Genomic DNA, 922,746 nt, shown 5'->3' with positions numbered 1-922,746 from the left:
TCTCGCCTATGCGGTAACGAAAGTCCTCGACCTGCCGCAGGGCTATTGGGCGGTGATCACGGCCGTCGTCGTGGTTCAGGCGAGCGTCGGCGGCTCGCTCAAGGCCGCCGTCGAGCGCTTCAGCGGAACGCTCGCGGGCGCCATCTATGGCGGGGTGATTGCGGCCTTCGTTCCCCACGGCTCGCCGTTGACCTTGGGACTCTCCATCGTCGTCGCGCTGTTTCCGCTGGCGATTCTCGCCGCGATCAAGCCGGCCTTCCGGGTGGCGCCGATCACCTCGCTCATCATGATGCTGCCGCCAACCGGACAGGCCATCGGCCCCCTCGCCTCCGCCATCGACCGCGTGCTCGAAATCACCCTCGGCAACATCGTCGGCCTGGTGGTTTCCCTGTTCGTCCTGCCCGCGCGCGCCCACACGCTGATGACGGAGGCTGCGGCGAAGGTCGTCTCCCTCAATGCGGATCTGTTCTCGGTGTTCATCGGCGAGCTGACCGCAGATCCGAAAGGGCGCTTGGCCCTGCAGAAGCTCCATCCGCAGATCCGCTCCGCCCTGAAGAAGGCGGAGGCCGCATCCGAGGAAGCCATGCGGGAGCGCCAGAGCCACCTCACCGAAGCGCCCGATCCGGAGCCCCTCATCCGCACCCTCTACCGCGTGCGCCACGATCTGGTGATGATCGGCCGCGCCGCCTCGAGTCCCCTGCCCGCGCCCGTTCTGGAACGCCTCGGCCCATCGCTCACTGCTCTCCATCGGACCACCGATGCGCTGCTCCGCGATCTGGCGCGGGCTCTCCAGCATCGCAAGGCGCCTCCGGAGGCCGACGCCTTCGAGGACGCGTTGAACGAATTCGGCAGCGAGGCGGAGGCCCTTCGATCCAACGCTCTCGTGCACGCATTGCCGGCAAGGGCGTTCGGACAGATCTTCGCCCTGAGCTTCGCCCTCGAGCAGTTCCGGCAGGATCTGGGCGATCTCCTGGCGCGGACGCGGGAGCTGGCGGGAAAGACGGCTATCGAGGAGCCGTGAACAGGCACACTCGACATCCCACCCTCAGAGTCTTGCTTAAACAAAGCGGAGCGCCTCAGAGCCCTCCTCCCCCTTGTGGGGAGGAGTTGGAGGCGGGGGTGTAAGCGATAGCCTATCAGGCTCGGGCGCCGGCACCCCCACCCTTGATCCCTCCCCACAAGGGGGAGGGAGACCGCACCTGCACCTTGTGGGGAGCGGCCGGTGATTTTATGGGCCAGACTTTTAGAACCTCATTCGTAAAGCGGCACCAGCTCCATCTCCGGCACGAGAACGAGGCCTTTGTCGGTGATGCGGATTTCCGGGATCACCGAGAGCGGAATGAGGTTGAAGCCCATATAGGCGATCTTGCAGCCCGCCTTCTCCCAGGCCGCCTTCAGCGCGCGGGTTTCCTCCGCCACTTCGGTCACGCGCTTGTCGGAAAGAAGCCCGGCGATGGGCAGCGGCACCATCGCGACGACCTTGCCCTGATCCACCACACAGACGCCGCCCTGCGCCTCGATGATGGTGTCGAGCGCGACCTGCATGTCGCCTTCGTTGGTTCCCGCGACGATCAGGTTGTGGGAATCGTGCCCGACGCTGCTCGCGACCGCGCCGCTCTTCAGGCCGAAATCCTTCAGCAGGCCATGGGCGATGCCATCCCCCTGCGTGCGGCCGTGACGCTCGATGACGGAGACGAAGGTGAAACCGTGCTTGGCGAGCAGCGTGTCCCAATCCTTCTCAGGCTGGAGTTGCACCTTGTCGTGGAACAGCACGATGCCCGGCAGCGCGACGCGAATGACATTGGCCTCGCAAGCGGATTTGGGCAGTTCCGGGATCAGCTTCGGCCGCTTCGAGACATGGACCGTGCGATAGGCTTCCGCAGGATAGCGGTAGCGGTTGGAAAGCGCCTGATCGAGCGCGGGCGTGATCGTCTTGTTCTCGACGACAAGCTCGCCGCCGTACCAGGTGTTCCGCACTTCGAGATCGTCGTTGAGCAGCACCAGATCGGCGCGGCGTCCGCCGCCGAGGCCGCCGATGTCGCCTTCCATGTTGAAGCGCGTGGCGGGATGGAGCGAGCCCATGCTCCAGGCCTGCTCGCGGCTCATGCCCGCGCGGCGCGCCTCGCGCGTCACCCAATCCATGCCGAACAGCATGAGATCGTCCGCATCGCGGTCGTCGGTGCAGACGCAGATGCGCTTGTGCGACGACCCGAGTTCCGTGATCGTCTTGATCGCTTCCGGCAGCGAATGCCACGGGGTCGTGGGCGGGCCGCCGCGCAGGAAGATCCAGATACCTGCGTCAAGCAGATCGTCGGCGATGTCGCGATCGATCGCCTCGTGCGTGTCGGTCACGCCGCTCGCCGCATAGGCCGCCACGAATTCGCGGCCGTAGATGTGGCCGGAGACCGGCTTGCCGCGCTCCAAAGCCGCCGCGAGGATCGCATGGCTGCGTTCGTCGCCCATGGTCACGGGCACGAAATCCATCTTCTCGCCGAGCGCGGCGGCCTCGGGCCAGCGGTCGAACAGCGCCGCGATCTTGTCGGGCGTCAGGTCGCCGCCGGCGGTCTCGAGATCGGGCGTGGTGGCCGGCACCGTGCTCGGCACGGTGAGGAAGATCGAGAGCGGCGCGTGGCGCGCATCCTCCAGCATCATCTCGATGCCGGCTGAATCCATCACGTTGCCGATCTCGTGGCTGTCGCAGAAGATCGTCGTGGTACCGTTGAGCAGAGCCGCCTCCGCATAGGCGCAGGCCGTGACCATGCTGCTTTCGATATGGATATGCGGATCGACCAACCCCGGCGCGACGATGCCGCCCCTCGCGTCATAGATCCGGCCCGGCTGGCCTTTGACCTGCCTGTATGCACCTGCCGGCTTCACGGCGGCGATGCGCCCGCCGGCGATCCAAACTTCCCGCTCCGGAGCGATGCGCTCGCTGTAGGTGGAGAGCACCCGCGCGCCCGTGACCACGAGATCGGCCGGAGCGCGGCCCGAGGCGACATCCGCAAGCCTGCGGGTCATGGTGGACAGAGGCGCGACGGAGAAGCGGGTCAAGGCCGTCTTGGGAGGCAGCGAAGGCGTGCGGTGGTTCATGATCCCTCTTCCACTTGGATGATGCCGGGCAAGGGTAGCAGGGCCGCCCCGGCACCGCATCCCGGTTCACGACCCTCGGAGAATTTTCCGTAACGGAATAGTCATCTTAAGGCCAAGCTTGGCCTACACTTAGATATGGATCGATTCGCGTGGGATTATCGGCTCTTAGCCTGGCAGGCGACGCATTCGCGCAAAACAAAAGGCGCCTTGCGGCGCCTTTACGCTAGTCGCTGAAGTTGGTGGCCAGCTGGGGGCAGCGTTGAGGAGGCAACGATCTGCCCCCAGGCTGGCCGAGCCCACGAACTCCCAGGAGATGCGGCGGACCTGAGCATCCGTAGGGCATTTCTTCCGCTTCAAGCGGAAAGTTAGGCTGAACGTATAGAAAACAGAGGGCGATGCAAGCGCCCATGTGGCCAAAAAGCGGCATTTTCCCAAAAAATTTAAAGCCAAGTCATCTCAAAGAGATGAGCCGGCTTTCCACCGCCCCGGCCGTACTCCTGCCATGGATTTGGCCAAGTCACGACTGCTTTCCGTCGGCCTCGAGATAAGTCTTCACGGTGGCGATGAACTTGGCGACCGAGATCGGCTTCGACATGTAGGCTTCGCAGCCTCCCTCCCGAATACGCTCCTCGTCCCCCTTCATGGCGAAGGCGGTGATGGCGATCACGGGAATCGATTTCAGCTCTTCGTCGGCCTTCAGCCAGCGGGTCACCTCGAGACCGGAGACCTCGGGCAGCTGGATGTCCATGAGGATCAGGTCCGGCTTGTGGGCCCGGGCAAGCTCCATGGCCTCGATTCCATGGCTGGTCTTGAGGGTCGCGTAGCCGTGGGCCTCGAGCAGGTCGTTGAAGAGCTTCATGTTGAGTTCGTTATCCTCAACAATGAGCACTGTCTTCTTCATGGGCACGATCCCCGGGGCCAAAACCGACTTCACCGGCCCTCAATTTCGTCTGATGGTATAGTTAGGTCCAAACCTATTGATGAAATGCAAATTGTCAGCATGAACACTCCCTTAAAAAGAGTTACCCGTGAGGAGGCCGAAAATGTCGCAGTGGGGGCATTTTCCTTCATCACGAGCGACGAAGAGCGCCTCGGCCGCTTTCTCGCGGTCTCCGGTCTCCGCCCGGACACGATTCGCTCCGCCGCGACCTCGCCCGGCTTCCTCGCTGGAATTCTCGACTACGTGGTTTCCGACGAGCCGCTCCTGATTGCCCTGGCGAAGGACTTGAACACCAAGCCGGAGCACATCATGCAGGCCCATTGGACCCTTTCGCCGTCCGAGTTCGAATAGCCCCGGCCTCCCATGAGCGAAGCGCCCTTCTGCCGCGACTGCCTGACCCCCGCCGCCAGCCCCCTGGCGGAACGGTGCCCGACCTGCGGCTCCCCTCGCCTGCTCAGGCACAAGGAGCGCGACAGCCTCGCCATCGCCCATGTGGATTGCGATGCGTTCTTCGCGGCGGTGGAGAAGCGGGACGACCCGAGCCTCGCCGACAAGCCGGTGATCATCGGCGGCCGCAAGCGCGGGGTCGTATCGACCGCCTGCTACGTGGCGCGCACCTACGGCGTGCGCTCCGCCATGCCGATGTTCCAGGCGCTGAAGCTCTGCCCCCACGCCACGGTAATCAAGCCGAACGGGGAGAAATATAGCAAGGCGGGCCGCGAGGTGCGCCAGCTCATGCGGGAGCTGACGCCCCTGGTTGAGCCGGTCTCCATCGACGAGGCCTTCCTCGACCTCACCGGCACGGAACGGCTGCATCACGGCAGCCCGGCCCTCACCCTTGCCCGCTTCGCCCACAAGGTGGAGAAAGAGATCGGCATCAGCATCTCGGTCGGGCTGTCCTACAACAAGTTCTTAGGCCCACCTCCCCCATTTTTGTAAATGTGTAGCAGCATGTCTTTGTGCGGACATGGCTTTTCCGTTGTTTACAGCGCCGACAAAGAACCCATATCGGGTTCTGGCTCACAGTCCCGCTTCAAACAGCACCTGCGAACACACCATTTTAACATGAGAATGAAATCGGGTTTCATTCGTGTGGAGCCGCCAGGCCGAAAGATACTACATTGCAATAGGAACGAAATAACCTCGGTCATGATGCGTTAAAGGGCCAATCCACTGTCCGATTGGCTGGTGGGTCCCAAAGGGCAATCCAAAATACGCCAACAAGTGATTCGCATCACCTTTAGGTTGATATAGCGACGTCGAAAACCAGTCGTTGAGTAAAATGAAACTCTATGTGGCCAACCGTTAAGGTAGGAAGGGTCAGCCCTCGGCACAATAAGCCCGAGCTGCAAAACTCGTTAAACTCCCCAACTTAAGGCGGTTGCAAATCAGTAGTATTGACCTCCGCTGCACTAGAGTTGCAGCTTCGGAGACATGGTTAAGGCCAAGCAAGCATCCATCGCCATTTCAGGCCTGAGAGTGAGGACTACCATTCTCTCGGATGGCGAACGGTGTCCAATTTTGCGAGATGGAACCGGGCTCCCACTGTTCGATCCAACGGTCTGGTCCGCCACCAAGTATCGTCAAGCGAGCGCCGGAACGATGGAGCAAGCGCTTCGCGGCGCGATGTTCATTCACCTATTCTGTTGGCGACATGGCATCGACCTTACCCAACGGATCAACGACGGTGCTTTCTTCGACTTGGGCGAGCTCGACGCTCTTATAGCCGATGCTTTCAAACCCCTAGAATCCCTACGCGACCGAGCAGTTTCACCATCCCACGCAGCACCCAAAGCGCCGCGGGAGAGGAGAGTAAACCACTACTTGGTAAGCATTAAGCGTAAGCTACCCCGCGCCACCAAAGTGCGGGTCTTGAATCCAATCACGGTTGTAATACGAATTTATTACGGGACCGAGTATATGAGATGGCTTGGCGCTCGGCAAAAGTCGCGCCTCATGAGCAATGCGAGGGGAGTCGATGATACTTTCCTCCGAGCACATGAATACGGATTGGCCCTTGTCGAAACAATCGAATACATCAGAGAACGAGCACCAACTCCTGTTGAAGACGACCGCACGAGCTTGAACACGGAGCAACTTGCCTGGCTACTGGTTGTAACCGACCCCCAAGCTCTGGAAAATCCCTGGCAGGTTCTTTTCGTGCGCTTGCGAAATTGGGTAATCGTGCGTTGGCTCCATGGAACCGGTATGCGCATAGGAGAACTTCTCGGTCTACGCGTGCGTGATTTCAATCAACAGAAAGCTTACCTTGAGATCAAACGACGACACGATGATCGGTCAGATCCCCGGCTGCGAGAACCCAACGCAAAGACGCTGGAGCGCCTTGCACCTCTTGACGAGGTCCTAGCTGATCTCGGTGAACAATACCTAAAGGCCCGTAACAAGATCGAGGCGGCCAGGAAACACGACTTTCTTTTCGTTTCTCAGGACGGCAAGCCACTTTCGGACAGTGCGATCACGGAAATGTTCGCAACCTTGCGGCTCAAGCACCCCAGCGTCGGTCCCGTCACTGCACATGTACTGAGACATCAATGGAATGAGGACTTCTCGTCCTATGCCGATGCGATCGGGCTTAACCGCGAAGAAGAAGCTCGAGAGAGATGCTGGTTGATGGGCTGGGTCCCAGGCTCAAGAATGGCAGCAAGCTATCTTAGGCGCAAGACGAAAGCCAAAGCTGATGAGCACGTCAGAAATATGCAGCATCGTCTCATGATGCATGGCTCGAGGATCCATAAGCTAATGCAAGATATCGAGCTGTCCACCCGCGACCTCGCCCAAGAGCGCTCATACCTGTCGGAGATGAACAGTGCGAGCTAGAATCCCAAGCGCGAACCCTCGCAACGCAGATTACGAACTTCCCGAACATGCTGAAACGCGCGATGGATACACGTTCAATCCTCGCGAAGACGACTGGGAAGTCGTTACTGACACGGGACGGCTGCACTTTCATTACGGTGACCTGCCGATAGACGAGGGTCTCAAGCGCTCCTTCAAGAGATTCATCATGTCAAGGCTTCGCAGCGCAAGTCCCGGTACTGCTGCTGCCTCTTATCGGTACCTTCGACATATTTTGAAGATCCTCGTTGACACAGATAAGGATGCTAAGTCGATTAGAGGCATCCATCTAGTCAATTATCGAGCATCACTAGAACAGACACATCTTCACTGTTCGACCGACGCAAACGATGCCGTGCGAGCATGGGCAAGGCTTGGAATTCCAGGAATCTCGCGGGATGCTCTGATCACAGCGAATGAAATGCCGAGACACGTCAAGCCGAGAAGGCGGGCGCTTCGATTGAAGTGTCCGGTCAACGGAGCGTATTCAAACCTTGAGTATGATGGCTTGTACAAGGCTCTACATCAGGGCTTTGCTGAAGGCACAATCTCCTTAGATAATTACAGCCTATGTCTCCTTTCCGGCGCCATTGGAGCCCGTCCGATCCAGCTTGCGAGTTTGCGGATCTGCGACCTGAAAATAAGCAGCACGGCTTCCGGGAAGAGCTATGTCATTGCCATACCTCGCGCAAAGCAACGCGGTGCTGGATATCGCAAATTGTTTACCGAGCGCCCACTGATTGAAGACGTAGGCATCATACTCGAAGCCCAAGTGCGGCTCGTGCGTGTGAAAGCTTATGCTTGCGGAATGAGTGACCCGGAGCAGGCGCCTATGTTCCCCGCATCCCATGCTGCAAGCACGTTCATCGGCGATGGTACTGTGCTGGCACAACCGACTAGCGCTACCATCAGTCAGCGGATCGTATACGTAATGGAAGGGCTAGGAGTGAAGTCCGAGAGAACAGGCGAGCCCATCAACGTTCATGCAACGCGAGCCCGTAGGACCACAGGTACGAGAGCCGCACAAGCAGGTCGTTCCTTTGAGGAGATCGCTGCCATTCTCGACCACTCGTCCTTAAACGCAGCCAAGAGCTACATCGAGTATTGCGTCGACTTACTTCAAAGCATCGACAGGAAATTGGCCATGTTGCTCGCGCCGATGGCTCAACGCTTCGCCGGGAAATTGGCAACCCGCGGCAACGATTCGAATCAAGAAATCCAACACCACGTGTTCGGCGCCTCACATGAAGGCGAAGGACCAGTAGACATAGGCGGATGCGGAAAGCACGGCTTCTGCGGCCTCGGTAAACCAGTTGCCTGTTATACTTGCCGACTATTCCATCCCTGGCTCGACGGTCCCCACGAGGCCATCCTTGAGGGCCTGCTCGCTCGACGACGGAGGATGGCTGAGGATGGCTCTCCGATCGTCGCTGCAACTCTCGATGATACGATCGTGGCCTGTGCAGAGGTCGTACGACAATGTCTCGCCAAAGGCTTACCATTCCAGGAGCAATCCGTTGGCTGAATTAATCCCGTTCATACCAAAAGCAACTCTAACCGCCGCGGCGAATATGGAAGCGTTTGTTCGCATGTGCCGCCATGACCTCGATGTATACGGCTCTGATCTTGACTTCGACGCGCCGACTTGGGATGTAACCAAGTTTTATTTCAAGAGAGGCTTCAAAGGACGGATGCTTCTCAATTTTGTCGAGGAAGCGCGGAAGCAAAAAACGCTTCCTGGCTCTCCTGTGAAGGAACCGTTCGCATCGCAGGTCAAGGCTTACATCCGTTACTACGTGGGCATAAAGGCACCAACGTCTCCGCCGTTAATGGAGATTAGAGCAATGCGGGAATTGTATTGGGCCTTCCTAAAGAGCGGATTGAAACCAGATCTCGGCGCCATCAATGCTCAATTGCTCGACCAAGCTGTCGATCTTGCCGATACTCGGGTTCCCGGGGATTATGGACCGCGTGTCGGGCTGCATCTCAGATACCTTTCGACCTTTCTTCACGAGAAGCATCTTGCCGCCAATGCACCAGTTGATTGGAAACATGGCCTTAAATGGCAGGTTGCGAAGAAGCGGAGACTTGGCGAGGCGGCAAAGGCTATACGCGAAAAGAAACTCCCCTCCGATCGGGCCCTCCGCGCACTACCGACGGCCTTCCAACTCGCCAAATCCCCTCAAGATATCATTTCCACGTCCGTGATGGCGCTGCTCTCCTGTGCGCCCAGTCGTGTAAACGAAATTTTCGCGCTTGCAGCGGATTGCGAGGTACAGCCGCTTTCAGAAGGTGAGCAGGGATATATGCTACGTTGGGCGGGATCAAAAGGCTATCCAGACTTCATCAAGGGCATTCCCGCCGTTATGGCGGATGTAGCAAAGGAGGCTATATGCCGTTTGAGAGATCAGACGGACGAGGCCCGACGAATCGCCGGTTGGTACGAGAGGTATCCTGATCAACTTTATCTGCCTGAAGACTGTGCCGGACTGCGCGGGAAAATACTTACCGGAGCCGACATTGAGCAGATCATTGGCTTCACCAGACCGAAAGAGGGCCAGTTGTGGGCCCAGCGGCAGGGCATTCGCGCAACGGCACTCGTCCGAGGTGCTAACGGACGAACTTCCCGCGGATTTAAGTTCGCTGACATCGAGACGGCTATTCTTTCTCTGCTGCCGCGGGGATTTCCACTGATGGATAAAGCGACTGGGCTCCGTTACAGCGAAGCGTTGATGATTGTGAGGCGTCGTGAGTTCGGGTCTCGGAGACAGGCTCGATGGCGCTGTATGTTCGATGCTGTGTCCTATGACAATATCATGAAGCAATTTCATACGGCTGACGGGATCTTCGCGCGTCTCGGCCTGTCAAATCCCGATGATCCAATCACGTTGAAAACCCACCAACTGCGGCATTATCTCAACACGCTTGCTCAACGAGGTGGCCTATCGGAGGCGGAAATAGCAGCATGGAGCGGGCGCGCCGATGTTCGACAGAACACCGTCTACGATCACCGGACGCCGGAAGAAAGATTAGAGCAAGGGCGGCGGCGGGAAAAGGAACTAGCTAATGTCCGAGGCCAGAGGATCAGAGTTAACCCGCCCGTATCTAGGGAGGATGGACAGAAGCGCGCAACTCATGGACATGCGACCGAAATCGGCTTCTGTGAGCATGATTTCGCATCCTCACCCTGTAGCATGTTTATGGAGTGCTTACACTGCACCAAACATGTGTGTGTAAAAGGACATGACCCTCAGCATACAAAGAGGGTGAGCCTCGCTCTGGAAAGTGCCCGTCGAAGCCTTGCTGAAGCTGAGGCTGCTATGGCGAAGGAGTATTTTGGTGCTGAAGAGTGGGTACGAGCTCACCGTGGGACCATTGACCGTTTGGAGCAATTGCTTGCGATTCTGCTGAATCCCTCAGTGCCCGATGGGACACTGATCCGATTGTCCCGGTCCGGTCAGTACTCGTTGATTGAGCAAGCTATGCGTGATCATGAAGCGGTGACAGGTGCAGTGCTACTACATAATCACCGCAGCGAGGCACCTGATGGATTGCCTGGATCCGATGCCTAAGAAAGTTCGTACCAAGCAACGGAATCGGCGGCCCCGCGCACCACGCATGACGCAGGACCGCATTGTGGGCATTGTCGCCATAATTGATGGCTGGAAGGGACGACTGACATGGGAAGCCCTATGCGATGTCGTCGACCGTGAGATCGGTGGGCGATATACGCGGCAGGCGTTGGACAATTATACCGAGATCAAGGCAGCTTATGAGAATTACAATAAGGCACCGATCCTGTCCGGAGACGACAAGCCTCTGAGTCGGACGCAAACGAAGATCCGAAGGCTTGAGCGGAAAGTTGCGGAGTTGGAAGCTATCCGCGATTTATTATTGGAGAAGTTCGTCCGCTGGGCAGTCAACGCCAGTTCGCGGAACCTCGACGAGAAGTTTCTCGATACCCCCCTTCGACCTATCGATCGTTCAGATAACCGCTGATGACGCAGAAGTCATTCCTTGAAGTGAGTGAAGACAATCATGCCAAGTTGGTTGAGTTCATTGATCCTCTGCGAACGGCGAGGCTCCCGCTTTTGGTACGACGTGGCAATGTAAACAAGACAGCCATCGCCAGAGCCTGTGGATTCGATTGGGAAGTCTTCCAACCGAACCCGCGCTTGACTCGGACACTTGCTGCTGCCGTACAAGAAATTGGAATCGATATCCCGAGGTTGAGGCACCTGCGCCCCGTGATAGCGGCGACAACTCTACGATTATGCGCCTTGAGCAGCGCTTGGCTGCCGCCCGAAGCGAGAACCAAGAATTGAGGCGACGCATATGCGGTACGAGTCGGTCGTAGATCATATGACAGGATCAGGTCGGAGGGTCATCCCATGAGCGTCGACTTCGATCGCCTGCCTGGCCTAGGACATTCAAACGGCCGCCACATCGTTCGGGTTCTCGCAGGGCGTCCTGAATTTGCAGGTAGCGGACCAGTAACGGCACGGAGAATGTGGGAGACGTTCGGCGAAGATATCTATGGAATTCTCGACGAGGGCCGAGTCGACCGTCTTTCGGAAGTATTGCCTCAATCACAGGCTGAGATCGTCCACGATGCATGGGGAAACCAGAAGGCGATCACCGAAGCAATCGCATTCTTAAATCGGAATGGTTTGGGAACCGATTTGGCTCGCAAGGCGGTGGAGCTTTGGGGTGAGCAAGCTATCGCCAAACTCCGGCAAGGCATAGTCGAGGACCACGACGTCGGGCGGGGTGGCCAGGGCCCGGTCGATGGCTTCCTTGCCGTCCCGGGCCTCGCCGACCACCTCCCAGCCCTCATGTCCCTCCAGGATGGCCCGGACGCCGGAGCGGACCACGTCGTGATCGTCGGCGATCAGGATGCGCGTCATGGCGAGACTTCCTCCGGCGACCCGGTGCCTGCGGCGGTTCCGGTGAGCCCGAGTCCCGAGGCAGGATACACCTCCGGGCAGTCGGACCCACCTGTGCAAAACCCTGTACAAAATCCAGATCTTCCCGTGATGGATCATCTACCACGGGACCAAGGAAGCGGCACGGTCCTAAGGCGCCATCATTCCGCACCATGGCTCCTCGCGAGATCAAGAACAGCCTCCCGCCACCCCGCACGCAGGGCTTGCCAAGGGGTGTCTCCGCCCAGCACGCTGGCTGGTGTCAGGAACCATTCCAGTCGCATCCAGGAAGACCTGATCGGCATGACGGAGAGGATCTTGCGCACGTCCAAGACTGTCGTCGGGTTCTTCAACTGAAACGCCGGGTAGACCGCACGGCCGTCCATGTCGACGGCGATCAGGTCGCCCCCTTCCGTATACCGCCGCAACTCTGGAAGGCTCATGCCGAGCCAGTCAGCCACGAAATCCTCTTCCAACACGCCGCCAGCCTGTCGGATCAGCCACTGCTTGCGCTCGGCGGCATCACAATGCTGAGTTGCATTATCGCGGTACCTCTGCCGCAGCAGCACCTTCGGTGGCGCTTCTCCGCTCAGGAACCTTACGATCGCCCGGCCGTGCCACAGGGCAGTGTCGACGGATGACTCAAAACGCTCCGGCCGAGGATGGTCTGACAGCGGCACGAATGCGTCATCGGTGGCTAGCGCGGCGAGCCAGCCGAGCGCTGCCCAAGCGAGCGTGAGATCCACCAGTGTCGGCTCTGGTGACGTCTCGGCGGACGCTGCGAGGGCTGTTGCCGCATTGCATGCGAGCGTGATCATACTCGCACGCTGCCCGAGGGCTGCCTGGTAGACCGTGCACCGCAGCCGCCCCTCACGATCTTCTTCGGCCAGTGCGAGCATCAGCATGTCAATGCGCTGGGCCAGCTTTGCACCGACAACATCGGAGTCTTCCAAGTTGTTGAGCAGCCCCTGAAATGGGAGGAGCGCCCGGCGCTCAGGTGGGTTGAGCCGCTCAAGGCGGGCGATCTCGCCCTTGACCCACTCAAGGACGTCCTCACGGATGCTGTCCTCAAAGAAGGGCATGAGGCGCAGCAGTTCGTCGGCAGACGGGATCGCCCGTCCGGCTAGAATGTGGCCCTGGCGGGTGTTGTAGGCACGGATTTCAGCCATTCGGTCTGTCATGGACCACTCCTCGTCGGAGGCATACGCATGAAATCGACAAGCATCTGCCCGTAGTGTCTTGCGGTATCTTCCGGCGCGTCGCAACAGATGGGTTTCGGTTGCTCCACCAGCGCGAGCTCATCTACCGCCAGCTCGGCGAGCCAGCCCAGCGCCGTGGCGATCAGTTGATAGTCGGATTCCGATGGAGATCCGGCCTTGGCTGAAACCAGGGCCAGTGAGACTGCCGTGCTCGCCATGTCGACCTGCGCCCATCTCACCCCGAGAGCCGCCCGGTAGTAGCTGCACCGAAGCCACCCCTCGCGATAGTCCCTGGGGAACGTGAACAGCAGACGTTCAATAATTGGACGGAAATCCCACTGGGTTGACGCTTCGTTGCTTGCTGCCTTCCGCAAGCGCCGAGCCTGATGGATGATAGACGCTTCGTAGTCGTCCCAATCATCGCGTCTGTACACGTCGCGTTCGATGCCGCCTAACAAGCGTCCGGCGTAGTGGCGCATGTCCTCGTGGAGGCTACCCTTGAAGAACGGCATTCCACGCAAAAGTTCGATGGCTTCGGGCCATGCCTTCCCGGCGAGAATGTCCTTCATGCGCCCCGGATGATCATTCGCTTGTGGCATGATGGAAATCGGGTGTCGGTCGAGGCTATCGGCTCCCACGCGTGCGGCTTGACCACCAGGAAGCTTGCCAGCATTCACATCAGCCGATGCTCCGAGAGTCCGCCGGTGTTCCTCACCCATCGGCGGCTGTGCCGTGAGTTGACTCCAATACGCCCAGCAACGGAGGTGATCGGCCGGCGCCCAAGGCGGCAGGGTTTCGATCACCTGGAGGACAAGTTCGGCCAAGTCCTCGTCGGTCTTGAGGCTGTCCCTCGCGCTGTCCCGCAACCATCGGAGAGCGACCAGGTATCTTGAGCGGTCCCAGCCTGAGTCCTGCTCCTCCGGCTTTTGCCGCACCTTGGATTCCACCCAGATGCTCATGTCCTCGCGGATGCTGTCCTTGTGGAAAGGAAACCCGGCTTCCAGTTCGGCAGCGCTCGGGAACCCCCGTCCCGCCCGAATATCCTTGTGGCGTTTGCCGCTCATGGAGCCTTCCTTCACGACACCGAGGTCTGATCTTCGTCGATCGCCTCGTAAGGTCGGCCGAGGCGATACCAACGCGATAGCGTGCGAGCACATGAAAACTCCTCAGACATGATCCAGAGGTCGGACGTGCGGATCACGCGCCCAGTTCCTGGGAGCAGGGGATGCCCCGAGGCTGCGCCGATCAGGCAGGTCATCGGGATTTCCACCGTGCTCCAGAAACCTGTGACTGGGCCATACATCTCGTCCTCCCAATGCGCGTCATAACTGAGGTCAGTGCCTCACGCCCCTACTCGCCAGAATGACCTCGATTACCCTTCGCAATTTGCGCAGTGAACCACCCGGCCATACTTTGGTGACGGCTTCCAGTTCGATCTCGTCGAGCGGGCTGATCCAGCGATGATCCAATCCTTGATCAGCAAGGAGTTCCGCGAGGATCTGACGGCTGAGGACTGCGAGATGATCCTGTCCGGCCTCTGGAAACGGAATGACCCGGCAGCGGTCCCGAAGCGGGGCCGAAAGTCCCTCGAGAGAGTTGGCTGTCATCAGCCATGTGACATGGGAAAGGTCACACGGCGCCTGTACATAAGGATCGTGAAAGCGGGACGCCGTCTCCCGCTCCAGGAATGCGAGAAGTGCGTCATGAGCCTGACCGTTGTGGCGGGAGGTCCCGACCTTCTCGATCTCGTCCAAGATCGCACCGGGTCCTGCCGCCTTGTAGCGGGTGATGAGGGCAACCGGGAGGGACGGTTCGCCGGTCGACCATCGACGGGGAGTGCCAGCGAAGGCGCCATCCGAAACCCCACCGCATGGAATCATGTCGTGAGGCAGATTGAGAACCTTCAGGAGGCGGGTCGCGAACCGGGACTTGCCGCATCCCGGAGTGCCCACAAGGATGGTCGGGCGGATCTGGACATGGGATCGGAGCGCGACGTCCCAGAGGACGGTATCGATTACTTCCGTCGCATACGGGAACTCCGCTTTCAACATTGCGCGTGCCGCCTTGAGGTCAGGTACTGGAACCAGGGGCAAGGCCTTGCCGGCGAGCCCGTCGAGTTCCTTCGCGACCTTCTTCCCTTCCCCCGTATTCGCGTTGCCGACTTGGCTGAAAATGACCACTGAGGACACTACGGCAGATCCCGGGTACCCCGTCGGGGTTGAGACGCTCGGGGTGTTCGCGGTTTCGCTCGCCGGCAGCCTTCCGTTTGCGGTCTCCTCGTCAGCGATTGCGGCGAGCAGTGCCTCCTGAGTCTGGTGTTCCACAAACTCGACGAGCAATCCCCCATAGTGGTCAACCATGATCGCTGGCTCGGCCCGGCATGCTGTCCGGATCTCCCGCCCGAGATAGGCGTACTCAGGATCAGATGTTGCGAAGAAGAGCCAGCCTAGTGCGGCCTTCATCATTGCAAGGGCCGTCACCGGCTCCTTTGAGTACGACTGCATCGCAATGGCCATCAGGATGGCATCGCGGGCGAGTGCGAACGCGGCGCGATGATCACCAAGGTATGCGAGATAGATCCGGCACCGCAGTCGCCAGGACCGGACACTGTCTGGAAGACTGGCTGTAGCCTCCTCAAGGACGCCCTTGAGCGCTCTGAGCTCTTCGACGCCGGGACTGACGGTGAGTTGCTCCAAGCAGTTGACGACCGCGGCGAAGTGGATGCGCTCCGCCTTCTTTCGGAGCCTGGGCATCAACCGCTCGGCAAAAGCCTGCATGTCCTGCCGGATGTCGCCAGCAAGGAACGGCATTCCCTCGAGGAGTTCTTGTTCCGTCGGCAGGTGAAGGCCTGCCAAGGCGGCTTTCCGCCTCCGCTCAAAATGCTTTCGATCGCGATCTTGACTGCGGCCAGGATCTTGGGGTGGCATGTCTGCTGGCATAGGAAATCCTGCTGATCACGACGTGCTGATAAGGCCCAGCGGACTTCCGAGGCGGTACCAGCCCGCGAGGCCCCTTACCCAACCTTGCTGTTCAGCGAAGATCCGGCATCTCCCTGAGGGTTTCGTCCTTTGGAAGGAACAGATCGTCAGTCAAGTCGGCCGTGATGCTCAGGCATGGCGTGGATTTGATCTCGATGCTCCAATTGTTGAGGATAGGAGCCTCAGCCAACTCCTGGGCAGTGGGTCCACGCCCATCCTGAATTGCTCGGAGAACCGCGCTAAGGTGTTCGAGGCCGTCGATCAGTCGGGCAACGTTGTCTCGGCCCAGGATCCGATCCTTGAGGATTACGAACATCAAGTCCCTCCTATGCTCTGAAGCGGCGTCTGCCGACAAAGATGTGCGGGTCGGCTGACGGCGCAGCCGTGCAGTGGGTTGACTCATCGAGAAGATAGAACAGGGCCTCGTACGCGGAGATGAGTGGCTCCCTGCGAAGCGGGCGCATCCGTCCTACCTTTCGCGTGTTAATCTTGGCGCCTCTCCGGTGACCCGAGGCGGTACCAGCGCTCAAGCGTCAGTGCCCAGCCACGTGGCTCGGCTAGGACCCAAAGATCCGTTGAACAGAAGCCGAGATACTTCCCTGGCAGGTTGCTCGCCACACGCCCGAACAAGACTTTTGCGGGTAAGTATTCCGTAGCCCAGTTTTCAATGACTGGGGCGTTGGCGAGATCGTCCTCGGTCGGACCGGCGCCTGCGTGGATCGCCCTCAGGTTCGTGGCGAGACGCTCGAGACGATCGGCTGTCAGTAGCATTTGATCAGTGTCAGTGAATTCATTGCCCTCGATTTCGAACATTCGAAGTCTCCTATTCGACAGGGTTGTTCTGGACGCGGAGCGATCTTCATCCGTCACACGTGGGATGTGCGCTCGTCAGACCTGCTCGAGGGCGATTTGCAAACTTGCCGCCTCTGTCCCGGATCGGCAGCAGGATTCGAGCCTTGGTGCCGGCCAGCATGAGCATGGTCGTGCGAATCCTTTTGCAGAGCATGTCGACGATGACGGGGAAGCATTCGGGGCTTCTCAGGACGAGGAGCCGGGTTTGAGCGGGGACGAGTTCTGCGTCATCCGCCAAGATCGAAGCCGTGTTGAACGGCACTTTCCGGACGTTCCTCAGGGCTGGCGCCCGCCCAGGAGGGAGAACCCGTATACGGAGAGGGTGAAGTTCCATCTCGCGTGCCCCAGCCTCGAGCAGGACGCTTGAGGTGTTTCGCGATCCACCTCCTTTTGAACCTCCAAGTGCCAGCACGTCCATCTTGTCCTCCCGCTCCGACGTGGAAAGACCTCCTGATTCGCTGAAGGTTAACCCGACCCAAGGCTCGGATCCATCGCAATGAACGGTAAAGTGACAAAAAAATGCACATCGAATGATAATATTGTCATGTAGCTACGCAATTGTTGACAAGCTGGTATTCCTAGCGCGTGCGTGCAAATTCGCGCCATGGAACTTTTTCCCGACCTTCTGAGAGCCGCTCGCCTGACGCTTGGGCTGACGCAGGACGAGTTGGCCGAAGCCGCAGGAATCAGCACTCGCTCCCTGATGAGGTTTGAACTCGGTCGGGAGGACATGACGATACGTACCCACAAGGCCATTAGGCAGGCGCTTGAAGCGCGGGGCGTCGTCTTCCTAAAGGAGGAAGGCGGGCTCGGTCCTGGTTTCCGAATTCCGCCCAATCATCCGCGCGTGCCTCGGCGCTCGCGGAGCAAGAGGAGGCCATAGAATACCACTGGCGCGCATAATCTCGAGCGCTACCATCCTCACGATGCAGGATTCGATGCCAATCCAAGCGCTGTAGCAAAGCCGCACGCTTGGCACGATTCCTCGCGATCTCATCGAAGGAATCGACCTTCTCCGGCAGACCTCCCGCGATGCTGCCGTGTGCCAAACCAATCCGGCAACTCCAGTCAGGTGACGGGACTAAATAAAATCACGAGGTCTGATCAACGGGCTCGTAACGCCGCCGCAGGGGTGCAGGCAGTGTCCGGAGGCTCTTCCACTCCACCGCTCGACCGGAATTGTCTGGTCGGCGATGACGATATTGCTTGGCAGGCCCATTGTGCTCATCCGGTCCACACCGAGAGGAGAGGTGTTCAGTTTCTTCAGAAGACTGAGGAGTGTGGCGAGGGCCTACGCCTTCCTAAGCACCCAAACTGACCTTTTCCGCGCCTTAATGTATCTTCCGCAGCCACGGGCTGGAGACGCCACGCTCAACGCCGGCGTCTTCCCGTCAGAAGCGTAAGCTCCACGCACTTCAGGAAGGAAGCGTCATCGACGCAGTAGGCGAGCGGGGATTTGCCGCCGAGCACGTGCTGCGGGTTCCTCAGGTACACGGTGAGGCGATCTTCCTGAAACACCCGCGCGGCCGCTGCCTCAAGCTTGTCCCGGGCGACCGGGACCTGCCGCCGATCCCGGCATTGGCAGTGGTCGCCCACCCATCGCTTCCGGCGCCGAGATAGCTGCGGGCACCGCTCGACGCGTCCGTCCTCCTCGCGTTGGTCTTGCGCCCTCCTGGCGCATTCCCGCTCCTCGTTCTCGCGCCGCCTGTGGTCAAGCGCCATAGGATTTATCCCCGCTATCCACTGCCCGTTCCCCTTGCAGGTCGACAGCAACGGGGCGCTAATCGCAACCTTAGCTGTTTTTCCCCTGGGGATTGCGATGCACATCGTCTTCGGCATGGTGGCGGATGGATTCGCCTACCCTGACTTCCCGGGGGACGGTCCCGGGTGCCTCAACGGCTGCATCGTCGGCCCGCTCGGCTTCCTGGAAATCCTCGAGACCAAGCTGGGTCTGGGCGGTCCTCCCGTGACCCCCGTGGTGCGAATCACTGCGTGGCAGAAGAAGCTGCAAGAAGCGGGCAAGACCGGGAAGCGGTTCTGGGCCGCGTCGCTGGCCGCCGACCCCTTCTCCACGGCCCGTCTCATCCTGTCCTGGCGCGATGCTCTCGTCGAAGGCGGATGGAGGCCGGGAGTCCTCGCCAACGCCCCTGCCCGGCTTTCCGACCTTGCCGCCGCCGAGGCTGCCGGCAGTCCGATGCCGTCCGGTCGTGCGGACCGCCTCCGGGCGGTGATCGCCCGGCTCGAGGCCGGGGACAAGGCGGGGATCGACAGGCTGGAGACGGTGGAGGCTTCCGACGAGCTGCCGCCGGGATGGCTCAGGCTGACCGAACTTTTGTCGGCTGGCGGAACCGACGTGCGCCAGAAGGTGGTCCAGGCTCCGGTGGAGGCATCGTCGGACCTCGGTCGTCTCCACGTCTTCCTCAAGCAGGGAACGCGGGCAGAGCTCGACGGAGACGACACCGTCGTCGAGATGGAGGCATCGACCGAGCTATCGGCGGCCGAGTCCGTCGCGGAATGGATCGCGTCCGATACCGAAGCCGGGGTCGGCAAGACGCTCGTCATTGCCCAGACGGGCAGCACGGCGCTGCTCGACCTCGCCCTTGCAAGGCTAGGTCAACCCGTCCTCGGGGTCTCGGCCGCATCTCCCTTCCGCGGCGCCTTGCAGGTCCTGACGCTTGCGTTCGCGACCGTCTGGAAGCCGTTCGATGCGGAGCGGTTTCTCGACCTTCTCACCCTTCCTAACCCGCCCGTGAGATGGGCGCCCGGACAATTCCTGGCACGGGCCGTCTCGAGACAGCCAGGAATCGACGGGCCGGAATGGAAGCGTGCGTGGGAGAACATCGAGAAGTGGGTTCTAGCCGAGACCGAGGATGACAAGCGGAAGGCGACGAAGCTCCTCGGGGAGCTTCGGGCTTGGTCCGACGTGGCCCGGTTCGAGCACACGATGCCTGCGATCGATGCCAAGGGCATCACGGACCGCGTTCGGACGTGGGCGAACACGATGGCAGGTGCCGAGCGGGATCCGCTCCTGATGTGCGTCGTCGGCGCGGCGAAGGCGCTGTCAGAGGCCCTGACCAAGCTCGACGAGACTCCGGTTTCCCGTCGCCAGATCGAGCAGATGATCGACTCGGCCATCGCCGAAGGGCTGGGCAACCCGGCCCACAAGCCGGAGGCATCACACCTCCGTGCCGTCAGCCACCCGGGAGCGATCTGCGGCCCGGTCCGGCGGGTCGTCTGGTGGAACTTCGCGGGCCATGAACCCGCCTCCCCTCCGTTCCCATGGTACCGGGTCGAACTCGAAGCCTTGGAGTCCGCAGGCTGCTGCCCGGAGAAGCCGTCGAATGCGGCCCGGCGCATGACCGCCTACTGGAGCAACGCCGCACTGGCGGCGAGCCACGGCATCCTGTTGGTGCGGCCAGCCGTGATCGCAGGCACCGAAGCCGGGAGCCATCCCTTCTCGCATCTGTTGGCACCCCTTTTCGAGGAAGGCGGAAAGAGGGAGCGGATCACGATCAGGGCGGAGGATGTCCATGAGCGGGAGACGATCCCCGTTGCGGCCAGGACCATCACCCGTCGCCAGGACGTTGCGAAAAGCCTTCCCGAGGCGCGCGAGTCGTGGCCACTCCCCGCCATTGCCGACATCCTTGCGGAGAAGGTCGAAAGCCCGACCTCGCTGGAGACGCTTGCGACCTGCCACCTCAAGTGGCTTCTCTCGCACGTGGCAGACTTGGGCGCGGGGCGGATCCGCAGCATACCGGATGCGAACCGCCTGTTCGGCAACATCGCCCACGCGATCGCCCAAGAGGTGTTCGTGCCGGGCCCGGTTGCGTCTGGATCGCAGGCGAAGAAACTTGCGGAGCAGATTTTCGATCGGGTGGTCCAGCAGATCGCCGCGCCTCTCCTCAAGCCTGGCGGCGCTGGCGACCTCGCATTCGCAAGGGAGCGCATACCACGTGCCCTGGGTACACTCGCGGAACTCCTGACGACGGACGGATGGGAGATCGTCGGGACCGAGATGGAAGTCACGCACGACTTCGGCAACGGACTGAAGGTGAAGGGCTACACCGATCTTCGCGTCCGCCATCCCGTGCACGAGACGGGAGTCATCGACCTCAAGTGGTCGAGACGGGACAAGCGGCGCCGGGACGAGGTCAAGAAAGGCCGTGCCGTGCAGATCTCCACTTACGGACACGCCGTGGAGCCGGGCAAGTCCCTGCCGGCCGCGTACTTCATGCTCGCTCAGGGATCGATGCTGGCCGAGCAGGCGTCGCCTCTCGCGAAGGATCCCGTGAAGGCGGACAGGAACCTCAAGGATACTTGGGATGCCGTCGTCGGCATGCATCGGTCCTGGAGCGACTTGGCGGCGTCGGGAACGGCAGCGGCCTCTGGGATCAAGGGCGCCCCATTGCCTCCCGGTCTCGTCATGGTCCCGCCGAAGACCCCCTGCGAGTACTGCGAGTACGGCAGTCTCTGCCGAATCCAACAAGCCAATTGAGGAACCGTTTCATGACAGGGCGCGTCGACACGACCATCGCATCGGCAGGAACGGGCAAGACCACGGAACTGGTGAGCCTCATCGGTGAGGACATCAAGACCGTCGAGCCTGAGCGGATTCTCGCGACCACTTTCACGGTCAAGGCAGCCGACGAGCTGATCGAGCGGGCCCGTGCGCGCCTCGTGGATGAAGGCCGCGGCCCGGAAGCCGTAAGGCTCCTGAGCGCGATGATCGGCACCATCAACGGCGTCTGCGGCAGGATCGTGAGCGAGTTCGCGATCGATCTGGGTCGGTCGCCCACGAACCAGGTCATCCCGGCCGAGGAGAGGGACGAACTGCTCCAGCTCGCGGCCGACCCGGTGTTTGCGAGGCATGCGCCGAAGATCCTCGGACTGTGGGAGGCGCTCGCACTCGGAGAACTCAAGGAGAAGGGCGACTGGCGCAAGCACGTGGCTTGCATCGTCGAGAAGGCGGACGAGAACGGCATCGCCGCGGCCGACCTGAAGGTGTCCGCCCGGAAGTCGATCGAGGGGCTGGCCGAGTTCATGCCCGTACCGTCAGACGCCGAGAACCCGTCGACGTGGGACGGCGACCTTCGCGATGCCATCGGCGAGGCGATCAGGCGGGCCGATGGGGTGGCGCTGACCGCGAGCATGGGCGCGAAGTCCTTGGAGGAAATTGAAAGGCTGAACGGTAAGCTGTCGCGGGGAGAATCCCTGAGCTGGCCGGACTGGGGAAGGGCCATGAAGCTGAAGGTCGGCAAGAAGGCCGATGAGGTCATGGTCTTCGCCGACGTGCTGAGGGCCGCTTCAGTCGCCGCGCGCCATCCTCGCCTCAGGGCGGACATGGAGGCCTACATCGAGGCCGTATTCGCATGCGCGGCCGACGTGATGACGGCCTACGAGGCCTACAAGCGCGAGCACGGACTCATCGACTTCTCAGACCAACTCTGCCTGGCCCTCGAGATTCTCCGCCGTCAGGAGTTCGAGGACAGGCTGCGCGAGCGCATCGGAAGCGTCTACATCGACGAGGTGCAGGACTCGAGCCCGATCCAGGTGGCGCTGTTCCTCGAGCTGGCCCGCATCGCACCGAAGAGCCGTTGGGTCGGCGATCCGAAGCAGGCCATCTACGGCTTCCGCGCGACGGACACCACCCTCACCCTCAACGCCTCCCTCGGGATCGCGGCTGAGACCGGCGGCAAGCCCGGCGTCCTGGCGGAGTCGTTCCGCAGCCGGCCGGGCATCGTCAGCCTCGTCAACGACATGTTCGTTCCCGCCTTCGTGCGAATGGGACTCCCCGAAAAGGAAAGCAGCTACGAGAAGGTGCGGCGGAAGGCGGACCCGGCGGTCGATACTCCTCTCTCGGTCTGGCATTTCGAGGGGCGCTATCCCAAGAACCAGGCGGGGGCGCTGGCTGTTGCGGTTGCCGACATGCTGGCGAACCGGGCACCCTGGCCAGTAGGTGCCGGCCCGAACCTGTCCAGGCCTCTCGTGCCCGGCGACATCGCCGTCCTGTGCCGTGACAACGCTGACGTATACCGCGTGGCTTCGGCCCTGGCCGATGCCGGAATCCGCGTCGCGGCGGAGCAGAGGGGATTGTTCCAGGCGGAGGAGGTCGAGCTTGCCCTTGCCGCGCTCCGGTGGACTGCCGATCACACCAACCAGCTCGCGCTCGCCGGGATCGCCCGCCTTCTGGGCGGAACGGAGGAGCCGACCGCGTGGCTCTATTCCGTTCTCGCGGAAGGAGACGACGAACTTGAGAAGCTCGTTCCGTTCGCTTCCGATCTGAGGCAGATCAGGAAGCGCCAGTTGCAGCTCACGCCGAGCGAGATCCTCGACGAGGTGCTCGTCGCCGCCGGGGTGGCAGGGCATTCCTGCCGTTGGGGGAACACCACCGACAGGCTCGACTGCCTCGAGAAGATGAGGGGTCTGGCCCGCAAGTACGAGGAAACGTGCCGCAACACGGGGGCGCCCGCGACCCTGTCCGGACTGGCGACGGCCATCGAGGACGACATGGCGACCCGTCCCCGGTCGCGCGACCGGAACTCGGTGAACGTGCTCACCTACCACAAGTCAAAGGGTCTCGAGTGGTCGATCGTGATCTGTACGGACCTCGATTCGGAGCCGAAGACGTGGCCCGTCCTCATGCCGACCACGGCCGTCGACGGCGAGGTGGACTGGCAGAAGCCGATGGAGAACCGTTGGATCCGGTTCTGGCCCTACCCGTTCGGACTGAACAAGGACGGTGTGGACATCGACGTCCGTTGGCGCAACTCGGAGACGGGACGCAAGGCAATCAAGGAGGCCGATGAGGAAGCCGTCCGGCTGCTCTACGTCGGCGTGACCCGCGCGCGGGACCACGTGGTGCTCTGCACCGCAGGCAAGGGCAACGTGGACTGGCTCGACCGCCTCGCGGCTGACCCCGTGACGCCTCACGTGATCCTGCCGACCGCTTCCGGCCGCCCTCTCGTGGCGAACGGGAAGTACCATGCCGTCAGGTTCGTGTCGTGGGTTGAGGGCGAGCCGGTCGACGTATCGCCGGAGGCACCGTTCATCGCCCTTCCGCGAACGATGGCCGTGCACGATCCGCTGAGGATCCGTCCCAGCGATGTGGCCTCCGATGAAGGCACGTATACCTTCACGCATGCGAATCTGTACGGCGAGATCCCGATCTCCGGCAATCCGGAAATGGATGATCTCGGGTCGGCCATGCACGCCATCTTCGCCGTGGACGACCGCGGACGGGATATGAAGGCGCGGATCGAGACCGCGAAGACCATCCTCGCCCGATGGGGTGTCACGGGTGTCCTCCCGGAGGAGGTGATCGCTGCGGCAGACCGCTTCTGGAAGCATCTCGACGAGCGGTTCCCGACGGGCAAGGTGATGCGTGAGGTTCCCGTCCATGCCTACGACGGGCTTCAGGTGATCTCTGGCCGGATCGACCTCCTCGTCGAGGGTCCCGACGACGAGGATTGGTTCGTCGTCTTCGACCACAAGAGCTTTCCGGGAAGACCCGACAAGTGGGATGGCCACGCCCGGAAGCATGCGCCGCAGCTCGGGAAGTACGCCAAGGCCGTGGAGACCGCGATCGGTGGCAGGAAGCGCTGCATCGGATGCTTCGTCCACATGCCCGTCCGTGGTGTGGTTATCGGCGTTCAAGCGATGAATGCGGAGACCGGGGAGCAGGTGGCGACTATCGCGTGAGGAGGGGCGGCGCTTGACGGGCCGCCCTCAAGAGGTGTGTCCCGACGATTGAGGCGGTCATCGGTATCCCTGACGAAGCCAGCGCTGTCTTGGGCAGTACATCGTTGATCAGGGGGTGCCCGTGCATGGGCATGATCACCCGGCCGCAAGATGGTGGCTCTTCTGGGATTGCAATTGAAATCGTGACCAATGGACATTCCTCGAAGGGCGATTCAGGTGATCCCCGGAGCGTCTAATAAGGGCTATCGCCAAAACCGGAGGCAGCTAAACGATCCTGCCGCACTATAACAGTAATCGCACCACATATCAGGATGCGAGACCAATGAGCAATACAAGCACGCGTGCGCCAACGCGCTAAGCTCTTATAAATGGTGAACGCATTCCGGCGAAAATCATACTGCAAAGTGAGACTTATACTGGTCATGTGATCTATCATGACTGGCGCCCTCTCGGTCATGACTTGCCATATTCTGACTCTAGGTCGATGTGGTATTGGTTAAAACTTAGCTGCGCTTATTGCGGTACTAAATGGCAGTCGGATTTCGGGCTTGAATCGGATCACATCGTCCCAAGAGCGAGAGGTGGTGCTAACGGACCTTGGAACCGAGCGCCTATCTGCACCCCATGTAACCGATCGAAAGGAGCTCAGCTTGGATGTGTGACCCTTGATGGACGGACAGGCTACTATTGGGATGGCACGCCGGGGCACAACAGCACAGACCCTCGCCCACGGCCAAGCGGCGCCCGAGACATCAAACCCAATGAGAAATTTCTGCCGCGGAAGAAGCTCAAAGGGAAAGCCACGAGCAAGGGTCCATTCGCTGGAATCCTCATGCGCCGGGAAGAGCAGCCAAATCTCGAGTTTCACATCGAATAGGCGAGCGGGCATTCCGTTTGGGAACTTCATGACATACGCCCGCCGAAGCCATCGGGGATTAGACCTCCTTTTCCGCCGGGATCTCCATGATCGCCACTCTTCCCGTCCACCGGGAGGATCGCCCGCAAGGCGGGCCGGTGGCATACCTGCGGCTGAAATGTACGCAGGGAGGATGCGTTGAAGGTCGAAGCCGGGGAATCGCTGATCTTTTCGTGGTTGCGGCATGTCGTGGGGTGCCAGATCGTGCAGCTCAATTGGAAGCCGTCCGTGAATAGCTGGTCACTGCATAACGGGGACAAGCTCGCGGAGTTCGTATCCGAAATCGAGACCCATTTCGCCGAGGAGCGAAGCCGCCAGATCCTCAATCAGGGGAATTCGTCGCAACTCATCCGTCAGGGCGAGATCGACGTGCTCGGACTGCAACGGGATGACGATGGGAACCAGCGGCTATTCGCAATCGATATCGCGACCCATCTTGCCGGACTGAACCTCGGGAAGAGGGACAGGACCATCGCCCGCGTGATCAAGAAGCTCGTCAGATCATGCGCCTCGGTCCAGGGCTATCTCCCCGGAATCCCGGCGGAGGTGATCTTCGCGTCCCCGAAGGTCGACCAGCAGACACGGGAACTGCTGACGGACTGCATAGCGGACATCAACAAGGCCCTCGTGCATCGTGCCATGTCCGTCGAAGTCAGGTTGATCTGCAATGAGGAGTTCGGAACCGAGATCGTACAGAAGGTGATCGATTGCGCCCCCTCAGTGGCAGATACCTCGGAACTGTTTCTCAGAACCATTCAGCTCTGCCAGATCGCAGGCGTCGATCCCTCTCAGCGGAGGCGCGTCAGGCCTGTAGCGTCTCAAACAGGCTCGGCCGCTTACGACGGTGCGGAAGAAGAACTGGTTCCGATCGGCATCCATGTGCAGAACGTGTTCCAGAAATTGATCGAGATGGACCGCATTCCGCCGGAAGAGATCGGAAGGCTGATTGACCAACGCTATTCAAACTCGACTTTTAGCCAGTCATACCCTGTCCTGAAATGGCACGATCCGACCCTGCCCCGTCATGAGAGACAACATCGCGTCAACGGGCACGGCAGGTACTATTCGAACCCGCTCAAGATCGGGGACCAGCTTTACTACCTGTGCAGCCAGTGGATCGACAGGCATCGAGGAGCATTCGACAGATGGGTCAATGGGCGCATGGGTGGCGCATAGTATCCCCATCGCGACTGGACTGATTGGCCATCTCAGTTTTCTCGAATGTGAACCCGGTCATGGACCGGGTTCCACGTGTCGTGCGCCGCGATCTCAAATCACGAAGATATCCGCGTTTGTCAGATGGGGCTTTTTATCCAAGGTCGCGATCTGAATTTGCTGAGCCTTCCCTGTGCCGTCGGCATCGTAGTAGAGCTTGCCATTCTTGTCGTTGTAGATGACCCGGTCATTGGCATCCTGGGCCTTCGAGCCGATCCAGAACTTTTCCTTGGATAGCTTCAGGGGTTTTTTCTCGGAGCCGGCACTCCCGAGCTTCGTAAATATCTTGTTTTCGAGCCAGATGTCGTCTTGGAAGCTAAAGTCCTTGATCTTGTCGATGTTCTTGTTTTTTGTCTTGGCCACTTTGGTGTCAAAGACAAAGATGTTCTTGCCGAAGCCACCTTCGAGCGTGTCGGCGCCCAAATCGCCATAGAGCTTGTTGTTGCCGCTGTTGCCCTTGATGGAGTTGTTGGCGGCGTTGCCCTTCAGGACGATGTTCGAGCTGTCATGGAAGGATGCCACGAGGTTCTCGATACCGTCGCTGAGAGTGAAGCTCACGCTGGTGTTCACGACATCGAAGCCTGATGCGTCCTGGATAACGGTGAGCGGGCCGCTTACGTTGTAGGTGTCATTGCCTGCTCCGCCCACTAGGGTGTCCTGACCGCCCCCGTCGGTGAGCGTATCATTTCCCGCCGTCGCCTCGATCCAGTTGTTGCCGGAGTCCCCCGTCAGACTAACGTTGAGAAACCCCGATGCTACCTTCAGCACCTCGACGCTGGAGTTGCTCTCAAGCCTGAAGCTTCCTGATGCGATGACCGTGTCGTATCCGGTGCCGCCGTAAACAACGTCGTGCTCGAAGCCGAACGCCGGGTCTCCATCGACGTAGAACACGTCATTCCCGTCGTCCCCGTACAGGGTGTCGCTGCCACCCAAGCCTTCGAGATGGTCATTCCCACCCCGCCCGCGAAGGACGTCTACCTTGTTCGAGCCGACGAGGTGATCGCCTCCCTCCGTAGGATTGTAGGTACCAGTAATGAACTCGAGGGAAGTCGGCGCTCCCAAGGCCGCCAACTCATGGGCCCAGTAAGTGCGGGTGTTGCCGGTAAGGTCGCTAACGGTGACCTTCGTGACGTTGTACACGCCCGGTCCGTTGAATTGCGAGATCGTCGTGGTATCGGTCCAGACACCCGGAGAAGGGTTGTCGAACAGGATGTTGAGATCGAACGTGCCGAGGTCGTAGGTGTAGGCGTGGTCAAACCAAACAGTGACCTGATCGACCCCGGAAAGGTCGTCCGTTACATAAGCCGTGTAAGTGATTTGCTTGCTGCCGTCTCTCAGGTCGAACGTGGTCTGGAAGGTCAGGCTTGTCAGAATAGGTGCTGTAGTGTCGGCCATGTCGGTACTCCGAGTGATCGGGCATATCACCGACAGCTAGGACAGAAATCAATCGGGCGGACGCGTGGTGCATGCACTCTTAAGGTGTAGATTGGCTCCGACTTTCAGTGGGCATCGCTCAGCACTCCCCGGTTAACCGCTAACCGGATTCCGGCGGGAGCATTTTGGCTGAAAACGTGAAGGTTTGACCCCAAGCCGACCTTGAGAGCGCGTCCTTCCCAAGAACTTCTAGGGGCGACGCGAGGAGTTTCGCGAACCTGGTCTGCCGCTGGGTCTGCCGACTCGGGCTGGGGCAAGGTGCCGGACCGCCCCACCTTCTCCAAGAAACGCCAGGGGCGCTTCCCTGAGAGCCATCTGTTCCGTCACCTATTCGAGGCGGTGGTGTCGCGCTGCATGAAGTGCTGGTAGGTGATAGAGGCGTTACCGTGTTGGATTCCTCTTACCCTACCGCGTCTTGGCTCAATCCATCAGTTATTCCAATGACAACGCCCGACGTTAAACCGCTTTCGTGAAGATCATTAAGGACCATTGCGAAGGCTCTGAATGAGCGCACAAAGGCTGGTGAAAGCTTCTACGTCACCAGACGGACGTGTTCAGGGAGGTTGAGCGGTGGGTCATCCGTCGTCTCGCGGAAGGCGAAACCGTCCTGGTGGATGTCACGAACCTGAAACGCAACGGCCGTCTGGCGATCGTCGACAAGATCGCGGCCGACATCCAAATCATCTACGAGGTCGTGGATCGTCCGCTGGCGGAGAAGGTCGCGACCGGTGACTGGCGCCTGAAAAAGCAAGGCCTGATCGAGGGGCACGGCGAGTTGTTCATCCAGGAGCTGCCGAACATCCCGGCGGGGGAACAACCGCCCGAACGTGGACGTGGTCGATCACCGGGCGGCGGGATGGCGACGGACCATGAGGTGGCGGCCGCCATAGACTTACTGAGTAGGTCGCCTGCCCTGTTCTTGAAGGGGCCTCAGCAAGGCGCATCACCGGATCACTCATAAGGATGAGACCTCCCTTTTTCGGGGAGACGGTCGCAACGGACGCCCAGTCAGGGACTTCGGTTAACTAAATCTGCGGAAGGGCTCGGCCGTGTCCTCGTTTTGGACGTCCCCCGGCCGCCCGGCAGACAGAAAACCTATCCAGAATGTCTCTGGACGTGGCTTTGGATGGGTTGGTACTGCTGTCGGGCGGCAGCGGGATGGCCACATGGAACCGTCAAAATTCTTCGATTACAGCGAGGGCATGGTTACCGACGTGTTCGCCGAAAAGGGCGGATGGAGGGACATGGCCGTCGTCATGACACAGGACGGCAAGCTCGACTCCGTTCCGATCGGGGATTCCACCTCGGATACCGATGCGGTCGCGCGACTGGCCGACCTGTTGGAGCAGCGGCGATTGGCGGCCTACGCAGTGGCGTTCGAGGCAATGCTTGTAGGGTCCGAAGCCGAGATCGAGGCCATGGAGTCCGGAAGGGTGCAACTCGATCTTCTGGGCAAACAGGCAGAGAGGCTCGAGGACATCCCGACCGAGCACGACCCCGATCTCCCGGAACGGGTCCTGTTCATTTTCATGGCTGCCCGGTCGGGTGAGCGCCGAGCTGTCGCTTTCCCGATCCTGACGCGGGATGGTCGCAAGGCGCTCGGGTTTCGCGATGACGAGGTGCCCGACGAGATGGAAACCCCGTACAGGAACCTGTTCGAGAGACGATGAGATCATTTGTTCGATGCCGAGTTTAGCGGCTCTGGGGACTGATGTGTGCCGGTCACGTTCCGATCATACAGCTATGCTTCGCTATGTTTGAGCAAGGGGAAGCGACATGGCGCACGGTCTGAGGAAGATCGTCGAGGTTCTGGACGAGCACGCACAGGCTGGGGATGGCCTTTCCATTACGTTGCTGACCATCAGCGGGCAGGTGATGAATTTCTCCGACGACAACTGGCGCTCTCTGACGCAATCGGTTGATGAACTCATCAGTTCAGAGGCGGATGAAGACACTTACGTTGTCATCGTGCGTCGGCCCGACGAGAAGCCTGCTCCCGGCAAGATCCCCCTGAAGACGATCGCTGGCTTCGTTGTCAGCAAGGCGGGAATTCTGACGCTGTCGGCGGAGGAAATCCGAGAGGCAATCCAAACCGGCAACCAGACGGGAAAGAGGATTCCGCCGGAACCATCGGCTCGGTTCACTGACGGTTTGAGCCTCCTGCCGGAGTTGCGGGGTTTCGCATTGGACGCCGATGCGCCGGGTGGCGGAAATGGGTCGAGCCTGCACTGATCGTATCCAGGAGGTTGGGCTATGGGCATCGACAAGCGGGACAAGCTCAAGACCCCTGTTTTCCTCGAGGGACTGCCCGTCTATTTCGTCAGTGATCGGGAAAGTGCGCCGTCGCCCAGTCTTCCGCCATCAATGGAGATCGTGGGGCGGTCTATGTCCGCGGCGTTCTCCTGGAGCCGTGATGCTGAGATTTACAAAAGGTGCGTGGGTGTGAAGCATTTCACAGCATCCATAATCAGATTGCGTCACCTTGTGCCCTGTCTGATCCGTGGAGAAGTTTATGAAACACGTCAAACAGGTGTGTGCTGCTATCGGCTTCATCAGCATCAGTGCTGGCGCACTGGCGCAAGGTCGCCCACTCACCGCTACGATGTCTTGCAATCAGGCACAAAGCCTTGTCGCTACCCAAGGCTCTGTTGTTCTCAGCACGAGCGCGACCGCCTACGACCGATACGTGGCCTCAAGCAACTATTGCGGGATGGGTGAAGTGCCGGCCCCCGGATGGGCTCCAACAAAGGATATTCCTCGGTGTCAGGTCGGCTCTCGCTGCGTTGGCGTCGCTCGCGGTAGGTGAGTTGACCTAAGCGGTTCCCTCACCATCGCCTATGTCCACCATACGGGTTCCCCAGATACCAATGACATCCAGGTTGTCATGGGGCCTTTATAGGTGCCGCAGATTATTGGCGGTGCTGTGACGCAATTCACAGAACTCTGGGCCAGCATACGCCATCTTGCAGCCCTCTCAGACGCGAGGAGGATGTCATGAGGACACCTGATCACCACCTTCAGAACGATCGCGGGCTTGAGGCGCAGCCCTTGTCTCTGCCTATCGCGCTCCTTCTGGTCGTTGGATCCATTAATGTTGCAGCTACTGTTTTCTCGCTGCTTGCGGCTTGAGGATGATCTTTGCTCTACAACAGGTGTAAGAAGGATCATCACCGGGCGCGACCGCCTGCCCCCATCGCCGCCCATCCCCAGGGCTACGCCTGCCTCAGGATGCGGAACTCGCCTGGATCCAAGGCGGCTCGGATGGAATTCACCGCACCCGGCGGGAAGGGACTTCCCTCGACGATGGCGTCAAACCGTTCGACGGGATGCGTCAATGCCTGACCCGTGCTGGAGAAGGCGACACCGAATGTGGCATTGGCATCATGCAGGACAGAATCGACGAGAACCGACAAGTCGACCTGCTGATCGATGTCGGTGTTGAGCACGCATACCACCTCGGTTTCGTTCAGGATACGGGACCAGGCCAGGACACCTGGGCTGAGTGTCGAGAACCCGAACGTCTTGCGGTCGCCGGAAACCGGACGGAAATACTGGCGGCCGTAGCGGAGTGCCGGCGTTTGCCCTCGCACGGTGGCAAGGCCTTGCAGGGCGACGTACATCGCGGAGGGCTCGTCGAAGCCACCCGGCCGCCCCCACATGGCTTCGCGCACGGCCTTGTCCGATCCGGAGCCGGAAAGCCCCTGCTCCGTCCCGTAGTAGACACAGGGGATGCCTTGTAGCCCGAACATGCAGCCGAGGGCCGCGATGACCTGCCCTTGATACCGACCCGGCTGGCTTGGGTCTTCCGCAAGGATACGGGACGTCATGTCGTGGTTGTCGAGGAACGACACGAAGAAGCGGCTGGCCTCGCCATGGGAACTGATGATGTCCCGCTGGACGCGTTTCCGCCTTTCGAAAACCTCCATGATCTCGGTCGGCGGCGAGAACCCCTTCACGACCCAGGGCAGCTTGTAGAAGAGCGGGAAGTCGAGGGCGGCATCGACCCCCATCATGTCGCCGCCCAGGCTCGTGGGGCGACCGATGAAACGCGCGATCTGTTCCTCGCTGTCGTAGACCTCCCCGAAGGTGAAGAAGTTGCGCTTGCCGATCTCCAAGGCGAATTCGCGCATGGCGTTGCCGAACACCAGTGCGAAGCCCGGCTCGACGTACTTTAGCGTGTCGATGCGAAAGCCATCGACATCCCATTTGGCGACGGCATGCTGATAGGACCGGATGAGGGCTGACCGGATGTCGCCTCTGCTGGTGTCGAATTCCTTCAACGACTCGAAGTCGCCGCCGAGCTCTCCGCCCTTGCCTTGACGGCGGAAGGCCTCGTTGTACCTCAATTCCTTGGGCCAGACCGCGGCGGCTTCAGTGAGTTGGGCATCGTTTTCGCCCGGGGCCTTGTCCCATCCCTGGACCGCCGCGTTGTCGGCGGCGCGCCATCGGATCGGGTAGACCGTGTCGCTCCAAGGCATCGAAGAGGCCCCGCCGGCTGACCCATCGTCGTAGGCGAACACGTCCCCGGCATGGTTCAGGATGACGTCCAGGATCACGTACATGCCCCGCGCATGCGCCTCGTCGACCAGGCGGCGCAGTTCCGCGTCGGGGTCGGAATGATCGGACATAAAGCGCGGGTCTACCTTCAGGAAATGCTGGATCCCGTACCCATGATAGGTCCCTTCCTGTCCCTGGCAGTTCTGTAGCACCGGGGTGATCCAGATCACGCCGACACCGAGACGTTGCAAATAGCCGAGCTGGAGCCTTAGGCCTTCAAGCGTACCGCCCTGAAACCGATCAAACGGATCATTCCACGCCGTGGCCGGGCCGCCATTCGGATTGTTGAACTGATCGACCAGGGCAAAGTAGATCCATCGATCCCGCCAATCGGCGGGAGACGGGAATGGAACCGTGATGGAGACCTGCGCCCCATCGACGTCCACGGTCCGCTCCTGCGGGGCACGGGCACCCGCCAGCACAGCCTCGACGTCGGGGGAGTAGACGGACGTCGGCATCGGCAAGCCCCCCACCCGTGGTTCGGAGAATATCTCCGATCGCCCGCACTCAGTCCAGCGTCCGTTCCTTCTCCGACGGCTTCCGATTGCAGAGCCTACCGGGAACGCAGGGTTTCCCTGACTTCGACCTGGTTCGTGCAGACAATGCGTGCTGCGGGGTTCTCGGCCCCGTCCTGCACGGCGCTCCGGATTCCGAGATGCTCAAGGAGGTATAGGGCTTCGGCACGACGGACAGAGATCCTACCGCCCTTGGGAGGCAGCCCGATCTCCCTCATGACCACGTCCGCCTGGCCGGGCGACAGGGAGGGGTTCGGTTCAAGGTCGATGTCAATGCGCTCGTTCCAGTCCCGGTCGGCGGCACCGTCTATCCAAGGGAGTGTCTGGTCGGGTTCTGGATCCGACATGCGTGTCAGGACGAGGTCGATGAAGGCGTTGCGTTCGTAGTCCCAGGTCCGTGCGTGGAGGCGGTTGCCGTCCTCGACGAGGCGGTGAGGGCATATCGTCCGCCGCCGTGCGTCACGGCTCGTGAGAGACTGGTACAGTACGGAGAGAGGTGTCTTCTGGCTGTAGGACTGGATGATCGCAGCGATGATGCCGTCGTCAGCACGTTGCCAAGGGGTGGAAATCCGTTCGATGGGGATCGTGGGCGGATCCAGTGACGTGGAGCTTTCCTGGACCCAGCGGGCGGCATCCTTCTCGAAAATGGGCCGATATCCCTCGTCCTGCCTGTAGACCTTGTCCTCGGAACTGAGCCGTATGTTGCCGGGAACGAGGTTCAGGTACTCCCCGATGTCGGACGACGCCTGCTGCGGGGATATGTTGAAATGGGCGCAAAGATCCCTGCGGCGCAACTGCCCCGTCCAGTGGATCGTGTCCTCGATCCAGCGCAGGCGCCTCAGGATGGCCTCGCCGCCCCGTTTCACCCGGATCTCGTCTAGTGAGTTTATCGATGTCATCTATTGAATAGATCGAAATCGTCTACTGAGTGGATTGACTTCATCTAGTGAATTGATTACCCCTCTTCTCCCACCTTGGCAATATGATATTCGGTGCATGGGCGAAGATTCGTTAATCACTGCCGGAATGCTAGCTCGTGGCCTTGCCGACGTTCATGAGAGGCTCCTCTTCCACGGGGATCTCGTCCGGCAGGACGGGCGCATGCCTCCAAGGATGCGGCGGGCCTTGGCACGGTTGTCAGCCCAGAGTCTCCGTGATGGCGCCGATGACCTGGGGGCAAGCATCCATAATGTCATGGCGATGGCCGCCCGTCCCATGTGCGAATGGGGGATGCCTTCCTTCCAAGGCGACTTCCCATGGGCGAACATCGTCCTGGTGGACGGCGATCTCGGGCAGCCGACGGCAGAATGCTTCGAGCTGGCCGCCGGGGGCGGAAGCGAGACGGAGCTTCTCCAGGAGATCCACCACGAGCGTCTCAGGGCCGCCGCAGAACGCTGCGGACCCAAGATGAGGGACCGTGCCTACAGGGAGATACGCGGCCTGGTTGTCCGTCGACCGTGCCTCCCGACCGCGGACCTGTTCGAATTCATCGAGGACTGGCTGACGGCCGCTCCGGACGTCCAGTCGTTCTATCGTCCCCTGCCCTCCACGGCCCTTCACGGCAAGACGCTCCGGCTGTGCGCCGGCTGCGGCTCCCCGTTGTGGCCCGACAACGACGTGGTCTCATTTCCCAACGGGCGCTGCCGGATCCGCGACTGCCGCATGAGGCATCCGACCTGCGAGGTGGCCGAGGAATTCGAGGTAACTGATGTCGGAGAGTGGCGCCTCGCCACCAATGCCGTCCTCGCCTACTGGACCGGCCCCGGCCTTGCCGAGATCGAGGTCCACGACCGCCTCAAGGCTGCCGGGCGGACGGTCGACCTCTATCCCTACAGCGATGCCGCGGATGTCTCGGTCGACGGCAGGGATGTCGGGATCGACGTGAAGTCGTACGCCAGCGCGTCGCTCCTCGGGGCCCGGCTGGCGCGGAGCGTCGGCCAGATCACCATGTTCCGCCGCCGCATCCTCTGCGTTCCCGATGCGCGGGTCCGGCAGGACAACGGTTACCTCAAGACCCTGAAGGCCATCGCCTTGCAGGGCGAAGGGAAGTGCCTCGAATTCATGACGGTAAGCGACGTGATCAGGGAGCTGGCGGCATGAGGGTGAGGCCTGCGGATTACAGGAAGGCAGTCGGCGTCCAGTGGCTCTGTGCCGCCGTCGACCGGTTGCTCGGTGCGGGCAACCTCGCCGACGTCCCTGCCCTCATGACCGGGTACGGGTCCATCCTCGACCATCCCAATGCGTCGGCCTTCGCGCGGGCTGCCTTCTCGCTGCGCCAGATGGGGGTGGTCGTCTCGTCGGACGCCAGCCTCCGTCAGGCCGTGTATGACATGCAGCAGTGGGAGGCTGAGAACGCCGAAGAGGACGGCTTCATCGAGCCGCCCTACGAAGTCGATCCGGAATCGCCGGGCATCCCCTTCTGGCGCCGCGTTCCCGAGAACGACCCTTCCATCGATGCGATGGTCGATGCCCTCGTGGACGGACTGCCGCTGGCCGAGCACGGACGGGGCATCGCCGATCCCGGCCGCGCCATGCACATCCTGAGCGAGCGCGGATCCCATGCCCGCGCCGTCAAGGTCGACCTGAAGGGCGTGGCCGACCTGTTGCCGGAGCCGCCGCAGCACGACGTGACCCGTCGGCCGCGGGGTCCGATCGACATCCCCTTGGCCGATCTCAGGGCCATCGCCATCGAGTTCGACAGGATCGACGCTGCGAATCCCGGAAGGACCGGAGGCGAGTGGCTGAAGCGCCTCGAGGATGAGCTGGGCAACCAGAAGGTCCATCTGCTGGCGCCCAAGGCCGATGGTTCGGGACTCGAATCCGTTCAGTCCCTCAGGCTCGACGGCTTGAAGCACATGATCGGACTGCCCGGGACAGGCAAGACGACGCTGATCAAGCTGGTCCTCGCCTGGCTCGACAGCCGTGAGTATCACGTGGTCGTACTGGTGCCCTCCATCGAGAACGCCTTCAACACGCTGGCCGACCTCGACCACTACGGCGTGAAGGCCGGACTGCTGATGGGGCAGTCGCCAGACACCCGCCGTCGCCATGCCGCGAAGCTCGCCGAGAGGATCGCATCCCTCGACGAGGCGCGCGGCTTCGGGCGGAGCATCTTCGGCGCGGACCTCATGGGATTGAACTGCGCCCTCGGAGGCTTCGAGGAGGAAAGCGACGAGGACGTATTCCCCCATCTCGAGCCGCCCTGCAACGGGGTCTGGCAGAAGAGGGAGCTGAAGAAGGGCGGCGAATCCGAGAAGGCGACCCAGCAGCTCTGCCCGGTCGGCGGGTGGTGCGGACGGCTCAAGGCAACCCGGGAGCTGACCCGCCGCAGGATCTGGCTCGGCCACGTGCTCTCGCTCGACACCCGCCTGCCCCTCCATTTCGTCGAGGAGCACATCCGGTATCTCGAGTCCGTCGCCATGACGGCCGACGTCGTGATCGTCGACGAGGTCGACGGCGTGCAGGCCGTGCTCGACCGGAAGGCGGTCTCGGTCGTCGACATCACGGGCAGCGGAAGCTCCTACGAGCTGAAGCTCATCGAGGACCTGATGATGCCCCATGCCCAGGGGCGCAACGACGCGGTTGCCGCGAACATCACGGACTACTCGAACAGGGCAAACAACTTCGTCGCTCTCAACCGCGCACTCGTCGTGCAGCTCCAGGCCGACAGGCGACGGGGCAAGGGCAACACCCACCTCGACGCCTACGACGACGCGTTCATCACGGGCAATCGGGTGGCCAGCGATCTCTTCGGCCATCCCGACCCCTCGAAGCTGACGCCGCAAGAGCGGGCGGACGAGGAGCAGAGGTTCTCGGCGATCACGACCTTCTGGGACTCGTGCATCCGCGAATCCCTCTTCCGCAGGACCGTGATCGATGACGACACAGTCCGAGAGTACGATCCGGTCAAGATCGGCGAGGCGATCGGACGCCCGCCCGAACAGGTGGGCGAGGCGTTCCGTGCCATCGTCGAGCCGCTCCGGGACTGGCTGGCCGAGCCCTCGCCCATCGTCAAGGAGACCCACATCGCCTCCGTTCGCGAGGCGGTGTTCGCGCTGATCGAGCCTCGCGACCTCGGGCCCGAGAAGACGAACGAGATCTTCCGGTTCCTGGTCAACGTCACGACCGTGGTGATGCAGTTCCTGGCCATCGTGCCGGCCCAGCACGCCATGGTCGCCGAGGGCATCCACACCTCACCTCTGTTCCAGCAGGGCATCAGCGAGGACTTCGCCCGGCTCGTGCCCGAGGCCCTGATCGGACGCCTCTCCGGCATCCGCTTCCGCTTCCAGACCGATGCCGGGCGGACGAGCCTCGCCGTCAGCTACCTCACGTTCCGGGGCGCTCCGCGCACCCTGCTGTACCGCATGCACGAGCTGCTGAGGCACGACGGTTTCGAGCGCGGTCCGAACGTCCTCCTGACGAGCGCCACGTCGTTCCTCGCCGAGAGCCCGTCCTTCCACATCCCGGTCGGTCCGCACTACGTCCTGCGCCGTGCAGGCGCCGAAGCCGCGTGGCGAGACAGCGTGTTCCTCTTCCAGCCGATCCCCGATCCCGAGGATCCCCGCCGTATGCTCCGGTTCTCGGGCGCGCCCCTTTCGCAGAGGGGCAGGATCCTCGAGAAGATGGTCGAGCACTTCTTCATGGGCGACGATCCGCGGGTGCTGGCGCTGACCCGCGACTTCGACCCGGGCCGCAAGGTCGCATTCGTCGTGAACGGTTACGAGCAGGTCAAGCTGGTCAAGCGGCACATCGCCCGCGTCCGCGACGGGATCGCACGCCGCGTGATCGGGGTGGTGGACGAGATTCCGGCCGACCATGACGGCGACTACGTCACCACGGCGCAGGTCGAGTCCATCGGCGCCCGTGACGACTGGGATGCGATCGTCTTCCCGATGAAGGCGATCGCCCGCGGCGTGAACATCGTCTTCGGGGGCGAGGCGCATGCCGGCACGCCTCTGTTCAACAAGGCCGCCATCTCGACCGTCGTCTTCCTGACCCGGCCTCATCCGGCCGCCGAGAGCTACGATTTCGTGGCAGGGCTCGCCGGACGCGACAGCATGGACTTCGACCTCCGGGAGTTCCCCGCCGACATGGGCATCCGCGACATCTCGCTGGCATGGCGGCGGGAGCGTCAGGCATCCCTCGAGCGGGTGCGCAGGCTGATGCGCCATTCGGTGAAGGCCAGCCTGCTCGGCGACCTCCTCGAGCCGTTCGTCGCCGACATCATGATCGACATCCTGCAAACCATCGGCCGCGCGATGCGCAACGGCTGCAAGGCCAGGGCGATTTTCGTCGACGGCGCATGGGCCAACGTCGCGGCCGCGACGGGCGGGAACGAGCCTGACAAGCCCCAGACGAGCTTCATCGTGATGATGAGGGACATCCTGCGCAAGAGGGTCACCGACCCCGACCCGGTCGTCCGCGAGGTCTACGGCGCACTCTATTCACCCTTCTACGGCCCCTTGAGCCGCGTGGAAGGCATCAGGTTCTACGACGCGAGGCAAGATGACTGACGGACCATCCTATCTTCTGCCCCTCTCTGGCAAGGCTCAGCCGAAGACGGCCAACGTGGCAATGGCGTTACGGCCGATCCCGGGAGCGTCTGAGGAGGTTCACGGCATCAGGATGGGATGGAGCGGACAGGCCGAGGACCTGTTCAGGGCCATCGCCTCGTCCGCCAAGGCATCGAGGAAGCCCGAGGCAGGAGCCCTTCCCTACGCGGCGCTGCGTGCGGCCATCGCCGCGGCCGTGACCGATGCAGTTCTCGTCTCCTCCGATCTCGGACGGATCGGGCGCAATCGCGACGCCGAAGGGCCAGCGTACTTCCTGGACGTCATCGACGACGGGACGGACAAGGCGGTCAAGGCGGCGACCCGCGCGACGAAGCTCTGGGTCGACAACGTCCTGGCACCTTGGAGCGAGAACGTCGGGGTCAGCGAGGCCCTGCTCGACGACATCCGCGACCTGGCCAACGACGGAGGCCTTCTCGTCCAGGAGAAGCGTGCCATCGACATCGCCGCATCGATCGGTTCCGACGCCGGAGCCTTCGTCCGCGCCCACGACGCCATCCATGCGCTGCTCGCCCGCAGGCTCACGGGCATCGAGCTTTTCGAGGGTCTAGGCCCCGTGAAGCGCATCGTCCGCTCCGCGACCCGGTCGAACGAGATCTCCTTCGAGACCTGGCCTCACGCCATGGGCGAGGATCAATGGTCGATGGTGGCGACGTTTGCCGTCGAGACGGTACCGGGTTCCGACAATCCCATCGTCAGGGTCGAGGCGACCCGCAGGCGGTGGTGCCGCCGCGTGCCCGATGCGTCCGACCTGCGCCGCCAGACGCGCCTCGGCGGCATCATCATGGCGAAGGACAGGGACGTCTCCGTCCGCTTCGATTGCGGGTTGCGCAAGGGCGAGATCGTCGAGCCCGTCGACCCGGCCTTCGTGATGCAGGCCTTCGGGGCGAGGCTCGACCTCAGCTCGGGCTTTGCCGAGCTCGTGGAGAAGGGAGCGCAGAAGACCGCCTTCGTGGGAATTCCCTATCACAATGGATACTCGCTCGAGACCTCGGTCGGCTCCGGCGTCACGGAGCGCGACCTGCTCGACCTGTTCGATGCCGTCTCCGAGCGGGTGTCCGATGTCTTCCAGCCCGTCCCGGTGACGCAGAACGACACCACCATCAAGCGGATCGAAGACCAGCACGTCGCCCTGAAGCTCCAGTCCGTCCTCGGATGGGTCGCGGCATCCCACGGCCTGAACGAGCTGGACGACAAGTCGCTGGCGGAAGCATGGGCGCTGCTCGTGGATGGCGAGCCGCCCGCCAACCTCGATGCGACCGGAGTGAACAAGGCGCTCACCACTCTCCAGGAATTGCAGGCGACCAACCGGGATCGCATCCGCAGGACGTTCGGCAACGACAAGCCCACCGTGGTGGTCATCGCTCCGTCCCAGAGCGAGCGCACCGTGCTCGAGCGCATCATCGGGGCCCTGTTCGGGAAGTCCGTGGACGTGATCTCGCATCGCTTGCCTAATGTGCATGGTGCGCAGAAACGGCTTCCCGCGGGCGACGGCAGCAACGCAGAGCGGTATGCCGCCAGGATCGAGGCATGGAAGCCACTCGCCGACGTGCTCTCGGAAAAGGACGGTTGTCACGTCCTCGTCCAGGCCACCGATTGGTACACCGTGCCGGCCACGGAAGGCGATCCCGGCGGGAAGCGACCCGACGACCGCGTGAACAAGCCTGCCGGGCGCATTGCCCTCGCCCGCGGCGCGAACGCGAACGTCCAGTACCTCCGCCCGCCCGAGCCGTCGGCCAAGCGCTTCCAGGACTATCTCTTCCGCGTCCAGGCGGCCCTGCTCGACCTGCTGTTCGGGCATGCAGGGCTCGTGTCCGAGATCCAGACCCCGGTCGCATCCGCCTTTCCGAAGGCCGATACCCGTCCGAAGTCGATTATCGGCATCTCCGTGATCAGCAAGTCCCGGAGCAGGGCGGGAACGAAGTCGAGCCAGCTTCTGATGGCGACCAGCGTCGACGTCGCGACGGGCCGCACGACCGCGATCCTCGGACGGCGGCTGAACGGCGTTGCCCAATGGACGGAGGAGAGGCCGCTGTTCGAGTCCCTCCGTGAGGCCGCTGCTTGGGTCACGCCCAATCTCGGGGACAATGAGGATGCCCGCAGGGACACATACCAGAGGTTCGTGAACCACGTAATCGGCGGGGCATGCGAGCGCGGCCAGCGTCCGCTCGTCCTGTTCGACGCGACCTCGGCGAGCGGGCTGTGGCCTGCCCTGAGGGACAAGGACATCGGCCGCAGCTTCGACCTCCTCGGCCGTTCCCTGGATCCCGCCTCCGACTGGATGGGCGCCCGCCTCGTCAGGATCCGCACCGACGTGGCTCCGCGGGTGATCGTCAGGAAGGTGCGCAAGCTCGCACGTCTCGATGCCGACAGTGGACGGACGCTCGAGGAGGTCGTGCGGTATGCGCCGACCACCATCGTGTCGACGTTCCGGATGGGCGGGGTGCCCCACCCCTTCTATCTCTCGATGGGGACAAACGACGGCAAGCAGAAGATCGCCAAGGGACTGAGCGTCTACCGGGATCTCGCCTATCCCTACAAGCTTCCCGCGAAGGCCGAGATGCCTGCCGCACTCAAGGGAAAGGAAGGCCTCCATATCGAGCAGGTCCGCTCGCTCAAGGAGGAATTCTACAAGATCGCCGGACCCATCGACATTGCCGTCATGCACTGCCACGGCACCGACGATCCCGATGCCATCGCCTCGCTCGTGACCAAGCTGCGGAGCGGATACGGCCATACAGCATCGTCGACATCCCTCCCCGCCCCGCTGTTCTTCGAGACGAAGCTCAGGGACTACGTCCCGTCGTTCGTCCTCGACGAGGACGATCCCGAGCCAGACGATGCCGAGTCCGTGCCGTCGCTGTCCGATCAGTCCGAAGGGGAAGCCGAGAAGGCCCTCCCGGCGCCGTCGACCGAGGATGGCTCCGCTGTCCTTCCCCCAGTCATCTTCCAACACGCCAACCGAGCCATGACTGCATCCATCGTGCTCCCGCCCACGCCACCGACCTCGATCAACACCAAGGGCTTGTCGAACCGCGCGGAGGGCCCGCTGAGTGACAGGCTCCAGCGCTTCGTCGAGCGCTATCCCGAACGGGAAGAGATGGTCCGTCGATTCTATGTCGACGTCGTGCCCGATTTCGTCACGCCGGAATGGGTGAAGCAGCACGTCACCGTGAGCCCGGCCTTCCTGCGCAAACTGGATCCCCTGTGGCGGGAGGTGATCATCACCGCCCCGTTCTATCTCTGGCCCAAGGATCGGCCGCCGACCGAGGAGGAATTCTACGAGGTCGTCTCTGATCTCTTCCGGATCGTGCCCGGCATCGGTGCCCTGTACGGGAAGTCCCGCAAGGCCAAGCCCAAGCTGGGAGTCCGAGGGATCTTCCACCGCTGGTACGATGCAGTCCATGCGATGATCCGCCAGAAGAAGGGCCCCTACAGGACGATGCAGGCACCCGTCGGCCCCCTCGAGACCATCAAGGCACTGGCCAAGATGGAGAAGTGGGACGAACTGCGGTCCTTCATCCTGATCGAGTCCATCCATGGCGGGCATGCCAACCGGGAATTCATCGAAGCCGTGGTGAAAATCGGGCAACCCGTCGCCGACCTGCTTCCATACATCTTGAGGCTGATCGCATTTGAACAGGACACCGGTGCCGCCGAGTATAGCGGGCAATTCACCCGGGTCGGGCCCGATGGCGAGGTCTTGGAAGGCGAGCCATCCAGTGGCGAACTGTCGGCGGAGAAAGGGAATCTCGAAAGGGGAGAGCCGGCCAACTGGTTCGAAGGCATCGATGACGAGTCCCTTGAAGGCGATGCCGCGCCCACCATCGTCATCCCCGCTTTCCTCGACCGCATCTGGCTCAAGGACAAGATCAGCCTCTCGGGAGCGGTCAAGAGCCAGCTCCACCTAGGGCGGGAAACGCTCCGGAAGCACGCCCGGAACGCCAAGTTCTGGCCCCAGGCAAGGCCAGAGGGAGACGCTATCATCGACCTCCTTCTCAAGGGGTTCGAGTATCCCTTCCTCCACACGGCGGTGGCCAGCATCGTAGTGTCGAAGGACGGAACCAGTCCCCGCGACCGGAGCATCTTCCGTCCCTTCTACCGGAAGGTCGACGGCGTTCTCAGGGGGATGCTCGACACGGTCAAGGAACGGACGGGAACCGACGATGTCGGCACCCTCACTGACCTGCACGTGCTCGAGTGCCTGTTGATCGACAAGCAGACCGATCTCGCCCGCGACTTCTGCGTCCTGCGAGGCTCCGAGCTGCTCGACGAGAACCTGCTTCCGGCCATTGCGGACGAGCCAGGCTTCGGGGACGTGGCCGACTTCCTGAGGAGCCGCCGCGCCCAAAAGGCCTGGCTGACGCAGCAGGACGACCCGCTGATCAAGGAACTCGCCGAGGCTGCGTCCGAGGAACTGGCGCAGACCGCACGCCGGGACTCGATCCGGACGACCGATGCCGATGGGGACGCAGGCTTCCCGGAAGTGTCCGACCTGTCCGAGGGGATCCCTTCGACCGAGACCCATTCAACAGACGAGGTGCTTTCCATGGAGACCGAAGACCGTTCCTCGACGTCCAACGGAAAGCTGGATGAAGGACGTCAGGGCGTGGTCTCGATCTCAGGAGGAATGGAGGAGGCGCGTGCATCCTTCAGGAAGGCATTCGGCGACCTCGATGCTCTCGTCAGGCAGCACGGCAACGACGACCCGTCGCCGGACATCGTGGACAGGCTCAGACACATCCTCACGGTCGTTTCGGCCTCCGTCGTAGCATACGAGGCAGCGCGTCCCCGGCGGGTCGATGCCGAGCCGTACCGCGAGCGTGCCATCGAGGCTCGCCGCAGCCTCGTCGGGCTCGTCGAGTACATCGGACTCGAACGCACCCTTCCCGACGTTCCGTCACCGACGGACCTCTCCATGGAGAGCGCCGACCAGATCGAGGTAAGTCTCGGCAGGACGGAGTCCGCCCTGTGCGATACGGACGCCGATCGTGAGAGGGTCAACGGGATCCAGGAAAAGCTGGCCAGCGCGAAGCTCCTCCAGAGGGCTCAGCTCAACCAGGAAATGGAGCGGGAATCCGAGATGTTGCTCGGGCATTTCGAGACCGCATACGAAGGCTTCGACGAGGTCACGACCCTGCTGGCCGCCGAAGTGCTGCCTGTGCCTGAGGAGACGCCTAAGGTTGCGCACAATGAAACCTCCGACGTGGCCGAAGAGGTCGAGGAGGATCGTGAGGAGGCTTTCTGGGCGGCCCGCAACAACACCGAGGTGTCTCCTCAGGTCGAACTTCCGTCGGTGGGCGAGGCCGAGAAGTCCGACATCGAGGGAGAGGCTAACCCAGTCGCCGAGGAGGTCACGGTCCCGCCACGGCAGGAACCCGTCACCGAGGCAGAGGTCCCCGTAGCGGCAACGTTCGAGGCGGAAGCGGCGGAGGCCCCAGCCGTGCTCGTCACCGACGAGGACGAAATCACGATCGACGAGGATGACCTACGCGTCCTTTCGGATGCCTCGGACGGCGGGGAGCCGGAGGCGGAAGTCGAGCCCGAGATCGTCGAGGAAGACCCTGAGGTCGCCAGGGTCAACGAAAAGATCTGGGAGTTCGTGGCATCGCACGAGCTGGGGCTTGCCTATCATCTCGTGGAAGCGGCCGGCAGCCTGCATGCGGGATCCTCCCTCGACATGACGCCGGAGGAACTCCGCTTCGCCGCCATGGCCGGGAACGTCAACCATGCGAGCCTCCATGCGACCCCGATGGTGGTCCAGGATGCCGTGGTGAAGGCGCTCGCCTCCATCGAGGAGATGCCGCCGTCCGACGAGATTGCGGGCTCCATCCGCCGCATGCTCATGTATCCGTCCGCGTTGGAGCTGACGCTTTTCCACTCGGATGCGGGCGCCGGAGAGGTCCTGAGGTCGTTGAACGGGCTCGTCGAACCCGTTCGGGAGGAGACCCGTGCACTCTCCGAGAGCGTCCAGCGCTTCGCCCGCTCGCGCTTGCCGTTCTCTCCCGCCGTCCTCCATCACATCTCGAACACCATGGAGGCCGAGAGCGATGCCGAGACATGCCGCAAGGAGATCATCTCGAGGGTCGACCTTCTGTCACGGACCCAGTTCAGCTACCAGCTCGGCGCCAAGATCCGGACTGCCCTCCTCCAGCCCGGCAAGGAAGTGGGCGACCTTCGCGATGCCATGAAGGCGGACGATGCCGCTGCCCTGGCGGCGGCGAGGCGCTACGTCAACGAGTGCTCGACTCGATCCCAGATCCTGGACATGCTCTACAGGGCGGAGCTGGCGGTCAATTCGAAGTACAAGGGATTGGATGGAGCGGCTCGCGACAAGCTCGTCGGCTCGCTGCTCGACCTCGGCGCACGGTGCGCGGAGTACATCGACCGGAGGAACGCCGTCACGTTGGTGAGCGCCAGCGAGCAGCCGAAGCTGAAGGAGGCGGTCGCCGACCTGCGCCGTCACCTGGCAGCCGCGTGCGAGGCGTTCGACCGTCTCGCAGAGGATGAGGCCTACACTTCCGTGGCCCGCTACGTGGTGGATCGCTACCGCCGCCTGGACAAGGTTCTGGCGGGGGATGCTGCAACCCCTCCCGCATACGGTCACATGCTTGAGCTGCACGGATCGCTGCCCCTCCTGCCCGATTTCCACTTCGGGCGCTCGTGGTATCCCGCGCCTTACGACGCGGGGGAGGTCTGCCTCATCCTCCAGCAGGTCCGCGTTCCGCTCCTGCCCGAGAAGGGGGAAGCGCGCGACCGGGCCTACGAGGGGCTGTTCCGGCAACGCATCGACGAGACCTCCTTCGTGGGCGCTCGCCTTCTCGTGGAGCTTGCGGAGCACCACGGCATCTCGGAGGCCATGCGGGACAACCTCTCCGACAGCCTTTCGGCGGACCTCGATGCGGCCCGCGTGGAGCTCGCCCAGGAGATCGACAGGGCCCGCTCCCTCGTGGAGCGCGTCATCCGCTACGGATCGATCCTGAAACCCGACGAGGCCCTGTCCGCACTTTCGAAGATCGACCGGATCGGCTCCGCCGAGGTTCCGGTGGTGGCATCGCTGGAGGAGCGTGACGAGGCCATCGACGGCGAACGCATCGACGACATCCGCCTCGCCTCGATCCTTCTCGCCGAGACCGAGGACGAGGTCCGGGCGCTGATGGACGAACCCCGCAACCGCCTCCTCGCACGGGTCGATGCGCTTGAGGGGCGGATCTCGTCCCACAATGCACAGCGGTTGCGCACCCTTTGCGCCGGCGATGACCTGCTCACAGCAGAGGAGTTCGTCGTCCTTGCCGAGAAGACAGGGGAGATCCCCACTCCTCCTTCCCGGCTCCGGCGCTTCGAGGAGTTCTCGACCACCGTCCTGCCTGCCATGACCAAGCTCGGGAAGGCCTACTACGACAGGGCTTCCTCAGCGATCAACGACGGCATCGAGTTCTGCGGACTCCGCTTCGACGAACTGTCCCCTGCCCGCCGCGACGAGGCCGCGGTGATCTTCGGACGGTGGTGGGATACCGTCCGGCGGATCGAGACCGTGAAGACCGATCAGGGCTATGCGGCCAAGGTCACCGACTTCCTTGAAGGGTTGGGCATTAGGGCCAACCTGAGGGATCCCAGCAACCTCACCAACGCGCAGCAGAAGCGCTTCGTTGGCGACTTCGACTTCTCACTGCTGCGCGATACCGAGTCGCTCCTCCTCCCGGACTTCGGCTCCCTCACCGATCAGTACTGGCGGGTTGCCATCATGGCGACCATGCCCGGTGACGCGCAGCTCACGGAGATCTGCCATACGGGCCAGAAGGGCGTGATCGTGTTCGTCGGGGACGTCGTCTCGAAGGAGCGCAGGCAGCAGTTCATGCTCCAGAACCTCCAAGCCCGGCGCCGGGTCATCCTCGTCGACTCCGCGAGCATCCTGTATGCGCTCGGGGAACCCGAGATGCGCCCCCTCACCCTGCTTGAGCTCGGGCAGCCCTTCAGCTATGCCGAACCCTATCGCGACTGGGGCCGTGAAAGCGTGCCCGTCGAGATGTTCCGCGGGCGGAGCAAGGAGTTGGCGACCCTGTTCGATACGCACGGAAGCTGCATCGTCTACGGCGGGCGCCGCCTGGGCAAGACCGCGCTTCTCAAGCACCTCCAGGCGACCAAGCACGACCCCAAGGGCGAGATCCTGGTTGCCTTCGTCGATGCCCAGTCCCTAACGCAGGGGCCCGAGCAGCACCTGACGCGGCGCATCTGGGAGGAGATCGCGAGGAACCTGCCGACGATCTTCACCAAGCAGGGTGTGACCGAGCCCGCGCGTGTGATCGAGACCATCCAGCGATGGCTCGAGGTCGCTCCCCGCCGACGCGTTATCCTCCTCATCGACGAGGCGGACGATTTCGTGACAGCCGACGCGGCGCAGGGTTACACGGAGTTCTTCGCCCTCCAGAAGCTGATGACGGACACGGGGCGGCGCTTCAAGTTCATCCTCTCTGGTCTGCACAACGTCACCCGCTTCGTCCAGACGGGCAACGATCCGCTCAAGCAGATCTCGTCCGATCCCCAGCGCATCGGTCCGCTGATGGGAGACGAGATGGGCGATGCCGAGGATCTCGTGGTGCGTCCGTTCGCGGCGTTGGGCATGGAGTTCGAGCGCCGTGAGGACATCTGGCGCATCCTGAGCCATTCCAACTACTACCCGGTTCTGGTGCAGACCTACGCCAAGCACCTCCTCGAGATCGTCAACGAGGAGATCAAGCGCACGAACCATCAGGTCAGGACGATCAGCCGGAGCCTGGTGTCCGAGGTGCTGGAGCGCCGCCAGGCCAGCGATGAGGTCCGCGAGAAGTTTAGGATGACGCTGCGCATCGACCAGCGGTACGAGCTGCTTGCTTACGTGGTTGCCCATCTGGTCCTCGGCAACGAGGCGGAAGGCAAGATCGACGAGGGCGTGACGGTCCGCGAGATCAGGGATGCCGCGGTCGCGTTCTGGCCGAGGGGATTCGTGGATCCGAACAGGTTCTCCCTGTTCGAGGACCTCGTCGACGAGATGGAGGGGCTCGGCATCCTCCGGAGGACGCCGACGAACCGCTGGACCCTCCGGTCCACGGCCGTAACGCGCCTGCTCGGCAACCGGGACGAGATCGACGACAAGCTCCTCGAGTTCGGGGATCGCAAGCCACTGGACGAATTCGATCCGAAATCGGCGCGGCGCCCTCTGGAGCCGACCATCGGCTACAACATCGAGCACAGGCAGTCGTCGCCCCTCACCCTTGGTCAGGAGCGGGACATCCTCACCGACCTGACACCGGTGAAGCTCGTCTTCGGGACGAATGTGGCCGACATCGACCTCGTGTCGCTGTCGTTGCGCAACGCGGCGAACTCCTTCTCGGAAGCCGACAAGTGCGAGGTCAGCGCCCAGACGTTCCCGGGCAAGCAGGATCTCTCGGAACGCCTCACCCGGATCAGGGGGACGAGCGCGCAGCGCCAGAACCCGGTCGTGGTGGTCGTGGACTCCCGCTCGGATTGGGGGCCGGACTGGGTCGCCGAGACGATGCGGGCCAGGGCGGTCATCGACTCCCTCGCCAAGGTCGTGTTCGTCGGCCGCCCCAAGCACCTGGAACGGTTCGTCAACGACCCGCGCTTTACGCGACCCACGGGCATCAAGGTCATCCCGCTCGAGCCATGGAGCGCGGCCTTCCTCGAGAGTGAGATCGTCCAGAACCATCCGACCCTTGACCAGACGGCTCGTGAGCGCATGATCGAGGCCTGCGGCGGCTGGAATGCCCCGATGTCCTGGCTGTTCCATGCCGACCGGGGCGACAAGCATCAGGGACGGAGCGACAAGGGTAGCGCAAGGGGCAACAAGCTCCAGGGACGGATCGACCGTCTCGTCGTGGATGTGATGGGCGCGCAGGACATCCTGGCGCGCCTCGGGCTCGATGGCTCCTTCGGGGACATCTGCCGCTCGATCGCGAGCTACACCGGATCCTCGTTCACGCTGAAGGACGTTGCGGACACGCTGACCTTCTCGGAGATCAGGTCCGGCGCTGGCGGTTGGGCCTCGGCGGAGGCCATCGTCAACTACGGGATCAACATCGGCGCATTCCAGCCCGTTGCGGGTCATCAGCCCGATGACGAGTCCAAGGCGTCTTACACCCTTGCCCCGTTGGCCCGTCGCCTCCTCGAGGTCGAGATCCAGGAGGCAGCGTGATGGTCGCCGATTTCTGGAACCTGTCCGGACCTGCCAACTTCGTCGAGAGGGTCGCCTCGCGCATGCTGTCGTCTCCAAAGGGCATCCTTGGAGTGACCGTGCCCAGCGCCCGGCCGCGAGGGTTCAAGGAAGCCATCATGGAGGCGGCTCGTGAGCGCGGCGGCGGACGGGTAGTGCACGTCAACGCGCAGGACCGATCCTTCGACCGCTCCATCCCGCACGGGCTCGCCCGCGCGGGTGGCATCAGGGACACGAGCATCCACTCCGTTCCCGCGTTCGCGGACCTGCCCGGCCTGTCGGCCGCCTCGTTTCTCATCGACGGGGTTGATCGGGACGCATGGGGCCGATGGTCTGCCTTCCTTCGGAGTTTCGCGGCCGCATCGCAGCGTGCGGATGCATCGATGGATGCAGCCCAGCGCCTCTCCCCGCGGCTCATCGTGCTGCTCCCTGTGGATCTTCCACGATCGGACGTGTCCTTTCTGTTCGGGAAGGACGAGATGCAGTGGAGGGCGTACGTCACTCCGGTCGACACGAGGACGTACGTCACGAGGCTAATGCGCCAAGATGGGGGCGAAAGTCTGCTGGACCGCGTGGCTGCCGAGACGGTCATCCGCCTGGCGGGATGGGATGGTGAGATGATCCGCCTTCTTGCCCATAGGGATCCCGAGGAGTTGGCGGATCCCATCGCCCTCCTGTCGGACCTTCCGGGACTGGACATGCATCCGACGTGGGGCAACGGACTGATCGACGAATGGGACGGGTCTCCGTTCATCCACTCCCTGGCATGTCGACCTGCCATCGAGCACCCAACCCTCAAGCGGCGCATCTGGCTCGCCCAGTCGCATGCCCTGACACCGTTCGTCGGCGAGGTGATCGACTTCTTCGCGGATCGGTATGGTGCCATCCTCGCACCCGACCTGCCCTATGCCGTGGAGACCAGGAAGGGCATTAAGCACATCCATGCCTTGCGTGACCTTGAGGCGAGCCACCTCTACCACCTGCTGAACGAGCGCATCCCGAAACTCGAGGCCACCTTCCTGAAGAGCGTGGCGGCCGTCCGCAACACGGTGGCCCACCACAACGTCGTGCCGGCAGATCATCTCATCAAGCTCTCGGAAAAGTGGGATGAGATCCGCTCGAACAGGAGCGAGGCCCGTGGATGGGACTGGCCGCGTTGCGGGCAGAAACTCGTCCTGATGGTCGGTCCAAGCGGTGCCGGCAAATCCACTCTGGCGAAGCGCAGGTACTCCCAGGACAGCATTGTCTCGAGCGATGACATCCGAATCGAGAAGTACGGCTCTCTCGAGACCAGTGACCAGACGGACGTGTTCAAGGAGGTCGAGCGCAGGGTCATCCGTCGCCTTGCGGATGGCGAGACCGTCGTGCTCGATGCTACCAACCTGAAGCGCAACGACCGCTTGGCCATCGTCGACAAGATCCCGGCCGACATCCAGATCGTCTACGAGGTCGTTGACCGTCCGTTGCCGGAGAAGCTTGCCACCGGGGATTGGCGTCTGAAGAAGGAAGGCCTGATCGAGGGGCACAGCGAGATCTTCATCCAGGAGCTGCCGAACATCCTGGCCGGGGATAACCGTCCGAACGTGGATGTGATCGATCACCGGGCAGCTTGATAGCAAAGGTATCTGTCTTCATCATTTGGGATCACGTTCAATGCCGGCCGTGGAGTTCGCAACCATCCAATGATCCAGTTTGAGGGGGCTGACGCCATGTTCCGCTCGATACTAACCGAGCTCGTTAAGGCAACACTTGGTGAAGTAGCTTGGAATGCTAGCATCCGCTCGCGTATGAGATCGGGAAAAAGTGAGCGCTGAACCTGAATGGACCGAACGCGCCGATAAGCGTGGGTTGGACCCGCTCGGCATGCAGAACGCTGGTGTTGCCCTGTACCAGTCGTTGCTGCCAGGCATCAGCAATGTCACGCTGCGCATGCGGTATTACGGTTACTACTGCTGGGTGAGCGATGCCTACGCGCTATTAGGCGCAACGGACGAGTTTGCTGCCTGGCGCTCTTGGGTCCGCCGTGCCGAAGCACTCTATGCGCTCGTGTCTTCACACGCCAAGGGTCAAGGTGGGGTTGGCGGTGTGGAATGGGCGGATCGTCGATTGGACCAGCACGAGGACGTCATTGACTTCGCCGAGGCCGCCTCGAATGATCGGAATGCCGTGAGATACCTGCGCCAGTCACTCGGCGTCTTCGGCGGCGCATACTATTCGCAGATGGTCGAAATGGGCCTATTCCGTCAGGGCGACCATGGCATTCCGCGTGCGACGAATTTGGCGGGCAAAGCCGCGGCCGATGCGTTCCGCGCGTCCATCGGTCCAGAAGTCGAGGAGCTTCTCAGCAATTCGATCGCGTTGGCGCGGATCGCTCGCGATAATCTGGCGCGCCTCGCGCCGATCGTGCCGTCCGGTATTCCCGACGTCTCGTCCGAACGGGAAATCTATGAAAGATTGCTCTTTCCCTCGGACGGGTCGACGAACAGCGATATCAGCAGGGCCGCCTCGCTGCGGCTCATCCTGAAGACGGCGCAGACATTTGGCCAACGGCCGGACCCAGACGGAATTCGCTGGCATCTTTTCGAATCGCAGGCGCTCGACGACGAGGTTCCGGACGGCCAGCGCGTGCGCTGGGAGGCCTACCACTGCCAGGATCTTCTTCAGGTGGCGGCGGCGGCACTCCTTGAGTGGGCAACTGACCTCATGGCCGAATTTGATGCTGGCCGGACCTTGGCAGAGATTGTGGAGGAGGTCCGGGTCCGACTAGGTGCCGTTGAGCCAGGGAACGCAGATCTGCGGTGGTCAGAACTTCGTGAGGGCATTGACCCGAACATCTTCGACTACCGCAGCGTCTGGTCCAGGCTCACGAGCCGGCGTGGCACAGCGGAGCAGAAGGCCTGGGATGCGGTGCGCCTCATGGCCGCGCTGGACCAGCGGATAATCCAACGGGCGGAACTGCGAGAGGTCGCTCGGCGAGAGTTACGCGTCCGTGGCGGCGGCAGGTCGATCGTGTCCGAACTCGCTTGGATCGAACGCCGGTCGGACACCCGCGTCGGCGATCTGGTCGCCACTTACGTCATCGAACGCGTCGTCCGCAGGCACAGTTGGGTCGCGATGCAGAAGCTTCGGCGACAGCGTGACTACACGTTCCTATTCGAAGTGCGCGACGGACGCTTGGTCCGCCGCAACGGATACGCACCCGTACCCACGACGCCGCGGCTCAACCCAGCGGTGCAGTTTCTGGTCGACGTCGGTCTCGTCGACGAAAACGGAACGACCGCGCGCGGCCTCGCCATTCTTGGAGCCAACGCGTGAAATATCCCGAGCGCATGGCGCGCCGCGGCACTGGATCGCGCCCTTTCCATAGCGCCGTCACAACTACATTCTCAATCGAGTTCGCCGCGTACGAGGAGGTAATGCTGCCACAGCTTATGGCGAGCGGAGCAACGAATTTCCTCATAGTAGCCGACGAGCGCATGGCCTCGATGTCGTTGTCGGACGGATCTCAGCTTCCCGCACAGCTCGGTCGCGACTACGAACTTTTCTCGCCCCCCGTCGCCGATGGCCTGTTCCATCCCAAGATCGTCCTCCAGATCGGTCGACGGTTGGGAAGGCTCTTCGTCGGCTCCGCCAACATCACTGCGGCGGGACTCGCCGGCAACGCCGAGGCGGTCGTCGAACTCGAGTGCAATGACGAGCCGAGCCCCGAGCGGGAGATCGTGCGGTCGGCATGGAAGTACGTCTCCAACCTCGTGGCCAGGGAGCCGGGCACCGCACGCGAGGCTCTGAACTGGGCGGCCGATCGGGCTCCATGGCTTGTAGGCCAGGAGGTCGCACCTCTCCAGTACCTCGACGATGGGACTGCGATCGCGTTCCTGGCGCGCGACGGTAGCGCAGGCATAGGAAGCCGATTCATCGGGCTCATCGGCGACGAGGTCGTCGAACGGCTGGTCGTCGCGAGCCCATACTGGGATGGACAACTCGAGGCTCTCGGAACCCTGATGAAGAGGATGCAGCCAGCCAGCACGACCGTGCTGCTGGATGCCGAAGGGCACGAGTTTCCGTTGGAGACGCCGCGACCGGCAGCCATAGAGTTCCGGGCATTCCCGTCCAGCCTCAAGGGTCGCTTCAAACATGCGAAGTTCGTGATTGCCTCCACGGCGACCCACGATCACGTGCTTGTGGGAAGCGCCAACTGCACGACCGCGGCTCTGGGCCGGGACGCTTCCGGTGGCGCAAATGCCGAGGCGTGCATCTACCGAATGCTCCCCCGCGATCGGGCAATCGAGGCGCTCGGGCTTTCCGAGTGCCTCGAGGCCATGCCCATCGATCCCGCCGAGATCGACCGGAGGGAACCGTCGCCGCCCATTCCTTTGGACGAGATTGCGGCGCGCAAGGCCGGCTCCTTCGAACTCGACGGAGACATGATCACGTGGTCTCTGCCTGACGGGACTAGCGGAAGCGGGTCGTTGCGGCTCCTTGATGCCAGCGGATCGGAGATCGAGACGGTCGCATTCCAGATCACCGGTGAATCCGTGCCGCGCCGATCCTTCCGCCTGACCTTTGAGAAACCGGAACACATCAGCTTTGCAGTAGTAGAACAGGATGGATTCGTGTCGAATCCTGCTCACGTCGCGCACCGGTCGCTGCTTCGAAGGCGGCGGCGAGAGGTCGCTACGGGATCCGTTGCGAAGGCCATTGCGGCGTTCGACGCTGGCGAAGACTTAGATCTCTGGATGCATGACGCCTTCGACAAGCTTGCACGTGCCGACCTCAACGATCGCCCTCCTCCATCCATAGCTCTAGTCCGTACACGGCACTCCGATCCAGATGGGGAGGATGAGCCGCCGCAGCAGCTCACTTACGATGAGTTCATGGAGACTCGTTCGCCCGACTCGCGGGATGAAATCCGCCGCGACTCGACGCTGGCCGGGACGCATTCGGACAGCATCCGCAGCTTCCTGAACATGCTCGTGGGCAGGTCGGTAAACCCTTGTGATCCAGATGATGTTGATAACGACGATTGGATGAACCTGGCGGACGAGGATGAAGAGCGCGAGCTCGACGCCGAAGCGCAGCGGACGGAGACCGAGCAGGTCCCGGCACCTGAGCAACGGCCGAATGACACGCCCGTGGACGCGAAGCAGTTCGTGCGAATGGTCCAGCAGTATGCAACCATTATCGCCAAGGGTACGGAACCGCTTGGGCCGAGCGACGTACTACGCGTCAGGTTCTGGCTGACGATGTTGCTCTACAAGGCACGGCACCCAGGCCTGCCGCGCGGCCTCGAGGCGACCACAGACGAGCATGGCTGGCCAAGGATGGCACTTCGCGTGATCGCGGCGTTCTTCTGTGGGAAGAAGAAGCCGCCGATCACGCGGCTTATGATCGCGAAGGAATACACTGAAATGCCGGTGGACTTCCTCGAGTGCTGGGTGACGGTCCTTTGGACCCTCGACGCAATTGAGACCGTCCTCGCGGGATCCGCCCGCCACCGCGAGTTCCTCGGGTTCGTTCACATGGCGCGTGTCGACGTAGTGAAGATACTCGGGCTGACTCCGGCCGAACTAGCGACCGAGACGGTATTGGAGCTGAGGGCGGCGTTGGACCGCACGCTCGGGGTCCGATTGGGTCTGAATGGCAGGGCAGCAGCCTAAGCGACCGCCGCTTGCACGTGCACCCAAGGCACCCAAGATCCTCGCGCCGCTGGGGCAACGCGATCGCGGGATCAAAGCCTCACACAGCCCCTGGTTCTGGGCTTTCCGTGCCCCCGAAGTCCGGTCATCCACGCATTACGGACGTTCGCTGTATTTCGGCTTAGTGCCAGGAACTGACCTTCACACCCCTCAGGTGGGCCGATGTTTACCGCGCCTTTTGTGAGATTTTGAGGTAGGCTGAAGCACCTGGTGCTCTGCGGAGAAACCGGACCGGGAGGCGCCCATGGACATTGTGGCCTGGCTGAACGGTCTGGGGCTGGGGCGATACGAGCAGGCGTTCCGCGAGAATGACATTGACGCCGAGGTCCTTGCCGATCTGACGGCCGATGACCTGATTAGGGTGGGCGTCACCTCGGTCGGCCACCGCCGTAAGCTGCTTGCCGCGATCGCGGCGTTGCGCCATGGAATGGCGCCAGCCTCCCCTCCTGTGCCAAGCGCGTTGGTCGCGATCCCGCAGGTCAGTGCGCCCCTGCCGGAGGCAGAGCGGCGGCAGGTGACGGTGCTGTTCGCCGACCTTGCTGGCTACACGAAGCTCGCCGGCGAACTCGATGCTGAGGAGGTCCACGCCCTCCTCGGGAGCTTCTTTGACCTTGCCGACGCCAGCGTTGCCAATCATGGCGGGACGGTCGACAAGCACATCGGCGACTGCGTGATGGCGGTCTTCGGGGCCCCAGTGGCCTACGGCAACGACGCCGAGCGATGCATCCGGGCTGCCCTCGAGATCGGGCGCCGCATGCCCGAGCTTGCAGCTAAGCTCGGCCGCCCTGTGGATGTGCATATCGGCATTGCCAGCGGCGAGGTGGTAGCGAGCGGGACCGGCAGCGCTCGCCACCTCGAATACACGGTCACTGGCGAATCCGTGAACCTGGCTTCTCGCCTGACGGATGAGGCCGCGGCCGGTGAGATCCTCATCTCGGATGCAGTCCACCGGGCGCTCGCCGAGCGGGTCGACTGCTCCGAGATCGGCGTCCTGGCCATCAAGGGGCTGGCCAAGCCGGTCAAGGCGTGGCGACTACGCGCGCTCCGCGAGCCGGTCCGGTCAGGTCGCCAAACGTTTGTCGGGAGGCGCCACGAACTGCGGCAGCTCGAAGCGGCGCTGGCGCAGTGCAGCGACACCGGTCGCGGCGGGGTCATCGAGATCCGCGGGGAAGCCGGGATCGGCAAGACCCGCTTGCTCGAGCAGTTTCGGATGAAGGCTCAGGGGAAGAGCTTCACCTGTCACAGTGGCCTGGTGCTCGACTTCGGAATGGGCTCTGGCCAGGACGCCATCCGTTCGCTCGTCCGCAGCCTGCTCGGCCTGTCGGGCGAGAGCAGCCTGGACGAGATCGCCGCAGCGGCTGAGAAGGCCCTCGACGATGGCATGCTGCCTCATGAGCAGCGGGTGTACCTGAACGACCTCCTGGACCTGCCGCAGCCGACCGAGTTGCGGACGCTTTATGACGCGATGGACAACGCAGCCCGCAACCGCGGCAAGCGCGCGACCCTCGCCGGGCTCGTCACGCAGGCAAGCCGTGGTCGTCCCCGGCTGCTGGCGATCGAGGACCTGCACTGGGCCGACCAGGTCACTCTCGATCATCTCGCGAACCTCGTCGACACCGTTGCTCAATGCCCGGCGTTGCTGGTCACGACCTCGCGGATCGAGCGCGATCCGCTCCGTGAGGAGTGGCGCATGACAGCAGGCGATCAGCCGATCATCACGATGGACCTCGGCCCGCTTGCGCCGAGCGAGGCCAACCAGCTTGCCAAAGCCTATTTCGACGCGCTCGGCGAGCTCGCCCAGCGTTGCATCGAACGCGCTGCCGGCAATCCGCTGTTTCTCGAGCAACTGTTGCGGCATGCCGAGGAGAGCGCCGAGAGCGGCGTCCCGGGGTCGATCCGGAGTTTGGTGCTGGCACGTTTGGATCGGCTCGCGTTGCCCGACAGGCAGGCGCTGCAAGCAGCCTCGGTCATCGGCCAGCGCTTTACCGCCGAGCTCCTGATGGCTCTGCTCGAGCGGCCCGAGTGGAACTGCGACGACCTGGTGCGGCATCGCCTGATACACCCGCAAGGCGATCACTTCCTCTTCGCCCATGCCCTGATCCAGGAGGGCGTCTACGACACACTGCTCAGGAGCCGGCGCCGCGCGCTGCACCGGCGGGCGGCCGATTGGTTCAGGAGCCGGGATCTGATGCTGTGCGCACAGCATCTCGACCGAGCCGACGATAATGGCGCCCCCCGGGCCTACCTCGAAGCGGCACGGGCGCAGGCCGCGGAGTATCGGAGTGAACGAGCATTGCGTCTCGTCGAGCGCGGGCTCGCCCTGGCCGGGGAGCGCACCGATGTGAGTGCGCTGTCCCTGTTCCGCGGCGAGATCCTGCACGACCTCGGCTCCATCCCGGAATCCATGGCTGCCTTCGAGCAGGCCCTGGTGGTCGCCGATACCGACATCGAGCGGTGTCGCGCCTGGCTCGGGCTTGCCGCCGGCCTGCGCATGACGGATCGCTTCGACGAAGCCTTTGCCATGCTCGACAAGGCTGCGGCCGCGGCCGCCACGGAGGATCTTGTGGCGGAGCGCGCACGTATCCACCACCTTCGCGGCAATCTCTGCTTCCCGCTTGGCCGGCTCGACGAGTGCCTGGAGGAGCATCAGCGGGCGCTTGATTGTGCCCGCCGGGCCGGTGCGCCGGAGATGCAGGCGCGGGCGCTCGGCGGGCTAGGCGATGCCGAGTACGCTCGGGGGCGGATGGCCAGCGCGCACCGGCACTTCAGGCGCTGCGTGGAGCTGTCACGCGCCCGCGGCCTCGGGCGGATCGAAGTGGCCAATCTCAGCATGGTCGCGGTTGCCGAGGCCTTCCTCAACGATTTCTCCGGCGCACTTGCTACGGTTCAAGCGGCGGTCACGTTGGCGCAGCAGGTCGGGCATCACCGGGCGGAAATCATTGCCCACGGCGCGGCATGCAACGTGTTTCGCACCATGGGCGGGTTCGGACGTGCAAGGCCGCATGCCGAGCGCGCGCTGGCTCTGGCCCGGCAGCTCGGCGCCAAACGGTTCGAGGCGGACAGCCTCCACAATCTCGCCATGGTCGCCCGCGCGGAGGCGAGTCAGGCCGAGGGACTCGACCTGCTGCACCGTGCCTTGGCGATCTGCCGCGAGACCGGGCTCAGTTTTGTGGGTCCGTGGATCCTCGGCTACCTCGCGGTCACAACCGAGGATCCGCTCGAGCGGCGTGCGGCCCTGGCGGAAGGCGAGGAGATCCTCCGCAAAGGCGCGGTGGGCCACAACCATCTTTGGTTCTTCCGGTACGCAATTGACGCATCGCTGGACTCCCAGGACTGGGACAACGCGGATCGCTACAGCGCCGCGCTTGAGGATTATACCCGGCCGGAACCGTTACCCTGGGCGGACTTCTTCATGCGATATGGACGTGCTCTCGCCACCCATGGCCGGGGCAGTCGTGGACAGGAGCTGACATACAGGCTTGAAGATCTGGTGGGCGAGGCCGAGCGCCTCGGTATCGGATCATCGCTTGGGCCCCTCCGGCAGGCCCTCGTCTCAAGCAGTTGACGCCCCGGTCGGCGCCAGCAACCCGCGGAGGCGGATCATGGCATCGATGGTGATGGTAGAAGTGTCTGAATAGGCTCAGCGGTGTTCGATGCGCCACGCGGCCCGTTCGCGGCCCCGTCCCCAGCCATTCAGTGCCAGCAAACCACCCAAAGCATTCCGCTGGAGTGGCGGGAGTGAACGGCCGCTTCGGGTCAACCTGAGCCGCTGGGCATGGCCTTGTGAAGGTCGGCTTACCCTATGACTACGGAAGTTCGGCTTCCGTCTGCCGCGTGCCATTTCCAGGCCTTTGAGAGTTGACGGCGTCCAAGCCGAAGATGCCGTTCGTTTAAGATGCAAGAGGCTGACTTTGTGTGCCTGGGTGTTGCATCGGCGGATGGGCGCACCATCCTTCACCGAAGGAGGGTTCCCAATGACCGTCACGTCCCTGAGCCGCCGCGCCGTGCTGACCGCACTCGCCGCTTCCACCATCCTGTCCGGCCATCGCAACGCGTGGGCACAGGACCTGCCGAGGATCGTCGTGACCACGGATCCGACCTGCGGCTGCTGCACCGGCTGGGTCGACCACCTGCGCCAGGCCGGATTCACCGCGGAGGTGATCGAGACCTCCGAGATCAACCGCGTGAAGGTCCGCCTTGGCGTGCCGCAGGACCTTGCCTCCTGCCACTCTGCCGAAATCGACGGCTACGTCATCGAGGGCCATGTGCCCGCGGACGCGATCAAGCGACTGCTGGTCGAGAAACCCCAGGCGAAGGGTCTCGCCGTTCCCGGCATGCCCGCCGGCTCGCCCGGGATGGAGGTCGAGGGCGTCGAGGACGACACCTACGCCGTCGTCCTGTTCGGTCCGGCGGGCCAGAGCACCTTCGCCCGATACAGGGGTCCCCAGGTCCTTTGACGGCAGGCGCGGCACCAGGCGCGGCCATTGATCCGGCCACGCTCAGGCCACCCTTTCCTCCAGCTCCTTCGTCCACTGCCCCATCGAGGCCAGGCCGTTCATCCTGGCGCGGTGAGAGAAGGCGCGCCGGGCCACGGCGACATTGTCCGGCTTGCCGGACCATGCCTTCTGGGGCGCCGCCTGAAGGGCGCGGCCATAGGAAAAGGTCAGCCGCCAGGGCGCCCCGCCGATCCGGTTCATGGCATCGAGATGGGCGGTCGCCTCCTCGTCCGACTGGCCGCCTGAGAGGAACGCGATGCCGGGCACGGCGGATGGCACGCAGCGCTTCAGCACCATGAGGGTCTTCTCGGCGACCTCGTCCACGGAGGCCTGCCGGGACGATGTCTTGCCGGCAATCACCATGTTGGGCTTCAGCACCATGCCCTCGAGCACGACCCGCTGCTCGTACAATTCCCGGAAGACGGTCTTGAGCACGAACTCCGTCACAGTGGCGCAGCGATCGAGGTCGTGCGCGCCGTCCATCAGGACCTCGGGCTCGACGATCGGCACCACGTCCTGCTCCTGGCAGAGCGCCGCGTAGCGCGCGAGCGCATGGGCATTGGCTGTCACCGCCGTCCAGCTCGGGATGCCCTCGCCGACATCGATGACCGCGCGCCATTTCGCAAAGCGGGCGCCGAGGCCGGAATACTCCGTCAGGCGCTCACGCAAACCGTCGAGGCCTTCCGTGACCGTCTCGCCGGGGCAGAATGGCAAGGGCTTGGCCCCCAGGTCCACCTTGATGCCGGGGATGGCACCCGCCTGCTCGACGAGCTTGACCAGCGGCGTCCCGTCGCTGGCGGTCTGCCGGATCGTCTCGTCATAGAGGATGGTGCCGGAGATGTAGTTCTTCATCGCGTCCGTCGCGCGGAAGAGAAGCTCGCGGTAGTCGCGTCGGTTGTCGGGGGTGGCCTCGACGCCGATGGCATCGAAGCGCTTCTTGATCGTCCCCGAGCTTTCATCGGCAGCCAGAATGCCCTTGCCGGGCTGCACCATGGCTGCGGCGGTCCGTGCCAGTTGATCCAGGTCCATCATCCTCCACCGTGCGATTTCGAACCCAGCCCAGGTCCCATAGTTGGAGCGGAATGGTCTTCACGGTCAAACCGGTGGCCGCCCTTCGAACTCGAACGATGAGGGAAGCGCGAACCGGCCGAATGCCGCTTCTCGTCAGCGCGAGCTTCCCTTGTCGCCACCGGTCGGCCCAGGCCGCCCGGGACAAGCGAAATCATGATCGCAACGGACCTCATGGCATCCGATGCCACGGGCGATGTGCATGACCGCGTCACCGAGGCCACCGCAACATTGGGGGCAACGATGGAAATCTTCGATGCCGGGCTTGTAACCCGACCGGAGATCCTGGTTGCTTTCGGACTTGCCCGGGATGGCCCTCCGCGATGGGCAGAGCGAGGGCGACGGCATCAAGGCCTGCTACTCGCTGGCGTTCGATCAAGGGGCCGATGGCCTGCTCACGATCACGGTCGTGCCCAAACGATGAGGCACCACGAGCCTCGATGCCGCTGAAGGATCCCGTTTCAATCCACGGGCTACGGCTTGAGCGAGCGATAAATGACGCGCACGAAGTTCGCATTCTGCTCCTCGTTCGCTCCGATCCCGGCGCCGATGTCCGCCAAGGGCTTGGCCGCAACCGCCTCATCGACACTTTTGCCGTCCGCTTCCAGCTTTGCGACGCGGTCCCGCGCCGTCATGAGCATGTCCCGGTAGGTCGCGAGCCCCGCCTTGTTGATCAGTGGTCCATGACCCGGGACGATCTTCGTCCCATCATTAGCGAGATTGAGGTAGATGTCCGTTGCCGCGATCATGCCGTCGATGGTGCCGCCGTTGGCGAAGTCGATGTTGGGATAGCGCGTGCCCAACGACACGATGTCGCCCGTCGCCAGGACATTCGCATCGGCAAAATACACATAGGTGTCGCCATCGGTGTGGGCGTTGACGGGGTGTTTCAGATCCGCCTTGCGCCCCTGGATGCTCAGTGTCAGATCCGTCGTGTAGGTTCGGGTCGGGATCGCCGCCTGCGGCGCGGGCGGAGTCTTGGCGCCGGTCAATCCGTTGGTGGTTCCGGCGCTCAGCCGCTTGGCGACATTCTCATGCGCCGTCACGACAGCGCCGTCCTTGGCGAAGCCCTCGTTGCCGCCGGTATGATCGCCATGGTAGTGCGTGTTGACGAGATAGCGGATTGGCTCCTTCGAGACGGCCGCGACCGCCGCCTGGATCTTGTCATGCAGCGGTGCGAACTGGCCGTCGACCAGGATGACACCATCATCGCCCACCGCGGCGGTGATGTTGCCGCCCATTCCTTCGATCATGTAGGTCCGGTGCCCAAGGTCGGTGGTCTTCATCTCGACCTTGGAATAGTCGGTTTGGGCCTCCGTCTGCCCTGACGCGAGCAGCAGCAAACCCAGAATCGATCCCAATGTTGCGATCTTGCTCATGACCCTCTCCTGACTGCCTGAACGGTCCCTCTCACATCGGCGGCTTGACCCCATCCTTCTCCAAGGTGGCGCGGGTCGCCGACACCGAGCCATCGTGGCTCCGGCGGCCAAAGAGGAAGATCGCCGCGCCGGGCTTCACCAAGCTCATGTCCCCGGGCACGAAGGCGACCACCGGGACGTCGGGCGGAACGGTGATCTCTGCCTCCTGGCCCTTGTAGGTCACCTTCAGCACCTGTCCTTGCGGGGCAGTCGCCACTCCCGCTACCGTGGCATTGGTCATCAGGCTGCCGGGTGCCAGATCCCAGGCGAATTGCCCCTCCCCGGCTCCTGGCGGCAGGAAGTGGACCTCGAGCGCCCGCAGCTTTCCGTCGGGCCCGCTCACGGAGGTCGAGGCGATGTAGTCGCCGGCCTTGATGTCGGACAGGCTGCGCTGCACCACACCGCTGACGGCAAAATCCGGCCCCATGGTGACCGGGACGCCTTGACCCGAGAGTGTCCTGACGAGCAGGGTCTGCCCCTCAATCCGGTCGACCGTCCCGCGGATGCGGGTGGGCGTTCCCTCCGGGGTCTGGGCAAGTGCCGGGAAAATGGCGAGAGCGCCGAACGCCCCCATCAAGGATGAACGCATGGATGCCCTCCACATGCTGTGAGGCATGGCCCGTTGCCGGGTTCCTACACGAACGCAGCCCGGGCGTGCGCGTCAACGCCCAAAGAGGATTGCACGCATTCGTGATCATGCGGCGGAGGTCCCAAGGGTTCGGCTTCTGCCTCCCGGGTTGCCGCGTCCGGAACCGCCTGGTGCCCACCGCGAGACACATCACCGCCGCGACATTGCGCGCAGGATCCGGCTGACGGAAGTTTCGGAACCAACCCGGGTGCGACCTGTTAACTTTTGTTTAACTTTTGCCTTGAGCGCCGCCGATCCGCCGTGTCAGGCTTTATGAACAGATCCTTAACGGCACATCGGTGGGGGCAATGCGGCAACCTCTTTTCGGGCTTCTGGGCGTTCGGTCCTTTTCCAGGAGCGCGTTCCGTTTCGCCGCCGCCCTCGTCCTGACCGTCACCGCCGCGGCAGCGCAGGCGCAGACCCGAAGCATCCTGCCAAGCATCACGCAGCCGGTGGCAAGGGTCGGCACCGCCAAGCCGATCCTGGGCTGGATCCGCTTCTGCGAGCAGAATCCGTCAGAGTGCGCCGTTGACCCAGATGAGCCGGCCACCATCGAGCTGACGGCGAAGGACTGGCAGACCCTGAATCGGGTCAACCAGCAGGTGAACGGCGCGATCAAGGCGAAGACCGACAAGGATCACCGGGGCATCGAGGACATCTGGGACTTCGCCGAGGACGGCTACGGCGACTGCGAGGACTACCAGCTCGTCAAACGCAAGAAGCTGGTCGAGGCCGGCTTCCCGCGCCGCGCCATGCGCATGACCGTCGTCTTCGACGAGGAAGGTGCCGGACACGCTGTGATGATGGTGCGCACCAACCGCGGCGACTTCATCCTCGACAACAAGCGCAATGCCATCCTGCCGTGGCACAAGACCGGCTACATCTACATCAAGCGTGAGGGCGATTCCGGCTCGACCTGGGCCTCGCTCGGCGGCCGGACGTCGCCGACCATGACCGCCAACCAATAACGCTCGGATCGGGTGAATTCCCGTATCCTCCCCGCGCAACGAGGCCGATCGGACAATGCCGGCAACGAGTGGCCTCAAGGGTTCCCTTCACCTCCCCACGCTGCCTCGTCCTTGCGGCGCTACTCGCCTGAGAGGCAATCGGCCTGTGCTCCGGCATGAAGGACGAGCGGCGATGGGCCAGGTTCGGCGATTTCGCGCAGGACCTTGGTCTTGATGACGGACGGGAACTGGTCGGCCTGGCGGAGCGGGATCATGAACGCGCCGACTCCTCCGATGACGCAGTCCGCGTAGTATCGGTCCAGGTCACCGAACTCCCAGCCGCTCACCATCTCCGGGATCCGGATTGTCAGCCCATTGATCGTGATGCCCTCGGCCACGGCATGATCGCGCACGGGCCTGACCTTGGGGCCATCGTTGTTCGGGCCGTCACCCGAGACATCGATCACCCGCCGCGCTGGCCTGTCCATGAGATCGGCGAAAAGCTTCATGCTGAAGCCGATCACACCAGAAATCGAGGTCATGCTGCCTTGGCGGATTGGCTGGCGCTTGAGCTCGGACGCAAAGGTCCGCGCCGCGTCCGGTCCGTCGATCACGGTCCACGGCACGAGGACGGTCTGCTCATCGGCTCCCGACCATTCGACATAGGCGACGGCAATGCGGCCGAGGGATCCCCTGGCGATGGCCTTGTGGACCGCCGATGAGCGAAATGCCTCGATAAAGCCCGAGCGCTGAAGCGCCTGCTCGGCCGGCGCCATCGAGGACGACACGTCCACGGCGAGTACGAGGGCAAGGTCGAGTGTCGTCTCGGATGCGGCGACGGCGCCACCCCAGAGGCAGGCCAAGGATAGACTCAGGCACGCGCCGTGATGTCGCCGCGGCATGACGGCCTCCCCGTGGAGCGCCCAGCTCGTACAGCCTGACGATAGCACGTTTTGGGAAGTGGCAGCCGCACCATCCGACGGGATCGATGAGCAACTCCCGCTGCTACGGCACCTCTAGCCGCCGAACAGCCCCGGAAGCGCTCGAGGACGCCCCCTGCCGCCTCCTGTCTGGGCAGCCGTCACAGGCGCTGCGACCGGAGCAACCTGCCTGCTCAATTCATCGGAGGGAATCCGGCCTCCCTGGGGATCGCTTGGCGTTCGGTAGATCCCACTCGCACGATCCCAGGCCCCTTGACCCAGCGCCTATATTTCCATAAGTCTCGACGCATGGAATCAGAGAACGTCATCCTGGCCCTCGCGGCCCTTGCCCAGCCGACCCGCCTCGACGTGTTCCGGCTCTTGGTGAAGCACGAGCCCGACGGACTGCCCGCCGGCGACATCGCCCGTGAGCTCGCCGTCCCGCACAACACCATGTCCTCGCACCTGGGTATCCTGTCGCGCGCAGGGCTCGTCCGCTCCGAGCGCCGGAGCCGCTCGATCATCTACCGGGCCGACCTTGATGGGCTCCGCGAGGCGGTGACCTTCCTGCTCCGGGATTGCTGCGGCGGACACCCGGATGTGTGCGCACCCTTGATCGATGCCCTCACCCCCTGCTGCCCTCCGAAGGAGAAAGCCGATGGCTGACCGCCCCTACAACGTGCTGTTCCTGTGCACGGGCAACTCCGCCCGCTCGATCATGGCCGAGGGCATCCTGCGCAAGGACGGCGCCGGCCGCTTCAACGCCTTCTCGGCCGGCAGCCAACCCAAGGGTCGGGTCAACCCGTTCGCCCTGAAGGTGCTCGACAGCTTCGACTATCCCTCCGACGGCTATCGGTCGAAGAACTGGGACGAGTTCGCGAAGCCGGACGCGCCCGCGATGGATTTCGTGTTCACCGTCTGCGACAACGCCGCGGGCGAGGCCTGCCCGGTCTGGCCCGGCCAGCCGATGACGGCCCACTGGGGCATCGAGGATCCCGCAGCGATCCAGGGTCCGGACATCGAGAAGGAACGGGCCTTCGTCCAGGCCTTCAAGTTCCTCAAGAACCGGATTTCCGTCTTCATGGCCCTGCCGATGACGAGCCTCGACGAGATCGCCCTCACCCATCACCTGAAGGAGATCGGCCGCCTGGAGGGCGCGACCTCCGGCACGGTGCCTCCCTTCGACCGCCGCTCCACCTGAGGTGCCCCATGGACGTCATCATCTACCACAACCCGGATTGCGGCACGTCGCGCAACACGCTGGCCATGATCCGCAACGCCGGCATCGAGCCGCACGTCATCGAGTACCTGAAGACGCCGCCGACCCGGCTCCTGCTGCGGCAGCTCATCGACCGCATGGGCATCCCGGTCCGCGATGTCATCCGCGAGAAGGGCACGCCCTACAAGGAGCTCGGTCTCGACAACCCTGATCTGACCGACGACCAACTCCTCGACGCCATGATGGCGCACCCGATCCTGATCAACCGCCCGATCGTGATGAGCCCCAAGGGCGTGCGTCTGTGCCGGCCGTCCGAAGCCGTGCTCGATCTCCTGCCGCCGCAGCAGGGTGAATTCGTCAAAGAGGACGGCGAGCGCGTGGTCGACGAGCACGGACGGCGCGTGGCCAGCGCATGACGGACACATTCCCGCCTGCGCAGCGCCTCGCCGCCGAGGCGCTCGGGACCGGATTGCTCGTCGCCACCGTGGTCGGCTCGGGGATCATGGCCGACAAGCTCGCCGGTGGGAACGTGGCGCTGGCGCTGCTCGGCAACACGATCCCGACCGGTGCGATCCTGGCCGTGCTGATCCTGGGCCTCGGGCCGATCTCCGGTGCCCACTTCAACCCGGCGGTCTCGCTCGTCATGGGACTCAATCGCGCCTTGCCCTGGCCCGAGGTCGGCTCCTATACGGTGGCCCAGATCGTCGGCGGCTGCCTCGGCACGCTGGTCGCCCATGGCATGTTCGACCTACCATTGCTCCAGTTCGCCGCGACTGCCCGGACCGGGCCGGCGCAATGGTTTGCCGAGTTTGTCGCCACCTTCGGGCTGCTCGTCACGATCCTGACGGTCGTGCGCTTCCGGATCGAGGCGATTCCCTATGCGGTCGGACTGTACATCACGGCGGCCTATTGGTTCACCGCCTCGACCTCGTTCGCCAACCCGGCCGTGACGATTGCCCGGGCATTGACGAACACATTCGCGGGGATCGCGCCGGGCAACGTGCCGATGTTCATCGTCGCGCAGGTCCTGGGCGCCCTTGGAGCAATGGCACTGATGCAGTGGCTGCTGAGTTCCGTACGGACCCCGTCGAAATCCGGAGCCATGGCTGGTGAGTGATCTTCCCAACGTCGACTTTTCGGTCCTCGACATTCCGGACCTCGGCAAGCTGGAGCAATCGCGGGTGTCCACGCACCCGCCCCGCATCCTGCTGCTCTACGGATCCTTGCGGGAGCGCTCCTACAGTCGCTTCCTCACGCTGGAGGCGGAGCGCCTGCTCCGGCACTTCGGCGCCGAGACGCGCGTGTTCGATCCGCATGGGCTGCCGCTGCCCGACGCCACCGCCAGCGACCATCCCAAGGTGCAGGAGCTGCGCGAGCTATCGCTCTGGTCCGAGGGCCAAGTCTGGTGCAGCCCGGAACGGCACGGCGCCATGAGCGCGGTGATGAAGGCGCAGATCGACTGGATCCCGCTCGCAACGGGTTCGGTGCGGCCAACACAAGGGCGTACGCTGGCCGTCATGCAGGTCTGCGGCGGCTCGCAGTCGTTCAATGCCGTGAACCAATTGAGGGTGCTCGGGCGCTGGTTGCGGATGGTGACGATCCCGAACCAGTCCTCGGTCGCCAAGGCGTTCCAGGAGTTCGACGAGGCCGGACTCATGAAGCCGTCCTCCTACTATGACCGCGTCGTGGACGTGATGGAGGAGCTGGTGAAGTTCACGCTGCTGACCTGCGACCACTCCGATTACCTCACCGACCGCTACAGCGAGCGCCGGGACGCGGCGGAGAAAGAGGCCAAGCGTCTCGCCGCGGAAGCCATGAGGCACGAGGTTAAAGCGGCCGAGTAAGCGTACCAGCCGCCTGTCTGGACTCAGCTCAACGATCCGAGCTCGCCCAGACGGGCATCCTCGCCTGCGAGCTGCCGCCTGCGGGTCCACGTGTCTTCCAGGCCCCAGAGCCGCACGATGCGGCCGTTCTCGATCCTGAAGAAGTAGACCTCGTCGATCCTCATCCGACGTCCCGTTGCCGGAAGCCCCAGCCAGTCCCCGGTCTGGGTGCCCTCACAGCGGAACCTTGCCACGACAGTGTCCGCTTCCGCGACCAGCTCGACCACCGTCTGCCTCCAGTCGCCGAACGCCTCGAGGAATTGCATGAAGGCCAGCCTGAGCTTCGGGGCAAGCGCAGGCGTGCAGAGTTCGTCGAGGACGTCGAGTTGCCGTCCATTGATGACCTCGTCCACCAGCCGTTGGACGATCATCTTGTTGTCCATGAGCGTCACGCCACCGCTAGCTCAGCCGCAGCACGCCTGCCGGGTCGGCTCCGCCAGGTCGTCGAGGATCACGCAGTCCGAGGCCGGACCGCCGGCACAGGCCGCCGTGCAGGTCTCGACGAAGCCCACGAGGGTGCGTTCGAGTGCCTGGAGCTCGGCGAGCTTCCGGCGCACGTCCTCAAGGTGGGCTTGGGCAAGGTCGCGCGCCTCGTTGCAGTCCTTGTCCGAGGACTCTGTCAGTTCCACCAGCGCACGGACCTGCTCGATCGGAAATCCGAAGTCGCGGCAACGACGGATGAAGGTGAGCCGCCGCAGGTCGGCCTCCGAATAGAAGCGGTGTCCCCCGGGGCGCCGGCGGGCCGGCGGCGGCAGCCCGATCTCCTCGTAGTACCTGATCGTCGGGACGTTGCACCCGGTCTGGTCGGCCAGGGCGCCGATGGTCAGGGCCTGTGAACACATATTCGTGTTTCCGGAAAATGTGGCTTGAACCTCAAGTTACTTGAGGTCGCATCCTCCAGCAAGTTCGTCATCCCGACTGCCGCGAGGACCACATGAAACCTGCTGTCAAACTCCTTGGACTGGGCGCCGCCTGCGTCGCCTGTTGCTCATTCCCTGCCTTGGGATCCCTGCTCGTCGGGCTGGGACTCGGCGGTCTCGGCGCCGCGACGCTGGGATGGGGGATTGGGCTGGCGGTCCTCGCCGGCGCGGGTGTTGCCCTGCTGATGACCCTCCGCAAGCGCCAAGCGGTGACATGCTCCACCACGAACTCCGGGTGCGGCTGCGGCGGCCCGAAGCTGGCCGCACCGACATCCTCCGCTGAATGAAGGGAGACCATCCATGACCATCATCGAAGCCGAACCCATCGCCTGCACCCTGACGCCCGGGGAGTACAAGGGGCGCGTGGACTGGATCGAGGCGCTGGCGAGGCAGTCGCTCCGGTCCGCCCGACGAGAGGGACTGTCGCTCCACCTGACCTACGGGCCGGAGGCTGCCGACGCGGTGCGTGAGCTCGTCCGCAAGGAACAGACCTGCTGCGCATTCCTGCGCTTCGAGATGCGCGAGGATGCGACGGGCGTCCACCTATCGGTCACCGCGCCGGAGCGGGCACGTGAGGCGGCCGACCTTCTGTTCGCCCATTTCGTGCCTGAGTTGGCAACGCCTTCCACATCGTCACCATCCCTTTGAAAGGAACTTCCATGACCATCAGTCGCCGTATTGCCCTGTCCGGCATCGCCCTGTCGGTCCTTGCAATGGCCGGCCCCGCCCATGCCGCGGAGCGGAAGCCGTACGATCCCCAAGCGTTCGAGGCGGCCCGGGAGGCCGGCAAGTCCATCGTCGTTCACGTGACTGCGCCCTGGTGCGGAACGTGCAAGGCGCAGAAGCCCTCGGTGGCTCAACTGGCCGGCCGTCCGGAGTTCAGGGACGTCATCCTCTTTGACGTCGACTTCGACACGCAGAAGGAGGCCCTGCGCAGCCTGAACGTCCGGAGCCAAAGCACCTTCGTGGTGTTCAAGGGCAGGACCGAGACGGCGCGCTCGGTGGGCGAGACGCGCTTCGAGGCGATCGAGTCCCTCATGAGGAAGGCCCTCTGAGATGGAACCCGTCGGCATCGGGCTGGCGCTTGCTGCCGGCATCCTTTCGACCCTGTCGCCCTGCGTCCTGCCGCTCCTCCCGATCGTGCTCGGGGCGGCGGTCTCCGAGCACAGGCTCGGTCCGGCTGCCCTTGCCGCCGGACTGGCTCTATCCTTCGTCGCCATCGGCCTGTTCGTCGCCACCATCGGGTTCTCGCTCGGCCTGGACGGCGGCGTCTTCCGAAGCACCGCCGCCGTCCTGCTGGTGGCGTTCGGCGTCGTTCTCCTGGTCCCGCAGCTTCAGGCCCGGGTTGCCGTCGCGGCGGGTCCGGTGAGCAACTGGGCCGAGCAGCGCTTCGGCGGTTTCTCTCCGGGCGGCCTCGGCGGCCAGTTCGGGGTCGGGCTGTTGCTGGGTGCCGTATGGAGTCCCTGCGTCGGGCCGACGCTCGGCGCGGCCTCGGTGCTCGCTGCGCAGGGCCGTGACCTGGGTCAGGTCGCCCTCACCATGACCGTCTTCGGTCTCGGCGCGGCCTTGCCTCTCCTCCTGCTCGGCCTGCTGTCCCGCGAGGCACTGATGCGGTGGCGCGGTCGGCTGATGTCGGCCGGCAGCGGTGCCAAGATGGCGCTTGGCGGCGTCCTGATCACCAGTGGTGTTCTCATCCTCTCCGGGGCGGACAAGTCCCTCGAGGCCAGTCTCGTCTCCGCCATGCCCGCCTGGCTGACTGACCTCACGACCCGCTTCTGACAGGCCTGGCCATTTGCAACGGCACCGTTTCGTAACAGGTATGGTGAATGACAATCCTTGCTTATGCCGGCGCTGCGGTCGCCGAGATCGCGGGCTGCTTCGCCTTCTGGGCGTGGCTGCGCCTGGACAAATCCATCTGGTGGCTCGTTCCGGGCAGCGTCTCGCTGGCTCTGTTCGCCTACCTGTTGACGCTCGTCGACAGTGATGCGGCCGGACGGGCCTACGCGGCCTACGGCGGCGTCTACATCGTCGCCTCCCTGCTCTGGCTCTGGGCCGTCGAAGGAGTCCGTCCGGACCGCTGGGACGTCACGGGCGCGATGGTCTGCCTCGTCGGGGCCGCGATCATCCTGCTGGGACCTCGGGCAGCCTAACGTTCTTTCTGTATTTCTGGAAATATCGCTTGACGCAGCACGCACACACGCCCAAGGTATTTCGATGAACGTCGAACAAGCAGCCAAGCAGCTCGAGGCACTCGGGAACGCCACCCGGCTCCAGGTCTACCGCACCCTCGTTCGGGCCGGAGAGGCGGGCCTGCCCGTCGGGCAGATCCAGGAGCGCCTCAAGATTCCGGGGTCGACGCTCTCGCATCACCTCCAGCGGCTCCTGCTGACCGGACTGGTGACGCAGGAGCGGCAGGCCACAACCCTGATCTGCCGGGCCAACTACCCGGCGATGAACGGCCTGATCGGCTTCCTCGCCGACGAGTGCTGCGCCGATGCCGGATGCGGAGCCCAGGCGGAGAACGCCGCTTGATTTATTTTTGCTCGCTATTTCCATCCTACCGGAAATAGCGATACAGGAGATACCGATGCTAACTCTTCTCTCTTCGCTCCTGGATCGAGAACGCTCGGTCGCCACCCACAGCGAGATGCTGTCCCTGTCCGACCTCGACGATCATCTCCTGCGCGATATCGGCCTGCGACGGATCGAACTCCATGCCGTTCCCGTGCAGCGGCTCCTCCCTGCGTGCTGCTCCAAGGCGGCACGACGCTGGGCCGAATTTGTTACCCGCCTTCGCAATGTGCTTTCTCCCGAACCTGTCCCTTGCTGCCGATCCTGACCAAGGAGCCTTCCCATGACCTCGCTCGACAACCTTCCCATTGCCGTCATTGGCGCAGGCCCGGTCGGCTTGGCCGCCGCCGCCCACCTGATCCGGCGCGGCCTTCCCGTGAAGGTCTACGAATCCGCCGAGACCGTCGGCGCCAACGTCAGGGACTGGGGGCACGTCCGCCTGTTCTCTCCGTGGGAGTACAACACCGACACGGCAGCCCGCTCTCTACTCCAGGCCCACGGCTGGCAGGAGCCGCCCGGCAAGGCGATGCCGACCGGATCGGACCTGTACGAGGCCTACCTCAAGCCGCTGTCCGAAGTCCCCGAGATGGCAGCGGTGATCGAGACGGGCGCGAAAGTCACCGCGATCACCCGGCAGGGCGCTGACAAGGTGCTCAGCCGTGGGCGCGGGACCAAGCCCTTCGTGCTGGCCATCTCCAACGGCAACGGCGCCATCCGGCGCGATCTGGCCCGGGCGGTGATCGATGCCTCCGGGACGTGGACGGCCCCGAATCCTCTCGGCGCAGGGGGCATCCTGGCCGAGGGTGAGGCCGAGAACGCTGGGCGCATCGCCTACGGCATTCCGGACGTGCTCGGGCGCGACCGCGCTGCCTACGAAGGCAAGACGACCCTCGTCGTCGGCGCCGGGCATTCGGCCGCCAACGTGCTTCTCGAGCTGGCCCGACTGGCCGAACGGGATCCTCGGACGTCCATCATCTGGGCCACCCGCGGCGAGAACCTGATGCGGGTCTATGGCGGCGGACGGGCCGATCAGCTTCCGGCCCGCGGCGAGCTCGGCTCCAGGCTCAAAGCGCTCGTCGACAGCGGACGGGTCTCCCTGGTGGCCGGGTTCTCCATCACCCGCGTCCGATCCGTCGGCGATCAGGTGGTCGTCGAGGGCGAAACCGCGGGCCGCGTCCGCGAGCTTGGTCCCGTCGACCGGATCGTCGTTGCGACCGGACAGCGTCCGGACCTGAACCTGACCCGCGAATTGCGGCTCGACCTCGATTCCTGGCTCGAAAGCTCCAAGGCACTCGGGCCACTGATCGATCCGAACCTGCACTCGTGCGGATCCGTGCCACCCCACGGCCACCGCGAACTCGCCCATCCGGAGCCGGGCTTCTACACCGTCGGGATCAAGAGCTACGGCCGTGCCCCGACCTTCCTGATGCTGACGGGCTACGAGCAGGTGCGCTCCGTCGTGGCAGCCATCGCCGGAGACCTCACGGCAGCCGACGATGTCCACCTCGTCCTGCCGGAGACGGGCGTGTGCTTGACCAACGTCCCCGCCGATGGTGCGCCTGCATCCTCTGGGTGCTGCGGCGGTCCTGCCCCAGTCGAGGTCGACGCTTGCTGCGTCGCGGATGTCGAGGCCAAGGCCGAGGGCCAGTCGGGCTGCGGATGCGGCCCCGCGAAGGCACCGGAGAAGGTTGCGGAACCCGCGGGCTGCTGCTGAGATCCGCCCGTGTCGAATCCCGTGAGTGAGTCCCTGGCGAGCGAGCACGCCATGCCGAAGCCAAGCCCGAGGGTGGTCATCAGCGCCCTCGGGATCACGCAGATCCTCGCCTGGGGATCGTCCTTCTACCTGCCCGCCGTACTCGCGCAGCCGATCGCCGCCGACACCGGATGGTCGCTCGGCTGGGTTGTCGGTGGGCTGTCCGTCGGCTTGCTCGCGGCCGGCCTGGTCGCGCCCAAGGTTGGACGCACCATCGATGCCAAGGGCGGCCGTCCGGTCCTGATGGCGAGTTCGATCCTTCTTGCTGCCGGACTCGCGACCATCGCGCTCGCCCATAGCCTCCCCGTTTACATGTTCGCCTGGCTCCTCGTGGGCGTCGGCATGGGGTCGGGTCTCTATGATGCCGGGTTTGCCACGCTCGGCCGCCTGTACGGGAAGGATGCCCGGCGCGCGATCACCACCCTGACCCTGTGGGGCGGCTTCGCAAGCACGGTCTGCTGGCCGCTCAGCGCTTGGTTGGTCGAGCACTTCGGCTGGCGCGGAGCCTGCGCGGCCTATGCCGCCATCCACGTTCTCGTGTCCCTCCCCTTACACGCTTTCGTCTTGCCCAACATCGGGTCGCTTGCGGCAGACGGTCGGTCATCCGGCGCGAAACCCGGGATTCCATCACCGCCCCCTCTGACTGGAACCAGACGGATCCGTGCGTTCGCGCTGCTCGCCACGATCCTCACCCTCGGTGCGGTGACCGCCTCCATGATCGGGGTGCACCTGCTCACCTTCCTCCAGGCCCGGGGCCTCGGTCTCGCGGCGGCCGTTGCGCTCGGCGCTCTCGTCGGCCCCTCGCAGGTCGGCGCCCGCATCGTCGAGATGGCCTTCGGCCGCCACTACCACCCGATCTGGACCATGGCGGCCTCCGTCACCCTGGTCGCGGGCGGCATCCTGCTGCTGCTCGTCGGGGTCCCGATCCCGGCGTTTGCCCTCGCGCTGTACGGTGCGGGAAACGGGATCGGCTCGATCGCCAAGGGCACCCTGCCCCTGAGCCTGTTCGGCCCCGACGGATACGCATCGCTGATGGGCAAGCTGGCGATGCCGAGCCTGCTCGCCCAGGCATTGTCCCCATCACTCGGGGCGATCCTGATCGAAGGGAGCGGTCCCGGTGCGGCGCTCGGCCTCCTCGCGGCGTTGACCTGCCTGAACATCACCCTCGTGGGGCTGCTGTGGGTGACCGCCCGAAGGAGCTGACCTCTCCGTGAGGCCGGCGACGTACCGTCGTGGCGTTCGGGACCATGGAGAGCCAAGCGCCAGGAGGATGCAGCGTCACTGTCCTTGCAGGAGAAGCCGGACGCCAGCAAAAGCGAGAATGCCGGCAAGCATCCATCGTGTTGTCTTCTCCGACATGTAGCGCAGCCCGATCCAGGTGCCCACCGCCGCTCCGAGCAGTGCTGCCGGAACCAGGACGGCGGCTTCCGGTGGCACCCGCTGTCCCGAAGCGAGAACGCCGACGAGACCGACGACCGAATTCGCGAGGATGAACGGGGCGGAGATTGCGGCCGCACGCTTCGGCGACGCCCAGCCAAGGGTGATCAGCACAGGAGCGAGGAAGACGCCCCCACCCACACCCGTGAGCCCTGACAGGAAGCCGGCGGCACCCCCGGCGATCCCGCCCGGGAGCAGCCCGACGGCGCCGCGCCCGCTCGTGGCATCCGGATCGCCCCGGTCTATCCCCCGCCTGAACCCGATCAGTCCCGCAGCGGCAATCAGGACGATGCCCGTCAGGCTCAGGTAGAGCCGGTCGCCGAGGATGAGGAGCCCGCCGAGGAAAGCGGCCGGGAGCGCGGGCAGGCCCACCCGCCGCAGCAGGGTCCAATCGACGGCGCCACGCCGGTGCAGCCGCCAGGTCGCGTAAGTGGCCGCGGCAATGTTGAGGACGAGGGACGTTGGCCGCATTTCCTCGACCGGAAAGGCGAGAAACGCCATGACCGCCAGGAAGGCGGTGCCGCCCGACTGTCCAGCCGTTGCATAGAGAAGCGAGGCTCCGGCGATGAGCGCGGAGGAAAGGACTACGTGGATCATCCCTTCCTTATGCGGACATCCGGTGCCGTGTGCTACCGAATGCCAGCAGGTCAGCGCCCAGGGCTACGTGGGCAAAGGGCATCGGTCACGGCCAACCAATCGTTCAGGCCGGCATCTCCCCCATGGCGGCGCGCAGACGCTGGTCATAGGCACCGGCTAGATCACGGAGGGCCGCGGCCGTGTCACCCACGAACGATGAGCCATGCATCAGGGCCAAAGTGCGTGGGGCCAAGTCGGCCAGCCGGCGAACCGTCGGCGCGATGCTCGGGCCAAGGCTCGTGTCGTAGAAGATGTCCTCGGCCGCAAGCGCGGGACCCACGATGTCGCTCTCGGTGAGCGCGGGGCCGTTGCCCAGATGCGTGAAGAGATCGCCGCAGAACAGCGTCCGGCTGGTCTCCTCGTAGATCACCCCGGCATCCCAGCCGTGCGGTACATGGGGAGTGTCGATGTAGCGGATCCGCTTGCCCCCGATGTCGATCACCTCGCCGTTCGACAGCACGCGTGGCGGACGGTCTGCCATGTCGTTCAGCGATACCAAGCACCCCGTCATGCCGTGCGCAACCTGCGCATTCGGGGCCACGGCCAGCCACTCGTTCATGGCGCCGCACTCGTCGGCCTCGTAATGGCCGAAGGTGATCCACCGAAGGGTCTCGATCGGCATGATCCGTGACACGGCTTCTGACACCAGCGGGAACATTTTCCGCAGTCCGGCATGGAACATGAGCGGCTCGTCGCCGAGGACGAGGAACTGGTTGAACGTGAAGCCAGCCGGCGGCACGATGTCGGGCACGTGGGTCGAGAGGCGGTAGATGCGGTCGCCGATCTCATCGATGCGGGTTTCCATCGGAGTGCTCCCTGGTTTGCCCCCGCCCAAGGATTAGAACCGACTTTCCGTTCGGAAGTACGGCAAGAACGACCCACACGCTCGTGGCTCCGAAGGTCGCATGGCAAGGCTCGCCTTCATGGGATCAAGGGCCGACGCCGTCCATCTCGACGGCGGAAACCTGGAGGATGGTGGCGTGCAGTGGCCTCAGACGGGAGGCCAAGTGCAGAGGAGATCCGAGTCAGGCTCCGGTGGTGCCCCCTTCGCCTTCGCGCGCGTCCCAATCCCGATGAAGCAAAGAAGCTCCTCGTTGCCAGCAAGTTCGAAGGCACGCCGCATCGCCTGCGTCGCCACCTTGCGGCCGCTGACCGCCATCGCGCCGTAGCCCAGGAGATCCGCTGCAAGAACCACGTAGCCGAGGGCGGCTCCGGCCGACGCACGCTGCTCGATCTCGGGGACATCGTCGTTGTCCTGCACGCGGGAGATCACGGCCAGGAGTGTCGGCGCGTGAAGGGCCTTCTCCCTGGCGCGTTCGAGCCGCTCGCCCATGATGCCGGGATCGAGTTCGCGCTCCGCCGCCTCGAAGACGTCGGCCAGGGGGTCCCGTGCGTCGGGGGCGATGACGAGGAAGCGAAACGGCTTCAAGCGCATGTGATCCGGTGCCCGGGACGCGGCCCGCACCAACATGCGGATCTCGTCGTCGGTCGGGCCGGGTGGCACCAGATGCCTGGGCGCCGTGGAACGGCGAGACCACATGCGCCGAAGGAGAGCCAATCCCTCCGCCTTCCCATCGGGCGTGTCGATATTGGACGCAATCTCGGTGCTGGACATCGTACATGACCTCTCGCGTGCCCACGGCTGACATTCAGTGAACTTAAGCAACTGGAAACCGCTTCGTGAAGAACCCGAGGATCGAGAGAGCGTCGATGGGGCACACCCCCCGAGATCGACCTAGGCAAGTTGTCTGGCAGAGGCTAAGTACACCCTTCCCGAGGCTAAGACTTTAGGCGAACGGATTATTGCCCATGGGCCCCTTCACGATCGATCACACCCTCATTGCCACCCTCGAGCGTCTTGCACAGTCCGGATCGTCGGACGAGGTGCTTGTGACTCGTGTCCAGTCGGAGGTTCCCCAAGCCTCCCGTCTGGAAGTCGCAAGGGCCGCTTTGTACATTGCCACCGACCCGACCCCGACCAGCTCGGAAAGGACTGAGCGGATGTACAGCCTTTCGCGCAAGCTGCGGCGGGCAGCCTAAGACAGGGCAAGGCATAGAAAGGGAAATCGACGATGGCCAAGGACAAGACCAAGAAGGCGAAGCCCGATAGCGAGTTGCCGGGACTGATGGAAAAGGCCGTCGCGCGGGGCGAGAAGCTGCGGAAGACCCTGACCAAGATCGCTGGCCAGGCCAAGCTCGACGCCGGCCATCCGGCCCAGACCCTGCTCAAGGCCCTGGACAAGACCCTCGGCAAGCTGCGCTCCGATGGCGAGCCGGAAGTGGAAGCTGGCGCGCCCGTGAAGATTACGAAGGTCAGCAAGAAGGCTGCCGACAAGGCGGACGAGCCGCCGACGACCCCGCGCACCTCCCGCACCCGGAAGGCCGCACCGGAAGTTGCCGCAAAGGCCGAGAAGGCTCCTGCGGCTCAGGCTGAGTGACACGGACACCGGATTGGCGATAGCCCTTGGGACGGCCGTCGCCGAGGGGATCGGCGAGACTGCATCCCTTGCGGATTGTGTTTCGATCACCATATCAGGGATACCCCAGCGGACATCACAGGGACTTCGAGGGCAGCGGGCGTCACCGCCAGCTTCGATGTGACCGTGCCAGGACGGATGTACTCCGGTCCGGTCAATCCCGCGATCGCCTGACGATGCGAGCGCCCGTCTGGTACCCGTTCAGCCCAGGCCCGTAGTGCGCGAGGCAGAGACACGAAGGTGTCCTGTCCGTTCGCCCCGGAGCCTGGGCTTTTCCGTTCTGGGCGCTGACTTGAGAGCCGGCCGAGTGAGCCGGGCTGTCAGCGCACGATGAAGACAGACCGCGCTAGGGCATTGATCCCCTCCGGTCCTTTCCGTGATCTCCCAGATAAGCTTGCAGGGCACGCCTGCGTCTGTAACCAGAGTTTCCCTTCAACCGCCGGTCATACTCATGTGACGCCCGACCACCGGGCGGGCGTGGCGACGGTCAATGATGAAGTCATGCCCCTTGGGCTTGCGGCTGATCGCTTCCGCAATCGCCTGATCCAGCAATCCATCGTCCTTCGACGCCCGCACGGGTGCCCGTAGGTCGGCCGCGTCCTCCTGGCCCAGGCACATGAAGAGCTGCCCGGTACAGGTGAGGCGGACCCGGTTGCAGCTTTCGCAGAAATTGTGGGTCAGCGGCGTGATGAAGCCGAGCCGTCCGCCGGTCTCCTTCACCCGCACGTAGCGCGCGGGTCCGCCCGTGCGATCGTCGAGGTCAACGAGCGTGTACCGTCCGGACAGGCGCGCCCGCACGACTGACAACGGCAGGTACTGATCAAGGCGGCTCGGCTCGATGTCGCCCAGCGGCATGACCTCGATCACGGTCAGGTCCATGCCGCGCCCGTGTGCCCATTCCATCAGGGTTTCGATCTCGTCCTCGTTGACGCCCTTGAGGGCGACCGTGTTGATCTTCACGCGCAGGCCCGCTTCCTGCGCGGCATCGATCCCGGCCAGTACCTGCGCGAGGTCGCCCCAGCGCGTGATGCTCCTGAACTTCCCGGGGTCGAGCGTGTCAACCGAGACGTTCACCCGCCGCACGCCGCAATCGGCGAGTTCGACGGCGAAGCGACCGAGCTGCGAGCCGTTGGTCGTCAACGTGAGCTCGTCGAGGGCGCCCGATGCCAAGTGGCGCGACAGCGAACGGAACAGCCCCATCACGTCGCGCCTGACCAGCGGTTCCCCGCCCGTGATCCGGAGCTTGCGCACGCCCTGCGCGATGAACGCCGAGCACACGCGGTCGAGCTCATGCAGGGTCAGCAGGTCCCGCTTCGGCAGGAACGTCATGTGCTCCGACATGCAGTAGACGCAGCGGAAGTCACAGCGGTCCGTCACCGAGACGCGCAGGTACGTGATCGCGCGTCCGAACGGATCGACCAACCCGGGATGGCGGGTCGCTTCCCGCTGCGCGGATCCGAGTTCCTGGGTGAGCAGCAGCATCAAGGATTCCCTCGCCACCTGTTCAGTTTTCGACATCGCCATTCCGGCGAAGGGACCGGGCGGCCCGTCCGCCCGGCCGTTCGCAAGGAAGCCTACGAGGCCGAGTACTCCTTCGACTTGAACGACAGGCCCCTCACCGCCTCCGGTGCGTCCGCGATCTTGCGGATGTTGCCCCAGGTCTGCTTGTAGTTCGGGATGATGAACTCGTTCACCCCGGCCGAGACCACGTTGCCCTGGACACCCATCGGGTAGGCGAAGAGCATGAAGGTCTGCTTCGGCCTGGCCCGTTCCGTCGGGTACGCCATCGCCTGCGTCGAGCCGTTGTCGTTGTAGACCTCGACGAGGTCGCCCGGCTTGAGATTGAGCTCCGTCATGTCCTGCGGGTTCATCTCGATGAACGGGAACGGCCAGCGATCCATGACGAGATCGTTCTCCTGGTCGAGATAGGCGCTCTGCCAGACGTGGTTGGTGCGCCCGTTGTTGATCAGGAAGGCGAACTTGTCCTTCTCCGCCTGCTTGCCCGCGGCCTGCAAGCCGCGCCATTGCGTCTCCATGAACACGGCCTTGCCGTCCTTGGTGTTGAACTTCCCGTCCGCGTAGAGCCGCTTCGTGCCGATGATGCGCTCGCTGCCGCCCGTCGGCGTGGGGGCCGCCGCCGACCCCGCCGTGGCCTGCTGCACGGGCTCCTTGCCGCGCGCGCCCTCGATGGCCGGACCCTGCACCACCATGCCGGGCTGCTGCCCCGTGGTCGTCCCGCCCGTCGAGCTGCCGGTGCCGACCGGGCCGCCCTCGAGGCCGACCGCCGGCTCCTGGAAGCCGTTCGTGCCCATGGCGCGCAGCCGCGCGTAGGTGACGAACTCGCCGCCTTTCTCGTGCTGGTGGTAGCCGTCCATGAAGGCGTCTTCCTCGGTCGTCCAGTCGAAGCCCTTGAAGCGGTCGGCGACATCGGCCTTGCCCGACTCGCGGAAGACCCGCTCCAGGTTGTTGGCGATCCGCGCCGCGATCAGGCAGTCCGGCATGGCCCGCCCGGGCGGGTCCATGTAGCGCTCGGTCAGCCGCATGCGGCGCTCGCCGTTCATCGACGTCAGGTTCATCTCGCCCGACGTCGCGGCCGGCAGCCAGATGTGGCTCGCCTGCCCGATCTGGGTCGGGATGATGTCCACGTCGACGGAGAACAGCCCGCCCTTGCGGACCGCGTCCATGATCGCCGCGACCATGCGGGGACGGTCACCCCACGGCACGGCGGACATGGCGTCCTTCACCAGGTCGGTCCGCTTCTTGTAGACCTGCTTGAACTGGAGGGCGTTCAGCGTCGTCTTGTAGTGGTCGCAGCCCCAGATGTGATGCACGCCGCCCTTTCCGTTGATCAGGAGCTGGTCGACGTAGGCCGCGGGACGGCCGACATGGGCGTCGGACGGCCGGGCATAGCCCTCCTGGTGCCCGCCGAGGCGGACGCAGCCACCCCCGGGGCGCCCGATGTTGCCCGTGGCGAGCGCCACGTTCACCAGCGCACCGTTCGTGCGGTAGTTGTCGTTGCCCCAGATCAGGCCCTTCTCGTACGCGAACATGGTGCGACGCCGCGCGTTGCCTGATTTCGGCTGCGCGATCCATTCCGCCGACTGCCGGATCTGATCGACGGTGAGGCCGGTGATCCGTGCTGCTTCCTCCAGGCTCGTCCTGTTGCCGGCGACCGCCTTGTCGAAGTCCTTCGTCGCGGCGTCGATGAACGCCTTGTCGACCCAGCCCTTCTCCGCGATGTAGGTCAGCCACGCGTTGAACAACGCTAGGTCCGTGCCCGAGTTGATGGCGAGGTGCATCACCCGGTCCTTGCCGGCCTCGACCTCGCAGGCGTTGATCGTCACCGTCCGCCGCGGATCGACGACGATGACGCGGACGGGCTCGTGCGGCTCGTTCGGCATCTGCGCCTGCTTCTTGTCGATGGACGTCCCGCGCAGGTTCGGAATCCAGTGGTTCAGGAAGTAGTTGGTCTGGGTCTCGAGCGAGTTCGCGCCGACCATGACGATGGTGTCGGCGAGTTCCGCGTCCTCGTAGCAATTGTTGAGCTCGCCTACGCCCATGTCGCGCGTGGCATGGACCTCGGAGTTGTAGGCGGGCCTGTTGTGGATGCGGATGTTCTTCACCTTCATGGCGCCGAAGTAGAGCTTGCCGGTGCCCCAGGTGTTCTCGTAGCCGCCGCCCGCGCCGCCATGGTCGTAGGCGGACACGAAGAGCCCGTCCTCGCCCTGCTCGGCGATCACCGCGGCGGTGACGCGGGCCACGAGATCGAGGGCATCCTCCCAGCCCGTCGGCTGCATCTGGCCGTAGCGCCAGACCATCGGGTCCGTCAGGCGCTGCTGCTCGGTGTTGCGCACGGGCGAGTAGGACATCTCGGCCATGCGGGCGCCGCGGATCGAGCCGAGGCCCGAGTTCACGATGCACTCCTTGTCGGGCTTGATGACGATGTGGACGTCCTTGCCGTCCTGCCGGACGATGTTGTACATCGACGGCGCGTACCAGGCCTCGGTCTCAGCGCCCTGCTGTTCAGCGAGGTCGACCCCGAACTTGTTGCCGGCCGGATCGGTCGTGCCCTGCCTGTCGATGTCCCAGGTGTAGGCCTTGTAACCGCACCCGACGATGCAGTAGTGGCACACCACGTTGTGTTCCCTGGCGTCCGCCGGGATGATCGGAAGGCGGTCGATCTGTCGCTTGTAGGCCATCTCACCCTCCCTCAGAGCACATTGGACAGGCGGCCGTAGAGGAGCTCGTCGAGTCCCTCGGCGTAGATGTCGCCCTTGTCGTCGACCCGCAGCGAGTACTGCGGCAGGTTCTGGGTGGCATGGCCCCAGGTCTCCTGGCCGCCGGCCTCGCAGTCGAAGACCGAGTAGTGGCCCGAGCAGTTCAGGGTCCGGGTCCGGGCGTTGTAGGCGAGCGGATAGCCCTTGTGCGGGCACATCGTGGTGAAGCCGACGATGTCGCCGTCGGGGCCGATGCCACCTTCCACGCGCTTGCCGAGCTTGAGCAGGACGCCGGGCGCATCGGAATCGGGATAGGCGACGTCCATCGGCTCGTTGGGCTTGAGGTCCTTCACGTTTGCGAGCCTGTTGGACGGATAGGTCACCCTCGCCGTCGGCACTGCGGCCTTGGCTTCCGCCGTGGGCAGGACGGCATTGGCGGCCGCGCCGGCGGCAACCATGCCCGCACCGGACAGGAACCGACGGCGGCCGACGTCGACGAGCAGATCGCAGCGTTTCATGAGATTCCTCCCGAAAATCCTTATGGCGGGAGGAGATGAAGCAATGGCCGTGCCAGCCTTACAGCCCGCGGGAAACGCTTGGAGAACAGCGAACGCATCGCCGCTGGAATGTCGCTCGCGTCCGGACTTTCGGACTTCAGTCGAACCGATGTCCGAAAGTCCGGACGTTGGTGCGTCGGATGGAAGCTGACGGAGGATGGTTGTCGATCGCGCCCGTTCACGCCACGGCTCGCCTGGGGATGACGCGCTTGCCGCTCCCGGCGTTCGTTCAACCCGGCGCCATGCCCTTGTCCGTCAGTTCCTGGACCGCCTTCCCGTTCTTCGCCAGATGGGCCAGCCCCATCCCCCGCAGCACGTAGGGCGCCTTCGTGAACTGGATGCCCTCGTATGCGACGATCTCGATGCGATTGCCCCACGGGTCGAGGAAATCGAGGAACGGGCCGGGCAGCAGTTCGATGCCTGCCGCGACCAGGGCGTCACGGACGGCATCCCTGTCATCGACGACCAGACCGAAATGGCGGCCGTCGTCGGCGGGCTGCCTTCGACCCTTCTGGAGTGCCAGGAACTGATCGCCCAGATCGATGAAGGCCGCGGTGTCCGTCCTGCCGCGGAGTTCGAAGTCGAACAGCCGACCATAGAAGGCCAAGGCCTCGTCGAGATCGGCGACCTCGAGCGCGAGGTGGTTCAAGCCGACGGCACGTGCCTTCCTGGTTTCGGGCATCGGTCTCTCTCCCTCCGACCAGCCCACGGAACCGGAGCCTGTCGGGATCACCGTCCATCACGGGGTCTTCCCGCATCCCGCGTCTCCGGTTCCAGCCATCGGTCCGGCGGCATGCGGGGAATTTGAGGGAGTTTATCCAAGTTTATGGAAAAACGATAAACTCACGTCGGCGGCCGCGATCCGTCCGCCCTCTCCCTGAACCCTCGCGCACGGCGCAGGCCACGCCTAGTTCGGCGACGCTTCGATGCCATGGCGGCGCATCTTCTCCCACATCGTGCTCCGGGAGATTCCTAGTGCTGCGGCCGCCTCGTTGATGACACCGCCGCTGCGGCGGAGCGCCCGGACGATCGCGCACCTCTCAGCCTCGTGCCGGGCAGCCTCCAACCCCTCCGCCTTTCCCTGAGCGTCCTGCCTGCCCCGTTCCGGAAAGAGATCACCCGGCATGATCCAAGGCCCAGGCGACAGTGCGACGGCCCGTTCGATCCGGTTGCGCAGCTCACGCACGTTACCAGGCCAGGCATGCGACTTGAGTTCCTCCAGGGCGAGGCCGCTGAAGCCCGCAAGCTCGGTGCCGGCATCGGCCGAGAAAGCGTCCGCGAAGCGAACCGCCAGCCACTCGACATCGTCCGGACGGTCCCGCAGCGGTGGGACCGGGACGGTCAGGACGTTGATCCGGTAGTACAGGTCCTCACGGAACCCGCCCGCCCTGATCCGGGCTGCCAGGTCGGCATTGGTGGCGCAGACGAGCCGGGCCTTGAACGGGACCTCGCTCTCGCCCCCGAGCCGATGGAAGGTGCGGTCCTCCAGCAGCCGGAGGAGCTTGGTCTGCAACTTCAGGTCCAGCTCGCCGATCTCGTCCAGGAACAGGATGCCGTCGCGGGCGCGTTCGGCGTACCCGAGATGGCGGGACGACGCTCCCGTGAAGGCTCCCTTCTCATGGCCGAACAGCTCGCTCTCCATCAGGTCCTTCGGGATCGCCGCGCAGTTCACCGCCACGAAGGGACCGGGTACGGGAGCGCGCTGGCCATGGAGGTAGCGGGCGCACACCTCCTTGCCGACGCCCGTCTCCCCGGTCAGCAGGACGGGCGCGGACAGATGCCCGATGCGCTGGAGCAGCCGCTGGGTGTCGAGCATGGGCCGGCTGACCCCGAGGACGGCGGCGCCGGATTGTACGGTCGGACGAAGCAATTGCCCGAGCCGGCTCAGGAACGCGCTCATCTCGAACGGTTTCGTGAGGTAGTCGCCGGCCCCGTTGCGCATGAGCCTGACGGCCTGGTCGATGTCCGCGTGTCCCGTGACGAACAGGAACGGCGGTCCCTCCGGCATCGCGGAGGCGATGCGGAATACGTCCTCGCCGGTGCCGTCCGGCAGGCGGATGTCACAGACGACAAGGTCAGGCGATGAGGTCCCGAGGTTGTCGACGGCGGCCCGGCAGTCCTGCCACCAGATGACGTTGGCCCCCTCCAGGGAGAGGCGGTCGGCCAGCGACTCGCCCATGATCGGATCGTCCTCGACCAGCGCTATGGTCCGACCCTCAAGCGACATTGGCGGTTCCCTCCTCATCCTTGAGCGGGATCGTGACTCGGACGATGGTTCCGGCCGGGATTCGCGGCAGCGCCGCGACCGTCCCGCCGACCTCCTTGATCAGGCGATGCACCATCCACAGGCCAAGCCCGCCGCCGGAGCCCGGGAGAGGTCTGTTCCCCGGATCCGTCAGTGCGTTCCGTGCGGCGCTGGGGAGGCCAGGCCCCATGTCCTCGATGGTGGCGACGAAGCACTGGCCTTCGACATGGGCCTTGAACGCTACCTGGCTTCCCTCCGGCGACGCCCGGCAGGCGTTGAGAAGGAGATTGAGCAGCACCTGCCGGACGACCGAGGGCGGCATGGCGAGCTCGTCGTAACCCTCGTTGACCCATCGCAGCGTCAGCCGCTTGCGTCGGGCCTCCGGCTCGACCAGCAGCCTGAGGTCGTCGATGTCGGCCCGCTTGAGCGAATGGACGTCGCGATCGGCCCGATAGGTCACGAGCGTGGTGCGGACCACGTCCCGGATGCCCTTCAGCCCGCGCTCGATCAGGTCGATCGTGCGGCGGCGGACATCGCCGCGTTCCCCATGCGCCTTCAGGGTGTCGATGGCGTTGAAGAGGCCGCCGAGCGGGTTGTTGATCTCGTGCGCCATGCCCGAGGCCAGGCGGCCCAGGCTGGCCAGGCGCTCCTCCTCGACGAGCTGGCGCGAGAGCGCCTCCCGCTCCCTCGCGGCCTCGGCCATGCGGTTGAACGCCTCGAACAGGCGGCGGAACTCGACCGGGGCCTTGGCGAGGAAGGCATCCGGAATGGGTTCGACCTGCCCCTGCATGCTTGTCTCGAGGTGGGACGCCAGAACCTGGGTCGGTCGCATCATGCGCCGGACGACCAGCCAGGCCGCCAGCGCGAGGACGAACGTCAGCGCCGCGTTGGTGACGATGAGGGACAGCAGGACGGTGCGGCGCTCCGCCATGAGCGGGGCGATGTCGAAGGAGGCATGCACCGAGCCGACGACGGTGCCGCCGGAGGACAGGTCCCGACGTGCGACGGCACGGGCATCGTCGTCGCGCACGACGATCGTCGGCGCCATGGCCCGCTGGGTCAGGAACGATGGCGGCAGGGGCGACAGGGACGGATGGACCCGCGGGTCGGACGACGCGAGCACGCGCCCGTCTGCGAGCGCGACGACCGTCTCGGTCAGCTTGAGCCCGGCATGGGTCTGGCGGGCCCGGTCGACGATGTCGAACGCCTCCCAGACGTCCTCGCGGACCACCGGATCGACGAGCGACGAGGCGAGGCCGTCGAGGTAGATCGCGGCCAGGTCGCCGAGATGCTTGGTTTGGGCCTCCTGGAACCGGGTGAGCACCCGCTCGGACACGAATACCGCGACCGCCGCCATGAACACCGTCACCACCAGCGGGATCTTGACGGCCATGGGGAGGCGCAGCGGGATCATCCGGCCCCTCCCCGCACGACCGCCACCTCGGCGGCGATCGTGTCGTACAGGCTGGGTTCCTCGACCCGGAACCCGTCCAGCCGCAGCAGGCCGAGTACGGCCCGGCCGTCGGGGTGGTCCGCCATGGCGACGAGCGCCGCTTGCAGGTTCCTGATCCTCCGGTCTTCAGCCGCGCCGACCGCGCTGGCGACCGGAGGGAAGCCGAGGAGTTCCGATCGATGGATGACCTTGGTCGGGGCGACGAGATCGGGCTCGGTCTCGCGCAGGACCTCGTAGACGTACCCGTCGACGCTGCCGCTCATCGCGAGCCCGGAGGCCACGGCCCTGACGACGTTGCGGTGCCCGTAGGTGAAGATCGTGCGTCCGAAGAACCGTTCCGGGGACTGCCCCTTCCCGGCGAGGGCTGTCGCGGTGACGAGCCAGCCGGAGTTGCTGTCCGGATCCGAGAAGGCGTGGACGTCGCCCCGTAGGTCGTCGAGGGAGGCCGCTTCCCGATCCCGTCCGGTGATGAGATAGGACCGGTAGAGGGGCTTGCCCTGCCAGACCGGAACCGCGACGAGCGCCAGCCGCGACCGGTTCGCCACGAAGGGGAAGCCACAGATCCAGGCGGCATCGAGCTGCCCGGAGAGAAGAAGCGAGGTGATCTCCTGGTAGGTGCGTCGCGTGACCAGCCGGACCGGGAAGCCCGTCGCATGCTCCAGGTAGGAGCGCAGGCGGTCGAGAAGCTCGAGGTCGGAGGTGAGGAAGACGGGTGTCAGCCCGAACCGCAATTCGTCGCCTGCGGCAACGGCCGGGGGGACGCCGGCAACCGTGCAGAGTGCCAGGACGCCTGAAACCACCTCCCGGCGTGACGGCCCGGGGCGCTCCATTGTTTCCTCCCGTGTCCGGTGGCCCGGACCGTGTTTTGCCGGCCATGCTATGCCCTAAGCGCTCCGGAGGGCAAGGCCGGGGCCTGTCATGCGGCGGGAGCCTGCCGGCCGGGGACCGGACGCGCCCAGGCTTGGCTCGTCGCTTGCCGATCGAGGGACGCACGTTCGGGCTTGCGCCAGGGTGTCGCGTTCCATCATGGGCATGGCGACATCAACTTCGTCCTCGTCGTCAATCGTTGCCGGATCCCGAGATGGCAGTTCGCATCCCCCAGAGCCTATCGACGGGCCTCAGCCGGGAAACCGGATGGGACGTGCTCGACTACGAGTTGCGCGAGCAGAAGGCGCAAACGCTTGGGAACCTGGGTGGCCAGGTCGAACGGGCCCTTGCGGCGTTGCGTGCCTTCGACGCGGCGCATGAAACGGATGGGAAGGACCGGCGTCGTGCAATGCTGGATGAGGCCGCCGACCGGGTCTGGGCGTTCATGATCCAACGGGAGCTGTGCGGGTTCCGGAACTGGGAAGCCGTGGTGAAGGATTACGGAATCCCGCGCGATGTGTTGAATCGGGTCGGGCAAGTCAGGCGCAAGGCGGACCGGGTGTCCCCGACGTTGGTCTCGGCGACGAGACGCGACCAAATTACCCTAGACTGAGGAATACTTGTCCTTCCCGTAGGCACGATCCCATTGCTATCTTTCTCGAATCAAACTTAGGGGCAGGCAATCAGAATGGCTGACGGGGAAGTTTCTCTATCTATTGTGGTGTCGAACCACATCTCTGCGGCGTTCCACCAAAACTCAGTCCCCACCATCCGCGAGATTACCGTCGAGAACGGGACCGACCGCGATTTGGTCGATCTGGAGATCGAGGTCGCGTCGGAGCCCGAATTCGCGGCACCTCTAAAGGTCCGCATTGATCGCATCCCTCCGAAATCCACCCAACACGTCCGCAGCCCGAACCTTCCCCTGAGCATCGCCTTCCTGCGCAAGCTTACAGAGGCCGTTCAAGGCGAACTCCGGTTCACTCTCAAGGAAAAGGGAGCCGAGCTCGCAGCGGATGTGAAGTCCATCTACCTCCTCCCCCCGTCCCATTGGGGTGGCACAGGATCGGCTCCCGAGCTGCTGGCAGCCTTCGTCCGCCCGAACGACCCAGCCGTCGACGCGGTTCTGCGGGAGGCCGGGTTGAAGCTGGCGGCGGCGGGCAAGCCAAACGCCATCGACGGCTACACCTCCGGACGCCGTGACAGAGCCTGGGAGTTGGCGGCCGCGATCTGGTCCGTGCTGGCTGCCAAGCGGCTTACCTACGTCCTCCCTCCCAAGAGCTTCGAGAGGCAGGGACAGAAGGTTCGTTCGCCATCCGAAATCCTTGAGAAGCGGGTCGGCACTTGCCTCGACATTACCCTGCTCTACGCGGCTGCGCTCGAGCAGGCTGGCCTCAACCCGATGATCGTCCTCACCGAGGGGCACGCTTTTGTTGGAGTGTTCCTACGGCGGGAGGAGCTGCCGATGGCAGTCGTCGACGACGTTCAGACGCTTCGCAAGCGCCGGGACGCGGACGAATCCATCTTCATCGAGACAACCTACCTGACCCACACCCCTCCGGGACGCTTCGGCGACGCGGTTCGTAAGGGGGCTGCCCACATCGAGGAGGGTGCGGAGGCTCCACTCGAGGTTGCCGTCGACGTCTCCCGGGCGAGAACCGCGCAGATCCGCCCACTCGACCTCGGCGACGGCGCGGCCTCGGTCCCCGTTCCCGGGGCAGACGGCCCCGAACTCGACCTCGGCATCGAGGATGCCCCGACTTTCCCTGAGGATATCGTCGTCAGGGAGATCGAGGACCAGAACGTTGATCGGCTGGAGCGTTGGAAACGCAAGCTCCTCGACCTCACCCTTCGCAACAAGATGCTCAACTTCAAGGACGGCGCGAAGTCGGTCCGGATAGAATGCCCTGAGCCCCACACGCTGGAGGACGCCCTGTCCTCGGGCCGTCGCTTCAAGGTCCTGCCGAAATCGGACGTGCTCGGCGACGGCGATCTTCGCGATGCCAAGCTCCATGAAGAGCGGACGAACGCGGATGCCCGCCGCCAAGTGGCGATGGACGCAATCGCCCGTAATGAGCTCCATTCGACGCTTGAAGAGAAGGATCTTAACGCTCGGCTGACCGACCTCTACCGCGTGACCCGCACCGCCTTCGAGGAAGGCGGCTCGAACATCCTGTTCCTCGCGATGGGCTTCCTGCGCTGGCGGCAGGACGAGAAAGGCAAGGGGCAGGAACTCAAGGCTCCCCTCCTCCTCATACCTGTCTCCCTCGAGCGGTCGAGCGTGAGGGCCGGCTTCCGGCTCACCCTGCACGAGGATGAAATCCGCTTCAATCCGACGCTGCTGGAAATGCTCCGGCAGGACTTCAACCTGCGCATGGTTGAACTCGAGGGCGAGCTGCCGACTGACGGCTCGGGTGTCGACGTCGCCAAGGTTTGGAGCATCGTGCGCGCTCACGTCCGTGACGTGCGCGGCTGGGAGGTGACCCCTGAGGTCGTGCTGTCGACCTTCTCCTTCACCAAGTTCCTGATGTGGCGCGATCTCGTCGAGCGAATGCACCTGCTCAAGCAGAACTCCGTCGTCCGCCACCTCGTTGACACGCCGAAGCACTCGTACGGTGACGACCGCCCCTTCCCCTCCCCATATAGGCTCGACTACGAGCGTCATCCCTCGGAGGTGTTCGCGCCCCTATCGGCGGACTCGTCCCAGCTCGCGGCGGTGTTCGCAGCGGCGGGCGGCAAGGACTTTGTCCTGCACGGCCCACCGGGTACGGGTAAGAGCCAGACGATCACGAATATGATCTCCCAGTTGCTCGCGATGGGCCGAAAGGTGCTGTTCGTCTCTCAGAAGACGGCTGCGCTCGAGGTGGTCCGCCGCCGCTTGGTGGACATTGAACTGGGGGACTACTGCCTTGAGGTGCATTCCTCAAAGGCACAGAAGTCAGCAATTCTCGAGCAACTCAAGACGTCGTGGCATTCACGCTCGGCGCCGGATGCGCACGAGTGGAAGGAAGCAACCGAGGAACTGAGCGAACTGAGGGGCGAGTTGAATGCCCTCGTCGCGGCCCTTCACACGCGCCGCTCCAACGGCTTGTCCGCGTACCAGACGTTCGGGGTCGTGGTAGCTCATCGCGGCCGCTTCGAGGACGTGGTTTTCGACTGGCCGGACGCAGCGCACGACGAGCCGTTTCTCGTCAACCTTCGTAAAACATGTCGCGACCTGTCCACCGCACTCCGCGCGGCTGGCGATCCCTCTGAACATCCGCTGCGCGGAATTCGGGCACTGGAGTGGAGCCCTGGATGGCGCACCGAACTGACCGCCGCCCTCGATGCGCTTACGCGGGCTTTAGCCCCCCTCAGGGATGCGACCCATAGGATTGGTGACGCCATCGCCCTTCCCAGAGCAGGCTCCTATACGGCGATGCGGGCCGTCGCCTTGCTGACTGCCCTTCTCACCCGCCCAGAGGCGCGAAAGGCGGCCCGCTGCATTGCCGCCGACCAAGCGGCGGTTCGCTCCGCCATCGAGGATCTGCAATCCCTGAAGACGAAGGCTGCCGAGATCCAAGGCGCCCTGTCCGGCGCGTACAGCGCAACCGTGTTCAAGGAGGATCTCCGCGCGTTCCTCGCGGACTGGCGTACCGCATCGGAATCGAATTTCCTGTTTCGGGGCAGTCGTCAGAACAAGGTGCGGCAGGCCTTACAGCCCTTTGCCACCTCCCAGGTCCCGACGGACCTCGGCGTGGAGCTTGTGAAGATGCTCGACCTGAAGGAGGTGCGCGCTTCGGCGGAGCGGCTCAGGGATACCTTCGTGGCGGTTGGTGCGTCGTGGGAGGGCATCGATACCGACTCAGCCGAGGTCGAAGGCTGGCTCGAGTGGGCAGTGCATGCACGGAAGGTATCCTCGCTGGCGGCCGACGCGTTGGGCCTTGACCGCTCTCAAACGCTAGAACACGTGCGTGGGCTGCTTGCTGACCACACCCTGTGGGAACCAGGTGGCGCAGGCGCCGAGGCGGCTGGATCCTTCCTGTCTGCTTGGGAGGCGGCTACGTCCGCACTCACTGCCATTGCCCGGCTTGCGAGCCTCGGCGAAGGTCCGGTTCCCTTTGCGGAAGGGCCGGACTGGATCGAAGAGACGGTCGCCATTGCGGCGCGCTGGAAAGCGAACCTCGCCCGAGCGCAGGAATGGTGCTTTTGGAACAAGTCCGGCAGCCAGGCTACTGAGCTCGGGCTCGGTCCGTTGGTCGTCGCCATCGGCAGGGGCACCGTCGGTCCCGAGGAGGTAGCCACCGCGTTCGAGGCAGCCTATGCCCGGTGGTGGGCGGACCGCATTGTGGATGGCGACGCAGTTCTGCGCTCGTTCGTCCCTGCCAGGCACGAGGACGCGATCACGCGCTTCCAGGCGGCAGACGAACGGGTCGTCGAGCTGTCGAAGCGCATCATCAAGGCACATCTTTCCGGCGACATCCCACTCCCGAACGCCTTTGGGGCGGATGCCGAGTGGGGGACCCTGGCCCGCGAGATCTCGAAGCGCGCAAGGCACATGCCCGTGCGCCGCCTATTCTCCGAGATACCGAGCGTGCTCACGAAACTGACGCCTTGCGTGATGATGAGCCCGCTCTCCATCGCCCAATACCTGCCGCCCGACGCATCCCCCTTTGACGTGGTCATCTTCGACGAGGCATCGCAGATCCCCGTCTGGGACGCCATCGGGGCCATCGCCCGCGGCAAGCAGGTGATCATCGTAGGCGATCCCGAGCAGTTGCCGCCGACGAGCGTCGGCGAGCGCGGCGTCGATGAGATCGAGGATGGTACGGATGTCGAGGACCAAGAGAGTATCCTCGATGAGTGTCTCGCTGCGAACATCCCGCAGATCCGGCTCGACTGGCACTACCGAAGCAAGCACGAGAGCCTGATCGCGTTCTCGAACAAGCACTATTACCGCGGCGAGCTGGTGACCTTTCCGTCCCCGCTCACGGCGGACCAAGCCGTCCGTTACGTCCACGTGCCGGGGGGCGTGTACGAGCGCGGCAAGGGCCGTGTGAACCAGGAAGAGGCAAAGGCCGTTGTTGCCGATGTGGTCCGGCGACTGAAGGCACCCTCCTTCCGAGAGTGGAAGCAGTCGCTTGGCGTGGTCACCTTCAACGCCGAGCAACAGCGCCTCGTGGAAAATCTCCTCGACCAGGAGCGTCGCGCGTATCCTGAGCTGGAGGACTTTTTCGACCGGACTCGCTGGCACGAACCCGTGTTCATCAAGAACCTGGAGAACGTGCAGGGCGACGAACGTGACGTCATCCTATTCACCGTTGCGGTGGCGCCTGACCAAGCCGGTCGGGGCGTGGCCACCATCAGCTCCCTCAACAAGGAGGGCGGCTACAGGCGCCTGAACGTGGCGATCACCCGCGCCCGACAAGAGATGGTGGTCTTCGCCACGCTCAGGCCCGACCAGATCGACCTCAGCCGCACGAACGCCCGCGCCATCAGGGACTTCAAGCACTTCCTGGAATTTGCGGAGCGTGGTCCCAGAGCGATGGCCGAGGCCTTCGCCCCGACCGGACGCGACACCGAATCCCCGTTCGAGGATGCCGTGAAGAAGGCCCTTGAGAACCGGGGGTGGGAGGTTCACACACAAATCGGCGTCTCCAGGTTCCGCGTGGATCTCGCAGTCGTGCACCCGGACGCGCCGGGCCGCTATCTCGCAGGGATCGAATGCGACGGAGCGACCTACCATCGGTCAGCCACAGCCCGCGACCGGGACAGGCTGCGGGAGCACATCCTCAACAAGCTTGGATGGCGCATCCGCCGGGTCTGGAGCACGGAATGGTGGATGGATGCCGAGCGGGCCTTCGACACGCTCCACATGAAGCTCGTGGCCGATCTCGAGAATGACCGTAGCGCACCTGCGGCGGAAGAGCCGATCCTGGCCAGCCAGTCGTCATCCGAAGGCGATGCCGCGCCTGCACCTGACGTCGAGTCCATCGACGCCGAGCCAGCAGCAAGGGACTCTGGGCTCGATGCGGCTCCTCCGGCGGCCGACCAAGCGAAGCCGCCCACCCCGGATCAGGACAACGAGGCTCCAGAGGAACAGCGCATATACGCCCGCCGCGCAGCAGAGCCCAGCGGCACCATCGTCATCCCGGCCCAGCAGGGCATCTACATTCCAGCGCAGGTGGCCGACAGCGGTCAGACTCCTGACGCAGGCCGTTTCTACGATCCTGCCTACCGCCCGAAGCTCAGGGAGATGGTGCAGCACGTGATCCGCACCGAGGGGCCGATCTTCGATGACGTACTGGTCCAGCGGTTGGCCCGCGCGCACGGCTTCCAGCGCGCGGCGGGAAAGATCCGCGAAATCGTGCTAGGGGTGATTCCCCATGATATCGGCCGCACCGACGAGGACGGACGCATCGTGTTCTGGCCCGAAGAGGCCGATCCCGGGCGCCCCTTCCCCCTTCGACAGTCGGATCCGAATGTTCGGACGCATGGCGACATCCCCATTCATGAGTTGGCCAGCCTCGCTGCGAGCCTCGCGGCCAATGGGGATGATGAAGAAACCGTCGTTCGCCTCATGGCGGAGAAGTTCGGGCTGTCACGGATCAAGCACGGAACGCGCGGTCGGTTCGAGGCAGCTCTGACGCTTGCGAAGAGGCAAGGTGAACTCACTGCCACCGCTGAAGGGTGAGACGGTAGGAGTTCGTTGCGACTTCATCCAAGAACGCACGGTCCGAGCAGGGAGTGCAGCAACGCTTTCTCGGCCGTTTGTCCCCGGGTCTTGAAGTCTGACCCAAACCCGGGGGTATCCTGACTCGAATCGGCGAAAAGCCTGACTCTTCAATCCTTGCAGCCTTGGGTTGTGTGCGGACTGACGGGCCAGGGCGCACCCGCCAAGGATCGGAAAAAGGCCCGCTTCCCTGACGGAGGCGGGCCTTCTCTCGTTCGGACGTCCTCCGAGTCCCGGATCTCGAGTCCTTTGGGCAGGTCCGGGCCGCTCTTTCTCATCGAAGAAACGCGGAAATCACGAGGATTCCGAGGGCCAATCCTGCAAAGAATTCGATGCGTTTCACCGATGCCGCAATCCTGTCTGCGTGCTTCCTGATGACGTCCAGGCGCGCCAGGGACGGGTCGGGTGGGGCGTCCGCGGGGGTGTCGTCGGTCATATCGCTTGCAGCAGGTGCCGAGAGCCTCTTCTCGACGGCGACATCGTCGATCTGCGCGGTCGTCACACCGCCCGGGAATACTACGTCCTCGGGGTATCCGGGCGCCATTCCGGCCATCGCATACTGGAAGCAGGTCGGCGAGATCGCCACGCGGAGGATCGCCGGTGTCGGGCTGATCCAGAGGTGCCGGAACAGCGCGTCGAACTGATCCCGGGCGAGGATGACATCGACCTGCGCCAGCGGCGATTCGTCGTCGATCAGGCAATGCACGACGGCCCTCGCGGGCGTGCCGGACTGGACGCGTAGGCGGATTCTCTCGATGCGCCGGAGGTTCTCGCCCTCGAAGGCGTAGAGACGGTCCTCGCATGTGGCGGTGCCGTGGCCGCGGCGCCGGTGCTCGCGGAGAGCACGTCGAAGAAGGGCGCGGAGCCATCGCTACGAAGATACTCGGTGGCACCTATGATGCCGTGCAGATCCGCGCCCTCGTGCGTACGGACCTTACTGTCGAATGATGCCGTCGACCTCAGGGCGAGATCCGTCACCGTCAGGTGCAGCGTGGTGATCGTGCGGACGAGGTCTTCGGTCTTGCCCTTGTCCTTGTGCAGCAGGATTCGGCTCGCGCCGGACTTCTCGACCCTCTGGATGTCCCTCAGCATGTGTTTAGCCCCCCGGCCGATTCATAGCGGCTCTACGGTGATCTCGCCATACACCTGACGTCGATGACAGCGGCACAATGACGCCGCTCGAAAAGGCCGTCCAAGGCAGCAATACAAGGGTCCGCTCACGGCTCCTTTCCTGAAGTTTCTTCTATTTCCGAGAAGTGCCAGGAGGAGACGTTCCAAGTTCCTGACTGGGGCCACGACGGCACTCTTACGCTTAAACGGGAAGATCCGCTTGCTCGGCCGCTGGAAGAATGACCTCTCTGTACAGTTTTCGGTAGAGATCCGGTGACTGTGCCAGGGGTGCGTAAGCACTGTGAGACATGCGAAACCTCGGCGCCACATCAAGAGCCTGCCTCGCAGCCGCGCGGGCGGCCTCCAGGTCACCCAGAAGCGCGTAGGCCATGGCCGTTCCGGCATGGACGTTCGGTAGACTTGAAGGAAGCAGTTGAGCCTTGGCAAAACAATCGGCTGCTACCTCAATGTTCCCAAGAAGTAGCTGAGCTCGCCCGAGGACTGATAGGAAGACGCCAAATTGCGGACTGCGGGGATCTAGGCGCATGGCTTGCTCCACAGCCAACAAGCCTTCGTGTGGCCGCCCAAGCCAGATTAGAGCCATGGCCAAGCTCGTGTGCGCATTGGCAAGATTGTGGTCGAGTGCAACTGCTGCCTCACTCTCAAGAGCCATCCCCTTTGGGTCGCCATGCAAGCGATGGACAAGGGCTAATGCCAAGTGAGCGCGGGCACTGTCCGGGTCATGCATCAGACCGGCCCGGGCCACCTCAGCGGCCTCTTTCACCCGGTTCTGGCTGATTTCGGTTGAGGTCGAATGCTGCAATGGCAGTTCTTGCAGCAGAATGGACCAGGCCAGCCGTGCCAGCGCCTCGCTGTTGCCGGGATCGAAGGTAACCGCCTGCCGGAAAAACGCCTCCTGCCGCTGAACACTCTCCAGGGATTGGGGCCCGTATGAGGCTGCGATGCCGCGCATCAGGAAGTCAACGGCATCAGGGGCCATCCTGCGGACTTCGGCGTCCCGCAAGGCAGCGACTGTGATCTCGCGATCAAGCGAATTGGCAATCCGGCCGGTGATCTGGTCCTGAAGACCAAACAGGTCAGTACTGTCTCCGTCGAAGCGCTCGGACCAGATATGGGCGCCGGTTTGGCTGTCGAGCAGTTGCGCGTTCACTCGCAACCGTGACCCGCTCTTTTGGATGCTGCCCCTCAGTACGTAGCGCACCCCGAGATCGCGACTGACCTGCTGGAGATCAGTCTGTTGGTCCTGATACAGTCTGGCAGTTGATGGCGCGATCACGAAGGAGCGTCGGATACGGGAGAGATCCGTAGTGAGGGTCTCAGTCATGCCTTCAGCAAAGTGAGACTGATCCGCTGCGTCGGAGGCCGACATGAAGGGTAGCACTACGAGGGACAATCGGGGCGACAGTGCGCTGAATCCTCTGGCGTTTGAGCTGATCTGGGCCTCCACAGTCCCGATCTCACCAGCAGCCTCTTTCGGTAAGCCTGCGATTACGTCGGGAGAGATGCCAAAGACATGCACTGGGCGGGCGATGTTCTTAAGGTTCTGCTCGCCGAGATCGGCCCAGGATAAGTTGAACCTGTCCTGAAGTTGATCGCGCACCTCGCGGGTCAGACAGATCCCCCCGGGCTCGCTCAGGCGCTCCAGTCGGGCTGCCACATTAACGCCTTCACCAAACAGGTCGCCGTCCTGGACGATCACGTCCCCCAGGTTGATCCCGATCCGCAACAAGAGTGACGGTTGATCCGGACGCTCCGTATAGCGCGTGGCCACGCCCTGCTGGATGGCGATGGCGCAGGCCACCGTATCGACGACACTGGCAAACTCCACCAGCAAACCATCCCCGATAGTCTTGATGATCCGGCCATGGTGGCGGAGCACGGCGGGGTCAATGACAGACCTTCTAAGGTCGTCGATAGCCTGCAAGGTCGCTACATCATCCAAGCCGATCAGGCGGCTGTAGCCGACGATGTCTGTCATCATGATGGCTGCGAGCCGACGCTCGACGGGCCTCTGAGGCACGGCCATGCTCCCCGTCGTATGAGGATCTTATTGGCAAAGTGTATCATGGGGTACTTGCGGCTTATAAGGGAAAGGCTCGTCCTTAAATCTATCGTCGGAAGTGGCTCCAGAGCTTGGGTTTTTGTGTCGACCGCCACGGGATGCTGACAAAGACCACGTACATGCGCAGGGCCGCTTTGGGTCAAAGAGTCACGAACAGTAAATGAAATGAAGATCCGCTCATCGCCTCAGAAGCAGACCAAGGCGTCTCTTCCGATAAGTGCCAGTTTTGGACCTTCTGGGATTTTGGTTCGTGAATTGTGGAAGCGCCTTTATGCAAGGACTGTGTTGCACTTTGCTCATGCAGTGAGTTCGGTCGCAAAGATAATCGTGCCGTAGTCACCAATCCGCTGAAATCCAAGAGCCTCGTAGCAGCGTCGCGCGGCAGGGCTCTAGGTGAACAACACTGCCCGCGATACCCCCTCTTGCTCTGCTGCGTGGAGGGCACCTGCCACGACCCTTCGGGCATACCCGCGCCCGCGCCACCTCAATGCGGTCCAGACGCATCCAATCTGAACGATGTCAGAGACCCGTGCAGTGTGGGTACAGAGCGAGATAGGCATGCCATCGACCTCCAAGAGGAAGGCTTCCCTGGGCTCAACGTGCCCCCTCGATCGACCGGGGCATACCCCTCAGGCATGATGCTGGGAATCGTGGGTGAGGATCAAGTCCGCGGCCTTCTCGGCGATCATCATGGTTGCAGCATTCGTGTTGCCGCTCACGAGGGTCGGCATCACTGATGCGTCGACGACCCGAAGCGCCTCCAGACCATGGAGACGCAGCGCTGGATCCACAACGGCCATCTCGTCCGTGCCCATCCTGCACGTGCCGGATTGATGAAACGATGTCGAGGCTGTCCGGCGGATGTAGGCCGTGAGCCCTTCACGGTCGGCGACCGTGTCCCCCGGATGGACCTCCCGTGCCCCGACGCCGGAGAACGCAGGGGCAGCGGCGATCCTCCTCATCATCCGGAAGCTCTCGAGGGCCAAGTCCAGGTCATGCGGAGCACTCAGGTAGCGCGGATCGATCAGCGGCCGGTCCAGCGGGTTGGACGTCACTGCCCGCACCTCGCCGCGGCTGTCCGGGCGCGTCGGATAGGCGCTCAGCACGAACCCATGGCGGTCCGTGGCACACCCGTCCGGCATCTCGCTGCCGAACCCGATCGTGAAGATGAGCTGCGTGTCCGGGTAGTCCGTGAATGGGTCGCTGGAAAAGAACGCACCCGCCTCGAAGTAATTCGTGGCAAACGGTCCTGTCCCGTTCTCGAGGTACTCCTGCTGCGCGGCTGTCCGGGCATCCTGGGACAGGCCGAAGAGCGTCAGCGGCTCACTGATCTCGACCCGGATCTTGGAACTGAGGTGGTCCTGGAGGTTCTTGCCAACGCCAGGCAGGTGGTGCCTCAGTTCGATGCCGACCGCGCGAAGCTCATCCGCCGCACCCACTCCCGACAGCATGAGCAGATGCGGGGAGTTGACGGCGCCGCCGCAGAGGATCGTTTCGCACGCGGCATGGACCGTGTGGAGGCCCTCCGGGGTCAGATAGCTGACCCCTACGGCGCGCTCCTGCTCGATGAGGACCCGGGTGGCACGGGCGTGTGTGACGACGCACAGGTTCCGGTGCCCTTGCACGGGGCGGAGGTAGGCTGTTGCCGCACTACAGCGACCATCTGCGCCCAGGGTGACCGGATAGCGTCCATAGCCCTCCTGGCGGGCGCCGTTGAAGTCCTCGTTGAAGGGCAGGCCCGCTTCCGCGGCGGCCTGAAGGAATAGGCTCGTGAGCGGGTGCTCGACCGGAATGTCGGTGACCTGGATCGGGCCGTCCGTTCCGTGATGGCCGTCCCGGTGGCAGGCGTTGCGCTCGGACCGACGGAAATAGGGCAGGACATCGTCATACGACCAGCCGAAATTGCCAAGCTGGGCCCACTGATCGAAGTCGCCTTTGTTGCCGCGGACGTACACCAGGTAGTTCAGGGTGGAGGATCCCCCTAGCACCCTTCCGCGCGGGCAGAAGATCCGCCTGCCGTTGAGATGGGCCTGTGGAGCCGTGCGATAGGCCCAGTCGAGCGGCGTGTCCTGAAGCATGGCCGGGAGAGCGGGTATACGGATCAGCGGATCCTCATCGGGACCTCCGGCTTCCAAGAGGAGAACCGAGGCTCCTCCTGTCACCAGGCGATGAGCCAGCACGCATCCGGCGGAACCGGCTCCGACGATGACGTAGTCGTACATCGCGCACCCTCCGATCATGCTCCATGATATCGGATTTCCAATCCGCCTTCGCGCAATTGTCGAAGGGATGGTCATGCGTCATTCGGGAACGCCTGCGAGCCTGAGTCCGGCCATGAAAGTGTCCCGTCCTGCGGCGGGCATGTAAACCTGGCGGATGAAGTCGAGACTGAAGGCCGGATCGATCCCCAGGAGCCGCGCCATCGTGGCCCTCGCCTCCTCGATCCGGCCCAGGTGAGCGAGGCTGGACGCCAGAGGGCGGTAGCTGCCGGTCCATCGCGGCTGCTCCTGGACGGCCCTCTGTCCCCACTCCACGGCCTTCTCATGCTGCCCGGTCATGCAATAGGCAACCGCCAGGGCCGACTGGAACATGAAAATGTTCCGGTCGATGGGGCTGAGTCGCAGGGCCGCCTGGACCTGCGGGATCGCGATCTCCGGAAAGCCCGCGCAGCAGCGGCTCCAGGCACTGAAGCAATAGGCCGAGGCCGAGTTCGGGTTGAGGGCCAGGGAACGGTCGAGGAGCGCCAGCGCCGTGTCGTAGTCACGGGTCAGGAACCCGAGCGCGTGGCCCGCCATCCAGAGCACCGTGGGATCGTCGCGGTCGCATTCCAGGGCCGCGTGGGCCAGGCGCTCGCCTTCGGCGCGGTTGCGCTCCCGGTCGTCGGTCCAGCCCTGGGTGATGTAGTAGACGTGGCATTGGGCGCCGAGGGCGTAGGGCGGCCCGTAGTCGGGATCGAGCCTGATCGTCTCCTCGATCAGGCGCAACGTCGCCGCCGTGCCGTCCCGGCTGGCGAGATAGAACTGCGACAGGGCCCGCAGGAAGCGGTCATAGGCAGTGAGGCTATCCGGACGCTTCCGCCGCGCCCGCTCCATCTCGGCCACCCGCAGGCGCGGCTCGATGGCCCCGACCACGCTCTCGGTAATCCGGTCTTGGAACTCGAACACGTCCTCCATGGAACCCTCGTAGCGATCGGCCCAGAGATGGCTGCCCGTCTCGGCCTCGAGGAGCTGACCCGTGATCCGCAGGCGCTGACCCGCTCTCCGCACGCTGCCTTCCAGGACGTAGCGCACCCCGAGTTCACGCCCGACCTGCTTCACGTCGATGGCACGGCCCTTGAAGGTGAAGCTGGAGCTTCCGGCGATGACGAAGAACCAGCGCACCCTGGCGAGCGCCGTGATGATCTCGTCGGTGATGCCGTCCACCAGATACTCCTGCTCGGGATCGCCGCCGAGGTTCGCGAACGGCAGCACCGCCAGGGAGGGCTTGTCCGGCAGCGGCAGGAGCCGGAACGCGTGCGACGACGGCAGCGGGGGTGGCTGCTCCGGGGCTGCGGGTCCGACGAGATAGGCCCGGATCGGCTCCTCGATGCTCTTGACCGCCTGCGGCCCGAGATCGGCATAGGTCAGCGGCAGCGCCTTGTGCACATAGTCGTAGGCCGTGCCCGAGATGCACACCCCGCCGGGCTCGGCGAGCGACTGGAGCCGGGCGCCGATGTTGACCGCATCGCCGAGGACGTCGCCGTTCCGGACCACCACGTCACCGAGGTGCACGCCGATGCGGAACCGCAGGCGGCGGGACTCGGGCGTGTCCCCGTCCGTCGCGTTCAACCGATCCTGGACGGCCACGGCGCATTGCACCGCATCGACGACGCTGGGGAACTCGGCCACGACGCTGTCGCCTGCGGTGTTGGCGATGCGGCCGCCGTACTCGCCGATCGTCCGGTCCATGATCTCGCGATGCGCGGCGAGCATCCGGAGCGTGCCGCTCTCGTCGGCACCCGTCAGGCGGGCATAACCTGCCACGTCCGCCGTGAGGATCGCGGCCAGCCGCCGTGCGAGGCGCGGCTCCTGCGGAGGCATGTGTTCCTCCAAGCTGTCATCGCGACTAGGATGGTACGCGCGACGGGGATTCGCGTCGAGCGTCTCAGCAGCCGGGGAGGTTCCGATGGGCTGGGCTGGATCAGGGGCTCTGGTCGCATGGCACGACGTCGATGAGGGGCGCGAGGCCGAGTACCTCGACTGGCACTCCCATGAGCACATGCAGGAGCGGCTTGCGATCCCCGGCTTCGTGGAAGCGCGGCGGTACTCCGTCGCGGGATCCGGGCCGGCCTTCCTGATCCTGTACGCGGTCGTCGACCCCGATGTCTTCAAATCGGAGGCGTACCTGGAGCGCCTGAACAATCCCTCTGAATGGACCGGCGGATGATGCCCGCGCTGCGGAACATGAACCGGAGCCTCTGCCGGGTGGAAGCATCGTGGGGCTTCGGCATCGGCCGCTGGCTCCAGAGCCTCCGGTTCTCGCCGGACCCCGGACGCGAGGCGGGCCTACGGGATTTCCTGACAGGCGAGGTGCGGTCGCACGCGATGCAACCAGGTCTGTGCGCCGCCCATCTGCTGATCGCGGACCGGGACAGGGGCAAGACGCCGACCCAGGAGGCGGTCCTGCGCGGGGGGCAGGACACGGTCGCTGACTGGGTGCTCCTGATCGAAGGCTATGACCAAGCGGCGGTGTTCCAGGACCGAACGGCCCTGCTGCGGCAGAACGGGGCCGGTCCGGACATCGCTGCCGATCTTTACGCGCTGGACCACGCCAGACTGGCTCAATGAGCGCCTGGCGGTGTTGACAGCCCCGCGTGCGAACCCCGTCACGTGAACAGGCGGCCGGGCGACAATCAAGCAGGCAAGTCGGCCTTGCGGTAGCCATCAACGAAGTGCTCGCGGATCGCGTCGTCCCGGAACGGCTGCGTCGCCGCCCAGTAGCCGATCGTGAAATGCGGATTGCTCACCATGAACAGTTCCGCCTCCTGGCGTGCCTCCTCGATCTTCCCGAGTTGCGCCAGGCTTGCCGCCAGGATGCGGCGCGAGCCGGTCCGGTACGTCGACGGCTGGCGCAGGGTCTCGACCGCCGCTTCATGCTGGCGCGCGGCATACTGCGCATAGCCAAGCTCCCAGTAATACCAGCCCGGCGGATGCGGGTTCAGGCGCAGTGCCCTCTTCACCCTCTCGATTCCCTCCGTCGGGCGGCCATGGAATGTTCCCATCTCGCCCTGCATCGCCCAGGCATCCGCTTGGTTGGCATCGAGGGCGAACGCCGCCTCATAGGCCGCGTCCGATTCCGGCCAGCGCCGCTCGAAGGCGAGCACATGCCCGAGAACCCAGCGGTTGCCGGCATCGTTCGGATCAAGCGCCACCGCCCGCTCTGCCAATTCCACCGACTTGGGGCGATTCGGTTCCATCGGCTCGCCCCAATGCGCCCAGCCCGTCCAGAGGTTGAACGCCAGCCAGCGATGCGCCTCCGCGTAGTCGGGATCAAGGGCAATGGCGCGCTGGAGCAGGAGACTGGCCTCACGGGCGACCTCAGGGGTCTTGCCGATCAGCGCCCGCCCGCGCACGCACAGATCGTAGGCGTCCAGGCTGGCCGGCCGGTTTCGGGCCGGGGCCGGCACCAGGCGACCGACCAGGGCCTCGACGATCCGGCCGGTGACCTCGTCCTGGACCTTGAAGATGTCTTCAAGGCCGCGATCAAACCGCTCGGCCCACAGGTGCTCGCCGTTCAGTGCGTCGACCAACTGGACATTGATCCGCACCCGTCCGGCAGCCCGGCGCGTGCTTCCCTCGAGAAGATAGCGGACCCCAAGGTCCCTGGCGACTTGGCGCCCATCGACCGGGCAGCCCTTGTAGGCAAAGGCCGAGTGGCGCGCGATGACGAACAGCCCGGCCCGCCGCGAGAGATCTGTGATGAGATCCTCGGTCAGCCCGTCGGCAAAGCTCTCCTGCTCCGGCTCCTGGCCGATGTTGGCAAAGGGCAAGACAGCAATCGAGGGCTTCTCGGGGAGCGGCTGTGCATGGGCCCTCGCCGTTGGATCGGAAACCATGCGGTAGACCCGGACCAGCCGCGCGATGTTCTTGAGACGCTGCTCGCCCACGAACTCGAAGCCGCAATCCAGCTTGCCTTGCAGGTGGTCGTAAGCGGTTCCGGAGATCATCACTCCGCCAGGGGCGCAAAGCTGCTCGAGGCGCGCCGCGATGTTAACCCCGTCGCCGAGCAGATCGTCGCCCTCGACCACCACGTCGCCGAGGTTGACTCCGACCCGGAACACGATGCGGCGGTCCGGGTGCGTCCCGGCCTGGTCGGCAGCCAGCTTCCGCTGCAAGGCCGCCGCACAGGCGATGGCATCGACCACCGAGCCGAACTCGGCCAGGATGCCGTCGCCCATCAGCTTGACGGTCCGTCCGCGATGCTCGACGAGAAGCGGGTTCCAGACCGTATCCCGCAAATCCCTCATGGCCGTGAGCGTGCCAAGCTCGTCCGCCTCGATCAGTCCAGAGTAGCCGACCACGTCGGCAGCCATGATGGCCGACAGTCGCCGCTCAACCTGGGACGGGCTCATCTTATCCCCTGCTGTTGCGTGCCCTGATGATCGGGTGGCCCCATGCCGGAGCGGCAAGGGCTGATTGCCGAGCATGCTGTCCAAGAGCCCTCGGCGCGCTGTGTCTCAGCACGGCAGGTCCGGAAGTGGGAATCCGGCAACAGGGCATCGCTATCGCATGACCCATCGATGTCATCCTCGCATCGCCCATGGGACGCCTCCGGGCTCACCGTAATGCAACCCCGAACCTAGGTCCTGTCACAATGCCTGATCGGTCCCGTCACAGGGGCTGATAGGACGGCCGTACTTCGCAGATGCCGCAAACCACCATTCACGCATCTGCTGTCCATGCCCTCCGCCACGAACCGAGCGCTCCCTTGAGTTAGGGCCTGGGGTCAGGAGAGCCTCACATCCGTCACCAGCATGCGCCCCGGCTTATGGACGACGTGAGGAATGCCCGCCCGGCGCAGGGCGGCATTGGCCGTGACCCCGCAGGCCCAAAACACCGGGACTTCGTCATCACGGATCGTCACGGGATCGCCGTAGTCGGGCTGGGACAGGTCGGTGATCCCGATCGCATCGCAGTCGCGCCCGACATGGACCGGGGCTCCATGCGCTCCCGGCAGGGATCCGGTGACCTTCCGGGCGATCTCGACCTGGTCGGCCCGAAGGGGTCGCATCGTCACCACCATCGGCGCGTTGAAAAGGGTGGTGTGCGCGGTCGGGATGTTGGTGTCGTACATGGACACGGTCCGGCCCTGCTCGATGTTGCGGATCGGGACGCCCGCATCCATCAGCACCCCCTCGAAGCCGAAGGAACAGCCGAGAGCGAAGGTGACGGAATCATAGCGCCAGAAATCGATGACGTCCCCGACCTGGTGCCAGCGCTCGCCGTCGAAGACCTCGTAGGCCGGCACGTCGGTGCGGATGTCGATGTCATCGCCAAGATCCGGCAGCATCGGGGAGTCGTAGACCCCGAGCAGCGGCAACGGTTGGGGGTTCAACAGGCAGAAGGTTCTGAACTCGGCCTGGTACTGCCTCGGGAGGATGGCGATGTTGGCTTGCGCGAACCCGGCACAATGGCCGGATGTCGTCCGGGTGAAGTCGCCAGTCCGAGCCGCGCGCCGGAGTTCGGCCGGATCCGTGAAACGCTGTGACAGGGTAGCGGCCTCGATCATGGTAAAAGCCTCCGTCGCTGCGTTGCCGGAGACGACACCGAACGGTCTTGAGCCTGGCTCCTAGACGAGCCAATCGAACCGAGACGCCACGAAGATGTCCTCGAAGCCATTGCCGTCGCCCGGCACGAGGTCAGATGCCGCGCTGGAAAAGGCCACATGCCTGCCATTGGCCGAGATCGCGGAGACGCCGCTTTCGCCGTCTCCGACGTCGCCGTCGAGGTTTCGGGAAAGAAGCGTGGTCGTATCCTTCTTCCGGTCATGAACGAAGATGTCCAGGGCGTTGTTGCCGTCGCCCGGCGCGAAGTTCGTGGCCGCGCTGGAAAAGGTCACGTAGCGGCCATCGTCCGATATCGAGCCAAATAGGCTGTCGAGCTCTCCCTCCTCGCCATTGCTGGCAACGGAGACCCGTTCGGTGGTCCCCAGCTTCCGGTCATGGACGAAAACGTCGAAGACATCGTTGCCGTCGTCCGGGACAAGATCAGAGGCAAGGCTGTAAAAGGCCACGTAACGGCCGTTGGCCGAAATCCCGGAGGCAACGCTGTCAAGATTGCCCACTCTGCCTTCGGGGGTTGTCGAAACGAGCTCGGTGGTCCCATTTTTCCGGTCGAAGACGAAGACGTCGAAGCCGTTGTTGTTGTCGTCGATCCCGTCGACGAGGTCCGTGGCGAGGCTGCTATAGGTCACGAAGCGGCCATCGGAGGAGATGAAGGCCTGGGAGCTGTCGCCGTTTCCCGCGCCGCCGGCCGCTGACGCCGAGACGAGCTCCGTGGTTCCGGTATGCCGATCGTGCAGGAAGACATCGGTTGCGCCATTGCCGTCGCCTGGCACGAGGTTGGAGGCATTGCTCTCGTAGACCACGTAACGGCCATTGGCGGAAATCTTGGGGAGGAAGCTTTCGTCATTTGCCGCGCTGCCGTCGCTGGCCACGGAAATGATCTCGGTGGTATCGGTCTTGCGGTCATAGACAAAGACGTCCGCATCGGTGCCGTTCCCATCGTCCGGGACGAGGTTCGAGGACCGGCTGTAGTACGCCACGAAGCGGCCATTGTCCGAAATGGAAGGTACGCTGCCGCCGAGGTTGCCCTCGTCCCCAGCGTTGTTCACGGAGACGATCTCGGTGGTGTTCGTCCGCCTGTCATGGACGAAGACGTCGTCCGTATTGTTGTCGTCATCCGGCACGAGGTCGGGGGCGTTGCTTGTAAAGGCGACATAGCGGCCATCGCCCGAAATATCGGGCGAGGAGCTGCCGCCGATTCCTTCGCTGCCGTCGGTGGACACGGAGACGCGCTCGATTGCGAAATGCTTTCTCGGCATGGCACCGATCCTTTCGGATTGAGTTCACGAACGTTGTTACGCGTGGGAACGCGACGAAAGCCTTGTCGTGACCGTCATCTGTTGCCGCCGTCCGGCCGGACCGTCACCCTGGGGAACTAAACCGCGTCTATTTTGGGAACCGTAGTTCTTCCTCCTTGGGGTCGAGCTGATCCTTGACCCAGAGGCGATCGGCCAGGGCGCATGGATCCGTGTTGATGCGGGTTTCGAAAGCGGCGACGCGTCGGGTGAGATCTTCAGGGCTGCTGTGGCAGTGGTGATAGGTGACGTCCTCGCGCAGCCAGCGCCAGAGCGCCTCCACCGGCATCAGGTCAGGGCTGTAGCCGGGTAAGGGCACAAGCGCGATGTTCAGATCGGAGGCCTCCACCCGGACCGCCTGGGCGCGATGGTAGGGCGCTCCATCCCACAGCAGAATGATCTTGCGGTCGGACACCTCGGCCCGCAGCCGACGCAGCACCTCGATCGTGTGCTCTCCGTTGGCGCGGGCATAGGGCCACAGCCGGACCTCGCCCTCGTTGTAGAGATAGAGACCATAGAACGACACCTTGGCCGAGAGCCCGGGCGAGCAGGAGGCCACCCACAGCCGCTCGCCGCGGGCGCACCAGCCATAACCAAGATCGGTGTCTTGGTGAAGGTGAGCCTCATCAAGATAGACTAAAGCGCTTTTGGGATCAGTGTAGGGCATAGCCGGCATGCCTGATCCAGCCTCGGGCATCCTTTGCGGTGATGGTGTCGAGGGCGGGTTTGAGTTCCGCTTCCAAAGCTTCAAGAGTGCGAGGCGCTTTCGCCTTGAGCCGCTCTTTCATCTTGGCCCAGGCGGGCTCGATCGGGTTGAACTCCGGGGAATAGCGCGGCAGGTACAAAAGCCCGATCCCGGCCTGCGCGAGCAGGTCTCGCACTTCTGTGGCCCGATGCGGGCGCAGGTTGTCCAACACCAGAATGGCATCCGGCTTGGTGCGTTTGAGGGCCGGTACCAGGATTTGCTCGAGATAGGCCAAAAGCACGGAGGTCGAGGTCGAGGCCTCGATGCTCATCGTAGCGACCAGGCCCTCACAGGCGAGTGCGCCCAAGACCGTCAGCCGCTGCCACGAGCCGAGCGGGATGGAGCCATAGGCGCGTTGCCCACGTGGCGCTCGCGCATGAGTGCGGGCCATCTTGGTCGTCACTCCGCTCTCATCGAGGAACACCAGGCGTTCCACGGGAAGCTCGCTCATCTGCTGGCGATAGGCCTCGCGCTCGGCGGCAATCTCGGGCCGCTCCTGCTCGGCCGCCCGAAGGGTCTTTTTTTCGGACGCAGCTTGAGCCGCTTGAGCGCCTCGCAGATCACCGCCAGACACACCGTCACGCCCGTTCGCTCGGCCAGGCGCTCGCGGTACTCGCGCAGCAGCGCGTCATTGTCTTCGGCCACGAGCTGACGCAGCACCTCCAGAGCTGCTGCATCCAGGCGCGAGGGCACGCCGCCGCTGTGCGGCTTGGGACAGCGTCGGCCCTCCTCGCGCTCTTGGCGGCGCCAGTTCGAGACGGTGGCGGGGCAGACCTGGAAGCGGCGGGCAATCTCAACCTGAGGAAGGTCGCCACGCGCACAGGCGACAAGAACACGCTCACGCAGATCAGGAGAATAGGGCTGGGGCATGGTTTGCCTCCCGGGCCATATCCCAGTCAACGCACAGACCACCCGAAGCGATTCAAGTCCAGATCAAAAGCGCTTTAGGAGGTGGCGGTCGCGTTGGGCGCCGGCCAGCAGGTCCGGGAGGCGATCGATGAAAGCCCGTCGTTGCTCCGGATCCGCGCGGCCGAGCAGCTTTTTGGCCTTCTTCCACGACAGCGCGAGGCGGTGCAGGGCCGCCCGGATGGTCTCGCGACAGACGCTGAGACCAAAGCGCTCGCGCACGAACGCCACCAGGCGCTTGAGGGTGAAGCGAGGCGGCGGATCGGCGCCGTCTACGGGCGGCGCGGCCGCCGCACCCTGGGCCGCGCGCACGACCTCGCCGAGACTGGCGGCGGTTCGGGCACAAAGGGGGGACGGCCGCCGGTGCGGCCATAGGCCAGGGCCGCGGGGCCCTGTGTGTGGTAGGCATGCAGCCAACCCATCACGGTCTGCGGGTGGCGCCCGGTGCGTGCCGCCACCTGGGTGGCGCAGCTTCCTTGAGCCATGTCGTAGAGGGCGAGCGCGCGCTCGCGGGTGCGCGCATGAGGTGCGTTCAGCGCCAGCCGCCGCAGGTCATCCGGTGTTTGACCCCAGCGTGCACAATCAACCCGTAGCATGACGCCACCCATATCTGAGGAAAGTGCCTCAGATGGGAACGCCCGCCGCTAATCCAAGCCCAAAACCATGGTTCTCAAACTGGATGCGGTTTAGATGCGGTTTAGGATGGCCAAGCCCGTCAGCAAGATCATGGGAGAGGACAGCCTTCCCCGATCTGCCCGATCCTTCTTTCAGCGCGGTCTTGCGAGGTATCGCGCATGCTATGGAGTTAGCGGATTGCAGGGTCTGTCTTGGCGGCTACTGAACCGCCGGATGCCACCGCCCGATCTCGAAAGAGGTAAGGGACCTCGGGTTGACAAGCTTGGTCATGTTTCTAATTTGTTCTGATCATGACCCAGTTATCCGCACATGCCGCCAATACCGGACAGCGCCTCCCGCGCACCGTGGTCGTGCGTCCCGCCTGCATATACTCCATACGCTGATCCTCACTGAACACGCCCTGGTCGGTTCACGCGACGGCCGCCGCCGTTCGCCCTGGGACGAGCGTATCCATGCACATCATTTCCGCTTCCGCCATCGTCGCCGACGATGCTGACCTGCTGACCCGCATCCGGGAAAGCGCGTCATTCCTCACCTTCGGCCCGCGCGGCACCGTCTGCTGTCAGGGATTGCCACTGTTCCGGACGCAGGCGGCGCGTGATCTCGCCTGCCTGCTCGACGTCGACCCCGCTTCCCTAACGGAGGCGGGCCTTCTCTCGTTCGGACGTCCTCCGAGTCCCGGATCTCGAGTCCTTTGGGCAGGTCCGGGCCGCTCTTTCTCATCGAAGAAACGCGGAAATCACGAGGATTCCGAGGGCCAATCCTGCAAAGAATTCGATGCGTTTCACCGATGCCGCAATCTTGTCTGCGTGCTTCCTGATGACGTCGAGGCGCGCCAGGGACGGGTCGGGTGGGGCGTCCGCGGGGGTGTCGTCGGTCATATCGCTTGCAGCAGGTGCCGAGAGCCTCTTCTCGACGGTGACATCGTCGATCTGCGCGGTCGTCACACCGCCCGGGAATACTACGTCCTCGGGGTATCCGGGCGCCATTCCGGCCATCGCATACTGGAAGCAGGTCGGCGAGATCGCCACGCGGAGGATCGCCGGTGTCGGGCTGATCCAGAGGTGCCGGAACAGCGCGTCGAACTGATCCTGGGCGAGGATGATATCGACCTGCGCCAGCGGCGATTCGTCGTCGATCAGGCAATGCACGACGGCCCTCGCGGGCGTGCCGGACTGGACGCGCAGGCGGATTCTCTCGGCATTCGGCAGCAAAGACCACCAAGCAGCAGATAAGCGCCTAGACGGACAGGATATTTCCCGTTTGCGAGTGCAGAGATTTTCACCGAATGCAAACGGGACTTTGACCGCGGATGGCGGTAGGATGGCTTACTCGCACGTCAGCGCAGGGGGAACGCCGTGTCCCATGTCGGTGCTTCCAGGTCGATGCCACGGCAGGCGGCCGTTCTCGCAATCCTTGTCCAGTCGGTGGTGTGCTGCGGTGCCCGCGCCCAGGAGATGGTGGTGCGGCAGGAATCGATCCCTGACAGCGTATGGGCCGAGATGCAGGGAAAGTCCTGGCACGAGGGAATTGGATGCCCATCACGGGCCGAACTCGTGCTGCTTACGGTGCCGTATCACGACTTCCAGGGACAATCCCAGCTCGGGCATCTGATCGTGGCCGAGAAAGCCGCCGCGGACGTGGCCGCTGCCTTCAAGGAGATATACGACAGCAACTCGTTCCGCATCGAGCGCATGGAGCTCATCGACACGTACGGGGCGACGACGATCAGTCGATGGCGGCCAACAACACCAATGCGTTCAACTGCCGCCCCGTGAGTGCCGGGTTGAAGCCGATCGCTCACATGCAGGGGATCGCGGTCGACATCAACCCCGTGCAGAACCCGTATGCCCCTGGGGATCCGAGGAGCCCGATGAGCGTGACCAAACCGGAGGCGGGCAGACCGTACAATCACCCAGCGAACCGTTCGGGCAACGTGACCGGGATCATCGTTCCAAGGAGCGTGGTGACCGAGGCCTTCAAGAAACGCCAATGGCGCTGGGGCGGCGATAGGTCTGAGATCGCGGACTACAAGCACTTCTCGCAGAATGGGAAATGACCGGCATTCGGCAGAATTCCCTACAATAACGACTTGAATTAGCGGAGCATGGGTCGCATCGAGTGTCTTGGACCGACTGCTCAGGCCTATGAAAACGGCTTCTGGAAGAAGAGCCTCCTTCCAGGAACGCACCCCAAGCTCCTAAGGACGTCCTGGAGGCTGCTCCGGCGGGAACTTGTCTTCGTGGATGACAGCCACCGCCTGATCGAGCCCATCCTTCACCTCAAGGCCGATCCAATGCCCCAACATGAGATGGTTCTGCCGCGAGCAGGCGAGGAAGTAGCTTCCGGATTGCCGCGCGGTGAAATCGAGCTGCGCCGTCTCCTGGGGAAAGATGCCCTCCAGAGGGCGGACGTAGGCCCCCCAGATCGCGTCCTCCTCCCGCAACTGCACGGGCATTTCGGACTCCGCATAGGTCCTGGTCACCATCAGGCCGTGCCGGACGGCCCCGGCGCGATTGATGAACTCAATGTTCACCGACCAGCCCGTCGGCACGATGATCGTGAGATTGCCGCCCCAGTAGCCATTGAACTCCAGGATGTCGGTGCGGATGTTGTCCTTGGCGTACCGGGCGACCGCGTTCCAAGCCGCCACGATCTCCATTGCCACCGTCTTGGCGGCGGGATCGTTCTTGATCCAACTCGGGACGAAAGGCTCCCCAGCCGATGCCATTTCAGGAAGCAGTCCCAAAGTTGAGGCAACAAGGGCAAGTCGAGCAAAGCGCGCGATCATATGCTCCTCCCATGCAAGATAGCCGGAGCGTGAGCGGCCGCAATGGAGGTTGAGTAGGCCTCGCCGTGGAGGACAGAATATCCTCAATTCCCGATCGACTCCAGCCCAGCCTTCTGGCATAAGCGTGGCCATGCAAAGGCTCATATAACAGCACCTACCCGTAACGCCGCGACCCTAAGCTGGGTCGCCAAGCGTTGCCGCTGTCCTAATTATGGCCACTCCCGGCCGCCGGAGCCAAAGCATGCACCTCGCCATCGTTTCCATGGAGTTCACGATCCCGACCATCGCCGGGGGCTGGGAAATACCGCGCTCGCACTTCCTCGTCCCGAGGGAGGCGCTGAGCCATGGCACAGCACTTCCTCCTGTCGCCCCGGGCGCGCGACCTGACCATCACCGAACTCGCCAGCATGCAGGAACGAACCGCCAAGAAGCTGTTCCGGCAAGCCCGTTGGCCCGAGACGGACGGCGAACCGTACTGCCCGCATTGCGGGAACCTGCGCTGCTATGAGATGTCCCGGGAGCGATTCAAGTGCTCCGCCAAGGAGTGCAAGCACGTCTTCACCGTCACGTCCGGAACGGCCTTCGCCTGGCGCAAGCTGCCGTTCAAGAAGATGCTCCTCGCGATCTGGTTTGCGGCCAACTCGGTCAAAGGCAAGGCCGCCCTCCAGCTCTCACGCGAGCTCGGGGTGCAGCACAAGACCGCCTGGGTTCTCCTGATGAAGCTGAGGGAGGTCGTGGCCTCACGCCGGGAGGGCATGGTCCTTGATGGCGAGGTCGAAATCGACGGCAAGTACGCGGGCGGGCACGTCCGTCCCGAGAACAAGGCGGAGAACCGTGTGGACCGCCGTCTCAGGGGAAACCGCAGCCCGGACCGCCTCTGCGCCCTGGCGATCCGTCAGCGGGGCTTCCTCGGCCAAACCTTCACTCGCGTCATCCGGGAAGAGGACGGCGATGCTGCCTGGTCCGCTGTCAGGGACCATGTGTCCCGCGATGCGAAAGTCTTCGCCGACGAGCACGGCAGCTACAACGACCTCATCGGTCTCAACCGCCTGGGGCGGGTGAACCACTCGAAGGCGTATTCCTCCGAGGACGGCACCAACACCAACTTCGTCGAGAGCTTCTTCAGTCGTGTGCAACGGGCCTATGTCGGCATCCATCACCGCTTCTCGACACGCTATCTCGACTGGTACGTGGCGGACCTTGCCTGGCGCGAGGACCTGCGCCAGTTGAGCAACGGCGGGCTCACCCGTTCGCTGCTGCGGCAGGCCTTGGCACGCAAGACCTCACGCTACCTGTGTGGCTACTGGCAGGGCAACAAGCCGCCGGACCTTGTCTGGGAGGGAGATCAAGCGCCAGTCCTTTGCTAGGTCGCAATCTCCCAGAGATGCTTGTGGCCATCGATGGTTCCTGCTTGCCGGACACGGTTCCGCTTCAAGAGTGCGCTAAGGGCGGCCGATACGTGCGTCACGAACCGCGGCATCCCGGGATCATCGGCGCTGACGCCGTGTCTTTCCGCAATGTGCTTTGTGCAGTCCGCCGTCGAGAGTGGTCCGCCAGCCTCGCGCAGTACCTCGAGGATCGCCTCGGTCTTGTTGATCCGGTTCAATTCCACCGGAACGGAGGCGCTGTTCCTGATCCGCTTCGGCTTTACGGGAGCGGCGTCCTTCGGCGCGTGCGCCGGATCGTAGATCGCGATCACCTGATCGATTGCTGAGACCTGTTCTTTGATCGTCTCGATCCGGAGCGCGAGTGTCTGCATCTCACTCACAAGCTCTGCGCGTTTCCGCTCCAATTCCTCTTCAACTCTCACGTCGCCAGCCCCCCAAAATGGAGCCGAAAAGTATCAAGCGACGCGGATTAAAACTGGTGGTTTTTGCTACCTAATGCCGATTAATTGCACGGCTCGGGCGTGTTCTGCTCCGGCCCCTCCTCGCCTGGGTTGTCCGGCCGTCCTTGCGGTTACATCGGCGATGGGAGAGCGCCATGCTTCAACAGCGTTCGCGGCGCGAAGCGCAATGGATTTCGCGTTCAGCCGCTTCTTGTCCCACCACACCTGGAAGGCACGGATCTGGCAGACGAGCCTTGGTGGCCCTCACCGCTCTCACCGGCCTGCTTGCATCTACAGCATCCGTCAGTGGCCAACCGGCGAACGCGTCATCTGACCCGGCAGCGAGCGGATGGCAGCCTTGGGTCCTGAGCTCCCCTAAGGAGTTGCAGATTGCACCGCCGGCCGAGCAAGCACCTGACCTCCAACAGCTTCATAGCTTGGCCAACCAGCGCGACCCAGCCACGTTGGAGCGCATTCGCTACTGGGACTTTTGGTCTCCTTCATACCGCTGGAACGAGATGCTGACCGACATCTCGGTAGCCAACCCGCTCGGCACGGGCCAAGCCTCTCGCGCCTATGCCATGATGCATGTGGCCATTGACGATGCCCTGACAGCGGCATGGGACGCCAAGTACACGGTTAACCGAAAGCGCCCCAGCGAGATCGACAATACCCTCGCCGCTGCCGTTGCTGTCCCGGCCAGCCCCTCCTATCCATGCGAGGACTCGGTGGCGGCTGGGGCCGCGGCGGCCATTATCACTCACATCTACCCGAAAGAGGCGCAGCGCGTCATGGCCGCGGCCGAGGAAGCGTCCCGCAGTCGCGTCCTTGCTGGGGTGGCGTTTCCCAGCGATGCGCAGGCGGGCCTTGACCTCGGGCGGAAAGTGGCTGAGCGCGTGATCGCCTATGCCAAGATCAGTGACACGAAGTGGTCCGGGAGCATGCCCTTCGGCCCTGGCTATTGGAAGGGCGAGAACCCCGGTGGGGTAAATGATGTGGAGTGGAAAACCTTTGCTCTCACGTCACCAAGCCAGTTCCGCCCTGGACCACCGCCTGCACCGGACTCGCCGAAGCGCCTGGCTGAGCTTGAGGAGGTGAAGACCCTGAAGCGCACCCCTCTTATGATCTCCAAGGCAAACTACTGGCAGTACGGACAACAGGGTCAGCCGGGGCTGATCTTCCGCTTGGGCGAGGAGGTTGGCCTGCGGTTGTCCGAGGCAGGGGTCGAGAACAATGCCCGACGCGCAGCACGGGCTTATGCTCTTGTCTATGTGGCTCATTATGACGGCTGGGTCGCGTCGCAGGATGCGAAGTTCCATTACTGGGCGGCGCGCCCCAATCAGTTCGACCCGACGGTCACAACAGTCTTTCCAACCCCCAACTTCCCGACCTACCCTTCGAACGCCGCCACGCTCGGGATGGGACCCGTAGTGGTCCTGAGCTATCTCTTTCCACGCGAAGCAGCGCGTTACGCCGGATGGGCGCGGGAATGGGGCGAGTCACGGTTCTGGGCTGGCATTCACTTTAGAAGTGACATCGATGCCGGATGGGAGATTGGCCAGCACGTGGGTGAAGCTGTGGTAGCGCGCGCCCGGCGTGATCCTGACCTGTAAGGTCTCGTGCCGCGGACCGTTGGTCGCCTCAACTGACTTGGCCGATGGCGCCGTAGCATGCAGTTCTGATCTCATGCACCCGTTTCCATGATCCTTCAGGAACAGGTCGCCTGGAGACGGGTGCAAAGGTCCGGTGCGGGTCAGGCGCTGCCGATCCTTTGCCCGTCACGAGTATCTGCTGAGGCCGGACGAGCAGACCCAAGCTGACTTGCGAACTCGATTGCTACCTCCCAAGACGAGTTGCAAGGGCGCTCTCAGCCTCGTCATAGTGGCCTGATTATGTTCCAGCACTTGCGCAATGTGCGCTCAGGGGGTGCAGCCAGGAGACGATGATGGAGATAGATGGCCTTCACCATGTGGCTCTCCCGTGTGCTGACCTGGAGCGCTCCCGTCGCTTCTACGTGGAGGTCCTCGGATTAACGGAGATCCCGCGGCCTGCCTTGCCTGTGGCTGGGGCGTGGTTCCAAGTGGGTACTCGCCAGGAACTACACCTTGTTGTTGGTGATGCTCAGGCAACATTCCGGAGCACGAAAGGGATGGATACCAACGACATCCACTTTGCCATTCGGGTCACCAGCTATACACAGGCTCTGGAAGCGCTCAAAGCCAAGGGGTATCGCGAGGACGCGAGCCCTGATGATCTGATGGGCATCAGGACCTCTATGCGTGTTGGATACCCGCAGATCTATATTCTCGATCCTGACCGCAACATCATCGAGATCAATGCCGCAAGCTCAGACTGACAGGACCCGAATTGCGCCCACACCTGCGAGACTTGCACGGTCATGAGCTTCACGAGCCCAATCGGCGAAGGTCCGCACCGGGTCACGCATTGACGATCCCCGCCCTCTAGGAACGTCTGCTGTTCCTTGCGAGTGCAGACCATCGGTCTACTTCCGAGAAGTGCCAGGAACTGACCTTTCGACTGCTAGATTGTCGGCGGAAACTTCAGATCGGCTTATCCATCTTGCACATGCCACACCTCGTGAGGGCGAGCAGTGTCCATCCGGTGACTCACAGGGATAAACGCGGGAGCGGTGACACTCCCGCGCGCTCCTTTAATCCGGTACGGTCACCCGGCCACGCTCAGCCCGGATCTGATCGGCCTTGGACGGCCGCTCGACGATGGGAGCGATGTTCCTCGCTTCCAGAGCTGGTGCCTGCCCGCGTTCCCCACCCCGAGGAGTGGGACGCACAACCTGGTGATCTGGCAGGGATGCCCTTTGCGTCAGGTGAGCGTACATCTGCTCCAACGCACGCAGGTGGTAGATCGTCAACCGGACAAACCGATTGTCATAGCCCGGCTCAGACGCGCCGAAATGCTGCGCGTTGGCCACCTCGACGTAGTGCAAGCGGCTCTGGTCACCCTCGACGAGGCTGTTGAGAGCAAGATACGGCCGGGACGTAAAGCCGACCGGAACGCGCGCGTCGGCACGGCCATGAACGATGATGGTCGGCTTGCCGTGCAGATCTCCGGACGCGAGGAACTCGCGATTGCCCGCCTGGACCCGTTGGGCATCGGCTGACTGGCCGGTCGCGAGTTCCCGAAGGCAGAGCGCTCCATCCAGGTTGTAGTCCTGACGTCCGGTCGAGGCAGACACCGAGACGGCACTGCGCCGTGGCCCGGCGGGATCCAGATCGTTGATAATGTCGACCGGTCCCACAGGAGCTCCGCCAGGCGCCGTTGCGAAGATGGTCGCCAGCACGTCTGCCGGTATCGGCATCGGACGGCCGTCCTCGTCCGCGGCGGCATAGCTGAGGCCACAGATCCGATCCTCGACACCGAAGCGGCCGTGATCACTGGCGTACTTCGCGGCCGTGGCATCCGGCGCGATGTCGTAGTGGGAGGCGTGCAAGACGTCAGCCTCGGGTTCCCAGCCATAGTCCCGCAGCTTTGCGAGTGCCTCCTTGGCTTGGGCCTCCATCGTATCCGCCGAGAGCAATCCTTTCTCCTTCAAGGACCGACACCGGTTCTCTGCGAAGGCGAGTTTCTCACGCCGGGGCGCATCCGGCGGCGCCACGGCGGCGCAGGGCTGATACAGGATCGCCGTGGTGAAGTAGTCGAGAAGTGTCCGGCCCGTACCTGGCCGTATGGTGCTCCCACGCTCGACCATCACCGCATCGTTAGGCTGCACCTGCACCTGAGGTTCTGCGGCCACGACGCCGTCGATCCAGCTCTCCCTGTCGTATTCACCGCCGTACAGGGCAGCGCCTCCTCCATTGGAACTGCCAGTGGCAATCACCAGCGTGTTGTCACGGGTCAGGTAAGGACCGTCCCCTGAGCCACGGGCATCCTGGTTGAGTTGGTAAAATGCAAACTGGATCGCCCGTACCACATCACGGCCCCAACCAGCCTCCGGGTTCTGCCTTGAGTGGGCGTGCTTGAAGGCGATGCGGTGCGGGAACGACTTCAGGAACTCCTGGCGTTTGCTCTCGTCCAAGCTGGCCTTGAAATGTGCCTCCCGGCCAACCTCTCTCGCATTGGTTCGGGTGCCATCAAGACGATTGACCGTGTCGGTTTCCAGGTCGTGCACGCCATTGCCAAGTCCCTTGTCGGTGTACACGACGGCACAGTCGCGCCGCAGGCCCCAATACCCGAAATCAACAATGTCGCGATACAGGCTTGAGGATCCGTTGACAGGGACGGCAAGGATGCACGGCCGCTCAGCCCGGAACGACGCCGGGACCTGCAAGAGCATGGCCACGTTCTGGCGGCCCTCGCCGTCATCAGCGTAGGCAAGATATTCGGTCCCGGCCATCTTGCCATCGTCGGGGAGAGCCGCACCGCTGCGCGGATCCACATTGGGCCCATAGAGCCGCCCGAAGCCTTCCCCCGACGAGCCGCGGAGAAACAGGGCAGCACGCCGCAGTTCTGCCGCCTTAGGGCGAAGTGTGTCAGCGTATGTCGGCGCCGGCGCCTTCTCGGTCAGACCGGCGGTACCAAGCCCTGCCGTGGCAAGATCATCAGACTGTCCATCGAAGACAGTTCTCTGCACGGCTTGCAGCCAGTCCGGTTTCCTGGTCTCGCCTGGCGTATCGGCGTGTGCACCCAATGAGGCTGCCCCGAGCCACGCAACCGTCGTCAGGAAACGAAAGATCGTGCGCTTCATCTCATCCTCCCTGTAATTTGGCGTTGTTGGTCAGGCCGATTATTCAGGCTGGATGCCGGCGGCCTTGACGATGTCAGCCCACTTCTTGATCTCGGCACCGACGAACGCCTTCAGCTCCTCAGGCGTGCTGGCCTCCGGCTCGATGCCGGCGGTGAGCAACTTCTCCTGGGTGGCCTTGTCGTTGACGGCTGCCACGAGCGCCTCACGCAACTTGTCGACCACGGGCTTCGGCGTCTTGGCTGGCACGAACGCCGCAAACCAGGCGGCGAGATCGTAGCCCTGCACCCCAGCCTCGGCCATGGTCGGCAGATCGGGGGCCAGCGGGCTGCGCTTGGCCGTCGAGACGGCAAGCCCGTTGGCCTTGCCGCCCTTCACCTGCGGCAGCGTCGTTGAGATGTCGGCGAAGATGATGTTGATCTGGCCGCCGAGCAGGTCGGTGATGGCTTGCGGGTTGCTGCGGTACGGCACGCCCCGGATGTCGACGCCGGCCAGGGATTTCAGCATCTCGCCGGCGATGCGGGACGAGCTCGAGCCGAAGCCGAAGGTCAGGTCGCCGGGTTTGGCCTTGGCATGAGCAATGAGCTCCTGCACGTTCTTGGCCGGAACGGATGGGTTCGTGATCAGCGCCAGCGTGATGGTGCCGAGCTTCGTCACCGGTTCGAAGCTGTTGATCGCATCGTACGGCACGTTCTTCATCAGGCTCTGGTTGGCCCCATGCGTCGTGTTGGTGGTGATCAGCACCGTGTGCCCGTCCGGCTCGGCCCGCGCCACGTTCTGGGCGGCCACGACGCCGTTCGCGCCGGCCATGTTCTCGATGATGATCGACTGCCCCAGCGTCTTCGAGGCATGCTCACCCACGATGCGGGCCAGCGCGTCCGTGGCGCTGCCGGCGGCGAATGGCACGATGAACTTGATGGTGCGGCTCGGATAGGTCTGCGCCGCGGCAGGCAAGGCTGCCAGAAGGGTTCCGGCAAGGGTCAGGGTAGCAGCAGTCCAGGTCTTCACTCTCATGGTCGTCTCCTCCAGGGGATGGCTGTCAGGCGTCGCCTTGGGCTGGCGCTTCGTGGGTTTGGGGTTCGTCGGGAATCTCGAGATCGAGCAGGGCGGAGCTCAGGCTCTTGCCGTGGGTGTCGAGGACCAGCGAGCGGGTCACGCCGCCGCCCAGCGCCTGGCGCAGGACTAAGTTCAAGGCCCCAAGGCTTGGGATCTCGTAGCGGATCACGTCACCGGCCACGACGTTGCCGAAATGGGCCTTGACGCGCTCGGGCGTCACGTGCCGCAGCAGGCGCGGGTAGTCCCGTTCATTGTAGGCGATCACCGAGATGCTGGACGTGTTGCCCTTGTCACCGGCGCGGGAATGGGCGATCTGACGGAGCTTCATCTCAAGCCTCCACGTAGTGAACGGCAGGGCGAACGATCTCGCGCGGGATGTAGGCAGAGAGGATGCCAACCACCTCACGGGCGGATTTCGTCACGCCTCCCCCGCCGGCCGGGCCGTTGGTGTAGAGGGTTTCGACCTCGTTGCCGATCCGCACGGCCTCCTCCAGGCTGTCGGTGCGGCCGGCAACCCGGACGCGAACCTCGTACGGCTCATGGTGGCCGCCGTTTCCCGAGAGCCTGTCGCCGTGCAGGGAATTGACGCCGATGAGGTCGAAGCGCAGCTCGGAGGCGCGCACCCCCGTGAGTGTCAGACGTTCCCTGACGATGTCGAGCGCCAGTTCGCCGCGGGCGCGGGCGCCCGGTCCGGCATAGGAAATCTGCCCCTCGCCGACGAAGCCCTCGACGGCTCCGACCGAGACCTTCAGCGTCTCCGGCCTTGGGCTGCCGGAGGCACCCTGGATGCGAACCCGGTCAGGCCCGATCTCCTCGACCGTGACGTTCGAGAAGTCGGCGGTCACGTCCGGGGTCAGGTACCGGGCCGGATCGTGGATCTCATACAGGATCTGCTCCTTGCATGTCGCCGCGATGACCCGACCGCCGGAGCCGGGAACCTTGGTCACGACGACCGACCCGTCTTCGCTGACCTCGCCGATGGGAAAGCCCAGGCGGGCCAGGTCGGGCACGTCCTTGTAGTCCGGATCGGCAAAGTATCCGCCCGTGACCTGCCCGGCACATTCGAGCAGATGCCCGATGAGCGTGGCTTGGCCGAGCCGGTGCCAGTCATCCAACCCCCAGCCAAACTCATGAACGAGCGGTCCGACGAAGAGTGAGGGATCGGCAGCCCGGCCCGTGATGACGATGTCGGCGCCGTTGGCGAGCGCTTCGGCGATGGGCCGTGCTCCGATGTAGGCATTGGCCGATACGATCCGGTTGCCGAGCTCGGCAGCGGTGGCTCCTGTTTCCTCCACGCGATAGGTCCCGCCGGACAGATGGTGGAGGACGTCGTCGCCGGTGACGGCGGCGACCTTCAGGTTCGACAGGCCCAGCTCCTGGGCGACTGTCCGGGTGCGTTCGGCCGCGGCGATGGGGTTGGCCGCGCCCATGTTGGTGATGATCCGGACGCCCTTGGCGTGGCAGAGCGGAAGGACCGCGCGCAAACGCTCCGGCAGGAGCGGGTCGTAGCCGCTCGCCGGATCCCTGAGCTTGGCTTGCTGGGCCAGGGCGATGGTCCGCTCGGCCAAGCACTCGAAGACGAGGTATTGGAGATCACCCTTCTCGGCGAGCTCGATGGCCGGCTCGATCCTGTCGCCGGAATAGCCTGCGCCGGCGCCGATCCTGATCTGTCTCATGGATGCCTCCAGATCTCCCGCGCATTAGAGGCGGGACCCAGCGATCACACAATTGAAATGATTAGATCACCGTAATAGGCTAGGATTATGAATCCTGACCTCCGCCAGATGCGCGCCTTTCTCACCGTGGCCCAGCTTGGCAGCTTCACGCGGGCCGCCAGCTTCCTGAACCTGTCGCAACCGGCGCTTACGGTGCAGATCCGCAATCTCGAAGAAGCCTTGGGCGTGCGCCTGTTCGACCGCAACACCCGCAGCGTCTCCCTTACCCGGATGGGGCGAGAGCTGGTTCCGGCACTAGAGCGCATCCTGCGGGATATCGATGCAGTAGTCGCCGAGGCTCGGGACGTGGCCGCCCAGCGCCACGGGATCGTTCGGCTCGCGGTCCTGCCCTCGTTTGCGTCCGGTGTTTTGCCGGAGATCATCGCGCAGTTTCGGGAGACGAACCCGAAGATCTCGTTCGTGATACACGATGTGATTGCGAGCGGGGTCATTGCCCAGGTCCGTGAGGAGCAGGTCGACCTGGGGCTGACGGGCGGCCGCATCGTCGATCCCGATTTTGAAGTGCTGCACACGACACAGGACCACATGCACGTCGTCTATCCGGTCGGCCATTCGTTTGGAGACATGGAACGGGTTGATGTGGAGGCTCTGACCCGACATCCACTTATTCTGATGCATCCGGCCACGAGCGTGCGTGCGGTGGTTGACGCAGCGTTCCTAGCCGCCGGCCGGCTGCCCATCGTTGCCGCCGAAGCGACCTACATGTCGACGGCGGTGGGCATGGTGCGGGCGGGATTGGGGGCCGCCATCCTGCCTGGATCGGCCATGGAAGTCCGCGCTGAGCAGACCCTGCGCTCGCGCCCTGTGGATGACCGACGATTTACCCGGGAGATCTCGATGATCAGGAAAGCGGAACGGACACTTCCGCCCGCCAGCGAGAGCTTTGCCCGCAACTTGATCCAGGCGCTACAAACCACCTGAGCGGAACATCACCGAGTCCGCGGAAAGTCCGCTTGGGATCAGGTACTGATATTCCCGGACTCTTTGGAACGTCTGGTTTCCTGAGGATTGCTGCCCATGGGCTTACGTCTCAGGTGTGCCAGAAGCGGCCATTCCTTCATCACTCTCGACTTGGAATTCCCGCATAATGTGCAGAAGTGTTGTGCTGCCAGCTCGGATTAAATGCAGCCAGGCATGAATGTATATCTCCTCCTCATTCAGCAGGGCGCCGCCTCAGCGCGATGGAAGAAGACCTTCATGACACAGACCATTGGGTTTATCGGCAGCGGGATGATCAGTGGCCAGGTGGCGCGCCTGGCCATCGCGGCTGGCCTCAACGTCATTCTCAGCAACTCCCGGGGGCCTGAGACCCTGGCCGATCTCTCGGCGGAACTGGGCGAGCACGCACGGGCCGCCACGCCGGCCGAAGCCGCGCGGGAGGGCGACCTCGTCGCCAGCATCCTAACAGAATCGCCCGCGGCCGCGGGCTGATGCAGGGTCTCGGATAGGCAGCCCTCTGGAAGAGGCAGCCTATTCAGGACCGCCAATGTCACCGGGGAGATCCGGCGACGCGACCATCGATCCTCGCGGGATCGGGCTCTGGGTGAGCTCGGTCTCGACATAATTTGGCGGTTGGCCACCTGAAGGGCCCGACACGCAACCGGAGACCAGGGCCGACAGGATCAGGAACAATGGCAATCTCACGGGCATCGACTTCTCCTTTGCAGATTCAGAAACACAACGAGTGATAGCGGACCAAAGCGAACGGTGTTGAGGAAGTGTGGGCCGGATGAAGTCCGCCATTGGCGCCGCCGCTGTCCGTCCTGGACCTTTGCTCATGCAAGCTGGCTGGTCGGCTGGCGAGGATCAGGTCGGAGGGAACAAGCATGCGCACCGCTCCTGATCGCCCCCTCGGAGCCTCACGACCGACCTCCTGCCATTCGCCGGCCCCGCCGGCCCGGACGACCGTGGCCTCGGTGGCCATCACGGACGTGCCGAACCGCTTCGTCATCTGCTCCATGCGAGCGGCCACGTTCACCACGTCGCCCAGCACCGTGAACTCCAGCCGCTCCCGGGCGCCGAGCACGCCGCGGAACGCCTCGCCAGTGTGAAGGCCGATGCCGACCCGCACGTGCGGGCCGAAGCGGCGCCTGGCATTCCAGCACGCGACGAGCCTGATGATCTCCCGGGCGCACAGGATGGCGCGCCGGGCATCGTCCGGCTCCGGCTGCGGATGCCGAAGACGACTCCGCCAGCGGCGGACCGCGATGCCGCGCGGCGCTCCGAAGCCGCCGAAAGCGCCGGGAACTCTCGCTGCATTGGCCACGCCGTCCCGCTCACTTCATGTCGATTCCCTGCTTGGCGCGTTCGTCGTTGAAGACGACCGCAAGCGCTTCGGTGATTTTCTTCTCAGGATTGGCCTTGCAGTACACGATGACTTCGTGCTCCACGACCTTACCTCGCTTCAGGTCGAGGTAATGCTTCTTGGCCAGGCCGTTGTACCAGCCGCTGTACCAGGCGGAGAGGAGATCGGCGTCTTCCTGAAAGGTGCCGGCCAACTGTGCGCAGGTCAGGGTTTGAACGTCGATGAAGCCTTTGGCGTCGGCATAGCTTGTGAGCGGTACCTGCGCCGTCGCAATGCTTGGGGCGGTGAAGACAATCGACGCAACAATTGCAGCGAGAATTCTGGTCATGACAGCTTTCCTCTTGATTCCGGTGAATGATGACGATCGAACGCGTTTTGCCATGTCATGCGTCACACGAGGGACATCCGGGACGGACGTTGATCGCGTCCGAACCAAAAGTCAGGCTCGTTCTCGTTCGGCTCCGGGCAGGGTCAGAACTTGTAAAGCAGGCGCCCGACAACCTGATTGGTGCTCAGTTGCTGTTTGAATCCGACGATCCCCAGCCCGCCGACGCCAACCGGATAGGTGTAGGTATCTTCCTGGTATTGTGAGTACCGATACTCCAGACCCGTGATCCAGTTGTTCGTGATGGCATATTCGGCCCCCGCGCCGAGCGTCCAGCCAACGCGGGTGCTGTCGCCTGCGCCATAGGAATAGCCCGTGCCCGTCACCGTCGACTTGGGAGCCGCCAACGCGAGGCCGCCGGTCGCGTAGACCATGAACCGCTCGAAGGCATAGCCGACGCGGAGCCGAGCCGAGCCAACCCAATTGGTATGAGCGGTGATGAAGTCACCGGTCAGGGCGGTGTAGCGCTGCTTCCCGGTGATGAGGGCCGAACCGTCGATCTCGGCACCGAGGACAAGTTGGCCGATCTGATGGTTGTAGCCGGCAAGCAGGCCGGCCGCGGCGCCGTTTTTGTCCAGGCTGGGCAAGGAACCAACGGCTTCCCGGCCGGCGATGGCGGCCCCGGCCGTCAACTCGGTTCTGGTCTGCGCCGATCCAGCTTGGGCACCGACGTAAAAACCGGTCCACGTGAACGCAGGCGGCAACGGAACTGAAGGTTCGATCGTCCGGGACGGCAGATCGGCGGCCTGGGCGGCAAGCGAGCATGCAGCAACGACAAATCCGGCGCAGAATCCGGCAGTGAAGCGAAACATTTCTTAACGAACTCCTCGTTGACAAGGGATCGATCCCGCGCGTCCGGCTACGACATGGTTGGTCATGGCTTTCTCCCCCGACTGCGGCCAGTGCGCGCCAACTCAACGAGGACGGCTGCATCCAGTCACCCGATCGCATGGACAAGTCCTGAATTGTTTTCGGTCAAGCCGCCATTGGGGTTTTCCCGGAATCTGGCGGCGGCAGACCCTGATTTTGGGTCGCGCCGAAAGCTTTTTGCTTGACCGCAACGATCAGAACCCTGGCTTTGTCCTGGCTTGGAAGGCGGGGGTACCAGAGGTGTCACTGGAACGATCTCACGAGATCCAGGCTTGGTTTGTCCTGCTATTGTCGCGAGAAGGTCTTCGAGACCGGGTCGTCGAGGGAGAGGGTCTCTTATGATCCGTCCCGTCTCATCGGTGATCTCAAGCCTCCAACCAAACCACTCTGCCACTGCCGATGGATCTTCGGCGCGAAGCTGCTCGATGGCTTCGAGCGCATAGTTCACGGCAGCATGAATGTCGAAGGCCAGAGCGCCGACTTCGTCTCCGATCACGTCCTCACCATTGGTGAGATGGAAATAGAAGCGGGAATGCATCGGGTCGAAACCGCTCGATGGAGGATTCGCTCTCTTGGACGAATAGTGATCGTTTCGGGTCGAGCCGATAGTGGGGTTTTCCCGGAATCTGGCGGCGGAAGACCATGGTTTTGGTGCTGACCCGACGGGCGCGCGCTTGATCCAATGCGGTCTGAATAGCGGGCGCAGGGACAGAACCCAGGGTAACCGAGCATGGAAACAGGACGATTCTCCCGAGATGTGAGCGGAACCTCGGCGTGAGGTCGCACCTGGGCATCCCGCGCGGTCTCAACCAGCTCTGGAACATGGGAGCCGTGCTCTATGCCCCTCCGCTGCGATGAGCCGGGATGAGCGGAGGAGATGGCAGCCCGCCGATCCCGGTTTCCGTTGGGCAAGGCCAAACCCTGCGCCGTTGGTTGGCGGAGATCATCAACGCGCGAGTTCGAGAGTAATCCTTGCGAACCATCTTTTCGAAGCCGCACGAGCCGCGTCAACTGGCCTTGACCACGAGGCTCGCCAACGTCACCCGTCCGTCGGTCGTGTAGTGGTTGACACGTTCCGTGGCGAGGCATTGGCCGGCCTGATACACCTTCACCGCCTCGATGGACCCGATGTTCTCCAGTTCGGCGATGATAAAGTCGCGTTCGACATTTGTATCCGAGTCCGTGGCGTGGGTGACCTGGAAGGTGAGGTGGGTCAGGGACAGGCCCGTGTCTCTCGTGCCCGCCCCGACCCAGAGAACGCGTTCGTCGTCCGGCGGTCGGTCGGTGTTCAGCCAGAAGTTCGCGGATCCCCCTGCCCAGGTTTCCTCGGCCCGCACGAGGCTCAACGACCAGAACCGGATGTGATGGCGCTTGCGAGGGCTGTTGTCGATTGCCTTCTGAAACCCGACGTCCTGACCGCGGCCGAACAGGTAGAGGGTGCTGAACGGAGCCGTCGGATAGGGTGAGTTGAACACGAAGGCACGGATCATGCCCCAGGAACTGGCCAGGCCGAGCCGGTCGGCCTCTGACCAGCCGAGGGCTGCGAAGGCGGCGCGGAGCTGTGCGAGCGTTCCGACGAGCGCCACGTTGACGGGATCGCCCGGCAATCCATCACCTGTCGTCGTGAAGCTGGGCACCCGCTTCCGGTGGAGAAGCTTGAGGCCCATGCGAATGACCCGTGGAAGGATGAGATAGGCGGCGATTCCGTAAGTGAGGCCCACGGCCAGAATCCACGGCAGCCTCTGGTCCGCGGTGTCGAAGACCACGAAGACGATCAGCCAGACAGAAAGAACGCCCAATCCAAGAATCACGAGGCGTTGCAGGAGGCGGTTCAGCACTCTCATGATCCAGGCTCCGCCGTGATCAACGCGGCAGTGATCAACATCCCGTGCAGATGCCCTTCATGACCTCCCGATCGATGCGCTTGGCCCTTTGGTCCATCTGTTGGATGGCCTTCGCATCATTGGGCGAGAACTCCTTGTTCGGAGGTGGCACGGTATTGCTGTCGAGCATCCGGTCAATCTCTGCGCCGGACGGGATCTGGATCTCTCCCGAGGGCGTAAATGGTCGATTGCTGTCCTGCGCCAGGCCGGGACCTGCGGCGATCAACGAACCGAGGATGATGAGCTGGAGATAACGGTGCATCGTGATGACTCCCGAATGAGGATTCCGGCCCTGTCCTGGACCGCGGCCGTCCTGCCCCGACGGGTTTGTGCCGCACGGCGGGAGATGACATCCGGGCGGAAGTATCTCCCGTTCCGGCGGCACCTGCTTGACCGAATGGGACGGGACTGGACGACCCAAGATCTCGGCTCGTCGTAAAAGCCTTTCAGACACTGAAACGATGGCGGAAAGGAGCTGTGCCGTTTACGAATTGGCCGCCACGAGCGTCACGGTCGTCACACCGCCCGCGATGTTGAGACCAACTTGCCCCTCGACCGAAATGGGCTGTAGCGAGAACGCACGCCCCGTGCCGCCGATAAGCACGTTTGCTCCCAGTCCGACGCCAAGCGTGGCCTCGGCGCCGGCCCCGGCATAGGTTCCCGCCAGCGCACCCCTCGGCAACCCTGGCGCCGCGGCGATGACACCCCAGATCAGATGTCCCGCCGCGACTTCGCCAAGGGCAACACCGAACTCGTCGATCTTGCCGGTATAAGCATCGACGGGTCCGCCTCCGTTCGGCGTGAAGGTGCAGCGAAGGGTCTGTTTCTGGACGACGAACAGGCCAATGCCGGCCGAGACATCGCAGGCGAGCGTCCCGACCCTGACGGAGGATTGCGCAAGAGCGGGTGCCGCCGACGCGAGGACCGCGGCACTCAGGGCAAGCGCGGCAATGTTCAGTTTATTGGCAATGATCATAACGGGAGTTCCATGTTCACGCGGTTGGTCGTCAATGATGAGGGGTCGGCTCTTGCGGGTTTCGTTGTCGTCACTGGCTGTTCTATTCGACGCGGCCCAATAGACGATCAACGTGCCGACGATGTGTGCGCATGAGGTTGAGACTACACCAGCCTGCACCATCCGCTTGACCTTCCGAGCCATCGGCTTGACATTTCGAGACATGCATCGCCCAACGACGCAAGCTCGGGGACCTTCGTGCTCGACGAGCCTACGCGCAGGCCGCCAGCAAGCGTCGACATTGCCCTGACCACTGCGTCGCAAAAGCCTCGCCCGAGATCGCATCCGCCATGCATGATCACCGGACAAGATTCGCGAGCGGCACCGTCAGCCGGATGACCAGTCCCTCAGGCGCCCATTCGTGTTCGATCCCGCCGCCGAGCTGCTCGGTCGAGCTCCGCATTGCCATCACGCTGCCGAATCCCAGCCGCTGCGGCGGACCGGGAACCGTTGGTCCGCCACTCTCGCTCCAAATGATCCTGTAGCTGCCTTCCGACCGGCGGCCCTGGATGCGGATGCGGCCGATGTCGGTCGAGAGAGCGCCATACTTCATGGCATTGGTGGCCTGCTCGTGGATGATGAGGGCAAGAGCCGTGGCAGCATTGCCTCCGACCAGCGCGTCGTCTCCCGAGATGTCAAACCGGTCATGGAGATGCCCGGCATAGGGCGTCAGCAGTTTGGCCACGAGATCCTGGAACGTATGCCGGCCCGATCCGGCGAGGCCTTGAGGGCTGGCATGCTCATGCGCACTCGCAAGAGCGCCGATGCGCTGTTGGAACTCCCTGGCGAATGGCATGGCGGCCGGATATCGGCGGGCCGTCAACGTTGCCAAGCCGCCGACGACCGTGAAGACGTTCTTGATGCGGTGCGACAGCTCCCGTGTCAGCAGCTCGCGTGCTTCCTCGGCCTGCTTTCGCTCGTGAATGTCGAGGGCGATGCCGATCCACTGGACGACCTCGCCGTTCGCGTCATGGACGGGGCTCGCGCGGACGACGAACCAGCGATATTCCCCGTCGCCGGACCGCCGGAAGGGGATCTCGACCTCGAAGGCCGTGAATGAGCCGAGCGCATGCTGCCATCGGCGGACGATGGCGTCCTGGTGATCCGGATGAATGAGGTTGGCCCAGCCGCCGTTGCGCGTCTGCTCGAGCGTGAGGCCCGAGAACGCGTGCCAGAATGGGTTGCAGTATGTCACTTGGCCGTCGGCCGCGCAGAACCAGACCACCTGCGGGCTGAGCTCGACGAGCGTGCGGAAGCGCCCTTCGCTCTCGCGCAGTGCCTGATCGGACAGATGGCGTTCGATGACGAGCGCGGCCATCTGGGTGACGTGCGCGATCACCTCGAGATCGCCGACCGTGGGGCTGCGCGGCTAGCGGTAGTAGTTGCCGAAGGTCCCGAGCAGCCGTCTGTCCGCTCCCCTGATCGGGATCGACCAGCATGCGAGCAAGCCGTGCGCCAGCGGCAGCTCCGCAAATGCACCCCACAGCGGGTCGGTCGCGATGTCCGTCACGAAGACGGCCTCTCCACGGTGCGCGGCGGTCCCGCACGACCCGACGGCCTCGCCGATCTCGACCCCGTGGATCGCCTGTGGCCTGGAGCGAACCATGAGGTTTCACCGCATGTGGCCGAGGACGCACTTCAATGACGCGCACTGATCCACCCCGGCCGTGCCAAGGCGCAGCCAGACTACAGAGATTCGCCTCCTCCCGCTTGACCGTTCGCGACGTGTGCTTGGCAATTGGCGACACCGGATGCACCCGTGGAGCCATCCGATGGCTGGCAATCAGGGTGAGACGGGATAGGAAACCTCCCCACCCATCGGTAGATCGATGTTGAGGAGTGCCCCTTGGCAAGCCTCGCTTGTCAGGATCCTGGACCCGTCAAGCCCGTGCTCGCGAAGTGTGGCGGTCGTAGCCAGATGTCCAGATCTGTCAACGGAACGTCCTGATCGATCAAGCACACGGGCTTTGCGCGGCTATGATAGGAATTCTGTGTCGGCTCCTGCCGGGTCGGTCGGCACGGGGAACTAGACGGGGCTCACCATGAGGGATGCCTTGGCTGCCGTCGGCCTCGGTCGACGGCGATGACCTCAAGACGCGATATCGACATCGAGCCACGGACGGGCAACCCTTCAGGCGGCTTCAGCGATGATCTGCGCCGGGTGCTCGAGAAAGAGCTGCTGAAGGGACCGTGCACCTCGATCGAGATCGCGCGCCGGTTCTCGATGCACCACCGCACCTTGAGCCGGCACCTGGCCCGCGAGGGCGTCACGTTCCAGCAGATTGTCGACAAGATCCGGTTTGGGCTCGCCCGTGACCTGATGGCCAACACCGACATCGCCCTGGACCAGATCTCGGTCATGCTGAAGTATTCCGAGCCGAGCGCCTTCACGCGGGCCTTCCGGCGCTGGTCGGGGCAGTCTCCCTCGGCCTGGCGGGCGAGCCATGCCCGGAGGCGGAAGCTCCCCAGGAGGCGAGCGATACTCCGTCAAACGGTACCTGGGGCATCGTCATGATGAGGCACGCCCATGGCCCAACCATCCTTGCCGAGCTGGCCCATGCTCCGAGCGCCAGGCCGCTGGGGATTGCCCCGACCAGCGGCGGAAGGCCCGCGTGAAGGCGCTCGCCTCGGAATAGCCGAGCGCCACGGCAACCTCGCTGAGTGGGATCCTGGTCTGGGTCAGCAACTGGCGTGCGATCTCGAACCGCGTCTCGTCAACCAGGCTCTGGAAACCCGCACCCTCGGCTTGCAGGTGTCGGCTCATGGTGCGGCGATGCAGGGCGAAGCGTTCCGCGACCGTCGTGGCCGAGCAGCGGTTCGTCAGGATCTCGGTTCGCAGCACGCGGCGCAGGGTCTCCTTCCAATCGCCCGCTCCGGCAGCCTCGAGCTCCCGGACATGGGCCTCGAACACCTGGCGGAAGATCGGATTCGCGTCCGCGATGCGGTGGTCGAGCCAACGCGTCGGAAAGACCAGGGCGGCGGTCTCCTGGTCGAAGCGCACCGGCGTCCGGAAGACGCGCCAATAGGCTCCCAGGTCCACCGGCCGGTGACGGGGCAGCAGCACCTCGTCCGGCACCCAACCGGATCCGCACAGCGTTCGCATGACATTCGTCACCACCGCCATGGCGCCGTCGGCGATCTGCTCGGGGCTCTCGACGCCCGGCTCGTAGATCGCGTAGCCCAGGGTCACCACATCCCCGTCGATCAACAGCGTGGGAGCGCCGCCGCTGTCATGCAGATGCAGATGCCTGACAAGGGCCGACAGGGCCTCGCCGACGGTCGGCGCGTGTTGCAGGAGGCCTCCAATCGGGCCGAGCGACGAGAGCGTTCCCCTCTGTCCGACGAGAAGGCCGAAGTGCGGACAGTGCGTGTGCGCGACACAGACGGTGAGCACCCGGCCCAGGGCGGCATAGGGAATGACGTTGTTCTCGTCGCCAAAGAGCTCTGGATCGAGACCGGCCTCGCGGATCACCGCGCCAGGATCCACTTCGAACTCGCGCAGGAGAGGACAGACCTCACAGGCAACGCCGACGCGGATCACGCCTTTTGCCACCGCCTTCTGGGAGGGTCCGGTCGCGGGTCCCCCCGCGGCCAGGCCGTCGAGGCCTGCCCGATCCGGCAGTTGGATCAACGCAGGTGTGGACGGTCGTCTCATGGCAGCCTCCTGCCGAGAAGGGTCATCCCTGCCCGGACCTGGATCAGGTACCGACAGGGTCGGCCGCAGGCCCGGCACCTCGGAATGCCGACGGCGGCATGAACGAGGATCGCGATCAGGCTTCCACCAGCTTGTTGCGGATCGCGTAGCGGATCAGGGCCGCGGTGGTGTCGAGGTTGAGCTTGCGCAGGGCCAGGGCGCGGTGGGTCTCGACCGTCTTGGTGCTGATGCTGAGGAGGTCGGCGATCTGCTTGTTGGTCCGGCCCTCGGCGATCAGTTGCACGACGGCCTTCTCGCGGGCGGTCAGTCCGGCCTCGTGCGTGCATCCCTTCGCCAGGTAGGTCTCGAGCAGGGTCTCGGAGACCTTGCCGGTGAAGAACGGCTTGTGGGCGGCCAGGCTCTCCACCGCCGAGATCAGGAACTGCCTGGCATCGGACTTGAGCAGGAAACCGCGGGCGCCGGCCTCGAGGACGTCCCGCACCAGGCCGTCCGTGTCGTGCATGGTGAAGATGAGGACTTCGGCGCCGGCCACGCGGGCCCGGATCTGGCGGGTCGCCTCGACTCCGTTCACCAGCGGCAGCGAGTAGTCGAGGATCACGACATCCGGCCGGGTCGCCAGGGCCTTGTCGATGGCCTCCTTGCCGTCCCGGGCCTCGCCGACCACCTCCCAGCCCTCATGTCCCTCCAGGATGGTCCGGACACCGGAGCGGACCACGTCATGATCGTCAGCAATCAGGATGCGTGTCATGGCGAGACGTCCTCCCGCGCCCCAGGCCTGCGGCCGATCCGGTGCGCCCGAGTGCCATGGCAGCATACACTGCCAAGCAATGTGCCTCACTGGTGCGAAACCCTGAAACTGCCGGAGGCAGACCCTGAATCTTCAGGAGGGAGCGCCGCCGTCCGCCCTGGGCCGGCCCGACAGCCACGGCAGCCGCAGGCGTCCGGCCTGCGGCGACGCCCGGCCGAATCCAGGGATTGGGATCATCGCGACGACGCTCGTTCCACCCCGGCCCGACCGGATCCTCAGGTCGCCGCCGAACTGCTCGAGGCGGGCCCGCATGCCTGTCACGCCGACGCCGAGCCGGATCGATCCGTTCGGCCGGGTCGGGCCGATGATCCCATGTCCGTTGTCGCGGATGCGGACCACCAGCCGCCCGGACATGATCCGGGCCTTGACCGACACGTGCGAGGCATCGGCGTGCCGATGCACGTTGGTGAGGGCCTCCTGCACCACGCGCAGGATCGCCCGCTGGAGCTCCGGCGGCAGGTCGTCGACCTCTTCGGGAATGCGGATGCGGGCGACGAGCCCCGTCCGCCCCGCGAAGCCCTCGGCAAAATCCCGCAGCGTGGCCTGGAGGCCGTCGTGCGCCAGGTTCGGCGGATGCAGCAGATAGGTGAAGATGCGCAACTCCCTGAGCGCCTCGGCGAGCAGGCTTTCCACATCCGCAAGAGTCTTGCGGCCTGACGGACTCTGCCGGACCTGGGCCTCAAGGCCCGACAGCCCGAGGTTCGCGGCGACGAGGTGCTGCGCCGTCGAGTCATGCAACTCGCGGGCGATGCGCTGCCGCTCCTCCTCCTGAAGGGCGAGCAATTGTCCGGACAACTCGTTGACCTGGTTCTTCGCACCGGCGACCTGATCGGACAATGTCCGGAGCGGCTGCTCGACCTGGCGGGCCGTGAACCAGGCGGCAATCCCCCCGGCAAGCAGGAGCAGAGATGCGGGCCCAGCCATCCGCCACAAAGCGGCAATCATTGGTGCATTGAGATCGGCCAGCGGCACCACCACCACGCTCGTCCAGTTCGTCGCCCCCGAACGGCGGAAGGCGACCAGGACCGGGGATCCGTGGTCATCCACGGCCTCGACCGTCCCCGTGATCGTGCTGTCCGGTCCGGCATCGGCGAGGCGGGCGGCGAGTGCTTCCGGTGCCGGCAGGTCGGACCCTTGGTAGCCGTCCCGGTCGGCGACGATCGGCTGGAGCTTGCGGTCGTAGAGTCCCTTCACCCAACCGGCCGGCAGCATCTGGTCATCGAGGATCGCTCCCAGCCGCGCCTCCGTCAGGACGATCGACAGATGGCCGCTCATCCGTCCGTCCGGACCGTCGAGCCGAAGGCTGAGGGCCACGACGATGCTGCCCTTCATGGGGGCCAGCATCCGGCCGGAGACGGACCACCTTCGATCCCGAATCCGGTCAAGCTGCTCTTGGTAGTTCGGGAAGTCGACATGCCGTGGCAGCGGCGATCCGAACGGACGCAAGGTGTTGGCGAGCTGCCGCTCGAGGTCGTTGAGGACCAGCCAGGAGCCTTCCGGGACCGGGGTGGCCTCGAGCTGGTCGTAGAAGGCCTTGACGTCGCCAGAGAGCAGCGCCGGGGATTTGGACAGACCCTTGAGCAGGTAATTGACTGCGGCGACCTCCTGATCGAAGCCGAAGGAGAGCGCCTTGGCCGCCTCCAGGGCGCGGCTTTCCATCGCGCGCCGCTCCTCGGCCGCGCGGGAGAGCAACAGGGCCGCGGCGCCGACGCACGCAGCGATAGTGATGGCCATGAAGGTCAGGGCAATCCGCTGCCGCAGACGAAGCGGCATGGCCGAGAGGGATCGCGCAACCACCGGGACGGTGCGATTGCTCATGACGGCGGTCTCCGGCCGCAAGAGCAACGCAACAGGACCGGGTCGCGACGAGCCCTCGTCCAATACCGTAGGTTAAACCCTGAACCGGCTCGCTGTCGACCGGGATCGATCCGGAGCCCGAACAACGGCCGCCATACCGACCCGGCTGGCCCCGTCACCGATCAGCGATGCGATCCCAGGGCACAAATCAGGGTCTGCCTCCATCGATTTCAGGATTGACCCCAATAGACCCCGGCCGCGAACGGGATGACACTGCCCACATGCCGGGACGGGAGCAACGATTCTTGCGGTTGTCGTCATCGGTCAAGCGGATGTCTCGTTTGGTCAAGCAGGCTCCGCCGACTCGTCTACGATGCGGGCACTCAGGTAAGGCCTTAGCCACGTCCGCCAGCACGTCACGCTGACAGCGCACACCTTCTCGAGGACGGATGTCATGACTGACGCGGACTTCGTCGATTCGATGGACGATATCATTGACAGGCAGCCGGAACACGGCGGCATGATCCGGATTCCCGGCGGCACGTTCCGCATGGGGTCGGACAAGCATTATCCCGAAGAGTCCCCTGTCCATCGCGTCAGCGTCGATGCGTTCTGGATCGACCGCACACCTGTCACCAACCGCCAGTTCCGGCACTTCGTCGAAGCCACCGGTCATATCACCGTCGCGGAAATCGCGCCCGACCCGAAGGATTATCCCGGCGCCCTGCCTCACCTGCTCCATGCGGGCTCGCTCGTGTTCAGCCCGCCGGACTATCCGGCCGATCTGCATCACTTCAGCCAGTGGTGGGCATTCAAGCCCAGGGTGACCTGGCGACGTCCCTACGGCCCGGGCTCGTCGATCAAGGGTCTCGACGACCATCCGGTCGTGCATGTCGCCTATGACGATGCGGCGGCCTATGCCCGATGGGCCGGCAAGGATCTGCCGACCGAGGCCGAATGGGAGTTCGCCGCCCGTGGCGGACTGGACCAGGCGGAGTTCGCCTGGGGCGATGACTTCGCGCCGGACGGCCACCAGATGGCCAACACCTGGCAGGGCGCCTTTCCATTCCAGAACACGCGTCTCGACGGTTACGAGCGCACCTCCCCGGTCACCGCCTTCCCACCGAACGGCTACGGCCTCTACGACATGATCGGCAATGTCTGGGAATGGACCAGCGACTACTACACGCCGAGGCATCCGGCCGATGCAGCCAAGGCGTGCTGCATTCCCGAGAACCCGCGCGGCGGGCGCGAGGACCAGAGCTACGCGCCCTGCGAGCCCGATACCCGGATTCCGCGCCGGGTGCTGAAGGGCGGCTCACACTTGTGTGCGCCCAATTACTGCCGCCGCTACCGTCCGGCGGCGCGTCACCCGCAGCCGGTCGACACCTCGACGAGCCATGTCGGCTTCCGCTGCATTATCAGAGAGAGAGGAAGAGCCCATGACCAGTGATCGTGCGTCCTCACGAACCAATGCCGATAGATCGCGCTTCCGACACATGCGGGCCAAGGCTGCCCTGATCGGGGCCACGGCCCTGATGTCCGCCGCGATGGCCGCGCCTGCCGTCGCGCAGGCCCCGCAGCGGAAGCCCAACATCCTGTTCATCATGGGCGACGACATCGGCTGGATGCAGCCGAGCATCTACCACCAGGGCCTGGCGGTCGGCGAAACGCCGAACATCGACCGCATCGGCCGGGAGGGTGCGAAGTTCATGACCTATTACGCCGAGCAGAGCTGCACGGCGGGTCGCAACGCTTTCTTCACCGGCATGCATCCGCTCAGGACCGGCATGATCCCGCCGCAACTGCCGGGCAGCCCGTCCTATCTGCGGCCCGGCACGCCGGCCATCGCCAAGTTCCTGCACGACCTCGGCTACAACACCGGCGAGTTCGGCAAGAACCACCTCGGCGACCACACCGATGCGCTGCCGACCGCGCACGGGTTCCAGGAGTTCTGGGGCTACCTCTACCACCTCGATGCCATGCAGGGGGTGAGCTTCCCCGACATCAACAAGACGCCGACCGAGCAGGCGGTCGCGCCGCCCTGCCGGAACACGCCGATCCCGGGGCTGGCCCAGGATCCTGCGGCGGTCGATCCTGCGACCACCGTGTGCCTGACGCCACCGCGTCCGGTGCTCTCGTGCCGGTCGTCGGATGGAACTGCGGCGAACCAGACCTGCAAGGATGAAGGGCCGCTGACGCTCGAGCGCTCGAAGGGCGTGGACGAGGAGATCTCGGCCAAGCTCATCGACTTCCTCGACCGCAACGACCCCGAAAAGACCCAGAAGCCGTTCTTCGCCTGGTACAATCCCGCGCGCATGCACGTCACGACCGTGCTGAACGACAAGTACATGGGGATGGTGGGCGAGCCCGGCGGCAAGGACTGGGGCGTCAACGAAGCCGGCATGAAACAGATGGACGACAACATCGGCTACGTGCTGAAGAAGCTCGAGGAGATGGGCGAGCTCGACAACACGATCATCGCGTTCACCACCGACAACGGCGCCGAGACGATCACCTTCCCCGACGGCGGCACTACGCCCTTCAAGGGCGGCAAGCTGTCCACCTGGGAGGGCGGCATGCGCGCCCCGCTCGTCGTGCGCTGGCCCGGACACATCGAGCCGGGAACGATCAAGAACGACATCTTCGCGTCCCTCGACTGGCTGCCGACGCTCGTCGATATCGCCGGCGGCGCCAAGGGCAACGACCTGAAGGCCCAGATCGAGCGGGGCGAGTATCCCGGGATCGTCAAGACGACGCTCGACGGCGTCAATCAGCGCGCCTACCTGGAGGGCAGATCGGCAAAGTCGGCGCGCGACACCTTCTTCTATTACTCGGGCAAGGACCCGTCCGCGGTGCGCTACAAGAACTGGAAGATCTACTTCGCGATGGTGTCCGATGCGCCGGCCGGGTTCCTCGCCGGCGTCATTCCCTACCACTGGAGCCAGGTCGTCAACATCAAGCGCGATCCGTTCGAGACGTCGATCGGGGAGCAGATCAAGACGCTCTTTGGGATGGGCGGCGCCCTCGCGGGACCGGCCACGGCCTACGTCTATGACTGGAACATGCTGCCGATCGGCCAGGCGCTCTGGCTGAGGGAACTCGAGACCTACAGGAAGTTCCCGCCGATGCAGGATCCGGCGAGCTACAACCTCGAGCAGGTGATGGAGCAGCTCAAAAAGCCGCAATCCCATCCGGGTCAGTGACCTGAGCGGAAGCAAGAATCGGCGGACGCCGCTCAGACCAGGTGCCCGCCGATCGCAAGCCAACAAGAAAACCCTGTGTGGGGGCGGACCTCGATCGCTTTCAGAGGAATAGAGAGGAGACTGTCATGAAGAAGTCATTGTCATTCACAGCACTCCCGTTGGCGTTCCTGTTCCTCGGCCCGGCCTTTGCCCAGGCTCCAAGCATGTGCATCATCGAGGCCCATCGGGCCATCATGGGAGCCAACATGGAGGGCGCCTTCGAAGTCCAGGCCCAGGGCTGCATGTCCGACATCAGCCCTCAAGGCACGCTCGCCAGTTCGGAGCTCAGCCAGCGGCCCCAGCACGGGACCGTAAAGATGGTCGATAAGGATACGTGGACCTATGAGCCCACTGCGGGCTACCGCGGCCCGGATAGCTTCGCGATCACGGCGAAGGGACAGAGCATCGACCAGAAGCCCGGCACGTCCGTGCTCAGCTACAAAGTGACCGTGAAGTAGCAGCGGGCAACCGATGGGAGGCGCCGGGATCGCTGGGTCTCGGCGTCCACCGTCCTCACGCGCTCGCATCGATGACGACGGTTTGGTGCAGGGATGCCGAAGAAAGCCGACTGGACGAGAGGAGTTTCCGCCATGCTCAGCAAGTCATTCGCATGCTTTATCCTGATAACCAGTGGCCTCTGCGCGACAGGAGGTGCGGTGCTCGCGCAGGATGCGACGATCAAACCCCATGTGCCGCTCGAGAAAGCCATTGGCCAGACCTCGCCTACGGGTCCGGTCCCGTCGCTCGCCGTGCTCAACGCGGCCGGCGCGAAACTGGAAGGCAACAAGCTGACCTTGACCGGCGTGTCACCGAATTCGATCGTGTTCGCCGATCGTCCGGTGCGCGCGGCCGGTCATGTGGCCACGCAGCAGTTCATCATGCAATGGGACGAGGGCAACGACAGCTTCGCCAAGGATCCGCCCAACGCCACGGTGTCCGTCCTGGGCGGCGATGGCTCGAAGGTCAGCGACGCCGTGGTGACGCTGAAATCACCCAAGCTCGAAGGCGGCAACCTGACCTTCGACGTTGCGGTGCTGGAAGGCAACCTGGCCGGGGCGAGCGGCCCCGCGGCCCTGTTCATCGATGACTTTGGCCGCTACTGGCACGCTCCCGTCTATCATGGCGCTTGGTACAGGGGAGGGAGTGTCTCCAATGCAAGTGCGGCCTATGCGGCCGAGAATTCGGCCGTCATCCCGAATGTGTGCGGCTATTACCCGTATTCGCCCTGCGGCAACGAATAAGGGTCTTTGCGCTGACGCGGGATCCGGCAAGCCACACGCCCAGCCAGGTTCTCGTTCAGATCGATAAAGCGCGATCGGCCAGGCGCGCGGAGTGAACTGCCGCAAGTATGCGGGATCCCGTTTGCCTACCTAAACCCTTGAGATGCGAGGCCTGAAAAAATGAAAGCCAGTGGAAAGATCCGGGTCGGCCTGGTCACGATGTTCGCCTCCGTGATGGCGCTCAGCACGCCGGCGAACGCGCAGCCGCAGAGGCCCAACATTGTCATGATCATGGCCGACGACATCGGCTTCTGGAACATCAGCGCCTACAACCGCGGCATGATGGGCTATCGCACACCCAACATCGACCGCATCGCCAACGAGGGCGCCGTCTTCACCGATTATTACGGCCAGCAATCCTGCACCGCCGGCCGCGCCGCGTTCATCACCGGACAGAGCCCGTTGCGGACGGGGCTGCTGAAGGTGGGGCTGCCGGGAGCAAAGGAGGGCCTGTCGGACAAGGATCCAACGATTGCCGACCTGCTCAAGCCTCAGGGCTATGCGACGGGCCAGTTCGGCAAGAACCATCTTGGCGATCGCAACGAATTCCTGCCGACGGTGCACGGCTTCGACGAGTTCTTCGGCAACCTCTATCATCTGAACGCCGAGGATGAGCCCGAGCATCCGGACTATCCGAAGAACCCCGCCTTCCGGGCGCAGTTCGGACCGCGCGGCGTCCTGAAGTGCACTGCCACGGCCACCGACACCCCTGGCGACGATCCGCGCTTCGGCCCCTGGGGCAAGCAGAAATGCGACGACACCGGGCCGCTCACCAAGAAGCGCATGGAAACGATCGACGAGGAATTCCTCGCGGCCTCGCTCGACTTCGTCGACCGTGCCAACAGGGATCAAAAACCGTTCTTCCTGTGGTTCAATCCGAGCCGCATGCACATCTGGACGCGCCTCAAGCCGGAGTCGCAGGGCGTGACCGGGCTCGGGATCTATCCGGACGGCATGGTGGAACACGACGGCCAGGTTGGCCAGCTTCTGAAAAAGCTCGACGATCTCGGCATCGCCAACAACACCATCGTGATCTACACCACCGACAACGGCGCCGAGACGTTCTCGTGGCCCGACGGCGGCACGACACCGTTCCGCGGCGAGAAGAACACCAATTGGGAAGGCGGCTACCGTGTGCCGGCGATGATCCGGTGGCCGGGCCAGGTGCCGGCGCGAACCGAGATCAACGACATCGTCTCCGCCGAGGACTGGGCGACGACGCTGGTGTCAGCGGCCGGCGAGCCGGATATCAACGCCAAGCTCCTGCAAGGCTATGAGGCCGCCGGCAAGACCTTCAAGGTTCATTTGGACGGCTATGACCAGCGCGACCTGCTCGGACGCAAGGGCCCCGACAAGCGCCGTGAATTCTTCTACTGGACCGATGACGGCAACCTCGCCGGCCTGCGCTACGACCAGTGGAAGGCGGCCTTCCTGGAACAGAAGGCGGAGGGATTTGATGTATGGGCGCAGCCGATGGTGGAGCTGCGCCTGCCGATGCTGTTCAACCTGCGCTCCGATCCGTTCGAGCGGGCGCAGCATGAGGCCGGAGACTACGTGAGGTGGTTCATCGAACACGCCTTCGTGCTCGTGCCGGCCCAGGCACTCGTCGCGCAACATCTGATGAGCTTCCAGCAGTTCCCGCCGCGCCAGCGGCCCGGCTCCTTCTCCGTCGAACAGGCGATGGAAAAGCTCAGGAATCCGCCGTCCAGCAACTAGCTCCGATGAACCGCCCTTTCGGGCTTGGAGGAGGAAACTGTGATGAGACGCGTACTGACAGTCCTTGCTCTCGCCCTGACTGCAACGGCAGCAACGGCACAGGTCGGGCCGCCGACATCCCAGCGGACATGCGGCGCCAACCGCCAACTCGTCATGCGGGAAGGTGCGGTCGTCCTCGACACCAGCCCGCAGACCTATGCCCGCTTCGTCAGGAGCGGCGCGGAATGCCTGGTCGGCCAGTTCCCCGAGCCGGCATGGGTGCCGAGCTCGAACAACCCGCAATGCTTCATCGGCTACCGCTGCAAGGACAGCTCCGACGACTTCTGACGCCGGGTTGGCGGAGACTGACAATCTCCCGTCGTGCTCCTCAACCAGGTCATTCCGCATCTGAAAGGGCTTGAACATGGATCCGATCACACCGTCCGGCATCAACCGCCGCGTCATGCTCTCGACCTTGGCCGTGCTCCCTGTCCTGCCCGGGCTGCTTCGTCCCGTCCCCGCGGCGGCGCAGGCGCAGGCGCCGGCCGCGGGCGGCCCATTGCCGTCGTGGAACGATGGGGCAGCCAAGCAGGCCATCCTCGACTTCGTGCGGGTCACCACCGACCAGGCCAGCCCGAGCTACGTCCATCCGGAGGAACGCATCGCAACCTTCGACCAGGACGGGACGCTGTGGGTCGAGCATCCGATGTACTCGCAGGTGGTCTACTGCCTGGATCGCGTCCCGGCGGTGGTGGCGAAGCGGCCAGAACTCAGGAATGCGGAGCCTTTCAAGACCGTCCTCTCCGGCAATCGGGAGGCGATGGCGAAGCTGTCGATGCATGACCTCGAGATCATTCTCGCCGCGACGCTGACCGGCATGTCGGTCGACGAGTTCAACGCCGAGGCCCTGCGCTGGCTCGAAACGGCCCGGCATCCGCGCTGGCAGCGTCCCTACACCGAGCTGGTCTATCAGCCGATGCTCGAAGTTCTGCGCCATCTGCGCGACAACGGCTACAAGACCTACATCGTGACCGGCGGCGGCCAGGACTTCGTGCGCATCTATTCGGAACGGGTCTACGGCATCCCGCCCGAGCAGGTGGTCGGCACCGCCGGCGCGACGAAGTACGGCTATGGCCAGGACGGCAAGCCGTTCCTGACCAAGGAGCCGAAGCTGCTGCTCAACGACAACAACGCTGGCAAGCCCGAAGGCATTCACCTGATGATCGGCCGCCGTCCCCAGGCGGCCTTCGGCAACTCGAACGGCGACCGCGAGATGCTGGAATGGACTGGTGCGGGTGCCGGCGCCCGGCTCAAGATGCTGGTTCTGCACGATGACGCCACCCGCGAATACGCCTACGGCCCGGCCGCGGGCCTGCCCGACACCAAGGTCGGCGCCCTCACCGCCGCTCTCTATGGCGAGGCCAGGAAGGACGGATGGTCGGTGATCAGCATGAGGAACGATTGGAAGCGCATCTTCCCGTTCGAATAGGATCCCGCTGGCAGGGTGCGGGCAATCAATGAGGTCGACTGATGGCGTGGCATGGACTTCTCATCGGAGCATTGACCGTTGCGCTCCTCGTCTCCGGCGGTCGCGATGCGGCGGCCCAGGCGACGCCGCCGGAAACCCTGGCGGCGCAACTGCGATTGCAGGGTCATCGCTGCGATGAACCTGCGACGGCGCAACGGGACGCCCAGCTTTCGAAGCCGGATGAGACCGTGTGGAATCTGCGGTGCGGCAACGCCTCCTACCGGATGCGCCTCACGCCCGACATGGCGGCCCGGGTCGAGAAGCTCGATTGATCGGAGGCCAACGGGATTGTCCCGATCGGTCAAGTCGATGGCCTATCCGGTCAAGCAGGACTGGTTCGTCCGTGGCAGGCTCTGTCCGATCACCTTTGCGTACGACTTCGGTCCCCATCAGGGAGATGAACCATGCCCGTGAAACGCTGCGCGTCTAACCTTGTCCTTGTCGTCGGCCTGTTGCTCGTGCCAGCCATCGCGCTGTCTCAGGACGCGACGATGAAACCCCATGTGCCGCTCGAGAAGAGCATCGGCCAGACCACGCCGACGGGTCCGGTCCCCTCGCTCGCCGTGCTCAACGCGGCGGGCGCGAAGCTGGAGGGCGGCAAGCTGACCTTGACCGGCGTGGCGCCGAACTCGATCGTGTTCGCCGATCGGCCGGTGCGGGCGGCCGGTCACGTGATGACCGAGCAGTTCATCATGCAGTGGGATGAAGGCAAGGACAGCTTCGCCAAGGATCCGCCCAACGCCACCGTGTCCGTTCTGGGCGGCGACGGCTCGAAGGTCAGCGATGCCGTGGTGACGCTGAAGACGCCGAAGCTCGAAGGCGGGAACCTGACCTTCGACGTCGTGGTGCTGGAGGGAGGTCTGGCCGGATCGAGCGGACCGGCTGCACTGTTCATCGACCGCTTCGCCGCCTTCGGCGGCGGCGGCTTCCATGCGGGCGGGTTCGGCGGCTTTCACGCCGGCGGCTTTGGGGGCTTCCACGCGGGCGGGTTCCACGCCGGTGGGTTCGACGCCGTGCACGTCGGCGGCTACCGTGGCGGCGCCTGGGCTGGCGGCAACTATTGGCACGCCCCCGTCTATCGCGGTGCCTGGTATGGGGCGGGTGCCGGGGCAGCGGCTGGCCTTGCCGCCGGAGCTGCGTTGGGAGCAGCCGCGGCGTCCCCCTATTACTACGGATATGGCCGGTGCGGCTATTACCCCTATCCGCCGTGCTACTAGAGCATGGGTCCCGGAAGAGGAGGCCACTTCCGGGACCCATTCGATGCTCCATGTCCTGGCTCACGCCTCAGGTCCGCTTGGATGGCGTCGGCCCGAGGTCGAAATCGAAGCTGCGGCGTCACGGCAGCGTCAACTGTTGCTTGATCGCCCGCTCGATCCATGCATCCCGGGACAACCCAGCCTTGGCCGCCGCCTGGTCCACCTGGCCAAGCAGCGTCGGTATCAGGGGCACATCGACGAGGACATCCAGCTCATCCTGGCCTGACGGCCCGTAGGCCAATCCCGTCACCTGCCGCGCGAACCGCCGAACCCGGTCGGCCTTTTGCTTGTCCGAGATGCTGCCGTCGTTTGCGACCAGCGGGCAATAGGCACCCACCAGGTGGTCAACGATGAGAGCAGGTTTCATGCCACCTTTGCGGAGGTCAGCCATGAGCTCACTGAGACGATTGCCGGCAGTGGCATCATTTGCCCCCGAGTAAAGATCGCTCAGGGGAGAAGCATTCCTTGGCGCATCCGACGTCACGGTGTCCGGGCAGGTGAAGGCTGCGGCATCGGCCGGTCGAATGATCAAGCCCGCGAGTCCGGCTCCGCAGGACAGGACCAGAAGCAAGACAAATCTGACGGTCATCACCTCCTCCTCTAGCACATCATCGTCGATGGTCCGCCCCATGTCGTCCCCACACCAGGTGGGAGATCAAGCATTCGAGCGCGGAGGAACGACCTACCAGAAGCCGGGGCCCCACGGCCCGAAATCGAAGGCGTCCTGGTTCATCATCGCGGTCATCTGCTGCTCATTGGCCAGTTGCTTGGCGAAGACAGCGCTCCGATAGTTCGACCACGCCGTCTGGTTGCCGAAATAGACACACTGGCACCCCGCAGGATCGGCATAGACATAGACCACGGTCCCGCCTGAGGTCTGACGGACGAACTTGTTCGGCGGGAGCTTGTTCATGGCGGCAATGCGCGCGGGCGAATTGGCCGGCTGAAGCGTGAATCCTGCTGCCGCCAGCAGATCTTCCTTCTGCTGCACGGCCTGTTGCGGGGTTTGGCACGCGGCCAGGACGAGGCTAATCGCGCCGAGCGTCAGAATCGATTGGAATTGCATTGCTTCTCTCCAGGCGGCCGGGGATCGTGGCAGGAATGACTCCGACGCCAGCAGCTTCGCACGGAAGAAAGTGCTCGGCTTGACAGAACGAGACACCAGCTTGACCGGCCGGGACAGGGGGCTGGCAAGATCCAGGCTCCGGAGGATTCCTAACCTCATGCGGACATCCGCACCCGTGCTCGTCACCTCGAGTCGATCACCGGCCCCAACCAAATTGAGGCGGCGCCCAGCCATTCCGGGCCAGGCGCCTTCGCGCGGGCGTTCCAAAGCTGGACGCGGCACACCCCGACGGTGTGGCGCGTTGCGCACCGCAAATCCTGAACGCGGCCCTATCGCATTGAAGGGGCGTCCCTACCGTTGACAGCACCTATTTCGGGAACAGGAGCTGCACCTGGGCCCTGAGCTGCCAGTCGGCGCCCCCGGTGGGCCTTGCGACGTTGTAGTAGGCTGCAAGCTGCGCATTGATCGCCTGCTTGTCGATCTTGAACACGCGCCCGAAGCCGCCGCCGACCGGCACGGTCCAGCGGTCGCCGTCGCCGGCTTCCCAGTCGGCGGTGATGATCGGCGACGACGTCAGGTACCAGCCGCCGGGCAGGTTGTAGTTCACGAAGGGCTGCAACAACATCTGGTTGACGGGGCCGCGGTTGCTCTTGCCCGCGAAGGACCAGACGTTGTTGACGAGCACGCCGACCACCCAGGGGCCTTGGATCGTCAGGGCGACGAAGGCCGGGCCGATTGAGTACTTGCCCTGGGTGAGCGTCTTGTCGGTGCCGGTCGGGAACACGAAGGTCGGGCCGATGCCCCAGATGATGCCGTGCGTCGGCTGCTTGGGCGAGAAGAAGAAGCTCGGGTTGATGTCCCCGAGGCCGAACTCGCGCTCGCCCGTCACCGTCAGCGGCGGTTGCGAGATCACCGGCGTGATCAAGCGCGTGATCAGGTTCCAGTCCCGGTCGAGGGTGATCGGAATGACGGGCTGGATGTTGAGGACGTCCTGGAGCTGCTCGTGCGGGCCGACATGGAAGTTGAAGTTGTTCTGGAACGGCACGCTGATCATGTCGGCGATGGGGTTCTGCGCCGCCTTGGCGAGATCGCTCGTGCTTGCCTCGTGCTGCTCCTGAGCGAAGGCGAGAGAGCTTCCGAAGCCCGGGGACATGGCGAGCGCCAGCCACAGCGCCAACAGGCCGCAGGTCGTGCGTCGTTCCGTCATGAGGTGCTCCGTCCGAACTCTCCAGCCCGCCCGCAGCCAGTCAAGCAGAGTTCCGCTTGGAGGCATAGGCGCAGGCCGCCGGGCCTGCGCAAAGTTGGAGCCTGTTGTTCACGGGTCACAGGACGGCAAGACGGGTTGTTCGGGTACACGCGAGCCGCAGGCGGCAGGTTGAGGCCCTTATCAGATAAGCCTTTGAGAGTGTCCGGCCGGAAGCCGAAGCATTGCGTAATGCGGTACAGTCTTCAGGCTGATCAAGCTTTTCACAAATGGTGACCCGGAGCAGTGGAAGGTCTGCTTGGGGTCAGGTAGTGAAATTCGTTCACTGACAGGAACGTCCGATGTTCCTGTCCAAAGCGGAAGTTCGCCCCCCGTCCGGAACGTGCCAAATCCGGTCATTCGCGCCAAGGCCACGGCCGCCTTCATCAGGCTGAAAGTCAGGTGTGAATCGCGCCGCCCGACAGCGATGTCCACGGGCACGCTGGCCGGTGCTTGATCGATACTCCACCGCGGGTCGGCAAGGCTCCAGCCTGCTGTCGCGGTATCCTTTGGATCAGCCAGACGGAAAAAGACGCACGGCCTAAGGATCACCGGCGTTGCGGGAGGCGGTTCAGCGCTCTCACGATCCAGGCTCCGTCACGCTCGACGCATCGGGGATCAGCACCCCGTGCAGATGCCCTTCATGACCTTCTGATCGATCCGCTTGGCGCGTTGGTCCATCTGTTGGATGGCCTTCGCATCATTGGGCGAGAACTGCTTGTCCGGCGGTGGCACGGTATTGCTGTCCAGCATTCGATCAATCGCCGCCCCGGACGGGATCTGGATTTCCCCCGAGGGCGTGAACGGCCGATTGCTGTCCTGCGCCAGGGCGGGACCTGCGGTGATCAGGGAAGCGAGGGTGACGAGCCACAGATAACGCTGCATCGAGATAACTCCCGAATGAGGATGCCGACCCCGTCCTGGACTGCGGCCGACCCGGTAGGTCCAGGTCCCGGGGCAGTATACACCTTCCGGCCGAGAGGCCCACCTGCGGCGGGACGCACCTTTGATGAGCGTGCCGCTCGCTATCGCCGTCGGCCTCTCCGCGGCGGCACCCGTCCGGGCCGAGCCCGGCGGTTCGCGTTGACCATGCGACGGATCAGCCCCATTTGGAGGCGGTCCAGCGTCCCGAGCAGGCCATGCTCCCCGCAAGGGTCCATGTGCCGGAACCCGAACGCCCCGCGAGCTTCCCTGTGATCGCGACCCGGGCCCTGTCGCGTTGGAGGCTGACCCGAACATGCCCGTCCGGTTCCAGCCCGCCGGTCGCCCTGTCCGTCGTGCGCCGCGAAACGGCATTGCGAGGAACCCCGTTCTCGACCACGACCGTGTAATCATGGGCCCTCCGGCAGGCACCCTTCTCGGGGATGGCACGGACACTCCAGCGCCCATCGAACTGCGACTGCGCCATACACGTGGTGCTGACCGGGATCAATGGCGCGGCAAGGAAAAGGCTGACCAGCAGGCGGTTCATGACACGGTCTCCCTTTGGCGTTCCGACATGGCCGGTGCGGCGATGCGGCCGTCGACCCACACTTCGCTGACCCTTGGGCCGCTCCAGTAGAGGAGAACTGTTGCGGAAGGCTGTTTTAGACCGCGTCCCAGCGGAGTCGCGTCTGAACAGCAGGAGCCCGCTGCGTCCGTCATCCCGCTGCAATTCGCATTCCTCGCCTCGCGGCAGCCAACCGCCGCGGGATAGTCCGACCTCGTCAGACTCTCATGAGGGCCAACCTCCCATGAGTGCCAACGCTCTGGAACAGATGAAAGCCGTTGAAACGCATACCAGGCTCGGCTGTCGTCGGATTCAACCCGGGTGGAGAGATCGGGCCTTCCCAGGTGCCCTCGAAGTCCCACTGCTCGCCAGTGACAAAGTTCGGGACCGGATGATGCTCAGGCACCGCACAACACAGATCCGGTTGCCACTTGTGCCGGAATAGGTTGGACCGCAATTCGATGGCCTCGTTTGCTCGATTGGCCGCGATCGGATGGCTCTTCATCGACTGCTCTCCCCTGGTCGTTGCGCTTTGGGACGGGCCGCCTTGCGGCTCGTGTGAGCTCCGCTGCCCGTCGCGGCGGTGCTTCGCCCGCCAGGCGGTCGGGGTCTCGCCGGACCAGCGCCGGAAGGCCCGCGTAAAGGCGCTCGCCTCCGAGTAGCCCAGCGCCGCCGCAATCTCGCCCAGCGACACCGTCGTGTCCTCCAGCAACTGACGCGCGATCTCGAACCGGATCTCGTTCGAGATGTCCCTGTACCCTGAGCCCCCGTCTTTCAGGCGGCGGGTTAGGGTGCGGCGGTGGATTGTCAGCAGATCGGCGACGGCATCGGCCGAACAACGGTCGCTCGTCAGCCGCACGCGCAGCAACCGGCGGATGTCGTCCGGGAATTCGGGGCCCTGAGCGCCCTTGAGTTGCTGGATCCGCTCCTCCAGCATGGTCCGCAACAGGGGATCAGCGCCGGCAATGCGACGCTCCAGGCAGCGGCTCGGAAACACCAGCGCGGCCATCTCCTGATCGAACCTGACCGGTGCCCGGAAATGCCGCCGATAGGGATCCGTATCCGCCGGCTGGCCGCGGGCCAGCAGCACCTCCGACGGCGCCCAGTCCGCCCCGAGCAGGGCCCGGATGGCGTTGACCGCACAGGCGATGGCGCCGTCGGTGATCTGATCCGCACTTTCCATCCCGGGCTGATAGACGGCGTGGCTGAAAACGGCCGTGTCTCCGGCCACGTCGAGCGACGGGACGATGACCCGGTCCTGCACGCTGAGATGGGCCACCAGACCGCGCAACGCATCCCCGAAGGTCTCCGAGTGCAGCATCAGGCGGCCGACCAGCCCCAGCGACAAGATCGTCGCCCGACGGCCGACCAGGAGACCGAAATGCCGGCACTGGGTATGCGACACGCTCAACGCGCACAGCCGGCCCAGAGCCCGGTGCGGGATCAGGTTGGCGCCATCCTCGAACAGACGCGGGTCGAGCCCCGCCGCCTGGATGATCGGATCGGGATCGAGGCCGAACGCGCGCAGGGTCGGGGCGATTTCCTTGGCCATGCCGAGTTGGACGTACCCGGCCGGCAGCGCGCGCGCCGGTGCTGCCACGGGAGAGGCCTGTGCCGCTCGAGAAGGCGGTCGGCCGCGCCTCAGGCCCAATGGAATGTCAGCAACTTCTGGCATGGGGAACTCCTGAATCGGTATTGAGGTCGGCTACCAGCCGGTTGTCGGCGGTGGCTTCGCCGGGGTTCTCCGGCCAAGGCAGGACGTCATTCGCTGAGGCTCAAGGCCGGCAGAGCGGGCCAGGCCTTGGCGTGTGCTCGCACAGGCGCTTGGGCCACGGCAGGAGGCGAGACCGGCGCAGCACCAGGTGGCGGCTGGGGCCTCTCGCTCATCACGATTGCCGAGCCGCAGAGCAGTCCGAGCAAGGCGAGGACGACCGATGCGCGCATGATGCTCGCGCGCCGTTGCCGCCTGCGATCCTGACGCGGTAACGGCCGGACGGATGGGGATCTGGGACTTGCCAGGCCAGCAACGCTTCCCAGGAGGCCGGCCTCGGCGCAGCCGGGTCTCGATGCAGAACGGTCGACGATTGGCATGGGGTGCCTCTGTCCGCTGTTCGTCCCTGATGGCTTAGCGAGTACCGTCCGGTCGGCGATGCCTGTTCTCAACAAGAGCGGCGACTGTCACAATTGCATCGTCCGTAGCAGGTTACCCAAAACCAGTAAGGATGCTTTGACAGTACGACGCTACAATGCTCTGGATTGCCTGCGCTATTGTCCTGAGGCACATTGACCTTGAGGACACTGTCCTCAGGGACAATAGAGTTCCTTCCGCGTAGCGGGTCGGAATGGGAGTGACGCCCGTGTCAGCCGTCGTGCACATCGTTGATGACGATGAGTCGTTCCGCACCGCAACCCAGCGTCTTTTGCGGGTCGCTGGCTATGCTGTCGAGACCTATGACTCGGCGGAGCGGTTGTTGCAGCGACTGCCGGAGGATGCCGGTCCGAGCTGCATCCTTCTCGACATCAGGATCCCCGGCCTGAGCGGGCCGGACTTGCAGGATCGGCTGTCCGCCTTGGGCTCGCACCTGCCCATCATCTTCCTGACAGGGCATGCAGACATCCCCACCACCGTCAAGGTCATGAAGGCGGGCGCGGCCGATCTGCTGACCAAGCCTGTGGCGAAAGACGAGTTGATCGCTGCCCTCGAGCGGGCGATGGCCCGCAGCCGCGCTGGGCGGGAGAAAAACGAACAGCTCCGTTCACTGCAAAAGCGTGTCGACGGCCTGACGCCTCGCGAACGACAGGTTTTCGAACGCGTCGCTCGGGGAAAGATGAACAAGGAGATCGGGCGCGAGCTTGGGGCGACCGAGCGGACGATCAAGGCCCATCGCAGCAACATCATGGACAAGCTGCAAATTGCGTCTGTCGCCGAGCTCGTGCTGATTGCGGAGCGCCTTGGCATTCTGGCCGAGCAGCCAGCCGGGATCGGACGATAACGCCACGCCAGCAAAGCCAACCCTGTCCTGGCCAAGCGATACTGTCCTCAGGGACAATAGGATTGGCCACCGGAACCTGCACAATGGGCGCGAGAAACACTGGCGGCTGAAAATCTTGAATGCGCTCTCCTCTGAGGTCACCCATGCTGTAACGGGCCCGGCCATGCGATCTTCAACCGTGGGCACGTCCCATCGGGTCATCGTCGTCGACGATGACCCAGGTATGCTGCGGGCGGTGCAGCGGGTGTTGCAGCTCCATGGCTTCGAGACCGAGGTCTTCAGCAGCGCCGAAGGCTTTCTCGAGGACGCGCACTTGGCCGATGCCACCTGCCTTGTGCTGGATGTCCATTTGCAGCACATGTCCGGAATCGAGCTGCGGCGTCAGTTGACGCGTTCGGGCCATTCGCTTCCCGTCATCTTCATCACGGCGGTGGAGAGCGAGGCCACGCACAAGGCGGCTTTGGAAGCGGGTTGTGTCGCGTATCTGCACAAGCCATTCCCGTCTGACCGCCTGATCGAAGCTGTCAATACAATCATCGGGAAAGGCAGCGAGCGCTGAGCCGCCCGGTGCGAGGGTGCGGTCTAAGCGAGGGGCAGGCGCACGCGAAACACGGCGCCGCTGGCATGGCTTTCCGCCGAGATCCTGCCGCTGTGCGACTCGATGATGGTCTGGGCAATGCACAGCCCCATCCCCATCCCCTCCTGCTTCGTGGTGAAGAACGGCTCGAAGATCTCCTTCAACTTGTCTTCGGCAATGCCTGGACCGCGATCCGACACGGAGAGCTCGGCAAACCCGTCGACGCGCGAAGTCTGAATCCTGATGATGCGATCTTCGGTCGGGTTACCCTTCATCGCGTCGATCCCGTTCACGACAAGGTTGAGAATGACCTGCTGGAGTTGAATGCGGTCGGCGCGGACCGGCAGCGCATTCTGTGTCAGCAGACTGGTCAATTCGAACTTCTGTCCAACGGCAAGAGAGGAAAGGAATGCAAGCGTTTCGCGAACGACGTCATTCAAGTCGACGTTTTTCAGTTCAAAGGGTGCTTTCTTCAGCAGGCTGCGCATCCTCCGGACCACCTCGCTGGCGCGCCGGTCATCCCGCACAATATCGTTCACGATAGTCTTGAGTTCAACGATATCGGGGAGGACGGCGACGTCGGGACTCTGAGACTCCAGGATCGCGGCTGCGGTCTCGGCGTTCGCCAGAATAGCGCCGAGCGGCTGGTTGATTTCATGGGAAATGGAGGCCGTCAGTTCGCCAGCCGTCGAGAAGCGGTTGACATGGGCAAGCTCGACCATGCGCTGCCGCGACTGCACTTCGGCCAACCGGCGCCGACGATGCTCGAGCAACAGGACCGAGATCAGCCCGGCTTGTACGAGAAGAACTGCGAGCGTGAGCGCGATTTGCCAGGAATAGCGCTCCCACGCCGTTGGCTCCCGAAACAGGATTTCGCTGCCCGGCGGCAGGCGGCTCTCGCTGATGTTCCAGCGCTGAAGTTGTCGCCAATCGTATTTCGGTGCCGAGAATTCGATTGGAGGAACCTTGATGCCACTGGCCTTCTCTCCTTCCAATATTCGGACGGCAACGGCAGCGGTCGGTCGGGCAGCCTCGGCCGGTGAGAACATCGGGCCGCCAACGACCTGAACACCATCATCGACGCGAGACCAGTCGTACGTAAAAATGGGAGCGTTGGCGACCTCAAAGATGCGCTTCATTGGCTCCTTGTCGCCATAGACGGCCCCTGCGCCGTCCACCATCATCTGCTGAAAAAAGATTGCACTGTGGGGCGGCAAATTCGCGACCGCCTTCAAGACCTCCTCGAATGGTCGCTCGTTGTAAAAGATCAATTCAGCCTTGTTCTCCAGCAACGGGCCCAGTGTCCGCTGCATCTCGCCGATCCAAGATCGTTCAGCGGGAGAGTTTCCAATGATCAACACAATGGTCTTGGTCTCCGGCAATAGCCGCAATACGTTTTCGGTAAGAGCGTTTTGATCGTAGCGCACCCCAACCACGGCGTCCTGATCGGATAACATGGACGGGTCAACCCGGCGCACTTCGACCGCCGCGAGCAGCATCGGCGTTGTCGGATACAGGTCCGCCCTGTGTTGCTGAACGAAGCGAGCTGCGGGCCCACCAAAAGCGACGATCAAATCCGGCGGCCGTTGAGCGTAGAGCGCGTCGAGATATTCAACAAATTTTGCTTCAGCCGTGCTGTCGTCATTCCGGGCGGTGACGACGGAGTGTTCTTGAATGTCCAGCGGCCAAGGCGACTGTCTGATCAGTTCGTTGCGTGTCTCCCTGCTCCAGACAACCCACGGTTCGAAATTCTGGCCGTACGAGTGAAGGAACAGCACTTGTTTCGGTTGGACGGCAACCTCGCCAGACCGAGGCTGAGCGGCAGTCCCGCCAATTGAAATCAAGAGAAAGGCGGCGATGGCGATCCAGAGATTGATCAGCCGTTTCATCCTCAATGTGTACGATGCGGCCATGCGGCCTCCATGATGCCCATCGGTCCGCCTGGGATTTCCCGCCACCCGGTCAGGGCATCCAAGGAAGCGGCCCCATCGGCTCCCCTAGGGGCAGCCCTGCCCCTCAGCCGCCGGACCGCTGTCAGTCGCCGTTCCCCTCGCTCGGCGGTCATCGCAATGCCCCCATACGACCCGTGGTCACGACCCAGAATAATGCACGGCGGGCTGCCTTGGGCTAGGGGTTTCAACGTCCCGAATGGGTCATGGAGTAACGAACAGCAGATGGAATGAAGGTCTACTCGCCGCCTCATGAGCAGACCAAAGCGTTTCTTCCGCCTCGGTAGAGTCGAGGATGGGCGCGGTAGCTTGGGCCATGCGGCAACGCCCCGTTTCCCATCCCCGCTCATCGAACCGGACGTGCGGCGCTACCGCATCCGGCTCTCCGACCGGCTTCATTGCCAGGCCCACGGCGAGGCAGGTCGGGGCAAGCGTTCCAGAGCCAGCACACCGCGTTCACCGTGGATCACGTCGTAGGTGAACCGTCGGTTGCCGCGCCCATGCACCTTATGCCGTCGGGCGAGGAAGGCACGCACGCGCTCGGTGACGTATTGGTCCATCCCGCGGAATGCCGGCCGACATGTCCCATAGGCGAAGTAGTTCGACCAGCCGCGCAGAGACCTGTTCAGCGTATCGCGCACTTCTTCCCATGGTTCAGTGTGGCCGGGCGTCAGCAGGTTGGCGACCTTCGCCTTGAGCCGTTGCACGCTCTTCTTGGACGGGCTCGCGCCCAAATACCGTCGGCCGTTCGCCTTGTAATAGTGAGGCCCGAACGAGTAGCCGAGGAAGTCGAAGCGCTCCTGGCGGGCGTCCTTCAGCGAGGTCTTGGCCTCGTTGATGCTCAGCCCAAGCCTTGTCATCACGGCCCTTGTCCACGTCAACGCCTCAGCCGCACGACCGCGGCTGAGAATGACGAAGTCGTCGGCGTACGAGACCACGTGGGCTTGGAACGCTTCGCCGCGTCCGGTCAGCCGCCAATGCTTCAGGAACCGGTTCATGTAGATGTTGGCCAGCAGCGGGCTCGCGACGCCGCCCTGGGGCGTGCCTCGCGAACTGCTCTTACCACCACTCATGCGTCGGGTTCCGTCAGCATCCCGCTCTTCGATCGGGGCCTTCAGCCACAGCCTGATCAGCCGCAGCACGGAACCATCTGCGATCCGCCGCGCCACCGATTGCAGGAGTTCGCGGTGAGGGATCGTATCGAAGTAGCGGGACAGGTCAGCATCAACCACATCGGTGTAGCCCCGGCAGATCAGCCGGTGCACTTCCTTGACCGCATCCACCGCCCCGCGCGCGGGGCGATAGCCGTAGGCATTGTCCTCGAAGTCGGCCTCGAAGATTGGCTCCAGCACGAGTTTGACGGCGGTTTGCACAACCCGATCCCGGATGGTCGGAATGCCGAGCGCGCGCTCGCCGCCATCCAGCTTCGGGATCGTCACCCGCCGCACTGGATCGGGCCGGTACATCTTCGAGATCAGTTCCTCGCGCAAGCCCGCCAGCCAGACTTCCAGGTCCCGCGCCTCGATCTGCTCGAAGCTCATCCCATCCACCCCTGGAGCACCCGCATTGGCGCGGGCCAGCCCATAGGCGTGACGCAGGATGTCGTCGCGGCAGATCTTGTCGTAGAGCCCATAGAAGCGGAAAGCGGGCTGCGCCTTCGCCTTGCAATAGAGCTTTCTCTGAAGGATCCGGGTCTTCTCAGGTGTTGCTAGACTCATCGTCAATCACCCTCCCCTCACCATCGTCGAAAGCGCACCAGAAGTCAGGGTCCTTTGCTCCGCCGGCGTTACCCGGCCTCAGCGCTCGTATGACCCTGTCCGACTCCCGCCCTGGCCGGCGTCTTACAACACCGTTGAGGCCGCTACCCTCGCACAGAACGGGTCTCCCCCGATGACCCGCATCACCCTTCCGACGTGCCGTGCCCACGACCCCGGCGGATCGAGCGGGTGCATGTGTCGATTGCTTCCCCGCTCGCGCGGCCTTCCCCAAATGGCAGGAGGGTCGGCATCCGCATTGTCACTTCCGAGGCCTGCTCAGGCTTCACTCACGTTACAACCCATCGGATTGCTCAGCCGCCTTACAGCGACCTTTGTCACGAGGCTCCGGCCCGTCCGGTTGCCCGGCCAGACCGCTCGTCAGCTACCAGATCAATCGACAACTCTCTGGGTGGAATCCTCCTCCACTGGTGATCCGCGCCTTCGGGGCGCACTGCCATTTGAAGACGTTCCTGGTACGTGAGCGCAATTTCGGATAAGGCCGTTGATGGAATGCGGAAGAAGACCTCGCCGCAAAAAGAGCGACCGTCTAAACAAAGGCGCTATAGGAACGATTCCGTAGGGGCAAATATGGAACCGAGAAGATATATTACTGAGCTAAAGCTCAAATATCCTTAACATATGTAATTACTAATCTGCGGTTTTTGACGCGTATCGGATGATATTATTTTGAGCAGCCACAAAAATATTTGCACTAAGTGGAACGTAAACTTTACAGGAACGTTCTGGTACTGGTTCAGGACAAGAGTGCCTCGATGGCTGATTCAAGCAACACTATGGTCCTGGTCAAAGAGGCTCAAGCCGCTCGGGTGAGGGCTCATATCCGCGCTATGGTCTCTCGGCTGCTGGCTCGCACGCGAAAGGGCGAGAACAAACCCGCGAAGTTCGCAGAGTTGCCCTTTCTGGAAGGGATCACTCTGCGCGGGCAGAGCTGAACAAAACAGTCTTAAAGCGGTTGGGGCTTATCGCCGGCATGGATGATCCAGGCGTCGGTGACTGAGAGATCCGCGTGCTCCCGCCTGTTGGCCGAGGAGCACCCTGATGCCCAACCACTACCTCGAGCGCTGGGAGGGTCCCAATAGAGGCTTTCGGTTGCCGCTTGCTGCCTGGAACAGCCTGCATGAAGAAGGCATCACCACCCTCGACCAGCTCAAGGCTGGTGCCGATCAGCTTGAACGGCTTGTCGGGATCGGCGCGAAGATGGCCACCTGATCCGGGAAGAACTCGCCCGCGTGGCGGCTGCCGAAAGGCAACCAGCCGACAACGTATAGGACCGAGACTGCGGATTCCGAGAAGATACTTGATGGGGCAGGCGCCCTACGTCGCGAGGGCATCCTTGTTCATCCTCAGCGTGATGACCACGCCCTCCTCAGACCAGTCGCAGGCGATCGAGCCGCCGAGCTGAGCGGACATGCTCCGGTTGACCAGCTTGCTCCCAAAGCCTCCAGGTCCTGTGGGAGCCACAACGGGCGGGCCGCCCCGTTCGGTCCAAACAACGACCGCTTCGCTACTATCGGCTGTGCACGATATATCGAGCGTGCCGCTGGCCACCGAGAGCGCGCCATACTTGAGCGAGTTGGTCGCCAACTCGTGGGTGACCAGGGCCAGCGTCGTCGCCGCTGCCTCTCCGACCCCCATCCTCGGCACCGAGACGCGAATGCGTCCGCTGAAGGCTCCCATGTCATCGTAGGGTGCGAGCAGGACAGCAAACAGGTCGCCGAGAAGCGCCGCCGTTCCCTCCTGGCCCGGAAGCGGACGGACGAGGTCGTGGGCGCGCCCCAGAGCCGTGAGCCGGTGCGTGAGGTCCCGTGCCATGTCGGCCGTCGTCGCCGCCGAGCGGGATGTCATCGCGGTGAGGCCCGCTGCAATGGCCAACAGGTTCTTGACCCGGTGGCTCATTTCACCCGCCAGCAACTCGTGGCCTTCCTCGGCCTGCTTGCGACCGGTCACGTCGATGAAGATGCCGAACATGATCCGGTCGACCATGCCGACATCGTCTCCTTGACCCCGAGCGGAGATCCACCGGACTTCGTCCCCGACCATGATCCGAAAGTCGATCTCATACGCGCCCAAAACCCCGCGCGTCGCCGCGAAAGCGGCCCTCACCCTGTCACGATCGGCTGGATGGATATGCGATGACAGGTCCTCGAAGGTCACACCTTCTTCGCTTCTGAGCACGCCCCACAGGTCATACGCGCGCTGGTCCATGGTGAGCCTGTCGCTGTCGACGTTCCACGACCACAGGGCGACCCCGGCCGCGTCAATGGCGCGGCGTAAGTTTTTTGCCTCCCACACTGGAGGAGTCGATTGTTCAGACGACACTGTGCTTTGTCCTCCTGCTCGGCCAAGGCCAGCACGACCACTAGCATGCTTCCCCTGAGGCCTTGAAGCCCGCACCACGAGGCTAGGTTCGGAGGGCAATATTCCTGTTCGGCGCTGCTCGACGATGTGCCTTTAACTGTGGTTCTTCCCAAGAAGCTCCAGCAGCGGTTTTCGGCGTAGGTCTGGCACGGCACCGCTTATACGCGGGCTCACGCACGCTAGCCACAAATTCCGCCGAGTGTTTTCAGGGAACCAGATAGGGTTTATGAGGTGACCTGGCTGTCCATGTATGCAGGCCATCGGGCGGGAGCAGCATGAAAATTCTGGCATGAAAATTCTCGTAGTCGAAGACGATCCGTTTGTCCGCGAGATGGCTGTGGCGGGGTTGGAAGATGCCGGGTTCGAGGTCATCGAGGCGGGCAGCGGCAGCCAAGCCTTGGAGTTCCTGCACGCCGGGATTGCGTTCGATGCCCTACTGACCGACATTCGCCTGCCGGGAGCCAACGGCTGGGAGGTCGCCAGGGCCTACCGCGAGCGTTTCCCCGATCTGCCTGTCCTGTATGTCACGGGTTACGCCGAGCAGATGCAGCCTGTACCCGGAGGGATCATCATCTCGAAGCCCTACAGGATGGCGCAGGTGGTCGGTGTCTTGGGAACATGGGCAGCAGCGGAGCTCGCGCGTGGGATCGACAGCCCGGACGAAGAGCACGACCGCCTTATGCGCAGTCATCATGTCCCGCCGGATGACCTGCGAGCTCGCCGGACGTGTACGGGACGCCAGGAGGTGGAATTGCAGCCCCTGACGCGCTGTGGCGGAATGGAAGCCGAGCACGATGTGGATTCCGCAGTGATGTCCCCGATGGAGCGCATTCCGAGGCAGCAGGGTTGGGCACCCCCCGGGCATCCTGACAGGCTTGCCGTGGGGGAAGCGGCCGCTACGCCGGCCGGACCATTAAGGGTCCCGGAGGAAGATCTCGGAGAACGGCATGTCTAACACGACCTCGCCTGCTTCATTCTCAATCTCGACGGCATGGTCGCATGGATCCTGGCCGCGGGCGGCGAACACATCGATGAGATCGTGGGCCGCGCGCAAGGTTTGGCGGCGGGCCGTCTCCTCATCGGGGAAGTCTAGCCCGTGCTCGTCATAGCTCCAACAATGGCAGTTGCTGCGAACGTGAACGAAGAAGCGAGGCATGGCGGCTGCAAGGACTGAGTAGACGGCTGAAGAATGTTCCTGTGGTGGGAGAGTTCCGGCTCTCCCAGTTCCGAGAATGCCATTCTATGGAACGGCTTAAGCCGAGCATTCACATGGGTTAAGGCATGGCCGCGCGATCCATTGCGATCCTGTTCAACCATGAGCAGCCCCGATCGGTCTGATCCTCAGCTCGAGTTTGGCCATTTTTGAGGGCGCTGTAGGCTATCTGCGGGTCAGTCCGGATCGGCAAATCTCACCAGGCTCATGAGCGCGTCCATCACGGCGATCCGATAGATTGCGGTAGCAAACCGGCGATCATTGGCAATCGCGTCGGCATCGCCATGCACGCGCTCCAGCATGGTGTCGAACACCTCCTCCATCATCTCCACATCCACCGGCACGACAACCCCACACGTCATCGCAAAAGCTTCCGGTGTGCTCAGTCGCATCGCCAGCGAGGTGCCAGGATGAGCCGTCTGCTCCAGATGCTCATCGACGAGCCAAACCTCGTCCTGGCGCATGAGATCCAGCACCACCAAGCCGGCCGTCTCATGCCGGCGCTCAACCCGCCAGACTGAGAAGCGGGCCCGCAGCAGGGCCTGCAACATCATGTCCTCATCCGAGCCGGGCGTCGCGGCAGCGTGGCGGACATAGCGCTCCATCCCGCGCGAGCGGCCCGGCGGCGCGGTGTAGAGGGCCAGGTCGTACGCCAACGTCACCTCGTCCAGGCTCTCGGCCACCAGCATCTTGCCGACCGTGAGGCCTAAGCGACGCGCCTGCTCCATCAGAGCCGAATCCGGCACGAAGCGGAGGGCCTCGTTGTGATGGTGGGTGCTGATCGCGCGCAGATGACGATAGCGCGTCAGGATCTCGGTCCGACCCATTTCGGCCATGGCGACCTCCCAGGCTCTTGAGCCTGATTGTGGGAGATCGTGGCCATGCCCGTCCAGCCCCATGTTCCTGACCTCCTGTCCACCTGGCTGGTTCCGTTCCGGTCCGGCCTGACCGGACCAACCTTCCGCCATGCCCTCGTGCTCGTCATGGGGGCTCTTCTCACACCAGGGCGTCGGACCGTCACCGCCATGCTCACCGTTGTCGGCCTCGCCCGCACCCGCAGCTTCACGAACTATCACCGCGTGCTCAACCGCAACCAGTGGTCCAGCCGCGAGATCGCGCGATGCCTGCTCGGCCTGCTGGTGGCGAGCTTCGTGCCGGCCGGGCCCGTCATTATCGCGCTGGATGACACTCTCGAACGCCGCTGGGGTGCCCGGATCAGGGCCCGTGGCATTTACCGGGATCCGGTCCGCTCCTCCCATGGCCATTTCGTCAAGGCCTCGGGATTGCGCTGGCTGTCCACCATGCTGCTCGTCCCGATCCCGTGGGCCGGTCGCGTGTGGGCCTTGCCCTTCCTGACCGTGTTGGCGCCCTCCGAGCGCTTCTCGCGCGAGCATCGCCAGCGCCACAAGGCGCTCACCGACTGGGCCCGGCAAGCTCTTCTCCAGGTCGCCCGCTGGCTGCCGGACCGGCGCATTGTGGCGGTGGCCGATCAGAGTTTCGCGGCGATTGACCTGTTGAACGCGGTTCGGCATCGCCTGTGCATGATCACACGTCTGCGTCTGGATGCGCGCCTGTTCACGCCGGCTCCGCGCCGTCGGCCCGGGACGCGAGGGCGCCCCCGCATTGTCGGGCAACGCCTTCCGAGCCTGGCCGAACGCCTGGCCCATCCCAAAACGGCGTGGCGGCGTGTCTGGGTCGACGGTTGGTACGGCGGTGGCGGACGCCTGATCGAGTTCGTCTCCGGCACGGCGATCTGGCACCATCCCGGCAAGCACGTGCCGATCCGCTATGTTCTGGTGCGGGACGTGGCCGGCCTGCTCAAGCCTCAGGCGTTTCTGTGCACGGACCTCGAGGCCGATCCTCTTGAGATCGTGCGCTGGTTTGTGCGGCGCTGGAGCACCGAGGTGACCTTTGCCGAGGCTCGCAGACACCTGGGGATGGAGACGCAGCGCCAATGGTCGGACAAGGCGATCGCCCGCACGACACCAGCCCTGCTGGGGCTGTTCTCGCTGGTCAGCCTCTGGACCGATGATCCCGCCATTCGGCGCTTGGCTCGCCCGCGGTGTGCCGCTTGGTACGACAAGCGCACGATCACCTTCAGCGATGCTCTGGCGGCCGTCCGACGCTCGCTCTGGGCCGCCGCAGTTTCCAATGCGTCACGCCGGCCCGCCAACATGACAAAATCCCAAATCGATGTTCTGAAACGAATGACAGCGGCGCTCTGCTATCCAGCATAAATGGCCAAAGTCGAGCTCAGAGTCTGACTCAAAATGCAGCTATCCGCTGCATCCGAAGTGTCGTCCTGGCGCTTCCCACACGTGAAACGGTGAAAATCAGTCCCGTTTGCACCTGATTGTGCTTCCTATTCCTGCCAGAATGCAGCCGCGGGATGCATTCTAAGAGTTTTCAGTCAGCCTCTCAGGGTGGCACGCCCAAGCAGAGCCAAAGGTTCGCTGGCTGAAACACTCGACTGCGCCAATCTGGGGATTGCAGGGTCGCGTGCCGAAATCGCTTGCTTCCGAGCCTTCAGCCGGTCCGAGGCAGATCTGGCGCGACAATTCGATCGTATCGACAAGGGAGAAACCCGCCGGTTCTCGGAATGACCGCTTCGGGTCAGGCCCTGACGATCGCTTGCCCTTCACGAACGTCCGCTGAGGCCAGACGAGCAGACCCAAGCCAACTTGCGAGCTGGATTGCTACCTCCCAAGACGAGTTGCCAGGGCGCTCTCAGCCTCGTCATAGTGGCCCGATCACGTTCCAGCACGTGCTCGATGTGCGCTCAGGGCGTGCAGCTAGGAGAGGATTATGGAGATCGATGGCCTTCACCATGTGGCCCTCCCGTGTGCTGATTTGGAGCGCTCCCGTCGCTTCTACGTGGAGGTCCTCGGATTAACGGAGATCCGGCGGCCCACCTTGCCTGTGGCCGGGGCGTGGTTCCAAGTGGGTACTCGCCAGGAACTACACCTTGTTGTTGGTGATGCTCAGGCAACATTTCGGAGCACGAAAGGGATGGATACCAACGACATCCACTTTGCCGTTCGGGTCACCAGCCATACACAGGCTCTGGAAGCGCTTAGAGCCAAGGGGTATCGCGAGGACGCGAGCCCTGATGATCCAATGGGCATCAGGACCTCTATGCGTGTTGGATACCCGCAGATCTATATTCTCGATCCTGACCGCAACATCATCGAAATCAACGCCGCAAACCCAGGCTGAGAGCCCTTAACTGCCCCTGCACCTGCGAGACCTGTACGGTCATGAAGCTTCACTAGCTCAAGCGACGAAGGTCAGCTCAGGGTCAAAAGGTAGTGAACAGCAAATGAAATGAAGGTCCGTTTACCGCGTCATGAGCTGACCAAAGCGATTCTTCCGGGAAGTGCCATTTCAAGACCGTCGGGAGTTCACGGTGTCCGGGCCAAAGATGCTCGTTGAGATTTGATGGGCAACTGGGTTGACGATCGTCGCGCCTGGATTGTGGAGCCTTGGGCCGGCAGAATGGTTGCGGCCAGCAGCCACCCCGCGAACAGGCTCTGGTATGTGGGTGCCGCGCTGGCTGAGATCGCCGGCTGTTTTGCCTTTCGGTCCTATTTCCGTCTCGGACAATCGGTGTGGTGGCTGCTCCCCGGCATGGCATCGCTCATCGTGTTTGCTTGATGTCTGATCCTGGTTGACGCTGATGCTGCGGGGGGCGCCTATGCAGCCTATGGTGGGATCTACATCGCCGCGTCGCTTGGTTGGCTATGGCTTGTAGAGAACCGTCAGCCCGACCGCTGGGATCACCGGCGCCGTGTTTGCCTGGCCGGTGCGGTCATCATTCTGCTCGGCCCGAGGGACTGACAGCCGGAACTGGATCAGGACTCGTCCTCGTTCGAGCGAGGGTCGACCGGGATCGGCACGGCGTAGAGTTCCAGGCGATGGCTGACCAGCCGGTAACCGAGTTGCCGCGCGATCTCGTGTTGCAACCGCTCGATCTCGGCATTCCGGAACTCGATGACGCTGCCGGTTTCGAGATCGATCAGGTGATCATGATGCGTCTTCGACGCCGGCTCGTACCGGGCATGGCCGTCGCGGAATTCACGCCGCTCGAGGATGCCCTCCGCCTCCAGGCGCCTGACCGTCCGGTAGATGGTGGCGAGTGAAATATGCGGGCACTGCGTCACCACGCGGCGGTGCAGTTCGAACACATCGGGATGATCCTGGGCCTCCGAGAGAACCCGGGCGATCAGGCGGCGCTGATCCGTCAGTCTCATCCCCTTCGCCCGACACTGGGACTCGATGCGGTTTGCCCCCGATAATGCAGCGGGTCCCCGCGAGCCTCCGGCCCTTGCCCGTGTCCGGCGGTTGGCCCCGATCCTGTCGCCCGGGGTTCCCGGGCGACAATGCTTCGTCCCGCGAGCCGTCATCGAACCAGTCCCTTGCTTGCAAGACCTTCACCAGGACGGCGGTGGCATACATCAGCGAAAGGCCTGCCACGAGCCCGCCGAACACGCTGACAGGAACCGCCCCGGTCTTCCATCGGTCGTCCAGACGCCAGAGATAGACCGCAACCTCGACGATGACTTGAAGAATGGCCCCGGCTCCGATGGCCAGCGCGAGGGCCGCCCAGTGCGGGCTGTACGCGAGGCTACCGAACCACATGCCCAGAATGGCCGGAGCGCCTGCCAGCAGGGCCAGCCAGACGAAGGCGGAGAGCCGCGGCGGCTCCCCCTCACCAGAGGCGCGGCGATCCCGATGCCTTCGGTGATGTTGTGAAGCGTAAAGCCGAGCACGAGGAAGGTGCCGAGCCCTGCGGCTCCGGCCGTGAAGGCGGCACCGATCGCGAGGCCCTCACCGAGGTTGTGCAGGCCGATCCCAAGCGCGATGGCTGTCGCCAGCCCCAGCCCGGTCGGGGCACCGCGGCGGCGGCCGATGAGCCACAGCAGGAGAAAGCTGACCATGGCCGCAAGCACCACCATCACGTGGCCCTGAAAGGCGACGGCCGCCTCCCCGGCCAGCTCGAGCGCGTCCTCGAGCGAGTCGACGAACAGGAAGGCGAGCAGGCCGATGGTGAGGGCGAGCAGGAAGCTCATGCCCTGTGCCCCGACCCCGCGCAGCATCGGGTAGAACATCAGGCCGATGGCAACCGGCACGATGCCGACAAAGGCTCCCAGCACGGCCTGCGGCACGAGTTGGCTCGAGTGAGCCTCCGGAGTGCGCACGGCCACCGGGATCTCGTGGTCGAAGGTCGTCCCGGTTTTCGTCACGACCCGGACCGCGTGCGCCTCGCCGAGGGTCCAGGGGAAAGGGATGTGGATCCAGGCAGTCGCGAGCCGGGCAAGGTCGCCTGGCGGATCTTGGACGAAGGTCCAGTAGGCGTCATCCACCTGCACCTGCGCGATGGTGATCGGCTCGGAGCCGCCGGCCCGCACGCGGAGGTGAATGCCGGTGCTGTCGAGGATGCGGCGCTCGAACGTCAGCCGCTCGACGGGCGGCGCGCCGTTGTTGAAGGCCCGCAACGGATCGGACACCGCGAGCCACGTGGCTACCAGTCCAAGCAGGAACAAGGGCAATGCGATCCACAGCACGAATGCGTATCCCGGCCGTACCGTGGGCGGACGTGGCGAAGCAACAACCGTTTCAGGACCCGCGCGATCGTTCATGCGGCCGCCTCCACCACATCGAACATGCCCATCCAGCCGAGCTCGGTGAACTCGGCCTGGTGGGCGTGGAACATGTACAGGCCCGTCTCATGCGCGCGATAGGAGAACTCCAGGATGCCGCGCTGGGCCTGGCACTGCATGACCGTATCGATGGTGCGCAGCGTCGGCGTCAGGGTCGTGCCGTGGTCGTAGTAGTCGAAGAAGTTGCCGTGCAGGTGCAGCGAGTTGATCGGGTCGAACTCAACCACATTGATGAGGTAAAGCCGCACCGGCTTGCTGCGGATGACGGTAATCGGGTGCTTGGCGTAGTGATGCGCGACCGTGTTGACGGCGTAGACCTCGTTCTCCCCATCGAAGTTGGTGTCGAAACCGTTCATCACCATGACGAATTCCTGCCACTCCCGGTTCTCGGGCGTACCGAGGAGGCGGGAGCGGGCTACGTCGGCCTGCTCGGGATGACCCGCTGGATCGGGATCGATGACGAAGGCGCCGTACATGCCCTTGTGGATGTGCCGCTTCAGCGGCAGGGCGTGACAGTGATAGAGATGGCAGCCGAAGGGAAGCGCATCGAACTCGTAGATGAATTCCTCGCCAGGACCGATTTCGCCCGCTCCGGGAATGCCGTCCATTCGTGCCGAGTGGATGCCGTGGAAGTGCATCGAGTGCCGATGTGAGGCGAAGTTCCGGAAGATGATCTGCACCCGGTCTCCCTCGGTCACGCGCAGGCTGGGGCCGGGCACGCGGCCATTGTAGGTCCAGGCCGGAAAGAGGATGCCCGGCGCGATCTCGATCTCCTTGTCCTCGCCGATGATCTCGAAGGTTCGCAGCGTACGCCCGTCCGGCAGTGACGACACGATCCCAGTCTCCCAGTCCGTCAGGAGCGATGTCGGGTCGAAGCCGTTGCGGGCGCTGCCGACATCGCCGACTGTGATCATATGGCCGTGCGAGCTGTGATGACCGGCCCCATTCGCGTCGTAGGGTGGTGCCGAACCATGCCCCGCATGCGAACTCTGACCGGTCGCCGCTGCTCCCCCGATTAGGGAGCCGCTTGCCGTGGCGAGGCTGCCCCAGAGAAGGTGACGTCGGTTGACGGTCTCTCGCAGCCAATTGCGCATGCCGCACGACCTTGTCGCTCTTGCAAATCATTTGCAACATACCGCGTTTTGGGGGGTGCCTCAAGAACTTGCCTTCGGCTGTTCGGGGTCGACATCGAATTTGTCGCGGCTTCCTGGGCTCAAAGGCGGCTCCACATGGGTTACCCTGAAGTCACCCGGCGGCCATCGCCAGGAAGAGGAAAGGCGACATGGGCCAGACGTTCTGCCCACAGTGTTCCTGCGACGCAGCATCCGTCCTGAGCTTCGCCACCATTGATGGTGGCTTCGCCGCCACCGTTCAGTGCCACGTCTGCGGCTTCGAGACGATCACTGACAATGGTTTCCAGGACGAGCGGACCGCCCGCGAGGCCGCAACCCATGCCTGGCTGGAGGGAACGGAACTCCTCCCCTTGGCACCTCGCACTTGATTTCGGCATACTTCCGGGATGTGCCGAGAGCGGGAAGTTCGTCACGGTGGGTACTCTCAGGGTGCTCATCGGCGCGCTGATACACGCAGATGCGGGATCATCGTTTCCTGTCGGCCGTCCTTGGATGTCACCGCCGACAGCTTCGGCGCCCTCTTGCCTAATCCTTGAAAGGGGTTTCGGTTGAGGGGGCCGCTCGTTCACCCTGGTGTAGCGCCCTGGCCGATCTCCGGAGGACAATCGCCAGCGGCTCAGGCCGTGGTGCTGTCGGAAGGTGTCAGCCAAGGCACTGGCCGACCGGCTACGGTAGAATGCATCCATGACGCCACGACCCATCGCCACCGCTCCGCACGAGGACGATCAGCCTCTCCTCCTCTATTGCCCCCATCAGGGCGGCTGGCACACGGGCGTCTGGTTTCGAGGGAAATGGCTGGCCTATCTGGATACGAGTGTCGTGCTGGAGCCCTCGCATTGGCTGCCGGTCCCCCCTGACCCACCGGATGTCGAGTGACCGATGTTTGCCGTCGCGACCACATCCGAGCCATCTGCACGCACAGCACCGACCGCCTATGCCGACCTTGGCCATTTTGGGCGCGTGCCCATCCGCGCCGCGTGGCTCAGCCTCGTCCGGCGAGCGATGTCTCGGACCAGTTCTGCATCCCGGAGCACCAGGCCGTCGAAGTGGGCGCAGAGAGGCTCGTCTGGTAGCTTCCGGCTCCCCTTGCTGGAGTGGGAGCGCCGTAAGCGTTGAAGGGAAACTGAGGCGGAAGCGCGCCGAACCGCTCGGCGACGCCGGGAAAATGGGAGCCAGAATCGCTGCGATCGACCAGGTGATCGCAGTTTCGATCTCGTTGACGCACCGGACAGGTCAGCAGCCGCGAAGGATATAAGGCAGCTCCCGCTCGAGCTCGGGCGAATGCGTTCGCCACTGTCGCAGAGATCGTTGCCCTCTCAGTCTCGGTTCAGGACGGCAACCCGGCAAGGCGCAGCCCCACTCGCAGCCGCTCCATGTCAGCCGCATGCTGAAGGAGCGAAGACCACACGATCCAGTCAACGTAGTCAGACGGACCCGCCCCCGGATCGCCGCACCAGTGGCATGCGATCTCGCGGACGAGTTCCTCTCCGCGGCGAGCAGCCTCGTCGAGGCGGGCCTGGTGGGCCAAGGCTGCCACGAGCCATCCGGTGTCCCGCAGGCGCCGTGCCGGTATACCGAGGATCGACCTCTCCAGAAGGGCAGTCGCTTCCCCGTAGCGACCAAGCTGGAAGTGCAGGCGGGCAACGAACCTGTCATACCAGAGCGGGTGCCGCGGATTGAGCCGGTAGGCCGTCTCGGCGGCCGCCATCCCGCGTTCGGGCTTGCCGATTACCGCTTGCATCCAAGCCCAGAGGATCTGGATCGATGCGTCGTTCGGGTTCATGGTCCGCGCGAGATCGAAGTGCCGTTCTCCGCGGTCGAAGTCGCGCACAAATGCGCACATCATCCCGAGCGTGCAATGCACCTGGGGATCGTTCGGGTCGAGCGCCAGCGCTCGCTCCGCGAGGTCCAGGGCCGAGAACCGATGCTCATCCGGCTGAGGCCCCACTCCCGCGACGACGTTAATGGAGCGGTTCAGATGGATATAAGCGAGGCCCGTATAGGTGCGTGCGAAGGTTGGGTCGATGGCACGCGCCTGCTCGTAGAGCGCCTCCACCTGCGCCTGTACCTCGGGGGTGAAGGTGTCCGAGAGCCGCAGACCCTTGAGGAACAGATCGTACGCCCGGATGTCCTCCGGCGGACGCCGCCGGGCCGCAACCTCGCCCTCATCGCGGACCCGCTGTGCCACCGTTGCCACGATGCTCTGGGCGATCTCCTCCTGCACCGCGAACACGTCCTCGATGGCCCGGTCGTATCGCTCGGCCCAGAGATGGGTTCCGCTCGCTGCATCAACGAGCTGGGCATTGATGCGCACGCGGTTGCCCGCGCGGCGCACGTTGCCCTCGATTACGTAGGTCGCCCCGAGGGCATGGCCGATCTCGCGCACGTCCATGCTCTTGCCGCGGAATGCGAATGAGGAATTGCGCGCGATCACCATGAGTTCGCGAAAGCGCGACAACTCGGTCAGCACCTCCTCCGTCATGCCGTCGCTGAAGTAAACCTGCTCTGGGTCGCCGCTCAGATTGTGAAAGGGAAGCACCGCAATGACAGGCTTTTCACCGGCCCGTGGCGCTGGGTCCAATTGGGCCAGCCTGCCCTCCGGCATCAGCCGGTAGGCTCTGACGGGCCGCGCGATGTTCTTGAGTCGCGGCTCACCCGCGTACGCAAAGCGGACATCGAGTTTGCCAGGAAGCTGGTCGTAGGCGGCGCCCGAGATCATGACGCCGCCCGGCTCGCAGATCTGTTCAAGCCGGGCTGCAATGTTGACCCCGTCCCCAAGGAGATCGTCACCCTCGATGACGACGTCGCCGAGGTTGACACCGATACGCAGGACGATCCGGCGCTCTGGAGGCACCTGCTCCTGTCGGCCGGCCACCTGCGCCTGGATAGCTGCTGCGCAAGCCACCGCGCCAACCACAGACCCGAACTCCGCAATGAGTCCGTCGCCCAACAGCTTGACCAGACGACCGCCGCGTTCGGCCAGGAGAGGTTCGAGCACTGTCTGCCGCAAGTCCTTCAAGGCGGCCAGCGTCCGGGTCTCGTCAGCCTCGACCTGGCGCGAATAGCCGACGACATCGGCCACCAGGATCGCGGCCAGTCGTCGTTCCACCTGTGACGGCGTCATCCTGCTCCCCGCGGCTCGGTGCCCATGGGCAGTCATTCCGAAAGTCCGAGAACACGGAACATTAGCGTGGGATGGCCTTAGCGGCGACTGCCAACTCGAGTCGATACGCGTCTCGATGACGAGCATCCGCGAATGGAATGGACCGGCTCCTTCCCGTGCCGATCAGGGCTGCGGCGATAGTAATGAAGGACTGGCCCTCGAGGAACGCCTGGAAGGATGATAACAGGTGGCGGAGAGGAACCCCGCCATCGATCAGGGGCAGGGATCCTCTCCTGAGGCAGTGGCTCCAAGGTGTCAGGCGGGCATCAGGTCGATCACACGCATGACCGCTGTCGCGTTGCTCTGGTTCTTGTCCTCCTCGAACGTGTCCTTGGCACAGGCGAAGACGTGGCCGGCCTTGGCCGTGTACGCCTTGTCCCCTTGCTTGACCCAGATCTCGCCCTCCATGATCTGGCAGATCATGTCGTTCTTCATGGCCTCGTCCGGAAACCCCGAGCCCGGCGCGAAGACGTAGTCAGTGGCCACTGCGGTCTTGTACGTCGCGATGTTGATCGGCCATTTGCCGAGATCGACCTGCCGGATGCCGGGTAGGATTTCCTTGCCGGCGTCGGGGCCGTACATCGAGGCGGCCGCTGCCGGCTGCGGCAGGCCAATGGCCGGGGCAAGGGCAACACCGAGAACAAGAGCCGACCTGCGATTGAGGCTTTCCATGGCAACCTCCGTCCCTGAGCCATGTGCGGGACGCACATGCGTCGGTCAGTTCACGCCCGGTCCGCCGCGCTGTCAAAACGATTTTCGGAGCCGGGCTACCGCGCGCGTGATAGCCTTATTGACCGCAGCCCCTCTCCATGCCCAGACCATCAAGACGGCCAAGCACCCGAAGCCCTGGGCTTTCGGTCATGGGGATGCAGGCTCATATGGATTAGTGAAGAGCTTCTCCGGTCGACAGGGGCCGCTAAAGAGAGCAGCATCGATTCTGGTCTTGGCACCATTCGGGAGCGCCCAATGGACCTGCCCTGCCATGCCGCCTGGCAACCAATGCTCTCTCGTGGCGCCGCAGCCCTGGGGATCTCTGGGGACGAGCGGCTCGACCGATGACCGCTTCGCCCGCGACCGCAGCTTGTGCGAGTACAGTGAGTATGGCGAACCCACCCTGTGCCGAGCCTTGATGCCCACACGGCTTCGTCGGCTCCCGGTGCAAGGAAGGTCTGCGCGACCTGTTCTGGGGTGAGTGAGCTCAGGCAACGACATGGAGCAGCAAGACGTCTTCGCGTCACTGGATCGATGGAGGCAGGCAATGCAATCCAATCATCTTCCCCGCCGCGACTTCCTCGCCTACGGCAGTGCGTCTCTCGCCGGACTGACGGTTCTCCGCTCCTCCCTGGCCCGGGCGTTCCCGAACCGCCCTGGCGAGGAGGTTGTTCCTTGGGCCGACCAGCCGCCGTCGGTCCCCACTGCGGCAGCCGGCGATGTCCAGAACCTGCAAAAGTGGGAGGATCTGAACACCTGGCTGACGCCCAATGAGCGGTTCTTCAGCATCTCGCATTATGACCGCCCCGCGATCGACGAGAAGACTTGGTCGCTGGAAATCGGCGGGTCCATTGGGCACCCGCTCCGACTGACGCTCGACGACCTCAAGGCCCGCCCCCGGCGCGAGGTCACATTCACCCTCGAATGCTCCGGCAATCACGGCTTCCCCTGGTTCACCGCGGCTGTCGGCAATGCCCAGTGGGCAGGCACGCCCCTGGCGCCGCTCCTGGAGGAGGCCCAGGTGCGCAGCAGCGCCAAAGAGGTGGTCTTCTTTGGCACCGATGCGGGCGAGGAGCAGGTGCGGAGTGTCAAGGTCCGGCAAAACTTCGCCCGCAGCATGTCGCTCGCTGATGCCATGAGCCGCGACACCATCCTGGCGTACGAGATGAACGGTGCCCCGCTACCGCAGCCCAATGGCTTCCCCCTGCGCCTGATTGCTCCCGGCTGGTATGGGATTGCCAACGTCAAATGGCTCGACCGCATCGAGGTGCGGGACACGCCCTTCATGGGGCGCTTCCAGGCGCGGGATTATGTGACCCTGCGGGAGGAGCAGCACGAGGGCAAGGTGGTGGGCATCGAGACGTCGGTCGGGCGGACCTTGCTCAAGTCGGTGCCGGCCAAGGTGACCCGTCAGGGCGATCAGTACCGCATCATCGGCGCGGCTTGGGGGGCGCCCATCGCCAAGGTAGAGGTCCAGATCGATGGCGGTCCGTGGACTCCCGCCACCATCGACCGCAGCGAGGAGGCTGACCATGCCTGGCGGATCTGGTCCCTCGACTGGGAGCGTCCGTCACCAGGCGAGCACCGGATTACCTCCCGCGCGGTGGGTTTCGGGGGGCAGGTTCAACCCGCAATGGACGATCCCGTGATTGCGAACAAGCGGACCTACTGGGAGAGCAACGGGCAGGTAACGCGCCGGGTTCGGGTAAGCTGAATTACCGACCTGCCGACAGCGCCGGGACCATTGCGGATCAGCCGTTTACTGAGCGTTTGGTGGTCTTTGCTGCCGAATGCTGGATCGAAACGCCCGCCATCATGGAAGGTCGACGAGTTCAAAGCTGAGAATTTTCTGATCCTCTGAGACTGGCCAGGCGCTCTTGCCTTGCGCTGAGCGCCTGACCGAAAGAATCGATAGGGCCAGGCAAATCGGGCCTGCTCTTTCTAATTCGATACAATCACGTTCCAGCTCGACGACAGTCACATCAATGCCTTCGCCTCGCGTTCACGAGCGCACCAACTTTCGTGAACCCAATCTAGAAGGATCAGTGCCATGCGGAACAAGCACTTTGCCATCGAACGCATCTCCGTGTCCTCCGACGGCACCGCTGGAAACGGCGACAGCTTTTTCCCCGACATTTCGTGGAATGGCCGCTACGTGGCCTATCACAGCGTCGCCTCGAACCTCGTGCCGGGCGATGGCAACAACGCGGAAGATGTCTTTGTCTATGACCGGAAGGCGGACACCACCGAGATCATCTCCGTGGCCAGCAACGGCGATGGGGGAAACGGCTTCAGCTCTTTCCCCGCGATTTCGGCCAATGGCCGCTTCGTGACTTACCAAAGCGATGCGCCGAACCTCGTGCCGGGCGACGACAACAACGCTTCAGACATCTTCGTCCGTGACCGGAAGACGGACACGACCGAGATCGTCTCCGTCACCAGCAACGGCGACGCGGCAAACGGCTTCAGCTTCCAGCCCTCGATTTCGGCCAATGGCCGCTATGTGGTCTTCGACAGTGAAGCGTCGAACCTCGTCCCGGGCGACAACAATATCGATTCGGATGTTTTCCTCCATGACCGGAGGACGGGCACCACCGAGCGCGTCTCCGTATCCTCCGGTGGCGCCGAGGCACTCGGCCCGAGCAGCCAAGGCGAAATATCGGCCAATGGCCGCTTCATAAGCTTTACCAGTCTGGCCTCGAACCTCGTGCCAGGTGACTTCGACAACACCTCGGATGTCTTCGTCTATGACCGGGAAAAAGGCACCACCGAGCTCGTCTCCTTTCCCCCGGACCAGTCGGGGAGAGCCATGGAAAGCTCCGGCTCTGCGATTTCGGCCAACGGCCGCTTCGTGGCCTTCACCAGTATTGGCTCGGGCCGCGTGCCGGGCGGCGGCGACAATACCCCGGACGTCTTCGTCTACGACCGGGAAAAAGGGACCACCGAGCTCGTCTCGGTGTCCAGCAACGGCACCGAAGGGAACCTCGGCAGCTTCGAACCCTCGATCTCTGCCGATGGCCGCTACGTGACCTTTTACAGTTTGGCCACGAACCTCGCCCCAGGCGACGACAACAACGCCACGGACGTATTCGTCCGTGACCGGAAGGCGGATACCACCACGCTCCTCTCCGTGGCCCGCGACGGCACCGTGGGAAACGGCGGCAGCTTTGACCCCGCGATCTCGGGCAATGGCCATTATGTCGCCTACTCCAGCTCAGCCCCGGACCTTGTCCGTGACGACGACAATGGCGTTTCCGACATCTTCGTGGCCGCGAGGTTTAGCTGGCTACTATAGGAGCCAGGCCTGAGGCTGCCCGATAAGCCGGGTGCCCGATGGAGCGGATCCCGCGGGCGGATGCTCATGCGTGCCCACGAGGCCATGCAACCCGGCATTCGGCGGATCATCGAATGCCGTCCAGTTGTTGGATCGGTCATACAGAGACTGGAATGCCTTTGAATCAGTGACTTGCCGAGAATTTGGTGGTTCTTGCTACCAAATGCCGCAAAGATGCGCATTCCGGCTGGGGCGCGGTCGAGCGGCCGCTGAATGGTGCGGAACCGAGCCTCGCCCGTCCTGTCTTTTGACACGATCCAGGGGCTGGTTGGGTTTGGGATCCACGACCATCATCTCGACCGGATCGCCTATCTGGTTCGGGAGCACCAGAGACTAGAGCGTGATCAATCGGCTCATGCCTGAACTGCCGGCCGAGCAGCCCTGCATGCACTCGTCAGCCACCTGACGCGGGGGCGCAGCTTCTCTTTCATTACAAGGAACGGGACGATCGTCATGGACGTGCAAGCTCTTTACCAACCCTTGTATGGGGCGATGCTTGTCAAGCCTCCTTGTTCGACCAAGCTGGCGACCATCTCCTCGTTCGCTGCCGCGACCCTTTTTGGCCGTCCCTGGGCGCACCGGCAGGCTCTGTTGGTGGTCGAATTGTCCTGCCCTGGGCGCAGCCGACGACAAGTCCGAGGGGAGCTCGCCATCGGGCGCGGAGATCGCGCCACGACCTTGTATTCGGTTGATCCGCGGGGATCGGAACCATGATGCAGTCATGCGCATCGGCGGCGAAGCTCCAGGGCGGCGGGCCCATTCTTCACAGCGGCTTGGAAGCCATGGGTTATCATCGGGTCACTACCACCTCGGATCGTCATCGGCAGCCCCTCGCATGGGCCGCCAAGGCGGTTATCCGTCCTCTTTCGTGCATTCGCTCATGGCACCGGGCGCAAGACGACGCCCTGCGGCACCTCGCCGGTCGCAACAAGACGCCAGAAGGCGATGAGAAGCTTACGCGCCAGCGCCACGATCATCGTCTTACGTGTGCCGCCGCGTCCATCGGCCGTTCGGGCATGGAACCATTGGGTCAGGGCGCTGGCCTTCTGGAATCGCAGGAAACGCCATGCCAACTGGATCATGCCGTGGCGTACCCGCGCGTTGCCGGCTCGGGCAAGGCCTTTCTCACGCCGACGCTTGCCACTCTCGTCGGGCGCGCCGGTGAGGCCCGCGTAGCGCGCCACCGCCCTGCGATCGCGTAAGTGCCGCGACAAGATCTCATGCACGAGCATGTCGGCAGTCTCAATTCCAACGCCGATGACACGCGCCAACATCCGGCTCATCGCCTGTGGCCGGTCAGCGGACGCTTGGCCCAGGCGCCGCACACGATCCGCCGCGATCGCCTTGATCTGGTCCTTGATGAGGTGCAGGCGTGCCATATCGCGGCGCATCTCGGCCAGGGTGTTGGGCGGTAAAGGCATGCCCTCGGGCGTGCGTAGCGCTTCGAGACGCTCTGGTGCCTGGCGCAACGTCGGCTTGAAATTGCGGATGCCCCAGCGAACCAGACACGCCTTCATCCGATTGATGATGCGCGTGTGCTCACGGATCAGGGTCTCGCGCTCACGGCTCGGGCGCTTGTCGTCTTCCTGCTCGGGAGTGGGAATCGCTGTCATGTGGCAATGATCTGGTTCGCCACGCAGCCAGCCGAGGAAGGCACGCTTCAGCAGGGCCGTGTCGATCCGGTCGGTCTTGGCCCGCCGGTGTTCGCGCGACACCGCCACACCCGTGGGATGGATCACGTAAGTCTCGACGTCGTGTGCCCGAAGCCAGCGCGCGAGCCAAAAGCCATCACGGCCGGCCTCAAAGGCGACCGCAATGCGGGTGATCGTGCACCCGGCCGTGACCGCCTTGTCGCGCCAGCGCTGGAGCAATCGCAGCAGGGCGTCCTCGTCGGCGCCAAGCTTCTTCAAGGGATGGCGATCAAGTCCCGGCACAATCCCGGCGACGAGCCAGCTTGACAGGCTCATCTCGATAACGGCGACGAGCGTGCTGCTCTGCTCGAAGGGGGTGAGGGATCGGCTGAGATCGTCTGGCTTTGCCATGGGGCGCTCCATCGGTTCGTGACCGGCGCCAAGGATGCCATCGTTCTCGCCGGACGCCCCATAGCATCTTCACCCTCAAGTCGCTCACGCTGAAGAACCGGATCGTCATGGCTCCTATGACCCGATCCTTCTCACCGAACGGGATCCCGACGCCTGACGTTGCGGCCTACTACGCCCGGCGCGCTGGTGAGGTCGGCCTGATCATCTCGGAGGGCACTGTGATCGACAGGCCAGCCTCATCGAATGATCCCGACGTGCCGCATTTCCACGGCGGGCCAGCGCTTGAGGGCTGGCAGCGTGTCATCGATCAGGTGCACGCCGCCGGTGGCGCCATGGCACCGCAGATCTGGCACGTGGGCGTCATGCGCCCGCATGCCTCCGGTTGGATGCCCCCTGTACCGTTCGAGGGTCCCTCCGGGCTCGTTGTCCCCGGTGAGAAAACCGGACCCGAGATGACCGACCGGGACATCGCCGACACCATTGCCGCCTTCGGCCGCGCGGCGGGCGAAGCGAAGCGGCTTGGCTTCGATGCAATCGAGATCCACGGCGCTCACGGCTACCTGATCGACCAGTTCCTCTGGGCCGGCATGAACAAGCGCACCGATCCCTGGGGCGGGGCGACCTTGCCCGAGCGCAGCCGCTTCGCGGTCGAGGTGGTGAAGGCGGTTCGCGCTGCTGTCGGCGAGGAGACTGTCGTGATCCTGCGGCTGTCGCAGTGGAAGCAGCAAGACTTTGCCGTCAAGCTCGCCAAGATGCCGGAGGAGATGGAGGCTTGGCTCACACCACTCGCAGAGGCTGGAGTTGACATCTTCCATTGCTCGCAGCGGCGGTTCTGGCAACCGGAGTTCGAAGGCTCGGATCTCAACTTCGCCGGGTGGGCCAAGAAGCTGACCGGCAAGGCTACGATCACGGTCGGCTCCGTGGGTCTGTCGGGCGAGTTCATCGCGGCCTTCCAGGGCGAAAGCTCGCACCCAAGCTCCCTAGACGAGTTGCTGCGCCGGTTCGAGCGCGGTGACTTCGATCTGGTCGCTGTGGGACGGGCCATCCTGTCCGACCCGCAATGGCCGACGAAAATCCGCGAAGGCCGCTCCGAGCAGTTGCGTGATTTTACGCGCGAGGCTCTTGCAACCCTCTACTAGGCACGAGTGCAAGACCAAGAGGAGGTCCAACACGGGCCGGATGACTGGGGCAGGCCCAGCCGATCAGCGTCCTAGTCATCCCGCCCGTCATTGGTGCCTGTCTATCATCGGCTGGACGCGTTCCGGACCGAAAGGCTCGCCTTTGCGGGACAACTCCTGCCCAGGCGGTAATCTCGCAGGGTTCAAGGATATTGGGTCTGAGCCAGGAAGGTCCGCAGTGGGTCAAACATACTCCTTCTAGCGGCCCAACGAACGTCGCCTCCTAACGTCGAAGCGGACCAAGCTCGTTGGGCCGAGGAGTATCGGGGAGCTTTCGGCTTATGCTACCTGGTCCGTGATTGCCGGCACCGCCTCTGGGACGCCGCCTTGCGCAGCACGCGCGAAAGTGCCTCGACCGAATACGGCTTCTGCAACAGCTCGAAGCCGTGCCCGCCCTCCTGGGCGAGCACGTGGCTGTAGCCGCTCGTCAACACAAGTGGCAGGTCCGGGTAGAGCCGCTGCACCTCGCGGGCCAGCTCGACCCCGTTCATGCCTGGCATCACCACGTCCGAGAACACGATCTCATGCGCGCCCGGTGACGCCGCCAACTCGTCGAGCGCCGCTTCGGCGTTCTCGACCCAGTGCGTGCGGTAGCCCAGCTCGGCCAGCGTCTGGGTCACGAAGGCGCCGACGTCGCGGTTGTCCTCGACCACCAGAACGCAGGTGCCGCCCCCATCCTCGGTCGACTACGTCTCCGCCGCAGCCGCCGTTGCCCCAACCGGGGCCGGGGCACGGGGCAGGTGCAGCGTCAAGGTAGTGCCTTGGCCGACCCGTATTCTCGACCACCACCTCGCCGTCCGACTGCTTGGCGAAGCCGAACACCTGCGGCAGGCCGAGGCCGGTTCCCTGGCCGACGCCCTTGGTGGTGAAGAACGGCTCGAAGATCCGGTCGAGCTGACCAACGGGGATGCCGAATCCGGTGTCGCTGATCGATACCGCCACGTAAGGCGCAGGCACCGCCCCATGCGTGCGAACGGCGGGCATTTCCTCGGACTGGCCGCACCGAGATCGTGATCCGGCCCTCGCCGTCTATGGCGTCGCGCGCCTGCTGCCGCGCGCCGTCGAAGCCTGCACCTTGGTCGTTGGCAACGGGCGAAAAACGCTCAGGGTTCCGCCGTTGGTTCGAACAGCGGAACATCCTTCTCTCGCAAGCCGCTCAGGATGTCAGCCCCAAGGTCAACTCACTCCGTGATCGGCTCGCCCGAGCCGTCGAGACGCTCGACGGCCGCGTGCTCCTTGCGCAGCGTTATGGGCACCTCGACGTTCTCGACCGATGCGGTGCGGCGGATTCGGACCTCCTCCACCAGCACGAGTTGCTTCTCGACGACGAGGCGCTCCTCGAACACGGGAACGATCGTGACGTCACCGTCCGTGCGGATCTGCGGAATGGTATCGACGACGCGGTTGACGGGAATGCGTTCGACCTCGACCGTTTCCAGCGACAGCATCTCCTTGAGGATGCGCTCCTCGGTGTCGACGGTGGTCTTCACGATGACCCTGCCGCTCGCCACCTGCCGCTTGGCGATCCTGGCCTCCTCCTCGACGATCGGGATCACGAGCGTGTCGGACTTGTCGGTCTCACTCATCTCGATACTCCCGGAGGTGGGCTCGCGCATGGTTTAATACCTTTTACTCGCTCAAGAAGAGCAGGCGCTTGCGTCGCTGCGAAGCGAGGAAGCGCCTGCTTTCAATAACGTTGGATCAAGCGGATGGGGAGGCGGCAACGGCCGTCTTGTTGATCTCGGTCTCTGCGAGCCGTGTCAGCTTCTCGTCGGTCGCCTTCTCCTCCTCCAGGGTCTGTCCAAGCAGCACCGCCACCTCGCTCTCTCCGCAATCCTGCGCGATGGTCTTCAATGAGCCGTAGCTGGCGATCTCGTAATGCTCGACCTTCTGCGCTGCCATGACGAGCGCCACGTCGAGCAGCTCGCTCGGAAGCCCCTCCTCCATCACCTCTTCCGCCTCTGCGATCAGACCTTGCGTGGCTTCGCAGGTGTTGCCATCGGGATCGGCTCCCAGGTGCTCGAAAGCCTGCTTGAGGCGCTCGACCTGATTCGCTGTCTCCTGGCGATGCGTTTGGAACGCCTGCTTGAGGTTCGGGGACGTGGCGGCCTCGGCCATGGCGCCGAGACCTTCCAGAATCTGGGTCTCGGAGCTGTAGGTGTCTCTCATCTCTTCGATGAGCAGGTCCTTGATCGTTTGCATGATGTCCTCATGGTTCTGGTGGTTGATGCGTCTTGTGTGCGTCCGGCACCTGACCCAACGGCGTCAGCTTATCGACGATACCGGGCAGGTGCCGGGAGAGTTCCGTGAGCAGCTCCTGGCTTGGAAGGCCGGACTGGCGCGCAAGGGCGTAGATCGTTGCCGGACCGAGGGCCTCCTCGAGATGGTTCGGCGTGACCGGCTGGTTGTCGCCCAGGCCGACCCAGGATTGAGCGATCGCGCCGTGGCCGCAGTGGATAAAGCGATCGAGGAGCTGGCGGAGTCCTTCGCCATGCTCCTTGCCGCCTCGTGATGTCAGGAGGGCACCGACAGCGACCGCGATCGGCGAGGAGGGATCGATGCTGCTCGCCGATGGTCCGTAAATGCCGCGGGCGGCCTCATCGAGGAACTGCACCTGTTGTTCTCCGTATCGGGTGAGTGGGGGCGGACCCGGTCGGGTCCGCCCCGCAAGGCTCAGACCGAGCGCTTCAACGTGGCCTTGTCCGTCGCGACCCGATCGTCCTCGACATCGACCTTGGTCGAGCGGACCTTGTCCGACACGGTCTCGGTGCGCTGTTCGACGCCCTTCTTGACCACCACCTCGCCGGTGACGCGAGCTTCCTTCGAGACCACGGCCTCTTCCGAAGTTGCTCGAGCTTCGATTGTGCGCTCGCGGAACGCATCGTCCCCGACCGCCGCGGCGCGATCAACAGGGCGACGCTCGACGTGGACGCTCTCGGTCCGCAGGCTGACCTGCTCGCTCACCGGTGTCTCGACTACGTAGCTGCGTACCTTGACACGGCCCCGGCTGACATCCCGCTTGCCGACGCGGAGCTGCTCCTCGACCACCGGGATGACCTCCTCGCCAGCACCCGCCACTCGGCCTGTGGTGGGTACGTTCGCCTCCCTGGTTGTCGCAACATTCATGGCAGTGGTTCCTGGCGTATAGCCCTGCCAGCCTTCGGCGCGCCATGCGCTCTCGCGCTCCTCCAGGTCGACGGTGCCGTATTCCTCGAGAATGTCCTCGGCGCGCTCGGCCTGGGCCGGATCAACCATGACGGTCACCATAGAGCTGCCGCGGTGCATGGCTTCGGCATAGGTGGAGCGATCCTCGTCGGGCAGCAAGAAGTCGCCCAGCGAGGCGAAGAAGCCCTTCTCATCACGGTCGGTGTCGTAGGACGAGCCCGTCACAGGGGATGAGGCGCTCTCGTTCTCCGGCATCAGCGTGATGCTGGTGCGCGACACGCCGGCGCGGACAAGTTCGTCGATCGCCTTCATGGCATCGCTGCGATCGTCGAAGAGGGCCGTCATGGTTTGTTGGGTCATCGTGATATCTCCGTGATTTGGAAGGGCCCGATCAGTCGACACATCGGTGTCGGCCGATCGGGCGGTGTGGATTGGATCAGCCGACGTAACGGTGTCGGCTGATCGAAATGTTGGCTGTCAGCTCATGCCGTCCTGTTGGTGGAGCTGCTGCCCCGCGTGGTCAGGAACCGCGCTGTGATGGTCGGATCGACCGCACCGAGGCGTCCGCCGAACCAGGCTGCCAGGGCGCCGAGAAGAAGGGCGAGGCTGGCGAGAAGGGCTCCGCGAGAGACGGCCTTGGCGGCCGTGTCGGCAGCCTGCGTCGCCTGCTGCTTGGCCCGGTCCGCCGTCTCGCGATACTGCTTTTCGTAACCTGCAACGCGGGTGCGTGCCTCCTCGATCGGAATGTTCTGCGAACGGGCGAGTGCCTGGGCGGCCTGCTCGCGGGCATCGTTGGCTTGGGCCTGGTTGCCGGTCACCAATGCACGCATGCTGGCGATGGCCGTATCCCGCAAGGCGGCCGGATCGTTGCCGGTCGAGCCGCGCAGCGACTGCTCGATCGAGGCGAACGGGTCGGTGCTATTAGCCAGCGCCGGTGCGGCCGTCTGGGCCACTGATGTCGCCGTGCGACCAAGACCGCCCAGGGCACCGCTGACCGTGTTGAACGCGCCGCCGACGAGACCGCCGACTGCCGTGCTCAGCAGATAGAAGATCACCAGCGTGGTCATCGCCCAGGTGGTCAGGCCATGCCAGCCACCGGTCGATGCCTTTGGCTGCCCCGACAGGCGGCTCGCGACGTAGCCACCGATGAAGGCAGCGACGATGCCTGACAACGCCCACCAGATCCCGGCTCCGATCGAGAAGCTGCTGACGGCCGGGTTGTCGCCGGTCATGGGATCGAGCGTCGAAGCGCCGATGCCGATCCCGATCATGTTGAGGACGAGCTGTGCGACGAGGCCCGTGACGACGCCGGCCAGAACGGCGCCCCACGAGACCTTGTTGATCAGGATCGTGCGGGCATCCTCGGCGGGTGTGACCCCACTGATGTGAGGGGCGTCGGTGTTGCCCCGCGAGCGTGGAGTGTCAGGGTATGCGGTAGACGTCATCGTGATCTCCTGTGGGGACGGGGGATGGCCGACCTTGAGAGCACAAGGACACCGACGGTCACCGGGGTTAGGGCAGACGGGTAGAACGTGTTTGACGGCACGCCATGCGCCTTGTCTGCACATCAAACACAACGCGGTTCCCGCTCGTTCGGTACGGTGCAAATTCGGTGACCCGCTATGCGAAGAGATACTGTCGGCGAATTCAGAGGGCTGGCGCCAACGCAGCAAAGCGGGTCACGCGCGTCTTGGTGCGCGGCCATCCGTCCAACCAGTGTACGACCCGCAAGACGTTCATCGCAGCCGCCGAACACACCTCCTGGAGGCCGGTCTTCAGGAGCCCGATATACCAGCTCCGGCGCATTCCGAATCCCCGCACACCCTGTGAGAGCGTGCCCTCGACGCCAGCCCGGATATGATACCGCTCCTTCCATGTTGGATCGTGCATCCGGGATCGGGCTGCATTCAATGCCTCGTACTCTTGGCGCGTGTGGAAGTAGACGGCGCGGCGGGCTTCCTTCGCGGGCGTGCACAGCGCTCTGACGGCGCAGGCTCCACAATCAGAGCGGCTGAACACGGCATTGATGCGCGGGCTCCCATCCTCTCTGCGCGCGACGCGCCAAGTCGCGGAGACCTTACCCTGTGGGCAGGTCACTTGTTCGCGCTCCCAGTCGATCACGAAGTTGGGCAGATCATATCCCTGTCCCGTGCGGGCCTGCCAGGACGATACGCCCCGCACCGGCCCCTCGAGCGAGATCCCGTGGTCTTGCCGGCTGCTGACCAACAGGGCCGCATCAATGTAGGCCGAGTCCACGTAATGCTCAGAAGGCAGGAGGCCTTTGGCGGCCAGGCACGCATGGATCTCGGCCGTGCTCGTCATGTCTTGCTCCATCGCCGGGCAGGTCTTGACGTGCGTGATCAGGTGCGCGGCATCGTCATCGCAGGTCTCGGTGACATGGACCTTGTAGCCGGACCACTCCATCTGACGCTTTGTGCAGTAATGCATCTCGGGATCATAGGGCGACTGCAGCCGTTCGCCGACCGGTGGCAGTTCCGCTCCAGCCCGCCAGCGCGGCCGCCCATCGTCCCGTGCGTAATGCACCCGCCACACGTCGCGCAGCGTCTGCACCATCGGCACCGCTCGCGCCGCAGCCGGTGCGCTCGCATCGTCCAAGGCGTCGAGCAGGAAGAACCCGTCCGTGCCAATCTCCAGCGAGAGAGCTTCACGCTTCTCCCGGCTCTTGGGCAGACGATAGTCCTCAATGCGATGTGCATAGCGCTCGAACCAAGCCGGCTGAGCGATCACGCGAACCCAGTCCGGAACAACGGCGGCCAGATCATCGAGAGTGGCGCGCAGCGTCTCAGCGACGAGTTCCAGAAGATGGAGGTCATGCACGGCCCCCAACACATGCGTGCTGTCGGTGCGTTGCTTGCCGCGCGCTTTGATCAGACCGCGGGCCTTGAACCGCTCGAGCATGGTGTCCAACAGCAGATGCTCGGCCTGGCCGGCGACAAGGCGGGCCCGAAATTCGGTGAGCACGCTGAAGTGGAACCCGGGATCAGTCAGCTCGAGCCCCAGGGCGTACTTCCAGTCGATCCGGGCCCGGACAGCGTCAGCGGCTTGTCGATCGCTGAGGTGCTCGAGGAACTGGAAGATCGTGATCAAAGCCAGCCGCCACGGCGCAAGGGCGGGTTGCCCCCGGCTCGGGTAGAACCGTCGGAAGTCCTCATCCTGGTAGAGGATGCTAAATTCATCCCGGAGCCGGGTCACAATGTTGCCCTTAGGGAAAGCTGCCCGGGCGACTCGCACGGTCTCGGCCGGGATCTCACCAATCGGCTCGGGATGAAGGCTCATGGATTCCTCCTCTTGCTGAATAGCCAACAGGGAATTCGCCGACAGTATCTGCGAAGATGCATGGACCCCACCCCAAGGGGAGCCGGCCGCAGTCAAGTGGCCGTGCGGGGCGAAGCCAGGAAAGAACGGACCTCGTCCTGCTCCAGCCTGCGGGGCTCCATGCGTTTTCGCTTACCCGGAAACCGATCTTGCTTGGCTCGGAACGCGGGCGCAGGCGTTACTCTCGGTATTCACCGACCCAAGGAGCTGCCCAGTGATCGACCGCAGGACGCCGACGTCCGGCCAGCCGCTCGGGCTTCTCGGACAGGGTGGAGAGGATTTGCCGGTGATGTCAGGCAAGACCCTGTCGCCGTCGACCCGGACGCTGCGGTGCCGGACCGAGGCCACGGGACGGTTCAGCTAAAGGCATCACGTCCGCGACCTGGCGCCGTTCGGCGGCGGGAGCGACGTGGAAGCACTCACTCTACTCAATGACGATACGATGCCGAGTCCCTCGGAGGCGCTCCTCGCGGCCCTGGGCTCCTGCCTGTCGGTCAGCATCCAGGCCAACGCCGCCGCCCGGGCGATCCCGATCCGTCGGCTCGCGATCGAGCTCGAGGGCGACATCGACTTCGCGGCCCTTTGGGGAACGGGCGATCTGGACTTCAAGGGTCTCGGATTCGAGACGGTCAGCATCAGCGTGCGGATCGATGCCGACACGCCCCGCGACGTTCTCAAGGCGCTCCTCGATCATGCGGTGCGATGGTCCCCTGTTGCCAACACCCTGTACAACCCGATCAACCTCGACATCGCACTGGCATGATGCCAGGCCTGATGCCTTCACCCTTCCACCCTGGAGATACCGATGCTCGTGCTTTGGATGAAACTGGCCACCGACACCACGATGCTGGCAGTTGAGGCACGGTCCGTGATTTGGGCGCGGATGTCTCAAGTGGCGATAGGCCAGGGAACTCCGGACGAGACCCTGCTGATGGTGACGGAAAAGGTCAACGCGTTCGCGGAGGCAGCCGCCATGATTGCAGCAGGCGGCTCGGCTCAGCAGGTGGTCAGCGGGTATCGCCAGAAGGTCCAGGCCAATGTCGAGCGCCTGCGATAATCCTCCGGCAAGGGCTTCTTAGACGCGAGTGACGTCGTGCTGCATCCGGCGCGCTGGCGTGCCTATGAAAAGCCGAAGGCCAGCTTCCTTGGAAGCCGGCCTTTCACGTATCCAAACGACGTTTCTGTCGCGGCGGGCCCCTTGGCCGACATTTCCAAAATGACGCTTCTTCGGCACCAGGCACCCCAGAATCGTTAGTTTACAGCAAGGGTGCAGGCAGGCTTACATCCTGTCGACGCGCAAGAGCATTCGGACATGTTCGGTCTCGGTTTCGGGGCTGCCCCCAATGGGACAGCATCTCGCGAGTTCCCGGATCGCAGTGTGAGGGAACGACGGTGACTGCTGCCCAGATCCTTATTTCGTCCTTGCCGAGCTCATTTGGGATGCAAGCATGTCCTGCCATTGTTCGAAGCCCTTGACGGCAGTCGGTAACCAGGCCCTGATCATCGCATCCGGCTCCATCGACTTCAGGTTGGCAGACAGGCGCTCCTGCATCTCGTTCATCAAGTGCTGTTGCATGGGCTGCACATCCGGCAAGCCGAAGAAAGCGCGTGCTTCCTCCGGTGTGCAATCAACGTTCATCGTGACTTTCATCTCGAATGATCCTTTCCCAGGTTAACGGCTCGGCGGACGTGGGGTCCCATGGCAGCAGCGATTAGGGGCTGCTTCGGAGTTGCAGCCGATGATCCGGTTCATGCCTCGGTCCGCGACCCTGGAGCTGTGATCCGCAGGTGGCTAACACGGTCGCTTCGTGGCACCATCAGCAGCGATGCATGGTATAGACCGCGTGATCGAGCCAAGGGACGTTTTTCCAACCTCCCCGATGGGAGGCATGGTGACTGTCACGGAAGCTGATCTGATGATCCGGTGCAGTCCCTGTCGTGGTCGGCATCTCCGTTCCGGTTATGGGCACACAGGTCGGGGTTGAGTACCGCGACCTGTGTGCATGCTGAGGTGTTGCTGTCGTGAACTTACTTGCGGCTAGCGGCGATTGCCGGTCGCGTCCTGCCGGAAGGTTGGTTCTCGTCGGAGTACGTGACCTCGATCTCGTCCCGACGGATGGTGTCCCGGACGGTCTCGCTCCGTTGGGTGCGCTCCCGGCGCACGACAACCTCTTCGCGCACCTTCACGCTCTTGCCAACCACGGGCCTCTCTGTGGTCTCGATCATTTCGATCGTGACCTCGGTCAAGGTCTCGCCCGTCACGGCATCGGTGACCGGCTTGCGCCGTTCCACGATGACCTTCTCATCATACAACGTCACCTGCTGCTGAACCGGGGTTTCCACGACAACGCGGCGCACGGTGGTGGTGCCGCTGGTGACCTTCTGCTTGCCCACGACCAGGGTCTCTTCGGCGAGCGGTATGACCTCCTCGACCTGAGAGGACGGCAGGCCATTGGTGGGACGCGCCACGGCGCGGCCCAGCGGAGCCGTCCATAGGTTGAACATCGAATCCCAGAGAACCGAGCCGGTGCTCATAGGCGCCGTCGCGACCCGCTGCGCGACCTCAGCCGTGCTGCGGACCATCTGCTTGGCACTCTCGGCTGCGACCTCACCCGTCCGCGCAACGGCGTCCACGGTCTGCCGGACGGCCGTGCGGGCCTCCTCCACGCGCTCGGCCTCGTCCTGCTGCTCGGCAACGAGCCTCGCTTCCTGCTCGCGCTCGAACCTCGCCTCGATGCGGCGCTGTTCGGCCTCCACCTGCCGGGCCTCCTCGATCTCCGCCTTCTCGGCCTCGATGCTGTCGACGATGGCCTGGGCTTCCTCGTCGCTCAGCGCCTTCAGGACAGCCGGCAGCAGCTCGTTCTTCCCATCGCGCACGCTCTGCTGATGGATCTTGCGCAACTCGGCCACCTTGGTGGCGAACTCCTCGTCATCCTTTGGCGTGGTCTCAAGTTCGTCCAGAAGCACTCTTGTCTGCTTGTTGTCAGCAAGCGCTGCGGACACCAGTCCCTTGGTGGCCTTGTGTTTCCTCAGCACCGGGAACAGGTGCTCCTCCTCGAGCCGGGCGAGCAGATCCAGCTCCGCCTTGAGATCCGCGAACAGCCTCTCGCGTGTCTTGACCGCGCCGTCGGAGGTATCCACGAGTTTCGCGAAGAGTTCGTTGGCCTTGGCCGGACCGGTCTGGAGCAGTTGTCTGATGGTCGTCATGTCGTCCTCATGAAAAATTGGAGCCAAACGCAATACTGGGTGGTGACGTCGATACCCGAGCCGATCTTCGAGAAGCGCAGCGACAGGGCGCAGCAATGGCTCTCCGAGGCGAGCGGACTTCGGCATCGATTGAACTTTGGAGAGCGGCGACGCAGATACTAGGAAGACAATCTCGCAACAGCGAAGGGATTTGCTGCGTCGCAACATGGCAACGACCTTGAACCTGACCGGTTCCCTGCCACACGGCAGTTTCCTGAGGAACGGCCGCCGGTGACGACCCGAGGCAAGGGAGCGAATTGGTCCCCCCGACGTTATCGCACCGGGCCGGGCCGGCGCTTACGACCTACGGCGGCCTGGGACCCCTGATCGATGCCAGACCTGAAGCCAAAATCTGCCGAGCGGGCCATCCTCCCGTCGGGCTCCTCTTCCGCCGGCCTTGGCGTCGTCGGCATGATCGCCCTCGTCATCGCGGCTCTGTACGTCGGGCGCGAGGTCTTCGTTCCGGTGGCACTCGCCATCCTCCTGAGCTTCGTGCTGGCACCCCTCATCCGGCTGTTGCAGAAGGCGCATATGCCCCGGGCGCTGGCCGTGATCGGCGTCGTCCTGGTCGCCTTTGCCGGTATCACGGCACTTGCGACGGTCATGGCGACGCAGGTCACCCAGCTCGCCGGGGACCTGCCGCGCTACCAGGTCACGATGCGCGAGAAGGTGCAGGCCCTGCGTGGGTCCGCCGCCAGCAGCAGCGCCCTCGAGCGCGCCGCGGACGTGTTGCAGGACCTGGGCAAGGAACTCGACAAGCCCCACGTCGGGGCCACCCCGCCGACCAATCCGCTGACGCCAAGCACCGTGCCGGCCACGGAAACGAAGCCCATCCCGGTGGAGGTGCGCCAGCCCGACCCAGGCGCCCTGCAAACGCTCGGCGCCTTCATCACGCCGCTCATCCATCCGGCCGCGACCACCGGGATCGTGATCATCTTCGTGATCTTCATTCTGCTGCAACGGGAGGACCTGCGGAACCGCCTGATCCGCCTCGCCGGCTCGCATGATCTTCAGAAGACCACCGCAGCGCTCGACGATGCTGCCGGCCGTCTGAGCAAGCTGTTCCTGACCCAGTTGGCTCTGAACGCGGCCTTCGGCGTGGTGATCGGCATCGGCCTGTATTTCATCGGAGTGCCGAGCCCAGTGCTGTGGGGCATCCTTGCAGCGATCCTGCGCTTCGTGCCCTACATCGGTGCGTTCATCTCCGCTGCCTTTCCGCTGGCCCTGGCCGCGGCCGTCGATCCCGGCTGGTCGATGCTGCTGATGACCGCGGCCCTGTTCATCGTCATGGAGCCGCTGGCCGGTCACGTGGTCGAGCCCCTCGTCTACGGCCACAGCACGGGATTGTCTCCGGTGGCGGTCGTCGTCGCCGCGACGTTCTGGACCTGGCTCTGGGGGCCGATCGGACTGGTGCTGGCAACCCCGCTGACCGTGTGCCTGGTCGTGCTCGGCCGGCACGTGGAGCAGCTCGAATTTCTCGATGTCATGCTCGGCGACCGCCCCGCTCTGTCGCCGCCGGAGATCTTCTACCAACGCATGCTGGCCGGTGATCCCGCGGAGGCAGCCGACGTGGCGGAGGAGTTCCTGAAGGAGCGCTCGCTCTCCGTCTACTACGACGAGGTGGCGTTGGCCGGCCTGCGGCTCGCTCGCGCCGACGCACTGCGTGGTGTCCTCAACGAGGACCGCCTGGAGCGCATGAGGGCGACGGTCGAGGAATTGGTGGACGATCTCTCCGATCATCCCGACCAGGAGCCGCAATCCGGTCGCACCGACGATCCCGAGGCGGCCGCGGCCGTCGAGGCCAGCGAGGGCGAGAGCGGCAGGGCCGACCTTCCGAGCCTGGCGCTGGAGGATCTCAATCCACGCTTCCGGGGCGAGACGCCGATCCTGTGCATTGCCGGCCAGAGCCCGGTCGACGAGGCCGCCGCCATGATGCTGGCGCAGCTCCTGACGAAGCATGGGCTCAAGGCCAGGGTGGAAAGCGCAGCCTCCCTGTCGGTCCAAGCCGTTGCGAGGATCGACGATGCCGGCGTCGCCATGGTGTGCCTGTCCTATCTCGACGCCGGCAGCCCGGCGCACATGCGCTATGCGGTGCGTCGCCTGCGCCGCAAGATGCCGCAGGCGCGAATCCTGCTGGGATGTTGGGTCGAGGAAATGGACGCCACGGCTGCCACGGCCCTCCAGGAGGCGGCTCGGGCGGATGTCGTGGCCACCGGCCTGCGCGAGGCCATGGCCCTGTGCCTGGACATGGCCCAGACGGAGGCGACTGGGATCCTGAAGGGGCCGATTGCGATCAGCGCGGCTTGATTAGGTCCGAGAGGGAATACCCGGCCCGCCCACCGAGGCGTGCCAAGACGGCAATTGGCCACCGCGTGATGCGCCTGAACGCGCGCAAGGTATTCCGTCCCGGCAACCACACCATGCGGCTGCTGCTGGCCTTCGAGGACATCACGGACCGGGTGCAACGCGAGCGTGACCAGGATCAGGCCAAGCAGGAGATCTACCACCGGGTCAAGAACAGCCTCACGGTGATCATGAGCTTCGTGGCGCATGAGGCCCGCCAGCCCGGCAGTGATGCCCGCACCTTGCAGGCGCTCCAGGGTCGGATCGCTGCCGTGGCGCAGCTCTACGACCTGATCGCCCGTTCGGAGACGGCCGAGGCCATCCGCGGCGACGCCTACCTCGCGGAGATCGCCGCCAACCTCAGCGCAAGCCTGCTCGGCGAGTGCTCCGAGATCGCCATTGCGGTCGACACCGAGCCGCTGGCACTGCACAAGGATGCCTCGGTGCCGATCGGCCTCATGGTCAACGAACTCGCCACCAACGCGATCAAGGCATGCCTTTCCGTCCGGCGATGGCGCGATCCGCATCGGCCTGAAACGGCAGTCAGACGATCTCATCCGGCTGTCCATCACGGACGACGGGATCGGTCCGGACGCGGCGGCGGGCACGAAGGGGACGGAATTCGGCACGCGCTACATCGGCGTGTTCGTGCGGCAGTTGGACGGCACGCTGTCCCAGTCCTCGAGCGCGGCCGGCAGCTCATTCGACATCCGCCTGCCGGTCGCCGTCCTCGCCACCTGAGGCCGCCCTCCGCGGGAATTTACGGATGCCCATGCGTGGAGCGGACATCCTTGATCAATCAGTGCGGCCCTAATACTACAGCCGGGCATTGTGCGTTGTCTTAGACACGGAGGTGTCGCGCCATGACGCACATGACCGAGGCTCACTGCTGGGCTGATCAACTGGATGATCTCTGCACCCGGATTGCTCCCCGTTTCGCCCGTATCGAACCGCGCCGACGCGCCCGAGCCTATCTGCAAGGGCTGCTCGCGCCGCTCAAGCGCAAGAACGGCTGGCACCTGGCCGAAGCGGCCGGTGATGCCAGCCCCGATGGCGTGCAGGACTTTCTTGCCCGCATGCACTGGGATGCCGATGCGGTGCGCGATGACCTGTGTGCCTATGTGGTCGAGCACCTCGGCGATCCCGAGGCCGTGCTGGTGCTCGACGAGACCGGCTTCTTGAAGAAGGGCGACAAGTCGGCCGGCGTCAAACGCCAATACTCCGGCACCGCAGGCCGCATCGAGAATTGCCAGATCGGGGTGTTTCTCGCCTATGCCAGCCGGCACGGGCATGCGCTGATCGACCGGGCGCTGTACCTGCCCGAGACCTGGGCCTTCGATGCGGCACGGCGGACGGAAGCGGGCATTCCGGAGGAGGTTGACTTCACCACCAAGCCGAAGCTCGGGCAGGCGATGCTCAAACGGGCGTTTGCGGCCGGGGTGCCGTGCACGTGGGTGGTGGGCGACTGCGTGTATGGCGCCGATTCCCAGACGCGACGCCTGGTCGAAGCGCATGGGCGCGGCTACGTGCTGGCGGTGACCTCGGCCCAGCGGCTCGGGTTCAAGCCCGTCGAGGATTGGCTCGAGGACGTGCCGGCCAGAGGTTGGACGCGGCTCAGCGCCGGCGATGGCGCCAAGGGGCCACGGCTGTACGATTGGGCCTATCTGCCGTATCGCACGCCGCCGGTGCCGGGTTGGAAAACCGGGCTGCTGATCCGGCGCAAGAAGGGCCGCCCGCATCAGTTCACGTTCTATCTCACCCGTTCGCCGGAGGAGACGCCGCTCTCTGAGCTGGTGCGGATTGCGGGTCAGCGCTGGCGGATCGAGAGCTGCTTCGAGGAGGCCAAGGGCGAGACCGGCTTGGACGAATACGAGGTGCGCTCGTGGACGGGCTGGTATCGCCACATCACGTTGGCCATGCTGGCGCATGCGTATCTCACCGTCGTGCGCCAGCACGCCATCGGGGGGAGAAGCCTCCGTCGTGCGCGCCGCGGGGTTGCTGCCGCTCACCGTGCCGGAGGTGCGGCGGCTGCTCTGGCATCTGGTGTGGGAGCGGCCGCCTTCGGTTGAGGCGGTGGAGCATTGGTCGACGTGGCGTCGGCGGCATCAGCAGCGTGCTCGCGAATGTCACTGGCGCAAGCGCACCCGCCGCCGTAAATCCCGGCTGTAGTATTAGTGCGCATCATCGATTTCAGCCAGCCGGATCTGCGCCAGGGCCTTGAAGACGCCGTCCGGGAACCGCTCGAGATAGGCCCGGAACATCGCCGGGTTGTCGCTGTCCTTGACGGTGTCCCAGAACGCCAGTTCGACGGCCGAGCCGTCCGACGGAACGGGTGGCCGCTCGAGGGTCTCGGGCTTGGCCAGCCGATCCCGCGCCAGGGGCGCAAAGATTCCGTCGGGATAGCGCTCGAGATAGGCCCCGTACTCGTCCGCCTCCCCGCTGGCCTGGACCGACTGCCAGAACTCGAGCTCGATCGCATCTTGCGGGACATCCGAGACACCACTGCCTGAGAGCGCCGGTTCCGGCGCTGCCGGCGCTTCCCGCAGCTCGGTCGTGCCGTCAGGATCGAACAGGATCCGGAACGCCCGCACCGGGCGGGCGATGTTCTTGACGCTGTGTTCGCCGAGATCCTCGAATTCATAATCGCCCCGGTCGCGGATGTGATCGCGCACGCCGCGCGTGATGCACACGCTGCCCGGCTCCGCCAGGGACTCCAGGCGCGCGGCGACGTTGACGCCGTCACCGAAGATGGTGCCGTCCTTGACCAGCACGTCGCCGATGTTGATGCCGATGCGCAATCGCATCCGGCGTTCGGCGGGCAGGTCGGCATTGGCCTTGTGCAGGGCCTGCTGGATCGCCACCGCGCAGTGCACGGCATCGACGACGCTGGCGAACTCGGCCAGGACGCTGTCGCCGGCAGTGCCCGAAACCTGCCCCCGTCCGGTGGCGATGAGGTCGTCGATGATCGTGCGATGGGTGGTGAGGGTCGCAAGCGTCGCATCCTCATCCCGGTGCATCATGCGGCTGTAGCCGGCCACATCGGCGGCCAGGATGGCGACGAGCTTACGCTCGAGGGGAGGCGCTTCCACGATGACAGGCTCCGGCAGCAGGTTGGAAAGGATGCCTCTGAAGACGCCTCGAAGGGAGCGCCGTTCCCAAGGGTCCTGCTTCAATGGCGTCGCACCCTCGGACAGCCCGGGGCGTCGCGACATCGCACCGGGCCGGGATCGCCAGATGCCGGATGATCGGTCACAGCGGGCATGATTCAGGCAGCCCCTGCCGAATTTCCATGCCCGATGCAGTGATCGGGAAGGAAAGTGCGACGTTGACTGGCCAGGCCGTACCCCGATGCGAGGAATGCCCCGATGAAGCTCTTCAAGTGCCAGGCCTGCGGTCATCTCCTCTATTTCGAGAACCGCGCCTGCGAGCGCTGCGTCCATCGCCTCGGCTACTTGCCCGATGCCAGCACGCTCTCGGCGCTGGAGCCCGATGGCGGCACGACGTGGCGTGCGCTGGCCCAGTCGGAGGGGGCCGACCGCTTCTGCTCCAATGCCGAGTTCGACGCCTGCAACTGGCTTGTCCCGGCCACCTCGGGCGAGGCGTATTGCACCGCCTGCCGGCACAACGGCGTCATCCCGGACCCGTCGGTCCCGGCTAACCTGGCTGCCTGGCGTGTGATGGAGCTGGCGAAGCACCGGCTGTTCTACACTTTGCTCCAGCTTCGGCTGCCCTTGGTCACACGGGCCGAGGATCCAGAGCATGGGCTGGTCTTCGAGTTCCTGGCGGAGCCGCCCGCGAACGATGGCCCCAAGGTGATGACCGGGCATGACGAGGGCCTCATCACCATCGCGCTCAGCGAGGCCAACGATCTCGAGCGCGAGCGGCGGCGCACGGCCATGGGCGAGCCGTACCGCACCCTGCTCGGCCATTTCCGACATGAGGTCGGCCACCACTACTGGGACCTGCTCGTGCGCGATGGCGGCCGGCTCGCGGCCTGCCGGGCCGTCTTCGGGAATGAGCGGGAGGATTACGGCGAGGCCTTGCAGCGCCACTACCGCACAGGCGCGCCGGCCGACTGGCAGGAGCGCTTCGTCTCGGCCTACGCGACGACGCATCCGTGGGAGGATTTCGCCGAGACCTGGGCACACTACCTGCACATCATCGACACGATCGAGATGGCGGAGGCCTTCGGCATCCGGGTCGGCCCGCCGCTGGACGACAGCGGCACGCTGTCGGCCGACTTCGGCGTCGATGCGGACAGCGGGGCTGACATCGGACAGGTTGTCGAGGACTGGCTGCCCCTCACGTTCGCGCTCAACAGCCTCAACCGCTGCATGGGCCAGCCCGACCTCTATCCCTTCATCATCAATCCGCCGGTCGTCGAGAAGCTGGGCTTCATCCATGGCCTCGTGCGGGATGCGGGGCGGTGAGGGTCGCAATGGATCCATCCCGCGGAATCGTCGCGGGTTCTTCTGGGGGTGACGCGGGAAGTGTCCGAAGCAGGGATCGCGATGGCCCTGGCGGCTGATGCCGTCGTTTCGAACGGCTGGTCGAGGACGACAACGAGCCGGTCAGGATACCTTGCGTCCCAGGTCGCGCTCGACGCGCCGCAACGCGAGCAACAGGTCGATCTGGTCGTCGGGGATGGGTTCTCCCTCGATGTCGGCAAAGACGGCCTAGAGATGGGCCCCAAGATGCTTTCGCGTATCAGGGGCAAGGGGCGGAGCTGCTGGCTTCTGGTCCGGACGTCCCTCGTTACTCATGAGCTTACCTATCGCACTCCGGCACCAGCGGCTGGACGATCCTTCCTGCCGTTGTAGGGAAGGATCGCTGCGCATGGTTAACAGACCGTAAACGAACTCTCATCGGACATCGGAAGCACGGGGACCGACACGGGATCGCCATCAGCAACCCGCAAGGCTTCCTGCTCCCTTCCAATGGTCACCGCATGGCCATGCGGCTGGCTTCAGGTGGCTTTCGTCATCGGTCGCCTTGACGTCGAGGCCAGCCCGCACCCGCGTCCTTCCTCCACGGTTGAAACCAGCCTGACCTGATGCATTTGGTTGGCGATGACACAATCCATCGCGAACGAACGCTCCCACTCCGCTGAATACCCTTCCCTCACCGATGCCATCCAGACCCATCTCGGGCGCGAGCTGCGCGCCCATTACGGTGATCCTGACGCGGAGAAGATACCGCGCAGCCTGGCCCGGCTGCTCGATCGCGTGGCGCAGGTCATCCGGGCCCACACCGAACCGGTGGACCAGGCCTTCATCGACGAGCTCATGGGCAGCCTGAAGTCGCTGCGGGCCTACGCAATCTCGCTGACCAAGGATGTTCATCGGGCCGAGGATCTCGTGCAGGAGACCGTGCTCAAGGCGATCGGCAGGCAGGAGACGTTCGAGCCCGGCACCAACCTCCAGGCCTGGCTCTTCACCATCCTGCGCAACCTGTTCTTCTCCACCCGCCGCACGAAGCAACGCGAGGTCGAGGACGCGGACGGGGTCTTTGCTGCCACGATGATCACGATCCCGGACCACGAGGACAGGCTTGCGGTCCAGGATCTCCACACCGCCCTCGCCAAGCTGCCCAACGAGCAGCGCGAGGCGCTGCTGCTCATCGGCGCGGAGGGGCTGTCGTACGAGGAAGCCGCCGAGGCGCTGGCGACAAGGATCGGGACGATCAAGAGCCGGGTCAATCGGGCGAGGACGCGACTGGCCGAGCTGATGGGGATCGTCCGCGAGGATGGCATCGCAGGCTCGCGGGGTGCGCAGGCGTAGCCAGGGGAAAGGGAGGAGGTCCTCAGTCCTCGGGGACCTGGTCGGTGCGGACATGATGAAAGTTCTCGTCGTCGAGGATGATCCCTTCGTCCGTGAGATGGCTGTAACAGGACTGGAGGATGTCGGGTTCGAGGTCACGCAAGCGGCCAGCGGCGGAGAGGCCATGAGGCTCCTGCAAGCCGGGATCGCCGTTGATGCGCTGCTGACCGACATCCGCCTGCCGGTAGCCGATGGCTGGACGGTGGCCAAGGCCTACCGCGAGCGCTTCCCCCATCTGCCCGTCCTGTACGTGACGGGCTATGCGGAGCGGACGCAGCCCGTCCCCGGCGGGATCATCCTCTCGAAGCCCTATCGGATGGCGCAGGTGATCGGCATCCTCGGAACATGGGTCGCTTGAGACGGGCTGCATTGGCCTGGAGAGCCGCCTCCACCGAGGGGCCTCGCCAAGTTAACTTGGCCTATGCCAATCCAACTTGCCTTCCTCCCTTGTCGTGGCAGGAGAGTGCCGCAGGCAGGAGGTCTGCCCATGTGGAGCAACACACCCCGTTCCAGCCCTGAGGTCATTGGGCACCTTGCCGCCGCTCGCGCGTCCGGTTCGTCCCGTCAGACCTTCGCCGCTCCGACGGTGTCGGCCATCGTCGCACCGCGGCTGCCCATCGGCCGATCCGGGCCCACCGTCGTGTCCCTGGCGGTCTGGTGCTCCATCTCGGCGTTGATCTCGGCGCCCACCAGGACCACGATGCCGGAGATCCAGATCCAGGTCATGAAGCCGATCACGGCGCCGAGCGAGCCGTAGGTCTCGTTGTAGCTGCCGAAATTGGCCACGTACCAGGAGAACAGCATCGACACGACGAGCCACAGCACGGCGGCCACGAGGCCGCCCGGCGTCACCCACTTCCATTCGGCCTTGTCGCGGCTCGGGCCATAGCGGTAGAGGACCGACAGGCCCAGCACCACGCAGGCGAGCAGGATCGGCCAGCGCGCCAGCGCGAGCAGCCACTCCAAGCCGCTGCCCAGGCCGACAAGGCTGAGGATGATTGGCAGCACGACGATCCCAGCAAGAGCCAGGAGGAGGAAAGCGATGGCGCCGAGGGTGAACGCCAGCGACTCGAGGTTCAGCTTGAGGAAGCTGCGCTTCTCCTCCTCGTCATAGACGATGTTGAGTGCATCGATCATCGCCTTCATGCCGGCATTGGCGCTCCACAGCGAAAGGACCAGGCCGATGAGGAAGCTGAGTCCCAGCTTCCCCCCGCCCGCCGTGGCGATGCGGGTGACTTGCTCCCGGACGATGTCCATCGCCCCGCTTGGCAGCACGCCCGAGAGGGCATCGAGGTGGCCCTGGATCGTCGCGGGATCGGCGAACAGGCCGTAGATCGACACGAGGGCCGCGATCGCCGGGAACATGGCGAGCAGGGCATAGTAGGTGACGCCCGCCGCAACGGCCATGATCCGGTCCTGCCCGAACTCCTCGTAGGTCCGCCACAGGATGTCCTTCCAGCCGAGCGCCGGGATTTCCGTCGGCGTGCCGGCTTCGCGCCCCCGCCCCTTCTCATCGGCTGCTTGGGGTGGTGGATGCCGGCCATCGCCACGATCCTGACCCGTTGAACCCGCGCCGCCCTGACCGCTCCCGCGTCCGGGGCCGGCCATGACGTGACGCGCCAGCGCCCATCCGGCCACGATGGCCAGCATGGTGACCGTCGCGGGGAGGGTTTGGCGCCCCTTCGGATCCTGAGGCGGGGGAGCGGCAGCGGTCATGACGGAAGCGCGAACTCCGGAACGCGGGAAATGGGCCCAGGCTTGGCCATTGATGGTACAACCGGGACCGCAGACCCAGGGTTCCCCCGATCGGACCGGCTGCCCAGGACCTTGAGCCGGACCGGAACCAATCCGCACCGAACAACCTGATCGACCAATCCAATCGAGGGGTCGCGGGCCGAAATCGCCCGCTCGCGTGCATTGAGCCGATCCGAAGCTGATCTCGCAAATCGGCGAAGGGAGCGAGGCCTCGCGGGCGCAAAAGCACATCGCGTAAAGGACGCTTCCTGCGAAGCCAGGGAAAAGCCCAGGGGCACTCGGCTGCCCTACGGGTTCACGGGGCGGAACCAACCACCCATGGGCGCCACGACCGCCAGGTCGGGCTTCAGGCCGCGGCGGTCTGGAGCGTGCACACCACCCCGGTCGCGGCGAACTCGAGCGTCACGGCGCCGTCGAGGTCATGGGCCAGGGCGCGCTCGAGGAGCCGCGATCCGAAGCCCCTGCGCTTGGGCGGCCGTACGGACGGGCCACCGATCTCCTCCCACCGCACATGCAGCCTCGGGTGGCCGTCCGGGCCGTCCGCAAGGCCCCACCTGATCCGGACCGATCCCGTTCCGTTGGAAAGGGAGCCGTACTTCACCGCGTTCGTCGCCAGCTCCTGGAACGCCATGGACAGGGCCAGCGCGGCCCTCGGGGACAGCCGGACCGACGGCCCCTCGAACCGGAGACGCTTCCCGCCCGAATCGCCGAACGGTTCGAGGGCACGGGCGACGATCTCGCCCATGTCGGCGCCGTCCCAGCTCTCGCGGGTGAGCACGTCGTGGACGCGGGACAGGGCCAGCAGCCGGCTCTCCAGCGCCTCGTGGGCCTGACCGACCGTGGCCGAGTTGCGCAAGGTCTGCGAGGCGATGGACTGCACGGTGGCGAGCGTGTTCTTCACGCGGTGGTTCAACTCGTTGAGGAGAAGCCGACGGTGCTCCTCGGCGGCGTCCCGCGCGGCCTGACCCCGGTCGAGCTCGTCCATCAGGCCGTCGATCGCGGCGCCGACCGCCTCCAGCTCTCCGGCGCCGCCGGCCATCCCCGTGCGGGCCGTCCGCTCCCCGCCGCGCCATGCCTGGATCGTCCGCATCAGCCGCGCCACGGGTGCGCGGACGAACCTGCGGCCGAGGCCCCAGGCGGCCAGGAGGGCCACCATGCTGCCGACCAGGGCCAGCGCCGCGCCCCGGCGCATGGCCTGGTCGATCGGAGCGAAGGCCTCGTCCCGCGAGAGGCCGGCGCTGATGTACAGGCCCGTCGGGTTCGCGGTGGCCGGGATGTAGCCGATGACGCGTCGCGTCCCATCCTGGCTCGTGACCTCCCGCGTTCCCGGCGTCGGCCCGCTGACGAGGGACTGAAACGGCTCGGGGATGCGGGTGCCGATGAACCGCTCCGGGAACGGCTCGCGCGCGATGATCATGCCGGTCCGGTCGGCGATCGTGAGGGCATTACCGCCGGCAAGGTCGCGCTCGCGCAGCCGAGCCCCGAGCCAGGCAAGATCAAGGCTCGCGGACAGGACACCGACGGTCGAGCCGTCATCTCCCTTGATGGCCATCGCAAGGGTCAGGCCGCGTCGGCCCGAGATCCGGCTGGTGGTGTACTCCCCGACGACGAACCCTCCCGACTCGAGCGCCTGCCTGAAGTAGGAACGGTCATCGAGGCGCTGGCCGATGCCTCCCGGTTCGCTGCGGCACTGCACGCTGCCGGTGCGATCGAGCACCGTAATAGCACCGAGCTGCGGCGATTGATGCCGGATATCGGCCAGGTAGAGGCCGCAGGGCTCGGCGTCGAACGAGCGCACGGCCGGAACGCGAGCGACGGCGCGCAGCAGCCCCTCCGCGCCGCTGACGATACCCTGCATCTCGAGCGAGGCCAGGTGCCCGAACCGGAGGGCGAGTGCATGGATCTCGGCCTCGCGGCTGCGGCGCAGGGAGACCTCGTTGTAGCCGAGGATCGCCAGCGCCGGGGCGAGCGCCACCGCGGTCAGGATGAAGATGCGCAGCCGCAACGACAGCCTCGGATGCGTGATCGTCACCGTCGGTCCTCTCCCTTGTCCCGATCATCCCCATGGCTCGTGTACCCTGCGGCAAGCCGTGCGTACAGGGCCGGCGGGGGTGCGGGCGGGAAACTGGATCGGCCGTGCGGATGCAACCGAAGGTCAGCGGCGGTTCCGTCGGATCAGGATGACGGCGGCACCGACCAGAAGCGCTGCGAAGATGGCGATCCCGACTGTCTCGAGCATGGTCTCGACCCTTGCCGTACCGGGAGGCCTTGCCTCCAGGGCAGCCTCCCCGGTTTCGGGGATGGCGGCAGGTGGACCAAAGGCCGGCGCTTCCATGGCGGCGTCCCTCCCTTCCCGCTTCACCTGCGTGATGTCGGACCCTGTCCCGGGCGGGCGTGGACCTTGCCAACGCCAGGGCACGGCCATTGTTCGGGCGGCGTGGACCGGACTTGACCTTGTCCGGGAAACGAGGCATTCCCGAGGGGCCGATCCCGCCTCGGCGGGCACGCGATCCACAGGAACCCTGAACGAAATGCCAAGCGACAGTCCCAGTCGATTGACCACGCCGTTGCCGGCCCGCGCGGACGCCTGATCGCTTGATCGGCTCACCCGCGACCGGCCCGCGACGGCTGGTCGGAACCGAGGTGAGCCATGACCCTCCTGAACCTGTTCTCCTCCCGTGCCCGTGTGGGCAACGGGGACGCCCGATCCGAGGACCGCAGCATCATGCTGATGGTGGTCCTGCTGCTCGGGCTCGTCTTCGCGCCCGTCATCGGCCTGCACGTCGCGGCCGTTGCCTTCGGCCCGCCCGCCGCGGCATCCTCGCCTGACCACCTCGCGCACCAGACCCCGCCGCCGGTGAAGCCCACGCGCGGCTGATCCTTCACGCTGGAACTGACCGATGATGAACTTCCATGGCCTGCGCCAGGGCCGTCTCGTGCGCCTGGCGCAGGACAGCACGACGCTTCCTGCCCCATCCGACGTGCTCTGGATCGACCTCTTGGATCCCACGCACGAGGAGGAGAAGGCCGTCGAGGCGTTGCTCGGGCTTCAGGTGCCGACCCGGCAGGAGATGGCGGAGATCGAGGAGTCGGCCCGCCTGTACGAAGAGCACGGCGCCCTCGTCATGACGGCCGTGATCATCAACGGCGTGGCCGAGGGCCGGCCCGCCCGCACCCAGGTCACCTTCGTGCTGACCCGAACTCACCTGGTGTCGGTGCGCTACGCCGACCCGGTACCCTTCCGCACATTCCTGGCCAAGGGCCAGCGGCAGCCGGAAGCCCACAGCACCAGCGACAGCCTGCTGGCCTCGCTCCTGGAGAGCATCGTCGAGCGCGCCGCCGACGTGCTGGAGATGGTGGCCGCTGACCTGAACGAGGTCTCGACCCGGCTCTTCGTCGAGGACCGCGATCCGAAGCGCCGCAAGGCCAGACGCGTCGAGGACGAACTCCAGGTGCTGATCAAGCGGCTCGGGCGCAAGAACATGACGATCGCGATCCTGCGTGAGAGCCTGCTGTCGCTGTCGCGGCTCATCCCTTATGTCCGGCAGGGGGCCGAGGAGTGGCTGACCAACGGCAGCCCGGCCCGCCTGAAGCAGGTCGAGCGCGACCTGCGCTCGCTCTCCGCTTACGAGGGACAACTGTCGTCCGAGATCGTGTACCTGCACGAGGCGACGCTGGGGCTGATCAACCTCGATCAGAACCGCATCATCAAGGTGTTCTCGATCGCCGCCATGCTGTTCCTGCCGCCCACCCTGGTGGGCACGATCTACGGCATGAACTTCCAGGACATGCCGGAGCTGCGGTGGGATTACGGCTATGCCGTCGCCCTGGTGCTCATGGTGATCTCGGCCGTATTGCCCTATCATTGGTTCAAGTGGAGGGGCTGGCTCTAGCCCTCGTCCCTCCGGCCGGTCGCCAGCAGGGTTGCCACAGGGCCGCTCCGTCACGCACGTCCGCGACGAGGCCGTTGCCAAGGGCATCACGATCAACGGCCTGCCCATCTTGCTGAAGAAGTCGGGTTCCCTCGACGATCCGGATCGCGACCTGTCTCGTGATCCCGACCATCGGCGTCGGCTTCCCTCCGGGGCAGGATGGCTTGTGACGGAGGGGCCCGCGCGTCAGTTGACGGCCTCGGCTTGGGCGATCAGGCAGATCGCTTTCACCCCGAAGCGCAGGACGATCCTGACGAGACGCTGCGCAGGCTCGGGCCGGCCCACGGCTACCAAGGTGTCCGCCAAGCCGATCAGATGCCCGGCTGCACGCTCCTGCGCCAGAGCCTGCCGTCTGAGGGAGCGGTGGTGTCGCCACAGGGCGAAGCGAAGCCGCCGTGTGATCATACCCACCTCCCGCTCTGGCTCGGGACCGGGAATCGTTCCGCCCGTGTTTCGCCCTAGCTTCCCTGCTAACAGGTGGTCCCTGAACGGGAGCTTAGGATGCTCAGTCCATGGCGCGGCCTTGCTTTCCTGCTGCTGACGGCCGGGCTGATGGTCCTGGAACCGTGGAGTGCTCACGCCGAGGCTGAGGTCGACCTCGCGCTGGTGCTGGCCGTCGACGTCTCCCTGTCGATGGAGCCGGACGAGCAGGACCTCCAGCGCCAGGGCTTCGTCGAGGCCTTCCGCTCCTCGGAGGTGCACGAGGCCATCGGCAAGGGCATGCTGGGGCGCATCGCGGTGGTGTACGTCGAATGGGCCGGGGCCGGATACCAGCAGGTGGTCGTGCCCTGGACCGTGATCGAGCAGCCGGGCGACAGCCGTGCCTTTGCGGCCCGCCTGGCCGCGAGCTCCATCCAGCGCTTCGGCTACACCTCCATCTCGGGTGCCATCGACTTCAGCCTCTGGAAGCTGCGGACAAGCGGCGTTCAAGCCGTCCGGCAGGTGATCGACATCTCCGGTGATGGCGCCAACAACCAGGGCCGCATCGTGACCGCGGCGCGGGACGAGGCGCTGGCGCAGGGGATCACCATCAACGGGCTGCCGCTCATGCTGAAGCGGCCGGACGGCCTGTGGGACATCGACAACCTCGATCTCTACTTCCGTGACTGCGTGATCGGCGGACCGGGGGCCTTCATGATCCCGGTGCGGGAGAAGGCCCAATTTGCCGAAGCCATTCGGACCAAGGTTGTCCGTGAGATCGCCGACAGGCCCCGGATTCGGTCGCTTGTCCAGCCGACCCAGGCAGAGGGCCGGGCCAACTGCCTGGCCGGGGAACTCCGGCGGCAGCGGAGCGGAAACTGACCGATCCGAGAGCCGCCAGAGCCAGCCGTTCCGGTGGAAGCGCCAGTAGAGCCAGCCGCACACCGCGGCGATGATCGCCAACATGAGGGCATAGCCGTATTGCCAGTGCAGCTCGGGCATGTGCTCGAAATTCATGCCGTAGATCCCTGCCACCGCGGTGGGCACCGCCAGGATGGCGGCCCAGGCGGCGAGCTTGCGGGTGATCCCGGTCTGCTGCGCCTGTCCTGTCATCAGGCTCGTCTCGAAGGCGAAGGCCAGCACCTCGCGCAAGGACTCGATCTCCTCCTGCACCCGCCGGATGTGGTCCGACACGTCGCGGAACAGCGGCTGCATCGCGGCATCGATCCCGGGCAGGCCCGGCTGCTCGAGCCGTCGGCAGACCTCCACGAGCGGGATGGCCGCATTGCGCAGGCGCAGGAGATCGCGGCGGAGCTCGTAGAGCCGCCGCACATGAACCTGGCCGCCGCTTCGACCAGGATGCCGTCCTCGATCTCCTCCACCTCTGCCTGGATGGTCTCGATCACCGGCAGGTAGTTGTCGACGATGAAATCGAGGATGGCATAGAGGATGAAGTCTTCGCCATCCGACAGGGCCTTGGGTGAAGCCTCGCAGCGCTCGCGCACCGGCGTGTAGGAGGTCGAGGCGCCGTGACGGACCGAGACCACGTAGCCCCTGCCGACGAACAGGTGCGTCTCGCCGAAGGCGATGCGCATGGTGTTCCGTTCGGATTGCAGCCCTGAGAGATCGAAATCAGGGAGGACGAACCTGGCGGAAGTACGGCGCACGCCCTGCGAAGCCTGTGCCCTCGATCGCGAAGGAGTGGCCTCCAGCCGCGGATCCGCCTGTCGGGCACAAGCGGGCGGATCTCCAAAAAGCAGCCAATGGCCGATTTCCGCCCCAGGATTCAGCATCCAGTTTCCGACACCGTGCGGGACCTCGGGTGGTGTCCCGTCCTCGGTCATCCAGAGGATCACGGGCGTGCCGGCACGCGGCGCTGCGCCGATCGGGGACCAGCCCAACGCCGCTCCCCCTCCCGATCCTGAAGGGCAATGGGCGACCCCGAAGGGCCGCCCATGCTCATCCCGGAAACGGGCTCTCCTTAGCGGATGATCTGCACGATCTTGCGGCTGCCAGGCTCGACGAGCACAGGGGTGTCGTTCACCACCGTGTAGCGGTAGCCCTTCACCTTGTACTCGGCCGGCACCTCGTAATAGGTCACGCCGGACTCGGGCAGGACCGCACCGACACGGACCTCTTCCCTGTAGCTGTAGGAGGGCACCTTCTGGGTGGTCACATACTGGCGGAACTGCGGCTGCTGCTGATCGGCGAGGCCGCCCACAATGGCACCCGTTACGCCACCCACCACAGCGCCCACGGGCCCACCGACGACCGCACCGCCGACCGCACCCGTGGCGGCACCGGCCGCGGCACCCCCGGATTGGGCGAAGGCAGCCGCAGGGGCGAGCGAGGCAAGGACGGCGCCGGCGAGAAGGATCTTCCTGGACATCGATTGGCTCCTGAACTGTATCGGCGGGCTTCCTGCCCAGCGATGATCAAACGCGATGCCCTCGATGTAGTTTCAAATATATTTTATCTAATTCTGAAAGGTAAATCAGTATTCATCAACCTGAACGCTAGATTAACGAGATGATTATTGGATTGTTGGAGTTGAATGTGACTGTTCTTCCAGGACGTTCGTTTCCGCCATCCTGCGCCGAGGTCTGACGCCGTTCCGGCGATGCGGTGGCGGAGGCCCTTGATCTGCCACGCTTGGGCTGGGCACAAGTCGGCCGGCCCGGCGCAACGCGAATCGCGTGTCCGGGTTGTACAAGCGCAGCAATGGAAAGCCGAGGATCGTGACGACACCCACCCCAACTTCGGATGAGCCTTCCGGACCCAAGCCGCAGAGGGACATCCTGTCGTTGGCGGACCCCGCGCAGACCCTGGCTCCCTCCCGCTTCGGGCGGCTGGCCGCGCGGGTGCCACCGGCGGGCCGGGGGACCATGGAGGAAGGCAGGCGGCTAGCCAAAAGGGCGATGGCACGGACCCGCCTTATGTACGCTGGCGCCCTGCGCCGGGCGCGTGCTGCGGCGACCCGCGCCGCGACAGTCCTCGGCCCATGGCGCGAGCCGATCATCAGAGGTGCAGCATGTGTTGGCACGGGAGTGCAGCGCCTCCTGGGGCGCATCCGGCGCCGCCACGCCCTCATCGTCGCCGGCAGCTTCGCCGTCCTGCTGGCCCTGATCGTCGGCTACAGCATCGCGACCCTGCCGCTCGACGGCGGCTTGCAGGTCGACCCGACCCCGAGCGCCCTGGTCGTCGAGGCGGATGGCGGCGAGACCTTCGCGACCCGCGGCGTCTTCAAGGGCACCAAGGTCACGGCAGCCGACGTGCCCGCCCACCTTGCCCAAGCCGTCGTGTCCATCGAGGACCGACGGTTCTACAGCCACCACGGCGTCGATCCATGGGGCATCCTGCGGGCCGCCTGGCGCAACTGGCAGGCCAGCGGCACGCGCGAGGGCGGCAGCACCATCACCCAGCAATTGGCGCGGCTGATGTTCTTGTCGCCCGACCAGAACCTGCGCCGCAAGATCCAGGAGGCCGTCATTTCCCTCTGGCTGGAGCGCCAGCTCAGCAAGGAGGAGATCCTCCTGCGCTACCTGAACACGGCCTACTTTGGCTCCGGCGCCTATGGCGTCGATGCCGCCGCACGGCGCTACTTCGCCAAGGCGACGAAGGAGCTCTCGCTCGCCGAGGCAGCCATGCTCGCCGGCCTGGTGCGGGCGCCGTCCCAGCTCGCCCCGACGCGCAACCTCGGGGGCGCCAAGGAGCGCGCCGACACCGTGCTCCAAGCCATGGTCGACACCGGCGCGATCACTTCGGAGCAGGCCGAGGCGGCGCGAGCCGAGCCCGTGAACCTGCGCGTGCCACCCGAGACGCCGCCCGGCACCAACTACTTCGTCGACACGGCGGCCGCCGACGTGCGCCGACTGCTCGGCGGTGCCTCCGGCGACCTGACCCTGCGCAGCACCCTCGACTTGGAGCTCCAGCGCCTTGCCGAGGGCGTCATCGAGCGCCGGCTCGATGCCGAGGGTCGGCAGAAGAACGTCTCGCAGGCGGCCCTGGTGGCGCTCTCACCAGACGGCGCCATCCGGGCGCTCGTCGGCGGCCGCGACTACGAGGCGAGCCAGTTCAACCGCGCCACGCAGGCGCGGCGGCAGGCCGGCTCGCTGTTCAAGCTGTTCGTCTATCTCGCCGCGATGCAGAAAGGCTACGAACCGCAGTCCACGGTCGTCGACCGCCCGACCCAGATCGGCGACTGGGAGCCGCAGAATGCGAATGGTCGCTTCCGCGGCTCCGTCAGCCTGCGCAACGCCTTCGCGCAGTCGATCAACACGGTTGCGGCGCAACTGGCCGACGAGGTCGGCATCCCGGCGGTGATCGAGACGGCCAAGCGCCTGGGCGTCCAGTCCGAGCTGCCTGCGGTGCCGAGCCTGGCGCTCGGGTCCGCCGAGGTGACCCTAGTGGAGATGACCCGCGCCTACGCGGCGGTGGCGACCGGCAACCTGGCGCTTGAGCCCTACACGGTCCGCTCGATCCAGGGCACGACGCAGCAGGCCCTGTTCACCCGCCCGGGCGCTGCGCCCCGCACGGAGGGTCTGGGCGGGAGCCGTATGGCGATGCTCGACCTGCTGCAAGCGGTGGTGCGCGAGGGAACCGGCAAGGCGGCACGTCTCCCGAACGTGCCGGCGGGCGGCAAGACGGGCACCACGCAGGAGTATCGCGACGCCTGGTTCATCGGCTTCACACCAGATCTCATCGTCGGCGTCTGGGTCGGCAACGATGACAATGCGCCGATGAACAAGGTGGTCGGCGGCGACCTGCCGGCGGAGATCTGGCGCGACTTCCTGAGCCGGGCGACCCCGCTGCTGGCCAAGGACAAGCGCCAGGCTCCGGCCGACAAGGTGGCCAACGCCGATCCCGAATCCTCCGCCGCATCCGCCGCAGGAGCCAACGTCGTGCGCGGGGTGCCGGAGGTGATGGACACCGGGACCCTGGCGATCCGCGGCACAATCGTCCGGCTCGAGGGCATCCAGGGCGAGCGCGGCACCCTGGCCCGCCAGCTCGCCCGCTTCCTGCGCCGCCGCGAAGTGACCTGCGCCCCGAGCGACGCTCCCGGCGTCCAGCGCTGCCGGATCGGGAACTACAACCTCTCGGCCATCATCCTGGCGGCGGGCGGCGGCCGGGCAACCCCGGACGCGTCGGAGGAGCTTCAGGCGGCCGAGGATCAGGCCCGCTCCGCCCGGCTCGGGGTGTGGCGGCGCGGGCGATGAGGGCCATGGCCAGGGAAGTGATCCTTGCCTGTTCGTGAGTGCACTGCTCCCTGACCGAACCGTAGGCAGGCTCAGGAGTTGGCTCGCGACCGCCTTTGCAAGGACGGATCGCATCTCCTGGCCTCCTTGCCGCGAGGACAGGCATCGCGCCGCTGTTGCCGTGTGCTACCGAATGCCGGCAAAAGCCCAGGGCCACATGGACAAAGGGCATCGGTCGTGGCCAGCCGATCGTTCAAGCCGGCATCTCGGCCATGGCAGCACGCAGGCGGCGATCCCAGGCGCCAGCCAGGTCGCGGAGGGCTGCGGCCGTGTCGCCGAGGAACGACGAGCCATGCATCAAGGTTCCTCGTCGATCGGCCTGGGTGCCAGCAAATGAATGTCGGCTCTTGAGCGCCAGAGCGGGCCACGCGCTTACGTCTAAGGAGATACTGCTGGCGAATAGGCTGGAGCCGTTGAGCCAGGGATTGGCGTTCTGGGTTTAAGGGCAGCAGCACCAGCCCGGAGGTCCTCATGTCGCTCCGCCCGACCCTGTGCCGTGATGTCCCGGCCGCAACGGCAGCCGTCGCTCATGCCGCGTTCCCACATGGCAATCCCTATCTGCGCCTGCGCGACCACCTTGGGACGATCTTCTCCGAAGCCCAGTTTGCGTCCCTCTTCGCCCCTTGCGGACAGCCAGCCGAATGCCCGTGGCGGCTGGCGCTGGTGAGTTTGCTACAGTTTGCCGAGAACCTCTCCGACCGGCGAGCGGCCGATGCGGTCCGCAGCCGCATCGATTGGAAGTACTTGCTTGGTCTGGAATTGACCGACCCTGGCTTCGATGCTTCCGTCTTGAGCGAGTTCCGCAGTCGTGTGGTGGCGGGAGGCTTAGAAGAGCGTCTACTCGACACGCTCCTAGCCCTATGCCGGGAGAACAAGCTGCTGAGGGCCCGAGGCCGGCAGCGGACCGGCTCGGAACGAATACTTAGGTCGGATTTCCCCGAAGGCGAGAGGACAATTACCTTGAGGAAGCTCCGAACGGGGTGGAGGGTGAAACCTGTTGGGGATGGTCTCCTTCGGGTCAAACTTTCACCGTCCGACCTCTCAATGAACGTCAGCTTTCCCCGGCTCTGGCAGACTCACCCAAACGAGCGCCTAGCCGCGAAGATCTGTATCCTAGGAAATTTCCAGGCGAGGGAACGGCCACGAGCTTCCGTTGGAACCCGGGCTCATGATTGTCGGGCGAGGTCGTTTTGTCTAACTTGTGTGTCTCTGAGAATGCTCTGAGGCACGCCATGCAGGAGCTTGGAATCCTCGACCGCGAGCTGTCCGAGTTGGCGGAGGCCGTTCTCGACCTCGCCAGGGACTATTGGTCTGGCCTCGATCAGCGTCCGACCTATCCCGACACGAACGGGGAGGAGACGGAGAGACTCTTCTCGCGGGCATGGGTTGAGGATGGGCGCGGCCGGGAAATCCTCGACGACTTCAAGACCATCGCCGACCGCTCGCGTCCGACCGGACCTCGCTTCTTCGGGTACGTGGTCGGTTCCGGGGAGCCGGTCAGCACCTTGTCCGAGCTGTTGGCGGCCACCCTCAATCAGAACGTGACATCTTGGAGATCGGCACCGGCAGCAACGACGATCGAGCGCACCGTCATTGGATGGCTGGCTGAATCGGTCGGGTGCGCGGGCTTCTCCGGCAGTCTCTGCGGCGGCGGATCAGCGGCCAACCTCATGGCCCTGGCAATGGCGAGGGAAGCGAAGCTCCCGGCCAATGAGGCGGGCGCGCGGCCATGCGTCGTGTACGCTTCGGAACAGGCGCACATGTCCATTCCGAAGGCCGTCGCCCTTCTCGGCATTGGTCGGCGCAACCTCCGATACGTGCCAGTGGACGATGGCTTCCAAATGCAGACGGACGCACTCAGGAATGGCATAGCCCAGGACAAGCAAAACGGTCTGACCCCGATTGCCGTCGTCGCCACGGCAGGCACGGTTGCGACGGGAGCCATCGATCCTCTTCGCGAGATCGCGGACGTCGCCCGGGCCGAAGGGCTGTGGTTGCATGTTGATGGCGCGTACGGGGGATTGGCGGCGATGGCCGTTCCGGAGCGCTTCCAGGGATTGGCCATGGCCGATTCCATCTCGCTCGATGCGCACAAGTGGCTGTACCAGCCCATCGACTGTGGTTGCCTGCTCCATCGTGACACGTCCGTCGCCCACGAGGCATTCTCCTCGTCCGGGGATTACGTCAGGATCTTCAACCAGGAAACTGCGGAGCGGTTTGCCTTCTTCGATGAGTCGATGGAGCTGTCACGGCGCTTCCGTGCGCTGAAGCTATGGATGTCGCTCCAGTATCATGGAAGGCGGGCGTACCGTGCAGCCATCGCGCGCGATCTTCGCCATGCGCTGTTGCTTGCGGAAGCTGTGATGGCGCATCCCGACCTCGAGCTGCTCGCGCCTGTGACCTTGAGTGCGGTCTGCTTTCGCCATCGCACGACGGATAACGAGGCGATCCTGCGGCGCGTGATTGCGCGGGGGCGGGTTTATCTTTCGAATGCCACGATCAATGGCCAGTTCGCGCTGCGGGCGTGCTTCGTGAACCATCGGACGACCTCCGACGACGTCTGCGCTATCGTGGATGAGGTCACGACGGCCGCCGATAGACTGGATTCTTGATCAGCCGTTGGCCATGAGCCACCGCCCGCCACGACACCGAAGCCGGGGGATCGCCATGCGCCCTCTGGATGGGGCATCGTCACAAGAAACCATCTATTCCTGCCTTAGTCCTTAAGGTCGTCGGGCACCCTGCCGCCGCTCGCCGCAAGCTTGGTCATGACCTGCTTGTGCAGCCAGATGTTCATGGACGCGGAGTCGGAGGGGTCGCCGGTGTAGTTGAGCTCCTTCGCGAGCTCCTTGCGCGCGTCGAGGCTGCTGTCGAGATCGAGCAGCTTCATCAGGTCGACGATCGACTTGCGCCAATCGAGCTTCTGTCCCTTCTTCGTCGCGAGATCTGTCAGCACCGCCTCAACGTCGACCTGGGACATCGGCGCTGCGCTCGTGGCCGCTTGGGCGGACGGTGCGGCTGTCGCCCCAGTGGCCGCAGGGGCTTTGGCAGCCCCTTGCGCGGGCGGTGCGGCCGTGGATGCCGGAGAGGCCTCCTGCGCCTTAGCGGATCCGAAGATGGCGTCCTTGATCCTGCTGAAGATGCTCATGGTGTCCTTCCGTTGAACCTGTCCGCCAGCGTCCCCCGCCATCGGCAAATAGAGTCGGCATCGGCCGGGGCAATGATGCCCGTACGATCAGCGCGTTCCTTTGGCCTCGGCAGGAATGGAACCTGTTCCACGCTGTGTCTTGACCTCTAAAGGTCCGCTTGGGGTGTGCGCCGTGACAAGGCGGCGCTTTCCAGTGGGTGCAAGTCCCACCCGGCCACCGCTCCAGCCGGAAGCAACCGGAGCAGTCATGGAGGTAACGAAATGGCTGAAGCCTTCGGATAGCGGGTCACGAATTGGTGACCGCGCGAGTGTGCAGGCCGCAACGTGAGTGAACGCTGAGCAAGCCTCGAAAAGGACGATGTGCAGGCCGACCCGACAACCCTTTCGGGGAAGGCTGATACGGCTGGGTGAATGAGCAAAGAGTACGCCCAGGCGCTGCACCGGGGTAGTGGCGGCAGCATGGACACAAGGAAAGCGCACGCAACACGGGAAGCCCCAGGACGTGGTCAGGGATGACCAACCGGAGGCCCGCGAGGGACAGGCCGGGCGCCCTGGGGTGGCGGAGAGGTCCGTAGTACCGCTGAAGCCAGTCAACGCTGGTCGAGGAAAGGGACCTCAGTTCAAGACAGACGCACGACGTGGTGAGGGATCTGGAGATTGGGCAACCTATCAACTCCGAAGAGTGTTCAGAAACTGCAGACGGCGTTGCACGCGAAAGCGAAGGCAGAAGCCGGTTATCGCTTCTACGCCCTGTACGACAAGATCAGCCGCGAGGACATTCTGGCGCATGCCTATGCCCAGTGCCGCTCCAATAAGGGCGCACCGGGTGGCGACGGTCAGGACTTTGCGGACATCGAGGCGTATGGGGTCGAGCGGTGGCTGGGTGAACTGGCGCTTGCGCTCAGGCAGGAGACTTACCGACCGGACCCGATCAGACGCGTGTTCATCCCGAAGGCCAACGGCAAACTCAGGCCGCTGGGCATCTCGACCGTGCGGGATCGGGTCTGCATGACAGCAGCGATGCTGGTGCTGGACCCGATCTTCGAGGCCGACCTTCCACCAGAACTCTACGCCTACCGGACTGGGCGCAATGCCCAGCAGGCGGTGATCGAGGTGGAAGAGCTGCTGTTCCGAGGCCATCCGGACGTCGTGGACGCCGACCTCGCGGACTACTTCGGGAGCATTCCCCATGCCGAGCTGATGACGTCAGTGGCGCGCCGCATCGTTGATCGGCGCGTGCTGCACCTGATCAGAGGGTGGCTGGACTGCCCCGTGGAAGAAACCGACACACGAGGACAGACGACACGGACAACGGAGGCGCGCGATCAACGGCGCGGCATCCCGCAGGGTTCACCCCTCTCACCCTTGCTGGCCAATCTGTACATGCGCCGGTTTGTGCTGGGATGGAAGAAGCTCGGGCTGGAGCACAGCCTCGGCAGTCGCATCGTGACCTATGCGGATGACCTCGTGATCCTGTGCAGGAAGGGCAAAGCCGAAGAGGCCTTGCACCGGCTGCGCGAGATCATGGGCAAGCTGAAGCTGACGGTGAACGAGGAGAAGACACGCATCTGCAAGGTTCCGGAAGGTGAGTTCGACTTCCTGGGATACACGTTCGGACGGATGTATTCGGCGAGAACCGGCCAGGCCCGCCTGGCGCAACGGCCCTCGAAGAAGAGCATCCGGCGCATGGTCGAGAAGATCCACGCGCTGACCGCCCGAGCGGGAACATGGCAAGAGACCACAGTGCTGGTGGGCAAGTTGAACCGCACGCTGCGCGGGTGGGCGAACTACTTCTCAGTAGGCACCGTCAACCCGGCGTATCGGGCGCTCGACACCTACACAGCGGTGCGGTTGCGCCGGTGGTTGCGCTCCAAGCATAAGCTCAGGCGACGCAAGGGCGGGGCTTATCCCCTCTCGCATCTTTACGGGCACTTCGGGCTCGTCCGCCTGAGCCGGCTTGGGCACGACGTGCCGTGGGTGAAGGCGTGAGGTCTTGTCCGAGAGCCGGATGCGGGAGATCTGCATGTCCGGTTCGATGAGCGGGGTGTGGAAACGGAGCAACGGCTCGGCTAGTGAGGCACCGCTCGGCGAAAGCGGCGGAAACAGATAGGCTGATCCTACCGCCACCGCGCCACACCTCGACTCTACCAATCTGTAGCGTTGAGCGGACCCAATGAAGGTCCGCTTGTCGAGTCCTTGCAGAAATTCGGTATATCTCCGGAACGCGCCGTTCCCGGACCTTCAGGTCGTAGGCTGCCTTCGGGGCACCTGCGGGTCCGAGCGGCCAACCGGACGGCAATCCGGGTTATCTGCGGCTGCGTCTTAGCACTGGATTCAGTCCCGCTCCTCGGGATTTCTCCAGCGCGTCAGCCGCCTGGTCCGTCCGACCCGACGGATGGTGATCTGCCTGGGCGGGTCGAGTGGACGGAAGCCCATCTTGTCGAGCGCCTCCCCGAACGTCTCGGCCTTCGCGACCGGAGCGGGTTCGGGCGGTTCGGGCCTTTCCGGATTCTCCTGCTTCTCTGCCATGCTCACTCTCCCGGGATCGAGCGATCTTGCCCGTGCGATGACGGACCCGCAAGCGAGTTGCCAGATGACATGGCCCAATCTCGAAAGGGGTAAAGGATATTGGGTTGACAAGCGTGGCCATGTTTCTAATTTGTTCCGATCATGACCCAGGCTGCCGCACAGATTGCCGACTTCGGACCGCGCCTTGCGCGCCCCGCCGCCGTGCGCCCGGCCCGAATAGCCCGCATACGCTGATCTCCCGCATCCGCCCCTGACCGGTTCACGCAACGGCCTCGTGCCGTCGCCTTGGGACGAGCGTATCCATGACCCTCACCTCCCCTTCCGCCATCGTCCTTGACGATGAACCCGACGTGCTGGCCCGCATCCGCGAGGACGCGTCATCCCTTGCGTTCGGTCCGCGCGGGTCCGTCCGCTGCCAGGGCGCGCCCCTGTTCCGGACGCAAGCGGCGCGCGACCTCGCCTCCCTGCTCGACGTCGACCCTGCCGTAGAGTCCTGGACGTGCCTGCCCACCGTCCTTGCCCACGACGGTGCCGTGCACGTGCCCGACTTCGCCGTGATCCGGTCGACGGGCGCCGTCGTCGTCGACGCCGTCCCGACGGACACGAAATCGCCTCCCCGCCCTGGGTGTCCGAAGCGGCCCGCGACGCCGGCCTCCGGTACGAAGCCGTCCCCGAGGCCGACCTGCATGACGGCTTCCGCCTCGATAATGCCCGCGACCTCCTGCGCTACGCCGCGTACCGTATCACCCTCGGTGACCGAGTCCGGCTGCTCTCGCTCCTCGAGGAGCAGGGGCCGATGCCGCTCGCCGTCTGCATGCAGGCGATCCGCAACGGGCGCGACGCGATAGGCGTGATCGCCGCCATGGCCCTGCGCCGCTTCGTGGAGATCGACCTCGACGAGGCCCGCATCGGCCCGGAGACCCGCGTCTCCCGCTGCCACGACTGACGCCGACCGAACCCTATCCCCCAACCATCCAAGGTCGCCGGCCGCCACGCGGGGCCGCAGCGACGGAGCATGTATATGACCTATCTCGTCACCAGCGATGCCCCGGTTCCCGAACTCGGGCCCGAAGTCCAGCGGCTGCGCGGCCTCGTGCAGGCCCTCGACGACATCCGGCGGGGATGCCATCCCGACAAGGCCGCACTGGCCTCCTGCCCGAGGATCCATGACTGGCGCGTCTTCCATCGGCCCGACCCGAGCCTGACGGGGATCATGTTCAACCATCCGGCCATCACCGTTGTCCCCGAGTCCAGAAGTGTGACTCAAACCCAGGGCTATCCTGACTCGAATCGGCGAAAGCCTGACTCTCCGGTTCGTAAACCCTTTGATAGCGCTGCCGGTCGAGCCAATCAGGTGCATCTCGACCAAGGATTCATTCATTGCCCGCGCCCTCCCGATAGAGTGCGCGGGCTTTTCACATGCGGACGCAAAGGCCGCACACGAGTCCTCGGAGCGCTGCGGGCGAGAACTGACATTCGGACCCACCGGGAATCCTTCAACGGCGTCCGCGAAAACCATGGTGCCACGCTTGGTGAGCGTTGCGCTGGCGAATGCGTCGTCACAGGGGACGGACCCGCGATGCCCCCATTCGCACGGAATCCTGGCGGGGCGATCCACTCAACAACCGACCGCGATCAGCTCAAGTTTGCTCAATAACCGTTTAGCCGTCTACATCGAGTCACGATGGGATTAGGCTTAGGCCCAAAGGGCTCCCGCGCTCGGGCAGGCGTCCCTGGGCGACTGGACGCCGCACGACGGATGGTCGACCCCGTATCCCGCACCTGCCCCGTGAGCAAAGAGCGGCCAGGTTGGAGGTTGACGCGTTGTTGCCGCGGGTTCGAGGGACGTGTCCGATCACGCCAGCCCGGCCCGGCGGAAGTGGGATCTCCACCTTTTGCCCCATGGATGATCGACTTTCGGGGTGGAGGTCCCGTGATCCGATCCCGCTAAACTTCCCCTGAAACTGGGAAAGACCGAAGCTGATTGCAGCTTGGAAAGTTCCTTCCGCTCAACCGTCCGGGGGCGCGGCCACTGCCATGAGGCGGAGGCGGATTCACGGACGGTTGAGCGGGCCAGCCGCCTCCCGCCATGTCGTGCCCGTTCCGGAGCCTGGATGGATTCACTGTCGATGCCGATGGATCGATGCCCGGGGACGGTGCCGTCACGATCTCCGCTATCTGAAGGGTTCATGCGATGTCGAAATTCAACTGGGAGGGACGCGAGCCTGTTCGGAGAGATGGCAGGCTCTCCAATAATCAATCCCTCGGCCCGGCGCATCCCGGTCGGTCGTATGGCGGGTATCACCGAAGGGATCCCGACGCGAGCCAGGGAGGACAGGCTCACTTCGCAAACCCCAACGCCAAGTGTCCCGTTTGCAGATCATCGGTGTTTTGCTATCGGAGCCCATCCGGCAGCCGTGTCTACCTGAACGATCTCGGCCCGCAGTGGCGCGAGCATGTCTGTACCGCGAACGCGCGGCGGCTGGGCGGGTGGCGGGAACGGAATTTGATCCACGATCCGTGGGAGCCCATCACCCCCCGCACGCAAGACGAAATCCTGCGGATCATCGAGGCGATCAATAGGATGGGGCCACGGTCCAAAATGAGTTTCGGACGGCGCTCCGCCGAGGAATGGTTGCTGTTCCTGGTTACGGACATCGAGCGATCCGGCGACAGGACCGTCGCGAAGGGACGCTACGTCGCCTCCGACGAAGGTAAGTATCAGTTTTCCTTCTGCTCGGAGCGCCCGTTCCTGGAGCCAGGAGACCTCGTCTCCGTAAAAGGACTGGAAATCTCGTTCTTCGATGCGGGAACGATGTCTGCCGTAACCTTCACGCACGGCGACCGAATTCCCCCCCGGCGCCATCGTTGCCGGAAGGGCGATCCGGCAACGCACCGTGACCGCCTGCCCACCGGGCGGGAGGTTGGGAGGAATCGTCTCAGCCGATGGGCCCGTCGCCGCGACCGCAGTTGTCGCGGAAGTACGGGCTGTCATCGTTCGCCATAACGACGAGGTGGATCTCGCCTTCGGGGTCGTCCTTGTGGTTCACGAGGCGCACCTCGAACTGGATGAAGTCCTCCGTGTTGGACTCGTCTACCGAACCTCCGACTATCGGGGATTGCTACGTTGGGCTTAAGTCTCAGGTGTGCCAGATGCGGGGGGCCGTCTCATTGCCGAGATGCAGGCAACGAATGGCTCACGGGATTGAACGGCTGCACTTCAGTCACTTCTGACACAGAAAGATCGTCTTCCAATCCCGTCCAGGTTTGCCTTGGCGCATGGTGGCCCGCGAAGGGCCTCGGTCTTCAATTGAATCAAAATTAAAGGCTCTTTAACTAATTGATGCAGTGATAAAACTTTTGTGCAAACGTAGTCTTTTATGCCCTTTGTTCATTCACTAAATAGGCTCCATTCAGACATTCGCCCGCTATCGTGGCCGGCGATTGCGCTGAGGACTTCAGGAAGTTACATTGGTAAACGTCCACCTCACGGACGGTGCGATCGCCCGAATGGAACAAGCCGCCAGCGAACGCGCGATCGATGCCATCCGCATCCTTCGGGTAGCCCATAATCTTCATTGCCGTGGCTGCCGGTGCGAATCTAATGCTGGCTCGGACTGGACAACGCCGAGTCGGGTGCCTGCCATCTCGCCGTGCACGGGTCTCCACGGCATTGTAGCGCCAAGGGAGTATCGTCGCCTGTGCTACGGCATGGGGACGGGCTGCTCGCCGTCCGGCCGGCTACGGCGCTATGAAAGGCGCGCCGGCCGGACGGCGAGCAGCCCTCTCAGTCTCTGAATTCCCGTCGTGAGTTGCAAAAGCATCAGAGTCTGCTTGCCACGGTACACACCCCTCGCCGTTCAGACGCCAGAACCCTAGACAGGACCAGGGCAAGGTATGACAGACGCGATGGATTCCTCACCCCTATATTGTCTGGATAGTTAGATCCTATCGCGGGAACGGCAAGGGGGCCGCTTACAGCCCAAGCGATAGCTGCGGGTCGCCATCCTTGTTAGTATCGTCCGTCTCAGTGTTGAGCCCCGACAAGGACACACCGATGAGACGCACGGCCTTCGGCAATGGGAACAATCCTTCGAGCAAATCCTCACCGATGCGGGCGATACCGCACCTGTCGACGATATCCTCCTGAAAGGAACGGCTTCGGGTGATCTGCTGAAAATCCTGGTACTTGACTTTGAGGGTGATAGTGCGGCCACGGATCCCGGTTCTCTCGCAGTAACTCCACACCTTTTCGACTATGGGGACCAAAGCCAGTTTTATCTCCTCCAATCCGGAGAGGTCACGCGAGAAGGTGTTCTCCGCACCGATCGATTTCCTGATGCGGTCCGGCTGGACGGGACGCTCGTCCACGCCGCGGGAAATCCAGTAATAGTGGGTGCCTGCCTTGCCGAAGTGATATTGAAGGAACTTAATCGACCTTTCCTTGAGGTCCAGGCCTGTGAAGATGCCGAGGCGATTCATCTTCTCCTCAGTCTTGGTCCCGATACCATGAAACTTGCCGACCCGTAGGCCCTCAACAAAGACCGGTGCCATCTCCGGCGTAATCACGAACTGACCATTTGGCTTTTTCTGATCCGACGCCATTTTACTTAGGAATTTATTTACACTGATTCCAGCAGATGCCGTTAGGTGCGTCTCCTGCCAGATTCGAGACCTAATCTCCTTCGCGACCTGAGTAGCGTACTCAATCCCCTTCAGATTTTCAGTAACGTCGAGGTAAGCCTCGTCGAGGGACAATGGCTCGATCAACGGCGTATATTCGGCGAAGATTGCCCTGATCTGCAAAGACACCTCTTTGTAAACGTCAAAGCGGGGCTTCACGAAGATCAGGTCAGGGCATTGGCGCTTGGCAGTTACTGAGGGCATCGCAGAATGTACGCCGAAGCGACGGGCTTCGTAGCTTGCTGCGGCGACCACCCCGCGCTCGCGCGAGCCACCGACAGCGAGTGGCCTGCCGCGCAGTTCCGGATTGTCTCTCTGCTCTACGCTCGCATAGAAAGCATCCATGTCGACATGGATCACCTTGCGCTGACATCCCTGACTGGATGGCACATGGTTCGCGGCGGTTAATCCCTCATGATCCTCGGTGTTGTCGGACATGGCTTGACCTCGGATCCATCATGAGTCGTTGTCATCTCATAACAGTCCATGTTCCCGAAATGTACTCCGTGGATAGGTACGTCTCAATCCGACCAACGATTTGATCCACAGATGGTGCTGCGAGTGAGCAGAGGGCTAGAATTAACCTGTTGAATTTAATGGGACCCGCCCCGTATCAGGTGATTGTCCGTTGGCATGTAAACCCTCGACTAGATGGACAATCCCGATAGGTAGTTAGTGAGTGCTCCAATTCTCGCCTAGCCCGGCAGCGCAAACCCAACTCCTAACCTTATCGATCAGCGGGCACACTGTTTGAGTGCCATACATTTAATTTATTTACACTTTGGACGAGTGGAACAGAAATTGACGATGTAGATCAATGTTCTCTCTCTTAGTTGACACCCTCACCTGTGCATAAGACTTCCTCGCCAAGATCGCCTCCGACCTCCAGAAGCCGCGTGGCTTCTCGATCATCGGCCGCGAGGACGCCTTGGACTTCCTCGCCGACAAGCCGGTCGGCATCATCCCCGGCATCGGCGCCTCCGCCCAGAGCCGGCTCGCCAAGGTCGGCGTGACCCAGATCGTCCATCTGCGCGAGGTATCGCTCAAGACCCTGTTCGAGGCGCTCGGCCGGGACGCCCAGCGCCTGTCCCGATTGGCCTGGGGCGAGGACCGCCGCTCGGTCACCCCCGAACGGGAAACGAAGAGCGTCTCGGCGGAAACGACCTTCGAGAGCGATCTGCGCTCCTTCGAGGATCTCGAGCCGATCCTGTGGCGGCTCTCGGAGAAAGTCTCACGCCGGCTCAAGGCCTCGGGGCTTGCCGGCCGCAGCGTGACGCTGAAGCTCAAGGACAAGGATTTCCGGCTGCTGACCCGCACCCGCTCGGGCCTCGCGCCAACGCAGCTTGCCGCCCGGCTGTTCGATCCGGCGCGTCAGCTCCTGAAGGCTTCCTGCGACGGCACCGCCTTCCGCCTCATCGGGATCGGGGCTGCGGACCTCTGCGATGCGGCGGATGCCGACAAGGGCGACCTCGCCGATCAGAGCGTGGTGCGCCAGGCCCATATGGAAGCCGCCATCGACAAGATCCGCGACAAGTTCGGCGCCGGCGCCGTGCTGAAGGGAATCGTGCTGCGCAAGAACTAGGTATGCGACCCGAAAGTGGATTCCACTTTCGGGTCCAATCCGATGCTCGTTCTTAAACAGTGCGTCCTCGGGACGAACAGGAGGTGTGCTAGCGCTGGCAGGCGCTCGGCGTCTGGACGTCCAGGGTCTTCAGCTCGCCGCGCAGGGCGAAATCGCCGTAATCGAGCTTCAGGTCGCGACTGACGCCATTCTCATAGAGCTCGAAAGAGATCCTGTAGACAGGCATGCGGTCGGCCTGCCCGCCCTCGAAGTAACTGATGGTGATGGGCCAGCGGGCCTGGGCCGAAAGCTGCTGCCTCGCCGGTTCCTCGACCGATGTCAGCGCCGCTCCGGGTTCGATCCGGCGTCCGATGAGGCCCAGCGTGTCGTAGACCTTGTCGCCCTTGTTCGAGCCGTCATAGACCCGGATGGACAGGGTCGTGTCGCCCCGGCGGCCCGCCTCGATCAGGCGCTTGAGGTGCTCGGTCGGGAATACCGTCTCGCCGGTCGACCCGAACACCGTCTTCTTCGGCTGCTTCAGGTCGACATTCAGGTCGCCCTGGGCCGTGAGCTTCGCGTCGCCGTCAACCTCGCCGTCCTTGAGCATCCCCTGGCGGAACGAGGTGGACTTGAAGTGCATCGAGCGGCCGTCGCCGGTTTCGTAGGTCGCAGTCTGGATATCGAGGGTGTTGGAGCCCGACTCGCTGCTGTTGAGAATCGTGACCTGGCGATACTTGAGGGTATAGCCATCGCAGGCATCGCCGCCGAATTCCATGGCGATGCGGCCCCGCGCGTTCTCGACGCCGTTGGAGCTGCCCGCACGCATGAGGGAAAGATCGTAGACGGCTCGATGGGGAGCCAGTTGAACCGGAGACTTTGCCGCCTCCGCGAAGGCAGGCGACAAAAGGGCGATGGACAGGCCAGTGGCCGCAACAAGCAAACGCATATCTTCTCCCGATCCCACCCATCACAGGATAGGATCCTCTTGCGGACAGGGCAATGTTCCCGCTTGCGTCCTTCCGGCTCATCCGCCACTACTCCGTCCGGATGATGTCACGCATCGAGGCTTCCATGAGCGCAGTCGACACGAAACTCAAGACGCTGGGAATCACCCTGCCGACCCCGGCCGCACCGGTCGCGAACTATGTTCCCTTCGTCCGGACCGGCAATCTCGTCATTATCTCCGGCCAGCTCTGCCTTGGTCTCGACGGTAAGATGGCCGATGCCCACAAGGGCAAGCTCGGTGCGGAGATCTCGCCCGAGACGGGCCAGGAAGCCGCGCGGCTTTGCGCCATCAACCTCCTCGCGCAGCTGAAAGCTGCCGTCGGCGATCTCGACCGGGTCACGCGCTGCGTCCGCCTCGGCGGCTTCATCAACGCGATGCCGACCTTCGCCGCCCTTGCGCCCGTGATGAATGGCGCCTCGGATCTGATGGTCGAGGTTCTCGGAGAAGCGGGCCGCCATGCCCGTTCCACCGTCGGCGTCGCGGAGCTGCCGCTCGATGCCTGCGTCGAGGTCGAAGGAATGTTTGAAGTCAAATGAGCACCCCGAGCTGGCTCGTCGCGAAGCCCATCGCCCATCGCGGCCTCCATAACAAAGCCGAAGGCATCATCGAGAACACGATCTCGGCCGCGGAAGCCGCCATCGCGCGCGGCTTCCCGATTGAGCTCGACGTGCAGCTGACGGGCGACAACGAAGCCATCGTGTTCCACGATTTCGAGCTCGACCGGCTCACCGGCCAGACCGGCCTCGTGGGCGAGCGCAAGCTCTCGGAGTTGAGCGGGATCGGCATCGCCGGCGCCAAGGGCGGAGACAGGATCCCGTCGTTCAAGGATTATCTCGCCGCCATCGCCGGGCGCACGCCGCTCGTCATCGAGGTCAAGAGCAAGTTCAACGGCGACATGCGGCTGACGAAGCGCGTGATCGAGGTCCTGAAGGACTATCAGGGTCCGTTCGTCGTAAAATCCTTCGATCCGGACATCGTGGCCCATCTGCGCGAGAACGCGCCCGACATCACGCGCGGCTTCATCGGCGAATTGGAATACGCCTCCAAGTCGGACGGCTTCCTGCCGCCCGAGCAGAAGCACCGGATGGCGAACCTGCTGCACTTCTCGGAGACGCAGCCGCACTTCCTCTCCTGGCGCGTGAAGGACATCCCCTGCGCCTCGACCTATCTCAGCAGGCTCATGGGCCACGTTCCGGTGATGACCTGGACCGTGCGCAATCCCGAGGATCGAGCCCGCGCCGAGAAGCACGCGGACCAGATGGTCTTCGAGGGCTTCCTGCCCTGAATCGCCTAAAGCCCTCCCCCCTTGTGGGGAGGGAAAATGCGCCCCGGCCTCAGAGCAAATCGTCGGCAGTTGTGCGAGCCAGCTTTTCACGACGGTGTTTGTCGCATCCTCCCGATATTGCATGGATCCCGCCGAGCGCTTAGCTCTAGAACCGTACGGCGGGGTCCTTCCACTCGGTGACGTTCCAAGTCAAAATTGCCCAAGGCCTGAAGGCGGTCCCCGCTGCGGATTGGGACGCCTGCACGCTCGGCCCAGGCTACGGCGACGACGATCCGTTCAACCCCTTCGTCTCGCACGCCTTCCTCTCGTCTCTCGAAGATTCGGGCTGCGTCGGTGCAAAGACCGGCTGGACGCCCGTGCATGTGCTGGTCGAGGACGACGCGGAAAAGCTCCTCGGCGCCGTACCGTGCTATCTCAAGTCCCATTCCATGGGCGAGTATGTCTTCGACCATTCCTGGGCCGATGCCTATACCCGCGCCGGCGGCCATTACTACCCGAAGCTCCAGGTCTCGGTGCCGTTCACGCCGGTCACGGGCCCGCGCCTCCTGGTTTCGAACGGCGCGCGCGCTTCCGAAATCCGCTCCTATGCGATCGCCGGCCTGCGGGCGCTGCGGGACCAGACGGGAGCCTCCTCGATCCACGCCACGTTCCTGCAGCAGGACGATCTCGACGCCTTCGCCGCTCAAGGGTTTCTTCGTCGTGACGACCGGCAGTTCCACTGGCTCAACGACGGCTACCGCAGCTTCGAGGATTTTCTCGCGGCGCTTTCCTCGCGCAAGCGCAAGGCGATCCGGCGCGAGCGCCGCGATGCGCTGGCGAACGACGTCTCCATCGAATGGATCACGGGACGCGACATCACCGAGGCCCATTGGGACGCGTTCTTCGCCTTCTACATGGATACGGGCTCGCGCAAATGGGGCCGGCCCTATCTCAACCGCAGCTTCTTCTCGCTCATCGGCGAGCGCATGGCGGAGCGCGTGCTTCTCGTGATGGCTAAGCGCGGCGGCCGCTACATCGCAGGCGCCATCAATCTCATCGGCGACAAGCGGCTCTACGGGCGCAACTGGGGCTGCATCGAGGATCACCCCTTCCTGCATTTCGAAGTCTGCTATTACCAGGCCATCGACTTCGCCATCGCCCGCGGACTCGACCGGGTCGAAGCCGGGGCGCAGGGCGAGCACAAGCTGGCGCGCGGCTACCGGCCCGTGATCACATCGTCGGCGCACGACATCGCCGATCCGTCCCTGCGCCGGGCCGTGCAGGCCTATCTCGATCAGGAGCGCCTCTATGTGTCGGAGGCTGCCGAGGAGCTCGCCGAGGCCACTCCGTTCAAGCAGCGCGAAGAGGATTGAGATCAGCGTGTCGGCACGTTCCGCCGACGAACATAGGCGACGAAGCCTTCGAGGTACTTTCGAAGCTGCTCCTCGATCTTCAGTTCCGCGATCGTCCCGTCCTCGTTGAAGACGGTTGGAGCGCGCGACACCATCAGCCGTCCCTCGGCCCAGAAGTCGGTTCTGAGCGTGCGCAGGACCGGCAGCCACGCATTCTGGGACAGGATGGTGCCGAAATTGCCCGGCGAGGCGCCGATCACGGCAACGGGCCTGCCGCCGAACACCCGCTTGATGTCCGAATCCGGTCGGGAGAGCCAGTCGATGGCATTCTTGAACACGCCGGGAATCGAGTTGTTGTATTCCGGCGTCACGAGAAGAAGGCCGTCCGCCGCGACGATGGCCTCCTTCAGCTCCGCGACCCGCTCCGGAATCCCCTCTTCGACCTCGACGTCGGCGTCGTAGAGGGGAATGCCGCGAATGGTGTCGACGACGAGTTCGGAATCCTCGGGCATCAGGCCGGCCGCGCTGCGAAGCAGGGCCGAGTTGAATGAGCCCTTGCGCAGACTTCCCGAGATACCGACCAGCTTCGTCACCATGTCCTCGCGATCCACCAAGTTATCTCAGAACTAGCGCACAGGGCGAGGTCGAAAAGAAGAAAGCCGCACCAGACGAGAGATCCGATGCGGCTTTTTCGAAATCACGATGCGACGAAGGGCGCTCTCAGAGACTGGCGAGAACCGCCTCGATGCCTTCCATGATCGCAGCGGGCGAGGTGCCCATGGCGTTCAGGCCGACATCCAGCAGCCAGTAGCAGCCGAGCAGGATGACGGGCACGAGGACCCAGCCCATAAGCTCCTCGAACCGGACGCGCCGGCGACGACGCAGGTAGCGCTTCTCGCGCCACGATAGCTTCGCCGGAGCCTCACTGGGGTGGGCCTGGAGCGGCCCCTCGTGGATCTCAGTCGTCATGCTCTAACCAGTGGAACCTTCGGAACGGTGCGGACGCCTCCACCCCCATTACCATCGGATCCCTTCGGTTTCACCGCTTTTTTCGTCTTCGACGAGGCGGACTTGGCCTTGGGCTTCCTCTTGGCCGCGTTCGTGACGACCTTCTCCGCCTTCGGCTTCACCGGGCCCTCGACATATTCGAAGCCCAGGCTCTGGAGGCCGATCTCGTCCGTCTTGACGATGACCTTGACCGCTCCGCCATCCTTGAGGCGCCCGAAGAGAACCTCGTCCGCCAGCGGAGTCTTGATGGTCGACTGGATCAGGCGACCCATCGGGCGGGCGCCCATGGCCTCGTCATAGCCGTGCTCGACCAGCCAGTCGCGTGCCTCGTCGGTGAGCTCGATCGAGACATTGCGGTCAGCCAGCTGGACGTCGAGCTGCATGACAAACTTGTCGACGACCTTCTGAACAACCTCTTTCGGCAGGTGGCCGAAGGAGATGATCGCGTCGAGACGGTTGCGGAACTCGGGCGTGAACAGCTTGTTGACCGCCTCCGTATCGTCCCCCTCCCGCTTGGTGCGGGTGAAGCCGTAGGCCGGGCGGGCCATGTCGGCGGCGCCCGCATTCGTGGTCATGATGATGATGACGTTGCGGAAGTCGACCTGCTTGCCGTTGTGATCCGTCAGCTTTCCGTGGTCCATGACCTGGAGCAGGATGTTGAACAGATCCGGATGCGCCTTCTCGATCTCGTCGAGCAGGAGCACACAATGCGGATGCTGGTCGATGCCGTCGGTCAGGAGACCGCCCTGGTCGAAGCCCACATAGCCGGGAGGCGCGCCGATCAGGCGGCTGACCGTGTGCCGCTCCATATACTCCGACATGTCGAAGCGCAGGAGCTCGACGCCGAGCGAAACAGCCAGTTGCTTGGCCACTTCCGTCTTGCCGACGCCCGTGGGTCCGGCAAAGAGGTAGGAGCCGATGGGCTTTTCCGCATCGCGCAGGCCGGCACGGGCGAGCTTGATCGCGGAGGACAGCGCCTCGATGGCCTTATCCTGCCCGTAGACGACCCGCTTGAGGGTGTCCTGCAGGTGCGCCAGCACCTCCGCGTCGTCCTTGGACACGGTCTTGGGCGGAATGCGCGCCATGGTGGCGATGGTCGCCTCGATCTCCTTGATGCCGATGGTCTTCTTGCGACGGCCTTCGGGAAGGAGCATCTGCGACGCGCCGGTCTCGTCGATCACGTCGATCGCCTTGTCCGGAAGCTTGCGGTCGTTGATGTAGCGGGCGGAGAGCTCCACCGCCGCCTTTACGGCGTCGTTGGTGTACTTGAGCTTGTGGAACTCCTCGAAATAGGGCTTCAGGCCCTTCACGATCTCGATCGCATCCGGCACCGACGGCTCGTTGACGTCGATCTTCTGGAAGCGGCGCACGAGGGCCCGGTCCTTCTCGAAATACTGGCGGTATTCCTTGTAGGTGGTCGAGCCGATGCAGCGCAGGGTGCCCTGGGCGAGGGCGGGCTTGAGCAGATTCGAGGCATCCATCGCGCCGCCGGAGGTGGCGCCGGCGCCGATCACCGTATGGATCTCGTCGATGAACATGATCGCGTTCGGATGCTGCTCGATCTCCTTCATCACCTGCTTCAGGCGCTCTTCGAAATCGCCGCGATAGCGCGTGCCGGCAAGAAGCGTGCCCATGTCGAGGGCGAAGACGGTGGCGCCTTTCAGCACCTCCGGCACCTCGCCCTGCACGATCTTGCGGGCAAGTCCCTCCGCGATGGCGGTCTTGCCGACGCCGGGATCGCCGACGAGGAGCGGGTTGTTCTTCTGGCGGCGGCACAGGACCTGGATGGTGCGCTGGACCTCCGACTCGCGACCGATCAGCGGATCGATGCGGCCATCCTTCGCCTTCTTGTTGAGGTTGACGCAATAGGCATCGAGGGCATCGCCCTTCTTCTTCTGGCGCGTGTCGTTTTCTTCCTGCGTCGGACGCTCGTTGGAGGCTTCCTCCTCGGCGCCGCGCGGAGAACGGCTCTCGGTGAGGCCGGGGCGCTTGGCGATGCCGTGGCTGATATAGTTGACCGCGTCGTAGCGGGTCATGTCCTGCTCCTGCAGGAAGTATGCGGCGTGGCTTTCCCGCTCGGCGAAGATGGCAACCAGCACGTTGGCGCCCGTCACTTCGTCGCGGCCTGAGGATTGAACATGAATCACCGCCCGCTGGATCACGCGCTGGAAACCGGCTGTCGGCTTCGAATCCTGGCGTCCATCGGCGACAAGGTTGGCGAGTTCGCTGTCGACGTAATCGACTAGGTTACGGCGGAGAACGTCGAGATCGACATTGCAGGCTCGCATGACGGCCGCAGCATCCTGGTCGTCGATCAGGGCCAGGAGGAGGTGTTCGAGGGTTGCGTATTCATGGCGACGTTCGCCTGCGAGAGCGAGCGCTCGGTGAAGGGCTTGTTCAAGACTGCGAGAAAAGCTCGGCAACGGCTTGTCCTTTATGACACAGGGCTCGGCTAATTCTTTTCCATTACACATTGCAGAGGATGCTGGTGCTTCCGGGCGTAGTCCATGACTTGCGTCACTTTCGTCTCAGCAACCTCGTAAGTAAAAACGCCACATTCCCCGACGCCATTCTGGTGGACGTGCAACATGATCCGGGTCGCATCCTCACGGTTCTTGTTGAAGAACCGCTCCAGCACATGCACCACGAACTCCATCGGGGTGTAATCATCGTTCAAGAGAAGAACGCGGTAAAGGTTCGGCCGTTTCGTGCGCGGCTTGGTTTTCGTGATGATCGCCGTGTTCGAGCGACCGCCATCGTCGCCTCCAGGAGGCTGTGACCCGCCGGCAGCGGAGATCGGAAAAGGCTCCGACCGGGTCAAAGTACCTTGAGTGAACCGCAGCATCTTCGGACGACCGCCCCTTCTTCTGTTCTTGGCCTCAAGCTTCTCTTGGCCTCAAGCTTCCGGCCCTAACCCGTTCCGGGCCATCGGCTACAGCCAAATGTATAGTCGCTCCATTCGGTTCGCCAGATCAACCAGATGGGTGGTCGCAGCCTCCGGGAAAAGAGGGACATGTTGGTCACGCCTTCGCGATGACGACAAGCGAGCCAGCCCAGCCCTCCGTGCATGCCTGCCCCAACGCAAAACGCCCGGGACGAAGCCGGGCGTTTCGTGAAAGGAGGCTTGGAATGAGCCCGGCTTTAGGCGGCCTTGGAGAGGAGCCCTTCGAAGGGCTTCATCGTCTCCGAGGCGAGGTTCGAGTAGAGCGAGCCCATCTTGGTCGTCTGGCTGACGAAGCTGTCATAGGCGCCCTTCACGAAAGCCGTCTGGATCTCGACCGCCTTGTCGAGGGTCTGAACGCCCATCAGCTTCTCGACCGTTGCGGAGGTCTGCTCGAAGGACTTGCGGGCGAAGTCGGCGGTCTCGCTGGCGATCACCTGGCTGTTGCTCGAGAAAGCGCCGAGCGCCTTCATCGTGGCGTCCAGGTTGTCCTGGCCGAACTTCTGAATGTGGGAAAACGACTGGAGCATTGTGAACCTCGACAATTAGGCGTTAAATAGGTTTTGGCGCCGCTGGATAGCTGACGGGGCCAATATGTGCAGTGCACAAAAATTTGTCAAGATATTTTGTGCAGTGCACAATAACCGCATCGTTCGCTTCGCTTCCGTTAACCCGACCGTAACCGCAACCTCTTACCGTCAAGACATGTGTCGCGCTGGCAACGGTTCCCTTTAGAGAGCCGGGCGCAAGAGCCGAAAACCAAACGAAACGGGGAATTTAGCAGCATGAATTCGGTTTGGATGGGACACCGAAAGACATGGGCCCTTATCGGTATCGCTGCGTCAGTTGCCGTCGCCGTCGCCTCCCCGGCTGACGCGGCCCGACGCAAGGCTAAACCCAGCGGCGGCGGATACAGCCCCCTCGCCGCTTCCATCGTGGTCGATTCCAAGACCGGCAAGGTCCTGCAGGGCGAGAACATCGACGAGCCGCGGATTCCCGCCTCCATCACCAAGGTGATGAGCCTCTATCTGCTGTTCGAGCAGCTCGAGCGCGGCCGTATGCGCCTCGATACCCCTCTCACGGTGTCCTCCTACGCGGCGAGCCAGCCGCCGACCAAGCTCGGTGTACGCCCCGGCTCGACCATCGACGTTGACGACGCCATCAAGGCCATGGTGACACTCTCCGCCAACGACGTCTCCGTCGTGGTCGCCGAGAACATCGCCGGCTCGGAAGATGCCTTCGCGACGATGATGACCCGCAAGGCCCGCGAGCTCGGCATGAGCTCGACGGCATTCTACAACCCGCACGGCCTGCCGAACGAGCCGCCGAACATCACGACCGCTCGCGATCTTGCCGTCCTAGGGCGCGCCATCCAGGACCGCTTCCCGAAATATTTCGCCTACTTCCAGACCCGCTCCTTCCAGTACGGCAGCCGCACCATCCGCGGCCATAACCGTCTCCTCGGCAAGGTCGAGGGCGTCGACGGCATCAAGACCGGCTACACCCGCCTCTCCGGCTTCAATCTTCTGACCTCGGTCAATACCGACACCCGCAGCATCGTCGCCGTGGTGCTCGGCGGGCGCTCGGGCGCCTCGCGCGACCAGAAGATGGCATCGTTGATCGACAGCAATCTGCCGCGCGCCTATGCCGGCAACCGCAGCACGCCGATCGTCGAGGCTGCGCCGGCCCTCGTGGCGGAAGCTCCCGCTCCGCGTCCGGTGGAGCCGGCTCCGGTGACGGTCCCCGTGAGGGTGGCCTCCGCCGTGCCGCAGGCTCCGGTCGCCCAGGCCGCGACGCCGCAGGCGGCGCCTGAGCGCAGGGCTCTCGATCTCAACGCCCTGCGGCCAGTCGTGGCCTCCGCGGCAGGCGCCAGCTCGACGACGACCCCGTCTTCCACGTCCACCGTGCGCTGGCAGAAGGGGCCTGAGGGGCTGCCTGCGAATGCGCAGGCCTATGCCGCCCTGCCGGCCCAGATTCCGGCCTCCCAGAAGGCAGCCCTCCAGGCCAAGATCGAGCCCAAGGCCGTCGAGCCGGCTCCGGCCGCTCCTGCGACCAAGACGGCGGCGCTCAAGACGGAGACACCCAAGACGGATGCTGTCGAGGCCAAGAAGATCGTGAACGGCTGGGTGATCCAGCTCGGCGCGACGGATGACGAGGACAAGGCGAAGGCGATGCTCGACTCGGCCCGTGGCCGCTTCGGCAATGTCCTCGGCAAAGCCTCGCCGTTCACGGAGAAGGTGACCGTCGACGGCACCACCCTCTACCGCGCCCGCTTCTCCGGCTTCTCCGAATCCAACGATGCCGCCAATGCCTGCAAGCTGCTCAAGAAGGGCGGCATGAACTGCTTCGCCTCTCGAGGCTGACCTTCGGCCGAGGCCTTTGCGACGGCGCGTGTGTTTGTGCCGTCGCAGCGTAAAAAGACAAACCGGATCGCGCGTGGAGTATCAGCGATGTCGGCCCAGCAAGACTTCTCTCGCCTCGTTCACGCGAGCCGCGAGATACGCCGTCCCTCCCTGGTCGGGATGGAGTTTCTTCATCAGCGTCCGGTGCGCTTTGCGGACCTCGTCGAGGCTCGCGCCCGGCTGAAGCCCCAGGATCTGATAGGCTTCCTCTTTCGTCATTACGCCCGAATGCGCTTGGGTGCGCGTCCGCGTGTCGCGATCTCCCTGAGCGTTTTCACGCCAGCCGGAAAACCGGCGATCAAGATAAGCCTCTAGGAGCGGCACGCCCTGGGGATCGTGGGCGCAGCATTCCTCATAGAGCTGGCGCAGCCCCTGAGGATCGAGGCTCGACAAGCGGCGTCCTGCAAGGGATCCGACCAGGACGCTGCCCTCGACGGCCCCGGTCGAATGGTCGATTTCCATCTCGATCATGGCCGAGCGGATGCGCGAGAACCGGCCCGTCGCCTGCTGAAACTTGCGCCAGGGCCCCGGAATGTTGAGCGAATTCCATCCCAGCGCCCAGGCTCCGAAACCGCCGAGCAGCAGCGCCATGTCGAGCCGCCCCCGGATACCGAGGAGCACGGCCGCTCCCAGCGCAGCGACGCCGGCCACCACCTTGAGGCTCTTGGCCAGAGCCTTCGTGTCGGTGCGCGTATAAGTTTTGGCGAGCCACCATAGAAGGGCGACCGCCGCAATTCCAAGAAGCAGCATCATCGTTTTCTTCCCCACCCCAACATGTGGGCCGGGATGGGGCCGATGTAAATCACCGGATCGACGATCTCGGTCTCAGCTTCCGTTTACTCCGGACGCTTCGGGATCTCGAGACCGCGCTGGACGGCCGGGCGGGCAAGCCCGCGCTCCAGCCAAGCCGGCACGCGCTTGAAGCTGTCGAACTCCACCAGCTCGCCGGCGCCGTAGAAACCGACCAGGTTGCGGACCCAGCCGAGCAGGGAAATGTCGGCGATGGTGAAATCCTCGCCCATGATCCAGTCACGTCCCTCGAGCCGCGTCTCGAGCACGCCGAGCAGGCGCTTCGATTCGTTCCGGTAGCGCTCGAGCGGGCGCTTGTCCTCGATCTCCCGGCCGGCGAATTTGTGGAAGAAGCCGAGCTGACCGAACATCGGTCCCACCGCCGCCATCTGGAAGAACACCCACTGGATCGTTTCGTAACGGCGCGCCGGATCGGACGGCAGGAACTTTCCGGTCTTTTCGGCCAGGTAAAGCAGGATCGCGCCGGATTCGAACAGGGCAAGCGGCTTGCCGCCCGGCCCGGCGGGGTCGATGATCGAGGGGATTTTCCCGTTCGGGTTCAAAGCCAGATATTCCGGCGTCCAGGTCTCGTTCTGGCCGATATTGATGAAATGCGGCTCGTAAGGAAGCCCGGTCTCCTCCAGCATGATGGAGACTTTGACCCCGTTCGGCGTCGGTGTGGAATAAAGCTGGATCCGATCGGGACGCTGGGCCGGCCAGCGGGTCGCGATCGGGAAGGCGGAAAGATCGGCCATGGAAACTCCATCATGAGCATGAGTCGTGATGGAGGAATGCTAGTGGGACAGCCAAGGCTTTCAATCGCGAAGCAGCCGGCTGCCTTCAATTAAGCGTCAGTGCAGCATCCGGACCGAGCTGCGCTGGCTTTCCCGCTCCCAGGCCTGGACGACGATGCCGTTCATGCCCGAATCGTGCAGCCGGTCGCTGAGGTCGATGAAATGCCGCTCGGTCAGCTCCACATCGATCTCGATCTGCTCGTCAGGCACATGTTCGAGTTCCGAGGCTGCGTAGCGCTCGTAAGCGGCGGACATCTCGGCATAGGCGAATGCGACGGGAAGGGTGCGGAAGATGGTGGAGAATTCGTCGTCCAGGTCACCGGTCATCAAATCCCGCATCTGGACGAGATAGCCGTCCTCATGCTCGCAGACCTCGTAGCGCCAGTGCCGGCCTTCGGATGCACAGAGTAGCATCGGAACCTCCACTCAACTGAACTGCTGAGCCAATGCGTATCGAGGCAGCGCGGTTCCCGGAGCATCCACAGCCAAAAAGTCTAACGGACGGCCCCGGCTTCGACGCGCACCCGTCCGCCAATCCGCACCCGGGTACCATTGCCGATATCGATGAAGCCCTGATTTGCCTGAAGAGCTTCCTGCCGCCCGGCCCCGGTCCGACCGGCCTGAACCGAGCTCTTGCATTCAGGCGGCAGCTGCGCGCGAACGCCGGGCGCCGGGTCGGGAATGCGGCAATCTTTCGCAAAGGCCGGACCGCCGGAGGCCACCAGAAGGAAGCAGAGGGAGATCGCTAGCCTCATCATAGCCTCGTTGAGAATTGCATAGGTCACAGGAGGCCCAGCTCGGCCAGTTCGCGCCGCATGTCGTCCGGCATCAGGGCAAGATCGCCCGATTTCAGGTCGATGTCACGCGGCGCGTCCTTGGCGACGAGATAGCGCCAGCCCTGGAACGGCCGGTAGGGGCGCGGCTCGACCGTGACGACCTTCGAGTCCAGCACCAGCCGGCAGCGGCCGATGCCGTCGGCATCCGTGAATGGCCGGACGTCGAGGAGCGTCTGGCGCGCGGCGACATGGCCCTTGATGACCCAGAAGAGCGAGCCGCCGTCGAGCAACTCGTCGACGCGCTTCGGCACCATCCGGGTGGTATGCGTCTGCTCGTAGTCGCGGCCGAGGCGGCGGTGCAGCGCGCGATTCTCCTCGATCCATTCCTCGAGATCCGTGATCGAGTCGCAGCCGACGCAGAGTTTGATCAGGTGAAGGGCCATGTGCATTTCAACCATGTCCGGGCTGCCGGGAACATCCGGCAATGCACCGCAGGCTATTCCTCCGTCTTGAGCACGATCAGGCGCGCGCCTTCGGCCACCTGCGCACCGGGTTCGGCGGCGATCTCCGCTATCTCGGCATCGGCGGGCGCGACCAGCACATGCTCCATCTTCATCGCCTCGACGATCGCAAGGCGCTGGCCTTTCTCGACCCGCTCGCCCGGCTGCACGAACACGGCGATGAGCTTGCCGTGCATCGGCGCTTTCACCGCGCCGCCCTCGTCCATGTGCTCGAGATCGACGTCGAAGGGATCGAAAGGCTGCACGAGGGTCTGGCGCCCGTTGCGGATGATGTAGACCCCGTGCGGCGCGTCGACCTCCCGGTCGACCACGTCCTCGGCCCAGGGATCGCTCTCTCCGTAAGCGACGGTGCTGGCGCCATGGTGCTCGCGGCTGAACACCTCGCGCGCTTCGGCACGTTCGCCGTCCACGAGAAGCGGCACGCCGACGCTGCGGGTCCCGAGCAGCTGGAAGCCATCCGGCGTCGACCAGGGCGAGGACGGCTCGTCGCTCTTCTGCAGCTCCGCCATGCGCAACCGCTCGATCTGCCGCGAGATGAGCGCGGAGGCGCCAAAGGAGACCGCGACCTCGTCGACGGGCTGCGGCCCGACGCCAAGGCTCTCGAGGTTGCGGTCGATGAACCCGGTATCGAACTGCCCTGCCCTGAAACCTTGCGCCTCGCAGAGTTTCTTCAGGAAGGCCGCGTTGGTCTTCGGTCCGGCGACGATGGTTTCCCCGAGCGCCGCGGCGAGCCTGTCCAACGCTTCCTCGCGCGTCTCGCCGTGGGCGATGACCTTCGCGATCATGGGATCGTAATAGGGCGTCACGTCGGCCCCGGCCTCGACGCCGGTATCGATGCGGATGCCCTCGCCCTCCGGGAATTCGAGGGCCCAGAGCTTGCCGGTCGACGGCAGGAATTCCTTTTCCGGATCCTCCGCATAAAGGCGTGCCTCGACCGCGTGGCCGTCGATGGCGAGATCCTCCTGCGAGAAGGGCAAAACCTCGCCCGCGGCGGCACGGAACTGCAACTCGACGAGATCGAGCCCGGTGATCGCCTCGGTCACCGGATGCTCCACCTGCAGGCGGGTGTTCATTTCCATGAAGTAGAAGCGGTCGGGGCGCAGGCCCTCGCGACCGTCGGCGATGAACTCGACGGTGCCGGCGCCCACATAACCGACGGCGCGGGCGGCTTCGACCGCCGCATTCCCCATCGTTGCGCGCATCTCCGGCGTCATGCCGGGAGCGGGCGCCTCCTCGATCACCTTCTGATGGCGGCGCTGCAGCGAGCAGTCGCGCTCGAACAGATGCACCACGTTGCCGTGGCTATCGGCAAACACCTGGATCTCGATATGGCGCGGCGAGAGGATGTATTTCTCCACCAGGACGCGCGGATCACCGAAGGAGTTCTGCGCCTCGCGCTGGGCGCTCTCCAACGCCGCATCGAAATCGGCCGCCTTCTCGACGCGCCGCATTCCCTTGCCGCCACCGCCGGCAACCGCCTTGATCAGCACCGGATAGCCGATCTCGTAGGCCTTCTGGCGCAGGAAGTCCGGATCCTGCTTCGAGCCGTGATAGCCCGGCACCACCGGCACGCCTGCCTGCTGCACCAGGGATTTTGCCGCGTCCTTCAGCCCCATCGCCTTGATGGCGGAGCTGGGCGGGCCGACGAAGACGATGCCGTTCTTGGCGCAGGCCTCGGCGAATTCCGCCCGCTCGGACAGGAAGCCGTAGCCGGGATGGATGGAGGCTGCCCCTGTCCGCTTAGCGACCTCGATGATCCTGTCGATCTGGAGATAGCTCTCGCGAGCCGGCGGCGGACCGATGAGATGGGCTTCGTCCGCCATCTGCACGAAGAGCGCCCCGGCATCCGCCTCCGAATAGACCGCGATGGTGCGCATCCCGAGCCGCCGGGCGGTGCGGATGATGCGGCATGCGATCTCGCCGCGGTTCGCAATCAGGACACTCTCGAGCATGACCATCCCTTGTTCGGTGCCGTCCGGCTTTCGAAAACCTAGAGCAAACCTCAGGCCTCTTGTCACGCCCGAACTCCCGCCTCCCGCTTCGCTCCGACAGGGAGCTTTGACCCTTTTGAGGGGGGAATGCCCTTCGATGCAACTTTGTGCGTCTTCCCCTCTTGCTCAAGTGTTCGTTCCACGCTAGCCTCTTATTGCAAATCATTTGCAACTGCAGAAAGATACCATGGACCAACCGGCCCCCATTTCCCTTGTGCAAAAAGCTGCGTGGCGCAGCTCGCGGGATTTGCCCTCCCTGCCGGAGGTCAACCGGACCATTGCGGTGCGGCCGGGATCGACTTGGCGGCGGGCCGCTGCCTTTATGGGCCCCGGCTATCTGGTGGCCGTGGGCTACATGGACCCCGGCAACTGGGCGACCTCCCTCGCCGGCGGCTCGAAATACGGCTACGCCCTGCTCTCCGTGGCGCTGATCTCCAACATCATGGCGATTGTCCTGCAGTCGCTCTGCGCCCGCCTTGCGGTCGCCACGGGGCGCGACCTCGCGCAGGCCTGCCGGGACGCCTATCCGAGGCCGGTCGCCTGGGGCCTATGGGTCCTGGCGGAGCTTGCCATCTGCGCCACCGACCTCGCGGAGGTCATCGGCACGGCCATCGGCCTGAACCTGCTCTTCGGCGTGCCGCTCGAAATCGGCGTCGTCATCACGGCGCTCGACGTGTTCCTGATCCTCTATCTGCAGAATCTAGGCTTCCGCTGGGTCGAGGCCTTCATCATCACCCTGCTCGGCGTGATCGCCCTGTGCTTCGGCATCCAGATCGCGATGGCCGATCCCGACTGGTCGGGCGTGATCGTGGGCTTTGCGCCGACCACAGAGATCGTCACCAATCCGGACATGCTCTACCTCGCCCTCGGCATCCTCGGCGCGACGGTGATGCCGCATAACCTCTACCTGCATTCCGGCATCGTGCAGACCCGCGCCTATGGCGAGACGCTGCCGGAGCGGCGCGAGGCGCTTCGCTTTGCGACCCTCGACTCGACCATCGCCCTGATGTTCGCGCTCACCATCAACGCGTCCCTGCTCATCCTCGCAGCAGCTGCCTTCCATCACACGGGCCGGTCCGAAATCGCGGAACTCGGTGAGGCGCATACGCTTCTCCAGCCGATCCTCGGCAGCGCCATCGCACCGATGCTGTTCGGCCTGTCGCTTCTGTGCTGCGGCCTCAACTCCACGGTGACGGCGACCATGGCCGGCCAGATCGTCATGGAGGGCTTCATCAACTTCCGGATGGCGCCCTGGCTGCGCCGCCTCGTCACCCGCGGCATCGCCATCATCCCTGCGGCGGGCGTCACCATCGCGTATGGCGAGAGCGGCACGGCGAAACTTCTGATCCTGAGCCAGGTGATCCTGAGTCTTCAGCTTCCCTTCGCCGTGATCCCGCTCGTGACGATGACCGCCTCGAAGAAAAAGATGGGCGACCTCGTCACCCCGCGCTGGCTCACCGCCTTCGCCGGCGTCATCGCCGCGGTGATCGTGGTGCTGAACGTGAAGCTGCTGGTGGATTTCGTGCTGGGGTGAGGCGCAATTGGCGCGCCTTGTCATTCCCGGCCGGAGCGCAGCGGAGGGGAAGGGAATCCATAGCGCCGAGCGTATGAGTGGATCCCCTTCCCGGCCTGCGGCCGCCGGGGATGACACCTCCGACGTCATGGCCGGTCGTGTGCCGGCCATACCGCTTCTGAAAAGCGCTGCGCCTGCCTGATCGAGATCACCGGCACGAGGCCGGTGATGACGTGCATGGGAACGAACTGTCTTACGCGTCCTTCAACCGGCTCAGCGCCTCTTCCATCTTCGCCTTGCGAGTCACGGCCTCCTCGCGGCGCTCGCGCTGCTCGTCGACCACTTCTTCCGGCGCCCGCTTGAGGAAGTCGGCGTTGCCGAGCTTCGCGTCGATCTTAGCCACTTCCGCATCGAGCTTCTGGATCTCCTTGGCGAGGCGGGCGCGCTCGGCGTCGAGGTCGATCACGCCCTCCAGCGGCAGGGCTGCCGCCTCGCCGCGGATGATGAGCTGGATCGAGCTCTTCGGCGCCGCGTCGACGAAGGAGATCTCCGAGATGCGCGCAAGCCGCTTCACGATATCGCCCCATCGGCCGGCGCGGGTCCGGACGTCGTCGGAGGACGCGACCAGCGCGAGCGGGATCTGGGCGCCTGCCGGCACATTGGTCTCGGACCGGGCGGAACGGATCTCGTTGACGAGGTCCACCACCCAGCCGATCTCGGCCTCGGCCTCGACGTCGATGAGATGAGCGAGAGCGGGCCACGGCGTGAGCGCGAGGATCGTCTCGCGCTTCGGGCCTTCCGCGCCCTTGATCGCCCACAGCTCCTCCGTGAGGAAGGGCATGAAGGGATGCAGCAGCTTGCAGATCTCGTCGAAGATAAAGGCGATGGTGGCGCGGGTCTCGTCCTTGGCGGGCGAATCCGCGCCCTGCAGCACGGGCTTGGCGAGTTCGAGCGTCCAGTCGCAGAACACGTTCCAGACGAAGCGGTAGGCGGCGAGCGCCGCCTCGTTGAACTTGTAGCCCTGAATGCCGGCCGACACTTCGTCGATCGCCTTGGCGCATTCGCTGAGCGCCCATTTGTTGAGCGTCTCCTTCACCGATTTCGGATCGAAGCCGGCAACGCGCCGGCACTCGTTCATCTCGGCAAAGCGCGCCGCGTTCCAGATCTTGGTCGCGAAGTTGCGGTAGCTCTCCACACGCTGGACGGACAGCTTGATGTCGCGCCCCTGCGCGGCCATGGCGGCGAGCGTCATGCGCAGGGCATCGGCGCCGTACTGCTCGACCACGTCGAGCGGATCGATGACGTTGCCTTTCGACTTCGACATCTTGGCACCCTTCTCGTCGCGGACGAGGGCGTGGATGTAGACCGTGTCGAAGGGAACCTCGTCCATGAAGTGGAGGCCCATCATCATCATGCGGGCGACCCAGAAGAAGATGATGTCGAAGCCCGTGACGAGCGTGTTGGTCGGGTAGTAGCGATCGAGCTCCGGCGTGTCGTCCGGCCAGCCGAGCGTCGAGAACGGCCACAGCGCCGAGGAGAACCAGGTGTCGAGCACGTCCTCGTCGCGCTTGAGCGGAACGTCGCGACCGTTCTTCTCGCGCGCCTGAGCCTTGGCGTCTTCCTCGCTGAGAGCGACGAAGACATTGCCCTGATCGTCATACCAGGCGGGAATCTGGTGGCCCCACCAGAGCTGGCGCGAGACGCACCAGGGCTCGATGTTCTCGAGCCACTGGAAATAGGTCTTCTCCCAGTTTTCCGGCACGAACTTGGTCTTGCCCTGGCGCACCGCGCCGAGCGCACGCTCGGCGAGCGGCTTCACGTTCAGGTACCATTGGTCCGTGAGGTAGGGCTCGATCACCACGTTCGAGCGGTCGCCGTGTGGGACCGTGTGAACATGCGGCTCGATCTGCACGAGCAGCTCGCGCTCCTCCAGCATGGCGACGATGCGCTTGCGGGCTTCGAAGCGATCGAGGCCGTCGAGGGCGAGAACGGCCTTGAGGTCGTCGTTCTGACTCACGCCTTCCAGGAAGGCCTCGTTGCCGGCGAGCGCAAGTTGAGCCTCGGTGCCGAAGATGTTGACGAGCGGCAGCTTGTGGCGGCGGCCGACCTCGAAATCGTTGAAGTCGTGCGCCGGGGTGATCTTCACCGCGCCCGTGCCCTTCTCCGGGTCGGAATATTCGTCGGCGACGATCGGGATGCGGCGGCCGACGAGCGGCAAGATCGCGAATTGGCCGACAAGGTCCTTGTAGCGCTCGTCGTCGGGGTGAACGGCAACGGCCACGTCGCCGAGCATGGTCTCGGGGCGCGTGGTCGCCACGGTGATCGACCGGTCGGGCATGCCCTCGATGGCGTAGCGGATATGCCAGAGGTTGCCCTTCACCTCGACCTGCTGCACCTCGAGGTCGGAGATCGCAGTCTGGAACTTCGGGTCCCAGTTCACAAGGCGCTTGTCCTTGTACATCAGGCCCTGCTTGTAGAGGTCGACGAAGACCTTCAGCACGGCCTGCGACAGGCCCTCGTCCATGGTGAAGCGCTCGCGCGACCAGTCGCAGGAGGCGCCGAGGCGCTTGAGCTGGCGCACGATGGTGCCGCCGGACTCCTCCTTCCACTCCCAGACCCGCCGGACGAATTCGTCACGGCCAAGGTCGCGGCGCTGGATTTGGCGCTCGGCGAGCCGGCGCTCAACGACCATCTGCGTGGCGATGCCGGCATGGTCCATGCCCGGCTGCCACAGCACGTCCTTGCCGCGCATGCGCTCGAAGCGGCAGAGGATGTCCTGGATCGTGTTGTTGAGGGCGTGCCCCATGTGGAGCGAGCCGGTCACGTTCGGCGGCGGGATGACGATCGTGTACGGTTCCGCGCCCTTGCGATCCTCGCGGCCAGCCTTGAAGGCCTCGGCATCCTCCCAGCGGGTGGAGATGTGTGCTTCGACAGCGGAGGGATCGAACGTCTTGTCCATCATGATGAATACCGGCCAGTTGGCGCGACGAACGCGCAAGCAAGACGGCTACAAACCGGACGGATCGGTCGAAGTCAACAGAGGCGCGACAATCTTCGAGCTGTTTCCATTTGCATGGAATCATCTCTTCTTCTTCGGTTTGCCGCATTTTTTGACGGCGAACCGGATCCACTTCGCCGAAAAATGCTCTAGGCCCGGCGGCGGACGACGCGCTCGATCTCCTCGCGGACGAGGCGCTCGACCAGGGGAGGAAGATTGTCGTCGAGCCACGCCTTCAGCATGGGCCGCAGCATCTCCTTCATGAGATCCTCGACCGTCTGGGGCTGGGCGGGGCGGACGGATTCGCTCAGGCGGGAGAAGGCGCCGGTCACCGAGGCGACAGCCTCGCTCGACAGGAGAGCCTCGGCCGTCTGCGCCGGCGCAGCGTTCTTCAGGACGGGCGCGGGAACGATGATCGGCGCCGGTCCGAAATCCTCAGGCTCGCGAAGAGCGGGAGCAGGCTCTACGGAGCCGTGCTCTGAAAGGGCGTCCAGGAATGCCGCATCCCCGCGGCTCCAGGGGCCGAGCACCGGCTCGTTAGGCGTCGATCCGAGGAGCGGAGACACGTGAAGCTCGGCGATGTCGAGGACGTTTTTCAGAGGCGAGGAATTCGGCGCTTCGGCTTCGGAGAACTGCTGAGGCTCCTCATCGTCGGCGATGATACGCCGGATGGAAGCCAAAATCTCTTCCATCGATGGCTCATTAACCTTTAGGCTCGCCGACCCCATAGCCGCATCCAAATCATCAACGCAAGAATCACATTCTTATGAATGTACTTAAAGTATTTTACGCAAACCTAAAGAAAACAAGGAGGGCCAGAACTAAAAAGTTCTGGCCCGAAAACTTATCAACGACCGTCCGGCGTCGACGTCCCGACCCAGAGATCCTTAACCTGATCGTAATGAATCTTCGGGCTGTAGTGATTCACCCTCAAGCCGAGAGCCCGCGAATTGAGCCGTCCCATCGCATTGACGAGGCTGTAGGAGGCGACCACGCGGTCGCGCTGAGCCGTGATGAGGTTGACGCGGGCGTTGAGCAGTTCCTGCTGCGCGTTCAACACGTCGAGGGTGGTGCGCTGGCCGACGCGGGCCTCTTCGCGCACACCGTTGAGCGCCGTCTCGGCCGCATCGATCTGCGCCTGCGCCGCCTGGATCTGGGCCCGGGCCGCTTCCAGCCGGCCCCAGGAGGATTGCACGGCGGCGCGGACCTGGTCGCGCACGGAATCGGCCTCGAGCCGACGCTGGCCGGCCGTCTCCTTGGCCTGGCGGGTGGCCGCATAGGCCTGGCCGCCTTCGTAGATCGGCACGGTCAGCCGCGCGACGACTGAGGCAGAAAGCGCGGCATCGCCTTCCTGCTGATTGTCGTAGCGCTGATCGATGGCACCGACGACTCCCAATTGCGGAGCAAGGGCACCCTGCTCGATCTTCACCTGCAGCTCGGCCACGTCGACCGCATGCTGGCGCGCCTTGATGGCCGGATGCTCGTTGAGGGCGACCTTCAGGGCGGAGTCGACGTTGCGGGGCGTCAGGCGGTCGAGCGGCCGGCCGGGAGCCAGCTGTGCGGGCTCTACGCCGATGACCTGACGATAGATCGCTATGCTGTTGCGCAGGGTGGCTTCGGCGAGGCTGGCCTCGGACCGGGCAGCGGCAAGGCGCGCCTCGGCCTGAGCGACGTCCGTCCGGGTCACTTCGCCGACATTGAAGCGGTCGCGGGTCTGCCGGAGCTGTTCGTCGATTACCTCGACGTTATTGCGCTGCAGGTCGAGAATAGCGGTGTCGCGCAGGACGTCCATATAGGCCGTCGCGCCGTCGAGCAGCACGCTCTGCTCGGTGGTGTTCAGGGTTTCCCGCGAACCGAGGACGGAGGATTCGGCCGCCCGGACCCTGTTCGTGGTCCGATACCCATCGAAGAGCGACTGATTGATCTCAACCCCAAACCCACGGGGGATCAGCGTATTTCTGCTTGTCGTATTCGGCGAGAAACGCGATGCGGGCGACTCGGCCTCTACCCAGCTCCGGCCGACATCGGCTACGCCACTGATCTGCGGACGATAGCCGGACTTGGCCTGGGGAACGGTCTCGTCGGTTGCGCGGACACTCGCGCGCTGAGCGTTGATGTCGGGATTGTTGCCATAGGCGCGCGCCAAAGCGCTCTCCAAGGTCTCGGCCGACACCCCGGTCGCGCCCGCCAGCACGAACACCGAGGTCATTGCCCCAAAGAGCAAGCGATACGTTTTCTTGGAGTACTTTTCGTTCACGCGCACCTGCCTAGCGATCCAACGACGGTCCAGTCGTAATCGACGCCACTTCAGAAACCACTTCCATTCAAAGCGCAACAATACCCAAGGGAAACGAGTCGGCAACAACAGGCTGCGGCCAAATCGATTTTAGCGTGAGAGTGGCGCAAAAAAGCGACACCTCCTGCACGACAAATTGAGGAATTGGAAAGGATTAGAACGTGAAGCCGGGGGTCTGGAGGAAGGGCGTCAGCAGCGGCGCGGCAGCCTCGAACAGGCTCCGCTCGCCGATCGCATCGCCCGACCGCACATAAAGCGTCGCCTGCGCCGCACGCCCGCGCCCCTTCACGCAGACGAGACGCCCGCCTTCCGCCAACTGCCCGAGGAGCGCTTCCGGACGAACCTCGACCGAGCCGTTGATGAGAATTGCGTCATAGGGCGCATTGCCGGCATAGCCCTCGTCGAGCGGACCCGCGACGACCGTCACCCCGGCGGCACCGGCAGCGCTCAGGCTCGCACGGGCGACCGAGGCCAGGGCCTCGTCGGATTCGAGCGCGGTCACCTGGGCACCGAGCTCGTGGAAGACGGCGGAGGCATAGCCGCGGCCGCAGGCCACGTCGAGAACCCGCTCGCCGGCCTCGATCGAGAGGGCCTGGATCATGCGGCCGAGGATCATCGGGGAGAGCATGTAGCGCCGCTCGGCGCCGTCGCTGACGAGGATGTCCTGGTCGATATAGGCAAGGTCCTGGCGACCGGGGAGCGCGAAGAGCTCGCGCGGGACGGTATCCATGGCATCCAGGAGCGGCATGTCGTTCACATCGAAAGTGCGCAGCTGGCCATCGACCATTGTCCGGCGCGCTTGAGCGAAATCGACCATGGATAGTGCCTTCAGAAACTTATTGGAGGCCTCGCCCGGAATCGAACCGGGGTGCAAGGATTTGCAGTCCTCTGCGTAACCACTCCGCCACGAGGCCGTCCTGGGAGTGCCGCGAACGCGACGGCTGCTCAATAGCAACCATCCCCCCAAAGAGCAACAGCCCCTTTTCGCTCGCCCGCGCCAATAAGGCACTTGCAACCGTCGAAACCCGTGCTATATGCCTCCCACCTCGCCGACGGACGGCCTTTCGAAGGCTCCGCGGCGTTCAGGGAAGCTCAAAGCAAAGCTTCTTCGAATGGTATGGCATATTCCGGCGTGGCGCAGCGGTAGCGCAGCGGACTGTTAATCCGTTGGTCGTAGGTTCGAATCCTACCGCCGGAGCCAACCTTCCTACCCTCCCGATCAGATCCTGACCGAACCCGGCACGCCTCACGTTCGAGGCTTGGCATTCGGCTGCGGCGCACGCCTCGCAGGTTCGCCGTGACAACCGTCGCAGGTTCGACGATCGCGGGTTCGAATGCTGCTCCTCCCCGGTTCATTCCGCACACGTCGGTTATGGCTTGACCGCCGCGCGTCCTTGCCGTCAGCATCGCCCCTCTTTTTCGAACGGGACAATCATGGCCGCCACGACGCTTCTTTTCCGCGACGATGCTTATGCCACCTCCTGCGAGGCAAAAATCCTCGGGATCACGCCGGAGGGCGGAATCGTTCTCGACCGCACGATCTTCTATGCCCAGGGCGGCGGACAGCCGGGCGACACCGGCGCGCTGGTCACGTCGAAGGGAGAGAGAATCGAGATCGCGAACACAGTCTACGGCGCCGATCGTTCGCAGGTCGCACATCTCGTCGGCGCGGAGGCCGCCTCGCGCCTGACGGAGGGCGAGACCGTCACGCTCGAGCTCGATTGGCCGCGGCGGCTCAAGCGCATGCGCGTCCACACGGCGCTTCATCTCTTGAGCGTCGTCCTGCCCTACCCGGTCACCGGCGGCTCCATCGGCGACGGCGATGGGCGGCTCGATTTCGACATTCCGGATGCGGGCCTCGACAAGGCGGAAGTCACGGAAAAGCTGAATGCGCTGATCGCGCGCGACGCACCCGTGACCGAGCGCTGGATCACCGACGAGGAGCTCGATGCCAATCCGGGGCTGGTGAAGACCATGTCGGTGAAGCCGCCGCGCGGATCGGGCCGCGTGCGCCTCGTCGAGATCGACGGCATCGATCTCCAGCCCTGCGGCGGCACGCATGTGCGGCGCACCGGCGAGATCGGCTCCGTCGTGATCACCGACATCGAGAAGAAGGGCAAGCAGAACCGCCGCGTCCGCCTGTCCCTTGTCGACTGAGGGATTCATCCGCTCGAATCGAAAGGAATTGCCCATGTCCCAACCCTTCGTATCGACCGCATGGCTGCAGGAGCACCTGAACGACCCGGATCTCGTGGTCGTGGACGGCTCCTGGTACCTGCCTACGCAGAATCGCGATCCGCAGGCCGAGTATCTTGCCGGCCATATTCCCGGCGCGGTGCGGTTCGACATCGACAGCGTAAAGGACACCTCCTCCGCCCTGCCCCACATGCTGCCTTCGCCGGACAACTTCGCGCAGGCTGCCGGCGCGATGGGAATCGGCGAGGACACGACCATCGTGGTCTATGACGGCGCCGGCCTCTTCGCGGCGCCGCGCGTGCGCTGGACCTTCCAGGTCTTCGGCGCGCGCAACGTGTCGATTCTCGAAGGCGGCTTTCCGGCCTGGAAGGCGGAAGGACGGCCCGTCGAGACCGGGCCCGAGACACCGCGCGCTCCTCGAACCTTCAAGCCTTCCTTCGACCCGGCCGTGGTCGCGGATGCCTCGACGATCCAGGCGGCGCTGCGATCCGGTGCGGCGCAGGTCGTCGATGCCCGGCCCGGAGATCGTTTCCGCGGCGAAGCCCCCGAGCCGCGCCCGGGCCTGCGCTCCGGCCATATTCCGGGAAGCCTCAACCTGCCCTTCGGCGAGATCGTCGAGAACGGACGGCTGAAGGACAAGGCCGGGCTCGAGAAGGCCATCGCGGATGCAGGCATCGATCCGGGCCAGCCGGTGATCACCACCTGCGGCTCCGGCGTCTCGGCGGCGATCCTCGGCGTCGCCTTCGAAGTGGCCGGGCGCCCGATCCAGGCGATCTACGACGGCTCGTGGTCCGAATGGGGCGCGCGGGAGGACCTGCCGGTGGAAACGGGATCGGCGAAGAAGACTGATTGACGGCATCCCCCGCTTCCCTCCCCTTGCGGGGAGGGATCGAGGGTGGGGGTCGCAAAGTCGAAGCGATGCGCTTCATTCAGAGAGATCAGCGGTCGCTACAGCATCCGACTCGATCAATCTCTCACCCCGTCGAACGACCCCCACCCCTACCCCTACCCGCAAGGGGGAGGGAAACATGTGCAGGGCGTGCTCCTTTATCGAATGCAAAAGGCCCCGGATCACGCCGGGGCCTTTTGCAATCCGCTCGGTTCCGCTCAGTGCAGGATCTGGGACAGGAAGAGCTTGGTGCGCTCGTGCTGCGGATTCTTGAAGAACTCCTCCGGGGTGTTCATCTCCACGATCTGCCCGTAATCCATGAAGATCACCCGGTCGGCGACCTGACGGGCGAAGCCCATCTCGTGCGTCACGCAGAGCATGGTCATGCCCTCCTCTGCGAGACCCACCATGGTGTCGAGCACCTCCTTCACCATCTCGGGGTCGAGGGCCGAGGTCGGCTCGTCGAACAGCATGATCTTCGGGCTCATGCACAGCGAGCGGGCGATCGCCACGCGCTGCTGCTGACCGCCGGAGAGCTGGCCCGGATACTTGTTCGCCTGCTCCGGGATCTTGACCCGCTTCAGGTAGTGCATCGCGACCTCTTCCGCCTCCTTCTTGGGCATCTTCTTCACCCAGATCGGGGCGAGCGTGCAGTTCTCGAGAATGGTCAGGTGCGGGAAGAGGTTGAAGTGCTGGAACACCATGCCGACTTCGCGGCGCACCTCGTCGATGCGCTTCAGGTCGTTGGTGAGCTCCGTGCCGTCGACGATGATGCGGCCCTTCTGGTGCTCCTCGAGCCGGTTGATGCAGCGGATCATCGTGGACTTGCCGGAGCCGGATGGGCCGCAGATCACGATGCGCTCGCGGCGGCGAACGTTCAGGTTGATGTCCCGCAGAACATGGAACTCGCCATACCACTTGTGCACATCGAGCATCTGCACGGCGGCTTCGGCGTTCGCGTCGGTGTCGACGGAGCGGATCTGTTGGGGAGAAAGTGTCGTTGCCATGGATGATTACCGTTTCTGACCAGCTGCAAGACGCCGCTCGACGCCGAGCGAATAGCGCGACATGCCAAAGCAGAAGATGAAGTAGAACAGGGCTGCGAAGGCATAGCCCGTGAGTCCGATGGTGGGCGCCGCCCAGGCCGGGTCAATGCGCGAGGCCTCGATGGTCTTCACGAGATCGAAGATGCCGACGATCGCCACCAGCGACGTATCCTTGAACAGGCCGATGAAGGTGTTCACGATACCCGGAATCACGATCCGCAGGGCCTGCGGCAGGATGATCAGGGTCATCATCTGCGGATAGTTGAGACCGAGCGACATCGCGCCTTCATATTGTCCCTTCGGCATGGCCTGGAGGCCGCCGCGCACCACCTCGGCCATGTAGGCGGAGGCGAAGAGCGCGGTGCCGATCAGTGGCCGCAGAAGACGGTCCACGGTCATGTCGCCGGGCAGGAAGAGCGGCAGCATGGTGTTCGCCATGATCAGCACCGTGATGAGCGGCACGCCGCGCACGAACTCGATGAAGATCACCGAGGCCATCCGCACGATCGGCAGTTTCGAGCGCCGCCCGAGCGCCAGAACGATGCCGAAGGGCAGCGAGACCACGATGCCCACCGTCGCCACCAGCAGGGTGACGAGGATGCCGCCCCACAGGGAGGTCGGCACATGGGCGAGGCCGAAATCGATGTCGATCAGCGCCAGGGTGACGCCGACCACTGCGACGATGCCTCCGCCCATGATGAGCGCCGGGCGCATGGCAGTCTTCAGCAATGCGGCGAAGAACGCGAAGAGCGCGATCACGAGCGCTGCGAAGATGGCGAAGCCGAGCCAGAAGCGGACGCCGAGATCCGCATTGCCGCCGGTCAGGAGAACGTAGGAGAGGACCGGGAAGATCCAGAAGAAGTACACCGCTCCGAGATCGCGGCGCGGCGCCTTCAGCCAGAGCAGCCAGACCACGCCGAGGGCGAGCAGAGCGAAGAAGATATTGACCCGCCAGCGCTCCGAGATCGTGTAGGAGCCGTAGATGAAGTAGTTCAGCTTGTCCCAGATGAAGGCCCAGCAGGCGCCGCTCTCGCTGCCGCCGGAATCGGCGCGGCAGGCCGCCCGGTCGGTGCCGGTCCAGACCGCATCGATGACGAGAAACTTCAGGAGCGGCGGAACGATGATGTAGAGGAGGTAGAACACCACCAGCGTCAGGATCGTGTTGAAGGTGCCGGAAAAGAGGTTTTCCCGAACCCAGGCGATGGGGCCGCGGGCCAGATTGGGCGGAGGCAGCGCATCCACCTCCTTGGCGCGGACGAAACGGGGCATATCGACGGCGGTGCTCATAGGATCTCCTACCGTTCGATGATCGCCACGCGGCGATTGTAGATGTTCATGACGAAGGAGGTCACGAGACTGATCGTCAGATAGACGCCCATGGTGATGACGACGACCTCGATGGCCTGGCCCGTCTGGTTCAGCACCGTTCCCATGAACACCTGCACGAGGTCGGGATAGCCGATGGCGACGGCGAGGGACGAGTTCTTCGTCAGGTTCAGGTATTGGCTCGTCAGCGGCGGAATGATGACGCGCATGGCCTGCGGGATCACCACGAGGCGCAGGGTCTGGCCCGGGGTGAGGCCGAGGGAGCCTGCGGCCTCCGTCTGCCCTTTCGAGACCGCGAGGATGCCCGCGCGGACGACCTCGGCGATGAAGGCTGCGGTATAGGTGACGAGGCCGAGAAGCAGCGCCACGAATTCCGGCAGGATCTGCATGCCCCCGGTCAGGTTGAACGTGCCCTTGCGCGGCATTTCGAAGGTGATGGGGTTGGCGCCGATGAGCGCCAGTACGATCCAGGTCAGGATCGGAAGGCCGAAAACCAAGGCAAGGGTGACCTTGCCGACCGGAGATTGCCGGCCGGTCTGCTCCTGCTGCTTCCTGGCCCAGCGGCGATACAGGAACGTGCCGACGAGTCCGATCACGAGAACGGTGACGAGGATCGAGATATTGGGGCCCCAGAGGGGCTTCGCCATGAAGAGGCCGCGGGAATTCAGGTAGAAGCCGGCACCCATCTCGAGCGAGTTGCGCGGCTGCGGCAGCGTGCCGAGAACGGCGATGTACCAGAACAGCAACTGCACCAGCAGCGGAATGTTGCGCAGCACCTCGACATAGACCATCGCCACCTTCGCCACCATCCAGTTCTTGGACAGGCGCGCGATGCCGATGACGAAGCCGAGGATCGTCGTGAAGAAGATGCCGATCGCCGAGACGAGCAGGGTGTTGAGCAAGCCGACGATGAAGGCATCGCCATAGGTTCCGCCGGCTGCGCTGAACTGGATCAGCGTCTGGCTGATATCGAAGCCGGCCGTGTTGTTCAGGAAGCCGAAGCCTGAGGCGATCTTGGCGCGCTGCAGGTTTTCGATGGCATTCGTCGCGGCCACATAGAAGAGGAAGACGATCGCGGCGACGAGGACGACCTGGTAGAAGATTCCACGAACCTTCGGATCGTACAGAAACGATTTTTTGGGGGGCGATGTCTGACTGACAACGGTCTGCACTGAGTTCACCTCTGACGGCTATTCTTATTTTATACCGGGCCGTCCTCCCCTGCTCATGCTCCTGTGGAGTTTCATGAACGGGCGGCATTTCTTGTTATTGTCGAAGGGCGCCCGGAATATCCGGACGCCCTGTTTTCAGTGGTCGCTTAGCGAACCGGGATGCCGTATTGCAGGCCGCCCTTGGTCCACTGGGCGTTCTGACCGCGCTTGATCTTCAGACGCGAGCCTTCGCCGACGTTCCGCTCGAAGGACTCGCCGTAGTTGCCCACATGCTTGATGATGCGCACAGCCCAGTCGTTGGTCAGGCCGGTGGCCTCACCGAACTTGCCTTCCGTGCCGAGAAGACGCTTGATCTCCGGGTTGTCGGAGGTCTTCATCTGATCGACATTGGCCTTGGTCACACCGAGCTCTTCGGCATTCAGCATGGCCATGTGAGTCCAGCGGACGATATCGCCCCACTGGTTGTCGCCATGGCGGACTGCCGGGCCAAGCGGCTCCTTGGAGATGATCTCGGGCAGGACGATATGATCGTCCGGGGCCGAGGCGCGCAGGCGCTCGGCGTAGAGACCCGAGGCGTCCGTGGTGAAGGCGTCGCAGCGGCCGGCGTCATAGGCCTTGAACGTCTCGTCCGAGGTCGCGAAAGCCACCACTTCGTACTTCATGTTGTTGGCACGGAAGTAGTCGGCAAGGTTGAGCTCGGTCGTGGTGCCCTGCTGGGTGCAGATCGATGCGCCGTTCAGCTCCTTGGCGGAGGCAACGCCGAGCTTCTTGCGGACCATGAAGCCCTGGCCGTCGTAATAGTTGATGGCCGGGAAGTCGAGGCCGAGCTGCGTCTCGCGCGACATCGTCGCGGTCGAGTTGCGGGCCAGGACGTCCACTTCGCCCGACTGGAGCGCGGTGAAGCGGTCCTTGGCGGCGAGCGGAATGAAGCGAACCTTGGTCGGGTCGTCGAAGATGGCCGCAGCGATGGCGCGGCAGAAATCGACGTCGAGGCCGGTCCAGTTACCCTGCGCGTCAGGCTGGCCGAAGCCGGCAAGACCCGTGTTCGAGCCGCAGGTCAGGAAGCCTTTCTGCTTCACGCTGTTGAGCGTGGCCTGGGCCGAGGCACCCGTTGCGAACAGGCTGGCCGTCAGGCCGAAGGCAATCGATACGAGAGCCTTTTTCATGTTGGTATCTTCTCCCAATAGTTCGACATGGCTCGACCGTTTATGGTTATTACCCCCCAGCCGAGCCCCGAATAGACCGTTCCGCGCCACCTCGGTTGAGGCGGCATCGAGATCCATCACATTCCATGATTAATCACTGGTCAAGTCTTGATGGAAGGCATTTCTTGCCTGACTTGACGGCAGGGCCTGCCCGGTTTCAGATCGTGACCTCCTCAGCAAGCCCTTGAAGCAATGTCAAAACTCCCCCCAAAGCCCCAAAATATATCCGAACGCACCCGTCTCGTTCATGCCGGACGGGAGCCGTTCGACCAGTACGGCTTCATCAACACGCCGATCTATCGCGGCTCCACGGTCCTGTACCCGACGACCGACGATCTCCTGCACCGGCGCGGCCGCTATTCCTATGGAACGAAAGGGACTCCGACCACGAATTCCCTTGAAACGGCCTGGACCGAGCTGACCGGCGCGGCAGGCACCGTCCTTGCCCCGTCGGGTCTGGCCGCGGTGACGCTCGGACTGATGTCCTGCCTCAAGTCCGGCGATCACCTGCTGGTGACGGATTCGGTCTACCTGCCGACACGTCACTTCTGTAACGGCGTGCTGAAGAAATTTGGTGTGGAAACCACCTATTACGATCCGCAGATCGGCGCCGGGATCGAAGCTCTGATCCGGCCGAACACCGCCGCGGTGTTGACGGAAGCCCCCGGATCACAATCGCTTGAGATGCAGGACATTCCCGCCATTGCCGAGGTGGCACACCGGCACGGGGCCGTGGTCCTGATGGACAATACCTGGGCCACCCCCCTGCTCTTCCCGCCGCACGAACGCGGCGTGGACATCGCCATCGAGGCCGGCACGAAGTATCTCAGCGGCGGGTCCGACCTCCTGCTCGGCATGGTCTCGGCCAACGAGCGCTGCTTCAAGGCGCTGCGCGACACCTACGATTCCTTTGCCATGTGTCCGGGTCCGGAAGACGTCTTCCTGGGATTGAGGGGCCTGCGCACCATGGCGCTGCGCCTGCGGGAGCACGAGAAGCAGGCGCTCGAGATGGCGCGCTGGCTCGAAGCGCGACCGGAAGTGGCCAGGGTGCTGCATCCGGCCCTCGAGAGCTATCCCGGCCACGCCATCTGGAAGCGCGACTTCAAGGGCTCGTCGGGCCTGTTCTCGATCATCCTCAAGCCCTGCTCCGACCAGGCGCTCGCGGCCATGCTCGACGGTCTGGCTCTGTTCGGGATGGGTTATTCCTGGGGTGGGTTCGAGAGCCTCGTGATCCCGTTCAACTGCGCAACCTACCGCACGGCGACCCGATGGGAGCCCGGCGGACATGCGCTGCGCTTCCATATCGGGCTGGAAGAACTGGATGATCTCAAGCGCGATCTCGACGCCGGTTTCGCACGGCTGCGGGAGACGGATACTCGGGCAGCTTGAGGAATTTGACGCTTCGGCCGTCCTTATCCCGCCGAAGCTTCGACCTCCGAGCCGGAGACGACGGCGCCTTCCGCCTTCTTCTTCTCCTTGGCGATCAGCATCAGGTTGCGGATATAGATGAAGATCGAGAAGGCCTGGCCGAGAATGATCACGATGTCGCTGCGGGCAAAGCCGTAGATCAGGGTCATCAGGCCGCCGGAGATCGACAGAATCCAGAACCCGACCGGGATGACGCTCTTTTCCGCCTTCTCGCTCGCGATCCACTGCACGAGGAAGCGGGCGCCGAACACGAACTGGGCGATCACGCCGAAGGCCGCCCAGAGATCGAACCGGGCAACGACCAGATCGTAGAAATAAAGTCCCAGATCGTGGGAAAGGCGCATCAACATCAGACGATTTCCTGAGCTGCGGGAACGCGGCGGCGGCGGCGGATCAACCACCAGACTCCGGCTAAATCAAGGATGCCGACCCAAAGCCGGTCGAACATACCATAATTGGAGCGCCCGGCATGCCGCGGCCGATCGACCACGTCCACATGAGCGATCCGGTGCCCCTCGCGCTTGACCAGGGCGGGCATGAAGCGGTGCAGGGCGTCGAAATAGGGCAGCCGGAGATAGACGTCGCGGCGGAACGCCTTCAGGCCACAGCCCGTATCCCGCGTCCCGTCCTTCAAAATCCGCCCCCTCACCCCGTTGGCGATGCGGGACTGCCACTTCTTGTAGGCGCCGTCCTTGCGGCCGACCCGCTGTCCGGCCACCAAAGCGACCGACGGGTCGTCGAGGGCCGCCACCAGTTGCGGGATGAAGGCCGGATCGTTCTGCCCGTCGCCGTCCAGAGTCACGACGATGGGGCCGTGCGCGGCATGGACGCCGGTGCGTACCGCCGCGCTCTGGCCGCAGCTCGCCTCATGCCGGACGAGGCGCAGCCACGGCCGCGTTGCCCGGGCGCTCAGGACCTGCTCGACGGTCGCATCGGTCGAGCCGTCGTCCACATAGACCACTTCGAAGGGCCCCAGCGGCGCGCAGGCGCGTTCGATCTCCTCCACCAGGGGGAGGATGTTGAGCGCTTCGTTCTTGACAGGGACCACGACGCTGACGCGAGGCCCCGGGGAAAATTCAGTCATCGGCTACGGCCATCGCTGGCCACCCCTTCGAAAGGCGAGCCGGGCCTTAGAAGCCCGTTGCATAGGCCGCGATATCGACCCGCCGCCCACTGTTGATATTGAATCCCTGAACCCGGGTCGAGAGCACGGGCTGCTGCTTCAGGCGCTCGTTCTCCGCCCGGAACTCGCCCTCGAAGCGCTTTTCCACGAAGACGACCCGGCAGCCGCCAGAGCGCAGGAATGCGGCGGCCTCGGCCCCGGTTTCGACCATGTCGAGATTCGTACCGGTCAGGAAGACCAGGCTGGGCTCGCGATAGCCGAGGGTCGCGACCTGCGGGCTCTCGCAGGGCACGTTGCGGGCGACCTCGGCAAGACGATCCGACACCTTGAGCGAGCGCAGGTCGAGCTGGGCGAAACCGAAGACGCCGATGGAGAGGAAGGCCGCCGAGGCGAAGCTCACCCAGAGGGTCGGGACCATCCGGTTCTTCACGAAAAGCCACCAGGCCCAAAGCGCGAGGAGCGAGGAGATCACGAGCGCCGGCAGGGCGCGGAAAGGCACCATCCCATCGAAGGTCCAGCCGACCGCCGACAGGCCGATGGTGAGGCCGACCGGGATGAACGGGATCAGGATCGTAGCGAGCTTGGCCGCCGGCCGATGGGGACCGACGAAGTGCCGCGCGATGGCCATGACGGTAAGGATCGCAACCGCCGGAAGCAGGGGCAGCGTGTAATGGGGCAGCTTGGTCGGCACCGCCTCGAAGACGATCCAGGACGGCACGATCCAGGCCAGCGCAAAGGCCACCGTCTCCTCGCGGCGGTGGATCCAGGCGAACGGCACCGCAATGGCCGCCAGGATGGCGCCGGGCCAGAAGGTGGCGAAGAACGAGATCAGATAGAAGCCTGGCGGGGCCCAGTGGTATTTCTGGGCAGTGCCGACCTTGCCGAGCATATCGTGGCCGACGGCCTCGGAATAGAAGGCGCCACCGGTCTTGAGCGCGATGGCGACGAACCAGGGCAGCACGACCGCCAGGGTGAAGAGGGCGCCGAGCCCCGGCCGCAGGGTGAGGAGCCAGCGTGCTGAGCGCTCCCTATAGCAGAGAACCGCGGCCGTTAGGCCCGCGAACATCAGGATCAGCGGTCCTTTGATGAGGACTCCAAGAGCAAAGCCCGTCCAGAAGATCAGCAGCGCCCGCCGCGGAAGCACGCCCGCACCTCGGCTCAGATAGGCCCGGGCCAGCCCGCCCATCACCGCCACTGAACAGGCCGTCAGCATGGCATCGGTCTTCGCGAGCCGCGCCTCGACCATCAGGATGACGCAGGTCGCCATGAGCGCCGCGGTCAGGAAGGCCCCTCGCCTCCCGAAGAAGGCCAAAGCCGCCCAATAGGTCAGCAGAACCGTTGCGATGGCGCCGAACAGGGATGGAAGCCGATAGAGGAAGATGGTGGTGTGCGCCTCGGGAACGCCGAGCGCCTGGCCGATGGCGACGCTGGCGCTCTGCATCCAGTAGATGCCGACAGGCTTCTTGTGCCGCGCCTCGTCCTGGAAGCGGATATCGACGAAATCCCCTGTCTCCAGCATTTGCTTGGATGCCTGCGCATAGCGCGGCTCGTCCCGGTCCATGGGCTGGAGGGAAGTGAAGCCCGGCAGGAAGCAGACGAGCGACAGCAGCACGAGAACCGCGCACAGGCGGGCATGGCTCCGCTCGACGACGTTCGTCAGCTGGGCCACGGATAGGTGGCGCAGAGACATCCGCTGCTGGGGGACAGAACCGTCCATCAATCACTCCGGAGGCGGCAACAAGCCTTCGTCCCGACAGGATTCCCCACGGGCACAGGTCCATCAAGCCGCGTCATGTCCTCCAAACCCGGCATGAAGTCAAATTGACGGAAGGTAGCGGGTAGGATCTCAAGGCCCAGCGCATTGCTTGGCTTTCTCCAAACCCTCATCCTGAGGAGCAGACGTAGTCTGCGTCTCGAAGGAGGATCCAGAGACCACTGAAATCTCCTTCGAGACGGCGCTTACGCGCCTCCTCAGGATGAGGTGAGAGTTTCTCCCAGGAACATGGTCGCTCGGGCGGGCATTGCCTGGACGACAGGGTTCGAAGCTGGAGGTTGAGACATGAAGACGACCGTCCGATGGTGCGGCCTTGCCCTTGCGGTGTTGTCGGCCTGTCCGGCCGCAGCGCTCGAACAGCCCGTCGTCTGGCGGGACGAGGATACGGGCTGCGCCTATCTGCTGACCCCGCAGGGCGGCATCGCGCCCCGGCACCGCCGGGATGGAACGCTCGATTGCCCGGATGTGGCCGCCAATGCGGGTATCGTCGAGGGCATGGGGAAAGACATCGCCCGCGGGCTCGACGCGTTGCAGCGCGAGGTGGAGCGGCTGCGCGAGCGGTACAATCGCCCTTGAGTGCGAGGGAGCGCCTGCACCACCCCTATGCCCGGCCCTGGCATCTCGGTGGAGCCAGGGCCGGGCCGATCTTATCGAAACCAGCCGAAATAGAGCGACCAGAGGCTGGGCGAACGGATCCCGCGGACCCGGCGAGCCGCTTCCTCGGCACGCATCGACTCCCCGCCATGGCACGAGCATAGGACGATATGGGCGTCGTGCTCGGAGATCTGGAAGAAATCGACCGCATCCCCGAACCTGTCGCTGAGAAGCCCGGCCGTCCGCAGCACCGGGTCGGCATAGGCGATCGTCAGGGCCGACCCGTCGGCGCGGAGCGCCCGCCGCTCGGCCTCGGGCTTCCACTCGATCTCGTCGAGGGTCTTCAGCTCCCGGTCGGGACTTTTGTCGAGAAGCTCGATCCAGCGGTCCAGGCGTTCCCGCTTCGACAGGACGACCGGGGCCTTCGCCTCCTCGTGGATCTTCAGGTCGGCGACGGTACTGAGTTCGGACAGAGGCCTGTGTTCCATGCTCCCCTCCTTGGCAGAAGAGCGATTGCGAGCCCACCCAGCTACAAGCTCAACCTTGAAGCTGGTGCAAAAGTTCGAGGAACATGCTGTCCGGAAGCGCTGATATTTTGTGCATATGGGCCGGCCAGAAGGCCCTGCGGAAGCAGGCGAACGAACACACGGCGTCCGCTCACATGATGGTGAGGCGTACGCCGTGCATTCATTAAAGGGATCTTGGAAAGGATCTTGTCAGGCGCTCGCCGCGTGGTCGTGGTCGAACCGTGTCGTACCCATCAGTTCGGCAAGCCGGTTGCGGGCGCGGTTGACGCGACTCTTGATGGTGCCGACCTTCACGCCGAGGGCCTCTGCCGCATCCTCGTAAGACATGCCTTCGGCACCGATGAGGATGATGGCCTCGCGCTGTTCCTGGGGCAGCTTATCGAGCGCGGTCGAGAGATCCTGCAGCGCGAGCTTGTCCTCCTGATCGGGGATCGCGATCATGCTTGCGGCATGCGTCCCGTCTCCGTCCTCGACCTCGCGGCTCGTCTTGCGGTGCGTCGAATAGAAGCCGTTGCGCAGGATCGTGAAGAGCCAGGCCTGGAGGTTCGTGCCGGATTCGAAGGTGTCCTGCTTGGTCAGCGCCTTGAGCACCGTATCCTGCACCAGATCCTCCGCCTGATCGACCTTGCCCGTCAGCGAGAGAGCGAAGGCGCGCAGGTTCGGCAGCGCATCCATCACGCCGTTGATGAAGACCTGATCGACCGGCTCCGTATGGGCGCGGATGACCTGCGCGACGCGATCGGCGAGCCGCGCGAGATCGCGCGGCAGCTTGTCCTCAGCGGGATCGCCGTAGAGGGCACGTAATTGCTTTCCCAGATGCAGTCGTACGGCAGCGCTCAGCGCGGCCGCCGAAGACGGTACATCGGGACGGGTGAACTCGGACTGGTTTTTGGCATTCTGAGACATGCCGAACTATTTGGGGCGTGCCGATCCCGTTTAAATATCCGGGCGACAATTCGACCACGAGATTTTTTCATGGCCGGCCCTCTGGATTTTATCACCTGTATGCCTAGACGGCCGGACTGGGCTATATGCTCCCTTTCCGCGTGGTCCTTGGCCGGCAGCAAACAGGGAGCTTGGGCGTGCCTCATTATCTCGGCATCGATGTCGGCACTTCCGCCGTGAAGGCGGTTCTCGTGGATGACGGGCAGAATGCGGTTGCCGAGGCGGATGTCCCGCTAAAAGTCTCCCGCCCGCACGATCTCTGGTCGGAGCAGGACCCCGAGGCCTGGTGGCAGGCGGTGCAGAGAGCCGTCGAGCAACTGCGCGTAACGAATGCGTCCGCATTCGCGGATATCCGCGGGATCGGCCTGTCGGGGCAGATGCACGGCGCGGTTCTGCTCGACGAGAACGAACAGCCTCTTCGCCCGGCGATTCTCTGGAACGACGGCCGCTCCTTCCGGGAGGCTCAGGAGCTCGGCGCCAAGCACCCGGATCTCTCGCATGCCATGGGCGTGATCCCCATGCCGGGCTTCACGGCGCCGAAACTGCTGTGGGTCGCGCGGCATGAACCGGAGATCTTCCGCGCAATCCGCAAGGTGATGCTGCCGAAGGACTACATCCGTCTCAAACTGACCGGCGCGGTCGTGACGGAGATGTCCGATGCCGCCGGCACCTGGTGGCTCGACGAGGCGAGGCGCGACTGGTCGGATGCGGCACTGGCCGCAACGGGCCTGAGCCGCGCTCATATGCCAGATCTCGTCGAGGGCTCGCAGCCCTCGGGCACCGTGCGTGGCGAGATCGCGCAGCAGTGGGGTCTGCAAGGCAATGTCGTCGTCGCGGGCGGTGGCGGCGATGCGGCTGCCGGCGCGGTTGGCCTGGGCGCCATCGAGGACGGATCGGCCTTCATCTCGCTCGGCACGTCCGGCCAGCTCTTCGTCACCACACGGGAGTTCAGCCCGGCGCCCGAAGCGGTGGTGCATTCCTTCTGCCACGCGGTGCCCGGGCGCTGGTTTCAGATGGCAGCCATGCTGAACGCGGCGAGCTGCCTCGCCTGGGCCGCGAACCTTCTGAAACGAGACATCGGCGAGCTTCTGCGCGAGACGGAGGCCGCCTATCGCACCCCGTCCAGCCTCCTCTTCCTGCCCTTTCTTGCGGGAGAGCGAACCCCGCACAACGATCCTTACGCGCGCGGCGTCTTCTTCGGGCTCTCGCCGGAGACGCAGCAGACGGATCTCGTGCAGGCGGTCCTGGAGGGCGTCGCCTTCAGTTTCGCCGATGCGAAGCAATGCCTCGAGCAGGCCGGCACGCCGCTGGCCTATGCGGGCATGATCGGCGGAGGATCGCGCAGCGTCTTCTGGGCCAAGATCTTCGCCAGCGTCCTGAACGTCCCGATGGTGCGCTACAAGGGCAGCGACAAGGGACCGGCCTTCGGCGCAGCGCGCCTCGCACGCCTCGCCGCGACCGGCGAGGCGGCGGAAGCCGTATGCACCCCGCCGAGCATCCTCGAGACCGTCGATCCGCAGCCGGATCTCGTCGAACTCTACCGCCCCCGGATCGACGCATTCCGCAGCCTGTACCGCGCCCTCAAGCCGGAATTCGTGCGCACGTAAAGGAAGTGCGGCGGAGATATTTGATCCGCAAATAGATACTTTGTATCGTCTAAAAATAGCGGTGACGGCACGAGCATCATTGTGCCGGAATGGAAAATCTGTGGACGCTTATCAACACTCATTAGGGAGGGATTGAAACCCGATTGTATTGAAACATTTACGGCAATCACGATCCCGTCTGGCCATCCGGTCTTTTGGCATGATGTGTTCTACAAGCGTCAGAGTCGACAACGTCCGCTTCAATAAGCCGTCTTTAGGGAAACGCCCATGACAGGATCCGCCCCGATCCTCGAAATGAAAGACATCTCGAAGACGTTTCCGGGCGTGAAGGCGCTCACGAACGTCTCGCTGACGGTCTATCCCGGTGAAATTCATGCGCTGATGGGCGAAAACGGCGCCGGGAAATCGACGCTGATGAAGATCCTGTCCGGCGCCTATCAGGCCGATCCGGGCGGCGAGATCCGCATCAACGGCCAGCATGTCACCATCGACGGTCCTCTGACCGCACGGCATCACGGCATCTCGATCATCTATCAGGAGCTTTCGCTCGCGCCGAACCTTTCGGTGGCGGAGAACATGCTGCTCGGGCGGGAGCACAAGTCCGGCCCGATGGTCGACCGCCGTTCGATGGAGAAGGCCAGTCAGGCCATCCTCGAGCGCCTCGGGGTGCACTTCAAGGCGACGACGAAGGTCAGCGAATTGTCGATGGCCGAGCGGCAGCTCGTCGAGATCGCCCGCGCGCTCATCGCGGATTCGCGCATCCTGGTGATGGACGAGCCCACCACCTCCCTCTCCTCCCGCGAGACGGAGGCGCTGTTCAGGCTGATCCGGCAGCTGCGGGCGGAAGGGCTCGCCATCATCTATATCAGCCACCGCATGGCCGAGATCTACGAGCTTGCCGAGCGGGTCTCGGTGCTGCGCGACGGCTCCTATGTCGGCACCCTCGTCGGCGACGAGATCTCGGCGGAGCGTCTCGTGCAGATGATGGTCGGCCGCGATCTGTCTTCGTTCTACAAGAAGGAGCACGACGCCCACCAGAGCCGTGGACACGTCATGTTCGCGGTCCGCAACATGGGCGACGGCGTTCGGGTGCACGATTGCTCGTTCGAGCTGCACGAGGGCGAGGTTCTCGGGATCGCCGGCCTCGTGGGCGCCGGGCGCACGGAGCTCGCCCGCCTCATCTACGGCGCCGATTCCCGCACGAGCGGCGAGGTATTCCTCCAGGGCAAGCGACTGTCGATCCATCGGCCGGAGGATTCGATCAATTCCGGTGTCGTCTACCTGACGGAAGACCGCAAGCATCTCGGCCTGTTCCTCGATCTCACCGTCCGCGAGAACGTGAATGTCAGCGTGCTCTGGCGGGACGCGCGCATGGGCGGCATCCTCAACCTGAAGTCCGGCAAGCGTAGAGCCGCGGAAGCGATCCGGGCGCTCGGCATCCGCGTCGCGGCGGACGTGGTGCCCGTCGGCAGCCTGTCCGGGGGCAATCAGCAGAAGGTCCTGCTCTCGCGCCTGCTCGAGACCAAGCCCAAGGTGCTCATCCTCGACGAGCCGACCCGCGGCGTCGATATCGGCGCCAAGTCCGAAATCTACCGCCTGATCGACAGCCTCGCCCGCAACGGCGTCGGCGTGATCGTCATATCGAGCGAATTGCCGGAAGTCGTCGGCATCTGCGACCGCGTGCTGGTGATGCGCGAGGGCCGGCTTGCCGGCGAGGTCGGAGGCGCCGGTCATCCGCCGGTGACCCAGGAAAACATCATCACCATTGCGACAGGCGTAAGGGAAGCGGCCGAATGACATCCCCGAATGAGACCAGCGCAGGCCTGCAAACGACCGGAGCCAAGGGCGCCGATGCGGCGTCTCAAAGCCTCAAGCGCCGTCTTGCATGGCGTTCCACCCTGCAGGCGGTCGGCATGCTGCCGGTGCTTATCATCCTCGGCGTCGTGTTCGAACTCATGTCCGGCCGGTTCCTGAGTTTCCAGAACCTGTCGATCGTGATGCAGCAGGCCTCGATCAACACGGTGCTCGCGGCCGGCATGACCTTCGTCATCCTGACCGGCGGCATCGATCTTTCGGTGGGCTCGATCCTGGCAGCCGCCGCGATGGTGGCGATCCTGGGCTCCCTGATCCCCGAATGGGGCATGCTCGGCATTCCGGCCGCCCTGCTCGCGGGCCTCGGCCTCGGCCTCGTCAACGGGGTGCTCATCGCCTTCGCGAAGCTGCCGCCCTTCATCGTCACCCTGGGATCGTTGACCGCCGTGCGCGGCTTCGCGCGCCTGCTCGGCGGCGACACCACCCAGTTCAATCCGCAATTGCCCTTTGCCTTCATCGGCAACGGCACCCTGTTCGGCCTGCCCTGGCTGGTCTGGATCGCCTTCGCGGTCGTGCTGATTTCCTGGTTCATTCTCAGGCGGACGGTGCTGGGCGTTCACATCTACGCGGTCGGCGGCAACCCCGATGCGGCGCGGCTCACCGGCATCAAGGTCTGGGCGGTCCTGCTCTTCGTCTACGCCTTCTCGGGGCTGGCGGCGGGCCTCGGCGGCGTCATGTCGGCCGCCCGCCTCTTCGCCGCGAACGGCCTGCAGCTCGGACAATCCTACGAGCTCGACGCCATCGCCGCCGTCATCCTCGGCGGCACCAGCTTCGTGGGCGGCATCGGCTCGATCTGGGGCACGCTGATCGGCGCGCTCATCATCGCCATCCTGACGAACGGCCTCATTCTCGTGGGCGTGTCCGACATCTGGCAGTTCATCATCAAGGGTCTCGTGATCATCGGAGCCGTGGCACTCGACCGCTATCGCCTGAAAGGATCGGCGCGCACCTGATCAAGAAATACCGGCGCCCTTTCCGGGCGCTCGTATATGCGATCGCCCGGAAGCATGCGCAAGGTCCGGGGATCGCGGGGCAACAAGCCGCCTGCAAAAGACACCTGCAAAGGATATCTGGAGGAACCTATGGCACTTTCCCGTCTCACGCTCAGCCTTGCCGCCGCTGCCATTCTCGCAGCCCCGGCCTACGCCAAGGACGTCAAGAACGTCGGCATCTCCGTCGGCCTGCTCGGCAACCCGTTCTTCGTCGCCACCATCAAGGGCATCGAGGCCAAGGCGAAGGAGATCACGCCCGGCGCGAAGATCACCTCCGTGTCGGCGGATTACGATCTGAACAAGCAGTTCACGCAGATGGACAACTTCTCGGCCGCCGGCACCGACATCGTCATGATCAATGCGGTCGACCCGAAGGCCATCGAGCCCAGTGTGAAGCGCGCCCAGGCCGCCGGCATGGTCGTGGCGGCTTTCGACGTGGCAGCGGCCGGCGCAGACGTGACGGTGATGACCGACAACGTCAAGGCCGGCGAGCTCGCCTGCCAGTACATCGCCGATCATCTCAAGGGAAAGGGCGATGTGCTCATCATCAATGGCCCGCAGGTCTCGTCGATCACGGACCGCGTGAAAGGATGCAAAAACGTCTTCTCCAAGCACCCGGACATCAAGATTCTTTCGGATGACCAAAATGCTCAGGGCTCGCGTGAAGGCGGCTTCGCCGTCGGCCAGAGCCTGCTGACCCGCTTCCCGAAGATCGATGCCGTGTTCGCGATCAACGATCCGACCGCCATCGGCATCAACCTGGCGGCGAAGCAGCTCAACCGCAACGAGTTCATCATCACCGCGGTCGACGGGGCGCCGGACATCGAGACCGAGCTGAAGTCGGGCAACTCCCTGATCAAGGCCTCGGCCTCGCAGGATCCTTACGTCATGGCCGGTCAGTCCTACGAGCTCGCCGCCGGCATCGTGAACGGCAAGAAGCCCGAGAAGAACGTGATCCTGCTCGATCCGAAGCTGATCACCGCCGACAACATCAAGGATTACAAGGGCTGGACAGCCGCCCGCTAAGCCGGTCTCAATTGCGGCGGTCATGGCGCGAGCCGTGGCCGCCGTTTTTCCATTCAGGAGGCGCCCCGATGTTGAAGCAGCTGCGCGAGCAGGTTCTGGAAGCCAATCTGGAAGTGGTGCGCCGCGGGCTCGTGCTTTACACCTTCGGCAATGTCAGCGGCATCAGCCGGGGGGACAACCTCGTCGTCATCAAGCCGAGCGGCGTCCCCTACGAGCGCATGAAGGCCGACGACCTCGTGGTCACCGATCTCGACGGAAAGGTCGTCTGGGGCGAGCTGCGTCCCTCCTCGGATCTCGACACCCACGTCCATCTCTACAAGTCGTTCCCGACCATCGGCGGCGTGGTGCATACGCATTCGGAGCATGCCACCGCCTGGGCGCAGGCCTGCCGCGCGATTCCGGCGCTTGGCACTACCCATGCCGATTATTTCTACGGCCCGGTGCCGATCACCCGCCAGCTGACCACCGAGGAGATCAGGGACGATTACGTGCGCGCCACGGGCGTCGCCATCACGGAAGCCTTCGGCAACCGCGATCCGATGGAGGTCCCCGCAGCCCTCGTCGCCGGGCACGGCCCGTTCGCCTGGGGCAAGACGCCCGATGACGCCGTGCATAACGCGGTCGTGCTGGAGGCGGTGGCCCGCATGGCGATGTATACGTTCTCGCTGCAGCCGGAACCGCCGGGCGTGTCGCAGGCTCTGCTCGACCGGCACTATTTTCGCAAGCATGGGGCGACGGCGACCTATGGCCAGGACAAGAAATAGCCGCGCGCATCATCGTCAGCGGCATACGCCCCGTTTTGGGAGATACAGATGGCGGTTGTAGCAGGTGTCGATTTCGGCACTCTGAGCGTCAGGGTCACCCTCGTCGACGACCGCAAGGGCCCGCTCGGCCTTGCGACGGCGGAGTACCCGCTTCACCGCAGGCGCGAGAACCCGGATTACGCGACCCAGGCCCATGCCGATCATATGGACGCTCTTGCCCGCGCCATGCGCGGCGCCCTGGCTTCTGCCAGGGTGACGGGAGACGACGTCGCGGCGCTCGCCATCGACACCACCGGCTCGAGCGTGGTGATGGTCGGCGAAGGCCTGGAGCCGCTCGACGAATATTACCTGTGGTGCGATCACCGTGCGAAATCCGAGGCCGAGGAGATCACCCGGCTCGCCCACGAGGAAGGGCTTGAGGCCATCCAATGGTGCGGCGGCGTCTATTCGCACGAGTGGGGCTTCTCCAAGCTGCTGCACTGGCTGCGTCACAACCCGGAAAAACGCCACCGGCTGGTGACGGCGCTGGAGCATTGCGACATGGTGGCAGCGACGCTCACCGGCGTCACCGATCCGCGCCGTCTCAAGCGCAGCATCTGCGCCATGGGCCATAAATGGATGTGGAACCCGCGCTGGGGCGGCCTGCCCCCGCAGGACTTCCTTTCCAAGGTCGATCCGCTCTTCGACGGCATCCGCGACAAGCTCGCCGGCGAATACGTCACCTCCGACGTCGTTGCCGGCCACCTCACCCCCTATTGGGCCGAGCGGCTCGGCCTGAAGGCCGGCATCCCGATCCCGGTCGGCGCCTTCGACGCCCATTGGGACGCGATCGGCGCCGGCTGCCGCGTCGGCGATGTGGTCAACGTGGTCGGCACCTCGACCTGCATCATCGCCATGGCCGAGGAGACCAGCCTCATCCAGGGCGTGTGCGGCGTCGTGCCGGGCAGCGTCGATCCCAAGCTCGTGGGAATCGAGGCCGGCCTCTCGGCCACGGGCGACATCTTCGAGGCGATCGCCCGGCGCGCCAGCACCAACGTCAAGGAACTCTCGAAAGGTCTCGAGCAATACCGCGCCGGCCAGACCGGCCTGCTGCGGCTGACCTGGGACAACGGCGACCGCACGGTGCTCGTGAAGGCCGATCTCGGCGGCATCACGCTTGGCTGGAACCTGCTGCACACGGCCCAGGACGAGCTGTTTGCCGCCATCGAGGGCACCGCCTTCCACACCCGCATCATCCTCGAGCGCATGGCCGAGGGCGGCGTGCCGGTGGAGCGGGTGATCAATGCGGGCGGCATTCCGCAGCACAATGCGGTGCTGAACCAGGTCTACGCCAATGTGCTCGGCCGGCCGGTTCTGGTGCCGAACGGCATCCCGACCGGCCTCGGCTCCAGCATCTTCGCGAGCCTTGCCGCCGGATCGCATCCGGACCTCGACGCGGCTCAAGCCGCGATCTGCCTGCCCTTCCGCACCTTCGAGCCGGATCCCGCCGCCCACGCGGTCTACGAGAAGCTCTTCGCCCATTACAGGACGCTCTATTTCGGCTTCGGCGGCGTCAGTGGACCCGTGTCGCTGGATCATGTACTGCGCGATCTGAAACGGATCGCGGCGCTTCCCTCCGAGCCCGTTCCGCCCGATGTTGCCGAGCGCGTTCCGGTCTGACGCCGGGAGAGCGCATCTTAGTCTGGACGCCGCAATGCTTCTTCTCTGCCTGTCAGGAGTTCTCCGATGATCCTGGTTTCCGGCGAAGCCCTGATCGATCTGTTTATCGGTACCCCCGCCCCGGCGGGCTTCCCGGCCGAGGCGATCGCAGGCGGCTCCCCGTTCAACGTCGCCATCGGCATCGGCCGCCTCGGCCGCCCGGCCGCCTTCCTGTCGACCCTGTCGGATGACGTCTTCGGCACCTTCCTCGCGGAAAAGCTCGCGGAATCCGGCGTGAGCCCGGCCTATCTCCAACGCTGCCCGAACTACACCACGCTGAGCGTGGTGGCGACGAGCGCATCGGGCCAGCCGCAATATTCCTTCTATGCGCCGAACAGCGCCGACCGCGCCCTCACGCCCGAGGCGCTTCCCGCCCAATTGCCCCCCGAGGTGAACGCCATCGCTGCCGGCTCCTACGCGCTCGGCGTCGAGCCCATCGCCAGTGCGATCGAGACGCTGCTGCGCCGGGAAGCCGGAGCGCGCGTGATCTCCCTCGACCCGAATGTGAGGCCGCGCGTGGTCGGCGATCTCAAGGCCTACCGCGAGCGGTTCGAGCGCCTGCTCGCCCATGCCGATATCGTGAAGGCAAGCGACGAGGACATCGAGATTCTCTATTCCACCCACGACCTCGCATCCGCAGCCCGCGCCTGGCTCCAGCGCGGCCCCAAGCTCGTCATCGTCACGCGCGGCGAGAAGGGCCCTCTGGCGGCGTTCGGCGACAGGATCGTGGAGCGCCCTGCCCCCAGGATCGAGGTCGTCGACACGGTCGGCGCCGGCGACACGTTCCATGCCGGCCTCCTGTCCTGGCTCGATGCCAACAACCTGCTCACGCCGCAAGGCGTTGCGGCGCTCACCGACGAGCAGGTCACCGCTGCCCTTGATTTCGCGGCGGCGGCGGCCGCCATCGTCTGTACGCGGAGGGGGGCAAATCCGCCGTCCTGGGCCGAGGCCGAACATTTCATGGCCGCCCGCGCCCGATCGTAATGGATGCCACGATGACGAACTTCCAACCCGTTCTCCCACCGCTTGGCCCAAGCTGGCGCTCCAATCGCTTTCACAGGAAATGGCTGCTGGCGCAGGCCAACAACCTCTTCGACTTTTTCCAGGCCGGCATCATCAACCCGGCTGGCGGCTTCTTCGATCTCGACGATGCGGGACAGCCCATCGAGACCGCCAATCCGGTCCGGCAGATCCACAACACCACCCGCATGGTGCATTGCTTTGCCATCGGCACCCTGCTCGGGCGCCCCGGCAGCGATCGGATCGTCGATCATGGCATGAGATATCTCTGGAATGCCCATCGGGATGCCAAGAACGGCGGCTATGTCTGGTCGCTCGACGATGACGGGCCGAAGGACGACACCAAGCAGGCCTATGGGCACGCCTTCGTCCTGCTGGCGGCTTCGAGCGCGAAGGTGGTCGGGCATCTCCTGGCAGATCGCCTGATCGAGGATGTCACCCAGATTCTCGAAGAGCGTTTCTGGGAAGAGCAGCACGGGGCCGTGACCGAGGAATTCTCCCGCGACTGGCAGCCCTTGAGCCAGTATCGCGGCCAAAACTCCAACATGCACCTGACCGAATCCCTGATGGCCGCCTTCGAGGCCACCGGCGACAGGGCCTATCTCGACAAGGCCGAGCGGATCGCGAGCCTGATCATCGGCCGCCATGCCGCCTCCCTCGGTTATCGGGTCGCCGAGCACTTCCATGCCGATTGGACCGTCGACAAGGAATATCGCGGCTACGACGTGTTCAGGCCCTACGGCACCACGCCGGGCCACTGGCTCGAATGGGCCCGCCTCGTCCTCCAACTTTGGACGCTTGGCGGAAAGCGTCATGCCTGGATGCCGGAGGCGGCGCGCGAGTTGTTCCGGCAATCCATCGAACTGGGCTGGGACAAGGATAAGGGCGGCTTCTTCTACGCCCTCGACTGGGACGACAAGCCGAGGCTGCCGCAGAAGCTCTGGTGGCCCTGCGCCGAGGCCATCGGCGCCGCCGCCTTCCTGAACGAGCATAGCCCGAACGATTTCCACGAGCAGTGGTACCGCACCCTCTGGGGCTTTGCGGACAGCAAGCTGATCGACCATCGCCACGGCGGATGGCGGCCCGAGCTGACGGAAGACCTCGAGCCGGGCACCACCCTGTTCACCGGCAAGCCCGATCTCTATCACGCCCTGCAGGCCTGCCTGATCCCGCTCTTCCCGGCAACCGGCAGCCTGACGAAGGTAATCCCGGAGACGGCCACTCAGGCCTGAGCGAGGTGGCGCTCAAGCGCCTCCCTGCCAGGCATTCCCGCTTGGGCGCCGGCAGTGAGGCATGACAGGGATGCGGCGGCGCAGGCCCGCTCCATGGCCTGCCCGATCTCCAGCCCCTCGGCGACGCCGTTCGCCAGCACTCCGACGAAGGTATCGCCCGCGCCGGTGGTGTCGACCGGCACGATCGGACGGGCCGCCGCCTGGATCCGGGACCCATCCGGTGCAATGGCGAAGGCACCCCGCGATCCCGCCGTCACGATGCAGGTCGCCGCGAAGGAGCAGGCGATGGCGGTCCCGGCCTTCAGATAATCGTCTCCTGCAGGCTCGCCGACGATCTCGGCGATGGCGAGCGCCTCATGCTCGTTGACCACGAGCACGTCGGTGACCTCCAGGAGTTCGGCCATGGCCGAGCGCTCCCTGACAGGCGGCACCGGGGCGAAGTTCCAGACGACCTTCACCCCCGCCCGTCGCGCCCGGGCGGCGACCTCCAGGTTCTCCGCGATGGAGACTTCCATCTGCAGCACGAGCACGGAGGTCTTGGACAGGAGGTCGTCTGGCAGATCGGCGGAGCGCAGGGCCATGTTGGCGCCGCTCGCCACGGTGATCGCGTTCTCGCCGCTGCCGTCGACGGTGATGAAGGCGCAGCCGGTCGGCTCGTCCGTCACCCGGATGGCGCGGACATCCATGCCGTTCTCTTCGAGATTCTGACGGCAGGCCTCACCGAACGGATCCTTGCCGATGGCGCCCGCCATGGCCACCCGGATCGGGCCGCCGCTGCTTGCCCGCGCCGCCGCGACGGCCTGATTGGCGCCCTTGCCGCCGAAGAAACTGTCGGCCCGGCGCGACAGGACGGTTTCGCCCGGACGGGCGATCCGCTCCACCCTGGCGACAAGATCCATATTGATGGAGCCGAAGACGACGATCATGGCACTGCCCTTTTTTGAGGCGGTTTCCTTACCATCCGGCAGGCGGCATTGACGAGGATTTCCTGGATCGACCTCCCCTTGCAGATCCGTCTTCCGAGCCATCCACAGCTATTTCTCCCTTCGGTACTGCAGAGGGATTATGCCCTGGAACCATGCAGGCTGCCTCAACATTTGACTCGCAGGTAGGCGTAGCAGCGGCAATACTGTCATCAGAATCAAAGATAGTTTGCCACTGGCAGATTGAAGAACAGGCTTTGATGGGCAGGCAGGTTGATCCTCACACTCTGGATCGCGGAAATCCACCGCCCGCCTCCACTCGCTCTGGCATCATCCCTTCTCTTGCGAATTTTGCCTCCAGACGCCTCTGCGCGGCGCCTGGATAGTTTCTCTATGCGCAGTTTCAACCCCGGAGTTGGTCATTGAGCAAGCATCACGAGAAGCAGAGACGCAAGACCCGCCGCTCCACTGAAACAGCGCAGGTCTTCGACCTCACCGGATCCAAGTTCCAGGCCGAACGCAGCCTTCCCCCCATCAAGCCGCTCAATGCAACGCAGGACGATTATCTCGACGCTCTGAAACGCAATGCCCAGGTCGTGGTGCTGGGACCCGCCGGTACCGGCAAGACCTGGATCGCTGCCACCTACGCGGCGGACCTGTTCCGCCAACGGCGGATTCGGAAGATCATTCTTACCAGGCCCAACGTGCCGAGCGGTCGCTCCCTCGGCTTCTTTCCGGGAACGCTCGAGGAGAAGTTCGGCCCCTGGGCGGCACCCGTCATCGAGGCCATCAAGGAGCGCATCGGTGCGGCGGCCTACGAGATCGCGGTCAAGAACGGCGATATCGAGATGGTGCCCTTCGAAGTGATGCGCGGGCGGTCCTGGCGCGATGCCTTCATTCTTCTCGACGAGGCTCAGAACGCCACTCCGGCCGAAATGAAGACCTTCCTGACCCGGATCGGCGAGGACTGCACGGTGGTGATTAACGGGGACGTGAGTCAGTGCGACCTGCGCGAGACGTCAGGCCTGCGCACGGTCATCCACCTGATCAAGTCGCAGATGCTGCCGGTGCCGATCGTCGAGTTCACCCTCAACGATATCGTGCGGTCCGGGGTCTGCGAGATGTGGGTACGCGCATTCGAAGAGGTCCACTGCTGACGCAGTGGACCCCGAATTTTTCAAAAGCGGAGCGGCCGGAAGGCCTCAGGCGATCTCGATCGCGCCGACTTCGGGGCCCTTGCGACCTTCGACGATGGCGACGCGAACGGCTTGGCCCTGTGCGAGCTGGCTGAGACCGGCACGCTCCACGACGGAGATATGCAGGAACAGGTCCTTGCTCTCACCCTCGACGGAGACGAAGCCATAGCCCTTCACCGAGTCGAACCACTTGACGGTGGCCGGCACATCCGGAGGACCGCTGGCAGGCCGCGGGCCGCCGCTCGGACGGGGCGAGAACCCACCGGACTGGCCGCCGGGACCACCCGGACGCGCAGGACGCGGCGGACGGGCACCGCGCGGCGGCTCGGGTTCGGCCGTGCTGGTATCGACGCTGACGATTTCCTGGACCTGCGGTCCCTTCTGGCCGGCGCCGACCTTGATCATCAGGGTCGTGCCCGACTCGAGAGCCGTATGGCCCGCAGCTTCGACCTGCCGGATATGCAGGAAGGCCTCGCCGGAGCCGTCGGTCATCTCGACGAAGCCGAAGCCCTTGTCAGGATTGAACCATTTCACCTTGGCCTCGGTCTCGGGTCCCGATGCCGATGGATAGGATGGCTGCCGCGTGGGCCGTTCATAAGATAGTGGTGGTGGGGCGAAATCGCCCCAGTGATCTTCGGGTTGACCGCCGAACTGACGTCGGCGATCACGGTGATCGTTACCCCGGCCCATAAGGACTGCCTTCTAAGTCGCAAGTTTCGTAAACGCTCTAGGCGTAGCGCCCCCAACCATTGAGGGCAAGACGATAACTACTCATACCTAAACATTTCATGCAAGATCTCAAATGGAGCTTATGAAGATTGTGGGGCTCCAATACGGGAATTCAGCCCTCCGATCACTGCCTTTAGGACATGATGACTATCCCTCTCCCCGGCCAGCCGCCCGCTCCATGCATGGATACGGTCGTGGACGAAAGACAATTTGGCGATCACCGCCGGCGGCAGGACGAAAGGATACAGATCGGGCTGCCCCATGCTGCGGTTCAAGGAGTTTACCGCGAATGTCAGCGGGAGCCAGGCGGTGACCAGCCGGTTCAGGTCCGTCTCGCGATGGGGGTCGAAATCGATCTCCGACGTGAGCTCGGGCCCGCGGCGAATCCTGGGGCGCACCTTCATGCCGAAGGCGCCGGCCGTTTCCAAGGTGTCGACGATGTGCAGATAATGCGCCCAGGTCTCGGCGAAATCCTCCCACGGATGCGAGGCGGCATAGGCGCTGACGAACTCCTCCTGCCAGTCGTCCTTCGGGCCTTTGGCATAATGGACCTTCAGGGCCTCGCCGTAATCCTGCCGCTCGTCGCCGAAGATCTGGCGGAAACGTTCGAGGGTCGGATCGTTTCGGACGAGAACATTCCAGTAATAATGGCCGATCTCGTGCCGTAAATGGCCGAGGAGCGTCCGATACGGCTCTCCCATGCTGTGGCGCCGCCGCTCCCTTTCCGCATCGTCCGCCTCGGCGATGTTGATTGTGATCAGTCCGTTGTCGTGCCCGGTCAGGATCGAGGGAGTGTCGGGTGAGTTCTCCACCGGATCGGCCAGGAAATCGAAGGCGAGCCCCTGCGGATCCTCGGCGCGGGTGACAAGCGGCAGATCCAGTTTCAGAAGCGTATAGAACAGACGCCGCTTGGCGGTTTCGAGACTGCGCCAGCGCCGGAGATTCCGCTCGACGAAAAGATCCGGCACCGTGCGGTTATGTCTGCACGCCGTGCAATAGGGATGGTCATCCTCCATCGGGATCAGCCAGTTGCAGGCGTCGTGGTCCGCATTTCTGCAGAAGCGGACGCGCGATCCAGGCGCGGCCAGTGGCTTCCATTGACCCTCCTTCGGCTCGAGGGCGCTGATCTCCTGGATCGCCGGAAGGCAGCCGAGCCGCCGCCCGCAACTCTCGCAGCGGCTGTTTTCGAAATAGAGCGGCTGCCCGCATGCCTGACACTCGAAGAGCTTCATGAACCGATCCCGCCTCGCCGTGACAGCAACGGCGCTCGGATCCGTTAGTTCACAAGGATTCGCTCCATCGTCGGGAAGCCGCTGCCCATAATTTAATCTTCCAGCGGAGACGCCTTCCATTTCATCATGGACGACAACGGATTCGAGATCCGGATTCCACCACATGAGGAGGGCAGCTCATGGCATCCATTGCCAAACAGGCGACGCAGGACGGCACGTTCACCGTCTATCTCGGCGACAGGCCTGTCGCATGGGGTCTCACCAGTCAGGCCGCGGACGCCCTGATCCAGCGGCTGCGTGGCCGCTGATCCCCTTGGGCCCGATCCTCGGTGCATTCCGCCCGTGTGGCTGATATAGCCGTGCCCATTCGCCGGATTCGAATGGAAGATCGATGGAACTTGGTGTCTATACGTTTGGTGAACTGACCCAGGATCCTGCCACAGGGCATCTGCTCTCCTCCGCTCAGCGTCTGCGCGATCTCATCGAGGAGATCGAACTGGCCGATCAGGTCGGCCTGGATGTGTTCGGCCTCGGCGAGCACCATCGTTCCGACTACATCGTCTCCGCACCCGCGGTGGTCCTGGCGGCTGCGGCGGAGCGCACGAAGCGGATCCGCCTGACCAGCGCCGTGACGGTGCTCAGTTCGGACGACCCGGTGCGGGTCTTCCAGAATTTCGCGACCCTGGACCTTCTGTCGGGCGGGCGGGCCGAGATCATGGCCGGCCGCGGCTCGTTCATCGAGTCCTTCCCGCTCTTCGGCTACGATCTCGACGACTACGACACGCTCTTCGCCGAAAAGCTCGATCTGCTTTTGAAGATCCGAAGCGACGAGCGCGTGACCTGGTCCGGCCGACACCGGGCGCCCCTTGCGGACCAGCCGGTCTATCCCCGCCCGGTCCAGGAGCCGCTTCCGGTCTGGATCGCCGTCGGCGGGACGCCGCAATCGGTGGTGCGCGCCGGCGCCCTCGGTTTGCCCCTGGCGCTTGGAATCATCGGCGGGCAGCCGGAGCGCTTCGCGCCGCTGGCGTCACTTTACCGTGAGGCCGGGAGCCGGGCCGGCCACGATCCGGCGAGCCTCAAGGTGGGCATCAACACGCACGCTTATATCGCGGATACATCGCAGCAGGCTGCGGACGAGTTCTTTCCGGCCTATGCCCAGGTGATGACCAAGCTCGGCCGTGAACGCGGGTGGCCGCCCACGACCCGCCCGCACTTTGAGGCCATGCGGGAGCCGCGCGGCGCGCTGGCTGTCGGCAGCCCGCAGGAAGTGATCGACAAGATCCTCTTCCAATACGAGCTTTTCCGGCATGATCGCTATCTGGCCCAATTCAGCGTCGGGACCCTGCCGCACGGGCAGATCATGCGCTCCATTGAACTTCTAGGTACGAAGGTGGCGCCGATCGTTCGCGCAGAAATTGCACGCCGCAACACCGTATAACCTGTCCCGTTCTGACTATTTACTTCGACCGGCACGGGGGGTTACCATGCTATCTCAAGTCTTACTAACGTAAGATAGTGAAGGCACGCCAGTGCCTAGACTATAGTGATTGTAACTGATTCTTATAACAGCGTTCAGAAGGCGCATCGTCAGCTGCAATTCGAACCGGAGGGGCTATGCTCGAAGGCCGCAGAAAGCGTGTCCTGATCGTCGAGGACGAAGCCATGATCTCGATGCTGATCGAGGACATGGTGCTCGATTTCGGCTGTGAGATCGTGGGCCCGGCGGCACGGCTGGACCATGCGCTGACCCTGGCGCTCCAGGCGGAGATCGATATCGGGCTTCTCGACATCAACGTCGACGGATCGGTCGTCTTCCCGGTTGCCGACGTCCTGCGCTTCCGCGGCATTCCGTTCATCTTCTCGACCGGCTACGACTTCCGCTCGCTTCCCGAGCGCTTTCGCTCGTGCTCGACGCTGTCGAAGCCATTCTCCTACGACAACTTCGCGACAACGCTGCGCAGCACCCTCGCCGGAACGTCGGACACGCCAGAGGTCGTCTAGACCGGTCCTGCGATGGCAGGCCGGGCGACGGCCTCGACGCCCCAACATCTCCCCTGCAAAAAACTTAGGCTGGATCTGGAGATGATTCAGCCATGTCCCAATTACATCGCCCCGCCCCAACCGCTATTGGATGCGTCCAAGACTGCTCGTACGTTCGGAGTTCCGGCCTGCTATGAAAGCCAAACCGTCAGAAGGGCCGTTTCGGATTGGAAAATCCGCAACCGGTCTCGGTCTCTTTGCCACCGATGTCATCGAAAAGGGAAAATTCATCATCGAGTATGTCGGGCCGAAGATCACAAGCGAGGAAGTCGAACGCCGACGCAACACCCGCTATCTCTTCGAGATCAACAGCCGCTGGACCGTCGACGGCTCGCCCCGCTGGAACACAGCACGCTACATCAATCACGGCTGCCGCCCCAACGCCCAGGCCACCGTGTCGAAGGGCAAGATCCGCATCAAGGCAATCAAGCGCATCAAGCCCGGCGACGAGATCACCTACAACTACGGCAAGAACTACTTCGAGACCTTCATCAAGCCGTATGGCTGCAAGTGCCGCTCCTGCGAGAGCAAGAGGGCGAAGGCGGCGGGCGCCTGAAAGGCAAGATCCGCCTGCCGGGGCGGCCTAAGGCCGGGCCGGGGATCAATAAACGTGACGCTCTCAATAGAGGGCGATCGGCGCCGCGTCCCTTTCTGCGACGTGAGAGCATCGGGCCTGAAAGTGGACTCCGACAGTGGAGTCCACTCGACGCTTTTCTCAAGCCGGTGCATCGTCCGCGACTTGACGCTAAATGGACTTATTTCCGCGTTATGTTTTCGCACAGTATCGGTGCGTACACCTTATGTAATCTTGAGAGAATTTCGCTCGCTTATGACCTGAAGAGTTATAATTCTTGAGGGTGAAGCAGGAATTATTTACCAGGAAGGCGCCCGCAAAGACTCGATTCATTCAATATATCCTCATTGAGAGGAATGACTGCCGTCTATACAAGGCCGCATCCCGCGAGAATTATACCTCAAAAGGTGTAGTGAAAGCCTCAAGTCCCATAGACAAACGTTCCCTGTGACTGGGAAGATCGAATGGCACTCATATTTGGCAGCGGACGTCGCGAGACCCTGAACGGCACCATCGGCGCTGATCGCATTTTCGGAAGAGGCGGCAACGACCGTCTGTTCGGCCTGAGCGGCAATGATTCTCTAGAGCATCGGCTGTTCTGATTGAATCGGAGGCTATGCGGCGTGACGGCTTTGTGATTCCCTTATCTCGGCCCTCTTTAGAGGAGATGAGCGATGACCAAGTCCTACTCGCTGGATCTGCGGCAACGGGTGGTGCGCTTTGTTGAGGCGGGGCATTCCTGCCATGAGGCCGCGCGCCATTTTGAGGTGTCGGTCGCGTTTGTGGTGCGGCTCATGGCGGCGTATCGGGCCACCGGCAGCCTGGCGCCCAAACCAGAGGGCGGCTGGCGCTACTCCAAGCTCGACCCGCATCGCGACTTCCTGATCCGTCGCGTCGCCGAGAGGAACGACATCACCATGCCCCAGCTCGCGGCCGAACTGCTGGCCTTGGGCACCAAGATCACGCCGGCGTCCATCGCGCGCTGGTTCATCCGCCACGGCTATAGCGTCAAAAAAAACTTTGCGGGCCAGCGAACAAGAACGCTCCGACGTGCGCCAGGCCCGCGAGCATTGGCACACAAAACGCCAGCCGCGCATGCGCCAGGAGCCGCACCGGCTCGTGTTTCTCGATGAGACCGGCACATCCACCAAGATGACGCGCCTGCGCGGCCGCTGCCTCAAAGGGCAGCGTCTGTATGCAAGGGCACCATTCGGCCACTGGCTGACCCAGACCTTTGTCGCCGGGCTGCGCTACTGTGGTCTGACGGCGCCTTGGGTGATCGATGGGCCGATGACCCGTCAGATCTTTGAGACTTATGTGGAGACCCAGCTTGCTCCGACCTTGTCCAAGGGCGACGTGGTGATCCTCGACAACCTGCCGGCGCACAAGAGCGAGACGGCGGCGCAGTGTCTGAAGCAACGCGGCGCCTGGTTCCTGTTCCTGCCTGCTTATTCGCCCGATTTGAACCCAATTGAGCAACTCTTCGCCAAGATCAAAGCACATCTGCGCAAAGCCGAAGCCCGCACCTTTGACGCGCTCTGGCGGGCCATCGGGGACATCTGTGATGGGGTCGAAGCTGAGGAATGCCGCAACTACTTCACTGCCGCAGGTTATGGATTCGTCTGAACAGCCGATGCTCTAGATGGTGGCAACGGACACGATCGGCTGTTCGGTGGCAACGGCCATGACCGCCTGTTAGGCCGGAGCGGAAACGACACCCTGGATGGTGGCAACGGCAACGATCGGCTGTTCGGCAACGACGGTCACGACCGTCTGCTCGGTGGAAGCGGCAACGACACTTTGGATGGCGGCAACGGCAATGACCGTCTGTTTGGAAACAATGGTCACGACCGGCTTCTCGGCCGCAGGGGCAACGATTCTCTCGATGGCGGCGCCGGGAATGACCGGCTGTTCGGCGGGGAAGGCGACGATCGCCTGCTCGGCGGCAGCGGAAGAGACACCCTCGATGGCGGAAACGGTAACGATTTCCTCCAGGGCGGCGTCGGCAACGACGTCGCGTTTGGTGGAGAAGGCGACGACCGCTTCACCTGGAACCCGGGTGACGGAGACGACACCTTCGATGGCGGCGGCGGCACGGACACCCTGATCTTCAACGGCGCGAACGGCGCCGAGCGGATGACGATCACCACCCTCGCCGGGGGCGGCTTCGTGTTCTTCCGCGATCTCGGCGACATCACCGTCAACACCACCAATGTCGAGCGCGTCGACGTCGATGGTCTCGGCGGGAACGACACCATCGACGGCTCGGGCCAGACCGATGCCAATGTCGTGCTCGACATCAGCGGCGGCGCCGGTGACGACAGCCTGGAAGGCGGCGCCGGCAACGACATTCTGGACGGCGGCGACGGCAACGACATTATGATCGGCAATAGGGGCGACGACGACGCATCCGGCGGTCTCGGCAACGACAGTTTCCAATGGGATCCCGGCGATGGCGACGACGTTTTCGATGGCGGCGGCGGTACCGACACCTTGATCTTCAACGGTGCGGGCGCCGACGAGATCATGACGGTCACGACGCAAGCCAACGGCGGGTTCCAGTTCTTCCGCGACGTCGCCAGCATCACGATCGACACAACCAATGTGGAGCGGGTCGAGGTCGATGGGTTGGGTGGCAACGACTCCATTGACGGCTCGGGCCAGACGAACATCGCCGTCGCGCTGGAAATCACCGGCGGAGACGGCAACGACACGCTGACCGGCGGTGCCGGCAATGACACCCTGATCGGTGGCGCCGGGAACGACAGCCTGACGGGCGGCGCCGGGAACGACAGCCTGACGGGCAGTGCCGGTGCCGATGCATTCGTCTTCAGCGCGGAAACCGCCAACGCCGTGACTGAAACCGATCTCATCGTCGGCTACAGCGAGGCCGAGGGAGACGTGATCGACCTGCGCACGGTCGGAGCCGTGATCGACGACAATGTCGTCGGAACCGATCTCCAACTCACCCTTGCCGGCGGCGACAATGACATTGTGGTGGTCCAGGGTGTCGCTAGCATCGACGACGTGACGTTCCTTCTCATCTGAGACCGTGCGCGACCACGCTTCTCATGGAACAGAGCCGCCGCCAGGATGCCTGGCGGCGGTGATGACGTGGAGGGTGTGGAAGGCTAATCGGCCTTGAACTCCGCGACGGTGCGCTTGGCGCCTTGCCCATACAGACGTGCAAGGTTCTCTATGACCGCCTTCGTAAACCGCGGATCCTTCGGCAGATCGTCGCCGAAGATTTCGCGCACCGAGAAAAGGTCGGCAGCGAGTTTCTCGGGCGAGCCCCCTGCCCGGTCGGCGATCTCGCGCAGACGCGCCGCCATGGGGTCGCGCACGTCGATGGGCGCGCCCTTCTCGTCGACGCCCGTGATATAACGCATCCAGGCCGCCACGCCGAGAGTCAGCCGACCGATGCCTGCATTCTCGCGCAGGCGGTCGCGTACGGTGCCGAGCAGGCGCTGCGGCAGCTTCTGCGAGCCGTCCATGGCGATCTGCCAGGTGCGGTGCTTCAGGGCCGGGTTCCGGAAGCGCTCGACCAGCGCGCGCTTGTAGGCGGTGAGATCCGCCCCCGCCGGCATATGCAGCGTCGGCGTGACCTCCTCGTCCATCAGCCCCTGGATCAGCCGCACGAAGGCGGGATCGGCCATGGTGTCGGCAACGGTCTCGTAGCCCGCGAGATAGCCCAGATAGGCGAGCGTCGAGTGGCTGCCGTTGAGCAGCCTGAGCTTCATATGCTCGTAGGGCTCCACATCCGCCACGAACTCGGCGCCGAACGCCTCCCAGGCCGGACGGCCCTGCGGGAAGCTGTCCTCGATCACCCACTGGGTGAAAGGCTCGGTCACGACCGGCCAGGCGTCGGTAGCGCCGAGCGCCTGAGCGATCCGCGCCCGATCCTGGTCGCTGGTCGCCGGAACGATGCGGTCGACCATGGTCGAGGGGCAGAAGACCTCGTCCGCGACGAAGCGCCCGAGCGCCGGATCGACCAGCTCGGCAAAGCGCGTGAGAACGCGCTTCACCGTACGCCCGTTGGAGGGCAGGTTATCGCAGGTGAGCACCGTGAAAGGCGGCACGCCCGCCGCGCGCCGGCGGCGCAGTGCCTCGACGATGAAGCCGGGCGCCGACCTGGGTGTTCTGTGAAACTCGAGGTCGTGCACGATGTCCGGATGGGACTCGTTCAAGGCACCAGTCGCCGGGTCATGGCAATAGCCCTTCTCGGTCACGGTCAGGGTGACGATCCGCGTCTGCGGCGCGCTCATCGCCTCGAGGAGTTGCTCGACCTCCCGCGGCGCGACGATCACCTGCCGGATCGAGCCGATGACCCGGAGCGCCTCGCCGGACTGTGAGCGCACCGCGAGGGTATAGAGCCCGTCCTGCGGATCGAGGGCATCGTAGGTGTCGGGACTGCGCAGGCTTGCCGCGACGATTCCCCAGCGCGGATCCTGGCTGAGGACATCGTCCGTATAGACGGCCTGATGCGCCCGGTGGAAGGCTCCGACGCCGAGATGCACGATCCCGGTCTTTATCGCCTTTCGATCATAGGCTGGACGGCGAACGCCTTCCGGCAGATCGGCAAGCGAGTCTTCGTTCAAGCGATCCGACATTCTGTCCTCGGTCGATAAAATCATTGCGCCTTTTCCCGACTCTTGTGGGACGGCCAGGACGGGAGTGCAAGCGATAGCCTATCAAGGTGTGGCGCCACTTCACCTCTCCTTGAGGGAGAGGTCGCGCCGGAGGCGCGGGTGAGGGGTTACGCCTTATTCGGATAGACCTGTGCCCCCTCACCCTCGCTGCGCTCGACCTCTCCCCATGCCAGTCGGGTGTTCCCGACTGGCACAGCAGAAACGGATCTCGGGAACACCCGAGATCCGGGGAGAGGTGATGCCTGCGGCAGCTCAGCGCTGGACTGACCAGTGTCACGCGGCCCCTCTCAATGGGCCGGCTGCTGCTTCGCCCGGGTCACGATCTGCGTCGGGTTGACGAAGCGCAGGGCGATGATGAGCCATATCAGTGTCGTCACCATATAGACCACCGCCATGGCGTCGATGGACTGCACGGCGCGCACACCCGCCGCGAAGACGGCGTAATAGAGCGCCACCACGAGAGTCTGGCTCGTCGGCCCGGCCACCAGGAACGTCAGCTCGAACATGGCGATGGTGCGCACCAGCACCAGCAGCAGCGCCGCGAGGATGCCGGGCAGGAGAAGCGGCAACAGCACATAGACGAACAGCTTGAAGGTGTTCGCTCCGAACACGCGCGCCGCCGCCTCGATCTTGGGATCGATCTGCTCGATGAACGGGATCATGACCAGGATCACGAAGGGCACGGTCGGCACGAGATTGGCCGCCACCACGCCCCAGAACGTTCCCGCCAGACCGGTCCGGTAGAGCACGGTCGCCAGCGGGATGCCGAAGGTCATCGACGGGATCAGGAGCGGCAGCAGGAAGAGCAGCACGAGAAGGCGCTTTCCCGGAAAATCACGGCGCGCCAGCGCATAGGCCGCCGTCACTCCGAGGGCGCCGGAGATGAAGACCACGGCCCCGATCACCTGGAAGGTGACGATCAGGACGTCCCAGAGCTGGAACTCGGCCCAGGCGGAGGAATACCAACGCGTGGTCCAGCCTGCCGGGAGCCATGTGCCGAGCCAGCGGGTGGCAAACGAGCTCGTCACCACGGTGGCGATCATGGCGAACAGGTTGACGACGAAGAAGCCCACGGTCGCCCAGATGGCCGCAGCCCAGAGCTTGGAGCCGAGTGTGGTATCGCGGATCATCGGCTTACCCTTTCGCGCCGGAGGCCGGGCCGCGGTAGAACAACCCGCGGGAGGCGAGCACCGCCACCACGATGCCGAGCTGGACGAAGCCCATGATCATCGCGATCGCCGAGGCCATGGAGTAGTCGTATTCCTCGAAAGCCGCCGTTGCCGCCGCAATCGAGATGACGCGGGTGACGCCTGCGGGCTCGCCGAGCAGCACCGCCGACGGGAAGACCGAGAAGGCCTGCACGAACGACAGGCAGAAGGTGATGGCAAAGCCCGGCATCAGCAGCGGCAGATACACATGGCGGAAGCGCTGCCACGCACTGGCGCCGAGCGTCGCCGCCGCCTGCTCGAGCGCCGGATCGATGCCCGTCACATAGGAGAGGGTCAGCAGGAATGTGAACGGGAAGCCCGTGATCACCAGAGAGGCGAAAACACCCCAGTAATTGTGAACGAGCTTCAAGGGCTGCGAAATCAGGCCGAAGGTGAGCAAGGTGCGGTTGAACCAGCCCTGCGGACCGAGATAATTCAACAGGCCCTCGGCCACGAGGACCGTGCCGAGCGTGATCGGCAGAACGAGGATCGTGGTCAGAAGGCGCTGGCGCCGCATGAGGCGCACGCGGAACGCGATCGGCACCGCCAGCAGCAGGTTGACGAGCGTGACCGGGATCGCGAGCCAGAGCGTGTTGGCGATCGTCTTGTAGAGAAACGGGTCCGAGAAGAAGCGCCGGTAATTGGCGAGCCAGTCGCCTCCGGCTTTCGGTTCGAAGGACAGGACGAAGCCGAAGGCGAAGGGATAGACGAAGAGCAGAAGCGTGAAAATCGCTGCGGGAACGACGAGCAGGGTGACGGCATCGAAGCCCCGGGCCGCCAGGCGCTGGCGAAGGTTGGGTCCTTGCTCAATGGCCGGGGCCGGCGCGACAGCGTCCATCACTGCCTCCCCTGGATCGGCTCCCCGAAGACGAGAACGCGCTCGTCCTCCGACCGCAGATGAATCTTCGAGCCGGGCTCGACCGAATGATGGGAGCGGAACACGAAGTCGAGCCCGCCGGGAGAATGCGCCGTCCCGACGAATTCGCGGCCGCGATACTCGATGGTGTCGACGCTCGCGGCGATGGCATTGGAGCCGGCCTCCCCGACCACGAGATCGTCCGGACGGATGGCGGCATAGGCCGTCGATCCCACGGCGACGCGCTCCCGGGCGATGCCGCTGATCCGCGCGCCCTCCACGTCGAGGACGGCGCGGCCGCCCTCGAGGGCGACGACCTGCCCTTTCAGCTTGTTGCGGAAGCCCATGAAGTCGGCGACGTCGAAATGCGCCGGGGCTTCATAGAGCTCCTTCGGCGTGCCGACCTGCCGGATGACGCCGTCGCGCAGGACGACGATCCGGTCGGCGAGCGACAGGGCCTCGTCCTGGTCGTGAGTCACGTAGATGGTCGTCGCACCGAGCTCGTTGTGGATGCGGCGGATCTCCGCGCGCATCTCGAGGCGCAGCTTCGCGTCGAGATTCGAGAGCGGCTCGTCCATCAGCACGAGCGGCGGTTCGATGACGATGGCGCGGGCGATCGCCACGCGCTGCTGCTGGCCGCCGGAAAGCTGGCCCGGCAGCTTGTTCTCCTGTCCGCGCAGGCGGACGAGGTTCAGGGCCTCGTCGACCTTGCGGTCGATCTCGGCCTTGGGCTTGCCTCGCATCTTGAGGCCGAAGCCGATGTTCTGGCGGACATTGAGATGGGGAAAGAGCGCGTAGTTCTGAAACACCATGCCGAACCCGCGCTCCTCCGGCCGCAGGGTATCGACCCGGCTCTTGTCGAGCCAGATCGCCCCGCCGGTGACGGGAAGAAGACCCGCGATGCAGTTCAATGTCGTCGACTTTCCGCAGCCCGACGGTCCGAGCAGGGCGATGAACTCGCCGCGCCGGATGGACAGGGAAACGTCGCGCAGGGCATTGAGCGCCCCGAAATCGCGGCTCACACGATCGAGCCGGACTTCGTCGAATTGGGAAAGGGCAATGGTCATCGCGGGTCCTTGAGTTCCTACTTGCGCCGTCTTATTTTCTCTTCGCGCCGCCGACCTGCTCGTCCCAGAGGCGGAAGGCGACGACCATCTGGTCGGGCTGGAGCGGCAATTCGATCGGATTGTCGGCGATCAATTTCTCGTATTCGGGACGGCCGAATTCCTTGATGGCGGCCTGGCTCTCCGGCGGTGCCATGTCGAGCGTCACGCCCTTCACGGCCGGACCCGGATAGAAGTAGCCTTCACCATAGGTGTACGCCTGCTGCTCCTTGCTGAGCAGGAAGGTCATGAGGTCGAGGAGAACCGCGAGCTTGTCGTTCGGCAGGCCCTTGGGCACGCACATGTAATGAGCGTCCGCCACCCAGTGGAAGCCCTTCAGCGCCGCCACCTTCGCCTCCTTCGGCACGACGCCGAGGACGCGCGGGTTGATGTCCCAGCCCGTCGTCGACACGGTCATGTCGCGGGAGCCTTCGCCGAGCTCCTTCATCACCGCGCCGGTGCCGGACGGGTAGTATTCGATGTTCTGCCCCAGCTCCTTCAGGTAGGCCCAGGTCTTGTCCCAGCCCTTGGCGGGATCCTGCGGATTGCTGTCGCCGAGGATGTAGGGCAGGCCCATGATGAAGGTGCGGCCCGGACCGGAATTGGCGGGACGCGCATAGAGGAAGCGGCCCGGATTGGCCTTGGTGTAGGCGAGCAGCTCCTCGGCCGTGGTCGGCACGGTCTTGACCTTGTCGGGCATGTATTCGAGCAGCGGGCCCGATGGGTAATAGGTGACGACGACGCCCTGCCCTTTGGCGAGACCCTGCATCTTGGCAGCGGCCGGCTGATAGATGTCGTCGAGCTTCGGCAGGGAATTCGCGTGGCCCGGGATCAGGTCGACCCAGAGCTTCTGCTCGATGCCGGCGGAGAGCGCATCGGTGCCGGTGAGCACGAGGTCGATGTCGACCCGGCCCGCATCCTGCTGCGCCTTGATCTTGCCTGCGAGTTCCGGAGCCGTCGCCTTGGTGAAGGTGATGCGCGAAACCAGGTTCGGCTTCGCCTTGCGGTAGTTCTCGATGGCCTTCTGCGTCAGCGCCAGGTTGCCGGCGACATCGATAACGTTGAGCGCGACGGGGCTCGTCGGCAGGGTCGCCTGCGCAAAGCTCGTCCCGCCGAGGGCCGCAACGCCGGCAGCGCCCGCGGCGCCACCGACGAAGGTCCGTCTGGTGATCAGGTTCGTCATGTCTTCCTCCCGTTCTGTGCGACATGGCTCATGAGCGGCCACGTCCCGTCTCACAGCTTGTAGGCCTCTTTCGCGAGGCGATAGGCAAGATCGTGGGCGACCTCGTGCGCCTCGTCCTCGTCGAGGCGATGGGTGACCACGAGATTGGCGAGATAGGCGCAATCCACCCGGCGGGCCATGTCATGCCGCGCCGGAATGGACAGATAGGCCCGCGTGTCGTCGTTGAAGCCGACGGTGTTGTAGAACCCGGCCGTCTCCGTCGTCAGTTCGCGGAAGCGGCGCATGCCCTCCGGCGCATCGAAGAACCACCAGGCCGGCCCGAGCTTCAGCGCCGGATAATGCCCGGCGAGCGGCGCAAGCTCGCGCGAATAGCTCGTCTCGTCGAGGGTGAAGAGGATGAACGTGAAGTTCGGCTCGTTGCCGAAGCGGTCGAGCAAGGGTTTCAGGCCGCGCACGTAATCCGTCCGCAGCGGAATATCCGCGCCCATGTCGCGGCCGAAGCGGCGGAAGAGCGAAAGGTTGTGGTTGCGGAACGAACCGGGATGGAGCTGCATGACCATGCCGTCCTCGACGCTCATGGAGGCCATCTCGGTCAGCATCTGGGCGCGGAACATCTCCGCATCCTCCGGACCCGCATCGCCCGTGGACACGCGGCGGAACAGAGCCTCGGCGGCGGCCGGCGAAAGATCGGCGGTTCTGGCCGTCGGGTGGCCGTGATCGGTGGAGGTCGCGCCATAATCCCGGAAGAAGGCGCGCCGCTTTCGATGCGCGTCGAGATAGCCGCTCCAGGTAGCGGTGTCGCATCCCGTGATCTCGCCAAAGCGTACGAGATTGTCCCGAAAACCTTCGAATTCCGGATCGACGACGGGATCGGGGCGATAGGCCGTGACCACGCGGCCGTTCCAGCCCGAGTGTCGAATGGTTTCGTGGTGCTTCAGCGGATCGAGCGGACTCTCCGTCGTGGCGATGGCCTCGATGCGGAAGCGCTCGAACAGCGCGCGCGGGCGGAACTCCGGCGTGCTCAAGGCGGCATCGATTTTGTCGTAATACTCGTCGGCATTGGCCGCCGTGAGCCGCTCGGTGAAGCCGAAAAGGGTCGCGAAGGTGTGGTCGAGCCACATCCGTGTCGGTGTGCCGCGAAAGAGATGGTAATGCGCCGCGAAACGGCGCCAGATCGCGCGCGGGTCGCGCTCGACGATGCCGCCCTCCTTCGTGGCGATGCCGAGATCCTCGAGCCGCACGCCCTGGCTGTAGAGCATGCGGAAAATGTAGTGGTCGGGAATGACGAACAGCGTCGCCGGATCCGAGAACGGCGCGTTGTCGGCGAACCAGCGCGGATCCGTATGGCCATGCGGCGACACGATCGGCAGATCGCGGACGTCCGCATAGAGCCTGTGCGCCACCTCGCGGGCAGCGGGCTCTGCAGGAAACAGCCGGTCCGGATGGATCAGCATGGCGTACTCCCTCGGCGCTCCGCCGAACCCCTTTTCGGGTCCGGTACCGAGCACGTGACGAGGCGAACCTTAAGCCGATCCACGCTCCTTTGCAATGGTCTACTAGTATGGTAGTGTGCCACTTATGACGGATAGACCATCCCTCGCGAAGCTCGATGTCAGCCGGGAGCCCATGGCGCGGCAGGTCACGCGCGCCCTTCGCCAAGCCATTGTCAGCATGAGAATTTCGCCAGGCGAAATGCTCTCGGAACAGGATCTCGCGCAGCGATTCGGCGTCAGCCGTTCGCCGGTGCGCGAGGCGCTGATCAAGTTGAGCGAAGCGGGGCTCGTGCGGGTCCTGCCGCAGCGCGGCACCCAGGTCGTCAAGATCTCGCGCGCCGCCGTGGAGGATGCGCGCTTCATCCGCGAGGCGGTCGAATGCGCCGTCGTCCGGGAAGCGGCCCTGAAGGCCACACCCGTCATGTTGGCCGAACTCAATGCCAGCCTGACCCGGCAGCGCCGCTCCCAGCGCGCGACGTCCACCGACGATTTCATGGCCCTCGACGAGGAGTTCCATCGTCTCCTGGCCGAAGCGGCCGGTCGCCCCTCCACATGGAGCATGATCGAGGACGTGAAGCCCCAGATGGACCGCGTGCGCTATCTCGACGTGAAGCAGGCCACACCTCGCCATCTCATCGTCGCGCAGCACGCCACGATCGTCGATGCCATCAAGAGATCGGATCCGGTTGCGGCGGAAAAGGCCATGCATCAGCACCTCAGCGAGATCCTGCGCTCTCTGCCGGAGCTTGCGGCACAATATCCGGATCTTTTCGAGCCCGAGGCCGAGGCCCTGCCCGAGGTACTCAGCGCGTGATGCCAGCAGAATTCGACGCCCCGCCGACGACCGCGTTCGGCCTCCAACGATAAGGCAATTCCATGGAACAGACTTGGCGCTGGTTCGGTCCGGACGATGTCGTCCAGCTCTCTCATATCTGCCAGACCGGCGCGACGGGAATCGTGACGGCCCTGCATCAGATCCCCTATGGGGTGATCTGGAGCGTGGAGGAGATCGAGAAGCGTAAAGCGCTCATCGCCGCCGACGCTTCGCTGGGCTTGCGCTGGAGCGTCGTCGAGAGCCTGCCGATCCATGAAAGCATCAAGATCGGCGAAGGCGACCTCAAGCCCCTGTTCGACAATTACCGCCAGTCCATGCGCAATCTCGCACAATGCGGGGTCACGACGATCTGCTACAACTTCATGCCCGTGGTCGACTGGACCCGCACCGAACTCGCCTATCCCCTGCCGGGCGGAGCGACGGCCCTGCGCTTCAACCTGCACGAATTCGCGGCCTTCGACTGCCACATGCTACAGCGCCCAGGCGCGGAGGCCGAGTACTCGGCCGATGTCCTTGCACGGGCGAAGGACTGGTACACCCGCTCCTCGGAAGGCGGCAGACGCAAGCTTCTTGCCAACATCATGGCGGGGCTGCCGGGCGCCTATGATCGTTACGACGTTCCAGGCCTTCGCGCGATGCTCGACCGCTACAGCGGCATCGACGCGGCGGCTTTGCGCGAAAACCTCGCACGCTTCCTGCAGGAGGTGATCCCGACGGCGGAAGAGGTCGGGATCCGCATGTGCATCCATCCCGACGATCCGCCGCGCCCGCTCATGGGCCTGCCGCGCATCGTGTCAAACGCCGACGATCTCGCCTTCATCCTCGATGCGGTCCCCTCGCCGGCGAACGGCTTAACCTTGTGCAGCGGCTCGCTCGGGGCCAATCCCGTCAACGACGTGCCGGCCATCGCCGGGCGCTTCGCCGACCGGATCTGGTTCGCCCATCTGCGCAACGTGGCGAAGGATCCGGATGGCTCCTTCATGGAGGCCGACCATCTCGGCGGCGACACGGACATGGTGGCGCTCGTCACCGCCCTTCTGGAGGAGCAGAAGCGCCGGAAGGATGCGGGCGAGACGCACTGGCGCATCCCCATGCGTCCCGACCACGGCCACGAACTGCTCGACGACGTCGGCAAGCCGACGCATCCGGGCTACCCGGCCATCGGGCGCCTGCGCGGGCTCGCGGAGCTGAGGGGTGTGATGCAGGCGGTTTCAGCGCTGCGCGGTCTGCCGCTTTAGTCTATCTGCCCGGTTACAACACTCGACGTCATGGCCGGCCTCGTGCGGCCATGATGTAAGAGGATGCGTTAACTGTCATTCCGGGGCGGCCAAAGGCCGAGCCCGGAATCCATAACCACTGACGATGCAGAAAGACGCGCAACGCTACTCGCTGTTTTTCTGAGACGTTGTGTTTATGGATTCCGGGCTCCGCTGCGCGGCCCCGGAATGACAGCGGACGCGCGCTCTATCCCAGCAAATTCTTGATCGCGCGCATGAAGACCCGCGTGCCGATGCCGATGAGGTCGTCCGGGAAATCGTAATCCGGGTTGTGCAGGCTCGGATGGTTTTCACCGGCCCCGAGAAAAAACATGGCGGCCGGCGCCCTCTGGCCGAAGCGGCCGAAATCCTCCGACGCGCGCATGGGCAGATCGCCGCGGTCGTGCACTATTCCCTCTTCATCGAGCGCGCGTCGCAGATGCGCAACGGCTTCCGGCGCGTTCTCGCAGTGCTGGAAGATGTCGTCGTGAGATATCTCGACGCTCAAGCCTTTCTGCGTTGCAGCGCTCAGAACGAGATGCTCGGCGCTGACGCACAGCTCTTCCATGCTCTCATCGGTCAGCGTGCGCAGGGTCGCCCAGATTTCCGCACGCGCGGGAGCGACGCCGAAGGCGGGTTCGCCGATCTTCGCATGGGTGATCGTCACCATGGCGAAATCCTCGTCGAGAGGACCGCCTCGTCCGAGCGCGGTGAGCGCCGGCATCAGTTCGGCCACCACGCTCACGGGCGAGATCCCGGTTTCCGGCATCGAAGCGTGAGCGGTCTTGCCGTTCAGGACGATGCGCATGCCGCGGGATGCGCAATTCACAGGTCCTTCCGTCAGCGCCACCTTGCCGAGCGCGAGGCCTGGAAGGTTATGGAGGGCGAAGGCAAAATCCGGCGTCAGCTCGCGAAACCGCGGATCGGCGACGACGGCGGCCGCGCCCGACCCATCCTCCTCCGCCGGCTGGAACAGCAGGACGACGCGGCCGCTTTGCGGACGCCGACGGCCGAGAAGCCGCGCCAAGCCGGTGAGGATGGTCATGTGCCCGTCATGTCCACAGAGATGCCCCTTGCCCGGCACGGTGGAGCGATAGGGAATCTCGGAGATCTCCTCGATCGGCAGCCCGTCGAGCTCGGCGCGGATCATCACGGTCGGTCCAGGCTGAGCGCCCTCATAGACGGCGGCGATCCCATGACCGCCCAGGCCCGTGATGAGCCGGTCCGGATTGGTGGCCACCAGCACCGCGCGGATCTCTTGCGCAGTCTGCGCCTCCTCGCGGGACAGTTCAGGCATGCGGTGGAGCTTGTGCCGGAAAGCCACCAGCTCGACCATGTCCTGGTTGGTCAGCACCATGGATCGCCTCCGTACCGGGATCCTGCGGGAGCACATGTCGCTCGACCGATTGCAGTCCGGCCTTTTCGGACACAGGTTATGGACCAACTCCCCTCGCGGGATCAACCCGACATCATGCAAGCAACGTTTGCAGCGTCGAGCGCCCACAATCCTGTCCGAGTGCCGGACCGCTCTCACCCGCACTGTTGCTGCCCGCAGGCGATGTCGCTAGGGTCCCTCCGACATTCCTTTCGGCTCAGTGTTACTCAATCTCATGAATCTCTTCGTCTTCGGCCTCGGCTACTCGGCCCGACAGTTCATCGGCCGTTACCGCGACAGGTTCGCCGAGATCGCCGGAACGGTTCGCTCGCCGGAGAAGGCTCAGGAGATCGCGGCGGAGGGCGTCGAGGCGTATCGATTCGACGCGACGGACCACGATCCACGCATCCTCTCCAGCCTCGCGTGTGCAGATGCACTTCTGATCTCGATCCCGCCGGTCGGTGAGACCGATCCGGTCCTGGACCGGTTTTCCGAAGCCATCGCCGCGGCACCGAGCCTGCGCTGGGTCGGATACCTGTCGACGGTCGGCGTCTATGGCAATGCCGATGGCGGATGGGTCGACGAGGACACGCCGCCGAACCCGGCGACGCTCCGCTCCCGCCACCGCACCGCAGCCGAGCGGCAATGGCTGGATCTGGGAACGGGCGGCGCGTTTGCCGTGCAGGTCTTTCGCCTCGCAGGGATCTACGGCCCCGGCCGCAACGCGCTCGTGAAGATCGCGGACGGCACGGCCAAGCGCATCGTCAAGCCGGGCCAGGTGTTCAACCGGATCCATACGGAGGACATCGCCCAGGTTCTGATGGCGTCGATCGATCGCCCGAGCCGCAACGCGATCTACAACGTCGCCGACGACGAGCCGGGTCCGCCGCAGGATGTCATCGCCTATGCCGCCGAACTGCTCGGCCGCGAGCCGCCGCCGGAAATCCCCTTCGACGAGGCCGACCAGACGCCCATGGCGCGGTCCTTCTACGCGGACAACAAGCGCGTGCGGAATACGCGCCTCAAGACCGAGCTCGGTGTAAAACTCCGCTATCCGACCTATCGCGAGGGACTCAGGGCGCTGCTCGAGGCAGGCGAAGGCGTCAGACGGGAGGGGTGACGTCCGAGGATTGCGACAGCTTCCGGCCCGATGCGGTCACCAGCGGCTTCAGGTGAAAGCTGTCCTCCGGCATGGCGCCGACCGGCCAGCCGGCCTTCTCGACAGCTTCGGCCGTGACGGGACCGATGGCGGCGATCAGGATCCGCTGCATGGCGGCATCGAGCTCCGCTTCCCTGCCGAACCGCCGCGCGACCTCCTGCAGCCGCCGCACCTGCGCCGTGCTGGTGAAGGCGATGAGATCGACCGCGCCTGAGACGAGAGCCTCGATGAAATGCAGAACCCGCTCGTCCTCCTCGTCCGAGGCATAGCGGTAGCAGAGAATCGAGTCCTCGATGGCTCCGGCCCGTTGCAGGAATTCGGACAATGCCCGTTCGCCGCCGGGATAGAGCTGCACGCCGACGCGCTTCCCGTTGAGATCTATGGCCGACAGAGTCTGCACCAACCCGGCCGTGGTGGGCTCCTGCGCCATCAGATTCGGAACCAATCCGATGCCGCGCAGCACCTTTGCCGGCTTCGGGCCGCGGGCGACGACGAAGGTCTTGCCCAAAGCGGCAACGACATCCGCCTCGATGCCTTTGCGACCCGCGAAACCGAGCAGCCGGGACAACCCCTCGCCGGTATAGAGAACGAGGAGGTCATGCTCACCGGCGACGAGCCGGCCAAGCCATTCCTCGACGGGTGTCGCATCCTCGACGTCGTGGATCGACACCAATGGACAGCGGATCGCGATGGCGCCGTTGCGTTCGAGCATCCGCGTGAACAGATCGAGTTCCCGGCTCTCGGGGACGGCGACGCGACGACCTTCCAGCATGTTCGTTTCCTCGTGGATGCCGTCAGGCTTCCGCACTCAGCCGCGCAACCGGCTCGATGGCACGGCCAGCCGCATGTGCGGCACGTTCGAAAACCCGCCCCACACCGATGATGACCGGCTTCGACGGATCGCGCCGCTCGCTCGCCCATCCGAGATCGGCGATGGAACCGGCCCAACGCTCGTCGCCGCGGGAAACATCCGACACCATCACGGCAGGCAGGGTCGGAGGACTTCCGGCTGCGATGAGACGCTCGGCGATGGCGCCCGCCGTGCCGCCGGCCATGTAGAAGATCGTCGTGGTGTTCGGATCGGTAAGCCCCTGCCAGTCGAGACCGCTCGGAAGCTGCCCGGTCTTGGCGCATCCCGTCACGAACCGGACGGATTGCGCCATATCGCGATGGGTGAGCGACGTGCCGAGAACCGACGCGAGGGCAATGCCGGCGGTGATGCCGGGCACCACATCGACGGGGATGCCGGCCTTCTCCAGATGCTCGATCTCCTCGCCCGCCCGTCCGAAGATCATCGGATCACCGGATTTGAGCCGCACCACCTGCTTGCCCTGAAGAGCAAGGCGCGTCATCAGGTCGTTGATGTCGTCTTGAGCGCAGGAGGCGCGCCCTCCCCGCTTGCCGACCATCATGCGCTTTGCCTCGCGGCGGGCGAGTTCGAGCACATCGTCCGAGACCAGATCGTCGAAGAGGATCACGTCCGCGGATTGCAGGGCCCGCATCGCCTTCAGCGTCAGCAGTTCGGCATCCCCGGGACCCGCTCCGACGAGGGTCACACGCCCGACCTTTTCGCCCGTCTGCGCGGCGATGCGCTCCAGCACCGTATCGACGGTGTCGGAGTAGGCGTCCGGCGCCTTGCCTCGAAACGCCAGATCGGAGAAGCGCTCCCAGAACGCACGTCGCGCCATGCCCTGCGGCAGGTGCTGCGTCACCCGTTCGCGCATGTGTTTGGCGAAACCGGCCCAGGAGGCGACGGTGGGGTGCAGCAGCGTCTCGATCTTGCGCCGGATCGCCTGGCCCAGGATGGGAGCGGCGCCGTCCGTCGAGATGCCGATCACCACCGGCGAACGGTTGACAACCGAGCCGAACTGGAAATCGCAGAAGGCCGGCTTGTCGACCACGTTCACCGGCACGCCTGCATCGCTCGCGGCTGCCGCAAACGCCTCGGCCTCTTCCTCGTCTTCGAGGTCGGCGACTGCGAGCGCGGCATCCTTGAAGATATCGGCCGACCACGCCGAGCGGTGCAGCGTGAGCGAACCGTCCGCACCGCCGCGCGCCAGCAAGGCTTCCATCTCGGATGAGGGGTCGGCGGCATAGATGTCGACATCGGCGCCGGCGGCGGCGAGAAGCTCCGCTTTCCAGGCCGCACCCGCCGATCCGCCGACGAGCACCGCGCGGCGGCTCTTGAGGTCGAAGAAGACCGGCAGCTTGGCGAGGCGGCCGAGCCGTGCCGGTTCGGCCTCAGACGGCTTTCTTAAGGGCTGCAGCATCGATCAACCTCCTGATTTCAACGCGGCACGAGCCGCAATTCGTGCCGGCGCGCAATGCAGCGCCAACGGCTTCCACGCTCGAGGCCCCATGCTCGACGGCCGCCGCGATCTGGTTCGCGCCGACGGAAAAGCAGGCGCAGACGATGGGACCGGGATCGGGCTGATCGAGACCGGGCCGCCCGCTCAACAGGCGCAGGCGCTCGGCACCGGCGATGGAAGAAGCCTTCAGGCGCTCGACGGCCCAGGTCCGCGACACCGCTACCGGCTGCGGAGCGGCGAACAGCGCGCCCAGCAATGCGTCACCCGAGAAGGTCGCGAGCCGGAAGCTGGCCTGGTCCTGATCGCTGTACGACAGCGTCTCCAGGTTCTCGCCGCTGCCGATCAGATCGGCGGCGAAATCTGCCCAATCCTCCACCGGTTCGGCACCGGCGAGCTCGATGCGCCAGCCTCCCTCGGCCTGCGCGATCGCCCAGTAATCCGCCGGAATTGTCTCGGGCCTGTTGCGCAGCACCGCGAACCCGTACCAGGCGACATCGAACGGCTCGATGCGGGCGCCGGAGAACTTGAGGCCGGGCTGGCCGGAGACCGGATCGACAGCCGCCAGAGTTGCCGCGCCGATGCGTCCCTGCGCCGTCTGCTGGTCCGTCCAGTGCATGGGGACGAAGATGCTGCCCTTCTGTTGGCGCTCGGTCACGAGGGCGCGGACGATGACTGTCCCCTGCGGCGTGACGATGCGCACCAGCGTGGCGGGCGCAACTCCGGCGTCCTCCGCATCATCCGGATGGATCTCGCAGAAGCTTTCCGCATAATGGCTCATCAGGCGCGGCGTCTTCGCCGTCCGTGTCATCGTGTGCCACTGGTCGCGGATGCGGCCGGTGTTGAGGATCAGCGGAAAATCAAGGGAGACCGCTTGCTGCGAAACCGGCGTCGCGACGAACCGCCCTCGCCTGTTGGGCGTATAGAACCCGCCCCCTGCGAAGAAGCGCGTCGTGCCGGCATCGAGCGCCTCGCCCTGCCGGCGCGGCCATTGGAACGGCTCCAGAGCATCGTAGGCAGCCTCGCTCAGTTCGGCACAGGCGCCGATGTCGAAATCGCGTCTTCCGTCATTGGCGAGACCGGAGAGAGCGGCGTGCTCACGGAAGATCTCGGCCGGTGACTGATAATCGAATGCTTCGGCAAAGCCCATGCGGGCAGCGACATCGCAGATGATGCGCCAATCGGGCCGTGCCTCGCCGGGAGGCTTCAGGAAAGAGCGCTGGCGCGAGATGCGGCGCTCGGAATTCGTCACCGTGCCGCTCTTCTCCGCCCAGGCAGCGGCGGGCAGGAGCACGTGCGCATGGCGCGTCGTGTCGGTGCGCACCACATCGCTCACCACCACGAACGGGCAGCGGCGCAGGGCGTCCTGAACGGCATCCGCATCGGGGAGGGAATCGGCAGGATTCGTGCCCATGATCCAGACCGCCTTGACCTGCCCTTGCCCGACGGCGCGAAAGAGATCGACGGCCTTCAGGCCCGGCCTTCCGGCCATGCGCGGGCCGTTCCAGAACGCCTGCACCATCCCGCGATGATTGGGGTTGGCGATGTCCAGGTGCGCCGCGAGCATGTTCGCCAATCCGCCGACCTCGCGCCCGCCCATGGCGTTGGGCTGGCCGGTGAGCGAGAACGGCCCCATGCCGGGCCGACCGATGCGGCTGGTGAACAGGTGGCAATTGATGATGGCGGTCACCTTGTCGGTGCCGACGACGGATTGGTTGACGCCCTGCGAATAGGCGGTCACCACGCGCTCGGAGCAGCTCCACAGCGTATAGAACTCGCGCAGTTGCTCGGCCGGGAGACGGGTCGCGGTCAAGGCTCCGGGAAAGCCGCATTCCCGAGCGGCTTGCAGAGCCTCGTCGAGGCCGGACGTGTGGCTGCCGACATAATCGCCGTCGCAGAGGCCCATCCTGTCGAGATGATCGAGAAGACCGGCGAAGAGCGCCACATCCGAGTTGGGAGCCACCGCCAGATGGAGATCGGCAGCCTCAGCGGTGACCGTGCGGCGGGGATCGATGACCACGATCTTCGTGCCGCGCCGCTCCCGGGCCGCGAGAAGCCGCTGGAACAGGACGGGATGGCACCAGGTCATGTTGGAGCCGACGAGCACGACGAGATCGGCCTCCTCCAGATCCTCATAGGTGCCGGGCACGGTGTCGGAGCCGAAGGCGCGGATATGTCCGGCCACGGACGAGGCCATGCAGAGGCGGGAGTTGGTGTCGATGTTCGCCGCGCCGATGAAGCCCTTCATCAGCTTGTTGGCGACGTAGTAATCCTCGGTGAGGAGCTGGCCCGAACCGTAGAAGGCGACCGATTCCGGCCCGTGTTCGGCAATGGTTTCGGAAAAGCGCGCGGCGACGAGATCGAGCGCCTCGTTCCAGCCGGCGCGGCGCCCGTCGATTTCGGGATGAAGCAGCCGGTCGTCGAGGCTCAGCGTCTCGCCCAGCGCCGAACCCTTCGAGCAGAGGCGGCCGTAATTGGCCGGATGCCGCTCGTCCCCCTTGATCGCGACGGAGCCGTCCTCCTGCGGCGTCGCCACCACACCGCAGCCAACGCCGCAATAGGGGCAGGTGGTCCGGGTTGGGGTGCCGCTCGCCATTCCTCTTCCTTCAGGCAGCGCGGGCCATGAGAGCCGAGGCTGCAAGCAGGATGCGCGCGCCCTCGATCCGCAGCGGGATCTTGTTGGTGCAGCCGTGATCCGCGCCCTGGGCTTCCCCCGTTTCCAGGCTGATCACCCAGTTGTGCAGCGGGCATGTCACGGAATGGCCGTGCACGATGCCTTGCGACAAGGGCCCTCCCTTATGCGGGCAACGGTCGCGCAGGGCGAACAGCGTTCCGTCCGCCGCCTTGAAGACCGCGATGTCGCCGCCGGGCGCCTGCACGACGCGGGACCCGAGAACAGGCACATCCTCGACCGCGCCGATATCGATCCACTCGCTCATTCCGCAGCCTCCGCCAGGGTGAAGTTCGCCATGGGCCTGAACTCGTGCGCGTCGCGTCCGGCGACCCGCTCGGCCCAGGGATCGACCTGCGCATTGCGCTGCGAGACCACGAAGCGCTCGTAGAGGGTCCGGCGCTTTTCCAGGTCGTCGACCACGGTCGCACGGATGGAATCCACACCGATCCGGTCGGCCCATTTGTACATGCGCTCGAGGTAGTGCCCCTGCTCGCGGTAGAGCTGCGTCAGGGCCGCGATGACCTCGATGCACTCGTCCTCCTCGGGGACCTTGCACAGCAGCTGCGTGCCCTTGATGTGGAGGCCGGCGGCACCGGCGAAATGGATCTCGTAGCCGGAATCGACGCAGATCACGCCCACATCCTTGCACGTCGATTCCGCGCAGTTCCGCGGACAGCCGGAGACGCCCATCTTGACCTTCGCCGGCGTCCAGGACCCCCACATGAACTTCTCGATCTTGACGCCGAGGCCGGTGGAATCCTGCGTGCCGAAGCGGCACCAATCCGTGCCGACGCAGGTCTTCACCGTACGCAGGCCCTTGGCATAGGCATGGCCCGAGACCATGCCCGCATCGTTGAGATCGGCCCAGACCGCCGGCAGATCCTCCTTGCGCACGCCCAACAGGTCGATACGCTGCCCACCCGTGACCTTCACCGTCGGGATGTTGTAGCGCTCGGCCACATCCGCGATGGCGCGCAGCTCCCGCGGGTTCGTGAGCCCGCCCCACATGCGCGGCACGACCGAATAGGTGCCGTCCTTCTGGATGTTGGCGTGGACACGCTCGTTGACGAAGCGCGAGCGCCCGTCGTCCTCGTATTCCTCGGGCCAGTCGCAGAGGAGATAATAGTTCAGTGCCGGGCGGCACTTGGCGCAGCCGCAGGAGCTCTTCCAGCCGAGTTCCTGCATGACCGCCGGGATCGACTTCAGCTCCGCCGCGCGGATGAGCCGGCGCACGTCGTCATGTCCGAGATCGGTGCAGCCGCACATAGGCTCGACCGCCGATTTTGCGAACTTGTCGCCGAGCGTCAGGGTCATCACCTGCTCGACCAAGCCGGTGCAGGTGCCGCAGGAGGCGGAGGCCTTGGTATGCGCTCTCACCTCGGTGAGAGAGCTCAGTCCCTTGTCCGTGATCGCCTGAACGATCTTGCCCTTGCACACGCCGTTGCAGCCGCAGATTTCCGCATCATCCGGCAAGGCTGCAACGGCCGCCGTAGGGTCCAGGGGAGCGCCTCCGACGTAGGACTGACCGAAGATCAGGGTATCGCGCAATTCCGAGACATCCGCCTCCTTGCGCAGCAGATCGAAGAACCAGGACCCATCGCCCGTCTCCCCATAGAGAACGGCGCCGACGATCCGGTTTTCCTTGAGCACGAGGCGCTTGTAGACGCCCCGGGCGGCATCGCGCAGGACGATGTCCTGCCGATCCTTGGCCTCGCCGAAATCGCCGGCCGAGAACAGATCGATGCCCGTGACCTTCAGCTTGGTCGCCGTGACCGAGCCGGTATAGGCGGCCGTCTCGTCACCGGCGAGCTGGGCTGCCACCACCTTCGCCATCTCATAGAGCGGCGCCACGAGGCCGTAGCAGAGGCCACGATGCTCGACGCATTCGCCGACCGAGAACACATCAGGGTCGCTGGTGCGCATGTCGTCGCCGACGAGCACGCCCCGGTTGGTCTCGAGCCCCGCCTCCTTGGCTAGAACCGCATTCGGACGGATGCCGACAGCCATGACGACGATGTCTGCGGCAAGCTCCGTGCCGTCGTCGAGCCGGACGCCGGTGACATGGGTCTCGCCCAGGATCGCATGGGTGTTCGCCTTGCAGCGCACCGCGATTCCGCGATCCTCGAACGCCTTCTGCAGCAGGTAGCCGGACGAGGGATCGAGCTGGCGCTCCATCAGCGTGGGCATGAGGTGAAGAACCGTGACCTCCATGCCCTGGGCCTTGAGGCCGGCCGCCGCCTCGAGCCCGAGCAGGCCGCCGCCGATGACGACGGCATGCCCGCCCTTCCCGGCCGCTTCGAGCATCTTGTTCACGTCGTCGAGGTCGCGGTAGGTGACAACGCCCGGCAGGGTCGCGCCGGGGATCGGCACCACGAAGGGCATCGAGCCTGTGGCGACGAGGAGCCGGTCGTAATCCGCCGTCGCTCCGTCCGCTGCGGTCACACGCTTGCACGCGCGGTCGATCTCGACGACCTGCTTGCCGCGATGAAGCGTGATGCCGTGCGTCTCGTACCAGGCATCGTCGTGGATCAGGATGTCCTCATAGGCCTTTTCGCCGGAGAGGACGGGCGAGAGCATGATGCGGTTGTAATTCACCCGCGGCTCGGCGCCGAAGATGGTCACGTCGTATGCACCGGGAGCGCGCTCGAACAGCTCCTCCAGGGCACGGCCTGCGGCCATGCCGTTGCCGATGACGACAAGCTTCTTGGGCATCGTCACTCTCCTCACGCTGCGAGTGTCGGAGCCCGGTGGCGTGCATAGAGGAACTCCAGCACGGCGGCACGGGCGTCGTTGTAGGTGGAATTGCCGACCAGTTCGAGGCGCTTGCGCGGGCGATCCAGGTCGACGCTCATGTCCTCGCCGATCGTGGCGGCGGGCCCGTTCGTCATCATGACGATCCGGTCGGAGAGGAGAACCGCCTCGTCCACGTCGTGGGTGATCATGATGATCGTGTTGCCGAGCCGGCTGTGGATCTCCATGACCTGATCCTGCAGATGGGCGCGGGTCAGCGCGTCGAGCGCTCCGAACGGCTCGTCGAGCAGCAGGATCTTCGGCTCCATCGCCAGCGCGCGGGCGATGCCGACGCGCTGCTTCATGCCGCCGGAAATCTCGTGCGGGCGCTTGTTCTCGGCATGGGCCATATGCACCAGCTCGAGATTGTGCCGGGTCCAGTCGCGGCGCTCCGCCTTCGACTTCCTGCCGCGAAAAACCTTGTTGACCGCGAGATCGACATTCTCGCGCACGGTCAGCCATGGCAGCAGCGAGTGGTTCTGGAACACCACGGCACGGTCCGGGCCCGGGCCGCTGACGGCCTTGCCTTCCAGGAGCACGCCGCCCTGGGAGGGCTCCAGGAGCCCTGCCACGATGTTGAGCACCGTGGACTTGCCGCAGCCCGAGTGGCCGATGATCGAGACGTATTCGCCCTTCTCGATGGAGAGGTTCACGTCCCGCAGCACTTCGGTCGTGGCGCCGGCGCGCTGGAAGGAGATGCTGACATGATCGATCTTGAGATAGGCCATGATGCTTTCCCCTTACTGCGCAGCGGTGCCGCGGGTGAGCAGATGGCCGATGGCCGCGATGGAGCGGTCGAGCAGGAAGCCGACGACGCCCACATAGACCAGGGCCACGATGATGTCGGAGATGAGCGAGGAGTTCCACGCGTCCCAGATGAAGAAGCCGATGCCGACGCCGCCGATCAGCATCTCGGCCGCGACGATGGCGAGCCATGACAGGCCGATGCCGATGCGAAGGCCGGTGAACATGTGCGGCACAGTGGCGGGCACCATGACGCGCGCGAAGAACTCGATCGGCGACAGGCGCAGGACCTTGGCGACGTTGCGATAATCTTGCGGGATGTTGCGGATGCCCACCGAGGTGTTGATCAGGATCGGCCAGACGCTGGTGATGAAGATCACGAAGATGGCGGAGGGCTGCCCGTCGCGGAAGGCCGCCAGCGACAGCGGCAGCCAGGCCAGAGGAGGAATGGTGCGCAGAACCTGGAACACCGGATCGAGGCCGCGCATGGCGAGCGTCGACTGGCCGAGCAGGACGCCCACTCCGATGCCGACGATCGCAGCGAGGATATAGCCGTAGCCGACGCGGACGAGGGAGGCCGACACGTGCCAGAACAGGCCCTGGTCAATGCCGTTCCCGACCTTGAACGGGTTGACGATGATGTCCCAGCTCTCGTCGATCACCTTGAGAGGGCTTGGAAGCGCCGAAGTGGGACCCGATGCCAGCATCTGCCAGAGAAGCAGCAGGAGGGCGATGGTCAGAACCGGCGGTGCCACCTGTGTGACGATTCCGGCGCCGAGCCGGGCGGCACGGGAGAGAACGCTGACGGGCTTCGGTGCCAGCGGATGCAGTGCGGCCTGCTGGGCTGGCGCTGGAATCTTCGGATTCGGGAGGGCGAGGACGCGTGCGGAATGAACCATGAGCCTGTTCTCCGACGGTTACGCGATGCGCTTGATGGGCAGGCTCGCCAGATAAGCCTGCGGATTGTCCGGATCGAACACCTTGCCGTCGAAGAAGGTCTCCTTGCCGCGGCTGTCGCTGGCCGGGATGTCGCTTGCCGCGACGCCGAGCGTCGTGGCGGCGTCGCGCCAGAGATCGGCGCGGTTGACCTTGTCGACGAGCGCCTTGGCGTCGGTGTTCGTCTCGAACTTGCCCCAGCGCATGTTCTCGGCGATGAACCACAGGTCGTGCGACTTGAACGGGAACGAGGCGTGGTCGCGCCAGAACTTCATGATCCCTGGCGAGTCCTTCACCACCTTGCCGTCGATGCCGTAATCGTAATCGCCCTTCTGGCGCGGCAGGATGTCGGCGACGGGCACGTTGAACCAGGCGCGGGTGCCGACGATCTTGCACATCTCCTCGCGGTTCTCGAGCTTGTCGCACCAGGCCTGAGCCTCCATCACAGCCATGAGCAGGGCGCGGGCCGCCTTCGGGTGCTTGTCGACCCAGGCGGCGCGAAGACCCAGCGCCTTTTCCGGATGCTTGTTCCAGATCTCGTAGGTGTTGGCGGCGGTGTATCCGAGCTTCTGGTTGATGAGCTGCGCGTTCCAGGGCTCGCCGACGCAGAACGCATCCATGGTGCCGACCTTCATGTTGGCGACCATCTGGGGCGGCGGCACGACGATGGTGGACACGTCCTTGTCGGGATCGATGCCGCCGGACGCGAGCCAGTAGCGGATCCAGAGATCGTGCGTGCCGCCCGGGAACGTCATGGCGACCTTCGGATCGCCGCCCGCCGCGCGCTTCTTCGCGAAGGCCTCCTTCAGCGGCGACGCATCGAGACCGAGCTTCAAGCCATTGTATTCGGCCGCGACGGAGATCGCCTGCGCATCGAGATTGAGGCGGGCAAGGATATACATCGGCGTCGGCACGCCGCCCTGAGTCACCTTGCCGGTCGAGATCAGATACGGCATCGGCGTGAGGATATGTGCGCCGTCGATGCCGTTTGCTTCCGAGCCCAGAACGAGATTGTCGCGAGTCGCGCCCCACGACGCCTGCTTCAGCACTTCCGCATCCGGCAAGCCGTGCTTGGCGAAGAAGCCCTTTTCCTTGGCGATGACCAGAGCCGCCGCATCGGTGAGCGCGATGTAGCCGAGTTTGACGGTCTTCGTTTCGGGCTCGGCACTCTGCGCGAAGGCACCGCCGGGAAAAGCGGCCTTCACGGCAGCCAGCGTCAAGGCTGCGCTTGCACTGCGGAGCGCATCTCGACGGGTGATCTTCGGTGTCTGCATCGTGCTTCCCCTGTTCCTGCCGTCGCGCCGTGCGGACGAGAGTCGATGAAACTTCGTCAGGCGGATCGGTCTGGAGCCCGAGGCTCGACGACAGACGCAGATCTCCTGTCGCCGGACCATGCGGGCTCGGCCGAAACGCAAAAAACGCCGCGAGATGAACTGTATGCCGCATATGAGCGGGCACAGCTGATCCGGCGACGTCGTTGTCGGGAACGCCTCTTGAGAGGCATAACGGCCCGTCATCGTTGACCGGCCTGTCTTCGAGAGTGGCTCGGACGTCCTTGTCCGACCCGTCTCTCACTTAGAAAAGGTATAGACTGCCCATATTCTGCTCAAGGTCATAATTTGTGCACTGCGCCTTACTTGTGTGCGGTGCAATGCCTATTCGTCGACCGCGGCATTCGCGGCAGTGCGGATCGGAAATCCTTCGACATAGGCGGGGATGTCATCGGGCGAGAAGCTGCGGCCGTCGATGAATGTCTCCTCCAGCCCCTCGACCCTGCTGTCGACAAGCGGCACGGAAGTGCCCGAGCCTGCCAATATGTCTCGATAGAGATCGGGGCGATAAGCGGCCTTCACCTGTGCAAGATTGGCTTCACTGTGAGCCACCTGACCCCACCGCACCATCTGGCTGTAGATCCAGAGCGCCTGGCTGGTCCATGGGAAGTTCGCGGCCTGCCCGTAGAACCTCAGGTAATTCTCCACGTGTCGCACGCGACCGTCCGGATCGATTGTCAGCCGTCCTGAGAACAGGCGCAGGATCAGGCCCGATGGAACGCCGAGATAGGTTTGATCGGACATCATGTCCGCCAGCGCGGCATGGTTCTCCCGCGTATCGCACCAGCGCGCCGCCGCGTCGAGCGCCACGACGAGGCGCGACAGCGTCTCAGGATTCTCCTCCGCCCATTCCGGACTGACGCCGAGCACCTTCTCCGGCGCCGAGGGCCAGATATCGGCCTTGGTCGCCACCATCCGCCCGATGCCTTTCTCGACAGCGATCATGTTCCAGGGCGCGTTGACGCAAAAGCCGTCGATGGCCCGTGTCGTCATGGCATCCACCGTGAGTGGCGGCGGCACCACGGTCATGGTGACGTCGGTATCCGGATTGATGCCGGCGGCCGCGAGCCAGAACCGGAACTCGTAGTTATGCGAGGAGAACGGATAGGTCATGGCGAAGACGAGAGGCTTCCGGCCGGCCACGCGCCTGCGCTCCACCACCTGTTTCAGGGCCAATGCGTTCGCAAGCGCTCCTTCCGATCCGTCGAGTCCGGCCAGAGCCTGCATCTCGCGATAGAGATCGAGCGAGAGCGTGATCGCGTTGCCTCCGCGTCCCAAGGCGAAGGGCGTGAAGCAGCAATAGGGATTGGAGCCGAGATGGAGCTGGGATGCGATCGGCATCGGGCTCAGCATGTGAGCGACGTCGAACTGGCGAAAGGCCAGCCGGTCGCGGATATTGGACCACGACACGTCCTTCATCAGTTGCAGGCGGATGCCTTCGCGTTCGGCAAAACCCTGCTCGGCCGCGGCCACGAGCACTGCCATGTCGACGAGCGGGATGAACCCGACGCGCACCAGGCGCTCCGGAGCCCGGCGCCCGCTCCTCGTCGACGGGGTATCGTCCACGGATCCGGTCCGGCTTGCAGGATCCCCGCTCACATCCTCTATTCCCCACACGTCTTCATTTCTCCAGAAGAGAAGCGGCCGTCACCACGCTCTGGGCGATGTCGACCAGCTTCCGTTTCTCGTTCATGGCGGTCTGGCGAAGAAGCGCATAGGCCTCCTCCTCCGAGAGCTGCCGCGTTCTCATGAGAATGCCCTTCGCGCGTTCGACAACCTTTCGGGAGGCCAGCTCGCTCCTGGCTTCCACCAGCTCACGCTGCAGGCGCTCGAAGGCATTGAACCGGCTCACCGCCATGTCGACGATCGCCTTCACCCGTTCCTTGCGCAGGCCGTCGACCACATAGGCGGATACGCCCGCCTCGACGGCAGCCTCGATCATCGAGCCGTCCGAGCGGTCCACGAACATCGCCACAGGGCGCGAGACCAGCTTCGAGACCTGGAACATCTGCTCCAGCACGTCCCGGCTCGGGTTCTCGATGCCGATGATGATCACATCCGGGTCGATGATGCTCAGGCGTCGGAGCATGTGGGTCATCGCCTCGATGACCTCCACGTCCAAAATCCCGGCCTCCCTCAGCCCATCGACGAGGATCGCCGCCCGGATACTGTTTTCTTCGATGATCGCAACGCGAAGAGGCCGCTGACCGAATTGGCTGTCTTTGGTCAAATTTGTGAAAGCTCTCGCTGCGCAATGGTCCGGGACTTGGCCAGATGAAGCAAGTTTCAGGCCAAAGGACCGCGTCCATCGTCCCCTCGGCAGCCGAGCATTCCGCTGCGTAAATTTTAGGCAGCGGAGTGGGGAGTCTGTAGAGAGCGACGACACCCGTCCGGTTGGGCTGGCCAGGAATCCAGCAGGGGATGAACAACGAACCACCAGTGGACCAGTTGCAAATTGGTTCGCAATTGGGCTAGCGTCGTTTCGTGAACGCCCTCGACCCCGCAAGAAGAGGTCGCAGGAAGCGCCCCTGCAGCAACATTGGTTCGTAGAGCCTTGGATTTCATGTCCGAACCCGATCCATTGACGGATAGCTCCAACTTCGCCCTCGGGCGCTTGCGGGCTCTTCTGGACGACAGCTCGTTCGACGCCGGGCAGCGCCTGCCGCCTGAGCGCGAGCTGGCGGCCCGGATCGGGATCGGCCGCCGTGCCCTGCGGCGGGCGCTGGAGGTCCTGGAAGCAGAGGGCCGGATATGGCGCCATCAGGGCAAGGGCACGTTCCTCGGCTCCCGCCCCGCCCATGCCGCGACCGATCTGGAAGAGCTGGCGAAGCGCACCCATCCGCTCGAGGTGATGGACGCGCGACTGGAGATCGAACCGGCCCTCGCCCGTCTCGCCGCCATGCGGGCCACCAACGGCGACATCGAGCGCCTCCTCCGTCTGGCCGAGAGGACTGCGTCGAGCTCGGACGCAGACGGGCGCGAGCTCTGGGACAGCGCCCTGCACCGCACCATTGCGGAAGCGGCGGGCAACTCTCTGCTCCTGGCCGTCTTCGACATGATCGACCGCATCCGGCAGGACACGACCTGGCGCCTTCTGCGGGAGCGGGCGCGCTCCGGCGAGCGCCAGCAGATCTATGTGGAGCAGCACCGCCGCGTCATCGCCGCCATCGCCCAGCGCGAGGCCCATGCGGCGGAGCAGACGATGCGCGAGCATCTCGAGCTCGTGCGGGACGGCCTTCTCAAGGTCATGACCAGCCCCCTGCCCGACCGCATCGACGGAAGCGTTCCACCGGAACCCGTGACAACAAGCAACAAGGATCGAATTCGCCATGGGACATGAGGCGGTGCGGCAGCCGATCACCAAGATTCAAGACCTGAGCAGCGCCGCTACGGCTTCCGACGCTCCCCTTCTGACGGTCCAGGGATTGTCGGTTCGCTTCGATGGCGCGCCCAAGGGCATCAACGTGGTCGACGACGTGTCATTCTCCGTGAGCAAGGGCAAGACCCTGTGCATCGTGGGCGAGTCCGGTTGCGGCAAGAGCGTCACGTCGCTGGCGCTCATGGGCCTCCTGCCGACGCCGCCGGCGCGGATCGTTGCAGGCACCGCCCTCTTCGATGGCAGGGACCTGCTGACGCTCTCCGAACGCGAGCGTTCGGATCTTCGCGGCGACCGGATGGCCATGATCTTCCAGGAGCCGATGACGTCGCTCAATCCCGCCTTCACCATCGGCGACCAGATCGCGGAGGGCATCGCCCGGCATCGCAAGGTCTCGAAGGCCGAGGCCTGGGAGCGGGCGCTCGATATGCTCAAGAAGGTGCGTATTCCCGCGCCTGAAAAGCGCCTGCGCGCTTATCCGCACGAAATGTCCGGCGGCATGCGCCAGCGCGTGATGATCGCCATGGCGCTCGCCAACGACCCGCAGCTTCTGATCGCCGACGAGCCGACAACGGCGCTCGACGTGACGATCCAGGCGCAGATCCTGACCCTCATCCGCCGACTGCAGGAGGAGACCGGCACGGCCATGATGCTCATCACCCACGATCTCGGCGTGGTGGCGGAAGTCGCCGACGAGGTCGCCGTGATGTATGCCGGTCGGGTCGTCGAGAGTGCACCGGTCGAGGCGATCTTCGATGATCCGCAACATCCCTACACCATCGGCCTCATGGGCTCCGTCCCCTCGCTCGGCCGCAGGCAAGGCCGTCTCGCCACGATCCGCGGCACCGTACCCCCCGCCGAGCTGATGCCGAAGGGCTGCCGCTTCACACCTCGCTGCCCGTTCTCCGACTCCCATTGTGCGAACGATCCACCGCCGCTCGCCGAGATCCGGCCCGGACATAAGGCACGCTGCTGGTACGCCCCCCTCGAAGTTCACCGTGGAGCCGCCTGATGAGCGTGATGCCCGCAAACGACATCATCCTCGAAGGCGTCGACCTGACGAAGCATTTCGGCGGCGGCGGCCTGCTCGCATTGCCCACCATCGTGCGAGCGGTGGACGGCGTCTCCCTGGGCATCCGGCGCGGAGAGACCTTCGCCGTCGTCGGAGAATCCGGCTGCGGCAAGTCCACATTGGGCCGGCTTCTCCTGCGCCTGATCGAACCGACCGGCGGAGACGTGCGCTACGAGGGCCAGTCGATCCTGAAGCTCAACAAGAGCGATCTGCGCAAGCTGCGCCGCGAGCTGCAGATCATTTTCCAAGATCCCTACGCCTCGCTCAACCCGCGCATGAACGTGGGCGACATCATCGCCGAGCCGATCTGGCTGCACAATCTCGCATCCGGACGCGAGAAGCGCGAGCGCGTGGCCGACCTCATGCGGACCGTCGGCCTGTTGCCGACGCACTCGGACCGCTATCCGCACGAGTTCTCCGGCGGCCAGCGCCAGCGCATCGGCATCGCCAGGGCACTCGCGGGCGATCCCAAGCTGATCATCGGCGACGAGCCGGTTTCCGCGCTCGACGTGTCGATCCAGGCGCAGATCATCAACCTGCTCGAGGATCTGAAGGACCGCTTCGGCCTCACCCTCGTGATCGTGGCGCACGATCTCGCCGTCATCCGGCATATGAGCGACCGCGTGGCCGTCATGTATCTGGGTGAGATCGTCGAATTGTCGGACACGGATGCCCTGTTCGACAACCCGCTGCATCCCTACACGCAGGCTTTGCTCGCGGCGATCCCCGTTCCGAGCCCCGCAAACCGCCAGCCGAAGGCGCTGCTGCAGGGGGATGTGCCGAGCCCGGCCGCTCCGCCCCCCGGCTGCCGCTTCCACACCCGCTGCCCCCATGCACGGGCGCTGTGCAAGGAGCAGCACCCGGTGCTGGAAGCAGCGCCCGACGGACGGCAGGTCGCCTGCCATTTCTGGCGCGAAATCCAGGGAGCGGGCGCTGGTTCCATCAGCGCGCCGCCCCCGAGCGCGGCGCTCGCCAAGCGCCTGGCGCTCTACCGAACTTGGCGCGAACGGCAGGATAAGCCCGTCGCGACGAGCCCCTGAACTCAGAGGACAATACCCAGAGGAAGATTGGAGGACTACGAAATGAAGAAGAGACTGCTCCTTGCCTTGGCCGCCGGGCTCATCATGAGCACCGCGGCCTCCGCGCAGACCCTGCGCATCGGTCTGAACGAAGACCCGGATGTGCTCGATCCGCACCGCGCCCGCACCTTCGTCGGCCGCATCGTATTCACCTCGCTGTGCAACAAGCTCGTCGACATCACCCCCGACCTGAAGTTCACGCCCGAACTCGCAACGGAGTGGAGCTGGGGCGACGACGGCAAGTCGCTGACCTTCAAGCTGCGTCCTGGCGTGAAATTCCACGACGGCGAGCCGATGAATGCCGCCGCAGTGAAGGCCAATATCGAACGGGCCCGCACGCTGCCGGACTCTCTGCGCAAGAGCGAGCTGACCTCGGTCGACAACGTCGAGGCCGTCGACGACCTCACCGTGAAGGTCAATCTGTCCCGCCCCGACGCGACCCTGCTCTCGCAGCTCTCCGACCGCGCCGGCATGATCATGTCGCCGAAGGCCCTCGCCTCGGCCGACTTCGCGCAGAAGCCGATCTGCTCGGGCCCTTACAAGTTCGTCGAGCGCGTCCAGAACGACCGCATCATCCTGGAGAAGTTCGCCGATCACTGGGACGCGAAGAACTTCGCCTTCGAGCGCATCGTGTTCCAGCCCATCCCGGACACCACTGTGCGCCTCGCCAACCTGCGCTCCGGCAACCTCGATCTCATCGAGCGTCTGGCGCCGAGCGACGTTCCCGCTGCCAAGGGCGACTCGAACCTCGTCTTCGCGCCCGTCTCTGGCATCGGCTACCAGGGCCTGACCATCAACACCAATAACGGCGAGCGTTCGAAGTCGCCCCTCGGACAGGACAAGCGCGTGCGCCAGGCCTTCGAGCTGTCGATCGACCGTAACGTGATCAACGAGGTGGTGGGCGCCGGCATCTATCCGCCGGCGGGCCAGCCCTTCCCGGAAGCGAGCCCCTACAACAATCCGAAATTCGCCGCCAACAAGCGCGACGTCGCCAAGGCGAAGCAGCTGTTGAAGGAAGCGGGCGTCGAGAAGGTGAAGTTCGAACTGACCTTCGGAACCGGCACGACGGCTCAACAGATCGCCGAGATCATCCAGGCGATGGCCGCCGAGGCGGGCTTCGAGATCTCGCTGCGGCCGACCGAGTTCGCCGCCATGCAGAAGGAGGCCCAGGCCGGCAACTTCGACGTGAACGTGATCGGCTGGTCCGGCCGCGTCGATCCCGATGGCAACATCCATGCCTTCGTCACCTGCAAGGGTGCCTTGAACGACGGCAAGTACTGCAACGAGCAGATCGACAAGCTCCTCAACGACGCCCGCGTCACCAACGACGAGGCGAAGCGCAAGCAGCTCTACGATGCCGCGCAGGAAATCCTGAAGCAGGATCTGCCGATCATCTATACCTACTACCAGCCCTGGCCCTTCGTTCATGCGAAGAAGCTTCAAGGTTTCAAGCCTTATCCGGACGGCATGATCCGTCTGAAGGGCGTGAAGTTCGCTTCCTAAGACAACCGAACACCGCGTGCCCGGCTTAAGCAGCCGGGCACGCCCACACTTTCTCTGAAGCAGGTTCCATGAGCTGATGCTGCGCTACATCGGACGACGAATACTGATAGCCATTCCGACACTGATCATCGTGTCGCTTCTGGTCTTTGCCCTGCAGAAGCTGCTGCCGGGCGATCCGGTGCTGACCATGGCGGGCGAGGAGCGCGATCCTCAGGTGCTCGCCTATCTGCGCGAGAAATATCGCCTGGACGATCCGATTCCGGTTCAGTATTTCGCCTGGATCGGCTCGGCGCTGACCGGCAATCTCGGGATCTCGCTGCGAACCGACATTCCGGTGCTCGAACTCATTCTCAGCAAGCTCCCCGTGACCCTGGAACTGGCCATCATGGCCATGATCGTCGCGCTCGCCATCGGCATTCCCACCGGCATCATCTCGGCCGTGAAAAAGGGAACGGCGGTCGACTACACCGCCAACGTCGTCGCCCTCTCGGGCCTGTCCATTCCCAATTTCTGGCTCGGGATCATGCTCATCATGCTGGTCTCGGTGCGCTGGAAGCTGCTTCCGGCCTCCGGCTTTGTGCCGCCGACCGAGGATCTGTGGCTCAACATCAAGACCATGATCATGCCCGCCTTCGTGCTCGGCACGGGTCTTGCCGCGAGCCTGATGCGCCACACCCGCAGCGCGATGCTCGGCGTGATGCGCTCGGACTATATCCGCACCGCCCGCGCCAAGGGGCTTCTATCCCGGAAGGTCATTCTGAAGCACGCCCTGCGCAACGCGCTCATTCCCATCGTGACGCTCTCCACGCTGCTCTTCGGCGAGCTTCTCGCCGGCGCCGTGCTCACCGAGCAGATCTTCACCATCCCCGGCTTCGGCAAGCTCATCGTGGACGCTGTGTTCAACCGTGACTACGCCGTGGTGCAGGGCGTCGTTCTCTGCACCGCCGTCGGGTTCATCTTCATGAACCTCCTGGCCGATGTCCTTTACGTCCTCGTCAATCCCCGCCTGAGGCACGCCGCATGAGCGCCACAGCCATTGTCGCCGATGAGGTCGCGCTGCCCAAGAAGCGCAGTCGCGTCCTCGCAAAGTTCCTGAAGAACAAGAGCGCCGTCCTCGGCGGCGCCATCGTCCTGTTCTTCGTTCTTGTCGCTCTCATCGGCCCTTACTTCGCGCCTTACGATCCGATCAAGCCGAGCTTCACCAGCATCCGGAAGATGCCCTCGGCCCTGTTCTGGTTCGGCACGGACGAACTTGGGCGCGATCTCCTCTCGCGCATGCTCTGGGGCGCTCGCGCCTCCATCATGGCGGGCGTGGTTTCGGTCACCATCGCCATCGTGCTCGGCGTGCCGTTCGGCCTCGTCGCCGGCTATTTCGGCGGCTGGATCGATGCGGTGATCTCCCGCGCCACCGACGCCATGCTGGCGATCCCGTTCCTCATCTTCGCCATCGCGCTCGCCGCCTTCCTTGGCCCAAGCCTTACCAACGCAATGATCGCCATCGGTCTCTCGGCCATGCCGATCTTCATCCGCCTCACCCGCGGCCAGGTTCTGACGGTAAAGGCCGAGGATTACGTCGAGGGCGCGCGGGCCATCGGCCTGCCCGACTTCTGGATCATGCTGCGCTATGTTCTGCCGAACGTGCTGCCGCCGATCCTGGTGCAGGGCACGCTCACCATCGCAGCCGCCATCATCGCAGAGGCGAGCCTGTCCTTCCTCGGTCTCGGCCAGCAGCCGCCGAACCCGTCCTGGGGCTCCATGCTCAACACGGCCAAGAACTTCATGGACCAAGCGCCCTGGATGTCCATTTTCCCCGGCACGGCCATCTTCCTGATCGTGCTCGGATTCAACCTTCTCGGCGACGGTCTGCGCGACGCGCTCGATCCTCGCGAACAGTAATAACACGCCAACTCTGGAAGCAGATTCATGTTTACGACACGGCCCGAAATCCTCGGCACCTTCGGCATCGTCACCTCGACCCATTGGCTCGCCACAGCGGCAGGCATGGCGATGCTCGAAAAGGGCGGCAACGCCTTCGACGCCTGCGTCGCCTCCGGCTTCGTGCTGCAGGTGGTCGAGCCGCATCTGGTCGGCCCTTCCGGCGAAGTGCCTGCGGTGTTCTACTCGGCCAAGACCAAGAAGGTCGAAGTGCTCTGCGGCCAGGGCACCGCGCCGAAGGGCGCGACCATCGCGCATTACAAGAGCGAAGGCCTCAAGCTCATCCCCGGCAACGGCATGCTCGCCACCGTCGTGCCCGGCGCCTTCGATGCCTGGATGCTGCTGCTGCGCGACCACGGCCTGCTCTCCCTGAGAGAGGTGCTGGAGCCCGCCATCTATTATGCCGAGCACGGCCACCCGCTGCTGCCGCGCGTGTCGGACACGATCAAGGGCTTGAAGGAATTCTTCGAAACCGAGTGGCCCACCTCCGCCGCCGTCTTCCTGCCCGGCGGCGAGGTGCCCAGGCCCCGCCAGCTCTTCCGCAACCCGCAGCTCGCCGATACCTGGAAGCGCGTCATCCGCGAGGCGGAAGCGAAGGGCAGCGACCGCGAGGCGCAGATCGAAGGCGCGCGCAACGCCTTCTACAAGGGCTTCGTGGCCGAGGCCATCGACGCCTTCGTGCGCAAGACGGAGGTGATGGACCAGAGCGGCTCGCACCATCGCGGCGTGCTCACGGGCGACGACATGGCGAAGTGGTCCGCAAGCTATGACGCGCCGCAGACCTACGACTATCATAACTACCGTGTGAACAAGATCCGGCCCTGGGGCCAGGGTCCCGTCTTCCTGCAGACGCTGGCGCTGCTGAAGGGCTTCGATCTCGCGGCCATGGGCCCGACGAGCGCCCGGTTCGTCCACACGGTCGTCGAGGCCATGAAGCTCGCCTTCGCCGACCGCGAGGCCTATTACGGCGACACGGATTTCGTCGATGTGCCGATCCAGACGCTGCTCTCGGATGCCTACAACGACGAGCGCCGCAAGCTCATCGCCGACACCGCGTCGCGCGAGCTGCGCCCCGGCCGCGTCGAAGGCTACGAGGACCAGGTGGAGCGAACCCTGAAGGCTCTGCGCGATCTCTCGACCACCGACAAGAAGATCTCGGGCGGCGAGCCGACGCTCGCCTCCATGCGCTCGGCACGCCGCGGCGACACGGTTCACATCGACGCGGTCGACCGCTTCGGCAACATGATCGCCGCCATGCCCTCCGGCGGCTGGCTGCAATCCTCGCCCGTCATCCCGGAACTTGGCTTCATGCTCAACTCGCGGGCCCAGATGTTCTGGCTCGAGGAGAACCTGCCCGCGAGCCTCGCACCCGGCAAGCGCCCCCGCACCACGCTCACGCCGACCTTGGCGGAGAAGGACGGCGAGCCCTACATGGTCTTCGGCTCGCCCGGCGGCGACCAGCAGGAGCAATGGCAACTCCTCCTCTTCCTGCGCCATGCCCATCACGACCTGAACCTGCAGGAGGCCATCGACCAGCCGATGTCGCACACGGCGCATTTCCCGTCGTCCTTCTACCCGCGCGAGCAGAAGCCGGGGCATCTCATGGCCGAGGAGACCTATGGCGCCGAGGTCCTCGACGATCTGCGCGCCCGCGGCCACGAGGTCGAGGTCGCACCGGCCTGGACGGTGGGACGTCTCGTGGCGGCAAGCCGCGACAAGGACGGGTTGCTGCACGGCGCTGCGACCCCGCGCCTGATGCAGGCCTATGCGGCCGGGCGCTGAGGAGCACGGCCCATGACATGGTCGATCATCGCCAAGGATCCCGAGACCGGCGCCTTCGGCGTTGCCGTCACCACCAAGTTCTTCGCCGTGGGAGCGCTCTGCCCCCACGGCGGCGCCCGCATCGGGGCTCTCGCCACGCAGGCGCTGGTCAATCCGCTCTACGGCACGGACGGCATCCGCTTCCTGGCCGAGGGCCGGAGCGCAGAGGAGATCGTGGCGGTTCTCACCGAAGGCGATCCCGGCAGGGAATCCCGCCAGCTCCACGTGATCGACCGGGACGGCCGCACCGCGGCCCATACGGGCCGCGACTGCGTCGACTGGTGCGGGCACCTCACGGATGAAGGCGTCTCCGTCGCCGGCAACATGCTGGCAGGGCCGATGGTGATCCAGGCGACGCTCGATGCCTACAAGCGTCGCGCCGACCTGCCCTTCGCCGACCGCTTTATGTCGGCGCTCGATGCGGGACAAGCCGAGGGCGGCGACAAGCGGGGCAAGCAGTCGGCGGCCATCAAGATCTGGCGTGACGAGCCCTACCCCATCCTGGATCTGCGCGTCGACGATCATCCCGAACCCCTGGACGAGCTGCGCCGCCTCTACGGCGTCGCCCATGAGCGCTTCCTCGCCTTCATGGATGCCATGGCGACCCGCGCCAATCCTGGCGGCATCACGGACCGGTCCTGGATCGACCAAAAGGCGCGCGAATATCAGGAGCGGCTTGCCGGCAGCGCCTCCGCGTAGGGCAGCCCTGCAACAGCCTCACTTGCCGTGGGATGCAAAAGATCCTACGGCCCCTTGCTGACGATTGATGGATTCTCCGATGTTTGGCATTCCCCTGTTCGATCTGGCCTGGCTCGTGGTCGCCCTCCTGGCGGCCGGAGCGATCACCGGCCTGCTCGCCGGCGTGTTCGGCGTCGGCGGCGGAGCGGTGGCCGTGCCGATCCTCTACGAGCTCTTCCGGATCCTCGAGGTTCCCGAGGAAGTGCGCATGCCGCTCTGCGTCGGCACATCGCTCGCCATCATCATCCCGACCTCCCTGCGCTCCTTCTCCGCGCACAAGGCCAAGGGCGCCGTCGACATGACGATCCTGCGCGTCTGGGCGGTGCCCGTCGTTCTCGGCGTCGCCATCGGCAGCGTCATCGCCCGCTATGCGCCCGCAGACCTTTTCAAATGGGTGTTCGTGATCGTGGCCGGCATCTCCGCGATCCGCCTGCTCTTCGGCAAGGACAGCTGGCGCCTCGGCCTCGACATGCCGGCAAAGCCGATCATGATCGCTTACGGATGGCTCATCGGAATCCTCTCGGCCCTCATGGGCATCGGCGGCGGCCAGCTGTCGAACCTGTTCATGACCTTCTACAACCGGCCGATCCATCAGGCGGTCGCCACCTCCTCCGGTCTCGGAATTCTGATCTCGATCCCCGGCGCCCTCGGCTACATCTATGCCGGATGGCCGCATATGGCGGATTATCCGAATGTGATCGCCTTCCAGCCGCCGCTGGCGCTGGGCTATGTCTCCCTCCTCGGCTTCGTGCTGTTCATCCCGACCAGCACCTGGATGGCACCCATCGGCGCAAGGCTGGCGCATCGGCTGTCCAAGCGCAGGCTCGAGGTGGCTTTCGGCATCTTCCTCCTTCTCGTCTGCGCGAGGTTTTTCGCGAGCCTCTTCCCTTAAGCCATCGTTTGATGTCAGTCTGTCGAGGTCATCGCGGAGGCTGCACCCATGGCTCTACCGACGACAGGACCTCTCCACGCCTATCTCGCCGGGACCGGACGCGACAGCCGGGGACGACTCGCGAATGATGTGCTCGGCTACTCCGATGAGAAGCTGGAGGAGGTTCACGATTACATCCAATGGCTGTTTCCCCTGAAGGCCCGCAGCGCAGCCCAGCCGCAATCGCCGATTCTGAGCGCTGCCGAGGTCGAGGGAATTCGCGCCGATCCGCAGGCGCGCGATACCCTGATAAAAGCCTCCGAGCGCATGCTCCGGTTTTACGGGACCACGCGTTGGTGGCTTACGGGCTACGATCACAATCACCTGCGGATCACGCGGATCATTCACAGCCTGGGGCTGCTGATCGGCCCCGAGGAGGCCCGGCGCTTTCACGAGGCGATCCTCGCGCTTCACGACGCGGCCGGATCGCCGGTCAACGCCCGCAGTCTGGACTACTGGGCCGAGGCGGCAGGCCGGTAGCTCAAGAGCTCTTGCTCACCGGAACTGCGCCTCGCTCAGGCGAGTGTAGATACCGCCGCTTCCCAGCAGCTCCCCATGGGTGCCCTGCTCGACGATGACGCCGTGATCGATGACGGCGATCCGGTCGGCGTTGACGATGGTGGCGAGGCGATGGGCGATCACGAGCGTCGTGCGTCCCTTCGACAGTTCGGCCAAAGCCTGCTGGATCGCCCTTTCCGTTTCCGTATCGAGGGCCGAGGTGGCCTCGTCGAGGATGAGGATCGGCGGGTTCTTGAGGAAGATGCGCGCGATCGCGAGGCGCTGCTTCTGGCCGCCCGAGAGCTTGACGCCGCGCTCTCCGATGACGGTGTCGAGACCAGCCGGAAGGGAATCGATCACCTGGTCCAGCCGTGCCCTGCGGGCGGCATCCCGGATCTCGGCCTCGCTGGCTTCGAGGCGGCCATAGGCGATGTTCTCGCGGATGGTGCCCGCGAACAGGAAGACGTCCTGCTGCACGATTCCGATCTGGTTGCGCAGCGACCGGAGCGTCATGTCCCGGATATCGATGCCGTCGATCGTGATGGCGCCGCTGTCGACCTCGTAGAACCGGGGCAGCAGCGAGCAGATCGTGGTTTTTCCCGCACCCGAGGGACCGACGAAGGCCACGGTCTCGCCGGCCCGGATTGTCAGGTCGAGGCCGTTGAGAACATCGCGTCCCGGCGAATAGCCGAAACGGACATTTCGGTACTCGATATCGCCCCTGAGCTTGCTGACATCCCTCGCTCCTGGACGGTCCGCGATGTCGGGCCGGGTATCGAGGAAGGTGAGGTAGCGCCGGAAGCCCGCAATGCCCTTCGGATAGGTCTCGATCACCGAGTTGATCTTCTCGATCGGGCGGAAGAACACCCCGACGAGGAGCAGGAAGCCGACGAAGCCGCCGGCGCTGAGTTCGCCCTTGAGCACCAGATAGCTGCCGGCAACCATCACGACCATCTGGATCAGGCGCATGCTGAGATAGCTCAGCGACGTGGAGGCCGCCATGATGCGGTAGGCCTCCAGCTTCGTCTTGCGATAGCTCTGGTTGTCGGCGGCGAACAGGCGCCGTTCGTGATCCTCGTTGGCGAAGGCCTGGACGACGCGGATGCCGCCGACATTCTCCTCGATCCGGGCATTGAAGTCGCCGACCCGGCCATAGAGCGCCTGCCAATTGCGCGTCATGCGCCCGCCGTAGCGGGTCGTCAGCCAGGCCGTGAGCGGCACCACGAGAGCCGTGATCACGGCCAGTTGCACATTGACCGTGAACATCAGGGCGAAGGCCCCGACCAGCGTCATCAATGCGATAAAGAGGTCCTCGGGCCCGTGATGGGCGACCTCCCCGATCTCCTCCAGATCCTTCGTGAGGCGCGCCACCAGATGTCCGGTCTTCTGGTTGTCGAAGAACCCGAAGGAAAGCTTCTGAAGGTGGTCGAAGGCCTTGCGCCGCATCTCGGTCTCGATGTTGATGCCGAGCATGTGACCCCAATAGGTCACCGTCGCCATCAGGCCGGCGTTGAGGACATAGATCACCAGCAGCAGAGCCGAGGACACTGCGATCAGCCCCCACTGGCCGGTCGGCAGCAGGGTGTCGATGAAGAGCTTGACGGCGATGGGAAAGCCTAGTTCCAGCAGGCCGGAGGCGACGGCGCAGGAAAAATCCAGCACGAACAGCCCACGATGGGGCCGGTAATAGGCGAAAAATCGATTGAGCAGCGGGCGCATGGCGGAACTAGGTACTGCCCGTGGCCTATGACGGCAAGCGGCAGGTTGAGGGCAGGCTCAGCGGACGAAACTGACGGGCTGGCCGGTGACGGGATGGGGAATGACGTCCATGGCGATGCCGTAGATCGCCTCGAGGCGGCTCGGCGTCATGATCTCATCCGGGGTTCCGCGGGCGATCAACCTGCCTCCGTGCAGCGCGAGGATCTCGTCGCAGAACCGGGCGGCCATGTTCACGTCGTGAAGCACCACGACCACGCCGAGACCGCGCTCCCGGGACAGGCGCTGGACGAGCGCCAGGACCTCCACCTGATGGGTGATGTCGAGCGCGGAGATCGGTTCGTCGAGCAGCAGGAACTCGGCATCCTGCGCCACCAGCATGGCGAGCCAGACCCGCTGCCGCTCGCCGCCCGACAGCGTATCGACCAGACGGTCGGCGAAGGGCTCGACATCGGCCAACGCCATCGCCTCGGCGACCTTTTCCCGATCGGTCGCACTGACGCGACCGAGCGGTCCGTGCCACGGATACCGGCCGAGCGCCACGAGTTCCCGGACGAGCATGCCCGAGGCCGGTGGCGTCTGTTGCGGCAGATAGGCGACCCGTCTTGCGAAGGGTCTGTCGCCCCAGTCGGGCAACGCCTTGCCCTCGAAGGAGATGGTGCCGCGGGAGGCGGGCTGCTGGCGCGCCAGCAGCTTGATCAGCGTCGACTTGCCGGAGCCGTTGTGCCCGATCAGGCCGATCACCTGCCCTGCAGGGAGGGACAGGCTGAGAGGCTGAAGCAGCGTGCGTTCGGGGATCGCGAAGCTGACATCCGTCAGTTCGAACAGGGGAACCCCGCCAGCATGACTTGGGCGTAAAACGATCGTCATGGCTTTCGGCATGGCAGCGGCGGCGCCGTCCGGAGACGGTGCCTTCCCCGTTACCACTTGTAGCTCGCCTTCAGCGTCGCGACGCGTCCTGCGCCATAGTTGCAGGTAAACTGCGTGTCGCAGGACGAGACATATTCGTTATCGAACAGGTTGTTGACATTGAGCGCCACGGTGAAGTTCTCACGCGTGTAGCGGATGCCGGCGTCGAACACGGTCGCGGCGAGAACCTCCAGGGTGTTCTCGTTGTCTACATAGGAGAAGCCGACATAGCGAACGCCCGCGCCGAAACCGAGCCCTCTGAGCGGACCATCCTGGACCGTGTAGTCCAGCCATCCCGAAGCCATGATCTCGGGCACCACATTGGGGCGATTGCCGATCAGCAGCGGGTTGGTGTCCTTGGTGATCTCGATGTCGTAGGCCGTGAATGCGGCGAGGGCCTTCAGACCTTCGGTGATGTTGGCCTGCCCTTCGAGTTCGAAGCCACGCGAGCGAACCTCACCGAGCTGAACGTCGAAGAAGGGGTTGACCGGATCGGACGTCAGGGTGTTCTGCCGCGTCAGATCGAACAGCGACACCGTGATCAGCGCATCGAAGGCGGTCGGCTTGTACTTGAGGCCGACTTCGAATTGCCGACCGATCTCGGGAGCGAACGCATTTCCAGAGAAATCGGAGCCGATGACAGGGTTGAAGGACCGGGACAGGGCGACATAGGGCGTCATGCCGTTGGCGAACTCGTAGCCCAATCCCAAACGGCCGCTGAACTCGCCCGCTGTGTCATCGAAATTGGCGTTGCCGACCGTGTCGGTGCTCTTGGTCGTGACGTAATCGTAGCGGCCGTTCAGGGTCGCGATCCAGCCCGTGCCGAAGCGGATCTGATCCTGAGCATAGAACCCGACCTGGTTCATCGTCAGGTTCTGGTCGAGATACGGAACGGTCGGGCCCTGCGGCGTGCCGTAGATCGGGTTGGTGGCGCTCAGCGGCGTACCGCCGCCGGATTCCTGGATATGGTCGATGTTGTAGTACTTGTAGTCCAGGCCGAGAAGCAGCTTGTGGCTGAGCGGTCCGGTGTCGAACTTCGCCTCGGCCTGATTGTCGAGAGACGCCGTGTTCACCACCGTGTGATGCTGGAAGCCGATGCGGTAAAGCAGGTTGTTCGGCCCGGTGGGCGTCGAGACCGGGAAGCCGGTCGCCGGGTCGAGATAGCCATAGGGATAAGGACCGCGCTCCCTGGAATCGGTATAGGCGTAGCGGAAGTTCTGCCGGATCGTCCAGATGTCGTTGAGGGCATGCTCGAACTCGTAGCCGACCATGGTCTGGTCGCGGCGATAGAGATCGATATCGGGCTCGCTGTAATAGAACCGGCGAGAGATGCGCCCGAACGAGGCCGGCACCACCGTGCCGACGTAAGGCAGGAAGCCGCCGGTGTGCATGAGATCCATGTGCTGGTAGGAGGCCAGCACGGTCAGTGCGGTGGCTGCACTGGGCCGGAAGGTGAAAGCGGGCGCAATGACGCCGCGAAAATCCTCCGCGATCTCCGTTTCCCAACCGCCGCCGGAGACCTTTCCGGTCAGGCGGTATGACCAGATCTTGTCCTTGTCGACCGCACCGCCGAAGTCGAATGCGGCATAGCCGTTGCCCCAGGAGTTGATCCCGGTCTCGACATAGCGAAGGGGTTCCGTGGTCGGGCGCTTGCTGACGAGATTGACGAGGCCGCCGATAGACGAGCCGCCATAGAGAGCGGCAGACGGTCCTTTGAGGACCTCGATGCGCTCGAGGACGAACGGATCGATATAAAAGCCGCCGAAGCCGTATTGATAAAGCGGCAGATTGTTCAGGAAGACGCCCGTCTGCCCGGCATCGAAGCCACGGATGAAGAACCAGTCGGTGTCGGAATCAAGACCATAGGGCTGAGCAAAGACGCCAGCGGTGTAACGCAGCGCCTCGTCGACTTTCTGAGCCTGACGATCTTCGATCTCTTCGCGGCCGATGACGGAGACCGATTGCGGGATCTCCTCGATGGGCGTGTCCGTCTTCGAACCCGTGGTCGTGCGATTGGGAACATATCCGTTGACGGGACCTGTCCCCGATCCGACCTGCCCTTCGACGGTCACGGTCTCGAGGGCGATCTCGCCGGTGGCCGGCTGCGTCTGGGCCCAGGCATGCCCGCTCGACGCGACCATCAAGGAGAGAGACACAAGGCTCACGCCCATACTCAAAACATAACGACGATTCATGGTGTCCCCGGGCGTTCGATGCCGAAGCCCAAAGGCTCCGCGCACGCGCTCATCAGCAATATTGCCTGAGTATGACCATGCCCTAAGTGAGGCAAGATTTATGTTTTCGAAATACTCTAAACTACAGTTTATAATGATTTTAACGAAGCGATTTTCCCTTTTAAACCCTGTGGCTGAAGGCTTAAGCTCTGATCCGGACCATATGAAGCGACTATGTCAGTGTCACCGCAAAGCCACTTTCTGTCGGGGCAGCCATGCCCAGATGCGTGCAATGCAACGATGGTCTTCCTTGAGCGCAAAGGTCGGGAGCGTTCTTTTGAAACCTTCCAAACTATTACAATCACTCATATTTTAGGAGAAAGCCATTGACGGCGGCGAATTTGCCGGTCATCACGGCATCGCATTCTGGGCTACGTTCGAGCTCGCTTCGGAAGAGCCTCGAGGTCGAGTGACTGCACCGATCCACGCCATCAAGACTATCGAATACAGAAGTAAATCGTGTGTTGCCGCAAGTATTGAATGCAATACACCACATTCCCGCAGGACGTTTCTGAAGTCAGCCATACGCCGATGCATCCCACCTATCAAAGCAATGCATTCGCTGTGACCCGGCGTAGTCTCCTCGGCGCAGGGCTTGGCCTGACCTTCATCCGCAAGGCGCATGCCGACGGATATCATCGGATCGCCGTCGTCGACTGGGCGATGCTCGAGACGCTGCTGGCCTTGAATGTCGTACCGGTCGCTGCAACGGAGCTCGTGCAGTTTCGAAAGATCGCCATCGAGCCGCCTGTGCCGGAGCAGGTTGCCGATCTCGGCCTTCGCGGCTCTCCGAACTTCGAGATGATGCAACTTGCGAATCCCGATCTGATCGTCAGCTCGCCCTGGTTCGCGTGGGCGCGCGGCAATCTCGAACAGATTGCTCCCGTCGCGTCCTACACGATCTACGAGCCGGGGCGTCCCCCCTATGCCGCCGCCGAGCAGGTGACGAAGGCCCTCGGCGAGCGTCTCGGCAGAGCGGAACAGGCCAATGCTTATGTCGACGCATCCCTGATCGAGATCGAAACGGCGCGCCGGAAGATCGCGGAGCGTACCGCGAGGCCGGTTTATCTCATCAATCTCGGCGATGCGCGCCACTTCCGCGCCTTCGGCGCCGACAGCATGTTCGGAGACGTGCTTCAGCGTCTCGGCTTCACCAACGCCTGGTCGAAGCCGACGAGCTACGCCGCCGCGGCGCCCGTTCCCTTGGAAGCATTGGCGGCAATGCCCGAAGCGTCGATCATGATCGTCTCGCCAGTTCCTTCGGATGCGCAGAGCACCCTTGCGCATAGCCCCTTGTGGCAGGCACTCCCGGCAGTGCGCGAAGGCCGCGTTTTCGTGCTCGCCCCGGTCAATCCATTCGGAGCCCTTCCCGCCGCGCGGCGCTTCGCGAGGCTTCTGACGGAAGCGTTTTCCGGAAGCGGGACGCTCATCGATGGTTAAGGCGCTGACCCAGCATCCCTCCACTTGGGCATGGATTCTTGCGGTCGCCATGGCGGCCGGCCTTTGCGCGTATCAGGTCTTGAACCTGCTGCCTCTATCCGCCGGTCAGAGCTTCGATCTCAATCGCATTCTCCTGTTCAACAGCGTTCTTCCCCGTGCAGCCGTCGCGCTCCTTGCCGGCGCGGCGCTCGGGCTTTCGGGAGCCCTGTTGCAGCAGGTGCTGCGCAATCCCATCGCGGATCCCTCCACTCTCGGCATCGCCTCGGGCGCGCAGCTCGCCATGACGGCCGCGACCTTGTTTGCGCCGGCACTGATGGATACGGCGCGAGAAACCGTCGCCCTGGCCGGCGGCCTCGGAGCGGTCGCCCTGCTTCTGTCTCTTGCCTGGAAGCGAGGGCTCGAGCCGGTCACGGTCGTTCTTGCCGGCATGGTCGTGTCCCTGATTGCCATGGCCTTGAGCGCCACGCTGATCCTGGCGAACGGCGAGTACATGATGTCCCTTCTGATCTGGGGCAGCGGTTCGCTGACGCAGCAGGGTTGGAATCATGCGCAGGCCATCGCGATGACGCTCGTCGTGTCCCTCGTTGCGGCCTTCATCCTGATCAGGCCGCTCGAAATCGTCGGTCTCGACGATGCGAGTGCGAAGAGCCTCGGCGTCAACCTTCTCGCTCTGCGCTTATTGGCATTGGCAATTGCCGTCTGGCTCGCCACGACGGTCACGGCGGAGGTCGGGATCATCGGCTTCATCGGCCTGGCTGCTCCGACCTTCGCGCGGCTATGCGGCGCCCGCAGCCAGAAGGATATCCTCATATCCGCTCCCCTGATCGGAGCAGCCATACTCTGGTTGACGGACGGTCTCGTGCAGCTCGCGGCCGGAGGCTCCGCCGAGATGGTGCCGACCGGCGCGGCCACGGCGCTGCTCGGCGGACCGCTGCTTCTGTATCTCCTTCCGCGCCTCAGATTCCTTCGTCGCTCCCCAGCCTCCCTGCCGCTCGCGTCGGAACGGCGGATTGCCCGGCCCGCTCTCCCGCTCGTCGCTCTCCTGCTGCTTGCTCTGGTCACGATCGCGCTGGCGCTCGTCGTCGGACGGGGTCCCGATGGCTGGAACGTGGCGACCGGTTCGCTCTTCGACGCTCTCCTTCCGTTTCGCGCACCTCGCATCGTTGCCGCTGCGGCAGCCGGCGCCATGCTGGCCGCGGCCGGTACGATCCTCCAGCGGATGACCGGCAATCCACTCGCGAGCCCGGAAGTGCTGGGCGTCAGCGCAGGTGCGGGCGTCGGCCTGGCGGCCGTTCTCTTCGCTCTCACCGCGCCGGGCATGGGGGAGCGCCTGCTGGGAGCAACGGCGGGTGTCGCGGTCGTTCTCGTAGCACTCCTCGCAATCGCCCAGCGCCAGGAGGAGAATTCGGAGCGGCTCCTTCTCGGCGGCCTCGCGGCCGGTGCGCTCTGCAACGCGCTGGTCAATGCGGCGATGATCACCGGCGATGCGCGCGCCTTTCAACTTCTCGCCTGGATCAGCGGCTCGACGAGCCAAATCAGCTGGACCGAAGCGTGGATCGTGCTCGCCGTCGCTCTGGTTCTGCTGGGACTTCTGCCGCTCCGGACACGCTGGCTCGCAGTTCTGCCGCTGGGAACGGGGCAGGCCCGCGCCCTGGGATTGCCGCTCAGGGCAAGCCGGACGATCCTCATCCTGTTCGCGGCAGGCTTGACGGCGGCAGCCTCGCTCGTCGTCGGCCCCTTGAGCTTTGCCGGCCTCGTCGCTCCGCATATGGCGCGGCTTCTCGGTTTCGGACAGGCGCAACAGCACCTGCTCGCATCGATCCTGATCGGCGCCGGCTTGATGACCGGCGCCGATTGGCTCTCCCGGATCGTCAGCTTTCCCTACCAACTTCCCTTAGGTCTCTTCGCATCGCTCATCGGCGGGCCGTATCTGGTCTGGCTCCTGCACAAAAACCGATAGCGGATGCGATCTCTCTTATGGAACGTGCCATGACCTCACTCCTGCGTGCCGAAGCCAAGGTCGCCCTTGCGGGCCCCGTGCAGATGATGGACAAGCTCTGCGAGCATTTCATCGAGCATGGGATCGTCGATCGCTCCGAGCGCTCCGCGCGCCTGGAATTCGCCTATGGAACGGCGTCGATGGAGGCGGATCGAGACGGCCTCCACCTTCGTGCCGAAGGATCCGACGCGACCAACCTTGCCTATGTCAAACTGAGCCTTGCGGAGCACATCCTGGCCTTTGCCGAAGGCGAAGCGCCGCGCATCGCATGGTCGGGCGATGGTGCCGCCGGCGCGCCCCTTCCCTATTTCCGGGAAATGCGGGTCGTCGGCGCGAGCAGCATCACGCCGCGCATGCGCCGGGTCAGGCTCAAGGGAGCCGATCTCGGGCGCTTCGCCGTCGGCGGCATGCATGTGCGGCTGCTGTTTCCCCCGAAGTCCGGAATCGTTCCGCAATGGCCGGTCACGGGAGAAGACGGCCGGCCCGTCTGGCCGAAGGGCGAGGATCGTCCGGTGATGCGCGTCTACACGATCCGCGAGATCGATGTGGAGCGTGGCGAGATCGATATCGACTTCGTCATTCACGAGGGCGACGACACGCCCGGATCGACATGGGCGCTACAGGCATCGCCGGGAGACGTAGTCGGTGTCATGGGACCCGGCGGCGGCGAGCTTCCGGCCGCGGACTGGTATCTCTTCGCCGGCGATGAAACGGCGCTCCCCGCCATCAGCCGCATCCTGGCGGAGCTTCCGGCGGAGTGCAAAGCCACCGTGCTGCTGGAAGTGGCGGATGAGACCGAAGAACAGCCGCTCCGGTCAGCCGCCAACTTGGACATCCGCTGGATGCATCGGAAGGGTGCGCCGGCAGGAAGCACGACGCTCATCGAGGAAGCCGTCCGCGGCATCGCCCTGCCGTCGGACGAGCGCCGCCGCTTCATCTGGGCCGGATGCGAGCAGACAAGCTGCCGCTGCCTGAAGAAACTGCTGCGCAAGGAATGGAAGGTCCCGACGTCGGAACATCAGGTCGTCGCCTATTGGCGCGCCGGCCATACGGGCGACAACGTCGACCATTGAAAAACTGCCGCAGAGGTTTTTTCCCTGCGGCTCGCTTAGGCCGCATACTTCCCGCGCAGATAGGAAAGGTACGGAGCGGGATCGAGGCCGCGGCCTGTCTCGCGGACGAGCAGTTCCTCTCGCGTGAAGCGGCGTCCGTGCTGCCAGATCTTCGTGCGCAGCTCATCGGCCAAAGCCGCGTAATTTCCCGCCTCTATGGCGACATCGAGCGAGGGGTTCTGCTGGCGCAGCGTCTCCATCACCTGGGCACCCATCACGTTGCCGACGGTGTAGGTCGGGAACGAGCCGATATAGCCGGTCGACCAATGCACATCCTGGAGGACGCCCTGCGAGTCGTTCGGGACGGTCAATCCGAGATCGCGCCCGATCGCAGCATTCCATGCCTCCGGCAGATCCGACACGGGAAGCGAACCATCCATCAAGGCGCACTCGATGTCGGCGCGCAGCATGATGTGGAAATCGTAGGTGAGCTCATCGGCCTCGACCCGGATGAAGCCCGGCTCGACGCGGGTCACGGCACTGTAGAATTCCTCTGCGCTCACATCGCCGAGCTGATCCGGGAAGCAGCGCTGCAGGTCAGGGAAGTGGCGCTGCCAGAAGCTGAGGCTGCGAACGACATGGTTCTCCCACAGGCGCGACTGGGATTCATGGGCACCGAAGCTGGTGCCTCCGACCGCATAGAGTCCCACGAGATCCGTCGCGAGGGTTGTGCGGGTATAGGCGGGGTCGACGCCCTGCTCGTAGAGCGCATGCCCGACCTCGTGGGCGGTGCCGAACATGGAGGCCGGAAGATAGTTCCGGTTGTAACGGGTGGTGATGCGCACGTCGTTGCGGGTGAACGACACCTCGAACGGATGCACCGTCGTGTCGAGGCGTCCGCGCTTGAAGTCGTATCCGAGCTTCTCGGCGAGCGCCAGGCCGAAGGCGCGTTGCCCCTCCTCCGGGAAGTCCCGGTACAGGAAATCGGAGCGAGGCCGAGGCCGGGACCGCGCGGCATCGAGGATCGGCAACAGCCCGTTCCGCAATTCCGAGAACAGCGCCTTGAGGCTCCGCGCCGTCTCGCCGGGCTCGTAGATCGACACCATTGCGTCGTAGGGATGCTCGCTCCAGCCTATACAATCGGCATAGGAGCGGGAGAGCTCGACGGTCTTTTCCAGGAACGGGGCGAAGATGGAAAAGTCGTTCTTCGATCGTCCCTCGATCCAGGCGGCCTGCGCAACCGTGCGAAGCGCGGCGCGCTCCTGGATGAGCGATGCCGGCACGCGGCGGTGATGCTCGATGGCGTACCGCGTCTGCTCGACCATGCGCCTCTCGGCAGCATCGTCGGCAAGCCCCTCGATGGCCCGTTCGGCCTTGCCGAGAGCCTGCTCTGTCTCGGATGCGAGCAGCAGGTCGCGGGCGAGCCGGGTCAGGGTCGCAATCTGCTGACCGCGGGTTTCCGCCCCGCCCGCGGGCATCATGGTGCGGGAATCCCATGTCAGCAGCGAGGTTGCGTTCAGGACGTCGTTGACGGCGGCGATGCGCTCGTGGAGCGCGGCGAAAGAGGCTTGCAGGGTCATGTTATCGAGGCTTTCAGATCAATCCGTGCCGCCGGTATTGAGGTGGCAGGCGGAGAAACGGCCGGGTCCGATGGCCGTCAAAGGCGGTGCCTCGCGCTTGCAGCGCGGGCCGGCGAAAGGACAGCGCGGATGGAAATGGCAACCGCTCGGCGGATGAAGCGGCGATGGGATCTCGCCCGCGATAGGGCGAAAGTCCTTCTTGCCGACTCCGACCCTCGGAACGCTCTCGAAGAGCGCACGGGTATAAGGGTGGTTGGGTGCTGCATAGAGTTCCGCCGTCGGCGCAAGCTCGACGATCCGGCCGAGATACATGATGGCGACACGGTCGGAGACGTGGCGAACCACGCCGAGATCGTGACTGATGAAGACGCCTGTCAGATCGAGATCGCGGCGCAGGTCCATGAACAGGTTGAGCACCTGCGCCTGGATCGACACGTCGAGGGAAGCGACCGGCTCGTCGAGGACCAGGAGGTCCGGCTTCATCGCGAGGGCACGGGCGATGGCGATGCGCTGCCGCTGACCGCCGGAAAACTGGTGCGGGAAGCGACGGCGATAGGTCGGATCGAGCCCGACGCGGCCGAGCAGGTCCGCCACATAGGAATCCGCGTCGCGCGCCTTGACGATGCTGTGCGCCACCGGTCCCTCCGCGACCGTATCGCCGATGCGCATGCGGGGATTGAGGCTGGCGAAAGGATCCTGGTGGATCATCTGAACGCGGGTCGTGAGCTTCTGCGTGCGCCGTCCCTGTTCCCTGGCGACGGGCACCTTGTCGAACAGGATCTTGCCATCGCTCGGCGTGTAGATGCCGGCGATCATGCGCCCGAGGGTCGACTTCCCGCAGCCGGATTCGCCGACGAGGCCGACGACTTCGCCCTTCCCGACGCTGAGGCTGACATCGGTCACCGCGCGCACGATCTCGGTCTTCGGGCCTGCACCGAGAAGACCGGCAACGCGCTCTCCCAGATTGGGGTGCTTTACGAAGCGCTTCGATACGTGGTCGATGTCAAGGAGAGCGGCTGGCATGAAACAGGCTCGATTGGGTAATGGCAGAGGGCGGTGCGGCCGTCTTCGAATTGCTGGACCGGCGGGGTAGTCGTGCAGGCAGGTCCGGCCTTGAAGCATCGCGGTGCAAACGCGCAGCCCGGGGGAAGATTGGCGAGCGAGGGGGTCGATCCGGGCACCTGCGGAAGCTTGGTTCCCGGCTCGTGCTCGGCCGGCACGGACATGAGGAGCCCCGCGGTGTAGGGATGGCGCGGCGATGCGATCACCTCCGCTGCCGGACCGCTCTCGACCACTCGGCCCGCATACATGACGCAGATGTCGTCGGCGAGGCTCGAGACCACCGCCAGATCGTGCGTCACCCACACGAAGGCCGTGCCGGTGTCATCCGCCAGACGGCGCACCTCGGCCAGGATCTGGCCCTGGATCGATACGTCGAGCGCCGTGGTCGGCTCGTCGGCGATGATGACGGCGGGGCTATGCAGAAGGGCGATGGCGATCGCCACGCGCTGACGCATGCCGCCGGAAAGCTGATGCGGATAGGTGTCGAGTCGCTCCTCCGGGCTTGGAATGCCGACCTTGGCGAGAGCATCGCGCGCGCGTCCCCGGGCGACTTTCCGCGACACTCTGCTGTGCGCCCGTACGGCCGCGATCATCTGCGTCCCGATCTTGAGGACCGGGTTGAGCGTCATCATCGGGTCCTGGAAGACCATGGCGATCTGAGCGCCGCGGACCTGGCGGATGGCCTCACCCTTCAGGCGGGTGAGATCCTTGCCGTTGAGGAGCACCTCACCGCCCGAGATCTTGCCGGGCGGTTCGATCAGGCCGAGGATCGAGTAGCCGGTCACGCTCTTGCCGGAACCGGACTCGCCGACAAGTCCCAGGATGCGGCCACGAGCGACCTCGAAGCTGACGCCGTCGACCGCCTTCAGAACGCCGGCCCGGGTCTGGAACTGCGTCTGGAGATCCTTGACGCGAAGAACTGCTTCGCTCATCGGCTGCGCCTCGGGTTCAGAACGTTGCGGACCTGGTCGCCGACAAGGTTGATCGCAACGACGATCAGCATCAGGGCGATGCCGGGATAGATCGAGATCCAGTAGCGGCCCGACAGCAGGAACTGGAAGCCGTTGGAAATCAGCGAGCCAAGCGAAGGCTGGGTGATGGGAAGCCCGAGCCCCAGGAACGACAGCGTCGCCTCGAGCGCGATGGAGTTCGCCACCTGCACCGTCGCCACGACGATCAAGGGAGGCATCGCATTGGGCAGGAGATGGCGAAACAGCACATGCCGGGCCGGCAGCGGCGTCGAGAGCGCTGCCTCGATGTAGTCCTTGCGCCGCTCGGCACTCGCCGCGCCATGGGTGGTCCGGGCAAAATAGGCGTATTGGGCGGCCACCAGCGCTGCAATCAGCTGCATCAACCCCTGCCCCAGTAGCGCGACAAGCACGAGAGCGAGGAGAATGGCCGGCAGGGAGAGCTGCAGGTCGATGACGCGCATGATCAGCGCCTCGATCCGGCCGCCGTAATAGGCCGCGATGAGGCCGACCGTGGTTCCGAGGACGAGCGCCAGGGTGCTGGCCATAACGCCGACGATCAGGCTCGTGCGAAGGCCGTATAGAATGGCGGAGAACAGGTCCCGCCCGGCGGCATCGGTGCCGAGCCAATGGACATAGCCGCCGGAACCGACCTCGCCGGGCTCGAGCCGGGCATCGAACAGGTCGAGCGTTCCCTGATTATATGGATCCTGCGGCGCCACGAATGGCGCCAGCAGCGCCATGAGGACCACCACGACCACCACGATCAGGGCAGCCACGGCGACCGGGCTCTGCCGATAGTCCGCCCAGAAATTGGCGAGCCGGGTCCAGCGGGTCTCGGCCGGCAATGGAAGTGCGGATGAACTGCTCATGACGCAGCCTTTACGCGAATGCGCGGGTCGAGCTGGCCATAGACCAGATCGACGACGAGATTGATCAGAACGAAGAGGAACACCACGAGGATCAGATAGGCGACCATCACCGGGCGATCGAGCACCGTGATGGAATCGATGATGAGCTTGCCCATGCCCGGCCAGTTGAAGACGGTTTCCGTCACCACTGCGAAGGCGAGCGTTGAGCCGAGCTCGAGGCCGAAGACGGTAACGATGGGAATGGAGATGTTCTTCAGAACGTGAAGGCCGACGACTTTGCCTTCGGACAGCCCCTGGGCGCGGGCGAAGCGCACATAATCCGAGCTCATGACCTCTACCGTGCCGGCCCGCGTGAGGCGGATGAGCAGGCCGAGCTTGAATAGCGCGAGATTGAACGCCGGCAGGATGATGTAGCTCCATCCCTCGAGCGAAGTGATCGACAGGTTCATGCCGAGCACCTGCGTGGTCGGCCCGCGGCCGCCTGACGGCAGCCAGCCCAGCTCGACCGCGAACGTCATGATGAGAAGCAGCCCGACCCAGAAGCTCGGCACGCTGAAGCCGAGGACGGAAAGGCCCATGATCGTCTTGGCCGAGAGGGATTCCGGCTTGTAGCCGGCCCAGAGCCCAAGAGGAATACCGAGGCAGGTAGCAATCATCATCGCCGTGAGCGCAAGCTCGAGCGTCGCCGGGAAGCGCGACCAGATCAGGCTCAGCACGGGAAGGCGATAGATGAAGGACTCGCCGAGGTCCCCGTGCAGCATGTTGTTCATGAACACGAAGTACTGCTCGATCAGCGAACGATCGAGGCCATAGCGGTGGATCAGGGCTTCGCGCAGGGCCTGATCGGATGCGGGATCGATCATCACATCGATCGGGTTGCCGATGGCATAGACGCCCAGAAACACGATGATCGACATGGCGATCACGACCATGAGCGCCTGCAGAACACGCTGAATAAGAAAACCGATCATGCTGTCCCGTGCAGGATTCTTGCTGTCGAGGAGTTAGGCACTGCCTGCCCTCCGGAAGTCTCATCAATCAAAGCGTCCGGAGGGAAATCTTTCCCTCCGGACAAGCCCAGCCTTAACGCCGGGCTGGCGATGTCAGGATCAGCTCTTCGGCTTGATCTCGTAGGCCAGCGTCTCCTGGTCGACCCGCGGCGGGATGGTGACCGTGCCTTTCTTGGCGGCCCAAACCGTCTGGATCTGAACCGTCGGGATCAGCGCGCGGTCGTTCATGGAAACCTCCGTCACCTTCTCGAACAGAGCACGGCGCTTCGCGTCATCCATGGTACGGCTTCCCTCCTGGAGCAGCTTGTCCACTTCCGGATTGGAGTAGCCCTGCTTGTTGAAGGCACCGAGGCCGAGCTGCGGATCCGCCGTATGCACCAGCGATCCATAGGTGTAGCTCGCCTCGCCCGTCAACGTGCCCCAGCCGCTCATCCAGAGGGAGAACTCACCCTTCTGCTGAGCCGGGAAGAACACGGTGCCGTTGAGCGCATTCGCGTTCACCTTCAGGCCGGCGCGAGCCCACATCTGCGAGAGCGCCTCGCACACTGCGCCATCGCCCGGCAGGCGGTTGTTGGTGCAGTGGAAGTCAATCTCGAAGCCCTTCGGATAGCCTGCATCGGCGAGAAGCTGCTTGGCCTTCGCCAGATCGTAGGGACGCTCCGGCAGGTTCTTGTTGCCGCCGAAGAAATTGGCCGGCATCAGCTGGTTGGCCGGGCGGCCCAGACCTTCGAGCACGACGCGAACGAGCGTCTTGCGGTCGATCGCAAGATCCATCGCCTCGCGCACCTTCGGGTCGCGCAGCGGGTTGGCGTCGATCTCCTTGCCGTCGACCTTCACCTTCCGCGGCAGGGTTTCCTTCACGTTGGGCGTGAGGTTCAGGAAGTAGACCGAGTCGGCCACGAAGGTATCGACCGACTTGTCCTTCTGCATCGCGGCATAGTCGGTCGCCGGGACGTAGTTGACGAGATCGACCTGACCGGACTTCAGCGCCGCCATGCGGGCCGGATCGCTCGGGATCTCCTTGCGGATCACCTTCTGCCAGGGCTGCTTCGGACCCCAATAGCCGTCGAACCGCTCAAGAACCAGATCGCCCTTCGGCTCCCAGGAGACGAACTTGTAAGGGCCGGTGCCGATGGCCGCCTTGCCGGAGTTGAACTGCTCGTTGCGCGCTTCCATGCCAACGTTCTTCGACACCACGAAGAGACGGATGAAGTCGTTCGGCAGGGTCGGCGCCGGAGCCTTGGTCTTCACGTGCAGGGTGTACTTGTCGGCGACCTTCGTCTCCGCCACCTGCTTCGTGTAGATGGTCATGCTCATGGGGCCGGTCACGACCGGAATGCGATCGATCGAGAACTTCACGTCCTCGGCCGTGAGCTCGGAGCCGTCGTGGAATTTCACGCCCTCGCGGATCTTGAATTCCCAGGTCGTGTCGTCGATCGGCTTCCAGGACGTAGCGAGACCCGGCTTCAGTCCGAGGTTCTCGTCGGACATGACGAGCGTGTCGTAGATGTGGCGCAGGGCCTCCGCCTGACTGCCGAGCGTCGACCAATGCGGATCGATGGAATCGGGACCGGCGCGCAATCCCATGGTCAGGGTCTGTGCCGAAACCGAGCCGCCAAGGACGGTTCCGAGGACGAGAGCTGCAACGAGCGATCCACCAAGCTTGAAGTTTTGTTTCAATTCACTTCCCCTCTTGCTAAGACCCTGACTTTTCGTCCAAGGTGTTCTTATCGATTAGAACGGTAGGTCACTCGGTTAAGAAAAGTCAACTGCGCCTTGCCCAAACCTCACCCATCTCCTGACGCTTATGAAGGCATCCGTTATAGCGACACGGAACAGACGCCCGATGAGCGCATTCTCGCGGGCCTCGCAGGGGCGCTCGACCGCACGCTTCCGGTGCCGCTCGGCACTCAGCTGCGCGGTCTGATCGAGTTCGGGATTGCCCTGGGGGAACTGCCGACCGGGCAACGCCTGCCTTCCGTCCGCGAATTGGCGGAACGCGCCGGGATCGCGCATATGACCGTGGCGACCGTCTACAGGGAATTGCGCGAGGCCGGCCTCATCGAGGCGAAGCCCGGAGCAGGCACCTATGTCGGCGACGGGCACAACAGCGACGGCCTGCGCTCGTCCGCGATTCGGAAGATCCAGCGGCGAATCGAGACGCTCTTCAACGAGGCCGAGCAGCTCGGTCTGGCGCCATCGGTCGTATCATCGCTGGTCAATGCCCGCGCCGCGCGAGGCCCGACGCCGACACGGCCCCTGCGCCTGGTGATGGTGGGCAACTTCGTCGAAACGACGCAGCAATATGCCAACCGTATTCAGGACTATGTCGGCTCCGACGATACCATCGTCGTCACGACGGTCGATGCCCTGCACGCGGGAGAATCGTTCCCCCTGCCCTGCGATATCTGCGTGACCCTGGCCCATCGCCGCGGCGAGGTCGAGCATCTCGTCCCGAGCGGCATTCCGGTCGTGGGCATGAGCTTCATTCCGGCCGAGGAAACACGGGCGCAGCTTGCGATGGTCGATCCGATGGCCCGGGTGGGAATCGTATCGATCTTTCCCGAATTCACGGCCCTGATGAAGCCCGGCGTGCTGCGCTTTGCGCCTCATGTGTCTGATGTCGATGTGCGCCTGATCACGGCGCCCGATCTCGCAGCCTTCCTGTCCCAGGTCGACGTGGCGATCTATGCCAGCGGCGCGGAAGCGACCGTCAAAAAACTTTTGCCGCCCGATCGGCAGGCCATGGAATTCCGCTACGTGCCGGACCCGCATGCGATCCGCGCCACCCTGCTCCCGGTTATCGAGCGGCTGCGCTCGTCCATCGCTTCGCAAGAGGAAATGACTTCATGAAAATCAGTGAGATGAACTGGCTTCAGGTGGAAGAATACCTGAAGTCGGATGATCGCGCCGTCGTTCCGCTCGGCTGCACAGAGCAGCACGCCTACTTGAGCCTCTCCGTCGACAGCATCCTGGCGGAGCGCGTGGCCTCAGACGCCGCCGCGCCGGCCGGCGTGCCGGTCTTCCCCGTTCAGGCTTACGGCATCACGCCCTATTTCATGGCCTATCCCGGCACGATCTCGCTCAGTGCCGATACCTATCTGCGCATCATCACCGATATCCTCGATTCGCTGAAACGCACGGGCTTCCGCCGTATCCTCTTCGTCAACGGGCATGGCGGGAACACACCCGGCCAGACTGCCGCGATCGAGTGGATGGGACGCAATCCCGAATGCCGGGTGAAATTCCACAACTGGTGGAATGCCCCGCGCACTTTCGAGAAGGTGAAGGAGATCGATCCGGTCGCATCGCACGCCTCCTGGATGGAGAACTTCCCCTGGACCCGTCTGCCCGGAATCGAGCAACCGTCGCACCAGAAGCCGATGGTCGATCTGGAGCGCATGCGGACATTCGGCCCCGAAGGCGTTCGCGAGATCCTGCAGGAGGGCAATTTCGGCGGCTATTTCCAGCGGTCCGACGAAGACATGAACGCCATCTGGTCGGTGGCCATCGACGAAACCCGCGCGCTGATCGAGAACTGGTGATGAACGAGAACACGATCCTGATCTGGGGCGCCGGCGCCATCGGCGGCACGCTCGGCGCCTATCTCGCCCGCGCGGGCGAAGACGTGCTCCTCGTCGATATCGTCGAGCCGCATGTGGAGGCCATGAAGCGCGATGGCCTTTTCATCGAAGGGCCCGTCGAGACCTTCCGCCAGCCGGTGAAGGCTGCGCTGCCGGGCGAGGTCGCAGGCCAGTTCAAGCGCATCATCCTCGCCGTCAAGGCCCATCATACCCGAGACGCGGTGCGTGCCCTGAAGCCGCATCTCGCCGAGAACGGCACCGTTCTGTCCGCGCAGAACGGGTTGAACGAGATCGTCATCGCCGAGGAAGTCGGTGCCGAGCGGACCGTCGGCTGCTTCGTCAATTTCGGCGCGGACTGGCTCGAGCCCGGCCGCATCCTCTTCGGAAATCGCGCGGCAGTCGCCGTCGGCGGTCTCGATGGGCAGGCCACGGATGCGGTGCGCGACTATCATCGCCTGCTCTCGATCTTCGAGCCGAAGGCGGTGCTCACCGACAACATCTGGGGTTATCTCTGGGGCAAGCTCGGTTATGGCTCGCTGCTGTTCGCGACGGCGCTGACCAATGCCTCGATGTCGGAAAATCTCGCCTCCGAGCGTCACTTTACGGTCTATCACCGCCTCGGGCAGGAGGTGATGGCGGTGGCGAAGGCCCGCGGCGTGAAACCTCTCGGCTTCAACGGCTTCGACCCGGACGCCTTCATGCCGGGAGCGGATGAGGCAGCCGCGCGTCGCTCTGTCGCCGACATGGCGGAGTTCAACCGCCACACGGCAAAAACCCATTCCGGCATCTGGCGCGATCTTGCCGTACGCAAGCGCAAGACCGAGGTCGATGCGCAGATCGCGATCATCGGCACCCTCGGCAAGGAGGCTGGAATCCCGACGCCCGCCATCAACAGGCTCGTCACCCTGATCCACGACATCGAGGACGGGCGACGCGAACAATCCTGGTCCACACTCGACGAGATGCTGAACCCATGAAACTCGACTTCGCCAACCGCCGCATCGCCGTTACGGGCGCTGCGCAGGGCATCGGCCGCAGCATCGTGCAGTCCTTTGCCGCCGAAGGGGCTCATGTCTGGGCGCTCGACCTGGATGAGACGGGCCTGCGCATCGCAGCCGAGTCCGGGGCTAAAGCGACCCGCATTCTCGACCTCGCGGATCGTGCCGCCGTCGGTCGTGTTTTCGACGAGATGGCGAATTCCCTCGGCGGCATCGACATTCTCGTCAACTGCGCCGGCGGCGTTCGCGGACAGGTGGCAAAGCTCGTCGAGGAGGTGAGCGAGCAGGATTGGCTCGTTCTGTTCGAGGCGAACGTGCACGGTGCCTTCTGGTGCTCGCAATCCGCAGCGCCGCACATGAAGCGCCAGAAGTTCGGGCGCATCGTCAACATTTCCTCGGGCGCCGGATTGCGGCCGAGCCTGACCGGCATCCAGGCCTATACGTCGGCCAAGCACGCGCTCGTCGGATTGACCAAGCAGCTCAGCTTCGAGCTCGGACCGTTCGGCGTTACCGTCAACAGCGTCGCTCCCGGCTTCGTGCTCTCGAACCCTGCGACCCAGCGGCAATGGGAAAGCTATGGCGCGGAGGGGCAGGCGCGCCTGATCGAGAGCATTCACACGCGCCGTCTCGGACACCCACAGGATATCGCGAACGCCGTGATGTTCCTGGCGTCGGACGCCGCAGGCTGGATCTCGGGCCAGATCATCTCCGCGGACGGCGGACGCTCCTGATTTCGACGCAAAAATTCGATTTAAGACAAGGATTTGATATCACTATGGACGATCTGAGCAGCCAGCCCTGGACGTGGGACGAGCAGACATGGCGCGGCAAGGTGGATCACGTCCGCGCAGGACGCTCCATGAAGCCGGCGAAATGGAAGAATGGTGCCCGCTGCGCCGTGGCCCTGTCCTTCGACGCGGATCACGAGACGAACGAACTGCGCGACGGCGGCAAATCCATCGGGCGCATGTCCCAGGGCCAGTACGGCAACCGCCAGGGCGTGCCGCGGATCCTGAATGCGCTTGCCAAACACGATGCCAAGGCGACCTTCTTCGTTCCGGCCGTCGCCGCGCTCCTCTACCCGGACGAGCAGCGCCGCGTGGCGGCGGAAGGCCACGAGGTCGGCATCCATGGCTGGATCCACGAGCTCAACAGCCAGCTGCCCTATGAGATCGAGCGTGACCTGATGTTCCGCTCGGCCGACGCCCTGGAAAAGATTACCGGCACCCGCCCTGTAGGCCTGCGCACGCCGTCATGGGATTTCAGTCCGAGCACGCTCCGGATCGAACGTGAACTCGGCCTTCTGTACGATTCCTCCCTCATGGCGGACGACGATCCTTACGAGCTCGTCGAGCAAGGCGAGCCCACCGGCATCGTCGAGCTTCCCGTCGAGTGGATCCGTGACGATGCCGTGTATTTCAACATGCACCGCTTCAACGGGCTGCGTCCACACACCCCGCCGACGGCAGTCTACGACATCTTTCTCCGCGAATTCGAGCGGGCTTACGAAGAAGGCGGGCTCTTCCTGCTCACCATGCATCCGCATGTGACCGGCTATCGCTCGCGAATCTGGATTCTCGAGAAGCTGCTGGAAGAGATCTCCCGCCGCCCTGATGTCTGGATCGCCACTCATGCGGACATCGCGGCCTTCGTGAAGGCGGAATGTCCCTGATGAATCGCCCTCCCCGCGCCCGGGACGTCGGCCTTGCCTGCGGCAGACTGGCCGCGGGCGAGCTCAACAGCATTGCCGACGTGCCGGGCGTGCGCGTCGGGCATCGCACCCTGGTCGACGGCGAGATCCGCACGGGCGTGACGGCGGTGATCCCACACGGGGGCAATCTCTATCGCGAGAAGCCCGTCGCCGCCGTTCACGTCCTGAACGGCTTCGGCAAGAGTGCCGGCCTGGTGCAGGTCGAGGAGCTCGGCACCATCGAAACGCCCATTCTCCTCACCAACACCCTGTCGGTCGGCACCTGCTGCACGGCCCTGGTGCGCCACGCCATCGAACGCAACCCGGATATCGGCCGCGAGACCGCGACCGTGAATCCGCTCGTGTTCGAGTGCAATGATGGGTACCTGAGCGATATCCAGTCTTTGGCCGTGACGGAGGACGATGCCCGCGCGGCGATCGCGGAGGCGGCATCGCAGTTCGACATCGGTTCGGTCGGCGCCGGATGCGGCATGAGCACCTTCGGCTTCAAGGGCGGCATCGGGACATCCTCACGGCGATTGGAACTCGACGGTCGGAGCTATCATCTCGGCGTGCTCGTCCTGTCCAATTTCGGCCGCGCCGGCGACCTGCGCCTGCCCGACGAAAGAATTTTCGCGCCGCCCAGGAAGCAGTCCGATCGCAGAGAGCCCGAAAAGGGTTCGATTATCGTCATTGCGGCGACGGATATCCCGCTCGGCGATCGCCAGCTCCGGCGCGTCATCCGCCGCTCCGGCGTCGGGCTCGCGCGCCTGGGTTCGTTCTGGGGTCACGGCAGCGGCGACATCGCGCTCGGATTCACCACCGCGAACATGATCGCGCATGACGAGAAGGCGGATCTTGTCGGCTGCCGCATGCTCAACGAGAACCGGATCGACATTCTCTTCGAGGCCATAGCGGACGCTACGCAGGAAGCCGTTCTCGATGCGCTCGTTGCAGCGGGATCCATGACCGGCCGCGCCGGACATCACCGCCCCGCTCTCCTCGATGCTCTGAAATCCCAATCCCTGGATGTGTAACCTATGACCAGCTCAACCTCTCCCGGCAGTGACTTCGCTCTGGCCGTTCACGGCGGCGCCGGAACGATCCTGCGCAGCAAGATGACGCCCGAGCGGGAGGCTGCCTATCATGCCGGTCTGCGGCGCTCCCTGGACGCTGGACGCATCATTCTCGCCGATGGCGGCAGCGCGCTCGATGCGGTGTCCGCCGTCGTGATGGCGCTCGAGGACGAGCCGCTCTTCAATGCCGGGCGCGGGGCTGTCTATACATCCGCCGGGAAGCAGGAGATGGACGCCGCCGTCATGGACGGTCGCGACCGCTCGGCAGGCGCCGTCGCCGGCATCTGCGGTCCGCGCAACCCTGTTCTCGCGGCACGGGCGGTGATGGAGCATTCCGGTCACGTTCTCCTGATCGGCGAGAGCGCCATGGAATTCTGCCGCCGGCAGGGATTGGCCTTCGCGGAGCCGTCCTACTTCTACACCGAGCAACGCTGGCAGGCGCTGCAGGAGACGTTGGCCATGCGCCAAGGCGGCGACGAGGATCTCGACGAGTCGCGCAAGCATGGCACGGTCGGCGCGGTGGCCCGCGACCGGCACGGCAATCTGGCCGCAGCGACGTCGACCGGAGGCATGACCGCAAAGGCGCCGGGGCGCGTCGGCGACAGTCCAGTGATCGGTGCGGGCACCTGGGCGGACAACGAAACCTGTGCGGTCTCCGCCACCGGCCATGGCGAGATCTTCATCCGCTATGCGGCGGCCCACGAGATTGCTTCGCGCATGCGCTACGCCGGGCAGTCCCTGGACGAGGCCGCACGGGCCGTGGTGATCGACATGCTGGCGCCGGTGGGCGGTTCCGGCGGCATCATTGCGGTCGACCATGCGGGCCAGGTCTCCCTGCCCTTCAACTGCTCCGGCATGTATCGCGGCGTCGTCAGAGATGACGGCAGGCTCCTCACGGCGATCTATGACGAGCCGCTCATCGACTTCCAGAGTGCTTAGGAGCGAGGCAGCAGTTTCGCGAACAAGGCATTGAACCGAAACGCCCGTGGATGGATGATCGCCAGGCTTACAAAGGGAGAGCCTATCGTGATCTCGAAAGCCATCTCATCAGCCGTTTTCCTCACAAGCACTCTCGTTTCCTCGGCTGCCCTCGCACAGCAGCCTGCGCAACAGCAACCAGGACTCTGGCCCATCTACGAACAAAGTATCAAGGGCGCCAAGCATATCGACCTGACCCATGCCTTCGCGCCGGTCCAGCCGGTCTGGCCAGGCTTCGGACTTGCGGAATTCAGGGCCACGGCGGCCGTTGCGGATATCCCTGGCTACGTCCAGAAAGGCGACGAATACACCTATGCCAAGCATGGCTTCGTCGCGACGAGCTATGCGCTCACGACGGACCAGTACGGCACGCAGCTCGATCCGCCGGCGCATTGGGACGAGTATGGGGCGACCATCAGCGATCTCCCTCCGACCTATGCCGTCCGCCCGCTCGTCGTGATCCCGATCCACGAGAAGGTCGCGGCCGATCCGGGCTATCACCTGAGCGTGCAGGATGTGCGGGATTGGGAGAGCCGCAACGGCCGGATCCCGGAGGGCGCCGTCGTGATGGTCCGCTCCGATTGGTACAAGGGCTGGAACGACGCCGCCCGCTTCGCATCGAAGCCGCATCCGGGCGTCAGCCTCGACGCGCTCAAGTTCCTGCATCTCGAACGCAAGATCCTGTTCCATGGGCACGAACCCCTCGACACGGACACGACGCCGACGCTGGAAGGCGAGGCTTGGCTTCTGCACAATCACTTCACGCAGGCCGAGGGTGTCGCCAATCTCGACAAGGTGCCCGAGGCCGGCGCCCTCATCTCCATCGGCTTCGCCAAGCCGCTCGGCGGCACGGGAGGCTATGCCCGCTACATCGCCATCGCACCGGCCGACTGGCCGAACGGCGTGACGGTTGCGGATGCCCCTGGAGCCCCCTTGCCGAAGCAGGCCGCCCCTCTGCGCAGGGACGAGAAAGGCGTCATGCGTCCGCAAGCCGGCGCAAAGTAGGCGCGCCTCAATTGAGGGCCGTTCCGCGGCCCTCATCGCCGTATCGCGCCGCTATTCCCTCCCTCGGGGTTTCGCCTATATCCACCACGTTCCGAAGCCGCCTGAAGAGGATTGCCCCATGCCGCTCAACGAGAATGCCGTCTGGTACATCACCGGCTGCTCAACCGGATTCGGGCGGGAGCTTGCTCAGATCGTGCTGAAGCGCGGCTGGCGCGCCGTGGTGACGGCTCGCGATGCCGGCCGGGTGAAGGACCTGACACACGGACATGAAGACAACGCACTCGCCCTCGCGCTCGATGTCACGAGCCACGACCAGATCGCAGACGCGGTCAGGCAGGCGGAAGACCGCTTCGGTGCCATCGATGTGCTCGTCAACAATGCCGGCTACGGCTATCAGGCCTCCATCGAGGAGGGCGACGACGCCGAGATCCGGGCGCAGTTCGAGACCAATGTCTTCGGCCTTGCCGCGATGACACGCGCGGTCCTCCCAGGCATGCGGGCGCGCCGCAGCGGGCATGTCGTCAACATCTCGTCGCAGGCCGGCTTCATCGGTTATCCTGGCTCCGGCTACTATGCCGCGACCAAGCACGCGGTCGAGGGCTTGTCTGACGCGCTGTCCAAGGAGGTCGCGCCCCTCGGCATCAAGGTGACCTGCGTCGAGCCTGGACCGTTCCGCACCGATTGGGCCGGCCGTTCCCTGCAGCAGCGACGCCCGACGATTGCCGATTATCAGGAGACGGTCGGCGCGCGGCTCGAAACGACGAGCAGCTACAGTGGACGGCAGCCGGGCGACCCCGCACGGGCCGCGGAGGCGATCGTCAAAGCGGTCGAGGCGAAAGATCCCCCGAAGCACCTCGTGCTGGGAGCCATTGCGCTAGATGGAATCCGGGGGAAACTGACCGAGACGCTTGCCGAGATCGAAGCCTGGGCAGAGACAAGCCGTGGCGCAGATTATCCCGAGGGCGACCGCTAGCAACCGAGTTGCAGGAATCCCGGGATAGCCGCTATCACTGGGTATCATCTTGCGTGGGATGCTCACGGCCTCATGCTTTTCGTCGACATAGGGGAGTCTATTGGCCATGAGCCTTGAATCCGTTCGCGCCTTTCTCGCGCAAACAGCGCCGGATATCGAGATCATTGAGATGCAGACCAGCACTGCCACAGTCAACCAGGCGGCGGAGGCGCATGGCGTCGAGCCCGAGAAGATCGCCAAGACATTGTCGCTGCGGGTGGGCGAACGCAATTTCCTCGTTGTCACGAGTGGCACGGCGCGGCTGGACAACCGCAAGGTCAAGTCGACCTTCGGAGGGAAGGCATCAATGCTGGATGCACAGCAGGTTCTCGCTCTGACCGGCCATCCGGTGGGTGGAGTCTGCCCGTTCGGCCTGGCAACGCCCCTGCCCGTCTATTGCGACATCTCGCTGAAGGCGTTCGAAGAGGTCGTGCCTGCTGCCGGCTCCATCCATGCGGCGGTGCGCATCGATCCGAAGCGCATGGCGGATCTCGTCGGAGCCGACTGGGTCGATGTCTGTCAGTAGATGCGACAAGCGCCTTCGCGCGATGAACTAGATGACGTAAAAATCCTTGTCGCTCAAAGCCAGGCCGGATTTCAGCTTGAAGAAGAGGATCGCCTTGTATTTCGTTCCCGACCCGTCGGCATCGTAAGACAGATAGCCGTTCTTCTTGTTGTAGATGAGATAGTCGTTCCCGTCCTGCGCCTTGCTGCCGATCGTGAAGAAATCCGTTTTCAGCTTTCCCGTCTTGCCCAGCTTCTTGAATATGCCGTTCTCCAGCCGGATCGTATCGTCCTTGACATTGAAGTCCTTGATCGTGTCGACATTGGTCTTCGCATTCAGCGCATTCTTGAAGACGAACGAATCCCTTCCCCATCCGCCATAGAGCGTGTCCTTGCCTGCTCCACCGTCGAGAGAGTCATTGCCGACATCGCCGTAGAGCCGGTCGGTGCCATCGCCGCCCTGGAGGGTCTCGGCATTCGCTCCGCCGTAGAGGGTATCGTTCCCGCTCTGCCCCATGAGCCGGTTGTTTCCCGTTCCGCCATAGAGCAGATCGTTGCCGGCGCCTCCGTCCAACGTGTCGTTTCCGACGTCTCCGTAGAGCGTGTCGGCGTCGTCGCCTCCATCGAGGAAGTCGTTTCCGATACCGCCGTAGAGAAAATCCTGCCCGCTGCCGCCGAAGATCCTGTCGTTCCCGCCATCGCCATAGAGGCTGTCATTGCCGTCGAGCCCGTGGATCTCGTTGGCACCCAAATTGCCGAAGATCTCGTTCGCAAGCGCATTGCCGACCAGATTGATGGCGAGTGTACCGGCCGCTGCTTTCAGCACCTCGACATTGGCGCTCAGCGCGAACGAGGCATTGGCGATGACCGTATCATAGCCCTGCCCCACCTCTTCCCAGACCAAATCGGACGCATTATCGACGATGTAAAGGTCGTCGCCCAACCCGCCGACCAGCGTATCGATGCCGCCAGCCCCATCGAGGGTGTCGTTACCCGATGTTCCAACGATGCGATTGTTGAATCCGTTGCCCGTCAGGGATAGGCTGCTGGCACCTGCAACAGCTCTAAGCTCCTCGATCTCAGCATCCGGCGCCATTGCGAAGTTGGCGCTCGTCCAGACGATGTCATAGCCACCACCCAGAGCTTCGAGCACTCGGTCGTCCATGTTGTCGATGAAATAGGTGTCGTTGCCCGCACCGCCGTCGAGCGTATCAGCCCCGCCGCCGCCATCGATGGTATCGTCCCCGTCATGCCCTGCAATGTAGTCACCTTGATCGGTGCCACTAAGGTCGTCGTTACCATCACTGCTGTTGAACGTGACAACGGCCATCTTCGGGTTCCAGGGAGACTTTCAGGCGCCACGTCCATACGCGATGTGGATCGGGCTCGTTTCAATTGGAGCCGAGCCTCCGCGGAGGGAGCGGCGTTTGAGCGGATAATGTCAGGAATAAAACCCGGGATCGTTGACTACCCTGGAATATTTAACCTCTACCCGGCTCAATTGCAATGAAAGCCCGGCGGAGCATTCTCCGCCGGACCTCACATAAACATGTGCGATATTGTATCTAGCGTGCCTTGACGGCTGTATCGGGGAAATCGCTGAACAGGCCATCCACCCCAAGTTCATAGAAGGCCTTGCACTCGGCCGCAGGATCGCCCTTGAAGGACGAGGCCAGACGCTTCGGCTCATTGCGGAAAGTCCAAGTGAAGACCTGAAGACCGGCCGCGTGTGCATCCTTCACCACGGAGGTCGGCGTCGCGAGAACGCGGTCCTGCTCGTCCGTCTTTCCGTCGCCATTGAGGTCATCGGGCTTGCCGTCGCCGTTCCCGTCGACCTGTTTCGTGGGGAGAATATACGGCTTCCACGGCGCCAGGATGTCGGCATAAGAGCGCACTTCGGCCAGCCCCTCCTTGGACAGCAGGTCCTTGTAGGTCCGCTTGTCGCCGACGACCACGAAATCGTAGGGTTGAGCATAAGGTGCCGAAAGGACGATGTTGCCGTCCTTGTCCACATCCTCCGCATCGAGGAGCTGCGCGAGCTTCACGTCGATCCGCGTGTTCAGGTATTTCAGGTTCGCCACCTCGAAGCTCTGGATGACGACCGGCGCGGAGGCATCGGCCCAGCCGGCCTCCTTCAGGAGCGCCACCAGCCGGTCCTCGATGGGCAGTCCGATCGCGGCATGGAACGTCGAGTGCTTGGTTTCCGGGGCGATGCCGATGACCCTTCCCCTCGCGGCCGCTTCCTTCTTGGCGAGATCGACCACTTCCTGCAGGGTCGGAATCTGGAACTGTCCATTCTTCGACTGGTCGCGGTCCACCATCGCCTGCTTGGCGCGCAGCTGCTTGATCTCGGCGAGGGTGAAATCGCCGGCGAACCAATCCGTCGTCTCCACGCCGTCGACCTTGCGGGTGGCCTTGCGTGATGCGAATTCGGGCCGGTTCGCCACATCGGTCGTGCCGCTCAGCATCGGCTCGTGGCGCGCGATCAGGATCCCGTCCTTGGTTACGACGAGATCGGGCTCGATGAAGTCCGCCCCCATCCCGATGGCCATCGCATAGGCTTCGAGGGTATGTTCCGGGAGATAGCCGCTGGCTCCGCGATGGGCGACCACAAGGGTGCGCTCGCCCGTCAGCGTCTTCTCCTGCGCGACAGACGAGCCAGCCGCCAGCGAAAGGCTCATCGCTGCGGCACCCAGTATTGCCAGATAATTCATGTTCGTTCCTCCTGCACAGCTTCTCTATCGGCGCTTCTATGACGCCGTGATGAAACCGATTATGTGGCCGGAATGTCGCCCGGGAAGATCCGAGCCGGTCACGAATGCTGAGGCAGGGGCTGGAGGCGCTGCGCATTCGCCTGCCCAGCGATCGGGGCTGAAACGCGCCGGCTCAATATGGCAACCGGACCGATGGCAAGAACGATAAGCGAAGCAGCCAAGCCGAAACAGGCGCCGTAGCCGAAATTCTGCGCGATCCAGCCCGCACCGATGCCGCCGATCATGCTGACAAGTGCATCCATGCATTGCAGAAGGGTGAAATCGATGCCGGCCTGGCGCGGGTCCGAGAGCCCCATGAACTGGGCATAGAGCGCCACGAAGCCCAGCGCCAGAATGGCGGAAGAGCTCGCCAGGGCCAGGGCAAGCAGAAGCCACTGGGATGTTCCTTCGGTCCACGCCGCCGTCGCCAGCCCTGCCAGCGCCATTGCCTGCAACACAAGGGCGAGAACCATGACCACTCGCGCACCCCAAAGGCGGACAAGAGCGCCGCCCAGAAGCGCGCTGCCGAAGCCGACGATCATGCCGCCGACTCCGTTGACGATCCCCAGTGAATCCAGGTCGAGGCCCGAATCCACGAGGAACGGCCCGAGCATCACCAAGCCCCACTTTTGCGACAAGGCGTAGAGAGCCGAGAGCGCAAGCCCCATGCGCATCTCGCTGCGGTTCAGCGCGTCGCGCAGCGACGGCTTGTGCAGGCGCGCGGATGTAGGCGTGATCGGCGGAGAAAGGACGAAGGGCAGCCCCAGCTGCACGAGCATGATGGCCATGACGATCATCGCCTGGGCCCAGTCGACCCGGGCGACGAGCACGAGGAAGAGCCCGGATCCGATGGCGGATCCGAGATAGGCGCCTCCCACCTGCGCGGCATTGCCCCAGCCGTGATAGCGCTCGGACAGGCTTTCGACCGCATGGCCGTCGCAGGCAATGTCCACGGTGGAGGCTGCGAAAGCGACCACGATGAAGACCGCCATGAGCGACACGAAGCTTGTCGGACCGATCCCAGCGGCCGCGACGAAGCAGACGGCCGTGATGAGCCCGCCGACGAAGACGATGGAGCGCGAGCGGCTATGCCCGATCGGCGGCAGACGGTAGCGCTCGATCATCGGCGCCCAGAGGAACTTCAGCACCCAGGGCAGGATCGCGAGATATGTCAGCCCGATCTGGTCGAGAGGCAGGCCGCGGTCGCGCAGCACGCTCGGAAGCGCAGTGAATGTCACGCCTCCGACGATGCTCTGCCCGACATACAATCCGCCGATCGACAGGACGATGGCCATCGGCGAACCAAGGGCCCGCCCGATCCGCGTTGCCGCAGCCGACATCGTCACCACCGGTACCGCAGGCTCGCGATGACCTTGCGGCCCTCATCGAAGTAGCAGTAGTTGGACGTGCAGACCTGACCGTCCTCATCCAGCAGGTTCGTGGCGTTGACCTGGAAGCGGAAGCCCTTGAGGCTAGGGTCGATATTCTCGAGATCGTAGCGGATTGCGGCATCGAGATAGGCACGCGGATCGTTCTCGATGATGGGCCGGTTGAGGTTGTCGCCGAAGCTCGCGCCGACATAGCGGACGCCGCCTGCGATGCCGAGCCCCGTCGCCGGCCCCTCCTGGACCGTGTAGTCCAGCCAGAGCGAGGCCATGTGTTGGGGCACGCTCGTCAGGCGGTTGCCTACGGTTTCCGGCGTCAGCTCTAGAATCCGCGCATCGATGTAGGAATAGGAAGCCTGGACGTTGAGCCCATCCGTCAGCGAAGCGACGCCTTCGAGTTCGAAGCCGCGCGAGCGCAGATCGAGCTGCACCTGCTGGTTCGTGGCATCGACGACCTGATAGACGACCGCGTTTTCCTGGCGAATTTCGAAGATTGCGGCACGGAGCGATGCGTTGTAGCCGGGCAGATCGTATTTCACGCCGACCTCGACCTGCTCGCCTGTCGTCGGCTCGGCCACGGCACCACCCAGCACCGTGCCGGGATTGGGCGTGAAGGAGGTGCCCCAGCTCACATAGGGCGCGAGACCGAAATCGGTTACGTAGCCCAGGGCGGCACGCCCGGTGAACTTGGTATCGTCACTGTCGAACTCGAACCCGGCGGTATTGTATTCGCTCGTCAGCCAGTCATGACGTCCGCCGAGAGTCAGGCGCCAGTTCTGCCACTTGATCTGATCCTGCACGTAGATCCCGGTCAGGGTCTGGGTCTGATCCTCGCGATAGGAGAGAACCGGGTCCAGCCCCACGGGGATGGTGGCATCGAAGCCCTGCTTGGAGACGTAGCTCAGACGGCTGACATCCAAGCCGGTCAGGATGGTGTGATCGACCGGGCCCGTTCTCACGCGGCTTTCGAGATGGGTATCGCTGACGCCCCCCCAATTGTTCTCGCGGGTGAGGCCGGAACCTCCGTAGACATATTCCTGATTGGTGCCGAGCGCGGAGAACCGCGTGTGCTGGCGAAGGGTGAACATGTCGTTGAAACGGTGCTCGAACTCGTAGCCGATCCGACCCTGCTGCTGCCGGAAGTCGTTGTAGCGCTTGTCGCCGGCGAAGACACGGGTGGCGCCGATCGACAGGCTGGTGGGATTGCCCGCGGCATCCGTGGCATAGTTGTTGAGATAGGCCGCCGTGCCGCCGGTGGTCGCGTCCATGTACTCGCCCAGGATCGTCAGGGTGGTCGCATCGGTGGGCTTCCAGGTGAGGGCCGGCGCAATGAAGACACGGTCGTCCGGGACGGCGCCGATCTCGGTTCCTGCATCGCGCACGAGGCCCGTCAGCCTGTAGAACAGCGTGTTGTCGGAGGTGACGGGCCCGGAGAGATCGAAATTGCCCTGGATTCGTCCATAGGAACCGGTCTGCACCTCAACTTCCCTGAAGGGCAGAAAGGTCGGACGCTTCGAGATCAGATCGACGATGCCGCCCGTGCTGCTCGCGCCGTAGATCGATGCGGCAGGCCCCCTCAGGATCGTGATCCCTTCGAGGCCGTAGGGCTCGAGTCGGAAAAGACCGTTCGGGCTGTTGACCTGGCGCAGCCCTTCGCGGAACACGCCGGTATAGGTCACATCGATACCGCGGATCGTAAACGCGTCGTAGCGCGGATCGAACCCATAGCCGCCGATACGCACTCCTGGCGTATAAGACACGGCATCCAGCAAGGTCTGCGGCTTGCGATCCTCCAGTTGCTGCTGGGTGACCGTCGAAATCGATTGCGGCGTTTCAAGAATCAGCGTGTCGGTCTTGGTGGCACTGCTGCTTGACGTGGCGACATAGCCATCCGCCGTAATCGGTCCCGTCTGAGTGTTCTGGCTCCCCTCAACCGTCACCTCTTCCAGCTGAATGGCCCGCGCCTCGTTCGATTGCGCGAGCGCTTCACCTGAGACGAGTACAAGAGCTGACGATGCTAACAACGCAAGGGGGCGCTTCACGACGGACAACCTTCAAAATAATAACGATAGGTTTCCGCCTATCAGAGCCGTCGTTGGCGAGTCAAATACTCTATTTTTTAATTATTATAATCAAAAACACGATATTTTAGAATGATTCTACTGTGAATCATGAGTATCGATAACTATCACTATTTTAAACAAACAGAATGAAGGCACCGACGATATCCTTAAAGCCCGTCTTGATCACCCAATTTGCCGACTTTTAAGCCGCAAAAAGCGCAACCCGCCTCATCGGTATTGATTGACGTGTGCGTATCATGACGGGTGCTTTTCAACACCGAATACTCTTATAACTCACGGTAATGATGTCTCTAAATCTTGACATTTCTCCGCCCGACTGTTGCGATGACAGCAATCCTATACTTCACAGCCACTCAACTTCGAAGGAATTGGAGGACTTCATGGGCCGCATCATGAAAGAAGACGACGTCTTCATCCCAGGGCTTCTGGACCAGCTCTACCTTCGATTCGGCCCTTCGCAGGGACCGAAAGAAGCCCATGGCGGCATCGCCGAAATGAAGGAGCTGCAGAAGGAATTTCAGATCTTCCGGCGCGGGCGAAACCTGAAGGACTGCTTTGCCCTCCTTAATCTCGGAGGGTTGTGGAACGCTCGCGTCAAGAACAGGTGGCTGTCGCTGATCGAGGATTTGAAATCCTACGATTCGGATGTCCCCGGCGAGAACGGCAACGACCGGATCATGAACATGCTGATCGAGAATCTGGGACGCAGCGAACCGCTTCCGGTTTTCTTTCAAGCGCACGATTCCCGCGGTCCTGACGGGAGGCGGGTGATCGTCAGGACTTCACCCACGGGTCCGTTCTTCATGGAACAGGACCACGTCATCGTCTCGCTGCCGATGAAGCCCAAGACGGCAACGCCGACCGCCAAGCAAGCCGCTCCGGCCGCGCGCTCGGCTCGGAAGACCGCGAGTAAGACAGCAACCAAGACGGCAACCAAGACTCCCCGGAAAACGCCGCGCGGACGATAGGCTTTTCGCCGCCAATGACCGATGATGGGTCGGATCTGGAGCAGCTCCACAGGGATGTCGCGCAGTACTACACCGGCACGCTCCGTCGTTTCGGGCCGACGCCGCTCGGCGTCGACTGGAGTTGCGCTCCGACCCAGGCCCTGCGGTTTCGCAAGCTTCTGAAGCTCTGCGATTTCCAGAGTTCCTTTTCGCTCAACGACGTTGGATGCGGTTATGGAGCCGTGCTCGAATACCTTGCCGACTTCCATCCCGATACCGAGATCGATTATCTCGGCATCGATCTGTCACAGGCCATGGTTCGCAGGGCGCAAAAGCTCTGGTCAGGCAAGCACTATCGGTTCCAGCGGGCCTCGGCCGCTTCGCGCACGGCGGATTACAGCATCGCCAGCGGCATCTTCAACGTCATGCTCGACCAACCGGTGCAGAGATGGGAGCATTTCGTTGCGATGACCATGTCGCAGCTTCATGAAACCAGCCGTAGAGGATTCGCCGTCAATTTCGTGACCGCCCCTCTTGCCGGACAAGACATCAGGCCCGGTCTATACGGTACTTCACCGGAGCGTTGGATCGCGTTTTGCAGGACCGCGTTCGGTCGTAAGGTGACGCTCATCGACAATTACGGCATGAGCGAATTCACCCTTCTCGTGCGCTCTCCGGAACCCCACCTTGGAAATGGTATAGGCGGCTGAAAGCACTATTCTCGGACCGAGCCGGTTGCAGCTGCGGCAGGGTTGACATCGGACCTCCCCCTCCCCGCCCTCAAATGCCGCTCGAGAATCATGGCTCCGGTCTGTTGCATCAAGGCTTCCGCCTCGCTGAAATAATGCTCGGCCTCGTCTCGACTTGGCGCCCCGACCTGCTTGGCGAGAGCATTGCCTGCCACGATCAAGGCCCGACATTCCGGCAGGCGGGCCGAGCGATCCCGTGACAGGCCGATCGTGCGCTCCGCCGTCGACAGCGCTTCGCCGTGCCGGCCCGCCCGCTCCAGGCATTCGGCCAGGCACGCCATCATATCGGGCTCATAATCCAGCGCGGCCCCGGCTGCGTGCATGAAGTCGATTCCTTCTTCCAGACCTGCAATCGCCGATTGGCTATCCCCCGCAAGACCTTGGGCCATTGCCATGCAGGCATAGGAGAACACGCGAAGATAAGGCGTACCATGGCGCTCCGCGAGCGCGCTCACGTGTCGCGCGTGCTTCATCGCGAGATCCGCATCTCCCGACATCCAGGCAAGGTCGACATATCCCAGATGGCTGATGAATTGGACGGTCGGATCGATCAGCCCATCCTCGATGGATAGCATATGGTCGAGCCAGGCCCTTCCTTCGTCGATACGATTGAGGTGGATCAGGATCCGCGCGCGCAGGCTGAGCGTCCAGTGCTCGACGCTGTATCCCAGGAAACGGTTTTCGAATTCCTGAACATATCGCAAGAGCGACAGCGCCCTGTCGTTGGCCTCCAGGGCCTCATTGAACAGGCCCGCCCAGCCATAGGCTTGACTCAACGAGGCATAGAGCGTTGCGGCACGGCTCTGGTCGGCCTCGGCGTTCAGAATCTGCAATGCCTGCTTCACGCGCGACACGTAATTATCCGCCGCGCCTCCGCTTGCTCCGCTGATCCGGGCTTCCACGAAGAGAAGCAACGGAATCATGGTGTCGTCCGTCTCGCGGGCGATTGCGAGAGCGTCCTGGATATAGGGCGCGGCGTCCTCGACGCTCAATCCCTCACGCCATCCGAGCCAGGCGATCTGGCCACTCGCGAGAATGAGCAGGGCCTTGTTCTTCGCGGACGGGGTCTGGGCACGGGCAAGTCTATGGACGACGTGCCATTGCCTGATCGCCTGGGCAGGATGCATCGACCCGATCCACTCGGCCGCGATGCGCGCATACTCGGCCGCCTTGGTAAGAATGCCCGCAGCTTCGTAATGAAAGCTGATCAGGCCGGCGAACTCGCCCTGCCGCTCCCGGTAATGGCTGGCCAGGGCGGGTGCAACGAAGGCATGGAGGCGACTTCTGCGCGACCTCAGCTGGCTCGAATAGGCGACTTCCTGGATCAGCGGGTGGCGAAACGCATAATGGCGTCCCTCGGGCCGGTTCTGGACCTGCAGGAGTTCCAGCGCACAGAGCCGATTGAGAGCCGGCTCGACATCGGCGCTCTGCTCCTGCATGCCGACGGCAACCAGAACCGCATGCGGAACCTCCTTGCCGATAACGGACGCGATCTGCAGGAGCATGCGGTCGAAGGAAGGAAGCCGATCGATGCGTTCCCCGATGACGGCCTGCAGCGTCACCGGGAGAGGATTGTCGTTGATGACACCCCCGAGGCGATAGTCGCCGGGATGGCCAATCAGCATGCCGTTCTCGACCAGGGAGTGAATGATTTCCTCCGCAAAGAACGGATTGCCGCCGGAACGCTCGGCGATCCGGTTGCGCAACTCCGCGAGATTCGCATGCGAACCGATCACGCAGGAAACGAACGCCTCCATCTGGCTGTCATCGAACTCCGTCAGCTCCAACAGATGAAAACGGTCGCCATCCATCCAAGGGGCCTTGTATGACGGACGGAAATTCACGACGAGAAGAACGTGGGATCCGATGATCGCATCGCAGAGCGACTCCACGAAAGCCTCGCTCGCCTCGTCAAGCCAATGAAGATCTTCAAACACGATGACGAGCGGACGAGAGGCCGTCTCGCCAACCAACCGGGAAATGATGTCGAGAAGGGCGGCATGCCGCATTTTCGGCGTTACGGCCGATGCTGCACCGCTCTCGGCAATGCCGAGAAAGTCGCACAGAACCGCCAGCGCTCCGTCAGGGGGAGATTGCATCCGAGCCAGATAGCTGGCCACCTGCTCCCGCGCCGATGCGGGATCGTCACCGGATGATATCCCCAGCAGCAAGCGCATGATTTCCAGGATCGGCTGAAGGGGAGCTGCCTTTCCATAAGGCTGCGCCCTCACCTCGATCACCGGAATAACATCCATCCGGCAGCGCTCGGCGAACTCGTAGCACAGCCTCGACTTTCCGCTTCCGGGCAGACCGCAGACGCCGACGATATGACTGTCGCCGTGAAGAGCGGCCTGCAGCGCCGATTCCAGAAGCGCCATCTCGCGCTCGCGGGCCTGAAATCTCGTGAGGTTGCTGCTGTTGAATAATTGTCCGGACGACGGCGGCTGCAGGCCCTGCAGTTCGTAGACGCTCATCTCATGGGAAATGCCGCGTATGCGATAGCGACCGGCTGGCTTGACGATGCAGTAGCGCTCGACGAGATGATAGCAGGCTTCGCTGAGATAGATCGCTCCCGGCTCGGCAAGGGCCTGCATTCGATTCGCGATATGGATCGCGACTCCGTAAGCCTCTCTTTCGTTGACCGATCCTGAGAACCTCGTCTCGGAGACGATCATCCCGGAATGCAGACCGAGGCGGATGGCCCTTGGGCCCAGCGCCCGCCCGAGTTCCGATTGAATTTCCAGGGCGGCCTGGCAGGCCAGCAATGCATGCCCTTCCTGAATCTTGGGAGCGCCGAAGAGTGCCATGATGCCGTCGCCCAGGGTGTGGATGACGGTTCCGCCGAACTGCTCCGCCACCCGCCGCATGACAGCGAGGGCGGGTGCCAGGCGCCGCATGGCCTGTTCGGCGTCAAGATTGGAGACGAGCTCGGTCGAGGCGACGATATCCACAAAAAGGATAGTGACCGGCTTGAACTCCTCCGTGCTCGCGGGTTCTTCCGGAGGATTCGCCGCGTTGGACGCATCAGGTATCAGAGGCGCGCCACATTGGCTGCAGAACCGCGCGTCGTCGGGGCTAGGTCGTCCACAGCGCGGGCAATCCATGACAAGCTCTCGGCTTCACACACCGTCTCAAATTTCAACCGTCAGTCTATTTAAGGCGACATTGCCCAGACAATGCAAGCCAAGTTCACCGGTGTCTGTGCCACCGTACACGCAAAGAAATGACCTGTTATTTTATTGCAAATATACGCGTGGGCTTCACACCAAGTCTTTCCGAACGGATTGCAGACGCGATATGAGTTGCAGCTTGATCGAGGGATGCGCAGGGCGCGACAGAAGGGAAATATGATGCGGATCATTGTCTACGGCGTCGGCGCAATCGGCGGCACGGTCGCAGCCGCCCTGTCCCTTGCAGGACACGAGGTCATCGGCATCGCCCGTGGCGCTCAGCTCGAAGCCCTTCAAGCCGATGGCCTGCTGCTGCGCACTCCGGAGAAGGCTGTACGGGCGCAGTTTCGCTGCGTATCGGATCCGTCCGGCATCGATTTTCGTCCGGACGATGCGATCCTCCTGACCATGAAGACGCAGGACACGCTTGCCGCCCTGGAGCGGCTGCGCGCCGCGGGAATCGACGAGCAGCCGATCTTCTGCGTTCAGAACGGCGTTACCAACGAGAGCCTTGCGCTCCGCCGTTTCAAGGAGGTCCACGGCGTCACGGTGATGATGCCGGCATCCATCTCGGCACCCGGCGAGGTCAGCGCGTTCGCAGCGCCCCGCCACGGCATCTTCGACATCGGGCTCTTTCCCAATGGCAGCAACAGCAACGACGAGCGCCTCGCCGCGTGCCTGGAGGCCGCGAATATCGCTGCCTTCGTGCAGCCCGAGGTGATGAAGAGCAAGTATGGCAAGCTTCTGCTCAATCTGAGCAACATCCTGCAGGGTGCACTCGGTCTCGATGCGGATTACAAGCATCTCGAAGCCCTGCTCCAGGCCGAAGCCGAGGCCGCTTACACCGCAGCCGGCATTTCATGGCTGGATGTCGGGGCAGCCGATGCCCGCCGGGACCAGATGATGCGCTCCCGGCCGATCCCCGGCATCGAACGCTCCGGCGGCTCGACGACACAGAGCCTCGAACGAGGGGCGGGATCGATCGAGACGGATTATCTCAACGGCGAGATCGTGCTGCTCGGCCGCCTCCACGGCGTTCCTGTCCCGGCGAACACGTACTTCGTCGAACTCGGCGCCCGGATGGTACGCGAGAAGCTCAAGCCGGGAGCGATTTCCGTCGCTCAGGCGGAAGCGGAGTTGGCCGCACGGGGTCTTGTGATCAGCCGAGCGTGAACGCCTCGTGCACGGCGGACTGGACCGATCCGCCGAGCACCGCCCCTCCTCCCGCGACATAGATCCAGTCGCCGATCACCGTCGCTCCCACCGCGTGCCGGGGCGTCGTCATGGGAGCATGCTGCTGCCATGTATCGGCGGTCAGATCGTAGCTCTCCATCTGTCCGAACACCTTGGCCTGGATCGGCCTGCCCTGCTCGATGCGCCCTGCCTCGCCGCCCATGGCGAAGAGGCGGTTGCGGTAAATCACCAGTCCGTGGCCGGAGCGGGCGGTCGGCAGCGGCGCGCGTTCTTCCCAGGTATCCTTCGCCGGCAGATACACGTGGTGCAGGTTGGTGTTGTACTCGAAGGTGTTGAAGCGCCCGCCGATGACATGGATCGCGTCGCCATATGCCACGCAGCCGACATGGTCGCGTGCACCGGGCAGTGCCTTGAGTTGGGTCCAGCGGTCGGCCTGCGGATCGTAAACCTCGTGCCAGCCGATGCTGGCACGCTCCATGACCGGCACCGAGGCCCCTCCGATCAGGTGGATCTTGCCGTTGAGCACCACGGCGGCGGCGGCGCCGCGCGGACGGGGCAGCGGGGCGATGGTCGTCCAGCGATCCGCCGCCGCATCGTAGACATAGGCATTGTGATCGGGGTTGCGGTTCTGCTCGATGAAACCGCCCAAGGCATAAACACGCCCTGCATCCGCAGCGACGGCCACGTGGTTGGCGCCCCTCGGCAGCGGAGCCGCGTTGAACCAGCGATCGAGGGCGGGGTCGTAGACATGGTGATAGGCCCTGTCGACGCGGCCCTCGCCATAACCGCCGACGATGTGCATCCGTCCGTCGAGCGCCGTAGCCCAGGCCATCTCGCTGCGGGGAATGGGCAGGGCAGCGCGGGAGACCCAACGTCCCTGGGCCCCTTGGGGCGCCGGGCTGTCGGTGACGCGTTGCGCTTCCTGCTCAGGCGTCAGGTGATGCGGGACGCCTCCCTGAAGACGGGAATAGGGATCGGGTGAGGAGGCCGCCTCGGGCAGTTGGGTCCCGTGCCCCGCATGCTGCGCCCAGGCCCTGTGGGTCCCGATGGCGGCCAGTCCGGCGAACGCGATGAAATGGCGGCGATCCATGATCGACCTCTTTTGGTTCGGCGGCCAATTCTTGCGGAGAGCCGTTCTCGTGACAAGGAAACATGGCGGAGGACCGTTCAAGTTTCCGAGACCGCTGGGACGAGCCTATGCGATACCAGCCGAACCCACGCTTCACCTTTAAGCCGATTGACACTTGCCGTCGGAGCTTCGAGCTTCTTCAGGCGACCGGACCAGCGGAGGCGGGACACCATGAACCTATCGGCACTGCTCTATCGACGGCTCGAGGCAGGCAAGCCGGTTCGCGCGGCATTGATCGGCGCGGGCAAGTTCGGATCGATGTTTCTCTCGTAGGTCCCCACGATTTCCGGACTCGAGGTCGCCATGATCGCCGATCTCGATCCTGACAGGGCACGCGGTGCCTGCCGAACCGTTGGCTGGGACGAGGCAAGGTTGGCCGGAACACACTTTACGGCGGATGGTCTCGATGCCTGCCAGGCAGACGATGTGGAGGTGGTGATCGAAGCCACCGGCCATCCGGAAGCCGGCATCCGGCATGCGCTCGCGGCCATCGAGGCCGGCAAGCATATCGTCATGGTCAATGTGGAGGCCGATGTTCTGGCGGGCCCGCTTCTGGCCGAGAAGGCGTCGGCAAAGGGCGTCGTCTATTCAATGGCCTATGGCGACCAACCTGCCCTGGTGGCCGAGATGGTTGACTGGGCCAGGGCTGCAGGCTTCACGGTTGCGGCTGCCGGCAAAGGAACCAAATACCTGCCTCATTACCATCATGTGACGCCGGACGATGTCTGGGCCCATTACGGCCTCACGCCGGAGCAGGCACGGGCAGCGGGCATGAACCCGCAGATGTTCAACTCCTTCCTCGATGGAACGAAATCCGCCATCGAAATGGCCGCCATCGCCAATGCCTGCGATCTCGATGTCCCCGAGGATGGACTGGGCTTCCCGCCATGCGGCGTCGACGACCTCTCGCATATCCTGCGACCGCGCAGCATCGGCGGCCAACTCGATCATGACGGCATGGTGGAGGTGGTGTCCTCGTTGGAACGCGACGGTCGCCCGGTGTTCCGCGATCTGCGCTGGGGCGTCTACGTGGTGCTGAAAGCACCGAACGATTACGCGGCAGCCTGCTTCAAGCAATATGGTCTTCCCACGGATTCCACCGGCCGCTATGCGGCGATGTACAAGCCCTTTCACATGATCGGTCTCGAATTGTCGATTTCCGTTCTGAGCGCCGCCCTGCGCGGCGAGCCGACGGGCTCAAGCCGCCTGTGGCGGGGCGATGCGGTCGCAGTCGCAAAGCGTGACCTGAAGGCTGGCGAACTTCTCGATGGCGAGGGCGGATACACCGTCTATGGCCGATTGGCGACCGCCTCCCGCAGCAGGGCATCGCGCATGCTGCCCATCGGCCTTGCCCATGGGATCCACCTGACCCGCGACGTCGCTGCAGGATCGGCGGTGACGGAAGCCGATGTCAGCCTGGATATGAGCAGGCTCGCGGTTCGGATCAGGCAAGAGATGTGTGCGAGACATGGGGATGAAGCGGCCTGATAGCTGTTCCCTCCCTGCGAAGGTGACACGCGGTGGTAGAGGTGCCGGCAGAAGCAGGCTATCCTGCCACGAACGCAGATGATGGAGTTGAGAATGGATTACCGCAACCTGGGCCGTTCCGGTCTGAAGGTCTCACCGATCTGCCTGGGCACGATGATGTTCGGCGGCCCGACGGACGAGGCTCTCTCTGCGCAAATCATCGCAACGGCGCATGAGGCCGGGGTGAACTTCATCGACACCGCCGACGTCTACAACGAGGGCCGTTCCGAAGAGGTCACGGGGCGAGCCATTGCCTCCGCCCGATCCCATTGGGTGCTCGCGACAAAGGTGGCGAATTCGATGGGACAGGGCCCTAACGACCGCGGTCTGTCGCGCCGGCACATCATGGAAGCGGCCGAGGCGAGTTTGCGTCGCCTCGGCACGGATTGGATCGACATCTATTACATTCACAGGGAGGACTACACCACTCCGCTGGTGGAGACGGTTCGTGCCATGGGCGATCTCGTCCGCCAGGGAAAGATCCGCTACTTCGGCGTGTCGAACCATCGCGCCTGGCGCGTGGCCGAGATCTGCCGCCTCTGCGACGATCTCGGGATCGACCGTCCGGTCGTGAGTCAGCCCTACTACAACGCCATGAACCGGATGCCCGAAGTCGAGCATCTGCCCGCCTGCGGCTATTACGGGCTCGGCGTGGTGCCCTATTCTCCCCTCGCCCGCGGCATCCTCACCGGAAAGTACAGCGCCGATGCCCCGCCGCCTGAAGCCAGCCGGGCGGGTCGGCAGGATACACGCATGATGCAGACGGAATGGCGGCCGGAATCCCTGCAGATCGCACAGGAGTTCAAACGTCACGCCGAGAGCCGGGGCATCACGCCGGGCCAGTTCGCCGTCGCATGGGTCCTGAACAACCGCTTCGTCACGGCCGTGATCGGAGGCCCGCGCACGAAGGAGCAGTGGGACGATTACGTGAAGGCCCTGGATTACCGCTTCACGTCGGAGGATGAAACGTTCGTCGACAGCCTCGTCGCCTCCGGCCATCCTTCCACGCCCGGCTACACCGATCCTGCCTATCCTATCGAAGGACGCTCACCACGCACGAGCCCTGTCGGATGATTGGATCCTGGACGTCCTGACTTATCCTCATCGCCGAAGGTCAAAGCCCCGCTCAGGCAGACGGTGGCGGTGGCTTTGCGTATGCTGGTTCGATGTCCTCTCGAATGCGGAAGCGTGTCGCCGGTCAGGCCGCTCCTCTCATGTCGGTTCAGCTGATGGTTCCCGTGGCGAGGGCATGCTCGACGCCGCCGGCGACGTGGCGTCTCAGAACCTCGCAGGCACGCATGGAGTCCCTTTCCAGAGCGCATTGCAGGAGAAGCGCATGCTCCTCCGCTGCGATGTCGCCGCGAAAGCTCAGGGCGATCATCTGGTAGCGCAAATATTTGTCGAAGACGGCCGCATGGTTGTCGATCAGCATTCTCGACCCGCAGGCGGAGATGAGAGCCTGGTGGAATTGCCAGTCATAGCGCTTCCACTCCTCCGTATGGTCCCGGTCGCCTTGGGCCATCTGCTCCTCCATCCGCGCGAGCCGGTGATGGGCGGCGACGACACGCCCCTCCCATTCCATGTCCCCTGCCCGAAACGCCTGCTCTAGAGCCCGGCATTCCAGGAGTTGCCGAAGGGCGGCGATCTCCCTCAGGTTGGCGATCGAAACCGGCGCGACCTCGAATCCCTTCTGCCCCTCGGCGACCACGAGACGCTCGGAATGCAGGCGGTTCAGGGTTTCCCGGAGCGTGCTGACGCTGGCGCCGTAATCGGCCTTGAGCCGGTCGAGCTTCAGTTTTCGACCAGGCGGGAGGCGGCCGAAGATGATGTCGGATCGGATCTTCTGATAGGCGCTTTCCCCTACGCTAGCGGGCTGGGAGATGACTTGGACGTCGTCACTCATGCCAATGCCCCGCTCTTCAATGTGTAGGCCACGCATCCGTTCACATGCTGATCGAGCACCTCGCAGGCTTTCTCCGCATCGCGTGCCAGGGCGCAGTCCAACAGCATCCGATGCTCGTTCGCCGCGATTTCTCCGCGGAACACGACGGCTATCATCTGGTACCGGAGATATTGATCGAAGACGCCGCCATAGAGATCGAGCAGGGTCTGGGAGCCGCAGGCCTCGATCAGCACTTGGTGAAATTCCCGGTCATAGTGCTTCCAGAGTTCCGTCCCCTCCTGGTCCCCGGCCATCATCCGCCGCTCCATGAAGGCGAGCTTGTGATGGGCGGCGACGACGCGGCTCTCCCATTCCAGATCGCCAGCCGCGAAGGACAAGGGCAATGCATAGGTTTCCAGAAGCAGCCGCATTGACGCGACGTCTTCGAACCCGGCGGGCGACACGGGAGTGACCCGGAAGCCGCGCTGCCCCTCCGCGATGACCAGCCCTTCCGACGAGAGCCGGCTCAGGATTTCCCGGAGGGTGCTGACGCTCGCCCCATACTCGCCCGCCAATCGATCCAGCCGAAGCCGTGCGCCGGGATCGAGGCGACCGAACACGATATCCGCGCGAATCCGGTCGTAAGCGCGATCTGCAATCGATGTCGCCAGCAATTCGATGCTCATCCGGCCACCGCTCTTCCGAGGGTCATAACCTAACGACCTCCCTGACCAAGTCCAACAACCCCATATCGCTTATTGTATGCTAAAATTAAAAATATCAGATGATTTCAAAAACGCATATTGATTTTGCAAACATCCGAGCGGATAGTGCAGCCCAAGACGCAGAAAAAGGCGCGGCAACAAAAGGAGAGGAAACCATGGGATTTGACATCAATCGGCGTGTCCTGATGGCTGCGGGTGCGGCCCTTCTGGCATGGGGCACGGCTGGGCCGGCCACCGCGCAGGCTCCCACGAACCTGAGATTTTCCGCCGTGTTCTCGGAGCAGGACATCCGGGCCGGAATGATGAAGCAGTTCGGCGAGGCGGTGAAGGCGCAGGGCTTCAACCTCCAGCCCTATTACGGCGGCACCCTGTTCAAGCAGGGCACCGAGCTCGTCGCCATGCAGCGCGGCAATCTCGAGATGGGCAATATCGCGCCGCAGGACATCTCGAACCAGATTCCGGAATGGTCTATCGTCACCTCGGCCTATCTGTTCCGCGATGCCGATCACCTGAAGAAGGTGTTTGCCGGCGATGTCGGCCAACAGCTCAAAAAGATGGCCTCGGAGAAGCTGGGCATCCACATCCTCGGGCCGACCTATTTCGGTGCCCGGCATGTGGGGCTGAAGCCGAACAAGAAGATCAGCAAGCCTGAAGATCTCGCCGGCATCAAGCTGCGCATGCCCGGCGGCGACGCCTGGCAGTTCCTCGGCCAATCCCTCGGTGCCAACCCGACGCCGATGGCCTATGCGGAGGTTTATACCGGGCTGCAGACGGGCGCCATCGACGGCCAGGACAACCCGCTGCCGAACGTGCAGAACATGAAGTTCTACGAGGTGATGTCGCAGATCGCTCTCACCTCTCACCTGGTCGGCTTTGACGTTCTGGCCGTATCCAACAAGGTTTGGGACGCCCTATCGCCAGAGAAGAAGGCTGCCTTCCAGGCGGCCGCCGACAAGGCGATCGAGTGGAGCACGCAGGAGCACCTGAAGCAGGAGACGCAGCTCGCTACCTTCTTCAAGGAGAAGGGCCTCGACGTCTACACGCCCGACCTGAAGGCCTTCCGCGAGTTCGCCCAGAAGAAGTATCTGGCCTCGGATCTGGCGAAGAGCTGGCCGGCCGGTATGCTGGACAAGATCAACGCGATGTAAGGCTTAAAGCCATTGCCGCCGGGGCATCGTCCCGGCGGCCTTTCACAAGTGTTCAGCACCTTCTCGCGAAGGGAACCGCTTTCATGAGTTCTTCGTTGCCGGCAATCGGCGCGTGGCTTGCCCGGCGTGCGGAGAACATTGCCGCCGCCATGCTGGCCGCGATGTTCGCAGCCTTCCTCCTGCAGATCGCCTTCCGGTATCTTCTGGGCCTCCCGATCGGATGGACGCACGAGATCAGCGTCGTCCTGTGGCTCTGGCTCGTCCTGTGGGGTGCCGCCTTCGTCGTCAGCGAGCGTGAGGAAATCCGCTTCGACATCATCTACGGCGCGGTCGGCCCCGGACCACGCCGTGTGATGGCGCTTATCAGCGCGGTTGCGTTGATCGCGCTCTATACCATCTCTCTCCCAGCCGTCGTCGACTACGTCACCTTCATGAAGGTGGAGAGGACGAGCTATCTCAAGATCAGGTTCGACTGGCTATTCTCGATCTACATCGTCTTCGCCGTCGCCACCATCATCCGCTACATCTGGATCGCCTGGCAGGCCATGCGGGGCGTGGCGCCGGATGAATTCGATCCCACCAAGGCGAGCTCCGGCGTATGAACCTGACAAGCCCCTTCTCGATCTCGCTCGTCGCGATCACCGCCCTCGCCTTTCTCGGGCTGCCGATCGGCCATTCGATGATCGCCGGCTCGATCCTGTACCTGCTTCTGGCGGGGCTGGACATGGGAACGGCCGCAGAGCAGCTGCTCAACGGCATGTACTCCAACTACGTCATCCTCTCGGTACCGCTGTTCATCCTGGCCGCCGAGTTCATGAACATCGGCAGCATGACCGACCGCCTCATGGCGTTCTGCAATGCCCTGGTGGGCCGCTTCCGCGGCGGCCTCGCCCAAGTCAACATCTTGCAGAGCATCATCTTCGCCGGCATGTCCGGTTCGGCCATCGCCGATGCCGCCGGCACGGGCCGCATGATGCAGGCCATGATGACCCGCGACGGACGGTATACGGGAAGCTTTGCCGCAGCCCTTACCGCAGTCTCGTCCGTGATCGGACCGATCATCCCGCCCTCGATCCCGATGGTTCTCTACGCCCTCGTCTCCGATGCCTCAATCGGCTTTCTCTTCCTTGGCGGTGTCGTTCCGGGACTGCTGATGGCCTTGAGCCAGATGATCATCGTGGCCATCACAGCACGTCGCAAGAACTTCCCTGTCGAGAAACCCGTACCCTTGCGCAAGCTGCCGCGCATCACGTGGGAAGCCTTCCCTTCGCTGATGATGCCCGTCGTCCTGCTTGGAGGCATCTATAGCGGCGTGATGACTCCGACGGAGGCCGCGGCTGTCGCAGCCGGTTACGCGCTTCTCATCTCGGCGGGCCTTTATCGCAGCGTGAGCTGGCGCGACTTCTACAATGCACTCGCCGTCAGTGCACGCACGACCGCGTCCATCGGCATGCTGATCGCGGGTGCGCTCGTGTTCAACTATGTCATCACCGTCGAGAATATCCCGGAAGGCGTGAAGACACTGCTCGCGGGATGGGACCTTTCTCCGGTCGGCTTCCTGATCTTCGTCAATGTCCTGCTTCTTCTTCTCGGCTGCGTGCTGGAAGGAACGGCGATCCTGCTGATCGTCGTGCCGGTCTTCATCCCTACGGCTCAGGCGCTGGGAATCGACCTCGTGCATTTCGGTGTGGTGGTGGTCGTGAACATCATGATCGGGCTGATCACCCCACCCTACGGGCTACTCCTGTTCATCATGGCGAACATTTCCGGCGAGCCGCTGCGCGATATCGTGCGCGACACGCTGCCCTTCCTCTTCGCGATGATCGTCGCCCTCGCGATCATGACATTTGTGCCCGAAACCGTGCTCTGGCTGCCGCGCCTTTTCGGCTACCAGGGATAAGCCGGCTCCATTGAGAGAAGTGAGATGACGAGCAAACCGATCTATATCCTCAATGGACCCAATCTCAATCGCCTCGGCACGCGCGAGCCGGAGATCTACGGCCGCACGACGTTGGCCGAGGTCGAGTCGATGTGCCGTCAGGCGGCGGGAGACCATCCCATCGTCTTCAAGCAATCGAATCGGGAATACGAAATCATCGACTGGGTGCATGAGGCCATCGACCAGGGCAGCGGGATCATCATCAATCCTGCCGCCTTCACCTTCACGTCGATGGCGATCATGGACGCCTTGAAGATGTTTCCAGGCCCCATCGTCGAGCTGCACATCTCGAACATTCATCGCCGGGAGCAGATCTATCACAAATCCTATGTCTCCCCGGTGGCAACGGCCGTGATCGCAGGCCTGGGCACGAACGGCTACCCGGTTGCGGTCCATGCCGTCCTCGACATGATCGCGAAGGCATCCGCAAAGGCGTGAAATCCATGACGAGCGGTCGACCAACCGCAGCGGACTCCGATGACGACGATGCCAAGCGGCTGTCGAGCTTGCCTTCCGTTCTCGTGGGGTTGGTCGGTGCCGGGATCCAGGCGTCCCGCACGCCCAGCCTTCACGAACGGGAGGGCGCCCGGCAGGGGCTGCGCTATGTCTACAAGCTGATCGACCTGGAGGCGCTTGGCCTCGGTGCGAGCGCGCTCCCCGACATCCTGACAGCCGCCCAGCGCTTCGGTTTCGCCGGCCTCAACATCACCCATCCCTGCAAGCAGGCCGTCATTCCCCTTCTCGACGACTTGTCACCCGACGCGGCTGCGCTCGGGGCGGTGAATACGGTCGTTCTGAAGGACGGCCGGCGTGTCGGGCACAACACCGATTGGTGGGGCTTCGCCCAAAGCTTCCGGCGCGAGTTGCCCGACGTCCGTCGCGAGCGGGTCGTCCAATTCGGGGCCGGCGGCGCGGGTGCTGCCGTCGCCCATGCGCTTCTCACCCTCGGGACCGGCGAGGTCATCCTGATCGATACGGATCAGGCCCGTGCCGGGAACCTCGCCGCATCGTTGAGAGAGCGGTTCGGGGATAGGCGCGCCTCCTGCAGCTTCTCGGTTCAGGATGCGGTGGATGCAGCCGACGGCATCGTCAACACGACCCCGCTCGGCATGGCGAAGTATCCGGGCATGGCCCTGCCCGCCGAGTTGCTGCGCCCCGAGCTATGGGTCGCCGACATCGTCTACTTCCCGCTGGAGACCGAACTCCTGCGCCACGCTCGCGCCCGCGGATGCCGCACCATATCCGGCGGCGGCATGGCGGTCTTCCAGGCCGTGGGCGCCTTTCGGCTCTTTACCGACCGCGACCCGGATGCGTCTCGGATGCTCCGCCATTTCGAGGAAATGTGAGGCTCGGTTCGGCAACACTTAGCCTGTCTTAAAACGCCGCCATCTGCGCTCTTGCGTTCCGTCTCGGCCGGGCCTTTTGGCCGGCGAGCAGCGCGTGGTGAAGCTCATCCACGTGACGCACGGATTGCAGGGCCTCGAGCATCGGCTCGCAGATCAGGCGCTCCCCGCAGGGGTCTCGGTGGCAGACCGGGTCCCAGAGGCCCATCGGCGTCCAGATGTCCGGATCGTGCCATTCTGGCATGCCGAGGATCGGATAAAGGCACACGCCGCGGATCGGAACGCCGTCGAGGAGAAGCATCTGCGCCTCCTCCGCCACCTCCCGCAACCAGCGGCCTCGGCTGTCGCCGATATGGCTGGTTTCGGTGATCATCACCTCGCCGCCATAGCGCGTCCACACCGAGCGCACGAGGTCGCCGAGGGGCCATCGGCGCGGATCGTCCTCGGCGAGCGGTGAAATGACCCCATCTGCACCCGGCGCGGCACCCCATTCCCACTGGTTCGTCCAGTAATAGTTGATGCCCACCACATCGAGGTGTTTCCGGCTACCGCCGAGCTCCGGCAGGAGCCGTCCGCAGAGCATATCCCAGCTCTGGAAGACGAGGCGGTCGTTAAAGTCGCGCGCGCCGTCCTCCATGTCGGGCCGGTCGGGCGGCGGAGCCACACGGCACAGCGGATCGACATTGACGATGCGGGCTCCCGGCGAGGCTGCCCACAAGGAATTGATGCCCTCGATGGCCGCCCGCGTGAGCGTGACCTTGAGATCCCAGCCGCGCCCCGTCTCGTGCGGTGCGAACAGGCCTTTCTCGCCCCCGGCATAGGCCATGAAGGAGGGCTCGTTCACCGGCGTGAAGGCGCAGGTCCCTTCGGTCCTTGCGGCGATATAGCGGCCGATGGCGTAGCAGTAATCGGCAAAGCGCTTCTGGAATTCCTCGCTCCAGAGATCCAGCCCCTGTGGGTATCCGTAATGGAACAGATCCCAGATCACCTCCACGCCGTGGCGGCGCGCTGCCTCCACGAACGGTTCGACCGTAGAGAAGTCGTAGCGTCCGTGCCCCAGGTCCACCAGCGGCCAGCGGATCGTCTCGCGGGCGGCATGGATGTCGAGTGCAGCAAGCTGTCGGTAATCGTCGTCGACCGTCCGGTCATGGCCAGTTGCGACCACCTGGTCGAACCATTGGCCGTGCCGGTTATAGCCGGTCGAACCCTCAAAACCGGCCAGAAAGAAACTTCGATACATCCCGCTTCTCCCCTTCTTTATCCGGCAACGGCACGGGCCGGAGCCTGCGATAGATTGCCGACCGCATTAACCCCGCCCCTCACCAAGTGCTGGTAGCTATCAACCGCGGATGTCCGGACCCGGCGCAGCGGATCCGCCTCGTCAGGGACAATGTCCCACAGGCCCATTTGGGCGAGATGCTCCGTCACGGGCCGCCGACCCTGGCGATAGGCCCAGGTGACGAGGGCGAAAGTCGGCCACCAGGTGTACCCGACCAGCGGCACACCCTCCTCGCGCAGCTCCCGCGTTGCGGCGACAGAGCGGTCGAGCCAATCGAGCCGGCGGCGGAGCGAGCCGATGGACGCCGTTTCCGAAATCGTCAGCGGCACGCGATACCGCTCGTAATAGAGGCGCCCGAGGCGCGTGATGAGGTCGGCGCCCGCATAAGGCATGCGGATGCGAAAGCGCCCGCCGGAATCTCGCACCAGCTTCTTCTGCGTGAACATCGGATAGAGATTCATGCCGATCACAGGGACCTCGACCGAATTGTCGAGGAACCATTTCAGCTCGCTTTCCCGGGCTCCGTGCTTCAGCAGCCACGGCCACAGCAGATGGCTCTCGTCGATGCGTCCCGAGACCAGATCGAGGGCCAGGAAGACGATCTCCTGACGGTGCCTCGCCTCGTCCTGGAATTCCGGCTCGTCCGTGTCGAAAAGATCGGTAGCGTCGACGAAATAGGGCACGATCTCCGGATCGACGCTCTCCAGTGCTCTTACCGTCTCCACCATGCCTCTCGCGATCGCCAGCATCAGGGCGACGAAGCCCGACCAGCTGCGCCGGAAGGGCGGCCACCAGCCCAGGCGACCGCAATACCAGCCGGTGATGCGGGGCTCGTTCAGCGGCGTGTACCATGTGATCCGCCCCTTGAAGCGCTCGGCGAGCCGGGCGGCGTATTCGGCCACGAATTTCGGATAATCGGGATGGAGAAAGGCGTTCTCGATCCAGGCCGGGAGCCCGTAATGGACAAGGTCGACCTGGGGGTCGACGCCAAGCTCGAGCAGGCGTCCCAGAGCCTCATCGGGAAAGGTCCAGTCCCAGACCGACCGCTCGGGCTGGATCCTGTGCCAAGGCACGCCATAGCGGGCGCAAGGCACGCCCAGCTCGGCAACGAAGCCGAGGTCTTCCCTCCAGCGCTCGTAGTGGCCGGTCAATTCGTATTCGTCCAACGTCCGCCCGGTCACGGGGTGCGGCGCGGTGATGAAAGTGTCCTCGATGCCGGTAGACCACCAGAATGCGTCCGAATTGGTCAAACGCCGGAGCTGGGATCGAGGCGGAAGCGCGTGGGTCATACCGGGGCCATCCCTTGGGCGTCAGTGCTTCCACTGCAGCCATCGGTTGGGCCGTGGACGAACCTCGGCCGTCATATGATTACGCGGGAAACGGTTCACATGCGCGAAAGTTGCACTGCTCGTACCGTTTAGAACATCCCCTGCCCTCGCGCGTTGGTCGGGCGGAAGCGTCGGGCTTCCCTCAAGACAAGGAGGCGCGACCATGGCCGAGACGATCTCCCCCTCGGATCTCCACCCCCGCCCGCAGCTGCGCCGGGACCGCTGGATCGACCTTTGCGGAGCCTGGGGTTTTGCCTTCGACGACGAGGATATCGGTCTCGCGGAACGGTGGTTCGACCAAGCGGAGCCGTTCAGCCGCGAGATCATGGTGCCCTTCCCGCCCGAGAGCGAGCGGTCCGGCGTTCACGACACGGGTTTCCACCCGGTGGTCTGGTACCGCCGTGAAATCCAGATCGGCGAAGGGGACCGGCTCATGCTCCATTTCGGTGCCGTCGACTACAAGGCCTCGGTCTGGGTCAACGGCCGCCTGGCCGTCGAGCATGTCGGGGGGCAGACGCCATTCTCAGCAGACATCGCTCCCCTGCTCGTTCCCGGCGACGTACAGGCGATCGTCGTCCGCGCCGAGGACGAGCCACGGGATCTGCAGCAGCCGCGCGGCAAGCAGTACTGGGAGGAGCAGCCGGGCTATATCTGGTATCACCGGACCACCGGCATCTGGCAGCCGGTCTGGCTGGAACCGCTTCCGCAGGTTGCGGTCTCGGAGCTTCGCTGGACACCGGACGTCGACCGCTTCGGCGTTGGAGTGATCGTCAGGCTCGACCGGACGCCGCAGCAGGATTGGCGCGTGCGCGTACGGCTGTCAGGGGACCGGCCGACACGCGTTCTTGCCGACGACACATGCCTCGTCTCCGGCAAGGAGCTGCGCCGTGACATTCTCCTCGACATCAACGATGCGGCCGTCCGCCGCCGCCGCACGCTCCTCTGGGCACCGGAACACCCCAACCTCATCGAGGCCGTGATCGAGGTGATCGACGGGCAAGGCGCGATCGTCGACCGTGTCGAGAGCTATTTCGGTCTGCGCCGGATCGAGGCGCGGGACGGCCGCTTCATCATCAACGGCATTCCGGTCTTCCTGCGGCTCGTGCTCGCACAGAATTACTGGCCGGATTCCTTGCTGGCCGCCCCAGATTCCGAAGCGCTCAGGCGCGAGGTGGAGCTGGCGCAATCGCTCGGCTTCAACGGCATCCGCATCCATCAGAAGATCGAGGACCCCCGATTCCTGTATTGGTGCGACAGGCTCGGCATGCTCGTGTGGAGCGAGGCGGCCAATGCCTATGTCTATTCCGACCGTGCGGCGGAGATGTTGACCCGCGAATGGCTGGAAGCGGTGCGCCGAGATTACAATCACCCTTCCATCATCACCTGGGTGCCGCTGAACGAGAGCTGGGGCGTGCCCGATCTCGACCGCTCGGCGCAGCAGCGACACTTCGTGCAGGCGCTCTATCATCTCACCCGCGCCCTCGACCCGACGCGGCCGGTGATCGGCAATGATGGATGGCAGCATGCGGTAGGCGATGTGTTCGGCGTGCACGATTACGCGCCGACCGGGGATATGCTGCGGGAGCGCTATGCCGACCGCGCGACGATCGCACGCACCTTCCGCGAGGTGCGCCCGCATCATCATCCGCTTCTCGGAGAAGGCATCGCCGTCGACGACGAACCCATCGTGATCAGCGAGTTCGGAGGGCTCGGCTTTGTTCCGCAGGGCACGGAAGATTGGTTCGGCTACGGCCAGTTCGCCGATGCCGATGCGTTGCTCGCCCGATACGAAGAGCTTGTCGATGCCCTCCTCGCCTCCACCGCCCTTGCCGGGTTCTGCTACACGCAGCTGACCGACACGGCGCAAGAGACGAACGGCCTCCTGACCGTGAATCGCGAGCCGAAATTCGACGTCGAACGCCTGCGCGCCATCAACAGCCGCCCCTCGAAGGCGGTCCCGAGCGAGATCCTGGACGTCCTGATCAAGCAGGAGGTGGAACGGCGCCGGCGTGAACGCGGCCAGGAATAGGAACCGTCATCGGCGGCACGAGGATCCCCCGGCTTGAATCGAGCCGAGAGATCCTTAGCCCCCCTTCACCGCTCCAGCCGTGAGGCCGGCCACGATCTGGCGTTGCGCGATGATGGTCAGAATGAGAACCGGCAAGGTCACGATCAGGGCCGCGGCAGCAAGCGGTCCCCAGCTCAGCTGCTCGAAGGACAGCATGTTGTACACCGCCACCGGCAATGTCCGCGTCTCGCGGCCTGCCAGGACGACGCCGAAGACGAAGTTGTTCCACGAGAAAATGACAGCAAGGATGAAAGCGACGGTGATGCCCGGCTTCGCGATCGGCAGGGCGATGTGTCGGAAGACATCCCACCGGTTGGCGCCGTCGATGACGGCCGCCTCTTCGAGCTCCAGCGGCGTCGTCTCGAAATAGCCGATCATGATCCAGATGACGATCGGAACGGTGATGACGAGATGCGCGATGATCTGCGGCACGAGCGTGCCCATCAGCCCCAGCCATTGGAACAGCAGGAAGAGCGGGATGAGATACGACAGACCGGGGGTCATGCGGGCGATGAGCACCACCACCGCGGCCTTGGTCGCGCGCATCCTAGCGATGCCATAGCCCGCGGGAACGCCGATCAGGAGAGCGAGCCCGGTCGCGACGCCCGTCACGATCAGGCTGTTGATGAAGAACAGCCCGAAGCGGTTCGACTCGAACACACCCGTATAGTTCTTCCAGGCGAACCGCTCAGGAATGAAGATGGGCGGATAGGCAGCGTTGTCGACCTCGAATTTCAGCGAGAGCGAAATCATCCAGAGAAAGAACAGGACGGCCGGCGAGATCAGAACGAGGCCGACGAAGAACAGGCCGAGCGAGTTGGAGATCCTTCGGATGCTCATGCGCCCCCCTGAATGTCGGTCCACTTCGTCCGCTGGCGCAGGTGAAGCATGAGAAGGGACAGGCCAATGACGAGGGCGAAGAACACCACGGCGATCGCGGACCCGTAGCCGACATCGTAATAGGCGAAGGCCACGGTGTAGAGGTAAAGGTTGATCGTTTCCGACGCCGTGCCGGGCCCGCCCTGCGTGATGGCATAGATGATATCGAAGCTTTTCAGGGCATCGATGGTGCGGATGATCACGGCTACCATCAGGAACGGCGCGATCATGGGCAGCGTGATATAGCGGAAGCGCTGGAACACATTCGCGCCGTCGATGGCAGCGCTCTCATAGGGTTCTATCGGGATCGCCGCGAGGCCTCCCAGCACGATCAGCATGACGAGCGGTGTCCACTGCCATGTCTCGACGAGAACGAGCGACGGAATCACGGTCGAGGGACTGAAGACCCAGGCCTGCGGTCCGATGCCGACCAGGGACAGGAGATAGTTGAGCACGCCGAGCTGAGGATGGAACATCATCGTCCAGACGAGGGCGATGGCCACCGGCGTCGCCATCATCGGCATGACGAATATGCCGCGCAGGACGCCCCTCAGCGGCACCTTGGAGTTGAAGATCAAGGCCGCGAGCGTGCCGAAGATCAAGGGAAGCACCACAGCCAACAATGTATAGACCAGCGTTTGCCATACTGACGTAAGGAAGCGCTCGTCCGATGCCAGCCGCATATAGTTGGACAGGCCGGCGAAGCGTCGCGCCCCGCCGACAGTCCATTCATGCATGCTCATCCATATCGTGAAGGCCCAAGGAAATACGATGACCGATCCCACCACCGCGACGGCGGGAACGACGAAGGGCCAATAAATGCCCCGTGGGCGGGCGCCCGTCGCGGGCGCCGCCTCTGTCACGGGTGTGAGCTGGCGTTCAGCGATGGTGGACATGGGTGCATTCCACCATCCCAACCGATCCGCTCGTCATCAGGCTTTCTCGCTGCGCTCGAGGATGGGCTTGAACTGCTCGGTCGCCTTCTTCATCTCGATGGCTGCATCGCCTCCTCCGATGAGGTTGGTCAGGCCGATGCCGATGATGTCGCGGAACTCCGTCACCGGCTGGACGACGGGAAGACCCAGCTTGCTGATCTTGCCCGATTCCACCACGGCGTCGATCCAGGCCGCTGGCATCTTCACGCCTTTGCGGACCTCGGCGTCGCTCAGGATGGACGGACGGAACGGAACGCCGCCGCCGGCCTGCAGAAGACGCGCACCCATCAGCTTCGAAACGGCCCATTGGCAATACAAATAAGCCGCTTCCTTGTTCTTGCTGGCGGAGGTGACGCCGATGCCGTCGCCAAACGTCGCCGAAGCCTGAGCCTTCGGCCCCTTCGGCATAACACCATAACCGACCTTGCCGACGATCCGCGACTTCTCCGGATCTTCGAGCGGCGGCGCGAAGCCGACACCGTCGAGCCACATGCCGACCTTGCCCTGCAGGAAGGCGGACTGGCACTCCGACCAGTTGAACCCGGCAACGCCCTGGGGCGAAGACTTGGTGAGGAGACGCTGATAGAGCTTCGCCGCCTCGATGGCCTCGGGGGAATCCGTCATCAGGTTGCCGTTGGCATCGACCGGATCGATGCCATAGCCGAGGAGGAAACTCGTCCAGACGGGAACGTTGGCGTTCTTCAGACCACGCGCAACGAAGCCGTATGTGCCTTCCTTGGGATCCGTCAGCGCCTCGGCCGCCTTCACCATCTCCTCGAAGGTCTGCGGATAGGCGAGCCCCTTCTTCGCGAAAAGGTCCTTGTTCCAGTACACCAACCAGTAATCGACCGAGAACGGCAGCGAGAGCATCTGGCCCTGCGGGTTCTTGGCGTAGAGCAGACCGGCCTGGGAGAAGTCGCTCTCCGTCAGGGTGGATTCGGTCAGCTCCGGATTCTTCATGAACCCGTTCAGGTCGGCCAGCCAGTTCGCCTTCTCGAACTGACGCTTCTGGACGTGATAGCTTATATGGACGACATCGAAGCTCGGGCTGCCGGAATTCAGCTCGATCACGGCCTTCTGCCGCTGCTGCTGCTCCGGCGTCTGCTCGGAAGAGACCTGAATCCCCGTAAGGTCGGTGAATTCCTTCTCGAACTTCTGCAGCACCTCGCCGCGCGGGCTCTTGATGAGGTTCACCCCAATCTTCGCGCCGGCATATTTCTTCCAGTTCACATCCGCAAAAGCGGGTGTCGCTCCGCTGAGACCGTATGCGGCTGCGGCCGCCGTGCTTGCCAGAAATGTACGACGCGTCACTGCAGACATTGCCATCTTCCTCCGTGTTCCGATGTTGCGGTCCGTTCGGACTCGTTTCTGTGCTTGCAACGGATTAAGCACCATGTAACATGTTAGTGTCAACACGCCAGTTGCTTGGCGCCAATTCAAGCTGTTTACCGGAGGCTTCCTTGTCCCTCAGCTTTGGCATCAGTCCCGCCCTCGTCACCCCCTTCGTGGACGGCAAGGTGGATGTTACCCGTCTGGCCGGCCACGCCAAGGAGTGCCTTTCGCGTGGCTGCCGGAGCGCTACGATTTTCGGCACGACGGGCGAAGGCCCGTCTGTGGGCGCCCTTGAGCGCGACCGCGTCGCCAATGAACTGATCGGCCTCGGCTTTCCGGCAGACCGATTGGTGGAAGGTGTCATCGCCTGCTCGCCGGAAGAGGCTGCAACCAGCACGAGCCAAGCTCTGAACCGAGGCGCCAGTGCGGTCCTGCTCGCACCGCCCTTCTATTTCCGTCCGGCACCGGACGATGCCGTGTGCGAGTGGTACACCGCCGTGTTCGAGGCTGTGGGCAGCAATTTGCGGGACATCATTCTCTATCACATCCCAGGCATGACGGGCGTGCCGCTTTCCCACGCCGTCATTTCCACGCTTCGGGAGCGTTTCCCCGGAGCAATCAGGGGTGTCAAGGACAGTGCGTGCGATCCCGAGGCGACCTTCGCCTTGATCAAAGCCTTCCCCGATATCGAGATCCTCGTCGGCGACGAGACTTATCTCGGCCGCGCCTGCGCGGCGGGTGCTGCCGGCTCGATCTGCGGCGTTGCCAATATCGTACCCGAAGCCGTGATCGCCCTGGCGGAGAGCGGCCAGGACGATCCGCGCATCGTCGAACTGGTTCGGGAGATCTGCCGCCATCCCATCATTCCGATGGTCAAGGCGCTTGTGGCGCATGTGCGCCAGGATCGCGCCTGGGCCGTTGCGCGGCCGCCGCTTCCGACTCTCGATGCACAGAGCGCTGCGCGCGCCATCGCATTGCTCGACCCCTTCGGAGCGCCGACAAAGGCCGTTGCATGACAATGGCCCGCCACGCACCTCGCTCCGAAATCAAGCTGCGCGAGCGGGCCTATGACGTGTTTACGGAACAGTTGCTGCGGAGCGAGATCAAGCCGGGCCAGTTCGTGACCCAGCGAGAATTGGTGGCACTCACCGGGCAATCTCTCGGTGCGATCCGCGAGTTGATTCCACGCCTGGAGGCGGAGGGGCTGATCGTCACCGTCCCGCAGCGTGGATTGCAGATCCTGCCCCTCGACATCACCCTGATCCGCAACGCCTTCCAGTTCCGGCTGATCCTGGAGCGGGAAGCGATAGCCTCGTTCAGCCAGAACGCCAGCGACGCAGCAATCGAGCGGATCGAGGCGTCCCATCAGGCGATCGTCGCAGCAGCGCGGGACGGCCTTACCGACCGGCTCATTGCCGAGGCGCAGAAGGTTGACCGCGAATTCCATGAAGCGGTGATCGACGACCTCAGCAACGACATCATCTCGAAAGCCTATCGGGTCAACTGGATCAAGGTCCGCCTGATCCGGCAGAGCGAGACAAGTCTCGACGAGGAACTCGTGATCCCGGTGATGCACGAGCACCTCGCCATCATCGGCGCCATGAAGCGGCGGGATGCGCGCGCAGCCGTGGAAAGCGCGGTTGCACACATCATGAACGCTCGCGCCCGAGCTCTACGGCTCGAATGAAGCCTCCGGCTTGCCCGCCATGGTGAACGATAAGCCGATCATCTGTCTGGGATGCGCGTTCTGGGATACGATCTTCAAGATCGACCGGATCCCGCAGCACGGCACGAAGATCCTGCCGGACAAGGCGGTTCAGGCAGCCTCGGGAATGGCGACGGCGGCGGCCGTCGCAATCGCCCGTCTCGGCGGCAATGTCGAACTTTGGGCGCGCATCGGCGACGATCCGACCGGTGACAGCTTTTTGCAGGATCTGTCCCGCGAGTCGGTCCGTACGGACCGCATCCGCCGGATTCGCGGCGCCCGGACGGCCTTCTCGACAATTCTCGTCGACGACACGGGCGAAAGGCTGGTGGTTCCCTATACCGACCCCTCTCTCGACAGCGATCCGGGCTGGCTGCCGTTGCACGACATTGCGCAGGCCGGCGCAGTGCTCGTCGACATGCGGTGGCCGGAAGGGGCGAGAGCCGTTCTGCAGGCCGCGCGATATCACGGCATTCCGACCATCCTCGATGCCGACATAGCCCCGCCCGAGATGCTCCGTGAAATGATTGCCCTGGCGGATCATGTCCTGTTCTCGGAACCTGCCCTGCTCTCGCTCACGGGCGATGTTTCCACGCGACAGGCGCTGCGAGAGATCGCCATAAGTCTTCAGGCTAAAGTCGTCGGGGTGACGCTTGGGCCCGCAGGGGCGCTTGTATGGAGACGCGGAGCGTCAGGGGGAATTGTCGACGAGTTTCCGTCGATATCGATCGCGGCCATCGACACGCTGAACGCAGGCGATGTCTGGCATGGGGTCTACGCTTACGGCCTGGTCAACGATTGGGACCTGGGGCAGACCGTTCGCATGGCCAATATCGCCGCAGCGATGAAATGCGAGCATTTCGGGGGACGGCTCGGCTCCCCGCGCCTGGCCGATCTGCTCGAGAGATTCCACCGGCACCACCCTGAACCCGACGATCGTTAGGCGCTCGGTCGCATATCTCGAACTCGTGAATGCGTATCGCCCCGAAACGACGCAGGGAGCGCCAATCCTGTCGGCACTCCCTGTTGCGCTCGATTCCGAGCGATCTTTCGATCCGCCTCAGTTTTTCCTCAAAGGCTGGTCGCCGTTGCGAAGGTTCTCGTTGGCCCACATGGCAGCCTGCGTCCGGTTGGCGGCACCGATCTTGCGAAGAATGGACTTCACGTGAACCTTGATGGTCGCCTCCGTGATCTCAAGCTTCCTCGCGATCACCTTGTTGGCATCGCCGCCCATGAGCGACTGAAGGATGACGGTCTCTCTTCTCGAGAGCTTGCCGACCCTCGGGTCCTGAGCGTTCTGCTCCGAGGAGAGCTGGCTCGCGCTGGACAAGGCCGGCGCTTGACGAAGAAGAGACTGAATCACGCTGCCGGGCAGGATCCTTTCACCGAGCATCGTAAGCTCGAGGATGTTGATCAGAACCTCACGGGCCGCCGTTGCGAGGCAAAAGCTGTCAACTCCGGCCGACACCGCAAGCTGGATCGCCTCGAGATCAAAGCTGTTGGCAAGTGCGACGATCCGAGCCGTAGGGTGCAGCCGCTTGGCCTGCTGGACGAAATCGAGCATCTGCTGAGACGAGGTGCCATCGACGATATACAATCCGGGCGCCGAGGCGTAATCGACGAACCCCGCTTTCGCCTCGATCACTGCGAAGCACGTTCCCGACAGCAGATGCGTCAGCCCGGCGCGAAGCAGCGCGTTTCCGCAAAGCAACATAGTTTCGAAAGACTGACTCGAGTTGTCAGGAGAAGCCGTTTCCTGTCTATTGGAATTAGCGGCTTCACCAAGTTCTTGATTCAACATTCCCCACCCCTGAAAGTGCCCTGCACATCTGCAGCACGTGGGTTCTATGAAGCGGAAGAAAGCGATTTTGATCAAGAGGTAGACACCTTGGTCTAACCCCAAAGGGGTACGCATTAACACGTAAGAACTCTGAATCTTAAATCCAATTTTAACAAATGCAGTTTCATGGCCGCCTTCCGGGTTCGCCCTGCACATTCCCAGTCCGCAGATCAAACGAGATTCCCTGAAAATGGCAACGTGTACCCCCAGCGGATTACCGACTCGGCGAGGGGTCTTTAGCCCAGATGCATATCACCGGCCGATTGCGGCGCAGCCAAGCAACGCTGTATAATTTTCGCAATGAATCGAGAGATGTACATAAATCCATGTCACTCAAGCAGCTAATTCCGACATCAATCCTTCCGCACGAAGAGCCTTCGGCTCGGTCTCTGTCGGACGACGACCTCAAGATACTTTGGATTGCACGCACTCTGACGAATATTGACGCTCAATGTTGTGAGGACATCCTCAACATCGAGCAAAGCGAACTCGAAATCGAGCAGAAGAAATACATTCGCGACCAGCTGATGCGCAAATATCAAGAGCGCCGCGCGCCCTATCAGGCGCTGCTGGAGAGCCTCGGAAGGTAGCACTCCCTTCGAGAAATCACCAACAAAAGAGGCCCCCGAAGGGACCTCAGTTTCTCAGAGGGAGCAACCAATGCTGTCGGCCACGCCCCAATGTCCACCCACCGGGCAGGCGGGTCAATTCACGTATCATTACAATTCGTAAGCGAAATGCGGAGGATCGCTCGATGATATAACCTATCCCGCGTTGTATCGGCGTGTTGCCTCGGGGTCATCGGTCGAGAACGGAAGAGAGGCAAGTTCCTGCCAAACCTCCTGGGGAATGGGCCACTTCGCCCATTCGAGCGTCTGCGCAACACGCTCAGGCTTGCTGACGCCGCAGACGGTCGAGGTAATCCGCTCGTCCCGCATCGAGAATTGCAGTGCAACGGCGCCAGGCGGCACCTCGTAACGAGCGCAGATGGACTCGATGCGCCGGACGGGATCCAGCACCTCGTCGGAAGCCTCCTGATACACATATCGCGGATAGGCCTCGGACCCCTTCGCCAGGACGCCTCCGGCGTAAGGCGCTGCGTTCAGAACGGCGATCCCTTTTTTATGGGCGAAGTCGATCATGGCCTCCGCGTTGCGGTTCACGAGAGTGAATCGGTTATGCGTGATCAGCGCGTCGAAGTCCCAATCGCGCAGAAGCGGCGTCATGATCTCGACAGGACCAGCGGCAAGCCCGACAGCGGTGACGAGGCCCTCTTCCTTCATCTTGAACAATTCAGGCAGGGCGCCCCCCACTCCCGTCGTCGCGTCCAACGCGTCCGAATGTTCGGGATCGTGCAGGTGGAGAATATCGATCCGCTCCAGTCCGAGAGCCTTGAGGCTTTCTTCCAGGGATCGCCGGGCCTGAGCCGCGTCAAACCGGTTTGTCTCGGGATCGCGATCGAGTTTGGTCGACAGCACGAATCCTTCGGGCAGACCGCCGCGATCGCGGATGACATCGCCGATCCGCTCCTCGCTCCGGCCGAACCCATAGATGCGGGACGTGTCGAGAAAGTTCACAGGACCGGAGAAGATCGCTCTCACGGTTTCCCTGGCTCTCTCCTCGTCGACGCCGTAGCCGTAGGTTCCCGGCATATCGCCGAGCGACGAAGTGCCGAAGCAAACCTTCGACACCAGGAGATCGGTGCGTCCCACCTTAGATTTTCGGATTGGGTCTGCGGACATCGGATCACTCCGTTCATGACCCTCGGGATCTAACGCGCCAGGGCCTCATCGAAAGGAGTTGAAGCCTATTGCGCGCCTGTCGAGCCGGCAATAGCGGTCGATGCCGATATGCGCCATCGCGAGCATGCTCGGCCATGCCTCGACGCCGACAGCAAGCCCCCTGTCCCGCGATTCCGAAACGGCATATTTCCGGTTGCCTCGGCGGGACCTTCGTGAATATCATCCTTAAAAAGCCTTAGTGTTTTCAATCAAGCCCGGCTGCCACCCCGGGACGGAACGCGCGAAAAGCTCAGGATCGTCAAAGGGCGGCGATCGGGAGGAATAGATGCGGGTACAGGACCGGTTCCTGCTCACGGCCGCAGTTCGACGCCTCGGACGCCCGCGTGCTCCCTCATGGCTGCGCGGGAGCAGTTTTCGCCCCCTCGCCTACGTCCTCGTTGGAGTGAGAAGCAGCTCGGCGCCTGCGCTCAAGCAGGACAAGGCAGAACGTCGCCCATGACGCCGCTCGTCACGATCACCGATCTCGACAAGTCTTTTCCCGGTGTGAAGGCGCTGAAAAAAGCGCGCTTCGAACTGTTTTCCGGCGAAGTTCATGCCCTGATGGGCGAGAACGGCGCGGGAAAGTCCACCCTGATGAAGGTCCTCGCCGGCATCTATCGGAAGGATGCGGGAGACATCTCCATTGAGGGCGTAACTGTGGATATCGCGTCCCCTCGGGCCGCACAGGATCTCGGGATCAGCATCATTCATCAGGAGCTCAACCTGATGAACGACCTTACGGCCGCGCAGAACATCTTCATCGGCCGCGAGCCCAAGCGGGCCATGGGCCTTCTGCTCGACGAGGACGCCCTGAACCGGAACGCGGCAGAGATCTTCGAGCGCATGAACCTGAAGCTCGACCCTCGGGCGGAGGTCGGCGGTCTCACCGTCGCCAAACAGCAGATGGTCGAGATCGCCAGAGCTCTCTCCTTCCGGTCCAAGGTCCTGATCATGGACGAGCCCACGGCGGCCCTGAACAATGCGGAGATTGCGGAGCTGTTCGGCATCATCCGCCAGCTCAGAGATGAAGGCGTCGGCATCGTCTATATCTCGCACAAGATGAACGAGCTGAAGGAGATCTCGGACCGTGTCACCGTGATGCGCGATGGCGAGTATGTCGGCACTGTCCCCACCGCGTCGACGAGCGTCGACACGATCATCGGGATGATGGTTGGCCGCAGCCTGACGGAGACGAAGACGGAAATTCCAGACCTGTCGCGTCACGAGGTGGTGCTCGAGGTCCGCAACCTTCGGCGCAGCAACGCCATCCGGGATGTCAGCTTCAAGCTGCGAAGAGGAGAGATCCTCGGCTTCGCCGGTCTGATGGGTGCGGGGCGGACGGAGGTCGCAAGGGCGATTTTCGGCGCGGATCCTTTGGATGGCGGCGAGATCATCGTCAAGGGCGAGCCCGTGGCGATCCGGTCGCCTCAGGATGCCGTGCGGCTCGGCATCGGCTATCTCTCCGAGGACCGGAAGCGCTTCGGCTTGGCGACAGGCATGGACGTGGCGGCTAATATCGTGATGCCGTGCCTGAGCCGCTTTTTGTCCATGAAGGTGTTTTTGCAGGCGCGTGCCATCCGCGAGACGGCGCGCTCCTACATCGCGCGGCTGCGGATCAAGACGCCATCGGATGCTCAGGAGGTCCGCTTCCTGTCGGGCGGCAACCAGCAGAAGATCGTGATCGCGAAATGGCTCGCTCGCGATTGCGAGATCCTGTTCTTCGACGAGCCGACCCGTGGCATCGACGTAGGGGCGAAGAACGAGATCTACAAGCTCCTGAACGCTCTTGCCGCTCAGGGCCGGGCCATCGTGATGATTTCGTCCGAACTGCCGGAGATCCTACGCATGAGCCACCGGATCGCCGTGATGTGCGAGGGCCGTCTGACGGGCGAACTCCAGGCAGAGGAAGCGACTCAGGAGGATATCATGCGGCTGGCAACGCAGCGGCGCAGCCTGACGGCCGATGCGCCAAGTGCGACGATGGAGGGAGCGACCGCGTGACCACGATCGTAGAAAAGGAAACCCGGTCGGTCATGAGGTCCACCGTCCTCAGTCAGGGGACCTGGCAGAAGATCCTGGCATTCGCCAGCCTGATCGCCCTGATGGTCGTCTTCAGCATTGCCTCGGAAAACTTTCTTCAGCCCGACAATCTCATCGGCATCCTGCAAGCGACCGCCGTGAATGGGGTTCTGGCCGTCGCCGCCACATTCGTCATCATCACCGGTGGAATCGACCTGTCGGTCGGCACGCTGATGACCTTCTGTGCGGTCATCACCGGCGTATTCCTGACCTATTGGGGTATGCCGTTGCCCGTCGGCATCGTCGCTGCCATCGCGGCAGGCGCACTCTGCGGCTCCGTCTCGGGCACCCTCATCGCCAAGATGAAAATCCCGCCCTTCATCGCGACCCTGGGCATGATGATGCTGCTGAAGGGGCTGGCCCTGGTGATCTCGGGAACCCGGCCGATCTACTTCAACGATACGCCGAATTTCCCCATGATCTCGCAGGATTCCCTGATCGGGGCAGTGCTTCCGTTCCTGCCGATTCCCAACGGCGTGCTGATCCTGTTCATCGTCGCCATCGTCTCGAGCCTTGTCCTGACGCGCACGGCCTTCGGTCGGTACACCTTCGCTCTCGGCTCCAACGAAGAGGCGGTGCGCCTCTCCGGCGTGAACACCGATTTCTGGAAGATCATGGTCTATACCGTTGCGGGCGGGATCTGCGGCATTGCCGGTCTCATCATCGCCTCGCGCCTGAACTCGGCCCAGCCCGCTCTCGGGCAGGGCTACGAGCTCGACGCGATCGCGGCGGTCGTCATCGGCGGGACCTCCTTAAGCGGTGGACGCGGCACCATTCTCGGAACGATCATCGGCGCCCTGATCATCAGCGTCCTGACCAATGGATTGCGGATTCTCTCGGTCGCCCAGGAATGGCAGACGGTTGTGACCGGCATCATCATCATTCTCGCCGTCTATGCCGACATTCTGCGCCGCAGAACCTGAAAACCGACATCTCCCACGAGCAAGAAGAGAGCAGACCGGACAACGACACGAAACCCAGCATCCGGCGCAGCCAATCGACGTCAAGACCGGATCCGACAACGACAGCCAGGAGGAAAGACATGTTGAGCAAACGTACCCTGATCGGTGCCATCGGCATCGGAGCACTCATCGGTTTCGTAAGCCCCGCCGCGGCGCAGGAGACCTATATCCCATTGATCTCCAAGGGCTTCCAGCACCAGTTCTGGCAGGCCGTGAAGGCCGGCGCCGAGCAGGCCGCCAAGGACTACAACGTGCGCATTACGTTCGAAGGGCCGGACAGCGAGACCATGGTCGACAAGCAGATCGACATGCTCTCGGCGGCTCTGGCCAAGAACCCGAAAGCCCTCGGCTTCGCAGCTCTCGACAGCCAGGCGGCAATCCCGCTCCTGCGCAAAGCGCAATCGGCCAAGATTCCCGTCATCGCCTTCGATTCCGGCGTCGACAGCGACATTCCGGTGACCACCGCTTCGACGAACAACCTTGCGGCCGCGGCGCTTGCCGCCGACAAAATGGCCGAGCTGATCGGCGGAGAGGGCGACGTCGCCCTTGTGGTCCACGATCAGACCAGCCGCACGGGCATCGACCGGCGCGACGGCTTCGTCAACCGCGTCAAGGAGAAGTACCCGAAGATCAATATCGTGAGCATCCAATATGGCTCGGGCGATCACCTGAAATCCACCGAGATCACGAAGTCGATCCTCCAGGCCAATCCGCGCCTCAAGGGCATCTTCGGTGCCAACGAGGGTTCCGCCATCGGCGTGGTCAACGGCGCCAAGGAGCTGAACCGGAAGATCGTCATCGTCGGCTATGATTCCGGCAAGCAGCAGAAGCAGGCGATCCAGGATGGCCTCATGGCCGGCGCCATCACCCAGAACCCGGTCGGCATCGGCTACAAGACGGTCGAGGCCGCCGTGAAGGCGCTCAAGGGCGAGAAGCTCGACAAGGTGATCGACACCGGCTTCTTCTACTATGACAAGTCGAACATCAGCGATCCGAAGATCGCAGCCGTGCTCTACGACTGAGGCACGGCATGCGCGAGAGGTTGCCCCTCTCTGCTGCGCAGCAACCTGAATGGCTCTCCGGCGCCGCGCTTCATGGATGCGTGGCGCCGTTCATTTTCGCCGGTCGAGGAGCGTGAAGACCGGCACCGCCGCTATCATCACGATGGATACCCGAACGATGTGATGGGCGGCCACGAAGGCGACCTCGATGCCGAGCGAGAGTGCGACGAGGCTCATTTCCGCCAGGCCGTCGGGCGAATAGGCGGGAAGCAGCGGCACTTGGCCGTAGGTGGAAACGTGGCTCACCCCGCTCGATGGCGCGGGTCAGCCCTACGGGGCCTGCTCCGATGATCAGAACGTCGTCTGTCATGAATAATCCTCACGGTTTCCGGTCCTGCTCGCTCGATGCGGCAGGATCCCGAACGATGAATGCCGATACGCGGGCTGGACTGGACTCAAACACATATCTGCCGTCGCTTCCGAAAAGCGGCCCTATTCAAGCCGCTTCCGGAACAGCCACGCGGCCGTGCTCAGGGTGCAGGCTGCGATGAGCGCGAGGGGAATCGTCAGCGTGACGACCTGGGAGACCGGAATATCCTTGAGAAACACGCCGCGGACAATCACCAGGAAGTAGCGAAGCGGATTGATGTAGGTCACCGGCTGCAGCCAGCCCGGCATGTTCTCGATTGGCGTCGCGAAACCCGAGAGCAGCATTCCGGGAACGAGAACGAGGAAGGCACCGAGGATCGCCTGCTGCTGCGTCATGGACATGGCGGAGATGAACAGCCCGAGCCCGACGATGGAGGCCATGAAGATGATCGAGCTTCCGTAGAGCAGCAGGAGCGAGCCCCGCAGCGGGATGTCGAAGACCACGATGGCGGCGAGGATATAGAGGCTGATATGCACGAGCCCGATCATCATGGGCGGCAGGAGCTTGCCGATCAGGATCTCATGCGTCCTGAGGGGCGAGACCATCAGCTGATCGAAGGTGCCGAGCTCCCGCTCCCGGGCAATCGACAGGGCGGTGACGATGAGCCCAATCAGAAGGGCGATGCTTCCGATGAGGTTCGGAACCATGAACCATTGATAGATCAGGTTTGGGTTGAACCAGTTGCGCGGCACGACACCGACGACCGACGATTCTGCGCGCTGCCCCGCCGGCGTGTCCGCCGACAGGCCTGCGACGATCTGATTGAGATAACCGCCGACGATCTGCGAGGCATTCGAGCGGCGCCCGTCGAGAATGACCTGCACGTCCGTCGGCTGCCCGGCCTCGATATCGCGCGAGAACGTCGGGGAAATCTGGATGGCGGCGAGGACATTCTGGCGGTCGACCGCCTCATGCAGGGCCTCCGGCGAGCGGGTGAACGACACCTTGCGGAAGGTCGGCGAGCCCTCGATCCGCTGCACGAGCTCGTAGCCCCAGCGGCCGGCGTCCCGATTGAGCACCATGACGTCGACATTGCGCACTTCCAGGGTCGCCGCATAGGAGAACACGACGAGCTGGATCACCGGCGGTACGATCAGGATGATGCGCGCCCTCGGATCGCGCAGCACCGCCAGCAGCTCCTTGAGGATCAGCGCCTTGAGACGTGTCCACCACATGTCAGACGATCCTCTTGCGGATGTTGCGGGCGGCGAGCACGAACAAGATTGCCCCCATCAGCAGCATGACAGCGATGGCCTGACCGAACATCGGCCAGATGTCCCCGGCCAGAAACACCGTCTGAAGGCTCGGGATCAGGTAGCGGGACGGCACGATCATCGTGATCCACTGGATCGCCGTCGGCATCGAGTCGATCTCGAACAGGAAGCCGGAGAGCAGGAAGGCCGGCAGGAAGGCGGACATCAGGGCAAGTTGCGAAGCCAGGAACTGGTTCTTCGTGGCAGCCGAGATCAAAAGCCCCTGCCCCAATGCCGGGATCAGGAAGGTCGCGCACAACGCATAGAGCGCGACGACCGAGCCGCGAAACGGGACGTCGAAGACGAAGACGGCGAGGAGCACACAAAGAGTCATCGAGGCAAGACCGAGCAGGAAATACGGGACGATCTTGCCGATAAGGAGCTCGATCGCGGTGACCGGAGTCGCCATCACCGCCTCCATGGTGCCGCGCTCCCATTCACGGGCGATGACGAGGGATGTCAGGAGGGTTCCCACGAGCGTCATGACGATGGCGATGGAGCCCGGCACGAGAAAGAAACGGCTCGTCAGCTCGGGATTGAACCAGAAGCGCTGTTCGACCGTGATCGGAGGAGCCTTTCCCATGCTTTCCGACCGACGCAGCGCCGCCCAGGTGGCGACCGTGCCCTGCGTATAGTTCTGCACGAAATTGGCGTTGTTGGGCTCCGAGCCGTCGACGATGACCTGGAGAGCGGGGTTCCGATCGGCGGCGAAATCCGCCGCGAAAGTCGCCGGAATGATTACGATGCCGCGAACGCGGCCGAGTACCAGATCTTCTTCGAACTCCCTCCGGTCACGTCCATAGGCCACGTCGAAATAGGCAGACGCCTGGAAGCTCGCAGCGAGATCCTGCGTCACCGGCGTCATATCCTCGATCACGAGGCCGATGCGCGTACGCGTCGTGTCCAGGGAGACCGCATAGCCGAACAGGAACAGCAGGACGACGGGCAGCACGAGGGTAATCAGAATGCTGCTCGGATCCCGGACGATCTGGTAAACCTCCTTGCGGACGAGGGTGCCAAGCCTGCGAATGCGATCGGAGCGGCTCATGCGGCAGCCCCTTCTTCCGATGGCTCCGAGGCCTCCACCAGCGCGATGAAGGCATCCTCCATCGTCGGATCGGGGTTTTCGGGCGTGGCGACCTTCGCCTTGAGCTCGTCGGGCGATCCGAGCGCGATCGAACGACCGCGATAGATGAGCGAGATGCGGTCGCAATATTCCGCCTCGTCCATAAAATGCGTCGTCACGAGCACGGTCACGCCCTTCTCGACAAGACCGTTGATATGCGTCCAGAACTCGCGGCGGGTGATGGGATCGACGCCGGAGGTCGGTTCGTCGAGAAAGAGCACCTGCGGCTCGTGCATGACCGCGCAGGCCAGCGCGAGGCGCTGCTTCAGGCCCAGGGGCAGATCCTTAGCCGACATGTCGACTCGCGCCTTGAAGTCGAAGATGTCCGTCATCAGGGCGATGCGCTCGCGCCTGCGCTGCCCCGACAGCCCATAGACCCCGGCGAAGAAGTCGAGATTCTGGGCAACGCTGAGATCGCCATAGAGCGAGAACTTCTGCGCCATATAGCCGAGCCGGTTGCGGGCTTCGGCACCGTCGCGGCGCAGGTCGAATCCGGCGACGCGCCCCTCGCCCTCCGTCGGCTTCAGCAGCCCGCACAGCATCTTGAACGTCGTCGACTTGCCGGCGCCGTTCGGCCCGAGCAGACCGAAGATCTGGCCGCGCGGAATATCGAAGGTGATCTTGTCGGAGGCAGTGAAATCGCCGAACCGCTTGGTCAGCCCATGCGCCTCGATCACCGCCTTGTTGCCCGTGTCGGGCAGCGGCCGAGCTGCCTCCGCGAGCTTGGATCGTCCTCCGGGTCCGCCCCCCAGCATGTCGACGAAGGCGTCCTCGAAACGTGGCGGCGTCGGCTCGATCTTCGCATCGGCACCGGCATCCTTCGGGATGGCGGCGGCTGCCTCGGCACCTGCCTTCATCACGAGACGGATCGCATCTCCCTGGATGACACCATCGACCACGCCGTCACGATTGAGAACTTGCGCCAGCACCTCCCGCCTCCGACCCTCGGTTCCCGTCAGCCGGAACACACGTCCGTCCACGCGAAAGGTCAGCTCGGCAGGCTTGCCGGAGAAGAGCAGCTTGCCCTGGTTAAGCAGGAGCACGCGGTCGCAAGCCTCGGCCTCGTCGAGATAGGCGGTCGACCACACCACGCCGATGCCGTCCTTCGTCAGATCCTCGACCATCTTCCACAACTCGCGCCGCGAGATCGGATCGACGCCGACGCCCGGCTCGTCGAGCAGCAGCAGTCGCGGTTTCTTGAGCAGCGCGCAGGCAAGCCCGAGTTTCTGCTTCATGCCGCCGGAGAGCTTGCCCGCAAGACGCGTCGTGAAGCGCTTCAGGTCCGTGAAGGTCAGAAGCTCGTCGAAGACGGCAGGCCGATCGGCCTTGGGCAGCCCGCGCAGATCGGCATAGAGATCGAGGTTCTCCTGGATCGAGAGATCCTCGTACAGACCGAAACGCTGCGGCATGTAACCGATGGCAGCCTGGATCTCGGCGGCCTGGCGGATCGTGTCGAAACCGAGCACCGTGAGCGAGCCCTCCTCCGGAACCATGAGCCCGGTCATCAGGCGGATCAGGGTGGTCTTGCCGGCTCCGTCGGGGCCGACCAGGCCGGTGATCTCGCCGCCACGGATAGCGCCGGACACCCTGTCCAGGGCGGGCGCCGCCACTCCGAAGCGCTTGGTCACGTCGGAGAGCTGAATGAAGTCCGGTCTGGCATCGTCGACATGGATAGGCGTGTCAGCCATGGTCCTGCCTCTCTCCGGCTCGGGCAAATTTCACGACATTTGATGCGACAATTCTCAATCGGCCCGGGCCGTTGCGGTATCGTCCAGCAAGCGGATGGTCACCGGCATTCCCTGGCGCAGTCCCGTATCGGGCCGATCTATGATCACGCGCAGCCGGTAGACGAGATCGGTCCTGAGATCCGGCGTCTCGACGGATTTGGGCGTGAACTCGGCGACAGGAGAGATGAAGCCGATCCGGCCCTTGTAGGGTTTGTTGGGAGCCGTGTCCGTCGTCACCTCGACGATCATCCCCGGATGGATGCGGCCCAGATCGGGCTCGGCGACATAGGCCCTTACCCAGACATCGCCCGTCAGCGAAACCGTGTAGACGATATCGCTCGGGGACACGATCGCACCGGGCTCCCGGACACGCGACAGGACGATCCCGTCCGACGGCGCGCGAAGCTCGGCATCCGCAAGAGATGTCCTGCTGGCGGCCAGATTGGCCTCAGCGGCCTGCAGGTTCGCGTGGGCGGCATCGATGTCCTCCCGGCGGGTCCCTTCCTCCAGGAGATTGAGGGCTTCCTGAGCCGACCTGGCCCTGGCACGCGCCATGTCGCGGGCTGCCGTGGCGAGGTCGAGGCTGGCCTGGGAGACGGCGCCGTTCGGCCGCAGGCGCTCGGTGCGCTCATAGGCAAGTTCCGCATTCTGCTGATCAGCGAGGCTCTCTGCGAGGGAGGCCCTGGCCTGGGCGATTTCGGCCTCCCGCGGCCCCGCCTCGAGCTTCTGAAGCGTGGCGCGCAGGCTCTGCACCTGCGCCTCGGCCGCAGCAACTGCGTCCTTGTAGGGCTGCGGATCGAGGCGGGCGATCAGGTCGCCGGCCCTGACGCTGTCGCCCTCGTCAACCTTGGTCTCGAGGATGCGCCCACCGACGCGGAATCCGAGCTGCACCTGACGGATGTCGACATTCCCATAAAGGGTGGTCCCGTCGTGTCGGGCCTCCACCCAACCCAGTTGCGCAGGCACGTTGAACCACCATGCCGCGCCCCCACCAAGCAGCAGGACGGATAGGGCCATGCCGACGATCTTCCTGTTCATTGCCGTTTGCCTTCATGACCGATCGCGGCGACCAGCTCCCGGGCATGCGCCTGAATGGTGGAGAGTTGGGATGGCCCGATCGAAGTCCATCCGAGCTTGGCCATCACGGCGGCATGAGCCATACGAAAGACGAGGACGCTGCCGAGAAGCGACAATGTCCGGAGCCGGATATGCTCGGATGCCGGGTCGTCGCGAAGCATGATGGCGACCAGCCTGCCGACCACATCGAACATCGGGCTCATGACCGCGTCGTAGATGCGGCGGAACGCTTCCGTGGGATACATCTGCTCGCGGATCAGGAAGCGGGCCCAAGGCTCCGACTCCTTGCTGACGAAGAGGGCCGCCACGGTCTCGACGATCTGCGTGAGAAGGGCCCGCGCTTCCGCCTCACCGACCGGGTCGCCGGCCTCGTCAGCCCGGAGAAAGCGCCCCCTCACCTTCTCCCGCATGGGAGATACATGAACGCCGATCTGCTGGGCGATGAATTCGGCGGTCGCGATATAGAGCCCCTCCTTGCTGCCGAAATAGTAAGGGATGGCCTGCTGGTTCACGCCCGCCGCGTCTGTCAGCATCCGGGTCGTCGCGCCGTCAAAGCCGTAGCGACCGAACACATCGATGGAGGCCGTCAGGAGTTTTTCGCGGGTCAGGTCACTGCGAATGACCTTGGCTTGCTGTCTCGGAACCATCGCTCACCTCATTGCATACCTCTCGATAATTCATATGAATGAATAAGTCAATCATATGAATTATTAGCGAAGAAATGAGCTTTCGTTACAGTGAGTTGATAAGGAACCCTTGGAGATCGGCCTTGCCCGGTACGCACCAGCCGAGCCGACGACGTGGTGCCTAGCATCGAAGCGCTGCGGCTTTCATGATCGGCGACCATCCGCCGGCGATCGCCCACGCCGATGTCATGAACGGCGTGGGAGACGCAGAAACCACGATGGGTCGCAGCGTCTCCGCAGGCCGATTACCAGTTGGTCACGGAGCCGTCCCGGCGCTTCAGATGCGGCGCCTCCCAAAACTCGAAACTCTGTCTGGCGATCAGCTCTTCGTTGACCTCGATGCCGAGGCCCGGCGCATCCGGAACCGGATAGTAGGATCCTTCCAGCCGCGGCTGAACCGGGAAGAAATCGGCGTTGTCGAAACCGAGATGCGTCTCCGCGGGGCTCGCGCGGGTCTCGAGCCAAGAGAAATTGGGCACAGCCGCCGAGAAATGAATCGTCGCCGCAGTGCAGACCGGCCCGAGCGGGTTATGCGGCATCATGTCAACGTAGTGGGTTTCGCTCCAGGCCGCGACCTTCATCGACTCCGTCAGGCCGCCGACATTGCAGACATCGAGGCGATTATATTGATGGATGTCGCGTTCGATATAGGGCTGAAACTGCCATTTCGACGCAAACTCCTCGCCGATCGCGAAGGGAATGTCGGTCAGGCGACGCAAAGCCTCGTAGGAACTCGGCGACTCGTCACGGATGGGTTCCTCGAGAAAGTCGAGAGTGCCCGAGGGCATCTTCTGGCAGAAGCTCGCCGCCTCCGCGACGCTGAGACGATGGTGATAATCGATTCCGAGAACGACATCCTCGCCGAGCGCTTCGCGCGCCTTCACGCACCATTTGGCGGTGGTCGCGATATGCTCGCGCGGCTCGTAGATCTCCTTGTGCTCGTGCCCCGAAGGCGAAAGGCGCATGGCGGTCCAGCCATGCTCGACCAGCATCCGCGCCTGCTCGATCATGGCAGGCCCGGGCTCCGCGAAGGTCGTGGCGAAGGTTGGAATGCGATCGCGCTGCTTTCCGCCGAGCAGTTCGTAGACCGGCACGCCGAGGGCCTTGCCCTTGACGTCGTAAAGCGCGATGTCGATGGCGGAAATCGCCGCCTGCAGCACTCGGCCGCCCTCGAAATACTGGCTGCGATACATCTCCTGCCACAGCGCCCCGATCTTGAACGGATCGCGGCCGCGCAGGAACTCGGCATAATGCTCGAGTGCGCCGACAACAGCCCTCTCGCGGCCGGAAAGGCCGCTCTCGCCCCAGCCGAAAATGCCCTCGTCCGTCTCGACCTTCACAAGAAGCTGATTGCGGATGCCGACCTTGACGGCATAGCTCTTGATGGCAGTGATCTTCATCTCGTCCTCTGATTACCAATGCCACAGCGTGCCGTCTTCGAGACGGTTCACCGGCAGATAAGCGCGCTGATAGGGATATTTCTCCGCAAGCTTCTCATCGATCTCAACACCATGACCGACGGCCTCGCCCGGGTGCAGATAACCGTCCGAAAGGCTCCATGCACCCGGGAAGACTTCAAGGATCTGCGGCAGATAGCCGGAATACTCCTGGATGCCGAAATTGGGGACCCACAAATCGAGGTGAAGATTGGCACCGAGGCAGATCGGCGACATGTCCATCGCGCCATGGCATGCGGTGCGGACATTGTAGACGGAAGCGAAATCCATGATGCGTCGGAGCGCCGTCACGCCGCCGGCATGGACCGTCGTCATGCGGATGTAGTCGATGAGCTGCTCCTCCATGAGAAGCCGCGCGTCCCAGATGGTGTTGAACACCTCGCCGACGGCCAGCGGCGTCGTGGTGTGCTTGCGGATGAGCCGGAAACCTTCCTGGTGCTCTGCGGCCACAGCGTCTTCCAGCCAGAACAGCCGTGCGAATTCCAGATCCTTGCCGAGACGGGCGGCCTCGATCGGCGTCAGGCGGTGATGCGTATCGTGCAGGAGCTCGAGGTCCCAGCCATGCGCCTCCCGCACGGCCTTGAAGAGTTCAGGCACATAGCGCAGATATTTCGATGTCGACCAGGTCTCTTCATGCGGGAGAGCATCGTCGAACGCGTTGTTGGTCACCGATTTGGCGCCCGTGCCGTAAACATCCGGAAGCCCGGGGATGCCGACCTGGACGCGGATGGCCTTATAGCCCTGCTCCTTGCGCTTGCCGACCGCTTCGATCGCCTCGGCGATATCGCGGCCTTGGGCGTGGGTATAGCACAGCACCTTCTCGCGACTCGCGCCGCCCAGAAGCTGATAGAGCGGCATATTGGCAGCCTTAGCCTTGATGTCCCAAAGTGCCGTATCGATGCCGGCGATCGCCGCCATGGTGACAGGGCCGCGGCGCCAATAGGCGCCCTTGTAGAAATACTGCCAGATGTCCTCGATGCGGCTCGGATCGCGGCCGATCAGGAACGGGACGAGGTGGTCCTGAAGATAGGCGACGACGGCCTTCTCGCGGCCATTCAGGGTCGCATCGCCGACCCCTGTCAGCCCCTCATCGGTAAAGATCTTGACTGTGACGAAATTGCGCCCCGGCGAGCAGACTATGATTTTGACATCGGTGATTTTCATCGGTCTATCCGTTGGCTGGGACCACGCGGCTGGCATCGTACCGGAACCGGTTGTGCATGCGCCGATTGCGCGGATCGGGATGGGGAATGGCGGAGAGCAGCGCACGGGTGTAGTCGTGGGCCGGATTGTTGATGACCTGATCGGTATCGCCCGTCTCGACGATCTTGCCGCGATACATGACGGCGACCCGGTCGCACATGTAGCGGATCACCGACATGTCGTGCGAGATGAAGACATAGGAGAGGCCGAGCTCGTCCTGGAGTTTCATCATGAGGTCGAGCATCTGCGAGCGCAGCGAAACGTCGAGCGCCGAGGTGGCCTCGTCGGCAATGATGAGACGCGGGTTGATCGCGATTGCACGGGCGATGCCGATGCGCTGCCGCTGACCGCCGGAAAACGCGTGGGGATAGCGCTCCCGCCAGGCAGGCTCGAGGCCGACCTGCAGCATCAGCTCCGCGACGCGGTCGTCGAGCTCCCTGCCCCGCATGCCGGCCAGCTTCAGCGGCTCGGCAATGATCTGGCCGACATTCTTGCGCGGGCTGAGCGAGCCGACCGGATCCTGGAAGATCATCCGGACCTCACGGCGGACCTTCTGCAGCGATGCCTTGTCAGCCGTGCGGATATCGACCATCTGGCCGTCCGGCCGGCGATAGCGGATTGCGCCGGCCTGCGGGTCATAGATCCGCAGCAGGCATCGTCCCATCGTCGTCTTGCCCGATCCGGATTCGCCGACGACCCCGAGCGTCTCGCCGGGATATACGGTAAGAGACACGTCGTCGACGGCCTTGAGGCCGGAGGGAAAGGTCAGGGAGAGGTTCTTCACGTCGAGAAGCGGCGGCGTCCCGGCAGGGATTCCGGGTCGCTCCGCCCGGGCCTCCGCCTTCTTCTCCAGCTTGACGACGGAACCGATCAGCCGGCGCGTATAATCGTCCTGCGGTGCGTGGAAGATCTGCTCGACTGGACCTCTCTCCATCACCTTCCCGCGATACATGACCAGCACGTCGTCGGCGATCTCGGCGACGATGCCCATGTCGTGGGTAATGAAGAGCACGGCCATGCCGTGGCTCTGCTGCAGCTTCCGAATGAGGTCGAGGATCTCGGCCTGCGTCGTCACGTCGAGCGCGGTCGTCGGTTCGTCGGCGATCAGAACGGACGGTTTGCAGGCGAGCGCCATCGCGATCATCACACGCTGGCGCATGCCGCCCGAGAATTCGAAAGTATAACGGTCGATGGCCGATTCCGGGCGCGGGATCTCCACTTGCCGCAGAAGTTCCAAAACCCGTTCGCGCTGCTCATGCTTCGGCGTTCCGAAATGGATGCGCAGGGTCTCACCAATCTGGGTGCCGATGCGATGAACCGGCGACAGGGAGCTCATCGGCTCCTGGAAGATCATTGCGATCTCCTTGCCGCGCACGCTACGGATTTCCCTGCCGCGCGGGTCGAGCCTGGCGAGGTCGGTGGTGAAGCCATCGGCCCGCGTCAGAAGGATCGAGCCGCCCTCGATACGCCCGGGCTTGTCGACGATCTGCAGGATCGATCGGGCCGTCACCGATTTCCCGGAGCCGGATTCACCGACGACACAGAGCGTCTGGCCCCGTTTCAGCTCGAAGGAGACGCCGTCGACGGCCTTGAAGTCGCCGGTGCGGGTCGGAAACGAGGTTCTGAGGTCGCTGACCTTTAGGATCGTGCCGTTGGTGGCGCTCATGACACCGACTCATAGGGATCAGCGGCATCGCGGAGACCGTCGCCGAGGAAGTTGAGAGAAAGAACCGAAATAACGATGGCGGCAGCCGGGGTGAAAAGAAGCCACGGCGCCTGGGCAACGGCGCGAATGTTCTGCGCCTCTTGCAGAAGGACACCCCAGGAGATGATCGGCGGCTGCAGACCGATTCCGAGGAAGGACAGCGCGGTCTCGGCCAGGATCATCGACGGGATCGCAAGCGTCAGGGTCGCGATGATATGGCTCGTGAAGGACGGCACCAGGTGGTGGAAGATGATGCCGATCTCGCTCATGCCGTCGAGGCGGGCGGCGGTCACGAAATCCTCGTTTCTCAGGGAGAGGAACTTGCCGCGCACTTCCCGCGCCAGGCTGGTCCAGCCGATCAGGGATACGATCAGCGTGATGACGAAATAAGTGCGAAGCGGCGGCCATCCGACCGGGATGGCCGCTGCGAAGCCCATCCAGAGAGGAATGGTAGGGATCGAGCGCAGCAGCTCGATGAGACGCTGGATGCCGAGATCGATCCAGCCGCCGAAAAAGCCGGAAATGCCGCCGATGGTCACGCCGAGGATCAGGCTCATGAAGACGCCCACGAGCCCGATGGACAGCGAGACCTGCGCCCCATGCACGACCCGCGAGAAGATGTCCCGGCCGAGGCGGTCGGCACCGAAGATATACATGCTGTCGCCCGGCTTAGGGTTGGTGAGACCGAACAGCTTGGTCTGCATCGGGATGAAGCCAAGCAGATAATAGGGCTGGGCCGGCACGAAGAAGGAGACAGAAAGTGGTTTCGTTGGGTCGGAAGTGAATTCCCGGCGCATCGACTCGGTGTTCAGTGTCATCTTCAGCTGGTCGACGTGCGGCTGGAACGAGCCGGCCAGCATAAGCGAGAGAGCCTGCGGCGGCGCATAGGTGAACCGCGAATTGGTCGCATTGGGATCGTAGGGCGCGATGAAATCGGCGAGAGCCGCGACAAGATACATGAACACGATCACGAAGAGGCTGACGAGCGCGACCTTGTGCTTCTTGAACTTGAGCCAGAACAGGCGCCACTGGCCGGCAACGGCCATGTCCTTGCTGCGCAGATCGAGCGAAGGTCCCGTTTCGGGCGGAAGGCTTACGATATCTGTCATTGGAGCCTGATCCGCGGATCGGTGATGGCGAGCAGGATGTCCGAGATCAGCGTTCCGATGATGGTAAGCACGGAGATCAGCAGGATCAGCGAGCCGGCGAGATACATATCCTGCGCAAGCAGCGCACGGAGCAGCAGCGGCCCGGTCGTCGGCAGGCTCATGACGACCGAAACGATGATCTCGCCGGAGATGACCGCCGGCAAAATCCAGCCGAGGGTCGAGATCAGCGGATTGAGCGCAAGACGTACGGGATAGCGAAGCAGGAGCTCGAACTCGGACATGCCTTTCGCGCGCGCGGTGGTGACATAGGGTTTCGAAAGTTCGTCGAGCAGGTTGGCGCGCATGATGCGCACCAGCGCGGCAAGCGATCCGAGGCCGATCACGACCACCGGAAGCCAGACATGCTGAGCGAAATCGAGGAGCTTACCAAGGCTCCAGGGCGCATCGACATAATCCGGCGAGAAAAGCCCGCCGACGCTCTGCCCGAACCATGCCGACATGAGGTACATGGCCGAGAGCGCCATCAGGAAGTCGGGCACGGCAAGGAAGAAGAAGGCGAGGAAGGTCGCCGTGTAATCGGAAATCGAATACTGGCGTACCGCGGAAAGGATGCCGATCGGAATGGCAATCGCCCAGACGAAGCAGAGCGTCAGGACCGAAAGCAGCAGCGAGAATCCAAGGCGGTTCCAGATGAGTTCCGTCACCGGCTTTCCGAGCTCGAAGGAGATCCCGAAATCGCCGCGCGTGAGAATGCCGGCGATCCACTTGTAATACTGGAAATAGATCGGCTGATCGAGACCATAGCGCTCGCGCATGGCCGCGACCGTGCCCGCCTCCACCGCCCCGCCCTGGCTCGCCCAATCGGCCATCAGGGTCGTCAGGTAATCGCCCGGAGGCAATTGGATGATGATGAAGGCGATGATCGAGACCGCGAACAATGTCGGGATCGCGAAGATCATTCGCTTGACGATGAAGCGGAGCATGAACCTGGCCGTTCGATGGAAACGGAATGGCATCCGGTGGCGGCAATCCTGCCGCCACCAGCGCCGAGAGGAGGCTTACTTCGTCGGCTTGTCGAAGTACCATTGGGTCAGCGTCGGGGCGGGATGCCAGAGGTTTCCGGTGATCGGGATGCCGTTGACGACGTTCTTCAGGTTGTTAGAGGTCATCATGTATTTCGGCATGGGACGCGAAATGCCGATGTTCAGGAAGTTGTCGGCCGACAGATTGAGGAAATCCTTCATCTTCTGGCGACGATCGTCGTCCGTCACGGCGGCATTGACCTTGTCATAGGCGGCCATCAGCGCCTTGACCGATTCCGGCGGCTCTTCGCCCGTGGAGCGGTTCGAATACCATTCGCTCCACTTCATCGCAAAGAAGATGTCGGCCTTCTGGAACGGCATATAGCAGCGCGGATCCGTGTACACCTCGGAAAGCCCGCCGACGCAGTTCCAGATATAGGCGTCCTGCTCGTTCGCATACCACATCGTGTTGAGACGCGCGCGGTCGGTGGTGCGCAGCTGGATGTCGATGCCGACATCCTTGGCATATTTCTGCACCATCTGCACGACATCCGGGTAGGACAGGCCGAAGACGTCCGCCACCATGAAGTTGATGGTGAAACGCTTGCCGGCCTCGTCGAGACGGAATCCTTCCGCATCCTTCTTCGGCATGATCTTGTCGAGCATCTCGGCCGAACGCTTCGGATCGAACTCCGTGTATTGCTTCGCCTGACGCTCGTTGAAAAGCTCATGCTCGGGCTGGACGGCCACCTGCGCCGGAGCGCCCTGCCCCACATAGACAAGATCGATAATCTCCTGACGGTTGATCGCATGACTGAGCGCGATCCGGAAATCCTTGTTCTGGAAGATCTTACGCTTGACCGGATCGGTGGAGTTCAGGTTGAGCTGGATGACGGCGTCGTTCGCGGGCAGATCCTTGACGTCGACGAAACGGTAATTGCCGGTCTTCTGGCCGTCGAAGAGCACCGACTTGAACGTCGCGTTGTTGATATGGCGGAAGGCGAAATCGAACTCGCCCGATGTCATCTTAAGCGCCATGAGCTGCGGGTCGTCGAGCTTTGCCCAGGTAATGCCGTCGATATAGGGGAGCTGGTTTCCGGCCGTGTCCACCTTCCAGTAATAGGGATTGCGGGTAGCGACCACGCGCTCGCTGTCGGCATAGGGAACCGTGAGGACCCAAGGATTGAGGGTCGGCAATTGCAGGTTCTGCCAGAACGGCGGCTGGAAGGTCAGCGAGATCTTCGAGTTGAACAGCGCTACCCAGTCACCGGCGGCCGGATTGGCCTTCAGCAAGGCCGGAATGCCCTCCTTGTTATACTTCTCGTGGAACTGGCTGAGATAGTGCTTCGGGTAGATGACCGGCAGGTGGCCCTGGCCGTATGCGAGCTGCTGCAGGAAGAGGCCGTAGGGGGATTCGAATTTGAACTCGACCGTCTGGTCGTCGATCTTGGTGACCTTGACGGGCTTGCCGGCGACCGTGAAGGTCGGGTTCTTGGCAGGCGAAAGCGCGTTGTTCATGAACACGTCTTCGTACCAGAACATGATGTCGTCGACCGTGAAGGGCTGGCCGTCGCTCCATTTCAGACCCTTGCGCAGCTTGAACGTGTAGGTCGTTGCATCCTCGGAGGCCTTGAATTCCTCGGCGAGCGACGGCCCCACCTTCTTCCACTGCGGATCCCAGCGCACAAGCAGCTCGTTGGCGATCGTGCGGGTGAGGTTGTACTGGTCGCCATTGGCAAGAATCGTCGTGCGCAGCGTGCCGCCATACTTGCCGACGCCATCGATCATGGTTTCGACATAGGGTTTTTCCGGGAGGCGGGTCGCGACGGCGGGCAGCTTGCCGGCCTTCACCTGCTCGTCGAGCATCGGCGCCTGCTTGTAGTCAGCGGCCCAGGCCGGACACATCGCCCCCAGGAGCACGGTGCTTAGAAGGCCCGTCGACATGACGAGACCGGGCAGCTTCTGCTGATAGCCCATATTGCTTCCTCCTCTTGGCCGGCTTTTTTGCCGGTTTCCTCCCGAGCGAGGCCCTTTCGGATCTCGCAGCGGAAGGCTTTCAAATCGTACATTATTTGTCAATCTGAATGTACGACCGGAGAGGTTTTACTCTTGGCAACCCGGCAGAAAGTGCATAAAAATCAGCCTCATGAGAATGATTGCCAACATCCGAAGGCCCCCGCCCGAGCGTGAGGACCTCGGCGACGACAGCGAGGCCTCCATCTACGAGCGGCTGCGCGACGACATCATCCATGGGCGCGTCAAGCCGAACGAGCGCCTGAAGGTCGCCGAGCTCGCGAGCCGGATGGGCACATCCACCAATCCCGTGCGGGAGGCTCTGCAGCAATTGCGCGGCGAAGGCTTCGTCCTCATGACTCCCAACCGCGGCGCCAGGGTTCGCCCCATAGACGAGGAGTTCGTGCGGGACATCTGCGAGATCGAGGTGCTGATCGAGCCCGCCCTCACCCGCTGGTTCGTCGGCATTGTCACCAAGGCCGATATCGAGGAGCTGGAACGCATCCAGGCGGAGATCGAAGCGCTGAACTTCGCTGACCAGATGAAGCATTCCAATCTCGACCTGCAGTTTCACCGCCTGATGTACGACCGCCACTACAATCGCCATGCGGTCGATCTGTGGGTGCGCCATCGCCAGATCCTCTGGGCCATCAGCCGCCGCTTTCCGACCTCGCTCAGCCGGCAGTCGAACGTGCTGGAGGAGCACCGGGAGCTGATCGCCTGCATCAAGGCGCAGGATGCCGAGGGTGCGGCTCAGGCGATCGCGAAGCATGTGAGCGGTTCCGGCCGCCATATCACCGAGCATATGCGCCTCGCCCGTTTGGCATCGCAGACGTGACGGCTCAGTGCCGAATTCAGAATGTCACAGATACTGGCGCATGAAGATGCTGGCCTTGGCAATCGCCTGACGTCCAGGTTCCAGATGCGCGTTCCATAGCGGCCAGGCGTGAATCATATAGGGCCAGACCTCGAGGGTGACGGCCACATCGGCAGCTCCCAGAGCGCCGGCCAGCCGCACGGAATCCGCGAGCAGGGTTTCATCCGAGCCGACCTGGATCAGGGTCGGCGGCAGGCCGCTGAGATCGGCATAGAGCGGCGAGACGCGCGGATCCTTTCGGTCCATGTCGACGGGCAGATAGGCATCGGCCAGTTCATGGAGATAGCCGCCATGAATGAGAGGATCGACGCTGTCCTTCGATGCGAGAGTTGTGCCGGACATGGTCAGGTCCGTCCAGGGCGTCAGCAGCCACAGGCAGGCGGGCAATTCCTCCTGCGCCTTCTGAAGCTGCCCCATCAGGGCAAGGGTCAATCCTCCACCCGCGCTGTCGCCGCCAACCGCGATTTGCTTTGCAGCAATTCCCTGCTCCCTCAGAAAGCGCCAGGCGCTCAGAGCGTCTTCCAGTGCGGCGGGAAAGGGATGCTCCGGTGCCAGCCGATAATTCAGGGCCAGTGTTCTTACGCCAGCCGCTCGGCCTGCTTCCGTCACGAGGCGGCGATGGCTGCGGACCGACCCTGAGCAATAGCCTCCGCCATGAAAGTACATGAGGACGCGCGACGGGTCGCTTCCGGGAGCGAGAGACCATTCGCCCGCGACACCGTCCGCATCCACAGGCTCAAGCGCGATATCGTCGGCAACAGGCCAGACCGATCCTACCTCGTCGATGCGCTCGCGCCGCTCCGCCCATCCGACGGGCCGCGGCTTGGAACCCAGCAGGGCTCGGATGTCCTCAATCTCGCTCCGGTCCATGAGGTTGCCTCAATACGTCTGACAGGGCATTGATCGGAAAGGAGTAGAACCGGCCTTCCGCCCCGAAATATGGCAGGCCTGGCGCATAGTCAGCCAGCTTTTATCGAGCCGCATGTCCCCTCGCCCTCACGGTCCAATTGACCCAGCAACTCGTAGATGCGGATCGACGTCGCGAAGCCCTTCGGCGTGAGCGTGTCGATAGGCCGGAATGCGAAGCGGTCGGCAACCTGCCGACGTATTGCATCGCTGACCATGATCTCGGTTCCGTAATCCTTATTGAGCGGCTCCAGTCGCGCTGCCAGGTTCACGGTCGCGCCAAGAACCGTATAAGCCATCCGGTCGTCCGATCCGATAGTGCCGACGACCGCCTCACCGGTGTGAAGTCCGTACCGCGTCCGGTAGGCCGGCCACCCTTCTCTTTCGAATTCGATGTTCAGCCTTCGGTTGGCCTCCCGGCAGGCCAGCACCGCGCTGCAGGCATGGGCGACATGATCCGAATCGTCCGAGGGCGCATTCCAGATCGCCATGATCGCATCGCCGACGAATTTGTCGACCGTCCCGCCATGTTCCGTGATCGCCGCCGACAGCACAGCCAGATATCGCGAGGTGCGGATCATCACCTGCTCGGGGTCCGCCTTCTCGGTGATGTTGGTGAAACCGGCGATGTCCGTGAACAGGATCGTGACCTCGCGACGTGAACCGCCCAGCCGGAGGGCATCACCCGTGGCGACGAGCTGCTGCACCAGCCGCTTGGGCACGAAGCTCGCGAATGTCCGCACCACGGTCCGCATGGTCGCGACGGATTGCCCGAGATCGTCGATCTCCCGGATCACCGAACGGACCTCCACAGGCGGTCCGGCCGTGTCGAAGCGTTGGATCCGGTCGGTCTCCCGCGCGAGTGCCTTCATGGACCGCGACAGCACCGAGCCGATCCACCAGACGGCAGGCAAAGCGGCGAGAACGAAACCGAGCGCCAGCAGAACCATCCGACGCCGTCCGGCCTCGATCTCGGCGAAGAAATCATCGAGCGGCGCCATGACGGCGAGCCGGAGACCGGAAACACCCGCAGTTCTGATCGAGCGGAAGGCGGCCACATAGGTCCGGCCGTCTTTGGTGTCGAAGATCTGCTGCGCCGAACCGCCTTGCCGCCAGGCGGCCAGAGGCCGAGCGATGTCGACGCTCACGAGTTGATCGAGGCGCGGCAGGTCGAGCGCGGCGTCTGGCGCGCTGGCTTTGAGGAGATCTGACATTCCCGGATGAGCGACAATCCGGCCATTGTCGTCGAAGAGAAAAACGACGCCCGAGGTGCCGAGCCGCTGGGAGCGCAGGAAGGCATCCGTCTCTGTGAGAAGGATGTCGCCGGCGGCGATCCCGCCTCGTCCCTGCGTGAACGGGGCCCTGACCGTATACCCGATGAGCGCGGCGACCTTGAACACGTAAGGATCGGTGATCGCGCTGGCGCCCGGCTGAAAGGCTCCGCGGTACCAGGGCCTCTCGCGCGGATCGTAATCGGCCGCTCGCTGTTCGCGCGCGAGAACCGTCATGTCATGGGATAGGTAATAGGTAAACCGCTGCCTCTCGGTCCCGCCCGGCGGCGTCTCGACGACCGAGAGCCGGAACTCGGCCTCTGGCGGCGCGCGGAGTTCCCGGCGTAAGGCCGACCCGGCGCGGTCGAGGCCATCGAGCTCGATGAAGCCGCCGTCGCCATAGCCGACATAGAGGTTGTAAAGCTGCCCATGCCGGCGCAGAAGAGCTGCGAGGATGGTATAAAGCGGCGGATTGTCGAGGATCGCGCCGGTTTCGACGGGCGGAAGCTGCCGCAGCACCTCGAGAATGTCGAGCACGTCCTTGAACTGCCCGTCCACCCGGTCCGCCGTATGGTCGGCGACGCGGTCGATGAAGGCCAAGGCCGCCGTGCGCGTGATGGAGCGCGCCCGGTCGAAACTCAGAAAGACAAGCGCCAGACCGACTGACAGCACGACGCCCACGAACAGCGCGGTGATGGAGAGCTGATAACCGAACCGAACGCGCATGCCGTCCTCATCGGGCCTTTCAGCCCTTAAGCCTCCGCCAGCTTGTTGCGGACTGCCTAGCGAATCAAGGCGATGCCGCTGGGGACACTGTTCGACCATATCGGAGTTCGGCTCAATGACGGTCCGACGTCCGGGAAGTCTCTCGTGCCGAATGTCATTTTCGCCGATCTCAACAAGCAACATGACTTTGCAGTCGAAAACGGCACGCTCAATGATTCGACCGAGTCCGCAGCCAATAGCGGCGCAAGATCCTGATCATATTCCTAGACATGATACATATTCTCTCACTTCGATCAGCATCGTGACGCAGAAGCCCAGGCGCAGCAATGCTAGACGGGATCGCGCAAATGCCCCGGCGGACAAGGTCGTTGCCGACCTTCACGTTTCCGGAACGGTTGTCACCGTATAGAATAGGCTTGTCGATGCCCTCGAGCCGGAGGCGGCGATGGTCAGCTTAACCGCCAGACTTCTCGGGCTGTCCGGATGCCTGCTGCTGCTCGCCCCTCTCCCCGTCAAGGCGGATCCCTTCTTCGTCCGGGTCTATGGCCGGACCTACAAGGTCGATCCGCGCTATCCCTCCGACGAACCAAAGGGGCCGAAGCCGCAGGAGGCCATGAAGGCCCTGCCCTCCGATCTTGGTAAAGGCCCCGGCTTCCGACCGTCCCACGAGGAGGTCTTGGCCGAGGTCGAAGAACGGGTCTGGATCGCCCGCAACCAGCTCGACGACGCTCTGGACCGGGCCGTGGCCCGCGGACGCGGCACCGGCGGCGATGCGAAAGCGGTCCGCCAGGAGATCACGGGCTCGCTCGCCACCGGAGCGGCGCAGAATCGTTCGCCGGAATTGCAGACGCTCTACGATCGCCACAGGGCCTTGAACCTCCTCGTGCGCGAATTGCGGCAATCCATGGACCTGCCGATGAGGACACCCGATTCAGGCTTTTCGCGGCCGAAGCTTTCGCCGGAGATCGAGGCCAGCTACCGCAGCCTGAATTTCGATCCCCTGGAGGCCTATTACGGCTTCAGGCGCGTCAAGGCGGCCTTCCGGTCCGGCGACATGGAGCTTCTCGCCGGGGTCGCCCAATATCCGCTGACCATTACCGGCAAGGTCAGGCGGACCGTCCGGAGCCCGGCCCAGCTTGCGGCGGTAAAGGAGGCGCTTCTCGATCCCAAGGTTCGGGACGCCGTGGCCAAGTCCACCTTCGAGACGCTTTTTGTCCGTGACAAGGGCATGATGCTGGGCGACGGACAGGTCTGGATCACCCGCGATAAGGCCGGTTTCGGTCTGGGCGCCGTCGACCGCGAATGACAAACCTTGGCCCGAACACTGGTCCCGCCAAGCCTCGCCGCTAGTTTTCCCGTCAATCGATTGCGTAGCGTATAGCACAGGAAAGGAATTTCGGATGGCAAGGGGCAGGCAGTTCAAGAGCGTCGCCATTGCAGCCGCGGCAGCATTCTCGGGAATGGTTGGTACGGCGGCCGCGGCACAATGCGGCAATTCGGCGGCAGGATTCGAGGCCTGGAAAGACCAGTTTGCCGTCGAGGCAAGGGCTAACGGTGTTAGCCCGACAGGCGTGGCGGCTCTCAAAGGCGCGACCTATGCCTCGGCCACGATCGCGGCCGACCGGGGGCAGAAGAGCTTCCGCCTGTCGCTCGATCAGTTTCTCGCCAAGCGCGGCGGTCCAGTCATCGTCTCACGCGGCCGGGCGCTGAAGCAATCCGAAGCGGCCTTGTTCAATTCCATCGAGCAGCGCTACGGCGTGCCGCCAGGACCGCTCATCGCCATCTGGGGCATGGAAACGGCCTTCGGCCGGCAGCGGGGAAATCAGAACACCCTGTCGTCGATAGCAACCCTCGCCTACGATTGCCGCCGGTCTGAATTCTTCACCGATCAGCTCTATGCCACCCTGACCCTGATCGACCGCGGCGTTCTCACGGCGAGCACCCGCGGTTCCATGCACGGGGAAATCGGCCAGACGCAGTTCATGCCGAAGAGCATCCTGAACTATGGCACCGGCGGCAGCTTGGATGTTGCTGCCAATGCCCTGATGTCGACTGCCAATTTCCTCAAGGCCCATGGCTGGCGTGCAGGCGCGGGCTATCAGCCCGGTGAACCCAACTTCGCTGCCATCCAGGCCTGGAACGCGGCATCCGTCTATCAGCGGGCGATCGCGCAGATCGGCCAGCAGATCGACAGCGGAGGAAGTACATCGGCGAGACGCTGACAGCGTCCTAGCGACTCGCGAGGAGACGGAGGCAAGTGCCGGCTCTCTCGGCGGCCGGGTGGGCATCGGCTTCCGTGATCTTCCCACCCCACCGAAATAAAGGAACACAAGCGCGGCGGCTTATGGGCTCCGGCAGTTTTCGCGGTATCATGCCGGCCATGACCGAGAAGCTGAAACGGCGGCTGACCACCGTGCTGTGCGCCGATGTCGAGGGCTATTCGCGCCTGATGGAGGCGGACGAGGTCGGCACGCTGGCGACCCTGCGCCGCTATCGCGACGCTATGACCGCTTTGGTCGAGCGCCACGACGGGCGGATCGTGAACACCTGGGGCGATGCCGTCATCGCCGAATTCCCGAGCGTGGTCGAGGCCGTCCAGTGCGCGGTCGAGACTCAGCGAGAACTCTCAGGCCAGGACCCGCACCTGCCGGAGGCGCAGCGCATGCGCTTTCGCATCGGAATCAACCTGGGCGACGTGATGGTCGACGGCGCCGATATCTATGGCGACGGCGTCAATGTCGCCGCAAGGCTTCAGGAACTGGCCGAGCCCGGCGGAATCCTGATTTCGGGGCCGGTCTACGATCAGGTCCGCAACAAACTCACCGTCGGCTTCGACTATCTCGGCGAACGGCAAGTGAAGAACGTCGCCTCTCGCGTATCGAGCTATCGGGTGACTCTCGGAGACATGCCGGCGGGCCAAGTCAACGCCAAGAGCGATGGTGAGCATGTCCCGGGAGCCGGCAGCGCAGTCGGGACGTTACCGCTACGCGATAGAACCGCGCCTACGACATCGGCGCAGAGCATCTCCCGCCGCTTGACGGGTCTGCCCCGCCCTCTTCGCGCCGCCATCGTGATCTGCGTGTTCCTGTTTCTCATCAACCTCTTCAGCGGCTTCCACGAGATCTGGTTCCATTGGCCTGCCATCTCCATCCTGTTCATCGTCCTGCTGTGGCTGGGACTGAGGCGCAACCCGGAGGAGCGGAGGCGGACCGGTCGCCGCTGATTCCCGCCAAGGATATCGGCGTCGTGATGCTGGCGAACAGGAACTATCCCGTGCCGGCACGGGTGAAAGCCGCATACCGCATCTTGATGGGGCTGGACGGCCTTTCCGGCGCGGCGGACGCCGATTGAGATAATCCTCCTTTCTGCGCCTCCATCGCCACTTGCAGCGTCGCCGTTTCGTGTAAGCTACGCTCCCGTTCAACAGCAGAGGACTCGTCCGCATGACCAACCGGCTGATCGCGGCCCGCGACCGCTTCGCCGCCTCCCATCCCGAGCAGCGGATCGCGATCGGCGGTCGCGAATGGGGCTATGTCAGGGTGGGAGATGCCGGACCGGCCTTGCTGCTCATTCCCGGAACGCTCGGCCGCGGCGACATCTTCTGGCAGCAGATCGAAGCGCTGCGAGATCGCGCTCGCATCTTCGCCCTCACCTATCCCGGGAGCGGCGGCATCGCCGAATGGGCGGCCGACCTCGCGGAGCTGTGCGGAAGATTGGGCCTCGACCGAGCTACAGTTCTCGGCTCGTCTCTGGGAGGATACTTGGCGCAGTATTTCGCCGCAGCCTATCCGCACATTGCCGAACGGCTCATCGCCGCCAACACGCTGCATTCCACTGCCGATATCGCAACCCGCCCACCCTATTCCTCCGACCTCGACAACGCACCTATCGACGAATTGCGGACAGGCTTCGGGCGTGGCCTTGGCCTTTGGCGTGAGAGCCATCCCGAACAGGGAGAACTGGTTGACCTGCTGATGGCGGAGGTCGCCGGGCGGATCCCGGAGCCGGAATTGCGGACGCGGCTGAACGCGCTGAAGCATGCGCCTGAGCTGCCGCCGCTCGAGCTGCCTCGGAACCGGATTGCGACGGTCGAATCGGCCGACGATCCTCTCATCCCGGAGCCCGTGCGCAGCGCCGTGCGTGCACGGTTGAGCCCCTTTTCCGCCTATCGCTTCGAATGGGGCGGACACTTTCCCTATGTCACGCGGCCGGGTCTCTATCTGTCGCTGCTGGAAGAACAACTTGGCCTGCCCGTCACGGGCGAAGGCTGGGGCCGAGAGGAGCTGCGTACGCGATGATTGTTCTGTCCGACCGAGATGTTCTCTCGCTGCTGCCGATGGCTGACGCCATCGAGGTCGTCGCCAACGCGATGGTTGCGGTCTCCGCAGGCGCAGCCAACCTACCGCTCAGATCGGTGGTGGATGTCGGCGCGCCGAACATGATGGGCGTGATGCCCGGTGCGCTCATGCCGGGCAACGGCCGGATCGAAGCATGCTTCGGTGTGAAGCTGGTGAGTCTGTTCCCCAACAATCCGGATGCCGGCTACTCGTCCCATCAGGGGGCCATCGTGCTGTTCGAGCCGGAGCATGGCTCGGCAATCGCCATGATGAATGCCGGACTGCTGACTGCCATTCGCACGGCTGCCGCCAGCGCCGTGGCGACGCGCTCGCTCGCCCGGCCGGACTGCCGTACACTCGCCATAGTCGGGGCGGGCGAGCAGGCCGAGCATCATCTCGAGGGCATGCTGTGCGTGCGGCCGTCCCTGCGGGAGCTGCGCGTGGTCGGACGGCGGCGCGAGAAGGCCGAAGCCTTCGCCTCCCACGCCGCGCAGCATCATCCCAGCCTCGCCGTCAGCGTTTTCGACGACGTCCGCAGCGCCGTCGTCGGCGCCGATCTTATCTGCACCGTCACGTCATCCGCCGAACCGGTGCTGATGGGCGAATGGGTGGCTCCGGGCACTCATCTGAACGTGGTCGGCGCCTCGATCCCCTCGAAGCGCGAGATCGACGAGGAGACGGTCGCCCGCTCGCGCCTCTATGTCGATTATCGCCCCTCCACCTTCGCGCAGGCCGGCGAGGTCATCCGCGCTCTTGAGAGCGGACGCATCGAACGCGGCCACGTGCTGGCCGAGATCGGCGAGGTGCTCGCCGGAAAGGCAGCCGGCCGTGGCACGCCTGACGAGATCACGCTCTACCGCTCCCTCGGCATTGCCGCCCAGGACCTCGCCTGCGCAAGCCATTGTCTGCGCGAGGCAAAGGCCCGCAACCTCGGCATCGAGGCATCGCTAACCTGACGTGACACTGCATCTGGAGGTTCATGAAGGCCTACGTTGGCCGAGCGGATCAGAGCTCGGGTTTCGGCTGCAGACACGCGTCTTGGTCATCGTGGCAGAGGAACCGCCAACCCCACCTTGACCCGGTCCATGGCGACGAAAGTGCGGAAGCGCTTCACGTTGTTGTTCCCGAAGAACAGGCGTCGCGTGAGCGCTTCGTAGGCTGTCATCGTCGGCACCACGACCACCAGAACGAAATCGGCCTCGCCGGTGACGTAGTAGCACTGCTGCACCTCCGGAACCGAGGCGAATTCCCGTTTGGCGGCGTCGATCAACTCCGCCGTCTCGCTGATCACCTCGACCTCGACGAAGATCGTAATCGGTTGCCCGACCAGGGCCGGATCGATAACGGCAACATTGGCCTGGATGATCCCCGCCTCCTCCATCCGGCGAATACGACGCTGCACGGCCGGGGCCGACAGGTTGACGGCCTCGCCGATTACCCGCTGCGGGGTCGAGTTATCCCGCTGAAGGATGTTCAGGATCGCCACGTCGAAGCTATCGAGCGTGATCGAGGACGAAGACTTGGACACGGCAGCCCCTACCGACACGAAAAAATCTTGCATTCGGCTGGCCTAAATTGAGCGCACTTCTCGGATCATGTGCAATATCTTCTCGCGTTCAGGCAAAAAGGACGGTGATGTATCTTCCCAATAAGCATCTCTTCTATCGCAATCCCCTCGACCCGATTGATGCCGAGACCCTGGGCGTGAAGGCGGCTGAAGAGGTCGAGCGCCACTTCACCTATCGCGACAACCATGCGCCGACGCCGCTGCATGCTCTCCCCGCCCTTGCCGCCGAAATCGGCGTGGGCGCGATTCACATCAAGGACGAAGGCTTCCGGCTCGGCCTCGGCAGCTTCAAGGCCTTAGGCGGGTCCTACGCGGTCATCCGGCTCGTGCTGGAGGAAGCCGGTCGCCAGCTCGGGCGGCCGGTCGATGTCGCCGAGCTGCACGCGCCCGAGATTCAAGCCATCGCCGCCGGCATGACAGTCGCCTGCGCCACGGATGGCAATCACGGACGCTCGGTGGCTCAAGGTGCGCAGCTGGTCGGCGCCCGGGCGACCATCTTCGTGCATTCCGGCGTCAGCGACCAGCGCGTGTCGGCCATCGCCCGCTTCGGTGCGCAGATGATCCGGGTCGAGGGCACCTATGACGATTCGGTCGCCGAGGCGGCCCGAATCGCAGCCCGGAACGGCTGGACAGTGGTCTCCGACACGTCCTGGCCCGGCTACGAGCGCATTCCCGGCTTGGTCATGCAGGGCTATACCGCCATGGTGCGCGAAGCCCTGCGCCAGCTTCCCGCAACGCCGACCCACGTGTTCGTGCAAGCAGGCGTCGGCGGCGTCGCGGCTGCGGTCGCGGGACACCTCGCGCTCGTGCTCGGCGACCGGCGGCCGACCTTCGTCGTGGTCGAGCCGGCACGGGCGGCTTGCCTCTATGAGACCGCACGCGCGGGGCATCCGGTCAAGATTTCACATGTCGAGCCGACCGTCATGGCGATGCTCGAATGCTATGAGCCTTCGCTGGTCGCCTGGCGGGTGCTGTCGCGCGTTGCCGATGCTTTCATGACAGTCGACGAGGACGAGGCAGTCGCCGTGATGAACCGCCTTGCTCGGCCGATAGGAAGCGATCCGGCCATCGTGGCGGGCGAGAGCGGGGGTGTGGGCCTTGCCGGCCTCATCCGCGCCGCGGCTGATCCTTATATCCGGGTGGCACTCGATCTCAACGAAGCGTCCCGCGTCTTCGTCATCAACACGGAAGGCGCCACAGATCCGGAGCGTTACGTGGAACTGGTCGGAATGACGCCCGGTGCCGTGGCGACCCATGCAGAAGGCGCGGATGCATGACCACGCTCTCGATCGACGCGGAGCGTCTGCTGGGCCGCCTCCGGATACTCGGGCAGATCGGTCGCGACGGGAACGGCAAATTGGCCCGGCTCGCCGGCTCCGATGCTGACAAAGCCGGACGCGACGCTCTCGCTTCGTGGCTTCGCGACACGGGCTTGGAGGTCGCCATCGACCGGATCGGCAACATCTTCGGGATCTGGCAGGATGAAGCGAATGCGGAGAAGTCCCCTGTCCTTCTTGGCTCGCACATCGATACCGTCATCGATGCCGGCATCTATGACGGATGCTACGGCGTGATCGCGGGGCTGGAGGCGATCGCGACCCTGAAGGCAGCCGGGTACGTTCCTGCCCGACCCATCGCAGTCGCCGCCTTCACCAACGAGGAAGGCGTGCGCTACGCACCAGACATGATGGGCTCGCTCGTCTATGCCGGCGGGCTCTCCGTCGAGGAGGCGCTGGCGACAATCGGCACCGATGGCACCGTTCTCGGCGCGGAGCTGGAACGGATCGGCTATGCCGGCTCCTTGGAGCCGGGCTTCTTGAAGCCGCATACTTACATCGAGCTGCATATCGAGCAGGGACCCGTGCTCGAGCGCGAGGGCGTGCCCATCGGCGCCGTGGAGAACCTCCAAGGCATCTCCTGGCAGCGCATCACCATCGACGGGGATGCCAACCACGCCGGCACGACGCCGATGTCGATGCGCCGGGACGCCGGCCACGCCGCTGCACGCGTAGTCACTTTCCTGCAGGACCGGGCCAGGAACGCGAACGCGCCGACCGTTGCGACGGTGGGCTGCATGAGCTTCGAGCCGAACGCGATCAACGTCATTCCCTCCCGCGCCATTTTCACGGTCGATCTTCGCGATCCCGACGAGGGACGCCTCCAGGCCGAGGAAGCTGCCCTTGCCACGTATCTGAACGAGCTGGCGGCTGCCGAGAAGGTCAAAATCTCGGTCGAGCGGCTGGCACGGTTCGAGCCGGTAACCTTCGACAGAAATATCGTGAGGCTGGTGGAGGATGCCGCCCGGGAGCGCGAGCTGGCCTCGAAGCGGATGACATCGGGCGCGGGCCACGACGCACAGATGATCGCCAGGATCGCACCCTCCGCAATGATCTTCGTGCCGAGCATCGGCGGCATCAGCCATAACCCGCGCGAACGCACGGCGGATGCCGATCTCGTCGCGGGAACCAATATCCTGCTCGATGTCGTCACTCGCCTAGCAGCCCAGTAAGGAGAGCTTCATGGCCATGGATCTGAGTGCCCTCGACCGAGAAATGACTGCTTGGCGGCGCGATCTGCACGCCCAACCTGAGTTCGGATTCGAGGAGAAGCGCACGAGCGCCTTCGTCGCCGCCAAACTGCGGGAGTTCGGCCTCGACGAGGTTGCCGAGGGCGTGGGCGGCACGGGCGTCGTCGGCACGCTCAAACGCGGCAGCGCCAATCGGGCAATCGCGCTCCGGGCGGATATGGATGCCCTGCGCATCACCGAGCAGGGCACGCAGAGCTATCGTTCGCAGAATCCCGGCACGATGCACGCCTGCGGGCATGACGGCCACACGGCCATGCTGCTCGGGGCCGCAAAGCTGCTCGCCGAGGAAGCCGGATTCGACGGCACGGTGCGCTTCGTCTTCCAGCCCGCCGAGGAATGGGGCAAAGGTGCGCTCGCCATGCTGGCCGACGGGCTGCTGGAGCGATTCCCGTTCGAGGAGATCTATGGCCTTCACAACATGCCGGGCCTGCCCGTTGGGCACTTCCAGACCCGCGTCGGGCCGATCATGTCGGCGGAGGACAATTTCGAGATCGTCTTGAGAGGCGTCGGCGGCCATGCGGCCCGACCGCACTCGGGCAACGAGGTGCTCGTCGCCGCCTGCGCGACGGTGATGAATCTCCAGACCATCGTCTCGCGTCGCCTGAGCCCGACCGATATCGGCGTCGTCTCAGTGACGGAGTTGATCACCGACGGCACGCGCAATGCCTTGCCTGGGCTCGCGCGCATTCTTGGCGACGCCCGCAGCTTCCGGCCCGAGGTCAGCGCGGAGATCGAGAAGCAGATGCGCATCGTCGCCGAGGGCACGGCCCTGACCTACAACGTCGCCACGGAGGTGACCTACACACGGGAGTTCGTGCCGCTTCTGAACGATGCCGCCTTGGTGGAAGAAGCCTTTGCGGCCGCCCGAACCGTGTTCGAACCCGACCACGTGTCAACCGCCTGCGAGCCGATGACTGGCTCGGAGGATTTTGCCCAATTCCTCGAGCTTGTGCCCGGCTGCTTCGTGTTCGTCGGCAACGGCAAGGATTCGGCGCCGCTGCACAATCCGTCCTACGACTTCAACGATGACGGGCTGCTCCATGGAGCGCGCTTCCATGCGGCCGTCATCCGACAGCGCCTGCCGCTGGTTTAAGTGGCATCAGGGCGCCTCGGCCAAGGCGACGCCGTCGCGCGCGATGACCTTTCCGCCCTTCAGCACCGCTTTGCGCGGGCGGCGGCTGACGACGGCTTCTGCCAGCGTCTCACCGTCGAGCAGAACGAGATCCGCCCGATTGCCCGGTTGCAGGCCATAGTCCTCGAGGCCCATCATCCGCGCGCCGCCATAGGTGCAGGTGTCCAGCGCCAGCGCGACCTCATCGTCTCGCCGCAGGTTGTTGCGCAGGCCGACGAGGAAAGCGCGCTCCAACATGTCCGGATTGTTGTAAGGCCCCCAGGTGTCGCGTACCCCGTCGGAGCCGGCAGCGACAACGATGCCGGCCTCAACGAGACGCTTGACGGCAGGCGCCGGCCTGGAGGCGGGCGCCGTCGTCAGGATATGGATCCGCGCCTCCACCAAGGCATCGATCAGCGCCGCAACATAATCCTGATCGGTCATGCCGAGGCAGAAGGCGTGGCTGATGGTGACCTCTCCCTGCAGGCCCAGAGCCTTCGTGCGCTCGACGATCAGCTCCATGGAGAAAGCTCCCAGCTCCGCCGGCTCGTGGAGATGGATATCGACCGGAACGCCATAGCGCTCCGCGAGATCGAACACGACGTCGAGATGCCCCTTCGGATCGCGATCGATCGCGGATGGGTCGAGCCCGCCCACAACTTGCGCGCCGAGCTGAAGTGCCTTCTCCATCAGTTCGACGGTGCCGGGCCGGACGAGCATGCCGCTCTGCGGAAAGGCGACGAGCTCGATATCGACAATGTCCCGATAGCGCTCCCGCGTTTCGAGGACGCCCTCGATGCCTGCGACGCCGACTTCCGTGTCCACGTCCACATGGGTCCGGATATGCGTCGTGCCGAGGGAGGCGGCGAGCACGGCCTGTCGGGCGGATTGACGGGCCGGGTCGATCCCGAGCACCCGCCGCTGCATCCGCTCGTTCTCGATCTTGTCGATGAGACGCGGGCCGACCTCGTTGCGATACCAGCCCATGCCGAGGAGCGTCTTGTCCATATGCGTATGGGCTTCGACGAGACCGGGGATCAGAATGCCGCCGCCGCCGTCCAAGGCCTCCGCGCCGTCCTCGACCTCCTGGCCATAGCCGGCAATGCGCCCTTCGCGGATTGTCACCGAGGTCGTCTCGCCACCCATCGGGCGTACGTTGCGGATCACAAGACTATGCATCGATGCTCTCGCTTTTCAGGCCTCATCCGGCGCGGCCGCTCGATGAGGGATTGCCGCTCCGCAAAATTTGTATACATTTATGCATACATCGTGCCAGTAAAATCTGCCCTTCCTGACCAATGAGTTTTGTGGAACATAGTTCGTCCCCCGAGTTACCCAGCAAGCTTCGATGAACGCGCCAGTCAGACAGCCCAAATCAGCCCCCGGCACCCGGAGCGACTCCGTTTACGCCGGTCTTCGCCGCGCGATCATCGAGCAGGCCCTGATGCCGGGCGACAAGCTGACCGAGGACGTCATCGGCGACCGGTTCGGCGTCAGCCGGACGATCGTCAGGACCGCTCTCGCGCGCCTCCACGCCGAAGGTCTCGTAGACATGCAGCCCAACAAGGGCGCCACCATCGCCCAGCCCAGCCTGTCGGAGGCCCAGGACGTCTTCGAGACGCGGATGTGCCTGGAGCGGCAAGTCCTTGTGCGGCTTGCGAAAAAGGTAACGGAGAAGGACATCGAGCGTTTGCAGCAGCATGTGGCCCTCGAGACGAAAGCCAATGCTCACGATGGACCCGCCGCAATACGTCTGGCGGGAGAATTCCATATTCTGCTGGCATCCCTCTCTGGCAACGGCGTCCTGGCAAGATATGTGGACGAGGTGGTTTCACGCTGCTCGCTGATTCTGGCGCTTTACAGCCGGCCACATTCCTCGGATTGCTCCATAAACGAGCACCAGCAGATCATCGATGCTCTCCGGGCCGGGAACAGCCAAGCTGCCATCGACGCCATGGACCACCACCTCACGGCCGTCACCGACAGAGCATTGCTGTCTTCCACGTCCGACAAGCATCGCGACATCCGGTCCATTCTCGACCGCTACGCTTCGTGACAGCGGGGCGTAGGCCCCTTCCGAACAACCGAAATCGACAAAGCTCTCGGGCGGCGGCGCGGGCTCCCAGGCCGCGGCCTCGCTTCCGGATGGCCAAAATTCGTCAATGACGGAATTGACGCCTCAATCTTTGTATGCAACTTTTCCTTATATTGTATCCAATAAAGAATCCATTCCAGAGGATCTTCGGAGGCCGAACATGAAAGCCAGACTTGCTGCCAGCCTGACCCTCGCCGCCGGCGCCCTGATGGGAATGTCGGCAGAGGCCAAGACCCTGAGGTGGTCCTCGCCCACGGACATCACGACGCTCGATCCCTATGCCCATACGGAGAGCTTCACGACGAGCATGTTGCACCATGTCTTCGATCCGCTGGTGCGCCGCAGCCGCTCTCTGGAGCTGGAACCCGCTCTGGCGGTGAGCTGGAAGACGGTGAAGCCGGACACCTGGCGCTTCGAGCTGCGCCGGAACGTGAAGTTCCACAACGGCAATCCCTTCACCGCGGATGACGTGGTCGCCTCGATCAGCCGTATCCTCGATCCCGGCGCACGGGCCCGCGGCAACCTCGCGACCGTGGTCAAGGCGGAAAAGGTCGACGACTTCACGGTCGATATCGTCACCAACGGCCCCTACCCGCTTCTTCTCAACGATCTCGCCGGCATCTACATCCTCGACAAGGAGTGGATGGAGGCCAACGGAGCCTTGAAGCCCGGCAATATCGCAACGGGCGTCACCACAGCGGCATCGACCACGGCCATCGGCACGGGCCCCTTCAAGGTCGAATCCTACAAGCCCGATTCCGGCACGACCTTCGTGGTGAACCCGGACTGGTGGGACAAACCCCAGCACAACCTCACCCGCATCGAGTTCAAGCCGGTGAAGTCGGACGCCACGCGCGTCGCGGCCCTGCTCTCGGGCGAGCTCGACCTGATCGCGCCCGCACCGCTTCAGGACCTCCAGCGGATCTCCTCGTCCCAGGGCTTCAAGGTCATCGAAGAGCCCTCCTTGCGCCTGATCATGCTCTCGCTCAACTTCCGCCCTGAGCTGAAGGCGATGCCGGGACAGAAGAATCCGCTGCGCGATGTCAAGGTGCGCCAGGCCATGTGGCAAGCCATCGATCTCGAGACGATCAAAAAGCGTGTGATGCGCGACAAGTCGCGCAATACCGGCACCCTCGTTGCGCCGCCCGTCCCTGGGTATGCGAAGGAAAACGATACTCCCTTGGCCTACGATCAGACCAAGGCCAAGCAGCTCCTGACGGAGGCCGGCTATCCGAACGGCTTCAAGACCAAGCTGAACTGCCCGAACGATCGCTACATCAACGACGAGCAGACCTGCGTCGCCATCGCGTCCATGTGGGCGAAGGTCGGTATCCAGGCCGAGCTTCAGACCGAGTCCCGCGCGACCTACTTCCCGCGCCAGGATCGCGGCGAGTTCGATGTGTCCATGGTGGGCTGGGCAACCCTGCCGCCCATGGATGGGTTCAGCGTGCTCTCCTCCCTGCTGACCGAGCAGAAGGACGGTTATGGCGGCTCCAACGCCGGCACCTACAGCAATCCCAAGGTCGAGGAGCTGACCCGCAAGGCTGCCGTCGAGCTCGACGAGACCAAGCGCCGGGCCATGCTCGTGGAGACGCTCAAGGTCGCGCGGGATGATGTGGCGTACATCCCGCTCCACCAGCAGCCCCTGGCCTGGGCGGTCCGCGACGGCGTCGACGTTCCGCAGTTCCCAGACGAATACGTCCGCCTGTGGTTCGCCACCATCAAGTAAACTCGCAGCAGGAGACGCGGCCCGCTTTCGATGAGGCGGGCCGCCGGGGAAATGCCCATGTTCAAAGTCCTCCTCTCCCGTCTGGGCCAAGCCGCTCTCGTCATGCTCGTCGTGTCGGCGGTGTCGTTCGTGATGTTCCGCTATGTCGGCGATCCCGTTGCGACCATGTCGCGCGAAAATGCATCGGTGGAGGAGAAGGCTGAACTCCGCCGCTCCCTCGGTCTCGATCAACCGCTGGTCGTTCAGTATGGCCGCTTCCTGACCCGCACTCTGAGCGGAGATCTCGGTATCAGCTACCGCAATCAGCGTCCGGTCACGGAGTTGATCGCCGAGCGGCTTCCCGCGACGCTGGAGCTCGTGATCGTCGCGACGTTCCTGTCGCTCGCCCTCGGCATTCCACTCGGGGTGCTGTGCGCGCTCAAGCCCAACGGCGTCGCGGCACGACTTGTTCAAGCCCTCTCTCTTGTCGGCATATCGACCCCGACCTTCGTGACCGGCATCGTGCTCATCCTGGTCTTCGCCGTGTCTCTCGGCTGGCTGCCCTCATTCGGACGCGGCCAGGTCGTCGATCTCGGCTGGTGGTCGACGGGCTTTCTCACGATCAGCGGCCTGAAATCGCTCCTCCTGCCCGGCATCACGCTCGCTCTCTATCAGCTCACCCTCATCATGCGTCTGGTGCGGGCGGAGATGATCGACGTTCTGTCCAGTGACTATATCCGCTTCGCCAAAGCACGCGGATTGCCGACCCGCTATATCCACTTCCGGCTTGCTTTGCGAAACGCGCTCATGCCGGTCATCACGGTCACGGGCCTCCAGATCGGCTCGCTCATCGCCTTCGCCATCGTGACCGAAACCGTCTTCCAATGGCCGGGCATGGGCCTTCTCTTCATCCAGGCCGTGAGCTTCGTCGATATCCCTGTCATGGCGGCCTACCTTCTCTTCGTCGGCCTGCTCTTCGTCCTCATCAACACCGTCGTCGACATCCTCTACGCCGTCGTCGATCCCCGCCTGCGCGCGAGGTCCGCATGAAAACGCTCGCTTCCACTCCCGGCTTGTTCGTCCGTCTGGGCGCTCCGATCTCGGTGATCGTCGCAGCGATCCTCGCCCTGGCCCTCGTCACCTGCGCGCTGTTGGCCTCCTGGATCGCGCCCTACGATCCGACCGACCTTGCCTCCTTTGAGCTGATCAATGCCGAGCTCCCTCCCGCCTTCACGGCAGACGGCGACCCGCGCTTCACCCTTGGCACCGACAACCAGGGCCGCGACCTGCTTTCGGCGATGCTCTACGGCGCGCGCGTGTCCATCGCCATCGGCGGCGGGGCGGTCCTGCTCGCGGCAACCCTTGGAGTAACTCTCGGCCTTCTCGCCGGGTATTTCGGCGGCAGGGTCGATGCGCTGATCATGCGGATCGCCGATGTGATCCTGAGCTTTCCCACGATCCTGCTTGCCCTGCTCGTGAGCGGCATCGCGCGGGCGATCTTCCCCGGAGCGGCAACGGCGGAATGGGCGCCGATCATCCTGATCTGCGCGATCGCCATCCATGAATGGGTGCAATATGCCCGCACCGTGCGGGCCGCCACCATGGTCGAGACGGCGAAGGACTATGTCCGCGCGGCGAAGGTCATCGGTCTGCCGCCGCGGCGGATCATGCTGCGGCACATCCTGCCGAACGTGATGAGCCCGGTTCTCGTCATCTCCACCATCAATCTCGCGGCGGCCGTGCTTACCGAGGCGACCCTGTCCTTCCTAGGGGTCGGGATGCCGCCCACCTATCCCTCGCTCGGTACACTCATCCGGATCGGCAACGAATTCGTCTTCTCGGGAATCTGGTGGATCGCCCTCTTCCCCGCCCTTGCCCTGGTGATCCTTGTCCTTGCCGTCAATATCGTCGGCGACTGGCTCCGCGATCGCTTCAATCCCAAGCTGAGGGTGAAACGATGAACGCGCAATCCACTCCCGTTCTCGCCATCGACAGCCTGCGTGTCGAATATCCCCTCGCAAACGGCAGCGTTTTTACGGCCGTCGAAAACGCATCCCTCATCATCCGTCCGGGCGAGATTCATGCGCTGGTGGGAGAATCCGGCGCCGGCAAGACGACCATCGGCAACACCGTGATGGGTCTCCTCGAAAAGCCGGGACGCATCGCCGCCGGCAGCATCCATATCGACGGCAAGAGGTTCGATGCCGCCAAGGGCTCGGCTCAGGGCATCGTGCTCGGCCGCGATGTCGGAGCCATATTTCAGGATCCTATGACGAGCCTGAATCCCCTCTTCACGATCGAGAGCCAGCTCACGGAAGCGATGCGGTTTCACCTCAAGCTGGACAAGGCAGCAGCGCGGTCGCGTGCCCTGGAATTGCTCGAATCCGTCGGGATTCCTGAGCCGGCCCGGCGCCTCAAGGCCTATCCCCACCAATTGTCCGGCGGTCAGCGCCAGCGCGTCGTGATCGCTGCCGCTCTATCATGTAATCCCAGGCTCCTTGTCGCCGACGAACCGACGACGGCGCTCGACGTGTCGGTGCAGGCACAGATCCTCAAGCTCCTGCGCGATCTGGCCGATAGCCGCGGCATCGGCATCCTGCTCGTCACCCACAACATGGGCGTCGTCGCCCAGATTGCTGACCGCGTCACGATCATGCATCGCGGCAAGGTCGTCGAAACCGGAACGACGGAAGAGGTTCTGCGCCGCCCCAAGGCCGCCTATGCCAAGGCGCTGATCGGCGCCGTCCCGCGCATCGACCAGCGCCTCGACCGTTTCCCAGTGTTAGGCGACGAAGGCAAGGGTCGCGCGGAGGACGCCCGTGCGGAACTGCGCGCGAAAGCCGAGCGCTCTGATGCGGTTGCCGATGAAGCGCCCATCCTGTCGATCGAGAACCTGTGCGTCGACTACACCACCAGCGGCTGGCTTCCGGGCTCGAAAGGCCATCGCTTCCGCGCAGTGGACGGTGTTTCCTTCTCCGTCCGCGGCGGCGAAGTGTTCGGGCTCGTGGGCGAATCCGGCTGCGGAAAGACCACCATCGCCAATGTCGTCTCGGGCCTCGTGCGCCCCACCGCGGGTCGCGTGCTCTATCGCGGGCAGAGCATTGCCGGCGAAGGCGCGACCCGCCGGGTCGGGCCGCTGCGCCAAGCGATCCAGATGATCTTCCAGGACCCCTACTCCTCGCTCAACAGCCGCATGCGCATCGGCTCGATCCTGTCCGAGCCGATCCTCTTCTACCGCCTCGCCGGCTCCCGCGCAGAGGCGGAGAGTGACGTAGCCCGTCTCATCGAAGCTGTCGGTCTCGAAGCGGATGCCGCCCAGCGCTTCCCGCACGCGTTCTCGGGCGGCCAAAGGCAGCGCCTCTCCATCGCACGGGCGCTGGGGGCGCGTCCGAAGCTGATCGTTTGCGACGAGCCGACATCATCCCTCGACGTTTCGGTGCAGGCCCAGATCCTGAACCTGCTGAAGGACCTGCGCGATGCGACCGGCCTGACCCTCCTGCTCATCAGCCACGATCTCGCCGTGGTGCGCCAGATGTGTGACCGCGTTGCGGTGATGCGGCAGGGACAGCTCCTGGAGCAGGCCGATTCTGAAACCCTCTTCGACACGCCACAGCATCCCTATACACAGGAGCTGCTGTCGCTCGTTCCAACCCTTGACCGCATTCGCGGTGAAACCCAAGCCGCCTGACCGACCGGAGTGTACCGCATGGCCGACATCATCATCACCAACGGCATCGTCGTGACGATGGACCCGCAGCGCCGGGTCATCGAGAACGGTGCCGTCGCCATCGAGAAGGACCGGATCGTCGCAATCGGCACCACGGAAGAAATCCTGGCGGCGCATCAAGCTCCTACGACGATCGATGCCAGCCGCAAAATCGTCATGCCCGGCTTGATCGATGGACATGCGCATGCAGGCCACGGTTTCATCAAGACCATGGGTGGTGGCAATGGCGAGGATTGGTATGAAGCCTGCCATCAGGCCTACACGGTTGCGTCGACGCCGGAGTTCTGGCGGGCCGAGGCCCGGCTCGCGGCGCTCGAGCGCCTGCGCTTCGGCGTGACGACGGGCGTCTCCCTTCTGGGTGGCGGCGACACGATTTTGCGCACCGACGAACCGATCTACGGCGATGCCCATTGCGAAGGCGTCCGGGAAGTCGGCACCCGTTCCGTCGTCGCAATAGGCCCGACCCGCCCGCCGCATCCGCGCACCTATGCGCGCTTCGTCGACGGAAAGGCGGTCGAGCGCCCGGTGTCCTTCGAAGAGCAGTTCGAAACCTGCAAGACCCTCATCGACACCTGGCACGGTACGCATGGCGGGCGGCTCAACATCGCTCTGATCACTCCCACCCTGCGCGCCGAGCACCTCGACGAACTCGGGCACGAGAATCTGGAGGAAGCCAAGCGTCAGGCGCGCCTGACGGCCGACCTCGCACGCGAAGCCGGTCTCGTCTTCACGCAGGACGGGCACACGAAGGGCAGCGTCGCCTACGCGCAGGAACTCGGGATTCTGGGACCGAATGCCCTCCTCTCGCACTCCACGGACCTCACCGAGGATGAAATCCGAATCGTCGCCGATACGGGAACCAGCATTGCCCACAATCCGAGTGCGATTGCGTCCATTCTCGGCCGTTGCCCGGTTCCCGAGCTGCTGGAGGCGGGAGCCAATGTCTGCCTCGGCTCCGATGCCACGGCTCCTGACCGCTCCGGCGACATGTTCCGGCATATGCAGCAATGCATGCACTACCATCGGACCTACTTCAAGGATCCCACTTGGCTCCCACCGGGACGGGTGCTGGAGATGTGCACCATCGATGGTGCGAAGGCGCTCGGGATGGACAAGGAGATCGGATCCCTCGAAGTCGGCAAGAAGGCGGATGTGGTGCTGCTCGACCTGCGGCGGCCGCATCTCTATCCGCTCAACATGCCCGTCTTCCGGCTGATCTATTTCGCCAACGGCAACGACGTGGATACCGTCATCGTGGACGGTCGTGTCGCTCTTCTGAACCGCAAGGCCGTGTTGGTTGACGAAGACGAGATACTCGACGACGCGCAGCGCGAGACCGAAGCGATGCTCGACCGCACGGGCTTCCGGTACATGCTGGAGACCCCCAAGATGTTCTGGCGCCATGTGAGGGCGACCGATCAGATTGAAACCTGAGTCCCTGTCCTTCCGGCGCGCATAAGCGCGCCGCTCTCGTGCAGCGGCAACCGAATCGATTGTGCCGGTCATGATCCTGTGGCTGGAAGGATAAGTCATGCTCACTCGACCTGATCTGGAAACGAAGGGGCTGGAGGCGCTGCGCAGCGAAGCGCGAAGCCGCTCCCTTGCCGTTTCCTTCACGATGGCATGCATCGTCATGGCCGCGATCAACCTGCGCCCTGCCCTCACCTCCATCGCGACCATGGTAACCGAGATTCAGCAAAGTCTCGGCCTGAGGGGCGTGTGGATCGGCGTCCTGACAACCATGCCCGTTCTCTGTTTCGGCATCTTCGGGCCGCTCGCGCCGTTGCTTTCCGCAAAGCTCGGCCTCGAGCGCGCCATTGCGCTGCTGCTCATGGGTCTCGCGGCCGGACTCGCCCTGCGCGTGCTGCCACAGAGTGCCGCCCTGTTCGCGAGCACACTCCTGGCCGGTGCGACCATCGGCATGGCTGGTGTGCTCCTGCCCGTGGTCATCCGTCGCCGCTTTCCCGGCCGCCTTGGGCCGATGACGGGACTCTACACGATGGTCCTGAGCGTTGGCGGCGCCGGCGCGGCAGGCCTTACGCCCGTATTCGAACGGGCTTGGCAATCGTGGACATTGGCACTGGCGAGCTGGAGCATTCCTGCCCTCGCTGCCGCTCTTCTGTGGAGTGCCTTTGCCTCCTCCGGAACTGCAGCGACAGGCACCGCACCTCTGCCGCGCTTCTCGCTTCTGCTGCGCGACCGCCTTGCCTGGTATGTCACTGCCTTCATGGGGCTTCAGGCGGGCCTCGCCTTCATCGTTCTGGGTTGGCTGCCGACATTGCTGCGCGACCGCGGACTCGACGTCTTGAACGCCGGCGTCGTCACCTCCGTGTCGATCCTGGCCCAAACGGTGACGGCCCTTCTTGTTCCGTCCCTTGCGACGCAACGCGTGTCGCCGAGGCTGCTGATCGTGCTTGTTCTATCCGCCACCTGCGCGGGCTTTCTCGGTCTGCTCTACGCCCCGCTTTCAACACGGCTTATTTGGGCGCTGATTCTCGGGCTGGGTCAGGGCGGCCTGTTTGGCCTTGCGCTGCTCTTCGTCACTCTTAGGGCTCCGACCGCGGAGGTGACCGCCATGCTCTCGGGAATGTCTCAGAGCATCGGCTATCTCGGTGCATCGCTATGCCCCTTCGCCGTCAGCCTGCTGCGTGGCGGAAACGACCCCTTTATCGGCCCAGCGGTGATAGTGGTAGCGGTCACCGCTGCCTGCACTTGGTGCGGCCTCCGCGCGGCAGCCCCGGCCTACGTGCTGCCTCACATCAGGAGCAGTTGATCGATATGGGTTCCTTTCCATCCTGCTCGGCCGCGAAAGGTCCATCGAATCGATGCCTGTCGTCGTCAACTTCTCCTTGCTGAGGTTCAATTCATCTGCATAGATTGCGGGCATCGAAACGGATGAAGCTAGCGCCCTGGAACTTGGGGGATCCATTGATCGAATACGATCTCGTCATCAAAGGCGGACGCGTCGCCACCACCGAAGGCGTCTCCGTGATGGATGTGGCGATTGAAGGAGGCGAGATCGCCGCGCTCGGCCGTGGGCTCCAGGCACGCAGAACCCTCGATGCCGCAGGCAAGTTGGTTCTCCCCGGCGGCGTGGATGCTCATTGCCATATCGAGCAGCTCTCCGGCGGCGGATTGATGAATGCGGATACGTTCGAAACGGCAACCCGCTCTGCGGCGTTCGGCGGAACGACCACCGTCATCTCTTTCGCAGCGCAGCATCGAGGCGACAGTCTGCGCGATGTCGTGGAGAACTACTCACGTCTTGCTGCCGCCGGCGCGGTGACGGACTACGCCTTCCACCTTTGGATTTCCGATCCTACTCCCGAAACTCTGGAACAGGATCTCCCCCGGCTGATCGAATCCGGCCATCGGTCGATCAAGATATTCATGACCTATGATCGCGTACGCCTGCTCGACGAGCAGATCCTCGACGTGATGATGATTGCCCGCAAGCACGGAGCCATGGTCTGCGCCCATGCCGAGAATCACGGCATGATCAAGTGGATGGCCGAGAGGCTCGTCGCCCGCGGCCATATCGAGCCGAAGTTCCACGGCGTGAGTCATCCGCGCGTGTGCGAGATCGAGGCGTTCGAACGTCTCGTCCGCTTTTCGCAGCTCCTGGATCAGCCTATCATGCTGTTCCACGTCTCCACCGCGGAGGGTGCCGCTGTTGTTCGGCGCGCGCGTGGCGAGGGTATCAAGGTCTTTGCCGAAACCTGCCCGCAATATCTCTTCCTGACGGCGCAGGACCTAGACCGTCCGGGTCTTGAGGGCGCCAAATGGATGTGCAGTCCTCCTCCCCGCACCACGTCGGACCAGGACGCGCTGTGGCGAGGGCTCGATCTTGGCGACCTTCAGGTCGTCTCCTCCGACCACGCCCCTTACAGGTTCGATTCCAGCGGCAAGCTCGCCGCGGGCGCTCATCCGGATTTCAAACAGATCGCGAACGGGCTGCCCGGGCTCGAAACGCGTCTGCCGCTGCTCTTCGACGCCATGGTCAGCCAAGGACGGTCGAGCCTTGAAAAATTCGTGGAGCTGACGGCCACAGCTCCGGCAAAGATCTACGGACTTCACCCGCGCAAGGGCGCCATCGCGGTTGGCGCCGACGCGGACATCACTATCTGGAATCCAGACCGTGAGGTGACGCTCACGAACGACGGACTGCACGACAATGTAGGCTACAACCCCTTTGCGGGTCGCAGGCTGAAGGGCTGGCCGGAGACTGTCCTGCGCCGCGGCGAAACGATCGTCGCCAACGAAAGGCTGCAGGCTGCTCCGGGATCCGGAGAACTGCAACTGCGTGGCTGCTCCGCCGCCATGCGGCCGACCGGAAGGCTGAGCCCGGAGTTCGATCCTGCCACCAATTTCGGCGCACGACTCCTGTGATCGATCTCTGTCAGCGCCTAGGGCAGGTTTGCCCATCGACACTCAATGCATTCTCATTGGCTCGGTAGATCATGACTGACACAATAAGCGTCGTTCGGAAGGCAGCCTGGGTGGTCGCGTGGGACGAGGCGGCCGCGCAACACATCTACATGCAGGATGCCGATGTGGCCTTCTCCAAGGCTGGCATTCTGTATGTAGGTCCCTCCTATCAAGGCCATGCGGATGCGGAGATTGCCGGCGCGGCCATCATGGTGATGCCGGGCCTCGTCAACATCCATTGCCATTCCGGCGACGAGCCGCTCGCGAAGGGCCTGTTCGAGGATGTCGGGACGGCGGCGCTATGGGGGAACGCTCTCTACGAGTATTCGGCTCTGATCGATGCGGACGAAGATGCCAAGGCCGCCTGCCAGACTGTGATGCTGGGCGATCTGATGCGCAGCGGCGTGACCACCCATCTCGATATCGCATCGCCGGCCCCGAAATGGCTCTCCCTCGCTGCCAACAGCGGATTGCGGTCATACCTCGCACCCGGATTTCGAGAGGCGCAGTGGCGCATGGCCGGAAGCCACCGCCTCGACTTCGAGTGGAACTTGGCTCAGGGACGCGAGCGCTACGCCGAGGCTCTGGCTTTCGTGGAGCAGGCTCGCGCGCATCCCAGCGGCCGTATCGATGGCGTGATCGCGCCATCGCAGATCGAGACCTGTTCCGAAGAGCTGATCCAGGAGGCTGTCGCCGAAGCCCGCAGCCGCGGGATGCGTATCACCATCCATGCGGCTCAGACCATGGCCGAGCACGAGGAGTTGCTGCGCCGTACGGGCGAGACCGCCCCGGCTATGCTCGACCGCCTCGGCGTCCTTGGGCCGGACCTGATCCTTGGCCACTGCATCTTTCTCGACCATCATTCCTGGACCCGGCAGCGCAGCCGTGACGATCTAGCACGACTCGCTAAAAGCGGCACGTCGGTCGCTCACTGCCCCGTCACCTTTGCACGCAGCGGCATGACCCTGGAAAGCCTCGGCGCCTATCGCCGCGCAGGCGTCAATGTCGGCATCGGCACCGACAGCTATCCGTTCAACATGCTCGAAGAGATGCGGGAGGCGCTGATCTGTTCGCGCGTTTCCGGCCGCAGCGTCTTCGACCTCGATACGGGCGGCCTGTTTTCCGCCGCGACGATTGGTGGAGCACAAGCCCTTGGTCGCAGCGATATCGGGCGATTGGTGGCCGGATCCAAGGCAGACTTGGCCCTGGTGGATCTGAGCCATCCGGCCATGCAGCCGATCCACGATCCGCTCCGCAATCTGATCCATTGTGCTGCGGAGCGCGCCATTCGCGACGTTTATGTGGACGGACAAGCTGTCGTGAAGGACCATCGCGCCGTCAATCTGGACTACGACGGTGCGATTCGAGAACTGCAGGACGCGCAGAAACGCGCCTGCCGACGGGCAGAAATGGACGATCCGCAGGGTCGCCCCCTCTCCACGCTGGCTCCCTATTCCCTGCCGCTCGCTCGCCGAGGATGAGACAACCATGGGCTCTTCGGTTTATGTGATCAACCCGAACTCCTCACAAGCCGTCACGGCAGCTATCGATCAAGCGGTAGCTCCCCTGAGAGGTGTCGACGGGCCTGACATCGTGTGCCTGTCCCTGGCCGAGGGGCCGCCCGGCATCCAGTCGCAACGGGATGTCGACGGCGTCATCATGCCCATGCTGCACAAGGCATCCGAGTTGGAGGAGAGCGCAGGCGCCTTCGTCATCGCATGTTTTTCGGATCCAGGCCTCCATGCGCTTCGCGAGCAGAGCCGCCGTCGTGTCTTCGGAATCGCCGAATGCGGCGTGCTGACGGCCCTCACTCTAGGTCAGCGCTTCGGCGTCATTGCTATCCTGCCGACTTCCATTCCAAGGCATCTTCGCTATTTCGGCGCCATGGGCGTCATGGATCGCTTCGCCGCCGACCTGCCGATCGGGCTCAGCGTTGCAGAGCTTTCGGACGAGGATCGAGCACTCAGCCGCATGGTCGAGGTCGGCCGCACGTTGAAAGACGCCCATGGAGCGGGTGTCCTCGTCATGGGATGTGCCGGCATGGCGCGATATCGCGCTGCTTTGGAAGAGGCTGTCGGGATCCCTATCGTCGAGCCGACTCAGGCCGCTGTGGCCATGGCGGTCGGTCATGTCCGCCTGTCGCAAACCCTCCCGCACTAGCCGCCTGCCCCATGGAGTCTGAGATGACTAGCGTTGCCGCCAGGACGACCCTCTTCCGGAACTGCGACTGGATCGTCGCCTGGGACGAAGCGACCCGATCCCATGTCTATCTCCGCAACGCGGATTTCGTGATCCGAGGTGCGGACATCATTCATGTTGGCGAGGGCTATTCCGGCCCGGTCGATGCAGAAATCGACGCCCGCAAGATGATGATCATTCCCGGCTTCGTGGATATCCACAGCCATCCCGGCCACGAGCCCGGCTGGAAGGGCATGCTGGAAGAACTGGGCAGCCCGCGACTCGGCCAGAGCTCGCTCTATGAATTCATGCCGGTCTTCCAGATCGGTCCCGAATACACGCGCCCGGCGCTGCGGGTCGCAACATCGGAACTGTTGAAGAGCGGCGTGACGACGATCTGCGATCTCGGCCGCCCCCGTGAAACCTGGGCCGATGAATATGCGGAAACCGGCATCCGGGCCGTGCTCTGGGGCATGTTCCGGTCAGGCCCCTGGAAGACTAGCAACGGTCATTCGGTGGAATATCACCTCGATCCGGCGACCGGCGACCGGCTGCTGCGTGAGGCGATCGACATTGCCGACGCGGCTTCGAAGCACCCGAGCGGACGCATCACAGGCTTCATCGGCCCGGCCCAGATCGATACCTGCACCGAGGGGCAGATCCGCGATGCGCTCGATGCGGCGCGCGAGCGGAACCAGCCGATCCAGATCCATGCCGCCCAGAGCATCGTGGAATTCCAGGAAATCATGCGGCGCTATGGCTGCACGCCCATCGAATGGCTCGACAGGATCGGAGCGCTCGGTGCGGACACGATCATCGGCCACTGCATCTTCCTGAACGACCACCCCTGGCTGCACTGGCCGCATGCCAATGATTTCGAGCGCCTGCGCGACAGCGGCGCCCAGGTGGCGCATTGCCCCGTGGTCTTCGCCCGGCGCGGCATCGCCATGAACACCCTGAGCCGCTACGTGAAGGCTGGCATCCGGTGTGGTATCGGTACGGACAGCTTCCCTCATAACATGCTCGATGAGCTCCGCATGGCCTGCTATGCCGGCCGCATCGTTGCGGGGAGTTTCACCGCCGCTACGACCCACGATGCTTTCATGGCAGCCACGGCAGTCGGTGCCGACATGATCCGCCGCCCTGACCTCGGACGTCTTGCGCCCGGCTGCAAGGCGGACTTCTCGGTCGTCGACCTGAGCAATCCCTATATGCAGCCCGATTACGAGCCTATTCGCAGCCTCGTCTACTCGGCCAACGATAGAGCCATCAAGGACGTCTATGTCGACGGTCGCCAGGTCGTCCGCGATGGAGAGGTGCTGGACTTCGACATCGGCGAGGATCTCGAGATGCTGCGCAGAGGTCAGGCGGAGGCCGTCGCGGCGGCACCCCAGCGCGACTGGGCCGGGCGCGGGCTCGAGCAGTTGAGTCCTCGCGTCTTTCCTATCCGGGATTGAACGGGTCGCGCGAAATGCAGAAGGCCCCGGGCAATCCCGGGGCCTTGTCTTGGATTCAGCCGCCGTTCGTTCGGCAGGCCAGATTAGCGAGCCGTCTCGCCGTGGCGGTCGAAGACGATCTCGCCACCGCGGATCGTGAGATCGCATCGGGTGTCGTGCAGGATCTCCTCAGGCGAAGCCGTCAGGAGATCGCGCGAGAACACGGCGACGTCCGCCGCGAGGCCGGGAACGAGGCGGCCCCATTCATGCTCGGCCTTGTTGACGTAGGCTCCGAACTCCGTGAAGGCGGTGATCGCCTGCGCGATGGAGACCACTTCCCGCTCGTCCATGATGGTCCCATGCGAAGTCTTGCGAGTCAGCATGGAGAAGAAGTTCGGAAAGGGATTGATGTCGCAGACGGGAGCATCGCTGCCCGCGGCAGGCTTGAAACCGAGATCGATCCACGTTTTGAGCGGATAGGAAGGCTTTGCCCGTTTTTCGCCCACAACGGAAATGTACAGATCGCCGAAATCGTAGATGAACACCGGCTGCGGCACGGGCTGAACGCCCAGGCGCTTCATGCGGGCATTCTGGTCCGCCCTTGCATAGCCTGCGTGCTCGATTCTGTGGCGGCGATCCGGGTCCGGCATGGCGTCGAGCGCGCTCTCGAAGGCGTTGAGGGTCTGCTCGATGGCGGCATCGCCGATGGCATGAACGGCGAGCTGATAGCCTCTTGCATGGTAATCGTGCACGAGGTCGTTCATCTCGTTGTCGTGCAGGAGCATCAGACCGGTGGTCTTAGGCTCTCCGACATAGGGCTCGGACATGGCGGCGGTCCGCCCGCCGGCGCTGCCGTCTGTGAAGATCTTCACCGGCCCGACGCGCAGCATGGAATCGCCCACGCCCGTCACCACCCCATCGGCATAGGCCTGCTCCACGATGCCTCCCGGCCCGCCGAGCAAGCACTGGGTCGTCCGCACGGGCAGCCGGCCAAGGCGCTGCGCCGTGCGATAGGCGGCAACCTCGCGGTAGCCCGCCCTCATGCCGACGCCTGCATCCATCACGCTGGTAATGCCATAGGACAGGCATGCGCGGCCGGCATCGTCGATGGCCTGAACGAGTTCCCGGTCCGTCGGTTCCGGCAGCACAGCCTTGAGGCGGTCACGCCCGGTCTCGGCCAGCAGGCCCGTCAATCGTCCGTCCCGCTGCTCGATGGCGCCTCCCTGCGGAACGGGCGTCGCCTCGTCGATTTCCGCAAGCTCGAGAGCCTTCGAATTGCAGATCGTCACATGGCCGCAGGCTCTCACGATCGCAACGGGATGTTCGGGAGCCGCCGCATCGAGCTCTTCGCGGAGCGGATGGCGCCCGACATCGAGTTCGAACTGATCGTATCCGCGCCCCTGGATCCATTGACCGGGAGGCGTAACGGAAGCGCGCTGCCTGACCTTGTCGAGCAGCGCGGCGAGGGTTGGCGTGGAAGATGCACGCACGTCCACATGTCCCATGATCACCCCATAGGGGAGAAGGTGCATATGCGAGTCGCACAGCCCAGGAGTCGCGAGACGTCCGGCAAGATCGATCACTCGGGTCGAAGGACCGATGAGAGGTTCCATATCAGCGGACGATCCTGCCGCCAGGACCTGCCCTGCCCAGAGGGCGATTGCTTCGGTGACCTGTTCTGAAATTCCGCGAAAGACGCGGCCGTTTGTGAGGACGATGTCGGCTTTGGGAAGGAAAGGCATGGACCACTCGCGCAGCAAGGGCGGCTGCAGCGGAGGCTGCAGGCGAAGAGGGGCGAGTTTGCATCCCTTTTAGTCGGTCAGCAAGCTCTCGGATGCTTTACGATGGGAAAATCTGTCCTTGAAACCATAGTTGTTTCGGGTCTAGCTTGATGCATTAGCGACCGAATAAGGCGCAGATGAAGAGGGAGTGCAATGATACAATCAAAATCCATGGCCCGGTGGCTTGCGATGAGCGTTATCGCCGGCGTCGCCGCCCTTTCGGCAGCGCCAGCATCCGCGCAAGCGACGCTGGATACGGTCAAGAAGCGCGGCAAGATTCTTTGTGGCGTGTCGCCCGTTGCCCCCGGCTTTTCCTATGCGGACGACAAAGGCATTCGACGCGGCTTCGACGTCGATATCTGCCGTGCCGTGTCGGCCGCGATCTTCGCCGATCCCGATAAGGTCGAATATGTCCCGCTGAACACCAATGTCCGCTTCCAGGCGGTTCAGTCCGGCGAGGTGGACATCCTGTCCCGCCAGAACACCTGGAGCTTCTCGCGTGACGCATCCCTCGGCCTCGATTTCGGGCCCGTGGTGTTCTACGACGGCCAGGGCCTGATGGCGCCGGCGAAGCTCAACGTGAAGAGCGCCAGCGAACTCACCGGGGCCGCGATCTGCCTGCTGCCTGGCACGACCACGCTCCAGAACCTCGAGGATTTCTTCCGGCCGAAGAACATCAAGTATGAATCCGTGGTGTTCGAGAACTCCGACGAATGGCGCAACGCCTTCTTCACCGGTCGCTGCGATGCCATCACGACGGATCGTTCGGATCTGGCTTCCGTGCGTGCGATTGCCAATGATCCGTCGCAATATGTGGTCCTGCCCGAGACCATCTCGAAAGAGCCGCTTGCCCCGACGATCCGCCAGAACGACCCCAACTGGCGCGACATTCTGAACTGGTCCGTCTACGCGCTCATCGGTGCGGAGGAAAAGGGCGTTACCCAGGCCAATGTGGATGAATTCCTCAAGAGCGAGGATCCCGAGGTTCAGCGCATGCTCGGCGTGAACGGCGATTTCGGCAAGATGCTCGGCCTCGACAACAAGTGGGCCTACAACATCGTCAAGTCCGTCGGAAACTACGCCGAAGTCTTCGATCGCAATCTCGGTCCCGAGACCCGGCTGGGCCTGTCCCGCGGTCCGAACGAGCTCTGGACCAAGGGCGGCCTGCTTTACGCACCGCCCTTCCGGTAATCTGAGATAAACGGGCGGCCTTATGGCCGCCCGTTTCGCCCTCAGCCTATTCCGGAAAGGATCATCATGCGCGTCGATGCGGTGAGCGGGACGAGGCTTCTCTACAACCTCCGCTTCCGAGCCATCCTCTACCAGGTAATCGCCGTCGGAAGCATCGTCCTTCTGGGACTTTATCTGTTTTCCAACGTATCGCAGAAACTAGCTGAGCAGAACATTGCCACAGGATTCGACTTCCTGAGCCGAAAAGCCGGCTTCGTCATCAGCCAGACATTGATCGACTACAAGCCCACCGACACCTATGGTCGTGCCATCCTGGCCGGCATCGTCAACACGGTTTGGGTTTCGGCCTGGAGCGTCGTTCTCGCGTCGATCATCGGGCTGTTCGTCGGCATCGCCCGTCTCTCCCGCAATCCGCTGCTCGCTTTTCTGGCGTTTCTCTATGTCGAAGCACTGCGCAATGTGCCTCTTCTGCTCTATCTCTTTCTCTGGTATGCGCTAATCGTCACTAGCCTGCCGGCCGTGCGTGAAGCATGGGAGATTCTGCCCCATGTTTTCCTGAGCAACAGCGGCCTGACCGTGCCGTCACTGGTCTGGACGAGCGCCCATACGATCGTTCTTTTCGCACTGGTTCTCGGAGGAGCTCTTGGAGTTTTCGTCCATCGCCGGGTGACGGCTGAGCGTATCAGAACGGGCAAGGCGCGGACCATCTGGCCCTTGGTAGCCTTATCACTTCTCATCCCACCGATCCTCGCAGTTTTGATCGTGCAGCCCGATCTTGCAGTCAGCCTTCCCGAGAAGGGCCGCTTTCGCCTTGCGGGCGGTTCTCAGCTCACGCCGGAATTCACCGCGCTTCTCGTCGGCCTTGCCCTGTCCGCCTCGGCCGGCATCGCGGAGATCGTGCGAAGCGGCATTCTGTCGGTGCGCAAAGGGCAATGGGAGGCATCCCGTGCATTGGGCCTGCGGGACGGATTGACCATGCGCCTCGTCATTCTTCCTCAGGCGCTCCGGGTCATCATCCCTCCACTAACCAGCACGTATCTGAGCCTTTTCAAGAACTCTTCGCTCGCCATTGCCATCGGGTATCCGGATCTCGTCATGGTTTCGAATACCACCATGAACCAGACCGGACAGGCGATCGAGGGCATCGCGATCTTCATGCTGGTCTATCTCGGCCTGTCGATCGTGATTTCCCTGTTCATGAACTGGTACAACAGCCGCGTCGCGCTGAAGGAGCGCTAGGTCATGACGACTGCGACCGACATCGCCGAAGCGCAACTGAAGATGCCGGTTCAACGGGAACCGGATGTCGGGCGTCGCCTTCTACACCGCACGCTCAAGCCCCTCATCGGCACCCCTGTCAATGCAATCGTCACGCTGATCTGTCTGTGGATCCTGTGGCTTGGCATCAAGGGCGCTTACGGCTGGCTCGTAACCCGGGCCGTCACGGAAGGTGGCGCTCAGGCGTGCAAAGTGGGCCACGGTGCCTGCTGGCCCTTCTATGCGGCGAAGCTTCGCTTCATGATCTTCGGCGTCTATCCCTACGACGAGCATTGGCGCGTGCTCCTCGCCATGGTCCTGTTTCTTGGCGCAATCGGGGTCACGATGATCCCGCGCTTCTGGAGCAGAGGCCTTCTCGTGCTCTGGGGCGTGACGATCGGGGCGACGGCGATTCTGATCAGCGGTGGTGTCTTCGGTCTTACCTATGTGCCAACGACGCAATGGAGCGGGTTGCCCCTCTCCTTCCTGCTCTCGGCAGTCGGGCTCGCCCTCGGCTTTCCTCTCGGCGTCGTGCTCGCTCTGGCTCGCTCCTCGAAGCTCCCTGCCATCCGCGTCATTGCCATCATCTTCATTGAGGTGATCCGAGGCGTGCCCCTCATCAGCATCCTCTTCATGGCCTCCGTCATGCTGCCGCTCTTCATGCCGAGCGGCGTGACCGTGGACAAGCTGCTGCGGGCACAGATCGCCATCGTCATTTTCGCGGCGGCCTATATCGCCGAGGCGGTCCGTGGCGGTCTGCAGGCGATCCCCAGAGGACAGCACGAGGCCGCCAGCGCGATGAGCCTGCATTACTGGCAGGCCATGCGTCTCGTCGTTCTGCCGCAGGCCCTGAAGATCTCCATTCCGCCATTGGTGAACATCTCCATCGGCTTCTTCCAGGACACGACCCTCGTCACGATCATCGGCCTTCTGGACTTTCTATCCACCGTTCGCACGGCGATGACGGATCCGAACTGGGTCGGCATCGCCGTCATGGAAGGCTATGTCTTCGCAGCCGTCGTGTTCCTGGTGTTCTCATATGGCATGGGGGCCTATAGCCGTTTCCTGGAACGCCGCATGCGCCTCGGGCACGATTAAGAAAACCGAAACGCAGTCATATCTCAGGCCGCACGCGCGGCCCGACGCTCCTTGGCGAGATCCATCGCCTGATACGTCCAGTAGGTGAGCTGCGCCGCCGCAACGCCGAAAGGACCACCGTTCCACACGAGGCCGAAGGGCTCATAAAGCCTGTATCGGTCGCTTGTGCCGAGAATCCCCTCTGCGATCACTCGCCCTCCAATCGCCGTCGTGTTCATGCCGCGTCCGCCGAAACCGAACACGTACCATATACACGGCTGAAGCTGCCCGATGAGAGGCATCAGATGGCGGGCATAGGCCATGAGACCCGTCCACGCCGTCTCCACGCGCACGCCTTCGAGTTGGGGATAGGTGGAGACCATCGTCTGCCGCATCATCTCCGCGAGGCGCCGTGGCTCCGTCTTGCGCGTCGTGATCCGGCCGCCCCAGAGAAGCCGCTTTCCTTCGTCGACGAGACGATAATAGTCACCCGCACGGCGGTTGTCGCTGATCGCCATCGGCGTGCGAACCGCCTCTGCGATCCTCTCCGGTGCTGCTTCCGTCAGAAGCACGTAAGTGGCAATCGGCAGGATGCTGCGGCGCAGGCGGGGCACGAGATCGTCCGTATAGCCACCGCCCGCCAAGATCACGTCGCGTGCCCTGACCTCACCGCGCGCCGTCCTGACGATTTTTTCCGCGCTCGCGAAGTCGCAGCCGGTGACCTGCGATCGCTCGAAGATCCGTCCGTTCAGCGCCTCGATCGCCTTTGCCAGAGCCCTTGCATAGTTGAGCGGGTGGAAATGGAAGCAGGCGGGATCGTAGAGCGACTGAAAGTATTTCTGGGACCGCAGGACGTTTCGTACGGCGTCGGTCGGCATCACTTCGAGATGGTAGTCGAATTCCCTCTTCATCATCGCGCAATGGCGGGCAAGGCCGTCGGGATCGTGATACCGAAGCACGCTCAGCTTGCCGTAGACGCGCGTGTTGTCGCTCATTGCAAGCCTGTCGATATTTTCCTCGACGATTTGCACCCCCTCGATCGAGAGCCGGTGCAAGGCCTGCGCTCTCTCGGCTCCCGCCATGCGGGTTACATTGGCGTGGCTCGTCGCGTAACCCGGCCCGACAAAGCCTCCGTTTCGGCCAGACGCTCCCCAGCCGACCCGTTCAGCCTCCAGGACCACAACCGAACGGCCTGCTCGCGCGAGATCGAGAGCCGCCGTAAGGCCGGCAAGCCCCCCGCCGACAACAGCGACATCCGCCTGCACCGATCCTTCGAGAGAAGAGCGTTGCGATACGTCCGCAAGCGTGCGGGCATAATAGGTATCGCCATAGCCGGTCATGAAAGCCCCCGATCCGAGTTAGTCTCCTAAACCCTAGCGCATCGCGCGGAAAAGTGGACCTGATTTTCCATCTGGGCCGATTGCGTGCCGGAGCTTCAACAGTCCTCTCAGTCAACCGAGTTTCCGAACACGGATGGGACCGCAAACCGCCCGCCCTCATGGGCAAGATGACAATCTGCGGGGAACACGGCCGAGGTTCGCGCCGTTATTCAGGATCATTTCCCGTTCCGGAGATCCTGATGGCCCTGACTGCCTTGGCCCTGAATTGCACTCTGAAGCGTGGCGGTGCCACCTCGTCGACGGATAAGATTCTTCAGGAAGTTCTGGAAGAACTGAAGCCACACGGGGTGACGGGCCAGATCGTCAGAGTTGTCGACCTCGACATCAAAGCGGGAGTGTCGTCCGACGAAGGCGATGGCGATGACTGGCCGGAACTGCGTCGAAAAATCCTCGGAGCGGACATCATCATCCTGGGAACCCCGATCTGGCTGGGTCAACCCTCCAGTGTCGCCAAGCGGGTTCTCGAACGCATGGACGCCTTTCTGGAGGAGACGGACGACAGGGGGCGCATGCCTCCCTTCGGAAAGGTTGCCGTCGCGGCCGTGGTCGGCAATGAAGACGGAGCCCATCATTGTCACGCCGAATTGTATCAGGCCCTCAACGATGTGGGATTCACGATCCCTGCCGGCGCCGGCACCTATTGGGTCGGAGAGGCGATGGGCTCGGTGGATTACAAGGACCTCAAGGAACCCTACGACAAAACCGCACAGACGACCAGGATGCTGGCGATCAACGCCGCGCATCTGGCGAAGCTTCTGAAGGCGAACCCGTATCCCGGAATGGACAAGGCTTGAGATCGAACGTGTCACTCAGCCTTATCGCGGATCGCCGTTGTCAAAACATGACGGCGACGTTCTGATGCACGATGCAGCGGGCCACAGCGAAGCAGCCGAGGATCAGCGTCAGCTCCGATCCGGATCGTCGCCCTGGCGGATGCTTCAGCACTCTTTGCCGCGGACCCCTCTGCTCGCCGATCTACGTTGCGACGTGGCGATCGTCGGCGCTGGGATCACCGGCTCGTTTGCGGCGGAGGCTCTTGCGCGGCAAGGCCTTTCCGTCGTCGTCGTCGACCGGCTCATGCCGGGCCGCGGCAGCACGGCGGCCAGCACGGCAATGCTGCAATGGGAGATCGATCGGTCCCTGACTGAATTGACCGAGCTGTACGGTCTCGACAAAGCTGCCGATATCTATCGCCGCTCCTATGCCGCAACGGCCGATCTTTGCGACTATATCCAGGCGCTCGGCATTTCCTGCCTTTTCGCCAAGCGGTCCAGCCTCTATCTGGGTGGCGGCGATACCGGCCTGACGCAGCTTGCAAGAGAACACGGCTTGCGGCGCCAAGTCGATCTGCCCGGAGACCTCCTCGATCGCGGCACCCTGATCGAGCGTTTCATGATGGACCGTCCCGGCGCGCTCCTCTCGCCGGGGTCGGCGGAGGCCGATCCGCTCTGCCTGTCGCTCGGCCTGCTCAGGATCGCCCTCGCACAGGGAGCAGTGCTGGTCGAGGACGAGGTCGTAGCCTATGACTGGAGCAGCGACAGCGCATCGATCGGGCTCGCCGGAGGCAGAACAGTGGAGGCCCGTCATCTCGTCCTGGCCACGGGCTACGAGATGCCCGACTTCATCACGACCGATCTCCATCGCAGGTCTTCAAGCTGGTGCCTTGCAACCGTCCCGCAGCAGCCAAGCGCCCTCTGGCCCGAGCGAGCACTCATCTGGGAAAGTTCACACCCTTATCTCTACGCCAGAACGACCGATGACGGACGAATCGTGGTTGGCGGCGAGGATCAGGCCACGGAGAATGTGAAAGAACGCGAGCAGCTGATGCCGGACAAGATTGCCGAGATTACATCGAAGATGAGGAATCTCTGGCCCTATGCATCATACGAGATTGCGCATGCCTGGTCAGCGGAGTTTGGCGAAACCGATGACGGTTTGCCCCTCGTCGGCCCCGTCCCTGGCGCTGCAAGGGTCCTCGCCGCCTATGGCTATGGTGGAAACGGCATCACCTTCAGCTACATGGCCTCCCGCATCCTGGCAGCGCGGATCGCCGGCACCAGGAGACCATGGTTCGACGATTTTGCGTTGGATCGCACGGCACCCTGACCTCGCAATGGTCTGGTCGCGGCGGGCCGCTCCGGACCATCTATGAGCGATGTGTCCGAGCGGCTCACTTTGACGAGTTGCTTACTCCTCCCTGAAGGCGCGTGCCATGTTGTCGGCGAGAGGCTTCGTCAGATATGAGAACACGGTCCGATACCCTGTCTGGATGAAGCCTTCCACAGGCATGCCCGGCATCAGCTTCGCGGAGCCGAGACGCTCGCGCTCCCCTTCCGAAATGGCGATCCTGACGGGATAATGGGACAGGCCGCTGCGCTCGTCGGTCACGAGGTCGGCGGCGATGCGCGTGACATGACCCCTGATCTCCGGCGTCGTGCGCTGGTTGAAGGCCGACAGCCGCAGCATGGTATCGAGCCCCTGCCTGAGCTGGTCGATGTCCTGGGGAGCGACCTTCACCTCGATCGAAAGCTCGTCGCCCTCTGGCATGACGAGCATCAGCGTGTCACCTGCCCCGATGACGCCGCCGAGTGTATGCACGGTCGATTGATGCACGATGCCGTCCTGAGGCGCGCGGATGTCGATGCGCTTCAACTGATCCTCGGCCGCGACCTTGCGCTCGACGAACTCGGCGAGCTTGGCCTGGACCTCGCGCAGCTCCGTGGAGACCTCGCTGCGCAGATCCTGCTCGACCTGCATGATCTGGAGTTCCGTTTCGCTGATCTTGCCCTTGGCCTGGGCGACCGTCGAGATGAGCTGGCCGCGCTCGCCTCGAAGCCGGGTCTCCTCGCGCTTCAGCGAGTTCACGCGGGTGATCGGAACGAGGTTCTTCTTCCATAATTCCTGAACGCCCGTGAGTTCGGATGCGATCAGGTCGATCTCGTCCATCTTGGCAGATGCCTGCAACTTGGTGCCGTCGATCTGCTCGGCGAGTTGCGCCACCCGTTCCCGGAGCTGCGACTTCTGGCCGGCGCGGGCCTCACGCCTGTTGTCGAACAGGCGCTGCTCGCCGTTCATGAGCTCGGCCACTTCCGGCTCCCCTGCCCGTGTGACCAGGTCGGCGGGGAAGCGGATGGTCTGGGCCCCATCCCGCTCGGCCTCGAGCCGAGCTCTGCGGGCGGTCATCTCGTCGATGCTCTTGGCCACCATGGCCCTGTTGGCCCGTGCTACCGTCTCGTCGAGGCGGATGACCACATCGCCTGCCCTAACGCGGTCGCCGTCACGGGCGAGGATTTCGCCGATGACTCCGCCGGTCGGGTGCTGGACCTTTTTCACATGGCTGTCGACGACGATCGTACCCGGCGCGACGACGGCTCCCGACAGCTCGGTCATCCATGCCCACCCGCCGAGGCCGCCGACGAGAAGGGCAACGCCCCCGAGCGCGAGGCGGGTATGGCGGCTGATGGACTGGCGGGCCTTCGATTGAATGTTGACGCTCATGACGCTGCTCCCCGGGGCTCAAGCGGACTTGGCCGTGTTGGGTTGATTGACGTTGCTGGCCGGAACCGGGCGAAGGACGGAGCTGAGCACCTCCTCTTTGGTGCCGAACTTGCGGACCGTGCCCTCGTCGAGAACGAGGATATGGTCGACGCCGGCAAGCGCGCTCGGGCGGTGGGCAATCACCACGACGATGCCGCCGCGTTCCCGAACCCCCTGGATGGCTCGGGTGAGCGCATGCTCGCCCTCGTTGTCGAGGTTGGAGTTCGGCTCGTCGAGGACGACAAGGAACGGATTGCCGTAGAGCGCGCGGGCGAGACCGATGCGCTGGCGCTGTCCCCCGGAGAGCGAGGCACCGCCCTCCCCGACCTGCGTCTCGTAGCCCTGCGGCAGGCGCAGGATCATCTCGTGGACGTCGGCTGCCATCGCCGCCCTGATCACACTTTCCGGGTTCGGATCGGTGATGAAGCGGGCGATGTTCTGGGCGACGGTCCCGGCGAACAGCTCGACATCCTGCGGCAAGTACCCGATGTGCTGTCCGAGATCCTCCGGCAACCATTGCTCGAGCGCGGCGCCGTCGAGGCGGATCTTGCCGCGCCAGGCCGGCCACACGCCGACGAGCATGCGGGCGAGCGAGGACTTGCCGGAGGCGCTCGGGCCGATGATGCCCAGCCCCATGCCGGCCTTCATCTCGAACGAGACGTCCTGCACCGCGAAGCGCTGGCCCTTAGGCGCACCGGAACCGGCGTTCTCTACAATCAGCGAGGCCGTCGGAGCGGGAAGCTGAAGCGGACGCACCTCGGACTTGTCGTCCTCGAGAGCGGTGCGAAGCCGCGACCAGCCCTGACGGGCGGCGACGAAGCCCTTCCAGTTGGCGATGGAGAGTTCCACCGGAGCGAGCGCTCGGGAGACCAGGATCGAGGAGGCGATCATGATGCCGCCGGTAGCTTGGTTGTTGATGACGAGATAGGCGCCGACGCCGAGAACGCCGGATTGCAGCGCCATGCGCATCACCTTCGAGAACGCGCCGAGACCGCCGGACACGTCAGAGGCCTGCTGCTGATGGCCAAGATACTGTGCGTTGGCCTGACCCCACATCAGACCGAGCCGCCCTGCCATGCCCATGGCATGCACGACCTCGGCGTTGCGACGTGCGCCGTCGCCGATGCCGTTGCGCAGCGACGCCGCATGGACCGCTGCCTTGGAGGCCTTGCGGGTCAGCACATCCGTCAGGACCGTGATGGCAACGAGGACCGAGGCACCGCCCACCGTGACCCAGCCGAGCAGCGGATGGAAGGCGAAGCAGATGAAGAGATAGAGCGGGATCCACGGCAGGTCGAACAGGGCCGACGGGCCGCCGCCTGCGAGAAAGGCGCGGATCTGGTCGAGATCGCGCAGCGGCTGTTGTCCATCGCCTTCGGTCTTGTCGCGCAGGGGACCAGAGACTTGGCAGCGGAAGACGCGCTGGCTCAGGTCTTCATCGACCGCGGCACCGACGCGGGCGAAGATGCGGCCGCGCAGCATGTCGAACAGACCTTGGAAGAGAAACAGAGTGAGGATGATGGCGGAGAGTCCGATCAGCGTCGGGATGCTGCGGCTCGGCAGGACCCGGTCGTAGACCTCCATCATGTAAAGGGAGCCGGAGAGATAAAGAATATTGATGAGGCCGCTAAGCAGGGCAACCCCGACCAGGGCGCCCCGGCAGGAAGCCATCAGGCTGATACGTCCCTTGGCAGATGGATAAGACATGTCCGTGTCCTCAGAGAATGAAGGATGAAGCCGGATGCCGCGTTGGGGGGATTGCGGCATCCGGCTCCAGGTCACCCCGCCGGGAGCAACACATGATCCGGCGGGGCGCTTTCAGCGATCAGAAGATGAAGTCGCTGTTGTCGAGATCGGATACGGTGACACCCTTGAGGACGAGGATGTCGGTGCCGTGTTCGATGACGGTGTCATGGTCGACCTGCATGACGCGAAGGTCCGCCATGCTGTCCACCCCGGCAAGCCGGCTCGTATCGATCCGGTCGTGATCGGCCCGGAAGTCGGTGACCACGTCCCGGCCACCGCCCCTCTGGAAGACGAAGATGTCATCGCCAGAGCCGCCCGAGAGCCGGTCGTCGCCCGCCCCGCCCTTGAGCATGTCGTTGCCGGCACCGCCGTAGAGCATGTCACGGCCTGACCCGCCGTCGAGCCGGTCGTCGCCTGCCATCCCCTTGAGGATGTCGTGGCCCGATCCGCCGTGGAGGGCGTTGTCGCCGGCATTGCCTGTCAGGCTGTTGTCGAGACGGTTGCCCGTGCCGTTGATGTCCGCCGTCCCTGTCAGGACCAGCTTCTCCGCATGGGTGCCGTTGAGCGAGAAGGACACGCTGCTCTTCACCGTGTCGATACCCTGACCGGAGCGCTCGATCACCCGGTCGCCGGCACTGTCGACGATGTAGACATCATTGCCGCGTCCGCCTTCCATACGGTCGTTACCCGTGCCGCCGTCGAGACGGTCGTGGCCGTCGCCGCCCTTGAGCACGTCGTTGCCGGCGCTGCCCAGGAGCTTGTCGTTTCCGCGTCCGCCGTCCATCCGGTCGTTGCCGTCGCCACCGTGAAGGGTCTCGCTCCGCGAGTTGCCCGTAATGGACAGGCTCTTGGGCGCCTCGGGTTGGCTCGGGGAACTCGGGACCGGATCCGTCGGCGTGACTGGATCGACAGGCTGAGGATCAGTCGGCTGCTGCGGGTCCACCGGCTCCGTCGGCTGCTCGGGATCGACAGGAACCTCGGGTTCGGTCGGGACCGTACCCTCGCAGAGATTCGGCCTGCGACCTTCCTCGCACCGGAAGGTAACGCGGTGGCCGCCGCAGGTGACGCTGGTGGTGCCGTCCTCGTTCTCCTCCCACTCGTATTCGTCCGGCGTGCGGCCGGGCTCGAGTTCGATCACGTCCTGCTCCCGCAGCGTGCCGACGATGGTGTCGTTGCCGCCATAGGAGCGGAACACGATCCGGTGCGCCGAGGTGAGCTGAGAGATGTCGACGACATTGTCGTCCGACGAGCCGTTGATCGTGATTGTGCTGAAGTTCAGACTGGTGGGATTGAAGTTGCCAACCGCCTGCACCGTGTCGGCACCGCCGCTGGTGTTGATGGTGATCTCCTCAATGTTGTCGAGCTCGGCGATGATGTTCCCGTTGCGGGTGATCACGATCTCCGTGTCCGGCTTGAGGCCGGCAGCGAGCGCCGCCGGGACGGAGGCGCGGGCATAGACCACGAAGGACTCGGCCGCATTGCTGCCCGTGACGACGAAGCGGTCGAGGGTGCCGGCACCGCCGTCGACGAAGTCGTGGCCGTCGTTGCCGATCTCGAAGCCCAGGAACGTGGTGACGCCCCAGGTGATCGTATCATTACCAGCCCCGGCGAAGACCAGGTCGTCGCCCTGGCCGCCGGTGAGGGTGCTGTTGCCCCCGTCGCCGATCAGGATGTTATCGCCGTCGTTGCCGTTGATGGCACCAGTCGTGTCGCGGTTGATCGTCACGGTGGCGGTATCAGTTGCATTCGCAGCGCCGGATCCGTCGTTTGCGGTGTAGGTGAAATTACCACCGGCGGTGCCGGTATCGGTCACGGTGACCGAACCCGTCGTCAGGGAAGCCGTGAGGCCGCTGACGGCGTTGATCGTGGTGACGTCCAGCGCGGCACCTTCTCCATCGGTGTCGTTGGCCAGCAATGCCCATTCCGGAAGGATGAACGGTGCCGTCGTGTAGTTGGTGTACACGCTGTCGTTGTTGGCCGCCGGGGCATCGTTGACAGGCACGACGTTGACCGTCGTCGTCGCCACGTTGCTGTTCAAGAAGCCGTCATTCACCGTCACCTCGATCACGCGGTTTCCTGCAACCGGGTTGTTCGAGTTGTTGGAGAACGTCACCGCCTGGATCGCCGTCTGGTAGTCGGCGAGGGAAGCCGCTCCCGTAAGCGTCAGGATGACCTGGCCGTTTACTGTCGTGATGGCATCGTCGATCCCCGCCGGAAGGTTGCCGACGATGAAGGTGTCGCCGGCCTGGGCGTTGATCAGCACGATCCTGGCCGAGACCATCTGGACGGCGTCGTCCACGATGCCGGGGTTGTTGGCGATCGCCACTGCCGTGCCGTTTTCGGTGAAGGTCGCCGAGTGGTTGACGGTCGGAGCAACAGCAGGTCTGGAGAAGTCGATCGCCACGTTGTCGATGGTGACCACGTCGCTGCCGATGCCGAAAATCCCATTCTCGAACGAGGTCGCGACGAACCGGATGGCTGCATTGGCGGTGAACGGTCCGGTCAGGTCGAAAGTCCGGAGCGTGTTCCCGCCATCGCCGGTGATCCGGCCGAGCTCAACGAAGTTGTTGGGATTCCCATCAGGGGAGAACTGGATGGAAACGTAGTCGTCGTTCTCGAGATTGTCCGGGTTGGCATTGAAGCTCAGGCGAGCGGTGGCATGACCATCCAGGTTGACCGTACGCGTGATGGTCGCGCCGTCGCCTTCCTGGAACCGCAATGCCTGGTTGCTCAGGACGATCTGTCCATTCGTGCCGGAGTTGGCGCCGTCGGCGCTTTCCACCCAGCTCGAAGTCCAGGCCGCCGTTCCGTCCGATCCCACGTAGTTCGCAGGATTGAAGTCGTCGCGATAGTTCGCGGCGTCGAAGGCGTGGAGCGAAAGCTTCGGCGGGGTCAGGTTCACCTCACCATCGGCAAAGCGCAGCTTCTCGATGTTGAACAGGCGGTCGATGCCGTCCGAGACGCGGTTGCTGCCCGTGGTTGGGTCGGTCTCGACCGTCACCGTCACATGCTCGACCGTGATGCTGCCGTCGGCATTGCTGGTGATGACGTAGTTCGCCCGCAGGTCGCCGTAGACAGCCACGTCAGTGGCAGTGTTGTCCAGATCACCGTCGACGATCTCGCGGACGATACTGAGCTGGCCCGGGTTGAGTGTCGCGCTGAGCATCAGGGCATCGAGGGTCTTGCCGCCGAACTGGGCCACCGCATTGGCGAGCGGAGCACCGTAGGCGTACTGCGACTCCAGGTAGACCTTTCCTGTCATCCCGTCGGCCGTGTAGGTGACGCCGTCCTTGACGATCTTGATGCGGACGTTGAGCCACTTGTCGCCGTCGATGATGTCGTCACCGGCGAAGCCCTTGATAGTGTCGCTGCCGCCACCGCCGAGGATGATGTCCGCGGCCTGCGAGGTATCGAGCACGATCAGCTCGGGATTGCCGTTCGCATCGAGGACTGGTCGGCCCTGGGCGTCCACAACCGGAACCCGGATGCGGTGTGCCACGAGCTGATCAAGGCCGTTGATGAGCGAGACGTTCTTCTGCAACAGATCGTTGGAGAAGGAGTCGAGCGGGGAGTCCGGACCCGGGATGGCGGCCGTACCGGTCGCCTCCGCTCTCGTGTTGGTGGCAGCGACACGACCCGTAAGGATGTCGTTATGCTTCCAGCCCGACAGGCCTTCGACGAGGTCGAAGCGGTCACGCAGGATGAACGCCTCCTGGTTGTCGAAGAGCGGGATGCCGAGGTCGGTGTTCGCCGCCACGGTGTCACCCTTGTGGATCGCCCAGTCGAAGCCGGCCATGCCGTTGTTGCGCTGGATGCCTTCCGCCTGGAACATGATGTCGTCGCCGGACTCGCCGTCGTAGTCGGTGTCGCTGGCGCCACCGTTGAGCACGTCATGCCCGATGACAGAGGAGTTGAAGAACAGCTCCGAGTTCTCGCCGGCGATGACGTCGAAGCGCGGTCCACCCTCGATCCAGTCGTCGCCCTCGTTACCGAGCAGCATGTCGCCGCCGTCGCCACCGAGGATGAAGTCGTTGCCGGTGCCGCCGAAGGCGTTCTTGCCGTCCGGACCGGTGATCAGGAAGTCCTGTCCCTCGTTGCCGAAGAGCAGCGCGAGGCCGGAGCCCCCCTGGATGACGTCGTTGCCCTTCTCGCCGTGCAGCTTGTCGGTCATGCCGATGTCTGTGCCGGCGTTGGTGATGATGTCGTCGCCGTCACCACCGTGGATGATGTCGACGCCGTACCCGGCCTCGATGGTGTCGTTGCCCTCGTAGCCCCACACTGTATCGTCGCCTTCACCCGCCACGAGCAGGTCGGCCTCGGCCGAGCCGCCCATGACCACGTGTTCGGTGCCGTTGTAGATGAGGACGTCACCGTCGCCGTCACCGTCGAGATCCTTGCGCACAACCAGAGGCGAGAGCGCCTGGAGGACGGGGTTGTCCCAGACCGGATCGTCCCCGATCTGCTTCGACTTGATAATCTCGAGGGTGTGGTCGGGGGTGGCGAAGATATCGCCCGGGAGCGCCGTCCGTCCCTCGTCGCCGAGGTCGGTGTTGCGCATGATGATGTCGGTCATCGAGTTGTTCTCGAGCTCGTTCAGGAGGTTGAGACCCTGAACACGCGAGAGGTAGTAAAACCGGTCGGCATCCTGAAGAGCTTCGAGCTGAGCCTCGAAGACGAAGGCGAAGGTCGACCCGAGCATGCCGCCGAAGTCCATCTTCTTCTCGGCGAGGCCGCCCATCCAGAGATCGATGTCGTTAAGGCCAGATTCCTTGCTCGCCCATGTCCCTTCCGAGTTGAGGAAGTCGAGACGATCCGCCGGAGCACCCGTGCCGCCGAAGATCAGCAGGGATGCGGCGGCCCGCTTGCCCTCCATGGTGGTCGCGGCGGCAATCAGGTCATGCTTGCCGTAGGCCGCGATGAAATTGACGATCGACAGCGGGTTCTGGAGATTGAGCGCGAAGTCGGTCCAGCTCACGTAGGGCTTCACCTGCGAGTCCTGTCCAGACATCTGGTAGAACTGCGCGCGGGCCTCGTTGAGGGACGGCAGGCCGAGATCGCGGCCACGGGCGATGTTGAGCGCCGCGAGGTCGAGCGGGATGCCGACGAGCTGGTTGCGCAGCACGTGGGTCACGAACTCGTCGATCTCGTTGCCGTGCTGGCGGGACATGCCGCGGATGATCGCGCCGGCAGCAGCATCGTGGTCAATGGTGTCTGACCCGAAGCCGACTGGGTTGAGAAAGCCGTCGAACAGCTTCATCGACACCTGCTGGCCGTTGACGGTGATCGTGTCGATGGTCTCGTTGAGCATCGAGTGGCCGAAGCGGTAAACCGCCTGGGCAAACTCCGCGAAGATCGCCGGGTTGATGTCGACCGACGGCTCGAACACGAAGGCGTCGACGTCGGGCTGCATCTTGCGGGCGAATTCCTCGAAGACGAGGTGCTGGTACTCCATCTCGTTGGTGAAGCGGGCAGCCTGGAACAGGCGCTCGCCGTCCCAGACGAGGGCGGCCTTGGCCTCGGCCGTAGTCGGGACGGCCGTGACGTCTACGAGCAACCACTCGTTCAGGAAGGCAAGGTCACCCGAGGTCAGGGCGAGTTCCTTCACCTGCTCGACGAGGTGGTTGTGCTCGGAGTGGAACACGTGGTGGATCGTGGTCAGGCCGACGTTCTCGTTGCCGCGGCCGTCACCCGTGATGTAGTGGGCGTCGAGCAGCTCGTTGTCGTAGGCCACCTTGTTGCCGCGGCTGTCGAAGCCGATCTGGTTGCCTGCGACGTTGTCCGCGTCGCCAGAGACCTTGATCATTGGGGTCGCGGGGTTCCCGTCGTGATCGTAAGTCGTGCCGGGCACCGCCGAATGGGCGATGTCGTCGAGGAACGCGTGGCCTGTGAGGACCGCATTCGCGAGGCTGGCCGGGTTGGCCGGGGTACCCGAGATGACGATGTCGTCGGACGTGTTCGGAACACCATCGTTGCCGAGGCCGACGATGACCTGGGCGAAGCCGGTCTGCGGATGCGGGATGAAGTTGCCGTAAGGATCCGTGCGCAGCAGCGGAACGTTGCCGACGTTGGCATCGGTCAGGTCGATGCCGAGCATTGCCTTGGCCTGCGCCTTGACGTCTGCCCAGGTGGCCAGACCCCTTGCACCCTCGAGGAGGTTGCCAGTCGCAATTGTCTTTCCGTCCGGGCCGGTCATGTACTCGCGCAGGAAGACCTGGTGCGAGGCATGCGAGGTGTAGGTCTGGTTTTGGTCGACCCACGGCGTGGTCGTGTTGATGGTGTCGCCATCCCCGTCACGGCTGGCGCGGGTCATCACCATGAAGTTGGAATGGCTGCCCGGGACATAGAGCGGGTCATCCGGCTGGAGCGGGATATAGACCGTGCCGCTTCCGCCCTTCGAGATCAGGTCGAGGCCGTGGTCGAAGAATTGGCCGAACAGGGTGAACAGGGAGTTGTAGGGCGCGGAGTCGCCGATGTCGGGCGCGACGTTCGGGATGAGGACGGTGTTACCGTCCATCTGGATGTCGAGCTGGTTCAGGAGGTTGGCAAGCGCCGTCTCGGCCACCGTGACGGCCTGGGACGCTGTCTGTGCAACGGCAAGGGCGTCCTCGGCAGCGTCCAGAGCCGTGGTCTTGGCAAGCACCGCATCATCGGCGGCTCCTACCGCCGCGGACGAAACACCGACTTGCACCAACGCGGCATCAACGACGGACTGCATGCTGTTCACGGCTTGCTGGGCGAGGTCGACGGCAGCGACCGCCTCCGCGTAGCCCTCGCTCTCCTCGGTGAGGCCACTGAGCGAAGCCTGCGCGTCAATCAATGCCTGCTCGAGAGGGGCAATGTCTTCCAGGGCCATCTGATAAGCGGTCTCAGCTTGCGCTGCTAAATCCACCTTCATGAGACGGTCTGCCTGGGCAAGCGACAGAGCCGCCTCCGCAGCATCAACCGAGGCCTCAAGACTAGGGATGTTGCCGACCCCCGTCCCGGCATTCGTGATCGCCACGCGGGCGGCTTGGATCTGTGAGATGGCGGTCATCTGGGCCGCGCCCGTGATGCCCGCATAGGTCAGCGCCGCGCTGATGGCGGCGGGGTTGTTCAGCGTCTGATCGGCGATCAGGTTCGAGATCGTGCGCGGGTCGGCATCGACGACGGTGCCGGGCGCCAGCATCGGCGTTCCGGGGTTCGAGCCAGGGGTGTAATTATTGTTCGTCAGCCACACCGGATTGGCAGGGGTGCCGAACATCTGGGCATCGTCCTGCTCGTTAACGTACTGGGGGGAACTCATTTCAGGGAAAGGCTGGTCGGCAGCGCCCCAGGTCTCGCGTCCCTCGACGAGGTTATTGTAGGTACCGTCGACCGTGCGCAGGCCATAGGGAAGCAGGAACGCCTGGGTCGGCGTGGTGGTGGCGTTGGGATCGAGCCCACCCGCCTCGGCCACGAGCTTGCGCAGGTCTCCGCCGGCAGCATGCTCTTCAGCGATCTTGATCTGCTTCAGGATGAATTCGAGGTCGTGCTTGACGAGACTGACCATGATGCTTCTCCTCCGACTGGGCTAAGCCAGCTGTCCTGTTGTGCGCATTGGGACCGGAGCTGCTTGGCGCACTGGTCCGCAATTTCACCAAACAGTCTTCCTCAAGGCGGCGAGGTTCGCATCGGATGAAGGTGTAACGATTTTTTAGTCGATGGTCCGAGGTCGGCAGGGACTGAGGTCTGCCCGCAGTGGTCGAAGGACCAGACGTCCGACTGGTCTAAGGTCCGACCTCGAACCTCCCTGCGCTCTCATACGCTATACTTATGGATAGAACGCTGGATCCTTAGGATGGCAGTCATATCGCAATAAAAAACTCTGGCTATTGTGACGCATGCACAATCTAGAAAGTAAAAAAAGTCATGCAAGGGGACGACCTTTTTCCGATCAAGCGCTTCAGCCAACGGGTCCAGGAAAGCATATTGGAGGAGTTCAGCGGGCGATGCCCTTCTGCGTCCGAGTTGGCGCAGATTCCGGATCCCCGTTTGCTTAAGCTGCCGGGCTTCGGGCCAAAAACGCTTCGAAAAATCAGGTCCTTTACCGAGTGCGGGAACAGGATTGCCAGTGAGGTGATCGTGCAATCCGGGACGCGTCTTCAATCGGAGTTGGACCAGTTGGGACGGGAAATCGGCAGCCTTCAGGAGGAGTTTCATCGCCGACAGCGGGAACTCCTCAGCCGGCTGGACCTGATTTCCTCCGAGTCGCTTCTGCGACGGTCCGATTGCCAGCGAAAGGCATAAGACCACAGTCTCTGTGCAGGCCTGCCGGTCGTAGAACGACCGACAGGAAGACCGATCTGCGCAAGTGAGATAGACAAGGATTCAAGACGATATGAGCAAAAGAGATCGGCGTCCCTGAAATCGCCGATCTCTTTTGTGACCCCGCTGAACCACTCAACGCTCTTTGAGTTCACCATGCCTCAAAGATCGCCCCATTCTCGCCTTGCAATCAGCGCCGCCTCGACTCGATTTCTGACGTTGAGCTTTTTCAGAATGTTGCCGACGTGGAACTTGACCGTTTTTTCCGTCACTTCCAGACGCTCGGCGATCTCGCGATTGGTCAGCCCTGAAAGGACCAGGCGCAACGTGCGCTCCTCACTCTCAGAAAGAGATGACATCGGGTCTGCTTCCGCCTGCACCTTGGTCGACAGCAGGCGGAGAGCCAGGCTAGGGGAAATGAACGACCCATCCGCCCGCACGCTTTTTACGGCGGCAATCAATTCCGGCGACTTGATTCCCTTGAGGAGATAGCCAACGGCACCCGCATCCAACGCGCGTGTCACGTCGTCGTCGTCTTCCGAAACCGTCAGCATCACGACCTGCGGGGGAGATGGCAGATTGCAGATAGTGCGCGCTGCTTCGATTCCATCGCCAGGCATGGAAATATCGAGCAGGATGAGATCGGGCTCATGGGCTTTTGCGAGCTCAATGGCATCCATCGCCGAAGCCCCCTCACCTACAACTTCGATCATGTCATCGAGCGCGAGTGCCCGGATTACCCCGGCTCTTAACAGCGAGTGATCATCCACCACTGCAACGCGGATCTTCTCAGTCATTCTGTTCCTCATCGGCAACAACGACACTCATTTCTACTCTGGTTCCACCATCCGTACGGTGATTAATCCGGAAGATTCCGCCGAGGCTCTCCACTCTGTCTCGCAAGCCGACGAGGCCCAATCCGGAGTCCAGGCTGGCCAATTCGGCGGGACCGTTTCCTCCATCATCCTCCACCACCAAGCTTAAAACGGAATCGTCCAGCTTACAGGAGATCCGCTGACCGTTTCCGCCTGCATGACGGAAAGCATTATTCAGACTTTCCTGAAGAAACCGGTAAACGCAGATATTGATGGCGTGCGTAAGTGGATGGGAGATATCGTCGCAATGGACGAGTACCTCGGTCCCCGTTCGCAGTTCATGATTGGAGACCACCTGCCTTACGACGGCCGGAAGCGGCAGATCTTCGATTTCCGGTAGCATGAGGCCCTTCGATGTGGTTCGGATATCACGAAGTGCATCCGAAAGCACAGTCTCAAGAGCGTGCAGTTCTTCCTCACGCTGAGCGTCCGTGCGTGCTCGTCGCACATGTTCTACGCTGAGCGCGGCGAAACCAATGAGTTGCGCAGGTCCATCATGCAGATCGGCGCCAATTCTGCGCAGGTAGTTTTCCATCAACTCCGCCACACGGCCCGAGGCGCGTTGGGATCGTTCCTTAAGAATCCGGTTATGCTGGGCTGCTTGCTCGATCTCGACCATCCGTCCACGAAGCTGACGTTGCTGCGAGAGGATGAGCTGGTTTCCTCGATAAACGATGCCGAACAGGCCGAACATGATGATAAAGGTCGCACCGGCGACCGCCAGCCAAGTCTTGAAACGCAGCCACCAAAGCTCATGCTCGAGCTGCTGTGTGCTTTCATGGATCTCCGCAACCGCAATCACACGACCGGAAGAATGCTCACGAACGGGAACATAGATCTCAAGATATTTACTGTCGATGCCGCGATCCAAATGTTCCCTGGCATCCAGGTTGGCATACTGAGCCGATATCTCGCCCCCCAGGGCCACGATCAGGCCATCGGGCGGGGTAAATCTTCGGCCGATCAGATTTTCCGTCGTCGAATAGGCGACAAGTCCGCCCTCTTTCCAGATTTCCAGATAGGGAAAACGCTGCTTGAAGTGATCGCCGCTGAGCAGTTCGTTGAGTTCTTCTCTCTCTTCCGGAGGCAGGATATCTTCTGTCGCCAGAGCATGGGCCAGCGGAGAGACGAAACTGTCCATCAGAAGCGCGGTCGATGACGCCGTATTCTCGATCGTCGTCCTCGATGCGATCTCCCCGATGAACAAGCCGGCAGCCAACATCGCGACGAGCATGATCACTCCGCCCGTGAGCACGAACTGACGGGTCAGGCTCATGGTCGTCCAGATCGTGCTCCTGCGCCCTGCCCCTGCCCCTGCCCCTGCCCCTGCCGGTGGCGCCAACTCAGACATTCGTTCCTCGGATGTGGATTTGAGAGGCGAGAGACTAAACAGACGTGAGTTTCCCCGCAATTGACGTTAGTCCGATACGAGTACGGACTTTAGTCCAGACAAGCTGCGCTTTTCAGGCACTGCCCAGACTGAAGTATAAGAAACTTGGATAATTTGGTAAGAAAGCACGTGAGCGTAGGCATAATTTTGTAATCGAGCACCGTTACATTAATTTGAGGACCCAGATTCTACCTCCGACGAGTTAACTCTTTCTGAGCTTGTGTTAGCCACACTGTGTCAGGGACGACGTCGCCGCTCCCAGATAATCTCCCAGACTGCGCACTTCCAGGAAAGCGTGGCTTGCTCCAGAAGTTCGCGGGGGGACCATTTTATGAAATCGATTTCGCTTGCCTTGATCGATGATCATCCGATCGTCGTTGAAGGGCTCACGCATGTTTTTGGATCGCAGGATGCCTTCAAGATCGTGGCGACGGGTGCAACATCACGGGATGCGCGTGCCATCGCGGAGCGATTTCGCCCCGACCTGATGATTTTAGGTTTGTCGCCGTCGGATGACGCATTGCAGACGATCTCCCAGATCAAGGCCGAATTCCCAGGCATCAAAATACTTATGTTCACGGCCGATCCCGGCGTGGAGCACGCCGTGAGCGCTCTCGAGGCGGGAGCACAGGGCTACGTGTTAAAATCCTGTCAGCTGGATGAACTTCTTCATGCGGCCGGGGCTGCGATCACCGGAGAAACTTACATATCCCGAAATTTCGCGAGCAGGGTCCTCACCGCGCTGCGTAGCGCTTCCGTACGCAAGGTTACCTTGGAGGCGCTCAAACTGAGCGCCCGGGAGGATCAGATCGTTTGCCTCCTGCTCGACGGCAAGACCAATCGGGAAATGTCCTTGAACCTCGGCATCACCGAGAGAACCGTCAAGCACTATATGACGGTTTTGATGCAGAAGCTGAATGTCCGGAACCGGGTGGAAGTTGTGATCGCAGCCCAGAGCCTGGGTCGACCCGCAGTTTCTGCATCAGGCACAAGGAGAGGTGGCTTCAGTCGCCTCGACCAGCAATACGCGGCGGGCGATAGCTCCTATCATTCATGATGCGAGGCTCGGCGCAGGACCGGTATCTATGATTTTAACAGGCGGTTAGTTTTCCGCTCAATACGCCCCTCGCTTCAGCGCTCAAAGGCAAGACCGTGGAAAGCATCGGCGGTCTTTACGTTTTTCGTGACGACGTAAGTGAAATACCGCTCGATCCCTAGATTGAGCTGCAACAGCCTGTCGATCAATCTCTGATAGTCATCGATGTCCGAGGCAACGACTTTAAGAATATAGTCGATGCCTCCGCCAGTCGCATCGCAGGAGACCACAGCCGGCTCCTTAAGGATCGCCGCCTCGAAGCGCTGGAAATCGGCTTGCTGATGGCTCTTGAGGGTGATTTCCACGAGGACTGTGGTCCACCGCATGAATTTGTCCGTGTTGATCCGGGCCGTATAGCCGGTGATGACCCCATTCTTTTCCAGGCGACTAAGGCGCTCCCAACAGGCCGTCGGCGATAGATTGACCGCCTCCGCCAGGCGAAGCTTGGTCATTCGGCCGTCGGTTTGGAGCGCCGAAAGAATTTTCAGGTCGATCTTATCGAGTTTCATGACTTTCCCAGGCTCTCGGCACATTGTAATGATTACCTGTGCCATTCGCATGAGACAATGCCATGCGCGAGTCCCCTCGCCCCTTCGTCGCCCCTCGCCCTTCCAACGATCCCCATGAGGCAAACGCCGGGGACTGGCGCCCCATATTGACGAAGCGTAAGGGGGCGACGAAGCACAAGCTTCTGACGGAGCGGATCATCGCGGATATCGATGCCGAGATCCTGCCCGTTCACACCCAGATGCCGACCCACCGCGACCTTGCACGCAGGCTCGGAGTGTCCGTGCAGACGGTAAGCCTCAGCTACAAGGAGGCCGAGCGGCGCGGTTATCTGCAAGGCGAAGTCGGGCGCGGCACCTTCGTTCGCAGCCGCGTTACGGAAAAAGCCGATCGCTTCATGCTCGATCGCGATCCCGGCGAGATCGTCGACCTCTCTATTGTCCGGGCAATCTATACGGAGACGCACGAGCATGCCTCGCGCACCGCGATGGGGCAACTCGCCCAAGCTGACAACAGCGCTTTCATGCGCCCCTGCCGGCCTATTGCAGGGCTGGACCAGCACCGGGCCGCAGCACAGGTCTGGCTGAAGGGCCTGGGAGTTGACGCCGCCAAGGACCGTATCCTCGTCACAAATGGCGCGGCGCATGGCCTGTTCCTGGCAATCGCCGCGATCGTCCGCCCGGGCGAGGTCGTTCTCACCGAGAACCTGACCGACCACGGCATCATTGGGCTGGCTAACTTGCTCGGCTTCACCTTGCGGGGTCTCCCGACCGATCGTGAAGGGATTCTTGTCGAGGCTTTCGAAGAGGCCTGCCTTGCCGGTGACGTGACCGCCCTGGTTCTCGTCCCTTCCCTCGGCAATCCGACCAGCCATGTGATGGGGGCTGAGCGGAGACTGGCCGTAGCTGAGATTGCCCGTCGCCATGGCATCTACGTGGTAGAGGACGAGGTCTACAAGCCGCTCCTGGAGACGCCGCTTCCCGCGTTCACCGAGCTATTGCCCGATCTCGGCTTTTTCGTCACGAGTTTCACCAAGACTGTTTTGACCGGCTTGCGTATCGGATATCTCGTGGTGCCGCCCCAATACAGTATCCGAGTCGCCAGCATCATGCGCGTGACGACGTGGAGCGCCACCAACCTTCCCGCTGAAATCACGACACGATGGATTGAGGACGGTACGGCGCAAAACCTGATCAGGGTGCAGCGCCAGGAAATTCGAGCGCGACAAGCGCTCGTTGCGGATGTTCTGGGCGAGCATATCGCGCAAACCCATTCGCTGTCTCTGTGTGCTTGGCTGAGAGTGCCGCCGCGGTGGACGGAGGAAGGGCTCGTGCGAGCGCTGGCTCAGAAAAACATCGCCGTGACACCATCCGACCCCTTCGTAGCGGGTGGGGGCCACACCGGCGGCATTCGCATCTGCATCGGCGGTCGGCTGTCCCACGTCAGCCTCGGCCGATCGCTGCAGACAATTGCCCACACCTTCGAGCAATTGCCGCCAGTGTTCGATGTCGGCTCAATAGCATGACGGTGGCACCCGATTGTATCATGACAATATAGTCATTGACATGATTTAGAGCGCATCGCACCCTCTCTTTGTCCTGATGTGAGATGCGGATGCACCCAATGATCTCGGAAAGATTTTGGAGTGAGGCAGATCGAACCGACGTATTGATAAGAGCCGAAGACGGTTCGCTGCCTTCGGGTTTGGCAGCCTAATCGCTTCACGGCTGCTGCACCATGATGATCGGTCTCGATGAAATCGTGAAGGCTCAAAGCCGCATTGCCGGGCAAATCCGGCGCACGCCTCTCGTTTCATCCCGAGGTCTTTCCGCTCGTTGCGACTTCCCGATCCATCTCAAGCTTGAGAGCCATCAGTCGACCGGAAGCTTCAAGCTCCGCGGCGCCACCAATGCCGTTCTTTTGGTGGACGACGAGGCACGGCAACGCGGCCTTGTGACGGCTTCGACGGGCAATCATGGGCGTGCTGTCGCTCAGGCCGCTGCAGCTCAAGGCGTGAGAGCCGTTGTCTGCATGTCTGCATTGGTCCCCAGCAACAAGATCGACGCCGTGCAGGCACTCGGCGCTGACGTCCGCATCGTCGGACGTTCGCAGGATGATGCGCAGCAGGAAGTGGAACGGTTGGTGACCGGGGAAGGCCTGACCGAGATCCCACCGTTCGACGATGCTGCCGTCATTGCTGGCCAGGGCACCATCGGATTGGAAATCATTGAAGATTGTCCGAATGTCGAACTTGTTCTCGTGCCCCTCTCCGGCGGCGGACTGGCTTCCGGCATAGCGGCAGCGATCAAGGGAAAGCTCCCGCGAACGCGTGTCATCGGCATTTCGATGGCCCGCGGAGCGGCCATGCACGAGAGTCTGCGCGCGGGACATCCGGTTGCCGTCGAAGAGCTGGAAACCTTGGCCGATTCCCTCGGCGGCGGCATCGGCCTGAGCAACCGATACACCTTCGCCATGTGTCGCGACCTGCTCGATGACGTCGTTCTTCTCTCGGAGGACGAAGTCGCGGAAGGCATACGCCATGCTTTCACGGAAGGAGAAACTGTGGAGGGAGCCGGTGCGGTCGGCATTGCGGCCTTGCTGGCAAAGAAAATCGAAGTGAGAGGCCCGACCGTCGTCCTCGTTTCGGGCCGCAACATCGATGAGGCGCGGCACGGGCAGATTATTGCCGGAGGGCATGGCTGATGGCCAAGATGCTCGTTCTCACGGAGCCTGATCTCCGCAAGATCGTCCGGCTCGACGCCAGTGCGGTTGCCTGCGTGGAAGACGCGTTCGCGGCATTAGCGACCAAGCCCGTCGTCATGCCGCCGATCCTGCGACTCGATATCGCCGAATACCGCGGCGAGGTCGACGTGAAGACAGCCTATGTGCCAGGTGTCGACGGCTTTGCCATCAAGGTGAGCCCCGGTTTTTTCGACAATCCGAAGCTAGGGTTGCCGAGCCTCAACGGGCTCATGATTCTGTTGAGCTCGAAAACCGGCCTTGTCGAAGCTTTGCTCCTCGACAACGGCTATCTCACCGATGTGCGCACTGCCGCCGCCGGCGCCGCCGCGGCAAAGCATCTCTCACGCCCCGACGCTCAGGTCGCAGCGATCTTCGGAGCGGGCATCCAGGCGCGGCTGCAGCTTGAGGCGCTCACCCTCGTGCGGCCGATCAAGCAGGTGCGCATCTGGGCCCGTGACCCGGCCAAAGCCGATACGGCGGCGAGAGAGCTGACCAGTTCCCTGCGCATCGAGGTTGAGGCTGTCTCGGCGCCTCATGAAGCGTGTGATGGGGCGGACATCATCATCACCACGACCCCGTCCGAACAACCGATCTTGAAGGCGGAGTGGATCCGGCCGGGCCAGCACATTACGGCGATGGGTTCCGATTCAGAGCACAAGAATGAAATCGAGCCCGCCGTCCTTACCCAAGTGATCTATATCGCCGACAGCGTTGCCCAGACGCGACGCCTCGGCGAATTGCATCACGCCATCCAAGCGGGCTTGATCGCGCCGGATCGATCCTTTGGAGAGCTCGGTCAGGTGATCGCTAGACAGATCCCGGGCCGTGAAAGCCGAGACGCCATCACCCTCTGCGACCTCACGGGCACGGGCGTGCAGGATACCGCGATCGCCACCCTCGCCCGCTGCCGCGCTGTGGAAGCAGGCGCTGGACGGGCCATCGATACGCAAGAACTAACCGGAGGCACGCCGTGAGCGCACCCAATCTCAACTTCAGCCGAGCGGAATATGCCGAGCGTCTCGCGAAGACGCGCAAAGCGATGGAAAGAGCCGGGATAGATCTGCTGATCGTCACCGATCCGTCCAACATGCATTGGCTGACGGGCTATGACGGCTGGTCGTTCTATGTGCATCAATGCGTGCTGGTGCCCCCCGACGGCGAACCGGTCTGGTATGGCCGCGGCCAGGACGCCAACGGCGCCAAGCGCACAGCCTATCTCGCCCACGACAACATCATCGGCTATCCGGATCATTATGTTCAATCCACGGAACGCCATCCGATGGACTACCTGTCCGGGATCATCGGCGAGCGTGGCTGGGACAAGGGCACCATCGCCGTCGAAATGGACAATTACTACTTCTCGGCGGCTGCCTACCAATCCCTCGTCAAGCACCTGCCGAATGCAAAGTTCAAGGATTCTCTGTCGCTCGTAAACTGGCAGCGTGCGGTCAAGAGCCGGCAGGAGATCGAATACATGAAGATCGCGGGCCGCATCGTGGAATCGATGCACCGACGCATCCTCGAGAAAGTCGAGCCCGGCATCCGCAAGAACGATCTCGTCGCCGAGATCTACGACGCAGCGTTGCGCGGTGTCGATGGATTCGGCGGCGACTATGCGGCCATCGTACCGCTTCTTCCCTCCGGTGAGGAGGCCGCGGCCCCGCACTTGACCTGGGACGACAAATCCATGCGCAGCGGCGAAGGAACGTTCTTCGAGATTGCGGGATGCTACAAGCGCTATCACTGTCCCTTATCCCGCACCGTCTTTCTCGGCAAACCGACACAAGCGTTCCTCGACGCAGAGAAGGCGGTCCTGGAAGGGATGGAGGAAGGGTTAGCAGCCGCAAAGCCCGGCAATGCATGCGAGGACGTCGCCAACGCGTTTTTCGCCGTGCTCAAGCGCTACGGCATCGTCAAGGACAACCGCACCGGCTACCCGATCGGCCTAAGCTATCCGCCGGATTGGGGCGAGCGCACCATGAGCCTGCGTCCCGGCGACAGGACGGAACTCCAGCCGGGCATGACGTTCCATTTCATGACCGGTCTGTGGCTCGAGAATATGGGGTTGGAGATCACCGAGAGCATCGTCATTACCGACAAGGGCGTCGATTGCCTCTCCAACGTGCCGCGCAAGCTGTTCGTGAAATCGTGAGCAGCATGCGGCCGATCGAGCGTCCCTCGCCTATCGCAGCCAGCGTCGACTTCGACGCGGACGGGGTGCAGCACGGATTTCTGCGCCTGCCTTACAGCCGGGACGACTCGGCGTGGGGCTCGGTGATGATTCCGATCACCGTGGTGAAACGCGGCGAGGGGCCGACGGCCCTGCTCACCGGCGCCAACCATGGCGATGAGTACGAAGGTCCCATCGCCCTGTTCGACCTCGCCCGCACTCTCACAGCCGAACAGATTCAGGGACGGGTCATCATCGTGCCGGCAATGAACTACCCGGCCTTCCGAGCGGGGACCCGCACCTCGCCGATCGACCGGGGCAATCTCAACCGCAGCTTTCCGGGTCGTCCGGACGGTACGGTGACGGAAAAGATAGCGGATTACTTCCAGCGCACCCTGCTTCCGCTGGCCGACATCGTTCTCGATTTCCATTCCGGCGGACGCACTCTCGACTTCCTGCCCTATGCGGCCGCTCATGAACTGCCGGACAAGGCACAGGAACGGCTCTGCTTCGACGCGGTGGCTGCATTCGCGGCTCCCTATTCCATGCGGATGATCGAGATCGATGCGGTTGGCATGTACGACAGCGCGGCCGAGGAAATGGGCAAGATCTTCGTCACGACCGAATTGTCGGGCGGCGGCACCGCGTCCGCGAAGACGGTGCGGATCGCCAAGCGCGGCACCATGAACGTGCTCAAGCATGCCGGCATCGTCGCCGGCAGGCCTGAGACGGAGCCGACCCGCTGGCTCGACATGCCGTCGGCCGAATGCTTCCGCTTCGCGGAAGATAACGGTCTCGTGGAGCCCTGCATCGATCTCGGCGACCCGGTTCAGAGGGGCGACATCATCGCCCGCATCCATCCGATCGGCCGGACGGGGCAGTCGCCCAAGGAATACCGTGCCGCCCTCGACGGTGTTCTCGCGGCTCGGCACTTCCCGGGCCTCGTCAAGACAGGCGATTGCCTCGCAGTCGTCGCTACGGTGGAGGATTGAGCTTTTCGAATCCAAAGACCGCCAGCGCTTCTGCTGCAAGCCGGATCAACCGGCACGCGGACCCTAATAACACCAGAGGAGAAGACCACATGCACAAGATCATCCGCTACGGCGTTGCAGCTCTGGCCTTTGCGGCAGCCATCGGAGGCGCGCAGGCCCTTACCCTCGACGAGGTCAAGAGCGCCGGCTACGTCCAGGGCGCGACCGCCAACGAGGTCCCATACGGCTATATGAAAGAAGATGGCTCGGCCGCCGGCATCGGCCCGGCTGTCGCGATCGCTGTGTTCAAGAAGATGGGCATCAACGAGGTCAACTGGACCGTGACGCCGTTCGGCACGCTGATCCCCGGCCTGAAAGCCCGCCGATTCGCCTTCGCAGCCGCCGAGCAGAACATCTCGCCCGAGCGCTGTAAGCAGGTCTCCTTCACGGAGCCGAATTCCAGCTACGGCGAGGGCCTGCTTGTCAAGAAGGGGAATCCGAAGAAGCTGACCACCTATGCCGATATCGCCAAGGACCCGTCGCTCAAGGTGGCCGTGGTCTCGGGCGCCAACAACATCGACTTCCTGCGCGCCGTCGGCGTGAAGGACAATCAGATCGTCATCATCCAAGCCAATGCAGACGCGCTCTCCACGGTCCAGACCCGCGCGGATGCCTATGCAGCCACCGAGCTGACCGTGTCCAAGCTTGCCGAAGGCGGAAAGGATGTGGAGCAAGTCAAGCCATTCACGGACCCGATCGTGGACGGCAAGCCGGTTCGCAACTATGGTGGTTTCGCGTTCCGTCCGGAGGACAAGGAACTCCGTGACGCCTACAACGCCGCGCTGATCGAGTTCCGCAAGACGGACGATTACAAGAAGATCCTGACGTCCTATGGCCTCAGCGAGGAAAGTATCAAGGCCGCCATGGCCAAGAACGTCGCCGACCTCTGCGCCGGCAAGTAATTTGCCAAGCCTTCAAACTGCCCGGCTCGAAGCTTGCATCTCGGGCCGGGCAGAGCATCCGTGAGAAGGAGGCGACGATGACTTGGACGCAATATCTGACGCCTTTGCTGAAGGGTGCGCAGATTACGGTGATGATCTCTCTGACCTCGATCGTGCTCGGCACATTTTTGGCCTTTTTGGCAGGCATTGCCCGCACATCGGGCAATCGGATCATCTCCGGCGCTGCTTTCGCGTATGTCCTGTTGTTCCGCGGGACGCCGCTCCTCGTCCAGCTCTTCTGGTTCTATTATGCCCTGCCGCTGATCGGCATCTCCTTCGATCCGATCACCACAGGCATCACTGTTCTAGCGCTTCTCACCGGCGCATTCGGGGCGGAGGTCGTGCGCGGCGCCCTTCTGGCGGTGCCGCAGTCGCAGCACGAAGCGGCCCGTGCGCTCAATTTCAGCAAGTCCCACACGCTTTGGCACATCTCCATGCCACAGGCGATCATCGAGATGATGCCGGCCTTCGGCAATCTGGCGGTTCAGAACCTCAAGGACACCGCCCTCGTCTCGCTCATCTCCATCGCCGACCTGACCTTCCAGGCTCAATCCTTGCGCAATATCACCCTGGATAGCGCCACGATCTACACGCTGACCCTCATCGGATATTTCATCATCGCGCTGGGTCTGATGGTCATCATGCGCTTCATCGAGGCGAAGCTGCGGCGCGGAGCGGCCTTTCCCCGGAGCGCCCACTCATGATGTACGGTTATGAATGGGACACCTCTTCGACACTAGCCTTCGCGCTTTCGATCCTGCCGATCCTCGGAATCGGTCTTCTCGTGACTTTGCAGGCGGCGGCGGTGGGCTACGCCATCGCGCTGGTCCTCGGTCTCGTCCTCGCGCTCCTGCGACGCAGCCGCTACAAGGCAATCTCCTGGACGGTCGCCTGCTTCACCGAGTTCGTGCGCGACACGCCGCTCCTCGTCCAGCTCTTTTTCCTTTACTACGTCCTGCCCGATTTCGGGATCGTCCTGCCGGCTTTCATGACCGGGGCCCTGGCACTCGGGCTGCAATATTCGGCATATACGTCCGAGGTCTATCGCGGCGGAATCAACGCCATCCAGCGCGGCCAGTGGGAGGCTTCGACGGCCTTGAACCTGACGCGTCTTCAAACCTATCGCGATATCGTCGTGCCGCAGATGATCCCGCGCATCGTCCCGGCATTGGGCAACTACCTCGTCTCGATGCTGAAGGAAACACCGGTTTTGTCGGTCGTGACGGTGCTGGACATGCTCGGCCTCGCCAACATGATCGGTGAGCGCACGTTCGACTATCTCGTGCCGCTCTCCATGGTCGGCCTGATCTTCCTTCCCATGACCCTGATCTGCTCGGCTCTCATCCATCTGGTGGAAAAGACTCTGCCCAAAAGCGGGATTCCGTTGCGATGACACCCATCATTCGCTTTCAGAACGTCATCAAGCGTTTCGGCGCGCTGACCGTCCTGGATCAATTCAACTTCGATGTCCGCCAGGGCGAGAAAGTGACTCTGATTGGCCCGTCCGGTTCCGGCAAATCCACTGTGCTGCGCATCTTGATGACGCTCGAGCCCTTCCAGGAGGGGCATCTGGAGCTTGCCGGGATCAGCTACCACGAGCGGCACGGGCGGGGAGAGTTCAAGGCCAGCGATCGACACCTGCACAAGATCCGCTCCAATGTCGGCATGGTGTTTCAGAGCTTCAATCTGTTTCCGCACATGACGGTCTTGCGCAATATCGTCGAGGCGCCGGTCGCCGTTCTCAAGATGAAGCGCGCGGAGGCGGAAAGTCGCGCTATCGAGCTTTTGCGGATGGTCGGTCTGCTCGACAAGAAGGACCAGTATCCGAGCCAGCTCTCCGGCGGGCAGCAGCAGCGTGTCGCCATCGCGAGGGCACTCGCCATGCGCCCCCGCGTTCTCCTGTTCGATGAACCCACCTCGGCCCTCGACCCGCAGCTTGTCGGAGAAGTGCTGGGAGTGATCCGCAACCTCGCGCAGGAGCACGATCTGACCATGCTGCTTGTCACTCATGAGATGCGCTTTGCCCGCGAAGTATCCGACCGCGTATGCTTCTTCGATAAGGGACGCATCGTGGAGCAAGGTCACCCGGATCAATTCTTCAGCAATCCGGAACAGCCGCGAACCCGGGAGTTCCTGAGCTCCGTCCTGAACGGCTGACGCATGATCCGAGAAAGTCTCGGCTGCGGCCTCCCAGAACCGAGACTCTATCTGGCTTCGAACGGAAGAACCGAAACCTTCTCACCTCCTGAAACACTAGCCTCCCTTGCGTGGGTTTTCAGGAGATCGCCGCATGAATGCGATGACGCAGACCACTGCCGCTGCCATCCCTTCCAAGGCGGAGACCCATCCGGCCTTAAGCCGGCTGCGGGATGCCCGCCTGTTGCGCGAGATGGCCTATATCGACGGCCGCTGGACCGGAGCGGTATCCGATGTCCGCTTCGAGGTCCGCGATCCGGCTTCGGGACTGGTCGTTGCCCGCGTCGCCCGGCTCGGCGCGGACGAAGCAACGCAGGCGATCGACGCCGCGGCCCTTGCCCTGCCCGCCTGGAAAACGCTGCTGCCGCAAGAGCGCGCCGCCCGCCTGCGGGCCTGGCATGATCTCATCCTTGAAGCCCGCCAGGATCTCGCCCTTCTCATGACCCTCGAGCAGGGCAAGCCTCTGTCCGAATCGCTCGGGGAGATTTCCTATGCGGCTTCCTTCGTGGAATGGTACGCCGAAGAGGCCAAGCGCCTCAATGTCGAGAGCGTGACCAGCCATCTCCCGGGTGCAGAGATGCTGGTGCGCCGCGAAGCACTGGGTGTCGCCGCGCTGCTCACGCCATGGAACTTCCCATCGGCCATGCTGACGCGGAAGGCTGCGGCCGCCCTTGCTGCCGGCTGCACAGTCGTGGCTCACCCCTCCTCTTACACTCCCCTTTCTGCCCTCGCCCTGGCCGAGTTGTCGGAGCGCGCCGGCCTGCCCGCGGGTGTTTTCAACATCGTCCCTGGTCAAGCCGAACCCATTGCCAATCGATTCTGCGACGATGAGCGCGTGCGTGTCGTAAGCTTTACAGGCTCGACAGAGATCGGGCGCAGGATCGCTGCTCGCTGCGCCTTGACCATGAAGCGCCTCGTGATGGAACTCGGCGGCCACGCGCCCCTGCTGATCTTCGACGATGCGGACTTGGACAAAGCCGTCGAGATCGCCATGGCGGCGAAGTTCGCGACGTCGGGTCAGGACTGCCTTGCCGCCAATCGCATCTACGTCCAGCGTTCGATCTACCCCGCTTTCTGCGAAGCGTTCGGCGAGCGCATCGCCGGGCTGAAGGTCGGAGCGGGGCTCGAGGCAGACACGGAAATAGGACCCCTGATGCATGCCAATGCGGTCTCCAAAGCTCAGGCGCAGATCGACGACGCCGTGAGGCAAGGCGCGCGGCAGATCACCGGCGATGCGGCTCCCGCGGGACCGAACTTCGTGACGCCGACGCTTCCCGCCGATGTGCCGGACAGCGCCCTTATCATGAGAGAAGAGACTTTCGCCCCCATCGCTGCCGTGACGCCATTCGATACCGAGGACGAGGTCGTGCGGCGTGCGAACGCGACCGAATACGGCCTCGTCGCCTATGTGGTCACGGAGAATGGCGCCCGGGCCTTGCGACTTGCCCGCTCGCTGGAATACGGCATGGTAGCCGTCAACCGCGTCAAGATCACGGGCGCGCCGATCCCGTTCGGAGGAACGAAGCAGTCGGGTCTCGGCCGCGAGGGGTCCCGCCACGGGCTCGAAGCCTTCACCGACCTGAAATACATTTGTCTCGACATCAATTAATCGGAGCCGTTCCATGCTGCATGAGAAGAACAACCTGGGTAACGAACTACACGCCTGGGATAGGGATCATTTCTTCCACCCCTCGACCCATATGGCCCAGCATGCGCGCGGCGAAACGCCGAACCGTATCATCGCTGGAGGCGAGGGCGTCTATATCGTCGATCGCGAGGGCAAGCGCAGCCTCGATGCCTTCGCGGGTCTCTACTGCGTCAATGTCGGATATGGCCGGACCAAGATCACCGATGCCATCGCGGCGCAGGCAGCGGCCCTTCCCTACTATCATGCCTATGTCGGTCACGGCACCGAGCCTTCGATCCGTCTCGCCAAAATGATCATCGACCGTGCTCCGGAGGGCATGAGCCGCGTGTTCTTCGGCTTGTCCGGTTCGGATGCCAACGAGACCAATATCAAGCTCGTCTGGTACATGAACAACGTGCTCGGACGCCCCGAGAAGAAGAAGATCATCTCCCGCTGGCGCGGTTATCACGGCTCGGGCCTGATGAGCGGCAGCCTCACGGGGCTCGCTGCCTTCCATAACCTGTTCGACCTGCCGCGCCCGCCAGTTCTGCACACGGAAGCGCCCTATTATTTCCGCCGACCCGATCGCAATTTGTCCGAGGAGGAGTTCTCGCAATATTGCGCCGACAAGTTGGATGAGCTGATCCAGACCGAAGGCCCGGACACCATCGCGGCCTTCATCGGCGAACCGGTGCTCGGCACCGGCGGCATCGTGCCCCCGCCGAAAGCTTACTGGGATAAGATCCAGGCGGTGCTTGCCAAATATGACATCCTGCTCATCGCCGACGAGGTGATCACAGGCTTTGGCCGCCTCGGCAGCATGTTCGGATCGGACCATTACGGCATGAAACCGGACCTGATCACCATCGCCAAGGGACTGACGTCGGCCTATGCTCCGCTCTCCGGCGTCATCGTATCCGAAAAGGTCTGGCGCGTCCTGGAACAGGGCTCCGACACCTACGGCCCGATCGGCCATGGCTGGACCTATTCGTCTCACCCGCTCTGTGCAGCGGCGGGCGTTGCCAATCTGGAAGTGGTGGACGAGCTCGACCTCGTCGCCAATGCGGGCGATGTCGGTGTCTATTTCAAGAATGCGCTCAACGATGCCGTGGGTTCCAATCGCTTCGTCGGCGAGGTGCGCGGCGAGGGCATGATGGCCGCCATCGAGTTCGTGCGTGACCGCGACGATCAGGTATTTTTCGATGTGTCCGAGAAGGTGGGCCTGCGCGTCGCGGCAGCACTGCTCGAGCGGGGCGTCATCGGTCGTGCCATGCCGCAAGGGGACATCCTCGGCTTTGCTCCACCGCTCTGCCTGACTCGGGACGAGGCCGATACGATCGTCGCCGCCACGAAGGGCGCCGTGGAAGCCGTGACGGGCGCTCTCTGATGCACCAGATCGGGACGGGTCGGTGAACGAGCCGGCCCGTCCGACGCCCCCTTTCCAAAGGTGCGCATCCCCGGCCACGAACCGGAGTTTCCGGCCGCCAAATAATGGTCCAATTTTCCGCACGATGCGCTAGCATCGGCTTCGGAACAATCCACAACGACGCAAGGTCGGGAACTTCTGGGAGACGCTTACATGCTGATCGGGGTGCCATCCGAAATCAAGGACAATGAAGCCCGCGTGGGGCTCATCCCCTCTTCCGTTCAGGAACTGGTTCATCACGGCCACCGGGTCATGGTGCAGTCCGGGGCGGGACTCGGCGCAGGCTTTACCGATGAGGATTACAGGATCGCCGGAGCCGAGATCGTCGACGGTCCGGGGTCGATCTTTGCAGATGCCGAGATGGTGGTGAAGGTGAAAGAGCCCCTGGCTCAGGAGCGCCAGCGCTTGAGACCAGGACAGATTCTGTTTACCTACCTTCATCTCGCTCCGGACCCGGAGCAGACTCAGGATCTTATCGCGTCGCGGGCAGTTTGCATCGCTTACGAGACCGTCACCTCACCCTCCGGCGCACTGCCTCTGCTGACGCCCATGTCGGAGGTCGCCGGGCGGCTCGCACCGCAGGTTGGGGCCCATGCACTCGAAAAGGCGCAGGGCGGGCGCGGCATCCTGCTGGGTGGCGTTCCAGGCGTTCCAGCCGCTTCCGTGGTAATTCTCGGTGGAGGCGTGTCCGGCACCCACGCGGCCACAATTGCCATCGGCATGGGCGCACAGGTGACTGTTGTCGACCGTTCTCCGGACGCCCTGAAGCGCCTTTCGACCCAGTTCGGCAACGCGATCTCCACAGTCTATTCTACACGCGCGGCCATTGCGGAACTTGCCAGGGAGGCCGATCTGCTGATCGGTGCAGTGCTCATTCCAGGCGCCGCCGCGCCGAAGCTGGTGAGCCGCGAGGTTGTACGCACCATGAAGAAAGGCTCCGTCCTCGTGGACATTGCCATCGACCAGGGGGGCTGCTTCGAGACCTCTCACGCCACCACGCATTCCGACCCGACCTATGTGGTGGACGGCGTCGTCCATTACTGCGTCGCCAACATGCCTGGCGCGGTTGCCAGAACCTCGACGCTTGCCCTGAACAACGCGACGCTGCCGTTCGTCCTGACTCTCGCGAACAAGGGCTGGCGCACGGCGCTGTCACAGGATCCGCACCTGCTTGCCGGCTTGAACGTATGCGATGGCAAGATAACCTGCGAGCCTGTTGCGGAGGCTCAAGGCCTTCATTACACGCCGGCCCACGAGATGGTAGGGAACGGCCAATAGTTGCCTCTGGACTTCGATAACCGAAGCATCCAGTAGGTGCCTTCAGTCATTCCTACTCAAAGGCTCTCGCGTTGACGATTGCACCTCTCAGCACCGAATCCTCATCGATGAGTACTCTGTCCGAATCCGAGCGGGAGCGCATCCTGGCCGCCGTCGACGCAGCATTCGAAGCGCAGGTCGGCTTTATGTCGGAACTGGTGCGTTGCGTCTCACTGCGGGGACAGGAAGCCGGGGTGCAGGAACTCGTCGAGGCGGCCCTGCTGGAAAGGGGATATGGCGTTGATCGCCAGATGATCGATACGGCGCTGATTGGCCGACATCCGGCCTTTTCCCCGGCAACAGTCAGCTATGAGAATTCTTGGAACGTGATCGGGCGTCACAACCCGGCAATCGTCTGTGGACGATCCCTTATCCTGAATGCGCATGTCGACATCGTGCCGACCGGCGATCCAAACCGTTGGCAGGACCCGCCCTTCGAGCCGACGCGGCGTGGCGAATGGCTGTACGGTCGCGGCTCCGGCGACATGAAGGCGGGCTTGTCGGCGGCGATCTTTGCTCTCGACGCAATCAGGTCGGCAGGGCTCGAATTGACGGCACCGGTTGAGATCCACTCCGTCGTCGAGGAGGAAATCACCGGAAACGGAGCCGCGATGGCAATAGCCGGCGGCCATGTCGCCGATGCCGTGCTGATCCCGGAGCCGACCGACGAGAAGCTTGTTCGGGCAAATTCCGGCGTGATCAAGTTTGCCATCACGGTCCAAGGCAAGCCTGCTCACCCACGCGAGGTCAGTGGCGGTGTGAGCGCACTCGAAGCGGCTATGCAGCTTATCGATCGCTTGCGTCAACTCGAGACACGCTGGAACGAGGAGCGGTCTGCAAAACCATTCTTCGATGACGTGGAAAATCCCGCAGCTCTGACGATCGGGACGATCAACGGCGGCGAGTGGATCGCATCCGTTCCATCATGTTGCGGTTTCGAAGGACGCATCGGCTTTTATCCCGGCGACGACCCTCAGGAGCGCGTGAAGGAATTCGAGGCTTTCGTCGCTGCGACGGCTGCCGATGATCCAGTGGTGCAGCGCTGCCCGGAACCCACCGTGGAATGGGTTGGGGTCGTGCATGCAGGCTACACCCTTGCTCCCGGGTCGGAAGCGGAAGCCGTCCTTGTCGAGGCCCACGCAGCAGCCAACACACCGGATGGCTCGCCGCTACAGGCCTATGTCATGGCATGCTACCTGGATGCCGCAGTCTATTCCGTTCATGCAGGCATTCCCTCGCTGGTCTACGGGCCTATCGCGGAGAATATCCATGCCATCGACGAGCGAGTGTCCCTCCCCTCCTTGCGGCGCGTGACCAAGGCAATCGCTCTGTTCGTGGCGGCATGGTGCGGCATTCGTCCTTCGGCGAAGACATCTCATCTGTCCGGCGCGAACTGAAATTCGGAGCGGGCAGCGCGCAGAAAGCTGATTTTCCTATAATTTCAACTCGCACAGCCGTATTTCATCACGATTCCTTTCAAAGCCAAGTATCGGAATGAAACGAGAACTTGATACTTTGGGATAAAATGAAGTTGAAGGTGTCACAACAGAACGATATGTCTTTTACAAAGCATCTTAAGACGCGTTCCACTTGACAATGCTTCGCTTCCGCGAGAGCCTTGCTTTCGTAGAACTGGCTCATTGCCAGTGAGGTCGGGCTCACGGGGCCAGATCGACATGACCAATGACGAGGTGGAGAAACCGGGAGAACAGGCCACCCGGCCCGAGCGATCCGATGTGCGTAGCGCAGGCGTGGGGCTTGTGCAGCAGGAGACCGTCGTGCTTCTGGTCGACCTCGTGGAGTCGGTGCGGCTCATGCGGGAGCACGAAGCCGACGCCGTTCGCCGATGGACAGACTTCGTCCGTGTCGCCACCGCCGAGATACTGGCCCGTCATCGTGGCGTCCTCGTCAAGTCCCTGGGCGACGGCCTGATGGCGCGTTTCGAGGCGGTGCCCGATGCTGTCAACGCTGCCGCCGAGATGCATCGGGCCATCGCCATGCAGAATGCCGACATCCCGGAAGACCAGCAATTGCACCTTCGCGCAGGGATCAACGCTGCAATGGCCTGGAGCGACGGGACCGATATCTATGGAACGGCGGTAAATTTGGCAGCACGGCTGGCAACGCTGGCCGGCCCGGACGAGACGATCGCCAGCGCATCGGTGCATGAACAGCTGGCGGCTGCGCTAGCAAATCTGGCAAGCCCAGGTGAGACAATCGGCAATGCCGCTGCGCGCGATGCGCTTACGCACGGGGTCGACGCGGTGTGCGAAGATCTCGGCGATTGCTTTCTCAAGCACTTTGACAAGCCGGTGCGAGCGTACCGAGTCGGGCCGGCAAGCGCACAGCCAAGCTTCACCGGCCGACGCGACTACGGCACGGCGATGGAGCCGAGCATTGCCGTAATCCCCTTCGAAGCACGGAGCAGGACGATCGAGCATCTCGATGTCGGCAACTTGATTGCCGACAGCGTGATCTGGCGTCTGTCGAAGGCGGCGAACCTCAAGGTCATTTCACGTCTTTCGACCAGCGTCTTCCGCGGCCGTGTGAACAATACGGAGCAGGTGTCGGCCCATCTCGGCGCAACCTATGTCCTCAGCGGCGGGTACGTGGTGAGTGCGGGCCGAATTCTGGTGACAGCAGAGCTCGCCGAGGCGCGCAATAACCGGGTCATCTGGACCGACCGAGTGAGCGGGGATTTCGGCGACCTGCTCAAGCCCGAAAGCGAATTGGCGCATCACATCGCGCAAGGGGTCCATGTCTCTGTGTTCGACGCCGAAGTCGAGCATATCTTGACCCAGCCCCTGCCGACCCTCGAGAGTTATTCGCTGCTGCTCGGCAGCATCAGGATGATGCACCGTTCAAGCAAGGACGAGTTCCTGCAAACTCGCGCGATTCTCGAGGAACTGATCAACCGGCATAACCGAATTGCGGCCCCGCGGGCATGGCTCGGAAACTGGTTCATCCTGCGTGTGACGCGTGGGTGGTCCGAGGATCGCACGCGCGAGGCTTCCGAGGCCTTGAGCGTCACCCACGCCGCGCTGGACCGGGATCCTTCGGACGCGCTTGCGCTTGCGACCGAAGGCTTCGACTACTGTCATTTGTTGAAGGACCTGGACACTGCCCGCAAGCGCTGCGATCAGGCTGTGGAGGCCAACCCCAGTCATGCCCTGGGCTGGCTCTACCGAGGCACAATCAATGCGTTCGAGGGCGAGGGCGACGCAGCAGTGGACGCTACGCGGCGCGCGATGGAGCTCTCTCCGCTCGATCCGCAGCGTTACTACTTCGAATCCCTCGGCGCGACGGCGGAGCTTTCTGCGCACCGATACGTGGACGCCGAAAGGCTTGCGCGTTCGTCGCTGGCACTCAATCGCATGCATTCCTCTACATGGCGAGTCCTCGCGATCGCGCTTGTCTGCCAGGGGCGAATGGACGAGGCGCGCGAGGCCCTGCGCAATTTACGCCTGCTCGAGCCTGCATTGACGGTGGAGAAATATCTTGCGCGGATGCCGAACGGGCAACTCGACACGGGCCGGCAGTGGGCACACTGCCTAGCAGCGGCAGGTTTACCTTCTGGAGGATGGACTTAACAGACAGGGAGGCGGGAATGTCTCAATTGGGCGGAGCGGGTGGTGCCGGCGGAGCCGGCGGAGCAGGCGGGGCTGGCGGTGCAGGTGGAGCGGGTGGCGCGGGTGGTGCCGGCGGCGCGATGCTCGGTACGATGGCCGATGCCTACGTCAATTCGGTCATGGTGGATGCGCTCATCCTCGGGCGCGAAGGGACAACAACCCCCGAGACTAGTTCCTACGCGCCTGCACTGCTTCCCATTGGGGATGTATCACAGTTAAAACGTTGGGAGCCGTGGGTTCGCGCTTATGTGGCGATTGGCGAGCTGCTGCAAGGAATCAACTTTCAGAAGACGGCGACCTCCTACCGGGTCCGGTCATCCGCCTCGTTGATTGCGGAAATCGGACGTCCGAACGAAGCGACCTTTGCGGCACAGATTCCACTGGTGTTGAGTTGGGCTGAGCTGCGCAACGAACGCGCAACCGAAATTATGGCGCAGATCGATCCCCCTTATGCCTTCTGGTCGTCGATCATCTACATGCATCCCGACAGGACCAGACGCACATTCGAACTCATCAACCTGGTGCTGCAGTTCTGCGTGTATGTGGAAATGCGTGTCAAACACTCCCTGGCGTGCTGGCGTCCGGTCGAACACAACGCCCAGGTTCAACCCGTGATCACGACGCCGGGGCACGGAAGCTTCCCGAGCGGACACGCGACCCAGGTCTTTGCGGTAGCCTACGTCCTGAGATCACTACTGCATCTCGATCCGGCAGATCCGGTACATGCAATCATAATCGAGCAGCTCAAACGTCAGGCTGCGCGCATTGCGACGAACCGTGTCGTTGCCGGGGTCCATTTCCCTGTCGACAGCATGGCAGGGCGCATGCTGGGCGTGGCGCTGGGAGAGTACTTCGTCGGGCGTTGCACAGGAGGTCGGAAATTCATGGGCCGGAAGTTTATTGCCGCTGGGATCGACAATGCTCCCACCACCGACTTCAATCCGTTCAACGCCGACCAAGTTCTCGCGGGACCATCGCCGTTCTATTCTCAAACCGCGGGGACGGCCATCGGGCGGTCCGCATTGATGAGGTACATATGGAGTGCTGCGAGAAATGAGTGGAAGGAAAGATTTCCATAGGCGGAGGATCGTACCGCGGCCTCTACGGAGAACGTTCCATGCCCGAACTCGACACATACCCCAAGTGCTTCGGTCCGTACCTTCTTTACGCGATTTCGACGGGCTTTGAGAACTTTGAGTTCTCCGACGAGAAGAGGAGCGGTTTTCGGCTGTTCTTCCTCGCGGAGTTCAACAAGGCCGGACAGGAATCGGAGTTCGCCAAGGAGATGAAAGAAGCCAGGTTCTCCATCGTCATCGATCCGGCCGACGACCACATCCCATATGCCACACTGCATACGGACAAGGAGGCTGTGGTCAACGCTGTGAGCGGCACCGACGCGTTCAAGATCTGGGAGAAGTATGTCTCGAGGGTCGAGCTGTCGCTTCCGCTGGTGCCATCGGAATTGGTAGAGTTCAGGGAGAGCCTTGTTGAGCGCTGGCAGATGGACCAGGGACCGATGGGGTCTCTCCTCGTCGGCATCCTAGATGATGGCTGCCCTTTCGCCGCCGCGCATTTTCTTCGAACCCCGACGAGTACTCGGGTGTTGGGCATCTGGGACCAGAACCAGGGCAGGACGCCCGTCGAGATCAATGATCGCAATGGCAACGGATGCCTGTTCGGACAAGAGCCAACAGATTTCAAATACGGCCTTGAATTCCGGCGCCATCCCGGATTGAGCGCCTCCACATCCTTGCGGCAAATGGGTTTGGACGAATGGATCGAATTGCATTCGGCGTCGACAGGCAGCATCGACGAGGACGGCTGCTACGCGGATGCCGGCTTCATGCGCCTGTCGGGCCGTCGGTCGCACGGAGCGCATGTGATGGACGTGTTCGCAGGTCGTGTCCCGACCTCGTCACGTGTCGGCCCGCCACCTCCGGCCGACCGTCGCGACCCACCGAGCTGGGAGCCAGACACCGATCTTCCCTCCGACGCCGACGTGGTGTTCGTGCAATTCGCCGACGACTGTATCCGCGATGCGACCGGAGTTTGGCTCAAAGCGTATGTCCTTCAAGGTATCAGGTACATCCTGTCCTTTGCCGAACCGAATAAGACCCAAAACGTGGTCATCAACGTCAGCTACGGCCCGACAACCGGACCGCACAATGGCACCGCGGAGCTGGAGGCGGCGCTGACAGCGCTTGTCGCGGAATTCGATGGCACCGGCAAGAAGCCCAAGCTTGAAATCGTTCTGGCGGCGGGTAACGCCTATCTGAGCGCGGGGCACATCGTTTACACAAGATCCATGAACGAGTCTGATCACATCGAGTGGACATGGCGCCTTCCACCCGACAATGCCGTGCTCTGTTTCGCTGAAGTGTGGATCGACAACGCCAATCCCGGCCCTGTCATCGTTACGCTCACATCGCCCAGCGGAGCCAGCTTTACATCGGTCACCGGTCCCATCCCGCCACCGCCCGGCGTGTCTCTCCCGCCTTACACGGGGGTGTACGCGCCGGTCGTATCGGGTAGCCACACGATGTGGGTCCTTGCAGTCAACTCCACCCGAGCCAGGGCCGAACACGGGGACTGGAAGATTGAGGTTTCCGGTATTCCCCCGAACGCGCAGGTTCATGCCTACGTCGCGCGCAGCGACCCGAACATGGGCGTACGCACAGGCGCGAAGCTTTCATATTTCGTCGACCACAATTGGGAGCTGACCCGCTCGTCGGAGGCCGGCTGCAAGTACGCCAACGGAGAGTTCGACAAGACCGGGTCTCTAGAGCATCGGACGGTTAAACGGACGCATATCCGGCAGCCTTAAGGTAGTTCCAGCACTCTTGTGGTTCGAACAGGTTGCAGATCTCACCGAGCGCTCGCCAGAGCGCGTCGAACGTTCGGGCCTCGGCCTTGCGCAAGTGCGCTTTGATCTTGGCAAAGGCCTGTTCAATTGGATTAAGATCAGGCGAATAAGCAGGTAAAAACAGGAACCAGGCTCCGCGTTGCTTCAGACACTGAGCGGCCTTCTCGCTCTTGTGGACAGCCAGGTTGTCGAGGATCACCACATCGCCTTTGCGCAGCGTCGGCGCGAGCTGCGTCTCAATGTAAGCCTCGAACGCCAACCGGGTGATCGGGCCATCGATGATCCACGGCGCGCACAACTCGTTGCACCGTAGCCCAGCCAGAAAGGTATGGGTTTTCCAGTGTCCAAAGGGAGCTTTCATGCGTAGGCGCTGGCCCCTGCGGCTCCGCCCGCGCAGGCGCGTCATCTTGGTGTTGACATACGTCTCGTCCAGGAACACCAGCCGGTGCGTCTCCTGGCGCATGCGCGGCTGGCGCTGGGCATGCCAGACCCGGCGCTCATCCCGCACATCGGCGCGTGCGCACTCCGCCGCCATCAGGCATTTTTTTATATGAGAAGCCGTGCCGGCACAGGAAGCGCGAGAGCATCGCGGGAGCCGCAACGATCCCATGCTCAGTCAGCAGCCTTGCGGCCAGCTCGGGCATGGTGATGGCCGGCTCGGCCTCGACCGTCTGGATCAAGAAGCTCTCATAGGGCACCAGCTTGCCGCGTCCGGGCGGACGGCCTTGCCGGGCCGGTGCCGGCGAGCCGAACCGCCGCTTCCGCTGCACCAGCTTGATGGCGAAACTCTCGCTGACGTCAAAGTGCTGGGCTGCCGCCCGGCAGGAATGACCTGCATCGACAAAGTCGGCGACGCGCACCCGCAGATCCAGGGAATAGCAATGACCCATAATCCACCTCCCAGTCCAGGCAGTGAATCACAGCTCGGCCTCGCACAGAAGCCAGGAGTCTCATTTCCGGTCCGAGGCTCTAATTCATTGCCATGGAACTCTGAACGGGATCGCCACCGCGAAGGATTCCCGCGTGCATGTGGCAGGTGGCTACATTCTCGCGAATGGACGCAAGTCGCCCTACTCGTCGGCAGGCCCAGCGCGCAGTGGCCCCCTTACACTGCGCCGTGGCCCCGATTTCGCATTGCCCTGCGACGAATCTTACGCTCTCCAAGGCATACGTGCCGGAGGGAACAGAAGCGGCAGCGTGTTTCGCCTGATCGGCACCAGTGCCGCCGCACCGCAACTGGCCCGACACTTCGCCGATCCACCGCCCCCGAGCCCCTCTCGCGTGCCAGCGTCGACACAGCCCGATGAGATTGCGAAACGGGGCGGCGGCAACTTCGAACCACCATAACGCTCGGCACGATCGACGGGCCAATGCCGCGTTGGGTTCACTTACCTCGTGCCCTGGATCATGCTTCTGATCCGCGTTGCCAGCGCCTCGACAGCGAAGGGCTTGGTGAAAATCTCCATCCCTGGATCGAGGAAGCCGTTCGCCAGCGTCGCGTTCTCGGCATATCCCGTAATGAAGAGCACTTTCAGGTCAGGACGCGTCTCCCGCGCCGCATCAGCGAGCTGACGCCCGTTGATCCCGGGCAGTCCGACATCCGTGACGAGCAGGTCGATGCGCTGCCGCGACTGCAGGACCTTGAGGCCTGCCGGTCCGTCCGACGCTTCGAGCGCGCGATAGCCCAGATCTTGAAGCACTTCGATGATCAGATTGCGGATGACAGGCTCATCCTCGACCACAAGAACCGTCTCGCCCGCCTCTGCGCGCGGCACCTCGGCAAAGGAGACCTCGGAGGGCTCCTCCTGCGCGGTGCCGCGGTAGCGCGGCAGGTAGATTCTGATCGTCGTGCCCTGGCCCACTTCCGAATAGATCCTGACATGTCCCTCGGATTGCTTGGCAAAGCCATAGACCATCGAGAGACCCAGCCCCGTGCCCTGGCCCAGCGGCTTGGTGGTGAAGAAGGGCTCGAAGACCCGCTCGATCACATCCGGCGGCATGCCCGTTCCGGTATCCGTGATGCAGATCGCCACGTACTGCCCTGACCTAAGGTCGGGCTGAGCGGCTGCGTAGGTATCATCGAGATAAGCATTCGCCGTCTCGATGGTGAGCTTGCCGCCATCCGGCATGGCATCGCGCGCATTGATGGCAAGGTTCAGGATGGCGCTCTCGAGCTGGTTGGGATCGCATAGGGTCGTCCACAATCCGCCCGCCGTGACGATCTCCAGCGCATGCAGCGGACCGATGGTGCGGCGAAGCAGGTCCTCCATGGAGGCGATGAGCTGGTTGGCGTTCACCGGCTTCGGATCGAGCGGCTGCCGGCGCGCGAAGGCGAGCAGGCGATGGGTGAGCGCGGCGGCACGTTGGGCCGAACTCATCGCAGCCTTGGCGTAGCGCTCCACGTTCTCCGTACGGCCTTGCGCAATGCGGGTCTGCATCAGGTCGAGGGAGCCGACAATGCCGGCGAGAAGGTTGTTGAAGTCGTGGGCAATACCTCCCGTGAGCTGCCCGACCGCCTCCATCTTCTGAGCTTGACGAAGCTGCTCTTCGGCTCTCAGAAGCTCCTGCGTTCGCTCCTCGACGCGCTCTTCAAGGGTCTGGTTCAGGTGCCGCAGCGTTTCCTCGGCCGCTCGCCGCTCGTTTACATCGCGTAGAATGGCCGTCACGAAGACGCGCGTGTCACTCTGCCAGCGCGCGGCGGAAACCTCCAGGAAACTGGCAGATCCGTCCTTGCGCCGGGCTGTGACCTCCACAGGACGGTGCATGACGTCCCCATCGAGGATGCTTGTCCAAAGCTCATTCCAAGTCTCCGGCGCATCCAGAAGAACCGTCATCTCCAGACCGACGAGTTCACGGAGCGCGTAACCGAACTCCCGCGCGGCCGCGGGATTGGCGAGCTGGATGACGCCTTGTGCATCGAACGTGAGGATCGCGTCCGGAGCACTGTTCACGACGGCGTCGTAGCGAGCGTTCTGCCGCTCGCGCAGGACCTGTTCGCGTTGGACGGCAACCGTGACGTCGACGATTTGAACGAGGCATCGGAGATGAGGTCGCGCTCCAAGCGGGCGCACGGAGACATTGTGGATCAGCTGTCCGCCGGATCGGGTCCGCAGCGGCAGGAGTAGCGGGTGCAGGGAATGAGTCAGGAGCCTCGAGGAGCCTGCGTCCAGTGCGTCTCCGATCGCCGATTTGAGTCCGGGCGGGACTGCTCCCGGGAACAATTCGTCCAACCGTCTTCCGGCAGCATCCTGAGAGGAGATCCCGCTTGCCGAGGCGAACCACGCATTCCACGCGACCACGTGCATGCCGCCATCAAGCACGATGAGGCCCGTATCTACGGCGTCGAAGACCGCCGACAGGAGTTCATCTTCAATCTGATGCATGTGATCAGGATGCCATGCCGTCCGTCGCCCGCTCGATGAACTCGCCGAGAAGGCTCTTGAGTACGGCCAGCGAAGGAATGTCCATCAGCATGACGATGTAGCCGCTGATGTTCCGCTGCCGAACCGTGAAGTTGATATAGAGGAACATCACCACATCGCCAGCCTCGGGTGGAGGCTCAAGGTTGAAGAATTCCGATCCCTTCCCCCGAATTATCTCCGGCAGAGACATTCTCAGGCTGCGGCGGAGCATATTGGCGATCGTGCCCAGGCAGCCGTTCAGGAGTATGTTGCCGGTCTCGGCCAATGCCTCCTGCTCCAGCTCGATGATGTCTTCGAGGGAAAGGTCTCCGCCCGTGACGGCTCTGACGAGCTCGAGGCTCTTGGTCTCGGGAAAGATCAGCAGGGCTCGGCCCGTGATATCGCCCTCGAAGACCTGATGAACCGCGACGAGCTGACCGGTCTCGCGCCCTTCGAGGATCTCGATGGCCCGTGTGCGGTGAACGAGGTCGACGGACGGCACCGACAGGTGAACCTGCTCGCCGACCATTTCGCGAAGGTTGAAGGCGGCACGGCTGACGCCGATGTTCACGAGTTCCGTCAGAGCGTCAAGCTCCAGCTCGTTGAGCACTTCCGAGATCGTTGACGTCATCATCTCCCACTTCGGCTGCGACATTTCGCCAAGTGTGTTAAGGCCAATGGTTGTTACGCCGCGCTCGACCGCAGGCGCAAGGCTGCTCCGGAAATGAATCCTCTAAGCCCCTCCTCGGTCAGGGGCTTGCTGACGAAAGTGGCGTTCACCTCGCGTGCCCGAGCGATCACCTCGTCCTGGATGTTGGCCGTGACGACCGCGATCGGCATTGTCGGATGGCTGGAGCGGATTTCCCCAGCCAGTTCGAGCCCATCCTTCTCCGGCATGTTGAAGTCGATCATGGCCACGTCGATCTTTCGCTCGCTCAGGACTCCGAGGGCCTCCTCGGCATTGTTGGCCTCGACTCTATCCCATTCAGGCTGGAGCGCGGCCAGAGTCTTGGCTGCGACGATGCGCGCAAGCTTGCTGTCGTCGACGATCAGAACAGTTATCGCCACTCAAATACTCCGCTAGGGATGGGTCGCCCGGACCGACCGGATCGGCCTGTAGGAGAAAGGTTATAAGCCTCTTTTAGAGGATGCCGGGAGAATGACAACTCTTCAGCCTCCCTGTGGCCCCGGTTCGACGGAGGTTGCTCCGATCAGTGCCGGGGCAATCCAGTCCCGAAGGAAGACATCCCCAGCTGTTCCCTGGATGGTCGGCCGCAGGGCCATGAGGACCTGAAGAACCGCGGCGTGAAGGTGCTCGGCATCCGTCAGATTGACCGCTCGCTCCCGGCCGGCCTGAAGCAGGCCGAGCAAGGGTTCCGCATCCTCGACACGGCATGCCCCTTCCAGAAAGACGATATTGCCGTCCAAACGCACGCTCATCCGATCAGCTCCGGGATATCGAGAATCATGAGCACGCTGCCGTCGCCGAGCAGGGTCGTACCCACGACGCCGGGCATGCCGGCGAGAATGCCGGACATGGGCCTCATCGAAACGTCCATCCTCTCGGCAAATCCGTCCACTGCGATCCCGACCGGATCGTCGCCTACGGCCATTACCACAACCTTCAAGCCCTGAGGCGGCTCTGGCGGGGGCGGTATCTCTAAAAGGTCGGCAAGCCTCACGAGGGGCAGGGTCCTGTCGCGCAAGACGAAGGCCTCGGCATCCCGAACAGGGAGGACCCGCGAGGCCGGCACGAACGCAGTCTCGAGAATCCCATCGAGGGGGATGCCGTAAAGTTCGCGGCCCAATCGGACTGCCATGACCTTCGTCATGACGATCGTCAACGGAAGGGATAGGCGGATCGTCGTACCGCGACCCTGCTCGCTCCGAACGCTGACCTGGCCGCCCAGCCGCTCCGCCGCGGAGCGTACGGCATCCATGCCAACCCCCCGGCCCGACAGGTCGGACACCTCCGAGGCCGTCGAGAAGCCCGGAGCGAAGATCAGGTCCATGGTCTCTGCATCGCTCATGCGATCGAGGCCGTCCGCTGGAACGATCCCACGCTCGCGGGCCGTCTGCCGGATCGCGGCCGGATCGATGCCGCGTCCATCGTCCTCGACTTCGACGGTAACGCGGTCGCGATCGCGACGGGCCCGGAGCACGATCCTGGCTTTTGCCGGCTTCCCCGACTCCAGACGAAGATGCTCGGGTTCGGCGCCGTGGCCGACGGCGTTGCGCAAAAGATGGAGCAGAGGCTCGAAGAGCCCCTCCACGATGGCCTTGTCCGCCTCGACCTCCTCCCCTTCCATGGAGAAGTTGATCCCCTTCCCCAAATGGCTCGCGGTCTCGCGTACGGCGCGCGGAAAGCGTCGGAAGATGTCCCGCATCGGCAACATGCGGACATCCATGACGGCTCCGTGCAGCTCTGCCACGAGACGCTCGATGGCGGCTTGGCTGGCAAGCAGGCCCTGCGCGAGATGCTTCCGGTCGGCCCCATCGCGGAATTGGCCCGCCAGATGCGCCAGCGCGTTCTTGGCAATGACCATCTCACCGACGAGATCTGCCAGCCGGTCGATCCGCTTCGCATCGACGCGAAGCGTCCGTGCACCTGCTCCGATCCCGACACCGGCGGCTCCACTATTGGATGCCGCTATGGAAGCCTGCCCTTCAGCAGTCGGGGCGATCTTATGGATCGTCACCTGGTCCGGGACAAAGCGGAAGATTGCCTTGACCACGTCGAGTTCAGCGCCGGATAGCGCCTCGATCTTCAAATTGCATGAGAATGGATCGATCTCCCCCGCGGGCGGCCAGGGATCCCGGTTCGAGAGCCGGACTGCCATCAGATCGGGAACCGAGCGCAGGAGCGCAATCGGGTCGTCGCCCGAGAAAAAGCAATCGGCGCGCGGCGTGTACCGGATCGCTACCAGCGGTGCATCCTGTGCCCCCAAGTTTGCGGGGTTGCGGCTCTGGGCCACCAGTTCCTCGATCCAGCCGAGATCAGCCTGGAGGACTGCATCCGCATTTTGTGCAGGATCGGCATCGAGCTGGGAGCGCAGCGCCCGCGCCAGGCGGTAGCCTTCCTCCGCTGCATCCGGCGGCAGCTGTCCTGTCTGCTCGATGATGGCGACCCACCGCTCGGTCTGACCGATGCATGCGAGAAGGCTGTCGATGACAGGGGCATCGATACCGTCTCGCCTCTCCCTGAGATCACCCAGCAGATCCTCGGCGGCATGCAGCGCAGTTCCCATGGGCGCGAAGTCGAACAGGCCGACCGATCCCTTGAGGGTGTGAACGGCGCGAAAGGCGCTGTCCATGGGTGCGGATGCCTGGGGATCGCGCTCCAAAGCCAGGAGGTCGTCCGTCGCCTGCTGAATCAGCTCATGCGCCTCGACGATGAAATGCTGGAGAAGATCATCCATCGCGGTTCCTCCCCGGCCGTTGATAGACGATCGCGTCCTCGAAGCGGCGAAGGTCGAACCGCTTCGAGATCCGGGTCATCGACTCGGTATGGCCGAGACAGATGTAGCCTCCCGGGTGCAGGGAGTCGTAGAGATTGTTCACGGCCAGGAGACGCGAGGAATCGTCGAAATAGATGAGGACGTTGCGGCAGAAGATGACGTCGAACTGTCCTTGCGCAGCGACGGATACAGCGTCAACGAGATTGGCAGATGTGAACTTCACCGATTCACGCAAATCCTGGATCAGCCTTCGCTGACCGTCCTGACCGGGATCGAAATAGCGCTCGACCACGTCCGGAGGCAAACGCGAAAGGGCCCGTTCTCCATAGTTCCCCGCCTGAGCCTCGAGCAGAACCTGCGTGTCGATATCCGAGCCGACGATCTCGATGTGGTAGGCGTCGACCATGGGCCAGTTCTCGAGCAGCCAAATGGCGATGGAATAGGGCTCCTCTCCCGTCGAACAGGGCACGGACCAGATCCGCACGAGATCGCCCGGCGTTTTGCCCTGCACGATCCCCGGCAGAAGTGAGCGACTCAGGCAGCGCAGCTGATGCTCCTCACGGTAGAAGTAAGTTTCGTTCACCGTAAAGATATTGATCAGCTGCTCGACTTCGCCCTGATTGGAATCGACGTGCGCGAAATAGGCATTGAAGTTGCGCGTCCCCGTTGCTGCCATGCGGTCAGCGATGCGCCTTTCGATGTAGTAGCGCTTGCTTTCGCCGAAGAGCATGCCGGTACGGCGGTGGAGAAATTGACAAAGGCGGCGGATCTCGTCCGCCGCGAGCGCCTGTGCTTTGCGCGGCCTGCTCATGAACGCTCCACCATGTCCATGATCCGGTCGGCAATCTGCTCCAGGGGAGCGACCACCTGCGCGCCGCCGCGTCGAACGAGCTCTCCGGGCATGCCCCACACCACGGCGCTCTCTTCCGCTTCGGCGATGGTGCGGCCGCCCTGCCCTTTCAGCCGTGCCATGGCCTCGGCTCCGTCGCTGCCCATCCCGGTCATCAGCACCCCTACCACGTGTTCGGGCGCAAAATGCTGCATGGCGCTCTCCACCAGCCGGTCGACGCTCGGATGCCAGCGGTGCTCCGGCAGCGAGGGAGCAGCCATGACGATAGGCCCGTCCGGTCGAACGCTGACGATGACGTCCGCGTCCCCCTTGCCGATATAGACATGGCCCGGGGTAAGCGGCGTCGGCAGGACTGCTTCCGTCACGTTGAGAGCGCACAGCTTGTCGAGCCGGCGTGCCAAGGGACCGGTGAACGAGCCAGGCATGTGCTGTGCGACAACGATGGGCCACGGAAAGTCGGCAGGCAGCCGGGACAGCACGGTATCCAGCGCCGGCGGTCCTCCGGTGGAGACCCCGATCAGCACGAGACCACGGGCCGACGCAGCCTTGATCCGGCGATTCGCTGGCGAGGCAGGCGCACGCCGCGGTGCCGGAGCAGATGCAGGCTGCCCCAAACCGCTGCGCAGCCGCACCCGTTCAGCCAGCCTCAGGCTGCTGGGCAAGCGTGCCCGCGATGCGGCGCGCACGGTTTCGACAAGCCTGGGAGCAAGGGTGTCCATTTCGAGCGAAATGGCTCCGTCGGGTTTCGTGATGAAATCGACGGCTCCAAGCTCGAGCGCCGCCAGGGTGACGCTCGCACCTGCCTCCGTGAGAGAGGAGACCATCACCACCGGGCACGGGTGCTCCAGCATGATCCTGTCGAGACAGGCGAGACCATCCATCTCGGGCATGTTCACGTCGAGCGTGACCACGTCCGGCCTGAAGGCCTGCAATTGCTCCAGTGCCTCGACGCCGTTGCGGGCAAGGGCGATCTCGAAATCGCCCTCGGCTGTGAACACGCCGCCGAGGAGGCGTCGCATCAGGGGAGAATCGTCGACGATGAGCAGCCGGATCACGAAGTGGGCCGCTCTGGGTCGCTCTCGCTCATGGCAGCAAGCAGATCCTTCTCTGCCCTGTCCAGCAGCTCACGCGGGTTGAGCAGAAGGATCAATCTCCCTTCCACCTCGATGTTCGCGACGCGGTCGATGACCTGGCTCCCGTCTGCTGCCAGATCGGGGGTTGGGCGAAGCTGGTTTTGGGGAATGCTGAGAACCTCCGACACGGTGTCGACGACGAAGCCGGCCTGCATATGGTCAATCCTGACGACCACAATGCGTTCCCGCCGCCGCTCTCCCTGTACAGAGAACTTGAAGCGCCGCCGCTGATCGATCACGGGGACGACGCGGCCCCGCAGGTTCATTACGCCCTCGATGAAGGCAGGAGCCTTGGGCAGCCGCGTTAGCGTGTCGGGCACGCGCACCACCTCATCGACACATCCGATAGGCAGCCCGTATTCCTCGCCGCCCAGTTTGAACACGATGAACTGATCGTAGACAGTTGCAGGACCATCGGCTCTGTCCATGTCGTGGTTCTTCTCCGTTTGCGGCGTGATCTGCTCGAGCAGCGTCTGATCCCTGAACAGGTGGTCGGTCGACAACACCGAGATCAGCCGCGATCCGCCTTCGAGGCGGCAGATGCCCTGGATCTGAGCCTCCGCATTTCCCCGTGTCAGGATCGTCGGCACGGGATCAATGGCGCTTTCGGGAAGACGAAGAATTTCCCCCATGCCGTCGACGGCAAGACCCACCAGCCCCTTGCCGATCCGCGCTACAACGACGCGGGATCTGCCACTCGCCTCCCCACCGGCACGAAGCCCGAGGAGGCCACGCAACGATACGAGCGGCAGCAGCTGTCCGCGAAGCGACATCGCACCCAGCATGACGGAATCGGTGTGCGGAACGACGACAACGCCCTCCGGAAGGGCGACGATCTCGTGAACCGAGGAGAGTGGCAGCGCGAAGCCCTGCCCTGCCACGGCAAAGTAGACGAGGGCAATCTCGTCATGGCTTGCAGCAGCCTGCTCCCGAAGTCCTTGCAGGGTCGAGGATGGCCTGTTCTGCGCCCGAAGGGCAAGCTTGCTGAAGTCCTTCGCCAGCAACGCATCCAGGTCGATCGTCCGCGCAGGTGTGCCGCCTGGACTGTCACCTGTGACCGCCTCCGGGGAGGCAGCGTCGACTTCTCCCAACGAGGCCACGCTGTCGATCATGAGTCCGACCGGGGTGCCGCGGTCGATCACGACGACGCGCGCATTCGAGGACGGGCTACGCTCCTGCCCCAGAAGGCGATGCAGCGACACCACCGGCATCACCGCACCTCGCAGGTTGGCCACCCCGAGCAGGCTCGAGGGCCCGAGGGGAACCCGGGTCACGGCCGGGGGACGGATCACCTCGGCTACATCGGATGTCGGAAGGGCGAAGCGCTCATCCCCCACCTGCACCGTCAGGAAGGACTGGGCGACAGCCGCAGAGGCCGCCTCGGCCATGGCCTTATGACTCCGCCATCTGGAGCTCATCGGCCAGGGAGGCGATCTCCTCGATGGCGGCCGCCAGATCCTCGGCTCCACGCGCCTGCTGACGCGCGGCGGTAGCCGCCTGTGCGGCGGCGCTGCTGGCCTGCTCGGCCACGACGGCGACCTGCTGGGTGCCGAGCCGAACTTCGCGCACCGCCGTCAAAATCGTCTCGGAGGCCGACAGGATGGAGGTGCTGCCCTGCCGAATAGCCTTCATATCGGATTCCACTGCTCCCAGCCTCTCCACGGTCAGGGTATTCTTAGCCACCTCCGCCTGGGCAATGGCAGCGCTCTGCTCCAGATCCCGTCTGACGATGGTGATCTGATCGCGGATCTCGCGAACGACATCCTTGATCCGGTCGGCATTCTCCGATGCATCCCGCGCCAGGTTGCGGATGTCTCCCGACACGATCGCGAAGCCGCGGCCGGCCTCACCGGTCCGGGCGGCCTCGATGGAGCCGCTCACGGCCAGCATGTTGGTCTGGACCGCCACAAGGGCGATGCTATCGACGATCTTCTCGATACGGCGGCCGGATTCGTCCAAGCCGCTCATCAATCCGATCTGGTCTTGCTTCGAAAAAATGGAGAGCTTCTGATGAAGCAGGAGGATCTCCATGCCGAAGACCCGTTTTAAGAGAGAGTTTCAGGATGAGGCCGTCCGCCTCGTTTTGACGAGTGGGCGCTCGCAACGCGCGATCGCCGACGATCTTGGGGTGAACCGTTCGACGCTCGCGCGCTGGATGGCGGAGCACCAGGATATGCGGCCTTCGTCGGCCCCGCCGCCCAATGAGGATGTCATGGACGAGCTCAAGCGCCTCCGTCGCGAGAACGAGGTGCTGCGGCAAGAGCGCGACATCCTCAAGAAGGCCACCGCTTTTTTCGTCAAGGAGGGAAGTCGATGAGGTTCACGTTCATCGATGCGGCGAAAGCGGAATTCCCCATCCAGCGCCTGTGCCAGGTTCTTGAGGTGAGCCAGAGCGGCTACTTTGCCTGGCGAAGTCGTCCGGCCTGCCAGCGTCAGCGCGACGATCTGGTGCTGCTCGCCCATGTCCGATCCGCCTTTCGAGAATCGAATGGCACCTATGGCAGCCCACGGATGACGCGCGAACTCCAGGATCAGGGCCTGCCGATCGGGCGCCGTCGGACGGCCCGACTGATGCGCGAGAATGGGCTCAAGGCCCGGCAGAAACGTCGCTTCAAGCGCACCACCGACAGCCACCACGCCTTTCCTATTGCTCCCAACCTGCTCGAGCAGGACTTCTCGGCCGAGCGCCCGAACCAGAAGTGGGCCGCGGATATCTCGTACGTGTGGACGAGCGAGGGCTGGCTCTACCTGGCCGTGGTCCTGGATCTCTTCGCGCGCCGGGTGGTTGGCTGGGCGGTGAGCGACCGGCTGCACAAGGAACTGGCGCTCGAGGCGCTGCGCAAGGCTCTGGCGATCCGAAGACCCGGTGAGGGGCTGACCCATCACGCGGACCGCGGCAGTCAATATTGTTCGATCGAGTATCAGGCCGAGTTGCGGAAGCACGGCATCCGGATCTCAATGTCCGGGACAGGCAATTGTTTCGACAATGCCGTGGTCGAGACTTTCTTCAAGACCTTGAAGTCCGAGCTGGTCTGGCGCACCGTCTTCCAGACGAGAGCCGAGGCCAGGAAGGCGATCGGTCGTTACATCGATGGCTTCTACAATCCCGTCCGGCGTCATTCGACACTGGACTATGTCAGTCCGGCTCAGTTCGAAAGGCTGGCCGGATAGCTACCAAACCGCTCTCCACTAAACCGAAGCAAATCCAATCACGGCTAGCGTCTCCTTCAGCGCCTCTCCGACGCCGGCCGCCAGCCGCATGGTCGCGGTGCGATTGTCCTGCAGATCGGCAGCGAGAGTCTCGATGCGCTCGACGGCCGTGCTGGCTGCATCCCGTGATGCAGCAGTCGCCCGCTCGATCTGCCCCATGGCCACATTGGCCTGCTGCGTGGCTGCAGCCTGAATCTGCGCGCCCCGGCTGATCTGATCGACGGCGGTCATGATCTCGCCGGCAGCCCCGGAGAGTTCCTGAATGGCCGCCGACAGCTCCTCTGCTGCCGACCCGACCTGCTCGGCACTGGTGGCTCCAGCCGTGCCTGCCTGAAGATCGTCCGCCAGAGCGGCCAGCGACTGCGCAGTCTGCTGGCTTTGATCGAGGGAAGCACTCTGCTGCTGGACCGCCCGCTGAGCCTCGGCTGCCGCCGCGGCCTGCTCCTCGGCCGCACTCGCTACCTGCTCGGCCCCGCGTTGCGCCTCTCGGATGGCGGCGTCGGCCTCGACGGCCGCGACGAGAATGGCCTGGCTCCCCTCGGCCAGGAGGGACACATCGGTTCGGATCTTGTCCAGAGCCCCCACCACGGCACGGCCGATCCGAGCCTCGCCGGATGCTGTTTCGGCTGAAGCCTTAATCCGCTCTGCAACGGATCGAACCTCGCCGACGATGCCTTCCGCGAGGGTCTGAATAACCTGCGCGCTTTTCTCGGAAGTGCCGGCAAGAGCCCGAACTTCATCCGCGACGACGGCAAAGCCACGCCCGCTGTCGCCGGCCCTGGCCGCCTCGATGGCCGCATTCAGCGCCAGAAGATTGGTCTGATCCGAAATGTCCCCGACTACACGGGTGATCTCGCCGATCTCGGTTGCTTGTTTTTCGAGAAGCGAGACCACGTTGACCATGGATTTTTGGCGCGTCGCGTTGGTCTCCACGGCGGACACGGACGCGTCGATCTGGGCTCCCGTCTCGATCAGAAGGCTCTGAAGGCCGTTCGTTCTCGCCTGGGTGGCCTCGGCATGGGCTCGCGCCTCGGAAAACGAGGCACTCAGGCTCACCATGGCCGAAAGCGATTGCTGGGAAGCGCCGGCCGCCTCCTCGGCGCCGCTGGCGATCTGTTCCATGGAGCGCCGCAGTTCCTCGGCCGCGGATGACGCTTCGGCAACTCCGCTCGCCAGTTCTTCGGTGGCGGCGCCGATGCGTTCCGCCGCCTTCTGCTGCCGTGCCCTCACACGCTCGAGGGTCCGGCGTTGGGATGCCGCTCCCCTTACGGGAGAATGAGCCCCTTGGGGAACAGTCTCGTTACCTGCCGGTCGTGAGTTGCCCTTGCCCGAGAGTTCGGACGTCTTGACCAATGCCATGAATGCCCCATGAGGTTTACTAACCGTATCCAGCCACACCGCCTCAACCAGCAAGCCACCCGCTGGCTTCGTCGAAACGGGGAAGAGAAAGCCTAACTTTTATAGGGACATATCTTATCCGAGCAAGGCATTGCCTAGATTAATCTCAGACAAATCAGCATTATAGAACGCCTCAGCGTCGCAGGGGCTGCTGCGCCTCCAACATGCTTCAGGTCAACACTCCGCTAGCAGGATATCCAGATCGGCCGTGGAGCGCTTGCCGAGATCGTCGGCGCTGGTGTCAAGGAATTCACCAGCGGCCCGGCGTCCTTCCGTCCGCAGCATCGACACGAAGTCCCATTCACCATTGAGCTTCGACGACGCCCCGAATTCAGCCAACATGTCGCTCCGGATCCGGTGCGTCCGCATCTGGGCCCAGCGAGTGCCCTCTCCTGTCCCCGGGTCCGCCACTTGGCGCAGAAGGGCAATCATGCGGAGTTCCTTCATCAAGGGAGAGTTGAAGGAAATCTCGTTGAGACGATTGAGGATCTCGGTGGCAGTGCGCGGTATCTCCTTTCGCTCGGGCGGATTGATCTGCACCAGGATGGTGTCATGAGCGTCGCTTTCGCGAACCAACGGCGTGATGGTAGGATTACCGGCGTAGCCACCGTCCCAATAGGGTTCGCCGTCGATCTCGATAGCGGCGAACATCGTCGGAAGACAGGCAGACGCAAGAAGCACGTCGGGTGTGATCTCGCCGTTCCGGAAAATCCGCCCGCGACCGGTTCGAACGCTGGTCGCTGTGATGAACAGCCGGATCGGGGAGCGGCTCAGACGGTCGAAGTCGATACTCTCCGCCAGAATGCGTCGGAGCGGATTGAAGCCCGCCGGGTTGATGTCGTAGGGCGAGAGAAGCCGTGATGCGAGGTCCATCGCGACATAAGCCGGAGACGTGTCGAGCGTCCAGCGACCCAAGAGACGGTCCAACGGCGAGCGCTGTAAAGGGCTGAACGCTGCGGCGTGCGACACGCGTTGCCAGTATCGGTCGAGCGCATTGCGGGCACCTTCGGCACCGCCCTCGAGCCAGCCATCCGCCAGAACTGCCGCGTTCATCGCACCGGCCGATGTGCCCGAGATGGCTTCTATGTGAAGCCAGGGCTCTTCAAGAAGCCGATCCAGAACGCCCATGTGAACGCACCGTGGGATCCGCCGCCCTGGAGAGCAAGATCGACGAGGACCGGACTTCGTTTCATCGCGCACCTCCGCAGAACCTGAAAATCCGAGGAATGTCCACCCGAGCCTCGAGCCGGCAGGCCTGGACACGTCCGAATGTCCAGAGCATCGTTGGCGCGTATGCTGGCGCCAGCCGCACCTTCGCAGCCTGGAAGGCTATCACGAGCGTGGCGGCCGCCGGAAGCTATTCAGGCATTCCAGCGCCGTCATTTCCTCTGCGGTCCCGCGATCATCGATCGTCCCGCGCATGCTGTCCACTCAGGTGCCGGCAGCCAACGCAATCGAGTCCGCGACACTCTCATAGCGATCGGAAAGAGTAGCCGTTGCAACCCGCAGATAGTACGTCGGCAGGATCGAGAACTTGGCACCTGGATGGACGGCAATACCATGGGCGGCGAGCGTCACCATAGCGAATGGCTCCGAGGACACCGGAACCCAGGCGCACAGACCCTCGCCGTGCATTGCACCAATACCTCTCTGCTGCAGAGCATTGACCAGATTGGCGCGTCGCTCATGGTAGAGCATTCGCGCGCGATCAACCGATTCCTGTGTCTCCGGATCGCGCAGCAGCCAGGCTGTGGCAGCCTGGAGAATACGGCTCGTCCAGCCGGCACTGAAGCTTCGATAGGATTGTATCTGATCTATGATGGTTCGGGAGCTGGAAAGGACTGCAAGACGCAAATCCGGCCCATGCGTCTTCGAGAACGACAGGATGTGGATGAGCCGGTTCGGAAAGTAGGCACCCAGAGAGTGACGTGGGGCCGCCGAAATATCGCCGATGCCGTCGTCTTCGACGATAAGCGTGTCGGTATCTTTTAGAACCGCAGCGAGAGCCTCCAGGCGCGCTTGGCTGACACCCTGGCCGGTGACTGAATGCAGCCGCGGCTGGAAAATGAAGGCGATAGGCTTGGATTTCATCGCGGTCTCAAGAGCTGACGGCATTGGTCCTTCGCCATCGCATTGAACAGGCACGATGCGAACTCCCCGGTCTTCCAGAATATCGAGGAGGCGCATGCCGGTCGGATCTTCGATCGCAACGGATGCGCCCGGAGGCAGCAGTGCATGGACCAATGTATAGACAGCGTTGTATCCGCCATTCGTCGCCAGGAACGCCTCCGGCTCGTAGGGCCATTTTTTCCTGACTTCTTCCTCGAGTTCCGGCAGGATTCGGTTGCGCTCGTAGCTGTTGAGATTCTCCGCCGAGGCACCATAAGCCATAGCCTCGGCAAGCGGCGGCAACAGGCGCATGTCGGGAACGGCTGCGGTCAAGTTCAGGATGCCATCGCCGTAGATGCCGGAGCTTCCGAGGCGATGCGGCTTGGCGACGAAACGGTCACCGCTGACCCAAGTGCCATTTCGCCCTCGCCCACTGATGATTTTGTGACGGCGCAGTTCGCTCCAAGCTTCCGAAATGGTCGCCGGACTAACACCGAGCGCGAACGCGAGATCGCGGATCGGGGGCAACTTTGTACCAACCGGAAGCGCGCCGGCACGGATCAGGGCTCTGGTTTCCAGAGCGATCCCGCGAATGGTCCTGTCCGTCAATCTCTCGGCAAACCAATGGGCGTTTCGACTTTCGGTCATGCGACACCAATTTTAATGTTCAATAACATAATAGTATTTGATCAATTCAATATGAACATTTTAATTGAAAGAATGATAGGTTTGCTGCGAGTTAAATGCTGATGCCTCTGACCCTCAGACTAGCCCTCCGTGACTGGGACTACATGACACCTCTGGTGCTTGGTGATGTTCGGTCACCTCGCCTCGATATCAAGGTCGATCGCGTAGGCACCCTCATCTCGAACGTCGCTCTCGATCCATCGTACGACGCTGCGGAGATGTCGTTCAGCCGCTACGCGCAGCTGCGGCACGATGGCGACGACAGTGTCGTCGGCATGCCGAACTTTATCATGCGCGGCTTCCGCCACCGGTGCATCATCACCACGAAAAAGAGCTCGATCCGCAAGCTCTCGGACCTTGGCGGCAAGAAGATCGGCGTGACGGGCTGGCGGGACTCCGGCAATACCTGGACCCGCGCAGCCATCCGGCGCGAAGGCGTCGGGATCGAAGATGCCATGTGGTATGCAGGCCGGCTGACCGAGGCCCATCCCATCACCGACCGGCTTGACGGTTTCGGTCGCCCGGGCCGCATCGAAGCCACTCCGGGCGAAAGACCCATGGTGGAGCTTCTGGAGAATGGCGGCCTGGACGCCGTCCTCACTCCTTTCATGCCGCCAGGGTTCTTCGACCAGGACTCACCCTTCCGGCAAGTGCTCGACGACTTCAGGGCGTCTGAAGTCGCCTACTTTCACGACGTCGGCTATGTGCCGGGCATGCACCTGATCGGTTTCAAGGCCGCAATCGTGCAGGAGCATCCATGGGTTATGGACGAGCTCAACGATCTGATCGACGCATCTCAACGCATGTGGCTGCAGAAGCGCGAGAAATACGCCGACACGACGCCCTGGATGATCGACGAACTGCGTCGCTGCGCCACCGATTTGCCCCCCTCCTGGAATATCAGCGGACTCGAGGCGAACGGGAAAATGATCGGCGACTTCGCCACCGAGCTTTACGAGCAGAAGATTCTGCCGCGATTGCTGACGCCCGCCGAACTCTTTCCCTGGCACGCACATTCGAAGTGAGAATCTTGTCAGCGTTACCCATGAACTGAGCATTCCCCAAACCGAAAGGGCCCGTCGCATGAATTCGAAAATGATCGCTTCCGTCACCATAGCTGCCCTGATGTTGGCAAGCCCTGTTCTTGCCCAGGAAGCAGCGATCCCGAAGCAGAGCGTGAATGAGCAATTGCGGGCACGTTTGCCCGAGGCCATCCGGACTGAAGGCAAGATGATCTCGGTCAACAATGGTTCGTTCCCTCCCTATGAGATCGTCACCGGCACCGAGATGACTGGCGCCAGCAACGATCTGACAGACGCAATCGGCCAGGTTCTCGGTGTCAAGATCGAGCACGCCACAGTGGGTGGCCTGCCGGCGCTGCTCGCCGGCATCAATTCCGGACGCTACCAGTTCGCGTTCGGTCCCATCGGCGACTTCAAGAGCCGCGAAGAAGCCAATGACTTCGTCGACTGGGTCCAGGAGTTCGTTGTCTTCGCCGTCCAGAAGAGCAACCCCAAGAGCATCACCTCGCTGGACAGCGCCTGTGGCAATCGCATCGCTGTCATGGCGGGCGGCTCCGCCGAACGCGTGATCCAGGTTCAGGCGGACAAGTGCAAGGCCGACGGCAAGGAAGCCATCACGGTTCAATCCTATACGGACCAGCCGAGCTCGATCTTGGCCGTTCGTTCGAAGCGCGCCGATGCCTTCTTCTCCTCCCAGGCGCCCCTTACTTACTTCGTATCCCAAGCCAACGGCCAGCTTGAACTGACCGGCGTCGGTCAGAAGAATGGCTTCGAGGATCTCTATCAGGGCGCCGTCGTGCCCAAGGGCTCGCCGCTCGGGCCACTGCTCCTCGATACTATCAAGCATCTGATGAGCAACGGAACCTATGCTGCGATCATGAAGAAGTGGAACCTTGAGAATAACATGATCAAGGAGCCCGGCATCAATCTCGGTGGGATCCTCCCGAAATGAGCCAGCTTCATTTGACGAGCGCATCGCCCTCCGGCGATGCGCCCTTCCGGGACGTGGTAACGGCGCACGCCCCTTTCCGTACGGGGCGTTTAATCCTCTGGGTTGTGATCCTTCTCGTTACTGTGGATTTCGCCTGGATCGTCGCGCACAATGAAAACTTCGGCTGGCCCGTCGTCGCCGCCTATTTCTTCAATCCGACGGTGATCAGCGGCCTCTATGTGAGTCTTGGATTGACTGTCATTGCCTTGGCGCTCGGCACGGTCCTTGGGCTGGGCCTCGCCATCGCCCGCATGTCCAAGGATCGGCTGGCAAACTCCTTCGCAGGACTGTTCATCTGGTTCTTCCGCGGCACGCCCCTGCTCGTGCAGCTGATCTTCTGGTACAATCTCTCGACCCTGTTCCCGCAGATCTCGATCGCGATTCCCTTCGGTCCGACCTTGGCAAGCTGGGACACGAATTCGGTAATCACGCCGATGACGGCTGCAATCGTCGGATTAGCGCTCAACGAGGCGGCCTATATGGCGGAGATCATCCGCGGCGGTCTTCTTTCCGTGGATCGCGGCCAGACCGAAACGGCCGAAGCTTTCGGCATGACGAGAGCCCGTGCCCTGTGGCGCATCATCATTCCGCAAGCCATGCGTTCGATCGTTCCGCCGACCGGCAACCAGCTTATCAGCATGATCAAGGCCACCTCTCTCGTCAGCGTGATCGCGATGGCCGATCTGCTCTACTCCGTGCAATCGATCTACAACCGCACCTTTGAGATCGTCCCGATGCTGCTTGTGGCCGTCATCTGGTACCTCCTCATCACCTCTATCCTCAATGTCGGGCAGAGCTATATCGAGGCCTATTACGGCCGGAGCGACCGCCGAAACGGAGCCGCCGAGAAACCGGCCCTCACCGGCGCTACTGTTCAGGAGGCAACCCATTGACTGCCGTCCAGACCGCGAAGCCTCTCGTTCAGGTACGTGATGTACATAAGTCCTTCGACCAACTGGAAGTGCTGAAGGGCATCGACCTGGATATCATGCCGGGCGAGGTCGTTGTCATCCTCGGCCCTTCCGGCTCCGGAAAATCGACGCTCCTGCGCTGCATCAACCACCTGGAAGCCATCAACAAGGGCTTTATCGCGGTAGACGGCGAGCAGATCGGCTACCGACTCCGCAAGGATCGTTTGGAAAAGCTCTCGGCGAACGGCATCGCCCGCCAGCGCCGGAAGATCGGCATGGTGTTCCAGCAGTTCAACCTCTATCCGCATATGACGGTGCTGCAGAACATCATCGAGGCGCCTGTGGGCATCCACGGTGAAAGTCGTCCGGAAGCCACTCGGAACGCCTTGAAGCTTCTGGAGCGGGTCGGCCTGTCGGAGAAGGCGGGCAGCTATCCGCGCCAGCTTTCCGGCGGCCAGCAGCAGCGCGTTGCGATCGCCCGCGCTTTGGCGATCAAGCCCAAGCTGATGCTGTTCGATGAGCCGACATCGGCGCTCGATCCCGAATTGGTTGGCGAAGTGCTGGCTGCCATGCGCGATCTTGCCCAGCAGGGACTTACGATGATCGTCGTCACTCACGAGATCGGCTTTGCCCGTGAGGCGGCCGACCGGGTGGTCTTCATGGACGACGGCAAGGTCGTCGAGATGGGCAACCCGGAGGATGTGATCGGCAACCCGCAACATCCTCGTACGAAGGCCTTCCTGTCGCGCTTTCTTTAGTCACCGACCGACCGCCTTTCCTCGAAGCCATTCATTCATCGAAACCGCGATAAAATCATGCTCAACGACAACGTTTTTGCCAGAGTCTTGGACTTCGAAGCCATGGAAGCGGAGCTCACCGGCATCCGCCGCTTTCTCCACGCCAATCCGGAGCTCTCCTGCGAAGAGGCGGAAACGGCACGTTTCGTTGCCGAGAAGCTCGAGAGCTGGGGCTACGAAGTGACCCGCAACGTCGGCGGCCACGGCGTTGTCGCGCGTCTCAGCGCCGGCACCGGGAAGAAGGGCATCGCCATCCGTGCCGACATGGATGCTCTTCCGATCGCGGAAGAAACCGGCCTGACATATGCAAGTCAAAATCTCGGCAAGATGCATGCCTGCGGCCATGACGGACATACAACGGTACTGCTGGGTGCAGCCGAGTATCTTGCCCGCACCCGCCGCTTCGACGGCACCGTCACCCTGATCTTCCAACCGGCCGAAGAGGCCGGGAAATTCAGCGGCGCCCAGGCGATGATCGCCGACGGCCTGTTCGAGCGCTTTCCCTTCGACGCGATCTTCGGCCTGCACAACCATCCCGGCGCGCCGGAAGGCAACATCCTTCTGCGCTCCGGTCCGATGATGGCCTCGGCGGATACCGCCAATATCACCATCAGGGGGATCGGCGGCCATGCCTCGCGTCCCCACCTGACGGTCGACCCCGTGGTGATCGCCTGTAATCTTGTCGTCTCGCTTCAGACCATCGTGTCGCGGAATGTCGATCCGACCCAGACCGCGGTCGTCACCGTCGGAACGATCCATGCGGGCAACGCCGTCAACGTGATCCCGGAATATGCGAAGCTCGCGCTCAGCGTCCGCTCCTTCGATCCGAAGATTCGCGACCTCCTGCGGGCGCGTATCGTCAAGCTTACGCAATCCGTCGTCGAAGGCCACGGCGCTACCGCCGAGATCGAGTACGAGAGCGGATACCCGGTCGTCGTCAACTCGGACGCGGAGACGGCCTTCGCCCGCGGCGTCGCAGAGGAGCTGATCGGAACGGACCGAGTCTCAACCTGCCACCTCATTCCGGGAAGCGAGGACTTCGCCTATTTTCTCGAACGTAAGCCGGGAAGCTTCCTGCGCCTTGGCAACGGCCTGAATTCCTCCATTCTGCACAGCTCGAAATACGACTTCGCCGACGCTAGCTTGACCACCGGCGCCGCGCTTTGGGCCCGGTTGGTAGAGCGTTATCTTGCCTCATAGCCTGTCAGCGGCAGATCTCGCTGATTGGCCCGCCGGCCGGCATTGTCGAAAAAGTGCAATCGGTCCGGCGCGATGGCGAGTCCCAAGGCGGTATCCGCATCGATCGTCTGGCCATCGTACGCCACGAGGAAAATCTCGCCGCTGGGCAGTTCCACATGCAGCAGCGAGGACGCGCCGGTATATTCGCTGAGCAGCACCCTCCCGCTGACGAGGCCCGAACCGGGATCGGTCAGCTCGAGATCCTCGGGCCGCATGCCGACATGGCTCGCGCGGTCGGGACGGCCGGGCAAAGATTCCGCAATCGAGTCGATCGGAAGTATGTTCATTTTCGGACTGCCGATGAACTGCGCCACGAACAGATTGCCGGGTCGCTCGTAGAGTTCACGCGGCGTGCCGACCTGCTCCACCAGCCCGTCACGCAGCACCACGATCTTATCGGCCAGCGTCATGGCCTCGATCTGGTCATGCGTCACATAGATCATGGTGCTGCCGAGACGCTTGTGCAGCGATGCGATCTCGGAGCGCATGTGGACGCGCAGTTCCGCATCCAGATTCGACAGTGGCTCGTCGAACAGGAACACCGCCGGGTTGCCGACGATTGCGCGGCCGATAGCGACGCGTTGCCGTTGCCCACCGGAGAGCTCGCGCGGATAGCGATCGAGAAGAGGTTCCAGCTTGAGGGTGCGGGCAGCCTCCCCCACACGGCGGGCACGTTCGTCGACCGGCACCTTCCGCACCTTGAGGCCAAATCCCATGTTGTCGCGTACGTTGAGATGCGGATAGAGCGCGTAGGACTGGAACACCATCGCAACCCCGCGGCGGGCCGGCGGCACCTCGTTGACTATCCGATCCCCGATCCTGAGCACGCCGGAACTGATATCTTCCAGGCCCGAAATCATCCGCAGCAGCGTGGACTTCCCGCAGCCGGAGGGTCCGACGAAGACGACGAACTCACCATCGTCGACCGAGAGATCGACGCCACGGATGACATCGACCCTGCCGAAGTGCTTCTTGACGTTGCTGAGGGAGAGGCTGGTCATGGCAATGTCCGATATGCGGCGAGGATTGCGGCCTAGCCCTTCACGCCGGAGAGCGCGAAGCTCTCGATGATCTGGCGCTGGGCGATTAGGTAGACGACGAGGATCGGGATGACGGCAAGGCTGGTGGCGGCCAGTTGCAGGTGCCAGAGCGGCATGCCGTACGGATCCGTGAAGTTCGACAGCGCCAGCGGCAAAGTGAACTTCTCCAGCGACGAGACGAAGATCAGCGGCTCCAGAAAGAGATTCCAGGAATTGAGGAATGTGATAATGGCAACAGCCGCAAGCGCGGGCCGGGACATGGGCAGAGCGATGCTCCACCAGACACCCAGCCGCGAAAGGCCATCCATCTTGCCCGCATCCTCGAGCTCCTTCGGCAAGGCGAGGAAATACTGCCGCATGAGGAAGGTCGCCATGATGCCCTGTGGCCCGAAGGTCGGCAGCAGGATCAGCGGCCAATGCGTGTCCACGAGGCCGGCCCAACGCATCAGGAAGAAGTTTGGGATGATTGTCACTTCTTCGGGAACCATCAGCGCGGTCACCAGGAAGAGTGCGATCAGCGCCGCTCCGGCAAATCGCATGCGCGCCAGTGCATAGCCGGCGAGCGACGAGACGAGCAGCGTCAAGGCGGTCACGGTGACGGCGATGTAGAGCGAGTTGAAGTATTGGCGCGCGAAGGGCTGATGGTTGAAAACCTCGGTGAAGTTCCACCATTGCCATTCGCGCGGAACGATGCTGGGCGACCCGAAGATTTCAGCCGCGCTCTTGAAGCCGGAAGAGGCCATCCAAAGGAACGGGAAGACGAAGGGAATAGCGGCAATGCAGAGCGCGACCGTCCAGCAAACCTGATTGAGAATGCGGATCCGACGCCGCGTGAGAAACGAAGTCACGTGTCCCTCCGGCGCAGCACGAGCTGGACGATTGTCAGGACCATGACGATGACGAACATGATCATGGCGAGCGCCGACGCATAGCCGACGTCGAAGAACTGGAAACCTTGCTGATAGATGTAGTACGCGAGGACGAGAGTACCGTTCTCAGGTCCGCCGCCGGTCATCTGATAGATGTGGTCGAAGACCTTGAACGACCCGATCGTGGTGATGACCATGATGACCAGCGTCGTGGGACCCAGGAGCGGCCAGACGATCCAGCGGAAGATCTGCCAGCCCGATGCCCCCTCCAGCCGGGCCGCCGCCTCATAGTCGCGCGGGATCGCCTGCAGCGCCGCGATGTAGAGGATCATGTTGAGGCCCACCATCTTGATGACGCGGGTCACGATCACGGCCGCCATCGCCCAATTCGGTTCGCGCAGCCAATTGGGCCCGTCGATGCCGACCTGAGCGAGGATCTGGTTGATGAATCCCGCCTCCCCCTGAAGCAGGAACTTCCAGACGATCGCCCAGGCTACGGCCGATGTGACCACCGGTGCGAAGAAAACGGTGCGGAAGACGATCACGCCCGGGAAACGTCGCGAGAGGGCAAGCGCCAGCAAGAGGGCAAGCGCCATGTTGAGAGGCACCAGCCCGACGGCGAAGATCACCGAGTTGCGGACGACGTGCCAGAAATCGGGATTGCGGAACAGCGCGTCGCTGTAATTGTCGAGTCCGACGAAGGTGGCCTGCTGGGTGAGCAGGTTCCACTCGGTCAACGAATACCAGACCACCGCAATCAGCGGCCCGACGAAGAAGATGAGGAAGCCGGCCAGCGTGGGGCTGATGAAGAGCCATGCCTCCATCGCCTCACGCATCCTCAAGGTGAGCCACGGCGCATCCTCGCGGTGCGCCGTGTCCCGTATCGGTAGCGTACCCGCCACTATCCAGCCCTCAGAGCAACGGTTGGATGGCGGTGCAGACGGCCTTCAAGGAAGCTGCCACATCGGCATTGGCGCGCCACAGGGCGTCGACGCGCGGCTTCATGGCGGCGAGGATCTGCGGGCTCTTCTCATGGGCCGGCAACACCTTGCCCTTGGAAATGGCGTCGGCCACGACCTTCATCTGGTCCGGGGGGATGAGGTTGTTGGACTTGGTGAAGGCATCGCTGTCGAGCACGGTCTTGCGCGCCGGTGGGAAGAACTGCGCCGCGGCGGCGACGTTCTCCTTGGTCGTCATGTGAGCCACGAACTCGGCAGCAAGCTCCTTCTGCTTGCCGGCTGAGAACACGACGATGCCGGCCTGCCCGATGACCGGCGACTCGCCGCCCGCACCTGTCGGCAGCGGAGCGATGCCCCATTTGAAACCTGCCTTCGGCATGAGCGAGGCGCGCGAGATCTGGTTGATGGTCATGGCGGAGCCGCCGGAGAAGTAGTCCCCCTGTTCGCCGGGCGGCACGATCGACTTATCCTTGAAGACCATGTCGTGCAGCTGCGTGACGGCTGCCACCGCCTCAGGCTTGTCGAAGCCGCACTGCTTGCTGGCCCACACGTCCCCGCCGGCGGCGCGGATCGGCGGCATCAATGCGTGCATGATGCGTGTATCGTAGCCTTGGCCATCCTTGAACTCGAAGCCCCACTTGCCGGTGGCATCCTTGAGCTTCTTGGACACTTCCTGGAACTTCGCCATGTTCCACTCGCCCTTGGCTGCAAGGGCATTCGGATCTTCTAGGCCCGCCTTGTCGAACAGGTCCTTGTCGTAGAAGATCACGAATGGCGAGGTCGAGAACGGCACCCCGTAGACCTTGTCGCCGGCCGTCCAGAGGCCGAGCGCAGGCTTGGAAAAGTCCGCGAAATCGTAACCTTGAGCTTTGTTCAATGCCGGGGCGAGATTTTCTAGCACGCCCGCCGCAGCGAAGGTCGGTGCGGCATCCTCCATCAGCCACCCGGCGTCCGGCGGGTTGCCGCCGGCCAGCTGGAAGGTGAGCTTCTGGGTGTAGTCGCCCGGCGGAATCGTCTCGTACTTGACGGTCACATCGGGGCGCTTCGCCTTGAAGCTGTCCACGAACCCGTTGAGCATCTTGAGATGCGCCTCGTTGCCCGTCCAGATGGTGAAACGGAGCTCCGCGGCGCCGACAGAGCCCGACATCAGTCCGAGCGCCAGCACCGTGGTCGTCATTCTCTTCATTGTGGCTTTCATCGTTCTCCTCCCTGCAGCTTTTATCTGAACTCGAACCTACCCAACTCTCTGAAAGGCCGTGCTCGCACGGACACTCAAGCGGTCTCCCCCGGCAGCGTGCCCGGCGCATCGCCAATCGTCCAACCGCCGTCGACCGGTATGTCCACCCCGGTGAGATAGGCTGCTTCGTCCGAGCACAGGAAGATCGCGGGGCCGACACAATCCTCCGGCCGGCCGGGGCGCCCGACGGGAATCTTGGCGGCAACGGCACGGCGGAACGAGGCATCGGCATAGCGGTCCGCCATACGCTCCGTCTCGATCGCGCCCGGAGAGATCACGTTCATGGTCACTCCGCGAAGGGCGACCTCACGGGCGATGGCGCGAATGGCGGTGAGCTGCGCCGATTTGAACGCGGCATAGGCGACGGTCTCGGCACGCGGCCGGGCCGCCATGACGCTGCCCGTGGCCACGACGCGCCCCCATCCACGCTCCGCCATCGCAGGGACAAGAGCGCGGCAGAGCGCAACAAGCGAGGCGAAATTTGCGGTGAAGTGGCGCGCGAGATGATCGCCCGTCACATCTTGCCAAGACGTGCGATGCTCGATGGCCGCATTGGCGATCAGGATGTCGACGGGCCCGAACGCGTTCGTAACCCGGCGCGCGAGCGCTTCGGGCGCAGAGGGGTCCAGGAAATCCGCTTCGAAATCGATCGCGGCGCGGCCGATGGCGCCGATCTCGGCACGGACCGATGCCAGCCCGCTCCGGTCGCCGTGACCGTGGACCGCCACGTCCGCGCCCTGCCTCGCCAAGCCCAGGGCGATGGCCCGCCCGATGCCCGAATTGGCGCCGGTCACGAGCGCGCGGCGGCCGAGGAGTGAGAAGGCGCCGCTCATCGCTGCGTATCCCCTGCCCCGACAAGCTTCTCGGCGACTTCGAGCGACGCGATGTCCGCCGCCTCGAAATGAGCGATGATCTTCTGCTCGGCGAGATCCGGCGCACCGGTTGCAATCGCTTCGTAGATGGCGCGATGACGCTCGACGGTCGCGTTCCAGTCGGCATCGGTGCGGTTGGCGCGGCGCGAGAAGAGTTCCGAGACCTCGCGCTGGACGGAGCGCATGCCCTCCATCTGAACACGGATCATGGTGTTGCCCGTGGCAAGCGCGATGCCGAGGTGGAAAAGGATATCGGCCTCGGTGAAATCCGACGGCTCTTTTATGGAGCCGGCCATGTCATGCAGCGCCCGCTCCATTGCGGCCAGCCCTGCCGGATCGCGACGCTCCGCCGCCAACCGGCCGATCCCCGTCTCGATCACGCGGCGCATCTCGTTGGCCTCGCGCAGCCGCTCGAGGCTCGAGCGCGCGGCATAGCCGTAGATGCGCTCCATCGGCTCGCCGTTCATCGCCTTGGCGCGCGCGACCTTGCCCTGCTGGGTGAAGATCAAGCCTGCTGCCGTCAGCTGGCGCAGCGCCTCGCGGGCGATGGGCTTGGAGACACCGAACTCGCGGGCGATCTCGCCTTCGGCCGGCAGCGCCTCCCCGGGCGCGATGCGACCGTCGAACAAGGCTGCCGCGATCGCATCTGACACGGTATCCGCGAGCCGAGCCGGCGTAACCGGCTTGGTGGAGAAGAGTCGCTTTCTGGCCGATCCTGCGCTCATGGGGATCCCGATTTTCCTCATCGATAACATGCCCGTGACCAACATAGCAACTAGGTTTTTTAGTTGCCAGGCAGTCTCGTTCTGCGTTAGGTTCATCGTCGCGTGACGGGAGGAATGGGTGCCGACGGGAACGAACAGCGCGGAGATCCGCATCACCGACGTGATCGCCCATCCGCTGACGCAGAGACTGCCGCGGCCGACCGTGACCTCGTGGGGGACGTATACTGACGTCTCGATCGTACTGGTCGAGGTACGAACCGATGCCGGCATCACGGGCGTCGGTGAGGCGCTGGCGCGCTTTTCCCCGAAGGCCTATGCGGAGCTGATCGAGACCTCGCTGAAGCCGCGCCTGGTCGGCGGCAATCCCACCGATATCCAAGCCCATTGGCGCACGATGCGGCGTGCTCTTTCCGGACGCGCCGGCGGCATGCTGTTCGAGGCGATCTCCGGGGTGGACATCGCCCTTTGGGACATCCTCGGCAAGGTGGCCGGCCTGCCGGTTCATCGCCTGCTCGGCGGCATGGGCCGCACGGAAGTGCCTGTCTATGCGGCTTCCGTGAACTGGGGCAGCGACGAGTTCATGGACCGTGAGCTCGACGGCTACCTGGAGAAGGGATTCCCGCGGATCAAAATCAAGATCGCGAACCCGGTCAGGGATGCATGCCGGCGCATTGCCCGCCTGCGCAAACGTGCGGGCGACGAGATCGAGCTCTGCGTCGATGCCAATTGGGCCTATACGCTGGAAGAGGCAGTCGAAGTGGGCCGCGCTTTGTCCGACAACGCCTATTTCTGGTTCGAAGAGCCACTGAGGCCGGAGGACGAGGCCGGCTACGAAGAGCTTCACCGCCGATGCGCCACGCCGCTTGCGGCAGGCGAAAGCAACTATACGCTTGATCAGGCGATGCGGCTCGTCGCCAACCAGACGCTCTCCTACCTTCAGCCGGACGTTGCCCGTTCCGGTGGCATCAGCGAGACGCGTCGCATGGCCGAGTTCGCTGCCGCGCATGATGTTCAATATGCGCCCCATATCGGCATGTCCGGCATCGTCTGCGAAACGGCGAGCGTACATCTTGCCGCGGCGATGCCGAACATTCGCGCCATGGAATGCGAGACGGATTCCAGCCCGTTCAAGACCGCTCTGACAGGCGCAGCGCCCGGCGCCGACCGGCAGAAGAACGGCATGCTGCCGGTCCCGACCGGCCCCGGGCTCGGCATCGAGATCGACTGGGATGCAGTCGCGCGGCTTCGCGCATAGCGGAGCATGGAGACGAGAATGACTTCGACTATGCCGACGAACGACCTGACCGAGGCCATGCGGCTTGCGCTGCTGCGCGCCGATCCCAAGCTCAGCCGGTTCGATCCCCTGCCGCGCATCATCAGTCACGACTGCTTTTCCACCGGCTATTGCGGCTGGTCGCAGCTCGTCGGCAATTACGAGAACGATCTCGATACGATGCTGCCCGGCTACGCTCAGCATACGAGCGCAATGCTCTCGACGCTGCCGCATTGGGATTCCGGATCGCATGGCGGCATGGGATCGTCCTACGCCCTCAAAATCGCGACGCGTCCGCGCAAGGGAGCGCAGAACGTCGCCATCAAGCGGCACACCTTCCGCCAGCGTGGTAGGATCCGGTTCGAGGTCTATTTCACCTTCAAGCCGGAGGCGACGGAACTCAAGCTCAGCGAAACCGACGTGCGTTCCGTCGGCTTCCTGTTCGATCTGCAGTCGGGCGACCAGGACGATGGCGGCGAGCGCGTGATGCCCCATCTGCGCTTCCTCAATGCGCTGGACGGTCAACATGTGCAGAAGTGGCAGTTCAAGCGCCGGACCACCGAACTGAAGCCGATCGGCAACACCAACAAGACCCTCAGCCACTATCATCTGGCGGAGGAAGACTGGGAGGACTTGCCCGGAGGCGCGCAGCGCCTGTGCTACAACGAGATCCCGACCAAGATAAACTGGACCTATCTCGCTTTCGATTTCGATCTGGCGGAGATGAAAGCCCTGTCCTTCCGCTGCAACGATCGCACGTTCGACATGTCGGGCTTCGAGTCGATCCGCATACCGGCAATGAAAAATCTCTGGTGCATGCTGAACTTCTGCCTTTTCGCCGAAACCGATGCGGATAAGCGCGCTTTCCTGTATGTCGATTCCGTCTGCATCTCGGGAGATTTCTGATGCTGCCCGAGAACATTACCCTTGTGGTCGGCCGCAACGAGCGCTGGTCGGGTCGCGCGGCGACAGAGCCTTTCGAAGCGGGTTGGGCCCGCGAGGCCGTCATCTTCGTGCGAGCATTGAAGGAGCCCAAGGGCGAACAACCCTTGGCGCGGGTCGAGATCTCGCCTGACGGCATGCGCTGGGTGGCCGAAGGCACCGAGATCCCGATGCCTTCGCGCGAGGGTGGAATTGCCGTTCTTCGCGTGAAGCACTTCGGCAATTGGCTGCGCGTCGCTGCGGACTTTCCGCCAGATGCCGAATGCACCGTCCTCGCGACCGTTCACTTGAAAGCTTGAGCCGGAAGGAAGAGGCTGTAGGCGTGCTCTCGGCGAGCCCTGGGTCGAGGCTCTAGCGCATCGTGCGGGTCTAGGTGGCTACTGGTCCCGACGGTCCGCACGCCAAGTCTTCTCTTCGACCTCGGAAGCTTACGGCGCGGCCGAGCCCTCAGAGGCACAAATTCCCCGCTTGACCGATCCGCAGACGTTTCTACGTCGTTGTATCATCGGCCTGTCCGGAGCTGTGAGGATCGTTCACCAAGGAAGCAGATGCCTGTCTTCAAGCGTGAGATGGCCTTTGCGCCGGATCGTCCGGCGGAGAACCTAGGCGACTGGTGGCACCTCGTTCTCGAGACCGAGGCGCCGAGCCTTTATGTGGAACATACCTGGATCGACGAGAGCCCTGATCAAGATGGACGGGCTGCACATGGAACGCAGCGCTTCGGGATCAATGACTTTCTCACGCCGGTCGAGGGTCGGCCGGCGCACCCGACACTGAGGGGCGCTCTTAGGGAGATATTCCGCGACGCTGCATCCACCTCCGAGTAGCATCGTCGGAGGGCACAGGATGTTCAATCATGGGACCTGCGCGGAGTCGGATTGTTGCTGAGTGCGATCAATTGCTTCGACGACGGCCTCCGGAGCCAGGTGGTGAATCATGTGACCCAAACCGGGAAGAGCGATGAATTCGCTCTGCGGCAGCTCTCGGTGCAGCCGCGAGGATTGGCGCTCTACATCCGCGATCTGATCGTCCGCACCCGTGATGATCGTCACCGGCATCGTTATGCTACGGTAGTGTCGCTTCAATTCCATGGCTGACGGAACCATCAGCGCCGCGTCCTCTGCTGCGGCTCGAAGCTGCCCCGGGCGCAGCATCAGCGGCTTCGGGAACAGGCGGTCGAAGCGATCCGGCACGGCGGCCGGCTGGAACATCTGCTTGATCATGCCCGGCAGGATCGCGCGTGCAACGAGCGGAGAGACTGTGTAGCGCATGGCATCGCCGATCACCGGGATCGCCGGTGGCGAAAACAGGAACGTGTCTGCACGCAGGGTGGGATAGTAGTAGCCCGAACCCAGAACGAGACCACGCACCAGCGAGGGAAACTCCAGTGCGAGGGCCATGGCCACGAGCGTGCCCCAGGAGTGCCCGTAGACTACAGCCTGCTCGACTCCGAGCTGCGCCAATGCCTCGCGAAACAGACGGGCGTGGGCATAGGGCGTCCAGAGCTGGCGCGGGCGCGAGCTGTAGCCGTAGCCGGGGCGGTCTATGACGATCACCCGATAGCGATCTGCCAGCCGGTCGACGAGGCCGCTGACAGTAAAGTCCTGAATCATGGTGCCGTTGCCATGGATCAGCACCAGCGGATCTCCCTGGCCGCGCTCGATGTAGTGCAGACGCACTCCATCGACATCGAGAAAGCGGCCGATTGGCGGATATTGGCGCTCGGCATCGCGAGCTTGCCAACGGTTATAAATGACCGCTCCTCCGAGAGCCGCAGCTGAGCCCAGCAGAACAGGAGCAAGCCACCCGCGCGACCTCGAGCGGCTGACCTGAAGAGATTGCCGGAACTCGTGACGCTCCTGAACAGGGTAGCCTCCAGTGCGCTTCCGCATGAGCCCCTGATCCGACATGGCGCCACCAATTCCTGCCGCACCACCATGCCGAGACCCATTTCGGTCAACTCCGGTCCCCAAGCTCCTCATGTGTCGCTCTCCATCCACATCCAGAGCAGACAACGTCCCGGATCCCGATGGGTTGCTGCACTGCAGCAAAGAAGCTTGCCGGTGATATCCGACGGTTGCGACTTGGCCCGCCAGCGCTTGCCTCGTGGCTCGTCAGTGCCCCGTCGCGGTGTGCGGCGCGGCTACGGGCTTGGACTCTGGTGATCCGCGCTCACGCAGGTAGATGCCGAGCACCAACAGCACCCCGATTGACAGGAACTCGCTCTGCCAGTTCTGGAAGCTCTCGTACCAGAACTCCGGCTCGGCCAGCATCTCAACCATGGACTTTATCTGCTGATGGTGCTGAAGCGCTTCCTCGTTCGTCCGCTGTGTACTGCCTGCCAGATGCAGCCAGAAGGATAGGACGAACAGCGCCACTAGAGCGATGCTCAGCGAGTGCGAATAGAGCTTCAGCAGCAGTCCGCCGCGGTGGACCGGCCAGGGCGCAGTGGGGTCACTGCGGCGCTTCTCCGGCGTCTCGTCCTCGGGGTTGTCATCATCGGGCTTCTTGGACTCGGCCGCACCTTTCTGGAATAGGAAAATGGTCAGCAGCACGTAGGCTGCCATCTGAAGGAACTCGCTTTCCCAATTCTCGAACACCGCCGAGATGAAGTGGCCGCTGGTCAGGTACTCCGGAAGGCCAATAGCGGGAAGTTCATGCATGCGGAGTTCCTCCGCGTTAGCTCTCCAGCCCGTAAGGGCCTGGCCGACAAGAGAGACCAGGAACAGGACGAACAACGTGATCGACAGTCCGTTGTCACGCAGGAACCGACGCATACACCTATCCTCACGATGATAGACTGCTACGGTTGGTCAACGCGGGTTAGAGTTGTTGGTTTCGGAATCTGTCTGAAGATACAGCCATGGTGTCCGACGGCGCTGGGCACGAGCGAGACATTCGCTGGACCAAAGGCTCCACTACATCCAAGCAGGAAAATCCCAATTGCCAAGCTATGACGATCAAGCGTCGGCAGTCGGTCGTTGACCGGCTACCTGACTCCTATTGGCAAATGTCGACCGCACAAACTCCCACGCCGCGACGAGGTGGCGCCGCAGCGCCTCTTCCGCGCTGTCCGGGTCACGTGCTGCGATGGCATCGAAGATCGCTTCGTGCCCTGCATAGTTCATCTGGTCGATATCCGCACCACGCTTCATGGAACGCCAGTGCTGGATGAGCCACTCCACATAAGCCTTGTGAACGACCGGATAAATGGGATTGCCGGGGATCCGGTAGAGGACGGCGTGGAAGTCAGCATCGGTTTCGTCGAACCGGGATGAATTGCCTATGGCCCGACGATTGGCTTCCAATGCAGCTCGAAGCTCGTCGATGTCATCACGCCGTGCATGGCCGGCGGCCCAGCGCGCCAGTGCCGCCTCGAGGAAGATGCGGGAGTCGAACAGGTTCCAGACTCCATCCCGGTCCACAACAAGATGCCCGACAAGTTTTCCGACCTTGTCGATTGCGATCTCATAATCGAGCTTGCGCACAATGGGACGGTGTCCCAGGCGGGTCATGACAAGGCCACGATTGGCCAGCGAGGCAATGGCTTCTCTGATGGCCGACCGGCTCACGCCATATCGGTGCATCAGCTCTCGTTCGGCGGGAAGGCGATCGCCCACCTGAAGATCGCCGGATTGAATCATCCGCACGAGCTCCGCCGTGACGACATCCGATCGGCGCCCGACCTGATCCTTGCCAAGCAACCCCAATCCACGATTCATGCTTGCCCCTCACTAGATCATCCGTGCCGATAGGCCCATCGAATGAAGACAACTCCCCTTTGCACCGGCTAACATATGGTCCGACCAAAGACCATCCTTCAACATGTCAAACTTGGTCAGTTGGACAGGATTATAGATCCATTCCGCGAGACAATCGCCTTGACAGCCAACATTCCGCTGCGTCATCCTAGTTTCGGTCTTACCAAATAGATCGAAAATCGACGTTTGGTTTGACGTTGCTCAGCTTGAGCAAGCTCGGAGGAAACACGAGTGACGCCATCAGCAGGCACGACAGGGCCGGGCTCCGCCTTTCCCCTTCCAGGGGCGTCTTGTGTCGGAGGCTCACGATGACCGCTCCGGCCGGAACCCGTCACGTGGAAAATGTGACCCACTATCAAATGTATATCGATGGAGCCTGGACGGATGGTCAGGCGCCTGGTCGACTGGAAGTCGAGAATCCGGCGAACGAGTCGGTTTTCGCAACCGTTCCTGCCGGCTCGGTGAACGATGCGACGGCTGCCTTGGAGGCCGCCAAGCTTGCCCAGCCTGCCTGGGCCGCTCTGCCACCCATCGTGCGGTCCGGCTACATCCTCAATCTTGCCGCGGCCGTCCGCCGGGAGAAGGCGCACCTCGCACGCATTGTGGTGCTCGAACAGGGAAAGCCCCTGAACCAAGCTGAGAGCGAGATCGACGCCGTCGTGACGTTTCTCACCTATGCGGCCGAGCACGCGCGACGCATCGAGGGCGATCTTCTCCCATCGGACCATCCGAACGAGGATGTCTGGATCCGCCGCGTGCCCTTCGGCGTGGTTGTCGGCCTGACGGCTTGGAACTACCCGGCGGCCCTGGCGGCCCGCAAGATCGGTCCCGCCCTTGTCGCAGGCAACACCATCGTCGTGAAGGGCCATGAATCCACTCCCCTGTCCGCCATCGAGATTGCCCGGCTCGCCCATGAGGTCGGGCTGCCGAAAGGTGTGCTCAACGTGGTGACCGGCGACGGGCGTACCGTCGGCGATGCCCTCGTGCGTTCTCCCTTGAGCGATCTCGTCACCATGACGGGCAGCGTGCGCGCGGGGCGGGAGATCTATGCCGCAGGCGCGCAGGATCTGAAGGTCGTCCGTTTGGAACTGGGCGGCAAAGCACCCTTCATCGTCCTCGAGGATGCCGATGTCGATGCGGCCGTCGAGGCCGCGATCATCTCGCGCTTCACGAATTGCGGACAGATCTGTACCTGCAACGAGCGCATGTATCTGCACAAGGCCATTGCGGAACCCTTTCTCGACAAGTTCGTCTCGCGTGTGAAAGCGCTGAAGCTCGCCGATCCCATGACGAATCCCGATATGGGACCGAAGGTGAATCGGCCAGAGGTCGACAAGGTCGAGGAGATCGTCAACGAGGCGATAGGGGCAGGCGCCGAGGTGCTCGCCGGCGGACACCGGCTGACGGAAGGCGAATTTGCACGCGGTCACTGGTTCGAGCCGACCGTGCTTCGGGTTCACAGCAACCGGACACCGGTGATGCAGCGGGAAATCTTCGGCCCGGTGGCGCCGGTGATGACGGTCGACAGCTTCGAACAGGCGCTGACCTTCGCCAACGACACGAGCTACGGCCTGTCGGCCTATGTCTACACGAACGATCTGCGCCGGGTCATGCGCCTCTCCCGCGAGCTTTCATTCGGTGAGCTCTACGTCAATCGCCCCTGTGGGGAACTCGTCCAGGGTTTCCATACGGGCTGGAAGCATTCGGGCCTCGGCGGCGAGGACGGCAAGTACGGTTTCGACGGCTACCTGCGGAAGCAGACCACTTATGTCCGCTGGTGAAGACCTGCAGCCCTGAACGGGCTGCAGCAATACACAACGAACCCCGGCAAGAGGGGCGAAAACCTTCATGGAGGAAGATGATGCTGAGACGAACTTTCCTTGCACTTGCGACGGGTGTGGCTGCCCTTGGCCTGGGACTTGGCGGCGTGTCGGCGCAGGAGCTGCCCAAGCTGAAGCAGAAGGACAAATACAAGGTCGGCTTCGCTCAGACGGAGTCCAACAATCCCTGGCGCATTGCCCAGACGGAGAGCATGAAGGCTGAAGCCGCGAAGCTCGGACACCAGCTCGTCTATACGGACGCAGCCGGTTCGGCCGCCAAGCAGGTGGCCGATGTCAACTCGATGATTGCCCAGGGCGTCGATCTGATCTTCCTGGCCCCGCGCGAGGAGAAGCCCCTCATCCCTGCCGTCATGGCAGCCAAGAAGGCGGGCATTCCGGTCGTCCTGCTTGACCGCAACGTGGACCAGAGCCTCGCCAAGGCCGGTCGGGATTATGTCACCTTCATCGGGTCCGACTTCGTGGACGAAGGCAAGCGCGCGGCTGAGGCCCTGACCAAGGCCGTCAATGGCAATGCCAAGATCATCCAGCTCGAAGGCACCACGGGCTCTTCGCCGGCCAATGATCGGCGCAAGGGCTTCGAGGATTACATCAAGGCTCATTCGGGCATGAAGATCGTGGCGTCCCAGTCCGGCGACTTCGCCCGCGACAAGGGCCGTCAGGTCGCCGAGACGCTGCTGCAGGCCCACCCCGACGCAACGGCGATCTATGCTCACAACGACGAGATGGCGATTGGCGCCATCGCGGCTCTCGAGGCCGCCGGCAAGAAGCCGGGCAAGGACGTGATCGTCGTCTCCGTCGACGGCACGCGCGATGCGCTGCAGGCCATCATCGACGGCAAGATGCTCGCCACCGTGGAGTGCAATCCTAAGTTCGGACCGAAAGCCTTCGAGACCTTGGCTCGCTTTTCCAAAGGCGAGCAGATCCAGCCGTGGGTAGTGAACACCGACCGCTTCTTCGACAAGTCGAACGCGGCCCAGCTCATCGCCGACGCGTACTGAACGCCAAGGCGCTGCCGGCCGATGCGGGCAGCGCCTCTTTCGTTTGGCCGACAGAACCCGGAACTTTCATGGCGCCGCTCCTCACCATGCACGGCATCGACAAGCGCTTCGCCGGCATCCCGGCCTTGCGCGCAGCCGAGCTCGTGGTGGAGAGAGGCGAGGTTCATGCGCTGATCGGTCAGAACGGCGCCGGCAAGTCGACCATGATCAAGATCCTGACCGGCTATTACAGGAAGGATGCCGGCGAAATCCTGTTCGACGGAAATCCGGTCGAGTTCTCGTCGCCGCAGGAGGCGCAGAGGGCCGGGATCAGCACGATCTACCAGGAGATCAACCTGGTGCCTTATCGATCCGTGACTGAGAACATCTGCCTCGGTCGGGAGAAGCGCCGCTTCGGCCTTCTCGACTGGCCCGCCATGCATGCAGATGCGCGCGCCCTCCTCGCACGCTTCAACATCGACATCGACGTGCATCGCCCGCTCATGGTTTATCCGACCGCCGTGCAGCAGATGGTCGCCATTGCCCGCGCGATCGGGTTCGAAGCCAAGCTCGTCATCATGGACGAGCCCACATCCTCCCTGGATGAGCGCGAAGTCCGGGTGCTCTTCGGCGTCATCCGCCAGCTCAAGGCAGCCGGCGTCTCGGTGATCTTCGTGAGCCATAAGCTCGACGAACTCTACGCCGTCTGCGACCGCGTCACCATCATGCGCGATGGCCGAACCGTACAGGTCGCCCCGATGACCCAGCTATCGCGGCTCGATCTCGTCACGTCCATGCTGGGTCGCGAACTCACCCAGGTTCTGCGGGAATCGCACGATGCAGACCCATCAATCGGCGATGGTCGCCAGACAGTTCTGACGGTTCAAAATCTCGCCGCCGGGCGCAAGGTCCGCGACGTCAGCTTCGAGGTCGGCTCGGGTGAAATCGTCGGTCTCGCCGGACTGCTCGGTGCAGGCCGGACGGAGTCCGTCCGCGCCGTTTTCGGTGCCGAAAAGCCGGATTCCGGCACGATCACCTTCGCCGGCCGTGAGAACGCAATTGCCTCCCCCTCGGACGCCATCCAGGCCGGCATGGGCTTCTGCTCGGAGGACCGCAAGCTCGAAGGCATCATCCCCGACATGTCGGTGCGCGAGAACCTCACGCTGGCGCTCATGCCGCATCTGTCGCGACGCGGCATCGTGGACGAGGCTCGCAGCCGCGAGATCGTCGACCGTTTCATCAAGCGCCTGGGCATTCGCTGCTCCGGGCCGGAGCAGCGGATCCGTGAACTCTCGGGCGGCAACCAGCAGAAGGTGCTGCTGGCGCGCTGGCTCTGCATGAACCCCAAGCTTCTCATCCTCGACGAGCCGACCCGCGGCATCGATGTGGGCGCCAAGGCCGAGATCCTCAGCCTGATCCGGGAGCTGGCCGGCCAGGGGCTCGGCGTGCTGATGATTTCCTCGGAACTGGAAGAGGTGGTGGAGGCGACAAGCCGCATCTTCGTTCTCCGCGATGGCTATACGGCCGCGGAACTGAAGGGTGAGGCGTTGAACGAGCAGAGCGTCATGGCGGCCATGGCTCATGGGCATGAGAGCGCCCCGGAGGCCGCTCATGGCTGAAACCGCCACGACCCTTCCTCCGGCACAAAGGGCTCCCCGCGTCGATGTCAGAACCCTGCTGACGCGCCATGGCGCCTGGATCGCCCTGGCGCTCCTGATCCTGATCAATCTCGCCGTCACGCCCAACTTCGCCACCTTGCAGACGCTCAACGTCAATCTCACCCAGGTTTGCACCATCGTGATCGTCGGCGTCGGGATGACTCTGGTCATCGCCACCGGTGGAATCGACCTTTCCGTCGGTGCCCTCATGGCGATTGCGGGAGCGCTGGCGCCGCTGATCTTTCTCGGCAAGCTTTTTCCCCTGCCCCACCCGGCCATCGGCATCGCGCTGGCGTTCGTCATACCCGTTCTGGTGACGGGAGCGCTCGGCTGGTTCAACGGATGGCTGGTAACGCGCCTGCGGATCCAACCAATCATCGCGACCCTCGTGCTTTTCATCGCCGGGCGCGGCATCGCTCAGGTGTTCACGAACGGCAATCTGCAGGTGTTCAACCTGCCGAGCTTTCAGTTCATCGGCCTGGGACGGGTCTCCGGAATTCCCTTCCAGGCCATCCTGATGATCGTCATCGTAGCGCTTGCGGCCTGGATGCTCCGGCGAACCGTCTTCGGCAGACAGATCCTGGCAATCGGCGGCAACGAACGCGCGGCCCGGCTTGCCGGAATCCCCGTCACCTCCGTGAAGCAGCGGGTTTACCTCATCAGCGGAGTGCTTTCCGGCATCGCAGGTCTCATCGTGATCGCTCGCAACTCCGCCGCCGATGCCAATCTCGTCGGCCTCGGCATGGAACTCGATGCCATCGCGGCGGTGGCCGTGGGTGGCACGCTTCTCACCGGCGGCCGCGCCACAGTGATAGGCACTTTGGTCGGTGCGCTCATCATTCAGCTCGTCCGCTATACGTTGCTTGCCAATGGCGTTCCGGATGCGGCGGCCCTCGTGGCGAAGGCCGTCATCATCGTTCTGGCCGTCTGGCTGCAGCGGCAGAGCCATCGCTGAGGTTGCCGATGAACACCACCTCGCTCAAGCTGTTTCAGGGCATCGGTCGCTACGGCGTGCTTCTCGCGCTTCTGGCTCTCATCGTGTTCGGCTGGCTTCGGTACGACAACTTCCTCGGTGCATTCAATGTGCTGTCGGTCCTGCGCTACAACAGCATGTTCGCGCTGGTCGCACTGGGGATGTGCTTCGTCATCATCACCGGCGGCATCGACCTGTCGGTCGGGTCCACGGCAGCTCTCGGCAGCGTCGTCGCCGCCCTGCTCTCTTCCTATGGCGTCCTGCCCGGATTGCTCGGCGGACTGGCTGCGGGGCTCGCGGTCGGCGCCTGCAACGCCTTCATCATCACCCGGCTCGCCATTCTGCCCTTCATCGCGACGCTCGCGACGATGCTGGCGGCGAGCGGATGCGCGCTGCTGCTGGCGGGAAACCAGTCCGTCTCGGTGTCCTATGAATCGGGCTTTACCGAGCTCGGTCAGGGGGATTTTCTCGGCTTTCCAATCCCGGCCTGGATCGCGCTGTTCGCCTATCTCCTCGGCTCTCTCATCCTCAATCTCACCTCATTCGGGCGCACTGTCCTCGCCATCGGCGGAAACGAGGATGCGGCACGCCTCATGGGATTGCCTGCGAACCGGGTGAAGGCGCTCGTGTATCTGGCGAGCGGCGGCCTCGCAGGCCTTGCAGGCGTGATCCTCGCGGCGCAGTTCGGCGCAGGCCAGCCCATCGAGGGCGTCGGCTGGGAACTCTTCGCCATCGCGGCCGTCGTCGTAGGCGGCACGCTCCTGACGGGCGGTGTCGGCTCCGTCGGTTCGACCCTCGCCGGCGTGCTCCTGCTGGGGCTCATCTTCAACATCCTTAACTTCGAGAACGGCCTCGGCTGGATCAGCCTGTCCGCCTATTGGCAGTCGGTCATCCGCGGCGCGTTCCTGCTGCTCGTCGTCGCCATCCAGGCGCGTCTGAGTATGCGCACCGAAGAGGCGGCCTGAGGGCGGCAACGCATTCGACAACGACGCGAACGTAGGACAACCATGCCCCGGATCACTTCCATCGAACCCGGCTTCTACCGCATCCCGCTGCCGACCGTTCTGACCGACTCCATGCATGGCGAGATGCGCGCTTTCGAACTCAACACCGTACGCATTCGCGACGCCGACGGGGCGGAGGGTGTCGGCTACACCTTCACGATCGGGCGCAACGGCGCCGCCATCCACGCGGTCCTCGCTCGCGAAATGCCGGAGATCATGGACAGCGAAGAGGCCGACGAGATCGAGCGCCTCTGGCACAAGGCCTGGTGGGCCCTCCACTACGGCGGCCGCGGCGGCCCGACAGTCCTGGCGCTTTCGGCCTTCGACATGGCCCTGTGGGATCTCAAGGCGAAGCGCGCCAACCTTCCGCTCTGGAAAGCCCTCGGCGGTTATGATCCTCGCGTGCCCTGCTATGCGGGCGGCATCGACCTCGAACTGCCCCTCGACAAGCTCCTGCGCCAGACGGACGACAATCTCGCGAAAGGCTTCCGCGCCATCAAGATGAAGGTGGGCCGCGCCAATCTGTTCGAGGACGTGGAGCGCGTGCAGGCGATGCGCGAGCATCTGGGCACCGGCTTCCCGCTGATGGCCGACGCGAACATGAAGTGGAGCGTCGACGGCGCAATCCGCGCTGCGCGGGCCCTTCAGCCCTCCGACCTCACTTGGCTCGAGGAACCGACCATTCCCGACGATCCGGCGGGTCACGCCCGCATCGTGCGTGAGGGCGGACTTCCGATCGCGGCGGGCGAAAATCTGCGCACGCTCTGGGAATTCAAGCTCTACGTGGCCGGCGGCGGCGTGACCTATCCGGAACCGGACGTCACCAATTGCGGCGGCGTCACCCCGTTCATGAAGATCGCGCATCTGGCCGAGGCCTTCAACCTGCCCGTGACCAGCCACGGCGCGCATGACGTGACCGTTCATCTCCTCGCGGCCTGTCCGAACCGCTCCTATCTCGAAGCCCACGGTTTCGGGCTCGAACGCTACATTGCCGAGCCTCTCAAGATTCAGGACGGTTTTGCCCTGGCGCCGGACCGGCCCGGCCACGGCATCGCCTTCGACTGGAAGGGGCTTGAGACGATCAAGGCATGAGCCGCGGATCGGCCGGAGACGTCCGGCGTCGCACGCTTCGGCCACAGGGAACCAGGTGAAGCAATGAAAGAGCGTTTTGACCACATCATCGTCGGCGGGGGATCTTCGGGCTCCGTGGCCGCGGCGCGGCTGGTGAACGAAGGTGCGCGCGTGCTGCTGCTCGAAGGCGGATACTCCCACCGTCATCGGCTCCTGGACATGCCGCCCGGCATCTTCAAGATGATCAATGGCAGCAAATACATGCGGTATCATCACACGGTGCCGCAGGAGCATCTGGACGGCCGGGTCCACGATATTCCGCAGGCCAACGTTCTCGGCGGCGGCTCGTCGGTGAACGCGCAGGTCTATATGCGCGGCCGACCGTCCGACTACGACGAGTGGCACGACATGCTGCACGGGGAGAACGATTATCCCGGCTGGAGCTGGGCCGATGTTCTGCCCCATTTCCACACCATGGAAGGCAACAACAGGCTCTATAACGAGCTGCATGGCGCTGACGGGCCGCTTCTCGTCTCCGATCCCGGCCATATCAACGACATGTCCCGCTGGTTCGTTCAGGCCATCCAAGCCCTGGGCGAGCCGTTCAGCCCGGACTTCAACGGACCGAAGCAGCGCGGAGTCGGATTCTATCAGTTCATGAACCGGCGCGGCAGGCGCAGCAGCGCGGCCTATGCCTTCCTGGCGCCACTCGCGGACAACCCGAACCTCGTCATCCGCCTCCAGTCGCGTGTGCGCAAGATCGAGATCGAGAACGGTCGCGCCGTAGGGGTCACCTATAGGGACGCCAAGGGTGTGGATCATCAAGTCTATGCGGATGGCGAGGTCATCGTCGCATCCGGCGCGCTCGTCACGCCGCAGCTTCTCATGCTGTCCGGAATCGGCCCTGCCAATCAGCTGCGGGAGCACGGAATCACCTGCATCGCCGACCTGCCCGGTATCGGAGAGAATTTGATCGACCACCCGGAGGTGCCGCTCATTGCGAAGGCGAATGGGCCGTATGGCTACTACCGACAGGGCGTCGGTTGGCGAATGCTCCTCAACGGCCTTCATTTCCGGCTCTTCGGGTCGGGCCCGATCCTCTCGGCCGGTGTCGAGGCCGGCGCCTTCGTCAATCCGGCCGATCCGAACGCGGAACCCACGATCCAAGCCTTCTGCGTGCCCATCATCTATCTCGATCGCGACACGCTAGGTCTTGTCGACGACACCTATGGGCTGACGATCACGACGGTGGTGGTGAAGCCGAAATCCCGCGGCTATGTCCGCCTGCGCTCGAGCGATCCGGACGATATGCCGCTCGTCTCGCCCAATCTGCTGAAGCATCCCGACGATGCCCGGAACATGATTGATGGTCAGCGATTCTTCATCCGCGCCTTCCGGACCAGTCCTTTGGCCGAGCGCATCGAGCGCATCTCGATCCCCGATCCGAACGATCTGAGCGATGAGGCGATCATGAAGCATTGCCGTCGCTTCGTAAAAACGAACTATCACCCGAGCGGCACGTGCCGAATGGGGACAGCCAGCGACCCGATGGCCGTGCTCGATTCCAGGCTCCGCGTCCGCGGCATCGAGAACCTGCGCGTCTGCGACCTCTCGGCCATGCCCAACATCAACGCGGGCAACACGAACGCCCCCGCCATGATGCTGGGCAGCCGCTGCGCCGAGCTCATCACGGGCCGCGCTACGGTCAGCACCTCCCAATTCGGCCCGCGCCTGTCCGAACAGGGAGACATGAGCGTCGCCACTTTGAGCTGAAATGTGTCAAGCGAGAGCTTGCGCCAGATAAGGCGCCGTCCGGCTGCCCGATGTTCTTGCCACTTCGTCCGGCGGCCCCGATGCCACCACTCGCCCGCCCTCGTCACCGGCTCCCGGACCGAGATCCATGACCCAGTCGCTTCGCGCCGCGACACGCATGTCGTGCTCGACCACGATCACGGTATTGCCGGCTTCGACGAGCCCGTCGAGCTGGGAGATGAGCCTTTCCACATCGGCCGGGTGCAAGCCGGTGGTCGGCTCGTCGAGGACGTAGAGCGTGTCGCCGCGCTGGATCCGCTGCAGCTCCGTCGCAAGCTTGATCCGCTGCGCCTCCCCTCCGGACAATTCGGTCGCGGGTTGGCCAAGCCGCAGATAGCCCAAACCCACCTCGCGCACGATCGTGAGGGAGCGATGCAGATGCGGCTCGTCGGCGAAGAACTCCCAGGCCGCGTCGACCGTCATTCCGAGCACGTCGGCGATGGACCTATCCTGGTATTTGATCTTCAGCGTCTCGGCATTGTACCGCGCCCCATGACAGGTCGGGCAAGGTGCATAAACGCTCGGCAGGAACAGCAGCTCGACCATCACGAAGCCTTCGCCCTCGCAATGGGGACAGCGTCCCTTGGCGACGTTGAAGGAAAAGCGTCCCGCATCGTAGCGACGGGCGCGCGCCTGCCTGGTTGCGGCAAAGAGCTTGCGGACATGATCGAAAAGGCCGGTATAGGTGGCAAGATTCGAGCGCGGCGTGCGCCCGATCGGCTTCTGGTCAACCCGCACCAGGCGCTTGATCCCTTTCATGCCGCCGACAATCCGGCCGCTGGCGGGGACGACCGCCGCCCGCTCGAGCTCCTCCCCCTCTTCCTCCTGCGCGAGGATGTCATGGCCGAGATGCTCCGCGACCAGTTCGACCAGGGCCTGGCTGACCAGGCTCGACTTGCCGGAGCCGGATACTCCCGTGACACTCGTGAACACGCCCAAGGGAAACGCGACATCGAGCCCGTCCAGGTTGTTGCGCGTGATGCCGGCGAGGCGCAGCCAGTCTTTCGGCGCGCGCGGCTCCCGAGGCGGGAGAGGGCTTTCGCCGAACAGGAAGCGCCGTGTCTGCGAGGCCTCGACCTGTCCGAGCCCGTCCGGTGGGCCGCTATAGAGCACGAAGCCGCCCTGCTCGCCGGCGCCCGGACCGACATCGACGATCCAGTCGGCGTGACGGATCACGTCGAGATTGTGCTCGACCACGAACTGCGAATTCCCGGACGCCTTCAGCTGCCCAAGCGCATTCAGCAGCGCCTCCGTATCGGCGGGATGAAGCCCGGCCGACGGCTCGTCGAGCACATAGACCACACCGAACAGGTTCGAGCGCACCTGGGTGGATGCCCTGCCGACCCATAGCGAAGCAGGGTCGTAGCTTCCGGCTAGCTTCTGAGAACAAAGCTGTTGGGAGCGTATGTTACCCCGCCTTGAGGGGGTGTCTTGGCCTCTTATCAAGCACATTCGCCGGCGGAGCCATACTTCCGACAAGTCCCATTAGTGGAGTAGATTAGCTCTAGATATAACGCTCCCGCTGTTATCGGAAGTGTTGCTCTCTTCCATGAACCATGCCTTCGACGTTCGGATTATCCGACTAGGACTAGCGAGCTGACAAACGCGCAATGTCTCGGATGTGCCGAAGGCTGTCGTTCCCGGACGCCAGACCCTTTACGGAGGAGCCGAGTAGTCCGAGCAAATCTACAATCTGACTTTCCAAGCGAGAAATCGTGGTTCATCAGGCTCAGTGGTAGTTCACCCCAATCCTGAGATGTCCAGCGACGAGGATACTCTGATCCGCACCGACCGCGAATGATCCAAAGCGACACCAAGTTGCCTCGTCACTGGAGGCCCTCGTCGCGGCTGCGCATAGCCTGCCTCAATACCTCGAAGATGACCGCTGTCGACCAGCCGAAGAGCAGCACACCGTTCATGGCTGTTATCGGGCCGAGCAGACGCCAGCGCTCGACCGGCACGACGTCGCCGTAGCCAAGGGTCGTGTAGTTGACGAAAGCAAAGTACAGGACGTCCGCTTCGGTAGGAGCCGCGCCTAAGATCGCATAAGCGAGCGACCATGCGATCACCTCGGCAACATGCGCGAGCAGCAGGACCCCGACGGTTGCGACCATGACGGCGGAGAGCCAGGACTGGGACCGGCGTCGTTTCCAGGCCAGCGTGTGGCGGGCGGTGCTAACGACCACCGCCATCACGACCGCGTGGATCGCGATGTTGCCCAGGCTGATGGCGCCGCCCAGGAGAAGCTGTCGCAGCATGGTCCCTCTCTAAGGCGCGGCGGCAGGGATCAGGTAAAGCACGGCCGCGATGATGAGATAGAGCGCCAAGAGTTGGACGCCCTTGAACCAGTTGGATTGCCCGGTTGTGGCAACGGTCGCTCCCAGAAGGACTGCCCCGAACAGCATCCACATCTCGGCCTGGGAGAACACCAGTTGGAACTGCGCCTGCCCCATGGCTGGGGCGACCAGCACCAGGATCGGAGCGACGAAGAGGGCAATCTGCACGCAGCTTCCCATGGCGATGCCGATGCTGAGATCGACCCGATTGGCCCGCCCCATGGCGATGGCCGATCCGGATTCGGCCGCACCGCCGACGAGCGCAAGCACGATCACGCCCATGAACATCTGCGACATGCCTAACGACTCCCCGGCCTGCTCGGCGGCGCCGACAAGGATCTCGCTCATCCATGCCGCACCCAGCGACGCAACGAGTAACGTCGCAACGCCACGCGCGATACTCGGATGCCCACCGGCCTCCTCATGCATCGCAGGAGTATTCAGTTCAGCGAACATTTCCGGATGGGTTCTTAGCTCGACTTTGGCCATTTATGCTGGATAGCAGAGTGTCGCCGTCAATCGCTTCAGAACATCGATTTGGCCTTTTGTCATGTTGGCGGGCCGGCGTGACGCATCAGAAACTGCGGCGGCCCAGAGCGAGCGTCGGACGGCCGCCAGAGCATCGCTGAAGGTGATGGTGCGCTTATTGTACCAAGCGGCACACTGCGGGCGAGCCAAGCGCCGAATGGCGGGGTCAGCGGTCCAGAGACTGACCAGCGAGAACAGCCCCAGCAGGGCTGGTGTCGTGCGGGCGATCGCCTTGTCCGACCATTGGCGTTGCGTCTCCATCCCCAGGTGTCTGCGAGCCTCGGCAAAGGTCACCTCGGTGCTCCAGCGCCGCACGAACCAGCGCACGATCTCAAGAGGATCGGCTTGCAGGTCCGTACACAGAAACGCCTGTGGCTTGAGGAGGCCGGCCACGTCCCGCACCAGAACATAGCGGATCGGCACGTGCTTGCCGGGATGGTGCCAGATCGCCGTGCCCGAGATGAACTCAATCAGGCGTTCGCCACCGCCGTACCAGCCGTCGACCCAAACCTGCCGCCACGCCGTCTTGGGATTGGCCAGGCGTTCGGCCAGGCTCGGAAGACGTTGACCAACAACGCGAGGGCGTCCTCGGGTTCCGGGCCGACGGCGCGGAGCCGGCGTGAACAGGCGCGCATCCAGGCGCAGGCGCGTGATCATGCACAGGCGATGCCGAACCGCGTTCAGCAGCTCAATCGCCGCGTAGCTCTGATCAGCCACTGCCACGAGGCGCCGGTCCGGCAGCCAGCGGGCGACCTGGAGAAGGGCTTGTCGGGCCCAGTCCGTGAGCGCCTTGTGACGCTGGCGATGCTCACGCGAGAAGCGCTCGGAGGGCGCCAGCACCGTCAGGAAGGGCAAGGCCCACACGCGACCGGCCCACGGGATGGGAGCGAGCATCATGATGGACAGCCAGCGCAATCCCGAGGCTTTGACGAAGTGGCCATGGGAGGAGCGGACCGGATCCCGGTAGATGCCACGGGCCCTGATCCGGGCACCCCAGCGACGCTCAAGGGTGTCATCCAGGCCAATCACCACTGGCCCGGTCGGCACAAAAGCTGCCACCAGCAGGCCGAGCAGACGGCGCGCCACCTCGCGGCTGGACCACTGGTTGCGGTTGAGCACACGGTGATAGTTCGTGAAGCTGCGGGTGCGGGCGAGGCCAACAACGGTGAGCATGGCCGTGACGGTGCGACGGCCCGGGGTGAGAAGAGCCCCCAGGACGAGCACAAGGGCATGGCGGAAGGTTGGTCCGGTCAGGCCGGACCGGAACGGAGCCAGCCAGGTGGACAGGAGGTCAGGAACATGGGGCTGGACGGGCATGGCCACGATCTCCCACAATCAGGCTCAAGAGCCTGGGAGGTCGCCATGGCCGAAATGGGTCGGACCGAGATCCTGACGCGCTATCGTCATCTCCGCGCGATCAGCACCCACCATCACAACGAGGCTCTTCGCTGCGTACCGGATTCGGCCCTGATGGAGCAGGCGCGCCGGCTGGGGCTCACGGCTGGCAAGATGCTGGTGGCCGAGAGCCTGGACGAGGTGACGTTGGCCTACGACCTGGCTCTCTACACCGCCCCGCCGGGCCGCTCGCGCGGGATGGACCGCTATACCCGCAACGCTGTCGTGGTGCCCGGCTCGGATGAGGACGTGATGCTGCAGGCTCTGCTGCGGGCCCGCTTCTCGGTCTGGCGGGTTGAGCGTCGCCACGAGACGGCCGGCTTGGTGGTGCTGGATCTCATGCGCCAGGAAGAGGTTTGGCTGGTCGATGAGCATCTGGAGCAGACGGCTCATCCTGGCACATCGCTGGCGATGCGGCTGAGTACTCCGGAGGCCTTTGCGATGACGTGTGGGGTTGTCGTGCCGGTGGATGTGGAGATGATGGAGGAGGTGTTCGACACCATGCTGGAGCGCGTGCATGGCGATGCCGACGCAATTGCCAATGATCGCCGGTTTGCTACCGCAATCTATCGGATTGCCGTAATGGACGCGCTCATGAGCCTTGTGAGATTTGCCGATCCGGACTGACCCGCAGGTGGCCTACTGGCCCGCGAAATTGGCCAAAGTCGAGCTTAGAGAATAGAGCAGGAAAAGCCCGTAGAGACCCAGCAGGACGACTGCCACGATCAGGTCCAAGGTAGCGTGCACGCCAAGGTAGGGTTCCGAGTCCAGGGCGCGATGAAACGCGCTCGGGAGCGCCAAGCTGATCCAAGCCAGCACCATGGTGGACGAGTAAGCCCGTACCGCGTTCGGGTTGTAGTCCTGGCTGTGGTGGCGCAGGCCGCCGAGTAAAAAGGAGAAACCGAGAGCCATCAGAAGATTGGCAAGCAACGCACCAACGATCGAGGCGCGCACCATCTCCAGCAGGCCCGCCCGCAGGGCAGCCATGGTAATGATCAGTTCCGGGAGATTGCCGAAGGTGGCGTTGAGAAGACCTCCGATCGTTGCACCCGTGTGCACGGCGACCTGCTCGGTCCCCTGGACGATGAGCTTCGCGAACGGCACGATCGCGAGCGCAGCGCAGAAAAAGATTACTCCTGCCGGAAGAGTGTCGGCGTGATCGAGAAACGCCGCGATGGGCGCGAGGATCAGAAGCCATAGTAGGGAGGGCCTGAGCAGAGATAAACCAGCCCCTGCGCGCCTGTCGGGATATGGCTTGTCCGTCATGATCTCGTCCCCATGGATTTCCCGCGTGTGAGCCTGAGGGTTCCGTTCATCGCCGCCGTCGGTTCTTGTGGAGTGGCAAACCCCGCCGGTCGAGCACCGGGCAGCCTTTCTCACTTCCTCTCGGCCCGACCCTATCCCGGCCGCATGCTTGTGCTTGATCGGCGGGGACAATTGCTTGACAGTTTGGGCCGACAGGTGACCGGGCGGTCATTCCACGGCGTGGCCAGTGCGCTTCCGACGCCGTCGAGCGGTGCTGAGAGATCGCGTGAGAAGTTGCGCTCCTCAATCAGCCAGACGATGGGGGTCCGGATCCGGGAAGTGACCCGGTCGAGGCTTGCCGCCTCATCACCCCTACCCGACTAGAATGGCTCAAACTGTCAAGGGATTGTCCCCTCCTATCAAGCGGAGGCTTACGGCTTGATTAGAATGACACCAAAAGGCAGGGCGCGAGAGACGACACCCCCTCCGTCTCGTCTTGAGATGATAACGGGGACGTCTCCAATTTCTATCGTGCCTAGGCCCTCAACAGGAGGATACGCCTATGACCAGCATCAGCAAGGACGAGCCGCTCTCCGCCACGCCAGAGACACCTGATGCGCCGTCAGGGATCGACCGCCGGGCCTTCCTCATGCGCAATGCCGCCATCGGCGCTGCGGCAGTGATGACCGGCACGACATGGAGCCCCGAGGCCCGCGCGCAGCAGGCCGCGACGGAGGCTGGCGCTCAGCAAGCCGCCAAGGCGGCCGCGGGAGGCGATTCCGGTCTCAAGATGAGTTCCGCCCTCTCGCCCGATCTCGACGTCGTCAAGGCATCGAAGGGACCGGTCATGACTGTGGCGGACGAGTTCTACAAGGTCGGCCCCGGCCCCTCGAGCTCGCATACGATCGGGCCGATGCGCATCACATACGATTTCTATCAGCGCTGCACGAAGCTGCCGGCAGACCAGCTGGCCCAGGCGACGGGCCTCAAGGTCAATCTTTTTGGCAGCCTGAGTGCAACAGGGAAAGGCCACGGGACAGAACGAGCCGCTCTGGCGGGCCTGGTCGGCAAGGAACCGGCCACCGTGGACCCGATGTTCCTCGACGAGATGATCGCCAAGCCTCAGCAGACCTATCCGGTCAAGCTCGGAAGCAAGACGTTCGATCTATCCCTGGCCGACGTCATCTATGATGCGCCGAAAGGCGAATTCGCACACCCGAACATGATGACCTGCAGGCTCATGGCGGGCGACAAGGTCCTCTATGAGCAGGAGTACTATTCGGTTGGCGGCGGCTTCATCGAGTGGAAGGGCTACGAGCCGCCCAAGAAGGGACAGCCGAAATATCCCTACGCCACGATGAAGGAACTTCGGCAGCACGCGGAGAACAACAACCTCACGATCGCCGACGTCGTGATGGCGAACGAGATAGCCGTCTCCGGGAAGACCGAGGAGCAAGTCAACGCCTTCCTGGACAAGATCGCCAACGCGATGATCGCGACGGTGAAGACCGGCCTTTCCTACAAGGACGACGTCCTTCCTGGGCCGATCAAGCTCCAATCCAAGGCTGCGACTGTCTTTGAGCGTGCCCAGGACGATACCTATATGAGCGATCGGGCGATCGGGCTCGTTTCGGCCTTCGCATTGGCCGCCTCAGAGGAGAATGCCCGCGGCCATCTGGTTATCACCGCGCCGACCGGCGGATCGGCTGGGGTGATGCCGGCCATCGTCTATGCCCTGACCCAGAGCGGCCGGGCGGTGCCGATGGACAAGATCCGGCAGGGTCTTCTGGCTGGCGCGGCCGTCGGCTATCTGTGCAAGCACAACGCGACGCTCGCGGCGGCGGAAGGCGGGTGCCAGGCCGAGATCGGCGTCGCATCGGCGATGACCGCGGCGCTGATCACGCAGGTCCTGAACAGCCCGCCGCGCGTGATCGAGAATGCCGCCGAGTCGGCTCTTGAGCATCATCTGGGCATGACCTGCGATCCTGTCGCGGGCTATGTTCAGGTGCCGTGCATCGAGCGCTGCGCCTTCGGTGCCGTGAAGGCGTGGACCGCTGCGATGATTGCCACCAATGAGATCGCAAGCCGGCACCGGGTCGATCTCGACACGACGATCAAGACGCTGGCCGACACCGCGCGAGACATGAACTCGAAGTACAAAGAGACGAGCGAAGCAGGGTTGGCGCAAAACCTGACTCTCTGCTGAGCAGCGCTGCCGGTGAGGGTGAGCGATCGAGGATGCGTTGAACCAATATCCCATGGTTCTCATGGGAGGAGGCTGCCATGCCAGATGAAGCCATTGCTGCTCAGACGTCCACGGGTTCCCCGAAGCAAGAGCCAAAACATCGTCGGGCAGTCTCCCCTCCCGCAGACGCAGCGGAAGCGACGGATTCCATGAGCGAATGGACAGGTTTCGCACCTGGTCGTTGGCAGCACGCCGTCGACGTTCGCGATTTCATTCAGCGCAACGTCACGCCCTACGATGGCGACGAGAGCTTCCTCGTGGAACCCAGCGAGCGAACAAAGGCCGTATGGGACAAGCTCCAGCCCTACTTCAAGGAGGAAATCCGGAAAGGTGTTCTGGACGTCGATGCCAAGACACCATCCTCGCTCACCGCTCATCAGCCCGGATACATCGACCGCGACAACGAGCTGATCGTCGGACTCCAGACCGATGCGCCGTTCCGTCGGGCGATCATGCCGTATGGCGGGTTGCGCATGGTCGAGTCCGGGCTGAAGGCGGCCGGCTTTGAGCCGGATCCCATCGTGCACGACATCTTTACTAAGTATCGCAAGACTCACAACGAAGGCGTCTTCGACGCCTATACACCGGAGATCATGGCCTGCCGGCGCAGCCATATCATCACCGGTCTGCCGGATGCCTACGGCCGGGGGCGGATCATCGGCGACTATCGCCGCGTGGCCCTGTATGGAACCGACCGGCTGCTGGCGGCCAAACGTGCCGAGCGGGTTCTCCTCGACGCCAAATGGCCGACGGACGACGTCATCCGCGAGCGGGAAGAGCTGGCGGATCAGATGCGGGCGCTCGCCGACCTGGCGACCATGGCCAAGAGCTATGATTGCGACATCACAAAGCCGGCGTCGAATGCCCGTGAAGCGGTGCAATGGACCTATTTCGGCTACCTCGGCGCCATCAAGGAGGCTAATGGCGCGGCCATGTCCATCGGCCGCATCTCGTCCTTCCTCGATATCTACATCGAGCGCGACCTGGAGAGCGGCGCTCTCGATGAGGCAGGCGCCCAGGAGCTCATCGACCAGCTCGTCCAGAAGCTGCGCATCGTCCGATTCCTGCGCACGCCCGACTACGATGCCTTGTTCTCGGGCGATCCCTACTGGGCCACGGAATGCGTCGGCGGCATGGATCTCAACGGCCGTCCCCTGGTCACCCGGACCAGTTTCCGCATGCTGCACACGCTAACCAATCTCGGCCCGGCGCCGGAGCCCAACATAACGGTGCTATGGTCGAAGCAGCTCCCTGACGGCTTCAAGCGCTACTGCATCAAGGTTTCGGCCGAGACGTCCTCCATTCAATACGAGAACGACGATCTCATGCGCCCCTATTGGGGTGACGATTACGGCATCGCCTGCTGTGTCTCGGCCATGCGCATCGGCAACCAGATGCAGTTCTTCGGCGCCCGCGTCAATCTCGCCAAATGTCTTCTCTATGCCATCAATGGCGGGCGGGACGAGGTGAGCGGCGATCAGATCGGCCCGGCGACGGCGCCCGTAACCGGCGACGTTCTCGAATTCGATGACGTCATGACGAAGTTCGACTTCATGATGGAGTGGCTGGCGCGGACCTATGTCCACGCGATGAACTGCATCCACTACATGCATGACAAGTATTACTACGAACGCCTGGAAATGGCGCTCCACGACCAGCAGATCCTGCGCACGATGGCGTTCGGCATTGCGGGTCTGTCGGTGATTGCCGACAGCCTGTCTGCGATCAAGCATGCGCAGGTCAAGCCGATCCGCCGTGAAGACGGACTGATCGTCAATTATGAGATCACGGGCGACTTTCCGCAATACGGCAACAACGACGACCGCGTCGACAGCATTGCGGCCGACCTCGTCTCCACCTTCATGAAGAAGATCCGCAAGCACCCGACCTACCGGAATGCAGTCCATACGCAGTCGGTGCTGACCATCACGAGCAATGTCGTCTATGGCAGGAACACGGGCGACACGCCGGACGGGCGCAAGGCCGGTGAGCCCTTTGCCCCGGGCGCCAATCCGATGCATGGCCGCGACAGCCATGGATGGCTCGCCTCGTGCCTGTCGGTCGCCAAGCTGCCTTATGCGGATGCGCAGGATGGCATCAGCTACACCGTGTCGATCACGCCGAGCTTCAATCGACAGGATCAAGGCGAAAAGATCAAACAGGCGGTGAAGGTGCTCGACACCTATTGCGGCCAAGGTGGGTTCCACATGAACCTCAACGTCCTCAACCGCGATACTCTGATTGATGCCATGGAACATCCGGACAAGTACCCGCAATTGACGATCCGGGTTTCGGGCTATGCGGTCAATTTCGTCCGCCTTACCCGGGAGCAGCAGATGGACGTCATCAGCCGGACCTTCCATGGCGAGTGAGGCTTGACATCATGGCCGATGAGCCCTGGGCACACAGCCGGTACGCTCTGCAACAGGCGCGGTCCCCGGACGCTCCGGAGACCGATACCTTCAACGATCCCCGGGGCGACTTCGGATGGATCCACTCCTATGAGACCGGGTCGACCGTAGACGGCCCTGGCATCCGCGTGACGGTCTTCATGAGCGGATGCCTGCTGCGATGCCTCTATTGCCACAACCCGGACACATGGCACCTCAAGGACGGAACCCGCGTCTCGTTCGAGCGTGCCAAAACTGCGCTTCAGGCTTATGCCGCGCCGCTGCGGGCCATGGATGGGGGATTGACGATTTCCGGCGGGGAGCCGCTGGTCCAACTGCATTTCACCAAGCGGCTCTTCGCAGCCGCCAAGGGCATGGAGTTGCACACGGCGCTGGACACATCGGGCTTCCTCGGAGCGCGCGCCGACGACGAGTATCTGCGTTATGTCGATCTTGTACTGCTCGACATCAAATCCTGGGACCCGGAAACCTATCGCCGAGCCGTCGGTCAGGACATACGCCCGACCATTCAATTCGCGGAGCGCCTGGCAGCTCTCGGCAAACCGGTCTGGGTGCGGTTCGTGCTGGTCCCGGGCCTGACCGACGATCCCGCCAATGTCGAGGGCATCGCCCGTTTCGTCGCACCCATGCGCAACGTGGAGTGGGTGGAGGTCCTGCCGTTTCATCAGATGGGCACCTTCAAATGGAAGGCCATGGGCCTTAACTACGAGCTTTCCGACACCCAGTCTCCCTCTCCTGATCTGATGGCGCGGGTGATCGGACAGTTTCAGGATGCAGGCTGCCGCGCAAGATGAGGGGAAATCTATGCTCGAAATCGTTCGCACGTTGCTTGAGGCCTCGCCCTTGCTGGCGCTGTTCCTCGCCATCGCTGCTGGCTATGCGATTGGGCAGATTTCGTTCGCGGGCGTTTCGTTCGGCGCCGGCGCGGTCTTGTTCAGCGGCCTAATCATCGGTGCCATTGCTCCAAAGGCGGCGCCTCCCGGAATGGTTGGAACCATCGGCCTTGTGATGTTCGTGTACGGGGTCGGCATCCAATACGGGCCGCAATTCTTCGCCAGTCTCCGCGGTCCCGGGATCAAATACATTGCTCTCGCGGCTTTCGGCGTTCTCGCGTCTCTCGGAGTCGCGTGGTTGCTCGCGGACCCGCTCGGCATCTCGCTCGGGACTGCAGCCGGGCTCTTCGCGGGTTCCGGCACGAGCACCCCGACGCTGCAAGCGGCGCTGGCTGCGGCAGGCAACCAGGATCCAGCAATCGGCTATTCCGTCTCCTATCCATTCGGCGTGGTGGGGCCGATCGTCCTGATGACTCTCATGGCAGCGCTGGTCAAACCCAAGTTCGATCCACCTTCGCAGAATGTTCGGGTTGCGGAGTTCACCCTCGAATCCGAATGCGAGGATCGGACCATCGACGAGATCTCTGCATCCCTGCCCGCTGATGTGAAAATTGTCGCAGTTCGTCAGCAGCACGTGAACGCACCGCCCGTGACCGGGACACGATTGCATGAGGGTGACGGGCTGCTGTTGGTTGGCAGCCCGACCAGCATCGAGCAAGCCAAGACGATAGTGGGCCATGAGGAACCAGGTCGCCTGAGCCGAGACCGGGCGAACTATGATGTGGTGCGGGTTTACGTCTCCAAAGCAGCCTTCGTCGGAAAGTCCCTGCAGGACATTCCCCTCCCCGATTTTCCAGTCGTGATTTCGCACGTACGCCGGGGCGATGTCGATATCATGGCGTCGTCCGACCTGACGATCGAGCTGGGCGATCTCCTCGTGGCAGCCGTTCCCACCGATCGTAAAGCCGAAGTGCAGCGCCATTTCGGCGACAGCATCAAGGGCAATGCCGAATTGTCGTTCGTCTCGATCGGTGTGGGGATAGCGCTCGGGCTTCTCCTCGGCATGATCCCGTTACCTCTGCCCGGCGGCAGCACCTTCAGTCTGGGCGTGGCCGGCGGGCCGCTCGTCATGGCGCTGATCCTCGGCTGGCTGGGTCGGACGGGCCCGATCGGCTGGAGAATGCCGGTGGTCGCGAACCTGGTTCTGCGGAATTTAGGCCTGTCGATATTCATCGGGGCGGTCGCCCTCGGTGCCGGTGCTCCTTTCGTCCAAACCGTGGCATCGAATGGGGTCCAGATTCTTCTCGGCGGGGCAGCGGTGCTGATGACTTTGGTCCTGATTATCCTCATCGGAGGCTATCTGCTGCGCATCCCATTCGACGACCTGCTCGGCGTCTGTGCCGGTTCGACCGGGAATCCTGCGATCGTCGTCGCAGCAGGACGTTTAGCACCAACGGAGAGGACCGACATCGGCTATGCGATTTGCTTCCCAAGCATGACCGTCGTCAAAATCATTGCCGTTCAGCTCATGCTGGGCTGAGGATCGGCTTGCAACCTCGATGAAGTGAGGCCGCTAAGCAACACTAGGTAAATCCAATACCTTCCTCGACGTCCTCTTCTGAAAGATGCCTTGACGGTACCTCGCCTATCTGCACAGATTTTGACCAGTGCGGGTGAGGATCGGCGCGGGAGTTACACGATGACATCTGTTCGATTACTGTTGCTCGGATCCGTGGCGATTGTCAGCACTGGGGTTCAGGCCGCGGATCTGCCTGCGAAATCCGTAGCGCCCGTCGAGTATGTCCGTATCTGCTCCACCCATGGCAACGGCTTCTTCTACATTCCCGGCACCGAAACCTGCCTGCGCGTTGGCGGCCGTGTCCGCGCCGAGTACCTCTATGTCGAACCGATCGACCGTTCGCAGGACACGATAGGTTTCCGTGCCCGCGGCCGCATCAACATCGACGCACGGACCGCCACCGCCTACGGCATGCTGCGCACCTATATCCGCATGGAGATGACCCGTAACACGGGCGCCTACGGATTTAACCCCACGAGTCCTGAGATTAACCAGGCCTTCGTCCAGTTCGGCGGCCTGACCGCCGGTCGCGCGGTTTCGTTCTTCACGGACCCGGACCTGCCGGCCCCCAACTTCGGCGATCTGAAATTCGATGATCCTTCCAATGCCGAAGTGAACCTGTTCGCCTATACCTACTCGTTCGGCAACGGCTTCTCCGCCACCCTGTCGCTGGAAGATGGGACCCAGCGCAGCGTCAACAACGATCTCGCTTTTCCCTTGTTCGGCGTTGCATCGACGTCTCCGGTCTTTGCGCCGATCGCCTCCACCTATGCTGGGGAGCTCATGCCGGACGTGGTTGCGAACCTGCGCTACACCGGCACCTGGGGCGGAGCGCAGCTGTCCGCTGCCCTGCATCAAATTCGCGATGTATCGGCCGGCGTGACGACGGTGGGCGGTGTGACCGCCCCGGTGCTCAACCCGATCACCGGCCTGCCCAATCCGACCTTCGCGGACACGGATTACGGTTTTGCCGTTGCCGCTCTCGGCTATGCCAATGTGCCGGCTCTCGGAGTGGGCGATACCGTATGGATGATGGCAACCTATACGGATGGAGCAATCGGCTACCTCAATGGCGGACAGTCGGACGCGATCAGCGATGGCTTCATCGGTGCCGGGACATTGTCGATGCCTATCACGGATGCCTTCGTCGACCCGTTCACGGGCGAGTTCAAGGCCAACAAGGCCTATGCCATCGCCGGCGGCCTCAATCACAATTGGACGCCGACGATCCAGACGAACGTCTTCGGCTCCTGGATGCGTTTCGATGCTCCTGGAGTGGCGCAATACGTGGTGCCCACGACCGTGGCGACGATCGCTGCCGGAACGGCGGGAACGACCACGGGCCTCGTCGACTTCGACGAGACTCGCGTTGGCGCCAACGTGATCTGGACACCGGTGAAGGAGTTCCTCATCGGCGTCGAAGCGCTCTACATCAGGGTCGATCCCCGCGAGCGGGTTGCGGTCCCGATCACCACCGCCGCCGGCGATCCGACCGGCGCCTTCCGCTCGAGCGGATCGGAAGACACCTGGGAAGGCCGTCTGCGCGTCCAGCGCGATTTCTGAGCGGCTGCAGATCCAGGAAGCTCATTCAGCAATCCCGCTTCATGAGGCGGGTTTGAGCAATCTGATCGCGGATGAGCTTTCGCACATCTCTTCTATTGCGGTCACTGCCATGACCGATCCCAGCTGCTGCAAACCGGGAACGCACTCGTTCGCTGCTGGCTGTAAGGTCGAGCCTTAGAGCATCGGACGGTTAAACGGACGCATATCCGGCAGCCTTAAGGTAGTTCCAGCACTCTTGTGGTTCGAACAGGTTGCAGATCTCACCGAGCGCTCGCCAGAGCGCGTCGAACGTTCGGGCCTCGGCCTTGCGCAAGTGCGCTTTGATCTTGGCAAAGGCCTGTTCAATTGGATTAAGATCAGGCGAATAAGCAGGTAAAAACAGGAACCAGGCTCCGCGTTGCTTCAGACACTGAGCGGCCTTCTCGCTCTTGTGGACAGCCAGGTTGTCGAGAATCACCACATCGCCTTTGCGCAGCGTCGGCGCGAGCTGCGTCTCAATGTAAGCCTCGAACGCCAACCGGGTGATCGGGCCATCGATGATCCACGGCGCGCACAACTCGTTGCACCGTAGCCCAGCCAGAAAGGTATGGGTTTTCCAGTGTCCAAAGGGAGCTTTCATGCGTAGGCGCTGGCCCCTGCGGCTCCGCCCGCGCAGGCGCGTCATCTTGGTGTTGACATACGTCTCGTCCAGGAACACCAGCCGGTGCGTCTCCTGGCGCATGCGCGGCTGGCGCTGGGCATGCCAGACCCGGCGCTCATCCCGCACATCGGCGCGTGCGCACTCCGCCGCCATCAGGCATTTTTTTATATGAGAAGCCGTGCCGGCACAGGAAGCGCGAGAGCATCGCGGGAGCCGCAACGATCCCATGCTCAGTCAGCAGCCTTGCGGCCAGCTCGGGCATGGTGATGGCCGGCTCGGCCTCGACCGTCTGGATCAAGAAGCTCTCATAGGGCACCAGCTTGCCGCGTCCGGGCGGACGGCCTTGCCGGGCCGGTGCCGGCGAGCCGAACCGCCGCTTCCGCTGCACCAGCTTGATGGCGAAACTCTCGCTGACGTCAAAGTGCTGGGCTGCCGCCCGGCAGGAATGACCTGCATCGACAAAGTCGGCGACGCGCACCCGCAGATCCAGGGAATAGCAATGACCCATAATCCACCTCCCAGTCCAGGCAGTGAATCACAGCTCGGCCTCGCACAGAAGCCAGGAGTCTCATTTCCGGTCCGAGGCTCTAGTCTCGTTTTTCGGCAGTCCATCGTCCCGAGCAGGCCACCCGTCCCGCGATGACCCAATCGCCGGAACCCGACTGCTCCGACAAGCTGCCTGTCACATCCACTCTCGTCTTGTTGCGGACAACGCTCCCTTGAACGCGCCCGCTTGGATCGAGCCCGCCCGTGATGCCGGCCCGCCCTGAGGTACTGCTCCGAATGTTGCCGTCCTTGACGATCACCGCATAACGCCGGGCTCTCTTGCAGGCGCCCGTCTGCGGAACGGCCTGGATTGTCCAGTCGCCATCGAACCGCTGCTGCGCCGAGGCCGGGTCGCTGTTGAGAGTCAATGTCATAGCAAGTACGACGATAACCAGAAGCCGATCCATGGGAGGATCTCCCGATTTCCGGAGTTCGGCCGAACTCCCATGTAAGAAGAACCCCTGCCGTCCGCATCGGTTCGATGCCTCCGAGGTCCGGAGATGATGCCGGTGACGTGGAATCATCTCTCTTCTTCGGCTCGCCGACAACGCTCTCGCTATCGGCGGCCGCCGCCACGGCCTCCGCCGCGACCTCCACCAAAACCACCTCCTCCGAAGCCGCCCCGCGGTGCAAAGGATGGTGTCGAACGCGAGAATTGAGCAGAAGATGGCCGGGAGAATTGCTGGCTCGCGATCTGTCTCTGATGTCCAACATTTCGAGCCTGGACATCCCGCATCAGGTTCGATGGCAGCGGCTGGCTCAAATTCGGTCGCTGCGCCGCGGGACGTTGTGACGCCGTGGGACGAGGCTTCGCTGCCGGGCGCTGCTGCGCCGTCTGACGCTGCCCTGCCGCAGGCCGATCCTGTCCTGCCGCTCGAGATGAAGTGGATGGTCTCTGCTGAGGCGTCGGGCGCTGATCGATCCGCTCCTGCGCCCGCTCTCGGCTGCCCCCGTCGATGCGATCCCGGCGAGCCGATTCGCCGCCGGTGCCCAGCCGCTGGCCAAGGGCGGCGCCTGCGGCACCGGCGCCGGCGAGGCCTCGAAGAGCCTCGCCTCCCCCACGCTCCTGCAGCCTGTCACGGGCCTCAGGCGAGAGGCCCTCGCGCCCCTCGCCGCGTTGGAGAAGATCCTTTGGTTCCGGCCGTGATACGTCCTGCCACCCCCCGTCGAAGCGCTGCCATCCGTCGCCGGTGTTGCGGTAGACGTTGCCGTCGCGCCCGGCGTAGAGATCGCCGCGCCGCCCCTCGCGAATAAAGCCCTGCCCGTCGGAGCTGTTCCAACGCACCGCCGAACCGCCAGCTGCGGTGTCTCGAGCCGTCACCCGTGCCCACTCCGACCCGCGTTTGACGCCGGCCGACTTCCAGGCGCCGTATACGTTGCGGCCACCGGCAATGTATCCGGCGCCGTCGGTGCGTGGGTTATAGGCTCCGACGAATCCGGCCGACCCGCGCAGGCCCCAGGCTGCGCCCGCGCGGCCATAGGTGCCCGTGCGCGGATTCCATGCCCGCACCCCGGCGATGCCGCGATAAGGACCGTAGCCATAGCCGTAGCGGCCATACATACCTCGGACCGGGTTGTAGTAAGCTCCGATGCCCCAGGTGACCGGCCGTGGATAGTAGATCGGGTAGGCATATCCCGGCCAATTGTACCAGTACGGCGGGTAGGACCAGCCAGTGCCGTAGACGTAAGTACCCCAGGACAGAAAGCCGGACAGATAGCCCATGGTGTAGCCGTACCAGACCGCATCGGGCTCAGTGTCATACACACGAACGTAGGTGACGTTGTAGACCGGCGACGACGGCGGTATCGCGTAGATCGCGTCGGGTACTTCGCGGGCGAGCTGCCATGGGCCGTCCGGGCTGTTCGCCACGAACCAGACGCCGTCCTGGAGAAGGAAGTAAAGTTCGCCGACGCGGATCACGCTGTCGGTCGTGTTCGTCGCGTAGGAGAGATCGGTCGTCTCGACCGGTGCAAATTGCGGCTCGCCTGCATAGGCGACGCTCGGCGTGATCGATCCCACTTCGACCCGGGCAGTGGTGGGAATGCTGGCCTTGAGACGTGCCTCCGCGCTTTCTGATGTGCCGGGTACGGACGACCGAACGGCGTAGTAAGGAGCATCTTCGGGGAGATTCCGGAAATCGGCGGGAAGATCGGGCGTGGCGAAGGTCCATGGTCCGTCCAGCTTCGGAGCGCGGAACCATCGGCCAGACAGGAGCACGTACCACTGCCTCCCGGCTTTATCGAAGAACACGTCGGACTCCGTATTCGAGGCCCACCGAAGCGATGTCTTGGAAATATCCTGAAGCGCGGGTTCACCTTCGAAAAGGATCATCTCGCCGGGGGTGTCCGTGACAATGATCCTGGGCACTTTGCCATCCTGGTACGGCTCCGGCGGCACAGCGGCACGGGCATTGGCCCAGCTGTCGTCAGGCAGGTCCCGCAGCAGCGGGGGAAGCTCGGTGACGGCGGTCCACGGACCGCCGATCGCGCCGGCAGTCAGCCAATGCGTGTCGTTCCGCAGATAAAGAGCACCGCCCTCGTCGATGCGAAAAAGATCCCAGTTCGTGTTGACTACGAAGGAAAGACCCGCCCTGCCCTTCACGGGTGCATAGGCGGCGCCTCCGTCGGTCTGGAGCAGAATTGCCGGTGTCGTCGAAACAATAATCTGCGGCGGGTCGGCCTTGAGTCCGACGACGTCCGTCATACGCTTCTGCTCGGCGAGGCTCGCCGTTACGCGGGCCTCCGTCACCGTGACCGGGCCGGTCGGCAGGAGCTTGCCGGTCTCCACCGCAAGTGCCGCCAAGTCCTCGCGGCCGAGGCCGGAGAAGTTCAACTCCGTGACCGTTATGTCCGCGATCTCGATCTCCCCGGCATCCTCGTCGAAGGACGTCTTACCCTTCAGGCCGATCACGCCGAAGACCGGGTTGGCATCCGGTGCCTTCACGAATTGGGCTGCCACCAGGGCCTCGATGGTTTTAAAGTCAGTCCACTCCGTGAATTGCGGCTGATAGAGGATCATGCGCCCCTTGCCGGTTTCGTAGGCGCGCGGCCATCCGTCAGGCTCCTGACTCTTCTGCAGATAACGGCCGCTCACGAAGCCGCTTTGGCTCTCGACCGTTATGGCACACCAGTTGCCCGACTCGTCACACTCGCCGATGTCGACATCCGCTCCTGTCGGGAGCGTCCGGATGGACGAGAAATTTGTCCCGGGTCCCGAGCGGAAGTTGACGCTGGTCGTCGTCACTCCTGGCTCGGCCAGCGCCGGCAGGGCTGCGATCATCGGAACGAACGCGATCGCGAGGACCTTGCGCATCTGGGTTCTCTCCTGCAATTCCTGGCAGCGGGAGGTTCCCGGCTCAGGCAAGTTTCTCTGATCGCTCGACCCGCCGGACGCCCCATCGGCGTGCGAAGGTCATTGTCCGATCACGGTGCCGCGGGCTCTGCCTCCCGAGGTGCGGCAGGAGCACCCGGTCCCGACCGCAGCAGGATTGACCAAGGCACATGTCCGGACGGAGGTTGCGCAATATCCGCCAATGGCTGACGCGACCGGCGTCTGGTATGTGGAGTATGGGTAGTTGTAGTACGGGTACGTGGCTGCCGCCCCGATGATGCTGCCCGTGACCAGCCCGGCACCCACACCATAGTACGGATAGCCTCCATAGTATCCGCCATAGTAGGGATTGCGACCGCCGTAATAAGGGTAACGCCCGTAGCGACCATAATAACGCCCGTCGTAACGGCCGTTGCCGATGCGGTTGTCGAAGCGGCCACCGGGGCCAATGCCGGCTACGCGGCCCGGGCGCGCAGCAATGGCCGCACCACGATAGCCCCGGTTGCCCATTCCGACCCCGGCTCCGCCTACGCCGCCGCGAGGAATATACATCCTGTTTCCACCGAAGCCGCTGCCTCCGAAGCTGCCCCCGCCCCGGAAGCCACCGCCGCCGAACCCACCCCCGCCCATACGGGCGCCGCCTCCACCGCGACCGCCGCGCTGAGCCTCGGCCATATCAGGGATCAGAAGAGCGCCTGCCAAAAGAGCACCCAGAGCCAAGAGAAGCTTGTTCATGCAATCCTCCCATCTCCGGCCTGGACCAAGGCATGGTCCCAGAGCAAGCCGTTATGAGCAGAGCATAGTGTGACCGCATTTGAAGAGACTGCTTGATCACTTGGGACAAGCGCTTGGCACTTTGTGACGGAAGGATCGCGCGCCAGCTCTCAGCGCCTCACGGTCCGATTCCGCATCGCGCTGATCGCGGCGAACAGCATCGCGCCGAAGGTAAGAACCGTCATCCTCCAGCGCGGCCGCCGCCGCTTACGGACTTGGTGCAGATGGTCATCAGCTTGGTCATTTCGGAATTGTAGTCACGGAAGGTCTCCTCGATCCAGCGTGACTGGATTGCCGTCGCGTCTGCAGGATTCTTGCAATCCAGCATTTCGCGGGCGGTCTCACCGTCCTTCTCAAGCCGCATCGACATGAAGCCCATCATCTCGCGCTGGCATTCGGCGCTTGCCGCAAACCATGTTTCCGCAGCCTTCGCCAGAGCCTGACTGGTGTCCCTCGGCAAGGCGAATTCACCGGCGCTGCGCATCGTATCCGACGTCGTCGACCTCTTTGATAGAGTGGTCATGGACTGTCCTCCTCGAACGATTCCATTGTCAGAACGTAAGGCTTGCTCTCATTTTTCTAGAGTTGGCGCATCATTCGGAGCGGAAAACCGGAACCACTTTTCGCTGACGCGGCCCTCTGGGTCCGCACGATGCGCTAGGCGGCTGAGAACTGCACCGCCACCATGCGATCTCCGTCGTCCCGCATGGTTCGCACGTGATCGGCAGGGGAGTATCTCCTCGTCGAGGAGATACTCACTGGCATCGATCTCAATGCCCGCCGAGCACGAGGGTCTGGATGGGGAATACCAGCGCCTGGATCCGCAGGATCATGGCATGCACGAGTCCGACCGCATCCACCGCATGGAGAACGAAGCCTTTGACGGTGCCGACATTGCCGGACTCAATCAGATCGTGGTTGCTGGTATAGGCATTGGCAATGCAGCTGCTGCCAGGCGTCACGCCGTCGAATCCGCCCTCGTAGAGAGGCTCGAGATAGACCAGCATCGTGCCAGGCCGCACGACCTGCTGCGCCTCGATCAGTTGCTCACCGCTGCGGAGCTGGCCCGCGGCGATGAAGTCCTGCACATCGGTCACCACCATCGGGATCACCGTCCAGGGCTTTGAGGCACAGGTGGCTTCGGCCACCATGCCGACCTTCATGATCTGCGCCTCGATCTGCCCGAAGCCGGCCTGCAGGCGTCCCCGCCCGGCACCCTCGGGAATCAAGACCCCGGCGGGACGCATGAACGGGTTGACGATGTCGCCCACCCGCAACGTGAACTGCTCCACCCGTCCGCTCACGCCGGCGCGAATGACGGTCTTTGCCAGATCCACCTCGGCCTGAGCCAGGGCGGCCTGGGCGCTCGCCTTCTGGGCCGGCAGGAGCGTGGAGATCTGTGCCTCGACTGTCTGCTTGGCGGCCGTAGCGCCATCGATCGTGCTCTGGCGCCCTTGCACGGCAACCTCGAGTTTTTCGATATCCCTGACGGCGACGGCGCCCGGGTTGCGACGGTAGATCTCCTGCTTGGTCGCCAGTTCGTCCACTGCCTGCTGATGGGCGCTCCTGGCCTCCTGGATCTTGGCCTCAGCGGCAAGGACATCGGTCCGCGCGACGATCAGAGCTGCATCGGTCTCGGCGATCTTGCGCTTGGCGGACTCCGCGGCCGCCTCCTGGGCCGAGCTGTCGAGCCGGAAGATCGGCGAGCCCTGTTTGACCTCGCCAGTGAGGCCGACATAGACCTCGGCGACGCGCCCGTTCGTCTCCGGCAGGATCGGAACGGTGCGGAAAAAGGCGGTCGCGTTGGTCGTCGAGGGATGATTGTAGAAGATCACGGTGATCAGCCCGATGGTGAGCATCAGGCAGGCGATGATGCCCCACCTCAATTCGAACCAGACTGAAAAGAGCGTGATTTCCTTACCGATGCGCTTGCCTTGAGCAAAACGGCGATAGAGATAATCAGGAAAGATCGTCAGCATGGAGCAGAAAAGAAGCTCAAGCATGGGTCCGCTCCTTCGGCATCCTGGGTAATGGGATGGTCTTCGGCACTTCGACTTCACCCTCGCCTGCGGCTTCGGCTGGCTCCGTATCGACACCGACCTCATCCGGGGCCCCGTAGGCGCCTTCGCCTGGCTTCAGACCGGCGATCTTCTCGAGCGATCCGGCTATCCTGCGGAGAGGATTCCCGAAGTCAGGAATATCGATGAGCGCCAGCAGCAGACCTGCGACCCAGAAGATGTGCATGTGGGTGAAAAGGGCGAGCAGGCCCAACACGGCGACGATTTCGAACTGAAGCTTATGGGATTTATGCGCCATGCGCTCGGGCAAGGTGTGCAGGCGCAGGAACAGCAGCCCCACGGCCAGCACGGCAATGACCAGAACCACGGCCATGACCACCATCAGGACATCCGTTTCGCCGGGGGCGGTAACGAAGGACGGCAGATGATGAGGGGCGGCGGAATGAAGTGACGGACTCATAGCGGCTCTCCCATCGACGATACGGAGACAACCTCAAGGGTCGTCCTCTGTGCGCTCGCCTCAACCAAATCGTGCAGGATCGCTCGGCTTCGGGGGGCGGCAAGTCCTTGTCCGAGCGTAGTCCTCTTCCCCAGATCTAGCAACGCCGCGCGAGCATTCGGAAAGCCGATGCAGCTTGTCGGTTCGCTCGGCTGCTCCCTGAGGATTCGGTCGGCGACGGATGGTAATTGATCATGGTTCAAATGGAGCGCTCCATGGGGCGACCTTCCCATGATCGAGCACTCACGCGCGGGACCATTTTCAGGCCATGATGCTGAGCCCGCCATCGACATAGGTTGTCGTCCCAGTGAGGCGCCGGGCGAACGGGGTCGTCAGAAAGGCGGCCGTGAGCCCCACGTCGTCGATGTCGACCAGTTCGCCGATGGGCGATCGCTCGATGGCCTCGGTGAGAAGGACATCGAAGTCCTTCAAGCCGGAAGCCGCCCGGGTTTTCAACGGACCGGGCGACACGGCGTGCACTCTTATGTGTTTGTCGCCCAGTTCATAGGCGAGGTAACGAACGGCGCTTTCCAATGCCGCTTTCACCGGACCCATGAGGTTGTAGTTCGGGACGACCTTGTTGGCGCCGTGATAGCTCATGGCGAGCAGGGTCCCGCCCTCGGTCATCAAGGGTTCGGCGAGGCGCGCCATGCGGATGAACGAGTGGCAGGAGATATCCATCGCCACCTTGAACCCCTCGCTCGAACTGTCGAGGAGACGCCCCTGCAGGTCCTCCTTCGGCGCGAACGCGATGGAATGGAGCGCGATGTCGAGGCTGCCCCAGGTCTCGCGGATCTGCTGAAAGACCGCTTCAAGCTCGCCGTTCCGGCCGACATCGCAGGGGGCGAAGATCGATGCCCCGAGCTCCTTGGCAAGCGGTTCGACATGGGGCCGGGCCTTCTCGTTCAGGTAGGTCACGGCAAGGTCCGCCCCGAGCTGACGGAAGACCCGGGCGCAGCCATAGGCGATCGAGTGCTCATTGGCGATGCCGATGACGAGGGCCCGCTTGCCGTGCAGAATCTTCGATTGGATGGCTGCTTTGGGGAGTTCTGAGGGCTGATCGTTCATGAACTTGCCCTCGTGCGTCGGGTGTCACCGGATCGACGGGCGGTGCCCGGCCTCGCCATCGCCTTGGGCCGGCCCGTGGGGTTCTCGGGCCGCGTCGCCGTGATTGGCCTGCTCTTCGAGTTGTCATCGGTCCCGTCCCCGGAGAGGAGGCGCCGGATCTCGCCCAGCAGCGTGACCTGCTTGGCATTGGCCTCGATCTGGCCCTCCAGGCGGTCGAGCAGCTCGAGCAGCCTGCGCCGGTCCTCGGATGTCCGCAGCAGCTTCGGCAGCGCCATGAGCGCCTTCACCGGCTCGAAATCGACGATGTAGGACTGCTCTCGGATGATCCCGCGGGCAGCCTCCGCCGTCATATCGACAAGGCCGATATCCTTGCCGACAAGCTCGCGTGCCCGTTTCATGGCCGAGAGTCGCCGCCGCCCGGTACCGGCCTTCATCAGCAGGAGCGCTGTACGAACGATGGCTTGCGTCGGGTCGCCGTCCTCGATATGCGACAGCGCTTCCTTGACCAGAGGAGCATTCCGCGCGTCCACTGGTTCCGCCGCGACGGTGTCCTTGTCCTGCGCGACCATGCCGATGCTGGCCGGGCCGTAGGTGCGGAAGAAGGTGTTCTCCGCTGTCGCATCGCGCAGGTCGCGATAGAGATCCAACGACGCGGAGGTCATGGCGGCCGTCCAGTGCTCCATCGCCGCCATCGGACCATCGTTGTCGCGCGGCGTGCGGTTCGCCCGCACCATATCGGCCATGCCCTTGAGCGGCCACAGGAAGGGGTTGAGATCCGACACCGCCCAGCGCTGCGCCCTCTGTGGATGCATCGCACGCCTCACGGCCGAACCGGCGGGTGTCACCATCGCCGCGAGGGCGGGATGGACGAAAGTTTCGTAGGCGGAGGCGAGAGTCTCGGAGGTCGCTTCGACCGCCCGGAACGGCATCTCGTCCTTGCGGCCGTACTTCTGCAGAACCTGAAGGTCCTCGACCCGGCGCTCGGTCAGCATGACGTCGTAGCGCACACCCTCATTCGTCTTCTGCTCCTCGACCTGCATGCCGTAGAGACCTGGCGGCAGATGCTCGATGTACTCGATCAGGTCGACGATCTGGGTATGCTCGCGCTTGGCGACAGCACCCGAGACGAAGATGCCGAGATGGCCGACGCTTTGGTGCATCAGGCCGACGATGACCTGTCCGTTCGCCTTGAGGGCTTCGGTGGTCGGATAGATATCGGCCACCCAGTTGAAGGCCTGCTGCGGCGGCGTGATGTTGTCGCCGAGAGACGCGAACACGATGATCGGCGTTTGGATTGCCCGCAGGTCGAAGGCGCGCCCCTCGGACCATTCAGCGTCGCCGTCCGCGAGGTTGTTGCCGACGAACAGGTTCTCGACGATCCATTTGATCTCCTGCCGGCCCATCAGGAAGAAGCCGCCCCACCAGCGCTCGAATTCGAGGAAGCGCTCCGGCTCGGTGTCGATCTTCGAGAAGAGGTTGTAGTACTTGTCGAAGTAGGTGTTGGCGGGATTGAGAGACTCGAAGTTTTCGACCAGGTGGGCGCCGTCGAACGTGCCGGCGCCGAGATCGCTGGCCAGGAGCGCGGGCCAGACGCCGCCGAGCGTGCCGCCCGCATAACGCATCGGATTCTCGCTATCGTTGCCGGCCCAGTAGGACATCGGCGCCCCATTGATCACGATGGGACCGACGAGGTCCGGTTCGAGCGCGCCGACGAGCATGGAGGCCCAACCGCCCTGGCAGTTGCCGACCACGACCGGCTTGCGCGTCTTCGGATGGCGCTCGCCGACAATGCGGAGGAATTCCGCCTCGGCGCGCGAGACATCCGCGAGGGTCTGCCCAGGCACCGGTTCGGGAAAAAAGATCACGAAGTAGACTGGGTGCCCTGCCTTGAGCGCCACCCCGACCTGCGAGTCCTGCTTGAACCCGCCGATGCCGGGCCCATGGCCGGCCCGCGGATCGATGATGACGAAGGGCCGGCGCTCCGGGTCCGTCTCGACGCCATCCGGCGGCGTGATCTGGACGAGGGCATAGTTCGCGGGCTTCTCGAACGTGCGGGCATCGGCAATCATTTCCCACTCGAAATCCAGGAGCGGCGGCTTTCCGGCCTTCTCATGTTCGAGCCAGTTGTTGCCGCGCTGGCGCAGGGTGTCCCAGAACAGGATGGAGCGTTGCGTGAAGTCGAGCCAGTAGTTGCCGGCGTCCCGCCACAGGTCCAGCGGCGAAGCCGAGCGGATCGGCCTGTCGGCCAACAATTCACCCGCGGCCTTCGCCGCATCGAGGTAACGCTGCCCCGCGTTTGTGCACCGCTCCCGATAGACCTCGGCCAACTTTGCTTGCGCACGAGTGACCTGCACGAGTCTCGCTTGAGCCCCATCTTGGCTTCGCTCAGTTCCAGACCCGATCTTTTGCATTATGTCATCCACCCACGGTAGCCTTCCAGAAGCGATCACTTTTTTTGTTCGCCCCATCTGAGGAAGAAGCCGATGTCGCCCGGCAATCCGCCAGGCCATTCGATGATCATCGCATTCAGTCTGAAGCCTGCGGCTCTCAGCTGATCGCGCCACAATTCATAGGCCTGACGCGGGCGACCCGTGAGGGTTTCGGGCCAAGTTGGATCCGCGTTGTTGAGCGCGCGGCCCTTGTCGGTGCAAAGTGTATTGGGGAACCGCATGACCATCAATTCGGTCTGTCCGCGTGCTGCCGCCGCTCTCAGCTTGGCCTGCAGCGGTTCGAGGATCTCCTTCAATCGTTCGGGAGTGAGATCGAGCGGCTCGGCGAGCCGCTTGATCAATTCCTCGCGGGCCTTCCCGGCGCGGTCCATGCCATCGACCGACGTGGTGGCCTTCGCCATCTGCATCTCGGTCATGTAGTTCCGAAGGTCCTCTGCCGACATGAATGTCTCGTCACCCAATTCCTGCCCGCCATTGCCGCCTTCAGGCTTGGTCTTCAGTGTTTCCATGACATAATCTCCCTGTTCAGGATGCAAGCCGAGCCTGGGTGTCGCCCAGAACGCTGCGCGTCTGCCGTGCGATCACCAGTTCCTCGTTTGTTGGAACGACCCACACCGACGAGCCGGATCCCGAGGAAATCCGCGGGCCGGCGGTGCCGTTGGCAGATTCATCGAGGGTAAGGCCGGCCCATGCGAGGCCGTCGACCACCTCGGCGCGTGTCGCCGCGTCGTTCTCTCCGATCCCGGCCGTGAAGACGAGACCGTCGATGCCGCCCAAGGCCGCGACCAGCGATCCGATTTCGCGCGTGATGCGATAGATGAACAGCTCGATGGCGCGCTTGGCATCCGGGTTCGTTGCCGCATTGGTCCTCAAGACCCGCATGTCATTCGACAGGCCGGAGACGCCAAGAAGCCCGGACTTGGTGTAGAGCATGCGTTCGGCTGCCTCCGGACTGAGCTTCATCTCCCGCAACATGAAGAAGATGACGCCGGCGTCGACGGCGCCGCAGCGCGTTCCCATCGGGAGGCCGTCGAGAGCGGAGAAGCCCATGGTTGTCGCAATGCTCCTGCCGTTTCGAAGAGCGCACAGGCTCGCGCCGTTTCCGAGATGCGCGACGATCACCCGGCCCTCGGCGAGACGGGGATCGTAGTCTTTCAGGATGGACGCGATGTAGTCGTAGGACAGCCCGTGGAAGCCGTAACGCCGAACGCCGCGATCGCGCATTTCGCGCGGCAGGGCGAACAAAGTCGCGATGTCCGATTGGGTTTGATGGAAGGCAGTATCGAAACAGGCAACCTGCGGCATCCCCGGAAGGCGGCGTCGCACAATCCGGATCGGCTCCAGGTTATGGGGCTGATGCAAAGGCGCGAGCGGCACCAGCGCCTCAAGCGCCTGGAGGACGGTTTCGTCGACCAGCACCGGGCCGGAATAGGTCGCGCCACCGTGGACGACCCTGTGTCCGATGGCGACGAGCTTGCGCCCTTCCTGATGCTCGCGCAACCACGCGATGAGATGCATCAGCGATTCCTCATGCCCGATCTCCTCGCCCTGGCCCCAGGAGCTCTCGTCCAGAATGCTTCCGCTCGCATCCTTGACGGTGAAACGCGCATCGCCGCCCAGACCCTCGTATAGACCTCTCCAGACAAGCTGAGGTTCCTCCCCATCCGGCATGTCGAAGACCTGGAACTTGAGGCTCGATGACCCCGCGTTGAGGACGATCAGGACCGGTGTCATGGATCAGACCTCCGGAATGGAAAGCTGCGAGCGTTGCGCTTCGGCGACGAGTGAGGCTACGGCGCAGGAGGCCAGCCGGGTGATCGTCGAATCGGCCCGGCTCGTGAGGATGATCGGGACGCGGGCGCCGAGCACGATGCCGGCGGCATCCGCATCGGCGAGGAAGGTCAGGCTCTTGGCGAGCATGTTGCCGGCCTCCAGGTCCGGGACCACAAGCACGTTGGCCTTCCCGGCAACCGGCGACTGGATTTTCTTGATCGTCGCCGCACCGAGGTCGATGGCGTTGTCGAGCGCGAGGGGGCCGTCGAGGATACCGCCCGTGATCTGCCCGCGGTCCGCCATCTTGCACAATGCCGCAGCCTCGATGGTCGAGGGCACCTTCGGGTTCACGGTCTCCATCGCCGATAGAATCGCCACCAGCACCGGATCGACCCGCAGAGCCCGGGCAAGGTCGATGGCGTTCTGGACGATATGGACCTTGTCCTCCAGCGTCGGCGCAATATTCACCGCAGCATCGGTGATGATGAGCGCAGTCTCATGGCCGGGAACGTCCATGACGAAGCAGTGGCTGATCCGCCGGGCGGTCCGCAGGCCGCCCTCACGGCGAACCACGGCGCCCATGAGCTCGTCCGTATGCAGGCTGCCCTTCATCAAGGCTTCCGCCTCGCCGGCCTTCACGAGGTCGACGGCCGCTGCCGCAGCAGCATGGCTGTGCGGCACATCCACGATGCGCAACCCAGAGATATCCTTGCCGAGCGCCTCTCCCACCGCCTCAATCTTGGCCTTGGGCCCGCAGAGGATCGGCTCGATCAGGCCGAGCGCGACCGCCTCGAGCACGGCGCCCAAGGATGCCGGATCGCAGGGGTGGGCAACCGCGACCTTCAACTTCGGAACAGATTGCGCGGTCGCCACGAGTCGGTCGTACTTGTCGTGCTGCCGCTGACCATGCTGAGACACACCCTGGGCTGAAACCGCAATCGTCATGATTGCCTCCACGTTCTGCTGCCGATGGGCGTTGCGATTGACCGCCGGGTTCTCGCCGGGTGTGACAAAGGGGCGTGCCGGAACAATGCCTGGGCTTATGTCCGCGACGCCCGTCTTGCAGAGGCAAGTATGGCTCGTCCTCAACCCGCTGCTTGACCGGTTGGGCCATTAATTTGACAGTTTAGGACTGCCCGGCGGGAAATGAGCGCGAGCATTGCTCGACCTTGGATGCGCGAGATCCATGGCGTTATCCCTGCAAGAGCAGGCTTCCCCCGGTCGGCACGCCCGAACGGATAGTTGTTCCGCGAGGCATTCTCAATGCATGGTGCGATCATCCGCGTCTGGACGGCTTACTCAGGGCTGCCTTTCGGATGCTGCCAGGAGAGCTTGCCTGCGTGATCGGAGCGGTTGTCAGGATCCAGAGGCAAAGCGGGGCCGCGTGGCGAGCGGAGCCGCCGCGATTTCCGAACACGGCTATGACTTGTGCGCCACGCCGAAGGGCTCTGCCCGGACCAGCGCCGGAATGCTCGTGTGAAGGCGCTCAGCTCTGAGTATTGCAGGGCTGCAGCGACCTGACCGAGAGCCATATCGGTGTTTTCGAGGAGCTCGCACGCAATCTCGAAGCGAATTCCATCGGCCACCTGCCGGAATGCGCGGCCCTCCATACGAAGATGACGATGCAAGGTGCGGCGATGCATCGAGAAAAGGCCGGCGACCGTGGTGGCCGAGCAGGCGCCCCGGAGCAGTTCGGTACGAAGAACCCGACGCAGATCCTCGGTGATTGAACCAAAGCCTTGGCTCGAATTCGGTTCGTCTGGTCCGCGGGCGGATGGCATCTCCATCGCTCCTTACCCCCCATTTTGGCAGCCCTGCTGCTACCGAACCGTCTACGTCGCAGCGATCCCTCACCACATGTGCTCGATCGGCCTTGCCTTGCTCGTGACACTTAGGAACCGAAGATAAGCAGTCTCCATCGCAATCTGCGACGATGTCGGGCTTTCACGAAGCAACTCACGAAGCATTCTTTGAGTCGCTCTGGTTGAGCAGTTCGCCAAGCACGTCCTTCGCGAACGCTGGCGAACAACCCCCGGCAACATCCAAAATCTCCGCGCCCGCAATCGGGAGAGCAGCTTGAGCGCGGGCTTGTTTTATGGGCAGCGGGTTACGATCTGCCCGTACGAATTCACCACCTGCCGGCAGCCTGGGGTCGCATAGTAGTAAGTGCCTGCCGCAGCGGCTCCGGCTGCCGCCCCGTAGGCGACGCCCCTGCGGGTTGTCCGCCGCGCGACACCGGCATAGCTCATGGGTGTTGCCGGCCGTCCGATCCTGGCCTCCGCCTGGCTGATCAACGAGCCCGACGGAACCGGTGCATCACCGCTCCAGAACAGGGCGAAACCGCCGGCCAAAAGCGCGAGCGCGGCACGGGACATCACCTTGAAGTCTGAACTGATCATTTCGCGCCTCCGGGAACGACACCCGCTGGAATTTCGTCGATGTCATCGAGCACGGTGATCGAGACTCCGGTGGAGCCGGCGGGCGGTTTGAACGCAAACGCGTCCGGCGCCGGCGCGACGCCGGTTTTCCAGTCCCGGAGCCGCAGCGTGTACTGGGGCGCGGCCCCAACCGCCTTGCTTGTGATGACATATTTACGCGGCACCGGCTTCTCGCCGACTTCGACCCAGATCTGCCAGTCGGTCTCGAGATTACGGAAGGCCAGATGCTCGCATTCGACACCCTCGACGACGCCGCGGCCGATATGCTTGGCCTCGAGCACCCCCGCCATGAGTTCCTCATAGGATTTCGACAGCAAGAGATCGGCTCCGGGAAGTTCAAGCGAAGCGTCGCTCCGGAGCCTGTCGACAACCTCGTCGAAGGCGCCGCCCCCGGGAACTTGCGCGAAGCGATTGCCGCCGCGGTCATGGATGGTCACGCTGGAGCCATCCGATACGAGTTCGATATCGGCATAGCCACCGGCGCGACTGATGCGGAACTTGTTCGGGCGGCTCATGGTGACATCGCCCGAGGCGCTGAACTGAATTTTCTCGACGGCCGGCGTCACCACCTCGATATCGGTATCGTATTTCAGAGACAGATTCTCCTGGCGACTGACATAATCCGTCATGGCTTTCAGAATGGCTTTCGCCTCGCCCTCCTCCGCCCGCGCGGCACTCATGGGCACGCCGACGATGGCCACGACAGCTGCGAGCCGGAACAGGATTCTCGCAAGCGGAGTTCCGCGACCCAAATAGATCCCTCGGTTCATCGTGCGATCCTCCCTGGATTTATTCCAGGCGCGAGCCGGCGAAAGCTCCCGTGCTTCGTACGCACGGAATCATAGGCCAGCCATAGGATTACTGTAGGCCGATGTTCACATCGTGCTTGACCGGTGGGGACAATCTCTTGACAGTTTAAGCCGCGGCGGAGCTCAGCCAGGATGGCCTTCAGCCCGCCATGTTGTCGGCGTTTGGCCCGACCAGCGCCGGAAGGCGCGGGTGAAGGCGCTCGCTTCGGAATAGCCGAGGGCCGCCGCAATTTGGGTGAGCGGCACTTGGGTATCCTGCAGCAACTGACGCGCGATCTCGAAGCGGATCTCGTTCGTGATCGCCCTGTAGCCCATGCCGCCGCCTTTCAAGCGGCGGCTCAGGGTGCGCCGGTGCATCGTGAGCAAATGGGCGATGTCATCGGCCGAGCAGTGATTGCTCGTCAGCCGCATACGCAGCAACCGCCTAATGTCGTCCGAGAATTCGGAACCTTGCGCGCCCTTCAGTTGCCGGATCCTCTCCTCCAGCATGGCCCGCAACAGAGGATCGGCCCCGGCGATGCGCAGACCCAAATCGCGGGCTGGGAAGACGATGATGGCGCTTTCCTGGTTGAACCTCACCGGAGCTCTGAAATGGCGCCGAAACGGTTCCTGATCCGCAGGAGTAATACGAGGCAACAATATCTCCATCGGGTTCCAGTGAGAGCCGCAGAGGGCTCTTATGGCATTCACTGCGACGGCGAGGGACCCGTCCGAGATCTGATCCGCGCTCTCCGCCTCGGGCTGGTAGACCGAGAATGTGAAATAGGCCGCATCGCCACTGATCGCGAGCGACGGGACGGCGCCCCGATTCTGGATGCTCAGGTTCGACACGAGAGCACGCATGGCGTCGCCCAGGGTCTCGGAATGCTGCATCAGGCGCCCCACCATGCCGAGGGACAGGATCGTGGCGCGCTGACCGACCAGAAGCCCGAAATGCGGGCAATTCGTGCGAGCCACGCTCAAGGTAAGCAGCCGGCCCAAGGCCATATGGGGGATGACGTTCGTGCCGTCCTCGAAGAGATGGGGATCGAGCCCCGCCTCCCGGATGACCGGATCGGGCTCGACGCCGAAATCTCGCAGGGTCGGCGCGATTTCCTTGGAAACCCCCAGATGAATATAGCCGGGAGGGAGAGTCCGCCCGCGGCCCGCCAGGAGGATTGGCTGCCCCGATGTGGAATTCTCCTCGCTGCTTCCTGTAGCCGGAGACACGATGTCATTGATCATCATGACTGCCTCGCAGAGTTCTAAAGATCGCTATCCCGAAGCCGCACAGTCGGCGCAATCAAACACCAAATTCGAGACGGATGCTTTGATCTTCATCAAGCTAAGATAGGTTAGCGCCCGATTGCGGCAACTAGAAGAATTTTCCTGCGCACCCGGCATCTCATCGTCCCATCGGGTCAATGCTCTGTCCCAAAGCGTCAAGCGGATCGAGCCGCTTTGCGTAATGATGATCCAATATAGCAAAGGCGGGAGCTGCCCAGTGCGCCCATGTCTCGCTGATGGAGGGATGCCGGTCCGAACCGGGATGGATCAGGAGGATCGTGAATGAGCCTCGACCAAGTGATCGGTCCGCTCGTCTCCGTGACGCTGATCGAACTCATGCTGGTCACCGGCCTCGGTGCCCAGCTCGCGGACGTGATCAAGGTGGCGCATGACACGCGCTTAGTCCTTCGCGCCAGCTTGGCCAATTACGTGGCCGTCCCCGCGGCAGCGATGTTCCTGCTGCTTCTCGTGGACGCTGACCCGCTGGCCGCCACCGGAATCCTGATCCTCGCCGTTTGCCCGGGCGCCCCCTATGCCCCTCCCCTGACCACCCTCGCCGGCGGCAAGTCCGCAATGTCGGTGGGTCTGATGATGATCATGGCGAGCTCTTCGGTGCTGATGGCACCATTGCTTCTGTTCCTCCTTCTCCCCCCGATCACGGGCGGCGCGGATATCCGGGTGGACCCGCTCGGGATGATTGGAGCCATCCTTGCCACCCAGTTCCTGCCCTTGTGCTGCGGGCTCGCCGTGAATCATTGGCGGCCGGATCTGGCGGCTAGGCTGCTGGGACCTGCTATTGCAGTGAGCAAGATTCTGAATGCGGCGACGCTGGCGGCGATCCTGGTGACGCAATTCCCAGAGCTGCTCCGGATCCGGTTCAGCGGGTTTGCAAGCATGATGATCCTGCTGGGCATCAGTCTTGGAATTGGATGGTTTGCCGGCGGACAGCGGGATGAAGACCGCAAAGCGATGGTGCTTACGACATCGATCCGCAACGTCGGCCTTGGCCTCGTCATTGCAGCCGGCACCGTCGTCGGCACATCGGCTCTCACGGCGGTTCTGGCCTACGGCCTCGTCCAATTGCTCGGATCTTTCCTGCTGGCCCTCTGGTGGCGGCGAAACCTGTCGCCAGTGGACGTGCGGTGGGGAGGTAACGCGAGGACATGACGAGGCCTTCGAAACGATTGCGGAGGACCAGATCGAAAGGAGCCTGAGATGAGCCAGAAAGATGCCGTGAAAAGGAAAGGACCCGCACTCGAGGAGGCGGACGATATCCCCTCGCCCATGAAGCGGAAGGAATTCGAGAGCGAGCTGAGGAAGCTCCAGGTGAAACTCGTCCGCCTGCAAACCTGGGTCAAAGCGACGGGAGCCCGTGTCATCGTGATCTTCGAGGGCCGCGACACCGCCGGCAAGGGCGGCGTGATCAGCCGGATCACGCAACGGGTAAGTCCCAGAGTGTTTCGGCACATCGCTTTGCCCGCACCGACAGAGCGGGAAAAGAGCCAGCTCTACATCCAGCGATACATGGCACATTTCCCGGCCGCCGGCGAGATCGTGCTGTTCGACCGGTCCTGGTACAACCGGGCCGGCGTGGAACGGGTGATGGGATTCTGCAGCAAGGACGAGTACGAGCGCTTCATGCGTCTCGTACCGTCGATCGAGAGAGAGATCGTCGACAACGGCATTATCCTGCTCAAGTACTTTCTCGATGTCAGCCAGGACGAGCAGCGGCGCCGCTTCGCCGACCGGATCGACGATCCGGTCAAGCACTGGAAGCTCAGCCCGATGGACACCGAGTCGGTGCGTCTCTGGTGGGACTACACGGTCGCATACCAGGACATGTTGCGCGGCACGGACACGCCTGTCAGCCCTTGGTACATCGTACCTTCCGACGACAAGCGCCGGGCGCGCCTCAACCTGATCGCGCACATGCTCAGTAAGATTCCGTACGAGAAGGTCAAGGTCGACCTGCCGCGGGTGCCGAAGGCCGAACCGAAGCCCAAGCGGGTCGAAGAGGGTTTGCCCGCAAACAACGTTGTGCCGGCCCAGTATTGAACGACCGGCGGTCCAATCGGGAGATCTGCGGACGCCACGCGACTGCGCCCGCAGATGGACGGAATGCTCGGGAGGCCGGTGATGACCCTGACCGCACGCGGGAATGACCGCGGGCCGAGTGATCGGGCCGGGTGGTTGCGCTGGATGCCCGGGCTGCGCACCCTCCTCCGGTACGAAGCAGGATGGCTTCGGCACGATCTCGTAGCTGGACTGGTGCTGGCGACGATGCTCGTCCCGGTAGGCATCGCCTACGCCGTGGCATCCGGGCTGCCGGGAATCTACGGCCTCTACGCCACGATCGTCCCGCTTCTGGTCTATGCGGTGTTCGGACCCAGCCGCATCTTCGTTCTCGGCCCGGATTCCGCCCTTGCGGCCGTCATCCTCGGCGTCGTGGTTCCCCTGTCCGGCGGGGACCCGCAGCGTGCCGTACCCCTGGCCGGCATGATGGCTCTCGTGTCGGGCACGGTCTGCATCCTGGCCGGCCTCGCACGCCTTGGCTTCGTGACCGAGCTTCTGTCCAAGCCGATCCGCTACGGCTACATGAACGGAATCGCGTTGACGGTCCTGATCAGTCAGCTCCCCAAGCTTTTCGGCTTTTCGGTTGAGACCACGGGACCGCTGCGGGATCTGTGGGCCATCGGCGAAGCGATTCTGGGCGGCAAGACGAATTGGGTGGCCTTAGCGGTCGGGGCGGGTACGCTGGCGGTAATCCTCCTGCTGAGAGGCAGCAAGCGCGTACCGGGCATCCTGGTCGCGGTGATCGGCGCGGCCGTTCTCGTCGGCACGCTTGACCTCGCGGGGCGCTATGGCGTGGCGATCCTGGGCTCCCTTCCCCAGGGCCTGCCCGGATTCGCAATTCCCTGGATCGCGGCCAGCGACATCATTCCCGTGCTGCTCGGAGGCTGCGCCGTCGCTCTGGTGTCATTCGCCGACACCAGCGTGCTCTCCCGTGCCTATGCCGCACGGACCGGCACCAAGGTCGATCCCAACCAGGAGATGGTGGGGCTGGGAGCGGCCAATCTGGCGACCGGCTTTTTCCAGGGTTTCCCGATCAGCAGCAGCAGTTCACGCACCCCGGTCGCCGAGGCTGCCGGGTCACGCACGCAGCTGACGGGCATCGTCGGCGCCCTCGCCATCGCTGTGTTGCTTTTGGTCGCTCCCAACCTTCTGCGGAACCTGCCAACTCCAGCCCTGGCCGCCGTCGTCATCGCCTCTGCGATCGGATTGTTCGAGGTGGCCGATCTCAAGCGGATCTACCGCATCCAGCGCTGGGAATTCTGGCTGTCGATCGCCTGTTTCGCAGGCGTGGCCGTGCTCGGCGCCATTCCGGGGATCGGCCTGGCGATCGTGATCGCCGTCATCGAGTTCCTGTGGGACGGCTGGCGCCCGTACTCCGCAATCCTCGGCCGTCCGGCCGGCGTCGAGGGCTACCATGACATCACACGATACCCGCAGGCCAATCGGATTCCCGGTCTGGTCCTGTTCCGTTGGGATGCGCCCCTTTTCTTCGCCAATGCCGAGTTGTTCCGGGAACGCGTTCTCGCCGCCGCGGCGGAATCGCCGACCCCGGTCCGGTGCGTGGTGGTCGCAGCGGCTCCGGTCACCAGCGTCGACGTGACCGCGGCCGATGCCCTGACCGAGCTGGACCAGGCCTTGCACGCCATGGGCATCGAGTTTTGCTTCGCCGAGCTCAAGGATCCGGTCAAGGACAAGCTGAAGCGGTTCGGCCTGTTCGCCCAGTTCGGCGAGACACGGTTCTTCCCGACGATAGATGCGGCCGTATCCCATTACCTGGCCACCCATGAAGTCAGCCGCGAAACTCAAATCGGAACGACATGATCCGGCATTCGGCCCGTGCGCCCGGTTACCTGCGGATCGTCGAGAAGCGATGGCCGGCATAGGCCGCCGTGTAAGGCACCTGAAGGTATTCGAACGTCTTCTGGACGGCCCAGGCCGGGAGCGTGTCCTTGTATTTCCGGAAGTTCGGAACGGACCCCGGTCCAAAGAGGACTTCGTTGAGGTTCAGGCCGACCCCGACATAGAACGTCCGCTCGATCGGATAGCCGAGTCTGCGCTCGTCCGGCTCAAAGCCGCGCGCATCGAAGCCGGCGTGCAGTTCGGCGTAACGCAGAGGTGTGTTCTTGAGCGTCTCGAACCCGCTGCCTTTCAAGGCCATGATGTAGCGCTGGCGTTGGTAGGGCGGAAGGATGCCGGATTCCTCCGACGCTGTGATGCCGGGCCGCTCAAAGCTCGCCGGCGTGTACATCAGCCGCCAGTCAAGCTTCTCCCGCAAGCCAGGGATCGAATTCCGCAGGATGGCGAAGGCTGCACCGACACCGTTCGCGACAATGTCCTCGCGCGAGAAGCGATGCTTGCCCGTAAACCCGTCCACGGCCTCGCCCAGCCCCATGATGCCGAAGGCGACGAGCGCGCCCGTGATCGGGGCACCTGCCGGATTGGATGCGTTGGCCCGGATCCGGTCCGTCAGGATGTCGGCGATGACATAGGTCGAGAAGGAGTGGCCGATCTTGTCCATCCCGCCATGCGGCGTGTTCTTCGCGAACCATCCCTCCTCGATGAACTGGAATTCGGAGCCGCCCCAATCCCAGTCCCGGAGCCCGATCGCGACGAGGCCGGCGCCGACGGCGGCGAGTTCCCATCGCACGGAGGAGAGATGATCGCCCAGTTGGCTCAGCGAATAAAACGTCGGAGGGGCCGCGGCCAGATCCTCGTCGCGCGTGCTGGCAGGTGGCGGAGGAGCAGTCCGCGGCACACTCGATCTGCCCTTTTGCGCCTTCCTGGCGCGGGATGCCTCCAACGTCTCGGTCGCCTGCGCAAGAGCCGATGTCGGACCCAGCGCGCCAAACGGGTCGGCCATGGCCGACAGACAGGCGATGAAGGCAAACGACCGCACGGTTCGGTTCACGTCGGGTTTGAGCGGCACCCGGCTCATCCGCCGCGCGGGCATGCCATGCATCAGTCTGTCCCCCTGATGTCCGCGTTATTTGGCTTAGAAGATTGGAGCAAGAAATTTGCTATCGCAACCGCTATGAATACTTTCCGAAATCGCATCTATATTACACGTGAATATATTTGGACCATGATTACGGTAAATCGGGTGGATTCGCTGGAGCGGCAGACGCAATCATGATGCCGGCTCGTCACCGCGATGTCGGCCTTTGACCGGGTGTTGCCGCAGCCATTCCAGCAGCAGCACATAACTGACGGCGAGAATTACAGGCCCGACAAAGAGGCCGACAAGTCCATCGACAATCATGCCGCCGATGACACCCATCAGAATGACGGGCATGGGCACTTCCACCCCGCGGCCGAGCATCAATGGCCTCAGGATATTGTCGCTGAGACCAACGATAACGTTCCAGATCAGAAAGATGACTGCGGCCTGCGTTGATTCAGTGGCGAAGACGTAGCCGACGACAGGCAGCGTCAGCAAAATCAACGGCACCTGCATGATTCCCAGCAGAAGTGCGATAAGCGTCAGAGGGCCGGCGGCCTGAAGGCCGATGGCAAAGAAGCCGGCTCCTAAAAGCGTCGATTGGATCAGCGCCACGCCAATCACCCCCAGTGCCACGCCGCGGATCGTGGCCGTCGTCAGCGTGAGCAGCTGCGCCCCGCGCTCCTTGCTTCCGGTGACGCGTTCCAGCAAGCGTCGCGCGAAGTCGGTGGCGCTTCGGCCATAAACGACGAGCACGGTGGCGATCGCGAATGAAAGAACGAACGATAGTTCGGCGAGGGCCAAGCCGCCGGCGAACGACGCGACCCATGCCAGGGGGCCGCTCATCAGGTGTCCGTATTTCGTGAGGGCCGCGGGAAGGTTGGTGGCGACGAGAGTCCAGATCTCGGTCAGCTTCTTGCCGACCAGCGGCGTGCCATCGAGCCACAGCGGCGGCGGCGGCAATGTCAAATCCTGGCTCTGCACGCTCGATATCAAGGAATAGAGCGAAGTCGCGAGCGACGTCACCACGACAACCATCGGCCCCAATATCACCGCGACGCCGATCAGCCCTATCAGCAATGCCGCCCCCCGATCCCCAAGCCAGGTGGCCAGACGAAGGTGCAGCGGATACAGCATCACTCCGAGGATCGCAGACCAAATCAGGATAAAAGCAAAAGGCAGCACGATCCTGGCGCAGGCGTAAACCAGGATGGCCACCAAGCCGATGCGAAGCGCGGTGTCGATCATGGTCGAGGGCTCGCGCGCGTCGCCGATGGTTGGCGCGTTCAGGTCCACCGATTTTGGCCCTCGCGCCGTTCCACGATATCTTGCACCCGATATGCGCATAGCGGACTCAAACAATCTGAGACGAGTTTGCGGACGATCGGGGAGGCCCGGTCGTCGCGAGACACGTCAGAACAGAGCATCTCAACGCCTGCCCGCGCGGTTGACCGGACCGCCGCGGTTCATCGGTGTTCCCGCCCGTACTCCGACACCTGGTGCTCCGACGCCCGGGGTCGCCACGGCAGCACGCGCGACCGGCCGCGGCCGCAGCACGACACCAGGTCTGACGGCGCAGCCGACAGGATAATTGACATATTGGCAGTAAACCACGGCGCGGGCCTCTTCGGTGCTTGCGGCAACGAACCCGGCCATGAGTGCCGACAACGCGATCAGGAGTTTCATATCCGCCTCCATAGACTGCTCTTCCGTTCAAGAGCGAGAAGACTGCGCAGGCTTTGGCCCCTTGAGGGCCTTGGACCAAAGCCTACTCAGGCAAGCGTCTGCCCTCTTTGATCAATTGACCCTGCGGACCGCGACATTTCCGGCGCATGCAACAGGTATCCGGGTGCCCAACTGCCGATCATACATCGTGCGGCATGGAACCCCGTTGATCATCCGAATCTCTTCAGGACGGGCGTAGGGGAAAAGAGATCCGGGCGTGCCGGAAATGGGAACTCCGGTCGCAGCACTACCGGTTGTGGTCACATCGACCCGGCGGACAGCGACGTCGCCGGCGCATGCGATGGGAACGCGAGTTTTGAACTGCCGATCATACATCGTGCGGCAAGGAACACCGTTGATGACCTGGATTTCGTTAGGAGTTGCATAGGGGAAGGGAGATCCAGGCGTGCCCTGGACAGGAGCGGTTTGCGCTTGCGCACCTCCAAGTCCACTGAGAGCGATGAAGCCTGCACTCGCAACAATGCTTAGCATCCTCATAGATTCCTCCTTACAGCTAACGAATTCCGCGCTCTCGTGATTGACTGCGTCTACACGAGGCGAGACATGATTACCTTCAGTGCAGCAAGATCGGAAGATGCCACGACAGCATCCGATTTTCCCTCGGTAGCCTCACGATCAAGCTTTGGTCAATCTAACCCGGCACAAAGCTCCTGCTTGATCGTACGGGACAAAGTCGTGACAATTTGGGCCAACCCACGCTAATGGTCAGGCTGTTCTGAATTTGGCGCAAGCCGACACCCAACGGCTGACCCTCACGTCGAGCCGTTTCGCTGAATGCCGTATGGAACGCTCTTTACGGAGAGCCTTCTCGCTCAGTTACGGCGCTCCTCACGCCGCTCCGTGCGTCCGGTGCGCCGATCCTGACGCCGGACGTGCCGACCTGTACGCCGTTCTCCGCGCCGCTCCATGCCGGAGGTCTGAGCCTCAGCATTTGACGCAGTCAATACCGCAGCAGGCGCTGCGAGGCCGAGGGCGGCCGCCCACCCCACGAGAGTAAGAACACTTCGACGGGAGATTACTTTTGAGTTGACGATTTCGCTCATGTCAGAACTCCTCGAGAGAGTGATGAGCCGTCCTTGCGTGTGCATCAAATCGCACCAGGCCAACAAGTTATACCACGACGGTCCACCTGCGACCATGGCCCGAGGAGCCCAGAGGGTTGCTCAGCAACCTCTACATGAAAACCCTCGGGGGCTTCCTCGTGGAGAACGAAATGCCAAAAATGGCATCATTCCTTAACGCCGGCCGAGGACTTGAAAGGTCACAGCTTGATTTCGTTCGCGAGGGGTCGGCCCGCCGCGAAGTCCGAGATGCTGGCAAGGGTCGTCTCAAGGATCGTGCTCAGTGCTTCGCGCGTGAGGAACGCCTGATGTCCGGTGACAATCGCATTCGGGAACGACACGAGGCGCTGAATCACATCATCCGGGATAACGGTGCTCGACAGGTCCCTGAAGAAGAGGCCAGCTTCCTGCTCATAGACATCGATGGCGATGCCGCCAAGCTGACCGGACTTGAGCGCCTCGATCGCCGCCTCTGTGTCGACAAGGCCGCCGCGGCTCGTGTTGATCAGCAGCGCGCCCCTCTTCATGCGGGCGAGCGCTTGTGCGTTGACGATATGGTAGGTGTCGGGCGTCAGCGGACAATGGAGGGAGACGACGTCTGCATCCTCAATCCCGCTCGCATCCACATATCGGCCGCCGATCGCTTCGAACTCCGGTGAACGATGGACATCAAAGCCGATCAGATTGCATCCGAAGCCGGCCATGATCCGGGCGAAGATCCTGCCGATCTTGCCAGTACCGATCACCGCCACGGTCCGATTGACGAGGTCGAAGCCCATCAGGCCATCGAGTGAGAAATTGCCCTCCCGGGTCCGATTGTAGGCTCGCGGGATCTTGCGGTTGAGCGCGAGAAGCAGACCGACCGCAAACTCGGCTATCGAATTTGGGGAATAATCGGTAACGCGAACGACCTTGATGCCGAGTTGTCCCGCCGCCTGCAGGTCGATCTGATTGAAGCCGGTGGAGCGCGTCGCAACGAGTTTCGTCCCACCCGCGGCGAGGTGTTTCAGCACACCGGCATCGACGATGTCGTTGACGAAGACACTGACAGCCGGAAATCCAGCCGCAAGGGAGACCGTCTCCGGTCCAAGCAGCGTATCGAAGAAGACGAGATCATGCCCATGATGAAGGTTCGCTTCATCCAGCAGCACGCGTTCGTAACGCTGGACACTGAACATCGCGATCCGCATGTGCCTACTCCCTGACCGGCCATCCCTCAAGGCGGCCCTCTTCTCGTCTTTGCCCCTATCATCGAACCTGAGGTTCATACTGTCGGCAAGATACCGGCGATGGGCAAGGGATGTCGAGCCACGCGGCGAGCCGGCCTCGGAGCTTGAGGATGATGAAGGCCAAGGATGACAGCCCGCCCTCCGTTGCAACCTCTCGCAACTCACCTCAACGGTTGATCTGCGTACGGCGGGGAGGAAACGCAAACCAGGTAGCGGCGCTCGGCTCCATCGGGCTGAACTCTCAACAGCGTGCCCTCTGAAGATGGCCCCAGACCTTCCGCGACACGCGGCGCTCCCGTGGTGGGATCAGCGATCAACGGGTGATCTCGGAAAGCTGGTGAAATCCCTCCGCGAAAAGCCGATTGTCCCGAAGAGTTAAGCGGCTGTCTCGATCGGTCAAGCGCTCCCTCTCCGGAGGAGGCATGATTCACGCTTAGAGGGCACCAGAGGCCTTCGCCAGCGCGCCCCGTTCGGATCTCTCGGACGGGACTCTTTCACGGAGAAGGGTCATGCTCGGGCTGCTCATGATGAGCGTGCCGCTCGGTTTCGCCGTCGGCCTGTCCGCAGTGGCGCTCGTCCGGGCAGAACCCGACGGGTCGGCCGGCGAAAACGAGGAGGATACCTCGGGACAAAGGCGGCGGGATCGTCGATGACGGTCAGCCTGCCACACTCACTGGCCTGGCGCTTCGGTCAGGTTACGGCCGACGGACATCTGGGCAAGAAGTTCGGGTGACCCATCAGCAGATCAAGGAGGTTCCATGAAGTTGATCATCGTCGCACTTGCGGCCAGCGCTGTCCTGACGGGCTGCGTCTCCGGGTCGGAGTCCCAGGCCCACCCGCCGAACTACGTCTCGTCTCAAGCCTATCAGGCACCCGCGATCCGCAACGACACTTTCGGAGGAGCGGCGATGACCATGCGCGGGCTTCCGCGTTAGCGCATCGTGCGGACCCAGAGGGCCACGGCACTCCTGCGCCGCAGGTCCGGGCGAAGTCCCATGCATGCCCGACGCGGACAATCTTTTCACCGTTTAGGCTGCCTGAACGTCACTCATGATGGCCTTCGGTCCGCCAGGCGGTCGGCGTCTGGCCCGACCAGCGCCGGAAGGCGCGGGTGAAGGCGCTCGCTTCGGAATAGCCGAGGGCGGCTGCGATCTGAGCAAACGGGACCTGGGTGTCCGTCAGCAGTTGCCGCGCAATCTCGAACCGGATCTCGTTCGTGATCGCCCTGTAGCCTATGCCGCTGCCTTTCAGGCGGCGGCTCAGCGTGCGCCGGTGCATCGTGAGCAAATGGGCGATGTCATCGGCCGAGCAATGATTGCTCGTCAGCCGCGTGCGCAGCAACCGCCGAATGTCGTCCGAGAATTCGGAACCTTGCGCGCTCTTCAGCTGCTGAATCCGCTCCTGCAGCAGCGCACGCATCATGGGATCGGCCCGGGCAACCCGGATGTCCAGGTCGCGGGCCGGCAGGACGATGGCGGCAATCTCCTGGTTGAACCGCACCGGGGCACGGAAGTGGCGCCGGTAAGGCTCGGCATCCGGAGGAGCGACCCGGAGCAACAAAACCTCGGTCGGGTTCCAGCTCGATCCACACAAAGTCCGCAGGATGTTGACTGTCACGCCCAGGGCCGCATCGAGGATTTGCGTCCCGCTCCCACTATCCGCCTGGTAGGCCGCAAACGTGAGCAAGGCTGTGCCGTCACGGCTCGTCAGCGCAGGGACGACCGCCCGATCCTGAGTACTCAGGTTCGAGACGAGCGCACGCAAGGCATCGCCGACGGTGTGCGAGTGCTGCATCAGGCGCCCGACAAGGCCCAGCGACAGGATGCTCGCCCGCTGGCCGACCAGGAGCCCGAAATGCACGCAGGCCGTGCGGGTCACGCATAGGGTGTATAGCCGGCCCAGAGCGGCGAATGGGATCACGCTCATCGCATCGTCGAACAGGCGTGGATCGAGTCCGGCCTCCCGGATGACCGGCTCGGGATCGACGCCGAATCCGCGGAGCGTCGGCACGATTTCCTTGGCGACACCGAGGTGAATGTAGCCCGGCGGCACCGTTCGCCCGATTGCTGCCGGGACAGTCTGGGGCAACTGGCTTGGTGACCGGCTGTCGCCTGCCGTCAGACATTCGGTGCCATCAACTTGCCTCACGAGAACCTCATGCAGTCGATCGGATACCTCTATGCAATCAACCTGAGATGCTCCCCGCATCTTCAGTCACGCCTTCGCGCCTGGGACGATCGCTGCGTCACCTCCTATCCGGGCAGGATACCCGGAATCGGATCACGGCGCGGATTGGGAGGGACACGTTGTCCTCGTCCTCAAGTGTCAACCATAATATGAAGGCCGGCAAGCAGCGCAATCAGGTAGAATCCTAGATCAAGTCAGATAAAACCCTTAGCGACGACTGGGTGATATTTAAGCATGGCATATTCGAAACAAAAAACCCTGCCCTCTTGGAGGACAGGGTTAGTTCTCCTCGCCTTCGGAGGTCTCCGAAAACGGAAATAGTAGGACATGCAACTGTGATTGAGTCAAACCAATCCGCATATTCGTTACGTCATAGGCATGTATTCAGAACATAATTACCAAACGAATTGGCAAATTGTATTCTGGTGTTGCCTTTAAGCCATAGCCAGAACGCGCAACTGCTTCATACTTGACCGTGCGACTCCTCGCACAAGGGATGGAAGCCTATGAGAACACGGATTCTTGGCCTCTTGGCCGCAACGGCGCTGACAACCGCCGGACTGTCTGCCGCCACTGCAGCAGATCTTCCTCAGGCGCCGCCTCCGGCACCGATCATTGCGGCTCCGATCTTCACCTGGACCGGCTTCTATGTCGGCGGCAACCTCGGCTGGGGCTGGCGCGACAGCAACAACGACCCGGTGATCCTGACGGGGCCCGGCGTTCCGGGCGGCCTGGAGGGCGGCACGCTCCTCTTCGGCAACAGCAACGACGCCACCTTCACCGGCGGTGGCCAGATCGGCTACAACTACCAGATCGGCTCGTGGGTGATCGGTGCCGAGGCCGACATCCAGGGGATCAATAACGACAACAACTCCAATGTGGTGTTCATCCCCGGTCCGGGCTTTGCTGGCGGGGACTTTGTGCCCGGCGAGTTCGAGAACGGTGCGGATTGGTGGGGCTCGGTGCGCCTGCGCGCCGGTGTCGCCTTCGACCGCGTCCTGGTCTACGCCACCGGTGGTCTGGCCTACACGGAGGACAACACCGGCTGGGCGCTCGGCGGTGGTGTCGAGTGGGCCATGCCGGTGAACTGGTTCGGCTCCTCGGCGGTCACCCTCGGCCTCGAGGGTCTGTGGGTCAGCATCGATCAAGACGACGACAGCACTCGCCCCACCGGGACCTTTACTCCGGTTGGCGGAGCGCCGGTCAATGTGTTCCTGCCGCGGAGCAATGACGAGCAGGACTTCTTCGTCGCGCGCGCCAAGCTGAACTTCAAGTTCGGCACCTACTGAGCACCCACGACACAACACAAGGAAAAGGCCCGGAGAGATCCGGGCCTTTTTTATGCCCTGTCAGACAAAGGCGATGTCACGGATGGGGCGACCGTTCCAACGGGACCGACGCGAGCCGCCATCGACGCGCTGCTGATACACTCGGATAGCTCACAGGAGCGGCCCTTGATCAGGTCTCTCGGGCCGTCTCTCGAATGCGTGTCACCACAAGCCGCCTTTCAACTGCCCTGTCCACGCCTCCAGGCCCTGGATGCTGCCAGCATGCCGTTAGCGTGAGCCCGCCTTGGGAGAACAGCTATAGGCGACGGTGATCGAGTTCGCGAGAAGGACATTCTGGTGCGCCTGTGCCGCCGCTTCGCAAGCCTGCGGGGTTTCATACTCAGCGACAACGGTATGATTCTGTCCGGTCAACAGTGTCATCAACAATACTGTTACTGTCATACTCTATGCCCTCCCCGGCTGTCCAAAAAAGCTCTTCCCAGGAAGTCGATGCATGCGGATGGTTTCCCAGAGATCACCCGGAGTCAGGTGATCAGCGCGTGTCGTTTGCCCATGCAGCGCATCTTCCGAAGAAGCACAAGCGGGCCATTGTGATCCCGCCTGCCGAACATGCTTGATCGGTTGGGCCAAGGACTTGCCACTTTTGACAAAAGGTTTGTGCGCGGCTGTCTCAAAAGGAAAAGCCGCTGGCTCAGCCGGTCAAGCAGTTCCGGTCGGCGGGTCTATGATGAGAGGCGACCCAAGCCCGTCACCACGAGCCAATGGAGAATGCGCGATGCGTCGTCTACCGCTGAAACTGGCCGTGACAGGCGGCGTGGCTGCCTTTCTCGTCGCTCTTCCGGTGTCGCTCGATGTGAGCCGGTCGAATGCAACGGCTCCCGGTCACGAGAGCACCATCAGTGTCGGACTCAAATGCGACACCGCTCAGGCCGTCGTCGGCCGGCCGGGGACGCCAGGCAGCGTGGCAGGCGTGGCCCGGCGGTCGTCGCGCCGCGCGGTTCGGCGTCACTACTAAACCTCAGGAAGGGAGGCGGCGATGACCCGCTTCACCGCAAAGGGCCTCGGGCTTTGCGGGTGTCTGCTGATAATCCTTGGCGCCGTTCCGGTTAAGGCGGCTCCTTTCTTCGTCACGGTCTACGGCAGGACCTACAAGGTCGATCCGCGAATTCCATCCGATACGCTGGAGGGCCCGAAGCCGCAGGAGGCCTTGCAGGCCCTGCCCTCCGACATCGCCAGAGGTCCCGGCTTCAAGCCGTCGCACGAGCAGGTTCTGGACGAAGTTGAGGAAAGGACATGGATCGCGCGCATCCAGCTTGCCGACGAACTGGCGGAGAGTTCCTTCTCCCGCGAGGGACGGTATGCCGGAGCCGACTTGGCGGAGGCCGAGCCGGAGATCACGGGATCCCTCGCAAACGGAGCGGCACAGGCCCGTGAGCCGGAATTGCAGACGCTCTATGATCGTTACACGGCCTTGAATCTCCTCGTGCGGGAACTGCGGCGCTCGATGGACCTGCCGGTAAAGACCCCGGAGGCAGGGTTCTCCCGGCCGAAGCTGTCGCCCGAGATCGAGACCAGCTATCGGGATCTGAAGCTCGATCCCCTGGCAGCCTATTACAGTTTCAGGCGTGTCAAGGCAGCGTTCCGGTCAGGCGATATCCAACTCCTCGCCCGGGTCACCCACTACCCTTTGTCGATCACACGCAAGGCCAAGCGGATGATCCGCAACCGTGAGCAGCTTGTCGCGGCAAAGGAAACGGTCTTGAGCCCACGCCTTCGGGAGGTGGTCGCGGGTTCAAGCTTCGAGACGGTTTTCGTCCGGGACAGAGGGATGATGCTCGGTGACGGGGCGGTCTGGATCACCCCCGGCAAGACGGGCTTCGCCCTGGGCGCGATCACCCTCGATTGAACGCCGCGGCAGGTGCGGGAAGCGGCAGCTTGCGGTGATGTGTCATCGATCGAGATAGCGCCTCAAGGTATCGCGCTCGGTGCAACGGATGTGAAAGGGCATGATGGCATAGGCCATGGTCACGACAGACAGGCCGAAGGCGAGCGAGACGCCGAGCAGCCCGACGCCAGCGGCACCTTAAGTTCCTGCACGAGCAGAGCGCATCTGTCCGGGACGTGAGCGACATCAAACGTGTGCTCGCCGACCGGTCTGTGCCAATTTGCAAGATCCCGACGGTCCATCGCAGCGGCACAACCTTCGGCTTAGTGATTTCTGAGCTCAAGCCGCCACGTTCCGCTCACTTCCGTCTCGGTCTCCCGACGTCCAATCAGTGGGAGCAGCCACAGTGGAATTCGGCCCTCTGGGCAACTGTCCGGTGAACCGGCCTGACGGAAGGGCGGTTGCGGGTTTGGTCACCATTGTTGGATTTGCCGGATGGTAGTATTTTGAAGTGCCCCGATCCGGCTGTGACAGCGCGTAATGGCTCGCGGTTTCGTTGGTGCCGAGCGGTACGCCCATCGCCGCAGATCAGAGTGACCCCGCATCCTTACGGAGGGCCATCCAATGGCAACGGTCCCTGAGTGGCGTCTCGCCGGCGACTGGTTCGACATTTGCAGCTGCGATATCCCCTGCCCCTGTGAGTTCGCCCAAGCCCCGACGAACAACGCCTGCCAGGGCATGCTGGCGTGGCATGTTCGGCACGGTCATTTTGGCGAGGTCCAGCTGGATGATCTGAATCTGCTCGCCCTTGCTGCCTTTGAGGGCAACGTATGGGCTGGCGAAGCGGCGGTCGCGATGGGCCTCTTCATCGATGAAAGTGCCGACGGGCAGCAGCGCGACGCCCTGCAGAGGATATTCGCCGGTGAGGCCGGCGGGTGGCCCGCCCAGTTTGCCGCTCTGGTCGGAGAATTCCGGGGGATCGAATTCGTCCCCATCACCTTTGAAGTCGCGGACGACCTTGCATACTGGCGGGCCGAGATCCCAAACCGGGTCGTCGGGCGAGCGGAGGCCCTGACCGGGCCGACGACACCGCCGGGTCAGCGGGTCCAGATGCTCAATCCGCCGGGATCCGAGGTTGGCCCCGGACAAGTCGCCACCTGGGGCCGCTCCGTCGACGTGCGCACGGAGGGATTTGGCTTCCAATGGTCGGGCGAGAGCCGGTCGAGCAAGCACATCCCGTTTGACTGGGCCGGACCGGACCCTGTCTCACCTTGAGAGGTGTGCCGTTGCGTGAGTCGACTTCGAACAGAACCGGCCACCTTGCGAGGCCGCACCCGGCGTTTTCTCCGGCACGGGCGCGGCTGTCTCTCCTGCTGTCGCTTGGCGTCCTGACGGCAGGAGCCTGGGCGCTGACTCTGCACCAAGCCATCGTGGTGGCCGAGCCGATGGGGATCACGGCACCTGGCGGCTCGGCCATGGATGGCATGAGCATGGACAGCATGAGCGGGATGGCGATGACGGGCATGCCAGTAGTCGGCTGGTCGCTGCAGGAAGCGGTTGCGTTTGTGGCAATGTGGACCGTGATGATGGCGGCGATGATGCTGCCCGCCATGACGCCGATGGTCCTGACCTTCGCGGCCGCTCAGGCGCGACGAACACGGACGATGGCCATCCCGACCTGGATCTTCGTTGCCGGATACCTGCTGGTCTGGCTGGCTGCGGGCCTGCTCGTCTACATCCTTGTCCAAGCCGGCAGCTTGGTTGCCGCCCACCTGACCAGCGCCGAACGGGAGCGCTGGGCGCCTGTCGCCCTCGGGGCCGTTCTGGTCGGCGCCGGGCTGTATCAGTTCACGTCGCTCAAGCGCACGTGCCTTGCCCATTGTCGCTCCCCCTTGGCCTTTGTGGCTCTGCACTGGCGCGATGGTCGCACCGGCGCTCTCCGGATGGGTCTTCGCCACGGAGTGTATTGTCTCGGCTGTTGTTGGGCGCTGTTTGCCGTGCTGGTTGCAGCCGGCGTGATGAGCGTGGCCTGGATGCTGCTGCTGACGCTTGTGATCGCCATCGAGAAGCTGCTGCCGCTGGGCCAGCGGGCATCGGCGGGCATCGGCGTTGGTCTGATCGTCCTCGGGGTGGCTGTCGCCAGCGGTTCCGCTTTGATGCTCTGGCTTGCTGCGGGCGACGGCGGGCCAGGATAGGTGCCCCATGGAAGTGGTGGTTAACGAAAAGATCCTGGACGAGCGGCTCGCTGCCCTGGAGGGGGCCCGCGCCTGGAGCCCGCGCGTGATCTCCAAGCTGGAGAGCCACATCCGGACAGCCGACGACGTTGCACTGTTTCGCATCAACCCGATCCGGTTCGCCGCCGAGAAAAACATCGCCGAGGCCGAGACCATCGATCTGTTCCTGCACGGAGCGTTTCTGGGCCTGTTCGAGATGGATTGGCTTCTGCTCTGCTCGGCCTGTTCCTGCGTGGTCGAGAGCTTTGGCAGCCTCAAGGGGGTGCGCAATCAGTTCCACTGTGCCATGTGCCGGACCGATCTAGAGGCAGCGCTCGACGACTACATTGCGGTCGCCTTCACGGTCTCGCCGCAGATCAGGTCGATCACATTCCACAGGCCCACGACCCTTTCGGCTCAGGACTTTGCCTTCGCCTACAAGCTGACGGACGAGGGACTGCTGCCCGACGGAACACCATTTGTCCAGATGCTCAGGTCCTGGACCTCCACCGTCAGCTACCTGCCGACAGGAATGACCCAGCTCGAGGTCGACGCCAAAGAAGGACTCCTGCATGCCTGGGGACCCGACACGGATGCCGGTTTTGACTTCCGGGTTGAAGGCGAACCGGCCACATCACCCCAAACCGTCCGCATCCGCTACCTGGGTAACCGCTGCGAGCCAGCTGCGGGCACCGTGGCACCAGGCCGGATTGTGTTTGAGATCGAGAACGACACAGGTCAGCAAGGGTTTCTCGGCATCTCCGCCGTCCCTGCCAAGGACCTGCCGATCCTGGAAATCTCTGAACTCGACTTCGTGTCTTACCTGTCAGGCAGCCGCCTGCTTGCGACCCAGACCTTTCGGGACCTGTTCCGCTCGGAAACGATCCGGGCGGTCGAGGGGATCGGCGTCCGGGACATCACGTTGCTCTTCACCGACCTGAAAGGCTCGACCGACCTCTATGATCGGATCGGCGATCTCAACGCCCTGTCGCTAGTCCAGCAGCACTTCGAGCGATTGCGAGATGTCACCGTCCGGCATGGTGGTGCGATTATCAAGACTATCGGCGATGCTGTCATGGCGGCTTTCGTCGAGCCGGCGGATGCCGTCCGGGCTGCACTAGCGATGCTGCAAGACATGGAAGCGTTCAATAGCCGCTTGCCGAGCCGGGAGGTCATTCTCAAGGTCGGCATTCACAGGGGGGCGGCCATCGCGGTTACGCTGAACGAGCGCCTCGACTACTTCGGTCAAACGGTCAACATCGCAGCCCGCGTTCAGAGCCTATCGGACGCAAAGGAGATCTGTCTGACGAGCGACGTTCTGAGCGCATCGGGCGTCAAAGACATTTTGGCGCCCTTTGCCATGGAGCAAGAGATGGCCCAACTGAAGGGGGTACATCAGCAGATGCCAGTCTTCCGGATCCGTTCCACAAATTCTCCGGCTGTGTAAACGTCTGCTCTTCGCCGCTTCGCGGACATACGCTACTTCCGAGGAGTGCCGATTGCGGTCATTCCCTGATTTGAAAGTTGGCAGATCTGTCTGACGGCAGCAGTAACCTGGAGCACAATGGCAGGTTCACGGCCGAGGCAAAGGCTCATGCCGCCAATGCCGCAAAACTCGGCCCGCTCTTGCCAGAGTTTGCAGAGGGTCTGGCGCAAGTCATCATCGTCGGCAGGATTACGACAGGGGAAACGGCACGCGTGGAAGTGCTGCAGCATTGTGTGGCAATCGCCGAATCTGGCGTGCCGCAGGCGTAAAATGCCACCGGTCTGAGTTCTTAGTAGCATCACGCTTTGCACGTTGCTTCGCCATGTGAGACGACCATACCAGAGTGAATCTTGGCTGGGCGGGTCGATGCATGTACGCTTAACTGGGGCGAGCCCAACCATTCGGGCCTTGAACTGGACGCTGCCGAGCCAGCATATGCTGGCTAGCGACCCAATGCCCTCGTCTCACTCGTGACCCACCAAGCGCAAACCAAGGGAGATGCGATCATGCCAGTCATCCGCGTGAATGGGGATGATTTCTTCGTGAAACTTGATGGACCTGCGACCGCACCGGTTCTTCTTCTGTCAAATTCACTCAGCTCCGACCTCTCCATGTGGGACGATCAGGTCCCGGTCTGGGCCCAGCGATTTCGGGTGGTCCGCTATGATCAGCGCGGCCACGGCAGCACTGTCGTCTCGGCAGAACCGTATTCCATGGATCAGCTCGGCCGCGACGCCGTCGGCGTCATGGATGCGCTCGGGATCAAGACGGCGCACTGGTGCGGGCTGTCGCTCGGCGGCATGGTTGGAATGTGGATGCTGACGCATGCTCCAGAGCGCATCGACAAAGCGGTGCTCGCCAACACGGCCGCCTATATGGGACCGGTCGAACTTTGGAACGGGCGTATTGAAACAGCACGGCGAGGTGGAATGAGGGCGCTCGTCGAGCCGACTATCGAACGCTGGTTTCCTGAGCATTTCCGACAAGCTGCGCCTGCCACCATGGATCGAATGCGCGCTATGATCCTGCGGACCCCGATTGAGGGTTATACGGGATGTTGCGCAGCCATCCGCGACATGGATCAACGGACGGCAATCCGCAGCATCACCAACTCGGTTCTGGTTATCATCGGCTCGCGTGATCCAGCAACAAAACCGGCTGACGGTGAGTTGATCGTATCATCGATCGGGAATGCCAAGACGGTAATCTTCGATGCGGCTCACATCTCGAATATTGAGCAGCCAAAAGCCTTTGCCTCGACCGTAATTGAGTTCCTGGCTTGACAACTACGGCGCGACAGGGAGGGCATACGGTCCGATGCGTTACCGCGATCCGTGACGCAGCGGCCTAGCCGGTCCTGCTCTTCACCCATGTGTAGCTCGCCCCAGATAGAGCTCGGCTGCTCGGTCATCTGCCAGCAAACTCGCCGCCTTGCCGGCAAGGGCAACCTGTCCTCCATCCAAGATGCAGCCTCGGTCTGAAATCGCAAGCGACTGGCGGGCCCGCTGCTCGACCACGAGCACCGAAACCCCGAGGTTTGGCAGCCGGTGGATCAGCTCGAAGGCGTCCGCGACCTTCGCCGGCGCAAGAGCCGCCGTGGGTTCGTCGAGGATCATCAGGCGGGGGCGCGTCATCAGCGCGCGTGCAAACGCAAGCTGCTGACGTTCGCCGCCGGAGAGACTGCCCGCCCGCGTCCGCTTGCGCTCACGCAGGAGCGGAAACACCTCAAACAATTCAGCAATTCGCTTGCCTTGATCCTTTACCCCGACGACGACCTGCAGGTTCTCAAGGATGCTCAGGGATCCGAACACGTTGGCCACCTGGGGCACATAGCCAATGCCGCGGGCGATGCGAGCCTCGGTCGGAAGCGGCGCCAAGTCCGCGCCCTCAAAAACGATTCGACCCTGCACGCGGGGCAAAAGCCCGACAATAGCCTTTGCGAGCGTCGATTTTCCGGCGCCGTTCGTCCCGGCGACTGTCAGGATCTCTCCTTTTTGCAGCGAGAGCGAAATGCCGTTGAGGATATCCACTTCGGCATACCCGCCACGAACCTCATCGATTTCCAGCAGCGTCACGAGACACCTCCCAGATACGCTTCCCGGACGAGCGGATCGTCGAGCACCGCCTGCGGCGCACCCTGCGCAAGGACCTTGCCCCGATCCATGACCGCGAGCTCTGGCACGAGCCTGGTCAGCGCCTCCAGGTCGTGCTCGATGATGACAAAGCCAATTCCGCGCGTGTTGAGTTCGGCAATCCGCTCCATGATTTCGCCGATCAGCACCGGGTTCACACCGGCGAAGGGTTCGTCCAGCAGGATCAGGCGCGGCTCGACCATCAGCGCCCGGCCGAGTTCCAGCAGCTTCTTCTGACCTCCCGATAGCTTTCCGGAGGGCTGATCCGCCACCGCGCTCAGTTTAAGAAAGCGGATCGTCTCATTGACACGCTCAGCGATCGCCCCCTCCTCCTCACGCACCCGGCCCGGACGAAAGAAGAGGCCCAACAGGCTTTCCCCCGTCTGCTTCGGAGCAGCCGCCATCAGGTTCTCACGAACCGTCAGGTGCCGGAACTCGCGTGGCACCTGGAATGTCCGGACCATCCCGGCACGGGCCCGCGCTGGAGGCGACAGGCTGTCGAGGGACTGTCCGTCCAACCGGATCTGTCCCTCATCGGCGCGAGCGAAACCCGACACGACAGAGAACAGGGTCGATTTCCCAGCCCCGTTGGGACCAATGATGCCGAACAGACTGCCGGTCTCGATGGTCAGGCGGACGCCATCGAGGGCGCGGAAGCCTCCAAAGGCTTTGCTGATGTCATGGATCTCAAGGCTCATCGCTTCGTATAATCCCCCATGAGACCCTGCGGGCGATACATGATGAACAACACCAAAAGCAGACCGACCGCCCCGATGCGCACCGAGGCCATATCGACTTCGGAAACTCCGGGAACGATGTCGCGCAGGAAGCGCGATCCCTCCAGGAAAAGCATCAGGATGGCGGTGCCTACGATCGCACCGGAAACACGCCCGACGCCGCCCATGATGATCGCCATCCAGACGTAGAATGTCACAAGCGGGATGAACTGATCCGGGACGATGTAGGTGATGTAATGGGCGTAGAATGCGCCCGCGATCCCGGCAAGCGCGGCACCGACCACAAGCACCTGGATCTTGAACCGGGCCGGATCCTTTCCGAGTGCCTGCACGGCCTCCTCGTTGTCGCGAATGGCTTCGATGAGGCGCCCGAACGGAGAGCCCGCGATGCGACGGATTATCCACACGCCTACGAGGGTTACGGCCAAGACCGTGACCAAGACGGCCAATTGAGCAACGGATCCCCCCAGGCTGTCATAGAGCCGCGGGATGCCGGGGACGCCCTGGACACCGTTTGTCAGCCACCTCTCGCTCGTTATGACGATCCTGACCACTTCGGAGAACCCGAGCGTGACGATCGCGAAATAATCGTCCCGCAGCCGAAGCGACACGAGGCCGATCGGCCAGGCGGCGAGACCGGCCAGGGCGGCAGCGGCCGCAAAACTGAAAACCAACGGCACGCCTTTCAGGGCCAGCAGAGCACTGGTATATGCCCCGATCGCAAAGAAGCCGACGTGCCCGAAGTTGATCAAGCCTGTCAGGCCATACTGCAGCGTCAGGCCCAGGCTCAGGATCACATAGATGAGGGCAATGATGCCGATCGCGATGAAGTAGGCTTCCATCAGCGTGCTCCTTCCAGTCGGCCGAACAGGCCCCGCGGCCGTACGAGAAGCACGGCCAGCATGATGATGAAGGCCACGGCGATCTTGTAGGTGAAGCCGACGAGCGGGGTTGAAACCTCCTGCACCACGCCCAGGATCAGGCCGGCAACAACGGCGCCGACCGGGGACCCGATGCCGCCTAGGATGGCCGCCGTGAAGGCGGGGAGCAGCATCTCCCAGCCGAATTCCGGAGTGACGATCGTCTTGATTCCCAGCATCATGCCGGCGATACCCGCCACGCTCCCCGCGAGCAGCCAGAGCGCGATCATCACGCGATCCGGCCGAATGCCGGAGACTCGCGCAAGGTCGCGGTTGTCCGCGACGGCCCGCATCTGACGTCCAATGGGCGTCAGGTACAGGATTGCAAAGACGAGCGCGAGAGCCGCCAGAGCCACGAGAGCCAACTGCAGGTCAAGGGGCGTAATCCTGACGCCGCCGAATACATAGGGACGCGACAGCGGAACCTGAAAGACCTGTTGGCTGTGCCCGAAGGCAACGCCCAGGACCGCCCGGATGAAAAAGGCAATGCCGATCGACGCCACCAACAGCGCGACAACAGATCGCTCGGCCAGGCGACGGAACACTGCCAGGTAGGCCAAAAGGGAGACCACGCCGGTCGCGATGATGGCGGCCAAGCCCCCCATCGCGATTGATCCGGTCGCTTTATGGGCGGATAGCGCCGCGTAGGCACCGAAGGTCATGAAGTCGCCGGTGGCTGCATTCGGAAACCGGGCGATTCCGAACACGAGCGTGATCGACAGGGCCGCCAAGCCGATGACGAGGCCCTGGACCAGACCGTTCACAAGGAGCTGGGCATAGAACATGGACAACCTACAAACGGGGGCCTCTCTGCCGAGGGACCCATGGCAGCACCCGGCTCGGTGGACCGAGCCGGGCGTGGGAAGCGGCCGCTAGATCTTGACGACATAGCGGCGGTTGAGCTGACCGCCCTCGATGAAGAAGACGCCGAAGTCGGGCGTCACATCGCCGTACTGGTCGAAATCAAGCACCGAAGAGGCACCTTCGAAGTTGATCTTGCCCTTCTTCAGCGCCTCCTTGGCCTCCACATAGGTATAAACCTGCTGCCCCGCGGGATTGGAAACCTCACGGATCTTGGCGTTGATGGCGGCCGTGTCCGTGCTATTGGCCGCCTCGATCGCCAGCGCCAGGGCGTGCACCATGTCCCAGGTCATGGCCGCATACACGTTCGACTGCCCCGGCTGCCCCGTCGCCTTCCGGTAAGCCTCGTCATAGGCCTTGTAGGACGGAGCATTCTCGTTCGAGACCGAGTCGACCGAGATAATCCCCTCGACGACGTCGGGGCCGACCGCCTTCACGAGGTCGGGGCTGGCGGCCCAACCCGGCATGACCCACTTGACCGGCTCGCCGCTCTGATACCACTCGCGCATGATGATTGTGGTGTCGGCCAGGTACGAGCCCGTGACGATCACATCAGGGTTCGCGGCCAGGACTTTTTGCAGCTCTGAGCGATAGGTCGGCTGGTTTGGCTCGTACACGACGCTTTCGACGACCTTGTGGCCCTTGGCCTCCCAGGCTTTGCGGAAGCCTTCCGTGTTGCCGATTCCGGAAGCATTGTTGAAGGCCATGGTGGCGGGCCGCTTGAACCCTTCCTTTTCGCAGATCTCAGCAAATGCGCGACCGAAGCGGTCGTTGGTTGCTTGGAACCGATAGGACAGTCCCTTGGAATTTGCGGGAGGCACGGAGAGTGCCGGCGCGCCGGACGTGTTCATGAGGATGATGTTGGCGTCATTGGTCAACGGGACCACCGCGAGCGAAACTCCGGACGACCAGGTTCCGAGAACCGCCTGAACCTTGTTGACGTCGATGAGCTTCTTCGCCGCCAGCACTGCAGCCTGAGGGCTCGTCTGGGTATCTTCGGAAACGATCTCGATCTTGCGCCCGGCGGCGCCGCCGGCGGCGTTCACCGCCTCGGCTGCCGCGATGATCATCTTCTGCATACCGGAACCAAACGGGCTGCCGGATCCTGTGACCGGGCAGAGCGCTCCGATCCGGAATGTGCCCTGGCCCTGCGCACGAAGGATGGACGGAGCACCAATCAGCGCCGTAGCGGCGCCGATCGTACCTATGAATTGCCGGCGGGTGTGGGTCATGTGGGTTCCCTTTCTGGTGCTCTAGGTGTGGAGCTCGTTCTTGTTGGAGTGACTGCGTTTCGATGTGGCCGGCATCCGGGAGCATTGGTCGGAGAGCCGGGACGGAGCCGCAGGTGCATCCGATACCGGCAGCGATGTCCCGATACGTGTCTGGAACGAACGTTCCCGTCTCCGTTCTCAAGGGTCAATCGCGTTGCCAGGTTTGGCATCAGCGGACTTGCTCCCGATGCGCATTTGCCAATTCGGCCATGCTAGTGAACTGAAAGTCGTAACTTGGCGTTTCGCCCGGATCCATAGTGGCTCCGAAGCCCGTCTCCTGCTTGCGCCGGAAAATCCAACATGATGCAAGCCCCATATCGTTGGCCGGCTTGTGATCGTGGAACAGACTTTCCGCCGTATGAAGGATGTCGGTCCTGGCAAGCCCAATGCCCTGAAGCTTTTCGAGCATGTACTCGAAATTCCGCAGGCTAGGTTTGTACGATCCGATGTCCTCCGCGGTGAAGATGGCATCGAATTCAACCTTAAGCCGCCGATTGCTGTGGCTGAATGTCTCGTTGTCGACATTCGACAGGATCGCAAGCTTGTAGTGCTTTTTGAGATACTGGAGCGCGTCGGAGGAGTCCGGGAAAGCCGGCCAGTTGCGAACGGAGCGACCATAGACCGCGCATTCCTCGTGGGAGGCAGGGACGCCCCATTCCTCGGCGAGGCGTTTGTAGACAACGCTCAAGAGATCCCGGTAGAGCATCGACGGCGTCTGCCGCTGCTGCGACGACTCATGGCGCGCATGAGCCTCCAGATTTTCGTTCCGCGTGAGAGGCCGATCCGTCATGCTGGTGAGGGGCTTCAGGGCTTCGACCATCCCGCTTTCCCAGTCGATCAGAGTTCCGTAACAGTCGAAGGTCAGAACCTTGAAATCGGTTAGACGCATCTCAGGTTTCTCCTATGTTGCGAGCATTCCGGAACGACGTCGCCGCACGAGGCGCATTGCCGAAGCGGCCGGGCGCAAGGCCCAAGGGCGATCCAAGGGCGGCGGTCCGGCCGGACGGGTCGTCCGGCCGGATCGGCAGGCTCCGTCGATCAAGCTGCCAGCTCATCCTTCACGAAGCGTCCTGCTCTCATGATCGCCGGCATACGCCGCCCTTGGCCAGTCAGAACCGACAGGTCCTTCAAGGGATCGCCGTCGACGACGATGAGATCCGCATGGGCGCCGGCCTCGACCACACCGAGCTTCCCCTCTTGCTTGACGACCTTGGCGGCATTGATCGTGGCGGAGCGGATGACCTCGATTGCAGGCAGCACCTCACCGCGCAGGATGAACTCATCGGATTGATGCTGGTGCATCTCCCCGAGAAGATCCGAGCCGTATGCCATCATGACGCCTGCATCGTGCAGCGTTTGAAGTGCAGCAAGACCCTGGCTGCGCACGTCCTCGATCTTGGCGACTGACTCAGGCGGCAGGCCGAAGGAAGCGCCTTCCTTGGCAAGATAATCAAACGTCACATTGGTCGGCACCACATAAGCGCCTTTTTCCTTCGCGAGCCGCGCCGTTTCAGCCGAGATCAGGTTGCCGTGCTCTATGGATTCGACCCCGAGCTCCACCGCCCTGCGGATGGCCTCGTCCGTGTAAAGGTGGGCGGCCACATAGGTTTGCGCGTTGCGCGCCTCCTCGACCGCAGCGCGGATCTCGTCCGCGGACAAGCCGAGGAATGCGATCGGATCCGTCGGCGACGACACACCGCCATTGGCCATGATCTTGATGAACTGGGCACCGGCCTTGATCTCCTCGCGGGCAGCCCGGCGAACATCGTCCACACCATCGACGACCCGACCGAGGCTACCGGCCTTGTCCGCATAGTAGTCGACGTTGCGGGCATGGTACCGGCCGCGGTAATCGGTGTGGCCGCCGGTTTGCGAGAGGGCCTTGCCGCAGATGACGAGGCGCGGAGCCTCGATAAGCCCCTCCTCGATCGCCATGACGAGACCATGATCGGCGCCGCCCAGGTCGCGGACGGTGGTGAAGCCGCGCATCAACATCTCGCGCATGATCTTGGCGGAACGCAGCGCCACGAGCGTGTTCGGCAACTCGGCGTTGGCGCCGAGATTGGCAACCGTGGCGATGACGTGAACGTGGCAATCGATCAGGCCTGGCATCAAGGTCTTGCCGGCGAGGTCGATCACGCGGGCGGACGAAGCCGTGATTGGGCCATCGGACACCTCACGGATCTCTCCGTTCTCCACGAGAACGTTGTGGTCGGCAAGAGCTTCGTTTCTGCGTCCGTCGAGGATGCTGGCGTTCTTGAACAGGATAGCGGACAACGCATGTCTCCTATGAGCAATGGTTTTTACTTGCGGGCTTTCATCAGGGCGGAAATGAGCAGCGGCGTGAAGGAGCGGACGACGGCGACCTGATCCTCGCTCGCATAGGCCCCCTCCTCGTCCAGGACGTTCAGGGTCCCGAGGATCTCCCCGCCCTCCTGCACGGACACGTTGATGACGCAGCCGAGCCCGAGGCTCTCGATCAGCTCATGGTCGGGGAAAGCCCAGCGGATCGCTTCTTTGTCGCGACCGAGGAAGGTCTGCTTGCGCGCCAGCACGAGATCGCCCCAGGGGGTAGGTCCCATGCGCTTGCGGCCTTGCACCGGGTAGGCTTCCGGCTGTGACGAGTAGACCCGCTCCACCTCCTCGCCGCCCTCGCAGCGCACGAGGATGGTAAAGAGACGATGGCCGATCAGGTCGCCGATGGCCTTCTCGACGGCACGGTACGCCGCCTCAGGCGAAGCGTCCTGCGCGATCGCGTCGGTGACCGAGAGATAGGCCTGAAGCAATTGGTTGTTCATGAGGCTGGAGCTTTCTGTGAACGTTCGGGAAGAAAGCCGTCGGGACGCAAGGTCAGCACGATGACCAATCCGATGCCGACGGCGATTTCGCGAAGGGCGGCGGCTTGCAGGGCCGTTACCCCTGGAGCGATCTCGGCAAGAAAACGTGTCGCCTCAAGAAAGGCGATGAGAAGATAGGCACCCAGCACCGCACCCGCCGGACGGGCGTTTCCACCGGCTGTGACCGCGAGGAAAATATAGATCGTGATCAGAGGCTGGAACTGATCCGGAGCGACATAGCTTGTGTAGTGGCCGTAGAGCGCACCTGCCAGACCCGCGATCGCAGCTGCGAGGGAGAAGGCTTGGGCCTTGAAGCGCACGATGCTTTTGCCTGCCACGGAGGCAACGGTCTGGTCCTCTCGGACAGCGCGCAACGCTCGTCCCCATGGAGACGCGAGAAGCCTGCGCTGAAGCACGTAGACCAGGACAACGGCCGCGACGGTGATCAACAGGGTCCCGAGATGGAACCAGATTCCCGTGTCACGGGCGATCATGACCGGAACGCCGGAGATGCCATCGGTGCCTCCGGTGAGCCAGACTTCGTTCGAGGCCACGATCCGCACGATTTCGGCAAAGCCGAGCGTCACGATCGCGAGGTAGTCGTCCCGCAGGCGAAGGGTCGAGAAGCACACCAGCAGGCCCGCGAAACCTCCGGCCAGCACGGCCGCGAAAACGCCGACCAGGATCGGCACTTGCTCCCATGTTGTGAGCATCGCCGAAGCATAGGCGCCGACCGCAAAGAACCCGGCAAGGCCGAGATTGACAAGCCCCGCCAGTCCCCAGGACAGCATGAGGCTCTGCGCCAACAGCGCATAGATCGAGCCGACGACCAGCATGAACAGGATATAGGTCAGCATGTTGTCAGCCCGCCTTGCTACCGAGGAGACCCGAAGGCCGTATCACGAGCACCACAAGGATGACGATGAAGCCGACGGCGAGGCGATACGCGGGAGCCAGCGCAAGCACCGTGAACTCTTCCACGATACCGATGACAAAGGCACCCGCCACAGCGCCGGGAATGCTCCCGAGCCCACCCAGAACCGCGGCGGCGAACACCGACAGGAGCACGCGTCCGCCCAGGAGAGGATCGATGGACGTATCCAGGCCGATGAGCGTGCCTCCGACGCCGCATAAGCCGCTGCCGACCGCGACAGTGACCAGCGCGATCAAGCGAGGGTTGATGCCTTTCAAGCGCGCCAGGTCGGCATTGTCGGCAACCGCCCGCATCGAGCGTCCGAGCGACGAGAACGACAGAAAGGCCCAGACCGCAACCATGATCGCAAGAGCGAAGATGAAGTTGGTGATCTGCTGCGGCCCGATCCGGATCGGGCCGAAGACAAGATCGCGAGCCAATGGAAGGTCGAACGCCCTCAAATCGTTGCCGAAGAAAAAGCGAACGACGTTCTCGATCACCATCGCCATGGCAAGCGATCCGATGGCCTTCATCAGCGCACCGCCCCGTCCAAGACGTTCCAGCGCTCCGTACTCAAGCGCCGCCCCGAAGATCGCCGCGCTCACGAAGGCAACGACGATCGCCGCGACGATCGGGAGCCCGAAGGTGACGTTCGCGATCCAGGCGACGTATGCGCCGGCCGTAGCCAGCGCACCGATTGCGAAATTCGGGAAACGCAACACCGCAAAAATGGCGCTGAAGCCAAGCGCCGGAATTGCCAGGAGCGCTCCGGCGATCAGGCCGTTGACAAGGGCTTGAAGGACCGCGTCGAACATCACGCAATCTTCAGCAGGGTGATCTTACCGCCCTTGACCTGCTCATAACGGAACTTGGCATCGGTGATGTCGCCGATGTCGGTGAAGTCGCAGGGGCCGGAAGCGCCGTCATAATCGACCTTCTTGCCGTCGGCGATCAGCTTGAGCCCATCGACTGCGGTTTCGACGCGCTCGCCGCCGCCCTGCGATACCTTGCGCACGTTGTCCTTGATAACGGTGCCGGTGTCGCCCTTGCCGACCGCCATGGCCATGGCGATCAGGTTGAGGTGATCATAGACTTGGCAGCTATACGTATCGGGCGAGTCGACTCCGAGGAGACGCGCCACATTCTTGTAGGCGTTGCTGCCTTCGGCAGGAGACGGAGACAGGGTGTAGATGCCCTCGCTCACATCCGCCGGAAGCGCATCCACAAGCTGCTTGTTCACGGAATAACCGAAGCCGAACAGGCTGCCGCGATAATTGGCGCGGTAGAGATCGCGGACGAGCACCGCGGTATCGTTGGTATAGCCGCCCATCACGATCGCATCAGGCTTGCCGCGCAGCACCTGATCGACCTCGGTGCGCAGGGTCGTCTTCTTGTCGTCGTAGATCAGCGAGGTGGTCTTTCCGCCAGCCGCCGTGACGGTCTTGGTCAGCGCTGCATATTGAGACTCGGTGAAGGGCGTCTGCGGCGAGACGAACGCCACGGTCTTGGCATTGGCGCCGAGGGCGAATTCTCCGAACTTGGTTCCTTGCAGGGTCGTGGTCGGCTGCGTTCGGATCAGGAAACCCTGGTGGGGGAGCAGAGTGATCGGCTCCGCACCGGAAACGGTTGAGAGGAACACGCCTGACTGCGAGCACACCGGCACAACTGCCGTGGTGACCGCGGAGGCCCAGGTGCCGATGATGGCTGACACCTTGTCGATATCGATGAGCTTGCGTGCGGCGCGCAGACCGGCCTCAGGGCTGGTCTGGTCGTCTTCCGAGATGATGAGCAGTTGACGTCCGAGAATGCCGCCTGCCTTGTTGATCTCGTCTGCGGCCTTCTTCACAGTATTCGCCATGGCCGGGCCGTAGGAGCCTCCCGAGCCAGTGAGCGGGGTCAGCGTTCCGAGCTTGATGGGACCCGTCTGTGCCCGCAAGATCGCCGGCATTGCCACTGTGCCGACAAAGGCGACGCCAGCGCCGAGAATATGTCTGCGCGTGATATCTGTCATGATACTGTCCTCTTCAGTGACGCGGGAGATCGGCCTGCTGGCCAACCCCAGTCGGTTTGGTGGCGCGTCCGCCCAGGAAAAGACGGCGGATATCGGGATCGTTGGCGACGGTTTCGGCCGGTCCATCGAGATGATTTCGCCCATCGACGAGCACATAGGCGCGGTCGGAGACCTCGAGAGACTCAAGCGCATTCTGCTCGACCATGAGGATCGCTATGCCTTCGTTGGCGATACTTCGGATGTATGCGAAGAGCTCGTGCGCTGCCTTCGGGCTGAGACCTGCCGTAGGCTCGTCGAGCAGAAGTGCGCGGGGCTTGCCCATGAGAGCCATCGCTATGGCGAGGATCTGACGTTGTCCGCCTGACAGACTCTGGGCCGAAATACGGCGTTTGTCGAACAGCATCGGAAATCGTGCATAAGCCTCTTCCATCCGCCTTTTTGCCGCGCTGCGTTCGAACAGGCAGCTGACTTCGAGGTTCTCCGCGATCGTGAGCGAACCGAAGACATTGCGCTCCTGCGGCACGAAGCCGAGGCCCGCCTTTGCGATGGCCTGCGGCGACTGACCCGTGATGTCCTCGCCGTCGATCAAAACCCGCCCCTGCGACGGGGACAGCAGTCCGGAGATCAGCTTCAGCGCGGTCGACTTGCCGGCGCCATTTGGCCCGATGATGGTGACGACCTCGTCCGTATCCGCGCTCAGGGCCACGCCCTTCACGATGTGTTCGGCCGAGGCATAGCCGCCGACGATGCCTTCGACATCCAATAACCTCATCTGCGCCCTCCAAGGTACGCATCCTGAACTTCGCGGTTTTCCCGCACGTCGTCGAAGGTTCCTTCAGCAAGTGTCCGGCCCTGCGCCATCACGATCACACGCTTGCAGATGCGCTCGATCAGCGCCATGTCGTGCTCGATGAGCAGCACCGTCATGCCCTCGGACACGAGCGCGAGCAGGTGGTCGCCGATTTCCTCAGCGAGCGTGGGGTTCACGCCGGCCGCCGGCTCGTCGAACAGAATCATGCGAGGCTCGGCCATTAGGGCTCGCCCAATCTCCAGGAGCTTCTTCTGCCCCCCGGAGAGAGCCGTCACCTTGTTGTCGATAACGTGGGACAGCCGCAGGCGCGCAGCGATGGACAAAGCCTTCTCCGCTAGTTCCGCCTCACGCTGTCGCGCGCTCGCCGATCCAGCCAAGGCTGTACCAATGCCTTCGCCAGGCTGTTGCGCGCCATAGACCATCAGGTGCTCGAATACCGAGAGCTTGGGAAAGCCGCGCGCGATCTGAAACGTCCGAACAAGCCCGAGCCGGGTGATCTTGTGAGGGCTTAAGCGCTCAATGGAATGGTCCATGAATCTGATGGATCCGGAATTTGCTCTGTAAAGGCCGGAGATGACGTTGAACATCGTCGTCTTTCCGGCACCGTTGGGCCCGATCAGTCCGGTCACGATCCCCGGCTCGACGTGGAACGATGCCCCGTCCAAGGCCTTCAGTCCTCCGAAGGCGAGACGGACCCTCTCTACGGCCAAGGGATGTGTGAATGTATCATGGGTCGCTAGCATGGGTGCCTTTGCGTGTGCGTGCACGTTTACCGCCCTTTCATCGCTCCCTGATGCCGTGGCTTCGCCGAGGAGATCTTAAGCGCAGCCAGACTCTGCTTCGGTTCGCCCGCACCTGCGGGGTATTCATCATTCTTCAGCATGAATTCACGGCGCATCCGCTCCTTCCAGAAATCGAGCAGCGCATCGAAGTAAGCCGGATCGTCTCTAGTGGCGGATTGAGCGATCATCCCGCGGATCATGCACATCGTCGCGTTCATCAGGACGAGCGCATGCTCGACCTCAACGCCAACCTGCCCTGCGAGTTCGGCCCAAACGGAGTTGAGGCCTGCATGAAATTCCTTGACGACCGGAATGATAGCCGCACGGAACTCTTTGTTGTGCCTTGCCTCAGGCAAATACTCCATTGTGACGTAGAACAGGCGGTGGTTCATCATCCGCCACAGGTAGTCGACAATCTTGTCGGACGTTCCTCCGGATTGACGTATCCCATCGGCCATCTCGTGAAGGCCGGCCGTCGCGTTGCGCAGTTGATGGGAGACTGCCGCCGCGATGATCTCCTCTTTCGAGTTGAAGTGATGAGTCAGTGCACCTCGCGACACTCCGGCAGCCTCTGCGATGTCAGAAGTCGACATGCGGTAAAGTCCACGGTCATGCAGCAGATCGATAGTCGCGTTGAGCAGCTTGAGCGTCGTGTCGGCGCTGCGCTCCTGCTGTGTTTTCCTACGACCGCGGGGCTTCATTCCGTTTCTCCCGTGGCGTTGAAACTGGCAGACTGATTACAAACAAACAAGCCTGTTTGTTTGTCAGTTGTGCGGAACTTTCGTATTATCTGCCTTAGTAATGAGCATGCTGTCCCCCGTTCTGCACGGCCGAGACTGCTTTAGTAGCCGTTTCGCAACACTATGTTGCGAAGTAACAACTTCCCAGCACCGAGCATATGGTGCGTTCCGTCGATTTGTGGATCGTCAAAACGAAATCCCATCCAGTTCAGAACCGCACTCCAGATTGGTATAGGTCCAGTTTGGGGCAGCCTCTCGCGTTCCGGTCACCCAACAAACGTCGGCTCATGGGCGCCGAAGCGGACCAAGGTCTTACGTCGCAGGAATGCCAGAAGCGGCCTTTCCCACTGAATTTAACACAGTTGCGATGGGCGCCTTCCGGCAGGCTCTTATGCCACTCATCCGGTCACGCCGCAAAGGCCCGTACTCCGGCGATTGGCTCAATCGAAGTGGACAGATATCCCACAAATCATGCCACAGCCATTGGCCCGGCAACCCTTTGGGACTGTAGCCTGACGCCTGTCCGGTTCTGTCAAGCCATTGGCCCCTCCAGTTAAGTGCGCTTCCGTGAATTGATGTAAATTTTGTACTCATAAGTCGTGCGCTCTGAACCAAGGACGATCTCCCTTGCCTTGCTCGCCGGGAGCTAGATCTGCCGCCTCTCGCCGGAGGATCGCGGACATCAAGAAAGCTACATTGTTTGCCGTTTACCTCGCCAACGCCAGCCTCCTCGTGATCTCCGTGGCCTAATCCCAGCAGACGATCGCCCCCGGCGCCCCGGATGCCACGGCCACCATCGATGGACCGCAACTCCCCGCCCCAGACCCGGCGTTCGGTGGCCTGGGACGACGGCTTGATGGCACCCCGCGTCTTGCCACCGAAAGGCGCGCCCAACGTCCTGCTGATCATCACCGACGACGCCGGTTTCGGCGTACCCAGCACGTTCGGTCTAACCCACTATTATGGGATCCTCAGCCACTTGGCGGTGACTTGAAGAGTCTTTCAAAGGATGACGCAGGAGGTTTGTCTTAATCAAGCAAGTCATTGGCCTGTGACAGCAAGGCGGGCGGATGCTTTCCTCGCTAATAGCCGTCCTGTCGGTCCGTAGGGGCAATATCGGTGCCGAACCCGCCCGCCTGAAGGCAGCCCTCAAAGAGCGCCAGCGGGCGGATACCCGTTTCGATGACCCATTCACTTGCCTTGACCGGTTCATAACGCCGATGCCGCGCTTCTATTTCGACCTCCTCCTGGGTTCAGATTTCAACCGCGACGAGGTTGGTTATGAGATCGACAGCCTCCGCGCCGCCGAGATCGAGGCCGTGCGCACTGCGGCGGATCTGATGCGGGACCGATTGCTCAAGATGCAAAGTGCCACCCCCGACGGTGTTCGGATTGAGGTGACGGACGAGCATCGGCAGCCGGTCCTCACCGTGACGGTCTCAATCGAGGTCGAACGGGCGGGGCCGATGCCTCCGACATGTCAAGGTCGAGCATGTCTCTCGATCGCCGTTCCAAAAGCTGTCGAGTATCGCCGTCAGGCACAGGCGATCCGGACCATCGTCGAGAAGATCGCGATCGACGAAGCACGCGAACAGCTCCTTGAAACCGCCGAGCACCTTGAGGAACTCGCGAACGAAGCGGAGTGCAAGGCTTACGCCGACGGCTCCAAGCTGCAGCCTCGATCAGACGCGTGATTCGACAAGCGCCTTTCGAGAAGGCGCATGGTTAGTTGGCGGGATTGCACTCAAGGCTTGTGACCACGCTTTGACATTCAACGGAGATAGCGTCGGCAGATGCTCGAAGCCTCGGACACTCTCACTGGAGCCATCGCAGAGCTTGCTGCCGGCAATGTGGGCACGGTCTCCGTTCTGGGACAGATCATCGACGATCCGTTCGCCGGCCTCATGATCCTCTTGGACCTTGAGAGGATTGGCCTGCGGGGCGAGCAAATCTGGCTGCTGTATCGGGATGTGCATGGCATGGACCTGGACGGATTCATCCAGCATGTGAAGGTTCAGGCCGGCAATCTCAGCCGCCGCAGGGCATGATCCTGATCCTCGATTTCCCCACGGCGGAATTCGCAGAAATGCACTCAGGGAGCCGGATGGGATATCGGAGACGGCGGTCCGAAACTGCAAGGCGTGCCCGGTGGGCTTTCGCAAGACAGCGCGTTGCTCGGGCGACACCACTCCAGTCTTACGAAGTCTTCATGTCTGCGTCAGGACGCCGTAACGGCGGCTCTGGCATCCAGGTCTCATGACGAACCCGAGGGGTTCAAGGAGGAAGACCAGATGCCAAACGTGAATTCCAGTCGCGCCCACAAGCGCACCGCCAAGTGGCTCGGCGCCGCCGCCGTGGCTGCCCTCATTGCCGGCGGCGCGGTCCAGACCGGGCTCATCGCTCCGAACGAGGCTCATGCGGAACTGCGGTCCATGGCGCAGCCCGTGCAGGGCGCCCCATCGTTCGCCGACGTGATCGAGCGGGTGAAGCCCGCGGTGGTGTCCGTCAAGGTGAAGGTCCAGAACGTGGCCAGCCGCGACGGCGATCAAGACGGCCCGGGGCTCTCGACCCCCGACCTGCCCAAGGGTCACCCGATGGAGCGCTTCTTCCGCGACGGCCAGCAGGGCCCGAGCCAGCAGCCGAAGCAGTTCGGCCAGTCCATGGGCTCCGGTTTCTTCATCTCGGCCGACGGCTACGTGGTGACGAACAACCACGTCATCGAGAATTGGTCGGCAGTCGAGGTCACCCTGGATGACGGCAAGTCCTACGACGCCAAGGTGATCGGCACAGATCCCAAGACCGATCTTGCTCTGCTGAAGGTCGAGGGCAACGACTTCCCCTATGTTCGCCTCGCGCCCCAGAAGGCACGGGTCGGTGATTGGGTGATGGCGATCGGCAATCCATTCGGCCTCGGCGGCACGGTGACGGCCGGCATCGTCTCGGCCCAGCACCGCGATATCGGCAGCGGCCCCTATGATGACTACATCCAGATCGACGCTCCCGTGAACAAGGGCAACTCGGGCGGTCCGACCTTCAATCTCGCGGGCGAAGTGGTCGGCGTGAACACGGCGATCTTCTCGCCGTCGGGCGGCAATGTCGGCATCGCCTTCGCCATCCCGGCCAGCACGGTCGACACGATCGTGACCTCGCTCAAGAACGGCGGCCAGGTGGCCCGCGGCTTCATCGGCGTGCAGATGCAGCCGATGACCAAGGAGCTCGCCGAGGCCATCGGCCTCAAAGAGCCCAAGGGCGTCCTCGTGGCCGAGGCCCAGAAGGACAGCCCTGCGGCCAAGGCGGGCGTCCGGATCGGCGACACCATCGTCGCCGTGGACGGGGAACGGATCGGCGATGCCAAGGACGTGGCGCGGAAGATCGCGAACGTGGCCCCGGGCAAGTCCGTGTCGCTCACGCTCTTCCGCCAGGGCCAGGAGCGGACGGTGACCGTCGAAATCGGAGCCCAGCCGAAGGCGTAACCCGTCGGCGATCGGTTGGATGTCAGCCTCTCATTCCCTTCCGAGGAGCTGGTGTGCTTGCCACCGACAGGCTGGTTAACCCCTAACAAGCCATCCTGTCGGTGGCCGCATCAGGCTGACCGAGGTGGGACGCATGTGATGCGCGCCCCGCCCGATTGCCACGGAAGGAAGCTAGCCACCGCCGGACTTCACACGAGGCGGGTTCCTCAGATCGAGGAACGGGACCGGATTGTCCGGACGCTGGAGATCGGGCCTGAGATCGTTCGAGGCTCCGCCCGGGTACCGCTTGATGCTCGGATACTCGATGATCGACTTGTCGAAATCGATCAGGACCGGGTAGATCAGGGCCAGCACCCAGCCGTTGTCCTGCCCGGCATATTTGCCCGGCGAGGACGTCGCCATCCGTGACGACATCGCGCCGTTGAACGTCATGTCGTACTTCTCGAACGGGTCCATGGTCAGATTGTAGACCGAGCCGATCGCGCCCAGGTTCTGCTCGGGCCCGAGCCAGGTGTCCTTGGCCGTCCACAGGTACTTCCATGCGATGTTGAGATCTGGATTGGCCGGATCGCCGGCCACGTCCGCGCGCGCTCCCATGAAGCTCTCGCCGTCGATGTAGATCCATGACCGGCGCGCCGAATGGGGGGCCTGCCCGAGGATGTAGGCGCTGTTGTCGATGCTGTCGAAGTAGATCGGCTTGCCGTCGTCGCCGGTCCAGGCTCCGTGCGGCGGAGGCGTGAGCCCGGTCATTGCCGCGAGCGTCGACCAGCAGTCGATGTGTGACATCATCTCGTGGTAGTTCGCGCCGGCCGGGATGTGGCCTGGCCACCACATCAGGCCCGGCGTGCGCCAGCCGCCCTCGAACGCGCTGCCTTTCTCGCCGCGGAACGGCGTGGTCCCGGCATCGGGATAGGCGTCCTGCCAGGCGCCATTGTCGGCGGTCAGCACGACGATCGTGTTCGGCGCCTCCGCCCGGATCGCGTCCATGATGCGGCCGATGTCGTCATCGAGTTCCATCACCGAGTCGGAATAGTCGCCCAGCCGCGACCGGCCGGCGAACTTCGCGGAGGCGTTCGTCGGGTTGTGCATCTTCATGAAGTTGACGTCCATGAAGAACGGCTTGTCGTCGTTGGCATGCGCCTTGATGTAGTCGACCGCATAGTCGGTCTGCCGGACGTCGAACTCGGCGAGGTAGTCATAGCTGATGGTCGCGACCTTGGTCGCCGGCTGGCCCGCCACGCCCTCCCATTCGAACATGTTCACCACGTCGAAGTAGCCCCGCGAGAATTCCGCGTTGTAGGAGGGGAACCACGGGTGGAACCACTTCGACGTATCGCTGTAGGTATAGACGCCGGGATAGTAGGCCGCGAACGCCTTCATCTCGTCGAAGCCGTGCTCGATCGGATACGATTCCGGCTTGTCGCCGAGATGCCACTTGCCCGAGAAGTAGGTCGAGTAGCCGTTCCGCTTGAAGAATTCGGCAATCGTCGGCGTCTCCTTGCGCAGCGCATTCTCGTCGCCGGGGGCGACCACGATCGAGAGCGCCGAGCGGATCGGGATGCGTCCCGTGATGAATGAAGCGCGTCCGGCCGTGCAGCTCGCCTGGCCGTACCAGTTCGTGAAGACTGCGCCTTCCCGCCCGATACGGTCGATGTTCGGGGTCGGATGGCCGAGAGCCGCGCCGCCTCCGGAATAGGCCCCGAAATCGTTCCAGCCGGTGTCGTCGGTCATCAGAATGACGACGTTCGGCCGCTTGCCGGGGGCCTGGTTGGGCGGGGCCTGGGCGGAGGCGGCAAGGGCCGAACCCGCGAGCAAGGCCGACGACAGGCAAAGCGTGAGCAACTTTTGTCTCATGGGGATCTCCATGGCAGCCATGCCCATGACCGCACCGGGAGCGGAGCCGAACCCGGCGGGCGACGGATGGCGCAGGTTTGACGACCAACGCGGCACGCAAGAAATCTTCGCGGCAAAACGACGGTCATCCTAGGCGTGTGGAGGAAGGCCTGCTTGACCGGGCCGGACACCGACTTGACACTTCCAGACAGCCCTCCCGGATGCCGCTGCCGCCGGATCGCATCCACCGACGCCGCGAGCGGGGTGCCGATCTCATCATGCCCGTGCTCGACATCATGCCCGTGCTCGAAGTGCGGCCGTCGGAGCCGGATGTCCGGATCTGTCACCGGAACGTCCTGATCGATCAAGCAGGCGGGAATCACCCGGCTATGATGGGACATCTCATGCCGGCGCAAGCCCGGTCGGCCCGCACGAAAACCGGACGGGACTCATTATGACGGACACTTTGGCTGTTGTCGGCCTCGGCCGACGGCGATGACCTCAAGACGCGATGTCGACGCCCAGCCGCGGACGGGCCACGCTTCGAGCCGCTTCAGCGTGGATTTGCGCCGGGTGCTCGAGACCGAACTGCTGAAGGGACCGTGCACCTCGATCGAGATCGCCCGCCTGTTCTCGATACACCACCGCACGCTGAGCCGGCACCTGGCCCGCGAGGGCGTCACATTCCAGCAGGTTGTCGACGAGATCCGGTTTACGATCGCCCGTGACCTGCTGACCAACACCGACATGGCCCTGGACCGGATCTCGGTCATGCTGAGGTACTCCGAGCCGAGCGCCTTCACGCGGGCCTTCCGGCGCTGGGCCGGGCAGCCCCCCTCGGCCTGGCGCGCGAGCCATGCCCGGAGCCGGAAACACCCCAGGAGGCGAATGGTCCCTCGCCCGCGCTGACCGGCGGCTCCCAAAGCGAAACCCGCAAAACCAAGAGGTAGTCATGGCCCATCACACTCCGTTCGCAATCCAGGTCAGGACCGTGTCCGTCCTGGAGGACCTGTGATGACCGGGCCCCATCGGGCAACTACCCAGGTCGCCTCGCGGATCCGCAAGGGCTTGCTCATCGCGGCCATCGTGCTCGGCGGTTATGTCCTGCTGGCCTATGTGGCGCTGCCATTGGCGTGGACCCATTACGAGCACCAGCGCGGGCTCGCAGGCCGGCTCCTGGTGACGCACACGAAGCAGGGTATTCCTGGTGGTCCACTCAACGTCGGCCTCGTCGGATCGCAGGAGGATGTCGTTCGCGCCATGCATGCCGCCGGCTGGTACCCGGCCGATCCGATCACGCTGCGAAGCAGTCTTGGTATCATCGGCAGCGTGCTTCTCCACCGCCCCGACACCGAGGCGCCGGTAAGCCCCCTCTTCTTTGAGGGGCGGCGCGAGGACTTGGCCTATGAAAAGCCCGTCGGATCGAGTGCCGACCAGCGCCATCACGTACGCTTCTGGAAGGTGCTGGAGAGTGGCGAGGAGGGGCGACCCGTCTGGCTCGGCTCGGTGACCTTCGACCGCGGCGTCGGCGTCAGCCGCTACACCGGCCAGGTTACCCATCATATTGCACCGGACATCGATGCCGAGCGGGACGGCCTGATCGATGATCTCGTTCGAGCCGGCATGGTCACGACGCGCTACCAGGTCTCCGGGATCGGCCCAACGCTGAACGGCCGCAACGGGGAAGGAGACCCCTACTACACCGACGGCGAGATCTGGATGGCTGTCCTTGTCGTGGCCGGAGAGAAACGGACGCAGCCGCCGGCCGAGTTGGCCATTCCGGCGCTCGTCACCGCAAAGGATAGGATCTGGAATGCGGTTGCGGGTACGCCGCGGAACTGATCGTTTACGTCGTCCCGCGGGGCTTGGCGCGTTGACCAATGTCATGGACAAAGACGCCTGGCCCGTTTGCTTGGGGAATGGAAACTCCATTGGAGTTGGATGAACCGCCGAGGACGCTGTGGGTGTTTTACCCAGCGTCCTCGGATTCATGAAAGACACAGGCGATCACGCTTTCAACCATCGTCACCGACGATGGATCGCAACGCTGCGCCTGCCACTGTCAGGAAATGATGCCAATCAGCGGGCGCACTCCACGGGAACCCTGACGTTGCTGCCCTCGACGAGAACGGTCCGGCAGGGCACGCCGTGTGCTCGCCGCACTCGGAATCCTGGCGACCGCCACGCCGGGCTCTCAGGATCCTAAGCCTCCCATCCGCGATGGTGAGATCGTGATCCCGTCGGAGCAGACCCTCGAGCGGGATGCGGTGACGCAACCGCGGAACGACTTCTTGACGAACGATGCGACCGCGACCCGACAGATGCAGCGGCAAAATCGTCGGATCGACCGGGAGGTCGACAAGGGCATCTGCTCGGACTGCTAGAGCATCGTCACGGAGGCGATCCCTGATCGGGCCATCCGTTCCACGATCAAGGTCGCGCCCGCTCCGGCGATCGAGGAGGCCAGTGGCCGGACTGAGCCGGCCCGTGCTCCGAGCGCCAGGCCGCCGGGGGCTGCCCCGACCAGCGGCGGAAGGCCCGCGTGAAGGCGCTCGCCTCGGAATAGCCGAGCGCCACGGCAACCTCGCTGAGCGGGATCCTGGTCTGGGTCAGCAACTGGCGTGCGATCTCGAACCGCGTCTCGTCGACAAGACTCCGGAAACCCGCTCCCTCGGCTTGCAGATGCCGGCTCAGGATGCGGCGGTGGAGGGCAAAACGTTCGGCGACCGTCGTGGCCGAGCACCGGTTCGTCAGGATCTCGGTCCGCAGCACGCGGCGCAGGGTCTCTTTCCAATCGTCTGCTCCAGCGGCTTCGAGTTCCCGGATATGGGCCTCGAACACCTGGCGGAAGACCGGATTCGCGTCCTGGATGCGGTGGTCGAGCCAGCGCGTCGGGAAGACCACGGCGGCGGTCTCCTGGTCGAAGCGCACCGGCGCCTGGAAGACGCGCCAATAGGCTCCCAGGTCCACCGACGGGTGACGGGGCAGCAGCACCTCGTCCGGCACCCAATCCGGTCCGCACAGTGTCCGCATGATATTCGCCGCCACCGCCATGGCGCAATCCGCGATCTGCTCGGGGCTCTCCACCCCCGGCTCATAGACGGCGTAGCCCAGGGTCACCACATCCCCATCGATCGCCAGCGTGGGAGCGCCGCCGCGGTCATGGAGATGCAGATGCCTGACAAGGGCCGACAGGGCGTCGCCGACGGTCGGCGAGTGTTGCAGGAGCCCTCCGATCGGACCGAGCGACGAGAGCGTCCCCCGCTGTCCGACGAGAAGGCCGAAGTGCGGACAACGCGTGTGTTCGACACACGCCGTGAGCACCCGGCCCAGGGCCGCATAAGGAATGACGTTGTTCTCGTCCTCGAAGAGTTCCGGATCGAGACCGGCCTGGCGGATCACCTCACCGGGGTCGGCCCCGAACGCACGCAGGAGAGGACCGACCTCGCTGGCAACGCCGATGCGGATCACGCCTTTCGCTCCCGCCTTCCGGGAGGTTGCATGCGCAGGCAGATCCGTGGCCGGGTGGCGCAGGCCTGCCGGATCCGGCAGTTGGTTCAACACAGGTTTGGACGGCAGGCTCATGGCAGCCTCCAGGGGTTGGCACGTCGGGAGGCCGAAGGCGGCGCTCCCGAGGGTTCAGGATCACGCCTCCACGAGCTTGTTGCGGATCGCGTAGCGGATGAGGGCTGCGGTGGTGTCGAGGTTGAGCTTGCGCAGGGCCAGGGCCCGATGGGTCTCGGCCGTCTTGGTGCTGATGCTGAGGATGTCGGCGATCTGCTTGTTGGTCTTGCCTTCGGCGATCAGTTGCACGACCGTCTTCTCGCGTGAGCTCAGCGCCGACTTGTCCGCAGATCCTTTCGCCAGATAGGTCTCGAGCAGGGTCTCGGAGACCTTGCCCGTGAAGAAGGGCTTGTGGGCCGCCAGGCTCTCCACCGCCGAGACAGGAACTGCTTGGCATCGGACTTGAGCAGGAAGCCACGGGCGCCGGCCTCGAGAACGTCGCGGATCAGGCTGTCGGTGTCGTGCATGGTGAAGATCAGGACTTCGATGCCGGGAACACGTCCGCGGATCTGGCGGGTGGCCTCGACGCCGTTCACCAGCGGCAAGGCATAGTCGAGGACCACGACGTCGGGGCGGGTGGCCAAGGGCCTTGTCAATGGCCTCCTTGCCGTCCCGGGCCTCGCCGACCACCTCCCAGCCCTCATGTCCCTCCAGGATGGCCCGGACGCCGGAGCGGACCACGTCGTGATCGTCGGCGATCAGGATGCGCGTCATGGCGCGTTTCCTTTGGGTGTAGCCGGGTTGCCGGGCGCGTTCTGGAAGGTCTTACAGCAAAGCAGGATACACGTCCCGGCGGCCTGCTTCACTGGTGTAGAATCCCGAAACTGACGGAGGCAAACCCTGAATCTTAAGGAGGCCGCCGCACCGTCCGCCTCGGCCGGGTCCGACAGCCACAGCATTCGCAGGCGGCGAGCAATGGGCTGCTGCTCGTCCTCCTGGAGACACAAATCAGGGTCTGCCGCCATCGATTTCAGGATCGACCCAATAGACCCTTGGCCGCGAACGGGACGACACTGCCCACATGCCAGGACGGGAGCAATGGTTCTTGCGATTGTCCTCATCGGTCAAGTGGATGTCCTGCACGGTCAAGCAAGCTCCGCCGACTCGTCTACGATGCGAGCACTCAGGTAAGGCCTTAGCCATGTCCGCCAGCACGTCACGCTGACAGCGCACACCCTTTCGAGGACGGATGTCATGACTGACGCGGACGTCGTCGATTCGCTAGACGGTATCATTGACAGGCCGCTGGAACACGGCGGCATGATCCGGATTTCCGGCGGCACGTTCCGCATGGGCTCGGACCGGCATTATCCGGAGGAGGCGCCGGTCCATCGCGTCAGCGTCGATGCGTTCTGGATCGACCGGACGCCGGTCACCAACCGCCAGTTCCGGCGCTTCGTCGAGGCCACCGGGCACGTCACGGTCGCGGAAATCGCGCCCGACCCGAAGGACTATCCCGGCGCCCTGCCGCACCTGCTCCATGCGGGCTCGCTCGTGTTCAGCCCGCCGGATTATCCGGTCGATCTGCATCACTTCAGCCAGTGGTGGGCATTCAAGCCCAGGGTGACCTGGCGGCGTCCCTACGGCCCGGGCTCGTCGATCAAGGGCCTCGACGACCATCCGGTCGTGCATGTCGCCTATGCCGATGCGGCGGCCTATGCCCGATGGGCCGGCAAGGATCTGCCGACCGAGGCCGAATGGGAATTCGCCGCCCGTGGCGGACTGGACCAGGCGGAGTTCGCCTGGGGCGATGACTTCGCGCCGGACGGCCACCAGATGGCCAACACCTGGCAGGGCGCCTTTCCATTCCAGAACATGCGTCTCGACGGTTACGAGCGCACCTCCCCGGTCACCGCCTTCCCACCGAACGGCTACGGCCTCTACGACATGATCGGCAATGTCTGGGAATGGACCAGCGACTTCTACACGCCGAGGCATCCGGCCGATGCACCGAAGGCGTGCTGCATTCCCGAGAACCCGCGCGGCGGGCGCGAGGACCAGAGCTACGCGCCCTGCGAGCCCGATACCCGGATTCCGCGCCGGGTGCTGAAGGGCGGCTCACACCTGTGTGCGCCCAATTACTGCCGCCGCTACCGTCCGGCGGCGCGTCACCCGCAGCCGGTCGACACCTCGACGAGCCATGTCGGCTTCCGCTGCATCATCAGAGAGAGGAAGAGCCCATGACCAGTGATCGTGCGTCCTCACAAACGCCCGGCGGACGCTTCCGCGTCCGGCACATGCGGGCCAAGGCTGCCCTGATCGGGGCCACGGCCCTGATGTCCGCCGCGATGGCCGCTCCGGCCGTCGCGCAGGCGCCGCAGCAGAAGCCCAACATCCTGTTCATCATGGGCGACGACATCGGCTGGATGCAGCCGAGCATCTACCACCAAGGCATCGCGGTCGGCGAGACGCCGAACATCGACCGCATCGGCCGGGAGGGTGCGAAGTTCATGACCTATTACGCCGAGCAGAGCTGCACGGCGGGTCGCAACGCTTTCTTCACCGGCATGCATCCGCTCAGGACCGGGATGATCCCGCCGCAACTGCCGGGCAGCCCGTCCTATCTGCGGCCCGGCACGCCGGCCATCGCCAAGTTCCTGCACGACCTCGGCTACAACACCGGCGAGTTCGGCAAGAACCACCTGGGCGACCACACCGATGCGCTGCCGACCGCGCACGGGTTCCAGGAGTTCTGGGGCTACCTCTACCACCTCGATGCCATGCAGGGGGTGAGCTTCCCCGACATCAACAAGACGCCGACCGAGCAGACGGTCGCGCCGGTCTGCCGGAACACGCCGATCCCCGGGCTGCCCCTGGATCCCGCGGCGGTCGATCCTTTGACCACCCCGTGCCTGACGCCGCCGCGGCCGGTGCTCTCGTGCAAGTCGTCCGATGGCACGAGCGCGAACCAGACCTGCCAGGATCAGGGGCCGCTGACGCTCGAGCGCTCGAAGGGCGTGGACGAGGAGATCTCGGCCAAGCTCATCGACTTCCTCGACCGCAACGACCCCGAAAAGACCAAAAAGCCGTTCTTCGCCTGGTACAACCCCGCGCGCATGCACGTCACGACCGTGCTGAACGACAAGTACATGGGGATGGTGGGTGAGCCCGGCGGCAAGGACTGGGGCGTCAACGAAGCCGGCATGAAGCAGATGGACGACAACATCGGCTACGTGTTGAAGAAGCTCGAGGAGATGGGCGAGCTCGACAACACGATCGTCGTGTTCACCACCGACAACGGCGCCGAGACGATCTCTTACCCCGATGGCGGCACCACCCCCTTCAAGGGCGGCAAGCTGTCCACCTGGGAGGGCGGCATGCGTGCGCCGCTGGTCGTGCGCTGGCCGGGGCACATCGAGCCGGGAACGATCAAGAACGACATATTCGCGTCCCTCGACTGGTTGCCGACGCTTGTCGATATCGCCGGCGGCGCCAAGGGCAACGACCTGAAGGCCCAGATCGAGCGGGGCGAGTATCCCGGGATCGTCAAGACGACGCTCGACGGCGTCAATCAGCGCGCCTACCTGGAAGGCCGATCAGACAAGTCGGCCCGCGACACCTTCTTCTATTACTCGGGCAAAGACCCGTCCGCGGTGCGCTACAAGAACTGGAAGATCTACTTCGCGATGGTGTCCGATGCGCCGGCCGGGTTCCTCGCCGGCGTCATCCCCTACCACTGGAGTCAGGTCGTCAACATCAAGCGCGATCCGTTCGAGACGTCGATCGGGGAGCAGTCGAAGACGCTCTTGGGCATGGGCGGCGCACTCGCAGGACCGGTCACGGCTTACCTCTATGACTGGAACCTCCTGCCGATCGGCCAGGCGCTCTGGCTGAGGGAACTCGAAACCTACAGGAAGTTCCCGCCGATGCAGGATCCGGCGAGCTACAACCTCGAGCAGGTGATGGAGCAGCTCAAGAAGCCGCAAGCGACCCCGGGCCAGTAACCGGAGCCGAAGCAAAAGCCCGCGATCGGCCGGCACCACTCAACCAGGTGCCTGCCGATCGCATGAGGCAAAGCATCGACCAGAAGCCCGGCACCTCGGTGCTCAGCTTCAAGGTAATCGTAAAGGTCCGAAGGGCCGCTCATCCGGCTCCGACGAGAGACGCCGGGGTCTTGCGACCTCGGCATCCGCAGGAAAGCGACCCGCGATCGAAGGGAACGACAATGCGCACGATGAGGAACCTAGGGCTCGGACTTCTGGTGTCGGCCGCGGCCGTGATGGCGACGCCGGCGGCCGCGCAGCCTCAGAAACCCAACATCGTCGTGATCATGGCCGACGACATCGGCTTCTGGAACATCAGCGCCTACAACCGCGGCATGATGGGCTATCGCACGCCGAACATCGACCGCATCGCCAACGAAGGCGCCGTCTTCACCGATTATTACGGCCAGCAATCCTGCACCGCCGGCCGTGCCGCGTTCATCACCGGGCAGAGTCCATTGCGAACGGGACTTCTGAAAGTGGGATTGCCGGCCGCGAAGGAAGGCTTGTCGGAGAAGGATCCGACGATCGCCGACCTGCTCAAGCCGCAAGGCTATGCGACGGGCCAGTTCGGCAAGAACCATCTCGGCGATCGCAACGAATTCCTGCCGACGGTGCACGGCTTCGACGAGTTCTTCGGCAACCTCTATCACCTGAATGCCGAGGATGAGCCCGAGCATCCGGACTATCCGAAAAACCCCGCCTTCCGGGCGCAGTTCGGACCGCGCGGCGTTCTGAAGTGCACTGCCACGGCCACCAACACCCCCGGCGACGATCCGCGCTTCGGCCCCTGGGGCAAACAGAAATGCGACGACACCGGGCCGCTCACCAAGAAGCGCATGGAAACCATCGACGAGGAATTCCTCGCGGCCTCGCTCGACTTCGTCGATCGCGCCAATCGCGATCAAAAGCCGTTCTTCCTGTGGTTCAATCCGAGCCGCATGCACATCTGGACGCGCCTCAAGCCGGAGTCGCAGGGCGTGACCGGGCTCGGGATCTATCCGGACGGCATGGTGGAACACGACGGACAGGTCGGTCAGCTCCTGAAGAAGCTCGACGATCTCGGCATCGCCAACAACACGATCGTGATCTACACCACCGATAACGGCGCCGAGACCTTCTCGTGGCCCGACGGCGGCACCACGCCGTTCCGGGGCGAGAAGAACACCAATTGGGAAGGCGGCTACCGCGTCCCGGCGATGATCCGGTGGCCCGGACAGGTGCCGGCGCGAACCGAGATCAACGACATCGTCTCCGCCGAGGACTGGGCGACGACGCTTGTGGCAGCGGCCGGCGAACCGGACATCAACAACAAGCTCCTGCAAGGTTATGAGGCCGCGGGCAAGACCTTCCGGGTTCACCTGGACGGCTATGACCAGCGCGACCTGCTCGGCCGAAAAGGCCCGAACAAGCGCCGCGAGTTTTTCTACTGGACCGACGACGGCAACCTTGCGGGCCTGCGCTACGAGCAGTGGAAGGCGGCGTTCCTGGAACAGAAGGCGGAGGGGTTCGACGTGTGGCAGCAGCCGATGGTGGAACTGCGCCTGCCGATGCTGTTCAACCTGCGCTCCGATCCGTTCGAGCGGGCCCAGCACGAGGCCGGCGATTACGTGAGATGGTTCATCGAGCATGCCTTCGTGCTCGTCCCGGCGCAGGCGCTCGTCGCGCAGCACTTGGCGAGCTTCCAGCAGTTCCCGCCGCGTCAGAAACCCGGCTCGTTCTCAGTCGAGCAGGCGATGGAGAAGCTCAGGAACCCGCCATCGAGCAACTAGCTCATGCGAACCGATGAATCGCATTTCGAGCCTATGGAGGACATCATGATCAGGATCCTGCTACCGGCCCTCGCTCTCACCCTGGCGACCGCGACGACAGCGACGGCGCAGGTCGGACCGCCGACGTCGCAACGCACCTGCGGGGCCAACCGCCAGCTCGTCCTGCGGGACGGCGCGGTCGTCCTCGACACCAGCCCGCAGACCTATGCCCGCTTCGTCAGGAGCGGCGCGGAATGCCTGGTCGGCCAGTTCCCCGAGCCGGCCTGGGTGCCGAGCTCCAACAACCCGCAATGCTTCATCGGCTACCGCTGCAAGGACAGCTCCGACGACTTCTGACGCCGGGTTGGCGGGGGCCGACACTCGCCTCTCGGGCTCCTCAACCAGGTCATGCATGCATCTGAAAGGGATTGAACATGGATCCGATCACACCGTCCGGCATCAACCGCCGCGTCATGCTCTCGACATTGGCCGTGCTTCCTGTCCTGCCCGGGCTGCTTCGTCCCGTCCCCGCGGCGGCGCAGGCGCCGGCCGCGGGCAGCCCATTGCCGTCGTGGAACGATGGGGCGGCGAAACAGGCCATCCTCGACTTCGTGCGGGTCACCACCGACCAGGCCAGCCCGAGCTACGTCCGTCCGGAGGAACGCATCGCAACCTTCGACCAGGACGGGACGCTGTGGGTCGAGCATCCGATGTACTCGCAGGTGGTCTACTGCCTGGATCGCGTCCCGGCGGTGGTGGCGAAGCGGCCGGAACTCAGGAATGCGGAGCCCTTCAAGACCGTTCTCTCCGGCAATCGGGAGGCGATGGCGAAGCTGTCGATGCATGACCTCGAGATCATTCTCGCCGCGACGCTGACCGGCATGTCGGTCGACGAGTTCAACGCCGAGGCGCTGCGCTGGCTCGAAACGGCCCGGCATCCGCGCTGGCAGCGTCCCTACACCGAGCTGGTCTATCAGCCGATGCTCGAGGTTCTGCGCCATCTGCGCGACAACGGCTACAAGACCTACATCGTGACCGGCGGCGGCCAGGACTTCGTGCGCATCTATTCGGAACGGGTCTACGGCATCCCGCCCGAGCAGGTGGTCGGCACCGCCGGCGCCACGAAGTACGGCTATGGCCAGGACGGCAAGCCGTTCCTGACCAAGGAGCCGAAGCTGCTGCTTAACGACAACAACGCCGGCAAGCCCGAAGGCATTCACCTGATGATCGGCCGCCGGCCCCATGCGGCCTTCGGCAACTCGAACGGCGACCGCGAGATGCTGGAATGGACCGATGCGGGTGCCGGCGCCCGGCTCAAGATGCTGGTTCTGCACGATGACGCCACCCGCGAATACGCCTACGGCCCGGCCGCGGGCCTGCCCGACACCAAGGTCGGCGCCCTCACCGCCGCACTCTATGGCGAGGCCAGGAAGGACGGATGGTCGGTGATCAGCATGAGGAACGATTGGAAGCGCATCTTCCCGTTCGAATAGGATCCCGCCAGCAGGGTGCGGGCAATCAATGAGGTCGACTGATGGCGTGGCATGGAATTCTCATCGGAGCATTGACCGTTGCGCTCCTCGTCTCCGGCAGTCGCGATGCGGCGGCCCAGGCGACGCCGCCGGAAACCCTGGCGGCGCAACTGCGATTGCAGGGTTATCGCTGCGATGAACCTGTGACGGCGCAACGGGATGCCCAGCTTTCGCAGCCGGATGAGATCGTGTGGAACCTGCGGTGCGGCAACGCCTCCTACCGGATGCGCCTCACGCCCGACATGGCAGCCCGGGTCGAGAAGCTCGATTGATCGGAGGCCAACGGGATTGTCCCGATCGGTCAAGCCGATGGCCTATCCGGTCAAGCAGGACTGGTTCGTCCGTGGCAGGCTCTGTCCGATCACCTTTGCGTACGACTTCAGTCCCCATCAGGGAGATGAACCATGCCCGTGAAACGCCGCGCCTCCAACCTTGTCCTTGTCGTCGGCCTATTGCTCGTGCCAGGCATCGCGCTGGCCCAGGACGCGACGCCCAAACCGCATGTGCCGCTCGAGAAAAGCATCGGCCAGACCACGCCGACGGGTCCGGTTCCCTCACTGGCGGTCCTCAACGCGGCGGGCGCGAAGCTGGAGGGCGGCAAGCTGATCTTGACCGGCGTGGCGCCGAACTCGATCGTGTTCGCTGACCGCCCGGTGCGGGCGGCCGGTCACGTGATGACCGAGCAGTTCATCATGCAGTGGGATGAAGGCAAGGACAGCTTCGCCAAGGATCCGCCCAACGCCACCGTGTCCGTTCTGGGCGGCGACGGCTCGAAGGTCAGCGATGCCGTCGTGACGCTGAAGACGCCGAAGCTCGAAGGCGGGAACCTGACCTTCGACGTCGTGGTGCTGGAGGGAGGTCTGGCCGGATCGAGCGGACCGGCTGCACTGTTCATCGACCGGTTCGGCGGCTTTGGCGGCGGTGGCTTCCACGCGGGCGGGTTCGGCGGCTTTCGCGCTGGCGGCTTTGGGGGCTTCCACGCGGGCGGGTTCCACGCCGGTGGCTTCGACGCCGTGCATGTCGGCGGCTACCGCGGCGGCGCCTGGGCTGGCGGCAACTATTGGCACGCCCCCGTCTATCGTGGTGCCTGGTATGGGGCGGGTGCCGGGGCAGCGGCTGGCCTTGCCGCCGGGGCTGCGTTGGGAGCAGCCGCGGCCGCCCCCTATTACTACGGATATGGCCGGTGCGGCTATTACCCGTATCCGCCGTGCTACTAGGCCGGCAAGGGCGTGGCGCCGCCGTGGAAAGCAGCCTCGCACGAAAGCAAGCGACCCAGCGCCTGACCGACCATGGGAGGACGGGCAGGCTCTCGTCGGGCGCGGATCGTCGGGCGCGGGGACGTCACCTCGTCGGCCTCACGCCCCCCTTGGTTGTCAGGAGAGGACCATGTCTCGTGACCCCAACCGGAGCGGACATTGATTTCGGACATCGCCGACTTCGTCCGACATTACGTTCTGAACCTCTCGGCACTCGGAAGGTTCGGATTGACGCTGGTCATGCTCGTCTTCATTCCGCGGCTGTGCCGCCGTGCGCATGTCCCCACCGCCGTGGGGTTGTTACTCAGCGGTGTCATCGTCGGGCCCCATGTCCTCGGCTTCTTCGGCACGGATCGTCCGATCGCGGACTTCCTGGCGGAACTGGGCAAGCTGCTGCTGATGTTCTTTGCCGGCCTGGAAATCGATCTCGCCCTGTTCCGCCGCGCCCGCAAACGCTCAGTCACCTTCGGTCTCATCACCACCACGCTGCCATTGCTGCTCGGCACCGCCGTCGGTCTCGCCTTCGGCTACGCGGCCATCCCGGCCATCGTGATCGGCTCCCTGCTGGCGTCGCATACCCTGCTCGGATTGACCGTGATCGATCGGCTCGGGATGCATCGCCTGGAACCGGTGACCGTCACGGTCGGTGCGACGGTGATCTCGGATACCCTGTCCCTCGTGGTCTTCGCCGTCTGCGTCTCGATCGACACGACCGGCTTTTCTCCAGCCGGGTTGACCCTGCTGTTGAGTGAGATTGTCGGCTTTGTCGTTCTCGTGCTGTTCGGCCTGAGCCGCCTCGGGGCCTACGTGCTGAGCCGGGTCGAGCAAGAGGAGGACGCCTTCTTCGTCATCATGCTCTGCTTCATGGTCGTGGCGGGCGTGCTCGCCGACGCGATCCAACTGCCGGGCATCGTCGGGGCCTTCCTGGCCGGGCTCGCGATCAACGCCTCGGCGCGCGACAAGCCCGCCAGCGCCAAGTTGCAGTTCCTCGGCAAATCGCTGTTCATTCCGATCTTCTTCATTGCCACCGGCTTTCTGATCGACCCGGTCGCCTTCGTTCTCGACATCGTCGACAACTTTCCGCTGGTCGCCAGCATTGTTGGCGCCCTTCTCATCGGCAAAGGGATTGCCGCATGGATCGCCGGCCGGGCGTTCGGCTATTCGCGGGACGAGCAATGGGTCGTCTGGTCCCTGACATTGCCGCAGGTCGCCGCCACCCTTGCCGCGGCACTCGTCGCCCACGACACGTTCGATACCGCAGGCCAGCGTCTGCTTGACGATCAGATCCTCAATGCGGTCCTCGTCCTGATGCTCACGACCTCGATCCTGGGTCCGGTCCTCACCGAGCGCTTCGCGCCCCGATTGGTCTCGGCACGATGACGACGCCATCGCCTGCGGCCGCGGGGCTTGTCGGCCGCATCCATCGGGGCGACGGGTCACGCCTCGTCTGAGACGGCACATGAGCGGCTCAACGACTCCTAAAGGCTCAAGAAGGCCTTCAAGTCTGTCAGGACGAACTGCATTCCCATCGATGCCACAATCAACCCCATGGATCGAGTGATCATGGCTTGCGTGCCGTGACCAAGACGCGACCCCATCCCAACAGCAAGAAGCAAAACCGCGAACGTGACCCCTGCACCCACCACTGCGGCGACAATTGCGGTCACTGGCAGGCCATCGGGCGTGTGAACCGCCGCCAACGTCACCACGGCGGTGATCGTCCCAGGACCAGCGGCGAACATGATCAGCGGGGCAAGTGAGTTCGATGCGGCAGCATCGTCATCCGTCGGCGTTGCCTGGCCGACGGTCTGACGGCCGCTGAGCATATCGAACCCCATATAGGCGATGATCATCCCACCGACGATCCGGAACACGTCCAATGAAATGCCGAAGACGCTCAATACCCTGAGCCCAATCAGCGCGGAGGCGATCAGGATGATGAGAATGCTGAGCGCCACCCTGACGGCCTTTCGGCGTCTTTGGGCCGGCGCGAGCTTTGGTGTCAGCGTCAAGAGGATTGAGCCGCACACCACTGGGTTGATGACGGCCAGAACAGTCACGATTGCTTGCACCATTTGGTGAAGGCTCAGATCGGAAGTCGTTTGCAGCTCCATCGGCATCCCAACTTGCAGGTCAATCTGCACTCCAAGTGAGGCGCCTCAGGTCCGCTTGGACATGGCGTCGGCACGAGGTCGAAATCGAAGCTGCCGCATCATGGCACCGTCAACTGTTGCTTGATCGCCCGCTCAATCCAGGCGTCCCGCGACATCCCGACGCCGGCCGCCGCCTGGTCCACCTGGCCCAGCAGCGTTGGCATCAAGGGCACGTCGACGAGAACATCCAACTCGCCCTGGTCTGACGATCCGTAGGCCAATCCCGTCACCTGCCGCGCGAACCGCCGAACACGGTCGGCCTTCTGCTTGTCCGAGAGGCTGCCGTCGTTTGCGACAAGCGGGCAATAGGCGCCAACCAGGTGGTCGACGATGAGAGCGGGCTTCATCCCGCTCTTGCGGAGATCAGCCACGAGCTCGCCAACACGGTTGCCTCCAGCGAGGTTATTTGCTCCCGAGTAAAGATCACTCAGGGGAGGAGCATTCCTTGGCGCATCGGATGTCACGGTGTCCGGGCAGGTGAAAGCTGCGGCGTCGGCCGGTCGAACGATCGAGCCTATGAGTCCGGCTCCACAGACCAGGATCAGAAGCAGGACAGGTCTAACGGCCATCGCATCCTCCTTCGGCACATCATCGCTATATAACTCAGCAAGCTATCGCACCAAGGAACCGGACGATAGGAATCGTGCTCGGAGATGGTCGATGGCCCATCCCATATCGTCCTCACACCAGACGGGATATCAGCGCATCGGAGCGCTGGGAACTGCCTACCAGAAGCCGGGACCCCACGGTCCGAAATCGAAGGCATTCTGGTTCATCATCGCGGTCATCTGTTGCTCATTGGCCAGTTGCTTGGCAAAGACGGCGGCGCGATAGTTCGACCACGCTAATTGATTGCCGAAATAGACGCACTGGCACCCGGCGGGATCGGCGTAGACGTAGACCACGGTCCCGCCCGAGGTCTGACGGACGAACTTGTTCGGTGGGAGCTTCTTCATGGCGGCAATCCGCGCGGGCGAGTTGGCCGGCTGAAGCGTGAATCCGGCGGCCGCCAGCAGGTTTTCCTTGCTCTGGACCGCCTGTTGCGGGGTCTGGCACGCGGCCAGGACCAGGCTGATTGCGCCAAGCGTCAGTATTGATGGGACTTGCATTGCTTCTCTCCTGGCGACCGGTGATCGCGACAGGGATGACCCCGCCGATGCCAACAGCCTCGCACGAAAGCAGGCGCCCAGCTTGACAGAACTGGACGCCGACTTGACCGACCGGGACAGGGAGGCCGGCAAGGTGGGCTCCAGAGGGTTCAAGACCGTGTATCCGCTCGAAGCGGGGCTCGGGATGTTGCAGGCCGCCCGGGCAGATCATTCGGATCTCCCCGGCCTGCGCCTGGGAAGGCAGGGCGGCACGACGGGTCGGCATCGCCAAGAGGTCGTCCATCCCGACGGCCAGGATGAGCGCGGTGCCATCGTGCTACGGATCAGGCTCTCCGCTACTCAGCCAGGCGAAGCGACAGCCCAGCGACCTCAGTCACAAAGCTGGGTTCGGCATGGCCGTCGACCGAAACGACCCGCAAATATGTGTCCCCATTCGGGCCGCCTCTGAGAAGAGTGCTCTCAATCTGGTTTGACGATGCCGCATTGGAATAGCTGACCGTCAACAATCCGCGCGTCGTTCCTCCGCCGACCGTGAGAACCTGCCACACCACTCTCGTTCGTTCGCTGACGCCGATCGGTGTCCCAATAGCTTCGATTTCCCCGAGATAGTTCGATGGCATGCCGCCCGCCGCAGACACGAACGAACAGGAAAGCTTCTCACGCTGAGCTGCGGCCGAGCCGACCACGCGTTGGGATTCGCATGAGAGATGGCCGACCGCAACAAGCGCCTGAGCAAGCGCAAGCTCAGCTATGGCAACGCCAGTAATAAGAATCGGCGCCGTTCGAACCGAGAGCCATCGGAATCGACGCCCGCCCGGTCCAGCGCGGCTTGGCCCAGGGGACATCCACGCCCCTCGTTCGGTTGGTTCCTACGCAGCTTGATCCTTAGCAGAAGGCCGTGTTCCTGACCAGCGCGATGAGCATCGCGCCGCCGGGGCATGGTACATGCTGCGTGGCATTCACCGTCCGGAGGCGCGGGGCATGCTGCATTGGGGCTCGGGCTGGCGGCAATGCAATCGAAACGCGGGAGTATCCCTGTCGTTGACAGCACCTATTTCGGGAACAGGAGCTGGACCTGAGCCCTGAGCTGCCACTCGGCGCCTTCTGTAGGTTTCGCGACATTGTAGTAGGCCGCGAGCTGCGCATTGATCGGCTGCTTGCCGATCTTGAATACGCGCCCGAAGCCGCCACCGATTGGCACGGTCCAGCGGTCACCGTCGTCGGCTTCCCAGTCGGCGGTGATGATTGGCGATGACGTCAAGTACCAGCCTCCGTGGAAGTTGTAATTCACGAAAGGCTGCAACAACATCTGGTTGACGGGGCCGCGGTTGCTCTTGCCCGCAAAGGACCAGACGTTGTTGACGAGCACTCCGAGCACCCAAGGGCCTTGGATTGTCAGGGCAACGAAGGTCGGACCGATCGAATACTTGCCCTGTGTGAGCGTCTTGTCGGTGCCGGTTGGGAACACGAAGGTCGGGCCGATGCCCCAGATGATGCCGTGCGTCGGCTGCTTGGGCGAGAAGAAGAAGCTCGGGTTGATGTCGCCGAGACCGAACTCCCGGTCGCCCGTCACCGTCAGCGGCGGTTGCGAGATCACCGGCGTGATCCAGCGCGTGATCAGGTTCCAGTCACGGTCCAGCGTGATCGGAATGACGGGCTGGATGTTGAGGATGTCCTGAAGCTGGTTGTGCGGGCCGACGTGGAAGTTGAAGTTGTTCTGGAAAGGCACGCTGATCATGTCGGCGATGGGGTTCTGCGCCGCCTTGGCGAGATCGCTCGTGCTTGCCTCGTGCTGCTCCTGGGCGAAGGCGAGAGAGCTTCCGAAGCCCAGTGACATGGCGAGTGCCAGCCCTAATCCCAATAGCGTGCAGGTCGTGCAGCGTGCAGGTCGTGCGTCGTTCAGTCATGAGGTGCACCGTGCGAACTCCTCAGCCCGCCGACGACAAGTCAAGCAGAGTTCCGGTCGGGGCGATAGACGACAGACCGCCTGCCCTGCGCAAAGTCGGGACCTGTTACTCACGGGTCACAGAATGGGACGAGGGGTTGCGGCAGGATGGTGGAGATGTAGAAGCGTTGCCCCGAAGGGCAGCAGCGTGTTGGCGAGCTATCTGTCGAGATCGCTGCAGGGCCGATCCCAAGGCAGAATACACCCTCTGGCTGTGGGGTTCGCTTGACGGCCGCTTGAACAGCAAGCCATCGGCTTTCTTTCCCACGCGCGACAGGACACCCGCTCGATGACAGTTTGGGCATTGGTGATAGCCCGGATTTGAGGTTGATGTTACTATCCAAGGCAGGTGCTGATGTTGCGAATAACTTTAGCCGCCCTGCTGATGATGACATCTGCGCCATTCCGCCCTGATCTGCGAGATAGGATGAAGGGGATGGACCATGAACTCGATTCAAAGCAGGCTCTCCGGATTGGCGATTGTGCTCGCAGCCACTGGTCTCGCTGGCGCGATCGAAGCCGCCGCCCAGACGACCCCAGCACCCCCCCCCGACGCTCGTCACGCCGGACAAAGTTGAGACGCGGATCGGTCCGCTTGAGTTCAAGGACGGTGCGCCCAGCCCGGAAACCGTCCAGAAGGTTTACGACACCCTGGACTTCACCCGCGCCCTCGATGCGTTCCTCAACAGCTACGGGGGCGCATCCGTGTATGCGTTCCGTCAGGGCCTTCTCAGCATCGGCGCGGAGGACAATACGGTCACCATCTACTCCGAACTGATGGATTCGAACTCGCTATTTCTCACGGCCAACGCCGACACCGTCTATTACTTCAGTATCGTGGATCTGACGAAGGGCCCCATGGTCATCGAACAGTCGCCGAAGGGGCTCGGCACCATCAACGACATGTGGTTTCAGTGGGTCATCGACATCGGGTCCTCCGGCCCTGACCGCGGCGAAGGGGGAAAATACCTGCTTATCCCGCCGGGCTATGACGGCCCGCTCCCGGACGGTGGCTTTTTCGTCGCGCGGTCGAAGACGACGCGGGTCATCTATGCCGCTCGCGCCTTCCTCACGGACAACGATCCGAAGCCGACCGTCGAGCTGATCAAGAAGACGCTCAAGATTTATCCCTACACGCCGGGAGGCTTCGGCACGGGCATCGCGACAGCCCTCGAAGGCAAGGTCAGGCTCGAAACCAACCCGCCCGTTCCCGCGACCAAGTTCGTGGAGGCGAGCGGGAAAGCCTTCAACACGATCCCTCCCAGCGACTTCTCGTTCTTCGAGATGATCAACGCCAACATCCAGCAAGAGCCGGCCGATTCCTACAATCCCGAACTTGCGGGACAACTGGCGGCCATCGGTATCGTGAAGGGCAAGCCCTTCAACCCGGACGCCCGGATGCGCAGGATCCTCACCGACGCGGCCGCGGTTGGAAACGCCGCCGGTCGCGTGCTGAACTGGCGTCCCGGCGAATCCCTCGGCTGGTCTTATTACCCCGGCTCATCCTGGACCAACATGCTGTGGCAGGGTGGGGCCAGTTTCGAGACGCCGCCGCCGATGATCACCAAGGAAGGCTTCTTCGAACCCCTGCCGCCGACCGGCGCACGGACCCTCGACTCGAAAACGGCGTTCTACTACGGCTACACGCTCGACTCGCCGGGCATGATCATGCGGCTTCCCAAGGCCGGCTCGCAATATCTCATCGGTTTTCTGGATGCGGACAAGAAGGACCTCGACGGGGCCAAGACCTACAAGGTCACGCTGCCGCCGAACATTCCCGCGGCAGCGTTCTGGTCGTTCACCGTCTACGACAACCAAACCCGCTCGATGCTCCAGACACCGCAGCGCTACCCGCGCGCCGGCAGCCAGAGCTATCCGTCGCCAGTTGCCTCGGCAGCCGCCGATGGCTCTACGACGGTCTATTTCGGCCCGACCCAGCCGCCAGGCGCCGCCCGGGGCAACTGGATCCAGACCATGCCCAGCAAGGGTTGGTTCACGATCCTGCGCCTCTACAGCCCGCTTGAACCTTTCTTCACCAAGGAATGGCGGCTGAGCGAGATCGAACTCGTGCCCTGACGTTGCCTGACGGCGGCGGCGATTGCCTGCAAAGCCCGGTGCCGCCTTTCCGCGCTTCAGAGAGCCGTTTTGAGCCTGACGGCGCCTCGACGACCAGCGAAACGGTCTCGTTGAGGTCCGCGAATGCGATCCCGATCAGCGGCAGACTCTATCGGCCGCGAGCACCCGAAGTCGCCCTTGTCCCGAAGCCGTGTCCAACAGGCCGAGACGGTGGCCCCTAACCTTGGCGATCTCGTCGCGTCGCTGGCCGGTCGGCAGGAGCACCTTGAAAGGCCGCTTCACAGCCTGGAGCTTGACCTCGCGTCCCCATAGGAAAAGCATGCGTGCAGTTATTTGACCAATTCGATCTCACCCGGCCGCCAGGTCTTGTCGAAGAAGGGTTCGAGTGGGCCGTAGAGACGGAGGATCACATTCCAACCTTTTCCGGGGACGGTCTGGACCCAGTTGCCTTCTTTTCCTGACGGCGCGGTGGGCCCGAAGTAGATGTCGGCCGAGGTGTCCGGATTGATGACGATCCCCTCCTTCTGACTGCCCATGCTTGGGAATTGCTGGTCAGTCTGCAGCATCGAACGCGTCTGGTTGTCATACACGACCAGCGACCAGAAGTCCCTGACGGGGATGTCGGGCGGCAGGTGCAGCTTGTAGGTCTTGCCGCCGTCGAGCTGATGACCGTCCGCATCCTTGAACGCCATCACATACTGCGACCCGGCCCCGACCATTTTCTTTGACATCGCCGGGGTGTTACCGGTGGCGTAGTAGTAAAAGTAGCTGCGAGCGTCGAGGAGACGCACGCCATCCCGCTCATATTGATAGGTCTCCCCTGGGATACTCATCATCGTGTTCCAGGCACTGTTCGGGTAGAGGTACGCGTCCTTCATTCGAAAATCGAAGGTGATGGCGCGTGCCGTGGCGTTGCCGACCGCCGCGGCCTCCGTGAGAATTTTCTTCATCCGCGCATCGGGCGCAAAAGGCTGGCCCTTCTCGATGCCGATCGCGGCGAACATTCCCAGCGTCTCCAAATCCATCGCGCTGCCCGGCTCTTCCTGCACCACCTGGTTCAACTCCTCGAAGAACGAGAAGTTGTTCGCGTGAATGCTGTTCATCTCCCGGCCCGAGCTATTGACAAAGTTCATCTTGGAGGCGCTTGCGTCTTTGCCGAGTGGGTAGATTCGGAAGATCTTCTTGATGCTTTCAGCCGCGGGCGTCGGTGAGCCATCGACGAGAAAGCCTCGCATGATAATCAGGTTGTTGAAGGTCGGGGAACGCGCCACGTGGTAGCCCTCGGGGACGTCTCCTTTGTAGCCGGGCGGCAGAATGAGGAACTTGCCGCCCTCGCCCTTGTCCGGACCCGCGTTGCCGAAATCGCTGACGTAACGGAACCAGAAATCATCAATAATCCCGAGTACGTTCGGGGGCGTTTCCAGAACCATGGGGCCGTCTTTCAAGTTCAGCCAGCTCCACGCATAGACGTTCTCAGTGTTGGCGGTGAGGAACAGCGACTTCGAATCCATCAGAGACTCGAAGAGGATGACCGTCTGGTTGTCCGGGCCAAACTTCCGAATCGCCGCGCGAATGGCGGCTGCCGAAGCGCCGGGGACGCCGGTCAGGAAGGCCTGCACCCCGCGCTGGAAGTCGAGGTTGTCATAGACCTTGTCCCGCGTGGCCTGATCCGGGAAACCGTCGGTGAACTTGAGCGTGCCGAGGCGCGTCTCGACGGTGTCGGGTGTGGTGATCTCCGGCGGGATGTCGGTCTTCATCTTCGGCGCGGTCTGCGCGTGAGCGGCTGTGGCGCCCAGCGCGCAAACGAGCGCCGCGGCGAGGATAGATTTCGTTTTCATGGTAAGTCCTTTCAGCGGTTGTTTGTTTGGTCACTCCGCCTTCTCCAGCGTCGGCGCGGTTCAGTTCACCAGCTCGATGTCCGGCAGCTTCCATGTCCCGTCGAACAGACCTGCCTTGGGGGTGTAGAAGCGGAACATCGGGTAGAAGCCTTTTCCGGGGACGGTCTCGATCCAGTTGCTCTCCAGACCTGCGGGAGCTTTGGGCCCTAAGTAGAGATCAATCGACCCATCGGTGTTGAACTTCATCTTGTCATAGGACGAGCGCGCCGCGTCATTGCTCGGGTTCTGGATCATCGAACGTGTTGCGGTGTCATAAGCCGTCACTGACCAAAAGGCCTCAGCCGGCACGTCCGCGGGCACGTGCAGCCGGTAGGATTTGCCACCGTCAAGACGATTACCGGCCTTGTCCTTGAAGGTCTGGACATACTGTGAGCCGGGGCCGGCTTTCGTCACGCCGATGGCGGGCGACGTGTAAATCGCGCCGTAGGTGTAATGCAGCCGCTCGTCCACCTGGCTGTAGCTTTCAGTTTCCTGGTCCGCCTCCACCAGAATCAGCCAGTGCCATTGAGCGCCGGCAAACGCGTGGGTGTTGCTGAAACGTTCGGGCCCGTCGAACAGCATCACGCGGCCCATCGCGTCCCCAATTCGTGCGGCCTCGTCAAGGATCGCCTTCTGCCGGGCGTCGGGCTGAAATGGCTTGCCTTTCTCGATGCCCAGCGGCTTGAGCATAGCCATGTAGAAGCGGTCGCGCTCCTGAACCGGGTTGTTGTTGATGAACGCCGAAAGAAGCTCCCAGTACGCCATCCCCATCGGCGGAGTCGTATCCGAGACCTTTCCCGACATGGAGACGAATTTGTTCGGCTTGGGACTACCGCTTTCGCTCAGCGGATAGACCTTGACCTGCTTGACGTTCTGGACGGCAGCTTCCTTGTCGCCCTTCTCGACGATGCCGCGGACCATGAGGTTGTAGTTGTTCATCGTTCCCTGGAGGACGTGATAGCCCTGTGGAGCGTCGCCCTTGTAGCCGGGGGGGGAGGAGGAGATATTTTCCACCCTTGTCCTCGTCCGGGCTGGGCAGGCCGACGTCGGCGATTGATCGCTGCCAGAAGTCATCGATCATTCCGACGATCGCTCCGGGCGGGATCTCAACCACCACCGGGCCATCTTTCCCAAGATCCATATTGGCAATCGCGTAGATGGTCGTGTCGTTCGCGGTGAGCCAGACGCCCTTGGTATCGAAGTAGTTGTCGGCGATGACCATGTCATTGAGATCAGCACCGAAGTCACGTTTTATCCCGATGCGAAGAGACTCGAACGACACCGCCGGATAGGCCCACAAATAGGCCTGCACGGCACGCTGATAGTCGATCTCGTCGAACACTTTGCGCGTCGTCTCTCCAGTGGGAAAGCCCAGCTCGAACTTGAGATCGCCGATGCGCGTCTTCACGCTGTCCGGCGTCGCGGTCTGCGCGTGAGCGGACGTGAATGCCAGCGCGCCAACGAGCGCGGCGGCGACGATAGCTTTTGTTTTCATGGCGTTTGCTTTCCATGGTTGGTCGTTGATTACCCTGCTCACTTCACCAATTCGATCTCCCCCGGCCGCCAGGTCTTGTCGAACCACGGTTCGAGCGGGCCGTAGAGGCGGAGGAGCGTGAACCAGCTCTTGTTCGGGACCGTCGCGATCCAGTTCGCTTCTTTTCCCTGCGGTGCGGTTGGGCCGAAGTAGATATCGACCGAGCCATCGGGGTTCGCCGCGAGCTCGTCCTTCTTGTTGTTCTTGCTGGGGAAGGGCTGGGATGTCTGGAGCTCGGAGCGCGTCTGCGGGTCGTAGAGCACCACCGACCAGAAATCCTTGGCAGGCACCTTACCCGGGATGTTCAGCTTGTAGTTTTTTGCGCCGTCCAGGTAATTGCCGTCCTTTTCCTGATTGGCGTAGGCATATTGCGAGCCTACACCGGGAGTCTTCGCCACCATCGCTGGAGTGTTCAGCGTCGCTTGGTAGAAGTAGTCCGTGCGAGCGTCCAGATTGCGCCCGCCCTTCCCACCCTCTATCAGCCACTGGTAGTCGCCTCCGATCAACAGTGTTTTCCATTGGCTGTTCTTGTAGAGGTACGCCTCCGGGTCGCGGGTCTGAAAGGCGATGGCCCGCGAGGTCGCGTTGGCCACGGCGGCAGCATCCTTCAGGATCGCCTTCATACGCGCATCGGGGGCGAACGGCTTGTCCTTGCGCAGACCGATGCTGGCCGCGAGGCCGCGCAGTTCCGGATCAAACAGGTCAACCGGCTCCTTCGCGAGCACGTGCGCGAGTTCCTCATAGAACGCGTCGGTATTCGCGTGGATCGTGTTGAAGGGCTTCGTGGAGCCATTGATGAACTGCATCGCTGGCGGGTTATCTGCCTTCGCGAGCGGATATATCTTCACGCCCTCCCTGAACAGCTTGCTGGCGGCATCCGGTTTGCCGTCCACCAGGAACCCCCGCAGGATCAACCACTGCACATGAGACGGCGATCGCGCCACGAAGTAGCCGGCGGGCACCTCACCCTTGTAGCCCGAAGGGAGGATCAGGTATTTGCCGCCTTTTCCTTTGTCCGGCCCCGGGGGGCCCATGTCCACCACGAAGCGGAAGAAGGCGTCGTTCACGGTGCCGGGTCCGCTGTCCGGCGGAATCTCCACAACGGTCGGTCCGTCTGTTTCGAGATCGAGCATTGCCGTGGCGTAAACGGTGTCGGTATTGCCCGTGAGGAACAGCGGGTTCGAGTCCATCAACTGGTCGAAGATGATCACGTGGCTCGAGGTCGTGGCTCCCAGTTCGACGGATCCCCGTCGGATTGCTTCCATGGAAGCGGCTGGCATGAGGGTGAGAAACACCTCGACGCCACGGAGGAAATCAAGGTGGTCGTAGACTTTCTGGCTCGTCTCTTTGGTCGGGAACCCATCGACGAACTTGAGCGTGCCGATCCGCGTGTCCACCGTGTCGGGCGTCATGATCTCTGGCGGTATCTTGGTGTTGTAGCCGGGGGTCTTTTCCTGCGCCCACGCGGAGTCGGAGGCGCAGGCGGAAGAGAGGACGAGCGCGGCGGCGATGATAGTTTTTGTCTTCATGGTTGTTTCCTCCCGTTTGGTTCTGCGGCGCTGATGCTCGTTTGGGCGTGGACCACTGTGAAACGTAAAACCGGGATCAGGACGACCCGCCGACAAACGCTCTTCGTGTTGCGGTTTCCGTGATCGTGTCCGGCTTGTCACCATGGACCCATCCGGCTCCAGCGATAGCGTCCTGGACAATGCAATAGGACGATGGAAGGTGCCGATCCGGGTGTGTGCAGCGCTGACGACGCCACTGCGAAACTTGGCCCTGATGTAGCTGATCCCGCAATCTTGCCGAAGGCTGAATGTCCGCTCTTGGCGCTCCTTGCGCGGGCGATGGGGCAGGAGCGCTGGACACATCAGAACAAGAGCTCTCAGCGTCTGCCCGCTCGATTGACTGGACCGCCACGGTTCATTGGTGTTCCCGGCCGCACTCCGACGCCTGGGGCACCGACGCCTGGGGTTGCCACGGCACGCGCGACCGGCCGCGGCCGCAGCACGACGCCGGGTCTTACGACGCAACCGACAGGATAATTGACGTACTGGCAGTAAACCACAGCGCGGGCCTCTTCGGTGCTTGCGGCTACGAACCCAGCCAAGAGTGCCGATAACGCGATCAGGAGCTTCATGTCCGCCTCCATCAACTATTCTTCGTTCAAGCGCTATGAGACCAGGCGGGTCGGTCTCCTGACTGCTTCAGGCCGACACCCGTTCCGGCAAGCGTCTGCCGAATGGCGCAGATGTAATTATCAGCAAGGCAGGCTGAGTTATTCGCAACATCAGCACCGGTCTGGATAGTAACATCAATCTCAAATCCGGACCTCGACTATTCGGGAGAAGCGGTCCACAACAGTGTTCGCCAAGTGGGCGTGATGACGCCAACTGGCTGTGGAGAGGATTCTCACATGCTCAAGATTCCATTACTGATTGCCGTTCCTGGAGTGATCCTGACCCTTGCGACGGCAACCGCCCAAACATTTCCTTCCAATCTTCCACTAGCTGTCACCTGCTACGATCCAAAGGCTCAGAGCTGGCGCATCGCTTATCTCAGAAGTGTCAACGCGAATGGCGATGCCGTCTACGAAGGGGTCGGAAGACTTACAGCGACGGTGAATGCCAAAGGTGTCGTGGTAGCTCCCACCAATCGGCCAGGCGTCGTCGACTGTTTCGGCAAAACCTTGGATGAGCTACGCGCGGATAATCGTGTCATGGATTTCCAGCGCGCGCGGTAGCGTCCATTTCCAAAAACACTCGACGTTACCACCGAGAGGATGCTGTTCGCTGCGCTGATCAAGCTCGATTTGTGAGTACGCGCCCTAGATCCGACGAGCACGAAGTTCCGATAATGCCCTTTACGGAGCCGGATAATGCGTCTTCTGAGCGTATTCGGAAGGTTTCCAATTGGCGCCTTGCGCCAGTCGAGGAGAGCGCCAGTCTAACCGGCTCACAAACGGCCGTCGGCGCCGACGGATATAATGGCGAGATCTTGCGCGGCGATCCGGCCAAAATCTCCGGCCTGGTTTCGCTTAGGTGAAGGCTGTCGCCCTGCGGAAGGCATACTCTCAGGATTGTGGATTGGTCCTTTTTGATCCCCCGGGATCAATCCGCCTCCAAAGACAAGCAAGTCAGCTCCTGAGAGAACTCCCCCGTCGATTGCCCCTCGACGGGGGAGTTTTCACGTCGGCCACTGGTCCAGGAGCGCCAATCCGGTCGATATGTGCCGCCGCGTTTAATCTAAGTGGTGGGGCGGTTGGGGCAGAGACGTAGGCTTGATTTGCCCGACTTCGGGCGTTTCCTCCTGAAACTCGGCTCCCTCCTGCTCCCTCGGCGGCGAGAGAGCTTTTCGTGGAGAGGGATGTCTCGAACAGGAACTGAAGCGCACTCCGCCGAGACGCAGATGGTCTGTGATTTCGCGCAACGGGAACTACGGAACCGTGGCAGACGCAAAATATGTTGTAAAAGCTAGAGGCAGCTCTGGGTCAGGCAGTGAAGTCCATTCACTTTTCAGAAGGTCTGGTTACGTGAGGATTGCTGCCCTCGGGCGAACGTCTCAGGTGTGCCAGGACCGGACCTTCCTGCTGAACTGATGGTGAGCGTTTTATTCGGCACGCACTTAGGTGTCCTTGGTCTAGCCCGACGTTGGATCGATCACGGGAACGAAGCGCGATATCCATGCCGCAATCATCGTTGCGGCATACTCGGCATCGACTGCCTTGGTCAGGAGGTGGTCGGCCGGGTCAAGCGACACAAAGCTCTTGGGATGGCGCGCGGCCTGGAAGATTGCGCCGGCGCTCTCGATGCTCACGACTTCGTCCCGGGGCGAATGCAGGATCAGCAACGGACGGTCGAGATGGCCGATCCGGTGCCTCTGATCCTGGTCGCGCAGGTTCTCGACGAAAGCCCGACTGATGACGAATGACTCCCGCCCAGTCTCACACGGGCCTCACCTTCGCGGAGGATCCGGTCGAGGCTGCCGTCCAGAAGACGGATCAAATGCTGCGTGTCGCAGGGGGCACCAATGGTGACTACAGCGGCAATGTCCGGCAACTGCCCGGCTGCTGCCAGAGCCGCGGCACCTCCGAGGCTGTGCCCGATCAGGATGCTGAGCGGATAGCCTTCCCGCTCCATCGCGCGGGCCGCTGCTGCCAGGTCGGCGACGTCGCCGCTGAAGGTGGCCTGCGAGAACTCGCCCTCACTCTGCCCAAGCCCGGTGAAGTCGAACCGGAGAACGCCGATCCCGCGGGCCGCGAGCGCCCGCGCGATCCGCACCGCCGCCACCGAGTTCTTGCCGCACGTGAAGCAATGGGCAAGGACCGCGTAGGCGGCTGCGGTTCCTTCCGGCAGGTCGAGCCGACCCGACATGCGCTGGCCCTGCGAGCCCGGAAAGTCGAAGATTTGCGTCCGTACGGACATCGCTATGGATAATGGACCGGCGGAGGCGGCGGCTCGGGCAGCGGTATGAACTCGGTCTCGTCGCCCGGCACGGTGTCGAACCGCGCCGCCTTCCAGTCGGCCTTGGCCTGCTCGATGCGGTCCTGCCGCGACGAGACGAAGTTCCACCAGATGAACCGCGGGCCGTCCATCGGCTCGCCGCCGAGCATCATGAAGCGGGCATCGCTGCGCGCCCGGATCGTGATGCGGTCGCCCGGCCTGAAGACCAGGAGTTGCCCTGGCGGGAATACGTCGCCGGAGATCTCAACCTCGCCCGAGACGGTGTAGATTGCCCGCTCGTCGTAGTCCGGGTCGAGCGGCACGGAGGATCCCGCCCGCAGCACCACGTCGGCATAGAATATCTGGCTCGATGTCGTCACCGGTGAGCTGGTGCCGAGGATGGAGCCTGCGATCAGCCGCACGGTCTTGCCGTCACCATCGAGCACCGGCATCTCGCTCGCCTCGTAGTGGACGAAGCCGGGCGTGGTCTCCTCGTCCTTGGCCGACAAGGCCACCCAGCTCTGTATGCCGAAGAGCTTCGAGCCCGTCGCGCGCACCTCCGGCGCCGTCCGCTCGGAATGGACGATGCCCCGGCCGGCGGTCATCCAGTTGAGCTCGCCCGGCCGGATGGGGAGCTCGGTCCCCAACGAGTCCCGGTGCATGATTTCGCCGTCGAACAGGTAGGTGACGGTCGAGAGGCCGATATGCGGATGGGGCCGCACGTCCATGCCGGACCCGAGCAGGAACTCGGACGGCCCCATCTGGTCGAAAAAGATGAAGGGACCAACCATCTGCCGCTGCGCCGAGGGCAGCGCCCGGCGCACCTCGAAACTGCCAAGGTCACGGGCGCGGGGCACGATCACGGTCTCGATGGCGTCGCAGGCGTGCTTGTCACCGGGTTTCGGATCTTCGGCGGGGTTCCAGCTCATCAGATGTCTCCTTGACCTGCACGGGTGGGTTGGGTGCGTCCGGCCTCCCGATGCCTCGGGAACCCCGTTGAAGGAATGCCCCTGGACATAGGACCGGGGCCTTGGCGGACCAGGGCGCCGGCCCATGCCAGGAGCGGCATCCCATCGACGCTCAAGGTCTGGTTCGACTACGTGCTCCGCGCCGGCCTGACCTTCCGCTACACCGAAGCGGGACCTGAAGGTCTCGTGACCGGCAAGCGCGCCATCGTGGTGGAAAGCCGCGGCGGCCTCTACAGTGAGGGCCCGGCCCAGGCGATGGACTCGCAGGAGCCCCACCTTCGCACGATGCTCGGCTTCATCGGCATCACCGACGTCTCGTTTGTGCGGGCGGAACGTCTGGCCTTTGGGCCGGAAATCCGGGATCAGGCCATTGACGGAGCAAAGGTCGAGCTCGGACGCCTAACCGGGACGGCTCTCGCCGTTGCCGCCTAACACAAAGGGCGCTCGGACCAATCGCTTGGAAATGGAAGAAGGGGTGTCTGAAGGCATCTGGAATCCCTTCTTCCAACCCTCCCGGCAGATGGGTTGTCCGCCCCAGCACGAGCCCGGATCCTGCGCCGGTTCTGGCTGATGACATTGGAATTTTGAGAGAACAGCCAGGGATCGCGACAATGACCAAGGCTCACTGGGAGCCACCATCGCCGCTGTGCTGGTGCTGACCGGGACCATCAGCGCGCTTTATCTGCCGCTTCTCCTCTGATGAAGGATCGGCTCGCCCGAACAGCCAGTTGAGGGCACACCGTCTGCCGGTTAGCCCGGGAGCCGAACGCGATGCATTGGCGTCAGGCCCCTTTAAATCCGACGCGGAACGCTGCGGCACTCGTCATATTTTCGCGCGAGCTTCGTCGATACGTACAAGTTCGCCCGTGTACCGGCGGCCGTTCTCGACATAGCGGGTTGCACTCGCTCGGAGCCGCTGAATGCTCTCGGCATCAAGGGAACGCACGGCCTTCGCCGGCGAGCCGACGATCAAGGACCCGTCCGGGAACTCCTTGCCCTGGGTCACAAGGGCGTTCGCTCCCACGATCGAGTCGGCGCCGATCCGGGCTCCATTGAGGATCGTCGCCCCCATTCCGATCAGCGTGTTCGAGCCTATGAAGCAGCCGTGCAGAATGGCATGGTGCCCAACCGTGACACCCTCGCCAATCGTGAGCGGATATCCCATGTCTGTGTGAAGCACCGCACCATCCTGAATGTTGGAGCGGGCACCGATCTCAATCCATTCATTGTCGCCGCGGAGCGCGGCCCCGAACCACACACTGACATCGGACCCGAGCCGGACGCGGCCGATCACGTTGGCATCCGGTGCGATCCAGATCTGCTGCGGGTGCGGAAACTCGGGAGCAATCCCGTCAAGGCTGTAGATCGGCATCACTCGGTTCCTTCGGAAGCATACCCTGGGTCCTGGCAGCACGCACGCTACCGGGATATTGGCTTGAGCTCTCATGCCACCTGCTCGACGGGCGATGTCCTGGGGCGCGATGCTATGGCTTCGACATCGCCCAGGGAGACTGCATCTTCGTCTCCGGCGTGGCCGCGTAGCACGGCATCCATGCGAGCCTGGTCGAGCTCTCCCTCCCATCGGGCCATCACGACCGTGGCAACACCGTTGCCGATCATGTTCACCAGCGCCCGGGCCTCGCTCATGAAGCGGTCAACGCCAAGGATCAGGGCCATTCCGGCCACCGGGATCGTGGGCACCACCGAGAGCGTTCCGACAAGGGCAATGAAGGAGGCGCCGGTGACGCCGCTCGCGCCTTTCGAGGTCAGCATGGCGACGGCAAAGATGGCGAGCTGCTGCGTCAGGCTCAGGTCGGTGTTGGTGGCCTGGGCCACGAACAGGGCCGCCATCGTCATGTAGATGCTGGTGCCATCGGTGTTGAAGACGTACCCGGTCGGCACGACAAGCCCGACGACCGGTTTCGAGCAGCCGAGGCGCTCCAGCTTCTCCATCAGGGACGGCAAGGCCGAGTCGGATGAGCTGGTGCCCAGCACGATCAGGATCTCTTCCTTGATGTAGGCCAGGAACCGGAAGATGTTGAAGCCGGCGGCCCATGCGATCCCGCCGAGCACCACCACCACGAAGATGACCGACGTCAGGTAGAACGTACCAATCAGCATGGCGAGCGGACCGAGCGAGCCGACGCCGTAGCGGCCGATGGTGAAGGCCATGGCCCCGAATGCCCCAATTGGGGCGAGCTTCATGATGATGTTGATCGCGCCGAAAACGAGGCCGCTCGCCGCATCGATCATGTCCTTGACAGGTCTCCCGCGATCACCGAGCCGCGCCAGCACGCATCCGAACAGGAGCGAGATCAGCACGACGGGCAGGATGTCGCCTTTTGCAAATGCATCGATGACCGTATTCGGGATCACGTTCAGCAGGAACTCGGTGACGGTCTGCTCCTGCGCCTTGCCGGCATAGGTCATGACGGCCTTGGCATCGAGGGTGGCGGGGTTGGCATTGAAGCCGGCACCAGGCCGACGCCGAGCGGCAGCGGCTGGTCGAGGGGATGCAGTCCGCCGGCTTCCCGCCTTGCGCCAAGCCTGAGCAGTTGCAGGCCATGGCGGCGCCAGTCCACCGCCTCCCGGAATGTCAGACGGTCTTTCCACAGTAGGCCGGGCGGCTTCTCTCACGTCCTGGCTCGTCTCCGCACTCTCATGCCGGCAGGCCGGCCGCGCGCAGGCCGTCGCGGAGGCGCTCCTCGTCCTTCACCCGTTTCAGGGACGTGACGTCAATGAACCAGTCGACATACTCCCGTGGCCCGGCCGGATCGCCGCGCCAGTACCTCCCGACCGCCCGCACAAACCAGCCCGCGCAACGGCGGGCCTCGTCCTCCCACCCCAGATGGCCGCACGCGGCGGTCCGCCAGCCCATGTCCCGCGGGTGTTCCTCGGGTGCCCCGGATGTCTTCCGCCGCAGCATGGCCTCCGCCTCTTCGTAGCGGCCGAGGAGGAACAGGATGCGGGCCACGTAGTCGTCGTACCAGCGTGGATAGCGCGGGTTCAGCCGCTTGGCCAGTTCGGCGGCGGGCAGGCCCATCTCGGGGTGCCCGAGGCAGGCCTGAATCCACGGCCAGGTGACCTGGATCGTGGGATCGTTCGGGTTCATCTCGCGGGCTAGGTTGAAGTGGCGCTCAGCGGCATCGAAGTCGCGCCAAGCCAGATGCATGCGGGCGATAGTGGCCTGCACGCGCGGATCGTTGGGGTCCAGGGCCAAGGCTTGCCGGGCCAGGTCAAGCGCGGCGATCAGGTCCGGGTTCCGATCGCGCGGGATGCCGACTCCTTCATCGATCGAGCGGTTGGAATGGTTGTAGGCGAGGCCTGTATAGGCCCGCGCGAAAGTCGGGTCGATTGCCCGCGCCTGCTCGAACAGCGCACGCGCCTGATCCTGCGCCCCAGGCGTGAACACGTCCGAGAGGCGGTGGCCGCGCAGGAACAGGATGTCCTCCGGCGGCCGCCGTCGTGCCGCCGCCTCGCTGTCCTCGAGAACCCGTTGCGCCACTGTCGCCACAATGCCCTTGGCGATCTCCTCCTGGATGTCGAAGATGTCCTCGACGCCTCGATCGTAACGCTCGGCCCACAGGTGTGCTCCCGTGGCGGCCCCAATAAGCTGGGCCGTGATCCGCAGCCGGTTGCCCGCCCGCCGGACGCTGCCCTCGACCACGTAGCCAGCGCCGAGCGTGTGGCCGATCTCGCGCACGTCCGTGTTCTTCCCGCGGAAGGCAAAGGAGGAGTTGCGGGCGATCACCATGAGTTCGCGGAAGCGGGAGAGCTCCGTGATAATGTCCTCGGTGATACCGTCGCTGAAGTAGGCCTGTTCCGGATCGCCGCTCATGTTGTCGAACGGCAGCACCGCCACCGCAGGCCTGTCCATGAGGGGGACGGTGGCTAGCGGGGCCAGGGAGCCACCGGGCATTATGCGGTACGCCCGCACGGGCCGCGCGATGTTCTTGAGGCGCAGTTCGCCCGCCGACTCGAACGGGACATCGATCTTGCCGGTGAGCTGATCATAAGCAGGTCCGGAGACCAGCACGCCGCCGGGCGGGCACGCCTGCTCCAGCCGCGCCGCCACGTTGACGCCGTCGCCCAGGAGATCGTCGCCCTCGACAACCACATCGCCGAGGTTGATGCCGATGCGCAGGACAATCCGGCGCTCGGGCGGGATTGCGTCCTGGCCTTCGGCCAACCGGGTCTGGATGGCCGCCGCGCAGGCCACCGCGCCGACAACGGAGCCGAACTCCGCGATGAGGCCGTCGCCCATCAGCTTGACGAGACGGCCCCGGTGCTCGGCCAGAAGGGGCTCCAGCACGGTCAGCCGGAGCCTCTTCAAGGCCGCGAGCGTGCCGGCCTCGTCAGCTTCGACGAGGCGCGAGTAGCCGACCACGTCGGCAGCCACGACGGTCGTCAGCCTTCGTTGGACTCCCAGATCGGTCATGGCGGATCCCTGCCATCCGGTCGAAGTCTGGTGGACCTTGATCTGACGATGATGCCATGGATACCGCCCAACCGCACGCCGGTTCTCCCGGGGCCGTAAGGGAGCGGCTTGGATCGGTTGGCGGCGCTTGTGACCCCGAGGCCGTCGGCGCGCGACATGGGATCGCGACGGGCGGCCCATCCGGCGAGGCGCTCAGGAACGGCCTGTTGGGTCAGACCTCTATCGCCCGATCGGGTGTCGGTCGCAGCGAAATGTCTCCTCCGGGTCAGGGGCCGAGATTCCTTGCATTTTCGGAACGTCCGGTACTCGCCGCCAGAGCTGACAATCGGGTTGCTTCAGAGGAGTGCCAGGAGCGGTCCTTTTGGTTGGCGCATGCTTGGGCCTACCTAACTGGTGGAGATGGCCGATGAGCGCGTAAGCCACCCTCAATCCGGCCGCCGTGAATATGCTGAGGCGGGTTGGAGTACCCCAGGATGCGATTTGTCCATTCCATCCCATAGAAATACCATCCTTCGCTGTTCGCCGAGGCTGCGTCAGGTCCGGAGCGAGAGCGTTCGTCGTGGTCGCGCAGTCGCGTGCCGTGGAAACGAACTCCGAACCCAGCGGACTCTCGCCGTCATCATTCTCGGAGGTGAGCATGCGTAGATGCCGTTCGGGACCCCGCGTCAGAAGTGCGTGCGTTCTGGCCTTTGCCAGCCTCGTTCTTGGCCTGATGTCTGTTGCACAGGTCGCAGCCCAGCAGCCTCGCCGCATCGGCAGGCTCTTGATGGCTGATCCTTGCCCACCCAACAACCTCTTCGAAGCCGAAGACGCTCTCACGACGGCTCTGGCTGAGCGGGGGTGGAAACAAGGACAGAACTTCGTATGGGATTGCGTCTCCGCAGGCGGGCGGCTCTGGGATCTTGACAAACTCGCCGCCGGTTTGGCTGATTGCTCAAGCCATGCCCTGAGAGATCATGAGATATGGGCCGGACAAGCGTCCGACATTCACGGGCGTGTTTCTTACGGTCCGATACGGTTTCCATGCCCGGAAGGGTGATTGCTGGCGGAATCATCCAAGGCCGTGGCACTCCTCCATCCGATTGATCCGGATCGAAACCGTCACCGTGAGGACCTGCTGCCGCTCCTCGTTCCTCACGGTGACCTGAATGTCCTCGGGTGTTGCCTCTTGCATCGCGAGCAGTCGGTCCCGCGCGAGTTCGCCTGCCGTGCGCATGGCCTCGATCTCGGCGGCCTGGAGGCTGTCGATGGAGTGCCCCTCCTCATCGCGATTGGCGTGCGATCCCAGGAGCAGGTCGAAGTAGAAGCGCGGCATGGGAGAGGTGACCTCACGGCATAAGGGCTGCTTTGCCCTGCTCGATGGTGCTGTTTCAGGGCAGCCTTGCCGACGGGGTTCGGTACCGGCACCTAAATGCCGCTCCAGACGGTCGATGGCTGCGCTGCTGCCGTCAGTGCAGGGTCCGCAACCGGTGCAGGGCCTGCTCGACGAATGCGACGGCGGCCGACATTTCGTCCTCGTCGAACTCGTGGCAACCAAGGCTGTCGAGGGTCGCCCCGGTCGCCGGTGAGCGAAGTTCGAGCCAGAACGTTGCCAGATCGGCAATGCCATCCAGGGACCTTTCCGTCAGGCGAATCTCGAGGCCATCAAGCCCGGCAAGCGTGACCGCGCGGGAGCCGTCCGTATCATTCGGCTCCAGAGCGAGCTGCACGTAGGCGCGAATGATCCTCTGCTCGATCCAGTCGGCGTCGGACAGCGGGCAAGGTGCGTTGGCCGCCATCGCTTGCGGCTGGGGCATTTTGTTCTCCATCGATTGCACACGACATCCGGCAATGCAGGCAGCCGCGCGCATCGGGGCCGGGTGATCCCGCAGCCCCTGCTCAAGGGCGCTGTCGATGCCATGCCTATACCTGCGATCCCGGGCGACGGTCTTGTGATGCTGGGCCATTGGCTTGTTGACATGGGCCACGGGCATGGTGCCGGATGGCGGCCTTGCGGGAGAACGGATGCGATGCACCGGTCACTTGGGACATCAGGCACAATGCCGCCCACGGCAGGCGGAGGGATCGCCCGCCTTGCGATGGCACGCGCCCGTGAGGCCAACATCGACCCTGCGCCGCTCCTGCACCAGGCGGCTCTCACGTTCGTTCAGATGGAGCATCGCGACACCCGTATCGGTGTCCGGAACCAGATCGCGCTGCTGGGGCTCGTGGCCGACGCCGTTGGCGATGACCTTCTCGGCTTCCACCTCGCCGGAGGGTTCGAGCTTCCGGAAATCGGGCTGCTCTACTACATTCTCGCCTCTTCCGCGACGCTGGGAGAGGCCCTGGCCCGGGCCGAACGGTACAGCACCGTCGCCAACGAGGGCATGAGGGTGCAGTGCCGGCAGGATCCCGATCTTTGCGTCCGGATCAGCTATGTCGGCGTACCGCGGCACACCGACCGCCATCAGATGGAGTTCCTGGTGACGGCGTTCGTGCGCGTGTGCCGTCACCTGACGGGCAAGAGCCTCCGGCCCGTCCGCGTCAGGTTCGTCCACCCGCGCCGAGGCTCATCCGACGAACCGGACGCCTTCTTCGGCTGCAAGGTCGCCTTCGGCGCGGAAAGTGACGAGATCGCCTTCGCCCGCGGGGCCTCGCAGCTCCCGCTCATCGGCGCCGACCCCCATCTCGGCGAGGTCCTGATCCGGAATTGCGAGGAAATCCTGACCCGTCGGGCCGCTCCGGCCAGCCCGATGCGGGTCCACGTGGAAAACGCCATCGCCCCGATCCTGCCGCACGGCCGGGCGCAGATTGCCGATATCGCCGCGACGCTGGGCATGAGCCAACGGACACTCGCCCGTCGGCTCGCCACCGAGGGCGCGACCTTTACCGGGACACTGGAGGAAATGCGGCGGGATCTCGCACTGGGCTATCTGGAGGATGCCAGTCTGTCGATCTCGCAGATCGCCTGGCTTCTCGGGTTTCAGGAGGTCAGCGCCTACACAACGGCCTTCAAGCGGTGGACGGGAACGACGCCGACGCAGGCGCGCATGCGGTCGGCCACGACTGCTGCCACGTGAGCATGCCTCAGGTCGGGAATGCCGCGCGGACCAGCAAAGAGCGTCCGGTTGGGGTCGAACACAGCCTCTAAGCGTAATCGTGTAAAGGTCTGCTCACCCCGCCCATGCGGGAATCCGGATAAGGTCCGCCCCGTGCCAAGAGCCGGTATTCGCGTGCCTTTGGATGCGTCTGCCGCATTACTCGGGCCACCCACGTCTCTTTCTACGTCCTTCTTCGCTGCGGATGGTCGTCATTGCCCGCCGCAGGATCTCAAAGATCACTGCGGTCGACCACCCGAACAGCAGGACGCCGTTCATCGCCGTCATGGGCCCAAGCAAATGCCAACGCTCGATGGGAGTCACGTCGCCATAGCCGAGCGTCGTGTAGTTCACGAAGGCGAAGTAAATGAGATCGGTGTCGTCAGGTGCAGCACCGACGATTGCGTAAGCCAAGGCCCAAACGAGCACCTCCGCAAGGTGCGCGGCCATCAGGAACGACACGGTCGCAATCATGACGGCGATCAATTGAAGCGATTGACGGAACGTCGCAATCGCAACCGCGGTGCGCGCCGCCCATAGTACGGCCGCCATCAACAACGCATGGATGGCAATGTTGCCAAGACTGACGGCAGCACCCACGAGAATTTGGCGCAACATGCAGACCGCTCCGGTGAGCCGATCAGGGGACCTGGGGTGGCAACAGATAAAGCGTCATCGCGAAGATCAGGTACACCAGCAGCACGAGCACGCCGACAAACCACGCCGAGCGCCCGCTGTTGGTCACCAGGGACACGGTCATCGTGGCGATGAGCATCATGACCACTGCACCCGGCCAGAATTGCAGGTTCATCGGTGCCGGGCCGATGAGGTAACTGAGCAACACCAGCACCGGGGCGACGAAGAGTGCGATCTGGGCCGAGCTTCCCAGCGCAATGCCCACGCTCAGGTCGAGCCGGTTCTTGCGCGCGCCGGCAAAGGCTGAGGCCATCTCCGCCGCAGCGCCCACCAACGCCACGACGACGAAACCCACGAATGCGGGGGTCATCCCGAACGCCACCGCCGCCTGCTGCACTGATTCGATGAACACCTCGCTCACCAGCGCGACCAGGATCGTGACGCCAGCCAGCGTGGCCAGAGCCAAGCCCATGGGCCACGGCGCCTCGCCGGTTTCGGCATGATCCGCGCCACCGAAGAATTCGCGATGTGTCTTGAGCGTGAACAGCAGGCCCAATCCGTAGGCGGCGATGAGCAGCACGGACAGGCTCACGCTCAACCTGTCGGTCACCGCCGATCCTGCGGTGGGATCGGCTCCAGAGACCGCCGAGGGCATCAGCAACGCGATCGTGGCCAGAAAGAGCAGGCCCGCTTGCAGACGGGCGTTGCCCCGGTTGTAGTCCTGCACGTGGTGCCTGAGTCCACCGAGCAGGAACGACGCGCCCAGCATGAACAACGAGTTGGTGACGATCGCCCCGGCGATGGAGGCCTTCACGAGCGCGTATTGCCCGGCGCGCAACGCGGCCAGCGCGATGATCAGTTCGGTCAGGTTACCGAGCGTGGCGTTGAGCAGGCCGCCGACCGCATCGCCCGTCTTGGCCGCCACGGATTCGGTGGCGTGGCTCAGCAGCACGGCCAGTGGCACGATCGCCAGGACGGACAGCACGAACAGCAGCGTGTGCGCTTCGGGCGTGAGCGTGTGAGCGGCGAACACCACGGGCACGAAGGCCAGCAGCCAGAGCAGCGGATTGTGACGGACTTCCTTAAGCAAGGGCTTCATGGGCCTTCGACCTCGTCAATGTTCCATAGCAAGAGCGCCTCCACTTGAGGGATCGCTCAGACCTGCGAGCCACTGCGGCTCGCATCAGTGTCCGCCGAGCACGAGGGTCTGGATGGGATAAATCAGCGCCTGGATCCGCAGGATCATGGCGTGCACGAGTCCGACCGCATCCACCGCGTGAAGAACCAGCCCCTTGGTGGTGCTGACCTGGCCGGAGTCGATCAGATCGTGGTTGCTGGTATAGGCGTTGGCGATGCAGGAGCTGCCCGGTGTGACGCCCCTGAGCCCGCCCTCGTAGAGAGGCTCGAGAAACACCAGGATGGTGCCCGGCTGTATCACCTGCTGGGCATCGATCAGTTGCTCGCCGCCGCGGAACTGGCCGGCGGCGATGTAGTCCTGCACGCTCGTCACCACCATCGGAATGATGGTCCAGGGTTTCGACACGCAGGTGACCTCGGCGATCATGCCGACCTTCATCACCTGGGCCTCGATCTGCCCGAAGCCCGCCTGGATGGCTTGCCGCCCGGCGCCCTCCGGGATCAGCACGCCGGCCGGACGCATGTTCGGGTTGACGATGTCGCCGACCCGCAGCGTGAACTGCTCCACGCGCCCGTTCACACCAGCGCGGACAACGGTCTTGCGCAGTTCCACCTCGGCTTGGGCGAGAGCGGCTTCGGCGCTGGCCTTCTGGGCCGGCAGCAGGGCGGAGATCTGCGCCTCGGCGCCGCTCTTCGCGGCGACAGCAGCGTCGATCGCGCCCTGGCGTCCCTGCACGGCAACCTCGAGCCTTTCGATGTCCCTGACGGCGACGGCGCCTGGATTGCGCCTATAGATCTCCTGCTTGGTCGCGAGTTCGTCCACTGCCTGCTGATGCGCGCTCCTGGCTTCCTGGATCTTGGCCTCGGCGGCAAGGACATCGGTCTTGGCTACCACCAGGGCTGCCTCGACCTCGGCGATCTTGCGCCGGGCGGCTTCCGCGGCCGCCTCCTGCTTCGAGCTGTCGAGCCTGAAGATCGGTGCCCCCTGCTTTACCTCGCCGGTCACGCCGTCAATATAGACCTCGGCGACACGTCCGTTCGCTTCCGGCAGGATCGGGACGGTCCGGTAGAACAACGTGGCGTTGCTCGTCGACGGATGGTTGTAGAAGACCGTTGTGATCAGCCCGACCGTGAGCATCAGGCAAGCCACGAGGCCCCAGCGCAGCTCGAACCAGACCGAGTAGAGCGTGATCTCCTTGCCGATGCGCTTGCCCTGGGCATAGCGGCGGAAGAGATAGTCCGGGAAAATCGTCAGCAGGGAGCAGAGAAGAAGCTCAAGCATGGATCATCTCCCCGGGCGGACCGGAACGACCTTCGGTGCGGGCGGCGGCAGCGGCTGGGGTTCTTCGGGATGGGCGAAAACGGCACCGGTCTCGTCCGGCACATCATCCGCGCCCTTGTCCGGCGGGATGCCGGCGATCCTCTCGGCCGATCCGGCAATACGGCGAAGTGGATTCCCGAAGTCGGGAATGTCGATCAGGGCGAGGATCAGGCCGGCAACCCAGAAGATGTGCTGGTGGGTGAACAGGGCCAGCAGGCCCAGCACGGCGACGATCTCGAATTGGAGTTTGTGCGACCTGTGCGCCATGCGCTCGGGCAGCGTGTGCAGCCGCAGGAACAGCAGGCCGACCGCCAGCACGGCGACGACCAGGACAACGGCCATCACGGTCATGAGGACGTCGGTCTCGCCGGGGCCGGTAATGAACGCCGGCAGATGATGCGGGGCAGCGGAGTGAAGCGTCACGGCCATGCCGGCTCTCCTGTCATTGCGCGTGGCGATCCAGCATCGCCGCCAGTTCGGAAGCGAGATCCCTGGCCAGGTCCCGGTACTCGGCGCTGCGGGCGGCGCTCACCGGCAACGACGAGTGCTGCCACCGAACGGCGGCTGCCTCGGCGTCGGCGAGATCGGCGCACAGCGACCGGAAGTCCTCGTCCGTTCTCGCGAGTTCCTCGATGGCGTGCCCCCGGTCCGGGAAGCGGGCGATGGCGACCAGTACGGCTTGATCCATGATTGAACCCGCGTGAGGGTGCTGCGACGCTGGTGCGCCGTCCCACAGAGGTCAGTATCGCCCCGTTGCGTGTCATAGGGGAGTAACATACTGTAGGTTACAGGGGATACAGGCACTCAAGGTGTCGTCCGACGCCTCCGAAAGGCCGGCCCATTGCACGACGGCAGCAACCATGGGGTTGACGGCCCATCGCAGGCGCAGTCGCTGCCTTCGGCAGACGATGTGCGCGCCCAGCTCGAACGCCTCCTCGCCAGCCGTGACTTCGATGCCCCCGCGCGTGCGCGCAAGTTCCTGCGCTACATCGTCGAGGAGACGCTGGCCGGGCGCGGGGACCGGATCAAGGCCTACTCGGTCGGGACCGAGGTGTTCGAGCGCGATGCGACCTTCGACGCCCAGAGCGATCCGGTGGTGCGGATCGAGGCGGGGCGGCTCCGCCGCGCCCTCGAGCATTACTATCTGGTCCCCGGACTGTCCGATCCCGTCATCATCGACGTGCCGAAGGGTGCCTACGTCCCCCACTTCACCCTGCGGGCTGTCCCGAGGGCGGAGGCCCTGGATCCGCCAAACCCTGCCACCCCGCGGCCCAAGGTGGCCGTCGTCCTGCCATCCCGACGTCCAAACTCGCTTTGGATCGACCTCGGCGCCGCGGCCCTGGCCACCGCAGTCACAGGTCTCGCCTGGTGGGGCACCTCGCATTGGATCCCACAGCCGCTAGTCCAGGCATCGGCCACGACCCCGAGCGGGCCGACCCTCGTCGTCATGCCCTTCGCCAACCTGGGCGAAGGCCCGGAGACGAAGATCTACGCCCAGGGCCTCACCGAGGAGGTCCTGAGCCAGCTCGCCCGCTTCAAGGAGCTTTCGGTGCTGGGACGGGAGACCTCGAGGAGCATTCCGCCGGGGGCTGACGTTGCCCGAATTCAGCGTGACCTCGGGGCGCGGTATGTGCTGGAGGGCAGCGTCCGGACCGCCGAGCACCAGTTGCGCGTGACGGGCCGCCTGCTCGATGCCGAGACCGGCGCCGTGCTGTGGTCGCAGGCCTATGACGACGATCTGCGCGTCCGCGGCTTCTTCGCGATCCAGGACGATGTGGCCCAGAAGGTCGCGACCGCGGTCGGCCAGCCCTATGGCATCATTGCCCGGTCTGACGAGAGGCGCACCCAGGCGGGAGCGCCGGAGGACCTGGAGGCCTATGCCTGCACGCTGCGGTTCTACGGCTATCGCGCCGCGCTGAGCCCAGACAGCCACGCCGCCATCCGGACGTGCCTTGAACGGGCGGTCGCCCGCTATCCAAGCTACGCCACCGCCTGGGCGATGCTCTCGATGCTCTACCTCGACGAGGATCGCTTCGGCTTCAACCCGCGCCCCGGTTCGCCGACGGCGACGCGGCGCTCCATCGAGGCCGCCCGCCTGGCCAATCGCCTGGACCCGGAGAACGTCCGCGGGTTGCAGGCGCTGATGATGGCACTCTTCTTCACGGAGCAGCCGGTGGAGGCGTTGCAGGTCGGCGAGCGGGCTGTGGCGCTCAACCCGAACGACACCGAACTGCTCGGAGAATTCGGAAGCCGGCTGGGCCAGGCCGGCGACCACAAGCGCGGCATGGCCCTCATCGAACAGGCCCTTGCCCGCAATCCGGGCCATTCGGATTATTACAACGGGGTGCTGGCGCAGCTTGCCTATCTGGACCGCGACTTCCGGAGGGCCGAGCTTCTGATGCGGCAGGTCAGTCAGGAGAAGTTCCCGCTCTACCATTTCGTGTCCACCATCATCTATGCCCAGCTCGGGATGAAGCGCGAGGCCGCCGAGGCGCGGGACCGTTTTCTCCAGGCGCGGCCCACCTTCTTCGACCAGTGGGATCGTGAAGTGGCCAAGCGCAATTACGGACCCGAGGACGGTGCCCTGTTGGCCGAAGGCGCGCGCAAGGCCGGCTTTCCGGTGCCGGACACGACCACCGCGGAAACGGCCCTGCGGTCGGCCATCCCCCAGCGCTGACTCCTGTAGTCGCCCTGTAACATACAGGAAGATACAGGCGGAGCGTGCCATCCCTTGCTAGCGTCAGGCCAGCGCTCAGGCCGCTCGCCGCGTCCAGTCATGGACGGATGTCTTCTCTGAAGGAGGTTCCGATGGGAGTTGTACGATTTGTCGGTGTCGCTGGGGTGGGCTTGGCCCTGGCCGCGTCCGTGGCGATATCGGGCGCGATCGCGGCGGAGGCAGGTCTGTCGGGCTACCAGGGGGCGTGGCTGATCCAGGGCTCTTCCTGCACGGAGACCTATTCATCCGCAGGGAAAGGAGTTTTGTTCAAGAAGCCGGTCGACATGTTTGCTCCTGCCTTCATCGTCTCCGGCAATCGCCTGAGGACGCCCATGGCATCGTGTCGCATCAAATCGGTCAGACCGGCCGGAGAGCGTCAGGTTCTCGACCTCAACTGCGCGAACGCCGTGGCGGGCGGTGAGCGGAGAGTTCTCCTGGCAACATTGCCGGACGGCTCTCTCCGACGCTACACCAATGACCAGGACAGCGTCGGAACCGCGTACCAGAAGTGCTCGCGATGAGACGGTCAGTGGGCCGACGCCCCATCCCCGCGGCATTGGTCGTCTCGACAAGGGTCTCGACATGGCGACCGCCGGGGGCCGAACGGTCGTCGATATGAAAGGCGAGGTCGGCCACGGGCGCGGGCTTCCAGCACATCAGGGCACAGGAGAGTCACCAATGGCTTCTCATTTTTCCGACCGCGGGCCGAAGGCCGTTCTCTTGGCCGCGATCATCGCCGCGACATCCTCTTACGCCGAGGCGCAGACACCGGCAGCGCCGCCCGCCGCGGCCCGGGTCTCGATCAGCCAGGTCCACCTTGCGCTGGTCGGGAGCGCCGCAGTTGGCGGTGGGACGCTCCACTTCAAGGGCCACAACTATCCTTTCACGATCAACGGTCTCGGTATCGGCGGGCTGGGTGTCTCGAAGCTTGAGGCCACAGGCGAGGTCTATCAACTCGCCCGGGTCTCGGATCTGGACGGCGTCTACGGACAGGTCCGTGTCGGCTGGGCCTTGGCCGAACAGGGCAACGGCAGGCTGTGGTTGGAGAACGATAAGGGTGTCGTTCTGCGGCTGCGCACGAAGCGCCAGGGCCTGATGCTGGCGGTCGGTGCGGATGCGGTCCGCATCCGGTTGCGCTGATCCGTGCCATCGTCGCGCCGGGACAGAGCACCTGCGCAGGATTGTAAACAGGCGCCCTGTGGAAGGAGGCGGTTTCGATGATGACGACGCACGCTGACCACAACGCACCGGCCCGGCTCCTGTGCAGCCTGGCGCTGCTGTTCTTCGTGTCCATGGGGGCTGCGTCCGCCGACGCCCAGACCACCCCGACGCAGAACCCGCCCCCGCCCCAGGTGCAGCAGCTCCTGAACCTCTTGCAGGATCCGGCCGTGCGCGGCTGGATCGACCAGCAGCAGCAGCTCGCGCCGACGCCGCCGCTTGCAGGGCCGCCGCCGACCGCTACCCAGACGACAGCCTCCGAGATGATGGCGGCCCGAACCGCGAGCCTGCGGGACCATCTTGCCTCCCTCGCGGCCGCCGCGCCGCGCCTGCCGGGCGAGTTCCGCAGCGCCGCGGATCGCCTGCTCGCCGAATTGCAAGGCCGCAGCCTCGTGGGCGTGCTGATCCTGGTCCTCGGCTTTGTCGCCTTGGGCGCCGGAACCGAATGGATCTTCAGGAGGGTCACCGCTCATCCCCAGCAGCGGATCGCCGCCATGCCCATGGAAACCGTGTCCGAGCGGATGCGCGCCATCGGCCTGCGTCTCGCCTTCGGCCTCAGCGAAGTGGTGATCTTCGGGCTCGGGAGCATCGGGGCCTTCCTCGCCTTCGACTGGCCGCCGCTCTTGCGGCAGGTCGTCCTCGCGTATCTGATCGCGGCCGTGGTTCTGCGCCTGGTCCTGGTTCTGGGCCGGTTTCTCCTGGCACCTGACGGCGGCGGACCGCAGGATGCGGACCGCTTCCGGGTCGTCCCGTTGTCCGCCGGCGCCGCCCGCTTCTGGTTTCGCCGCCTGGCGCTCTTTGTCGGGTGGTTCGCCTTTGGGCGGGCCACGCTCGATGTGCTCAGCGCCCTGGGGTTCTCACCCGAGGCGCGCGAGCTCGTGGCCTATACCCTCGGGCTCGGGCTCCTGGCCATCGCCCTGAATGTCGTTTGGACAAGGCCTCCCGCCTTGGATGCCCTGCCCGACGAGACGCAGCATCCGGCGCGTCACAGGTTTACACCCTGGCTTTTGTCCCTTTGTCTGGTTGCGCTCTGGGGTTTCTGGGTTGTCGGGTTCATGCGCCTGTTCTGGCTGTTGGCGGTCGCTCTCCTTCTGCCCCCGGCGATCAAGGTCGCCCAGATGGCGAGCCATCACGTCTCCCGTCCGCCTTCAGGCTCGGGGGCGCCGTCCACGCCAGGGCTGACGGCGGTCTTTCTCGATCGCGGCCTCAGGGCGCTCCTGATCGCCGGCGCCGCCTTTCTGCTGGCATACACCTTGCGGATCGATCTGGTCGAGATGACCGGCCGCGATACCCTTCTGACCCGCCTGCTGCGGGGCGCGCTGAGCAGCGTCGTGATCCTGCTGGTCGCCGACCTGATCTGGCAGGTGGTCAAGTCGCTCATCGACCGGCGGCTCAGCCAGACCGAGACCTTGTCCCCGCCCGGAACCGAGGCGGCTGTCAGGCAGGCGCGGCTGCGGACGCTTCTGCCGATCTTCCGCAATGTGATCTTCGTGGTGCTGGCGGTCGTCGCCGTGATGATGGCCCTCTCCGCGCTCGGTGTGGAGATCGGGCCGCTGATCGCGGGCGCCGGCATCGTAGGCGTCGCCGTCGGCTTCGGCTCGCAGACGCTGGTCAAGGACGTGTTCAGCGGCGTCTTCTATCTCCTCGACGACGCCTTCCGGGTCGGCGAGTACATCACGAGCGGCAGCTACAAGGGAACGGTGGAATCGTTCGGGTTCCGGTCGGTGAAGCTGCGGCATCACCGCGGGCCGCTCTTCACGGTGCCGTTCGGGGTGCTTGGGGCGGTCCAGAACATGAGCCGCGACTGGGTGATCGACAAGCTGACCATCGGCGTGTCCTACGACTCCGATTTCGACAAGGCGAAGAAGCTCATCAAGCAGATCGGCAAGGAATTGGCGCAGGATCCGGAATTCGCGCCCAACATCATCGAACCGCTCAAGATGCAGGGCGTCGATCAATTCGGCGATTACGGCATCCAGATCCGTCTCAAGATGATGACGAAGCCCGGCGAGCAGTTCGTCATCCGTCGCCGGGCCCTGTCCCTGATCAAGCAGGCCTTTGACGAGAACGGCATCCGGTTTGCCGTCCCCACCGTCCAGGTGGCAGGCCATGAGGAGGTCGGTCCGGTCGCGGCGTATCAGGCCATCAAACTCGTCAAGCCGCCTCCGCCCGCGCCCGAATGATGGGTGAGTCGAGTAGGCTGCCTCCAGCCGACCGAAACCTGACAACATGCACGTTCCCGCTGGCCGGGATAAAGGATCCGCGATGGTACGATCAGAAGCGCGACGGGCTGTCCGGCCTCAGGTCGCGCACCTTCCCTTGATCCTGGCCTTGGTGTCCGGTCTCAGCGCCTGCGCCAGTGTCCGGGGCGTGATGGTTCCGGTGAGCGGGACCGTTGCCGGCGCGAGCCGGGTCGACATGCTGGTCGCCACCACCCGCAAGCGTGTCGAGCCGGCGGAGATGTTCTCGGGCGACCGCGGACCATCGCCGGGCTTCGCCAACATCACGGTCTCGATCCCGCCGCCGAACGCTCGGCAGATCGGCGAGGTGCAATGGCCGCAGCAGGTACCGGGCAATCCGGCTACCGAGTTCGTGACATTGAAAGCCGACGTGATCGACCGCGCGCAGGCACTCGCCTGGTTCCACCGCACCCTGCGGACCACGCCTAAACGCCAGGTGCTGGTGTTCATCCACGGCTTCAACAACCGCTTCGACGATGCGGTCTTCCGCTTCGCGCAGATCGTGCACGACTCCAACGCCCCCGTGGTGCCGATCCTGTTCACCTGGCCCTCGCGCGGCAGCGTGCTGGCCTACGGCTACGACCGGGAGAGCACGGCCTATTCCCGCAATGCCTTGGAGAGCCTGCTGAAGGCGATCTCGCGTGATCCGGCGGTCGGCGAGATCTCGATCCTGGCGCATTCCATGGGCAATTCGCTTGCGCTCGAAACCCTGCGCCAGATGGCGATCCGCGACGGTCGGGTGACGCCGAAGATCCGCAACGTCCTGCTGGCGGCACCGGACGTCGATGTCGACCTCGCCCGGGAGGCCCTCGTCGATATGGGACCGAGGGCGAACCGTCCCGCCTTCACCCTGTTCGTGTCGCAGGACGACCGCGCGCTGGCCGTGTCGCGCAGGGTGTGGGGCAGCGAGGCTCGTCTGGGCGCCATCAATCCCGATCAGGAGCCGTACCGGACGCAGCTCGAGCAGGCGAACGTGACGGTCCTGGACCTGACCAAGCTCAAGGCGGGCGATGCCCTCAATCACGGCAAGTTCGCCGAGAGCCCCGAGGTCGTGCAACTCATCGGCAAGCGGCTCGCGGAAGGCCAGACGGTGACGGATTCCCGGGTCGGGCTGGGCGACCGGATCATTCAGGTGACCGCGGGTGCGGCCTCCGTCGTCGGAACGGCAGCAGGTCTGGCGATCTCAGCGCCCGTCGCGGTCATCGATCCCCGGACGCGAGAGTCTCTCGGCGGCCACGTGGAGGAACTGGGCCGATCCGCTTCCGATGTGGCAGCCCCCTGAAGGGGTGTCGGTCAGGGGAACCTTGGTCAGAGGAACAACACGTGGTGAGGCACCCATGAGGATGATCGACAACATCGTGCTTCCGTCGGCGGGGTCCGGGCGGACGCTTCCCCCCGGTCACATTCACCTGGGTGTCGCCAAGGAGATCCCGCCGACCCTGCGGGATTTCGGCATCGATCCCGATCCGGTCATCAGGGAAGCAGGGCTCGACCCAGGCCTTTTCGAGGATGGGGCGAACGTGATCCCGCATGGGGCCTTGGGCCGGCTGCTCGCCTTGAGCGTGGCCCGCACGAACTGTCCGCATTTCGGGCTTCTCGTCGGACAGCGGGCCACGATCCAGTCGCTCGGGATGGTCGGACGCCTGATGCAGCATTCCGACACCATCGGCGACGCCTTGCGCAGTCTCGTTTCGAACCTGAGCATCCAGGACCGGGGCATTGTCCCGTCGCTTGCTGTAGCAGGCGACACGGCCCTGCTTGGCTTCTCGGTCTACCAGCCCACGGTCGCGGGCGTCGAGCAGATCTCCGACGGCGCCATCGCCGTTGCCGTCAACGCCCTGCGCGCCCTGTGCGGATCCGAATGGAACCCGACCGAGGTGCTCCTGCCCCGGGCCGCCCCAGCAAATCGCGAGCCATACCGGCGCCATTACCGGACCCCGGTCAGGTTCAATCAGGAGACCGCCACGATTGTCCTCCCGGTCCGCGACCTGGACCTTCGGATCGCCGGAGCCGATCCCCTGCTGCGTGCCATGCTGGAGGAGCGGATCCAGCAACTGAAGGGCAGCCCGGGATCCGAATTCGCGGACGACATCCGGCGGCTGCTGCGCACGCGGTTGCCGAGCAACCGCTGTTCGGCGGACGACATCGCCGATCTGCTGGTGATGCACCGCCGCACCTTGAGCCGCCGCTTGCAGGGCAGCATGGGCTACAGGGCGATTGCGAACGAGACTCGGTTCGAGATTGCCCGTCAACTGCTGGAGGGTACGCACATGCCGCTCGTCGAGATCGCGTTGGCCCTCGGCTATTCCGAGGCCAGCGCCTTCACCCGGGCCTTCCGGCGCTGGTCGGGCCAAGCGCCGAGCGCGTGGCGCAGCGACGGCCGCCAGGGGTGACGCACCGGCGGCCCAAACGGGACGATGTCATGCCGTGGATCCTGCGCCTGATCGTCCGTATCGCGCTTGGGCTGGCTGTTGTGCTCGCATCGGTCTGGTGTGCCCTCGCTCTCTGGTATCGCCTTCCCGGGCCGGAGGGCCTGCGGGCCGCCATCGCCTTGCTGTTCCTCCTCCTCGGTGTGGCGACGATCGCCGCTTCGTTCAGCCGGTCCCGGCTTGCGGCTGTGGTCGCCTTCACGATGGCTGTCTGTTCGACGGCAGTCTGGTGGAGCACGATCCGTCCGCCGGACCATGCGGATTGGGCGCCGGACGTCGCCCGTCAGGTGACAGGATCCGTCGAAGGCAATCGCCTGACCCTCACGAACGTCCGGGATTTCGAGTGGCACAACGGACAGGACGCCGCGGAGCGATGGGTCACGCGGTCGTACGACCTGGACAAGCTGCGCACGCTCGACCTGTTCATGTCCTACTGGGCCGGGCCGGAGATGGCCCACGTGATCCTCAGCTTCGGCTTCGAGGGCGACGAATACCTCGCATGGTCGATCGAGGTCCGGCGCACCCGGGGCGGCGAATTCTCGCCCGTCGCCGATCTCTTCAAGAGCAATCCACTCATTCTCGTCGCCGCGGACGAGCGCGACGTGGTGCGCGTGCGATCGAACCTTCGCGGCGAGGACGTGCAGCTCTATCGTCTGAACGCATCCCCGGAGGCGGCCCGGCGTCTCCTGCTCGAATACGTATCGGATGCGAACGCGCTGGCGATCCGGCCGCGATTCTACAATTCGCTGACCACGAACTGCACCACGACGGCAGTCAAGATGATGCGGGCCGTCGGAGTAGCGATCCCCTTCGACTGGCGTCTCATCGTGAACGGCTACCTGCCGGACTACGCCTACGCGAGAGGAGCCCTCGATAGCCAGGTGTCCCTGCCGGCCCTGAAGGAAAGCGCCCATATCGATGCCCGCGCACGCCTGGCCGACGGATCGCCTCAGTTCTCGCAACTCATCCGGGTCGACGTGCCCTCGCCACGGGACATGGTCTCGGCGAATTCCAGGAAGCCGGAATGATGGCGCGAGTGCAGGAACTGCGGCTTCGACAGCTTGCGGTGCCTCTAGCGCCGGAACGCGGGGCGTCGACCTGCTCTTTCAGGGATCGCCGAAGCCTTCAGGTCGAACCCCGATTGCCATCGAATCCGGGTCCCCGAGATTTCAGGCCTTCGTGCGTGTCGTTCCCTCCCGCCGCCGGCCGCCGAAGGAGAGGCCTCAAGCATGCGGACGAAGATTCTCCTCCTCGCCTCGACCCTCGCCACGAGGGTGTCGGTAGAGATGGTCCGCGTCAGTCCATCCAGCCTTGGGGGAAAACTCCTCCACAAGGCTGTCTACCGGGCCTGAGGCTTTTCCAGATCGTCCAGGACATCCGTGGGCAGACCGAGTAATGGACCTGGCGACCGCGATAAGCGCGCGAAAACCCATTGCTCTTGGAAGTAACCTTTCGCAGACGCCGACGCTTATTTGCGGCGGCCCCTCAAGGCCGGCGGTGATTTATCCTCCATCAGTCAGTGCGGGTGCATCCTGCTCGAACGGATCCTTGGCCACCGGGGTCGCTGGCGTCGTAGGCTTGGTCCCTGGCATCATCTCGAAGTCCGGGGTGAACCGCACCAGCATCCCCTTGAGCTGATCGAGGGGTTTGCGGTCGCCCTCCAGCTTCGCCTTGCCGTTAGCGATTTGCTCGTCGAGTGTTTCCTTACCCGCCATCACGGCTTCGAGATCGGAACGGTTGATGGTCATGGTCAGGTCCGGGGACCTCGCCTGCTGTCCCTTGATCTTCGTTAGTGTCGAGTTGCTCATCTCCACAGCAAAACGCTCACCGTTGTCCGGCGTAATCAAGTTGATCACGAACTTCACACCTTCGGCCTTGCGGCTGTCCAGGCGGATGGCGAGGAAGTCGAGCCAAAGGTCCGTCGACATCGCGTGGATTGTGTCCGGGCCGCTGGTCTTGGGCGGCACACCTTCCGGCATCCCAGACCGCAGTTCCAGGGCCGCCGCGAGGAAGCTGTTGCGTACGCTCGCGCTCTCCTTCTGGTAACCGATCTGCTCGAAGACATCTGCCAGAAGGTCCTTAGCGACCTGATTACTCGGTTGGGCGTAGACGAGCTTGTTGAGGATCTCCATAGCGAGCAGATACTTGCCCTGATCGTACAGCTCTTTGCCCTTGACCATGATCGGTTCGGCCCCACCCATCATCTCGACATACAATGGAGCAGTGTCTCCAGGCGACATCGGGGTCAGGGTGGCAGGATTTCCATCCCAGTAACCCAAGTAGCGGTTGATCACCGCACGACTGTTGTGCTCCTCGGAGCCATGGTAGCTGTGAGCAGCCCACTGCTTCTTCAGGCTGTCGGGCAGCTTGTAGACATTCTGGACCTCATTGACCGTCACACCCTGATTTGCCAGACGTAGCACGTCGTTGTTGAGGTGGCCGTAGGCGTCACGCTGCGTCCGCATCACTTCCTGAACGCGCTCATTGCCCCAGCGCGGCCAAGAATGGGCGGCGAACATGACCTCGGCTTCCTGGCCGAACCGATACAGGGCGGCGTTGATCTGCTTGGACCACTCCAGCGGATCCCGGATCAGGGCGCCGCGTAGCGTGTAGATGTTGTGGATCGTGCCGGTGATGTTCTCACCGGCCCAGAACGCCTTAAACTGCGGGAAGTAGGTGTTCATCTCCGCCGGTGCCTCGGTGCCCGGTGTATTCTGAAATACCATAGTCACGCCATCGACAGTAAGCTCCTCGAAGTCCTTCTCGATCAGGCGACTAGGTTCGATCAAGCCCGTGTTGCCGGATGCGGTGTTCTTTCCGATCGACTGATCCACATGGCCGAAGGGACTGCGTGGGAGCAGGACACCGTACTGGAAGAACAAACGTCGGTTCATTGCATTGCCGGCGTACACGTTCTCACTCACTGCGTGTTTCATGAAGCCGGTCGGCGCAATGACCGGCACCTTGCCGCTCCTCACGTCGGCCTCATTCACAACGCCGCGCACACCACCGTAGTGATCCCCGTGGGAGTGAGAGTAGACAACAGCCACCACTGGGAGGGTGCCGAGTTTCTCGTTGATGAAATCCAAGGCCGCCTTAGCGGTCTCCTTGGCCGTCAGTGGATCGAACACGATCCAGCCCGTAGCGCCCCTGATGAAGCTGATGTTGAAGAGGTCAAAGCCCCGTACCTGGTAGATCTTGCCCGGGACGACCTCGTAAAGCCCGTAGGCCATGTTCAGGATTGCCTGTCGCTGCAATGAAGGGTGGACGCTATCGAGGTCTTTGCCCTGAAGCAGAAACTCGCAGCTGGCCATGTCCCAGGCGACGTTGCCTGCCTCAGCCATGATCTGCTTGTAGGGAGGCGCGGCAATGAAGCCGCGCTTGGCCTCGTCGAGGTCGCGCTTGTCCTCGAACGGCAGCGTAGCACGTAAGCCTTTTTGCAGTTCGATGGTGAACTGCGATGGCATCTTGCCTTTCGGATGGAAGTGCTTGCCTTCCATGGCCCCGGGATCCACGAGAACGCCGCCGCCGCCGGCTGCAAGCGCGGCACTGCTTGTTCCACCCAGTAGAAAGACGGTCACCGCGATCTTGGCGACCAATGTCCTGAGGATCATCTGCGTCGCTCCAGCTTTGGTAGCCCGCCAACCCGGGCCGGCATGGCCCATGTTCGGGCCCTCCTTCCCGAGCTTAACACGGTCTCGGGTGGTCCGTTGTAAATAATCAAGCTGGTATTGTTCGGCCCACGGTCTCATGGGGCCGCCCGCTTTACTCCCAGGCAGGACCCAGAACTCACGCAGGGGGATCGCCATAAGCATCTAAGTTGCAATGGCAGGAACGACAATCACGGAGCCACGATGACTCTCGCCGCGTGTCCGCAACTGGGGACGAAAGTAGCCCGCCCAATGACCATGTTATGGTCGCGTCGCGCCGCTGATCGACTGCGGCAGTAGTCGAGCTTGGTGGGTTCAGAGGATACAGGCCAACTGGCAAGGACAGGGCAAAGGGGCTTGAGGCGAGACAGGCGAAGGCCAATGGGTCTCTTCTCGCCCTGACAATCAGTGAACTTCGAAAGCGGGGATCACAAGCCTTTCGGGTATTGCGAAGGCGCTTAACGACCGGGGCATCGCCACCGACCGGGGCAGCCAGTGGCACCCGACGAGTGTCGCCCGGCTTCTCGACACTCTCCCCTTGTGAGGCAAGGTGCCCGTAGACCAGCACCGTCGGTCCTGGGCCACGACCCCGGACCGTTCCGTGAAAGGAGAGAGCACACGGTTGATTGGGCTCAATCCAGTACCTCTGGAAATTCGCGAAAAGTCCTGAAACTCCGTCCTGGCTTCAGGCTGTAATTTATGGCTTGAGGACGTCACGCAATCTTGCATCGTTGCTCACCCGCGCACTAAGGCGAGGTGCAAATTGGCGGCTCATGAATGTTTGCATTTCAGGAAGGAGACCGGCCGTTACCGCGTTCAACTTGGTGGCGAGACGAGACCCGACGGGCGTGCGATAGAAATCATACAAAGCAACGATCTCTTCTTCCGTGAATTGACGTTTGTAGTATTCTTTGACGAAGTCTAACATTGCAGGCTTGATCTGGACAAACTCATCGTCCATAAGTCCAGAGATGTAGTCGGCAATTTCTGGCGTTATTTTGCTTGATGAATTCTGGATCTTATCGAGCAGTCTCGGTTTCATGACATTATATCCAATGTCAAAACCATTTTTTACATCGGACACATCGAAGATATAGTTGAGTTTTTCGTCCAGCGAAGGGGTTGGCTGCGCTTGAGCGGCCAGGGGCAACACAAGGGCACTCCAAAGACTGAACCAGCGTGCGAGTTTAAGCATAGGCCCTCCGCCGGGTTCTTCCACTATCACAGGCGTGATAGTGAAACATCAGAATGTCACCTTGGAAGCATACCTGCAACCGTTCGCGTTGGGCAGAGGCCATGAGCCCAAACTGGCCAATCCGCGCTTCAAGCTGTCCGCTCCAGGCGCCTTGTCTCAGGCCCTCAAGGTCGTTGCTGCCGCCAAGGAAGCTTCGCATCCGGACACCGTGACAGAGCCGGGCCCACCTTTGAAGTTCGGTCAGAACCTGGCGCTGATGCCAACGATAGGACCGTGCACGAGCATGTCGAACTCGTAGCGCTGCCGGCCCTCGCCCTGGACATAGTCGACATAGAGCGCCCGATAGCCGATCACGCCCGAGAAGGTCACGCTCTGGTAGGTGCCAAAATCAAAGCTGTAGGCGCCGATGGCCTGCCAGGAGAAGTCGCTTCCGACCCCAAACCCTCCGATGTCACCCTGAAGAAATAACTCGTGGCCTGATGTCACTTGATAGCGCATCCGAGCCCCGATGATTGGGTCGAGCCAATCGACGGAGCCGGAGCGGGCAATGGCTCGTGCCCCGGCGATCACAAGATCGGCAGTCTCAAAAGTCCCAGCAACGTCCAGCGAAAGTTCCGCCCTCTGGTGCCAGTACCGCACACCGCCAAGGACATCGAAGGCAAGTGGCCCTGAGCGGGCCACCTCATAGGTGGCGCCACCCTCGACTATGGCCATCTCGATGTCCAGATTGAGGGCAGACCCAACGGTCCCGGTGATGCCCGGCGCAGGCGCACGGGTCCTGACTGCGCTCCGGTCTGCTCCGACCTTGCTCCAGACCACATCGCCATAAAGTGCGAACGGACCATTGCGGGCCTCGAAGTCGCCCATCAGGGCGACCAGCGTGTCGCTCTCCTCGACGATGTCGATGAAGCTGGCGTCGACCTTGACGGAGCGCCCGCGCACGGTCTGGGTGCCGTCCATCGCGGTGAGCCAGCCATAGGGCGTGAAACGGAACGTCCAGCCAAGCGGAGCGGGAGCCTCGATCGCCGGAGCGGGAGGAGGAGGCCCCAAGTCTGCGGCGAACGCAGGAGATGGGCCACCGGCGAGAAGGCTGAGCGACGCCAGGACGCCATACGGCCACCAGTGCGAAAGGTAACGCATCGTTCCCCCTTGGATTGCTGATCCCTTGCCTCTCCCAGCCATGGCATAGCAGCCGAGGCTGCGCCCGAGGTCAAGGTGATAATCAACCGCGGCGGGCCGAAGAAGGGTGACCGAAATCAAATCGGAATCGCGGCCAACTTCAGGTCGGATGCCCTGTGTCCATTGACATCTTGGTGTGAGACGATCGCCGCTCAGCGTTGGCGTCAGTTTCGGGGGTAATGAGGACATCCTCGGCCATGCCCGTCATGCTGGGATGCAGGATCATCTCCGTCCGGCCCGCCCTGATCTCGGGTCGCCCAGCGTTGGTGGCGTTCAGGCGGGCGAATGAGCTGTCGTCCATAGAGCGATGGTGTTGTCGAGTTCGCTCAGATCCTCGACGGCTTGGATCGATCAACCGATCTCCCGGTCGGTGTGCCCCTCGAGTCGTTCAATTGTGCCCGCCCCCCTCGTAAGAGGGGATTAGGGGAGCATGGGACTCACGCGAATGTCCCGGCCGAAATGTGTGAGAGGTCATGGACGGGAATGGCCAGGATCGGTTACGCCCGCTGGGGTGCATCGCCACATACAGTCTATCTCCCGTGCACAGGCTCCCGAGCACAGGCGTTCCATGGCCCAACGTTGAGCGTGTGGTCCGCTAAAACTCCGGTCTGCCGGATGACACACGAATTTTGGGGCATGCGGAGCACGTTTCAGCTAACATTGGCAGGTAGTTCCAGATCGCACGAGGCCGCCATAGGGAACCAGACCGGTGAAGCAGGCACTGGCGTCCGGGGAGATGAACATGGTCGAGAAAATCATAGTGGCAATATTCAAGGATCAAGGATCTGCTTCTACCGCAGCCACGGCAATCAAAGACCTGAAAGATACCGGGGCTTCAAAATTTAAGCTCAAAGGTGGCGTCATGGTCCAGAAGGACGATCAAGGGACCGTTTCACTCCTGAAGGAGCACGCCAATCCGCTTCATAGCACTAAAGTTGGCGCCTCGGTCGGGGCGCTCATCGGCCTGATTGCCGGACCACTGGGCGCGGCCTTGGGGGCTGCACTCGGAGCCGGTGCCGGAGTGATCGGCGATGCTGTTAAGTGGGGACTTAGCTCCAACTTCGTCAATTCGGTCACGTCCGATATGCATCCGGGAACGACAGCTCTGATCGTTGAAGCCGATGAAAGTAATCCGCAGGAAGTCAACGATATCGTGGCGCTTGGTGGAGGACGTCTTTACCGCCAGCCGCTCCATGGCGGAGGATGACAGTGCTATGACCGAAACTGGGTAACAAGCCGGAACTGAATGTGGCGTATCGAGGCGGGTGTTCCGCCTGTCGGAACCAAACCTCAGATGACGGCCTCGACGGAGCGGCATTCTATGGTGCGCTTGACGAGGTCCTAAGCGAAGAGGTCCTGCGCGGGCGCCGAGGCTGCCATGCCGATGAAAGCGAGTGCTGCGAGAATGGTCGGATCTGTCGCAATAATTTGTTTCAGAGTTTCAGCTATTGAGACCTCAGTCACAATATTGGAGGACGCGGTGTTCAAGGGCCGGCATTTTGATCGATCCGTGATCCTGCTCTGCGTCCGGTGGTATTTGGCTTACAATCTGAGCCTGCGGAACCTGGAAGAGATGATGGCCGAGCGGGGCATCTCCGTCGATCATGCGACCGTCCACAGGTGGGTTATTCGCTACTCGCCCGAACTGCTCAAGCGCTTCAACCTTCGCAAACGAAGCGTCAGCCGGAAATGGCACGTGGATGAAACTTACATCAAGGTGCGCGGGCGTTGGACGTATCTCTACCGGGCCATCGACAGTAATGGCGACACGGTCGAGTTCTGGTTCAGCGAGCGGGGTAACCTTACTGCGGCCAAACGGTTCCTGCGCAAGGCGCTCAAGCGCCACGGCCGGCCCGAGAGGATCGTCATCGATGGCAGCCAGACCAATCGGGAAGCCATCCTGGCGTGTGATGCTGAGAGCCGTCTGCAGGATCGTTCAAGACGCGGGCTCAAGCCGATCAGCATCCGGCAGAGTCAATACCTTAATAACCGGATTGAGCAGGATCACCGCGCCGTCAAACGCCGCGTGCGTCCAATGCTCGGCTTCAGGTCCGTTGCCAGCGCCCGCGTGATCTTACGTGGCATCGAGTTGATCCATATGATGCGCAAACAGCAGGCGAAATATGCCTGCAATCAGCAGCTGTCGCTAGCCGAGCAATTCGAGCGGCTCGCTGCATGAGCGCGTAACGAAGACCTGCCATTCTCTCGTCCCTACTCCGGATTTGCGACGGAACCAGATAGCCCAGAAGGTTTATCGTATCGCCGACGCCACGACCAATCATCCACGTCCATTGATCCCCGACCACCTCGTGGGGCTGGCCAGTGATGCCTGACCTCTGCACGGTCAGGTCGGGAGATCGCTTGCCCAGTCGGGGAGGACCAAAGGGAACCCTTTCTTCTGAGCCGCTTCACCACAGGAATGACTGTGATCGCTTTCGCACAAGCCTTGTGTGGCTTCGGTCACGGAAGGACGGGCTGTTTCGAGCGATCCTGGTGACATCGCAGGAGGTCACGATGACACGATCCTCAAAACGCCAGGCCAGACGCTGGATCATCCAAGAGCTGACCCGCTGCATGGAGCAGCGCAGCCAACCTCTCCCCTCATCCAAGCCGATTGAGGAGTGATCATGTTGTACGCGCGGGCCCAGGAGACAGCCGACATCATGGACAGCCAAATCAGGGCCAGGGCGAAGGCTCTCTGCGTCGACGATGGCTTCGATCCGGATCTGAGTGTGACGCACGCCTACGGCGACGACTTCACCGCCCACGAGTGGGATTCCTGGTGGACGTCCAACCCGGAAGTCCCCTTCCAAGAGGTGGTCAGCCCGATGTGGAGGCTGTACTGCGCCCACGCGTTCATTGAGCTGTCGCACCTACAGAAGGTGGTTGAGACCAGCGACAACGTCGTCTTCCTCTGGAGAAGCAAGGTTTAAGGTGGCGTATGATCCGACGTCGTGGTGACCTTCAGGAAGGGGTCACAAGCCGATCATGGATTAACATTAACCCCAGACCACCTCGTGGGGCCCTAGCCAGTCAGCATACTTCAGTCTCACAGGAGCAGGAGAGCCCTTCTCTCGCCCGCCAGCGCTCCCCATCCGGCGACACGAGACCCTCCGCCTGCAACTTGAGCAGGTGCGCAACCACGTTTCGTTCGGCCGCCTGCCGTAGCCAGGGATGTGTCTTTGAGTAGAGCCGATCCACCAGATCCCATGTCGTGTAGGAGCCATCGCTAAGCGTCCGGAGGATGGCCTCCTCGCGCCTCAAGCGATGGTCAAGCAGGTCCGCAACATAGGGTTTGGGGTTCGGCAGCGGCGGACCATGACCCGGCAGATACAGGCGGTCGTCGCGGCTGAGCATTAGCCGCAGGCTAGCGACGTAAGCGGACATATCGCCGCCTGGCGGGGAGACAATGCTGCTCGACCAGGACATGACATGATCGGCGCTAAAGACGATGCCGTCAGACCGGGCGAAGCAGAGATGATTGCTGGCATGGCCCGGCGTGTGGATTGCCGTCATTTCTGCGACCTCATCGCCATTCCGCAGCATAAAATCGGGCAGGAAGGCGGGATCGGCGCTGACATGGAAAGCGTAGGTGGTGGCGCCAGTGCGGGCCTTGAGGGCGGCGGTCGCACCGAGATGATCCGAATGGGTATGACTCAGCAGGATCGCAGAAACCTTCTCTTGGGTCGCTGTCAGGATGTCCTTGAGGTGACCGTCATCATCCGGGCCGGGATCGAGCACAACAAAGCCGTCGCCGGCTTCAATGAGGTAGGTGTTGGTGCCGTGGTAGGTCATCAGGCTCGGATTGTTGGCGACAATTCGGGAGATGCCCGGCACGACCGGCAACGCCACGCCGCGCTTAGGCTCTGGTTCGGTGAGAAACGCCATCTGACTCACACTCGGCAAGAGTTGGGCGTAATGCCATCTCCGCCGACGCCGTTCCTACTGATGAAGATACGCTGACCCTTATGCCGAATGTTCATAGCTTACCTCGATCTCACATGTTCACGTAGTTCGGCCCGCCGCCGCCCTCGGGGGTGACCCAGTTGATGTTCTGGTTCGGGTCCTTGATGTCACAGGTCTTGCAGTGGACGCAGTTCTGGGCATTGATCTGGTAGCGCACGCCCGCCTCGCCTTCCACCCACTCGTAGACGCCCGCCGGGCAGTAGCGTTGCGACGGGCCGCCATAGACATCGTGCTCGGAGGCCTTCTGCAGCCCTAAATCCTTCACCTTCAGATGGACTGGCTGGTCCTCCTCGTGATTGGTGTTGGACAGAAACACCGAGGACAGCTTGTCGAAGGTGAGCACCCCATCCGGCTTGTCGTACTTGATCGGCTTCACGGACGAGAGCGGCAGCAGGCACTCGTGATCGGGCTTGCCGTGCTTCATGGTGCCGAAGGGTGACCAGCCGTTCGACTGTCTCAAGCATGGTAAGGTTTCCTTCTTGAACTGGCTTGCCCAAGAACAATCCACCGGGCCTGTCTTCGTGAAGCGAACCGGTTCATGCGCAGTTGCGTCAGGTCAGATGCCTTGAAAAGTGGGCGACCGCTTCTCGAGAAAGGCGGCAACACCCTCCGCGAAGTCTTGTGTCCTGGTCATGGCGACGAACGCTGCCCGCTCCGCTTCGAGCTGTGCGGCCAAAGATCTGGAGGCTGCGCTCTCTAAGAGCTTCCTGAAAGTCCCGTAGGCGCGGCTGGGACCTGAGGCGAGCTTTCGCGCAACCTGGCCGAGCTCGGCGTCGAAGTCTGCTGCCGGTACGATCGCATTCACGATTCCCCAGCTTTTGGCTTCATCGGCGCTCAGCGTGCGACCCATCATCATCAGCTCGCTCGCCCGGCCATGGCCAACCTTGTGAGCGAGCAACCAGCTGCCGCCGCAATCGGGCACCGTGCCAAGGCGGTCGTAGGCGAGAAGGAAGCGCGCATCATCCGCTGCGACGACGAGATCGGCCATCAGAGCCAGGCTCAGTCCCGCGCCGGCTGCGACACCATGAACTCCGGAGACGTTCGGAACTTCGAGCTCGCGCAAACCCAGGATTGCCGGGTGCAATCTGTCGAGAAGCTCATTGATCGCTGCTTCGGCTTTCTTGGCGCCTCCCGCGAATGCGGCGACATCTCCGCCGGCCATGAAGGCGCGGCCTTCTCCCTTCAGTACGACACATCTGAGCCTCTCCTGCTGTTTCAGGGCTCGGACGACGGACAGGAACTCTCCAGCAAGATCCTTGGTGATGGCGTTGAGGGCCTGCGGGCGATTGAACGTGACCCGGCCGATGCCGCTGTCACGATCAAACTGGTAGCGCACCTCCTCGTTGCCGCTCATTGAAGTGCATCCCTCAGTTCCGGCAGGATCTGAAAGAGGTCGCCGACGAGGCCGTAATCCGCTACCTGGAAGATCGGAGCCACTTCGTCCTTGTTGATCGCCACGATCACCTTGGAGTCCTTCATGCCCACCAGATGCTGAATGGCCCCTGAAATGCCCACCGCAATGTAGAGATCCGGCGCCACCACCTTGCCGGTCTGGCCCACCTGCCAGTCGTTGGGCGCGTAGCCCGCATCCACCGCCGCGCGCGAGGCGCCCATGGCCGCGCCGAGCGTATCGGCGATCGGCTCGATATACTTGGTGAAGTTCTCCGACGAGCCGAGCGAACGGCCTCCCGAGATGATGATCCGGGCCGAGGTCAGTTCGGGACGGTCGTTCTGGGCGATCTCCTCGCCCTTGAAGGACGATGTGCCCGGATCGTCGGCCGCGTTGACCGTCTCGACGGCGGCGGAACCGCCCTCAGCCGCAGCCGGGAAGGCGGCGGTGCGCACGGTGATCACCTTCTTGGCATCGGTGGCCTGCACGGTCTGGATGGCGTTGCCGGCATAGATCGGTCGCTCGAAGGTGTCGGGCGACACCACCTTGATGATGTCGGATACCTGCATCACGTCGAGGAGGGCAGCCACCCGCGGCATCACGTTCTTGCCCTTGCTGGTGGCAGGCGCCACCAGGGCATCATAGGAACCGGCGAGCGACACGATCAGGGCGGCAGTCGGCTCGGCGAGTTGGTGTTCGTAAGTGGCCCCCTCGGCGAGCAGCACCTTCTCCACGCCTTCGAGCTTGGCGGCAGCCTCGGCGGCCGCTTTCGCATTGGCGCCGGCGACCAGCACATGCACGGGTGCACCAAGCGCCTTGGCGGCGGAGAGTGCCTTGTGGGTCGAATCCTTGAGGTGAGCGTTGTCGTGCTCGGCAATCAGCAAGGTGGTCATTGTCTTGTTCTCCTCAGAGCACGCCGGCTTCGACTTTGAGCTTCTGGACGAGTTCCGCCACCGAACCCACCTTCACGCCTGCCTTGCGGCCGCCGGGCTCGGCGGTCTTGATGACCTTCAGGCGCGGGCTGACGTCGACCCCGAGCGATTCAGGCGAGGTTTCGTCGAGCGGCTTCTTCTTGGCCTTCATGATGTTGGGCAGGGACGCATAGCGCGGCTCGTTGAGCCGCAGATCCGTGGTGACGATCGCCGGCAGCTTGAGGCCCACCGTCTGCAGGCCGCCATCAACCTCGCGGGTCACGTCGATCGAGCCCTCGCCGACATTCACCTTGAACGCGAAGGTGCCCTGCGGCCAGCCGAGCAGGGCCGCGAGCATCTGGCCGGTCTGGTTGGCATCGTCGTCGATGGCCTGCTTGCCCATGATGATGAGATCGGGCTTTTCCTGCTCGACCACCTTGGCCAGGATCTTGGCGACGGCGAGCGGCTCGACGGTCGCATCGGTCTTGACCAGGATGCCGCGGTCGGCGCCCATGGCGAGCGCGGTGCGGATGGTCTCGCCGGCCTGCTGCGGACCGATGGAGACGGCGACGATCTCGGTGGCCTTGCCCTGTTCCTTCAGGCGCACGGCTTCCTCGACGGCGATCTCGTCGAAGGGGTTCATGGACATCTTGATGTTGGCCAGTTCCACGCCCGACCCGTCCGGCTTCACCCGGATCTTCACGTTGTAGTCCACAACCCGCTTCACGCAGACGAGTATCTTATTCATGCAGTCTGTTCCTCCCTTGGCTTGCCGCTTCAGGCCAGCTCAGTTGCCCGGACCGACGAGCGCAATGCCGGCGTCAAGCCCGAGCCCCTGAGCTGCTCTCAAATCCGCCATCTACGAGTTCACAGGAAGCCCTTTGTGCTGCAGAGCCTACATAAATTTGCTGGACGTTCAACTAAATTTTCAATTTCACTGTTGCGTGCACCACAGGAAACATCAGGTGAAACACCGACCAGGCATGGGAGGAAGCGTGAGAACAAAGACGCAGCATGCCGCCGTCTCCCGCACGGAGTGGGTAAGGCTCGATGCATCCAAGCTCCGCTAGAGCGATGGCCATGTCCACTCGCAAGACTTCGAAACAGTCAGGCACTCCTGACGAGACCATGAGGCCGCCGTGACGTACGAAGCGCTCCCGGCGCAGGTGCTCGCCGCTCATCGGGATTTCGAAATCGAACCAGACCTGCTCAGCCGCGACAGAGCCGATAGTGCCTCGTCCCTCACCGTATCGCCAGCAGGCAGAGTATCACCGTGACTTTGGAGGCCACACAATGATGTCTATCAGAAAAGCCGCCGTGATCGAAGCTGGCGTTATGGAATCGGGCATCGCCGTCCACCTTGCCAACGCCGGCGTTGATGTCGTGCTTCTCGATATGACGCGCGAGCGTGCCGCCGAGGGAATTTCCCGATAGTCGAAAACCGGCGGGTTCATGGACGCGGAGTTCGCCACCCGCGTGCGCCCCGGGTCCACTGCGGAAGATCTGTCGCTTGTTGCAGATGCTGACTGGATCATCGAGGCGGTGGCTGAACGGCTCGATATCAAGCAGAACCTCTATAGGGACGTCGATGCCGTCCGCAAGGCAGGCTCTTTCGTTTCCTCCAACACCTCAACAATCCCGCTTGCTTCACTGATCAGCGACCTACCAAAGCAATTCGCGCGCGATTTTCTCATCACCCATTTCTTCAATCCGCCACGCCACATGCGCCTGCTGGAGCTCGTTTCGATTCCCCGGACGAACCCGAATGCCGTGGAAGCGATCCGCAACTTCGCAGACCGACACCTCGCCAAGGCCGTTGTCATCTGCAAAGACACCCCCGGCTTCATCGGCAACCGTGTCGGCAGTTACTGGATGGCGGTCGCGCAGAACGAGGCCATCCGCCTTGGGCTCGAGATCGAGGAAGCCGATGCGGTCATCAGCAAACCTTTCGGAATTCCCTCAACCGGTATCTTCGGCCTCCTGGATCTGGTGGGCATCAACCTCATGGTGACGATCCTGCAAACGCTGCAGGGATCCTTGCCCGAGAGCGATGCGCTTCAAGCATGCGAAGCTGCTCCCTCGCTCGTCAAATGGAAGATCGCCGAGAACCGGACCGGACGTAAGGCCGGAGGCGCTTTCGTGCGTCTCTCGGCCGATCGGAGGCAGCGTGATGTCATCGATCTTCTGACGGGCGAATATCGCCCGCAACGGCCCGTTGCTTCCGCAAGTCTGGAGACGAGCAAGGGCAATCCACGCGCCTTGATGGAGCATGACGGACTTGGCGGACGCTACGCCGCAGCCGTGATGGAAAAAGCTCTCGCCTATGCCGCATCGTTGATACCCGAGATCGCCAACGCGCCCGACGCGGTCGACCTAGCGATGCGCACCGGATACGGCTGGAAATATGGCCCCTTCGAGTTGATGGACCATCTTGGTGCCGATTGGCTTTCAAAACGGCTCCATGCCCGCGGGATCGCCGATCCCGCCTATCTGTCAAAGGCCGCCGAGACTGCCGGGTTCTATACCGTCCGGGATGGCCGACAGATGGTGCTCCACCCCGACGGATCCTACCAACCAATCGCCGAAGGTGACGGCGTTCTGACGCTTGCCGCGCTTTCACGAGCCACAGGGCCTACCATGGACGGCGCGGCATCGAAGCTGTGGGATCTTGGAGATGGCGTGGCGGGCTTCGAGTTTAGGTCGAAGATGAATACCATCTCGCCCGCGCTGCTCGATGAGCTCAACGCGACTCTCGAGAAGACGAAGGAGAGTTTCCGCGCGCTGGTGATTGGCAGCGATGCCTCGGTCTTCAGTGCCGGTGCAGACCTCCGGATCTTCCTGGAAACCGTCGAGAGCGGCCGCTCGGCTATCGGCGACCTGATCGATCACGGTCACGGAACCTTCCGGGCGGTGAAGTATGCGCCCTTTCCCGTGGTAGGAGCCGCGGCCGGCCTTGCCCTCGGCGGCGGCTGCGAGCTGCTCCTTCATTGCGACGCGATCCAAGCCCACGCGGAACTGTCGATCGGCCTAGTAGAAACTCGCATTGGCGTCATCCCCGGATGGGGTGGCTGCAAGGAGATGCTGCTCCGCTTCGCCGATGCAAGTGGATCGCAAAGCCCGACCTCGCCAGCCTTGGCAGCCTTCATCCTAATCGCGCCGGCAAAAGTCTCCGCAAGCGCCTTCGAGGCAAGGCGCCTAGGTTTCCTTCGCGAGAGCGACGGAATAACCATGAATCTTGATCGGCTGATCGCGGATGCGAAGCACAAGGCTTTGGAACTGGCCGCGAGCTACCAGCATCCGGCACCACAGAGCATTCTTCGCTCCGGCGCTTCCGGCGCATCGGCCATTCGCGATATTCTGGAGGGAGGAGAGTCTCTGACCGGTCAATTATCGCCCCATGACCGTGTCGTCGGCGAGACACTCATTAAGGTCCTGACCGGGAGGCGTGACGCTCAATCCGCGAGACACGCAGGTGAAGACGTGATCATGGCGCTCGAACGTGAAGCCTTTATCGACCGGCTATCGACCTCGGCCACAATGGACCGTGTCCGCCATATGCTCAAAACAGGCAAGCCGTTACGCAATTGACCGTCCGCGCGTCGCTGCTCGTTAAATTATTGATCCGGCTTAGGTGCAGTTGAAACACCGGCGGTCATGGATAGGATCAAACAGCCCAACCAAGCTCCGGCACAGTTCAGGATCACTCAAGCCGCCTCTATAAGTGAAAGAGGCGGGGATCGATAGCGGCGCAGGAGATGCCTCTGGTACCACGAGTCTGATCAAGAGCCCCTGCATTTCGATCCCTGCAGGCAGATGGTGAAGTGGCTAGAGCGCCCGGCGGGGTGCCCGTTCTTAGAGCATGCTCTGCACGGAAATTGCAGACAAGTCGATCGGCGGTGTATCCGGGTACTTGCGCGGATCCTCCTTGAACACCCCGCAGATCCAATCCCGCATAATCCTGCGGCACGTCAGGTCGTCATAGGTGTTTTCGAGAACCAGACCCAGCCAAAGTCCGTCGATAAGCTGCGTATACATCAGTGCCGTGGCGTTGTCGTCGATCTCGAGCCCACGTTCTTTTGCAAGGGATGCGATCCGACGCCTCACCCCCTTCCGATAGGTGGCCCATAACTCGCGATGCACCTCCGCGACCTCCGGCTGGAGGCGCGATGCGCTCCAGAAGTGCAACCACACTTCGCGGTAGGGCCTGTCTCCTGTGAACGGCACCATTGCCCCGTACAACAATTTCTCGAACTGATTCTGTGCCGCCGAGTGGACCACGTAGCGAAAATACTCGTCCAGTCTCTCGGTCAAAAAGCGAAAGGCGTACAGAAGCAAGTCGTCCTTGTTTTTGAAGTAGTGACTTATCAATCCGCGAGACAAACCGGACTCGGCACTGATCGTATTGATCGTGGAGTTAATGTAGCCATGCTTGCGAATGGATTCGAGCGTCGCAATGATCAACTCGCGCCGCCGCGTCTCAAGCGTAAGTATCTTCTTCTCTGCTCTATTCATGGGTCACCTACTTACGCTACATCACTGGGCCAGCAACAATATACCCGCAAGATCTCGCCTTGAAATCGCGGTGGATTGGGAAGCACCACCCCAGAGTCGGCTGGTACATTCACCACCTCAGGAGCGCTGGATCGGGACGTCCTCCGTAATCCCCCAAAGGCGAAGGCTGGCCCGGCACTTTGAACGCGTACTGGGTCCACGGGGCCCAGCTTCCGTGTGAAAGCAACTCGCCTTGCAACTTCAATCCTATCAATGACTATCTACGCCGTTTCTCAGAAATCCGGCGAAACGGGCTTATGACACTAGCAAAAATTTTATGGACGTCCAAATAATGTTTTCGGGGATTGCTGCTCCCCTCATCCGACGCTAATCAGTCACTGGCGTTCGGCTCCTCTGGAATTTATCGTTAGGCGTGAGGGCACCGCAAGAGTGGCCGAAGGCCGGGTGTATGGCTGCCGGACTGCCCGTCACCTCGGGCGTCTCGAACGTTCTCCGGATCGACTTTACATCCGGATCTCCGGGCAGGTCGATCCGATGTCATTGAATGCCCTGTGTAGGATGGGCGCTGCTCCGTAGCGATCGAGCGCGAACAGAGCACAGAAAGATTGCTCCAATCACGAGTATGTTGAGGAAGTTCCAAGCAAGGCCGTTGATGAAGGCCATATCGTAGGAACCTGTATGTTCGTAGATCCAGCCGGACAGCCATCCGCCCAGTGCCATGCCGACGACCGTTGCCGCCATCACGAAGCTCACCGCCCCTCCGGCATCCCGGGAGGGCAGGTATTCGCGAATGATCATGGAGTAAGCGGGCAGGATTCCGCCTTGGGACAGACCGAAGATCAGGCTGACGACATAGAGAGACGTCAGTCCATCGGACTGAAGGTAGAGCGCGAGCGACAAGGTCTGAAGCGCTGAGCCGAGGAGCAGAGTGCGCACACCTCCGAGCCGATCCGAAAAATAGCCTGCGACGAGGCGGGACAGGATGCCGGCCACCAGGGTCATGGACAGGATCTCGGATCCCATGCCGACGCCGAGACCACGATCGACACAGAGCGCAACGAGATGAACCTGCGGCATTGCCATGGCAACGCAGCATCCGACTCCTGCAACGGCGAGGAGCCCAATGAGGAGACGCGGCGACAGGCCCATCTGAGCTCTTTTGGCGGATGATGCCAGATCTGCCTCTGCTAGGACTGTCTCCGGAACCGAGCGCCGCAAGAGAAGCGACAAGGGTATGACCGTGACGAGCACGATTGCTGCGATGATCAGGTGCGCATCGCGCCAGGTGCCGTGCGCAAGTACGTATGAGATGAGGATCGGCCACAGCACGCCGGACAGATAGCTGCCGCTTGACGCGATGGAGATGGCAATTCCCCGTCGCCTGTTGAACCAGTGGGAAATATCGGCAAGGAGAGGAGCAAATCCCGCGGCGGTTCCGGCTCCCACCATCAGCAGGCTTCCCAGGAACAGAGGGAAGCTCGAAACCCAGGCGCTAACCGCGAAGCCTGCGCCGGTGAGCGCCGTAGACGCCATCAACACCGGGGTCACGCCGAAGCGATCAGCGCAGCGCCCGAAGAGAACTCCGCCGATCACGAAACCTGTCATGACCACCATATAGGGATACGAGGCTTCGGTCCGGGTCAGATGAAAATCCGACTCGAAGGCCGGCAGCAGGACCACAACACTCCACATGCCGACGCTGCTGAGGCCAGAGATGAGCAGGGTGTAGGCAAGGCGCAGCCACGAATAGGCGCTATCAGTCGCAGGCTTGGTGCTTGTGGATACCACTGAAACCCCATTCTTACCGGGACGCAGTTCAGAGCTTCGAAGCGGCGACTTGAGAAAAGGACAGCTCAGCCCACCAGCCGCAGCGCGTGCATGAGCCGCAGGATTGCTGACTGTATCGGCCACCGGACGGGCCCTTTGAGGGGCGCATCCGATGGCGTTCTTCGAGCAGGACCGACTATCCCGCCTCAAATGCGCGCAGTCCCTCCGTCATCGCCTGGCGGCAATCGGCGATCATGCGCTCGATGAGTTCAGCGCAGGTCGGGATATCTTCGATCAGCCCGATCGCTTGGCTGGCCCAAACCAGCCCCTCATTGACGTTGCCCTCGGTCAGCGCCAGCCGCCCGCGCGTTCCCGCGACCAGGTGACGGAGGTCCTCGAATTGGCAGCCGCCTGGGCGGCGCTCGATCGAGACGACCTCCTCTGAAATGGCATTCTTCAGCACGCGCCCCGTGTTGCGTAGTGTGCGGAAGATCAGGATCGTCTCCGTTTCGCCGGAACGCAGTAAAGCATGCTTGATCTCGTCATGGATCGGAGCCTCCTTAGTCGCGCAGAAGCGAGTGCCCATGTTGACGCCTTCAGCGCCAAGCATCAGCGCTGCCGCCATGCCGCGACCCGAGCCGATGCCGCCGGAGGCGATGAGCGGCACCTTCACCGCGCGTGCAGCTGCCGCGAACAGCACCAGTCCACCAATGTCGTCCTCTCCGGGGTGCCCGGCAGCCTCGAAACCGTCGATTGAGATCGCATCCACTCCGGCCCGCTCGGCCGAAAGTGCATGACGGACGGCCGTGCACTTGTGAACGATCTTGGCATCGGCGGCCTTCGCCTTCTCGATGAACTCCTTGGGGCTGCGTCCAGCCGTCTCGATGATGCGCACGCCCATCTCGAGCGCAGCGTCGAGATATTCCTCGTAGGGCGGCGGCGCGGTCGAAGGCAGAATCGTCAGATTCACACCAAATGGCTTGTCCGTCATGTTGCGGCAGCGCCTGATCTCGGCCGCGAGAGCTTCCGGATCGGGCTGGGTTAGAGCAGTCAGGATGCCCAGCCCCCCTGCATTCGACACCGCCGAGGCGAGTTCAGCCCGGCCGACCCACTGCATTCCGCCCTGCACGATCGGGTAGCGGGTTCCCAAAAGCTCCGTGACGCGCGTTTTCATTTGTCCTCCGTGGGCCTGCACCGGCATTATTCATTCACCTTAAAAAGAGGCTGGAAAGCTGTCAATAAAATTGGCTGTACGTCCAAATAAATTTATCGCAATACATCATGAAGCAACTGCTGCACTCGTTCCGCATGCAGAGTTCGCACGCCCAAAGCCCCGTTCCCGCGCCGCTTTGTGGGAGCACCATGTCCCAGCGAATGGGACTATTTCGCCTTGTCTTGAGGCTGCTGCGGCGACATGAAGTGGAAGAGGACGCTACTCGCGATCACGAACGCACCGACGAAGGTCCAAAGTCCGGGCATGGTTCCCCAGACGACCCAGGTGACGCTCAAAGACCATATGAGGCCGGAATAGCCGAACGGCGCGAGGTCGGACGCACGCGCCATCCGATACGCCAGTGATCCGAGACCGATGCCTAGGCTCGAGCAGAGGGCAGCGCACCCGAACAGCGCAAAATCAGCCGCATCCAAGGTGCCCCAGTGAGTCACGGCCATCGGCGAGACGAGAAGAGCCGAGAAGAATGCTCCGAAGAAGCTCACTGTCCAAAGATTGTCTTCCTCAGGTATCCAGCGCGCGGTCAGCGAGTTCGTCGCATACAGAAAACTTGCGGCCAATATGAACAGCGAAGCGGGCTGGAACGTTGCGGCGCCGGGCTGGATGGCGATCGTCACTCCCAGGAAACTCATCACCACGGCTGCCCATGTTCTCCAGCCGACATGCTCCTTGAAGATTAGCACCGTCGAGGCCGTGATGATGATCGGCGAAGCGAAAACAATGACCGTCGCTTCAGCAACGCTCAAATACTCCAGCCCACTGATATAGAGATAGGCGGCCAAGAGGCCGACGGAGCCGCGAACTCCATGGAACAAAACCCTGTGCGACCACCTGACTCTCTCGCGACCGAGGGTGACGGCCAACAGGATAAGCAAGGGCATCGCCAGCACGCTGCGCACGAAGATGATGACGGTCACATGATAGCTGTCGATCAGGAACTTGGTGATCGTATCATTGAGCGTGAAGCTCAGTGATCCGACGCACATCATGACGATTGCGCGAAGTGTTTTTGATGATGTGGGCGCCGGATGTGTCAATGTGTTCCGCTATCATCTGCGAGTGGGAAGGATGGATACGGATATTGCGGGGTTTCTGCCTCCGATCGGGCCCAGCAGGATCCGATCGTGGCTCGGGCCGCCGGAACACGCCTGACCAGGCCTTGTGACGGATGCTCTCATAGGACTTCGAAAAGGCCCGCGACCCCCATCCCGCCGCCAACACACATCGTCACGACGGCGTATCGCACGTGGCGCCGTTTTCCCTCAATCAAAGCATGACCCACCAACCGCGCTCCCGACATGCCGTAGGGATGTCCAACGGAAATCGCACCGCCATTGACGTTCAGTTTCGCTGGATCGATACCAAGCCGGTCACGGCAATAGACTGCCTGCGACGCGAAAGCCTCGTTGAGTTCCCACAGGCCGACATCGTCCACAGTGAGGCCATATGCCTTGAGCAACTTCGAGACGGCGAAGACCGGGCCGATGCCCATTTCATCGGGATCGCAGCCCGCAACGGCCATGCCTCGATAAGCTCCAAGAGGCACAAGTCCGCGCTGTTCGCAGAGCTTGGATTCCATCAGCACGCATGCGGAGGCCCCGTCCGATAGTTGTGAGGCGTTGCCGGCCGTCACGAATTTTCCCTGCCTGACGATCTGGCCATCGGCAAAGACGGGCTTCAATGCCGAAAGACCTTCGAGAGTCGTCTCCGGGCGGTTGCCCTCGTCTCGATCAAGCCTGACCTCGACAAACCTTTCTTCGCCGGTTTGCTTGTCCTTCACGCGCATGACACTTTCGAGAGGAACGATCTCGTCGTCGAATATTCCCGACGCCTGCGCGGCCGCGGTGCGCCGCTGCGACTCAAGTGCGAAGGCATCCTGGGCTTCGCGGGAGATGCCATAGCGCTCGGCAACGATCTCCGCAGTCTCGATCATCGACATGTACAAATCAGGACGATTCCGGACCAGCCAGGGATCCCGGAAACGATCCTGATTGAGCGCCGGCGTCTGGACGAGGGAGATCGATTCCAGCCCACCTCCGACCGTGATCGGCACCCCATTCGCGACGATTTGATTGGCGGCCGTCGCGACCGCCATAAGGCCGGAGGCACATTGCCGGTCGAGCGTCATTCCAGCCACGGAAGTCGGCAGGCCAGCCCGCAGCGCGGATTGGCGGGCGACGTTCAGGTAGGTTGTTCCCTGCTGCATAGCGGCGCCCATGACGACGTCGTCGATCTCGGCTGGTTCGATCTTCGCCCGCGCTACGGCATGGGAGATCGCATGCCCGCCAAGAACCTGCGCCTGTGTGTCGTTGAACGCTCCGCGATAGGCCCTCCCGATTGGCGTGCGGGCGGTGGAGACGATGAGTGCTTCGCGCATTTGGCTTCCCCTTGTTCATTCAGAGGCGCAAGACGCTCATCGTCCCTGCTGACCGTTATTCGTTCCAACCGGAGATTGCCTTCGATTCGAGGAACTCCTCGATTCCCCACACCCCTCCTTCGCGAGCCCTGCCCGAGGCCTTCACTCCACCGAAGAACGTACCTGCGGCGAGCGGCGCGCCGTTCATTTCGACCATCCCCGCCTTGAGCTGCAAGGCAAGGCGCCGGCGCCGATCAACATCGCCCGTCTGCACGTAGTTGCTCAGACCGTATGGCGTGTCGTTGGCGACACGGACCGCCTCTTCCTCGGTGTCGAAGGGCATCATGGTCAGCACGGGACCGAAGATTTCCTCGCGTTCGATCGTCATGCCCGGCTTCACATCGGCAAAGACGGTCGGGCGCACATAGAAGCCGCGGTTCAGTCCTTCGGGCAGGCCGAGCCCGCCGGCGACGAGGCGTGCGCCTTCTTCGACGCCCTTCTGAATATAGCCTTGTATCCGTTCCCATTGCCGCTTGTTGACGACCGGCCCGATGTGATCCCCCTCTTCCGACGCCGGAGCAACCTTGATCGAGTTCGCGACACCGGCCGCAATCTCAACGGCACAATCATAGTACGGTCGCTCGACAAGCATCCGAGACGGCGCGTTGCAGGATTGTCCCGAGTTCTGCATCATGTGCCGCACCCCGCGCTCGACAGCGGCGGTATCGGCGTCGGCGAAGACCAGGTTGGCTCCCTTGCCACCGAGCTCAAGGGTAACACGCTTCAATGTGTCCGCAGCCGCTTTCGAGATGGCGCGGCCCGCTCGGGTCGAGCCGGTGAACGAAATCATCTCCACATCCGGATGGCTCGAAAGGCGTGTGCCGACACCGGCGCCATCGCCATTCACCAGATTGAACACGCCTGGCGGGGTGCCTGCGTCATGAACGAATTCTGCAAACAGCATCGAGGAAAGCGGGGCTTCCTCGGACGGTTTCAGCACGCAGGTGCATCCCGCCAGCATCGCCGGGATCACTTTCAGCGTGACCTGGTTCATGGGCCAGTTCCAGGGCGTGATGAGCCCCACGACGCCGATTGGCTCCTGCGCGATCATTGTGTTGCCTTCGCCGCCCACATGGGGTTTTAGCCATTGAATCTCGTCGAAGGCCGTGAGGAAGTTGCGCAGGTGCCATTCCAGGGCGCCGGCCTGCGCCCCGTAGGCCAGACGCATCGGAGCCCCCATTTCGACCGACATCGCCTCGGCCATTTCCTGGCGGCGCCGGACGAACTGTTCGAGGATCCTTTCAACCACAGCCTTTCGTTCCGACGGCGGCGTCGCCGCCCAGGTGGGAAAGGCCGATTGGGCGGCTGCGACCGCCGCATCGGCATCGGCGGTTGAGCCAAGGCAGATGATGGCGCAGATCTCTTCGTTCGATGGATTGATCACGGGATGGTCGTTCTGGACCGCCGGATCAACCCAAGCTCCATTGATATAGAACTGCCGCTTGTTCATTCCGTCCTCCTCGTTAGGGTGAGTTTCATTTGGACCGTTTGGCCAGGTTTAGAGCTGTACGCATGAGCCACGCTCACTCACGGTGATGAAGCGCCATGCATCCCATCACTAAGAACAGGAACATCCATCAGGGGAACTGGACATCGATCAGCATCGGTCCGTCGAGAGCGAGCGCCTTGGCCATGGTTTGATCGAGCTCTTCCAGCGTCGTGGCGCCCGCAGACGCAACGCCGAAGCCCGTCGCGATCGCGCTCCAATCGATGGCAGGACGATCAAGGCTCATCATGTCAAGGGCAGTCTGGCCCGGCTTCGCACCGACCTTGGCGTACTCTCCCAAAAGGATTGCATAGGACCGATTGTTGAGCAGCAATGTGGTCACCGGGAGCTTTTCACGGGCCTGCGTCCAGAGAGCTTGCAGCGTGTAGGCCGCTGATCCATCGGCCTGAAGGGTCACCACGCGTCTGTCCGGACGTCCCATGGCCTGTGCACCAATCGCCGCACCCGTCGCCAGCGGTATTCCTCCGCCGATCGCTCCGCCGGTTACTGTCAGCCAATCGGAAGGTGCTGCGTAGGGAGTCACCGCGGCAAAGCCGCCACCGAGCGTCAATGCCTCGTTCACGACAATGGCCTCTTCCGGCAGGCGTTTCGCCACGACGGCGGCAAATCCTGCCGGCGTGATGGGGCCCGACACGTCGGGGATGCCGTCACCCTCAGGAACCGGTACGGCCGCGGGAGCGGCACCAAGTTCGCTTGCAAGTGCGCGCAAGGCCCCAGCCGCATCCTGGTCCTCGCGCGAGAGGGTCAGGACGTCGGCATCGCGCCGGTGCATGGTGCTGGGCCGCCCGGGATAGAGGAAGAAACCCGTCGGCGGAGGGCAGTTGACGAGAACGACGATATCATAGGTCGCCAGCACCTTGATTGCCTCGTCCACGGAATAGGGTACGACGGGCAGGACAAGACGGCCCCGGCCCTTCGGCATGCTCGAAATCGACGGACTTCCCATCAGCGTGGCGCCGGTCTCGCTCGCGATTCCAGCCAAAAGAGGATGAAGCTCCGGAACGACGGCAGGGGTCCCCAGAAGTATGAGCGCCCTGCGACCGGATCGGAGCGCCCGCGCAACCTGTTTGATGCGCTGCGGATCGCACGGCAAGGGGCCACACGGCCGCACAGGCTGGGCCTCGATCCCGCCCTCGCTCCAGGAGACATCCGCCGGGAGCACCAGGGATGCAACCTGTCCGAAGCCACTGCCGGCTGATTCAAGGCCCCGTGACGCATCAATGCCGATCCGACCGGGATGGGTGCAGAACGCGTGCCATTCGGAAGTCGCGCCCACGATGGCATCGACATCCGACGTGAGCGGACTGTCGTGCGCGACATGAGGAATGGCGTGGTCGCCGACGATGTTCAGCATGCCACTGCCGGCCCGGCGCGCATTGTGAATGTTCGCGATGCCATTAGCATAGCCGGGGCCGCAATGCAGAAGCGTCGCTGCCGGACGGCGCGTGACCCGGAAATACCCGTCCGCCATGCCGGTGACCGTATTCTCCTGCAGTCCCAGCACACAGCGAATGCCCGGAATACGGTCGAGCGCAGCCACGAAGTGCATCTCGCTGGTGCCCGGATTGGCGAAACAGGTGTTCACCCCTCCTGCGATCAGTGTACGTACGAGAGCCTCGGCCCCGGTCTGCTGCTTCTCAATCATTTCGCGTCTTCCCGTCGATGATGATCTTACAAAACTGAAATCCCTCGGAGTGAAGTATCGCTTCTCTCCGAGGGGCGAGGTCGATCAGTTCGCCCTCGGCGCTTCGACGATCAGGGCGTCGACGGCGACTGCGCCGTTTTCGCTGACCATCAGAGGGTTCACGTCCAGCTCGGACAATGTATCGAGGTGCTCGCCGGCATAGGAGGCGATCGCCATGATCGCATCAATAACCAGTTCGAGGTTGGCGGCAGGACGCCCCCGGAACCCATTAAGCAGGGCGGAACTCTTCAGCCCTTTCAGGGCGGCTTCGACATCGTTGCGGCTGACGGGCAGCAGCAGCGGCGTGGCATCCTTGAGCAGTTCCACGAAAATGCCTCCCGCTCCTATCACGAGCACCATTCCGAACAGTGGATCGCGCTTGACCCCCACGATGAGCTCGGCGAGTGGCGGCGCCTGCATCGGCTCCATCAGGTACTTCTCGAGCTGCAGCGTCGGCGAATGCCTTGCGACATTGTCGATCATTCGGTTGGCCGCGGCCAGTGCCTCGTTGCGACCGCGCAGGTTCAGCGCGACTCCACCGACCTCCGTCTTGTGCGGCAGTTCATCGTGAACGACCTTGAGAACCATCGGCGTGTCGAATTGCTCAGGAAGTTCGGAAATCTGCGCCAGCGACACCACCCTGCCCTGCGGCATCGCCAAACCGTAAGCGGCAAGACGGCGCTTCGACTCCACTTCGTTCACAGTCCGTGTGGCCCCGTTCAGCGGCCGTGCCGCATAGGGAGCGAGGGTGGAGAAAGAAGTGCCGCCATCGGCCGAAGCGGCGCGAACCCGTGCGCAATGTTCAGCCCATTTCGCCACGACCGAAGCAGCGTCGTGCAGGCCTTGGAGCGGAACGATGCCCTGTGCGACCATCCTCTCGCTTGCCTCCGGCGTGATGCCGCCGGTGTTGACGGAGGCATGGAACACCGGCTTGCCTGTGGCCTTCCCTGCCGACGCAAGGGCTCGGTCCATCGCCTCGTGGGCGGAGGTGTCCTTGTAGGGCGAGGTGGCGGGCGGATAGTCCACCACCAGCATCCCGGCGTCGCAATCCGCCGAGAGCATCGTGGTGAACATGGGCGTCAGTAGCTTCTCGTCGCCCCAATATCCTGCGGTGAAATCGAGCGGATTGGAAACGTGCCCAAACTCCGGCAGGAGCGGCTTGATTTCGCTGATCTGCGCAGCCGACGGCTGCGGCAACTGGAGCCCTGCGAAGGAGCAATAGTCCGCTGCCAGGCCATTGTCGCCACCCGAACTGGAGAATACGGCGATGCGGGAACCCGCAACCGGCTCTGCAACGGAGGAGATCTTCATCATCTCAAGGAACTGCGGCACCGTGTCCGTGCGGATCACGCCGAGCCGATCGAATAATGCCTCGTAGTATTCGTTCTGTCCGGCCAGGGAACTGGTATGGCTGGCCGCCATTGCCGCTCCCAGTTCGGACCGGCCAGATCGGCAGACGATAACGGGGATCGCCTTCGCTCGGGCGCGCATGCATGCCTGCGAGAACGACGCAACATCGCGGATCCCCTCCATGAAGAGCCCGAGACACGTAACGTTGGGATCATCGACTAGGTAGTCGATATAATCCTCGAAACCGAGAACGGCCTGGTTTCCTGCACTGATGAGATAGGAAAACGGCACCGACCGGTCATTCGAGACGATGTGGCCAGTCACGTTGCCACTCTGTGCGATAACGGCCGCCCCGCGCTTGCTCCTCAACTTGGGATAAAGCGCAGGCCAAATGCTGCCGCGATTGACGTAGTTCACCAGACCGTAGCAATTGGGCCCGACCACGGCCATGTCGCCGGCCGCCTTGATGAAGTTCTGGTTGCGCTCGGCCCCCGCCTCGCCAATCTCGGAAAAGCCGGAAGCGTAACAGACGACCCCGCCAGCGTCCCGCTCACGCAGTTGATTGAGCGCCTCAATCGACGCATCCGCGTTGACGGCGAGGAACACCGCATCGGGTGCAGCGGGAAGATCCTGGATCGTCGGGAGGCATTTGTAACCCGCGATCTCGTCTCGCTTCGGGTTGACGACATAGACGTCGCCATCGAAATTCTGATTGCGCAACGTGACCAGAGTACGCTCTACCTGGGTGCCGCCGATGAAGGCCATGGTGCACGGTGCGAGAAGCCGTTGGAAGTTGCGTCTCAGAGCCGGGCTGATACGCGAAGTCTCTGCAGGCGGCGGAAGGATTTGCATCTGTTTCTCTCTTATCTATGCGAATCGGTCGCTAACGACTCTTCGGCGCCTATCGGTTTCGTGCGCGGTACTGTTCCAGCAATGGGGCTGACGTCCTCGTTTCGGCACGATCCAAGGAAAGTCGAGCTCGCGGGAGCGCTCTCCGGGAGCCGTCGGAACGTATCCGCGCGGCAGCGGGACCCAATTGCGCAGCAATCCCCAAGCATTTGGCGTGCCTCCCTCACTCAACCCTTACGCGGTCCGTCGACCGGCTGATTCAGCGCCATCACAGCAAGTCTGCCGTCCGGCACATTTGCGACCGTTCCGAGCAGGGGCAGAACTTCATCGTTCAACGCTGGCAGGTAACGCGACCGGAGGTCACGTTGTCTTTTATTGGATCGCCGGCACGCTCCACTTGCGGAAGCTGTGCCGACAATCATGTCACTGCCGATACGGCCGCAGAATGTCTTTTGCGATGAGGTCCTGATGGATCTCTGATGTTCCCTCCCAGATGCGTTCGATGCGAGCATCGCGCCAGAAACGCTGGATCGGGAAATCTTCCATGAGACCCATGCCACCGAAGATCTGCACGGCGTTGTCGGCAACGCGAAAGACCATCTCCGAGCAGTAGTAGTTCACCATGGACGCCGCCGTCCGGTCCATCAGGCCGTTGTCCATCTTCCACGCTGCCTCCTTAACCATGAGGTCGCCGAGCTTGATGTCGACCGCCATATTGGCGACTTTGAAGCCGACGCCCTGGAACTCGCCGATGGTCTTGCCGAAAGCCTTGCGTGAGCCCGCCCATTCCTTTGTCATGTCGAAGATGCGCTCGGCACGCCCGACGCAATGCGCCGAAAGCGCGACACGCCCGTCGTAGAGCCACTCATTCGCCGTGTTGAACCCTTGTCCCTCCTCGCCGAGGATCTTGCTGTCCGGAACCCGCACGTTGTCCAAGTACACCATGGTCGGGTTGTACCCGCGGGTCACGATCGATTTCATCGGCTCGACGCGCAGTCCGGGCAGGGACTTGTCGAGCAGGAAGGCGGTGAACCTCTTCCGCGGGCCCTTGGGGGTATCGTCCACGCCGGACACGGCGATCAGGATGATGAAATCGGCAATATCGGCCGCCGAGATGAACTGTTTGACGCCGTTGATAACCCACCCGTTGCCATTGCGCTCGGCCTTGGTGACGATGCCGCGCGCGTCCGAGCCGGCACCGGGCTCGGTCAGGGCGAAGGCGTCCTTACGCTCGCCACGGATGGCTGGCAGCAGGTATTCTTCAATCTGCTCGCCTTTGCATTTGAAGAGAATGCCGGTTACGCCGCGGTTCATGCATTGCGAGAGCGGCGACGAGGGCTTGCCCAAGACGCGCTCGGCCTCCATCTTCGTCTGCTTGTCGAGGCCGGCGCCGCCCCATTCCTCAGGCAGGTTCATTCCTTCGAAGCCGGCATCCCGTGACTTGCGACGGATCTCCTGCTTGATTTCGGCGGGAACGTAGCGCAGTTCCTCGACAAGAGACTCATGTGGATAGAGCTCCCGTTTGCAGAACTCTTCCAGCGAGTCCACGAGTGCTTGCTGTTCGAAGCTTAGTCCAAAATCCATTTCTTATCTCCTTAGGCGCCGACGAATTTCGGCGCACGGCGCTCATTCGCGGCGGCCAATCCTTCGGCGTGATCCTTTGTCAGCGCGCAGATCTTACCGGCAGCGACTTCCTCGAGCTGCTGATCGGCGAGACTGCGGGTATGTGCAGTGTTCAGAAGCTTCTTGGCCTGGGCAATGGCGACCGTCGGGCCGGATGCGAGCTTCTGGACGAACTCAAGCGTATCGTCCCAAAGCCGGTCGCTGGTGCTGACATGGCTGACCATGCGGTTCTCGAGCGCCGTTGCCGCGGTCCAGAGTTCACCCGTGAAGGCGAAGCGCTTGGCCGCTTCGAGGCCGATTACTCGAGGCATCAGCCAAGTGCCGCCGCAGTCGGGATTGTAGCCGACGTTGGTGTAGGAACAGATGAACTTGGCCCTCTCGGAGGCATAACGGAAGTCGCAGGCCAGGGCCATATCGAGTCCCGCGCCGACGGCTGCGCCATCGATCATGGCGATCGTCGGCTTGGGCATTTCGTGAACCTGTTGGACGAGCTTGAGGGACTCCTCGACCCAGTTCATGTCCGGCCAGGGGTTGTCACCGGCGGCCTTGTTGGCCCATTCCTTGACATCCGCACCAGCCGAGAATGCTCCGCCCCGTCCGGTCAGAATGAGGGCGCGCATCGTCGTATCCGCGGCGGCCTCCCGTAGAGCGCGGCGGAGTTCGATCGTGATGCCCATCGCCAAGGCGTTTCGGGCCTCGGGGCGGTTGAGAGCGATCACGCCGACGGCGCCGTGTCGTTCCGTCTCGAGAAATCTGTACATCATTTCCTCCCATCCATTTTGGCGAAACCAGTGTGGTTAGGCCCGCTATAAACTGTTCGAAGTCCGGGTCCCGCGTCAGCTCCCGGTCCAGCGGGGCTCGCGCTTTTCGAGGAAGGCGCGTTGACCTTCGATCATGTCCTCAGAGATCAGCATCCGCCTGAAGTACTCGAGGTCGTCGTTGGAATCCGCGCGCAGAGTCATCGCCTCGCGATCGGACTGGCCGTCGACGGCTCGCAGCGCCTCCTTGAGGGCTTGCTGCGCAAGGGGAGCGCCCTTCGCGACGTGACGCGCAATCTTCCAGGCAAGCGTCATCAGTTGCTCGCGGGGCGCGGTGCGGTAGATCAATCCCCACCGATGCGCCTCGGCAGCAGACATCGGCTCGCCGGTCCAAATCATCGCCGTGGCGACATGATAGGGTATCCTGCGTGGCAGACGTTGCAAGCCACCGCCGTCAGGCAGAAGTCCACGTTGAAGCTCGGGCAACTGAAGGAAAGCCTCGTCGGCCATCAGCAGAATGTCGCAGGACAGCGCCAACTCAAGGCCTCCCCCAATAGCCGGGGCATTGATGGCCGCGATCAGCGGCTTCTTCAGCGCCCACAGAGTGGTGATTCCGCCAAATCCTCCTTCCTCGGCGCCCGGACCCCGTTCCGTGCTGGAGGTCGCGTCGTGGAAGTCGAGGCCGGCCGAGAACGCCTTGTCACTCCCGCTCGAAAGGATGCCGACGCGAAGATCGGGATCGTTCTGGAGGTAGAGACCTGCGCGCTCCATACAGCGGCTGAATCGGCGGCAGATCGAGTTCACCTTCGGCTTGACCATCTTGATCTCGAGAACGGCGCCATCGCGATGCAGCTGCACGAAGCCTTCAAGTTCCCTGTTCAGTTCGTTCAGCATCTCATGCCCCCTTCTTCTTCGCGCGGTTGGTCACGATATGAAGGACCAGCGGTGGGATACAGGTCACGATCAGCATCAAGGTCGAGACCGCTGCGAGTGTGGGATCCACATCGTCGCGCAGCGTCGCGAAAGTGACGCGAGACAGTGTCGAGACAGGTCCAGACGAGATCATCAGCGATATGATCAGCTCGTCAAATGACACGAGGAACGACAGCAGCATCGAGGTCGCGACAGAGAACTTCAGCTGCGGCAGCGTCACAGTCATGAAGGCTTTGAACCTGTTGGCACCTAGGCTGCGCGCGACCATCTCCTGCGTCATGTCATAAGACTGAAGGCCCGCAGACATCGTAAGGATAACGAACGGCATCGCGACGACGGAGTGTCCGAGGATCATCCCGTAGATCGTGTTCAGCATTCCGCCGATCCTCGCATAGACAAAGAAGATGCCAATTGCGATCAGGATGGAAGGTACGGCCAGAGGCGAAATGAGTGTCGAACGGATTAGATTGCCTAGAGGGAGTCTCGACACATGCAATGCGTAGGACGCCGCGACACCGGTTACCGTCGCAAGAACCATTGTGCCGAATGCGACACGCAACGAGACCCATGTTGATCCGATCCACTTTTCCTGCCCGAAGAAGGCTTCATACCAGCGGGTAGACCAGCCCGGAGGCGGGAAGGACAGTGACGTTGTCGAACTAAACGACACGGGGACGACGATGAACGTCGGCGCCACGAGATAGAAGATGACAAGCCCGACGAAGATGTAGAGCCAGAACCTCTCGCGATGCGAAACATGGGATTCCATAGCTCCCCCCTCAACTCTCAGCGGTCAGTCGACGCACCAGCATCAAACTGACGCCAAGACAGACTGCGGTCATCACCAGAAGCAGCACGGCAAGTGCAGCAGCCGGCCCCCAGGTTGGATAGAGCGCAAGCGACTCCTCGATCCGCTGCGCAATCATCTTGATCTTTCCGCCGCCCAGCAGTGCGGGAGTGATGTAGAAGCCAAGGCACATCACAAACACCATGATCGTTCCTGCGATCAGGCCCGGCATCGAGAGTGGCAGATACACTCGGCGGAAGGCATGAGCTGGAGTCGAACCGAGGTTTGCGGCAGCGCGCATAAGGTTCAGGTCAATCGCCTTCATCGAAGCATAGAGCGGCAGGATCAGGAATGGCACCATGATGTGGACCATGCCGATGATCGTTCCTGTCATGTTGTGGACCAAGGCGATCGGGCGCTCGATCACACCCATCCAAACCAGCATCTGGTTGACCAAGCCGTTGCGCTGGAGAATGATCAGCCATGAGAACGTCCGCACGAGGCCCGATGTCCAGAACGGCATCAGGACTGCGAGCATCAGGAAGCCTGCCCAGGGCGAGGGTAGAATTGCCATCAGGTAGGCGACAGGGTAACCCAGGATGAGGCAGATCACCGTCACGACAAACGCGATGATGAAGGTATTGATGAACATCTCACGGTATACAGCCTCCGAGAAGAACAGGACGTAGTTCTCAAAGCCGAGGCGCCCGTCCTGCCCGACGAAGGACATCGACAGAAGCCAACCGATCGGAGCGACCATCAACAGGCCCACGATCAGGATAGCCGGCAAGGTCAGCCGGAACATCGTCCGCGCTTCGCTGCGCTGCTCCTTCTTCAGCGCCTCGTGATTCTCTTTCAACTGATCCGGAGTGAGTGAACTCGGCGACAGACGCAGAACTGCTTGCTCCATCATCAGTCCTCCGCACGAACGATTCGCGCGTCGGCGCGATCAAGGCACAGCGTCACGCGCTGATCCGCCTCGGGAACAAGGCGAGCGCTTTCCGACCGGTTCGCGATCCGGACGAAAACCTTGTGGCCGCCGTCAAGCATCACTTCGAATAGCAGGCTCTCGCCCTGGAAGACCACCGTCCGGATCTGGCCTTGGAAGAAGTTGCCCTCCTGACCTGCCGTATTACCCGCGACGAGCCGCAGACGTTCCGGACGCAGCATCAACATCATGTTGCCTGATGTCTGTCGCGGCCTGTCGGCGAACTGGATGACCTGGTCGCCATAGGCTAGGCCGCCGGGCGTTGCCCGTAGCGGCAGGAAGCTCGATTCACCAATGAATTCGGCGATGAACCGGCTCTCGGGTTGTTCATAGAGACCGGTCGGCGAAGCGATCTGAGCAAGCTTCCCCTTGGAGAACACTGCAATGCGATCCGACATCGTCAACGCTTCACGCTGATCGTGTGTCACCGAAATGGTGGTCATTCCGAGACGATCGTGCAGGCGACGGATTTCGATCTGCATCGTCTCGCGCAACTGCTTGTCGAGCGCCGACAATGGCTCGTCCATCAGCAGGATTCGCGGCTCGAACACGATCGCGCGGGCGAGCGCGATGCGCTGCCGCTGGCCACCCGAAAGCTGGCTGATCCGGCGGTCCGCATAACCGCCGAGTTGGACGAGTTCCAGAACGTTTCGGACGCGATCCTCGATCTCGGCCTTGCCGACTTTTCTCAGTCGCAACGGGTAAGCGATGTTCTCGCCCACTGGCATGTGCGGGAAAAGCGCGTAGCTCTGGAACACCATGCCGATATTGCGCTTGTGGGGCGGGAGGTGGACAATTTCCTGTCCCGCGATGCGTATCGAACCGTTGGTTGGCCTACTAAAGCCAGCGATCATCATGAGGAGCGTCGTCTTGCCGGATCCCGACGGCCCCAGCAGCGTGAGGAATTCTCCGGGGCGAATATCGAAGGATATGTCGTCAACGGCGCGAACTTCGCCAAAGTGCTTTGAGAGAGACTGGACCTGGACCGGTAACGCCGTCGTCGAAGGTAGAGTCATATCCGTATCCTGAACTATGCTTTCGGATAGGCGAGATCGACCGTTGGCCATCGCCGTCACGGGCAATGACCTTGAGACCTCGCCGAAGCGCGGGTGATCGAGCGGCGCCCGTCAAGTCACGGACGCCGCATTGTTGTGGGCAGATCCTACCGCAGCATAATGCTGTCCCATTTGGTCTGAGCTTCAATCTCGTGCTCAGCCCAGTAGGACGAATTAAGGATAAGTTGCTTGGAGATATTCTCGGTGCTCGTCACAACCTTCTTGGCCTTCTCCGGCGAGATGAGCCCGGACTTGAAGGCATCCTGGTTCATTGGGCCATAGGGAATGTGATCGGGGAGATTGGCCTTATATTTGGGATCGAGCAGGTGATTGATCAGGCGCATGGCGCCCTCCCGGTTCGGCGAGTTCTTCGGGACGACCAAGCATTCGACGTCCATCACTGCGTCGTTCAAGATGTACTCGTAGGGAGCGCCTTCCTTGATCGCGGCATCGATGCGGGCCGCCCAGATCGTCAGCATGTCCGCTTCCTGAGACGTCGCAAGCTGGGTCGCCTGGGCGCCGGAGGACCATCGAACGGTGATGTTGGGCTTGAAGGCCTCCCACTTCTTCATGGCGCGATCCATGTCGACCGGATAGACCTTGTCGCGCGGCACGCCGTCAGCTAGCAGTGCAATTTCCATGTTGGTGGACGGGTAGGTGCCCCCGATGGCGCGGGTACCGGGGAACTTCTTGACGTCGAAGAAGTCAGCCCAATTCTTCGGGGGGTTTTTGCCGTACACGTCCTTGTTGTAGGCGAGAACCGTCGAATATGCAGTAAAGCCGATTGAGTGCTGCTTCTTCAGATGCTCCGGAACGCCGGCCGCATTCGGGATCTTCGAATAGTCGAGCGGCTCGATCAGCCCCTCCTTGGCGGCGATATCGCACAACCCGCCGTACAACTCCGCGACGTCTATATCGACGGCATTTGCCTTGACCTTGGTGCGGATGTCGCGGATGCCGCCCGACAGCACATAGTCGACGACTTTCATGCCATGATCGGCCGGGAGATGATTGAGAATGGCCTTGCGCACGCCCTCCTGGTAGGCGCCGCCATAAGATGCGTAACTGACGGTTTCCTCCGCCGCAGCCGGCAAAGCCATGACGCACATAGTTGCCGCGAAGATAGTATGCAGCTTCATTAATTCCTCCCAGAATGGGCATAGTTTTTTGGTGCCCTATTGGAAGGCTAGCATAAATTGGACGGACGTCCATATTATTTTTGGATTATGTCTGCATCAATGGAATTCGGCGCCGCTCCACCATATTGCACTGAGCGGTTGGAAACCGCACTGACTCACCCCGGGTCCGTGCTTAGCGGCCCTAATGCTGATCATGGAGCCGCTGCACATCCTGCGGCAGGCGCCGGTTCGCCACCACCCTTTGGCTCTCCGGCCGAGACCGCCAAGCATAATAGCCACTGGCCGCGACCCCGAGCACGCGGCACATGAGCCGCACCGAGTAGATGCGGGCATGTTGCTCGATCAAGCCAAACCTCAATTCGGCATCTCCGCCAAGATGCCAATGACTTTTTAAGATATCCCATTCCATCCGGGTACGATCGAGTTGGCGCCGCGATCGTGCGATCTCCGCCGCCTGAGCGGCCGGAGATGGTGCTGCCCCTGTGCCCGCAGGCAGATCCTGGGGCGGCCCTGGACCGGAGTGATGCGCCACGGGCAATGGCGCGCCAGTTCCTGAGCATGGAGGGCGAGCCCCCCGGCTCGCTCGCGATCCTCATCTGGGGGCGGCCAGCGCTCTCCAGAAGTGCGACGGCCTCTCGCTTGAACTCGGGATTGAATTCCCGCCTCGTTTTCGTCATCAAACACCTTCCCGCTCCCGAGGAGCGTATCAGAGGGTCGGTCAAAGCGAGGGAGGAACCCCGTGACACGACACATCGGCTCCAGGATCGGTCGGGGCGCAAGTTGACGCTGATCCGCATCCGGCGGAGCGCTCGCTTCACCAATCGCATTGAGCAGGATCACCGTGCCATCAAACGGCGGATACGGCCGATACTCGGCTTCAAGTCCATTGTCAGTGCGAGCATGATCCTCGGCGAAACTAAGATGGCTCACATGATATGCAGTCAGCAGGCAACGTACGCCGGAAATCCGCAGCAATGACTGGCTGAGCAATTCAAACTGCTCGCTTCCTAAACCTGAGTGGAAACATCAACCATCCTCTCGCCTTCGCTGCGCAATTGCGGCGCAATCTTCTCTTTCTTTCGATCGTACGAGCCAGTCGTATCAACTAGATAGTGCTTCGGCTGCATCAGCAGCCTGCTCTCTGCATCGAAGCCGAGCCGTTAGCACTAAAGCTGCGGCGCATCCGACAATCGCTATGGGTAAGAAAGCCAGGAAGACCCAAGTTGAAGTGCGCTCTGCTTCCGCGCGCGTGAAGCCCTCACTGAGCCCAGCAGCATTAGCGATAAGCCCTGCTACTGTCGCGCCGAGCGCGTACCCGATCCGAAATATAGTTGGTACGGAGGAGGCTGCTACGGCCTGTTATGACTTGAACCCTTTGCACCTGGAGGCGTTTTGCTCGTCCTGTCTGAGGAGGAGCCATGCTAACGGAAGCACAATGGGCCATGCTGGAGCCACTGGTGGAGCAATGCCGTCCCAAGGGCAAGACACCGCCACAGGATCTGCGTCGGACGTTCGAGGCCATTCTCTGGCGCCATGAGAACGGCGCCAAGTGGCGCGCCGTGCCGGCTGAATTGGGGCCGTGGTGGCGCGCCGCTCAGACCTTCATCCGCTGGGCCCGTCTGGGTGTCTGGGAGCGCCTGCTCAACCTGGTACAGAAGTGCGGCATCCAGCTCGGGATGACCTTCCTCGACGGCACCAGCGTGCGCGCGCATCAGAAGGCCGCCGGGGCTCGTCGAAAAGGGGCTCTCAAGCTCAACGAGACCATCGTGAAGCGCTTGGTCGGTCTCGTGGCGGCTATGGCACCAAGGCTTGCGTGATCGCCGACGGGCTCGGACGCGCCATCGCGTTTCGCATTGCACCCGGTCAGGCGCACGAGCTGCCTGACGCCATTCCGCTGCTTCACAGTTTGCCGAGTGTGCCCAGCTGGGTGGTGGCCGATCGCGGTTATTCAAGCCACAGCTTCCGCGAGCACATCTGGAGCATCGGTGCGAAGCCGGCGATCCCGGCTAAGTCCAATGAGGCGCCGGTGGCCTGTCCGGACTGGATCTATAACAACCGCAATGTCGTCGAGCGGCTCTGGGCCAGGCTCAAAGAGTGGCGAGCCGTTGCAACCCGCTACGAGAAGACCGCACGATCCTTCATGGGCGTGCTCTGCCTCGCCGCAGCAATCGACTGGCTCAAGCGCTAACAGGCCGTAGGCGGCACCGATCAAGATGGCCGCCCTATAAATGTAGAGCGCTCTTTCAAAGAAGGCTTAGTGGTGCATCCGGCATGTTCAGGGGGTATAATCGCGGCGTGCTGGCCTGCTGGCGGAGGTGACCCATGACACCGATCTGCTTACGGGATTTGACCGTTGAGGAGCGTGCACGGGTCCAGACGTTGGCCCATGCGCGCACCGCTCCGGCTCAGATGGTACAACGGGCTCAAATCATCTGGCGCGCCAGTCACGGCGAGAGCGCATCCGCCATTGCCGCCCGGCTGGGCCTTGATGGCGAGACGGTGCGTAAGCGCATCCACCGCTTCAATGCAGAAGGAGTGGAGGCCCTCAAGGACAAACATCGCTCCGGACGCCCGCCCACCTATCCGCCTGAGCAAACCGCCACCGTGATCGCCACGGCACTCGTCAAGCCAGAGACCCTCGGGCTGCCGTTTGCCGCCTGGACGCTCGACCGACTGGCCGCCTACCTGCATGAGCAGAAAGGGATTGCGATGCAGCGCAGCCGCATCGACGAGATCCTGCTCCACGAGGGCCTGCGCTGGCGCAAACACGAGACCTGGTTCGGCGAGCGGGTCGATCCGGCCTTCGCGGCAAAAAGGGGGCGATCGAAACGCTCTACACCAAGCCGCCTGCGGGCAGTTGCGTGATCTGTCTCGATGAGATGGGACCGGTGAGCGCCAAGAGCTACGCGGGTCGGGCCCTGGTGCAGAGCCGGACGCGACCGGCCGAACGCGCCAAGCAGGAGATCGATTATGGTCGCCGTGCCAAGGGCTACATCTTCGGGGCGTTTTGTCCCGCCACCGGCGAAGCCTTCACGCATCCGTATCCCGGACGGGGTGGAGCGCACTGGGTCGACTTCCTCGGCCAGGTTGAGAGCTGGATCCCGAGTACGACCGAGCGGGTGTACGCGATCATGGATAACCTGAGTTCCCATCGCACGACCGACGTGCTGCTGTTCGTGCTGGCGCATCCGCGCTGGGAGATGGTGTTCCAGCCCAAGTACGCGGCTTATCTCAACCTGATCGAGCCCTGGTGGAAGATCCTGCGTTCACTGGCTCTTGCCGGTCGGCGCTTCGAGACCTGGGAGGAGATCGTCGATGCGATCCACGGCTCGACGGTCTACTGGAATGCGCACCGTCATCCGTTTGTCTGGGGCAGGCGCCGGCGGCATCGCCCACGCCGCTCACCCGGTATTGCTCTTCTACCCAAGGCAGGATGACTTACCGGATGCACCACTTAGTATCTCTTCAGAGAGAGTTCAATCAGCTCACTCGGCGTCTCCTAAAGCAATCTAACCGCCTTTTTGATGAGCTAAGCGCAGAATTCGAGAGCAGGTTTGCCCCACGTTTTCGCGCAGGCAAATTTAATTACAGGAGAACCTAGCTCGACTTTGGCCATTTCTGGCGGGTGATGTGGGAGCGCAGGGCGGCGAAGCGAACGATGCGGTAGACTGGCAGCGTTTCCGCCAAGAGACACCACCATGCCGGACCTGCCCGCCCGCTTCGCCGCGATCATTGTAGCGTTTGCCCCGCTCTTTCGCCACCGAACCTGGCGTCATGCCGAGGTCCTGCTCGTCGGAGCCATCCTGGCACCCGGTAAGCGCACCGTGACCAGCATCTTGCGTATCACCGGCCTCAGTCGCGAGCGCCACTTCGTCAACTATCATCGCGTGCTCAGTCGGGCTCGCTGGAGCACACGCGAGGCGGCCCGGCTGTTGCTGGGCCTGCTGATCCAGGCCTTTGCCCCAACCGGTCCGGTGATCCTCGGCCTGGATGACACCATTGAGCGCCGCCGCGGCAAGCGCATCAAAGCCAAGGGCATCTACCGCGATCCGGTGCGCTCCTCCGATGCTCATTTCGTCAAGGCCTCGGGCCTGCGGTGGATCAACCTCATGCTCCTGGCTCCCATTCCATGGGCAGCTCGCACCTGGGCCCTGCCGTTCCTCACTGCCCTGGCACCCTCCGAGCGGTATTGCCGTGAGCGGGGGCAGCGGCACAAAAAGCTGACCGACTGGGCGCGTCAGATGATGCTGCAGGTCAGGCGGTGGTTGCCTGAGCGCGAATTGGTGCTGGTGGCCGATATGGGCTTTGCCGCCCTGGAACTGCTGGCAGCGCTGTCTCGCCGCGGCGTGATCTGTATTACCCGGCTTCGCCTGGATGCCGCCCTCTACGAGCCGGCTTCACGGCGCCGGCCGGGGACGAAGGGCCGTCCGCGCACCAAAGGAGCTCGGTTGCCGAACCTTTCCGATGTGTTGCTCCGGACGAGCACGCGCTGGCGCCGCGTCACGGTGCCTGGCTGGTATGGCGAAGGAGATCGCGTGGTCGAGTTCTGCTCGGCCACGGCCGTGTGGCGCCATGGCGGAATGCCCATCGTGCCGATCCGCTGGGTCTTGCTGCGTGATCCTCTCGGTCGGTTCTCGCCCCAAGCCCTGCTGTGCACCGATCCCACGCGCGATCCGCTGCAGATCATCCGCTGGTTCATCCTGCGCTGGCAGATCGAGGTCACCTTCCAGGAGGCGCGTGCACATCTGGGCGTAGAGACCCAGCGGCAATGGTCGGATCAGGCCGTCGCCCGCACCACGCCCTGCTTGCTCGGACTGTTCTCAATCGTGACTCTGCTGGCCGCGCAACTCGGTCAGCGCTCCCGAACCGCTGTTTGGATCGACAGCTGGTATCGCAAGTCTCATCCGACTTTCGCGGATGCCCTGGCGGCCGTGCGGCGTCAGATCTGGAGCGAGATGGGTTTATTCACATCACGCTACCGACACAAAATGTCGAAACCCTCACACGCCCTTCAACGAGGCTTGGTTTACGCGCTCTGCCAAGCCGCCTGATTGGCCAAAGTCGAGCCTAGAGGCTGCATCATAAATGCCGATACATGAACGCTCTCTGGCTAGCCTGCGTGAAGGCTTCAACGCAAGGCGCTCACGACACGAGGTAGGGCGCCTCGGCATCGGCCCCTCACGCCCCACCTTGCCTCCCCACCCTCCATGCAACACAAATGCATGATCCTGCCGGAGAATCGCGTTGCGCGGCTCCAGCGCGGATTCAAAGGGGCGCTAAGATGAACGTGCTTGTCGTGGGGGGAACGGGGTTTCTGGGCGGCGCGGTCGCGCGCGAGGCGCTGGCGCGGGGGCATCGAGTGGCGATCTTCACCCGCGGGCATAATGCGACGGATGCGGGGCCGGAGGGGATCGAGGTTCTGACCGGCGACCGGCACGGCGATCTCTCGGCGCTGAAAGACCGCGCGTTCGACCTTGTGGTCGATACCTGCGCCTTCGCACCCGAGGCGGTGACCTCGCTCCTCGATGCGCTCTCCCCCGCCATCGGCCGCTATGCGCTCGTGACGAGCGTGAGCGTCTATGCGGATTTCAAGGCGCCGGGCGTCTCGGAGGATTCGCCCGCGAGCCGCGCGACGCCGGAGCAGCTGGAGATGGCACGCGCCCTTCCCCCGGAGCAGCGCTCCTCCGCCGCCTCCTACGACAAGGCCTATGGGCCGCTGAAGCGCGAATGCGAGCTCGTGGCGCTGGAGCGCTTGGGGGAGCGCGCGCTCATCCTCCGCTCGGGCCTTCTCGTCGGCGCGGGCGATTACACCGACCGCCTGACCTCCTGGGTGCGCCGGGTCGACCAAGGCGGCGCGATCCCGGCGCCCGGCGATCCGCAGCGCCTCGTCCAGCTCGTCGACGTGCGCGATGCCGCGCGCTTCATCGTCGAGGCGGCGGAGCGGAATATGGGCGGCCTCTTTAACCTCACGGGCCGCCCCTTCCCGTTCGCCGACCTCCTGGAGGCCATCCGCCGCGTCACTGGTTCCGATGCGCGCCTCGTCTGGCGCTCCGACGAGGCGGTGCTCGCCGCAGGGTTGGAACCCTGGACCGAGGTTCCCCTCTGGCTGCCCCACGCGGACGAAGCCTTCCGGCACTTTTTGGAGATCGACGTCGAGAAGGCCTTTGCGCACGGGTTTAAGCCGCGTCCGCTCGACGAGACCCTTCGGCAAATCCTCGCCTGGGACCGAACCCGCCGCGGCACGCCCCTGAAAGCCGGCATGCCGCCGGAGAAAGAGGCGGCGCTTCTGGCCGACCCGCTTCGCGCACAGGCGGAGTGAGCGGACGCGCGCCCGTCCCTCGCCCGCCGCGTAACCTCCAAGACACACTCTCGGAGGATCGCGCCGGATCGGCCCGTTCGCACCTTTCGTCTCACTCGACTTCCCCATGAGCACGGCTATGCATTCCGCAGCGTAAAGACACCTGGGGGACTATCGTGAAACAGCTTTTCATCCTGCTTCCGCTTGCGGGAGCCCTGTCCGCCTGTGCCGGTGCACAGGCGACGAGAACGTCGGCCAATACCATGATCATCGATGCGGGCGCGGCGCCCGCCTGCGGCTCCATGGGGGCGGCGAAGGTCGCGCAGAAGAGCGCCGCCGTGGAGACGATCCGCGCCGGCTACGACCGCTACATCATCACCGGCGGGCAGGCGCAGAACAACGTCTCCGTCACGCAGATGCCGGGCCAGTTCCAGACGTCAGGCAGGGCGACCTACGGAGGCGGCTACGGCACCTACAACGCGACGACGACCTATGTGCCCGGCCCCACCATCGTCGCCGGCAGCCATGACCGCTCGCTCGGCGTGGTGATGTTCCGCACCGGCGAGCCGGGTGCCGAGAACGCCATCGACGCGCGCCAGGCCCTCGGCGCGGAATGGCAGGACCTCGTGAAGTCGGGCGTCCATACTTGCCTTTGATCGATACGATCAACGTCATGGCCGGCCTTGTGCCGGCTATCCCGATCCTGTGAAGTATGGCGCCTCTGACAATCGGGATCACCGGCACGGGTCCCCGGATCAAGTCCGGGGAGGTGATGACGTGGGAGGGTGACAGGAGGGGGTGACGGCAACGTTATGTTCTCACTTTGTTCTTGACAATAGTCCCAACCTCGGCTATACCCTTGCCTAAGATCTGCTCCTGACGAGGGGCGCGCTCGCGAGGCGTCGCAGTGTGGGAGCAGGCACGGTCCCGTGACAGGTCTCGCACCCCTGTCGACGGGAGGCCCAGGCTGCGTGCCGCTGAATAGGGATTGGTCCCAGGCCCCCGCTGACGTTGCGGTTCCCGCCTGGCGCAGTCACCGAACCGGCACCGCCTGTCCGCCTAAAAAAGCCGTGCGCGAAGCGGCCTCCCGGCTCTTCCATCATCACCATGCATCATCGAGCCGGGCCGCCCTTCGCGCCACCCTCGATCGCACCAAAAGGCTCGGAGCCAAACGGCTCCGGGCCCACAGGTGCTGGCTGTTTGACATCGATTGAACAACACATCTCCGCCGTCATGGCCGGACTGGGTCCGGCCACCCACGTCTTAGGACCCTCTGCGCCGTCAAGACGTGGCTCCCCGGATCAAGTCCGGGGATGACGGCGAGGGGCTGGGCTTGCGAGTTCGACGAGAAAAGCGCCGGAAGCCCTCTCCCCCCTTGTGGGGGAGAGTTGGAGAGGGGGGTGTGAGCGATAGCCGATCAAGCTCCGGCGCCAGCACCCCCTCCCTGGCCCTCCCCCACAAGGAGGGAGGGGAATAGCGCCTCATCCCGAACCCGATATCGGGTGGCCTCGCTCCGCCCTCGGTCGGAGCGCTCACCCCGCCACGGCGAAGGGCCGGAACGCGTGCACCACGTGCTCGTAGACGGCGCGTTTGAAGGGAACCACCAGCTCCGGCAGGCGCTCGATCCGCTCCCAGCGCCACTCGCCGAATTCGGGCACCGCCCCGCCGCGAGTGCCTGCGACGTCGATCTCGCTATCCTCGCCGGTGAAGCGGAATGCGACCCATTGCTGGCGCTGGCCGCGGAAGGGCGACAGCCGGTGCGGCGGGCTGTCATAGGGCGGGAAATCGTAGGCGATCCGCTCCGAGGTCTGCCCGAGAATCTCGGCGCTCGTGACGTTCGTCTCCTCCCACAGCTCGCGCCGTGCCGCCGTCAGGAGGTCCTCGCCCTCGTCAACGCCGCCCTGGGGCATCTGCCATTCGTGCCCACGCAGTACGATCTCGGGACCGTCGTCGCGCAGGCGCCGGGCGATCAGGGCCAGGCCACCCCGGTTGAACAGCGCGATGCCGACATTGGGGCGGTAGCGGGGCTCCGGCGCGGCGGTCAAAGCGTCTCCAGCAGCCGCGTCATGAGCTTTTGGCGCGGGGCGATGGAGGAGATCAGGCCGTATTCCTGGAGCGTGTGGGCGCCGTCGCCGTCGATGCCGAGGCCGTCGAGGGTCGGGATGCCGAGCGCCGCCGTGAAATTGCCGTCCGAGCCGCCGCCCACGCGGGGCGCAGAGACGAGGTCGAAACCGATCTCGGCGGCGAGCGAGCGGGCATGATCGAAGAGTTTCGAGGTGGCCTCTGTGCGCTCATAGGGCGGCCGGTTCATGCCGCCGGTGACGGTGACCTTGAAATCCGGGTGGCTCGGCTTGAGCCCGAGGAGTGCCGCCGTCAAGGCCTTGCCATCGGCCACCGTCTCGACCCGCAGATCCACGGGGAAGCGGCAATGCTGAGGAACGGTGTTCACCGCCGTGCCGCCGGCGATCAGGCCGACGCTCGTGGTGATCCCGCGCGAATAATCCGTCATCGCCTCGATGGCGAGGATCTGGCGGGCGGCCTCGTAGACGGCGTTGCGCCCATCCTTGTGGCGCGAGCCCGCATGGGCCGGCCGTCCTTCCACATGCACCTCGAAGCGCCCCACCCCCTTGCGGGCGGTGACGATCTGGCCGCCGTCGCGGGCCGGCTCGGTGACGAGGACGCAGGCCGAGCGACGGCCGAAATCCTCGATCATCGGCCGGGTGATCGGCGAGCCGATCTCCTCGTCCGGCGTCACCAGGAAGACGAGCGGCCGCGCCGCCGTGCCTTTGCGCGCCACGTCCTTGAAGGCCTCGAGGCAGAACCAGGCGCCGCCCTTCATGTCGTAAACGCCGGGCCCGTAGAGCCTGTCGCCCTCGATCCGCAGCGGCAGGTCGCTATCGACGGTGCCGACGGGATGGACCGTATCGAGATGCGACATCACCAGAATGCCGGGCTCGTCGGTCCGAGGCCCCGCCCGCAGGACCAGCACATCGCCGAGTCCGTCGGTGCCGGGGATGCGCTCGACCGCCACCGGCGCGTCCTGCATCTGCGCGGCCACGAGGTCCATCATCAGGTTGACCCCGGCCCGGTCATGGGTCGGGCTCTCAGTGCGTATCCAGGTGAGCAGCGCGTCGAGATCTGGTGAGGATGAGGTCATGATCGCTTCATTCGGACGGAGGGTGCCGATGGCTAACCATTCCTGGCCTGAAACATCAAGCCTGCACCGGTATTCCGGCAGCGCAGGACGATACAAGGATACGTCCTTATGACGCAGTAGCGCATTTACGATATCCCGTAACAGGAAAATAAGTTACGTGCTCTAAGGTAACATCCTTACTTCAGGCATTGCAAAAGATGGCACATAAGATCGGCTCATTGGGCAGGAATTTTCTGGAAGGCGGCAGCGTCTCCGATACCCTTTACGGCGACAGCGACGGCACGCTCCAGGCACGCACAGCCGGCGGCGATGCGCTCCACGGCTACAATGGAGCCGATTACCTTTATGGCGATGCGAGGAGCTTACGGCTTTCGGCGCGAGGCGGCGCTGATTCGATCTGGGCCGGCTTCGATGGCGACACCGTCTATGGCGATTCCTACACGATGAGCTACTCCTCGACCGGCGGCGCGGACAAGATCTGGGGTGAATACGGCTACGACAGGCTCTATGGCGATGCGCGCAGCATGTCGGGCTCCGCACGGGGCGGCGCCGACAGGATCTATGGCGGCTACGACAACGACAGTCTGTTCGGCGATGCCTATTCCATGTCGGCAACAACGACCGGCGGCGCGGACTGGCTCTACGGCGACAACGACAGCGATACCCTCTACGGCGATGCGTATTCGATGACGGGCTCGGCGAAGGGCGGCGGGGATTACCTGTATGGCGGTAACGACGACGACAGGCTTTACGGCGACAGCTATAGCCTGAGCAGCAGGGCCGTCGGCGGATCGGATACGCTGAGCGGCGACAGCGGACGGGACACGCTTTTCGGCGATGGACGCAATCTCTTCCATTCGACCTCGGGCGGACACGATATCCTGAAGGGCGGCGCCTCTGAGGACATTCTCTATGGCGACGGGTACGAGATGCGCCATTCCAGCCTCGGCGGCAGCGACAGCCTCTATGGTGGCTCCGGCAGCGACCGGCTTTTTGGCGATGCCTATGCGCTCTATGATTCTGCGGTCGGAGGAGCCGACTACCTGGCAGGAGAAAGCGGAAACAATATCCTGTATGGCGATGCCTACTTCATGTGGGGCTCGTCCGCCGGCGGCAGCGACAGCCTTCATGGCAGCACCGGCACCGACACGCTCTACGGCGATGCCGTCTCCCTGAACGACCAGAGCCGCGGCGGGCACGATTATCTCAATGGCAGTTCCGGCAACGACGTGCTGTACGGCGATGCGCAGGTCACGAGCGCCAATGCGGGCTACGGCAACGACACGCTGCTCGGCGGCTCCGGCAATGACCGCCTGATCGGCGATTCCGCCTATGGCGGCACCGGTGCCGATTACCTGAACGGCGGCAGCGGAAACGATACGATGGACGGCGGCGGAGGCCGCGACCTCTTCGCCTTCGATCTCTCCTCCGACAAGGACACGATTCAATATTTCCGTCCCGGGGAGGACCAGATCGACCTGAGGGCGTGGCGCTTCTCCTCCTTCGCCGATCTCAGCATCGCGGACAGGATTGGCTATTCGCTCGTCTATTTCTCCGGGTCTAGTCACTACATAAAGCTCGAGAACGTGCTGAAGGCGCAGCTCTCGGCTGCCGATTTCATCCTATGAACGAGAAAGGGCCCGGAGGTATTCGGGCCCTCACGGTCCGGCCGTGGTCAGCGTCAATGCTGCGACGTATCGAGGGGAATGGACAGCAGGATCTTCCCGGCCTCGTCCACCACTTCAAGCTGCCAGCCGCGCCAATCGATCTCGTCGGATTCGCCGTCCTGCCGCAGTTCCTGAATGGCCTTGAGCGCCTGGTAATGGGCTGCCTCTACGTCCGACACCTCGATGCCCGTCTCATCCAGGATACGTTCATGCGTATGTACAAGATGAAAGTAGCAATGCACGCAAGACAGCCTTAACAAACGTCATCCAAACGCCCGGATTCGACTGATCCCGCGGCAGGTTCGTACATGAGCAGGTTCTCCGCACCCACGCAAGGCAGGTTTTGGGCTTTGCCGACAATAACAGCGTGCCTCGTAGAGTGGCGGAAAGAACAGTATTCGGTGCATTGCCCCAGGAGGCTGTATGACCTTGGCCTCGCCATAGACCGATCATCCTCTCGTGATTTTGTCCTGTCGCGATCTGGCCTCCGGTTCTGACAGAATGATGGCGTGGTGAAGCCAACAAAAAAGGCCGCCGGTTCCGGCGGCCTTGTCGAGATCTGGAAATCGCAGCTTTTAAAACGGGATATCGTCGTCGATATCGCTGTAGCGGGAGCCTCCTCCGCTATTTCCACCCGCGCTATTGCCGCCACCGGAGGACGGCGCCGGACGGCGGTCCTGGGAGGGGGAGCGTCCGAAATCGCCGCCGCGGGCGATCTGGCCTTGCTCCTCGTCGCCGTACTCCGACGCGCCGCCACCGCCGCCGCGGCTGTCCAGGATCGTCAGCTCGCCGCGGAAACGCTGCAGCACCACCTCGGTCGAATACTTCTCGACCCCGCTCTGGTCCTGCCACTTGCGCGTCTGCAGCTGGCCCTCGATGTACACCTTCGAGCCCTTCTTCAGATACTGCTCCGCCACACGCCCGAGGTTCTCGTTGAAGATCACCACCGAGTGCCACTCAGTCTTCTCCTTGCGCTCGCCCGTGCCCTTGTCCTTCCAGGTCTCGGACGTGGCAATGCGCAGGTTCACCACCGGCTCCCCGTTCGACAGCCGGCGCACCTCAGGGTCCCGCCCCAGATTGCCGACCAATATCACCTTGTTCACGCTGCCAGCCATTGGGGCGCTCTCCTTGCCTATGTGAGGCTGTTTTGGGGCCCCGGCGCCCCGGGGGCAAGACGGGCAGGAGGTTCTGCACAGGCCTGTCCCCAATAATAGGGCTTCGTGCCCTATGAGCCCAAGGCCTCATAGCCTCATGATTTCGGTGTGGACTGAACCACCTTAAACTCGTGCAGCTCGTCGCCGAGCTTGATCCGGACGGCGTAGTGCTTGTCTCCCTCATGGGCCTCGGGCAACTCCACGAGAAGCAAGGCCTGAGAAAGGGCTCCAGGCTGAAGGGTATGGTCCTTCAAAGCATATTGGCGGAAGGCCTCGAGGTTTTGAAGGTGCTCCCGCTCGAGCGCCTCCATGGTTTCTCGCCGCTCCCGACGTGCCTGCCCGACCCCTGCCCGCATCTGCATGGCCAGGGAAACATCGGCAGAAGCGAGACTGCCGACGACAAGCTCTTCCATGGCATGCCGCCTTCGCTCTTCCTGTTCGATCTGCTCGATCGTCTTGACGGGCAGAATGAGGTCGCCACCCTTGCCCATGTAGAGCACATCGGCGTCCTGCATCCGGAATTCGATCGGGGTGCGACCGCGGTTTCGCATTTCAAGGGCGAAGGGCACCCATGTTCCCGTTTTGGCGAACCCAACCGGATGCATGAGGCCAACCTGGGTGACTTTTTGACGCGAGGCCAGCCAGTCGTGCCCCTTCGAAGGCACGATCTCCTGCCGTGCGTCAGGAACGAGCGTCACCCGTTCGGTCGTAGCGACGCAACCGGTCAGTGAGAGGGCAAGACAAAGGGCGGCAAGCCGGACGAAGGGCATGCGAGCCTCGCTCGGATAAAGTTACGATTTCATATTGCTAGGCTTATTCTCCCTCTCTGTCACCTTGCTTCGCGTACTCTCTTTGTTCTAGGATGAGACCAACTTGAGTCGGACCTCCGGGTTGTGTCACCAGGCGTCTGCTCACATATATGCGGTTTCCGCCTGACGAGGCAGAATCTCCCCCTTTCGAAGGCTTAAGCTGGCGATGGCTAAACTCGACGACCTGTTCAACCGCGCCAAGGCGGGCGATCCGAATGCGCGTGTGATCTCCGTGCGCGGGGCGCGGGAGCACAACCTGAAGAACGTCGACCTCATGGTGCCGCGGGATCAGCTCGTGGTGTTCACCGGCCTGTCCGGTTCCGGCAAGTCGTCGCTGGCCTTCGATACCATCTATGCCGAGGGCCAGCGCCGCTACGTCGAGTCTCTCTCGGCCTATGCCCGACAGTTCCTGGAGATGATGCAGAAGCCGGATGTCGACCAGATCGACGGCCTCTCGCCGGCCATCTCCATCGAGCAGAAGACCACCTCCAAGAACCCGCGCTCGACGGTGGGCACCGTCACCGAGATCTACGACTACATGCGCCTGCTCTGGGCGCGGGTCGGCATCCCCTATTCCCCCGCCACGGGCCTGCCCATCGAGAGCCAGACGGTCAGCCAGATGGTCGACCGGGTGCTCGACCTGCCGGAGAAGACCCGTCTCTACCTGCTGGCCCCTGTCGTGCGCGGCCGCAAGGGCGAGTACCGCAAGGAAATCGCCGAGTTCCAGAAGAAGGGTTTTCAGCGCCTGAAGATCGATGGCGAATACTACGCCATCGACGAGGCCCCTGCCCTCGACAAGAAGTTCAAGCACGACATCGACGTGGTGGTGGACCGCATCGTGGTGCGCGCCGACATCGCTGCGCGCCTGTCCGAATCCTTCGAGACCGCGCTCGAGCTCACCGACGGCATCGCCGTCGTCGAGTATGCAGACGAGAAGGACGACAAGGGCAGGCCGAAGCGCATCGTCTTCTCGTCCAAGTTCGCCTGCCCCGTTTCGGGCTTCACGATCCCCGAGATCGAGCCGCGCCTGTTCTCGTTCAACAACCCGTTCGGCGCCTGCCCCACCTGCGGCGGCATCGGCCACGAGATGCGCATCGACGAGGCTCTCGTCGTCGACGAGACGCTGTCGCTGAAGCGCGGCGCCATCATGCCTTGGGCCAAGTCCACCTCGCCCTATTACGGCCAGACGCTGGAAGCGATCACCAGGCACTATAAGGCCTCCATGACGAAGCCCTGGACCGAACTCTCGGATAGCGTGCGCAATGCAATCCTCTATGGCTCGGACGGCGAGTCGATCCGCATGGCCTATGACGACGGCATGCGCGCCTACGAGGTGCGCAAGCCCTTCGAGGGCGTGATCCCCAATCTGGAGCGCCGCTACAAGGAGACCGAGAGCGACTGGGCCCGCGAGGAGATCGGCCGCTTCATGAGCGAGACGCCCTGCGAATCCTGCGGCGGCAAGCGCCTGAAGCCGGAAGCGCTCGCCGTGAAGATCGCCGGCTCCGATATCGGCGACGCGACGGCGCTCTCCGTGAAGGATGCCGACGAGTGGTTCGGCGTCCTGTCCAAGAAGCTCACCAAGAAACAGAACGAGATTGCCGGTCGGATTCTCAAGGAGATTCGCGAGCGCCTGACCTTCCTGGTCGATGTGGGCCTGGAATATCTGACGCTCGCCCGTGCCTCCGGCACCCTCTCGGGCGGCGAGAGCCAGCGCATCAGGCTGGCATCCCAGATCGGCTCCGGACTGACCGGGGTGCTCTACGTGCTCGACGAACCCTCGATCGGCCTGCACCAGCGCGACAACGAACGCCTGCTCGGAACCCTGAAGCGTCTGCGCGACCTCGGCAACACGGTGATCGTGGTGGAGCACGATGAGGACGCGATCCTTCAGGCCGATTACGTGTTCGACATCGGCCCCGGCGCCGGCATCCATGGCGGCCGGATCGTGGCGGAAGGAACGCCCGACGAGATCTTGGCGAGCCCGAAATCCCTGACCGGCAAGTACCTCACCGGCGAGATGTCGGTAAAGGTTCCCCCGAAGCGCCGCAAGCGCGATCCGAAGCGCATGCTGAAGGTCGTGGGCGCGAAGGGCAACAACCTGAAGGACGTGACGGCGGAGATCCCGCTCGGCACCTTCACCTGCATCACCGGCGTGTCCGGCGGCGGCAAGTCCACGCTCGTCATCGATACGCTCTACAAGGCCGTGGCGCGCAAGCTCAACAACGCGCTGGAGCATCCGGCGCCGCATGAGCGCATCGAGGGCCTTGAGCATCTCGACAAGGTCATCGACATCGACCAGTCGCCCATCGGCCGCACACCGCGCTCGAACCCGGCAACTTACGTCGGCGCCTTCACGCCGATCCGCGAATGGTTCGCAGGCCTCCCCGAGGCGAAGGCGCGCGGCTACCAGGCCGGCCGCTTCTCCTTCAACGTGAAGGGCGGCCGCTGCGAGGCCTGCTCCGGCGATGGCGTGATCAAGATCGAGATGCACTTCCTGCCCGACGTCTACGTCACCTGCGACGTGTGCAAGGGCAAGCGCTACGACCGCGAGACGCTGGAGGTGAAGTACCGTGAGAGATCGATCGCCGACGTGCTCGACATGACGGTGGAGGAGGCCCGCGAGCTGTTCAAGGCGGTGCCGTCGATCCGCGAGAAGATGCAGACGCTCGCCCGCGTCGGCCTCGACTACGTGCATGTGGGCCAGCAGGCCACCACCCTCTCCGGCGGCGAGGCGCAGCGCGTGAAGCTCTCGAAGGAACTCTCCAAGCGCGCCACCGGCCGCACGCTCTACATCCTCGACGAGCCCACCACCGGCCTGCACTTCCACGATGTGGCGAAGCTCCTGGAAGTGCTGCACGAGCTCGTCGACCAGGGCAACACGGTCGTGGTGATCGAGCACAACCTCGAGGTCATCAAGACCGCCGACTGGGTGATCGACATGGGTCCCGAGGGCGGCAGCGGCGGCGGCGAGATCGTCGCCCACGGCACGCCCGAGGAGATCGCCGAGTCCAAGGCCAGCCATACCGGGCGTTTCATGAAGGAAGTGCTGGCACGCCGGCCGTTGAAGAAGGAGGCGGCTCCGAAGGGCGCCGCCAAGAAGGCGCCGGCGAAGAAAGAAGCACCGAGAAAGGACAAGAAGGTCACGCGGCAGGCGGCGGAATAGCCGCGTCGCCTCTTATCGAAGCGGCAGCGGGTGGCGGTTCAAGATAGATCTAGACTATTGCCTACCGCCAAAGAGGCGCTGTGACCCTCTTGCTCGCCTGACCCATCGGCGCGATCATCCCATTCTTTCACGGTGGAGGAGACGATGAGCGCCACCGATGCTGCCTTTGCGGGCTCGATTCCGGCTCTCTACGAGCAATATCTCGGTTCCCTGCTCTTCCAGCCCTATGCCGAGGTCATGGCCTCGCGGCTGAATGACTTGACGCAGGGCCGCGTACTCGAGACGGCCGCGGGAACGGGCATCGTGACCCGCGCCCTGGCGAAGGCCCTGCCGCGAGAGGTGGAGATCGTTGCCACCGATCTGAACCAGGCCATGCTGGATCTTGCGTCGGGAAAGCTCCAGGCCCCCAACGTGCGATGGCAGCAGGCCGACGCCCAGGCCCTTCCCTTCGACGATGCCTCCTTCGATGCGGTCGTGTGCCAGTTCGGCGTCATGTTCTTTCCCGACAAGCAGGCCGGCTATCGTGAAGCGCTGCGAGTGCTGAAGCCCGGATGCCGTTTCCTCTTCAACGTCTGGGACTCCCTCGACCGCAACGAGGTCAGTTGCATCGTTTCCGAGGCTGCAGGCAAGGCGTTCCCGAACGATCCGCCCAAGTTCGTCGAGCGCGTCCCCTTCGGCTATTTCGACCCGGATCGGATCCGAGGCGAGGTCGAGCAGGCGGGCTTCGAGAATGTGGAGATCGACGTCGTTGAGAAGGTCAGCACCTCTCCTTCGGCGCGAGAACCGGCGATGGGACTCTGCCAGGGCTCGCCGCTTCGCGCAGAGATCGAGGCTCGCGGTCCGGATCGCCTCGATGACGTTACGGCCCAAGTCGCGGATGCTCTCGCAGCACGTTTCGGCGCCGGACCGGTCGAGAACCGAATGAGCGCGCTTGTGGTGACGGCCTGGCGATAAGTTTTCGGTTTGTCCTACATCGGTCAAGCAAAGGGCGCGACATGGCCGTCGCACCCCTGCTGAAAACACTGCTCGTTTAACGAGAGGATATCCGGCTCATCAGTCGGCAGAGCGCTTGCATATCTGAATCGAAGCCGTCCGGAGAGGCCGAGACCATGGCGCAGCTGCGCCGCAGCTTAAGACGCTCGTCCTCTGACATGTTGCGCAGCTCTGCCCTGAGGCGGTCGTTCTGTCCGGGCTGACCCGGATTGACGGTGCCTGTGGTCGGCGGATTACGCACACCTCCCGTTACAGGGGAGCGGGGATTGCTGAGGCCGCCAGTGCTGCCGATGCCGCCTGTCCCTCCAGTTCCGCCACCGACCGATCCGCCTCCGGAGGTTCCGCTGCCTCCGATCCCGACCCCGATACCCAGATCGACGCCGTTCGAGCCGCCGATCCCTGCACCGACACCGGCAGTCACGCCACCGGACCCTCCGATGCTGGTACCCAGCCCGGTCGTTACGCCGTTCGAGCCTCCGACGCTTGCCCCGAGCCCGGCATTCACGCCGTTCGAGCCCCCTATGCTGGCGCCCCCGCCAGCGTTGATGCCAGAGGAGCCGCCGACGTTCGCTGCAACACCCGCGCTAACACCGCTTGAACCTCCGACATTCGCCCCGGCGCCTGCAGAGATGCCATTCGATCCGCCGACATTGGCACCGAGGCCTGCATTGGTTCCGCCCGCGCCGCCAACGCTCGCACCGAGGCCGGCCGATAGACCGCTGTCACCGCCAAGCCCCAGTCCGACGCCGGCCGAAATCCCGTTATCGCCACCGATGCTGGCACCGAGACCGGCCCCAGCTCCGTCCGACCGCCCACCGCGGTCTCGAGCCGATGCCGGCTCACTCATCAAACCCGACACCAGAAGAACAGCCGCACCATAGAGAAAGGCCTGACGGCCCAGGTTCACCGAACGTCCACGCGAATCCATGACTTACTCCTTTGGAGTTAACCCGGACGGGCTCTCGCGTGAAAAGACTCAGTTTACAGGAAATAAGTTCCACAACCCCTGATTAATATCGCAGTAAACGCCAACAATTCATTTTATACTACGCTACAACATAAACTCATATAGCATAGGATTCGTCCACTTAATGCTATAGCGTTAAGATCGGAAGCTCGAAAAGATCAGCTCGTCGAAGCGCTGATTCCATGCACGATGACTCGGCCAACAGTATTGGCACCAGTAGACAGATGCTCAGTGCACGGTGTTGTTCAGCGACATGGAGTGCAGGAGCGTCCCTTGGGAGCAGACGATATCGAGCCGCCAACCGGACCAATTGTCGATATCCGCACCGATCTCATGCCGCAACTCGGTGATGGCGAGCTGGGCCTGATCTTTGGCGCTCTCCAAATCGTGGACTTCGATTCCTGTATTGTCCACGATCTCTTCGTGATCGTTCACAAGGTGGAAGAAGCAACGCATTTCGGGATTGACCACCCACTCCGACGGGACGGAATCTGCTAACGCTTTTTGGAGCGAAAGTGAAGATCCCGCGGATCCGGTCACTTCTCGTCTTTCGCCTGCGTCTCGGTCTTGAATGGCATAAGGTTGTCCAGGGACACCCAGCCAACATCTGCCCGCGGAGCGGGCACCAGATAGGCGCGCCCCTCCTCGACGCGCTCGACGCGGCAGGTGATGGCCCGCTGGTCGCCCGGCGGGCGGTATACCACGGTTGCGCCCGGCCGAATGTCTTCCGGGTGCTCCGCAGACTGCTCTTTCGACGCCGATAGGGCCTCCAAGGCCGGTTCCTGCAGGTCGGACGGGCCGTTGACCGCCCTCAGGCGGTCGAGGGCGGCGATCGCGAGCCTTGCCCGGTCTCGGTAGCGCTCGCTTACGGGCCGCAAGAGGGCGCCACGCGTCCGTCCCGGATACCATGAAACGCCTCCGGCCTTCGCCAGTTCTTCAGCGACAACTTCAATCTCTTCGTCTGTCACGCCTGACCCCCCCGGACGCGGCTGCCATACTCTAGGAACCATTGCACATTCTGCCTTACGAGAAATTAACGCTGAGGAATGCAAAAGTTTATTCTTGGCACCCGGCAGTTTCCTTACCTTGAGTTGTTGAAATCTAGCGCGACAGACGGGAAAGTGGATACCGCTTTCGGAGAAGACTCGGCTTTCGTCGGCTAGAGGCGCGCTCATACCAGTTCCGATGCCGATTTCGTCAGGGAAGCCGTCAGGCCGCGATGACCGTGTTGCGCCCTCCGCGCTTGGCCCGATAAAGCGCCGCGTCGGCGCGCTGGAGCATGGCATTCGCATCGAGACCGGCACCGGTGGCGCAGCCCACGCTGACGGTCGCCTTAGCAGTTCCGCCGAGACTTTCATTTCCGGCTACGGCGAAAGCATGGCGGATTCGTTCGGCCAGACTGGCGGCAGCACGGGAATCGAGCGGAAGGATCGCTCCGAATTCTTCGCCGCCCAGCCGGCCGAAACTCCGCTCCGGCAGATGGCTTGCCAGCACTTCTCCGAAGATCGTGAGAACGCGGTCACCGGCATCGTGCCCATGGCAGTCGTTGATCGACTTGAAATTATCGAGGTCGAACAGGAGGCAGCTCGCCGGCCTGCCCTCGAGCCCGGTAAGGAGCCGAGAAGCGTTCCGCATGAACGCGCGCCGGTTCGGAGCACCGGTCAGAGGATCGATGAAAGCAGCCTGCTTGTATTCGAACTCGATGCTCTCCTTGGCCATCGACAGCAGCATGAAGGCCAGGGTGGGTCCGAAGACCACCAGGAGGAGCGCCATGGCGGGAGACCAACGGCTGGCGAAAGCGTCGATCCAGGAAATGGAGGTCAAGGTGACCCCAAGCCCAGCGCGCGACAGATTGAAGGCTGCAAGCCCCAGCAGGAGCACGACCGCCACACGCGGTGAGGCCAGCGGTCACTTGGCATGCCTTCCCAATTCCCAAGCGGAAAGAAGAGAATAGGCGCAGGCGACCAGCGAGGCCAGGATCAGCCTGTAGCCCTGCGAGGAAGCGATGAACGGAAAAGCCGCGAGCCAGACCGCCACCCCGGTGAGAGTGACCCGCATGGGCGCTGAGCGGCCATTGAAGACCCTGCAGCCGGTGTAGAGCGCGCCATAGCTTAGCAAAGCCAGAGCATTCGCTCCGAGCAGAACTGCATATACCGGCTGACCGCGCCCCAGATTTGCAGATCCGATCCCGACGGCGATGAGCCAGAACGCGCCGCCCCACCAGGCAAGGGCCGTCACATTCCGGTTCAATGCCTAGGAGAACAGGAGCAATGTGCCGAGCACCGCCGACAGAAGGACGAAGGTGACCGTGAGGGTGACAGGATCGAGGACCATCGAGGCAGGTGATGTGGATTCGAAGCGGATGACCGCAGGCAATCTACGATCATACCGTTACGGAAATGATACCCAGGCTATCCCCTATCCTTTTCCCGATGTCCAGAACTCCGCCATGCGGCGGATCGGGGCAGTCGACAAAAACCAAGGCGCCGGCTCGGGTAGCGCTTGCCCGTGCCAGAGGCCGTTATCTTGCCAGTGACGCATCGGAGCAGCTAAACTCAAGCTCGTCATGAAGCGGTGCTTTGCTCTCGCCCTCGTTCTCTCCGGCCTCGCGGCGACAGCCCAGGCACAGGCCGGCTCGTGTCCGCCAGGCTTCGCCATGCTTCAGGCTTCCGATACCTGCGTGCGGATCAGCGGCCGGGTGCGCGCCGACGCGCTCGCAGGCTCATCCCGAACCCGGTCTCAGGCCTCTTACGGAACGCAGGTAAGCGGACGTGTAAGGCTCGATCTGCGAAAGCAGACGGAGTACGGCCCCTTTCGAGCAGTGATTTCTGTCGGGAACATGGGCCGCTGATGAGAAAGGGCGCCTTAGGCGCCCTTGCAAAGGTCAATAACCGTAATCGTAATATTCGTCCTGGTAGTAGCTACGCCTGGGCGCCTCATATGTCCGATAGTAAGGCCGATCGTAAGTTCGATAAGCCGGCCGTGCGGATGCGGCGAGCGCACCGCCAATGATGGCACCCGTTACGCCGGCCGCAATCGCCGCATTGTTGTTGCCCCGTCGTTGGACGACGTAGCGCTGGGCATTATGGTTTTTGTAATGTCCATAGGCATGGCCCTTTCCCTTACCGGGACGGGCCTCCACCTCACCGCCGAACGACGAGGCGGCGAGGAGGGCGACACTGATCGCGACTAAGATCTTTTTCATCGTCCATACTCCTTTGGTGAATTGCGACGGTGAACCTGGCAGAGAGCGAAGAGGTCGGCGGCCCGGCCTCTCCCTCGCCACGACTGGCTCGACTTTACTAGTTCATGCCGTTGCTGCCGCCCTCGGAGGAACCGCCCTGCTGCGGCAAGCGCTTATTGGTCGGGTTGCTTCCGGAATTCGAGGTGCCTCCATTCACGTCCGTACGGCTGCGGGTCGAGACCGTGCCTGTCGTCTCTGGTGACGACGAGCGAGACGGGCTCGTTGAGATATTGACGTTGTTCAAACGGCGCTGCTCCACCGACACGCCGACGCTCGGCGAGGTGTCCTGCGTCCGGCGTATCGTCGTGCGGCTTCTCACCGACACGCTCGGCTCATTGACCTCCTCGTAGCGGCGCACGGTCCGACGGCGCACTTCCACCGGCTGCTCGACCACCTGATAGCGACGCTTCTTCGACACGACCTTGTTGGTGCGCTTGGTCTTTTTCACCGCAACCTTCTTGGTGGGCTTCTTTTTCACGACCGTGCGGTGGATCTCGGTATCGGGCTCCTCATAGGTCGTGACGCTCCGACGGCGCGTGACGGACACGCTTGGCTCATTGACCTCACGAACCGTGCGCGAGCGGAGCGACACACCGGAACGCTCGCGAGTCTCGATACCCACGCCGATGCGTGTACCGCTCTCCTGGCGGGTGCGCACATTGGTTTGCGTACCGGAGGACTCGCGTTGCGTAGAGCCGGTGGTGTCGGTCTGGCTGCCAGCGCCTGACTGAGTGCGCAGCAGCCTGTTCGAATCCGAGGACGACTGCGACTGGGTTGTCGCACCGGAATTGGTCTGGGTCGATGTCTGGGCATAGGCCGCGCTGCTCAACAAGAGAAGCGCAGCTCCAAGAGCAACTGTCTTCACGAATCCATCTCCATCACAGTAAAGGTGGGGAGTGAACGCGGACCCATGCGGACTGTTCCAAATAACTTTAAGTAACGGATTCTATAAGCGCCTCAGATTTCGAAGATGAACGTTTGTTCAAGATTCTCGATGTAGAATTGAGCCGAAGCGGGGTTTTTCAACCGAGTCTTTACCATGCACCTGAACATCTATCATGCGCCGCATACAGATTAAGTTCACATTCATCGTTCTAGCTTAGCGCTACCGTCTTTATTGGGGATCGGCGCAGTCATGGCAGTTTTCGAGGCGTTCAATGCAGCGGGCGTGGGCTTCAACATGTCCAGCACCAGCAGCTCAGGCTGGGCTTTCATCGGAGCCAACCCTCACGTCACCACCGACCTCGTCTTCGACGATGGAGAAACCGCCGAGTACGAGATCTTCGGCAGTCCTCTGGTGGATTACTTCACGGCCAGTTACTGGTCTGATGATTACACCGTCATCATCGACGATCTGTTCTACGAGAACAACGGCGCGACCGTTCTCACCATCAAGGGCCTCGATCTCCACACCAATGTGGACGAGATGCAGGGCTATGCCTGGTATGTGACCCTGAACAGAGGCCATGACACCTTCCATGGCAATGATTACGACGACATCATCCGCGCCGGCTTTGGCAACGACGTGGTCTACGCCTATGATGGCGACGACATCGTCAGGGGAGACGCCGGGAATGACAGGCTTTACGGCCTGCGCGGAGACGACGATCTTTATGGCGGCACGGGCCGAGACACCCTGAATGGTGGGTCAGGCAGCGATTATCTGAGCGGTGGTGCAGAGAATGACCACCTGACCGGAGGCAGCGGCCAGGATTACTTCGTTTTCGACGCGCGCCCCTCCCTGACCAATATCGACCGGATCGTGGATTTCCGCCCGGTCGACGATACGATCATGCTCGACAATGCGGTGTTTACCCGGGTCGGGCGGGATGGCTGGCTCTCGGGTAGCGCCTTCACCACGGGCACCAAGGCGAGGGATTCCTCCGACCACATCATCTACGACAGGAAGAGCGGCGCCCTGCTCTACGACGCCGATGGGGCCGGCGGGATTGCCGCCGTCAAGTTCGCGCAGCTGAGTTCCGGCCTGACACTGACGAAGAACGACTTCTTCGTGCTTTAGCCCGGCCTTATCCCCGATCGGCGAGGCGGCCCCGCAACCGGGGCCGTTTTGCGTTCGGGGTGCGACAAGCCATGCCCGACCCGCAACACGGTTAACGTGGCATTAGGACGTCATGCTACCAAAGCATAACAGACCTACACTATTACCACTCCTCTTCGGCATCGCACAGACGTATATACCGCACTGCAAACGCAAGAACAAAGGCACCGGTCAAAACGGGCCGGCAACTAAACAGGAGTTCCTAATGTTCGTTTCCTACATCCTCTCTAAAGTTCGCTCTTACATGCGTTATCGCGAAACCGTCCGTGAGCTTTCCCTGCTCTCCGACCGCGAGCTCGACGATCTCGGCATCTCTCGGTTCCAGATTGAGAACGTCGCCCGTCAGAACGCTTTCGCATAAAAATTCGCTGCATTGCAGCAAAAGGCCCTCGCCCGCCCCTCGCAGGCGGGCGTTCGCTTGTCCGGAGGGTCGTCGTGCGAAACCTCAGCGGCCACCCGAGACCGAGATATTAGCGCCGGTGATATAGGAAGCCGCGTCCGACATCAGGAACAGCACAGCCTCGGCGATCTCCTCAGGCTCTCCGATCCGGTTGAGAGGAATATGGGGTCGCAGCCGCTCCATGCGTCCGGCATCCTGGGTGCTGCGCTCGTGAATATCCGTCTTCGTCATGCCCGGCGAGACGGCGTTGACGCGGATCCCGTGCGGGGCCAGTTCCCTCGCCAGCCCGATCGTCAGCGAGTCGACGGCTCCCTTCGAAGCGGCATACCAGACATATTCGTTGGGGCTGCCGAGGGAGGCGGCCACGGATGAGATGTTGACGATACTCCGCGCGCTGTTGCCAGGACTTCCCGGTAGCCGCCGAGCGGCCTCCCGCGCCACCCACAGGGCGCCAAGAACATTGATATCGATGCACGTGCGGATCGTCTCGACGGAGGCTTCCGCCAGCCTGCCGGACTTGCCCGTGACACCCGCATTGTTGACCACATGCGAAAGAGGGCCCAACGCGGCCTCCGCCTCGTCGAACAGGCGCACCACCTCGGCCTCCTCCGCCACATCGCCCTGGCATGCAAAGGCGTTGGCGCCGGCGGCGCGGCATCGCTCCAGGACTCTTTCTGCGGCCTCGCGCTCCGACCTGTAGGTGATGGCGACATCGTAGCCGCGCGCCGCTGCGAGTTGTGCCACCGCGGCCCCTATGCCGCGGCTTCCACCTGTAATAAGGACGACGGGGCGCCTGGACTGCATGGCGTTCAAAGCCTTTCCGAATATAGAGCGGCTCAGCTTGACCAGGGCTCCCGAGGGAGTCAACAAAACCGCTCGGGAGAATGACCATGAGCAAAATCGAACCCATCCATGTCATCGGCGGCGGCCTCGCCGGCTCCGAAGCAGCCTGGCAGATCGCTCAGGCCGGGGTTCCGGTCGTGTTGCATGAGATGCGCCCGGTTCGCGGCACCGACGCCCACAAGTCACAAGGCCTTGCCGAGCTCGTCTGTTCCAACTCTTTCCGGTCGGATGATGCCGAAACCAACGCGGTCGGCCTGCTGCATCAGGAGATGCGCACGCTGGGCTCGTTGATCATGGCAAAAGGCGACGCCAATCAGGTGCCGGCGGGCGGCGCGCTGGCAGTCGACCGCGACGGCTTCTCCGATGCGGTCACGGCGGCGCTCGAAGCGCATCCGCTCGTCACCATCGAGCGTGGCGAGATCGCCGGCCTGCCGCCGGAGAAATGGTCCTCCGTGATCGTCGCCACCGGTCCCCTCACCTCGCCGGCTCTGGCACAGGCCATCCTCGACCTCACGGGCGAGACGTCGCTCGCCTTCTTCGATGCCATCGCGCCGATCGTTTATCGTGAGTCCATCAACATGGACATCGCCTGGTTCCAGTCGCGCTACGACAAGGTCGGACCGGGCGGGACGGGCAAGGACTACATCAACTGCCCCATGACCAGGGAGCAGTACGAAGCCTTCATCGACGCGCTGATCGCCGGCGACAAGACCGAGTTCAAGGAATGGGAGGCCAACACCCCCTATTTCGACGGCTGCCTGCCGATCGAGGTGATGGCCGAGCGCGGACGCGAAACCCTGCGCCACGGACCGATGAAGCCGGTTGGCCTGACCGATCCGCGCAATCCCGATAAAAAGCCCTACGCCATCGTCCAGCTGCGCCAGGACAATGCGCTCGGCACCCTTTTCAACATGGTCGGCTTCCAGACGAAGCTGAAATACGGGGCGCAGACCGGGATTCTCCGCATGATCCCCGGTCTCGAGAATGCCGAGTTCGCGCGCCTCGGCGGCATTCACCGCAACACCTATCTCAACTCGCCCAAGCTCCTCGATCCGACGCTTCGCCTGAAGGCGATGCCGCGCCTGCGCTTCGCCGGCCAGATCACCGGCTGCGAGGGCTATGTCGAGAGCGCGGCCGTGGGCCTCATGACCGGCCGCTTCGCCGCCGCCGAGCGCCTGGGCCATCCGATCCAGCCCCTGCCCCACACCACGGCGCTCGGCGCGCTCGTCAACCACATCACGGGTGGGCATATCGAGACCATCGACGAGGGACCGCGCTCCTTCCAGCCCATGAACGTCAATTTCGGACTCTTCCCGCCGCTGGACTACGCTCCGAAATCCGAAGACGGCAAGCGCCTGCGCGGCCCTGCCAAGGCTGTTGCCAGGAAGAAGGCGCTGACCGACCGGGCGCGGGCCGATCTGGCCGCGTGGCTGTCGGGCGGCAAGCTGCCGGTAGCAGCGGAGTAATAGCCGCTGTCATCCCGGACGCCGCAGGCGATCCGGGATCGGGGCTAGGATAAGCGCCAGAACCTCGACATGTCGTCCCCGCGCAGGCGGGGATCCATAAACACGACGTTTCAGACAGAGATGACCAGCGTTGCGCGCTTTTCTGTACCGTCAGCGGTTATGGATCCCGGGCTCCGCTTACGCGGCCCCGGGATGACGCCGAGAGCATGAATCTTCCTAAAACGGCCCGCGCCAGAGCGCCCCGACCCGCCGCCATTGCGGGATGTCGACAACCGTGTGGAACGGGTCGTAGTCCCGCCGTTCCATGGCCTTGAGATAAGGCTCCATCAGCGCGAGCGGCCGGAACGCCGGCTTCGCTGCATCGGGAATCGTAGCCCGCAGCGTGCGCACCTGCTCCAGATGCCGACGGGCGACAGCACGCAGATCGGCAAGGGCGCCTTTGAGGCCCGGCCCGCCGCGCCCGGTGACGATATCTTCGCGCACGACGCCATGACGGGCCAGAATATCGGCGGGAACGTAGACCTGCCCCTGTCGCGCATGATGCGGGAAGGCGCGCAGCAGCCCCGTGATCGCATAAGCCACGCCCGCATGACCGGCGGCATCTGCCGTGCCGGGATTGGAGCCGTTGGCGAGAATGACGCTCGAGATCTGGATCAGGCTCGACGCGGTTTCGCCGCAATAGCCTTCCAGGTCGTTCAGGTTCGGCATCGGATCGTCGTAGAGATCGAAGATCCGGGCGTCGATCAGATCGACAAGCGACTGCCGCGGCAGGCGGAACTGGACGATGGTGTCGTCGAGCGCTGCCGCGATCGGATTGGACCGCACGTCGCCCCGCGCCTCGCCCTGCAAGGCATCGCGCCACCATTGCAGACGGATCTCGCCGACAAGCGCCTCGCGCACGGATTCGCGGACGCGGGCGATTTCGAAGTTGAAGGCATAAAGCGCGTGAAGATACGGACGCTTGTCTGCAGGCGCGAAGAGGCTTGCCCAGTATCGATCCGGATCGGCCTCACGCACGAGGGCTTCGCAATGCGCGAAGTTGGAGATGGCCTGGGGTTCCATGTCAGGGAACGGCGATCAGAGCCGCACCGACCTTGCGGTTCTCGGCGAGCAGGATGTTGTAGGTGCGCGCGGCTGCTCCCGTCTGCATCACATCGAGGCCGATCCCCGCTTCGCGAAAGCGCGTGCGGAACGCGGCTGGAATGGCCGCGATGTCAGCGCCTGTGCCGAGGAGCAGAAGGTCGATGGCATCACCTTCGGCGAAAATCGGATCGAGGGCCTCGTCCGTGAGTTCGGAGACGGCGTTCACCGGCCACGCCCTGATCCCCGACGGGAGAGCCAGCAGGGAGCCGCGATGGGACATGTCGGCAAAGCGAAACCCGCCATTGCCATAGGCATCGAACGGATAGCGCCCGGGCAGGAAGCCATCGTAGAGGCGACCATCGCTCATGGCCCTACTCCGCTGCGGCGGCCCTGCCCTCCGGCACCTTGACGGTCTCAGACCCGCGCAGGCCGATATAGATCAGCATGGGGGACGAAATGCAGATGGCCGAATACGTGCAGATGACGACGCCGTAGAGCATGACCTGCGCGAAGCCCTGGATCGCCTGCCCGCCGAACAGCACCAGCGCCAGGAGCGAGAGCGCCGTCGTCGCCGCCGTCATCACCGTACGGGACATGGTGTGGTTGATCGACAGGTTCAACAGCTCCTCGGCCGGCATCGTCTTGTAGCGCCGCATCAACTCGCGGGTTCGGTCGAACACAACGACGGTCTCGTTGAGCGAATAGCCGACGATGGTCAGGATCGCCGCGATCGAGGTCATGTTGAACTCGTGCCGCGTGATCACGAAGAAGCCGATGGTGAGAACGATGTCGTGCAGGGTGCCGATGATCGAGGCGATGGCCAGTTCCCGCTCGAAGCGGAACCAGAGATAGAACAGCACCGCGATGACCGAGAGCACGACGCCGATGGTGCCGGACTGGACAAGCTCGCCCGAGACGCGCGGACCCACCGTTTCCACGCGGCGGAATTCATAGTCGTTGCCGAAGGTATCGCGTGTCTTCTGCACCACGGCCGTCTGCGCGGCCTCGCCGCCGGACTGGATCGGAAAGCGCAGCGAGACCTCGCCTGCGGTGCCGAATTCCTGCACCTCCACGTCGCCGAAGCCGAAGCCTTCGGCGGTTTGACGGATCTGGCCCACATTGGCCTGGCCCGATTTGGCCTGGATCTCCATGAGCGTGCCGCCCCGGAAATCGATGCCGAAATTGAGGCCGCCCATCAGGAGCATCAACCCCGTCAGCACAGAGATGACTGCCGACAGCGGGAACGAGAAGCGCCGAAAGCGCATGAAGTCGAAGTGTGAGTTTTCGGGCCAGAGGCGAACGAGGCGCACGATACGCACTCCTTAGAACGGAAGAGCTTTGGGACGCATCCAGTGATACCAGAGCGCAATCATCATGCGCGTCAGGGTCACGGCGGTGAGAACCGTCGTCAGGATGCCGAGAATGAACACGACGGCGAAGCCGCGCACGGGGCCGGAGCCGAGGAAGAACAGGATCACCGCCGCGATGGCCATGGTGCTGTTCGAATCGACGATGGTCGCAAAGGCCCGGTCGAACCCGGCCTGGATCGCGGATACGATCGACCGACCGGCATGCGCTTCCTCGCGGATACGCTCGTAGATCAGCACGTTCGAATCCACCGCCGTGCCGATGGTGAGCACGATGCCCGCGATGCCCGGCAGAGTGAGCGTGGCCTCAAGCACCGACATGAGGCCGAAGATCAGGCCCACATGGACGAGGAGCGCGATGTTCGCGAACAGGCCGAAGAGACCATAGGTGGCGAACATGAAGATGATCACGAAGATGCCGGCCACGTAGGTGGCCAGCTTGCCGGCCTCGATGGAGTCGCGTCCGAGGCCCGGGCCGACGGTGCGCTCCTCGACGATGGTGAGCTTGGCGGGAAGCGCGCCGGAGCGGAGCAGAACCGCCAGGTTGTTCACCTGCTCGACCGTGAAGCTGCCGGAGATCTGGCCCGCGCCGCCGGTGATGGGAGACTGGATCGTCGGCGCGGAGATCACTTTGTTATCGAGGACGATGGCGAGACTACGCCCGAGATTTTCCGTCGTTGCCTGACCGAAGCGCTGGGCGCCGCGGATGTTGAAGCGGAAATTGACGATGGGCTGGTGAGTCTGGCTGTCGAAAGCGGGCTGGGCGTCGGTCAGATCGCCGCCCTCGGCGATCACGCGGCGCTCCACGGGCACGCGCTGGCCGCCTTGGTCCTCCATGGGAAGCATGTCCACATCCGTGGCGCCGGGCTGTGCCAGCAGGCGGAACTCGAGGTTGCCGGTCTCGCCGAGAAGCGCCTTGAGCTGCTGCGGATCCTGCAGGCCGGGCACCTGGACGAGGACGCGGTCGGCGCCCTGGCGCTGGATGCTTGGCTCCGTCGTGCCGGTGGCGTCGACGCGGCGGCGGATGACTTCGATGGACTGGTCGACGGCGCGGCGAACGCGCTCGTTGATGCCTGCTTCAGTATAGGTCAGCGTGATCACGCCGTCCGGCGTGGTGTTGATCTCGATGGCATTGTTGCCGCCCTGGCCGAGGACGGCGTTGCCGATAGGCTGGACCAGCTCCCGCAGGCGCGGCATCAGCCGGTCGCGGTCGGCAGCGTCCGGCACGCGGATCTGGACGCCGCGCGGAACGGTCTGGATGCCGTTCTGGGACGAAACGCGGGTGTCGCGCAGGATGCGGCGGACGTCGTCGCGCAGGGTCGTGATCTGGGCGCGCATCAGGTCCTGCCCGTCGACCTCGAGCAGGACGTGCGAGCCGCCCTGCAGGTCGAGGCCGAGCACGATGGCGCGGGACGGAACGAGCCAGGACGGAACCCAGCTCGGAATGGCGTTCAGGTAGGCCTGACGCTGCTCGCGATTCATGGTGCTCGGAACCGCAAGAAGCAGGCCGATTACAATGATCGCCACGGTGGCGATGATCTTCGACCTCGAGAAGCGTAGCATCGTCGGCTCAACCTTTCTCACACATCGGGCCGCTTGCTTTAAAGCGGCGAACCGGCCCATCCGCAGGCGGGGGCCGGCCTCTTCATCAATCAGGCCTTGACCGGCTCGCTCTTGGAACGAACGTCGGAAATCATGGCCCGGGCCACCTTCACCTTCACGCCTTCGGCGATCTCGACCTCGATGTCCGCAGAATCCTCGGTCACCTTCGTCACCTTGCCGATGATGCCGCCGGAGGTGACGACCGTGTCGCCGCGGCGCACGTTCTTGATCATCTCCTGATGGGTCTTCACCCGGCGCTGCTGGGGCCGGATGATCAGGAACCACATGATGACGAATATGAGGATGAACGGGACGAATTGAAGGATCATCTCCATTCCGCCCCCCGCGGGGGCCCCTTGTGCGAAGGCAGGTGTGATGAACAAGCGGCTCTCCATGGATAAAGGCGCGTGGCGGGCGCATTTCGGGCCCACCCGCGCCAGACGGGATTCAAAGCGTGGCGGACTATACTCATCGACTCCACGAAATCAATGAAGTTGCGGGCCCGTCCATGGACCCTTTGACGCTTTTCGCGCTAAGCAGTCCCTTTCCTCACCCGGATGGCCCGATCAACGATGCCCGCAGACCTGAATTCACCCGAGTCCCTGGCTCTTATGACGCGCATCGCCGATGCGCTGGAGCGCCTCGCCCCCTCTTCCGTGCCTCAGGCCGATTTCGCAGCGGCAGATGCCTTCGTGTGGCAGGCAGCCGGGCGCCGGCTTTCCCCCGTGCCTAAGGTGAACCGGGTCGAGATGAGCCTGCTGCGGGGAATCGACCGGGTCCGCGACCTGCTCGCCGAGAACACCCAGCGCTTCGCCAAGGGCCTGCCGGCCAACAACGCCTTGCTCTGGGGCGCCCGCGGCATGGGCAAGTCCTCCCTGGTCAAGGCGGTGCATGCGGAGATCAACCACACCAGGGCTGCGGGCGCCCGTCCGCTCAAGCTGATCGAGATCCACCGCGAGGACATCGAGACCTTGCCCGACCTCATGGGCCTCCTGCGCCCCGATCCGCACCGCTTCGTCGTCTTCTGCGACGACCTGTCCTTCGATGGGGACGACACCTCCTACAAATCCCTCAAGGCTGTGCTCGAAGGCGGGATCGAGGGGCGGCCAGACAACGTGATCTTCTATGCCACGTCGAACCGCCGCCACCTCCTGCCTCGCGACATGATGGAGAACGAGCGCTCGACCGCCATCAATCCGGGCGAGGCGGTGGAGGAGAAGGTCTCCCTGTCGGACCGCTTCGGCCTCTGGCTCGGCTTCCACAAATGCAGCCAGGACGAGTATCTCGACATGGTCTTCGCCTATGTCGACCATCTCGGCCTCGAGGCCGACCGCGACGCAATCCGCGCCGAGGCGCTCGAATGGGCGACGACCCGCGGCGCCCGCTCCGGCCGCACGGCCTGGCAATTCATCCAGGATCTGGCCGGCCGCCTGGGCAAGGCGATCTGAACGGTCGCAGCCGGGATCATGCTCTCACTGTCATTCCGGACGCAGCGTAAGTGACGATCCGGAATCGGGTGCAGGATAACGCGCTGTTCCCCTCTCTCCTTGTGGGGGAGGGCCAGGGAGGGGGGTGCTGACGCCGGAGCTTGATCGGCTATCGCTCACACCCCCTCTCCCCCACAAGGGGGAGAGAGCTTGTGGCGCTTCACTCGTTGAACAATGCCGGATCTCCACTGCGGCGATTCCAGGCGCCTTACCGTCATCCCCGAGCTCGTCCCGGGGAGCCACGTCTTGACGGCGCAGAGGGTCCTAAGACGTGGGTGGCCGGACCCAGTCCGGCCATGACGTCGCGGGTATGGCCCTGACGCGGAGAGGTATTGTTCAGGCGATGTCAAACAGCCAGCACCTGTGGGCCCGGAGCTTTGGGCTCCGAGCCTGTGGTGAGATCGAGGGTGGCGCGATCGGCAGCCCGGCTCGAGGATGCATGCGTTTGATGGAAGAGCCGGGAGGCCGCTTCGCGCACGGCTTTTTTAGGCGGACAGGCGGTGCCGGTTCGGTGACTGCCCGAGGCGGGAACCGCAACGTCAGCGGCGGCCTGGGACCAATCCCTATTCAGCAGCACACAGCCTGGGCCTCCCGTCGACAGGGGTGCGAGACCTGTCACGGGACCGTGCCTGCTCCCACACTGCGACGCCTCGCGAGCGCGCCCCTCGTGCAGGAGCAGATCTTGCGCAAGTGTATAGCCGAGGTTGCCATCTCTGTCAAGAACAAAGTGAGAACATAACGTTGCTCTCGCATCCGCTTGCCTCCCGTTGACCCTCTCACGTCATCACCGGCCTCGTGCCGGTGATCCCGATTGTTAGAGGCGCCGCGCTTGTCCGCATCGGGATGGCCGGCACAAGGCCGGCCATGACGTGAGTGGGTGTTATGAAGGACAGTGTCATTCCCGGCCGGAGATGGCGCAGCCAGCGGAAGGGAAGGGAATCCATCAAACCGCTGAGGGCGCGGATGGATCCCCTTCCCGGCCTGCGGCCGCCGGGGATGACACGCGGGTCTCTTCTCTCCGAGGCGAGACAGGGGCATGGGTGAAGGCGTGCGGTTTCAGGACAGGGCATCCCCCGCCTCTGCCATCGAAGGCGTCGACCGCAGCGCTCCACCGACCATCGGCCTGCCCTCACCCCAACCCTCTCCCGCACGGGAGAGGGAGTGTCGCTCGCTTGTCATCCGCGGACCGCCGGGGACGACACCGGAGCTGCCGCGGCCGCTCGTGTTGCAGCCATGCGGCCATAAAGCCGAAAACGACAAAGGGACGGTGGCTGAGCTCCACCGTCCCCTCATTGGGTCAGCTCCAAAGGTCGGGCGCCGACCGAAACTGCTTCAGGTTTAGCCGCCGAGATACTTCATCGGGTCGACGGGCTGCGCACCCTTGCGGATCTCGAAGTGGAGTTGCGGCGAGGTCACGTTGCCGGACTGGCCGGAGGTCGCGATTACCTGGCCGCGCTTCACCTGCTCACCGCGCTTGACGCTGAGCGCGCCGTTATGGGCATAGGCCGAGACGTAGCCGTTCTCGTGCCGGATAAGGACGAGGTTGCCGTAGCCCTTCACCTCGCTGCCCGCGTAGGTCACCGTGCCGGCCTCTGTGGCCTTGACCGGCGTGCCCTCGGGAACGGCGATGTTGATGCCCTCATTGCCGCCATTGGCGCCGAAGCCGGCGATGACGCGGCCACGGGCAGGCCAGCGGAAGTCGCCGGACACGCTGGCAGTCGCCTCAGGCTCCGGCGCGGGCGCTTTGGCCTCGGGCTGCGGAGCGGTCGGCTGCACCGCCACGGCCGGCTTCATCGGCTCAGGCTGGGTGAGTGCGGCCACCTTGGGCTGCTCGACGACCGGCTTCGGGGCCGACACGAGGGGCTTGGGAGCGGACACGAGCGGCTCGTTCGTGGCGGAGGCGACCTGCATCGGCGCGGATTTCGCGGGAGCGGGCGCCTGGGCCGTCGAGGTCATGCCGGGACGGACGCGCTTTACCGGCTCGGCGGCTGCGACGGGGGTCGTGGCGGCCGGCACCTTCGAGGTGTCGACGAGGCGGAACTTGGGCTGGGCCGGAGCGGTCTGAGCCACCGGCACGGGGCGGGGCTGAATCGGGGCCGGAGCGGAAGCGATGCGGGTCGGCTGCGACAGGGGCTGGGACTGCACGGGCGGCAGGGCCTGCGCATGGACCGAAGGCGTCGCCATCGGAGCCGCGGAATAGGACGGCTGACTCTGGGGCTGTGACGCGGTCGAGGCAGTCGTCTCCATCCGCTCGCTGGCGGCGAAGGGGTTGGAGAACGGATTCTCCGCAAACCGCGCGCTATCGGTGCTGCATGCGGCAGCCGCACTGCCGATCAATCCCACCAGAGCGATTCGCGACACCGCCACCCAATGCCCAGAACCCACACGCAACCGCATCACTGAACCCCAACCGAACGCAACTCGATGAAGCCATTAAAAGCCTGTTCAGGTTAAGCAACGGTTGATGATGCGCACTTTTTCGTAACCTTGTCCGAGATTTTTTTCGCGCGATTCAGAGCGTCGCCGCGATGCCCGTCACGAGCGGCGAAATCCGCAGCGACGCGCCGAGATTCTGCTTCAGCTCGCCTTCTGCATCCCGTTCGATCCGCATGAGATGCGGCATGCCGTCGACCGTGAGCGCGCCGACGAGGCGGGAGCCCGGCGCGAGCAGAGCCGTCACCGTTTCCGGGATCTCCTGGCAGGCTCCGTTGAGCAGGATGCGGTCGAACCGCTCGCGCACGCGAACCGCAAGGCCGTCCCCGACCTCGAGGCGGACCTTGCCCGCCTCGACGATCTTGAGATGCTGGGCCGCGCTTTCCGCCAGGGTGTTGAAGCGCTCGACGGAGGTCACGTCCGCCCCGAGCCTCGCCAGGAGCGCGGTCACGTAGCCGCTGCCGGTGCCCACTTCCAGCACCCGCTGGCCGGGCTGCACGCCGAGCGCGAGGAGCATGGCAGCGACCGTCGCCGGCCCGGTCATGGTCTGGCCGCAGGGCAACGGCAGGGCAACCTCGGTGCGGGCGAGATCGGTGAAGCGGCGCGGGGCGAAAACCTCGCGCGGGACGAGCTCCATGGCGCGCAAAAGCGCCGTGTCGCGGATGCCTTTCGCGCGCAGGGACAGGATGAAGGACGCGGCCCCGATCGCCTCCCGCTCGCCGCGGTTCTCCGCTTCGGGCAGGAATGGCAGATCCTGGTTCATGGCGTCCGACACTCTCAGCCGCCGAAGGCCTGCGCATAGCGCGTCAGGGTCGGCTCGTCGGTCATGTCGACGCGCAGCGGCGTGACGGCGATGCGCCGGTTGGCGATGGCCCAGAGGTCGGTGCCGTTGCCCGGCGTGAAGGGTCGGCGCTCGAAGGCGATCCAGAAGTAAGGGTTGCCACGCCCGTCCCGGCGTTCGTCGAGGCGTAAGAGCTCCTGCGTGCGCTGGCCCTGGTTGACAAGCGCCGTTCCCTCGACCTCGTCCGGCTCGCAATCGGGGAAATTCACGTTGACGAGGATGCCCCTGTCCATTCCGGCCTCGCGGATCTTGCGGATCACTTCGGGGCCGTGATGCTCGGCGCATTGCCAGCGCGGCGCGTTGCGCGTCTCCGGGCCGTAGGCCTGGGAGAGCGCGATCGAGGGAATGCCAAGGATCGTGCCTTCGATGGCGCCGGCCACCGTACCGGAATAGGTCACGTCCTCCGCCACGTTCTGGCCCCGGTTGACGCCGGAGAGAACGAGGTCGGGCCTGGCCTCCTTCATGAGGTGGCGCACGCCCATGATCACGCAATCGGTCGGCGTGCCCTTGACGGCGAAATGCCGGTCGGAGATCTCGCGCAGGCGCAAGGGATCGTTGAGCGACAAAGAATGCGCGACGCCGCTCTGATCGGTCTCGGGCGCAACCACCCACACATCGTCCGACAGGCTGCGTGCGATCGCTTCCAGGGTCTTCAGCCCCGGCGCGTGGATGCCATCGTCGTTGGTGCAGAGAATGCGCATGTCAGGCCTGGCGCTCGATGCGGGTCATGCCGCCCATATAAGGCTGCAGCACCGACGGGATTGTGACGCTGCCGTCCTCGTTCTGATAATTCTCCAGAACCGCGACGAGCGTGCGGCCGACCGCAAGTCCCGAACCGTTGAGCGTGTGCACGAAGCGCGGCTGCTTCTCGCCGGCTGCGCGATAGCGCGCATTCATGCGCCGCGCCTGGAAATCCGAGCAGACCGAGCAGCTCGAAATCTCGCGATACATCCCCTGCCCCGGCAACCACACCTCGATGTCGTAGGTCTTGGTCGAGGAGAATCCCATGTCTCCGGTGCACAGCGTCATGGTGCGGAACGGCAGCTCCAGCCTCTTCAGCACGTTCTCGGCGCTCGTGAGCATGCGCTCGTGTTCGTCGGCGGACGTCTCGGGCGTCGTGATCGAGACGAGCTCGCATTTCACGAACTGATGCTGGCGGATCATGCCGCGCGTGTCACGACCGGCGGAGCCGGCTTCTGCGCGGAAGCTCGGCGTCAGCGCGGTGAAGCGCAGGGGCAATTCCTCCTCGGACAGGATCTGCTCACGCACGAGATTGGTGAGCGTCACCTCCGCCGTCGGAATCATGCCGTAGCGGGCGTCCTTGATCATCTTGCCGATGGCATCGCGCGGCTGGCCTTCGAGCGCTGCGGCGACGACCTGCTCTAGCGCGTTGCCGGGGAAGGCCCAGAACTGGTCGTCCTCGAATTTCGGCAACTGCGCCGTGCCGAACATGGCGTCGTCGCGAACGAGCAGCGGCGGGTTCACTTCCGTGTAGCCGTGCTCGTTCGTGTGCAGGTCGATCATGAACTGACCGAGCGCGCGCTCCAGCCGCGCGAGGCCGCCTTTGAGCACCACGAAGCGCGAGCCCGAGAGCTTCGCCGCCGTCTCGAAATCCATGAGCCCCAAAGCCTCGCCGAGCTCGAAATGCTGCTTGGCGCTGTTGAGTGTCGGCGGCTTTCCGGAACGGTGACGCTCCACGTTGCCGTGCTCGTCTGCGCCGACCGGCACGTCCTCCTTGGGAATATTGGGGATGGCGGCAAGAGCCTCGAACAGAGCCTTCTCGGCGACGCGCTCGGCCTCTTCCAGCTCCGGCATCGTTTCCTTGATCCGCGCAACGTCGGCCATCAGCTCCTGCGCCCGCGCCTCGTCCTTCTTCGCCTTGGCCTGGCCGATCTCCTTGGAGAGGGCATTGCGGCGCTCGGTGGCGGTCTGCAGAGCGGAGATGGCGCTCTTGCGCTTGTCGTCGAGGCCGATCAGCTCAGCGGACAGGGGCTCCATGCCCCGGTTCCGGAGGCCTTGATCGAACGCCGCGGGATTGTCGCGGATGGAACGGATGTCGTGCATGGGATGAGGACCTGCTTCGTCAGGAGGCCCTGTCCGTCGACACGACCGCCCTTAAACTTCTGCCAAGGAAGGCGGCCGATGGGGAGACCGTTTCGGTCTCCTACTCCTCTGCCGCGCGCGCGGCCTCGGCTTCCGCACGCTTCCTCTCGACCATGCGGACGGAGAAGATGGATGCCTCGTAAAGAAGCAAGGTGGGGACCGCAAGGGCGAACTGGCTGATCACGTCCGGCGGGGTAAGCACGGCAGCGAGCACGAAGACGATGACGATGGCGTAGCGCCGCTTGTCCTTGAGGAACTGCGAATCGATGATCCCGGCGCGGGCGAGCAGGGTCAGGACCACGGGCAGCTGAAAGCAGATGCCGAAGGCGAAGATCAGGGTCATGATCAGCGACAGGTATTCGCTGACCTTGGGCAGGAATTCGATGGCGGGGCTGGAATCCGTCGCGAGCTGCTGCATGCCGACCGAGAAGCGCATGAGCAGCGGCATGGCGATGAAATAGACGCAGGACGCGCCGATGACGAAGAGCACCGGCGTCGCGACGAGATAAGGCACGAAGGCCCGGCGCTCGTTCTTGTAGAGGCCCGGCGCCACGAACTTGTAGATCTGGATGGCGATGATCGGGAAGGCGAGGAAGCCGGCCCCGAAGGCGGCGACCTGGATCTGCGTGAACAGGTATTCCAGGCCGTGCGTATAGACGAGATGCGCCCTCTCCGGCGAGCCTACTGCCAGCACGTAGGGCCAGACAAGCGCGTTGTAGATGTACTTCGCGCCGGCGAAGCAGATGAAGAACATCAGCACGAAGGCGACCAGCGCCTTGATCAGGCGCGAGCGAAGCTCGGTCAGGTGCTCGATCAGAGGCGCGCGCGAAGCCTCGACCTCATCGTCTTCAACGGCGGTGGTCATCCGACTTTCGCGTCCGATTGTTCTGGTTTTTCGGAGAGGTGTTCGGCGAGGGCGGCCTGCTGGGCTTCGTATTCGGCCTCACGCCGCAGGGATTCGGCGATCTCCTTGGCCGGATCGACGCTCGGTGGCGGCGGCAGCTCGATCAACGGATCCTCCGGAGCCGGCGCCCGCCCCTCCACAACGGCCTGCACCGTCGCGTCGGACGCGTTCGCAACCTCCTGGATCTCCGTCGAAGCGGTCTCCACGGAAGAGATGTCCGCGGCATCCTGAGAGGCGATTGCCGCAGGACCCGGCATGGGTGCCTCGATCGAGGTCTTCAGCTCATCCCGGATCGTCTGGATCGGGTTGAAGTCGGTGTTGCCGAGCGAGGAGACGGAATCGTTCACGCCCTGAAGCTGCTTCTTGACCTCGTCGAGCTCGGCTTCGCGCATGGCCTCGTTGAACTGGCCCTGGAACTCGGCCGCCATGCGGCGAAGCTTGCCGGTCACCTGCCCGACCGTCCGCAGCGCTTTAGGCAGATCCTTCGGGCCGATCACGATCAGCGCAACGGCGCCGATCACCATGATCTCACCCCAGCTCATGTCCAACATGACGCGGCCTCGAACCTGCCCCTTGGGTACTCACGCATACTGACACGCCACGATAAGCGGCTGCACACGAAGCTTAGCCGACCTTGTGATCGGTCGTGACGGTGGTCGTCGTCGTACCGTTTTGATGGTCGATGGTCCGGACGGGCTCGGCCGGCTGCGCAGGCTTTGCCGGCGTGGTTTCGTCCTCGGACATGCCCTTCTTGAAGGCTTTGATGCCCTTTGCGACATCGCCCATCATGTCGGAGATCTTGCCGCGTCCGAACAGCAGGACGACGATCAGACCGACAACGATCCAGTGCCAAATACTCGTGCCACCCATGGCAATTCCTCCTGCGCCTGAAAAGGCGCGGCTTATCGATATGAACTCGCCGCCAACCTATGCGTCGGACGCGGCGAAAACAAGGACATCCTTAGTATCGACCTCCACCCCGACATCCTGTCCCTCGACCGCGCCAACGGGATCGTGAACACGGGCCTGGAGAGGACGGTCGATTCCCTGCACGTCTATATGCACGAGATCGACCTCGCCGAGGAAGCGGCGAGACACCACACGGCCCGGCAGGCAGAAACCCGCCGGCTTCAGCTTCAGCCCCTGCGGCCGCACGCAGACGACGGCGGGTCCATCCGCGAGATGCGGCGCCGGAAAGACGCCGACGGGGCAGGAAACCTGACCGTTGCGCACCGTGCCCTCAAGCTCGTTGAAGTCGCAGAAGAAGCGCGCGGCGAAGAGATTGGCCGGGCGCCGGTAGATCTCCTCGGCCTCGCCCTGCTGGATGATCGCGCCGGCGCGCATAAGCACGATCCGGTCGGCGATGCGCATCGCCTCCTCGGGATCGTGCGTCACGACGATGGTCGTAGCCCCGGTCTCCCGCAGGATGGCGACGGTCTCGTCGCGGATGGCATCGCGCATGCGCCGGTCGAGGTTGGAGAACGGCTCGTCCATCAGCAATACGCCAGGACGCGGCGCGATGGAGCGCGCGAGCGCGACCCGCTGCTGCTCGCCGCCGGACAGGGTATGCGGGTATTCGTTGGCGTAGTGCTCGAGGCCGACGCGGGACAGGGCGCGGCGCGCGGCGACGCCGGCCTCGGCGGAGGACAGATCCTTGAGCCCGAACATGATGTTCTGCAGGATCGTCATGTGCGGGAACAGGGCGTAGTCCTGGAACATCAGGCCGATGCCCCGCCGCTCGGGCTCCAGGAAGGTCCGCGGCCCGCTGACCTCGCGCCCATCCATCAGCACCCGGCCGGAGGTCGGCGCTTCGACCCCTGCGGCGATGCGCAGCAGCGTGGTCTTTCCGCAGCCCGAATGGCCGAGCAGGCAGACGATTTCCCCCGGCTCGATGGTCAGCGAGACGCCATCGAGCGCGCGCATGCTGTCATAGACCTGAACGAGGCTCTCGAAGGCGAGCTGGGCCGGGATCGAGGCGCCCGCCGTGCCGCGTTGCCCCCATCGGGGCAGCCGAAACCGGTCGCGGGCGGAGCCGGCGGGGGTTGAGGTCATTCTTCTCCCGCCTCGGTCCGGTGCATGTCCAGGGGCTGCACCAGATCGTCCTCGAGTGGATCCTCGTCCTCGCGAAGGGCATCCGCGTCGGAGGGCGTGGGCACTGAGAAATCGGAGGGAACGCGGCCTTCCAGGAAGCCCGCCCCTTTCAGCTCCTCGAGGCCCGGAAGGTCCTCGATCGCATCGAGGCCGAAATGCTCCAGGAAGCCGGAGGTGGTGCCGTAGGTGACGGGGCGGCCCGGAGCCTTCCGGCGGCCGCGCAGGCGGACCCAGCCCGTCTCCAGGAGAAGGTCGACCGTGCCCTTCGACGTGGCGACGCCGCGGATCTCCTCGATCTCTGCACGGGTCACCGGCTGGTGATAGGCGATGATGGCGAGCGTCTCCATGGCAGCGCGGGAGAGCCTGCGCTGCTCGACCACGTCGCGGGCGAGCACGAAGGACAGATCGCTGGCGGTGCGGAAGGTCCACTTCCCGGCCACCCGGACGAGATTGACGCCCCGCAGAGCATAAAGCTCGCTCAGGTCCTGCAGGATCTTCTCCACATCCGCGCCTTCCGGCAGACGGCCGATAAGCTCCTCGACGCTCAGGGGCACGGCGGCGGCAAACAGCAGCGCCTCGGCGATTCGCATGGCTTCGCCATGGTCTGGAACGTGGCTGACCTCGGGCTCATCGGCCTCGGGTGTATCGACTGAATCTTCCTGCATGTCGGGCAGCACCTTAAACTCCTGCCTCCGCCGGATCGGCGACTGACTTGACCCAGAGCGGAGCGAAAGCTTCGTCCTGCCGGAGCGTGAGCTTGCCCTCGCGCACCATTTCCAGGGTGGCGGACAGGGCCGAGGCCATAACGGTCGAGCGCATGGATGGCTCGACCATGTATTCCATCAGATAGGTGTCCAGGGTCACCCAGTCGCTGAGGTGCCCGACCAGGCGCTCCAGGGCCTCTCGCGCATCGACCAGCGACCAGACATTCCGCTTGTGAAAGGAAACCCTGGCATTGAACCGGATCTGCCGCTGCTGGGCATAGGCCTTGAGGAGGTCGTAGAGGCTCGCCTCGTAGCGGGAGTCCCGGTTGACGATCACGGGCTCCGGCGCCCCGCGGGCGAAGACGTCGCGGCCGAGCCAGGCGCGCTCGCCCATCTTCTTGGCCGCCTCGCGGATGGCCTCCAGGCGGCGCAGGCGCAGGGCCAGGGCGGATGCCAGATCCTCGGCGCTCGGCTCCTCACCCTTCGGCGGCTCGGGCAGGAGCAGGCGCGACTTGAGGTAAGCGAGCCATGCGGCCATCACGAGGTAATCGGCGGCGAGCTCCAGCCGCATGCGGCGCGCCGCCTCGATGAAGGTGATGTATTGCTCGGCGAGAGCCAGGATCGAGATGCGGTGGAGATCCACCTTCTGGCGGCGAGCCAGTTCGAGCAGGAGGTCGAGCGGCCCTTCGAACCCGTCCACGTCGACGAGCAGAGCGGGCTCGCTCTCGGCCCGCTCGGTCATCTCGACATCTTCGAAGGGTAAGGGCTTTGCCATCGACATACTCAACTCATCGAATTTCGAGCTTCATAAGCTTTAGGCGATCATCGCAAGAGCGGAATCGAGCCTGGATCGGGCATCCACAGGATCCAGGGGTTCCGGATCGTGAGCGATCCGAGCTAACGCAGCGTTAGCGCGACGCAGGGGATCGCCGTCCAGGAGCGGGGCAGCCTCGGCGACCGCACCCATTTCCTCCATCCGGCCGTTGCAGTGGAGCGCCATGTCGCAGCCGGCGGCGAAGGCAGCCTCCGTCCTCTCCCGGAAGGACCCGGAAAGGGCATGCATGGACAGGTCGTCCGTCATCACCAGCCCGTCATAGCCGATATGGCCGCGGACGATCTCCTCCATGACGACGCGGGAGGTGGTCGCGGGCTGCTCGGGATCGAGCGCCGTGTAGACCACGTGTGCGGTCATCGCGAGGGGCATGTCGGTCAGCATGCGGAAGGGCGCGAAATCGTGCCGCTCCAGCTCCTCCCGCGACGCCTCGACCACGGGCAGCGCCAGATGGCTGTCGGCGCCGGCCCGGCCATGGCCCGGCATGTGCTTGACGACCGGCAGGACGCCGCCAGCCAGAAGCCCCTCGGCGGCGGCCCGGCCCAGGATCCCCACCTCGCCGGGCGTCCTGCCGTAGGCCCTGTCGCCGATCACGTCATGGGCGCCGGGCGAGGGAACGTCGAGCACCGGCAGGCAATCCACGGTGATGCCGACCGCGCGCAGATCGTGGGCGATCAGCCGCGCCCCGAGGCGCGTGATCTCGCGCCGGACCAGCGGGTCGTTGGCGTGGAGCCGGCCATAGGTGGCGCCGGAGGGGTATTTCGGCCAGTGCGGCGGCCCCATGCGCTGGACCCGGCCGCCTTCCTGATCGATCAGGATCGGAGCATCGGAGCGCCCGACAATGTCCCGCAGGGAGTCGCAGAGCGCCCTCACCTGCTCCGGGTGATCCACATTGCGGCGGAACAGGATGAAGCCCCAAGGCTTCGCTTCCCTAAAGAAAGCGACCTCGTCGGGGGTGAGCTCGAAGCCGGAGCATCCAGCAATAAAGGCGCGAGTTGTCATACCCGCGCCTTACGTCCCCTGCTCGGCAGGGTCAAGAAAACTCAGCCGCTAAGCTGATCCGGTTCAAGCAATCAGTTCTTGGTGACGAAGCACTGACCGCCCTGCCCCTGCAGCTTGGAGCAGAGGGACGAGGCCTCCTCCTTCGGCAGCGGTCCGACGCGGACGCGGAAGATGGTGTTGCCGTTCACCTCGGCCTTGCGGATCATCGCCGGCTTGCCCTGCAGGTCGGGATACTTGCGCTGATACGAGGCGAAGGCCGTCTGGGCGGCGGCTTCCGAATTGGCCAGACCCAGCTGCACGGCGAAGCCGCCGGTCGAGGTCGTCTCGGCTGCGACGGGTGCGGCCGGCTGCACGGAGGCCATCTGCTGCGGTGCAGGCGGGCTGGCAGGCGTCGCGGCCGCAGGAGCTGGCTTCGGGGTCGAAGCCGGGGTGGACGCCGCCGCGACGGGCGTGCTCGCCGCAGCGCGGGGCTGTGCGGACGCGACCGGAGCCGGATGGGCGGCCTGCGCCTGCGGCGGCAGGGTCATCGCCCCCGCGGATGCCGTGGCGACCGGCTGGGCGGCCGGAGGCTCGGCGCCGGCGACGGTGCCGTCGGGACGAATGGTGACGGTGCGGACTTTGCGCGGCTCGCCGAGGTTCAGGCTCGCGGTCTGCTGCGGCTTGACTGAGACGCCCGGAACCGTGCCGCCGGTGGCGTCGGCCACGGCGTTGCCGTTCATGCGCACGGCCTGCTGGACATCGACCGGCTGCTCCTCGCGGTTGACCACCTTGGTCGCTCCGCTCTGGTTGGCGCGCTCATAGATCTGCTTGTTCTGGTTCGGGATCTCGACCCCGCCCGGATTCTGGGGCTGGACCTTGGTGGGCTCGTTGTTGGCCTTGATCAGAGGCGGCTCGCCCCCCGTGATCGCCGCCGAGCCGGAGGCGAGATAGGCCCCGCCGCCGCCCAGCACCACGGCGCCGATGACGGCCGCGATGGTGATCACGCCCTTGCGGGACCGAGGCTTCTCGACCGGCACGTAATCCTGATCCCGATCGTAATCCTGGTCGGGATACTGCGCGGCCTGATCGGCATAGTAATCCTGCGCATAGGCCTCGTTGCCGTAGGCGTCCTGGTGCTGGGGCGCGGGCTCCTGGGCATATTGCTCATGATGCCGAACGGCGCCCTGAGGATAGGCGTCATGGCCGTAGGACGGCACGGCATGAAGGGCCTGCGGAGCCCGGACCGGCACCTCGCGCGGGTTTGGCGTCATAGTGTCGCGGACGGCGAAAAGATCGTCGATGGAAGCCCCCTGCTGGCGCGGACGGGCGGAGCCGTCATTGGCCAGAATCGACTGAAAAGGATCGTCCTGCCCCACAATACGGGCCAATTCCGCCAGCGGATCGCTCCGCCCGACGGGGGCCTGCTGAGGGTGCGGGTTGCCCGCCTGGGCGAGTTGCCGCTCGATCTCGTTGAGGTCGATGGCAAAACGGGGCTTCACTGATTCGCTCATGCACCGGATCTCCAGTTACGCGACAGGAGCACCCGGTGCTCCGCCGGCACGACGTTCACAGGACCCGACGAGGACTCTCCCTAAGCGCTTGAATCGCCTGAGGGAACACTATCGCATTTCGTCGGGTGCCGTAACGCCCAGGATTGCGAGACCAGATGCGAGCACGCCCTTCAGGGCATGCACGAGAGCGAGTCTCGCCTGTGTTGAATCTTTATCAGTTAGATTAACAAAGCGTAATTGCGGCAAGTCTTTGCCCTTATTCCATAAGCTATGGAAGGCGCTGGCCAGATCGTAAAGGTAAAATGCGACCCGGTGCGGCTCGTGGGCCTCCGCCGCCGCCTCGATGGTCCGGGGAAACTGGGCGATGCGGTGGACAAGGTCCATTTCCGCTTCGTCACTCAGAATCGACAGATCGGCCTTGGCCAGCTCGCCGGCCGAGAAGTCGGCGCCCGGGAACGCCTCGCCCGCCTGCCGGAACACGGAGGCGCAGCGGGCATGGGCGTACTGGACGTAGAAGACCGGGTTGTCCTTGGACTGCTCGACCACCTTGGCGAGGTCGAAATCCAGGGTCGCGTCGTTCTTGCGGAAGATCATCATGAAGCGGGCGGCATCCCGGCCGACCTCGTCGACCACCTCGCGCAGGGTAACGAAGTCGCCGGAGCGCTTGGACATCTTCACCGGCTCGCCGCCGCGCAGCAGCTTCACGAGCTGGCAGAGCTTCACGTCGAGATCGGCCTTGCTGTCGGACACGGCTTTCACGGCCGCCTGCATGCGCTTCACGTAGCCGCCATGGTCCGCACCCCAGACGTCGATCATGGAGGCAAAGCCACGCTCGAACTTCGAGCGGTGATAGGCGATGTCGGAGGCGAAATAGGTGTAGGAGCCGTCCGATTTCAGAAGCGGGCGGTCGACCTCGTCGCCGAAGGCCGTCGCGCGGAACAGAAGCTGCTCCCGGTCCTCCCAATCCTCGTCCTTCTGGCCCTTGGGCGGGTGCAGACGGCCCATATAGACAAGGTCGCGACCGCGAAGCTCCGTGATGAGCTCCTTGACCTGATCCACCGGACCAAGCTGCAGGGAGCGTTCGGAGTAGAACACTTCGTGATGGATGTTGAGGGCAGCAAGGTCGTCGCGGATCATGTCCATCATGGCGTCGATGGAGGTCTCCCGCACGAGCGGCAGCCACTCGTCTTCGGGCTTGTCCAGCAGGCCCGGGCCATATTCCTTGGCCAGCCGCTCGCCGACGGGCTTCAGGTAGTCGCCCGGATAGAGGCCCTCCGGGATCGTGCCGATCTCCTGGCCCAGGGCCTCCCTGTAGCGGAGGTAGGCCGAGCGGGCGAGAACGTCGACCTGCGCGCCGGCATCGTTGATGTAGTACTCGCGGGTGACCGCGTAGCCGGCAAAATCGAGCAGCCCGGCAAGCGCATCGCCGAAGACGGCGCCGCGGCAATGGCCCACATGCATCGGGCCGGTGGGATTGGCCGAGACATATTCCACGTTCACGGGAGCGCCCGCGCCCTGTCCGGTCCGTCCGTACCCGTTGCTGTCGACCACGACGGCGCGCAGAACCTCGTGCAGGACCGCAGGCGCAAGCCGGATGTTGATGAAGCCGGGGCCGGCGATCTCGACCTTGGTGACGCGCGGGTCGTCCTGCAGGTCGGCGACGAGAATCTCGGCCAGGGCGCGCGGATTCATGCGCGCCTCCTTGGCCAGCACCATGGCGGCGTTGGTGGCGAGATCGCCATGGGAGGGATCGCGCGGCGGTTCGACCACGACGCGGCTGATATCCAGCCCCGATGGAATCTTCCCCGCCTCGGCCAGCCGGCCGAGCGCATCCGCAACCCGCTTCTCAAACAGCCCGAAAATATTCATGGTACTTCATCTCAATGGGCAACTGGCCCTGATCGCAGCCAACCAACGCTCACTTAGGCCCTCATCCTGAGGAGGCCGTCAGGCCGTCTCGAAGGACGAGGGCATCTCCAGTGCTCTCTGGATCCTCCTTCGAGATCCCGCTTCGCGGCTCCTCAGGATGAGGGCTGCGGGTTGGAAACTCGAAGGACGTGGCCGCGCCTAACGCAAGTCCGGCGTCACGTCAAACAGGCGTCGGTGTTCGAGGATCGCATAGCGGTCCGTCATGCCGGCGATGTAATCCGCCACCCTTCGGGCGAGGCTGGGCTCGTCCTCCCTCGGCAGGTCGGCCTGCCACTCCTCCGGCATCAGCTCCGGCTCGGCCTTGAAGCGCCGAAACAGGTCGCGCAGCACGTCGTCGGCCTGGGCCCGGACCCTCATCACGTTGGGATGGCGGTACATGCGGGCGTAGAGGAACCGCTTGATCGCGGCATCGGCCTCCTTCATCGCCGCCGAGAAGCAGACCATGGTGTCGCCGGCCTGCCGGATGTCCTCGGCCTTTTGCGGAGCGAGGCCTGAGATTCGGCGCTCCCCTTCCGCCACCACATCCTCGACGAAGCGGGTGATGACCCGCCGGGTCAGCTCGTGGATGCGCCGGGAGAGATCAAGATTCGGATAGCGGGTCTCGATCTCCTGCAGCAGCGTCGCCAGGAACGGCACCTCGCACAGATCCTCGATCCGGAACAGCCCGGCCCGCAAGCCGTCGTCGAGGTCATGGGCGTCATAGGCGATGTCGTCGGCGATGGCCGCGGCCTGGGCCTCGCCGCCGGCATGGGTGGCGAGTTCCAGGTCCTGCTGGGCGTTGTATTCGAGGATCGCCAGGGGGACGCCGCGGGCGGCGTAGCGCAGGGTCGGCTTGCCCTCCCCATCGAGGAGCGGCCCGTTATGCTTGACCAGGCCCTCCAGAGTTTCCCAGGTCAGGTTCAGGCCATCGTATTCCGCATAGCGGCGCTCGAGGCGCGTGACGACGCGCAGAGCCTGGGCGTTGTGATCGAAGCCCCCGAACCCGGCCATGCATTCGTCGAGGGTGTCCTCGCCGGTATGGCCGAAGGGCGTATGGCCGAGGTCGTGCGAGAGCGCCAGCGCCTCGGCAAGGTCCTCGTCGAGCCCGAGGGAGCGGGCCAGCGCCCGGGCGATCTGGCTCACCTCGATGGTGTGGGTCAGCCGGGTCCGGAAATGGTCGCCCTCGTGATAGACGAAGACCTGAGTCTTATGCTTGAGCCGGCGGAAGGCGGAGGAATGGATGATCCGGTCGCGGTCGCGCTGGAACTCGCTGCGGGTCGGCGAGACGGCCTCGGGGAAAAGGCGCCCGCGGCTGTCCCAAGGATCGCAGGCGTAGGATGCTCGCCATCTCTCGCCGAAGGGCCGCACGATCATCACCGGGTTGAAGCCTTGTCAGAGCGCACTTACCTTGCTCATAACAGTTTGCGCAAGAATTACGTCCTCACGAGGACTGGAAGTGCCCATGACCGGTATCACCCTGACAGAACGCGCCGCCCGCCGCATCAACGAGATCATGGCCGCCGAGCCTGACGGTTCGCACCTGAGAATCAGCGTCAATGGAGGCGGCTGCTCCGGGTTCCAATACGCCTTCGACGTGGACCGGACCCGGCAGAACGACGACCTCGTGATCGAGAAGGACGGCGCCACCGTGGTCGTGGACGAGGTTTCGATCCAGTACATGGACGGCTCCGTCATCGATTTCGTGGACGATTTGATCGGCCAGTCGTTCAAGATCGAGAACCCTCACGCCACCGCGTCCTGCGGCTGCGGCACCTCGTTCTCGCTGTAAAAAAGTTACATGCGCCCTAATCTCCCTCCCCGAGCCCTTTTCGTTTAAGGAACGCTGGCACCGGGCTGGTCCGGCTTTGGGGGAACCTATGAGACTTCGTTACCGCGCAGGCATCTGCACGCTTGCCCTGATCGCAGGCTCGGCCGCCATGTCGTTCGAACCGGCCGTTCTTCGCGACCTCGCCATCGACAAGGATGGCCGCCGTATCGTCGTTGGAGCCGTGAGGGTGCCGCTCTGGAGCGCGGCTTTCGCGCAATCCGCCGACAGCTTGACCCTGGAAAATGTCAGCTTCACCTCCGGATCAGCGACCTACGAGGCGAAGAGCATCGCGTTGTCGGGCGTCTCCTCGACCCGGGCCGAGATCGAGGCCCTGTTCTCCGCCGGATCGGCGGAGCCGATGGAGAGCCGCCTGAAACGTGTCAATGCGAAGCAGGTCACGATCCCCGAAGCGCGGATTAGGCAGACCTTGGGCAAGGATACCCAGACAACCACCTACAAAAACATCGCCCTGAACGACATCTCGCAGGGAAGGATCGCCTCGGCACTGATCGAGACGAGCGCGATGGAGGTGAGTGGGGCCAAGGACAACGCGCTGGTCAGTACGGGTCGCACGAGCATGAGCGACTTGGATCTGCCGGCCATGGCGCATCTCTTCGAATCCAAATCAGACACCGGCTCGACACCACATGCAAAGATCTACGGCGCCTTCTCGATCGAGAACGTCGAGCTCGCCGACAACCAGGCTGGCATCACGCTCAAGGTGGCCCGTCTTGGCGGCCAGGATTTCATGGCGCGTCCGACCAAGGATTCCTGGAATGGCACCCTAGGCCTCATCACCGAGATGGCCGACCGACCGGAGCTTTCCTCCGAGGATCAGGCGCGCCTTCTGCCCGCCATCGCCGACCTTGCCGATTCATTCCAGATCGGCGCCGTGGAAGCCACGGACATCGAGATGATCTCCAAGGCGAAGGATTCTCCGGGGCAGTTTCGCGTTGCCCGGATCGCCTATACGGGCGGCACGGAAACCCGGCCGGCGGATGTACGGTGGGAAGGCCTCGCGTTTTCCGACAAGGACAACCGTTTCAAGCTTGATGGCGTAAGCTTCACGGGCTTTTCGTTCAAGCAAACCTTCGATGGCCTCAGAAAGCTTGGGGGCAAGTCTCTCGATGATATCGACCCTGCAACGGCGCGCAGCCTGATCCCGACACTCGGAACTTTGCGCCTGTCAGGTCTCTCTCTCGACGGCACCGCCGACGACGAGGGCAGGAAGGTCAAGGTCCAGGCATCTTTCAAGGGCTTCGAACTCACGGCCGACAAGCCGGTGAACGCCATTCCGACCAATATCCGGATCGAGCTGCAGAACTTCGCAATGGTCTTGCCGCCGAAAAGCTCCGACGACGGCATCAAGGAACTCGTGGCCCTCGGCTACAAGACTATCGACGTCTCGCTTCTCGCGGCCGCCACCTGGAACGCGGCGGCAAACGAAGTCGCCCTTAGCGAGGTCTCGTTCCAGGGCCAGGACATGGGCAATGTCGCCGTGACCGGCATCATCGGCAATGTCGGCAAGGATCTCTTCGATGCCGACACCGCCATCGCCGCCGTGGCGCTTGCCGGAGCGCGGGCGAAGGCCCTCGACGTCACGATCGAGAACAAGGGATTGTTCGAGCGCTATCTCGACAAGGCGGCCAAGGAGCAGAAGACCAAGCCGGAATCCCTGCGCCGGGCCTATGCGGCCGGTGCCGCCTTCGTCGTGCCGGCGATGATCGGCAGCTCCGAGCAGGCCCGGACCTTGAGCCAGGCCATCGCCCGCTTCATTGCCAAGCCCGGCAAGCTCACGATCAACGCCACGCCCAAGGATCCGTCGGGCTTCGGCATCGTGGAAGCGGTGCTCCTGCCCGACCCCAAGGCCATCCTCGACAAGCTGAACGTAAGCGCGAAGGCGGAGTAGCGTCTGCCGTTTCGTGCGACTTCTCCACTGTCATCCCCGCGCAGGCGGGAAGGTGAATTCACGGTTGAGGTGCAACACGGTTGATGGCCTTTGAGAAGATCTCGTGCGGGGTGCGAAAGGCAAGGCACTTTCGCGGCGTCGTGTTGTAGATCTCGACCAGAGCCGACAGCTCCGGCTGCGACAGGGTGGCCAGATCGGCCTTGCGCGGCAAGCGCCGCCGCAGACGGCCGATGGCATTCTCGATCCCGCCCTTTTGCCAGGGAGCATGCGGATCGCAGAAGAAGGTTGCCAGACCCAACCGCTCGGTGAGCCGATAGTGCAAGGCAAACTCGGTGCCGTTGTCGAAGGTCAGCGACCGGCGCATCGGCGCCGGCAGGGGGCTCAGGCAGCGATGCAGCCGCTCCAGAACGGCCCCCGCCGTCTTGTTGGGCAGCCGGTCGACCAGGAGCAGGCGGGAGCGGCGCTCATGGATGACCAGCACGTACTGGCCGTAACGGGAAAAGGCCATGAGATCCGCCTCCCAATGGCCCGCGACGGTGCGGCTCTCCGCCTCCCGCGGCCGGTGGGCCACGGCCAGGCGATGCTTGATGAAGCTGGCCGGAGAGCCGCCGCGCCGGCCCAGACGGCCGCGCCGGTTCTTGCGCCGGGGCAGAAGGCGGTGCCAGTGATCCTTGAGGCTGGAGCGGTGATAGACATAGCGGTAGATGGACTCGTGGCTGATAACGGGTCTACCTTGATCGTGCGCCAGCCGGCCCGCGATCTGCTCGGGCGAGTGTCCCATCGCAAGGCGTTGTCCGACCAGGGCACGCAGGTCCGGCTGGCGCGCCAGCTTGAAGCGGGCATCCCAGCGGCGGCGGCGCAGGGCCAGAGCATGGGCTCGCTCGCCGTCATAGGAGCCGCGCCATTGCTTGGTGGGTTTGGCGTTACGCCTCAATTCCCGGCTGATCGTCGCCGCCGAGCGTCCCAGGGCCCGGCCGATCCAGCGCACCGAGTGACCGGCCGCGCGCAGAAGTTCAATCTCAACCCGCTCGCGCAGGCTCAAGTGAGCATAAGTCTGTCCCATCGCAGCAACACCTTAGCAGGTGTTGCACTTCCAGCGTGAACTCAGCGGATCCATAACCACGACGTTTCAAGAAGAGACGATCGGCCTCGCACGCAGTTCTGCGTCGTTAGCCGTTATGGATCCCGGGCTCCGCTTGCGCGGCCCCGGGATGACGGCGGGTTCCTGAAAACCTGCCCTCAAATCAGCGTCGGCTGATCCTCTTCCGCGGCCTGCGCCTCGACGACCGCGATGGCCGTGAGGTTGACGATGCCGCGCGCCGTCACCGACGGGGTCAGGATGTGCGCTGGCTTGGCCGGTCCGATAAGGATCGGGCCGACGGGCAACGAATCCGCGAGCACCTTGGTGAACTGGAACGCGATGTTGGCGGCGTCCAGGTTCGGCATGATCAGCACATTGGCTTCGCCCGTCAGGCGCGATCCCGGATAGATGCGGTCGCGGATCATCTGGGACAGGGCCGCATCGGCCTGCATTTCGCCGTCGACCTCGAGTTCCGGCGCGCGCTCGTTGATGCAGGCGAGCGCCTTGCGCATCTTCACCGCCGAGCGGGTGTCCGCGGCGCCGAAATCCGCGTGCGAGAGCAGCGCGATCTTGGGCTCGATGCCGAAGCGGCGCACGTGGCTGGCGCAGGCGATCGTCATGTCCGCAATCTGTTCCGCCGTCGGATCGAACTGCACATGCGTGTCGGCGAGGAAATACGCGCCCTTCGAGGTGATGACGAGCGACAGGGCCGCCATCTCGTGCACGCCGGGAGCCAGCCCGATGATGTCCTTGATGTGCTTGACGCGTGACTGGAAGCGACCTTCCATGCCGCAGATCAGGGCATCCGCATCCCCTCGCCGCACGGCGAGCGCGCCGATGACGGTGGAATTGGTGCGCACCAGGGTCTTGGCCGCATCCGGCGTGATGCCCTTGCGGCCCGCCGCCTCCACATAGGTCGCGACATAGTCGCGGTAACGCGGATCGTCCTCCGGGTTCACCAGCTCGAAATGCCGGCCGATCTCCATCGACAGGCCGAAGCGCTTGATGCGCGCTTCGACGACGCTCGGACGGCCGATCAGGATCGGCTTGGCGATCCCTTCCTCGACGATGACCTGCACGGCGCGCAGAACCCGCTCGTCCTCGCCCTCGGCATAGATCACGCGCTTCGGATCGGCCTTCGCCTGCGAGAACAGCGGCTTCATGATGAAGCCGGAGCGGAACACGAAGCGGCCGAGGGATTCCGCGTAAGCCTCGAGATCCTCGAGCGGCCGCGTGGCGACGCCGGAATCCATCGCGGCCTTCGCCACCGCCGGCGCGATGCGCAGGATCAGGCGCGGATCGAACGGGCTCGGGATCAGGGACTTCGCGCCGAAAGGATGCGCCTCGCCGCCATAGGCGCGCGCCACCACCTCGGAGGGCGCCTCGCGGGCAAGACCGGCGATGGCCTTCACGGCGGCGGCCTTCATCTCCTCATTGATCGTGGTCGCGCCGACATCGAGGGCGCCGCGGAAGATGTAGGGAAAGCACAGGACGTTGTTGACCTGGTTCGGATAATCCGAGCGGCCGGTGCAGATCATCGCGTCGGGCCGCGCGGCCTCGGCTTCTTCCGGCATGATCTCCGGATAAGGATTGGCGAGCGCCATGATCAGCGGGCGCGGCGCCATCTGGGCGAGCAGCTCGGGTTTCAGAACGCCGCCGGCCGAGAGGCCGAGGAACACGTCGGCATCCGGGATGACGTCCGCCAGCGTGCGCGCGTCGGTGTCCTGCGCATAGACCGATTTCCAGCGGTCCATGAGCTCGTTGCGGCCCTCGTGGACCACGCCCTTGATGTCGGTGACCCAGATGTTCTCGCGCTTGGCGCCGAGCGACACGAGGAGGTTGAGGCAGGCGAGCGCCGCGGCGCCGGCACCCGAGGTGACGATCTTCACGTCCTCGATGCGCTTGCCGGCGAGTTCCAGCGCGTTCGTCACCGCAGCGCCGACAATGATCGCCGTACCGTGCTGGTCGTCGTGGAAAACCGGGATGCCCATGCGGGCCTTCAACCGCTCCTCGACCTCGAAGCATTCCGGCGCCTTGATGTCCTCGAGATTGATGCCGCCGAAGGTCGGCTCGAGCGCCGCGATCACCTCGACCAGCTTGTCGACGTTGTTCTCGGCGACCTCGATGTCGAAGACGTCGATGCCGGAGAACTTCTTGAACAGGACCGCCTTGCCCTCCATCACGGGCTTGGAGGCGAGCGGGCCGATATCGCCGAGGCCCAGCACCGCCGTGCCGTTGGAGATCACCGCCACCAGGTTCTGGCGGGAGGTGAGGTTGGCGGCCTGGGCCGGGTCGGCGGCGATGGCCTCGCAGGGGGCGGCGACGCCCGGGGAATAGGCCAGCGCCAGGTCGCGCTGGTTGCCGAGGGGCTTGGTCGGCTGGATCTCAAGCTTTCCGGGGCGCGGATACTGATGGTAGAACATCGCACCCGATTTCAGATCCTGCGAGATGTTGTCTCCCATCCCCGACGCTCCTTGCTCTGACCGAACCAATCCGGAGGCCCTTGTGCGCGTGCTGCCCCCCTGCCGTCAATGTTCTTCTCTAGAGCATCGGACCCAAAAGTGGACCCCACTTTTGGGATCCATCCGATGCTCCTTCTCTTGGCCGGCGCATCGTTGGGCGCGGAAAACCGGGACCACTTTTCCGCACGATGCGCTGGCCGTTGGGGCCCTGCAATGAAGCTCCGGCACCGCCTTAAGAACTGGCGTAACCCGCACAACCAGACCCGTGTCCATCTCGCCCGCATCGCCGGCCGGTACGGCTACGAGATCGGCGAGTATACTTACGGCAAGCCCAAGGTGCGCTTTCCCGAGTCGGGGAAAAAGCTCACCATCGGCCGCTACGGCTCCATCGCCGACAAGGTCGAGATCCTGCTCGGCGGCAACCACCGCACCGAATGGGGCACGACCTATCCGTTTTCCGCCTTTCCGGAACTCTGGCCCTCGGCGCCACAGAGCGAGGCTTATCATACCTCCCGCGGCGACGTGACCATCGGCCACGACGTGTGGCTCGGCTCCGGCGCGATCGTCATGTCGGGCGTGACGGTCGGGCACGGCGCGGTGGTCGCGGCCCATGCCATCGTGACCAGGGACGTGCCGCCCTACGCCATCGTCGGCGGCAACCCCGCCAAGGTGATCCGCTACCGCTTCGACGAGGAGACGGTCGCGGCCCTGCTCGATGCGCAATGGTGGGACCTGCCGCGGGACAAGATTGCGACCCTCATCCCGCTCCTGCAGAGCGACCGGGTCCGCGAGCTGGTCGCTGCCGTCAAGGTGCTGCGGGCTCAATCGTCTTGAGCGTCCGGCGGCCGAGGGCCCTGGCCTTCAGGCCGAGCGCCGGCTTCTCGATCAGAGTCCAGGAGACGGCCGCGATCAGCAGCGTGATCGCGAGCGACGGCACCAGCAGCACGCCGGCGGCGATGCCCGGCCAGAGCGCATGCAGGCTCTGCTGGATCGGCCAGCCATAGAGATAGGTGCCGTAGGACAGGTCAGCCTTGGGCTCGTAGGAAAAGCGCGTGACCGCCAGCGCCAGCGAAAGCCACAGGATGCCGTAGGCCGTTCCGGTGAAAAGCAGCGTTTTGTAGAGGAACGTTCCGCTGCTCAGCCACGTGGCAAGGATGAGGGTCAGCAGGACGAATCCCGAAAGACGGGCACGATCGCGCCAGACATAGAGCGCACCGCCGAAGGCGAAGATCAGCGGCAGGCGAAGCGCCGTTTCCATGCTCTTGGGCGCATCGGGCCGCAGGAGATCCAAGCCGACGAGACCGAGCGCCAGCCCGGCCACGAGGACGAGCGCGGCCAGGCGGGACCGCAGCAGCCCGACGAGGCCGATGAGGAAAACGCCCGCGTAGCACATGACCTCGTATTTCAGGGTCCAGACCGTGCCCATGGGAAATGTGAAGGGGTTGTCGGCGAACACGCCCGGCAGCGCGATATTGCTCTTGAAGCTCGTGAGCGTTGCCGTGACGAACCGGCGCAAGCCCGGGCTCTGCAGGTATTCGTCGAGAGGCAGAGCGGTCATGGCGGCGCCGAGGAGGAGCGACACAGCGAGCACCGCCACGATCAGCCCCGGTGCGATACGAAGGGTCCGGGCGATGGCGTAATCGCGCCAGCCGCGCCGGTCGAAGCTCATGGTGACGAGGAAGCCGGAGATGGCGAAGAAGCCGTTCACCGCATGCTCGCCCAGGGTGAAGCCCGTGGAGATAGTCAGCGGCTCGTCCGTGATGACGCCTGTCGTCACGCTGAAGGCATGGGACACGACGACGGCGAGCGCGAGAGCGAGCCGGATCGGGGCGAAGTTGTTCCTGTCCCGTGCCAGGGCTGACGAGACGCTGGGCGCGTTATTCCAAAATGAGAATACGCTCATGGCACTCTTTCGCGCTCCAGGGCCTTCTCGCCCTTCAGGAAAGCCAGGGCGCCGGCGGCCGAGCCGCCGTAGCGTTCGATGAGCTTGCGCCGGAAGGTCAGGCGCGCACCCGCCGCCTTCAGCGCATTGATCGCGAACATGCCGGGCGCCGGATTCGGCAGGCCGTATTTGCGGCTCACATAGGCCCGCGACCAGGCCTGGTGCCAGCGGGAGGCGAAGATGCGGCCGGGCTTTTCGCCGCTCGACCGTCCGCGTCCGTGGCGCACCAAAGCCTGCGGCACATAGATCAGCGCCGCGCCCGAATCCGCGATGCGGCGGCAGAGATCGTCGTCCTCGTAGAACAGGAAGATGTTTTGGTCGAAGCCGCCGAGTTTCAGAAAAACGTCGCGGCGGATGAGAAAGCAAGCGCCGGAGAAGAACGGAGCGCAGGCCTCGCCCTCGGGCAGCACGAGCTTGCCGCCAGGATTGGTGAGCGAGGTCGCGAGCAGCGAGCGCGGCTGGTAGAACACGCGTCCGCTCGGCTCGACGATCTGCGGTGCGAACAACGCCGCATCGGGATAGCGCCGCGCCGCATCGACGAGCGCTGGGACCGCGCCTGGGTCGACGACGCAGTCCGGATTGGCGATGAGCACGAACTCGGTGTCCGCCGCCCGGGCGCCGATATTGTTGGCGCGGCCATAGCCCTCGTTGCGGGCGTTGCGGATCACCGTCGCGCCCTGCCCTTCGGCGATCGCGACGGTCTCATCCGTCGAAGCGTTGTCGACGACGAGCGCCGGGACGCCGTCCGCCTGCAATGCGCCGAGACACTCCGGCAGCGCATGAGCGCTATCGAAGGTCACGATGATGGCGGTGACGCTGCCGCTTGTCATTTCTCCTGCAGGTTCAGCCGGATGTGCAGCTCGCGCAGCTGCTTGGGCGTCACCTCGGAGGGCGCGCCGAGGAGCAGGTCTTCCGCCTTCTGGTTCATCGGGAAGAGCGTGATCTCGCGCAGGTTCTGCGCGCCGCAGAGCAGCATCACGATGCGGTCGACGCCCGCCGCCATGCCGCCGTGGGGCGGCGCGCCGTACTGGAATGCGCGGTACATGCCGCCGAACTGCTCCATGACCTCCTTCTCGCCGTAGCCCGCGATCTCGAAGGCCTTCACCATCCGGTCGGGACGGTGGTTGCGGATCGAGCCCGAGGCCATCTCGTAGCCGTTGCAGACCATGTCGTACTGGAAGGCCGTGATCTTGAGGATCGTGTCCTTGTCCGACGGGTCGAGCGCCATGAAGGCGTCATGGTCGAAATTCGCCATGGAGAACGGGTTGTGCGAGAAGTCGATCTTCTTCTCGTCCTCGTTCCACTCGTATTGCGGGAAGTCGACGATCCAGCAGAACTCGAAGCGGTCCTTGTCGATGAGGCCGAGCTCGTCACCGATGCGGGTACGCGCCTTGCCGGCAAGCGACGCCGCCTTGTCTTCGGCGCCCGCGGAGAAGAACACCGCGTCGCCCGCCTTGATGCCAGCCTTCTCGCGGATAGCGGCTTGAGCCGCTTCCGGGATGAACTTGGCGATCGGGCCTTTGCCGGTGATCTGACCGCCCTCTTCCTCGAACACGATGTAGCCAAGGCCGGGCGCGCCTTCCGTGCGGGCCCAGTCGTTGAGCTTGTCGAAGAACGAGCGCGGCTGGGAAGCTGCCCCCGTCGCCGGGATCGCACGCACCACGCCGCCGGACTTGATCACGTTCTTGAACGCGTTGAAGGTCACGTCCTCGCGGGTGAAGACCTCCGACACGTCGGCGATGACGAGGGGGTTGCGCAGGTCCGGCTTGTCGTTGCCGTATTTCAGCATGGACTCGAAATACGGAATGCGCGGGAACACGTCGGTGACCGGCTTGCCGTCGGCGAATTCCTTGAAGGTGTCGCGGATCACCGGCTCCATTGTCTGGAACACGTCCTCCTGGGTGACGAAGCTCATCTCCACGTCGAGCTGGTAGAACTCGCCCGGCAGGCGGTCGGCGCGCGGGTCCTCGTCGCGGAAGCAGGGGGCGAGCTGGAAGTACCGGTCGAAGCCGGAGATCATGATCAGCTGCTTGAACTGCTGCGGCGCCTGCGGCAGCGCATAGAACTTGCCGGGGTGGATGCGGGACGGCACCAGGAAGTCGCGCGCGCCTTCCGGCGAGGAGGCGGTCAGGATCGGCGTGGTGAACTCGAAGAAGCCGCTCGTCTGCATGCGGGTGCGCAAGCTGTTGACGATCGCGCCGCGCTTCATGATGTTGGCGTGCAGCTTCTCGCGGCGCAGATCCAGGTAGCGGTAGGTGAGACGGGTCTCCTCCGGGTACTCCTGGTCGCCGAAGACCGGCATCGGCAGCTCGGCCGCAGGCCCCAGCACCTCGATATCGGTGATGTAGACCTCGACCATGCCGGTCGGCAGCTCCGGGTTCTCGGTGCCGGCCGGGCGCTTGCGGACCTTGCCGTCGACCCTGATCACCCATTCCGACCGTGCCGCCTCGGCCTGCCTGAAGGCCGGGGAATCCGGATCGATCACGCATTGCGTCATGCCGTAATGGTCGCGCAGGTCGATGAACAGCACGCCGCCATGGTCGCGGATGCGGTGGCACCAGCCCGAGAGGCGGGCGACCTGGCCGACATCGGATTCGCGGAGCGCGCCGCAGGTGTGGGAACGGTAACGGTGCATGGAGGCGGACATGAAACAAGCCTGCTGGTTCGGTTTTCAGGGCAACATCCATGGGAGGCGGGGGAAGTCAAGGCGGAAGGACGAAATGAGGCCGCGCGAGGAGCTCCAATCCTGGGAGGGCCGACGACCCTTCCGCGGCATCCCGGACGGCGAAGCCGATCCGGGATCGCGTACCAGTGTGGTGCTATTCCCCTCCCCCACTAGGGGGGAGAGGGTACCTGCGCCCTTATCGTCGAGCACTCTCTAGCCCCTCGCCGTCATCCCCGGACTTGATCCGGGGATCCACGTCTTGGCAGCGCGGTGGGTCCTAAGACGTGGGTGGCCGGACCCAGTCCGGCCATGACGTCGAGGGGGGCGATCGGTCGATGTCAAACAGCCAGCACCGTGGGGCCCGGAGCCGTTGGGCTCCGAGCCTTGTGGAGAGCGAGGGTGGCGCGAAGGGCGGCCCGGCTCGCTGATGCATGGTGTGAAATGGAAGAGCCGGGAGGCCGCTTCGCGCACGGCTTTTTTAGGCGGACAGGCGGTGCCGGCTCAGTGACTGCGCCAGGCGGGAACCGCAACGTCAGCGGGGGCCTGGGACCAATCCCTATTCAGCAGCACACAGCCTGGGCCTCCCGTCACACGCACCTGCGTACGGTACATGCACGAGACCGTGCCTGCTCCCACACTGCGACGCCTCGCGAGCGCGCCCCTCGTCAGGAGCAGATCTTGCGCAAGGGTATAGCCGAGGTTGCCATCCCTGTCAAGAACAAAGTAAGAACATAACGTTGCCGGCGCTCTTCCGCTCGCCCCTCTCGTCGCCCTCTCGTCACACTCCCACTGTCTTGGCCGGCCTTGTGCCGGCCATCCCGATACGGACAAGCGCGGCGCCTCCAACAATCGAGATCACCGGCACAAGGCCGGTGATGACGTGAGAGGGCGGCTTCGGCGGTTCTGGAACGGGGATGGCCGGCTCCAAGCCCGAGGATGACGTGGGTGGGTAGCTTTGCCGGATCGGGATGGGATAGCCCTGACAAGCCCGACCGCAACGTGGAGGAAGTCATTGAAGCGGCACTCCTGCTGCATGGCTTCCGCAACGAGGCGCTTGAGTTCGTCGCGGTCGGGGACCACATTCGGCCCCCGCAAGAGTTTCCTGTCGGCAGTCATTCACGTCCGGCCCTCGTCTGCGAGAGTTCACCATGCTTGAGGTCCTTGCCAGCCGCACCTACCGCCATCTCTTCGCTGCCCAGCTGATCGCGCTCGCGGGGACGGGCCTGCTGACCATAGCCCTGGGCCTCCTGGCTTATGAGCTGGCCGGCGCGGACGCGGGAATGGTTCTCGGCACGGCACTGGCCATCAAGATGGTGGCCTATGTCGGCGTGGCACCCATCGTCGGGGCCTTCGTCAATCGGCTGCCTCGGCGGGCCTTACTGGTGGCGATGGACCTGGTTCGGGCGGCGATCGCGCTGCTGCTGCCGTTCATCACCGACGTCTGGCAGATCTACGTGCTCATCTTCCTGCTGCAATCGGCGTCGGCAGCCTTCACCCCCACCTTCCAGGCCACCATTCCCGACGTGCTGCCGGATGAGAAAGACTATACCCGGGCGCTCTCGCTCTCGCGCCTGGCCTACGACCTCGAAAGCCTGCTCAGCCCGGCACTCGCGGCCGCTCTCCTGACCATCGTCAACTTTCACTGGCTGTTCGGCGGCACGGTGGTCGGCTTCCTCTGCTCCGCCGCCCTTGTTCTCTCCGTCAGGCTGCCGCAGCCGGCGCAGTCGGAACGCCAGGGCGGAATCTACGACAAGACCACGCGGGGCCTGCGCATCTACCTCAGGACGCCGCGCCTGCGCGGCCTTCTGGCCCTCAACCTGTCCGTGGCCGCAGCCGGGGCCATGGTGATCGTCAACACCGTCGTCATCGTGCGCGGCGTGCTGGGCCTGCCGGAGGACGATGTGGCGGTGGCGTTAGGCTGTTTCGGCGGCGGCTCGATGGTCGCGGCCCTCCTCCTGCCTCGCATTCTCGACAGGCTGCCGGACCGGGCCGTCATGCTGCCGGCTGCCGTTCTGCTTGGGACGGTGCTGCTCCTGTTCGCGGCAGCCACCTGGAGCAGTTCGATCAGCTGGACGGGGCTCCTGATCGCCTGGGCTCTGCTCGGAATCGGCTACTCGGCGGTTCAGACCCCGACAGGCCGCCTGCTGCGGCGCTCGGCTCAGGCAGAGGATCGCCCTGCCCTCTTTGCGGCTCAGTTTGCCCTCTCCCATGCCTGCTGGCTGCTGACCTATCCCATGGCGGGCTGGCTTGGGGCTGCAGCCGGAGTTCCGGCAACGCTCGCCGTGCTCGGGTCGATAACGCTGGCTGGATCCGTCCTGGCTGGATTGCTCTGGCCCTCGGACGATCCGGAGGTGATCGCCCATGCCCATCCGGAACTGCCGGCAGATCATCCGCATCTATGGCAGCATCGCGCCTCCGGCCATGCCCACGCCTTCACGATAGACGATCTGCACCGACATTGGCCCCTGCCGCGCTAGGCTGCGTAGCCGTTCCGGATAGGGCTTCTCGAACTACGCGACGAGCCTGTATCGGCAGCCCAAAACCCTTGCGGAACAAAGCATGAATACCCATATTCTGCCTATGGTTAGCACCCTTGCGACATCCCTGCTGAAGCCGCCCCGGAACGCGCCCAATGAGGAGCGGGTCGAGGGCAATTGGCACGTCTATCCGCTGGAAGGCGCGCTGGAGCTCGATTATGTGGACCAGGCCGGCAATCAGAGCCGGCGCTGGCTGATCGCGCGCGAGCTGAAGGTCGGTCCGGGCAAGATGCTGCTCGGAGGAATCGACATGGCCGACGACGGCTATCGCGGCTTCCGGGTCGACAGGATCGAGCGGCTCGAAGATGCGGAAACAGGCCTCGTGGTCGATCGCAACATCCTCGACTGGCTCATGAAGCGCGCCGAGCGCCAGGCCCGCGAGCGGCGCAGATATCTCGCCCGATTCCAGCCTAGCGTCTGAAAAGACCGGCCAATACTCGGCCTGCGCCCCGAGCCCTCATCCTGAGGGGCTGGTCCATAATTCATTGGCGGCTCGCCATAGAACGCGCGTGCGTTCTCCCTCCCCCTTGTGGGGAGGGCCGGGGTGGGGGTGTTTCCGCCACACATTGACAGGCTATCGCTCACACCCCCACCTCCAACTCCTCCCCACAAGGGGGAGGAGGGTTTCGCGGCGCTCTGCGACACAACGGCCGCCCGCCCTTCCCGCTTTCCCTTGCGCCGCCGTGCCTGTTCTGCAACATAGTATCGATATAAAGTTCCGTTTAGGGATCGTGTTGGCGCTGCAATCATTGTTCCGGCCGCAGGCCGTGACCGCTGCCTCGGGCGAGCATTCGTCCGTGTCGCTGCCAGTTGCGCCGATGTCCTGGCAGGTTCTGGGTGGCTTTATCCTCGCCTGCGTCGCGGCGGTCGTGGTCTTCCTCGGCACGGCGGAATACGCGCGCAAGGAAACCGCCGGCGGGGCGCTCGTGGCGGCCGGCGGCGCCGTGCGGGTCGGCGCCCTGCGCGGGGGCGTCGTCACGGAGCTAAGGGTGAAGGAGGGCGACCGGGTGGTTTCGGGCCAGCCGCTCTTCACGGTGGCCTCGCGCCAGGGGCTCGAGGCCGGCGGCACCCTCGACGCTGCGGTTCTCGCCTCCCTCGACACGCAGATCCAGGTGCTGAAGGAGCAGATCGCGGCCGATCCGGAGCGGGTCGCCAACGAGGTCCGACGCCTCGATGCGGCGATTGTCTCCGTCGCGGCGGAGCGCGATGCGCTCGGCGCCCAGCGCCGCCTCATGGCCGAGCGTTCAGGTGACCGAAGACAGGCGCGGCACCGTCGCCCGCCTGACGCAGCAGGGCCATTCCACCCGCACCGCCCTGCAGGAGCAGGACGAGGCCCTGCTCGCCCGCCGGCAGGCCCTAGCCGAGATCGACCGGGACCTGGCGGCGGCGGACAAGGAGCTCGGCCAGACCCAGCTTCAGCGCGAGCAGCTTCCCGTGCAGCAGGCCGAGCGTCTCGCGCAGCTGCGCCTCGGCCTCGCCGACCGGGAGCGCCAGAAGGCCGAGGCTCAAGGACAGCAGGCGCAGGTGCTCACCGCTCCCATCGCGGGACATGTGACGGCGCTCCAGGCGGCGCCCGGCCAGATCGTCGATCCCGCCAAGCCGCTCCTCACCCTCCTCCCCGACGGCGCGAGCCTGCTCGCGGAGCTCTTCGTGCCGAGCCGCGCCATCGGCTTCGTCGAGCCGGGTCAGCGGGTGCGGCTGATGGTCGACGCCTTTCCCTATCAGCGCTTCGGGACGATCGGCGGCTCGGTCGAGACCGTCTCGCAGGCGGTGCTCTCGCCGAACGAGGTGATCGGGAGGACGACGCTGACGGAACCCGCCTATCGCGTCACCGTGCGTCTCGACCGGCAGGTGATCGACGCCTTCGGGCGGCAGGTCGCCCTCCAGCCGGACATGACCCTGAAGGCCGACATCGTGCTTGAGGGCCGCTCCCTCCTCGCCTGGCTGTTCGAGCCGCTGATCAGCATCAGGGGGCGGATGTGAGGATCGCAGCCTCCCTCGATTATTTCGGCGCCCCGCGCCTGCCGGCGATCATCCAGTCCGAGGCGGCGGAATGCGGGCTCGCCTGCCTTGCCATGGTCGCGAGCTATCACGGGCGCGAGGTCGATCTCGTGGCGCTTCGCCGCCTGTTCTCGATCTCGCTGAAGGGCGTCACCCTCAAGGACGTGCTCGTCATGGGCCGCCGCCTCGGCATGACGGGCCGGGGCTTGAGGCTCGAGCCGGAGCAGCTCGGGCAGATCAAGCTGCCCTGCATCCTGCACTGGGACATGAACCACTTCGTCGTGCTGAAAGAGGTCGGCGCCCGGAAGGTGACGATCCACGATCCGGCGCTCGGCGTGCGCACGCTCACCCTCGACGAGATCGGGAAGCATTTCACCGGCATCGCCGTGGAGCTGACGCCGACGGAAGGCTTCGAGCGGAAGAAGGAGACGTCCCGCCTGAATCTCACCGCCCTCTGGGGCCGGATGCGGGGCGTGAAGCGGGCGCTGGCCCAGGCGCTGGCGCTCTCCGCCGTGCTGCAGCTCGCGGTGCTGGCAGCGCCCTTCTACATGCAGCTTGCCGTCGACGAGGCCGTGATGAAGGGCGACGGAGGCCTGCTGACCGCGCTCGCCCTCGGCTTCGGCCTGCTCACACTCATCCATATCGGAGCGGACTGGCTGCGCTCCCATGTGCTGCTGTTCTTGAGCGGCGCGCTCAACTTCCAGATGGGCGCGAACCTCTTCCACCATCTCGTGCGGCTGCCGCTCGCCTGGTTCGAGAAGCGGCATATCGGCGATCTCGTCTCGCGCTTCCGCTCCGCGGAGCCGATCCAGCGGCTGGTCTCGGAAGGGCTGGTGGCCGCCTTCGTCGACGGGGTGATGGCGACGCTGACGCTCGCGATGATCCTGATCTACAGCCCCAAGCTGTCGGCCATCGTCTTTGCGGCGCTCGCGCTCTATGCGCTCTTGCGCTTTGCCCTCTACCGGTCCCTGCGCCAGCGGCAGGAGGAGATGATCGAGGCGGCCGCCAAGGAGCAGACCACCTTCATCGAGACGGCCCGCGCCATCCAGAGCATCAAGATCTTCGGCCGCGAATCCGACCGCGAGGCCGTGTGGCAGAACCGCTATGCGGAATCGATCAGCCGCTCGATCCGCCAGGGCCGCTTCACCATCGGCTTCAAGACCGCGAACGACCTGATCTACGGCCTCGAGAACGTGCTCGTGATCTGGCTCGGCGCCCGCGCCATCATGGGAAACGAGCTCACCATCGGCATGCTCTATGCCTTCATGGCCTACAAGGAGCAGTTCCTCGGGAAGGCCACCAACCTGATCGAGACCGGCATCCAGTACCGGATGCTCGACCTTCACCTCGACCGGCTCTCCGACATCGCGCTCACGGAGCGGGAGGAGGACCGGCATGCGGAAAGCCTCGTGGCGCGGCCGATCCGGGGAGCGGTGGAGCTGCGGCATGTGAGCTTCCGCTACGCCGATACGGAGCCGGAGGTGCTGTCCGGCGTGGAGCTGAAGGTCGCGGCCGGCGAGTTCGTCGCCATCACCGGCCCCTCGGGCGGGGGCAAGACCACTCTTCTCAAGATCATGCTCGGCCTGTTCAAGCCGCTCGAAGGGACGGTCCTGATCGACGGCACGCCGCTGGAGCATTTCGGTCGCCAGGCCTTCCGCTCGCAGATCGGCGTGGTGATGCAGGATGATCAGCTGCTCTCAGGCTCCATCGCCGAGAACATCTGCTTTTTCGATGCGAGCCTCGACCTCGATTGGATGCGCGCATGCGCCAGGGTGGCCGGCATCGACGAGGAGATCATGGCGATGCCGATGAACTACAACACGCTCATCGGCGATATGGGAACCGCGCTCTCCGGCGGCCAGCGCCAGCGGGTGCTGCTGGCCCGCGCGCTCTACCGCCGCCCGCGCATGCTGTTCATGGACGAGGGCACCTCGCATCTCGACCTCGACAAGGAGCGCGAGGTCAACCGGGCGCTGGCGGAGCTGAAGATCACCCGCATCGTGATCGCCCATCGCCCGGAGACGATCCGGGCTGCGGACCGGATCGTGGTGCTGCGCGAGGGCCGGGTCTCACCGCCTCTCGACGGAGAGACGCTGGCCTTCGCCGATGCGGCGCGCAGCTCGCTTGGGGTTACGAGCACCGGCCGGTCGTGACATGAACAAGGCGCGGCTGGTGCAAGCCGCGCCCGTCCTATCCCGGTCTGGCCGGATCGGACTTAGTAGAGAATGACGCGACGTCCGCCGCCGACCTCTGCGAGTTCCTTCTCGCTGAGCTCGACCGGAGCGTCGTCCTTCATCACTTCGTTGGTCTTCATGAAGACCTCCCCACTCATTGGTGCCGTGAGGCATCCCCTGGCATAGGGCCAGTGCAACATCATAACAATAATTTAACCCTGAGAGTCAATTGATTTTACCTTACCCCAGAACATTTTCCGGTCAGGCCGCACCCGGACTCGCGGCGTCCGGCCGGATCGGTTATGAACGGTCCATGGACCTGATTGCCTCCACCGACGCCCTGGCCGCCGCCTGCCGCCGCCTCAGCCAGCATCCGTTCGTGACCGTCGACACGGAATTTCTGCGCGAGACCACCTATTACCCCAAGCTCTGCCTGATCCAGATGGCGAGCTCGGACCCAGGCGAAGCCTATCTCATCGACCCCTTGGCCGAAGGCATGAGCCTGGAGCCCTTCATGGCGCTCATGGCGGATCCGAGCGTGGTGAAGGTCTTCCACTCCGCCCGGCAGGACCTGGAAATCGTCTGGAATCTCGGCGGCATCGTGCCGGCGCCGCTCTTCGACACCCAGGTCGCCGCCATGGTCTGCGGCTACGGCGACTCGGTGTCCTACGAGCAGCTCACCAACGATCTCGCCAAGGCGAAGATCGACAAGTCCTCCCGCTTCACCGACTGGTCTCGCCGCCCGCTCACCGACGCGCAGCTGACTTACGCCCTTTCGGACGTGACCCATCTGGTGAAGGTCTACGAGGCGCTGATGGCCGAGCTGGAAAAGAACGGCCGGCTCGAATGGCTCACCGAGGAGATGGCGGTCCTCACCTCGCCGGAGACCTATCAGGCCGATCCCGACAATGCCTGGCGCCGGCTCGCCGGACGCCTGCGCAAGCCGCGCGAGATCGCGGTGCTGATGGAGATCGCGGCCTGGCGCGAGCGCGAGGCGCAGGCACGCGACGTGCCGCGCGGGCGCATCCTCAAGGACGATGCGGTGATCGACATCGCCACCTCGGGCCCCCGCAGCGTGGAGGCGCTGGGCCGCCTGCGCACCATCCCGAACGGCTTCGAGCGCTCCCGCACCGGTGCCGAGATCCTGGACTCCGTGGAGCGGGCGCTCGCCCGCGATCCCGCCACGATCCCGGTCCCGGAACGCAGCCGCGGGCGCGCCAATACCGGCTCCGTGGTCGACCTTTTGAAGGTCCTGCTCAAGGCGGTCGCCGAGCAGGAGGGCGTCGCGCCCAAGATCATCGCCACCGTCGAGGAGCTGGAAGCCATCGCCGACAGCGACGATGCCGACGTCCCCTCCCTCCACGGCTGGCGGCGCAAGCTGTTCGGCGAAAAGGCCCTGGCGCTCAAGAACGGCCAGCTCGGCCTCGTGTTGGAGCGCGGACGGGTGCGGCTTCGGGCGATTGCTCAGGACTGAACGCTCAAAGAAATCCTCTGAGGCGCAACAACCCCAGCGTCGCCACCGTCGCCGCGTCCTTGATCGCTCCCTCCGAGATCATCGCCAGCACCTCGTCGACCGGAAAGGCGCGGCTGATCATGTCCTGCTCGGTATGCTCGCGGTGCGCCTCGCCCTGCCGGAGGCCCTGGGCGAGGTAGATGTGGAAGCCCTGGTTCGAATAACCGTAGCATTCGAACAGATGGCCCATAGCCAGCATCGTTTCCGCGATGAGCCCCGTCTCCTCGCGCAATTCGGCTCGGGCCAGTTCGAGCGGGTCGGTCTCGGGAGAATCCTCCCACGATCCCTGCGGCAATTCCCAATAGCGGCCCTGCACCGGGTAGCGATACTGCTCCACCAGATGGATCATGCCGTTCTCGACGGGAGCGATGATGGCGAAATCCGCCTTTTCGACGACGCCGTAGATGCCGGGCGAGCCGTCCTGACGGACAATCGCGTCCTCACGCAAGCGCATCCAGCGGTTCTCGTAGACGAGGCGGCTTGCGGTGGTTCTGATATTCGGCGCCATGGATCCCCCAGACAGGCAGGTGGCCGGGCAGAAGCCCGTCCCCGCTTATACACCGATTGCCATGAGGCCCAGGCGGATCAGCGCCCGAAGATGCCCTTGAAGAATTGGGCCACCTTGTTGTGCTTCTTCTTGCGGTCGATGTCGGCCTGGCTCTTTACCCATGCGACCTGGACCACGCGCCGCTCGCCCGCGAAAGGCAGGTGGCCGTGCCAGGAACGATCGGAGCGCAGGAATGCGAACATCGTGCCCATGGTCGGCGGCACTTCCAGCTTGTAGCGGTCGTAGTTCTTCTCGTCGTAGAGAACCCGCAGGCGGCCTCCCTGGTCCTGCTCCCACTCGTCATTCATGTAGACGAGCATGGTCATGACCTTGGACGGGCCGTCCGTGTGGATTGCGCCGTATTTCGGCTGTGACCGCCTCATGATGGTGGTCAGGCGCGGATATTGATGAAGGTCCATGCCGAATTTCTTCGACAGCTCTTCCGTCAGCTCAGGGCCTTCGAGCTCGGCGATGAGCTGCTTGAACCGGCCATGAAGCTTGACCTCGTCCACGGTGAGATAGCCAGGCTTGTCGATGGCGGGGAAATCGCGCCGCAGGTCGTCGATCATGTCCCGCTTCAGAAGATTTGCCGTCAGCAGATAATCATAGGGCTCGCTCGACCGCTCCGCGTTCCTTACGGCATTCGGATCGACCAGTTCCATGGGCGTTCCCCGCGGCGAAGCTCCGTAGACAGATAAGTTAACCCAACGTCATGTCTTGTAAATGATAAGATGCGAGGCGGTTCAACGCACCCGCGATCCGGCCAGCGACCTCTCAATGGATCTCGATCACCGGTTCCATGTTGAGGAGCTTGCCGAGAGCCCTCAGGCGGCTGGAGAGGCGCTCGTTGGCCAGCGGCTCCATATGCTCCGGCAATTGCAGCACCACCTGGTTGCCCCGGGCGAGGAGCGGCGCCTGCGGCAGGACGCCTTCCATGGCGACCGAGACGGGATACGCGACGCGCATCAGCGCCGCCAGGAGGCGGGCGCGCTCCAGCAGCCGGGGGCCGGCGAGCGTCTTGATGCGCGAGCTCACCTTGTCGGGCGATAGCCCCTCGTGCCGGAAGAAGATCGACAGCGCCAGATAGGCGCGGCCCGGATGATCGAGCCCCGCGAAGGCGCCATAGGCGATGAGATTGAGGCTCTGCTCGCCCCGGTAATCGGGGTGGGCGCGCCAGCCGATATCGGCGAGCAGGCAGGCCGCGCGGCGCATGCGCGTATCGTAGGCCGTCTCCGGCAGGTTCAGGCTGCGGATGAAGGCCTCGGTCCACTGGCTCAGCTCCTCCCCATGCCGGGGCGAGCGCGAGCGCAGAAGGTTGAGATCGCTCGCCGCCGCGATGAGCGGATCGCGCTCCCGCGTTTGCGCATCGAGCTTGTCGAAGAGCACGCCCTCGCGCACGCCGAAGGCGGAGATCGCCACCTCCTTCGGCTCGCCGAGGCGGATGATCTCCTCAAGCACGATGGCGCCGTAGGCCAGGAGCGGACGGCGGGCCTCGGAGACGCTCTCGATGTCCTTGAGCGTCTTGGAATCGGCCTCCTCCACGAGACGCAGGAAGTCGAGGCCGTCGTCGGGATCGATGATGTAGCCGTGCATCACGTGGAGCGGATAATCCCGCGCCGCCTGATGCAGCCGCGCCAGGGCGCGCCAAGTCCCGCCGACCGCATAGAAGGTGCGGCCGTGCAGGTTTTCGAGATATTCCGGTGCCCGTTCAAGGGCTTCGCGCACGATCCTCTGAGCCCGCTTCAACGAGCCACCGCTGACATCCTGCAGGGCAAGGCCGCCGAGTGGCATGGTGATCCCCTGCCCGACCTGGGCGCCCTTCACGTCGACCAGCTCCAGGCTGCCGCCGCCCATGTCGCCGACGATGCCGTCGGGCGCATGGAAGCCGGCGATGACGCCAAGGGCAGAAGCCCGCGCCTCCTCGGCGCCGGAGAGCAGGCTGATCGGCTGGCCGCAGGCCTTCTCCGCGGCCGCCAAAAAGGCCGGTCCGTTGGAGGCATCGCGTGCGGCCGCGGTGGCGAGCACGAAGATGTCGGACACGTTCATGGTCTCGCAGAGCACGCGGAACCGGGCGAGCGCACGCAGGGCGCGGTCCACCGCATCGTCGTCGAGGCGCCCGGTGGTCGCCACGTGACGGCCGAGGCCGCAGAGGACCTTCTCGTTGTAGATCGGCGTGACGGCCCGGGTGAGGCCCTCATAGGCCACGAGACGGACCGAGTTCGAGCCGATATCGATGATGGCGACGGGCCGGCCGAGTTTGAGCCGTCCCGGAGCCTCGAAGCTGAGAGCCGGCATGTCAGCGTTGCCCGCGCTTGGCGAGCGCCTTGGGACTTGAGGTTTTGAGGGATTTGCCACGGCCCGACAGACTCGGATTTGTCATGAAATACTTGTGGGCGTTGAATGGTTCCTCGCCCTTGGCCAGCACCACCCTCTGGCTCGAGCCGTCGGGTAGGACATTCCAGCTCTGCTCGTTGTCGAGCAGGTTCGCGAGCATGATCTGGTCGAGCACCTGCTGATGCACCGTTGTATTGACGATCGGCATGAGCGCCTCGACGCGTCGGTCGAGATTGCGCGACATGAGATCGGCGGACGAGATGTAGACATGGGCCTTCGGGTTGGGCAGCGCCTGCCCGTTGCCGAAGGCGTAGATGCGCGTGTGCTCCAGGAAGCGCCCGACGATGGACTTCACCCGGATGTTCTCCGACAGACCCTTGATGCCCGGACGCAGGCAGCAGATGCCGCGCACGATCAGGTCGATCTGAACGCCTGCGGCGCTTGCGTCATAGAACGCATCGATGATGTCGGCATCGACGAGCGAGTTGCACTTGCCCCAGATCGCGCCGGGCCGCCCGGCCTTCGCGTGCTCCACCTCCTCCGCGATGTGCTGGAGGAGACGCTTCTTGAGGGTCAGCGGCGAGACAGCCATGCGCTCCAGCTCAGCAGGCTCCGCATACCCCGTCACGAAATTGAAGATGCGCGATACGTCCCGCCCGATCACCGGGTCGGCGGTGAAATAGGACAGGTCGGTATAGATGCGCGCCGTGATCGGGTGGTAATTGCCCGTGCCCACATGGCAATAGGTGATGAGCTGGCTGCCCTCGCGGCGCACCACCATCGACAGCTTCGCATGCGTCTTCAGCTCGATGAAGCCGAACACCACCTGCGCGCCGGCGCGTTCCAGGTCGCGCGCCCAGCGGATATTGGCCTCCTCGTCGAAGCGCGCCTTCAGCTCGACGAGCGCGGTGACCGACTTGCCCGCCTCCGCCGCTTCCGCCAGCGCCGCCACGATGGGCGAGTCCGACGAGGTGCGATAGAGCGTCTGCTTGATCGCCACCACGTTCGGATCGCGCGCGGCCTGGCGCAGGAACTGCACCACCGCATCGAAGGATTCGTAAGGGTGGTGGACGATGATGTCCTTCTCGCGGATCGCGGCGAAGCAGTCGCCGCTGTGCTCGCGGATGCGCTCGGGGAAGCGTGGATTGTACGGCTTGAACTTGAGATCCGGCCGCTCCAGCCCCACGAGCTGCGACAGGTCCCGCAGGCCCATCATGCCCTCGACGACGAAGACCTCGTCCCTGGACACTTCCAGCTCCTCGGCCACGAAGAGGCGCAGGTCCTCCGGCATCGCCGCCTCGACCTCGAGACGGATCACGCTGCCGCGGCGGCGCTGCTTGAGCGCCGTCTCGAACAGGCGCACCAGATCCTCGGCCTCTTCCTCCACCTCGAGATCGGAATCGCGGATCACGCGGAACGCGCCCTGTCCCTGCACTTCGTAACCGGGAAACAGGCGGCTCGTGTAGAGCACGATCATCTGCTCCAGCGCGATGAAGCGCGTGGCTCCCGTTTCCGCGAAATCCGGCAGGCGGATGAAGCGCTCGGCCCGCGACGGCAGGCGGATGAGCGCATTCAAAACCTTGCCGTCGCTCCGGCGAACCAGCTTCAGGGCGATGGAGGAGCCGAGATTGGGAATGAACGGGAACGGATGCGCCGGGTCGATGGCGAGCGGCGTCAGCACCGGGAAGACGTGGCTGAGGAAGTAATCCTCGAGCCAGGACCCTTCGGCCTTCGTCAGGCCGGCTCCCTCGGTGAGGACGATGCCCTCTTCCAGCAGGATATCCCGCAATTCGCGCCAGCGCCGCTGCTGGTCGGATGCGAGGTTCGAGACGGCGACCGAGATCTTCGCCAGCTGCTCCTGGGGCGTCAGCCCATCCTGAGACGCGGCGGCGACGCCCGAGCGCACCTGGCCGATGAGGCCCGCGACGCGGACCATGAAGAACTCGTCGAGATTGTCCGCCGAGATCGACAGGAATCGCAGCTGCTCCAGAAGCGGATGGTGGCTGTTCGAAGCCTCCTCGAGCACCCGCCGGTTGAATTGCAGCCAGGACAGCTCGCGGTTGATGTAGCGCTGAGGGAAGCGCCGCAGCACCGCGCCGTCGAGCTCGATGTCCGGCGGCGCCTTCGGCAAAGGCGCCTCGCTGTCGGTCTCCAGCTCTTTCAGGGCAATCGCGCTGCGCACATCGATCTCCGCCGCATCCTTCTTCGGCGTCCGTTTTGCTCTGGGCTTCGTGACGGTTTCACGACGGTTCGACAACAGGGCGTTGGTCTCGGGCTTCACTCGTTCTCTTCCGTTTCCTGCGCGGCGCCAAGGATCTCCGCCGCGATAGCCCGGGACACGCGCCGGCCCCGGCTCAAGGCCTCCCGGTCGAGGAGCGCCACGAGTTCCGAGGCCTTCGCCAGCGACCGTTCGATCCGCAGAGCAATATAATCGACAACGGAGGTATCGACCACGAGTTGCCTGTCGACGAAAAGCTTCACCAGCACCGCCTTGAGGAGCGCATCGTCCGGCGCCTCCAGCGCCACGCTCGGGGCAAGGCGCAGGCGCGACAGGAGATCGGGGGTGCGCAGGGACCAGCGGTCGGGCGGCGTCTCGCTCGTGATCAGCAGGAAGGCCCGCTTCTCCCGCGCGAGGTTGAGCAGATGGAACAAGGCCGCCTCGTCGCGCTCGCCCCGGTCCATGTCCTCGATGGCAAGCGCACCGTTCGAGACCAGATGCGGGACCTTGTCCTGCGTGATCTGTGTCGCGTCGATGGTCCAGGCATGGGCGTTCGTCGCCCAGATGGAGGCGAGATGGCTCTTGCCGCTGCCGCGCGGCCCGACCAGGAGCAGGATCGTATCCAGCCAGTCCGGCCAGCTTTCGATCAGCCCATAGGCCTGCTCGTTCGACGGGCTGACCAGAAAATCCTCGGCGCCGAAGCGGGGATCGAGGGGGAGATCGAAGGTAAGCTGCTTGGGCGTTTCACGCATCGAGATCGGCCTTGCGGTCGGTCTCGATCTCGATCCGGGTCACGGGCGGCAGGATCAACGTCTCCGTACCGCGATAGAGGGGGCTTGCCAGATACTGGCGCAGGGCAAAGCGCGCGATTACGCCGATGGCGGCGGCGAGCGGCACCGCCAGCAGCAGGCCGACGAAGCCGAAGAGCACGCCGAAGGCGAGGAGCGCGAACATGAGCCAGACCGGGTGCAGGCCGACGGAATCGCCCACGAGCTTCGGCGACAGGATGTTGCCTTCGACGAACTGGCCGAAGATGAAGATGCCGAGCGTGGCCGCGATCATGGTCCAGTCCGGCCAGAACTGCACGATGGCGACGCCAACTGAAAGAATGAGGCCGGTGAGCGAGCCTACATAGGGAATGAAGCTCAAGATGCCTGCCGTCATGCCGATCAGGGCGCCGAAATTGAGCCCGACGAGGGCGAGGCTAACCGCATAGAACGTGCCGAGGATGAGGCAGACGAGCGCCTGGCCGCGGACGAAGCCGGCAATCGCCCGGTCGATGTCGCGGGCGATGGCGCGGATCGTGTCCCGATGGCGCATCGGCATCCAGGAATCCACGGTGCGCACCATGCGATCCCAGTCGACGAGCATGTAGAAGGCCACCACGGGCGTCACGACCAGCAGGGAGAAGATGCCGATCAGCGCCTGCCCGCCCGACCACAGGCCCTGCAGGAACGCAGTGATCCAGGCGATGCCCTGGCTGATGAGGTTGCCGATGGAGGGCGGCGCCGCCGGCAGGGCATCCTCGAGCCCAAGCTTCCGGATCAGCGGGCCGAGTTGCTCGGTCCCCAATTCCTGAAGTCTCGTCACATAGCCGGGCAGCCTTTCTACGAAAGCTGCCACCTGCTGCGCCGCGAAGGGAACCAGGATCATGAGGGAGATGATCAAGACCAGGACGAAGAGGACCAGGATCAGCAGGCTTGACCCCAAGCGCCCGATGCCGACCTTCTGCAGCCGGTCGGCCAGGGGATCGAGCAGATAGGCCAGCGCGAAGCCCGCCACGAACGGCAGTAGGATGCCGCGCAGGACGAACAACAGCAGGACCGCGACGGCGAGCGCCGCAATCCAGAACCCGATCTGCCGTTGGACCGTCATCGGTACTCCATACCCTAAAATCTGGCCTTCAGGTGGTCATGTGCCGCAGCCAGCCCCCGAGATAGGCACCGGCAGAGGCTATGGTCAAGGCAGCGACCAGGAGCATGGCGACATCCTCAAGCCCCGCGAGTTCCGCACCGAAAGCATTGGCGGCGAGCGCGAAGGCCGCGAAGGCGATCTGGGCCGCCGTGTTCAGCTTGCTCACGAGAAGCGGCTTGATCTCGACCGGGCGGCTCATGACCCAGGAAAGGAGCACGGCCGCCACGATCATCGCGTCCCGCGACACGACGACGATGGCGAGCCAGCTCGGGATCGCCCCCACGACGGCGAGGGTGACATAGATCGAGACCAGCAGCGCCTTGTCGGCGATGGGGTCGATATAGGCCCCGAACTCGCTCTTCTGGTTGAAGTTCCGGGCAATGAACCCGTCCACCGCGTCCGAGACCCCCGCCACCACGAACAGGATGAAGGCCGTGCTCCACCGCTGCTGCATGATCATGACGATCACGAAGGGCACGATGATGAGGCGCCCGATGGTGATGATGTTCGGAATGGTCATCGGGACGATGATGGCCGGTCGAGGAGCGGAGTTCAATCGGCAGGTTTGGCGGGTTGGGATAACGAGTGCCTCGATCGTCATCCCGGACGGCGTCAGCCGATCCGGGATCGCGTGCAGGATGAGGCGCACTCTTCCCTCCCCCTTGCGGGGAGGGATTGAGGGTGGGGGTCGTAAAGTTGGGATGCTGTGCCTCATCATGGAAGCATGAGGTCAATACGGCGCCGTTCTTACCTGACCGCTCACCCAGTCGAACCACCCCCACCCCTACCCCTCCCCGCAAGGGGGGAGGGAATACGCGCTTTATTCTGTGAACGTTCCGGGAGCGGCTTTGCCGTCCGGGGCGATAATAGAAACACGTCGCAAAATCCCTTGCCTCCCGTCCCCTCCCGCCTTACTCCCCACCGCAACACGGGGTGAGTCATGACGACCGAGAAGCAGACGAACGGCCTGACCTATGCCCAAGCGGGCGTCGACATCGATGCCGGCAATGCCATGGTCAACCAGATCAAGCCCCTGGTGCGCGCGACGCGCCGGCCCGGGGCGGACGCTGAGATCGGCGGGTTCGGCGGGCTCTTCGACCTCAAGGCCGCCGGCTTCAAGGACCCGATCCTAGTCGCCGCCAATGACGGCGTCGGCACCAAGGTGAAGATCGCCATCGACACGGGCATCCACGACACCATCGGCATCGACCTTGTCGCCATGTGCGTGAATGACATCATCGTGCAGGGCGCCGAGCCCCTATTCTTCCTCGATTATTTCGCCACCGGAAAGCTCTCGCCGGACATCGGCGTGCATATCGTCAAGGGCATCGCCGAGGGTTGCCTCCAGGCCGGCTGTGCGCTGATCGGCGGCGAGACGGCGGAGATGCCGGGCCTCTATGCCAAGGGCGACTACGACCTCGCCGGTTTTGCCGTCGGTGCCGCCGAGCGCGGCACGCTGCTGCCGAAGGACGTGAGCGTCGGTGACGTGCTGATCGGCCTGCCCTCCTCCGGCGTCCATTCCAACGGCTTCTCCCTGGTGCGCCGGATCGTCGAGCATTCGGGTCTTGCCTGGGACGCGCCCGCTCCCTTCGCTGAAGGCAGGAGTCTCGCGGAAGCGCTGCTGGAGCCGACGCGGATCTACGTGAAGCCTCTGCTCGAAGTGCTCAAAGGCGGCGACGGGATCAATGCGCTTTGCCACATCACCGGCGGCGGCTTCCCGGACAACATCCCGCGCGTCCTGCCCGACGGCGTCGGCGTGCGGCTCGATCTGAGCGCCATTGCCGCTCCGCCCGTCTTCGGCTGGCTCGCCAAGACCGGCGGCGTGGCGGAGGCCGAGATGCTGCGCACCTTCAATTGCGGCATCGGCATGATCGTGGTGGCAAGCGCCGACAAGGCCGACGCCGTGATGGAGCGCCTGGCGAAAGCGGGCGAAAAGCCGGTGCGCATCGGCGAGACGATTTCGCATGCGGGCAGCGAGCCTGTGCAGACGGCCGGCTCCCTGAAGCTCTGATGACCCGCCGCCGCGTCGCCATCCTGATCTCGGGCCGCGGCTCGAACATGGTCTCGCTGATCGAGGCCGCGAGCCGCCCGGATTTCCCGGCCGAGATCGCCCTCGTTCTCTCCAATCGCCCCGATGCAGCGGGACTTGAGCATGCAAGGGCGGCCGGGATCGCGACCCTCGCCATCGACCACAAGGCCTTTCCTGACCGCGAGACCTTCGATCGGGCGATGGATGCAGCGCTCAAGGAGCACGACATCGCCTTCATCTGCCTCGCCGGCTTCATGCGGGTGCTAACCGATGGCTTCGTCGAGCGCTGGTCGGGTAAGATGATCAACATCCACCCTTCCCTGCTGCCGCTCTATCGCGGCACCCGGACCCATCGCCGGGCGCTTGACGACGGCGTGCTCCTGCATGGCTGCACCGTGCATTTCGTGGTGCCGGAACTCGATGCCGGCCCGATCATCGCCCAGGCCGCCGTGCCGGTGGTGCCGGGCGACACGGAGGAAAGCCTCGCCGCCCGCGTGATCGTGCAGGAGCGCATTCTCTACCCGCAGGCGCTGCGGACGATCTGCGACGGGACGGCCCGGCTGGATAACGGGCGGGTGGTGTTTTCGCGCGACTGGGACGCGAACGGCACTCTGCATTCGCCAGGATGATGCGCCAAAGCGAGAAATCCATACGAGCCGATTGACACGCAATTGGGACAGGCGTGGAATCTCAGGTGCTGGGGTGGCCTCTTTGACGCGAGGAAGCCATGGAACACCTTAACCGTCGCCAGACCTTGCTCAACATTGCCGTAGCGTCTGTTGTTATTCCAGTTGCACCTGCTGCCGCTCAAACCTCCGGCTCGCCGGAGGGCCGGGAAATCGCGCCGGGCGTTCGTCGCGTGGACTACTCGAAGCGTGAGACGATGATCCCGAACTATAAAACGGTATCGATGCGCGACAACATCTACCAGCCGGGCGCGAGCACCAGCGGCGCGAGCATGGGCAATGACATGGTCTGCCACATGCTTGAAGGCGAGCTGACCGTGGACACGGGATCCGGCGACACCCTCTACAAAAAGGGCGACGTGTGGTCCTGCGCCAAGAACATGCCGGAGCGCAGCAAGAATACCGGCACCACGGTGGCCATCATGCGCGTGATCGACCTGCTGCCCGGATAACGTCGAACGCGATGCCTCTTGTATGTTCCATGGAAAGACCGGGATCGTCCCGGCCTTTCTGCATCATGGCCTCAGAGGCGGTTAAACCTACGTCCGCCCTGCACTCGCCGGGGTAAAGCATCGTGCAAATCCCAAAACTTCCAGTCCACTTTCGGGTCCGATGCCCTAGCGGACGGCCCGGACAAGCGCCGCATCCGGAAAACAGGTCTCGTCGCGCCGGCTCTTGACCTGCCATTGGCCGATGGCCGTGCGCGTGGCAAAGCCGATCAGGCCGTCCACCTTTCCGACATCGTGGCCCTGGCTCTTCAGCCGCTCCTGCATGGCCTGGATATCGCCGCGCCGCAAAGTATCGATCGGCTGCCACCGCCCCGTGAACGCCGAAGCGCCGCGCATGCGGTCGGCAAGATGGCCGATGAAGAGCGCGTAGAGGTCGGACTCGTTGTACTGCTTGAGCACATAAAAGTTCTCGGACACCAGGAAGGCCGGTCCCAGGCGGCCCGCGGGCATCACGATGAAACCGGTCGCATTGCCGCCCCACCTGGGCAAGGCGCCGCCGGCGGGCGTCAGGCCGAGTTGCAGCCATTCCTGCAGGGGCCTGCCCTGGCGCGGGCCTTCGAGCGTGCAGGAGACGGCCTGCGGCAGGCTCACCTCGAAGCCCCAGGGCAGATCCGGCTTCCAGCCGTGCTCGCGCAGATAATTCGCGATGGACGCCAGGCTGTCCGGCACCGATTTCCAGACATCCCGCCGCCCGTCCGCATCGGCATCGACGGCGTAGTGCAGGAATTTTGACGGGAGGAGCTGGGGCTGCCCCATGGCCCCGGCCCAGGACGACAGCAGGGTCTCGCCGGAAAAATGATCCTCCTCGATGATGACCAGGGCGGCCAGGAGTTCCGGGTAATACAGCGCGCGCCGACGCCCCATGAAGGCCTGCGTCGCCAGGACTCGCAGGGCCTGGCGCTGCGGCGCGACGTGGCCGAAATGCGATTCCCGTCCCCAGATCGCGACGACGATCTCCCGCGGCACGCCGTAGCGCTTCTCGATGGCATCGAGAGCGGAGGACCATTGCCGCAGGAGATCGCGCCCGCTTTTCGCAAGGGAGGCGAGCTGAGCCTCGGCGAAATAGCGGCCCGGGCTCTGGAACTCCGCTTGCCTCTGATCGTCGGACGGAGCCGCCCGGCCGGGCGGCTGAAGTTCGGGAAGATCCCAATCGAGCCGGATCGCCGACAGGCTGCGCTCGAACGTCTCCCGGGAGACGCCCTGCTTCTGCGCATCGGGCCAGACAATCTGCGCGAGCCAGTCCCGGAACTGCGCCTCGGTGGCAGGGCGCGTCTCCTGCGCCTGAGCCATGGGTGTTACCGTCAGGGCGGCGCACAAAACGAGAGCCGCGAGCGCGACGGCCGTGAAGCGAGCGAGACTGAACGGTAAGGGCATGGCGGACAATCTAGGGCATCGGACCGGACCCGGCAAAGCGCCGGGATCCGCAATGCCGAGACGGCCCTTGAATTTACGGACGCGGGAGCTTGCAGGCGTCGAGCGCGGAAAGGGCCTTGGCGCGCGCGGTGTCGTTGAACACGCCCGTATCGCGGTAGGACTGGACCTCCTCGGGGCTGAGAGAGCGCATGGTGCGGCCGGCATAGCAGTCGCAGGGTCGACTGAGGGAGGCCTCGCTGACGCCGCTCTGGCTCCTCGCCTGGACGACGGTGCAGGCCTGGCTGACCCGGGCGCGCAGCTGGGCCATGCTTTCGGTCTTCAGAGCCGGATCCGGCTGGTATTGGGTCGGCATGTTCGAGGCGGCGGCGAAAGCTGCCGACGTGCTGACGGACATGGCAACGGCCACAAGCAGCGAACGGGCAATCGAAATCATGGATGGCTCCCCAGGGAAGAAATCACGTTCGGGGTTTAAGAATAGGCTTGGCCGTTCAGGATCAAGTGGGAGCTGCGGATAGGCTTAAGAAGGTCTGACTAAAGGCAAGGCAACCTATGAAGATATGGCGCGGGTTCACCTCTCCTTGAGGGAGAGGTCGCGCCGGAGGCGCGGGTGAGGGGTTACAGGTCTATCCGGAGAGGGCGTACCCCCTCACCCTCGCTTTCGCTCGACCTCTCCCCACCGGGGAGAGGTGAGGTTGCGGCAGCCTCAGTGCCGAACTAGGAAAGCGCAGCGCCCACCCCGACTCCCTGCAAGCAGGAAGGAGGGTCGGACTCAGCCGACGACCGCCTCACTCCGCAGGCGTTTTCGTACCACGGAAGGCTCGAGCGCCGGATCGAGATCGGCCTTGTCCAACGCCACACGGTTGTCGTGGAAGGCAGCGCCGCCATAGGGCGCGACCTGATCGCCGCCGGTGAGCGTGTTGATGCCGCGCCCGAAGGGATGGGCGGCGTTGGGCCAGATGCCCTCGGCGATGAGCACGCCACGCCGCACGCCGTCGAAGAGCTTGGCGCGAAGATAGACCTCGCCGCGATGGTTCTTCAGCTTCACCCAGTTGCCCTCGGCGATGCCCTGGCTCGCGGCGTCGAGCGGATGGATCATCACCTCGGGCCGCCGCTCCTTGTCGAGGGAGGTCAGCGTCTCGGAGAAGCTGGAATTGAGGAAGTTTCGCGCCGGGCTCGTGGCGAGACGGAACGGATGTTCCTCGGTCGCCGCCTCGATCACGCCCCAATGGTCCGGAAAGGCGGGCATGCTCGCCCAGGGGCCCATCGCGCCGTTGTTGTAGGACGGCACCTTGGTCCAGTCGGGTTTGAAGCGGAACTTGCCGTCCGGATAGCCGAAGCCTTTCAGGAAATGCGCCTCCTCGAAGGGCGGCTGCGCGTCGAAATGGACATGCGCCTCCAGGTTCTCCAGACTGCCCCAGCCGGAATTCTGGAGCGTCCAGTCGATGATCTCGCGCGGCTCCATGGCAAAGCCGCGATGCTCGGCGCCGAGGCGCTCCGCGAGTCCGCGAAAAACCTCGTGGTTGGAGCGGCACTCGCCCGGCGGGTCGATGAGCTTCGGCCCGACCTGGAAATGCTGGTGGCCGCCGCCGGAATAGAGATCGTCGTGCTCCATGAACATGGTCGCGGGCAGCACGATATAGGCCATGAGCGCCGTCTCGGTCATGAACTGCTCGTGCACGCAGACGAAGAGATCCTCGCGAGCAAAACCCCGTTTCACCAACTCCTGCTCCGGCGCAACTGAGACCGGGTTGGTGTTCTGGATCAGCATCGCCTTGACGGGCGGGCCGTTGTAGAGCGCCTCGGCGTCGCCGGTGAGAACGCGGCCGATCTGCGACTGGTCGAGAATGCGGATGCTTTTGTCGATGGCGTCGTGGCCTTCGATCAGCGCCTTGTTCCAGTGGAAGATGCCGCTGTTGGAATGAAGCGCGCCGCCGCCCTCGTATCGCCATGCACCTGTCACCGCAGGAATTGAGAGCGCGGCATGCATGTTGACCACGCCGTTGCGCTGGCGTCCGAAGCCGAAGCCGAGGCGGAAGTAAGTGCGCTTCGTCGTGCCCACGAGTCTCGCGAAGGCCTCGATCTCCTCGACCGGCAGGCCGGTGATGGCGGAAGCCCATTGCGGATTGCGGCTTTTCAGATGCTCCGCGAATTCGTGCGGATGATCGGTGTAGCGCTCGAGATAATCCCAATCCGCAAGGCCGTCGCGGAAGAGAATGTGCATCACTGCGCAGGCGAGCGCCCCGTCGGTGCCCGGCTTCACCAAGAGCGCCATGTCGGCCTGCTTCATGGTGGCGTTCCGGTAGATGTCGATGGCGACGATCTTGGCACCGCGCTCCTTGCGCGCCTTCATCGCATGGGTCATCACGTTGACCTGGGTGTGAACCGGGTTCGTGCCCCAGATCACGATGCAGTCGGAGACCGCCATCTCGCGCGGATCCGCGCCCCGCAGATGGCCCGTGCCGGCCACGTAGCCGGTCCAGCTCATGGCGGTGCAGATGGTGGAATACTGGCCGGAATACTTCTTCACATGGCGCAGGCGGTTGATGCCGTCGCGCATCACGTAGCCCATGGTGCCGGCATAATAATAGGGCCAGACGGACTCGGTGCCGAAGTCCCGCTCCGCCTCCAGGAACTTTTTGGCCACGATGTCGAGCGCCTCGTCCCAGGAAATCCGCTCGAACTGGCCCGAACCCTTCGGGCCGGTGCGCTTCATGGGGTAAAGCAGCCGGTCCGGGTTGTGGATGCGCTCCGCATAGCGCGCCACCTTCGCGCAGATCACTCCGGCCGTGTAGCTGTTGCTCTTCGCCCCATGCACGCGCCCGATCGTGCGCCCGTCGATCACCTCCACCTCGAGGGAGCAGACGGAGGGGCAATCGTGCGGACAGACTGAGGCGCGGCGTTCGATGCGGGGAGCTTGATTCATGGCGGGCGCATGATGGGGGAACGGACCGAAAATGAAAAGGCCGCCCAAACCTCCCTCCCCCTTTGCGGGGAGGGATTGAGGGTGGGGGTCGCAAAGTCGGAGCAGTGTGCAACATCGATGAAACGCAAGGCGGCTACAGCCTTACCTGGCGCAGGCTCACCCAGTCATACCACCCCCACCCCTACCCCTCCCCGCAAGGGGGAGGGAAAGGTCGGCAGACACCCATTAACAGAAAAGGCCGCCTCGTGGGCGGCCTGATCCGAGTAACGGCAATCGCAGAGGCGTTACCCGACGATCTCGTTGCCCGAGAAGAACTGGGCGATCTCGATCTTGGCGTTGTCCTGGCTGTCGGAGCCGTGGACCGAGTTCTCGCCGATGGACTTGGCGTAGAGCTTGCGGATCGTGCCCTCGGCGGCGCTCTCCGGGTTGGTGGCGCCCATGATTTCGCGGTAGCGCAGAACGGCGTTCTCGCCCTCGAGAACCTGCACGACGACCGGAGCGGAAATCATGAAGTCCACGAGCTCGCCGAAGAAGGGACGCTCCTTGTGGACCGCATAGAAGGTCTCGGCCTCGCGGCGGCTCATCAGGATGCGCTTCTGGGCGACGATGCGCAGGCCGGCCTGCTCGATGACGGCGTTGACGGCGCCGGTGAGGTTACGCTCGGTCGCGTCGGGCTTGATGATGGAGAATGTGCGCTCGGTGGCCATGACAGCTCGCTTTGAAGATGAAGGGAAATGATGAAGTGCGGCGCTTATAGCGGCGTGCCCCCCAGGCCTCAAGCGCCTTTTGCCCTGCCCGCTTGGAAAGCTTGACCTGCTCCCCTAGTCTCTTGCGCTCTAATCTGTTGCCCGATCGGTCCGGTGAAGACCGACCCAGAGGGAGTGAAGAATGAAACAAGCGTTCCTCGCCGCCGTCGGACTGGCCCTGCTCGCGTTTCCGGCACAGGCCCAGTCCGCCGATCCGAGCGGCACATGGCTCACCCAGAGCGGCGATACCCGCGTGCGGATCGCCAAATGCGGAGCGGTCTATTGCGGCACCATCGTGACCTCGACCTTCCAGAAGGACACGAACAATGCAGACCCGAGCCTGCGCGATCGCGCCATCGTGGGCGTTCGGATGATCTGGGACCTCAAGTCGGATGGGGAGGGCTACAGCGGCCAGCTCTACAATCCCCAGGACGGCAAGACCTATACCGGCAAGCTCAAGGTGATGTCCCCGACGACCCTGCAGCTCTCAGGCTGCGTCCTCGGCGGCCTGATCTGCCGCGGACAGACCTGGACCAAGGCGAATTGAGATCTCACCGCTCTCCCTCCCCCTTGCGGGGAGGGATCGAGGGTGGGGGTCGCAAAGTCGAGGCGCTGTGCCGCATCCAGAATGCAGGAAGGCCGCTACAGCAATGTCACCTCTTCCTCAGGGAGAGGTGAACCAGCGCCCCGTTCGGTCACTTTCTCGCGCAGTCGCACCACCCCCACCCCTGCCCCTCCCCGCAAGGGGGAGGGAAATGCATGCGGACCTACCGCGCCCTCTGCCCGAACAGGATGGCCTGGACCGCCGGATCCGTGAGGTCGGTCTTTCCACGGTCCTCGGAGCTCACCGCAATGCCGCGCTGGACCGCCGGGCGGGCGAGCACGGTCTCGAGCCAGCGCTTGGCATGGGGAAACTCGTCGATGTTCTGGCCCTGGCGCTCCCAGAGCTTCGCCCAGGGGGCGATGGCCATGTCGGCGATGGAATACTCGCCCGCCACGAATTCCCGATCGGCCAGGCGCTTGTTCAGCACCCCGTAGAGGCGATGAGTCTCGTTGGTGTAGCGGTCGATGGCGTAGGGTATCTTTTCCGGCGAGTAGATACGGAAATGGTGCGCTTGGCCGAGCATGGGGCCGAAGCCGCCCATCTGCCAGAACAGCCATTGGTCGACCTCGACGCGCGCCCGTTCGTCCTGCGGGTAGAACTTGCCCGTCTTGCGGCCGAGATATTGCAGGATCGCGCCAGACTCGAACACCGAGATCGGCTTGCCCCCCGGCCCCTCATGATCAACGATGGCCGGCATCTTGTTGTTGGGAGAGATGCTCAAGAATTCCGGCCTGAACTGATCGCCCTTGCCGATATTGACGGGCAGGACGGTGTAAGGCAGCCCGCATTCCTCGAGCATGATGGTGATCTTCCATCCGTTCGGGGTCGGCCAGTAATAGAGCTCGATCGGTTGCTGCGGGGAAACCGCCATGGAAAGCCTCTCCTTCGATGTCGATAAATGCATAGGGCGTAAGATTGGCCCTGGCATCCTAGGCCGCAATCGAATTCCGTGGAAAGACCCCATCCCGAGCCACGAGGACACGCTTGTTCCCCTGTTGCGGACAGGTTATCCTGTAACCATAAAAGTTCCTTGGGGGATCAGATCTTGAACCGCGTTGTCAGTGTAGCCATCGCCGCGGCGATGGTCCTGTCCATGGCCGGCGCCGTCCAGGCGGCCGGTGAGACGAAGCCGAAGAAGGAGCCGACACCCGCCCAGGCCGCCGCGCGCGAGCGCATGGCCAAGTGCAGCCTGGAATGGAAGGACGCCAAGGCCGGCGGGAAGCTCGAGAAGGATGCCAACTGGCCGAAGTTCTGGAGCGCCTGCAACACCCGGCTCAAGGCCGAGACGAAGGCTTAGGGCTTTCAGCTTTGCCTGTCACCCGGGGCCGCGTCAGCGGAGCCTGGGATCCATATCCGCTGACGATGCAGAACCGCGCGCGGCACTCGCCTTTTTGAGCCGTCGTGGTTATGGATCCCCGCCTGCGCGGGGATGACAGCGGGTTGTCACCCGTCACAGCTTCTTCTTGAACCCCTCGTGGCTGCGGGCGAAGCCCAGGCGCTCGTAGAAGCGATGCGCGTCCTTGCGGGTCTTGTTCGACGTGAGCTCCATGGCCCGGGCCCCCTGCTCGCGGGCATAACCTTCAGCGAAGACGATCATCCTGGCGCCGATCCCGCCCGAGCGCCGCGCCGCCTTCACCTTCACGCTCTCGACCTTGACCCTCAGGGCGCCACGCCCGGTGAGGTTGGGGATGAAGGTGAGCTGGAACGTGCCGACCACCTCCTCGCCGTCGAGTGCGACGAAGAGCCTGTTCTCGGCGCTGCGAGCGATGGCGGCGAAGGCGGCCTCGTAGGCCGGCCACGTCTCCGCCGACCACAGGTCGCCGTGCGAACCCAGTTCGTCTTCTTCGTGCAGGCGGATGATCGCCTCGAGATCGTCGGCCCGCGCCTCGCGGATCGTCAGGTCGGTCATGCCGCCGCCCGCGATTCCATCGGCAGCAGGTCCGCCCGCGCCTTGAAGCCGGGGAGCGCCTCGACGCGCTGCGTGAAAGCCAGGATCTGAGGATAATCGGCAAGGTCGATCCCCGCCTCGCCGGCGAAGGCGACGACGCCGTAGACGTCAATGTCGGCAATGGTCATGCCCTCCCCGACCAGCCATTGGCGGCCGGCAAGATGCGTTTCGAGAACGCCGAGGCCGGCCTTCGCGGCCTGGAAGCAATCGTCGGCCACCTCGGGAGGAGCCTTGCGGAAGCCCAGCTTGATCACGCGCGCCTTGTACAGCGGCGCTGCCAGACGGTCGAAATCCCAATAGAGCCACTCGCGCACCTGCAGCCGCTCATCGAGACTGGCGCCGCCGAACTTGCCGGTCATGTCGGCGAGGTATTCAAGGATCGCCGCCGATTGGCACAGATAGCGGCCGTTGTTGCGGTCGAGCAGAAGGGGCACCTGGCCGTAGCGCTGCCTGGAGAGATGGGGCGGCTGCTTGTGCTCGCCCGCCATCATGTTCACGTGCACGTAGTCGAAGGACTCGCTCATGAGCGACAGGGTGAGCGCGACCTTGTAGGTCGGCCCCGAATAGGCAAACCCGTGCAACTCGAACCTTGCCGTCATGATGCGCCCCCTTTTGCGAGAAAATTCTGTGGCCGGGGAACCTAGTCGATTGTTTCTGCTCCGGGAAGGAGCAAAATCCAGCCAGGGAGATGTCATGCCCAGCATGGAACGCGAGAGGAAGCTCCTGCAGCAGACCGTGGCGATCGTCGCCGCCATCCCCGTTGCGACGGGGCTCTACGGCGTGCTGTTCGGGCAGGCGCTCACGGGCGACGCGGTGTCGATTTCCGCGGAGAGCCATTTCCGGTTCCTGTCCGGCCTTCTCCTCGGCATCGGCCTGTGCTTCTGGAGCACCCTGCCCTCCATCGAGGTCAGGACCGGCCGCTTCCGGCTGCTGACGCTTCTCGTGGTCATCGGAGGCCTGGGTCGCCTGATCGGTCTCGGCCTCACCGGGTTCCCGTCCTTCTTCATGGTCGGCGGCCTGGTCGTCGAACTCTTCGTCGCTCCCGTTCTCTGCCTGTGGCAGACCCGCGTTGCCAACCGCTATGCCGAGGAATACGGAGTTGCGGAGGTATGACGAACGCCCGGTCCCTCCGGAACTGCCCTGACAAAGCCGGATTGAGCGCCTATCATGTTGTAGAATAAGGTTTAGCAACCCGAGACCCGCCGTCTCGGGTTGCATTGCCTCGCAACCGGAATGAGATGACCGAGCGCTCGCCATCCGGTGGTCCGGCTCGCCCTTCGAGGAAGGTCCCGTCATGAGCGAAGACCAGAAACTCCTAGCGGTTCTCCGCCAATCCGCCGACGCCGAGATCGTCGACGCCATCGAGACGCTGATCCGCGATGCCCCCGACCATGACCTGAACCGGATCAATGCGCTTGCCTTCGCCGAGAAGCGCGGACTCGACGAGGATCGCGTCATCGCGGCCTTTCTTCATGCCGCCCGGATCGGCCTGTTCGAGATGTCCTGGAACGTGCTCTGTCCCGGATGCGGCGGCGTGCTCGAGGCCGGCATGAGCCTCAAATCCGTCAACCAGAGCGAATATTGCTGCTCCCTCTGTGCGGCGGGCTACGAGCCGACCCTCGACGAAATGGTCGAGGTCACCTTCACGGTCAGCCCGCGGGTGCGCAAGATCGCGGCCCACGACCCGGATTCGCTCCCGATGAACGAATACATGCGCCAGATCTTCTGGGGTTCGGGAATCGACCTGCCGGAGGATTTCGAGCGGCTGATCGAGGAGATCGTGCTCGACGCGGTCGAGCTTCCGGCCGGCGAGCGCGCGATCCTATCGTTGCAGCTGCCGGCGGAATTCGTGATCGTCTTCGAGCCTGTCACCCACGCGGCGCAGTTCATCGACGTGAAGGGCGAACCGACCCGCGAGCGTCAGAGCCTGTCGCTCGTCCTCAACGAGAGCCATCCGCAGAACCAGACCCTCGCCATGCGGCCAGGTCCGCTGCGCATCTCGCTTGAGAACCATACCAACAGGCGCGTCCTGCCCTCCGTGTGGGTGGCCGGCAACGAGCTGCATCATATGCTGAAGCAGCGGCGGTCGTTCCTGACGGCAAAGCGTCTGCTCACCAACCAGACCTTCCGCGATCTCTATCGCACCGACACGCTCGACATCGACCAGCGCCTGAAGATCACGAGCCTCACCTTCCTCTTCACGGATCTCAAGGGCTCGACGGAACTCTACGAACGCGTCGGCGATCTCGTGGCCTATGATCTCGTGCGCGAGCATTTTCGCGTGCTCCAGGACATCGTCGCCTCTGAGACAGGCGCCGTGGTGAAGACCATCGGCGACGCGGTGATGGCGACATTCCCCACGCCGGACCATGGGATCTCCGCCGCTCTGCGCATGCGCGAGGCGATGCGCAATCTCAACGAGCAGCGCGGCCAGGAGGACCTGCTGTTGAAGATCGGCATTCACGAGGGACCGTGCCTTGCCGTGACCCTGAACGACCGGCAGGATTATTTCGGCCAGACGGTGAACATCGCCTCGCGCGTCCAGGGCCTTGCCATGTCGCGCTCGATCTTCGCGACCGATTCCGTGGTCGAGCATCCCGAGGCGTCCCAGATCATCGAGACGCAGGGCCTGCGGCCGACATTGCAGAAGACCGCTTTGCGCGGGCTCAACGACGAGTATCTGGTTTACGAGATTCCGTGATGAGGCGCTCCACTGTCATTCCGGGGCCGCGCAGCGGCGCCCGGAATCCATAACCGCTGAGGATGCAGAAGAACGTGCGACGCTAGTCGCTCATCCTTGAAGGGTCGTGTTTATGGATTCCGGGCTCTCGCTATCGCTCGCCCCGGAATGACAGCTCAAGAACGGCCGTCCGAACCTCACAGCGCCTTCTCGAACCGATACTCCGCCGATTGCGAGATATCCGCGAGCTGGCGCTGTCCGCCGGTCTGCGTATAGCCGAGACGGCTGTAGAGCCGGTGGGCCGTGGTGAAGCGCGTGTCGGACCACAGGACGAGGCGTTCCGCACCGCGCTGGCGCGCATGGCTTTCCGCCCTGCGCACGAGACGCGAGCCCAATCCCTGCCCGCGCATGTCCGGACGCACGTAGAGCCGGTGCAGTTCGGCGATCCTCGTTTCCGGGAAGTCGACCGCCACGCAGGCGCAGACACGCCCGCGTTCGTCCTCGACAGCCCAGAAGGCGCCGCCGGAAGCGACGTAGGAGACGCTGGGCGCGCGCAGGTCCGGCAGGTCGTCATGCGGATCGACGAAACAGCCGGGATACTCCGCGTAGCAGATTGCAATCAGGCCGAAGATGTCCTGCGCATCCTCGTCGACGACGGGGCGGATGAAAGGTGTGGATGGAGCCGTTGCAAGGGATGGCGAAAGATGGGGCATCGTCGTGATCGGTCAGCCTATTGGAGAAATGCAAGGGTTAAACGCGCGTCGGGAGCACGGAAGCCGTGGCTCTGCGCCGAAGGAGGAAATCGCGGAAGCTTTCCGTCCGACGCTCGGTGAAGAGGGAAAACACAAAGGCTGCAACGAGTGCAGCGATCACGAGGCTCGCATAAGTCGCATAGGAGGAGGCGCTGGGACGAACCAGCACCGAGGGCCAGCCGTACCACTCGAGAAGGCCGCCCAGGAACACGGTGACCGGCACATGGATGAGGTAAAGCGAATAGGAGAAATCCGCTCCGATGCGCACCGGACCCGAGAGCGGGCACCAGGACAGCAACGGCCGGTTGGCGATGGCGAGCGCCGTTCCCAAACCGACCATGAGATCGGTGCCGTAGGGCGGCAGAATCTGCAGGCGAGAGATGACGAAGCCGGCCCCGATCGCAGCGAGGCCAGCGAGGCCTGTAGCCAGGGGCAGCTCGCGCTCTCGAACGATCTGAGCGGCCAAGGCCCCTGCGAGCCAGATGATGAACCAGGGCATCCAGCTCAGAAGGCCTCGTGCAAGGGAGGATACTCCCAGGACCAGCAGCGCGACGGCGCAGAGCTTGAGCACTTTCGGGAACTTCGCGAGGCAGATGCCGAACAGTACGGGCGCAAGAAGATAGAACACCCATTCATAGCCTAGCGACCAGAGCGGCGGATTTGCCCCGAGCGGCCTGCAGAAAATTCCCTGCACCGCTGCGACATTGCAGGCGAGCTGCCCCCAGGTCCAATCTGAGGTGAGGCCGATGGGCATCAAGGGCCGTTCGCCGAAGAAGCGTGTGTCGATCAGGTAGGATCGCCCGATCCGGTCGAGCAGCAGCGTCAACACCAGTGCCGGCAGGAGAACGACGTAAATGCGGGCGAAGCGGCTGGCGAAATAAACCTTCGCATCGAACCCGCTCCTTCGCAGCGAGCGCCAGACGCCGCCACCGACCAGGAATCCGCTGACCGCAAAGAAGATCGCAACGCCCTCCCTGTGAATGCCCGTCAGGAAATAGAAGGCCTTCGTCCCCAAGCCCGCCTGGGCGATATCCTGAAAGCTCACGAAGACGAGTCCTCGGCTATGCCCGAAGAGCACCAGCAACGCCGCACCCAGGCGCAGAAGGTCGAGGAACGGCCAATGCGCGCCGCTCCGCGGCGGGGCAGGACTAACGTCTGGCTGACTGGCCTCGTTCATCGCCCCTCCGCGCCGTCAATGCGGCGATCGTCGTTTCAAGCATGTCGTGCAGCAGGCGGTACGCCTCCGCCGACAGATGGATTCCGTCCGTGGTGATCCCGGTTCGTGCGGCGCCGTCGGAATCCGCGAAATCCTTCTGAAGATCGAGGATGGCTGCCGCCCGGCCGTCGACGATCTGCGTGATGCGCCGGCTCACGGAGGCCATGAAATCGGCCGAGTAGAAGTTTGAGAGCCGCTTGGCCGGCTCGATCGGCGGCGGCGTCATCGCGATGAAGGGCACGCCCGCATCCTCGAAATGCCCCACGACGCGTTCGAAATGCTCGGCGGTCGCGTCGACGCTTTCCTCCGAATTGCTTTTCTTGGCGTCGTTCGTTCCGACGAGCAGCACGCCGAGGCTCGGCTGCGCCGATTTCAGCAGGCGCGCCACCTTCGGCTCCAGCTCCTCCGTCCAGATGCCGAAATAGCCGGCATTGAGCACCGGAAGGCCGCCCAGGTTGCTCCAGTAGAATCCCTCCACCAGCGAGTCGCCCAGGAAGAGCAGCCCGCCGGGCCCGACCAGGGTCCGGTGCGTCGCGACCGTGATGTCGCGGATCAGCCAGTGCGGTGCGAAGGGATTGGGCTGCGCGGTCACGGGATCAGCACCTGCAAAAGTCCGGCGGAAACGGCAGCCTCCGCCGGCGAGCCGACGAGACTTACTCGATCCCGAGCTTCTGCTTCAAGATCTCGTTGAGGGCCTGCGGGTTGGCCTTGCCGCCGGTGGCCTTCATGGTCTGGCCGACGAACCAGCCGAGCAGGGTCGGCTTCGCCTTCGCCTGCTCCACCTTGTCGGGGTTGGCGGCGATGATCTCGTCCACGGCCTTCTCGATGGCGCCAGTGTCGGTCACCTGCTTCATGCCGCGCCTTTCCACGATCTCGCGCGGGTCGCCGCCTTCGGTGAAGACGATCTCGAACAGATCCTTGGCGATCTTGCCGGAGATCACGTTCTCGCCGATGAGCTCGATGATGGCGCCGAGCTGGGCGGCCGTAACCGGCGTCTCGGTGATGTCCTTGCCTTCCTTGTTGAGGCGGCCGAACAGCTCGTTGATCACCCAGTTCGCGGCAGCCTTGCCGTCACGGCCCTTGGCGACTTCCTCGTAGAAGTCGGCGGAGGCGCGCTCGGCCACCAGCACGCCGGCATCGTAGGCCGGCACCCCGTAGGACGCCATGAAGCGAGCCTTCTTCTCGTCCGGCAGTTCCGGCAGGTGCTGGGCGAGATCGTCCACATAGGCCTGGTCGAATTCGAGCGGCAGCAGATCCGGATCGGGGAAGTAGCGGTAATCGTGCGCCTCTTCCTTGGAGCGCATGGAGCGCGTCTCGCCCTTGCCCGGATCGTAGAGACGGGTCTCCTGGTCGATCTTGCCGCCGTCCTCCAGGATCGCGATCTGGCGCCGCGCCTCGACGTCGACGGCCTGTCCGATGAAGCGGATCGAGTTGACGTTCTTGATCTCGCAGCGGGTGCCGAATTCCTCGCCGGGGCGGCGGACCGAGACGTTCACGTCGGCGCGGAGATTGCCCTTCTCCATGTCGCCGTCGCAGGTGCCGAGATAGCGCAGGATCGTGCGCAGCTTGGTCACATAGGCGCGCGCCTCGTCCGCCGAGCGCAGATCCGGCTTCGACACGATCTCCATGAGCGCCACGCCCGAGCGGTTGAGGTCGACGAAGCTCAGGGTCGGGTGCAGGTCGTGGATCGACTTGCCGGCATCCTGCTCGAGATGCAGGCGCTCGATGCGCACGGTGATGGTCTCGCCGCTCTCCGGCACGTCCACGATCACCTCGCCCTCGCCCACGATCGGGCTCTTGTACTGGCTGATCTGGTAGCCCTGCGGCAGATCCGGATAGAAGTAGTTCTTGCGGTCGAAGGTGCTCTTCAGGTTGATCTCGGCCTTGAGACCGAGCCCCGTGCGAATGGCCTGGCGCACGCATTCCTCGTTGATCACGGGCAGCATGCCGGGCATGGCCGCATCCACCAGGGAAACGTGGCTGTTCGGATCGCCGCCGAAGGCCGTCGAGGCGCCGGAGAACAGCTTGGCCTGGCTCGTCACCTGGGCATGGATCTCCATGCCGACGACGATTTCCCAATCGCCTGTCGCGCCTTTGATGAGCTTCTTAGGGTTGACCGGAGCGTTCATGAGCCTTGCGCCTTTAATTCTCGCCGTTTGCCAAGCATCGGACCCAAAAGTGGATTTGCACTTTCAGGATCCATCCGATGCTTCCTCCATAAATGAGAGCACCGTTGGGCGCGGACCCAGCGGGCCACGCCAGTGAAAACCGGGTCCGCTTTTCCGCGCGATGCTCTAGCCGGAGTAAGAGCGACGCAGGAACGGGTCAACCCCCTTCTAGATGAACGGACGTTCAGGTTGGTGAACCAATCGTTAAGATTAGATCGGATTTATTCTCAGATATCGAAAATAATTGCCACGCTGCGATGAAACCGCATCCGACATTCGGCGTTGTTCGGGAGGTAAAACGGTCAAGGAGTTTCAAAATGGCTATGGATCCTATGGATCGCGAACCCAATGTCTACAATCGCGAAACCAACGTCTACGATAACACCGGGCGTGGTTCGAACACTCTTGCTTATGTGATCGGCGGTCTTGTTGTCGCACTCGGCCTGCTCGCCTTCCTGTTCTATGACGGCGGCAGTAACGAGCCGAGCACCACCGGCAGCACCGGCACCCCGACCGAGAGCTCTTCCCCGAGCAAGGCGCCGAGCGCTCCCGTAACCCCGATGACCCCGGCGGCTCCCGCAGCCCCGGCTACTCCCTCTTCCCCGGCCGCTCCGGCGGCTCCGGCCAACCCGCAGTAACCTCGCGTCCCGCGTAACGCTGCGCATGATGGGTCTGACCTTCGGGTCAGGCCCATTTTTTTGGCCCGATGCGGTCCTCGCCGCCAGGAACCAACGGCGAGCACGGGCGGTTACGCTCGAGAACCCTTCCCGGGCAGCCCGACAGGAGCAATGAGATGGCCAGCAAGTCGAATTTCACGCCCGAGGAATGGTCCCGTCTCGTCGCCAGCCCGGTGGTCGCCGGCATGGCGATCACGGCCGCGGATCCGGGCGGCCTCTGGAGCCTGTTGCAGGAATCCATGTCGAGCGGCTGGGCGCTGCTCGAAGCCAAGCAGGACGCTCAGGCGACGCCGCTCGTGAAGGCGGTGGCCGACGACATCACGAATACCGACACCCGCAACGCCGTCCGCGAGAGTTTCCAGTCGCAGTTCAAAGGCAGCCAGTTCGCCGACATCAAGACTAAGGCCGTCGCGGAGCTTCACTCGGTCTCGGGCCTGCTCGATGCCAAGGCGCCCGAGGATGCGGCAGCCTTCAAGGCCTGGCTGTGGAGCGTCGCCCGGAAATCGGCCGAGGCCGGCAAGGAAGGCGGCTTCCTGGGCTTCGGCGGCGTCGCGGTCAGCGATGCCGAGAAGGCGACCCTCGAGGAGATCGCCACCGCGCTTGGAAACCCGGCAGGCACCGGGGCCGGGCTAGCCGAGACCTAGAGCATTTTTCGGCGAAGTGGACCCGGTTCGCCGTCAAAAAATGCGGCAAACCAAGGAAGAGAAATGATTCCACGCAAGTGGAAACAGCTCTAGCGCCTCGCCACCCTGCGGGCCGCGTAAGCGCCGCTGGCCCAGAGCAGAGCGGCGACGAAGCGCACCGGGAACAGGGTCAGCGCGTCGGACCGCACGGGTGCGATCCAGGGCAGGCCCATGCTGCTGATCGCCCAGGAGACGAGCACGGAAATCGCCAGCGCCGCCATGGCGACGATCATCACCTTGCCGAACTGGTCGGCCTTCCAGCCGAGCCAGACAGCGATAACGATCAGAACCGGATCGAAGGCCGCGGGCAGCCAGTCCCAGAGATGGACGACGGGAACGGTGGGATGCACGTGACTTTAAGCCCACCAGGCCCGAGGCAGCTTGATGCGGCCGGCCGCATCCTCGATCACCTGGCCCGTGGCGAAGAGGGTCTCTTCGTCGAAGGCGCGGCCGATGAGCTGGAGACCGAGCGGCAGCCCTTGAGAATCGCGCCCGGCCGGCACGGCGATGCCCGGCAGGCCCGCCATGTTCACGGTCACCGTGAAGATGTCGTTGAGATACATCTCGACCGGGTCGCCCGAGCCCTTCTCGCCGATGCCGAAGGCAGCGGTCGGTGTGGCGGGGGTCAGGATCGCGTGCACGCCCTGGGCATAGACTTCCTCGAAGTCGCGCTTGATCAGGGTGCGCAGCTTCTGCGCCCGGACGTAATAGGCGTCGTAATAGCCAGCCGAGAGCACGTAGGTGCCGATCATGATGCGGCGCTTGACCTCGCGGCCGAAGCCGGCGGCGCGGGTCTTCTCGTAGAGATCGACGATGTCCTTGCCGTTCTCGCGCAGGCCGTAGCGCACGCCGTCATAGCGGGCGAGGTTCGAGGAGGCCTCGGCAGGCGCCACGATGTAGTAGGCAGGCAGCGCGTATTTGGTGTGCGGCAGGGAGACGTCGACGATCTCGGCGCCGGCGGCGCGCAGCCATTCGGCGCCCTGGTGCCAGAGCTGCTCGATCTCGGGCGACATGCCGTCGACCCGGTATTCTTTCGGAATGCCGATCTTGAGACCCTTCACGCCGCGGGAAACCGCCGCCTCGAAATCCGGCACCGGGAGATCGACGCAGGTCGTGTCCCTCGGATCCGGTCCGGCCATCGAGCGCAGCATGATGGCGGTGTCGCGCACGGTGCGGGCGATCGGGCCGGCTTGGTCGAGGGACGAGGCGAAGGCCACCGTGCCCCAGCGGGAGACGCGCCCATAGGTCGGCTTGATGCCGACCGTGCCGGTGAAGGCCGCCGGCTGGCGGATCGAGCCGCCGGTATCGGTCGCGGTGGCGGCGAGGCACAGATGGGCCGCGACTGCCGCAGCCGAGCCGCCCGAGGAACCGCCGGGAACGAGATGCGTGCCCTCGATGGCGCCGGAAGCGCCCGCGCTCACGTTCGACCCCTCGCGCCGCCAGGGCGAGACCACCGGGCCGAAGGCGCTGGTCTCGTTGGAGGAGCCCATGGCGAACTCGTCCATGTTGAGCTTGCCGAGCATGACCGCGCCGTCGTTCCACAGGTTCCGGGTGACGGTGGATTCATAAGGAGGGTTGAAGTTGCCGAGGATCTTGGAGCCGGCAGTGGACACCACGCCTTCGGTGCAGAACAGGTCCTTGATGCCGAGCGGGATGCCCTCGAGCGCGCCGCCTTCGCCGCGGCCGAGCTTCTCGTCCGAGGCCTTGGCCATGGAAAGCGCCTTCTCCGGCGTCTCGAGCACATAGGCGTTGAGCGCCCTCGCCTTCTCCATGGCGGCGAGATGGGCCTTGGCAAGTTCCGTTGCGGAGAAGGTCTTGGCCTTCAGGCCGTCGCGGGCCTCGGCAATGGTGAGATGGGTCAGTTCGGTCACGGCGGAATCCTGGTCATCCCGGACGCGGCCCTGCCGCGATCCGGGATCGTCTGGAAATGGAAACTGGTCTAGCGATCCCGGCTCTCCGCTCACGCTCCGGCCGGGATGACGGTGTCATTCAATGACTTTAGGCACCAGGAAGAAGTTGTCCTCGGTGGCCGGGGCATTCCGGACGATCTTGTCCGCATAGCCGCCATCGGTCACGCCGTCCCGGCGCTTCTTCATGATCATGGGGGTGACGGAGGTCATCGGCTCGACGCCCTCCACATCCACCTCGTTGAGTTGCTCGACGAAGGAGAGAATCGCGTTGAGCTCGCCCTGGAGATGCGGCACCTCCGCATCCGTCACGGCAATGCGCGCCAGATGGGCGATGCGGCGGACCGTTTTCTCATCGACCGACATGAATGGCCTAACCTCTTGGAAATCTGCTGGCCGGCCTATAGCACCCGCCCGCCTCGGGGGGCAACGTTGGATGTGGGAAGCCCGATGCTCATCCGTCATCCCGGACGGCGCGAAGCGGAGATCCGGGATCGGGTAGAGGAAACGGCTCATGAACCTGGGCACTGTCATCCCCGCCTGCGCGGGGATGACAGTGCCAAGCTGGTTCGGGCGATCCCGGATCGCCTGCGGCGTCCGGGATGACGCCGACCGGTTCAAACCGTCACGCCCACCGTCTTGTGCGGCACCACGACCTGGACGCCCTTGCCGTCGAGCGCCGCGACGAAGCGGTCGGCGTTGGGGACGAGCGGCGGGAAGGAGGCGTAGTGGCAGGGGATGGCGGCCTTGGCGCCGCCGAAAAAGCGCTGTACGGCGAGCGCCGCGACCTCGGGGCCCATGGTGAAGCGGTCGCCGATGGGCACGATCACCACGTCTGGCTTATGGATCTCGGCGATCAGGGCCATGTCGCCGAAGATGTCGGTGTCTCCCATGTGGTAGATCGTCGGCTCGCCCGGCGCCTTCACGACGATGCCGTTGGCGCTGCCGAGCGGGAAGTTCACATCCATCTCCACGAGGCCGGACGAGTGGTCGGCCCGTACAAGCGTGACGGTGAAGCCGCCCTGGTCGGTGGTGCCGCCGGTGTTCATGGGATCGACGTTCTGGACGCCCTGCTTGGCGAGATACATGCAGAGCTCGAAATTCGTGACGACCTTGGCCCCCGTCTTCTTCGCGATCTCGACGGTATCGCCCACATGATCGCCGTGGCCATGGGTGAGCAGGATGTGCGAGATGCCCTCTGCGATCTTCGCCTTGTCGCCCTCGAAACCCGGGTTGCCGGTGAAGAACGGATCGATGAGCACGGCTGTGCCGGCGAGATCGAGCCGGAAGGCGGAATGACCGAACCATGTGATTTTCATAAGTTATCCTCGTTTCGGCAGCATCAGATGGGGCACAAGCGGCCCCGGACCACGTTTCACAGGAACAAAACGCCAAGTGGGGCTTTTAGAAGCTAAGCAATAAATCTCAAGCCTGCAGGAGGAGAGTCATGTCCCGCCTCATCGCCAGCTTCGCCGCGGCTGCCGCAATCGCCGCATCGACCAGCGCCTTTGCCGTCGAGATCTCGATCTCGTGCAGCGCGCTCGGCAAGGAATACGAGATCTGCAAGCAGGGCGTCGATGCCTGGGCGCAACGCACCGGCAACACGGTCAAGATCGTCTCGACGCCCAATTCCGCCACCGAGCGCCTCGCCCTGTTCCAGCAGTTGCTCGCTGCCGGCGCGGGCGACATCGACGTGTTCCAGATCGACGTGGTCTGGACCGGCACCCTCGGCAATCACCTGCTCGACCTGACATCAAAGGCACAGAGTGCCGTCGGCGACCATCTTCCCGCCATGGTCGAGACGAGCCGGGTCGACGGCAAGCTCATGGCCGTGCCGTGGTTCGCCGATGCGGGCCTGCTCTATTATCGCAAGGATCTGCTCGACAAGTACAAGCGCCCCGTGCCGCAGACCTGGGCCGACCTCACCGAGACGGCCCGCCTCATCCAGGAAGGCGAGCGCAAGGAAGGACGAAACGACTTCTGGGGCTATACCTGGCAAGGCCGCGCCTATGAGGGCCTGACCACCAATGCCCTCGAATGGATCGCCTCCTACAACGGCGGCACCATCGTCGACGAGAAGGGCGAGGTCACCATCGAGAACCCGAAGGCCATCGAGGCCTTGAAGACGGCCGCTGGCTGGGTCGGCACCGTCACGCCGGAAGGCGTGCTCAACTACACGGAAGAGGAAGCGCGCGGCGTCTTTCAGGCCGGCAACGCCGCCTTCATGCGCAACTGGCCCTATGCCTGGGCGCTGGCTCAAGGGCCCGACAGCACGATCAAGGACAAGGTCGGCATCGCGCCCCTGCCGAAGGGTGGCGCGGACGGTCGCCATGCCGGCACGCTGGGCGGGCAGCTCCTCGCCGTGTCGAAATATTCCAAGAACGCGGCAGCGGCGACCGATCTCGTCATGTATCTGACGGGCGCGGCCGAACAGAAGCGCCGCGCGGTTGAAGGCTCGTTCAACCCGACCATCGTCTCGCTCTACAGCGATGCCGACATCGCCAAGGCGAACCCCTTCATCGGCGATCTGGTCGGCGTGTTCAGCAACGCGGTCGCCCGCCCCGCTACCGTCACCGGCCAGAACTACAACAAGGTCTCGACCGAGTTCTTCAACGCGGTGCATCAGGCGCTGTCGAAACGCGCCGAGCCGTCGCAAGCCCTGAACCGCCTCGACCGTGACCTGAAGCGGATCAAGCGCAACGGCTGGCAGTAAGCATGAGCGGCGCCGTTGCCCAAGTCGGCGTCCCGGCGCGGCAACAGGCGCAGGGGCGCCGCTCCTCCCTCACGCGCTCGCGCATCCGGGCGGCGTGGCTCTTCATCGCGCCGAGCCTGATCGTCCTTGCGCTCATCGCCGGCTGGCCGCTGGTGAGGACGATCTGGTTCAGCTTCACCGACGCCGACCTCAACAATTTGAACGACTACGACTTCATCGGCTTCGAGAACTATCTCGCCAATTACGACGGCGAATGGCTCGGGCTGCTGACGGAGCCCGATTGGTGGCACTCGGTGTGGAACACCGTGTGGTTCACCCTCGTCTCCGTCTCCCTCGAGACGGTGCTCGGTATCGTGGTGGCGCTCATCCTCAACGCGGCCTTTCCCGGCCGCGGCCTGATGCGCGCCGTCATCCTCATCCCCTGGGCGATCCCGACCATCGTCTCGGCCAAGATGTGGAACTGGATGCTGCACGACCAGTTCGGCGTCATCAACGACATGCTTCTGCGCATCGGCCTGATCGCGGCGCCGATCACCTGGACGGCCAATCCCGACACGGCCCTGTGGACCGCAGTCATGGTGGACGTCTGGAAGCACACCTCCTTCATGGCGCTCCTCATCCTGGCGGCCCTGCAGATGCTGCCGCAGGACATCTATGAGGCGGCGAAAGTCGATGGCGTCTCGCCGATCCGCGTCTTCTTCCGCGTGACCCTGCCGCTCATCAAGCCGGCGCTGCTGGTGGCGGTGATCTTCCGTTCCCTCGATGCCCTACGGGTTTTCGATCTCATCTACGTCCTGACCTCGAACTCGAAGGACACGGCCTCCATGTCGGTCTACGCGCGTCAGCAGCTCGTCGACTTCCAGGAGGTCGGCTTAGGGTCAGCCGCTTCGACGCTGATCTTCCTCATCATCGCGCTGCTCGTGGTCATCACGCTGGCGGCCGGACGCGTGCGGCTCGGGGAGGATCCGCGATGAGGATTTTGGCCCGCATCGGCTTCTGGCTCCTCGTGATCGTCATCGCGGTCTTCGCGCTCTTCCCGTTCTATTACGCGATCGTCTCGTCCTTCCGGTCCGGGAGCGCCCTGTTCTCGGTAGCGTACTTGCCCGAGCGGTTCGATCTCTCGAACTACATCGCCGTCTTCGAGCGCCAGCCCTTCGGCGAGAACATCCTGAACTCGATCATCGTATCCGGCTGCGTGGTTGCCATCTCCCTCGCACTCGGCATCACGGCATCCTATGCCTTCGGGCGCATCGCGTTTCGCGGCCGCTCGCTGCTGCTCATGACGATCCTCGCGGTCTCGATGTTTCCGCAGGTCGCCGTGCTCGCCGGCATGTTCGAGCTGATCCGGGCGTTCGGCCTCTACAACACCCTGCCCGGCCTGATCCTCGCCAATCTCATGCTCACCCTGCCCTTCACGATCTGGGTGCTCACCACCTTCATGCGCGAGCTGCCGAAGGAGATCGAGGAAGCGGCCTTCGTCGACGGCGCGACGCCCTGGATCGTGGTGCGGCGAGTGTTCCTGCCGCTGATGGCGCCGGCCGCGGTGACGACGGGACTTCTCGCCTTCATCGTCTCGTGGAACGAGTTTCTCTTTGCGCTGACCTTCACGCTCACCAACGAGCGGCGCACCGTGCCGCCGGCCATCGCGCTGATGAGCGGCTCGACGGCCTACGAATTGCCCTGGGGCACGATCATGGCCGGTTCCGTCATTGTCACCATTCCGATCATCATCCTGGTGCTCGCATTCCAGCGCAAGATCGTGGCCGGCCTCACGGCCGGTGCGGTGAAGGGCTAGGCTAGGGAAATTTCAGATGGCTGATGTCGTTCTCAAAAACGTGCAAAAATCCTTCGGCCGGATGAAGGTCATCCACGGCGTCGATCTCGACATTCGCGACGGCGAGTTCGTCGTCTTCGTCGGACCCTCCGGCTGCGGAAAATCCACCCTGCTGCGGCTCATTGCAGGGCTCGAGGACATCACAGCGGGCGATCTCTTCATCAGCGGCGAGCGGGTGAATGACCTCGTGCCAGCCAAGCGCGGCATCGCCATGGTGTTCCAGTCCTACGCGCTCTATCCGCACATGAACGTCTACGACAACATGGCCTTCGGCCTGGAACTGGCAAAGTCCTCGAAGGCGGAGATCGACCCCAAGGTACGCGAGGCCGCGCGCATGCTCCAGATCGAGCAGCTCCTCGACCGTAAGCCGCGCCAGTTGTCCGGCGGCCAGCGCCAGCGCGTCGCCATCGGCCGTGCCATCGTGCGCGACCCGAAAGTGTTTCTCTTCGACGAGCCGCTCTCAAATCTCGACGCGGCTTTGCGCGTCCAGACCCGCTTCGAGATCGCCAAGCTCCACACCGACACGCGCGCGACCATGATCTATGTGACGCACGACCAGGTGGAGGCGATGACGCTGGCCGACCGGATCGTGGTGCTCAACGCAGGCGGTATCGAGCAGGTGGGCACGCCGCTCGAGCTCTATCACCGCCCGGCGAACCTCTTCGTCGCCGGCTTCATCGGCTCGCCGCAGATGAATCTCATCGAATGCCAAGTCGCCGGAATCGGCACGGACGAGGTGCTGGTCGGCCTGCCGAGCGGCAGAACCCTCGCCGTTCCGGCTTCGCCCGACGGCATCCGGCCCGGCGATGACCTGACCCTCGGCGTGAGGCCGGACCACCTGCGGATCGGCGCGCAGGGTCCGCTCACCGGTCGCGTCGAGCTGGTGGAGGAGCTTGGCGAGAACCACCTGCTCTATGTGGATGTCGGCGGTGGCCGCCGCCTGACCGTCCGCGAGCCGGGCGACGCGCGGCACGAGGTCGGCTCGACCGTCAGCCTCGACCTCGCCCGCGAGTCATGCCACCTGTTCCGCAACTCGGGTGCGGCTTTGCCATCTCGCGCCGGCACCGTGAGCCCTGCACCCTCGCCGAATGTCACCAGCGTAGCATAGGACGGCAATGTCATTCCCGGCCGGAGATGGCGCAGCCATGGCAGGGGAAGGGAATCCATAGCCCAGAGAGTGTGTGTGGATCCCCTTCCCTCGCTGCGCTCGCCGGGGATGACATCGCCACGTCATGGCCGGTCTTGAAGACTGCCCAAGATACTTGGCTAAGTAGGCCGCCATAAGTCTTGCAACGCGAGAGCTGCGGGTGTTTTCTGGGGAGCATGCAACGACATGATCACTCTCCCGAGACGTGGCTCGACGAGGCGGATCGCAAGCGGCTGGCCGCCGCGCTTGCTGGCGCCCGTGAGGCCCGTGTGTATCGCCGCCTCGAAGCGCTGCTGCTGGTGGCCGAGGGGCATTCTATGGCGGAGGCGGCCCGCCGCTGCCGCGTCAACCGCTCCAGCGTGCACCGCTGGCTGGCCCAGTACAGGGCCGAGCATGAGGCCACGGCACTGATCGACCGGCCGCGCAGCGGGCGTCCGCGCCTTCACCACACCCTCACGCCGCGGCGGCTGGCGGCGGCCCTGGCGCGCGACCCGCGCCGCTGCGGCTATCAGGCCACGAGCTGGACGGTGCCGCTGCTGGCGCACGACCTGGCCACGAAGGGCCTCGCGGTCAGCCCCCGGACCCTGCGGCGCCGGCTGCACGAGGCAGGCTATCGCTGGAAGCGCCCGCGCTACGTCTATGTCGAGCGCGCGCCTCATCTGGCGCAGAAAAAAGGGGCATCACCCGGCGTCTGAAGGCGGGCTGGCACAGAGGCGATCGGCTGCTGTGCCTCGACTGGACGCTGTTGCGGCTGTTTCCGCCGCTGCGGGCGACCTGGGCGCTCAAGGGCACTCAGGCCACCGTGCCGATCACCGGCCGCAACGCGAAGCGGGTGCTGTTTGGGGCGATCGACCTGCGAAGCGCGCGCCGGGTGGTGCTGATCCGTTCCCACGCCGGTCAGGCCGATGCCCAGGCGTTCCTGCGCGCTGCGGCGCCGGTACCGCGGCGCCGGCTGGCTCTGGCTTCTCACCGACCGGGCGAGCGCCCACACCGCCCCGCAGACCCAGGCGCTGGCAGACCGGTTGCGGATCCGCTTCGTGTGGCTGCCCCGGCAGGCACCCGAACTGAGCCCGATGGATCAGCTCTGGCGCGAACTCAAGCGGCTGATTGCGGCCAACCGGCAGGCCGCATCCATCGATGCCCTGGCCGCCGATGCCGCAGCCTGGGTTCTGGCGCTGACGCCACAACAAGCGTGTCGCAAGGCGGGCATGGCATCCAAACACTTCTGGCTCAGAAAGCTGTTGCAGAACTTTTGGCGACCTACTTAGGCGCTTGCCTCAGCCTAGACGACGAAGAACTCCTTATAGGTCAACTTCAGATTTTTGGAGAGGGTCGCAATCTGGATTTGGGCGATCGAACCGGTGCCGTCGGCGTCGTAAAACAGCGCACCTGTTTTCCTGTTGTAGATGATATGATCGCTCTCATCGTGCGCCTTGACGCCCTGATAGAACTCGGAACTCTTGATCACGCCCTTCTTCGCCATCTTCTTGAACACCGACTTCGCCAGATGGATCGTGTCGTCCTTCACCGTGAAGTCCGTGAGCTTATCGAGATTGGCCTTGTTCACCTTGGAAGACTTTGACAGCTTGGTGTCGAACACGAACACATCCTGGCCCGCATCGCCTTTCAGCGTATCCTTTCCCGCTCGCCCATAGAGCTTATCGTTGCCGGCTCCGCCGTAAAGCCTGTCGTTGGCGCCTTGGCCGTAGAGAATGTCGTTGGCATCGCCCCCCTGAAGCAGATCGCTGCCCGCCGTCCCCCACAGAATCATGGGAAGGTCAGCAGGATCAGGATTGTCCGGGTTGTTCGGGTCGCCGGGCTCGACCACATCCGTCACGCTGATCGTGAACGTCCGCGTGATGCTCCCGCCGTAACCGTCATCCGCTTTGACCGTCAGATCATACTGATCTTTCGTTTCGTAGTCCAAGGGGCCTTTCAGAACGAGATTGCCGCCGTCGAGCTCGAATGGACCGTCCGTTGAGACGAGGCTGTATTGGATGGCATCGCCATCGTCATCCGTGGCCGAAAGGCTTGCAATGACCGTATCGGTCAGCGTGTTTTCTGCAACGCGCGTAGTCGAGATGGCGAGATCCTTCACCTCGCTGTTGATCAGCGTCACGATTTTGTCGTCGCCCTCGAAATGCGCGAACCTGATATTCGTGAGATGATCGCTTCCATCGCGAGCCGCAACCTGGTCGGCGACCGTAAAAATCTCCTGGTCATGACGCGTGATGACGTAATCCGTCGAAGCTCCGCTGTAGGTTGCGGTGTTTGCCCCCGAGCCGCCGTCCAGGACATCGTTACCGCCATCGCCCTCGAGAACGTCGTTGCCGGCGCCTCCAAGGAGAGTGTCTTCTCCTGCAAGGCCGGACAAGACGTCATTCCCGCCAAGGCCGATGATCTGATCGCCCAAGCCGGTTCCCGTCAGGGATTCGCCGTCGTTCGTGCCGGTGATGACCTGTCCGGTAGGCTCCCCACCTCCCGTTTCGATCGAAAGAATCTGGGCCCGGACATGGGTGAGATAACTCCCCGCCAACCCATCCTCCCAAGCCACGACGACATTGCCGTCGGACAACGAGATGATTGACGCCCTCCCTTGGAATCCATCCCAATTCGTATTCGCAATGATCGAGCCGCCGTCCTGGACGCCCTGAGCATTATACATGACGGCCTTGACGTTCGAATTTCCCGTCTCGGAGCTGCCATAGGCAATGATGAAGCCACCGTCCGCCCGCGAGGCGACGACGGGCTGGCCCGCCTCGCCCCTCAAGCCGGCCTCGACCAAGATCTCGCCGCCGACTTTCGTGCCGTCGGCCGCGAAGACCTGCGCCCGAACGTCAGAAGTGCCGCTCTGCCAAGAATAAGTCGTCCAAACGACGGCGAAATTGCCATTCGTGAGCGCAACCACCTGCGCCTCGAACTGAGCGGCCTCGACATTTGTCGGAATGAGAAACTCCGCACCGGCTTGGCCATCGTTGGAGATGATGCGTCCTCTGACGGCCAAGCCATCCGGATCGTCCGGGCTGAGGCTGCCATCCGTATAGACGATGACGAACCTGCCGGCCAAGCCCGTCAGGCTTGCCCGCTCCTGCCTGTCAACCGTCGTTCCGTTCGCGATGAACTCGGCACTCTTCGAAAGACCGTCGCTGCCATAGATCTTGGCCCTGACATCGGTATCCCAATTGTTGGTGTCGAAGTAGTTGTATCCGATGACGAATCCGCCATCGCTCAGTGCGGCGACGGACGGATAATCCTGATCATCGGGCCTGACCTCGCTACTGACGAGAAAGTCACCGTCGGTCGCGCCGCCATCGCTGTTGAGGATGCGAGCCCTGATATCCGACTGGGAGAAATCGGCCCGAAGGTGATGCCATGCTACAACAAGCCGCCCGTCTTCGAGAACAGCTACGGAAGGGCGATCCTGGTAGCCGCTTGTCATGGAGTTGATGGTGAATTCCGATCCGCGAGGCGAGCCATCGTCATTGAAGATCCGCCCCTTGATATTGGTATCGGTTCCCGATTCAGGGCCTGCCTCATAGACTGCCACAAAGCCACCCCCCGGCAACGGGGCCAGTTTCGGAGCGAATTGGCCCCAGCCGTCTTGCCGGACGATGATCTGCGAGCCTGAATATTTGAGGGATGACATGAGGCACCCGATTGTGAAAGCTTCCCTATCCGCACCTCTAAAACCCTCCGGGTCGGCAATAACCTCCATACAAGGGTAGGTGCGACCACTTGCCTCCTGAACCGGGCGACTGGCCTTGAAACTTTGCCGTGAAAACAACGCAGAGACGTCTGGTACGAGAGCGGACGTCCCGGCGACCGTTGGCGGCCACTGCGGACTGCCGGAGATGACACCACTTTGTCATTACCGGCCTTGTGCCGACAATTCCGATTAAGAAAATCGCTCCCCAACACTCGAGATCACGGGCACAAGACCGGTGATGGCGGTGAGGAGCATCGGAGAGACTTCGCCGCTCCCGCTCGACGCCGCGCCACTTCCTCTATACTGGCTATGATCCGGCAGAATGGGGAGGCAGCCATGATCTCGCAGGACGACGAACTGGTCGCTTTCATCGACGGATTGGCTGCGCGCGCCCGTCTCATGGGCCTCGATCTCGGCACCAAGACCATCGGCCTTGCGCTGTCCGACGTGGAACGGCGGATCGCCACGCCGCTCGAGACGATCAAGCGGGTGAAGTTCACCCCCGACGTGGGCCGCATCAAGGACCTGGTGGAGCGCTACGACGTCGGCGGCCTCGTCTTCGGCCTGCCGCTCAACATGGACGGCACGGAGGGCCCGCGCTCGCAGGCGACCCGCGCCTTCGTGCGCAACCTCAAGCCCCTGCTGCCCCTGCCCGTCCTGTACTGGGACGAGCGCATGTCGACCATGGTCGTGACCCGCACCCTCCTCGATGCGGATGCCTCCCGCGCCAAGCGCGCCGATGCGGTCGACAAGATGGCCGCCGCCTACATCCTGCAAGGCGCCCTCGACCGCTACGAGCGCATCGCCGCCGATGCGGAGGCAGCCCAGGACGAAGCGGCTCTGCGGGCCGAGCTCAACATGGACACGCCGCCCGGAGGCGGCGCGATGGATTGACCCGAGCTGTGCAGTTGGCTCAGAAGATCAAGAAATCCTTATAGGTCAAGGCCAGGTTCTTGCTGAGCTTGGCGAACTGGATCGCGGCTTTAGCGCCGGTGCCGTCCGGATCGTAATAAAGGACGCCCGCACTCTTGTCGTAAATGATGCGGTCGTCGGCATCGTGAGCCTTCGATCCGCGCCAGAACGCGCCCGATGACATGATCCCCTCGGATGTGGCAGCGACCTTGAAGATGCTTTTGTCGAGAATGATCGTATCGTACTTTACGCTGAAGTCGGCGATTGTGTCGGCCGTAGAATTCGTCGGCTTGACGTCAAAGGCGAAGAAGTCGCTGCCTGATCCGCCATACAGCGTATCGCGCCCCAAACCGCCGGCGAGCGCGTCGTTGCCGCTGTCGCCATAGATCCGGTCGTTGCCCGAGCCCCCGTCGATCAGGTCGACGCCGCCGCCGCCCCGGAGGGAATCGCTGCCGCCCATCCCGGCGAAGACGTTGCTGAGGCTACTGCCGATGATCGTGTCGGCTCCAGACGTCCCCTTGGCTGTGCCGTCGCTCTTGGGCGTAATCCGTCCCATGAAACCAATCCCTCCGTATATTTAACGTTAAGTCATCCCGCACCGATACTGCAATAAAATCCGCGCACGCAAAAAGCAACACTATACAGAATAGGTGCGACTCTCGGTCGGAAGCTCGGCCGTTACTGCAATTCAGGCTTTTAGTCCGTCTTTAAGGACAGGAAGCTCTTATCGGGCTCATCACGTGCGCGATGTGCCTGCGCGCACGTGATGAGCCTAAAATGTGTCTGCACGGTAAAGCTCAAGGCCTCTGCTTCGCCTCATCGTGACACCAAGCCGGCACATCACCTCATCTGAATTTCAAGGCTTGACGAGACCTCAAAAGCCTCCTATCTCAGCGCCAACCGCGACGCCGGCTCGAAATCTCCGCCCCGGATTGAGACGATCTCCGAAAGGCGAAGGATTTCATGGGCTTAGTGGGGGATAGTTTAATGGTAGAACAGCGGACTCTGACTCCGCTAGTCTTGGTTCGAATCCAGGTCCCCCAGCCACTTCAAATCAAACGCTTCGCTGTATTGGTCGTAGCGCGCCTCGCAGGTTCAACATCCCAATTCGCCGAATTTAGACATATGACAGTACAGCCCTCCCACGACCGTGAGGACGGTAACCCGGTTTTACGACCAATCCTTCTAGCAATTGGTCTTGGTTTCCGGCGACGAAACCGCTGCGATCTAAAGGGCAGCGATAACCCCTAGCGTCTCCTGGCAGCAGCTGCCTGAGTCTCTTTCAGGGTCGTCTCGACCTTGTCGAGCTTGGTCTCGATTTTGTCGAGTTTCGTCAGGATCTGGTAGAGAAGGTCCGGGACGACGCGGGCGTAATCGACATTCTCGCGGGATGCCTTTGCGGCCGCCTGCGTCGCCTCGATGAGCTCTCGCATTTCCGACCGGCTTGCGGCCACAGCGCCGTTTGCCGGCGCCGGGTTGCTTTGGGCCGTAGCCTGGCCGGTCAATCCGATTGTCAGAACTGCAACGATAGCCGCATTGCGCATGTTTGGGGCTCCCAAGAGAACATGCCTAGACATCTCAGGACGCTGACCGCAAAGCAAAGCTTTTTTGCACCTCCCAACGAGGAGCCTTTGCAGGGAGGTGCTCTTTTGCGCAGAAGCGGCAGGTGTTCGATCAGTCGATCTGAACGCCCGCCTCCTTCACGACCGGCGTCCACTTGGCGATCTCGGTCTTGACGTGCTCGCCGAGGGCCTCCGGGGTCGAGCCGACCACCGTGGCGCTGAAGGTCTTCAGCCGCTCCTGCACGGCCGGGTCCTTCACGGCCTTGAGGGCCTCGGCATTCAGCCGGTCGATGACCTCCTTCGGGGTCTTGGGCGGAGCGAACAGGGCGTTCCAGGTATAGGTCTCATAGCCTGCAAGCCCGCCCTCGGCGATCGTCGGCATGTCGGGGAAGGACGGCGCCCGCTCCTTGGTCGTCACCGCGATCCCGCGCAGCGTGCCCGCCCGGATGAACTCGGAGGCCGAGGGCAGATTGTCGAACATGATCGGCACCTGGCCGGCCACCACGTCGTTGAGTGCGGGACCGGAGCCGCGATAGGCGATGTGCTGCATCGAGACCTTGGCCATGCTCTTGAAGAGCTCGCCGGAGAGGTGCAGCGGCGTGCCGACGCCGGACGACGCATAGTTGTACTTGGCCGGGTCGGCCTTCAGCAGCGCGATCAGCTCCGGCACGGTCTTTGCCGGCAGACTGGGATTGACCACCAGCACATTGGGCACGATCACCAGCAGCGACACGGGAGCGAAATCCGTCACCGCGTCGTAGGGCTTGCGCTTGAGCATCAGCGGATTGAGCGCATGCGTTGCGACCGTGCCCATCAGGATCGTGTAGCCGTCGGGCTCGGCCTTGGCGACGCGGGCCGCGCCGGTACTCCCGCCCGCTCCGGCGACGTTCTCGATGATGACCGACTGCCCCAGGCTCTCGGACATCTTCTGGGCGATGATGCGGGCGACCACATCGGTGGAACCGCCGGCTGCGAAGGGCACGACCATGGTGATCGGACGGGTGGGATAGGATTGGGCCGAAGCTGGTGCAAGGCTAAGGACAGTCCCGGCCAGGAGGGCTCCACCGGCAAGGAGGGCTCGGCGTCGGGTTGCTTTGATCACGATCTTCTCTCCATGTTGAGCGATAGGCAGAAAAGGATGCCGCGCTCGGCTCTCACATAGCCGCCGGGAGAGCCATGTCCATGACACAAAAACCTGTGCGGTGTTGAACTCTGCTTGATCGGTAGGCCGGTCGCGAGCGCGCAGTCGCCGATTGTCCCTCCCGCTCCCGGCTCAGTGGTTTACCCCCGCCCGTCTCAGGTGTTTCCCCGATTTTTGATTTCGCGCGGCCCGTCTAAGCTCCCGGTTTCGGAAAACGGGTTCTTACGCCTTCTCCGAAGGCTTATCGGCTCGAACCTGAGGGAGCTCTGTCATGAAAATCGCCACCTTGGGCGCGGCCGTTCTTCTTGCCGTTCTATCGCTGCAGTCGCCTCCTGCGAAGGCGGCCCCCTTCCCTGGCATCGGCGCGCCTGCGGACACGAACCTGGCCCCCATCGAGATGGTCCAGCATCGCCGGGGCGGCGCCGCGCGCGGGGGCTTCGTCGCCCACGGGCCGCGCGGCGGGGTCGTTGCAGGACGCGGCGCCGCCGTCGCTCGGCCGGGCTATCGTCCTGTGCCCGTCGCCCGCCCGGTCGCCCGCTCATGGGTTCGCCCGCCGGGCTATTGGTGGCGTCCCGGCGCGGCGGTCGCCGCAGGAGCGGCCGTCGGCTTCGTGACTGCGGCAGCGGCCACCGCCTACGTCACCACGCCCGCCCCCGCGCCCGGCTATTGCTGGTATTATACGAACACGCAGCGGACGCAGGGCTTCTGGGACGCGTGCCCCTGATGAGCGCCGATCGCGCCGAGCCTGAAGGCGGCGACCGGCCCGGCCGGCCCGCGCGCGAGGCGATTCTCGACCTTCAGTCGCGGGTGAACCAGGCGATCATCGGGCAGGAACGGGTGGTGGCACGCTTGATCGCCGCCCTCCTCGCCAACGGCAACGTGCTGATCGAGGGCCTCCCCGGCCTCGCCAAGACCCGGGCAATCAAGAGCCTCGCGCAGAATCTCGAAGCCGATTTCAGCCGCATCCAGTTCACGCCCGATCTCCTGCCTTCGGACGTGACCGGCGGCGAGATCTATCGCAGCGACGGACAGGGCGGCGGCACGTTCGAGTTCCGGCAGGGTCCTGTCTTCGGCAATCTCGTGCTCGCCGACGAGATCAACCGCGCGCCGGCGAAAGTCCAGTCCGCCCTGCTCGAGGCCATGGAGGAGCGGCAGGTGACGGTGGCCGGCAAGCGCTACAAGCTGCCGGACCTGTTCATGGTGCTGGCCACCGAAAATCCCATCGAGCAGGAGGGCACCTATCCCCTGCCGGAAGCGCAGATGGACCGCTTCCTGATGCATGTGCACATCGATTATCCGAGCGATGTGGACGAGGTGAAGGTGCTGCGCCTCGTGCGCGAGGAGAATGCAGGCGGGAGCGCCTCCGCTCCCCCGCCGAAGATCCCGCAGCAGGCCATCTTCGATGCGCGCAAGGAGATCGACCGCATTACCTCCGCCGAGGCCATCGAGACCTACATGGTCGGCCTGATCGCGGCGACGCGTCGTCCATCGGAATACGGCGACAAGCTCAAGCAGTGGATCGCCATCGGCGCCAGCCCGCGCGGTTCGCTCGCCCTCGACCGGACGTCACGGGTTCAGGCCTGGCTTCAGGGACGCGACTATGTCGTGCCGGAGGATGTGCAGGCCATCGCCCATGACTGCCTGCGCCATCGCATTTCGTTGAGCTACGAGGCGACCGCCGACGGCATCAGGGTCGACGACGTGATCGACGAGATCATCCGTCAGGTCGCCGTCGCGGCCTGACGAGACAGGGAGGTGACGGTTGGCTTCAGTCGAAACCTCGCGCTCCCCCACCGGCGGTCAGGGCCGGATCATGGTGACGACGGATGAGCTCGCCCGCATGCGCCACAAAGCAAGGGGCTTCAGCTTCCTGCCGCGCCAGCCCGTGCACAGCATCCTCACCGGGCGTCACGCGTCGCGCCTTCGCGGCCGCGGCCTGAATTTCGAGGAGCTGCGCCCCTACTATCCCGGCGACGATACCCGCACCATCGACTGGAATGCGACGGCGCGCCTGCGCGACCCATTCGTCCGCGTCTATACGGAGGAGCGCGACCGGGCCGTGATGCTGCTCGTGGACCAGCGCCTGTCGATGTTCTTCGGCAGCCGCCGTGCCACGAAATCGGTCGTGGCCGCCGAGATCGCGGCAGCCTCCGCCTGGCGGGTGACATCGCTCGGAGACCGGATCGGCGCCGTCGTGTTCTCGGACGACGAAGTGGAAACGATCAAGCCGCAGGCCCGGGATGCCGGGGCGCTCGCCGTCATCGACGCGGTCGTGCGCGCAAACCGGAAGCTGCCGGGCAGTATCCTCGCAGCGTCGCGGCCCGAGGCTTTCAACACGGCTCTTCAGCATGCCGCCACTTTCCTGAAGCACGATGGGCTTCTTTGCCTGATCACCGATGCTGCCGGGGCGGACGAGGCGACCGTGGAGCGCGTGACCGCACTCACTGCCCATAACGACGTGCTGAGCATCTTCGTCTACGATCCGCTCGAGGCAGGCCTTCCGCAGATCGGCCCGGCGGTCGTGGCCGAGGCAGAAGGGCAGATCGAGATCGACACGGGTGCCTCGGGACTCAGGCGCGGGTTCGCGCAAGCCTTCCAGGAGCGGCGCAGCCGGATCGAAGGGTTTTCACGCAAGCGCTCGATTCCGGTGCTGCCGATCAGGGCGGATCTCGACCCAATCGAACAGCTGCGCGAGTTGCTCGGACGCAAGGTCGCGCATTCCGTTCGTGGAGGGGCTTCACCATGACCGGCGATCCTGCCGACCTCGCCAATCTGCGTGACATCGTCATGCCCGTCACGATCCCGTGGTGGCCGCTGGCGCCCGGCATCTGGATCCTTTTAGCCGGCCTGCTTGCCGCCGCCATCGTGGCATCCCTCCGCGCCTTCCGGCACTACCAGGCCAATGCCTATCGGCGAGAGGCCATCCGGGAACTCGACGGACTGACAGACATGACGGGCGTCATGCCGCTGCTCAAACGAGCGGCGATGGCCGCCTATGGGCGCGAGAATGTCGCTTCCCTGAGCGGCGATGCATTCCTGGGCTTTCTTGACCGAACGGGCCGCACGAGCGTCTTCACCTCCGGCCCCGCCCGGCTTCTTCCGGGCCTTGCATATTCGACAGGCGCGGGCCCGACATCCGGGGATTTGGACAGGGCCGTCGCCGATGCCAGGCGATGGCTCCGCAAGCATCGCGCGCGGGACGGATAGCATGCTCACCTTCGCCTATCCCTGGCTCGCGCTGCTGCTGCCCCTGCCCTGGTTCGTGTACCGGTTCGTGCCTCCCCATGTGCAAGCGCGCGCCGGATTGCGCGTGCCCTTCTTCAAGACGCTCGTGTCCCTCACCGGACAGGTGCCGGGAAGCGGCACGATCACGGCCCGCAGGGGTGCGGGCCGCATGGCGGTTCTCATCGCCTGCTGGGTGCTGTCGCTCGCGGCGCTGATGCGTCCGCAATGGATCGAGCCCCCGCTCCACCGTGACCTGCCGACCCGTGACATGCTGCTCCTGGTGGATCTCTCCGCCTCCATGGACACCAAGGATTTCGTGAACGCGCAGGGCCAGACGGTCGACCGGCTTGCGGCGCTGAAAGCGGTGCTCGACGCTTTCGTTGCGCGCCGCCAGGGAGACCGGATCGGTGTGGTGGTCTTCGGCGATTCACCTTTCACGCTGGTGCCGTTCACGACCGACCTGACGCTGGCGCGCCGGCTTGTGCAGGATACGGCGGTCGGCATGGCGGGTCCGCGCACCGCCTTCGGCGACGCCATCGGGCTCGGCATCTCTCTGTTCGACGCATCGACCGTGAAAACGAAGACGATGATTGCGCTCACCGACGGCAACGATACGGCGAGCAAGGTGCCGCCGGGCGAGGCCGCGGGCATTGCCAAGGATCGCGGCATCGTCATCCACACCATCGCCATCGGCGACCCGACCGCCGCCGGCGAGGAGAAGCTCGACGAGGCTGCCCTCAAGGACGTGGCGGAGCGAACCGGCGGCGGCTTCTACCGCGCGCTCGACCGGGAGCAGCTCGAAGGCATCTACCGGCGCCTCGACGAGATCGAGACGCGGCGCATCGAGACAATCTCCTATCGCCCGAAAAGAGACCTCTACTGGGTGCCGCTCGCGGCGGGAATTCTCCTCGGCATGGGAGCGGCCTGCGTCATCCTGCTCCGAGGCCGCAGCTCGGCGGCGGCGTCCAGGCGGCAGGAGGCGCTCTCATGAGCGCGGCCCTGGTCTCCTTCCATTGTCTGCGGCCCTGGTGGCTGCTGCTGCTCCTGCCCGCAGCGCTCCTGTGGTGGCATCTTCGGCGCCGGTCCGATACGAGCGCCCGATGGGCGAGCGTGATCGATCCCGCGATTCTGCGCGCGCTGACCATCGGCGGCGACAGCCAATCCCGCCTCATGCCGCATGACGTGCTTCTGCTGGCCTGGTGTCTCGGCATTGTCGCGCTCGCCGGGCCGACCTGGAAGCGGGAACCCTCGCCCTTCGCCGATGCCCGCCCGCCGGTGATGGTGGTCGTCAAGGTGGCACCGTCCATGAAGGCGGAGGATCTGGCACCGAGCCGCCTCGTGCGCTCCGTGCAGAAGCTCTCGGATCTCTTGGCAATACGGGAAGGTGCTTCGACGGGGCTTGTCGCCTATGCCGGATCGGTTCACCTTGTCCTGCCGCCGACACCGGACAAGGATGTGGTGGTTGCCATGGCCCAAGCCCTGTCACCCGAGATCATGCCCATGCCGGGCGACAGCCTCGCGCAGGCCGCCAGCCTCGCCGCGGGCGTGCTGCGCGATGCCGGCAAGGGCGGGTCGATCCTGGTGATGGCGGATGGCGTCGCACCGGAACAGGTGGCGCTTTTGCGGAACGCAGCGAACGACGCCGTGCGGTTCGATACCACCCTCTGGGCCGCCGTTCCACCCTCCCGTCTTGACACGGAGGAGAGCCTGCAATCCGCGGCCTCCGCGATGGACGCCACGCTGGAGGCTATAGCACCCGACCGCTCCGATGTGGACAATGTCGCCGCACGGCTCGACCGGGCCACGGTTGTGAGCGACGTCGCCGGCGAAGGCGAGCGCTGGCAGGAGGCAGGCTATTGGCTGACGCCGCTGATCGCCCTCTTCGCCCTTGCCTGGTTCCGGCGCGGCTGGGTCTTGGGGAGTTGAGGCGGATGCACGCGATCAACCGATCGATCTCGCTTCTGACGCGCCACGCCTATGCGGCGATCGCTTGCGCCGTGGCGGTGGCGTTCATCGTGCTCGGCTTTATGACCGGCTGGCGTAACATGCTGCTGACACCCGACCAGCGCGGCGCCTGGGCCATGCGCCACGAGCGCTACAAGGAGGCCGCGGATTCCTTCGCGGATCCCTTGTGGCGCGGCGTCGCCCTGTTCCGCGCAGGGGAATTCAAGGATGCGGCGCAGGTGCTCGCAGCCCTCGACACGGCTGAGGCCGCCTACGATCAGGGCAACGCCCTCGTGATGCTCGGCCAGTACGACAACGCAGTCGGCCGCTACGACCGGGCGCTCGAACTCCGTCCGGGATGGGCGGAGGCCGAATCCAACCGTGTTCTGGCGAAGCTGCGCGCCGAGCGCATGAAAACGACCGGCGGCGACACGGGCAACACGGACTCGAAACCGGACGAGGTCGTCTTCGATCCGAACAAGCCGAAGGGCGAAGGCAAGGACGATCAGACGGCAGGCGGCGAGCCCATGTCCGACGAGGCGGTCCGGGCGCTGTGGCTGCGCGGGGTCCAGACGAAACCTGCCGACTTCCTGCGCTCGAAATTCGCCTACCAGCTTCAGAACCAATCCACCCCGCCTGACGGAGCCAAGCCATGATGCGCATTTGCACTGACTTGTCTCAATCATTTCCCAATCCGGTGCCGCATCCATGAAGCACTCCGTCGTTCCCCAAAAACCTTCGACTGCCGGCAGCGGCATGATCTGGATCCCTGGCGGCACCTTCCCCATGGGATCGAACGACCATTATCCCGAGGAGGCTCCCGTCCATCGCGTCACCGTCGACGGGTTCTGGATGGACGCCGCCCCGGTCACGAACCGCCAGTTCAAGGCTTTCGTTCTGGCGACGGGCCACGTCACCACCGCCGAGACGATCCCCGATGCGAAGGATTATCCCGGCGCCAAGCGCGAGATGCTGCGCGCCGGCTCCCTGCTGTTCACGCCGCCGCAGCATCCCGTCGATCTGCGCGACTGGAGCCAATGGTGGATCTTCGCCTTCGGCGTCACCTGGAAGCGGCCCCTCGGGCCGAACAGCAATCTTAAAGGGCTGGAGGACCATCCGGTCGTCCATGTCAGCTACACGGACGCCCTCGCCTATGCACGCTGGGCCGGCAAGGACTTAGCCACCGAGGCCGAATGGGAATTCGCCGCCCGCGGCGGCCTCGAGGGAACCGAATATGCCTGGGGCGACGAACTGGCGCCCGGCGGACGGCAGATGGCCAACACCTGGCAGGGGGAATTTCCGTTCCAGAACACCATGATCGATGGCTACGAGCGCACCTCGCCCGTCGGCACGTTCCCGCCGAACGGCTATGGCCTGTCGGACATGATCGGCAATGTCTGGGAATGGACGAACGACTGGTATGCCCCGAAGCATCCCGAGGATGCGCCGAAGGCCTGCTGCATCCCCGAGAACCCGCGCGGGGGACGTGAGGACAACAGCTACGATCCGCGCCAGCCGGAGGTCAGGATTCCACGGAAGGTCGTGAAGGGAGGCTCGCATCTCTGCGCGCCGAATTACTGCCGCCGCTATCGCCCCGCCGCCCGCCACCCGCATCCCGTCGACACGTCGACGAGCCATATCGGCTTTCGCTGCGTGCGGCGGGATCGAGGCGAGAGCGGAGACTGATGCGAGATCAGAGCACGAGCGGCAGATAGAGCGCGCCGAGCGCAACGGCGATCGCGAATACCGCCGTGGCGTTTGCCCAAAATGAGCTCCGGTTTTCGGAACGGTCCGTATCCTGTCTCATAACCTTGATCCATCACGTCCTCTTGGCCTGGTGTGACCCGGCCACCTGCCCATGTGCTGGCAGCTGCAGTTTTCAGCAGGCGCGAACCTTCCGAATCAGGAACCGCACCTGCCCCTTGATGATCGAGCATGCAGCAGGGAGCGGATGGCATCTGTGCCATGTCGCACATGGCAACGCTTTTCTAGGTCTGGAACGGCAGGATCCGGCGGCTGCGAACGCCGCCGGATCCTATAACGCGCGGCTTCAGTTCTTCGGCGCCAACTTCACCATCACGTCGTCGAGGTTGAAGCTGGCCGGCTTCTGCCGGATCGGGAACTCCTTGAAGCTCTCGAGCCACTGCGCCACCACGGCCTGTGACGGAACGACCACAAAGGAGCGGTCGAAGAACCACCTCTCGTACTCGATCGATTCGTCGCCGCGCTCGAACGGATCCGCCCGAAGATTGAAGAGCAATGGTGCGCGTAGATTGGTGAACTCGCGCCTCCACACGCCGATGCCGGTATGCTCCTGCGCCTTGAAGACCACCTTCCAGTCCATCACACGGATCGCGACGAGTTCGCCGTCGTCGTTCCAGTACAGGAAGTCCCGGCGTGGCCCCTCCTTCGCGCTCCCGCTGAGGAACGGCATCAGGTTATAGCCGTCGAGATGGACCTTGAAGGTCTTGCCGTTGGCCTGGTGGCCTCTGAGGCACTTGGCCACCACGTCCGGATCGCCACCCGCGGCGCAGAAGGTCGGGATCAGGTCATAGTGGGAGAAGACCTCGTTGTGGATCGTGCCGGGCCGGATCACGCCCGGCCAGCGGATGAGCATGGGGACGCGGAAGCCGCCTTCCCAGTTCGTTGCCTTCTCGCCGCGGAAAGGCGTGTTGCCGCCGTCGGGCCAGGTCATCACCTCGGCGCCGTTGTCGGTGGTGTAGACGACGATGGTGTTCTGCGTGACGCCGAGATCGTCGAGCTTCTTCAGAAGCTGTCCCACATGGCCGTCATGCTCGACCATGCCATCGGGATAGATGCCCTTGCCGGTCTTGCCGTCGACTTCCGGCTTCAGATGCGTGTTGACATGCATGCGGGTCGAGTTGAAGTAGCAGAACCAGGGCTTGCTGGCCCGGTGCTGGCGATCGATGAAATCGAGTGCTGCGGCGCATGTCTCATCGTCGATGGTCTCCATCCGCTTCTTGGTGAGCGGCCCGGTATCCTCGATTCTCCCATCCGCGCTCGAACGGATCACGCCGCGCGGCCCGAAGCGCCGGCGGAAATTCGGATCCTTCGGATAGTCCGGGTTTTCCGGCTCCTCTTCGGCATTGAGGTGATAGAGATTGCCGAAGAACTCGTCGAAGCCGTGGTTCGTCGGCAGGAATTCGTCCTTGTCGCCGAGATGGTTCTTGCCGAACTGACCGCTGACATAGCCGAGCGGCTTGAGCAATTCGGCGACTGTCGGATCCTGAGGCTGGAGGCCGAGATCGGCGCCGGGCAGTCCGACCTTCGTCAATCCGGTGCGGATCGGCGATTGCCCCGTGATAAAGGCGGCGCGGCCCGCCGTGCAGCTCTGCTCACCGTACCAATCGGTGAACAGAGCGCCCTCGTTGCCGACGCGGTCGATGTTCGGTGTGCGGTATCCCATGATGCCGCGATGGTAGATGCTCGGATTGAACCAGCCGATGTCGTCGCCCATGATCATCAGGATGTTGGGCTTCTGGCCGGAAGCGGGCGATGGAGCCGGAGTCGGCTGAGCCTGCTGGGCTTGGGCCGTCGCGCCTCCGCTTGCAATCGACGCCAGCGCGGCAGTTCCCGACAGCAGGATGTCGCGCCGGTTGATGCTCGGATTTTCGCCCGGGTTCCGGCGCTCGTCTCGTGGATCCTTGTCGCTCATCTCCAACTCCTCTGAATGAAAGGCAAAGCAGTCCGAAAGTCGTTGCGGTGCGGCCGTTGCGGGCCTTGGTCAGGGTTACGGTTTGTAGATCGTCTTCCAGTCGTTCTTCATGTCGACGACGAGCCATCCGCGTTTGGGCGCCTCGTCGAGGGCCTTGTCGAGTTTTCCGATATGCGACTGGCGATCGTAGGCATATTCGCGCTCCGCATCGGTGTGATGCACGATGAGGGCGAAGCGCGGGCCTGTGTTCAACGTCGCCCATTGCAGCATCTGCAGGTCGCCGTCCGAATTGCCGGCCGCGAAGACCGGCCGGCGCCCGATGAAGCGGTTGATGCCGACCGGCTTGCCCGGACCGTCGTCGACGAACTCGACACTCGGAAGCTTGTCGATCACCGGGGTGTCGCCTTCGAGGCGGTAAGCGGTCCTGCCGCTCGAGCCGACGACCTGCTCGGGCGGGATGCCATAGGCCTTCTCCGTCCACGGCCGCATGAATTCGACGCCGCCGCCGGAGACGATGAAGGTCTTGAACCCGTTGGCCCGCAGATAGGCCAGCAGCTCGACCATCGGCTGGTAGACGAGATCCGTATAGGGCCGGTTGAAGCGCGGATGCCGTGCGGTTTCGAGCCAGTCGCTCACGAGCTTCTCGAACGCCGCCGTGGTCATGCCGCTATGGGTGGCAATCATGAGATCGACGAGGCCCTGCTCGCCCAGAGCGGCGAGCGCAGCACGGTCCCCCCATTCAGGATCGCCTTGAACGGCTGCCTGTTCGCCAATTCAGGGTTGGACTGGGCGAGTACCTTGGTGCGGTCGAGCACGAAAGCCGCCTGCACATATATCGGCTGCTCGGTCCAGAGCGTGCCATCGTTGTCGAAGGTGGCGATGCGCTGCTCGACAGGCACAAAATCCGGACCGCCCTGGCGCGTCACCCGTTCGACGAAAGCGGTGATAGACGATTTGGCGCTGCCGTCGTTCCAGGACGGGAGAGGATCGGTCTGCGCCTGCGGCACGCTTGCCGTGAACGCCAAGGCAAGGAAGGCTGCGGCAGCGATGAAGGAGCGCCGGGTTCGATGGGCGATGGCGTGCATGGCGTGATCCTTCAGAGGAACGGTTCGATGGCGCATCTCACGACCTCGCAACCGGATTGAGCGGGGGCAGTGCCGATCCATGCGGATTGCGCGGCGTGCGCGTCGGAACGGACGACACCGCCTGAGCGAGCGCTCGACCGAGCTGCGACGTCCATGGTTCTCCGCTATGGCCGAAGAGCGAGCGCTCCAATTGCACCGTCAGGACGCGCAGCGGCTCGTGACGCGTGATCTGCTCAGCCTCGGATGGCGACGTCCTCGACCGCCACACGCCCAGGGCGTGATAGGTCGCTGCGGCATCCCCGGTTCGTGCGATGCGGCACAAATCGCGCCGTGCCGCTTGCTCGGAGGCGGCCCGCCGGCGCTGCCATGCGAGCCATGTTTCGTGCGCCCACGGCCAGCCATATCGAACGATCACGGCGAGACACACGAGGAAGGTTGCCAGGATCGCGGCGGCCACCAGCCAGGCGCGGGCGCTCCGTCGGCTCTGGACCCGAGACCCGGTCGAGGCCGGCGCGGCAGAAACCGTCACCGTCGCTCCGTTAAGCGCCACGGATCGCACCGATTTCGCGCCGAGGTCCCACCAGGGCTGCGACAGCGCGGGAAGGTCGAATGCGCCGGAGCGTTCGAACACATAGGTGACCTTGTCGGTGCGATGGCCCGCGACGGCGCCCCGATCGATCCGATCCGCGCTCACGGGCGGGTCGACATAGGCGCGCACGCCGTCGGGCGTCGCAAAGGTGAGTTCGGGCATGCCGAGCGCCGGCACATCCGCCGCTTCGCGCGTGATCGTCCGGACGATGGCGCCCCCCGGAGCAAGTCCCGTCGCGGGATCGGGCGCCCAGGTTTGCACCGCAGTGACGCGGGTCGAGGCGATCACGGGTTCGGACGCGTCGACGCCTTGCGGCACTGCCACATCCAACCTCATCGGATTGCCCCTGGTCGATCCGGAAACGTCCCCGGCCACGTCGAGCAGGGTGACTTCCGCGGCAGGGAGCGTCAGCGCGCCGCCACGGCGGGGAAAGATGTCGAAGGTGAAGCGCTGGCCGACATAATTCCGTCCGCCCGAATTCTCGCCGATCGTCACGCCCTGGCTTTCGAACCGCATCACCTGTGCGCCCTGCACATCCGGGATACGAACCCGCGGCGGTCTCGGCATCGTGCCGGGGAAGAGCACGTCGACATAGAGTTCGACCGCCTGTCCGACGACGGCTCCCTGCGCCGGGTCGAGCGCAGTCTTCACGACGACATCGACCGTCTGGGCGCGAGCAGGCAGGGCAAGGGCGATAAGACCGACCGCGAGAGCGTTCCGGACAACCATCGCGGAATCTCTCAACAATCCCGCCCTGAGACGCTCCAACGCCACCGCGGGAGATTCGCGGGCTGCGCGGGTCGCATGTAGGCGGTCGGCATCGTCATGCGCATGTCTCCCGGACTTGAGCGGCGTTTTCCGTCCTGCTGCGGGCGGGGCGGGTCGGCTCATTCGCTCGAAAGCATCTTTCCTCCGAGGGATGAGAAGCAATCCCGCCCCGGCCGGAAAAACCCTCGCCTTCGCTGAAAAAACCCCGACACCGCCTCCCGCAAAACCCAGAACCGACGCTTCGCGTCACGGTTCGACGAGCTTGTTGCGGATGGCGTAGCGGACCAGCGTGGCGGTGGAGTTGGCATTGACCTTGCGCATCGCCGAGGAGCGGTGGCTCTCCACCGTCTTCAGGTTCAGCTCCAGAATCTGCGCCGTCTCCTTGTTCGAATGCCCCTCCGCAATCAGCTGCACCACCCGCCGCTCGCGTGCGGTCAGCACCCCGTTGCCGGCATGGCCCTGCGCCAGATAGGCGGCCAGCAGCGTCTCCGACACACGGCCGGTGAAAAACGGCTTGTGGCGCGCCAACGACTCCACCGCCGCGATCAGGAACCGGCGCGCATCCGACTTGAGCAGGTAGCCGCGCGCCCCCGCCTCGAGCAGCTCGCGCACCAAAGGCTCGCTCTCGTGCATGGTGAAGATCAGCACCTCGGTCTGCGGCTGGAAGGCCCGGATCTCGCGCGTCGCGTCGACCCCGTTCATCGACGGCAGCTGGTAGTCGAGGATCGCCACATCCGGCTTGGTCTCGGCCGCCAGCTGCACCGCCTGACGGCCGTCCTCGGCCTCCGCCACCACCTCCCAGCCCGGCTGGCCGCCCAGGATCGTGCTCAACCCAGAGCGCACCACGTCATGGTCGTCGGCAATCAGGATACGCGTCATGGGCCCGCATGCCTCCGCGAACTTTCTCTATACCGTGAAAGCTCGACTGCAGCACTTGGGGAAAACCCTGAAATGTCCTCGGGGAAATCCGCGCCGGGGTCGTTGCGACGATGGATGGCAACTTCGCGCAGCTCGCCCGACATCCGGCCCTCCTCAAGCTTCCGCCGGGCCAAGTCATTCACGAAGCCGGCGAGACGCTCCGATACCCTTATTTTCCTCACGACGGTCGTAAGCGACGGAAGATCCGCCGAGATGGTCGCCTTCGGATGCGACACACTTTCGGCCTCGTCAGCGCTCTCGTGTCCTCCAAATCCATCGGACGCTATATCGTGCAGATTTCGGGCAATGCATCCCGGATCGAACCCAACCGGATGCACGAAGCCGGCCACGGCCTGCGAATGTTATGAAATCATCCGCCGAAAGTTCGATGAGCTCAAGCCCGCCTCAAGCCATGGAGACATTGATTCCGGCCGGAACCGCCACAGGTAGAGGAGCCTACGCCAACCCCTTCGAGCGGGTCATGTTTTGATCAAGCGGCTTTTCGATCGCGTCGTCTGGACCGACAGCATCGTCGACAGAGGCCTCATCGCCACCGCGATGACGGCAGCTTTGGCGGCCGTTCTCCTGTGCAGGCAGCTTCCCTGAATGACGGCCGTCAATCGCGGACGGTCGTCCTGATATCGGAGCAGGGAATGACCAGGACTGGGCGGAGATCCTCGCCGACGATCTCGATCATGATGTCGCTGCTATAATCCGGCGGCATCGCGGCCCAGCCTTTCAGGAGCTTCTCCGCCACCTTCAAGGCTTCGATCCGCGCGGCGGCGATATCGGGCAGCTCGATGCCGCTTGGATCCTCGTTGATGCCGAAATGGCTTCTGACATCGATGTAGTAGCGCGGCACGATCGTTCGCCTCGGGAACTCTGGATCCGACGGCGGAACTTTCCGCCATCCTTATCCATTCATGGTAGCCCACATCGGAAATCGGGAACATTCACTCTGAATCCCCTCTGCCCTATTCGAAAGGAGGGCTCTTGCGCATCGTGCGGACCCAAAGGGCCGCGGCGAACGATGCGCCATAAGAAGGAGAGGCTTCATGACGCGGACCCGATCGATGCAATTCAGCATTCGTCTCTCCGCCTTCGAGAGATCATGTGATAGAAATTAACACCAATACCCAACCGCACCCGGAGTTTCGATGCTCTTGCCATGGATGAAACTGGCGACCGACACCACGATGCTTGCCTTCGAAGCTCAATCGGTGATCTGGACCCGCCTCTCCCGCGCCGCCATAGGTCAGGGCTCGCATGCCGAAAACCTTCTGATGGTCACCGAAAAGATGTCTGCCTTCGCAGAGGCGGCGGCCACCATCGCGACAGGTGGGTCTCCTCATAAAGTGGTGAAAGGATACCGGCGAAAGGTGCGCGCCAACGTCAAGCGCCTGCATCACAAATAGGACTATATGCGGCAAAACGTCTTTTTGCGCCAAGTATTCTAGTAGAAGCTAGGCCGTATTGTCGTGAGCGGAATACTTGCAGGGCAACGCAATTCGAAACCGATTCCGGTTTTCACGTGCCTTCAGGACGACGGTTTCTCAAGCTTAGCCATTGTCCCTACGTATTTTCCGCTATTCCATCTCGCGATAAATCTGCCTATAGACTGAATTTATTGATGCGCAGTAATTCAAGACAACGTTCACCAAAGATATAGTTCATAACACTGCCGTGCTTGGGGGCTGAGCACGGTTGTAAGCCGCGGGGCCGGTCGGAAGACCACTCGCGGCTTTTCTTTTTCTATGCTTTCTGCGTGACGGCGAACGTGCCGAGGGCATCGACAATGCGCTTCCACGCTGCTTCGGTCCCGGGCATCCCGAACCGCAGAAGCTCAGAATCGTGCTGGAAGCGACGCACCCAGATGCCGCGATGCCCCAGATGGACGAACAGGTCCGGTGCCCGGCGGCTCTCCAAGAGGCGATAGAGGCTCGTGCCGCGAAGGGGCCGATCAGCAACCGGCTCCAGCAATGCGTCGAGCCGGACCGCATCGCCTGCACGGGCCGTTCCAGCCGCCTGCCGCCACTCGCGATCCCGCAGGGCCTGTCGCCCGATGGCGAGCGCGGGTCCCGAGACCGCCCAGGGACCCAGCATCGTCCGCAGCCGCATCGCCATGCTCTCGGAGGCGATCGCAAAGCCGAGCCGGATCCCGGCAAGCCCATAGGTTTTGCCGAACGAGCGCAGGACGATGGCATTGTCCGGCAGAACCGGCACGAGGGTCTCGCCCGCATCGAAATCGGCAAAGGCCTCGTCGACCACGAGCCAGCCGCCGCGCCGCCGAAGCCGGCCCGCCTCCTCGAGCAGAACCGCGCGCTCGAGCGTTCTGCCGTCCGGATTGTTCGGGTTGACGAGGACGAGAATGTCCGCCCCGCCGATCTCATCGAGCGAGGATACTTCGGCCACTTCATGCCCTGCCCCGCGCCAGGCATGGGCGTGTTCCGCATAGGTCGGGCCGAGAACGGCGATGCGCGAGCGCGGCCACAGGGTCGGCAGAAGGCTGATCAAAATCTGCGTTCCCGGCGCAGCCACCACGTTCGCGACACTCTGCGCCGCGTAGGCCTCGGCGGCGGCCTCCTCCAGATCCCTGTGATCGGTGGGCGACGGCAGCCGCTCGAACGAGAAGGCTGGCAATGCGGGCGTCGGATAGGCTATGGGATTGATCCCCGTCGACAGGTCGATCCAGGGCTCGGGCGCCTGCGGAAAGAGCTGCCGGGCCTCGTCCAGGTCGCCCCCGTGCCAGATCCGCGCCTCACTCATCCGATTTCCCCATCGATCGTCCCATGGCCTTCTCCGACAGCCCGCTGATCCTGCTCCTCGCCCTCGCGGCGGAGGCGGCCATCGGCTATCCGGATGGCCTTTACACGCGGATCGGGCATCCCGTCACCTGGATCGGGCGGCTGATCAAGGGGCTCGACCGAGGCCTCAACCGGGGCGAATGGACCTTCGGCCGCCGACGCGCAGCTGGAATTTTGGCGCTCCTGATCCTTCTGACCATCACCGGTCTGGTGGCCTGGGCTCTGCAGAGCCTGCTTCTGCCGCTCGGCATGATCGGCGTTGCGGTTCTGGCGATCCTCGCCAGCAGCCTTCTCGCCCAGCGGAGCCTTCACCAGCATGTGGCGGCCGTGTCGAAAGGCCTGCGGGAGGGCGGGATCGAGGGCGGACGCAAGGCCGTGTCGATGATCGTGGGACGCAATCCCCAGAGCCTCGACGAGGCGGGCGTGTCGCGCGCCGCCATCGAAAGCCTCGCGGAAAACTTTTCCGACGGCGTCGTCGCCCCCGCCTTCTGGCTCGGGCTCGGCGGATTGCCCGGCGCCGTGCTCTACAAGGCCACCAACACCGCCGACAGCATGATCGGCCACCGCACGCCGCGGCACGAAGCCTTCGGCTGGGCGGCGGCGCGCTTCGACGATGTCGTCAACCTGCCCGCCTCCCGCCTCACGGCGCTCCTGATCGCTGCGGCAGCTTGCCTGCATCGGGAAGCCTCACCCCGAGGCGCATGGCGCGCCGTTCGGCGCGACGCCTCCCATCACCGCTCACCCAATGCCGGATGGCCCGAAGCCGCAATGGCCGGGGCGCTGGGATTGCGGCTCGCCGGACCGCGCGTCTACGGCGACATGCGCGTCGAGGATCGATGGATGGGCAACGGGCGCGCCGAGGCGAATGCCGACGATATCGACCGGGCGCTCGCGCTTTATCGCACGGCCTGCGGATTGCTCTTCGGTTCGGCCGCCGGCCTGACGCTGCTCGCCTGGCTCATCGCGCGCTGAGGGCTAAGAGCCGCTCGCAATCGAGATGCGCCTCCAGATGATCGGCGAAGCGGTCGAGAATGTCGTCGACGAGCGCTTCATAGGCGAGATCGCTCGTCTCAGCTCCCAGCAATTGAAGCCAGCGCGCCCGCTGCCGGTCGACGGAAAACAGGCCGTGCACATAAGTGCCGGCCACGCGCCCATCGGGCGAGACCGCGCCGTCGAGCCGGCCATTCTCCAATCGTGCGAAGGCACGCCGGGATGCGTCGAGCCCTGAGGTCTCGCCAATATGCATCTCGTATCCGGAGAACGGAGCACCATCGGGAATTGTCGTACCCGTCACGGCCTCGAGCCGCTTCTTCGCGGTGAGCGTGGTCGCGACGTCGAGCAGGCCGAGCCCCTCCACCGAGCGTCCCGCCTCGCCCTCGATGCCGAAGGGGTCGTCGATGCGATTGCCCAGCATCTGGTAGCCGCCGCAGAGGCCGAGCACGCGCCCGCCGCGGCGGGCATGCGCTTTCAGGTCGATGTCCCAACCCTGCGCGCGGATGAACAGAAGATCGTCGATGGTGGTCTTCGAGCCCGGCAGCAGGACGAGCGCCGCCTCCGCCGGCAACGGCCGGCCGGGCTCGACCAAAACCACCTCCATGCCCGTCTCCTCGCGCAGGGGATCGAGATCGTCGAAATTGGAGATCCAGGGCGTTACCGGCACGGCGACGACGACGGATCCTTTGCGCCCCTCGCGCCTGAGCCCGAGACCGTCCTCCGCCGGGAGCCGCGCAGCATCGGCAAAATGCGGCACGAGACCGAGCGCCGGCCAGCCGGTACGTTCCGATACGAAGCTCATGCCGCTCTCGAACAGGGCCGGATCGCCGCGGAAGCGGTTGACGATGAAGCCGCGGATCATCGCAGCGTCCGCCTCGTCGAGCACGGCCTTGGTGCCGACGAGGCTCGCGATGACGCCGCCCCGGTCGATGTCGCCCACGAGCACCACGGGCACGTCAGCGGCGCGGGCAAAGCCCATATTGGCGATATCGCCGGCTCTTAGGTTCACTTCAGACGCAGAGCCCGCGCCTTCGACGAGCACGAGATCGGCCTCGTCAGACAGCCGCGAAAAACTGTCGAGAACGGCTTCCATGAGACGCGGCTTCCAGGACTGGTATTCCCGCGCCTTCGCCGTTCCGACGACGCGGCCCTGCACCACAACCTGCGAGCCGATCTCGCTCTGGGGTTTCAGCAGCACCGGATTCATGTGGACGCTGGGGGCAACGCCGGCCGCCCGCGCCTGCAGCGCCTGGGCGCGGCCGATCTCTCCGCCATCCGCCGTGACGGCGGCATTGTTCGACATGTTCTGCGGCTTGAAGGGCCGGACCTTCAGACCCTTGCGCGCGAAGACCCGGCACAGGCCCGCCACCAGAAGCGACTTGCCCACATTGGAGCCGGTGCCCTGGATCATCAGAGCGCGCATCAGAACTCGACGCCTTCCTGCGCCTTCACGCCGGCCGCGAAATGGTGCTTGACCAGAGTCATCTCGGTGACGAGGTCCGCTGCCTCGATCAGCTCCGGCTTCGCGTTGCGGCCTGTGACGACCACATGGAGACCGGGCCTGCGCTGGCGCAGGGTTTCGACCACCTCGGCCAGATCCAGGTACTCGTAGCGCAAGGCGATGTTGAGCTCGTCGAGCACCAGAAGGCGGATGTCCTCGCGCGCCATCAGCTCCTTGGCCTTGTCCCAGGCGCGTTCAGCCGCCGCTACGTCGCGGGAGCGGTCCTGGGTCTCCCAGGTGAACCCCTCGCCCATGGTGTGCCACTCGACCTGATCGGAGAGTCGGTTAAGCGCCAGGCGCTCGCCGGTCTCCCAGGCGCCCTTGATGAACTGGACCACCCCCACGTGAAAGCCGCGGCCGAGCGCCCGCAGCATGAGCCCGAAGGCGGCCGTGGACTTGCCCTTGCCGGGGCCCGTATGGACGATGAGGAGCCCCTTCTCGACGGTCTTCGAGGCGACCTCCCGGTCCTGGACCTCCTTGCGCTTGATCATCTTGGCGCGGTGGCGCGCGTCTTCGTCCTGGCTCATTCGAGACCTGCCTTCGCGTGAGAGGGCTGCACCATGAACAGGCGCGAGGCCGATTTCAAGGCCGGTGCTTCGGCATGGTCAGGCTTGAAAGATGCCCTGCGCCCCGGTAAGGATGTCACAGACGGTGCCCCGGATACGGGGTGAAAAGGGAATGCGGTGAGACACCGCGGCTGCCCCCGCAACTGTAAGCGGCGAGCCTTCGCTCCAAATGCCACTGGAATGACATTCCGGGAAGGCGGTAGCGCAAGGCATCGACCCGCGAGCCAGGAGACCTGCCGTCATCGTGCAACCCAAATGCCGCCGGAGGGGTGGCCAAGAGGTATCGATGTCGACTCTGATCAAACAAGCCTACGTCACGACTTCGTCCCAACGTCTCGTCACCGTTTTCACGGCAGCGACCTTCGGCCTTGCGCTCGTTTTCATTTCGGGCTTCGCCTCGCCCGAAACGCTGCACAACGCGGCGCATGACTGGCGCCATTCGCATAACTTCCCCTGCCACTGAGAGTGGCTGCCATGATATTGCGGGTATTGAAGGCGGCTTTGGTCGCCGGGTTTCTGGCTGCTTGCGTAGCTGCAACCCTCCAAACTTTCCTGACGTCTCCCTTGATTCTCCAGGCCGAGACATACGAGAAGGCCGCGGCGCCAGAGGCGCATGCCTCCGGATACGGCGGCCTGGTGCAGTTGGCTCACGTGCATTCGGCTCAATTACATCTGGCTCATGGGCAACATGCCCACGCCGATGCTGCGGAAGAGGGTGGATGGGAACCCGGCGAAGGCTTTCCCCGGGTAGCCTTCACGGCCCTTGCCACGTTGGTCAGCGGTGTCGGCTATGCAGCGATTCTTGCAGCCTTGCTTCTTGCTGCAGGTCGAGAATTCAACCCGCAAACCGCATTGCGGTGGGCGATCGGCGGCTTTGTCGCCGTCAATCTCGCGCCTGCCGTCGGGCTGCCTCCTGAGCTTCCCGGCATGGGGGGCGCGCATCTCGCAGAGAGGCAGATCTGGTGGGTCTGCACTGCCCTCGGAACAGGCCTCGGCCTCTACCTGATGACGAATGTGCGCCATCATGCGGCTATCGGCATCGGTCTCCTGGCAATAGTGCTCCCTCACATCATCGGGGCGCCTCATGCGGAGGCTGCAGCGAGTGACGTTCCGGCCGTTCTTGCCGCACAATTCGCGGCACGCTCGCTTGCTGTCGCATTCGCCTTCTGGGCGACCCTTGGACTAAGCCTCGGCTGGTACTGGGTGCGGCAGGAAGACCGCACGAAATCAGGACTTCTCTCTCAGGCGGCTTCGGTTACCGGCGAACGCAAGGCCGTTTAGCCCATGACCTCATCCCACGAGGAGATCTGCCTGCATGTCTGCGTCACCTGCCGTCAGGCGGGTGGCCCGGACGACAGGGAGTTCCGGCCCGGTGCGATCCTCCACCGGGCCCTGACGGAGGCGCTCGCCCATCCCGACGCACCGAAGGTGCGCGTGGAGGCGGTCGAATGCCTTTCCGTCTGCAAGCGCCCCTGCACCGTTGCGATCTCCGGTCCGGGACGCTGGACCTACATCTATGGCGACCTGAACCCGGAAACCTCGGTCGAGACCATCCTCGACGGGCTGCGCCGCTACGCGGCGACGTCCGATGGCCTTGTGCCCTGGCGCGAGCGCCCGGAAGCCTTCCGCAAGGGCGTCGTCGCCCGCATTCCTCCTTTCAAGACCAACAGCGCGGCCTGAGCAAAGCCGCCGAAAGGCGCACTTCATGAGCGACCTGAAGAAGATTCCCTGCACCATCGTCACCGGATTCCTAGGAGCCGGCAAGACCACCCTGGTGCGTCACCTTCTCGAGAATGCCGGCGGTCGCCGCATCGCCGTTCTCGTCAACGAGTTCGGCGATCTCGGCTTCGACGGCTCCTTCATCGAGGGCTGCGGCATCGAAGGCTGCACGAAAGAAGACATCGTCGAACTGCCCAACGGCTGCATATGCTGCACGGTGGCCGACGATTTCGTCCCGGCCCTGAACACGCTGCTCAACCGGCCGAACCCGCCCGAGCACATCCTGATCGAGACCTCGGGCCTCGCCCTGCCCAAGCCCCTGGTGCGCGCCTTCAACTGGCCCGACATCCGCTCCCGCGTCACGGTCGACGGCGTGATCGCCGTGGTCGACGGCCCTGCCGTCGCCTCTGGCGCCTTCGCGGATGATCCGGATGCGCTCGCAGCGCAGCGCGCGGCCGACGCTTCCGTCGATCACGAAAATCCGCTCGAGGAGGTGTTTGAGGACCAGCTTCTCTGCGCCGATCTCATCATCCTCAACAAGACCGACCAGATGCAGGCCGGCGACAAGGGCAAGGTTCTCGCCGAGATCGAGGAACACCTGCCCCGCGCCGTGAAGGTGATCGAGACCGCGCACGGCAAGGTGGACCCGACCGTTCTTCTCGGCATGGGCGCGGCAGTGGAAGCCGATCTCGACGCACGCCCGTCGCATCATGAGACCGCCGAGGATCACGACCACGACGATTTCGACAGCGTCGCGATCCCCGTCGATCCCGTCGCCACGCCGGAGGCGCTCGTCGCCCGCGTCGAGCGCGCGGCGGAAGCGGCCGGCGTGCTGCGCATCAAGGGCTTTGCTCCCGTCGACGGCAAGCCCATGCGCCTCGTGGTCCAGGGTGTCGGCCAGCGCGTCGCGCATCACTTCGACCGCCCCTGGAAGGCCGGCGAAGCGCGTGACGGCCGCATGGTGGTGATCGGCCTGAAAGGTTTCGACGTGAAGGCCGTCGAAGCCGCTTTGCGCGCAGGATGACATGCACCTCCTCCCGGTCACAGCGATTTCCCTCGACGACGGCTCGGAGGCCACAGACCTCCAGCAGCCGCCGGGGGATATCGTCGTCCTCTCGTTTGCGGACAGTGACCTCGGTGCGCTGGCGGCTGCGCATCGTTTGAAGGCATGCGGACCATCGCTCCGCCTCGCCTCGCTGCGCCGCCTGCGCCATCCCCTTTCCGTCGATCTTTATATCGACAAGACCGCCGCCAAGGCGCGCTTCGTCCTGGTGCGCTGCCTCGGCGGGCTCGATTACTGGCGCTACGGGATCGAGCACCTCGCGAAGGCCTGCCGCGCTCACGGCATCAAGCTCGCGGTGCTGCCCGGCGACGACCGCCCCGATCCGCGGCTCTCAGCTCATGCGACCGTGCCGCAAGCTCTCTGCGACGAGCTGGAGGCCTATTTCCAGGCCGGCGGCATCGACAACATGCGCCGACTGCTCGCGCGGATCGGCGTCGAGATTGGTGAGACGGACGCAGTCGCTGAGCCACAACGCGCGGCTCCACGGGCCTTCGCGTGGGTGCCTGGAAGTTTGATTACAGACAGGCCTTCAATTCACAGACCTCATCCTGAGGAGCAGTCCTCAGGCTGCGTCTCGAAGGATGAGGGCAGTGGGATTGAAATCGGCAGAATCGCTAAACCGGAATCCATCCTCGCCTGCCTCTCCGGCGAACGCCCCCTCGCCTACCTTCTCGTCTATCGCTCCGCCGTTCTCTCCGGCGACACGCAGGCCATCGAAGCTCTCGCAAACGCTCTCGTCGAGCGCGGCATCGATCCGCTCGTGCTCGCGGTCTCGAGCCTGAAAGACTTGGAAGCAGTGGCTGTCGTTCGGCGCACGATCCAAGCACGCCGTCCCGATATCATCCTGACCACGACGGCGTTCTCATCCCGCGACGATGCAGATTTCGTGCTCGACGAAGCCGGCTGCCCGATCCTGCAAGCCATTCCTGCAGGCAGCGCGAAAGAAGCGTGGGAGGCTTCTCCGCGCGGGTTGTCCGCCGCCGATCTCGCCATGCAGATCGCCCTGCCGGAATTCGACGGCCGCATCGCCGCCGGTCCCATCTCGTTCAAGGTAGAAGAGCCCGCAGACCCGGCGCTCGCCTTCTCGCGCCGGGTGCAGGCACCGGATGCGGCCGGCATCGATGCCGTGGCCGATCAGGCAGCCGCATGGGTGCATCTTGCCCGCACGCCACGGCGCGAGCGACAACTGGCGCTCGTGCTTTCCGATTATCCCGCCCGCGGCGGACGGGCCGGCTTCGCGGTCGGGCTCGATACGCCAGCCAGCGCCTGCGCGATCCTCGGTGCGCTCGAGGAAGCCGGATACACAGCCGGACGAGATTTCACCGTCGATGAGCTGATGCCGCGTCTCACTGAAGGCAAGGCTTCGTTCGCCGTTCCGCTTTCCGCCTATCGCGCCTGGCTCGACAGCCTGCCGGCAGAACGGCGTGCCGCCATCGACGGGCGCTGGGGGGAACCCGAGGACGATCCCGCCTTCGCCGACGATGCCTTCCGCTTCCGCACGATCCGCGCCGGAAAGATCCTCGTCGCGCTTCAGCCCGACCGCGGTCATGGCCTCGACCGCAAAGGGTTCTATCACGATCCCGAATGCCCGCCGAGCCATGGCTACCTCGCCTTCTATTGCGGCCTGCGCGCGCTCGAAAACATTCACGCGCTCGTGCATCTCGGCACGCATGGCACGACGGAGTGGCTGCCCGGCAAGGCGGTGGCGCTCTCCACGCAATGCTGGCCGCGCCTCGCGATCGGTGCGGTTCCGGTGGTCTATCCCTTCATCGTCGACGATCCCGGCGAGGCGGCTCCCGCCAAGCGCCGCATTGGCGCCGTGACAATCGGCCATCTCACGCCGCAGACGATGGGCGCAGGCCTTCACGGCGAGGCAGGCGCCCTGCGCGAGTTGGTGGAGGAATTCTCCTCAGCCCAGGTGCTGCACCCGGGCCGCGCGCAACTCGTGGCGAAGGAGATTCGCGAGCGTGCACAAACCAGCGGATTGGCCGCCGCCTGCGGCGTTGACGATGCGATGCCGATGGACGAGGCGCTGACCCGTCTCGACGCGCATCTCTGCGATCTCGGCGAGGTGACGATCCGCGATGGATTGCATGTCTTCGGCAACTCCGCTGAAGGCTTCGAGGCCTGCGCCGCCGGCGAGCGCGAGGGGTTGCTGAACGCTCTCGACGGCCGCTTCGTCGTGCCGGGCCCGTCCGGTTCGCCCTCGCGTGGGCAGACCGATGTGCTGCCCACTGGCCGCAACCTCGCGACCCTCGATCCGCGCGCGATCCCCACCCGCGCCGCCACGGAGCTCGGCTGGCGCGCGGCGGCGGAAGTGGTGCGTCGCCATCTGCAAGAGGAAGGCGACTGGCCACGCCGGATCGTGATGGACCTGTGGGCCTCGCCGACGCTACGCTCCGGCGGCGAGGACATCGCCCATGCGCTGGCCCTCATGGGCGTGCGCCCGACCTGGGACCATGCCTCCACCCGCGTGACCGGCTTCGAGATCGTGCCGCAGCCGCTCCTCGACCGCCCCCGCGCCGATGTGACGATCCGCGTTTCCGGCGCATTCCGCGACACGTTCCCCGACCAGATCGCCCTGCTCGACCAGGCGGTCCGCGCCGTCGCTGCGCTGAGCGAGGATGACGCATGGAACGAGCTCGCCGCCGCGCGCCGGCGGGGAGAGAACCTGTCGCGCGTCTTCGGCTCCGCGCCGGGCACCTACGGTGCGGGCGTGGCGGCGCAGGCGCTCGATGGCGAATGGACAACGAAAGGCGATTTCGGCCGCATTTATCTCGAAGGCACCTCTCATTCTTTCGGCTCCGGCGGCGAGGCCCATTCCGATGAGAGCTTTTCGCACAGGGTCGAGCAGGCCGAAGCCTTCGTGCATGTGAGCGACGTCGCCGAGCGCGACATCCTCGACGGCGATTCCGCCGCGGACGCCATCGGCGGCTTCGCGGCCGCAGCTCAGGCGCTGGGTCAATCCCCTGCCCTCTACAGCCTCGACACCAGCAATCCGCAGGCTCCGAGAGCCCGCACGCTGCCTGAGGATATCGACCGCCTCGTGCGCGGACGCCTGACCAACCCGCGCTGGATCAAAGGCCAGCTGCGACATGGCTGGCGGGGTGCGGCCGAGATCGCGCAAGGCGTCGATGCGCTTTTCGCCTTCGCCGCGACGACGGACGCGGTCTCGTCCGCAGGTTTCGATCTCGTCTTCACCGCCCTGATCGCCGACGAGCCCGTCTGGCATCGGATTGGGACCGTCAATCCGGCGGCCGCCCAGGCCATCCGCGACCGCTTGGCAGATGCACGTGTGCGCGGGCTTTGGGAGAGCCGCCTCAATTCCGTTGCAGCCTTTTTCGCCGATGGTCGGAAGGAGGCCGCCGAATGAGCGCGCATCCTGTCAGCGAAAGGCGCCGCGGCTGGTGCCCGGGCGTCCGCCGCCCGATGGAAACCGGCGACGGCCTGCTCGTGCGCCTTCATCCGTTCGCCGGCAGGCTCACGGCAGACCGGGCGCGTTTGATCGCCGAAGCTGCGCGGGAATTCGGCAACGGCCATCTCGACATCACCGCCCGCGCCAACCTGCAGATCCGAGGCGTGAGCGACGAGACCTATCCCGGCCTGCTCGCTCTCCTGGAGCGCGAAGGCCTGGTCGAGCCGGAGGGCGAAGGCCCGAACCGGCTCACAATCGTATCCCCGCTGGCCGGTCTCGACCTTATCGACCATTGTGACGCGCTCGCCCTCGCACAAGCCATCGAAGACAGGGCCGGTCGTCTGGACGGATTGCCTGCGAAATTCTTCGTCGCCGTCGATGGCGGCGGCTTGATGCCTCTCGATCCCATTGGCGCCGATCTTCATCTGGTCGCGACAAGAGAAGACTATGCCATCGCTTTCGACAGCGCCGCATCAAAGGGCTTGCATTGGATCGGCGCAACCAGTCCTGCCTGCGCTGCCGAAGCCGTTCTCCCTATCCTTGCGGACTTTGCGGAGATGAGGCTCAAGGGCAGAACGCAAGCGCGCCGGCTGCGCGATCTTGAGCCTGTCCTCGTCGCGGAACTCGCGGCCTCGGCCGAACTCGCATCCGCTATACCACCCATCGAACGTCCAGCCGCTCCCCGTGCCGGCTCATTCCAAATGCGGCACGGTCATGCCGTCCTCCTAGCGCTTCCCTTCGGCCGCTGCAGCACAGCGCAACTGGATCAGGCAGTGGAGTGGAGCGAGCGTTTCGGCCAGGGCGAAATCCGCCTGTCCTTCACGCGCGGCATCCTGCTGCCGGGTATTGCGGGCGAGCATGTCTTGACCCTGCTTGCGGAAGCCTCCCGTGCCGGCTTCATCATTGACCCAGACGATCCCCGCCTTTCGCTGATCGCCTGCCCCGGAAAGCCGGATTGCGGAAGCGCCTTGACGGTTGCTCCTGCGGACGCTTTGCGGCTCGCGAGCACTTGCAGCGATCTTCTGAGGCAAGGCACCGTGGTCCATGTCTCCGGCTGCCCGAAGGGCTGCGCCCATCCGGGCGGGGCGGATCTCACACTGGTCGGGCGGGACGATGGCCGCTATGACGTCGTGCCGAGCGGCACCACCCGCGACGCTTCTTCTCTTCACCTCTCCGTCGACGAGATCATGACCCGTTTATTGCCGACAAAGACTTCTGCCGACCTGCACCGCGCCTTTCCGGAGAATATGCGATGAGCGCGCCCCGCGAGTATATCCGCGAGGGCGCCGAGATCTATCGCCGCTCGTTCTCGATCATCCGCGCGGAAGCCGACTTGTCGCGCTTTTCCGGCACGGCGGAACGCGTCGTCGTGCGCATGATCCATGCCTGCGGCATGACCGACCTGCCGAAGGACATCGATCTGTCGCCGGATTTCGCCGAAAGTGCGGAAGCGGCCTTGCAGCGCGGCGCGCCGATCCTGTGCGATGCCAAGATGGTGGCGAACGGCATCACGCGCGCGCGCCTGCCAGCAGAGAACGAGGTGATCTGCACCCTCGACGATCCGCGCGTTCCCGGTCTTGCCGCGGAACTCGGCAACACCCGCTCGGCCGCAGCCATGGAGCTGTGGCGGGAACGGCTGGACGGCGCGCTCGTGGTGTTCGGCAATGCGCCGACCGCCCTCTTTCATCTCCTCGAGATGCTCGATGCCGGCGCACCGAAGCCCGCCGCAATCATCGGCATCCCGGTCGGCTTCATCGGCGCGGCCGAGTCGAAGGAGGCGCTGTCGCGCGACGGACGCGTGCCGTATCTCGTCGTCCACGGGCGGCGCGGCGGCAGCGCCATGGCGGCGGCGGCGGTCAACGCCCTCGCGAACCCGGTCGAGTGACGCGATGGTCCCGCAAGATCCCATCCGTCTCTTCGGCTTAGGACTTGGCCCCGGCGATCCGGATTACATGACCGTGCGCGCCCGCAAGGTGCTGGAGAGTGCCGACCGGCTCGTTCATTTCTGCAAGCGCGGGCGGCGCGGCAACGCACGCGCCATCGCCGATGCCGTCGTCGGCCGGAATCCGGATCGGGAGATCGCTCTCGCCTATCCTGTGACGACGGAAATCCCGGCAGAGCATCCTGATTACGCTGCTGCTCTCAATCCCTTCTACGAGGAAGCCGCAGCGCGTCTGCTTGCCGAGGTCGAGGCTGGCTATACCGTCGCTGTCCTCTGCGAGGGCGACCCCTTCTTCTACGGCTCCTTCATGCATCTGTGGTGGCGCCTGAAAGACCGCGTCCCGGTCGAAGTGGTGCCGGCTGTCACGGCCATGTCGGGCGCCTGGACCCGTGCCGGCGCGCCGATCACCTGGGGCGACGACGTGCTCACCGTGGTACCCGGAACATTGCCCGAGGCGGAGCTGACGCGACGCCTCTCCGGCACCGACGCAGCCGTGGTGATGAAGCTCGGTCGCAATCTGCCGAAGGTCCGCGCGGTGCTGAAATCCATAGGCCTCCTGGAGCGCGCGATCTACGTGGAGCGCGCTACCATGGCGGAAGAAAAAATCGTTCCGCTGTTGGAACTGCCTGAGGGTTTCGACGCGCCATATTTTTCCCTCATCATCGTGCCGGGACAAGGGAGGCGCGTATGAAAGGACTTCTCACCGTCGTCGGTCTCGGCCCCGGCGACCCGCGCTACCTGACCCCGGCGGCATCGGAGGCGCTGGCCTCCGCCACGGATCTCGTCGGCTACGGGCCTTATGTGGACCGCGTGCCGGAACGGCCGGGCCAGCGCCGTCATTCGTCGGATAACCGCGTCGAGCTCGACCGCGCGCGCTTCGCGTTCGATCTTGCCGCCAAGGGTGCCCACGTCGCAGTCGTCTCCGGCGGCGATCCCGGCGTCTTCGCCATGGCGGCCGCGGTGTTCGAAGCCGTCGAGAGCGGCGATCCCGAATGGCGCAGCCTCGATATCCGCATAGAGCCCGGCATCACGGCGATGCTGGCGGCCGCGGCCCGCGTCGGCGCGCCGCTCGGCGGCGATTTCTGCGCCATGTCCCTCTCGGACAACCTGAAGCCGTGGGAGGTCGTCGAGGCGCGGCTGCGTGCGGCGCTCACCGCCGATTTCGTCGTGGCGCTCTACAACCCGATCTCGTCGGCCCGGCCCTGGCAGCTCGGCGCAGCATTCGAGATCGTCAGCGAAATGCGTGGCCCCGACACCCCGGTCATTCTGGCACGCGCCGTGATGCGACCGGACGAGCGGATCAGGATTCTGCCGCTCTCCGAGGTGGAAGACTCCATGGCCGACATGTCGACGATCGTGATTATCGGCGCGACGACCACGCGGCAGATCGAGCGGCCGGGGGGCGCGGCGCCTTACGTCTACACGCCGCGGTTCTACGGGGTGCGGCCGTGAAGACGTTCGAGCCAATCAAGAGCGGCCTCGGCACTCGCAACCTCCTCGACGCCATGGGGCTTGTCAGGTCTTGCCACGACGATGACCGGCAGGCCGAGAGCCCGTGCGGCCGCGATCTTCGGATAGGTCGCAGCACCACCGGAATTTTTGGTCACGACCACGTCGACGCGCTCGCGCTCCATCAGTGCGCGCTCGGCGGCTTCGTCGAAGGGCGCACGGTCGCGGATGGCGATCACGTTCGGCACCGGCAGCGCATTGCCGATGGGCTCGATGGTGCGCACGAGATAGGTGTGCTGCGGCGCAGTGGCGAAGGACGCGAGTTCGAGACGACCTACGGTGAGGAAGACGCGGCGGGGTGCCTCCCCCAACGCATGAACAGCCTCTACCGTGGAAGCCACGTCGATCCAGCGGTCGCCATCCTGCGGCTTCCACGGCGGGCGGCGCAGGGCGAGCAGCGGCACTTTGGCCTGCGCGCAGGCCTCGGCCGCGTTGCGGGACATCACGGCCGCGAAGGGATGCGTGGCATCGACCACCGCCTCGATCCGCTCCCGCTCCAGGAAGCGGGCGAGCCCCTCCACGCCGCCGAAGCCGCCGATACGGGTCGGGATCGGCAACGGGCGCGGGTCGCTGGTGCGGCCGGCCATGGACACAAGAGGTTTGAAGTCGGAGCTGTCGGTCAGAAGCGCCGCGAGCGCGGAGGCTTCCGTCGTGCCGCCCAGAATGAGGATGCGCATGGGTCCTTTTTCTCTGAATTCCGAGGCTGAGTCGAGCATGGCGACGACGGCTCCCTGGCTGACCATCATCGGCATCGGCGAGGACGGGCGCGCGGGGCTATCACCCGCCGCCCTCGCCGCCCTCGACCGGGCGGAGTTCGTGATCGGCGGCGCGCGCCATCTCGCGCTTGCGGTGCCTCTGTCCGCTCGGACGCAGACCTGGCCGAGCCCCTTCGCGGAGGGCTATCCGATGATCCTTGCCCGCCGTGGCCAGCCGACCTGCGTTCTGGCGACGGGCGATCCGTTCCATTACGGTGTCGGCGCGGAGCTGGCGCGGCTCGTTCCGGTGGACGAGATCCTGTGCTTTTCGCAACCCTCCGCCTTCAGCCTCGCCGCTGCGCGCGTGGGCTGGTCGCTGCCGGATTGCGACTGCGTGAGCCTGCACGGCCGGGCGCTGGAGCGGATCGTACCCTTGCTGCAGCCCGGCGCCCGCATCCTCGCCCTGTCATGGGATGGGTCGACACCGGGAAAGCTCGCACATCTCCTGACGGCGCGCGGCTTCGGCGCCTCGACGATGACCGTGCTGGAGGCCATGGGCGGCCCGCGCGAGCGCATCCGTCATGTCGCAGCGAACGACCTCGCCATCGCTGACATCGACCCTCTCAACACCATCGCCATCGAGATAGCCGCCGCAAGCGATTCCCGCATCGTCACCCTGGCCCCAGGACTGCCGGACTCTTTCTTCGAGAACGACGGCCAGCTCACCAAAGCCGAAATCCGTGCGCTGACCCTCTCGGCCTTGGCGCCGAAAGCCGGCGAATTGTTGTGGGACATCGGTCTCGGTGCCGGCTCCATCGGCATCGAATGGTGCCTGCGCCATCCGCGCAACCGCTGCATCGGGATCGAAGAACGGACTGAGCGCGCAGACCGTGCGCGCCGCAACGCGCAGGACCTCGGCGCGACGGCTCTCGACATCCGCATCGGACGCGCGCCGGAGGCCCTTTGCGATCTGCCGGCGCCAGATGCCATCTTCATCGGCGGCGGAGCCTCGGAAGCGGGCGTGTTCGAGGCCGCCTGGGCTGCGCTGAAATCCGGCGGGCGCCTCGTCATCAATGCCGTCACCCTTGAAACCGAGACGCTTCTCGGCGTGCTCTACGCGCGGCATGGCGGCACGATGCGGCGCCTGGCGGTCTCCCGTCTCGAGCCTGTCGGCGGCATGCACGGCTGGCGGGCGGCAATGCCGGTCACGCAATGGGTGGTGACGAAGCCATGATCGTGGCAGGGGTGGGATTCAGGCGCAGCGTCGCCGCAGACGAGATCGTGGTTCTCGTGGAGTTGGCGCTTGAGCGCGCGTCCCTTGCGCGCGATGCACTGGACAGGCTCGCGACCATCGCGGCGCTCGCCGAGACGCCTGCGTTCAAGGAAGCGGCGCGCCGGCTCAACGTGACGGCGATACCGGTGACCGAATCCGCCCTCGCCGAGGCGGCACCGCACGTACGCACGCAATCCGCGCGCTCGATCGCGGCGCATGGAGTCGGATCGGTCGCGGAGGCGGCGGCACTTGCGGCCGCAGGGTCTCGCGCCAGCCTCATCGTCGAGCGCATCGCCTCCCCCGCCGCAACCTGCGCCCTTGTCCGCCTGGAGACGCGCCCATGAAAGTCCACTTCATCGGAGCAGGTCCCGGTGCTGCCGATCTCATCACGGTGCGGGGCCGTTCGCTCGTCGAACGCTGTCCCGTCTGCCTCTATGCCGGATCCATCGTGCCGCCGGAGATGCTGTCCTGGTGCCCGCCCGGCGCGCGCCTCGTCGACACTGCGCCCCTCGACCTCGACGCCATTGCCGCCGAATACCTGCGGGCGCATGAGCGGGGCGAGGACGTGGCGCGTCTCCATTCCGGCGATCTCTCGATCTGGAGCGCTATGGGCGAGCAGTTGCGGCGCCTCGATGCGCTCGGCATCCCCTACACCATCACGCCCGGAGTCCCCGCTTTCGCCGCCGCGGCAGCGGCCCTCGAACGCGAGCTCACCGTGCCCGAAATCGGGCAATCGCTGGTGCTGACCCGGACCTCCGGCCGGGCCTCGGCCATGCCGGAGACGGAGCGGCTTGCCACCTTCGCCCAGACGAGGGCGACCCTTGCCATTCATTTGTCGATCCATGTCATCGAGCAGGTCGTCGAGGACTTGCTTCCCTCCTACGGCGCCGATTGTCCCGCCGCCGTGGTCTGGCGCGCGTCCTGGCCGGACGAGCGGGTCATCAAGGGGACGCTCGGCACGATTGCCGCCATGGTGCACGCCGAGAAGCTGGAACGCACGGCGCTGATCCTGGTCGGCCGGACGCTCGCGGCAAAAGATTTTCGCGAAAGCGCGCTCTACTCGACCGATTACGACCGGCGCTTCCGGCCCAATGCGCGCGGGGACAGCCGATGAAACGCAGGGCTTCAGACGACCGGATGAAACGGCATGCGGCCGACGAGCTTTCCGTCGCGGTCGAACACCACGATTTCGAGGGCGCTCTCGGCACCGCGGAGAGCTTTCGCCGCCGTTTGCCACGCATACCGCGCCACCACGTCGCCGAGTTGCAAGCCGAGCCTGTTCGCGATCTCCAGCACCTCGAGCGCCGTATTGGCGCCCCGCGCCTCCTCGACCGCGGATGGCTCGGCCCCGGCTTCCGCCAAGCGCTCGGCGAGCCAGGCAAGGTCGACCGCACCGGAGCGGGAATGCAAATCGAGCAATCCCTGTCCGAGCTTCGTCATCTTGGCGATGCCGCCGGCGATGGTGACCTTCGGCACCGGGTTGCGGCGCAGGTATTTCAGCATGCCGCCGGCAAAATCGCCCATGTCGATCAGAGCCTGTTCGGGCAGGTCGTAGAGGGCCTGCACGGCCTTCTCGGAGGTCGAGCCCGTCGCTCCGGCCACGTGGTCGAGTCCGCCGGCGCGGGCGACATCGATGCCTCGGTAGATGCTGTGGATCCAGGCCGAGCAGGAATAGGGAACCACCACGCCCGTGGTGCCGAGGATCGACAGACCGCCGAGGATGCCGAGACGCGGATTGAGCGTCTTCTGCGCAATCGCCTCGCCGCCCGGAATGGAAATCTCGACCTCGATATCCGTCGGCCCACCGACGCTGCGCGCCGCCTCCTCAAGGTTGTCGCGGATCATCTGGCGTGGCGCAGGATTGATGGCAGGCTCGCCCGGAGGCAGGGGAAGTCCGGCACGGGTGACTGTGCCGACCCCCTCGCCAGCCCGGAAGGTCACGCCGGTTCCGGGCATGCCGGCGCGGATCGTCGCGATCACCAGAGCTCCGTGCGTCACATCCGGATCGTCGCCCGCGTCCTTGACGATTCCAGCCCTTGCCCCGCCCTCGAAGGGTTCAGCGATAGCAAGGGAGAAAGCCGGTCGTGCTCCGCCGGGAAGCGCGATCTCGACGAGGTCGGGAAAATCGCCTGTCCGCCACCCCAGATACGCCGCCTTGGCCGCCGCCGTCGCGCAGGCGCCCGTGGTCCAGCCACGGCGCAGCGGTCCGGCGGGTTTACTCTCATCCATGCGCTCTCTTACAACGTCCCTATGAATTCCAACAGCCATCTCGGGGTGGCCGGCCATGCCCGGAGGTCCGCGTGACCGCCCTGTCCCGCCTCTCGCCCCCCTTCGCACCGGGCACGGTCTGGCTCGTGGGCGCAGGTCCGGGCGACCCCGGCCTTCTCACGATCCATGCCTTGAACGCCCTCGCGATGGCAGACGTCATCGTCTACGACGCGCTGGTCGACCCGGCTATCCTTTCCTTCACCCGCGAAGGCGCCCTCCTCGAATTCGCCGGCAAGCGAGGGGGCAAGCCCTCGGCCATGCAGAAGGACATCTGCGAGCGGCTGATCCAGCTTGCCCGCGAGGGCAAGCGCGTGCTGCGGCTCAAAGGCGGCGATCCCTTCATCTTCGGGCGCGGCGGCGAGGAGGCCTTGGCCCTCTCGGATGCCGGCATTCCCTTCCGCATCATTCCCGGCGTGTCGAGCGGGCTCGCCTCGCTTGCCATTCACGGCGTGCCGGCCACCATGCGCAAGACGAACCACGCGGTGATCCTCGCCACGGGCCATGCCGCGCCGGACGCCGAGATCGAATGGGCCTCGCTTGCCCGCACCGGCGCTCCCATCGTGCTCTACATGGCCGTGTCGAGTCTCCCCTCCATCGTGCAGGGGCTCATGGAGGGAGGCCTTGCCGGCGATACCCCGGCGCTGGCGGTGCATGGCGCCACCACCTCGAAAGAATGCGTGATCGAAGGCACGCTCGCGACCCTGCCGAAGCTCGCCGAGGACGGGCTCATCCGCTCCCCCGCCGTGGTCGCCATCGGCGCCATCGCGGCCTTCCGCTCGGCTATCGCCAACCATCTGCTCGAGTTCGGCAGCGAGGCGGCCCAGTGAGCCTCGGCCCCGGTCTCCTCATCGCTGCTCCCCGATCCGGATCGGGCAAGACGACCATCGTGCTCGGGCTGCAGCGGGCGCTCGCCCGCCGCGGAGTGCGGGTGCGCGGCATGAAATGCGGCCCGGATTACATCGACTCCGCCTTCCACGCGGCCGCGACCGGCGCTCCGAGCTTCAACCTCGACAGCTTCGCCATGACCAGGTCCCTCCTCGGCGCCATCGTCTCCGGGGCTGCCAAGGAGGCCGATCTCGTCATCGCCGAAGGCTCCATGGGCCTCTTCGACGGCATCCGCCAGGAGATTGGCCGCACGGGAGCCAGCGCCGACATCGCCGCCCTGTCCGGCTGGCCGGTGGTACTCGTGCTCGACGTGTCCGGACACGCGCAGTCGGCCGCCGCCGTCGCGCTCGGCTGCGCCCGGTACGATCCGCGCATTACCGTCGCCGGCGTGGTGCTGAACAAGGTCGCGAGCGAGCGCCATCGCAGGCTGGTCGAGGACGGCATGGCCCGCATCGGGCTGCCGGTGCTCGGCGCGCTTATGCGCAATACCGACCTCGCCCTGCCCGAGCGCCATCTCGGGCTCGTCCAGGCCAGCGAGACCGAGGAGCTTGACGCAAGGCTGGAGCGCCTCGCCGATGCGGTGGAAAGCGCGGTCGATCTCGACCGGCTCACGGCTCTCGCCCGCCCCACGCGGCTCGATCCGGCCGAAGGGGCCATACCCTTGCCGCCGCCGGGTCAGCGCATCGCGCTGGCCGCCGACCGCGCCTTTTCCTTCGTCTATCCGCATGTGCTCGCCGGCTGGCGCGCGGCGGGCGCGGAGATCGTTCCTTTCTCTCCCCTGGCCGACGAGCCTCCGCCAGCCGATTGCGACGTGTGCTGGCTGCCGGGCGGCTATCCGGAACTGCACGCCGGCCCCATCGCTGCTGCGCAACGCTTTCTCGGCGGGATGAGAAGCTTTGCCGAAGCCAAGCCGGTTCATGGCGAATGCGGCGGCTACATGGTGCTTGGCCGCTCCCTCGAGGACGGAAACGGCGTCGTGCATGCCATGGCGGACCTTCTGCCGGTCGAGACCAGCTATGCGAAGCGCAAGATGCATCTCGGCTACCGGGTCGCCCGCCTCGTCGCGGACGGCGTATTGGGGACGGCCGGACAATGTCTCGTCGGCCATGAATTCCACTATGCCTCGGTCGTCGACAGCGACACGTCGCCGGGGGCCGCCTTTGCCACGATCGCGGATGCGGAAGGCAATGGTCTGGGCGCTACCGGCCATCGCAGGGGGCACGTCACCGGCAGTTTCTTCCACGTCATCGCGCCCGGGTAATCGCGCCAGGGGTTATCGCATGTTAATGCGTCCCGGTCCGGTTCGTATTTTCCTACCACCATCCTCGGATCGAGAAGCGACATTGTGCCGTCGTGCCGGGAAGAAACGATGAATGCCATCGTTTCGCCTCAGGCATACTTCTTCATCCGAGCCGCAACCCGTAAGGGGTCGGGGAGAACGATCAAGCTTGACGGACGGCAGGCGGTATTCCTGATTGGCCTGCTGCCCTTCGGGCTCCTGTTCATCGCATCCCAGGGTCTTGGAGGAGCCGGTGAAAGAGGCATTCCATATCGGGCAGCTCGTCCGGATCGCGCGATCTGCCGCGAGCGATGGGGACTACCGCACCTATTGCATCGTCTGTCTCGTCGTCTCCGAAGACGACGACACTCCCGCCTATCGCATCAAGAACACAGTCGGCATCGAGCATATCGTCAAACCCGACCAGATCGAGCCGGCGGCTCATACGGCGGTGCCGTAGGATTCGCCTCGTTCCTTCCCCTGCAGCCTATTAGCCCATGGTATCGGGTGGCGGCACCTTGCCGTCCCCTGACCGGCACGACAGAATACCTCCCAACGAAGCCCGGATAAGGGCGCTGCCGGATCGGCTCGGCAGGAACGCAGTGGCATTCGACCATGCGTTTGAGGGAACGGAGCCAGACCGCGCGGTCACGATGCGCGGGTGTCAGGGAGGGATGCCGTTGACGACGGCTGCGGATGCGCGCGCGGACACATTTCCCAAGCTCCTGGTGCGCAACGCGCGTACCCGACCGAACCGCACTGCGTTTCGGCACAAGGACCTCGGCATCTGGCAATCCTGGACCTGGGGCGAGGTGCATGAGATCGTCCGCGCCTATGCGAGCGGGCTGCAAGCGATCGGGTTGAAGCGTGGCGGCAAGATCGCAATCGTCGGCTACAACCGTCCCTATCTCTACTGGACCATCGCCGCTGCCCAATGGATCGGCGCGATCCCGATCCCGGTCTATGCGGACTCGGTCGCGGAGGAGATGGCCTATGTATTGGCCCATGCCGAAGTGACCCACGCGGCGGTGCAGAACCAGGAGCAGGTCGACAAGATCCTCTCCGTCTCCGAGCAGCTGCCGCAGCTTGAGCATGTGCTCTACGACGAGCAGAAGGGCCTGCGGGATTACGACCACAGCCGTCTTCACTCCATCCAGTCCATCGTCGAGGAAGGACGCGCACGTCTCGCGGAGCCGCAGGAGGCTGAAGACATCGAGCGCGCCCTGCAGGACGGCAAGGGTTCGGATCTCGCCATCATCCTCTACACATCCGGCACGACCGGACGCCCGAAGGGCGTGATGCTGACCTCGGATGCGGTGATCGCGGCTGCGGAAATCGGCTGCGATTTCGACAAGCTCGACGAAACCGACGAGATCATGGCCTATCTGCCGATCGCCTGGGTCGGCGATCATATCTTCTCCTATGCGCAGGCCTTTCTCGCCGGGCTATGCGTGAACTGTCCGGAGAGCCCGGAAACCGTCGCGGAGGATCGGCGCGAGATCGGAGCGACTTACGTCTTCGCGCCGCCGCGCATCTTCGAGAGCATGCTGACGCTGACCATGGTGCGCATCGAGGATGCCGGCACGCTGAAAAGGCGTATGTTCCAAACCTTCATCAATCACGCCAACAAGGTTGGCGAGAAGATCCTGAACAAGGAACCGAATGTCGGCCTGTGGGACCGCCTCCTCTGGCAGATCGGCAACGTGCTCGTCTATGCGCCGCTGCGCAACCGCTTCGGCATGACGAGGGTCAAGGTCGGCTACACGGCGGGAGAGGCCATCGGCCCGGAGATCTTCCGCTTCTATCGCTCCATCGGCGTGAATCTGAAGCAGCTCTACGGACAGACGGAAGCATCCGTCTATATCACCATGCAGCCCAACGGCGAGATCCGCGCCGACACCGTGGGCCGCCCTGCCCCGCAGGTCGAGATCCGCATCGCCGATAACGGCGAGGTTCTCTACCGCTCGCCGGGCGTGTTCGTGGGCTATTACAAGGATGACGAAAAGACGGCCGAGACGAAGACGCCGGACGGCTTTGTGCGTTCGGGCGACGCCGGGTTCTTCGACGCCAGCGGCCATCTCAAGATCATCGACCGGGCAAAAGACGTGGGCAAGATGCGCGACGGCGCGCTGTTCCCGCCGAAATATGTCGAGAACAAGCTGAAATTCTATCCCAACATCAAGGAAGCGGTGTGCTTCGGCGACGGGCGCGACCATGTCGCCGCCTTCATCAACATCGACCTCGTGGCGGTGAGCAACTGGGCCGAGCGGAACGGCGTCACCTATGCCTCTTATCAGGAACTGGCAGGCCATCCGCTCGTCTACGACATGATCGAGAAGCATGTGGACGAGGTGAACCGTTCGCTCGCCTCAGAGCCGCGCATGGGCGGCGCGCAGATCAAGCGCTTCCTGATCCTGCACAAGGAACTCGATGCGGACGATGGCGAGCTCACGCGTACGCAGAAGGTGCGCCGCGGCTTCATCGCAGAGCGCTACGCGCCGCTCATCCAGGCTCTCTACGACGGCTCGACGGAGGCCGACATATCGACCGAAGTCACCTTCGAGGACGGGCGCAAGGGCGTGATCTCCGCGCGGGTGAAGATCAGGGACATGAAGGTTCATCCGGCAGCAGCATCCGGACATGTTCTGGAGGCTGCTGAATGAGAGCGCCGGACAATCCCGTGCTCGCCAAGGGCGACGTGCTGCTCGCGGTCGACAACGTGTCGCTGGGCTTCGGCGGCGTGAAGGCGCTGACCGACGTGTCCTTCGACATCCGCAAGAGCGAGATCCGCGCCATCATCGGGCCGAACGGCGCCGGCAAGACCTCGATGCTCAACTGCATCAACGGCTTCTACTACCCGACCGAAGGGCGCATCATCTTCAAGGGCGTCAAGCGCCCGAAGATGCGCCCCCACGAGGCGGCGCGCGGCGGCATCGCCCGCACGTTCCAGAACGTCGCTTTGTTCAAGAGCATGTCGACGCTGGACAACATCATGGCGGGCCGCTCGATCAAGATGCATTCGAACTTCTTCTGGCAGCTCCTCCGCCACGGCCCGGCCATGAAGGAGGAGGTCGAGCACCGCCGCTTCGTCGAGGAGATCATCGACTTCCTCGAGATCCAGCACATCCGGAAGACCCCCGTGGGGAGGCTTCCCTACGGCCTGCAGAAGCGGGTCGAACTCGGGCGCGCGCTTGCCATGGAGCCGGAGCTTCTGCTGCTCGACGAGCCCATGGCCGGCATGAACCTCGAGGAAAAGGAAGACATGTCGCGCTTCATCCTCGAGGTGAACCAGCAATACGGCACCACCATCGCCCTCATCGAGCACGACATGGGTGTGGTGATGGATCTTTCCGACCGGGTCGTGGTGCTCGAATACGGCCGCAAGATCGCCGACGGCACGCCCGCCGTGGTCAAGGGCGACCAGCGCGTGATCGATGCCTATCTCGGCGTGGCGCATTGAGGGCGCGATGATGGACATGTTCTTCAAGGTCTTCATCGAACCCTTCGTCTTCATGGTCGAAGCGCCGGATCTGCTGATCCAGACCCTCTGGGAAGGCCTCGTTTCCGGTGTGCTCTACGCGCTGATCGCGCTCGGCTTCGTCCTGATCTTCAAAGCCTCCGGCGTGTTCAATTTCGCGCAAGGGATCATGGTCGTGTTCTCGGCCCTGATCCTGGTGGGACTCTACGAGAAGGGCGTGCCGGCCTTCCTCGCGCTCGCTCTCGCCGTTCTCGCGATGCTCGCGCTGGCCGTGGTGGTGGAGCGCGTGGTGCTGCGCCCCCTCGTCAACCAGCCCGACATCATCCTCTTCATGGCGACCTTCGGGCTGACGTATTTTCTCATCGGCTTCGGCGAGCTGATCTTCGGCGGCAGCCCACGCGAGATGATCACGGACCAGCTCTTCCTGCCTCAGGGCACCACGGAGATCGACGCCTTCGGCGGCTCGATCCGCTTCCAGCATCTCGACATCGCTGCCGCCGTCATCGCGTCGATCATGATCGGCCTGCTGGCGGTGTTCTTCTCGAAGACGCGCATCGGCCGCGCGCTCCGCGCCGTGGCAGACAGCCACAAGGCGGCGCTTTCAGTGGGCATCTCGCTCAACCAGATCTGGGTAATCGTGTGGTTTGCCGCCGGCATCGTGGCGCTGGTGGCCGGCATCATGTGGGGCGCGCGCTCGGGCGTGTCCTTTTCGCTCCAGATCATCGCCCTGAAGGCGCTGCCGGTCCTCATCCTCGGAGGCTTCACCTCGATTCCCGGCGCCATCATCGGCGGGCTCATCATCGGAATCGGCGAGAAGGTCGGCGAGTTCTACTGGGGCCCGCTCGTGGGCGGCGGTGTCGAGACCTGGCTCGCCTATGTGATCGCCCTCCTCTTCCTGCTCTACAGGCCGCAGGGTCTGTTCGGCGAAAAGATCATCGAACGGATTTAGGAGACCTTTTCAGTGCTCTACCGCGAGGCCGGCCAGTTCAAGACCAACTACGTCGCTGACAGCGCGATCTTCCCGCTGCGCGAGGACCGGACCGGGCTCGCCCTCATCATCCTCGCCGCCTATGCCCTCGCCTTCCTCGGCAACAGCTTCCTGCTGCAGGCGGTGATGATCCCGTTCCTGATCTTCTCGCTCGCCTCCATCGGCCTCAATATCCTCACGGGCTATACGGGCCTTCTCTCGCTGGGAACCGGCGCCTTCATGGGCGTCGGAGCCTATGCCTGCTACAAGCTGATGACGGCGTTCCCGGGCGTGAACGTCATCGTCTGGATTTTCGTGTCGGGCTTCTTTTCCGCCGCCATCGGCGCCCTGTTTGGCCTGCCGTCGCTGCGCATCAAAGGCTTCTACCTCGCGGTTGCGACGCTCGCGGCACAGTTCTTCCTGCAATGGTGCTTCATCCGCATCCCGTGGCTGGTGAACTACAACGTCTCCGGCGCCCTCGATGCGCCGCTTCGCACGCTCTTCGGCATCCCGATCATGGGTCCGAACGCCACGCCGCAGACGCGCTATCTCGTGGTGCTCACCATCGTGATCGCGCTCACCTGGATCGCCTCGAACCTGGTCCATGGCCGCATCGGGCGCATGTGGATCGCGATCCGCGACATGGATCTTGCAGCCGAGCTCATGGGCATCCGCCCGCTCCAGACGAAGCTCCTGGCCTTCGCGGTCTCGTCTTATTACTGCGGCGTCGCCGGCGCGCTCCTCGTCTTTCTCTGGTATGGCGGCGCGGAATACGACGTGTTCAACATCAACCAGTCCTTCTTCATCCTGTTCATGGTGATCATCGGAGGTCTGGGCAGCCTCATCGGCTCGTTCTTCGGCGCCGCGCTCATCTTCATCCTGCCGATCGTGCTCGGCATCGTGCTGCCCGCCATCTTCGAGCCCTTCGGCATTTCGATCGCCGCCGACGTCATCGAGCACCTCCGCTTCATGATCGTCGGTGCGCTCATCATCTTTTTCCTGATCGTCGAACCGCACGGCCTCGCGCGGCTCTGGCAGATCGGCAAGCAGAAGCTCCTGGTCTGGCCGTTCCCCTACTAACGGCGGGCCAAAAGGAGACGAGACACGAAACAAGAATTCGGCTTCGGCCGAAGCAACGGGAGGAAACGCAAACATGTCGTTTCGCAAATTAGGTCTTGGATTAGCCGCCGCGACGATGCTCGCGGGCATTGCCCTTCCTGCCTTCGCGCAGGACTCGGTCTATATTCCCCTCTTCACCTACCGCACCGGCCCCTTCGCCGGGTCCGGTACGCCCATCGCCGACGGCATGCACGACTACCTGCGCATGCTGAACGAGCGCGACGGCGGCATCGGCGGCGTGAAGCTCGTGCTTGAGGAATGCGAGACCGGCTACGACACCAAGAAAGGCGTCGAATGCTATGAAGCCGTTAAGGGCAAGAACCCGGTCGTGGTCAATCCGTGGTCGACCGGCATCACCCTGCCGCTGATCCCGCGCGCCTCCGTCGACAAGATCCCGATCCTGTCCATGGCCTACGGCCTCTCGGCCTCCGCCCGCGGCGACATCTTCCCCTGGGTCTTCAACCCGCCGGCCACCTATTGGGACGGCATGTCGATGATCATCAAGTATATCGGCGAGAAGGAAGGCGGCCTCGACAAGCTGAAGGGCAAGAAGATCGGCTTCCTGCATCTCGATGCCAGCTTCGGCAAGGAACCGATCCCGCTGCTCCAGGAAACGGCGAAGGAGCTCGGCTTCGAGGTGGCGCTCTATCCGGTCGCCGCCCAGGATATGCAGAACCAGTCCTCGCAGTGGCTCAGCGCCCGCCGCGACCGGCCCGACTATATGGTCATGTGGGGCTGGGGCTCCATGAACGGCGCTGCGGTGAAGGAAGCCGTGCGCTCGGGCTATCCCATGGATAAGTTCTACTCGGTCTGGTGGCCGGGCGAGGACGACGCGCGGAGCGGCGGCGCCGGCGCCAAGGGCTTCAAGATGCTCAACTGGCATTCGGTGGGCGCCAACTTCCCCGCCATCCAGGACATCCAGAAGCACGTGGTCGACAAGGGACTGTCGAAGGCTCCCAAGGACAAGGTGGGCGAGCTTCTCTACAACCGCGGCATCTACAACTCGCTGCTGATCGCGGAAGGAATTGCCCAGGCTCAGAAGCTCACGGGCAAGAAGGCCGTGACCGGCGAGGATGTGCGCCGCGGCATGGAGAACATCAAGCTCGATCCGGCGCGCCTGAAGGAGCTCGGGCTCGAGGGCTTCACCGATCAGCTGGCTCTCTCCTGCGCCGATCACAACGGCCACCGCGCCGCCTTCATGCAGGAATGGGACGGCACGAAATGGGTGAAGATCTCGAACCCCATCGAGCCGATGACCGACCGCGTGAAAGGTCAGCTCGATGCAGCCGCGAAGGACTACGCCGAGAAGAATGCCGGCTGGCCTAAGCGGACCGAGACCTGCGACAAGGCGAGCTGACCGGAACGCCATTAACCCTCTCTCCTTTAGCGGGAGAGGGTGACCTGCAAAGCAGGTCGGGAGAGGGGCCGAGCTCGTTCGGTGACTTCCCCTCTCCCGGCTCACGTTCGTTCGCCACCCTCTCCCACGAAGGGGAGAGGGCTGGGAGATCCATATGACCGCCGCCGCTCAACCTGTCTCAGCCGCCGAAACCGTCCTCACGGTCAACAACATCGAGGTCGTCTACGACCACGTGATCCTCGTGCTGAAGGGCGTGTCGCTCCATGTGCCTAAGGGTGGCATCGTCGCCCTGCTCGGCGCGAACGGCGCCGGCAAGACGACCACCCTGAAAGCGATCTCCAACCTGCTCCATGCCGAGCGTGGCGAGGTCACGAAGGGATCGATCGAATTCAACGGCGAGCGCGTCGACAAGCTCTCGCCCAACGAGCTCGTGCGGCGCGGCTGCATCCAGGTGCTGGAGGGCCGGCACTGCTTCGGCCATCTCACCATCGAGGAGAACCTGCTCACGGGCGCCTTCACGCGCCGCGACGGCAATGCCGCCATCCGCCGGGACGTCGAGGCGATCTACGACTACTTCCCGCGCCTCAAGCAGCGGCGGACCTCGATGGCCGGCTACACCTCCGGCGGCGAGCAGCAGATGTGCGCCATCGGCCGCGCGATGATGTCCAAGCCCTCGATGATCCTGCTGGACGAGCCGTCCATGGGGCTGGCGCCGCAGATCGTGGAGGAGATCTTCGAGATCGTGCACAAGCTCAACGCGACGGAGGGCGTGTCCTTCCTGCTCGCGGAGCAGAACACCAACATGGCGCTGAAATACGCCACCTACGGCTACATTCTGGAGACCGGCCGCGTGGTGATGGACGGTCCCGCCCAGATGCTGCGCGAGAACGAGGACGTGAAGGAATTCTACCTCGGCGTGTCGGAGGGCGACCGCAAGTCGTTCCGTGCCGTGAAGAGCTACAAGCGCCGCAAGCGCTGGCTGGCGTGAGGGTGCGGCGCGGCCGGACCCTACTTGACGCTATGTGATAACTATTCCTACCGTCGAAACCCGTGAGTGCTCGACGACTCACGCAGTTTCTTCCTGGGGGCAATCAATGGACTTCGGACAAGCGATCAAAACCTGTCTCAATAAATACGCGACGTTCTCGGGGCGCGCGCAGCGCTCCGAGTACTGGTACTTCTTTCTGTTCACGGCTGTCGTCAACATCGTGGCGAGCGTTCTCGACGCGACGATTTTCGGTGACATGGCGGTCCTTTACGTGATCGCCACTTTGGTTCTTCTCCTTCCCAGCATCGCTGCCGGCGTGCGGCGCCTGCACGACACGGACAAGTCCGGCTGGTGGCTCCTGATCAGCCTCATCCCGGCGATCGGCATCATCGTTCTGATCGTGTTCTTCTGCCAGCGCGGAACCGTGGGTCCGAACCGGTTCGGACCCGACCCGCTGCAGGGATCCCTTTCGAGCACGCATACAGCCACTGCCTGATTCTCTTGCCGCACGGCAGAGGCACGCCATCTTTCGCCTGTCGTCGGGCCATATCCGGACCTGACGGCAGGCTTGAAGCAGACAACCTTTCAATGAGGGCAGGCTCTTGGCAGATCACTACGACGATCTCGAAACCCGCGACCCTTCCGAGCGCGAAGCCGCTCTGTTCGCGCGCCTACCGGACATCCTGAGACAGGCCGCCAAGGCGCCTGTCTATGCCGAGCGGTTGATGGGGATCGATCTCGCCGGCGTCACGAGCCGCGAAGCACTCGCGAAGCTGCCCGTGCTGCGCAAGGCGGAATTGCCGGGCCTGCAGAAGGCTGCCCTGCCCTTCGGAGGCTTCGTCTCCGGTGCGCCGGGCTCGTTCGGCCGTCTCTTCACCTCGCCCGGTCCGATCTTCGAGCCTGAGACCTCCCTCCCCGATCCCTGGCGTTCCGCGCGCGGCCTCTACGCTGCCGGCTTCCGCAAGGGCGATGTGGTGCTCAACACCTTCAGCTATCATCTGACGCCGGGCGGTTTCATCATGGATTCCGGCGCGCGCGCTCTCGGGTGCGCGGTCATTCCGGCTGGCCCCGGCAACACGGAGCAGCAATTCGAACTGATCGAGGCCTATCGTCCGGCCGCCTATTGCGGCACGCCGGACTTTCTCAAGATCCTCCTCGACGGTGCCGCTGCAGCAGGACGGGACCTGTCCTCGATCAGGCGGGCGCTCGTGTCCGGAGCGGCTTTTCCGAAATCGCTGCAGGAGGAGTTCTCCGCAAAAGGCATCGAGGCCTATCAGGCCTATGCCACGGCGGATCTAGGCTTCATCGCCTATGAGAGCGCAGCCCGCGAGGGTCTCGTCGTCAACGAGGACATCATTCTCGAGATCGTGCGACCCGGCACGGGCGATCCGGTTTCGGAGGGCGAGGTCGGAGAAATCGTCGTGACGACGCTCGATCCGCATCATCCCTTCATCCGCTTCGCCCTCGGCGACCTGACGGCCGCGATGGCGGGAGGGAGCCCTTGCGGCCGCACCAATATGCGCATCAAGGGCTGGATGGGACGTGCGGACCAGGCCACGAAGGTCAAGGGAATGTTCGTCCGGCCGGAGCAGGTGGCGGAGATCGGCCGGCGCCACCCCGAACTCGGCCGCCTGCGCCTTGTCGTCACCCGCGAGGGCGAGACGGATGTGATGACGCTGAACGCGGAAACCGCGGTGCCGAGCGAAGCGCTTGCATCCGCGGTCGGTACCACGCTTCACGGCATCGCCAAGCTGAAAGGTGAGGTTACTTTCTCGTCTCCTGGCAGCCTGCCCAATGACGGCAAGGTCATTGCGGATGAGCGCCGATACGATTGATCCGTTCTGTTATTTCGGCAATCCAGCTTTGCAGTAATGCAAAAAACGGCCAAGCTTCAATGGGTTGAACGCCGGACTCGCTGTTCATATGCTCAAGCTTGTGAACGATTCGAAAGAAACCGGAAAAACGGTAATAAGTCCAAAAAGAAAGAGCACCCGTTTGGGTGCTCAAAGGTGTCCGGCCGTAGGGGCAAAAAGACCGGAGATGCCTATAAACGTCGACGGGCAAAGTAGGTTCCGAAGATTTTTCAAAAAATACTACAGCCAAGCCTGCGCCTCATTGAGGTCACGTTTTCGAAGTCTGGCTGAGCTTCCCGTGGGGGCAAGCACGGGCCGGGGGCCGCGACCAAAGATCCTCTCGGAGGACGGTCGCGGCCTTTCCCATTTTGGTCCGACCGGTCGCAAGCATGGCCACGCATCGGGCCAATGAAAAAGGCCCGGATCGCTCCGGGCCTTCTCGAGTGCTATGTTGTGTGGGCTCAGTAGGTGCCGAACTTGAAGTTCAGCTTGGCCCGAGCGACGAAGAATTCGTTCTCGTTGTTCTGCGTCGCCGGCGCAATCAGTGCGATGGGGTCGCCACCAACCGGCGTGAAGGTGCCGACAGTGCCGTTGAAGAGGTTGTCGTCGTCGCTGTCGACGCTGATCCACAGACCCTCGAGGCCGAAGGTCACCGCCGAGGAGCCGAACCAGTTCACCGGCAGAGCCCATTCGACGCCACCACCGGCCACCCAGCCGGTGTTGTTGTCCGTATAAGCCAGACCGCCGGTGGCGTAGATCAGTACGCGATCAAAGGCGACACCGGCGCGGGCGCGCAATGTGCCGAACCAATCCGACAGGTTGTTGTCGAAGGTGCCGGGCACGAATGTGCCGGGCGTGCCGAGCGGAATGAACGCAACCGTCTCGTCCTGATTGGTGTCGGCCCATTGGATGTCGGTCTCAACACCGATCACGAAGGAGCCGATCTGGTAGTTGTAGCCGATCTGACCGCCGCCGGTGAAACCGCCGTCACCGTTGTCGGGGAAGAACAGCGTGCCCGGCACCGCACCGTCGAGAATGACGGTCTGCCGGTTGCTGTCGCGCCAGCCCCAGCCGGCGTTGACACCAGCATAGAAGCCCGTCCAGGTGAAGATCGGAGCCGCAATGATCGGTGCCGGAGGCGGGGCCTGACTGGGAAGATCCGCCGCTGAGGCAGCGGCTGCAGCAAGCGTGACGCCTGCAACCCCTGCTAGGAGGCTAATTACGCACTTTCTCATAACCGTAACCCCTTAGTGTGAGGACTCACGGTGAAAACTTACGCTTCTTCCGCAGAGGAATGCTATGGCAAAGCAGCAACACTCATTAAGTCACGCGATACTCAAGAGGCGGAAAAGTAGTACCACTTTAGGATAAGAGAATTTTGTCAAAGCAAATAGAAATAATTCTCTTAAAATTTTATTTAAAGCAATTTGACATTACTTGGAAGGCATGCCCTAATATTCATGTTTTCGGCTTGACAACCGAAGGCGAGGAGATCACTCAACCCTGCCCTCTGGGCGGGGTTTTTTCTGGGAATGGTCGGACCCCGGCGCTGCGGTCAGAGATCGCCCAGAAGCAGCTGCGCCTGTTGGCTTCCCTTCCCGCCCTGCCGCTTTCTATCGGATGACGAGACGGCTTTCGTCTCTCGCTTGTCGGAGTGCCTTGCAGTGGCAGGGTGAGACATCCGCGCCTTCGCCTTGTCCCGCGCGACCGCCTCCGGCGCTGCAGGATTGTCGTCGAGCCACTTCCCGCGCTTGATGACCTCGTTGACCCGCCCCTGATTGACGCTCAGCTGGAATGCAATCTCCTGCTGGGTCATCTCCGTCGTGGCGTGGAGGTCCAGGATCTGCCTGGCCAGTTCGGGAGTCATTTTTCTGCCGGCGATACGGCGGGCGGGGGCGATCGTCCTTGTGGTTCGGTCCCGCTCCCGAAGCTTCTGCAGGATCGCGAGAGCCATGTGCATTCCCTGCTCGCGCAGGGCATCCTCGAATTCCTTGAGCGTGGTCAAAACGAGCGCACTCCTTCAAAGAAACGGCGTCCCGTGAGAACGGTGCCTTAAGCCTTTCCCCTCTCCGGGACGCTTCAACGATTCCAACGGCCACGCTGCGGCTTGGTTTCAACGCATCCGCAGCCGTTCAGTCCTCTTCCTCCTTACAGGGCCAGCCTTTGGGCGCGTTGAGCCCGGCGGGAAGCTTGGTCTGCTCCGTGCCGCAGGCGATATCGATCTGGGCCTGGCTCAACCCGCTCACACCGGACAGGTCCGCACCGCCGAGCTGCGTCAAGTAGAAGTAGGCCCCCGTCAGGTTCGCTCCCTTCAGATCCCGCCCTTCGAGCCGCGATCGCGAGAGATTGGAATAGCTGAAGTCGACACCGGTCACCCGCGCGTTCTGGAACAGGACCCGCGCCACCTCCGCCTTTGACATGTTGGCGCCGGTGAGATCGGCGCCGCTGAAGTCGGAGCGGTTCAACTCGGCTTTGCTGAAATTGGAACCCGCCGCTTTGACCTGAGCGAAGTTCGAACGGTTCATATCCGCGGCGCTGAAGTTGGCGCCGGTTAGATTGGCCTGCGCGAAATTGGCCCGCCAGCCGAGCGCCTTGGTGAAATCCGACCGCGAGAGATCGGCCCCTTCGAACCGGGTGCGGCTGACTTCCGTCTCGCTCAATTTGGCTCCGGCCATTCGCGAAGCGGCGAAGTCGCTCAAAGTGAGAAGCGAGCGCTGGACGACGATGCCGGTCAGGTCCTCGTTCGTCAGCATGAGGCGCGCCTTGGAGCACCCCGACCAGTCGACCCCCGGTGCCGGCGCGTCCTGGCATTTGGCCATGGCCGGGCCTGCGCAAACGCATATGGCCAGCAGAACTCCTGCAATTTTCACGGAACACGTCCTCCAGCAGCTCCTCTCGGAACGCTTCTGTCCTAAATAGGCTCCGCCCCAGTCCCGAGGAGGCCTCGCCATCCAACTTTCATGAGATCGGTGAGAGACTCGACTTCCCTTCTCTATAGTCTAGCTTTTCCGGCGATTCCTGTGGAGTAAAACCATGCGCCCTTCCGTAACGTTTCCCGCTATTCTTCTTGCCGGCCTCGTGCTGAGCGGCTGCGTCGCCTCCACCGCACCTGTCGGCGTTCTGCCGCGCGATCCCGTTCCGCCCCCGCCTTCCCTGGCCGGCACGACGGCGGGCCGCCCCTCGGCCAACCAGGGAAACGCAACCTCGGCGCGGCGTCGGGCCCTGAGCGTACCGAGTGGGACGACCATGCCGCGCCCCTGACGGACGGCCTCTCTCTCGCGTCGAAAGCCCACAATGCCCGACAGGCAATCCGCGTGGGTGCGTGGACGTCCAGATGCGCCCAAGCATGAGGATGGACACTCTCCTTAAGAGCATCTCATAGTGCGCCAATGCGTAGCTGGCGCGGATTCCTGTCCTGATGCTATATGACGTAACGATAAGGAAAAACTGCGGGTGAATCTTCATGACATGGGTTGAGGCAATCGGCTGGTTCGGGGCGGCTCTTGCCATCACGGGCAGCGCGATGAAGACGATCATCCCGCTGCGCTGCATCGGGATCGGGGCGAACATCTGCTCCCTGGTCGTCTCCACCTTCCTGGGCAATATCCCGGGCGTCGTGGCCAATCTGATCCTGCTGCCGATCAACAGCGTGCGCCTGTATCAAATGCTCGGCCTGATCAAGCGCGTAAAGCAGGCCTCGAAGAGCGACCTTTCCATGGAATGGCTCAAGCCCTTCATGACCCGCCGCAAGACGACGGCAGGAGAAATTCTCTTCGCCAAGGGCGACGTTGCCAACTGCATGTTCTTCACGATCGCCGGGCGCTTCCGCCTGAAGGAGATCGACATCGAGCTGCTTCAGGGCCAGGTCGTCGGCGAGATGGGCTTCATGTCCCCGACCAACACACGCACGCAAACCCTCGAATGCCTGGAGGCAGGCGAAGTGCTGAGCATCTCCTATGACGAGGTGCGCCAGCTCTATTTTCAGAATCCCGAATTCGGCTTCTACTTCCTTCGGCTCACGAGCGAGCGACTTTTCCACAACATGGAGTCGATGGAGAAGGAGATCACCCGTCTGCATGCGGCCCTGCCGGATGTCGAACCGGTCAGGAAGGCGGCCTCTGCTTAGAAGTTTTATAAAGAGGGCGCAGTTTAGAATACTTATAAGTTATTGAAATCACTTGATTTTTAATTGACGCTCCCTGCCGATCATGGTTCCTGCAAGCCAAAGTGTGGCGGGCAAATCGCTGTCCGACACGGTTGCTGGAGGAGGTCGCAATGGTGAAACTTTCGTTTGGACGTGGGCTGCTCTTCGGGACTGCGGTTCTCGGTGTTCTTGCAGGTTCGGGCGCTTCGGCTTCGGCCGAGGAGGTGCTGAACATCTACACCGCCCGTGAGCCTGGCTTGATCAAGCCCGTGCTCGACGAGTTCACCAAAGAGACCGGCATCAAGGTCAACACGATCTTCATCGCCAACGGCCTCGAGGAGCGCATCCGCACCGAAGGCGCGAACAGCCCTGCCGACGTGATCGTCACGGTCGATATCGGCCGCCTGGCCGCCGCCAAGGATTACGGCGTGACTCAGGCCGTGAAGTCCGAGGCGCTCGAGAAGGTCGTCCCGGCTGTCTATCGCGATCCGGAAGGCCACTGGTTCGGCATCGCCCTTCGCGGCCGTGTCGTCTACGCCTCCAAGGAGCGCGTGAAGCAGGACAAGATCACCTATGAAGAACTCGCCGATCCCAAGTGGAAGGGCAAGGTCTGCATCCGCTCCGGCCAGCATCTCTACAACATCAGCCTGATCGCCGCCATGATCGCCCATAAGGGCGAGGCCAAGGCCGAGGAATGGCTGAAGGGCGTGAAGGCCAACCTCGCCAAGAAGCCTTCGGGCGGCGACCGCGAGCAGGCCAGGGACATCCTCGCCGGCGTCTGCGACATCGCCGTCGGCAACACCTACTACGTATCGCTCATGCTCAACGGTACCGACGCGGACCAGAAGAAATGGGGCGAGGCGATCAACGTGATCCTGCCGACCTTCGAAGGCGGCGGCACCCATGTGAACGTCTCCGGCCTTGCGCTGGCGAAGAACTCGCCCAACAAGGCCAATGCCATGAAGTTCATGGAATACATGGTCTCGGACGAGTCGCAGCGGATCCACGCCGACGCCAATTCCGAATATCCGGTCGAGGCCGGCATCAAGATTCACCCGACCATCGCCTCGTTCGGCGAGCTGAAGGCCGACAACGTGCAGATCGCCGAGATCGCCAAGCTGCGCAAGAAGGCGAGCGAGCTGGTCGACAAGGTCGGCTTCGACCAATAAGACAAGTGGCGGCTCTTCCAGCCGCCTCTCCCCCTTTCAAGAGAGGCGCTGCCGGCGATGGTGGCGCCGTTTCCATTAGCCCGTGACCGCAGAAACGCAGACTGCATTCCGCCTCTCGTTCCGGCGAAAGGCAAAAGGCATCCCCCGGTGGCTCTCGGCCGCCGTGCTCGCGATCGGTCTGCTCGTCCTCCTGCCCCTCGCCGCGCTGATCGGCATCGCCGCCGAGGGCGACGCGGAGATCTGGCCGCACCTCATCGCCAACGTGCTGCCGGCGAGCACGCGCGACACGCTCGCACTTCTGATCGGCATCGGCATCGTCGCGGGCTCCATGGGCATCACGACGGCGTGGCTCGTCACCGCGCACCGCTTTCCCGGCCGCGGCATCCTCGTGTGGCTGTTGCCGCTGCCGCTCGCCGTGCCGACCTACATCACGGCCTATATCTACGTGGAAGTCTTCGACTCGGCCGGCCTCGTGCAGATGGCCCTGCGCGATGTCATGGGCTGGAAGTCGCGGAGCGATTACTGGTTTCCGGAAATCCGCTCGCTTCCCGGCTGCATCCTCGTGATGTCTGCCGTGCTCTATCCTTACATCTACATCGCCGCGCGGGCGATGTTCCTGACGCAGAGCGCAAGCATGCTGGAAGTGGCGCGCACGCTCGGCGCCAGCCGCATCAAGCTGTTCCGCATCATTGCGCTGCCCCTCGCCCGCCCTGCCCTGGCCGTGGGCGTGTCGCTGGCGCTGCTTGAAGCGCTCAACGACATCGGCGCCAGTGAATATCTCGGCGTACGCACGCTCACCGTGGCGGTCTACAACACGTGGCTCAACCGCGGCAGCCTGGCGGGCGCGGCGCAGATCGCCTGCGTGATGCTCGCCTTCGTCGTCGGGCTGATCCTGATCGAGCGCTACGGGCGGCGGGACCGGCGCTATGCCGGCTCGCCCAAGCGGCATCGCACGGTGCACCCCGTTCCGCTTCTCGGTGCACGGGCCTGGATCGCGACGGTTCTCTGTACCATGCCGGTCGTTCTCGGCTTCATCCTGCCGGTCGCCTTCCTGGTGCGCGAGACCCTGCGCGGCAGCCTGTTCAAGCAGCTGGATGCGGAGTTCCTTGCCCATCTGATGACGACGGTCGGCCTGTCGGTCCTGGCGACCTGCGCGGTGCTGATCCTCGCCATCGTGCTGGTCTCGGCCGCCCGCCTGTCCAGAAACTCCCTTACCAAGGGAGCGCTCTTCGCGGCGAGCTTGGGCTATGCAATTCCCGGTACCGTGCTCGCGCTCGGGCTCATGACCCCACTGGTCGGCATCGACAATCTCATCGGCAATCTTTGGCGCAATCTTACGGGCGAGCGCCTCGGCCTCCTGCTCATGGGCGCCGCCGGCGGCATTATCATCGCCTACGTGATCCGCTTTCTCTCGATTGCGACCGGCTCCCTGTCCGCCGGACTGGACCGTGTGTCGCCGAGCCTGGAAGACGCCGCACGCACGCTCGGAGCATCGCGACGGGAGATGGTGTGGAAAATACAGATTCCGCTCATGCGTCCCGCGCTGGCGAGCGCCGCCCTGCTGATCTTCGTGGACTGCATCAAGGAGCTCCCGGCGACCCTGCTGCTGCGCCCCCTCAACACGGAAACGCTCTCGACCCTCGTCTACTCCTATGCCACGAGGGGCCGGTTCGAGGACGGGTCGCTCGCCGCCCTCGTCATCGTCCTGGTCGGGTTGCTGCCGGTGATCCAGCTCATCCGCAGCGCCGAGGCGCGGCCGCGAACCACAGAGAGCCCGGATTCGGCATCGGGTTCCGCGAGCCCGTGAAATAGGGGATATACCGCGCGAGCCCAAAGGTTAAACCTGCCCGGCTCTCAGGGTTTCACCTGATACTCATCTCGTTCGTTGCGCCTAGACTCCCAATGAACAGGTCGCAGGGCTAGGACACATCTCCTGCCCTTTCGGCCGGCACTGAGAGGAAGAGGCATGAAGCGCATCGTTCTCGCTGCTCTCGGCTTTATTGCTGTGACGGTGACAGCAAATGCCCAAGCACCGACCGCCGACGACATCGCCCGCCGTTCCATCGAACGGCGCGCGGTCGAGGCTGCGATCTGGGGCATGCCGGCGGTCAATTACAATCTCATGTACCAGGAGATGGTCACCAAGACGAAGGGCGGCTTCAACCAGGTCCTCTACTGGTCGCGCCTGCTCGACTGGAAGAACCGGACGCTGACGCCCAACCCCGACGTGATCTATCTGATGCCGTTCTTCAACACCAAGGATGTCGGGCCCGTGGTGCTGGAGATTCCGCCCGCCGACGAGGGCCTGTTCAACGGCAGCGTCATGAACTACTGGCAGGCCGCCATCGAGGATGTCGGACCGGGCGGCGTCGACAAAGGCAGGGGCGGCAAGTACCTGATCCTGCCGCCGGGCTACGACCGGACCAGCATACCCGCCGGTTACATCGCCATGCCATCCGACACCTATCAGGGCTATGCCTTGATACGCTCGGTGCCGAAGAGCGGCAGCGAGGCCGATATCGCCAAGGCCGTCACTTACGCCAGGCGCATCAAGGTCTACCCGCTCGCGCAGGCGGCCAATCCGCCGCCGACGGTCTTCCTCGACGCGAGCGATGTCGTGTTCGATTCCACCATTCCCTACGACCTGCGCTTCTTCGAGGCGCTCGACCGGATGGTGCAGGCCGAGCCGTGGCTGGAACGCGACAAGGCGATGATCGACCCGCTCAAGACCGTCGGCATCGAGCGCGGAAAGCCCTTCGCTCCCGACACGAAGACGCAGCAGATCCTCACCGGCGCGATCCGGGAGGCCAAGGCCTGGTTCGAGGCGAGGTACGACACGCTGCCGCCCTTCCACCAGGGTGAGCACTGGTTCTTCCCGTCGACCGAGGAGATGTTCCGCAACGTGACGGGCGACTGGAAAATCCCCGATTCCTATCCGGTCGACGCCCGCGGCACCGCCTACACCCTCGCCTTCTTCAGCGCCAAGCATCTGGGGCAATCCCAGTACTATCTGCTGACCGGCAAGGACAAGGACGGCAAGCCGCTGGAGGGCAAGGCCTCCTATCGTCTGACCGTGCCGGCGAACGCGCCGGTGACCCAGTACTGGTCGATGACAGTCTACGACCGCGACACGCATGCCTTCATCCGCGAGGCGAAATGGGTCGGCCGCTCGTCGCAGACGCCTGGCCTGCAAAAGAACGCGGACGGTTCGACGGAGATCTTCTTCGGACCGGCGGCACCGACCGGCAAGGAATCGAACTGGGTCCCGACCGACCCCGGCGGCCGCTTCGAGGTGCTCGCCCGCTTCTACGGCCCCCAAAAGCCGCTGTTCGACAAGACGTGGACGCTGCCGGACATCGAGAAGGTCGCGGCGCAATGATCTGAGGACTTGTCATGCGAAAGCTCGTCGCACCGTTCGTAGCAGTCCTTCTGCTGGCGGCTCCGTTCCTGTCGCAAGCCGTCCGAGCGCAGACCGCCCCGAGCGGCACCGCGCTGTCGGCCGATCAGGCCCGCGAGGAGAATGCCTACGCGGTGGGTCTGCAAGCCTACCTATGGGGCTATCCGCTGCGCGAATACGGCATGACAGAACCAAAGAGCGTCGCTGTGGGCGGTGCCTACATCAACGACTTCCGTCGCTATCCCGAACTCAAGACCGCCAAGGACAGGTTCGTCGTCACGCCCAACAACGTCACGGTCGATGCCTACGCGACCCTGGATCTCACGGCCGAACCGGTCGTGGTGTTCGTGCCCGCCCTGGCCGAGCCGCGCTGGTACATCGTGCAGATCGGCGACAGCTTCGACGAGGTCGTCCGTAACATCGGCGGCACCAAGGGGGCGCAACCGGGCGTCTACCTCATCACCGGCCCGGACTTTGCCGGCACCGTGCCTGGCGACATGACCGAGGTGAGGATGCGCACTAAGATCGGCGTGACGGCGGTTCGCATCCTGGCCAAGGGCGCGGCTGACCTGCCCAAGGCCGTGGAGGCCCAGAAGGGTTTCCACCTGATGCAGCTTTCCGCCTACCTGCGCGAGGGATTGGCGCACAAGCCGCCGGCCGAGCGGCCCCTGATGGCGGCCTACGACAGCAAGGCTCCGGAGGAGATCCGCTTCTTCGACGAACTCGGCCATGCGATGAGCCAAAGGCTTCCGGCCTCAGCCGACTTTGATGACGCGCTCGTCGCCTCGTTCCGCCAGATCGGGCTGAGCGTCGGCAAGGGGTTCGAGTGGCAGACCTTGGATGAGCCGACCCGGCGCGGCCTAGTCCGTGCCGCCAAGGCGGGCGAGCAGATCGTCGATCGCAAATGGGAGGCGGCGGGCGAGACGGCCAACGGCTGGAAGTACACTTTTGCCGGAGGGCGGGCCGGCTACGATCCTGGCCTGCGCGCCGCGCTGATCAAGTACGAGCTGGGCGCCCAGCTCTCAGACCAGGTGCTCTATCCCAACACGGCCGTCGACGACAAAGGCGAGGCCCTCACGGGAGAACGGAAGTACGTCCTGCAATTCGAAGCCGGCAAGCTGCCACCCGTCTCGGTATTCTGGAACATGGCGATGTACGGCTCCGACATGCTGTTCGTAGAGAATGAGTTCGGCCGCTACAGCATCGGCAGCACGACTGATGGGCTGAAGACAAATGCCAACGGCTCGCTGACGATCCTGATCCAGAAGGACCGCCCGGCCGACACCTCGAACTGGCTGCCGGCGCCGTCCGGCCCGTTCAACCTGACGATGCGTTTTTACGGGCCGGAGACGCCGGTCCTCGACGGATCATATCGGCTACCTGCGGTCAGGCGCGTCGGCGGTTGATGAATACAGGCGTTGGCCCGAACGAGGCGAGCGGGAAAGGAAGGACTGAATGTCAGGTTTGGACATCTTCGCCTGGATCGTCCTCCTCGTCCTCGTGGCGACTCTCGTTGCGATCGTCGTGGCGCTCGGGATGATGCCGGGTCGCATCGCGCGCAGACGCGGGCATCCCTGGGCTGAGGCGGTGGCCGTCGGAAGCTGGGCGACACTGATCTTCGGCTTCGTGTTCTGGCCGCTGGTGCTGATCTGGGCCTATGTGGACGTGCCGGAGCGGCGGGAGACATCGAAATGATCGTCGTCCTGCTCAATTCCTATATCGCGCTCCTCGCCCTGTTCGTCTGGCTCAAGTTCATCCCGTTCAACACGTTCTGGAAGATCTCCCCGGTCATCGTGCTGTTGCTTCTTCTCGTCGGGCTCTTCATCCCCATGGGATGGGGTGCGCCTTCGGGGCCCGTCGTGGTGGGGCGCAATTCGGTGCAGATCGTGCCCTCCGTCGCTCGCGAGGTCGTCGAGGTGCCCGTTATGGCAAACACGCCGGTCAAGGAAGGCGACGTGCTGTTCCGCATCGATCCGACCACCTACGAGGCACAGGTCAAGACGATCGAGGCCCAGCTCAAGTTCGCCGAGCTGCGCCGGTCGCAATTCTCCGAGCTCCAGAGCCGCGACACAGGGCGTGCCTTCGATGTGCAGCAGCGCGAGGCCGAGGTTCAGGAGCTGCAGGCGCAGCTCGAAGGCGCCAAATGGAACCTCGACCGCACCACCGTGCGCGCACCGGCCGACGGCTACGTCACCAACCTCGCCCTGCGAAAGGGCGCGAGGGTCACCGCGCAATCGCCAGTGATGGCCTTCATCGACACCTCGGAGACCATCTTCGCGGCGGAGATCGCGCAGATCTACGCCCGCTACATCGAAGTCGGCCAGCCGGTGGAGATCACGTTCAAGACCTTCCCGGGCGAGGTCTTTTCCGGACGTGTCGAGGCGGTGTTGCAGGCCATCGCGACCGGGCAGACTCAGCCCGGCGGACTCGCCGTTGCGCCCACGGAGATCCAGTCGGCACCGTTCGTCGTCCGCTTCAGGCTCGACGACCGGGAGATCGCGAAACGCCTGCCTGCCGGAAGCACCGGCCTCGCGGCGATCTACACCGAAAACGTCAAGCCAGCCCATGTCATCCGCAAGGTCGTGCTGCGCCAGACGGCCATCGTGAACTACATCAATCCGTTCTGATGCTGCGGCGGCGAGACCGACTTCATGCCGGCCATTGCGCGAATACGCTCTCGCTCTCGATCGTTTGGATCTGGTGCCGGTAGCGCTTCGAATAGAGCGTCAGGAGGGAATCGTGCCCCTCATCGGAAGAGCTGCAGACGCCATCGGTGACAATCACGACGCGTAGCCCGAGATCGACGGCGCCGAGCACCGTGGCGAGAACGCACATATCCGTTTCCGACCCGGTGATCAGCAGCGTATCGACGCCGCGCTCGCTGACGAGATCACGCAGCTTATGGCCGGCAAAAGCCGAATAGACCGGCTTGTCCAGGACGGTTGCCGGAGGCACGAGACGCTGCAGCGGCGGCATCAGCTCCAGGAGGCAGGGATCGAGGCGCTCCCGGGTCGCCTCACGCCAGCGCTCGTAATAGCCGCGCCACGTGCCCGGCATGTCTTCGGGCCTGTAGGGAGGGATGAAGCGCGTGAAGACCGTGCGGTCTGGAGCCCGTTCGGCGATCTCGGCGACGACCGGCAGGACGCGCTCCATCCACGGGGTCGGCCAAGGGCCTTCCGTAGAAAAGAGTCGCTGCATATCGATACACAAATGAAGCGTGGCAGGACCGAGTGGCGTCATGGCAGACACAAACGACGTCCGTAGGAGCCAAGTTCCACCGATCCGCGGGCGGCAACGCGCATGGAGAACTTGCCTCGCGAAGCCTGATGCCTCGACCTATCGCACGCTGAACATTAGATAAACTACGGCCTGTTAGCGCTTGAGCCAGTCGATTGCTGCGGCGAGGCAGAGCACGCCCATGAAGGATCGTGCGGTCTTCTCGTAGCGGGTTGCAACGGCTCGCCACTCTTTGAGCCTGGCCCAGAGCCGCTCGACGACATTGCGGTTGTTATAGATCCAGTCCGGACAGGCCACCGGCGCCTCATTGGACTTAGCCGGGATCGCCGGCTTCGCACCGATGCTCCAGATGTGCTCGCGGAAGCTGTGGCTTGAATAACCGCGATCGGCCACCACCCAGCTGGGCACACTCGGCAAACTGTGAAGCAGCGGAATGGCGTCAGGCAGCTCGTGCGCCTGACCGGGTGCAATGCGAAACGCGATGGCGCGTCCGAGCCCGTCGGCGATCACGCAAGCCTTGGTGCCATAGCCGCCACGAGACCGACCAAGCGCTTCACGATGGTCTCGTTGAGCTTGAGAGCCCCTTTTCGACGAGCCCCGGCGGCCTTCTGATGCGCGCGCACGCTGGTGCCGTCGAGGAAGGTCATCCCGAGCTGGATGCCGCACTTCTGTACCAGGTTGAGCAGGCGCTCCCAGACACCCAGACGGGCCCAGCGGATGAAGGTCTGAGCGGCGCGCCACCACGGCCCCAATTCAGCCGGCACGGCGCGCCACTTGGCGCCGTTCTCATGGCGCCAGAGAATGGCCTCGAACGTCCGACGCAGATCCTGTGGCGGTGTCTTGCCCTTGGGACGGCATTGCTCCACCAGTGGCTCCAGCATGGCCCATTGTGCTTCCGTTAGCATGGCTCCTCCTCAGACAGGACGAGCAAAACGCCTCCAGGTGCAAAGGGTTCAAGTCATAACAGGCCGTAGTTCGTAGTAACCTTAGTCACCCTGACGCACGCGCCCATATGTATTAGCGCCACACCTAAGAAGTGGTAGAGCCAAAGATCAATATCGCAAGCAGTAAATCGGTGGAATATTAAGTCACGCAATTGTGACCGATACTGCTCAAGCACTATTCAGCAGAAAAACAAGTCCTTCCCTCGCACAAGGTTGAGCCAATGGAGTCATCTTTTTGCGAGCCGCTTTGGGAAACAGACGAGACTCGTATATTCCGGAACAGCGTTCGACGGTTCGTAGAAGCGGAATTCGCACCGGTCCAGGACGAATGGAGGAAACGGAAAGGACCCGGTGCCGAAGCCTGGAAGAAGGCCGGCTCGGCCGGACTGTTACTTGCCGATGTCCCTATGGATTATGGTGGAGGCGGCGGCAACTTCGCAAATGAAATTATCGTTTGCGAAGAGCTTGCGCGCACTGGAGTCCACTTCGGCTGCTCGGTTCAAAGCATCGTTGCGCGGTATATCCTTTCCTACGGCAGTGAGGAGCAAAAGCGCCGATGGCTGCCGGACATGGCTCGGGGCAATCTCATTGCAGCCATTGCGATGACGGAACCCGGCACCGGGTCGGATCTCCCGTCGATACGAACAACCGCCCGTCCTGATGGAGACCATTACGTCATAAACGGCTCCAAGACGTTCGTGAGCAACGGCACCCTCGCCAACTTAATCTGCTTGGCCGCCAAGACTGACACGAACGTTGCCCCATTCCGGGGAATATCCATGATCATCGTCGAGACCGCGGATTTGCCGGGTTATAAGGTAGGTTCTCCGCTCGAGAAGGTCGGTATGCAGGGTCAGGATACCTGCGAGCTGTTCTTCGACGACGTCCATGTCCCGAAAGCCAACCTGCTAGGTCGCTCCGAAGGCCACGGCCTGGTGCAAATGACGGAGCAGTTGCCCTACGAACGCCTCACGATCGCTGCAAAAGCACTCACGACAGCGGAGCGGGCACTGACGCTGACAACAGGATATGTCAAAGAGCGTGCCGCTTTCGGACAACCCATCATCGATTTTCAGAACACACGCTTCAAGCTCGCAGAGTGCAAGACCGAAACACATATCGGCCGCGTGTTTCTAAACGACTGCATCCAACGCTGCGTCATGGGCAAGATCGACGACCTGACCGCAGCAATGGCGAAGCTTTGGTTCACCGACACAGAGTGGAAGATCGTTGATACCTGCGCTCAGCTGCACGGTGGCTACGGCTACATGCTCGAATATGCCATCGCTCGCATTTGGACCGATAGTCGCGTCCAGCGCATCTATGGAGGAACGAATGAAATCATGCACGAGATCATTGCTTCCACACTTTAACAAGCGGGCACGATGGTTATAGCGGGATAAGCGCCATGATGGATGAACAAACACTGGATGCCGCGAGCCAAGACCCTGCCGCTCAGGTGGAGGTGCATTCGGCACACACACGAACGTCCGAAGCGCCTATGGCAACGGGCCCGAGTGTGGTCCAAGGAGAGGCCTCGATCTACCCGAACAAATGCGTTCATGAGCTGTTCGAGGAACAAGTGCGTCGCGACCCCAGCGCGGTGGCTGTTCATTACCTCGATCAGACGATGACCTATGGCGAACTGAACAGTCGCGCCGATAGCATAGCGCGGCACCTGCGGTTCGTTCATGTTCGGCCTACCGACCTCATCGGTGTTTGTCTCCCGCGGTGTCCCGACCTGGTTGCGGCCCTCCTCGGCATCTGGAAAGCAGGTGCCGCCTATGTTCCTCTCGATCCGACGTATCCGCGCGAGCGTCTACGTTTCATGGCCGAAGATTCTGGCGTATCCTGTGTTCTGACCGATCGGTCGCAGGCCGGTCTCTTCGAAGGCAGCGTAACCACTGTGCTGCTTGACAGCGATCTGCCCAACGTCGCCAGCATGCATGAGGCAGACATCGCTGCTCAAATCGCCCCATCCGCGCTTGCCTATGTCATGTATACCTCCGGATCGACCGGTAAACCGAAGGGTGCGATGATCACGCATTCTGGGCTGGTCAATTACTTGTCCTGGGCGATAAACGCTTACAATGTGCGCGGCGGCGGCATCGTTCCGGTGCATTCCTCCATTGCGTTCGACCTGACGGTCACCAGCTTGTATCCTGCTCTGCTGGTCGGAGGCGCTGTCGATCTGCTTCCCGAGAGTGAGGGTGGCCAGGAACTCATCAAGGCGATGCGTCAAAGAAAGCAATACGCACTGGTCAAGATTACTCCCGCACATCTTGAGATGGTTACGCAGGAGTTGGAGGAGGCGGAAATCGCGGATTCGACTACAGCCCTGGTAATCGGCGGAGAAAACTTGCGAGCCGATATCCTTGAAAAGTGGCGAGTATTCGCACCGGAAACTCACATCTTCAACGAATATGGACCGACCGAGACAGTCGTAGGCTGCTGCGTCCACGAAGTGAAACCGTCAGATCCCCGCCATGGATCGGTTTCGATAGGACGGCCGATCTCGAATACCCAACTCCATGTACTCGACGGTGCGTTGGATTCGGTCCCGAGCGGAGAGATTGGCGAGTTGTATATCGGCGGAGATGGCGTTGCCGAGGGATATCTGAACAGGCCCGAACTGACTGCCGAATGCTTCCTCCCCAATCGCTTTAGTCCACGGCCTGGGGTGAAGCTCTACAAGACAGGCGATCTCGTGAAGATGAATGACGATAACACGCTGCTGTACCTCGGACGTATCGATCACCAGGTCAAGATTCGCGGATATAGGGTAGAGCTCGGCGAGATCGAGCAAACCGTACTAGAGCACCCTGAGGTCCAGTCGTGCATGGTCCTTGCCGATACGTCTCCTGATGGTCTTTCGTTCCTCACGGCCTATGTCACGGCCCGGGAAAGTGCTCCGGCCGTCCAATCTCTGCGCGATTTCATCGCGTCACGACTCCCTGAGCACATGGTTCCGCAGCGCTTCACTTTCGTTGATCGGTTTCCATTGACGAATAACGGCAAAGTGGATCGGGACGCGCTCGCCGCCCTTGCGTCCGGCACGAGCGTGCCTCCGGACGAAATCAGCCCGACCATGACGAATTCGGCAATCGTGCTCAGCCGTATTTGGGGCGAGCTGCTACGCAGAGAGAATATCGGGGCGGATGAAGATATCTTCACATTGGGAGCCTACTCACTGTTGGTCACGAGAGCCCTCATCAGGATCCGGAATGAGCTTCAGGCGAATCTGAACCTCCGCGATATCTTCGAAAATCCGACCATAGCCGGCCAAAGTGAACTTGTTGAGAGCCTCTTGTTGTCGGCGCGCCCCAGTTCCCGATCGGTGAAAGAGGGTGGACTAGAGGAGATCGAGATATGAGCATTGGCCCCATTCTCGCGCAGTTGAGAGAGAAGGAGGTTACGATCTGGGCCGAAGGTGACCGGTTGCGCTGCGAGGCTCCACCCGGAATTTTAACTCCCGAACTCAGAGCTCTTCTCGCACAGCATAAGGCTGAGCTCTTGGAATCGCTCAGCTCGGCGCAGCAGCGTTCCAGAGAACCGACGAGCGTCGTTCCGCTTCAGAGACATCGCGGCGGAACTCCCATATTTGCAGTGCCCGGCCATAACGGTGATGTCTTCTGCTACCACGCGCTGTCTCGAAATCTCGGCGTTCAACAGCCGTTTTTCGGCCTGCAGCCCCCCGGCCTTTCCGACGGTGAAAGCCCGCTTCGAAAGGTTGAGGAAATCGCAGCCTACTTCGCACGCCAGATCCGTCAGACAACGCAGCAGCCTGTTATTATCGCCGGGTTCTGTGCAGGTGGTACCATCGCGTTCGAACTCGCCAGGCAGCTCGAAGGAGTAGACGTGCCCGTTCTCCTATTGGCATTGTTCGGCAGCCCTCATCCCTCGTACTTCCGGCCGTATAACCGCATTAAGGAGCGTGTTGTAAAAAATCTGAGACGCGCAAGCTCCGATATCAATGGGTTCCGTACAACTGCCTACAGGGCAATGTCGATCGCGAGACGCAAGTTAAAGAAGTCGCGGATGCCTTCCACCGATACTGAAGAAGATCAGGTGCTCACGCGTCGCGCCCTTGTCGAGCGGGCCACCGTATCTGCGGTTTCACGCTATAAGCCCTCTTCGTTCTCGGGTCGGACATCCCTGTTCCTTCCGAGTGCCGGCTGGGCGGCCTCGCAGTATTTCGCGCGATCATGGTTCGCGCATGCACCTCACTGCGACGAGCGTGTTGGGCCTGAAGGATGCGACGGCGACAACATGCTGCTGGAGCAGAACGCGCCCGTGTTTTCGGCTATGTTTTCCCGTGCGATCGAGCATGCTTCATTGCAGAGGTGAAGCGTAACGGGGCGCGCGGGGCCCAGGGCTGAGACAAACAACGTCCACGGGAGCCAAACTCCACCGATTCCTACGCGAGAAAAGCAAAGGCCCCGGGGAATACCCCGGGGCCTGCAGAAACGATGCCCTGCGTCAGGCCGCGTTTGACTAGCCTCCGTTGAGGTCGACCGTGAAGTCGGCTTGGGTCTTGGCCCTGATCTCGTCCACGCTCACGCCCTCAGCCAGCTCGATCAGGGTCATGCCGGTGCCGCCCTTCTTGTCGATGGCAAACACGCCAAGGTCCGTGATCACCAGATCGACCACCCCGGTGCCGGTCAGCGGCAGGTTGCAGCTTTGAAGCAGCTTCGGATCCTCCGAGCCGTCCTTGGCCTTGGCGACATGCTCCATCACCACCACGACGCGCTTGACGCCCGCCACCAGGTCCATCGCCCCGCCCATGCCCTTGACCATCTTGCCCGGGATCATCCAGTTGGCGAGATCGCCGTTCTCGGCCACCTGCATCGCGCCTAAGATCGACAGGTCGATATGGCCGCCGCGGATCATGCCGAAGGAATCGGACGAGGAGAAATAGCTCGTCGTCGGCAGTTCGGTGATCGTCTGCTTGCCGGCATTGATCAGGTCGGCATCCTCCTCGCCCTCGAGCGGGAACGGGCCCATGCCGAGCATGCCGTTCTCCGACTGCAGCTGCACGCGCATGCCCGTCGGAATGTAGTTCGACACCAGCGTCGGGATGCCGATGCCGAGATTGACGTAGAAGCCGTCGCGCAGCTCCCTGGCCGCACGCGCAGCCATCTGGTCACGGGTCCAGGCCATCAGACTTCCTCCCCTGCGCCGGCGGGCGCGGCCTCGGCGCGCTTGCGGGTCGTGCGCTGCTCGATATGCTTGACCGGGTTCGGCACATGCACCATGCGCTTGACGAAGATGCCCGGGGTGTGGATGCAGTCCGGGTCGATCGAGCCGGCCTCCACCAGATGCTCGACCTCGGCGATGGTCAGGCGCGAGGCGGTCGCCATCATCGGGTTGAAGTTGCGCGCGGTCTTGCGGTAGACGAGGTTGCCCTCGGTGTCGCCCTTCCAGGCGTGAACGATCGAGATGTCGGCGAACAGGCCGGTCTCCATGACATAAGCCTCGCCGTTGAAGTCGCGCACCTCCTTGCCCTCGGCAATCAGCGTGCCGACCCCGGTCTTGGTGTAGAAGGCCGGGATGCCGGCGCCGCCGGCGCGGATGCGCTCGGCCAGCGTGCCCTGCGGGTTGAACTCGAGCTCGAGCTCGCCGGAGAGGTATTGCTGGGCAAACAGCTTGTTCTCGCCGACGTAAGAACTGATCATCTTGCGGATCTGGCGCGTCTCGAGCAGGCGGCCGAGCCCGATGCCGTCCACCCCGGCATTGTTGGAGATGAAGGTCAGGTCCTTCGCCCCCGAATCACGAATCGCCTCGATCAGCGTCTCCGGAATGCCGCACAGCCCGAAGCCCCCGGCCATGATGGTCATCCCATCCCGAACCGATCCAGCCAGCGCCAAACGCGCATCGCTGTATACCTTGTCCATCAAATCCTCTCCCTGTGAGCAGATTCCTGCCCTTCGAAGCGTCCCGGACCAACCCGCGGCCATTAGGTCGCAGGGCGGGTCCGGTTCGGAAGGCGGCCACCCTGCAACCTAGCCTCAATTTAGACAATCCCTTCGTATGGATATATGGAAACGATTCATCGGTTCGGTCTTGCCTGAGGACATCTCCTCACCCCCGCTTGCGGGCAAGACCCAAGGTTTACAATATTCATCATATGTCCCGCCGCTTTGTCTTCCTCATCGCGCTGATTGCGCTGGCCGTTCTGGGAACGGCGGCTTCGCCCTGGACGCTGCCCGGCGGCGGCCTCTCCGCGGAGCTGACGCAGCATGTGAAGGACAAATACGGGCTCGACCTGACGGTCAGGGGCCGCAGCACCTTTGCCGTTCTCCCCATCCCCCGGGTCAAGTTCGAGAACGTCACGCTTCGGTTCCCGGACGAGGCCCTCAAGGCCGAAGGCGGAACCCTGCGTGGCGAGCTGCGCGTCCTGCCGCTGCTGTTCGGGCGGATCGAGCTGTCCGATTTCGACCTCAGCGAAACCAGGATCACCGGTTCGCTCCAGAAAATTCAGGCGGTCGACTGGCCCAAGGTCGTCAGGAACGGCGCCAGCGAGACCCATGCCCGGCGCCTCGTGATCAACAAGTCCTCCTTAAGATGGACGGACCTGAAGAACGCCAATCTCAACCAGCTCAACGTCGTCATCCGCTGGACCGACGCGTCCGAGCCCCTGACCGTGACCGGTTCCGCCGAGTGGCGGGACGAGCCGGTTGTCCTCGAACAGGCCTCTGTCTTCCCGGACCTTCTCGCTTCCGACCGGATCAGTCCCTTTACCCTGTCCCTCTCCTCCCCCTCGGTTCGCCTCACGGCCGAAGGCGAGGCACAGCTCGGCGATACGCCGCGCATCACCGGCGAGAGCACCGTCAAGGCCGGCTCCGTCCGCGACTTCACCCGCTGGAGCGGCCTCGACCTGCCCTTCGGTTCGCTCCTTCGGGCGGTCTTGGTCAACGGCGACTTCTCCATGGACCGCCGCCGCCTGTCCTGGCCGGCAGTCTCGCTGACCCTCGGCTCGGACAAGCTCGAGGGAGCCATGGGCGTGCGCTTCGATACGGAGCGGCCGGTCATCACCGGCACGCTCGCAGCTGACACGCTCAACCTCTCCGATCTGTTCGCACCCTTCTCCCAGGCCCGTACATCCTCCGGCGCGTGGAGCGAGGAGAGCATCGACCTCGCGCGGGCGACCGGCATGGATCTCGACCTGCGGCTCTCGGCGGCGAGCGCCAGTCTGGGCCGGCTCAGCCTCGACGACATGGCCGCCAGCGTGCTGGTCCAGCCGGGCCGGATCGAGGCCTCCATCGGGCGCGCGGATTTCTATGACGGCACCTTGAAGGGACGCCTGTCGCTGGTGTCCCAGAACGGCCTCGTCGACTTCAAGAGCCAGGGCACCTATGCGAACGTGAAGATCTCTCCCTTCCTCGCCGCCTTGGGCGAGCCGCGATGGATCACCGGCCGGGCCCAGGGCCAGTTCAGCTTCGAGGGCCAGGGAAGGAACCCGGCGGACGTGATCCGGCAGGCCGAGGGCCGCTCCACGATCGAGCTGGCCGAGGGCGAGATCGTGGGCATCACCCTCCAGGACGCCCTGCGCCGCGTGGAGAAGCGACCGCTTCTCGCGTCCCTCAACTGGAAGGGCGGCCGCACGCCCTTCGACAAGGCGGAAGCTCAGATCGTCGTGAAGAACGGTGTCGGCGAGATCGTCGGAGGCGCGCTCAAGGGCCCTGCCGTGCAGGCCGATCTTCGCGGACAAATTCTGCTGCCGGACCGCACCCTGCGCGTCACGGCGGATATTTCGGCGGCCGATGCGCCGGTGGCGCAGACCCCTGCCCTCGTCTTCGACGTGACGGGCGACTGGGACAATGTCGCCGTCACGCCGCAAGTCCGCTCGCTCATCGAGCGGTCGGGCGCGGCGAAGGCCCTGTTTCCGACGGAGCGCGTTCCCGCCGACCGCCAACGCCCGCAGGCCATCGCTCAGTGAGCGTCGCTGCGATTCCGCAGCAACGAGCGCTTGCTGAGCAGGGTCGCCGCGATCACCCCGAGCGTCACGATGCCGATCAGGATAGCCGAGGCCGCATTCACCTCCGGCGAGAGGCCTAAGCGCACCTGGCTGTAGATCTTGATCGGCAGCGTCGTCGCGCCGGGGCCGGCATTGAAGCTCGCGATCACCAGATCGTCCATGGACAGGGTGAAGGCGAGGAGGAAGCCCGCCACGATGGACGGCGCGATCAGCGGCAGCGTCACGGTGAAGAAGGTGCGTAGAGGCGGCGCGCCGAGATCCATCGCAGCCTCTTCCAGCGAGCGGTCGAAGGTCATGAGCCGCGCCTGCACCACCACCGTGACGAAGCACATGGTGAGCGTTGTATGCGCCAGCGTGATGGTCCAGAATCCGCGGTCGAGATCGATGGCGACGAAGAACAAGAGCAGCGACAGGCCGGTGATGACCTCGGGCATGACCATCGGCGCATAGACCATGCCGGTGAAGAGCGTGCGTCCCGGAAAGCGCCCGTAGCGGGTGAGCGCGAGCGCCGCGAGCGTGCCGAGAACGGTCGCGATCGTCGCGGAGAGGAACGCGATGCGCAGCGTCACCCAGGCCGCCTCCATCAGCGCCTGGTTGCGGAAGAGCGCTCCATACCATTGCGTGGAGAAGCCGCCCCACACGGTGACGAGCCGCGAAGCGTTGAACGAATAGATCACCAGCAGCAGGATCGGCAGGTAGAGGAATGCGAAGCCGAGCACGAGCGAGGTGACGTTGAAGAGGCTGAGGCGCCGATTCATGGCCGCGCCTCCACACGCCGGGCCTCGACATCGCGATAGATCACGATGGGCACGACGAGGATGATAAGCAGCAGGATCGCGACCGCGGAGGCGAGCGGCCAGTCGCGGTTGGAGAAGAACTCGCTCCAGAGCTGCCGGCCGATCATCAGGGTTTCCGAACCGCCCAAAAGATCGGGGATCACGAACTCGCCCACGGCCGGGATGAAGCATAGGAGCGAGCCTGCCACGATGCCGGGCATCGCAAGCGGCACGGTGATCGTCCAGAACGAGCGCCATGGCGTGGAGCCGAGATCCAGCGCCGCTTCGAGCAACGTGTCGTCCATCTTCTCCAGCGTCGCGTAGAGCGGCAGCACCATAAAGGGCAGGTAGGCATAGACGATGCCGATATAGACCGCCGTCTCGGTGTTGAGGATGTCGAGAGGGGTGGAAATCAGGCCGAGGCCGATGAGTGCCTGGTTCAGCAACCCCTCCGGCTTGAGGATGGCGATCCAGGCATAGATGCGAATGAGGAAGCTCGTCCAGAACGGCAGGATGATAAGCGCCACGAGCAGCGAGCGAGAGCGCTCCGGCGCGCGGGCCATGCCATAGGCGATGGGGAAACCAACGAGGAGCAGCAGCAGAGTCGAGACGGCGGCGATGCGCACGGACGACAGCGTCGCCCGGAAATAGAGATCGTCCTCGACCAGCAGTCCGAAATTCTCGAAATCGAGCCCGCCGAAGAAGCCGGAAATGTCGCTCCAGTCGAAGACAGGCCTGTAGGGCGGCTGGGCGACGGCCGGGTCGGAGAGGCTGATCTTGAGGACGATCAGGAACGGCACGAGGAAGAGCACGCAGAGCCAGAGATAGGGCACGAGCGGCACGAGGCCTGCGATCAGGCGCCGGGTGAGGGAGCGCTCCGCCATGGCTATTCCGCCAGGATCACGGCCGCGTCCGGCGCGAAGGTGACATGGACCTGCTCGTCCCAGTCGATGGGATTCTCGACGAAGCGCGAGGCGTTGGCGCGGGTGACGCGCAGGATCTCGCCGGTGGCGAGCTTGACCCGGTAGACGGTCCAGTCGCCGAGATAGCCGATGTCCCAGACCTCGCCGGTGAGCACGTTCCTCGTGCCGGGCGCCGGCGGATCGCGCTGGATCACCATCTTCTCCGGCCGCACCGCAATCGCCACGGCCTGACCGGAATGCAGCACCTCATCCGGATCGTCGATGGTGAGCGGCGCGTCCGCGGAGGGGGTCTTCACATGCCAGAGGCCGTTCTCCTGGCTCTGGACATGGCCATCCAGAATGTTCACGTCGCCGACGAACTCGGCGATGAAGCGGGTCTTGGGCTGCTCGTAGATCTCGCCCGGCGTCGCCACCTGCACGATCCTGCCCTGGTCCATCACCGCGATGCGGTCGGCCATGGTCATGGCCTCCTCCTGGTCGTGGGTGACGACCACGAAGGTCATGCCGAGATCGTGCTGGATGTCCATCAGCTCGAACTGGGTTTCCTCGCGCAGCTTCTTGTCGAGGGCGCCGAGGGGCTCGTCGAGGAGCAGCACCTTCGGCTTCTTGGCCAGCGCGCGGGCAAGCGCCACGCGCTGCCGCTGGCCGCCGGAGAGCTGGCTCGGATAGCGTCGGGCAAGCTTCTCGAGCTGGACGAGGCGCAGCATCTCGCCGACGCGATCCGCAATTTGGTCTTTCGGCAGGCCGTCCTGCTTGAGACCGAAGGCGATGTTCTTCTCGACGCTCATATGCGGAAACAGCGCATAGGACTGGAACATCATGTTCACCGGCCACCGATAGGGCGGCACGCCGGCCAGGTTCTGGCTGCCCAAGGTGATCGTGCCCTCGCTCGGAGTCTCGAAGCCCGCGAGCATGCGCATCAGCGTGGTCTTGCCGCAGCCGGACGGGCCGAGCAGGCAGAAGAACTCGCCTTCGAAGATGTCGAGGGACAAATGATCCACCGCCATGGCGTCGCCGAACCGCTTCGTGACGTTCTCGAACCGGATGAGCGGCTTGGCTTCGGGGTTGGACCAGGGCGCAAAGGCGCGGCGCACGGCGCCGACGGATTGTCGGGACGGAGGAGGCAAGATGTTTTGTCTTCGACCTTGAACGAGGAAACCAGCGGGCAAGCTATGATGTTCAGCTCCTGAGAACAACAACTTAAACGCCGGGTTTCATCTCCCTGAGATCGGCATTTCCTGCAACCCTGCCCTGCCCCGACGAGGCGCCTGACAAACTTGAAGCAGGGTTGGGATTCGGATATTAAGCCTGCATATAATTAGTACGCTAATAATATGCCTTCTAGGATGATCATGACCAATCCCACCAAAGCGGCATTTTCCGAGGAATTGTGGAAGGTCAGCCGGAAGATGCGCACCGCCTTCGATGCCCGCGTGCGCGCCGAGGGGCTGACGCTGGCGCGGGCGCGCGCGCTGATTTTCCTCGGCAAGAAGGATTGCATGACGCAGACCGAGCTTGCCGACGCCCTCGAGATCGAAGGCCCGACCCTCGTGCCCCTCCTCGACGGCCTGGAGAAGCAGGGCCTGATCGAGCGCCGGCCGGTCGACGGCGACAGGCGCGCCAAGCAAATCGCGCTCACCGCCGCCGGGCGTGAGCAGGCCGCTTATGTCGATGCCCTCGTCAAGGAATTCCGCAGCGACGTGCTGAAAGACATTCCCGAGGACGATCTGAAGGTCGCCATCCGTGCCCTGCACGCCATGAGCCGGAACCTGGAAGCCATGAGCTGAGCGGCGGCATCCTCATGACAACTGCATCCGCCAAAGCGCATCCCGACGCCGGCGGCTCCGAGGTCGAGACCCCTTCGAAGCCGCTGGCTCGGCAGGCGCCGCCCACCCCCGCGGCGGCGCCTGCCCCCATACCCGCTCCCATGCCGCCCCAGCGTGCGGCGGGCTACATGCTCGCTTCCCTGCTCCTCGCCCTCACGCAGGGCTTAGGGATGAACCTCATCTCGGCGAATCTGCCCCAGATCCAGGGCGCTCTCGGCGCGACGACGAACGAGGCCACATGGCTTGTCGCCGCCTACATGGCGCCGAATGTCAGCCTGTCGCTCGCCCTCATCAAGATCCGCACTCAATACGGCCTGCGCAATTTCGCGGAACTGAGCATTCTCGTCTTCGTGCTCGTCTCGCTGATGCACCTCTTCGTCGACGACCTGCATTCGGCGCTGATCGTGCGCTTCTTCAGCGGCATCGCCGCCGCGCCCATGTCGTCGCTCGGCTTTCTCTACATGCTGGAGGCGTTCCCGCCGGCGAAGAAGCTGAATATCGGCCTGTCGCTCGCGCTCACGAACCTGTCCTTCGGCGCACCGCTCGCGCGTCTGATCGCGCCGGATCTCCTGATGATCGGACAATGGCATGGTCTCTACGTGTTCGAGATCGCCATCGCGCTGCTGGCTTTCGCCGCCGTCTACCTGCTGCCGCTCACGCCGCAGCCGCGCACAAAGGTCATCCACTGGCGCGACGTGGTGAGCTACCTGCTGATCGCCGTCGGCTTCGGACTGACGGCGATGGTCCTCACGCTCGGCCGGGCCTATTGGTGGTTCGAGGCGCCTTGGCTCGGAATCATGCTGGCGATAGGGCTCGCGGCCGTGACCGTTGCCGTCGTTCTCGAGCTCAACCGTGAGAGCCCGCTCCTCGACATCCGCTGGCTGGCGAGCAAGGAGGTCGTGCACTTCACCGGCGCGCTGCTGATCTTCCGCATCGCCCTGTCGGAGCAGACGAGCGGCGCCTTCGCCTTCTTCCAGGCGCTGGGATTGCAGAACGACCAGATGCAGGCCCTGTCCCTGGTCATTCTCGCGTCGTCCGTGCTCGGCGGGCTCGTCTGCGCCGCGGTGGTGAAGCCGAACCGCGAGCACGCGATCCACATCGTCGCCCTGTCTCTGCTCATCCTTGGCGCCGTCATGGACAGCCGGGCGACGAACCTGACGCGTCCGGCCGAGATGTATCTGAGCCAGGCGCTCATCGCCTTCGCGGGTGCGCTCTTCCTGCCGCCCGCCATGGCCGCGGGCCTGATGATGGCGCTGAAGAAAGGGCCGACCTACATCCTGAGCTTTGTCATTGTCTTCCTCACCACCCAGAGCATCGGCGGCGTGCTCGGATCGGCGATCGTCGGAAGCTTCATCACCTGGCGGACGCGCCTTCACATCCAGGCTCTCGCCAACCACCTGCCGCTGACGGATCCCCTCGTCGCCCAGCGCCTGAGCCAGCTTGCCGGCGCCTATGGCCGCGTGATCACCGACAAGGCGCTGCTGAGCGCCGAGGGCGCCGTCCTGCTCGGCCAGCAGGTCACCCGCGAAGCGACGGTGCTTGCCTATAACGACGCCTTCCTGGCCATCGCGGGTCTCGCCACCTTCGCCCTCGCCGCCCTGATCGTCCATGTCTTGATCCGGACGGTCGCCGCGTATCTCTCAACCTTCCGGCAAAACGCTGCCGCTTAACCTCGTATCGATTGCCATGCTCAAGTCATTTCGCTCCGCTACCACTCTCGTCGCAACCTCCATCGGCGCCATCGGCGTCGTCCTCGTGCTCTATGCCTGGCGCCTGCCGCCCTTCGACAGTTCGGTGCAGAGCACGGACAACGCCTATGTGCGCGGACAGGTGACCCTCGTCAGCCCGCAGCTTGCCGGTTATGTCGGCGAGGTTGCGGTTCAGGACTTCCAGCACGTGAAGGCCGGCCAGATCCTGGTGAAGCTCGACGACCGCATCTTCGCGCAGAAGTTGGAACAGGCGGAGGCGACGCTGGCGGGCCAGCAGGCCGCGCTTGCCAATTCAGAGCAGAAGCGCCGCTCCGACGAGGCCCGCATCACGTCGAGCCAGGCCCAGGTCGACAGCGCGCAGGCTGCTCTCAAGGCGGCGGAAGCGAGCTGGAAGCGGATCGAGCCGCTGCTGGAACGGGGCGTCACGACGCAGAGCCAGGCCGATCAGGCCCGCGCCGCGCTCGACCAGTCGACCGCCTCCCTGCATCAGGCCCAGGCTGCGCTCGAGGTCTCGCGGCAGGATCTCGCCTCGACCCTGGTGAGCCGCCAATCCCTCGAAGCGGCCGTGCAGGGCGCCCAGGCGGCGGTCCGCCTCGCCGAGATCGACCTGCAGAACACGCGGATCGTTGCGCCGGAGGACGGCAAGCTCGGTGAGGTCGGCGCACGTGTCGGCCAATACGTTGCAGCCGGCACCCAGCTCCTCGCCCTCGTGCCGGAACGGATCTGGGTGATCGCGAACTTCAAGGAGACCCAGCTTGCCGGCATGGAAGCCGGCCAGCCCGTCACCTTCACGGTCGATGCGCTCCAGCACGCGCAGCTGAACGGCCATATCGAGCGCTTCTCGCCCGCGGCAGGCTTGGAATTCAGCGTGATCAGAACCGACAACGCGACCGGCAACTTCACCAAGGTCGCACAGCGCGTGCCTGTGCGCATCGCCATCGATCCGGATCAGGCGCTCGCGGAGCACCTGTCACCCGGCATGTCGGTGGTGGTGAGCGTGGATACGAAGGCGCGGGGGATTTGAGATCCGACGTGATCTCTATCAAGGATGGGGCCGCAAAATCGGAACGGCAGGCTTCATCCAATCGCCACGAAACAGGCATCGCGCATCCCCTCTCCCGGGCGGGAGAGGGGTAGGGGTGAGGGTGTGCGATGTCAGGATAGAGCGCTGTCGCTATTGCCTTTAAAAGCGTCGGCTGCAGCACCTTGTTCTATCACCGGCCTGCCCTCACCCCAACCCTCTCCCACATGGTAGAGGGAGAGATGCTTTGCTGGTTCGGACGCCGCCGTTTTGGTGGAGCGGTGAGCTCAAGCACTCTGCAGCTACTAATGTCCCCCGCCGCCGCTAGGCGCCGCACGCGGTTTCTTGATGAAGGGCAAGGCGCAGACGAGGCCCAAGAACAGCACGGTCAGCAGCAGGAACACATCGGCGAAGGACATCACCAGGGCCTCGCGCCTCACCATGTTCGCCATGGTCTTGAGCGCTGCCGCATTACCGTCCACGCCCAGAGCCTGGAACTTCATGGTCAGGGCGTTGAGGGTTTCCATCGCCTGGGAACTGTCCCATGTCACGCTCTCGCGCAGGCGCTGGAGATGCAGGTCGAGGCGGTTGTTCAAGAGCGTATTGATGACTGCTAGGCCCACCGCGCCGCCGAGATTGCGGGTGAGGTTGTAGAGGCCCGACGCGTTCTTGATCCGGTCCGGCGACAAGGTTCCGAGCGCGATGTTGTTGATCGGCACCATGCAGATCATGAGGCCGACGCCGCGGAAGATCTGCGGCACGAACAATTCCCAGAAATCCCAATCCTTGGTGAGGCCGGTGATCTGCCAGGTTCCGAAGGCAAAGGCACCGAAGCCGATGGCCATCATCAGCCGCGGATCCATCTTGCGCGACAGGATTCCCGCCACCGGCGCCATGAGGAACATGGTGGCGCCTGTCACGAACATGGTCTCGCCGATCTGCAGCGACGAGTAACCCCGGACGCGGGCCAGATAGACCGGGTAGAGATAGGTTAGTCCGTAGAGGCCGATGCCCATGACGAAGCTGAAGGCGGAGCCCGCGAGGAAGTTCCGGTCGGCGAAGGCGCGCAGGTCCACGATGGGCTGCTTGGCGTTGAACGCGCGGTAGAAGAAGCCGATGCCGCCGACGACGCAGACGATCGTCAGGATCAGCACCGCCCCGTCCTGAAACCAATCGTTCAGGGGCCCCTCTTCCAGCACATATTCAAGGCTGCCCAGGAACGCCGCCATGAAGCCCAAGCCCGCCCAATCGAAGGACTTGAACAGGTTGAAATCCGGCTCGTCGAAATCGACCAGCAGATAGGTCGACACCGTGACGAAGATTCCCGGCACGATGTTGACCAGGAACAGCCAGTGCCAGGAAAACAGTTCCGTCAGATAGCCGCCGAGCGTCGGGCCGATGGTCGGCGCGAGCGTCGCCACGAGGCCGATGATCGGCGAGATCACGGGCCGCTTCTCCGGCGGGAAGATCGTGAAGGCGGAAGCGAAGACGGTGGGGATCATGCCGCCGCCGATGAAGCCCTGCAGCGCGCGGTAGACGATCATCTGGTCGATGTTCGTCGCTGTCGCGCACATGAAGCTCATGAAGGTGAAGCCGCCGGACGCGATCACGAACATCCAGCGCGTCGAGAGCACGCGCGAGAGCGTGCCCGACAGCGGGATCATGATCACTTCCGCGATCAGGTAGCTCGTCTGCACCCAGGAGATCTCTTCCGATGAGGCGGAGAGGCCTGCCTGGATCTCGGCGAGGGAGGCCGAGACGATCTGGATGTCCAAGATCGCCATGAACATGCCGAAGACCATGCAGAAGAACGCGAAGGTCCGGCGCCGGTCGAGCGGCGCCGGCTTCGCGGCAGGCATGGCTTGAGCTTTGCCCGAAATGGCAGCCGATGCGGCCATGGTTCCTTACTCTTTGATGCTGGCCGTCTTGGAGGGCTCGGCCGAGGTGCGGATATCGACGTCGACGACCACCGACAGGCCGGGGCGAAGCAGACCCTTCTGCGCCACGTCAGGGCTGACGGTGACGCGCACGGGGACGCGCTGGACGATCTTGGTGAAGTTGCCGGTGGCGTTTTCCGGCGGCAGCAGGCTGAACACCGCGCCGGCGGCCGGCGAGACGCTCTCGACCGTGCCGACGATGTCGGTGTCGGGGAAGGCATCGACCTTCACATGCACCTTCTGACCGGGCTTCAGGGAGGCGAGCTGCGTCTCCTTGAAGTTGGCATCCACATGCACGCTGGTCAGCGGCACCAGAGCCGCAAGGCGGGCGCCGGGCTGCACATAGGTTCCAACCTCCATCGCCTTGTTGCCGACGATGCCGTCGACGGGCGCGCGGATTTCCGTGAAGGAGAGATCGCGCTCCGCCTTGTCCACGGCGGTCCGGTACTCGTCCGCCAGACGCTCACCCTCGTTCTGCTGTGCGGCCAGGACCTGCACATTCGCCTGGGCGGCGGTTGTCGCGGCCTGGGCGCTCTTCACCTCGGCATTGGCCCGGTCGCGGGCGGCCTTGGCGTTCTCGAAGGAAGCCTTGCTGGTATAGTCGGACTTGGCGAGCTGCTGCTGACGCGCATAATCGCTCTCGGCCCGCTCGGCCTCGGCCTGCGCGCTGACCACCTGCGCCTCGGCCTGTGCCACCGACGCGCGGCCGGCCTCGATCTGGCGGCCGATGCGCGCGATGGCGCTCTGCTGGGTCGCGAGCTTGTCCTTGGCCGATTGCAGGGCGAGGCGATAATCGCCGTCGTCGATCTTGGCGATCAGCTCGCCCGCCTTGACGCTCTGGTTGTTGGTGACGGCGACGGAGGCCACATAGCCGGAGATCTTGGCCGACAGGAGGGTGATGTCAGCCTGCACATAGGCGTCGTCGGTCGAGACCATGAAGCGGCCGTCGGTCCACCATTCGTGACCCTCATAGGCGCCGAACGCCAGAGCCGCAGCCAGCACGGCCAGGATAACCGGCTTTTTGCCGAGGCCCCTTTTCTTGGCCGGGGGCGCTATTTCCGGAAGCTTCTGCTCCGCCTGCGGAGGCTGGACAGTCTTTCCGTCCCGAGCCGTCTCGGAGGCGCTGCCCGCACCCTGCTGAAATTCTTCGCGATAAGCCATGTGAACCTCTGCAAGGCCTGGGACGCACCTCGCTTTGTGAAAGCTTGGGCGTTGCACTGCAGCCTTGATCTTCGCCGATTGTCTGCCATATATGGTTGACCGAACCGTTCGGTCAATAGCTAAAAGAGGATGTTATAGAAGCCATGAGTGCCGCGCATGACACCACCCGGGAGCTTTCCGCCGTCGAGGAAAGCAGCGAGAGCGCGAAGCGCCGCCAGATCCTGGAAGGTGCACGGAAGGTATTTCTGGCCCAGGGCTTCGATGGCGCCAGCATGGGCGAGATCGCCAAGGTCGCCGGCGTCTCCAAGGGCACGCTTTATGTCTATTTCGACAGCAAGGAGAGCCTGTTCGAGGCGCTGACCACCGAGGAGAAGCGGGGTCTGGCCGAGGTGCTGTTCAAGCTCGACGCCGAGGATCCTGACGTTCGCGGCGCCCTGACGAGGCTTGGCCTCAGCTATCTGCGCCGCTTGGGCAAGCCCGAGCACGTATCCTCGATCCGGATGGTGATGGGGGCAGCGGAGAAGTTCCCGCGCCTGGGGCAGGCCTTCTATGAGGCCGGACCCTGCCAGGGCATCGCGCGGCTGAGCGCCTATTTCGACCGGCAAGTGGAAGCGGGCCGTCTCTCCATTGAGGATACCGGCGTCGCAGCCCAGCATCTCCTCGATCTCTGCGTCTCCGGCATCCTGCGCCGCATGCTCTTCTCGGTCGGCGAGCCGCCGACGGAAAGCGAGATCCAGCGCAACGTGGAGAACGCGATCCGGGTCTTCTTCGCGGCCTATGGGCCGCAGGACCCGGCTAGCGATCCGTCTGCAGGGCCTCGGTTACGCGCGCTTTGAGCACATCCGGCTGGCGCAGGATCAGGGCGCCGCGCGTGCGCTCGATGAGTCCCTCCTGGGTCAGCATGGAGAATTCCCGCGTGATCTGCTCGCGCCGGCAACCGATGCGGGCGGCCACGATGTGGTGGAAGGGCGGCGGCGTGATCACGCGTTCCCCCGACCGGTCCTGCCGCGGCGTCGACAGGCGCAGAAGCTCGGAATAGAGCCGGTGCCGAAGATCGAGCACCGTCTGCTCCATGAAGCGGTTGTTCAGCTCGCGGATGCGCGCGGCCATGAGGCAGAAGAGACGCTCCGACACCACCTGGTGCGAGAACAGCAGCTCTTTGAAGACCGCGGCCGGCATGACGCAGGCCTCACCCCGGGTCAGAGCGGAGACATTGGCCGAACGCGGCACGCCGTCGAGGGCGGCCAGTTCGCCGAAGAGGTCGTTCGGCTTCATCTCGTAGAGGATGACCTCTTTGCCCGAGGGGGTGCGCATGAGCACCCGGACCTCGCCTGCGAGAAGAAAATAGACGTCGGTGGAGGGCTCGTCGAAGTCGACCAGGACTTCTTCGGGATCGAAGCGGCGCCAGTTGGCCCGCGCCTCGAAGCGCTCAAGGTCGATATCCAGCCCCTTGAACAATTTGATCCCGGCGAGCCTCGCCATTGTTCTTCTCCCCCTACCTACAAGACTTGGCTATACCATAAATTTCGTGACGTCAGTATCCGTGTGTCGCGCAACCCTTTCTCAGGCCTTGCCGATCCTGTCATTGGCAATTCCGGCTATCGGCCAGGGCTTCGAGATCTTGCCCGAGACCTTGCCAGCGCCCTCGTCAGAGGTCAAAAGGCGGCATGCTTCACGTCAACGACCTGACCTTCCGCATCGGCAATAGGCTGATCCTCGACCGCGCCTCCTTCAACCTGCCCACCGGGGCGAAGGTGGGGCTCGTGGGGCGCAACGGCGCGGGCAAGACCACCCTGTTCAAGATCGTCCAGGGAGAGCTTTCCACAGAAAGCGGCACCGTCACCCTGCCCCGCGGCATGAAGATCGGCGCCGTGGCCCAAGAGGCGCCGGGCGGGCCCGAGACCCTGATCGAGGTCGTGCTCGCCGCCGACAAGGAGCGCTCCGCCCTCCTCGCGGAAGCGGAGACCGCCGATGGCCTGCGCCGCGCCGAGATCGAGACCCGGCTCACCGATATCGGCGCCCATTCGGCGCCCGCCCGCGCCGCGGCGATCCTGCACGGCCTCGGCTTCGATGCCGAGGCGCAGAACCGTCCCTGCTCCGACTTCTCGGGCGGCTGGCGCATGCGCGTGGCGCTCGCCGCCGTGCTGTTCACCGAGCCCGACCTGCTCCTCCTCGACGAGCCGACCAACTACCTCGATCTCGAAGGCACCCTCTGGCTCTACGACTATCTCGGGCGCTATCCGCACACGGTGCTGATCATCAGCCACGACCGGGAGCTGCTCGACACCTGCGTCAACCACATCCTCCATCTCGACCGGGGTAAGCTCACGATCTATCGCGGCGGCTACACCTCGTTTGCCAGGCAATATGCCGAGAAGCGCGAGCTGACCGCCAAGATGGCGGCAAAGCAGGAGGCCGAGCGCAAGCACCTCCAGGCCTTCGTCGACCGCTTCAAGGCGAAGGCCTCGAAGGCCCGGCAGGCGCAATCCCGCGTCAAGCGGCTGGCGAAGCTCGAGCCCATCGCCACCATCGTCGAGGACGATGTGCTGCCCTTCAACCTGCCGGGACCCGAGCGCCCCGCCGCGCCGCCCCTGATCACCGTCGAGGGCGGCGCCGTCGGCTATGGCGAGCGGATCGTGCTCGAACGCCTCAACCTGACTATCGCGCCGGACGACCGGATCGCCCTGCTCGGGTCGAACGGCAACGGCAAATCCACCTTCTGCAAGCTCGTCGGCGGCAGGCTCGCGCCGATGAAGGGCGAGATGCGCACGCCCTCGCGCATGGATGTCGCCTATTTCGCCCAGCACCAGCTCGACGAGCTGAACCCGAAAGCCACCGCCTACGACCATGTAGCCGAGCGCATGCCGGACACGCCGATCGCCAAGATCCGGGCCCGCACGGCGCAGATCGGCTTTCCCGGCGCCAAGGCGGATACGCCGGTCTCGGCCCTGTCGGGCGGCGAGAAGGCGCGCCTGCTCATGGGGCTTGCCGCCTTCGACGGCCCTCACCTGCTCATCCTCGACGAGCCGACCAACCATCTCGACATCGACAGCCGCACGGCGCTGATGGAGGCGATCAATGATTATACCGGTGCCGTCATCCTGGTGAGCCACGACCGCTTTCTCATCGAGGCCTGCGCCGACAGGCTGTGGATCGTCGGCAATGGCGGCGTGAAGGCCTTCGACGGCGACATGGACGATTATCGCCAGCTCGTGCTCTCCGGCGAGCTCGATCCGCAGAAGCGCTCCGACAGGCCGCAGGCCGCGACCGCCTCGAAGGGCGACGAACGCCGCGCCGCCGCTGAGCGCCGGGCGGCGCTCGCGCCATTGCGCAAGAAGCTCGACGCGCTCGAGGCGCGGATGGCGAAGCTCACGGAGGTGATCGGCAAGGTCGATGCGGCGCTCGCCGACGGCACCGCCTTCCAGAAAGATCCCTCGAAGGCGACGGATCTCTCCCGGATGCGCGCCGAGGCTGCCGCCACCCTCGCCTCCGTCGAAGAGGAATGGCTGATGCTTAGCAGCGAGATCGAGGAAGCAGGCGCTTGAGGCAGCCGCCGCTCTCTCCTGCAACTTCGCAATAATCCAGGCCGCCCTGCTGCTTGCGGATTCTACTATTTGTAATATAGTTTCAATCGACTTAAGAAGCAGCCTGGAGGATCCGTTGTCGCGATTACTGACCTGGGAGAGGATCTGTTACATCATCATCAGTGTATTGGCGCTGTCTTACCGCTACCACCAAACTGGCGACATAACTGAGCTTTTGATCGGCATTCCCTTGCTCATCTATGCTGTGAACTCATCCTCATCGTGCATCGATGGAAGACAAAGACCATGGATGATGTGATTTCGTTTTCCAATCTTCGCAATAGAGACCGAAATATGAAGCGAGGATCTCAAGACTCTTGAGGAAAGCGAATCTAGGCCCACGGCTTAGCCAACCGTCTTCCTCATGATGAATTTCACCCGTTAGCGCTGCGTTCATCTTCGGAGCCGTAGATTGGCGCCTTCAGGAGGGAACGAACCATGCATCGCACAGTTTGGGCGACCGCTTTGCTGGCCACCGGCGCAATCTTCGGGGCACTGCCGGAGGCCCAAGCCCAAAGCCTCGTGCCATGCGCGCGGGAACATGGCTTCTGCCGCGTCCCCTATCCCACTCGGGTCGTCTACGGAATCCCCGGGCGGAGCACGGAAGTCTTCGTCCGCGAGGGCGGCGTTCCCTGCTCGAACCGTGTCTTCGGCGATCCGGCGCCGGGCGTTCCCAAGCGCTGCGCCTATATCGCCCGCCGATACGACCGGGGCGACCGCTGGCGGGACGACGGCTATCGCGGCCCTCCCCCGCCGCGCGGCTATGAGCGCGGTTACGACCGTGGTTACGACCGCGACTACAGAGGCTACGACGATGGCTACGAACGGCCTCAGAGGCGATACGACGTCTACTGATCCAAGCCCGGGAAGGCTCGGACCAGCTGCTGAATCGAGGCAGCCCACGCCTAAGCTGAGCCTTAATCCCTCCTGCCTACTCCACTAGAGCGCCCGGGTTACCTATTCGGAGCGCGCGCAAAATCGGCGCAGGAACGTATTCTCGTAGCAGCCTTATGGGGGAGGCTGACAGATGAGGATCCATATTTCCGCCTGCACCGACAAGAGCTTTTCCGAGGGCCTCCTGCCGATGGCCCACCTGACGGACAGCGAAGCGCACGCCGTCAACGACAATGCCCGTCAGCAATCCAAGTGGAAAATCCGTCTTCACATGAAGCGCGTCGCCGCCGCAGGATATTCCGTTAGGTAAATTTGTGTGCGGGAGAGCACATCCGGCCGCTCCCGCGTGAGGTAGCGTCATCGTGCCTTTGATGGAGGCTGCGATGAACCAGTTCCTCACCTATTGCACGACGCGGCTTTTCTCCCGTGCGACGCTGCCGCTCGCCTCCCTCAGGATACGAGCGGTCGAGCCCGGCAACGACAACAATCCATCACGGCCGCTTCCCTCCGCCGTGAGCTGACACCCTTCGCCCGAAAGGCGTCATTAGCCTTTCGACGCCCTGCCTAACGATTGCTCCCGTCGGATACCGCCGACACTCCCGTCCATGATCGCCGCCCGTTACCTCCTTTGTTCATTTGAAGGGGCGAGCCTGCTCCTGCCACATTCCTCCGCCGTTATTCGCGTGGAACCGAGCCCAGACGGAGAGGACGTTGAGTGCTGCGTATGATCTGAACGAGATGGTCGATCTGTTTGCCATCAGCCGGTCCTCCAGGCGCTCGGACCTCATGACGGAAAAGATCGCAACCCTTCCTCTCAGGGAAGCGGTCGCGCTGGTGATCGAGGATTGGGCGGACGACAAGTTCAGACAGCTGAGCGCAGTCATTCAACTGCCGTCGGGCCAGTCGATCCGCAGCCTGGACGACATCAGGCAACTTTATGAATGTGCGGCGGACGGTGGTGGCACGAAGCGCCCCGACTAAACGGCGGCGTCGGCACTGGAGCGTGCAGCGCAGGTGCTCTAAATGTAGGCGATGCCCGCGACGCCCTTCGCAATCCGCCGTCTCTCATCACCCGACATCGCGCTCATGCGCCGGCTGAACGCCCTGTTCGGTGATGTCTTCGCCGAACCTGAAACCTATGGCGCGGAACCGCCGACGGACGAATACCTGAAGGATCTCCTGGCGAAGGACCATGTCGTCGTCCTTGTTGCATCGAGCGGCGAAGAGATCCTCGGCGGCCTCGTCGCCTACGAGTTCGACAAGTTGGAGAGAGCGCGACGCGAATTCTACATCTACGATCTTGCCGTCGCGGAAAAGCATCGCCGGCGGCACGTCGCGACGGGGCTGATCGGGCATCTGCGCGAAATCGCATCGACGCGCGGCGGCTGGGTCGTCTATGTGCAGGCCGATTACGGCGACGACCCGGCCATCGCGCTCTACGAAAAGCTCGGCACGCGCGAAGAGGTCCTGCATTTCGACATCGCGGTCGAGCGAACGCAGAAGTGAATGAAGGATGCAGGCGACATGGGCCGGCATCCTGCAAGGATTATGGCTTCACGATCCGGTCGAGCCGGTTGTTGACGAAGAAGTAAAGCTCGCGTCCGCCGGGCTCGGAATAGAGCACCTGCACCTCGCGCTGGCCCTTGCCGCTCTCGCCCACGAGCACATCGGTGGCCGGTTTGCCCTTGAGGCGCACGAGCTCGCATTCCGCGATGCCGGGCTCGATAGCGGTAGCCGTGCCGGCAGGCGTTCCGGTGCAGCGTCCGTCCGGCCCAAGCACGGGGCCGTCGATGACGGGGCCGGTCGCCGCCATCGGCGGCGGCGCAGGCGGCAAGGCCGCAGCCGGCGGTGCGCTCCCGGTGCTGGTGCAGGCAGCCATGCCCAGCGCCATGAGGCCGATGCAGGATAGAACTTTTACACGCATTGCCATCAATCCCCCTCAGGCATCGTCTTTCGAGAACCGGCCCGATTTGTTCGGGCTTGATGCCTCAATCGGCGGCCCGTGCCCGCAGGGCTTCCTCGAAAAGCCGCTGCACGTCAGCCTTGAAAGCCTGCCGTGACGCCTGTCGCGAATAGAACATGTGGCCGCCCTCGTAAACAGCGAGGGCCACACGCTTCTGGGGACCGAGTTCGGGAAGCTGGTTCAGGAGAAGCTGGGAAGCGTAATAGGGCGTTACTAGATCGGTGAAGCCGTGGGCGACGAGCACCCGCAGGTTGCCGTCGAGGGACAGGGCCTGACGCAACTCCTCGAGGCTTTCCGGCCCGTTGCGCCCGCCGCCCCAGCGCCATGCGCCGTTGATCGAGCCGTTGAGCAGGTTGTAGCGCCCCTCCGCCTTGTAGTTGAGGGTCTGGGTCAGGTGCTGGATGATCGCGCTCGTCAGAGGCGCGGTCATGCCGTCGAGAACCGGGTCCTCGAAGCGGGATGACTGGGACGTCGGATTCGGATCGGCAATGGCCACATTCGTGTCGTAGGCGCTCACCACCTGCGACGAATCGCGGCGCAATTCCCTTTGGACCGTGCGCATGTCGATGCGCCCGGCCAGCCGTCGCGTGAGCTCGGGATTGAGCCCGCTCAGATCGGCCACCCGCCGGCTGACGCGCTCGACAGCCTGCTTGTCCTGAAGGCCGCGCATGAGATCGACGAGATACTCGCCGGAAGCATAGGTCTCCGCCTCCTGCAGCTTGTCGCGCGACACCGGCCCTTCACGGGAGAGTTTTTCTGCCGCAAGGGAAGGCAAAAGGGCTGCATTGGTCCATGGCGCGCCGCTGCCCTGGTCGAGCCAGTCGAAGTCGAAGACGGGCGAGACGAGAACGAGCCCGCTGAAGCCGATTCCCTGGTCGCTCTGCAGCTTCTGCGCCAGGAGCGGCCCGCGGAAGCCGCCATAGCTCTCGCCGACGAAGAATTTCGGCGAGGTCAGCCGGTTCTTCTCCTTCAGCCAGCGCATGGTTGCAGCCGCAAGGCCGTCGATGTCGCCCTGGACGGAATAGAACCGCTCACGCGCCTGATCGCCGCCGACCACGCGGCTGTAGCCGGTGCCGGGCGGATCGATGAACACGAGATCGGTGAAATCGAGCCAGGTCTCCGCATTGGGCACGAGGGTGGAAGACGCCGAAGGGCTGATCCCGGGGCCGCCGAGCGGCAGCTGCCAGGGACCGATGGCCAGGAGGTGGAGATAGGCGGAGGAAGCGCCCGGGCCGCCATTCACCGCGAATGTGACCGGCCGCGTCGCCGGATCGGCATCGTCGCGCGTATATGCAACAAAGCCGATCTCCGCCTGCGGCGCGCCCTGCTGATCCGCCAGCGTCAGATGGCCTGCCGTCGCCGTGAAGGAGAGCGTGCGACCGGGAAGCTGCAGGGTGTGGCGCGTGACCGATTCCGCAGGCAGCGCCTGAGCGTCCCTGGCCTCGGGCCGAGGCCTACGCGCCTCCTGCTGCCCTTGAGCCTGCTCGCGCCCTCCCCCCTGCTCCTGCGCATTGGCGCCGAGAGGCAGCGCCAACGACAGCATAAGGGCGGCGTAGAGAGGAAGGCGCAGCGCTCGGGTCATCATGAAATCCTTGTGGCTTTCCCGAAAACTGGGAAGCGGGCCTCCTGTTGCAAGCTTCGACGCGATGAAGAGTTCGTGTTCGGACGCGATGCAGGCGCGCCTCACGCCTTCCGCTGCCAGCGTCCGCGCTCGTCCTGCTGCCAGTAGGTCGCGTCGTGGCTGCCTTCCTTCACAGCACGCCACTGGTCGCGGGCGAAGGCGAGCGCCTGGACGTCGTTGCCGTCGAAGAGAACCGCCAGCCTCTCGTAGGATGTGATGTCCGCGGGAAGATCGGCGCCCTCCACGAGAAAGCGGATCGAGGCGCCGTTGGGGTTCTCGCTCGACAGGGTGATGAGGATGGGCTGGTCTGCGGCATGGGCCTCGCGATCGGTTCCATGCGGCAGGAAGCTCTCGTCGGTAAAGGTCCAGAGATGATCGTCGAGTGCGGACATGCGCTCTTCGGTCGTCACCTGCACCACCGCGCGCCACCCCCGCTCCAGCGTCTTCTGCAGGAGCGTGGGCAGCACGGCCTCAAGCGGCTGATGCTGGAGGTGGTAGAAAAGGACCTCGGTCATGCGTGCGTCGTCACCATCACGCCTCGTAATGATCGCGCACGAGCCGGTCGAGGAGGCGTACGCCCCAGCCCGAGCTCCAGCCCTTGTTGATCTCGGTCGCCGGCGAGCCCATGGCCGTGCCGGCGATGTCGAGATGCGCCCAAGGCACGTCGTTGACGAAGCGCTGGAGCAGCGCCGCCGCCGTGCTCGATCCGCCGAAGCGGCCGGCCGAGTTCTTCATGTCGGCGAACTTGGACTCGATCATCTTGTCGAATTCCGGCCCGAGCGGCATGCGCCAGACGCGCTCGCCGGTCGCCTTGCCGGCGGCTGAGAGGCGCTCGGCGAGGTCGTCGTTATTCGAGAACAGGCCGGCATATTCCTGAGCGAGCGCCACGAGGATCGCACCGGTCAGGGTCGCGAGATCGATCATGAATTTCGGCTTGAACCGGTCCTGCACGTACCAGAGCACATCGGCAAGGACGAGACGGCCTTCGGCGTCCGTGTTGATGATCTCGATGGTCTGCCCGGACATGGTGGTCACGATGTCGCCCGGGCGCTGGGCATTGCCGTCCGGCATGTTCTCGACGAGGCCGATGGCGCCGACCACGTTGGCCTTTGCCTTGCGGCTTGCCAGCGCATGCATGAGGCCGACCACGCAGGCTGCGCCCGCCATGTCGCCCTTCATGTCCTCCATGCCGGCGCCGGGCTTGATCGAGATGCCGCCCGAATCGAACACCACGCCCTTGCCGATGAAGGCGATGGGCTGGTCGCCCGCCTTGCCGCCGTTCCAGCGCATGATGGCGACCCGGCCGCCGCGCACGGAGCCCTGCGCCACGCCGAGAAGAGCCTGCATGCCGAGCTTCTTCATCGCCTTGTCGTCGAGGATCTCGACCTCGACTCCGAGCTTGGTGAGGGCCTGAGCGCGGGCGGCGAACTCTTGAGGGCCAAGCACGTTCGGCGGCTCGTTGACGAGGTCGCGGGCGATGATCACGCCCTGCTGGACGCCTTCGCGCGCCTTGTAGACCTTCTTGACCGCAGCGGGATCCGCCACGCTCAGCACGAGACGACCCGCGCCCTTGGAGCCGTTGTCATCCTTCTTGGTCTTGTAGCGGTCGAAGCTGTAGCGGCGCAGCTGAGCGCCGAGGGCCATGTCGGCCACCGCATCCGGCGCGATGGTTGTCCCGGGCAGATCGAGGACCACCGTCGCGAGCTTACCGTTCAGCTTGCCTGCGACCAGGCCGCCGAGCTGGACGAAATCCAGGGCTGCCCGGTCCTTTTCGCCTCCGATTCCGACCACGATCAGCCGATCCACCGACAGACCGGCCGGGACGACGATGGACATGGCCGATTTCGCCTTGCCCTTGAAATTCTCGGCCGCCGCAGCCTTGGCGATGAGATCGACCGCCTTCGCGCCGAGCTGCTTGGCGACGGCGGGCGTCGGCTTGAGGTCCTCCCCGACGAACACGATGAGATCACCGGACTCGACCTTGCCAGGGCCTTGGAAGTCGATCTTGAAGCTTTCGGCCATGAAATCCTCTTTGTTTCGATGCAGATTGCCGGTCTTCGGGCCGGCTGCGGCGCAGGCATGCCGCGCGATAGCTGGGACATATATCATATTGCGCAAAAGCGTATCGCGCGGAAAAGTGGGCCGGTTTTTCGCTGTCAACGATACGCAAATTAAGGAAGAAGCATCGGATGGATCCCAAAAGCGCAATCCACTTTTGGGTCCGACGCTTGCGGGCACGGGGAAGCTGCCGTCAAATCGGCGCAATCTCGGGCTGTTGAAAACGGCCGTCTTGCCTGAGATCATATGACACGATACCCAGGGCTTTATCGCCCGGGGGCGAAGGGCTTCATGACACTTCTCGAACGATACATCCTGAAAATCACATTCAGTGCCTTCGCCGCGTGCCTGGTCGCCCTCACGGGCGTCATCTGGATCACGCAGGCCCTTCGCGAGCTCGACCTTCTGACCGGCAAGGGGCAGACGCTTTTCATCTTCCTGACGGTGACCGGCCTGTCCCTGCCGGCCCTCATCAGCGTGATCGCGCCGGTCGCCCTGTTCCTGGCGACCCTCTACACGCTGAACAGGCTGAACGGGGATTCCGAACTGATCGTCATGAGCGCCGGCGGCATGCCGCCGCAGCGCCTGCTGCGGCCCTTCCTGGCCCTGGCCACCTTCGTCTGCCTCATCGTGGGGGTCATCTCGATCTATCTCATGCCTGCGAGCTTCCAGGAGCTCCGGCTGCTGTTCACGAAGATCAGGGCGGATTTCGTAGGGACCATGGCCAAGGAAGGCCAGTTCATCACGCTGGAGAACGGCTTCACCTTCCACTACCGGGAGAAGTCCGGGGATTCGCTGCTCGGGATCTTCATGGAGGATCTGCGGGAGAAGGACAAAGCCATCGTCTATCTCGCCGAGCGCGGCCAGACCGTCGAGCAGAACGGAAACGCCTATCTCGTGCTGCAGAAGGGCAGCGTTCAGCGCAAGGAGCCGAACAGCCGCGATTCGTCCATCGTCGCCTTCGAGCGCTATGCCGTCGACCTGTCGGCCTTCAACAAGGAGGGAGGCGACGTCGTCTACAAGCCACGCGAGCGGAGCACGACCCAGCTCCTTTTCCCCGACAAGAACGAGCTTCTCTACCAGGAGCAGCGGGGGCGCTTCCGGGCCGAACTGCACGACCGCCTGTCCTCCTGGCTCTATCCGCTGGCCATGATGATGATTGCCTTCGTCGGATTGGGCGAGGCCCGCACCACCCGCCAGGGGCGGGGCATTGCCATCGCCGGCGCCGTCGTAGCGATCGTGCTCATGAGAATTCTCGGCTTCGCCGCGTCGAGTGCCGTCGCGCGCACGCCATTTGCCGTGGTGGCGATCTATGGGGTGCCCTTGGCCGGCATCCTTGTCAGCCTGCTGCTGATCCTGAAGGGACCTGCCATGCGGTCGGCCCAGACCAGGCTGCATGCGGCGATCCGCAACCTGATCCCGTCGCGCTCACCCGCACCCCAGAAGGCCTGACCATGCTGATCGGCCGCACTCTCGGTGCCTATTTCTCGCGACAGTTTCTTAAGACTATTTTCCTGGTCTTCGCGACTGTCTTCACGCTTGTCTATACCCTGGACTTCGTGGAGCTCATGCGCCGGGCGGGCGATGCCCCGGGCGCCACGACCGGAGCGATCGCGCAGCTCGCCCTGTTCCGGACGCCAGCCATTGCCGAGCAGGTCATGCCCTTCGCGGTCCTGTTCGGCAGCATGGCCGCCCTCCTCCAGCTCAGCCGCAAGCTCGAGCTGGTGGTGGCAAGAGCTGCCGGCATTTCCGCCTGGCAGTTCCTGCAGCCCGGGCTCCTGATTGCGCTCCTGATCGGAATCCTCTCCGTCACGGTCTACAACCCGGTCTCCGCGACGCTGAAGCAGCGCGGCTCGACCATGGAATCTCAGATCTTCTCGCGCAACGTCCAGACCCGGGAAAAGCCCATCTGGATCCGGCAGAGGAGCCAGGACGGGCAAGCCATCTTCCGCGCCAACGGCTCGGCCATCGACTCGGCCACCCTTTTCGGGGTGACGGTCTATGCCTTCGACGATGCAGGAGCCTTCACCCACCGGGTCGAGGCCAAGGAAGCGGCCCTGCACGACGGCTTCTGGGAGTTGAAGGAGGCGAGGATCCTCTCGGCCACCGAGGAGCCTCAAACCCACGACCGCTACCTGATCGCCTCCACCCTTCAACCCTCGCAGGTTCGACAGAGCTTCGTCGACCCCGATGCGGTCCCCTTCTGGGACCTCAAGGAAACCATCAGCCAGATGAAGCAGGCGGATCTCAATACCACCACCTATGCCCTTCATTATGATCTGCTTTTAGCTCGCCCGCTCCTGTTCATCGCCATGGTTTTTGTGGCCGCATCCGTATCGTTAAGATTCTTTCGATTTGGTGGTGTAGCCATAATGGTTCTGGGTGGCGTCGCAGCCGGGTTCGTGCTTTATGTCGCCACTGAGCTTATGGCGGAGCTTGGGGCTTCGGGAATCATCAGCTCGCTTGTTGCGGCCTGGTTCCCTGCTGTAGTAGGCAGTCTGCTGGGGACCTTGGCATTATTGTATCAAGAGGACGGCTGATCGTTCTCGATAAGAATGTGTTTTGAAGGAGTGGGGATGCGGCGGCTTAAGACAACGATCGCAATGTCTGCGGTCGCAGCGGCTATATTTTATGCCGCTGGGTCTATGCCGGCCCTCGCCCAGGCGACACTGAACGAGGCCATCGGCGCGCGCGCCCAAGCAGGCTCGGGCCAGGACCGCCTTCTCGTCGACGCCAAGGAAATCGTCTACGACAACGACCGGAACACCATCGCCGCGGCCGGCGACGTCCAGATGAACTACCAGGGCCGTACCCTGCAGGCCGACCGGGTCACCTATGACCGCAACACCGGCCGCGTCTTCGCCGAGGGCAATGCCCGGCTGACGGACGCCAACGGGACCGTGGCAACCGGCGACCGATTCGAGCTGACGGACGACTTCAAGAGCGGCTTCATCGACTCGCTCAGAGTGGTTCAGACCTCGGTTGAGCAGGGCCGTCCTCTCACGACCCGCTTCTCGGCCCCCCGCGCCGAGCGGGCCGAGGGAGAGACCACGACTTTCGAGCGCGGCACATACACGGCCTGCGAATCCTGCAAGGACAATCCGGAACGCCCCCCGCTGTGGCAGGTCAAAGCCGCCAAGATCATCCATAACAACAGCGAGCGGACGATCTATTACGAGGATGCCACCCTCGAGCTTCTGGGCATCCCGGTCGCCTACCTGCCGTATTTCTGGACCCCCGATCCGACGGTCAAGCGCAAGACGGGCTTCTTGTCGCCGCGCTACATTTACTCGTCCTCGATCGGATACGGCGCATCCGTCCCGTTCTTCTGGGCGATCGCGCCGAACTACGATCTCACAATCGCCCCGGCCTTCCTGAGCCGACAGGGCGTGCTCGGCCAGGTCGAATGGCGCCACCGGCTCGAGAACGGTACCTACAACGTGCGGGCGGCCGGCATTTCGCAGCGGGAGCCCGAGGCCTTTCTCGCGAGCCCCTATGGCGCAGGCAACCGCGACTTCCGCGGCTCGCTCGAGACGACGGGCCTCTTCTACATCAACCAGAACTGGCGCTGGGGCTGGGACATCGCCCTGTTGTCGGACAAGTGGTTCCTGTCGAACTACAAGATCCGCAGCGAGAGCCTCAGCTCGTACTACGTCAAGGAATCGATCTCGACCCTCTTCCTCCAGGGCCAGGGCGATCGGTCCTACTTCGACGTGCGGGGCTATTATTTCCAGACCCTGTCCAGCAACGATTGGCAGAAGCAGCAGCCGATCGTCGCTCCGGTCCTCGACTACAACAAGCGTTTCACCCCCCCGACCGTCGGCGGCGAATTCGCCCTCGACGTGAACGTGACCAGCCTCAGCCGCGAGGCGGCGCAGTACGATCCGCTGTCGGTTGCGAATACAACTTATTTCGGCGTCGCCCAGACCTGTATCATCTTCGACCGGGCTTCCTGCCTCGTGCGCGGCATCAGCGGCTCCACCTCCCGGGCCTCGGTGACGGCATCCTGGCGGCGCGAGTTCGTCGACCCGATTGGGCAGGTCTGGACACCCTTCGCCTATGTCAGGGCCGATAATTTCTGGATTGCTCCGGATTTCAACGGATATCAAAATCCGCAGCTCGCGAACTTCATCGATGGGGAAGACGACTATCTTTTCCGCGTCATGCCGGCTGTGGGCGTCGAGTATCGTTTCCCCTTCATCGGCAGCATCGGGACCTCCGGACAGCAGATCCTGGAGCCGATCGCCCAAGTGATCGCCCGCCCGAACGAGACCCGAGTCGGCCGCCTTCCCAACGAGGATGCCCAGAGCCTCGTGTTCGACGACACCTCCCTGTTCGATTGGGACAAGTTCTCCGGCTACGACCGGGTCGAGGGCGGCGTGCGCGCCAATATCGGCGTGCAATATACGGTGACCGGCGCCGACGACTTCTACGCCAACGTCCTGTTCGGCCAGTCTCACCAGCTCGCCGGCCGCAATTCGTTCCGACAGCCCGATCTCGCCAATGTGGGTCTTGAGTCGGGTCTCGACACGCGGGCCTCCGACTACGTCGGCCGCTTCCAGATCGCGCCGAATGCGAATTTTGCTCTCGTGACGCGGGCGCGCTTCGACGACGAGGACTTCGACCTCAACCGGTTCGAAGCGGGCGTACGGGCAAACTTCAACCCGTACCTGCCGGTTTCGACCTCGCTGACCTATGCGCGCTATGAGGCGCAGCCCGCCATCGGGTTCCCGCTCCGCCGCGAGGGCCTGCTCGGCAGCGCGCGCTGGGATATCTCGCCCAACTGGTATGTCACGGGCTCGGTCCTGCTCGACCTCGACCGCTACCTACTGGCTCGCGAAACCTTCGCCACCCAATATGCCATCAATCCGGCGACGGCCATCTACGACCAGGATAGCGTCGCTTATGTCAGCGGCTTGTCCTTCGGCCTGGGCTATATGGACGAATGCACGACCTTCTCGCTCGTCTACAGCGTCACCCCTCGCGAAGTGACCCAGACCTCGGGTGAGAAGAACCAGAACCACACGATCGCCTTCAGCCTCGAATTCCGGTCGCTGGGCGAAGTGGGCTATAGTCAGAATCTCAGCGGCACCAGCGATGAATGACGGGGTCGAGGCCCGGTGGCAGGCTTGAATCTGCGCCCTCTCCTGCTTACCCAGGGCGATCCCGCCGGGATCGGCCCGGAGCTGAGCCTGAGAGCCTGGCTTCAGCGCGACAGCGAAGCTCTGCCTCCCTTCGCCCTCCTCGCCGATCCCGCTCATATCGCGCGTATCGCGCAGGGATATGGCTGGACGGTCCCCATCGCGCCTGTGGAGCCGTCCCAGATCGAAGCCGCCTTTTCCAAGGCACTTCCCGTGATCCCTTTGAAGGCATCCGTTTCCGCGGCACCGGGGCGGCCAGACGCGGCCTATGCGCCATCCGTCATCGAAGCCATCGAGACGGCGGTGGGTCTGGTTCGCGCGGGCTCGGCATCGGCCGTCGTGACGAATCCCATCGCCAAGCACGTGCTCTACGAAGCCGGCTTCCGGCATCCCGGCCATACGGAGTTTCTCGCCGCTCTTGCCTCCGAGGGGGACGGAAAAACCTATCACCCGGTGATGATGCTCTGGAGTGAACAGCTGGCGGTCGTTCCCGTGACTGTGCATATCCCCCTTGCGGATGTGCCTGCTGCCCTGACCACGGACCTGATCGTCCTGACCGGCCGGATCGTCGCGCGGGAGCTGCGGGAGCGCTTCGGCATCGCGCAGCCGAGGCTCGCCCTTGCCGGCCTCAATCCGCATGCGGGCGAGAATGGCGCGATGGGAACGGAGGATGCCCGCATCATCGTCCCGGCCATCGAGATCCTGCGCCAGGACGGCATCGAAGTGACCGGCCCCCTGCCCGCGGACACCATGTTCCATGCCAGAGCCCGGAGCCGCTACGATGCGGCGCTGGCCATGTATCATGACCAGGCCCTGATCCCGATCAAGACCATCGCCTTCGACGAGGCGGTCAACGTGACCCTCGGGCTTCCCTTCGTGCGCACCTCGCCCGATCACGGCACGGCCTTCGACATCGCGGGCAAGGGGATCGCCCGGCCCGACAGCCTCATGGCCGCCCTCAAGCTCGCCGCCCGCCTGGGTGCGGGAACGCAGAGCCCATGAGCCAGATCGACGACCTCCCCCCCCTACGCGAGGTTGTCCGCACCCACGGGCTCATGGCCAAGAAGTCGCTCGGCCAGAACTTCCTGTTCGACCTCAACCTGACCAGCCGCATCGCCCGCTCCGCCGGGCCGCTGGAGGACGCGACCGTGATCGAGGTCGGCCCGGGACCGGGCGGCCTGACGCGGGCGATCCTCGCCGCGGGGGCGAAAAAAGTGATCGCCATCGAGCGCGACACCCGCTGCCTGCCGGCGCTCGCCGAGGTCGCAGAGCGTTATCCCGGCCGGCTCGAGGTGATCGAGGCCGATGCGCTGCAATTCGATCCGCGTCCCCTGGTCGGCGACGGGCTCGTCAGGATCATCGCCAATTTGCCTTACAACGTGGGCACCGCCCTGCTCACCGGCTGGCTCACCGGCGAGGACTGGCCGCCCTGGTGGGCTTCGCTCACGCTCATGTTCCAGCGCGAGGTCGCCGAGCGCATCGTGGCTGACGAGAGCGACCCGAAAGATTACGGCCGTCTCGGCGTTCTCTGCGGCTGGCGGACGGAGTCGCGCATTCTCTTCGACGTGCCGCCCTCGGCCTTCGTGCCGCCGCCCAAGATCACGTCGAGCATCGTCCACCTAACCCCGCGCCCCGACCCGCTGCCCTGCCGCATCGCCGCCCTGGAGACCGTGACCCGCGCCGCCTTCGGGCAGCGCCGCAAGATGCTGCGCCAGAGCCTCAAATCCATCGCTCCCGATCCGGCCGGGATCATCGCGGCGGCCGGCCTCGACGAGACGATCCGTGCGGAAAATGTCCCCGTGGAAGGCTTTGTGGCGCTGGCCAATGCATGGGATGCCGCTCGCGGCTTTCCGGACTGAATTGGCCACAGTTTCGCTCTCTTCATGAGACCTTAACTGCGCATATCCAATGATCGCCGTGCATGAGGTGAGCAGCCCTGTCCGGCTGTGAGAGGAGAAGGCAGGCATGTCGCAGCCGCGCAAGAGGATCGGGCTTCTGTTCGGGGGACGCTCTGCAGAGCACGAGGTCTCGCAGCTGTCGGCCGCCAACGTCCTGCGCGCCCTCGATCCCGACCGCTACGACATCGTCCCCATCGGCATCGGACGGGATGGGCGCTGGGTCCTCTGCGACAACGTCAATGGCGCGGGACGCGGCGCCAAGTCCCTGGAGATTCCGCCTGGAGCACCGCGGGTCGCCCTTCTCCCCGGCGGTGGCGGCGACATGATCGTTCTAGATGGCAGCGCGGAGGCAAGGACGCTTCGTCTCGACGCCATCGTGCCCGTCCTCCACGGACCGAACGGCGAGGACGGCACGGTCCAGGGCTTTCTCGAACTCGCGAACGTTCCCTATGTCGGCTCGGGCGTGATGGGCTCCGCTGCCGGCATGGACAAGGATATCGCCAAACGCCTCCTGCGCGACAGCGGCCTGCCGGTCGTTCCCTTCCTCACGCTGACGCCCCGCAGCCGGATCGATTACCGGGCGGCGGTCGACGCCCTCGGCACGCCGGATCTGTTCATCAAGCCGGCCAATATGGGCTCGTCCGTCGGCGTGTCCCGCGCCTCTTCGCCTGAGGAGTTCGATCAGGCCTGCGAGCGCGCCTTCCGCTATGACGGCAAGCTCCTCGTGGAGCGCAGCGTCGCGGGAGCGCGGGAGATCGAATGCTCGGTGCTGGAGGATGCCGCCGGAGAGGTGCGCGCGTCGCCGCTCGGCGAGATCGTTCCGTCCGACAGCCACGGCTTCTACAGCTACAACGCCAAGTATATTGATGCGGACGGCGCCCTTCTGCGCATACCCGCAGAACTTTCCGCCGATCAGGCTGAGCGCATCCAGGCGCTTGCGGTTGAAACCTTCAAGATTCTCGGCTGCGAGGGCTTGGCGCGCGTCGACTTCTTCGTCGACCCGAAGCACGAAGGAAGCCTATTCGTCAACGAGGTGAACACCCTGCCAGGCTTCACGGCGATCAGCATGTACCCGAAGCTCTGGGAGGCCGGAGGCCTGCCGCAGAGCGAGTTGATGGAGGTGCTGATCGGGCACGCCATCGCCCGTCGCGAACGCCGCAACGCGCTTGCCCTGGTGTAGGAGGCAAGAGGCTCAGCTGACCTTCTCGGCGAGCAAGCCTTCGACGAAGTCCGACAGACCGACGAGGCGGTCGCGCTTCAGGCGCTCGGCGGCCTGGATCGCCTTCAGGCTCTGGAAGGAGCGGCCGAGATCCTCATTGACGATCACGTAGTCGTACTCGACCCAGCGCTCCATCTCGATGCGGGCATTGGCGAGGCGCTTGGCGATCACCTCGGGCGAGTCTTCCGCCCTGCGCTCGAGCCGCGCCTTCAGTTCCTTGAAGCTCGGCGGCAGGACGAAGACGGTCACCACGTCTTCGGGCAGCTTCTGCCGCACTTGGCGGGTGCCCTGGTAATCGATGTCGAAGACCATGTCCTGGCCGGCGGCGAGCGTCTGCTCCACAGGCTCCCGAGGGGTGCCGTAGAAGTTGCCGTGAACTTCGGCCCATTCGAGAAGCTCGTCGCGATCGCGCATGGCGATGAACTTCTTCTCGTCGATGAAGTGATAGTGCTTGCCCTCGATCTCGGACGGCCGCTTGGGGCGCGTGGTGACGGAGACCGAAAGCACGCCGGCCTGTTCCTCCACGAGGCTGCGGGTGAGCGTGGTCTTTCCGGCACCCGAGGGCGACGACAGGATGAGGATGAGGCCGCGACGGCCGACAAGAGGCTTCGGATCTTGGCTCACCGCATCACTCCACATTCTGAACCTGCTCGCGGAATTGCTCGATCACGGCCTTCAATTCAAGCCCGATCCGCGACAGGGAGACATCATTCGCCTTTGCGCACAGGGTATTCGCCTCGCGCCCGAATTCCTGCGCCAGGAAATCGAGGCGCCGGCCGACCGGTCCTCCCTCCTGCAGCAATTCCCGCGCCGAATCCACATGCGCGCGCAGCCGGTCGAGCTCCTCGCGGATATCCGCGCGGGCTGCGATGAGGACAGCCTCCTGATGCAGACGTGCCGGGTCGAGAGAGGACTTACCGTCGACGAGCTCGGCGATCTGTGCCTCGAGACGGGCCCGGATGGCATCCGGCTGGCGCGCGGGCGACGCCTCGGCCTCGTCCACGAAACGCGAGATCACGTCGAGCTGCTGGCCGAGGACGCCGGACAGGGCCAGGCCTTCCTTCAGCCGTGCGGCCTTCAGAGCCTCGATCAGCGCGCCGACGCCTGCCTTCAAGGCTGCTACCAGCGCCTCGTCCTGTGCCGGATCGGCGGCATCGTCTTCCAGCTCGACGACGCCGCGCACGGCCAGGAGGCCATCGAGGGAAGCCGGATTCACGTTGTCCGGCAGCTTGAGATCGCCGAGGGCGGACAGGAGCGATTGCAGCACGTCCTGGTTCACGCGCAGCTTGGGCGCGGAGGAGGACCGGCTGAGCGACAGGTTGAGCTGGCCCTGGCCCCGGGTGAGAGCCTTGAGGATCTGCCCGCGCGCCTCCTCGCCCACCGCATCGAGACCCGAGGGCGTCCGCACGCGGACCTCGAGCCCGCGTCCGTTGACGGTCTTGAGTTCCCAGGCCCATTGATAGGCCCCGGTGACGCCGGCCTCGCGGGCAAAGCCGGTCATGCTCGCAATGGACATGCGCTAACCTCGAACGGAATGAAAATCGGCGCGACCATAATGCGCGCCGATGCAAGAGTCGATTGCGGGGACATCGGCCGGAAAGCCGCGTTCACACCCCTTGCCTCAGCCGAAATGTCAGGGCTGACGCAGGGATGGAACGTTCTTGGGATTGCTCAGGTCGAAGGTCTTGTTCTTGAGCGGATCCTTGTTGGTGCCTTCGCTGGCGTCGAAGCCGCGCCCGAGGCGTCCGGCCGGCAGCGCATTCGCCGCACCGGCTGGCGCCGTGGTCGTGGTCGTGGAAGCGCCATCGGGCACGACCCGGTCGACCTCGTCGGCCCCGGGTGCCGGACGGCTTTTCTCGATCTGCCGCCACCGGGTCACGTTGCGCTGATGCTGGTCGTAGCTCTCGGCGAAGGCGTGGCCGCCGGAACCGTCGGCGACGAAGTAGAGATCCTTGGTCCGCGACGGATTGGCCACGGCCTCGAGCGCGGCCCGGCCGGGATTGGCGATCGGACCCGGAGGCAGGCCTTCGACCACATAGGTGTTGTAGGGCGTCGCCGCCTCGATCTCGCTGCGCAGGATGCCCCGGCCGAGGGTGCCCTTGCCGCCGACGAGCCCGTAGACGATGGTCGGGTCCGACTGGAGCTTCATGCGCTTCATGAGGCGGTTGATGAAGACGCCAGCGACACGGGTGCGCTCGTCGGCCCGGCCGGTCTCCTTCTCCACGATGGAGGCGAGGATGATGAGTTCCTGCGGCGACTTGATCGGCAGGTCGCTGGAGCGGCGCTGCCAGATCTGCTCGATCGCCTGCCGCTGGGCGGTCTGCATGGTGCCGACGATCTGCTGGCGCGTGGTGCCGCGCTCGAACTTGTAGGTATCGGGCAGCAGCGATCCCTCCCGCGGCGTCTCGGTCACGTCGCCGGTCAGGATCTCATGTTCGTAAAGACGGGCGATGATCTGCTCGCTGGTCAGCCCTTCCGGGACCGTGACCGCATGCAGGATGGCCTTGCCCTGGATGAGGGTGTCGATGGCGTCCTCGACGCTGGTTCCGGCCTTGAACTGGAATTCGCCGGCCTTCAGCTGCCCGCGCTGCCGGTTCATATAGGCATAGGCCTGGAACAGGAACGGCTGCTCGACGACGCCCTCTTGCTTGAGGATCTGGGCGATCTCGCCGGTGCCCGTGTTGCGGGGAATGACCACGACCTTGTCGCTTTGCAGGGGTCCCTTGGCGGTCACTTCCTGCTGCAGCATAGAGAAGCCGAAGATGCCGGCGATGGCCAGGGCGACGAACAGGGTCAGCAGGCCGCTGAACAGCGAGAGCATGCCCCTGCGGCGGCGGCGCAGCTTAGGCGGCGGCGGGGGAGCCATCGCGGGTTTGATGGCTTCGCTCGGGGACCGGGGCGCCAGACGGGGTTGCACCGATCCGTGATCGGAATCGTCTGCGGAAGGGAGGAGAATCTTTTTCTTTCGTCCGAACATCGCGCCGCTTTTCTGGTCTCACCCGACGGTCCTGCCGGTCCGCCGACACCCTAGCAGGGATTATGGCGAAAAGCCGTAAGGGCTTCCGCCGATCCTACGATACGCGACGAAGAATGAGGGAAGCGTTAGTGCCGCCGAAGCCGAAGGAGTTCGACAGGGCTACGTTGACGTCCTTGCGCTTGGCCTGCTTGGGCACGAGATCAATGGCCGTCTCCACCGACGGGTTGTCGAGGTTGATGGTCGGCGGAATGATGCCGTCACGCATGGCGAGGATCGAGAAGATCGCCTCGACGGCGCCGGCAGCGCCAAGCAGGTGGCCGATGGCCGACTTGGTCGAGGACATAGACAGCTTGCCGGCGGCATTGCCCATGATGCGCTCGACCGCCTTCAGCTCCAGCTCGTCGCCGAGCGGGGTCGAAGTGCCATGGGCGTTGACGTAGTCGATCTCGGAAACGTCGATATTCGCACGCTTGAGGGCTGCTGCCATGCAGCGATAGGCTCCGTCGCCGTCCTCGGAAGGCGACGTGATGTGGTAGGCGTCGCCCGACAGGCCGTAGCCGATGACCTCGGCATAGATCTTGGCGCCGCGAGCCTTGGCGTGCTCGTATTCCTCCAGCACCACCACGCCGGCACCCTCGCCCATGACGAAGCCGTCGCGATCCTTGTCGTAGGGGCGCGAAGCCCGGGTCGGATCGTCATTGAAGTTCGTCGACAGAGCCCGGCAGGCAGCGAAGCCCGCGATGGACAGGCGATTGATAGGCGATTCCGTGCCGCCGGCCACCATCACCTCCGCATCGCCGAGCGCGATGAGCCGCGCGGCATCGCCGATGGCATGGGAGCCGGTGGAGCAGGCGGTCACCACTGCGTGGTTCGGGCCCTTGAGGCCATGCTCGATGGAGACATAACCGCCGGCCAGGTTGATGAGGCGGCCGGGGATGAAGAAGGGCGAGATGCGGCGCGGGCCGCGCTCGATCAGGGTGGCCGAGGCCTCGTAGATGCCGCCGATGCCGCCGATGCCCGAGCCGATCAGCACGCCGGTCGCGCATTGGTCCTCGTAGGATTTCGGCTCCCAGCCGGAGTCGCGCAGCGCCATCGTGGAGGCGGCCATGGCATAGACGATGAAGGGATCGACCTTGCGCTGCTCCTTGGGCTCCATCCATTCGTCGGCGTTGAAGGTGCCGTTGGAGCCGTCGCCGCGTGGGATCTGGCAGGCGATCTGGCAGGCGAGATCGTCGATCTGGAAACCGCTGATCCTGTCTGCGCCGCTCTGACCTTCGATAAGGCGGGACCATGTGGCATCGACCCCGCTGCCCAGCGGAGTGACCATGCCAAGACCTGTGACAACTACCCGGCGCATGAATTTCCTGCCCTATCGATTGATAAAATTCGGGCGTCGGATGAGTCACCCGACGCCCGTTAGCCCTTTAGGCTGCGTTCTTCTCGAGGAAGCGGATGGCGTCGCCGACCGTGACGATGGTCTCAGCCGCGTCGTCCGGGATCTCGACGTTGAACTCCTCCTCGAACGCCATTACCAGCTCGACCGTATCCAGGCTGTCGGCGCCCAGGTCGTCGATGAAGTTGGCATTGTCGGTCACCTTGTCGGCTTCGACGCCGAGGTGCTCGACAACAATCTTCTTCACGCGATCAGCGACGTCACTCATCGTTCTTTCCTCAGTGGCTGCCGCCTCAGGAATTGGGCGGATTAAGAAATCAATTTAGATCAGCTGTTCAGCTGACAACGCTGAAACGGCCATCCTGCGCCGTGCAAAGCCGCATTTTTGAGCGCCGGTCAACCCCTTTGACCTGATCGGGATCATGCTTAACACAAGCTTATCCTCTCTGGCGAGGGGAGAACGGTACCTGCAAACAGATTCCGGAAACAGCGATAAGTTCCTTTAGAACATAGCCATTCCGCCATTAACGTGCAGAGTCTGGCCCGTCACGTAGGCAGCTTCGGTGGAGGCGAGATAAACCACCGAGGAGGCGATTTCGTCGCCCTGGCCGAGCCGCCCCATGGGGATCGTACCCAAAATTCCCTCGCGCTGCTTCTCGTTTAGCACATCGGTCATGGGCGACTCGATGAAGCCCGGAGCGACGCAGTTCACCGTGATGTTGCGGCTTGCAACCTCGGCCGCAAGCGCCTTGGTCATGCCGATCAGGCCCGCCTTGGACGCTGCGTAATTGCCTTGCCCGGGGTTGCCGGTGGAGCCCACGACGGAACCGATATTTACGATACGACCGTAGCGGCGGCGCATCATGCCCTTCACGGCAGCCCGGGACAGGCGGAACGAGGCGGTGAGGTTGACGGCGATCACCGTTTCCCATTCCTCGTCCTTCATGCGTATGAACAGGTTGTCCTTGGTCACGCCGGCATTGTTGACGAGGATGTCCAGGCCCGCCATGGCCGCTTCGGCCGCCGGCACCAGGGCCTCGACCGAGTCCTTGTCGGACAGGTTCGCCTCGACTACATGGACCCGCTCCCCGAGGGAGGAGGCAAGCTCGTCGAGAGCCGCGCGGCGGGTTCCGGAGAGGGTGACGGTCGCACCCTGGGCGTGGAGAGCGCGGGCAATGGCGCCGCCGATGCCGCCGGTGGCGCCGGTGACGAGAGCCTTGCGGCCGGAGAGATCGAACATGCTGGGCTCCTTTTAAACGTTCAGGGATGCCTTGATGGCAGCCACATCCTCGGGCGTTCCAATGGCCACGGCCGAGGCCCCGGCGGCGATGCGTTTCACGAGGCCGGTCAGCACCTTGCCCGAGCCGACCTCATAAAATGAATCGACGCCTTGGGCCGCCATAGCGGCCACGCTCTCGCGCCAGCGCACGGTGCCGGTCACCTGCCGGACCAGGGCGTCGCGGATCGCCGCCGGATCGGTGATGGGAGCAGCCTCCACGTTGGCAACGACCGGCACGGCGGGGCTGTTCACGGTCACGCCCGCGAGAGCCTCGCGCATGGCATCCGCCGCCGGCTGCATGAGTGCGCAATGGAAGGGGGCGGATACGGCCAGCATCACGGCGCGTTTGGCGCCCTTGGTCTGGGCGATGGCGACCGCCCGCTCGACGGCCGATTTGTGGCCCGAGACCACGACCTGGGCGCCGCCATTGTCGTTGGCCGCATCGCAGACCTCGCCTTGAGCCGCCTCGCGGGCGACTTCGAGGGCCACGTCGTATTCGAGACCGAGAAGCGCGGCCATGGCGGCCTGCCCCACCGGAACGGCATTCTGCATGGCATTGCCGCGGATCCGGAGAAGCCGCGCCGTATCGGAGATCGACAGGCTGCCGGCGGCCGCAAGCGCCGAATATTCGCCGAGCGAGTGACCGGCGACGAAGGCGGCGTGCTTCCTGAGATCGAGACCGGCCTCGGCCTCCAGCACCCGGATCGCGGCCAGGCTCACCGCCATCAGGGCGGGCTGGGCGTTGGCCGTCAAGGTCAGCTCCTCGGCAGGCCCTTCCCACATGAGGGCGGAGAGCTTCTGGGAGAGAGCCTCATCCACCTCGTCGAACACGGCCTTGGCCTGCGGAAAGGCATCGGCAAGGGCCTTGCCCATTCCGACCGACTGGCTTCCCTGGCCCGGGAAAATGAATGCACGCTTCATCAGGAACGGTTCCCTCGATTTATCGAATTCGCGCGGGACTCGCACCGGCAGGGCGAGGAGTCAAGGCGAAGAGCGCATTGCTCCGCACCGAACCTGTTCATCAGATGAGGCGGCGCCAGCCTCTGAGCATGCTCCGGTCGACCACAGGCTGCCGCAGCGTGATCCGGCGGAGCACCCGGCCGGCAAGGCGCGCAAGAACCAGCAACGTGACGCTTAAGGCTCGCAAGACCAATCCCCCAAGGCTTGACCCTAGGACAGACTACCTAGCCTCTGCGGCCCCAGGCGTGTGCGGACGCACCTTCCAGCAAACCTCGGCACAGGGACGCTTCCTCTTGTTTTCTTGAGGCAATCGGTGTATCCGCTCCCTCTTCCGATATTCCCAACGACTGAAGAAGGAGCCCCGCATGGCTCGCGTGACCGTCGAAGACTGCATCGACAAGGTCGACAACCGGTTCGAGCTCGTGCTGCTGGCCAGCCACCGGGCCCGCCTCATTTCGTCGGGCTCGCCGCTCACGATCGATCGCGACCGCGACAAGAACCCCGTCGTGGCCCTGCGCGAAATCGCCGACGAGACCATCGCTCCCGACGACCTGAAGGAGCAGCTCATCCACTCGATGCAGAAATATGTCGAGGTTGACGAGCCGGAGGCCGAAGCCGTTCCGATGCTCAGCAACACGGCCGCTGCACCCACGACCGGCAGCGACAACGACGCGGACGTCCAGTTCGACCGCATGAGCGAGGACGACCTGCTCCGCGGCCTGGAGGGCCTCGTGCCCCCGAGCAGCAGCGCGGACGACGACGACCGCGAGTAAGCCTCGACAGGATCCCCGAAAGCCCGGCTGAAGAGCCGGGCTTTTTTGTTGGCCCGCTTAACCAAGGCCCCGCATGGGTGCCATGCGCGAGGTATTCGGCTTGCGGTCGGAAGACGTTGTACAATATCTTTAAAAGCTTCGTGACTTCAGCCAGATAGACCGGGCCAAGGGAGATTGCGGCCGCATGATGCGCCAATATGAACTCGTCGAGAGGGTCAAGCGCTACAACCCCTCGGCCAACGAGGCGCTTCTGAACCGGGCGTACGTGTATGCCATGATGGCTCATGGCAACCAGAAGCGTGCCTCCGGCGACCTGTTCTTCGGCCATCCCCTGGAAGTCGCGGCCATCCTCACGGACCTCAAGCTCGACGACGCGACCATTGCCGCGGCGGTGCTCCACGATACGGTGGAGGATACCCAGGCGACCCTGGAGGAGATCAACAAGACCTTCGGGCCCCAGATCGGCGCCCTCGTAGACGGCCTGACCAAGATCAAACGGCTCGACCTGGTGTCGAAGCGCGCGGCCCAGGGCGAGAATTTCCGCAAGCTGCTGCTCGCCATTGCCGACGATGTGCGGGTGCTGCTGGTCAAGCTCGCCGACCGCCTGCACAATATGCGCACCCTGCAATTCATGCCGTCGGACAAGCGCAGGCGCATCGCCGAGGAGACCCTCGACATCTACGCGCCGCTCGCCGGCCGCATGGGCATCCAGGAGATGCGCGAGGAGCTGGAGGAGCTGTCGTTCCAGAACCTCGACCCGGAGGCCTACGAGGCCATCAAGCGTCACCTGCACGAGCTTTCCACGAAAAACGAGAAGCTCGTAGATGAGATCGAGAAGAACCTGACCACCAAGCTGCGGGCGCAGGGCATCGAGGCGGAGGTGTCGGGCCGGCAGAAGCGCCCCTATTCCATCTGGCGCAAGATGGAACGCAAATCCGTCGCCTTCGAGCAATTGTCCGACATCTTCGCGTTCCGCATCATCGTCGGGACCATCGACGAGTGCTACCGCGCGCTCGGCGTCGTCCATACCAGCTGGCCGATGGTGCCCGGACGCTACAAAGACTACATCTCGACGCCGAAGCAGAACGACTACCGCTCGATCCACACCACCGTGATCGGTCCCGGCAGCCAGCGTGTCGAGCTGCAGATTCGCACCGTGGACATGGACGAAGTGGCGGAATACGGCATCGCGGCGCACGCCCTCTACAAGGAGGGCGTGAACGACAACTCGCACCTCGCCAAGGAAAGCCGCGCCTATCAATGGCTGCGACGGACCATCGACCTTCTCGCCGAGGGCGACAATCCGGAAGAGTTCCTGGAGCATACGAAGCTCGAGCTCTTCCACGATCAGGTCTTCTGCTTCACGCCGAAGGGCCGTCTCATCGCGCTTCCCCGCGGCGCGACGCCCATCGACTTCGCCTATGCGGTTCACACCGATGTCGGCAACACGGCGGTGGGCTGCAAGATCAACGGCCGCATGTCGCCACTCCTGACGGAACTGCAGAACGGCGACGAGGTGGAGATCGTCCGCGCCGAGGGCCAGACGCCTCCGGCGGCCTGGGAATCCCTCGTGGTGACCGGCAAGGCGCGCGCCTCGATCCGCCGCGCCACCCGCGCCGCCGTGCGCCGGCAATACACGGGCCTCGGCCACCAGATCCTGGAGCGCGCCTTCGAGCGCGCCGCCCGCCCCTTCTCGGACGAGAAGCTCAAAGGAGCTCTGCCCCGCCTTGCGCGCGTTTCCGTGGAGGACGTTCTGGCGGCGGTCGGCCGCGGCGAAATGTTCTCCGGCGACGTGGTGCGGGCCGTCTATCCCGACTACCTGGACGAGCGGCGCGGCAGCGCCGACGGCAAGGGCGCCGGACAACCGGATGGTGCAGGCGAGCAGCCGGCCGGTATCCCGATCCGCGGGCTCAACACGGACATGCCGATCCGCTTCGCGCCCGAAGGCGGAGCCGTGCCCGGCGACCGTATCGTCGGCATCCTGACGCCGGGCGAAGGCGTGACGATCTACCCGATCCAATCGCCGTCGCTCGCCGCCTTCGACAACGAGCCGGATCGCTGGATCGACGTGCGCTGGGATCTCGAATCCGGCTCGGCGCAACGTTTCCCGGCGCGCATCAAGCTGCAGTCGATCAACGAGCCCGGATCGCTCGCGCAGATCACGCAGGTGATCGCCGATCACGACGGCAATATCGACAACGTGTCCATGAAACGGCGCACGCAGGACTTCACCGACATGACCATCGACCTGACGGTGTGGGACCTGAAGCATCTCAACGCCATCATTGCGGAATTGCGCGCCAAGCGCGTGGTGAGCCGCGTCGATCGCATCACCGGTTAGGATTCCAATGTCAGCTAAGCCCCGCATCGCCGTCATCATGGACGAGAACACCAGCGTCGACGGTACACGCTACGATATGACGAAGAACTATTTCATCGGCATTCAGCGTGCCGGTGGCCTGCCATTCGGCATTCCCTATTTCGCGGAGATGGTCGATGGCGTCGTCGCGGAATTCGATGGATTCGTCAGCGTCGGCGGACGCATCCAGTTTCCTCATGAATGGTACGTTCCCGGTGACGGATCGCTGTATCCGTCCTCGGAGCGGCTCAAGGTCGAGCTGGCGCTCATGCAAGACTTCCTCGATCGTGACAAGCCGGTGCTCGGGATCTGCAACGGCATGCAGATGCTCGCCTGCCTTCATGGCGGCCGCATGGTGCACGAGGTGCGAAAAGTCGGCCCACATATCCTCGACCATGACAGCCGGAGCGCCATGCACCCCGTCGACATCGTTCCTGGCACGATGCTTTCTCGCATCCTGGGCACGACGCGGCTCGACGTGAACAGCCGTCACCAGGAGGCGGTTGTCGAGATTTCCGATCACGCTGTCACGTCTGCCAGGGCTGGCGACGGCGTGATCGAAGCCATCGAGATTCCGGGCCGGCGCTTCGCCATTGGCGTTCAGTGGCACCCTGAGTCCTTCGCAATGCAGGACCATCCCTGCAACAGGCTGTTCGGCGCCTTCGTGCAAGCGACGCAACGCAATCACTGAGAAGGTCGCGAAGGATTCCAGATGCCTATCACCGTTCTAGGTCTCGATGCCGACGATACGCTCTGGCACAACGAAACCTTCTATCAGATGACGCGGCAGCGCTTCAACGAGCTGCTCGCCGACTTCGTCGATGCCGAGACGCTCGAAGCGGAGATCGAGGCAACGGAGAAGCGCAATCTCGGCCTCTACGGCTACGGCGCGAAAGGCTTCACCCTCTGCATGCTGGAGACGGCGCTTGCGGTCAGCGGGGGCCAAGTCTCCCCCAAAGCCCTCACGGAGATTCTTTCGGCAGGCCGCGAGATGATGCGGCATCCGGTAGAGCCGCTTCCCGGCGTTCACGACGCCCTCGAAGACCTCGCGGCGCAATACAAGCTGGTCCTGATCACCAAGGGCGATCTCTTCCACCAGGAAGCGAAGCTTGCCGCATCGGGCCTCGGCAATTTTTTCTCGGGCGTAGAGATCGTCAGCGAGAAGAAGGCTGACACCTATGTCCGCATCTTCTCGCGCCACGGTGCCGGCCCCGAACACGCCGCCATGGCCGGCAACTCCGTGCGCTCGGACGTTCTGCCGGCGCTCGAAGCGGGCAGCTATGCCGCCCTCATCCCCTATCATCTTGTCTGGGCCCACGAGGACGCCCCGCGCCCGACCGCCCATCCCCGCTTCGCCGAATTGCCATCACTGGGAGATCTGTCGCGATGGTTGGCGGCAGCGGCCCGCTGACGCTCCAAAATCCCTGATAGTTTCAGCCGGCCGCTTTCATTTCCGGAGCCTGAATGTCGTCGAGCAGACGGCTCGTGCCCCATACGGCGGCCTGGGTCCGGTTCTTCACCTGAATCTTGCGCAGAATCGCCTTGACGTGGACCTTTACGGTTGCCTCTGCGATGTTGAGCTTGCGTGCGATGACCTTGTTCGGATCGCCATCGACGAGACAGCGGACGATGGCGAGTTCGCGGGAAGACAGAACCCCGACATTCTCTATCCCGAAGGATGGCCCCTTGTCGCGGACGGAGCAGAGAGCCTTGGCGGGAAAGATCGTTTCTCCGAGCAGGACCAGATCCAGCGTTTTCAGAAGAACCTCACAGGAAACCGACTTCATCAAATAGGCATTGGCACCGGCATGGAAGGCATTGAGAACCTGGCGGAAATCATACTGCTCGAACAGCATGACGATCCGGGCCGTGGGATCTTCATCCTTCAGCATCCTGGCCTGACGACAGCTCTCGTCGTGGTCATGTGCGGCATCCATGATGACGATCGTCGTGCAACCCTCACGAGTCCGGACCGGTCCGATTTCATGAAGTGATGACGCCAAGGCGGCGGGGCTATAGGCCGTCTCGGAGAGGATCCGTCCCAAGCCTTCGCGCAAGAGCGCATTGGTCTCGATCAGGAATGTTACGACGGATGGCATCTTGCCGCGATCCTGGGGAAGCGCCTCCTTCGAATGCGCCAGTTCGACGAAGGCGGGATGGATGACCGCCTCAGCTGAGAGCCGATCCGAGGGGATCGCCAATGAGTTACTACCGTGCATCATTTTATGCTTCCTCCAAACTTACAACGATCCCTCTGCTGAAGATGTCTTCACGCCCGAAATCATCAGGATCGGTCATTTATCACTTGCGCAGACGATCACCGGCGAGAGCCCAAAAGAGCTCTCTCCTTTGCTGCACTATTACGCCAGTAAATCCTGGAGCAGCGCCCGTACTCTACCGGCGGCTCCACAGATAGCACTACAGTTGCACCTTTCGTTTGCGATGTGAGGCTTGCGCCATGGCCTGATGCGCTCGTCGCCACGCGGACCAGGCGATCACGAAGGCCGGCTCGATCCGGCGCTGCTGGAGACGTGTGGCGACCCGGCGGATTTCCTGGACAGACCAGCATACCAGCGCTGCAGTCGGGCTTCGTCGTTTCGTTTTTGGGGTGAGGTAAGGCGGTTGGCGTGCTCACGCACCACCGTCATCATGGCAAACGCCAGCATCACCAGCGACACATGCCGATGCCAACCGTGCCACGAACGCGTCTCATTGTGCGTCAGCCCCAACTCCGTCTTCGCGGTCTCGAACGCATCCTCAATCGCCCAGCGCTGGCCCTCCACCCGCACCAGGGTCTCCATCGGTGTGCCGGCCGGGCACCAGGTTGAGAAGAACGCCAGATCCTGATCGCTGATGCTGCGCCGGATCAGCAGGCCGCGCGTCCACAGGCCGGTCAGCGCCTCGTTGAATTCCTCGGCCTCGAGATCGGCCAACGCGACATAGGCCCAATCATACAGGCGCGGCCCCTTGGTGCCGATCCCGGCCGACAGACGCTGCCAGGTCTTGGGAGCAAGCCCCTGTGCAATCGTCGCGGCCGTGCCGGCCACCGGCGGGCTCTTGTCCCAGGAATTGAAGCGGTCTGTGGCTTGAACGCCCAGCACGTAACCCTTGCCAGCTCGGCGCAGCTGCATGGCCAGGGCCCCATAGATGGTGTCGGTGGCCACCCACTCAAACGGTACGCCGGCCGCCAGGGCCCGCTCGATCATCGCGGCGGCGATCTGCGGCTTGGTGACGAAGCGGATCGCATCGGGCACGTGAGCCGTGGCCAGGCGCTCGGGCTTCGTCGTCCAGTCCTTGGGCAGATAGAGCTGGCGGTCGATCAAGGCGCAGCCCTTGTCCGACGCGTAAGCGGCAAACACGCCGATCTGGCAGCTGGCAATCTTGCCGGCTGACCCAGTGTACTGGCGTCCCACCCCGCACGAGTTCTGCCCCTGCTTGAGAAAGCCGGTCTCATCGATCACCAGTACCGCTCCGGGAGAGGCGAGCGTCTCGAGCGCATAGTCGCGCACCATGTCCCGCAAAGCATCCGCGTCCCAGTGGCTGCGCCCGAGCACCGCCTGCTGGCGCCATGGTCCCGGATCACCGGCGGCTTCCGCCCGCATCCAGCCGGTCTTGCGCCGCTCCGGCCCGAGCAGACCGTCGAGGAAGGCGGCCGCAGAGGCCGCGACACTGGGATGAGCAAACTGGAGTTTGAGATCAGCTTTGACCTGACGCAACTCCACACACCAGAGTTCGAGCATCTGCTCGATGGCCACGCCTGACATGGCAGCCTCCTGTATCAGATCAGGAGGTAATTAGGGCGCCTGTGCAGCGTGCAACTGTAGTGATAGGCTGAGATGCAGATTACTTACTCTAAGGCATCTCGGCTTAACCCTGGGATTATAAGTGTAATGTAATTCTATAATTCAAGTGCGCATTCGCACATCGGAGGCGCTCGGCCCTTCCCATGAAGAGTTTCTCTACGACACATGGATAACCCTTGCCTCCCGACTTTCCCCCTGCCAAACAGCGCTTCAGCAGGAGATAGAGCCATGAACCAGAATGAAGTTCTCGACGAATTCCGCTCCGCCGGCGCGCTGCTGGAGGGCCACTTCATTCTCTCCTCCGGTCTGCACAGCCCCGTCTTCCTGCAGAAGATGTTCGTGTTCCAGGACCCGGCGCGTACGGAGCGGGTCTGCCGGGCACTGGCCGAAAAGATCCGGGAGACGTTCGGTCCCGTCGACTACGTGGTCTCGCCGGCCGTCGGCGGCATCGTTCCGGGCTATGAAACGGCCCGGCATCTCGGCTGCAAGGCCATTTTCGTGGAGCGGGAGAACGGAGCCTTCGCCCTGCGCCGCGGCTTCGCCATTCCGGAAGGTGCACGGGTCGTGATGGTGGAAGACATCGTGACGACAGGTCTTTCCTCTCGGGAATGCCTCGCAGCCCTGCGCGACTATCCCGGGACGATCCTCGGAGCGGCCTGCCTCATCGACCGCTCGGGCGGCAAGGCGGATCTCGGCGTGCCGTTGGTGTCCTTGGTCCAGCTCGACATTCCCGCCTATGCACCGGATCAAATTCCTGTGGAACTGGCAGCTCTTCCGGCCACCAAGCCGGGCAGCCGCAGCCTCAAATCATAATAGCTGTTTATTTTTTACACAGAGGCTTGACTGCCTTGGTTCTGACAACTTGACTCTTGGAATTTCCACGCCATTAAGTAGTTTGCATTGTCGTTTTTAATCGGCCGAAGGGTTAATAACCGCCTGATCCAGGGCACGTCGTAATTTTCTCGCGCAATTTTATTGCCTGCGTAAATAATAGATGTCTCTTGAATAATGAAGGTTGTTTTGCCGCTTCAGCCGAATCCAACAGAGAATACTTATGTCAGGCCAGCAGCGGATCGCGCTCTTCATTGATGGAGCCAACCTCTACGCTACCACCAAAACTCTCGGCTTCGATATCGATTACAAGCGCCTGCTGAAGGAGTTCCAAAGCCGCGGCACGTTGGTTCGCGCCTTTTACTACACAGCGCTTGTGGAAGATCAGGAATATTCTTCCATCCGCCCGTTGATCGACTGGCTCGACTACAACGGCTACCGCGTGGTGACGAAGCCCACCAAGGAATTCGTCGACTCCGCCGGCCGCCGCAAGGTGAAGGGCAACATGGATATCGAGCTCGCCATCGATGCCCTGGAGTTGTCCCCCTATATCGACCACATGGTCCTGTTCTCCGGCGACGGCGACTTTCGGTCGCTGGTCGAGGCGATGCAGCGCCGCGGCGTGCGGGTTTCCGTGATCTCCACGGTCACGACCCAGCCGCCCATGGTTGCGGACGAACTGCGCAGGCAGGCTGACGAGTTCCTCGACCTGTCGCAGCTCGCCTCCCGCATCGGACGCGATCCGTCGGACCGCCCGCAGCGTGCCGGCAACGAGAACGGCGAGCGCAACCGCCCGCAGCAGCAGCCGCGCAACGGCGCCCTCGAGAGCCGCTATGGCATCCGGCAGCCGCAGGACGACGACTCCGAAGTCTAAGGTACGGCATTTCCTAAGGATGGTCATGGCCGGGTTCGCCCCGGCCAATTCCTTTTGCCGATGCGCTAAAGCGAGCTCTCCTCGACACGGCAGTCCAGGCTGAGCGACCCGGCGGTGTTGCTGACCGTCGCAAGGCAGAGCTCTGCCTGACCCGCCGGGATCGAAACGGCGAACCGCGTGACATAGAGACCGCCCTCGGCGTCAGGCAGCTTGCGGGCCTCGAGACGCACGATATTGGCCTCGTATTGCTTGAAGACCTCGGCGAGCCGGGCGACCAGGCCGAGCTGATCGCCGCCGCTGATTGCGATGCGATGGGTGATCTTGCCCGAAGGCCCGGGACTCGGGTCGAACGCGTACGGCACGGCGCGGATCTCCGCCCCGGCCAATTCCGGCAATCGCTTCAGACCCTCCTCGATCGCGGCGGCCGTCATGTCCTGAGGAAGCTCGCACAGGGCGACGAATTCGGCGCCCGATCCGAGGGCGGCGAAGGTTGTATCTCTCAGGTTCACGCCGACATCGAACAGGTGCTCAGCGATTGCAGCGACGAGCCCGACCCGATCGGGACCCAAGACCGAAACCAGAGCAACGGACGCCATGACTTCCTCCCGTACACGACAAAGAGGCATCTAGCGCATCGTACGGAAAAGTGGACCCGGTTTTCACTAACGTGGCTCTCTGGATCTGCAACGAACGATGCTTTAGCGCGCAAGGCCGCGGCGTCAGCCCTTGTCGCGCATGAGACGTGCCTTCTCCCGGTTCCAGGAGCGCTCCTTCTCCGTCTCGCGCTTGTCGTGCAGCTTCTTGCCTCGGCCGAGGCCGAGCTCCACCTTCGCCCGCCCGCGATCGTTGAAATAGATCTTGAGCGGGATCACGGTGAAACCCTCGCGCTGCGTTGCGCCGATCAGCTTGTCGATCTGGCGCTTGTGCAGCAGCAGACGGCGCGGGCGCTTCGTTTCATGGTTGAAGCGGTTCGCCTGGAGATATTCCGGGATGTAGGCGTTGAAGAGAAAGAACTCCTCGCCCGACGGTCCGGCATAGGCCTCGCCGATGGTCGCCTTGCCCTGGCGCAGGGATTTCACTTCCGTGCCGGTCAGCGCGATCCCCGCTTCGTAGGTATCGAGGATCTCGTAATTGAACCGCGCCTTCCTGTTGTCGGCGACGACTCGGTTGGCACTCTTGGGATCTTTTGACATGAGCTGCTTTAAGCGTTGATCAGGCCCGCATGGACCATGGCCGCGCGCACGGCCTGCTTCGCGTTGTCGGAGGCGGGTACGAGCGGCAGGCGCACATCGTCCTCCATCAGGCCGAGCAGGGACGCGGCATATTTTACGGGCGTGGGATTGGTTTCGACGAACAGGCTGGTGTGCAGGGGCATGAGACGATCCTGCACCTTCAGGGCGGAGGCGTAATCGCCGTTCAGGCAGGCATGCTGCATCTCGGCGCAGAGCCGCGGCGCGACGTTAGCGGTCACGGAGATGCAGCCGTGGCCGCCATGGGCCATGAAGCCGAGGGCGGTCGCGTCCTCGCCGGAGAGCTGGATGAAGTCCGGCCCCAGCACCTGCCGCTGCTGGCTCGCCCGCGCCATGTTCGCGGTCGCATCCTTCACGCCGGCGATGTTCTTGAGCTCATAGAGCCGCGCCATCGTCTCCACCGACATGTCGATGATCGAACGGCCGGGGATGTTGTAGATGATGATCGGGATGCCGACGGCATCGTTGATCGCCTTGAAATGCTGGTACAGGCCTTCTTGGGTCGGCTTGTTGTAATAGGGCGTCACGATCAGCACCGCATCGGCACCGACCTTCTCCGCATGCTTCGAGAAGGCCACGGCCTCCGCCGTGCTGTTCGACCCGGCGCCGGCAATCACGGGCACCCTGCCCTTCGTCTCGTCGACGCAGATTTCGACGACCCGCTCGTGCTCCTTGTGGCTGAGCGTCGGGCTTTCGCCGGTCGTGCCGACGGGAACGAGGCCGCTCGTGCCCTCCCGGATCTGCCAGTTGATGAAGGACCGGAACGCGGCCTCATCCACGGCCCCTTCCTTGAACGGGGTCACCAGAGCGGTGATGGAGCCTTTGAATTGGGTCATGGGTCATCCTCGATATCTGCGTCGGTCTTCTCGTGGGCCACAGGGCTTTTACACATAGGGGGTGCGGCGCATGCGCGCAAACGTTCCCCTGAGGAGTTGTCCTAGCTCGGCTCTTAGTGTTTCCTCAAGAGAAACGTCGTCACAATGAGATATAGACGGCAGCAAAAGGGGTTTGCGGGTGAGCCTCAACATGCATCCTCTCATACGGCTTCTGGCATCGGTCGCGCTCGTCCAATTGTCCGTCCTTGCCGTTCAGGCAGCAGAATCTCCCCCCAACCCTCCCGAACAGAGCCGGCAGAGCGCCCTCGAAAGCTTCGTGCCCGCCGCTCCGGTGCCGGGAGACCTGGAATATCTCCAGGGCATCCTCAAGGCCTATCGGGACAACGATCTGCCCGAGGCTCAGATCCTCAAGACCAAGCTGACCCAGCCCGCGGCCCATGCCCTGGTGGAATGGTTCGTCATCCGCAGCGGCTTCACCATCGGCCTGGACCGGATCGTCGCATTCCAGAAGGATTATCCGGAATGGCCCAGCACCGGTCCGATCCGCAGACGCGGCGAGGATGCGCTGCTGGCAGAGCGCAGACCGGCACCCCAGGTGCGCGCCTACTTTGCAAAGCAGCCCCCGGGGACCCCGGCCGGCCGGGTCGCCCTTGCCTTCGCCTTGAAGGCCGACGGCATCGAGCAGGAAGCCAGCGACAGGATCCGCCATGTCTGGCGGGAGGATAATTTCGGCCCCGATATGGAGCGGCGCATCCTCGACCGGTTTCCGGACGTGCTGTCCCAGGCCGACCACCGCTTCCGCATGGAGCGGCTCCTCCTGAAGGAAAACTGGGGCGGCGCGCAACGCGCCGCAGGTTATGCGGGCAAGGATCACGGGCTGCTCGTCAAGGCGCGCATGGCCGTCTTCCAGGGCAAGAAGAAGGCCGAGAAGGCCTTTGCTGCCGTTCCCGGATCGTTGCGGAGCGATCCGTCGTACCTGTTCTCCAAGGCCCTGCTCCAGCGCCGCAGCAACAATCTGGTCGAGGCCGCCAACATCATCATGCAGGCGCCCCGCGACCCAGAGCTGCGGGTGGACGGCGACGAGTGGTGGGCCGAGCAGCGCCTGATCACCCGCGCCCTTCTCGACAAGGGCGACCCGAAGACGGCCTATGAGGTGGCAAGCCACCATGCTGCCGAGTCGCCGGTGCAGCAGATCGAAGCGGAGTTCCATGCCGGCTGGATCGCGCTTCGCTTCCTCAGCGATCCGGCGACCGCCGCCCACCATTTCGCCACCGTCGCCAAGACGGCTTCGACGCCGATCTCCATCTCGCGGGTCGCCTATTGGCAGGCGCGCGCGGCGGAAGCGGCCGGTCTAGGGCAGGACGCAAGGATCTTCTACGAACGTGCGGCCGACCAGCCGACGACGTATTATGGGCAATTGGCCCAGGCGAAATTGGGCCAGACCATCACGCTACGAAAAGTCGATCCGCTGACGGAAGAGGAACGCAAGGCTTTCCAGGCTCTCATTCCCGTGCAGGCGGTCAGCTTCCTGCGGCAGCTCGATGAGCCGGATCTCCTCCTCGGCCTGTATTCCGATCTCGCCCAAACGCTGAACGATCCGGGGCAGCTCGACGCTTTGGCCAGCCTGGCCGCATCGCAGCAAAATCCCCGTGCGGTCCTGGCCATCGGAAAGATCGCGCTGCAGCGGGGCTTTCCCCTCGACCAGCATGCCTATCCTCTGGCGGCCATTCCCGAGTTCCAACCGGTCGGCGACGACGTCGAACCGGCCATGGTCTATGCCATTGCCCGGCAGGAAAGTGCTTTCAACCCCCGCGCCATTTCCAGCGCCGGTGCGCGCGGTCTCATGCAGCTCATGCCGGCGACCGCAAAGCGGACAGCACAGCGCTTCGGTGTCGGCTTCGACCTGAAGCGCCTGATCGAGGACCCGTCCTACAACGCCAAGATCGGCTCGGCCCATCTCGGTGAGCTGATGGAGGATTGGAAGGGCTCCTATATCCTCGCCTTCGCTTCCTACAATGCCGGCGGCGGAAACGTCATCAAGTGGGTCAGATCCTACGGCGACCCCCGCAAGCCGGACGTGGACGAGGTCGATTGGATCGAGCGGATTCCGTTCTACGAGACGCGAAACTATGTCCAGCGGGTGCTGGAGAATTTGCGGGTCTACCGCGAGCGCCTGAACGCCAAGCCCGCAATGCCAGCTCCGGCGACGGCGGATGCGACAGCAGGCACCAATTAGCGCATCGTGCCGAACGATACACTAGCGCATCGTGCGGACCCGGAGGGCCGCGTCCAACGATGCGCCCTTCAAAGAGTGGAGCATCGGACCCAAAAGTGGGTCCCACTTTTGGGTCCGATGCTCTAGCCGAGGAATCGATCCGATGCTCCGGTCATGGCAGGATGCGGCTCTTCGAAACCTGTTGAAACCGGATTGAGATGAGCCGTTCCTACCGCGATCTCTTCGTCTCCGCCGCCGATGGGCTGCGCCTTTACGCCCGTGACTATGGCCCGGAAACGGGCGGCGCCCTGCCCGTCATCTGCCTGTCCGGCCTCGCCAGGAACTCGGAGGACTTTCACGAGCTTGCCGATGCCCTGAGCCGCGATCCCTCGAAACCCCGCCGGGTTCTGTCGCTCGACTATCGCGGTCGCGGACGCTCGGATTGGGACCCGGACTGGCACCATTACGACATCAAGGTCGAACTCGACGACTGCCTGCATGTTCTGGCGGCCGTCGGCATCGAGAAGGCTATTGTCGTCGGCACGTCGAGGGGCGGGCTGATCGCCATGGCCCTTTGTGCCGCTCATCCCGAGCTCATTGCGGGCGTCGTCATGAACGATGTCGGCCCGGTCCTCGACCTCAAGGGGCTGCTGCGGATCCGCAGCTATGTCGGCAAGCTCCCCACGCCGCAGACTATGCAGGAGGGTGCGCAGATCCTCCAACGGATGTCGGGAGAGCAGTTCCCGGATTTCACGGAAGAACAATGGTGGAGGATGGCCCGGGGGACATGGCGCGAGGCAGATGAAGGCCTCGTTCTCAGTTACGACGCCAACCTGATGAAGACGCTCGAGGCTCTCGATCTCCGGACGCCCCCTCCCGATCTTTGGCCCCTCTTCGACAATCTGAAATCCGTCCCGGTTCTCGTCATCCGGGGCGCCAATTCCGACCTGCTGTCCGACGAGACGCGGCGGCTCATGGGCGAGCGTCATCCGGGTCTTACGGCCATCACGGTGCCCGGCCAGGGACACGCCCCTTCCCTCGATGGCCATCTCGTTCAGGCTATCCGAGATTTTGTCGCCAGGATTGAAGATCGTACCTGAGAGGCAGCTCCTTCTCCTCGGATTGCTGCTTCTCTGATGCCAAACCGAATGCGCGTTACGGCGAACGCTTCAACAGCGTGAACGGACATCTTTTTGATCGCTCGGATAGACGAAAAAACCCCGGTGTTGCCACCGGGGTTTCTCTATCCAATCAGGACAAGCCGATTAGAAGTCGCGCTGAACGCGCAGGCGGCCTTCCCAAGCATCGTCCACGTCGCCGAGGAGACCGTTGAACAGGACCGGGGTGTCCGACTCGAGGCGGCTGTACATGACCTCGACACCGAGATCGAGACCGGCAACCGGCGACCAGATCAGGTTGGTGCCGACGCGCCACTCGTTGAAGTCGATGTTAACAACAGCGGTACCGTCGTACGAGACGTCAGCATAGGAGCCGAACAGGTTCTGACGGAGGGTCGGGGTCCAGTAGTGACGCATACCACCGGCAACGGACCAGCCTTCGCCGGTCGCGATGTTGCCAGCAGCGTCGATGAAGGCATCGACGACGTTGATGTTCGTCCGCAGGCCGCCGAAGCTGGTGACGCCGGCGCCCGTGCCGAAGCCGAGGTAGCCAAGAGCGCCGTCAGCGTAGGTTGCAGCGAGCCAAAGGGCATCGCCAGCACCGAGCATCGGCAGGTTCACGGAGCCCTGAGCCGTCACGGCCCAGCCGTACTCGGTGTCCGGGATCGTGCCGTACAGGATCGGGTCAAGACCAGGAGTGTTGACAGGCGTCAGGACGTTGCTGCGCTGCTGGTGCAGAGCGCCGGAGACTTGGAACGAGCCCCAGGTACCAGCGTACTTCAGGTTAGCAACCACGTCAGGCATGCGCTGACCGGCTTCCGCGAGTGCGGTGCCAAGCAGAGTGCCATAGCGGCCTTCTTCTGCCGACAGGGTGGCCGAGAAGCCGTTGCCGAACGAGAAGGTGTAGGCGAACAGGTTCACGTTCGGAGCGTCCGAGAAGCGGAGCGTACCGAAGTGGCCCGTCGGCAGGTCGCTGTTGTCGAACATCGACACGACGCGACCGGCGGTGAGGCCACCGAACTGGATGAAAGCCTGGTCGACGTTCGGCGAGGTCGAGTCGTTGCCATACACGCCGGTGTTACGGGTCATCTCGAAACGCACGAAGGTGCGCAGGAGGCCGTAAGCGGTGGCGGTGCGGGCGTCGAGCTGAATGCGGCCACGAGCGCGGAAGCCGATCGCGTCGTCTTCGCGGTCGTTCGGCTCAACATAACCGAACTCGGCGCGAACACGGCCGCCGACGCGGAGGCAGGTTTCGGTGCCGGGGATGTAGAAGAAGCCTGCGCCGTAGGTGGAGCAGACGCGAACGTATTCAACAGCAGCAGCCTTCTTCGCGGGAAGGTCGGCAGCTTGAGCTCCGGCAACAGCCGCGAGACCCGCGACCGATCCGAGAAAGAGGCTCTTAGCGAGCTTCATGGTTAAACCTCCAAAGTTTCGAGACCCTGGGGGGCCGGGTTTTAGTGCCTCGATGACTTCAACAAAGCATCAAACACGTCCCTTTTCCCCTTAGTACCCGGGGAGCCGCCTTTTGGGTCGAACTCACCAGGATCACGACTGGGGTGCCCCCGTCGCTGCAGCCACATTATCCAGGACAGGGCCGCAAGCAACCGAATGAAGGCACAAAATGGGCAGTAGCCGGGGCTTTTCATCGGCATGTTGCACAAAGGCAACGTTCAGGACTGAACCCTTTACTGTTCGTTAAGATTTTAGCCCGGAATTTTATAAACCATTAAGGAACAAGGACTTCGCCTGGGATGGAAGAGACGATCAAGTCTGCGTGAGAGGCCTCGGCATGCATTTGCTGGCGCGGAGCTGTGAAGAACCCCCTTCTCAAATGCGGCTGCATTCCCCTGCCGGAAGGCGTGAAAAAAGGCCGGGACGAGCCCGGCCTTTCCGAATCGTAGCTTGGAACGGCCTCAAGCGACCTTCGGACCGATCACCCCGCGACGAATCTGGTCCTCTTCGATGGATTCGAAGAGGGCCTTGAAGTTGCCTTCGCCGAATCCGTCGTCGCCCTTGCGCTGGATGTATTCGAAGAAGATCGGGCCGATGGCGGTCTTGCCGAAGCGCTGGAGCAGCACTTTCGTGAAGCCGCCTTCGACGACCCCTTCCCCATCGATAAGGATGCCGTTTTTCCGAAGCCGCTCCATGGGCTCCTCGTGGCTCGGCAGGCGCTTGTCGACGCGCGAATAGTAGATCTCGTTCGGCGCCGGCATGAACTCGAGCCCGACTTCGATGAGCGCCTCGATGGATTCGTAGAGGTCGTGCGAGCCCAGCGCCACATGCTGGATGCCCTCGCCCTTGTACTCCTGCAGGTACTCCTCGATCTGCCCGGTCTCGCCCGCATCCTCGTTGATGGGGATACGGATCTTCCCGTCGGGGCTCGTCATGGCGCGGGAATGGAGGCCCGTCAGCTTTCCCTCGATGTCGAAATAGCGGATCTGGCGGAAGTTGAAGAGGCGCTCGTAGAAGCCGGCCCATTCGTTCAGGCGACCGCGATAGACGTTGTGCGTCAGGTGGTCGATGTAATAGAGGCCGACGCCCTTCGGCTTCGGGTCGGGCTCGCCGAGCCACTCGAAATCGACATCGTAGATCGAGCCTTTCGCGCCGTAGCGGTCGACGAAATAGATCTGCAGGCCGCCGATTCCCTCGATGCCCAAGATCTCGAGCTCGTTGGGACCGATCTGCGTCTCGATAGGCTTGGCGCCCATGGAAAGAGCACGGTCATAGGCGTATCTGGCATCGGCCACCCGGAACGCCATGGCGGGCGCGGACGGGCCGTGCTGGGCCGCGAAGCGCTCCGCGAAGGAGCCGGGCTGCGCGTTGACGATGAAGTTGATGTCGCCCTGGCGATAGAGCGTGACGTTCTTCGAGCGGTGTTTCGCGACCACGCTGAAGCCCATGACCTTGAACAGGCGATCCAGCGCCTGCGGATCGGGATGGCAGAACTCCACGAACTCGAAGCCGTCGGTTCCCATGGGGTTCTCTTCGGATATGGCGGCTGGCGGCGCATCGTGCGGGAACGGTCCCATTGTTTTCCTCCTGTTGTGCCTCTGCCGATCGCGAGGCCTTTTCTGCGGGAACAACGCATCCAGCCCTTGGCGGATGCGCATTTTCGTCAAACGGCGTCGGGCTGGCTCGCCGGCGCGGCATCCTGGAAGGCCTTGTGCCCGGCGCAGGCCGCATCCACGGCGGCGATCTTCGGGTAAGCGTCGAGCGAAACGTTGAAGCGCCGAGCGTTGAAGACCTGCGGCACGAGATAGACATCGGCGAGCGTGATCCGGGAGCCGAAGGCATAGGGTCCCGGTTCGATCAGTCTCTCGATGGCATCGAAGCCCTCACGCACCCAATGGGCGTACCATTCGTCGGCCGTGGCCTGATCGTGCCCGAGCCGTTTGTTAAGGTAGGCGATCGTGCCTGAATTGTTGAGCGGGTGGATATCGCAGCCGATCAGGCTGGCAACGGCCCGGACCTTGGCGCGGTTGACCGCACCGACCGGAAGCAGGGGCGGTTCCGGATAGCACTCGTCGAGATATTCGAGAATTGCCGGAGACTGGATCAGCGTCGCGGCACCGATATCGAGGGATGGCACACGCCCCTGGGGGTTGATCGCGCGGTAGCCCTCTTCCCGCTGCTCACCTGTCAGCAGGTTGATCGAGACCGAGTCGTAGGCCACGCCCTTGAGGTTGAGAGCGATCCTGACCCGATAGGCAGCTGATGATCGGAAATAGGTATAGAGCTTCACGTCTCGGCCTCCACGACATCCTGAGGTGCCAGCAATCGGGCCTGCCGGGTGAGCCTGTCGATCAAAGCGGCAAATGTCGCCTGCTCCTGCGACGTCAGGACCGACAAAAGGCGCTCCTCGACGGCGAGTGCTTCAGGCGCCACCGCCTCGTAGATCGCTCGTCCCTGCGGCGTCAGCGCCAGCCACTCTTCCCGGCGGTCGTCGAGATTGGGCCGGCGCACGACCAACCCCCGCTTCTCGAGGCTGGCGACGGCCCGGGAGACGGTCGATTTGTGCATCACGCCGTCCGGCGCCATGTCCCGGGCGGTCCTATGCTCATATTGGCCAAGGGTGACGATGACCCGCCAGGCCGGGATCGAAAGGCCGTAGCGCTCGGCATAGATCTGGGCGAGCGCGCTGGAGGTGAGGCCAGCCAGCACGTTGAGCCGATAAGGCAGGAACTGCTCCAGAACCACCAGGGGCTCCGATGCCTGCTTCTTTGCTGCCGATCCAGTCGCCATCGTCCCGCCAATCGTTGCTTGCGCAACCAATACCACAATTCGTTGCACAAGCAACTAGATTGGCATGCCGTTTGGTCAAGACCCCTTCCGAATTCGATGTCCAACGAAAATCAGCGCGGCCGGGGTCCGGCCACGCTGTCGGTTCTTCGGTTATCCAGGAAGAGCAGGTTCCTCTGGGAGCCTGCTCCGGCGGATTACGCCCGGCCGCGGGTGCGGATCATGAAGGTGTCGAAGGCGTATTCGTTGAGCTGCCACCACGGCAGGACGTCGTTGCGGTAGGCGACCATGGAATCGTAGGCCTTCTTGAAGTCCGCGTTCTTGGCCGACAGCTCGGTATAGAGCTCGTTGGCGGCCTTGAGCGAGGCGTCCATGATGGCCGGGGAGAAGGTGCGAAGCTCCGCGCCCGCCCCGACCATGCGGCGCAGGGCCTGGCCGTTCACCGCATCGTACTTGGCCAGCATCCAGTTGTTCGCTGCCTCCGTCGCCTGGGACAGGATGGCCTGGTAGTTCTTCGGCAGCTCGTTCCACTTCTGCCGGTTGACGACGAGGTGCAGCATGGCGCCGCCCTCCCACCAGCCGGGGGCGTAATAATATTTGGCCACTTTCAGGAAGCCGAGCTTCTCGTCGTCGTAGGGGCCGACGAACTCGGCGGCATCGAGGGTGCCGCGCTCCAGCGCCGGATAGACGTCGCCGGGTGCGATCTGCTGCGGCACGACGCCGAGCTTCGCCAGGACCTGGCCGCCGAGGCCGCCGACGCGGAACTTGAGGCCCTTCAGGTCATCGACCGTGTTGATTTCCTTGCGGAAGAAGCCACCCATCTGGGCGCCGGAATTGCCGCAGACGAAGGAGGTGCAGTTATACCGCGCCATCACCTCGTTGATGATCTCCTTGCCGCCGGCGAAGTGCCACCAGGAATGGAGCTGGCGCGCATTGAGGCTGAAGGGCAGGCCAGTCCCCATGCCGAGCGCCGGCTCCTTGCCGATGTAGTAGTAGAGCGGGGTATGCGCGCATTCGACGGAGCCGTTCTGCACCGCGTCCATGGCCTGCAGGCCGCCCACGATCTCGCCGGGGGCGAAGACCTGGATCTGGAACTTGTTGTCGGTCGCGTCCGCCATGTACTTGGCGAAGGTCTGGGCGGTACCGAAGATCGTGTCGAGGGATTTCGGAAAGCTCGAGGTCAGGCGCCAGCGGATTTCCGGCTGCGTCTGCGCGATGGCCGGAGCGGCCACCGCTCCCGCTGCAGCGGCAAGCCCTGCTCCCTTCAGAAAGTTTCTTCTCTTCATCGTCGTCATTGGCGTTTCCCCGGAAAGCATTCTGTTGCAAGTTGAGTGGACCATAACAACCCGGTCGGTGGCAATGAAGCTCTCCTCCCTGAACCAAGGCCGCGATGGCCGCCTCGTCATCGTCTCGAAAGACCTGACCCGCGCGACTGACGCTTTTTTCATTGTTCCAACGCTTCAGCAAGCCCTGGACAATTGGGAAAAAGTCGAGCCTCAACTGCGCGATCTCGCAGTGCAGCTCGAGCACGGCTCGATCCCGGCCTTCCGCTTTCACGAGCACGATTGCGCCTCCCCCCTGCCCCGGGCCTATCAATGGGCGGACGGCTCTGCCTACGTGAACCACGTGGAGCTGGTGCGCAAAGCCCGCGGTGCCGAGATGCCGGCTTCCTTCTGGACCGACCCGCTCATGTATCAGGGCGGCTCCGATTCCTTCCTCGGACCGCGGGACGAGATCCTGGCCATCGACGAGGCGCACGGAATCGACTTCGAGGCGGAGATCGCCGTGATCACCGGCGACGTGCCGATGGGCGCGACGCGGGAGCAGGCCGCAGCCGCGATCCGCCTCGTCGTCCTGGTCAACGACGTATCGCTCAGAAACCTGATCCCGGCGGAGCTTGCCAAGGGCTTCGGCTTCTTCCAGTCGAAGCCCTCCTCGACGCTCTCGCCTGTGGCGGTTACGCCCGACGAGCTGGGCGAGGCCTGGGACGGCGGCAAGCTGCACCTGCCCCTCCTCACCAGCCTCAACGGCAAGCCCTTCGGCAAGGCGAATGCGGGCGTCGACATGACCTTCGACTTCCCGACGCTGATCGCCCATGCCGCCAAGACCCGGCCCCTCGGCGCCGGCGCGATCATCGGTTCGGGAACGGTCTCCAACAAGGATCAGGGCGGCGGGCCGGGCAAGCCCGTCTCCGACGGAGGCTTCGGCTATTCCTGCCTCGCGGAACTGCGCACCGTGGAAACGATCCTCTACGGCGAGGCCAAGACGCCGTTCCTGCGCTTCGGCGACACGGTTCGCATCGAGATGAAGGACAAGCAAGGCCACTCGATCTTCGGCGCCATCGAGCAGGAGGTCAAAGCCTATCGCGGCGAGGTATGATGCTGCTGCGCATCGATCACGTTCAGCTCGCAATCCCCAAGGGCTCCGAGGATCGATGCAGGATGTTCTATATCGATCTGCTCGGGATGACGGAAATGCCGAAGCCTCAGGCTCTCGCCGGGCGGGGCGGCCTCTGGCTGGAGAGCGGCGGTGTGCGGATCCATCTGGGAGTTGAAGAGGATTTCCGGCCTGCCCGGAAAGCCCATCCCGCTCTTGTCATCGAGGATCTCGAACGCCTCTCCCGAATGCTCCTGAGGCGGGCTGCGAGCCGTGTTGGGATGAGGCGATTCCAGACGTGAAACGCTTCTATGTATCCGACCCGGTCGGCAACCGGATCGAGTTCATGGAGGATGTTCGCGCAGACGTCCTATAGGCGTTTTACGTCCGTGCACTAGCTCCATGCTTCGGGCACAGCATGGAGCGCGCCATGGATGATCATGTCTATAAGATCGTAGAACTCGTCGGCTCGTCGGAATCGAGCATCGAGGACGCGATTCAGACCGCCGTTCGACGGGCGAACCACAGCTTGAGGAATCTGCGCTGGTTCGAGGTCGTCCAGACCCGCGGTCACATCGAGGAGGGCGAGGTGCGCCATTACCAGGTCGTGATCAAGGCCGGGTTCACTTTGGAGGGGGGCGGCTGATCGGCTTTGTCACGTCATCACCGGCCTCGTGCCGGTGATGACGTGAGAGCTTCAATCCAAATGCCTAAAGCTTTGGATCTTCTTCCAGGTCCGACCCTATTTCACTTCCGCCTCGTAGATGTAGAGCGTGGACTTGTCGTCCTCGGGCATGAAATAGCCGCGGATGCCGGCATCGCTCGTTTCCATCCAGACCGGATTGTGGGTCATGTCCATGCCTGCGGCGCTCCAGAGCAGCACCGGCGTCTGGAAGATCGGCCGCCCGTCGGCGAGGTCGACGAGATCGATCCCACCGAGGCGGAACGGGGCTGCCTCCGGCGTTAACCGCATCTCGGTCACGCCGGAGCACAGCATGCGGCTTTTGCCGGCATATTTGCAGTCCTGGTAATCGAGATAATGCGACGTGTTCAGCGTCCGCAGCTTCTCCGGCGCTTCACTCGCATTCGTGGGCTTTCCATTGGCATCGAGGGCCCAGCGATAGAACCGGCGCGAGCCCCAGCTCACCCCGTGCAGGGACTTGCTGTCGGTGTCGTGAACCACACCGCCGACATGGTCGGCGAAGCGGAACATCTCCTCGGCCTTCATGGTCTCCGGATCGACCCGGTAGACGATGGAGCGGCTGTTCGGGCGGTATTCGGCCACGGGAACCCAGATGTACTTCCCGTCGTAGTCGATCCCACCCGGGTGATAGATCGAGCCTTCGCCCAGGGTGATGTCGGCGATCAGGTTGCCCTTCATGTCGATCTTGAAGAGATGCCCGACGCCCGCGCCCGTGTCGCGGTCGTAGCCATCCACCGGCTGCGGAAACCGCTTGGTCGGCTGCTGGATCTCGACCGAGGATACGAACAGCGTATCGCCGATCTTCACCATGCCCTGCGGGTGATGCGTCAGGAAGTTGACTGGAACCGCGGAGACGGGCTTCCATTGCGTGCCGCGGGAGAGCTTCGTCACGCGCTCCGCCAGCACATCCCGGTCGAGCTCGGCGGCCGCGAGCGTCACGGGCAAAGCCCCAAGGCAAAGCATCGTCAGAATCGTGGTCAGGCGGCGTCTCGACTTGCAGTCCATCGCGTTCCTCCTTCAATGACGATCCGCTTCTAGCGAGCGGATGATGTCACTTTAGTGTCGGGTATTGCGCCTGAGTAACCCGGCAGGCGCAAATCCCTTCGCGATGGAATTGGGGCAGTTTGCGGTGGATTCCATCCCACCCGCTCACCTCAAGTGGTCGTTCGTCAGTTACAGAAACCTCGAATCGCTTGCAGACGCTCCTCGATCTCAGATCACGAAGAAATCCGCCGCCGTCATCTTCAACCCTTTGGTCAACGTGGCGATCTGCACCTGCGCCTTCGATCCGGTTCCGTCCTGATCGTAATAGAGCTTGCCGGATTTCTTGTCGTACACGATCCGGTCTTCCCTATCCTGAGCCCGTGTCGCTATCGCGAAGGCATCCGATCCGAGCTTCTGAGGTCGGGCGAGGCTGCCCTTGCCGCCGAGGGCCTTGAAGACCGCATTTTCGAGCCAGAGGCTGTCGTCCTTGACGACGAAGTCCGTGACCATGTCCACGTTCGTTTTCCCGGTGCGGGTGTTGAACACGAAGACGTCCTTACCGGAGCCCCCAGACAATGCGTCGTTGCCCGCGCCTCCATAGATCGTGTCGCCGCCGGCCTCGCCCTGGAACACATCGGCTCCGCCTCCGCCCCGCAGCACGAATGACGTGCTCTCGACCTTATCTCCGACCGCGATCGTGAAAGTCTGGCTCGTCACGCCGCCGTAACTGTCACGGGCTTGAATCACGACGCTATGCTGGCGAGCGGCCTCGAAATCGAGAGTGCCGTCGACCACGAGACTGTTGCCGACGACGGCAAAGGGGCTAGCTCCGGCAAGGCTGTAGGTGACGGCGTCTCCGTCCGCATCCAAAGCCGAGAGCGTCGCGACCACGGAACCACGCGGCGCGTTCTCCACGATGCCTTGAGCGGAGAGTCCGAGAGCCGTCGGGGCCGCATTGGTCAGCGCGATCACGCCATCGACGAACTGGAGGAAGCGCACATTGCGCACGACATCCGTGCCTTCGAGGCCAACTACGATCGCGCCCTCGGCGGTTGGCGTGACCCGATAATCGACCTTCGAACCGACGAACAGAACCGTGTTGGTGCCGGTCCCTCCGTCCAGCGTGTCGCCGCCGCCACCGCCCCACAAAGTGTCGTTGCCGCCGGAGCCCGCCAGGAGATTGGCCGCGTCGGTGCCCCAGAACACGTCATCGCCCGCGCCGCCCACAAGGCTCTCGATGCCGGACAAAGTATCGAACCCATAGCCGGTGTTCTGCGGTTGGCCCTGCAGCCGCAGATCGACGGTCGCCCGCGTCGAGCCCGAGAAGATGGCCGTGTCATTACCGTCGCCGCCTCGCAGATCGTCGTCTCCCAAGCCTCCTTCGAGAGTGTCGTTGCCTAAGCCTGTCTGAATCTCATTGTTGTCATTGTTGCCGGTCACCCGGTCATGTCCGTCGCCAGTGTTGATGTTCTCGACATGTCGAAGTGTCAGTGTCCCGACACCCGTCTCCTGTCTACTGGTGAACCTGATATCCAGACGGACATCCGCTGCACCATCGTGGAGAGTGAGGCCGTCAATGCCCTCCCCTCCATCCACGAAGTCGTGGGCTCGGTCACCCCCTTGCGCAAGTTCGAAGAACTCCTGGCCATTGCCACCATAAGCAGTATTTCCACCAGTTCCGAGAGAGATGCTTGCCCCTTCCCAAAACCCTTCCCGGCCATCGTAGAAATCGTTGCCCGCACCAAGGTTGATGCGCCCCCGGATAAGGCCTGAATTGAAGATGTGGTCGTCCCCGCGCCGCCAACCACTGCAGAATGCATGTTGCTGAAAAGTCCAGCGACAATCTGGCCACTGTTCGTCAGAAAAGAAGCACTACCTGCGCTAGAAGCCATAGTGACGGCTGCAATAATATGATCAAGGTTTGTCCCGACAGAAATCATCCCGGTATTGACGAGATCCAACTCAGCCCCTTGAAGCCGCACAGCCTCAATTATGCCTGTAATTGTACCTTCATTCCGGAGGCTAACCGAGCGTTGACCGGTTGAGCCAAGTGATACTGCAGTTCCTCTACTGGTGATGGCACCCAACTGGCCGACAAATACGGTACTCCCGCTTCCCTTAAGGAAGAGGCTATCCCCGGCGGTAGCTACACTCCCAAGCAGCGTGACATTTGAATTTTTCGCCAAGGCATTACTGAAGACGCCTTTTACGGCTACATCGGCCACCGTGATGGCGCCGCCAGCGAGGATAGTGAGGTGTTCTTCACTACCAAGAACCTCACCATCAGTATCGATGCCTGTGACAAACCTAGCAGCCATGATCCCTCCCCGATTCCATATGACTGAGGTGACTATAGGTCATGGTAACGTTATCGCACCTCTCCATTCAGAGAGGTGACGTTCTTCCGCAGGCTTCAGTTGGGGGAAAATTACCTGAATATTCGCTCAGGAGTGCAACGACCTTGAGGGCATAACTCTCGAAGCCTCATCCCTCCAGCTCCTCGCGCAGCATTTCCAGCTCGAGCCAACGCTCCTCCGCCGTGTGCAGCTCGCTCTGCAGCGCTGTCAGCGCATCCATGGCCTTCTGGAACCTAGCGGGATCGCGGGAATAGAGTTCGTGATCGGCGAGGATCTCCTGGACCTTGGCGATCTTGGCTCCGATCTCGTCCATGCGCCTGGGCAGCGTCTTGAGGTCGTGCTGCTCGTTGAAGGAGAGCTTGCGCTTTCCCGGCACCGGAGCGGCGGCGGCCGGCTTGTCGGCGCTCTTCGGCTTCACCTCCTTCTCGACGATGCGGGCCTGAACGCCGCGCCCGCGCTGGGCGACCATGTCGGTGTAGCCGCCCGCATATTCGAGCCAGCGCCCCTCGCCTTCCGAGACCAGGACGGAGCTGACCGTGCGGTCGAGGAAGTCGCGGTCGTGGCTGACCAGGATCGCCGTGCCCGCGTAATCCTGAATCATCTCTTCCAGCAGATCGAGGGTCTCGAGGTCGAGGTCGTTGGTCGGCTCGTCGAGCACCAGCAGGTTCGAGGGCTGCGCCAGGGCGCGCGCCAGCATCAGCCGGTTGCGCTCGCCGCCGGAGAGCACGCCCACGGGAGTGCGGGCCTGCTCGGGCGCGAACAGGAAGTCCTTCATGTAGCCGATCACGTGCTTCGTCTGGCCGCCGATGGTGACGCTGTCGCCGCGCCCTCCGGTGAGCGTCTCGGCCACGGTGGCGTCGGGATCGAGGCTCGCGCGGCGCTGGTCGAGGGTCACCATCTGCAGGTTGGCGCCGAGCCGCACCCGACCGGCATCGGGCGCCAGGATTCCGGTGAGCAGGTTGATGAGGGTGGTCTTGCCCGCCCCGTTCGGCCCGATGATGCCGAGCCGATCGCCGCGCAGCACCCGCAGGGACAGGTTCGAGACGATGGCGCGCTCGCCGAAGGACTTCGAGACGCCCTCCGCCTCGACCACGAGGGTGCCGGACTGCTCGCCCTCGGCCATGGTCATGCTGACCGTGCCGAGGGCGCGCTGGCGTTCGCGGTATTGCTGGCGCATGGCGTGGAGGTTGCCGAGGCGGCGCACGTTGCGCTTGCGCCTTGCCGTCACGCCGTAGCGCAGCCAGTCGGCCTCGGCGACGAGCTTGCGCCCGAGCTTGTGATGCTCAGCCTCCTCCTGCTCCAGCACCTGATCGCGCCATTCCTCGAAATGGGCGAAGCCGCGGTCCATGCGGCGGGTGCGGCCGCGGTCGAGCCAGACGGTGGCCTGGGACAAGCTCTCCAGGAAGCGGCGATCATGGCTGATGAGCACGAGCGCCGAGCGCAGGCCCTTCAGCTCGCCTTCCAGCCATTCGATGACCGGCAGGTCGAGGTGGTTCGTCGGCTCGTCGAGGAGCAGGATGTCGGGCTGGGGCGCCAGCACATGGGCAAGCGCCGCACGGCGGGCCTCGCCGCCGGAGAGGTCGGCGGTCTTCTCGTCGCCGGTCAGCCCGAGCTGCTCCAGGAGGTAGCGCGCCCGGTAGGGATCGTCCCCCGGTCCGAGGCCCGCCTCCACATAGGCCAGGGTGCTGGCATAGCCGGAAAGGTCGGGCTCCTGGGCCAGATAGCGCACGGTGGCCCCGGGCTGCACGAAGCGCTTGCCGCGGTCGGCCTCGACGAGACCTGCGGCGATTTTGAGCAGAGTCGACTTGCCCGAGCCGTTGCGACCGACAAGGCAGGCCCGCTCGCCGGGGGAGACGGACAGCTCGGCGCTCTCGATCAGGGGCGTGCCGCCGAAGGTGAGAGCAATGTCCTGGAGGAGAAGCAGAGGGGGAAGCGCCATTCCTGCTCCCCTGACACCTCTTAGTCGCAGATGCAAGACCGCGCCGACTTGTTACAGGGGTGGACGGTCACCGAACTTTGTGTTCCCCTCCCGATGTTAAGCTGAGCGTTTGCATGACACTGACGAGGCGTCTGCTTCTTCTTGCTTTGATCTCGGTTCTCCCGGCGATCGTCATCTGGACCTATACGGAAGTCTCTCTGCGCCGCGCCCGTGAAGCCGAGGTGAACGACCTTGCCATCAGGCAGGCCCAGCTGGTGAGCGCGGAACTCGAGCGGATCTTCGACGGCATCCACAGCCTGCTGCTCGCCATCGACGAGATCCCGTCCATACGCTCCTTCGACACGCCGAGCTGCAGCCCCTATCTGAAGGCGATCCAGGAGAAGGTGCCCTATATCCTGTCCTTCGTGGCGATGGACATCAGCGGGCATATCCGCTGCCGACCGACCGGCACCGTCGACACCCAGCACTACTTCGCCGACCGCCCCTATTTCCACCACGCCCTCGACGTGAAGGGCCTCGTCGTCGGAGAGCACACGCCGGTCTTCGAGGAGGGCAGCCTCACGCCGCATCCCGTCCTTCCCCTAGCCGTGCCCATCTGGAACGACCGAGGCGACGTGGTCGGCGTCCTGGCGGCCGCCCTGGACCTGCGCTGGCTCGGTCAGAAGCTGAAGGAGCGCACCACTCCCGAGAACGGGTCGGTGACGGTCGCCGACCGGAGGGGCATCGTTCTCGTCCAGCATCCTCAGCCGGAGCGGATGATCGGAAAGCTGCTGCCCCAGGAATATATGGCCCAGGCCAAGGCCGCATCCGCCGGAACCGCGCAGATGATCAGCATCGACGGGATCCGGCGCGTCGTGGGCTACATACCGCTCACCGTTCCCTCGCAGGAGGTCTACATCAATGTCGGCCTGTCGACGCGGGATGCCTTCGCCTCCATCAACCAAGCGGCGCGGCGCGGCTTCATGCTGATCGGGGCGGCGCTCATCCTTGCGCTGTCCCTGTCGGCTCTTCTCAGCCGCGCCTTCATCACGCGCCCCTTCGAGATCGTGACGAGCGGAATCCAGGCCTGGCGCCGGGGCGACTACCAGGCGCGGATCTCGCTTCCGCGCAAATCGGGCGAGTTCAGCATCCTGGCCAAGGCCTTCAACGATCTGATGGACGACGTGGCAGAGCGTCAGCAGGCACTCCGGGCCAGCGAGGAGCGCGCGCGCCTCGCCCTGGAGGCGGGGCACATGGGAACCTGGTGGTACGATCCCGACAAGAGCGTCGGCGGCTGGTCGAGCCAGGCGACCGCCATGCTCGGGCTACCGCACGCCACCTCCGTGATGGATCACCAGTACTGGCTGCAGATCCTTCATCCCGAGGACATGGACCGCGTGGTGCAGAAATGGCGGGATGCCGTCAAAGACCAGGGGGATTACCAGGACGAATATCGTATCCGGCTTGCAGACGGCAGCATTCGCTGGATCAACTCCAAGGGCCGGGTCTTCTTCGATATCGAAAAAAAGCCGGTCTATTTCGTCGGCATCTTCCAGGACATCACCGAGCAGAAGCACGCCGAGGAGCAGCAGCGCTTCTTCCTCGACGAGCTCAATCATCGGGTGAAGAACACCCTGACCACCGTGCAGTCCATCGCCTCGCAGACGCTTCGCACCACCGAGACGCCGGGGCAGTTCAAGGACGCTTTCGAGGGCCGCCTGCTCGCCCTGTCGAAGACGCACAACCTGCTGACGCGCAAGTCCTGGCGCGAGGCCGAGCTGCGCGACGTGGCGGAGCAGGAGCTGGCGCCCTACCGCAAGCAGGGCGACGAGCGGGTCGTTCTGTGCGGGCCGGACGTGAAGCTCCCCGCCCGCTACGCCATCAATCTCGGCCTTGTCCTGCACGAGCTGGTGACGAATGCTGCCAAGTATGGCGCGCTTTCGACCAATGCGGGCCGACTGGAAATGACCTGGTCGATCGCTCAGAGCGAAGACCGCCACGATCAGCTTCGGATACACTGGACCGAAAGCGGAGGACCGCCCGTGGCGCCGCCGAAGCGCCAGGGCTTCGGATCGCGCCTGATCCGCCGCAGCATCGAGGGCGAACTCGGCGGCTACATGGTGCTCAACTTCGCCGAGGGCGGTGTGGCCTATGACATCTCCGTCCCTCTCGCGCACAGCGCGAGAGGGACGGATCCGACAGCTGGAGTCAATCCGACACTCCCTTCGTGACGCGCGATGCTCGATCCCTAAGCGGCGCATCGTCCGATCTCAGCATCTCCGTCATCCATGGATTGACGGAGCGCGCCAGATCGCAAGGATGGCTCTTCGACCCTTCAAGCTGGAGTCCCATGGTGAGCAGCCCCTCCCCCGTGCTGTCGATCGAGAACCTGTCCATCGGGCTGCCTGCCCTCGCCGACCGTCGGCACGCCATCAAGGACGTGTCGCTTGCGATCGCTCCGGGCGAGACGCTCTGCGTCGTGGGGGAATCCGGGTCCGGCAAGTCGATGACGGCGATGGCGACCATCGGCCTTCTGCCCGGGGGCGTCCGGGTTCTGTCCGGCTCGATCCGTCTCGCAGGCCGCGATCTCTTGAGTCTCGACGAGGCAGGCTGGTGCGACGTGCGCGGGCGCGAGGTCGGTACGGTGTTCCAGGAGCCGATGACCTCCCTCAACCCGGTGATGCGGGTGGCGGACCAGATCGCCGAGACCTTCCGCGCCCATGGACTTCTCACGCCTGCGGAGCGCGAGAAGCGCGTGCTCGACCTCCTCGCCGAGGTGAACCTGCCGAACCCCGAGCTGATCGCCAAGGCTTACCCGCATGAGCTCTCCGGCGGCCAGCGCCAGCGCGTGATGATCGCCATGGCCCTTGCGCTCGAGCCGAAGCTCCTCATCGCCGACGAGCCCACCACGGCCCTCGACGTGACCACGCAGGCGCAGGTGCTCAAGCTGATCGACAACCTGCGCCGCAAGAAGGGAACGGCGGTTCTCTTCATCACCCATGATTTCGGCGTGGTCGCGGAGATCGCCGACCGGGTCGCCGTGCTCCAGCAGGGCGAGCTTGTCGAGCAGGGACCGGCGGAAGAGGTGCTGACCCGCCCGCAGCATCCTTACACCAAGCGCCTTCTGGCCGCGGTGCCGTCCCTGACGCCGCCCGCCCCCAAGCATCTGACCGGCGAGCCCATCGCGCTCAAGGTCGATGCCCTGACCAAAGTTTATGGCGGGCGCGGCTTCTTTCGCAAAAGCCGCGAGGTCCAGGCGGCGGATGCGGTGAGCTTCGACATCAGGCGTGGCGAGACCCTGGGGCTCGTGGGCGAATCCGGCTCGGGCAAGTCGACGGTGGGGCGCTGCGTGCTGCGCCTGATCGAGCCGGACGGCGGCGCCATCGTCGTCGGCGATCTGCAATTCGGCACCCTGTCCCAGCGCGACCTGCGGCCGTACCGGCGCCGCATCCAGATGGTGTTCCAGGATCCCTTCGCCTCCCTCAACCCGCGCCGCACCGTGGGGCGCATCATCTCTGAGGGGCCGATCACGCAAGGCACGGACCCGGCCAAGGCCCTCGACGACGCCCGCATCCTTCTGGAGAAGGTCGGGCTTCCGGCCCAGGCCATCGACCGCTATCCGCACGAGTTCTCCGGCGGCCAGCGCCAGCGCATCGGAATCGCGCGCGCTCTCGCCATGAAGCCCGACGTGCTGGTGGCCGACGAAGCCGTCTCCGCCCTCGACGTTTCGGTGCAGGCGGAGATCCTCAAACTGATCCGGGGATTGCAGGAAGAGCTAGGCCTGGCCATCCTCTTCATCACCCACGATCTGCGGGTCGCCGCACAGATCTGCGACCGCGTGGCAGTTATGCAAAAAGGGCGGATTGTGGAAATGGCGGAAACCGCGCAACTCTTCGCGCACCCGCGGGACGCCTATACCCGCCAGCTCCTGGCCGCGGTGCCGGGCATGAACAAGATGATCTAGGGAGACGAAACCCATGAACGATCAGATCGGCACGCGCCTCGCGCCCAACATGATGTTCCAAAATCTCATCGGCGGACACGATCGCCCGGCCTCGGACGGCATGGAGCTCGACGTGTTCTCTCCCGTCGACGGGTCGCTTCTCGCCCGGATCGCCGCCGGAACGGCTCAGGACATCGACGAGGCCGTCAAGGCCGCCCGCGCCGCCTTCGACGGCGCCTGGGGCAGGCTGACCGCCACGGAGCGCGGACGCCTGCTCATGAAGCTTGCGTCCGTCGTCGAGGCCCATGCGGACGAGCTCGCCATCCTGGAGAGCCGCGACAACGGCAAGCCCCTGCGCCAGTCCCGCGCCGACGCCATCGCGCTCGCCCGCTATTTCGAATTCTACGGCAGCGCCGCCGACAAGCTGCACGGCGACGTGATCCCCTATCTCAACACGCATTTCATCGGCGTCGAGCGCGTGCCGCACGGCGTGACCGGGCATATCGTGCCCTGGAACTATCCGATGCAGATCCTCGGACGCTCCGTCGGTGCGGCGCTCGCCGCCGGCAACGCCACGGTGGTCAAGCCGGCGGAGGATGCCTCGCTCACGATCCTGCGCGTCTCTGCGCTTGCCCGCGAGGTCGGCTTCCCGGACGGTGCGCTCAACGTGGTGACCGGTCTCGGCCGCACGGCGGGCGCTGCGCTCACCGCCCATCCCGGCATCGACTTCATATCCTTCACCGGCAGCCCTGAGACAGGCACCGCCGTTCAGACGGCGGCGGCGAAGAACCATGTCGGCGTGACGCTGGAGCTCGGCGGCAAGTCGGCCCAGGTCGTGTTCGACGATGCCGATCTCGAGCGGGCGTTGCCGACCCTCGTCAACGCCATCATCCAGAACGGCGGCCAGACCTGCTCCGCCGGCAGCCGCCTGCTGATCCAGCGCGGCATCTTCCAGGACGTGGTCGACGCGGTGGCCAAGCGCTTCGGCAAGCTTCGCGCCGGGCATCCCGAGCGCGAGCCCGATCTCGGGCCCATGATCAACCAGGCGCAGCAGCGCCGCGTGCTGGGCTATCTCGAGCGCGGCCAGAACGAGGGCCTCACCATCATCGGCGAAGGTGCGGTCGCGTCCGACGCGCCCGAAGGCGGCTACTACGTGGCCCCGGCCTTCCTGGCGCCTGTCCCGCACGAGAGCCTCCTCTCGCAGGAGGAGGTCTTCGGCCCGGTCCTGGTGGCGACGCCCTTCGAAGACGAGGCCGAGGCGATCAGGCTGGCGAACGGCACGCCTTTCGGCCTTGCGGCGGGGGTGTGGACCAAGGACGCCATGCGCTCCACCCGCGTCGCGCGCTCCATGCGCGCGGGCCAGGTCTTCGTGAATTGCTACGGCGCCGGCGGCGGTATCGAGCTGCCCTTCGGCGGTTTCGGCCGCTCGGGCCACGGCCGCGAGAAAGGCTTCGAGGGCCTGGTCGAGTTCACCACGACCAAGACCCTCGTCATCGCGCACGGGTAACAATGGGTTTGAACATCACTCCACCTCATCCTGAGGAGGTCGCGGAGCGAACGTCTCGAAGGAAGCTCCAGTGCCCCCTGGAAGCTCCTTCGAGACGCAGACTGCGTCTGCTCCTCAGGATGAGGACTGAGTGTTAGGAAACGACAGCCAATCACAGAGGTAGGGAAGAAACATGAAACGCCTTGAAGGCAAGGTTGCGCTGATCACAGGCGCCGGCTCCGGTTTCGGTCTGGGCATTGCGGAAACATTCGCCCGCGAAGGCGCCAAGGTCGCCATCGTCGACATCAACGAAACGGCAGCCAAGAGCGCCGCAGAGAAGATCGGCGCCTCCGCCATCGGCCTTGCCGCCGACGTGTCCAAGGCCGCAGACGTGAACGCGGCGGTGGAGAAGACGGTCGCCGCCTTCGGCAAGCTCGACATCGTCGTCAACAATGCGGGCATCAGCCACCGCAACCGGCCGATGCTGGAGGTCGAGGAGGACGAGTTCGACCGGGTCTTCGCGGTCAACGTGAAGTCGATCTACCTCTTCGCCAAGGCGGCCGTTCCGCTCATGCAGAACCAGGGCGGCGGCGCGATCATCAATGTCGGCTCGACGGCCGGCCTTCGTCCCCGCCCGGGCCTTACCTGGTACAACAGCACCAAGGGCGCCGTGCACACCATGACCAAGTCCATGGCCGTTGAGCTCGCCCCGAGCAAGATCCGCGTCTGTGCGCTGGCCCCCGTCGCCGGCGAGACGCCGCTGCTGGCCACCTTCATGGGCGAGGACACGCCCCAGAAGCGCGAGCTTTTCGTCAACTCGATCCCGCTCGGCCGCTTCTCGACCCCCCAGGACATCGCCAACGCCGCCCTCTACCTCGCCTCCGACGAGGCGAGCATGATCACCGGCGTGGTGCTGGAGGTGGACGGGGGGCGGTGTATCTGAGGCAGGACTGTCATCCCGGGGCGCCAAAGGCGAGCCCGGGATCCATAACCGCTAGCGTTGCAAAACGAGCCGTGACGCTGCTCGCCCCTTCATGAAACGCCGTGGTTATGGATCCCGGGTTCCGCTGTGCGGCCCCGGGATGACCGTGGAGGAAAGGGCTGAGCCGCGTGGAAGTTGAGTGAAGAATCGGTAACGAACGTCTTCCATCCGGCGCGGTCCTGCGTAAGCTAGCGGCTTCCGCGACCTGTCGCGATCCATGACCTTGAGGGAGTTCCCGCCTGATGACGAAGCGTTTTCTGACCGCCGCTCTTCTTCTCTCCGTCAGCGTCATCCCGGCCTATGCGGCCAAGACCTCCCTCGTGGTGGGCATGCCCATCGAGCCGCCGGGGCTCGATCCGACGGTCGCGGCCCCGGTCGCCATCCGCGAGGTCACGTGGGTCAATCTCTACGAGGGCCTGGTGCGCATCGACCGGACAGGCAAGGTGCAGCCGCTCCTCGCCAAGAGCTGGGAGGTCTCGCCCGACGGCCTCACCTATACCTTCCGCCTCCAGGAGGGCGTGAAGTTCCATGACGGCTCGAGCTTCGATTCGGCGGATGTGAAATTCGCCTTCGACCGCGCCCGCGATCCGAAATCGACCAATGCGCAGAAGCAGATCTTTGCGCCGATCGCCTCCATCGAGACGCCGGATCCGGCGACCGTGACGATCAAACTGAAGGAAACCTCCGGTAACTTCCTCTACTATCTCGGCTGGGGCGATGCGGTGATCGTGGCTCCGGAGACGGCGGCGACCAATGCGGCGAACCCGGTCGGCACCGGCCCCTTCAAGTTCAAGTCCTGGACCCGAGGCGACCGGGTGGAGCTCGTCCGCAACCCGGATTACTGGCAGAAGGACAAGGTGAAGCTCGACAGCGTCACCTTCCGCTTCATCAGCGACTCGCAGGCCCAGGTCGCGGCCGTCAAGGCCGGTGACGTGGATGCCTTCCCGAACCTCGCCGCTCCCGAGCTCTTCGCCGAGTTCCAGAAGGATCCGCGCTTCAAGGCGGTCGCCGGCAACACGGAGGGCGAGACCGTCGCCGGCATGAACAATGCCAAGAAGCCCTTCGACGACGTGCGCGTGCGACGCGCGCTGATGCATGCGATCGACCGCAAGGCGCTGGTCGAGGGCGCCTATTCCGGCCTCGGCAAGCCCATCGGCAGCTTCTTCTCGCCGAACAATCCCGCCTTCGTCGACATGACGAACGTCATTCCCTACGACGTGGAGAAGGCCAAGGCGCTGCTGAAGGAGGCAGGCTACGGCAACGGGTTGTCGATCACCATCAAGACGCCTCAGATGGCCTATGCCAGCCGCTCGGCGGAGCTCATCTCCGCCATGCTGTCGGAGGTCGGCGTCGACATGAAGATCATCCCGACCGAGTTCCCGGCCAAGTGGATCGAGGAGGTGTTCAAGAACAAGGATTACGACGTCACCATCGTCTCCCACACGGAGCCGCTCGACATCGATATCTTCGCCCGCGACACCTACTACTTCAACTACAAGAACGACAGGTTCAAGGCCGTGTTGGCCGAAGCGGCCAAGACCACCGACGAGAAGGCGCGCTACGCCAAATATGCCGAGGCCCAGAAGATCCTGGCCGAGGACGTGCCCGCCCTCTTCCTGTTCCAGCTGCCGAAGCTCGGCGTGTGGAACGCGAAGGTCCAGGGCCTGTGGGAGAACTCGCCGATCCCGTCGAACGACGTGACGGAAGTGTCTTGGAGCGAGTGATCGCTGACATCGCCGCCTCTTCCCTCCCTCTTGTGGGGAGGGCTAGGGTGGGGGTGTGAGCGCCATCTCATCAGGATGTGGCGTTGACACCCCCTCCTCCAACTCCTCCCCACAAGGGGGAGGAGAGTACACTGGCATGGAATGCATCGCTCTCTCGTCACATGTGTGACCGGCATAAGGCCCATCTAAATTATGCTGCGTCTCATCATCACCCGCCTCGTCTCGCTCGCCGTGACATTGCTGTGCGTCTCGCTGGCGATCTTCCTGATCCTCGAAGTCCTGCCCGGCGATCCGGCCGCCATCATGCTCGGCACCGCCGCGCGTGAGGATACGCTTGCCGCTTTGCGACAGGAACTCGGGCTCGATCAGCCGGCGCTCGTTCGCTACCTGCACTGGATCGGCGGGCTTCTCCACGGCGATCTCGGGCAGTCGATCACCTACAAGATGCCGGTGTCGACCCTTGTCGCGGAGCGCCTCAACGTGACGCTGCCGTTGAGCCTTCTGGCGATCCTCATCTCGACCGCGCTCGCCCTGCCCCTCGGCGTCGCCGCAGCCGCGCGCCGCAACGGCGCTGTGGACCGGGCCGTGCTGGTGTTCAGCCAGCTCGGCGTCGCCGTGCCGAATTTCTGGATCGGCCTTCTGTTCATCCTGTTCTTCTCGACCTGGCTCGGATGGTTTCCCGCCGGCGGCTTCCCGGGCTGGAGCGCGGGGATCTGGCCGGCCTTCCAGGCGCTTCTGCTGCCGGCCGTCGCGCTCGCCCTGCCTCAGGCCGCCGTGCTCACCCGCGTGACGCGCTCGGCGACGCTCGACGTGATCGGCGCCGATTTCGTGCGCACCGCGCGGGCAAAGGGCGTCGACAGGAGCGCAACGCTGCGCCGCCACGTGGTGCCGAACGCGCTCATCCCCGTGACCACGATCTTGGGCCTCCAGCTCTCGTTCTTCTTCGGCGGCGCGATCCTGGTCGAGAACGTGTTCAACCTGCCCGGCCTCGGACGGCTGGCCTATCAGGCGCTCAACCAGCGCGACCTCGTGGTGATCAAGGACATCGTGCTGATCTTTTCCGGACTTGTGATCGTCGTGAATTTCCTCGTCGATATCGGCTATGCCATCCTCGACCCGCGCCTGAGGGGACGCTCATGAGCAAGCGTTCGCGCATTCCGCTGAACTCCGCCCTCGTCGTCGGCGGCATCCTCACAGCGCTCCTCATCGTCACGGCGCTGGTGTCGCTTGTGTGGACGCCCGAGCCTCCCACACGCGTGCGCGTCGCCATGCGCCTGAAAGCGCCGGGCGACGTCGGCATCCTCGGCACCGATCATTTCGGCCGCGACGTCGCCTCGATGCTCATGGCAGGCGCCTGGAACTCGCTCGCCATCGCCTGGCCCGCAGTGCTGCTGGGCGCCGCCATCGGCACCGCCATCGGCTGCGCCGCTGCGGCCTGGAAGGGCCTCGCCGACGAGATCGCCATGCGCGTGTCGGACGTGGTCTTCGCCTTCCCGGCCGTGCTCTCGGCGATCATGATCGGCGCGCTCGTGGGCTCGGGCCCGCTTGCCGCTATTCTCGCGATCGCCGTGTTCAACATCCCGGTCTTCGCCCGCGTCACGCGCGGCGTCGCGCTGCAGATCTGGACACTCGACTACATCGCCGCGGCGCGTGCCATCGGCAAGCATCCCTTGCGCATCACTTGGGAAGACGTGATGCCCAACATCGCCGGCGCGCTGATCGTGCAGGTGACGATCCAGCTCGCGCTCGCCATCCTCACAGAAGCGGGCCTGAGCTATCTCGGTCTTGGCGTGCGCCCGCCCAATCCGAGCTGGGGCCGGATGCTCAGCGATGCGCAGACCTATCTCTCGCAGGCCCCTCACCTCGCCATCGCCCCCGGCATCGCCATCGCGCTCTCGGTGCTGGGCCTGAACCTTTTAGGCGACGGCCTGCGCGATGCGCTCGATCCGACATTGAAGGGGCGCGGGGCGACGGCTTGAGAGAACCCACAGAAACGACACTCGACCTCATCCTGAAAGTTTGGCTGATCAAGGAAGCGCGGAGTGTTTCCCTCCCCCTTGCGGGGAGGGATGAAGGGTGGGGGTCGGAAAGTCGGAACGCTGTGCTTCATCAAGACGGCGCGGGATTGCTACAGCGCCTTTCTTGTCTGAGCGATCACCCAGCTGCACGACCCCACCCCTGCCCCTCCCCGCAAGGGGGAGGGAAGATTGCGTCTAAACCGCCCTGCTCATCGCCTTGTGCACCTCGCTCAGGATCTCGTAGGAGCGCAGGCGTTTCCCATGGTCGTAGATCGCAGAGGCGACCATCACCTCGTCGGCGCCGGTCTCCGCGATGAAGCCTTCGAGCCCCTCGCGCACGGTCTTCGCCGAACCGACGAAGGAGCAGGAGAGCATGTTCATCGCCTGCGCTTTCTCGCTCGGCGTCCAGTAGGTCTCGATATCGTCGATGGGTGGCTGGAGCTTGCCGCGGGCACCGCGGAACAGGTTGGTGAAGGATTGCTGCGGCGAGGTGAAGAGGTGGCGCGCCTCCTCGTCGGTATCGGCTGCGATCACGTTGACGCCGACCATGGCATAGGGCCGGTCGAGCTGCGCGGAGGGCTGGAAGCGCTCGCGATAGACCTGCAGAGCCTGCATCAGCGCGCCCGGCGCGAAATGCGAGGCGAAGGCGTAAGGCAGGCCCAGCATCGTCGCAAGCTGCGCGCCGAACAGGCTTGAGCCCAGAATCCAGATCGGCACGTTGGAGCCGGCGCCCGGCACGGCGCGGATCGCCTGATCCGGCTGGACGGGTGCCAGCAGCGCCTGCAATTCGAGCACATCCTGCGGGAAGGTATCGGCGGCCATCGGGTCACGCCGCAGCGCGCGCAGGGTACGCTGGTCGGTGCCGGGCGCGCGGCCGACGCCGAGATCGATGCGGCCCGGAAACAGCGCGTCGAGCGTGCCGAATTGTTCGGCGATCACGAGCGGCGAATGGTTCGGCAGCATGATGCCGCCCGCGCCGACCCGCATGGTCTTCGTGCCGCCGGCCACATGGCCGATGACGACGCTCGTGGCTGCGCTTGCGATGCCGACCATGTTGTGATGCTCGGCGAGCCAGTAGCGATTGTAGCCCCATCGCTCCGCGTGCTGCGCCAGATCGAGCGTGTTGCGCAGGGCATCGGAGGTCGTGAAGCCTTCGGGCACGGGCGCGAGATCGAGGACCGAGAAGGGTGGCATGGCGCAGCTTCTTTCGAATGCATCGGACTGACGGCGTTGCAATAACAGATCAGGTCTGCATGGCATGGATGCAAGCCCGACTTCGCTTCGGTGAGGTCAGGTTAGGCATGCGCGGTGCGCAACCAAAAGAAAACCCGGCGCCGTGGGACGGCGCCGGGTCATCGGTTTTGCACGACAGAACCGATCTCAGCCGCGTGTGCGGGCGCGGATCATGTAGGTGTCGAAGGCATACTCGGCCACTTGGAACCAGAGATATTCCTCGTTCCGGAACGCGCGGATCGAGTCGATGATCTTCTTGAAGTCCGGGTTCTGGGCGGAGATTTCCGCATAGACCTCGTTCGTCGCCTTGTAGGCGGCATCGAGAATCTCGGGCGAGAACGGGCGCAGCTGCGCGCCAGCGCCGACAAGGCTGCGCAGTGCGGCCGGGTTCTTGGCGTCGTATTTGGCGAGCATGTCCACATTGGCGGCCATGCAGCCCGCCTCCAGGATCGCCTGATAGTTCTTCGGCAGCGATTCCCACTTGGCCTTGTTGAACAGGAAGTGGATGGTCAGGCCGCCTTCCCAGAAGCCCGGATAGTAGTAGTACGGCGCGACCTTCTGGAAGCCGAGCTTCTCGTCGTCATAGGGTCCGATCCACTCGGCCGCGTCGATGGTGCCGCGCTCGAGGGACGGATAGATGTCGCCGCCGGCCACCTGCTGCGGGATGACGCCCAGCTTCTGCATGACCTGACCGGCGACGCCGGCGATGCGCATCTTCAGTCCCTGCAAGTCCTGAACCGTCTTGATCTCCTTGCGGAACCAGCCGCCCATCTGGGTGCCGGTATTGCCGCCGGGAAGCGCATAGAGGTTGTGCTTGGCCATGAACTCGTTCACGAGGCCGATGCCGCCGCCGTGATAGTTCCAGGCATTGAGCTGGCGGGCATTGAGGGTGAACGGGAGCGCGGCCGCCGCGGCGAAGGTCGGGTCCTTGCCGACATAGTAATAGGCGGCCGTGTGGGACATCTCGACCGTGCCGCTCGACACCGCATCGGCGGCCTGGAAGGTGCCGACGATCTCGCCCGCCGAGAACGGCTGTATCTGGAACTTGCCCTCGGTCGCCGCCGACACGAACTTCGCCAGGAAGTCCGCGCCGCCATAGATCGTGTCGAGCGATTTCGGGAAGCCCGAGGTCAGGCGCCAGCGGATTTCCGGGCTCGACTGGGCGATCGCGGGCTTGGCGACGGCGCCTGCGGCGAGGCCTGCGCCGGCCGTGGCGAGAAAATTGCGGCGTTTCATAAGTGCCTTCTCCTGTTCAGGGGCATGTCGCGCTTTTTGAGGGTGTCTCGGTAACAAAGGATGGGTGGCATTCCGTAAAGTTAGACTAAAGGCTAAACTTGCATGGCAAAGATCTTCTGCGCCCGGAACGTCCTTTTCCCTGCTCGCGCAGGCGGATCGCGTCAAACCGTTGATATGACGGAGATGTAGCCATCAGACTGGAGATCAAGCGGCGCCTCGCCAGGGTCGGAACCGCGCGGACGATATGAACTGAGTGCAAGCAGCCTCTGCCAAGCTTGCATGGAGAGCATGGCTTTGCGCATCGTGCGGAAAAGTGGATCCGGTTTTCGCTGACGCGGCCCTCTGGGTCCGCTCCGGACGATGCGCTCTTCAAAGAGCGGAGCATCGGACCGTTGTGTTTGGCGCAGCTTTCTTCAGCAAAAGACCCAACACTTGAAATGATACAGTGTATGAGCTTATAATCTTATGTAACGAAATATAGCTTCCGTTTATTGCGATAATAATCGCTGATCAACATAAGAATTAACAATCAGTATTTATGAAATATACCTCCAAGGAGCCTCCTCAAGCATTACTTTACGCCTCAAAGTCGTCACATTCATTAACTGAGCTTGGGGTGAACGAGGGGAAGAGCCAACGCGCTCTTATAGGCCAATGCGCAAGACGTTTACTTTGCTTGGAGCCTCAGTCGTCATCTTCGGAATCATGAATAGCGCCGGCGAGGCCCGGCTCGTCCGCTACGAGATCAACGGTAAGCAATACTCGTACAGCACCAACAACATCGCTCAGACGGCAGAGGCCAAGAAACGGATTGCGGCTGCAAAGGCCGCGGAGGCCGCGAAGGCGAAGGCCGTTGCGGAAAAATCCAAGTTCCCGCTGACCGCCGCTTTCGGCTCCCAGGCGCAGAAGGATGCGGAGGAGACCGAGAAGCAGCTTCGGCAGATCCTGGCAAAGGCTCCGGCGGACGAGGCCGAAGAACCGTTCGTCAAAGTTTCATCGGATCGTGACGGAAAGGCACAGGACAAGCCGTCCCGTCAGGCTACAGTCAGCAAGCCACCTCAGAAGGCCGTCGCTCCGATCCGCAGCCAGGCCGTGTCTCTGCCGCGAATCGTTCCCGTCGTTGCCGAGCCGCTCGATGCTGCGGCTGCGACGAAGCTCAAATCCATCACCTTCAACGTCGAGAGCGGCATCCGGACGATCATCAAGGTCGACGGGACGATCGAGGAGGAACCGTTCGACAGCCGCGTCCTGTCCTATCTCATCCCCGAGTTGGAGAACGCGAACAGCCTTGTCGCCTTCGTGAAACAGCTGCGCCAGCTTTCGCAGGAAGAGGCGACCGGCTCGATCAGGACCAGCGTTGCCGAGCCGGAGCTCGTCAGGGACCGCTGATATCGTCCGGGAGCCCGGCCTCAACGACCGATCACTCCCGCTTCCAGGATTCGCAGGCGCGCCGCCTCGCAATCAATTTCCGCCATGACGCCGTAGGGCAACGTGGCGATCGGATCCGTATGGCCGAAATCGAGTTCGGCCAGCACCGGAAGACTCTGCAACCCGGCCTCGTCGAGCGCGCGAACCACCGCTGCCTCCTGCTCTGTCCGGTATGCATCATCCCCCTGCCCGCCGGGGCGGCCGAGAACGATGCCGGACAAGCGCGCGAGAATGCCTTGGGCGGCAAAGTCGCGCAGCCAGCGGATCACCTGGCCTGCTGCAGGGCCCTCCTCCGAGGTCTCGTAGAAGAGGATCGCCCCATCCCAGTATTCCGCCGGTGGCCACCAATCGGAGCCTTTCAGCATTTCCAGAACCTCGGCGCAGCCGCCGATGAGATGCCCCCGGACGGTGCCTGTTCCCTGCAGGACCCGCGGACCGGTCGAGGGCTTCAGTACGCGGCGGCGGTTCTGGTTGTCCGGATCGGCCCAGGGCAGATGCTCGACGGTCCACCCCTCCGCATTCCGCGCGATCTCTCCGATGGGCGCCGTCTCGAAGACGGCCTTACGCAGCGAGGTTTCGGCATAGGCATGCATGCCGCCGTTTTCCGCAAAGCCCGCCATGATCGTGGGGCCGTAGAAAGAGCCGAGGCCAGCCTTGAGGCAGCCGAAATGCAGCACGGTCGGATCAGAATAGCCGAGAAACACCTTCGGATTCCCGGCGATCACGTTCAGGTCGATATGCGGGATCAGGCGGATCGCATCGTCGCCGCCGATGCTGGCGATGATCCCCTTGATCGAGGGATCGGCGAAAGCCGTGTGGATGTCGTCGGCCCGCGCTGCGGGATTACGGCCGAGCCAAGCGGCGTCGCGGAGCGCATGGGGCATCGCGACGGGCTCGAGCCCGAAGGCCTCGGTGAGGTATCGCCTGCCGGCCTAGAGCATCGGACGGTTAAACGGACGCATATCCGGCAGCCTTAAGGTAGTTCCAGCACTCTTGTGGTTCGAACAGGTTGCAGATCTCACCGAGCGCTCGCCAGAGCGCGTCGAACGTTCGGGCCTCGGCCTTGCGCAAGTGCGCTTTGATCTTGGCAAAGGCCTGTTCAATTGGATTAAGATCAGGCGAATAAGCAGGTAAAAACAGGAACCAGGCTCCGCGTTGCTTCAGACACTGAGCGGCCTTCTCGCTCTTGTGGACAGCCAGGTTGTCGAGGATCACCACATCGCCTTTGCGCAGCGTCGGCGCGAGCTGCGTCTCAATGTAAGCCTCGAACGCCAACCGGGTGATCGGGCCATCGATGATCCACGGCGCGCACAACTCGTTGCACCGTAGCCCAGCCAGAAAGGTATGGGTTTTCCAGTGTCCAAAGGGAGCTTTCATGCGTAGGCGCTGGCCCCTGCGGCTCCGCCCGCGCAGGCGCGTCATCTTGGTGTTGACATACGTCTCGTCCAGGAACACCAGCCGGTGCGTCTCCTGGCGCATGCGCGGCTGGCGCTGGGCATGCCAGACCCGGCGCTCATCCCGCACATCGGCGCGTGCGCACTCCGCCGCCATCAGGCATTTTTTTATATGAGAAGCCGTGCCGGCACAGGAAGCGCGAGAGCATCGCGGGAGCCGCAACGATCCCATGCTCAGTCAGCAGCCTTGCGGCCAGCTCGGGCATGGTGATGGCCGGCTCGGCCTCGACCGTCTGGATCAAGAAGCTCTCATAGGGCACCAGCTTGCCGCGTCCGGGCGGACGGCCTTGCCGGGCCGGTGCCGGCGAGCCGAACCGCCGCTTCCGCTGCACCAGCTTGATGGCGAAACTCTCGCTGACGTCAAAGTGCTGGGCTGCCGCCCGGCAGGAATGACCTGCATCGACAAAGTCGGCGACGCGCACCCGCAGATCCAGGGAATAGCAATGACCCATAATCCACCTCCCAGTCCAGGCAGTGAATCACAGCTCGGCCTCGCACAGAAGCCAGGAGTCTCATTTCCGGTCCGAGGCTCTAGTAGCGATGCGGAAAGACGGCAGGCCCGCCCCAGCTCGTCGAGACGATGGCGACGCGATCTCCGGCCTGAAGCGCCCGAGGCTTGACGAGAGGCTTTTGCCACCAGCGCTGCACGACATCCCCCACCAAACGAACTCGGCTCAATAATGCGGCGGGGGACGGTCGGGCGCGGATCCGCCCGCATTGTCCTCGACCTCCTGAACCCGGTCCAGCACTTCGCCCAGCTGCCGCCTGAGAGCGTCGATCTGCTTCCACTGGGCGATGACGGTCTGGTTCAACTCCTCGATGGTCTGATCCTGGTAGGCGACGCGCATTTCCAGGGCATCGATGCGGGCCTCGAGATCACTCATCGGATGGCCCCGTCTCGCCCGGACGCTCGACGAGACCGTGGCCGAGGGCGATGCGCTCGTCGAAGACGAAGCACTCGCCATTCCACCGGCTCTCGGTCTGCGGAACGTCCTCCAGGTATTTCAGGATGCCGCCCTTCAGGTGGAACACCTCCTCGAAGCCCTGAGCCAGCATGTAGGAGCTGGCCTTCTCGCACCTTATGCCGCCGGTGCAGAACATGGCGACCCGTTTGTGTCGCGCGGGGTCGAGCTCGTCGCGGACGAAGTCCTTGAACTCGCTGAAGCGCGCGATGCGCGGATCGACAGCCCCGGCGAAGGTGCCCATCCCGACCTCGAAATCGTTGCGCGTATCGAGCACCACGATGCCGGGCTCGTCCATGAGCCTGTTCCACTCGTCCGGCGACACATAGGTCCCCACCCGGCGCAGAGGATCGGTCTGGGGATCGCCGAGGGTCACGATCTCCTTCTTGAGGCGCACCTTCATGCGCTTGAACGGCATCTCGGAGGCAATGGAGTACTTCAACTCGAGATTGTCGAGACGTCCCGCGAAGAGCAGGCCGGACTGCATCTCCGACATGAGGGCATCGATGGCCTCGTCACGCCCGGCGACGGTGCCGTTGATCCCTTCATGCGCAAGCAGGAGCGTGCCGCGGATCCCGAGATCCTGGCACAGCCTGTGAAGCGGCTCCTTCAGCTCGCGAAAATCGGGCAGCGGGACGAATTGATAGAGGGCGGCAACCTTGTACGTCATGGCGGCTGTTTATCAGCCCGAGCGCGGACGGGGAACCCGTTTCCACCGGTCGTCGGTGTCGCTTCGATAACCATGCCCACTGTCATCACCGGCCTCGTGCCGGTGATCTCGATCCGAAAAGCGCATGCCCTCAAATCGGGATGGCCGGGACAAGCCCGGCCATGACGTGTGAGTGTCAGTCGTAGACGCCTACAACCTCGGCCAGGGCCGCTTGTCCGCGCACATCGCCTCCCACGCGTGCGAGAGCCGCAGCACGCCGACATCGTCGAAGCGGCGGCCGATGATCTGGAGGCCGATGGGCAGGCCGGCCTTCGTGAAGCCCGCATTGACCGAGGCCGCCGGCTGATCGGACATGTTGAAGGCGACCGTGTAGCCGATATGCTCGAAAGGCTCCTCCGGATTGTGGATGGGAGACGCCAGCTCCGCCGGATAGGCGACGCAGGGTGCGACGGGCGCGATGACGAAATCGAAGCGGCGGGTGGCCGCGACCGCCGCATGGCGCATCGCCATCATCTGGTTCATGCCGCTATAGACCTCCGCGCCCGTCAGGTCCTTTCCGCCTTCCGCCCATTGCAGGATGTAGGGCAGGATTTTGCCGCGCGCCGCTTCGCTCAACGGAGCGATGTCCATCCACGCGCGCTGGCGCCAGAAATCGTCGAGCCCGTCGAGCATCTCCCGCATGATGAAGGCCGGCATCGCCTCGACGATGGCGCCGGCGTCAGCAAAGGCCTTCGCCGCGTTGTCGATGCTTGCGCGGACTTCCGGATCGAGCGGCATCCCGACGCCCGCATCCATCATCACGCCGATCCTCAAGCCCTCGATGTCGATGCCGAGATCGAGCCAGGGCAGGTCCTCGTAAGGAAGGCTCATGGGATCGCGGTCGTCCGGGCGCACGAGGCTTCGCATCATGAGCGCGGCATCGCGCACCGTGCGGGTCATCGGACCGGCCACACGGCCGTAATAGGCAGGGTCGATCGGGATCCGGCCGAAGCTGGGTTTGAGGCCGAATACGCCGCACCAGGCTGCCGGCAGGCGGATCGATCCGCCGATATCGGTGCCGATGTGGAACGGCCCATAGCCCGCGGCCGCCGCTGCTCCCGCCCCGGCCGAGCTGCCGCCGGGATTCTTGGAAAGGTCCCATGGATTGCGGGCAAGCGGATGGAAGCTCGAAAGCCCCGAGGAGAGCATGCCGTAATCGGGCATGGTCGTCTTGGCGAGGATGACGACGCCATCCTCCCGCAGCCGGGCTGCCGACGGTGCATCCTCGGGTGCCGGAACGAGCGGCCGCGCGGCCGTGCCGAGCGGCACCGGGGTACCCTTCGTCGCGATGTTTTCCTTGATCGTCGCGGGGATGCCGTCGAGGGCCCTCGCCTCGCCTTTCATCCAGCGCTGCTCGGAGGCCGTGGCATCCCGAAGCGCCGCGTCCGGATCGAAGGCATAGAGCGCCTGAAGCTGCGGCTCATAGGCTTCGATGCGGGCAATGACGGCCTTCGTGACATCGACGGGCGACGCTGTCTTGCGGGCGAATGCGTCGAGAAGTTCGGAGGCGGGCCAATCGGCGAGATCGGCCGGGGAATCCCCGCCTGCCGGATACGAAGGCGACTGCGTGCTCAATGCGAAACTCTCCCCTCAACGGATTCGGTTTGTCGCCATGCTGAAGCCATCCTGACGAGGGGTAAACCGGTTTTGTGAAGGCTTCCGCGCATGGGCCCATGTCGCCGGCGCAGGGGACGCACGGGCCTGCCCTGCCCTTTGGAGGGAGAGGCCCGGAGTCGGCGGCACGAAGCCGAAGGGATTTCGTTTGTCTGCTGCCGGCCGGACCCGAAAAGCCGGCAACGGACAATTGACAAGCTTACTCAGCCTGAAGTTGTGCTATTGTCCTGGTATCGAAGCGGTCGATGTCCTGGACAGGCATCGTGAACGAGGCAGTGGCACCTTGCCATGAGATATGGTTCAAAGGCGTCCGTTCACAGGAATAGCCGGCTCCTCGCTGCGTTGGAGCCCGAAGACTTCCTGTGGCTCGAACCGCATCTCGAGATCGTCGGGCTGCCGCGCGGCAGGATCATTTACCAGACCGGCGAGACCATCCGGCATACCTACTTTCCGCACGATGCCATCGTGTCCCTCGTCACCGACCTCCAGAACGGCGGCTCCGTCGAAATGGCTGTATTCGGCCGGGAATCGGTCCTCGGCTTCACCAGCGCGCTCGTGACTCGTCAGTCCTTCGGACGTTACGTCACCCAGATCCCGGGATCCGCCACGCGCGTTCCTCTCGACCGCCTGACGGCGGCGATCGGCGAGCGTCCCCGGATCCGCCAGGTGCTGTTCCGCTACATCGAGGCTCTTCTCGCGCAGACGCTGCAGAGCGTTGCGTGCAATGCCGTTCACAGCGTGGAAGCTCGATGCTGCCGCGCGATCCTGAGCACTCGCGACAGAACCGATAAGGACGACGTACCGCTCACCCATGAGACCCTGGCGGAGATGCTGGGTGTGCAGCGCTCGACCGTGAGCAGCGTCGCGAGCGCGCTCCAGCGGGCCGGTCTGATCGTTCAAGGCAGAGGGACGATTCGAATCACCGATCGGGACGGTCTCGAGAGCACAGCCTGCGAGTGCTACCGCACGATCTGCCAGAGTTTCGAGCGGCTTCTGCCGGGCGCGCTCAGATGTGACTGACACCCTTTCGGGCTCATGATTGCCGTCGCACACGGCAAGTTGATGGAGAAAGATTTCTCCGGCTCTGTCGGGTTCCCAACAGACGAGGTATCTCTACCTTACTATCCTTAAGCTCTATTAACTCTAGGTTAATTAGAGGAAAGAAATGAACGAAACTAAGTTTCAAAAACATGAATCTGACAAAGGGGCTAGTCTTCCCAAAATATACTCACCCACATTCCGACCCTTGCTGCAATCTCTCCTGGCGACCTTGGCGGATATCGATTTCGACTATGAGCAGGAGCGCGAGAAGTTGTGCAGCGACTCACCCAACTCGAACATCAAGATCCGCGCACTCGAAAAGCTCAAGGCCCGTCATCGCGAGCGGCGCGAACCCTACATTCAGCAGCTCGCCGTCCTGCAGCAGCGGATGATGGACCTTCGCCTGTCTTAAAACCTACTCATCTCCGGTGCAATTCATGCACTAAGCATCGCGGGGAACGATAAAACTTCCGGGGGCAAAAGCACTCGATGATCCAGGTCACATCGGTGCGTTCACAAGACCTGAGCATACTCCAACTGCTCTCGAGGGATTCTATCCAATGACCGAGGAAGAGATTGAAGTCGTTGCGGAAGAACTGGCCAAGATCGGTGGTGTGAGCTGGTATTCGGGCCGGGAGAAAGGAAGCCTCGTCAGGGTCGTTTGCGACCGATATCGCGAGCGGGCGCGGCTGGCGATCGAAGCGCTTGAACGGTGTCGGGCCATCCGCGACGCCGCCCTCACCCAGGACAACGAGCGACCCCTAGGCATCGCTCTCCCGCACTACAGCTACAACGAAGATATCAAGCCCGGATCGACAGTGATCTACCGTCCACCGGGAGACCGCAGGGCCTATCCCTGCCGCGTCGTCGAGATCGAAGGCAACCGCGCCTACCTTGCCCCCATCCTCCGAGCCTGCACCGAGTGGGTCTCCATCGAGCACCTCGTCCCGTCCCGCGAAGCGGACAAAGCCGTGGCCCACGAGTGAACGGCCGGGGCGGCTCCTTCAGAAGCCGCCCTCACCGTTTCACGCCGCCTATTGCGGCAGCTTGCCGTAGGTTCCGCCCTTCCAGATATTGATGTCGTATTTCGGATCCTTGATGTCGCCCTTCTGGTCGAAGGTCACGGGACCGATCACGGTGTCGACATTGGTACTGCGAAGTGCCTTCGCCACCGCTTTCGGATCGGCGCTGCCGGCCTTCGCCATGCCTCCCGCCAGCGCCTGGACGGTGGCGTAGGAGAACAGGGTGAAGCCCTCAGGCTCGAAGCCGATCTGCTTGAACTGCGCAAGCGCTTCCTTGGCGGTGTCGCTGCCGCGGGCATCCGGCGGGAAGGTGAACAGGGTTCCTTCGGCTCCAGGCCCTGCGACCGCCCCGAATTCCGGCGTCGCGATGCTGTCGCCCATCATCAGCTGGACCTTGTAGTTCTGATCCGCCGCCTGGCGCATGATGAGGCCGCCCTCGGTGTGATAGCCGCCGAAATACACGAACTCGACGCCCTGGCTCTTGAGGCGGTTGACCACAGCCGTGTAGTCCTTCTCGCCCGCATTGATGCCCTCGTAGAGCACCTCCTTGACGCCGGCCGCGTTCAGGGACGCCCTCACCACATCCGCGAGCCCTTTGCCGTAGGCGCTCTTGTCGTGAAGGATGGCGATCTTCTTCGATCCGAAATTCTGCTTGATCCACGGTCCGATGAACTTGCCTTGGGCATCGTCTCGGCCGTAGAGGCGCATGATGGTGGCCCATCCCTGCTCCGCGGCCTTGTCGGTCATTGCCGGATTGCTGGAAGCCGGGCTCATCATGAGCACGTCGGCTTCGGCATAGACCTCCGAGGCCGGGATCGACGATCCCGAGCAGGCGTGGCCGTCGACGAACTTGATGCCGTCGGAGACGATGCGGTTTGCGATCGCCACCGCCTGCTTGGGATCGCAGGCATCGTCATAGACAGCGATCTTTACGTTCTTACCGTTGACGCCGCCAGCCTTGTTGATGGCCTGCGCGGCGAGCTCGGCACCATGCTTGAGTTGCTCGCCGATGCTGGCCACCGCTCCGGTCATCGGGCCGGCGACCGCAATGGTGACGTCTTCCGCTCGGGCGAAACCCATCGAGGCCAGCAAGGCCAGGACGGACAGCTGACAGGCGTTCCCTCTGTTCATGATCTGCCTCCTATGCCGCTTCAGGTCCGGAAGCGGTCGATCTGGAACCGGGAGATATCGTTGGCCGGCGTTTTGCCAAGGGCAAGGTCGGCCAACACCTCGCCGATCACGCTCGCGAACTTGAAGCCATGGCCCGAGCAGGGCGAGGCAAGGACGACCCGCGGATCGACAGGCGACCGGTCGATCACGAAATCCTCGTCCGGCGTGCGGGTATAGATGCAGGTGCGCATCGCCCGAAGCGGTCCGTTCGCGCCAGGCATCGCAAGGGCGAGCATCCGCCTGATCTGCGCCTCGTCGGCCGTATCCCCGTCCTGCGACAGCTCATCGGCACGCGTGAGCACGGCGCCCTTGCGATGGGACGCGGTCTTGACGCCGGTGCCGGCGAGATCCGGGAAGCCGTAGCAGGCATCGTCCTCGGATTCGAGGATGAAGACCGGGCAGTTCTCAGGCGCGTAATGGGCCGGCTGAAGCGGCGCGAACCAGCCGAGCACTTGCCTGGTCAAAGTGAGATGCGGCTTCAATTCGGGCGCGAAATCGCCGATCCAGGCTCCCGCCGCAACGATCACCGAGCCGGCCTCGATCGTGCCGGCATCGGTTCGCACGCGAATGCCTGCACCGAAGGGCTCGATGGCGAGAACACGCGTCCGGGTGCGAACCTCGGCGCCATGTCGCTCCGCCTGCGCGACGAATTGCTGGATGGCGAGCTCCGGCCGCAGGAACCCGCCCTCCGGCTGAAACAGGCCCGTCCACTGGGACGGCAGGCTGAAGGCGGGAAAGCGCCGGTTGATGTCGGCGGCGCCGAGCACCTCATGCTCGAGTTTATGCAACCGCGATGCCTCGAGCGAGCCTTCGACGACCGGACAGCCGGGATAGCCCGCTTCGAGCACGCCGGTCACCGTCAGAATGGTCTTTCCGGAAAGCTGCTCCAGCTCGCGCCATTTCTCCATCGCGCGGCGGGCCAGCGGAACGTAGGACGGATGCTCGAAATAGGAGAGCCGGATGATCCTGCTCTCGCCATGGGAGGAGCCCTTGTCGTGCCCGGGCTCGAACTGCTCGATCCCGATTACCCGTCGCCCCTGATGGGCGAGATTGAAGAGAGCGGCACTCCCCATCGCTCCCAGCCCGATCACCGCCACATCGAACGTCGCCATCGACTGACCTCACAACATCGACACTATCGGGCGTCACATTCCTCAACGCGAGATCGCCCGTCAATGCGCTCCGTCGCGGGCGGCAAGAATGCCGGATGCATGGCTCCTCGGCGGGCAAGAGAAATTCCATCATTCTCGCCAGGCGACAATCGGTTTCTGGAACCGTTTCGGCTTGGCGGCGGTTCTCGTGGATTACACACAGGGAGGAACGACATGAGCCGTGGTTTTCCATCCATGACAGCCCTTCTCGGGCTGCTTGCCGTCGCCGGCTACCAGAACCGGGACAAGATTGCCGAAATGCTCGGCGGTCTCACTTCTAACCCGCAAGGTAATCCGCAAGGCGGACAGGGCGGCACCAGTCAGTTGCCTGGCGGTCTCGGCGGCTTGGGCGGTCTTCTGGGTGGTCTCGCGGGCCAGGGTCAGGGTTCGGGCGGCTTCCTGAACGGCGGGCTGGGCGAACTCCTCGAGAGCTTCCAGAAAAACGGCCAGGGCGACGTCGCCGATTCCTGGGTCGGCACCGGCCCCAACAAGGAGGTTGCCCCGCCGCAGCTCGAGCAGGCGATCGGACCCGACGTGCTGGACACCCTGACACAGCAGACCGGCCTGTCCCGCGAGGAGATCCTCGCCCGCCTGTCGCGTGAGCTGCCGCGCGCGGTGGACCAATACACGCCCGAGGGCCGTATTCCGACCGCCTGAGTGCAGTCCGGAGGGATAGCGCAAGGGGACGGAGAGCTCATCGCTTCCGTCCCCTGAAACTTTATCCTTAAGGATCGGACGCCTACCTCCATCGCTTCCCGCCAGACCTTTCGCATTTCGGGTAGCTTGTTCAAGCCTGCTGGGGGAACCGGGCATGGAGGGGTTGATGCATACAGACCGCTTCGTGGTCTTCAAACTGCAGGACGAGTGGCTGGTTACCTATTCCGATCGGAAGCAAACAGCATTCGCAACGCGCGAGGATGCGGAACGCTCCGCGTTCGACGCAGCGGATTCGCTCGCATCCCACGGCCGCATCGTCTCCGTTCTCATCATCCCGGACGGCTCGGAACCCGTCTCCGAGCGCTCCACACGAGGGAGAGAACCCAACGGGAAGCCGAGCCTGAACTGAGAGCGGCATGAAGCGTTCCCGGCGGCACTTCCATGGGTTTCGTCGGCTCGCTTGTGCGCGGCCCTTGGGCTAGACTTTGGGAACGATACGCACCTCACCGGCGGGATGTCTGCGATGCTCTGGGCTAGGAAAGCAATCGACCCTGCTGAATGGGGGCCGACACAGGATCAGTTCGAGGAACTCTTCGTCAAGCTGGGGAGCCCGAAGCAGATGATGCTGGTCGCCTCGTTCGACGTCGCCTCCGGCGGCTCGACCCTTCTCATGAGCCTGCCGAACACGACTTTCCTCGGCTCCTTCACGGGCTTCGAAATGGTGCTGGAGAGCGAGCTGCCGTCCGAGGCGGCGCTTCTCGTCGGCCGCTCCGACGAGGTGGAGAAGCACTTCCGCTACCCGGCCCGGAGGCCGCCTCTCTAAGGGCCGATCTTTCCACTGCACCGTCTTCATCAACGCAAGCCCGAGGAAAGCTTGGGCATTGGATTGCCACAATTCGCCGCCAATAGCCTAGGTCGTTCGCGCCGCCGGCCAGGGAGAGAAGTGTGACCGCAGCCCACGATTTCGACGAGATGGTGGATCTCCTCGCGCTGAGCCGGCCGGTCGAGCGGGCGGGCGGCTCGGCGATGGCCTGCAAGATCGCGACCCTGCCGCTCCGGGATGCGGTCGCCCTTGTCGTAGAGGAATGGGCGGACGATAAGTTCAGGCAATTGAGCGCCGTGATCGTGCGCCGGTCCGGCCCTGCCATCCGCAGCCTGGAGGAGATCAAGCGCCTCTATGCGACGGCCGAGCCGACGATGGCCTGAAGGAGACGGCCCGGCAGACATTCTGCCCGCCATTTAGGCTCCTAGGCTCATATTTCACCAGCACCGTCCCTTTCTATCCGGAAAGAACGGGCTCTTAATGGGCCCGGTTCGACGATGGATGAGGAGAACGGGGTGGAATTCGACGAAGCGCATGGCTCGTGCCCGAAATGGTTTCCCGTCTTCCTGTCCGGCATCGGACTGGCGAGCCTCGCTCTCTCCAACCTGTTCTGGTAGACGCCGCACCCGATCGGCACGATTTTCGTCCTTGACGAAAGAACCCCATTCGCGTCTATTGCGCCACCTGCGAAGCGGGATCCGATCCCGCACCATTCGCCTGGAGACGTGGCCGAGCGGCTGAAGGCACTCGTTTGCTAAATGAGCATACCCCAAAAGGGTATCGAGGGTTCGAATCCCTCCGTCTCCGCCATACCCCCTTCCATCACCCTCTATCCCCGTGTCTGAAAGCCTTGATTCCCTAGGGTTTCGCGGCACAGTGCTTCAATCGCTGTCCACCAGTTTCCATCCCAATCTACGTCCTCTGGCGGGGCGAATGGCGGGGCGGAGCGGCGGATGGACGCCCTGGAGGGGATGGATGACGCGGGTTCTGAACAAGTTGACGGCACGGACCGTCGCCACTCTCACGGAGCCGGGCCGCTATTCCGACGGCGGCGGTCTGGTCCTGCTCGTGGACGGCACGGGAGCCAAACGCTGGCTGTTCATCTACCGCTGGCAAGGCCGCCGTCCCGAGATGGGTTTGGGCAGCACTAGATCCTCGGCACAGTGATCATGACCTTTTGGCGAGTGGCTCGAGAGGGCCGGGTTTGGGATAGGCGCGGCCCATTTTGGCCCGGGCCTTTTCGGTCGTGAACATCCAGGTGATGCGTGCGCCGGCGGCGTTACGCTCGCGCTCCCAGGCAGCGATTTCCCGCTCGAGCTCCTCGCGCGTGTCAATACGCCGATCCAGGCACTGGCCCTTGAGCACCCCAATCTCGATCTCGACCATGTTCAACCAACTCGCATGCTTGGGGGTGTAGTGGAACTCCAGATGCTGCAGGAGGCGATGCGCCTCGTCAGGCGGGAAAGCCTGGTAGAGCGAACCGGGCGTGTGCGTCGACAGGTTGTCCATCACGACCCGGATCCGCTCGGCCTGCGGAAAGTCGACATCTACAAGTTCGCGCATGCACCGGGCGAAGTCGCATGCCGTGCGTTGCTCGCTGACCTTGACCCGGCGCCAGGGCCGATGCGCGTCAAGGACTACGAACAGGTTCACCGTACCACAGCGGCGATACTCATAATCGACCCGCTCGATCTGCCCGGGCGTGGCCGGGAGCGGCTGACGCGTCTCGCCGATGAGCTGGACTGGGCTCTCATCAAAGCAAACCACCGGGTGCTGCGGATCGGACGGCTCGGCGTAGAGATCAAGCACGTCCTCCATGCGGGCGACGTATTCGCCATCAATCTTCGGAACGCACCACATCTTCTGCCGCCAGGGCTTGAGCGCGTTCTCGCAGAGTCGCCGGCGCAGCGTCTCCCGCGACAGGCTCTCATGTTGGGTGAGCCGCACGATCTCGCCGGCCAAGAGTTCCAGCGTCCAGCGGGCCCGGCCCGCGGGCGGCTTTGCGCAGGCGGTTGCCACCAGCAGCGCCTCCTCCGGGCCTGAGAGCTTGCGGGCGGCGCCGGGACGGGGCTCCTCGCTGAGGGCCCGCTCCAGGTTGCCCTCCACGAAGCGGCGCTTGGTCCGATACACGGTCGCGCCGCCGACCGCGATACTTTGGGCAATCGTCTCGTCTGGCACGCCAGCATCGGCCGCCAGCAGGATCTGCGCGCGCTTGAGCGTGCGAGCGGCCTGCTTGCCGCCGCTGAGCATCGCCTGGAGGTTGGCACGCTCGGCCTCGCTCAGCTCAACCCGGTAGCATATGTTCATCTCGGCCTCCCGCATGAGAGACCCAGCTGAATCAGCCGATGAATCGAGCGTGTGGCGAATGTCTGAGAAAAGCTTCACTGACAGGCAGGGCCAGTACCTGGCCTTCATTGATGCCTACACCCGCGTCCATGGCCGTCCCCCGGCCGAAACCGACATGCAGAGCCATTTCCAGGTCACTCCGCCTTCCGTGCACCAGATGATCCTGACCTTGGAACGCGCCGGCTTGATCCGCCGTCAGCCCGGAGTGGCGCGAAGTATCGAGGTGTTGGTCGCCCCCGAATGCCTGCCCCTCCTCCGCCATCCCCAACCCGTCAAATCCTCTGGGCCGAGGATCTAGGGACGTGTCCTTGGCGCAGGCGCGCGAGAAGGCGGCTGCCGCCCGCGCCCTCCTGGCCCAGGGCCGCAACCCGCTGGAGGAGAAGGCGAAGGCAGTGAACGCTACCACCGTGCCGACCTTCGCCGAGGTCGCCGACGCCTTTATCGCCGCCCGGGAACCATCCTGGCGCAGCACCAAGCACGCTCGTCAGTGGGAGATGACGCTGACGCGGTACTGCGCCGCCATCCGCGACACGCCGGTCGATCAGGTCACCACGGCAGACGTTCTGTCGGTGCTGACCCCGTTATGGAACACGCGCCCCGAGACGGGTTCGCGTTTGAGAGGCCGCGTCGAGGCGATCTTGGATGCCAGCCGGGCGGCCGGTCACATCGCCGGGCCGTGGAACAATCCCGCCGCGTGGCGCGGCCACCTTGCCCACATCCTGCCAAAGCCGAGGAAACTCGTCCGGGGCCACCATGCGGCCCTGCCCTACGCCGATGTGCCGGACTTCTTGGCTGAGTTGCGCCAGCGTCGGTCCACCGCCGCGAAGGCGCTCGAATTCACGATCCTGACGGCGGCCCGCACGGGCGAGGCTTTGGGCATGACCTGGGGCGAGATCGATTGGGATCGCACCCTATGGATCGTGCCGAAATCAAGGATGAAGAGTGGACGCCAGCACACAGTGCCACTCTCTGGACCGGCTCTGGCGGTTTTGCGCGAAATGCAGGGCATACGCGGCGAGAACAGTGAGTTCGTGTTCCCGGGTCTGCGGTGCGGCAAGCCTCTATCCAACATGGGCATGGAGATGCTGTTGCGCAGGATGGGACGGGACAGCATCACCGTGCACGGCTTCAGGTCCTCGTTCAGGGACTGGGCGGCCGAGTGCACGTCCACGCCGAACCATGTCGCGGAAATGGCCCTGGCCCATGTGGTCGCGTCCGCGACGGAACGGGCCTATCGCAGAGGCGATCTGCTCGAGCAGCGTCGCGCCCTGATGGATGCATGGGCCGCCTTCGTCGAAGGAGACCGGGACACCGTCGTTCCATTCTCGGTGCGCTCGCGCGGCGGATCGCCCCCACCGTGAGACACGACCTTCCGATCCCGCCCGGACACCTCGGCCTCGGGGATGCCTTCGACCTTGCTTTCGCCAGGCTGGAGGACGCGACCAGGATCGTGCGCGTCGCCGATCCCACCGTGCAGATCGCAGCGCGCCTCTGGGGCCACGACAGGGCCGCCCTGGTCCGCGAGGAGAAGGCGCGCGCCAGGGTCGAGGCTCTCATTCGCGCGGCTCTGGCCACGGGCGTCCTCACGGCCTTCTGTTACAGCCCCAATGGTGGCGTGTGGGGTCAGATCCCGACGCGGGCAGGCTGGAGCCGTCGAAGCGACTTCCCCGGGCTGGACACGTTCCTCGACTCCGGCGAGGGGCCGGATGTCGGAGGGAGCCCGGTTTTCGTCGAACGCGCGGCCTTCATGTCCTGGATGGCGGCCGCCTCGCGAAAGGCAGGCATCCGCCCGGGGCGCAAGGGCCGCCCCTCGGTAATGCAACTGGTGCTGGCCGAATATGGGCGGCGGGCCGAGATGGGGGCCTTCGAGGGCCTCCCGCTCGTGGCGGTGGCGCATGACCTGCAGGCTTGGTTCAAGCAAACCCATAGCGATCTCCCCGCCCCGAGCCCGTCGACGATTGAAAAGCACCTTCGGAAGTCGCGGAGCGACGGGGACGCGCCGAAAACAAACAAAAAATAATTTCGGCGGGATTTTATCTCTGATTTTCGGCGGACCGGCCGGGGCTAGCGTGGCTCTCCAGTGGAGGAGAACCACATGCCGAAACAATCCAAGACCCCTCGCAACCCTTCCCCCTGGCCGAGCGCAGGCTATGTCGCTGTCCAGCAGATCCTGGGCCGCTGGGGCGGTCCGCTGCCGATCTCGCCCTCTCGCTGGTGGCGCGGCGTCGCGAGCGGGGAATTCCCGCCGCCCTACGACGTCGGGGGCCGGACGTGCTGGCGAGTCGAGGACGTCAACCGCCTGATGGACACCTTCGCCGAGAAGGAGGCTCCCCGTCGCATCCGCCGGAGGGGCGCCACGGGCCGCCCCTCGCCCGCCGCATGAAAAAGCCCGCCGCAGAAGTAGATTCGCGACGGGCAGGAATTCTCATGACGGTGAAATCCTAGCACATCGTTGCGGTCGGCGCCTCTGCGGCCTCCATCTGGAGGAACGCCGATGGACACCTACCACTCGCAGTCCGAGGCCGAAGCCGACAAAGCGCACCTCGTTTGCCTGCGCGACGCCATTGACGTGAGCCCCGCGGCCCTACGCCTCGACGACTGCCGCCTGTGGACCCTGAAGGGGAAGCGTGGCTACGTCAGTTCCTGGGGCGCCGGTGCCTTCCTGCTCACGGTCGGCTGTCGCTCCCCCCAGGCTTGGACCTGGGCCAAGAAGCGCCTGCTCGGCTGGTCAGGACTCGTCGACGTGACCCAGGACGGTGACGATGAAGGCGTGTTCCACCTTCACCGCCTGCCGATCCCTGGCGAGGCGGAGGACATCCGCGCCCTCGTCGGACTGCGCAAGCGAACGGTCTGGGCCGATCCCGAAGCTGCCCGAGCGCGGGGATACCGGCTCGCGGATCGGCGAACCAGCCAGACCTCTGAGGGAGAGTTCTGCGAAATTTCCGGCAAGCTGGGATCACCGAAGGGTGACGGGCCGGAGAGGCGCTCGCGGTCGGTTTTCGAGGGCACACCGGCCCTTTTCGCGGGAGGCCAGTCATGACCGGAGATAGCCTTCGCGTCGTGCAGTGGCAGCGCGACCGCCGCAACAGCCGCGTCGGCTATGCGACCGTGAGATGCGACCCGCCCGGCCTGCTCGTCCAGCGCGTGGTGGTCCAAGAAAGCCATGGCATGCGCTGGGTCACGCTTCCGGCCGCGCCTGTTCTCGATAGTAACGGGCAACCCCTGCGGGACGAGCGCGGCAAGATCGCTCACGTCGCTGTGGTGACCTTCCCCGACAAGGCCGACCGCGATGCGTTTGCCGACGCCGTTATCGCGGTTGTGCGCCGCCACTCTCCCGAAGCCTTCGACGATGCCGATGCCGCGCTGCCGCTGGAAGGGCTCTGAGCCATGCCCCACACGCACTCCGGTCCGCTCTCGGCGGTCACCTTGAGTCCGCTGCAGCAGGATGCCCTCCATGCCGTCGAGGATTGGCTCAGGACACCCGAGCATGTCCGCAATCCGGTCTTCCGCCTGTGCGGCTTTGCAGGCACCGGCAAGACCACCTTGTTAGGCAGCGTCGCCCGCATCGACCTCGCCCGCTCGATCGTGTTCTGCACGCCCACCAATAAGGCGGCGCGGGTGCTGAACCGCAAGGGCGTACCCGCGATGACGCTGCATTCGGCGCTCTATCGCGTCATCAGCCCCGACGAGAGTGAGATCGAGCGCCTGCGGGACGAGATCGCCGAGGCCCACCACACAGGACGCGAGGTCATGGCGCTTCAGCACAGGCTCGCAGCCCTGCGCCGCCCGCGCTTCGTGCTCGATTATGAGGGCGCTGCCGCCCGCGCCGGCCTCATCGTGGTCGACGAAGCTTCGATGATCGGCGAGCGCCTGTTCAGGGATCTTTCGAGCCTTGGCGTTCCGGCGCTGCTGGTCGGTGATCCGGCACAGCTTCCGCCCGTGCGCGACAAGAGTGTCCTGCTCGGCCACCGGCCGGACGTGATGCTGACCGATATCCACCGGCAGGCACTCGACAATCCGATCATCCGGCTGTCACTGATGGTGCGTCAGGAACGGCGCTGGCCGCAGTCGGGCTGGTTTGGCGACACAGTGAAAATCGTCGAGTGCCTGCCCACGCCGGAGGCGCTGCTCAGGGCCGATCAGGTCATCGTTGGAAGGCATCGCACGCGGCGCATGCTCAACAACGTAATGCGCAGGGTGCTGGACCACGCCACGCCCTATCCGGTACCGGGCGAAAAGCTGATCTGCCTGCAGAACCACCACGATCTGGGGCTTTTAAACGGCACCATGCTGACCCTCGACGCGGTCGACACCGGCATGGATCTTCTGCCGGGGATTGAGCCCGACTGGCTCAGCACGGAGGCGTTCGGCTGTCTCGGCAGCATCGAAGGCGAGCCGATCAAACGCGACGACGAGACCGATCATGAGGAGCCCATCCGGCTCGATGACCGCGAATTTCTCTGGCATCACTACGCCGACACGCGTGAGCCGCCGGACAATCATCCCGAGGGCGACGGCGCGGTGCTGCTGACCTTCGGCCACGCGATCACCTGCCACAAGGCGCAGGGCTCGGAATGGCCGAACGTCCTCGTGATTGATGAGCCGGTCGGTAATGGCTCGGACGCATGGCGCTGGCGCTACACGGCCATCACACGGGCCTCCGAAAAGCTGCTCTTGGTGCGGGAGGGGTGAGCGATGGCCGTGTCATCCGCCCTGCAACGGCTGCATCTGACTGTGTTCGAGAGCAGCACGACGTTGTCGAAACGCTATTCCTTCGACGAGGCTTCGCAGACCATCACCAAGACCGCCTCGGCCCAGATGATCGAGGGCCATGCCGAGCGGCGCTTCCTGAAACTTGATCGCATCTGCATCTTCGCCCTGGAGTGCCTGCGCCTTGGGCTCGATGAATTGGGCACGCATCAGGCCATCGGGCTCGGCATTCTGCGTGACGGCGTCGTCAGGAGCGTCATCACCACGCTCGGACAGCTAGCCAGGATGCCCGAGCACGACGAACCCGATGTCAGAGCACGCAGCCTGTCGCATTTCACGTTCCACGACGGCCCCGGCCTGCTGCTGATCGACAACGACAACGGCCGGAACACCGCCGATCTGCTGGCCGCGGTCTGCCCGCCGATGCGGGGCGTGGCCAGCCTGACGCGGGCAGCGATGTCGGCGAGTGTGATCCATCCAGGGCTCGGTCTCGCTGTGCCCTCGGCCGGAGAGCATGTCTACTGCATCCTCGACGATCAGCGGTGCTCGAAAGAGGCGCTGGAGATCTTGCACAAAGCTTGCTTTGTCGCGGGCCATGGGCGCATTGACCTGTCGCGGGCAGGCAGCTTCTTGCAGCGTTCGGCGGTGGACCGGGCCGTAGGCTCGCCCGAGCGCCTGGTTTTCGAGGGCCGCCCCATCGTCGAGTCGCCGCTCATCGTGCGTGAGAGACCGTTCGTGGCGCGCGGCGGCGACGTGCTCAGGATCGCGGAACTGAGGGCCTGGGCCGAGGCCCGTGACATCGCGGCGCGCTATCGTGAGTGTGTCATCGCACTCGAATCCGACCCCGATCTGATCGAGCGGCGGCGTGCGGTCCAGGCGGCGCACCGGGCCACCCTGGAAGAGCACCACCGGCAGGCCGGGATGCCGGTGGCCGAGGCGCGCAGGAAAGCCGAGCGCACGGTGCGCTCGCTCGCCCGCTCGTCCCTGAAATCGGGCGTGATCCGGCTCGATCCCGACGACGTGTTCGTCACCCGCGACCGAGGCCGGGTGAGCTACCGCGTCATGTTAGCCGACCCGGCCGCCTGGGAGGGCTGCACCGGCTTCGATCCCGAGGAGGGGGAGAGCTACGGCCACTGCGCGAGCATCGTCTATCGTTCCGCGACAAACGGCCTATTGATCTACTCGCAGGCGCATGGCGGCCGGACTTTCGTGGTCGATCCGATCCTGACGCGGGACCATGAGCGGACGCTGTCACGCCTCAAGTGTGGCCTGATCCGCGCTCGGATGTTCTGGCCCGCGGTGGCACTGCCGGATCTGCTGCAGGCGATCAGCGCCGAGCCGCGGGAGCAGATGCGGCCCCTGGCCCGTCCCCTGGTGCGGATGGCGTTAGCGCAAGGCCTGAGCCCTGATGATGGTCGGGCGGTGGCGCTGGCCTGCGGCTGCGACGAGGCCGCCGCCCGCATCCTGACTGCGCCCCACACAGCATCCCCCTCATCGACACGCGCGGGAGACCAGCCATGAAGGCCGACCGAGATCAGCCCCGCCCCGAAGACCCGGAACCGTCCGCTTCCAAGGGGCGCAGACCTCTTACCAGGGAAGAGACCGTGCAGTACCTCGCCGCCCTCGACCCTGACGACTATGCCGAAGAGCGCACGGCGGCAGCCAAGGAACTGACGATGTCCTTGAATGCGCTAGACAAGGCCGTGAAAGCAGAGAGGCGGAGGCAACGTCAGGCCCGGTGGGACAAGGCCGCACCAGCCGGGCTGGCGAAAGGTCATGAGAACCGCGATGGCTTCGTCTGGTTCGAGGGAGACGACGGCTGGATCAAGATCTGCTCCGACATCAGGGTCGAGGCCCGTCTCCTCGACAGCCAGGGCAGTAACCCGGCCTTGCTGCTGTCCGCGCCGCATGGCTCGGGCCGGCGCGAGGCGCTTTTGAGTGAGGCGCTGATCGTCAGGGACGCGAACAAGGCCGCCGCCCGTCTCGTCGAGGCTCTGAACGTCTCGATCCACTCGCCCAACCGCGATGCGCTGGCGGCCGTCTATCCGCCACCGCCCGTAGCCGAAGGGCATTATCTCGACCGCACCGGCTGGTTTCTCGATGATAACGGCCGACCGCGCGCCTTCGCGCTGCCCTCGCGCGTGATCTTCGATCAGGCCGGACCGGAGCGGTTCTGCCTCGACGGCATCTCCCATGACGGATCGTTCCGGCAGCGTGGCAGCCTGGAGCAGTGGAAACAACGCGTGGCAGGGGCGATTGCTCGCAACCCGGTTCTGGTGATGGCCGTCGCCACGTTCCTGGCCGCGCCGCTGATCCCGCTGCTGCGGAGTGGGAGCATCGCCAACCTGATCCTGCACATCGTGGACCAGACCTCGACCGGCAAGACAACCGCACTGAAAGTTGCCTCGTCGGTGTGGGGTCCGCCGGACCGTTACCTACGGCATTGGAGGAGCACGGGCAACGGCGTCGAAAGTCTGGCGGCTTCGCGCGCCCATACGGGTCTGGCACTCGACGAGGTCGCGCAGCTCGATCCCGATCAGGTCAGCGTTGCGATCTACATGCTGTCCTCCGGGCAGGGCAAGAGCCGGTCCGACGTTGATGGCGCGTTGCGCAGCTTGCGCGAGTGGGAGACGTTCATCCTCTCGACCGGCGAGAAAACCCTGCGCGAGCACGCCGCCGTCCGGCGCGCCAACCGCCGCCCTCAGAGCCTTGACCCCGGTACCGACGCGCGCCTCATCGACGTGGAATCGGCGGTGGTGACCGACCACGATGGCTTTGCCTCCAGCAAGAGTTACGTCGATCATCTGGCAGAGATGGCGTCGACCTTCCACGGCACTGCGGGACCGGCCGTGGCGGCATGGCTTCTGACGGACAACGTGGACGCGGCGCGGGAGCGTTTAGCAGCTCATCTGGCGGCCTGGAACCGCCTGATCGGGCACGATCTGTCGCCTCGCGCCGTCCATCAGGCGCGTCGCATTGCGGCCAGTCTCGGCCAGCTTGCCGCGCTGGGCGCGGTGGCGGCCGAGGCGCTGGAGTTGCCGTGGGGCGATGGCGATCCCGGCATGGCGGTGCTGGAGGCGGCACGATACGTTCTCTCTGGTCGCCTTCAGGCGACCAGAGGCGGCGAGATCATGCCGAGCGTGGTCGAGGACGTGGACGCACTGCGCAGTTGGATCGTCAGGAACCAGGACAACTTCGCCGGAGTGCCGGCGGGCCAGTACCCGGGCCCGCTCAGCGGTCTCGACCGGAGCGCATATGCCGACGTCACCTTCGGGCGCGGGCTTAAGGGCTGGTTCAATTACGAGGGCGAGGCCCTGATTAGCATTTCGATCCTGCCCGATGCGCTCAAGGACGATGGTTGGACACCGGAGCGGCTACGCGTGGCCCTGGGACATCTGCGCGAGAGCGGGCTGCTGATCACGGGCAGCGACCGCGCCCGCCTGACGGTCAAGCAGAAGTCCAAGCTGCACGGAAAGGGGCGACGGAAAGGGATCTGGGTGTACCAGATCAGAGCCGACTTTCTAAACGTGGATGACGGCGATGAAGGGGCCGGGACCTGACCAAACATGCCCGAAGCGGCATCTTTTGGGCTTTGGGTAGGACGGAAAAAAAGCTGGTTCCCACACCCCTGTGGGAACCCGGCAGGGCAAAAAACCCCTTGGAAATCAAAAGGCTTGGAGGGTGGTTCCCACGTTCCCATTAAATCCCCGTATAAGATTGGGGGCGTACGAATAAAGCACTCCCAACCCGCGGGGAAAGGCGATGTAGTGTGATCACGCGTATGTAGATGGTTTATAGGTGGGAACTGTGGGAATTGATATGTCCTTCTCCTTCTCCCACCCTCTAACGGCTTGTGATGGCTATGTTTTTTACCGCAACGTTTTATCGCTCATGGTTCCCACCGCTGGTGGGAACCATGGTGGGAACCGGCTCCGAGTGGGAACCAGGTCGGAGCGGCCTTCTCCCTGCTGTTTCCATCGCCTGTGCCACCCCTCTACATCGCCTACGAACAGCCCCGCCAATGCCCTCCGGTCCCGCCAAGGCCGATGCGCCGGCCGACCGGCACCATTTCACGCCACGGCCGAAAGGTCACCACGGCCCGTTTGCCGAGGCGTGACTAGTCAGGCCGTCCTTCATGGCTTAGAGGGATAGCCCGACATCTCCAGACATCGCCGGACAGGTGCCCCCGTGTCCGCTCCCTCATCAGGTCTTGACGCCAGCCACGCGAGGACGATCCTGGAGCTAAGGAGGATTGCCTCATGTCCGACCTGTTGAGCCTGTCGTGCCCGCCTCAGCCCAGCCACGGCCGCGACGGCCGCTTCCTCTCCGGTCATCCCGGACCCGGCCGCCCAATCGGCCTGCGTAACAGGTTCTCGAAAAGCTTCCTGGCCGACATCATGGCGTCCTGGGAGAAGCATGGCGGCACCGTGCTCGACCGCCTCGCCGAGACCGATCCCGCGACGTATGTCCGGGTCTGCGCCTCCGTCGCCGGATCCGGCATGCCGCGTGCCCGCGCCGTTGTTATCGGTCCCGAGTTCGACGATGTTGCCAACGATCCCAAGAGCGATCCCACGGGCGATTGCTGACGAATCCGCCGTTTTTCATGGAGTCAGTCTCGGAGGCCAGCTCGGCCCTCCCTTATTCGGGTCACCACCCGGGCGACGTCTCGGAGTGGATAGGTCAAGAGCAGCGTGAGTGCCGCTCGCCGCCGCATCTCCAGGTCGGGATGCTCCTGCACCATCGCCCGCAGGGCGGCCATCAGGCGGCTCGGATTGCGCCGCTGGGCCACACTCTGCGTGAGCCCGAGATAGGTCACCACCGCCTCGTGCGGGATGCCCTCATCGAGCATCGCACCGACCTCCGCGGCGAGCGTGCAGGCTGCCTCCGCTGGACTGCCTGCCCGGCTTTCGAATGGTAGGGGCTGATCCCGCTCAGCGGTCACGGCCCTCTCCGTCCATCCTCTGGGCACGCTCCAGCCGGTCGATTTCGGCCTCGATTTGTGTGAGATCCATGCTGTCGATTTCGGCCTGCGACGGTATCGGGCTGGCCCCTGGCTCGCGCCACGCCTTCAGGCGCAACTGCAGCAACTGTGTCGTGGCGCGATGGGCGACGCCGAGGTCGGTCCGTTGAGCGGCCAGGAAGAGCAGCTGCCGCGTGCCGGCGATTAGGATCCGGTCGGTTCCGTGCCGGATCTCGGAGGCGTAGTGCCGCTCCAGGGCCTAGCAGGAGATCCCAAGCACTCCGGCGATGCTCTCCATGGGCATCTCGTTGAGCAAACCGGCGATCACCATCGCCCGCGTGTCGTCGGTGGGCTCGTGGGGCGGTTCGTCGTGGTCCGTGCGGTCCTGTCCGGGCACGAGGGTGAGATGCGCCATGGTGGTCTCCTGCGGGCTTGCGGCAGCATACACCGGGTGCCCGTCAACCGGAGCCCCGCAGGATATGACAGACCGGACAGGGCCGGCTGGAGCGGACCGGCTAGAGTGGGATGTTTCGACGCTGGTTCCGAGAATGCCGTCGTGCGTCGCCACAAGTCGTCCAGTTAGACGCCGCATGATTCCAGATCGTCAGCAGGGCGGCTTCAACA

Annotated in this window: 821 protein-coding genes, 4 tRNA genes, 22 pseudogenes and 1 riboswitch (1 of these 848 running past the window's edge); of the genes and pseudogenes, 417 read left to right on the top strand and 430 right to left on the bottom strand. The window is 63.7% G+C overall.

The genetic code is table 11. The features are described from left to right. Positions 1-1,021: the 3' portion of an FUSC family protein gene (locus BB934_RS26820; RefSeq protein ID WP_099512400.1), read on the top strand. Its footprint begins 95 nt before the window's first position; the window shows 1,021 of its 1,116 coding nt (coding positions 96-1,116); the start codon falls outside the window, past its left edge; the stop codon is at positions 1,019-1,021. Between the two features lie 230 nt (positions 1,022-1,251). Here the strand turns inward: BB934_RS26820 and BB934_RS26810 are convergent, their stop codons facing one another. Together BB934_RS26810 and BB934_RS26805 are read right to left on the bottom strand one after the other, a co-directional pair. Beyond that, positions 1,252-3,090, bottom strand: a complete 1,839-nt coding sequence (locus tag BB934_RS26810) for an adenine deaminase (protein ID WP_099512399.1) — start codon at positions 3,088-3,090, stop codon at positions 1,252-1,254. Positions 3,091-3,607: 517 nt separating this feature from the next. Then, complete coding sequence (locus BB934_RS26805) at positions 3,608-3,991, bottom strand: response regulator (RefSeq protein ID WP_099512398.1); 384 nt, start codon at positions 3,989-3,991, stop codon at positions 3,608-3,610. Between the two features lie 150 nt (positions 3,992-4,141). Here BB934_RS26805 and BB934_RS26800 point away from each other — a divergent pair, with 150 nt between their 5' ends. From BB934_RS26800 to BB934_RS26775, 6 genes and pseudogenes are all read left to right on the top strand, one after another. After that, the gene (locus BB934_RS26800; protein WP_237050114.1) at positions 4,142-4,381 is read left to right on the top strand and encodes a DUF3572 domain-containing protein; all 240 of its coding nucleotides are present in this window, start codon (positions 4,142-4,144) and stop codon (positions 4,379-4,381) included. Between the two features lie 12 nt (positions 4,382-4,393). Continuing rightward, positions 4,394-4,945: pseudogene (locus BB934_RS26795) on the top strand (Y-family DNA polymerase); the annotation flags it as partial. 519 nt (positions 4,946-5,464) lie between these two features. Continuing rightward, positions 5,465-6,868, top strand: a complete 1,404-nt coding sequence (locus tag BB934_RS26790; protein WP_099512396.1) for a tyrosine-type recombinase/integrase — start codon at positions 5,465-5,467, stop codon at positions 6,866-6,868. After that, positions 6,858-8,411, top strand: a complete 1,554-nt coding sequence (locus BB934_RS47375) for a site-specific integrase (protein ID WP_272483664.1) — start codon at positions 6,858-6,860, stop codon at positions 8,409-8,411. Before BB934_RS26790 ends, BB934_RS47375 begins: the two co-directional genes overlap by 11 nt. Next, positions 8,404-10,458 carry a hypothetical protein gene (locus BB934_RS26780; protein ID WP_099512394.1) on the top strand — a complete coding sequence of 685 codons (2,055 nt, stop codon included), beginning with the start codon at positions 8,404-8,406 and terminating at the stop codon, positions 10,456-10,458. Before BB934_RS47375 ends, BB934_RS26780 begins: the two co-directional genes overlap by 8 nt. 64 nt (positions 10,459-10,522) lie before the next feature. Next, positions 10,523-10,885 (top strand): hypothetical protein, encoded by a 363-nt coding sequence (locus BB934_RS26775; RefSeq protein WP_162299196.1) that lies wholly within the window; start codon positions 10,523-10,525, stop codon positions 10,883-10,885. Between the two features lie 656 nt (positions 10,886-11,541). On the opposite strand, the gene BB934_RS26770 is transcribed toward BB934_RS26775, so the two are convergent. The 7 genes from BB934_RS26770 to BB934_RS26740 all read right to left on the bottom strand — a co-directional run bounded on the left by BB934_RS26770 (position 11,542) and on the right by BB934_RS26740 (position 16,801). Beyond that, positions 11,542-11,793: a response regulator transcription factor gene (locus tag BB934_RS26770; protein ID WP_237050113.1), complete on the bottom strand. Its 252-nt coding sequence runs from the start codon at positions 11,791-11,793 to the stop codon at positions 11,542-11,544. A 179-nt stretch (positions 11,794-11,972) separates the two neighbouring features. After that, positions 11,973-12,992: a hypothetical protein gene (locus BB934_RS26765; protein ID WP_099512392.1), complete on the bottom strand. Its 1,020-nt coding sequence runs from the start codon at positions 12,990-12,992 to the stop codon at positions 11,973-11,975. After that, positions 12,989-14,074 (bottom strand): hypothetical protein, encoded by a 1,086-nt coding sequence (locus tag BB934_RS26760; RefSeq protein WP_099512391.1) that lies wholly within the window; start codon positions 14,072-14,074, stop codon positions 12,989-12,991. The genes BB934_RS26765 and BB934_RS26760 overlap by 4 nt, the downstream gene beginning before the upstream one ends. 11 nt (positions 14,075-14,085) lie before the next feature. Beyond that, positions 14,086-14,313, bottom strand: coding sequence for a DUF6634 family protein (locus BB934_RS26755; protein WP_099512390.1), 228 nt, complete (start codon positions 14,311-14,313; stop codon positions 14,086-14,088). A gap of 31 nt (positions 14,314-14,344) precedes the next feature. Further along, positions 14,345-15,865 carry an AAA family ATPase gene (locus tag BB934_RS26750; RefSeq protein ID WP_157934335.1) on the bottom strand — a complete coding sequence of 507 codons (1,521 nt, stop codon included), beginning with the start codon at positions 15,863-15,865 and terminating at the stop codon, positions 14,345-14,347. 175 nt (positions 15,866-16,040) lie between these two features. Further along, positions 16,041-16,304 (bottom strand): hypothetical protein, encoded by a 264-nt coding sequence (locus BB934_RS26745; RefSeq protein WP_099512388.1) that lies wholly within the window; start codon positions 16,302-16,304, stop codon positions 16,041-16,043. A 167-nt stretch (positions 16,305-16,471) separates the two neighbouring features. Further along, the gene (locus BB934_RS26740; RefSeq protein WP_099512387.1) at positions 16,472-16,801 is read right to left on the bottom strand and encodes a DUF6634 family protein; all 330 of its coding nucleotides are present in this window, start codon (positions 16,799-16,801) and stop codon (positions 16,472-16,474) included. A 643-nt stretch (positions 16,802-17,444) separates the two neighbouring features. Here BB934_RS26740 and BB934_RS26730 point away from each other — a divergent pair. Continuing rightward, complete coding sequence (locus tag BB934_RS26730) at positions 17,445-17,723, top strand: helix-turn-helix domain-containing protein (RefSeq protein WP_099512385.1); 279 nt, start codon at positions 17,445-17,447, stop codon at positions 17,721-17,723. Positions 17,724-18,211: 488 nt separating this feature from the next. On the opposite strand, the gene BB934_RS26725 is transcribed toward BB934_RS26730, so the two are convergent. Continuing rightward, entirely contained in the window at positions 18,212-18,562 is a 351-nt protein-coding gene (locus BB934_RS26725) for a hypothetical protein (RefSeq protein ID WP_099512384.1), read from the bottom strand. A gap of 97 nt (positions 18,563-18,659) precedes the next feature. Between BB934_RS26725 and BB934_RS26720 the strand changes: the two genes are divergently transcribed. From BB934_RS26720 to BB934_RS26705, 4 genes are all read left to right on the top strand, one after another. Beyond that, entirely contained in the window at positions 18,660-21,335 is a 2,676-nt protein-coding gene (locus BB934_RS26720; RefSeq protein WP_099512383.1) for a RecB family exonuclease, read from the top strand. Between the two features lie 11 nt (positions 21,336-21,346). Continuing rightward, positions 21,347-24,538 (top strand): UvrD-helicase domain-containing protein, encoded by a 3,192-nt coding sequence (locus BB934_RS26715; RefSeq protein WP_099512382.1) that lies wholly within the window; start codon positions 21,347-21,349, stop codon positions 24,536-24,538. Positions 24,539-25,022: 484 nt separating this feature from the next. Next, complete coding sequence (locus BB934_RS51015; RefSeq protein WP_099512381.1) at positions 25,023-25,415, top strand: HNH endonuclease; 393 nt, start codon at positions 25,023-25,025, stop codon at positions 25,413-25,415. Between the two features lie 267 nt (positions 25,416-25,682). Then, positions 25,683-26,630: a hypothetical protein gene (locus BB934_RS26705; RefSeq protein ID WP_157934334.1), complete on the top strand. Its 948-nt coding sequence runs from the start codon at positions 25,683-25,685 to the stop codon at positions 26,628-26,630. A gap of 93 nt (positions 26,631-26,723) precedes the next feature. Here BB934_RS26705 and BB934_RS26700 read toward each other — a convergent pair whose 3' ends face one another. After that, a complete protein-coding gene (locus BB934_RS26700; protein WP_099512379.1) occupies positions 26,724-28,064 on the bottom strand; it encodes a calcium-binding protein in 1,341 nt (446 codons plus the stop codon). A 649-nt stretch (positions 28,065-28,713) separates the two neighbouring features. On the opposite strand from BB934_RS26700, the gene BB934_RS26695 reads away from it, so the two are divergent. From BB934_RS26695 to BB934_RS26685, 3 genes are all read left to right on the top strand, one after another. Continuing rightward, positions 28,714-29,064: a hypothetical protein gene (locus BB934_RS26695; RefSeq protein ID WP_157934333.1), complete on the top strand. Its 351-nt coding sequence runs from the start codon at positions 28,714-28,716 to the stop codon at positions 29,062-29,064. A 205-nt stretch (positions 29,065-29,269) separates the two neighbouring features. Next, positions 29,270-29,773 (top strand): hypothetical protein, encoded by a 504-nt coding sequence (locus BB934_RS26690; protein WP_099512377.1) that lies wholly within the window; start codon positions 29,270-29,272, stop codon positions 29,771-29,773. A 106-nt stretch (positions 29,774-29,879) separates the two neighbouring features. Then, the gene (locus BB934_RS26685) at positions 29,880-30,335 is read left to right on the top strand and encodes a hypothetical protein (RefSeq protein ID WP_099512376.1); all 456 of its coding nucleotides are present in this window, start codon (positions 29,880-29,882) and stop codon (positions 30,333-30,335) included. Between the two features lie 980 nt (positions 30,336-31,315). Here BB934_RS26685 and BB934_RS26680 read toward each other — a convergent pair. Further along, positions 31,316-33,118, bottom strand: a complete 1,803-nt coding sequence (locus tag BB934_RS26680; RefSeq protein ID WP_099512375.1) for an alpha-amylase family glycosyl hydrolase — start codon at positions 33,116-33,118, stop codon at positions 31,316-31,318. A 95-nt stretch (positions 33,119-33,213) separates the two neighbouring features. Then, positions 33,214-34,041, bottom strand: a complete 828-nt coding sequence (locus BB934_RS26675) for a BrxR family helix-turn-helix transcriptional regulator (RefSeq protein WP_157934332.1) — start codon at positions 34,039-34,041, stop codon at positions 33,214-33,216. A gap of 130 nt (positions 34,042-34,171) precedes the next feature. Between BB934_RS26675 and BB934_RS26670 the strand changes: the two genes are divergently transcribed. The 8 genes from BB934_RS26670 (at position 34,172) to BB934_RS26635 (ending at position 59,108) form a co-directional block, all read left to right on the top strand. Further along, entirely contained in the window at positions 34,172-35,275 is a 1,104-nt protein-coding gene (locus tag BB934_RS26670; RefSeq protein ID WP_099512373.1) for a restriction endonuclease-related protein, read from the top strand. Continuing rightward, positions 35,272-38,688 (top strand): pPIWI_RE_Z domain-containing protein, encoded by a 3,417-nt coding sequence (locus BB934_RS26665; protein ID WP_099512372.1) that lies wholly within the window; start codon positions 35,272-35,274, stop codon positions 38,686-38,688. Before BB934_RS26670 ends, BB934_RS26665 begins: the two co-directional genes overlap by 4 nt. Then, positions 38,681-48,937 (top strand): RNaseH domain-containing protein, encoded by a 10,257-nt coding sequence (locus tag BB934_RS26660; protein ID WP_099512371.1) that lies wholly within the window; start codon positions 38,681-38,683, stop codon positions 48,935-48,937. Before BB934_RS26665 ends, BB934_RS26660 begins: the two co-directional genes overlap by 8 nt. Continuing rightward, positions 48,937-50,568 (top strand): AAA family ATPase, encoded by a 1,632-nt coding sequence (locus BB934_RS26655; RefSeq protein WP_099512370.1) that lies wholly within the window; start codon positions 48,937-48,939, stop codon positions 50,566-50,568. Before BB934_RS26660 ends, BB934_RS26655 begins: the two co-directional genes overlap by 1 nt. Before the next feature lie 190 nt (positions 50,569-50,758). After that, positions 50,759-52,270, top strand: coding sequence for a hypothetical protein (locus tag BB934_RS26650; protein WP_099512369.1), 1,512 nt, complete (start codon positions 50,759-50,761; stop codon positions 52,268-52,270). A gap of 101 nt (positions 52,271-52,371) precedes the next feature. Next, positions 52,372-54,612, top strand: a complete 2,241-nt coding sequence (locus BB934_RS26645; RefSeq protein WP_157934331.1) for a phospholipase D-like domain-containing protein — start codon at positions 52,372-52,374, stop codon at positions 54,610-54,612. Between the two features lie 283 nt (positions 54,613-54,895). Continuing rightward, the gene (locus BB934_RS26640) at positions 54,896-58,216 is read left to right on the top strand and encodes an adenylate/guanylate cyclase domain-containing protein (RefSeq protein WP_099512367.1); all 3,321 of its coding nucleotides are present in this window, start codon (positions 54,896-54,898) and stop codon (positions 58,214-58,216) included. A 409-nt stretch (positions 58,217-58,625) separates the two neighbouring features. After that, complete coding sequence (locus BB934_RS26635; RefSeq protein ID WP_099512366.1) at positions 58,626-59,108, top strand: DUF411 domain-containing protein; 483 nt, start codon at positions 58,626-58,628, stop codon at positions 59,106-59,108. A gap of 42 nt (positions 59,109-59,150) precedes the next feature. Here the strand turns inward: BB934_RS26635 and BB934_RS26630 are convergent, their stop codons facing one another. The 3 genes from BB934_RS26630 to BB934_RS26620 form a co-directional block, all read right to left on the bottom strand. Then, entirely contained in the window at positions 59,151-60,176 is a 1,026-nt protein-coding gene (locus tag BB934_RS26630; protein ID WP_099512365.1) for a class I fructose-bisphosphate aldolase, read from the bottom strand. Positions 60,177-60,688: 512 nt separating this feature from the next. Continuing rightward, positions 60,689-61,594 (bottom strand): MBL fold metallo-hydrolase, encoded by a 906-nt coding sequence (locus tag BB934_RS26625; protein ID WP_157934330.1) that lies wholly within the window; start codon positions 61,592-61,594, stop codon positions 60,689-60,691. Between the two features lie 31 nt (positions 61,595-61,625). After that, positions 61,626-62,222 (bottom strand): hypothetical protein, encoded by a 597-nt coding sequence (locus tag BB934_RS26620; protein WP_099512363.1) that lies wholly within the window; start codon positions 62,220-62,222, stop codon positions 61,626-61,628. A gap of 347 nt (positions 62,223-62,569) precedes the next feature. Between BB934_RS26620 and BB934_RS26615 the strand changes: the two genes are divergently transcribed. After that, positions 62,570-63,229 (top strand): transglutaminase-like cysteine peptidase, encoded by a 660-nt coding sequence (locus BB934_RS26615; protein WP_099512362.1) that lies wholly within the window; start codon positions 62,570-62,572, stop codon positions 63,227-63,229. Between the two features lie 119 nt (positions 63,230-63,348). On the opposite strand, the gene BB934_RS26610 is transcribed toward BB934_RS26615, so the two are convergent. Then, positions 63,349-64,110: a DUF1194 domain-containing protein gene (locus BB934_RS26610; protein WP_099512361.1), complete on the bottom strand. Its 762-nt coding sequence runs from the start codon at positions 64,108-64,110 to the stop codon at positions 63,349-63,351. A 327-nt stretch (positions 64,111-64,437) separates the two neighbouring features. Here BB934_RS26610 and BB934_RS26605 point away from each other — a divergent pair, with 327 nt between their 5' ends. The 5 genes from BB934_RS26605 to arsH are packed head-to-tail and all read left to right on the top strand — an operon-like array spanning position 64,438 to position 67,191. Beyond that, entirely contained in the window at positions 64,438-64,794 is a 357-nt protein-coding gene (locus BB934_RS26605; RefSeq protein ID WP_099512360.1) for an ArsR/SmtB family transcription factor, read from the top strand. After that, complete coding sequence (locus tag BB934_RS26600; protein WP_099512359.1) at positions 64,787-65,329, top strand: arsenate reductase ArsC; 543 nt, start codon at positions 64,787-64,789, stop codon at positions 65,327-65,329. Before BB934_RS26605 ends, BB934_RS26600 begins: the two co-directional genes overlap by 8 nt. Before the next feature lie 8 nt (positions 65,330-65,337). After that, the gene (arsC, locus tag BB934_RS26595; protein WP_099512358.1) at positions 65,338-65,763 is read left to right on the top strand and encodes an arsenate reductase (glutaredoxin); all 426 of its coding nucleotides are present in this window, start codon (positions 65,338-65,340) and stop codon (positions 65,761-65,763) included. After that, positions 65,760-66,464 carry an aquaporin gene (locus BB934_RS26590; protein ID WP_099512357.1) on the top strand — a complete coding sequence of 235 codons (705 nt, stop codon included), beginning with the start codon at positions 65,760-65,762 and terminating at the stop codon, positions 66,462-66,464. The genes arsC and BB934_RS26590 overlap by 4 nt, the downstream gene beginning before the upstream one ends. Next, positions 66,454-67,191, top strand: a complete 738-nt coding sequence (gene arsH / locus BB934_RS26585; RefSeq protein WP_099512356.1) for an arsenical resistance protein ArsH — start codon at positions 66,454-66,456, stop codon at positions 67,189-67,191. Before BB934_RS26590 ends, arsH begins: the two co-directional genes overlap by 11 nt. Positions 67,192-67,214: 23 nt before the next feature. Here the strand turns inward: arsH and BB934_RS26580 are convergent, their stop codons facing one another. Together BB934_RS26580 and BB934_RS26575 are read right to left on the bottom strand one after the other, a co-directional pair. Further along, the gene (locus BB934_RS26580) at positions 67,215-67,613 is read right to left on the bottom strand and encodes an ester cyclase (protein ID WP_099512355.1); all 399 of its coding nucleotides are present in this window, start codon (positions 67,611-67,613) and stop codon (positions 67,215-67,217) included. Between the two features lie 21 nt (positions 67,614-67,634). Beyond that, a complete protein-coding gene (locus BB934_RS26575; RefSeq protein ID WP_099512354.1) occupies positions 67,635-68,072 on the bottom strand; it encodes a MerR family transcriptional regulator in 438 nt (145 codons plus the stop codon). Between the two features lie 92 nt (positions 68,073-68,164). On the opposite strand from BB934_RS26575, the gene BB934_RS26570 reads away from it, so the two are divergent. From BB934_RS26570 to BB934_RS26535, 9 genes are all read left to right on the top strand, one after another. Continuing rightward, on the top strand, positions 68,165-68,437 hold the full coding sequence (locus BB934_RS26570; protein WP_099512353.1) for a hypothetical protein: 273 nt from the start codon (positions 68,165-68,167) through the stop codon (positions 68,435-68,437). A 13-nt stretch (positions 68,438-68,450) separates the two neighbouring features. Then, a complete protein-coding gene (locus BB934_RS26565) occupies positions 68,451-68,798 on the top strand; it encodes a hypothetical protein (protein WP_099512352.1) in 348 nt (115 codons plus the stop codon). Positions 68,799-68,809: 11 nt separating this feature from the next. Then, a complete protein-coding gene (locus BB934_RS26560) occupies positions 68,810-69,205 on the top strand; it encodes a thioredoxin family protein (RefSeq protein ID WP_099512351.1) in 396 nt (131 codons plus the stop codon). Between the two features lies 1 nt (position 69,206). Further along, positions 69,207-69,929: a cytochrome c biogenesis CcdA family protein gene (locus BB934_RS26555; RefSeq protein ID WP_099512350.1), complete on the top strand. Its 723-nt coding sequence runs from the start codon at positions 69,207-69,209 to the stop codon at positions 69,927-69,929. Between the two features lie 47 nt (positions 69,930-69,976). Further along, positions 69,977-70,300: a YnfA family protein gene (locus BB934_RS26550; RefSeq protein WP_099512349.1), complete on the top strand. Its 324-nt coding sequence runs from the start codon at positions 69,977-69,979 to the stop codon at positions 70,298-70,300. 64 nt (positions 70,301-70,364) lie between these two features. Beyond that, the gene (locus BB934_RS26545; RefSeq protein WP_099512348.1) at positions 70,365-70,682 is read left to right on the top strand and encodes an ArsR/SmtB family transcription factor; all 318 of its coding nucleotides are present in this window, start codon (positions 70,365-70,367) and stop codon (positions 70,680-70,682) included. 55 nt (positions 70,683-70,737) lie between these two features. After that, positions 70,738-70,989 (top strand): DUF1127 domain-containing protein, encoded by a 252-nt coding sequence (locus BB934_RS47370; RefSeq protein WP_157934329.1) that lies wholly within the window; start codon positions 70,738-70,740, stop codon positions 70,987-70,989. A gap of 15 nt (positions 70,990-71,004) precedes the next feature. Next, a complete protein-coding gene (locus BB934_RS26540; RefSeq protein WP_099512347.1) occupies positions 71,005-72,435 on the top strand; it encodes an FAD-dependent oxidoreductase in 1,431 nt (476 codons plus the stop codon). A gap of 51 nt (positions 72,436-72,486) precedes the next feature. Beyond that, on the top strand, positions 72,487-73,677 hold the full coding sequence (locus BB934_RS26535) for an MFS transporter (RefSeq protein ID WP_099513242.1): 1,191 nt from the start codon (positions 72,487-72,489) through the stop codon (positions 73,675-73,677). 75 nt (positions 73,678-73,752) lie between these two features. Here the strand turns inward: BB934_RS26535 and BB934_RS26530 are convergent, their stop codons facing one another. From BB934_RS26530 to BB934_RS26520, 3 genes are all read right to left on the bottom strand, one after another. Then, positions 73,753-74,508, bottom strand: a complete 756-nt coding sequence (locus BB934_RS26530; RefSeq protein ID WP_099512346.1) for a sulfite exporter TauE/SafE family protein — start codon at positions 74,506-74,508, stop codon at positions 73,753-73,755. A gap of 103 nt (positions 74,509-74,611) precedes the next feature. Continuing rightward, the gene (locus BB934_RS26525) at positions 74,612-75,352 is read right to left on the bottom strand and encodes an oxygen-binding di-iron domain-containing protein (protein ID WP_099512345.1); all 741 of its coding nucleotides are present in this window, start codon (positions 75,350-75,352) and stop codon (positions 74,612-74,614) included. Positions 75,353-75,538: 186 nt separating this feature from the next. Then, on the bottom strand, positions 75,539-76,162 hold the full coding sequence (locus tag BB934_RS26520) for a nitroreductase family protein (RefSeq protein ID WP_099512344.1): 624 nt from the start codon (positions 76,160-76,162) through the stop codon (positions 75,539-75,541). 194 nt (positions 76,163-76,356) lie between these two features. Between BB934_RS26520 and BB934_RS26515 the strand changes: the two genes are divergently transcribed. Continuing rightward, positions 76,357-76,587, top strand: a complete 231-nt coding sequence (locus tag BB934_RS26515; protein ID WP_099512343.1) for a hypothetical protein — start codon at positions 76,357-76,359, stop codon at positions 76,585-76,587. Between the two features lie 32 nt (positions 76,588-76,619). Then, positions 76,620-76,985, top strand: a complete 366-nt coding sequence (locus BB934_RS26510) for a hypothetical protein (protein WP_099512342.1) — start codon at positions 76,620-76,622, stop codon at positions 76,983-76,985. Positions 76,986-77,456: 471 nt separating this feature from the next. Here BB934_RS26510 and moaA read toward each other — a convergent pair whose 3' ends face one another. From moaA to BB934_RS26475, 7 genes are all read right to left on the bottom strand, one after another. After that, positions 77,457-78,506 carry a GTP 3',8-cyclase MoaA gene (gene moaA / locus BB934_RS26505; protein ID WP_099512341.1) on the bottom strand — a complete coding sequence of 350 codons (1,050 nt, stop codon included), beginning with the start codon at positions 78,504-78,506 and terminating at the stop codon, positions 77,457-77,459. A 92-nt stretch (positions 78,507-78,598) separates the two neighbouring features. Next, complete coding sequence (locus BB934_RS26500; protein WP_099512340.1) at positions 78,599-81,223, bottom strand: arsenate reductase (azurin) large subunit; 2,625 nt, start codon at positions 81,221-81,223, stop codon at positions 78,599-78,601. A gap of 11 nt (positions 81,224-81,234) precedes the next feature. After that, a complete protein-coding gene (locus BB934_RS26495; RefSeq protein ID WP_099512339.1) occupies positions 81,235-81,759 on the bottom strand; it encodes an arsenate reductase (azurin) small subunit in 525 nt (174 codons plus the stop codon). A 268-nt stretch (positions 81,760-82,027) separates the two neighbouring features. After that, positions 82,028-82,480, bottom strand: coding sequence for a VOC family protein (locus BB934_RS26490; protein WP_099512338.1), 453 nt, complete (start codon positions 82,478-82,480; stop codon positions 82,028-82,030). Positions 82,481-82,705: 225 nt separating this feature from the next. Continuing rightward, on the bottom strand, positions 82,706-84,025 hold the full coding sequence (locus tag BB934_RS26485) for a sigma-54-dependent transcriptional regulator (protein WP_099512337.1): 1,320 nt from the start codon (positions 84,023-84,025) through the stop codon (positions 82,706-82,708). After that, positions 84,015-85,457, bottom strand: coding sequence for a sensor histidine kinase (locus BB934_RS26480; protein ID WP_237050112.1), 1,443 nt, complete (start codon positions 85,455-85,457; stop codon positions 84,015-84,017). The genes BB934_RS26485 and BB934_RS26480 overlap by 11 nt, the downstream gene beginning before the upstream one ends. After that, the gene (locus BB934_RS26475) at positions 85,454-86,326 is read right to left on the bottom strand and encodes a substrate-binding domain-containing protein (protein WP_099512336.1); all 873 of its coding nucleotides are present in this window, start codon (positions 86,324-86,326) and stop codon (positions 85,454-85,456) included. Before BB934_RS26475 ends, BB934_RS26480 begins: the two co-directional genes overlap by 4 nt. A gap of 251 nt (positions 86,327-86,577) precedes the next feature. Here BB934_RS26475 and BB934_RS26470 point away from each other — a divergent pair, with 251 nt between their 5' ends. Next, positions 86,578-86,976 (top strand): DUF6665 family protein, encoded by a 399-nt coding sequence (locus BB934_RS26470; protein WP_237050111.1) that lies wholly within the window; start codon positions 86,578-86,580, stop codon positions 86,974-86,976. A gap of 75 nt (positions 86,977-87,051) precedes the next feature. Beyond that, positions 87,052-93,036 (top strand): DUF3320 domain-containing protein, encoded by a 5,985-nt coding sequence (locus BB934_RS26465; RefSeq protein ID WP_099512335.1) that lies wholly within the window; start codon positions 87,052-87,054, stop codon positions 93,034-93,036. A gap of 313 nt (positions 93,037-93,349) precedes the next feature. Here BB934_RS26465 and BB934_RS26460 read toward each other — a convergent pair whose 3' ends face one another. From BB934_RS26460 to BB934_RS26440, 6 genes are all read right to left on the bottom strand, one after another. After that, entirely contained in the window at positions 93,350-93,781 is a 432-nt protein-coding gene (locus tag BB934_RS26460) for a hypothetical protein (protein ID WP_099512334.1), read from the bottom strand. Next, complete coding sequence (locus tag BB934_RS26455; RefSeq protein ID WP_099512333.1) at positions 93,769-94,167, bottom strand: hypothetical protein; 399 nt, start codon at positions 94,165-94,167, stop codon at positions 93,769-93,771. Before BB934_RS26455 ends, BB934_RS26460 begins: the two co-directional genes overlap by 13 nt. A 220-nt stretch (positions 94,168-94,387) precedes the next feature. After that, complete coding sequence (locus BB934_RS26450; protein ID WP_157934328.1) at positions 94,388-96,187, bottom strand: adenylate/guanylate cyclase domain-containing protein; 1,800 nt, start codon at positions 96,185-96,187, stop codon at positions 94,388-94,390. A 470-nt stretch (positions 96,188-96,657) separates the two neighbouring features. Next, on the bottom strand, positions 96,658-96,828 hold the full coding sequence (locus BB934_RS51010) for a GNAT family N-acetyltransferase (RefSeq protein WP_418294723.1): 171 nt from the start codon (positions 96,826-96,828) through the stop codon (positions 96,658-96,660). 69 nt (positions 96,829-96,897) lie between these two features. After that, positions 96,898-98,490, bottom strand: coding sequence for a GMC family oxidoreductase (locus tag BB934_RS26445; protein WP_210422121.1), 1,593 nt, complete (start codon positions 98,488-98,490; stop codon positions 96,898-96,900). Between the two features lie 78 nt (positions 98,491-98,568). Beyond that, positions 98,569-100,347 carry an adenylate/guanylate cyclase domain-containing protein gene (locus BB934_RS26440; protein WP_157934327.1) on the bottom strand — a complete coding sequence of 593 codons (1,779 nt, stop codon included), beginning with the start codon at positions 100,345-100,347 and terminating at the stop codon, positions 98,569-98,571. 85 nt (positions 100,348-100,432) lie between these two features. Here BB934_RS26440 and BB934_RS47365 point away from each other — a divergent pair, with 85 nt between their 5' ends. Together BB934_RS47365 and BB934_RS26435 are read left to right on the top strand one after the other, a co-directional pair. Continuing rightward, a complete protein-coding gene (locus BB934_RS47365; RefSeq protein WP_157934326.1) occupies positions 100,433-100,693 on the top strand; it encodes a DUF4286 family protein in 261 nt (86 codons plus the stop codon). Continuing rightward, a complete protein-coding gene (locus tag BB934_RS26435; protein ID WP_157934325.1) occupies positions 100,690-101,094 on the top strand; it encodes a hypothetical protein in 405 nt (134 codons plus the stop codon). Before BB934_RS47365 ends, BB934_RS26435 begins: the two co-directional genes overlap by 4 nt. A gap of 65 nt (positions 101,095-101,159) precedes the next feature. Here the strand turns inward: BB934_RS26435 and BB934_RS26430 are convergent, their stop codons facing one another. The 9 genes from BB934_RS26430 to BB934_RS26390 form a co-directional block, all read right to left on the bottom strand. Beyond that, complete coding sequence (locus BB934_RS26430; RefSeq protein WP_099512328.1) at positions 101,160-102,878, bottom strand: adenylate/guanylate cyclase domain-containing protein; 1,719 nt, start codon at positions 102,876-102,878, stop codon at positions 101,160-101,162. A 374-nt stretch (positions 102,879-103,252) separates the two neighbouring features. Next, complete coding sequence (locus BB934_RS26425) at positions 103,253-104,035, bottom strand: D-glutamate cyclase family protein (protein WP_099512327.1); 783 nt, start codon at positions 104,033-104,035, stop codon at positions 103,253-103,255. 60 nt (positions 104,036-104,095) lie between these two features. Then, on the bottom strand, positions 104,096-105,349 hold the full coding sequence (locus tag BB934_RS26420; protein ID WP_099512326.1) for a TolB family protein: 1,254 nt from the start codon (positions 105,347-105,349) through the stop codon (positions 104,096-104,098). A 127-nt stretch (positions 105,350-105,476) separates the two neighbouring features. Further along, positions 105,477-106,061: an IS630 family transposase gene (locus BB934_RS26415; RefSeq protein ID WP_157934324.1), complete on the bottom strand. Its 585-nt coding sequence runs from the start codon at positions 106,059-106,061 to the stop codon at positions 105,477-105,479. After that, on the bottom strand, positions 106,039-106,614 hold the full coding sequence (locus tag BB934_RS26410; RefSeq protein ID WP_237050334.1) for an IS630 family transposase: 576 nt from the start codon (positions 106,612-106,614) through the stop codon (positions 106,039-106,041). Before BB934_RS26410 ends, BB934_RS26415 begins: the two co-directional genes overlap by 23 nt. Next, on the bottom strand, positions 106,578-107,000 hold the full coding sequence (locus BB934_RS26405; protein WP_099510510.1) for a helix-turn-helix domain-containing protein: 423 nt from the start codon (positions 106,998-107,000) through the stop codon (positions 106,578-106,580). The genes BB934_RS26410 and BB934_RS26405 overlap by 37 nt, the downstream gene beginning before the upstream one ends. 63 nt (positions 107,001-107,063) lie before the next feature. Continuing rightward, the gene (locus BB934_RS26400; protein WP_157934323.1) at positions 107,064-107,348 is read right to left on the bottom strand and encodes a helix-turn-helix domain-containing protein; all 285 of its coding nucleotides are present in this window, start codon (positions 107,346-107,348) and stop codon (positions 107,064-107,066) included. Continuing rightward, positions 107,309-107,521: a helix-turn-helix domain-containing protein gene (locus BB934_RS51005; RefSeq protein ID WP_418294754.1), complete on the bottom strand. Its 213-nt coding sequence runs from the start codon at positions 107,519-107,521 to the stop codon at positions 107,309-107,311. Before BB934_RS51005 ends, BB934_RS26400 begins: the two co-directional genes overlap by 40 nt. Before the next feature lie 870 nt (positions 107,522-108,391). Further along, positions 108,392-108,886, bottom strand: a complete 495-nt coding sequence (locus BB934_RS26390; RefSeq protein ID WP_157934322.1) for a hypothetical protein — start codon at positions 108,884-108,886, stop codon at positions 108,392-108,394. A gap of 144 nt (positions 108,887-109,030) precedes the next feature. Between BB934_RS26390 and BB934_RS47360 the strand changes: the two genes are divergently transcribed. Together BB934_RS47360 and BB934_RS47355 are read left to right on the top strand one after the other, a co-directional pair. Further along, positions 109,031-109,450, top strand: coding sequence for a hypothetical protein (locus BB934_RS47360; RefSeq protein WP_157934321.1), 420 nt, complete (start codon positions 109,031-109,033; stop codon positions 109,448-109,450). After that, a complete protein-coding gene (locus BB934_RS47355; RefSeq protein WP_157934320.1) occupies positions 109,408-109,731 on the top strand; it encodes a M15 family metallopeptidase in 324 nt (107 codons plus the stop codon). The genes BB934_RS47360 and BB934_RS47355 overlap by 43 nt, the downstream gene beginning before the upstream one ends. A gap of 141 nt (positions 109,732-109,872) precedes the next feature. On the opposite strand, the gene BB934_RS26380 is transcribed toward BB934_RS47355, so the two are convergent. Then, positions 109,873-110,463 carry a sulfocyanin-like copper-binding protein gene (locus tag BB934_RS26380; protein ID WP_099512321.1) on the bottom strand — a complete coding sequence of 197 codons (591 nt, stop codon included), beginning with the start codon at positions 110,461-110,463 and terminating at the stop codon, positions 109,873-109,875. Positions 110,464-110,807: 344 nt separating this feature from the next. On the opposite strand from BB934_RS26380, the gene BB934_RS26375 reads away from it, so the two are divergent. Then, positions 110,808-111,830 (top strand): IS1595 family transposase, encoded by a 1,023-nt coding sequence (locus tag BB934_RS26375; protein ID WP_099512320.1) that lies wholly within the window; start codon positions 110,808-110,810, stop codon positions 111,828-111,830. Here the strand turns inward: BB934_RS26375 and BB934_RS26370 are convergent. Further along, positions 111,827-112,222 (bottom strand): hypothetical protein, encoded by a 396-nt coding sequence (locus BB934_RS26370; protein WP_099512319.1) that lies wholly within the window; start codon positions 112,220-112,222, stop codon positions 111,827-111,829. The two genes, BB934_RS26375 and BB934_RS26370, sit on opposite strands and share 4 nt — an antisense overlap. A gap of 506 nt (positions 112,223-112,728) precedes the next feature. Here BB934_RS26370 and BB934_RS26365 point away from each other — a divergent pair. Both BB934_RS26365 and BB934_RS26360 read left to right on the top strand, forming a co-directional pair. Further along, positions 112,729-113,904: a phosphatase PAP2 family protein gene (locus BB934_RS26365; protein WP_162299194.1), complete on the top strand. Its 1,176-nt coding sequence runs from the start codon at positions 112,729-112,731 to the stop codon at positions 113,902-113,904. Positions 113,905-114,233: 329 nt separating this feature from the next. Then, complete coding sequence (locus BB934_RS26360) at positions 114,234-114,647, top strand: VOC family protein (RefSeq protein WP_210422120.1); 414 nt, start codon at positions 114,234-114,236, stop codon at positions 114,645-114,647. A gap of 315 nt (positions 114,648-114,962) precedes the next feature. Here the strand turns inward: BB934_RS26360 and BB934_RS26355 are convergent, their stop codons facing one another. Genes BB934_RS26355 through BB934_RS26340 form a run of 4 tightly spaced genes read right to left on the bottom strand, consistent with a single transcriptional unit; the run spans position 114,963 to position 119,743 of the window. Further along, complete coding sequence (locus BB934_RS26355; RefSeq protein ID WP_099512316.1) at positions 114,963-117,014, bottom strand: 3-hydroxybutyrate oligomer hydrolase family protein; 2,052 nt, start codon at positions 117,012-117,014, stop codon at positions 114,963-114,965. 39 nt (positions 117,015-117,053) lie between these two features. Then, positions 117,054-118,025 (bottom strand): Bug family tripartite tricarboxylate transporter substrate binding protein, encoded by a 972-nt coding sequence (locus BB934_RS26350; RefSeq protein WP_099512315.1) that lies wholly within the window; start codon positions 118,023-118,025, stop codon positions 117,054-117,056. Positions 118,026-118,050: 25 nt separating this feature from the next. Further along, positions 118,051-118,395, bottom strand: coding sequence for an AtuA-related protein (locus tag BB934_RS26345; RefSeq protein WP_099512314.1), 345 nt, complete (start codon positions 118,393-118,395; stop codon positions 118,051-118,053). 1 nt (position 118,396) lies between these two features. Next, positions 118,397-119,743 (bottom strand): acyclic terpene utilization AtuA family protein, encoded by a 1,347-nt coding sequence (locus BB934_RS26340; RefSeq protein WP_099512313.1) that lies wholly within the window; start codon positions 119,741-119,743, stop codon positions 118,397-118,399. A gap of 87 nt (positions 119,744-119,830) precedes the next feature. Here BB934_RS26340 and BB934_RS26335 point away from each other — a divergent pair, with 87 nt between their 5' ends. Together BB934_RS26335 and BB934_RS26330 are read left to right on the top strand one after the other, a co-directional pair. After that, positions 119,831-120,724, top strand: coding sequence for a LysR family transcriptional regulator (locus BB934_RS26335; protein ID WP_099512312.1), 894 nt, complete (start codon positions 119,831-119,833; stop codon positions 120,722-120,724). A 276-nt stretch (positions 120,725-121,000) separates the two neighbouring features. Then, positions 121,001-121,234 carry an NAD(P)-binding domain-containing protein gene (locus BB934_RS26330; RefSeq protein ID WP_099513240.1) on the top strand — a complete coding sequence of 78 codons (234 nt, stop codon included), beginning with the start codon at positions 121,001-121,003 and terminating at the stop codon, positions 121,232-121,234. Between the two features lie 238 nt (positions 121,235-121,472). Here BB934_RS26330 and BB934_RS26325 read toward each other — a convergent pair whose 3' ends face one another. From BB934_RS26325 to BB934_RS26290, 9 genes are all read right to left on the bottom strand, one after another. Further along, complete coding sequence (locus BB934_RS26325; RefSeq protein ID WP_237050110.1) at positions 121,473-122,069, bottom strand: adenylate/guanylate cyclase domain-containing protein; 597 nt, start codon at positions 122,067-122,069, stop codon at positions 121,473-121,475. 10 nt (positions 122,070-122,079) lie between these two features. Next, positions 122,080-122,436 (bottom strand): HdeA/HdeB family chaperone, encoded by a 357-nt coding sequence (locus tag BB934_RS26320; protein ID WP_099512311.1) that lies wholly within the window; start codon positions 122,434-122,436, stop codon positions 122,080-122,082. 143 nt (positions 122,437-122,579) lie between these two features. Next, positions 122,580-123,305: an outer membrane protein gene (locus BB934_RS26315; RefSeq protein WP_099512310.1), complete on the bottom strand. Its 726-nt coding sequence runs from the start codon at positions 123,303-123,305 to the stop codon at positions 122,580-122,582. Positions 123,306-123,430: 125 nt separating this feature from the next. Further along, positions 123,431-123,901: a DUF6894 family protein gene (locus BB934_RS47350; protein WP_157934319.1), complete on the bottom strand. Its 471-nt coding sequence runs from the start codon at positions 123,899-123,901 to the stop codon at positions 123,431-123,433. A gap of 469 nt (positions 123,902-124,370) precedes the next feature. Next, positions 124,371-125,207 carry an LssY C-terminal domain-containing protein gene (locus tag BB934_RS26310; protein ID WP_099512309.1) on the bottom strand — a complete coding sequence of 279 codons (837 nt, stop codon included), beginning with the start codon at positions 125,205-125,207 and terminating at the stop codon, positions 124,371-124,373. A gap of 34 nt (positions 125,208-125,241) precedes the next feature. Further along, positions 125,242-125,508 (bottom strand): hypothetical protein, encoded by a 267-nt coding sequence (locus BB934_RS26305; protein ID WP_099512308.1) that lies wholly within the window; start codon positions 125,506-125,508, stop codon positions 125,242-125,244. Positions 125,509-125,730: 222 nt separating this feature from the next. Beyond that, positions 125,731-126,222, bottom strand: a complete 492-nt coding sequence (locus BB934_RS26300; protein WP_099512307.1) for a DUF992 domain-containing protein — start codon at positions 126,220-126,222, stop codon at positions 125,731-125,733. Positions 126,223-126,559: 337 nt separating this feature from the next. Then, complete coding sequence (locus BB934_RS26295; protein ID WP_099512306.1) at positions 126,560-127,600, bottom strand: sensor histidine kinase; 1,041 nt, start codon at positions 127,598-127,600, stop codon at positions 126,560-126,562. A 30-nt stretch (positions 127,601-127,630) separates the two neighbouring features. After that, positions 127,631-127,867, bottom strand: a complete 237-nt coding sequence (locus BB934_RS26290; protein WP_099512305.1) for a GAF domain-containing protein — start codon at positions 127,865-127,867, stop codon at positions 127,631-127,633. A 477-nt stretch (positions 127,868-128,344) separates the two neighbouring features. On the opposite strand from BB934_RS26290, the gene BB934_RS26285 reads away from it, so the two are divergent. Continuing rightward, positions 128,345-128,776: a helix-turn-helix domain-containing protein gene (locus BB934_RS26285; protein WP_099512304.1), complete on the top strand. Its 432-nt coding sequence runs from the start codon at positions 128,345-128,347 to the stop codon at positions 128,774-128,776. On the opposite strand, the gene BB934_RS26280 is transcribed toward BB934_RS26285, so the two are convergent. The 3 genes from BB934_RS26280 to BB934_RS26270 form a co-directional block, all read right to left on the bottom strand. Next, entirely contained in the window at positions 128,771-129,916 is a 1,146-nt protein-coding gene (locus BB934_RS26280; RefSeq protein ID WP_157934318.1) for an AraC family transcriptional regulator, read from the bottom strand. The genes BB934_RS26285 and BB934_RS26280 overlap by 6 nt on opposite strands. A gap of 115 nt (positions 129,917-130,031) precedes the next feature. Further along, positions 130,032-130,664: a response regulator gene (locus tag BB934_RS26275; RefSeq protein ID WP_099512302.1), complete on the bottom strand. Its 633-nt coding sequence runs from the start codon at positions 130,662-130,664 to the stop codon at positions 130,032-130,034. A 132-nt stretch (positions 130,665-130,796) separates the two neighbouring features. Then, complete coding sequence (locus BB934_RS26270; protein WP_157934317.1) at positions 130,797-132,542, bottom strand: sensor histidine kinase; 1,746 nt, start codon at positions 132,540-132,542, stop codon at positions 130,797-130,799. Between the two features lie 460 nt (positions 132,543-133,002). Between BB934_RS26270 and BB934_RS26265 the strand changes: the two genes are divergently transcribed. The 9 genes from BB934_RS26265 (at position 133,003) to BB934_RS26225 (ending at position 141,486) form a co-directional block, all read left to right on the top strand. After that, on the top strand, positions 133,003-133,974 hold the full coding sequence (locus BB934_RS26265; RefSeq protein ID WP_237050382.1) for a formylglycine-generating enzyme family protein: 972 nt from the start codon (positions 133,003-133,005) through the stop codon (positions 133,972-133,974). A gap of 97 nt (positions 133,975-134,071) precedes the next feature. After that, positions 134,072-135,727, top strand: coding sequence for an arylsulfatase (locus BB934_RS26260; RefSeq protein ID WP_237050381.1), 1,656 nt, complete (start codon positions 134,072-134,074; stop codon positions 135,725-135,727). 125 nt (positions 135,728-135,852) lie between these two features. Continuing rightward, on the top strand, positions 135,853-136,224 hold the full coding sequence (locus tag BB934_RS26255) for an Ig-like domain-containing protein (protein WP_099512299.1): 372 nt from the start codon (positions 135,853-135,855) through the stop codon (positions 136,222-136,224). 132 nt (positions 136,225-136,356) lie between these two features. Then, positions 136,357-137,007, top strand: coding sequence for a hypothetical protein (locus BB934_RS26250; RefSeq protein WP_099512298.1), 651 nt, complete (start codon positions 136,357-136,359; stop codon positions 137,005-137,007). 159 nt (positions 137,008-137,166) lie between these two features. After that, positions 137,167-138,762, top strand: a complete 1,596-nt coding sequence (locus tag BB934_RS26245) for an arylsulfatase (protein WP_099512297.1) — start codon at positions 137,167-137,169, stop codon at positions 138,760-138,762. A 42-nt stretch (positions 138,763-138,804) separates the two neighbouring features. After that, a complete protein-coding gene (locus BB934_RS26240; RefSeq protein ID WP_237050109.1) occupies positions 138,805-139,089 on the top strand; it encodes a hypothetical protein in 285 nt (94 codons plus the stop codon). Positions 139,090-139,165: 76 nt separating this feature from the next. Further along, entirely contained in the window at positions 139,166-140,230 is a 1,065-nt protein-coding gene (locus BB934_RS26235; protein ID WP_173909495.1) for an HAD family hydrolase, read from the top strand. Between the two features lie 41 nt (positions 140,231-140,271). Next, entirely contained in the window at positions 140,272-140,541 is a 270-nt protein-coding gene (locus tag BB934_RS26230) for a hypothetical protein (RefSeq protein WP_237050108.1), read from the top strand. 132 nt (positions 140,542-140,673) lie between these two features. Beyond that, the gene (locus BB934_RS26225; protein ID WP_099512295.1) at positions 140,674-141,486 is read left to right on the top strand and encodes a hypothetical protein; all 813 of its coding nucleotides are present in this window, start codon (positions 140,674-140,676) and stop codon (positions 141,484-141,486) included. Between the two features lie 118 nt (positions 141,487-141,604). Here the strand turns inward: BB934_RS26225 and BB934_RS26220 are convergent, their stop codons facing one another. The 6 genes from BB934_RS26220 to BB934_RS26195 all read right to left on the bottom strand — a co-directional run bounded on the left by BB934_RS26220 (position 141,605) and on the right by BB934_RS26195 (position 146,998). Then, positions 141,605-142,114: a glutelin gene (locus tag BB934_RS26220; RefSeq protein ID WP_157934316.1), complete on the bottom strand. Its 510-nt coding sequence runs from the start codon at positions 142,112-142,114 to the stop codon at positions 141,605-141,607. 93 nt (positions 142,115-142,207) lie between these two features. Then, entirely contained in the window at positions 142,208-142,591 is a 384-nt protein-coding gene (locus BB934_RS26215; protein WP_099512293.1) for a hypothetical protein, read from the bottom strand. Between the two features lie 367 nt (positions 142,592-142,958). Continuing rightward, on the bottom strand, positions 142,959-143,798 hold the full coding sequence (locus BB934_RS26210) for a neuromedin U (RefSeq protein ID WP_099512292.1): 840 nt from the start codon (positions 143,796-143,798) through the stop codon (positions 142,959-142,961). 654 nt (positions 143,799-144,452) lie between these two features. Beyond that, entirely contained in the window at positions 144,453-144,719 is a 267-nt protein-coding gene (locus BB934_RS26205; protein WP_099512291.1) for a hypothetical protein, read from the bottom strand. Positions 144,720-144,933: 214 nt separating this feature from the next. Beyond that, positions 144,934-145,305: a hypothetical protein gene (locus BB934_RS26200; RefSeq protein WP_099512290.1), complete on the bottom strand. Its 372-nt coding sequence runs from the start codon at positions 145,303-145,305 to the stop codon at positions 144,934-144,936. A 235-nt stretch (positions 145,306-145,540) separates the two neighbouring features. Next, on the bottom strand, positions 145,541-146,998 hold the full coding sequence (locus BB934_RS26195) for an AraC family transcriptional regulator (RefSeq protein ID WP_099512289.1): 1,458 nt from the start codon (positions 146,996-146,998) through the stop codon (positions 145,541-145,543). A 682-nt stretch (positions 146,999-147,680) separates the two neighbouring features. Here BB934_RS26195 and BB934_RS26185 point away from each other — a divergent pair. Then, entirely contained in the window at positions 147,681-148,316 is a 636-nt protein-coding gene (locus BB934_RS26185; RefSeq protein WP_099513236.1) for a response regulator transcription factor, read from the top strand. Positions 148,317-148,479: 163 nt separating this feature from the next. Beyond that, complete coding sequence (locus BB934_RS26180; protein ID WP_099512287.1) at positions 148,480-148,875, top strand: response regulator transcription factor; 396 nt, start codon at positions 148,480-148,482, stop codon at positions 148,873-148,875. A gap of 23 nt (positions 148,876-148,898) precedes the next feature. Here BB934_RS26180 and BB934_RS26175 read toward each other — a convergent pair whose 3' ends face one another. Both BB934_RS26175 and ltrA (BB934_RS26170) read right to left on the bottom strand, forming a co-directional pair. Further along, on the bottom strand, positions 148,899-150,806 hold the full coding sequence (locus BB934_RS26175; RefSeq protein WP_099512286.1) for a sensor histidine kinase: 1,908 nt from the start codon (positions 150,804-150,806) through the stop codon (positions 148,899-148,901). 431 nt (positions 150,807-151,237) lie between these two features. Further along, positions 151,238-152,560, bottom strand: a complete 1,323-nt coding sequence (gene ltrA / locus BB934_RS26170) for a group II intron reverse transcriptase/maturase (RefSeq protein WP_173909494.1) — start codon at positions 152,558-152,560, stop codon at positions 151,238-151,240. Between the two features lie 1,098 nt (positions 152,561-153,658). On the opposite strand from ltrA (BB934_RS26170), the gene BB934_RS47345 reads away from it, so the two are divergent. Then, complete coding sequence (locus tag BB934_RS47345) at positions 153,659-153,829, top strand: hypothetical protein (protein WP_157934315.1); 171 nt, start codon at positions 153,659-153,661, stop codon at positions 153,827-153,829. Positions 153,830-153,934: 105 nt separating this feature from the next. On the opposite strand, the gene BB934_RS26160 is transcribed toward BB934_RS47345, so the two are convergent. Beyond that, a complete protein-coding gene (locus BB934_RS26160) occupies positions 153,935-154,939 on the bottom strand; it encodes a sensor histidine kinase (protein ID WP_099512283.1) in 1,005 nt (334 codons plus the stop codon). Positions 154,940-155,267: 328 nt separating this feature from the next. On the opposite strand from BB934_RS26160, the gene BB934_RS26155 reads away from it, so the two are divergent. Then, entirely contained in the window at positions 155,268-155,933 is a 666-nt protein-coding gene (locus BB934_RS26155; protein ID WP_157934314.1) for a response regulator, read from the top strand. Here BB934_RS26155 and BB934_RS48845 read toward each other — a convergent pair. After that, complete coding sequence (locus BB934_RS48845; protein ID WP_099512281.1) at positions 155,892-156,134, bottom strand: DUF6894 family protein; 243 nt, start codon at positions 156,132-156,134, stop codon at positions 155,892-155,894. The two genes, BB934_RS26155 and BB934_RS48845, sit on opposite strands and share 42 nt — an antisense overlap. Before the next feature lie 233 nt (positions 156,135-156,367). Next, positions 156,368-157,027, bottom strand: a complete 660-nt coding sequence (locus tag BB934_RS26145) for a DUF7986 domain-containing protein (RefSeq protein ID WP_099512280.1) — start codon at positions 157,025-157,027, stop codon at positions 156,368-156,370. A gap of 45 nt (positions 157,028-157,072) precedes the next feature. Here BB934_RS26145 and BB934_RS26140 point away from each other — a divergent pair, with 45 nt between their 5' ends. The 3 genes and pseudogenes from BB934_RS26140 to BB934_RS26130 all read left to right on the top strand — a co-directional run bounded on the left by BB934_RS26140 (position 157,073) and on the right by BB934_RS26130 (position 160,028). Further along, a complete protein-coding gene (locus tag BB934_RS26140; protein ID WP_099513235.1) occupies positions 157,073-158,428 on the top strand; it encodes an IS701 family transposase in 1,356 nt (451 codons plus the stop codon). Positions 158,429-158,996: 568 nt separating this feature from the next. Beyond that, complete coding sequence (locus tag BB934_RS26135) at positions 158,997-159,407, top strand: VOC family protein (RefSeq protein ID WP_099512279.1); 411 nt, start codon at positions 158,997-158,999, stop codon at positions 159,405-159,407. A 279-nt stretch (positions 159,408-159,686) separates the two neighbouring features. Further along, positions 159,687-160,028: pseudogene (locus BB934_RS26130) on the top strand (YnfA family protein). Positions 160,029-160,042: 14 nt separating this feature from the next. Here the strand turns inward: BB934_RS26130 and BB934_RS26125 are convergent. The 3 genes and pseudogenes from BB934_RS26125 to BB934_RS26115 form a co-directional block, all read right to left on the bottom strand. Then, positions 160,043-160,441 carry a Fur family transcriptional regulator gene (locus tag BB934_RS26125; RefSeq protein WP_237050107.1) on the bottom strand — a complete coding sequence of 133 codons (399 nt, stop codon included), beginning with the start codon at positions 160,439-160,441 and terminating at the stop codon, positions 160,043-160,045. 175 nt (positions 160,442-160,616) lie between these two features. After that, positions 160,617-161,830: pseudogene (locus tag BB934_RS26120) on the bottom strand (ZIP family metal transporter); the annotation flags it as partial. Beyond that, on the bottom strand, positions 161,827-162,945 hold the full coding sequence (locus tag BB934_RS26115) for a multicopper oxidase domain-containing protein (RefSeq protein WP_099512277.1): 1,119 nt from the start codon (positions 162,943-162,945) through the stop codon (positions 161,827-161,829). The gene BB934_RS26115 and the pseudogene BB934_RS26120, both read right to left, overlap by 4 nt. 188 nt (positions 162,946-163,133) lie before the next feature. Between BB934_RS26115 and BB934_RS26110 the strand changes: the two genes are divergently transcribed. Next, positions 163,134-163,352, top strand: a complete 219-nt coding sequence (locus BB934_RS26110; RefSeq protein ID WP_099512276.1) for a hypothetical protein — start codon at positions 163,134-163,136, stop codon at positions 163,350-163,352. A 316-nt stretch (positions 163,353-163,668) separates the two neighbouring features. Beyond that, on the top strand, positions 163,669-163,860 hold the full coding sequence (locus tag BB934_RS26105) for a hypothetical protein (RefSeq protein WP_099512275.1): 192 nt from the start codon (positions 163,669-163,671) through the stop codon (positions 163,858-163,860). A 451-nt stretch (positions 163,861-164,311) separates the two neighbouring features. On the opposite strand, the gene BB934_RS26100 is transcribed toward BB934_RS26105, so the two are convergent. Both BB934_RS26100 and BB934_RS26095 read right to left on the bottom strand, forming a co-directional pair. Then, entirely contained in the window at positions 164,312-166,108 is a 1,797-nt protein-coding gene (locus BB934_RS26100; protein WP_099512274.1) for an adenylate/guanylate cyclase domain-containing protein, read from the bottom strand. A gap of 294 nt (positions 166,109-166,402) precedes the next feature. Next, complete coding sequence (locus BB934_RS26095) at positions 166,403-166,819, bottom strand: hypothetical protein (protein ID WP_099512273.1); 417 nt, start codon at positions 166,817-166,819, stop codon at positions 166,403-166,405. 586 nt (positions 166,820-167,405) lie between these two features. On the opposite strand from BB934_RS26095, the gene BB934_RS26090 reads away from it, so the two are divergent. Next, entirely contained in the window at positions 167,406-168,572 is a 1,167-nt protein-coding gene (locus BB934_RS26090; protein ID WP_099512272.1) for a sulfite oxidase, read from the top strand. A gap of 336 nt (positions 168,573-168,908) precedes the next feature. Continuing rightward, positions 168,909-170,153, top strand: a complete 1,245-nt coding sequence (locus BB934_RS26085; RefSeq protein WP_099512271.1) for a TolB family protein — start codon at positions 168,909-168,911, stop codon at positions 170,151-170,153. Between the two features lie 917 nt (positions 170,154-171,070). Here the strand turns inward: BB934_RS26085 and BB934_RS26080 are convergent. Then, complete coding sequence (locus BB934_RS26080) at positions 171,071-172,234, bottom strand: IS110 family RNA-guided transposase (RefSeq protein WP_099512270.1); 1,164 nt, start codon at positions 172,232-172,234, stop codon at positions 171,071-171,073. Between the two features lie 107 nt (positions 172,235-172,341). On the opposite strand from BB934_RS26080, the gene BB934_RS26075 reads away from it, so the two are divergent. Further along, entirely contained in the window at positions 172,342-173,373 is a 1,032-nt protein-coding gene (locus BB934_RS26075) for an NADH:flavin oxidoreductase (RefSeq protein WP_099512269.1), read from the top strand. Between the two features lie 323 nt (positions 173,374-173,696). On the opposite strand, the pseudogene BB934_RS26070 reads toward BB934_RS26075, so the two are convergent. The 7 genes and pseudogenes from BB934_RS26070 to BB934_RS26040 form a co-directional block, all read right to left on the bottom strand. After that, positions 173,697-174,457, bottom strand: a pseudogene (locus tag BB934_RS26070) (ATP-binding protein); the annotation flags it as partial. A gap of 136 nt (positions 174,458-174,593) precedes the next feature. After that, positions 174,594-174,998, bottom strand: coding sequence for a YsnF/AvaK domain-containing protein (locus tag BB934_RS26065; protein WP_237050106.1), 405 nt, complete (start codon positions 174,996-174,998; stop codon positions 174,594-174,596). Positions 174,999-175,113: 115 nt separating this feature from the next. Beyond that, positions 175,114-175,614 (bottom strand): YciE/YciF ferroxidase family protein, encoded by a 501-nt coding sequence (locus tag BB934_RS26060; RefSeq protein WP_099512267.1) that lies wholly within the window; start codon positions 175,612-175,614, stop codon positions 175,114-175,116. Between the two features lie 7 nt (positions 175,615-175,621). Beyond that, positions 175,622-176,026: a YidB family protein gene (locus BB934_RS26055; protein ID WP_237050105.1), complete on the bottom strand. Its 405-nt coding sequence runs from the start codon at positions 176,024-176,026 to the stop codon at positions 175,622-175,624. 59 nt (positions 176,027-176,085) lie between these two features. Beyond that, complete coding sequence (locus tag BB934_RS26050; RefSeq protein ID WP_099512266.1) at positions 176,086-176,937, bottom strand: YsnF/AvaK domain-containing protein; 852 nt, start codon at positions 176,935-176,937, stop codon at positions 176,086-176,088. 122 nt (positions 176,938-177,059) lie between these two features. Continuing rightward, positions 177,060-178,022, bottom strand: coding sequence for a PhnA-like protein (locus BB934_RS26045; RefSeq protein ID WP_099512265.1), 963 nt, complete (start codon positions 178,020-178,022; stop codon positions 177,060-177,062). Between the two features lie 202 nt (positions 178,023-178,224). After that, positions 178,225-179,874: an IS1182 family transposase gene (locus BB934_RS26040; RefSeq protein ID WP_099512264.1), complete on the bottom strand. Its 1,650-nt coding sequence runs from the start codon at positions 179,872-179,874 to the stop codon at positions 178,225-178,227. A gap of 253 nt (positions 179,875-180,127) precedes the next feature. Here BB934_RS26040 and BB934_RS47340 point away from each other — a divergent pair, with 253 nt between their 5' ends. The 3 genes from BB934_RS47340 (at position 180,128) to BB934_RS26030 (ending at position 180,970) form a co-directional block, all read left to right on the top strand. After that, complete coding sequence (locus BB934_RS47340; protein ID WP_157934313.1) at positions 180,128-180,277, top strand: hypothetical protein; 150 nt, start codon at positions 180,128-180,130, stop codon at positions 180,275-180,277. A gap of 78 nt (positions 180,278-180,355) precedes the next feature. Further along, entirely contained in the window at positions 180,356-180,676 is a 321-nt protein-coding gene (locus BB934_RS26035; RefSeq protein WP_099512263.1) for an OsmC family protein, read from the top strand. 42 nt (positions 180,677-180,718) lie between these two features. Continuing rightward, on the top strand, positions 180,719-180,970 hold the full coding sequence (locus BB934_RS26030) for a hypothetical protein (RefSeq protein WP_099512262.1): 252 nt from the start codon (positions 180,719-180,721) through the stop codon (positions 180,968-180,970). Between the two features lie 354 nt (positions 180,971-181,324). On the opposite strand, the gene BB934_RS26025 is transcribed toward BB934_RS26030, so the two are convergent. Then, positions 181,325-181,564 (bottom strand): DUF6489 family protein, encoded by a 240-nt coding sequence (locus BB934_RS26025; RefSeq protein ID WP_099512261.1) that lies wholly within the window; start codon positions 181,562-181,564, stop codon positions 181,325-181,327. Between the two features lie 377 nt (positions 181,565-181,941). Further along, the gene (locus BB934_RS26020; protein WP_099512260.1) at positions 181,942-183,120 is read right to left on the bottom strand and encodes a DUF2382 domain-containing protein; all 1,179 of its coding nucleotides are present in this window, start codon (positions 183,118-183,120) and stop codon (positions 181,942-181,944) included. Between the two features lie 369 nt (positions 183,121-183,489). On the opposite strand from BB934_RS26020, the gene BB934_RS26015 reads away from it, so the two are divergent. Genes BB934_RS26015 through BB934_RS26005 form a run of 3 tightly spaced genes read left to right on the top strand, consistent with a single transcriptional unit; the run spans position 183,490 to position 187,571 of the window. Next, on the top strand, positions 183,490-185,466 hold the full coding sequence (locus tag BB934_RS26015) for an AI-2E family transporter (RefSeq protein WP_099512259.1): 1,977 nt from the start codon (positions 183,490-183,492) through the stop codon (positions 185,464-185,466). Next, positions 185,463-186,347 carry a histidine kinase dimerization/phosphoacceptor domain -containing protein gene (locus BB934_RS26010; RefSeq protein ID WP_157934312.1) on the top strand — a complete coding sequence of 295 codons (885 nt, stop codon included), beginning with the start codon at positions 185,463-185,465 and terminating at the stop codon, positions 186,345-186,347. The genes BB934_RS26015 and BB934_RS26010 overlap by 4 nt, the downstream gene beginning before the upstream one ends. An 18-nt stretch (positions 186,348-186,365) precedes the next feature. Further along, positions 186,366-187,571 (top strand): IS701 family transposase, encoded by a 1,206-nt coding sequence (locus BB934_RS26005; protein ID WP_237050104.1) that lies wholly within the window; start codon positions 186,366-186,368, stop codon positions 187,569-187,571. A gap of 102 nt (positions 187,572-187,673) precedes the next feature. Here BB934_RS26005 and BB934_RS26000 read toward each other — a convergent pair whose 3' ends face one another. Beyond that, complete coding sequence (locus BB934_RS26000; RefSeq protein WP_099513233.1) at positions 187,674-188,591, bottom strand: adenylate/guanylate cyclase domain-containing protein; 918 nt, start codon at positions 188,589-188,591, stop codon at positions 187,674-187,676. A gap of 276 nt (positions 188,592-188,867) precedes the next feature. Here BB934_RS26000 and BB934_RS25995 point away from each other — a divergent pair, with 276 nt between their 5' ends. From BB934_RS25995 to BB934_RS25980, 4 genes are all read left to right on the top strand, one after another. Next, complete coding sequence (locus tag BB934_RS25995; RefSeq protein ID WP_099512257.1) at positions 188,868-189,932, top strand: zinc-binding metallopeptidase family protein; 1,065 nt, start codon at positions 188,868-188,870, stop codon at positions 189,930-189,932. A 60-nt stretch (positions 189,933-189,992) separates the two neighbouring features. Then, positions 189,993-190,322 carry a hypothetical protein gene (locus BB934_RS25990; RefSeq protein WP_162299193.1) on the top strand — a complete coding sequence of 110 codons (330 nt, stop codon included), beginning with the start codon at positions 189,993-189,995 and terminating at the stop codon, positions 190,320-190,322. A 249-nt stretch (positions 190,323-190,571) separates the two neighbouring features. Continuing rightward, positions 190,572-191,282: a sigma-70 family RNA polymerase sigma factor gene (locus BB934_RS25985; protein ID WP_099512255.1), complete on the top strand. Its 711-nt coding sequence runs from the start codon at positions 190,572-190,574 to the stop codon at positions 191,280-191,282. A gap of 52 nt (positions 191,283-191,334) precedes the next feature. Then, on the top strand, positions 191,335-191,679 hold the full coding sequence (locus BB934_RS25980) for a response regulator (RefSeq protein ID WP_157934311.1): 345 nt from the start codon (positions 191,335-191,337) through the stop codon (positions 191,677-191,679). A 206-nt stretch (positions 191,680-191,885) separates the two neighbouring features. Here the strand turns inward: BB934_RS25980 and BB934_RS25975 are convergent, their stop codons facing one another. The 3 genes from BB934_RS25975 to BB934_RS25965 form a co-directional block, all read right to left on the bottom strand. After that, positions 191,886-193,037 carry a YihY/virulence factor BrkB family protein gene (locus BB934_RS25975; RefSeq protein WP_099512253.1) on the bottom strand — a complete coding sequence of 384 codons (1,152 nt, stop codon included), beginning with the start codon at positions 193,035-193,037 and terminating at the stop codon, positions 191,886-191,888. A 385-nt stretch (positions 193,038-193,422) separates the two neighbouring features. Next, a complete protein-coding gene (locus tag BB934_RS25970; protein WP_099512252.1) occupies positions 193,423-195,108 on the bottom strand; it encodes a sensor histidine kinase in 1,686 nt (561 codons plus the stop codon). A gap of 123 nt (positions 195,109-195,231) precedes the next feature. Continuing rightward, entirely contained in the window at positions 195,232-195,411 is a 180-nt protein-coding gene (locus BB934_RS25965; protein WP_099512251.1) for a hypothetical protein, read from the bottom strand. A gap of 315 nt (positions 195,412-195,726) precedes the next feature. Here BB934_RS25965 and BB934_RS25960 point away from each other — a divergent pair, with 315 nt between their 5' ends. Both BB934_RS25960 and BB934_RS25955 read left to right on the top strand, forming a co-directional pair. After that, on the top strand, positions 195,727-195,954 hold the full coding sequence (locus tag BB934_RS25960) for a hypothetical protein (RefSeq protein ID WP_173909493.1): 228 nt from the start codon (positions 195,727-195,729) through the stop codon (positions 195,952-195,954). Between the two features lie 22 nt (positions 195,955-195,976). After that, positions 195,977-196,969, top strand: coding sequence for a magnesium transporter CorA family protein (locus BB934_RS25955; protein WP_099512250.1), 993 nt, complete (start codon positions 195,977-195,979; stop codon positions 196,967-196,969). Positions 196,970-197,194: 225 nt separating this feature from the next. Here BB934_RS25955 and BB934_RS48420 read toward each other — a convergent pair whose 3' ends face one another. After that, positions 197,195-197,413, bottom strand: coding sequence for a hypothetical protein (locus BB934_RS48420; protein WP_162299126.1), 219 nt, complete (start codon positions 197,411-197,413; stop codon positions 197,195-197,197). Between the two features lie 96 nt (positions 197,414-197,509). Between BB934_RS48420 and BB934_RS25945 the strand changes: the two genes are divergently transcribed. Further along, positions 197,510-198,310: a DUF1194 domain-containing protein gene (locus BB934_RS25945; protein ID WP_173909533.1), complete on the top strand. Its 801-nt coding sequence runs from the start codon at positions 197,510-197,512 to the stop codon at positions 198,308-198,310. Positions 198,311-198,328: 18 nt separating this feature from the next. On the opposite strand, the pseudogene BB934_RS25940 reads toward BB934_RS25945, so the two are convergent. Further along, positions 198,329-199,221 (bottom strand): annotated as a pseudogene (locus BB934_RS25940) (magnesium and cobalt transport protein CorA); the annotation flags it as partial. A gap of 188 nt (positions 199,222-199,409) precedes the next feature. Beyond that, the gene (locus BB934_RS25935) at positions 199,410-199,817 is read right to left on the bottom strand and encodes a DUF1236 domain-containing protein (protein ID WP_099512249.1); all 408 of its coding nucleotides are present in this window, start codon (positions 199,815-199,817) and stop codon (positions 199,410-199,412) included. Positions 199,818-200,166: 349 nt separating this feature from the next. Between BB934_RS25935 and BB934_RS25930 the strand changes: the two genes are divergently transcribed. The 3 genes and pseudogenes from BB934_RS25930 to BB934_RS25915 all read left to right on the top strand — a co-directional run bounded on the left by BB934_RS25930 (position 200,167) and on the right by BB934_RS25915 (position 205,295). Next, a complete protein-coding gene (locus BB934_RS25930) occupies positions 200,167-202,644 on the top strand; it encodes a PBP1A family penicillin-binding protein (protein WP_237050103.1) in 2,478 nt (825 codons plus the stop codon). A gap of 510 nt (positions 202,645-203,154) precedes the next feature. Continuing rightward, positions 203,155-203,607: pseudogene (locus tag BB934_RS25920) on the top strand (transposase); the annotation flags it as partial. Between the two features lie 308 nt (positions 203,608-203,915). After that, positions 203,916-205,295: a pyridoxal phosphate-dependent decarboxylase family protein gene (locus BB934_RS25915; protein ID WP_099512248.1), complete on the top strand. Its 1,380-nt coding sequence runs from the start codon at positions 203,916-203,918 to the stop codon at positions 205,293-205,295. Positions 205,296-205,399: 104 nt separating this feature from the next. On the opposite strand, the gene BB934_RS25910 is transcribed toward BB934_RS25915, so the two are convergent. Beyond that, positions 205,400-205,831, bottom strand: coding sequence for a DUF3597 domain-containing protein (locus tag BB934_RS25910; protein WP_099512247.1), 432 nt, complete (start codon positions 205,829-205,831; stop codon positions 205,400-205,402). Between the two features lie 705 nt (positions 205,832-206,536). Here BB934_RS25910 and ltrA (BB934_RS25900) point away from each other — a divergent pair. Beyond that, positions 206,537-207,820, top strand: coding sequence for a group II intron reverse transcriptase/maturase (ltrA, locus tag BB934_RS25900; RefSeq protein WP_237050102.1), 1,284 nt, complete (start codon positions 206,537-206,539; stop codon positions 207,818-207,820). A gap of 345 nt (positions 207,821-208,165) precedes the next feature. Here the strand turns inward: ltrA (BB934_RS25900) and BB934_RS25895 are convergent, their stop codons facing one another. Next, entirely contained in the window at positions 208,166-208,360 is a 195-nt protein-coding gene (locus BB934_RS25895; protein WP_099512245.1) for a hypothetical protein, read from the bottom strand. A gap of 625 nt (positions 208,361-208,985) precedes the next feature. Here BB934_RS25895 and BB934_RS25890 point away from each other — a divergent pair. Then, the gene (locus BB934_RS25890) at positions 208,986-209,306 is read left to right on the top strand and encodes a hypothetical protein (RefSeq protein ID WP_099512244.1); all 321 of its coding nucleotides are present in this window, start codon (positions 208,986-208,988) and stop codon (positions 209,304-209,306) included. Between the two features lie 1,440 nt (positions 209,307-210,746). After that, entirely contained in the window at positions 210,747-211,367 is a 621-nt protein-coding gene (locus tag BB934_RS47335) for a hypothetical protein (protein ID WP_157934310.1), read from the top strand. Positions 211,368-212,335: 968 nt separating this feature from the next. Here the strand turns inward: BB934_RS47335 and dinB are convergent. Beyond that, positions 212,336-213,388, bottom strand: coding sequence for a DNA polymerase IV (gene dinB, locus BB934_RS25875; protein ID WP_237050377.1), 1,053 nt, complete (start codon positions 213,386-213,388; stop codon positions 212,336-212,338). A gap of 583 nt (positions 213,389-213,971) precedes the next feature. Between dinB and BB934_RS25870 the strand changes: the two genes are divergently transcribed. Continuing rightward, positions 213,972-214,625, top strand: a complete 654-nt coding sequence (locus BB934_RS25870) for a DinB/UmuC family translesion DNA polymerase (RefSeq protein WP_472436436.1) — start codon at positions 213,972-213,974, stop codon at positions 214,623-214,625. 88 nt (positions 214,626-214,713) lie between these two features. On the opposite strand, the gene BB934_RS25865 is transcribed toward BB934_RS25870, so the two are convergent. Beyond that, on the bottom strand, positions 214,714-215,550 hold the full coding sequence (locus tag BB934_RS25865; protein WP_099512240.1) for a cell envelope integrity EipB family protein: 837 nt from the start codon (positions 215,548-215,550) through the stop codon (positions 214,714-214,716). Between the two features lie 125 nt (positions 215,551-215,675). On the opposite strand from BB934_RS25865, the gene BB934_RS25860 reads away from it, so the two are divergent. The 3 genes from BB934_RS25860 to BB934_RS25850 all read left to right on the top strand — a co-directional run bounded on the left by BB934_RS25860 (position 215,676) and on the right by BB934_RS25850 (position 218,247). Continuing rightward, positions 215,676-216,146 carry a RidA family protein gene (locus BB934_RS25860; protein WP_099513229.1) on the top strand — a complete coding sequence of 157 codons (471 nt, stop codon included), beginning with the start codon at positions 215,676-215,678 and terminating at the stop codon, positions 216,144-216,146. Further along, a complete protein-coding gene (locus BB934_RS25855) occupies positions 216,143-216,895 on the top strand; it encodes a glycerophosphodiester phosphodiesterase family protein (RefSeq protein ID WP_099512239.1) in 753 nt (250 codons plus the stop codon). The genes BB934_RS25860 and BB934_RS25855 overlap by 4 nt, the downstream gene beginning before the upstream one ends. A 176-nt stretch (positions 216,896-217,071) precedes the next feature. Then, positions 217,072-218,247 (top strand): GNAT family N-acetyltransferase, encoded by a 1,176-nt coding sequence (locus BB934_RS25850; protein ID WP_099512238.1) that lies wholly within the window; start codon positions 217,072-217,074, stop codon positions 218,245-218,247. A gap of 2 nt (positions 218,248-218,249) precedes the next feature. On the opposite strand, the gene BB934_RS25845 is transcribed toward BB934_RS25850, so the two are convergent. The 5 genes from BB934_RS25845 to BB934_RS25825 all read right to left on the bottom strand — a co-directional run bounded on the left by BB934_RS25845 (position 218,250) and on the right by BB934_RS25825 (position 222,705). Beyond that, positions 218,250-218,819 (bottom strand): NADPH-dependent FMN reductase, encoded by a 570-nt coding sequence (locus tag BB934_RS25845; RefSeq protein WP_210422176.1) that lies wholly within the window; start codon positions 218,817-218,819, stop codon positions 218,250-218,252. Between the two features lie 127 nt (positions 218,820-218,946). After that, positions 218,947-219,195 carry a hypothetical protein gene (locus tag BB934_RS25840; RefSeq protein WP_099512237.1) on the bottom strand — a complete coding sequence of 83 codons (249 nt, stop codon included), beginning with the start codon at positions 219,193-219,195 and terminating at the stop codon, positions 218,947-218,949. Next, positions 219,192-221,657 (bottom strand): ATP-dependent Clp protease ATP-binding subunit ClpA, encoded by a 2,466-nt coding sequence (gene clpA / locus BB934_RS25835; protein WP_099512236.1) that lies wholly within the window; start codon positions 221,655-221,657, stop codon positions 219,192-219,194. The genes BB934_RS25840 and clpA overlap by 4 nt, the downstream gene beginning before the upstream one ends. Before the next feature lie 29 nt (positions 221,658-221,686). Next, positions 221,687-222,079: an ATP-dependent Clp protease adapter ClpS gene (clpS, locus tag BB934_RS25830; protein ID WP_237050101.1), complete on the bottom strand. Its 393-nt coding sequence runs from the start codon at positions 222,077-222,079 to the stop codon at positions 221,687-221,689. A gap of 296 nt (positions 222,080-222,375) precedes the next feature. Continuing rightward, entirely contained in the window at positions 222,376-222,705 is a 330-nt protein-coding gene (locus BB934_RS25825) for a phasin family protein (RefSeq protein ID WP_099512235.1), read from the bottom strand. Positions 222,706-222,960: 255 nt separating this feature from the next. On the opposite strand from BB934_RS25825, the gene BB934_RS25820 reads away from it, so the two are divergent. Next, a complete protein-coding gene (locus tag BB934_RS25820; RefSeq protein WP_099512234.1) occupies positions 222,961-224,538 on the top strand; it encodes a D-alanyl-D-alanine carboxypeptidase in 1,578 nt (525 codons plus the stop codon). A gap of 81 nt (positions 224,539-224,619) precedes the next feature. Here the strand turns inward: BB934_RS25820 and BB934_RS25815 are convergent, their stop codons facing one another. The 6 genes from BB934_RS25815 to BB934_RS25790 form a co-directional block, all read right to left on the bottom strand. After that, positions 224,620-225,330, bottom strand: coding sequence for a DnaJ domain-containing protein (locus tag BB934_RS25815; RefSeq protein WP_099512233.1), 711 nt, complete (start codon positions 225,328-225,330; stop codon positions 224,620-224,622). An 83-nt stretch (positions 225,331-225,413) separates the two neighbouring features. Next, the gene (locus tag BB934_RS25810) at positions 225,414-226,121 is read right to left on the bottom strand and encodes a glutathione S-transferase N-terminal domain-containing protein (protein WP_099512232.1); all 708 of its coding nucleotides are present in this window, start codon (positions 226,119-226,121) and stop codon (positions 225,414-225,416) included. A gap of 96 nt (positions 226,122-226,217) precedes the next feature. Next, entirely contained in the window at positions 226,218-226,574 is a 357-nt protein-coding gene (locus BB934_RS25805) for a hypothetical protein (protein WP_099512231.1), read from the bottom strand. A gap of 80 nt (positions 226,575-226,654) precedes the next feature. Then, on the bottom strand, positions 226,655-226,915 hold the full coding sequence (locus tag BB934_RS25800; protein WP_157934309.1) for a hypothetical protein: 261 nt from the start codon (positions 226,913-226,915) through the stop codon (positions 226,655-226,657). A gap of 26 nt (positions 226,916-226,941) precedes the next feature. Next, complete coding sequence (locus BB934_RS25795; protein ID WP_099512229.1) at positions 226,942-227,379, bottom strand: DUF1489 family protein; 438 nt, start codon at positions 227,377-227,379, stop codon at positions 226,942-226,944. A gap of 53 nt (positions 227,380-227,432) precedes the next feature. Further along, positions 227,433-229,409 carry an acetyl/propionyl/methylcrotonyl-CoA carboxylase subunit alpha gene (locus BB934_RS25790; RefSeq protein WP_099513226.1) on the bottom strand — a complete coding sequence of 659 codons (1,977 nt, stop codon included), beginning with the start codon at positions 229,407-229,409 and terminating at the stop codon, positions 227,433-227,435. A gap of 226 nt (positions 229,410-229,635) precedes the next feature. Here BB934_RS25790 and BB934_RS25785 point away from each other — a divergent pair, with 226 nt between their 5' ends. Beyond that, the gene (locus BB934_RS25785; protein WP_099512228.1) at positions 229,636-230,982 is read left to right on the top strand and encodes an Nramp family divalent metal transporter; all 1,347 of its coding nucleotides are present in this window, start codon (positions 229,636-229,638) and stop codon (positions 230,980-230,982) included. 232 nt (positions 230,983-231,214) lie between these two features. On the opposite strand, the gene BB934_RS25780 is transcribed toward BB934_RS25785, so the two are convergent. From BB934_RS25780 to BB934_RS25760, 5 genes are all read right to left on the bottom strand, one after another. Continuing rightward, entirely contained in the window at positions 231,215-233,923 is a 2,709-nt protein-coding gene (locus BB934_RS25780; RefSeq protein ID WP_099513225.1) for a valine--tRNA ligase, read from the bottom strand. Positions 233,924-234,108: 185 nt separating this feature from the next. Continuing rightward, entirely contained in the window at positions 234,109-234,651 is a 543-nt protein-coding gene (locus BB934_RS25775; RefSeq protein WP_099512227.1) for a PopZ family protein, read from the bottom strand. A gap of 155 nt (positions 234,652-234,806) precedes the next feature. Then, positions 234,807-236,168, bottom strand: a complete 1,362-nt coding sequence (locus tag BB934_RS25770; RefSeq protein WP_099513224.1) for a TolC family outer membrane protein — start codon at positions 236,166-236,168, stop codon at positions 234,807-234,809. A 241-nt stretch (positions 236,169-236,409) separates the two neighbouring features. After that, the gene (locus BB934_RS25765) at positions 236,410-237,072 is read right to left on the bottom strand and encodes a protein-L-isoaspartate O-methyltransferase family protein (RefSeq protein ID WP_099513223.1); all 663 of its coding nucleotides are present in this window, start codon (positions 237,070-237,072) and stop codon (positions 236,410-236,412) included. Positions 237,073-237,095: 23 nt separating this feature from the next. Then, positions 237,096-237,169 (bottom strand) — tRNA-Cys (locus tag BB934_RS25760). A gap of 212 nt (positions 237,170-237,381) precedes the next feature. Here BB934_RS25760 and BB934_RS25755 point away from each other — a divergent pair. From BB934_RS25755 to sseA, 3 genes are all read left to right on the top strand, one after another. After that, positions 237,382-237,456, top strand: a tRNA-Asn gene (locus BB934_RS25755). 233 nt (positions 237,457-237,689) lie between these two features. Next, positions 237,690-238,412 (top strand): alanyl-tRNA editing protein, encoded by a 723-nt coding sequence (locus BB934_RS25750; protein ID WP_099512226.1) that lies wholly within the window; start codon positions 237,690-237,692, stop codon positions 238,410-238,412. A 34-nt stretch (positions 238,413-238,446) separates the two neighbouring features. After that, positions 238,447-239,304 carry a 3-mercaptopyruvate sulfurtransferase gene (sseA, locus tag BB934_RS25745; protein ID WP_099512225.1) on the top strand — a complete coding sequence of 286 codons (858 nt, stop codon included), beginning with the start codon at positions 238,447-238,449 and terminating at the stop codon, positions 239,302-239,304. Between the two features lie 254 nt (positions 239,305-239,558). Here sseA and BB934_RS25740 read toward each other — a convergent pair whose 3' ends face one another. The 4 genes from BB934_RS25740 to BB934_RS25725 form a co-directional block, all read right to left on the bottom strand. Continuing rightward, positions 239,559-240,275, bottom strand: coding sequence for an amino acid ABC transporter ATP-binding protein (locus tag BB934_RS25740; protein ID WP_099513222.1), 717 nt, complete (start codon positions 240,273-240,275; stop codon positions 239,559-239,561). 78 nt (positions 240,276-240,353) lie between these two features. Beyond that, positions 240,354-241,673 carry an amino acid ABC transporter permease gene (locus BB934_RS25735; protein ID WP_099512224.1) on the bottom strand — a complete coding sequence of 440 codons (1,320 nt, stop codon included), beginning with the start codon at positions 241,671-241,673 and terminating at the stop codon, positions 240,354-240,356. Positions 241,674-241,681: 8 nt separating this feature from the next. Further along, entirely contained in the window at positions 241,682-242,884 is a 1,203-nt protein-coding gene (locus tag BB934_RS25730) for an amino acid ABC transporter permease (protein WP_099513221.1), read from the bottom strand. Between the two features lie 146 nt (positions 242,885-243,030). Beyond that, positions 243,031-244,050 carry an amino acid ABC transporter substrate-binding protein gene (locus BB934_RS25725; protein ID WP_099512223.1) on the bottom strand — a complete coding sequence of 340 codons (1,020 nt, stop codon included), beginning with the start codon at positions 244,048-244,050 and terminating at the stop codon, positions 243,031-243,033. A gap of 231 nt (positions 244,051-244,281) precedes the next feature. On the opposite strand from BB934_RS25725, the gene metC reads away from it, so the two are divergent. After that, entirely contained in the window at positions 244,282-245,478 is a 1,197-nt protein-coding gene (gene metC, locus BB934_RS25720; protein WP_099512222.1) for a cystathionine beta-lyase, read from the top strand. Positions 245,479-245,501: 23 nt separating this feature from the next. Here metC and BB934_RS25715 read toward each other — a convergent pair whose 3' ends face one another. The 3 genes from BB934_RS25715 to BB934_RS25705 are packed head-to-tail and all read right to left on the bottom strand — an operon-like array spanning position 245,502 to position 248,357. Next, positions 245,502-245,867: a lipid-A-disaccharide synthase N-terminal domain-containing protein gene (locus tag BB934_RS25715; protein ID WP_099512221.1), complete on the bottom strand. Its 366-nt coding sequence runs from the start codon at positions 245,865-245,867 to the stop codon at positions 245,502-245,504. Then, entirely contained in the window at positions 245,867-246,601 is a 735-nt protein-coding gene (locus BB934_RS25710; protein WP_099512220.1) for a glycosyltransferase family 2 protein, read from the bottom strand. Before BB934_RS25710 ends, BB934_RS25715 begins: the two co-directional genes overlap by 1 nt. 46 nt (positions 246,602-246,647) lie before the next feature. Further along, the gene (locus BB934_RS25705; RefSeq protein WP_099512219.1) at positions 246,648-248,357 is read right to left on the bottom strand and encodes an ArnT family glycosyltransferase; all 1,710 of its coding nucleotides are present in this window, start codon (positions 248,355-248,357) and stop codon (positions 246,648-246,650) included. A gap of 342 nt (positions 248,358-248,699) precedes the next feature. Between BB934_RS25705 and BB934_RS25700 the strand changes: the two genes are divergently transcribed. Next, positions 248,700-248,990, top strand: a complete 291-nt coding sequence (locus BB934_RS25700; protein ID WP_099512218.1) for a hypothetical protein — start codon at positions 248,700-248,702, stop codon at positions 248,988-248,990. Between the two features lie 71 nt (positions 248,991-249,061). Here BB934_RS25700 and BB934_RS25695 read toward each other — a convergent pair whose 3' ends face one another. Beyond that, positions 249,062-249,496 carry a hypothetical protein gene (locus BB934_RS25695; protein WP_099512217.1) on the bottom strand — a complete coding sequence of 145 codons (435 nt, stop codon included), beginning with the start codon at positions 249,494-249,496 and terminating at the stop codon, positions 249,062-249,064. A 228-nt stretch (positions 249,497-249,724) separates the two neighbouring features. After that, a complete protein-coding gene (locus BB934_RS25690; protein WP_099512216.1) occupies positions 249,725-250,441 on the bottom strand; it encodes a sigma-70 family RNA polymerase sigma factor in 717 nt (238 codons plus the stop codon). A 176-nt stretch (positions 250,442-250,617) separates the two neighbouring features. Here BB934_RS25690 and xylB point away from each other — a divergent pair, with 176 nt between their 5' ends. The 8 genes from xylB (at position 250,618) to BB934_RS25650 (ending at position 260,691) form a co-directional block, all read left to right on the top strand. Further along, complete coding sequence (gene xylB / locus BB934_RS25685) at positions 250,618-252,087, top strand: xylulokinase (RefSeq protein WP_099513220.1); 1,470 nt, start codon at positions 250,618-250,620, stop codon at positions 252,085-252,087. Between the two features lie 267 nt (positions 252,088-252,354). Beyond that, positions 252,355-253,884 (top strand): sugar ABC transporter ATP-binding protein, encoded by a 1,530-nt coding sequence (locus BB934_RS25680; protein ID WP_099512215.1) that lies wholly within the window; start codon positions 252,355-252,357, stop codon positions 253,882-253,884. Beyond that, positions 253,881-254,912: an ABC transporter permease subunit gene (locus BB934_RS25675; protein WP_099512214.1), complete on the top strand. Its 1,032-nt coding sequence runs from the start codon at positions 253,881-253,883 to the stop codon at positions 254,910-254,912. The genes BB934_RS25680 and BB934_RS25675 overlap by 4 nt, the downstream gene beginning before the upstream one ends. A 129-nt stretch (positions 254,913-255,041) precedes the next feature. Next, complete coding sequence (locus tag BB934_RS25670) at positions 255,042-255,977, top strand: ABC transporter substrate-binding protein (protein WP_099512213.1); 936 nt, start codon at positions 255,042-255,044, stop codon at positions 255,975-255,977. A gap of 68 nt (positions 255,978-256,045) precedes the next feature. Continuing rightward, on the top strand, positions 256,046-256,741 hold the full coding sequence (locus BB934_RS25665) for an L-ribulose-5-phosphate 4-epimerase (protein ID WP_099512212.1): 696 nt from the start codon (positions 256,046-256,048) through the stop codon (positions 256,739-256,741). A 48-nt stretch (positions 256,742-256,789) separates the two neighbouring features. Beyond that, on the top strand, positions 256,790-258,400 hold the full coding sequence (locus BB934_RS25660) for a ribulokinase (protein WP_099512211.1): 1,611 nt from the start codon (positions 256,790-256,792) through the stop codon (positions 258,398-258,400). Positions 258,401-258,466: 66 nt separating this feature from the next. Further along, positions 258,467-259,423 carry a carbohydrate kinase family protein gene (locus tag BB934_RS25655; RefSeq protein ID WP_099512210.1) on the top strand — a complete coding sequence of 319 codons (957 nt, stop codon included), beginning with the start codon at positions 258,467-258,469 and terminating at the stop codon, positions 259,421-259,423. A gap of 11 nt (positions 259,424-259,434) precedes the next feature. Beyond that, a complete protein-coding gene (locus tag BB934_RS25650; protein ID WP_099513218.1) occupies positions 259,435-260,691 on the top strand; it encodes an AGE family epimerase/isomerase in 1,257 nt (418 codons plus the stop codon). Here BB934_RS25650 and BB934_RS25645 read toward each other — a convergent pair. Beyond that, entirely contained in the window at positions 260,682-261,719 is a 1,038-nt protein-coding gene (locus BB934_RS25645) for a ribokinase (RefSeq protein ID WP_335645595.1), read from the bottom strand. The genes BB934_RS25650 and BB934_RS25645 overlap by 10 nt on opposite strands. Positions 261,720-262,036: 317 nt before the next feature. On the opposite strand from BB934_RS25645, the gene BB934_RS25640 reads away from it, so the two are divergent. Continuing rightward, entirely contained in the window at positions 262,037-262,771 is a 735-nt protein-coding gene (locus tag BB934_RS25640) for a PhoH family protein (RefSeq protein ID WP_418294722.1), read from the top strand. A gap of 45 nt (positions 262,772-262,816) precedes the next feature. Here BB934_RS25640 and BB934_RS50465 read toward each other — a convergent pair whose 3' ends face one another. Further along, on the bottom strand, positions 262,817-263,344 hold the full coding sequence (locus BB934_RS50465) for a cold-shock protein (protein WP_335645594.1): 528 nt from the start codon (positions 263,342-263,344) through the stop codon (positions 262,817-262,819). A 275-nt stretch (positions 263,345-263,619) separates the two neighbouring features. Further along, positions 263,620-264,771 (bottom strand): zinc-binding metallopeptidase family protein, encoded by a 1,152-nt coding sequence (locus tag BB934_RS25630; RefSeq protein WP_099513216.1) that lies wholly within the window; start codon positions 264,769-264,771, stop codon positions 263,620-263,622. Between the two features lie 179 nt (positions 264,772-264,950). On the opposite strand from BB934_RS25630, the gene BB934_RS50270 reads away from it, so the two are divergent. The 8 genes and pseudogenes from BB934_RS50270 to BB934_RS25600 all read left to right on the top strand — a co-directional run bounded on the left by BB934_RS50270 (position 264,951) and on the right by BB934_RS25600 (position 270,433). Next, positions 264,951-265,079 carry a hypothetical protein gene (locus BB934_RS50270; protein WP_257792366.1) on the top strand — a complete coding sequence of 43 codons (129 nt, stop codon included), beginning with the start codon at positions 264,951-264,953 and terminating at the stop codon, positions 265,077-265,079. 83 nt (positions 265,080-265,162) lie between these two features. Further along, complete coding sequence (locus BB934_RS25625; RefSeq protein WP_099512208.1) at positions 265,163-266,209, top strand: LLM class flavin-dependent oxidoreductase; 1,047 nt, start codon at positions 265,163-265,165, stop codon at positions 266,207-266,209. Positions 266,210-266,385: 176 nt separating this feature from the next. After that, positions 266,386-266,772 (top strand): response regulator, encoded by a 387-nt coding sequence (locus BB934_RS25620; RefSeq protein ID WP_099512207.1) that lies wholly within the window; start codon positions 266,386-266,388, stop codon positions 266,770-266,772. Positions 266,773-266,944: 172 nt separating this feature from the next. Further along, positions 266,945-267,367: an SET domain-containing protein gene (locus BB934_RS25615; RefSeq protein ID WP_099512206.1), complete on the top strand. Its 423-nt coding sequence runs from the start codon at positions 266,945-266,947 to the stop codon at positions 267,365-267,367. A gap of 482 nt (positions 267,368-267,849) precedes the next feature. Further along, positions 267,850-267,987: a hypothetical protein gene (locus tag BB934_RS47330; protein WP_157934308.1), complete on the top strand. Its 138-nt coding sequence runs from the start codon at positions 267,850-267,852 to the stop codon at positions 267,985-267,987. Positions 267,988-268,059: 72 nt separating this feature from the next. Next, a protein-coding gene (locus tag BB934_RS25610) for an IS630 family transposase (RefSeq protein ID WP_418294721.1) occupies positions 268,060-269,011 on the top strand; the annotation gives its coding sequence in 2 pieces (ribosomal slippage) (positions 268,060-268,376 and positions 268,375-269,011; 954 coding nt in all). Positions 269,012-269,050: 39 nt separating this feature from the next. Continuing rightward, positions 269,051-269,164: pseudogene (locus BB934_RS51000) on the top strand (calcium-binding protein); the annotation flags it as partial. A gap of 21 nt (positions 269,165-269,185) precedes the next feature. Further along, the gene (locus BB934_RS25600) at positions 269,186-270,433 is read left to right on the top strand and encodes a calcium-binding protein (protein WP_099512205.1); all 1,248 of its coding nucleotides are present in this window, start codon (positions 269,186-269,188) and stop codon (positions 270,431-270,433) included. Between the two features lie 83 nt (positions 270,434-270,516). Here the strand turns inward: BB934_RS25600 and BB934_RS25595 are convergent, their stop codons facing one another. From BB934_RS25595 to uxaC, 6 genes are all read right to left on the bottom strand, one after another. After that, complete coding sequence (locus BB934_RS25595; RefSeq protein WP_099513215.1) at positions 270,517-271,995, bottom strand: mannitol dehydrogenase family protein; 1,479 nt, start codon at positions 271,993-271,995, stop codon at positions 270,517-270,519. A gap of 326 nt (positions 271,996-272,321) precedes the next feature. Continuing rightward, positions 272,322-273,164 carry an ABC transporter permease gene (locus tag BB934_RS25590; RefSeq protein ID WP_099512204.1) on the bottom strand — a complete coding sequence of 281 codons (843 nt, stop codon included), beginning with the start codon at positions 273,162-273,164 and terminating at the stop codon, positions 272,322-272,324. 4 nt (positions 273,165-273,168) lie between these two features. Continuing rightward, entirely contained in the window at positions 273,169-274,080 is a 912-nt protein-coding gene (locus BB934_RS25585; RefSeq protein ID WP_099512203.1) for an ABC transporter permease, read from the bottom strand. Continuing rightward, positions 274,080-275,165 carry an ABC transporter ATP-binding protein gene (locus BB934_RS25580; protein WP_099512202.1) on the bottom strand — a complete coding sequence of 362 codons (1,086 nt, stop codon included), beginning with the start codon at positions 275,163-275,165 and terminating at the stop codon, positions 274,080-274,082. The genes BB934_RS25585 and BB934_RS25580 overlap by 1 nt, the downstream gene beginning before the upstream one ends. A gap of 31 nt (positions 275,166-275,196) precedes the next feature. Beyond that, the gene (locus BB934_RS25575; RefSeq protein WP_099512201.1) at positions 275,197-276,384 is read right to left on the bottom strand and encodes an ABC transporter substrate-binding protein; all 1,188 of its coding nucleotides are present in this window, start codon (positions 276,382-276,384) and stop codon (positions 275,197-275,199) included. A 50-nt stretch (positions 276,385-276,434) separates the two neighbouring features. After that, positions 276,435-277,838: a glucuronate isomerase gene (uxaC, locus tag BB934_RS25570; RefSeq protein ID WP_099512200.1), complete on the bottom strand. Its 1,404-nt coding sequence runs from the start codon at positions 277,836-277,838 to the stop codon at positions 276,435-276,437. A gap of 124 nt (positions 277,839-277,962) precedes the next feature. Here uxaC and BB934_RS25565 point away from each other — a divergent pair, with 124 nt between their 5' ends. Further along, a complete protein-coding gene (locus BB934_RS25565) occupies positions 277,963-278,691 on the top strand; it encodes a GntR family transcriptional regulator (RefSeq protein ID WP_099512199.1) in 729 nt (242 codons plus the stop codon). A gap of 62 nt (positions 278,692-278,753) precedes the next feature. After that, positions 278,754-279,950, top strand: a complete 1,197-nt coding sequence (uxuA, locus tag BB934_RS25560; RefSeq protein ID WP_099512198.1) for a mannonate dehydratase — start codon at positions 278,754-278,756, stop codon at positions 279,948-279,950. A gap of 226 nt (positions 279,951-280,176) precedes the next feature. On the opposite strand, the gene BB934_RS25555 is transcribed toward uxuA, so the two are convergent. Next, entirely contained in the window at positions 280,177-281,325 is a 1,149-nt protein-coding gene (locus BB934_RS25555) for an amidohydrolase (protein ID WP_099512197.1), read from the bottom strand. A 253-nt stretch (positions 281,326-281,578) separates the two neighbouring features. On the opposite strand from BB934_RS25555, the gene BB934_RS25550 reads away from it, so the two are divergent. Next, positions 281,579-282,463: an SDR family oxidoreductase gene (locus BB934_RS25550; RefSeq protein WP_099512196.1), complete on the top strand. Its 885-nt coding sequence runs from the start codon at positions 281,579-281,581 to the stop codon at positions 282,461-282,463. On the opposite strand, the gene BB934_RS25545 is transcribed toward BB934_RS25550, so the two are convergent. From BB934_RS25545 to BB934_RS25500, 10 genes are all read right to left on the bottom strand, one after another. Next, on the bottom strand, positions 282,447-283,274 hold the full coding sequence (locus BB934_RS25545; protein WP_099512195.1) for a uroporphyrinogen-III synthase: 828 nt from the start codon (positions 283,272-283,274) through the stop codon (positions 282,447-282,449). The genes BB934_RS25550 and BB934_RS25545 overlap by 17 nt on opposite strands. A 22-nt stretch (positions 283,275-283,296) precedes the next feature. Next, positions 283,297-284,772: a siroheme synthase CysG gene (cysG, locus tag BB934_RS25540; protein WP_099512194.1), complete on the bottom strand. Its 1,476-nt coding sequence runs from the start codon at positions 284,770-284,772 to the stop codon at positions 283,297-283,299. Continuing rightward, the gene (locus tag BB934_RS25535) at positions 284,744-287,404 is read right to left on the bottom strand and encodes a nitrate reductase (protein WP_099512193.1); all 2,661 of its coding nucleotides are present in this window, start codon (positions 287,402-287,404) and stop codon (positions 284,744-284,746) included. The genes cysG and BB934_RS25535 overlap by 29 nt, the downstream gene beginning before the upstream one ends. A gap of 10 nt (positions 287,405-287,414) precedes the next feature. Continuing rightward, the gene (gene nirD / locus BB934_RS25530) at positions 287,415-287,747 is read right to left on the bottom strand and encodes a nitrite reductase small subunit NirD (RefSeq protein WP_099512192.1); all 333 of its coding nucleotides are present in this window, start codon (positions 287,745-287,747) and stop codon (positions 287,415-287,417) included. After that, on the bottom strand, positions 287,744-290,194 hold the full coding sequence (gene nirB, locus BB934_RS25525; RefSeq protein ID WP_099512191.1) for a nitrite reductase large subunit NirB: 2,451 nt from the start codon (positions 290,192-290,194) through the stop codon (positions 287,744-287,746). The genes nirD and nirB overlap by 4 nt, the downstream gene beginning before the upstream one ends. Positions 290,195-290,205: 11 nt before the next feature. Continuing rightward, positions 290,206-291,000, bottom strand: coding sequence for an ABC transporter ATP-binding protein (locus tag BB934_RS25520; RefSeq protein ID WP_099512190.1), 795 nt, complete (start codon positions 290,998-291,000; stop codon positions 290,206-290,208). 12 nt (positions 291,001-291,012) lie between these two features. Further along, positions 291,013-291,915 carry a nitrate ABC transporter permease gene (ntrB, locus tag BB934_RS25515; protein WP_099512189.1) on the bottom strand — a complete coding sequence of 301 codons (903 nt, stop codon included), beginning with the start codon at positions 291,913-291,915 and terminating at the stop codon, positions 291,013-291,015. A gap of 18 nt (positions 291,916-291,933) precedes the next feature. After that, positions 291,934-293,226: a CmpA/NrtA family ABC transporter substrate-binding protein gene (locus BB934_RS25510; protein WP_099512188.1), complete on the bottom strand. Its 1,293-nt coding sequence runs from the start codon at positions 293,224-293,226 to the stop codon at positions 291,934-291,936. A gap of 381 nt (positions 293,227-293,607) precedes the next feature. Further along, positions 293,608-294,849 (bottom strand): CmpA/NrtA family ABC transporter substrate-binding protein, encoded by a 1,242-nt coding sequence (locus BB934_RS25505; protein WP_237050100.1) that lies wholly within the window; start codon positions 294,847-294,849, stop codon positions 293,608-293,610. 55 nt (positions 294,850-294,904) lie between these two features. Then, the gene (locus tag BB934_RS25500; RefSeq protein ID WP_099512186.1) at positions 294,905-295,513 is read right to left on the bottom strand and encodes an ANTAR domain-containing response regulator; all 609 of its coding nucleotides are present in this window, start codon (positions 295,511-295,513) and stop codon (positions 294,905-294,907) included. Between the two features lie 333 nt (positions 295,514-295,846). On the opposite strand from BB934_RS25500, the gene BB934_RS25495 reads away from it, so the two are divergent. From BB934_RS25495 to BB934_RS25450, 10 genes are all read left to right on the top strand, one after another. Continuing rightward, a complete protein-coding gene (locus tag BB934_RS25495; RefSeq protein WP_099513214.1) occupies positions 295,847-296,623 on the top strand; it encodes a FadR/GntR family transcriptional regulator in 777 nt (258 codons plus the stop codon). Continuing rightward, on the top strand, positions 296,613-297,671 hold the full coding sequence (locus BB934_RS25490) for an ABC transporter ATP-binding protein (protein WP_099512185.1): 1,059 nt from the start codon (positions 296,613-296,615) through the stop codon (positions 297,669-297,671). The genes BB934_RS25495 and BB934_RS25490 overlap by 11 nt, the downstream gene beginning before the upstream one ends. Beyond that, on the top strand, positions 297,671-298,771 hold the full coding sequence (locus BB934_RS25485) for an ABC transporter ATP-binding protein (protein WP_099512184.1): 1,101 nt from the start codon (positions 297,671-297,673) through the stop codon (positions 298,769-298,771). Before BB934_RS25490 ends, BB934_RS25485 begins: the two co-directional genes overlap by 1 nt. 42 nt (positions 298,772-298,813) lie before the next feature. Further along, a complete protein-coding gene (locus BB934_RS25480) occupies positions 298,814-300,313 on the top strand; it encodes an ABC transporter substrate-binding protein (RefSeq protein WP_099512183.1) in 1,500 nt (499 codons plus the stop codon). Between the two features lie 76 nt (positions 300,314-300,389). Continuing rightward, positions 300,390-301,337, top strand: coding sequence for an ABC transporter permease (locus tag BB934_RS25475; protein WP_099512182.1), 948 nt, complete (start codon positions 300,390-300,392; stop codon positions 301,335-301,337). Beyond that, positions 301,334-302,209: an ABC transporter permease gene (locus BB934_RS25470; protein WP_099512181.1), complete on the top strand. Its 876-nt coding sequence runs from the start codon at positions 301,334-301,336 to the stop codon at positions 302,207-302,209. The genes BB934_RS25475 and BB934_RS25470 overlap by 4 nt, the downstream gene beginning before the upstream one ends. A gap of 27 nt (positions 302,210-302,236) precedes the next feature. Beyond that, entirely contained in the window at positions 302,237-304,030 is a 1,794-nt protein-coding gene (locus BB934_RS25465) for a gamma-glutamyltransferase family protein (RefSeq protein WP_099512180.1), read from the top strand. A gap of 12 nt (positions 304,031-304,042) precedes the next feature. Further along, positions 304,043-304,768, top strand: coding sequence for a DUF1028 domain-containing protein (locus BB934_RS25460; protein ID WP_099512179.1), 726 nt, complete (start codon positions 304,043-304,045; stop codon positions 304,766-304,768). A 79-nt stretch (positions 304,769-304,847) separates the two neighbouring features. Further along, positions 304,848-305,699, top strand: a complete 852-nt coding sequence (locus BB934_RS25455) for a sulfite exporter TauE/SafE family protein (protein ID WP_099512178.1) — start codon at positions 304,848-304,850, stop codon at positions 305,697-305,699. Between the two features lie 48 nt (positions 305,700-305,747). Beyond that, positions 305,748-306,218 (top strand): opioid growth factor receptor-related protein, encoded by a 471-nt coding sequence (locus BB934_RS25450; RefSeq protein ID WP_099512177.1) that lies wholly within the window; start codon positions 305,748-305,750, stop codon positions 306,216-306,218. A gap of 15 nt (positions 306,219-306,233) precedes the next feature. Here BB934_RS25450 and BB934_RS25445 read toward each other — a convergent pair whose 3' ends face one another. The 3 genes from BB934_RS25445 to BB934_RS25435 form a co-directional block, all read right to left on the bottom strand. After that, a complete protein-coding gene (locus BB934_RS25445; protein WP_099513213.1) occupies positions 306,234-307,946 on the bottom strand; it encodes an ABC transporter ATP-binding protein in 1,713 nt (570 codons plus the stop codon). A gap of 66 nt (positions 307,947-308,012) precedes the next feature. Further along, entirely contained in the window at positions 308,013-308,822 is an 810-nt protein-coding gene (locus BB934_RS25440) for an ATP-binding cassette domain-containing protein (protein WP_099513212.1), read from the bottom strand. 50 nt (positions 308,823-308,872) lie between these two features. Then, the gene (locus tag BB934_RS25435; protein ID WP_237050373.1) at positions 308,873-311,032 is read right to left on the bottom strand and encodes a TonB-dependent siderophore receptor; all 2,160 of its coding nucleotides are present in this window, start codon (positions 311,030-311,032) and stop codon (positions 308,873-308,875) included. A gap of 594 nt (positions 311,033-311,626) precedes the next feature. Here BB934_RS25435 and BB934_RS25430 point away from each other — a divergent pair. Genes BB934_RS25430 through BB934_RS25420 form a run of 3 tightly spaced genes read left to right on the top strand, consistent with a single transcriptional unit; the run spans position 311,627 to position 315,607 of the window. Next, positions 311,627-312,535 carry an iron-siderophore ABC transporter substrate-binding protein gene (locus tag BB934_RS25430; RefSeq protein WP_099512175.1) on the top strand — a complete coding sequence of 303 codons (909 nt, stop codon included), beginning with the start codon at positions 311,627-311,629 and terminating at the stop codon, positions 312,533-312,535. Further along, positions 312,528-314,495, top strand: a complete 1,968-nt coding sequence (fhuB, locus tag BB934_RS25425; protein ID WP_099512174.1) for a Fe(3+)-hydroxamate ABC transporter permease FhuB — start codon at positions 312,528-312,530, stop codon at positions 314,493-314,495. The genes BB934_RS25430 and fhuB overlap by 8 nt, the downstream gene beginning before the upstream one ends. A gap of 29 nt (positions 314,496-314,524) precedes the next feature. Further along, entirely contained in the window at positions 314,525-315,607 is a 1,083-nt protein-coding gene (locus BB934_RS25420) for a siderophore-interacting protein (protein WP_099512173.1), read from the top strand. A gap of 35 nt (positions 315,608-315,642) precedes the next feature. Here BB934_RS25420 and BB934_RS25415 read toward each other — a convergent pair whose 3' ends face one another. The 6 genes from BB934_RS25415 to BB934_RS25390 all read right to left on the bottom strand — a co-directional run bounded on the left by BB934_RS25415 (position 315,643) and on the right by BB934_RS25390 (position 322,758). Next, entirely contained in the window at positions 315,643-317,166 is a 1,524-nt protein-coding gene (locus BB934_RS25415; RefSeq protein WP_099512172.1) for a carboxypeptidase M32, read from the bottom strand. Positions 317,167-317,184: 18 nt separating this feature from the next. Next, a complete protein-coding gene (locus tag BB934_RS25410; RefSeq protein WP_099513211.1) occupies positions 317,185-318,189 on the bottom strand; it encodes an ABC transporter ATP-binding protein in 1,005 nt (334 codons plus the stop codon). Beyond that, complete coding sequence (locus BB934_RS25405) at positions 318,141-319,160, bottom strand: ABC transporter ATP-binding protein (RefSeq protein ID WP_099512171.1); 1,020 nt, start codon at positions 319,158-319,160, stop codon at positions 318,141-318,143. The genes BB934_RS25410 and BB934_RS25405 overlap by 49 nt, the downstream gene beginning before the upstream one ends. Next, complete coding sequence (locus BB934_RS25400; protein ID WP_099512170.1) at positions 319,157-320,068, bottom strand: ABC transporter permease; 912 nt, start codon at positions 320,066-320,068, stop codon at positions 319,157-319,159. The genes BB934_RS25405 and BB934_RS25400 overlap by 4 nt, the downstream gene beginning before the upstream one ends. Then, a complete protein-coding gene (locus BB934_RS25395; RefSeq protein ID WP_099512169.1) occupies positions 320,065-321,039 on the bottom strand; it encodes an ABC transporter permease in 975 nt (324 codons plus the stop codon). The genes BB934_RS25400 and BB934_RS25395 overlap by 4 nt, the downstream gene beginning before the upstream one ends. Before the next feature lie 138 nt (positions 321,040-321,177). Next, positions 321,178-322,758 (bottom strand): ABC transporter substrate-binding protein, encoded by a 1,581-nt coding sequence (locus BB934_RS25390; protein WP_099512168.1) that lies wholly within the window; start codon positions 322,756-322,758, stop codon positions 321,178-321,180. A gap of 96 nt (positions 322,759-322,854) precedes the next feature. Here BB934_RS25390 and BB934_RS25385 point away from each other — a divergent pair, with 96 nt between their 5' ends. The 10 genes from BB934_RS25385 (at position 322,855) to BB934_RS25340 (ending at position 331,947) form a co-directional block, all read left to right on the top strand. Beyond that, the gene (locus tag BB934_RS25385; protein ID WP_099512167.1) at positions 322,855-323,931 is read left to right on the top strand and encodes a GntR family transcriptional regulator; all 1,077 of its coding nucleotides are present in this window, start codon (positions 322,855-322,857) and stop codon (positions 323,929-323,931) included. Next, the gene (locus BB934_RS25380) at positions 323,928-324,623 is read left to right on the top strand and encodes a creatininase family protein (RefSeq protein ID WP_099512166.1); all 696 of its coding nucleotides are present in this window, start codon (positions 323,928-323,930) and stop codon (positions 324,621-324,623) included. The genes BB934_RS25385 and BB934_RS25380 overlap by 4 nt, the downstream gene beginning before the upstream one ends. Beyond that, entirely contained in the window at positions 324,623-325,639 is a 1,017-nt protein-coding gene (locus BB934_RS25375) for a ketopantoate reductase family protein (RefSeq protein ID WP_099512165.1), read from the top strand. Before BB934_RS25380 ends, BB934_RS25375 begins: the two co-directional genes overlap by 1 nt. Beyond that, complete coding sequence (locus tag BB934_RS25370) at positions 325,636-326,391, top strand: SDR family NAD(P)-dependent oxidoreductase (RefSeq protein ID WP_099512164.1); 756 nt, start codon at positions 325,636-325,638, stop codon at positions 326,389-326,391. Before BB934_RS25375 ends, BB934_RS25370 begins: the two co-directional genes overlap by 4 nt. Before the next feature lie 44 nt (positions 326,392-326,435). Then, a complete protein-coding gene (locus tag BB934_RS25365; protein WP_099512163.1) occupies positions 326,436-327,332 on the top strand; it encodes a polysaccharide deacetylase family protein in 897 nt (298 codons plus the stop codon). Further along, entirely contained in the window at positions 327,332-328,387 is a 1,056-nt protein-coding gene (locus tag BB934_RS25360; RefSeq protein WP_099513210.1) for a DmpA family aminopeptidase, read from the top strand. Before BB934_RS25365 ends, BB934_RS25360 begins: the two co-directional genes overlap by 1 nt. Before the next feature lie 3 nt (positions 328,388-328,390). Continuing rightward, a complete protein-coding gene (locus tag BB934_RS25355) occupies positions 328,391-329,365 on the top strand; it encodes an isoaspartyl peptidase/L-asparaginase family protein (RefSeq protein ID WP_099512162.1) in 975 nt (324 codons plus the stop codon). An 87-nt stretch (positions 329,366-329,452) separates the two neighbouring features. Beyond that, entirely contained in the window at positions 329,453-330,409 is a 957-nt protein-coding gene (locus tag BB934_RS25350; protein WP_237050098.1) for a cyclase family protein, read from the top strand. A 118-nt stretch (positions 330,410-330,527) separates the two neighbouring features. Further along, positions 330,528-331,382, top strand: coding sequence for an oxidoreductase (locus BB934_RS25345; RefSeq protein WP_099512160.1), 855 nt, complete (start codon positions 330,528-330,530; stop codon positions 331,380-331,382). Positions 331,383-331,488: 106 nt separating this feature from the next. After that, positions 331,489-331,947, top strand: coding sequence for a YbaK/EbsC family protein (locus tag BB934_RS25340; protein WP_099512159.1), 459 nt, complete (start codon positions 331,489-331,491; stop codon positions 331,945-331,947). Between the two features lie 27 nt (positions 331,948-331,974). On the opposite strand, the gene BB934_RS25335 is transcribed toward BB934_RS25340, so the two are convergent. From BB934_RS25335 to BB934_RS25320, 4 genes are all read right to left on the bottom strand, one after another. Next, entirely contained in the window at positions 331,975-333,255 is a 1,281-nt protein-coding gene (locus BB934_RS25335; protein ID WP_099512158.1) for a calcium-binding protein, read from the bottom strand. A gap of 235 nt (positions 333,256-333,490) precedes the next feature. Beyond that, positions 333,491-334,639: a glycerophosphodiester phosphodiesterase gene (locus tag BB934_RS25330; RefSeq protein WP_099512157.1), complete on the bottom strand. Its 1,149-nt coding sequence runs from the start codon at positions 334,637-334,639 to the stop codon at positions 333,491-333,493. A gap of 98 nt (positions 334,640-334,737) precedes the next feature. Continuing rightward, positions 334,738-336,018 carry an MFS transporter gene (locus tag BB934_RS25325; protein ID WP_099513209.1) on the bottom strand — a complete coding sequence of 427 codons (1,281 nt, stop codon included), beginning with the start codon at positions 336,016-336,018 and terminating at the stop codon, positions 334,738-334,740. Between the two features lie 2 nt (positions 336,019-336,020). Next, entirely contained in the window at positions 336,021-338,105 is a 2,085-nt protein-coding gene (locus tag BB934_RS25320; RefSeq protein WP_237050097.1) for a TonB-dependent siderophore receptor, read from the bottom strand. Positions 338,106-338,527: 422 nt separating this feature from the next. Here BB934_RS25320 and BB934_RS25315 point away from each other — a divergent pair, with 422 nt between their 5' ends. Next, positions 338,528-339,115 (top strand): hypothetical protein, encoded by a 588-nt coding sequence (locus tag BB934_RS25315; RefSeq protein ID WP_099512155.1) that lies wholly within the window; start codon positions 338,528-338,530, stop codon positions 339,113-339,115. Positions 339,116-339,129: 14 nt separating this feature from the next. After that, positions 339,130-339,804: a class I SAM-dependent methyltransferase gene (locus BB934_RS25310; RefSeq protein WP_099512154.1), complete on the top strand. Its 675-nt coding sequence runs from the start codon at positions 339,130-339,132 to the stop codon at positions 339,802-339,804. A 5-nt stretch (positions 339,805-339,809) separates the two neighbouring features. Here the strand turns inward: BB934_RS25310 and BB934_RS25305 are convergent, their stop codons facing one another. After that, positions 339,810-342,947 carry an ATP-binding protein gene (locus tag BB934_RS25305; RefSeq protein WP_099512153.1) on the bottom strand — a complete coding sequence of 1,046 codons (3,138 nt, stop codon included), beginning with the start codon at positions 342,945-342,947 and terminating at the stop codon, positions 339,810-339,812. Positions 342,948-343,190: 243 nt separating this feature from the next. Here BB934_RS25305 and BB934_RS25300 point away from each other — a divergent pair, with 243 nt between their 5' ends. After that, positions 343,191-344,186 carry a ketopantoate reductase family protein gene (locus BB934_RS25300; RefSeq protein WP_237050096.1) on the top strand — a complete coding sequence of 332 codons (996 nt, stop codon included), beginning with the start codon at positions 343,191-343,193 and terminating at the stop codon, positions 344,184-344,186. Here the strand turns inward: BB934_RS25300 and BB934_RS25295 are convergent. Next, positions 344,173-345,297, bottom strand: coding sequence for a Kelch repeat-containing protein (locus tag BB934_RS25295; RefSeq protein ID WP_099512152.1), 1,125 nt, complete (start codon positions 345,295-345,297; stop codon positions 344,173-344,175). The genes BB934_RS25300 and BB934_RS25295 overlap by 14 nt on opposite strands. Positions 345,298-345,507: 210 nt before the next feature. On the opposite strand from BB934_RS25295, the pseudogene BB934_RS25290 reads away from it, so the two are divergent. Together BB934_RS25290 and BB934_RS25285 are read left to right on the top strand one after the other, a co-directional pair. After that, positions 345,508-346,824 (top strand): annotated as a pseudogene (locus tag BB934_RS25290) (NAD(P)H-dependent oxidoreductase). A 93-nt stretch (positions 346,825-346,917) separates the two neighbouring features. Continuing rightward, complete coding sequence (locus tag BB934_RS25285) at positions 346,918-347,937, top strand: aldo/keto reductase (RefSeq protein ID WP_099512151.1); 1,020 nt, start codon at positions 346,918-346,920, stop codon at positions 347,935-347,937. A 148-nt stretch (positions 347,938-348,085) separates the two neighbouring features. Here the strand turns inward: BB934_RS25285 and BB934_RS25280 are convergent, their stop codons facing one another. Then, positions 348,086-348,766 (bottom strand): GntR family transcriptional regulator, encoded by a 681-nt coding sequence (locus BB934_RS25280; RefSeq protein ID WP_099512150.1) that lies wholly within the window; start codon positions 348,764-348,766, stop codon positions 348,086-348,088. Further along, a complete protein-coding gene (locus BB934_RS25275) occupies positions 348,763-349,431 on the bottom strand; it encodes a GntR family transcriptional regulator (RefSeq protein WP_099512149.1) in 669 nt (222 codons plus the stop codon). The genes BB934_RS25280 and BB934_RS25275 overlap by 4 nt, the downstream gene beginning before the upstream one ends. A 194-nt stretch (positions 349,432-349,625) precedes the next feature. Between BB934_RS25275 and dctP the strand changes: the two genes are divergently transcribed. From dctP to BB934_RS25250, 5 genes are all read left to right on the top strand, one after another. Further along, entirely contained in the window at positions 349,626-350,618 is a 993-nt protein-coding gene (gene dctP, locus BB934_RS25270) for a TRAP transporter substrate-binding protein DctP (protein ID WP_099512148.1), read from the top strand. 83 nt (positions 350,619-350,701) lie between these two features. Continuing rightward, entirely contained in the window at positions 350,702-351,220 is a 519-nt protein-coding gene (locus BB934_RS25265; protein WP_099512147.1) for a TRAP transporter small permease, read from the top strand. Beyond that, positions 351,217-352,518, top strand: coding sequence for a TRAP transporter large permease (locus BB934_RS25260; RefSeq protein WP_099512146.1), 1,302 nt, complete (start codon positions 351,217-351,219; stop codon positions 352,516-352,518). The genes BB934_RS25265 and BB934_RS25260 overlap by 4 nt, the downstream gene beginning before the upstream one ends. A gap of 24 nt (positions 352,519-352,542) precedes the next feature. Next, on the top strand, positions 352,543-352,995 hold the full coding sequence (locus tag BB934_RS25255; RefSeq protein WP_099512145.1) for a type II 3-dehydroquinate dehydratase: 453 nt from the start codon (positions 352,543-352,545) through the stop codon (positions 352,993-352,995). A gap of 5 nt (positions 352,996-353,000) precedes the next feature. Beyond that, positions 353,001-353,903, top strand: a complete 903-nt coding sequence (locus BB934_RS25250; protein ID WP_099512144.1) for a shikimate dehydrogenase — start codon at positions 353,001-353,003, stop codon at positions 353,901-353,903. A gap of 28 nt (positions 353,904-353,931) precedes the next feature. Here the strand turns inward: BB934_RS25250 and BB934_RS25245 are convergent, their stop codons facing one another. Beyond that, on the bottom strand, positions 353,932-355,140 hold the full coding sequence (locus BB934_RS25245; RefSeq protein WP_099512143.1) for a glycoside hydrolase: 1,209 nt from the start codon (positions 355,138-355,140) through the stop codon (positions 353,932-353,934). A 17-nt stretch (positions 355,141-355,157) separates the two neighbouring features. After that, the gene (locus tag BB934_RS25240) at positions 355,158-356,468 is read right to left on the bottom strand and encodes a family 1 glycosylhydrolase (RefSeq protein ID WP_099512142.1); all 1,311 of its coding nucleotides are present in this window, start codon (positions 356,466-356,468) and stop codon (positions 355,158-355,160) included. A 202-nt stretch (positions 356,469-356,670) separates the two neighbouring features. Between BB934_RS25240 and BB934_RS25235 the strand changes: the two genes are divergently transcribed. Continuing rightward, the gene (locus tag BB934_RS25235) at positions 356,671-358,536 is read left to right on the top strand and encodes a glycoside hydrolase family 2 protein (protein ID WP_099512141.1); all 1,866 of its coding nucleotides are present in this window, start codon (positions 356,671-356,673) and stop codon (positions 358,534-358,536) included. A gap of 54 nt (positions 358,537-358,590) precedes the next feature. Here BB934_RS25235 and BB934_RS25230 read toward each other — a convergent pair whose 3' ends face one another. The 3 genes from BB934_RS25230 to BB934_RS25220 are packed head-to-tail and all read right to left on the bottom strand — an operon-like array spanning position 358,591 to position 361,715. After that, positions 358,591-359,415 (bottom strand): carbohydrate ABC transporter permease, encoded by an 825-nt coding sequence (locus tag BB934_RS25230; RefSeq protein ID WP_162299191.1) that lies wholly within the window; start codon positions 359,413-359,415, stop codon positions 358,591-358,593. Continuing rightward, positions 359,412-360,350 (bottom strand): carbohydrate ABC transporter permease, encoded by a 939-nt coding sequence (locus tag BB934_RS25225; RefSeq protein ID WP_099512139.1) that lies wholly within the window; start codon positions 360,348-360,350, stop codon positions 359,412-359,414. The genes BB934_RS25230 and BB934_RS25225 overlap by 4 nt, the downstream gene beginning before the upstream one ends. A 36-nt stretch (positions 360,351-360,386) precedes the next feature. Beyond that, positions 360,387-361,715, bottom strand: coding sequence for an ABC transporter substrate-binding protein (locus tag BB934_RS25220; protein ID WP_099512138.1), 1,329 nt, complete (start codon positions 361,713-361,715; stop codon positions 360,387-360,389). Between the two features lie 134 nt (positions 361,716-361,849). On the opposite strand from BB934_RS25220, the gene BB934_RS25215 reads away from it, so the two are divergent. Genes BB934_RS25215 through BB934_RS25205 form a run of 3 tightly spaced genes read left to right on the top strand, consistent with a single transcriptional unit; the run spans position 361,850 to position 364,369 of the window. Beyond that, positions 361,850-362,737 (top strand): dihydrodipicolinate synthase family protein, encoded by an 888-nt coding sequence (locus tag BB934_RS25215; RefSeq protein ID WP_157934307.1) that lies wholly within the window; start codon positions 361,850-361,852, stop codon positions 362,735-362,737. Further along, positions 362,734-363,408, top strand: coding sequence for a GntR family transcriptional regulator (locus BB934_RS25210; protein ID WP_099512136.1), 675 nt, complete (start codon positions 362,734-362,736; stop codon positions 363,406-363,408). Before BB934_RS25215 ends, BB934_RS25210 begins: the two co-directional genes overlap by 4 nt. Before the next feature lie 19 nt (positions 363,409-363,427). After that, positions 363,428-364,369, top strand: coding sequence for a PfkB family carbohydrate kinase (locus BB934_RS25205; protein ID WP_237050095.1), 942 nt, complete (start codon positions 363,428-363,430; stop codon positions 364,367-364,369). Positions 364,370-364,486: 117 nt separating this feature from the next. Here the strand turns inward: BB934_RS25205 and BB934_RS25200 are convergent, their stop codons facing one another. Then, positions 364,487-365,341 carry a LuxR C-terminal-related transcriptional regulator gene (locus BB934_RS25200; RefSeq protein WP_237050372.1) on the bottom strand — a complete coding sequence of 285 codons (855 nt, stop codon included), beginning with the start codon at positions 365,339-365,341 and terminating at the stop codon, positions 364,487-364,489. 170 nt (positions 365,342-365,511) lie between these two features. Between BB934_RS25200 and BB934_RS25195 the strand changes: the two genes are divergently transcribed. After that, positions 365,512-365,856 carry a hypothetical protein gene (locus BB934_RS25195; protein WP_157934305.1) on the top strand — a complete coding sequence of 115 codons (345 nt, stop codon included), beginning with the start codon at positions 365,512-365,514 and terminating at the stop codon, positions 365,854-365,856. A gap of 174 nt (positions 365,857-366,030) precedes the next feature. On the opposite strand, the gene BB934_RS25190 is transcribed toward BB934_RS25195, so the two are convergent. Then, positions 366,031-367,008 (bottom strand): aldo/keto reductase, encoded by a 978-nt coding sequence (locus BB934_RS25190; RefSeq protein ID WP_099512133.1) that lies wholly within the window; start codon positions 367,006-367,008, stop codon positions 366,031-366,033. 495 nt (positions 367,009-367,503) lie between these two features. Here BB934_RS25190 and BB934_RS25185 point away from each other — a divergent pair, with 495 nt between their 5' ends. From BB934_RS25185 to BB934_RS25175, 3 genes are all read left to right on the top strand, one after another. Beyond that, positions 367,504-369,048: a sugar ABC transporter ATP-binding protein gene (locus tag BB934_RS25185; RefSeq protein ID WP_099512132.1), complete on the top strand. Its 1,545-nt coding sequence runs from the start codon at positions 367,504-367,506 to the stop codon at positions 369,046-369,048. Between the two features lie 32 nt (positions 369,049-369,080). Beyond that, positions 369,081-370,049 (top strand): ABC transporter permease, encoded by a 969-nt coding sequence (locus BB934_RS25180; protein WP_099513206.1) that lies wholly within the window; start codon positions 369,081-369,083, stop codon positions 370,047-370,049. Between the two features lie 119 nt (positions 370,050-370,168). Next, complete coding sequence (locus tag BB934_RS25175; protein ID WP_099512131.1) at positions 370,169-371,110, top strand: ABC transporter substrate-binding protein; 942 nt, start codon at positions 370,169-370,171, stop codon at positions 371,108-371,110. A gap of 90 nt (positions 371,111-371,200) precedes the next feature. Here the strand turns inward: BB934_RS25175 and BB934_RS25170 are convergent, their stop codons facing one another. The 12 genes from BB934_RS25170 to BB934_RS25115 all read right to left on the bottom strand — a co-directional run bounded on the left by BB934_RS25170 (position 371,201) and on the right by BB934_RS25115 (position 385,861). Continuing rightward, entirely contained in the window at positions 371,201-371,395 is a 195-nt protein-coding gene (locus BB934_RS25170) for an AbrB family transcriptional regulator (RefSeq protein WP_099512130.1), read from the bottom strand. A 186-nt stretch (positions 371,396-371,581) separates the two neighbouring features. Further along, the gene (locus BB934_RS25165) at positions 371,582-372,694 is read right to left on the bottom strand and encodes an ABC transporter permease (RefSeq protein ID WP_099512129.1); all 1,113 of its coding nucleotides are present in this window, start codon (positions 372,692-372,694) and stop codon (positions 371,582-371,584) included. Between the two features lies 1 nt (position 372,695). Beyond that, positions 372,696-373,820 carry an ABC transporter permease gene (locus BB934_RS25160; protein WP_099512128.1) on the bottom strand — a complete coding sequence of 375 codons (1,125 nt, stop codon included), beginning with the start codon at positions 373,818-373,820 and terminating at the stop codon, positions 372,696-372,698. Beyond that, a complete protein-coding gene (locus tag BB934_RS25155) occupies positions 373,817-375,586 on the bottom strand; it encodes an ATP-binding cassette domain-containing protein (RefSeq protein ID WP_099512127.1) in 1,770 nt (589 codons plus the stop codon). The genes BB934_RS25160 and BB934_RS25155 overlap by 4 nt, the downstream gene beginning before the upstream one ends. Positions 375,587-375,640: 54 nt before the next feature. After that, positions 375,641-376,642 carry a secretion protein HlyD gene (gene hlyD, locus BB934_RS25150; RefSeq protein ID WP_237050094.1) on the bottom strand — a complete coding sequence of 334 codons (1,002 nt, stop codon included), beginning with the start codon at positions 376,640-376,642 and terminating at the stop codon, positions 375,641-375,643. A 17-nt stretch (positions 376,643-376,659) separates the two neighbouring features. Then, on the bottom strand, positions 376,660-377,349 hold the full coding sequence (locus BB934_RS25145) for a CerR family C-terminal domain-containing protein (RefSeq protein WP_099512125.1): 690 nt from the start codon (positions 377,347-377,349) through the stop codon (positions 376,660-376,662). Between the two features lie 284 nt (positions 377,350-377,633). Next, on the bottom strand, positions 377,634-378,788 hold the full coding sequence (locus BB934_RS25140; protein WP_099512124.1) for a mandelate racemase/muconate lactonizing enzyme family protein: 1,155 nt from the start codon (positions 378,786-378,788) through the stop codon (positions 377,634-377,636). 12 nt (positions 378,789-378,800) lie between these two features. Continuing rightward, complete coding sequence (gene manD / locus BB934_RS25135) at positions 378,801-380,009, bottom strand: D-mannonate dehydratase ManD (RefSeq protein ID WP_099512123.1); 1,209 nt, start codon at positions 380,007-380,009, stop codon at positions 378,801-378,803. Between the two features lie 4 nt (positions 380,010-380,013). Continuing rightward, entirely contained in the window at positions 380,014-381,714 is a 1,701-nt protein-coding gene (locus BB934_RS25130) for an ABC transporter ATP-binding protein (RefSeq protein WP_099512122.1), read from the bottom strand. Beyond that, entirely contained in the window at positions 381,711-382,862 is a 1,152-nt protein-coding gene (locus tag BB934_RS25125) for an ABC transporter permease (protein WP_099512121.1), read from the bottom strand. The genes BB934_RS25130 and BB934_RS25125 overlap by 4 nt, the downstream gene beginning before the upstream one ends. Beyond that, positions 382,859-383,845, bottom strand: coding sequence for an ABC transporter permease (locus BB934_RS25120; RefSeq protein WP_099512120.1), 987 nt, complete (start codon positions 383,843-383,845; stop codon positions 382,859-382,861). The genes BB934_RS25125 and BB934_RS25120 overlap by 4 nt, the downstream gene beginning before the upstream one ends. A 75-nt stretch (positions 383,846-383,920) precedes the next feature. Continuing rightward, entirely contained in the window at positions 383,921-385,861 is a 1,941-nt protein-coding gene (locus tag BB934_RS25115; protein WP_099512119.1) for an ABC transporter substrate-binding protein, read from the bottom strand. A 169-nt stretch (positions 385,862-386,030) separates the two neighbouring features. On the opposite strand from BB934_RS25115, the gene BB934_RS25110 reads away from it, so the two are divergent. Then, positions 386,031-386,735 carry a GntR family transcriptional regulator gene (locus BB934_RS25110; RefSeq protein ID WP_099512118.1) on the top strand — a complete coding sequence of 235 codons (705 nt, stop codon included), beginning with the start codon at positions 386,031-386,033 and terminating at the stop codon, positions 386,733-386,735. 24 nt (positions 386,736-386,759) lie between these two features. On the opposite strand, the gene BB934_RS25105 is transcribed toward BB934_RS25110, so the two are convergent. Both BB934_RS25105 and BB934_RS25100 read right to left on the bottom strand, forming a co-directional pair. Next, entirely contained in the window at positions 386,760-387,644 is an 885-nt protein-coding gene (locus BB934_RS25105; protein ID WP_099512117.1) for an alpha/beta hydrolase, read from the bottom strand. 89 nt (positions 387,645-387,733) lie between these two features. Further along, on the bottom strand, positions 387,734-389,677 hold the full coding sequence (locus BB934_RS25100) for an adenylate/guanylate cyclase domain-containing protein (protein WP_099512116.1): 1,944 nt from the start codon (positions 389,675-389,677) through the stop codon (positions 387,734-387,736). A 72-nt stretch (positions 389,678-389,749) separates the two neighbouring features. Here BB934_RS25100 and BB934_RS50995 point away from each other — a divergent pair, with 72 nt between their 5' ends. The 7 genes and pseudogenes from BB934_RS50995 to BB934_RS25065 all read left to right on the top strand — a co-directional run bounded on the left by BB934_RS50995 (position 389,750) and on the right by BB934_RS25065 (position 394,970). Continuing rightward, entirely contained in the window at positions 389,750-389,932 is a 183-nt protein-coding gene (locus tag BB934_RS50995; RefSeq protein WP_099512115.1) for an alkyl sulfatase C-terminal domain-containing protein, read from the top strand. A gap of 190 nt (positions 389,933-390,122) precedes the next feature. Beyond that, positions 390,123-390,983 (top strand): hypothetical protein, encoded by an 861-nt coding sequence (locus BB934_RS25090; RefSeq protein ID WP_099512114.1) that lies wholly within the window; start codon positions 390,123-390,125, stop codon positions 390,981-390,983. Between the two features lie 94 nt (positions 390,984-391,077). Continuing rightward, the gene (locus BB934_RS25085; protein WP_099512113.1) at positions 391,078-391,899 is read left to right on the top strand and encodes a lytic murein transglycosylase; all 822 of its coding nucleotides are present in this window, start codon (positions 391,078-391,080) and stop codon (positions 391,897-391,899) included. A gap of 158 nt (positions 391,900-392,057) precedes the next feature. Continuing rightward, positions 392,058-392,900 (top strand): adenylate/guanylate cyclase domain-containing protein, encoded by an 843-nt coding sequence (locus tag BB934_RS25080; protein WP_335645593.1) that lies wholly within the window; start codon positions 392,058-392,060, stop codon positions 392,898-392,900. Then, positions 392,900-393,028, top strand: a pseudogene (locus BB934_RS25075) (class C beta-lactamase); the annotation flags it as partial. The gene BB934_RS25080 and the pseudogene BB934_RS25075, both read left to right, overlap by 1 nt. Before the next feature lie 92 nt (positions 393,029-393,120). Further along, the gene (locus tag BB934_RS25070; RefSeq protein WP_099512112.1) at positions 393,121-393,975 is read left to right on the top strand and encodes an alpha/beta fold hydrolase; all 855 of its coding nucleotides are present in this window, start codon (positions 393,121-393,123) and stop codon (positions 393,973-393,975) included. Further along, positions 393,972-394,970 (top strand): ornithine cyclodeaminase family protein, encoded by a 999-nt coding sequence (locus tag BB934_RS25065; RefSeq protein ID WP_099512111.1) that lies wholly within the window; start codon positions 393,972-393,974, stop codon positions 394,968-394,970. Before BB934_RS25070 ends, BB934_RS25065 begins: the two co-directional genes overlap by 4 nt. Before the next feature lie 86 nt (positions 394,971-395,056). Here BB934_RS25065 and BB934_RS25060 read toward each other — a convergent pair whose 3' ends face one another. Next, complete coding sequence (locus BB934_RS25060) at positions 395,057-395,542, bottom strand: Lrp/AsnC family transcriptional regulator (protein WP_237050093.1); 486 nt, start codon at positions 395,540-395,542, stop codon at positions 395,057-395,059. A 107-nt stretch (positions 395,543-395,649) separates the two neighbouring features. Between BB934_RS25060 and BB934_RS25055 the strand changes: the two genes are divergently transcribed. The 3 genes from BB934_RS25055 to BB934_RS25045 are packed head-to-tail and all read left to right on the top strand — an operon-like array spanning position 395,650 to position 399,261. Then, the gene (locus BB934_RS25055) at positions 395,650-396,858 is read left to right on the top strand and encodes a diaminopropionate ammonia-lyase (protein WP_099512109.1); all 1,209 of its coding nucleotides are present in this window, start codon (positions 395,650-395,652) and stop codon (positions 396,856-396,858) included. Continuing rightward, a complete protein-coding gene (locus tag BB934_RS25050) occupies positions 396,855-398,090 on the top strand; it encodes a Zn-dependent hydrolase (RefSeq protein ID WP_099512108.1) in 1,236 nt (411 codons plus the stop codon). Before BB934_RS25055 ends, BB934_RS25050 begins: the two co-directional genes overlap by 4 nt. A 10-nt stretch (positions 398,091-398,100) precedes the next feature. Continuing rightward, on the top strand, positions 398,101-399,261 hold the full coding sequence (locus BB934_RS25045) for a M20 aminoacylase family protein (protein WP_162299190.1): 1,161 nt from the start codon (positions 398,101-398,103) through the stop codon (positions 399,259-399,261). Positions 399,262-399,267: 6 nt separating this feature from the next. Here the strand turns inward: BB934_RS25045 and BB934_RS25040 are convergent, their stop codons facing one another. Continuing rightward, entirely contained in the window at positions 399,268-400,458 is a 1,191-nt protein-coding gene (locus BB934_RS25040) for an amidohydrolase family protein (protein ID WP_099512107.1), read from the bottom strand. Positions 400,459-400,627: 169 nt separating this feature from the next. Here BB934_RS25040 and BB934_RS25035 point away from each other — a divergent pair, with 169 nt between their 5' ends. The 11 genes from BB934_RS25035 (at position 400,628) to BB934_RS24985 (ending at position 414,872) form a co-directional block, all read left to right on the top strand. Then, positions 400,628-401,335, top strand: coding sequence for a GntR family transcriptional regulator (locus tag BB934_RS25035; protein WP_099512106.1), 708 nt, complete (start codon positions 400,628-400,630; stop codon positions 401,333-401,335). 199 nt (positions 401,336-401,534) lie between these two features. Further along, on the top strand, positions 401,535-403,103 hold the full coding sequence (locus BB934_RS25030; protein ID WP_099512105.1) for an ABC transporter substrate-binding protein: 1,569 nt from the start codon (positions 401,535-401,537) through the stop codon (positions 403,101-403,103). Between the two features lie 57 nt (positions 403,104-403,160). Next, the gene (locus BB934_RS25025; protein WP_099512104.1) at positions 403,161-404,132 is read left to right on the top strand and encodes an ABC transporter permease; all 972 of its coding nucleotides are present in this window, start codon (positions 403,161-403,163) and stop codon (positions 404,130-404,132) included. Beyond that, positions 404,129-405,043, top strand: a complete 915-nt coding sequence (locus tag BB934_RS25020) for an ABC transporter permease (protein WP_099512103.1) — start codon at positions 404,129-404,131, stop codon at positions 405,041-405,043. The genes BB934_RS25025 and BB934_RS25020 overlap by 4 nt, the downstream gene beginning before the upstream one ends. Next, positions 405,040-406,770: a dipeptide ABC transporter ATP-binding protein gene (locus tag BB934_RS25015; protein ID WP_099512102.1), complete on the top strand. Its 1,731-nt coding sequence runs from the start codon at positions 405,040-405,042 to the stop codon at positions 406,768-406,770. The genes BB934_RS25020 and BB934_RS25015 overlap by 4 nt, the downstream gene beginning before the upstream one ends. Before the next feature lie 18 nt (positions 406,771-406,788). Beyond that, a complete protein-coding gene (locus tag BB934_RS25010) occupies positions 406,789-408,243 on the top strand; it encodes an amidohydrolase family protein (RefSeq protein WP_099512101.1) in 1,455 nt (484 codons plus the stop codon). Between the two features lie 97 nt (positions 408,244-408,340). Beyond that, on the top strand, positions 408,341-409,582 hold the full coding sequence (locus BB934_RS25005) for an MFS transporter (RefSeq protein WP_099512100.1): 1,242 nt from the start codon (positions 408,341-408,343) through the stop codon (positions 409,580-409,582). A gap of 122 nt (positions 409,583-409,704) precedes the next feature. Beyond that, positions 409,705-411,198, top strand: a complete 1,494-nt coding sequence (gene hydA, locus BB934_RS25000; RefSeq protein WP_099512099.1) for a dihydropyrimidinase — start codon at positions 409,705-409,707, stop codon at positions 411,196-411,198. Positions 411,199-411,269: 71 nt separating this feature from the next. Next, positions 411,270-412,718 carry an amidohydrolase family protein gene (locus BB934_RS24995; RefSeq protein WP_099512098.1) on the top strand — a complete coding sequence of 483 codons (1,449 nt, stop codon included), beginning with the start codon at positions 411,270-411,272 and terminating at the stop codon, positions 412,716-412,718. A gap of 7 nt (positions 412,719-412,725) precedes the next feature. Then, on the top strand, positions 412,726-413,397 hold the full coding sequence (locus BB934_RS24990) for an aspartate/glutamate racemase family protein (protein ID WP_099512097.1): 672 nt from the start codon (positions 412,726-412,728) through the stop codon (positions 413,395-413,397). Between the two features lie 23 nt (positions 413,398-413,420). Next, the gene (locus BB934_RS24985; RefSeq protein WP_099512096.1) at positions 413,421-414,872 is read left to right on the top strand and encodes an amidohydrolase family protein; all 1,452 of its coding nucleotides are present in this window, start codon (positions 413,421-413,423) and stop codon (positions 414,870-414,872) included. An 83-nt stretch (positions 414,873-414,955) separates the two neighbouring features. Here BB934_RS24985 and BB934_RS24980 read toward each other — a convergent pair whose 3' ends face one another. Continuing rightward, complete coding sequence (locus BB934_RS24980; protein ID WP_099513203.1) at positions 414,956-416,593, bottom strand: amidohydrolase; 1,638 nt, start codon at positions 416,591-416,593, stop codon at positions 414,956-414,958. A 228-nt stretch (positions 416,594-416,821) separates the two neighbouring features. On the opposite strand from BB934_RS24980, the gene BB934_RS24975 reads away from it, so the two are divergent. The 3 genes from BB934_RS24975 to BB934_RS24965 all read left to right on the top strand — a co-directional run bounded on the left by BB934_RS24975 (position 416,822) and on the right by BB934_RS24965 (position 420,178). Further along, positions 416,822-417,823 carry an amino acid ABC transporter substrate-binding protein gene (locus BB934_RS24975; RefSeq protein WP_237050092.1) on the top strand — a complete coding sequence of 334 codons (1,002 nt, stop codon included), beginning with the start codon at positions 416,822-416,824 and terminating at the stop codon, positions 417,821-417,823. Positions 417,824-417,889: 66 nt separating this feature from the next. Beyond that, positions 417,890-419,062, top strand: a complete 1,173-nt coding sequence (locus BB934_RS24970; RefSeq protein ID WP_099512094.1) for an amino acid ABC transporter permease — start codon at positions 417,890-417,892, stop codon at positions 419,060-419,062. 3 nt (positions 419,063-419,065) lie between these two features. After that, positions 419,066-420,178: an amino acid ABC transporter permease gene (locus tag BB934_RS24965; protein WP_099512093.1), complete on the top strand. Its 1,113-nt coding sequence runs from the start codon at positions 419,066-419,068 to the stop codon at positions 420,176-420,178. A 23-nt stretch (positions 420,179-420,201) separates the two neighbouring features. On the opposite strand, the gene BB934_RS24960 is transcribed toward BB934_RS24965, so the two are convergent. After that, positions 420,202-421,497 carry an NAD(P)/FAD-dependent oxidoreductase gene (locus BB934_RS24960; protein ID WP_099512092.1) on the bottom strand — a complete coding sequence of 432 codons (1,296 nt, stop codon included), beginning with the start codon at positions 421,495-421,497 and terminating at the stop codon, positions 420,202-420,204. A gap of 239 nt (positions 421,498-421,736) precedes the next feature. Here BB934_RS24960 and BB934_RS24955 point away from each other — a divergent pair, with 239 nt between their 5' ends. Both BB934_RS24955 and BB934_RS24950 read left to right on the top strand, forming a co-directional pair. Then, entirely contained in the window at positions 421,737-422,351 is a 615-nt protein-coding gene (locus tag BB934_RS24955) for a flavodoxin family protein (protein WP_099512091.1), read from the top strand. A 64-nt stretch (positions 422,352-422,415) separates the two neighbouring features. Then, a complete protein-coding gene (locus BB934_RS24950; RefSeq protein WP_418294767.1) occupies positions 422,416-423,663 on the top strand; it encodes an NAD(P)/FAD-dependent oxidoreductase in 1,248 nt (415 codons plus the stop codon). An 81-nt stretch (positions 423,664-423,744) separates the two neighbouring features. On the opposite strand, the gene BB934_RS24945 is transcribed toward BB934_RS24950, so the two are convergent. From BB934_RS24945 to BB934_RS24920, 5 genes are all read right to left on the bottom strand, one after another. Continuing rightward, positions 423,745-425,055: an HlyD family type I secretion periplasmic adaptor subunit gene (locus BB934_RS24945; RefSeq protein ID WP_099512089.1), complete on the bottom strand. Its 1,311-nt coding sequence runs from the start codon at positions 425,053-425,055 to the stop codon at positions 423,745-423,747. Positions 425,056-425,073: 18 nt separating this feature from the next. Continuing rightward, positions 425,074-426,801, bottom strand: coding sequence for a type I secretion system permease/ATPase (locus BB934_RS24940; protein WP_099512088.1), 1,728 nt, complete (start codon positions 426,799-426,801; stop codon positions 425,074-425,076). A 118-nt stretch (positions 426,802-426,919) separates the two neighbouring features. Beyond that, positions 426,920-434,368 (bottom strand): peroxidase family protein, encoded by a 7,449-nt coding sequence (locus BB934_RS47325; RefSeq protein WP_157934304.1) that lies wholly within the window; start codon positions 434,366-434,368, stop codon positions 426,920-426,922. 916 nt (positions 434,369-435,284) lie between these two features. After that, on the bottom strand, positions 435,285-435,920 hold the full coding sequence (locus tag BB934_RS24925; protein ID WP_099512086.1) for a response regulator: 636 nt from the start codon (positions 435,918-435,920) through the stop codon (positions 435,285-435,287). Further along, positions 435,913-437,274 carry a sensor histidine kinase gene (locus BB934_RS24920; RefSeq protein WP_157934303.1) on the bottom strand — a complete coding sequence of 454 codons (1,362 nt, stop codon included), beginning with the start codon at positions 437,272-437,274 and terminating at the stop codon, positions 435,913-435,915. Before BB934_RS24920 ends, BB934_RS24925 begins: the two co-directional genes overlap by 8 nt. A gap of 445 nt (positions 437,275-437,719) precedes the next feature. Between BB934_RS24920 and BB934_RS24915 the strand changes: the two genes are divergently transcribed. Further along, positions 437,720-438,445, top strand: a complete 726-nt coding sequence (locus BB934_RS24915) for a response regulator (RefSeq protein ID WP_099512084.1) — start codon at positions 437,720-437,722, stop codon at positions 438,443-438,445. A 74-nt stretch (positions 438,446-438,519) separates the two neighbouring features. Here BB934_RS24915 and BB934_RS24910 read toward each other — a convergent pair whose 3' ends face one another. After that, positions 438,520-438,993 carry an Lrp/AsnC family transcriptional regulator gene (locus BB934_RS24910; protein ID WP_099512083.1) on the bottom strand — a complete coding sequence of 158 codons (474 nt, stop codon included), beginning with the start codon at positions 438,991-438,993 and terminating at the stop codon, positions 438,520-438,522. A 62-nt stretch (positions 438,994-439,055) separates the two neighbouring features. Between BB934_RS24910 and ehuR the strand changes: the two genes are divergently transcribed. The 16 genes from ehuR (at position 439,056) to BB934_RS24830 (ending at position 458,894) form a co-directional block, all read left to right on the top strand. Continuing rightward, positions 439,056-440,516: a MocR-like ectoine utilization transcription factor EhuR gene (gene ehuR / locus BB934_RS24905; RefSeq protein ID WP_099512082.1), complete on the top strand. Its 1,461-nt coding sequence runs from the start codon at positions 439,056-439,058 to the stop codon at positions 440,514-440,516. Positions 440,517-440,731: 215 nt separating this feature from the next. Next, positions 440,732-441,694 carry a hydroxyectoine utilization dehydratase EutB gene (eutB, locus tag BB934_RS24900; protein WP_099513202.1) on the top strand — a complete coding sequence of 321 codons (963 nt, stop codon included), beginning with the start codon at positions 440,732-440,734 and terminating at the stop codon, positions 441,692-441,694. Next, positions 441,694-442,707, top strand: a complete 1,014-nt coding sequence (gene eutC, locus BB934_RS24895; RefSeq protein WP_099512081.1) for an ectoine utilization protein EutC — start codon at positions 441,694-441,696, stop codon at positions 442,705-442,707. Before eutB ends, eutC begins: the two co-directional genes overlap by 1 nt. Beyond that, the gene (gene doeA / locus BB934_RS24890) at positions 442,704-443,885 is read left to right on the top strand and encodes an ectoine hydrolase DoeA (protein ID WP_099512080.1); all 1,182 of its coding nucleotides are present in this window, start codon (positions 442,704-442,706) and stop codon (positions 443,883-443,885) included. The genes eutC and doeA overlap by 4 nt, the downstream gene beginning before the upstream one ends. Positions 443,886-443,890: 5 nt before the next feature. Next, positions 443,891-444,895 (top strand): N(2)-acetyl-L-2,4-diaminobutanoate deacetylase DoeB, encoded by a 1,005-nt coding sequence (gene doeB / locus BB934_RS24885; protein WP_099512079.1) that lies wholly within the window; start codon positions 443,891-443,893, stop codon positions 444,893-444,895. Between the two features lie 89 nt (positions 444,896-444,984). Continuing rightward, positions 444,985-445,836: an ectoine/hydroxyectoine ABC transporter substrate-binding protein EhuB gene (gene ehuB / locus BB934_RS24880; protein WP_099512078.1), complete on the top strand. Its 852-nt coding sequence runs from the start codon at positions 444,985-444,987 to the stop codon at positions 445,834-445,836. Between the two features lie 77 nt (positions 445,837-445,913). Beyond that, positions 445,914-446,579 (top strand): ectoine/hydroxyectoine ABC transporter permease subunit EhuC, encoded by a 666-nt coding sequence (ehuC, locus tag BB934_RS24875; RefSeq protein WP_099512077.1) that lies wholly within the window; start codon positions 445,914-445,916, stop codon positions 446,577-446,579. Next, positions 446,576-447,268 carry an ectoine/hydroxyectoine ABC transporter permease subunit EhuD gene (gene ehuD / locus BB934_RS24870; RefSeq protein ID WP_099512076.1) on the top strand — a complete coding sequence of 231 codons (693 nt, stop codon included), beginning with the start codon at positions 446,576-446,578 and terminating at the stop codon, positions 447,266-447,268. Before ehuC ends, ehuD begins: the two co-directional genes overlap by 4 nt. Then, positions 447,265-448,032: an ectoine/hydroxyectoine ABC transporter ATP-binding protein EhuA gene (ehuA, locus tag BB934_RS24865; RefSeq protein ID WP_099512075.1), complete on the top strand. Its 768-nt coding sequence runs from the start codon at positions 447,265-447,267 to the stop codon at positions 448,030-448,032. The genes ehuD and ehuA overlap by 4 nt, the downstream gene beginning before the upstream one ends. 133 nt (positions 448,033-448,165) lie before the next feature. After that, positions 448,166-449,680 carry an NAD-dependent succinate-semialdehyde dehydrogenase gene (locus tag BB934_RS24860; protein ID WP_099512074.1) on the top strand — a complete coding sequence of 505 codons (1,515 nt, stop codon included), beginning with the start codon at positions 448,166-448,168 and terminating at the stop codon, positions 449,678-449,680. 13 nt (positions 449,681-449,693) lie between these two features. Beyond that, entirely contained in the window at positions 449,694-451,085 is a 1,392-nt protein-coding gene (locus BB934_RS24855) for an aspartate aminotransferase family protein (protein WP_099512073.1), read from the top strand. A gap of 192 nt (positions 451,086-451,277) precedes the next feature. After that, positions 451,278-452,402, top strand: a complete 1,125-nt coding sequence (gene ald, locus BB934_RS24850; RefSeq protein ID WP_099512072.1) for an alanine dehydrogenase — start codon at positions 451,278-451,280, stop codon at positions 452,400-452,402. A gap of 107 nt (positions 452,403-452,509) precedes the next feature. Further along, entirely contained in the window at positions 452,510-453,838 is a 1,329-nt protein-coding gene (locus BB934_RS24845; protein ID WP_099512071.1) for an ArgE/DapE family deacylase, read from the top strand. A 279-nt stretch (positions 453,839-454,117) separates the two neighbouring features. Continuing rightward, on the top strand, positions 454,118-456,031 hold the full coding sequence (locus BB934_RS24840; protein WP_099512070.1) for an adenylate/guanylate cyclase domain-containing protein: 1,914 nt from the start codon (positions 454,118-454,120) through the stop codon (positions 456,029-456,031). Positions 456,032-456,048: 17 nt separating this feature from the next. Beyond that, a complete protein-coding gene (locus tag BB934_RS24835) occupies positions 456,049-457,149 on the top strand; it encodes a phosphatase PAP2 family protein (RefSeq protein WP_099513201.1) in 1,101 nt (366 codons plus the stop codon). A gap of 38 nt (positions 457,150-457,187) precedes the next feature. Then, the gene (locus BB934_RS24830) at positions 457,188-458,894 is read left to right on the top strand and encodes a S8/S53 family peptidase (protein WP_099512069.1); all 1,707 of its coding nucleotides are present in this window, start codon (positions 457,188-457,190) and stop codon (positions 458,892-458,894) included. Here the strand turns inward: BB934_RS24830 and BB934_RS24825 are convergent. From BB934_RS24825 to BB934_RS24780, 10 genes and pseudogenes are all read right to left on the bottom strand, one after another. Beyond that, a pseudogene (locus BB934_RS24825) lies at positions 458,866-459,823 on the bottom strand (IS630 family transposase). The gene BB934_RS24830 and the pseudogene BB934_RS24825 overlap by 29 nt on opposite strands. Before the next feature lie 498 nt (positions 459,824-460,321). Continuing rightward, on the bottom strand, positions 460,322-462,316 hold the full coding sequence (locus BB934_RS24820) for a hybrid sensor histidine kinase/response regulator (protein WP_099512068.1): 1,995 nt from the start codon (positions 462,314-462,316) through the stop codon (positions 460,322-460,324). Positions 462,317-462,320: 4 nt separating this feature from the next. After that, complete coding sequence (locus tag BB934_RS24815) at positions 462,321-462,968, bottom strand: chemotaxis protein CheX (protein ID WP_173909491.1); 648 nt, start codon at positions 462,966-462,968, stop codon at positions 462,321-462,323. A 50-nt stretch (positions 462,969-463,018) separates the two neighbouring features. After that, the gene (locus tag BB934_RS24810) at positions 463,019-463,402 is read right to left on the bottom strand and encodes a response regulator transcription factor (RefSeq protein WP_099512067.1); all 384 of its coding nucleotides are present in this window, start codon (positions 463,400-463,402) and stop codon (positions 463,019-463,021) included. A 102-nt stretch (positions 463,403-463,504) separates the two neighbouring features. Continuing rightward, positions 463,505-463,774, bottom strand: a complete 270-nt coding sequence (locus BB934_RS24805) for a hypothetical protein (protein ID WP_099512066.1) — start codon at positions 463,772-463,774, stop codon at positions 463,505-463,507. After that, positions 463,771-465,753: a chemotaxis protein CheA gene (locus BB934_RS24800; RefSeq protein WP_099512065.1), complete on the bottom strand. Its 1,983-nt coding sequence runs from the start codon at positions 465,751-465,753 to the stop codon at positions 463,771-463,773. Before BB934_RS24800 ends, BB934_RS24805 begins: the two co-directional genes overlap by 4 nt. Next, entirely contained in the window at positions 465,746-466,603 is an 858-nt protein-coding gene (locus BB934_RS24795; protein WP_099512064.1) for a CheR family methyltransferase, read from the bottom strand. Before BB934_RS24795 ends, BB934_RS24800 begins: the two co-directional genes overlap by 8 nt. Then, the gene (locus tag BB934_RS24790; protein ID WP_099512063.1) at positions 466,600-467,697 is read right to left on the bottom strand and encodes a protein-glutamate methylesterase/protein-glutamine glutaminase; all 1,098 of its coding nucleotides are present in this window, start codon (positions 467,695-467,697) and stop codon (positions 466,600-466,602) included. The genes BB934_RS24795 and BB934_RS24790 overlap by 4 nt, the downstream gene beginning before the upstream one ends. After that, complete coding sequence (locus BB934_RS24785) at positions 467,694-469,163, bottom strand: chemotaxis protein CheW (RefSeq protein WP_162299189.1); 1,470 nt, start codon at positions 469,161-469,163, stop codon at positions 467,694-467,696. Before BB934_RS24785 ends, BB934_RS24790 begins: the two co-directional genes overlap by 4 nt. Positions 469,164-469,167: 4 nt before the next feature. Next, positions 469,168-469,743, bottom strand: coding sequence for a methyl-accepting chemotaxis protein (locus BB934_RS24780; protein WP_237050090.1), 576 nt, complete (start codon positions 469,741-469,743; stop codon positions 469,168-469,170). Positions 469,744-469,804: 61 nt separating this feature from the next. On the opposite strand from BB934_RS24780, the gene BB934_RS24775 reads away from it, so the two are divergent. After that, positions 469,805-470,946, top strand: a protein-coding gene (locus tag BB934_RS24775; protein ID WP_418294720.1) for an IS3 family transposase whose coding sequence is annotated in 2 segments (ribosomal slippage) — positions 469,805-470,063 and positions 470,063-470,946 — 1,143 coding nt in all. Because the reading frame shifts where the segments join, the coding sequence is not laid out codon by codon here. 18 nt (positions 470,947-470,964) lie between these two features. Here the strand turns inward: BB934_RS24775 and BB934_RS24770 are convergent. The 3 genes and pseudogenes from BB934_RS24770 to BB934_RS24760 form a co-directional block, all read right to left on the bottom strand. Next, complete coding sequence (locus BB934_RS24770) at positions 470,965-472,344, bottom strand: methyl-accepting chemotaxis protein (protein ID WP_099512060.1); 1,380 nt, start codon at positions 472,342-472,344, stop codon at positions 470,965-470,967. A gap of 213 nt (positions 472,345-472,557) precedes the next feature. Further along, positions 472,558-473,576, bottom strand: a pseudogene (locus BB934_RS24765) (patatin-like phospholipase family protein). 238 nt (positions 473,577-473,814) lie between these two features. Continuing rightward, positions 473,815-475,140, bottom strand: coding sequence for an aminotransferase-like domain-containing protein (locus BB934_RS24760; RefSeq protein ID WP_099512059.1), 1,326 nt, complete (start codon positions 475,138-475,140; stop codon positions 473,815-473,817). A gap of 101 nt (positions 475,141-475,241) precedes the next feature. Here BB934_RS24760 and BB934_RS24755 point away from each other — a divergent pair, with 101 nt between their 5' ends. From BB934_RS24755 to BB934_RS24735, 5 genes are read left to right on the top strand one after another with little or no spacing between them, the layout of a single operon-like run. After that, positions 475,242-476,204 (top strand): substrate-binding domain-containing protein, encoded by a 963-nt coding sequence (locus BB934_RS24755; protein WP_099513199.1) that lies wholly within the window; start codon positions 475,242-475,244, stop codon positions 476,202-476,204. A gap of 58 nt (positions 476,205-476,262) precedes the next feature. After that, on the top strand, positions 476,263-477,153 hold the full coding sequence (locus BB934_RS24750; RefSeq protein ID WP_099512058.1) for an ABC transporter substrate-binding protein: 891 nt from the start codon (positions 476,263-476,265) through the stop codon (positions 477,151-477,153). Then, on the top strand, positions 477,150-478,085 hold the full coding sequence (locus BB934_RS24745; RefSeq protein WP_099512057.1) for an amino acid ABC transporter permease: 936 nt from the start codon (positions 477,150-477,152) through the stop codon (positions 478,083-478,085). Before BB934_RS24750 ends, BB934_RS24745 begins: the two co-directional genes overlap by 4 nt. Further along, a complete protein-coding gene (locus BB934_RS24740) occupies positions 478,082-478,861 on the top strand; it encodes an amino acid ABC transporter ATP-binding protein (protein ID WP_099512056.1) in 780 nt (259 codons plus the stop codon). The genes BB934_RS24745 and BB934_RS24740 overlap by 4 nt, the downstream gene beginning before the upstream one ends. 57 nt (positions 478,862-478,918) lie before the next feature. Continuing rightward, positions 478,919-480,100, top strand: coding sequence for a M20 aminoacylase family protein (locus tag BB934_RS24735; RefSeq protein ID WP_099512055.1), 1,182 nt, complete (start codon positions 478,919-478,921; stop codon positions 480,098-480,100). On the opposite strand, the gene BB934_RS24730 is transcribed toward BB934_RS24735, so the two are convergent. The 6 genes from BB934_RS24730 to BB934_RS24705 all read right to left on the bottom strand — a co-directional run bounded on the left by BB934_RS24730 (position 480,085) and on the right by BB934_RS24705 (position 485,841). Then, complete coding sequence (locus BB934_RS24730; RefSeq protein ID WP_099512054.1) at positions 480,085-481,140, bottom strand: ABC transporter ATP-binding protein; 1,056 nt, start codon at positions 481,138-481,140, stop codon at positions 480,085-480,087. The two genes, BB934_RS24735 and BB934_RS24730, sit on opposite strands and share 16 nt — an antisense overlap. 32 nt (positions 481,141-481,172) lie before the next feature. Continuing rightward, entirely contained in the window at positions 481,173-482,000 is an 828-nt protein-coding gene (locus tag BB934_RS24725; RefSeq protein ID WP_418294766.1) for a carbohydrate ABC transporter permease, read from the bottom strand. A gap of 23 nt (positions 482,001-482,023) precedes the next feature. Next, on the bottom strand, positions 482,024-482,932 hold the full coding sequence (locus tag BB934_RS24720) for a carbohydrate ABC transporter permease (protein WP_418294765.1): 909 nt from the start codon (positions 482,930-482,932) through the stop codon (positions 482,024-482,026). A 28-nt stretch (positions 482,933-482,960) separates the two neighbouring features. Further along, positions 482,961-484,193 carry an ABC transporter substrate-binding protein gene (locus tag BB934_RS24715; protein ID WP_418294764.1) on the bottom strand — a complete coding sequence of 411 codons (1,233 nt, stop codon included), beginning with the start codon at positions 484,191-484,193 and terminating at the stop codon, positions 482,961-482,963. Positions 484,194-484,279: 86 nt separating this feature from the next. Beyond that, complete coding sequence (locus tag BB934_RS24710) at positions 484,280-485,077, bottom strand: SDR family NAD(P)-dependent oxidoreductase (RefSeq protein WP_099512050.1); 798 nt, start codon at positions 485,075-485,077, stop codon at positions 484,280-484,282. Then, positions 485,074-485,841: a FadR/GntR family transcriptional regulator gene (locus BB934_RS24705; protein WP_099512049.1), complete on the bottom strand. Its 768-nt coding sequence runs from the start codon at positions 485,839-485,841 to the stop codon at positions 485,074-485,076. Before BB934_RS24705 ends, BB934_RS24710 begins: the two co-directional genes overlap by 4 nt. Before the next feature lie 118 nt (positions 485,842-485,959). Between BB934_RS24705 and BB934_RS24700 the strand changes: the two genes are divergently transcribed. From BB934_RS24700 to BB934_RS24685, 4 genes are all read left to right on the top strand, one after another. Continuing rightward, a complete protein-coding gene (locus BB934_RS24700) occupies positions 485,960-487,096 on the top strand; it encodes a mandelate racemase/muconate lactonizing enzyme family protein (protein WP_099512048.1) in 1,137 nt (378 codons plus the stop codon). A 57-nt stretch (positions 487,097-487,153) separates the two neighbouring features. Then, positions 487,154-488,020 (top strand): DUF6772 family protein, encoded by an 867-nt coding sequence (locus BB934_RS24695; protein ID WP_099513198.1) that lies wholly within the window; start codon positions 487,154-487,156, stop codon positions 488,018-488,020. After that, positions 488,020-488,355, top strand: coding sequence for a hypothetical protein (locus BB934_RS24690; protein ID WP_099512047.1), 336 nt, complete (start codon positions 488,020-488,022; stop codon positions 488,353-488,355). Before BB934_RS24695 ends, BB934_RS24690 begins: the two co-directional genes overlap by 1 nt. 249 nt (positions 488,356-488,604) lie before the next feature. Then, complete coding sequence (locus BB934_RS24685; RefSeq protein WP_099512046.1) at positions 488,605-488,883, top strand: hypothetical protein; 279 nt, start codon at positions 488,605-488,607, stop codon at positions 488,881-488,883. A 27-nt stretch (positions 488,884-488,910) separates the two neighbouring features. Here the strand turns inward: BB934_RS24685 and BB934_RS24680 are convergent, their stop codons facing one another. The 3 genes from BB934_RS24680 to BB934_RS24670 form a co-directional block, all read right to left on the bottom strand. Further along, complete coding sequence (locus BB934_RS24680) at positions 488,911-489,948, bottom strand: alpha/beta fold hydrolase (RefSeq protein WP_099513197.1); 1,038 nt, start codon at positions 489,946-489,948, stop codon at positions 488,911-488,913. A gap of 222 nt (positions 489,949-490,170) precedes the next feature. Beyond that, positions 490,171-490,833, bottom strand: a complete 663-nt coding sequence (locus tag BB934_RS24675) for a DUF6766 family protein (protein ID WP_099512045.1) — start codon at positions 490,831-490,833, stop codon at positions 490,171-490,173. Between the two features lie 183 nt (positions 490,834-491,016). Further along, positions 491,017-491,700 (bottom strand): FCD domain-containing protein, encoded by a 684-nt coding sequence (locus BB934_RS24670; RefSeq protein ID WP_237050088.1) that lies wholly within the window; start codon positions 491,698-491,700, stop codon positions 491,017-491,019. 425 nt (positions 491,701-492,125) lie between these two features. Between BB934_RS24670 and aldA the strand changes: the two genes are divergently transcribed. From aldA to BB934_RS24635, 7 genes are all read left to right on the top strand, one after another. Beyond that, positions 492,126-493,598, top strand: a complete 1,473-nt coding sequence (aldA, locus tag BB934_RS24665) for an aldehyde dehydrogenase (protein ID WP_099512043.1) — start codon at positions 492,126-492,128, stop codon at positions 493,596-493,598. 77 nt (positions 493,599-493,675) lie between these two features. Next, entirely contained in the window at positions 493,676-494,656 is a 981-nt protein-coding gene (locus BB934_RS24660; protein ID WP_099512042.1) for an ABC transporter substrate-binding protein, read from the top strand. A gap of 68 nt (positions 494,657-494,724) precedes the next feature. Next, a complete protein-coding gene (locus BB934_RS24655) occupies positions 494,725-496,254 on the top strand; it encodes a sugar ABC transporter ATP-binding protein (protein ID WP_099512041.1) in 1,530 nt (509 codons plus the stop codon). Further along, on the top strand, positions 496,247-497,248 hold the full coding sequence (locus BB934_RS24650; protein WP_099512040.1) for an ABC transporter permease: 1,002 nt from the start codon (positions 496,247-496,249) through the stop codon (positions 497,246-497,248). Before BB934_RS24655 ends, BB934_RS24650 begins: the two co-directional genes overlap by 8 nt. 8 nt (positions 497,249-497,256) lie before the next feature. Continuing rightward, positions 497,257-498,231: an ABC transporter permease gene (locus tag BB934_RS24645; RefSeq protein ID WP_099512039.1), complete on the top strand. Its 975-nt coding sequence runs from the start codon at positions 497,257-497,259 to the stop codon at positions 498,229-498,231. A 42-nt stretch (positions 498,232-498,273) separates the two neighbouring features. Next, entirely contained in the window at positions 498,274-499,362 is a 1,089-nt protein-coding gene (locus tag BB934_RS24640; RefSeq protein ID WP_099512038.1) for a mandelate racemase/muconate lactonizing enzyme family protein, read from the top strand. Between the two features lie 63 nt (positions 499,363-499,425). Further along, a complete protein-coding gene (locus BB934_RS24635; protein WP_099512037.1) occupies positions 499,426-501,114 on the top strand; it encodes a GMC family oxidoreductase in 1,689 nt (562 codons plus the stop codon). A gap of 6 nt (positions 501,115-501,120) precedes the next feature. Here BB934_RS24635 and BB934_RS24630 read toward each other — a convergent pair. The 4 genes and pseudogenes from BB934_RS24630 to BB934_RS24615 all read right to left on the bottom strand — a co-directional run. Further along, positions 501,121-502,512: pseudogene (locus BB934_RS24630) on the bottom strand (excinuclease ABC subunit UvrA); the annotation flags it as partial. Positions 502,513-502,979: 467 nt separating this feature from the next. Continuing rightward, entirely contained in the window at positions 502,980-503,411 is a 432-nt protein-coding gene (locus tag BB934_RS24625) for a potassium channel family protein (protein WP_099512036.1), read from the bottom strand. 9 nt (positions 503,412-503,420) lie between these two features. Beyond that, positions 503,421-503,837, bottom strand: a complete 417-nt coding sequence (locus tag BB934_RS24620; protein WP_237050087.1) for a calcium:cation antiporter — start codon at positions 503,835-503,837, stop codon at positions 503,421-503,423. A 141-nt stretch (positions 503,838-503,978) separates the two neighbouring features. After that, positions 503,979-505,334 carry an IS701 family transposase gene (locus tag BB934_RS24615; RefSeq protein WP_099512825.1) on the bottom strand — a complete coding sequence of 452 codons (1,356 nt, stop codon included), beginning with the start codon at positions 505,332-505,334 and terminating at the stop codon, positions 503,979-503,981. Between the two features lie 45 nt (positions 505,335-505,379). On the opposite strand from BB934_RS24615, the gene BB934_RS24610 reads away from it, so the two are divergent. Continuing rightward, positions 505,380-506,039: a DUF7986 domain-containing protein gene (locus tag BB934_RS24610; RefSeq protein ID WP_099510067.1), complete on the top strand. Its 660-nt coding sequence runs from the start codon at positions 505,380-505,382 to the stop codon at positions 506,037-506,039. A 12-nt stretch (positions 506,040-506,051) separates the two neighbouring features. Here BB934_RS24610 and BB934_RS24605 read toward each other — a convergent pair whose 3' ends face one another. Beyond that, the gene (locus BB934_RS24605; protein WP_237050086.1) at positions 506,052-506,678 is read right to left on the bottom strand and encodes a calcium:cation antiporter; all 627 of its coding nucleotides are present in this window, start codon (positions 506,676-506,678) and stop codon (positions 506,052-506,054) included. 541 nt (positions 506,679-507,219) lie between these two features. Between BB934_RS24605 and BB934_RS24600 the strand changes: the two genes are divergently transcribed. The 5 genes from BB934_RS24600 (at position 507,220) to BB934_RS24580 (ending at position 515,288) form a co-directional block, all read left to right on the top strand. Then, positions 507,220-508,863 (top strand): L-serine ammonia-lyase, encoded by a 1,644-nt coding sequence (locus tag BB934_RS24600; protein ID WP_099512035.1) that lies wholly within the window; start codon positions 507,220-507,222, stop codon positions 508,861-508,863. Positions 508,864-509,051: 188 nt separating this feature from the next. Continuing rightward, complete coding sequence (gene pflB / locus BB934_RS24595) at positions 509,052-511,274, top strand: formate C-acetyltransferase (protein ID WP_099512034.1); 2,223 nt, start codon at positions 509,052-509,054, stop codon at positions 511,272-511,274. Between the two features lie 11 nt (positions 511,275-511,285). Then, entirely contained in the window at positions 511,286-512,107 is an 822-nt protein-coding gene (gene pflA, locus BB934_RS24590) for a pyruvate formate-lyase-activating protein (RefSeq protein ID WP_099512033.1), read from the top strand. 10 nt (positions 512,108-512,117) lie between these two features. Then, the gene (locus tag BB934_RS24585; RefSeq protein WP_099512032.1) at positions 512,118-513,686 is read left to right on the top strand and encodes an aspartate:alanine exchanger family transporter; all 1,569 of its coding nucleotides are present in this window, start codon (positions 512,118-512,120) and stop codon (positions 513,684-513,686) included. Between the two features lie 159 nt (positions 513,687-513,845). Further along, positions 513,846-515,288, top strand: a complete 1,443-nt coding sequence (locus tag BB934_RS24580) for a porin (protein ID WP_099512031.1) — start codon at positions 513,846-513,848, stop codon at positions 515,286-515,288. Between the two features lie 190 nt (positions 515,289-515,478). Here the strand turns inward: BB934_RS24580 and BB934_RS24575 are convergent. The 13 genes and pseudogenes from BB934_RS24575 to BB934_RS49295 form a co-directional block, all read right to left on the bottom strand. Continuing rightward, positions 515,479-516,436: pseudogene (locus BB934_RS24575) on the bottom strand (IS630 family transposase). 79 nt (positions 516,437-516,515) lie between these two features. Beyond that, positions 516,516-516,881, bottom strand: a complete 366-nt coding sequence (locus tag BB934_RS24570; RefSeq protein ID WP_099512030.1) for a hypothetical protein — start codon at positions 516,879-516,881, stop codon at positions 516,516-516,518. 149 nt (positions 516,882-517,030) lie between these two features. After that, complete coding sequence (locus BB934_RS24565; RefSeq protein ID WP_099512029.1) at positions 517,031-519,787, bottom strand: SH3 domain-containing protein; 2,757 nt, start codon at positions 519,785-519,787, stop codon at positions 517,031-517,033. Positions 519,788-519,886: 99 nt separating this feature from the next. Continuing rightward, complete coding sequence (locus tag BB934_RS24560; RefSeq protein WP_157934302.1) at positions 519,887-520,540, bottom strand: hypothetical protein; 654 nt, start codon at positions 520,538-520,540, stop codon at positions 519,887-519,889. Positions 520,541-520,760: 220 nt separating this feature from the next. After that, the gene (locus BB934_RS24555) at positions 520,761-521,102 is read right to left on the bottom strand and encodes a phasin family protein (protein ID WP_099512027.1); all 342 of its coding nucleotides are present in this window, start codon (positions 521,100-521,102) and stop codon (positions 520,761-520,763) included. Between the two features lie 247 nt (positions 521,103-521,349). Then, positions 521,350-522,582 (bottom strand): HlyD family secretion protein, encoded by a 1,233-nt coding sequence (locus BB934_RS24550; RefSeq protein WP_099512026.1) that lies wholly within the window; start codon positions 522,580-522,582, stop codon positions 521,350-521,352. After that, positions 522,575-523,057 carry a hypothetical protein gene (locus tag BB934_RS24545; protein ID WP_099512025.1) on the bottom strand — a complete coding sequence of 161 codons (483 nt, stop codon included), beginning with the start codon at positions 523,055-523,057 and terminating at the stop codon, positions 522,575-522,577. Before BB934_RS24545 ends, BB934_RS24550 begins: the two co-directional genes overlap by 8 nt. Positions 523,058-523,357: 300 nt before the next feature. Continuing rightward, on the bottom strand, positions 523,358-524,164 hold the full coding sequence (gene fabI, locus BB934_RS24540) for an enoyl-ACP reductase FabI (RefSeq protein WP_099512024.1): 807 nt from the start codon (positions 524,162-524,164) through the stop codon (positions 523,358-523,360). Then, positions 524,161-526,575 (bottom strand): DUF3141 domain-containing protein, encoded by a 2,415-nt coding sequence (locus tag BB934_RS24535; protein WP_099512023.1) that lies wholly within the window; start codon positions 526,573-526,575, stop codon positions 524,161-524,163. Before BB934_RS24535 ends, fabI begins: the two co-directional genes overlap by 4 nt. 35 nt (positions 526,576-526,610) lie before the next feature. Beyond that, positions 526,611-527,123 (bottom strand): hypothetical protein, encoded by a 513-nt coding sequence (locus tag BB934_RS24530; protein WP_099512022.1) that lies wholly within the window; start codon positions 527,121-527,123, stop codon positions 526,611-526,613. 16 nt (positions 527,124-527,139) lie between these two features. Beyond that, positions 527,140-528,348, bottom strand: coding sequence for an acetate/propionate family kinase (locus tag BB934_RS24525; protein ID WP_099512021.1), 1,209 nt, complete (start codon positions 528,346-528,348; stop codon positions 527,140-527,142). A 3-nt stretch (positions 528,349-528,351) separates the two neighbouring features. Then, a complete protein-coding gene (locus BB934_RS24520; protein ID WP_099512020.1) occupies positions 528,352-529,332 on the bottom strand; it encodes a phosphate acetyltransferase in 981 nt (326 codons plus the stop codon). A 350-nt stretch (positions 529,333-529,682) separates the two neighbouring features. After that, complete coding sequence (locus BB934_RS49295; protein WP_237050371.1) at positions 529,683-529,997, bottom strand: helix-turn-helix domain-containing protein; 315 nt, start codon at positions 529,995-529,997, stop codon at positions 529,683-529,685. Here BB934_RS49295 and BB934_RS49290 point away from each other — a divergent pair. Then, entirely contained in the window at positions 529,887-530,117 is a 231-nt protein-coding gene (locus BB934_RS49290; protein WP_237050393.1) for a hypothetical protein, read from the top strand. The two genes, BB934_RS49295 and BB934_RS49290, sit on opposite strands and share 111 nt — an antisense overlap. A gap of 363 nt (positions 530,118-530,480) precedes the next feature. Here the strand turns inward: BB934_RS49290 and BB934_RS24510 are convergent, their stop codons facing one another. From BB934_RS24510 to BB934_RS24500, 3 genes are all read right to left on the bottom strand, one after another. Beyond that, a complete protein-coding gene (locus tag BB934_RS24510) occupies positions 530,481-530,786 on the bottom strand; it encodes a hypothetical protein (RefSeq protein ID WP_099512018.1) in 306 nt (101 codons plus the stop codon). Next, positions 530,783-531,595 carry a DUF2092 domain-containing protein gene (locus BB934_RS24505; protein WP_099512017.1) on the bottom strand — a complete coding sequence of 271 codons (813 nt, stop codon included), beginning with the start codon at positions 531,593-531,595 and terminating at the stop codon, positions 530,783-530,785. Before BB934_RS24505 ends, BB934_RS24510 begins: the two co-directional genes overlap by 4 nt. A 162-nt stretch (positions 531,596-531,757) precedes the next feature. Continuing rightward, a complete protein-coding gene (locus BB934_RS24500) occupies positions 531,758-532,861 on the bottom strand; it encodes an AraC family transcriptional regulator (protein WP_237050085.1) in 1,104 nt (367 codons plus the stop codon). Between the two features lie 321 nt (positions 532,862-533,182). Here BB934_RS24500 and BB934_RS24495 point away from each other — a divergent pair, with 321 nt between their 5' ends. The 3 genes from BB934_RS24495 to BB934_RS24485 all read left to right on the top strand — a co-directional run bounded on the left by BB934_RS24495 (position 533,183) and on the right by BB934_RS24485 (position 536,794). Then, positions 533,183-534,067, top strand: coding sequence for a bile acid:sodium symporter family protein (locus BB934_RS24495; protein ID WP_099512016.1), 885 nt, complete (start codon positions 533,183-533,185; stop codon positions 534,065-534,067). Between the two features lie 48 nt (positions 534,068-534,115). Next, the gene (gene ppk2, locus BB934_RS24490; RefSeq protein ID WP_099512015.1) at positions 534,116-534,955 is read left to right on the top strand and encodes a polyphosphate kinase 2; all 840 of its coding nucleotides are present in this window, start codon (positions 534,116-534,118) and stop codon (positions 534,953-534,955) included. 81 nt (positions 534,956-535,036) lie between these two features. Then, entirely contained in the window at positions 535,037-536,794 is a 1,758-nt protein-coding gene (locus tag BB934_RS24485; protein ID WP_099513196.1) for a SulP family inorganic anion transporter, read from the top strand. A 25-nt stretch (positions 536,795-536,819) separates the two neighbouring features. On the opposite strand, the gene BB934_RS24480 is transcribed toward BB934_RS24485, so the two are convergent. The 5 genes from BB934_RS24480 to BB934_RS24460 form a co-directional block, all read right to left on the bottom strand. Then, on the bottom strand, positions 536,820-537,932 hold the full coding sequence (locus BB934_RS24480; protein ID WP_099512014.1) for a DUF2279 domain-containing protein: 1,113 nt from the start codon (positions 537,930-537,932) through the stop codon (positions 536,820-536,822). A 168-nt stretch (positions 537,933-538,100) separates the two neighbouring features. After that, a complete protein-coding gene (locus BB934_RS24475) occupies positions 538,101-539,207 on the bottom strand; it encodes an AI-2E family transporter (RefSeq protein WP_237050084.1) in 1,107 nt (368 codons plus the stop codon). Positions 539,208-539,339: 132 nt separating this feature from the next. After that, positions 539,340-539,597, bottom strand: coding sequence for a hypothetical protein (locus BB934_RS24470; protein WP_099512012.1), 258 nt, complete (start codon positions 539,595-539,597; stop codon positions 539,340-539,342). 872 nt (positions 539,598-540,469) lie between these two features. After that, positions 540,470-540,700 carry a hypothetical protein gene (locus BB934_RS47320; protein WP_157934301.1) on the bottom strand — a complete coding sequence of 77 codons (231 nt, stop codon included), beginning with the start codon at positions 540,698-540,700 and terminating at the stop codon, positions 540,470-540,472. 218 nt (positions 540,701-540,918) lie between these two features. Beyond that, positions 540,919-541,908, bottom strand: coding sequence for a 2-hydroxyacid dehydrogenase (locus tag BB934_RS24460; RefSeq protein WP_099512010.1), 990 nt, complete (start codon positions 541,906-541,908; stop codon positions 540,919-540,921). 548 nt (positions 541,909-542,456) lie between these two features. On the opposite strand from BB934_RS24460, the gene BB934_RS47315 reads away from it, so the two are divergent. Both BB934_RS47315 and BB934_RS47310 read left to right on the top strand, forming a co-directional pair. Beyond that, positions 542,457-542,600, top strand: coding sequence for a hypothetical protein (locus BB934_RS47315; RefSeq protein ID WP_157934300.1), 144 nt, complete (start codon positions 542,457-542,459; stop codon positions 542,598-542,600). Between the two features lie 105 nt (positions 542,601-542,705). After that, positions 542,706-542,882: a hypothetical protein gene (locus BB934_RS47310; RefSeq protein ID WP_157934299.1), complete on the top strand. Its 177-nt coding sequence runs from the start codon at positions 542,706-542,708 to the stop codon at positions 542,880-542,882. A 109-nt stretch (positions 542,883-542,991) separates the two neighbouring features. On the opposite strand, the gene BB934_RS24455 is transcribed toward BB934_RS47310, so the two are convergent. Next, positions 542,992-544,095: an AraC family transcriptional regulator gene (locus tag BB934_RS24455; protein ID WP_237050083.1), complete on the bottom strand. Its 1,104-nt coding sequence runs from the start codon at positions 544,093-544,095 to the stop codon at positions 542,992-542,994. Between the two features lie 545 nt (positions 544,096-544,640). On the opposite strand from BB934_RS24455, the gene BB934_RS24450 reads away from it, so the two are divergent. The 8 genes and pseudogenes from BB934_RS24450 to pcaD all read left to right on the top strand — a co-directional run bounded on the left by BB934_RS24450 (position 544,641) and on the right by pcaD (position 552,290). Next, on the top strand, positions 544,641-545,423 hold the full coding sequence (locus BB934_RS24450; protein ID WP_099512008.1) for an outer membrane protein: 783 nt from the start codon (positions 544,641-544,643) through the stop codon (positions 545,421-545,423). Between the two features lie 775 nt (positions 545,424-546,198). Next, a pseudogene (locus BB934_RS47305) lies at positions 546,199-546,429 on the top strand (hypothetical protein); the annotation flags it as partial. A gap of 30 nt (positions 546,430-546,459) precedes the next feature. Further along, positions 546,460-547,329 carry a hypothetical protein gene (locus BB934_RS24440; RefSeq protein ID WP_099512007.1) on the top strand — a complete coding sequence of 290 codons (870 nt, stop codon included), beginning with the start codon at positions 546,460-546,462 and terminating at the stop codon, positions 547,327-547,329. A gap of 603 nt (positions 547,330-547,932) precedes the next feature. Then, positions 547,933-548,583, top strand: coding sequence for a DUF1326 domain-containing protein (locus BB934_RS24435; RefSeq protein ID WP_099512006.1), 651 nt, complete (start codon positions 547,933-547,935; stop codon positions 548,581-548,583). An 11-nt stretch (positions 548,584-548,594) separates the two neighbouring features. Further along, on the top strand, positions 548,595-549,503 hold the full coding sequence (locus BB934_RS24430) for a DUF2182 domain-containing protein (protein WP_237050082.1): 909 nt from the start codon (positions 548,595-548,597) through the stop codon (positions 549,501-549,503). A 7-nt stretch (positions 549,504-549,510) separates the two neighbouring features. Then, positions 549,511-550,968 (top strand): adenylate/guanylate cyclase domain-containing protein, encoded by a 1,458-nt coding sequence (locus BB934_RS24425; protein ID WP_099512005.1) that lies wholly within the window; start codon positions 549,511-549,513, stop codon positions 550,966-550,968. A gap of 77 nt (positions 550,969-551,045) precedes the next feature. Next, a complete protein-coding gene (locus tag BB934_RS24420; RefSeq protein WP_099512004.1) occupies positions 551,046-551,276 on the top strand; it encodes a hypothetical protein in 231 nt (76 codons plus the stop codon). Between the two features lie 237 nt (positions 551,277-551,513). Next, positions 551,514-552,290 carry a 3-oxoadipate enol-lactonase gene (gene pcaD / locus BB934_RS24415; RefSeq protein WP_099512003.1) on the top strand — a complete coding sequence of 259 codons (777 nt, stop codon included), beginning with the start codon at positions 551,514-551,516 and terminating at the stop codon, positions 552,288-552,290. A gap of 81 nt (positions 552,291-552,371) precedes the next feature. Here pcaD and BB934_RS24410 read toward each other — a convergent pair whose 3' ends face one another. The 14 genes from BB934_RS24410 to BB934_RS24345 all read right to left on the bottom strand — a co-directional run bounded on the left by BB934_RS24410 (position 552,372) and on the right by BB934_RS24345 (position 564,983). Further along, entirely contained in the window at positions 552,372-553,082 is a 711-nt protein-coding gene (locus BB934_RS24410) for an ABC transporter ATP-binding protein (protein ID WP_099512002.1), read from the bottom strand. Beyond that, positions 553,079-553,837: an ABC transporter ATP-binding protein gene (locus BB934_RS24405; protein WP_099512001.1), complete on the bottom strand. Its 759-nt coding sequence runs from the start codon at positions 553,835-553,837 to the stop codon at positions 553,079-553,081. Before BB934_RS24405 ends, BB934_RS24410 begins: the two co-directional genes overlap by 4 nt. Next, positions 553,834-554,718 (bottom strand): branched-chain amino acid ABC transporter permease, encoded by an 885-nt coding sequence (locus BB934_RS24400; protein ID WP_099512000.1) that lies wholly within the window; start codon positions 554,716-554,718, stop codon positions 553,834-553,836. The genes BB934_RS24405 and BB934_RS24400 overlap by 4 nt, the downstream gene beginning before the upstream one ends. Further along, positions 554,718-555,581: a branched-chain amino acid ABC transporter permease gene (locus BB934_RS24395; protein WP_099511999.1), complete on the bottom strand. Its 864-nt coding sequence runs from the start codon at positions 555,579-555,581 to the stop codon at positions 554,718-554,720. The genes BB934_RS24400 and BB934_RS24395 overlap by 1 nt, the downstream gene beginning before the upstream one ends. Positions 555,582-555,668: 87 nt before the next feature. Beyond that, positions 555,669-556,889, bottom strand: a complete 1,221-nt coding sequence (locus BB934_RS24390; protein ID WP_099511998.1) for an ABC transporter substrate-binding protein — start codon at positions 556,887-556,889, stop codon at positions 555,669-555,671. A 208-nt stretch (positions 556,890-557,097) separates the two neighbouring features. Then, positions 557,098-557,817, bottom strand: coding sequence for a haloacid dehalogenase type II (locus tag BB934_RS24385; protein WP_099511997.1), 720 nt, complete (start codon positions 557,815-557,817; stop codon positions 557,098-557,100). A 149-nt stretch (positions 557,818-557,966) separates the two neighbouring features. Beyond that, positions 557,967-559,205, bottom strand: a complete 1,239-nt coding sequence (locus BB934_RS24380; protein WP_099511996.1) for a metal-dependent hydrolase family protein — start codon at positions 559,203-559,205, stop codon at positions 557,967-557,969. Between the two features lie 26 nt (positions 559,206-559,231). Next, a complete protein-coding gene (locus BB934_RS24375; protein WP_237050081.1) occupies positions 559,232-559,726 on the bottom strand; it encodes a GAF domain-containing protein in 495 nt (164 codons plus the stop codon). Then, positions 559,723-560,622 carry a branched-chain amino acid ABC transporter permease gene (locus tag BB934_RS24370; protein ID WP_099511995.1) on the bottom strand — a complete coding sequence of 300 codons (900 nt, stop codon included), beginning with the start codon at positions 560,620-560,622 and terminating at the stop codon, positions 559,723-559,725. Before BB934_RS24370 ends, BB934_RS24375 begins: the two co-directional genes overlap by 4 nt. Positions 560,623-560,626: 4 nt before the next feature. Continuing rightward, positions 560,627-561,493, bottom strand: coding sequence for a branched-chain amino acid ABC transporter permease (locus tag BB934_RS24365; protein WP_099511994.1), 867 nt, complete (start codon positions 561,491-561,493; stop codon positions 560,627-560,629). Then, positions 561,493-562,689, bottom strand: coding sequence for an ABC transporter substrate-binding protein (locus tag BB934_RS24360; RefSeq protein WP_099511993.1), 1,197 nt, complete (start codon positions 562,687-562,689; stop codon positions 561,493-561,495). The genes BB934_RS24365 and BB934_RS24360 overlap by 1 nt, the downstream gene beginning before the upstream one ends. 13 nt (positions 562,690-562,702) lie before the next feature. Beyond that, a complete protein-coding gene (locus BB934_RS24355; protein ID WP_099511992.1) occupies positions 562,703-563,461 on the bottom strand; it encodes an ABC transporter ATP-binding protein in 759 nt (252 codons plus the stop codon). Further along, the gene (locus tag BB934_RS24350) at positions 563,458-564,243 is read right to left on the bottom strand and encodes an ABC transporter ATP-binding protein (RefSeq protein ID WP_099511991.1); all 786 of its coding nucleotides are present in this window, start codon (positions 564,241-564,243) and stop codon (positions 563,458-563,460) included. The genes BB934_RS24355 and BB934_RS24350 overlap by 4 nt, the downstream gene beginning before the upstream one ends. Before the next feature lie 26 nt (positions 564,244-564,269). Continuing rightward, a complete protein-coding gene (locus tag BB934_RS24345; protein WP_099511990.1) occupies positions 564,270-564,983 on the bottom strand; it encodes a TetR/AcrR family transcriptional regulator in 714 nt (237 codons plus the stop codon). Between the two features lie 801 nt (positions 564,984-565,784). Between BB934_RS24345 and BB934_RS24340 the strand changes: the two are divergent. The 4 genes and pseudogenes from BB934_RS24340 to BB934_RS24325 form a co-directional block, all read left to right on the top strand. Further along, positions 565,785-565,971 (top strand): annotated as a pseudogene (locus BB934_RS24340) (hypothetical protein); the annotation flags it as partial. 121 nt (positions 565,972-566,092) lie between these two features. After that, positions 566,093-566,716, top strand: coding sequence for a DUF6894 family protein (locus tag BB934_RS24335; RefSeq protein WP_099511989.1), 624 nt, complete (start codon positions 566,093-566,095; stop codon positions 566,714-566,716). A 99-nt stretch (positions 566,717-566,815) separates the two neighbouring features. Continuing rightward, positions 566,816-567,070 carry a hypothetical protein gene (locus tag BB934_RS24330; RefSeq protein ID WP_099511988.1) on the top strand — a complete coding sequence of 85 codons (255 nt, stop codon included), beginning with the start codon at positions 566,816-566,818 and terminating at the stop codon, positions 567,068-567,070. 243 nt (positions 567,071-567,313) lie between these two features. After that, positions 567,314-568,495 (top strand): S1C family serine protease, encoded by a 1,182-nt coding sequence (locus BB934_RS24325; protein ID WP_099508205.1) that lies wholly within the window; start codon positions 567,314-567,316, stop codon positions 568,493-568,495. A 171-nt stretch (positions 568,496-568,666) separates the two neighbouring features. Here the strand turns inward: BB934_RS24325 and BB934_RS24320 are convergent, their stop codons facing one another. Further along, the gene (locus tag BB934_RS24320; RefSeq protein WP_099508206.1) at positions 568,667-570,349 is read right to left on the bottom strand and encodes an arylsulfatase; all 1,683 of its coding nucleotides are present in this window, start codon (positions 570,347-570,349) and stop codon (positions 568,667-568,669) included. A 474-nt stretch (positions 570,350-570,823) separates the two neighbouring features. On the opposite strand from BB934_RS24320, the gene BB934_RS24310 reads away from it, so the two are divergent. The 3 genes from BB934_RS24310 to BB934_RS24300 all read left to right on the top strand — a co-directional run bounded on the left by BB934_RS24310 (position 570,824) and on the right by BB934_RS24300 (position 572,712). Next, a complete protein-coding gene (locus BB934_RS24310; protein ID WP_099511986.1) occupies positions 570,824-571,237 on the top strand; it encodes a helix-turn-helix transcriptional regulator in 414 nt (137 codons plus the stop codon). A gap of 105 nt (positions 571,238-571,342) precedes the next feature. Further along, a complete protein-coding gene (locus BB934_RS24305) occupies positions 571,343-572,170 on the top strand; it encodes an LssY C-terminal domain-containing protein (protein WP_099511985.1) in 828 nt (275 codons plus the stop codon). A gap of 308 nt (positions 572,171-572,478) precedes the next feature. Next, positions 572,479-572,712 (top strand): hypothetical protein, encoded by a 234-nt coding sequence (locus BB934_RS24300; RefSeq protein WP_099511984.1) that lies wholly within the window; start codon positions 572,479-572,481, stop codon positions 572,710-572,712. A 46-nt stretch (positions 572,713-572,758) separates the two neighbouring features. On the opposite strand, the gene BB934_RS24295 is transcribed toward BB934_RS24300, so the two are convergent. Continuing rightward, a complete protein-coding gene (locus BB934_RS24295; protein ID WP_099511983.1) occupies positions 572,759-573,913 on the bottom strand; it encodes an AraC family transcriptional regulator in 1,155 nt (384 codons plus the stop codon). Between the two features lie 60 nt (positions 573,914-573,973). Beyond that, complete coding sequence (locus BB934_RS51450) at positions 573,974-574,606, bottom strand: response regulator transcription factor (protein ID WP_472436435.1); 633 nt, start codon at positions 574,604-574,606, stop codon at positions 573,974-573,976. Positions 574,607-575,086: 480 nt separating this feature from the next. Between BB934_RS51450 and BB934_RS24280 the strand changes: the two genes are divergently transcribed. From BB934_RS24280 to BB934_RS24245, 8 genes are all read left to right on the top strand, one after another. Further along, positions 575,087-576,076, top strand: a complete 990-nt coding sequence (locus BB934_RS24280) for a formylglycine-generating enzyme family protein (RefSeq protein WP_099510171.1) — start codon at positions 575,087-575,089, stop codon at positions 576,074-576,076. A gap of 104 nt (positions 576,077-576,180) precedes the next feature. After that, complete coding sequence (locus BB934_RS24275; protein WP_237050327.1) at positions 576,181-577,836, top strand: arylsulfatase; 1,656 nt, start codon at positions 576,181-576,183, stop codon at positions 577,834-577,836. A 221-nt stretch (positions 577,837-578,057) separates the two neighbouring features. Next, positions 578,058-579,647, top strand: a complete 1,590-nt coding sequence (locus BB934_RS24270) for an arylsulfatase (protein ID WP_099510172.1) — start codon at positions 578,058-578,060, stop codon at positions 579,645-579,647. Between the two features lie 45 nt (positions 579,648-579,692). Continuing rightward, positions 579,693-579,983 (top strand): hypothetical protein, encoded by a 291-nt coding sequence (locus tag BB934_RS24265; protein WP_099512847.1) that lies wholly within the window; start codon positions 579,693-579,695, stop codon positions 579,981-579,983. A gap of 77 nt (positions 579,984-580,060) precedes the next feature. Beyond that, positions 580,061-581,119 carry an HAD family hydrolase gene (locus BB934_RS24260; protein ID WP_237050080.1) on the top strand — a complete coding sequence of 353 codons (1,059 nt, stop codon included), beginning with the start codon at positions 580,061-580,063 and terminating at the stop codon, positions 581,117-581,119. 41 nt (positions 581,120-581,160) lie between these two features. Next, the gene (locus tag BB934_RS24255) at positions 581,161-581,430 is read left to right on the top strand and encodes a hypothetical protein (RefSeq protein WP_237049969.1); all 270 of its coding nucleotides are present in this window, start codon (positions 581,161-581,163) and stop codon (positions 581,428-581,430) included. 132 nt (positions 581,431-581,562) lie between these two features. Then, positions 581,563-582,375 carry a hypothetical protein gene (locus BB934_RS24250; protein ID WP_099511981.1) on the top strand — a complete coding sequence of 271 codons (813 nt, stop codon included), beginning with the start codon at positions 581,563-581,565 and terminating at the stop codon, positions 582,373-582,375. A gap of 198 nt (positions 582,376-582,573) precedes the next feature. Then, positions 582,574-583,794 (top strand): cation:proton antiporter, encoded by a 1,221-nt coding sequence (locus tag BB934_RS24245; RefSeq protein ID WP_099511980.1) that lies wholly within the window; start codon positions 582,574-582,576, stop codon positions 583,792-583,794. A gap of 98 nt (positions 583,795-583,892) precedes the next feature. Here BB934_RS24245 and BB934_RS24240 read toward each other — a convergent pair whose 3' ends face one another. The 5 genes from BB934_RS24240 to BB934_RS24220 form a co-directional block, all read right to left on the bottom strand. Continuing rightward, positions 583,893-584,534 carry a MarC family protein gene (locus BB934_RS24240; protein ID WP_157934297.1) on the bottom strand — a complete coding sequence of 214 codons (642 nt, stop codon included), beginning with the start codon at positions 584,532-584,534 and terminating at the stop codon, positions 583,893-583,895. A gap of 92 nt (positions 584,535-584,626) precedes the next feature. Then, the gene (locus BB934_RS24235; RefSeq protein WP_099511978.1) at positions 584,627-585,136 is read right to left on the bottom strand and encodes a glutelin; all 510 of its coding nucleotides are present in this window, start codon (positions 585,134-585,136) and stop codon (positions 584,627-584,629) included. Positions 585,137-585,292: 156 nt separating this feature from the next. Next, on the bottom strand, positions 585,293-585,676 hold the full coding sequence (locus tag BB934_RS24230) for a hypothetical protein (protein ID WP_099511977.1): 384 nt from the start codon (positions 585,674-585,676) through the stop codon (positions 585,293-585,295). 335 nt (positions 585,677-586,011) lie between these two features. Continuing rightward, complete coding sequence (locus tag BB934_RS24225) at positions 586,012-586,521, bottom strand: DUF992 domain-containing protein (protein ID WP_099511976.1); 510 nt, start codon at positions 586,519-586,521, stop codon at positions 586,012-586,014. A 206-nt stretch (positions 586,522-586,727) separates the two neighbouring features. Continuing rightward, positions 586,728-587,513 (bottom strand): neuromedin U, encoded by a 786-nt coding sequence (locus BB934_RS24220; RefSeq protein ID WP_099511975.1) that lies wholly within the window; start codon positions 587,511-587,513, stop codon positions 586,728-586,730. A gap of 612 nt (positions 587,514-588,125) precedes the next feature. Here BB934_RS24220 and BB934_RS24215 point away from each other — a divergent pair. Then, positions 588,126-589,697 carry a DUF1254 domain-containing protein gene (locus BB934_RS24215; protein ID WP_237050368.1) on the top strand — a complete coding sequence of 524 codons (1,572 nt, stop codon included), beginning with the start codon at positions 588,126-588,128 and terminating at the stop codon, positions 589,695-589,697. Between the two features lie 329 nt (positions 589,698-590,026). Here BB934_RS24215 and BB934_RS24205 read toward each other — a convergent pair whose 3' ends face one another. The 5 genes from BB934_RS24205 to BB934_RS49285 form a co-directional block, all read right to left on the bottom strand. Then, positions 590,027-591,535: a DUF1254 domain-containing protein gene (locus BB934_RS24205; protein ID WP_099511972.1), complete on the bottom strand. Its 1,509-nt coding sequence runs from the start codon at positions 591,533-591,535 to the stop codon at positions 590,027-590,029. Between the two features lie 60 nt (positions 591,536-591,595). Further along, positions 591,596-592,495, bottom strand: coding sequence for a DUF1214 domain-containing protein (locus BB934_RS24200; RefSeq protein ID WP_157934296.1), 900 nt, complete (start codon positions 592,493-592,495; stop codon positions 591,596-591,598). Then, positions 592,404-593,069, bottom strand: a complete 666-nt coding sequence (locus BB934_RS24195) for a DUF1254 domain-containing protein (protein WP_099511970.1) — start codon at positions 593,067-593,069, stop codon at positions 592,404-592,406. Before BB934_RS24195 ends, BB934_RS24200 begins: the two co-directional genes overlap by 92 nt. Positions 593,070-593,107: 38 nt before the next feature. Beyond that, positions 593,108-594,637, bottom strand: a complete 1,530-nt coding sequence (locus BB934_RS24190; protein ID WP_099511969.1) for a DUF1254 domain-containing protein — start codon at positions 594,635-594,637, stop codon at positions 593,108-593,110. Between the two features lie 356 nt (positions 594,638-594,993). Then, positions 594,994-595,248 (bottom strand): hypothetical protein, encoded by a 255-nt coding sequence (locus BB934_RS49285; RefSeq protein WP_099513192.1) that lies wholly within the window; start codon positions 595,246-595,248, stop codon positions 594,994-594,996. A 276-nt stretch (positions 595,249-595,524) separates the two neighbouring features. On the opposite strand from BB934_RS49285, the gene BB934_RS24180 reads away from it, so the two are divergent. Beyond that, a complete protein-coding gene (locus BB934_RS24180) occupies positions 595,525-595,851 on the top strand; it encodes a hypothetical protein (protein WP_099511968.1) in 327 nt (108 codons plus the stop codon). Positions 595,852-596,747: 896 nt separating this feature from the next. On the opposite strand, the gene BB934_RS49280 is transcribed toward BB934_RS24180, so the two are convergent. Genes BB934_RS49280 through BB934_RS24170 form a run of 3 tightly spaced genes read right to left on the bottom strand, consistent with a single transcriptional unit; the run spans position 596,748 to position 598,479 of the window. Further along, entirely contained in the window at positions 596,748-596,924 is a 177-nt protein-coding gene (locus BB934_RS49280) for a hypothetical protein (RefSeq protein ID WP_237050079.1), read from the bottom strand. Between the two features lie 26 nt (positions 596,925-596,950). Further along, on the bottom strand, positions 596,951-597,532 hold the full coding sequence (locus BB934_RS24175) for an alpha/beta fold hydrolase (protein WP_237050078.1): 582 nt from the start codon (positions 597,530-597,532) through the stop codon (positions 596,951-596,953). Between the two features lie 2 nt (positions 597,533-597,534). After that, positions 597,535-598,479 carry a pirin family protein gene (locus BB934_RS24170; RefSeq protein WP_099511967.1) on the bottom strand — a complete coding sequence of 315 codons (945 nt, stop codon included), beginning with the start codon at positions 598,477-598,479 and terminating at the stop codon, positions 597,535-597,537. A 75-nt stretch (positions 598,480-598,554) separates the two neighbouring features. Here BB934_RS24170 and BB934_RS24165 point away from each other — a divergent pair, with 75 nt between their 5' ends. After that, on the top strand, positions 598,555-598,950 hold the full coding sequence (locus BB934_RS24165) for an FMN-dependent NADH-azoreductase (protein ID WP_099511966.1): 396 nt from the start codon (positions 598,555-598,557) through the stop codon (positions 598,948-598,950). Between the two features lie 391 nt (positions 598,951-599,341). On the opposite strand, the gene BB934_RS24160 is transcribed toward BB934_RS24165, so the two are convergent. The 5 genes and pseudogenes from BB934_RS24160 to BB934_RS24140 all read right to left on the bottom strand — a co-directional run bounded on the left by BB934_RS24160 (position 599,342) and on the right by BB934_RS24140 (position 604,752). After that, on the bottom strand, positions 599,342-599,890 hold the full coding sequence (locus BB934_RS24160) for a gamma carbonic anhydrase family protein (protein ID WP_099511965.1): 549 nt from the start codon (positions 599,888-599,890) through the stop codon (positions 599,342-599,344). Positions 599,891-599,961: 71 nt separating this feature from the next. Further along, a pseudogene (locus BB934_RS24155) lies at positions 599,962-601,002 on the bottom strand (cation:dicarboxylate symporter family transporter); the annotation flags it as partial. 175 nt (positions 601,003-601,177) lie between these two features. Beyond that, positions 601,178-602,956, bottom strand: coding sequence for an adenylate/guanylate cyclase domain-containing protein (locus BB934_RS24150; RefSeq protein WP_099511964.1), 1,779 nt, complete (start codon positions 602,954-602,956; stop codon positions 601,178-601,180). A 1,051-nt stretch (positions 602,957-604,007) separates the two neighbouring features. Further along, the gene (locus tag BB934_RS24145; RefSeq protein ID WP_099511963.1) at positions 604,008-604,271 is read right to left on the bottom strand and encodes a DUF6894 family protein; all 264 of its coding nucleotides are present in this window, start codon (positions 604,269-604,271) and stop codon (positions 604,008-604,010) included. A 133-nt stretch (positions 604,272-604,404) separates the two neighbouring features. After that, entirely contained in the window at positions 604,405-604,752 is a 348-nt protein-coding gene (locus tag BB934_RS24140) for a hypothetical protein (RefSeq protein WP_157934295.1), read from the bottom strand. A gap of 213 nt (positions 604,753-604,965) precedes the next feature. Between BB934_RS24140 and BB934_RS24135 the strand changes: the two genes are divergently transcribed. Further along, complete coding sequence (locus tag BB934_RS24135) at positions 604,966-606,015, top strand: AraC family transcriptional regulator (RefSeq protein WP_173909490.1); 1,050 nt, start codon at positions 604,966-604,968, stop codon at positions 606,013-606,015. Positions 606,016-606,192: 177 nt separating this feature from the next. Here BB934_RS24135 and BB934_RS24130 read toward each other — a convergent pair whose 3' ends face one another. The 5 genes from BB934_RS24130 to BB934_RS24110 form a co-directional block, all read right to left on the bottom strand. Beyond that, positions 606,193-606,651, bottom strand: a complete 459-nt coding sequence (locus BB934_RS24130; protein ID WP_099511961.1) for a potassium channel family protein — start codon at positions 606,649-606,651, stop codon at positions 606,193-606,195. Positions 606,652-606,673: 22 nt separating this feature from the next. Then, complete coding sequence (cax, locus tag BB934_RS24125) at positions 606,674-607,768, bottom strand: calcium/proton exchanger (protein ID WP_099511960.1); 1,095 nt, start codon at positions 607,766-607,768, stop codon at positions 606,674-606,676. A gap of 84 nt (positions 607,769-607,852) precedes the next feature. After that, positions 607,853-609,088: an HlyD family secretion protein gene (locus tag BB934_RS24120; protein WP_099511959.1), complete on the bottom strand. Its 1,236-nt coding sequence runs from the start codon at positions 609,086-609,088 to the stop codon at positions 607,853-607,855. A gap of 3 nt (positions 609,089-609,091) precedes the next feature. Beyond that, on the bottom strand, positions 609,092-609,556 hold the full coding sequence (locus BB934_RS24115; protein WP_237050077.1) for a hypothetical protein: 465 nt from the start codon (positions 609,554-609,556) through the stop codon (positions 609,092-609,094). Positions 609,557-609,569: 13 nt separating this feature from the next. Next, entirely contained in the window at positions 609,570-609,815 is a 246-nt protein-coding gene (locus tag BB934_RS24110) for a hypothetical protein (RefSeq protein WP_099511958.1), read from the bottom strand. A 153-nt stretch (positions 609,816-609,968) separates the two neighbouring features. Here BB934_RS24110 and BB934_RS24105 point away from each other — a divergent pair, with 153 nt between their 5' ends. From BB934_RS24105 to BB934_RS50265, 8 genes are all read left to right on the top strand, one after another. Beyond that, the gene (locus tag BB934_RS24105) at positions 609,969-611,804 is read left to right on the top strand and encodes an adenylate cyclase (RefSeq protein ID WP_099511957.1); all 1,836 of its coding nucleotides are present in this window, start codon (positions 609,969-609,971) and stop codon (positions 611,802-611,804) included. 131 nt (positions 611,805-611,935) lie between these two features. Next, positions 611,936-612,364, top strand: a complete 429-nt coding sequence (locus BB934_RS24100) for a hypothetical protein (protein ID WP_099511956.1) — start codon at positions 611,936-611,938, stop codon at positions 612,362-612,364. A 157-nt stretch (positions 612,365-612,521) separates the two neighbouring features. After that, positions 612,522-612,983, top strand: a complete 462-nt coding sequence (locus BB934_RS24095) for a hypothetical protein (protein WP_099511955.1) — start codon at positions 612,522-612,524, stop codon at positions 612,981-612,983. A gap of 77 nt (positions 612,984-613,060) precedes the next feature. Further along, positions 613,061-615,244 carry a mechanosensitive ion channel family protein gene (locus BB934_RS24090; protein ID WP_237050076.1) on the top strand — a complete coding sequence of 728 codons (2,184 nt, stop codon included), beginning with the start codon at positions 613,061-613,063 and terminating at the stop codon, positions 615,242-615,244. An 82-nt stretch (positions 615,245-615,326) separates the two neighbouring features. Next, the gene (locus BB934_RS24085; RefSeq protein ID WP_099511954.1) at positions 615,327-616,583 is read left to right on the top strand and encodes an alpha/beta hydrolase; all 1,257 of its coding nucleotides are present in this window, start codon (positions 615,327-615,329) and stop codon (positions 616,581-616,583) included. A gap of 55 nt (positions 616,584-616,638) precedes the next feature. Further along, positions 616,639-617,694 (top strand): AraC family transcriptional regulator, encoded by a 1,056-nt coding sequence (locus tag BB934_RS24080; protein ID WP_099511953.1) that lies wholly within the window; start codon positions 616,639-616,641, stop codon positions 617,692-617,694. Between the two features lie 29 nt (positions 617,695-617,723). Then, entirely contained in the window at positions 617,724-618,758 is a 1,035-nt protein-coding gene (locus BB934_RS24075; protein ID WP_099511952.1) for an Lnb N-terminal periplasmic domain-containing protein, read from the top strand. A gap of 201 nt (positions 618,759-618,959) precedes the next feature. Further along, complete coding sequence (locus tag BB934_RS50265) at positions 618,960-619,082, top strand: hypothetical protein (RefSeq protein WP_257792365.1); 123 nt, start codon at positions 618,960-618,962, stop codon at positions 619,080-619,082. A gap of 150 nt (positions 619,083-619,232) precedes the next feature. Here the strand turns inward: BB934_RS50265 and BB934_RS24070 are convergent, their stop codons facing one another. After that, positions 619,233-621,395, bottom strand: a complete 2,163-nt coding sequence (locus BB934_RS24070) for an alkyl/aryl-sulfatase (RefSeq protein WP_237050075.1) — start codon at positions 621,393-621,395, stop codon at positions 619,233-619,235. Between the two features lie 412 nt (positions 621,396-621,807). Here BB934_RS24070 and BB934_RS50630 point away from each other — a divergent pair, with 412 nt between their 5' ends. Beyond that, positions 621,808-621,924: a recombinase family protein gene (locus BB934_RS50630; protein ID WP_099513188.1), complete on the top strand. Its 117-nt coding sequence runs from the start codon at positions 621,808-621,810 to the stop codon at positions 621,922-621,924. 153 nt (positions 621,925-622,077) lie between these two features. Here BB934_RS50630 and BB934_RS24060 read toward each other — a convergent pair whose 3' ends face one another. Further along, a complete protein-coding gene (locus BB934_RS24060; RefSeq protein WP_099511951.1) occupies positions 622,078-622,575 on the bottom strand; it encodes a DUF2059 domain-containing protein in 498 nt (165 codons plus the stop codon). 240 nt (positions 622,576-622,815) lie between these two features. Beyond that, positions 622,816-623,715, bottom strand: coding sequence for a hypothetical protein (locus BB934_RS24055; protein WP_099511950.1), 900 nt, complete (start codon positions 623,713-623,715; stop codon positions 622,816-622,818). A gap of 781 nt (positions 623,716-624,496) precedes the next feature. Here BB934_RS24055 and BB934_RS24045 point away from each other — a divergent pair. From BB934_RS24045 to BB934_RS24035, 3 genes are all read left to right on the top strand, one after another. After that, entirely contained in the window at positions 624,497-624,961 is a 465-nt protein-coding gene (locus BB934_RS24045; RefSeq protein WP_157934294.1) for a DUF1269 domain-containing protein, read from the top strand. A gap of 273 nt (positions 624,962-625,234) precedes the next feature. Continuing rightward, positions 625,235-625,933, top strand: a complete 699-nt coding sequence (locus tag BB934_RS24040) for an IS6 family transposase (protein WP_099513187.1) — start codon at positions 625,235-625,237, stop codon at positions 625,931-625,933. A 448-nt stretch (positions 625,934-626,381) separates the two neighbouring features. After that, a complete protein-coding gene (locus BB934_RS24035) occupies positions 626,382-626,687 on the top strand; it encodes a hypothetical protein (RefSeq protein ID WP_099511947.1) in 306 nt (101 codons plus the stop codon). Between the two features lie 100 nt (positions 626,688-626,787). Here the strand turns inward: BB934_RS24035 and BB934_RS24030 are convergent, their stop codons facing one another. The 5 genes and pseudogenes from BB934_RS24030 to BB934_RS24010 all read right to left on the bottom strand — a co-directional run bounded on the left by BB934_RS24030 (position 626,788) and on the right by BB934_RS24010 (position 630,769). Then, a complete protein-coding gene (locus tag BB934_RS24030) occupies positions 626,788-627,642 on the bottom strand; it encodes an MBL fold metallo-hydrolase (RefSeq protein WP_099511946.1) in 855 nt (284 codons plus the stop codon). Between the two features lie 109 nt (positions 627,643-627,751). Then, a pseudogene (locus BB934_RS24025) lies at positions 627,752-628,165 on the bottom strand (4Fe-4S dicluster domain-containing protein); the annotation flags it as partial. Positions 628,166-628,276: 111 nt separating this feature from the next. Further along, entirely contained in the window at positions 628,277-629,074 is a 798-nt protein-coding gene (locus BB934_RS24020) for an enoyl-CoA hydratase/isomerase family protein (protein ID WP_099511945.1), read from the bottom strand. Then, a complete protein-coding gene (locus BB934_RS24015; protein ID WP_099511944.1) occupies positions 629,071-630,003 on the bottom strand; it encodes an electron transfer flavoprotein subunit alpha/FixB family protein in 933 nt (310 codons plus the stop codon). The genes BB934_RS24020 and BB934_RS24015 overlap by 4 nt, the downstream gene beginning before the upstream one ends. A gap of 13 nt (positions 630,004-630,016) precedes the next feature. Continuing rightward, positions 630,017-630,769, bottom strand: coding sequence for an electron transfer flavoprotein subunit beta/FixA family protein (locus tag BB934_RS24010; protein WP_099511943.1), 753 nt, complete (start codon positions 630,767-630,769; stop codon positions 630,017-630,019). Positions 630,770-631,314: 545 nt separating this feature from the next. Here BB934_RS24010 and BB934_RS49270 point away from each other — a divergent pair. Both BB934_RS49270 and BB934_RS24000 read left to right on the top strand, forming a co-directional pair. Beyond that, positions 631,315-631,797, top strand: a pseudogene (locus tag BB934_RS49270) (3-hydroxyacyl-CoA dehydrogenase family protein); the annotation flags it as partial. Between the two features lie 96 nt (positions 631,798-631,893). Beyond that, entirely contained in the window at positions 631,894-633,609 is a 1,716-nt protein-coding gene (locus tag BB934_RS24000; protein ID WP_237050366.1) for an enoyl-CoA hydratase-related protein, read from the top strand. A gap of 264 nt (positions 633,610-633,873) precedes the next feature. Here the strand turns inward: BB934_RS24000 and BB934_RS23995 are convergent, their stop codons facing one another. The 16 genes and pseudogenes from BB934_RS23995 to BB934_RS23920 all read right to left on the bottom strand — a co-directional run. Then, positions 633,874-634,533 (bottom strand): TetR family transcriptional regulator C-terminal domain-containing protein, encoded by a 660-nt coding sequence (locus BB934_RS23995; protein WP_099511941.1) that lies wholly within the window; start codon positions 634,531-634,533, stop codon positions 633,874-633,876. 537 nt (positions 634,534-635,070) lie between these two features. Next, positions 635,071-636,321, bottom strand: a complete 1,251-nt coding sequence (locus BB934_RS23990) for an MFS transporter (RefSeq protein ID WP_237050074.1) — start codon at positions 636,319-636,321, stop codon at positions 635,071-635,073. A 175-nt stretch (positions 636,322-636,496) separates the two neighbouring features. Continuing rightward, a complete protein-coding gene (locus BB934_RS23985) occupies positions 636,497-637,474 on the bottom strand; it encodes an NAD(P)H-dependent flavin oxidoreductase (RefSeq protein WP_099511940.1) in 978 nt (325 codons plus the stop codon). A gap of 206 nt (positions 637,475-637,680) precedes the next feature. After that, positions 637,681-638,520 (bottom strand): DMT family transporter, encoded by an 840-nt coding sequence (locus tag BB934_RS23980; RefSeq protein ID WP_099511939.1) that lies wholly within the window; start codon positions 638,518-638,520, stop codon positions 637,681-637,683. Between the two features lie 185 nt (positions 638,521-638,705). Next, positions 638,706-639,908, bottom strand: coding sequence for an acetyl-CoA C-acyltransferase (locus BB934_RS23975; RefSeq protein ID WP_099511938.1), 1,203 nt, complete (start codon positions 639,906-639,908; stop codon positions 638,706-638,708). A 55-nt stretch (positions 639,909-639,963) separates the two neighbouring features. Next, entirely contained in the window at positions 639,964-641,397 is a 1,434-nt protein-coding gene (locus BB934_RS23970) for an aldehyde dehydrogenase family protein (RefSeq protein ID WP_099511937.1), read from the bottom strand. A 127-nt stretch (positions 641,398-641,524) separates the two neighbouring features. Then, on the bottom strand, positions 641,525-643,099 hold the full coding sequence (locus BB934_RS23965) for an acetolactate synthase large subunit (protein WP_099511936.1): 1,575 nt from the start codon (positions 643,097-643,099) through the stop codon (positions 641,525-641,527). Positions 643,100-643,183: 84 nt separating this feature from the next. Next, positions 643,184-645,340, bottom strand: a complete 2,157-nt coding sequence (locus BB934_RS23960; RefSeq protein WP_099511935.1) for an acetate--CoA ligase family protein — start codon at positions 645,338-645,340, stop codon at positions 643,184-643,186. A 420-nt stretch (positions 645,341-645,760) separates the two neighbouring features. Continuing rightward, the gene (locus tag BB934_RS23955) at positions 645,761-646,921 is read right to left on the bottom strand and encodes an acyl-CoA dehydrogenase family protein (protein WP_099511934.1); all 1,161 of its coding nucleotides are present in this window, start codon (positions 646,919-646,921) and stop codon (positions 645,761-645,763) included. Between the two features lie 11 nt (positions 646,922-646,932). Beyond that, the gene (locus BB934_RS23950; protein ID WP_237050073.1) at positions 646,933-647,724 is read right to left on the bottom strand and encodes an enoyl-CoA hydratase/isomerase family protein; all 792 of its coding nucleotides are present in this window, start codon (positions 647,722-647,724) and stop codon (positions 646,933-646,935) included. A gap of 72 nt (positions 647,725-647,796) precedes the next feature. Then, positions 647,797-648,612, bottom strand: a complete 816-nt coding sequence (locus BB934_RS23945; protein WP_099511932.1) for an enoyl-CoA hydratase-related protein — start codon at positions 648,610-648,612, stop codon at positions 647,797-647,799. A gap of 1 nt (position 648,613) precedes the next feature. After that, positions 648,614-649,420 (bottom strand): ABC transporter permease, encoded by an 807-nt coding sequence (locus BB934_RS23940; protein ID WP_099511931.1) that lies wholly within the window; start codon positions 649,418-649,420, stop codon positions 648,614-648,616. A gap of 10 nt (positions 649,421-649,430) precedes the next feature. Then, complete coding sequence (locus BB934_RS23935; RefSeq protein WP_099511930.1) at positions 649,431-650,351, bottom strand: ABC transporter permease; 921 nt, start codon at positions 650,349-650,351, stop codon at positions 649,431-649,433. Then, positions 650,351-651,442, bottom strand: coding sequence for an ABC transporter ATP-binding protein (locus tag BB934_RS23930; RefSeq protein WP_099511929.1), 1,092 nt, complete (start codon positions 651,440-651,442; stop codon positions 650,351-650,353). Before BB934_RS23930 ends, BB934_RS23935 begins: the two co-directional genes overlap by 1 nt. Positions 651,443-651,588: 146 nt before the next feature. After that, positions 651,589-652,620 (bottom strand): ABC transporter substrate-binding protein, encoded by a 1,032-nt coding sequence (locus BB934_RS23925; protein WP_099511928.1) that lies wholly within the window; start codon positions 652,618-652,620, stop codon positions 651,589-651,591. 184 nt (positions 652,621-652,804) lie between these two features. Further along, positions 652,805-653,297 (bottom strand): annotated as a pseudogene (locus BB934_RS23920) (transposase); the annotation flags it as partial. A gap of 64 nt (positions 653,298-653,361) precedes the next feature. Here BB934_RS23920 and BB934_RS47300 point away from each other — a divergent pair. The 7 genes and pseudogenes from BB934_RS47300 to BB934_RS23885 form a co-directional block, all read left to right on the top strand. Further along, positions 653,362-653,598 (top strand): annotated as a pseudogene (locus tag BB934_RS47300) (IS6 family transposase); the annotation flags it as partial. Positions 653,599-654,038: 440 nt separating this feature from the next. Further along, positions 654,039-654,808, top strand: a protein-coding gene (locus BB934_RS23910; protein ID WP_099511788.1) for an IS5 family transposase whose coding sequence is annotated in 2 segments (ribosomal slippage) — positions 654,039-654,360 and positions 654,360-654,808 — 771 coding nt in all. Because the reading frame shifts where the segments join, the coding sequence is not laid out codon by codon here. A gap of 134 nt (positions 654,809-654,942) precedes the next feature. Continuing rightward, a complete protein-coding gene (locus tag BB934_RS23905; protein ID WP_099511926.1) occupies positions 654,943-655,485 on the top strand; it encodes a helix-turn-helix domain-containing protein in 543 nt (180 codons plus the stop codon). 14 nt (positions 655,486-655,499) lie between these two features. Further along, entirely contained in the window at positions 655,500-656,057 is a 558-nt protein-coding gene (locus BB934_RS23900; RefSeq protein ID WP_237050072.1) for a transposase, read from the top strand. A 261-nt stretch (positions 656,058-656,318) separates the two neighbouring features. After that, positions 656,319-657,671 carry an IS701 family transposase gene (locus BB934_RS23895; RefSeq protein ID WP_099511924.1) on the top strand — a complete coding sequence of 451 codons (1,353 nt, stop codon included), beginning with the start codon at positions 656,319-656,321 and terminating at the stop codon, positions 657,669-657,671. A gap of 230 nt (positions 657,672-657,901) precedes the next feature. Beyond that, on the top strand, positions 657,902-658,939 hold the full coding sequence (locus BB934_RS23890) for an NAD-dependent epimerase/dehydratase family protein (protein ID WP_099511923.1): 1,038 nt from the start codon (positions 657,902-657,904) through the stop codon (positions 658,937-658,939). A 155-nt stretch (positions 658,940-659,094) separates the two neighbouring features. Further along, a complete protein-coding gene (locus tag BB934_RS23885) occupies positions 659,095-659,574 on the top strand; it encodes a hypothetical protein (protein ID WP_099511922.1) in 480 nt (159 codons plus the stop codon). Positions 659,575-660,450: 876 nt separating this feature from the next. On the opposite strand, the gene BB934_RS23880 is transcribed toward BB934_RS23885, so the two are convergent. Together BB934_RS23880 and BB934_RS23875 are read right to left on the bottom strand one after the other, a co-directional pair. Next, complete coding sequence (locus tag BB934_RS23880) at positions 660,451-660,963, bottom strand: RNA pyrophosphohydrolase (protein WP_099511921.1); 513 nt, start codon at positions 660,961-660,963, stop codon at positions 660,451-660,453. Then, positions 660,960-662,075 (bottom strand): M20 family metallopeptidase, encoded by a 1,116-nt coding sequence (locus tag BB934_RS23875; protein WP_099511920.1) that lies wholly within the window; start codon positions 662,073-662,075, stop codon positions 660,960-660,962. Before BB934_RS23875 ends, BB934_RS23880 begins: the two co-directional genes overlap by 4 nt. Before the next feature lie 197 nt (positions 662,076-662,272). Between BB934_RS23875 and BB934_RS23870 the strand changes: the two genes are divergently transcribed. Beyond that, the gene (locus tag BB934_RS23870) at positions 662,273-663,703 is read left to right on the top strand and encodes a calcium-binding protein (protein ID WP_099511919.1); all 1,431 of its coding nucleotides are present in this window, start codon (positions 662,273-662,275) and stop codon (positions 663,701-663,703) included. Between the two features lie 53 nt (positions 663,704-663,756). On the opposite strand, the gene BB934_RS23865 is transcribed toward BB934_RS23870, so the two are convergent. From BB934_RS23865 to BB934_RS23855, 3 genes are all read right to left on the bottom strand, one after another. Next, on the bottom strand, positions 663,757-663,984 hold the full coding sequence (locus BB934_RS23865; RefSeq protein ID WP_099511918.1) for a DUF6894 family protein: 228 nt from the start codon (positions 663,982-663,984) through the stop codon (positions 663,757-663,759). A 333-nt stretch (positions 663,985-664,317) separates the two neighbouring features. After that, positions 664,318-664,857 carry a single-stranded DNA-binding protein gene (locus BB934_RS23860; protein WP_099511917.1) on the bottom strand — a complete coding sequence of 180 codons (540 nt, stop codon included), beginning with the start codon at positions 664,855-664,857 and terminating at the stop codon, positions 664,318-664,320. A 134-nt stretch (positions 664,858-664,991) separates the two neighbouring features. Then, positions 664,992-665,666, bottom strand: coding sequence for a hypothetical protein (locus BB934_RS23855; RefSeq protein ID WP_099511916.1), 675 nt, complete (start codon positions 665,664-665,666; stop codon positions 664,992-664,994). Between the two features lie 205 nt (positions 665,667-665,871). Between BB934_RS23855 and uvrA the strand changes: the two genes are divergently transcribed. Further along, a complete protein-coding gene (gene uvrA / locus BB934_RS23850) occupies positions 665,872-668,868 on the top strand; it encodes an excinuclease ABC subunit UvrA (protein ID WP_099511915.1) in 2,997 nt (998 codons plus the stop codon). Positions 668,869-669,012: 144 nt separating this feature from the next. Then, a complete protein-coding gene (locus tag BB934_RS23845; RefSeq protein WP_099511914.1) occupies positions 669,013-669,822 on the top strand; it encodes a class I SAM-dependent methyltransferase in 810 nt (269 codons plus the stop codon). Positions 669,823-669,898: 76 nt separating this feature from the next. Here BB934_RS23845 and BB934_RS23840 read toward each other — a convergent pair whose 3' ends face one another. From BB934_RS23840 to BB934_RS50260, 6 genes are all read right to left on the bottom strand, one after another. Continuing rightward, the gene (locus BB934_RS23840) at positions 669,899-670,789 is read right to left on the bottom strand and encodes a hypothetical protein (protein ID WP_099511913.1); all 891 of its coding nucleotides are present in this window, start codon (positions 670,787-670,789) and stop codon (positions 669,899-669,901) included. 267 nt (positions 670,790-671,056) lie between these two features. Continuing rightward, positions 671,057-671,299 (bottom strand): DUF6894 family protein, encoded by a 243-nt coding sequence (locus BB934_RS23835; protein ID WP_237050071.1) that lies wholly within the window; start codon positions 671,297-671,299, stop codon positions 671,057-671,059. A 65-nt stretch (positions 671,300-671,364) separates the two neighbouring features. After that, positions 671,365-671,796, bottom strand: a complete 432-nt coding sequence (locus BB934_RS23830) for a hypothetical protein (protein ID WP_173909489.1) — start codon at positions 671,794-671,796, stop codon at positions 671,365-671,367. Positions 671,797-672,037: 241 nt separating this feature from the next. Further along, entirely contained in the window at positions 672,038-672,709 is a 672-nt protein-coding gene (locus BB934_RS23825; protein ID WP_157934291.1) for a GGDEF domain-containing protein, read from the bottom strand. A 27-nt stretch (positions 672,710-672,736) separates the two neighbouring features. Beyond that, complete coding sequence (locus BB934_RS23820) at positions 672,737-673,066, bottom strand: hypothetical protein (protein WP_099511909.1); 330 nt, start codon at positions 673,064-673,066, stop codon at positions 672,737-672,739. Between the two features lie 15 nt (positions 673,067-673,081). After that, positions 673,082-673,204, bottom strand: a complete 123-nt coding sequence (locus tag BB934_RS50260; protein ID WP_257792364.1) for a hypothetical protein — start codon at positions 673,202-673,204, stop codon at positions 673,082-673,084. Positions 673,205-673,394: 190 nt separating this feature from the next. On the opposite strand from BB934_RS50260, the gene BB934_RS23815 reads away from it, so the two are divergent. Then, positions 673,395-673,679: a porin gene (locus tag BB934_RS23815; protein WP_099511908.1), complete on the top strand. Its 285-nt coding sequence runs from the start codon at positions 673,395-673,397 to the stop codon at positions 673,677-673,679. A gap of 33 nt (positions 673,680-673,712) precedes the next feature. Here the strand turns inward: BB934_RS23815 and BB934_RS23810 are convergent, their stop codons facing one another. Next, positions 673,713-674,033, bottom strand: coding sequence for a hypothetical protein (locus BB934_RS23810; RefSeq protein ID WP_099511907.1), 321 nt, complete (start codon positions 674,031-674,033; stop codon positions 673,713-673,715). 97 nt (positions 674,034-674,130) lie between these two features. After that, positions 674,131-674,937 carry a hypothetical protein gene (locus tag BB934_RS23805; RefSeq protein ID WP_099511906.1) on the bottom strand — a complete coding sequence of 269 codons (807 nt, stop codon included), beginning with the start codon at positions 674,935-674,937 and terminating at the stop codon, positions 674,131-674,133. 270 nt (positions 674,938-675,207) lie between these two features. Between BB934_RS23805 and BB934_RS23800 the strand changes: the two genes are divergently transcribed. Further along, complete coding sequence (locus BB934_RS23800; protein WP_099511905.1) at positions 675,208-676,092, top strand: calcium-binding protein; 885 nt, start codon at positions 675,208-675,210, stop codon at positions 676,090-676,092. Between the two features lie 244 nt (positions 676,093-676,336). Beyond that, positions 676,337-676,492: a DUF1127 domain-containing protein gene (locus BB934_RS23795; protein WP_099511904.1), complete on the top strand. Its 156-nt coding sequence runs from the start codon at positions 676,337-676,339 to the stop codon at positions 676,490-676,492. A gap of 84 nt (positions 676,493-676,576) precedes the next feature. Here the strand turns inward: BB934_RS23795 and BB934_RS23790 are convergent, their stop codons facing one another. Beyond that, entirely contained in the window at positions 676,577-677,275 is a 699-nt protein-coding gene (locus tag BB934_RS23790) for an SDR family oxidoreductase (protein WP_335645589.1), read from the bottom strand. A gap of 146 nt (positions 677,276-677,421) precedes the next feature. Here BB934_RS23790 and trmFO point away from each other — a divergent pair, with 146 nt between their 5' ends. Beyond that, positions 677,422-678,840: a methylenetetrahydrofolate--tRNA-(uracil(54)-C(5))-methyltransferase (FADH(2)-oxidizing) TrmFO gene (trmFO, locus tag BB934_RS23785; RefSeq protein ID WP_099511903.1), complete on the top strand. Its 1,419-nt coding sequence runs from the start codon at positions 677,422-677,424 to the stop codon at positions 678,838-678,840. A gap of 216 nt (positions 678,841-679,056) precedes the next feature. On the opposite strand, the gene BB934_RS23780 is transcribed toward trmFO, so the two are convergent. The 5 genes from BB934_RS23780 to yajC all read right to left on the bottom strand — a co-directional run bounded on the left by BB934_RS23780 (position 679,057) and on the right by yajC (position 683,221). Continuing rightward, positions 679,057-679,902: a phytoene/squalene synthase family protein gene (locus tag BB934_RS23780; protein ID WP_099511902.1), complete on the bottom strand. Its 846-nt coding sequence runs from the start codon at positions 679,900-679,902 to the stop codon at positions 679,057-679,059. Between the two features lies 1 nt (position 679,903). Beyond that, entirely contained in the window at positions 679,904-680,290 is a 387-nt protein-coding gene (locus BB934_RS23775) for an Mth938-like domain-containing protein (RefSeq protein ID WP_099511901.1), read from the bottom strand. Between the two features lie 4 nt (positions 680,291-680,294). Further along, on the bottom strand, positions 680,295-681,233 hold the full coding sequence (gene secF, locus BB934_RS23770) for a protein translocase subunit SecF (protein WP_099513183.1): 939 nt from the start codon (positions 681,231-681,233) through the stop codon (positions 680,295-680,297). Between the two features lie 12 nt (positions 681,234-681,245). Beyond that, positions 681,246-682,853, bottom strand: coding sequence for a protein translocase subunit SecD (gene secD, locus BB934_RS23765; RefSeq protein WP_099511900.1), 1,608 nt, complete (start codon positions 682,851-682,853; stop codon positions 681,246-681,248). Between the two features lie 89 nt (positions 682,854-682,942). Next, positions 682,943-683,221: a preprotein translocase subunit YajC gene (yajC, locus tag BB934_RS23760; protein WP_173909488.1), complete on the bottom strand. Its 279-nt coding sequence runs from the start codon at positions 683,219-683,221 to the stop codon at positions 682,943-682,945. 228 nt (positions 683,222-683,449) lie between these two features. On the opposite strand from yajC, the gene BB934_RS23755 reads away from it, so the two are divergent. Next, the gene (locus BB934_RS23755; protein ID WP_099511898.1) at positions 683,450-684,340 is read left to right on the top strand and encodes an ATP-binding protein; all 891 of its coding nucleotides are present in this window, start codon (positions 683,450-683,452) and stop codon (positions 684,338-684,340) included. Positions 684,341-685,717: 1,377 nt separating this feature from the next. Here BB934_RS23755 and BB934_RS23745 read toward each other — a convergent pair. From BB934_RS23745 to BB934_RS23680, 14 genes are all read right to left on the bottom strand, one after another. Continuing rightward, entirely contained in the window at positions 685,718-686,776 is a 1,059-nt protein-coding gene (locus BB934_RS23745) for a M23 family metallopeptidase (protein ID WP_099511896.1), read from the bottom strand. Between the two features lie 115 nt (positions 686,777-686,891). Further along, positions 686,892-687,575 carry a protein-L-isoaspartate O-methyltransferase family protein gene (locus BB934_RS23740; RefSeq protein ID WP_099511895.1) on the bottom strand — a complete coding sequence of 228 codons (684 nt, stop codon included), beginning with the start codon at positions 687,573-687,575 and terminating at the stop codon, positions 686,892-686,894. 14 nt (positions 687,576-687,589) lie between these two features. Beyond that, on the bottom strand, positions 687,590-688,354 hold the full coding sequence (gene surE / locus BB934_RS23735; protein ID WP_099511894.1) for a 5'/3'-nucleotidase SurE: 765 nt from the start codon (positions 688,352-688,354) through the stop codon (positions 687,590-687,592). Position 688,355: 1 nt separating this feature from the next. Continuing rightward, positions 688,356-689,717 (bottom strand): serine--tRNA ligase, encoded by a 1,362-nt coding sequence (gene serS, locus BB934_RS23730; RefSeq protein ID WP_099511893.1) that lies wholly within the window; start codon positions 689,715-689,717, stop codon positions 688,356-688,358. Between the two features lie 100 nt (positions 689,718-689,817). Beyond that, entirely contained in the window at positions 689,818-690,621 is an 804-nt protein-coding gene (tatC, locus tag BB934_RS23725) for a twin-arginine translocase subunit TatC (protein ID WP_099511892.1), read from the bottom strand. Continuing rightward, complete coding sequence (gene tatB, locus BB934_RS23720) at positions 690,618-691,211, bottom strand: Sec-independent protein translocase protein TatB (protein ID WP_099511891.1); 594 nt, start codon at positions 691,209-691,211, stop codon at positions 690,618-690,620. The genes tatC and tatB overlap by 4 nt, the downstream gene beginning before the upstream one ends. Positions 691,212-691,284: 73 nt before the next feature. Next, on the bottom strand, positions 691,285-691,530 hold the full coding sequence (locus BB934_RS23715) for a twin-arginine translocase TatA/TatE family subunit (RefSeq protein ID WP_099511890.1): 246 nt from the start codon (positions 691,528-691,530) through the stop codon (positions 691,285-691,287). Between the two features lie 57 nt (positions 691,531-691,587). Further along, positions 691,588-692,712 carry an ABC transporter ATP-binding protein gene (locus BB934_RS23710; protein WP_099511889.1) on the bottom strand — a complete coding sequence of 375 codons (1,125 nt, stop codon included), beginning with the start codon at positions 692,710-692,712 and terminating at the stop codon, positions 691,588-691,590. Then, on the bottom strand, positions 692,709-693,416 hold the full coding sequence (gene scpB, locus BB934_RS23705) for an SMC-Scp complex subunit ScpB (protein ID WP_099513182.1): 708 nt from the start codon (positions 693,414-693,416) through the stop codon (positions 692,709-692,711). The genes BB934_RS23710 and scpB overlap by 4 nt, the downstream gene beginning before the upstream one ends. A 13-nt stretch (positions 693,417-693,429) precedes the next feature. Next, on the bottom strand, positions 693,430-694,230 hold the full coding sequence (locus BB934_RS23700) for a segregation and condensation protein A (protein ID WP_099513181.1): 801 nt from the start codon (positions 694,228-694,230) through the stop codon (positions 693,430-693,432). Positions 694,231-694,269: 39 nt separating this feature from the next. Then, the gene (gene nagZ / locus BB934_RS23695) at positions 694,270-695,289 is read right to left on the bottom strand and encodes a beta-N-acetylhexosaminidase (RefSeq protein WP_099511888.1); all 1,020 of its coding nucleotides are present in this window, start codon (positions 695,287-695,289) and stop codon (positions 694,270-694,272) included. A 71-nt stretch (positions 695,290-695,360) separates the two neighbouring features. Continuing rightward, a complete protein-coding gene (locus tag BB934_RS23690; protein ID WP_099511887.1) occupies positions 695,361-696,779 on the bottom strand; it encodes an SPOR domain-containing protein in 1,419 nt (472 codons plus the stop codon). A gap of 108 nt (positions 696,780-696,887) precedes the next feature. Continuing rightward, the gene (argS, locus tag BB934_RS23685) at positions 696,888-698,648 is read right to left on the bottom strand and encodes an arginine--tRNA ligase (protein ID WP_099511886.1); all 1,761 of its coding nucleotides are present in this window, start codon (positions 698,646-698,648) and stop codon (positions 696,888-696,890) included. A gap of 198 nt (positions 698,649-698,846) precedes the next feature. Further along, positions 698,847-700,061, bottom strand: a complete 1,215-nt coding sequence (locus tag BB934_RS23680) for a deoxyguanosinetriphosphate triphosphohydrolase (RefSeq protein WP_099511885.1) — start codon at positions 700,059-700,061, stop codon at positions 698,847-698,849. 88 nt (positions 700,062-700,149) lie between these two features. Between BB934_RS23680 and erpA the strand changes: the two genes are divergently transcribed. Then, positions 700,150-700,476, top strand: a complete 327-nt coding sequence (gene erpA / locus BB934_RS23675) for an iron-sulfur cluster insertion protein ErpA (protein WP_099511884.1) — start codon at positions 700,150-700,152, stop codon at positions 700,474-700,476. Between the two features lie 88 nt (positions 700,477-700,564). Next, positions 700,565-702,424 carry a hypothetical protein gene (locus tag BB934_RS23670; protein WP_099511883.1) on the top strand — a complete coding sequence of 620 codons (1,860 nt, stop codon included), beginning with the start codon at positions 700,565-700,567 and terminating at the stop codon, positions 702,422-702,424. A gap of 58 nt (positions 702,425-702,482) precedes the next feature. Here BB934_RS23670 and BB934_RS23665 read toward each other — a convergent pair whose 3' ends face one another. Then, positions 702,483-703,487 (bottom strand): IS30 family transposase, encoded by a 1,005-nt coding sequence (locus BB934_RS23665; RefSeq protein WP_099511882.1) that lies wholly within the window; start codon positions 703,485-703,487, stop codon positions 702,483-702,485. Positions 703,488-703,663: 176 nt separating this feature from the next. After that, entirely contained in the window at positions 703,664-705,967 is a 2,304-nt protein-coding gene (locus BB934_RS23660) for an NADP-dependent malic enzyme (RefSeq protein WP_099511881.1), read from the bottom strand. Positions 705,968-706,180: 213 nt separating this feature from the next. Here BB934_RS23660 and BB934_RS23655 point away from each other — a divergent pair, with 213 nt between their 5' ends. Then, entirely contained in the window at positions 706,181-706,801 is a 621-nt protein-coding gene (locus BB934_RS23655) for a CatB-related O-acetyltransferase (protein WP_099511880.1), read from the top strand. On the opposite strand, the gene BB934_RS23650 is transcribed toward BB934_RS23655, so the two are convergent. The 3 genes from BB934_RS23650 to aspS are packed head-to-tail and all read right to left on the bottom strand — an operon-like array spanning position 706,773 to position 710,544. Beyond that, positions 706,773-707,870, bottom strand: a complete 1,098-nt coding sequence (locus BB934_RS23650; RefSeq protein WP_099511879.1) for an acyltransferase family protein — start codon at positions 707,868-707,870, stop codon at positions 706,773-706,775. The two genes, BB934_RS23655 and BB934_RS23650, sit on opposite strands and share 29 nt — an antisense overlap. After that, positions 707,867-708,739, bottom strand: coding sequence for a glycosyltransferase family 2 protein (locus tag BB934_RS23645; RefSeq protein WP_099511878.1), 873 nt, complete (start codon positions 708,737-708,739; stop codon positions 707,867-707,869). Before BB934_RS23645 ends, BB934_RS23650 begins: the two co-directional genes overlap by 4 nt. Then, positions 708,736-710,544, bottom strand: coding sequence for an aspartate--tRNA ligase (gene aspS / locus BB934_RS23640; RefSeq protein ID WP_099513180.1), 1,809 nt, complete (start codon positions 710,542-710,544; stop codon positions 708,736-708,738). The genes BB934_RS23645 and aspS overlap by 4 nt, the downstream gene beginning before the upstream one ends. A gap of 1,178 nt (positions 710,545-711,722) precedes the next feature. On the opposite strand from aspS, the gene BB934_RS23630 reads away from it, so the two are divergent. The 5 genes from BB934_RS23630 to rnd all read left to right on the top strand — a co-directional run bounded on the left by BB934_RS23630 (position 711,723) and on the right by rnd (position 718,760). Next, a complete protein-coding gene (locus BB934_RS23630) occupies positions 711,723-713,051 on the top strand; it encodes an MFS transporter (protein ID WP_099511876.1) in 1,329 nt (442 codons plus the stop codon). An 82-nt stretch (positions 713,052-713,133) separates the two neighbouring features. After that, positions 713,134-713,532 carry a hypothetical protein gene (locus BB934_RS23625; protein ID WP_237050070.1) on the top strand — a complete coding sequence of 133 codons (399 nt, stop codon included), beginning with the start codon at positions 713,134-713,136 and terminating at the stop codon, positions 713,530-713,532. An 827-nt stretch (positions 713,533-714,359) separates the two neighbouring features. Continuing rightward, positions 714,360-715,094, top strand: coding sequence for a beta-barrel domain-containing protein (locus BB934_RS23620; protein WP_157934290.1), 735 nt, complete (start codon positions 714,360-714,362; stop codon positions 715,092-715,094). Next, positions 715,091-717,265: a peptidase domain-containing ABC transporter gene (locus BB934_RS23615; protein ID WP_210422119.1), complete on the top strand. Its 2,175-nt coding sequence runs from the start codon at positions 715,091-715,093 to the stop codon at positions 717,263-717,265. Before BB934_RS23620 ends, BB934_RS23615 begins: the two co-directional genes overlap by 4 nt. Before the next feature lie 334 nt (positions 717,266-717,599). Continuing rightward, on the top strand, positions 717,600-718,760 hold the full coding sequence (gene rnd / locus BB934_RS23610) for a ribonuclease D (RefSeq protein ID WP_099511873.1): 1,161 nt from the start codon (positions 717,600-717,602) through the stop codon (positions 718,758-718,760). Between the two features lie 4 nt (positions 718,761-718,764). Here the strand turns inward: rnd and BB934_RS23605 are convergent, their stop codons facing one another. The 7 genes from BB934_RS23605 to BB934_RS23575 all read right to left on the bottom strand — a co-directional run bounded on the left by BB934_RS23605 (position 718,765) and on the right by BB934_RS23575 (position 726,332). Next, entirely contained in the window at positions 718,765-719,307 is a 543-nt protein-coding gene (locus BB934_RS23605) for an NUDIX domain-containing protein (RefSeq protein WP_099511872.1), read from the bottom strand. Positions 719,308-719,384: 77 nt separating this feature from the next. Continuing rightward, on the bottom strand, positions 719,385-720,008 hold the full coding sequence (locus tag BB934_RS23600; protein ID WP_099511871.1) for a 2OG-Fe(II) oxygenase: 624 nt from the start codon (positions 720,006-720,008) through the stop codon (positions 719,385-719,387). A gap of 112 nt (positions 720,009-720,120) precedes the next feature. Beyond that, complete coding sequence (gene ppx / locus BB934_RS23595; protein WP_173909487.1) at positions 720,121-721,641, bottom strand: exopolyphosphatase; 1,521 nt, start codon at positions 721,639-721,641, stop codon at positions 720,121-720,123. 1 nt (position 721,642) lies between these two features. Next, positions 721,643-723,811, bottom strand: a complete 2,169-nt coding sequence (locus BB934_RS23590) for an RNA degradosome polyphosphate kinase (protein ID WP_237050363.1) — start codon at positions 723,809-723,811, stop codon at positions 721,643-721,645. 146 nt (positions 723,812-723,957) lie between these two features. Next, complete coding sequence (locus BB934_RS23585; protein WP_099511868.1) at positions 723,958-724,650, bottom strand: P-loop NTPase family protein; 693 nt, start codon at positions 724,648-724,650, stop codon at positions 723,958-723,960. Next, positions 724,643-725,773 carry an AI-2E family transporter gene (locus tag BB934_RS23580; RefSeq protein ID WP_099511867.1) on the bottom strand — a complete coding sequence of 377 codons (1,131 nt, stop codon included), beginning with the start codon at positions 725,771-725,773 and terminating at the stop codon, positions 724,643-724,645. The genes BB934_RS23585 and BB934_RS23580 overlap by 8 nt, the downstream gene beginning before the upstream one ends. 28 nt (positions 725,774-725,801) lie before the next feature. Further along, a complete protein-coding gene (locus BB934_RS23575; protein ID WP_099513178.1) occupies positions 725,802-726,332 on the bottom strand; it encodes a CDP-alcohol phosphatidyltransferase family protein in 531 nt (176 codons plus the stop codon). Positions 726,333-726,752: 420 nt separating this feature from the next. Here BB934_RS23575 and purM point away from each other — a divergent pair, with 420 nt between their 5' ends. From purM to BB934_RS23560, 3 genes are all read left to right on the top strand, one after another. Continuing rightward, the gene (gene purM / locus BB934_RS23570) at positions 726,753-727,823 is read left to right on the top strand and encodes a phosphoribosylformylglycinamidine cyclo-ligase (protein WP_099511866.1); all 1,071 of its coding nucleotides are present in this window, start codon (positions 726,753-726,755) and stop codon (positions 727,821-727,823) included. After that, positions 727,823-728,470 (top strand): phosphoribosylglycinamide formyltransferase, encoded by a 648-nt coding sequence (gene purN, locus BB934_RS23565; protein WP_099511865.1) that lies wholly within the window; start codon positions 727,823-727,825, stop codon positions 728,468-728,470. Before purM ends, purN begins: the two co-directional genes overlap by 1 nt. Positions 728,471-728,568: 98 nt before the next feature. After that, positions 728,569-728,979, top strand: coding sequence for a cupin domain-containing protein (locus BB934_RS23560; RefSeq protein ID WP_099511864.1), 411 nt, complete (start codon positions 728,569-728,571; stop codon positions 728,977-728,979). Between the two features lie 165 nt (positions 728,980-729,144). Here BB934_RS23560 and BB934_RS23555 read toward each other — a convergent pair whose 3' ends face one another. From BB934_RS23555 to ndk, 4 genes are all read right to left on the bottom strand, one after another. Beyond that, positions 729,145-730,410 carry a lytic murein transglycosylase gene (locus BB934_RS23555; RefSeq protein WP_237050069.1) on the bottom strand — a complete coding sequence of 422 codons (1,266 nt, stop codon included), beginning with the start codon at positions 730,408-730,410 and terminating at the stop codon, positions 729,145-729,147. A gap of 73 nt (positions 730,411-730,483) precedes the next feature. Further along, positions 730,484-730,843, bottom strand: coding sequence for a hypothetical protein (locus tag BB934_RS23550; RefSeq protein WP_099511863.1), 360 nt, complete (start codon positions 730,841-730,843; stop codon positions 730,484-730,486). Between the two features lie 336 nt (positions 730,844-731,179). Next, positions 731,180-733,333 (bottom strand): molybdopterin-containing oxidoreductase family protein, encoded by a 2,154-nt coding sequence (locus BB934_RS23545; protein WP_099513176.1) that lies wholly within the window; start codon positions 733,331-733,333, stop codon positions 731,180-731,182. A 284-nt stretch (positions 733,334-733,617) separates the two neighbouring features. Further along, a complete protein-coding gene (gene ndk / locus BB934_RS23540) occupies positions 733,618-734,040 on the bottom strand; it encodes a nucleoside-diphosphate kinase (protein WP_099511862.1) in 423 nt (140 codons plus the stop codon). A 181-nt stretch (positions 734,041-734,221) separates the two neighbouring features. Between ndk and BB934_RS23535 the strand changes: the two genes are divergently transcribed. Then, complete coding sequence (locus tag BB934_RS23535; RefSeq protein WP_099511861.1) at positions 734,222-734,626, top strand: DUF2147 domain-containing protein; 405 nt, start codon at positions 734,222-734,224, stop codon at positions 734,624-734,626. Between the two features lie 220 nt (positions 734,627-734,846). Here the strand turns inward: BB934_RS23535 and BB934_RS23530 are convergent, their stop codons facing one another. Further along, the gene (locus tag BB934_RS23530) at positions 734,847-735,554 is read right to left on the bottom strand and encodes a glutathione S-transferase N-terminal domain-containing protein (protein WP_099511860.1); all 708 of its coding nucleotides are present in this window, start codon (positions 735,552-735,554) and stop codon (positions 734,847-734,849) included. A gap of 174 nt (positions 735,555-735,728) precedes the next feature. On the opposite strand from BB934_RS23530, the gene BB934_RS23525 reads away from it, so the two are divergent. After that, complete coding sequence (locus tag BB934_RS23525; RefSeq protein ID WP_157934289.1) at positions 735,729-735,980, top strand: hypothetical protein; 252 nt, start codon at positions 735,729-735,731, stop codon at positions 735,978-735,980. 153 nt (positions 735,981-736,133) lie between these two features. Here the strand turns inward: BB934_RS23525 and BB934_RS23520 are convergent, their stop codons facing one another. Both BB934_RS23520 and BB934_RS23515 read right to left on the bottom strand, forming a co-directional pair. Beyond that, complete coding sequence (locus tag BB934_RS23520; RefSeq protein WP_099511858.1) at positions 736,134-736,592, bottom strand: GNAT family N-acetyltransferase; 459 nt, start codon at positions 736,590-736,592, stop codon at positions 736,134-736,136. Further along, the gene (locus BB934_RS23515) at positions 736,589-737,230 is read right to left on the bottom strand and encodes a glutathione S-transferase family protein (RefSeq protein ID WP_162299186.1); all 642 of its coding nucleotides are present in this window, start codon (positions 737,228-737,230) and stop codon (positions 736,589-736,591) included. Before BB934_RS23515 ends, BB934_RS23520 begins: the two co-directional genes overlap by 4 nt. Before the next feature lie 103 nt (positions 737,231-737,333). On the opposite strand from BB934_RS23515, the gene BB934_RS23510 reads away from it, so the two are divergent. Next, positions 737,334-737,744 carry a DUF4345 domain-containing protein gene (locus BB934_RS23510; protein WP_099513175.1) on the top strand — a complete coding sequence of 137 codons (411 nt, stop codon included), beginning with the start codon at positions 737,334-737,336 and terminating at the stop codon, positions 737,742-737,744. 181 nt (positions 737,745-737,925) lie between these two features. Then, positions 737,926-739,332 carry an adenylate/guanylate cyclase domain-containing protein gene (locus BB934_RS23505; protein ID WP_099511856.1) on the top strand — a complete coding sequence of 469 codons (1,407 nt, stop codon included), beginning with the start codon at positions 737,926-737,928 and terminating at the stop codon, positions 739,330-739,332. Between the two features lie 176 nt (positions 739,333-739,508). Here the strand turns inward: BB934_RS23505 and BB934_RS23500 are convergent, their stop codons facing one another. From BB934_RS23500 to gatB, 4 genes are all read right to left on the bottom strand, one after another. Continuing rightward, positions 739,509-740,024 (bottom strand): GNAT family N-acetyltransferase, encoded by a 516-nt coding sequence (locus BB934_RS23500; protein WP_099511855.1) that lies wholly within the window; start codon positions 740,022-740,024, stop codon positions 739,509-739,511. Positions 740,025-740,061: 37 nt separating this feature from the next. Further along, complete coding sequence (locus tag BB934_RS23495; RefSeq protein ID WP_099511854.1) at positions 740,062-741,240, bottom strand: acyltransferase family protein; 1,179 nt, start codon at positions 741,238-741,240, stop codon at positions 740,062-740,064. After that, positions 741,212-741,871 carry an SGNH/GDSL hydrolase family protein gene (locus tag BB934_RS23490; RefSeq protein ID WP_099511853.1) on the bottom strand — a complete coding sequence of 220 codons (660 nt, stop codon included), beginning with the start codon at positions 741,869-741,871 and terminating at the stop codon, positions 741,212-741,214. The genes BB934_RS23495 and BB934_RS23490 overlap by 29 nt, the downstream gene beginning before the upstream one ends. A 61-nt stretch (positions 741,872-741,932) precedes the next feature. Next, a complete protein-coding gene (gene gatB, locus BB934_RS23485; protein ID WP_099511852.1) occupies positions 741,933-743,408 on the bottom strand; it encodes an Asp-tRNA(Asn)/Glu-tRNA(Gln) amidotransferase subunit GatB in 1,476 nt (491 codons plus the stop codon). A 356-nt stretch (positions 743,409-743,764) separates the two neighbouring features. On the opposite strand from gatB, the gene BB934_RS49265 reads away from it, so the two are divergent. Next, positions 743,765-744,085: an LPXTG cell wall anchor domain-containing protein gene (locus BB934_RS49265; protein ID WP_237050068.1), complete on the top strand. Its 321-nt coding sequence runs from the start codon at positions 743,765-743,767 to the stop codon at positions 744,083-744,085. Between the two features lie 155 nt (positions 744,086-744,240). Continuing rightward, positions 744,241-744,768 (top strand): hypothetical protein, encoded by a 528-nt coding sequence (locus BB934_RS23475; protein WP_099511850.1) that lies wholly within the window; start codon positions 744,241-744,243, stop codon positions 744,766-744,768. Between the two features lie 89 nt (positions 744,769-744,857). Here the strand turns inward: BB934_RS23475 and BB934_RS23470 are convergent, their stop codons facing one another. The 4 genes from BB934_RS23470 to BB934_RS23455 form a co-directional block, all read right to left on the bottom strand. Then, positions 744,858-745,157 carry a hypothetical protein gene (locus BB934_RS23470; protein ID WP_099511849.1) on the bottom strand — a complete coding sequence of 100 codons (300 nt, stop codon included), beginning with the start codon at positions 745,155-745,157 and terminating at the stop codon, positions 744,858-744,860. A 6-nt stretch (positions 745,158-745,163) separates the two neighbouring features. Further along, entirely contained in the window at positions 745,164-746,678 is a 1,515-nt protein-coding gene (gene gatA, locus BB934_RS23465) for an Asp-tRNA(Asn)/Glu-tRNA(Gln) amidotransferase subunit GatA (RefSeq protein ID WP_099511848.1), read from the bottom strand. Positions 746,679-746,792: 114 nt separating this feature from the next. Next, positions 746,793-747,080 carry an Asp-tRNA(Asn)/Glu-tRNA(Gln) amidotransferase subunit GatC gene (gatC, locus tag BB934_RS23460; RefSeq protein WP_099511847.1) on the bottom strand — a complete coding sequence of 96 codons (288 nt, stop codon included), beginning with the start codon at positions 747,078-747,080 and terminating at the stop codon, positions 746,793-746,795. A gap of 251 nt (positions 747,081-747,331) precedes the next feature. Further along, positions 747,332-748,033 carry a metal-dependent hydrolase gene (locus BB934_RS23455; protein WP_099511846.1) on the bottom strand — a complete coding sequence of 234 codons (702 nt, stop codon included), beginning with the start codon at positions 748,031-748,033 and terminating at the stop codon, positions 747,332-747,334. Between the two features lie 128 nt (positions 748,034-748,161). On the opposite strand from BB934_RS23455, the gene BB934_RS23450 reads away from it, so the two are divergent. From BB934_RS23450 to BB934_RS23425, 6 genes are all read left to right on the top strand, one after another. Further along, the gene (locus tag BB934_RS23450) at positions 748,162-749,427 is read left to right on the top strand and encodes an ABC transporter substrate-binding protein (protein WP_099511845.1); all 1,266 of its coding nucleotides are present in this window, start codon (positions 748,162-748,164) and stop codon (positions 749,425-749,427) included. 2 nt (positions 749,428-749,429) lie between these two features. Then, a complete protein-coding gene (locus tag BB934_RS23445; RefSeq protein WP_099511844.1) occupies positions 749,430-750,401 on the top strand; it encodes a carbohydrate ABC transporter permease in 972 nt (323 codons plus the stop codon). Continuing rightward, positions 750,398-751,222 carry a carbohydrate ABC transporter permease gene (locus BB934_RS23440; RefSeq protein ID WP_099511843.1) on the top strand — a complete coding sequence of 275 codons (825 nt, stop codon included), beginning with the start codon at positions 750,398-750,400 and terminating at the stop codon, positions 751,220-751,222. Before BB934_RS23445 ends, BB934_RS23440 begins: the two co-directional genes overlap by 4 nt. A 16-nt stretch (positions 751,223-751,238) precedes the next feature. Then, the gene (locus BB934_RS23435) at positions 751,239-752,369 is read left to right on the top strand and encodes an ABC transporter ATP-binding protein (protein ID WP_099511842.1); all 1,131 of its coding nucleotides are present in this window, start codon (positions 751,239-751,241) and stop codon (positions 752,367-752,369) included. A 215-nt stretch (positions 752,370-752,584) separates the two neighbouring features. Beyond that, positions 752,585-753,103, top strand: coding sequence for a helix-turn-helix domain-containing protein (locus BB934_RS23430; protein WP_237050067.1), 519 nt, complete (start codon positions 752,585-752,587; stop codon positions 753,101-753,103). Positions 753,104-753,313: 210 nt separating this feature from the next. Beyond that, positions 753,314-753,676: a transposase gene (locus BB934_RS23425; RefSeq protein WP_237050066.1), complete on the top strand. Its 363-nt coding sequence runs from the start codon at positions 753,314-753,316 to the stop codon at positions 753,674-753,676. 14 nt (positions 753,677-753,690) lie between these two features. Here BB934_RS23425 and BB934_RS23420 read toward each other — a convergent pair whose 3' ends face one another. Continuing rightward, complete coding sequence (locus BB934_RS23420) at positions 753,691-756,054, bottom strand: cadherin domain-containing protein (RefSeq protein WP_099511841.1); 2,364 nt, start codon at positions 756,052-756,054, stop codon at positions 753,691-753,693. 396 nt (positions 756,055-756,450) lie between these two features. Between BB934_RS23420 and ruvX the strand changes: the two genes are divergently transcribed. Then, positions 756,451-757,008: a Holliday junction resolvase RuvX gene (gene ruvX, locus BB934_RS23415; RefSeq protein ID WP_099511840.1), complete on the top strand. Its 558-nt coding sequence runs from the start codon at positions 756,451-756,453 to the stop codon at positions 757,006-757,008. Between the two features lie 19 nt (positions 757,009-757,027). Here ruvX and BB934_RS23410 read toward each other — a convergent pair whose 3' ends face one another. Further along, positions 757,028-757,582: a calcium-binding protein gene (locus tag BB934_RS23410; protein ID WP_099511839.1), complete on the bottom strand. Its 555-nt coding sequence runs from the start codon at positions 757,580-757,582 to the stop codon at positions 757,028-757,030. A gap of 417 nt (positions 757,583-757,999) precedes the next feature. On the opposite strand from BB934_RS23410, the gene BB934_RS23405 reads away from it, so the two are divergent. After that, positions 758,000-758,073: transfer RNA gene (locus BB934_RS23405), tRNA-Gln, on the top strand. Between the two features lie 200 nt (positions 758,074-758,273). Here BB934_RS23405 and BB934_RS23400 read toward each other — a convergent pair. Both BB934_RS23400 and BB934_RS23395 read right to left on the bottom strand, forming a co-directional pair. Continuing rightward, positions 758,274-758,570: a hypothetical protein gene (locus tag BB934_RS23400; protein WP_099511838.1), complete on the bottom strand. Its 297-nt coding sequence runs from the start codon at positions 758,568-758,570 to the stop codon at positions 758,274-758,276. A gap of 130 nt (positions 758,571-758,700) precedes the next feature. Next, positions 758,701-759,690 carry a Bug family tripartite tricarboxylate transporter substrate binding protein gene (locus tag BB934_RS23395; RefSeq protein WP_099511837.1) on the bottom strand — a complete coding sequence of 330 codons (990 nt, stop codon included), beginning with the start codon at positions 759,688-759,690 and terminating at the stop codon, positions 758,701-758,703. A 310-nt stretch (positions 759,691-760,000) separates the two neighbouring features. Between BB934_RS23395 and BB934_RS23390 the strand changes: the two genes are divergently transcribed. Genes BB934_RS23390 through BB934_RS23355 form a run of 8 tightly spaced genes read left to right on the top strand, consistent with a single transcriptional unit; the run spans position 760,001 to position 766,584 of the window. Then, positions 760,001-760,453: a hypothetical protein gene (locus tag BB934_RS23390; RefSeq protein ID WP_099511836.1), complete on the top strand. Its 453-nt coding sequence runs from the start codon at positions 760,001-760,003 to the stop codon at positions 760,451-760,453. Beyond that, positions 760,453-761,472 carry an AAA family ATPase gene (locus BB934_RS23385; RefSeq protein ID WP_099511835.1) on the top strand — a complete coding sequence of 340 codons (1,020 nt, stop codon included), beginning with the start codon at positions 760,453-760,455 and terminating at the stop codon, positions 761,470-761,472. Before BB934_RS23390 ends, BB934_RS23385 begins: the two co-directional genes overlap by 1 nt. A 19-nt stretch (positions 761,473-761,491) precedes the next feature. Continuing rightward, positions 761,492-762,475: a DUF58 domain-containing protein gene (locus tag BB934_RS23380; protein ID WP_237050065.1), complete on the top strand. Its 984-nt coding sequence runs from the start codon at positions 761,492-761,494 to the stop codon at positions 762,473-762,475. Continuing rightward, a complete protein-coding gene (locus tag BB934_RS23375) occupies positions 762,472-762,936 on the top strand; it encodes a DUF4381 domain-containing protein (RefSeq protein ID WP_099511834.1) in 465 nt (154 codons plus the stop codon). Before BB934_RS23380 ends, BB934_RS23375 begins: the two co-directional genes overlap by 4 nt. 1 nt (position 762,937) lies before the next feature. Then, entirely contained in the window at positions 762,938-763,945 is a 1,008-nt protein-coding gene (locus BB934_RS23370; RefSeq protein WP_099511833.1) for a VWA domain-containing protein, read from the top strand. Then, a complete protein-coding gene (locus BB934_RS23365) occupies positions 763,942-764,880 on the top strand; it encodes a VWA domain-containing protein (protein ID WP_099511832.1) in 939 nt (312 codons plus the stop codon). The genes BB934_RS23370 and BB934_RS23365 overlap by 4 nt, the downstream gene beginning before the upstream one ends. A 5-nt stretch (positions 764,881-764,885) precedes the next feature. Then, a complete protein-coding gene (locus tag BB934_RS23360; protein WP_099511831.1) occupies positions 764,886-765,554 on the top strand; it encodes a tetratricopeptide repeat protein in 669 nt (222 codons plus the stop codon). Positions 765,555-765,606: 52 nt separating this feature from the next. Next, positions 765,607-766,584: a formylglycine-generating enzyme family protein gene (locus BB934_RS23355; protein ID WP_099511830.1), complete on the top strand. Its 978-nt coding sequence runs from the start codon at positions 765,607-765,609 to the stop codon at positions 766,582-766,584. 364 nt (positions 766,585-766,948) lie between these two features. Here BB934_RS23355 and BB934_RS23350 read toward each other — a convergent pair whose 3' ends face one another. The 5 genes and pseudogenes from BB934_RS23350 to BB934_RS23325 all read right to left on the bottom strand — a co-directional run bounded on the left by BB934_RS23350 (position 766,949) and on the right by BB934_RS23325 (position 772,796). Further along, positions 766,949-768,574 (bottom strand): arylsulfatase, encoded by a 1,626-nt coding sequence (locus tag BB934_RS23350; protein ID WP_099511829.1) that lies wholly within the window; start codon positions 768,572-768,574, stop codon positions 766,949-766,951. Between the two features lie 75 nt (positions 768,575-768,649). Beyond that, positions 768,650-769,659: pseudogene (locus BB934_RS23345) on the bottom strand (HAD family hydrolase). Positions 769,660-769,696: 37 nt separating this feature from the next. Beyond that, positions 769,697-770,977, bottom strand: a complete 1,281-nt coding sequence (locus BB934_RS23340; protein WP_157934287.1) for a BatD family protein — start codon at positions 770,975-770,977, stop codon at positions 769,697-769,699. A 285-nt stretch (positions 770,978-771,262) separates the two neighbouring features. Continuing rightward, positions 771,263-771,895: a response regulator gene (locus tag BB934_RS23335; protein ID WP_099511827.1), complete on the bottom strand. Its 633-nt coding sequence runs from the start codon at positions 771,893-771,895 to the stop codon at positions 771,263-771,265. Positions 771,896-772,550: 655 nt separating this feature from the next. Next, positions 772,551-772,796 carry a DUF6894 family protein gene (locus tag BB934_RS23325; RefSeq protein WP_099511825.1) on the bottom strand — a complete coding sequence of 82 codons (246 nt, stop codon included), beginning with the start codon at positions 772,794-772,796 and terminating at the stop codon, positions 772,551-772,553. Positions 772,797-773,091: 295 nt separating this feature from the next. Here BB934_RS23325 and BB934_RS23320 point away from each other — a divergent pair, with 295 nt between their 5' ends. Beyond that, positions 773,092-773,349: a hypothetical protein gene (locus BB934_RS23320; RefSeq protein WP_099511824.1), complete on the top strand. Its 258-nt coding sequence runs from the start codon at positions 773,092-773,094 to the stop codon at positions 773,347-773,349. 337 nt (positions 773,350-773,686) lie between these two features. Here BB934_RS23320 and cobD read toward each other — a convergent pair whose 3' ends face one another. After that, entirely contained in the window at positions 773,687-774,700 is a 1,014-nt protein-coding gene (gene cobD, locus BB934_RS23315) for a threonine-phosphate decarboxylase CobD (protein WP_099511823.1), read from the bottom strand. Between the two features lie 23 nt (positions 774,701-774,723). On the opposite strand from cobD, the gene cbiB reads away from it, so the two are divergent. Continuing rightward, positions 774,724-775,710: an adenosylcobinamide-phosphate synthase CbiB gene (gene cbiB / locus BB934_RS23310; protein WP_099511822.1), complete on the top strand. Its 987-nt coding sequence runs from the start codon at positions 774,724-774,726 to the stop codon at positions 775,708-775,710. Here cbiB and BB934_RS23305 read toward each other — a convergent pair. Together BB934_RS23305 and cobO are read right to left on the bottom strand one after the other, a co-directional pair. Beyond that, positions 775,697-777,142: a cobyric acid synthase gene (locus tag BB934_RS23305; protein ID WP_099513172.1), complete on the bottom strand. Its 1,446-nt coding sequence runs from the start codon at positions 777,140-777,142 to the stop codon at positions 775,697-775,699. The two genes, cbiB and BB934_RS23305, sit on opposite strands and share 14 nt — an antisense overlap. 11 nt (positions 777,143-777,153) lie before the next feature. Beyond that, on the bottom strand, positions 777,154-777,759 hold the full coding sequence (gene cobO, locus BB934_RS23300; RefSeq protein ID WP_099511821.1) for a cob(I)yrinic acid a,c-diamide adenosyltransferase: 606 nt from the start codon (positions 777,757-777,759) through the stop codon (positions 777,154-777,156). Between the two features lie 107 nt (positions 777,760-777,866). Beyond that, positions 777,867-778,053: riboswitch (cobalamin riboswitch) on the top strand. A 31-nt stretch (positions 778,054-778,084) separates the two neighbouring features. Between cobO and BB934_RS23295 the strand changes: the two genes are divergently transcribed. The 9 genes from BB934_RS23295 to cobJ are packed head-to-tail and all read left to right on the top strand — an operon-like array spanning position 778,085 to position 787,389. Beyond that, positions 778,085-778,261 carry a CbtB domain-containing protein gene (locus BB934_RS23295; protein WP_099511820.1) on the top strand — a complete coding sequence of 59 codons (177 nt, stop codon included), beginning with the start codon at positions 778,085-778,087 and terminating at the stop codon, positions 778,259-778,261. Between the two features lie 11 nt (positions 778,262-778,272). Next, on the top strand, positions 778,273-779,079 hold the full coding sequence (locus BB934_RS23290) for a CbtA family protein (RefSeq protein WP_099511819.1): 807 nt from the start codon (positions 778,273-778,275) through the stop codon (positions 779,077-779,079). A gap of 3 nt (positions 779,080-779,082) precedes the next feature. After that, positions 779,083-779,478: a DUF1636 family protein gene (locus tag BB934_RS23285; protein ID WP_099511818.1), complete on the top strand. Its 396-nt coding sequence runs from the start codon at positions 779,083-779,085 to the stop codon at positions 779,476-779,478. 25 nt (positions 779,479-779,503) lie between these two features. Next, complete coding sequence (gene cobW / locus BB934_RS23280; RefSeq protein ID WP_099511817.1) at positions 779,504-780,541, top strand: cobalamin biosynthesis protein CobW; 1,038 nt, start codon at positions 779,504-779,506, stop codon at positions 780,539-780,541. Between the two features lies 1 nt (position 780,542). Next, positions 780,543-783,953, top strand: a complete 3,411-nt coding sequence (cobN, locus tag BB934_RS23275; RefSeq protein WP_099511816.1) for a cobaltochelatase subunit CobN — start codon at positions 780,543-780,545, stop codon at positions 783,951-783,953. Beyond that, positions 783,950-785,251 carry a precorrin-3B synthase gene (cobG, locus tag BB934_RS23270; protein ID WP_099511815.1) on the top strand — a complete coding sequence of 434 codons (1,302 nt, stop codon included), beginning with the start codon at positions 783,950-783,952 and terminating at the stop codon, positions 785,249-785,251. Before cobN ends, cobG begins: the two co-directional genes overlap by 4 nt. Then, positions 785,248-785,880, top strand: coding sequence for a precorrin-8X methylmutase (locus tag BB934_RS23265; RefSeq protein ID WP_099511814.1), 633 nt, complete (start codon positions 785,248-785,250; stop codon positions 785,878-785,880). Before cobG ends, BB934_RS23265 begins: the two co-directional genes overlap by 4 nt. A gap of 4 nt (positions 785,881-785,884) precedes the next feature. Next, entirely contained in the window at positions 785,885-786,628 is a 744-nt protein-coding gene (locus BB934_RS23260; RefSeq protein ID WP_099511813.1) for a precorrin-2 C(20)-methyltransferase, read from the top strand. Beyond that, complete coding sequence (gene cobJ / locus BB934_RS23255) at positions 786,625-787,389, top strand: precorrin-3B C(17)-methyltransferase (RefSeq protein ID WP_099511812.1); 765 nt, start codon at positions 786,625-786,627, stop codon at positions 787,387-787,389. Before BB934_RS23260 ends, cobJ begins: the two co-directional genes overlap by 4 nt. On the opposite strand, the gene BB934_RS23250 is transcribed toward cobJ, so the two are convergent. Beyond that, the gene (locus BB934_RS23250) at positions 787,371-788,123 is read right to left on the bottom strand and encodes a cobalt-precorrin-6A reductase (protein WP_099513170.1); all 753 of its coding nucleotides are present in this window, start codon (positions 788,121-788,123) and stop codon (positions 787,371-787,373) included. The genes cobJ and BB934_RS23250 overlap by 19 nt on opposite strands. On the opposite strand from BB934_RS23250, the gene cbiE reads away from it, so the two are divergent. The 3 genes from cbiE to cobM are packed head-to-tail and all read left to right on the top strand — an operon-like array spanning position 788,122 to position 790,528. Then, positions 788,122-789,375 (top strand): precorrin-6y C5,15-methyltransferase (decarboxylating) subunit CbiE, encoded by a 1,254-nt coding sequence (gene cbiE, locus BB934_RS23245; RefSeq protein WP_237050064.1) that lies wholly within the window; start codon positions 788,122-788,124, stop codon positions 789,373-789,375. The two genes, BB934_RS23250 and cbiE, sit on opposite strands and share 2 nt — an antisense overlap. After that, the gene (locus tag BB934_RS23240; RefSeq protein ID WP_237050063.1) at positions 789,372-789,758 is read left to right on the top strand and encodes a cobalamin biosynthesis protein; all 387 of its coding nucleotides are present in this window, start codon (positions 789,372-789,374) and stop codon (positions 789,756-789,758) included. The genes cbiE and BB934_RS23240 overlap by 4 nt, the downstream gene beginning before the upstream one ends. Further along, the gene (gene cobM, locus BB934_RS23235) at positions 789,755-790,528 is read left to right on the top strand and encodes a precorrin-4 C(11)-methyltransferase (RefSeq protein WP_099511809.1); all 774 of its coding nucleotides are present in this window, start codon (positions 789,755-789,757) and stop codon (positions 790,526-790,528) included. Before BB934_RS23240 ends, cobM begins: the two co-directional genes overlap by 4 nt. 11 nt (positions 790,529-790,539) lie before the next feature. On the opposite strand, the gene BB934_RS23230 is transcribed toward cobM, so the two are convergent. Further along, a complete protein-coding gene (locus tag BB934_RS23230) occupies positions 790,540-791,643 on the bottom strand; it encodes a cobalt-precorrin-5B (C(1))-methyltransferase (protein ID WP_099511808.1) in 1,104 nt (367 codons plus the stop codon). A 71-nt stretch (positions 791,644-791,714) separates the two neighbouring features. On the opposite strand from BB934_RS23230, the gene cobA reads away from it, so the two are divergent. The 11 genes from cobA (at position 791,715) to BB934_RS23175 (ending at position 803,590) form a co-directional block, all read left to right on the top strand. Beyond that, positions 791,715-792,509 (top strand): uroporphyrinogen-III C-methyltransferase, encoded by a 795-nt coding sequence (cobA, locus tag BB934_RS23225; protein ID WP_099511807.1) that lies wholly within the window; start codon positions 791,715-791,717, stop codon positions 792,507-792,509. Further along, positions 792,506-793,828, top strand: coding sequence for a cobyrinate a,c-diamide synthase (locus BB934_RS23220; RefSeq protein WP_099511806.1), 1,323 nt, complete (start codon positions 792,506-792,508; stop codon positions 793,826-793,828). Before cobA ends, BB934_RS23220 begins: the two co-directional genes overlap by 4 nt. Positions 793,829-794,099: 271 nt before the next feature. Continuing rightward, positions 794,100-794,306, top strand: coding sequence for a hypothetical protein (locus tag BB934_RS23215; protein WP_099511805.1), 207 nt, complete (start codon positions 794,100-794,102; stop codon positions 794,304-794,306). Between the two features lie 220 nt (positions 794,307-794,526). Then, the gene (locus BB934_RS23210; RefSeq protein WP_418294719.1) at positions 794,527-796,509 is read left to right on the top strand and encodes an AMP-dependent synthetase/ligase; all 1,983 of its coding nucleotides are present in this window, start codon (positions 794,527-794,529) and stop codon (positions 796,507-796,509) included. Further along, entirely contained in the window at positions 796,506-797,306 is an 801-nt protein-coding gene (locus BB934_RS23205) for an ABC transporter ATP-binding protein (protein ID WP_099511803.1), read from the top strand. The genes BB934_RS23210 and BB934_RS23205 overlap by 4 nt, the downstream gene beginning before the upstream one ends. 16 nt (positions 797,307-797,322) lie before the next feature. Beyond that, positions 797,323-798,273: a branched-chain amino acid ABC transporter permease gene (locus BB934_RS23200; RefSeq protein ID WP_099513169.1), complete on the top strand. Its 951-nt coding sequence runs from the start codon at positions 797,323-797,325 to the stop codon at positions 798,271-798,273. Positions 798,274-798,285: 12 nt separating this feature from the next. Beyond that, a complete protein-coding gene (locus tag BB934_RS23195) occupies positions 798,286-799,371 on the top strand; it encodes a branched-chain amino acid ABC transporter permease (protein ID WP_099511802.1) in 1,086 nt (361 codons plus the stop codon). 73 nt (positions 799,372-799,444) lie between these two features. Then, entirely contained in the window at positions 799,445-800,767 is a 1,323-nt protein-coding gene (locus BB934_RS23190; RefSeq protein ID WP_099511801.1) for an ABC transporter substrate-binding protein, read from the top strand. Between the two features lie 154 nt (positions 800,768-800,921). Continuing rightward, positions 800,922-801,755, top strand: a complete 834-nt coding sequence (locus BB934_RS23185) for an ABC transporter ATP-binding protein (RefSeq protein ID WP_099511800.1) — start codon at positions 800,922-800,924, stop codon at positions 801,753-801,755. A gap of 106 nt (positions 801,756-801,861) precedes the next feature. Beyond that, the gene (locus BB934_RS23180; RefSeq protein ID WP_099511799.1) at positions 801,862-802,251 is read left to right on the top strand and encodes a DUF805 domain-containing protein; all 390 of its coding nucleotides are present in this window, start codon (positions 801,862-801,864) and stop codon (positions 802,249-802,251) included. Positions 802,252-802,357: 106 nt separating this feature from the next. Next, positions 802,358-803,590: a phenylacetate--CoA ligase family protein gene (locus tag BB934_RS23175; protein ID WP_099511798.1), complete on the top strand. Its 1,233-nt coding sequence runs from the start codon at positions 802,358-802,360 to the stop codon at positions 803,588-803,590. Here the strand turns inward: BB934_RS23175 and BB934_RS47290 are convergent. The 4 genes from BB934_RS47290 to BB934_RS23160 all read right to left on the bottom strand — a co-directional run bounded on the left by BB934_RS47290 (position 803,562) and on the right by BB934_RS23160 (position 806,427). Continuing rightward, entirely contained in the window at positions 803,562-803,858 is a 297-nt protein-coding gene (locus BB934_RS47290; RefSeq protein ID WP_157934286.1) for a hypothetical protein, read from the bottom strand. The two genes, BB934_RS23175 and BB934_RS47290, sit on opposite strands and share 29 nt — an antisense overlap. 211 nt (positions 803,859-804,069) lie before the next feature. Beyond that, the gene (locus tag BB934_RS23170) at positions 804,070-804,843 is read right to left on the bottom strand and encodes an outer membrane protein (protein ID WP_099511797.1); all 774 of its coding nucleotides are present in this window, start codon (positions 804,841-804,843) and stop codon (positions 804,070-804,072) included. 320 nt (positions 804,844-805,163) lie between these two features. After that, on the bottom strand, positions 805,164-805,613 hold the full coding sequence (locus BB934_RS23165) for an RNA polymerase subunit sigma-70 (RefSeq protein ID WP_099511796.1): 450 nt from the start codon (positions 805,611-805,613) through the stop codon (positions 805,164-805,166). Between the two features lie 127 nt (positions 805,614-805,740). Continuing rightward, positions 805,741-806,427 (bottom strand): pentapeptide repeat-containing protein, encoded by a 687-nt coding sequence (locus BB934_RS23160; protein WP_157934285.1) that lies wholly within the window; start codon positions 806,425-806,427, stop codon positions 805,741-805,743. A gap of 214 nt (positions 806,428-806,641) precedes the next feature. Here BB934_RS23160 and BB934_RS47285 point away from each other — a divergent pair, with 214 nt between their 5' ends. From BB934_RS47285 to BB934_RS23125, 8 genes are all read left to right on the top strand, one after another. Then, positions 806,642-806,869, top strand: a complete 228-nt coding sequence (locus BB934_RS47285) for a hypothetical protein (RefSeq protein WP_157934284.1) — start codon at positions 806,642-806,644, stop codon at positions 806,867-806,869. Positions 806,870-807,071: 202 nt separating this feature from the next. After that, positions 807,072-807,734: a Crp/Fnr family transcriptional regulator gene (locus BB934_RS23155; RefSeq protein WP_099511794.1), complete on the top strand. Its 663-nt coding sequence runs from the start codon at positions 807,072-807,074 to the stop codon at positions 807,732-807,734. A 149-nt stretch (positions 807,735-807,883) separates the two neighbouring features. Further along, the gene (locus tag BB934_RS23150) at positions 807,884-808,921 is read left to right on the top strand and encodes a Fe(3+) ABC transporter substrate-binding protein (RefSeq protein ID WP_099511793.1); all 1,038 of its coding nucleotides are present in this window, start codon (positions 807,884-807,886) and stop codon (positions 808,919-808,921) included. A gap of 82 nt (positions 808,922-809,003) precedes the next feature. After that, the gene (locus BB934_RS23145; protein ID WP_237050062.1) at positions 809,004-810,728 is read left to right on the top strand and encodes an ABC transporter permease; all 1,725 of its coding nucleotides are present in this window, start codon (positions 809,004-809,006) and stop codon (positions 810,726-810,728) included. A gap of 159 nt (positions 810,729-810,887) precedes the next feature. Beyond that, a complete protein-coding gene (locus BB934_RS23140; protein ID WP_099511792.1) occupies positions 810,888-812,300 on the top strand; it encodes a DUF1254 domain-containing protein in 1,413 nt (470 codons plus the stop codon). A gap of 14 nt (positions 812,301-812,314) precedes the next feature. Further along, positions 812,315-813,724 carry a DUF1254 domain-containing protein gene (locus BB934_RS23135; protein ID WP_162299185.1) on the top strand — a complete coding sequence of 470 codons (1,410 nt, stop codon included), beginning with the start codon at positions 812,315-812,317 and terminating at the stop codon, positions 813,722-813,724. A 49-nt stretch (positions 813,725-813,773) separates the two neighbouring features. Next, positions 813,774-814,013: a DUF3302 domain-containing protein gene (locus tag BB934_RS23130; protein ID WP_099511791.1), complete on the top strand. Its 240-nt coding sequence runs from the start codon at positions 813,774-813,776 to the stop codon at positions 814,011-814,013. Continuing rightward, positions 814,010-814,945: an HlyD family secretion protein gene (locus BB934_RS23125; RefSeq protein WP_099511790.1), complete on the top strand. Its 936-nt coding sequence runs from the start codon at positions 814,010-814,012 to the stop codon at positions 814,943-814,945. Before BB934_RS23130 ends, BB934_RS23125 begins: the two co-directional genes overlap by 4 nt. Positions 814,946-814,967: 22 nt before the next feature. On the opposite strand, the gene BB934_RS23120 is transcribed toward BB934_RS23125, so the two are convergent. Together BB934_RS23120 and BB934_RS23115 are read right to left on the bottom strand one after the other, a co-directional pair. After that, positions 814,968-815,558, bottom strand: coding sequence for a cysteine hydrolase family protein (locus BB934_RS23120; protein ID WP_099511789.1), 591 nt, complete (start codon positions 815,556-815,558; stop codon positions 814,968-814,970). A gap of 132 nt (positions 815,559-815,690) precedes the next feature. Beyond that, a protein-coding gene (locus BB934_RS23115; protein ID WP_099511788.1) for an IS5 family transposase occupies positions 815,691-816,460 on the bottom strand; the annotation gives its coding sequence in 2 pieces (ribosomal slippage) (positions 815,691-816,139 and positions 816,139-816,460; 771 coding nt in all). A gap of 260 nt (positions 816,461-816,720) precedes the next feature. Here BB934_RS23115 and BB934_RS23110 point away from each other — a divergent pair. The 3 genes from BB934_RS23110 to BB934_RS23100 are packed head-to-tail and all read left to right on the top strand — an operon-like array spanning position 816,721 to position 820,846. After that, on the top strand, positions 816,721-817,872 hold the full coding sequence (locus BB934_RS23110) for an acyl-CoA dehydrogenase family protein (protein WP_099511787.1): 1,152 nt from the start codon (positions 816,721-816,723) through the stop codon (positions 817,870-817,872). Positions 817,873-817,907: 35 nt separating this feature from the next. Next, positions 817,908-819,872, top strand: coding sequence for a non-ribosomal peptide synthetase (locus BB934_RS23105; protein ID WP_099511786.1), 1,965 nt, complete (start codon positions 817,908-817,910; stop codon positions 819,870-819,872). Next, the gene (locus BB934_RS23100; RefSeq protein ID WP_099511785.1) at positions 819,869-820,846 is read left to right on the top strand and encodes a thioesterase domain-containing protein; all 978 of its coding nucleotides are present in this window, start codon (positions 819,869-819,871) and stop codon (positions 820,844-820,846) included. Before BB934_RS23105 ends, BB934_RS23100 begins: the two co-directional genes overlap by 4 nt. A 147-nt stretch (positions 820,847-820,993) precedes the next feature. Here BB934_RS23100 and BB934_RS23095 read toward each other — a convergent pair whose 3' ends face one another. Next, positions 820,994-821,659: a 3-oxoacid CoA-transferase subunit B gene (locus tag BB934_RS23095; protein ID WP_099511621.1), complete on the bottom strand. Its 666-nt coding sequence runs from the start codon at positions 821,657-821,659 to the stop codon at positions 820,994-820,996. Next, on the bottom strand, positions 821,659-822,393 hold the full coding sequence (locus BB934_RS23090) for a CoA transferase subunit A (protein ID WP_099511619.1): 735 nt from the start codon (positions 822,391-822,393) through the stop codon (positions 821,659-821,661). The genes BB934_RS23095 and BB934_RS23090 overlap by 1 nt, the downstream gene beginning before the upstream one ends. Before the next feature lie 233 nt (positions 822,394-822,626). Between BB934_RS23090 and BB934_RS23085 the strand changes: the two genes are divergently transcribed. Beyond that, on the top strand, positions 822,627-824,438 hold the full coding sequence (locus BB934_RS23085; RefSeq protein ID WP_099511784.1) for an AsmA family protein: 1,812 nt from the start codon (positions 822,627-822,629) through the stop codon (positions 824,436-824,438). Here the strand turns inward: BB934_RS23085 and BB934_RS23080 are convergent. Genes BB934_RS23080 through BB934_RS23070 form a run of 3 tightly spaced genes read right to left on the bottom strand, consistent with a single transcriptional unit; the run spans position 824,432 to position 827,303 of the window. Continuing rightward, positions 824,432-825,235 (bottom strand): ABC transporter permease, encoded by an 804-nt coding sequence (locus tag BB934_RS23080; RefSeq protein ID WP_099511783.1) that lies wholly within the window; start codon positions 825,233-825,235, stop codon positions 824,432-824,434. The genes BB934_RS23085 and BB934_RS23080 overlap by 7 nt on opposite strands. Then, positions 825,232-826,137 (bottom strand): ABC transporter permease, encoded by a 906-nt coding sequence (locus BB934_RS23075; protein ID WP_099511782.1) that lies wholly within the window; start codon positions 826,135-826,137, stop codon positions 825,232-825,234. The genes BB934_RS23080 and BB934_RS23075 overlap by 4 nt, the downstream gene beginning before the upstream one ends. A 2-nt stretch (positions 826,138-826,139) precedes the next feature. After that, positions 826,140-827,303 (bottom strand): ABC transporter ATP-binding protein, encoded by a 1,164-nt coding sequence (locus tag BB934_RS23070; RefSeq protein ID WP_162299184.1) that lies wholly within the window; start codon positions 827,301-827,303, stop codon positions 826,140-826,142. Positions 827,304-827,528: 225 nt separating this feature from the next. On the opposite strand from BB934_RS23070, the gene BB934_RS23065 reads away from it, so the two are divergent. The 3 genes from BB934_RS23065 (at position 827,529) to BB934_RS23055 (ending at position 830,735) form a co-directional block, all read left to right on the top strand. Continuing rightward, entirely contained in the window at positions 827,529-827,963 is a 435-nt protein-coding gene (locus BB934_RS23065; RefSeq protein ID WP_099513160.1) for a MarR family winged helix-turn-helix transcriptional regulator, read from the top strand. Positions 827,964-828,103: 140 nt separating this feature from the next. After that, positions 828,104-829,672 (top strand): MFS transporter, encoded by a 1,569-nt coding sequence (locus BB934_RS23060; protein WP_162299225.1) that lies wholly within the window; start codon positions 828,104-828,106, stop codon positions 829,670-829,672. Between the two features lie 16 nt (positions 829,673-829,688). Then, entirely contained in the window at positions 829,689-830,735 is a 1,047-nt protein-coding gene (locus tag BB934_RS23055; RefSeq protein WP_099511780.1) for an HlyD family secretion protein, read from the top strand. A gap of 302 nt (positions 830,736-831,037) precedes the next feature. Here the strand turns inward: BB934_RS23055 and BB934_RS23050 are convergent, their stop codons facing one another. Both BB934_RS23050 and BB934_RS23045 read right to left on the bottom strand, forming a co-directional pair. Next, a complete protein-coding gene (locus BB934_RS23050) occupies positions 831,038-832,630 on the bottom strand; it encodes a DHA2 family efflux MFS transporter permease subunit (protein ID WP_099511779.1) in 1,593 nt (530 codons plus the stop codon). Positions 832,631-832,636: 6 nt separating this feature from the next. Beyond that, positions 832,637-833,830, bottom strand: coding sequence for an HlyD family secretion protein (locus tag BB934_RS23045; RefSeq protein ID WP_099511778.1), 1,194 nt, complete (start codon positions 833,828-833,830; stop codon positions 832,637-832,639). Between the two features lie 143 nt (positions 833,831-833,973). Between BB934_RS23045 and BB934_RS23040 the strand changes: the two genes are divergently transcribed. Beyond that, positions 833,974-834,666 (top strand): TetR/AcrR family transcriptional regulator, encoded by a 693-nt coding sequence (locus BB934_RS23040; protein ID WP_099511777.1) that lies wholly within the window; start codon positions 833,974-833,976, stop codon positions 834,664-834,666. On the opposite strand, the gene BB934_RS23035 is transcribed toward BB934_RS23040, so the two are convergent. Then, positions 834,626-835,312 (bottom strand): Crp/Fnr family transcriptional regulator, encoded by a 687-nt coding sequence (locus BB934_RS23035; protein WP_099511776.1) that lies wholly within the window; start codon positions 835,310-835,312, stop codon positions 834,626-834,628. The two genes, BB934_RS23040 and BB934_RS23035, sit on opposite strands and share 41 nt — an antisense overlap. 185 nt (positions 835,313-835,497) lie before the next feature. Between BB934_RS23035 and BB934_RS23030 the strand changes: the two genes are divergently transcribed. From BB934_RS23030 to BB934_RS23015, 6 genes are all read left to right on the top strand, one after another. Then, positions 835,498-837,375, top strand: coding sequence for an ABC-F family ATP-binding cassette domain-containing protein (locus BB934_RS23030; protein ID WP_099511775.1), 1,878 nt, complete (start codon positions 835,498-835,500; stop codon positions 837,373-837,375). A gap of 477 nt (positions 837,376-837,852) precedes the next feature. Further along, a complete protein-coding gene (locus BB934_RS23025; protein ID WP_099511774.1) occupies positions 837,853-838,269 on the top strand; it encodes a hypothetical protein in 417 nt (138 codons plus the stop codon). Positions 838,270-838,441: 172 nt separating this feature from the next. Continuing rightward, the gene (locus BB934_RS47280) at positions 838,442-838,618 is read left to right on the top strand and encodes a hypothetical protein (protein WP_157934283.1); all 177 of its coding nucleotides are present in this window, start codon (positions 838,442-838,444) and stop codon (positions 838,616-838,618) included. Positions 838,619-838,691: 73 nt separating this feature from the next. Beyond that, on the top strand, positions 838,692-838,829 hold the full coding sequence (locus BB934_RS47275) for a hypothetical protein (RefSeq protein WP_157934282.1): 138 nt from the start codon (positions 838,692-838,694) through the stop codon (positions 838,827-838,829). 190 nt (positions 838,830-839,019) lie between these two features. Next, positions 839,020-839,289, top strand: a complete 270-nt coding sequence (locus tag BB934_RS23020) for a hypothetical protein (RefSeq protein WP_237050061.1) — start codon at positions 839,020-839,022, stop codon at positions 839,287-839,289. A gap of 51 nt (positions 839,290-839,340) precedes the next feature. Further along, positions 839,341-839,814, top strand: coding sequence for an AAC(3)-I family aminoglycoside N-acetyltransferase (locus tag BB934_RS23015; protein ID WP_099511773.1), 474 nt, complete (start codon positions 839,341-839,343; stop codon positions 839,812-839,814). A 40-nt stretch (positions 839,815-839,854) separates the two neighbouring features. Here BB934_RS23015 and BB934_RS23010 read toward each other — a convergent pair whose 3' ends face one another. The 4 genes from BB934_RS23010 to BB934_RS22995 all read right to left on the bottom strand — a co-directional run bounded on the left by BB934_RS23010 (position 839,855) and on the right by BB934_RS22995 (position 843,914). Continuing rightward, positions 839,855-840,199: a hypothetical protein gene (locus BB934_RS23010; protein ID WP_418294763.1), complete on the bottom strand. Its 345-nt coding sequence runs from the start codon at positions 840,197-840,199 to the stop codon at positions 839,855-839,857. Between the two features lie 97 nt (positions 840,200-840,296). Continuing rightward, positions 840,297-841,856 carry a S10 family peptidase gene (locus tag BB934_RS23005; protein WP_237050060.1) on the bottom strand — a complete coding sequence of 520 codons (1,560 nt, stop codon included), beginning with the start codon at positions 841,854-841,856 and terminating at the stop codon, positions 840,297-840,299. A 98-nt stretch (positions 841,857-841,954) separates the two neighbouring features. Then, the gene (locus BB934_RS23000) at positions 841,955-842,407 is read right to left on the bottom strand and encodes a DNA polymerase III subunit chi (protein WP_099511771.1); all 453 of its coding nucleotides are present in this window, start codon (positions 842,405-842,407) and stop codon (positions 841,955-841,957) included. Between the two features lie 16 nt (positions 842,408-842,423). Beyond that, positions 842,424-843,914, bottom strand: coding sequence for a leucyl aminopeptidase (locus tag BB934_RS22995; protein WP_099513156.1), 1,491 nt, complete (start codon positions 843,912-843,914; stop codon positions 842,424-842,426). A gap of 327 nt (positions 843,915-844,241) precedes the next feature. Here BB934_RS22995 and lptF point away from each other — a divergent pair, with 327 nt between their 5' ends. From lptF to BB934_RS22965, 6 genes are all read left to right on the top strand, one after another. Continuing rightward, positions 844,242-845,402 carry an LPS export ABC transporter permease LptF gene (gene lptF / locus BB934_RS22990; RefSeq protein WP_099511770.1) on the top strand — a complete coding sequence of 387 codons (1,161 nt, stop codon included), beginning with the start codon at positions 844,242-844,244 and terminating at the stop codon, positions 845,400-845,402. Between the two features lie 2 nt (positions 845,403-845,404). Next, positions 845,405-846,490, top strand: a complete 1,086-nt coding sequence (gene lptG, locus BB934_RS22985) for an LPS export ABC transporter permease LptG (RefSeq protein ID WP_099511769.1) — start codon at positions 845,405-845,407, stop codon at positions 846,488-846,490. Positions 846,491-846,526: 36 nt separating this feature from the next. Then, positions 846,527-849,055: an LPS-assembly protein LptD gene (locus BB934_RS22980; RefSeq protein WP_099511768.1), complete on the top strand. Its 2,529-nt coding sequence runs from the start codon at positions 846,527-846,529 to the stop codon at positions 849,053-849,055. A 15-nt stretch (positions 849,056-849,070) separates the two neighbouring features. Then, a complete protein-coding gene (gene pdxA / locus BB934_RS22975) occupies positions 849,071-850,093 on the top strand; it encodes a 4-hydroxythreonine-4-phosphate dehydrogenase PdxA (protein WP_173909486.1) in 1,023 nt (340 codons plus the stop codon). Then, positions 850,090-850,950, top strand: a complete 861-nt coding sequence (gene rsmA, locus BB934_RS22970) for a 16S rRNA (adenine(1518)-N(6)/adenine(1519)-N(6))-dimethyltransferase RsmA (protein ID WP_099511767.1) — start codon at positions 850,090-850,092, stop codon at positions 850,948-850,950. The genes pdxA and rsmA overlap by 4 nt, the downstream gene beginning before the upstream one ends. A gap of 106 nt (positions 850,951-851,056) precedes the next feature. After that, complete coding sequence (locus BB934_RS22965) at positions 851,057-852,169, top strand: D-alanine--D-alanine ligase family protein (protein ID WP_099511766.1); 1,113 nt, start codon at positions 851,057-851,059, stop codon at positions 852,167-852,169. Between the two features lie 12 nt (positions 852,170-852,181). Here BB934_RS22965 and gmk read toward each other — a convergent pair whose 3' ends face one another. The 7 genes from gmk to fabD form a co-directional block, all read right to left on the bottom strand. Then, positions 852,182-852,847 carry a guanylate kinase gene (gene gmk, locus BB934_RS22960; RefSeq protein ID WP_099511765.1) on the bottom strand — a complete coding sequence of 222 codons (666 nt, stop codon included), beginning with the start codon at positions 852,845-852,847 and terminating at the stop codon, positions 852,182-852,184. Beyond that, complete coding sequence (locus BB934_RS22955; protein WP_099511764.1) at positions 852,837-853,724, bottom strand: YicC/YloC family endoribonuclease; 888 nt, start codon at positions 853,722-853,724, stop codon at positions 852,837-852,839. The genes gmk and BB934_RS22955 overlap by 11 nt, the downstream gene beginning before the upstream one ends. Before the next feature lie 117 nt (positions 853,725-853,841). After that, entirely contained in the window at positions 853,842-855,185 is a 1,344-nt protein-coding gene (gene mltG / locus BB934_RS22950; RefSeq protein WP_099511763.1) for an endolytic transglycosylase MltG, read from the bottom strand. A 94-nt stretch (positions 855,186-855,279) separates the two neighbouring features. After that, a complete protein-coding gene (gene fabF / locus BB934_RS22945) occupies positions 855,280-856,542 on the bottom strand; it encodes a beta-ketoacyl-ACP synthase II (protein ID WP_099511762.1) in 1,263 nt (420 codons plus the stop codon). Positions 856,543-856,609: 67 nt separating this feature from the next. Beyond that, on the bottom strand, positions 856,610-856,846 hold the full coding sequence (locus BB934_RS22940) for an acyl carrier protein (protein WP_009764365.1): 237 nt from the start codon (positions 856,844-856,846) through the stop codon (positions 856,610-856,612). A gap of 234 nt (positions 856,847-857,080) precedes the next feature. Continuing rightward, entirely contained in the window at positions 857,081-857,818 is a 738-nt protein-coding gene (fabG, locus tag BB934_RS22935) for a 3-oxoacyl-[acyl-carrier-protein] reductase (RefSeq protein ID WP_099511761.1), read from the bottom strand. Positions 857,819-857,830: 12 nt separating this feature from the next. Next, on the bottom strand, positions 857,831-858,778 hold the full coding sequence (gene fabD / locus BB934_RS22930; protein WP_099511759.1) for an ACP S-malonyltransferase: 948 nt from the start codon (positions 858,776-858,778) through the stop codon (positions 857,831-857,833). Positions 858,779-859,182: 404 nt separating this feature from the next. Between fabD and rpoZ the strand changes: the two genes are divergently transcribed. The 4 genes from rpoZ (at position 859,183) to BB934_RS22910 (ending at position 863,360) form a co-directional block, all read left to right on the top strand. Next, complete coding sequence (gene rpoZ, locus BB934_RS22925) at positions 859,183-859,590, top strand: DNA-directed RNA polymerase subunit omega (RefSeq protein ID WP_099511758.1); 408 nt, start codon at positions 859,183-859,185, stop codon at positions 859,588-859,590. A 184-nt stretch (positions 859,591-859,774) separates the two neighbouring features. Beyond that, the gene (locus BB934_RS22920; RefSeq protein ID WP_099511756.1) at positions 859,775-861,931 is read left to right on the top strand and encodes a RelA/SpoT family protein; all 2,157 of its coding nucleotides are present in this window, start codon (positions 859,775-859,777) and stop codon (positions 861,929-861,931) included. 7 nt (positions 861,932-861,938) lie between these two features. Further along, on the top strand, positions 861,939-862,640 hold the full coding sequence (locus BB934_RS22915; protein ID WP_099511754.1) for a gamma-glutamyl-gamma-aminobutyrate hydrolase family protein: 702 nt from the start codon (positions 861,939-861,941) through the stop codon (positions 862,638-862,640). Positions 862,641-862,661: 21 nt separating this feature from the next. Beyond that, a complete protein-coding gene (locus tag BB934_RS22910) occupies positions 862,662-863,360 on the top strand; it encodes an HAD family hydrolase (protein WP_099511752.1) in 699 nt (232 codons plus the stop codon). Between the two features lie 22 nt (positions 863,361-863,382). On the opposite strand, the gene BB934_RS22905 is transcribed toward BB934_RS22910, so the two are convergent. Together BB934_RS22905 and BB934_RS22900 are read right to left on the bottom strand one after the other, a co-directional pair. Beyond that, the gene (locus BB934_RS22905) at positions 863,383-864,171 is read right to left on the bottom strand and encodes a LuxR C-terminal-related transcriptional regulator (protein ID WP_099511750.1); all 789 of its coding nucleotides are present in this window, start codon (positions 864,169-864,171) and stop codon (positions 863,383-863,385) included. A gap of 273 nt (positions 864,172-864,444) precedes the next feature. Further along, positions 864,445-865,713: an IS701 family transposase gene (locus BB934_RS22900; RefSeq protein ID WP_237050059.1), complete on the bottom strand. Its 1,269-nt coding sequence runs from the start codon at positions 865,711-865,713 to the stop codon at positions 864,445-864,447. A gap of 267 nt (positions 865,714-865,980) precedes the next feature. On the opposite strand from BB934_RS22900, the gene pyrE reads away from it, so the two are divergent. Beyond that, positions 865,981-866,565 carry an orotate phosphoribosyltransferase gene (gene pyrE / locus BB934_RS22895; protein ID WP_099511748.1) on the top strand — a complete coding sequence of 195 codons (585 nt, stop codon included), beginning with the start codon at positions 865,981-865,983 and terminating at the stop codon, positions 866,563-866,565. A 241-nt stretch (positions 866,566-866,806) separates the two neighbouring features. Then, entirely contained in the window at positions 866,807-867,457 is a 651-nt protein-coding gene (locus BB934_RS22890; protein WP_099511746.1) for a LabA-like NYN domain-containing protein, read from the top strand. A 65-nt stretch (positions 867,458-867,522) separates the two neighbouring features. On the opposite strand, the gene BB934_RS22885 is transcribed toward BB934_RS22890, so the two are convergent. From BB934_RS22885 to dapA, 3 genes are all read right to left on the bottom strand, one after another. After that, positions 867,523-868,053 carry a glycine cleavage system transcriptional repressor gene (locus tag BB934_RS22885; RefSeq protein WP_099511744.1) on the bottom strand — a complete coding sequence of 177 codons (531 nt, stop codon included), beginning with the start codon at positions 868,051-868,053 and terminating at the stop codon, positions 867,523-867,525. Between the two features lie 123 nt (positions 868,054-868,176). Then, entirely contained in the window at positions 868,177-868,650 is a 474-nt protein-coding gene (gene smpB, locus BB934_RS22880; protein WP_099511742.1) for an SsrA-binding protein SmpB, read from the bottom strand. A gap of 8 nt (positions 868,651-868,658) precedes the next feature. Continuing rightward, positions 868,659-869,543 carry a 4-hydroxy-tetrahydrodipicolinate synthase gene (dapA, locus tag BB934_RS22875; protein ID WP_099511741.1) on the bottom strand — a complete coding sequence of 295 codons (885 nt, stop codon included), beginning with the start codon at positions 869,541-869,543 and terminating at the stop codon, positions 868,659-868,661. Between the two features lie 190 nt (positions 869,544-869,733). Here dapA and BB934_RS22870 point away from each other — a divergent pair, with 190 nt between their 5' ends. Further along, positions 869,734-871,779, top strand: coding sequence for a lytic transglycosylase domain-containing protein (locus tag BB934_RS22870; protein WP_099511739.1), 2,046 nt, complete (start codon positions 869,734-869,736; stop codon positions 871,777-871,779). A 197-nt stretch (positions 871,780-871,976) separates the two neighbouring features. Beyond that, positions 871,977-872,858 carry an alpha/beta fold hydrolase gene (locus BB934_RS22865; protein ID WP_099511738.1) on the top strand — a complete coding sequence of 294 codons (882 nt, stop codon included), beginning with the start codon at positions 871,977-871,979 and terminating at the stop codon, positions 872,856-872,858. 165 nt (positions 872,859-873,023) lie between these two features. Here the strand turns inward: BB934_RS22865 and BB934_RS22860 are convergent, their stop codons facing one another. The 5 genes from BB934_RS22860 to BB934_RS22840 all read right to left on the bottom strand — a co-directional run bounded on the left by BB934_RS22860 (position 873,024) and on the right by BB934_RS22840 (position 878,401). Then, complete coding sequence (locus tag BB934_RS22860) at positions 873,024-874,289, bottom strand: porin (RefSeq protein ID WP_099511736.1); 1,266 nt, start codon at positions 874,287-874,289, stop codon at positions 873,024-873,026. A gap of 500 nt (positions 874,290-874,789) precedes the next feature. Further along, a complete protein-coding gene (hppD, locus tag BB934_RS22855) occupies positions 874,790-875,905 on the bottom strand; it encodes a 4-hydroxyphenylpyruvate dioxygenase (protein WP_099511734.1) in 1,116 nt (371 codons plus the stop codon). A gap of 86 nt (positions 875,906-875,991) precedes the next feature. Next, the gene (maiA, locus tag BB934_RS22850) at positions 875,992-876,618 is read right to left on the bottom strand and encodes a maleylacetoacetate isomerase (protein ID WP_099511733.1); all 627 of its coding nucleotides are present in this window, start codon (positions 876,616-876,618) and stop codon (positions 875,992-875,994) included. Beyond that, entirely contained in the window at positions 876,615-877,118 is a 504-nt protein-coding gene (locus BB934_RS22845; RefSeq protein WP_099511731.1) for a MarR family winged helix-turn-helix transcriptional regulator, read from the bottom strand. The genes maiA and BB934_RS22845 overlap by 4 nt, the downstream gene beginning before the upstream one ends. Positions 877,119-877,312: 194 nt before the next feature. After that, positions 877,313-878,401 carry a TRAP transporter substrate-binding protein gene (locus tag BB934_RS22840; RefSeq protein WP_162299224.1) on the bottom strand — a complete coding sequence of 363 codons (1,089 nt, stop codon included), beginning with the start codon at positions 878,399-878,401 and terminating at the stop codon, positions 877,313-877,315. A gap of 73 nt (positions 878,402-878,474) precedes the next feature. On the opposite strand from BB934_RS22840, the gene BB934_RS22835 reads away from it, so the two are divergent. The 3 genes from BB934_RS22835 to BB934_RS22825 all read left to right on the top strand — a co-directional run bounded on the left by BB934_RS22835 (position 878,475) and on the right by BB934_RS22825 (position 880,137). Then, positions 878,475-879,494 carry a fumarylacetoacetate hydrolase family protein gene (locus tag BB934_RS22835; protein ID WP_099511728.1) on the top strand — a complete coding sequence of 340 codons (1,020 nt, stop codon included), beginning with the start codon at positions 878,475-878,477 and terminating at the stop codon, positions 879,492-879,494. Positions 879,495-879,556: 62 nt separating this feature from the next. Continuing rightward, a complete protein-coding gene (locus tag BB934_RS50625; protein WP_335645588.1) occupies positions 879,557-879,793 on the top strand; it encodes a VOC family protein in 237 nt (78 codons plus the stop codon). A gap of 128 nt (positions 879,794-879,921) precedes the next feature. Then, on the top strand, positions 879,922-880,137 hold the full coding sequence (locus tag BB934_RS22825) for a dodecin (protein WP_099511726.1): 216 nt from the start codon (positions 879,922-879,924) through the stop codon (positions 880,135-880,137). Between the two features lie 96 nt (positions 880,138-880,233). Here BB934_RS22825 and BB934_RS22820 read toward each other — a convergent pair whose 3' ends face one another. The 4 genes from BB934_RS22820 to BB934_RS22810 all read right to left on the bottom strand — a co-directional run bounded on the left by BB934_RS22820 (position 880,234) and on the right by BB934_RS22810 (position 885,474). Beyond that, positions 880,234-881,199, bottom strand: coding sequence for a DUF6454 family protein (locus BB934_RS22820; protein WP_099511724.1), 966 nt, complete (start codon positions 881,197-881,199; stop codon positions 880,234-880,236). 207 nt (positions 881,200-881,406) lie between these two features. Then, a complete protein-coding gene (locus tag BB934_RS48840; RefSeq protein WP_157934281.1) occupies positions 881,407-882,618 on the bottom strand; it encodes a hypothetical protein in 1,212 nt (403 codons plus the stop codon). A gap of 47 nt (positions 882,619-882,665) precedes the next feature. Next, positions 882,666-883,496: a hypothetical protein gene (locus BB934_RS48835; protein WP_157934280.1), complete on the bottom strand. Its 831-nt coding sequence runs from the start codon at positions 883,494-883,496 to the stop codon at positions 882,666-882,668. Positions 883,497-883,662: 166 nt separating this feature from the next. Further along, positions 883,663-885,474 carry an ABC-F family ATP-binding cassette domain-containing protein gene (locus BB934_RS22810; protein WP_099511721.1) on the bottom strand — a complete coding sequence of 604 codons (1,812 nt, stop codon included), beginning with the start codon at positions 885,472-885,474 and terminating at the stop codon, positions 883,663-883,665. A 113-nt stretch (positions 885,475-885,587) separates the two neighbouring features. Here BB934_RS22810 and BB934_RS22805 point away from each other — a divergent pair, with 113 nt between their 5' ends. The 7 genes from BB934_RS22805 (at position 885,588) to BB934_RS22775 (ending at position 895,567) form a co-directional block, all read left to right on the top strand. Further along, entirely contained in the window at positions 885,588-887,684 is a 2,097-nt protein-coding gene (locus BB934_RS22805) for a sensor histidine kinase (protein ID WP_099511720.1), read from the top strand. A 119-nt stretch (positions 887,685-887,803) separates the two neighbouring features. After that, complete coding sequence (locus BB934_RS22800) at positions 887,804-889,417, top strand: ABC transporter ATP-binding protein (protein WP_099511718.1); 1,614 nt, start codon at positions 887,804-887,806, stop codon at positions 889,415-889,417. Positions 889,418-889,430: 13 nt separating this feature from the next. Continuing rightward, positions 889,431-890,903 (top strand): aldehyde dehydrogenase family protein, encoded by a 1,473-nt coding sequence (locus BB934_RS22795; protein WP_099511716.1) that lies wholly within the window; start codon positions 889,431-889,433, stop codon positions 890,901-890,903. 172 nt (positions 890,904-891,075) lie between these two features. Then, positions 891,076-891,825, top strand: coding sequence for an SDR family oxidoreductase (locus BB934_RS22790; protein ID WP_099511714.1), 750 nt, complete (start codon positions 891,076-891,078; stop codon positions 891,823-891,825). A gap of 281 nt (positions 891,826-892,106) precedes the next feature. Beyond that, positions 892,107-893,588: an ABC transporter substrate-binding protein gene (locus BB934_RS22785; protein WP_099511712.1), complete on the top strand. Its 1,482-nt coding sequence runs from the start codon at positions 892,107-892,109 to the stop codon at positions 893,586-893,588. Between the two features lie 192 nt (positions 893,589-893,780). Then, positions 893,781-894,728: an ABC transporter permease gene (locus BB934_RS22780; RefSeq protein ID WP_099511711.1), complete on the top strand. Its 948-nt coding sequence runs from the start codon at positions 893,781-893,783 to the stop codon at positions 894,726-894,728. Further along, positions 894,725-895,567, top strand: a complete 843-nt coding sequence (locus BB934_RS22775) for an ABC transporter permease (RefSeq protein ID WP_099511710.1) — start codon at positions 894,725-894,727, stop codon at positions 895,565-895,567. Before BB934_RS22780 ends, BB934_RS22775 begins: the two co-directional genes overlap by 4 nt. A gap of 234 nt (positions 895,568-895,801) precedes the next feature. Here BB934_RS22775 and BB934_RS22770 read toward each other — a convergent pair whose 3' ends face one another. Further along, a complete protein-coding gene (locus BB934_RS22770) occupies positions 895,802-896,800 on the bottom strand; it encodes an LLM class flavin-dependent oxidoreductase (protein ID WP_099511708.1) in 999 nt (332 codons plus the stop codon). Between the two features lie 186 nt (positions 896,801-896,986). Further along, the gene (locus BB934_RS22765) at positions 896,987-898,075 is read right to left on the bottom strand and encodes a TRAP transporter substrate-binding protein (RefSeq protein WP_099511707.1); all 1,089 of its coding nucleotides are present in this window, start codon (positions 898,073-898,075) and stop codon (positions 896,987-896,989) included. A 705-nt stretch (positions 898,076-898,780) separates the two neighbouring features. Here BB934_RS22765 and BB934_RS22760 point away from each other — a divergent pair. Continuing rightward, entirely contained in the window at positions 898,781-899,464 is a 684-nt protein-coding gene (locus tag BB934_RS22760; RefSeq protein ID WP_157934279.1) for a hypothetical protein, read from the top strand. A gap of 20 nt (positions 899,465-899,484) precedes the next feature. Here BB934_RS22760 and BB934_RS22755 read toward each other — a convergent pair whose 3' ends face one another. From BB934_RS22755 to BB934_RS22730, 5 genes and pseudogenes are all read right to left on the bottom strand, one after another. Continuing rightward, positions 899,485-900,387 carry a S66 family peptidase gene (locus BB934_RS22755; protein WP_099511703.1) on the bottom strand — a complete coding sequence of 301 codons (903 nt, stop codon included), beginning with the start codon at positions 900,385-900,387 and terminating at the stop codon, positions 899,485-899,487. A gap of 64 nt (positions 900,388-900,451) precedes the next feature. Continuing rightward, positions 900,452-901,409, bottom strand: a pseudogene (locus BB934_RS22750) (IS630 family transposase). Between the two features lie 222 nt (positions 901,410-901,631). Then, positions 901,632-901,841, bottom strand: a complete 210-nt coding sequence (locus tag BB934_RS22740) for a SlyX family protein (protein WP_099511702.1) — start codon at positions 901,839-901,841, stop codon at positions 901,632-901,634. After that, the gene (gene trhO, locus BB934_RS22735) at positions 901,834-902,589 is read right to left on the bottom strand and encodes an oxygen-dependent tRNA uridine(34) hydroxylase TrhO (protein ID WP_099511701.1); all 756 of its coding nucleotides are present in this window, start codon (positions 902,587-902,589) and stop codon (positions 901,834-901,836) included. Before trhO ends, BB934_RS22740 begins: the two co-directional genes overlap by 8 nt. 189 nt (positions 902,590-902,778) lie before the next feature. Continuing rightward, complete coding sequence (locus tag BB934_RS22730; protein ID WP_099511699.1) at positions 902,779-904,203, bottom strand: amidase; 1,425 nt, start codon at positions 904,201-904,203, stop codon at positions 902,779-902,781. Between the two features lie 327 nt (positions 904,204-904,530). On the opposite strand from BB934_RS22730, the gene BB934_RS22725 reads away from it, so the two are divergent. The 3 genes from BB934_RS22725 (at position 904,531) to BB934_RS22715 (ending at position 906,269) form a co-directional block, all read left to right on the top strand. Then, entirely contained in the window at positions 904,531-905,262 is a 732-nt protein-coding gene (locus tag BB934_RS22725; RefSeq protein ID WP_099511697.1) for a Crp/Fnr family transcriptional regulator, read from the top strand. A gap of 145 nt (positions 905,263-905,407) precedes the next feature. Next, on the top strand, positions 905,408-905,695 hold the full coding sequence (locus tag BB934_RS22720) for a hypothetical protein (RefSeq protein WP_157934278.1): 288 nt from the start codon (positions 905,408-905,410) through the stop codon (positions 905,693-905,695). A gap of 148 nt (positions 905,696-905,843) precedes the next feature. Beyond that, positions 905,844-906,269, top strand: coding sequence for a hypothetical protein (locus tag BB934_RS22715; RefSeq protein WP_099511692.1), 426 nt, complete (start codon positions 905,844-905,846; stop codon positions 906,267-906,269). A gap of 48 nt (positions 906,270-906,317) precedes the next feature. Here BB934_RS22715 and BB934_RS22710 read toward each other — a convergent pair whose 3' ends face one another. Next, positions 906,318-907,436 carry a branched-chain amino acid ABC transporter substrate-binding protein gene (locus tag BB934_RS22710; RefSeq protein ID WP_099511690.1) on the bottom strand — a complete coding sequence of 373 codons (1,119 nt, stop codon included), beginning with the start codon at positions 907,434-907,436 and terminating at the stop codon, positions 906,318-906,320. A 20-nt stretch (positions 907,437-907,456) separates the two neighbouring features. Then, positions 907,457-908,587, bottom strand: coding sequence for an N-methyl-L-tryptophan oxidase (solA, locus tag BB934_RS22705; RefSeq protein ID WP_099511689.1), 1,131 nt, complete (start codon positions 908,585-908,587; stop codon positions 907,457-907,459). A 213-nt stretch (positions 908,588-908,800) separates the two neighbouring features. Here solA and BB934_RS22700 point away from each other — a divergent pair, with 213 nt between their 5' ends. The 6 genes from BB934_RS22700 to BB934_RS22675 all read left to right on the top strand — a co-directional run bounded on the left by BB934_RS22700 (position 908,801) and on the right by BB934_RS22675 (position 911,273). Continuing rightward, complete coding sequence (locus tag BB934_RS22700) at positions 908,801-909,283, top strand: YidB family protein (protein WP_099511687.1); 483 nt, start codon at positions 908,801-908,803, stop codon at positions 909,281-909,283. A 166-nt stretch (positions 909,284-909,449) separates the two neighbouring features. Then, complete coding sequence (locus tag BB934_RS22695) at positions 909,450-909,692, top strand: hypothetical protein (RefSeq protein WP_099511685.1); 243 nt, start codon at positions 909,450-909,452, stop codon at positions 909,690-909,692. A 114-nt stretch (positions 909,693-909,806) separates the two neighbouring features. Then, complete coding sequence (locus BB934_RS22690; protein ID WP_099511684.1) at positions 909,807-910,106, top strand: hypothetical protein; 300 nt, start codon at positions 909,807-909,809, stop codon at positions 910,104-910,106. A gap of 122 nt (positions 910,107-910,228) precedes the next feature. Continuing rightward, complete coding sequence (locus tag BB934_RS22685; RefSeq protein ID WP_099511682.1) at positions 910,229-910,489, top strand: hypothetical protein; 261 nt, start codon at positions 910,229-910,231, stop codon at positions 910,487-910,489. 336 nt (positions 910,490-910,825) lie between these two features. Next, a tRNA-Ser gene (locus tag BB934_RS22680) sits at positions 910,826-910,916 on the top strand. A gap of 165 nt (positions 910,917-911,081) precedes the next feature. Next, a complete protein-coding gene (locus BB934_RS22675; RefSeq protein WP_099511680.1) occupies positions 911,082-911,273 on the top strand; it encodes an Arm DNA-binding domain-containing protein in 192 nt (63 codons plus the stop codon). Here BB934_RS22675 and BB934_RS22670 read toward each other — a convergent pair whose 3' ends face one another. Then, positions 911,274-912,413 carry an IS630 family transposase gene (locus BB934_RS22670; RefSeq protein ID WP_099511657.1) on the bottom strand — a complete coding sequence of 380 codons (1,140 nt, stop codon included), beginning with the start codon at positions 912,411-912,413 and terminating at the stop codon, positions 911,274-911,276. It abuts the gene before it with no gap. Positions 912,414-912,471: 58 nt separating this feature from the next. On the opposite strand from BB934_RS22670, the gene BB934_RS22665 reads away from it, so the two are divergent. The 10 genes from BB934_RS22665 to BB934_RS22620 all read left to right on the top strand — a co-directional run bounded on the left by BB934_RS22665 (position 912,472) and on the right by BB934_RS22620 (position 921,748). Beyond that, a complete protein-coding gene (locus BB934_RS22665) occupies positions 912,472-912,750 on the top strand; it encodes a LexA family protein (protein WP_099508982.1) in 279 nt (92 codons plus the stop codon). A 4-nt stretch (positions 912,751-912,754) separates the two neighbouring features. Next, a complete protein-coding gene (locus tag BB934_RS22660) occupies positions 912,755-913,813 on the top strand; it encodes a tyrosine-type recombinase/integrase (protein WP_237050058.1) in 1,059 nt (352 codons plus the stop codon). After that, positions 913,810-914,472 carry a hypothetical protein gene (locus BB934_RS22655; RefSeq protein WP_099511677.1) on the top strand — a complete coding sequence of 221 codons (663 nt, stop codon included), beginning with the start codon at positions 913,810-913,812 and terminating at the stop codon, positions 914,470-914,472. The genes BB934_RS22660 and BB934_RS22655 overlap by 4 nt, the downstream gene beginning before the upstream one ends. 75 nt (positions 914,473-914,547) lie before the next feature. Further along, a complete protein-coding gene (locus BB934_RS22650; protein WP_175608889.1) occupies positions 914,548-914,835 on the top strand; it encodes a helix-turn-helix transcriptional regulator in 288 nt (95 codons plus the stop codon). A gap of 111 nt (positions 914,836-914,946) precedes the next feature. Further along, positions 914,947-915,492: a hypothetical protein gene (locus tag BB934_RS22645; RefSeq protein ID WP_099511675.1), complete on the top strand. Its 546-nt coding sequence runs from the start codon at positions 914,947-914,949 to the stop codon at positions 915,490-915,492. Then, complete coding sequence (locus BB934_RS22640; protein WP_099511673.1) at positions 915,489-915,836, top strand: hypothetical protein; 348 nt, start codon at positions 915,489-915,491, stop codon at positions 915,834-915,836. Before BB934_RS22645 ends, BB934_RS22640 begins: the two co-directional genes overlap by 4 nt. A 3-nt stretch (positions 915,837-915,839) precedes the next feature. Further along, positions 915,840-917,144, top strand: a complete 1,305-nt coding sequence (locus BB934_RS22635; protein WP_099511671.1) for an ATP-dependent DNA helicase — start codon at positions 915,840-915,842, stop codon at positions 917,142-917,144. A 3-nt stretch (positions 917,145-917,147) separates the two neighbouring features. After that, complete coding sequence (locus tag BB934_RS22630; RefSeq protein WP_099511669.1) at positions 917,148-918,683, top strand: hypothetical protein; 1,536 nt, start codon at positions 917,148-917,150, stop codon at positions 918,681-918,683. Beyond that, positions 918,680-920,722, top strand: a complete 2,043-nt coding sequence (locus BB934_RS22625) for a DUF927 domain-containing protein (RefSeq protein WP_099511667.1) — start codon at positions 918,680-918,682, stop codon at positions 920,720-920,722. Before BB934_RS22630 ends, BB934_RS22625 begins: the two co-directional genes overlap by 4 nt. Positions 920,723-921,421: 699 nt before the next feature. Continuing rightward, positions 921,422-921,748 carry a hypothetical protein gene (locus BB934_RS22620; RefSeq protein WP_099511666.1) on the top strand — a complete coding sequence of 109 codons (327 nt, stop codon included), beginning with the start codon at positions 921,422-921,424 and terminating at the stop codon, positions 921,746-921,748. A 23-nt stretch (positions 921,749-921,771) separates the two neighbouring features. Here BB934_RS22620 and BB934_RS22615 read toward each other — a convergent pair whose 3' ends face one another. After that, positions 921,772-922,104, bottom strand: a complete 333-nt coding sequence (locus tag BB934_RS22615) for a hypothetical protein (protein ID WP_099511664.1) — start codon at positions 922,102-922,104, stop codon at positions 921,772-921,774. 277 nt (positions 922,105-922,381) lie between these two features. Further along, positions 922,382-922,537 (bottom strand): hypothetical protein, encoded by a 156-nt coding sequence (locus BB934_RS47265; RefSeq protein WP_157934277.1) that lies wholly within the window; start codon positions 922,535-922,537, stop codon positions 922,382-922,384. Between the last annotated feature and the right edge of the window lie 209 nt (positions 922,538-922,746).

The organism is Microvirga ossetica (assembly GCF_002741015.1).
In the GTDB taxonomy this organism is placed as follows: domain Bacteria; phylum Pseudomonadota; class Alphaproteobacteria; order Rhizobiales; family Beijerinckiaceae; genus Microvirga; species Microvirga ossetica.
Note: the sequence above shows the minus strand (reverse complement) of the source record. Positions and strands in the feature narration are given on the sequence as shown.

Coding starts and splice junctions, on each gene's coding strand:
- BB934_RS26810 (WP_099512399.1), bottom strand. CDS start 3,090: ATGAACCACCGCACGCCTTCGCTGCCTCCCAAGACGGCCTTGACCCGC.
- BB934_RS26805 (WP_099512398.1), bottom strand. CDS start 3,991: ATGAAGAAGACAGTGCTCATTGTTGAGGATAACGAACTCAACATGAAG.
- BB934_RS26790 (WP_099512396.1), top strand. CDS start 5,465: ATGGTTAAGGCCAAGCAAGCATCCATCGCCATTTCAGGCCTGAGAGTG.
- BB934_RS26770 (WP_237050113.1), bottom strand. CDS start 11,793: ATGACGCGCATCCTGATCGCCGACGATCACGACGTGGTCCGCTCCGGC.
- BB934_RS26765 (WP_099512392.1), bottom strand. CDS start 12,992: ATGACAGACCGAATGGCTGAAATCCGTGCCTACAACACCCGCCAGGGC.
- BB934_RS26760 (WP_099512391.1), bottom strand. CDS start 14,074: ATGAGCGGCAAACGCCACAAGGATATTCGGGCGGGACGGGGGTTCCCG.
- BB934_RS26755 (WP_099512390.1), bottom strand. CDS start 14,313: ATGTATGGCCCAGTCACAGGTTTCTGGAGCACGGTGGAAATCCCGATG.
- BB934_RS26745 (WP_099512388.1), bottom strand. CDS start 16,304: ATGTTCGTAATCCTCAAGGATCGGATCCTGGGCCGAGACAACGTTGCC.
- BB934_RS26740 (WP_099512387.1), bottom strand. CDS start 16,801: ATGTTCGAAATCGAGGGCAATGAATTCACTGACACTGATCAAATGCTA.
- BB934_RS26730 (WP_099512385.1), top strand. CDS start 17,445: ATGGAACTTTTTCCCGACCTTCTGAGAGCCGCTCGCCTGACGCTTGGG.
- BB934_RS26725 (WP_099512384.1), bottom strand. CDS start 18,562: ATGGCGCTTGACCACAGGCGGCGCGAGAACGAGGAGCGGGAATGCGCC.
- BB934_RS26720 (WP_099512383.1), top strand. CDS start 18,660: ATGCACATCGTCTTCGGCATGGTGGCGGATGGATTCGCCTACCCTGAC.
- BB934_RS26715 (WP_099512382.1), top strand. CDS start 21,347: ATGACAGGGCGCGTCGACACGACCATCGCATCGGCAGGAACGGGCAAG.
- BB934_RS51015 (WP_099512381.1), top strand. CDS start 25,023: ATGTGGTATTGGTTAAAACTTAGCTGCGCTTATTGCGGTACTAAATGG.
- BB934_RS26700 (WP_099512379.1), bottom strand. CDS start 28,064: ATGGCCGACACTACAGCACCTATTCTGACAAGCCTGACCTTCCAGACC.
- BB934_RS26690 (WP_099512377.1), top strand. CDS start 29,270: ATGGAACCGTCAAAATTCTTCGATTACAGCGAGGGCATGGTTACCGAC.
- BB934_RS26685 (WP_099512376.1), top strand. CDS start 29,880: ATGGCGCACGGTCTGAGGAAGATCGTCGAGGTTCTGGACGAGCACGCA.
- BB934_RS26680 (WP_099512375.1), bottom strand. CDS start 33,118: ATGCCGACGTCCGTCTACTCCCCCGACGTCGAGGCTGTGCTGGCGGGT.
- BB934_RS26670 (WP_099512373.1), top strand. CDS start 34,172: ATGGGCGAAGATTCGTTAATCACTGCCGGAATGCTAGCTCGTGGCCTT.
- BB934_RS26665 (WP_099512372.1), top strand. CDS start 35,272: ATGAGGGTGAGGCCTGCGGATTACAGGAAGGCAGTCGGCGTCCAGTGG.
- BB934_RS26660 (WP_099512371.1), top strand. CDS start 38,681: ATGACTGACGGACCATCCTATCTTCTGCCCCTCTCTGGCAAGGCTCAG.
- BB934_RS26655 (WP_099512370.1), top strand. CDS start 48,937: ATGGTCGCCGATTTCTGGAACCTGTCCGGACCTGCCAACTTCGTCGAG.
- BB934_RS26645 (WP_157934331.1), top strand. CDS start 52,372: ATGCTGCCACAGCTTATGGCGAGCGGAGCAACGAATTTCCTCATAGTA.
- BB934_RS26640 (WP_099512367.1), top strand. CDS start 54,896: ATGGACATTGTGGCCTGGCTGAACGGTCTGGGGCTGGGGCGATACGAG.
- BB934_RS26635 (WP_099512366.1), top strand. CDS start 58,626: ATGACCGTCACGTCCCTGAGCCGCCGCGCCGTGCTGACCGCACTCGCC.
- BB934_RS26630 (WP_099512365.1), bottom strand. CDS start 60,176: ATGGACCTGGATCAACTGGCACGGACCGCCGCAGCCATGGTGCAGCCC.
- BB934_RS26625 (WP_157934330.1), bottom strand. CDS start 61,594: ATGAGCAAGATCGCAACATTGGGATCGATTCTGGGTTTGCTGCTGCTC.
- BB934_RS26620 (WP_099512363.1), bottom strand. CDS start 62,222: ATGCGTTCATCCTTGATGGGGGCGTTCGGCGCTCTCGCCATTTTCCCG.
- BB934_RS26615 (WP_099512362.1), top strand. CDS start 62,570: ATGCGGCAACCTCTTTTCGGGCTTCTGGGCGTTCGGTCCTTTTCCAGG.
- BB934_RS26610 (WP_099512361.1), bottom strand. CDS start 64,110: ATGCCGCGGCGACATCACGGCGCGTGCCTGAGTCTATCCTTGGCCTGC.
- BB934_RS26605 (WP_099512360.1), top strand. CDS start 64,438: ATGGAATCAGAGAACGTCATCCTGGCCCTCGCGGCCCTTGCCCAGCCG.
- BB934_RS26600 (WP_099512359.1), top strand. CDS start 64,787: ATGGCTGACCGCCCCTACAACGTGCTGTTCCTGTGCACGGGCAACTCC.
- arsC (WP_099512358.1), top strand. CDS start 65,338: ATGGACGTCATCATCTACCACAACCCGGATTGCGGCACGTCGCGCAAC.
- BB934_RS26590 (WP_099512357.1), top strand. CDS start 65,760: ATGACGGACACATTCCCGCCTGCGCAGCGCCTCGCCGCCGAGGCGCTC.
- BB934_RS26580 (WP_099512355.1), bottom strand. CDS start 67,613: ATGGACAACAAGATGATCGTCCAACGGCTGGTGGACGAGGTCATCAAT.
- BB934_RS26575 (WP_099512354.1), bottom strand. CDS start 68,072: ATGTGTTCACAGGCCCTGACCATCGGCGCCCTGGCCGACCAGACCGGG.
- BB934_RS26570 (WP_099512353.1), top strand. CDS start 68,165: ATGAAACCTGCTGTCAAACTCCTTGGACTGGGCGCCGCCTGCGTCGCC.
- BB934_RS26565 (WP_099512352.1), top strand. CDS start 68,451: ATGACCATCATCGAAGCCGAACCCATCGCCTGCACCCTGACGCCCGGG.
- BB934_RS26560 (WP_099512351.1), top strand. CDS start 68,810: ATGACCATCAGTCGCCGTATTGCCCTGTCCGGCATCGCCCTGTCGGTC.
- BB934_RS26555 (WP_099512350.1), top strand. CDS start 69,207: ATGGAACCCGTCGGCATCGGGCTGGCGCTTGCTGCCGGCATCCTTTCG.
- BB934_RS26550 (WP_099512349.1), top strand. CDS start 69,977: ATGACAATCCTTGCTTATGCCGGCGCTGCGGTCGCCGAGATCGCGGGC.
- BB934_RS26545 (WP_099512348.1), top strand. CDS start 70,365: ATGAACGTCGAACAAGCAGCCAAGCAGCTCGAGGCACTCGGGAACGCC.
- BB934_RS47370 (WP_157934329.1), top strand. CDS start 70,738: ATGCTAACTCTTCTCTCTTCGCTCCTGGATCGAGAACGCTCGGTCGCC.
- BB934_RS26540 (WP_099512347.1), top strand. CDS start 71,005: ATGACCTCGCTCGACAACCTTCCCATTGCCGTCATTGGCGCAGGCCCG.
- BB934_RS26535 (WP_099513242.1), top strand. CDS start 72,487: ATGCCGAAGCCAAGCCCGAGGGTGGTCATCAGCGCCCTCGGGATCACG.
- BB934_RS26530 (WP_099512346.1), bottom strand. CDS start 74,508: ATGATCCACGTAGTCCTTTCCTCCGCGCTCATCGCCGGAGCCTCGCTT.
- BB934_RS26525 (WP_099512345.1), bottom strand. CDS start 75,352: ATGGAAACCCGCATCGATGAGATCGGCGACCGCATCTACCGCCTCTCG.
- BB934_RS26520 (WP_099512344.1), bottom strand. CDS start 76,162: ATGTCCAGCACCGAGATTGCGTCCAATATCGACACGCCCGATGGGAAG.
- BB934_RS26515 (WP_099512343.1), top strand. CDS start 76,357: ATGGGCCCCTTCACGATCGATCACACCCTCATTGCCACCCTCGAGCGT.
- BB934_RS26510 (WP_099512342.1), top strand. CDS start 76,620: ATGGCCAAGGACAAGACCAAGAAGGCGAAGCCCGATAGCGAGTTGCCG.
- moaA (WP_099512341.1), bottom strand. CDS start 78,506: ATGCTGCTGCTCACCCAGGAACTCGGATCCGCGCAGCGGGAAGCGACC.
- BB934_RS26500 (WP_099512340.1), bottom strand. CDS start 81,223: ATGGCCTACAAGCGACAGATCGACCGCCTTCCGATCATCCCGGCGGAC.
- BB934_RS26495 (WP_099512339.1), bottom strand. CDS start 81,759: ATGAAACGCTGCGATCTGCTCGTCGACGTCGGCCGCCGTCGGTTCCTG.
- BB934_RS26490 (WP_099512338.1), bottom strand. CDS start 82,480: ATGCCCGAAACCAGGAAGGCACGTGCCGTCGGCTTGAACCACCTCGCG.
- BB934_RS26485 (WP_099512337.1), bottom strand. CDS start 84,025: ATGTCGCTTGAGGGTCGGACCATAGCGCTGGTCGAGGACGATCCGATC.
- BB934_RS26480 (WP_237050112.1), bottom strand. CDS start 85,457: ATGATCCCGCTGCGCCTCCCCATGGCCGTCAAGATCCCGCTGGTGGTG.
- BB934_RS26475 (WP_099512336.1), bottom strand. CDS start 86,326: ATGGAGCGCCCCGGGCCGTCACGCCGGGAGGTGGTTTCAGGCGTCCTG.
- BB934_RS26470 (WP_237050111.1), top strand. CDS start 86,578: ATGGCAGTTCGCATCCCCCAGAGCCTATCGACGGGCCTCAGCCGGGAA.
- BB934_RS26465 (WP_099512335.1), top strand. CDS start 87,052: ATGGCTGACGGGGAAGTTTCTCTATCTATTGTGGTGTCGAACCACATC.
- BB934_RS26455 (WP_099512333.1), bottom strand. CDS start 94,167: ATGCTGAGGGACATCCAGAGGGTCGAGAAGTCCGGCGCGAGCCGAATC.
- BB934_RS26450 (WP_157934328.1), bottom strand. CDS start 96,187: ATGATGACAGACATCGTCGGCTACAGCCGCCTGATCGGCTTGGATGAT.
- BB934_RS51010 (WP_418294723.1), bottom strand. CDS start 96,828: ATGCCTATCTCGCTCTGTACCCACACTGCACGGGTCTCTGACATCGTT.
- BB934_RS26445 (WP_210422121.1), bottom strand. CDS start 98,490: ATGTACGACTACGTCATCGTCGGAGCCGGTTCCGCCGGATGCGTGCTG.
- BB934_RS26440 (WP_157934327.1), bottom strand. CDS start 100,347: ATGCCTCCGCAGGAGCCGCGCCTCGCACGGCGGCTGGCCGCGATCCTC.
- BB934_RS47365 (WP_157934326.1), top strand. CDS start 100,433: ATGGGCTGGGCTGGATCAGGGGCTCTGGTCGCATGGCACGACGTCGAT.
- BB934_RS26435 (WP_157934325.1), top strand. CDS start 100,690: ATGATGCCCGCGCTGCGGAACATGAACCGGAGCCTCTGCCGGGTGGAA.
- BB934_RS26430 (WP_099512328.1), bottom strand. CDS start 102,878: ATGAGCCCGTCCCAGGTTGAGCGGCGACTGTCGGCCATCATGGCTGCC.
- BB934_RS26425 (WP_099512327.1), bottom strand. CDS start 104,035: ATGATCGAGGCCGCTACCCTGTCACAGCGTTTCACGGATCCGGCCGAA.
- BB934_RS26420 (WP_099512326.1), bottom strand. CDS start 105,349: ATGCCGAGAAAGCATTTCGCAATCGAGCGCGTCTCCGTGTCCACCGAC.
- BB934_RS26415 (WP_157934324.1), bottom strand. CDS start 106,061: ATGCCGGCTATGCCCTACACTGATCCCAAAAGCGCTTTAGTCTATCTT.
- BB934_RS26405 (WP_099510510.1), bottom strand. CDS start 107,000: ATGCCCCAGCCCTATTCTCCTGATCTGCGTGAGCGTGTTCTTGTCGCC.
- BB934_RS51005 (WP_418294754.1), bottom strand. CDS start 107,521: ATGGCTCAAGGAAGCTGCGCCACCCAGGTGGCGGCACGCACCGGGCGC.
- BB934_RS47355 (WP_157934320.1), top strand. CDS start 109,408: ATGGCGGCCAACAACACCAATGCGTTCAACTGCCGCCCCGTGAGTGCC.
- BB934_RS26380 (WP_099512321.1), bottom strand. CDS start 110,463: ATGATCGCGCGCTTTGCTCGACTTGCCCTTGTTGCCTCAACTTTGGGA.
- BB934_RS26375 (WP_099512320.1), top strand. CDS start 110,808: ATGGCACAGCACTTCCTCCTGTCGCCCCGGGCGCGCGACCTGACCATC.
- BB934_RS26370 (WP_099512319.1), bottom strand. CDS start 112,222: ATGCAGACACTCGCGCTCCGGATCGAGACGATCAAAGAACAGGTCTCA.
- BB934_RS26360 (WP_210422120.1), top strand. CDS start 114,234: ATGATGGAGATAGATGGCCTTCACCATGTGGCTCTCCCGTGTGCTGAC.
- BB934_RS26355 (WP_099512316.1), bottom strand. CDS start 117,014: ATGAAGCGCACGATCTTTCGTTTCCTGACGACGGTTGCGTGGCTCGGG.
- BB934_RS26350 (WP_099512315.1), bottom strand. CDS start 118,025: ATGAGAGTGAAGACCTGGACTGCTGCTACCCTGACCCTTGCCGGAACC.
- BB934_RS26345 (WP_099512314.1), bottom strand. CDS start 118,395: ATGAAGCTCCGTCAGATCGCCCATTCCCGCGCCGGTGACAAGGGCAAC.
- BB934_RS26340 (WP_099512313.1), bottom strand. CDS start 119,743: ATGAGACAGATCAGGATCGGCGCCGGCGCAGGCTATTCCGGCGACAGG.
- BB934_RS26335 (WP_099512312.1), top strand. CDS start 119,831: ATGAATCCTGACCTCCGCCAGATGCGCGCCTTTCTCACCGTGGCCCAG.
- BB934_RS26330 (WP_099513240.1), top strand. CDS start 121,001: ATGACACAGACCATTGGGTTTATCGGCAGCGGGATGATCAGTGGCCAG.
- BB934_RS26320 (WP_099512311.1), bottom strand. CDS start 122,436: ATGACCAGAATTCTCGCTGCAATTGTTGCGTCGATTGTCTTCACCGCC.
- BB934_RS26315 (WP_099512310.1), bottom strand. CDS start 123,305: ATGTTTCGCTTCACTGCCGGATTCTGCGCCGGATTTGTCGTTGCTGCA.
- BB934_RS47350 (WP_157934319.1), bottom strand. CDS start 123,901: ATGCATTCCCGCTTCTATTTCCATCTCACCAATGGTGAGGACGTGATC.
- BB934_RS26310 (WP_099512309.1), bottom strand. CDS start 125,207: ATGAGAGTGCTGAACCGCCTCCTGCAACGCCTCGTGATTCTTGGATTG.
- BB934_RS26305 (WP_099512308.1), bottom strand. CDS start 125,508: ATGCACCGTTATCTCCAGCTCATCATCCTCGGTTCGTTGATCGCCGCA.
- BB934_RS26300 (WP_099512307.1), bottom strand. CDS start 126,222: ATGATCATTGCCAATAAACTGAACATTGCCGCGCTTGCCCTGAGTGCC.
- BB934_RS26290 (WP_099512305.1), bottom strand. CDS start 127,867: ATGGTTCGCTCCAGGCCACAGGCGATCCACGGGGTCGAGATCGGCGAG.
- BB934_RS26285 (WP_099512304.1), top strand. CDS start 128,345: ATGACCTCAAGACGCGATATCGACATCGAGCCACGGACGGGCAACCCT.
- BB934_RS26280 (WP_157934318.1), bottom strand. CDS start 129,916: ATGAGACGACCGTCCACACCTGCGTTGATCCAACTGCCGGATCGGGCA.
- BB934_RS26275 (WP_099512302.1), bottom strand. CDS start 130,664: ATGACACGCATCCTGATTGCTGACGATCATGACGTGGTCCGCTCCGGT.
- BB934_RS26270 (WP_157934317.1), bottom strand. CDS start 132,542: ATGAGCAATCGCACCGTCCCGGTGGTTGCGCGATCCCTCTCGGCCATG.
- BB934_RS26265 (WP_237050382.1), top strand. CDS start 133,003: ATGGACGATATCATTGACAGGCAGCCGGAACACGGCGGCATGATCCGG.
- BB934_RS26260 (WP_237050381.1), top strand. CDS start 134,072: ATGGCCGCGCCTGCCGTCGCGCAGGCCCCGCAGCGGAAGCCCAACATC.
- BB934_RS26255 (WP_099512299.1), top strand. CDS start 135,853: ATGAAGAAGTCATTGTCATTCACAGCACTCCCGTTGGCGTTCCTGTTC.
- BB934_RS26250 (WP_099512298.1), top strand. CDS start 136,357: ATGCTCAGCAAGTCATTCGCATGCTTTATCCTGATAACCAGTGGCCTC.
- BB934_RS26245 (WP_099512297.1), top strand. CDS start 137,167: ATGAAAGCCAGTGGAAAGATCCGGGTCGGCCTGGTCACGATGTTCGCC.
- BB934_RS26240 (WP_237050109.1), top strand. CDS start 138,805: ATGAGACGCGTACTGACAGTCCTTGCTCTCGCCCTGACTGCAACGGCA.
- BB934_RS26235 (WP_173909495.1), top strand. CDS start 139,166: ATGGATCCGATCACACCGTCCGGCATCAACCGCCGCGTCATGCTCTCG.
- BB934_RS26230 (WP_237050108.1), top strand. CDS start 140,272: ATGGCGTGGCATGGACTTCTCATCGGAGCATTGACCGTTGCGCTCCTC.
- BB934_RS26225 (WP_099512295.1), top strand. CDS start 140,674: ATGCCCGTGAAACGCTGCGCGTCTAACCTTGTCCTTGTCGTCGGCCTG.
- BB934_RS26220 (WP_157934316.1), bottom strand. CDS start 142,114: ATGACCGTCAGATTTGTCTTGCTTCTGGTCCTGTCCTGCGGAGCCGGA.
- BB934_RS26215 (WP_099512293.1), bottom strand. CDS start 142,591: ATGCAATTCCAATCGATTCTGACGCTCGGCGCGATTAGCCTCGTCCTG.
- BB934_RS26210 (WP_099512292.1), bottom strand. CDS start 143,798: ATGACGGAACGACGCACGACCTGCGGCCTGTTGGCGCTGTGGCTGGCG.
- BB934_RS26205 (WP_099512291.1), bottom strand. CDS start 144,719: ATGCAGCGTTATCTGTGGCTCGTCACCCTCGCTTCCCTGATCACCGCA.
- BB934_RS26200 (WP_099512290.1), bottom strand. CDS start 145,305: ATGAACCGCCTGCTGGTCAGCCTTTTCCTTGCCGCGCCATTGATCCCG.
- BB934_RS26195 (WP_099512289.1), bottom strand. CDS start 146,998: ATGCCAGAAGTTGCTGACATTCCATTGGGCCTGAGGCGCGGCCGACCG.
- BB934_RS26180 (WP_099512287.1), top strand. CDS start 148,480: ATGCGATCTTCAACCGTGGGCACGTCCCATCGGGTCATCGTCGTCGAC.
- BB934_RS26175 (WP_099512286.1), bottom strand. CDS start 150,806: ATGGCCGCATCGTACACATTGAGGATGAAACGGCTGATCAATCTCTGG.
- ltrA (WP_173909494.1), bottom strand. CDS start 152,560: ATGAGTCTAGCAACACCTGAGAAGACCCGGATCCTTCAGAGAAAGCTC.
- BB934_RS47345 (WP_157934315.1), top strand. CDS start 153,659: ATGCCCAACCACTACCTCGAGCGCTGGGAGGGTCCCAATAGAGGCTTT.
- BB934_RS26155 (WP_157934314.1), top strand. CDS start 155,268: ATGAAAATTCTCGTAGTCGAAGACGATCCGTTTGTCCGCGAGATGGCT.
- BB934_RS48845 (WP_099512281.1), bottom strand. CDS start 156,134: ATGCCTCGCTTCTTCGTTCACGTTCGCAGCAACTGCCATTGTTGGAGC.
- BB934_RS26145 (WP_099512280.1), bottom strand. CDS start 157,027: ATGGCCGAAATGGGTCGGACCGAGATCCTGACGCGCTATCGTCATCTG.
- BB934_RS26140 (WP_099513235.1), top strand. CDS start 157,073: ATGCCCGTCCAGCCCCATGTTCCTGACCTCCTGTCCACCTGGCTGGTT.
- BB934_RS26135 (WP_099512279.1), top strand. CDS start 158,997: ATGGAGATCGATGGCCTTCACCATGTGGCCCTCCCGTGTGCTGATTTG.
- BB934_RS26125 (WP_237050107.1), bottom strand. CDS start 160,441: ATGAGACTGACGGATCAGCGCCGCCTGATCGCCCGGGTTCTCTCGGAG.
- BB934_RS26115 (WP_099512277.1), bottom strand. CDS start 162,945: ATGCGCAATTGGCTGCGAGAGACCGTCAACCGACGTCACCTTCTCTGG.
- BB934_RS26110 (WP_099512276.1), top strand. CDS start 163,134: ATGGGCCAGACGTTCTGCCCACAGTGTTCCTGCGACGCAGCATCCGTC.
- BB934_RS26105 (WP_099512275.1), top strand. CDS start 163,669: ATGACGCCACGACCCATCGCCACCGCTCCGCACGAGGACGATCAGCCT.
- BB934_RS26100 (WP_099512274.1), bottom strand. CDS start 166,108: ATGACGCCGTCACAGGTGGAACGACGACTGGCCGCGATCCTGGTGGCC.
- BB934_RS26095 (WP_099512273.1), bottom strand. CDS start 166,819: ATGGAAAGCCTCAATCGCAGGTCGGCTCTTGTTCTCGGTGTTGCCCTT.
- BB934_RS26090 (WP_099512272.1), top strand. CDS start 167,406: ATGCAATCCAATCATCTTCCCCGCCGCGACTTCCTCGCCTACGGCAGT.
- BB934_RS26085 (WP_099512271.1), top strand. CDS start 168,909: ATGCGGAACAAGCACTTTGCCATCGAACGCATCTCCGTGTCCTCCGAC.
- BB934_RS26080 (WP_099512270.1), bottom strand. CDS start 172,234: ATGGCAAAGCCAGACGATCTCAGCCGATCCCTCACCCCCTTCGAGCAG.
- BB934_RS26075 (WP_099512269.1), top strand. CDS start 172,342: ATGGCTCCTATGACCCGATCCTTCTCACCGAACGGGATCCCGACGCCT.
- BB934_RS26065 (WP_237050106.1), bottom strand. CDS start 174,998: ATGAGTGAGACCGACAAGTCCGACACGCTCGTGATCCCGATCGTCGAG.
- BB934_RS26060 (WP_099512267.1), bottom strand. CDS start 175,614: ATGCAAACGATCAAGGACCTGCTCATCGAAGAGATGAGAGACACCTAC.
- BB934_RS26050 (WP_099512266.1), bottom strand. CDS start 176,937: ATGACCCAACAAACCATGACGGCCCTCTTCGACGATCGCAGCGATGCC.
- BB934_RS26045 (WP_099512265.1), bottom strand. CDS start 178,022: ATGACGTCTACCGCATACCCTGACACTCCACGCTCGCGGGGCAACACC.
- BB934_RS26040 (WP_099512264.1), bottom strand. CDS start 179,874: ATGAGCCTTCATCCCGAGCCGATTGGTGAGATCCCGGCCGAGACCGTG.
- BB934_RS26035 (WP_099512263.1), top strand. CDS start 180,356: ATGCCGAGTCCCTCGGAGGCGCTCCTCGCGGCCCTGGGCTCCTGCCTG.
- BB934_RS26030 (WP_099512262.1), top strand. CDS start 180,719: ATGCTCGTGCTTTGGATGAAACTGGCCACCGACACCACGATGCTGGCA.
- BB934_RS26025 (WP_099512261.1), bottom strand. CDS start 181,564: ATGAAAGTCACGATGAACGTTGATTGCACACCGGAGGAAGCACGCGCT.
- BB934_RS26020 (WP_099512260.1), bottom strand. CDS start 183,120: ATGACGACCATCAGACAACTGCTCCAGACCGGTCCGGCCAAGGCCAAC.
- BB934_RS26015 (WP_099512259.1), top strand. CDS start 183,490: ATGCCAGACCTGAAGCCAAAATCTGCCGAGCGGGCCATCCTCCCGTCG.
- BB934_RS26005 (WP_237050104.1), top strand. CDS start 186,366: ATGACGCACATGACCGAGGCTCACTGCTGGGCTGATCAACTGGATGAT.
- BB934_RS25995 (WP_099512257.1), top strand. CDS start 188,868: ATGAAGCTCTTCAAGTGCCAGGCCTGCGGTCATCTCCTCTATTTCGAG.
- BB934_RS25985 (WP_099512255.1), top strand. CDS start 190,572: ATGACACAATCCATCGCGAACGAACGCTCCCACTCCGCTGAATACCCT.
- BB934_RS25980 (WP_157934311.1), top strand. CDS start 191,335: ATGATGAAAGTTCTCGTCGTCGAGGATGATCCCTTCGTCCGTGAGATG.
- BB934_RS25975 (WP_099512253.1), bottom strand. CDS start 193,037: ATGACCGCTGCCGCTCCCCCGCCTCAGGATCCGAAGGGGCGCCAAACC.
- BB934_RS25965 (WP_099512251.1), bottom strand. CDS start 195,411: ATGGAAGCGCCGGCCTTTGGTCCACCTGCCGCCATCCCCGAAACCGGG.
- BB934_RS25960 (WP_173909493.1), top strand. CDS start 195,727: ATGACCCTCCTGAACCTGTTCTCCTCCCGTGCCCGTGTGGGCAACGGG.
- BB934_RS25955 (WP_099512250.1), top strand. CDS start 195,977: ATGATGAACTTCCATGGCCTGCGCCAGGGCCGTCTCGTGCGCCTGGCG.
- BB934_RS48420 (WP_162299126.1), bottom strand. CDS start 197,413: ATGATCACACGGCGGCTTCGCTTCGCCCTGTGGCGACACCACCGCTCC.
- BB934_RS25945 (WP_173909533.1), top strand. CDS start 197,510: ATGCTCAGTCCATGGCGCGGCCTTGCTTTCCTGCTGCTGACGGCCGGG.
- BB934_RS25935 (WP_099512249.1), bottom strand. CDS start 199,817: ATGTCCAGGAAGATCCTTCTCGCCGGCGCCGTCCTTGCCTCGCTCGCC.
- BB934_RS25915 (WP_099512248.1), top strand. CDS start 203,916: ATGCAGGAGCTTGGAATCCTCGACCGCGAGCTGTCCGAGTTGGCGGAG.
- BB934_RS25910 (WP_099512247.1), bottom strand. CDS start 205,831: ATGAGCATCTTCAGCAGGATCAAGGACGCCATCTTCGGATCCGCTAAG.
- BB934_RS25895 (WP_099512245.1), bottom strand. CDS start 208,360: ATGGCAGAGAAGCAGGAGAATCCGGAAAGGCCCGAACCGCCCGAACCC.
- dinB (WP_237050377.1), bottom strand. CDS start 213,388: ATGGATGCTTTCTATGCGAGCGTAGAGCAGAGAGACAATCCGGAACTG.
- BB934_RS25865 (WP_099512240.1), bottom strand. CDS start 215,550: ATGCGTTTGCTTGTTGCGGCCACTGGCCTGTCCATCGCCCTTTTGTCG.
- BB934_RS25860 (WP_099513229.1), top strand. CDS start 215,676: ATGAGCGCAGTCGACACGAAACTCAAGACGCTGGGAATCACCCTGCCG.
- BB934_RS25855 (WP_099512239.1), top strand. CDS start 216,143: ATGAGCACCCCGAGCTGGCTCGTCGCGAAGCCCATCGCCCATCGCGGC.
- BB934_RS25840 (WP_099512237.1), bottom strand. CDS start 219,195: ATGACGACTGAGATCCACGAGGGGCCGCTCCAGGCCCACCCCAGTGAG.
- clpS (WP_237050101.1), bottom strand. CDS start 222,079: ATGCTGCGGTTCACTCAAGGTACTTTGACCCGGTCGGAGCCTTTTCCG.
- BB934_RS25825 (WP_099512235.1), bottom strand. CDS start 222,705: ATGCTCCAGTCGTTTTCCCACATTCAGAAGTTCGGCCAGGACAACCTG.
- BB934_RS25820 (WP_099512234.1), top strand. CDS start 222,961: ATGAATTCGGTTTGGATGGGACACCGAAAGACATGGGCCCTTATCGGT.
- BB934_RS25815 (WP_099512233.1), bottom strand. CDS start 225,330: ATGATGCTGCTTCTTGGAATTGCGGCGGTCGCCCTTCTATGGTGGCTC.
- BB934_RS25810 (WP_099512232.1), bottom strand. CDS start 226,121: ATGGCCGATCTTTCCGCCTTCCCGATCGCGACCCGCTGGCCGGCCCAG.
- BB934_RS25805 (WP_099512231.1), bottom strand. CDS start 226,574: ATGCTACTCTGTGCATCCGAAGGCCGGCACTGGCGCTACGAGGTCTGC.
- BB934_RS25800 (WP_157934309.1), bottom strand. CDS start 226,915: ATGAGGCTAGCGATCTCCCTCTGCTTCCTTCTGGTGGCCTCCGGCGGT.
- BB934_RS25795 (WP_099512229.1), bottom strand. CDS start 227,379: ATGGCCCTTCACCTGATCAAACTCTGCGTCGGCTGCGACTCGATCACG.
- BB934_RS25790 (WP_099513226.1), bottom strand. CDS start 229,409: ATGCTCGAGAGTGTCCTGATTGCGAACCGCGGCGAGATCGCATGCCGC.
- BB934_RS25785 (WP_099512228.1), top strand. CDS start 229,636: ATGGACCAACCGGCCCCCATTTCCCTTGTGCAAAAAGCTGCGTGGCGC.
- BB934_RS25780 (WP_099513225.1), bottom strand. CDS start 233,923: ATGATGGACAAGACGTTCGATCCCTCCGCTGTCGAAGCACACATCTCC.
- BB934_RS25775 (WP_099512227.1), bottom strand. CDS start 234,651: ATGGAAGAGATTTTGGCTTCCATCCGGCGTATCATCGCCGACGATGAG.
- BB934_RS25770 (WP_099513224.1), bottom strand. CDS start 236,168: ATGACCTCGGTGTTCGTGCTGGCGGGCGCGACCGGGGTGTCGGCCGAG.
- BB934_RS25765 (WP_099513223.1), bottom strand. CDS start 237,072: ATGGTCGATTTCGCTCAAGCGCGCCGGACAATGGTCGATGGCCAGCTG.
- BB934_RS25750 (WP_099512226.1), top strand. CDS start 237,690: ATGGCCGCCACGACGCTTCTTTTCCGCGACGATGCTTATGCCACCTCC.
- sseA (WP_099512225.1), top strand. CDS start 238,447: ATGTCCCAACCCTTCGTATCGACCGCATGGCTGCAGGAGCACCTGAAC.
- BB934_RS25740 (WP_099513222.1), bottom strand. CDS start 240,275: ATGCTCGATGTGCACAAGTGGTATGGCGAGTTCCATGTTCTGCGGGAC.
- BB934_RS25735 (WP_099512224.1), bottom strand. CDS start 241,673: ATGAGCACCGCCGTCGATATGCCCCGTTTCGTCCGCGCCAAGGAGGTG.
- BB934_RS25725 (WP_099512223.1), bottom strand. CDS start 244,050: ATGAAAAAGGCTCTCGTATCGATTGCCTTCGGCCTGACGGCCAGCCTG.
- metC (WP_099512222.1), top strand. CDS start 244,282: ATGTCAAAACTCCCCCCAAAGCCCCAAAATATATCCGAACGCACCCGT.
- BB934_RS25715 (WP_099512221.1), bottom strand. CDS start 245,867: ATGTTGATGCGCCTTTCCCACGATCTGGGACTTTATTTCTACGATCTG.
- BB934_RS25710 (WP_099512220.1), bottom strand. CDS start 246,601: ATGACTGAATTTTCCCCGGGGCCTCGCGTCAGCGTCGTGGTCCCTGTC.
- BB934_RS25705 (WP_099512219.1), bottom strand. CDS start 248,357: ATGGACGGTTCTGTCCCCCAGCAGCGGATGTCTCTGCGCCACCTATCC.
- BB934_RS25700 (WP_099512218.1), top strand. CDS start 248,700: ATGAAGACGACCGTCCGATGGTGCGGCCTTGCCCTTGCGGTGTTGTCG.
- BB934_RS25695 (WP_099512217.1), bottom strand. CDS start 249,496: ATGGAACACAGGCCTCTGTCCGAACTCAGTACCGTCGCCGACCTGAAG.
- BB934_RS25690 (WP_099512216.1), bottom strand. CDS start 250,441: ATGTCTCAGAATGCCAAAAACCAGTCCGAGTTCACCCGTCCCGATGTA.
- BB934_RS25680 (WP_099512215.1), top strand. CDS start 252,355: ATGACAGGATCCGCCCCGATCCTCGAAATGAAAGACATCTCGAAGACG.
- BB934_RS25675 (WP_099512214.1), top strand. CDS start 253,881: ATGACATCCCCGAATGAGACCAGCGCAGGCCTGCAAACGACCGGAGCC.
- BB934_RS25670 (WP_099512213.1), top strand. CDS start 255,042: ATGGCACTTTCCCGTCTCACGCTCAGCCTTGCCGCCGCTGCCATTCTC.
- BB934_RS25665 (WP_099512212.1), top strand. CDS start 256,046: ATGTTGAAGCAGCTGCGCGAGCAGGTTCTGGAAGCCAATCTGGAAGTG.
- BB934_RS25660 (WP_099512211.1), top strand. CDS start 256,790: ATGGCGGTTGTAGCAGGTGTCGATTTCGGCACTCTGAGCGTCAGGGTC.
- BB934_RS25655 (WP_099512210.1), top strand. CDS start 258,467: ATGATCCTGGTTTCCGGCGAAGCCCTGATCGATCTGTTTATCGGTACC.
- BB934_RS25650 (WP_099513218.1), top strand. CDS start 259,435: ATGACGAACTTCCAACCCGTTCTCCCACCGCTTGGCCCAAGCTGGCGC.
- BB934_RS25645 (WP_335645595.1), bottom strand. CDS start 261,719: ATGGCTCGGAAGACGGATCTGCAAGGGGAGGTCGATCCAGGAAATCCT.
- BB934_RS25630 (WP_099513216.1), bottom strand. CDS start 264,771: ATGAAGCTCTTCGAGTGTCAGGCATGCGGGCAGCCGCTCTATTTCGAA.
- BB934_RS50270 (WP_257792366.1), top strand. CDS start 264,951: ATGGCATCCATTGCCAAACAGGCGACGCAGGACGGCACGTTCACCGTC.
- BB934_RS25625 (WP_099512208.1), top strand. CDS start 265,163: ATGGAACTTGGTGTCTATACGTTTGGTGAACTGACCCAGGATCCTGCC.
- BB934_RS25620 (WP_099512207.1), top strand. CDS start 266,386: ATGCTCGAAGGCCGCAGAAAGCGTGTCCTGATCGTCGAGGACGAAGCC.
- BB934_RS25615 (WP_099512206.1), top strand. CDS start 266,945: ATGAAAGCCAAACCGTCAGAAGGGCCGTTTCGGATTGGAAAATCCGCA.
- BB934_RS47330 (WP_157934308.1), top strand. CDS start 267,850: ATGGCACTCATATTTGGCAGCGGACGTCGCGAGACCCTGAACGGCACC.
- BB934_RS25595 (WP_099513215.1), bottom strand. CDS start 271,995: ATGTCGGATCGCTTGAACGAAGACTCGCTTGCCGATCTGCCGGAAGGC.
- BB934_RS25590 (WP_099512204.1), bottom strand. CDS start 273,164: ATGATCCGCGATACCACACTCGGCTCCAAGCTCTGGGCTGCGGCCATC.
- BB934_RS25585 (WP_099512203.1), bottom strand. CDS start 274,080: ATGGACGCTGTCGCGCCGGCCCCGGCCATTGAGCAAGGACCCAACCTT.
- BB934_RS25580 (WP_099512202.1), bottom strand. CDS start 275,165: ATGACCATTGCCCTTTCCCAATTCGACGAAGTCCGGCTCGATCGTGTG.
- BB934_RS25575 (WP_099512201.1), bottom strand. CDS start 276,384: ATGACGAACCTGATCACCAGACGGACCTTCGTCGGTGGCGCCGCGGGC.
- uxaC (WP_099512200.1), bottom strand. CDS start 277,838: ATGCTGATCCATCCGGACCGGCTGTTTCCTGCAGAGCCCGCTGCCCGC.
- BB934_RS25565 (WP_099512199.1), top strand. CDS start 277,963: ATGACGGATAGACCATCCCTCGCGAAGCTCGATGTCAGCCGGGAGCCC.
- uxuA (WP_099512198.1), top strand. CDS start 278,754: ATGGAACAGACTTGGCGCTGGTTCGGTCCGGACGATGTCGTCCAGCTC.
- BB934_RS25555 (WP_099512197.1), bottom strand. CDS start 281,325: ATGGTGCTGACCAACCAGGACATGGTCGAGCTGGTGGCTTTCCGGCAC.
- BB934_RS25550 (WP_099512196.1), top strand. CDS start 281,579: ATGAATCTCTTCGTCTTCGGCCTCGGCTACTCGGCCCGACAGTTCATC.
- BB934_RS25545 (WP_099512195.1), bottom strand. CDS start 283,274: ATGCTGGAAGGTCGTCGCGTCGCCGTCCCCGAGAGCCGGGAACTCGAT.
- cysG (WP_099512194.1), bottom strand. CDS start 284,772: ATGCTGCAGCCCTTAAGAAAGCCGTCTGAGGCCGAACCGGCACGGCTC.
- BB934_RS25535 (WP_099512193.1), bottom strand. CDS start 287,404: ATGGCGAGCGGCACCCCAACCCGGACCACCTGCCCCTATTGCGGCGTT.
- nirD (WP_099512192.1), bottom strand. CDS start 287,747: ATGAGCGAGTGGATCGATATCGGCGCGGTCGAGGATGTGCCTGTTCTC.
- nirB (WP_099512191.1), bottom strand. CDS start 290,194: ATGCCCAAGAAGCTTGTCGTCATCGGCAACGGCATGGCCGCAGGCCGT.
- BB934_RS25520 (WP_099512190.1), bottom strand. CDS start 291,000: ATGGCCTATCTCAAGATCGATCATGTCAGCATCTCCTTCCAGCGCGCC.
- ntrB (WP_099512189.1), bottom strand. CDS start 291,915: ATGGTTCATTCCGCACGCGTCCTCGCCCTCCCGAATCCGAAGATTCCA.
- BB934_RS25510 (WP_099512188.1), bottom strand. CDS start 293,226: ATGCAGACACCGAAGATCACCCGTCGAGATGCGCTCCGCAGTGCAAGC.
- BB934_RS25495 (WP_099513214.1), top strand. CDS start 295,847: ATGTCCGAACCCGATCCATTGACGGATAGCTCCAACTTCGCCCTCGGG.
- BB934_RS25490 (WP_099512185.1), top strand. CDS start 296,613: ATGGGACATGAGGCGGTGCGGCAGCCGATCACCAAGATTCAAGACCTG.
- BB934_RS25485 (WP_099512184.1), top strand. CDS start 297,671: ATGAGCGTGATGCCCGCAAACGACATCATCCTCGAAGGCGTCGACCTG.
- BB934_RS25480 (WP_099512183.1), top strand. CDS start 298,814: ATGAAGAAGAGACTGCTCCTTGCCTTGGCCGCCGGGCTCATCATGAGC.
- BB934_RS25475 (WP_099512182.1), top strand. CDS start 300,390: ATGCTGCGCTACATCGGACGACGAATACTGATAGCCATTCCGACACTG.
- BB934_RS25470 (WP_099512181.1), top strand. CDS start 301,334: ATGAGCGCCACAGCCATTGTCGCCGATGAGGTCGCGCTGCCCAAGAAG.
- BB934_RS25465 (WP_099512180.1), top strand. CDS start 302,237: ATGTTTACGACACGGCCCGAAATCCTCGGCACCTTCGGCATCGTCACC.
- BB934_RS25460 (WP_099512179.1), top strand. CDS start 304,043: ATGACATGGTCGATCATCGCCAAGGATCCCGAGACCGGCGCCTTCGGC.
- BB934_RS25455 (WP_099512178.1), top strand. CDS start 304,848: ATGTTTGGCATTCCCCTGTTCGATCTGGCCTGGCTCGTGGTCGCCCTC.
- BB934_RS25450 (WP_099512177.1), top strand. CDS start 305,748: ATGGCTCTACCGACGACAGGACCTCTCCACGCCTATCTCGCCGGGACC.
- BB934_RS25440 (WP_099513212.1), bottom strand. CDS start 308,822: ATGACGATCGTTTTACGCCCAAGTCATGCTGGCGGGGTTCCCCTGTTC.
- BB934_RS25435 (WP_237050373.1), bottom strand. CDS start 311,032: ATGGGCGTGAGCCTTGTGTCTCTCTCCTTGATGGTCGCGTCGAGCGGG.
- BB934_RS25430 (WP_099512175.1), top strand. CDS start 311,627: ATGCATCCCACCTATCAAAGCAATGCATTCGCTGTGACCCGGCGTAGT.
- fhuB (WP_099512174.1), top strand. CDS start 312,528: ATGGTTAAGGCGCTGACCCAGCATCCCTCCACTTGGGCATGGATTCTT.
- BB934_RS25420 (WP_099512173.1), top strand. CDS start 314,525: ATGACCTCACTCCTGCGTGCCGAAGCCAAGGTCGCCCTTGCGGGCCCC.
- BB934_RS25415 (WP_099512172.1), bottom strand. CDS start 317,166: ATGACCCTGCAAGCCTCTTTCGCCGCGCTCCACGAGCGCATCGCCGCC.
- BB934_RS25410 (WP_099513211.1), bottom strand. CDS start 318,189: ATGCCAGCCGCTCTCCTTGACATCGACCACGTATCGAAGCGCTTCGTA.
- BB934_RS25405 (WP_099512171.1), bottom strand. CDS start 319,160: ATGAGCGAAGCAGTTCTTCGCGTCAAGGATCTCCAGACGCAGTTCCAG.
- BB934_RS25400 (WP_099512170.1), bottom strand. CDS start 320,068: ATGAGCAGTTCATCCGCACTTCCATTGCCGGCCGAGACCCGCTGGACC.
- BB934_RS25395 (WP_099512169.1), bottom strand. CDS start 321,039: ATGATCGGTTTTCTTATTCAGCGTGTTCTGCAGGCGCTCATGGTCGTG.
- BB934_RS25380 (WP_099512166.1), top strand. CDS start 323,928: ATGAAAATCAGTGAGATGAACTGGCTTCAGGTGGAAGAATACCTGAAG.
- BB934_RS25375 (WP_099512165.1), top strand. CDS start 324,623: ATGAACGAGAACACGATCCTGATCTGGGGCGCCGGCGCCATCGGCGGC.
- BB934_RS25370 (WP_099512164.1), top strand. CDS start 325,636: ATGAAACTCGACTTCGCCAACCGCCGCATCGCCGTTACGGGCGCTGCG.
- BB934_RS25365 (WP_099512163.1), top strand. CDS start 326,436: ATGGACGATCTGAGCAGCCAGCCCTGGACGTGGGACGAGCAGACATGG.
- BB934_RS25360 (WP_099513210.1), top strand. CDS start 327,332: ATGAATCGCCCTCCCCGCGCCCGGGACGTCGGCCTTGCCTGCGGCAGA.
- BB934_RS25355 (WP_099512162.1), top strand. CDS start 328,391: ATGACCAGCTCAACCTCTCCCGGCAGTGACTTCGCTCTGGCCGTTCAC.
- BB934_RS25345 (WP_099512160.1), top strand. CDS start 330,528: ATGCCGCTCAACGAGAATGCCGTCTGGTACATCACCGGCTGCTCAACC.
- BB934_RS25340 (WP_099512159.1), top strand. CDS start 331,489: ATGAGCCTTGAATCCGTTCGCGCCTTTCTCGCGCAAACAGCGCCGGAT.
- BB934_RS25335 (WP_099512158.1), bottom strand. CDS start 333,255: ATGGCCGTTGTCACGTTCAACAGCAGTGATGGTAACGACGACCTTAGT.
- BB934_RS25330 (WP_099512157.1), bottom strand. CDS start 334,639: ATGAATTATCTGGCAATACTGGGTGCCGCAGCGATGAGCCTTTCGCTG.
- BB934_RS25325 (WP_099513209.1), bottom strand. CDS start 336,018: ATGTCGGCTGCGGCAACGCGGATCGGGCGGGCCCTTGGTTCGCCGATG.
- BB934_RS25315 (WP_099512155.1), top strand. CDS start 338,528: ATGGGCCGCATCATGAAAGAAGACGACGTCTTCATCCCAGGGCTTCTG.
- BB934_RS25310 (WP_099512154.1), top strand. CDS start 339,130: ATGACCGATGATGGGTCGGATCTGGAGCAGCTCCACAGGGATGTCGCG.
- BB934_RS25305 (WP_099512153.1), bottom strand. CDS start 342,947: ATGGATTGCCCGCGCTGTGGACGACCTAGCCCCGACGACGCGCGGTTC.
- BB934_RS25300 (WP_237050096.1), top strand. CDS start 343,191: ATGATGCGGATCATTGTCTACGGCGTCGGCGCAATCGGCGGCACGGTC.
- BB934_RS25295 (WP_099512152.1), bottom strand. CDS start 345,297: ATGGATCGCCGCCATTTCATCGCGTTCGCCGGACTGGCCGCCATCGGG.
- BB934_RS25285 (WP_099512151.1), top strand. CDS start 346,918: ATGGATTACCGCAACCTGGGCCGTTCCGGTCTGAAGGTCTCACCGATC.
- BB934_RS25280 (WP_099512150.1), bottom strand. CDS start 348,766: ATGAGTGACGACGTCCAAGTCATCTCCCAGCCCGCTAGCGTAGGGGAA.
- BB934_RS25275 (WP_099512149.1), bottom strand. CDS start 349,431: ATGAGCATCGAATTGCTGGCGACATCGATTGCAGATCGCGCTTACGAC.
- dctP (WP_099512148.1), top strand. CDS start 349,626: ATGGGATTTGACATCAATCGGCGTGTCCTGATGGCTGCGGGTGCGGCC.
- BB934_RS25265 (WP_099512147.1), top strand. CDS start 350,702: ATGAGTTCTTCGTTGCCGGCAATCGGCGCGTGGCTTGCCCGGCGTGCG.
- BB934_RS25260 (WP_099512146.1), top strand. CDS start 351,217: ATGAACCTGACAAGCCCCTTCTCGATCTCGCTCGTCGCGATCACCGCC.
- BB934_RS25255 (WP_099512145.1), top strand. CDS start 352,543: ATGACGAGCAAACCGATCTATATCCTCAATGGACCCAATCTCAATCGC.
- BB934_RS25250 (WP_099512144.1), top strand. CDS start 353,001: ATGACGAGCGGTCGACCAACCGCAGCGGACTCCGATGACGACGATGCC.
- BB934_RS25245 (WP_099512143.1), bottom strand. CDS start 355,140: ATGTATCGAAGTTTCTTTCTGGCCGGTTTTGAGGGTTCGACCGGCTAT.
- BB934_RS25240 (WP_099512142.1), bottom strand. CDS start 356,468: ATGACCCACGCGCTTCCGCCTCGATCCCAGCTCCGGCGTTTGACCAAT.
- BB934_RS25235 (WP_099512141.1), top strand. CDS start 356,671: ATGGCCGAGACGATCTCCCCCTCGGATCTCCACCCCCGCCCGCAGCTG.
- BB934_RS25230 (WP_162299191.1), bottom strand. CDS start 359,415: ATGAGCATCCGAAGGATCTCCAACTCGCTCGGCCTGTTCTTCGTCGGC.
- BB934_RS25225 (WP_099512139.1), bottom strand. CDS start 360,350: ATGTCCACCATCGCTGAACGCCAGCTCACACCCGTGACAGAGGCGGCG.
- BB934_RS25220 (WP_099512138.1), bottom strand. CDS start 361,715: ATGGCAATGTCTGCAGTGACGCGTCGTACATTTCTGGCAAGCACGGCG.
- BB934_RS25210 (WP_099512136.1), top strand. CDS start 362,734: ATGACAATGGCCCGCCACGCACCTCGCTCCGAAATCAAGCTGCGCGAG.
- BB934_RS25205 (WP_237050095.1), top strand. CDS start 363,428: ATGGTGAACGATAAGCCGATCATCTGTCTGGGATGCGCGTTCTGGGAT.
- BB934_RS25200 (WP_237050372.1), bottom strand. CDS start 365,341: ATGCGTACCCCTTTGGGGTTAGACCAAGGTGTCTACCTCTTGATCAAA.
- BB934_RS25195 (WP_157934305.1), top strand. CDS start 365,512: ATGCATATCACCGGCCGATTGCGGCGCAGCCAAGCAACGCTGTATAAT.
- BB934_RS25190 (WP_099512133.1), bottom strand. CDS start 367,008: ATGTCCGCAGACCCAATCCGAAAATCTAAGGTGGGACGCACCGATCTC.
- BB934_RS25185 (WP_099512132.1), top strand. CDS start 367,504: ATGACGCCGCTCGTCACGATCACCGATCTCGACAAGTCTTTTCCCGGT.
- BB934_RS25180 (WP_099513206.1), top strand. CDS start 369,081: ATGAGGTCCACCGTCCTCAGTCAGGGGACCTGGCAGAAGATCCTGGCA.
- BB934_RS25175 (WP_099512131.1), top strand. CDS start 370,169: ATGTTGAGCAAACGTACCCTGATCGGTGCCATCGGCATCGGAGCACTC.
- BB934_RS25165 (WP_099512129.1), bottom strand. CDS start 372,694: ATGTGGTGGACACGTCTCAAGGCGCTGATCCTCAAGGAGCTGCTGGCG.
- BB934_RS25160 (WP_099512128.1), bottom strand. CDS start 373,820: ATGAGCCGCTCCGATCGCATTCGCAGGCTTGGCACCCTCGTCCGCAAG.
- BB934_RS25155 (WP_099512127.1), bottom strand. CDS start 375,586: ATGGCTGACACGCCTATCCATGTCGACGATGCCAGACCGGACTTCATT.
- hlyD (WP_237050094.1), bottom strand. CDS start 376,642: ATGGCCCTATCCGTCCTGCTGCTTGGTGGGGGCGCGGCATGGTGGTTC.
- BB934_RS25145 (WP_099512125.1), bottom strand. CDS start 377,349: ATGGTTCCGAGACAGCAAGCCAAGGTCATTCGCAGTGACCTGACCCGC.
- BB934_RS25140 (WP_099512124.1), bottom strand. CDS start 378,788: ATGAAGATCACTGCCATCAAGAGCTATGCCGTCAAGGTCGGCATCCGC.
- manD (WP_099512123.1), bottom strand. CDS start 380,009: ATGAAAATCACCGATGTCAAAATCATAGTCTGCTCGCCGGGGCGCAAT.
- BB934_RS25130 (WP_099512122.1), bottom strand. CDS start 381,714: ATGAGCGCCACCAACGGCACGATCCTAAAGGTCAGCGACCTCAGAACC.
- BB934_RS25125 (WP_099512121.1), bottom strand. CDS start 382,862: ATGACAGATATCGTAAGCCTTCCGCCCGAAACGGGACCTTCGCTCGAT.
- BB934_RS25120 (WP_099512120.1), bottom strand. CDS start 383,845: ATGCTCCGCTTCATCGTCAAGCGAATGATCTTCGCGATCCCGACATTG.
- BB934_RS25115 (WP_099512119.1), bottom strand. CDS start 385,861: ATGGGCTATCAGCAGAAGCTGCCCGGTCTCGTCATGTCGACGGGCCTT.
- BB934_RS25110 (WP_099512118.1), top strand. CDS start 386,031: ATGAGAATGATTGCCAACATCCGAAGGCCCCCGCCCGAGCGTGAGGAC.
- BB934_RS25105 (WP_099512117.1), bottom strand. CDS start 387,644: ATGGACCGGAGCGAGATTGAGGACATCCGAGCCCTGCTGGGTTCCAAG.
- BB934_RS25100 (WP_099512116.1), bottom strand. CDS start 389,677: ATGCGCGTTCGGTTCGGTTATCAGCTCTCCATCACCGCGCTGTTCGTG.
- BB934_RS50995 (WP_099512115.1), top strand. CDS start 389,750: ATGCCGCTGGGGACACTGTTCGACCATATCGGAGTTCGGCTCAATGAC.
- BB934_RS25090 (WP_099512114.1), top strand. CDS start 390,123: ATGGTCAGCTTAACCGCCAGACTTCTCGGGCTGTCCGGATGCCTGCTG.
- BB934_RS25085 (WP_099512113.1), top strand. CDS start 391,078: ATGGCAAGGGGCAGGCAGTTCAAGAGCGTCGCCATTGCAGCCGCGGCA.
- BB934_RS25080 (WP_335645593.1), top strand. CDS start 392,058: ATGACCGAGAAGCTGAAACGGCGGCTGACCACCGTGCTGTGCGCCGAT.
- BB934_RS25070 (WP_099512112.1), top strand. CDS start 393,121: ATGACCAACCGGCTGATCGCGGCCCGCGACCGCTTCGCCGCCTCCCAT.
- BB934_RS25065 (WP_099512111.1), top strand. CDS start 393,972: ATGATTGTTCTGTCCGACCGAGATGTTCTCTCGCTGCTGCCGATGGCT.
- BB934_RS25055 (WP_099512109.1), top strand. CDS start 395,650: ATGTATCTTCCCAATAAGCATCTCTTCTATCGCAATCCCCTCGACCCG.
- BB934_RS25050 (WP_099512108.1), top strand. CDS start 396,855: ATGACCACGCTCTCGATCGACGCGGAGCGTCTGCTGGGCCGCCTCCGG.
- BB934_RS25045 (WP_162299190.1), top strand. CDS start 398,101: ATGGCCATGGATCTGAGTGCCCTCGACCGAGAAATGACTGCTTGGCGG.
- BB934_RS25040 (WP_099512107.1), bottom strand. CDS start 400,458: ATGCATAGTCTTGTGATCCGCAACGTACGCCCGATGGGTGGCGAGACG.
- BB934_RS25035 (WP_099512106.1), top strand. CDS start 400,628: ATGAACGCGCCAGTCAGACAGCCCAAATCAGCCCCCGGCACCCGGAGC.
- BB934_RS25030 (WP_099512105.1), top strand. CDS start 401,535: ATGAAAGCCAGACTTGCTGCCAGCCTGACCCTCGCCGCCGGCGCCCTG.
- BB934_RS25025 (WP_099512104.1), top strand. CDS start 403,161: ATGTTCAAAGTCCTCCTCTCCCGTCTGGGCCAAGCCGCTCTCGTCATG.
- BB934_RS25020 (WP_099512103.1), top strand. CDS start 404,129: ATGAAAACGCTCGCTTCCACTCCCGGCTTGTTCGTCCGTCTGGGCGCT.
- BB934_RS25015 (WP_099512102.1), top strand. CDS start 405,040: ATGAACGCGCAATCCACTCCCGTTCTCGCCATCGACAGCCTGCGTGTC.
- BB934_RS25010 (WP_099512101.1), top strand. CDS start 406,789: ATGGCCGACATCATCATCACCAACGGCATCGTCGTGACGATGGACCCG.
- BB934_RS25005 (WP_099512100.1), top strand. CDS start 408,341: ATGCTCACTCGACCTGATCTGGAAACGAAGGGGCTGGAGGCGCTGCGC.
- hydA (WP_099512099.1), top strand. CDS start 409,705: ATGAAGCTAGCGCCCTGGAACTTGGGGGATCCATTGATCGAATACGAT.
- BB934_RS24995 (WP_099512098.1), top strand. CDS start 411,270: ATGACTGACACAATAAGCGTCGTTCGGAAGGCAGCCTGGGTGGTCGCG.
- BB934_RS24990 (WP_099512097.1), top strand. CDS start 412,726: ATGGGCTCTTCGGTTTATGTGATCAACCCGAACTCCTCACAAGCCGTC.
- BB934_RS24985 (WP_099512096.1), top strand. CDS start 413,421: ATGACTAGCGTTGCCGCCAGGACGACCCTCTTCCGGAACTGCGACTGG.
- BB934_RS24980 (WP_099513203.1), bottom strand. CDS start 416,593: ATGCCTTTCCTTCCCAAAGCCGACATCGTCCTCACAAACGGCCGCGTC.
- BB934_RS24975 (WP_237050092.1), top strand. CDS start 416,822: ATGAGCGTTATCGCCGGCGTCGCCGCCCTTTCGGCAGCGCCAGCATCC.
- BB934_RS24970 (WP_099512094.1), top strand. CDS start 417,890: ATGCGCGTCGATGCGGTGAGCGGGACGAGGCTTCTCTACAACCTCCGC.
- BB934_RS24965 (WP_099512093.1), top strand. CDS start 419,066: ATGACGACTGCGACCGACATCGCCGAAGCGCAACTGAAGATGCCGGTT.
- BB934_RS24960 (WP_099512092.1), bottom strand. CDS start 421,497: ATGACCGGCTATGGCGATACCTATTATGCCCGCACGCTTGCGGACGTA.
- BB934_RS24955 (WP_099512091.1), top strand. CDS start 421,737: ATGGCCCTGACTGCCTTGGCCCTGAATTGCACTCTGAAGCGTGGCGGT.
- BB934_RS24950 (WP_418294767.1), top strand. CDS start 422,416: ATGCACGATGCAGCGGGCCACAGCGAAGCAGCCGAGGATCAGCGTCAG.
- BB934_RS24945 (WP_099512089.1), bottom strand. CDS start 425,055: ATGAGCGTCAACATTCAATCGAAGGCCCGCCAGTCCATCAGCCGCCAT.
- BB934_RS24940 (WP_099512088.1), bottom strand. CDS start 426,801: ATGTCTTATCCATCTGCCAAGGGACGTATCAGCCTGATGGCTTCCTGC.
- BB934_RS47325 (WP_157934304.1), bottom strand. CDS start 434,368: ATGGTCAGTCTCGTCAAGCACGACCTCGAATTCATCCTGAAGCAGATC.
- BB934_RS24925 (WP_099512086.1), bottom strand. CDS start 435,920: ATGACTGAGAAGATCCGCGTTGCAGTGGTGGATGATCACTCGCTGTTA.
- BB934_RS24920 (WP_157934303.1), bottom strand. CDS start 437,274: ATGAGCCTGACCCGTCAGTTCGTGCTCACGGGCGGAGTGATCATGCTC.
- BB934_RS24915 (WP_099512084.1), top strand. CDS start 437,720: ATGAAATCGATTTCGCTTGCCTTGATCGATGATCATCCGATCGTCGTT.
- BB934_RS24910 (WP_099512083.1), bottom strand. CDS start 438,993: ATGAAACTCGATAAGATCGACCTGAAAATTCTTTCGGCGCTCCAAACC.
- ehuR (WP_099512082.1), top strand. CDS start 439,056: ATGCGCGAGTCCCCTCGCCCCTTCGTCGCCCCTCGCCCTTCCAACGAT.
- eutB (WP_099513202.1), top strand. CDS start 440,732: ATGATCGGTCTCGATGAAATCGTGAAGGCTCAAAGCCGCATTGCCGGG.
- eutC (WP_099512081.1), top strand. CDS start 441,694: ATGGCCAAGATGCTCGTTCTCACGGAGCCTGATCTCCGCAAGATCGTC.
- doeB (WP_099512079.1), top strand. CDS start 443,891: ATGCGGCCGATCGAGCGTCCCTCGCCTATCGCAGCCAGCGTCGACTTC.
- ehuB (WP_099512078.1), top strand. CDS start 444,985: ATGCACAAGATCATCCGCTACGGCGTTGCAGCTCTGGCCTTTGCGGCA.
- ehuC (WP_099512077.1), top strand. CDS start 445,914: ATGACTTGGACGCAATATCTGACGCCTTTGCTGAAGGGTGCGCAGATT.
- ehuD (WP_099512076.1), top strand. CDS start 446,576: ATGATGTACGGTTATGAATGGGACACCTCTTCGACACTAGCCTTCGCG.
- ehuA (WP_099512075.1), top strand. CDS start 447,265: ATGACACCCATCATTCGCTTTCAGAACGTCATCAAGCGTTTCGGCGCG.
- BB934_RS24860 (WP_099512074.1), top strand. CDS start 448,166: ATGAATGCGATGACGCAGACCACTGCCGCTGCCATCCCTTCCAAGGCG.
- BB934_RS24855 (WP_099512073.1), top strand. CDS start 449,694: ATGCTGCATGAGAAGAACAACCTGGGTAACGAACTACACGCCTGGGAT.
- ald (WP_099512072.1), top strand. CDS start 451,278: ATGCTGATCGGGGTGCCATCCGAAATCAAGGACAATGAAGCCCGCGTG.
- BB934_RS24845 (WP_099512071.1), top strand. CDS start 452,510: ATGAGTACTCTGTCCGAATCCGAGCGGGAGCGCATCCTGGCCGCCGTC.
- BB934_RS24840 (WP_099512070.1), top strand. CDS start 454,118: ATGACCAATGACGAGGTGGAGAAACCGGGAGAACAGGCCACCCGGCCC.
- BB934_RS24835 (WP_099513201.1), top strand. CDS start 456,049: ATGTCTCAATTGGGCGGAGCGGGTGGTGCCGGCGGAGCCGGCGGAGCA.
- BB934_RS24830 (WP_099512069.1), top strand. CDS start 457,188: ATGCCCGAACTCGACACATACCCCAAGTGCTTCGGTCCGTACCTTCTT.
- BB934_RS24820 (WP_099512068.1), bottom strand. CDS start 462,316: ATGCATCAGATTGAAGATGAACTCCTGTCGGCGGTCTTCGACGCCGTA.
- BB934_RS24815 (WP_173909491.1), bottom strand. CDS start 462,968: ATGATGACGTCAACGATCTCGGAAGTGCTCAACGAGCTGGAGCTTGAC.
- BB934_RS24805 (WP_099512066.1), bottom strand. CDS start 463,774: ATGAGCGTGCGTTTGGACGGCAATATCGTCTTTCTGGAAGGGGCATGC.
- BB934_RS24800 (WP_099512065.1), bottom strand. CDS start 465,753: ATGGATGATCTTCTCCAGCATTTCATCGTCGAGGCGCATGAGCTGATT.
- BB934_RS24795 (WP_099512064.1), bottom strand. CDS start 466,603: ATGAGCAGGCCGCGCAAAGCACAGGCGCTCGCGGCGGACGAGATCCGC.
- BB934_RS24785 (WP_162299189.1), bottom strand. CDS start 469,163: ATGGCCGAGGCGGCCTCTGCGGCTGTCGCCCAGTCCTTCCTGACGGTG.
- BB934_RS24780 (WP_237050090.1), bottom strand. CDS start 469,743: ATGAGCGGCTTGGACGAATCCGGCCGCCGTATCGAGAAGATCGTCGAT.
- BB934_RS24770 (WP_099512060.1), bottom strand. CDS start 472,344: ATGGCATTGGTCAAGACGTCCGAACTCTCGGGCAAGGGCAACTCACGA.
- BB934_RS24760 (WP_099512059.1), bottom strand. CDS start 475,140: ATGACCGAAAGTCGAAACGCCCATTGGTTTGCCGAGAGATTGACGGAC.
- BB934_RS24755 (WP_099513199.1), top strand. CDS start 475,242: ATGCCTCTGACCCTCAGACTAGCCCTCCGTGACTGGGACTACATGACA.
- BB934_RS24750 (WP_099512058.1), top strand. CDS start 476,263: ATGAATTCGAAAATGATCGCTTCCGTCACCATAGCTGCCCTGATGTTG.
- BB934_RS24745 (WP_099512057.1), top strand. CDS start 477,150: ATGAGCCAGCTTCATTTGACGAGCGCATCGCCCTCCGGCGATGCGCCC.
- BB934_RS24735 (WP_099512055.1), top strand. CDS start 478,919: ATGCTCAACGACAACGTTTTTGCCAGAGTCTTGGACTTCGAAGCCATG.
- BB934_RS24730 (WP_099512054.1), bottom strand. CDS start 481,140: ATGACCAGCCTCTCCCTCAGCAACGTCAAGAAGCACTTCGGCAGGGTC.
- BB934_RS24715 (WP_418294764.1), bottom strand. CDS start 484,193: ATGAAGAGAATGACGACCACGGTGCTGGCGCTCGGACTGATGTCGGGC.
- BB934_RS24710 (WP_099512050.1), bottom strand. CDS start 485,077: ATGAGCGGCGCCTTCTCACTCCTCGGCCGCCGCGCGCTCGTGACCGGC.
- BB934_RS24705 (WP_099512049.1), bottom strand. CDS start 485,841: ATGAGCGCAGGATCGGCCAGAAAGCGACTCTTCTCCACCAAGCCGGTT.
- BB934_RS24695 (WP_099513198.1), top strand. CDS start 487,154: ATGCGGCTTGCGCTGCTGCGCGCCGATCCCAAGCTCAGCCGGTTCGAT.
- BB934_RS24690 (WP_099512047.1), top strand. CDS start 488,020: ATGCTGCCCGAGAACATTACCCTTGTGGTCGGCCGCAACGAGCGCTGG.
- BB934_RS24685 (WP_099512046.1), top strand. CDS start 488,605: ATGCCTGTCTTCAAGCGTGAGATGGCCTTTGCGCCGGATCGTCCGGCG.
- BB934_RS24680 (WP_099513197.1), bottom strand. CDS start 489,948: ATGCGGAAGCGCACTGGAGGCTACCCTGTTCAGGAGCGTCACGAGTTC.
- BB934_RS24675 (WP_099512045.1), bottom strand. CDS start 490,833: ATGCGTCGGTTCCTGCGTGACAACGGACTGTCGATCACGTTGTTCGTC.
- BB934_RS24670 (WP_237050088.1), bottom strand. CDS start 491,700: ATGATTCAATCCGGCGATCTTCAGGTGGGCGATCGCCTTCCCGCCGAA.
- aldA (WP_099512043.1), top strand. CDS start 492,126: ATGACCGCTCCGGCCGGAACCCGTCACGTGGAAAATGTGACCCACTAT.
- BB934_RS24660 (WP_099512042.1), top strand. CDS start 493,676: ATGATGCTGAGACGAACTTTCCTTGCACTTGCGACGGGTGTGGCTGCC.
- BB934_RS24655 (WP_099512041.1), top strand. CDS start 494,725: ATGGCGCCGCTCCTCACCATGCACGGCATCGACAAGCGCTTCGCCGGC.
- BB934_RS24650 (WP_099512040.1), top strand. CDS start 496,247: ATGGCTGAAACCGCCACGACCCTTCCTCCGGCACAAAGGGCTCCCCGC.
- BB934_RS24645 (WP_099512039.1), top strand. CDS start 497,257: ATGAACACCACCTCGCTCAAGCTGTTTCAGGGCATCGGTCGCTACGGC.
- BB934_RS24640 (WP_099512038.1), top strand. CDS start 498,274: ATGCCCCGGATCACTTCCATCGAACCCGGCTTCTACCGCATCCCGCTG.
- BB934_RS24635 (WP_099512037.1), top strand. CDS start 499,426: ATGAAAGAGCGTTTTGACCACATCATCGTCGGCGGGGGATCTTCGGGC.
- BB934_RS24625 (WP_099512036.1), bottom strand. CDS start 503,411: ATGCTGCGACAGCTTCTCCTGGGCGGCGCCATCAGCCTGGGCAACATC.
- BB934_RS24620 (WP_237050087.1), bottom strand. CDS start 503,837: ATGAGCGAGATCCTTGTCGGCGCCGCCGAGCAGGCCGGGGAGTCGTTA.
- BB934_RS24615 (WP_099512825.1), bottom strand. CDS start 505,334: ATGCCCGTCCAGCCCCATGTTCCTGACCTCCTGTCCACCTGGCTGGCT.
- BB934_RS24610 (WP_099510067.1), top strand. CDS start 505,380: ATGGCCGAAATGGGTCGGACCGAGATCCTGACGCGCTATCGTCATCTC.
- BB934_RS24605 (WP_237050086.1), bottom strand. CDS start 506,678: ATGACGGACAAGCCATATCCCGACAGGCGCGCAGGGGCTGGTTTATCT.
- BB934_RS24600 (WP_099512035.1), top strand. CDS start 507,220: ATGACCAGCATCAGCAAGGACGAGCCGCTCTCCGCCACGCCAGAGACA.
- pflB (WP_099512034.1), top strand. CDS start 509,052: ATGAGCGAATGGACAGGTTTCGCACCTGGTCGTTGGCAGCACGCCGTC.
- pflA (WP_099512033.1), top strand. CDS start 511,286: ATGGCCGATGAGCCCTGGGCACACAGCCGGTACGCTCTGCAACAGGCG.
- BB934_RS24585 (WP_099512032.1), top strand. CDS start 512,118: ATGCTCGAAATCGTTCGCACGTTGCTTGAGGCCTCGCCCTTGCTGGCG.
- BB934_RS24580 (WP_099512031.1), top strand. CDS start 513,846: ATGACATCTGTTCGATTACTGTTGCTCGGATCCGTGGCGATTGTCAGC.
- BB934_RS24570 (WP_099512030.1), bottom strand. CDS start 516,881: ATGGATCGGCTTCTGGTTATCGTCGTACTTGCTATGACATTGACTCTC.
- BB934_RS24565 (WP_099512029.1), bottom strand. CDS start 519,787: ATGCGCAAGGTCCTCGCGATCGCGTTCGTTCCGATGATCGCAGCCCTG.
- BB934_RS24560 (WP_157934302.1), bottom strand. CDS start 520,540: ATGAACAAGCTTCTCTTGGCTCTGGGTGCTCTTTTGGCAGGCGCTCTT.
- BB934_RS24555 (WP_099512027.1), bottom strand. CDS start 521,102: ATGACCACTCTATCAAAGAGGTCGACGACGTCGGATACGATGCGCAGC.
- BB934_RS24550 (WP_099512026.1), bottom strand. CDS start 522,582: ATGCTTGAGCTTCTTTTCTGCTCCATGCTGACGATCTTTCCTGATTAT.
- BB934_RS24545 (WP_099512025.1), bottom strand. CDS start 523,057: ATGAGTCCGTCACTTCATTCCGCCGCCCCTCATCATCTGCCGTCCTTC.
- fabI (WP_099512024.1), bottom strand. CDS start 524,164: ATGAACGATCAGCCCTCAGAACTCCCCAAAGCAGCCATCCAATCGAAG.
- BB934_RS24535 (WP_099512023.1), bottom strand. CDS start 526,575: ATGCAAAAGATCGGGTCTGGAACTGAGCGAAGCCAAGATGGGGCTCAA.
- BB934_RS24530 (WP_099512022.1), bottom strand. CDS start 527,123: ATGGAAACACTGAAGACCAAGCCTGAAGGCGGCAATGGCGGGCAGGAA.
- BB934_RS24525 (WP_099512021.1), bottom strand. CDS start 528,348: ATGACACCGGTCCTGATCGTCCTCAACGCGGGGTCATCGAGCCTCAAG.
- BB934_RS24520 (WP_099512020.1), bottom strand. CDS start 529,332: ATGACGATTGCGGTTTCAGCCCAGGGTGTGTCTCAGCATGGTCAGCGG.
- BB934_RS49295 (WP_237050371.1), bottom strand. CDS start 529,997: ATGGAGGGCCGCGCATTCCGGCAGGTGGCCGATGGAATTCGCTTCGAG.
- BB934_RS24510 (WP_099512018.1), bottom strand. CDS start 530,786: ATGATCAGTTCAGACTTCAAGGTGATGTCCCGTGCCGCGCTCGCGCTT.
- BB934_RS24505 (WP_099512017.1), bottom strand. CDS start 531,595: ATGAACCGAGGGATCTATTTGGGTCGCGGAACTCCGCTTGCGAGAATC.
- BB934_RS24500 (WP_237050085.1), bottom strand. CDS start 532,861: ATGATGATCAATGACATCGTGTCTCCGGCTACAGGAAGCAGCGAGGAG.
- BB934_RS24495 (WP_099512016.1), top strand. CDS start 533,183: ATGAGCCTCGACCAAGTGATCGGTCCGCTCGTCTCCGTGACGCTGATC.
- ppk2 (WP_099512015.1), top strand. CDS start 534,116: ATGAGCCAGAAAGATGCCGTGAAAAGGAAAGGACCCGCACTCGAGGAG.
- BB934_RS24485 (WP_099513196.1), top strand. CDS start 535,037: ATGACCCTGACCGCACGCGGGAATGACCGCGGGCCGAGTGATCGGGCC.
- BB934_RS24480 (WP_099512014.1), bottom strand. CDS start 537,932: ATGCATGGCATGCCCGCGCGGCGGATGAGCCGGGTGCCGCTCAAACCC.
- BB934_RS24470 (WP_099512012.1), bottom strand. CDS start 539,597: ATGAAACTCCTGATCGCGTTGTCGGCACTCATGGCCGGGTTCGTTGCC.
- BB934_RS47320 (WP_157934301.1), bottom strand. CDS start 540,700: ATGAGCGAAATCGTCAACTCAAAAGTAATCTCCCGTCGAAGTGTTCTT.
- BB934_RS24460 (WP_099512010.1), bottom strand. CDS start 541,908: ATGCGGATCGCGATGTTCAGTGTCCAGCGTTACGAACGCGTGCTGCTG.
- BB934_RS47315 (WP_157934300.1), top strand. CDS start 542,457: ATGCTCGGGCTGCTCATGATGAGCGTGCCGCTCGGTTTCGCCGTCGGC.
- BB934_RS47310 (WP_157934299.1), top strand. CDS start 542,706: ATGAAGTTGATCATCGTCGCACTTGCGGCCAGCGCTGTCCTGACGGGC.
- BB934_RS24450 (WP_099512008.1), top strand. CDS start 544,641: ATGAGAACACGGATTCTTGGCCTCTTGGCCGCAACGGCGCTGACAACC.
- BB934_RS24440 (WP_099512007.1), top strand. CDS start 546,460: ATGACCCGCTTCACCGCAAAGGGCCTCGGGCTTTGCGGGTGTCTGCTG.
- BB934_RS24435 (WP_099512006.1), top strand. CDS start 547,933: ATGGCAACGGTCCCTGAGTGGCGTCTCGCCGGCGACTGGTTCGACATT.
- BB934_RS24425 (WP_099512005.1), top strand. CDS start 549,511: ATGGAAGTGGTGGTTAACGAAAAGATCCTGGACGAGCGGCTCGCTGCC.
- pcaD (WP_099512003.1), top strand. CDS start 551,514: ATGCCAGTCATCCGCGTGAATGGGGATGATTTCTTCGTGAAACTTGAT.
- BB934_RS24405 (WP_099512001.1), bottom strand. CDS start 553,837: ATGAGCCTTGAGATCCATGACATCAGCAAAGCCTTTGGAGGCTTCCGC.
- BB934_RS24400 (WP_099512000.1), bottom strand. CDS start 554,718: ATGGAAGCCTACTTCATCGCGATCGGCATCATTGCCCTCATCTATGTG.
- BB934_RS24395 (WP_099511999.1), bottom strand. CDS start 555,581: ATGTTCTATGCCCAGCTCCTTGTGAACGGTCTGGTCCAGGGCCTCGTC.
- BB934_RS24390 (WP_099511998.1), bottom strand. CDS start 556,889: ATGACCCACACCCGCCGGCAATTCATAGGTACGATCGGCGCCGCTACG.
- BB934_RS24385 (WP_099511997.1), bottom strand. CDS start 557,817: ATGCGTCTAACCGATTTCAAGGTTCTGACCTTCGACTGTTACGGAACT.
- BB934_RS24375 (WP_237050081.1), bottom strand. CDS start 559,726: ATGAACAACCAATTGCTTCAGGCCTATCTCTCGGTCACCGACGCGATC.
- BB934_RS24370 (WP_099511995.1), bottom strand. CDS start 560,622: ATGCTGACCTATATCCTGTTCATGCTGGTCGTCGGCTCGATCTATGCG.
- BB934_RS24365 (WP_099511994.1), bottom strand. CDS start 561,493: ATGTTCGACGCGGTCCTTCAAGCCCTTGTCAACGGCCTGATCGCCGGA.
- BB934_RS24360 (WP_099511993.1), bottom strand. CDS start 562,689: ATGACAGATATCACGCGCAGACATATTCTCGGCGCTGGCGTCGCCTTT.
- BB934_RS24355 (WP_099511992.1), bottom strand. CDS start 563,461: ATGAGGTTATTGGATGTCGAAGGCATCGTCGGCGGCTATGCCTCGGCC.
- BB934_RS24350 (WP_099511991.1), bottom strand. CDS start 564,243: ATGCTAGCGACCCATGATACATTCACACATCCCTTGGCCGTAGAGAGG.
- BB934_RS24345 (WP_099511990.1), bottom strand. CDS start 564,983: ATGAAGCCCCGCGGTCGTAGGAAAACACAGCAGGAGCGCAGCGCCGAC.
- BB934_RS24335 (WP_099511989.1), top strand. CDS start 566,093: ATGCTTTCCTCGCTAATAGCCGTCCTGTCGGTCCGTAGGGGCAATATC.
- BB934_RS24330 (WP_099511988.1), top strand. CDS start 566,816: ATGCTCGAAGCCTCGGACACTCTCACTGGAGCCATCGCAGAGCTTGCT.
- BB934_RS24325 (WP_099508205.1), top strand. CDS start 567,314: ATGCCAAACGTGAATTCCAGTCGCGCCCACAAGCGCACCGCCAAGTGG.
- BB934_RS24320 (WP_099508206.1), bottom strand. CDS start 570,349: ATGAGACAAAAGTTGCTCACGCTTTGCCTGTCGTCGGCCTTGCTCGCG.
- BB934_RS24310 (WP_099511986.1), top strand. CDS start 570,824: ATGACCTCAAGACGCGATGTCGACGCCCAGCCGCGGACGGGCCACGCT.
- BB934_RS24305 (WP_099511985.1), top strand. CDS start 571,343: ATGACCGGGCCCCATCGGGCAACTACCCAGGTCGCCTCGCGGATCCGC.
- BB934_RS24295 (WP_099511983.1), bottom strand. CDS start 573,913: ATGAGCCTGCCGTCCAAACCTGTGTTGAACCAACTGCCGGATCCGGCA.
- BB934_RS51450 (WP_472436435.1), bottom strand. CDS start 574,606: ATGACGCGCATCCTGATCGCCGACGATCACGACGTGGTCCGCTCCGGC.
- BB934_RS24280 (WP_099510171.1), top strand. CDS start 575,087: ATGACTGACGCGGACGTCGTCGATTCGCTAGACGGTATCATTGACAGG.
- BB934_RS24275 (WP_237050327.1), top strand. CDS start 576,181: ATGGCCGCTCCGGCCGTCGCGCAGGCGCCGCAGCAGAAGCCCAACATC.
- BB934_RS24270 (WP_099510172.1), top strand. CDS start 578,058: ATGCGCACGATGAGGAACCTAGGGCTCGGACTTCTGGTGTCGGCCGCG.
- BB934_RS24265 (WP_099512847.1), top strand. CDS start 579,693: ATGATCAGGATCCTGCTACCGGCCCTCGCTCTCACCCTGGCGACCGCG.
- BB934_RS24260 (WP_237050080.1), top strand. CDS start 580,061: ATGGATCCGATCACACCGTCCGGCATCAACCGCCGCGTCATGCTCTCG.
- BB934_RS24255 (WP_237049969.1), top strand. CDS start 581,161: ATGGCGTGGCATGGAATTCTCATCGGAGCATTGACCGTTGCGCTCCTC.
- BB934_RS24250 (WP_099511981.1), top strand. CDS start 581,563: ATGCCCGTGAAACGCCGCGCCTCCAACCTTGTCCTTGTCGTCGGCCTA.
- BB934_RS24240 (WP_157934297.1), bottom strand. CDS start 584,534: ATGCCGATGGAGCTGCAAACGACTTCCGATCTGAGCCTTCACCAAATG.
- BB934_RS24235 (WP_099511978.1), bottom strand. CDS start 585,136: ATGGCCGTTAGACCTGTCCTGCTTCTGATCCTGGTCTGTGGAGCCGGA.
- BB934_RS24230 (WP_099511977.1), bottom strand. CDS start 585,676: ATGCAAGTCCCATCAATACTGACGCTTGGCGCAATCAGCCTGGTCCTG.
- BB934_RS24225 (WP_099511976.1), bottom strand. CDS start 586,521: ATGTCCCCTGGGCCAAGCCGCGCTGGACCGGGCGGGCGTCGATTCCGA.
- BB934_RS24220 (WP_099511975.1), bottom strand. CDS start 587,513: ATGTCACTGGGCTTCGGAAGCTCTCTCGCCTTCGCCCAGGAGCAGCAC.
- BB934_RS24205 (WP_099511972.1), bottom strand. CDS start 591,535: ATGAAAACGAAATCTATCCTCGCCGCGGCGCTCGTTTGCGCGCTGGGC.
- BB934_RS24200 (WP_157934296.1), bottom strand. CDS start 592,495: ATGGTCCGCGGCATCGTCGAGAAGGGCGACAAGGAAGCTGCCGTCCAG.
- BB934_RS24195 (WP_099511970.1), bottom strand. CDS start 593,069: ATGAAAACAAAAGCTATCGTCGCCGCCGCGCTCGTTGGCGCGCTGGCA.
- BB934_RS24190 (WP_099511969.1), bottom strand. CDS start 594,637: ATGAAGACAAAAACTATCATCGCCGCCGCGCTCGTCCTCTCTTCCGCC.
- BB934_RS49285 (WP_099513192.1), bottom strand. CDS start 595,248: ATGAAGCTCCTGATCGCGTTATCGGCACTCTTGGCTGGGTTCGTAGCC.
- BB934_RS24180 (WP_099511968.1), top strand. CDS start 595,525: ATGCTCAAGATTCCATTACTGATTGCCGTTCCTGGAGTGATCCTGACC.
- BB934_RS24175 (WP_237050078.1), bottom strand. CDS start 597,532: ATGTCCGTACGGACGCAAATCTTCGACTTTCCGGGCTCGCAGGGCCAG.
- BB934_RS24170 (WP_099511967.1), bottom strand. CDS start 598,479: ATGAGCTGGAACCCCGCCGAAGATCCGAAACCCGGTGACAAGCACGCC.
- BB934_RS24165 (WP_099511966.1), top strand. CDS start 598,555: ATGCCCCTGGACATAGGACCGGGGCCTTGGCGGACCAGGGCGCCGGCC.
- BB934_RS24160 (WP_099511965.1), bottom strand. CDS start 599,890: ATGCCGATCTACAGCCTTGACGGGATTGCTCCCGAGTTTCCGCACCCG.
- BB934_RS24150 (WP_099511964.1), bottom strand. CDS start 602,956: ATGACCGATCTGGGAGTCCAACGAAGGCTGACGACCGTCGTGGCTGCC.
- BB934_RS24145 (WP_099511963.1), bottom strand. CDS start 604,271: ATGCCGCGCTTCTACTTCGACCTGCTCCTGGGATCGCACGCCAATCGC.
- BB934_RS24140 (WP_157934295.1), bottom strand. CDS start 604,752: ATGCCCCAGCCGCAAGCGATGGCGGCCAACGCACCTTGCCCGCTGTCC.
- BB934_RS24135 (WP_173909490.1), top strand. CDS start 604,966: ATGCACCGGTCACTTGGGACATCAGGCACAATGCCGCCCACGGCAGGC.
- BB934_RS24130 (WP_099511961.1), bottom strand. CDS start 606,651: ATGTTGCGCCAAATTCTCGTGGGTGCTGCCGTCAGTCTTGGCAACATT.
- cax (WP_099511960.1), bottom strand. CDS start 607,768: ATGAAGCCCTTGCTTAAGGAAGTCCGTCACAATCCGCTGCTCTGGCTG.
- BB934_RS24120 (WP_099511959.1), bottom strand. CDS start 609,088: ATGCTTGAGCTTCTTCTCTGCTCCCTGCTGACGATTTTCCCGGACTAT.
- BB934_RS24115 (WP_237050077.1), bottom strand. CDS start 609,556: ATGGCCGTGACGCTTCACTCCGCTGCCCCGCATCATCTGCCGGCGTTC.
- BB934_RS24110 (WP_099511958.1), bottom strand. CDS start 609,815: ATGGATCAAGCCGTACTGGTCGCCATCGCCCGCTTCCCGGACCGGGGG.
- BB934_RS24100 (WP_099511956.1), top strand. CDS start 611,936: ATGGGAGTTGTACGATTTGTCGGTGTCGCTGGGGTGGGCTTGGCCCTG.
- BB934_RS24095 (WP_099511955.1), top strand. CDS start 612,522: ATGGCTTCTCATTTTTCCGACCGCGGGCCGAAGGCCGTTCTCTTGGCC.
- BB934_RS24090 (WP_237050076.1), top strand. CDS start 613,061: ATGATGACGACGCACGCTGACCACAACGCACCGGCCCGGCTCCTGTGC.
- BB934_RS24085 (WP_099511954.1), top strand. CDS start 615,327: ATGGTACGATCAGAAGCGCGACGGGCTGTCCGGCCTCAGGTCGCGCAC.
- BB934_RS24080 (WP_099511953.1), top strand. CDS start 616,639: ATGAGGATGATCGACAACATCGTGCTTCCGTCGGCGGGGTCCGGGCGG.
- BB934_RS24075 (WP_099511952.1), top strand. CDS start 617,724: ATGCCGTGGATCCTGCGCCTGATCGTCCGTATCGCGCTTGGGCTGGCT.
- BB934_RS50265 (WP_257792365.1), top strand. CDS start 618,960: ATGCGGACGAAGATTCTCCTCCTCGCCTCGACCCTCGCCACGAGGGTG.
- BB934_RS24070 (WP_237050075.1), bottom strand. CDS start 621,395: ATGGGCCATGCCGGCCCGGGTTGGCGGGCTACCAAAGCTGGAGCGACG.
- BB934_RS24060 (WP_099511951.1), bottom strand. CDS start 622,575: ATGCTTAAACTCGCACGCTGGTTCAGTCTTTGGAGTGCCCTTGTGTTG.
- BB934_RS24055 (WP_099511950.1), bottom strand. CDS start 623,715: ATGCGTTACCTTTCGCACTGGTGGCCGTATGGCGTCCTGGCGTCGCTC.
- BB934_RS24045 (WP_157934294.1), top strand. CDS start 624,497: ATGGTCGAGAAAATCATAGTGGCAATATTCAAGGATCAAGGATCTGCT.
- BB934_RS24035 (WP_099511947.1), top strand. CDS start 626,382: ATGTTGTACGCGCGGGCCCAGGAGACAGCCGACATCATGGACAGCCAA.
- BB934_RS24030 (WP_099511946.1), bottom strand. CDS start 627,642: ATGGCGTTTCTCACCGAACCAGAGCCTAAGCGCGGCGTGGCGTTGCCG.
- BB934_RS24020 (WP_099511945.1), bottom strand. CDS start 629,074: ATGAGCGGCAACGAGGAGGTGCGCTACCAGTTTGATCGTGACAGCGGC.
- BB934_RS24015 (WP_099511944.1), bottom strand. CDS start 630,003: ATGACCACCTTGCTGATTGCCGAGCACGACAACGCTCACCTCAAGGAT.
- BB934_RS24010 (WP_099511943.1), bottom strand. CDS start 630,769: ATGAATAAGATACTCGTCTGCGTGAAGCGGGTTGTGGACTACAACGTG.
- BB934_RS24000 (WP_237050366.1), top strand. CDS start 631,894: ATGGCGGTCGCGCAGAACGAGGCCATCCGCCTTGGGCTCGAGATCGAG.
- BB934_RS23995 (WP_099511941.1), bottom strand. CDS start 634,533: ATGAATAGAGCAGAGAAGAAGATACTTACGCTTGAGACGCGGCGGCGC.
- BB934_RS23985 (WP_099511940.1), bottom strand. CDS start 637,474: ATGAAAACGCGCGTCACGGAGCTTTTGGGAACCCGCTACCCGATCGTG.
- BB934_RS23980 (WP_099511939.1), bottom strand. CDS start 638,520: ATGATGTGCGTCGGATCACTGAGCTTCACGCTCAATGATACGATCACC.
- BB934_RS23975 (WP_099511938.1), bottom strand. CDS start 639,908: ATGCGCGAAGCACTCATCGTCTCCACCGCCCGCACGCCAATCGGGAGG.
- BB934_RS23970 (WP_099511937.1), bottom strand. CDS start 641,397: ATGAACAAGCGGCAGTTCTATATCAATGGAGCTTGGGTTGATCCGGCG.
- BB934_RS23965 (WP_099511936.1), bottom strand. CDS start 643,099: ATGATTGAGAAGCAGCAGACCGGGGCCGAGGCTCTCGTACGTACACTG.
- BB934_RS23960 (WP_099511935.1), bottom strand. CDS start 645,340: ATGCAAATCCTTCCGCCGCCTGCAGAGACTTCGCGTATCAGCCCGGCT.
- BB934_RS23955 (WP_099511934.1), bottom strand. CDS start 646,921: ATGGATTTTGGACTAAGCTTCGAACAGCAAGCACTCGTGGACTCGCTG.
- BB934_RS23950 (WP_237050073.1), bottom strand. CDS start 647,724: ATGATGTACAGATTTCTCGAGACGGAACGACACGGCGCCGTCGGCGTG.
- BB934_RS23945 (WP_099511932.1), bottom strand. CDS start 648,612: ATGCTGAACGAACTGAACAGGGAACTTGAAGGCTTCGTGCAGCTGCAT.
- BB934_RS23940 (WP_099511931.1), bottom strand. CDS start 649,420: ATGGAATCCCATGTTTCGCATCGCGAGAGGTTCTGGCTCTACATCTTC.
- BB934_RS23935 (WP_099511930.1), bottom strand. CDS start 650,351: ATGATGGAGCAAGCAGTTCTGCGTCTGTCGCCGAGTTCACTCACTCCG.
- BB934_RS23930 (WP_099511929.1), bottom strand. CDS start 651,442: ATGACTCTACCTTCGACGACGGCGTTACCGGTCCAGGTCCAGTCTCTC.
- BB934_RS23925 (WP_099511928.1), bottom strand. CDS start 652,620: ATGAAGCTGCATACTATCTTCGCGGCAACTATGTGCGTCATGGCTTTG.
- BB934_RS23905 (WP_099511926.1), top strand. CDS start 654,943: ATGACACCGATCTGCTTACGGGATTTGACCGTTGAGGAGCGTGCACGG.
- BB934_RS23900 (WP_237050072.1), top strand. CDS start 655,500: ATGGGACCGGTGAGCGCCAAGAGCTACGCGGGTCGGGCCCTGGTGCAG.
- BB934_RS23895 (WP_099511924.1), top strand. CDS start 656,319: ATGCCGGACCTGCCCGCCCGCTTCGCCGCGATCATTGTAGCGTTTGCC.
- BB934_RS23890 (WP_099511923.1), top strand. CDS start 657,902: ATGAACGTGCTTGTCGTGGGGGGAACGGGGTTTCTGGGCGGCGCGGTC.
- BB934_RS23875 (WP_099511920.1), bottom strand. CDS start 662,075: ATGACCTCATCCTCACCAGATCTCGACGCGCTGCTCACCTGGATACGC.
- BB934_RS23870 (WP_099511919.1), top strand. CDS start 662,273: ATGGCACATAAGATCGGCTCATTGGGCAGGAATTTTCTGGAAGGCGGC.
- BB934_RS23860 (WP_099511917.1), bottom strand. CDS start 664,857: ATGGCTGGCAGCGTGAACAAGGTGATATTGGTCGGCAATCTGGGGCGG.
- BB934_RS23855 (WP_099511916.1), bottom strand. CDS start 665,666: ATGCCCTTCGTCCGGCTTGCCGCCCTTTGTCTTGCCCTCTCACTGACC.
- uvrA (WP_099511915.1), top strand. CDS start 665,872: ATGGCTAAACTCGACGACCTGTTCAACCGCGCCAAGGCGGGCGATCCG.
- BB934_RS23845 (WP_099511914.1), top strand. CDS start 669,013: ATGAGCGCCACCGATGCTGCCTTTGCGGGCTCGATTCCGGCTCTCTAC.
- BB934_RS23840 (WP_099511913.1), bottom strand. CDS start 670,789: ATGGATTCGCGTGGACGTTCGGTGAACCTGGGCCGTCAGGCCTTTCTC.
- BB934_RS23815 (WP_099511908.1), top strand. CDS start 673,395: ATGAAGCGGTGCTTTGCTCTCGCCCTCGTTCTCTCCGGCCTCGCGGCG.
- BB934_RS23810 (WP_099511907.1), bottom strand. CDS start 674,033: ATGAAAAAGATCTTAGTCGCGATCAGTGTCGCCCTCCTCGCCGCCTCG.
- BB934_RS23800 (WP_099511905.1), top strand. CDS start 675,208: ATGGCAGTTTTCGAGGCGTTCAATGCAGCGGGCGTGGGCTTCAACATG.
- BB934_RS23795 (WP_099511904.1), top strand. CDS start 676,337: ATGTTCGTTTCCTACATCCTCTCTAAAGTTCGCTCTTACATGCGTTAT.
- trmFO (WP_099511903.1), top strand. CDS start 677,422: ATGAGCAAAATCGAACCCATCCATGTCATCGGCGGCGGCCTCGCCGGC.
- BB934_RS23780 (WP_099511902.1), bottom strand. CDS start 679,902: ATGGAACCCCAGGCCATCTCCAACTTCGCGCATTGCGAAGCCCTCGTG.
- BB934_RS23775 (WP_099511901.1), bottom strand. CDS start 680,290: ATGAGCGATGGTCGCCTCTACGATGGCTTCCTGCCCGGGCGCTATCCG.
- secD (WP_099511900.1), bottom strand. CDS start 682,853: ATGCTACGCTTCTCGAGGTCGAAGATCATCGCCACCGTGGCGATCATT.
- yajC (WP_173909488.1), bottom strand. CDS start 683,221: ATGATCCTTCAATTCGTCCCGTTCATCCTCATATTCGTCATCATGTGG.
- BB934_RS23755 (WP_099511898.1), top strand. CDS start 683,450: ATGGCCCGATCAACGATGCCCGCAGACCTGAATTCACCCGAGTCCCTG.
- BB934_RS23745 (WP_099511896.1), bottom strand. CDS start 686,776: ATGCGGTTGCGTGTGGGTTCTGGGCATTGGGTGGCGGTGTCGCGAATC.
- BB934_RS23740 (WP_099511895.1), bottom strand. CDS start 687,575: ATGAACCAGGATCTGCCATTCCTGCCCGAAGCGGAGAACCGCGGCGAG.
- surE (WP_099511894.1), bottom strand. CDS start 688,354: ATGCGCATTCTCTGCACCAACGACGATGGCATCCACGCGCCGGGGCTG.
- serS (WP_099511893.1), bottom strand. CDS start 689,717: ATGCACGACATCCGTTCCATCCGCGACAATCCCGCGGCGTTCGATCAA.
- tatC (WP_099511892.1), bottom strand. CDS start 690,621: ATGACCACCGCCGTTGAAGACGATGAGGTCGAGGCTTCGCGCGCGCCT.
- tatB (WP_099511891.1), bottom strand. CDS start 691,211: ATGTTGGACATGAGCTGGGGTGAGATCATGGTGATCGGCGCCGTTGCG.
- BB934_RS23715 (WP_099511890.1), bottom strand. CDS start 691,530: ATGGGTGGCACGAGTATTTGGCACTGGATCGTTGTCGGTCTGATCGTC.
- BB934_RS23710 (WP_099511889.1), bottom strand. CDS start 692,712: ATGACCTCAACCCCCGCCGGCTCCGCCCGCGACCGGTTTCGGCTGCCC.
- scpB (WP_099513182.1), bottom strand. CDS start 693,416: ATGCAGGAAGATTCAGTCGATACACCCGAGGCCGATGAGCCCGAGGTC.
- BB934_RS23700 (WP_099513181.1), bottom strand. CDS start 694,230: ATGGCAAAGCCCTTACCCTTCGAAGATGTCGAGATGACCGAGCGGGCC.
- nagZ (WP_099511888.1), bottom strand. CDS start 695,289: ATGACAACTCGCGCCTTTATTGCTGGATGCTCCGGCTTCGAGCTCACC.
- BB934_RS23690 (WP_099511887.1), bottom strand. CDS start 696,779: ATGAGCGAATCAGTGAAGCCCCGTTTTGCCATCGACCTCAACGAGATC.
- argS (WP_099511886.1), bottom strand. CDS start 698,648: ATGAATATTTTCGGGCTGTTTGAGAAGCGGGTTGCGGATGCGCTCGGC.
- BB934_RS23680 (WP_099511885.1), bottom strand. CDS start 700,061: ATGATCGTGCGGCCCTTCGGCGAGAGATGGCGAGCATCCTACGCCTGC.
- erpA (WP_099511884.1), top strand. CDS start 700,150: ATGACCGGTATCACCCTGACAGAACGCGCCGCCCGCCGCATCAACGAG.
- BB934_RS23670 (WP_099511883.1), top strand. CDS start 700,565: ATGAGACTTCGTTACCGCGCAGGCATCTGCACGCTTGCCCTGATCGCA.
- BB934_RS23665 (WP_099511882.1), bottom strand. CDS start 703,487: ATGGGACAGACTTATGCTCACTTGAGCCTGCGCGAGCGGGTTGAGATT.
- BB934_RS23660 (WP_099511881.1), bottom strand. CDS start 705,967: ATGGGAGACAACATCTCGCAGGATCTGAAATCGGGTGCGATGTTCTAC.
- BB934_RS23655 (WP_099511880.1), top strand. CDS start 706,181: ATGAAGCTCCGGCACCGCCTTAAGAACTGGCGTAACCCGCACAACCAG.
- BB934_RS23650 (WP_099511879.1), bottom strand. CDS start 707,870: ATGAGCGTATTCTCATTTTGGAATAACGCGCCCAGCGTCTCGTCAGCC.
- BB934_RS23645 (WP_099511878.1), bottom strand. CDS start 708,739: ATGACAAGCGGCAGCGTCACCGCCATCATCGTGACCTTCGATAGCGCT.
- aspS (WP_099513180.1), bottom strand. CDS start 710,544: ATGCACCGTTACCGTTCCCACACCTGCGGCGCGCTCCGCGAATCCGAT.
- BB934_RS23630 (WP_099511876.1), top strand. CDS start 711,723: ATGCTTGAGGTCCTTGCCAGCCGCACCTACCGCCATCTCTTCGCTGCC.
- BB934_RS23625 (WP_237050070.1), top strand. CDS start 713,134: ATGAATACCCATATTCTGCCTATGGTTAGCACCCTTGCGACATCCCTG.
- rnd (WP_099511873.1), top strand. CDS start 717,600: ATGGACCTGATTGCCTCCACCGACGCCCTGGCCGCCGCCTGCCGCCGC.
- BB934_RS23605 (WP_099511872.1), bottom strand. CDS start 719,307: ATGGCGCCGAATATCAGAACCACCGCAAGCCGCCTCGTCTACGAGAAC.
- BB934_RS23600 (WP_099511871.1), bottom strand. CDS start 720,008: ATGGAACTGGTCGATCCGAATGCCGTAAGGAACGCGGAGCGGTCGAGC.
- ppx (WP_173909487.1), bottom strand. CDS start 721,641: ATGCCGGCTCTCAGCTTCGAGGCTCCGGGACGGCTCAAACTCGGCCGG.
- BB934_RS23585 (WP_099511868.1), bottom strand. CDS start 724,650: ATGCGTGAAACGCCCAAGCAGCTTACCTTCGATCTCCCCCTCGATCCC.
- BB934_RS23580 (WP_099511867.1), bottom strand. CDS start 725,773: ATGACGGTCCAACGGCAGATCGGGTTCTGGATTGCGGCGCTCGCCGTC.
- BB934_RS23575 (WP_099513178.1), bottom strand. CDS start 726,332: ATGACCATTCCGAACATCATCACCATCGGGCGCCTCATCATCGTGCCC.
- purM (WP_099511866.1), top strand. CDS start 726,753: ATGACGACCGAGAAGCAGACGAACGGCCTGACCTATGCCCAAGCGGGC.
- purN (WP_099511865.1), top strand. CDS start 727,823: ATGACCCGCCGCCGCGTCGCCATCCTGATCTCGGGCCGCGGCTCGAAC.
- BB934_RS23560 (WP_099511864.1), top strand. CDS start 728,569: ATGGAACACCTTAACCGTCGCCAGACCTTGCTCAACATTGCCGTAGCG.
- BB934_RS23555 (WP_237050069.1), bottom strand. CDS start 730,410: ATGCCCTTACCGTTCAGTCTCGCTCGCTTCACGGCCGTCGCGCTCGCG.
- BB934_RS23550 (WP_099511863.1), bottom strand. CDS start 730,843: ATGATTTCGATTGCCCGTTCGCTGCTTGTGGCCGTTGCCATGTCCGTC.
- BB934_RS23545 (WP_099513176.1), bottom strand. CDS start 733,333: ATGAATCAAGCTCCCCGCATCGAACGCCGCGCCTCAGTCTGTCCGCAC.
- ndk (WP_099511862.1), bottom strand. CDS start 734,040: ATGGCCACCGAGCGCACATTCTCCATCATCAAGCCCGACGCGACCGAG.
- BB934_RS23535 (WP_099511861.1), top strand. CDS start 734,222: ATGAAACAAGCGTTCCTCGCCGCCGTCGGACTGGCCCTGCTCGCGTTT.
- BB934_RS23530 (WP_099511860.1), bottom strand. CDS start 735,554: ATGGCGGTTTCCCCGCAGCAACCGATCGAGCTCTATTACTGGCCGACC.
- BB934_RS23520 (WP_099511858.1), bottom strand. CDS start 736,592: ATGACCGACCTGACGATCCGCGAGGCGCGGGCCGACGATCTCGAGGCG.
- BB934_RS23515 (WP_162299186.1), bottom strand. CDS start 737,230: ATGACGGCAAGGTTCGAGTTGCACGGGTTTGCCTATTCGGGGCCGACC.
- BB934_RS23510 (WP_099513175.1), top strand. CDS start 737,334: ATGGAACGCGAGAGGAAGCTCCTGCAGCAGACCGTGGCGATCGTCGCC.
- BB934_RS23505 (WP_099511856.1), top strand. CDS start 737,926: ATGAGCGAAGACCAGAAACTCCTAGCGGTTCTCCGCCAATCCGCCGAC.
- BB934_RS23500 (WP_099511855.1), bottom strand. CDS start 740,024: ATGCCCCATCTTTCGCCATCCCTTGCAACGGCTCCATCCACACCTTTC.
- BB934_RS23495 (WP_099511854.1), bottom strand. CDS start 741,240: ATGAACGAGGCCAGTCAGCCAGACGTTAGTCCTGCCCCGCCGCGGAGC.
- gatB (WP_099511852.1), bottom strand. CDS start 743,408: ATGAACGCTCCGGTCAACCCTAAGAAGCTCATCAAAGGCGCGACAGGC.
- BB934_RS49265 (WP_237050068.1), top strand. CDS start 743,765: ATGGCTATGGATCCTATGGATCGCGAACCCAATGTCTACAATCGCGAA.
- BB934_RS23475 (WP_099511850.1), top strand. CDS start 744,241: ATGGCCAGCAAGTCGAATTTCACGCCCGAGGAATGGTCCCGTCTCGTC.
- gatC (WP_099511847.1), bottom strand. CDS start 747,080: ATGTCGGTCGATGAGAAAACGGTCCGCCGCATCGCCCATCTGGCGCGC.
- BB934_RS23455 (WP_099511846.1), bottom strand. CDS start 748,033: ATGAAAATCACATGGTTCGGTCATTCCGCCTTCCGGCTCGATCTCGCC.
- BB934_RS23450 (WP_099511845.1), top strand. CDS start 748,162: ATGTCCCGCCTCATCGCCAGCTTCGCCGCGGCTGCCGCAATCGCCGCA.
- BB934_RS23445 (WP_099511844.1), top strand. CDS start 749,430: ATGAGCGGCGCCGTTGCCCAAGTCGGCGTCCCGGCGCGGCAACAGGCG.
- BB934_RS23440 (WP_099511843.1), top strand. CDS start 750,398: ATGAGGATTTTGGCCCGCATCGGCTTCTGGCTCCTCGTGATCGTCATC.
- BB934_RS23435 (WP_099511842.1), top strand. CDS start 751,239: ATGGCTGATGTCGTTCTCAAAAACGTGCAAAAATCCTTCGGCCGGATG.
- BB934_RS23430 (WP_237050067.1), top strand. CDS start 752,585: ATGCAACGACATGATCACTCTCCCGAGACGTGGCTCGACGAGGCGGAT.
- BB934_RS23425 (WP_237050066.1), top strand. CDS start 753,314: ATGCCCAGGCGTTCCTGCGCGCTGCGGCGCCGGTACCGCGGCGCCGGC.
- BB934_RS23420 (WP_099511841.1), bottom strand. CDS start 756,054: ATGTCATCCCTCAAATATTCAGGCTCGCAGATCATCGTCCGGCAAGAC.
- ruvX (WP_099511840.1), top strand. CDS start 756,451: ATGATCTCGCAGGACGACGAACTGGTCGCTTTCATCGACGGATTGGCT.
- BB934_RS23410 (WP_099511839.1), bottom strand. CDS start 757,582: ATGGGACGGATTACGCCCAAGAGCGACGGCACAGCCAAGGGGACGTCT.
- BB934_RS23400 (WP_099511838.1), bottom strand. CDS start 758,570: ATGCGCAATGCGGCTATCGTTGCAGTTCTGACAATCGGATTGACCGGC.
- BB934_RS23390 (WP_099511836.1), top strand. CDS start 760,001: ATGAAAATCGCCACCTTGGGCGCGGCCGTTCTTCTTGCCGTTCTATCG.
- BB934_RS23385 (WP_099511835.1), top strand. CDS start 760,453: ATGAGCGCCGATCGCGCCGAGCCTGAAGGCGGCGACCGGCCCGGCCGG.
- BB934_RS23375 (WP_099511834.1), top strand. CDS start 762,472: ATGACCGGCGATCCTGCCGACCTCGCCAATCTGCGTGACATCGTCATG.
- BB934_RS23370 (WP_099511833.1), top strand. CDS start 762,938: ATGCTCACCTTCGCCTATCCCTGGCTCGCGCTGCTGCTGCCCCTGCCC.
- BB934_RS23365 (WP_099511832.1), top strand. CDS start 763,942: ATGAGCGCGGCCCTGGTCTCCTTCCATTGTCTGCGGCCCTGGTGGCTG.
- BB934_RS23360 (WP_099511831.1), top strand. CDS start 764,886: ATGCACGCGATCAACCGATCGATCTCGCTTCTGACGCGCCACGCCTAT.
- BB934_RS23355 (WP_099511830.1), top strand. CDS start 765,607: ATGAAGCACTCCGTCGTTCCCCAAAAACCTTCGACTGCCGGCAGCGGC.
- BB934_RS23350 (WP_099511829.1), bottom strand. CDS start 768,574: ATGAGCGACAAGGATCCACGAGACGAGCGCCGGAACCCGGGCGAAAAT.
- BB934_RS23340 (WP_157934287.1), bottom strand. CDS start 770,977: ATGGTTGTCCGGAACGCTCTCGCGGTCGGTCTTATCGCCCTTGCCCTG.
- BB934_RS23335 (WP_099511827.1), bottom strand. CDS start 771,895: ATGACGCGTATCCTGATTGCCGACGACCATGACGTGGTGCGCTCTGGG.
- BB934_RS23320 (WP_099511824.1), top strand. CDS start 773,092: ATGCTCTTGCCATGGATGAAACTGGCGACCGACACCACGATGCTTGCC.
- cobD (WP_099511823.1), bottom strand. CDS start 774,700: ATGAGTGAGGCGCGGATCTGGCACGGGGGCGACCTGGACGAGGCCCGG.
- cbiB (WP_099511822.1), top strand. CDS start 774,724: ATGGCCTTCTCCGACAGCCCGCTGATCCTGCTCCTCGCCCTCGCGGCG.
- BB934_RS23305 (WP_099513172.1), bottom strand. CDS start 777,142: ATGATCCAGGGCACCGGCTCCAATGTGGGCAAGTCGCTTCTGGTGGCG.
- cobO (WP_099511821.1), bottom strand. CDS start 777,759: ATGAGCCAGGACGAAGACGCGCGCCACCGCGCCAAGATGATCAAGCGC.
- BB934_RS23295 (WP_099511820.1), top strand. CDS start 778,085: ATGTCGACTCTGATCAAACAAGCCTACGTCACGACTTCGTCCCAACGT.
- BB934_RS23290 (WP_099511819.1), top strand. CDS start 778,273: ATGATATTGCGGGTATTGAAGGCGGCTTTGGTCGCCGGGTTTCTGGCT.
- BB934_RS23285 (WP_099511818.1), top strand. CDS start 779,083: ATGACCTCATCCCACGAGGAGATCTGCCTGCATGTCTGCGTCACCTGC.
- cobW (WP_099511817.1), top strand. CDS start 779,504: ATGAGCGACCTGAAGAAGATTCCCTGCACCATCGTCACCGGATTCCTA.
- cobN (WP_099511816.1), top strand. CDS start 780,543: ATGCACCTCCTCCCGGTCACAGCGATTTCCCTCGACGACGGCTCGGAG.
- cobG (WP_099511815.1), top strand. CDS start 783,950: ATGAGCGCGCATCCTGTCAGCGAAAGGCGCCGCGGCTGGTGCCCGGGC.
- BB934_RS23265 (WP_099511814.1), top strand. CDS start 785,248: ATGAGCGCGCCCCGCGAGTATATCCGCGAGGGCGCCGAGATCTATCGC.
- BB934_RS23260 (WP_099511813.1), top strand. CDS start 785,885: ATGGTCCCGCAAGATCCCATCCGTCTCTTCGGCTTAGGACTTGGCCCC.
- cobJ (WP_099511812.1), top strand. CDS start 786,625: ATGAAAGGACTTCTCACCGTCGTCGGTCTCGGCCCCGGCGACCCGCGC.
- cbiE (WP_237050064.1), top strand. CDS start 788,122: ATGGGTCCTTTTTCTCTGAATTCCGAGGCTGAGTCGAGCATGGCGACG.
- BB934_RS23250 (WP_099513170.1), bottom strand. CDS start 788,123: ATGCGCATCCTCATTCTGGGCGGCACGACGGAAGCCTCCGCGCTCGCG.
- BB934_RS23240 (WP_237050063.1), top strand. CDS start 789,372: ATGATCGTGGCAGGGGTGGGATTCAGGCGCAGCGTCGCCGCAGACGAG.
- cobM (WP_099511809.1), top strand. CDS start 789,755: ATGAAAGTCCACTTCATCGGAGCAGGTCCCGGTGCTGCCGATCTCATC.
- BB934_RS23230 (WP_099511808.1), bottom strand. CDS start 791,643: ATGGATGAGAGTAAACCCGCCGGACCGCTGCGCCGTGGCTGGACCACG.
- BB934_RS23205 (WP_099511803.1), top strand. CDS start 796,506: ATGAGAGCGCCGGACAATCCCGTGCTCGCCAAGGGCGACGTGCTGCTC.
- BB934_RS23200 (WP_099513169.1), top strand. CDS start 797,323: ATGTTCTTCAAGGTCTTCATCGAACCCTTCGTCTTCATGGTCGAAGCG.
- BB934_RS23190 (WP_099511801.1), top strand. CDS start 799,445: ATGTCGTTTCGCAAATTAGGTCTTGGATTAGCCGCCGCGACGATGCTC.
- BB934_RS23185 (WP_099511800.1), top strand. CDS start 800,922: ATGACCGCCGCCGCTCAACCTGTCTCAGCCGCCGAAACCGTCCTCACG.
- BB934_RS23180 (WP_099511799.1), top strand. CDS start 801,862: ATGGACTTCGGACAAGCGATCAAAACCTGTCTCAATAAATACGCGACG.
- BB934_RS23170 (WP_099511797.1), bottom strand. CDS start 804,843: ATGAGAAAGTGCGTAATTAGCCTCCTAGCAGGGGTTGCAGGCGTCACG.
- BB934_RS23160 (WP_157934285.1), bottom strand. CDS start 806,427: ATGGCCAAATGCCAGGACGCGCCGGCACCGGGGGTCGACTGGTCGGGG.
- BB934_RS47285 (WP_157934284.1), top strand. CDS start 806,642: ATGCGCCCTTCCGTAACGTTTCCCGCTATTCTTCTTGCCGGCCTCGTG.
- BB934_RS23155 (WP_099511794.1), top strand. CDS start 807,072: ATGACATGGGTTGAGGCAATCGGCTGGTTCGGGGCGGCTCTTGCCATC.
- BB934_RS23150 (WP_099511793.1), top strand. CDS start 807,884: ATGGTGAAACTTTCGTTTGGACGTGGGCTGCTCTTCGGGACTGCGGTT.
- BB934_RS23140 (WP_099511792.1), top strand. CDS start 810,888: ATGAAGCGCATCGTTCTCGCTGCTCTCGGCTTTATTGCTGTGACGGTG.
- BB934_RS23135 (WP_162299185.1), top strand. CDS start 812,315: ATGCGAAAGCTCGTCGCACCGTTCGTAGCAGTCCTTCTGCTGGCGGCT.
- BB934_RS23130 (WP_099511791.1), top strand. CDS start 813,774: ATGTCAGGTTTGGACATCTTCGCCTGGATCGTCCTCCTCGTCCTCGTG.
- BB934_RS23125 (WP_099511790.1), top strand. CDS start 814,010: ATGATCGTCGTCCTGCTCAATTCCTATATCGCGCTCCTCGCCCTGTTC.
- BB934_RS23120 (WP_099511789.1), bottom strand. CDS start 815,558: ATGACGCCACTCGGTCCTGCCACGCTTCATTTGTGTATCGATATGCAG.
- BB934_RS23110 (WP_099511787.1), top strand. CDS start 816,721: ATGGAGTCATCTTTTTGCGAGCCGCTTTGGGAAACAGACGAGACTCGT.
- BB934_RS23105 (WP_099511786.1), top strand. CDS start 817,908: ATGATGGATGAACAAACACTGGATGCCGCGAGCCAAGACCCTGCCGCT.
- BB934_RS23100 (WP_099511785.1), top strand. CDS start 819,869: ATGAGCATTGGCCCCATTCTCGCGCAGTTGAGAGAGAAGGAGGTTACG.
- BB934_RS23095 (WP_099511621.1), bottom strand. CDS start 821,659: ATGGCCTGGACCCGTGACCAGATGGCTGCGCGTGCGGCCAGGGAGCTG.
- BB934_RS23090 (WP_099511619.1), bottom strand. CDS start 822,393: ATGGACAAGGTATACAGCGATGCGCGTTTGGCGCTGGCTGGATCGGTT.
- BB934_RS23085 (WP_099511784.1), top strand. CDS start 822,627: ATGTCCCGCCGCTTTGTCTTCCTCATCGCGCTGATTGCGCTGGCCGTT.
- BB934_RS23080 (WP_099511783.1), bottom strand. CDS start 825,235: ATGAATCGGCGCCTCAGCCTCTTCAACGTCACCTCGCTCGTGCTCGGC.
- BB934_RS23075 (WP_099511782.1), bottom strand. CDS start 826,137: ATGGCGGAGCGCTCCCTCACCCGGCGCCTGATCGCAGGCCTCGTGCCG.
- BB934_RS23065 (WP_099513160.1), top strand. CDS start 827,529: ATGACCAATCCCACCAAAGCGGCATTTTCCGAGGAATTGTGGAAGGTC.
- BB934_RS23060 (WP_162299225.1), top strand. CDS start 828,104: ATGCCGCCCCAGCGTGCGGCGGGCTACATGCTCGCTTCCCTGCTCCTC.
- BB934_RS23055 (WP_099511780.1), top strand. CDS start 829,689: ATGCTCAAGTCATTTCGCTCCGCTACCACTCTCGTCGCAACCTCCATC.
- BB934_RS23050 (WP_099511779.1), bottom strand. CDS start 832,630: ATGGCCGCATCGGCTGCCATTTCGGGCAAAGCTCAAGCCATGCCTGCC.
- BB934_RS23045 (WP_099511778.1), bottom strand. CDS start 833,830: ATGGCTTATCGCGAAGAATTTCAGCAGGGTGCGGGCAGCGCCTCCGAG.
- BB934_RS23040 (WP_099511777.1), top strand. CDS start 833,974: ATGAGTGCCGCGCATGACACCACCCGGGAGCTTTCCGCCGTCGAGGAA.
- BB934_RS23035 (WP_099511776.1), bottom strand. CDS start 835,312: ATGGCGAGGCTCGCCGGGATCAAATTGTTCAAGGGGCTGGATATCGAC.
- BB934_RS23030 (WP_099511775.1), top strand. CDS start 835,498: ATGCTTCACGTCAACGACCTGACCTTCCGCATCGGCAATAGGCTGATC.
- BB934_RS23025 (WP_099511774.1), top strand. CDS start 837,853: ATGCATCGCACAGTTTGGGCGACCGCTTTGCTGGCCACCGGCGCAATC.
- BB934_RS47280 (WP_157934283.1), top strand. CDS start 838,442: ATGAGGATCCATATTTCCGCCTGCACCGACAAGAGCTTTTCCGAGGGC.
- BB934_RS47275 (WP_157934282.1), top strand. CDS start 838,692: ATGAACCAGTTCCTCACCTATTGCACGACGCGGCTTTTCTCCCGTGCG.
- BB934_RS23015 (WP_099511773.1), top strand. CDS start 839,341: ATGCCCGCGACGCCCTTCGCAATCCGCCGTCTCTCATCACCCGACATC.
- BB934_RS23010 (WP_418294763.1), bottom strand. CDS start 840,199: ATGGCGCTGGGCATGGCTGCCTGCACCAGCACCGGGAGCGCACCGCCG.
- BB934_RS23005 (WP_237050060.1), bottom strand. CDS start 841,856: ATGATGACCCGAGCGCTGCGCCTTCCTCTCTACGCCGCCCTTATGCTG.
- BB934_RS23000 (WP_099511771.1), bottom strand. CDS start 842,407: ATGACCGAGGTCCTTTTCTACCACCTCCAGCATCAGCCGCTTGAGGCC.
- BB934_RS22995 (WP_099513156.1), bottom strand. CDS start 843,914: ATGGCCGAAAGCTTCAAGATCGACTTCCAAGGCCCTGGCAAGGTCGAG.
- lptF (WP_099511770.1), top strand. CDS start 844,242: ATGACACTTCTCGAACGATACATCCTGAAAATCACATTCAGTGCCTTC.
- lptG (WP_099511769.1), top strand. CDS start 845,405: ATGCTGATCGGCCGCACTCTCGGTGCCTATTTCTCGCGACAGTTTCTT.
- BB934_RS22980 (WP_099511768.1), top strand. CDS start 846,527: ATGCGGCGGCTTAAGACAACGATCGCAATGTCTGCGGTCGCAGCGGCT.
- rsmA (WP_099511767.1), top strand. CDS start 850,090: ATGAGCCAGATCGACGACCTCCCCCCCCTACGCGAGGTTGTCCGCACC.
- BB934_RS22965 (WP_099511766.1), top strand. CDS start 851,057: ATGTCGCAGCCGCGCAAGAGGATCGGGCTTCTGTTCGGGGGACGCTCT.
- gmk (WP_099511765.1), bottom strand. CDS start 852,847: ATGTGGAGTGATGCGGTGAGCCAAGATCCGAAGCCTCTTGTCGGCCGT.
- BB934_RS22955 (WP_099511764.1), bottom strand. CDS start 853,724: ATGTCCATTGCGAGCATGACCGGCTTTGCCCGCGAGGCCGGCGTCACC.
- mltG (WP_099511763.1), bottom strand. CDS start 855,185: ATGTTCGGACGAAAGAAAAAGATTCTCCTCCCTTCCGCAGACGATTCC.
- fabF (WP_099511762.1), bottom strand. CDS start 856,542: ATGCGCCGGGTAGTTGTCACAGGTCTTGGCATGGTCACTCCGCTGGGC.
- BB934_RS22940 (WP_009764365.1), bottom strand. CDS start 856,846: ATGAGTGACGTCGCTGATCGCGTGAAGAAGATTGTTGTCGAGCACCTC.
- fabG (WP_099511761.1), bottom strand. CDS start 857,818: ATGTTCGATCTCTCCGGCCGCAAGGCTCTCGTCACCGGCGCCACCGGC.
- fabD (WP_099511759.1), bottom strand. CDS start 858,778: ATGAAGCGTGCATTCATTTTCCCGGGCCAGGGAAGCCAGTCGGTCGGA.
- rpoZ (WP_099511758.1), top strand. CDS start 859,183: ATGGCTCGCGTGACCGTCGAAGACTGCATCGACAAGGTCGACAACCGG.
- BB934_RS22920 (WP_099511756.1), top strand. CDS start 859,775: ATGATGCGCCAATATGAACTCGTCGAGAGGGTCAAGCGCTACAACCCC.
- BB934_RS22915 (WP_099511754.1), top strand. CDS start 861,939: ATGTCAGCTAAGCCCCGCATCGCCGTCATCATGGACGAGAACACCAGC.
- BB934_RS22910 (WP_099511752.1), top strand. CDS start 862,662: ATGCCTATCACCGTTCTAGGTCTCGATGCCGACGATACGCTCTGGCAC.
- BB934_RS22905 (WP_099511750.1), bottom strand. CDS start 864,171: ATGATGCACGGTAGTAACTCATTGGCGATCCCCTCGGATCGGCTCTCA.
- BB934_RS22900 (WP_237050059.1), bottom strand. CDS start 865,713: ATGTCAGGCGTGGCCATCGAGCAGATGCTCGAACTCTGGTGTGTGGAG.
- pyrE (WP_099511748.1), top strand. CDS start 865,981: ATGAACCAGAATGAAGTTCTCGACGAATTCCGCTCCGCCGGCGCGCTG.
- BB934_RS22890 (WP_099511746.1), top strand. CDS start 866,807: ATGTCAGGCCAGCAGCGGATCGCGCTCTTCATTGATGGAGCCAACCTC.
- BB934_RS22885 (WP_099511744.1), bottom strand. CDS start 868,053: ATGGCGTCCGTTGCTCTGGTTTCGGTCTTGGGTCCCGATCGGGTCGGG.
- smpB (WP_099511742.1), bottom strand. CDS start 868,650: ATGTCAAAAGATCCCAAGAGTGCCAACCGAGTCGTCGCCGACAACAGG.
- dapA (WP_099511741.1), bottom strand. CDS start 869,543: ATGACCCAATTCAAAGGCTCCATCACCGCTCTGGTGACCCCGTTCAAG.
- BB934_RS22870 (WP_099511739.1), top strand. CDS start 869,734: ATGCATCCTCTCATACGGCTTCTGGCATCGGTCGCGCTCGTCCAATTG.
- BB934_RS22865 (WP_099511738.1), top strand. CDS start 871,977: ATGAGCCGTTCCTACCGCGATCTCTTCGTCTCCGCCGCCGATGGGCTG.
- BB934_RS22860 (WP_099511736.1), bottom strand. CDS start 874,289: ATGAAGCTCGCTAAGAGCCTCTTTCTCGGATCGGTCGCGGGTCTCGCG.
- hppD (WP_099511734.1), bottom strand. CDS start 875,905: ATGGGACCGTTCCCGCACGATGCGCCGCCAGCCGCCATATCCGAAGAG.
- BB934_RS22845 (WP_099511731.1), bottom strand. CDS start 877,118: ATGGCGACTGGATCGGCAGCAAAGAAGCAGGCATCGGAGCCCCTGGTG.
- BB934_RS22840 (WP_162299224.1), bottom strand. CDS start 878,401: ATGAAGAGAAGAAACTTTCTGAAGGGAGCAGGGCTTGCCGCTGCAGCG.
- BB934_RS22835 (WP_099511728.1), top strand. CDS start 878,475: ATGAAGCTCTCCTCCCTGAACCAAGGCCGCGATGGCCGCCTCGTCATC.
- BB934_RS50625 (WP_335645588.1), top strand. CDS start 879,557: ATGTTCTATATCGATCTGCTCGGGATGACGGAAATGCCGAAGCCTCAG.
- BB934_RS22825 (WP_099511726.1), top strand. CDS start 879,922: ATGGATGATCATGTCTATAAGATCGTAGAACTCGTCGGCTCGTCGGAA.
- BB934_RS22820 (WP_099511724.1), bottom strand. CDS start 881,199: ATGGACTGCAAGTCGAGACGCCGCCTGACCACGATTCTGACGATGCTT.
- BB934_RS48835 (WP_157934280.1), bottom strand. CDS start 883,496: ATGGCTGCTAGGTTTGTCACAGGCATCGATACTGATGGTGAGGTTCTT.
- BB934_RS22810 (WP_099511721.1), bottom strand. CDS start 885,474: ATGGCGCTTCCCCCTCTGCTTCTCCTCCAGGACATTGCTCTCACCTTC.
- BB934_RS22805 (WP_099511720.1), top strand. CDS start 885,588: ATGACACTGACGAGGCGTCTGCTTCTTCTTGCTTTGATCTCGGTTCTC.
- BB934_RS22800 (WP_099511718.1), top strand. CDS start 887,804: ATGGTGAGCAGCCCCTCCCCCGTGCTGTCGATCGAGAACCTGTCCATC.
- BB934_RS22795 (WP_099511716.1), top strand. CDS start 889,431: ATGAACGATCAGATCGGCACGCGCCTCGCGCCCAACATGATGTTCCAA.
- BB934_RS22790 (WP_099511714.1), top strand. CDS start 891,076: ATGAAACGCCTTGAAGGCAAGGTTGCGCTGATCACAGGCGCCGGCTCC.
- BB934_RS22785 (WP_099511712.1), top strand. CDS start 892,107: ATGACGAAGCGTTTTCTGACCGCCGCTCTTCTTCTCTCCGTCAGCGTC.
- BB934_RS22780 (WP_099511711.1), top strand. CDS start 893,781: ATGCTGCGTCTCATCATCACCCGCCTCGTCTCGCTCGCCGTGACATTG.
- BB934_RS22775 (WP_099511710.1), top strand. CDS start 894,725: ATGAGCAAGCGTTCGCGCATTCCGCTGAACTCCGCCCTCGTCGTCGGC.
- BB934_RS22770 (WP_099511708.1), bottom strand. CDS start 896,800: ATGCCACCCTTCTCGGTCCTCGATCTCGCGCCCGTGCCCGAAGGCTTC.
- BB934_RS22765 (WP_099511707.1), bottom strand. CDS start 898,075: ATGAAACGCCGCAATTTTCTCGCCACGGCCGGCGCAGGCCTCGCCGCA.
- BB934_RS22760 (WP_157934279.1), top strand. CDS start 898,781: ATGAATAGCGCCGGCGAGGCCCGGCTCGTCCGCTACGAGATCAACGGT.
- BB934_RS22755 (WP_099511703.1), bottom strand. CDS start 900,387: ATGCCCCATGCGCTCCGCGACGCCGCTTGGCTCGGCCGTAATCCCGCA.
- BB934_RS22740 (WP_099511702.1), bottom strand. CDS start 901,841: ATGAGTGATCTCGAGGCCCGCATCGATGCCCTGGAAATGCGCGTCGCC.
- trhO (WP_099511701.1), bottom strand. CDS start 902,589: ATGACGTACAAGGTTGCCGCCCTCTATCAATTCGTCCCGCTGCCCGAT.
- BB934_RS22725 (WP_099511697.1), top strand. CDS start 904,531: ATGAGATATGGTTCAAAGGCGTCCGTTCACAGGAATAGCCGGCTCCTC.
- BB934_RS22720 (WP_157934278.1), top strand. CDS start 905,408: ATGAACGAAACTAAGTTTCAAAAACATGAATCTGACAAAGGGGCTAGT.
- BB934_RS22715 (WP_099511692.1), top strand. CDS start 905,844: ATGACCGAGGAAGAGATTGAAGTCGTTGCGGAAGAACTGGCCAAGATC.
- BB934_RS22710 (WP_099511690.1), bottom strand. CDS start 907,436: ATGAACAGAGGGAACGCCTGTCAGCTGTCCGTCCTGGCCTTGCTGGCC.
- solA (WP_099511689.1), bottom strand. CDS start 908,587: ATGGCGACGTTCGATGTGGCGGTGATCGGGCTGGGAGCGATGGGGAGT.
- BB934_RS22700 (WP_099511687.1), top strand. CDS start 908,801: ATGAGCCGTGGTTTTCCATCCATGACAGCCCTTCTCGGGCTGCTTGCC.
- BB934_RS22695 (WP_099511685.1), top strand. CDS start 909,450: ATGCATACAGACCGCTTCGTGGTCTTCAAACTGCAGGACGAGTGGCTG.
- BB934_RS22690 (WP_099511684.1), top strand. CDS start 909,807: ATGCTCTGGGCTAGGAAAGCAATCGACCCTGCTGAATGGGGGCCGACA.
- BB934_RS22675 (WP_099511680.1), top strand. CDS start 911,082: ATGACGCGGGTTCTGAACAAGTTGACGGCACGGACCGTCGCCACTCTC.
- BB934_RS22670 (WP_099511657.1), bottom strand. CDS start 912,413: ATGAACATATGCTACCGGGTTGAGCTGAGCGAGGCCGAGCGTGCCAAC.
- BB934_RS22665 (WP_099508982.1), top strand. CDS start 912,472: ATGTCTGAGAAAAGCTTCACTGACAGGCAGGGCCAGTACCTGGCCTTC.
- BB934_RS22650 (WP_175608889.1), top strand. CDS start 914,548: ATGCCGAAACAATCCAAGACCCCTCGCAACCCTTCCCCCTGGCCGAGC.
- BB934_RS22645 (WP_099511675.1), top strand. CDS start 914,947: ATGGACACCTACCACTCGCAGTCCGAGGCCGAAGCCGACAAAGCGCAC.
- BB934_RS22640 (WP_099511673.1), top strand. CDS start 915,489: ATGACCGGAGATAGCCTTCGCGTCGTGCAGTGGCAGCGCGACCGCCGC.
- BB934_RS22635 (WP_099511671.1), top strand. CDS start 915,840: ATGCCCCACACGCACTCCGGTCCGCTCTCGGCGGTCACCTTGAGTCCG.
- BB934_RS22630 (WP_099511669.1), top strand. CDS start 917,148: ATGGCCGTGTCATCCGCCCTGCAACGGCTGCATCTGACTGTGTTCGAG.
- BB934_RS22625 (WP_099511667.1), top strand. CDS start 918,680: ATGAAGGCCGACCGAGATCAGCCCCGCCCCGAAGACCCGGAACCGTCC.
- BB934_RS22620 (WP_099511666.1), top strand. CDS start 921,422: ATGTCCGACCTGTTGAGCCTGTCGTGCCCGCCTCAGCCCAGCCACGGC.
- BB934_RS47265 (WP_157934277.1), bottom strand. CDS start 922,537: ATGGCGCATCTCACCCTCGTGCCCGGACAGGACCGCACGGACCACGAC.